727 protein-coding genes, 4 tRNA genes, 3 pseudogenes and 1 riboswitch are annotated in these 769,282 nt (G+C 68.7%); of the genes and pseudogenes, 396 read left to right on the top strand and 338 right to left on the bottom strand.

Annotated features, from left to right (window positions below):
• Positions 1–314: 314 nt before the first annotated feature.
• Genes ACLJRM_RS10065 through ACLJRM_RS10055 form a run of 3 tightly spaced genes read right to left on the bottom strand, consistent with a single transcriptional unit; the run spans position 315 to position 3,724 of the window.
• A complete protein-coding gene (locus ACLJRM_RS10065) occupies positions 315–2,078 on the bottom strand; it encodes a gamma-glutamyltransferase family protein (RefSeq protein WP_410662839.1) in 1,764 nt (587 codons plus the stop codon).
• Between the two features lie 32 nt (positions 2,079–2,110).
• Positions 2,111–2,518, bottom strand: coding sequence for a hypothetical protein (locus ACLJRM_RS10060; RefSeq protein WP_410662862.1), 408 nt, complete (start codon positions 2,516–2,518; stop codon positions 2,111–2,113).
• Between the two features lie 12 nt (positions 2,519–2,530).
• Entirely contained in the window at positions 2,531–3,724 is a 1,194-nt protein-coding gene (locus tag ACLJRM_RS10055) for an FAD-dependent monooxygenase (RefSeq protein ID WP_410662838.1), read from the bottom strand.
• A 114-nt stretch (positions 3,725–3,838) separates the two neighbouring features.
• Between ACLJRM_RS10055 and ACLJRM_RS10050 the strand changes: the two genes are divergently transcribed.
• Positions 3,839–4,417, top strand: coding sequence for a TetR/AcrR family transcriptional regulator (locus ACLJRM_RS10050; RefSeq protein WP_410662837.1), 579 nt, complete (start codon positions 3,839–3,841; stop codon positions 4,415–4,417).
• A gap of 66 nt (positions 4,418–4,483) precedes the next feature.
• Here ACLJRM_RS10050 and ACLJRM_RS10045 read toward each other — a convergent pair whose 3' ends face one another.
• Entirely contained in the window at positions 4,484–5,794 is a 1,311-nt protein-coding gene (locus ACLJRM_RS10045; RefSeq protein WP_410662836.1) for a UDP-glucose dehydrogenase family protein, read from the bottom strand.
• Between the two features lie 160 nt (positions 5,795–5,954).
• Here ACLJRM_RS10045 and ACLJRM_RS10040 point away from each other — a divergent pair, with 160 nt between their 5' ends.
• Positions 5,955–6,713, top strand: a complete 759-nt coding sequence (locus ACLJRM_RS10040; RefSeq protein ID WP_101611665.1) for an SDR family NAD(P)-dependent oxidoreductase — start codon at positions 5,955–5,957, stop codon at positions 6,711–6,713.
• Between the two features lie 71 nt (positions 6,714–6,784).
• Here the strand turns inward: ACLJRM_RS10040 and ACLJRM_RS10035 are convergent, their stop codons facing one another.
• The 3 genes from ACLJRM_RS10035 to ACLJRM_RS10025 form a co-directional block, all read right to left on the bottom strand.
• Positions 6,785–7,459, bottom strand: a complete 675-nt coding sequence (locus tag ACLJRM_RS10035; protein ID WP_410662835.1) for a class I SAM-dependent methyltransferase — start codon at positions 7,457–7,459, stop codon at positions 6,785–6,787.
• A gap of 118 nt (positions 7,460–7,577) precedes the next feature.
• Positions 7,578–8,204, bottom strand: a complete 627-nt coding sequence (locus ACLJRM_RS10030) for a PadR family transcriptional regulator (protein ID WP_410662834.1) — start codon at positions 8,202–8,204, stop codon at positions 7,578–7,580.
• 80 nt (positions 8,205–8,284) lie between these two features.
• Complete coding sequence (locus tag ACLJRM_RS10025) at positions 8,285–9,967, bottom strand: TM0106 family RecB-like putative nuclease (RefSeq protein WP_174720573.1); 1,683 nt, start codon at positions 9,965–9,967, stop codon at positions 8,285–8,287.
• 54 nt (positions 9,968–10,021) lie between these two features.
• Between ACLJRM_RS10025 and ACLJRM_RS10020 the strand changes: the two genes are divergently transcribed.
• Positions 10,022–10,486 carry a DUF6474 family protein gene (locus ACLJRM_RS10020; protein WP_101611661.1) on the top strand — a complete coding sequence of 155 codons (465 nt, stop codon included), beginning with the start codon at positions 10,022–10,024 and terminating at the stop codon, positions 10,484–10,486.
• Between the two features lie 104 nt (positions 10,487–10,590).
• Here ACLJRM_RS10020 and ACLJRM_RS10015 read toward each other — a convergent pair whose 3' ends face one another.
• Genes ACLJRM_RS10015 through ACLJRM_RS10000 form a run of 4 tightly spaced genes read right to left on the bottom strand, consistent with a single transcriptional unit; the run spans position 10,591 to position 14,143 of the window.
• Positions 10,591–11,550: a glycine betaine ABC transporter substrate-binding protein gene (locus ACLJRM_RS10015; protein ID WP_101611660.1), complete on the bottom strand. Its 960-nt coding sequence runs from the start codon at positions 11,548–11,550 to the stop codon at positions 10,591–10,593.
• A gap of 1 nt (position 11,551) precedes the next feature.
• Complete coding sequence (locus ACLJRM_RS10010; RefSeq protein WP_101611659.1) at positions 11,552–12,328, bottom strand: ABC transporter permease; 777 nt, start codon at positions 12,326–12,328, stop codon at positions 11,552–11,554.
• On the bottom strand, positions 12,325–13,509 hold the full coding sequence (locus ACLJRM_RS10005) for an ABC transporter ATP-binding protein (protein WP_369862285.1): 1,185 nt from the start codon (positions 13,507–13,509) through the stop codon (positions 12,325–12,327). Before ACLJRM_RS10005 ends, ACLJRM_RS10010 begins: the two co-directional genes overlap by 4 nt.
• Positions 13,496–14,143, bottom strand: a complete 648-nt coding sequence (locus tag ACLJRM_RS10000; RefSeq protein WP_410601919.1) for an ABC transporter permease — start codon at positions 14,141–14,143, stop codon at positions 13,496–13,498. Before ACLJRM_RS10000 ends, ACLJRM_RS10005 begins: the two co-directional genes overlap by 14 nt.
• Positions 14,144–14,446: 303 nt before the next feature.
• On the opposite strand from ACLJRM_RS10000, the gene ACLJRM_RS09995 reads away from it, so the two are divergent.
• From ACLJRM_RS09995 to ACLJRM_RS09980, 4 genes are all read left to right on the top strand, one after another.
• Positions 14,447–14,938, top strand: coding sequence for a hypothetical protein (locus tag ACLJRM_RS09995; protein ID WP_101613643.1), 492 nt, complete (start codon positions 14,447–14,449; stop codon positions 14,936–14,938).
• Between the two features lie 71 nt (positions 14,939–15,009).
• The gene (locus ACLJRM_RS09990; protein ID WP_101611657.1) at positions 15,010–15,786 is read left to right on the top strand and encodes a YcnI family protein; all 777 of its coding nucleotides are present in this window, start codon (positions 15,010–15,012) and stop codon (positions 15,784–15,786) included.
• Positions 15,787–16,350 carry a copper resistance protein CopC gene (locus ACLJRM_RS09985; RefSeq protein WP_410662833.1) on the top strand — a complete coding sequence of 188 codons (564 nt, stop codon included), beginning with the start codon at positions 15,787–15,789 and terminating at the stop codon, positions 16,348–16,350. It abuts the gene before it with no gap.
• Positions 16,347–17,378, top strand: coding sequence for a copper resistance D family protein (locus ACLJRM_RS09980; protein WP_410601635.1), 1,032 nt, complete (start codon positions 16,347–16,349; stop codon positions 17,376–17,378). The genes ACLJRM_RS09985 and ACLJRM_RS09980 overlap by 4 nt, the downstream gene beginning before the upstream one ends.
• Before the next feature lie 471 nt (positions 17,379–17,849).
• Here the strand turns inward: ACLJRM_RS09980 and ACLJRM_RS09975 are convergent, their stop codons facing one another.
• Together ACLJRM_RS09975 and ACLJRM_RS09970 are read right to left on the bottom strand one after the other, a co-directional pair.
• On the bottom strand, positions 17,850–18,416 hold the full coding sequence (locus ACLJRM_RS09975) for a dihydrofolate reductase family protein (protein WP_410662832.1): 567 nt from the start codon (positions 18,414–18,416) through the stop codon (positions 17,850–17,852).
• A 103-nt stretch (positions 18,417–18,519) separates the two neighbouring features.
• A complete protein-coding gene (locus tag ACLJRM_RS09970; protein WP_410662831.1) occupies positions 18,520–19,236 on the bottom strand; it encodes a class I SAM-dependent methyltransferase in 717 nt (238 codons plus the stop codon).
• Positions 19,237–19,467: 231 nt separating this feature from the next.
• On the opposite strand from ACLJRM_RS09970, the gene ACLJRM_RS09965 reads away from it, so the two are divergent.
• Positions 19,468–21,477 carry a tetratricopeptide repeat protein gene (locus ACLJRM_RS09965; protein ID WP_410662830.1) on the top strand — a complete coding sequence of 670 codons (2,010 nt, stop codon included), beginning with the start codon at positions 19,468–19,470 and terminating at the stop codon, positions 21,475–21,477.
• Between the two features lie 213 nt (positions 21,478–21,690).
• Here ACLJRM_RS09965 and ACLJRM_RS09960 read toward each other — a convergent pair whose 3' ends face one another.
• Both ACLJRM_RS09960 and ACLJRM_RS09955 read right to left on the bottom strand, forming a co-directional pair.
• Positions 21,691–22,578: an aminoglycoside phosphotransferase family protein gene (locus ACLJRM_RS09960; RefSeq protein WP_101611651.1), complete on the bottom strand. Its 888-nt coding sequence runs from the start codon at positions 22,576–22,578 to the stop codon at positions 21,691–21,693.
• A 10-nt stretch (positions 22,579–22,588) separates the two neighbouring features.
• Positions 22,589–23,992: a helix-turn-helix transcriptional regulator gene (locus ACLJRM_RS09955; protein WP_102906589.1), complete on the bottom strand. Its 1,404-nt coding sequence runs from the start codon at positions 23,990–23,992 to the stop codon at positions 22,589–22,591.
• A gap of 320 nt (positions 23,993–24,312) precedes the next feature.
• Between ACLJRM_RS09955 and ACLJRM_RS09950 the strand changes: the two genes are divergently transcribed.
• Positions 24,313–24,687, top strand: a complete 375-nt coding sequence (locus ACLJRM_RS09950; protein ID WP_101611649.1) for a hypothetical protein — start codon at positions 24,313–24,315, stop codon at positions 24,685–24,687.
• 13 nt (positions 24,688–24,700) lie between these two features.
• Complete coding sequence (locus ACLJRM_RS09945) at positions 24,701–25,126, top strand: hypothetical protein (RefSeq protein ID WP_101611648.1); 426 nt, start codon at positions 24,701–24,703, stop codon at positions 25,124–25,126.
• A 318-nt stretch (positions 25,127–25,444) separates the two neighbouring features.
• Here the strand turns inward: ACLJRM_RS09945 and ACLJRM_RS09940 are convergent, their stop codons facing one another.
• Together ACLJRM_RS09940 and ACLJRM_RS09935 are read right to left on the bottom strand one after the other, a co-directional pair.
• Positions 25,445–26,701, bottom strand: coding sequence for an MFS transporter (locus ACLJRM_RS09940; RefSeq protein ID WP_410662829.1), 1,257 nt, complete (start codon positions 26,699–26,701; stop codon positions 25,445–25,447).
• A complete protein-coding gene (locus ACLJRM_RS09935; protein WP_410662828.1) occupies positions 26,694–28,016 on the bottom strand; it encodes a GH1 family beta-glucosidase in 1,323 nt (440 codons plus the stop codon). Before ACLJRM_RS09935 ends, ACLJRM_RS09940 begins: the two co-directional genes overlap by 8 nt.
• 125 nt (positions 28,017–28,141) lie before the next feature.
• Here ACLJRM_RS09935 and ACLJRM_RS09930 point away from each other — a divergent pair, with 125 nt between their 5' ends.
• A complete protein-coding gene (locus ACLJRM_RS09930; protein WP_101611645.1) occupies positions 28,142–28,786 on the top strand; it encodes a TetR family transcriptional regulator in 645 nt (214 codons plus the stop codon).
• Between the two features lie 465 nt (positions 28,787–29,251).
• On the opposite strand, the gene ACLJRM_RS09925 is transcribed toward ACLJRM_RS09930, so the two are convergent.
• On the bottom strand, positions 29,252–30,436 hold the full coding sequence (locus tag ACLJRM_RS09925; protein WP_410662827.1) for an amino acid deaminase/aldolase: 1,185 nt from the start codon (positions 30,434–30,436) through the stop codon (positions 29,252–29,254).
• A gap of 105 nt (positions 30,437–30,541) precedes the next feature.
• Between ACLJRM_RS09925 and ACLJRM_RS09920 the strand changes: the two genes are divergently transcribed.
• A complete protein-coding gene (locus ACLJRM_RS09920) occupies positions 30,542–31,846 on the top strand; it encodes a D-arabinono-1,4-lactone oxidase (RefSeq protein WP_101611643.1) in 1,305 nt (434 codons plus the stop codon).
• On the opposite strand, the gene ACLJRM_RS09915 is transcribed toward ACLJRM_RS09920, so the two are convergent.
• From ACLJRM_RS09915 to ACLJRM_RS09895, 5 genes are all read right to left on the bottom strand, one after another.
• Positions 31,843–32,790 (bottom strand): ribose-phosphate diphosphokinase, encoded by a 948-nt coding sequence (locus ACLJRM_RS09915; protein ID WP_101611642.1) that lies wholly within the window; start codon positions 32,788–32,790, stop codon positions 31,843–31,845. The genes ACLJRM_RS09920 and ACLJRM_RS09915 overlap by 4 nt on opposite strands.
• 50 nt (positions 32,791–32,840) lie before the next feature.
• Positions 32,841–33,491 carry an NAD(P)H-binding protein gene (locus ACLJRM_RS09910; RefSeq protein WP_101611641.1) on the bottom strand — a complete coding sequence of 217 codons (651 nt, stop codon included), beginning with the start codon at positions 33,489–33,491 and terminating at the stop codon, positions 32,841–32,843.
• Between the two features lie 74 nt (positions 33,492–33,565).
• Positions 33,566–34,216: a hypothetical protein gene (locus tag ACLJRM_RS09905; RefSeq protein WP_101611640.1), complete on the bottom strand. Its 651-nt coding sequence runs from the start codon at positions 34,214–34,216 to the stop codon at positions 33,566–33,568.
• Positions 34,217–34,568: 352 nt separating this feature from the next.
• Positions 34,569–36,857, bottom strand: coding sequence for a protein kinase domain-containing protein (locus ACLJRM_RS09900; protein WP_410662826.1), 2,289 nt, complete (start codon positions 36,855–36,857; stop codon positions 34,569–34,571).
• A complete protein-coding gene (locus ACLJRM_RS09895) occupies positions 36,848–39,064 on the bottom strand; it encodes a protein kinase domain-containing protein (protein ID WP_101611638.1) in 2,217 nt (738 codons plus the stop codon). Before ACLJRM_RS09895 ends, ACLJRM_RS09900 begins: the two co-directional genes overlap by 10 nt.
• Positions 39,065–39,182: 118 nt before the next feature.
• On the opposite strand from ACLJRM_RS09895, the gene ACLJRM_RS09890 reads away from it, so the two are divergent.
• Complete coding sequence (locus ACLJRM_RS09890) at positions 39,183–40,253, top strand: HpcH/HpaI aldolase/citrate lyase family protein (protein ID WP_101611637.1); 1,071 nt, start codon at positions 39,183–39,185, stop codon at positions 40,251–40,253.
• Entirely contained in the window at positions 40,250–41,104 is an 855-nt protein-coding gene (locus ACLJRM_RS09885; protein WP_101611636.1) for an HpcH/HpaI aldolase/citrate lyase family protein, read from the top strand. Before ACLJRM_RS09890 ends, ACLJRM_RS09885 begins: the two co-directional genes overlap by 4 nt.
• On the opposite strand, the gene ACLJRM_RS09880 is transcribed toward ACLJRM_RS09885, so the two are convergent.
• From ACLJRM_RS09880 to ACLJRM_RS09840, 9 genes are all read right to left on the bottom strand, one after another.
• Positions 41,101–41,841 carry a hypothetical protein gene (locus ACLJRM_RS09880; protein WP_410662825.1) on the bottom strand — a complete coding sequence of 247 codons (741 nt, stop codon included), beginning with the start codon at positions 41,839–41,841 and terminating at the stop codon, positions 41,101–41,103. The genes ACLJRM_RS09885 and ACLJRM_RS09880 overlap by 4 nt on opposite strands.
• 219 nt (positions 41,842–42,060) lie before the next feature.
• Positions 42,061–43,440, bottom strand: coding sequence for an amidase (locus ACLJRM_RS09875; protein ID WP_410662824.1), 1,380 nt, complete (start codon positions 43,438–43,440; stop codon positions 42,061–42,063).
• Between the two features lie 12 nt (positions 43,441–43,452).
• Positions 43,453–44,211: an SDR family NAD(P)-dependent oxidoreductase gene (locus ACLJRM_RS09870; protein WP_101611634.1), complete on the bottom strand. Its 759-nt coding sequence runs from the start codon at positions 44,209–44,211 to the stop codon at positions 43,453–43,455.
• Complete coding sequence (locus ACLJRM_RS09865; protein ID WP_410662823.1) at positions 44,208–45,629, bottom strand: aldehyde dehydrogenase family protein; 1,422 nt, start codon at positions 45,627–45,629, stop codon at positions 44,208–44,210. Before ACLJRM_RS09865 ends, ACLJRM_RS09870 begins: the two co-directional genes overlap by 4 nt.
• Positions 45,622–46,392 carry an ABC transporter ATP-binding protein gene (locus ACLJRM_RS09860; RefSeq protein ID WP_410662822.1) on the bottom strand — a complete coding sequence of 257 codons (771 nt, stop codon included), beginning with the start codon at positions 46,390–46,392 and terminating at the stop codon, positions 45,622–45,624. Before ACLJRM_RS09860 ends, ACLJRM_RS09865 begins: the two co-directional genes overlap by 8 nt.
• Entirely contained in the window at positions 46,389–47,135 is a 747-nt protein-coding gene (locus ACLJRM_RS09855; RefSeq protein ID WP_101611632.1) for an ABC transporter ATP-binding protein, read from the bottom strand. Before ACLJRM_RS09855 ends, ACLJRM_RS09860 begins: the two co-directional genes overlap by 4 nt.
• A complete protein-coding gene (locus tag ACLJRM_RS09850) occupies positions 47,132–47,944 on the bottom strand; it encodes an ABC transporter permease (RefSeq protein ID WP_410662821.1) in 813 nt (270 codons plus the stop codon). The genes ACLJRM_RS09855 and ACLJRM_RS09850 overlap by 4 nt, the downstream gene beginning before the upstream one ends.
• The gene (locus ACLJRM_RS09845) at positions 47,944–48,888 is read right to left on the bottom strand and encodes an ABC transporter permease (protein ID WP_410662820.1); all 945 of its coding nucleotides are present in this window, start codon (positions 48,886–48,888) and stop codon (positions 47,944–47,946) included. The genes ACLJRM_RS09850 and ACLJRM_RS09845 overlap by 1 nt, the downstream gene beginning before the upstream one ends.
• Complete coding sequence (locus ACLJRM_RS09840; RefSeq protein ID WP_410662819.1) at positions 48,885–50,375, bottom strand: ABC transporter substrate-binding protein; 1,491 nt, start codon at positions 50,373–50,375, stop codon at positions 48,885–48,887. The genes ACLJRM_RS09845 and ACLJRM_RS09840 overlap by 4 nt, the downstream gene beginning before the upstream one ends.
• 60 nt (positions 50,376–50,435) lie before the next feature.
• Here ACLJRM_RS09840 and ACLJRM_RS09835 point away from each other — a divergent pair, with 60 nt between their 5' ends.
• Complete coding sequence (locus ACLJRM_RS09835; RefSeq protein WP_410662818.1) at positions 50,436–51,179, top strand: FadR/GntR family transcriptional regulator; 744 nt, start codon at positions 50,436–50,438, stop codon at positions 51,177–51,179.
• Between the two features lie 54 nt (positions 51,180–51,233).
• On the top strand, positions 51,234–52,280 hold the full coding sequence (locus ACLJRM_RS09830) for a patatin-like phospholipase family protein (RefSeq protein WP_101611628.1): 1,047 nt from the start codon (positions 51,234–51,236) through the stop codon (positions 52,278–52,280).
• 85 nt (positions 52,281–52,365) lie between these two features.
• Here the strand turns inward: ACLJRM_RS09830 and ACLJRM_RS09825 are convergent, their stop codons facing one another.
• From ACLJRM_RS09825 to ACLJRM_RS09805, 5 genes are all read right to left on the bottom strand, one after another.
• A complete protein-coding gene (locus tag ACLJRM_RS09825; protein ID WP_410662817.1) occupies positions 52,366–52,968 on the bottom strand; it encodes a class F sortase in 603 nt (200 codons plus the stop codon).
• A 3-nt stretch (positions 52,969–52,971) separates the two neighbouring features.
• On the bottom strand, positions 52,972–53,661 hold the full coding sequence (locus ACLJRM_RS09820) for a hypothetical protein (RefSeq protein ID WP_101611626.1): 690 nt from the start codon (positions 53,659–53,661) through the stop codon (positions 52,972–52,974).
• A 429-nt stretch (positions 53,662–54,090) separates the two neighbouring features.
• Positions 54,091–54,423 carry a hypothetical protein gene (locus tag ACLJRM_RS09815; RefSeq protein ID WP_410662816.1) on the bottom strand — a complete coding sequence of 111 codons (333 nt, stop codon included), beginning with the start codon at positions 54,421–54,423 and terminating at the stop codon, positions 54,091–54,093.
• An 18-nt stretch (positions 54,424–54,441) separates the two neighbouring features.
• The gene (locus ACLJRM_RS09810) at positions 54,442–55,482 is read right to left on the bottom strand and encodes a trans-sulfuration enzyme family protein (protein ID WP_101611624.1); all 1,041 of its coding nucleotides are present in this window, start codon (positions 55,480–55,482) and stop codon (positions 54,442–54,444) included.
• A gap of 25 nt (positions 55,483–55,507) precedes the next feature.
• A complete protein-coding gene (locus tag ACLJRM_RS09805; protein WP_410662815.1) occupies positions 55,508–58,744 on the bottom strand; it encodes a penicillin acylase family protein in 3,237 nt (1,078 codons plus the stop codon).
• Positions 58,745–58,885: 141 nt separating this feature from the next.
• On the opposite strand from ACLJRM_RS09805, the gene ACLJRM_RS09800 reads away from it, so the two are divergent.
• On the top strand, positions 58,886–59,260 hold the full coding sequence (locus tag ACLJRM_RS09800; RefSeq protein ID WP_101611623.1) for an FKBP-type peptidyl-prolyl cis-trans isomerase: 375 nt from the start codon (positions 58,886–58,888) through the stop codon (positions 59,258–59,260).
• 224 nt (positions 59,261–59,484) lie between these two features.
• Here ACLJRM_RS09800 and ACLJRM_RS09795 read toward each other — a convergent pair.
• Positions 59,485–59,567, bottom strand: a tRNA-Leu gene (locus ACLJRM_RS09795).
• A gap of 130 nt (positions 59,568–59,697) precedes the next feature.
• Here ACLJRM_RS09795 and ACLJRM_RS09790 point away from each other — a divergent pair.
• The 7 genes from ACLJRM_RS09790 (at position 59,698) to pknB (ending at position 69,209) form a co-directional block, all read left to right on the top strand.
• Entirely contained in the window at positions 59,698–60,966 is a 1,269-nt protein-coding gene (locus ACLJRM_RS09790) for a DUF3662 and FHA domain-containing protein (RefSeq protein ID WP_410662814.1), read from the top strand.
• 159 nt (positions 60,967–61,125) lie between these two features.
• The gene (locus tag ACLJRM_RS09785; RefSeq protein WP_007030429.1) at positions 61,126–61,593 is read left to right on the top strand and encodes an FHA domain-containing protein FhaB; all 468 of its coding nucleotides are present in this window, start codon (positions 61,126–61,128) and stop codon (positions 61,591–61,593) included.
• Positions 61,590–62,987, top strand: coding sequence for a PP2C family protein-serine/threonine phosphatase (locus tag ACLJRM_RS09780; RefSeq protein ID WP_101611621.1), 1,398 nt, complete (start codon positions 61,590–61,592; stop codon positions 62,985–62,987). The genes ACLJRM_RS09785 and ACLJRM_RS09780 overlap by 4 nt, the downstream gene beginning before the upstream one ends.
• Positions 62,987–64,465 carry an FtsW/RodA/SpoVE family cell cycle protein gene (locus ACLJRM_RS09775; RefSeq protein ID WP_101611620.1) on the top strand — a complete coding sequence of 493 codons (1,479 nt, stop codon included), beginning with the start codon at positions 62,987–62,989 and terminating at the stop codon, positions 64,463–64,465. The genes ACLJRM_RS09780 and ACLJRM_RS09775 overlap by 1 nt, the downstream gene beginning before the upstream one ends.
• Positions 64,462–65,925 (top strand): peptidoglycan D,D-transpeptidase FtsI family protein, encoded by a 1,464-nt coding sequence (locus tag ACLJRM_RS09770; protein WP_101611619.1) that lies wholly within the window; start codon positions 64,462–64,464, stop codon positions 65,923–65,925. The genes ACLJRM_RS09775 and ACLJRM_RS09770 overlap by 4 nt, the downstream gene beginning before the upstream one ends.
• 3 nt (positions 65,926–65,928) lie before the next feature.
• Positions 65,929–67,239: a protein kinase domain-containing protein gene (locus ACLJRM_RS09765; protein WP_101611618.1), complete on the top strand. Its 1,311-nt coding sequence runs from the start codon at positions 65,929–65,931 to the stop codon at positions 67,237–67,239.
• Entirely contained in the window at positions 67,236–69,209 is a 1,974-nt protein-coding gene (pknB, locus tag ACLJRM_RS09760; RefSeq protein ID WP_101613639.1) for a Stk1 family PASTA domain-containing Ser/Thr kinase, read from the top strand. Before ACLJRM_RS09765 ends, pknB begins: the two co-directional genes overlap by 4 nt.
• Before the next feature lie 100 nt (positions 69,210–69,309).
• Here the strand turns inward: pknB and ACLJRM_RS09755 are convergent, their stop codons facing one another.
• The 3 genes from ACLJRM_RS09755 to ACLJRM_RS09745 are packed head-to-tail and all read right to left on the bottom strand — an operon-like array spanning position 69,310 to position 71,395.
• The gene (locus ACLJRM_RS09755) at positions 69,310–69,954 is read right to left on the bottom strand and encodes a hypothetical protein (protein ID WP_410662813.1); all 645 of its coding nucleotides are present in this window, start codon (positions 69,952–69,954) and stop codon (positions 69,310–69,312) included.
• Positions 69,942–70,754: an ATP-binding cassette domain-containing protein gene (locus ACLJRM_RS09750; RefSeq protein ID WP_174720486.1), complete on the bottom strand. Its 813-nt coding sequence runs from the start codon at positions 70,752–70,754 to the stop codon at positions 69,942–69,944. Before ACLJRM_RS09750 ends, ACLJRM_RS09755 begins: the two co-directional genes overlap by 13 nt.
• A complete protein-coding gene (locus ACLJRM_RS09745; RefSeq protein ID WP_410662812.1) occupies positions 70,751–71,395 on the bottom strand; it encodes an aminodeoxychorismate/anthranilate synthase component II in 645 nt (214 codons plus the stop codon). The genes ACLJRM_RS09750 and ACLJRM_RS09745 overlap by 4 nt, the downstream gene beginning before the upstream one ends.
• Before the next feature lie 111 nt (positions 71,396–71,506).
• Here ACLJRM_RS09745 and ACLJRM_RS09740 point away from each other — a divergent pair, with 111 nt between their 5' ends.
• Entirely contained in the window at positions 71,507–72,826 is a 1,320-nt protein-coding gene (locus ACLJRM_RS09740) for an FAD-dependent oxidoreductase (protein WP_101611613.1), read from the top strand.
• Between the two features lie 363 nt (positions 72,827–73,189).
• Here ACLJRM_RS09740 and ACLJRM_RS09735 read toward each other — a convergent pair whose 3' ends face one another.
• Positions 73,190–73,843 (bottom strand): response regulator, encoded by a 654-nt coding sequence (locus ACLJRM_RS09735; protein ID WP_101611612.1) that lies wholly within the window; start codon positions 73,841–73,843, stop codon positions 73,190–73,192.
• The gene (locus tag ACLJRM_RS09730) at positions 73,783–75,633 is read right to left on the bottom strand and encodes a sensor histidine kinase (protein WP_101611611.1); all 1,851 of its coding nucleotides are present in this window, start codon (positions 75,631–75,633) and stop codon (positions 73,783–73,785) included. The genes ACLJRM_RS09735 and ACLJRM_RS09730 overlap by 61 nt, the downstream gene beginning before the upstream one ends.
• Positions 75,634–75,765: 132 nt before the next feature.
• On the opposite strand from ACLJRM_RS09730, the gene ACLJRM_RS09725 reads away from it, so the two are divergent.
• From ACLJRM_RS09725 to ACLJRM_RS09715, 3 genes are all read left to right on the top strand, one after another.
• Positions 75,766–76,476, top strand: a complete 711-nt coding sequence (locus tag ACLJRM_RS09725) for an ABC transporter ATP-binding protein (protein ID WP_101611610.1) — start codon at positions 75,766–75,768, stop codon at positions 76,474–76,476.
• A gap of 14 nt (positions 76,477–76,490) precedes the next feature.
• Positions 76,491–77,225 (top strand): ABC transporter permease, encoded by a 735-nt coding sequence (locus ACLJRM_RS09720; protein WP_101611609.1) that lies wholly within the window; start codon positions 76,491–76,493, stop codon positions 77,223–77,225.
• A gap of 111 nt (positions 77,226–77,336) precedes the next feature.
• Positions 77,337–77,729, top strand: a complete 393-nt coding sequence (locus ACLJRM_RS09715; protein WP_410601593.1) for an SCO5389 family protein — start codon at positions 77,337–77,339, stop codon at positions 77,727–77,729.
• Here the strand turns inward: ACLJRM_RS09715 and ACLJRM_RS09710 are convergent.
• From ACLJRM_RS09710 to ACLJRM_RS09700, 3 genes are read right to left on the bottom strand one after another with little or no spacing between them, the layout of a single operon-like run.
• Entirely contained in the window at positions 77,726–78,703 is a 978-nt protein-coding gene (locus tag ACLJRM_RS09710) for an LLM class flavin-dependent oxidoreductase (protein ID WP_168214459.1), read from the bottom strand. The two genes, ACLJRM_RS09715 and ACLJRM_RS09710, sit on opposite strands and share 4 nt — an antisense overlap.
• Positions 78,704–78,705: 2 nt before the next feature.
• Positions 78,706–78,861, bottom strand: coding sequence for a hypothetical protein (locus ACLJRM_RS09705; protein WP_101611606.1), 156 nt, complete (start codon positions 78,859–78,861; stop codon positions 78,706–78,708).
• Positions 78,861–79,784, bottom strand: coding sequence for a class E sortase (locus ACLJRM_RS09700; protein WP_101611605.1), 924 nt, complete (start codon positions 79,782–79,784; stop codon positions 78,861–78,863). The genes ACLJRM_RS09705 and ACLJRM_RS09700 overlap by 1 nt, the downstream gene beginning before the upstream one ends.
• Positions 79,785–80,127: 343 nt before the next feature.
• Here ACLJRM_RS09700 and crgA point away from each other — a divergent pair, with 343 nt between their 5' ends.
• The gene (gene crgA / locus ACLJRM_RS09695) at positions 80,128–80,394 is read left to right on the top strand and encodes a cell division protein CrgA (protein ID WP_101613637.1); all 267 of its coding nucleotides are present in this window, start codon (positions 80,128–80,130) and stop codon (positions 80,392–80,394) included.
• Between the two features lie 118 nt (positions 80,395–80,512).
• Complete coding sequence (locus ACLJRM_RS09690; RefSeq protein ID WP_410662861.1) at positions 80,513–80,890, top strand: PH domain-containing protein; 378 nt, start codon at positions 80,513–80,515, stop codon at positions 80,888–80,890.
• On the opposite strand, the gene ACLJRM_RS09685 is transcribed toward ACLJRM_RS09690, so the two are convergent.
• From ACLJRM_RS09685 to ACLJRM_RS09675, 3 genes are all read right to left on the bottom strand, one after another.
• A complete protein-coding gene (locus ACLJRM_RS09685; RefSeq protein WP_101613636.1) occupies positions 80,875–81,363 on the bottom strand; it encodes a hypothetical protein in 489 nt (162 codons plus the stop codon). The two genes, ACLJRM_RS09690 and ACLJRM_RS09685, sit on opposite strands and share 16 nt — an antisense overlap.
• Positions 81,364–81,463: 100 nt before the next feature.
• On the bottom strand, positions 81,464–82,426 hold the full coding sequence (locus ACLJRM_RS09680; protein WP_410662811.1) for a rhomboid family intramembrane serine protease: 963 nt from the start codon (positions 82,424–82,426) through the stop codon (positions 81,464–81,466).
• Between the two features lie 52 nt (positions 82,427–82,478).
• Positions 82,479–83,039: a peptidylprolyl isomerase gene (locus ACLJRM_RS09675; RefSeq protein ID WP_168214457.1), complete on the bottom strand. Its 561-nt coding sequence runs from the start codon at positions 83,037–83,039 to the stop codon at positions 82,479–82,481.
• An 89-nt stretch (positions 83,040–83,128) separates the two neighbouring features.
• Between ACLJRM_RS09675 and ACLJRM_RS09670 the strand changes: the two genes are divergently transcribed.
• Positions 83,129–83,830, top strand: coding sequence for a hypothetical protein (locus tag ACLJRM_RS09670; RefSeq protein WP_101611602.1), 702 nt, complete (start codon positions 83,129–83,131; stop codon positions 83,828–83,830).
• A 280-nt stretch (positions 83,831–84,110) separates the two neighbouring features.
• Here ACLJRM_RS09670 and ACLJRM_RS09665 read toward each other — a convergent pair whose 3' ends face one another.
• On the bottom strand, positions 84,111–84,563 hold the full coding sequence (locus ACLJRM_RS09665) for a DUF6918 family protein (protein ID WP_101611601.1): 453 nt from the start codon (positions 84,561–84,563) through the stop codon (positions 84,111–84,113).
• Positions 84,564–84,732: 169 nt separating this feature from the next.
• On the bottom strand, positions 84,733–85,257 hold the full coding sequence (locus tag ACLJRM_RS09660) for a DUF2020 domain-containing protein (RefSeq protein WP_410662810.1): 525 nt from the start codon (positions 85,255–85,257) through the stop codon (positions 84,733–84,735).
• Positions 85,258–85,374: 117 nt separating this feature from the next.
• Here ACLJRM_RS09660 and ACLJRM_RS09655 point away from each other — a divergent pair, with 117 nt between their 5' ends.
• The 3 genes from ACLJRM_RS09655 (at position 85,375) to ACLJRM_RS09645 (ending at position 88,100) form a co-directional block, all read left to right on the top strand.
• Positions 85,375–86,082: a hypothetical protein gene (locus ACLJRM_RS09655; protein ID WP_410662809.1), complete on the top strand. Its 708-nt coding sequence runs from the start codon at positions 85,375–85,377 to the stop codon at positions 86,080–86,082.
• A 3-nt stretch (positions 86,083–86,085) separates the two neighbouring features.
• The gene (locus ACLJRM_RS09650; RefSeq protein WP_101611599.1) at positions 86,086–86,727 is read left to right on the top strand and encodes a pyridoxal 5'-phosphate synthase; all 642 of its coding nucleotides are present in this window, start codon (positions 86,086–86,088) and stop codon (positions 86,725–86,727) included.
• A gap of 95 nt (positions 86,728–86,822) precedes the next feature.
• Complete coding sequence (locus ACLJRM_RS09645; protein WP_410601587.1) at positions 86,823–88,100, top strand: M14 family metallopeptidase; 1,278 nt, start codon at positions 86,823–86,825, stop codon at positions 88,098–88,100.
• A gap of 3 nt (positions 88,101–88,103) precedes the next feature.
• On the opposite strand, the gene ACLJRM_RS09640 is transcribed toward ACLJRM_RS09645, so the two are convergent.
• The gene (locus ACLJRM_RS09640) at positions 88,104–89,288 is read right to left on the bottom strand and encodes a DNA glycosylase AlkZ-like family protein (protein WP_410662808.1); all 1,185 of its coding nucleotides are present in this window, start codon (positions 89,286–89,288) and stop codon (positions 88,104–88,106) included.
• Between the two features lie 54 nt (positions 89,289–89,342).
• On the opposite strand from ACLJRM_RS09640, the gene ACLJRM_RS09635 reads away from it, so the two are divergent.
• The 6 genes from ACLJRM_RS09635 (at position 89,343) to ACLJRM_RS09610 (ending at position 94,409) form a co-directional block, all read left to right on the top strand.
• Complete coding sequence (locus ACLJRM_RS09635; protein WP_410662807.1) at positions 89,343–90,347, top strand: AraC family transcriptional regulator; 1,005 nt, start codon at positions 89,343–89,345, stop codon at positions 90,345–90,347.
• Between the two features lie 9 nt (positions 90,348–90,356).
• The gene (locus ACLJRM_RS09630; protein ID WP_410662806.1) at positions 90,357–91,208 is read left to right on the top strand and encodes an ADP-ribosylglycohydrolase family protein; all 852 of its coding nucleotides are present in this window, start codon (positions 90,357–90,359) and stop codon (positions 91,206–91,208) included.
• Positions 91,209–91,268: 60 nt separating this feature from the next.
• Positions 91,269–92,330 carry a sensor histidine kinase gene (locus ACLJRM_RS09625; protein ID WP_410662805.1) on the top strand — a complete coding sequence of 354 codons (1,062 nt, stop codon included), beginning with the start codon at positions 91,269–91,271 and terminating at the stop codon, positions 92,328–92,330.
• Complete coding sequence (locus tag ACLJRM_RS09620) at positions 92,321–92,980, top strand: response regulator (protein ID WP_410662804.1); 660 nt, start codon at positions 92,321–92,323, stop codon at positions 92,978–92,980. The genes ACLJRM_RS09625 and ACLJRM_RS09620 overlap by 10 nt, the downstream gene beginning before the upstream one ends.
• A gap of 64 nt (positions 92,981–93,044) precedes the next feature.
• On the top strand, positions 93,045–93,983 hold the full coding sequence (locus tag ACLJRM_RS09615; RefSeq protein ID WP_101611592.1) for an alpha/beta hydrolase: 939 nt from the start codon (positions 93,045–93,047) through the stop codon (positions 93,981–93,983).
• A 27-nt stretch (positions 93,984–94,010) separates the two neighbouring features.
• The gene (locus ACLJRM_RS09610) at positions 94,011–94,409 is read left to right on the top strand and encodes a MerR family transcriptional regulator (RefSeq protein WP_101611591.1); all 399 of its coding nucleotides are present in this window, start codon (positions 94,011–94,013) and stop codon (positions 94,407–94,409) included.
• Here the strand turns inward: ACLJRM_RS09610 and ACLJRM_RS09605 are convergent.
• From ACLJRM_RS09605 to ACLJRM_RS09580, 6 genes are all read right to left on the bottom strand, one after another.
• Positions 94,324–95,784, bottom strand: coding sequence for a DHA2 family efflux MFS transporter permease subunit (locus ACLJRM_RS09605; protein WP_410662803.1), 1,461 nt, complete (start codon positions 95,782–95,784; stop codon positions 94,324–94,326). The two genes, ACLJRM_RS09610 and ACLJRM_RS09605, sit on opposite strands and share 86 nt — an antisense overlap.
• Positions 95,781–95,948 carry a hypothetical protein gene (locus ACLJRM_RS09600; protein WP_410662802.1) on the bottom strand — a complete coding sequence of 56 codons (168 nt, stop codon included), beginning with the start codon at positions 95,946–95,948 and terminating at the stop codon, positions 95,781–95,783. The genes ACLJRM_RS09605 and ACLJRM_RS09600 overlap by 4 nt, the downstream gene beginning before the upstream one ends.
• Positions 95,945–96,142, bottom strand: coding sequence for a hypothetical protein (locus ACLJRM_RS09595; RefSeq protein ID WP_410662801.1), 198 nt, complete (start codon positions 96,140–96,142; stop codon positions 95,945–95,947). The genes ACLJRM_RS09600 and ACLJRM_RS09595 overlap by 4 nt, the downstream gene beginning before the upstream one ends.
• An 84-nt stretch (positions 96,143–96,226) precedes the next feature.
• Positions 96,227–96,724: a YbaB/EbfC family nucleoid-associated protein gene (locus ACLJRM_RS09590; protein WP_410662800.1), complete on the bottom strand. Its 498-nt coding sequence runs from the start codon at positions 96,722–96,724 to the stop codon at positions 96,227–96,229.
• A 9-nt stretch (positions 96,725–96,733) separates the two neighbouring features.
• Positions 96,734–97,774 (bottom strand): hypothetical protein, encoded by a 1,041-nt coding sequence (locus ACLJRM_RS09585; RefSeq protein WP_410662799.1) that lies wholly within the window; start codon positions 97,772–97,774, stop codon positions 96,734–96,736.
• An 8-nt stretch (positions 97,775–97,782) separates the two neighbouring features.
• A complete protein-coding gene (locus tag ACLJRM_RS09580) occupies positions 97,783–98,154 on the bottom strand; it encodes a hypothetical protein (RefSeq protein WP_101611588.1) in 372 nt (123 codons plus the stop codon).
• A gap of 833 nt (positions 98,155–98,987) precedes the next feature.
• Here ACLJRM_RS09580 and ACLJRM_RS09575 point away from each other — a divergent pair.
• Positions 98,988–99,737, top strand: a complete 750-nt coding sequence (locus tag ACLJRM_RS09575; protein ID WP_410662798.1) for a DUF3800 domain-containing protein — start codon at positions 98,988–98,990, stop codon at positions 99,735–99,737.
• Between the two features lie 713 nt (positions 99,738–100,450).
• Here ACLJRM_RS09575 and ACLJRM_RS09570 read toward each other — a convergent pair.
• Both ACLJRM_RS09570 and ACLJRM_RS09565 read right to left on the bottom strand, forming a co-directional pair.
• The gene (locus ACLJRM_RS09570; RefSeq protein WP_410662797.1) at positions 100,451–101,302 is read right to left on the bottom strand and encodes a glycosyltransferase; all 852 of its coding nucleotides are present in this window, start codon (positions 101,300–101,302) and stop codon (positions 100,451–100,453) included.
• Between the two features lie 8 nt (positions 101,303–101,310).
• On the bottom strand, positions 101,311–102,102 hold the full coding sequence (locus ACLJRM_RS09565) for a GntR family transcriptional regulator (RefSeq protein WP_410662796.1): 792 nt from the start codon (positions 102,100–102,102) through the stop codon (positions 101,311–101,313).
• A 140-nt stretch (positions 102,103–102,242) separates the two neighbouring features.
• On the opposite strand from ACLJRM_RS09565, the gene ACLJRM_RS09560 reads away from it, so the two are divergent.
• The 17 genes from ACLJRM_RS09560 to ACLJRM_RS09480 all read left to right on the top strand — a co-directional run bounded on the left by ACLJRM_RS09560 (position 102,243) and on the right by ACLJRM_RS09480 (position 113,698).
• A complete protein-coding gene (locus ACLJRM_RS09560) occupies positions 102,243–102,437 on the top strand; it encodes a hypothetical protein (RefSeq protein ID WP_410662795.1) in 195 nt (64 codons plus the stop codon).
• A 45-nt stretch (positions 102,438–102,482) separates the two neighbouring features.
• Positions 102,483–102,785 (top strand): hypothetical protein, encoded by a 303-nt coding sequence (locus ACLJRM_RS09555; protein ID WP_410662794.1) that lies wholly within the window; start codon positions 102,483–102,485, stop codon positions 102,783–102,785.
• A complete protein-coding gene (locus ACLJRM_RS09550; protein WP_410662793.1) occupies positions 102,785–103,216 on the top strand; it encodes an ATPase in 432 nt (143 codons plus the stop codon). Before ACLJRM_RS09555 ends, ACLJRM_RS09550 begins: the two co-directional genes overlap by 1 nt.
• A gap of 5 nt (positions 103,217–103,221) precedes the next feature.
• Positions 103,222–103,731, top strand: a complete 510-nt coding sequence (locus ACLJRM_RS09545) for a hypothetical protein (RefSeq protein WP_410662792.1) — start codon at positions 103,222–103,224, stop codon at positions 103,729–103,731.
• 104 nt (positions 103,732–103,835) lie between these two features.
• On the top strand, positions 103,836–104,099 hold the full coding sequence (locus ACLJRM_RS09540) for a hypothetical protein (protein WP_410662791.1): 264 nt from the start codon (positions 103,836–103,838) through the stop codon (positions 104,097–104,099).
• On the top strand, positions 104,096–104,536 hold the full coding sequence (locus ACLJRM_RS09535; protein WP_410662790.1) for an RRQRL motif-containing zinc-binding protein: 441 nt from the start codon (positions 104,096–104,098) through the stop codon (positions 104,534–104,536). The genes ACLJRM_RS09540 and ACLJRM_RS09535 overlap by 4 nt, the downstream gene beginning before the upstream one ends.
• Complete coding sequence (locus ACLJRM_RS09530) at positions 104,533–104,775, top strand: hypothetical protein (RefSeq protein ID WP_410662789.1); 243 nt, start codon at positions 104,533–104,535, stop codon at positions 104,773–104,775. The genes ACLJRM_RS09535 and ACLJRM_RS09530 overlap by 4 nt, the downstream gene beginning before the upstream one ends.
• Positions 104,772–105,011, top strand: coding sequence for a hypothetical protein (locus ACLJRM_RS09525; RefSeq protein ID WP_410662788.1), 240 nt, complete (start codon positions 104,772–104,774; stop codon positions 105,009–105,011). Before ACLJRM_RS09530 ends, ACLJRM_RS09525 begins: the two co-directional genes overlap by 4 nt.
• Positions 105,008–105,295, top strand: a complete 288-nt coding sequence (locus ACLJRM_RS09520) for a hypothetical protein (protein ID WP_410662787.1) — start codon at positions 105,008–105,010, stop codon at positions 105,293–105,295. Before ACLJRM_RS09525 ends, ACLJRM_RS09520 begins: the two co-directional genes overlap by 4 nt.
• Complete coding sequence (locus ACLJRM_RS09515) at positions 105,292–106,368, top strand: hypothetical protein (protein WP_410662786.1); 1,077 nt, start codon at positions 105,292–105,294, stop codon at positions 106,366–106,368. Before ACLJRM_RS09520 ends, ACLJRM_RS09515 begins: the two co-directional genes overlap by 4 nt.
• Entirely contained in the window at positions 106,365–108,533 is a 2,169-nt protein-coding gene (locus tag ACLJRM_RS09510; protein ID WP_410662785.1) for a zonular occludens toxin domain-containing protein, read from the top strand. The genes ACLJRM_RS09515 and ACLJRM_RS09510 overlap by 4 nt, the downstream gene beginning before the upstream one ends.
• 234 nt (positions 108,534–108,767) lie before the next feature.
• Complete coding sequence (locus tag ACLJRM_RS09505; protein ID WP_410662784.1) at positions 108,768–109,211, top strand: hypothetical protein; 444 nt, start codon at positions 108,768–108,770, stop codon at positions 109,209–109,211.
• Between the two features lie 29 nt (positions 109,212–109,240).
• Positions 109,241–110,179, top strand: coding sequence for a bifunctional DNA primase/polymerase (locus ACLJRM_RS09500; protein WP_410662783.1), 939 nt, complete (start codon positions 109,241–109,243; stop codon positions 110,177–110,179).
• A 30-nt stretch (positions 110,180–110,209) separates the two neighbouring features.
• Positions 110,210–111,193, top strand: a complete 984-nt coding sequence (locus ACLJRM_RS09495) for an AAA family ATPase (protein ID WP_410662782.1) — start codon at positions 110,210–110,212, stop codon at positions 111,191–111,193.
• A gap of 5 nt (positions 111,194–111,198) precedes the next feature.
• Complete coding sequence (locus ACLJRM_RS09490) at positions 111,199–112,002, top strand: hypothetical protein (protein ID WP_410662781.1); 804 nt, start codon at positions 111,199–111,201, stop codon at positions 112,000–112,002.
• 305 nt (positions 112,003–112,307) lie between these two features.
• Entirely contained in the window at positions 112,308–112,511 is a 204-nt protein-coding gene (locus ACLJRM_RS09485; RefSeq protein ID WP_410662780.1) for a helix-turn-helix domain-containing protein, read from the top strand.
• Complete coding sequence (locus tag ACLJRM_RS09480) at positions 112,511–113,698, top strand: tyrosine-type recombinase/integrase (RefSeq protein WP_410662779.1); 1,188 nt, start codon at positions 112,511–112,513, stop codon at positions 113,696–113,698. The genes ACLJRM_RS09485 and ACLJRM_RS09480 overlap by 1 nt, the downstream gene beginning before the upstream one ends.
• A 50-nt stretch (positions 113,699–113,748) precedes the next feature.
• On the opposite strand, the gene ACLJRM_RS09475 is transcribed toward ACLJRM_RS09480, so the two are convergent.
• The 11 genes from ACLJRM_RS09475 to dnaA form a co-directional block, all read right to left on the bottom strand.
• Positions 113,749–113,821 (bottom strand) — tRNA-Ala (locus ACLJRM_RS09475).
• 37 nt (positions 113,822–113,858) lie between these two features.
• Positions 113,859–114,047: a DLW-39 family protein gene (locus ACLJRM_RS09470; RefSeq protein WP_037308710.1), complete on the bottom strand. Its 189-nt coding sequence runs from the start codon at positions 114,045–114,047 to the stop codon at positions 113,859–113,861.
• Positions 114,048–114,346: 299 nt separating this feature from the next.
• Positions 114,347–114,420 (bottom strand) — tRNA-Ile (locus tag ACLJRM_RS09465).
• A gap of 48 nt (positions 114,421–114,468) precedes the next feature.
• Positions 114,469–115,155: a DUF3566 domain-containing protein gene (locus ACLJRM_RS09460; protein WP_101611587.1), complete on the bottom strand. Its 687-nt coding sequence runs from the start codon at positions 115,153–115,155 to the stop codon at positions 114,469–114,471.
• A 36-nt stretch (positions 115,156–115,191) separates the two neighbouring features.
• Positions 115,192–117,717, bottom strand: a complete 2,526-nt coding sequence (gene gyrA, locus ACLJRM_RS09455; protein ID WP_101611586.1) for a DNA gyrase subunit A — start codon at positions 117,715–117,717, stop codon at positions 115,192–115,194.
• Positions 117,718–117,768: 51 nt separating this feature from the next.
• Entirely contained in the window at positions 117,769–119,736 is a 1,968-nt protein-coding gene (gyrB, locus tag ACLJRM_RS09450; protein WP_101611585.1) for a DNA topoisomerase (ATP-hydrolyzing) subunit B, read from the bottom strand.
• A gap of 204 nt (positions 119,737–119,940) precedes the next feature.
• Positions 119,941–120,432 (bottom strand): DciA family protein, encoded by a 492-nt coding sequence (locus ACLJRM_RS09445; RefSeq protein WP_101611584.1) that lies wholly within the window; start codon positions 120,430–120,432, stop codon positions 119,941–119,943.
• Positions 120,433–120,706: 274 nt separating this feature from the next.
• Positions 120,707–121,861 (bottom strand): DNA replication/repair protein RecF, encoded by a 1,155-nt coding sequence (recF, locus tag ACLJRM_RS09440; RefSeq protein WP_101611583.1) that lies wholly within the window; start codon positions 121,859–121,861, stop codon positions 120,707–120,709.
• 5 nt (positions 121,862–121,866) lie between these two features.
• Positions 121,867–122,757, bottom strand: coding sequence for a phosphogluconate dehydrogenase (NAD(+)-dependent, decarboxylating) (gene gnd, locus ACLJRM_RS09435; RefSeq protein WP_410662778.1), 891 nt, complete (start codon positions 122,755–122,757; stop codon positions 121,867–121,869).
• A 39-nt stretch (positions 122,758–122,796) separates the two neighbouring features.
• The gene (gene dnaN / locus ACLJRM_RS09430; protein ID WP_020632653.1) at positions 122,797–123,930 is read right to left on the bottom strand and encodes a DNA polymerase III subunit beta; all 1,134 of its coding nucleotides are present in this window, start codon (positions 123,928–123,930) and stop codon (positions 122,797–122,799) included.
• A 913-nt stretch (positions 123,931–124,843) separates the two neighbouring features.
• Positions 124,844–126,460, bottom strand: coding sequence for a chromosomal replication initiator protein DnaA (gene dnaA, locus ACLJRM_RS09425; protein WP_101611581.1), 1,617 nt, complete (start codon positions 126,458–126,460; stop codon positions 124,844–124,846).
• Positions 126,461–127,067: 607 nt separating this feature from the next.
• On the opposite strand from dnaA, the gene rpmH reads away from it, so the two are divergent.
• The 9 genes from rpmH (at position 127,068) to ACLJRM_RS09380 (ending at position 133,314) form a co-directional block, all read left to right on the top strand.
• The gene (gene rpmH / locus ACLJRM_RS09420; protein ID WP_005154511.1) at positions 127,068–127,211 is read left to right on the top strand and encodes a 50S ribosomal protein L34; all 144 of its coding nucleotides are present in this window, start codon (positions 127,068–127,070) and stop codon (positions 127,209–127,211) included.
• A 23-nt stretch (positions 127,212–127,234) separates the two neighbouring features.
• Positions 127,235–127,645 (top strand): ribonuclease P protein component, encoded by a 411-nt coding sequence (gene rnpA, locus ACLJRM_RS09415; protein WP_101611580.1) that lies wholly within the window; start codon positions 127,235–127,237, stop codon positions 127,643–127,645.
• 4 nt (positions 127,646–127,649) lie between these two features.
• On the top strand, positions 127,650–127,955 hold the full coding sequence (gene yidD / locus ACLJRM_RS09410; RefSeq protein WP_101611579.1) for a membrane protein insertion efficiency factor YidD: 306 nt from the start codon (positions 127,650–127,652) through the stop codon (positions 127,953–127,955).
• Between the two features lie 4 nt (positions 127,956–127,959).
• Positions 127,960–129,069 (top strand): membrane protein insertase YidC, encoded by a 1,110-nt coding sequence (gene yidC, locus ACLJRM_RS09405; protein WP_101611578.1) that lies wholly within the window; start codon positions 127,960–127,962, stop codon positions 129,067–129,069.
• A 30-nt stretch (positions 129,070–129,099) separates the two neighbouring features.
• Positions 129,100–129,657: a protein jag gene (locus ACLJRM_RS09400; protein ID WP_101611577.1), complete on the top strand. Its 558-nt coding sequence runs from the start codon at positions 129,100–129,102 to the stop codon at positions 129,655–129,657.
• 212 nt (positions 129,658–129,869) lie between these two features.
• On the top strand, positions 129,870–130,550 hold the full coding sequence (rsmG, locus tag ACLJRM_RS09395) for a 16S rRNA (guanine(527)-N(7))-methyltransferase RsmG (RefSeq protein WP_101611576.1): 681 nt from the start codon (positions 129,870–129,872) through the stop codon (positions 130,548–130,550).
• Between the two features lie 64 nt (positions 130,551–130,614).
• Positions 130,615–131,544: a ParA family protein gene (locus ACLJRM_RS09390; protein WP_101611575.1), complete on the top strand. Its 930-nt coding sequence runs from the start codon at positions 130,615–130,617 to the stop codon at positions 131,542–131,544.
• A complete protein-coding gene (locus ACLJRM_RS09385; protein WP_410662777.1) occupies positions 131,541–132,557 on the top strand; it encodes a ParB/RepB/Spo0J family partition protein in 1,017 nt (338 codons plus the stop codon). Before ACLJRM_RS09390 ends, ACLJRM_RS09385 begins: the two co-directional genes overlap by 4 nt.
• 85 nt (positions 132,558–132,642) lie before the next feature.
• The gene (locus ACLJRM_RS09380) at positions 132,643–133,314 is read left to right on the top strand and encodes an HAD family hydrolase (protein ID WP_410662776.1); all 672 of its coding nucleotides are present in this window, start codon (positions 132,643–132,645) and stop codon (positions 133,312–133,314) included.
• A gap of 195 nt (positions 133,315–133,509) precedes the next feature.
• Here the strand turns inward: ACLJRM_RS09380 and ACLJRM_RS09375 are convergent, their stop codons facing one another.
• Positions 133,510–134,460, bottom strand: coding sequence for a D-alanine--D-alanine ligase (locus tag ACLJRM_RS09375; RefSeq protein WP_101611572.1), 951 nt, complete (start codon positions 134,458–134,460; stop codon positions 133,510–133,512).
• A gap of 36 nt (positions 134,461–134,496) precedes the next feature.
• Positions 134,497–135,816 carry a PLP-dependent aminotransferase family protein gene (locus ACLJRM_RS09370; RefSeq protein WP_410662775.1) on the bottom strand — a complete coding sequence of 440 codons (1,320 nt, stop codon included), beginning with the start codon at positions 135,814–135,816 and terminating at the stop codon, positions 134,497–134,499.
• A gap of 196 nt (positions 135,817–136,012) precedes the next feature.
• On the opposite strand from ACLJRM_RS09370, the gene ACLJRM_RS09365 reads away from it, so the two are divergent.
• Positions 136,013–136,657, top strand: coding sequence for a GNAT family N-acetyltransferase (locus tag ACLJRM_RS09365; protein WP_101611571.1), 645 nt, complete (start codon positions 136,013–136,015; stop codon positions 136,655–136,657).
• Between the two features lie 316 nt (positions 136,658–136,973).
• Here ACLJRM_RS09365 and ACLJRM_RS09360 read toward each other — a convergent pair whose 3' ends face one another.
• From ACLJRM_RS09360 to ACLJRM_RS09315, 10 genes are all read right to left on the bottom strand, one after another.
• Complete coding sequence (locus tag ACLJRM_RS09360; RefSeq protein WP_101611570.1) at positions 136,974–138,122, bottom strand: N-acetylmuramoyl-L-alanine amidase; 1,149 nt, start codon at positions 138,120–138,122, stop codon at positions 136,974–136,976.
• Positions 138,123–138,383: 261 nt separating this feature from the next.
• A complete protein-coding gene (gene trxA / locus ACLJRM_RS09355; RefSeq protein WP_101611569.1) occupies positions 138,384–138,707 on the bottom strand; it encodes a thioredoxin in 324 nt (107 codons plus the stop codon).
• A gap of 38 nt (positions 138,708–138,745) precedes the next feature.
• Positions 138,746–139,741, bottom strand: coding sequence for a thioredoxin-disulfide reductase (gene trxB / locus ACLJRM_RS09350; protein WP_101611568.1), 996 nt, complete (start codon positions 139,739–139,741; stop codon positions 138,746–138,748).
• Between the two features lie 213 nt (positions 139,742–139,954).
• Positions 139,955–140,749, bottom strand: a complete 795-nt coding sequence (locus ACLJRM_RS09345; RefSeq protein WP_410662774.1) for a hypothetical protein — start codon at positions 140,747–140,749, stop codon at positions 139,955–139,957.
• Positions 140,746–141,405 carry an RNA polymerase sigma factor SigM gene (gene sigM, locus ACLJRM_RS09340; protein WP_101611566.1) on the bottom strand — a complete coding sequence of 220 codons (660 nt, stop codon included), beginning with the start codon at positions 141,403–141,405 and terminating at the stop codon, positions 140,746–140,748. The genes ACLJRM_RS09345 and sigM overlap by 4 nt, the downstream gene beginning before the upstream one ends.
• A 31-nt stretch (positions 141,406–141,436) precedes the next feature.
• Positions 141,437–142,996 (bottom strand): protein kinase family protein, encoded by a 1,560-nt coding sequence (locus tag ACLJRM_RS09335; protein WP_174720571.1) that lies wholly within the window; start codon positions 142,994–142,996, stop codon positions 141,437–141,439.
• 120 nt (positions 142,997–143,116) lie between these two features.
• Positions 143,117–145,246: a murein biosynthesis integral membrane protein MurJ gene (murJ, locus tag ACLJRM_RS09330; protein ID WP_410662773.1), complete on the bottom strand. Its 2,130-nt coding sequence runs from the start codon at positions 145,244–145,246 to the stop codon at positions 143,117–143,119.
• Positions 145,189–145,452, bottom strand: a complete 264-nt coding sequence (locus tag ACLJRM_RS09325) for a hypothetical protein (RefSeq protein WP_410662772.1) — start codon at positions 145,450–145,452, stop codon at positions 145,189–145,191. Before ACLJRM_RS09325 ends, murJ begins: the two co-directional genes overlap by 58 nt.
• Before the next feature lie 99 nt (positions 145,453–145,551).
• Positions 145,552–147,711: a DUF6049 family protein gene (locus ACLJRM_RS09320; protein WP_410662771.1), complete on the bottom strand. Its 2,160-nt coding sequence runs from the start codon at positions 147,709–147,711 to the stop codon at positions 145,552–145,554.
• Positions 147,708–148,229, bottom strand: coding sequence for an NUDIX hydrolase (locus ACLJRM_RS09315; protein ID WP_101611562.1), 522 nt, complete (start codon positions 148,227–148,229; stop codon positions 147,708–147,710). Before ACLJRM_RS09315 ends, ACLJRM_RS09320 begins: the two co-directional genes overlap by 4 nt.
• A 160-nt stretch (positions 148,230–148,389) precedes the next feature.
• Here ACLJRM_RS09315 and ACLJRM_RS09310 point away from each other — a divergent pair, with 160 nt between their 5' ends.
• The 5 genes from ACLJRM_RS09310 to ACLJRM_RS09290 all read left to right on the top strand — a co-directional run bounded on the left by ACLJRM_RS09310 (position 148,390) and on the right by ACLJRM_RS09290 (position 153,887).
• Complete coding sequence (locus ACLJRM_RS09310) at positions 148,390–149,811, top strand: CCA tRNA nucleotidyltransferase (protein ID WP_410662770.1); 1,422 nt, start codon at positions 148,390–148,392, stop codon at positions 149,809–149,811.
• Between the two features lie 11 nt (positions 149,812–149,822).
• On the top strand, positions 149,823–150,626 hold the full coding sequence (locus ACLJRM_RS09305) for a DUF4241 domain-containing protein (protein WP_101611561.1): 804 nt from the start codon (positions 149,823–149,825) through the stop codon (positions 150,624–150,626).
• 79 nt (positions 150,627–150,705) lie between these two features.
• Positions 150,706–152,013 (top strand): ATP-binding protein, encoded by a 1,308-nt coding sequence (locus ACLJRM_RS09300; RefSeq protein WP_101611560.1) that lies wholly within the window; start codon positions 150,706–150,708, stop codon positions 152,011–152,013.
• Between the two features lie 16 nt (positions 152,014–152,029).
• On the top strand, positions 152,030–152,881 hold the full coding sequence (locus ACLJRM_RS09295; protein ID WP_101611559.1) for a class I SAM-dependent methyltransferase: 852 nt from the start codon (positions 152,030–152,032) through the stop codon (positions 152,879–152,881).
• 19 nt (positions 152,882–152,900) lie between these two features.
• On the top strand, positions 152,901–153,887 hold the full coding sequence (locus tag ACLJRM_RS09290) for an LLM class flavin-dependent oxidoreductase (RefSeq protein ID WP_410662769.1): 987 nt from the start codon (positions 152,901–152,903) through the stop codon (positions 153,885–153,887).
• Positions 153,888–153,911: 24 nt separating this feature from the next.
• On the opposite strand, the gene ACLJRM_RS09285 is transcribed toward ACLJRM_RS09290, so the two are convergent.
• From ACLJRM_RS09285 to ACLJRM_RS09240, 10 genes are all read right to left on the bottom strand, one after another.
• The gene (locus ACLJRM_RS09285) at positions 153,912–155,840 is read right to left on the bottom strand and encodes a TNT domain-containing protein (protein ID WP_410662768.1); all 1,929 of its coding nucleotides are present in this window, start codon (positions 155,838–155,840) and stop codon (positions 153,912–153,914) included.
• A gap of 40 nt (positions 155,841–155,880) precedes the next feature.
• A complete protein-coding gene (locus tag ACLJRM_RS09280; RefSeq protein ID WP_101611556.1) occupies positions 155,881–156,969 on the bottom strand; it encodes an ADP-ribosylglycohydrolase family protein in 1,089 nt (362 codons plus the stop codon).
• Positions 156,970–156,973: 4 nt separating this feature from the next.
• On the bottom strand, positions 156,974–158,995 hold the full coding sequence (locus ACLJRM_RS09275; RefSeq protein ID WP_410662767.1) for a YrhB domain-containing protein: 2,022 nt from the start codon (positions 158,993–158,995) through the stop codon (positions 156,974–156,976).
• A gap of 16 nt (positions 158,996–159,011) precedes the next feature.
• On the bottom strand, positions 159,012–161,258 hold the full coding sequence (locus tag ACLJRM_RS09270) for an ADP-ribosylglycohydrolase family protein (protein WP_101611555.1): 2,247 nt from the start codon (positions 161,256–161,258) through the stop codon (positions 159,012–159,014).
• On the bottom strand, positions 161,259–162,728 hold the full coding sequence (locus tag ACLJRM_RS09265) for a TNT domain-containing protein (RefSeq protein ID WP_410662860.1): 1,470 nt from the start codon (positions 162,726–162,728) through the stop codon (positions 161,259–161,261).
• Positions 162,729–162,733: 5 nt separating this feature from the next.
• Positions 162,734–163,189, bottom strand: coding sequence for a hypothetical protein (locus tag ACLJRM_RS09260; protein ID WP_101611553.1), 456 nt, complete (start codon positions 163,187–163,189; stop codon positions 162,734–162,736).
• Positions 163,186–170,412, bottom strand: coding sequence for a toxin glutamine deamidase domain-containing protein (locus ACLJRM_RS09255; protein ID WP_410662859.1), 7,227 nt, complete (start codon positions 170,410–170,412; stop codon positions 163,186–163,188). The genes ACLJRM_RS09260 and ACLJRM_RS09255 overlap by 4 nt, the downstream gene beginning before the upstream one ends.
• A gap of 10 nt (positions 170,413–170,422) precedes the next feature.
• Positions 170,423–170,752, bottom strand: coding sequence for a WXG100 family type VII secretion target (locus tag ACLJRM_RS09250; protein WP_101611551.1), 330 nt, complete (start codon positions 170,750–170,752; stop codon positions 170,423–170,425).
• The gene (locus tag ACLJRM_RS09245) at positions 170,752–171,369 is read right to left on the bottom strand and encodes a YbaB/EbfC family nucleoid-associated protein (protein ID WP_410601533.1); all 618 of its coding nucleotides are present in this window, start codon (positions 171,367–171,369) and stop codon (positions 170,752–170,754) included. Before ACLJRM_RS09245 ends, ACLJRM_RS09250 begins: the two co-directional genes overlap by 1 nt.
• An 86-nt stretch (positions 171,370–171,455) precedes the next feature.
• The gene (locus ACLJRM_RS09240) at positions 171,456–172,733 is read right to left on the bottom strand and encodes an MFS transporter (protein WP_410662766.1); all 1,278 of its coding nucleotides are present in this window, start codon (positions 172,731–172,733) and stop codon (positions 171,456–171,458) included.
• Between the two features lie 208 nt (positions 172,734–172,941).
• On the opposite strand from ACLJRM_RS09240, the gene ACLJRM_RS09235 reads away from it, so the two are divergent.
• Entirely contained in the window at positions 172,942–173,523 is a 582-nt protein-coding gene (locus ACLJRM_RS09235) for a YqgE/AlgH family protein (RefSeq protein ID WP_168214453.1), read from the top strand.
• Here the strand turns inward: ACLJRM_RS09235 and ACLJRM_RS09230 are convergent.
• On the bottom strand, positions 173,520–173,951 hold the full coding sequence (locus ACLJRM_RS09230) for an SdpI family protein (protein WP_101611549.1): 432 nt from the start codon (positions 173,949–173,951) through the stop codon (positions 173,520–173,522). The genes ACLJRM_RS09235 and ACLJRM_RS09230 overlap by 4 nt on opposite strands.
• 65 nt (positions 173,952–174,016) lie before the next feature.
• Here ACLJRM_RS09230 and ACLJRM_RS09225 point away from each other — a divergent pair, with 65 nt between their 5' ends.
• The 3 genes from ACLJRM_RS09225 (at position 174,017) to ACLJRM_RS09215 (ending at position 179,034) form a co-directional block, all read left to right on the top strand.
• Positions 174,017–175,168 (top strand): esterase-like activity of phytase family protein, encoded by a 1,152-nt coding sequence (locus ACLJRM_RS09225; protein WP_410662765.1) that lies wholly within the window; start codon positions 174,017–174,019, stop codon positions 175,166–175,168.
• Between the two features lie 165 nt (positions 175,169–175,333).
• A complete protein-coding gene (leuS, locus tag ACLJRM_RS09220; protein WP_410662764.1) occupies positions 175,334–178,189 on the top strand; it encodes a leucine--tRNA ligase in 2,856 nt (951 codons plus the stop codon).
• Positions 178,190–178,296: 107 nt separating this feature from the next.
• Positions 178,297–179,034 (top strand): SDR family oxidoreductase, encoded by a 738-nt coding sequence (locus ACLJRM_RS09215; RefSeq protein WP_101611546.1) that lies wholly within the window; start codon positions 178,297–178,299, stop codon positions 179,032–179,034.
• On the opposite strand, the gene ACLJRM_RS09210 is transcribed toward ACLJRM_RS09215, so the two are convergent.
• Positions 179,031–179,747: a TetR/AcrR family transcriptional regulator gene (locus ACLJRM_RS09210; RefSeq protein WP_101611545.1), complete on the bottom strand. Its 717-nt coding sequence runs from the start codon at positions 179,745–179,747 to the stop codon at positions 179,031–179,033. The two genes, ACLJRM_RS09215 and ACLJRM_RS09210, sit on opposite strands and share 4 nt — an antisense overlap.
• A 17-nt stretch (positions 179,748–179,764) precedes the next feature.
• Positions 179,765–180,157 carry a hypothetical protein gene (locus tag ACLJRM_RS09205; RefSeq protein WP_410662763.1) on the bottom strand — a complete coding sequence of 131 codons (393 nt, stop codon included), beginning with the start codon at positions 180,155–180,157 and terminating at the stop codon, positions 179,765–179,767.
• Between the two features lie 98 nt (positions 180,158–180,255).
• On the opposite strand from ACLJRM_RS09205, the gene ACLJRM_RS09200 reads away from it, so the two are divergent.
• From ACLJRM_RS09200 to ACLJRM_RS09160, 9 genes are all read left to right on the top strand, one after another.
• Positions 180,256–181,395: a DUF6346 domain-containing protein gene (locus ACLJRM_RS09200; protein WP_410662762.1), complete on the top strand. Its 1,140-nt coding sequence runs from the start codon at positions 180,256–180,258 to the stop codon at positions 181,393–181,395.
• 114 nt (positions 181,396–181,509) lie between these two features.
• Positions 181,510–182,058 carry a YbaB/EbfC family nucleoid-associated protein gene (locus ACLJRM_RS09195; RefSeq protein ID WP_410662761.1) on the top strand — a complete coding sequence of 183 codons (549 nt, stop codon included), beginning with the start codon at positions 181,510–181,512 and terminating at the stop codon, positions 182,056–182,058.
• Positions 182,059–182,082: 24 nt separating this feature from the next.
• Positions 182,083–182,400 (top strand): hypothetical protein, encoded by a 318-nt coding sequence (locus tag ACLJRM_RS09190; protein ID WP_410662760.1) that lies wholly within the window; start codon positions 182,083–182,085, stop codon positions 182,398–182,400.
• 3 nt (positions 182,401–182,403) lie between these two features.
• Positions 182,404–183,651: a WXG100 family type VII secretion target gene (locus ACLJRM_RS09185; protein ID WP_410662759.1), complete on the top strand. Its 1,248-nt coding sequence runs from the start codon at positions 182,404–182,406 to the stop codon at positions 183,649–183,651.
• A gap of 26 nt (positions 183,652–183,677) precedes the next feature.
• Positions 183,678–184,826, top strand: a complete 1,149-nt coding sequence (locus tag ACLJRM_RS09180; RefSeq protein ID WP_410662758.1) for a hypothetical protein — start codon at positions 183,678–183,680, stop codon at positions 184,824–184,826.
• A 317-nt stretch (positions 184,827–185,143) separates the two neighbouring features.
• On the top strand, positions 185,144–186,004 hold the full coding sequence (locus tag ACLJRM_RS09175) for a ribokinase (RefSeq protein ID WP_101611540.1): 861 nt from the start codon (positions 185,144–185,146) through the stop codon (positions 186,002–186,004).
• 68 nt (positions 186,005–186,072) lie between these two features.
• Positions 186,073–187,707, top strand: a complete 1,635-nt coding sequence (ptsP, locus tag ACLJRM_RS09170) for a phosphoenolpyruvate--protein phosphotransferase (RefSeq protein ID WP_410662757.1) — start codon at positions 186,073–186,075, stop codon at positions 187,705–187,707.
• Between the two features lie 48 nt (positions 187,708–187,755).
• Positions 187,756–188,289: a cadmium resistance transporter gene (locus tag ACLJRM_RS09165; protein ID WP_410662858.1), complete on the top strand. Its 534-nt coding sequence runs from the start codon at positions 187,756–187,758 to the stop codon at positions 188,287–188,289.
• A 67-nt stretch (positions 188,290–188,356) separates the two neighbouring features.
• The gene (locus tag ACLJRM_RS09160) at positions 188,357–189,772 is read left to right on the top strand and encodes an MFS transporter (protein ID WP_410662756.1); all 1,416 of its coding nucleotides are present in this window, start codon (positions 188,357–188,359) and stop codon (positions 189,770–189,772) included.
• Here ACLJRM_RS09160 and ACLJRM_RS09155 read toward each other — a convergent pair.
• The gene (locus ACLJRM_RS09155; RefSeq protein ID WP_101611538.1) at positions 189,769–190,434 is read right to left on the bottom strand and encodes a DUF1707 domain-containing protein; all 666 of its coding nucleotides are present in this window, start codon (positions 190,432–190,434) and stop codon (positions 189,769–189,771) included. The two genes, ACLJRM_RS09160 and ACLJRM_RS09155, sit on opposite strands and share 4 nt — an antisense overlap.
• Positions 190,435–190,623: 189 nt before the next feature.
• Between ACLJRM_RS09155 and ACLJRM_RS09150 the strand changes: the two genes are divergently transcribed.
• On the top strand, positions 190,624–191,550 hold the full coding sequence (locus ACLJRM_RS09150) for a hypothetical protein (protein WP_410662755.1): 927 nt from the start codon (positions 190,624–190,626) through the stop codon (positions 191,548–191,550).
• Between the two features lie 10 nt (positions 191,551–191,560).
• Here ACLJRM_RS09150 and ACLJRM_RS09145 read toward each other — a convergent pair whose 3' ends face one another.
• Genes ACLJRM_RS09145 through ACLJRM_RS09135 form a run of 3 tightly spaced genes read right to left on the bottom strand, consistent with a single transcriptional unit; the run spans position 191,561 to position 194,576 of the window.
• Positions 191,561–192,220, bottom strand: a complete 660-nt coding sequence (locus ACLJRM_RS09145) for a response regulator (RefSeq protein ID WP_101611536.1) — start codon at positions 192,218–192,220, stop codon at positions 191,561–191,563.
• Positions 192,217–193,383, bottom strand: a complete 1,167-nt coding sequence (gene macS, locus ACLJRM_RS09140) for a MacS family sensor histidine kinase (protein ID WP_101611535.1) — start codon at positions 193,381–193,383, stop codon at positions 192,217–192,219. The genes ACLJRM_RS09145 and macS overlap by 4 nt, the downstream gene beginning before the upstream one ends.
• Entirely contained in the window at positions 193,380–194,576 is a 1,197-nt protein-coding gene (locus tag ACLJRM_RS09135; protein ID WP_101613625.1) for an AI-2E family transporter, read from the bottom strand. Before ACLJRM_RS09135 ends, macS begins: the two co-directional genes overlap by 4 nt.
• Positions 194,577–194,853: 277 nt before the next feature.
• Here ACLJRM_RS09135 and ACLJRM_RS09130 point away from each other — a divergent pair, with 277 nt between their 5' ends.
• A complete protein-coding gene (locus tag ACLJRM_RS09130; protein WP_410662754.1) occupies positions 194,854–195,855 on the top strand; it encodes a hypothetical protein in 1,002 nt (333 codons plus the stop codon).
• 193 nt (positions 195,856–196,048) lie between these two features.
• Positions 196,049–199,252: a beta strand repeat-containing protein gene (locus ACLJRM_RS09125; protein ID WP_168214452.1), complete on the top strand. Its 3,204-nt coding sequence runs from the start codon at positions 196,049–196,051 to the stop codon at positions 199,250–199,252.
• A 76-nt stretch (positions 199,253–199,328) separates the two neighbouring features.
• Here ACLJRM_RS09125 and ACLJRM_RS09120 read toward each other — a convergent pair whose 3' ends face one another.
• On the bottom strand, positions 199,329–200,516 hold the full coding sequence (locus ACLJRM_RS09120; protein WP_199192941.1) for an ROK family transcriptional regulator: 1,188 nt from the start codon (positions 200,514–200,516) through the stop codon (positions 199,329–199,331).
• A gap of 90 nt (positions 200,517–200,606) precedes the next feature.
• Between ACLJRM_RS09120 and ACLJRM_RS09115 the strand changes: the two genes are divergently transcribed.
• A complete protein-coding gene (locus ACLJRM_RS09115; protein ID WP_101611532.1) occupies positions 200,607–201,773 on the top strand; it encodes an MFS transporter in 1,167 nt (388 codons plus the stop codon).
• Here ACLJRM_RS09115 and ACLJRM_RS09110 read toward each other — a convergent pair.
• Both ACLJRM_RS09110 and ACLJRM_RS09105 read right to left on the bottom strand, forming a co-directional pair.
• Positions 201,770–202,540, bottom strand: a complete 771-nt coding sequence (locus ACLJRM_RS09110; protein ID WP_101611531.1) for a dioxygenase — start codon at positions 202,538–202,540, stop codon at positions 201,770–201,772. The genes ACLJRM_RS09115 and ACLJRM_RS09110 overlap by 4 nt on opposite strands.
• A gap of 60 nt (positions 202,541–202,600) precedes the next feature.
• Positions 202,601–202,969, bottom strand: coding sequence for a MarR family transcriptional regulator (locus ACLJRM_RS09105; RefSeq protein ID WP_410662753.1), 369 nt, complete (start codon positions 202,967–202,969; stop codon positions 202,601–202,603).
• 61 nt (positions 202,970–203,030) lie between these two features.
• Here ACLJRM_RS09105 and ACLJRM_RS09100 point away from each other — a divergent pair, with 61 nt between their 5' ends.
• Complete coding sequence (locus ACLJRM_RS09100; RefSeq protein WP_410662752.1) at positions 203,031–203,492, top strand: MarR family winged helix-turn-helix transcriptional regulator; 462 nt, start codon at positions 203,031–203,033, stop codon at positions 203,490–203,492.
• Here the strand turns inward: ACLJRM_RS09100 and ACLJRM_RS09095 are convergent.
• Positions 203,468–203,824: a VOC family protein gene (locus ACLJRM_RS09095; protein ID WP_410662751.1), complete on the bottom strand. Its 357-nt coding sequence runs from the start codon at positions 203,822–203,824 to the stop codon at positions 203,468–203,470. The genes ACLJRM_RS09100 and ACLJRM_RS09095 overlap by 25 nt on opposite strands.
• An 85-nt stretch (positions 203,825–203,909) precedes the next feature.
• On the opposite strand from ACLJRM_RS09095, the gene ACLJRM_RS09090 reads away from it, so the two are divergent.
• The gene (locus ACLJRM_RS09090; protein ID WP_410662750.1) at positions 203,910–204,869 is read left to right on the top strand and encodes a helix-turn-helix transcriptional regulator; all 960 of its coding nucleotides are present in this window, start codon (positions 203,910–203,912) and stop codon (positions 204,867–204,869) included.
• Here ACLJRM_RS09090 and ACLJRM_RS09085 read toward each other — a convergent pair.
• Positions 204,823–206,019: an FAD-dependent monooxygenase gene (locus ACLJRM_RS09085; protein ID WP_410662749.1), complete on the bottom strand. Its 1,197-nt coding sequence runs from the start codon at positions 206,017–206,019 to the stop codon at positions 204,823–204,825. The two genes, ACLJRM_RS09090 and ACLJRM_RS09085, sit on opposite strands and share 47 nt — an antisense overlap.
• An 84-nt stretch (positions 206,020–206,103) precedes the next feature.
• Here ACLJRM_RS09085 and ACLJRM_RS09080 point away from each other — a divergent pair, with 84 nt between their 5' ends.
• Positions 206,104–206,586: a MarR family winged helix-turn-helix transcriptional regulator gene (locus ACLJRM_RS09080; protein WP_410662857.1), complete on the top strand. Its 483-nt coding sequence runs from the start codon at positions 206,104–206,106 to the stop codon at positions 206,584–206,586.
• A gap of 3 nt (positions 206,587–206,589) precedes the next feature.
• On the opposite strand, the gene ACLJRM_RS09075 is transcribed toward ACLJRM_RS09080, so the two are convergent.
• Positions 206,590–207,774, bottom strand: coding sequence for a serine hydrolase domain-containing protein (locus ACLJRM_RS09075; RefSeq protein ID WP_410662748.1), 1,185 nt, complete (start codon positions 207,772–207,774; stop codon positions 206,590–206,592).
• A 492-nt stretch (positions 207,775–208,266) separates the two neighbouring features.
• Between ACLJRM_RS09075 and ACLJRM_RS09070 the strand changes: the two genes are divergently transcribed.
• The 3 genes from ACLJRM_RS09070 (at position 208,267) to ACLJRM_RS09060 (ending at position 210,319) form a co-directional block, all read left to right on the top strand.
• Complete coding sequence (locus ACLJRM_RS09070; RefSeq protein WP_410662747.1) at positions 208,267–208,767, top strand: TetR/AcrR family transcriptional regulator; 501 nt, start codon at positions 208,267–208,269, stop codon at positions 208,765–208,767.
• A gap of 13 nt (positions 208,768–208,780) precedes the next feature.
• The gene (locus tag ACLJRM_RS09065; RefSeq protein ID WP_101611522.1) at positions 208,781–209,131 is read left to right on the top strand and encodes a hypothetical protein; all 351 of its coding nucleotides are present in this window, start codon (positions 208,781–208,783) and stop codon (positions 209,129–209,131) included.
• A 195-nt stretch (positions 209,132–209,326) separates the two neighbouring features.
• Positions 209,327–210,319 carry an aldo/keto reductase gene (locus tag ACLJRM_RS09060; RefSeq protein ID WP_410662746.1) on the top strand — a complete coding sequence of 331 codons (993 nt, stop codon included), beginning with the start codon at positions 209,327–209,329 and terminating at the stop codon, positions 210,317–210,319.
• Between the two features lie 61 nt (positions 210,320–210,380).
• Here the strand turns inward: ACLJRM_RS09060 and dnaB are convergent, their stop codons facing one another.
• From dnaB to ACLJRM_RS09000, 12 genes are all read right to left on the bottom strand, one after another.
• Positions 210,381–211,790 (bottom strand): replicative DNA helicase, encoded by a 1,410-nt coding sequence (dnaB, locus tag ACLJRM_RS09055; RefSeq protein ID WP_101611520.1) that lies wholly within the window; start codon positions 211,788–211,790, stop codon positions 210,381–210,383.
• A gap of 465 nt (positions 211,791–212,255) precedes the next feature.
• The gene (locus ACLJRM_RS09050; RefSeq protein ID WP_101611519.1) at positions 212,256–213,053 is read right to left on the bottom strand and encodes an ESX secretion-associated protein EspG; all 798 of its coding nucleotides are present in this window, start codon (positions 213,051–213,053) and stop codon (positions 212,256–212,258) included.
• 97 nt (positions 213,054–213,150) lie between these two features.
• Positions 213,151–214,509 (bottom strand): pentapeptide repeat-containing protein, encoded by a 1,359-nt coding sequence (locus tag ACLJRM_RS09045; RefSeq protein ID WP_410662745.1) that lies wholly within the window; start codon positions 214,507–214,509, stop codon positions 213,151–213,153.
• Between the two features lie 3 nt (positions 214,510–214,512).
• Positions 214,513–215,109: a DUF3558 domain-containing protein gene (locus ACLJRM_RS09040; RefSeq protein WP_410662744.1), complete on the bottom strand. Its 597-nt coding sequence runs from the start codon at positions 215,107–215,109 to the stop codon at positions 214,513–214,515.
• On the bottom strand, positions 215,109–215,519 hold the full coding sequence (locus tag ACLJRM_RS09035; protein ID WP_168214451.1) for a hypothetical protein: 411 nt from the start codon (positions 215,517–215,519) through the stop codon (positions 215,109–215,111). The genes ACLJRM_RS09040 and ACLJRM_RS09035 overlap by 1 nt, the downstream gene beginning before the upstream one ends.
• Positions 215,520–215,686: 167 nt before the next feature.
• On the bottom strand, positions 215,687–216,142 hold the full coding sequence (rplI, locus tag ACLJRM_RS09030) for a 50S ribosomal protein L9 (RefSeq protein ID WP_005168124.1): 456 nt from the start codon (positions 216,140–216,142) through the stop codon (positions 215,687–215,689).
• Positions 216,143–216,154: 12 nt separating this feature from the next.
• On the bottom strand, positions 216,155–216,403 hold the full coding sequence (rpsR, locus tag ACLJRM_RS09025) for a 30S ribosomal protein S18 (protein ID WP_005168122.1): 249 nt from the start codon (positions 216,401–216,403) through the stop codon (positions 216,155–216,157).
• Between the two features lie 75 nt (positions 216,404–216,478).
• Entirely contained in the window at positions 216,479–216,991 is a 513-nt protein-coding gene (locus ACLJRM_RS09020) for a single-stranded DNA-binding protein (protein ID WP_101611516.1), read from the bottom strand.
• A 17-nt stretch (positions 216,992–217,008) separates the two neighbouring features.
• Entirely contained in the window at positions 217,009–217,329 is a 321-nt protein-coding gene (rpsF, locus tag ACLJRM_RS09015; protein ID WP_174720483.1) for a 30S ribosomal protein S6, read from the bottom strand.
• 101 nt (positions 217,330–217,430) lie between these two features.
• The gene (locus ACLJRM_RS09010) at positions 217,431–218,321 is read right to left on the bottom strand and encodes a hypothetical protein (RefSeq protein ID WP_410601500.1); all 891 of its coding nucleotides are present in this window, start codon (positions 218,319–218,321) and stop codon (positions 217,431–217,433) included.
• 118 nt (positions 218,322–218,439) lie between these two features.
• On the bottom strand, positions 218,440–219,333 hold the full coding sequence (locus tag ACLJRM_RS09005; protein WP_410662743.1) for a hypothetical protein: 894 nt from the start codon (positions 219,331–219,333) through the stop codon (positions 218,440–218,442).
• 124 nt (positions 219,334–219,457) lie between these two features.
• Positions 219,458–220,261, bottom strand: a complete 804-nt coding sequence (locus tag ACLJRM_RS09000; RefSeq protein ID WP_410662742.1) for a hypothetical protein — start codon at positions 220,259–220,261, stop codon at positions 219,458–219,460.
• Positions 220,262–220,382: 121 nt separating this feature from the next.
• Between ACLJRM_RS09000 and ACLJRM_RS08995 the strand changes: the two genes are divergently transcribed.
• Positions 220,383–221,162: a deoxyribonuclease IV gene (locus tag ACLJRM_RS08995; protein WP_101611513.1), complete on the top strand. Its 780-nt coding sequence runs from the start codon at positions 220,383–220,385 to the stop codon at positions 221,160–221,162.
• 258 nt (positions 221,163–221,420) lie between these two features.
• Here ACLJRM_RS08995 and ACLJRM_RS08990 read toward each other — a convergent pair whose 3' ends face one another.
• Positions 221,421–221,900 carry a hypothetical protein gene (locus ACLJRM_RS08990; protein ID WP_410662741.1) on the bottom strand — a complete coding sequence of 160 codons (480 nt, stop codon included), beginning with the start codon at positions 221,898–221,900 and terminating at the stop codon, positions 221,421–221,423.
• A gap of 111 nt (positions 221,901–222,011) precedes the next feature.
• Here ACLJRM_RS08990 and ACLJRM_RS08985 point away from each other — a divergent pair, with 111 nt between their 5' ends.
• Together ACLJRM_RS08985 and ACLJRM_RS08980 are read left to right on the top strand one after the other, a co-directional pair.
• Positions 222,012–222,521, top strand: coding sequence for a hypothetical protein (locus tag ACLJRM_RS08985; protein WP_101611511.1), 510 nt, complete (start codon positions 222,012–222,014; stop codon positions 222,519–222,521).
• Between the two features lie 45 nt (positions 222,522–222,566).
• Positions 222,567–222,905 carry a hypothetical protein gene (locus ACLJRM_RS08980; protein ID WP_410601495.1) on the top strand — a complete coding sequence of 113 codons (339 nt, stop codon included), beginning with the start codon at positions 222,567–222,569 and terminating at the stop codon, positions 222,903–222,905.
• On the opposite strand, the gene ACLJRM_RS08975 is transcribed toward ACLJRM_RS08980, so the two are convergent.
• Both ACLJRM_RS08975 and ACLJRM_RS08970 read right to left on the bottom strand, forming a co-directional pair.
• Entirely contained in the window at positions 222,862–224,406 is a 1,545-nt protein-coding gene (locus ACLJRM_RS08975) for a glycosyltransferase family 87 protein (protein WP_410662740.1), read from the bottom strand. The genes ACLJRM_RS08980 and ACLJRM_RS08975 overlap by 44 nt on opposite strands.
• Positions 224,407–224,423: 17 nt before the next feature.
• A complete protein-coding gene (locus tag ACLJRM_RS08970; protein ID WP_101611509.1) occupies positions 224,424–225,512 on the bottom strand; it encodes an ROK family transcriptional regulator in 1,089 nt (362 codons plus the stop codon).
• A gap of 55 nt (positions 225,513–225,567) precedes the next feature.
• On the opposite strand from ACLJRM_RS08970, the gene ACLJRM_RS08965 reads away from it, so the two are divergent.
• Complete coding sequence (locus tag ACLJRM_RS08965; protein ID WP_410662739.1) at positions 225,568–226,617, top strand: Gfo/Idh/MocA family oxidoreductase; 1,050 nt, start codon at positions 225,568–225,570, stop codon at positions 226,615–226,617.
• Between the two features lie 85 nt (positions 226,618–226,702).
• On the opposite strand, the gene ACLJRM_RS08960 is transcribed toward ACLJRM_RS08965, so the two are convergent.
• From ACLJRM_RS08960 to ACLJRM_RS08950, 3 genes are all read right to left on the bottom strand, one after another.
• Complete coding sequence (locus ACLJRM_RS08960) at positions 226,703–229,246, bottom strand: transglycosylase domain-containing protein (protein ID WP_101611507.1); 2,544 nt, start codon at positions 229,244–229,246, stop codon at positions 226,703–226,705.
• Positions 229,247–229,408: 162 nt separating this feature from the next.
• On the bottom strand, positions 229,409–231,796 hold the full coding sequence (locus ACLJRM_RS08955; RefSeq protein ID WP_410662856.1) for a transglycosylase domain-containing protein: 2,388 nt from the start codon (positions 231,794–231,796) through the stop codon (positions 229,409–229,411).
• A gap of 496 nt (positions 231,797–232,292) precedes the next feature.
• Positions 232,293–232,706 (bottom strand): DUF5318 domain-containing protein, encoded by a 414-nt coding sequence (locus tag ACLJRM_RS08950; RefSeq protein WP_101611505.1) that lies wholly within the window; start codon positions 232,704–232,706, stop codon positions 232,293–232,295.
• Positions 232,707–232,954: 248 nt separating this feature from the next.
• Here ACLJRM_RS08950 and ACLJRM_RS08945 point away from each other — a divergent pair, with 248 nt between their 5' ends.
• Entirely contained in the window at positions 232,955–233,500 is a 546-nt protein-coding gene (locus ACLJRM_RS08945; RefSeq protein ID WP_101611504.1) for a PadR family transcriptional regulator, read from the top strand.
• Positions 233,501–233,562: 62 nt separating this feature from the next.
• Positions 233,563–234,645: an inositol-3-phosphate synthase gene (locus ACLJRM_RS08940; protein ID WP_101611503.1), complete on the top strand. Its 1,083-nt coding sequence runs from the start codon at positions 233,563–233,565 to the stop codon at positions 234,643–234,645.
• Positions 234,646–234,739: 94 nt separating this feature from the next.
• On the opposite strand, the gene ACLJRM_RS08935 is transcribed toward ACLJRM_RS08940, so the two are convergent.
• The gene (locus ACLJRM_RS08935) at positions 234,740–235,375 is read right to left on the bottom strand and encodes an HAD family hydrolase (RefSeq protein ID WP_410662738.1); all 636 of its coding nucleotides are present in this window, start codon (positions 235,373–235,375) and stop codon (positions 234,740–234,742) included.
• 77 nt (positions 235,376–235,452) lie between these two features.
• On the opposite strand from ACLJRM_RS08935, the gene ACLJRM_RS08930 reads away from it, so the two are divergent.
• From ACLJRM_RS08930 to ACLJRM_RS08895, 8 genes are all read left to right on the top strand, one after another.
• Positions 235,453–235,911, top strand: coding sequence for a MarR family winged helix-turn-helix transcriptional regulator (locus ACLJRM_RS08930; RefSeq protein WP_410662737.1), 459 nt, complete (start codon positions 235,453–235,455; stop codon positions 235,909–235,911).
• Entirely contained in the window at positions 235,901–237,118 is a 1,218-nt protein-coding gene (locus ACLJRM_RS08925) for an MFS transporter (RefSeq protein WP_101611500.1), read from the top strand. The genes ACLJRM_RS08930 and ACLJRM_RS08925 overlap by 11 nt, the downstream gene beginning before the upstream one ends.
• Positions 237,119–237,215: 97 nt before the next feature.
• Positions 237,216–239,270, top strand: a complete 2,055-nt coding sequence (locus ACLJRM_RS08920) for a PhoX family protein (protein WP_101611499.1) — start codon at positions 237,216–237,218, stop codon at positions 239,268–239,270.
• A gap of 178 nt (positions 239,271–239,448) precedes the next feature.
• A complete protein-coding gene (locus tag ACLJRM_RS08915) occupies positions 239,449–241,551 on the top strand; it encodes a PhoX family protein (protein ID WP_410662736.1) in 2,103 nt (700 codons plus the stop codon).
• A gap of 130 nt (positions 241,552–241,681) precedes the next feature.
• Positions 241,682–243,322, top strand: coding sequence for an SdrD B-like domain-containing protein (locus ACLJRM_RS08910; protein ID WP_410662735.1), 1,641 nt, complete (start codon positions 241,682–241,684; stop codon positions 243,320–243,322).
• A gap of 32 nt (positions 243,323–243,354) precedes the next feature.
• The gene (locus ACLJRM_RS08905) at positions 243,355–243,972 is read left to right on the top strand and encodes a class I SAM-dependent DNA methyltransferase (protein WP_410662734.1); all 618 of its coding nucleotides are present in this window, start codon (positions 243,355–243,357) and stop codon (positions 243,970–243,972) included.
• Between the two features lie 53 nt (positions 243,973–244,025).
• Positions 244,026–245,750: a hypothetical protein gene (locus ACLJRM_RS08900; RefSeq protein ID WP_410662733.1), complete on the top strand. Its 1,725-nt coding sequence runs from the start codon at positions 244,026–244,028 to the stop codon at positions 245,748–245,750.
• Positions 245,751–245,764: 14 nt separating this feature from the next.
• A complete protein-coding gene (locus tag ACLJRM_RS08895; protein WP_410662732.1) occupies positions 245,765–246,451 on the top strand; it encodes an SDR family oxidoreductase in 687 nt (228 codons plus the stop codon).
• A 335-nt stretch (positions 246,452–246,786) separates the two neighbouring features.
• On the opposite strand, the gene ACLJRM_RS08890 is transcribed toward ACLJRM_RS08895, so the two are convergent.
• Genes ACLJRM_RS08890 through ACLJRM_RS08880 form a run of 3 tightly spaced genes read right to left on the bottom strand, consistent with a single transcriptional unit; the run spans position 246,787 to position 250,538 of the window.
• Complete coding sequence (locus ACLJRM_RS08890) at positions 246,787–248,094, bottom strand: amidohydrolase family protein (RefSeq protein ID WP_410662731.1); 1,308 nt, start codon at positions 248,092–248,094, stop codon at positions 246,787–246,789.
• A 15-nt stretch (positions 248,095–248,109) separates the two neighbouring features.
• Entirely contained in the window at positions 248,110–248,760 is a 651-nt protein-coding gene (locus ACLJRM_RS08885; protein WP_101611493.1) for a response regulator, read from the bottom strand.
• Complete coding sequence (locus tag ACLJRM_RS08880) at positions 248,757–250,538, bottom strand: sensor histidine kinase (RefSeq protein ID WP_410662730.1); 1,782 nt, start codon at positions 250,536–250,538, stop codon at positions 248,757–248,759. Before ACLJRM_RS08880 ends, ACLJRM_RS08885 begins: the two co-directional genes overlap by 4 nt.
• A 242-nt stretch (positions 250,539–250,780) precedes the next feature.
• Here ACLJRM_RS08880 and ACLJRM_RS08875 point away from each other — a divergent pair, with 242 nt between their 5' ends.
• A complete protein-coding gene (locus ACLJRM_RS08875; RefSeq protein ID WP_101611492.1) occupies positions 250,781–251,503 on the top strand; it encodes an ABC transporter ATP-binding protein in 723 nt (240 codons plus the stop codon).
• A complete protein-coding gene (locus tag ACLJRM_RS08870; protein ID WP_410662729.1) occupies positions 251,503–253,761 on the top strand; it encodes an FtsX-like permease family protein in 2,259 nt (752 codons plus the stop codon). Before ACLJRM_RS08875 ends, ACLJRM_RS08870 begins: the two co-directional genes overlap by 1 nt.
• Positions 253,762–253,977: 216 nt before the next feature.
• On the opposite strand, the gene trmB is transcribed toward ACLJRM_RS08870, so the two are convergent.
• From trmB to ACLJRM_RS08840, 6 genes are all read right to left on the bottom strand, one after another.
• Complete coding sequence (gene trmB / locus ACLJRM_RS08865) at positions 253,978–254,661, bottom strand: tRNA (guanosine(46)-N7)-methyltransferase TrmB (protein WP_217359088.1); 684 nt, start codon at positions 254,659–254,661, stop codon at positions 253,978–253,980.
• A gap of 43 nt (positions 254,662–254,704) precedes the next feature.
• Positions 254,705–255,256, bottom strand: coding sequence for a hypothetical protein (locus tag ACLJRM_RS08860; protein WP_410662855.1), 552 nt, complete (start codon positions 255,254–255,256; stop codon positions 254,705–254,707).
• Between the two features lie 159 nt (positions 255,257–255,415).
• Positions 255,416–256,168: a hypothetical protein gene (locus tag ACLJRM_RS08855; protein WP_101611488.1), complete on the bottom strand. Its 753-nt coding sequence runs from the start codon at positions 256,166–256,168 to the stop codon at positions 255,416–255,418.
• The gene (locus ACLJRM_RS08850) at positions 256,165–257,085 is read right to left on the bottom strand and encodes an ABC transporter ATP-binding protein (protein ID WP_410662728.1); all 921 of its coding nucleotides are present in this window, start codon (positions 257,083–257,085) and stop codon (positions 256,165–256,167) included. The genes ACLJRM_RS08855 and ACLJRM_RS08850 overlap by 4 nt, the downstream gene beginning before the upstream one ends.
• A gap of 172 nt (positions 257,086–257,257) precedes the next feature.
• Complete coding sequence (locus ACLJRM_RS08845) at positions 257,258–257,989, bottom strand: ABC transporter permease (protein WP_410662727.1); 732 nt, start codon at positions 257,987–257,989, stop codon at positions 257,258–257,260.
• 29 nt (positions 257,990–258,018) lie between these two features.
• Positions 258,019–258,957: an ABC transporter ATP-binding protein gene (locus tag ACLJRM_RS08840; protein WP_410601474.1), complete on the bottom strand. Its 939-nt coding sequence runs from the start codon at positions 258,955–258,957 to the stop codon at positions 258,019–258,021.
• Between the two features lie 190 nt (positions 258,958–259,147).
• On the opposite strand from ACLJRM_RS08840, the gene ACLJRM_RS08835 reads away from it, so the two are divergent.
• Both ACLJRM_RS08835 and ACLJRM_RS08830 read left to right on the top strand, forming a co-directional pair.
• Positions 259,148–259,738, top strand: coding sequence for a TetR/AcrR family transcriptional regulator (locus tag ACLJRM_RS08835; RefSeq protein WP_410662726.1), 591 nt, complete (start codon positions 259,148–259,150; stop codon positions 259,736–259,738).
• The gene (locus tag ACLJRM_RS08830) at positions 259,728–260,639 is read left to right on the top strand and encodes an SDR family NAD(P)-dependent oxidoreductase (protein ID WP_410662725.1); all 912 of its coding nucleotides are present in this window, start codon (positions 259,728–259,730) and stop codon (positions 260,637–260,639) included. Before ACLJRM_RS08835 ends, ACLJRM_RS08830 begins: the two co-directional genes overlap by 11 nt.
• A gap of 338 nt (positions 260,640–260,977) precedes the next feature.
• Here ACLJRM_RS08830 and ACLJRM_RS08825 read toward each other — a convergent pair whose 3' ends face one another.
• From ACLJRM_RS08825 to ACLJRM_RS08815, 3 genes are all read right to left on the bottom strand, one after another.
• Positions 260,978–261,388 (bottom strand): VOC family protein, encoded by a 411-nt coding sequence (locus tag ACLJRM_RS08825; protein ID WP_101611483.1) that lies wholly within the window; start codon positions 261,386–261,388, stop codon positions 260,978–260,980.
• A gap of 81 nt (positions 261,389–261,469) precedes the next feature.
• On the bottom strand, positions 261,470–262,126 hold the full coding sequence (locus ACLJRM_RS08820; protein WP_039923149.1) for a response regulator: 657 nt from the start codon (positions 262,124–262,126) through the stop codon (positions 261,470–261,472).
• Positions 262,123–263,316: a histidine kinase gene (locus ACLJRM_RS08815; protein ID WP_101611482.1), complete on the bottom strand. Its 1,194-nt coding sequence runs from the start codon at positions 263,314–263,316 to the stop codon at positions 262,123–262,125. Before ACLJRM_RS08815 ends, ACLJRM_RS08820 begins: the two co-directional genes overlap by 4 nt.
• A 166-nt stretch (positions 263,317–263,482) precedes the next feature.
• Here ACLJRM_RS08815 and ACLJRM_RS08810 point away from each other — a divergent pair, with 166 nt between their 5' ends.
• From ACLJRM_RS08810 to ACLJRM_RS08760, 11 genes are all read left to right on the top strand, one after another.
• Positions 263,483–265,066 (top strand): dynamin family protein, encoded by a 1,584-nt coding sequence (locus ACLJRM_RS08810; RefSeq protein WP_410662724.1) that lies wholly within the window; start codon positions 263,483–263,485, stop codon positions 265,064–265,066.
• 64 nt (positions 265,067–265,130) lie between these two features.
• Positions 265,131–265,610, top strand: a complete 480-nt coding sequence (locus tag ACLJRM_RS08805) for a hypothetical protein (RefSeq protein ID WP_101611480.1) — start codon at positions 265,131–265,133, stop codon at positions 265,608–265,610.
• Positions 265,607–266,230, top strand: a complete 624-nt coding sequence (locus ACLJRM_RS08800; protein WP_410662723.1) for a TetR/AcrR family transcriptional regulator — start codon at positions 265,607–265,609, stop codon at positions 266,228–266,230. The genes ACLJRM_RS08805 and ACLJRM_RS08800 overlap by 4 nt, the downstream gene beginning before the upstream one ends.
• 152 nt (positions 266,231–266,382) lie before the next feature.
• A complete protein-coding gene (grpE, locus tag ACLJRM_RS08795; RefSeq protein ID WP_101611478.1) occupies positions 266,383–266,880 on the top strand; it encodes a nucleotide exchange factor GrpE in 498 nt (165 codons plus the stop codon).
• Positions 266,877–268,712: a dynamin family protein gene (locus tag ACLJRM_RS08790; RefSeq protein WP_101611477.1), complete on the top strand. Its 1,836-nt coding sequence runs from the start codon at positions 266,877–266,879 to the stop codon at positions 268,710–268,712. Before grpE (ACLJRM_RS08795) ends, ACLJRM_RS08790 begins: the two co-directional genes overlap by 4 nt.
• A 90-nt stretch (positions 268,713–268,802) precedes the next feature.
• Positions 268,803–269,525: a DUF6802 family protein gene (locus tag ACLJRM_RS08785; protein ID WP_101611476.1), complete on the top strand. Its 723-nt coding sequence runs from the start codon at positions 268,803–268,805 to the stop codon at positions 269,523–269,525.
• A gap of 408 nt (positions 269,526–269,933) precedes the next feature.
• Positions 269,934–271,757, top strand: a complete 1,824-nt coding sequence (locus ACLJRM_RS08780; protein ID WP_410601465.1) for a phosphoenolpyruvate carboxykinase (GTP) — start codon at positions 269,934–269,936, stop codon at positions 271,755–271,757.
• Between the two features lie 85 nt (positions 271,758–271,842).
• Positions 271,843–272,715 (top strand): LLM class F420-dependent oxidoreductase, encoded by an 873-nt coding sequence (locus ACLJRM_RS08775; protein WP_101611474.1) that lies wholly within the window; start codon positions 271,843–271,845, stop codon positions 272,713–272,715.
• Positions 272,712–273,317 carry an ATP-binding cassette domain-containing protein gene (locus tag ACLJRM_RS08770; protein WP_101613617.1) on the top strand — a complete coding sequence of 202 codons (606 nt, stop codon included), beginning with the start codon at positions 272,712–272,714 and terminating at the stop codon, positions 273,315–273,317. Before ACLJRM_RS08775 ends, ACLJRM_RS08770 begins: the two co-directional genes overlap by 4 nt.
• A complete protein-coding gene (locus ACLJRM_RS08765) occupies positions 273,311–274,558 on the top strand; it encodes a DUF6297 family protein (RefSeq protein ID WP_410662722.1) in 1,248 nt (415 codons plus the stop codon). Before ACLJRM_RS08770 ends, ACLJRM_RS08765 begins: the two co-directional genes overlap by 7 nt.
• 76 nt (positions 274,559–274,634) lie before the next feature.
• On the top strand, positions 274,635–275,210 hold the full coding sequence (locus ACLJRM_RS08760) for an EndoU domain-containing protein (RefSeq protein ID WP_233223047.1): 576 nt from the start codon (positions 274,635–274,637) through the stop codon (positions 275,208–275,210).
• Here the strand turns inward: ACLJRM_RS08760 and ACLJRM_RS08755 are convergent.
• Positions 275,207–275,485 (bottom strand): helix-turn-helix domain-containing protein, encoded by a 279-nt coding sequence (locus ACLJRM_RS08755; RefSeq protein WP_101611471.1) that lies wholly within the window; start codon positions 275,483–275,485, stop codon positions 275,207–275,209. The two genes, ACLJRM_RS08760 and ACLJRM_RS08755, sit on opposite strands and share 4 nt — an antisense overlap.
• A 168-nt stretch (positions 275,486–275,653) precedes the next feature.
• Entirely contained in the window at positions 275,654–277,270 is a 1,617-nt protein-coding gene (locus ACLJRM_RS08750; protein ID WP_410662721.1) for an alpha/beta hydrolase, read from the bottom strand.
• 204 nt (positions 277,271–277,474) lie between these two features.
• On the opposite strand from ACLJRM_RS08750, the gene ACLJRM_RS08745 reads away from it, so the two are divergent.
• Both ACLJRM_RS08745 and mctP read left to right on the top strand, forming a co-directional pair.
• Positions 277,475–277,753 (top strand): DUF3311 domain-containing protein, encoded by a 279-nt coding sequence (locus ACLJRM_RS08745; protein WP_168214450.1) that lies wholly within the window; start codon positions 277,475–277,477, stop codon positions 277,751–277,753.
• Positions 277,750–279,393: a monocarboxylate uptake permease MctP gene (gene mctP / locus ACLJRM_RS08740; RefSeq protein WP_101611468.1), complete on the top strand. Its 1,644-nt coding sequence runs from the start codon at positions 277,750–277,752 to the stop codon at positions 279,391–279,393. Before ACLJRM_RS08745 ends, mctP begins: the two co-directional genes overlap by 4 nt.
• Position 279,394: 1 nt before the next feature.
• Here mctP and ACLJRM_RS08735 read toward each other — a convergent pair whose 3' ends face one another.
• The 8 genes from ACLJRM_RS08735 to ACLJRM_RS08700 all read right to left on the bottom strand — a co-directional run bounded on the left by ACLJRM_RS08735 (position 279,395) and on the right by ACLJRM_RS08700 (position 287,189).
• Positions 279,395–280,015, bottom strand: a complete 621-nt coding sequence (locus ACLJRM_RS08735) for a hypothetical protein (RefSeq protein WP_101611467.1) — start codon at positions 280,013–280,015, stop codon at positions 279,395–279,397.
• A 587-nt stretch (positions 280,016–280,602) separates the two neighbouring features.
• Positions 280,603–281,820: an RNA polymerase sigma factor gene (locus ACLJRM_RS08730; protein ID WP_101611466.1), complete on the bottom strand. Its 1,218-nt coding sequence runs from the start codon at positions 281,818–281,820 to the stop codon at positions 280,603–280,605.
• 31 nt (positions 281,821–281,851) lie between these two features.
• Positions 281,852–282,208, bottom strand: a complete 357-nt coding sequence (locus tag ACLJRM_RS08725; RefSeq protein ID WP_410662720.1) for a YciI family protein — start codon at positions 282,206–282,208, stop codon at positions 281,852–281,854.
• 87 nt (positions 282,209–282,295) lie between these two features.
• Entirely contained in the window at positions 282,296–283,219 is a 924-nt protein-coding gene (locus ACLJRM_RS08720) for a GNAT family N-acetyltransferase (RefSeq protein ID WP_410662719.1), read from the bottom strand.
• Between the two features lie 238 nt (positions 283,220–283,457).
• The gene (locus ACLJRM_RS08715) at positions 283,458–283,607 is read right to left on the bottom strand and encodes a hypothetical protein (RefSeq protein ID WP_005155873.1); all 150 of its coding nucleotides are present in this window, start codon (positions 283,605–283,607) and stop codon (positions 283,458–283,460) included.
• A 209-nt stretch (positions 283,608–283,816) separates the two neighbouring features.
• Positions 283,817–285,055: an NAD(P)/FAD-dependent oxidoreductase gene (locus ACLJRM_RS08710; RefSeq protein WP_410662718.1), complete on the bottom strand. Its 1,239-nt coding sequence runs from the start codon at positions 285,053–285,055 to the stop codon at positions 283,817–283,819.
• 69 nt (positions 285,056–285,124) lie between these two features.
• Positions 285,125–286,315 carry an ATP-binding protein gene (locus ACLJRM_RS08705; protein ID WP_101611462.1) on the bottom strand — a complete coding sequence of 397 codons (1,191 nt, stop codon included), beginning with the start codon at positions 286,313–286,315 and terminating at the stop codon, positions 285,125–285,127.
• Between the two features lie 112 nt (positions 286,316–286,427).
• Complete coding sequence (locus ACLJRM_RS08700; protein WP_168214449.1) at positions 286,428–287,189, bottom strand: MerR family transcriptional regulator; 762 nt, start codon at positions 287,187–287,189, stop codon at positions 286,428–286,430.
• Positions 287,190–287,260: 71 nt separating this feature from the next.
• Between ACLJRM_RS08700 and ACLJRM_RS08695 the strand changes: the two genes are divergently transcribed.
• Positions 287,261–288,292: a glycerophosphodiester phosphodiesterase family protein gene (locus ACLJRM_RS08695; RefSeq protein WP_101611460.1), complete on the top strand. Its 1,032-nt coding sequence runs from the start codon at positions 287,261–287,263 to the stop codon at positions 288,290–288,292.
• Between the two features lie 133 nt (positions 288,293–288,425).
• Positions 288,426–288,932 (top strand): DoxX family membrane protein, encoded by a 507-nt coding sequence (locus tag ACLJRM_RS08690; RefSeq protein ID WP_101611459.1) that lies wholly within the window; start codon positions 288,426–288,428, stop codon positions 288,930–288,932.
• Between the two features lie 61 nt (positions 288,933–288,993).
• Here the strand turns inward: ACLJRM_RS08690 and ACLJRM_RS08685 are convergent, their stop codons facing one another.
• The 4 genes from ACLJRM_RS08685 to ACLJRM_RS08670 form a co-directional block, all read right to left on the bottom strand.
• On the bottom strand, positions 288,994–289,365 hold the full coding sequence (locus ACLJRM_RS08685; RefSeq protein WP_101611458.1) for a YciI family protein: 372 nt from the start codon (positions 289,363–289,365) through the stop codon (positions 288,994–288,996).
• Positions 289,366–289,464: 99 nt separating this feature from the next.
• Positions 289,465–290,268, bottom strand: coding sequence for an ABC transporter permease (locus ACLJRM_RS08680; RefSeq protein ID WP_101611457.1), 804 nt, complete (start codon positions 290,266–290,268; stop codon positions 289,465–289,467).
• On the bottom strand, positions 290,265–291,218 hold the full coding sequence (locus ACLJRM_RS08675) for an ATP-binding cassette domain-containing protein (protein WP_101611456.1): 954 nt from the start codon (positions 291,216–291,218) through the stop codon (positions 290,265–290,267). The genes ACLJRM_RS08680 and ACLJRM_RS08675 overlap by 4 nt, the downstream gene beginning before the upstream one ends.
• Before the next feature lie 70 nt (positions 291,219–291,288).
• A complete protein-coding gene (locus ACLJRM_RS08670; RefSeq protein ID WP_101611455.1) occupies positions 291,289–292,578 on the bottom strand; it encodes an acetyl-CoA C-acetyltransferase in 1,290 nt (429 codons plus the stop codon).
• A gap of 92 nt (positions 292,579–292,670) precedes the next feature.
• Here ACLJRM_RS08670 and ACLJRM_RS08665 point away from each other — a divergent pair, with 92 nt between their 5' ends.
• Positions 292,671–294,005 (top strand): 3-oxoacyl-ACP reductase, encoded by a 1,335-nt coding sequence (locus ACLJRM_RS08665; RefSeq protein WP_101611454.1) that lies wholly within the window; start codon positions 292,671–292,673, stop codon positions 294,003–294,005.
• 2 nt (positions 294,006–294,007) lie between these two features.
• On the top strand, positions 294,008–294,853 hold the full coding sequence (locus ACLJRM_RS08660) for a MaoC/PaaZ C-terminal domain-containing protein (protein ID WP_101613616.1): 846 nt from the start codon (positions 294,008–294,010) through the stop codon (positions 294,851–294,853).
• On the opposite strand, the gene ACLJRM_RS08655 is transcribed toward ACLJRM_RS08660, so the two are convergent.
• Positions 294,836–295,501: a TetR/AcrR family transcriptional regulator gene (locus ACLJRM_RS08655; protein ID WP_007032385.1), complete on the bottom strand. Its 666-nt coding sequence runs from the start codon at positions 295,499–295,501 to the stop codon at positions 294,836–294,838. The two genes, ACLJRM_RS08660 and ACLJRM_RS08655, sit on opposite strands and share 18 nt — an antisense overlap.
• 127 nt (positions 295,502–295,628) lie before the next feature.
• On the opposite strand from ACLJRM_RS08655, the gene ACLJRM_RS08650 reads away from it, so the two are divergent.
• Together ACLJRM_RS08650 and ACLJRM_RS08645 are read left to right on the top strand one after the other, a co-directional pair.
• Entirely contained in the window at positions 295,629–296,264 is a 636-nt protein-coding gene (locus ACLJRM_RS08650) for an SCP2 sterol-binding domain-containing protein (RefSeq protein WP_101611453.1), read from the top strand.
• 68 nt (positions 296,265–296,332) lie between these two features.
• Entirely contained in the window at positions 296,333–296,941 is a 609-nt protein-coding gene (locus ACLJRM_RS08645; RefSeq protein ID WP_174720569.1) for an SCP2 sterol-binding domain-containing protein, read from the top strand.
• A gap of 69 nt (positions 296,942–297,010) precedes the next feature.
• On the opposite strand, the gene ACLJRM_RS08640 is transcribed toward ACLJRM_RS08645, so the two are convergent.
• From ACLJRM_RS08640 to pdhA, 6 genes are all read right to left on the bottom strand, one after another.
• Positions 297,011–297,493, bottom strand: coding sequence for an FxsA family protein (locus ACLJRM_RS08640; RefSeq protein ID WP_410662717.1), 483 nt, complete (start codon positions 297,491–297,493; stop codon positions 297,011–297,013).
• Between the two features lie 78 nt (positions 297,494–297,571).
• On the bottom strand, positions 297,572–299,521 hold the full coding sequence (locus ACLJRM_RS08635) for an ABC transporter ATP-binding protein (protein WP_410662854.1): 1,950 nt from the start codon (positions 299,519–299,521) through the stop codon (positions 297,572–297,574).
• Between the two features lie 26 nt (positions 299,522–299,547).
• Positions 299,548–300,117 (bottom strand): TetR/AcrR family transcriptional regulator, encoded by a 570-nt coding sequence (locus tag ACLJRM_RS08630; RefSeq protein WP_101611451.1) that lies wholly within the window; start codon positions 300,115–300,117, stop codon positions 299,548–299,550.
• A gap of 171 nt (positions 300,118–300,288) precedes the next feature.
• A complete protein-coding gene (locus tag ACLJRM_RS08625) occupies positions 300,289–301,629 on the bottom strand; it encodes a dihydrolipoamide acetyltransferase family protein (protein ID WP_410662716.1) in 1,341 nt (446 codons plus the stop codon).
• Between the two features lie 16 nt (positions 301,630–301,645).
• Positions 301,646–302,638, bottom strand: coding sequence for an alpha-ketoacid dehydrogenase subunit beta (locus ACLJRM_RS08620; RefSeq protein WP_101611449.1), 993 nt, complete (start codon positions 302,636–302,638; stop codon positions 301,646–301,648).
• 1 nt (position 302,639) lies between these two features.
• Positions 302,640–303,845, bottom strand: a complete 1,206-nt coding sequence (pdhA, locus tag ACLJRM_RS08615; RefSeq protein ID WP_101611448.1) for a pyruvate dehydrogenase (acetyl-transferring) E1 component subunit alpha — start codon at positions 303,843–303,845, stop codon at positions 302,640–302,642.
• 373 nt (positions 303,846–304,218) lie between these two features.
• Between pdhA and ACLJRM_RS08610 the strand changes: the two genes are divergently transcribed.
• Complete coding sequence (locus tag ACLJRM_RS08610; RefSeq protein ID WP_174720482.1) at positions 304,219–305,631, top strand: M20/M25/M40 family metallo-hydrolase; 1,413 nt, start codon at positions 304,219–304,221, stop codon at positions 305,629–305,631.
• Between the two features lie 73 nt (positions 305,632–305,704).
• On the top strand, positions 305,705–306,562 hold the full coding sequence (locus ACLJRM_RS08605) for an alpha/beta fold hydrolase (protein ID WP_410662715.1): 858 nt from the start codon (positions 305,705–305,707) through the stop codon (positions 306,560–306,562).
• 75 nt (positions 306,563–306,637) lie between these two features.
• Here the strand turns inward: ACLJRM_RS08605 and ACLJRM_RS08600 are convergent, their stop codons facing one another.
• The gene (locus ACLJRM_RS08600) at positions 306,638–307,636 is read right to left on the bottom strand and encodes an ABC transporter substrate-binding protein (RefSeq protein ID WP_410662714.1); all 999 of its coding nucleotides are present in this window, start codon (positions 307,634–307,636) and stop codon (positions 306,638–306,640) included.
• Between the two features lie 67 nt (positions 307,637–307,703).
• Here ACLJRM_RS08600 and ACLJRM_RS08595 point away from each other — a divergent pair, with 67 nt between their 5' ends.
• Both ACLJRM_RS08595 and ACLJRM_RS08590 read left to right on the top strand, forming a co-directional pair.
• Entirely contained in the window at positions 307,704–308,735 is a 1,032-nt protein-coding gene (locus ACLJRM_RS08595; protein ID WP_410662713.1) for a FecCD family ABC transporter permease, read from the top strand.
• Positions 308,732–309,736, top strand: a complete 1,005-nt coding sequence (locus tag ACLJRM_RS08590) for a FecCD family ABC transporter permease (RefSeq protein WP_410662712.1) — start codon at positions 308,732–308,734, stop codon at positions 309,734–309,736. Before ACLJRM_RS08595 ends, ACLJRM_RS08590 begins: the two co-directional genes overlap by 4 nt.
• Before the next feature lie 4 nt (positions 309,737–309,740).
• On the opposite strand, the gene ACLJRM_RS08585 is transcribed toward ACLJRM_RS08590, so the two are convergent.
• Genes ACLJRM_RS08585 through ACLJRM_RS08575 form a run of 3 tightly spaced genes read right to left on the bottom strand, consistent with a single transcriptional unit; the run spans position 309,741 to position 313,201 of the window.
• Positions 309,741–310,583, bottom strand: a complete 843-nt coding sequence (locus ACLJRM_RS08585) for a transglutaminase domain-containing protein (RefSeq protein ID WP_101611443.1) — start codon at positions 310,581–310,583, stop codon at positions 309,741–309,743.
• Positions 310,580–311,527: an alpha-E domain-containing protein gene (locus tag ACLJRM_RS08580; RefSeq protein ID WP_101611442.1), complete on the bottom strand. Its 948-nt coding sequence runs from the start codon at positions 311,525–311,527 to the stop codon at positions 310,580–310,582. The genes ACLJRM_RS08585 and ACLJRM_RS08580 overlap by 4 nt, the downstream gene beginning before the upstream one ends.
• Before the next feature lie 12 nt (positions 311,528–311,539).
• Positions 311,540–313,201 carry a circularly permuted type 2 ATP-grasp protein gene (locus tag ACLJRM_RS08575; RefSeq protein ID WP_410662711.1) on the bottom strand — a complete coding sequence of 554 codons (1,662 nt, stop codon included), beginning with the start codon at positions 313,199–313,201 and terminating at the stop codon, positions 311,540–311,542.
• A gap of 209 nt (positions 313,202–313,410) precedes the next feature.
• On the opposite strand from ACLJRM_RS08575, the gene ACLJRM_RS08570 reads away from it, so the two are divergent.
• The 4 genes from ACLJRM_RS08570 (at position 313,411) to ACLJRM_RS08555 (ending at position 316,355) form a co-directional block, all read left to right on the top strand.
• Positions 313,411–313,698, top strand: coding sequence for a hypothetical protein (locus ACLJRM_RS08570; RefSeq protein WP_146044298.1), 288 nt, complete (start codon positions 313,411–313,413; stop codon positions 313,696–313,698).
• Positions 313,699–313,914: 216 nt separating this feature from the next.
• A complete protein-coding gene (locus ACLJRM_RS08565) occupies positions 313,915–314,730 on the top strand; it encodes a transporter substrate-binding domain-containing protein (RefSeq protein WP_101611441.1) in 816 nt (271 codons plus the stop codon).
• Positions 314,731–314,799: 69 nt separating this feature from the next.
• Positions 314,800–315,603 carry an amino acid ABC transporter permease gene (locus ACLJRM_RS08560; RefSeq protein WP_101611440.1) on the top strand — a complete coding sequence of 268 codons (804 nt, stop codon included), beginning with the start codon at positions 314,800–314,802 and terminating at the stop codon, positions 315,601–315,603.
• Positions 315,600–316,355, top strand: a complete 756-nt coding sequence (locus ACLJRM_RS08555) for an amino acid ABC transporter ATP-binding protein (protein ID WP_101611439.1) — start codon at positions 315,600–315,602, stop codon at positions 316,353–316,355. The genes ACLJRM_RS08560 and ACLJRM_RS08555 overlap by 4 nt, the downstream gene beginning before the upstream one ends.
• Before the next feature lie 130 nt (positions 316,356–316,485).
• Here ACLJRM_RS08555 and ACLJRM_RS08550 read toward each other — a convergent pair whose 3' ends face one another.
• The 4 genes from ACLJRM_RS08550 to ACLJRM_RS08535 are packed head-to-tail and all read right to left on the bottom strand — an operon-like array spanning position 316,486 to position 319,572.
• Positions 316,486–317,229, bottom strand: a complete 744-nt coding sequence (locus ACLJRM_RS08550; RefSeq protein WP_410662710.1) for an ESX secretion-associated protein EspG — start codon at positions 317,227–317,229, stop codon at positions 316,486–316,488.
• Between the two features lies 1 nt (position 317,230).
• Positions 317,231–318,454: a hypothetical protein gene (locus ACLJRM_RS08545; protein WP_410662709.1), complete on the bottom strand. Its 1,224-nt coding sequence runs from the start codon at positions 318,452–318,454 to the stop codon at positions 317,231–317,233.
• A complete protein-coding gene (locus ACLJRM_RS08540) occupies positions 318,451–319,068 on the bottom strand; it encodes a DUF3558 domain-containing protein (RefSeq protein ID WP_410662708.1) in 618 nt (205 codons plus the stop codon). Before ACLJRM_RS08540 ends, ACLJRM_RS08545 begins: the two co-directional genes overlap by 4 nt.
• Positions 319,069–319,572 (bottom strand): hypothetical protein, encoded by a 504-nt coding sequence (locus ACLJRM_RS08535; protein WP_410662707.1) that lies wholly within the window; start codon positions 319,570–319,572, stop codon positions 319,069–319,071.
• A 926-nt stretch (positions 319,573–320,498) separates the two neighbouring features.
• On the opposite strand from ACLJRM_RS08535, the gene ACLJRM_RS08530 reads away from it, so the two are divergent.
• A complete protein-coding gene (locus ACLJRM_RS08530; RefSeq protein WP_101611434.1) occupies positions 320,499–322,844 on the top strand; it encodes an oxidoreductase in 2,346 nt (781 codons plus the stop codon).
• A gap of 35 nt (positions 322,845–322,879) precedes the next feature.
• On the top strand, positions 322,880–323,344 hold the full coding sequence (locus ACLJRM_RS08525) for an SRPBCC family protein (RefSeq protein ID WP_410662706.1): 465 nt from the start codon (positions 322,880–322,882) through the stop codon (positions 323,342–323,344).
• Positions 323,345–323,347: 3 nt separating this feature from the next.
• On the opposite strand, the gene ACLJRM_RS08520 is transcribed toward ACLJRM_RS08525, so the two are convergent.
• Complete coding sequence (locus tag ACLJRM_RS08520; RefSeq protein WP_410601428.1) at positions 323,348–324,046, bottom strand: TetR/AcrR family transcriptional regulator; 699 nt, start codon at positions 324,044–324,046, stop codon at positions 323,348–323,350.
• 51 nt (positions 324,047–324,097) lie between these two features.
• Between ACLJRM_RS08520 and ACLJRM_RS08515 the strand changes: the two genes are divergently transcribed.
• On the top strand, positions 324,098–324,415 hold the full coding sequence (locus ACLJRM_RS08515) for a DUF1330 domain-containing protein (protein ID WP_101611432.1): 318 nt from the start codon (positions 324,098–324,100) through the stop codon (positions 324,413–324,415).
• On the opposite strand, the gene ACLJRM_RS08510 is transcribed toward ACLJRM_RS08515, so the two are convergent.
• Entirely contained in the window at positions 324,412–324,981 is a 570-nt protein-coding gene (locus ACLJRM_RS08510) for a hypothetical protein (RefSeq protein ID WP_410662705.1), read from the bottom strand. The two genes, ACLJRM_RS08515 and ACLJRM_RS08510, sit on opposite strands and share 4 nt — an antisense overlap.
• Positions 324,982–325,093: 112 nt before the next feature.
• On the opposite strand from ACLJRM_RS08510, the gene ACLJRM_RS08505 reads away from it, so the two are divergent.
• The 4 genes from ACLJRM_RS08505 (at position 325,094) to ACLJRM_RS08490 (ending at position 329,986) form a co-directional block, all read left to right on the top strand.
• Positions 325,094–325,879: a class I SAM-dependent DNA methyltransferase gene (locus tag ACLJRM_RS08505; RefSeq protein ID WP_410662704.1), complete on the top strand. Its 786-nt coding sequence runs from the start codon at positions 325,094–325,096 to the stop codon at positions 325,877–325,879.
• 89 nt (positions 325,880–325,968) lie between these two features.
• Positions 325,969–327,777, top strand: coding sequence for an NHL domain-containing thioredoxin family protein (locus ACLJRM_RS08500; RefSeq protein ID WP_410662853.1), 1,809 nt, complete (start codon positions 325,969–325,971; stop codon positions 327,775–327,777).
• Between the two features lie 40 nt (positions 327,778–327,817).
• The gene (locus tag ACLJRM_RS08495) at positions 327,818–328,111 is read left to right on the top strand and encodes a GroES family chaperonin (RefSeq protein WP_101611429.1); all 294 of its coding nucleotides are present in this window, start codon (positions 327,818–327,820) and stop codon (positions 328,109–328,111) included.
• A gap of 27 nt (positions 328,112–328,138) precedes the next feature.
• Positions 328,139–329,986 (top strand): VanW family protein, encoded by a 1,848-nt coding sequence (locus ACLJRM_RS08490; protein ID WP_410662703.1) that lies wholly within the window; start codon positions 328,139–328,141, stop codon positions 329,984–329,986.
• Between the two features lie 3 nt (positions 329,987–329,989).
• Here the strand turns inward: ACLJRM_RS08490 and ACLJRM_RS08485 are convergent, their stop codons facing one another.
• The 6 genes from ACLJRM_RS08485 to mug all read right to left on the bottom strand — a co-directional run bounded on the left by ACLJRM_RS08485 (position 329,990) and on the right by mug (position 335,116).
• The gene (locus ACLJRM_RS08485; protein WP_101611427.1) at positions 329,990–330,706 is read right to left on the bottom strand and encodes a leucine-rich repeat domain-containing protein; all 717 of its coding nucleotides are present in this window, start codon (positions 330,704–330,706) and stop codon (positions 329,990–329,992) included.
• Between the two features lie 21 nt (positions 330,707–330,727).
• Entirely contained in the window at positions 330,728–331,024 is a 297-nt protein-coding gene (locus ACLJRM_RS08480; protein WP_101611426.1) for a GlsB/YeaQ/YmgE family stress response membrane protein, read from the bottom strand.
• Positions 331,025–331,098: 74 nt separating this feature from the next.
• A complete protein-coding gene (locus tag ACLJRM_RS08475) occupies positions 331,099–331,374 on the bottom strand; it encodes a GlsB/YeaQ/YmgE family stress response membrane protein (protein ID WP_101611425.1) in 276 nt (91 codons plus the stop codon).
• A 124-nt stretch (positions 331,375–331,498) separates the two neighbouring features.
• Complete coding sequence (locus tag ACLJRM_RS08470) at positions 331,499–333,343, bottom strand: acyl-CoA dehydrogenase (protein ID WP_101611424.1); 1,845 nt, start codon at positions 333,341–333,343, stop codon at positions 331,499–331,501.
• Positions 333,344–333,482: 139 nt separating this feature from the next.
• A complete protein-coding gene (locus ACLJRM_RS08465; RefSeq protein WP_233223044.1) occupies positions 333,483–334,286 on the bottom strand; it encodes a response regulator transcription factor in 804 nt (267 codons plus the stop codon).
• Between the two features lie 278 nt (positions 334,287–334,564).
• The gene (gene mug / locus ACLJRM_RS08460; RefSeq protein ID WP_410662702.1) at positions 334,565–335,116 is read right to left on the bottom strand and encodes a G/U mismatch-specific DNA glycosylase; all 552 of its coding nucleotides are present in this window, start codon (positions 335,114–335,116) and stop codon (positions 334,565–334,567) included.
• Between the two features lie 28 nt (positions 335,117–335,144).
• On the opposite strand from mug, the gene ACLJRM_RS08455 reads away from it, so the two are divergent.
• The gene (locus ACLJRM_RS08455; RefSeq protein WP_410662701.1) at positions 335,145–335,798 is read left to right on the top strand and encodes a class I SAM-dependent methyltransferase; all 654 of its coding nucleotides are present in this window, start codon (positions 335,145–335,147) and stop codon (positions 335,796–335,798) included.
• 97 nt (positions 335,799–335,895) lie between these two features.
• Complete coding sequence (locus ACLJRM_RS08450) at positions 335,896–336,066, top strand: hypothetical protein (protein WP_168214447.1); 171 nt, start codon at positions 335,896–335,898, stop codon at positions 336,064–336,066.
• Here the strand turns inward: ACLJRM_RS08450 and ACLJRM_RS08445 are convergent.
• Entirely contained in the window at positions 336,013–336,696 is a 684-nt protein-coding gene (locus ACLJRM_RS08445) for a VanZ family protein (RefSeq protein WP_101611420.1), read from the bottom strand. The genes ACLJRM_RS08450 and ACLJRM_RS08445 overlap by 54 nt on opposite strands.
• A gap of 150 nt (positions 336,697–336,846) precedes the next feature.
• Here ACLJRM_RS08445 and ACLJRM_RS08440 point away from each other — a divergent pair, with 150 nt between their 5' ends.
• From ACLJRM_RS08440 to ACLJRM_RS08425, 4 genes are all read left to right on the top strand, one after another.
• The gene (locus ACLJRM_RS08440) at positions 336,847–337,335 is read left to right on the top strand and encodes a GNAT family N-acetyltransferase (RefSeq protein ID WP_101611419.1); all 489 of its coding nucleotides are present in this window, start codon (positions 336,847–336,849) and stop codon (positions 337,333–337,335) included.
• Positions 337,336–337,349: 14 nt separating this feature from the next.
• Entirely contained in the window at positions 337,350–338,135 is a 786-nt protein-coding gene (locus ACLJRM_RS08435; RefSeq protein ID WP_101611418.1) for an alpha/beta fold hydrolase, read from the top strand.
• Positions 338,136–338,212: 77 nt separating this feature from the next.
• The gene (locus ACLJRM_RS08430; protein ID WP_410662852.1) at positions 338,213–339,898 is read left to right on the top strand and encodes a bifunctional metallophosphatase/5'-nucleotidase; all 1,686 of its coding nucleotides are present in this window, start codon (positions 338,213–338,215) and stop codon (positions 339,896–339,898) included.
• Positions 339,899–340,021: 123 nt separating this feature from the next.
• Complete coding sequence (locus tag ACLJRM_RS08425) at positions 340,022–340,360, top strand: MmcQ/YjbR family DNA-binding protein (RefSeq protein WP_101613609.1); 339 nt, start codon at positions 340,022–340,024, stop codon at positions 340,358–340,360.
• Here ACLJRM_RS08425 and ACLJRM_RS08420 read toward each other — a convergent pair.
• Both ACLJRM_RS08420 and ACLJRM_RS08415 read right to left on the bottom strand, forming a co-directional pair.
• Positions 340,357–340,884, bottom strand: a complete 528-nt coding sequence (locus ACLJRM_RS08420) for a GNAT family N-acetyltransferase (RefSeq protein WP_101611416.1) — start codon at positions 340,882–340,884, stop codon at positions 340,357–340,359. The genes ACLJRM_RS08425 and ACLJRM_RS08420 overlap by 4 nt on opposite strands.
• Before the next feature lie 32 nt (positions 340,885–340,916).
• Positions 340,917–341,309 (bottom strand): pyridoxamine 5'-phosphate oxidase family protein, encoded by a 393-nt coding sequence (locus ACLJRM_RS08415; protein ID WP_410662700.1) that lies wholly within the window; start codon positions 341,307–341,309, stop codon positions 340,917–340,919.
• Positions 341,310–341,345: 36 nt separating this feature from the next.
• Between ACLJRM_RS08415 and ACLJRM_RS08410 the strand changes: the two genes are divergently transcribed.
• Positions 341,346–341,747 carry a DUF4279 domain-containing protein gene (locus tag ACLJRM_RS08410; RefSeq protein WP_101611414.1) on the top strand — a complete coding sequence of 134 codons (402 nt, stop codon included), beginning with the start codon at positions 341,346–341,348 and terminating at the stop codon, positions 341,745–341,747.
• 193 nt (positions 341,748–341,940) lie between these two features.
• Entirely contained in the window at positions 341,941–342,594 is a 654-nt protein-coding gene (locus tag ACLJRM_RS08405; RefSeq protein ID WP_101611413.1) for a hypothetical protein, read from the top strand.
• Here the strand turns inward: ACLJRM_RS08405 and ACLJRM_RS08400 are convergent.
• Positions 342,591–343,082, bottom strand: coding sequence for a GNAT family N-acetyltransferase (locus tag ACLJRM_RS08400; RefSeq protein WP_101611412.1), 492 nt, complete (start codon positions 343,080–343,082; stop codon positions 342,591–342,593). The genes ACLJRM_RS08405 and ACLJRM_RS08400 overlap by 4 nt on opposite strands.
• Before the next feature lie 68 nt (positions 343,083–343,150).
• Here ACLJRM_RS08400 and ACLJRM_RS08395 point away from each other — a divergent pair, with 68 nt between their 5' ends.
• Positions 343,151–343,414: a DUF3892 domain-containing protein gene (locus ACLJRM_RS08395; protein WP_101611411.1), complete on the top strand. Its 264-nt coding sequence runs from the start codon at positions 343,151–343,153 to the stop codon at positions 343,412–343,414.
• Here the strand turns inward: ACLJRM_RS08395 and ACLJRM_RS08390 are convergent.
• Positions 343,411–343,935, bottom strand: a complete 525-nt coding sequence (locus ACLJRM_RS08390; protein WP_410662699.1) for a hypothetical protein — start codon at positions 343,933–343,935, stop codon at positions 343,411–343,413. The genes ACLJRM_RS08395 and ACLJRM_RS08390 overlap by 4 nt on opposite strands.
• A gap of 381 nt (positions 343,936–344,316) precedes the next feature.
• Here ACLJRM_RS08390 and ACLJRM_RS08385 point away from each other — a divergent pair, with 381 nt between their 5' ends.
• The 3 genes from ACLJRM_RS08385 to ACLJRM_RS08375 all read left to right on the top strand — a co-directional run bounded on the left by ACLJRM_RS08385 (position 344,317) and on the right by ACLJRM_RS08375 (position 346,886).
• The gene (locus ACLJRM_RS08385) at positions 344,317–345,513 is read left to right on the top strand and encodes a DNA cytosine methyltransferase (RefSeq protein WP_410662698.1); all 1,197 of its coding nucleotides are present in this window, start codon (positions 344,317–344,319) and stop codon (positions 345,511–345,513) included.
• A gap of 182 nt (positions 345,514–345,695) precedes the next feature.
• A complete protein-coding gene (locus ACLJRM_RS08380; RefSeq protein ID WP_410662697.1) occupies positions 345,696–346,412 on the top strand; it encodes a hypothetical protein in 717 nt (238 codons plus the stop codon).
• A 21-nt stretch (positions 346,413–346,433) separates the two neighbouring features.
• Entirely contained in the window at positions 346,434–346,886 is a 453-nt protein-coding gene (locus ACLJRM_RS08375) for a very short patch repair endonuclease (protein WP_410662696.1), read from the top strand.
• Positions 346,887–347,659: 773 nt separating this feature from the next.
• Here ACLJRM_RS08375 and ACLJRM_RS08370 read toward each other — a convergent pair.
• A tRNA-Gly gene (locus ACLJRM_RS08370) sits at positions 347,660–347,730 on the bottom strand.
• A gap of 111 nt (positions 347,731–347,841) precedes the next feature.
• Here ACLJRM_RS08370 and ACLJRM_RS08365 point away from each other — a divergent pair.
• Together ACLJRM_RS08365 and dcd are read left to right on the top strand one after the other, a co-directional pair.
• Entirely contained in the window at positions 347,842–349,047 is a 1,206-nt protein-coding gene (locus tag ACLJRM_RS08365) for an oxygenase MpaB family protein (RefSeq protein WP_410662695.1), read from the top strand.
• Positions 349,048–349,060: 13 nt separating this feature from the next.
• Positions 349,061–349,642: a dCTP deaminase gene (gene dcd, locus ACLJRM_RS08360; RefSeq protein WP_016338162.1), complete on the top strand. Its 582-nt coding sequence runs from the start codon at positions 349,061–349,063 to the stop codon at positions 349,640–349,642.
• 45 nt (positions 349,643–349,687) lie between these two features.
• Here the strand turns inward: dcd and ACLJRM_RS08355 are convergent, their stop codons facing one another.
• Entirely contained in the window at positions 349,688–350,872 is a 1,185-nt protein-coding gene (locus tag ACLJRM_RS08355) for an FAD-dependent oxidoreductase (RefSeq protein WP_410662694.1), read from the bottom strand.
• 73 nt (positions 350,873–350,945) lie between these two features.
• On the opposite strand from ACLJRM_RS08355, the gene ACLJRM_RS08350 reads away from it, so the two are divergent.
• Both ACLJRM_RS08350 and ACLJRM_RS08345 read left to right on the top strand, forming a co-directional pair.
• Positions 350,946–351,413, top strand: a complete 468-nt coding sequence (locus ACLJRM_RS08350) for a MarR family winged helix-turn-helix transcriptional regulator (protein ID WP_101611398.1) — start codon at positions 350,946–350,948, stop codon at positions 351,411–351,413.
• A gap of 121 nt (positions 351,414–351,534) precedes the next feature.
• The gene (locus tag ACLJRM_RS08345; RefSeq protein ID WP_101611397.1) at positions 351,535–352,227 is read left to right on the top strand and encodes a CAP domain-containing protein; all 693 of its coding nucleotides are present in this window, start codon (positions 351,535–351,537) and stop codon (positions 352,225–352,227) included.
• On the opposite strand, the gene ACLJRM_RS08340 is transcribed toward ACLJRM_RS08345, so the two are convergent.
• From ACLJRM_RS08340 to ACLJRM_RS08330, 3 genes are all read right to left on the bottom strand, one after another.
• On the bottom strand, positions 352,221–353,216 hold the full coding sequence (locus ACLJRM_RS08340) for a cation diffusion facilitator family transporter (RefSeq protein WP_410662693.1): 996 nt from the start codon (positions 353,214–353,216) through the stop codon (positions 352,221–352,223). The genes ACLJRM_RS08345 and ACLJRM_RS08340 overlap by 7 nt on opposite strands.
• Positions 353,217–353,246: 30 nt before the next feature.
• On the bottom strand, positions 353,247–353,684 hold the full coding sequence (locus tag ACLJRM_RS08335) for a DUF742 domain-containing protein (protein ID WP_233223042.1): 438 nt from the start codon (positions 353,682–353,684) through the stop codon (positions 353,247–353,249).
• 281 nt (positions 353,685–353,965) lie between these two features.
• Complete coding sequence (locus tag ACLJRM_RS08330; RefSeq protein ID WP_410662692.1) at positions 353,966–356,248, bottom strand: (Fe-S)-binding protein; 2,283 nt, start codon at positions 356,246–356,248, stop codon at positions 353,966–353,968.
• 153 nt (positions 356,249–356,401) lie between these two features.
• Here ACLJRM_RS08330 and ACLJRM_RS08325 point away from each other — a divergent pair, with 153 nt between their 5' ends.
• The 3 genes from ACLJRM_RS08325 to ACLJRM_RS08315 are packed head-to-tail and all read left to right on the top strand — an operon-like array spanning position 356,402 to position 357,746.
• A complete protein-coding gene (locus ACLJRM_RS08325; RefSeq protein ID WP_101611394.1) occupies positions 356,402–356,728 on the top strand; it encodes a DMT family transporter in 327 nt (108 codons plus the stop codon).
• The gene (locus ACLJRM_RS08320) at positions 356,729–357,289 is read left to right on the top strand and encodes a TetR/AcrR family transcriptional regulator (protein ID WP_020632424.1); all 561 of its coding nucleotides are present in this window, start codon (positions 356,729–356,731) and stop codon (positions 357,287–357,289) included. It begins immediately after the preceding gene.
• A 22-nt stretch (positions 357,290–357,311) separates the two neighbouring features.
• Positions 357,312–357,746, top strand: coding sequence for a GNAT family N-acetyltransferase (locus tag ACLJRM_RS08315; protein ID WP_168214445.1), 435 nt, complete (start codon positions 357,312–357,314; stop codon positions 357,744–357,746).
• Here the strand turns inward: ACLJRM_RS08315 and ACLJRM_RS08310 are convergent.
• Positions 357,743–358,189, bottom strand: a complete 447-nt coding sequence (locus ACLJRM_RS08310) for a GNAT family N-acetyltransferase (protein ID WP_410601404.1) — start codon at positions 358,187–358,189, stop codon at positions 357,743–357,745. The genes ACLJRM_RS08315 and ACLJRM_RS08310 overlap by 4 nt on opposite strands.
• 63 nt (positions 358,190–358,252) lie before the next feature.
• Entirely contained in the window at positions 358,253–358,792 is a 540-nt protein-coding gene (locus tag ACLJRM_RS08305; RefSeq protein WP_101611392.1) for a YbhB/YbcL family Raf kinase inhibitor-like protein, read from the bottom strand.
• A 161-nt stretch (positions 358,793–358,953) separates the two neighbouring features.
• Between ACLJRM_RS08305 and ACLJRM_RS08300 the strand changes: the two genes are divergently transcribed.
• The 16 genes from ACLJRM_RS08300 (at position 358,954) to ACLJRM_RS08225 (ending at position 376,113) form a co-directional block, all read left to right on the top strand.
• Positions 358,954–359,721: a DUF4097 family beta strand repeat-containing protein gene (locus tag ACLJRM_RS08300; RefSeq protein WP_101611391.1), complete on the top strand. Its 768-nt coding sequence runs from the start codon at positions 358,954–358,956 to the stop codon at positions 359,719–359,721.
• A 26-nt stretch (positions 359,722–359,747) separates the two neighbouring features.
• Positions 359,748–360,434, top strand: a complete 687-nt coding sequence (locus ACLJRM_RS08295) for a hypothetical protein (protein WP_410662691.1) — start codon at positions 359,748–359,750, stop codon at positions 360,432–360,434.
• Positions 360,431–361,849: an alpha/beta hydrolase gene (locus ACLJRM_RS08290; protein WP_410662690.1), complete on the top strand. Its 1,419-nt coding sequence runs from the start codon at positions 360,431–360,433 to the stop codon at positions 361,847–361,849. The genes ACLJRM_RS08295 and ACLJRM_RS08290 overlap by 4 nt, the downstream gene beginning before the upstream one ends.
• Before the next feature lie 165 nt (positions 361,850–362,014).
• A complete protein-coding gene (gene dnaK, locus ACLJRM_RS08285; protein ID WP_101611389.1) occupies positions 362,015–363,892 on the top strand; it encodes a molecular chaperone DnaK in 1,878 nt (625 codons plus the stop codon).
• A complete protein-coding gene (gene grpE, locus ACLJRM_RS08280) occupies positions 363,889–364,668 on the top strand; it encodes a nucleotide exchange factor GrpE (RefSeq protein WP_410662689.1) in 780 nt (259 codons plus the stop codon). The genes dnaK and grpE (ACLJRM_RS08280) overlap by 4 nt, the downstream gene beginning before the upstream one ends.
• 33 nt (positions 364,669–364,701) lie before the next feature.
• A complete protein-coding gene (gene dnaJ / locus ACLJRM_RS08275; protein ID WP_101611387.1) occupies positions 364,702–365,880 on the top strand; it encodes a molecular chaperone DnaJ in 1,179 nt (392 codons plus the stop codon).
• A gap of 5 nt (positions 365,881–365,885) precedes the next feature.
• Positions 365,886–366,317 (top strand): heat shock protein transcriptional repressor HspR, encoded by a 432-nt coding sequence (locus ACLJRM_RS08270; protein ID WP_101611386.1) that lies wholly within the window; start codon positions 365,886–365,888, stop codon positions 366,315–366,317.
• Between the two features lie 162 nt (positions 366,318–366,479).
• A complete protein-coding gene (locus ACLJRM_RS08265) occupies positions 366,480–369,455 on the top strand; it encodes an AfsR/SARP family transcriptional regulator (protein WP_199192939.1) in 2,976 nt (991 codons plus the stop codon).
• A complete protein-coding gene (locus tag ACLJRM_RS08260) occupies positions 369,452–369,649 on the top strand; it encodes a hypothetical protein (protein ID WP_101611385.1) in 198 nt (65 codons plus the stop codon). Before ACLJRM_RS08265 ends, ACLJRM_RS08260 begins: the two co-directional genes overlap by 4 nt.
• 167 nt (positions 369,650–369,816) lie before the next feature.
• Positions 369,817–369,960 (top strand): hypothetical protein, encoded by a 144-nt coding sequence (locus ACLJRM_RS08255; protein ID WP_158255745.1) that lies wholly within the window; start codon positions 369,817–369,819, stop codon positions 369,958–369,960.
• A 63-nt stretch (positions 369,961–370,023) separates the two neighbouring features.
• Entirely contained in the window at positions 370,024–370,776 is a 753-nt protein-coding gene (locus tag ACLJRM_RS08250) for a hypothetical protein (RefSeq protein WP_101611384.1), read from the top strand.
• Complete coding sequence (locus ACLJRM_RS08245; protein ID WP_410662688.1) at positions 370,773–371,468, top strand: hypothetical protein; 696 nt, start codon at positions 370,773–370,775, stop codon at positions 371,466–371,468. Before ACLJRM_RS08250 ends, ACLJRM_RS08245 begins: the two co-directional genes overlap by 4 nt.
• A complete protein-coding gene (locus ACLJRM_RS08240) occupies positions 371,465–372,694 on the top strand; it encodes an MFS transporter (RefSeq protein ID WP_410662687.1) in 1,230 nt (409 codons plus the stop codon). The genes ACLJRM_RS08245 and ACLJRM_RS08240 overlap by 4 nt, the downstream gene beginning before the upstream one ends.
• On the top strand, positions 372,691–373,794 hold the full coding sequence (locus ACLJRM_RS08235; protein WP_410662686.1) for a hypothetical protein: 1,104 nt from the start codon (positions 372,691–372,693) through the stop codon (positions 373,792–373,794). Before ACLJRM_RS08240 ends, ACLJRM_RS08235 begins: the two co-directional genes overlap by 4 nt.
• Positions 373,791–374,939, top strand: a complete 1,149-nt coding sequence (locus ACLJRM_RS08230; RefSeq protein ID WP_410662685.1) for a hypothetical protein — start codon at positions 373,791–373,793, stop codon at positions 374,937–374,939. The genes ACLJRM_RS08235 and ACLJRM_RS08230 overlap by 4 nt, the downstream gene beginning before the upstream one ends.
• Positions 374,923–376,113: a cytochrome P450 family protein gene (locus ACLJRM_RS08225; protein ID WP_410662684.1), complete on the top strand. Its 1,191-nt coding sequence runs from the start codon at positions 374,923–374,925 to the stop codon at positions 376,111–376,113. The genes ACLJRM_RS08230 and ACLJRM_RS08225 overlap by 17 nt, the downstream gene beginning before the upstream one ends.
• A gap of 198 nt (positions 376,114–376,311) precedes the next feature.
• Here the strand turns inward: ACLJRM_RS08225 and ACLJRM_RS08220 are convergent, their stop codons facing one another.
• The 4 genes from ACLJRM_RS08220 to ACLJRM_RS08205 all read right to left on the bottom strand — a co-directional run bounded on the left by ACLJRM_RS08220 (position 376,312) and on the right by ACLJRM_RS08205 (position 380,607).
• Positions 376,312–376,917 (bottom strand): DUF305 domain-containing protein, encoded by a 606-nt coding sequence (locus tag ACLJRM_RS08220; RefSeq protein ID WP_101611380.1) that lies wholly within the window; start codon positions 376,915–376,917, stop codon positions 376,312–376,314.
• A 10-nt stretch (positions 376,918–376,927) separates the two neighbouring features.
• Complete coding sequence (locus ACLJRM_RS08215; protein WP_101611379.1) at positions 376,928–377,683, bottom strand: lytic polysaccharide monooxygenase; 756 nt, start codon at positions 377,681–377,683, stop codon at positions 376,928–376,930.
• 158 nt (positions 377,684–377,841) lie between these two features.
• Positions 377,842–378,942, bottom strand: a complete 1,101-nt coding sequence (locus ACLJRM_RS08210) for a globin domain-containing protein (protein WP_410662851.1) — start codon at positions 378,940–378,942, stop codon at positions 377,842–377,844.
• A gap of 459 nt (positions 378,943–379,401) precedes the next feature.
• Complete coding sequence (locus ACLJRM_RS08205; RefSeq protein WP_410662683.1) at positions 379,402–380,607, bottom strand: globin domain-containing protein; 1,206 nt, start codon at positions 380,605–380,607, stop codon at positions 379,402–379,404.
• Between the two features lie 269 nt (positions 380,608–380,876).
• On the opposite strand from ACLJRM_RS08205, the gene ACLJRM_RS08200 reads away from it, so the two are divergent.
• From ACLJRM_RS08200 to ACLJRM_RS08185, 4 genes are all read left to right on the top strand, one after another.
• A complete protein-coding gene (locus tag ACLJRM_RS08200; RefSeq protein WP_101611378.1) occupies positions 380,877–381,341 on the top strand; it encodes a MarR family winged helix-turn-helix transcriptional regulator in 465 nt (154 codons plus the stop codon).
• 75 nt (positions 381,342–381,416) lie between these two features.
• Positions 381,417–382,616 carry an MFS transporter gene (locus tag ACLJRM_RS08195; protein ID WP_101611377.1) on the top strand — a complete coding sequence of 400 codons (1,200 nt, stop codon included), beginning with the start codon at positions 381,417–381,419 and terminating at the stop codon, positions 382,614–382,616.
• A 71-nt stretch (positions 382,617–382,687) separates the two neighbouring features.
• Positions 382,688–385,285, top strand: a complete 2,598-nt coding sequence (gene clpB, locus ACLJRM_RS08190) for an ATP-dependent chaperone ClpB (RefSeq protein WP_101611376.1) — start codon at positions 382,688–382,690, stop codon at positions 385,283–385,285.
• A 187-nt stretch (positions 385,286–385,472) separates the two neighbouring features.
• Complete coding sequence (locus ACLJRM_RS08185) at positions 385,473–386,183, top strand: hypothetical protein (protein WP_101611375.1); 711 nt, start codon at positions 385,473–385,475, stop codon at positions 386,181–386,183.
• 51 nt (positions 386,184–386,234) lie between these two features.
• On the opposite strand, the gene ACLJRM_RS08180 is transcribed toward ACLJRM_RS08185, so the two are convergent.
• Positions 386,235–387,368 carry a hypothetical protein gene (locus ACLJRM_RS08180; protein WP_410662682.1) on the bottom strand — a complete coding sequence of 378 codons (1,134 nt, stop codon included), beginning with the start codon at positions 387,366–387,368 and terminating at the stop codon, positions 386,235–386,237.
• 105 nt (positions 387,369–387,473) lie between these two features.
• Between ACLJRM_RS08180 and ACLJRM_RS08175 the strand changes: the two genes are divergently transcribed.
• The 7 genes from ACLJRM_RS08175 (at position 387,474) to ACLJRM_RS08145 (ending at position 393,971) form a co-directional block, all read left to right on the top strand.
• A complete protein-coding gene (locus tag ACLJRM_RS08175) occupies positions 387,474–388,241 on the top strand; it encodes an SDR family NAD(P)-dependent oxidoreductase (RefSeq protein WP_410662681.1) in 768 nt (255 codons plus the stop codon).
• Positions 388,242–388,310: 69 nt separating this feature from the next.
• Positions 388,311–388,805, top strand: coding sequence for a PepSY domain-containing protein (locus tag ACLJRM_RS08170; protein ID WP_410662680.1), 495 nt, complete (start codon positions 388,311–388,313; stop codon positions 388,803–388,805).
• A 71-nt stretch (positions 388,806–388,876) separates the two neighbouring features.
• On the top strand, positions 388,877–389,635 hold the full coding sequence (locus ACLJRM_RS08165) for an ABC transporter ATP-binding protein (protein ID WP_101611370.1): 759 nt from the start codon (positions 388,877–388,879) through the stop codon (positions 389,633–389,635).
• Entirely contained in the window at positions 389,635–392,169 is a 2,535-nt protein-coding gene (locus ACLJRM_RS08160) for an FtsX-like permease family protein (RefSeq protein WP_410662679.1), read from the top strand. The genes ACLJRM_RS08165 and ACLJRM_RS08160 overlap by 1 nt, the downstream gene beginning before the upstream one ends.
• A 58-nt stretch (positions 392,170–392,227) precedes the next feature.
• Entirely contained in the window at positions 392,228–392,791 is a 564-nt protein-coding gene (gene pyrE, locus ACLJRM_RS08155) for an orotate phosphoribosyltransferase (protein WP_101611368.1), read from the top strand.
• A gap of 119 nt (positions 392,792–392,910) precedes the next feature.
• Positions 392,911–393,303 (top strand): DUF2784 domain-containing protein, encoded by a 393-nt coding sequence (locus ACLJRM_RS08150; protein WP_410601383.1) that lies wholly within the window; start codon positions 392,911–392,913, stop codon positions 393,301–393,303.
• 14 nt (positions 393,304–393,317) lie between these two features.
• Positions 393,318–393,971, top strand: a complete 654-nt coding sequence (locus tag ACLJRM_RS08145) for a TrmH family RNA methyltransferase (RefSeq protein ID WP_101611366.1) — start codon at positions 393,318–393,320, stop codon at positions 393,969–393,971.
• A 6-nt stretch (positions 393,972–393,977) separates the two neighbouring features.
• Here ACLJRM_RS08145 and ACLJRM_RS08140 read toward each other — a convergent pair whose 3' ends face one another.
• Positions 393,978–396,113, bottom strand: coding sequence for a molybdopterin oxidoreductase family protein (locus tag ACLJRM_RS08140; protein WP_101611365.1), 2,136 nt, complete (start codon positions 396,111–396,113; stop codon positions 393,978–393,980).
• Positions 396,114–396,186: 73 nt separating this feature from the next.
• Between ACLJRM_RS08140 and ACLJRM_RS08135 the strand changes: the two genes are divergently transcribed.
• Complete coding sequence (locus tag ACLJRM_RS08135) at positions 396,187–397,206, top strand: glycoside hydrolase family 76 protein (protein ID WP_101611364.1); 1,020 nt, start codon at positions 396,187–396,189, stop codon at positions 397,204–397,206.
• A gap of 62 nt (positions 397,207–397,268) precedes the next feature.
• On the opposite strand, the gene ACLJRM_RS08130 is transcribed toward ACLJRM_RS08135, so the two are convergent.
• The 3 genes from ACLJRM_RS08130 to ACLJRM_RS08120 form a co-directional block, all read right to left on the bottom strand.
• Positions 397,269–397,802, bottom strand: coding sequence for a GNAT family N-acetyltransferase (locus ACLJRM_RS08130; RefSeq protein ID WP_101611363.1), 534 nt, complete (start codon positions 397,800–397,802; stop codon positions 397,269–397,271).
• A gap of 47 nt (positions 397,803–397,849) precedes the next feature.
• Entirely contained in the window at positions 397,850–398,719 is an 870-nt protein-coding gene (locus tag ACLJRM_RS08125; protein ID WP_168214444.1) for a LacI family DNA-binding transcriptional regulator, read from the bottom strand.
• A gap of 88 nt (positions 398,720–398,807) precedes the next feature.
• Positions 398,808–399,842, bottom strand: coding sequence for a LacI family DNA-binding transcriptional regulator (locus tag ACLJRM_RS08120; protein ID WP_410662678.1), 1,035 nt, complete (start codon positions 399,840–399,842; stop codon positions 398,808–398,810).
• Between the two features lie 114 nt (positions 399,843–399,956).
• On the opposite strand from ACLJRM_RS08120, the gene ACLJRM_RS08115 reads away from it, so the two are divergent.
• The 7 genes from ACLJRM_RS08115 to ACLJRM_RS08085 all read left to right on the top strand — a co-directional run bounded on the left by ACLJRM_RS08115 (position 399,957) and on the right by ACLJRM_RS08085 (position 405,613).
• Complete coding sequence (locus ACLJRM_RS08115) at positions 399,957–400,973, top strand: substrate-binding domain-containing protein (RefSeq protein WP_410662677.1); 1,017 nt, start codon at positions 399,957–399,959, stop codon at positions 400,971–400,973.
• Positions 400,970–401,959: an ABC transporter permease gene (locus ACLJRM_RS08110; protein ID WP_101611359.1), complete on the top strand. Its 990-nt coding sequence runs from the start codon at positions 400,970–400,972 to the stop codon at positions 401,957–401,959. The genes ACLJRM_RS08115 and ACLJRM_RS08110 overlap by 4 nt, the downstream gene beginning before the upstream one ends.
• Positions 401,956–402,762: an ATP-binding cassette domain-containing protein gene (locus tag ACLJRM_RS08105; RefSeq protein WP_410601374.1), complete on the top strand. Its 807-nt coding sequence runs from the start codon at positions 401,956–401,958 to the stop codon at positions 402,760–402,762. The genes ACLJRM_RS08110 and ACLJRM_RS08105 overlap by 4 nt, the downstream gene beginning before the upstream one ends.
• 8 nt (positions 402,763–402,770) lie before the next feature.
• Positions 402,771–403,634 (top strand): PfkB family carbohydrate kinase, encoded by an 864-nt coding sequence (locus ACLJRM_RS08100; RefSeq protein WP_410662850.1) that lies wholly within the window; start codon positions 402,771–402,773, stop codon positions 403,632–403,634.
• The gene (locus ACLJRM_RS08095; RefSeq protein ID WP_076156365.1) at positions 403,631–404,278 is read left to right on the top strand and encodes a nucleoside/nucleotide kinase family protein; all 648 of its coding nucleotides are present in this window, start codon (positions 403,631–403,633) and stop codon (positions 404,276–404,278) included. The genes ACLJRM_RS08100 and ACLJRM_RS08095 overlap by 4 nt, the downstream gene beginning before the upstream one ends.
• Positions 404,275–405,021: an SDR family oxidoreductase gene (locus ACLJRM_RS08090; protein WP_410662676.1), complete on the top strand. Its 747-nt coding sequence runs from the start codon at positions 404,275–404,277 to the stop codon at positions 405,019–405,021. The genes ACLJRM_RS08095 and ACLJRM_RS08090 overlap by 4 nt, the downstream gene beginning before the upstream one ends.
• Before the next feature lie 184 nt (positions 405,022–405,205).
• Positions 405,206–405,613 (top strand): VOC family protein, encoded by a 408-nt coding sequence (locus ACLJRM_RS08085; RefSeq protein ID WP_101611356.1) that lies wholly within the window; start codon positions 405,206–405,208, stop codon positions 405,611–405,613.
• A gap of 160 nt (positions 405,614–405,773) precedes the next feature.
• On the opposite strand, the gene ACLJRM_RS08080 is transcribed toward ACLJRM_RS08085, so the two are convergent.
• The 3 genes from ACLJRM_RS08080 to ACLJRM_RS08070 all read right to left on the bottom strand — a co-directional run bounded on the left by ACLJRM_RS08080 (position 405,774) and on the right by ACLJRM_RS08070 (position 409,394).
• Positions 405,774–406,445, bottom strand: a complete 672-nt coding sequence (locus ACLJRM_RS08080; protein WP_101611355.1) for a DedA family protein — start codon at positions 406,443–406,445, stop codon at positions 405,774–405,776.
• Positions 406,446–406,595: 150 nt separating this feature from the next.
• On the bottom strand, positions 406,596–408,872 hold the full coding sequence (locus ACLJRM_RS08075) for an MFS transporter (RefSeq protein WP_410662675.1): 2,277 nt from the start codon (positions 408,870–408,872) through the stop codon (positions 406,596–406,598).
• Positions 408,873–408,875: 3 nt separating this feature from the next.
• Complete coding sequence (locus tag ACLJRM_RS08070; RefSeq protein ID WP_101611353.1) at positions 408,876–409,394, bottom strand: MarR family winged helix-turn-helix transcriptional regulator; 519 nt, start codon at positions 409,392–409,394, stop codon at positions 408,876–408,878.
• Between the two features lie 234 nt (positions 409,395–409,628).
• On the opposite strand from ACLJRM_RS08070, the gene ACLJRM_RS08065 reads away from it, so the two are divergent.
• Positions 409,629–410,054 (top strand): PPOX class F420-dependent oxidoreductase, encoded by a 426-nt coding sequence (locus tag ACLJRM_RS08065; protein ID WP_410662674.1) that lies wholly within the window; start codon positions 409,629–409,631, stop codon positions 410,052–410,054.
• 19 nt (positions 410,055–410,073) lie between these two features.
• Here ACLJRM_RS08065 and ACLJRM_RS08060 read toward each other — a convergent pair whose 3' ends face one another.
• Positions 410,074–410,601 carry a TetR/AcrR family transcriptional regulator gene (locus tag ACLJRM_RS08060; RefSeq protein WP_101611351.1) on the bottom strand — a complete coding sequence of 176 codons (528 nt, stop codon included), beginning with the start codon at positions 410,599–410,601 and terminating at the stop codon, positions 410,074–410,076.
• Between the two features lie 91 nt (positions 410,602–410,692).
• Between ACLJRM_RS08060 and ACLJRM_RS08055 the strand changes: the two genes are divergently transcribed.
• Both ACLJRM_RS08055 and ACLJRM_RS08050 read left to right on the top strand, forming a co-directional pair.
• Positions 410,693–412,177 carry an MFS transporter gene (locus ACLJRM_RS08055; protein WP_101611350.1) on the top strand — a complete coding sequence of 495 codons (1,485 nt, stop codon included), beginning with the start codon at positions 410,693–410,695 and terminating at the stop codon, positions 412,175–412,177.
• Between the two features lie 18 nt (positions 412,178–412,195).
• Complete coding sequence (locus ACLJRM_RS08050) at positions 412,196–413,584, top strand: FAD-binding oxidoreductase (RefSeq protein ID WP_410662673.1); 1,389 nt, start codon at positions 412,196–412,198, stop codon at positions 413,582–413,584.
• 266 nt (positions 413,585–413,850) lie between these two features.
• Here ACLJRM_RS08050 and ACLJRM_RS08045 read toward each other — a convergent pair whose 3' ends face one another.
• The 4 genes from ACLJRM_RS08045 to ACLJRM_RS08030 form a co-directional block, all read right to left on the bottom strand.
• Positions 413,851–414,567: a DedA family protein gene (locus ACLJRM_RS08045; protein ID WP_101611348.1), complete on the bottom strand. Its 717-nt coding sequence runs from the start codon at positions 414,565–414,567 to the stop codon at positions 413,851–413,853.
• A gap of 54 nt (positions 414,568–414,621) precedes the next feature.
• A complete protein-coding gene (locus tag ACLJRM_RS08040; protein ID WP_101611347.1) occupies positions 414,622–415,041 on the bottom strand; it encodes a hypothetical protein in 420 nt (139 codons plus the stop codon).
• Between the two features lie 17 nt (positions 415,042–415,058).
• Positions 415,059–416,261, bottom strand: a complete 1,203-nt coding sequence (nagA, locus tag ACLJRM_RS08035; RefSeq protein WP_101611346.1) for an N-acetylglucosamine-6-phosphate deacetylase — start codon at positions 416,259–416,261, stop codon at positions 415,059–415,061.
• A gap of 91 nt (positions 416,262–416,352) precedes the next feature.
• Positions 416,353–416,928, bottom strand: coding sequence for a SigE family RNA polymerase sigma factor (locus ACLJRM_RS08030; protein WP_101611345.1), 576 nt, complete (start codon positions 416,926–416,928; stop codon positions 416,353–416,355).
• A gap of 163 nt (positions 416,929–417,091) precedes the next feature.
• Between ACLJRM_RS08030 and ACLJRM_RS08025 the strand changes: the two genes are divergently transcribed.
• On the top strand, positions 417,092–417,376 hold the full coding sequence (locus ACLJRM_RS08025) for a YciI family protein (protein ID WP_410662672.1): 285 nt from the start codon (positions 417,092–417,094) through the stop codon (positions 417,374–417,376).
• A 4-nt stretch (positions 417,377–417,380) separates the two neighbouring features.
• Here the strand turns inward: ACLJRM_RS08025 and ACLJRM_RS08020 are convergent, their stop codons facing one another.
• The 6 genes from ACLJRM_RS08020 to ACLJRM_RS07995 form a co-directional block, all read right to left on the bottom strand.
• Positions 417,381–418,385: a PDR/VanB family oxidoreductase gene (locus ACLJRM_RS08020; protein ID WP_410662671.1), complete on the bottom strand. Its 1,005-nt coding sequence runs from the start codon at positions 418,383–418,385 to the stop codon at positions 417,381–417,383.
• On the bottom strand, positions 418,382–419,260 hold the full coding sequence (locus ACLJRM_RS08015; RefSeq protein ID WP_101611342.1) for a metal-dependent hydrolase: 879 nt from the start codon (positions 419,258–419,260) through the stop codon (positions 418,382–418,384). Before ACLJRM_RS08015 ends, ACLJRM_RS08020 begins: the two co-directional genes overlap by 4 nt.
• Entirely contained in the window at positions 419,257–420,726 is a 1,470-nt protein-coding gene (locus ACLJRM_RS08010) for a flavin-containing monooxygenase (protein ID WP_410662670.1), read from the bottom strand. The genes ACLJRM_RS08015 and ACLJRM_RS08010 overlap by 4 nt, the downstream gene beginning before the upstream one ends.
• 81 nt (positions 420,727–420,807) lie before the next feature.
• Positions 420,808–421,281 (bottom strand): pyridoxamine 5'-phosphate oxidase family protein, encoded by a 474-nt coding sequence (locus ACLJRM_RS08005; RefSeq protein ID WP_410662669.1) that lies wholly within the window; start codon positions 421,279–421,281, stop codon positions 420,808–420,810.
• Positions 421,282–421,285: 4 nt separating this feature from the next.
• A complete protein-coding gene (locus ACLJRM_RS08000; protein ID WP_101611339.1) occupies positions 421,286–422,176 on the bottom strand; it encodes an SDR family oxidoreductase in 891 nt (296 codons plus the stop codon).
• A gap of 149 nt (positions 422,177–422,325) precedes the next feature.
• Positions 422,326–423,237, bottom strand: a complete 912-nt coding sequence (locus ACLJRM_RS07995) for an aldo/keto reductase (RefSeq protein WP_410662668.1) — start codon at positions 423,235–423,237, stop codon at positions 422,326–422,328.
• Between the two features lie 50 nt (positions 423,238–423,287).
• Between ACLJRM_RS07995 and ACLJRM_RS07990 the strand changes: the two genes are divergently transcribed.
• The 3 genes from ACLJRM_RS07990 (at position 423,288) to ACLJRM_RS07980 (ending at position 426,708) form a co-directional block, all read left to right on the top strand.
• Positions 423,288–424,109, top strand: coding sequence for an LLM class F420-dependent oxidoreductase (locus ACLJRM_RS07990; protein ID WP_410662667.1), 822 nt, complete (start codon positions 423,288–423,290; stop codon positions 424,107–424,109).
• 83 nt (positions 424,110–424,192) lie between these two features.
• Complete coding sequence (fbaA, locus tag ACLJRM_RS07985; RefSeq protein ID WP_378236838.1) at positions 424,193–425,224, top strand: class II fructose-bisphosphate aldolase; 1,032 nt, start codon at positions 424,193–424,195, stop codon at positions 425,222–425,224.
• Between the two features lie 209 nt (positions 425,225–425,433).
• The gene (locus ACLJRM_RS07980) at positions 425,434–426,708 is read left to right on the top strand and encodes an ATP-binding protein (RefSeq protein WP_410662666.1); all 1,275 of its coding nucleotides are present in this window, start codon (positions 425,434–425,436) and stop codon (positions 426,706–426,708) included.
• A gap of 3 nt (positions 426,709–426,711) precedes the next feature.
• Here ACLJRM_RS07980 and ACLJRM_RS07975 read toward each other — a convergent pair whose 3' ends face one another.
• Positions 426,712–427,929, bottom strand: coding sequence for a hypothetical protein (locus ACLJRM_RS07975; protein ID WP_410662665.1), 1,218 nt, complete (start codon positions 427,927–427,929; stop codon positions 426,712–426,714).
• A 231-nt stretch (positions 427,930–428,160) separates the two neighbouring features.
• On the opposite strand from ACLJRM_RS07975, the gene ACLJRM_RS07970 reads away from it, so the two are divergent.
• The gene (locus tag ACLJRM_RS07970) at positions 428,161–428,568 is read left to right on the top strand and encodes a DUF3151 domain-containing protein (protein ID WP_101611333.1); all 408 of its coding nucleotides are present in this window, start codon (positions 428,161–428,163) and stop codon (positions 428,566–428,568) included.
• A gap of 67 nt (positions 428,569–428,635) precedes the next feature.
• Here the strand turns inward: ACLJRM_RS07970 and ACLJRM_RS07965 are convergent, their stop codons facing one another.
• Entirely contained in the window at positions 428,636–429,862 is a 1,227-nt protein-coding gene (locus ACLJRM_RS07965) for a lipase family protein (RefSeq protein WP_101611332.1), read from the bottom strand.
• Between the two features lie 134 nt (positions 429,863–429,996).
• Between ACLJRM_RS07965 and ACLJRM_RS07960 the strand changes: the two genes are divergently transcribed.
• Positions 429,997–430,578 (top strand): TetR/AcrR family transcriptional regulator, encoded by a 582-nt coding sequence (locus ACLJRM_RS07960; protein ID WP_174720567.1) that lies wholly within the window; start codon positions 429,997–429,999, stop codon positions 430,576–430,578.
• Here ACLJRM_RS07960 and ACLJRM_RS07955 read toward each other — a convergent pair.
• The 3 genes from ACLJRM_RS07955 to ACLJRM_RS07945 all read right to left on the bottom strand — a co-directional run bounded on the left by ACLJRM_RS07955 (position 430,575) and on the right by ACLJRM_RS07945 (position 434,919).
• A complete protein-coding gene (locus tag ACLJRM_RS07955) occupies positions 430,575–431,894 on the bottom strand; it encodes a GGDEF domain-containing protein (RefSeq protein WP_410662664.1) in 1,320 nt (439 codons plus the stop codon). The genes ACLJRM_RS07960 and ACLJRM_RS07955 overlap by 4 nt on opposite strands.
• Positions 431,895–432,096: 202 nt before the next feature.
• Positions 432,097–433,350: an MFS transporter gene (locus tag ACLJRM_RS07950; RefSeq protein WP_410662663.1), complete on the bottom strand. Its 1,254-nt coding sequence runs from the start codon at positions 433,348–433,350 to the stop codon at positions 432,097–432,099.
• A gap of 438 nt (positions 433,351–433,788) precedes the next feature.
• A complete protein-coding gene (locus ACLJRM_RS07945; protein WP_101611328.1) occupies positions 433,789–434,919 on the bottom strand; it encodes an LLM class flavin-dependent oxidoreductase in 1,131 nt (376 codons plus the stop codon).
• Positions 434,920–435,042: 123 nt separating this feature from the next.
• Here ACLJRM_RS07945 and ACLJRM_RS07940 point away from each other — a divergent pair, with 123 nt between their 5' ends.
• Entirely contained in the window at positions 435,043–436,932 is a 1,890-nt protein-coding gene (locus tag ACLJRM_RS07940; RefSeq protein ID WP_410662662.1) for an FAD/NAD(P)-binding protein, read from the top strand.
• On the opposite strand, the gene ACLJRM_RS07935 is transcribed toward ACLJRM_RS07940, so the two are convergent.
• From ACLJRM_RS07935 to ACLJRM_RS07905, 7 genes are all read right to left on the bottom strand, one after another.
• A complete protein-coding gene (locus ACLJRM_RS07935) occupies positions 436,929–437,966 on the bottom strand; it encodes an LLM class flavin-dependent oxidoreductase (protein ID WP_410662661.1) in 1,038 nt (345 codons plus the stop codon). The genes ACLJRM_RS07940 and ACLJRM_RS07935 overlap by 4 nt on opposite strands.
• A complete protein-coding gene (locus tag ACLJRM_RS07930; protein ID WP_410662660.1) occupies positions 437,963–439,540 on the bottom strand; it encodes a dipeptide ABC transporter ATP-binding protein in 1,578 nt (525 codons plus the stop codon). The genes ACLJRM_RS07935 and ACLJRM_RS07930 overlap by 4 nt, the downstream gene beginning before the upstream one ends.
• Positions 439,537–440,352, bottom strand: coding sequence for an ABC transporter permease (locus tag ACLJRM_RS07925; RefSeq protein ID WP_410662659.1), 816 nt, complete (start codon positions 440,350–440,352; stop codon positions 439,537–439,539). The genes ACLJRM_RS07930 and ACLJRM_RS07925 overlap by 4 nt, the downstream gene beginning before the upstream one ends.
• Positions 440,345–441,295, bottom strand: a complete 951-nt coding sequence (locus ACLJRM_RS07920; RefSeq protein WP_101611323.1) for an ABC transporter permease — start codon at positions 441,293–441,295, stop codon at positions 440,345–440,347. The genes ACLJRM_RS07925 and ACLJRM_RS07920 overlap by 8 nt, the downstream gene beginning before the upstream one ends.
• On the bottom strand, positions 441,292–442,899 hold the full coding sequence (locus ACLJRM_RS07915) for an ABC transporter substrate-binding protein (RefSeq protein WP_410662658.1): 1,608 nt from the start codon (positions 442,897–442,899) through the stop codon (positions 441,292–441,294). The genes ACLJRM_RS07920 and ACLJRM_RS07915 overlap by 4 nt, the downstream gene beginning before the upstream one ends.
• 207 nt (positions 442,900–443,106) lie before the next feature.
• Entirely contained in the window at positions 443,107–443,745 is a 639-nt protein-coding gene (locus ACLJRM_RS07910) for an HNH endonuclease family protein (protein WP_101611321.1), read from the bottom strand.
• Between the two features lie 186 nt (positions 443,746–443,931).
• Entirely contained in the window at positions 443,932–444,612 is a 681-nt protein-coding gene (locus tag ACLJRM_RS07905) for a hypothetical protein (RefSeq protein ID WP_233223039.1), read from the bottom strand.
• Positions 444,613–444,666: 54 nt separating this feature from the next.
• Between ACLJRM_RS07905 and ACLJRM_RS07900 the strand changes: the two genes are divergently transcribed.
• Complete coding sequence (locus ACLJRM_RS07900) at positions 444,667–445,953, top strand: adenylosuccinate synthase (RefSeq protein WP_101611320.1); 1,287 nt, start codon at positions 444,667–444,669, stop codon at positions 445,951–445,953.
• A gap of 82 nt (positions 445,954–446,035) precedes the next feature.
• Here ACLJRM_RS07900 and ACLJRM_RS07895 read toward each other — a convergent pair whose 3' ends face one another.
• Complete coding sequence (locus ACLJRM_RS07895) at positions 446,036–446,530, bottom strand: OsmC family protein (protein WP_101611319.1); 495 nt, start codon at positions 446,528–446,530, stop codon at positions 446,036–446,038.
• A 122-nt stretch (positions 446,531–446,652) separates the two neighbouring features.
• Here ACLJRM_RS07895 and ACLJRM_RS07890 point away from each other — a divergent pair, with 122 nt between their 5' ends.
• The gene (locus tag ACLJRM_RS07890; protein WP_410662657.1) at positions 446,653–447,588 is read left to right on the top strand and encodes an LLM class F420-dependent oxidoreductase; all 936 of its coding nucleotides are present in this window, start codon (positions 446,653–446,655) and stop codon (positions 447,586–447,588) included.
• 81 nt (positions 447,589–447,669) lie between these two features.
• On the top strand, positions 447,670–448,887 hold the full coding sequence (locus tag ACLJRM_RS07885; RefSeq protein ID WP_101611318.1) for an MFS transporter: 1,218 nt from the start codon (positions 447,670–447,672) through the stop codon (positions 448,885–448,887).
• Here the strand turns inward: ACLJRM_RS07885 and ACLJRM_RS07880 are convergent.
• Both ACLJRM_RS07880 and ACLJRM_RS07875 read right to left on the bottom strand, forming a co-directional pair.
• Entirely contained in the window at positions 448,871–450,409 is a 1,539-nt protein-coding gene (locus ACLJRM_RS07880; RefSeq protein ID WP_101611317.1) for an amino acid permease, read from the bottom strand. The two genes, ACLJRM_RS07885 and ACLJRM_RS07880, sit on opposite strands and share 17 nt — an antisense overlap.
• A 174-nt stretch (positions 450,410–450,583) precedes the next feature.
• Positions 450,584–451,702, bottom strand: a complete 1,119-nt coding sequence (locus tag ACLJRM_RS07875) for a glycerophosphodiester phosphodiesterase (RefSeq protein ID WP_410601343.1) — start codon at positions 451,700–451,702, stop codon at positions 450,584–450,586.
• 176 nt (positions 451,703–451,878) lie between these two features.
• Here ACLJRM_RS07875 and purD point away from each other — a divergent pair, with 176 nt between their 5' ends.
• The 5 genes from purD (at position 451,879) to ACLJRM_RS07850 (ending at position 456,714) form a co-directional block, all read left to right on the top strand.
• Positions 451,879–453,141, top strand: a complete 1,263-nt coding sequence (gene purD, locus ACLJRM_RS07870; protein WP_101611315.1) for a phosphoribosylamine--glycine ligase — start codon at positions 451,879–451,881, stop codon at positions 453,139–453,141.
• A 132-nt stretch (positions 453,142–453,273) separates the two neighbouring features.
• On the top strand, positions 453,274–453,660 hold the full coding sequence (locus ACLJRM_RS07865; RefSeq protein WP_020632344.1) for a type VII secretion target: 387 nt from the start codon (positions 453,274–453,276) through the stop codon (positions 453,658–453,660).
• Complete coding sequence (locus ACLJRM_RS07860) at positions 453,611–454,252, top strand: DUF3558 domain-containing protein (protein WP_410662656.1); 642 nt, start codon at positions 453,611–453,613, stop codon at positions 454,250–454,252. Before ACLJRM_RS07865 ends, ACLJRM_RS07860 begins: the two co-directional genes overlap by 50 nt.
• 10 nt (positions 454,253–454,262) lie before the next feature.
• Positions 454,263–455,939, top strand: a complete 1,677-nt coding sequence (locus ACLJRM_RS07855) for a PPE domain-containing protein (RefSeq protein WP_101611313.1) — start codon at positions 454,263–454,265, stop codon at positions 455,937–455,939.
• 4 nt (positions 455,940–455,943) lie between these two features.
• Positions 455,944–456,714, top strand: coding sequence for an ESX secretion-associated protein EspG (locus ACLJRM_RS07850; RefSeq protein ID WP_101611312.1), 771 nt, complete (start codon positions 455,944–455,946; stop codon positions 456,712–456,714).
• Between the two features lies 1 nt (position 456,715).
• Here ACLJRM_RS07850 and ACLJRM_RS07845 read toward each other — a convergent pair whose 3' ends face one another.
• Complete coding sequence (locus tag ACLJRM_RS07845; RefSeq protein WP_410662655.1) at positions 456,716–458,611, bottom strand: protein kinase domain-containing protein; 1,896 nt, start codon at positions 458,609–458,611, stop codon at positions 456,716–456,718.
• Positions 458,612–458,779: 168 nt separating this feature from the next.
• Here ACLJRM_RS07845 and ACLJRM_RS07840 point away from each other — a divergent pair, with 168 nt between their 5' ends.
• Both ACLJRM_RS07840 and ACLJRM_RS07835 read left to right on the top strand, forming a co-directional pair.
• On the top strand, positions 458,780–459,091 hold the full coding sequence (locus ACLJRM_RS07840) for a hypothetical protein (RefSeq protein WP_185927309.1): 312 nt from the start codon (positions 458,780–458,782) through the stop codon (positions 459,089–459,091).
• Between the two features lie 44 nt (positions 459,092–459,135).
• Complete coding sequence (locus ACLJRM_RS07835) at positions 459,136–460,251, top strand: transglycosylase SLT domain-containing protein (protein ID WP_410662654.1); 1,116 nt, start codon at positions 459,136–459,138, stop codon at positions 460,249–460,251.
• 443 nt (positions 460,252–460,694) lie between these two features.
• Here ACLJRM_RS07835 and ACLJRM_RS07830 read toward each other — a convergent pair whose 3' ends face one another.
• A complete protein-coding gene (locus ACLJRM_RS07830) occupies positions 460,695–461,879 on the bottom strand; it encodes an FAD-dependent monooxygenase (protein WP_410662653.1) in 1,185 nt (394 codons plus the stop codon).
• Positions 461,880–462,051: 172 nt separating this feature from the next.
• Here ACLJRM_RS07830 and ACLJRM_RS07825 point away from each other — a divergent pair, with 172 nt between their 5' ends.
• The 3 genes from ACLJRM_RS07825 (at position 462,052) to ACLJRM_RS07815 (ending at position 464,422) form a co-directional block, all read left to right on the top strand.
• Positions 462,052–462,954 carry a TetR/AcrR family transcriptional regulator C-terminal domain-containing protein gene (locus tag ACLJRM_RS07825; RefSeq protein WP_101611309.1) on the top strand — a complete coding sequence of 301 codons (903 nt, stop codon included), beginning with the start codon at positions 462,052–462,054 and terminating at the stop codon, positions 462,952–462,954.
• Positions 462,955–462,963: 9 nt separating this feature from the next.
• Entirely contained in the window at positions 462,964–464,151 is a 1,188-nt protein-coding gene (locus ACLJRM_RS07820) for a pyridoxal phosphate-dependent aminotransferase (RefSeq protein ID WP_410662652.1), read from the top strand.
• 85 nt (positions 464,152–464,236) lie between these two features.
• Positions 464,237–464,422, top strand: coding sequence for a hypothetical protein (locus ACLJRM_RS07815; RefSeq protein ID WP_125784844.1), 186 nt, complete (start codon positions 464,237–464,239; stop codon positions 464,420–464,422).
• Positions 464,423–464,449: 27 nt separating this feature from the next.
• Here ACLJRM_RS07815 and ACLJRM_RS07810 read toward each other — a convergent pair whose 3' ends face one another.
• The 3 genes from ACLJRM_RS07810 to ACLJRM_RS07800 form a co-directional block, all read right to left on the bottom strand.
• A complete protein-coding gene (locus ACLJRM_RS07810; RefSeq protein WP_101611307.1) occupies positions 464,450–465,277 on the bottom strand; it encodes an SAM-dependent methyltransferase in 828 nt (275 codons plus the stop codon).
• 90 nt (positions 465,278–465,367) lie between these two features.
• Positions 465,368–465,958: an HAD family hydrolase gene (locus tag ACLJRM_RS07805; protein WP_410662651.1), complete on the bottom strand. Its 591-nt coding sequence runs from the start codon at positions 465,956–465,958 to the stop codon at positions 465,368–465,370.
• A 2-nt stretch (positions 465,959–465,960) separates the two neighbouring features.
• A complete protein-coding gene (locus ACLJRM_RS07800) occupies positions 465,961–466,989 on the bottom strand; it encodes a threonine aldolase family protein (protein WP_410662650.1) in 1,029 nt (342 codons plus the stop codon).
• Between the two features lie 135 nt (positions 466,990–467,124).
• On the opposite strand from ACLJRM_RS07800, the gene ACLJRM_RS07795 reads away from it, so the two are divergent.
• From ACLJRM_RS07795 to ACLJRM_RS07750, 10 genes are all read left to right on the top strand, one after another.
• Positions 467,125–467,643 carry a SigE family RNA polymerase sigma factor gene (locus ACLJRM_RS07795; RefSeq protein WP_020632335.1) on the top strand — a complete coding sequence of 173 codons (519 nt, stop codon included), beginning with the start codon at positions 467,125–467,127 and terminating at the stop codon, positions 467,641–467,643.
• On the top strand, positions 467,630–468,334 hold the full coding sequence (locus tag ACLJRM_RS07790) for a hypothetical protein (protein ID WP_101611304.1): 705 nt from the start codon (positions 467,630–467,632) through the stop codon (positions 468,332–468,334). Before ACLJRM_RS07795 ends, ACLJRM_RS07790 begins: the two co-directional genes overlap by 14 nt.
• Positions 468,335–468,358: 24 nt before the next feature.
• Positions 468,359–468,952 carry a TetR/AcrR family transcriptional regulator gene (locus ACLJRM_RS07785; protein ID WP_101611303.1) on the top strand — a complete coding sequence of 198 codons (594 nt, stop codon included), beginning with the start codon at positions 468,359–468,361 and terminating at the stop codon, positions 468,950–468,952.
• A gap of 29 nt (positions 468,953–468,981) precedes the next feature.
• Positions 468,982–470,412 (top strand): adenylosuccinate lyase, encoded by a 1,431-nt coding sequence (gene purB / locus ACLJRM_RS07780; RefSeq protein ID WP_410662649.1) that lies wholly within the window; start codon positions 468,982–468,984, stop codon positions 470,410–470,412.
• A 249-nt stretch (positions 470,413–470,661) separates the two neighbouring features.
• Positions 470,662–471,489 carry a substrate-binding periplasmic protein gene (locus ACLJRM_RS07775; protein WP_101611301.1) on the top strand — a complete coding sequence of 276 codons (828 nt, stop codon included), beginning with the start codon at positions 470,662–470,664 and terminating at the stop codon, positions 471,487–471,489.
• 47 nt (positions 471,490–471,536) lie between these two features.
• Entirely contained in the window at positions 471,537–472,310 is a 774-nt protein-coding gene (locus ACLJRM_RS07770; protein WP_101611300.1) for an ABC transporter substrate-binding protein, read from the top strand.
• A gap of 8 nt (positions 472,311–472,318) precedes the next feature.
• The gene (locus ACLJRM_RS07765; protein WP_410662648.1) at positions 472,319–473,101 is read left to right on the top strand and encodes an ABC transporter substrate-binding protein; all 783 of its coding nucleotides are present in this window, start codon (positions 472,319–472,321) and stop codon (positions 473,099–473,101) included.
• Positions 473,102–473,860 carry an amino acid ABC transporter permease gene (locus tag ACLJRM_RS07760; RefSeq protein WP_101611299.1) on the top strand — a complete coding sequence of 253 codons (759 nt, stop codon included), beginning with the start codon at positions 473,102–473,104 and terminating at the stop codon, positions 473,858–473,860.
• The gene (locus ACLJRM_RS07755) at positions 473,857–474,597 is read left to right on the top strand and encodes an amino acid ABC transporter ATP-binding protein (RefSeq protein WP_101611298.1); all 741 of its coding nucleotides are present in this window, start codon (positions 473,857–473,859) and stop codon (positions 474,595–474,597) included. Before ACLJRM_RS07760 ends, ACLJRM_RS07755 begins: the two co-directional genes overlap by 4 nt.
• Before the next feature lie 26 nt (positions 474,598–474,623).
• Entirely contained in the window at positions 474,624–475,511 is an 888-nt protein-coding gene (locus ACLJRM_RS07750) for an MOSC domain-containing protein (protein ID WP_174720480.1), read from the top strand.
• On the opposite strand, the gene ACLJRM_RS07745 is transcribed toward ACLJRM_RS07750, so the two are convergent.
• Entirely contained in the window at positions 475,394–476,200 is an 807-nt protein-coding gene (locus ACLJRM_RS07745; protein WP_101611297.1) for an S-adenosyl-l-methionine hydroxide adenosyltransferase family protein, read from the bottom strand. The genes ACLJRM_RS07750 and ACLJRM_RS07745 overlap by 118 nt on opposite strands.
• 35 nt (positions 476,201–476,235) lie before the next feature.
• Here ACLJRM_RS07745 and ACLJRM_RS07740 point away from each other — a divergent pair, with 35 nt between their 5' ends.
• The 4 genes from ACLJRM_RS07740 (at position 476,236) to ACLJRM_RS07725 (ending at position 479,877) form a co-directional block, all read left to right on the top strand.
• Positions 476,236–477,117 carry a phosphoribosylaminoimidazolesuccinocarboxamide synthase gene (locus tag ACLJRM_RS07740; protein WP_410604819.1) on the top strand — a complete coding sequence of 294 codons (882 nt, stop codon included), beginning with the start codon at positions 476,236–476,238 and terminating at the stop codon, positions 477,115–477,117.
• Positions 477,118–477,180: 63 nt separating this feature from the next.
• The gene (locus ACLJRM_RS07735) at positions 477,181–477,897 is read left to right on the top strand and encodes a DUF2334 domain-containing protein (RefSeq protein WP_174720479.1); all 717 of its coding nucleotides are present in this window, start codon (positions 477,181–477,183) and stop codon (positions 477,895–477,897) included.
• Positions 477,894–478,640: a TetR/AcrR family transcriptional regulator gene (locus ACLJRM_RS07730; RefSeq protein ID WP_101611295.1), complete on the top strand. Its 747-nt coding sequence runs from the start codon at positions 477,894–477,896 to the stop codon at positions 478,638–478,640. Before ACLJRM_RS07735 ends, ACLJRM_RS07730 begins: the two co-directional genes overlap by 4 nt.
• Before the next feature lie 79 nt (positions 478,641–478,719).
• Positions 478,720–479,877, top strand: a complete 1,158-nt coding sequence (locus ACLJRM_RS07725; RefSeq protein ID WP_410662647.1) for a DUF418 domain-containing protein — start codon at positions 478,720–478,722, stop codon at positions 479,875–479,877.
• Here the strand turns inward: ACLJRM_RS07725 and ACLJRM_RS07720 are convergent.
• A complete protein-coding gene (locus tag ACLJRM_RS07720) occupies positions 479,867–480,502 on the bottom strand; it encodes an MBL fold metallo-hydrolase (protein WP_101611293.1) in 636 nt (211 codons plus the stop codon). The genes ACLJRM_RS07725 and ACLJRM_RS07720 overlap by 11 nt on opposite strands.
• 33 nt (positions 480,503–480,535) lie before the next feature.
• The gene (locus ACLJRM_RS07715) at positions 480,536–481,480 is read right to left on the bottom strand and encodes a DUF5937 family protein (RefSeq protein WP_410662646.1); all 945 of its coding nucleotides are present in this window, start codon (positions 481,478–481,480) and stop codon (positions 480,536–480,538) included.
• Between the two features lie 62 nt (positions 481,481–481,542).
• Here ACLJRM_RS07715 and ACLJRM_RS07710 point away from each other — a divergent pair, with 62 nt between their 5' ends.
• Entirely contained in the window at positions 481,543–482,682 is a 1,140-nt protein-coding gene (locus ACLJRM_RS07710) for an MFS transporter (RefSeq protein ID WP_410662645.1), read from the top strand.
• Positions 482,683–482,715: 33 nt separating this feature from the next.
• Positions 482,716–484,218 carry an aldehyde dehydrogenase family protein gene (locus tag ACLJRM_RS07705; RefSeq protein WP_410662644.1) on the top strand — a complete coding sequence of 501 codons (1,503 nt, stop codon included), beginning with the start codon at positions 482,716–482,718 and terminating at the stop codon, positions 484,216–484,218.
• 92 nt (positions 484,219–484,310) lie between these two features.
• On the opposite strand, the gene ACLJRM_RS07700 is transcribed toward ACLJRM_RS07705, so the two are convergent.
• Together ACLJRM_RS07700 and ACLJRM_RS07695 are read right to left on the bottom strand one after the other, a co-directional pair.
• Positions 484,311–485,891 (bottom strand): GMC family oxidoreductase, encoded by a 1,581-nt coding sequence (locus ACLJRM_RS07700; RefSeq protein WP_410662643.1) that lies wholly within the window; start codon positions 485,889–485,891, stop codon positions 484,311–484,313.
• Between the two features lie 105 nt (positions 485,892–485,996).
• A complete protein-coding gene (locus ACLJRM_RS07695; RefSeq protein ID WP_410662642.1) occupies positions 485,997–486,770 on the bottom strand; it encodes a hypothetical protein in 774 nt (257 codons plus the stop codon).
• Positions 486,771–486,836: 66 nt separating this feature from the next.
• Between ACLJRM_RS07695 and purS the strand changes: the two genes are divergently transcribed.
• On the top strand, positions 486,837–487,076 hold the full coding sequence (gene purS / locus ACLJRM_RS07690; RefSeq protein ID WP_101611287.1) for a phosphoribosylformylglycinamidine synthase subunit PurS: 240 nt from the start codon (positions 486,837–486,839) through the stop codon (positions 487,074–487,076).
• On the top strand, positions 487,073–487,756 hold the full coding sequence (gene purQ, locus ACLJRM_RS07685; protein WP_101611286.1) for a phosphoribosylformylglycinamidine synthase subunit PurQ: 684 nt from the start codon (positions 487,073–487,075) through the stop codon (positions 487,754–487,756). The genes purS and purQ overlap by 4 nt, the downstream gene beginning before the upstream one ends.
• A gap of 145 nt (positions 487,757–487,901) precedes the next feature.
• Here purQ and ACLJRM_RS07680 read toward each other — a convergent pair whose 3' ends face one another.
• Positions 487,902–489,629, bottom strand: coding sequence for an ABC transporter ATP-binding protein (locus tag ACLJRM_RS07680; RefSeq protein ID WP_101611285.1), 1,728 nt, complete (start codon positions 489,627–489,629; stop codon positions 487,902–487,904).
• Positions 489,630–489,740: 111 nt separating this feature from the next.
• Positions 489,741–491,366 (bottom strand): ABC transporter ATP-binding protein, encoded by a 1,626-nt coding sequence (locus ACLJRM_RS07675; RefSeq protein ID WP_410662641.1) that lies wholly within the window; start codon positions 491,364–491,366, stop codon positions 489,741–489,743.
• A gap of 119 nt (positions 491,367–491,485) precedes the next feature.
• Between ACLJRM_RS07675 and purL the strand changes: the two genes are divergently transcribed.
• Positions 491,486–493,771 (top strand): phosphoribosylformylglycinamidine synthase subunit PurL, encoded by a 2,286-nt coding sequence (gene purL / locus ACLJRM_RS07670; protein WP_410662849.1) that lies wholly within the window; start codon positions 491,486–491,488, stop codon positions 493,769–493,771.
• A gap of 74 nt (positions 493,772–493,845) precedes the next feature.
• Here purL and ACLJRM_RS07665 read toward each other — a convergent pair whose 3' ends face one another.
• The 6 genes from ACLJRM_RS07665 to ACLJRM_RS07640 all read right to left on the bottom strand — a co-directional run bounded on the left by ACLJRM_RS07665 (position 493,846) and on the right by ACLJRM_RS07640 (position 499,449).
• The gene (locus ACLJRM_RS07665; protein ID WP_410662640.1) at positions 493,846–494,691 is read right to left on the bottom strand and encodes a hypothetical protein; all 846 of its coding nucleotides are present in this window, start codon (positions 494,689–494,691) and stop codon (positions 493,846–493,848) included.
• Positions 494,688–495,794, bottom strand: a complete 1,107-nt coding sequence (locus ACLJRM_RS07660; protein WP_101611283.1) for a pentapeptide repeat-containing protein — start codon at positions 495,792–495,794, stop codon at positions 494,688–494,690. Before ACLJRM_RS07660 ends, ACLJRM_RS07665 begins: the two co-directional genes overlap by 4 nt.
• A 4-nt stretch (positions 495,795–495,798) precedes the next feature.
• Positions 495,799–496,683: a Twin-arginine translocation protein TatA gene (locus tag ACLJRM_RS07655; protein WP_410662639.1), complete on the bottom strand. Its 885-nt coding sequence runs from the start codon at positions 496,681–496,683 to the stop codon at positions 495,799–495,801.
• A 186-nt stretch (positions 496,684–496,869) separates the two neighbouring features.
• Positions 496,870–497,715, bottom strand: a complete 846-nt coding sequence (locus ACLJRM_RS07650) for a lysozyme (protein WP_101611281.1) — start codon at positions 497,713–497,715, stop codon at positions 496,870–496,872.
• Positions 497,716–497,902: 187 nt separating this feature from the next.
• On the bottom strand, positions 497,903–498,718 hold the full coding sequence (locus ACLJRM_RS07645; RefSeq protein ID WP_174720566.1) for a lysozyme: 816 nt from the start codon (positions 498,716–498,718) through the stop codon (positions 497,903–497,905).
• A 104-nt stretch (positions 498,719–498,822) separates the two neighbouring features.
• A complete protein-coding gene (locus ACLJRM_RS07640; RefSeq protein ID WP_410605070.1) occupies positions 498,823–499,449 on the bottom strand; it encodes a type VII secretion system-associated protein in 627 nt (208 codons plus the stop codon).
• 53 nt (positions 499,450–499,502) lie between these two features.
• Between ACLJRM_RS07640 and ACLJRM_RS07635 the strand changes: the two genes are divergently transcribed.
• On the top strand, positions 499,503–499,883 hold the full coding sequence (locus tag ACLJRM_RS07635; RefSeq protein WP_101611278.1) for a sterol carrier family protein: 381 nt from the start codon (positions 499,503–499,505) through the stop codon (positions 499,881–499,883).
• An 84-nt stretch (positions 499,884–499,967) separates the two neighbouring features.
• Here the strand turns inward: ACLJRM_RS07635 and ACLJRM_RS07630 are convergent, their stop codons facing one another.
• Positions 499,968–500,765, bottom strand: a complete 798-nt coding sequence (locus ACLJRM_RS07630) for an SAM-dependent methyltransferase (RefSeq protein WP_168214440.1) — start codon at positions 500,763–500,765, stop codon at positions 499,968–499,970.
• 201 nt (positions 500,766–500,966) lie between these two features.
• Here ACLJRM_RS07630 and ACLJRM_RS07625 point away from each other — a divergent pair, with 201 nt between their 5' ends.
• The 6 genes from ACLJRM_RS07625 to arfB all read left to right on the top strand — a co-directional run bounded on the left by ACLJRM_RS07625 (position 500,967) and on the right by arfB (position 506,138).
• A complete protein-coding gene (locus ACLJRM_RS07625) occupies positions 500,967–501,845 on the top strand; it encodes a helix-turn-helix domain-containing protein (protein ID WP_410662638.1) in 879 nt (292 codons plus the stop codon).
• Positions 501,846–502,127: 282 nt separating this feature from the next.
• The gene (locus tag ACLJRM_RS07620) at positions 502,128–502,367 is read left to right on the top strand and encodes a DUF397 domain-containing protein (protein ID WP_037320466.1); all 240 of its coding nucleotides are present in this window, start codon (positions 502,128–502,130) and stop codon (positions 502,365–502,367) included.
• Complete coding sequence (locus tag ACLJRM_RS07615; RefSeq protein WP_101611276.1) at positions 502,351–502,752, top strand: hypothetical protein; 402 nt, start codon at positions 502,351–502,353, stop codon at positions 502,750–502,752. Before ACLJRM_RS07620 ends, ACLJRM_RS07615 begins: the two co-directional genes overlap by 17 nt.
• A gap of 282 nt (positions 502,753–503,034) precedes the next feature.
• Positions 503,035–504,573 carry an amidophosphoribosyltransferase gene (purF, locus tag ACLJRM_RS07610; RefSeq protein ID WP_101611275.1) on the top strand — a complete coding sequence of 513 codons (1,539 nt, stop codon included), beginning with the start codon at positions 503,035–503,037 and terminating at the stop codon, positions 504,571–504,573.
• 30 nt (positions 504,574–504,603) lie between these two features.
• Positions 504,604–505,674, top strand: coding sequence for a phosphoribosylformylglycinamidine cyclo-ligase (gene purM / locus ACLJRM_RS07605; RefSeq protein ID WP_101613593.1), 1,071 nt, complete (start codon positions 504,604–504,606; stop codon positions 505,672–505,674).
• A gap of 32 nt (positions 505,675–505,706) precedes the next feature.
• Positions 505,707–506,138, top strand: coding sequence for an alternative ribosome rescue aminoacyl-tRNA hydrolase ArfB (arfB, locus tag ACLJRM_RS07600; protein WP_233222919.1), 432 nt, complete (start codon positions 505,707–505,709; stop codon positions 506,136–506,138).
• On the opposite strand, the gene ACLJRM_RS07595 is transcribed toward arfB, so the two are convergent.
• The 3 genes from ACLJRM_RS07595 to ACLJRM_RS07585 all read right to left on the bottom strand — a co-directional run bounded on the left by ACLJRM_RS07595 (position 506,127) and on the right by ACLJRM_RS07585 (position 508,861).
• Positions 506,127–506,885: a GNAT family N-acetyltransferase gene (locus ACLJRM_RS07595; RefSeq protein WP_410662637.1), complete on the bottom strand. Its 759-nt coding sequence runs from the start codon at positions 506,883–506,885 to the stop codon at positions 506,127–506,129. The genes arfB and ACLJRM_RS07595 overlap by 12 nt on opposite strands.
• Before the next feature lie 190 nt (positions 506,886–507,075).
• The gene (locus ACLJRM_RS07590; protein ID WP_101611272.1) at positions 507,076–507,726 is read right to left on the bottom strand and encodes a VanZ family protein; all 651 of its coding nucleotides are present in this window, start codon (positions 507,724–507,726) and stop codon (positions 507,076–507,078) included.
• A 235-nt stretch (positions 507,727–507,961) separates the two neighbouring features.
• Positions 507,962–508,861 (bottom strand): Gfo/Idh/MocA family protein, encoded by a 900-nt coding sequence (locus tag ACLJRM_RS07585; protein ID WP_101611271.1) that lies wholly within the window; start codon positions 508,859–508,861, stop codon positions 507,962–507,964.
• Between the two features lie 122 nt (positions 508,862–508,983).
• On the opposite strand from ACLJRM_RS07585, the gene ACLJRM_RS07580 reads away from it, so the two are divergent.
• Together ACLJRM_RS07580 and ACLJRM_RS07575 are read left to right on the top strand one after the other, a co-directional pair.
• Complete coding sequence (locus ACLJRM_RS07580) at positions 508,984–509,439, top strand: helix-turn-helix domain-containing protein (protein ID WP_101611270.1); 456 nt, start codon at positions 508,984–508,986, stop codon at positions 509,437–509,439.
• A 3-nt stretch (positions 509,440–509,442) separates the two neighbouring features.
• Entirely contained in the window at positions 509,443–509,994 is a 552-nt protein-coding gene (locus ACLJRM_RS07575) for a PIN domain-containing protein (protein WP_410604841.1), read from the top strand.
• Here the strand turns inward: ACLJRM_RS07575 and ACLJRM_RS07570 are convergent.
• The 3 genes from ACLJRM_RS07570 to ACLJRM_RS07560 all read right to left on the bottom strand — a co-directional run bounded on the left by ACLJRM_RS07570 (position 509,989) and on the right by ACLJRM_RS07560 (position 512,144).
• Positions 509,989–510,933 carry an alpha/beta fold hydrolase gene (locus ACLJRM_RS07570; RefSeq protein WP_410662636.1) on the bottom strand — a complete coding sequence of 315 codons (945 nt, stop codon included), beginning with the start codon at positions 510,931–510,933 and terminating at the stop codon, positions 509,989–509,991. The genes ACLJRM_RS07575 and ACLJRM_RS07570 overlap by 6 nt on opposite strands.
• Before the next feature lie 76 nt (positions 510,934–511,009).
• Complete coding sequence (locus tag ACLJRM_RS07565; RefSeq protein ID WP_101611267.1) at positions 511,010–511,870, bottom strand: 3-hydroxybutyryl-CoA dehydrogenase; 861 nt, start codon at positions 511,868–511,870, stop codon at positions 511,010–511,012.
• A gap of 88 nt (positions 511,871–511,958) precedes the next feature.
• Positions 511,959–512,144, bottom strand: coding sequence for a DUF3073 domain-containing protein (locus ACLJRM_RS07560; RefSeq protein WP_020632289.1), 186 nt, complete (start codon positions 512,142–512,144; stop codon positions 511,959–511,961).
• A gap of 207 nt (positions 512,145–512,351) precedes the next feature.
• Here ACLJRM_RS07560 and ACLJRM_RS07555 point away from each other — a divergent pair, with 207 nt between their 5' ends.
• The gene (locus ACLJRM_RS07555; RefSeq protein WP_101611266.1) at positions 512,352–513,251 is read left to right on the top strand and encodes a hypothetical protein; all 900 of its coding nucleotides are present in this window, start codon (positions 512,352–512,354) and stop codon (positions 513,249–513,251) included.
• On the opposite strand, the gene ACLJRM_RS07550 is transcribed toward ACLJRM_RS07555, so the two are convergent.
• From ACLJRM_RS07550 to ACLJRM_RS07540, 3 genes are all read right to left on the bottom strand, one after another.
• A complete protein-coding gene (locus tag ACLJRM_RS07550; RefSeq protein ID WP_410662635.1) occupies positions 513,248–514,195 on the bottom strand; it encodes an asparaginase in 948 nt (315 codons plus the stop codon). The genes ACLJRM_RS07555 and ACLJRM_RS07550 overlap by 4 nt on opposite strands.
• A complete protein-coding gene (locus ACLJRM_RS07545) occupies positions 514,192–514,755 on the bottom strand; it encodes an aerial mycelium formation protein (protein ID WP_101611264.1) in 564 nt (187 codons plus the stop codon). The genes ACLJRM_RS07550 and ACLJRM_RS07545 overlap by 4 nt, the downstream gene beginning before the upstream one ends.
• A gap of 578 nt (positions 514,756–515,333) precedes the next feature.
• The gene (locus ACLJRM_RS07540) at positions 515,334–516,461 is read right to left on the bottom strand and encodes a YgfZ/GcvT domain-containing protein (RefSeq protein WP_101613592.1); all 1,128 of its coding nucleotides are present in this window, start codon (positions 516,459–516,461) and stop codon (positions 515,334–515,336) included.
• Between the two features lie 30 nt (positions 516,462–516,491).
• Between ACLJRM_RS07540 and ACLJRM_RS07535 the strand changes: the two genes are divergently transcribed.
• Positions 516,492–517,346 carry an aminodeoxychorismate lyase gene (locus ACLJRM_RS07535; protein ID WP_410604846.1) on the top strand — a complete coding sequence of 285 codons (855 nt, stop codon included), beginning with the start codon at positions 516,492–516,494 and terminating at the stop codon, positions 517,344–517,346.
• Here ACLJRM_RS07535 and ACLJRM_RS07530 read toward each other — a convergent pair.
• From ACLJRM_RS07530 to ACLJRM_RS07490, 9 genes are all read right to left on the bottom strand, one after another.
• A complete protein-coding gene (locus tag ACLJRM_RS07530) occupies positions 517,339–517,752 on the bottom strand; it encodes a hypothetical protein (RefSeq protein WP_101611262.1) in 414 nt (137 codons plus the stop codon). The two genes, ACLJRM_RS07535 and ACLJRM_RS07530, sit on opposite strands and share 8 nt — an antisense overlap.
• Positions 517,740–518,612, bottom strand: coding sequence for a biotin-dependent carboxyltransferase family protein (locus ACLJRM_RS07525; RefSeq protein ID WP_410662634.1), 873 nt, complete (start codon positions 518,610–518,612; stop codon positions 517,740–517,742). The genes ACLJRM_RS07530 and ACLJRM_RS07525 overlap by 13 nt, the downstream gene beginning before the upstream one ends.
• Positions 518,609–519,220 carry a 5-oxoprolinase subunit PxpB gene (pxpB, locus tag ACLJRM_RS07520; RefSeq protein WP_410662633.1) on the bottom strand — a complete coding sequence of 204 codons (612 nt, stop codon included), beginning with the start codon at positions 519,218–519,220 and terminating at the stop codon, positions 518,609–518,611. The genes ACLJRM_RS07525 and pxpB overlap by 4 nt, the downstream gene beginning before the upstream one ends.
• A gap of 10 nt (positions 519,221–519,230) precedes the next feature.
• A complete protein-coding gene (locus tag ACLJRM_RS07515; RefSeq protein WP_101611259.1) occupies positions 519,231–519,863 on the bottom strand; it encodes an FABP family protein in 633 nt (210 codons plus the stop codon).
• Between the two features lie 304 nt (positions 519,864–520,167).
• Positions 520,168–520,479: a DUF1416 domain-containing protein gene (locus tag ACLJRM_RS07510; RefSeq protein ID WP_037320418.1), complete on the bottom strand. Its 312-nt coding sequence runs from the start codon at positions 520,477–520,479 to the stop codon at positions 520,168–520,170.
• Positions 520,479–521,315: a sulfurtransferase gene (locus ACLJRM_RS07505; protein WP_101611257.1), complete on the bottom strand. Its 837-nt coding sequence runs from the start codon at positions 521,313–521,315 to the stop codon at positions 520,479–520,481. Before ACLJRM_RS07505 ends, ACLJRM_RS07510 begins: the two co-directional genes overlap by 1 nt.
• 21 nt (positions 521,316–521,336) lie before the next feature.
• Positions 521,337–521,771 (bottom strand): DUF4395 domain-containing protein, encoded by a 435-nt coding sequence (locus ACLJRM_RS07500; protein WP_101611256.1) that lies wholly within the window; start codon positions 521,769–521,771, stop codon positions 521,337–521,339.
• Between the two features lie 235 nt (positions 521,772–522,006).
• Complete coding sequence (locus ACLJRM_RS07495) at positions 522,007–522,426, bottom strand: TlpA family protein disulfide reductase (protein WP_101611255.1); 420 nt, start codon at positions 522,424–522,426, stop codon at positions 522,007–522,009.
• Between the two features lie 22 nt (positions 522,427–522,448).
• Positions 522,449–523,342, bottom strand: a complete 894-nt coding sequence (locus ACLJRM_RS07490) for a DUF2993 domain-containing protein (protein WP_101611254.1) — start codon at positions 523,340–523,342, stop codon at positions 522,449–522,451.
• Between the two features lie 143 nt (positions 523,343–523,485).
• On the opposite strand from ACLJRM_RS07490, the gene ACLJRM_RS07485 reads away from it, so the two are divergent.
• The 16 genes from ACLJRM_RS07485 to ACLJRM_RS07410 all read left to right on the top strand — a co-directional run bounded on the left by ACLJRM_RS07485 (position 523,486) and on the right by ACLJRM_RS07410 (position 538,905).
• Entirely contained in the window at positions 523,486–524,241 is a 756-nt protein-coding gene (locus ACLJRM_RS07485; protein WP_101611253.1) for a winged-helix domain-containing protein, read from the top strand.
• Positions 524,242–524,307: 66 nt separating this feature from the next.
• Positions 524,308–525,183 (top strand): mycothiol synthase, encoded by an 876-nt coding sequence (gene mshD, locus ACLJRM_RS07480; protein WP_410662632.1) that lies wholly within the window; start codon positions 524,308–524,310, stop codon positions 525,181–525,183.
• Positions 525,184–525,412: 229 nt separating this feature from the next.
• Positions 525,413–526,540, top strand: coding sequence for a phosphate ABC transporter substrate-binding protein PstS (gene pstS, locus ACLJRM_RS07475; RefSeq protein ID WP_101611251.1), 1,128 nt, complete (start codon positions 525,413–525,415; stop codon positions 526,538–526,540).
• Positions 526,541–526,750: 210 nt separating this feature from the next.
• A complete protein-coding gene (pstC, locus tag ACLJRM_RS07470; RefSeq protein ID WP_101613591.1) occupies positions 526,751–527,668 on the top strand; it encodes a phosphate ABC transporter permease subunit PstC in 918 nt (305 codons plus the stop codon).
• Positions 527,669–527,670: 2 nt separating this feature from the next.
• Positions 527,671–528,588 carry a phosphate ABC transporter permease PstA gene (gene pstA, locus ACLJRM_RS07465; protein ID WP_101611250.1) on the top strand — a complete coding sequence of 306 codons (918 nt, stop codon included), beginning with the start codon at positions 527,671–527,673 and terminating at the stop codon, positions 528,586–528,588.
• A gap of 10 nt (positions 528,589–528,598) precedes the next feature.
• Positions 528,599–529,375 (top strand): phosphate ABC transporter ATP-binding protein PstB, encoded by a 777-nt coding sequence (gene pstB / locus ACLJRM_RS07460; RefSeq protein WP_101611249.1) that lies wholly within the window; start codon positions 528,599–528,601, stop codon positions 529,373–529,375.
• Between the two features lie 360 nt (positions 529,376–529,735).
• A complete protein-coding gene (locus ACLJRM_RS07455; RefSeq protein WP_233224228.1) occupies positions 529,736–530,773 on the top strand; it encodes a BMP family ABC transporter substrate-binding protein in 1,038 nt (345 codons plus the stop codon).
• On the top strand, positions 530,754–532,271 hold the full coding sequence (locus ACLJRM_RS07450) for an ABC transporter ATP-binding protein (protein ID WP_410662631.1): 1,518 nt from the start codon (positions 530,754–530,756) through the stop codon (positions 532,269–532,271). The genes ACLJRM_RS07455 and ACLJRM_RS07450 overlap by 20 nt, the downstream gene beginning before the upstream one ends.
• Positions 532,268–533,272 (top strand): ABC transporter permease, encoded by a 1,005-nt coding sequence (locus tag ACLJRM_RS07445; RefSeq protein WP_410662630.1) that lies wholly within the window; start codon positions 532,268–532,270, stop codon positions 533,270–533,272. The genes ACLJRM_RS07450 and ACLJRM_RS07445 overlap by 4 nt, the downstream gene beginning before the upstream one ends.
• Complete coding sequence (locus tag ACLJRM_RS07440; RefSeq protein ID WP_101606693.1) at positions 533,269–534,126, top strand: ABC transporter permease; 858 nt, start codon at positions 533,269–533,271, stop codon at positions 534,124–534,126. The genes ACLJRM_RS07445 and ACLJRM_RS07440 overlap by 4 nt, the downstream gene beginning before the upstream one ends.
• Positions 534,123–534,851: a nucleoside phosphorylase gene (locus tag ACLJRM_RS07435; RefSeq protein ID WP_410662629.1), complete on the top strand. Its 729-nt coding sequence runs from the start codon at positions 534,123–534,125 to the stop codon at positions 534,849–534,851. Before ACLJRM_RS07440 ends, ACLJRM_RS07435 begins: the two co-directional genes overlap by 4 nt.
• Positions 534,848–535,978, top strand: coding sequence for an acyl-CoA dehydrogenase family protein (locus tag ACLJRM_RS07430; RefSeq protein ID WP_410662628.1), 1,131 nt, complete (start codon positions 534,848–534,850; stop codon positions 535,976–535,978). Before ACLJRM_RS07435 ends, ACLJRM_RS07430 begins: the two co-directional genes overlap by 4 nt.
• Entirely contained in the window at positions 535,978–536,988 is a 1,011-nt protein-coding gene (locus tag ACLJRM_RS07425) for a methylthioribose-1-phosphate isomerase (RefSeq protein ID WP_410662627.1), read from the top strand. The genes ACLJRM_RS07430 and ACLJRM_RS07425 overlap by 1 nt, the downstream gene beginning before the upstream one ends.
• On the top strand, positions 536,985–537,701 hold the full coding sequence (gene mtnC / locus ACLJRM_RS07420; RefSeq protein ID WP_410662626.1) for an acireductone synthase: 717 nt from the start codon (positions 536,985–536,987) through the stop codon (positions 537,699–537,701). The genes ACLJRM_RS07425 and mtnC overlap by 4 nt, the downstream gene beginning before the upstream one ends.
• Positions 537,698–538,330, top strand: a complete 633-nt coding sequence (mtnB, locus tag ACLJRM_RS07415) for a methylthioribulose 1-phosphate dehydratase (protein WP_101606698.1) — start codon at positions 537,698–537,700, stop codon at positions 538,328–538,330. The genes mtnC and mtnB overlap by 4 nt, the downstream gene beginning before the upstream one ends.
• Positions 538,327–538,905: a 1,2-dihydroxy-3-keto-5-methylthiopentene dioxygenase gene (locus tag ACLJRM_RS07410; RefSeq protein ID WP_101606699.1), complete on the top strand. Its 579-nt coding sequence runs from the start codon at positions 538,327–538,329 to the stop codon at positions 538,903–538,905. Before mtnB ends, ACLJRM_RS07410 begins: the two co-directional genes overlap by 4 nt.
• Positions 538,906–539,004: 99 nt before the next feature.
• On the opposite strand, the gene ACLJRM_RS07405 is transcribed toward ACLJRM_RS07410, so the two are convergent.
• The 4 genes from ACLJRM_RS07405 to ACLJRM_RS07390 form a co-directional block, all read right to left on the bottom strand.
• Positions 539,005–541,398: a chitinase C-terminal domain-containing protein gene (locus tag ACLJRM_RS07405; protein ID WP_101606700.1), complete on the bottom strand. Its 2,394-nt coding sequence runs from the start codon at positions 541,396–541,398 to the stop codon at positions 539,005–539,007.
• Positions 541,399–541,524: 126 nt separating this feature from the next.
• Positions 541,525–542,601, bottom strand: a complete 1,077-nt coding sequence (locus ACLJRM_RS07400; RefSeq protein ID WP_410662625.1) for a hypothetical protein — start codon at positions 542,599–542,601, stop codon at positions 541,525–541,527.
• A gap of 10 nt (positions 542,602–542,611) precedes the next feature.
• Entirely contained in the window at positions 542,612–543,298 is a 687-nt protein-coding gene (locus ACLJRM_RS07395) for a VOC family protein (RefSeq protein WP_410662624.1), read from the bottom strand.
• A 101-nt stretch (positions 543,299–543,399) separates the two neighbouring features.
• The gene (locus ACLJRM_RS07390; RefSeq protein WP_410662623.1) at positions 543,400–545,475 is read right to left on the bottom strand and encodes a phosphocholine-specific phospholipase C; all 2,076 of its coding nucleotides are present in this window, start codon (positions 545,473–545,475) and stop codon (positions 543,400–543,402) included.
• 192 nt (positions 545,476–545,667) lie between these two features.
• Here ACLJRM_RS07390 and ACLJRM_RS07385 point away from each other — a divergent pair, with 192 nt between their 5' ends.
• The 7 genes from ACLJRM_RS07385 (at position 545,668) to ACLJRM_RS07355 (ending at position 553,581) form a co-directional block, all read left to right on the top strand.
• Positions 545,668–546,063 carry a DUF948 domain-containing protein gene (locus tag ACLJRM_RS07385; RefSeq protein WP_101606704.1) on the top strand — a complete coding sequence of 132 codons (396 nt, stop codon included), beginning with the start codon at positions 545,668–545,670 and terminating at the stop codon, positions 546,061–546,063.
• A complete protein-coding gene (locus ACLJRM_RS07380) occupies positions 546,060–546,371 on the top strand; it encodes a hypothetical protein (RefSeq protein WP_101606705.1) in 312 nt (103 codons plus the stop codon). Before ACLJRM_RS07385 ends, ACLJRM_RS07380 begins: the two co-directional genes overlap by 4 nt.
• Positions 546,372–546,473: 102 nt before the next feature.
• On the top strand, positions 546,474–549,137 hold the full coding sequence (alaS, locus tag ACLJRM_RS07375) for an alanine--tRNA ligase (protein ID WP_410662622.1): 2,664 nt from the start codon (positions 546,474–546,476) through the stop codon (positions 549,135–549,137).
• A gap of 67 nt (positions 549,138–549,204) precedes the next feature.
• The gene (gene ruvX, locus ACLJRM_RS07370) at positions 549,205–549,633 is read left to right on the top strand and encodes a Holliday junction resolvase RuvX (protein ID WP_369862478.1); all 429 of its coding nucleotides are present in this window, start codon (positions 549,205–549,207) and stop codon (positions 549,631–549,633) included.
• Between the two features lie 335 nt (positions 549,634–549,968).
• Complete coding sequence (mltG, locus tag ACLJRM_RS07365) at positions 549,969–551,420, top strand: endolytic transglycosylase MltG (RefSeq protein ID WP_101606708.1); 1,452 nt, start codon at positions 549,969–549,971, stop codon at positions 551,418–551,420.
• A gap of 13 nt (positions 551,421–551,433) precedes the next feature.
• Positions 551,434–552,264, top strand: a complete 831-nt coding sequence (locus ACLJRM_RS07360; protein ID WP_410662848.1) for a shikimate dehydrogenase — start codon at positions 551,434–551,436, stop codon at positions 552,262–552,264.
• Positions 552,265–552,321: 57 nt separating this feature from the next.
• Positions 552,322–553,581 carry a GrpB family protein gene (locus tag ACLJRM_RS07355; protein WP_410662621.1) on the top strand — a complete coding sequence of 420 codons (1,260 nt, stop codon included), beginning with the start codon at positions 552,322–552,324 and terminating at the stop codon, positions 553,579–553,581.
• Between the two features lie 247 nt (positions 553,582–553,828).
• Here the strand turns inward: ACLJRM_RS07355 and ACLJRM_RS07350 are convergent, their stop codons facing one another.
• Positions 553,829–555,076, bottom strand: a complete 1,248-nt coding sequence (locus ACLJRM_RS07350; protein WP_410662620.1) for a DUF222 domain-containing protein — start codon at positions 555,074–555,076, stop codon at positions 553,829–553,831.
• A gap of 111 nt (positions 555,077–555,187) precedes the next feature.
• Positions 555,188–555,398: pseudogene (locus tag ACLJRM_RS07345) on the bottom strand (transposase family protein); the annotation flags it as partial.
• A 58-nt stretch (positions 555,399–555,456) separates the two neighbouring features.
• Here ACLJRM_RS07345 and ACLJRM_RS07340 point away from each other — a divergent pair.
• Entirely contained in the window at positions 555,457–556,026 is a 570-nt protein-coding gene (locus ACLJRM_RS07340) for a GNAT family N-acetyltransferase (RefSeq protein WP_233224113.1), read from the top strand.
• A gap of 81 nt (positions 556,027–556,107) precedes the next feature.
• Here ACLJRM_RS07340 and ACLJRM_RS07335 read toward each other — a convergent pair whose 3' ends face one another.
• Entirely contained in the window at positions 556,108–556,776 is a 669-nt protein-coding gene (locus ACLJRM_RS07335) for a TetR/AcrR family transcriptional regulator (RefSeq protein ID WP_101613073.1), read from the bottom strand.
• Positions 556,777–556,793: 17 nt separating this feature from the next.
• On the bottom strand, positions 556,794–557,216 hold the full coding sequence (locus ACLJRM_RS07330) for a hypothetical protein (protein WP_101606713.1): 423 nt from the start codon (positions 557,214–557,216) through the stop codon (positions 556,794–556,796).
• A 139-nt stretch (positions 557,217–557,355) separates the two neighbouring features.
• On the opposite strand from ACLJRM_RS07330, the gene ACLJRM_RS07325 reads away from it, so the two are divergent.
• Positions 557,356–558,555, top strand: coding sequence for an endonuclease/exonuclease/phosphatase family protein (locus ACLJRM_RS07325; RefSeq protein ID WP_101613074.1), 1,200 nt, complete (start codon positions 557,356–557,358; stop codon positions 558,553–558,555).
• Positions 558,556–558,558: 3 nt separating this feature from the next.
• Here ACLJRM_RS07325 and ACLJRM_RS07320 read toward each other — a convergent pair whose 3' ends face one another.
• Positions 558,559–559,182 carry a maleylpyruvate isomerase family mycothiol-dependent enzyme gene (locus ACLJRM_RS07320; RefSeq protein WP_410662619.1) on the bottom strand — a complete coding sequence of 208 codons (624 nt, stop codon included), beginning with the start codon at positions 559,180–559,182 and terminating at the stop codon, positions 558,559–558,561.
• Positions 559,183–559,253: 71 nt separating this feature from the next.
• On the opposite strand from ACLJRM_RS07320, the gene ACLJRM_RS07315 reads away from it, so the two are divergent.
• Positions 559,254–560,195: a D-2-hydroxyacid dehydrogenase family protein gene (locus ACLJRM_RS07315; RefSeq protein WP_410662618.1), complete on the top strand. Its 942-nt coding sequence runs from the start codon at positions 559,254–559,256 to the stop codon at positions 560,193–560,195.
• Here ACLJRM_RS07315 and ACLJRM_RS07310 read toward each other — a convergent pair.
• Genes ACLJRM_RS07310 through ACLJRM_RS07295 form a run of 4 tightly spaced genes read right to left on the bottom strand, consistent with a single transcriptional unit; the run spans position 560,185 to position 563,423 of the window.
• On the bottom strand, positions 560,185–561,009 hold the full coding sequence (locus ACLJRM_RS07310; protein WP_101606716.1) for a serine hydrolase domain-containing protein: 825 nt from the start codon (positions 561,007–561,009) through the stop codon (positions 560,185–560,187). The two genes, ACLJRM_RS07315 and ACLJRM_RS07310, sit on opposite strands and share 11 nt — an antisense overlap.
• 60 nt (positions 561,010–561,069) lie before the next feature.
• Positions 561,070–561,336: an HPr family phosphocarrier protein gene (locus tag ACLJRM_RS07305; RefSeq protein WP_076163675.1), complete on the bottom strand. Its 267-nt coding sequence runs from the start codon at positions 561,334–561,336 to the stop codon at positions 561,070–561,072.
• Positions 561,337–561,375: 39 nt separating this feature from the next.
• Positions 561,376–562,638, bottom strand: a complete 1,263-nt coding sequence (locus ACLJRM_RS07300) for a PTS transporter subunit EIIC (RefSeq protein ID WP_101606717.1) — start codon at positions 562,636–562,638, stop codon at positions 561,376–561,378.
• Positions 562,635–563,423: a GntR family transcriptional regulator gene (locus ACLJRM_RS07295; RefSeq protein ID WP_076163796.1), complete on the bottom strand. Its 789-nt coding sequence runs from the start codon at positions 563,421–563,423 to the stop codon at positions 562,635–562,637. Before ACLJRM_RS07295 ends, ACLJRM_RS07300 begins: the two co-directional genes overlap by 4 nt.
• Before the next feature lie 223 nt (positions 563,424–563,646).
• Here ACLJRM_RS07295 and ACLJRM_RS07290 point away from each other — a divergent pair.
• Positions 563,647–563,892 (top strand): annotated as a pseudogene (locus ACLJRM_RS07290) (glucose PTS transporter subunit EIIB); the annotation flags it as partial.
• Positions 563,889–564,344, top strand: a complete 456-nt coding sequence (locus ACLJRM_RS07285; protein WP_410662617.1) for a PTS glucose transporter subunit IIA — start codon at positions 563,889–563,891, stop codon at positions 564,342–564,344. The pseudogene ACLJRM_RS07290 and the gene ACLJRM_RS07285, both read left to right, overlap by 4 nt.
• A 67-nt stretch (positions 564,345–564,411) precedes the next feature.
• Here ACLJRM_RS07285 and ACLJRM_RS07280 read toward each other — a convergent pair whose 3' ends face one another.
• Complete coding sequence (locus ACLJRM_RS07280; RefSeq protein WP_101613075.1) at positions 564,412–564,852, bottom strand: ubiquinol-cytochrome c reductase iron-sulfur subunit; 441 nt, start codon at positions 564,850–564,852, stop codon at positions 564,412–564,414.
• A 131-nt stretch (positions 564,853–564,983) separates the two neighbouring features.
• On the opposite strand from ACLJRM_RS07280, the gene ACLJRM_RS07275 reads away from it, so the two are divergent.
• From ACLJRM_RS07275 to ACLJRM_RS07225, 11 genes are all read left to right on the top strand, one after another.
• Positions 564,984–565,352: a hypothetical protein gene (locus tag ACLJRM_RS07275; RefSeq protein ID WP_101606720.1), complete on the top strand. Its 369-nt coding sequence runs from the start codon at positions 564,984–564,986 to the stop codon at positions 565,350–565,352.
• Positions 565,349–565,861 carry a sigma-70 family RNA polymerase sigma factor gene (locus ACLJRM_RS07270; RefSeq protein ID WP_101606721.1) on the top strand — a complete coding sequence of 171 codons (513 nt, stop codon included), beginning with the start codon at positions 565,349–565,351 and terminating at the stop codon, positions 565,859–565,861. Before ACLJRM_RS07275 ends, ACLJRM_RS07270 begins: the two co-directional genes overlap by 4 nt.
• Positions 565,858–566,487, top strand: coding sequence for an anti-sigma factor family protein (locus ACLJRM_RS07265; RefSeq protein ID WP_101606722.1), 630 nt, complete (start codon positions 565,858–565,860; stop codon positions 566,485–566,487). The genes ACLJRM_RS07270 and ACLJRM_RS07265 overlap by 4 nt, the downstream gene beginning before the upstream one ends.
• A gap of 498 nt (positions 566,488–566,985) precedes the next feature.
• Positions 566,986–567,597 (top strand): prepilin peptidase, encoded by a 612-nt coding sequence (locus tag ACLJRM_RS07260; protein ID WP_101606723.1) that lies wholly within the window; start codon positions 566,986–566,988, stop codon positions 567,595–567,597.
• A gap of 47 nt (positions 567,598–567,644) precedes the next feature.
• Positions 567,645–568,832: a chorismate synthase gene (aroC, locus tag ACLJRM_RS07255; protein ID WP_101606724.1), complete on the top strand. Its 1,188-nt coding sequence runs from the start codon at positions 567,645–567,647 to the stop codon at positions 568,830–568,832.
• Entirely contained in the window at positions 568,829–569,353 is a 525-nt protein-coding gene (locus tag ACLJRM_RS07250) for a shikimate kinase (RefSeq protein ID WP_168214277.1), read from the top strand. The genes aroC and ACLJRM_RS07250 overlap by 4 nt, the downstream gene beginning before the upstream one ends.
• Positions 569,350–569,775, top strand: a complete 426-nt coding sequence (locus ACLJRM_RS07245; protein ID WP_101606726.1) for a hypothetical protein — start codon at positions 569,350–569,352, stop codon at positions 569,773–569,775. The genes ACLJRM_RS07250 and ACLJRM_RS07245 overlap by 4 nt, the downstream gene beginning before the upstream one ends.
• An 8-nt stretch (positions 569,776–569,783) precedes the next feature.
• Positions 569,784–570,893 (top strand): 3-dehydroquinate synthase, encoded by a 1,110-nt coding sequence (gene aroB / locus ACLJRM_RS07240; RefSeq protein WP_410662616.1) that lies wholly within the window; start codon positions 569,784–569,786, stop codon positions 570,891–570,893.
• On the top strand, positions 570,890–571,321 hold the full coding sequence (gene aroQ, locus ACLJRM_RS07235) for a type II 3-dehydroquinate dehydratase (RefSeq protein WP_410601947.1): 432 nt from the start codon (positions 570,890–570,892) through the stop codon (positions 571,319–571,321). Before aroB ends, aroQ begins: the two co-directional genes overlap by 4 nt.
• A complete protein-coding gene (locus ACLJRM_RS07230; RefSeq protein WP_410662615.1) occupies positions 571,318–572,244 on the top strand; it encodes a GNAT family N-acetyltransferase in 927 nt (308 codons plus the stop codon). The genes aroQ and ACLJRM_RS07230 overlap by 4 nt, the downstream gene beginning before the upstream one ends.
• A 60-nt stretch (positions 572,245–572,304) precedes the next feature.
• Complete coding sequence (locus tag ACLJRM_RS07225; protein WP_410662847.1) at positions 572,305–573,792, top strand: beta-xylosidase; 1,488 nt, start codon at positions 572,305–572,307, stop codon at positions 573,790–573,792.
• Here ACLJRM_RS07225 and ACLJRM_RS07220 read toward each other — a convergent pair.
• Positions 573,747–574,172: a B-4DMT family transporter gene (locus ACLJRM_RS07220; protein WP_101606731.1), complete on the bottom strand. Its 426-nt coding sequence runs from the start codon at positions 574,170–574,172 to the stop codon at positions 573,747–573,749. The two genes, ACLJRM_RS07225 and ACLJRM_RS07220, sit on opposite strands and share 46 nt — an antisense overlap.
• A 226-nt stretch (positions 574,173–574,398) precedes the next feature.
• Between ACLJRM_RS07220 and ACLJRM_RS07215 the strand changes: the two genes are divergently transcribed.
• From ACLJRM_RS07215 to nusB, 3 genes are read left to right on the top strand one after another with little or no spacing between them, the layout of a single operon-like run.
• Positions 574,399–575,490, top strand: a complete 1,092-nt coding sequence (locus ACLJRM_RS07215) for a M24 family metallopeptidase (protein ID WP_101606732.1) — start codon at positions 574,399–574,401, stop codon at positions 575,488–575,490.
• A gap of 38 nt (positions 575,491–575,528) precedes the next feature.
• On the top strand, positions 575,529–576,092 hold the full coding sequence (gene efp / locus ACLJRM_RS07210) for an elongation factor P (protein WP_101606733.1): 564 nt from the start codon (positions 575,529–575,531) through the stop codon (positions 576,090–576,092).
• Positions 576,092–576,556, top strand: coding sequence for a transcription antitermination factor NusB (nusB, locus tag ACLJRM_RS07205; protein WP_101606734.1), 465 nt, complete (start codon positions 576,092–576,094; stop codon positions 576,554–576,556). The genes efp and nusB overlap by 1 nt, the downstream gene beginning before the upstream one ends.
• A 216-nt stretch (positions 576,557–576,772) precedes the next feature.
• On the opposite strand, the gene ACLJRM_RS07200 is transcribed toward nusB, so the two are convergent.
• The gene (locus tag ACLJRM_RS07200) at positions 576,773–577,261 is read right to left on the bottom strand and encodes a transcriptional regulator (RefSeq protein WP_003096372.1); all 489 of its coding nucleotides are present in this window, start codon (positions 577,259–577,261) and stop codon (positions 576,773–576,775) included.
• A gap of 259 nt (positions 577,262–577,520) precedes the next feature.
• On the opposite strand from ACLJRM_RS07200, the gene pyrR reads away from it, so the two are divergent.
• The 13 genes and pseudogenes from pyrR to ACLJRM_RS07135 all read left to right on the top strand — a co-directional run bounded on the left by pyrR (position 577,521) and on the right by ACLJRM_RS07135 (position 592,339).
• On the top strand, positions 577,521–578,132 hold the full coding sequence (gene pyrR / locus ACLJRM_RS07195) for a bifunctional pyr operon transcriptional regulator/uracil phosphoribosyltransferase PyrR (protein ID WP_005152376.1): 612 nt from the start codon (positions 577,521–577,523) through the stop codon (positions 578,130–578,132).
• The gene (locus ACLJRM_RS07190; RefSeq protein WP_410662614.1) at positions 578,129–579,061 is read left to right on the top strand and encodes an aspartate carbamoyltransferase catalytic subunit; all 933 of its coding nucleotides are present in this window, start codon (positions 578,129–578,131) and stop codon (positions 579,059–579,061) included. Before pyrR ends, ACLJRM_RS07190 begins: the two co-directional genes overlap by 4 nt.
• Complete coding sequence (locus tag ACLJRM_RS07185; RefSeq protein ID WP_410662613.1) at positions 579,058–580,359, top strand: dihydroorotase; 1,302 nt, start codon at positions 579,058–579,060, stop codon at positions 580,357–580,359. Before ACLJRM_RS07190 ends, ACLJRM_RS07185 begins: the two co-directional genes overlap by 4 nt.
• Positions 580,356–580,865, top strand: a complete 510-nt coding sequence (locus ACLJRM_RS07180; protein WP_101606737.1) for a transporter — start codon at positions 580,356–580,358, stop codon at positions 580,863–580,865. Before ACLJRM_RS07185 ends, ACLJRM_RS07180 begins: the two co-directional genes overlap by 4 nt.
• Positions 580,865–581,998 carry a glutamine-hydrolyzing carbamoyl-phosphate synthase small subunit gene (carA, locus tag ACLJRM_RS07175; RefSeq protein WP_101606738.1) on the top strand — a complete coding sequence of 378 codons (1,134 nt, stop codon included), beginning with the start codon at positions 580,865–580,867 and terminating at the stop codon, positions 581,996–581,998. Before ACLJRM_RS07180 ends, carA begins: the two co-directional genes overlap by 1 nt.
• Positions 581,998–585,312 carry a carbamoyl-phosphate synthase large subunit gene (carB, locus tag ACLJRM_RS07170; RefSeq protein ID WP_410662612.1) on the top strand — a complete coding sequence of 1,105 codons (3,315 nt, stop codon included), beginning with the start codon at positions 581,998–582,000 and terminating at the stop codon, positions 585,310–585,312. The genes carA and carB overlap by 1 nt, the downstream gene beginning before the upstream one ends.
• A complete protein-coding gene (pyrF, locus tag ACLJRM_RS07165) occupies positions 585,309–586,148 on the top strand; it encodes an orotidine-5'-phosphate decarboxylase (RefSeq protein ID WP_410662611.1) in 840 nt (279 codons plus the stop codon). Before carB ends, pyrF begins: the two co-directional genes overlap by 4 nt.
• A 107-nt stretch (positions 586,149–586,255) precedes the next feature.
• Positions 586,256–586,573, top strand: a complete 318-nt coding sequence (mihF, locus tag ACLJRM_RS07160) for an integration host factor, actinobacterial type (RefSeq protein ID WP_003096398.1) — start codon at positions 586,256–586,258, stop codon at positions 586,571–586,573.
• Positions 586,570–587,227, top strand: a pseudogene (gmk, locus tag ACLJRM_RS07155) (guanylate kinase). Before mihF ends, gmk begins: the two are co-directional and overlap by 4 nt.
• Entirely contained in the window at positions 587,224–587,493 is a 270-nt protein-coding gene (rpoZ, locus tag ACLJRM_RS07150; RefSeq protein ID WP_005152353.1) for a DNA-directed RNA polymerase subunit omega, read from the top strand. The pseudogene gmk and the gene rpoZ overlap by 4 nt, the downstream one beginning before the upstream one ends.
• Positions 587,486–588,706 (top strand): bifunctional phosphopantothenoylcysteine decarboxylase/phosphopantothenate--cysteine ligase CoaBC, encoded by a 1,221-nt coding sequence (gene coaBC, locus ACLJRM_RS07145; protein WP_410662610.1) that lies wholly within the window; start codon positions 587,486–587,488, stop codon positions 588,704–588,706. Before rpoZ ends, coaBC begins: the two co-directional genes overlap by 8 nt.
• Positions 588,707–588,802: 96 nt before the next feature.
• A complete protein-coding gene (gene metK / locus ACLJRM_RS07140) occupies positions 588,803–590,005 on the top strand; it encodes a methionine adenosyltransferase (RefSeq protein WP_168214541.1) in 1,203 nt (400 codons plus the stop codon).
• A gap of 240 nt (positions 590,006–590,245) precedes the next feature.
• Positions 590,246–592,339 carry a primosomal protein N' gene (locus ACLJRM_RS07135; RefSeq protein ID WP_410662609.1) on the top strand — a complete coding sequence of 698 codons (2,094 nt, stop codon included), beginning with the start codon at positions 590,246–590,248 and terminating at the stop codon, positions 592,337–592,339.
• 81 nt (positions 592,340–592,420) lie between these two features.
• On the opposite strand, the gene ACLJRM_RS07130 is transcribed toward ACLJRM_RS07135, so the two are convergent.
• Positions 592,421–593,800 carry a hypothetical protein gene (locus tag ACLJRM_RS07130; RefSeq protein ID WP_410662608.1) on the bottom strand — a complete coding sequence of 460 codons (1,380 nt, stop codon included), beginning with the start codon at positions 593,798–593,800 and terminating at the stop codon, positions 592,421–592,423.
• Between the two features lie 97 nt (positions 593,801–593,897).
• On the opposite strand from ACLJRM_RS07130, the gene ggt reads away from it, so the two are divergent.
• The 4 genes from ggt (at position 593,898) to ACLJRM_RS07110 (ending at position 598,828) form a co-directional block, all read left to right on the top strand.
• Entirely contained in the window at positions 593,898–595,712 is a 1,815-nt protein-coding gene (gene ggt / locus ACLJRM_RS07125) for a gamma-glutamyltransferase (protein ID WP_410662607.1), read from the top strand.
• A gap of 250 nt (positions 595,713–595,962) precedes the next feature.
• Positions 595,963–596,889, top strand: coding sequence for a methionyl-tRNA formyltransferase (gene fmt, locus ACLJRM_RS07120; protein WP_101606745.1), 927 nt, complete (start codon positions 595,963–595,965; stop codon positions 596,887–596,889).
• A complete protein-coding gene (locus tag ACLJRM_RS07115; RefSeq protein WP_101606746.1) occupies positions 596,886–598,325 on the top strand; it encodes an RsmB/NOP family class I SAM-dependent RNA methyltransferase in 1,440 nt (479 codons plus the stop codon). Before fmt ends, ACLJRM_RS07115 begins: the two co-directional genes overlap by 4 nt.
• A complete protein-coding gene (locus tag ACLJRM_RS07110; protein WP_410662606.1) occupies positions 598,322–598,828 on the top strand; it encodes a flavoprotein in 507 nt (168 codons plus the stop codon). Before ACLJRM_RS07115 ends, ACLJRM_RS07110 begins: the two co-directional genes overlap by 4 nt.
• A gap of 347 nt (positions 598,829–599,175) precedes the next feature.
• Here ACLJRM_RS07110 and ACLJRM_RS07105 read toward each other — a convergent pair whose 3' ends face one another.
• From ACLJRM_RS07105 to ACLJRM_RS07090, 4 genes are all read right to left on the bottom strand, one after another.
• Positions 599,176–600,291: a serine hydrolase domain-containing protein gene (locus tag ACLJRM_RS07105; protein ID WP_410662605.1), complete on the bottom strand. Its 1,116-nt coding sequence runs from the start codon at positions 600,289–600,291 to the stop codon at positions 599,176–599,178.
• A gap of 78 nt (positions 600,292–600,369) precedes the next feature.
• The gene (gene phoA, locus ACLJRM_RS07100; protein WP_101606749.1) at positions 600,370–601,755 is read right to left on the bottom strand and encodes an alkaline phosphatase; all 1,386 of its coding nucleotides are present in this window, start codon (positions 601,753–601,755) and stop codon (positions 600,370–600,372) included.
• A 105-nt stretch (positions 601,756–601,860) separates the two neighbouring features.
• On the bottom strand, positions 601,861–602,520 hold the full coding sequence (locus ACLJRM_RS07095; RefSeq protein ID WP_410605700.1) for a response regulator: 660 nt from the start codon (positions 602,518–602,520) through the stop codon (positions 601,861–601,863).
• Positions 602,517–603,752, bottom strand: a complete 1,236-nt coding sequence (locus tag ACLJRM_RS07090; protein WP_410662604.1) for a sensor histidine kinase — start codon at positions 603,750–603,752, stop codon at positions 602,517–602,519. Before ACLJRM_RS07090 ends, ACLJRM_RS07095 begins: the two co-directional genes overlap by 4 nt.
• Before the next feature lie 146 nt (positions 603,753–603,898).
• On the opposite strand from ACLJRM_RS07090, the gene rpe reads away from it, so the two are divergent.
• The 5 genes from rpe to ACLJRM_RS07065 all read left to right on the top strand — a co-directional run bounded on the left by rpe (position 603,899) and on the right by ACLJRM_RS07065 (position 607,595).
• Positions 603,899–604,567, top strand: a complete 669-nt coding sequence (gene rpe / locus ACLJRM_RS07085; RefSeq protein ID WP_101606752.1) for a ribulose-phosphate 3-epimerase — start codon at positions 603,899–603,901, stop codon at positions 604,565–604,567.
• Between the two features lie 112 nt (positions 604,568–604,679).
• Positions 604,680–605,303, top strand: coding sequence for a riboflavin synthase (locus ACLJRM_RS07080; protein ID WP_101606753.1), 624 nt, complete (start codon positions 604,680–604,682; stop codon positions 605,301–605,303).
• Between the two features lie 53 nt (positions 605,304–605,356).
• Entirely contained in the window at positions 605,357–606,631 is a 1,275-nt protein-coding gene (locus tag ACLJRM_RS07075) for a bifunctional 3,4-dihydroxy-2-butanone-4-phosphate synthase/GTP cyclohydrolase II (protein WP_174720533.1), read from the top strand.
• The gene (gene ribH, locus ACLJRM_RS07070) at positions 606,628–607,134 is read left to right on the top strand and encodes a 6,7-dimethyl-8-ribityllumazine synthase (RefSeq protein WP_101606755.1); all 507 of its coding nucleotides are present in this window, start codon (positions 606,628–606,630) and stop codon (positions 607,132–607,134) included. The genes ACLJRM_RS07075 and ribH overlap by 4 nt, the downstream gene beginning before the upstream one ends.
• A gap of 17 nt (positions 607,135–607,151) precedes the next feature.
• Positions 607,152–607,595, top strand: a complete 444-nt coding sequence (locus ACLJRM_RS07065) for a PH domain-containing protein (protein WP_410662603.1) — start codon at positions 607,152–607,154, stop codon at positions 607,593–607,595.
• A gap of 88 nt (positions 607,596–607,683) precedes the next feature.
• Here the strand turns inward: ACLJRM_RS07065 and ACLJRM_RS07060 are convergent, their stop codons facing one another.
• Positions 607,684–608,463 carry an exodeoxyribonuclease III gene (locus tag ACLJRM_RS07060; RefSeq protein ID WP_410605703.1) on the bottom strand — a complete coding sequence of 260 codons (780 nt, stop codon included), beginning with the start codon at positions 608,461–608,463 and terminating at the stop codon, positions 607,684–607,686.
• 94 nt (positions 608,464–608,557) lie between these two features.
• Positions 608,558–609,295 carry a S1 family peptidase gene (locus ACLJRM_RS07055; RefSeq protein ID WP_101606756.1) on the bottom strand — a complete coding sequence of 246 codons (738 nt, stop codon included), beginning with the start codon at positions 609,293–609,295 and terminating at the stop codon, positions 608,558–608,560.
• A gap of 249 nt (positions 609,296–609,544) precedes the next feature.
• On the opposite strand from ACLJRM_RS07055, the gene uvrC reads away from it, so the two are divergent.
• From uvrC to whiA, 4 genes are read left to right on the top strand one after another with little or no spacing between them, the layout of a single operon-like run.
• Positions 609,545–611,497: an excinuclease ABC subunit UvrC gene (gene uvrC, locus ACLJRM_RS07050; RefSeq protein ID WP_101606757.1), complete on the top strand. Its 1,953-nt coding sequence runs from the start codon at positions 609,545–609,547 to the stop codon at positions 611,495–611,497.
• 50 nt (positions 611,498–611,547) lie between these two features.
• Positions 611,548–612,405 (top strand): RNase adapter RapZ, encoded by an 858-nt coding sequence (gene rapZ, locus ACLJRM_RS07045; protein WP_101606758.1) that lies wholly within the window; start codon positions 611,548–611,550, stop codon positions 612,403–612,405.
• Positions 612,392–613,393, top strand: a complete 1,002-nt coding sequence (locus ACLJRM_RS07040; RefSeq protein ID WP_101606759.1) for a uridine diphosphate-N-acetylglucosamine-binding protein YvcK — start codon at positions 612,392–612,394, stop codon at positions 613,391–613,393. The genes rapZ and ACLJRM_RS07040 overlap by 14 nt, the downstream gene beginning before the upstream one ends.
• Positions 613,384–614,373 carry a DNA-binding protein WhiA gene (whiA, locus tag ACLJRM_RS07035; protein ID WP_061980674.1) on the top strand — a complete coding sequence of 330 codons (990 nt, stop codon included), beginning with the start codon at positions 613,384–613,386 and terminating at the stop codon, positions 614,371–614,373. Before ACLJRM_RS07040 ends, whiA begins: the two co-directional genes overlap by 10 nt.
• A 75-nt stretch (positions 614,374–614,448) precedes the next feature.
• Here the strand turns inward: whiA and ACLJRM_RS07030 are convergent, their stop codons facing one another.
• Complete coding sequence (locus ACLJRM_RS07030) at positions 614,449–617,376, bottom strand: FHA domain-containing protein (protein WP_410662602.1); 2,928 nt, start codon at positions 617,374–617,376, stop codon at positions 614,449–614,451.
• Positions 617,377–617,434: 58 nt separating this feature from the next.
• Here ACLJRM_RS07030 and ACLJRM_RS07025 point away from each other — a divergent pair, with 58 nt between their 5' ends.
• Positions 617,435–618,343 carry a hypothetical protein gene (locus ACLJRM_RS07025; RefSeq protein WP_410662601.1) on the top strand — a complete coding sequence of 303 codons (909 nt, stop codon included), beginning with the start codon at positions 617,435–617,437 and terminating at the stop codon, positions 618,341–618,343.
• Here the strand turns inward: ACLJRM_RS07025 and ACLJRM_RS07020 are convergent.
• The gene (locus tag ACLJRM_RS07020; RefSeq protein WP_101606762.1) at positions 618,340–619,209 is read right to left on the bottom strand and encodes a sterol desaturase family protein; all 870 of its coding nucleotides are present in this window, start codon (positions 619,207–619,209) and stop codon (positions 618,340–618,342) included. The genes ACLJRM_RS07025 and ACLJRM_RS07020 overlap by 4 nt on opposite strands.
• 90 nt (positions 619,210–619,299) lie before the next feature.
• Between ACLJRM_RS07020 and ACLJRM_RS07015 the strand changes: the two genes are divergently transcribed.
• A complete protein-coding gene (locus ACLJRM_RS07015; protein WP_410605708.1) occupies positions 619,300–619,911 on the top strand; it encodes a TetR/AcrR family transcriptional regulator in 612 nt (203 codons plus the stop codon).
• Here ACLJRM_RS07015 and ACLJRM_RS07010 read toward each other — a convergent pair.
• The 5 genes from ACLJRM_RS07010 to ACLJRM_RS06990 all read right to left on the bottom strand — a co-directional run bounded on the left by ACLJRM_RS07010 (position 619,886) and on the right by ACLJRM_RS06990 (position 625,058).
• Entirely contained in the window at positions 619,886–620,395 is a 510-nt protein-coding gene (locus ACLJRM_RS07010) for an NUDIX domain-containing protein (protein WP_101606764.1), read from the bottom strand. The genes ACLJRM_RS07015 and ACLJRM_RS07010 overlap by 26 nt on opposite strands.
• Before the next feature lie 64 nt (positions 620,396–620,459).
• The gene (locus ACLJRM_RS07005; RefSeq protein WP_168214281.1) at positions 620,460–621,062 is read right to left on the bottom strand and encodes an RICIN domain-containing protein; all 603 of its coding nucleotides are present in this window, start codon (positions 621,060–621,062) and stop codon (positions 620,460–620,462) included.
• A 213-nt stretch (positions 621,063–621,275) separates the two neighbouring features.
• Positions 621,276–623,780: a PQQ-dependent sugar dehydrogenase gene (locus ACLJRM_RS07000; RefSeq protein WP_410662846.1), complete on the bottom strand. Its 2,505-nt coding sequence runs from the start codon at positions 623,778–623,780 to the stop codon at positions 621,276–621,278.
• Between the two features lie 342 nt (positions 623,781–624,122).
• Positions 624,123–624,560 carry a PPOX class F420-dependent oxidoreductase gene (locus tag ACLJRM_RS06995; RefSeq protein WP_101606766.1) on the bottom strand — a complete coding sequence of 146 codons (438 nt, stop codon included), beginning with the start codon at positions 624,558–624,560 and terminating at the stop codon, positions 624,123–624,125.
• A gap of 99 nt (positions 624,561–624,659) precedes the next feature.
• Positions 624,660–625,058 (bottom strand): hypothetical protein, encoded by a 399-nt coding sequence (locus ACLJRM_RS06990; RefSeq protein ID WP_410662600.1) that lies wholly within the window; start codon positions 625,056–625,058, stop codon positions 624,660–624,662.
• Between the two features lie 153 nt (positions 625,059–625,211).
• On the opposite strand from ACLJRM_RS06990, the gene ACLJRM_RS06985 reads away from it, so the two are divergent.
• The 6 genes from ACLJRM_RS06985 to ACLJRM_RS06960 all read left to right on the top strand — a co-directional run bounded on the left by ACLJRM_RS06985 (position 625,212) and on the right by ACLJRM_RS06960 (position 633,574).
• Positions 625,212–625,865, top strand: coding sequence for a peptidase inhibitor family I36 protein (locus ACLJRM_RS06985; protein WP_410662599.1), 654 nt, complete (start codon positions 625,212–625,214; stop codon positions 625,863–625,865).
• Between the two features lie 79 nt (positions 625,866–625,944).
• Positions 625,945–627,399 (top strand): hypothetical protein, encoded by a 1,455-nt coding sequence (locus tag ACLJRM_RS06980; protein ID WP_101613081.1) that lies wholly within the window; start codon positions 625,945–625,947, stop codon positions 627,397–627,399.
• A 56-nt stretch (positions 627,400–627,455) separates the two neighbouring features.
• The gene (locus tag ACLJRM_RS06975; RefSeq protein ID WP_101613082.1) at positions 627,456–628,196 is read left to right on the top strand and encodes a hypothetical protein; all 741 of its coding nucleotides are present in this window, start codon (positions 627,456–627,458) and stop codon (positions 628,194–628,196) included.
• Positions 628,197–628,375: 179 nt separating this feature from the next.
• Positions 628,376–632,851: a hypothetical protein gene (locus ACLJRM_RS06970; protein ID WP_410662598.1), complete on the top strand. Its 4,476-nt coding sequence runs from the start codon at positions 628,376–628,378 to the stop codon at positions 632,849–632,851.
• A gap of 53 nt (positions 632,852–632,904) precedes the next feature.
• The gene (locus ACLJRM_RS06965; RefSeq protein ID WP_101606770.1) at positions 632,905–633,171 is read left to right on the top strand and encodes a type II toxin-antitoxin system Phd/YefM family antitoxin; all 267 of its coding nucleotides are present in this window, start codon (positions 632,905–632,907) and stop codon (positions 633,169–633,171) included.
• Positions 633,161–633,574 (top strand): type II toxin-antitoxin system VapC family toxin, encoded by a 414-nt coding sequence (locus ACLJRM_RS06960; RefSeq protein ID WP_410662597.1) that lies wholly within the window; start codon positions 633,161–633,163, stop codon positions 633,572–633,574. Before ACLJRM_RS06965 ends, ACLJRM_RS06960 begins: the two co-directional genes overlap by 11 nt.
• Here ACLJRM_RS06960 and ACLJRM_RS06955 read toward each other — a convergent pair.
• Positions 633,558–634,496: an AraC family transcriptional regulator gene (locus ACLJRM_RS06955; RefSeq protein ID WP_101606772.1), complete on the bottom strand. Its 939-nt coding sequence runs from the start codon at positions 634,494–634,496 to the stop codon at positions 633,558–633,560. The genes ACLJRM_RS06960 and ACLJRM_RS06955 overlap by 17 nt on opposite strands.
• Before the next feature lie 87 nt (positions 634,497–634,583).
• Between ACLJRM_RS06955 and ACLJRM_RS06950 the strand changes: the two genes are divergently transcribed.
• The 8 genes from ACLJRM_RS06950 to ACLJRM_RS06915 all read left to right on the top strand — a co-directional run bounded on the left by ACLJRM_RS06950 (position 634,584) and on the right by ACLJRM_RS06915 (position 641,183).
• Positions 634,584–635,012 (top strand): nitroreductase/quinone reductase family protein, encoded by a 429-nt coding sequence (locus ACLJRM_RS06950; protein WP_410662596.1) that lies wholly within the window; start codon positions 634,584–634,586, stop codon positions 635,010–635,012.
• A 108-nt stretch (positions 635,013–635,120) separates the two neighbouring features.
• Positions 635,121–635,993, top strand: a complete 873-nt coding sequence (locus tag ACLJRM_RS06945; RefSeq protein ID WP_101606774.1) for a hypothetical protein — start codon at positions 635,121–635,123, stop codon at positions 635,991–635,993.
• 39 nt (positions 635,994–636,032) lie between these two features.
• Entirely contained in the window at positions 636,033–637,220 is a 1,188-nt protein-coding gene (locus ACLJRM_RS06940; RefSeq protein ID WP_101606775.1) for a winged helix DNA-binding domain-containing protein, read from the top strand.
• Positions 637,221–637,398: 178 nt separating this feature from the next.
• The gene (gap, locus tag ACLJRM_RS06935; protein WP_101606776.1) at positions 637,399–638,403 is read left to right on the top strand and encodes a type I glyceraldehyde-3-phosphate dehydrogenase; all 1,005 of its coding nucleotides are present in this window, start codon (positions 637,399–637,401) and stop codon (positions 638,401–638,403) included.
• 9 nt (positions 638,404–638,412) lie between these two features.
• Positions 638,413–639,621 (top strand): phosphoglycerate kinase, encoded by a 1,209-nt coding sequence (locus ACLJRM_RS06930; RefSeq protein WP_269467470.1) that lies wholly within the window; start codon positions 638,413–638,415, stop codon positions 639,619–639,621.
• Entirely contained in the window at positions 639,621–640,406 is a 786-nt protein-coding gene (gene tpiA, locus ACLJRM_RS06925; RefSeq protein WP_101606778.1) for a triose-phosphate isomerase, read from the top strand. The genes ACLJRM_RS06930 and tpiA overlap by 1 nt, the downstream gene beginning before the upstream one ends.
• Positions 640,407–640,545: 139 nt before the next feature.
• Positions 640,546–640,776, top strand: coding sequence for a preprotein translocase subunit SecG (gene secG, locus ACLJRM_RS06920; RefSeq protein WP_005152283.1), 231 nt, complete (start codon positions 640,546–640,548; stop codon positions 640,774–640,776).
• 65 nt (positions 640,777–640,841) lie between these two features.
• Positions 640,842–641,183: an RNA polymerase-binding protein RbpA gene (locus tag ACLJRM_RS06915; RefSeq protein WP_026467877.1), complete on the top strand. Its 342-nt coding sequence runs from the start codon at positions 640,842–640,844 to the stop codon at positions 641,181–641,183.
• 138 nt (positions 641,184–641,321) lie between these two features.
• Here ACLJRM_RS06915 and ACLJRM_RS06910 read toward each other — a convergent pair whose 3' ends face one another.
• The 7 genes from ACLJRM_RS06910 to tkt form a co-directional block, all read right to left on the bottom strand.
• Positions 641,322–642,524 (bottom strand): sensor histidine kinase, encoded by a 1,203-nt coding sequence (locus tag ACLJRM_RS06910; protein WP_168214282.1) that lies wholly within the window; start codon positions 642,522–642,524, stop codon positions 641,322–641,324.
• A gap of 470 nt (positions 642,525–642,994) precedes the next feature.
• Positions 642,995–643,750 (bottom strand): 6-phosphogluconolactonase, encoded by a 756-nt coding sequence (gene pgl / locus ACLJRM_RS06905; protein ID WP_101606779.1) that lies wholly within the window; start codon positions 643,748–643,750, stop codon positions 642,995–642,997.
• On the bottom strand, positions 643,747–644,757 hold the full coding sequence (gene opcA, locus ACLJRM_RS06900) for a glucose-6-phosphate dehydrogenase assembly protein OpcA (protein WP_101606780.1): 1,011 nt from the start codon (positions 644,755–644,757) through the stop codon (positions 643,747–643,749). The genes pgl and opcA overlap by 4 nt, the downstream gene beginning before the upstream one ends.
• Positions 644,754–646,283 carry a glucose-6-phosphate dehydrogenase gene (zwf, locus tag ACLJRM_RS06895; RefSeq protein ID WP_101606781.1) on the bottom strand — a complete coding sequence of 510 codons (1,530 nt, stop codon included), beginning with the start codon at positions 646,281–646,283 and terminating at the stop codon, positions 644,754–644,756. The genes opcA and zwf overlap by 4 nt, the downstream gene beginning before the upstream one ends.
• Positions 646,280–647,899, bottom strand: coding sequence for a glucose-6-phosphate isomerase (locus ACLJRM_RS06890; protein ID WP_410662595.1), 1,620 nt, complete (start codon positions 647,897–647,899; stop codon positions 646,280–646,282). Before ACLJRM_RS06890 ends, zwf begins: the two co-directional genes overlap by 4 nt.
• A gap of 8 nt (positions 647,900–647,907) precedes the next feature.
• Entirely contained in the window at positions 647,908–649,020 is a 1,113-nt protein-coding gene (gene tal / locus ACLJRM_RS06885) for a transaldolase (RefSeq protein ID WP_101606783.1), read from the bottom strand.
• 15 nt (positions 649,021–649,035) lie between these two features.
• The gene (gene tkt, locus ACLJRM_RS06880) at positions 649,036–651,138 is read right to left on the bottom strand and encodes a transketolase (protein ID WP_101606784.1); all 2,103 of its coding nucleotides are present in this window, start codon (positions 651,136–651,138) and stop codon (positions 649,036–649,038) included.
• Positions 651,139–651,438: 300 nt separating this feature from the next.
• On the opposite strand from tkt, the gene ACLJRM_RS06875 reads away from it, so the two are divergent.
• From ACLJRM_RS06875 to ACLJRM_RS06860, 4 genes are all read left to right on the top strand, one after another.
• The gene (locus tag ACLJRM_RS06875) at positions 651,439–652,419 is read left to right on the top strand and encodes a heme o synthase (RefSeq protein WP_410605734.1); all 981 of its coding nucleotides are present in this window, start codon (positions 651,439–651,441) and stop codon (positions 652,417–652,419) included.
• 78 nt (positions 652,420–652,497) lie between these two features.
• Positions 652,498–653,679, top strand: coding sequence for an MFS transporter (locus ACLJRM_RS06870; RefSeq protein ID WP_410662594.1), 1,182 nt, complete (start codon positions 652,498–652,500; stop codon positions 653,677–653,679).
• A gap of 70 nt (positions 653,680–653,749) precedes the next feature.
• Positions 653,750–656,005, top strand: a complete 2,256-nt coding sequence (locus ACLJRM_RS06865; protein ID WP_410662593.1) for a HelD family protein — start codon at positions 653,750–653,752, stop codon at positions 656,003–656,005.
• 10 nt (positions 656,006–656,015) lie between these two features.
• A complete protein-coding gene (locus ACLJRM_RS06860; protein ID WP_101606785.1) occupies positions 656,016–656,585 on the top strand; it encodes an FKBP-type peptidyl-prolyl cis-trans isomerase in 570 nt (189 codons plus the stop codon).
• Between the two features lie 85 nt (positions 656,586–656,670).
• Here the strand turns inward: ACLJRM_RS06860 and ACLJRM_RS06855 are convergent, their stop codons facing one another.
• Entirely contained in the window at positions 656,671–657,201 is a 531-nt protein-coding gene (locus ACLJRM_RS06855) for a GNAT family N-acetyltransferase (RefSeq protein ID WP_101606786.1), read from the bottom strand.
• Positions 657,198–658,169 (bottom strand): quinone oxidoreductase family protein, encoded by a 972-nt coding sequence (locus tag ACLJRM_RS06850; RefSeq protein ID WP_410662592.1) that lies wholly within the window; start codon positions 658,167–658,169, stop codon positions 657,198–657,200. The genes ACLJRM_RS06855 and ACLJRM_RS06850 overlap by 4 nt, the downstream gene beginning before the upstream one ends.
• A gap of 95 nt (positions 658,170–658,264) precedes the next feature.
• On the opposite strand from ACLJRM_RS06850, the gene ACLJRM_RS06845 reads away from it, so the two are divergent.
• Together ACLJRM_RS06845 and ACLJRM_RS06840 are read left to right on the top strand one after the other, a co-directional pair.
• Positions 658,265–658,573, top strand: coding sequence for a hypothetical protein (locus tag ACLJRM_RS06845; RefSeq protein WP_101606788.1), 309 nt, complete (start codon positions 658,265–658,267; stop codon positions 658,571–658,573).
• Positions 658,570–659,442, top strand: coding sequence for a RimK family alpha-L-glutamate ligase (locus tag ACLJRM_RS06840; RefSeq protein ID WP_410662591.1), 873 nt, complete (start codon positions 658,570–658,572; stop codon positions 659,440–659,442). The genes ACLJRM_RS06845 and ACLJRM_RS06840 overlap by 4 nt, the downstream gene beginning before the upstream one ends.
• A 69-nt stretch (positions 659,443–659,511) precedes the next feature.
• Here ACLJRM_RS06840 and ACLJRM_RS06835 read toward each other — a convergent pair whose 3' ends face one another.
• The 5 genes from ACLJRM_RS06835 to mptB all read right to left on the bottom strand — a co-directional run bounded on the left by ACLJRM_RS06835 (position 659,512) and on the right by mptB (position 664,947).
• Positions 659,512–660,459, bottom strand: a complete 948-nt coding sequence (locus ACLJRM_RS06835) for an acyl-CoA desaturase (RefSeq protein WP_101606790.1) — start codon at positions 660,457–660,459, stop codon at positions 659,512–659,514.
• A gap of 114 nt (positions 660,460–660,573) precedes the next feature.
• Positions 660,574–661,542, bottom strand: a complete 969-nt coding sequence (locus tag ACLJRM_RS06830) for a COX15/CtaA family protein (RefSeq protein WP_410662590.1) — start codon at positions 661,540–661,542, stop codon at positions 660,574–660,576.
• 75 nt (positions 661,543–661,617) lie between these two features.
• Positions 661,618–662,418, bottom strand: coding sequence for an ABC transporter permease (locus tag ACLJRM_RS06825; RefSeq protein WP_101606792.1), 801 nt, complete (start codon positions 662,416–662,418; stop codon positions 661,618–661,620).
• The gene (locus ACLJRM_RS06820; protein ID WP_101606793.1) at positions 662,415–663,341 is read right to left on the bottom strand and encodes an ABC transporter ATP-binding protein; all 927 of its coding nucleotides are present in this window, start codon (positions 663,339–663,341) and stop codon (positions 662,415–662,417) included. The genes ACLJRM_RS06825 and ACLJRM_RS06820 overlap by 4 nt, the downstream gene beginning before the upstream one ends.
• A gap of 19 nt (positions 663,342–663,360) precedes the next feature.
• Positions 663,361–664,947, bottom strand: a complete 1,587-nt coding sequence (gene mptB / locus ACLJRM_RS06815; protein WP_101606794.1) for a polyprenol phosphomannose-dependent alpha 1,6 mannosyltransferase MptB — start codon at positions 664,945–664,947, stop codon at positions 663,361–663,363.
• Between the two features lie 252 nt (positions 664,948–665,199).
• On the opposite strand from mptB, the gene ACLJRM_RS06810 reads away from it, so the two are divergent.
• From ACLJRM_RS06810 to lepB, 9 genes are all read left to right on the top strand, one after another.
• A complete protein-coding gene (locus tag ACLJRM_RS06810) occupies positions 665,200–665,961 on the top strand; it encodes a helix-turn-helix transcriptional regulator (RefSeq protein ID WP_174720535.1) in 762 nt (253 codons plus the stop codon).
• Positions 665,958–667,406: a Fe-S cluster assembly protein SufB gene (gene sufB / locus ACLJRM_RS06805; protein WP_076163763.1), complete on the top strand. Its 1,449-nt coding sequence runs from the start codon at positions 665,958–665,960 to the stop codon at positions 667,404–667,406. The genes ACLJRM_RS06810 and sufB overlap by 4 nt, the downstream gene beginning before the upstream one ends.
• A gap of 2 nt (positions 667,407–667,408) precedes the next feature.
• The gene (gene sufD, locus ACLJRM_RS06800; RefSeq protein ID WP_101606795.1) at positions 667,409–668,581 is read left to right on the top strand and encodes a Fe-S cluster assembly protein SufD; all 1,173 of its coding nucleotides are present in this window, start codon (positions 667,409–667,411) and stop codon (positions 668,579–668,581) included.
• 36 nt (positions 668,582–668,617) lie between these two features.
• Complete coding sequence (gene sufC / locus ACLJRM_RS06795) at positions 668,618–669,388, top strand: Fe-S cluster assembly ATPase SufC (RefSeq protein ID WP_410662589.1); 771 nt, start codon at positions 668,618–668,620, stop codon at positions 669,386–669,388.
• Positions 669,389–669,426: 38 nt separating this feature from the next.
• Positions 669,427–670,716: a cysteine desulfurase gene (locus tag ACLJRM_RS06790; protein WP_101606797.1), complete on the top strand. Its 1,290-nt coding sequence runs from the start codon at positions 669,427–669,429 to the stop codon at positions 670,714–670,716.
• Positions 670,716–671,165 (top strand): Fe-S cluster assembly sulfur transfer protein SufU, encoded by a 450-nt coding sequence (gene sufU / locus ACLJRM_RS06785; protein ID WP_101606798.1) that lies wholly within the window; start codon positions 670,716–670,718, stop codon positions 671,163–671,165. Before ACLJRM_RS06790 ends, sufU begins: the two co-directional genes overlap by 1 nt.
• On the top strand, positions 671,162–671,569 hold the full coding sequence (locus ACLJRM_RS06780) for a metal-sulfur cluster assembly factor (RefSeq protein ID WP_101606799.1): 408 nt from the start codon (positions 671,162–671,164) through the stop codon (positions 671,567–671,569). Before sufU ends, ACLJRM_RS06780 begins: the two co-directional genes overlap by 4 nt.
• 163 nt (positions 671,570–671,732) lie before the next feature.
• Positions 671,733–672,059, top strand: coding sequence for a YnfA family protein (locus ACLJRM_RS06775; RefSeq protein WP_101606800.1), 327 nt, complete (start codon positions 671,733–671,735; stop codon positions 672,057–672,059).
• Positions 672,060–672,101: 42 nt separating this feature from the next.
• The gene (gene lepB / locus ACLJRM_RS06770; RefSeq protein WP_410662588.1) at positions 672,102–672,902 is read left to right on the top strand and encodes a signal peptidase I; all 801 of its coding nucleotides are present in this window, start codon (positions 672,102–672,104) and stop codon (positions 672,900–672,902) included.
• Here lepB and ACLJRM_RS06765 read toward each other — a convergent pair.
• Together ACLJRM_RS06765 and ACLJRM_RS06760 are read right to left on the bottom strand one after the other, a co-directional pair.
• Positions 672,826–674,793 carry an AarF/UbiB family protein gene (locus tag ACLJRM_RS06765; protein WP_101606802.1) on the bottom strand — a complete coding sequence of 656 codons (1,968 nt, stop codon included), beginning with the start codon at positions 674,791–674,793 and terminating at the stop codon, positions 672,826–672,828. The genes lepB and ACLJRM_RS06765 overlap by 77 nt on opposite strands.
• A gap of 13 nt (positions 674,794–674,806) precedes the next feature.
• On the bottom strand, positions 674,807–676,024 hold the full coding sequence (locus ACLJRM_RS06760) for an MFS transporter (RefSeq protein ID WP_410662587.1): 1,218 nt from the start codon (positions 676,022–676,024) through the stop codon (positions 674,807–674,809).
• An 89-nt stretch (positions 676,025–676,113) separates the two neighbouring features.
• Between ACLJRM_RS06760 and ACLJRM_RS06755 the strand changes: the two genes are divergently transcribed.
• From ACLJRM_RS06755 to ACLJRM_RS06740, 4 genes are read left to right on the top strand one after another with little or no spacing between them, the layout of a single operon-like run.
• A complete protein-coding gene (locus ACLJRM_RS06755) occupies positions 676,114–676,683 on the top strand; it encodes a TetR/AcrR family transcriptional regulator (protein WP_410605752.1) in 570 nt (189 codons plus the stop codon).
• A gap of 9 nt (positions 676,684–676,692) precedes the next feature.
• Positions 676,693–677,922: a sensor histidine kinase gene (locus ACLJRM_RS06750; RefSeq protein ID WP_101606805.1), complete on the top strand. Its 1,230-nt coding sequence runs from the start codon at positions 676,693–676,695 to the stop codon at positions 677,920–677,922.
• On the top strand, positions 677,919–678,572 hold the full coding sequence (locus ACLJRM_RS06745) for a response regulator (protein WP_101613087.1): 654 nt from the start codon (positions 677,919–677,921) through the stop codon (positions 678,570–678,572). The genes ACLJRM_RS06750 and ACLJRM_RS06745 overlap by 4 nt, the downstream gene beginning before the upstream one ends.
• Positions 678,573–678,590: 18 nt before the next feature.
• Positions 678,591–679,628, top strand: coding sequence for a serine hydrolase (locus ACLJRM_RS06740; RefSeq protein WP_101606806.1), 1,038 nt, complete (start codon positions 678,591–678,593; stop codon positions 679,626–679,628).
• 73 nt (positions 679,629–679,701) lie between these two features.
• On the opposite strand, the gene cysC is transcribed toward ACLJRM_RS06740, so the two are convergent.
• Together cysC and cysD are read right to left on the bottom strand one after the other, a co-directional pair.
• Positions 679,702–681,531, bottom strand: coding sequence for an adenylyl-sulfate kinase (gene cysC, locus ACLJRM_RS06735; protein WP_410662586.1), 1,830 nt, complete (start codon positions 681,529–681,531; stop codon positions 679,702–679,704).
• Positions 681,531–682,439 carry a sulfate adenylyltransferase subunit CysD gene (gene cysD / locus ACLJRM_RS06730; RefSeq protein WP_410662585.1) on the bottom strand — a complete coding sequence of 303 codons (909 nt, stop codon included), beginning with the start codon at positions 682,437–682,439 and terminating at the stop codon, positions 681,531–681,533. Before cysD ends, cysC begins: the two co-directional genes overlap by 1 nt.
• A 77-nt stretch (positions 682,440–682,516) precedes the next feature.
• Between cysD and ACLJRM_RS06725 the strand changes: the two genes are divergently transcribed.
• A complete protein-coding gene (locus ACLJRM_RS06725; protein ID WP_101606809.1) occupies positions 682,517–682,993 on the top strand; it encodes a nuclear transport factor 2 family protein in 477 nt (158 codons plus the stop codon).
• 274 nt (positions 682,994–683,267) lie between these two features.
• Here the strand turns inward: ACLJRM_RS06725 and ACLJRM_RS06720 are convergent, their stop codons facing one another.
• Positions 683,268–684,143, bottom strand: a complete 876-nt coding sequence (locus ACLJRM_RS06720) for a helix-turn-helix domain-containing protein (protein ID WP_410662584.1) — start codon at positions 684,141–684,143, stop codon at positions 683,268–683,270.
• Positions 684,144–684,230: 87 nt separating this feature from the next.
• On the opposite strand from ACLJRM_RS06720, the gene ACLJRM_RS06715 reads away from it, so the two are divergent.
• From ACLJRM_RS06715 to ACLJRM_RS06705, 3 genes are read left to right on the top strand one after another with little or no spacing between them, the layout of a single operon-like run.
• Positions 684,231–685,400, top strand: a complete 1,170-nt coding sequence (locus ACLJRM_RS06715; RefSeq protein ID WP_168214283.1) for a DUF1214 domain-containing protein — start codon at positions 684,231–684,233, stop codon at positions 685,398–685,400.
• A gap of 1 nt (position 685,401) precedes the next feature.
• Positions 685,402–686,181 carry an SDR family oxidoreductase gene (locus ACLJRM_RS06710; RefSeq protein WP_410662583.1) on the top strand — a complete coding sequence of 260 codons (780 nt, stop codon included), beginning with the start codon at positions 685,402–685,404 and terminating at the stop codon, positions 686,179–686,181.
• A 10-nt stretch (positions 686,182–686,191) separates the two neighbouring features.
• Positions 686,192–687,352 carry a sulfotransferase family protein gene (locus ACLJRM_RS06705; RefSeq protein ID WP_410662582.1) on the top strand — a complete coding sequence of 387 codons (1,161 nt, stop codon included), beginning with the start codon at positions 686,192–686,194 and terminating at the stop codon, positions 687,350–687,352.
• 3 nt (positions 687,353–687,355) lie between these two features.
• Here the strand turns inward: ACLJRM_RS06705 and ACLJRM_RS06700 are convergent, their stop codons facing one another.
• Both ACLJRM_RS06700 and ACLJRM_RS06695 read right to left on the bottom strand, forming a co-directional pair.
• On the bottom strand, positions 687,356–689,041 hold the full coding sequence (locus ACLJRM_RS06700) for a GGDEF domain-containing protein (protein ID WP_101613088.1): 1,686 nt from the start codon (positions 689,039–689,041) through the stop codon (positions 687,356–687,358).
• A gap of 71 nt (positions 689,042–689,112) precedes the next feature.
• A complete protein-coding gene (locus ACLJRM_RS06695) occupies positions 689,113–690,240 on the bottom strand; it encodes a lycopene cyclase family protein (protein WP_410662581.1) in 1,128 nt (375 codons plus the stop codon).
• 43 nt (positions 690,241–690,283) lie between these two features.
• Between ACLJRM_RS06695 and ACLJRM_RS06690 the strand changes: the two genes are divergently transcribed.
• From ACLJRM_RS06690 to ACLJRM_RS06670, 5 genes are all read left to right on the top strand, one after another.
• Positions 690,284–691,846, top strand: coding sequence for a deoxyguanosinetriphosphate triphosphohydrolase family protein (locus tag ACLJRM_RS06690; RefSeq protein ID WP_410662580.1), 1,563 nt, complete (start codon positions 690,284–690,286; stop codon positions 691,844–691,846).
• Between the two features lie 237 nt (positions 691,847–692,083).
• Positions 692,084–694,972 (top strand): S8 family serine peptidase, encoded by a 2,889-nt coding sequence (locus ACLJRM_RS06685; RefSeq protein ID WP_410662845.1) that lies wholly within the window; start codon positions 692,084–692,086, stop codon positions 694,970–694,972.
• 164 nt (positions 694,973–695,136) lie between these two features.
• Positions 695,137–695,805: an acVLRF1 family peptidyl-tRNA hydrolase gene (locus tag ACLJRM_RS06680; RefSeq protein ID WP_101606816.1), complete on the top strand. Its 669-nt coding sequence runs from the start codon at positions 695,137–695,139 to the stop codon at positions 695,803–695,805.
• 256 nt (positions 695,806–696,061) lie between these two features.
• Positions 696,062–697,690 carry an ABC-F family ATP-binding cassette domain-containing protein gene (locus ACLJRM_RS06675; RefSeq protein WP_101606817.1) on the top strand — a complete coding sequence of 543 codons (1,629 nt, stop codon included), beginning with the start codon at positions 696,062–696,064 and terminating at the stop codon, positions 697,688–697,690.
• Positions 697,691–697,868: 178 nt separating this feature from the next.
• Entirely contained in the window at positions 697,869–698,078 is a 210-nt protein-coding gene (locus ACLJRM_RS06670; RefSeq protein ID WP_003071237.1) for a helix-turn-helix domain-containing protein, read from the top strand.
• Here the strand turns inward: ACLJRM_RS06670 and ACLJRM_RS06665 are convergent, their stop codons facing one another.
• Complete coding sequence (locus ACLJRM_RS06665; RefSeq protein WP_101606818.1) at positions 698,079–699,374, bottom strand: glycosyltransferase family 87 protein; 1,296 nt, start codon at positions 699,372–699,374, stop codon at positions 698,079–698,081.
• Positions 699,375–699,521: 147 nt separating this feature from the next.
• Here ACLJRM_RS06665 and ACLJRM_RS06660 point away from each other — a divergent pair, with 147 nt between their 5' ends.
• Positions 699,522–701,387 carry an ABC transporter ATP-binding protein gene (locus ACLJRM_RS06660; RefSeq protein ID WP_410662579.1) on the top strand — a complete coding sequence of 622 codons (1,866 nt, stop codon included), beginning with the start codon at positions 699,522–699,524 and terminating at the stop codon, positions 701,385–701,387.
• 75 nt (positions 701,388–701,462) lie between these two features.
• Here ACLJRM_RS06660 and ACLJRM_RS06655 read toward each other — a convergent pair whose 3' ends face one another.
• Positions 701,463–702,611 (bottom strand): serine hydrolase domain-containing protein, encoded by a 1,149-nt coding sequence (locus ACLJRM_RS06655; RefSeq protein ID WP_101606820.1) that lies wholly within the window; start codon positions 702,609–702,611, stop codon positions 701,463–701,465.
• Between the two features lie 94 nt (positions 702,612–702,705).
• On the bottom strand, positions 702,706–703,434 hold the full coding sequence (locus ACLJRM_RS06650; protein WP_020637136.1) for a sugar isomerase domain-containing protein: 729 nt from the start codon (positions 703,432–703,434) through the stop codon (positions 702,706–702,708).
• Positions 703,435–703,564: 130 nt separating this feature from the next.
• Between ACLJRM_RS06650 and ACLJRM_RS06645 the strand changes: the two genes are divergently transcribed.
• The 4 genes from ACLJRM_RS06645 (at position 703,565) to ACLJRM_RS06630 (ending at position 707,499) form a co-directional block, all read left to right on the top strand.
• Positions 703,565–704,260 carry an alpha/beta hydrolase gene (locus ACLJRM_RS06645; protein WP_101606821.1) on the top strand — a complete coding sequence of 232 codons (696 nt, stop codon included), beginning with the start codon at positions 703,565–703,567 and terminating at the stop codon, positions 704,258–704,260.
• A 24-nt stretch (positions 704,261–704,284) separates the two neighbouring features.
• Complete coding sequence (locus ACLJRM_RS06640) at positions 704,285–705,547, top strand: SAM-dependent methyltransferase (protein WP_101606822.1); 1,263 nt, start codon at positions 704,285–704,287, stop codon at positions 705,545–705,547.
• 94 nt (positions 705,548–705,641) lie between these two features.
• Positions 705,642–706,841, top strand: a complete 1,200-nt coding sequence (locus tag ACLJRM_RS06635; RefSeq protein ID WP_101606823.1) for an LCP family protein — start codon at positions 705,642–705,644, stop codon at positions 706,839–706,841.
• Positions 706,842–706,968: 127 nt separating this feature from the next.
• The gene (locus ACLJRM_RS06630; RefSeq protein WP_410662578.1) at positions 706,969–707,499 is read left to right on the top strand and encodes a GNAT family N-acetyltransferase; all 531 of its coding nucleotides are present in this window, start codon (positions 706,969–706,971) and stop codon (positions 707,497–707,499) included.
• Here ACLJRM_RS06630 and ACLJRM_RS06625 read toward each other — a convergent pair.
• The 10 genes from ACLJRM_RS06625 to ACLJRM_RS06580 all read right to left on the bottom strand — a co-directional run bounded on the left by ACLJRM_RS06625 (position 707,486) and on the right by ACLJRM_RS06580 (position 721,041).
• Entirely contained in the window at positions 707,486–707,950 is a 465-nt protein-coding gene (locus ACLJRM_RS06625; protein WP_410662577.1) for a peroxiredoxin, read from the bottom strand. The genes ACLJRM_RS06630 and ACLJRM_RS06625 overlap by 14 nt on opposite strands.
• 17 nt (positions 707,951–707,967) lie before the next feature.
• Positions 707,968–709,785, bottom strand: a complete 1,818-nt coding sequence (locus tag ACLJRM_RS06620; protein ID WP_410662844.1) for a putative bifunctional diguanylate cyclase/phosphodiesterase — start codon at positions 709,783–709,785, stop codon at positions 707,968–707,970.
• A 239-nt stretch (positions 709,786–710,024) separates the two neighbouring features.
• Positions 710,025–711,470 carry a cytochrome P450 gene (locus ACLJRM_RS06615; protein ID WP_410662576.1) on the bottom strand — a complete coding sequence of 482 codons (1,446 nt, stop codon included), beginning with the start codon at positions 711,468–711,470 and terminating at the stop codon, positions 710,025–710,027.
• Between the two features lie 137 nt (positions 711,471–711,607).
• Positions 711,608–713,881, bottom strand: coding sequence for a 5-methyltetrahydropteroyltriglutamate--homocysteine S-methyltransferase (gene metE / locus ACLJRM_RS06610; protein ID WP_410662575.1), 2,274 nt, complete (start codon positions 713,879–713,881; stop codon positions 711,608–711,610).
• A gap of 99 nt (positions 713,882–713,980) precedes the next feature.
• Positions 713,981–714,204, bottom strand: a riboswitch (cobalamin riboswitch).
• 133 nt (positions 714,205–714,337) lie between these two features.
• Positions 714,338–715,414: a ribonucleotide-diphosphate reductase subunit beta gene (locus tag ACLJRM_RS06605; protein WP_101606829.1), complete on the bottom strand. Its 1,077-nt coding sequence runs from the start codon at positions 715,412–715,414 to the stop codon at positions 714,338–714,340.
• Positions 715,415–715,487: 73 nt separating this feature from the next.
• Positions 715,488–718,466, bottom strand: coding sequence for a ribonucleoside-diphosphate reductase subunit alpha (locus tag ACLJRM_RS06600; protein ID WP_101606830.1), 2,979 nt, complete (start codon positions 718,464–718,466; stop codon positions 715,488–715,490).
• A gap of 221 nt (positions 718,467–718,687) precedes the next feature.
• Positions 718,688–719,296, bottom strand: a complete 609-nt coding sequence (locus tag ACLJRM_RS06595) for an acetoacetate decarboxylase family protein (protein WP_410662574.1) — start codon at positions 719,294–719,296, stop codon at positions 718,688–718,690.
• Positions 719,293–720,132: an enoyl-CoA hydratase-related protein gene (locus ACLJRM_RS06590; RefSeq protein WP_410662573.1), complete on the bottom strand. Its 840-nt coding sequence runs from the start codon at positions 720,130–720,132 to the stop codon at positions 719,293–719,295. Before ACLJRM_RS06590 ends, ACLJRM_RS06595 begins: the two co-directional genes overlap by 4 nt.
• Positions 720,133–720,175: 43 nt before the next feature.
• Complete coding sequence (locus ACLJRM_RS06585; RefSeq protein ID WP_410662572.1) at positions 720,176–720,655, bottom strand: tetratricopeptide repeat protein; 480 nt, start codon at positions 720,653–720,655, stop codon at positions 720,176–720,178.
• The gene (locus ACLJRM_RS06580) at positions 720,652–721,041 is read right to left on the bottom strand and encodes a MerR family transcriptional regulator (RefSeq protein WP_101606833.1); all 390 of its coding nucleotides are present in this window, start codon (positions 721,039–721,041) and stop codon (positions 720,652–720,654) included. Before ACLJRM_RS06580 ends, ACLJRM_RS06585 begins: the two co-directional genes overlap by 4 nt.
• A gap of 49 nt (positions 721,042–721,090) precedes the next feature.
• Between ACLJRM_RS06580 and ACLJRM_RS06575 the strand changes: the two genes are divergently transcribed.
• Both ACLJRM_RS06575 and ACLJRM_RS06570 read left to right on the top strand, forming a co-directional pair.
• Positions 721,091–721,951, top strand: a complete 861-nt coding sequence (locus ACLJRM_RS06575; RefSeq protein WP_410662571.1) for an NAD(P)-dependent oxidoreductase — start codon at positions 721,091–721,093, stop codon at positions 721,949–721,951.
• 46 nt (positions 721,952–721,997) lie between these two features.
• Complete coding sequence (locus tag ACLJRM_RS06570; RefSeq protein ID WP_410662570.1) at positions 721,998–722,999, top strand: zinc-binding dehydrogenase; 1,002 nt, start codon at positions 721,998–722,000, stop codon at positions 722,997–722,999.
• Here the strand turns inward: ACLJRM_RS06570 and ACLJRM_RS06565 are convergent.
• Together ACLJRM_RS06565 and ACLJRM_RS06560 are read right to left on the bottom strand one after the other, a co-directional pair.
• Positions 722,993–723,118, bottom strand: coding sequence for a hypothetical protein (locus ACLJRM_RS06565; RefSeq protein WP_255414905.1), 126 nt, complete (start codon positions 723,116–723,118; stop codon positions 722,993–722,995). The two genes, ACLJRM_RS06570 and ACLJRM_RS06565, sit on opposite strands and share 7 nt — an antisense overlap.
• Positions 723,119–723,281: 163 nt before the next feature.
• On the bottom strand, positions 723,282–724,538 hold the full coding sequence (locus tag ACLJRM_RS06560; protein ID WP_410662569.1) for a DUF222 domain-containing protein: 1,257 nt from the start codon (positions 724,536–724,538) through the stop codon (positions 723,282–723,284).
• 175 nt (positions 724,539–724,713) lie between these two features.
• Between ACLJRM_RS06560 and ACLJRM_RS06555 the strand changes: the two genes are divergently transcribed.
• The 13 genes from ACLJRM_RS06555 to ACLJRM_RS06495 all read left to right on the top strand — a co-directional run bounded on the left by ACLJRM_RS06555 (position 724,714) and on the right by ACLJRM_RS06495 (position 741,158).
• Positions 724,714–726,129 carry a hypothetical protein gene (locus tag ACLJRM_RS06555; RefSeq protein WP_146044395.1) on the top strand — a complete coding sequence of 472 codons (1,416 nt, stop codon included), beginning with the start codon at positions 724,714–724,716 and terminating at the stop codon, positions 726,127–726,129.
• 381 nt (positions 726,130–726,510) lie between these two features.
• Positions 726,511–727,305 (top strand): TIGR03084 family metal-binding protein, encoded by a 795-nt coding sequence (locus tag ACLJRM_RS06550; protein ID WP_410662568.1) that lies wholly within the window; start codon positions 726,511–726,513, stop codon positions 727,303–727,305.
• Positions 727,302–728,996, top strand: coding sequence for an acyclic terpene utilization AtuA family protein (locus ACLJRM_RS06545; RefSeq protein WP_410662567.1), 1,695 nt, complete (start codon positions 727,302–727,304; stop codon positions 728,994–728,996). The genes ACLJRM_RS06550 and ACLJRM_RS06545 overlap by 4 nt, the downstream gene beginning before the upstream one ends.
• Positions 728,993–730,141, top strand: a complete 1,149-nt coding sequence (locus ACLJRM_RS06540; protein ID WP_101606840.1) for an acyl-CoA dehydrogenase family protein — start codon at positions 728,993–728,995, stop codon at positions 730,139–730,141. The genes ACLJRM_RS06545 and ACLJRM_RS06540 overlap by 4 nt, the downstream gene beginning before the upstream one ends.
• Positions 730,138–731,736, top strand: a complete 1,599-nt coding sequence (locus ACLJRM_RS06535; protein WP_410605788.1) for an acyl-CoA carboxylase subunit beta — start codon at positions 730,138–730,140, stop codon at positions 731,734–731,736. The genes ACLJRM_RS06540 and ACLJRM_RS06535 overlap by 4 nt, the downstream gene beginning before the upstream one ends.
• Positions 731,737–731,745: 9 nt before the next feature.
• Entirely contained in the window at positions 731,746–733,698 is a 1,953-nt protein-coding gene (locus ACLJRM_RS06530; protein WP_410662566.1) for a biotin carboxylase N-terminal domain-containing protein, read from the top strand.
• Positions 733,695–734,864 (top strand): acyl-CoA dehydrogenase family protein, encoded by a 1,170-nt coding sequence (locus ACLJRM_RS06525; RefSeq protein ID WP_101606843.1) that lies wholly within the window; start codon positions 733,695–733,697, stop codon positions 734,862–734,864. The genes ACLJRM_RS06530 and ACLJRM_RS06525 overlap by 4 nt, the downstream gene beginning before the upstream one ends.
• 11 nt (positions 734,865–734,875) lie before the next feature.
• Positions 734,876–735,727 carry an SDR family oxidoreductase gene (locus ACLJRM_RS06520; protein ID WP_410662565.1) on the top strand — a complete coding sequence of 284 codons (852 nt, stop codon included), beginning with the start codon at positions 734,876–734,878 and terminating at the stop codon, positions 735,725–735,727.
• Positions 735,724–736,365 (top strand): TetR/AcrR family transcriptional regulator, encoded by a 642-nt coding sequence (locus ACLJRM_RS06515; protein WP_101606845.1) that lies wholly within the window; start codon positions 735,724–735,726, stop codon positions 736,363–736,365. Before ACLJRM_RS06520 ends, ACLJRM_RS06515 begins: the two co-directional genes overlap by 4 nt.
• Before the next feature lie 86 nt (positions 736,366–736,451).
• Positions 736,452–736,721 (top strand): hypothetical protein, encoded by a 270-nt coding sequence (locus ACLJRM_RS06510; RefSeq protein WP_101606846.1) that lies wholly within the window; start codon positions 736,452–736,454, stop codon positions 736,719–736,721.
• Positions 736,722–736,844: 123 nt separating this feature from the next.
• A complete protein-coding gene (locus tag ACLJRM_RS06505; protein WP_233224107.1) occupies positions 736,845–737,375 on the top strand; it encodes a hypothetical protein in 531 nt (176 codons plus the stop codon).
• Between the two features lie 172 nt (positions 737,376–737,547).
• The gene (locus tag ACLJRM_RS06500; protein ID WP_233224106.1) at positions 737,548–739,572 is read left to right on the top strand and encodes a CobW-like GTP-binding protein; all 2,025 of its coding nucleotides are present in this window, start codon (positions 737,548–737,550) and stop codon (positions 739,570–739,572) included.
• A gap of 20 nt (positions 739,573–739,592) precedes the next feature.
• Positions 739,593–741,158 carry an ABC transporter substrate-binding protein gene (locus ACLJRM_RS06495; RefSeq protein WP_233224103.1) on the top strand — a complete coding sequence of 522 codons (1,566 nt, stop codon included), beginning with the start codon at positions 739,593–739,595 and terminating at the stop codon, positions 741,156–741,158.
• A 9-nt stretch (positions 741,159–741,167) separates the two neighbouring features.
• On the opposite strand, the gene ACLJRM_RS06490 is transcribed toward ACLJRM_RS06495, so the two are convergent.
• The gene (locus tag ACLJRM_RS06490) at positions 741,168–742,118 is read right to left on the bottom strand and encodes a chitinase (RefSeq protein ID WP_101606848.1); all 951 of its coding nucleotides are present in this window, start codon (positions 742,116–742,118) and stop codon (positions 741,168–741,170) included.
• A gap of 224 nt (positions 742,119–742,342) precedes the next feature.
• On the opposite strand from ACLJRM_RS06490, the gene ACLJRM_RS06485 reads away from it, so the two are divergent.
• Positions 742,343–743,611 carry a GGDEF domain-containing protein gene (locus tag ACLJRM_RS06485; RefSeq protein ID WP_233224086.1) on the top strand — a complete coding sequence of 423 codons (1,269 nt, stop codon included), beginning with the start codon at positions 742,343–742,345 and terminating at the stop codon, positions 743,609–743,611.
• On the opposite strand, the gene ACLJRM_RS06480 is transcribed toward ACLJRM_RS06485, so the two are convergent.
• A complete protein-coding gene (locus tag ACLJRM_RS06480; RefSeq protein ID WP_174720400.1) occupies positions 743,608–744,072 on the bottom strand; it encodes a nucleoside deaminase in 465 nt (154 codons plus the stop codon). The genes ACLJRM_RS06485 and ACLJRM_RS06480 overlap by 4 nt on opposite strands.
• A gap of 273 nt (positions 744,073–744,345) precedes the next feature.
• Between ACLJRM_RS06480 and ACLJRM_RS06475 the strand changes: the two genes are divergently transcribed.
• Positions 744,346–745,305 (top strand): helix-turn-helix transcriptional regulator, encoded by a 960-nt coding sequence (locus ACLJRM_RS06475; protein ID WP_101606851.1) that lies wholly within the window; start codon positions 744,346–744,348, stop codon positions 745,303–745,305.
• On the opposite strand, the gene ACLJRM_RS06470 is transcribed toward ACLJRM_RS06475, so the two are convergent.
• A complete protein-coding gene (locus ACLJRM_RS06470) occupies positions 745,264–746,649 on the bottom strand; it encodes an MFS transporter (protein ID WP_410662564.1) in 1,386 nt (461 codons plus the stop codon). The genes ACLJRM_RS06475 and ACLJRM_RS06470 overlap by 42 nt on opposite strands.
• A 158-nt stretch (positions 746,650–746,807) precedes the next feature.
• Entirely contained in the window at positions 746,808–747,422 is a 615-nt protein-coding gene (locus ACLJRM_RS06465; RefSeq protein ID WP_410662563.1) for a TetR/AcrR family transcriptional regulator, read from the bottom strand.
• 123 nt (positions 747,423–747,545) lie between these two features.
• Here ACLJRM_RS06465 and ACLJRM_RS06460 point away from each other — a divergent pair, with 123 nt between their 5' ends.
• Both ACLJRM_RS06460 and ACLJRM_RS06455 read left to right on the top strand, forming a co-directional pair.
• Positions 747,546–748,298, top strand: a complete 753-nt coding sequence (locus tag ACLJRM_RS06460; RefSeq protein WP_410604678.1) for an SDR family oxidoreductase — start codon at positions 747,546–747,548, stop codon at positions 748,296–748,298.
• On the top strand, positions 748,295–749,080 hold the full coding sequence (locus ACLJRM_RS06455) for an SDR family oxidoreductase (RefSeq protein WP_101606855.1): 786 nt from the start codon (positions 748,295–748,297) through the stop codon (positions 749,078–749,080). The genes ACLJRM_RS06460 and ACLJRM_RS06455 overlap by 4 nt, the downstream gene beginning before the upstream one ends.
• 46 nt (positions 749,081–749,126) lie before the next feature.
• Here the strand turns inward: ACLJRM_RS06455 and ACLJRM_RS06450 are convergent, their stop codons facing one another.
• Complete coding sequence (locus tag ACLJRM_RS06450; RefSeq protein WP_101606856.1) at positions 749,127–749,615, bottom strand: beta-class carbonic anhydrase; 489 nt, start codon at positions 749,613–749,615, stop codon at positions 749,127–749,129.
• A 218-nt stretch (positions 749,616–749,833) separates the two neighbouring features.
• Here ACLJRM_RS06450 and ACLJRM_RS06445 point away from each other — a divergent pair, with 218 nt between their 5' ends.
• The 5 genes from ACLJRM_RS06445 to ACLJRM_RS06425 all read left to right on the top strand — a co-directional run bounded on the left by ACLJRM_RS06445 (position 749,834) and on the right by ACLJRM_RS06425 (position 760,049).
• The gene (locus tag ACLJRM_RS06445) at positions 749,834–750,169 is read left to right on the top strand and encodes a hypothetical protein (RefSeq protein WP_101606858.1); all 336 of its coding nucleotides are present in this window, start codon (positions 749,834–749,836) and stop codon (positions 750,167–750,169) included.
• Positions 750,170–750,710: 541 nt separating this feature from the next.
• The gene (locus ACLJRM_RS06440) at positions 750,711–751,376 is read left to right on the top strand and encodes a LuxR C-terminal-related transcriptional regulator (protein WP_410604676.1); all 666 of its coding nucleotides are present in this window, start codon (positions 750,711–750,713) and stop codon (positions 751,374–751,376) included.
• Positions 751,377–751,866: 490 nt separating this feature from the next.
• Positions 751,867–754,557, top strand: a complete 2,691-nt coding sequence (locus ACLJRM_RS06435; protein ID WP_410662562.1) for an AAA family ATPase — start codon at positions 751,867–751,869, stop codon at positions 754,555–754,557.
• Positions 754,554–757,313 carry an AAA family ATPase gene (locus ACLJRM_RS06430; RefSeq protein WP_410662561.1) on the top strand — a complete coding sequence of 920 codons (2,760 nt, stop codon included), beginning with the start codon at positions 754,554–754,556 and terminating at the stop codon, positions 757,311–757,313. The genes ACLJRM_RS06435 and ACLJRM_RS06430 overlap by 4 nt, the downstream gene beginning before the upstream one ends.
• Positions 757,314–757,322: 9 nt before the next feature.
• Positions 757,323–760,049: an AAA family ATPase gene (locus ACLJRM_RS06425; protein ID WP_410662560.1), complete on the top strand. Its 2,727-nt coding sequence runs from the start codon at positions 757,323–757,325 to the stop codon at positions 760,047–760,049.
• Between the two features lie 6 nt (positions 760,050–760,055).
• Here ACLJRM_RS06425 and ACLJRM_RS06420 read toward each other — a convergent pair whose 3' ends face one another.
• The 5 genes from ACLJRM_RS06420 to ACLJRM_RS06400 all read right to left on the bottom strand — a co-directional run bounded on the left by ACLJRM_RS06420 (position 760,056) and on the right by ACLJRM_RS06400 (position 769,277).
• Complete coding sequence (locus tag ACLJRM_RS06420; protein WP_410662559.1) at positions 760,056–762,827, bottom strand: AAA family ATPase; 2,772 nt, start codon at positions 762,825–762,827, stop codon at positions 760,056–760,058.
• 805 nt (positions 762,828–763,632) lie between these two features.
• Entirely contained in the window at positions 763,633–765,192 is a 1,560-nt protein-coding gene (locus tag ACLJRM_RS06415) for an MFS transporter (protein WP_101606864.1), read from the bottom strand.
• Positions 765,189–766,127 (bottom strand): ACP S-malonyltransferase, encoded by a 939-nt coding sequence (locus ACLJRM_RS06410; RefSeq protein ID WP_410662558.1) that lies wholly within the window; start codon positions 766,125–766,127, stop codon positions 765,189–765,191. The genes ACLJRM_RS06415 and ACLJRM_RS06410 overlap by 4 nt, the downstream gene beginning before the upstream one ends.
• 26 nt (positions 766,128–766,153) lie before the next feature.
• Positions 766,154–767,566, bottom strand: a complete 1,413-nt coding sequence (locus tag ACLJRM_RS06405) for a class I adenylate-forming enzyme family protein (RefSeq protein ID WP_410604669.1) — start codon at positions 767,564–767,566, stop codon at positions 766,154–766,156.
• 19 nt (positions 767,567–767,585) lie between these two features.
• Entirely contained in the window at positions 767,586–769,277 is a 1,692-nt protein-coding gene (locus ACLJRM_RS06400) for a flavin monoamine oxidase family protein (RefSeq protein ID WP_101606867.1), read from the bottom strand.
• Between the last annotated feature and the right edge of the window lie 5 nt (positions 769,278–769,282).

Genomic DNA, 769,282 nt, shown 5'->3' with positions numbered 1-769,282 from the left:
AACGCAGCCCTCATCTGCCTCGCACGACGACGCTGCGACGTCCTCTACGCCATGCTCCGCAACCACACCCACTACCAACACCCCACGACATCAGCCGCTTGACAATTTCCATAGGGACACCCCCCCACCCGTCCCAGGGGGGCGACCCCGAAGCCAGTCTATCGCCGATAGGAGGCCGGGAGGGGAGCTGACGTGAGTTGCCCACAGGCGGGGGTCGTTGTGGATAACTGGAGGCAGGAGACGCTCTGCCGCGAGTCCGTGAAGGCCTCCTTCGCTACCTTGAGGGTAGGGAAGGAGGCCTTCACGGAACGAGCTCAGCGGCCTGCCGCGTAGCCCTGCATTCCTCGCGCGTTCGCGGCGGCACGGAGCACTCCGCCCGACCGCGAGACGGCGGAAAGCCGCCCGAGCGACCAAGGTCCGGCGTCGACGACCTCGTGCCCACGCGCGGCGAGAGCGTCCATTGTGGACTGACCGAGCCGGGACTCGACCACGAGTTCGCGCGGCGTCCACGAGCGCGGGTAGAACGAGCTCGGGAACGCGGTCGTGTGCCACGCGGGAGAATCGATCGACTCCTGCAGGTTCAGCCCGCCGAGCGTGTGCGCCAGCCAGAAACACAGCTGCCACTGGTCCTGCTGATCCCCGCCAGGGGTCCCGAACGCCAGGACCGGCTCGCCGTCACGCAGGCCCATCGACGGCGAAAGCGTGATCCGCGGCCGTTTCCGCGGCGCCAGCGAGTTCGGCAGGCCCTGTTCCAGCCAGAACATCTGCCCACGGGAGTCGAGGCAGAAACCGAGCTCCGGGATCGTCGGACTCGACTGCAGCCAGCCACCCGACGGCGTCACCGAGATCATGTTCCCGGCCGCGTCGACGACGTCGATGTGCACGGTGTCGCCCCGTGTCTCGCCCAGCGGCCCGACGGTCGGCTCCCCCGTCGCGCCGGAGCCGGCTTCGAGCCCGCGCAACTTCTCGAGAATCGCGGGCAGCCGCGGCGAGGGACCACCCGGCCGGAGTTCGGCGGATGCCTCGTCGGTGATCAACGCCCGCCGGGCGTCCGCGTATTCGCGGGAGATCAACAACTCGATCGGCACGTCGGGAGAATCCCCGTACCAGGCCTCGCGGTCCGCGAACGCCAGCTTCGCCGCCTCGACGGCCAAGTGCACCGTGCGTTCCGTCGGTATCCCGTCCACATAGGACAGTTCGTCGCGCAGTCCGTCCAGCAACCGTGCCTGCTGGAGCAGCGTGGGCCCCTGGGTCCAGGCGCCCATCTTCACCAGGCCCCAGTCACCGAAGTCGACCTGCAACGGGTTTTCGTACGTTGCTTCCCAGCTCGCGATGTCCTCGCCGGTGAGGAGACCGGCGTGATCGCGGCCGGAGTCGTCGCGGAAAGCCTTGCGGCTGAACGCGTCGATGGCTTCGGCGACGAAGCCCTGCGACCACGCGCGACGTCCGGCGTCGATCTGCGCCTCGCGGCCGCTGACCGACTCGGCCTCGGCGAGCAGCCGCTCCCAGGTGTCCGCGAGCGCCGGATTGCGGTGCAGCCCCTCGGCAGGCTTGCCGTCGGGCAGCCAAAGCGCCGCGGACGTCGGCCAATGCTCGGTGAACAGGTCCCGCACCGCGCGAATCGTGTCACCGACCCGGCTGACCAGCGGAATCCCGTTGCGCGCATAGGAAATCGCGTAGCCGAGCACGTCTCGCAAAGACTTCGTGCCGTGGTCTCGCAGGAGCAGCAGCCAGCCGTCCCACGCCCCCGGGACGGTCGCGGGGAGCAAGCCGCTGCCGGGGATCAGATCGAGCCCGAGGTCCGCGAAGTACTCGGGCGTCGCTGCCGCGGGCGAGACTCCCTGACCTGCGAGAACGCGTGGGGTTCGATCGGCGGCGGTGACGAAGATGCCGGGGACCTGCCCCGCCGGACCGCACAGATGCGGCTCGGCGATCTGCAGGACGAACCCGGCGGCCACCGCCGCGTCGAAGGCGTTGCCGCCGTCTTCCAGCACCGCCATCCCGGTGGCCGAGGCCAGCCAGTGCGTCGATGCCACCATGCCATGGGTGCCGGCCAGTTCCGGCCTGGTCGTGAACACCCGGCTGATACTACGCTTTGCTAACTACTTTTTCAGTCCCAACAGCTGAAGAGAACCTGGCCGAGACAGTCGGGCCGCCAGTACCGGACGTCGTGATGGTTCTTCCAGCGCAGCGCCGTAGGGTCGATCGGCGCTTCGAGTTCGGCCCGGGAGTGCAACCGGTGCCCAGGAAGGAGCTCTCCCAAAACAGCCAGCAATCCCGGCTCGTCGACGAAGGTGATCGTTCCGAACGTGATGAACACGTCCGCGATACCGAGGATCTCGTGCCTTCCGTCCTCGTCCCGATCCTGCGTCCACACCACCGCGACGGTTCGGTGCGGATAAGCGATCTCGCCGGTCTCGAAGTTCCTTCCCTGATCGCCCGGTACGAACCGGACGACTTTGCCGCGCGTTCGCCGGGCCGCCTCGTAGCAGGCCCGGCGAAACTCCTTCTGGTCCATCACCCACCGAAATTAGCGCTGCGCGGCGACCGGAGCGTCATAGTTTTCGAGCGTCGCCGCGTTGGCCGCCCGTGAGGTGATCCACGTGAACACCTTGGTCATCGGCTTCGAACCCAACATCCGGTACAGGAAGTTCCGGTAACCGACCATGAACCGGGTCTTCGGTGCGAGGAACGTGCCGATCCCTGCCGCCTGCTTCTGCGAGATCTTCACCGGACCGCGCAGTTTCTCTTCGTACCGCGCGAAAGCGACTTCGTGGTCACCGTGCGCGGCGGCGAGTTCCCCGGCCAGAACGTACGCGCCCGTCATCGCGAGCCCGGTGCCCGAACCACCCGGGCCCGCACACCAGGCCGCGTCACCGAGCAGCACGATCCGGCCCTGTGACCACTTGTCGAGGTGGATCTGGCTGAGCGAATCGAAGTACAGCGTGCCGACGTCGCCGAGGCCTTCCAGCAGCGTCGGGATTTCCCAGCCGAAGTCGGCGTAGCACTCGATGAGGGCCTTCTTCTGCGCTTCGACATCGCGACGGTCGACCTCCAGCGGCCCGGACGCGAAGACGAAACTGACATTGAGAGCCGACCGGTCGCGACCGCTGGCGACCATGACCGTCCGGCCGGGGACGCTGTGGATCAGGCCCAGATGGTCCAGGTCGAGGTGGTTCGGCACGGTGAAGCTCGCGGTGCGGAGGCCGAGGTCGGTGCGGAACCGCTCTTCGTCGCCGAAGGCCAGCCGCCGGACGCCCGAGTGCAGCCCGTCCGCGCCGACGACCAGGTCGAAGCTGCGCGGCCCGTTGCCGGCGAAGGTGACGTCGACCCCGTCGGCGCGCTCGTCCAGGCCGGTGATCCAGTCGCCGAAGACGTACTCGACGTCGTCCTTCGTGTGCTCGTAAAGGATGCGCGTCAGGTCTCCGCGCTCGATCTCGACTTCGCCGCTGAAGAACACCGACGGCATCTCGGCGACCTTCTTGCCTCTCGAATCGACGATGACCTGCGCGCCCATCGCGGTTTCCTTCGCGCGGATGTCTTCGAGGATGCCCATGCGCTTCAGCAGGGTCATCTGCTCGCCACGGAAGTCGACGGCGCTCCCGCCTTCGCGCAGGGCCGGGGCGCGCTCCACGACGGTCGGCGTGAAACCGCGCTCCCGCAGCCAGAAGGCGAGGGCCGGACCCGCGATGCCGGCGCCGGAGATCAGAACGGTGGTCGTCATGGCTGCTCCCAGTGGGTTCGTGGTGATGGCAACGACCGTACGGCAGATTTGCACGCTTGGTCAATCCACTTGGTTAAACCATTTGGATAAACCGTGTGGTCTACGATCTTGGGCATGGGCAATCGCGAGGACCTGATGAGCGGCGCCATCCAGTGCTTGAAGGAAAAGGGCTGGTCACGCACGACGGTGCGGGACATCGCGTCGGCGGCCGGGGTCAGCCACGCGGCGATCGGCTATCACTTCGGGTCACGCGAAGCCCTGCTGCTGACGGCGTTCTCGCAGGCGATGGACGACTGGGGCAGGGAGGTCCAGCTGGAGATGATGAGCGCTGTCGACCCGAGTGCCTCGACGGACGAGCAGTATCGAGCCTCGTGGCGCGCGATGATCGACTCTTACGGGCGCAACCGCCAGTTGTGGATCGCCTCGATCGAGGCGTTCGTACAGTCTGAACATCACCCTGAACTGCGGAAACAGCTCGCCGCCGCGCAGCGCGAGGGCCGCCGCGGGATGGCGGCGGGCCTCCTCGGTATCGACGAGGACACCCTCACCGAGGCGGACGAGCTCCGGATCGGCGCGGTGGCCACGGCCCTGAACTCGGGCATCATGCTGCAGCACATGCTCGACCCGGAGAACGCTCCGACGGCCGAGGAGGTCGTGGACGGGCTGATGACGCTCGTCTCCCGGGTGCAATGAAAGGCCCGTTACTTGCAAATTTTGCAAGTAACGGGCCTTTCATTGCACCCGCGGGAGGCAGGTGGGTCAGGAGACGGCGACCTTCCGCCGCAGCGCCGCCCGAGGCCGTCCGACGCCCTGCCACGAAAGGCCGGCGTCGAGGATCCGTTGCGGCTCCAGGAGATTGCGCGTGTCGACGACCGAGTCGCCGTCCATCTGCTCGGCCACGTAGGTCCAGTCGAGCCGCTTGAACTCGTCCCATTCCGTCAGCACGACGACAGCGTCGGCCGCCTTCGCGACCTGGTACGGGTCGTCGACGACGGTCATCCCGGCGATCTGACCGCCGACGGCCGGGTCGTAGGCGGTCAGTTCCGCGCCGAGCGCGCCCAACACCGAAGCGACCGCGAGAGCGGGCGAGTCACGCAGGTCGTTCGTCCCGGCCTTGAACGCCAGCCCGAGGAGTCCGATCCGCGAACCGGCCAGCGTGCCGCCGACCGCGCCGGCGATCTTCGCGACGATCCGGTCCCGCTGCGCGATGTTCTCTTCGATCGCCGAGGTGAGCAGGGTGAAGTCGTACTGCACGGACTCGGCGACCCGGACCAGCGCGCTGGTGTCCTTCGGCAGGCACGAGCCGCCCCAGCCGGGGCCGGGCTTGAGGAACGAGCGGCCGATGCGCCGGTCGTAGCCCATGCCTTCGGTGACCAGGTCGATGTCCGCGCCGAGGCGTTCGCACAGTTCGGCGATCGAGTTCACATAGGACAGTTTCATCGCGAGGAAGCAGTTCGCCGCGTACTTCACCAGTTCCGCGCTGGCCGCGTCGGCGACGACGACCGGGGCGGCGAGATCGGCGTAGAGCTCGCCGACCCAGCGGGCGGCCGCGACGTCGTCCGAACCGACGACGATCCGGTCGGGGCCGAGGAAGTCCTCGACAGCGGTGCCCTCACGCAGGAACTCCGGATTCGACACGACCGGCACGTCCGTGCGGCCGAGCATCGCCTGGATGCGCTTCGACGTCCCCACCGGAACGGTCGATTTGGTGATCAGCGCGCAGCCCGGAGGGATGACGTCGCCGATCTCGGTGGTCACGGCCTCGACGGCGCGCAGATCCGCCGAACCGCCCGCGCCCATCGGCGTCGGCACACAAAGGAAAACGGCCTCCGCGTCGCGAACGGCTTCGCGCGCGCCGACGACGAAATTGAGTCTTCCGCTGGTCAGCCCCCTCGACACCAGCTCGGACAATCCCGGCTCCAGGATGTCCACTCGTCCGGAGGAGAGCCTTGCGACCTTCGCCTGGTCGACATCGACGCAAGTGACTCGATGCCCCAGGCCGGCCAGGCAGGCCCCCGTGGTCAATCCGACGTAACCGGTCCCCACCACCACGATCCGAGCAGTGCTCATGCTGCTGAAGGTGACAGCCGGAGTTGACCTCCGAGCGAACGGAATGCTTCAGGCCCGAATACTCCTCACGACATGCTTCGCTCCGACGTGAGCCAGCACACCCACCCCACCGATGCGAACGAGCGTTAACCTAGGAACGGTTGTCGACGAAAGGGAGAACATGCAGATCACCGATACCGCGGCGCTCGTCACGGGTGGCGCGTCCGGGCTCGGCGGGGCGACCGCGAAGGCGCTCGCGGCGAAGGGCGCGCGGGTCTTCGCGCTGGACCTCGCCGGTGCCATCGCCAACGCCGAGCAGGTCGAGGGCATCACCTACGTCGAGGCCGACGTGACCGACCCGGAGCAGGTGCGCACCGCGGTCGCGACCGCCGCCGAATCCGGGGTGCCGCTGCGGACCGTGGTGAACTGCGCCGGGATCGGGCCGTCCGCGCGGATCCTTTCGAAGAAGGGCCCGCACGACCTCGCCCTGTTCGCGAAGGTCGTCCAGATCAACCTGATCGGCTCCTTCAACGTGCTGACGCTGGCCTCCGAGGCCATCGCCAAGACCGAACCGCTGGCCGACAACGCGCGCGGCGTCATCATCAACACCGCGTCGATCGCCGCTTACGACGGCCAGATCGGGCAGGTGGCGTACTCCTCGTCCAAGGGCGGCATCGTCGGGATGACCCTGCCCGCCGCGCGCGACCTCGCGTCGCACGGGATCCGGGTGCTGACCATCGCGCCGGGCATCGTCGACACCCCGATGCTGGCGACGGTGAGCGACGAGTTCCGCGCTTCGCTGGCCGAGGGCGTTCCGTTCCCGAAGCGGCTCGCGCGGCCGGACGAGTACGCGCAGCTCGCGCTTTCGCTGATCGACCACGACTACCTGAACGGCGAGGTCGTCCGGATGGACGGCTCGCTGCGCATGGCCCCTCGCTGAGCCGTTCGCGCGTGCTATGAAAGGCCCGTTACTTGCAAAATTTGCAAGTAACGGGCCTTTCATAGCGCGCTTTAGGGGCGGGTGAGGCGCACGTCCAGGCTGATGCCCTCAGTGGTGACCTCGCACGTCCGGAACGCCGTTTCGGCGACCAGGCCGCTGAAGTCGACAGGCGTGTACGCGCGCCGCCGGAGCTGCCCGAGCGCCTGCCGGACGCCGAGCGCGGCCAGTTTGCCGAGCTTCATGCTCTCGACGTCACGCACGATGTCACCATCGGTCGCGTCCCGGTTCATGTCCTGCACCACGGCCCTGCCGCCGGGACGCAGCACGCGGTACATCTCGTCGAGCGATTTCACCGGCCACACGAAGTTCTTGAACGCGGCCTGGCAGACGACGAAGTCGAAAGACCCGTCGTCGAACGGCATCCCCGCGACGTCGCCCTCGCGGAATTCGGCTTCGACACCCTGAGCCCGCGCGTAGTCGCTCGCGATCTCCACGAACGTCGGCGCGACGTCCAGGCCGGTGACGGAGAATCCGAGCCGCGCCAGTTCGACGGCGAAGTAGCCGGGGCCGAAGGCGACCTCGAGGATCTTCGCGCCTTCCGGCAGATCCGCGGTGAGTTCGCGTGCCTGCTTCCGCCAGTGTTCGATCTGCGGTTCGGTGCCACGCTGCCGGGCGTAGTTGCGCGCCAGCGCGCCGCCCATCTCCGGCATGAGCTTGAACCGCTTCCTGTCCTTGATGTTCGACATGGTCACTCCAGGTTGAATGCCCGGAGCCCGGCTATTCTCAAGAGGCCGTCTCGTGGCCGGGTTCCGGTTGCGGGATCGTCGCCCCGGCGGGGTGCTGCAACACCTCGCCGGGGCTCTTTCAGCTGCTCGTGCTCCCCCTTTCGGACGGCAGTTCCCCGGTCTCGTGGAAGGTCCGCCATTCGGCGAGCCCCGGCATCGAGCCGGAAGTCAGTTCCCCCAGGATCGAGCGGACCCATTCGGCTTCCGCCGTCCGGATCGCCAAGTGGTACTCGCCCTCGATCAGCATCAGCCGCGGAACCTCCTCGAGGAGTCGCGCCAGTTCCGCGCGCGTCGAGGCGTTCTCTTCGTCCAGCGCCGCCAGCCGGGTGCGGAACAGGGCGATCACCTCGTCCGGACCGAGCCACGCCATGACCGACAGACCGGCGACGAACTTCGGTTCCTCCGGGGCGAGCTCGGCGAGCAGTTCGCGCAGCCAGTCGAGCATTTCGTCACGGCCGGCGTCGGTGATCCGGTACACCGTGCGCTCGGGGCGGGCGCCGTCGCGGCCGCTCTCGACGGCCTCGATGAAGCCGTGTTTCTGCAGGTTGCCGACGACCGTGTAGAACGAGCCCCACTTGATCCCCATGTCGCGGTCCTTGCCGCGGGACTTCAGGATCGAGGCCATTTCGTACGGGTGCGCCGGCCGCTCCTGCAGCGTGGACAGGATCGCCAGCGCCAGCAGATTGCCGACCTTCCGCCGTTTCACCGCGCCTCCTCGCTTACGAGTACTCGTCAACGAGTATCCGCAGAAGCGTGAAAGAGCGCAAGTACCGCTCGCAGGGAAGGTCAGAGGTCGTTCATGTACGGCACGGACGTCTGCGCGTGGTCGGTCATCCACGTCCGCAGCGCGTGCGTCGCCAGGACGTCGTCCTCGTTGTAGCGCAGCAGGCGCTCGCGCTGAAGGTCGTCCGGGATGCCGCCGTCCATGCCGACGGCGTCGCGGTACCAGCTCATCGACGCCTCGCCGCCCGCTTCCGGATCGCGCCACGCGAAGCCCGCGACCGGGGCGATCACCTTGAGCCCCTTGCCATGCGAGCAAAGGAACTGGTCGGTGACGCTGCGGAAGAGGTCGATCCATTCGTCCGAGTCCACAAAGGACGCGATCTCGGCCTTCGCGGGAACGCCGGGATACTCGCCGAACCTGGACACGGATCCGAAGAGCCAGCGGTTCTCGGCGAGCGCGTTGTAGCAGTAGGCGCGGAAGGTCAGCCCGGCCGCGAGGGTGCGCTCGCGGACGTCGGTGAACCACGCCCAGAACTCCGCGAACGACCGGGCCTCGTCGGCGGTCGGCAGCGGCTCCCAAGTCGCGAACGCGCGATAGCCCTGTTCGACACCGATGTCGGCGCCGGTCAGCAGCGAACCCCACAGATACGCGCCCGAATCGCCGAAGCTTTCCATGTCGACGTCGACCTCGACGTCGCCGCGCGGGACCTCGATGCGGTCGACCTTGCGCACCATCGTGAGATCGGCGAGCCAGGCGCGCGCGAGGATGATCGCGTCGGCGAAGGTGCCGCCGGTCCAGTTCATCGGCGGTGGTTCGTCGGCCGGATCGAGTGCGGCCAGCTTGTCCACTGTGGACACTCCGGCGCGGCGGAGTTCCATCGCGTCCTCGCCGCGGACGACCAGGCTGACGTCACGGGTTTCGGTGAGGACGACCTCACACGTCGGCCACCAGGGGCAGCGACGGCATTCGAGGACGCGGGAAGGTTCGGCGAGCGGCTCTTCGCCTTCGGCGGCGGCGCTCGCGATGGCGAGCCTGTCGGCGAAGCGGCTCTGGTACTCCGTCAGCGCGCTCCGGCCGCCCGGCCAGGTTCCCGCGGACAGGTCGTGCCAGACGACGACGTCCGCGTCGAGTCCGATGACACCGCCGACGGCGCGGTGTCCTTCGTGCTGCCCGAGCGCTTCGAGCATCCGGTAGAGGTGCGCGAGCCGCATCTGATCCCGAGGCTGCGAGCGGACCTTTCGCGCCGGATCCGGCAGCCGGTTCGCCGGGTCGAGGTCGGTCATCACCGTGGTCGGCGCGCCCGCGCCGCGATCGGTGATGCGATGCCGCACGACCAGCACCGGCACGTACCCGGCGCCGGTGCGGACCAGGAGTTCGGAGCCGCCACGCCGGTGACCTGCGCGATCCACCGGGAGCAGCGCGCCCCAGATGTAGCGCGCTTCGGCGGCGAAGGCCGCTTCGGTGAGCTGCACGCGCTCCGCGGCGGGGAGGTCGCGAGCGATCTTGACCCAGCTCGCGTCCGGTCCTGTCGCTTCCATGAGCCGCTGCACGATGGCCTCGCGATGCGCTGACGCGTCGTCGATCCGCTGCTGCGAGGCGGGGTCCGGCGGGGCGAGCGGGACCTCGCGCATCGCCGGATCGTGTTCGAGGTGCACGCGACGCCGGCAGCGGCTCACCGCTCCCGCGTCCAGTAGCACCTCGTTACTCACAGACAACACTCTAGAAGGCCACCGGCAAGCCGACATGCCCGCCACTTCGGGGACCAGTAAGTTCGTCTGTGACACAGCGTGGGAGGTGCCATGGCGCGCAAGGCCAAAGCCGTCGAGGGCGAAGGCAGGATCACCCCGAAAAAGGCGAAGAACGCCGTCGCGGTGGCCAAAGTGCTCGGTCCGGCCGTACTGCCGGTGATCGCGCCGTACGCCGTTCGAGCGGCGGGTGCCGCACGAGAGCTATACGACCGTTATCAGGCGAAGAAGCTCGGCGTCGCCGTCGACCAGCTCGGGGAGTTCAGCGGACGCGGTGCCGCGCTGCACGCGCGGATCGCCGGGCTGACGCAGGGACTCGCGGAGCTGAAGAAGTCGGCGAAGGCGACCGATGCCGATGTGTCCTTCGCGAAGGACACTCAGGGAACGCTGGAGCAGCTTTCGGCGACTGTCCGCGCTTCGGAGCGGATGCCCGCGGCGCGGCGGAAGGCCGCGCATCGGGCGGTGGCCGGGGAGCTGGACCAGCTGGAGGGCAAGCTGCTGCACCGGTTGGGCATCTGAGCGCCGTTTCAGGGTCCCGTCGGTGACATGAAAGGCCCGTTACTTGCAAATTTTGCAAGTAACGGGCCTTTCATTGCACACCTGAGGGAGAGGTCAGCGCGAGTTCAAGAAATAAAGCCCTTCTTCTTCATCCACTCGTAGGCGACCTCGCCCTGGTCACGGCCGTCGACGTCGACCTGCTTGCACAGTTCGATCATCTGCTGGTTGTCGATGGCCGCGGCGACGGCTTCGAGCGGGCCGCGCAGTTCCGGGTGCTGCTTCAAGAAGTCCGAGCGCAGCGTCGGGACGGCGTTGTACTGCGGGAACGCCTTCTTGTCGTCTTCGAGGACGCGCAGGTTCAGCCCGGCGATCCGGCCGTCGGTCGTGAAGATCTCGCCGATCGGGCAGGTCCCGCTCGCCACGGCCGAGTAGATCGTGCCGATGCCGAAGTTCTTGATCACCGGGTTCTGGAACCCGTACGCCCGCACGGCGGCGGGGAAACCGTCCTGGCGGCTGGTGAATTCGGTCTCCAGGCAGAACACGCCCTGGTCGGGCTTCTGCTTGAGGAACGCCGCCAGGTCCGACGTCGTCTTCAGGTTGTTCGCCGCTCCGTAGGCTTCAGTGACCGCGAAGCCGTACTGGTCGTTGAGCGGCGAGTAGTTCAGCCAGGTGACGCCGTACTTCGCCTCGTCAGCCGTCTTCGTGGCCTCGTACTGGGCTTGTTCCCCGCCGGAGACGGGGAGTTCGTTGCCCTGGTAGTTGATCCAGCCGGTGCCGGTGTATTCCCAGGTGACGTCGGTCTGGCCGGCGAGTAGTGCCTGCCGTGACGAGTTCGAGCCCTTGATGTCGGTCAGGTCGATGACGTCCGCGCCCGCCGCGGAAAGCGCCATCTCGGCCATGTAGCCCAGGATGATGTTTTCGGTGAAGTCCTTGGACCCCACCGTCACCTCGACGCCTTTGAGCGCCTCGATGGGCTGGATCGAACCGGGTTCGATCTTGTACGGCAGCGCGGTGTTGACCTCGAGCCCGCACGCGGAAAGCGTGCCGCACAACAAGACCGTGCCGAGGATCGCTTTCAATCGCATGTCAGCGCAGTCCCTTCGGTCCGAAGAACTGTTCCGCCACCGCGCCGAGCCAGTCCACCAGCAGCGCCAGTGCGACGGCGAGCACCGAGCCGGTGACCAGCACCTTCGTCAGGTTGAGCTTGTAGCCGGTGTCGATCAGCAGGCCGAAACCGCCGGCGTTCACGAACATGCCGAAGGTCGCCGTGCCGACGGCCAGCACCAGCGAGGTCCGCAGGCCCGCCAGGATCAGCGGGACGGCCAGCGGGAGCTCGACCCGCCACAGCACGCCGGAGGCCGACATGCCGATGCCGCGGCCCGCGTCGATCAGCGACGGATCGACCTGTTGCAGGCCGACCATCGTGTTCCGCAGTACCGGGAGCAGCGAGTAGAACGCGAGCGGCAGCGCCGCGACCCACAGTCCGCCGGTCGCGCCGGTGACGATGAACCACAGCACCAGCACACCGAGCGCGGGGGCGGCCTGGCCGATGTTCGCGATCGCCAGGAACACCGGCGCCGCCCACTTCGCATACGGCCGCGTCACGATCACGCCGAGCGGCACCGCCACGACGACCACGATCGCGGTCACCACGACGGTCATCGCCAGGTGGTCGCGCAGCGCGGCGAGCAGCCCGGCGGCGTTGAGGGTCGCCTTCTCGGTCGCGGTCAGATCACTGGCGAACACCCAGATCAGCACCCCGGCGACGATCAGCAGCACCACCGCGGGCTGGGCGAACAGCCGGACCCGTTCGGCGCTTCTCGACGAGGATTCGGTGGAGAACCCGGTATCGACGGCCGTCATGCGGTCACACCTTCCGCCGGGTTGTCGTCCGAGTGCTCCTCGCGCAGCTGCTGGATCGTCGAGATGACGGTGTCGAGCTCGATCGTCCCGGCGTACTCGCCGCGAGCGCCGGTCACCGGGACGCTGCCGCCCTCGGCGAGCATGGCTTCGAGCGCGTCCTGCAGCGTCGACTGGAGGCTGACCGAGTCACGCAGCGGCTTGCCCGCGGTGGCCAGCGACGTCGCCGCGGTCAGTTCGCGGACGTGCACCCACCGCATCGGACGACGGCGCTGGTCGAGCACCAGCACGAAATGCTTGCGCTGCTGGGTCAGCTTTTCGCGCACGTCCGACGGCGATTCGCTGACCGCCGCCGTCAGGGCGTCCTGCTTCAGCTCGACGTCGCGGACCCGCAGCAGCGTCAGCTGCTTCAGCGAGGCACCGGCGCCGACGAAACCGGCGACCGTGTCGTCGGCCGGGTTCGCGAGGATCGCGTCCGGAGTGTCGTACTGGAGGATCTTCGACTGGTTGCCGAGCACCGCGATCTTGTCGCCGAGCTTCACGGCCTCGTCGAAGTCGTGGGTGACGAAGACGATGGTCTTCTTCAGTTCGGTCTGCAGCCGAAGCAGTTCGTCCTGCAGGTTGCCGCGGGTGATCGGGTCGACCGCGCCGAACGGTTCGTCCATCAGCAGGACCGGCGGGTCCGCCGCGAGCGCCCGTGCGACGCCGACGCGTTGCTGCTGTCCACCGGAGAGCTGACGCGGGAAGCGGTCACGGAAGTCGGACGGGTCCAGCCCGACCAGGTCCATCATCTCCTCGACCCGGTCGTTGACCTTCTTCTTGTCCCAGCCGAGCAGGCCGGGCACCACCGCGATGTTCTGCGCGACGGTGAAGTGCGGGAAGAGACCGGCCTGCTGGATCGCGTAGCCGATGCGACGGCGCAGGGTGTCGACGTCGAGTTTCAGCGCGTCGTCACCGCCGATGGTGATCCGGCCGGACGTCGGCTCGATCAGCCGGTTGATCATCCGCATGGTGGTGGTCTTGCCGCAGCCGGACGGGCCGACGAAGACCACGATCTTGCCCGCGGGCACCACCATCGAGAATTCGTCGACCGCGGGCTCACGGGTGCCGGCGTAGCGCTTGCTGACGTTCTCCAGCTCGATTTCGACGCCGGATACGGTTTCAGGAGACTCAGCCACGGACACCCCTAGAGACGGTCAAACGATTGATCAGGACGTAAACGGCGTCGAGGACCAGCGCGAGCACGACCACGCCGAGCGTCCCGGTCAATGCCTGGTTGAGCGAGTTCGTGCTCCCCGCGTTGGTGAGGCCGGAGAAGACCTCCGAGCCGAGGCCCGGGCCCTTCGCGTAGGCCGCGATGACCGCGATGCCCATGAGCATCTGCGTCGCGACCCGCATGCCGGCGAGGATCGCGGGCCAGGCGAGCCGCAGCTCCACCCTGGTGAGCACGCCGAACCGGCTCATGCCGATGCCGCGTGCCGCGTCACTGACCGCTGGATCGACCCCGCCCAGCCCGACGATCGTGTTCCGCACGATCGGCAGCAGCGCGTAGAGCACGAGGGCGATGACGGTGGTGTTCGCGCCGAGGCCGAACACCGGGATGAGGAGGCCCAAGAGAGCGAAGGAGGGGACGGTGAGGATCGTGCTCGCCAGCGCCGTGGCCACGGCCGACCCGACCGGGCTGCGGTAGACGGCGACGCCGATCACCACGCCCAGCACGGCGGCGATGATCGTGCACTGCACGACCGCGCTGACATGGAGAAGCCCTTGGAGGGCGAGTCTGTCCCACCGATCCGAGATGTACTCGAAGAGGTTCATCGCGTGCTGGTTCTCCCGCCGCCTCTGGGTGAGACTCCTCACCCATTCGGAGTAGCTGTATCGGGAGCCTGACTACCCAAAAGCCGCGCGGTCAAACCCCTGTTTACCGCCTTTTATCCCGTTAACCTTCCCCATTCGGCCCAATTGGGCAAACGCACGCGCCGACCCGGCGGTGTCTTTCTCACTGCTCAACAGCCGGGAGGACATCGACCGCTCGGCCGCACGTCGAATACCCTTCACCCCGTGAACAAGGGAAGCCATCACCGAAGCGCGTTACGCGCCGTACGTGGTGGTTTGCTCGGCGTGAGTTCGGCGGCGCTGGCCGTGACCGCTCACGTGATCGGGGACGGCGAAGTACCCGATACGGCGATGACGTTGTTGCTCACCGTGCTGATCGGCTGGAACGCCGCCGCGCTCGCCGCGAAAGCACGCGGACCGATGGCCACGATCGTCGACCTCGGCGCGGGCCAGGTCGTGATGCACCTCGTGCTCAGCTCCCTGAGCAGTCACGAGCTGCGGCACGACACAGTGGCGCCCGTCTCGGGCGGACTCGCGATGACCGTGGCCCACGTCGTCGCGACGCTGGTCACCGCGCTGCTGCTGGCCAAGGCCGACGGACTACTGCTCGGCGTCCTCGCCTGCCTGCGCACGCTGGTCCCGTTCATCCTCAACGCGCTCCCGGTGCCCGCCGCGGCGATGTCACCGGTGCTCGCCCGTCCGGCGGGCCCCGGCCACCTCGTGCGGGTGGACCTCCGCCGCGTCCACGGCAGGCGCGGCCCACCGCTGTTCTCCTGAACCCCAGTTCGTCCCCCGTAATCCGGCGAGGTCCCCGAACCCGCCGTCTTCATTCACGTTCAGGAGTTTTCGTGTCGAACAACGTCTACAAGCGCGCCGGTTTCCTGGCCGCCACCGTCGGCATCGCCGGTCTGCTCTCGGCCGGGGTCGCTTCGGCCCACGTCACCGCCAACGTCTACGGCCCCCAGCCCGCCAAGGGCGGCTACGGGTCGATCTTCTTCCGTGTCCCCAACGAGGAGAAGGACGCCGGCACCGTCAAGGTCGAGGTCGCCCTCAAGCCCGAGTACGCCCTCAGCTCCGTGCGCACCAAGCCGATCCCCGGTTGGAAGGCCGAAGTCGTCAAGTCGAAGCTGCCCGCCCCGGTGACCACCGCGTCCGGCACCCAGATCACCGAAGCCGTCACCAAGGTCTCCTGGACCGCGGAGCCCGGCACCAAGATCGCCGCGGGCTCGGCCGAGTTCCAGGAGTTCCAGATCAGCGCGGGCCAGTTCCCGACCAACGTCGACGCGCTGGAGTTCCCGGCCACCCAGACCTACGAGAACGGCAAGGTCGTCGAGTGGAACCAGCCGACCCCTGCCTCCGGTGAGGAGCCGGAGCACCCCGCGCCGAGCGTGAAGCTCGCCGAGAAGAGCGCGGACGGTCACGGCGGCGGTGGCCACGGCACCGACGCGAAGGCCTCCGAGGAGTCCCACGCCTCTTCCTCTTCCGACACCACCGCTCGCTGGCTCGGCGGCGCGGGCCTGGTCGTCGGCGCGCTCGGCCTCGGCGTCGGCGCCGGTGCCACCCTGCGCGCCCGCCGCGCCACCGCGGGCGCTTCCACCAAGAGCAACACCGAGGGAACCGAGTAAATGCGTAAAGCGATCGTCGCGCTGGCGATCACCGGGGTGGCGTGGCTCGCCACCGCCACCCCGGCGCTGGCGCACAACGTCCTGATCTCCTCGGACCCGGCGAAGGGCGCTTCGATCGCCACCGGGCCCGCGAAGATCACGCTCACGTTCGACCAGTACGTCCAGAACGCGAACGTCAACCAGATCGCGGTCATCGGACCCGGCGGCGGCCAGTGGGCCGAAGGCCAGGTCGAGGTCCGCGACAGCGCCGTGTCCGTGCCGCTGCGGCCGCTCGGCCCGGCGGGCGAGTACAAGATCGGCTACCGGATCCTGTCCGCGGACGGGCACTCCGTGACCGGCGAGGTGCCGTTCACCCTCACCGCCGCGGGCACCGGGACACCGGCGACCGCCGACGCCGCGCGCAGCAACGCGGGCCAGGCCGAGACCACCCCGGCGACCGGCGGCGAAGGCTCGTCCGGGGTGCCCATCTGGGTGTGGATCGCGGGCGCCGTCGTGCTGCTCGCCGTCGGACTGACCGTCGCACTGCGCACCGGCGCCGGTGACAAGGAGAAGAGCGGGTCATGACCCAGACCGAGACCACCTCGCGTGCCCGCGTCGCCGTCCTGTTCTGCGTGGTGACGGCGGGGATCGTCGGCGCCCTGATCGGTGTCGCGCTGACGGCCACCGCCCCGGTCCCCGGGGTCGCGCAGGTCAGCGAGGTGGTCTCGGTCTCCATCCCGATCGTGCGGGTGCTGCTGGACATCTCGGCGGTCGCCACGATCGGGCTCGCGCTGCTTTCGGTACTGGTCGGCTACGACCGGCCGAAGCTGTCCGAGCCGATCATGCGGCTCGCGCGGCCCGCGAGCGTCGCGGCCGCGCTGGTTTGGGCAACCACCGCGCTCGTCGCGCTGATCCTGCAGACCGCCGAGTACCGGCCTGGCTCCAGCACGCTGTCGATGTCGGACGTCGGGAGCTACATCGCCGACGTCGGCGCGGGCAAGGCGCTGCTGATCGTCGCGGTGCTGGCGCTGCTGCACGCGGGACTCGGCGTCCTCGCGCTGAAGCACGGCGAGAAGGTGCCCGCCGAGGTCCGCGTCGGGCTGGGCCTGTTCGCGCTGCTGCCGCTGCCGGTCACCGGGCACGCGTCGAACTGGAACTACCACGACTACACGATGATCTCGATGGAACTGCACGTGATGAGCGCCGTCGCCTGGACCGGCGGGCTCGGCGCGATGACCGTGCTGCTCATCGGGAACCGGACGCTGCTGGCGCACGCGCTGCCGCGGTTCTCCAAACTGGCGACGCTGTGCCTGATCCTCGGCGCGGCGACCGGTCTGTTCAACGGGCTGATCGAGATCAGCCTCAACCCGTCGCTCGGCTTCTGGGAAGGCGTGTTCACCACGCCGTACGGACAGCTGGTGCTGCTGAAGCTGTTGTGCACCGGAGTGATCGCGGGCCTCGGCGCGTACACACGCTGGAAGCTGATGCCGCAGATCATCCGGCACAACCGCACGGCGCTGGCCGCGTGGGCGACGCTCGAACTGACCGTGATGGGGCTGGCGTTCGGGTTCGCCGTCGTCCTCACGCGCGCGCCGGTCGTCCCGACGACCTAGTTCTGGGGTAAGCCAAAGGTGGCGTGTTCGTGGGCAAGGCCGGTGACGGGATGAAGGCGTCCTTCGTCGCGTCCGATGCGGTGAAGGACGCCTTCGGCGTCGCTGATCTGAACCGGCCGCGCCCTGACTGTCCACAAGGGACACTCGGGAACGACTGGCACCCGCAGGCCAGTCCAGAACCACGCCACGAAGGCCACCTCTCAACCTTGAAGCCAGCGAAGGGGCCCTTCGCCGCAGAGGCTGAGCCACATTTGACTTACCCTCAATAGAACCCGAAACGCCACTCATGACCAACCCGACCCACGCGATCTGAATCCTCAGCCCCGGCCAGGAACGGCGTCACCAGGACAACGGTGTCGCGAAAGCCACGTTCCCAGCCTTCACCGTTGCGAAAGAGGCTTTCACAACACCCGCCCCACGACCGACACCGAAACAGCGCGGACACGACACGTTTGCCCTCGTCCCGACGACCTAGTTCTGGACCGCGTACCGCAGCAGCACCACACCGTTCTCGAACGCGGTGGCCTCAACCGGCTTCAAGTCCCGCCGATCCTCGAAGATCCGCGTTCCCTTGCCACGCGACACCGGGCTGACCATCATCCGGAACTCGTCGACGAGGCCGGCGTCCAGCATCGACCGCATGAGCGTCAGGCTCCCCCAAAGCCAGAGGTCCTTGCCGCTCTGCTCCTTGAGTTCCCGGACGGTGGCCGCCGGGTCGCGCGTCACGGTCGCGGCGGAAAAGTCACCCCAGGGCGCGTCCTCCAGCTTCGACGAGGCCACGAACTTGGTGAGGTTGTTGACCTTCTCGCCGTACTCGCCCTGTTCTTCGGCGTTGGGCCAGTAGTCCTTGGACATGGCGTAGGTGTTCGCGCCCAGGATCATCGTGTCGACCGAGTCGATGAAGCCCATCACGCTCGCTTTGAAGGCGGGCTCAGTCTTCTCGGAGAACGGTTCCCCGGAGACGAAGCCGAGCCCGCCGTCCTCTTCGGCGACGATGTTGTCGACGGTGACCCACTGCTGGACGATGAGCTTGCGCATGGCTTGTCCTCCCGGTTCTCGCGGCCACTCTGGCCGCGGCTGCCCCAGGGACGAAGCCGTCACGCCGGTCTCGACATCCCAGCCGAAACTTTGTTCGGAGTCGCTACCGGTCCGTCTTCTTGACCAGGGAAACGACCATCAACGTCTCGGTGGACTCGGGTTCGAAGCGGATGTCGGCGACCTCGGACAGCTCTTCGTTGACGCTCACCCGCCCGTCGTGATTCCAGACGACGAGATCATCGCCTTCACGGCAGAAGTTCCACTGGTGCAACCCGTGGTAGTTCTCGCGTTCGCCCTCGTTCACGTTGAGCATCAGCACGGCGGCGTGGCCCGGCTTGACGACCTCGAGCATCTGGCGGGCGCCGAGCACCGGGTCGTACACGTGATCCAGCGCGTTCTGGCAGTACGCCAGGTCGAAGTGGTCCGCCGGGAACACCTCGGAGAGCTTCTCCACCTCGGCGTCCTCGGTGGCCACCAGCGGCGTCAGGTTCAGCTCGCCGAGGAGGGTGTTGTACTGGTCGGCGAGCGGGTCGACCGGGGTGATCTCCACCGTGCGACCGGGCCATTCCTTGCCGACGCAGGTCAGCGGGCCCGCGCCGACGTCGAGGATGCGGACGGTCGTTCCCTCCGGCGCGAACGGCTCGAGGTTCCGCGTCAGATGCGGTTGGTTCCGCAGGTCCGAGTCCGGTCTCGTCCGCCAGTCGTAATCGTTGAACCCTCCGCCGGCGAAGGCCTCGGAACCACCGGACAGCCAGATCCTCCAGTGCTCCAGCTCGTTCGACAGTCCTTCTTGCCAGCGCGTCTTGCCTGTGGTCTCCATGAAGATCCTTCTTTCACCCCGTAGAAGCCTTGAACCGTACCGGTCGGGTCAGTCGTTACCGACCTTGCTCCAAACGGCCGCATTTGGCCCATTTCACTGTCCTCTCCGGATCCTCACCGCGATGCTCTACGCGATCGCTGGGGTAACCCGAAGAGGGGATAGTGGATGGGCAGCCCGATTCCGGGTGAGAGTGGAGTCGACACACCGCAGGTGCCGCGTCAGCGTTCGGCGGTGAGACTCACCAGACAGGTGAGTTCGGGCCCGCGTCAGCTTCCGCCCGTGCCCGCGCACTTCACCAATCGCACGGCCGAGCTCACGCTGCTCGAAGACCTGCTGCCCCGGGAAGGCGCCGACGGACCGGCGGTGCACCTGATCAGCGGCCAGGGCGGGATCGGGAAGACGGCGCTGGCCACCGCGTGGGGCCGTCACCTCGGTGACCGGTTCCCGGACGGCCACCTCTGGGCGGATCTCGGCGGGTTCAGCACCAACGGCCCGCTGTCCGCGAACGAAGCGCTCGGCCGGTTCCTCCGGGCACTGGGCGTCCCGCCGGAGGGACTGCCCGCGGACGTCGAGGAACTCACCGCGCTCTTCCGCACGACGACCGCCGAGCGGCCACTGCTCTTGCTGCTGGACAACGCGGCGTCGACCGAGCAGGTGCTGCCCCTGCTGCCCGCGTGCGCGGAAAGCCTCGTGATCGTGACTTCGAGGCGCCGCCTCGGCAGGCTCCAGACCGAACACCGCGCGAAGCTGATCGAGCTGGCTCCCTTCGGCTCCGCGCACAGCGCCGAACTGCTGGGACGAGCGGTCGGCGCCGAGCGGGTCGGCGCCGAAGCCGACCAGGCGCGGGCCATCGCCGACTTGTGCGGCGGCCTGCCGATCGCCCTCACCACGGTCAGCGCCAAGCTGGCGGGACGCCCGAAAATGTCGTTGGAGAAGATCGCCACCGAGCTGGGGAAGGAATATCGTCGACTGGCCACGCTCTCGACGAAAGAGGCGCAATCGGTGGAAGCCAGCTTCAACCTGTCCTACGACGAACTTCCCTCCGACGCGGCGGCGCTGTACGCGGCGCTCGGGCTGCATCCCGGCCCCGACTTCGGCGTCGGTGTCGCGGCCGCGTCGATCGCCGTCCGTGAAGAGGTCGCCGACGACCTGCTGGACCAGCTCGTCGACGTCGGGCTGCTGATCGACCGCGGCGACGACCGGTACACCTTCCACGACCTCGCACGGCTGCACGCCAAGGAAAAGACGGCGGGCAACGAGTACGACCGCGATATCGCGGTGCGCCGCATGCTCGAGTGGTACCTGTTCACCGCCTCCGCGACCGCCGACCTGACCACGCCGGACCAGGACGCGATCCCGTACCGCTACGAGTACCGGCCGTCGACGCGGGCGTCGTTCGACACTCACGAAGAGGCACTCGACTGGCTGGAGCTGGAGCGCGAGAACCTCATCGCCGCGGTCGAGACGGCCCACGAGTGGCAGCTGCCGGAGCTCGGCTGGCAGCTGGCCGCCGCGATGTGGCCGCTTTTCCTGCTGCGCAAGCACTATCCGGACTTCCTGCGGGTGAGCGAGATCGCCGTCCAGTGCGCGCAGGCGTGGGGCAACGCCTCCGCGGAGGCGTTGATGCGCAACCGCAGCGGCGCCGCCTGCCGCGGCACCGGCCGGTACGACGACGCCGTCCGGCACTACCTGGCCGGCCGCGACGCCGCGCGGACGGCCGGTGACCACGTCGTCGAGATCCGGTCGGTCGAAGGGCTCGGCCTGGTCGCCCTGCAGCAAGGCAGGCTCGACGAGGCGATCGAGTGGTTCACCGAGGACCATCTGCTCAGCGAGCGCCAGAACCGTCCGCACGACGTCGGGCTGGCGCTGATCAACCTCGGCGCGACCCGCGTCCGTGCCGGGCAGGCCGAGGCGGCGATCGCCGACCTCACCCGCGCTCGCGACGTCCTCGACGGCGACGACTACAACGTGGCCCGCGCCCGGATCGAACTCGGCCGAGCCCTCACGGCGACCGGTGATCTCGCGGCCGCGCGGGCCGAACTCGAGCAAGCCCACGCCACCATGGAGTCGAGCGGTTCGAGGTTCGAGGTGGCCAGGGCGCTCTTCGCGTTCGGCGAGATCGCCGAGGCGGACGGCGAACCGGAAGAAGCCCGGCGCTTCTACGACCGGGCCTTGCCGATTTTCGTCGGCCTCGGCCGACCGGAGGCCGACGCTCTGCGTACGCGTTTGGAACAGCTGTGACCCCGACAACACTGATCAGGGCTCAGCGACGGGGTGAAATCAGCGCGCTAAATAACGGAACGTAGCTGCAAGTTGCACATTTGGGGGAGCATTGGGCCGGGAGAAGTGATTAGCCCGGACGAATTCGTCACCGTTTGATCGGTGAATTCGGGCAAGCGACGAACGGTCATTCGCTGTCGGCGAATGCACGTGCAGATTGGTTTCCCGGGTGAGTCACCGATACCGGTTCCAGCGGGCACCGGTGCGCCCGTTCCGGAGATCGTCCAACCGTTTTCGCAGCTCATCGCGCACGCTGGGGTGACTGCGGAGAATCGGGAGAACACTCGTGGTGAGCTTCAGTTCACGGATGGCGCGCAGTACCGAGAACCCGGACCACGTGGTCACGTCGAATCCGTACCGCTCGGCGAACACGCGATAGCGGGCCGGTGGATCACCGAACCGTTCATGGCCGACGGCCAGCGGCGTCAGGTCCCATTCCGGCGGCCCGACGCAGGACGAATCGAAATCGCACAGCACCGGGCCGTCGGGCCCGGTGATCACGTTCCCGGTGTGCGCGTCCCCATGGACGAGGCCCCTGGGCAGGGGGAAATCGAGCGTTTCGAGGGCGGCCTCGACCTCGGCACAGCGCTCCAGCAGGAACCGGCGGTCACCGTCGGCCAGCTCCTCCGCGTCCGAAACCCGGGCGCGGACCGCGGCGAACGGCGCCCACTCGGCGAGTCCGTCCGGCGGCTCGAGCGCGTGGACCCGGCGCAGCAGCGCGGCGAGGTCTGCGGTCTTGGCCTTCCGGCCGGTGGACGGCACTTTCCACCAGACCGTCACGAGATGGTCGCCGACCGGCAACGGCTGGTCGAGGCCGGGAATCAGGCGGATGGCGGGCACCTCGTGCCGCTCGAAGTGCCGCGCGACCCGCACGACCGTGCCGACGCGGTGCCGCAGCAGGGTGGACCCGACGATCCGCACGACGAACGGCGCGCTCGCCAGTTCGTAGACGGCGTTGTTGGTGAACCTCAGCAGCCGGGCGCCGTCGGGGTCCACGCCCAGCAGCTCACACGTCCGCCCCAGGGCATCGTGCAGTTTGCCGGGCGTGAACCGGCCGTCCAACCCTGTCCGCTCAGGCGGCGTAGAAGGAGTTGAGGCGATCGGCGAGGTCACGGGCGTCGGCGTTGTTCCGGCGGCGCTCCGCCTCGACCTGCAGCGGCCGCATCCGGTCCTTCACCCGCTCCGACTTGATGCCCTCGGCGGTGTCGACGGCCTTCGAGCCCACCTTGGCGCCATGATCGAGATCGCCTTCGAGCAGGTGGTTCGTGGCCAGCGCGCTGAGCATGAACGTCTTGCTGCGGGCCATGTCGTCGTCGTAGGACTCGACGGCCTTGGTCAGCGCCGGGATCGCGTACTTGGTGTGCTCGGCGTTCTTCGCGGCGAGCACCGTGTGCACGGTGCCGATCATGGCGTAGACGTCGGTCTCGGTGAAGAACTTGACCCAGGACTCGGCCTCGGCCAGGTCGGCGCGGGCGAACTCGTCCTTGCTCCGGCCGAGCAGCTTCGTGGCCTGCTCCTCGTTGCCCATCATCGCGTAGGCCCACGCCTCGTTGGCGCAGAGCACGGCGACCGCCAGCTCGGAGCCCGATTCCTGGGCGGCGATCTGGCCGAGCTGGAACAGTTTCAGCGCGTCGTTCGGGGCGTCCTGGTGCAGGTAGACGCGGCCCATCCGGTAGAGGACGTTGGCCACCAGCGGGTGGTTGTCGCCCTGTTTGGCCAGGTCCAGCGCGTTCGCGAAATGGCCGCGCGCGGAGTCCAAGAGGCCGGTGTCGAAGGACGTCCAGCCCGCGAGGCTGTGCAGATCGGCCAGTGCGACGTACAGGCGGTTCTTGACCATTTCGGTGCCGTTGGACTCGAGCATCTGCTGTCCCCAGGACAGCTGCGCGACCACGGCGTCGCGGCAGAAACCGCCGCCGTACTGGTAGTCGAGGGACCGGAGCGCTCTGGTCGCGGCCTCCACCTGACGGACGTCGGTCATGCCGATCCGCCCGGGGGCGGGCGTCTTCGCCGGCCCGGACGACCAGGTACCCGATTCCGGACCGAACACCGCCGCACCCATCGTGACCTGGGCGGCGTGCGCGAGGAACCTCCGTCGCTTCACGGACTCGTCCTCCTCCGCCTGCTGGCCGTCGGCAGCGCCGACGACCTTGATCGCTGTCGCCTCGTCATAGGCGAGACCCATGTATCCCCGGGGGACACCAAGGCCGTCAGCGATGCGGGTGAGCACGTCGTACGCCATCACCTGGCGACCTTTGAGGATCTCGGACACCTCGGACTGCGATTGGCCGGTCATCGCGGCGATCTGACGCTGCGAAACACCGTGCTTGCGCAACAGCCGGTACACGGACGAAATCTCCCGTGAGGCCAGTGCGGCTCGCATCTCCGGCTGCTCCCAGGCATCCGGCGGCACGGGGTGACTCTGGCGGCTCTTGGGGTCCGAGCCGGCGACAGCGCCGCCACCGATACTGGCGTCCATTGCGCCCCCTCACAGTTCCGTTGGGGTCGAGAAACAGCGTAAGCACACCTATTCAACCGTGCGAAACACCGGAATGCCCGTCGTGATCGGTCCGGCAGAAGTCGTTTGACCGCTTACCGTGAAACCTCGTCCGGTCACCGCTATGACGGCGGTTCGACCTTCTATCGCACTCGGTTTCACATCACTGTAGTTGTCAGATCTCCGTGACCGACCGGCAACCGGCAGCGATCACAGAGAGCTACCAAAGTCTCCGAACCCCCTACAGGTGCGGACACGCGGTAAACGAAGACGACGTGGAACGAGAGAGCGGAGAAGAGCCAGTGGAGTTCGTGGACTCGATCGCAACAGGCTCCATCACCGCGGGACGGCCCGGTATGGCCACGCGCCACCTGCGTGCGGCCGGCCCCGCCGGTCAGCAGGCGGTCGCCGTCGCCCCCGGTGCCAACCGCCCGGTCTCCCCTTCCGCCCCGGTCGATCCTCGTACCGCGAGTGTGCGCCGTTACGAAGGCGGACAGCTGGTCTGGCGGGTGCAGTGCGGCGATCTCATCAGCCGCGAGCGCGCCGTCACCGTGTTCGTCGAAGACAACCAGGTGGTTCTCGTCTCGCCGCCAGGAGAGACCGCGCGGATGACGTCCGGCCAGCTCGGACAGCTCAGGGCCGCGCTCAACGAAGCCGCCAAGATGGCGGAAAGGTAACGGTGAGTTCTCCGTGGATCAGGTCCTAGGGCAAGTCCTCCGCAACGCGGTTTGGGAACGCCTCGACATGCTCTCCGATCTCGCGAACCGGGCTGACGCGCAGTCGCTCGTGTCGGTCGCCCGCTCGGAGCTCCCCCGGTTGACCGAAGGCTGGCGCGCGATGCTCCAGGCGCACGAGCCCGACGAGCGTGGGGACTGCCCCACCTGCTCGACCCGCTGGCACAAGTGCAAGGCCCCCTGCTCGGTGTGGCAGGTCGCGCACGAGCACTTGGTCGCCGGTGGCCTCGCCCCCCAGCAGACCGCGGCCACCCAGGACCACCGGCGGGAAGCCCGCCGTCGCGTTCCTGGTCAGACCCGTGGTGTGGGCGCCGGCGAAACCACCGGCAGGCACGCGCTGGTCAACCCGCGCAGGCCCGCCATCGGCGGCGTACACGCCTGAAGAAAGCCAAGGCGAGTGAACGGCGGTCCGAGCGCCCCCTCGGCAACCACGCCATGACCTCGCCTCCGCCGAGAGCGGTTCGCCCGTACCCCCGAACGCGACGAGCCGCTCTCGGTAATCACTCCGGTCCCCACCGCGATTAATCGAAAATTATCGGCAGAACACCTAGCGTAGGCAGTAATCGGTCGCTAGGTTGATGATCACAAACGCAGCGCGATACCTGCCAAGGACACGCTGCCATCCCCCGAACTCCGCGGGCCGGTGCCGTTGCACTCCCCTCCCCCGACCGGCATCGGTCCGCGGTCTCCAACTTTCCTTTCAGCTGACCGATTTCACCCGCGTGACCAGTACCGCGGCGATGACGGTGGACAGCGCCGAAGCCGCGAAGAGGCTCGGATACCCGCCCAGGTACGCCAGGATCGGCGCGGTCAGCATCGGCGCCACCACCTGCGGCAGCGAGTTCGCGATGTTGATGACCCCGAGGTCCTTCGCCCGGTCCTGCGCGGCGGGCAACACCTGCGTGAGCATCGCCAGCGCGACGGCCATGTACGCACCGAAACCGATGCCCAGCAACGGTGACGCCGCGAGCGCGGCCGTCCAGTTCTGCCAGACGACCAGCAGGAGTGCGGCCACCGCCATCACCGCTGACGCCGCGAGGACGTATGGCTTGCGACGTCCGGACTTGTCGGAGAAATGCCCGGCGATGAGCGCGCCGACGATGAGCGCGGCGCCGTAGAGCCCCATCATGATCAGCAGGCCGGTGTCCGGGTCTTCGTAGTGCACCGCGTCCTTGAGGAAGAACAGCAGATACAGCGTCCCGAAGGCGTTGCCGAGGTTGATCATGAAGTGACAGCCCCACGCCCAGGCGAAGTCCGGATGCTTGCGCGGGGAGATCCACAGGTTCGACAGCACGTCACGGGACTTGGCCGACGGCCGGTACTCGACCGGCAGCCGCGCGTCCGGTGTGCGCAGGACGAAAGCGGCCGCGCCCACCAGCACGATGGCCGCGCACACCGCGTATCCCAGTGGGAGACCGGCGAGGTCGAGCATCACCACGACCACCACCGCGCCGAGCACGGTCCCGAGCATCTGCGCGATGCCGACCAGGCCGCCGACCTGCGCGCGCTGAGGCACGGGCACCCGGTCGGCGATCGCCGAGACCAGCATCGCGAGCATTCCGTTCAGGCCCGCCTGCACCAGGCACCAGCCGAGCACCATGACCGCGACGTTCGGCGCGAACGCGAGGACGAGCAGTCCGGCCGCGGCGACCACGGCGCCGACGGCCGTCCACGGATGACGGCGGCCGCGCGCGGAACAGGTGCGGTCCGAGAGCAGGCCGACGGCCGGGTTGGCGATCAGCGCGACGATCGCGCCGACGCCGGTGACCAGGCTGAACACGGCTTCTTTGTTGGCCGCGTCCAGGATTTCGGCCTGTTTCGGCAGCAGGACCTGGATGGGCGCGTAGACCCCGAGCCAGAGCGCGATGTTCGCGAAGAACAGCAGGCTCATCCAGCCCGCGCGGACCCTGGCGACCGGCTCGGCGAGCGCCTCGGGCAGGGCTCTGACCTCACTCATGGCTGATCAGTTTCCGGTACCAGCCGAAGGAGTCCTTCGGAGTCCGCTTCTGTGTCTCGTAGTCGATGTGCACCAGGCCGAACCGCGGCTGGTAGCCCTTCGACCATTCGAAGTTGTCCATCAGCGACCAGACGAAGTACCCGCGGACGTCGACGCCGGCGTCCATCGCTTCGCGCACCGCGACCAGGTGACTGTGCAGGAAGTCGATGCGCTCCTTGTCGTGGACGTGCCCGTCTTCGGCGACGACGTCGTCGAAGCTGCAGCCGTTTTCGGTGATGTAGACGGGCGGGAGGCCCTCGCGATAGCGCTTCTGGAAGGTGACGAGCAGATCGCGCAGGCCGTGCGGGACGATCGGGGAATCGTTGGTGGTCATGGGATATCCCTCGATCGCGCGAAGCTCGAAGGGCAGCGGATTGCCTTCACCGGGCGCGGCGACGCCCTGCGGCTCGTAGTAATTCACCCCGTAGAAGTCGAGCGGCTGCGCGATGGTGGGGAGATCGTCGGCGAAGTCCTTCGGGAGATGTTCGACGACTTGTTCGGGATAACGGCCCAGCAGCACCGGATCGGCGTACGTCCGGTTGATGAGGGCGTCGATCCATTCGCCCGCGGCCTTGTCCTCCGGCGAATCGGAGGCGGGCCAGATCGGCGAATGGTTGTTGGCCGTGCCGACGCTGCGGGCACCGGCCGCGCGCAGCGCTTGGACGGCGAGACCGTGCGCCAGATTCTGGTAGTGCGCGGTGGGCAGGGCGTCGAGCAGCAGTGTCTTGCCGGGGGCGTATTCGCCGATCGCGTAGCCGAAGATCGACATGACCATGGGCTCGTTGAGCGGGATCCACATTTTCACCCGATCGGAGAACCGCTCGCCCAGGATGGCGGCGTACTCCGCGAAGCGTTCGGCGGTATCACGGGAGAGCCAGCCACCCTTGTCCTCGAGCGCCTGCGGGAGATCCCAGTGAAAGAGCGTCCCCACCGGGTCGATTCCGGCGGCGCAGACCTCGTCGATGAGCCCGTCGTAGAAGGCGAGGCCGTCCGCGTTGGGCTTTCCGTCGCCATCGGGCTGGATTCTCGGCCAGGCGAAGGACATCCGGTACGCGCCGACGCCGAGTCCGGCCATCATCGCGATGTCTTCGGAGTAGCGGTGGAAGTGATCGGCGGCTACCTTGGCGTCCTCCCCCCGCGCGATCTTCCCCTCCGTTTCAGTGAACGTGTCCCAAATGGACTGTCCTCGACCGCCCTCGCCGGTCGCCCCCTCGATCTGGAAGGCGGAGGTCGAGACACCCCACAGGAATTCGGACGGGAAGGTCGGATTCTCCACCGGCTACGCACCTTTCTCCGGAGACACGGCCGAACATGAAAAGTTCTCAGATACTATGCCTTCACTCGACCGTGGGGAACCCTGTCGGCACGATAAAGTCGCAGATCAGCGAAGGAGGAGCCCGAGTGTCCGACATCCAGGCCGCGAAATCGCCGGCGGAGACGACTCCGCTCCGGCGGCAGCCCGTCCAGCAACGCAGCGCCAAGCGGGTGGAGCAGATGCTCGACGCCAGCGCCCAGCTGATCGATGAGCTCGGTTACGACGCACTGACGACCACGTTGATCGCGAAGCGCGCGGGGGTGGCCGTCGGGTCGCTGTACCAGTTCTTCCCCGACAAGCGGGCCGTGGTGCAAGCGCTGACGCAACGCAACCTCGAACGGTTCGTCGCCTCGGTGTCCGAAACCTTGAACGAGCTCGCGCCCGAACACTGGTGGGATGTCGTGGACTCGATCCTCGACATCTACCTCGACATGCACCGCGAGGTCCCCGGTTTCTCGAAGGTCCACTTCGGTGACGTCGTGGACCGGCAGCTCCTCGACGAGACTCGCGACAACAACGCCGTCATCGTCGACGCGCTCACCGACATCCTCTCGGCGCGGATCTCGTCGCCGCTGGACGACATCCGGTTCGCGCTGACGATCGCGAACGAAACCGCCGACGCGTTGCTGAAGCTGGCGTTCCGCCGTGACCCGCGCGGGGACGAGCGGATCGTGGCGGAGGCGAAGTCGGTGGTGAAGGGGTACTTGGCGAGCAAGTTCGGCGAAGCCTGAGGGGTCCGGGGGCCTGGGCGCGGGTCCGGGGGCTAAAGGACGCTTTGCCCGCGTGCGATGCGGCGAAGGGCGCTTTCCTCGCATCGGATGCGGCGAAGGCGCCCTTCACCTCGCTTCCGTCCACTATGGACTCAGGCTCCCCTGCTCGGACGTCGCGAAGGCCACCTTCAGGACGTTGAACGTCCCGAAGGTGGCCTTGCCGTCACCGGTGGATCCCCCTTGCTCCATTCGTGTCCACCGATGCCCGATTCCCAAGCCCCATCAGTCACACAGCCCCCATCAGCCACGTCTCGACGCGCCCTGAGCTGGCCTTATCCAGTTGTCCACATAAGTTGTCCACACCCACCCACAGTTGTGGACAACCTCGCCCCTCACTCCTCAGGACACCGCTCCCCGACACCCCCTCCCGATACGCTGGTGCGGGGCGCGCCCCCCTGGGACGGGTGGGGGGTGGGGTCGCGCGGATCAGCCGAAGTTTTGGGACTCGCCTCGGTAGGTGGGGACGGTCCGGTCGACGCGGTCGCCGATGATCACGTGGTAGTGCGTGAAGCGTTCGGCGAGTTCACCGGCTTTCGCATGGCGCAGCCAGACGCGGTCGCCGAGCCGCAGGTGGCGGGCGGCTTCGCCGGAGACGGGGGTCTGGACTTCGCCCGCGCCTTCGAATCCGAGCAGTGAGAGGCCTTCGGGCAGGTAGGGCGTCGGCTGCCGCGAAGACTCCGTCGGGCCGGAAGCGATGTAGCCGCCGGAGTAGAGCGTCGCGATCTTGGGCGCCGGACGACGGACGACGGGGAGCGCGAACATCGCGGCCGGACGCGGCGAGAAGTGCGCGTAACCGTCGAAAAGCGTGGGGCCGATCAGGCCGGAGCCCGCGGCGATTTCGGTGACGGCCGCTTCGGCGCCGGTCGATTCGACACTGCCGCTGCCGCCGCCGTTGACGAACTCCAGATCCGCCAAGGCCCGGACAGCGCGAACGGCGGCCGCGCGGCGCTTCGCGATTTCCACAATGGACTTCCGCTGCATCCAGCCGATGAGCGAGTTCTTGACGCCGCTGCCCGCCGCGTCGCCGAGCCCGGCGATCTGGCCTTCGTACGCCATCATCCCGACGAGCCGGAAACCCTTGCGGGACAGGATGGTTCGCGCCAGATCGGCGGCCTGCCGCGGGCTGAACACCGGCGAGCGCCTGGTGCCGACGTGCACCCCTGGCAGCGGCCGCCATGAAGCGTCGAGCTCGAGACAGACGCGGATTTCGGGATGGTCCTGCCCCAGCGCGGCATCGACCAGGTCGAGGTGTTCCGGCGAATCGACCATGATCGAGATCGCCGCCCGCGCCCGGTCGTTCGCCGCCAGCCGTCGCAGCGCGCCGTGGTCGGCGGTCGGGTACGCGACCACGATGTCGTCGGCCGTCCCCTGCTCGACATGCCAGACGGCTTCGGCGAGCGAGTAGCACATGAGGCCTTCGAAGCCGGGCCGCGCGAGCACTCGTTCGAGCAGGTACCGGCAACGGACGGACTTGCTGACCACGCGGATCGGCTTGCCCGCCGCCCGCCGCAGCAGGTCGGCGCCGTTCGCGTCGAACGCATCCAAGTCGACAACCGCGAACGGAGGATCCAGGTCCTTCGTCGCCAAGTCGTACACCGTCGCACTGGTCACCCGAACTAAGGTACGACAGAAGGGCTTGAAACGCGAATACTATTCACTTACTGTTTCGGCACTCGAACATCTCAAGGGCAGCAGACTCTCGGATTGGGTGTGTGCATGACTCGGTGGAGCAACTGGGCCGGTACCGCGACGGCGTCGCCGCTGCGCGTGCACCGACCGCGCGGCACGGAGGAGATCGCCGAGGCGATCGGCCGGTCCGCCGCGGACGGACGGCGCCTGCGCCCGCTGGGCAGCGGTCACTCGTTCACGGCGATCGCCGTGGCGGATTCGGACGCCATGGACCTCACCGGCTGGGCGGGTATCGCGTCGGCCGACGTCGAGAAAGGCCTGGTCACGGTCCGCTCGGGCACCACGCTCAAGCAGCTCAACGCCGAACTCGACGCGCTCGGGCTGGCGATGACCAACCTCGGCGACATCGACGCGCAGACCGTCGCGGGCGCGATCTCCACCGGCACCCACGGCACCGGCGCCCGGCTCGGCGGTATCGCCACCCAGATCGCCGCGCTCGAACTCGTGCTCGCCGACGGCACCGTGGTCACCTGTTCGGCGGACGAGCGCCCCGACCTCTTCGCCGCCGCGAGAGTGGGTCTCGGCGCGCTCGGCGTCATCAGCACGGTCACTCTGCGGTGTGAACCGTCGTTCCTGCTCTCCGCCCAGGAGCGGCCGGAACCGCTCGAACAGGTCCTTGAAGGCTTCGACCAGTTCGCCGACGAGAACGACCACTTCGAGTTCTACTGGTTCCCCTACGGCAAGAACGCCCTGGTCAAACGCAACAACCGGCTCCCGGCGGGCAGCGAACGCAAGCCGCTGAGCAGGGTGAAGGAATTCGTCGACTACGAGATCACGGAGAACGTCGCGTTCGGCGGGTTGTGCCGTCTCGGCCGCGCGGTGCCGAAACTCGTGCAGCCACTCGGCAAGTTCGCCTCGAACGTCCTCTCGGCCCGCGAGTACAGCGACACGTCACATCGCGTCTTCGTGACCCATCGCGGTGTGCGATTCGTCGAGTCGGAGTTCGCGATCCCCCGCGAATCGCTGCTCGACGTCTTTTCCGAACTCCGCGCGTTCGTCCCGAAGCTGGAGAACCCGGTCGCGTTCCCGGTCGAGGTGCGCGTCGCCGCCGCGGACGACATCTGGCTTTCGACCGCGAACGGCCGCGACTCCGCCTACCTCGCGATCCACCAGTTCGTCGGCATGCCCTACCGCGAGTACTTCGCCGGATTCGCGTCGATCGTCGGCGAGGTCGGCGGCCGCCCGCACTGGGGCAAGATGCACGACCTCGACGCCGCCACCCTCCGCTCGCGCTATCCGCGGTTCGACGACTTCACGCGGATCCGCAAGGAGGTGGACCCGGCCGGGGTCTTCACGAACACGTACCTCGACCGGGTCCTGGGAACCGTTTAGTTCGTTTCGAAGAGGGCGCTGACGGATTCGCCGTTGTGGATCCGCCGCATCGCCTCCGCCAGCGCGGGCGCGATCGACAGGACCCGGAGTTTCGGGCTCTGTTCCTCCGGCGGGATCGGCACGGTGTTGGTGCAGACGACCTCCAGCACGTCCGGCTGGCTGCCGATCCGCTCGAGCGCGCCGCTGGAGAACAGGCCGTGCGTGCACGCGACACGGATCGAGCGCGGCTTCAGTTCCCTCAGCTTGTTGAGCAGTTCGATCACCGTGCTGCCCTTGGCGATCTCGTCGTCGAGGACGATCACGTCGCGGCCGGTGACCTCACCGATCACCGAGCTGATCTCGACCCTGTCGTCGGCGAAGCGCTGCTTCGCGCCCGCGGCGACCTGAACCCCGAGCAGCCGGGCGAAATGCGCGGCCTCCTTGGCGTTGCCGAGATCCGGCGAGACCACGGTGGTCGCGGAGAGGTCGTACTGCCGGAAGTGCTTGGCCAGTTCCTGCAAGGCGTGCAGATGGTCGACCGGAACACTGAAGAAGCCGTGCACCTGCGGTGAGTGCAGCGTCATCGCGAGGACGCGATCGGCGCCGGCGGTCGCCATGAGGTCCGCGACGAGACGGCCGCCGATCGAGATCCGCGGCGCGTCCTTTTTGTCCGATCGGGCGTACGAATAGTGCGGCATGACGACGGTGATCCGCTTCGCCGACGCGCCCCGCGCGGCGTCCAGCATCAGCAGCAGTTCGACGAGGTGCTCCTGCACCGGCCGCACCAGCGGCTGGATCAGGAAGACGTCGCGCTCGCGGCAGTTCGCCTGGAGCTGGACTTCGAGACAGTCGTTGGCGAACCGCTGCACCTGCACGGGATGCAGCGGAACACCGAGATGCGTGCAGATCTCTTCGGCGAGCTCGGGATGTGCGCTACCGCTGAAAACCGCGATGTCCTCGCGCAAGGACTTACTCCGTTCACTTAACTGACGGATTACGTCCACACACTAGAGCTTCACAGAGCGGAAACAGCCTGAGAGATAGGAGTATCACCCGAGATCGCGGTGAGGACACGTCCCGCCGTCGACGGATCGTCGAGCAGCGCGACGAGGATCGCGGCGACGTCCTGCCGGGGAATGGGGCCGCGCTCGGTGGATTCGGCGATCAGGATCTCGCCGGTGCCTTCGTCGTTCGTGAGCTGTCCCGGGCGCAGGATCGTCCAATCGAGATCACGGGCACGTAGATCGTCCTCGGCCGCTTTCTTGGCTTTGAGGTACAGCCGGAAATCGTCCGGGACGTCCGCGGTCTCCCATACGTCGGCATTGATGGAACCGACCTGGATGTGCCGCCGTACGCCCGCCTGCTCGGAGGCCGCCGCGAAGAGTGCCGCGGCGGCCCTGTCCACAGTGTCCTTGCGATCCGTACCGCTGCCCGGCCCGGCGCCCGCGGCGAAGATCGCCGCGTCGGCACCGGCGAGCACCTTGGCCACGGCGTCCACATCGGACTTTTCCAGGTCGAGGACGACGGCTTCGGCGCCGATCGCCTCGAGGTCGGCGACGTGATCGGGATTGCGCACGATGCCGACCGCCTGATCACCACGCTCGGCGAGGAGTTTCTCCAGCTTCAGCGCGATCTGTCCGTGTCCACCTGCAATGACTACTCGCATACTCTTAGGACACCACAGCGGAGCGGAGCTTCTCCGTTGAGGGTGGTGGCGGGGGCATGGATGGAGTAATGCGTTTACTCGACTTCGGCAGGAGCCTCGGTGCCGCGCAGCAGCTGGTCGTAGACGATCTCGTTGACCAGCCGCGAGACCGGGTCCTCTTCCAGGATCATGCGCTCGTTGTGGCCCTCGAGGTCGAGGTCGGTCACCGCGTTGGGGTCGGCGGCGACGATGGCCAGCCCGTAGGCGCGGGCACGCGGCAGGCAGTTGCCGACGTAGTCTTCCGTCAGTACGGCTGGCGATGGGAGCACCATCGCGGCCTCGCCGTACCTCGCGAACGGGACCGCGGAGGCCATCGCGGTGCGCCAGTGCCGGGCGACCGCGAGGACGCCGATGATCTCGGCGGCCGGCGCGGGTGCGGTCGCGGCCAGCTCTGGCCAAGTCCAGGTGTCGACGGTGGCGCGATCGACGACGGGACCCATGCCCATCGCGATGCGCTCCGCGTGCACGTCGGTACGGAGCCGGGCGACCACGCAGATCTTGCGGCCGAGCACGGTGGTCTCCGGCAACACGATGCCGTTCCAGCCGAGCAGGGCGGCGGCCTTGCGTGAAAGCTCCTCGACGCTCGCGGGCAGTTCGATCGGCGGCACCACCCGGCTCGGCAGTGACCGGCTGCGCTTCGCGCCACCGGCGACCGTCGAGCTCTCCATATTCGGTGTAGCCGCCACGTTCCGCCTCCTTCGAACCTGGTTTCCCTAAGGCTCTTCATCCCGTGCCACCTCGGTGGAAGCGGCACATGACCTGTCTAACAGGGCGGGGACGCGGGGGCGCCGGACAAGGCGAGTGGCTGCGATCGACGGCGCCTTGTCATCGGTGACCGGTCGGTAGGCGGTCGTCGGACTTCAGTCCGACCGTGCCGCCAACCGAGTGAGAACGAGGTAAGTGGTGTTACCCGGCGTCTCCGAACGGTCACGGGTATGGAATGCCCACCACCGAACACTGGCGAGGCAACGGAAGCAAAGTGCTGGTCCATTCAGCCCAGTGAATGGTCATTCCACTGTGGACCCTCGCAGGTCAAGGTCATGAGACCGTCGCGGTGCGGAGCAGTTCCTCGACGCCCGGTGTCCGCCACTCGTCCATCACCGCGATTTGCCTGTCCGCAACGAACCAGATCCGCTGGGTCACTCGAGCGTCGCCGCTTCCCCCCGTCTGTCCACGAGGAACACACTGGATCGTCCACTCCTCGTAGGTCGCCGTGGCCCCGCCCACCGGTGCGGTGGCGGAAGTCGTCTTCGTCGCGTCACCCTCTTGGCGGAGGTCCTTGCGCCCGGCGGCGTTGCAGGCCCGGCCTCCCGCGCTGCGCCGGTAGAACTCGCCCGGCCGGTAGGCCGGCTGCTCCGCCGATTCCTGCGCGTTGTCAGTGACCAGGACGTACTTGCAGTTGAAGTACTTCTTCGGGTCCGGGCAGCCCGGGGCGACGATCACCTTCTCCAGCCCTTGCGCCTGGACGGACCAGCCCGACGGCAGGTGCAATGTCAGCGCGCCGACCGAGACGTCGGTGAGTCCTTGCGCGGGTGGCGGCGCCGAAGTCCCCTTCGCGGTCTTTCCACCGGTCAGCCCCGCGACGAGTTCGGGGTTCAGGAGATCGGACAGCCGGTCGTACGGGAGCGTCATCGTCTGGACGCCGCAGGCGGTCTCGAAACCGAGCCGGTTGAAGTTGATCGTGAGCTCGACCTCGGCGGGTGTGAAGGTGGGGAACACCTTGCGTTCCCCCGGCCCGGCCAGGTCGGCGGGCTTGATCGGGGTCCAGGTCTTCAGTCCGCACCCTTGGTCGTGATCGGGCCAGAGCAGGTCGCTGAGTGCCAGCATCCCCTGATCCGAGAACATCCCGGGGCGGAACAGATCCGCGGGCGCGACGGGGTTGCCGCCGGTGAGGTCGATCAACACGGCGGAGCGGCCCATGTTCCAAGTCGGATGCGGAGCGTTTTCGAGGCCGTGTTCGTAGCGCACCGAGAGGTACTTCTCGGTCTGCATCCGCACCTCGACCTTGGTGGTGAGCACGTAGGGGCCGCCGCCGTGCTCGGCCGCCAGCTCCGCCGCGCCCGGTCCCGTCTCCCGGTTCCACTCGTCGATCGGCGCGGTCAAGGCGTCGTTGACCCGTTTCGACCAGGCCTGGTCGGGTCCGCCGGTGACCTCCGGATACTGCCCCTGGAACTGGAGGGTGGTGCCGGGCACCGGTCCGGTGCGGGTCTTCATCGCGACCTTGAGCGCGACGGCCTGCTGACTGGTCGGCGGCGACTGCGGCGGCGGACTGCTCGGGTCGGAGAAGACGACCACCGAGCCGACCACCGCGGCCGTCGCCGCGACGACGCCGACGGCGATCTTCAGCCCGGCCGCGATCCCGCCGGTCGACGCGGCCACCGCGCCCGTTCCGGCGGCGGCGACCCCGGGTGCGGCCGCCGTCCCGGCACCGAGCAGGGCCAGCGGAGTCACCGCGACGAGGACGCCGGTCGCCTTCGCCAGCCGTGACCAGCCCTTGCGCTCCCAGTCGTCGCCGTAACCCGCCCGGGCGACGCGTTCCAGCTCCGCGACGAACATGAGCGCGTCGACCGGCCGTTTCGACGGCTCCTTCGCCATCCCCAACGCGACGATCTCGTGCACCGGCTGAGGTACTTCACCGAACGGGATCGGCGCGTGTTCGTGCAGCGTGCGCAGCACTTCGGTGTCGTCGGCCTGATACGGCCGATGCCCGGCGACGCACTGGAAGAACACGCAGGTCGCGGCGTAGACGTCGGTGGCCGGGGTGGACTGCCCGCCTGACCATTGCTCGGGCGCCATGTACGCCGGTGTGCCGACGGCCGGGCCCCGTTCACCGGCGAGGACGGCCGTGCCGAAGTCGACGAGTTTGCTCTCGCCGGTGCCGGCGACGAGGACGTTGCCCGGTTTGTAGTCCCGGTGGACGACGTTGGCGGAGTGCGCCGCGGCCAGCCCGAGCAACGAACCCTTGAGCACCGCGAGCGCGGCTTCGGGTTCGAGGGCGCCTTCGGCCTGCAGCACCGACCGCAGCGAGACGCCGTTGATCGCCTCCATCACGATCGCCGCGCCCTGCGGCGTCTCGAAGAACTCGTACAGCTTCACGACATGCGGGCTCGACACCCGGTGCAGCGCCAGCGCCTCCTGGCGGAACGCGCTCAAATACGCGGGGTCGGTGGCGAAGCGGGAGAAGAGGTACTTGACCGCGACGACGTGGCCGGTGTTGTCCTGGCGCGCGAGCACCACGCGGCCGAAGGTGCCCGTGCCGAGCTGCTCCAGCTCGGTGAAGCCGGGCAGCCTCCACTCATCGCTCGCCTCGTTGATGTTCACGGCCACCGTGCCTCTTCCAGAATCTTGTCGAGACCTGGAGTGTTCCACTCGTCGACGACCACGAGCTGCGTTTTCGGCAGGAACCACACCCGCTGGGTAACGATCCCGCCTCCGGAGCACGTGAGCCGCCATTCCTCGTAGGCGGCCTTCTTCGTCCCGATCGGCCGGAGCTCCTTCTTCTCCAGGACGGGCGAGCCCTGCGTTTCGCCGGGTGCCCCGATGGAAGAACACGGACGCGGACCGGTCGAGCGGTTGTACGGCCTGCCCGGTTCATACGCCGGAGTGGCCGGGTCGACCCGCGAGTTGTCGCTGAAAAGGACGCTCGCGCACTGCGCACCCGTGCACTGATCGGCGGTCACCAGCCGGCGCTCGGGTGTCGCACCGGCCAGCAGCTTCCATTTTTCCGGCGTGGTGATGGTGAAGGCGCCGACGTTGTCCTCTTTGGTCCGTTGCGCCGGTGTGTCGCCCAGCAGCTTCTTGGCCTTGGGACTCAGCAGATCGACCAGCCGGTCGTAGGGGACGGTGACCGTCGTCGGGCTGCAGGCCATCGCGTACCCGAGCACGTAAGCGCTGACGTAGAAGACCATCCCGCTCGTCGCGGGTGCCGCTTGCACGATCGCCCTGTCTTCGGCGTTCGGACCCGACATCGACCGGACGGGAAGATGCTCCGGCCGCGACGGCGGCTCGGAGAAGCACTCACCCGGTTTGGCCGAGGCGTAGAACGTGTTTTCCAGTTTCAGCATCCGCTCGGCGTTGCCCTCGACGTCGTCGAACAGATTCGCGGTCGAGATCACGTCACCGCCGGACAGGTCGATCACGAGGGTGCGGACGTCGTAGGGGCCGTGATTCCCGAGCTGCACCGTTTCGACCGAGCGTTCGTAGACGACCGAAAGCAGCTTGTCGTCCTGACGCAGGACCTCGGCCGTGGTGGACATGTGCGGGATGTCGCCGTCGGGCTCCTTCTCCGGCGGGTTGCCCGGTGACCAGAGGGTGGTGAGCCAGTCGTCGATCGGCGCCATCAGCGCCTTGTTGACCCGTTCCTCCACAACCTTGTCCTTCAGCCCGCTGATCCGGACGTACTTGCCGTTGTAGTCGAAGCCGTCGAGCTTCTCGGTCCGGGTGAGCAGGTCGACCTTCAGCGCGGCGAGCGTCGTCGTGATCGGCGGCGCCGGGTCGTCGCCGCCGGAGTTGACCACCACGACCGTGCCGACGGCGGCCGCGGTGACGGCGGCGATCGCGGCGGTCACCTTGAGGCCGAGCGCGATCCCGCCGCCGGTGGTCGCCGCGACACCGCCCGCCGCGCCGCCCGCGATGACCGGCGCGGCGGCGGTCCCGGCTCCGAGCAGGGCCAGCGGGGACAGGGCGACCAGGACACCGGCGCCCTTGGCGAGCCAGTGCCAGCCGTTGCGCTCCCAGTCGTCGCCGTACGCCTTCCGCGCGGACGACTCCAGTTCGGTGACGAACTCGGCCGCGCCCGACGGCCGCTGGGCGACGTCCTTCGCCATGCCGCGCGCGATGAGGTCGCGGACCGGTTCGGGAACCTCACCGAACGGGATCGGCGCGTATTCGTGCAGCGTGCGCAGCACTTCGGTCTGTTCGGCCTCATACGGCTTGTGCCCGGCGACGCACTGGAAGAACACGCAGGTCGCGGCATAGACGTCGGTCGCGGGGGTGGCGATCCCGCCCGACCACTGCTCGGGCGCCATGTACGCGGGCGTGCCCGCGGCGACCCCGGTCTGCCCGGCGAGCACGGCGATACCGAAGTCGACGAGCTTGCTCTGACCCTCTCGGGTGACCAGGACATTGGCCGGTTTGTAGTCGCGGTGGACGGTCCCCGCGGCGTGAGCGCCGGCGAGGCCGAGCAGCGAGCCCTTGAGGATGGCCAGCGCGGCTTCGGGCTCGAGCTTCTCCTGGCGGCCGAGGATCTCTTTCAGGGAGATTCCGTGAACCGCTTCCATGATGATGGCGGCACCTTGTGGGGTCTCCACGAACTGGTGCAGACGGGCGATGTGAGGCCCCGAAACGCGGTTCAGGACCTGCGCCTCATGACGGAACTCGGCCAGCCTTTGCGGGTCGGCCGCGAACCGTGTGTACAGGTATTTGATGGCCACGACCTGGGCGGATTCGTCGTGGCGTGCCAGTACGACACGCCCGAACCCACCTTCGCCCAGCGACCCCATCTCGGTGAAACCCGGCAAGGCCCAGTCGTCCACAGATTCCTCCGCGATTCCCGATCGTGTCCCCTTGGAGGTGAGCTGCGCCGCAGCGGTTCCCCGCCTTCCGGGTTTAGGGTTACTCGTCGGTCACTTAGCCCGTTGCGATGGAGGAACGATGCGTTCGCCGAAGGATTTCTTCGCCCCGCTCGCGGTGGGGGCGCCGGAACCGCTCCGCCAGATCCCCGTGCCTCCTTCGCGGATGATCCACTTCTTCGACCCCAGCAACGAAAAGATGGCGGCCAAGGTCCCGGACCTCGCCAAGAAGGTCGACGTCCTGCTCGGGAATCTCGAGGACGCCGTGCGCGCCGACCGCAAGGAGGCCGCGCGGAACGGGCTCGTCGCCATCGCGAAGGCGACCGACTTCGGCAAGACGCAGCTGTGGACCCGCGTCAACAGCCTCGACTCGCCGTGGGTGCTCGACGACCTGATCACGCTGGTCACCGAGATCGGCGACAAGCTCGACGTGATCATGGTGCCGAAGGTCGAAGGCGCTCAGGACATCCACTACGTCGACAGGCTGCTCGCGCAGCTCGAAGCGCGGGCGGGCCTGACGAAACCGCTGCTGGTGCACGCGATCCTGGAGACCGCCAGCGGTGTCGCGAACGTCGAGGAGATCGCCGGCGCGAGCCCGCGGATGCAGGGCATCTCGCTCGGCCCGGCCGACCTCGCCGCCAGCCGCCGGATGAAGACCACCCGGGTGGGTGGCGGGCACCCCGGCTACCTGGTGCGCACCGACCCGACCGGCGAGGACCTGAACGAGGGACGCACGACGTATCAGCAGGACCTCTGGCACTACACGGTCGCGCGGATGGTCGACGCCTGCGCGGCGAACGGGATCCTGCCGTTCTACGGGCCGTTCGGCGACATCCGCGACGTCGTGGCCTGCGAAGACCAGTTCCGCAACGCGTTCCTGCTCGGCTGCGTGGGTGCCTGGAGCCTGCACCCGGTGCAGATCGACATCGCCAAGAAGGTGTTCTCGCCTTCCCCTGAAGACGTGGCTTGGGCGCGGCGCGTGATCGCCGCGATGGGTGACGGCACCGGCGCCGTGATGATCGACGGGAAGATGCAGGACGACGCCTCGGTGAAGCAGTGCCGGGTGGTCGCCGAACTCGCCGACGCCCTGGCCGCCGACGACCCCGAACTCGCCGCCGCCTACGACGCGGCCACTCAGGAGGCTCAAGCATGAATCCCCGACGTTCCGTCCTCTACATGCCGGGCGCCAACGAAAGAGCGCTGGAAAAGGCGAAGACGCTCGACGCCGACGCGCTCATCCTCGACCTCGAAGACGCCGTCGCGCCCGACGCGAAGGAAGCCGCTCGTGAGCGGGTCTGCGCCGCCGCGTCGTCGAAGGAGTACGGCGAGCGCGAGGTGACCATCCGCGTCAACGGCCTCGACACCGAATGGCACGACGCAGACCTCCGCGCCGCCGCGCAGGCGGGCCCGGCCGCGATCGTGGTGCCGAAGGTGAACTCCGCGGCCGAAGTGCACAACATCGAGCGCGCGCTGGAACTCGGCGGCGCGCCGGAGCACACGAAGATCTGGGCGATGGTCGAAACCCCGGTCGCGATGCTGCACGCCGAGGAGATCGCTTCGGCGTCCGAGCGGCTGACCGTGCTGGTGATGGGCACGAACGACCTGGCGAAGGAGCTGCACGCCGAGTTCGTCCCCGGCCGGGCGCCGCTGCTGGGCGGGCTTTCGCTGGCGCTGCTGGCCGCGCGGGCGACCGGCAAGGCGATCCTCGACGGCGTCTACAACGACGTGAAGGACCTCGAAGGCTTCGAGGCGGAGTGCCTGCAGGGGCGCCAGTTCGGCTTCGACGGCAAGACGTTGATCCACCCGGCGCAACTGGAGCCGTGCAACCGGATCTTCGCGCCGTCCAAGGAGGAGATCGAGCGGTCGCGCAAGATCATCTCGGCGTTCGAAGAGGCCAAGGCGGCCGGGCAGGGCGTCGTGACCGTGGACGGGCGGATGATCGAGAACCTGCACGTGGACAACGCGCGGCGGATCCTGGCGCTCGCCGAGGCGATCGGCGACTAGCAGGGACGTGTGGCCAACAGCCGCGAACACGAACTGTTGGCCGTGATGTAGGCGGCGACCTGCGGGGAGATCAGAAGGGCGAGACTTCGGACGTCCTCCCAGTGCCCCCGCAGGTCGACAGCGAGCAGCGGCTCGTGGTGAGCGACGCGGTTGCGAAGCCGGTGCAGGCGCTCTACGTGCCTGTCGACGTCACGGCGATCGGTACCGGCACGAAAAGCCAGGTGCAGGTACGGAATCCACAGCGGGTCGTGATGACGTCTCGCGGACAGGTATCGCCAGAAGCCGAAGCTGAGTTCGGCGATCACCTTCCCGGGCGACGGTCGCTTTTCCGAACCGCAGGGGTGCTTGACCTTCGGGGTCGCGTTCTTGATGGCTTCGGCAAGCAGCCTTCGGCTTGTCTCGTTGACGTCGTACCGCGTGCCGTTCGCGGCCTTCTGCCACCGCGTCGGGAAGATCACCGTCGCTTGGAAGACCCAGTGCGGCCTCCCCGCCTCGACTGCGTGACCCAGTGCCCGGTCATAGGTGTTGCGCAAGGCGACTTCCAAGTGCGACAGGTCGTGATGGAACGCCGCGGATACCGCCGTGTTCCATTCGTACAAGCGCACGGCCAGCGCTCGATCCTGGTTCGCCGCTCGCAGGTAGACCTCGAACCTTGGCCTCGACAGCCAGGTTTCGATCCAGTCCCCGCACCAGCGCTCGTCATGCTCGTAGCTCCCCGATGAGGGATTCGCTGTCACTCTCAAGTGGTCGGCGAATCTGTTATGCTTGTCAGCGAATAGCCCCGGATGGCCCCTGACCTGCTGGTCATGTCACCGGGGCTTTGATCTTTTCTGTTGCCGACAGGCAAGGCAAAGATGAGCAGAGCGTTGTGCCGCCGGATCGGCACCTGACCGCGTTGCGTCCTCTAGTTGCGGTCGTTGCGCGGGCAAGGACCGCAACTAGAGGACGAAACGCGGTCAGGGCCAGGGGCGCGGAGTGGGGCGAAGGGTTTCGTAGGCGGCAGCGGCGCGAAGGACGTCGAGGTCGGCGAAGCGGCGGCCGCTGATCTGGAGGCCGATGGGCTGGTCGTCGCTCGTGTGGCCGCAGTTGATCGAGACCGCGGGCTGGCCGGACATGTTGTACGGCACGGTGAACGCGATGTGCTCGAACGGGCGGCGCGGGTCGTTGGTCGGCGAAGGCCACTCGGCGGGCGGGGCCGAGACCGGGCAGGTCGGTGACAGGACGACGTCGAAGCGTTCGGTCTCGCGCAGGGTCGCGACGGCGATGGCGTCGATCTGCGCGAAGCCGCGATAGGCCTCGACACCGCTGACGTCAGCGCCGCCGGCGGCCCAGTCGGCGATGTACGGCAAGACCTTCGCGCGGCGCTCTTCGGGCAGCACCGACATGTCCGACCAGGCGCGGACGCGCCAGAAGGTGTCGAGCCCGTCGAGCATTTCGCGGCGCAGGAACGGGGAAACCGGCTCCACCACCGCGCCCGCGGTTTCGAACAGCCGCGCGGCTTCGGTGACGGCGCTGATCGTCTCGGGCGAGACCGGGAGTCCGACGCCCGGATCCAGGTGCAGTCCGATCCGCAGGCCTTTGACGTCGGCCGACAGCGAAGTCCAGTCGAGCGACGACGGCGGCAGCGAGAGGTGATCGCGACCGTCCACACCGGACAGAACGCTCATCAGCAGCGCGGTGTCGGCGACGGTCCGCGTCATCGGCCCGGCGACGCGGCCGAGGAACGGCGGATCCACCGGCACCCGGCCGAAACTCGGCTTCAGCCCGACCAGGCCACACCATCCGGCGGGCAGCCGGATCGAGCCGCCGATATCGGTGCCGACGTGCAGCGGGCCGTAACCCGCGGCGGCCGCCGAACCGGCACCGGCGCTGGAACCGCCGGGCGTACGCGTGGTGTCCCACGGATTCCGCGACACGGTGTGGAAACTCGACAGCCCGGACGTCAGCATCCCGTAGTCCGGCATGGTGGTCTTGCCCAACAGGACACCGCCGGACTCGCGCACGCGGGCGCCCGCCGGGGCGTCTTCGGGCGCGGGGACCAGCGAAGAAGCGGCCGTGCCGAGCGGGACCGGCGTACCGCGGGTCGCGATGTTTTCCTTGAGCGTCAAGGGAACGCCGTCGATGGGGCCGAGCGGTTCCCCGGCGTGCCAGCGGCTTTCGGACGCCTTCGCGTCTTCACGTGCGCCGCTCGGGTCGTACGCGTACAGCGCGTGCAGTTCGGGTTCTCTCGCCTCGACACGGGCGAGGACCGCTTCGGTGACCTCGACCGGCGACAGCGTTTTAGCGCGGTACTCGGCGACCAGTTCGACGGCGGTCAGGTCTGGCAACTCCGGCACGGCAAAGGCTCCTTAAGTCGCGGGCGGTTCGAAGCGACCGTCGACCGCGGTCCAGCCGCCGTCCACCGCCAGCACGGAGCCGGTCACGAACGACGACGCGTCCGAGGCGAGGTAGACGACGGCGCCCGCGAGTTCGTCCGGGCGCGCCCAGCGGCCGAGAGCGCCCTTGGTCGCGTAGGCGTCGTACCAGGCCGGATTCGCCTTGATCTGCGCGGTGAGCGGGGTTTCGACGACGCCGGGCGCGATCGCGTTGACCCGCACCCCCGCCGGGCCGAATTCCGCCGCGGCCGTGCGGAAGAGCTGGACGAGACCGGCTTTCGTCGCCGCGTACGGCCCCTGACCGGGCTCGACGGTCGTGCCGCGGATCGAGGAGAACCCGATGATGCTTCCCCGCCCTCGCTCGACCATCCCCGCACCGAACGCGCGGACGACCTCGAAGGTCGCGCCGAGGTTCAAGGCGATCACCCGGTCGAATTCTTCGCGCGAGTACTCCAGCAGCCGTTTGCGCACGTTGGTCGCGGCGGTCAGCACGACGACGTCGAGCTCGCCGAGTTCCGCGGCCGCCCGTGCGGCAGCGCCGGAGTCGAGCAGGTCGATCTCGTACGCCTCCCCCGCGCCGGTCTCCTTGGCCGCGGCGACGTCGCGGTCCGCGACGATCACTTCGGCACCGTGCGCGGCCAGCGCCTTCGCGGCTTCGCGACCGATCCCGCTTCCTCCGCCGAGCACCACGGCCCGCCGTCCGTCGAGCCGGAACAGGTTGTCGTAACTCAAGGTCGCAGCACCGCCATCCTCGTCACGGTCAGTTCTTCGACCGCGAACCGCGGCCCTTCCCGCCCGATCCCGGAGTCCTTCACGCCGCCGTACGGCATGGTGTCGGACCGGAAACCGGGCACCTCGTTGACCACCACGCCGCCGACGTCGAGCTCGTCGAGCGCACGGAACGCGGTCTTCAAGGACGTGCTGAACACAGAAGCGTGCAGGCCGTAGCGCGACGCGTTGACCGCATCGAACGCTTCGTCCACTCCTGCCACGCGACGGACACAGACGACCGGGCCGAAGATCTCCTCGTCCCAGCATTCGAGGCCGTCGGGCACGTCGAGCAGCACCGTCGGCCGCAGCACGGTGCCGTCGACACCGCCACCGAACAGCCGCGCCCCCGCCGAAGTCGCCTTGCCGACCCACTCCTGGACGCGCCTGGTCGATCCCGGGTCGATCAGCGCCGAGACCCGTGTCTTCTCATCGCGGGGATCACCGGCGACGACCTCGCCGAGCCTGGCCAGCACCCGTTCGGTGAACTCCTCGGCCACTGCGTCGACGACCAGCACCCGCTGCACCGAGATGCACGCCTGGCCGGACGCGTAGAACCCGCCGCGCAGCACGGCGTCCGCGGCCGCGTCGAGATCGGCGTCTTCCGCGATCACCAGCGCGGCATTGGAACCCAGCTCCAGCAACGTCTTCGTGGGCGCCGCATCGCGCGCGATCCGGTGCCCGACCAGCGCGGAGCCGGTGAACGACACCGCACCCGCCCGCCGGTCCGTGACCAGCGCCGAGCCGACGGCCGCGTCCCCGGTGACCAGCTGGACCATCGCGGGCAGGTCGGTCAGCGAGCGCACGAGGTGCACGAGCCACAACGTCGCGAGCGGCGTCTGCGGCGCGGGTTTCACCACCACCGGGCAGCCCGCGGCGATGGCGGGCGCGATCTTGTGCGACGCCAGCAGCAGCGGATAGTTGAACCCGGCGATCCCGACCACGACGCCGATCGGCTTGCGTTTCCAGAATCCGACCAGGCCGTCGCCGGACGGCAGCAGATCGAGGGGCACTGTCTCGCCGTGCAGCCGCGAGACCTCTTCGGCGGCCGCCTGCCAGGTGACGATCGTGCGGGCGACCTCGACGCGGCAATCCACCAGCGGCTTGCCGGTCTCCAGGACCAGAAGTCGCTCGAAGTCCTCGCGGCGGGCTTCCAGAGCCGCGGCGACGTCGTTCAAAAGCGTGCGCCGGGTACGCGCAGGCAAGGCCGCGACCTGCTTGAACACCGCGACGGCTTCGTCGATCGCCCGCGTCGCCAGCTCCGGCGTCCCGACCGGCGCCCGGCCGATCTCGCTCCCGTCGTACGGGAACGTCACCGGCTCGGTGTCCACAGTGGACACCCAGCCGTCGCCGATGGGCAGTCCCTCCGGGTACTCAAGCATCGTCGCCTCCCCGCAACCTCGTCAGTTCGGCACGCAGATTCGGCGCGGCCGCCAGCAACTCCCTGGTGTATTCGTGCTCCGGCGCGTCGTAGACCTGGTCGACATCGCCCATCTCGACGATCTCCCCGCGCCGCATCACCGCGACCCGGTCACACACGTGCCGCACCACGCCGAGATCGTGCGAGACGAAGATCAGCGTCAGCGAGTAGAGCTCGACCAGCGACGCGAGCAGGTCGAGGATCTGCTTCCGCACCGAGACGTCGAGCGCGCTCACCGGTTCGTCCGCGATGAGAACGCTCGGATTCGGCGCGAGCGCCCGCGCGATCGAGATGCGCTGCCGTTGCCCGCCGGAGAACTGGTGCGGGTACCGGCCGGCGGCGTCTTCGGGCAGGCCGACGGCTTTCAGCAGCTCGGAAACCCGCGCGGGATCCCGGCGCCCCAAAGGCTCGGAGATGATGTCGCGCACCCGCATCCGCGGATCGAGCGAGCCCATCGGATCCTGGAAGACGATCTGCAGTTCCGACCGCAGGAAACCGAGCTTCCGTTCGGGCAGGGTGTCGACGCGCTTGCTCTGGAACGAGACGCTGCCCGCCGTCGGCTTGTCCAACGCGGCCAGCAATCTGACCAAGGTGGACTTCCCCGAACCCGACTCGCCGACGATCCCGAAGCGCTGACCAGCCTCGACGTCGAACGAAACTCCGCGCAACGCATGGACATCGCGGCGCGTATAGCGGCGTTCCAGATCGCGGACTTCGATCATCATCGGCTCGCCTCCAGATCCGAAGCGGCCAAAAGCTTCCGCGTGTACTCGTGCTTCGGCGCGGTGAGGACGTCGCGGGTGGTGCCGGCCTCGACGATCTCGCCGTCCAGCATCACGAGCACCCGCTCGCACACCGACGCCACCACGGCGAGGTCGTGCGTGATGAACAGCAGCGCGCTCTCCCGCTCGCGGATGCCGTCGAGGATCAGTTCGAGGATCTGCGCCTGCACGGTGACGTCCAGCGCGGTCGTCGGCTCGTCGCAGATCAACAGCTTCGGATCGTTGGCCAGCGCGATCGCGAGGACGACGCGTTGCCGCTGCCCGCCGGAAAGCTGGTGCGGATACGCGCGGAAAGTCCCTGGCAGGCCGACGGAATCCAGCAACGCCTCCGCCGCAGCGCGGTGATTCCCGCGATCGCGGTGGATCCGCATCGGCTCGGCCACCTGCGCGCCGACCCGCATCGCCGGGTTCAGCGCGGTCATCGGTTCCTGGAACACCATCGACAGTTCGTTGCCGCGCAGCCGCGACAGTTCCTTCTCCGACGCGGTCAGCAGCTCGCGGCCGTCGAGCTTCACCGAACCGGACGCGGCGAGTTCTTCGGGCAGCAGCCCCATGATCGACAACGCCGTCAACGACTTCCCGGAACCGGACTCGCCGATCAACCCGACGCGCTCACCACGCGCGATGTCGAACGAGACGCCGCGGACCAGGTCACCGATGCCGAGGCCGTGGACTTCGAGGGTCATAGCCGCGCCGCCAATCGGGGATCGAGACGATCGCGGAGGCCGTCACCGAGCAGGTTGAACCCGAGGACGGCGATGGCGATCGCGACGCCGGGCACGAGCGCGAGCCGAGGGTGCAGGGTCAGGAACACCTGGGATTCCTGCAGCATCCGGCCCCACGACGGCGTCGGCGGCCGCGTGCCGAACCCGAGGAACGACAGCGCCGCTTCCGCGAGCACGGCGATCGCGAACGACACGGACGCCTGCACGATCAGCATTCCGGAGATGTTCGGCAGCACGTGCCGGGCCGCGATGTTCAGCCGCGAGCGACCGGCCGACCGCGCGGCCAGCACGAATTCGCTGCTCATCACCTGCAGCGTTCCCGACCGCGCGATCCGCGCGAACGACGGGATGGTCGCGATGCCGATCGCCACCATCGCGGTGAGCGTGTCGGCCCCGAACACCGCGCCGAACATGATCGCCAGGAGCAAAGCGGGGAACGCGAGCACGAGATCGTTGACGCGCATGACGAATTCGCCGAGCCACCGCGACGACATCCCGGCGAGGATGCCCAGCGGCGTCCCGATCAGCGCGGCGATCCCGACCGCGACCACGCCGACGTACAGCGTGGTCCGCGCGCCGACCATGAGCTGGCTGAGCACGTCGCGGCCGAAGCTGTCCGTGCCCAGGAGATTGGCGCCGCTGAAGTCGTGAAGCCGGTTGGGCGCGTCGACCCGCACCGGGTCGAACGGCGTCCACACGAACGAAAGAAGCGCGGCGAGCACGATCAGCGCGACCAGGGCGCCGCCGATCACGAGACTGCGATTGCGCATCAGGAACCCCGCAATCTCGGGTCGAGCACCGTGTAGAGGACGTCGACCACGAAGTTCACCAGCAGCACGCCGACCACCAGGACCAGCACGATCCCCTGCACGGACAGCAGATCCCGCGACGCCACCGAGTCGAGCAGCATGCTGCCCAGCCCCGGCAGGACGAACACGCGCTCGACGACGACGGCACCGATGAGCAGCGTCGCCAGTTGCAGGCCGAGCACCGTCACCACCGGCACGGCGGCGTTGCGCAGACCGTGCCGGAACAACGCCTGGAACGGCCGGAGTCCTTTGGACCGCGCGGTGCGCAGGTAGTCCTGCCCGAGCGTGTCGAGCACCGCGGACCGCACGTAGCGCGTGAGCACCGCGCCCTGCACGAGTCCCAGCGACAGCGCCGGGAGGACGAGACCGCGGAGGAATTCGCCGGGATCCTGCACCGGCGGCGTCCAGCCACCGGAAGGCAGCCAGCGCAACTGCACCGCGAAGACCTGCACGAGGATGATGCCCGCGAGGAACGCGGGGATCGCGACGCCGATCTGCGAGAGCCCGGAAACCGCGGCGCCGCCGGCCTTCCGGTGCCGCACGGCGGCGAACGTCCCCGCCGGGACGGCGATCAGCAGCGCCACCAGCATCCCGGCCCCGACCAGCCACAACGTGACACCGAGCCGGTCGGTCAGCGCCGGCCCGATCTCCTCGCGGGTGACGTACGAGCGGCCGAAGTCGCCGTGCAGGACCCCGCCGATCCAGTCGAAGTACTGCGTCATCAACGGCCGGTCGATGCCGAATTCGGCGCGGGTCTTCGCGATCAGCTCCGGTGTCGCGTTGACGCCGAGCGCGACCTGCGCCGGATCACCCGGCAGGACGGCCATGAACAGGAACACCACGATGGACGCGACCAGCACGCTGGCCACGAGGATCGCCAGACGGCGCACGATCTTGACCGTCATCGCGGTGCCAATCCCGTGAGGTCGAAGGACTCGCTGACCTGGTTGCGCACGAACCCGGTCACCTTCTCCTTCGCCACGATCACGTTGGGGAACAGGAAGAGCCAGTCCGCCGCGGCGTCTTCGGACAGCTGCCGCGCGACCCGCCGCATCGCGTCGACCTGCTCCTGGGGTGTTCCGGCGTCGGCCTTCGCCAAGTCCTGCTGGACCGGCTTGCCGTCGTAACCCCAGTAGTACTTCGGCCTGCCGAAGGTGACGATGTCGCGCGCCTCGACGTGCTGGATGATCGAGAGGTCGTAGTCGCGGTCGGTGAAGACCTGTTTGAGCCACACCGCCGGGAAGTCCAGTGGCTCGATCGTCACCGTGACGCCGACGTCCGCCAGTTGCGACGCCACCACCTGCGCGGCCGAGACGGCGTACGGCAGGTTCGGGATCCGCAGCCGCAGCGACGGATTCGGCTGCCCTGCTTCGGCGAGCAGCGCTTTCGCCTTCGCCGGGTCGAACGGATACGCGTTCGACAGGTCCTCGTACCAGGGATCCGTCGGCGGGACCATGCTGCCGATGAGCGTGCCGCGCCCGGCCCAGGCCGTGTCCAGCAACGCCTTCCGGTCGATCGCGTAGGACAGCGCGCGCCGCACGCGGACGTCGTTCAAGGGCGGCCGGGCGTTGTTGAACGCGAGCGTGACCTCGCTGTTCGTCGTGCCCTCGACGACGGTGAAGCGGTCGTCGCCCTGGAACTGCGGGATCGAATCCGGCACGGTGATCGCGGAGATGACGTCGATGCCGTTGCTGAGCAAGGCGTTGTTGAGCGCCGTCGGATCCTTGATGTACTTGAGGACCACCGTGGAGTACGCCGGTTTCCGGCCCCAGTACGCCGGATTCTCCTTGAGCACGATGGAATCGCCGCGCCTGCGCGAGGACACCGTGAACGGCCCGGTGCCGATCGGTTCGTTCGCCAGATCCGCGACGCCGGTGGGGCTGAACATCGCGCCGAGCCTGCTGGTGAGGCTGAACAGCCAGCCGTTGCTGGGTTTCGTGAGCACGACCCGCGCGTGGTCCGGCGCGACGACGTCGACCCGGTCGACAACGTCCATTGTGGACTTGATCGACACGGTCCACTCGGTCTTCACGCGCATCAGGGAGAACTTGACGTCCTCGGCCGTGAACGGCGCGCCGTTGCTGAACTTCGCGTCCTCGCGCAGCTTGAAGTCGTAGGTCTTGCGGTCTGCCGAGACGGTCCACGATTCGGCCAGCAGCGGCACGATCTTCCCGTCCGCGTCGAGTTTCACCAGGCCCTCGTATACGTTGTAGAGCAAGGCCTGCGGGATGGCGGCGCCGTCGGTGCGGGTGAAGTCGAAGTTCGCGGGTTCGGCGGTGTAGCCGACCGCGAGGGTGCCGGGATCCTTGGCGACCGTGGCACTCGAACCGGCCGAGCAGCCGGACGTCACCAGCAGCAACACGAGTGCCGCCGCGTGGATCCGGACTTTCATCCTGCCCCCTGACCGGTAGACTGGTCTGACCAGTAAACCAGACGAGACGGCAGGGTCAAGATGGAATTCGAGCCGGTCGCCCCTGTCCGCGCGTACCAGCGCGTCGTCGAACAGATCGAGGAAGCCGTGTTCAGCGGCCGGATCAAACCCGGCGACCGGCTGCCGAGCGAACGCGAACTGATGGTCCAGTTCGACGTCGGCCGCTCGACCGTGCGCGAGGCGCTGCGGGTGCTGCAAGCGGCGGAAATGATCCGCTCGCGGCCGGGCGATCCGCGCGGTCCCGAAGTTCTCGCCGCCTCCCCCGCCGTTCTGCACCGGTCCATGCACCGGCTGGCGCGGGCCGACCACCTCGGCCTGTCCGAACTCCTGCAGTTCCGCATGATCCTCGACGGTTCCGCACATCTGCTCGCCGCGCAGCTCAGGACCGAAGACCATCTCGCCGAACTGGGCACGGCGCTGGAGGCGATGCGCGCGGGCGTCACGAAGGGATTCGCCGAATTCAGTCACGCGGACGTCGCGTTCCACGAAGCCATCGCCCGTGCGACGGGGAATCCGCTGCTGGTGATCAGCGGCGAGGTCGTCCGCGGGGTCGTGCTGGAACTCATCGAGGACAAACTGGAGCACGCCGACGACCGGACAGCGTTGATGCGCAACTGGCTGGCGCATCACGAAGAAGTACTCGAAGCGATCCGGGATTCGGACGGCGAACGCGCGTCGCGGCTGGCGAAACAAGCGCTCTACGACAATTACGCCGAGTACGTCCCCGAAGAACAACGTCGTCTCTTACAGCCACTTCTTTCGTAACACTCTGTCGCGCCGGGCCGACTCACTCCTACACTCGCTCAAGTGGGGGATGCCATGGAGCCTTCAACAGCCCGTAAGGGAGTCGGTCTCGCGCTGTCCGGCGGTGGTTACCGCGCGATGTTGTTCCACACCGGAGCCCTGTGGCGGCTCAACGAACTCGGCTGGCTGTCGAAGATCTCGACGTTCTCCAGCGTCTCCGGCGGCTCGATCGCGGCAGGGGTGCTCGCGCACGCTTGGTCGGATCTGAAGTTCGAGAACGGCGCCGCGAACAACTTCTACGACGAGGTCGTCGCGCCGGTCCGGAACCTCGCTCGGACGCGTCTCGACATCCCGGTCACTTTGCGTGCCATGGCCATTCCGTGGCGGAGCGCCGGTGAGGAGCTCGCGCGGGTGTACGCGAAACACCTGTTCGGCGACTGCTGTCTCAAGGATCTGGACCCGGCGGGCCCGCAGTTCGTCTTCACCGCGACGAACCTCCAGGACGGCGCGCTGTGGTGGTTCTTCCGGCAGCACGGGCCGCACGGGAACATCCCGCTCGCGACCGCGGTGGCCGCGTCGTCGGCGTTCCCTCCGATGCTCTCGCCGGTGGTCATCCACGACCCGCTTTCGGCCGATGCGGGCAAGAAGATCGTGCTGAGCGACGCCGGTGTCTACGACAATCTCGGCCTGGACCCCGTCGAGGGGCAGTGCGCGACGGTGCTGGTCAGCGACGCGGGCAAGCGGATGAAGGTCAAGCAGAAGGTCCCCAGCGATTGGGGGCGGCAGCTGTTGCGCGTCCTCGACGTGATCGACAACCAGGTCCGCGAACTGCGGCGGGGTGCGTTGCTGAAGTCCTATGTGGAGAAGGATTTCGCGGGAACGTACTGGGGGACCTACGTCGATCTGGAGAACTTCGAGCTGGCGGATTCGCTGGCCGCGCCGGTCGGGCTCACGCACAAGCTGGCGGAAACCCCGACGCGGCTGACGAAGCTGCCGGAAGTGCTGCAGGAGCGGCTGATCAATTGGGGTTACGCGGCTTGTGACGCCGGGATGCGGAAGTGGGTCGAGCCGGAGGCCGCGGCTCCCGCGGGGTTCCCGTTCCCGGCCGCGGGTGTCGGCTGAGCGGTCCCCCGGACGCTATGAAAGGCCCGTTACTTGCAAATTTTGCAAGTAACGGGCCTTTCATGGCGCTCTCGTCGGGCGAAGGTCAGGCGACCAGGTTCGCGTAGACGATGATGTTGTCCTTGTAGCTGTGCTCTTCCTTGTCGAAGACACCGCCACAGGTGATCAGCCGCAGCTGCGGCTTGTCCGTGTTGCCGTAGACCGCGTCCTCGGGGAACTGGTCCTTGGGCACCTGGTCCTTCTTCTCGACCACGAACTTCAGGCTCTTGCCGTCGCTGCGGTCGACGAGGATCTCGTCACCCGGGTTGACGTCCTTGAGCTTGAAGAAGATGCCGGGCTGCTTGTTGCCGTCGACGTGCCCGAGCACGATCGCCGGGCCGACGTCGCCGGGCACCGGCGAAAGCTGGTACCAGGCGGCCTGCATCGGCTTCTTGGCCGAAGGGACGGCCATCTTGCCGTCCTTGTTGACCGCGACCGCGATCAGGTTCGACTCCGCGCCGATCTTGGGGATCTTCACGTTCGTCGGCCTGGTGCCGCTGAACGGCTTCGTGACCGGGACGGTCGATTCCGCAGGCGCCTGCTGTGCGGCGGGCGCGGGCTCGTCGGAACCGCAGCCGGTCAGTGCGAGGGAAAGGATCAGGGTGGCCGCGACCGCGCGGCCACCCTGCCTCAGGAACTTCGTCGACATCGATCAGGCCGCGGTGGCGCCGAAACCGGTCTCGATGCCGCCCTTGGGGGCGTACTTGACCTGCTTCTCCGGCTTGCCCGGGGTGCCCGCGCCGCCGCCGATGGGCGACTCGAACTCGATGTCACCCTTGCCGGCCTTGCCCGCGCAGGTCCAGGTGAAGGTGCTGGAGTTGCCCTTGAAGGACTTCTTCACCTTCACGATGTAGACCCAGTAGCGGCCGTCGTCCTCGGCCTGGTTGCTGTACAGGGTGTCGAAGTCCGGAGCCGAAACGGCGGCGGGCTCGCCCGACGCGCAGGCGATGACCAGGGCGCCGACACCGTTCTCGCCGATGTAGCCCGCGCCGACGTTGTCGACGTAGGGCTCCTCCGGCGGGGTGGTCGGCTTCTCCGAAGTGGAGGTCGGCGACGGCTTGCCGGAAGTCGGCTTGCCGCTGCTGCTCGAGGTCGGCTGCTGCGACGACGACGAGGCCGGAGTGCTCGACTCGGGCGGAGCCGTCGTCACCTTGCCGCCCGTCCACGAAGGCTCGGGTGCCGGGGTGGACGTCTCGCTCGAGGGTGCGGGAGGCGTGGTCGTCGTTTCGTCCTGCGCCATCGCGGCCGGCGTCACGGCCAGCGAGATGACGGCGCCGGCCAGCACCGCGCCCGCGAGGCGGCCCAACGTCTTCTTCAAAGTGATCTCCCAGTGGAAAAGCATCGCAACGCACGGTGACCCCCACCATGCGGCCACCCGGGGGAAAATCCCACGTTCGGGTGACAGCGCGATCCTGCCGGAAAATCGCAGGTCAGCTGTAGCGAATAGACAGTGACAAAAACCACTGTGAAAACCGGTAACAACGAGGTGGCCCCGCTCGATACAAGGGCCCGGAAGTCGCTCAGCAGAGGGAAAAGCCTCGCGGCGACGAAGGAATGTTAACACCCGAACGACCGGAACGGTTGCCATCCGGAAGCATTTTTTCCTCTTCCGTCCGACGCTGGAAAACCACCGGTTTTCTTGGGGAAACGACCTCTTTTCGCGATTCCTCAGCGCTTTGTTACCGGCTGGTTCACACGTTCGGAGTACTCGACCGTGAAGTATCAACCATCCAAGGGTGGATATCGGTACCCCTCAACGCGAAGGTCACGATTAGAACACCAGGAACAGCGCCACGGCGAGGGACACCGCGCCGAGGAGGCCCGCGACGAACAGCCAGGGCCTCGGCGAGGTCCGCTTCCGCACCGCCCGGCCGCCGCCCACCACCGCGACCAGCAGTCCGACGCCGAACCCGATCCCGGGAATGAAGGTGGCGAGCGTCCGGTTTTCGGCGTCACAGGCCCAGATCTCGTCACTCGGGCAGGGCGTCGCCGCGAGTTCGGCCAGCACGCCCGTCGCGACGATCGCGAGGAACCCGAGCACCAGGAGCCAGAACAGGCCCCACATCAGTTGACCCAGCCGCCGGGGCGCTTTCGTCTCCTCCACGCGCTTCAGGTTAGGGCGTCAGCCGAGCGCCGAAGCCAGATCCGTCCAGAGATCTTCGGGATCCTCGAGTCCGACGCTGAACCGGACGAGCCCGGCGGGCACGTGCGCGTCGCCCGCCAGCCACGCCCGCCGCTCGACCAGGCTCTCCACTCCGCCGAGGCTGGTGGCGGCGCGGATCAGCCGCAGCGAGCCGATGACCTTGTCCGCGGTCTCCGCGTCCGGGAGTTCGAACGCGATCATCGTGCCGGAACCGGGATACCGCACCCGGGTGATCGCGGGGTGATCCAGCAGCCGCGCGGCCAGCAGTGCGGCCGTGCGCGTCTGCTCGGCGAGGCGGACCGGCAGCGTCCGCAGGCCGCGAAGAGCGAGCCAGGCTTCGAGCGCACCCGGGGTCGCACCCATCCGCGTACGCGCGTCTCGCAGGTCCTTCGCGACGCCTTCGTCGGCCGCGATCGTCAGCCCGAGCAGCAGATCGCTGTGGCCGCCGATGAGTTTCGTCGCGCTGTGCACGACGATGTCGGCGCCGAGCTCGAGCGGTCGCTGCCCGAGCGGGGTGGCGAACGTGTTGTCCACCGCGACCAGCCCGTTCGCGGCGGCGGCGATCGTCTCGATGTCGATGACGTCGAGCGTCGGGTTCGTCGGGGATTCGAGCCAGAGCAGGTCGGCGTCCGCGGCCGCGACCCAGGCGTCCGTGTCTTCCGGCGCGAGCTCGGTGACCACCAGGCGACCGGTCCGGTGCGCGTGCGCGAGGAGTCCGCGGGACCCTGCGTAGGAGAACGTCGGGACGCAGACCTTCGCACCGACCCGCAACGTGTCCACCACCGCGCTGAGCGTCGCGATCCCCGACGCGAACGCGGTGGCGTGCCCGCCTTCGAGCGCGCCGATCGCGGTTTCGAGGGCTTCCCAGGTCGGGGTGCCGTTCTCCCGCGAATACGCGCGGTCGGCGCCGGCGTCGAAGGTGCTCGCCGCGACGATCGGCACGTTCAGCGGTTCGCCGGGGCCCTCCGGACGTCCGGCTGCGACGGCGAGGGTGCGGGGTGACCAGTCGTTCGTGTCCACCCCGCCACCGTAAACCGTGCCCTCGCTAGTGGGCGTACACCTCGAACTCGTAGAGGGAGTAGCCGTACTTCGTGCCTCGCTGAACTCCGGCCATCCGGACATAACGGCCGTCCGTGGCCTCGAAGGCGACGTTGTCCTGCCCGCCGTCTCCGTCCACTGTGGACGCCACGTCGCGCCAGTTCGTCCCGTCGGACGAGACCTGCACCTTGTACGCCTTCCCGTACGCGGATTCCCAGTGCAGGACCACCCGGGAAACCCGCTGCGCGGAACCGAGGTCGACGGTGATCGACTGGTTGTCGCTCCAGTCGCTCGCCCAGCGCGTCGAGAGGTTGCCGTCGATCGCGTTGGACGGCGGCGAGTTGTACCAGCCTGTCTCGTGGCTGCTCGCGCTGATCGACCGGCCGGTGGCGAGGTTGGCGATGTTGTCGCCGCGTTTCGCCGGGAACTCGACGACCTGCTGGAAGGTCGGCCGGTTCTGGGTGCTCATCTTGTCCTGCGTGATGCCGCCGAGCGCGCGGTGGATGATCGTGTCGGCGCACCACTGGTCACCCGCGGCGCAGTCGCCGTCACCGGGGTACACGGTGTTGGCGGGCTGGGCGGCGGCCTGCGTCAGCGAGTCGACCAGGATCTGACGGCAGGCGTTGACATCGCCGCCACCGCAGTACTTCACGGGTAGCGGACCGGCCACGTTCTGCCCGAGGACCGAGCGGATGTCCTTGTGCACGTAGCCCCACCAGCCGGCCTGGTACGACGAACCCGCGTGCGACTGGCCGACGTGCTTGCCGGGCACCTCGTTCTGCCAGCCGGACGGCGACTCGTTGATCTTCAGCACGCCCACCATGGCGGCGTAGGCGGCGTCGCCCATGCCGGGCTTGAACTGGGCGTTGACCAGGAGCGGCCACCAGGCGTCCATCACGCGGATCGCGTCGGCGTTGGCGTAGGCCTTGCTGCCGGGCGAGGTCTCCGAGCGCAGGGCGCCCGCGGCGAGCCAGGTCTTCAGCTTCGCCACCGCGTCCGCGGCCGGACCGGTCACGGGCGCCTTGTCGATCACCTTGAGCAGTTCCGGCAGCACCTTCTCCGCGCGGAGGTCGGCCAGCGCCGCCTCCTCCATGGCCTGCGTGAGGTTCACCCGCGTCACCTTGGTGCCGCTCGAGACCATCTTCTTGACCCGCGCGTCGATCAGATCACCGCGGTGCACGGAACTCTTGTCCGCGCCGCTGGCCGCGTAGCCGTTGGTCTGCGCGTTGTTCCAGCTGATGTAGTAGTCCTGGTTGATCGACTGGGGATGCTGCGAAGACGGCGTGTAGTTCGCGAGGTTGCCGTCGGGATTCCAGCCCTGCCAGTCGAATCCGGCGTCGGCCTTGACCGGCATCGCCGGGTCGACGTTCGGATTGCGAACCGGGTTCGAGCCCGAGTTGAAGTACGCGATGTCCCGGGAGTCGGCGTAGAACCAGTTGTAGGTCTGGTTCACGTCGGCCGCCGCGGCCTGGAAGTCCTGCGCGGACTTGATCGCGTCCGGGTCGTTGAACTTCTGGAAGCCGATGATCGTGTCGATCTCGTGCTGGAAGGTCGACCGCAGCGACGCGTACGCGACCGGCTTGCCGCCCACGAGCGCCCGGCTCGTCACCGGTCCGTACTTCGTGCGGAAACTCCGCAGGGTGTACGAACCCGCGGCCGTCCCGTCGGCGATGGTGGGCTTCCAGGCGTTCTTGCGCTCGACGATCTCGAACGGCAGGCACTGACCGCGGAACCGGTAGAAGCCGGAGTTCTTCGTCGGCGCGGAACCGTTCTGCTCGCACAGCTCGACGGCGTAGGTGTCGGTGATGTCCTGCGACGCCGAAGTCGCGCTCCACGAGTAGTCCTTACCGCGGCCCAGCAGCACGTACATGCTGATGCCCGCGAACGAGGCGCCCCGGGCGCTGATGCCCGGACCCTGGAGTTCCTGCAGCATCAGCAGTTGCGGCGCGAAGTACCCGGCCTGCGGGCCGAAGACGGCGACCGGGTGACCGCTCGCGGTCTTGGCACCGGAGACGACCAGCGCGTTGGACATGCCGTGCTTCTCGGAGAGAAGGTTGCCGGGCAGGACCCCGTTGTCGAAGATGCCGCGGACGGCCTTCTGGTCGTCGGGCGCGGGAACGTCCACCTTGGCGGGCGTCGCCGTCCCGGCGGAACCGGTCGGATCGAAGACGAGCTGCTGACCGGAGACCGAACCCTTGTCGGGTATCGCGGCGCCCTGCGGAGTGGCCGGCGCCTTGCCGTAGTCGAAATTCTGTCCATTGTGGAGGGTCTTGACGGTCTCGGGATCGTCCTCGGACCGGAGGCTCTTCCAGACCTTGTCGCCCTGTTCGAGACCGTACTTCTCCTGCATCGCCATCTTCGCGATGGCGTTCTGCACCTCACCGCCACCGCCTGCGCCGAACTGCGCGCCGACCACCGCGGCGAGCACGACGAGGTCGGTCAGCTTGAACGGCTCGATGGTCCCGGCGTTGGTGATCGCGTCGACGTGCCCGGTGAGGACGTACTCGCCGGGGAAGTAGCGGCCGCTGTGCGAATCGGAGATGTACTTGTTGACACCCTGGACGTAGGCCTCGGCGTCGGCCTTGCCCTGCGCGCCGCGCGGACCGCTGGCCGCGGCGTCGTCGATCTGCTTCTGCAGTTCCTGCTCGGTGTAGGGCGCCGAGGCGAAGAAGCTCTGCTCGAGCTCACGGTTGCCCTGCGCGCCACCGGCGTACGAAGTCAGCTGGCCGCGTCCGACGCGGCGCATGATGTCCATCAGCCACAGGCGGTCCTGCCCCGCGGCGTACCCGGCGCCGTACATCGTTCCCGGCCGCGTCGTGCCGACGATCCGGGGAACACCGGTCGCCTTGTCCCGGGTGATCGTCACGTCCGCACGCGGTTTGATCGTGCTCTCGACCTGCCCGGACTGGACGCCGAACGAGGCGTCGTTGAAGAACTGGTTGATCTTGTCGGTGGTCAGCGTCTTGTAGCCGTCGGCGAGCGAGGCGTACCTGCCGAGCTGGTCGGCGGAATGCGCGGGACGGGTGCCGAGCGCCTTGTGCGCCAGGATCTCGGCGAGGGTGGCGTTCCCCTTGGTGCCGGGCGGCAGGATGTCGGAACACTGGCCGCCGCAGTAGTCGTCGAGTGCGGCCGCCACGACGGAGTTCGCCTGGGGTTCCGCCGCGTTCGCCTGCAGGGCCGGGACGGTTCCCGCCACGAGGGTGAGCCCCGCCAGCGTCGTCAAGACCCGTATGCCTCGTCGCATGAAAGACCTCCGTCGTCGGAGAGTGACGAGGCGCACACTACCCACGGGTATCCAAATTTGTGAAGACTATTCGCGTTCTTGTCACCGTTCGGCGGAACACTCGTCCTGCGAACCCCGGACCTGCATATGTAGGTTGGGGGCATGTCTTTGGAGAAGCCCCAGATCGACCGCCCCGAGGGGCCCGCGCCCTCCGACCTGGAGAAGACCGACATCTCTGTCGGCGACGGCCAGGAAGCGAAGACCGGCGACACCGTTTCGGTGCACTACGTCGGTGTCTCGCATTCGACCGGCGACCAGTTCGACGCCTCATGGGACCGCGGCGAGCCGCTTCGCTTCGGTCTCGGCCGTGGCCAGGTCATCCCCGGCTGGGACCAGGGCGTCGCGGGCATGAAGGTCGGCGGCCGTCGCCAGCTGGTCATCCCGCCGCACCTGGCCTATGGCGAACGCGGCGCCGGCGGCGTCATCAAGCCGAACGAAACCCTGATCTTCGTCGTAGACCTCATCGGCGTGAACTGACCCACACGAACACTGCGCGAAGGGAGCCTTCGCCTCATCCAATGGGGCAAAGGCTCCCTTCGTCGCGTGACATGAGGGGAAAGTCCCCTTCAGCCCCACCCACTCGCCAACCGCACCCTCACGCACCGTGGGGGTCCGGGGGGCTCGGCCCCCCGGGAGTCGACGAGCGACGACCAACGCGAAAGAGGCCCCGTCGCGCTAGCGAAGGGGCCTCTGAACAAGAGTGGGCGAGGAGGGAGTTGAACCCTCACGTCCTTTCGGACACACGGACCTGAACCGTGCGCGTCTGCCATTCCGCCACTCGCCCGAGTGCTTCGTTCTCTGACAGCTCGCAAAGCGTAGCAGGCTGATTTCACGGGTTTCACCGGGGGCCGTGTCCGACTGGCCGTACCCGGATAGGATCGACGGGGAAAGCAGACGTGTGAGGAGGTTGCCCGGTGGGCCGCGTAGAGCGCTTCGATAGGCGGCTCGAGAACCTTGTGGGCAATACCTTCGCGCGCATGTTCGGTGGCAACGTCGTCACGCAGGAAGTGGCGGTGGCGCTTGAGCGCGAGAGCGAGGAGAACGTTCGTGAGCTGGCCGGTGGTCGACAGCTCGCCCCCAATCACTACATCGTGTCGTTGGGGCAGGCTGATCACGAGCGCATGGCCGGAGACGAGCGACGGGTCACGTCGGTGTTGGCGGGGGCGGTCAAGGAACACCTCGCCGAGCACGGTTGGGACACCTATGGTGACGTCGTAGTTTCGCTCGAGCGCAACGAGGCGCTGCATACTGGACAGTTCAAGACCCGTTCGTCCGTCGATCCCGACGTCAAACCACCTGGCGCCGAAGGTTCGTCACGGTCGGCACGACCCAGCAACGCAGGAGACCCAGCAATGAGCCAGCCCCCCGGCTACGGCCAATACGACCAGGGTGACCCGTACGGCCAGCAGCAGGGCCAGTACGGCTACGGACAGCAGGCTGGCCAGCAGCAGCCCGGGTACGACCAGGGTTATGGCGGCCAGCAGCAGGGCGGCTACGACCAGGGTTACGGCGGCGCCCAGCAGCCCGGTTACGACCAGTACGGCGGCCAGCAGCAGCAACAGCCCGGGTACGACCAGGGCTATGGCGGCGCTCAGCAGCCCGGCTATGACCAGTACGGCGGCCAGCAGCAACAGCCCGGGTACGACCAGGGTTACGGCGGCGCCGCCCAGCAGCCCGGGTACGACCAGTACGGCGGCCAGCAGCAACAGCCCGGCTATGACCAGGGTTACGGCGGCGCCGCCCAGCAGCCCGGCTATGACCAGTACGGCGGCCAGCAGCAGCAACAGCCCGGGTACGACCAGTACGGCGGTGGCCAGCAGCAGTACGGCCAGCCCGCCGCGGACCCGTACGCGCAGGGTGGCGGCTACGGCGGCCAGCCGGCGGCGGGCCGTCAGCTCGCCGCGAGCCTCCAGCTGGACGACGGTTCGAACCGCTCGTACTCGCTGAAGCAGGGCGGGAACGTCGTGGGCCGTGGCCAGGACGCCGACTTCCGGCTGCCGGACACGGGTGTCTCGCGTCGTCATCTGGAGATCACCTGGGACGGCCAGAGCGCGACGCTCGCGGACATCGGTTCGACGAACGGGACCACCGTCAACGGCACCCCGGTGCAGACGTGGCAGCTCGCCGACGGCGACGTGATCCGCGTGGGCCACTCGTCTCTCGTGTTCCGTACGCAGGGCTGATCGGCGGCGTCCGAAGGGGGTACCGCAGAATTGCGGTGCGGGACCTGTGGTGGATCGGCACCGCGGGTCGTAGCGGAGAGCAAGGCTGTTCGGAGCCGACCATCCCGGACGGCACGGGCTCTCCGCGGCGTACAGGAGAAACGGGAGCGGACACAACAAGTGCCAGAGCTGGTCGTTCAACTCACCAGAGTGGGCTTTCTCGTGCTGCTCTGGCTCTTCGTGTTCGCCGCGTTGCGTGTCGTCCGTTCGGATCTGTACGCGGCCTCCGGGCTGCGAGTCGCCGTCCCGACGTTCGGACGCAAGAAAAAGGAAAACAAGAAGCCGCGCGGCGGGAAGTCGCCGCAGCAGCTGCTCGTGACCCATGGCGCGCTGGCAGGCACCCGGATCGCCTTGGACGGCAGGCCGATCCTGATCGGCCGCGCCGACGACTCGACCCTGGTGCTGGACGACGACTACGCGTCGACCCGGCATGCCCGGATCGCCCTGCGCGGGGAGGATTGGTACGTGGAAGATCTGGGCTCGACGAACGGGACGTACCTCGACCGGGCTAAGGTCACGGCACCCCTCCGGGTCCCGCTCGGAGTCCCCATCCGGATCGGCAAAACGGTGATCGAGCTTCGCCCATGACTCTCGTCCTCCGCTACGCGGCTCGCAGCGACCGGGGCCTGGTGCGTTCCAGCAACCAGGACTCCGTGTACGCCGGACCCCGCCTGCTCGCCCTCGCCGACGGCATGGGTGGTCACGCCGCCGGTGAAGTGGCCAGCAAGGTCGTCATCGCCTCGCTCGCCCCGCTCGACGACGATGACCCGAGCGATGATCTCCTCGCCCAGCTGCGCGAGGCCGTCCAGAACGGCAACGCCGCCATCGCCGAACTCGTCCAGCAGGACCCGGACCTCGACGGGATGGGCACCACCCTGACCGCCGTGCTGTTCGCCGGTTCGCGGATGGGTGTCGTGCACGTCGGCGACTCGCGGGCGTATCTGATGCGCGGCGGGCAGTTCTCGCAGATCACGCGGGACGACAGCTTCGTCAACGAACTTCTCGAACAGGGCCGGATCACGCCGGAAGAGGCCGCGGTGCACCCGCAGCGGTCGCTGCTGCTGAAGGCGCTCACCGGTCACGAGGTCGAGCCGAGCCTGACGGTGCGCGAAGCCCGCGCCCACGATCGCTACCTGATCTGCTCGGACGGCCTGTCCGGCATGGTCAGTGACGAAACGCTCGCCGAGGCGATCCAGATCCCGGATCCGCAGGCCTGTGCGGACCGGATGATCGAGCTGGCGCTCAAGGGCGGCGGCACGGACAACGTCACGGTGATCATCGCCGACGTCGTCGACGTCGACTTCGGCGAGGACGCGCCCATAGTGGGCGGCGCCGCCGGTGACGGCAGTGACGAGTTCCACCAAGGCGACTCCCCCGCCGCCAGGGCGAGGGCGCTGACCCAGCCCGCGCCGCAGCCGCGTCCCGAGGTCCAGCCACCGGAGGAGGACCCGAAGGTCAAGCGCCGGAGGCGATTTCGCTGGCTGGCGGGAGCAGTGGTCGTCCTGATCGTGCTGGCCGCGGCGGCGATCGCCACGCGGTATTTCGTGCTGAGCCAGTACTACGTCGGCGAAGGTCCCGGCGAGGAGGTCGTGATCTACCGCGGCGTCCCCGGCAGCATCCTCGGCATCGACCTGCACTCCTACGAGCAGGGCTCGTGCCCGCCGGGCGGGCTGTGCACCGACAAGCTGCTGGTGCCCGCGCTCCAGGAGGACGCGCGCATCGCGGTGAAGAACGGCGTCAAGAAGGACAACCTCGACGACGCCCGCAAGTACATCGACGACTTCCTGCGGCCGCACAAGCAGCTGGCCGACTGCAAACCGAACACCAGCTCGACTTCCACGTCGCCTCCCGCGTCGTCGCCGCCTCCGGCGTCGTCCTCGGCGGCACCCCCTTCTACCCCCGCCTCGCCGAACTCGGCGAACCAGCCAGCGGGGAGGGACTGCTCGACGCCGGCCACGGCAGCACCAGGGGGCGGTAACTGATGAGCACGCCGCTCGCCGATCCGGCTTCGGCCCAGTTCGCCACGAACCCTCCGCGCGAGCTGCCCACCCGGCGCGGGACCGAGCTCGTTCTCCTGGCTTTCGCGACGTTCATCGTCACCATCGCGCTCGTGCTGGTGGAAGCGAACCAGGAGCAGGAGCTCACCAGCTCGATCATCTGGCTGGGGCTGTCCTACCTCGCGGTGCTGACGGCGGCGCATCTGGCGGTCCGCCGCTGGGCGCCGTACGCGGACCCGGTGATCCTGCCGTGCGTAGCGCTGCTGAACGGGCTCGGCCTGGTGATGATCCACCGGATCGACCTGGCATTGGCGGAACGCGCCATCCAGCAGGGCAAGGAATACACCCCGGACGTCTCCAAGCAGGTGTTGTTCACCGCGATCTCGCTGGTGCTGTTCGTGGTGGTGCTGGTGGTGATCAGCGACCACCGCACGCTGACCCGCTACGGCTACATCTGCGGTCTGGTCGGCATCGTGGCGCTCGCGCTGCCCGCGGTGCTGCCGTCGACCCTTTCCGAGGTCAACGGCGCGAAGGTCTGGATCAAGCTTCCGTTCTTCTCGATCCAGCCCGGCGAGTTCGCGAAGATCCTGTTGATGATCTTCTTCGCCTCGTTCCTGGTGACGAAACGGGACCTGTTCATGGTCGCGGGCAAGAAGATCGTCGGCGTCGAACTGCCGCGCGCCCGTGACCTCGGCCCGATCCTGATCGCGGCGGCCGCCTGCCTCGGCGTGCTGGTGTTCGAGAAGGACCTCGGGACGTCGCTGCTGTTCTTCGGCGTCACGCTGGTGATGTTGTACGTCGCGACCGAACGGGTCATCTGGGTGGTGCTGGGCGTCGGCTTCTTCGCCGTCGGCGCGATCATCGCCTACAACCTGTTCACGCACGTCCAGCAGCGGGTGCGGAACTGGATCGACCCGCTCGCCACCTACGACGACGCGGGTGGCGGCTACCAGGTCGCGCAGGGCCTGTTCGGACTCGGGACCGGCGGTGTCGGCGGGACCGGCCTCGGCGCCGGACGGCCGGACATGGTCCCCGAGGCCAAAACGGACTTCATCACCACCGCGATCGGCGAGGAACTCGGTTTCATCGGCCTCGCCGCGATGCTGATGCTGTACCTGATCCTGGCGATGCGCGGGATGCGCAGCGCCCTCGCGGTCCGCGACACCTTCGGAAAACTCCTCGGCGGCGGCCTGTCGTTCGCCCTGGTCATGCAGATCTTCGTGGTCGTCGGCGGCGTCACGAACCTGATCCCGAACACCGGGATCACCGCCCCGTTCCTCTCCCGCGGTGGTTCTTCACTGCTCGCGAACTACATCCTGGTGGCCCTCCTGCTCCGAATCTCCGACGCCGCCCGCAAACCCGCCGCGCGGCCGAAGCCGCAACAGCCGCAAGCGCCGCTCGCGGAAGCGCACACGGTGATGGTCCAGCGGCCGCCCGCGAACGGTGAGGGGAGCGCTTCGTGAACACCCCGCTCCGCAAGGTCGGCGTCGCCATGCTCGTCATGGTGGTGCTCCTGCTGGCCAACGCCACCTACATCCAGGTGGTCAAGGCCGACGACTACCGCACGGACTCGCGCAACCTGCGCGTGCTCTACGAGGAGTACTCCCGCCAGCGCGGCCTGATCGTCACCCCCGACGGTTCCGCGCTCGCGAAGGTCGACCCGTCGAACGACAAGTACAAGTTCATCCGGGCCTACGCCGACGGCCCGATGTACGCGCCGGTCACCGGCTACTACTCGATCAACTACGGCTCGGGCGGACTGGAGCGGTCCGAAGACGACGTCCTCAACGGTTCCGACCCACGGCTGTTCGTCCGGCGCCTGTCGGACATGGTCACCGGCCGCGACCCGCGCGGCGGGAACGTGAAGCTGACGATCAACCCCGCCGTGCAGAAGGCCGCGTACGACCTGATGACGCAGAAGGGCTACACCGGCTCGGTGGTCGCGCTGGAGCCCAAGACCGGGCGCATCCTGGCCATGGTCTCGACGCCGTCGTACGACCCGAACAAGCTCGCCTCGCACGTCGGCAAGGAGCAGATCGCGGCGTGGGGCGAGTGGCGCGACGATCCGAAGAAGCCGATGCTCAACCGCGCGATCTCGGAGACCTACCCGCCGGGTTCGACGGCCAAGCTGATGGTGACCGCGGCCGCGCTCGAAAACGGCAAGACGGCGGACACACCGGTCAACACCGCACCCAACGTCAAGCTCCCCGGCACGCAGACGACGCTGGAGAACTACGGCGGTGCGCCCTGCAAGGGCAGCACGCTGAAGGAAGCGCTGCGGTACTCGTGCAACGTGCCCTTCGCCGAACTCGCGGGCGAACTCGGCAAGGAGAAGCTGAACGCGACGGCGAAGAACTTCGGTGTGGGCGAGGACCTGACCGTGCCGATGCGGGTCGCCGGTTCCACCCTCGGCCCGCTCGACTCGAAGGCCGCTCTGTTCCAGAGCGCCATCGGGCAGCGCGACGTGCGCCTGACGCCGATCCAGGACGCGCTGCTTTCGGCGACCATCGCGAACAACGGGATGGCGATGAAGCCGCAGCTCGTGCAGTCGCTGCTGGCGCCGAACCTGTCGACCATCGAGGACTACACGCCGACCGAACTGACCGGCGACGCCGCGATGTCCAGCGCGAACGCCGCGATCCTGCGCGACATGATGCTGGCGTCGGAGGAGAACACGAAGGGCGCCGGCAAACGCGGCGACATCCAGATCGCCTCCAAGACCGGCACCGCCGAACACGGCAACGACCCGAAGGCCACCCCGCCGCACGCCTGGTACACCGGGTTCGCGCCGGCGATGGACCCGAAGATCGCCGTCTCGGTGATCGTCGAGTCCGGCGGTAACCGCGGGCTCGAAGCGACCGGTGGCACCGTGGCCGCGGAGATCGGCCGCGCCGCCGTCAACGCGATGCTCGGGGGTGGATAGCGCATGCTGTCCTCGGGTCAGCTGCTGGCCGACCGGTACAAGCTGACGAACCGGATCGCCGTCGGCGGGATGGGCGAGGTCTGGCAGGCCAGCGACACGCGGCTGGACCGGACGGTCGCGGTCAAGATCCTCAAGGCGGAGCTGTCCGGCGACGCCGAGTTCCTGCACCGCTTCCGGACCGAGGCCCGGATGACGGCGTCGCTGAACCACCCCGGCATCGCCGCGGTGCACGACTACGGCGAGACCGTCGCGGACGAGCTGTCGATCGCGTACCTGGTGATGGAGCTGGTCGAAGGCGATCCGCTGGCCGCGATCATCACCCGCGAAGGACGGCTGAACGCCGAGCGCACCCTGGACATCCTCGAACAGGCCGGGAACGCGTTGCAGGCCGCGCACGAAACCGGTCTGGTGCACCGCGACGTCAAACCGGGCAACATCATGGTCACCCCGGCCGGGCAGGTGAAGATCACCGACTTCGGTGTCGCGAAGGCCGCCGACGCCGCCCCGGTGACCAGGTCCGGCATGGTCATGGGCACCGCCCACTACATCGCCCCCGAGCAGGCGCTCGGGCACAACGCCGAACCGGCGAGCGACGTCTACTCGCTGGCCGTCTGCGGCTACGAATGCCTGACCGGGCACCGGCCGTTCCTCTCGGAGAACGCGGTGACGGTCGCGATGATGCACATCCGCGACCTCCCGCCGCCGCTGCCGCCGGACGTGCCACCGGGCACCCGCGCGGTCATCGAAGCGACCCTGATCAAGGATCCGAGACAGCGGTACAACAGCGGTGGCGAGTTCGCGGCCGCGGTGGCCGCGGTCCGCGCCGGCCTGCCGCTGCCGACGCCGTCGGGCTTGGTCAACGTGGCCTACGCCGCGGGCCAGCCGCCCTTGATGCCGCAGCAGGGACCGCCCGGTCCGCACTCGCCGCCGAACCCGATGGTGGCGGTCGGACCGGCGTCGCATCCGGCGATGCACCCGGTCACCGGCCCGCCCCCGATGGCGGTCCGCCGTCTGCCCGGCAAGCGGCCACAATGGGGCTGGTGGGTGCTGCTCGCGGTGATCCTGATCGCAGTACTGGTGGCAGGAGCCTTCCTCATCGTGAGACTGGTCGGTTCGGGCAACGGACCGCAGTCGGGCGGCGTGGACACGAGTGAACAGGCACCGGCTCCGGGTAAGAAGTCTGTAGGTCCTTCACCGACATCCGCGTATCCCGCGGGGCCGGCGGAGGGCAGCACCGAGGAGTCGGCCGGGCAGGCCAATCCAGGAATGATGAGCAGCAAACCTTGGACGGAATGGAACGGCACGCAGAGATGAGCACACCAAGACTGCTCAGCAACCGCTACGAGCTGGGAGACACGCTCGGCTACGGAGGCATGTCCGAGGTCCATCACGGCCACGACGTGCGCCTGGGCCGGGAGGTGGCGATCAAGATCCTGCGCGCCGACCTGGCGCGGGATCCCCAGTTCCAAGAACGTTTCCGTCGTGAGGCACAGAACGCGGCGGCACTGAACCACCCGGCGATCGTCGCCGTCTACGACACCGGCGAGACGAACACCGAGTTCGGCACGCTGCCCTACATCGTCATGGAGTTCGTCGAGGGACGGACTCTGCGGGACATCGTCAAGACCGAAGGCCCGATGTCGCAGAAGCGGGCGATGGAGGTCATGGCCGACGTCTGCGCGGCGCTGGACTTCTCGCACCGGCACGGCATCGTGCACCGCGACGTCAAACCGGCGAACGTGATGATCACGAAGAACGGCGCCGTCAAGGTGATGGACTTCGGCATCGCGCGCGCCATGCACGACGGGCAGTCCGCGATGACGCAGACCGCCGCGGTGATCGGCACGGCGCAGTACCTCTCGCCGGAGCAGGCCCGCGGTGAGTCCGTCGACGCGCGTTCCGACGTCTACGCCGCGGGCTGCGTGCTGTACGAACTCATCACCGGCGAGCCGCCCTTCACCGGCGACTCCCCCGTGGCGGTGGCGTACCAGCACGTCCGGGAAGACCCGAACCCGCCGTCGTCGGTGAACCCGGCCGTGGCGCCGGAACTCGACGCCGTCGTGCTCAAGGCGCTCGCGAAGGGCCCGGCGAACCGCTACCAGTCGTCGGCGGAGATGCGTTCGGACCTGGTCCGCACGCTGTCCGGCCAGCGGCCCGCCGCGCCGATGGTGATGTCGGAGGACGAGCGCACCCAGGTCATGGACTCCGACCGCCGGGCGCCGCAGCGCTACGACCAGTACGAGGAAGAAGACGAAGACCCGGCCGCGAAGAAGAAGCGCCGCGCCTGGTTGATCGCCGGCCTCGTCGTCTCGCTGGCGGCGGTGGTGCTGCTGATCATGTGGCTGTCCAACGCCTTCAACAGCACCGGCGCGGAGAGCAAGGCGATCCCGAGTGTGCTCGGCCAGTCCGAAGCGACGGCGAAGAGCACACTGCGTGATGCGGGCTTCACCTCGCAGGACAGCAAGAAGGTCCCCTGCACCGGCCAAGCGGCCAACGGCCTGCCCGCCTGCGATGAGAACGACATCGACAAGGTCATCGCGATCAACCCCGCCCAAGGTCAGATGACGCTGACCACGGAAAAGATCACGCTGACCATCGGCGCGAAGCCGGGCAAGGTCAAGACCCCGGACCTCAAGGGCAAGTCCCAGAGCGAGGCCGAGACGGCGCTGACCAGTGCGGGGCTGCTGCTCGGGGTGACCACCGAGCAGGAGACCGACGAGCCGAACAACGCGGGCAAGGTCCTTTCGCAGAACCCCGGCGCGCAGGCCGATGTCGACCAGGGCTCCAAGGTCGACATCACGGTCGGGAAGTCCAAGGAACTGAAGACGGTCCCGAACTTCAAGGGCAAGACGAAGTCCGAGGCCGACGCCGGGCTGAGGCAGGCCGGGTTCACGCCGAGTTTCAAGACCGCCAACTCCAGCGAGCCCAAGGACACCGTCATCGAGCAGACCCCGAACGGCGGAAAGCTCGCGGTCGGCGGTGTAGTCACGGTGACCGTGTCGGACGGCAGCCAGGAGACCTTCGACATGCCGAACCTGAAGGGCATGACGGAGGAGCAGGCCACCCGCCAGTTGCAGCAGCTGGGCTGGAGCGGCCAGATCAACACGCAGGCCGACAAGAACGGCGACCGGGACGACGCGGGCAAGGTCAGCAAGACCAACCCGCAGGCCGGTGCGAAGGTCGCGAAGAACGCGCCGATCACGCTGTTCATCGTCGAAGGCGACGAGACGCCGACAACGTCGAGTAAGTCGAACGGCTTCCCCATCCCGGGTAGCGGCGGATAGTAGGACAGATCGAGAAAAGGGCCCCGCACGGTTTCGTGCGGGGCCCTTTTCTCGTGAGTGGTAAGGCCGGTTAGAACCGCCCTTACCACTCACGAGGTGGTCAGGCGTTGCGGCGAAGCAGGTAGCCGACGGCCGTCGCGCTCAAGAACAACGCGGCGAAAGCCGCCACCACGGCCACCGTGAACGGACCGGCCACAGGTTGCTGCGAGGTCAAGGCGCGCAGGAGCGGATTGGCCAGCGGCAGCCACTTCACCAGGAGCACGGCCGCGAGGGCGAAGATCGCGGCCAGCACGGACCAGCCGACGCGCGGGATCAGCAGCCGTGAACAGGGCAGGCCGATCGCGATCCCGAACAGCGCGCACAACGCGTGGACCGCGGCACCGAGAGCGAAGGTGCCGATCGTGAGGCCGCCGGTCCGGAGGCCGGACCACAGCACCGTCACGAGGATCAGCACGACGGCACAGCCGAAGACCGCCAGTGCGGCGCCGCCGAGGACCGATCGCCAGCGCCGGGCGTGGCTGAAGGTCACCAGCCGCTGGACCGGATCCTCGATGTCGAGCATCGCGATCGTCAGCCAGCACGAGACCACCAGGAGCGAACCCGCGCTGATCCCGTACTGCGGCAGCAGCGGCGACTTCGGATCGGTGTAGAGCACGGTGTTGACCGCGAGGTAGGCGAGGATCGCGGGGAGATAGCGCTGGGAATGGCCGAGCAGCGCCAGGTAGTAGCGCGTCATGGCGAGCACGGCGCCACCTCCCGGACCGAAAAGCCGCGGTTGAGCGCGCGCAGCAGGACGGCGTCCGTGTGCCCGGCTTCGACCGTCAGGACGACTCTTTCGCCCTCGGTCACGGCCTGACTGACGCCGGGTTCCGACGACCAGTCGCCGCCGGGTCCGTGGAGGACGATCCTGGTCGCGTTTTCGGCCTTCGCCGCGGATTCGACGCGGGTCAGGAGGCCGGCGTCCATCCGGTGGACGTCGTCGGCGTGGGCGTGCACGGCGGCGGCCCGGTGGTCGGTGAAGACCACGCTCGCGCCGCGTTCCCTGGTCTCGGCGACAATTTCGCCGAGCACCGTGTGGGCTTCGACGTCGAGGCCGGACCAGGGCTCGTCGAGGATCAGCAGCTCCGGCCGGACGAGGACGGCTTGGGCGAGGCCGACCTTTTGGGCGTTGCCCTTCGACAGGGTCCGCAAGGGCGCGTCCGGCCCGCCGACCAGCGCGAGCCTGTCCAGCAAAGGGTCGATGGCCGACAAGTCGACAAGGCCGTCGATGCGGGCCATGTGCCGCAGATAGGCCCTGGCACTCATCCGCTGCCCCGCCGGGAAACGGTCCGGCAGGTAGCCGACACGGGGGCTGCCGACGACGGTTCCCGAGGTTTCACGGGAAAGTGCCGCGAGGATCCTGAGCAGCGTCGACTTCCCCGAGCCGTTCGAGCCGAGGATGCCGATGACGCGGCCTGCCGGGACGTCGAGGTCGACGTCGACGAGTACGGGTTCGCCGCGGCCGTAACGCTTACCGACTCCTTCGAGCCGGATCAGCGAGGTCACGCAGCAGCGGCCTTCTGCAGCGCGCGAGTCGCCTGTTCGAGTTCTTCGACCGTGGCGTCGGAGACCGGGTGCCCGGCGGACGCCATCCAGTTCGCCAGCATCCGGTGCCCGCCCTGCGTGAGCACGGACTCGGGGTGGAACTGGACGCCTTCGAGCGGCAGCTCGCGGTGCCGCATGCCCATCACGACACCGGACTCGGTGCGGCCTGTGATCTCGAACACGGCACTGTCGATCGTTTCGGGCAAAACGGTCAGCGAGTGGTACCGCGTGGCGGTGAATTCACCGGGCAGTCCGGCGAGCACTCCGTCGCCCGAATGGTGGACTTGACTCGTCTTTCCGTGCAGCAGTTCGGGGGCGCGATCGACGGTGGCGCCGAAGACGACACCCAAGGCCTGGTGGCCGAGGCAGACGCCGAGCATCGGGATGCGCCCGTCGGCGCATTTGCGGATGACGTCCATGCTCTGACCAGCACGTTCCGGGGTTCCGGGACCGGGAGAGACGAGGACCGCGTCGAACTCGCCGAGCTTGTCGATCTCCACGACGTCGTTACGCCAGACGGTGCAGTCGGCGCCGAGCTGGGCCAGGTACTGGACCAGGTTGTAGACAAAACTGTCGTAGTTGTCGACGACGAGCACGCGCATGCGTTCAGCTTAGCGGCTCCCAGCAGGTGGACCGTACGCCAGATCACAATGATTGTTAGGGCAACCTAACTTACCGTGGTAGGGGTGAGCCGTTCTCTTCGTGTAGCCATCGTGGGTGCCGGTCCGGCCGGCATCTACGCCGCCGACATCCTCGACAAGTCCGACGCCGACGTGACGATCGACCTGTTCGAGCGCATGCCGGCGCCGTTCGGGCTGATCCGGTACGGCGTCGCGCCCGACCACCCCCGGATCAAGGGCATCGTCACCGCCCTGCACAAGGTCCTCGACAAGCCGAACATCCGCTTGCTGGGCAACGTCGACTACGGGACCGACCTCAAGCTCGACGATCTGCGCCAGTTCTACGACGCGGTGATCTTCTCGACCGGCGCCATGGCCGACCGCGCGCTCGACATCCCCGGGATCGACCTCGACGGCAGCTACGGCGCCGCCGACTTCGTTTCCTGGTACGACGGGCACCCGGACGTGCCGCGCACCTGGCCGCTGAACGCGACCTCGGTCGCCGTTCTCGGTGTCGGGAACGTGGCGCTCGACGTGGCCCGGATCCTCGCGAAGACCGCTGACGAGCTGCTCAGCACCGACATCCCGGACAACGTCTACCAGGGCTTGAAGGCCAGCCCGGTCACCGACGTGCACGTGTTCGGGCGTCGTGGCCCGGCTCAGGCGAAGTTCACGCCGCTCGAACTCCGCGAGCTGGACCACTCGCCGAACGTCGAGGTCATCGTGAACCCGGAGGACATCGAGTTCGACGAGGGCAGCATCACCGCGCTGCGGGCGTCGAAGCAGATCGACATGGTCGTGAAGACGCTGCAGGAGTGGGCGATCCGCGACCAGGGTGACCGGCCGAAGCGGCTGCACCTGCACTTCCTGCACTCGCCGTGCGAGATCGTCGGCGAGGACGGCAAGGTGACCGGCCTGCGGACCGAGCGCACCGAACTGACCGGTGACGGCAATGCGCGCGGCACCGGCGAATTCCACGACTGGGACGTCCAGGCCGTCTACCGCGCGGTGGGTTACCTGTCGTCTCACCTGCCGGAGATCCCCTTCGACCACACCACCGGGACCGTGCCGAACCAGGCGGGCCGGGTGCTGGACATCGACGAGGACCAGGTGCCGGGCGTCTACGTGACCGGCTGGATCAAACGTGGCCCCGTCGGCCTCATCGGCCACACCAAGGGCGACGCGGCCGAGACGATCGCGAGCCTGCTGGCCGACGCCGACAACCTGACGGCCCCGGCCATCGACGATCCCGACGCGATCCTCGGCTTCCTCGCCGAGCGCGGCGTTCCCTTCACCACCTGGGAAGGCTGGGGCAAGCTCGACGCCCACGAAAAGTCCCTCGGCGTCCCGCACGGCCGCGAACGCGTCAAGGTCGTGGAACGCGACGAAATGACCCACATTTCCCGCTCTTGACTCACCTACCCAGCCCCCCACCCGTCCCAGGGGGCGGCCCCGAACCCAGTCTACCGGCTGGCATCGGGAAAAGGGCTGGTCAGACGGGGTTGTCCACAGCCGGGAAGGGTTGTGAACAACTGTCGGGCAAGTCATGAAGGGCCTCACCGAGCGTGGGGTCCTTCTTGGCGTTTCGGGGTGGGTGTGCGAGCGGACTGTGTGGATTTTGGTGCGTTGGGCGACCAGAAATCCACACAGTCCTGCGTGAACGGTCGAATCCGGTGGGGGTGTGTGGAAATAGGGACACTCAACGTCCCTATTTCCACACACCCCCCCCCACCCTCAGCGGCCTCCCGCGAGGCCGCGGACTGACAGCCCGCCAGGTCAGGAACCCAGGTACGCCAGGACCGCGAGCACCCGGCGGTTCGTGTCGTCCGAAGCGACGATGCCGAGCTTCGCGAAGATGTTCGCGGTGTGCTTCCCCACCGCCCCCTCGCTGAAGTGCAGCCGCCCGGCGATGGCGGCGTTGGAACAGCCCTCGGCCATCAATCCGAGCACTTCGCGTTCGCGCGGGGTCAGGGCCGCCAGCGGGTCGGAGGCGTTGCCCGCCACCAGTTTCGCGATCACCTCGGGATCCATCGCGGTCCCGCCGCCCGCCACCCGCCGCACCGCGTCGATGAACTGGTCGGCGTTGAAGACCCGGTCCTTCAGCAGATAGCCGATCGCGCCGGCGCCGTCGGCCAGCAGTTCCCGCGCGTAGAGCTGCTCGACGTGTTGTGACAGCACGAGAATCGGCAATCCGGGGATGTCGCGTCGCACCGCCAACGAGACCTGCAAGCCCTCGTCGGTGAGCGTCGGCGGCATCCGGACGTCCACGACCGAGACGTCCGGACGGTGCGCCCGCAGCGCCCGCTCCAGTTCCGGCCCGGTCCCGACCGCCTCGACGACGTCGAAACCGTGTGCCGTCAGCAAATGCGTCAATCCGTCCCGGAGGAGGTACTGGTCCTCGGCGACGACGCATCGGGGTCGAGCTGACACGGGATCTCCAGGGTCGCCTTCGTCGGCCCGCCGGGCGGGCTGGTCAGAGCAAAAGTACCGTCGAAGGCGCCCAGCCTGCGTTCGATCCCGCGAATCCCGCTGCCCCGTGCCGCGTTCGCGCCGCCTTTCCCGTCGTCGGCCACCTCGATCCGCAGCACACCGTCGTCGTAACCGAGCTCGATCGACACTTTCCGCGCTTCACCGTGCTTCGCCGCGTTGCCCAGCAACTCGCTGACCGCGAAGTACGCGCACGCCTCCGCGGGCTGTTCGAGCCGAGGCAGCAGACCGCTCACGGAAGCCCGCAGCGGACTGTCCAGCGCCATCGCCCGCACCGCGTCGCCGAGACCGCGCTCGGACAACACCGGCGGGTGAATCCCCCGCACCAGCGACCGCACCTCCGTCAACGTTTCGGACGACGTCTGCCGCAACTCGGCGGCGAGCCGTTTCGCGGCGGCCGGATCGGTGTCGATCAGCGCCTCGACCGCGCCCAGCTTCATCCCCATCGCGACCAGCCGAGACTGGACCCCGTCGTGCAGATCCCGTTCGATACGCCGCATCTCGGCGGCCTGCGCCACCGACGCGTCCGTCCGCGTCTGCTTAAGCCGCTCGACACGTTGTTCCAGCCGCGAAGCTTCCGTCGGCCCCAGAAGCAGCTTCGCGAAGCGAGCCTCCTGACGCGCCAGCCACGGTGTCGCGACCAAGCCCACCACGAAAGCCGCCACCGCGACCGGAGTCAGCGCGAGCGCCTGCCCGTGCGTGGTCGCTTCGGGCAACCCGATCATCGAGAACCACTGCGTGGTCGACCAGGAGGTGTCCGTCCACTGGGCGATCGGCCGCCACACCCACAGTGCCAGGAAACCCATGAACCCGAAGAGCACCAGCGCGGCCGTCGGCAGCATCATCAGCAACAGGACGACGGAGTTGACCACCGCGCCCGCCAGGTCACGCCAGGTCGCCCTGTCCCGCATCACCCAGCGCAACCGGTCCAGCCGCGCGGGCCACCACGGTGTGTCGTACAGCTGCCGCCGGTACTGGTACATCCCGTCCGGCCGCGGGACGGGGAACGGCGGCTCCGGCAGATACGGGCGGTCGATCCGCACACCGGTCCAGTTCCTGGCCTCACGGCGCAGTGTGTCGGTCACCGTCCGGCCCGCGATCACCAGCGTGGGGAACGCCGGCGCCGGCCCGATCAGCACGAGCATCGTCGGGACGGACATCCCGAGCTGCGCGACCGAAAGCCCGAAGAGGCCCATCTGGTGGCCCAGCGCCTTGAGATGCCGCCTGAGCCAGCCTTCGCCGCTCTGAGACGCGCGAGGTCCGAGCCACCATCGGGTCCAGTGGCCGTACGCCCGCAGCGCGCGCGGTCCGGTCAGCAGCACGGCAGGCACGAGCAACAGACCCGCGAACGGATTCCACAGCTGCCAGCCCAGGTCGCGGCCGGTCGCCGGATCGTCGGAGATCCACTCGAACCGTTTGGTCCACTTGATGAACCAAGACCGCTTGAACAGGCTGTTCCCTTCGCGGTACCAGCCATCTCGCTCGCGTTCCGGCTCCGGCGGGGCGGGCCGATAGGGCGGCTCGACCTCGATACCGCACCAGCGTCCGGACAGCCGCCGGGTGAGCGCGGCGCGCGGACGCATTCCCTCCAGGGCCAGCGTGTACGCGAAGACCAGCCCCAGGCAAAGCAGGCAGAAACCCACCAGTTCGACGAGGAGGTCCAGCCAGCTCACCAGGGCGAGCCCCGCGAGCACGAGGCCGCGGCGCACCGAGGTGAGGTACTTGCGAATCATGCGTGAAGTCTCGCTCACGGGCAGGCCCGAACGCAGTGGCCACAGCGCCACGACCGGGGTGGGTCCAGCTCCACCCCGGTTGTGGTCTCAGCGCCATTCTGGCCAGACCCCTTGCGCCATAACGTTTTTCGCATGCCACTCATCGAAGTCACCAACCTCCGCAAGACGTACGGGGAGCACGTCGCGGTCGACGACGTTTCGTTCCACGTGGAACAGGGCGAGATCTTCGGGATCCTCGGGACCAACGGCGCGGGCAAGACCACCACCGTCGAATGCCTCCAGGGACTGCGGACGCCGGACTCCGGCAGCATCTCGGTCCTCGGCCTCGACCCCGGCAAGGACCACGCCGCTCTCCGGCAGCGCCTCGGCTCCCAGCTCCAGGAAAGCCGCCTGCCGGAAAAGCTCAAGGTCCAGGAGGCGCTCGACCTCTACGCCTCCTTCTACGCGAACCCCGCCGACACCGGTGACCTGCTCGCGAAGCTCGGGCTCACCGACCAGCGGAACAAGTACTTCGGCAAGCTTTCCGGCGGGCAGAAGCAGCGCGTCTCGATCGCGCTCGCGCTGGTCGGCCGCCCCGAGGTCGCCGTCCTCGACGAGCTGACCACCGGACTCGACCCCCACGCCCGCCGTGACACCTGGAAGCTCGTCGAGAGCGTGCGCGACGCGGGCGTCACCGTCCTGCTCGTCACGCACTTCATGGACGAGGCCGAACGCCTTTGCGACCGCCTCGCGGTCTTCGACGCCGGGCGCGTGGTCGCCACCGGCACCCCCGCGGACCTCCGCGACCGCACCGGAAAAACCTCGTTGGACGACGCTTTCGTGACCCTGACCGGCCGCGACTGAAAGGGAGAAGGACAGTGAACACGCTCACCAAGATCACTTTCACCGAAACGAAACTGGCGCTGCGGTCACCGATCTGGGTCCTCTCGGGGCTGCTGTCGCCGACCGTGCTGTTGCTCGGTCTGGGCGCCATCCCGGCCTTGCGAACGGAGAGCGAGAAGACACCAGGCATGCGATTCATCGACGCGTGGGTGCCCTCGCTGGTGGTGCTCACCATCGCCCTGATGGGTCTGCAGGCGATCCCGTCCGTGATCGCGACCTATCGCGAACAAGGCATCCTCCGCCGCTTCGCCACCACGCCGGTGCGTCCGGCGAAACTGCTGGTGGCACAGCTGATCATCAACGTCTCCGTCACGATCGCCGGAGTCGGCCTGATGATCGTGCTCGGCTCTGCCGTCTTCGACGTCCCCGGGCCGCGGCATCCGCTCGGCTTCCTGCTCGCGTTCGCCCTCGGCACGACGGCGATCTTCGGTTTCGGGCTGATCGCCGCGTCGGTCGCCAAGACCGGCCGCGCGGCGGGCGGGATCGCGATGATCGCCTACATCCCGATCATGTTCCTCGGCGGTGTCTACCTGCCGCGTCCGTTGTTGCCGGAGGTCGTCCAGAACATCGGCGCGTACGTCCCGCCGGGCGTCAAGGCCATGGAGGACGCCTGGACCGGCGCCGGCGCCCAGCCGCTGCAACTCGCCGTCTTGGCGGCTTTCGCGGTGGGCAGTTGTGTCCTGGCGGCGAAGCTTTTTCGCTGGGAGTGACGACGGCTTCCGCCAAAGTGGTGATGATGATCGTTTTCTCTTGTGGGCCGAGCCGCAGGTGAGTAGTCAGGAAGACGGCCCACGTTCACCTGCGTCTCTCTCGGAGGTTCGATGTCTCTGGATGTATCGCCCGCGCTGCTTGAGAAGGCCGAGCGCGGGGAGGTCTCCGACGCCGAATTCGTCGCCTGCGTCCGGGAATCCCTGCCGTACGCCTGGACCGTGATCACCGGTGTCATCGCGGAGGCCGAGGGCGCGGCCGACGGGTTCGCCGACAACGAGACGCCGCCGCCGAGCGAAGCCGAACGCGGTCAGCTGCTGCGGGCGCTGGCCTCGGACGCCATCCGCGGCGGACTGGAACGGCACTTCGGCGTGAAGCTGGCGTTCCAGAACTGCCACCGGGTCGCCGTGTTCAAAAGGTCCCAAGTGGACAGTGACCGGTACCGCGCGTTCGTTTCGGTGCGCGGCCAGCTGCTGAACCAGAGCCCGGAACTCCGCGACTGCTAACCGTTCCGCAGCGCGGGTAGTACCTCTTCCCCGATCCGCGCGATGTTCTCGAGTGTTCCCTCCGGCGTACCGGACGCTTCCACCATCATGATCACGTGGGAGACCCCGGTACGCCGGATGCTCGTTCCCAGCCTGTCGACGCAGTACTCCACACCGCCGATCGGATGCATCTCGCACAACCGGTCGGTGTAGGAAACAGGGTCTTTTTCCAGCCCTCGCCGTCCGTCGAGGTACACATGGCCGGCGAACCCCTCCTTCAACGAGCCCGGCAACGCCGACCGCACGACGTCCAGCGCGTCGTCCCCCACCTGGCACATCACCGTCGAGACATGTCCGGCGGCGGGATCGCCGTACGCGGCAAGGGTTTCGATCTTGCCTTCGTCGTCGGTGTGCAGGCCGAGCAGCATCGGCAGGCCGCGGTCGGCGGCGAGCCGGACCGAGCTCGATCCGGCGTCGCCGCAGGCCACGACCAGGCGCGGAGCGCGCTGTGGCCGCGGCACCATCGGCACTTCACGGAATTCGAAGTGGTCGCTGTCGGCCGAGACGGTCTCCGAAGTCATCGCGGCGAGCAGCAGATCGAGGCTCTCCTCGAACCCCGTTTCGTAGCGGGACGCCCCGGTGCCGAACACCTCGAGGTCCTGCCACGGGCCACCACGACCGACGCCGATCCGCAGCCGTCCGCCGGAAACGGCGTCGAGCAGCGACCACTGCTCCGCGAGCGCCACCGGATGCGCGACCGACAGCACGCTCACCGCGGTGCCGACCGCGATCCGCTCGGTGCGGCCGAGCACGTGCGCGGCGAGGGTGATCGCGGACGGGCAGACGCCGTACGGCATGAAGTGGTGCTCGGCGAACCAAACGTCGTCGAACCCGGCCCGCTCGGCGGCGACGGCGGCGTCGACCGACCTGCGCAGGACGTCGGCGTCCTCCTGCCCGGGGAACCGGCCGGAGACGAGGAAGACGCCGAACCGCACGCCTACTGGACGCTCACTTCGTTGAACCACAGTCGTGGCTCCAGCCACGGGAAGACGACGAACATCAGCAACGCCACGATCCCGAGCGCCAGCACGACCGCCATGGTCAGCTTCGCCGCGAAGGGGCCCGGCAGCTTGCGCCAGATCCAGCCGTACATCAGCGCGCCTCCGAGATCTTGGGCAGCAGTTCGGCGTAGGTGCCCACCTGGTTCTTCGGCACCTGCTGGGCCAGCACCGAGTGGATGATGAGCCGCTCGCGCGCCGAGAACTTCGGGTGACACGTCGTCAGCGTGAGCAGCGAGACCTGATCGGCCTTCGGCAGGATCTCCGGATCCTTGTACGGCACCGGGTTCACCGTGTCGCCCTTGGTCGGGAACACGATGCGGCGGCCGTTGGTCTCGCCGTAGGCGCCGCCGTCGACGGCGTTCGGGTTACGCAGCGTCCCGACGTTCTTGCACTTCGGGTCGGCGCCCTTGCCCGCGGCCCAGCCCTCGACCTCGTCCTTGTAGGGCAGCACCTTGTAGATGTAGAAGTCGGTCTGCGTCTCGATGATGATCTGGTCGCACGAGGTGAGGTTGTCCAGATCGTTGAACGGCGCGCCCTTGCCGACCCGGTGGCCGGCGATGGCGAAGTTGCCCGGCTCGCCCGGCAGCGCGGTGCCCTTGTAGTGGCCCGGCCCGACCTCGAGCGCGGCCTCGGTGGTGCCTTCCTGGATGGTGAAGTTGAAGTCGGCGCCGAACACCGGGATGTGGATCCTGGCGAACGCCTTCCCGTCGACCAGATCCGGATGCAGCTGCCGGTCCTTCGACCAGTCGCCGTCCAGCTCCGAACTCGCCTCCGACTGCTTGCCCGCGGAGAAGAGGTCGGTCACGTAGACCTCGTAGACCATGAACAGCAGCACCACCAGCCCGGCGGTGATGAGGAGCTCTCCGACGGTCCGGACGGCGACTCCGCCCTTGCCCAGTTCCCGGGGCGGGCGTTCCTCGGTCGCGACACCACCGCCGACCGGTTCGAAGATCACGGTCTCCTCGGTCGACCCCGGCGGCGGCACGGGACGACGGCGCGGCGGAGGCCCGTCCATCCGGCGTCGCGGCGGTGGCCCGTCCGGTGACCTGCCCTCTTGCGGCCTCCGGTGCGGCACCGGACGGCCTTCACCGGGTGGTCGTTCGGAGTACCGCCGACGGTCCCCGCCCGGCTCTTCCCGCTCAGCCACGCAAAGCTCCTCAGTCTCGAACCAAGCCGCAGTGTCGAACCAGCACAGTGTCGAACCGTGTGTGACACCATTGTCACAGTGCGGGAAATCGACCGGTCCCGGACGGTGCCCAGCGGCGCTCGTTTACGTTAACGTGTGCACGTGGCGCTGGTTGCGCACCCGAAAGCGGGTCATCGCCACCAGGGAAGCCGAACAGTACGCGAGGAACACGATGCCTAAGTCCAAGGTCCGCAAGAAGACGGCGTACACCCCGCCGACCGACCGCCGCACGCCGGTGAAGGTCAAGGCCGCTGGCCCGTCGAACCTGTTCTACAAGATCGTGATGTTCGGTCTCATGCTGGTCGGCCTGATGTGGCTGGTCGTCAACTACATCGCGGGCGACAAGATCCCCTTCATGGCGGATCTGGGCAACACGAACTTCGCGATCGGCTTTGTGCTGATGATCGCCGGGCTGCTCATGACGATGCGGTGGCGGTGAGCATTACCCCGGTTGGCGGCTTGACGCCGAATTACACCGGTGTGACTCATCCCCAGTGTGGATAACCCCTGTGGATAACTACCCCACCTCGTGGGCGCCGCAGCAGAACGTTGTGGTAGTGGCCTGGGTGATCACCCTGTTGTTGCTGGCAGGCGTGGCGTGGCTGGCCATCGGTGGCGACGTCGGTGGCACCGTGCTGACAGGGGTCGCGATGCTCTCCGTGGGCGCGCTGGCGCTGCACGGGACCCTGTTCCGGCCCCGGCTGGCCGCGGGTCCCGACGGAATCCTGGCCAGGACCGTCGGCGGCGCGCACCGCTACTCGTGGACCGAAGCCCGGCTCCGGCTGCGCACGACGCGCCGTCTCGGCCGGGACAGTCTGACCCTCGAGGTCGAATCCGGCGAACACCTGCTGGTGTTCGGCCGGATCGACCTCGGCGAGGACCCCAGGGACGTCCTGGACGTCCTCACCGCCCTCAAGGGTCAGGCGTTGTCGTAGTAGTGGACGTCGCCGTTCGGGCCGTGTGACCAGCCCGGAACGGCCGGTCCGACCGCGGGCGGCGCGTACTCCCCGAAGATCTCGTACGGCGACGCCGGCGAGCAGATCGGGTTGATCTTCACGACGCAGGTCCGCAAGGACCCGCTGAACTTCGCCTTGACGTGCCGCGGCCGCTGGTCTTCCACCACCGCCTGACCGGCGGTGACCTCCCAGCCGCTCGCCGCGCCCGGCCCCGTCGTGCCGACGGTCTGCGTCGCCACCGACGAAGTGACACCGGGATCGCCGAAGCAGATTTTCAACGCCGCATCGACATAGGCGACACGCAGCGTGATCGCGCTGCCCGAGCCGAGGAAATAGCGTTTGGTGTAGGTCTGGCAGGTTTCCGCGGCCTCGCCTGCTTGCGCGACCGAGGGCACCAGCGCCGAAGCCAGCGCGGCGACGGCGGTGATCAGGACTGCCTTGCGAATCTTCATCTCAACCCCCACGGTGATGATGTTGCCGATCAACGTGAAGGTACCCAGTCATGTTGCTTCTCCACCGGGTAATCGCATAACCCACTCGGGGGAACCGGGACTACGCCGGGTAGCACCGGTAGACGAGTCTGCCGGCCTCGGGGACGCCCCCGCAGACGCTGGAAGCCGTCTGTACGTCCCGCCAGACCAGAAGCCCGATCAGCGCGACGACCACGATCGCGATCCCGCCGAGCTGCCACATGAGGCGGTTCTTCTCCGGCGCGTAGAGCAGCGCGAAGGTCGTCACCAGACCGGCGATGAAACCGCCCGCGTGCGCGAGGACGGAGATCCCCGGGACCTGGAACGTGATGAAGACGTTGAGCCCGAGCATGACGAGCAGCCACGTCGGATTGAGCCGCAGCCTGATGACGATGACCGCGTACGCGCCGATGAGCCCGAAGATGGCGCCCGAGGCACCGATCACCGGGGGTGCGTTGAGGTCCGTGAACACCAGGTTCGCGACCGAACCGCCGAGCATCGAGACGAAGTAGAGCGCGACGAACGGGATGCGGCCGAGCGCGGTCTCGAGCGGGCGGCCCACGAACCACAGCGAGAAGGCGTTGCTCGCGATGTGCAGGAGGCCGAACTGCAGGAACCCCGAGGTGAAGATCCGCCACCACTCGCCGTCCACCAGCGCCGCCGAATTCGACAGCTGGCCGTACTGGAAGACCTCCGAGTAGAAGTTCTCGGAGATGCTGCCCGCCTGGGCGACGGTGATGAAGAAGATGATGACGTTGAGCGCCAAGAGGACCGGCGTCACGACAGCCGTCCGAGGCTGCTGGGCGCCGGCGAGAGTGCGCGCGCCGTAACCGGCGTCGCGGTACTGCTTCTGCTGGACGCGGTCCTGCTGGCGGCCCGCCTGCACGCAGTCGGTGCAGTGGAAGCCCACGGAGGCTTCGCGCAGGCAATCCGGGCAGGCCGGACGCTCGCAGCGTGAACAGCTCAGCCCGGTCGGCCGGTTCGGGTGCCACCAGCAGCCGGGCATGGCGGCCTGCTGGTACTGGGGATTCGGTGGTTGGCTCACGATGCCACCAACCTACCGAAATCCCCCGTATCAGGCCGTGTGATCAGCGTTGTCAGCCCTCGCGGCTGATGCTGACCTTCTCGATGACGACGTCCTGCAGCGGACGGTCGGCCGGACCGGTCGCCGTGCGCCCGATGGCGTCGACGACGTCGCGGGAAGCCTGGTCCGCCACCTCGCCGAAGATCGTGTGCTTGAAGTTCAGGTGCGTCGTCGGCGCGACGGTGATGAAGAACTGCGAGCCGTTGGTGCCGGGTCCGGCGTTGGCCATCGCCAGCAGGTACGGCTTGGAGAACTGGAGCTCCGGGTGGAACTCGTCGCCGAACTTGTAGCCGGGGCCACCGCGGCCGGTGCCGGTCGGGTCGCCGCCCTGGAGCATGAAACCGTCGATGACGCGGTGGAAGATCGACCCGTTGTAGAACGGGCCCGAGTTCTCGCCCTGAGCGTTGGGCTGCGTGTACTCCTTGCTGCCCTCGGCGAGCCCGACGAAGTTCGCGACCGTCTTGGGCGCGTGGTCGGGGAACAGGTTCAGGTTGATGTCACCCTGGTTGGTGTGCAGAGTGGCCTTCAACGCGCCACCAATGAGGGATCCCTTGCTTTCAGTCACGAGCTTCATCGTGCCATCTGCGGCAAGATCTGGGGAAAAGGGGCACGATAGGTTACAAGCAACGAAGCAGAATCAAAACGATTGATGAGGTGAAGGCCATGACCCGGGCCGCAGATTCGGTGAGCGAGTCGGCGAAGGCCGGCGCGCTCGGCCTGCGCAAACGTGCGGTTGAGGCGGGTAAGGAAGCCACCGCCCACGCCGTCGAGGTAGCCGAGCAGAAGCTCTCCGAGAGCGCCGGTGAGATCGCTAAGACCAGCCGTCGCGCGCGCAAGAAGCTCGCGAAGAAGACGGAACTGACCCGCAAGGAGCTCAAGCGGAGCTCCAAGGCGGCTCGTAAGGAGGCGCTGGCCAGGCTTTCCGAGATGCGGAAGCCGGGTCGCAAGGCGCGCAAGGCCGCGATCCTGGCCGCGAAGTCCACCGGCGAGTCCAAGCGCCGGGGCAAGAAGGATTTCAAGGCCGCGAAGAAGGACTTCAAGGCCGCGCTCGTCGAGGCGAAGTCCGCTGCCAAGGGGACGCGCAAGCGTCGTCGCTGGCCGTGGGTCATCGGCATCGCGGTGGTCGGCGCCGGAGCCGCCTACGCGTTGCGTTCCAAGCAGGAGCCGCCGGTCGCGCCCGCGCCGCCGAAGGCTCCGCCCGCTCCCCCCGCGAAGCCCGCCGCTCCGGCGGCGGCCGCGCCGAAGCCCCCTGCCGCGAAGCCTGCCGCTTCCGGTCCGGCTCCGGCGAAGCCCGCGGCCCCGAAGCCCGGTACCCCGAAGAACGGGCACCAGGCCTCGACCAGCTCCGCCGACAAGAAGAACTGACGCCCAACCTCCGTCTTCTGCTTGTCGCCAGGGCCGTCCAGTGACCCAAAAGGTCACTGGACGGCCCTTTCACGTCCAAGCCCCGAAGATCAACGCGCCCCACAACAGCACCGGCGGACTGTCTCGCCGATAGCGCGCCAGCGCGACGGCGAGACTTCACCAGTCGCGCGCCCTCCCTTGGGCCGAAGGCCCACGTAAACGCGATGAAGGGGCGCCTCTCCGCCCCACGTGAGTGGGAAGCGGATCGACGCCCCTTCGGCGCGTTTACGTCAGCGCGCGATTAGACAGCAGCAGCGTGCTTGTCGATCAGCTGGCCGAGGCGGGGAAGGGCCTCCTCGACGTTCTTCTTGCCGTTCGGGCGCAGCTTGCCGTAGACCTTCTTGATGCTGTCGCGGCTGCTCTTGTCGGCGCGCGCGTCGGTGACCGACAGGAGCGCGTCGGCGGCCTCGTCGCCGCGGCCGACCAGGTAGGCACCGAAGTCGTTGCCACCCTTGGCCTTGTAGTCGCCGTAGAACGGCTCGAGGGCACCGGTGAAGTCGTCGAGCAGCGCGTCGACGGCGGAGGGGATGATGCCCGGCTTGATCTTCTTGACGGCCGCGAAGCCGGTCTTCACGACGGCACCCGAAACGCCGCCCTTGTCCGAAACCTCGGCGTCGACGAGACCTTCGAAGTCGCTCACGACCGCCGGGCGACGGGTGGAGTCGAGCAAGATTTCCTTGAGGGTGTCAGCCACGAAACCTGTCCTTTTGTCTTATGGGGAGAAATGATCTTTTGTGCCGCCGAGCCACACCGCAAGGCGGCCTCCGCCGGATCTGGCGTTTGCGCTGGGTCCCGCGAACCCTCGCGCGTGCGGCACAGGGTAGTACAAGATCAACTTCACTCTGACGTGTGGATACCACTACCTAGAGCTGCAGCTCACCGATAGCCTCCTTCGCCACCGTACGTGCCTTGACGCTCTGCTTCTGGTTGGTGGTCACGACTACCGCGTTCCCGCCCTTCGCGACGGCGTAAACGGCGCCGTCACCGGACGGCTGGTAGCCGCCTTTCCAGCCCGTCGGTTCGTCGGCCGGGTTGGAGGTGTCGATGGGGGCGGCCTGGTCGACCAGTGCCTTGGCGACGGCGGGTTCCCCGACGTACACGCGCACGGTGAGCTGCAGTTTCCCGCTGAGCGCGTAGAAGAAACAGGTCGGATGCGGCTGGTCGGCCGAGGTCTTGACCTTGGAGACCTTCTGCCCGTTGGCGTCCGAAACGCGGTCGGCGCTGAGGTACGGGCAGGGGCCTTTGCCGGTGGGTTCCGGCGAGGGCGGGATCTGGGGCGCCGGAGTACTCGACGGCGCGGGCGAGCTCGCCGCGGACCGCGGCTGCTCCGTCGGCCCGCAGGCCGCCAAGAGCGGCACGACGAGCGACAAGATCAGAAGACGTCGCATGATGGTCCAGTGAAGCAGAGCGGCGCCCAGTGAAGCAGATCGGATCCTCACGTCGCCGCAACCATCGGCCCTGTTCATGCGACGATGGCGGTGCGTAGCGGTCTTCAGGAGGCATCAGTGCTCAGCAAAGAGCAATACCTGGGTGCGGTGGCGGAACGCATCCAGCGCAGCGGCGGCCGGTTGAACACGGTCCAGATCGGCCCCAGCGCGGCCGTCGTCGGCCTGTTCACCGAATCCGTGATGATGTCGACGATGAACTACTGCGTGGTCGCCGCGGCGATCCCGGAGGTGACCGCTCCCGCGTTGTACGACTTCACCGGCCTGGCGACGCAGCACGCGCGCGCGAACGTGATGGGGACCGTCGGCTGGACGGCGGCTTCGGTGGTCATCGCGGGCCTGATCGGTGACCGGGTGTATCCGGACGCCGCGCAGGCCGCGTCGGCGAAGTCCGGCAACCAGTTCGGCGGTGAGACGCGCATGGTGGCCGTGGACGTTTCGGCCGCGCAGATGTACGCGTTCGTCGGCGGGAAGCTGTGGGGCGCGGCGGTGCAGGGTTCGGTCAACGCGAAGCTGACGTTCTGTTTCCCGCAGCCCGCCGAGGTCTTCCAGCAGGTGCAGTGGGCGCAGTCGCAGGGCCAGCAGCCGCCGATGCCGCCGGGACCGCCGATGCCGCCGCCCGGTCAGCAGCCGCCTCCCGGCTGGCAGCCGCAGTATCCGGCCGGACCGCCGCCCGCGCAGGGTCCGCCGCCCGGCCAGCATCCGCCGCACTATCCGCCGCCCGCGCCCGGTTATCCGCAGCACGGCCAGCGCCCGCCGGGGTACTGACCGGTGACCGAAAAGTTGCGCGGCTGGCCTTCGTTTCCCGAGGAATTGCCGGAGTTCGATCCCGGGAGTACCCCGGGCACGCCCCGTGAGCTGTTCCTGGAGTGGCTGTACGAAGCCGGGGAGCACGTACTGGCGCCGCACGCCGTCACTCTGTCCACAGTGGACGCCGACGGGATTCCGGACGCGCGGGTCGTGATCCTCAAGGCCGTCGACGAGGACACCTGGGCGGTCGCGACGAGTTCCGAAAGCCCGAAAGGCGTTCAGCTGGCGAAGAATCCTCACGCCGCGCTGACCTTCTTCTGGCCGGGACGCGGCCGTCAGGTTCGGCTGCGCGGCCCGGTCTCGCCCGCCGATCCCGAGGTCTCCGCGGCCGATTTCACCGCCCGGCCGCCGGCGTCCCGGATGGAGGCGTTCATCGGCAGGCAGTCCCAGGTGCTCGAAGATCCGGCCGACCTCGACGACGCGGCCGAGGAAGCGCGCCGCTGGGTCGAGGAGAATCCGGGCGTGGCACCGGAAACCTGGACGCGCTATCTGGTGACGCCGTCCGAAGTGGAGTTCTGGCAGGCCAGCCATGACAGGCGGCACCAGCGTCTCCGCTATCGGCGCGAGAACGAACTCTGGGTCAAAGAACGCCTCTGGCCGTAAACGGCAATTGGGAACGACGATCGTCGGGTTGTCGTGGATGATTCACTTCGGCGACGGTGAACGGCACCCAAGTCCCCAGATCGTTCGGAGGCGAAATGTCCACACGCCGTCGCATCGGGGGCGCCTTGGCCGCCACAGGGCTCGCCCTGCTGGCCGTCACGACGCCCGTCGCGAGCGCCCAGACCGGCGACCCGGCGAGAGGGCTGTATTCGGTGGAGGGTGCCTCCACCCCCGACAAACGCACCGCCGTCAACCGCACCGGTGTCGACGTCGCGGGCTCGCGCGGTGACGCGCTGACCGTGGTCGCCACCCCCGGTCAGGCCGCGAGCCTGCGCGCGGAAGGGTTCAGCCTGAAGCCGCTCGGCGACTTCGACAGCATGCTGAAACAACGAAGCGGCCGGGCGGGCACCGCGGCGGTCGCCGGCGACTTCCCGCCGGGCGACGAGGCGTACCACACCTACGCCGAAACAACCGCTGAGCTGCAGAAAGCCGCGAAGGACCACGGCGACATCGCGACGCTGTCCAGTGTCGGCAAGTCCTACGAAGGCCGCGAGCTGAACCTGCTGAAGATCAGCGACAACGCGGGCACGGACGAGAACGAGCCCGAGGTCCTGTTCACCTGCAACCAGCACGCGCGCGAGCACCTCACCACGGAGATGTGCCTGCGGATCGTGCAGCGCTTCACCAGCGGGTACGCGACCGACCCCGCCATCAAGAAGATGGTCGACGAGCACGAGATCTACGTGATCCCGAACGTCAACCCGGACGGCTCCGAGTACGACATCACCGGTGGCGAGTACCAGGGCTGGCGCAAGACGCGGAAGCCGGTGCCGGGCAGCAGCGCCGTCGGCACCGACCCGAACCGCAACTGGGACTACAAGTGGAACTGCTGCGGCGGGTCGAGCAACAGCCCGTCCGCAGAGGACTACCACGGCCCGTCGGCGTTCTCCGAGTCCGAGACCAAGGCCGTCGCGGAGTTCGTGAACTCCCGGGTGGTCGGTGGCGCGCAGCAGATCAAGACGCACATCGACTTCCACACCTTCTCGGAACTCGTGCTCTGGCCGTACGGCTACACGAAGGCCGAGACCGACACCGGCCTCAATGAGGAAGAGGCGAAGCGCTTCGCCGACGTCGGCAAGAAGATGGCCGCCACCAACGGTTACACGCCCGAGCAGTCAAGCGATCTCTACGTCACCGACGGCGACGTCAACGACTGGGCGTGGGGCAAGCACAAGATCCTCAGCTACACCTTCGAGATGTACCCGAAGGACGGCGGGATCGACGGCTTCTACCCGCCCGCTTCGGTGATCCCGGAGCAGACCGCTCGCAACGACAAGGCGGTCGACATCCTGATCAACGAGGCCGGGGCCTGACGCTCAAGCCCTGAGATCGGCCACTCGCGACGCCCGGCTCTTCGGCGAATCCAAGCTGAAGCTCCGGGCGTCGCCCAGCCGGTCGCGGACGAATTCCTGGGTCGCCGCGACCGTGTCACGCAGCGCGGCGTCCTCGTCCCCGAACACCTTGTAGACGATCTTGTTCGTCTCGGTGTCGAACTCCCACAAGCCGGCGAAGCGCCCTCGATCGACGATCAGATGGCTCGGCGGATCCGCCTGCCCGCCCAGCGTCTCCCCCGCGCGGCCACCGGGCACCGGCCGTCCGGCGTCGGCGTCGTCGAGCAGCCTCGACATCTCCCGGTGCAGGAGGTGGATGCCGTCGACCCCGGCGAGCAGCGCGTACGACGGTTCCGGCGGCACGGTGAACGCGGCGAACTCGTCCGCGAGGTCCTTGGGCATCAGCAGATCGGTACCGTCGAGCGGCACGAGGTCCAGCTGTTCCACGGCCTTCTTGGCGTTCGCCGCGGTGAACCCGGAGAACCAGCGGAAGTGCTTGAGCGACGCGGGGGCCGCCCACGAGAAGTACCGCCTGGCCAGCTCGGCCTGCGCGGTGTCCATATCGGGCAGTCCGCCGCGCGGGGACGGCGTCCAGCGGACATAGCCGTAGCGCTGCTGGTCCAGCCGTCCGTTGACCGGGACCCGGCGGATCTCGCCGCGGACCTGGAGCAGGCCGAGCGCGAGCGGCAACGTCGTGGTGGTGCCGCGTTTGCGGCCCGCCTCGCCGAGATTGCGCACCGCGGGCCCGGCGGCGTCCTTGATCGCGGCCGGGTCGAGCGGTTCGGCCGACGCGTCGAGCAGGTCGGCGACGGTGACGCACAACTGCTCGATCTCGGCCTGCGTGACGCCGAGGTACTTCTCGGCGGCCGCGAGTTCACCCGCCGGTGCCCCGGCGCCGACGGTCAGGCCGAGTTCGAAATCCGCCGACGGAAGGATGTAGGTGCAGCCGCGAGCGGAGGGCAGTTCGTGGATGGCGAGCCGGGCGACGTCCGCGTCGATCGTCTCTCGATCGAGGCGGGCCCTGGCGAACAACCCGAGGTAGGGCGCCGAACCGCCGACCGAACGCATCCAGCCGGTTCGCTCCAGCACGTCGGCCGCCGAAGCCCCGTGCAGCGATCCGTCGAGACCTTGCCGATGTGCCCACCACGCGCGCAGCTTGTCGGTCGCCATGGCTCCCACGGTATGGGCATCACACGTCTTCGCGCAGCCTGGCACGATCGACAGGTGCGCAAGCGGTTCTCGGCAGGGTCCCCGATCGCGTCGACGGTGGTCACCGGCGACGACTTCGACGAGCTCGAGCACACTTTCCAGGCGTTCCTCGCGCCGGACACGGTCAAGCTGCACACCCCCGCGCCCACCGGCTCCTTCGACATTTCCCAGCTCAGCGGTCTGCGCGTCCCCGGGATCGACCCCTGCGGCCTCTCGGTCTACGAGCTGACGCTGGACTCCGACGTCATCCTGCAGGGTGAAGAGACCCCGGACGCGTACACCGTGGTCGTGACCCTCGGCGGCCGGAGCCAGGTCAAGATCGACGGCGAGATCATCCCGTCGCGACATGTCGTGACCGGTCCGGAAACGCCGTTCCAGACCAGGTACGACCATCCCGACATCCTGCTGCTCCGGATGGGCAAACAGCTGGTGGCGGACACGATGCGCGAACGGCTGGGCGAAGCGCCGACGTCGGCCCTGCACTTCGATCCGGCGATCGTCGAGACCTCGGGCATGAGCCAATGGCTCACCTTGCTCCACACTTTCGGCGAGACCGCCGCGTCCGGGCTGTTCGACCGGTCGCCGCTGGCCGCCTCCCATTTCGAGAAGCTGCTGCTGCACGGGTTGCTCGACACCCAGCCGCATTCGCGGTCCGGCGAACTCGCCGAAGAACGGCCCCGGCCGAGGTCGACGGCGGTCCGCCGCGCGATGACCTACTGCGAGGAGCACGCCGCCGAACCGGTCTCGATCGGCGAGCTGGCGATGGCCGCGCGGATCAGCGTCCGCGCGCTGCAGCAGGCGTTCCGCACCGAAGCCGGGATGACGCCGATGGAGTACCTGCGCCGAGTCCGGCTCGACAACGTGCACCAGGACCTGCTCGCGATCGCGCAGGGGCGCGCCGAAGGCACCGTCACCGACGTCGCGCTGCGATGGGGCTTCACGCATCTCGGCCGGTTTTCCGGTCTTTACCGCGACACCTACGGCAAACTTCCCTCGGAAACGGCACGACTCACGGCCTGAGGGAGACGGATGCTGGTCGAACTGGCCATCGGCGACGCGTACGGAGGCTCGTTCGAGCACGCGTACCCGAGCTTCGTCGCCGAGCACAACACGCTGGCCGGCTATGTACGCCATCCCGGCTATCTCGGCGTCCCGGCCGGTCGCTACACCGACGACACGCAGATGACGATCGCGATCGCCGAACTGCTCGTTTCGGGCCGTCGCTGGACGCCCCTGCTGCTCGCCGAGCAGTTCGTCCGCGCGTACCACCGCGATCCGCACGAGGGTTACGCGCCGCGGTTCCACCAGCTGCTGAGCGAAGTCCAGGACGGCGAAGAGCTGCTGCGACGGCTCCAGCCGCAGAGCGACAAGAGCGGGGCGGCGATGCGCGCCGGGCCGATCGGGGTCCTGCCGACCGTCGACGACGTCCTCTACCACGCGAAACTGCAGGCCAGGATCACGCACGACACCCCGGCCGGGATCGCGGCGGCGCAGGCGGCGGCGCTCGCCGTCCACTACTGCCACCACCGGCTCGGACCGACTGCCGAAGTCGCGCGATGGATCGACGGCATCCTTCCCGAGGACGTCGGGCACGGCGGCTGGGCGCTGCCTTGGTCGGGCAAGATCGGGCCGCAGGGCTGGATGAGCGTCCGCGCCGCGCTGACCGTGCTCGCCGGCGGTGGCGGGCTCGCCCGGATGCTCCACACCTGCGTCGCGTTCACCGGCGACGTCGACACCGCGGCGACCATCGCGCTGGCCGCTGCGTCCCGTTCGCCAGAGGTGGCGCAGGATCTTCCGCCGGTGCTGTGGCGCGATCTGGAGAACGGCGAGTTCGGCCGCGACTACCTCGCGGGACTCGACGAGCGGCTGCTGCACATCTGACGTAGGCGAACTCCACGGAACGCGGACGTGCCCGCGGGCCGGTTTCGGCAGACTGGGCCGGTGAAGTGGCTGATCAGGATCGGAGCGGTGGCCGGATGGCTCGCGGTGAGCGCTTCGCTCATCGTCGGCACGGCGAACCTCGAGCCCGATCACGGGGAACGCCCGATCGACGCGTTCGGGTTCGCCGTCGTCGCGCTCGCCTGTGCCGCACTCGCCGGTGTCCGGTGCCTGCCGGTGGCGACAGCGGGGACGGAAGCGTTTGCGCTCCTGCTCTACCTGGGGTTCGGCTATCCCGACGGTCCGGTGCTGTTCGCCGGTCTCGTACCGTTGTTCGCACTCGGGACCCTGCGTCCGCGAAGGCTCGCGTACGCCGTCGCGGGCGGCATGGCGGCGATGGTCGTCAGCGCGAACCTGGCCACCGGCGGTGCCGGAGTCATCGATCTGGTCTTCGTCGGCTGGGCAGGCGTAGCGGTCTTCGCGGCCGACGCGCTTCGAGGACGTCGTGAGCGGGCAGCGGCCGCGGAGCAGGCCGAACGCGATCGAGTCCTCGGCGAGCGGCTCCGGATCGCGCAGGATCTGCACGACAGCGTCGGCCACGCGATGGCCGTCATCAACGTCCAGTCGGGCATGGCCCGGCACGTGCTCGACGAGCATCCCGAAGTGGCGAAGGAAGCGCTCGAAGTCGTCCGCGTGGTCAGCGGCACGATCCTGGACGAGCTGAACGCCATGGTGCGGCTGCTGCGTGACTCCGCCCCGCTCCGGCCGTCACCGGGCCTGACGGATCTTCCCGCGCTGGTCGCTTCGACGAACCAGGCGGGCCTGGCCGTCACGCTGGAACTCGACGCTCCCGGGATCGGGCAGCCGGTCGGCGGCGCGGTGTACCGGATCGTCCAGGAGTCGCTCACGAACGCCGCGAAACACGGGGCGTCCAGTGCCGGCGTGACGGTGAAGGCGAGCGAGGACGGCTTGAGACTCGACGTGGTCAACGAGGTCCGCACGCCGGGCCCGGACAGTCCCGGTGCCGGGATCATGGGCATGGGTGAACGGGCCCAGGCGACCGGCGGCACGCTGACCGCGCGCCGTGAGGACGGGAGGTTCCGGGTGAGCGCGCGATGGCCGTGATCAGGGTGGTGCTCGCCGACGACCAGGTGCTCGTCCGGTCCGGTTTCGCGGCGTTGCTGCGGGTCGAGGCCGGAATCACCGTGGTGGGTGAGGCGGACGACGGCGACGCGGCGGTGGCCGTGGTCGCGGAAACCGTGCCGGACGTGGTGCTGATGGACGTCCGGATGCCCGGTCTCGACGGTATCGAGGCGACCCGCCGGATCGTGGCCGACGAACGGCTGTCCGGCGTCCGCGTGCTCATGCTGACCACCTTCGATCTGGACGAATACGTCTTCGACGCCTTGCGCGCGGGTGCCAGCGGGTTCCTGCTCAAACACACCAAACCCGGGGACCTCATCGAAGCCGTCCGCGTGGTCGCCGCGGGCGACGCGCTCCTCTCGCCGAGCGTGACGCGGCGGCTGATCGCGGAATTCACCGCGCGGCCGTCGCATCCGATGCCCCGGGCGGACGGTTCCGCGTTCACCGAACGGGAGCACGAGGTCGTCCAGCGGGTCGCGCAGGGGATGTCGAACGAAGAGATCGCGCGGGAGTTCGTGATCAGCGCGGCGACGGTCCGGACGCACGTCAGCCGCGCGATGGCCAAGGTGCACGCCCGCGATCGCGCGCAACTGGTGGTCTTCGCCTATCAGAGCGGGATGGTGCGCGCCTGACGTAGCCGTCGATCTCCACACCGTGACGACGACGCGACCCCGGCCCGCGGCCGACGCTGCACTCATGAAATTCACCGCGAAGGCGGCCTTGCTGGCCGCGACCCTTTCCCTGCTGGGCACCACGACGGCCGTCGCCACGGAACGACCGGCCCGCTGCGCCGAACAGCGGTTTTCGGTACAGGTGAACGGCGAACGGCAGACGATCGCGGGCGAGCTCTGCGTCCGCCGCGGGTTCACCGCCCGCACCCCACTGCAGGTGCTGCTGCACGGCGGCACCTACGACCGCGCGTACTGGGACTGGCCGTTCCAGTCCCGGCGATACTCCTATGTGGACAGTGCGACGCGGGCGGGCTACGCGACGCTGAACCTCGACAGGCTCGGCTACGGCCGCAGCAGCCGCCCGGATCCGGAGACACTCGACTTCGCCACCGGCGGGGAGGCCGTCCACCAGGTCGTCCGGCAGCTGCGGCCGCGGTTCCGCACGATCATCCTCAATGGACATTCGATGGGCGGGCTCGTCGCGGAACGGGCCGCCGAACGGGGCGGGGTCGACGCCGTGATCGTCAGCGGCATCCCGCGCGACAGGCCCGGTGCGCGGGCCAAAGCCGCGTCGCCGTTCTATCCCGCCGAGCTGGACCCGAAGTTCGCCGGGAAACCGTGGGCTCCCGGCTACTTCACGACGCGCCCCGGCTCTCGCGCGCAGACGTTCCACTACCCCGGCACGTACGACCCGGCGATCATTCCCGTCGAAGAAGCACTGAAGGACACGTTGGCGTCAGCCGAACTCCGCTCCGTGGGACCCGACGCCGCGAAGCGATCGGCACCGAAGGTCCCGACGGCGTACGTGCTCGGCGAGCACGACACCCTGGTCTGCGGAAACGGCGACTGCGGCGCCGACAAGATCGTGCGCGGCAGCGGCCACTCGATCAACACCAGCCTCGCCGCGCGGAGCTTCTACCGGTGGACCTTCGACTGGCTCGCGTCGAAAGTTAGGGTTGCCTAACCTTCGTCGAACCGGTGAAATGATCACATGAAGTCCTTGACGCCGGTTCGCGAGGCCGCCGACCATTTCGGGCTGGCGATCTCGACCCTGCACTACTGGGAGCGCCGTGGCCTGATCACCGCCTTCCGCCGCTCTGGCCAGCGGTTCTACGACGACGACCAGCTGTACCGCATCGCCCTCATCAAGCATTGGCGCCAGATCGGCAGGCTGGGCCTGAGCAGGATCACCGAGCTGCTCGCCGAGCAGCACCGCTGGCGGGAGGTGGTGGCGGGCCAGCTCGCCGAGATCGAACGGGAGCGTGCGCGGCTCGACACCGCGCACGACTACCTGGTCGAACTTCTCACCTGTCGTCGAGAGGGGAGCCTGGAGGACTGCCCCTGGTTCCGCGACCGGGTCCCCCTGCCCGCCCACGCGGCCGCGAGCTGAGGCCCGGCATCGTCACCGCCGCGACCACGGCCGCGGCCGCGAGGCAGGCGGCGGACGCGAGGAACGCGGCGGTGTAGCCGTGCACCAGCGCCTCGTCCCTCGGTGAGCCGGTCTGCCAGGCCGCGGTCACCGCCGCCGCGAGCGCGGTCAACGCGGCGAGGCCGATCGCGCCGCTGGTCTGCCGGACGGTGTTCAGCAGGCCGGCGGCCAGGCCGTTCTGCCGTTCCGGCACCCCGCTGGTGGCGGCCACGGTGATCGGCGTGAAGGCCGCGGCCGTCCCGAACCCGAAGACCATCCCCGGCAGCAGCACGGAAACGACGTACGAAGCGTGCGCACCGGTCAGCGCGGCGACACCGGCGAAGCCCGCCGCGCCGATCGCGCAGTACAACGCCGTCGCGCGCCGGGGCCCCAGCCGAACCGACAACCCGCCCGCCGTCCTTGCGCCGGCGAACATCGCGACCCCCACCGGCAGGTAGGCCAGTCCGGCCTGCAGCGGCGAGTAACCGTGGACGTCCTGCAGGTACAGCGAAAGCAGGATCGGGCTGGCGAGGAAACCCAGCCCCAGCAGGAAGATCACCACGTTCCCGCTACTGACCGAACGCAGCCGGAAGATCCCGAGCGCGACCAGCGGTTCGTTCGCCCACCGATGCTGGTGCACCAGGAAGACGCCGAGCAGGACGAGCCCGCCGACCATCGGAAGGACCCAGCCGTCGGCTGAAGAACGCATCACCGCGTAGACCACACCGACGAGTCCCGCCGTCGACAGAACCGCGCCGACGACGTCCAGCCTGCCGCGAGGACGGCTTCGGTCCCGCAGCGGCAACACCGCTCCGGCGGCGAGCACGGCCACCACACCGATCGGGACACTGACGAAGAACACCCAGCGCCAGCCCGCCCACTGGGTGAGCAACCCGCCGATCACCGGCCCCGCCGCGGCACCGGCCGCGCCCACCGCGCTCCACGTGCCCAGCGCCCGCGCGCGACGGGCGGGTTCGGTGAACATGGTGGTCAGCAAGGACAACGTCACCGGCATCAGCAGCGCGCCGCCGAACCCCTGCACCGTTCTGGCGACCAGCAGCGTTTCCGGCGAACCGGCAAGCCCGGCGGCGAGCCGCGCGACGGTGAACAGGCTCATCCCGAGCACGAACATCCGCCGTACCCCGAATTCGTCGCACAACCGGCCGCCCAGCAACAGGAAACCGGCGAACGCGAGCGTGTACGCGTTCACCACCCAGGCCAGCGCGCCGGACGAGAACCCGAGGCCGAACCGGATCGCGGGCAGGGCGACGGAAACGATCGTCGCGTCCAGGATGACCACGAACGAACCCGCGCAGGCCAGCGCGAGCACGGTGCCTTCACCCGGACGACGCGTCATGACGGCTCTCCGTTCGAGCCCGGTGCGACCCAGCGATCCATCGGCACCGCGTACAGCGATTCCATCGTGGACAACCAGCGCAGTCGTGCCAGCGCTCGCTTGTCGGACCCGGTCGCCGGGAGTTTTGCCTGAGCCAGCAGCAGATCGATCAGTTCCGCGGTCATCGCGTCACCCGGCGCCCTTCCGCGACGGCGATGAGATCCTTGACCCCCAAGGGAATCCCCTGCACCGGCCCGCGATCCACCCCGAGTCCGCCGGCGACGGCCAACGCGCGCTCCGTCAATTCGACGCTGGTCACTTCTCCCCGGCGCAACGCCTGCCCGGCTTCGAGCATCGAGCCGCCGTGTTCTCTCCGCACCACAGCCCCTCCAGTCCGGCGGCGCCGGACTGGCGCCGCCGAAACCAGGGTGCAAACTGAAGCGCGGTTGAGTGCAAGCCCGCTCTACCAGGAAGGGTTGTACCGCAGGCCTTGCTCGTAGTACTGATCGTCGGTTTCCGCCGGTTCGGACTGTTCCGCTGGCCCTGCCGGTTCGGCCGAACGATCCTTGAGCACCACGTTCTCCGTGCCCGCCGGCGTCCGGGGCGGCGCCGGTGGAACCGGTTCCGCGGTCTGCTGGAACGACGGAGTGAACCCGAGCCGCCAGCGAAGCCTGTCGGTGATGTAGCCGGCGTTGCCGATCGGCGCCATCAGTTCCGCGCTGCGCTTCGCGGATCCTTGCTGCGCTTCCTGATAGGTCCGCATCACGGCGTCCGCGATCTCGGCGGGCGAGAGCCGCGACGCGGCTTCACTCACTCTGAGCCGGGTCATCACGCCGTCGGTGTTGACCGAAACGGAAACGGCACCGTCCGGTGAGGACGCGTCCACCGACAGGGTGGCCAGCGCCTCGAGCATCGCTTCCCGGTCGTTGGCCGGTTTTTTGGGCGCCGGTTTGTCAGCCACGATCCTCCGTCACTCTTCCGGGAGCGGAGACAGCTCCATCGGCGGCTGCTGGACCCTGCCGTCGTTCGAGATGTCGACGTTCCTGTCCCGGACCCGCTTTTCCGTTCCCTTGTCGGTGTTCTCCGTTTCGAAGTTGCCGGGATCGAAGGTCTCGCCAGGGCTGACATCCGGCGGCTCGGGAATGACCGGCAGGTTGTTGATCTCGACGTTGATCTTCGAGATCAGCGATTCCGTCGCGCGGAACATGCCTTCCCGGATGCCGACCACGCCGTCGTGGAAGCTGTTGTAGATGGTTTCGGGGCTGTCCCCGACGATGTCGGCCTGCACGGTGGCCGCGGTGGCGAGTCCGGCACCGGCCGCGGCGCCCGCGACCTGGACTCCGTTCGCGGTGGTGAAGAACGCCGCCGCGGTGAGCCCGCCGGCCGGCGGCACGGCCGCCACGAGCAAAGCGGTGACAGCGGCGGCGAAAGTCGCCGCAAGTGCCTTGGACAAAGCGGATTCGTCTTGCCGTTCCTTGTCGTCGAGGTACTTTTCCGCGGCGGTCAGGAAGGAAGCGGCAAGATTGCTCAGGTCGGCGCGCGCGGTCGCGATGGCGTCCCGCGCGGCCACGATGTCGGCCTCCAGCACGGTGAGTTTGGTGCCGACCCTGGCGTAGGTGTTCACCAAGCCCTGGATGTAGCTCTTGGCGCTCTCGGCCCCTTCGCCGCGCCATTTGAGAAGCAGGACCAGAGACCGGTCGAGCGGCGCTTTCGTGTCCTGGAAAGCATTCCAAAGACCTTCATAGGCCTCGATCATGGTCTGCAGGCTGTTCTCGGCTCCGACGAGCTCCGCGTCGGAGAACTCGAGGAAGAAGTCGCGGACCTGTTCCTTTCGCCCGCCGCTGAGATCCGCGTCCATGCCCAACCAGGGTTGCTGGAAAAGGAAGTCCACCGCCGCGAGGGCCTTTTCGGCCCCCGTGGTGAGGTCGTCGGAGATCCCCTCGAGGAGTTTGGCGTTGCCGTCACTCTCGGAGGCGGTCTCCGCGTCGAGTGCGTTGAAGTATCCGTCCATCCCCGCCGCTACCCCTGTTCCCCGTAAGCCGCGCGGTTCATCCGCTGCTTGTTGTCCTCTTCGACGGATTCGTACAGTTCGGCGACCCGCTGCAGCGCTTGGCTGGCGTCCTGCGTGCTGCGGTGCAGTCGCGCGAGCATCTTCTCGACGGCCTGGCGGTGTTCCTCGTAGGCAGCCGAAACCCCGCGCATGCCCAAGGTCTTCCCGAAGGCGGTGTTCGGCGCGAAGATCCCGGGGAGAAGGCCGCCGGTCACCGGGTCCGGAGCCGGCACGTCCTGCCCTCTCACCCCATCGTGAGTGGCGCTGGCCAAATCGGCCGCCTTCGCCAGTTCCTTGCTCGACGCCCTGAGATCGTCGAGGTCGGTTTCGAAACCGATCATGATTTCACCTCGCTGTCCGGAATTCCATCCCTCATGTAAGCAGCGTTGACTTGGCTGGGCGCCGGGTTCGCGGACATCGTCTTCGTGACGCGGCTCACGTGCGAGAGGGACGGATCGCTCCGTACGACGAAAGGCCAGGCGCGAGGAAATTCCTCGAACCTGGCCTTCGTGGTGTCCACAATGGAGTGGAGCTGAGGGGAATCGAACCCCTGACCCCTGCCTTGCAAAGGAGGGAACCCGGACCGCGCGCCACCTGCGGATCGCTAACCTGCAGGTCAGAGAGTTCGACTCCCTGTTGTTCCCCGTCGACACCCGTGGGCAACCTTCACAACGGGCACGCAGGGGGCACGCGAGGGACACAGACGGCTGAAACAGGCGGGGGGCGTATTAGGGGCCACCCCCTCCTGGTTCAGCCGTAGTTACTGCTGTGACATAGAAAAAGAGTGGGAAGAACTACAGGCCAACCCCTGTCACTCCGCTGTCACTCCTATCTGCGCAGGTCAGAGGGGGTGGGGTGACAGAGTGACAGGGGTGACAGGTTCGACATGCCCCCGCTGTCACTCTGCAGGGCGTCGAGGGCGACAACACCCCCGACAACCCGCGACGTGCTCATCAGCAGTGACCTTGAACACAAGCCACTCTGCAGCCGATTGAACCTTTGAAGTGTCCCATTAGCTGCAAAATTGCTGATCAGCCATTAGAGTCGGCCACGGGCAAGTGCTTATAGCGCATCGATAAACGATACGCAACCCCTGTGGACAGAGTCGACTTGTCCACAGGGCGGGGGGAGGCCGAGGTGACGCGGACCCTGTTTTCGTCCTAGCGTTGTCTTCATGCCCACGCCGCGTACACCACTACACGCGTTCATCGATGAGTCTGGCCAGCGCTCCCGTAGTGCTCAGTCAAGCGATCACTTCATCATGAGCGCGGTCATCGTGGCGGATGAGGATCTCCCCGAGTGCGCGACGCTGCTCAGTCAGCTTCGCGCTGACCTATCTCGCCGCCCCGGCGACCACCTGACGTGGAAGAACCTCAAGCAGCACTCACACCGGCTTCATGTTGCGAAGTCGCTCGGTGCGCAACCGTGGTTGACCATCTCAAGCGTCGTTGTCTGTAAGAGGCATCTCCAGCTCACGCCGACCCTGAACGATGATCAGAGCTACCTCTACACGCTACGTTTCCTGCTCGAACGACTGTCGTGGTTTGCCCGAGACCACAGACGAACCCTTGAGTACACCATGGCGCACATCGTGCGTTTTCAGACTTCCAAGCTGCGCGAATATGAGAACAAGCTCAGAGGCTCCTACGATTGCAAGATTGAGTGGTCGCACCTAGATCCGCGCGGTGGACGGTTCAACCAGCCGCAGAGCCTTGAAACCCTCCAACTGGCGGACCTGGCCGCGTCGGCAACAGCAGCGGCTTTCAACCCTGACAAGTACGGAAACACCGAGGAGCGCTACCTCAAGGAGTTCAGTCAGCGCCTCTACCGAAGAGCCGGTGGCCACCTGCCCTCATACGGGCTCAAGATGCACCCTTGGCAAGCAACTACAAAGGCCGCGTACCCGTGGGTCGCGGCCTTGTAGAGGCGTGTCAGCCGCCTTATGCCGCTCTACAGCGGGTGCCAATGTTTCCATCAGCAGACGACCACCCACGCACCGATAGGCTACCTCGTACGTGTTGCGCGGATGCAACGATCGTGGGCCAGTTCACTCATTGAGAGCAAGTTTCCGCAGGTCAAGCCCAGTGCAGGCTACTCCATAGGGTTGCAGTGAGCTATCTATCGCTGATCCGAATGGTCCTATGATTTGCCGTGTCATAGGAGCTATCACCGACTCTGTCGACAGAGGTCAACACTGCCGCCCGACTGGGCGACTGGGTTGGAAACCGGTAGCGAACTAGCGATGCCGGCATTGCCGTTTCCGCAGGTCGCGCCCCCTGGGCGCCCGCACGACCCTCGCTGCATAATCGAACACATGTCCGATCCGGCGCGCGCGTCGTCCCCCCACGCGCCCTACCTGCACACGGTCGACCCGAACCGGCCAGTGTGGGTTGACCTGCGTCGCGCCTTCCCTGTGGGGACCCCGAAAGCCTCCCTGCCGGAGGGCCTTGACCTCACGGGCATGGTGCCCGGCCTGCTGAGCGCCTGGGCCGCGACCACTACCGGCCACTGGGTGGGCTGGGTGTCGTTCACACTGGGCCTCCCTGGAGCAGGCGGCACTCCTCAGAGACAGTGGATCTTGTCGGAGGCCCTACAACCGCGCCCCGAGTCCGCGAGAGGCGTTCTCGGGGCTTCACGCTAGGCCCAACCCTCCTTGCCGCGAATCAGCCGTGACATGCCCTGTGCCTGGCGCCCCTCGACTGGCAGGGAGGCGTCTACTTCCCCATCACCGTTGTCAATGTCTTCTAGATCGTAGCGATATTCGCCAGCACGCAGCGACTTTGCGCGCATTAGACCAAACTTTTTTCGCGCAGCCTCTTCTTGCGGATTCCAATAGTTGTCGTCCGCTGTTGTCTGTCCCGAATGTTTCCGGTAGAGAACGCTAGGTTCGGCGATAAACTCGCCAGGCGTTACCGCTTCCGCGGCAAGCAAGGTACTAACCGTCTCAGCTCCAGTAATGGCAGTCCATCCCCCAAGCGCCCATATAAGCTCGGTATGCACAGCAAACGTGGTTGCTTGAACAGAAAGCCTGTCTTCTTCTTGCTCACGATAGAACCGCTCGCTATCTACAGGGCCACCGGGCGGATCATAAGGACCCGGCGCCGTCTCGCCTCCGGGAAGAAGGTCCAGCGCAGCCGATACGCACCACGCGACCCGGCGCAGCGTTTCGATATCACGCTTCAGGGCTCCCGGCAGAAATAGGTCATCGGCGTCTAGATTTCGAACAACGATGCCTTCCGCTTGCGCAAGTGCCATATTGCGAGTCACGGCAGCACGTCCCGCCAAGCCGCTGCCAAATCTAATCCGCGTGTCGTCAGCGGGAAGTTCACGCATGGGAACGCCAGTGCTGCCATCCTCCTGTACGCACCACTCCCAAGCCCAACCATCTGGCATTTCTTGAGCACACAATGATTCGTAAGCCTCGCGCAAGTAGTGATGTCCGCCGTTGAATACGGGAGTAACCACTGAAATAAGGCGTGGGGTTGCCATAGTCATCCTCACCATTTCCGCAGTACGGTAACATACTCCAATAGCGCACGATCGCCCGGTATGAGCAGTTGTCCAACGTCTACTACTCGACCCGCCGTATCGTACGTTAACTTCCTAATGGCGAGCACTGGCACACTAAACGGAATGTCGTACAAGCCAGACTCTTCCTCTGTTGGCATACGCGCCGTAACTTGGTCTACGATCTTTTCGACCTCAACCCCTGCAGTGAACAACTGGTGTTGCGTACCACCCGGCCAAGGCTCATTGCTTGAGTCCAGCAGGGGCGGATGGTCCTTTACAAGGTGATACGGAATATAAGAGATCATCCGACTATAGCCCTCGCCTTCTTGATATTGGCGAAGATATGTCCGACGCAGGACGTATTCCCCCGATTCTAACCCGAGAATTTCGGTTATATCATCGGGAGGCGACACGACCTCATAAGTCACTCGATCGTCATTCACTGACTTAATGTCAACATTAGCGTCGCGCTCCGCGGACCCCCTGCGGCGGCGCACCTCTTCGGGCTCCCGAACTAGATCCTTCTCTTCTTGGTAGGCAGTGTTCGAGCGCGTCAGATGCTTCGGCGTAACTCGGACACGCACAGGTCCACCGCGACCGCCCGTGAGCACACCCTCCCCCTTGAGGGTCTGGATAGCCGCTGAGACCACGTTCTTCCCCACTCCGAAGCGCTCTCGAAGCGCTTCGTTAGTCGGCAGCGTTGCCCCCTGTGGCAGCTCACCGTCACGGATGGCCGCCCGGAGCTGCTCGGCCACGCTCTTTGCGTCCACTCGTTCCATGTCTCCATCCTCCCACAGCTTCCCTGGTTACGAAAACCATCCCGGGATAGTTCTTGACATCCTAGGCGACACCCGGCAGAGTCGTTCGTGTCATACCGGGATGGACAAAGTATCCCGGGATAGTCGAGAGGGAGAACGACATGGCGAAGCGCACGGTTCCCGGTTTGAAGCTGGGTGGCGGCAGCAGGTGGAAGTGGGTCGTCGGGGCTGTCGTGGTGCTCGTTCTGGTGTTCGTCGTGAAGGCGCCGATCGAGTCGGCCGCGTTCGGCAAGTCCCTGATCTGGGCCGCCGACACCGCTGTGACCAGCGTCGTGACGTTCTTCCGCAGCTTCTGAGGCGTTCGCCTTCCTTCCCTGATGGTTCGACACTTTGGAGATCCGATGAGCACCATGCGCAACACCTGGTACCCCACTCCCCCGGCCACGTTCCCGCAGGTCAGCGACGACGCCGCGGTCGAGGGTTTCTACCCGGATGGTCTGACCGAATCCGCGATCGACGCGCTGCTCGAAGAGGTCGACCGGGAGCTGGCGGCCGATGAGCACGCCGCTTCCGCGGCGTTCCTTTACGACTTCACCGACCAGCGCCGGGCGGGACGTGCCCGCCGTCGCGCTGGCCGTGAGGCGCTGCGGTCGCTGCCCGTTCGTCTGCCGGTGTCGGCCCCGGCCGAGAACGAGGCCGCGTGATGAGCGTCGACACGGTCACCGAACTGAGCATTCCGGGTGAGTCGGTCCGGTACGTGGTCGAGTCGTTCGGCTACCTGCACACCGACGCGGCCCCGGCCGCGGATCTGGTGCTGGACGTGCGGCACAGCCTGAAAGACCCGCACGTGTCGCCGGAGCTGCGGACGCTGACCGGCCTGGACACCAAGGTGTGGCTGAACGTCATGATCCAGCCCGGAGCCCGTGACCTGGTCGCCGGTCTGACCGCGTCGGCTCTGGCGCTCCGCCCGAGTGCTGACGCTCGTGGGGAGCTGGTCCGGATCGCGATCGGCTGCCAGGGCGGCCGCCACCGTTCCGTGGTTCTCGCGGCTGCTATCGCGGAGGCGCTGTTCGCCGCCGGGAACGGGGTGGCCGTGGTGCATACGCACCTGGCCCGCCCGGTCGTGGACCGGTGAAGGGCGTGGCTCCCATGACTCGGAACTCCACTATTCGCGGGCTGGCCCTGTTCGCCGCCTTGCAAGCCACGTTCGCCGATGTGCACCCGGTTTGTGATCAGTGGTTGCAGTCCTCCGCCGACGCGATGGGCAAGGGGATGCCGGGCCGGGCAGGCGCGAAGCATTGTGCTCGCCACGTCGGTACCTACACCGCTGGTCAGGCCGCCGCCGCCCTCGCTGTCACGCGTGTTCTTGGGTTCCGCGTGCCCATGCCGGCATTCCTGGCGGGGGTCGCGATCAACACAGCGACGCACTACGTGATCGACCGTCGGGAACCGCTCAAGAGGGCGGCTCGCCGTTTGGGTAAAGGTGGCTACCTCGATCGCGCCACGGTGCAGCGGTGCGAAGGCGTGGTGGACCAGGGCGGGCCGGGTACGGCGCTGATGGAGCTGGACCAGTCCGCGCACCGCCTGTTCGGTGTTCTCGCCTCGCTCACCACGACGTGGCTGGCGATGAGAACGGAGCGCCGTCGATGACTCGCCTACTGATCACTTGCCCCGACGCGGCGGCCCACTCCGCCAAGAACGCGCCGACCGCGCCGGGTCCCGACCAGCCAGCAAAGGACTCGAAGGGGAATCCGATGGTAGAGGAAGAGACCCGCGCGTACGCCGCCCGAACGCGTGAGCGCGCCATGCGGCAGCTCAACGCGGGGCTGGACGCCGTGAACGAGTGGGTGAACCTGATCCGCCAGTGCACGGAGATGCGCACGGACTCGTTCAAGGATGAGGACCTGGTTGCCGACCGGTCGTACCAGGAGGCGCTGGGACGGTTCGCGCAAATGTCCGCCGCGGTCGCGTGGTTCAACGAACGCGGCCCCGTCATCGAAGCCGGTGAAGTCCTGTGAGCGCCGCGCGGACCATCGTCCACATTCCGTGCGGTGACACGGTTCTGGTCGCCGAAGCCCGCGGTGTCCGGGAGGGTCTGCCCTGGTTTGGGTGGGACGAGGCCCCGGCCGGGCTGGCCACGCCGTCGCAGCTGCGGGAGGCCGGGTTGTCCCGCGCTGGGCTGGACCCGGTGGCGCTGCTGGTGTTCCGGCACCGCAAACCGTACGCCCGGGAAACCGTGGCGGAGCTGTTCTCCGTCGACCAGGCCGCCCGGCGGCCGGAGCCGTCGCAGGCACAGCAGGTCTCCCGGCTGCAGAACCTCAAGCACGCGATGCGTGCCCGCCGCACCTGCGTCGACTGCACCGAAGAACAGGACTACTGCGTGCCGACCAGCACCCGGCAGTGCTGGCGCTGCCTGCAAATCGAGATGGCCAACAACGTGGAGGTGGCGGCATGACCGGCCCGGAGCACTACCGCGAAGCGGAAGACCTGATCGCAAGGGCCGAGGACGGTAACCGGTCTTTCGAGTATCACCAGCAGCTGATGAACCTGGCTCAGGTGCACGCGACGCTGGCGCTGGCCGCCGCCACTGCGATGGCCGGACGGATCAACAACAGCTACACGCACGGCCTCACTACCGGCATGTCCCTCGCCAACGTGAACGCGTGGGACGTCGTGGCGGGTGAGCAGTCGTGACCACATTCGACGTGTTGGAGACGCGCGGGACCGGGGCTCTGCTGCGGTTCGTGGGGGCGGTGGCGCTGTTCGCGGTGCTGCAGCTGATGCGGATTCCGCTGGGCCTGCTGCTGCAGGTCATCACCGGAGTGATGAGCCGTGTCGATCGCTATGCGGTGACGCAAGTGTCACGGTCACCGCGCGGTCCGATCAATCACTTCGCTTGCACATCAACAGGACGGGAGGTCCGGCCATGACGACACAGCAGCAGAACGAGCGGACCCGCACCGACGCCGCGGTGGCCTGGACGGTCGGGCATGCCGGGGAGCTGGCCGGGATCACCGTGCCCGCCGTCGCCGGAGTGCTGGTGTGGCCATGGCTGGCCACCGTCTCCGGGATGGTCGCCCTCTGGTGGGCGGTCAACGAGGTCCGGGACCACCGGACGCGGGTGGAGCTGCAGAACAAGGTGGCGCCCCGGCAGATCGAGACCGGGCCGCAGGGAAATGCCGGCAGTGCGGATGAGCGGGAGGTTCGGGCATGAGCACGTGGAGGGAACAGCAGCGCGCGGACCGGATCACGGACCGGGAACAGGCGCGCCTCGACGCGACCGCCCAGTCGGAGCGGCGCATGGCGGAGCGCGCGGCACTCGCCGCTCAGCAGCGCGAGGACGCCGCCGCACTGGTGGCGCAGCGAACCGCGGCTCAGGCCGCGCGGCAGGCGAAGCGCGCGGCCCGGTGGGCGGCGCTGGCGGGCTGGCTCGCCACGCACCGGGTGGACGGGCCGATCTACCTGCTGGGTGTGGCGGCCGCGGTGCTGGCGGTGCCCGCGATGGCCCGGCACGGTGTCGAGGTCTACGGCAGTGCGCTGGGTGTGGTGCTCCCGGTGATCAGCGAACTGGGGATGTGGGCGTTCGCGGTCGCGGTGCAGCTGGCGCGGCAGACCCCGGGCCGTCCGGTGTGGGCGCTGCAGGCCGGGATCTGGGTGTTCGCCGGATACGGGTTCGCCCTCAACCTGATGGACGGTCTCCGTCACGGCTGGTCCGCCGGTCTGCTGATGGGGCTCGTTTCGATCGCTGGTGTCATCGCCCATCAGCTCGCAGTGGCGGCCCCGCGGCGGACGGCGGTGGAGAAGGCCGCGGCGAAGCTGGAGCGGCAGGCGCTCGCGAAGACGATGAAGATCCGGGCCGCGGCGATCCGGCACGCGGTCGGCGAGATCGACCACACCGGAACCGCAACCCTGGTGTTCGCCCCGGGACGGTACGAGATCAGCCGCCGCGGCCGCCTCACCGAAGTTCCGGTCAGTCTCGCGGACGAGGTGTCGCGGTGGCTCGCGCAGCAGGATCGGCCCTCGATCACCCGGGGTGCGGACTCCGATGGTTCGGGTGCGGTCGCGGTGCTCGATCAGCCCGTTGAGCAGCGGGAATCGACCCCGCGACGGCGCACGATCCGGGCGCCGAAGACCCGCACGGACGAGGAACTCGAAGCCGAATTCCTCGCGCTGGTCAAGGCCGGGGACCTCAACCCGACCTCGGCGGAGTCGATCCGCAAGACCCTCAAGTGCGCGCCGCAGAAGGCCCGCAAGCTGCGTGACCAGTTCAAGGGAGACGCCAAGTGAACCCGAACGAGACCACGGAGTCGGCGGAGCTGGCGACCGTGCACCACCTGCCCACCATCGACGGCGGGGTGATCGAGGGCGAGTTCATCACCGAGGAGGAGTACCAGCGCCTCACCTCGCAGAAGGCGCAAGCGCTGGCGCGCTACCAGGGATACCGCAACGACGTGGTGACCGTGGCCCGCGTGACCCGCGACGTGGTCAAGCACGAACGCACCAAGGCCGCGGTCCGGCACACGGTGTGGTTCCCGCTGGCGGGGGTGAAGGTCACCGCGGCCCGGTGGCGCGACACGCACGGCGCGAACCGCTATGAGCGCCAGATGCGCGCGGCCGAAGCCGCCGGGGAGCAGGAGAAGCTGCAGTACTGGCAGGAGGCTGACGTGGCGGAGAAGCAGCGCCGCCACGACCGCACGATGGACTGGCTGCAGGCGCCGGGGAAGCTGCTCAAGGCGGGCGCGCAGGGTGTTCTGGCGCTGGCCGGGCTGCTGCTGGCGCTCGGGATCATCCTCGCGGTCAAGAACAAAGACATCGCGGACGTCATCGGCCCGATCAAGGCTGTGCTGGACGCGATCGCATTCACGGTCTGGTTCCTGACCGCCTACGGCGCGCTGCTGGCCGGTGCCATCGGTGTCGGCACCTACCTGTGGCTCTACCGGGTGGGCCGGGAGCATGGCGACACCCCGACGTGGCTGTCCACTCCGGACACCGAGACGAACACGATGGACCAGCTCCCGGACGAGAACACCATCGTCAACGCGTTGAAGAACCTCAACATCCGCGGTTTCAACCAGGCGCTCAAGGAAGGGTGGCGGATCAAGTTCCGCACGCCGCCCGTCATCGACGGCAAGGGCTGGCGCGTCCAGCTCGATCTTCCCCCGGCCTGCCCGGTGGAGGAGATCGTGCGCCGCAAGACCACGCTGGCGCACAACCTGGTCCGCTACCCGCGCGAGGTGTGGCCCACGGAGCCGATGCCGTCGGTGCTGGATCTGTGGGTGGCGAAGCCGGGCGCGCTGTCCGGGCCGGTCGACCCGTGGCCGCCACTGTCCGATCTGGACACTGGCAGCGTCGACTACTTCACCGGGGTGCCGGTCGCGGTCACGCTCAAGGGCGACGTGGTGCGCGGACGGCTGTTCGAGGCGAACTACGTGTTCGGCGGCATGATGGGGTCGGGCAAGTCCACCATGGCCATCAACCTGGTGCTGGGCGCGATGCTCGATCCGCTGGTAGAAATCGACGTCGTGGTCATGGCGGAGAACGCCGACTACGACCCGATGAAACCGCGGCTGCGGTCGCTGACCACCGGTGCCGGTGACGACACCGTCGACACCTGTCTCGGGCTGCTGTGCGAGCTGTACGACGATCTGTCGGTGCGGGGCAAGGCGCTCAAGGAACACGGCACCGAACGGGCCGTGACCAGGGAACTGGCCGAAAAGGATGCTCGGCTCCGCCCCCGTGTCGTGGTGATCGACGAGTGCCAGAACCTGTTCATGGGCAAGGACGGCAAGACCGCGATCGAGGTCGCGTCGAAGCTGATGAGCACCGCCCGCAAGTACGCCATCACCCTGATCTTCCTGACTCCGGAACCGTCGAAGGACGCGCTCCCGCGCAAGATCATCACGGTGGCCAGCAACAAGGCGTGCTTCGCGATCGGTGACCAGCTCGGCAACGACGCGGTGCTGGGCACCGGCTCGTACAAGGCCGGGATCTCCGCTGTGGGCCTGATTCCGAAGACCGACGAGGGCCCTGGGGACGTCGGGACTTGCATGGCGCGGGGCTTCACCGCCCTGCCTGGCCTGCTGCGCAGCTTCTACGTGTCCCCGGCCGACGCGCACAAGGTCACCAAACGCGCGCTGGAACTGCGCGACCGGGCCGCGCTCCCGGCTGCTACCGCGCCGGAACCGGCCGCGGTGGTCGACCACCTGGCGAACATCGCGGCCGTGCTCGGCAGCGAACCGCGGCTGCGCACCCAGGAGGTCCTGCAGCGGCTCACGGAGATCGACCGCGGCACCTACCAGGGCTGGAATTTCAGCGACCTGCAGGAAGCCCTGCCGGAGTCGGCGAAGCCGTACAAGAGCAGCGGCGTCATGCAGGTGTCCGCCGCCCGCGTCCGCGAAGCCATCACCGAACGTGACGAACACGGTGACGACGAGACCGAGGGAGACGAGTAAGGGAGCCGTCGAAAACCGGGGAGTTCTCCCTCACCGCCTCCCCGGCACCACCTCCCTCGACTGACCAGCCCCGATCCACCTGAGGGAGGCCGGGGAGGCACCCCGCCCACCCGGCCAATCACCCACCGAAAACCCCGCTTCACGCACCGCGACACGGCTCCCTCCCTGGACGCCGTGACGGCACCCTCATGCCAAAAACGCTCACCCACCGTCACTGACGAGAGGAACTCCGAGATGGCACGCACCGACGAGACCGTCGACCTGGAGTTGCTGGCGGCCGCCTACCACGAGGCCGGGCACGCCGTGCTCCACAAGCTGTCCGGCGGCACCGTGCAGCACGTCAAGGTCACCAGCAGCCGCGCCTACACCCGCACCGCCGAAGACCGCCCGGACGCAGACAACCCGTTGCCGTACCTGGTCATGGTCATGGCCGGGCACGCCGCCGAAGCCCGCTTCTACCAGCGAAACGGCGTCGGGAGCTGGAAAGCCGACAGTATGGCCGCCGCTCAGGCAGGCGGAGATCGCGCCAACTTCCGGCGCCACGCCAGCGGCACCGGCATCTCCCAGAGCAAGGCCCTGAGCGAGGCGAAAAAGCAGGTGCGGCGCCACTGGGGACGCATCGAACGGGTCGCGCAAGCACTCGCCACCACCGGCCGCGTATCCGGCTCGCAGGTCTGAAACCCAATCCGCGACAGGAGAGGACCGACATGGATTCGCGTGAACTGCTCGCCGCCGCACTCGACGCCGCCGCCCGCGGCTGGCACGTATTCCCGCTCCGCCCTGGCAGCAAGCGCCCGGCCGGGCACAACATCGATGCCTGCCCCCGCACCGGCCGGTGCGCCGATGGTCACCGGACGTGGGAGCAGCGCGCCACGACCGACCCGGACAAGATTCGCGCGGCGTGGTCGCAGGACGCGTACAACATCGGGCTGGCCACCGGCCCGTCCGGGCTGTGTGTGATCGACCAAGACGTCCTCAAGCCCGGGGAGAAGGCCCCTGCGGACTGGGCCGCCAAGGGCGCGACCTGTGGTGAGGATGTGCTGGCGCTCGTGGCGGAGGAAGCCGGGGAACCGCTGCCCGGGGACACCCTCACCGTCCACACCGCGTCCGGTGGGCTGCACCTGTACTACCGGATCCCGGGGGACGTGACATTGCGCAGTACAGCGGGGGATCGAGGGAATGGTCTCGGCTGGAAAGTCGACACCCGTGCATGGGGCGGCTACGTGGTCGCCCCGGGCAGCATCACCGCGTCCGGCCGCTACGGCTACCTCTACGACGGGCCGGTCGCGGCACTGCCGGCATTCCTGGTCGACCGGCTGACCCCGCCTGCTCTGCCACCTGCCCCGGTGGTGCCGATCCGGCCGTCGACCGGCCGCCGTGACCGCTACGTCACCGCGGCGATCCGGGCGGAGGCCGGGAAAGTCGCGGACGCCAAGACCAACCGCAACGCCACCCTCTACGCCGCCGCGATCGCGCTGGGGCAGCTGGTGGCCGGGGGCGCGCTGGTCGAGGACGAGGCCCGGGCGGCGCTGATGACCGCGGCCGGACGGCACATCGGCATCCGGGCCTTCACCGCCAGCGAGGCCAACACCACGATCACCTCCGGCCTCGCGGCCGGGGCCAACCGTCCTCGCCGGATCGCCTGAACCACCTGCACTACGAAGGGCTTGAAACCCATGACAGCCACGACTTCCCCGCGTGCTCTGGCACCCGTGCCGAACCTGCCCGCCCGCCGTACCCGGTGGACTGACGCGGAGCTGATGCGAGAGGAGTTCCCGCCGCCGAAGTGGGCCGTTCCTGGTCTGCTGGCGGAAGGGCTGAACCTGCTGGCCGGTGCGCCGAAGCTGGGCAAGTCGTGGCTGTCTCTCGGGCTCGGGGCCGATATCGCCAACGGCGATCCCGCACTCGGTTCGATCGAGGTGGAGCGCGGCCCGGTGCTCTACAACGCGCTGGAAGACACCGGCCGTCGCCTGCAGCGGCGCCGCCGTCAGATGCTCGCCGCTGGCGGCCGCGCCGCGCCCCTGCTCACCCTGGAAACCGCCTGCCCCACCATGACGGCCGGTGGCGAAGAAGTGCTCATCGACTGGTTGGAGGAGAACCCGCACGCCCGCCTGGTCATCATCGACACCTACGAGAAAATGCGCGGCTCCGACTCTCCCGGCCAGTCCGCCTATGCCGGGGACTACGCCGCTGCCAGCAGGTTCAAACGCCTCGCTGACCACTACTCCGTACCGTTCCTGCTCATCCACCACGTCCGCAAACAAGGCGCTGAGGACTGGCAGAACTTGGTGTCCGGCACCGCCGGACTCACCGGAGCAGTCGACGCCACGCTCGTACTCGAACGCGGCCGCGGACAAGCCGATGGGGTACTTCACGTCACCGGCCGCGACGTCGAAGAAGCCGACTACGCCATGACTTTCGACGCCCAATGCGGCGCCTGGACCAAATTGGACGGACCCGCGTCCGACCACACCGTCTCCGACACCCGCGCGGACATTCTCCGCCTGCTCCGCGATCACGGACCGATGAAACCCGCCCGGATCGCCGAAGCCCTTGCACTCGTGCCCAACACCGTCCGGCAGACCTGCAAACGGATGCACGAGGCCGGGCAACTGCAGGTCTCCCGCGACGGCACCTACAGCGCGCCCGGAACGGAGTGACAGCCATGACCCACCACCACCGTCACCCAAACCTGGACTGCCGCGCCAGGGAGGGACGTGACGAACGCCAGGTCAACGCGCCGAAAGGACGGATCCGGATGTGTCGCTCAGCCGCCGAAGGTGGACGTCGCTGCAGCGGATCGAGCTGCGGAGCAGCCGCCGCCCGCCGCCGCCAACAACTCTGCCGCGCTCGCAAAGGACTCACCGCCGCATACGTCGGGGGCGATCCCGGCCAGATCGCCGCCGCCGAAGCCAAATACGCCGCCGTCATCGGCGATAAGCCCCCCGTCCCCACCACGGCGCCCACACCGGAGAAGCCCGTGACCGAACCCGACAAGCCCGAACCCGACACCTCGAGAACCGCCACCCCGAAGACCGACGCCACGAAAACCGGCACCACCGAAGACCGCATCCGCGCAGCATTCAAGTCGCTGGCGAAGCAGCAGGGCGACTGGATCCGCATCGTCCGCATCCGCGAAGCGGTCGGAGGGGACGTGACACACGACGAGATCACACAGGTACTCACCGACATGATGCGCCGCGGCGATGGCGTCCACCTCGCCCCGGACTCCAACCGCAAGGTCCTCACCGAGGACGACCACAACTCCGCCGTCAAGATCGGCGGCGAGGACAAGCACCTCGTGGCCATCGAACCCCCCTGCATCCCCGGAGCCGCCGACCACATCCGCGCCGTCGGCACCGCCAACGCCACCGACGAAGAACTGGAAAACGGGCTCAACGCCCCCGAAGTCACCGGCGCGCTCTACGACGAGATCCGCGCAGAACAACGCCAGCGCAAGCAAACCTAGCGCCAACAGGCACGTGTCACGTCCCCGCCAGGTGTGACACCCGGGACCCCTCCTGGCTGTCACCCCTGTCACCACTGTCACTCCGCAACGCTGACCAGCACAAACAGCAGTGACAGCCAGAGTGACACCCCCGACCACCTGTCACCCGGGACAGCAAGGCCCCGTCTCCGCTGTCACCCCTGTCACCCCGACCCCTTGACCAGCAAAAACACCAGTGACACCTGAGTGACACTGCCTATCCCGGAGGACAGACCCATGACACGACCAGCCGCCAGCGTTCACGCCGACGAAAGGTCACCCGCGCCATGGATGAGCGCTATCTCAACGTCGAACAGGTCGCCGAGATTCTCGGTACCACGGAGCGTTTCCCGCGCCGCCTGATCGAAGAACGACGAATCGAGTTCGTCAAAGCCGGGCGACACGTCCGAATCGCCGCAAGCGTTCTGGCCGCCTACATCGCCGCAAACACCGTGACACCTCGACTTACTCACTCGAAAGGGGTCGCCTGATGGCAAGCAAACGACGCGACTGGGGCCGCATTCGGCAACTGCAATCCGGCCGCTGGCAGGCACGCTATCCGGGACCGGATGGGGTGCTTCGGCCAGCTCCCGAGACGTTCGAGACGCGCAAAGCGGCCGCCGGATGGCTCGCAGAGAAGCAAACCGAGATCGAGAAAGAGGACTGGGTCGATCCGGACGCGGGCAAGGTTCCGTTCATGAGCTACGCCACGAAATGGGTCGCTGAGCGAAAGCTGAGCGAGACCACCCGTGAACGCTACGAAGTGATTGTGCGGAGGCAATTCGAGCCGACGTTCGCGGATAAGAAGGTCGCGGATATCAAGGCTGCGACGGTACGACGCTGGCGAAGCGAGCTCACGAGCGCAGGGGTTGGTGCGCCCACGGTCGCGAAGTCGTATCGCCTGCTGCGTGCGATCTTCAATACGGCAGTGAATGAAGATCGGATGGTCAAGCGGAACCCCTGCAATATCAAGGGTGCCGGTGATGACGACTCGCCGGAGCGCTCCGTCCTAAGTGTCCAGCAGGTGTTCGCACTCGCGGACGCGGTGACGCCGCGGTACCGAGTCCTCGTGCTGCTGGCGACCTTCACGTCCCTGCGCTTCGGTGAGCTCGCGGCACTGCGGCGGCGTGACATTGACCTGTTAATCGGGGAGGTTCGGGTGCGTCGGTCACAGGCCGAACTGCGGGGGCGCACGGTTATCAAGGGGCCGAAGAGTGCGGCAGGAAAGCGGACCGTCGCCATTCCGGCGGCCATCATTGGCGATCTCCGCAAGCACCTGGAGCGCTACTCCGAGTCTGGCGCAGACGGCGTTGTGTTCATCGGTCCGCAGGGCGGTGTCCTACGACGTCGCAACTTCCGGCGACTGTGGACGAAGGCGCTCAAGGTTGCCGACATTGACGAGGGCGTGCACTTCCATGACCTGCGCCACACAGGTAACCAGCTGGCTGCAGAAGGTGGTGCGACCACAAAGGAACTCATGGCGCGGATGGGACAGTCGACGTCGCGGGCCGCGCTGATTTACCAGCACGCGACCCGAGAGCGTGACCGCGCCATCGCTGACGCGATCAGCAAGAACGTCGATGCGGTACGCAAACCGAAAGACAAACGAGCCCGCAAGCGGGCCAAATCTGATCGGAAGGGGCACGCGGGGGGCACGCAGGGCGGTAAGGCAGCCTGAAACGACAATGGCCTGGTCGGAGGAAACCCTCTGACCAGGCCATTTGTGGGTGGAGCTGAGGGGAATCGAACCCCTGACCCCTGCCTTGCAAAGGCAGTGCTCTACCAATTGAGCTACAGCCCCGGGTCGCAGGCGATCAGGATAGCCGCCTGCGGAAACCTCAGTTGTTGCGGGACGCGTCCGCGGCCTTGGCCGGGGCGCTTCCGTTCGTGGAAACGGCGCCGAGCGGACGCTCGGTCGGCGCGGTGGCCTCACGCCAGAGGTCGGCCTCGGCCTTGGCTGCCTTGTTGCGCTTGATCACGAACAGCACGCCGCCCGCGATGACCGCGAGTGCCAACAGCTTCTTCATCAGAAGCCCCCTCTTTCCGCCGAGTTGCTCCGCTTACCCACCGATGCTACTGCACGCCGCTCCCCGGACGCCTGGCGCCCACGTTCCACGTGGAACCACGCCATGACCCGCGACGGCCACGCGACCCACGGCAACGGACCCGCCACGGCAACGGACCCGCCACGGCCACGCGACCAAACACATTGGGGGGTCCAGGGGGGCGAAGCCCTCCCTGGCGGGGGTTTGGGGGTTCGACCCTCAAAACGAAGAACACCCGGTCGCGGTTCGCGATTTCCGCGAACACAAACCGGGTGACTGGGTGGGCCCACCAGGACTTGAACCTGGGACCTCTTCGTTATCAGCGAAGCGCTCTAACCGCCTGAGCTATGGGCCCGAACGAGGAGAAGATTACAGGACGCCTTTCGGCGTCCTGCAACCGGGTTCACTCTCGTTCGGAAAGGGTCACTTCGAGGCCTCCGGCCAGATCGGCGGAGACGTTGTAGATGAACGCGCTGACCGTGGCCAGCGCCGAGATCAGCACGATGTTGATGGCGCCGAGGATGGCCGCGATCCCGAAGACGCGACCGGCACTGATCAACGGGTCGGCCGGCGCGTCGGCCCCTTCCCCGCCGACGAGCGACGAGTAGGTCCCGTTGAGTTTGTCCCAGACGCCCATGCCGTCGAGGACGGTGTAGAGGACGCCGACGGCGACGAGCCACACGAAGAACAGCGCGACGCCGAGGACGAGGGACAGTTTCAGCACCGACCAGGGGTCGAAGCGTTTGATCTGCAGGCTGGCGCGACGCGGTCCGCGGCCTGGGCGGCGGAGCGCGGTCGGAGCGGCGCGGGTGCGGGAGGCCGACGGGATGGCGGAGGGGGCGGGTTGGTCGCCCTCTCCGCTGTCGCCGAACAGCCTCTTCGCGGCGGTGCCGCTGACCCCGTGGTAATCGGTCACGGTCGCCGCGTCCTGCTTCGGTTCCGAGTGGGCCACGTCTTCGGTGGCGACCGAAGAAACCGAGACCGTCTGCTCACTGGCGCCTTCGGCCTCCCCGGCGCTGTCGCGCTGCCAAGGCGGGCTCGACGAACCCGCCTGCGAGCCGCCTGCTTCGGGCTTCTCGGATGGTGTCACGAGGTGTCAGTCCTTACCCAGTACGTGGGGCGTCGCTCACTGCTCCGACGCCGGCGTGTCTTCTTCTCCTTCAGCACTGCCTGCAGTGGCGACGTCTGAGGGCTCGTCCGCGTTGCGTGCGACCGCGAGAAGAGTGGTTCCTTCGTCGAGATTCATCAGCCGCACTCCCTTCGTCTGCCTGCCGGCCTTGCGCACCTGTCCGGCCGAAGTCCGGATCACCCCACCGCTGGAAGTGATGGCGTAAAGCTCGTCTTCGGCGTCGACGATGACCGCGCCCACCAGCCTGCCACGTTTCCGGTCGTACTGAATGGTGAGCACACCCTTGCCGCCGCGGCCTTGGACCGGGTAGTCGTCGGTCGGGGTGCGCTTGGCGTAACCGCCGTCGGTGGCGACGAGGAGGAACCTGTCCGGCTGGACGACGTTGATGCCGAGCAGTTCGTCACCGTCGTTGAACCGCATGCCCAGCACACCGGAGGTCGCGCGGCCCATCGGGCGCAGTGCCTCGTCGGTGGCGTGGAAGCGGATCGACTGGCCTTCCGCGGACACCAGGAGCAGGTCGTCTTCCGCGGCCGCGAGCACGGCCCCGACCAGTTCGTCGCCTTCGCGGAGGTTGACCGCGATGAGGCCGCCGGCGCGGTTGGAGTCGAAGTCGGTGAGCTTGGTCTTCTTCACCAGGCCTCGCCGGGTCGCGAGCACCAGGTACGGCGAGACCTCGTAGTTCGGGATCTCGATGACCTGGGCGATCTTCTCGTCCGGCTGGAACGCGAGCAGGTTCGCGACGTGCTGGCCGCGCGCGTTGCGGTTGGCCTCGGGCAGGTCGTAGGCCTTGGCCCGGTAGACGCGGCCCTTGTTCGTGAAGAACAGGATCCAGTCGTGGGTCGAGCAGACGAAGAAGTGCTGGACGATGTCGTCCTGCTTGAGCGTCGCGCCCTGGACGCCCTTGCCGCCGCGCTTCTGCGATCGGTACAGATCGGTTTTCGTTCGCTTGGCGTAACCCGTGCGGGTGATGGTGACGACGACGTCCTCGACGGCGATGAGGTCTTCGACCGAAACCTCGCCGTCGAACGGGATGATCTTGGTACGCCGGTCGTCGCCGTACTTGTCGACGATCTCCTGCAGTTCCTCGGCGATGATCGAGCGCTGCCGCTCGGGCTTCTCGAGGATGTCCTTGAGGTCGGCGATCTCGAGTTCGATCTCCGCCAGGGTGTCGACGATCCGCTGCCGCTCCAGTGCCGCGAGACGGCGGAGCTGCATGTCGAGGATCGCGGTCGCCTGGATCTCGTCGACGTCGAGCAGGCTCATCAGGGCGGGCCTGGCCTCTTCGGCCGAGGGCGAGCGCCGGATCAGGGCGATGACCTCGTCGAGCATGTCCAGCGCCTTGACCAGACCGCGCAGGATGTGGGCGCGCTCCTCGGCCTTCCGCAGCCGGAAGCGGGTCCGGCGGACGATGACCTCGATCTGGTGCTTCACGTAGTGCCGGATCATCTGGTCCAGGCGCAGCGTGCGGGGCACGCCGTCGACCAGGGCCAGCATGTTGACACCGAAGTTCTGCTGCAGCTGGGTGTGCTTGAACAGGTTGTTCAGCACGACCTTCGCGACCGCGTCGCGTTTGATCGTGACGACGATGCGCATACCGCTGCGGCTGTTGGACTCGTCGGCGATGTCGGAGATGCCGGTGAGCTTGCCGTCGCGGACCAGGTTCGCGATGTTCTCGACCAGGTTGTCCGGGTTGACCTGGAACGGCAGCTCGGACACGACCAGGATCGTGCGGCCCTTGGCGTCTTCTTCGATTTCGACGACCGCGCGCATGCGCACGGAGCCGCGGCCGGTGCGGTACGCGTCTTCGATCCCGGAGGTGCCGAGGATCATCGCCTTGGTCGGGAAGTCCGGGCCCTTGACCCGGACCAGCAGCGCGGCGAGGAGTTCGTCGTCGGTCGCCTCGAAGTTCTCCAGCGCCCATTTGACGCCTTCGGCCACCTCACGGAGGTTGTGCGGCGGGATGTTCGTCGCCATCCCGACCGCGATCCCGGAACCACCGTTGACCAGCAGGTTCGGGAACCGCGCCGGCAGGACGTCGGGCTCCTGGGTGCGGCCGTCGTAGTTGTCGGAGAAGTCGACGGTGTCTTCTTCGATGTCCTGCAGCATGTGCATCGCGAGATGCGCGAGCCGGGACTCCGTGTACCGCATGGCCGCAGCGGGGTCGTTACCCGGCGAGCCGAAGTTGCCCTGGCCGTCGATCAGCGGGTACCGCAGCGACCACGGCTGGGCGAGCCGCACCAGCGCGTCGTAGATCGCGGAGTCACCGTGCGGGTGGTAGTTGCCCATCACGTCGCCGACGACGCGGGAGCACTTGTTGTACCCGCGCTCGGGGCGGAAGCCGGAGTCGAACATCGAGTACAGCACGCGGCGGTGCACCGGCTTGAGGCCGTCCCGCACGTCCGGCAGTGCCCGCGACACGATGACGCTCATCGCGTAGTCGATGTAGGAGCGCTGCATCTCCTGCTGGATGTCGACCGGTTCGATCCGGTCGTGGTCCGGAGCAGGCGGCAAGGTTTCCGTCATGAGGTCCTTCTCGTGAGGGCAGTCCTGGTGGGACAGAGAAACGGGACGTGACTACACGTCGAGGAAGCGAACATCCTTGGCGTTGCGCGTGATGAAGGAACGGCGCGCTTCGACGTCCTCGCCCATCAGGACGGAGAAGAGGTCGTCGGCCTGCGCGGCGTCGTCCAGGGTGACCTGGCCGAGCAGCCGGTTCGCCGGGTCCATCGTGGTCTCCCACAGCTCTTCGGCGTTCATCTCGCCGAGACCCTTGTAGCGCTGGATCGCGTCGTCCTTGGGAAGGCGCTTGCCCCGCTCGACACCGGCCTGGATGACGGCGTCGCGCTCGCGGTCGGAGTAGGCGTACTCCGGCTCGGCCCGCGGCCACTTGATCTTGTACAGCGGCGGGCGCGAGAGGAACACGTGGCCGTGCTCGATCAGCGGGGTCATGAAGCGGAACAGCAGCGTGAGCAGCAGCGTGGTGATGTGCTGGCCGTCGACGTCGGCGTCCGCCATCAGCACGACCTTGTGATAGCGCAGCTTCTCGAGGTCGAACTCTTCGTGGATACCGGTGCCGAGCGCGGTGATCAGCGACTGGACCTCGGTGTTCTTGAGGACGCGGTCGATACGGGCCTTCTCGACGTTGATGATCTTGCCCCGGATCGGCAGGATCGCCTGGTACATCGAGTCGCGGCCTTCCTTGGCCGAACCGCCCGCCGAGTCACCCTCGACGATGTAGAGCTCGCATTCCGACGGGTTGGTCGACCGGCAGTCCTTGAGCTTGCCCGGCAGGCCGCCGATCTCCAGCGCGCCCTTGCGGCGGACCAGGTCGCGCGCCTTGCGGGCGGCCATCCGCGCCTGCGACGAGGAGATCGACTTGTTGATGACCGTCTTCGCCTCGGTGGGGTTGCGCTCGAACCAGTCGGCCAGCCACTCGTTCGACGTCTGCTGCACGAACGTCTTCGCCTCGCTGTTGCCCAGCTTGGTCTTGGTCTGGCCCTCGAACTGCGGCTCGGCCAGCTTGATCGAGACGATCGCGGCGAGACCCTCGCGCACGTCGTCACCGGTCAGGTTGGCGTCCTTCTCCTTGAGCAGCTTCTTCTCGCGCGCGTACGCGTTGACGACGCGGGTGAGCGCGGCGCGGAAGCCCTCTTCGTGCGTGCCGCCCTCGTGCGTGTTGATCGTGTTGGCGAAGGTGTACACCGACGGCGTGAAGCCGTTGTTCCACTGCATGGCGACCTCGACCTCGAGGCCGGTGCCCTTGGCCTCGAAGGAGATCACGCTGTTGTGGATCGGGTCCTTGCTGCCGTTGATGTGCTTGACGAAGTCTTCGAGACCGCCGGGGTAGCAGTAGGTCTTTTCCTTGACCCGCGCCGCCTGGCCGGAAGCGTCCTCTTCGGTCTCTTCGTCGGCGACGCGCTCGTCGCGCAGTGAGAGGGTCAGGCCCTTGTTGAGGAAGGCCATCTCCTGAAGACGCCGGGAGATCGTCTCGAAGTTGTACGTCGTGGTCTCGAAGATGTCGCCGTCGGCCCAGAAGGTGATCGTCGTGCCGGTCTCGTCGGCCGGGCCGAGGTCCTGCAGCTCACCGGGAAGCTGGTTCGTGTATTCCTGGCGCCAGCTGCGGCCGCCGTACTTGACCTCGGCGAGCAGCGTCTTCGAAAGCGCGTTCACCACGGAGACACCGACGCCGTGCAGACCACCGGACACCGCGTACGAGTCGCTGTCGAACTTGCCGCCCGCGTGGAGCACGGTGAGCACGACCTCGAGGGTCGGCTTCTTCTCCTTGGGGTGCATGTCGACCGGGATCCCGCGGCCGTCGTCGACGACCCGCACCCCGCCGTCGGCCAGCAGGGTAACCTCGACCTTGGTGGCGTGACCCGCCATCGCCTCGTCGACGGAGTTGTCGACCACCTCTTGGACGAGGTGGTGGAGACCGCGTTCCCCGGTGGAACCGATGTACATACCGGGACGCTTGCGGACTGCTTCGAGGCCTTCGAGCACCGTGATCGATGACGCGTTGTACTCGCTCTTGTTCTCGGTCACAGGCGTTGATTCTCCTCGTCTACCCCGAGCGGAAGCTCGCTCGTCTCCAGTGTACTTGGCCGCGTCCGCTGGCATGCGGCAAGGACACCCCTGATTTGCTCACAGACGCGCTAATTCGTTCGAAGAAGAGTCTTGACGTTCGCGAAGCACTCTGGGCGCCTTCTCGGGGCGCTGGTACACAGTTGTCGCGAAGCGCAACTCGGATCAGCCGTACGTGTCACGCGGTCCACGTCCTGGGACGTGCCGCGGGCCTTTCCGCCAGCTCGGCGCCGTCGGTCCCTGGATCCGCATCCTCTTCACGACGCCGTGCCCGACGCCGGCCGCGATCTTCGTCAGCAGCTGCCCCTGGAGCAGGCGCAACTGCGTCGCCCACGCCGTCGAGCTGGCGCGCACGGTCAGCTCGCCGTCCTTCAAGGCCACCGGCTGGGCGTGTTCGGCGACCTCTTCACCCACAAGCCGGGCCCAGTGACCGAAGACCTGACCGTTGGCCAGCCGGGTGTTCCAGCCGCGGTCGACCGCGATCCGGGAGGCGAGCCTGCCGAGCGGTTGCGGGTCGCGAGTGTCGGCACCCGGCCCTGACCAGCGACGACGTCGCGGGCTCTGACCGTTCGAACCGGCCCCTCCTCCGGTGATACGGCCGCGGCGCACTCCCGGTTCAACTCCGCGCGCCTTCGCTTTGGCCTTCGCGGCCTCCAAAGCGGCATGAGCGAGGTCACGACCGGTAGCCGGCTCTTTGCTGTTGTTATCGGTTGGGCCGTTCGATACCGGCGCCCGTTCACTCTGCGTGTCGAACAGGGCTCCCTCACTCGGGGTACCACCCGAGCGGGGGGTGTCAAGCCGCTTATCAGGCCCTTTGGTCACGCGGGGCGATAACGCGTTCACGGTGTTATCCACACTGTCCACAGGTTTGTCCCCAGATCGGTGGGTAACTGCTGTGGCGCCGATCACCCGGGGTGTCCGCTTCGCGGGATCACCCTCGGTTGATCTCACCATCTGCCACGAGGAACCGGTGCCCGGCCAGTTCGGCGGGTACGTCCTCGTCCACGGCGGCGGTCACCAGCACCTGCTCGGCACCGGCCGCCACCTCCGCCAGCCGGGCCCGGCGACGCCGGTCCAGCTCGGCGAACACATCATCCAGCAGAAGCACCGGTTCCCCGGCCTCGCCACGCAGGAGCTCGTAGCTTCCCAGACGCAGTGCGAGGGCGAACGACCAGGACTCCCCATGGCTCGCGTAGCCCTTCGCCGGCGCTTCGCCGAGGATGAGGTCGAGTTCGTCCCGGTGCGGGCCGACCATGCTCACCCCGCGCTCCAACTCGAGGTTCCGAGACCGTTTCAGCGCTTCTACCAGTACTTCCTTGAGCACCGCTTCATCGGCGCGAGGACCGTCCGGGGCGCCGTAGCCCTCTGGCATCGCTTCGCCGAGGCTCGACTTGTACTCGATCTTCGCCGGTCTCGAGTCGGGTGCGACCCCCATGTACGCGGCGGCCGCGTACGGCGCGAGGTCCGCGATGAGGTTGAGCCGGGCTGCCAGCAACGCGGCGCCTGCCACCGCCAGGTGGTCGTCCCAGACATCGAGCGTCGACAGCGCGTACGGGTCTTCGCGCCCCGTACGCCGCTTACCCGCCGTCTTGAGCAGGGCGTTCCGCTGCTTCAGCACCTTCTCGTAGTCGGCGCGGACCCCGGCGTACCGGGGCGCGCGCAGCACGAGGAGCTCGTCCATGAACCGGCGGCGCTCGCCGGGATCCCCGCGCACGAGTGCCAGATCCTCCGGGGAGAACAGCACCGTGCGCAGGATCCCGAGCACGTCGCGTGGCTTGCCGACCGCGCCGCGGTTGATCCGCGCGCGGTTCGCCTTGCCGGGGGTGATCTCCAGCTCGACCGTCAGTTCACGGTCTTCGTTGACCACCGCGACCCTGATCAGCGCGCGTTCGCAGCCGTGCCGCACCAGCGGCGCGTCGGTCGCGACGCGATGCGAACCCAGCGTCGCGATGTAGCCGATCGCCTCCAAGAGGTTCGTCTTGCCACGGCCGTTCTGTCCGACGAGGACGGTGGGGCCGGGTTCGAGCGCGAGATCGGCTTGGGGCCAGGACCGGAAGTCGGTGACCTGGAGATGTCTGAGGTACAACCCGCCTAGCCGCCGACCTTCTTGACCGAGTGGCCGCCGAACTGGTTGCGCAGCGCGGCGACGGCGCGCATGGCGGCGGAGTCCTCCTGGCGCGAGGCGAACCGCGCGAACAGCGCGGCCGAGATGACCGGCGCCGGGACCGCGTTGTTGATCGCCTCTTCGAGGGTCCACCGGCCTTCGCCGGAATCCTCGACGTAGCCCTCGAGGTCGTCGAGCTCCGGGTCCTCGTCGAGCGCGCGGACGAGGAGGTCGAGCAGCCACGAGCGGACGACGGTCCCCCGCTGCCAGCCCTTGATCACCGCGGGCACGTTCTCGACGACCTTCGCGGCTTCGAGCAACTCGAAACCTTCGGCGAAGGCCTGCATCATGCCGTACTCGATGCCGTTGTGAATCATCTTCGCGTAGTGACCGGAGCCCACGGCGCCGGCGTGCGAGAAGCCTTCTTCACGCGGACCCTCGGGGCGAAGCGCGTCGAAGATCGGCATGGCCTTCTCGACGTCCGAAGCGGCGCCGCCGACCATCAGGCCGTAGCCGTTGTCCTTGCCCCACACACCACCGGAAACCCCGCAGTCGAGGTAACCGATCTGCTTCGTGGCGAGCAGGTCCGCGTTGATCCGGTCGTCGGTGTACTTCGAGTTGCCGCCGTCGATCACGAGGTCGCCCTCGGACAGCAGGTTGCCGAGCTCCGCGACGGTCTGCCGGGTGGGTTCACCGGCGGGCACCATGATCCAGACGATCCGGGGACCGTCCAGTTTGGACACCAGGTCCTCGAGCGAAGTGGAGTCGGCGACGTCGGGGTTGCGGTCGTAGCCGACCACCTCGTGACCGGCGCCGCGCAGCCGCTCACGCATGTTGAACCCCATTTTGCCGAGGCCGATGAGTCCCAGCTGAGCCATGAAGATCCCCTTTGGTGCGAAACAGAAACTAAAGACCGGTCAGCCCGGGAGGCGGACCGGCATCAGCAGGTACAGGTAGCCGGGGACGACGTTGCCCTCTTCGTCGGCGGGCTTGATCAGCGCCGGCCGGTTCGGCGTGGTGAAGGTGAGCTCGGCGCGGTTGGCGTTCAGCGCGCCGAGGCCGTCCACGAGGTAACCCGGGTTGAACGCGATGGTCACCGGCTCACCCTCGTAGTCGACCTGAAGCTCTTCTTCGGCCGAACCCTCGTCGTCGCCACCGGCGGAGAGCCGCAGCGAACCGTCGTTGAATTCCAGCCGCACCTGGGTGCCACGTTCGGCCACCAGCGAAACACGCTTGATCGACTCGGCGAGCGCGGAGACCTCGATGACCGCGCGCGACGTGTGCTGCGCCGGCAGCAGCTGCCGGTACGGCGGGAACTCCGCGTCGAGGAGGCGGGTCGTGGTGTAGCGGCCGGAGCCGGACAGGCCGAGGAGGCCCTCACCGCTGGCGAGCGCGAGGCGGATCTTGGCGCCGCTGGCACCGAGCGTCTTCGCGGCCTCGGCGAGCGTGCGCGCCGGGACGAGCACGGCGGCGTCGGACAGGCCCTCGGCGGGCTCCCACGTGAACTCGCGCATGGCGAGCCGGAAGCGGTCGGTGGCGACCAGGGTCAGCGAGGAGCCGGAGATCTCCAGTCGCATGCCGGTCAGCATCGGGAGGGTGTCGTCCTTGCCCGCGGCGACGACGACCTGGGTGACGGCCTGGCCGAACGCGTCGCCGGTGAGTTCGCCGGCGAAGGCGGGCTGGGACGGGAGCTGCGGGTAGTCCTCGACCGGCATGGTCGGCAACGAGAAGCGCGCGGAGCCGCAGGTGATGGTGGCGCGGGCGCCGTCGACGGAGATCTCGACCGGCTGCGCGGGCAGCGACTTGGTGATGTCGGCCAGCAGACGACCGGAGACCAGGAGACGGCCCCCGTCGGCGATGGTGGCCGGGACGCCGACCGTGGCGGAGACCTCGTAGTCGAATCCGGAGACGGTGAGTGCGTCACTCGTCCCGTCGGATCCCGCATCGAGCAGGACACCGCCCAGAACCGGGACCGGAGGCCGCGACGGGAGGCTTCTCGCCACCCACGCGACGGCGTCGGCCAGCCCGTCACGCTCGACGCGGATCTTCATGCGCGCTTCCTTTCGACAGCCGAGCCCCTGACGGCTCGAAAGCTCAACGGGTCACCGCGGCCGGAGAGCGCGATGGCCAGGTGCCTCGCAGGTTCGTTCGGTCCGAGCGAGACGCGAACGCACGTCGACACGCAGACCAGGTGCAGGGACCCACGTTAGGCCGTCCCCGGGGTCCGCGTCACCTCGGCCTCCCCTTGCTTTTGTCGACAAGACGACACGGTTCGCCGTCTGTCCCCAGATTCGTCCATCGCCTGTTTTTGTTTTATTCCCTTCTTAAGAAGAACTAAGAACAGCAGTAGTAATAGGCGTTGTGGATTGTGTGGACAAGCCTCGTTCGCGCAGGTCCGGATGGCTCGGACCCTGTGGACTCCGGGTGTGTACGGACGGTGGACAGCTTGGGCCGTCGGTGGATGGTTTCGGGCCGCGCTCGATCTATCCACATTCGGCCCGAGTTGTCCCCATGGTTATCCCCAGATGTGGGGCGGTTTGTACCCAGGGGCTGTGGGTCCGGATCGTGACCGGAATCGCTCGGGAGAGTGATCCGTGCAGCCCGCGTCACCCTTGTGCACAACATGTGGGCAACCTGGGGACAACGTGTGGATCATGGTGTGGAAATGCTGTGGATTGCCTGTGAGTGCGATGTGGACGAAAAACCGATCGCCGCTGGTCTCACGCCCGCCGGAGTTGTGCACAAAGTACCCACAGCATGTGGATTTCCTTTGTACACAAGGGAAAACCTGAAATGCACTCAAGCACGTTTCGTGTCCTTCTCACCCGTACGTGCTGTCTTCGGGGTACCCAGTCCTTCGCGCCTTCACACGCTCTAAGACCTATGTGGACGGCTGCGCGCGCGCAGCAAGAAGGGCTCCCACCTGGACGGTGAGAGCCCCTGAAGTCCTTGTGTGCTAAGGGATTACTGCCTGGCCCGTTGCTTGATCCTGGAGGTCAGCTCTTGGACCTGGTCGTAGATGCGCCGTCGTTCGGCCATCTCCTTGCGGATCTTCTTGTCCGCGTGCATGACGGTCGTGTGGTCGCGGCCGCCGAAGGTCTGCCCGATCTTCGGCAGCGACATGTCGGTCAGTTCGCGGCAGAGGTACATCGCGATCTGACGAGCCGTCGCGAGGGCCTTCGTCTTGCCGGGCCCGCAGAGGTCGTCGAGCGTCACGTCGAAGAACTCCGAAGTGACGCCCATGATGGTCGGCGCGGTGATTTCCGGCGCGTGCGAATCCGGGATGAGGTCGCGGAGCACGATCTCGGCGAGAGCGACGTCGACCGGTTGCTGGTTCAGCGACGCGAAGGCGGTGACGCGGATGAGCGCGCCTTCGAGCTCCCGGATGTTCGCCTCGACGCGCGAAGCGATGAACTCCAGCACCTCGTTGGGGACCGCGAGCCTGTCCTGCGCCGCCTTCTTGCGGAGGATCGCGATCCGGGTTTCGAGCTCGGGCGGCTGGATGTCGGTGATGAGGCCCCACTCGAACCGCGTGCGCAACCGGTCTTCCAGCGTCTCGAGTCGCTTCGGCGGGCGGTCGGAGGAGACGACGATCTGCTTGTTCGCGTTGTGGAGGGTGTTGAAGGTGTGGAAGAACTCTTCCTGCGTACCTTCTTTTCCTTCCAGGAACTGGATGTCGTCGACGAGCAGGATGTCTATGTCGCGGTAGCGGCGCTGGAACGCGACCTTGCGGTCGTCTCGCAGCGAGTTGATGAAGTCGTTGGTGAACTCTTCGGTCGACACGTACCGCACGCGCATGCCGGGGAACAGCCGCTGGGCGTAGTGCCCGACGGCGTGCAGCAGGTGCGTCTTCCCGAGGCCGGACTCTCCCCAGATGAACAACGGGTTGTACGCGCGCGCCGGTGCTTCGGCGACGGCGACCGCGGCCGCGTGCGCGAAGCGGTTCGAGGCACCGATGACGAAGGTGTCGAACGTGTACTTCTCGTTGAGCTTCGTCTTCGACGTCTGCGGCTGCGCCGGCGCGGTGTAGGGCTGGCCCGCGATCGGCTGGCCGGAGAACGTCGGCCAGATCTCGGTCACGGCCGCGAGGGCCTCGCCCTCTTCGTCGACTTCTTCATCGCTGTCGTCGCCATCGTTGAGGCTGTTGTCCACCGGCTGCCGCGGGGGCCTCGGCTTCGGAGGCTCGGGCCGGGGGCGGTTCGGCGACAACATGCCGTCACCGTCGGGCAGCGGCGGCGGGCCGGGCACCGGGCCGCCGCCGTTTTCCACCCGGCCGGGTGACGCTTCGTAGCGGGGGCCGGGCGAAGCGGGGGGCATCTCGGTGCTGTCGACCTTCACCGCGAGGGAGACCGCGCGGCCGAGTCGTCGCGAAAGGGCTTCGGTGATCGCGCCGCGGAGGGCGCGTTCGATCGCTTCCTTGGCGAAGTCGCTGGGAGCGGCGAGCAGTGCGGTGCCGTCGAGCAGGCCGATCGGCCGGGTCACCCGCATCCAGGCGCGCTGCTGCGGGGAGAGGGTGCCATCGGACAGTTCGCGCACGACTTGTTCCCAGATGACGCCAAGATTGTGCTGGTGATCGGACACCTGCCTGACTCCCCTCCCCTCATCGGTGCGTGTGAACATCCGGGAAACACCGCGCTCCGAAACACCGGGTCGGGCGCCATCATGGCCCGATCAGCTCATGCGCACAGCAAATATCCACATAGTTGTCCACAGCTGTGCACTAATGTACGGCGGCCCGCGGCGACGTCACCTGCGGGATCGACGTAGGCCGGCGCGACGCCTCCACGCCCCGAGGACACCCGGGCGCCTGCACCGTTCCACCTTGGCGAAAACCCGGGGAGAGGCACGCTAACAAGCCCCGCCCGATGCCACAAGGCATCCTCGCGCGCAAGCATTTCACGGTGTACGGCGTGTTGCCATTCGGTGCCTTCACGTCGCCGGTGATCACTCTCCACGCACGGTCGCGGTCCGTGGTCGAGGGGGTGCCTGCCGGGCCCGGGCGGTGGGTGCGTACCCTCGTAAGGTCTCCCGTATACAGCGGGGGCGTTTCGCGTGCCCACGTTGTCGTCGCTCGACGTGACGAGGCCACACGTTGGTAGGAGACACCAGAGACTGCCGTGCGTCAGCACGACACGCCAGGAACGGGTCGAACCGTCCCCGGCGGCCGATGAAACAGGAGAAGTAAGTCGTGAGCAAGGGTAAGCGCACCTTCCAGCCGAACAACCGCCGACGCGCCCGGGTCCACGGGTTCCGGCTTCGGATGCGGACCCGCGCCGGCCGGGCCATCCTGGCGGCTCGTCGTCGCAAGGGCCGCGGCGCACTGTCCGCCTGATCCGGCCGCCGTCGAGGGACGTCGTGCTGCCGGCCGCCGCGAGGTTGCGGCGCAGTGAGGATTTCCGTGCCGTGATGCGGCGTGGGGCCAAGGCAGGCAGGCGCCGCCTCGTCGTCCATGCGTTGACCACGGACCCGTCCGAAGCCGCCGAGGCGGCGCGGGCGGGTTTTGTGGTGAGCAAGGCCGTGGGGAATTCGGTGGTCCGCCACCGGGTCTCCCGCCGGTTGAGGCATCTCGTTTCCGCCAGGATCGGAACACTGCCGCCGGGAAGCTCGTTGGTGGTACGGGCACTACCTCCGGCCGCGGACGCGTCCAGCGCGGAACTCGGCTCGGATCTCGACGCGTCGTTGCGGCGCCTCGGGTTGTCCGGGCCTTCCGCCGTCACCGGGAAGCCCCGCCAGACGCGACCCTCCGACAACGGATCAGCGGTGTAACGGCATGCGAGCCACCGAGAGCGAGACCACCGAAGAAGCCCGCCCCGGCCCGGTGGCCTGGGTGCTGCTCTTGCCCGTCAAGCTGTATCGCAAGGCGATCTCTCCCTTCCTTCCTCCGGCGTGCCGGTTCTACCCGAGCTGTAGCGCGTACGCCGTAGAGGCATTGACCCGGCACGGCGCCGGCCGCGGTACCTATCTCGCGGTCCGGCGACTGCTGCGCTGCGGCCCGTGGACGATGCCCGGCCGCGACCCGGTACCCGAGGTTTTCTCGTGGCGCCGCCGCCGACCTGAAACACCGATCGAGGAGTAGCTCAGTGCTCGACTTCATCTACTACCCCGTGTCCTTCATCTTGTGGTGTTGGCATTGGGTCTTCGGGCAGATCTTCGGCGAGGCGAACGCGGTTTCCTGGATCCTCGCGATCATCTTCCTGACGTTCACCGTCCGCGGCATCATGTTCAAGCCGTTCGTGAACCAGGTCCGGTCGATGAAGAAGATGCAGGACTTCGCACCGGAAATGAAGAAGGTGCAGAAGAAGTACGCGAACGACCGGCAGCGCCAGGCGATGGAGATGCAGAAGCTCCAGAAGGAGCACGGCGTCAACCCGCTGGGCAGCTGCCTGCCGATGCTGCTTCAGATCCCGGTCTTCATCGGCCTGAACCACGTGCTGCGGATGTTCACCATCAACCCGGTGCACCCGGGGCAGCCGAAGACCGAGAACTACTTCTTCAGCCAGAGCGGTGTCGAGTCGTACATCAACGCGAAGCTGTTCGGGGTCAACCTCGGTGACGCCATCTACACCGGTGTCGACATGGTCAGTGGCGGCAACGCGCCCACCGGCTTCCACTGGCACGTCGCGCCGGTCGCCATCCCGCTGATGATCGTCGCGAGCATCGCCACGCACCTCACCGCGCGTCACTCGGTCCAGCGCCAGAACCCCGAGTCGGCGACCCCGCAGACCGCGATGATGAACAAGCTGACGATGTACATCTTCCCGTTCGGTGTCCTCATCTTCGGTGCCCTCTTCCCGATCGGTCTGCTCATCTACTGGCTCGCGAACAACGGCTGGACCCTGATGCAGCAGCGCCTCGTCTACACGAAGATCGACAAGGAAGAAGAGGCCCGCAAGGAAGCCGAGAAGGAGAAGCGCGCGAACCTCGGCCCGAAGCCCGGCCAGAAGCCGACCGCGCCGCGCCCCGGCCAGAAGCCGGTCCAGCAGAAGAGGAACAAGCAGTCCTCCGGTGGTCAGGTCAAGAAGGCGGGTTCGCCCCACGGCTTCGCCCAGACCGGTTCGTCCGCCGCGGAGAAGAAGGACGCCGAGAACGCATCAGCCGAGCCGTCGACCAACGGCTCGAAGGAGAACGGCGCCGACGTGCCCGGTCTCATCTCTGACTCGACTAAGAAATCAGGCCGGAAGCGTCGCTGACGCCGATCCGGGCTGGAGAGGAGACCAACTATGGCGGAGACGATCGACACGATCGACGCCGAAGAGAACAGCGCGGCCGAGGTCGAGGGCGCGGCTGAAGAAACCGGTCGCAAGGGAGGTGTCGACGACGACGTCCTCGTGAAGGAGGGCGACATCGCCGGCGACTACCTCGAGCGGCTGCTCGACCTTTTGGACTACGACGGCGACATCGACCTCGATGTCGAAGCGGGCCGCGCGATCGTCAGCATCGACGGTGGCGAGGATCTGGAGAAGCTCGTCGGCCCCCGCGGCACCATCCTCGAGGCGCTGCAGGAGCTGACGCGCCTGGCGGTGCAGCAGGAGACCGGTTCGCGGAGCCGTCTGATGCTGGACATCGCGGGCTGGCGCGCGGACCGTCGCGAGGAGCTTCGCGAGCTCGGCCGCTCGACCGCCGAGACCGTGGTCTCGTCCGGTGAGCGTGTCCGGCTGCAGCCGATGAGCCCGTTCGAGCGGAAGGTCGTGCACGACGCGGTCGCCGCCGTCGACGGGGTCAAGAGCGAGAGTGAAGGAGAGGACCCGAAGCGCCGGGTCGTCATCTTCCCCGCCTGACGAGTTCTCTGAACGAAGCGGTCCGCCGGTCATCCGGCGGGCCGCTTCTTCGTTGCCGGGGTGAATTACACGCGTGGCGTTTCACGTGAAACGCGTGAAGACGAGTGGAGTTGTCCACAACTTCGGACTGTCTCCCCGCTTTGCGGTCGGCGTCATGGACAATCGGTGAAGCGCGTTTCACGTGAAACGGCGTCGAGGGTTGAGGAGCAAGAGTGGGCTTGGACGGGGTCGCCGCATCGGTTCGGAGTGCGGCGTCGGAAGTGTTCGGAGACCGCGTCGAGCAAGCCATCGGCTACGTCGAACTCCTGGAGCGGCACGGCGTCGAGCGCGGTCTGATCGGTCCCCGTGAGGTCGACCGGCTCTGGGAACGGCACGTGCTGAACTCCGCCGTGATCGGCGAGCGGATCCCCGACGGCGCCCGCGTGGTCGACGTCGGATCGGGCGCGGGGCTTCCGGGTGTACCGCTCGCGATCAGCCGACCGGACCTCGATATCGTTCTGCTCGAACCGATGGCCCGCCGGGTCGACTGGCTGGCCGAGGTTGCCGAGAAGCTGGAACTCCCCATCACCGTTGTCCGCGGGCGCGCGGAAGAGCGGCAGGTACGCGAGGAGCTCGGTGACGCGGATGTCGTCACCGCCCGGGCAGTCGCTCCGTTGGCCCGGCTCGCGAACTGGTGCCTCCCGCTCGTGCGTGCCCAAGGTGCTCTGGTCGCCCTCAAAGGAGCGAGCGCCGGAGAGGAAATCGAACGCGATCGCGTCGCCGTCCGGAAGGCCGGCGGCGGCGAGCCGGAAGTCTTCGAGTGCGGCGCCAAGGTGCTTGAGGTCCCCAGCACGGTCGTCGTGATCCATCGTCTGCCTTCGAAACCGTCTCGACCGCGCGGCAGGCGTAGCTAGACCGGTTCCACGTGAAACAACGCAGACCGACTCCCACTTCTAATACAGAGGAGGTTCGAGACCGGTGACTCCCCCACCGTCCGACCCCGCGAGCACTGGCCACGAACTCGGCTGGACGCCCATCGCCGAAGAGGCCGTCCGGGCCGCCAGCGTGCTGCACCCCAAGAAGGGCGCGCTCCCCCGGCCGACCCGTCGGCGCGTGCTGACGGTCGCCAACCAGAAGGGCGGCGTCGGCAAGACCACGAGCACGGTGAACCTCGCCGCCGCCTTGGCCGTCCACGGGCTCAGGACGCTCGTGATCGACCTCGACCCGCAGGGCAACGCGAGCACCGCGCTCGACATCGAACACCGATCCGGTACGCCGTCCATCTATGAGGTGCTGATCGGCGAGGTGACACTCGCCGAGGCGGCCGCGCAGAGCGAGCAGTCGGAGAACCTCTACTGCGTGCCCGCGACCATCGACCTCGCCGGCGCCGAGATCGAACTCGTGTCCATGGCGTCCCGCGAGATGCGGCTCAAGGAGGCGCTCTCGTCCGAGATCCTCGACGAGATCGGCGTCGACTACGTCTTCATCGACTGCCCGCCGTCGCTCGGTCTGCTGACCGTCAACGCGATGGTCGCCGCGCAGGAGGTGCTGATCCCGATCCAGTGCGAGTACTACGCGCTCGAAGGTCTGGGTCAGCTGCTGAGCAACATCGAGCTCGTCCAGAAGCACCTCAACCGCGAACTCAGCGTCTCCACGATCCTGCTCACCATGTACGACGGCCGGACGAAGCTGGCCGATCAGGTGACGAACGAGGTCCGGAATCACTTCGGGGACACCGTCCTCAAGACGGTGATCCCGCGCAGCGTGAAGGTCTCAGAGGCGCCCGGATACGGGCAGACGGTCCTCGCGTACGACCCGGGTTCCCGGGGCGCGATGAGCTACGTGGACGCGGCGAAGGAGATCGCCCAACGTGGGGCGGAGATGAAGGAAAGGAGCGGTACGGCATGAGCGAGCGCAGAGGGGGGCTCGGGCGCGGGCTCGCCGCCCTGATCCCCACCGGCCCGCCGCCGGGCTCGGCGGCCCCGGCCGAGAACGGTTCCGCCGCGGCTCCCGCTCCGCCGGCAGGCCCGACGGGACCGGACGACAAGGGCTGGTTCGCGGCCAACGGCGCGGCCGGTTCGCACGGCGGCGCGGTGGCAGGCGCGGTCTACCGCGAGGTGCCGCTCAGCCAGATCAAGCCGAACCCGAAGCAGCCGCGGCAGGTCTTCGACGAAGACGCGCTCAGCGAGCTGGAGCACTCGATCCGCGAGTTCGGGCTCATGCAGCCCATCGTGGTCCGGGAGCTCGGGACCGACGAGTACGAACTCGTCATGGGCGAGCGGCGTCTGCGCGCGTCCCAGCTGGCGGAGCTGGAGGCGATCCCGGCGATCGTCCGCCAGACCGCCGACGAGGCGATGCTGCGCGACGCGCTGCTCGAGAACATCCACCGCGTTCAGCTCAACCCACTCGAAGAGGCGGCCGCTTATCAGCAGCTGCTCGACGAGTTCGCGGTCACGCACGAGGAGCTGGCGGGTCGGATCGGGCGCAGCCGGCCGGTCATCACGAACACGATCCGCTTGCTCAAACTGCCCCTCGCGGTCCAGCGACGGGTCGCCGCCGGGGTGCTTTCGGCGGGGCACGCGCGGGCGCTGCTCTCTCTCGAGGACGCCGAAAGTCAGGAAGAGCTGGCCGCGCGGATCGTCGCGGAGGGCATGTCCGTCCGCGCGACCGAGGAAGCCGTCACGCTCAAGAAGAGCGAAAAACCGGCCAAGCCGAAGCCCGCTCCCCGCAAGCCGATCCAGGCACCCGGTCTCCAAGAGCTGGCGAGCCGGCTTTCGGACCGGTTCGACACTCGCGTGAAGGTCGACTTGGGCCGCCGCAAAGGCCGGATCACCCTTGAATTCGGGTCCGTTGACGATCTTGAACGCATCGTGGCGTTGATGGACGAAAACCAGGCAAATCGGACACTGGAAACCGATTAGGGATCACCCCAGGTCGTTTTGTCACGGTGACGATTGCTGAGCGATGATGAAGAGGTAACGCTGAGTGCTTGTTCTGGGGGCAAGTATGAAGGAGTTCTTCGGCGGTCGAAATCCGCGAGCGGTGGTCTTCGATTGCGACGGATTGCTCATGGACACCGAGCCGTGTTGGTCGGTGGCCGAGACCGAACTGTTCGCGCGGCGAGGTCTGCCGTTCGGTCCGGACGAGAAGGCGTCGGTGATCGGCAAGTCGCTACCGGCCGCCGCCGACGCGATGGCGGAGGCGTTCGGCGAACCTGGCGGCGGCGCCGAGATCGCGGACGAGTTGTTGAGGTTGGTGACCGAGGTCGTCACCGCGAAGGCGGAGGCGATGCCCGGCGCGCGGGAGTTGGTCGAACTGACCGCCGCCGCCGTTCCGGTCGCCGTCGCGAGCAACTCGCCCCGCGCTCTCCTGGACGCCGCTCTCGTCCGCGGCGGGCTTTCGGAAATGTTTCCCGTGAAACTGGCCGCCGATGAGGTGGCCGCGCCGAAGCCTGATCCAGAGATGTACCTGACCGCCTGCGGCCTCTTGAACGTCGAGCCTGCCGACGCGCTGGCTTTCGAGGATTCGATGACCGGTCTCCGGTCCGCGCGGGCGGCAGGGGTTCCTGTCATCGGGGTGCCCACGCTGAAGCATCAAGACTTCCCCGCGGACGTCGTGATCGGCTCCCTGTGCGATGAGGATCTGCTCGCGTGGGTGCGGGGATGGCCCCGGCGATGACCGAGCTGCCCTTCGTTCGCTTCCAGAGCCCGAGCCGCACCGAGCGACGGCCCAGGTCTTCATCGAGCGGGTCGACGGCTACCTGTCGATTCTGAAGAGGCACGGGATTCCGTGCGAGGCCAGGTCGTCGCCGTGGCCCGGAAATGAGAAAGGGGACTCGCCCGCGGTGGGCAAGTCCCCTTCGTCGGATCCGGCTCAGCTCTTGCGGGAGATCGCCCGTCCGACGAGGTCGGCGAACACCGATCCGAGCGTGGCGCCGCCCGCCTCGATCGCCATGGGCACGATCGACGTCTCCGTGAGGCCCGGCGACGGGTTCACCGCGAGGAAGTAGACCGTGCCGTCTTCGGTGACCACGGCGTCGGTGCGGGAGATGTCGCGAAGACCCAGTTGCCGGTGCGCGGCGACGGCGAGCTCGCCGACCGCCTTGGCGGCGTCGTCGGCGATCCGCGCGGGGGTGAAGAAGTCGGTCAGCCCGGCGGTGTAGCGAGCGGTGTAGTCGTACACGCCGCTCTCCGGCACGATCTCGACCGCGGGCAGGGCCTCGGGTCCCTGTTCGCCTTCGATGACCGTCACGGCCACCTCAACGCCGGAGACGAACTTCTCGGCGAGAACGGTGTCGCCGTAAGCGAAGCAGCCGACCATCGCGCCGGGCATCTCCGAGGCTTCCTTGACGACCTGGGCGCCCAGCGCCGAACCGCCCTGGTCGGGCTTGAGGATCAGGGGCAAGCCCAGTGTCTCGACCATCGCGTCCAGCACGGCCTGCGCGCCGAGCTCGCGGAAGGTGCTGTGCGGCAGCACGACCCAGTCCGGCGTCGTGAAGCCCGCGTTGGCGACCAGCGCCTTGGCCGTCGGCTTGTCCCACGCGCGGCGGCAGCCCTGCGAGCTGGTGCCGACGTAGGGCACGTCCAGCATCTCCAGCACCGTCTGCACCGCGCCGTTCTCCCCTTCACCACCGTGAAGGGCGACGATGGCCGCGTCGGGCCGCTGGGTGCGAAGACGTTCGAGCAAGCCCGCGTCGGTGTCCCACTCCTCGACGATGAGACCTTCCGCCCGCAGCGCGACCGAGAGCCGCCGCCCGGACCGGAGAGAGACATCGCGTTCGTGGGAAAGTCCGCCTGCGAGTACGGCGACGGTGCGGTCGACCATCGAGGACTCCTTTTGTCTAAGGGGACGCCCGGTCGATCAGACCGTGTCCGGAGAGGGGTTCTGTGGCCCCGAGATCGAGCGTGGGCTCACGTTACCGAAGGTACGCGCGAGGTCCATTTCGGACTCGAGCACCGCGGCGAGCCTTCGGACGCCTTCGCGGATCCGCTCCGGCGTCGGGTAGCAGTAGGAAAGGCGCAGTTGTCTGCTGCCGAAACCGTCGGCGTAGAAACCGGTTCCGGAGGCGTACGCGACCCGGGCGGTGACGGCCCTCGGCAGCATCGCCTTCGTGTCGACGCCTTCGGGGACTGTCATCCAGACGTAGAACCCGCCATCGGGTTTGGTCCAGCTGTAGCCGGCGGGCATGTGCTGTTCGAGCGCGGTCAGGATCGCGTCCCGGCGCTCCCGGTAGTTCTCGCGGAAGGTCTTGATCTGCCCCAGCCAGTCGTGAGTCGAGAGGTATCGCGACACGATCAACTGGTTAAGCGTCGGCGGGCAAAGCGTCGCGGACTCGGCCGCGAGCACGAGTTTCTCCCGGACGGCGTGCGGTGCGAGCACCCAGCCGACCCGGAGGCCGGAGGCGAAAGTCTTCGAGAACGAGCCCAGGTACACCACGTTGTCGGGGTCGATCGAGCGGAGCGCCGGGTACGTCTGCCCGCTGAAGCCGAGCAGGCCGTACGGGTTGTCCTCGACGATGAGGATGTCGTGCTCGCGGCAGATCTCCACGATCTCCGCGCGGCGCTCGACGGCCAGCGTGACGCCGCCGGGGTTGTGGAAGTTGGGGATCGTGTAGAGGAACTTGACCCGCTGGCCCGTCTTCTTGGTCTCCGCGAGCGCGGCTCGCAGCCCCTCGGGGACCAGGCCGTGGTCGTCCATCGCGACGTGCACGACGTTCGCCTGGTACGCGGCGAAGGAGCCGAGCGCGCCGACGTACGACGGGCCCTCGGCGATGATGACGTCGCCCGGGTCGCAGAACAGCCGGGTGACCATGTCGAGCCCCATCTGGGAGCCGACAGTCACGACGACGTCGTCCGGGTGGGCCTTGATGCCTTCGAGGGCCATGATTTCGCAGATCTGCTCACGCAGCGCGGGAACACCGTGCGCGGAGCCGTACTGGAGCGCGACCAGGCCCTCTTCGGCGATGAGCTCGCTGACCTGTGCGGACAACGAATCGAGCGGGAGCGCGGCGAGGTTCGGCATCCCGCCGGCGAGCGAGACCACCTCGGGGCGACTGGCCACCGCGAACAATGCCCTGATCTCGGAAGCAGTCATTCCGGCCGTACGCGCGGCGTAGCGGTCGAGATGCGGGTCGAGGTTGTGTCGGCCGCTCTGCGGCCTGACAGGGCGATTCTCGGTCATCAGGCGCTTCACCCGTGCTTCGAAGTGGACATAGTCGCTACCGACTGGTAGTTCCATCGAGTGTAACCACCCTCCCTTGAGGGGCCCTGGCCTTCCGGTGTTCATCACATCCGCCTATCCTCGATCAGGACCCCTTCAGCAAGCCCTGCTCGGGACAGGGCTGCGTCGGGTGTCCGTTGTCCAGGGAGGTTTGTCGGTGTCGCGTCGCGTCGTGGGCGTAACCCTGGACAATCTCGAGCATCTGCCCAAGAGCTGCCGCCGCTGCGTGTACTGGGAGCTGGCGCCGCACATGAAGGCGCAGGCCGAGGAGTACGGCGCGACAGAGGTCGAAAAAGAAGCCTGGGTTTCCAGCGTGCTGCTGGAGTGGGGTTCCTGCGGCCGCATCGTCTACAGCGACACCTTGCCTGTCGGCTTCGTGCTTTACGCGCCGCCGAACGCCGTGCCGCGTTCGCTGGCCTTCCCCACTTCCCCGCCCGGCCCGGACGCGGTTCTGCTGACCGCCTTCCAGATCCTTCCCGAATTCCAGGGTGGCGGGCTCGGCCGGATGCTGGTGCAGGCGGTCGCGAAGGATCTGACCAAACGCGGGGTCCGCGCGATCGAGGCCTTCGGTGACGCCAAGCCCGAAGAGACCGATCCGGACGGCGGGCACAGCTGCGTGCTGCCCGCCGCGTTCCTGCAGAGCGTCGGGTTCAAGACCGTCCGGCCGCATCCGCGGTGGCCGCGGCTGCGACTGGAACTGCGGTCGGCGATCTCGTGGAAGGAAGACGTGGAGGCGGCCCTCGAACGGCTGCTCGGCCAGGTCTCCATCACCACCGCCGAACCGAGCATGGGCCGCGCCTGACCTTTAGGCCGTTCCGGATTCCTCGGAAGACCCCTTCATCTCACGCCTCTAGCAGAGTTTTCGGGTGCGCGCAGCAGCCATCCCCCGCCTTGGGGACAGCTGTGGGTAACCTGCCGAGTTATCCACAGATCGCTGCTAGGAGCGGTGGAAAATCTGTGGATGGGTAGGCTGGACCTGGGGACGCCCCCCGGGAAGGGCGGGGGCTGCGCGCCGGGTGGAGCTAGGGGTGGCGTGGTCCGGCGAGGGGGCACACAACCGGTTGTGCCGAGGGCGTCGGCAGGGGCATGTGCGCCTTTGTGCGGGTGTGGAGGACTGGCTACTCCGCTTTGGCGAGTTCGTGGGCCAGGACGTCGGCGAAGGTGAACGTGCCTGTCGGCTGGTCCCCTTCGCCGAGGAGGTACAGGCGCTTCACGGCGACCAGGATGCCTTCGGCGACGATGTCGCGGAAGGCCGGGTCGGCCAGTTTGCGGCTGTCTTCCGGGTTGGTCAGGTAGCCGATCTCGATCCGCACCGCCGGGCAGCGGGTGCGGGTGAAGATCTCCCAGGTCTTGTAGTGCGTGCGGCAGTCGCGCAGGCCGGTGCGGGCGGCCAGCTCGCGCTGGATGAAGCCCGCCAGCAGCTCACCGACGGTCGACGTCGTGCCGTTGCCGGTGCCGAAGTGGAAGCTCGCGACACCCTGCGCCTTGGGCGAGGGGTTCTTGTCGTTGTGCAGCGAAAGGAACAGGTCGGCGCCCGCTTCGTTCGCGAACTTGGCGCGCTCACCCTCGGTCGGGCTCTGGTTCGGGCCGCGTGAGATCAGCGCTTCCATGCCCGTGGCCTGCATACGGCCTTCGAGCCGTCGAGCCAGATCCCAGGCGATGTCCGCTTCACGCAGGCCGCTCGCGACGACACCGAGGTCTTCGCCGCCGTGGCCAGGGTCGATCACGATGCGCTTGCCGCGCAGCCGGGGGCCCGCCTGGCGCACCTGCTCCTGCTCGCGCAGGAAGACGGGGCGGCCGCCGCGGGCGCGCGGCGAAGAGAGCCGGTGCAGCTCACGGATGGTGGCCGGACCGCACATGCCGTCGGCGACCAGGCGCATGTCGCGCTGGAAGGTCTTGAGGGCGCGCTCGGTCTGGGCGCCGAAGTGCCCGTCCGGGCGGCCGGCGTCGAAGCCGAGTTCGGTCAGCCGCTCCTGGAGCGCGAAGACGTCGTCGCCCTGCATGGGGGCGGAGAACATGTAAGTCAGCGGGCGGCTGCCGAGATGGAAGCCCGCGCCACGAAGCGCCTGATAGGTCGCCGGACCCACCAGACCGTCGGTGATGAGCCCACGGCCCTGCTGGAACGCTCGCACGGCATGTTCCATCGCCGTGTCGAAGACCTCGTACTCCCCGGATTCGGTCACCGGCGGGAGCAGCTCCATCGCCGCCAGCGTGGACCTGATCTCGGCGACGTCCGGTCCGGCGTCACCGCGGCGGAGTACCCGCATGCACTCCTCGCTCTTCCTTTGGGGCACCGAAGGAGCTCGATGCACGACTTTGAAAACCCTGCGGGGCGAACCCCGGTGCTCTATTGTGCCCTGTGAACTCTCGGTGAGCGCGGAGGCCCGGTCGGTGCGTCAAGTCCCCGTTCGTGGAACCCTTCCCGGCGCCATGATCATGTTCCTGTGACGGTGAGGAATACCCGTCCGGCGGAACGACGAAACCCGGAGCCTGGGCAGGCCCCGGGTTTCGGCTGGTGAAACGCGAGATCAGAGGACGTCGGCGAGGTCCGAGAGCAGCGCGGCCTTCGGCTTGGCGCCGACGATCTGCTTCACCGGCTTGCCGCCCTGGAACAGGATCAGCGTCGGGATCGACATCACCTGGTAGTCACGCGCAGTGTTCGGGTTGGCGTCGATGTCGAGCTTCGCGACAGTCAGCTTCTCGCCGTTCTCCGCCGCGATCTCTTCGAGCACCGGGGCGACCATCTTGCACGGACCGCACCAGGTGGCCCAGAAGTCGACCAGCACGGGCTTCTCGCTCGTCAGGACGTCGTCGACGAAGGTCTTGTCGGTCACCGTCACGGTGTTGGCCATGGTGTCTCCTCCTGGGTGGTGAACGGATGCTGTGAAAGTCAGCTGGTGGTGGCGCCGTAGCCGCCGCCGACCAGCTCAGGGGTCTCCTGGGCGGTCTCGACACCGGCGTGCTCCGCCAGCCATCGTTCCGCGTCGATCGCCGCGGCGCAGCCCGAACCCGCGGCCGTGATCGCCTGCCGGTAAGTGCGGTCGACCAGGTCGCCTGCCGCGAAAACGCCGGGGAGGTTCGTGTACGAGGTCCGGCCCTTGGTGAGCACGTAGCCGTCCTCGTCGAGGTCCACCTGACCACGCACCAGTTCGCTGCGCGGGTCGTGACCGATCGCGACGAAGAACCCCGTCACGTCCAGCTGGGACTCCTCGCCGGTCACCGTGTCCTTGAGCTTCAGGCCTTCGACCTTGCCCTCACCCTCGACGCCGGTGATCTGCTTGTTGAGCGCCCACTTGATCTTCTCGTTCTCGCGGGCCCGGTCCAGCATGATCCGGGAGGCGCGGAACTCCTCGCGGCGGTGGACGATCGTGACGGACTTGGCGAACTTCGTCAGGAAGGTCGCCTCCTCCATCGCGGAGTCGCCGCCGCCGGCGACCACGATGTCGTGGTCGCGGAAGAAGAACCCGTCGCAGGTGGCACAGGCCGAAACACCGCGGCCGAGCAGTTCCTGCTCACCCGGGACGTTCAGGTAGCGGGCCGCGGCGCCCATCGAGAGCACGACCGCGCGGGCCGCGTAGCGCTTGCCGTTCGCGACGACGTACTTGACGTCACCGGTCAGCTCGACGGACTCGACGTCCTCCTGGCGCAGGTCGGCGCCGAAACGCTTGGCCTGCTCGCGCATCTCTTCCATGAGGTCGGGACCCTGGATGCCTTCGCGGAAGCCGGGGAAGTTCTCGACCTCCGTCGTCGTCATCAAGGCACCGCCGAACTGAGTGCCCTCGAACACCAGCGGTTCGAGCTGCGCTCGTGCCGCGTAGACAGCGGCGGTGTACCCCGCAGGACCCGACCCGACAACGATCAAGTTCCTGATTTCCTCGCCAGCCACCCGTGACCTCCGCTCGTAGTGACCTGTTCACCAGGCTCAACACGATCGTAAGGGCCGGTGTTCCCGGGGTGACCGGCGCTACTTCTCCCGGCTTGCGGCGGCGATGGCAAAGGTCCCTCGCTACCCGACCGGGAGCAAGGGACCTTTTCCTGGCGGCCGAAGGCAGCAGGGGACCTTTGTTACCGCTGTTACCGCCGCTATCGCTCTCCGCTGCTACTTCTGTCCGATGATCTTGTCGAAGAGGACCGACGCGTTGCCCGGGCCGCAGTCGGCACCGAAGGCGACGATGCGGAACTGGGCGAGCTTGCCTGTGGTGTAGATCACCATCACGCCGTCCTTGCCCGCGACGTTCACCGGCCGGATGCCCTCCGGCCGCACGTCGGGGTCCAGTCCGGCGGCTTCGACACAGGCGTCGAGGCGCTCCTCGGTCTTCAACGAGCCGAAGTCGCGGACGCCGATCGCCTTGCCGACGAGGGCCTCGGCCCCGCCGCCGTCTCCGCCGACCGACGAGCCGGTGGGGGCGGGCGGAGGCTGCGCGACGCCGCCCGGCGTCGACTGCTGCGTGGTCGGTACGACGATCGCGACGGCGGCGATGGCCGCCGCGGCCACGGTCGCTATCCCCGCGCCCCAGCCGATCCGCTTGTTCCGCTTCCGCCGTGCGGCCGCGAGGTCCACCACCGGGGCGACCTGCGCCTGCTGCCCTTCAGGTGCGCCTTGAAACGCAGGCGACGCCTGACGGGCCTGCATCTCGGCGGCCAGCGCCGCGTCGAGCCGCGCCGCGAACTCCGCGGGCATCGGAGCGACCGGCTCGTTCGCGAGTTCCGCGAGGTCGGCCGTCGTCGCTTCGAGTGCTTCGATGATCGCCAGTGCTTCGGGGTCGGCGTTCACCAAGGGCCAGAGTTCGGCCGCTTCTCGCTCGTCCAGCACACCTGCGTGCAGGTCGGCGAGCACATCGACAGACCACGGCGGACCGACGGTCCCACCGATCCCCCTGCTCTCGTCTGTCATCGTCCCTCCCCGTCACCCGGCGTGCCCTGAGGACGCCTGGCACCCCGTTCCGGGGTAGCGCGAACACGTTTGCTTTCGTGAGTTGGGACGTTCGCAATCGCATCGGGGTTCCGCAGATGTCCGAGAACCTTCGCGAGCTTTCCACGACCTCGAGCACACCTGCTCTTGACCGTGCCCTCGGCGATACCGAGCATTTTCGCCGTCTCGGCGACGGAGTATCCCTCGACGTCGACCAACACGATCGGGGCACGTTGCTCTTCGGGAAGCTGGTCGAGGGCTTCCTTGACGACGAGGCTCGTCTCGCGCTCGGACATCGAGTCGCGCGGTGAGGCGGGCTCGTTGAACTGCCCGGTTTCGGGCAGCGGAACGGTCGGTCTGGCCTTGCCCCGCCGGATGCGGTCGAGGCACGCGTTCACGACGATGCGGTGCAACCACGTCGTGACCTGTGATTCGGCTCTGAAGTTGCCCGCTGCGCGGAACGCGGAAATGAAGGCGTCCTGCAGGGCGTCCGCGGCTTCTTCCGGGTCCCGCACGGTGCGCAGGGCCACCGCCCACATGCGGTCTCGATGTCGCTGGACCAGTTCACTGAACGCGTGCGGGTCACCGGCGGCATGCGCCGCTATGAGATCCGCGTCCGTTGGAGCTGCAGCTGTCACCCGGGAGAGCCTACTGACCCCTTGATTTACCTCACCCCGCAGGCAGGAAGGTCAGCTCCTTGAGTTCGGTGATGAACTTCCCGTCCGCATCTTCACCCAGCTGAGTGATCCAGATGATGAAGTACTGACCCTGCTGCGGCTGCTGCAGCGCGATGGTCGATTCACCCGCCGCGAGATCCCCGGTGCCGACGACCTTGGTCTCGTCGAGCTTCGGGTTCTTCTTGTCGGCGGAGCGGATCTCGACCTTCGAGCCGGGGCTTGCCGAGTCGATCTTGATCTGGCTGAGGTTGATCGGGTCCTTGAAGGTCACGACCACCCCGACACCGTCCTTGAGCACCGGGAACTGCTTGTCGTACTCGTCGGTCTTCCAGGAGGTGCCCGCGTCGCCGTCGGTGGTGTTCTTGGCGCGGCCGGGGCTGTCGCCCTTGCTGCCCGGGTTGAAGACGGCGACCGCCGACGGCTTCACCGCGGCGCCCAAGGCGGGTGCCGGCGGCTGCTGGGTGGGCGGCGGCTGCTCGCCCGAAGGCGGCGGAGCCTGTGAAGACGACGACGCGGCGACGTTCAGGTTCGGGCCGCTGGACTTCGATTCGCCCTGGAACAGGTTGATCAGCATCATCCCGCCCCAGGCGAGGATGACCACGGTCGCGACGACCAGCACGGTCACGCCGAACGCCAGCTTCTTGCGCCGCGCGACGTCCTTGACCGGTTTCTTCGTCGTCCAGACCGTGCCGTCCGGCTCGGCCACCGCTTCTTCCTCGCCGACGGCCTTGATGAGCTGGGTGCGCTCCTCGGCTTCGGCGGCCTGGTCCAGGACGCGCAGGATGGCCGCGCTGGTGCGGATGCCGCCGTGGCCGCCGTCCTCGATGGTGCGGACGGCGAGCGAGGACAGCTCGACCGGCACCGTCGGGACCAGTGAGCGCGGCGGGATGACGCGGCCGGTCGGCGCGTGCGGCGCCGCCGGGATCGCGGCAGGCCCGCCGGGCAGGGCCCAGCGGCCGGTCAGCAGCAGGTACAGGACCGCGCCGAGTGCCTTGACGTCGTCGCGAAGGGTCGCTTCGGGCAGCGGACCGGGGAAGGCGAGCTTCAGCGCGCCGTCCGGGGTGAGCCGCAAACGCTGCGGATGATCGAGGCCGAGGACGAGACCGTTCTGGTGCGCGTGGTCGACGGCTTCCGCCAGCGCCTGCACCATCCTGGCCGCCGCGGCGGGCGCCACCGGGCGCTGCGACACCAGGTCGACCAGGTCGCTGCCCTTGGTCCATTCCGCCACGACAACACCGAGCAGTCCTTCACTCGAAGTGACGCCGCTGCCGAGGCTCAGCACGTCGAGGACGCGCGCGACCCCGCCGTGCCCGAACTTCGAAGCGTGCGCGGCACGCTCCAGCGTCCGGCGCGCGAGCCTCGCGGCCTCCGCGTCCGCCGGGTCGCCGACCAGCAGCGTCAGCGCGACATCACGCTTCAGCTGCCCGTCGCGCGCGCGCCAAAGATGCGCGGCGGCTCGTTCGTCCACCCCGAACTGTGCGAGCAGGCGATACCGGCCGTCACCGACGACCCGGCCAGGGGCCAGCGACCCGCCTTGGGCCCGGATGCCCACCTGGCTCGCCTCCCCTGCCTGTTCGCTCCGTCTCGTATCCACCGCACTCTCCCGCGTAGCTCCCGCCCCGAGGGTACCCAGAATACGACGCGTGAACGCGGGCCATCCGTGCGTGAATCGTTATCCGCGCTTGATCAACCGGGTGATCCTCGCCGTGGCGGGCTTCAATTCCTCGACCTTCAAGGCCATGAGCACGCCGAACGACACCACGATGCCGACCATCGTCTGCAGCAGAAGTTTCACCCAGGCATGGAAAGTAGGCCCGAACGAGTCAGGGACGATCTGCCCGGCGAGCCAGGCCGCGCCGACTCCGAGCACACTCGCGACGACCGTGAAGAGGATCACCCCGAGAATCCGCTTGCTCCGGAGATTTCCGAGTGTCACCCACAGCCAAACCTGGCCGAGGATCGCGCCGACGACGAACGTGAGGCCGTTGACCATCATCACGCCGAGCACGATGTTGTCCGGCGAGAGCAACGCGGGGCACAGGTAGAGCAGCGGCACCTTGACCACGGTCATCACGATCATGATCAGCACCGGCGTCCGCGCGTCCTTCATCGCGTAGAACACCCGCATCTGCAGCATGACCAGCGCGTACGGCAGCAGCGCGAACGCACTGATCGCCAGCGCCTCGCCCATCCTCGACGCGTCTTCGACCCGGCCCTTGCCCAAGGTGAACAGGGCGATACCGACCGAACCGCCCACAACGGTCATCACCGCGGAAATCGGCAGGAGTGTCACCGTCGAGATCCGGGAGGCGTACGAGAGGTCGCCGATCAGCTTCTTGTGGTCGCCGTCGGCCGCCGCGCGGCTCATCCTCGGCATGATCGCGGTCAGCAACGACACCCCGATGACGCCGTACGGCAGCTGGAAGAGCAGCCACGCGTTGCTGTACGCGGTCACCCCGCCTTGCGAACCGCTGGTCAGCACCCGGGTCGTGATCGTGTACCCGACCTGGCTGACGGCGACGTAGCCGACGGTCCAGAGGGCGAGCCCGCCGAACTCCTTCATGCGCTTGTCGATGCCCCAGCGCCATTTGAACTTGAACCCGGACCGCAGCAGCGGCGGGATCAGCAGCACCGACTGCGCCACGATGCCCGCGGTCACGCCGAGGCCCAGCGTCAGCAGCTTCGGGTCGGTGATCGACACCGGATCGGTCGAGATGTTCCCCGGCATGATCCACACCACGAGGATCGTGAAGATGACGACCAGGTTGTTGATCACCGGCGCCCAGGCCGTCGGGCCGAAGATGCTCTTCGCGTTCAGCACCGCCGAGAGCAGGGCGAACACGCCGTAGAAGAAGATCTGCGGCAGCAGCAGGTACGCGAACGCGGTGACCAGGTCGGGATTCGCCTGTCCCTTGTCGTCCACGTAGAGCTTGGTGATCAGTGGCGCGGCGAGGACCGCGATGGTCGTCCCGACGACGAGCAGCGTGCCCGCCACCGTGACCAGTCGTTGGGTGTAGGCCTCGCCGCCGTCCTTGTCGTCCTGCGACCGCACGAGCAGCGGGACCACCAGGCTGGACAGCACGCCGCCCATCAGCAGTTCGAAGATGATGTTCGGCATCGTGTTGGCGACGTTGAACGAGTCGTTCTCCACCTGGGCGCCGATGGCCGCGACCAGCAGCAGCTTCCACGCGAAGCCGGTGATCCGGCTGATCAGCGAGGCGATCGCCATCCGGCCGCTGGACTTCGCGAGCGAGGGCGCCTTCGCCGGGGCGGCGACGTCTTGTTCGCCGGTCTCGCCCGGCCGCGGTTTGACCAGCGGCGCGTCCTTGATCGCAGGCATGACCTGCGTGGCGAGCTGGTCGTACGGGCGGAGGACGTCGGGGTCGGCGACCGGCCAGCGCGAGCCCATCGGCACACCGGGGGTGCGCGGGATGAACCGCGTCGCGTCGGGTTCGTCGCGCCGGTCCACCTGCCACGGGCGGACCGGTGGCGGCTGGCGGCGCCCGCGATGCGGCGGGGGCGGCGTCTGGTTCAGCGCCTGCGGCGTCTGTGGTGCCTGTGGCGCCGCCGGACGGCGCTGGGGCGGATTCTGAGCCGGGTTCTGGGTCGGCTGCGGAAGCGGCTGCCCCGGCGGGGGCGGAACCGGCTGACGACGGGTCGGCGGGGGCGGCGTCGGTGACGGAGCCTGCTGCCGGGGCGGCGCCTGGTTGGGCGGCGGGGGCGGCGGTGGGTTCTGGGGCGGCCTCAGCCGCCGTGTCTCGTCGTCTGGTCGGCCCGCGGCTCGCTGACGACGGCCGTCCACCGGCGGCGGGGGTGGCGGTGCCGCACGCCGCGGGCGCTCTCCGCGTTCGGGCGGGAGCTGCTGCGGGGGCGGCTGACGGCGTTCCGCGCGTTCAGGGCGTTCAGGACGTCCTGAACGCTCGGGGCGGCGCACTGGGCCATCGGTGCGACGGGGCGGCGGCGGAGTACCTTCGCGCCGGGGACGGCCTGCACGCTCGGGCGGTACACCCGGCTCTCTTTCCAACGTGCGCCCAATCCTCGGTGCTCGACTACGTGATGCCCGGCGGCATCGTTCGACCCAGGGTAATCGGCAACGGCCGGAAACACTTAAACCTGTGCGTCCTCGGTCACACGAGGGGCGGTTTCGTTCGCCCGATCGGCGCGGGAGTCCTTGATCCTCCGGTAGATCCGGCGGGACGAGAGCAGCAGCAGCGCGCCGGCCGCGGTGACGGTGATGATGATGGTGATCGCGCCGTACTCCGTGGAGGTCAGCTCGAACCGCGCGTCGGTGCCGAGTTTGGTCCCGTCGGGCGTGGTCAGGGACACGTCGACGCTGAACCGGCCCGCTCGCAGCGCCTCGACCGGGAGCAGCTGGTTGATGGCGCCGTTGGCCGGGACGGTCCGCTCCGGGACGGCCGCGGTGGATCGCAGGCCCAAATTGTTCTTGAGCACGATGCGTACGTTGACGCCGACCGGGAGGCCGTTGGTGACGTAGGCGGGCAACGGCGACGCGCCGGAAGCCAGCGCGATGGTCTGCTTCGGCCGCTCCACGGTCACCTGGCTGCGGATCGCCTCGAGGTCGCCGCGGGCGTTGCCGGTGGCGGTCCCGGCGTCCGCGCCGCGCCACGAGGTCGACGCGGCCCGGATGATGGCGAGCCGGACGGGGGCGATCACGTCGGCCGGATTCACCCGTTTCGTTGAATCCATCGTCATCGACGACGACAGGCCCAGGGTCTCGTTGTCGATCTGGGACATCCTCGCGGTGACGTCGCCGCTGGTCGCGGCCGAAACGTCCTGCGGGTCGTAGTTGACCGAGGCCGTCCCGGACGGGCTTTCGCCGAGCAGGTCGGGCAGCGGTGCCGACTTGGCGAGGCCTGTCGCGTAGAAGTCGCCCATCCGCTCCAGGAACGTGGTGAGCTCGGTGCCGGACGCGTCCCAGTGCCGCGGCGGGGCGATCAGCAGCCGTGAGCGTTCCTGCCCCGCGGCCTGCCCGCCGAGCCCGGCGCGGAAGGCGATCGCGCCGAGGCCGTTCTGGGTGCCCCCCGGGCCGTTCAGCGCGGACGTGATCAGCGCGTCGATCGGCTGCGCGCGGAGATCCGTCCCTTCGATCGCGACCCCACTCGAAAGAGGGGAATCGGACTGGAGCTTGCCGGAGTCGGTCAGCACGGTCTTGACGCCCGCCTTGCCGATCGCCTCGACGGTCTGCGAGTCGAGGGCGCCGCCCGGCCAGAGCACGCCGTCCTGCGGCTGGATGCCGAGCAGGTTCTTGATCGTCGCCGCGCCGCCGACCGCACTGGCCAGGAGCGCGGTGTCGGTGGCGTCGCCCGCCCGGACCTTCGTCAGCGCGGTGAGGTCGGCGTCGGCGAACGGGAGGGTGACCACGCACCGGCCCGCGACCAGGGCTTTCAGCTGACCGAGCCAGTTCTTCGCGGCGTCGACGCCCCTACCGGGGACGGGAGCGCCGCCGTTGGCGACCTGGTAGCCGCGGGTCATCCCGTCCACGGTCGCGACCAGGTCGGGATCGATGGCCAGGCACAACGACGACGAGACCTTCGTGTCGGCCTCCGCCGCCCGTGCCGCCGCGACCAGCGAGTCCAGCCGCCCCCCGGCGCCCAGCTCACCGGCCAGCCGCTCGTCGGCCAGAGTCAGCGGACCGCCGAGCGGGGACGAGACGACGTGGACGGTGCTGTTCGCGATCGGCCACAGCAGGCTCGCCGACGGCACCGAGGGCGCTGTCGGCGGACGCGACGAGGGCGCTTTGCCGGGGACACCGAGCACCGGCATCAGCAGGCTGACCGCCGCGAGCCGTTCCGCGCCGCCGAACTCCGGGGTGCCGTTGACGTTGACCAGCAGCGGGTACACGCCGGGCTTCGCGAACTGCAGCTTCGAGGACTGGCCGAGCGGGATGTTCAGGTTCAGCGTCGCGCTCTGACCCGCTTCCAGGCTGTCCGGTTCGAGGTCGACGAACTCGGTCGCGGACTGGTCCTTGAACTTCCCGCCGGCGAGCACGTCGCCGATCTGCTGCTCGCTCTGCAGCCGGGTGCCCTGCTGCAGCCGGACGCTGAGCTTGCGGATCGGCCGGTCGCCGACGTTGGTGACCCGGCCGGTGACGATGAGTGACGTCGAGTTCGTGCCGATCACGCGGGGGTTCAGCTGGTCGAGGTCCACGCGCAGCCGGGGCTGCTCCTGCGCCTGCGCGACCGCGCCGAACAACGCGGGCAGTGCCAGGAACAGGATCGACAGGACAGTGGCGGCAAGCCGCTTCACTCAGGTGCTCCCTCGGCGGTGTGCTGTTGCGCGAAGAGTTCTTTGGCCTTCCGGACCAGCTTGCGCTCGTCGGAGTAGGCGAGGGTGGTCTCCAGGTCGGCGAGCGGCACCCAGGCGACCTCGGTCACCTCGACATCCTCGTCCGAAAGTTCGCCGCCGGTGGATTCCAGGATGAAATGGTGCACCGTCTTGTGCACCCGTCGTCGCTCGGCCACGAACCAGTAGTCGATGGTGCCGAGGGGCTCGAGGACCCGCGCGGAGATGCCGGTCTCTTCCTTCACCTCGCGCACCGCGGTCTGCTCCACCGTCTCACCGTCCTCGATGTGGCCCTTCGGCAGCGACCACAGCAGTCTGCCGTGCCTGTCGAGCCGCCCGATCAGCGCGGCGTTGGCCCGCTCGACGTCGACGACGAGGCCGCCGGCCGAGGTTTCGTCGACCGTGGTCAGCCGCCTTCCCCGCCTGCGCCTCCGCCGGCGGCCCGGCTTCGAAGCGCCGGAGCGGCCGGCTGATCCAGACATGCTGCGATGCTAGAGCAAACGGCGGTACGGGTACGCTGGCTCTCCGTGCCCGTGTTGGGCCGGGTCGTAGTAAGTGTCTCGGTAAGTACATCCAAATCGTGGTGGGATTGTCGTGAACAAGGTGGTCGCCGGGCAGGCGATTGCGGGGAAGAGCACTGCGATGCAGAACGCTGTGACGGAGCTGATGCGCATCTCCCCGCTGGCGGACGAGCTCGCGAAGCTCTTCGCCAAGGCGGGTTACAAGCTGTACCTCGTCGGCGGGAGCGTCCGCGACATGATGCTCGACAGGCTGTCGAGCGACCTCGACTTCACCACCGACGCGCGGCCGGACCAGGTGCTCAAGATCGTCGGTGCCTGGGGCGACGCGGTGTGGGACGTCGGTATCGCGTTCGGCACGGTCGGCGTGACCAAACAGGGCATGACCCTGGAGATCACCACGTTCCGCGCGGACAACTACGACCGCGTCGGCCGCAATCCCGAGGTCACCTTCGGCGACAGCATCGACGGCGATCTGCTCCGCCGTGACTTCACGGTCAACGCGATGGCGATCGACCTGGCGAACCAGACCTTCGTCGACCCGTACGACGGGCTCCAGGCGTTGCGGGACCGGGTGCTCGACACGCCCGCGACCCCGCAGGAGTCCTTCGCCGACGATCCGCTGCGCATGCTGCGGGCCGCGCGGTTCTCCGCGCAGCTCGGCTTCACCGCGGCGCCGCGGGTGATCGACGCGATGACGTCGATGGCCGAGGAGATCGACCGGATCACCGCCGAGCGCGTCCAGGCCGAGCTGTCGAAACTGCTGCTGGCGGACGACCCCCGGCCGGGTATCGAGCTGCTGGTCGACACCCGCCTCGCCGACCGCGTGGTGCCCGAGGTGCCCGGGATGCGGCTGGCGATCGACGAGCACCACCAGCACAAGGACGTCTACCAGCACTCGCTGACCGTGCTCGCGCAGGCGATCGACCTGGAGAAAACGCACGAACCGACGTCCGAGCCGGATCTGATCCTGCGGCTCGCGGCGCTCCTGCACGACGTCGGCAAGCCCGCGACGCGCGAGTTCCAGCCCGGCGGCGGCGTGAGCTTCCACCATCACGAGGTCGTCGGCGCGAAGATGGCGCGCAAGCGTTTGCGTGCCCTGAAGTTCTCGAAGGAGATCATTCAGGACGTCAGCCAGCTCGTGTTCCTGCACCTGCGGTTCCACGGGTACGGCAAGGGCGAGTGGACCGATTCGGCGGTGCGGCGCTACGTCACCGACGCGGGTGACCTGCTGCCCCGGCTGCACAAGCTGGTGCGCGCGGACTGCACCACGCGCAACCGGAAGAAGGCGGCCGCGCTGCAGGCGACGTACGACGACCTCGAGCGGCGGATCGAAACGATCCAGGCGCAGGAGGACCTCGACCGGGTCCGGCCGGACCTCAACGGCGAGGAGATCATGCGGATCCTCGACCTCAAGCCGGGGCCGGACGTCGGCAAGGCGTGGAAGCACCTGAAGGAACTGCGGCTCGACCGCGGTCCGCTGGAGCACGACGACGCCGTCGCCGAATTGAAGAAGTGGGCCGCCGAGAACGGTGTCGGCGGCTAGCGTCTTCACCCATGGGGGTCAGAGCGAAGCTCGCCATCGGCCTGGTGGTGCTGGCGCTGGTCGCGACCTGCGCGGGTATCGCGGTGTTCTCCGGCCGTCCGGTCGCCGCGCCGGTGCCGAAGGACTTCTCGTGCGATCCGAAGCCGGTCCAGGCTGTCGTCTTCGCGCAGCCGGCCGAACCCGCCCCGCCACTGCGCCGCGACGGATTCGACGAGCTGTTCCGGACCGGCCGTGAGGTCCTGGCGGGCAAGGAACCCGCCGTCGTGGAGGTCGTCGAACTCGGCGCCCTCGACCTGCCCAGCGGCCGGGTGCTCGGCGGCGACCCGACCACCATCAACGACCTCACCGAGCCGCCGGTGCCGTTCGTCGTCCGCGTGCCGCCGGGGGCGTACCCGGTTTCCGTGGCGAAGGTCCGGATCGCGGGTCCCACCGAGCACCTGCGGGTCGTGGCGGCCCGGCTGACGATCCGGCCGGAGCCGGTCACCCGCTGGGAGCTCGCGCTGGTCAAGGGCGAGGATCCGGCGAAACTGGGGCCGAACGAGTTCTACGGATACGGCGTCGACGCCGGGCTCGGCGCCTTCGTCGACGCGGACGCGGTCCCGGCGCTGTGCCGTCTCGTCGGAGAAGACCTGGAAGGTCCGCTGATCAAGGCGCTCGACGGTCCGGAGGCGGCACTCGTCCGCGATCCGGTCAGCGGGCTGAACGTCTCCGCGTTCGGCTCCGGCTGGGGAGACGGCAGCTATCCGACCTGGATCGGCTACACGGCGAAGGGCGATGTCGCCCGGTTCGTCACGGATTTCCACGTCATCAGCTGAGATAAACACCGTTGGTCTCTGGATCCACATGGAGTAAACGGCGATACTCCTGCCGGTGCTCCTGGTAGGGGGAAAATCCATGGCGAAGCGGCCGCCCAGTTTTCTGGTGACGTTGCTGCGTCGAGGCGCGCCCGCGCTGGCCACGGCGACGAGTGAGCTGTCCGACGAGGTCGGCGACCCGACGCCGATCCGCGCGCTCCGGCGCATCCAGCAGATGTCGGGTCCCGTCGACCCGGCGCATCGCGACAACCTCCTGCTCCGGGCCGCCCGCTACGTCGCGCTCGTCCCACTGGTCTACCGGCTCTTCGCGGTTCCCGGCGCGTTCGGCGTCTACGTCTCCGCGCACGGCATGACCGGGATCGGCCCGGTCGGGCTGGTGACGCTGGGGTCGGTCGCGCTGAGCCTGTACGGGATCCGCTGGATGCTGCGCTCGGCGCCGTTCCAGCCGCACCACGCGGCCCGGCTGCTGGCCGTCGACCTCGTGTTCACGCTGCTCGCGCCGCTGGCCATCGGCGCGCTCGTGCCGGGTTCGGTGTTCACCGAGGCGATGGCGGTGCCCGGCAAACATCTGCTCGGCGAGGTCGCGTTGCTGGCACTGGCGCTGGGCATGCCCGCCGCCGCGGCACTGGCCATCGTCGGCTTCCCGATCCGGATGCTCGCGTCCCTGTTCGCCACCGGCCACGGCGCGCCCGGCGACGCGCTGGCCACCTTCCCGTCGATCCTCGGCGTGCTCTTCACCGCGACCGGAGCGCTCGTGCTGATCGGGCTCGGCACGCGGCTCGCCCTCGCGTACGGCATCCGCAACGGACGGCTCGCCGAACGCGCCCGCCAGCACCGGGTGCTGCACGACTCCGTGCTGCAGACCCTCGAAGCGATCGCGCTGGCCAACAAGGAAGACCCGGCCGAGCGGCTCGCCGAGGTGCAGCGGCTCGCGCGGGCGCAGTCGATGGAGCTGCGGCAGACGATCGAGACCGAGGCTTCGGAACGGTCGGAGGCAGGCTCCCGGCCACTGGGCGAGAAACTGGCGTCGCTGGCGGCGGAGATGGCGCGGGACGGCCTGCGCGCCCAGCTCGTGATCGCCGAACTCGACGACGACACCCTCTCGGAGGTCCGGCAGATCGCCATCCGCGACGCCGTCCGCGAGTCCCTGCGCAACACCCTCAAGCACGCGGGGACGGACAAGGTCGTCGTGCGCGTCGAAGAGCAGGAAGGCGGCGTCGCGGTGATCACCCGCGATCACGGTGCCGGGTTCAGTCTCGACTCCCGGCCCGCCGGTTTCGGGATCAGCGAGTCCATCACCGCCCGGTTGAACGAGGTCGGCGGGACCGCCAGGGTGGAGTCCGCTCCGGGCAATGGCACCAGAGTCACCCTCTGGGTGCCGTTCTGACGGTAAACAGGAGAACATGAAGAAAACGGACGTCCTGGCCAAAGCGCTCACCGCGTACCGCGACGGTGACCGGGCCAAGGCAGCTGACCTCGCCGAGCGGGCCGGATCCACGCTCGGCATCGAACTGCACCGGTACCTGACCGAAGGCGGCGGCGGAGGTGTCTACGACCAGCCCGCCGCGTTCACCGCGTTCATCCGCGGCGGCGGGAACGTCAAGCTCTACCGCCAACTCAGCGCGATGCTCGCCAAGCGCTACGGAAGCGTCGGCTCACTGCTCGACCTCGGCTGTGGCGACGGGCTCGCCGTCATCCCCGCCCTCGAACAGGCGGACCGGCAGCCGGGCCGGATCGACCTCGTCGAGCCGTCGGGCGCGCTGCTCGCCGAAACGCGCAAGCACCTCGACGGCACCCACGGTCTGCATACCTGGGACGACACCGCGCAGGAGTTCCTCGCCCGTGACGACGACAGGCAGTGGCAGCTGACGCAGTCGACCTTCGCGCTCCAGTCGATCCCGACCGCCGAGCGCACCGAGGTCCTGCGGGCGCTCAGGCCCCGCACCGCCTGCCTGGTGCTCGCCGAGTTCGACGTGCCCGAGTACGACGAAGACTCCGACGAGTACCTGCTTTCGCTGGTCACGCGCTACGAACGCGGGATCTCGGAGTACGGCAAGGAGGCGTCGCTGGTGGCGCAGGGATTCCTGCTGCCGATCCTGCTGGGCCTGGTCAAACCTGGCGCGGACCGGACGAACTGGGAGCAGCCCGCCACCGATTGGGCTTCGCAGCTCAAGGAAGCGGGCTTCACCGGCATCCGGATCGAGCCGCTGGCCGACTACTGGTGGTCTCCCGCGGTGCTCATCACCGCGTCCTGAGTTTGGCTACGTTGGGGGCATGGGGATCTTGCTTTCCGCGCTCGAACTCGCCGTCGTCGAAGAGGGCCGCGCGGCCACCGAAGTACTCGCGTCGACGGCCGCCGTCGCCGGGAAACTGGAGGAACTGGGATATCACCGGGTCTGGATCGCGGAGCATCACGGTTCGCCCGCCATCGCGACGTCCTCGCCGCCGGTGCTGGCCGCGCATCTGGCGGCGGTGACGTCGGCCATCCGGATCGGGTCCGGCGGGGTGATGGCGCCGAACCACGCCCCGCTCGCGATCGCCGAGCAGTTCGCGACGCTTTCCGCGCTGCACCCCGGCCGGATCGACCTCGGCGTCGGGCGTGGTCCCGGCACCTTCGACGAGAAGATCATCCGCGCGCTGCGGCGGGGCGCGGATCCGGCGACGGACGACGAGTACCGCGCCGACGTCGCCGAGCTGCTGCGGCACCTGGCCGGGGAGACCGGGATCCGGGTGCTGCCCGGCGAGGTGCCGACGCCGGAACCGTGGCTGCTGTGTTCGAGCGCGGCCGGTGCCGGGCTCGCCGCCGAGCTCGGCCTGCCGATCGCGGTCGCGCACCACATCCGCCCGCAGAACACGGCCGAGGTACTGCAGGCCTACCGGGAGAACTTCAAGCCGTCCCAGTGGCGCGAGAAGCCGTACGTGATCCTCTGCGTCGAGACCATCTGCGCGGACACGGACGCCGAAGCGGCGTACCTCGCCGGTCCGTGCGCGGTGATCAAGTCGTACCTGCTCAAGGGTGAAGGTGGTGATCTCGCCTTCCCGACCTTGCGGCAGGCGGCGGCCCACGAGTTCGCGCCGGAGTCGGCGGAGCTGATCGCGCAGTTCACCGCCGTGCAGGCGCACGGCGGGCCGGAGAAGGCGGTGAGTTCGCTGAAGAACCTCGCCGAGGCCACCGGTGCCGACGAGCTGATGCTGACGACACCGGTGTACGACCCGGGTGCGCGGGCGAGGTCCTACGAACTCGTCGCCAAGGCGTTCTAGGACCGCATCCAGAGGACTAAACGGTCACTGGACCCGCGAAAGCGCGCCTGTTTCGAGGTGCTGGGCGATCGGCCGGGGCAGCACGTAGGCCACGGCCCCGCCCGGCGTCCCGTTCCACGGCGCGGTGATCCCGGTGACCACGCGCAGCGGCCGCAGGACGCGGTACAGGCGGTGTTCCCGTTCGCGGTCCGCGGCCAGCGACGTCTCGACGAACCGCGCCGGCTCGGCGTGCACGAGGTTGCCGGTCTCGTTCCCGAACCGCTGCACGGTGGTGCCAGCCGGCAGCACGACGATCCGCTTGCGGCGGAAGAAGTTCAGCGGCGGCTCGCCCCGCAACGGCAGGATCGGCCAGTCGGCCGGGTTGTCGGCCTCCTCGCTCGCGCCCACGGTGGCCCGTGCCGGATACAGCAGCAGGGTGCCGAGGAAGAACCGCGCCGCCTCTTCGAGCTTGGCGAACGCCACCGGCTCGTCCGTCGGCGGACGCGAGACCTCCCAGCCGTTCTCGGCGCGGCGCAGGGTCCAGAGCCCCGGTTCCGGGACCGCGTTGGCGCCGATCCGGTAGGACGTCGGCGCGACCCCGTGCTCGGCCAGCCGCTGGTACAGGACGTCCAGCACCTCGACGGCGCGGATGTCGCGGCCAGGCTCGCCGTCACGTTCGACGCGGGTGCGGACGCTTTCGTCCGGCAGATCCGCTTCGGTCTGCGGCGGCCGCGGTTTGCCGACGATCTCCGCCTCGGCGGTCGCCCGCACCAGCTCGCCGACCAGCGGCGGCCGGAACCCGGCGGCCCGGATGTGCTCGACCAGTTCCGGCTCCGGCGGCACCCCGTACTTGCGCAGGTAGTGCGGGACGGCCGCGGGCCAGATCCAGACGCCGTCGGTGTGGAACGCGTTCGGCACGTCCGGCGGGCCGTTCGGGGTGAAGATGTCGGGCTGCGGACCCGGCCGGGACAGCGCCACCGGCGAGCGGAAGAGGTAGTCCAGCACGCCGCGGACCTGGTCCGGCGGCACCGGCGGCCGGTTGACGACCGGGCGTTCGCCCTCGTTGTGCGCGTCGGCGATCTTCGCGTGCCGGAACGCCACGTCCAGCGGCAGCCCGGCCTTGGCCGCGAGCCAGGCCGGGACGTGCTTGTGATCGCGCGGGAAGATCGCGAGCTCGGTCGCGTACGCGCGGGGCGTCGGCTTCCCGCCCTCGTTCGGCGCGAGCCGCCAGGTCGGTTCCTGTTCGGCGTCGAAGTCGAAGTCGAAATGCGATTCCGAGTCCAGCGTGAAGGTGCCCTGGAACCAGGTGCCGGTCTCGGGGGTGTGCATCGCCGCGCGCAGCCGCGCGAACAGCGTGCCGAGCTCCGGCGGCGCCGCGATCGACACCGAAACCGGGCCGTTGCCCTCGTCGCCGACCGAGCGGACCTCGAGTTCGGCGTAGTCCCCGACCTGCCGGAACTGGGCGCCGACGCGCTGCCAGCCCGGCGGCAGCACCCGCAGCAGGGTCCGGCCGATGGCGCGCAGCAGCGGGGGCTGGTCGCCCGTGCCGATCTCCGGCCGGGCTTCCGGCGTCTCGACGAAGTCGTGCCTGGTCTGCCACAGCGCCGTCAGCCGTGACGGCGCGGCCGTGGTCGAGAAGTCCGTCAGGCCCAGTTCGGCCGCGCGGGCCGCGTCCTCGCCCGCCCAGCGCAGGGTCAGATCGCCGCCGCCGGTGTGCGGCGCGATCTGGAAGTGCTCGTCGTCGAACCGGCCGTGCGTCTGCAGGCTGAAGGTCGCGCCGACCTCGCCGTTCAGCACCACCCGGGCGGCGCGGCCGTCCCACTCACGATCGAAGCCCTCGGGCGCCGCTTCCCCCGGCGGCGCGATGAGCAGCAGCGTGCCGTCTTCGGTCGACCGCTGGGCCGCGAAGACGGTTTCCCCCCAGACGGCGTACAGGCCGTCCGGCCGCTCCGCCGCTTGAACCCGGTAACGCACGATGTGTCCCCTCCCCAAGTTCCCCAAACCGGAGGTAAATCTAGTGGGCCGGATAGCGGGCGTACCACCGGTCGTCACCCGGCGCGTTCCCGCCGAACTCCGCGAGCGCGTCGTCCGCCAGCGCACCGATCACCCCGGACAGTTCCAGCTTCGAGACCCAATCCGTGTCGAGTTCTTCCTCTCCGTACATCGCGCCGACGAGGTTCCCGCAGATCGATCCGGTCGAGTCGCTGTCCCCGCTGTGGTTCACGGACGCGAGCAGCGCGGTGTTCGGATCCGTGGTGGTCAGGGCGACGTAGACCGACATCGAGAGCGCCGTTTCGCCGATGTTCCCCTGTCCGAGCGTCTCGAGCTTCTCCGGCGTCGGGGCTCCCTTCTCGGCCAGGGCGAGCGCCTCGTCCAGCGCGACGCTCTGCTCCTCGTGCCCCGGATACTTCTCCAGTTCGGCACGGGCGATCGCGACGGCGTCGAGCAACGGTCTCCCGAGCAGCAGTTCGTGCACGATCACCGCGAAAGCCCCCGACGAGAGATACCCGCTCGGGTGACCGTGGGTCAGCGCCGCGCACTCGGCACCGAGCCGGAACACCTCGGCGAGATCGTCCGACCACAGCGCGATGGGCGCTACGCGCATGACCCCGCCGCAGCCCTTCGAGTTGTTCACCGGCTTGTCCATGCCGGCGCGCACGCCCGTCTTGCCGTACGCCTCCAGCTCGCTGAAGCAGGTGAGACCGGGCGCGCGACGGCTGAACAGCTCGCGGTTGGTGATCAGCCAGCCGTCCGGTTCCGTGCTCGTGTTCTCCGGGCCGCGTGCCCGTTCCCACGAGACGCCCTGGGTGTGCAGCCAGCGCTGGTAGGCCAGCTGGAGCGACTGCTCGACCGGAACCGTGCCGTGGTGGGCTCTGATCAGGCCCTCGACGGTGAACAGCGTCATCTGGGTGTCGTCGGTGATCCGCCCGAGCCCGCCGTACGCGGGGATGAGGCCGGTGATCCCGTCGGGGCCGGCGATCTCCCGGATGCGGTCGATCGAGTCGAACTCGGTCTTCGCGCCGAGCGCGTCGCCGAGAGCCCCGGCGAAGAGGCTGCCGCGCAGCCGCGAACGGGTCGCCGGATCGTGAAGCCACTCGCGCATTGGTCTACTGATCTCCTCGTGGGTACCGCTTCGCGTCCCAGCGGCGCCGCTCTTCGGGCTCGCGGGGCAGGCCGAACCGGTTGAAGTAGTAATAAGCGTCGCCCGCCAGGCCGTCGACGACGCCGAGGCCGGAATACGCGGCGAGCCACGACTCCGGCAGACCGGGCACGGTGAGCCTGGCACCCACCATCGCCCCGGTCAGCGCCGCGGTCACCGAGCCGCCGCGAGCGGCCAGCGCCAGTGCCGCCTCGGGGTCGTGGCCCCGTTTGGCGGCGGCGAACAACGCCCTGCCCAGCACCGAAAGCGGCGTCCGGCCGTCCCCGATGCTGTCGAACTGTTCGACGTCTTCGCCGTCGATGTCGTTCCTGAGGTCGAGCACGGTCTTGACCAGGTCGCCGACCTCGCCGTTGTACTCGTCGAAGCCTTCGAGGAAGTTCGCCACCGCGGGCTGGCCGTTCCGGGCCGCCAACTGGGCGCGGAACAGGTTCACCAGCAGGTCGGCGCCGTGGACGACTTCGTGGCCCGCCGCGGAACCGACCAGCTCACGGACCACCTTCATCGCGTAGACGGCGTTGTCGGCGGGACCTTCCACGCCACCGGTCACCGTCGCGGCGAGCGCTGTCGCCAGCATCGTCGAGAACTCGGCGGGAGCCGGGCCCGCGCCTTCGGTGGCCTTGGCGACCCAGCCGTCCGGCCGTCCGCCCGCGGGCAGCGACGCCGGGATCTCGGCCTTGTCCGGGGTCGGATCCAGGCCGCGGATCACCGATTCGGTGTGGAACAGCAGTTGCCGGGTCAGCCCGCCGAGCGGCAACCCGTCCGCCGGGTCCGCGCCGGAGCCGAGTGCGTCTCCAAGCGCGAAGCCGACGTAAGCGCCGAGAAGCCGCGGGTACGCGAAGCTGCCGACAGGGATCGTCGGGTTGTAGAACTTGCCGAACGTCCAGGCGGCCGGACGCGGTTCGCCGTCGTCGTAAAAGTGCGTGACCAGGCCGTTGGCGAACAGGTCTTCGGGCAGTTCCGGCAGCGGACGGCCGTCGTGCTTCGCCCGGGAGCGCTCGAACGACAGCGTCGCGGCACGGACGTAGCGGGTGAGCTCGTCGGCGCTCAGGGGGTAGCCGTTGTCCCTGGCCTGGTCGACGAGGCTGCGCAGGTTCGCGACGGCGGCGCCGTCGTACTCCCCGCTGAAGTAGGCGGGGCGCCCGACGGATTCGGGGCGCTCGGTGCCCTTCGGGAGTTCGAGGTCGGCGACCTGCCGCAGCGTCTCCGGGTAGACGTTGAAGGTCTCGGGCCTGCCCGGGTTGACCAGGAGGCCGACCCCGGGAGTGTCCTTGGCGCGTCGCAGGAGCACACGGGGCTGGATCCGCTGCCACATCGTGTACTCGGACGGGATCTGCGCCTCGGAGGTGTAGACGACGAACCTCGCGCCCGCGTCACCGAAGTCGCGGACCTGCAGGTGGCCGTCCTTCGCCGGGGCGAGCACGTCGAGATCGAGCATCCAGTGGACGAACTCTTCCGGCGTGATCCATTCGACGCGGAGGTAGCCGAGAAGCGTCTCGACCTCGCTCTCCGGCTTCGGCCGCCCGGAGAACCGCGGCCCCGGCCGGTGATCCGGATTCGCGCGGACGGCGCCGGTCGGCTCGCCGTACAGCGTGTGCTGGTCCCAGCGCAGGATCGCGGCCTTCGGGACGGGCAGACCGGGCACCACGGCCGGATCGAACTCGGGATCGACGACCTCGACCCAGCGGGTGAACGCGTCGTCGTCGCCGTCGCCGCCCGCCGCCGAAACCGCCATCAGCTCCAGGTCGAGCCGGATTTCCCCGCCGTCGTCCGGCACGAAGGCGACCGGGCTGGGGAACAGCCCGGCGCCGGGGTCGGTCCCGTCGAGCCAGCCGACGGAGTTGTAGGTGACGTTCCAGCCGTCGGTCGCGCGCACGACGTACTCGCGGCGGACCCGCAGCGCGCCGGTCCCCTCCCCACCTCGGCCCGTCAGCCACTCCTCGACGCGGCTGACGGCTTCCTCTTCGTTCATCGTCCCCATTCCAGATTCACCAGCGCGGATACCGCTGGGCCCAGCCGTCGACCTCGTGCAGCGCCGAATGGCGGTCGAAGTGCCAGAACGCGTCCGTCGCGATGTTCTCCACCAGGTACCGCAGTTCCAGCTGCTCGACCCACTTCTGCGGCAGACCGGGAATGCCGGTGCGGGCGCCGAGCAGCGCACCGGCGATCGCGCCGGTGATGGCGCTGCGGCCCGAGTGGTTGACCGCCCGTAGCAGCGCCTGCTCCGGGTAGTTCTCGAAACCGGACAGCGCCGCGAACGCGCGGCCCAGCACCGAAAGCGTGCCCTTGCCGTCGCCGATCAGTTCCGGGACGCGCAGATCGGGCAGGCCGTGTTTGCCGAAGAACGGCACCGATTCCGCGACCATCGCCTTGAGATCCGCCCAGACCGGCCCCCGCTGGTGCGGGTTCTGCTCGGTGAAGATCTCGCGGGAGGTGTTCCAGATCGGGTAGCTGAACGCCTCCGAGGTCAGCGCGGGTTCGAACAGCCAGGTCAGGTAGGTCGCCGCCTCGACGTCGATCTCCCCGGGATGGGTGACCGAAACGAGGTCGCGCACCGCCTGGCGGACCCCGCCGCTCATCGCGGTGCCGGGCCCGGCCGCGGTCATCGCCGCCGGCAGCGCCGCGACCAGCGCGTCCGGCCCGCTCAGCGGCATCGCTGTCGGCGAGATGGTCGCCAGCGCGTGGTACGCGTTCAGTTCGGCGTCGTCGGGGGTGCGGCGGACGCGGAGCTCCGGCACCTTCACCAGCCAGCCGTCGGCGTTGTCCAGCGGTGCGCCCTGGGTGTGCAGCCAGCGCATCAGCGAGTTTCGGGCGACCGTCCCGAGCGCCTGTTCCGCACTGCGGTTCTCCGGCTGCTCGCGATGCGGGCTGCGGATCACCGCCTCGGTGTAGAACAGCAGCCGCTGGGTGAGCGGCCCGATCCGGCCGGGCAGATCGAACGCGACCGGCAGGTCGGTGACCCCGTCCGGGCCGTAGGTGCCGTGGATCTCGTCGAGCCGCATCCGGTCGACGGCCGCCCCGAGCGCCTCGCCGAGCGCGAAGCCCACGAAGGCGCCCGTGACGCGCTGCCAGCCGTAGCGCGAGCTGGAGCGGTCTCGCTCGAAGTACTTGCCGAAGGTGTCCAGGCGCGGCTGGATCTGCCCTTCGTTGTCGTAGCTCGGGGCCAGCCCGTTCGCCCGCAGGTCGTTCGGACGGCCGCGCGGCGGTTCCGGCCGCTTGAGCGCCGCCAACCACGACTGGCCGAGGACGGTCTTCTGGCATTCCTCGACGGTCAGTTCGAAGCCGCGGCGGCGGGCACGTTCGGCGGCGGGCAGCGGCGGCTTCACCGGTTCGGGCAGGCCCATCTTCGCGGCGGTTTCGGCGGCGAGGGTCTCCAGTTCCGGATCCGCTTCCGGGCAGCGTTCGTTGACGTCGACCGGGGTGTCCCGGCGCGGGAACTTGGCCGCGGTCCCGGCGAGTTCCGCGCCGCCGACGTCCTCGAACGTCGCGGGCCCGCCGTTGATCACGAGGTTCGGCGGGCTCTCGTACCCGGCCAGCGTGGCGATGTCGACCTTCCAGTACCCGTGCTCGCGGGACGGGAGGTTCCTGGACGAGCTGAACACCCTCAGCTCGGCGCGTTCCTCGTTGAAGTAGAAGCGTTCCGTCTTGCCCGACGCCAGGTCCAGCGGGACGTAGACCTCGCAGCGCAGCAGCCCGATGAGCAGCTGTTCCCTGGTCAGCCAGCCGACGCTGGCGAACGACAGCAGCGTTTCGAGCTTGTTCTCCGGCTTCGGGTAACCGCGGCGGACCGGACCGGCCTTGTATTCGGGGTTCTCCCGTTCCTGCCCGGTCTGCACGCCGTCCGCGTTGACCTGGACCCAGCCCGCGACCACCGCGGGCGGGACCCCGAGGTCACCGAGCCCGGCTTTGGCGTATTCGGGGTCGACGACCTCGCGCCACGCCTCCTGACCGGGGAACGCGACCGGGACGCTGAGCCCGCCGGGCTGCGGATGCGCCTGGCGCAGCTCGCCGTCCGGCTCGCGGACGATCACCGACGGCGGCGGGAAGATCTCCTTCTCGGCATGACCCTCGTCGAGGAAGGCGATCGTGTTGTAGGGGACCGACCAGCCCTCGGGGATGCGCAGGACCTTTTCGTGGTGCACGCGCAGGCCGGCGCCGCCCGGTGCGGACACGTCCGGACCGTGGACCGCGCGCAGCCACTCTTCGACCTTGGCTACCGCTTCCGCCGATTCCACCTACTCGATCCTCTCCAGGCTGCCGTCGGACACGTGCTCGGCGATGGTCCTCGGGAGCACGTAGGCCACCGCCCCACCAGGCATGTTCGCCCAAGGGACGGTGACTCCGGTGATCACGTGGAGCGGGCGGCGCAGCCGATAGGTCCCACCGGCGCGCTCCCGTTCCAGCGGCAGGGACGTCGTGGCGAACCGTACCCCTCCGTGATGAACCAGATTGCCGGTTTCCTCGCCGAACCGCAGTACGACCGTACCGGCGACCATCCGGCTGACGCGCTTGTTGCGGAGCAAGGTGAGGGGAGGCTCACCCGCCGCCGCCTGCACCGGCCAGTCGGCGAGTTCCTTCGCGGTCTCCAACGGTGTTTCGTGTCCGGCCGTCATCCTCGCCGGATGCAGCAGGACGGCGCCGAGGAGCTGATGCGCCGCGTCTTCGAGCTTGTCGAAGTACTTCGGCGACACCGGGACGCCGCCCGAGTACGCGGCGACCTCCCAGCCCTTCTCGGTGAAGTTGAGGCACCAGGCGCCGTCGGCGCGGTCGCCGATGCGGTACGCCTCGGGCCAGACGGCGTGCTCGCCGAGCCTGCTGACCAGCACGACCAGGAGTTCTTCGTCGGCCAGCGACGGATTCGGCGACGTCTCCAGCTCCGCGGCGATGTCGCCCTCGGTCTTCTTGACGTCGGAGCGGCCCGGTTTCGGCCTCGGCTTGCCGAGCAGGTCCGCCTCCGCCGTCCGCCGTACGAGGTGCTCGACGTACGGCGGCTGGAACCGCTGGCCCCGGATGTGCGCGACCAGCTCCGGTTCCGGCGGGATCCCGTATTTCCGCAGGTAGTGCGGCACGGACGCGTGCCAGATCCAGGTGCCGTCGGTGTGGTAGCTCTCCGGGACGTCGCCGTCGGCGTCCGGCTCGAAGATGTCCTTCCCGAGACCGCTGCCCGAAAGGATCGCCGGTTCGCGCTCGAGATACTGCGCGACCAGCGGCGCTTCGGACTCGTCCAGCTCCGGTCTGTCCACCACCGGCGGCTTGCCCTCGGTGTAGGCGTCGACGATCCGGGCATGCCGGAACTCGACGCGCAACGGCAGCTGCGCGCGCAACCGCCACCAGTCCGGGACGTGCTCGTCCTCGCGCGGGAACGTGGCCAGCTCGTCCGGGTACGCCGAAGACGCCGGTGCCTTGGTCCACGCCGGTTCGTCGTCGAGGGTGAAGTCGAAGTCGAAGGTGCCGTCGGGTTTGAGCGTGAACCTCGACTGCAACCAGGTCCCCCGGCCGGTGTCGTACATCCCGGCGCGAAGGCGGCCGAAGAGCTCGTTCAGCTCGGGCGCGGGCGTGAGGTTGTGGCCCTCGATCTCGGTGTGCTCTCCGGCCTGCCGGAAATCGACGGCCGCGGCGTGGGCGGGGTCGGTGATCCCCGCCAGGATGAGCCTGCCGATCTGGATCAGCAGCCCGCGCTGTTGTTCCGAAGTGAGCTGTTCCACGTGAATCATTCCGCCGGAGGTTCGTACTTCGGGAAGCGCGGTTCCGCCCGGAACGACGGCGGCTCACCGGCGGCGCGGCGCGCCAGCTCGTCCTCCCACAGCTTGAAGGTGCGCTTGCGGAGCGACTGGATCAAGGCGACTTCCTGTGGCTGCATCCCGCGCTCTTCCCGCTTGGCCTGCGCGTACAGACCATCGATGGTCTCGTAGAGCGCGAAGGCCGCCCCCTCACCTTTCAGGTAGCGCGCGCGGGCGAACTCGGTCTCCTGCACGAACTTCTGCTCGGACACCTTGCTGATGTCCGAACTCGCCATCGCGCGAAGGACCTCGCGGACGTGACTCGGATCCTCCTCGAACTCGCCGGTGCGCAGGTTGAGGAGATACCCGGTGAGGCCGCCGTCCGGCGTCGCCTCGACCCGGTAGGTCTGCGCGTAGTAGGTGAAGTAGGCCGGTGTCTCGATCACGCGCTCTCCTCCGGGGGCTTCGGCAGCCCCAGCCGCAGGCCTTCCATGAACTTCACCCGCACCTGGTTGATCAACGCGGCTTCCAGCTGTGCCTGTTCCCTGGTCAGCCTGCCTTCGCTCGCCTCGTCCGCCGCCCGGTTGTAGGTCGGGAAGTCCCGGCGGACCTCGTACAGCGCGTGCTCGAACACGGCGACGTCGTCGATGCTCTCCAGGTGCAGCCGCAGTTCGGCGACGTGCCCGTTCGGCAGCCGGACGTTCATCTGCAGGTCGCGGTAACCGCTCGCCTGCGGATTCGCGAACCGGTCCTCGAATTTGACGATCTTGAGATCCGGATGCGCCATGACCGCGTTCAACGCGTTGTAGGCGTCGGCGACCGTCTTGAACTGGATCTTCGCGCCGACCAGATCGACCAGACGGGAGGCGTCGCCCCCGTACTTGGCGATCTTGGCCATCGCTCGGCCTTCCTTCTTCGGTTCGGTCCGCGCGCCCGCCGTGCCGTCGTTGTCCCCGGCGATCTCGGCGACGATCCGGTTGAGCCTCCCCTGGTTTTCGGGCCACGCGGCCGCTTCCCGCCGCAGGAACTCCCGGATCCGGGGTTCGTCGCCCACGTGTTCGTCCGGGAAACCGGCGTGGACCCGCTCGCTCGGATCGACACCGGCCGCCACTTCGGCCGCTGCCTGCGCGAGCTCCCGCTGTTCCGGGGTCAGCGGAGTCTCGCCGGGGCCTGCCTGCTCCACGTCGTCGATCAGCCGATAGTCGCTCGAATGCGCTTCGCGGATCGCGTCTTCGAGCATCGGGATCGCTTCCGGATGCTGGAGCAGGCTGCCGATGGTGACCGGGTTGTGCAGGAGCGACTCGGCGAGGTACGCGTTCGCGGGGTCCTGCAGCAGGTGCATGAGCTCGGGATGCCGGGGCAGCTGCTCGGCGATGAAGTCCCGCATCGGGCCGAGGTCGTGGGTGACGCCGTCCTCGTCGACGTGCTTGGCCCGGTCCTTTTCCGGATCCAGCCGGTCCAGCGCGGTCGAGATTTCGGGGTCGTTCAGGAATCGCTCGACCTCGGCGCGGACCGCCGGGTCCACGTCGCCCGTGTTGTCGTGCGCCATGCCGTAGCCCCCGTCGCGCGGCGGCGTCACGATCGGGCGGCCGTCCGGGCCGATCCGCGACGGCTGCACGTCAGGCGTGTCTTCCCTGGCGAACGCGATGCGCGGGTCCACCGGCTGATCCGGTCGCGCGAACGCGATCCGCGGGTCGACGGGCCGCGCCGAAGCGGTGTCGGTCTGCGTGGTGTGGCCGTCGGTGTGGTGCGCGGCCGGGCCCTCCGGGACGCCGACGTGCATCAGCCGCACGCCCAGCGGCGGATGCGGCAGGTTCATCAGCGCACCGGACTGCGGATCGATGAACGCGACGCCGTCACGGGTGTTCGCCACCATGGCGACGTGGCCCCGCTCGACGCCGTTCTCGTCGAGGTACTTCACCGCCACGACCGCGTGGTGATCGGTCGGCATGTCCCGCATCTCGCGGATGACCGTGTCGTAGTCGGCCCGGTCCGAGAACTGGCCGCCGAAGCGCTGTTCGACGTGCTCCAGCGTGCCGCGGCCGTCCATCTCGTGCACGAGCAGCGGATCGGCCGTCGAGTCGATGCCGTTCAACCGGTCCATGTACGCGCCCGGGGTCCGGGTGCAGTTGGACCGGTAGCCATTCGCCAGCGCGTCGGGGTCGTTGAAGTGCGGGTTGACCTCGCCGAGCCTCGGGTGCCGGTCCGCGAGGTAGGCGGCCTGCTGCTCGGGGCTCGCCGTACCGGCGTGGATCGCCGGTTCGCTCGGCGGGTTCGTCGCGACCGCCATCGACGAGTAGTCCCGCTCCGGGGCGGGAAGCTCGGCGGTCTGGTCGCCGTCGGAGTGGTCCTGAGCGGGCTGTTCGCCGTACTCGGGTCCCTTGTCCGCGTCCGCGACCCCGTGCTCCGCAGGGTTTTCCGTGGTGAGGTGCGGGGTCTGCGGTTCGTCGAAGCCGCCGAGGCGCGCCATCGAGCGTTCCTGGGCGAGGCGCGCCAGTTCGGGCGCCTCCGCGGCGTGCCGGGCCCGCCGCTCGTCCATCTTCTGCTTGGCGGTGTCGGGGTCGAGATAGCGCGGGTCGCCGGGAGTGACCTCTTCGGCGTGGATGACCCACTTCGGCCGATCGACCAGCGGCGGAGTCTTGAACTCCTTGCTGTGCACGTAAAGCTGGGTCGCCGGCTTGTTGATGGACTCGTTCTCGCCCGCGTTCTCGGCGAGCGACGAGACGTCCTTGCCCGTCTTCGAGACGATGTGGATCTCGACGTCTTCGCCGAACTTCGACTTCGTGTCGGGCGACGTCTTGATGGTGGCGCTGGTCATCGTCGGCTCGGGGACGGTCTGACCGGGTTCGTAGTGCGCGGCCATGATCGCGGCGGCCCGCTGGTCGCCCTTGGTGTCGATGCCGCGGATGGCTTCGCCGTGGAAGTCCGGCAGCTCGTTGAGCGCGCCGACGATCGCCCGGGTGCTCCGCTGGGCGTTCTCGAAGTCGGGGTGCGACTCACCCCGGCGGTTCGCCTCGTTGATCGCGTAGGCGTGTTCGCGCGAGTACGAGTAGATCGCTTCCGCGGCCTCAGGCGAGACGCGGTCCTTCAGCGGGCTGGCTTCGAGCCGCTTGAGCGCCTTTTCGCGGGCCTGCTCGGCGAGGTCGGTGCTGTCGTAGCGGTCACGGAGGCTCTGGTGATCCTCCGGCGTACCGCGGAAGTCGTCGTCGCCGAGGTAGCTCTCGTCGAGTCGTGACGGCGTCTCTTCAGGACCCCGGAGCCGCTCGCTGATGTCGAGTTCGGTCTTGGGCGCCTGCTCCTGGACGGGCGTTTCGGTGTCGCCGGTCTTGTCGGGCTCGTCAGTCTTGTCGGTGGGCGTCTCGGTGTGCGTCGTCTCCGGTGCTTCCGGCGTGTGCGCGTGCGGAGCGTCGCCGCCGCCCATCGGCATCGCCTTGATCGACGTCGGGTCGTCGGGCAGCGTCGCGAGCCGCCCGGTCATCGGGTCGGCGAAGACCACGCCGTGCGGCGTGTTCACCGCGGCGACGATCCGCGTCTCGATCCGGTCCATGGATCGCGGCGAGCCCGCCGGCGCGTTCGGATCGGCCGCGGCGTGATGCTCGAACGCCACCGCGGTCCGCGCGCCCACCGGACGTTCGCCCAGCTCACGGGCGATGTCGCCGAAGCCGTTCCGATCCGACCACTGCCCGCCGAGCCGCTCGCTGACGTGCTGCAGCGGCGATCCGCCGGTCGACGGACCGGCGACCGCGTCGCCACCGTCCATCCGGTTCTCGAACGCGACCAGCGCCTCGGCCGAGTTGGTCTGGAAGCCGTCCTTCCACGACTCGGGCGCGTAGTAGTTGCGCGTGTTGGCCTCGCCGATCGCGGGAAGCTCGTCCATGACCAGCCGGACCTGCTGATGCGGCGTCTCGGTCGAACCGGCGTGGATGACCGGCGTCCCGCCCTCGTCGAGCGGCTTCGCCAGCTCGGACCAGCCGCCGTCGGGAACGTGTTCCCTCGGCTTGGGAACGTCGCGGACCGGGGCGTCGGCGGCGTCGATCCAGCCGCCCTTGCCGTCGGAGATCTTGGTGTCGAGGCTGGCGAAACCCTTGTTCTGGAACAGTTCCGGGTGATCGCGGCGCAGCTGTCGGTCGCGGTCGGCCTCTTCCTGAGCCAGCCGTTCCTGCTCGGCGTTGTTGAACTCGCGCCGCTCGGCGACCTTCTGCTGGACCTGGTCCGGGGTCAGGTGGCCGTCGTCCCCGGCGGCGACCTCTTCGCATTCGACGATCCACTTCGGCTGGTTGCCCGCCGTGCCGTCCGCGACCCGCGCCGCGTATTCGGGGTGCTCGGGATGCCCCGGCCCCGGTTTGACGTCGGTGACACGCAGCTGCGTCGCCGACTTCATCAGCACTTCGCGCTCGTCCTTGATCGACGCGAGGTCCTCGATGTGGCGTCCGGTCTTCGACTGGATGCGCATCTCGACTTCGCCGGGGAACGTGCTGCGCGGATGTTCGGGCGTGACCCGTGACGTGCTCAGCATTTGCGGGTCGACGATGACGTTCCCCGCGGCGTGCGCCGCGAGGAAGCCCTGGATCGCGCTTTCGTTGCCGTGGAAGTTCACCCGCCGCGAGACGACACCCTCGTACGCGGGCATCTCGTTGAGGCCGGAGGTGATCGCCTCGATGTGCGGCCTGAGCGCGTCGAGCTCCGGACCACCGTGACGCTGGGCGTGCGTGATCCGCTCGGCCATGTCGGTCCGCGTGTAGCTGTGCACCGCGTACGCGCCCTGATCCGACATGTTCTTGACGCGTGGGTCTTCGTGCGCCTGACGCTTGTCGAGTGCTTCACGACGGACCTGCTCGGCCCGCGACTCCCCGGTCTCGGCGTCGAAACCACGCTTGTCGATCTGCGTTTCGGCGAGCGCGCGGTACGCCGCCGGGTCGTCCGTGTGGAATTTCGGATCCGTCAGGTACGGCTCGTCGATCGTGGAACCGATGTCGTCCGAAGTCTTGTCGTCGGGCGTGACGTCCTGGGGCGCCTCGGTCTCGTGCGGAGTCTCGGTGTCCTTGGGCAGGTCGGCGTCGTCGTCGAGTTTCCCCTGGTACGACTGGGTCGCGGGTTCCTTCGGCGGTACGGGTGCCTGCTCCGCCGGGCGGACGGGCTCGGCCTGCTGCGGCGGGCGCTGCTGCTGCGGACCCGGGTTCGCGTCCTGACCGGGGCGCGGCGCCGGGACCTGCGGCGGACGTGGCGGCTGCTGGCCACCGAACCGCGGCGGCTCGGCGCCGGGCGGCATCGGGCGGCCGGGCTGCGGACCGGGGTGCCGGGGCTGTCCGGGGTGCTGGCCAGGGTGATGCCCGGGCGGGGGCGGCGGCACGGGACCGCGATTGCCCTGGAACGGGCCGTTGCCCGGATGCTGGGGCCGCGGCGGGGGCGGCGGGTGGCCCGCCGGGCCGCGGTTGCCCGGAGGCGGACCGGGCGGAGGCGTCTGCGGACGCGGCGGAACCCCGCCGGGGCCCGGCCTGCCCTGATAGGCCTGCGGGCCCTGCGGCGGCCGAGGGCCTTGGGGCGGCGGTTGCTGAGGACGCTGCTGCGGATATCCGCCTTGACCCGGGTGCTGGGGAGGCGGCGGCCCGGTGGGACGCGGTCCCATCGGACCCTGCTGCCCACGAGGCGGCATGGGTCCCTGACCACCACCGGGAGGCGGCGGAGGCGGGAAACCGCCCGGCGGCGGTTGCTGCTGCATCGGCTGGCCCTGGAAGGGCATCTGGGCGGGCGGCTGGTCGAAGCGCGGCTGCTGCGGTCCGCCGTTGCCGGACAGACCGGCGGCCTGGACGCTGTCGTTCGGCCGGGGAGGCCGGGACGGATCGTGCCCGCCCGGCGGGAAACCGCCCGGTGCGGGCCCGTTGCCCGGTGGGTTGCCGCCGGGCGCCATGCCGTGGCCGCCCGGGCTCGAACCCTGGTTCGGCGCCATGCCGTACCCGCCGGAAGACGCCCCACCGGTCGAGCCCGAGGAGGCGGCCGGCGGCATCCCACTGGACTGCGAGGGGCTCGGCGCCGGTCCCTGCGAGGGACTGGGAGCCGGGCTCGACGCCGGGGTCTGCGTCGGACTCGCCGCCGATGTCTGGGACGCGGCCGCCGGTGTCTGCGCCGGACCCGCCGCTGGTGTCTGCGACGGAGTTTGTGCTGGTGTCTGCGCCGGTGCTTGTGCCGCCGCCGCGGGTGCCTGCTGCTGGTTCGCCGCCGCGGCCTGCTGTTGCTGACCGGAACCGGCGCCGTTGTCCGCGGCCGGTGCGTTCTGGTGGGGCTGCGCCGCGCGCTGACCGTCGCCGGTGTTCGCCGGGGCGTCCGCCGGACGTTCCGGAGCCTGCGTCGACGACTGGCTGACCCGGTCGCTGTCCGGCGCCCGCTGCGGGCCGTTCTCCGAACTCGGCGTGTGCTGCTGTGAGGCCTGCTGAGGCGCCTGGTTCCCGCCGTCCGCCCGCGACTGCGACTGCGAACCGGACGACCCGGACGACGGCTCGGACGAACCCCGCGACGAAGAATCGCCACTAGAGGACGAATCGCGGCTCGAAGACGAGTCACCGTCCGAAGTGGACCGCGACGAGGAGTCGCCATCAGAGGACGAATCGCGGCTCGACGAGCTGTCCGGAGAGCGCGAAGGCGTCCCGGAGTCCCCGGAATCCACGTCCGGCGTCGTCGGACCGTCGACGTCCGGCGTGGCACCGGGCGTGTTCGCGGTGCGGATGTCGCCGATCTGGCTCTTCGCCCCGTCGACACCACCGCCGACGGCCCCGCCGGAAGCGCCCATCAGGACGTCCTTGGCCGAAAGCTTGTCCAGGTCACCGGTGACGGCGGCCTGCCCGACCGTGCTGGCGACCCCTTCGGCCGCGCCGCGCACGGCACCCCGCGCCGCGCTGTCGACGATCTGGCCGCCGACGCTGTCGGAAAGTCCCTTGGTGGCGCCCTTGCCGATACTGCTGCTGCCCGCGCCGACGACGCCGTCGACGGCACCGCTGATCGCGGAATCCTTGGTCTTGCTCAAGTCCCAGCTGTCGCGGTCGCCCTTGGCCATCTGCAGGCCCTGGATGCCCGCGTCCATGGCGAGGTTCATCGCCGTGTTCTGCAGGACCTCTTTGCCGATCTTCTTCAGGCCCTCTTTGAGAAGCTTCTCGAGGAGTTCCTTCGCGACCTTCTTGAAGCCTTCCTGCGCGAGCTTCTGCATCAGCTGGCGGAAGATCATCTGGACGGTCATGCGGGTGGCGATCTGCGCCGGCGCGATCCCGGCCGTCGAGCCACCGAACGTCACCGCGGCGGCCGCGATCATCGCGACGATCTGCGCGGCGAGGATCACCAGCGAGATGATGATCATGTACTTCGTGTACTCGACGTCCAGCGCGGTCGCGTTGCACGAGTCGCCGAGAGCCTTCGACGAATCGGCGAGCGACTTGAAGTACGCCTCGTCGCCCTCGACGAACTTCTTCCAGGCCTCGGCGAACTTCTCCGCGCCCTCGCCGGTCCAGCCGCCGAGGACCTCGGTGGCGCCCTTGGTCGCGGTGTCGGCGATCGGCTGGACGGCCTTCGAAGCGTTGTGCCAGGCGTCGCGCAGTTCGCGGAGCTTGTCCTCGTCGCCTTCGGGCCAGCTTTCCCCGACGACGATCGGCAAGAGCCACTTGACCGCGTCGGGCATCTCCATACCCACGGCGCTAGACCTTCTTGTCCAGCGTCGTCTTGATCTCTTCCTCGGCGTTCGTGAACGCGGTCATCGACCGTTCGACGTTGTGCTGCATGCCCCGCAGCGCCTCGACGATGTTCGCGAACCCCTCGGACGAACCCTGCGCGCCCGGCTCGTAGTCCTTCGCGAACTCCTTGCCCGCGTCGTCGTTCCCCCAGCACTGGCCGAGCGAGTTGATCGCGGCCATCAGTTCCTTGCCCGCGTCGTCCAACTGGTCCGCGGCGATCCCCAGCTTGGCCGCGGCCGTCTTCACCGCGTCCGGATCCGCGGTGAACCCGCCACCGCCCCCACCGTTCGGCATCAGACTCCCCTGGTCAGCCAGCTCGAAGGCGGCTCTTCCTCGTCATCGTCCTGGTTCTGACGCACGCGCTTCGGAATCGGTTTCGGTGCCGGCGGTGCGGGCGGGACCGGCGGCGGAGGCGGCGGGGCGTCGTCCTTGCGCAGCAGCGGGTCCTCGAAGTCTTCGGACTTCGCGGGCGCTTTCGGCTCTTCCTCTTCCGCGAGGAAGTCCGGGATGGCCGGCATCAGCCCTTGCAGTGAAGGAGCGCCTTCGATGAGGTCCGAGAGGTCCGGCAGGCCTTCGGTGATCGGTGCCATCAGCTCGGCGACCTGCTGCTTGACCTGCAGTGATCCCTGGCGCACCAGGGTCAGCACGGTGTTGGCCAGCTGCGCGGGATTGGTGCGCTCGAAGGCGTTCGGCTGGATCTCGAGTTTGGCGAGCGTGCCCGTCGCGTCGATGGTGGCGCGGACGAGACCGTCCTGCGAGACCACCGTCGCGGACGTCTGCGAGGCGGCTTCCTGCGCGTCCCGGAGCTGGGCCGTCTGGCGCTCGAACTGTTCGAGCAGCGTGTCGACCTGGTCCTTCATGGCGGCATTGCGCGCTTCGAGGCGTGCGCTGTCGTCGCCGGCCGTCGTCACTTGAGCCCCCGCAAGTACTTGATCCCGGGCCTACGCCACCCGGTGTCGGTAAGCGTCACCCTAATGCCAACGGCGGAGCGGTATCGCTAGATCTGGCGTTTTCGCACCGCGAGAAGGTAACCGCCGGCTCCCGCCAGGTAGAGGACGGTGGCCGCGATCAGCAGTCCCGGTGAACGGCCGTCGTCAGGGATCACCGCCGCGGCCAGCGAGACCGCGGCCACCTGGGTGATGTTGAAAAGCGTGTCGTAGAGGGCGAAGACCCGTCCTCTGGCCTCGTCGGCGACGTCGATTTGGACCGACGAATCGACACAGAGCTTCAGCACCTGTCCGGCGCCGGTCACCAGGAACGCCGCGAGCAACGCGGCCGGGACCACCATCGGCAGGCCGAGCGCGGACTGCGCGATCGCCGCCAGCACCAGCGCGCCCACCACGGCACGGAGCCTGCCGAACCGCCGGATCAGCCGGGCGGTCAGCAGCCCGGCGACCAGGATCCCCGCCCCGGCGAACGCCGCCATCTGGCCCAGCCCCGCCATCCCGGCGCGGAAGATCCCGGCGTCGGTGAAGTGGTTGCGCATCAACAGCACGGTCACCAGCAGCGAGATCCCGAACGACGCGCGATGGGCGAACAGCGCGACGAACCCGGCCATGACACTGGGCGTGCGCCAAGCCGCCTTCGCGCCGTCGGACAGACCGCGGGCGACGGCGAGGGCCGGGTTCGACGGTTCGTCCACCGTCGACGGCCCGAGCAGGCCGCGTGTGAACCCCGAGGCGAGGACGGCGGCGCCGATCCCGCCGAGCGCGGCGACGGCGGTGACCCAGGCGGAACCGGCATCGTCGGCACCGGTCAGCCCCCGGAGGCCGATCGCGCAGCCGCCGCCGACGACCGCGAGCACCGAACCCCACGTCGCGGCGAAGGCGTTCGCGGCGACCACGGACTTCTCTTCGACGACGTGCGGAAGCGACGCGGACAACCCGGAACCGATGAACCGCGAGATGCCTTCGGACGCCAAGGCCAGGGAGAACAGCCCGATGCCGGCCGCTCCCGTGCCGACGGCGACGGCAGTCGCGAGGATGGTGAAGGACCGGAGGAGGCTCGCGAAGATCAGGACCTTCCGGCGGTCCCAGCGGTCGAGCAGGGCCCCCGCGAACGGTCCGACGACCGAGTACGGCAGCAGCAGTGCCGCGAACCCGCCCGCCATGGCGAGCGCGTCGGCGGCGCGTTCGGGGTTGAAGAGGACGGCTCCGGCCAGTCCGGCCTGGTACATCCCGTTGCCCCAGCGCGCGGAGAAGCGCGTGAACAGGAGGCGGCGGAAGTCTCGATCGCGAACGAACGCCCTGGTGGGCGCCGTGGCGGTGGTCGTCACACGCGGAAGCGTAGTTGGGGGTCGGTGCGCTTTGAGGTCGCCTCTCGGCGGCTATGCGCAGTGTGGCTCCAGCCGGACGGTATTCCACAAAGGCGGTTCTTCAGTGAGCCCGGGGGACACGGAAAGCGCACCGACCTGGAGTGTCCAACGGTGCTCGTGATGCTGTTGTTCCCTGGCCGGACGATTTGCCTGTGCTCGAAGTGGGATCATGGCGGACGTGCCAGCGGACGCCGAGGTCGAACCGGGAACGCTCCTGGTCGCCGCCCCCACGATGTTCGATCCCAACTTCCGGCGAACCGTCGTGTTCGTCATCGATCACCGGGACGAGGGAACGCTCGGCGTCGTGCTCAACCGGCCGAGTGACGTTCCGGTGTACGACGTGCTGCCCAACTGGGGCGGGCACGTCGCCGAACCGCAGTCGGTGTTCGTCGGCGGTCCGGTGGAGAAGAAGACCGCGTTGTGCCTGGCCGCCCTGCGGACGGGCGAGACGGCGTCCAGCGTGCCCGGCGTGATCGCCGTACGCGGCCCGGTCGCGCTGGTCGACCTCGACACCGATCCCGAGATCCTGGTCCCGAAGGTCCGCGGCGTGCGCGTCTTCGCCGGATACGCGGGCTGGGACTCGGGCCAGCTGGCGAACGAGATCGAACGCGACGACTGGCTGATCGTCCCGGCGCTGCCCAGCGACGTCCTGGCGTCGCCGAGTCACGACCTCTGGGGTCAGGTGCTGCGCCGTCAGGGCATTCCGCTGGCACTGCTGGCCACCCACCCGGGCGACCTCCAGCGCAATTAGGCGGTGGCGGTGTCGGCCTTCTTGAAGACACCGCAGGTTCCGCAGGCGCAGCCGCTGCAGCCTGCGGGAGCTTCCGGCGCGGCGGGTTCGGGCGCGGGCACCGTCGTCGCGGCGCGGTTGCCGAGCGCTCCCCCGGTCACCACCAGCGCGATCATCCCGACGACGCCGACGAACGAGGCGAGCAGCAGCCCGAACGTCGTCGGCATGACCAGCGCGGCGACTCCGGCGAGCACGGCGATCACGCCACCGGCCAGCGTCGGGAGCCCGGCGACCTTGTTGCCGAGGCGGAAGGCTTCTTCGCTGCGCATCGTGGCGGCCGTCCGCACGCCGGCGCCGCGGTCACGCGGCAGCTTCTCGCGCAGGCCGAGGAACCCACCCCAGCCGACGAGGACACCCAGCACGATCGGGACCAGCGCTATGACGAACACTCCACGAGGATAAGCGTGACGTTCCGGCAACCTGCCGGATACCCTGATCGACTGTGCTACAGGCCATGTCACGCCGAGTCCTAGCCGCAGCCCTGATCGGGGCCGTTCCCCTCACCCTGATGGCGGCACCCGCCGCCCAAGCCGAACACCGTCCGTTGCGGTTGATCGGTGAACAGATCGTCCCGAATTCGCTGCTCTACCAGGGCACCGTCGTCGGAGGACTGTCCAGCATCGACTACGACCACCGCACCGGCGAGTACGCGCTGATCTGCGACGACCGGTCCGCCGTCAACCCCGCCCGGTTCTACACGGCGAAGTTCTCCCTCGACGCCAAGGGACTCGGCCCGGTCACCTTCACCGGCACCAAGCCGCTCCTGCGGCCCGACGGCACGACGTACCCGCCGCTCGCGAAGAACGACCCGGCGCAGCCGCCGAACATGCAGACCATCGACCCCGAAGAGCTGCGTGTCGACCCCTGGACCGGTCACTATCTCTGGTCGCAGGAGGGCGAGCGGTCGGCCGCGGCGCGCATCGACCCGTCGATCCGCGAGGCGAAGCGCGACGGCTCCTACGTCCGTGACCTGCCGATCCCCGCCAACGAGAAGATGACCGAGACGGCGGGGCCGCGGCAGAACCTCGTCCTCGAAGGCCTCACCTTCGCCGGTTTCGGCTCGCTCGTCGCCAGCTCGGTGGAGGGTCCGCTGCTGCAGGACGGTCCTGAACCGACCACCACGTCGGGCGCCCTCTCGCGCATCACGCTGCAGTCGCGGTTCGGGCCGGTGCTCGCGCAGTTCGCGTACCCGCAGGACAAGGTCTTCGCGTCACCGAACCCGCCCGGAGCGTTCGCGACGACCGGCGTCTCGTCACTGCTGGCCGTCGACCAGGCCGATCCGACGCGCTTCCTGGTGATGGAGCGCGCGTTCGTCACCGGCGTCGGCAACAAGATCCGGATCTACGAGATCGACACCAAGGGCGCCACGAACATCGCGAAGACGCCTTCGCTCGGCGACGCCAAAAACGTCAAACCGGTCAAGAAGCGCCTGCTCGCGGACCTCGCGGACTTCAAGTTGTCCACTGTGGACAACGTCGAGGGGATGACCTGGGGCCCGCGTCTGCCGAATGGTGAGCGCAGTCTCGTGCTCGTCAGCGACAACAACTTCTCCGCGACGCAGGTGACCCAGTTCATCGCTCTGGCGGTCCCCTCGGAACGGCTTTGACCAGCGGGTTAAACTGGCTTCATGAACACGGCTCGGCTGCTCCTTAGCCTGCCGCGCTGACCTCGGCCGAACGGCCGGGACCAGCGCGGCGACCCCTCATGCCCTCCGGGCTGAGGGGTCGAGTTGTTTCTGGAGTGGCTTGACGTGGATGAGCACGGAGGATCGATGAACCAGGCGAGCGAAGCGCCCAGCGGCGCCGACGCGGCCCCTCAGCACCGCTACACCGCGGAGCTGGCGGGCCAGATCGAGCAGCGCTGGCAGGACTACTGGTCCGACCACGGCACCTACCACGCGCCGAACCCGGTCGGCCCGCTCGCCGACGAGAGCGGCGAGGTCCCCTCGGACAAGCTGTTCGTCCAGGACATGTTCCCTTACCCCTCGGGCGCCGGTCTGCACGTCGGGCACCCGCTGGGCTTCATCGCGACCGACGTCTTCGCGCGGTACCACCGCATGATCGGCCGCAACGTGCTGCACACGATGGGCTTCGACGCCTTCGGCCTGCCGGCCGAGCAGTACGCGGTGCGCACCGGGCAGCATCCGGCCAAGACCACCGACGAGAACATCACGACGTACCTGCGCCAGCTGCGCAGCCTGGGCCTCGGCCACGACGACCGGCGCCGGATCCGCACCACCGATCCGGAGTACTACCGCTGGACCCAGTGGATCTTCCTGCAGATCTTCAACTCCTATTACGACGTCGAGGCGGGCAAGGCCCGGCCCATCGTCGAGCTGGAGACCGAATACGCGCAGGACAAACGCCGCACGCCGGACGGCCGCAACTGGTGTGAGCTGACCCGCGCCGAGCAGCTGGAGATCATCGACTCGCACCGCCTGGTCTACATCTCCGAGGCACCGGTCAACTGGTGCCCTGGCCTTGGCACGGTGCTGTCGAACGAAGAGGTCACCTCCGACGGACGCAGTGAACGCGGCAACTTCCCGGTGTTCCGGCGCAATCTGCGGCAGTGGATGATGCGCATCACCTCCTACGCCGACCGCCTTGTCGACGACCTGGACCTGCTGGACTGGCCGGAAAAGGTCAAGTCCATGCAGCGCAACTGGATCGGCCGCTCGCACGGCGCACAGGTGAAGTTCAAGGCGGGTGAGCAGGAGATCGAGGTCTTCACCACCCGCCCGGACACGCTGTTCGGGGCGACCTATGTGGTCGTGGCGCCCGAGAACCCGCTGGTCGAGAAGCTGATCGCGGCGACATGGCCCGAAGGTGTCGACGCCAGGTGGACCGGCGATGCCGCGACTCCCGCCGACGCGATCGCCGCGTACCGCGACGTCGCGGCACGGAAGTCCGAATTGGACCGTCAGGAGAACAAGGAGAAGACCGGCGTCTTCACCGGCTCCTACGCGGTGAACCCTGCCGACGGCAGGGAGGTCCCGGTCTTCGTCGCCGACTACGTCCTGATGGGCTACGGCACCGGCGCGATCATGGCCGTCCCCGGCCAGGACACCCGCGACTGGGAATTCGCCGAGAAGTTCGGCCTGGAGATCATCCGTACCGTCGAGCCGACGGAAGGCTTCGAGGGCAAGGCGTTCACCGGCGACGGGCCCGCGATCAACTCAGGCTTCTTGGACGGAATGGCCGTCGATGAGGCCAAGAAGACGATGATCGGCTGGCTGGAGGAGCACGGCCACGGCCGCGGCACCGTCCAGTACAAACTGCGTGACTGGCTGTTCTCGCGTCAGCGCTACTGGGGTGAGCCGTTCCCGGTGGTCTACGACGAAGACGGCCAGGTCCACGCGCTGCCGGACAGCATGCTGCCGCTCGAACTGCCCGACGTCGCCGACTACTCGCCGGTGACCTTCGAGCCGGAGGACAAGGACAGCACGCCGTCCTCGCCGCTGGCGCGCGCCACCGAGTGGGTCGAGGTCGAGCTGGACCTGGGTAACGGCAAGAAGACCTATCGCCGCGACATCAACACGATGCCGAACTGGGCGGGTTCCTGCTGGTATCAGCTGCGGTACCTGGACCCGACCAACTCCGAAGCGCTCGTCGCGCCGGAGAACGAGGAATACTGGGTCGGCCCGCGTCCCGCCGAGCACGGCGTCGAAGACCCGGGCGGCACGGACCTGTACGTCGGCGGTGTCGAGCACGCGGTGCTGCACTTGCTGTATTCGCGGTTCTGGCACAAGGTTCTGTTCGACCTGGGCCATGTGTCGTCCAAGGAGCCGTACCGGAAGCTGTTCAACCAGGGTTACGTCCAGGCGTACGCGTACACCGACTCCCGCGGGTTCTACGTTCCGGCCGAAGACGTCGTGGAGAAGGACGGAAAGTTCTTCTACCAGGACGAAGAGGTCAAGCAGGAGTACGGGAAGATGGGGAAGACGCAGCGCAACGTCGTCACCCCGGACGAAATGTGCGCGTCCTACGGCGCCGACACTTTCCGCTTCTACGAGATGTCGATGGGCCCGCTGGACGTTTCGCGGCCGTGGGCGACCAAGGACGTCGTCGGCGCGCAGCGATTCTTGCAGCGCCTGTGGCGCTTGGTCGTCGACGAGGAGTCCGGCGAGCTGCGTGTGTCCACTGTGGACGCGACGGACGCCGACCGCAAGCAGCTGCACAAGGCGATCGCCGGGGTCCGCGAGGACTACGCGGAACTGCGGTTCAACACGGCGGGCGCGAAGCTGATCGAGCTGAACAACTACGTCACCAAGACCTACGGCTCGGCCGAGGCGACGCCGCGTGAACTGGTGGAGTCGCTGGTGCTGATGCTGGCGCCGCTGGCCCCGCACCTGACCGAGGAGCTGTGGAAGCGCCTGGGCCACGCGGATTCCCTGGTGCACGGGCCGTTCCCGGTCGTCGACGAGAAGTACCTGGTCGAGGACTCCGTGGAATACCCGATCCAGGTCAACGGCAAGGTGCGCTCGCGTGTCACCGTGCCCGCCGACGCGGGCAAGGACGTCGTGCAGGCGGCCGCGCTGGCCGACGAGAAGGTCGCCGCGCTGGTCGGCGACGGCACGCCGCGCAAGGTGATCGTGGTGCCGGGACGTTTGGTCAACATCGTCCTGTAGCCGCGACGGCCGCTGTGACACCTAGACCGATTTGCGCCAGCGTCGAGGGTCATGAGGCGATTCGATGGAGTTGTTCAAGGACAACGAAATCGAACGGAGAACACCGCATGACCCTCGACGGCAAGGTGGCAATGGTGACCGGCGGCAGCCGAGGGATCGGTGCCGCCACGGCGATCCGGCTCGCCGAGGACGGCGCCGACGTCGCGCTGACCTATCAGCACAACGCCGAACTCGCGGCGGGCGTCGTCGACAAGATCAAGGCGCTCGGTCGTCGAGCGCTGGCGATCCAGGCCGACAGTGCCGACGCCGCGGCCGTGGCGGCCGCGGTCGAGACGACGGTCGCCGAGTTCGGCAGGCTCGACGTGCTGGTCAACAACGCGGGTATCGGCTTCGTCGGCCCGCTCGACCAGACGAGCCTGGAGGACATCGACCGCGTGCTCGCGATCAACGTCCGCGGCGTCTACGTGGCCACGCAGGCCGCGGCGCGGCATCTCGGCGACGGCGGACGCGTGATCACCATCGGCAGCTGTGTGTCGGACCGCGTGCCCGGCCCCGGGATGTCGTTGTACGCGGTGAGCAAGACCGCGCTGCTCGGCCTGACCAAGGGCCTCGCCAGGGAACTGGGGCCGCGCGGGATCACCGTGAACATCGTCCACCCCGGCCCGACCGACACCGACATGAACCCGGCCGACGGCCCGTACGCCGCCGACCAGCGGAGCCTGACGGTGTTCGACCGTTACGGCTCGCCGTCCGAGGTGGCGGCGTCGGTGTCGTTCCTGGCACGGGCCGAAAGCAAGTACGTGACAGCCACGACCGTCTCGGTCGACGGCGGGCACGCGGCTTAGTCGGCGGTCAGGCCGATCTCCCGCGCGAGATCGGCGAGCATCGCGTCGAAGAGGACGTCCGGTTTCGAGAACGGGATCGGATAATTGCCGAAGACCTCGAGCGTGACGTGGCCGTAGAGCCGGGCCCAGAACTGGATCATCAGGTACGTCACGCCGAGGTCGAGCTTCTCGAGCGGGAACTCCGCACCGGACTCCTTGAGCACGGCCAGCAATTCCGCTTGGAACGCCGTGAGATCGTCGCGCAGCTCGGCGGGGACCACGTCGTTCGACGGCGTCACCAGATCGTGCATCGCGAGCACCCGCCCCGCCGCGGCGAGGAAGATCCGCCCGAACGGCTCGTCCAGCCTGTTCCCCGCGTCCGACGACGGCGACGCGAAGACCAGCGTGAACTCCTTGGTGTGCGCGAGCGCCCAGCGCCGGAAGCCCTTGCAGATGGCGAAAAGCTGAAGAGCGCCCTCGTCCGGCAACTGCGCGATGTCCTCGGCGAGACCGGCCGCGAGATCCGCGACCACGTCCGCGCGAAGATGCTCGACCAGATCGTCGCGTGAGCCGTAGTAGCGGTACAACGCCGGCGCCGTGATGCCGAGCTCGCGGGCGATCGCCCGCAGCGTCACGGCCTCCGGGCCCTGCTCGACCAGGAGCGCCCGCGCCGTCCGGCGGATGTCCTGATCGGTCGCAGCCCGCTCGCGACCCCTGCGGCTGGGGTTGTTCATCCGGGCATTCTAGGTGGTCAGTGCCCCATTACCGGGGATGAGCCCAGAAGGCGAGCCTGGAGCCGGGTGAGTGGCCGGAGCGCCAGGAAAATCGGTACGGCCATCCCTAGCGCGACGAAGAAGTGCACGATCCACGCCCCCACCAGCGTCGGGCCACCCCACGTGCCCTCGGGGTCGCTCCCCGACCAGAAGAGACCGTAGGTCGCGATGCGCCCGGCGAGATAGAAGAGCAGCAACGCGAGCAGGAACGCGACCGCGCTCGGACCGAAGGCCGCCACGAACCGCGGCCGTCCCCCGCCGTGCTCCCCGAGCCAGCGCCGCGCGAGCCCACGCTGAACCTTCGCGCCGCCGAGGTAACCCGGCAGTGCGAGAAGCGCGTAGATCGCGCGTTTCCAGTCCGAAATCGTCATGTTCAGCACGTTATGAGCCGCTGACCTGGGCGAACACCGGGCTGGCCGCCGACCCCGGGTAGGGAAAACCGGAGAGCGGCTGTCAGACTCTCGTGCCCGTGACCACCGTGACGCCGTCGACCGGCTACGAAGGGGTTCCCGCGGTTCGCAAACCGTCTCCGCTCAGGATCGCCGGCCTCGCCGTGATCGTCGTGCTGGTGTTCCTGGGTGCGTGGACCGCAGTCGCCCAAGGCACCAGCAGACTCGGCCCCGAACGGCCCGGCCCCGCCCGAGCGCTGGCGTATGCGATGTCGTGCGACGAAGTCGGCCCGATCAGCCGAGGCGGACTCGGCTACTACTGGATGTGCACCGCCGAGGTCGATACCAACGTGAGCGGGAAATACGACGAGCTGAAGACCGTCCGCTTCGGACTTAACGAACTCACTCCGGCCGACATCGGGAAACCGGTCAAGGTGATCGGCTCCAAGGGGAAGTACCGGCGAGACGTGGAACGGCAAGTGCCGTGGTGGGCTTTCGCGCCGATCGTGGCAGCTGTCGTGGGCGCAGGGCTATGGGCCCACCAAGCGAGGCAGCGCCGTTTTCGCCGACCTTTGAAGCCCCGCGATCCCGATGCAGTCATCGCCCCGGCTGTCTGCGTTCGCCCGCTCGGGACCCCCGGTGCTTCTCGGTCCGGAGACCACGTCATCTTGCCGAACGACTGGTCGAGTGCGAAATTCTGGCGAGTGACCGGGGCGATCTGGACGCTGGCCGCCGTCTCCGGCGCCGCCTCGTTCGTGCTGCCGAGCGGAGATCCGCAAAACGCCACCAGGGCCTTCGCGTTGGTCGGGTCGCTCGCGCCGCTCTGGGTGATGGGAGCCACTCCCCGCTGGCTCGGCAGGGTGTCTCACCGGACGGAGCTCACCGTGTCGAGGACCAACGGAATCGGCTGGCAGCGCCGGGACAAGCTCGGCTTCATGCTCAGCTGGAACGACATCGCCGAAGTCAGGCTGGTCACCCTGACCGACGGTGATCTGATCCTCCGCGTCGTCGACATCTATCCGATCGACCCTGACCGCCGTCCCGACCTGCAGAGCCTGTGGGAACTCGGCGCCGAACTGGGACAGCGGAGTCTTCCGCCCGCCCGAGGTGCCCATCGCATTCCCGAAGCACTCTCCGACGCGGCGGCCGACAAGCTGCGCACGGCCATGACCACGGTCTTTCCGGAACGGTTCTCCGAGTATTCGGCCCAGGTGTCGTGACACTGTGGCGGTCCGCACGAACGGTCGCCGATCCGTGTGAAAGCTCCCCGGCCGCCGGACCCATATGCCACACTCGGTCGCCGAATGGCTACGACGTGAACAGGGGAGGTTCGCGTGTCGAACCCTGAGCAGCTCTTCGCTGATTTCGAGGCCAAGCTGGCCGACGCCCAGCGGAAAGCGAATCAGATGCGCACCGAGATCGAAAGCGTCTCGGTGTCGGAACGCAGCAAGGACGGCCAGATCTCCGTCAAGGTCAACCACGCGGGAAACCTGGTGGGCCTGGAAATCGGTCCGTCGGTCCGGGACAACCCCGCGCTCGCGCAGGAGATCCTCCGTGTCGTCCAAAGCGCGCAGAGCAAACTGGCGGACGCGATGCAGACCGGCGTCCCGTCCATCGCGGGCAGCGAGACCATGAACGAGCTGGTCAACCAGCTGCACAACGAGTACCCGGAACCCGAGCCGACGGGCTACGTCGAGGGCGGCCACCGGACGGTGGACGAGGACGACCGCTTCGTCGCCGAAGACGAACTCGACGCTCCTCCGCCCCCGCCTGCTCCTAAGCCGCCCGTGCCGCCCGCTTCGCCTGCGCCGCCTCGTGCCGCGCGGCGGCAGCAGACGGATCACGAGGACGACTACTTCACCGGCGGCGACTTCCTGCGCTGAGCGGGTACTTGAGGGAGGGGAACTGTGAATCAGCCACAAGGCGGTGAAGGCTTCAGGGTCAATCCCGCCGAACTCGCCACACATCGCAACACGATCGATTACCTGGGACAACGAGTCGCGATGACCGGGTCCGCCGCGGACGCGGCCATGGGTGATGAAGCCTTCGGCCTGGTCGGAATCCCGCTCGCCGCGATCTGCGCCACCGTCCAGAGCCTGGCGCGGAGCGCGATCGAGTCGGCCGTCGAAGCTTCCGCCGACCATGCCGATCGTGTGCATACCTGGCAACAGAGGAAGCAAATGCAGGAGGACGAGTTCAAGAGCCTCTTCAAGGTGGAGGACTGACCGATGGCAGAAACCCCCGTCGCGGCTCCGGGCCCGAACCCGCTGATCAAGACAGACGCCGCGCAGGACGAGAGCTCGCTCGAAGGCGCGGGAATCCTCCAGGACTTCTGGGACACCGGTGCCAAGATCGCGAGTGGTGACTGGGCGGAAGGGTTGGCGAACCTCGCCAACGGGGCGATGGGCCTGGCCGATCTCGTCGCCGATCCCATCGGGACTCTGGCGGCGTCGGCGTTCGGTTGGATCATCGAGCACGTCCCGTTCCTCCGTGAGCCGCTCGACTGGCTGGTCGGTGATCAGGTCGCCTTGGACAACATGATCGGGACCTGGGAGAACATCGGCAAAGAACTCGAGTCCGTCAGCGAAGACCTGGGTAAGGCTGTCGACCGCGAGAGCGCGAATTGGACCGGTGAAGCTGCGGACGCCTATCGGGCCTTCGCCAAAAATCGAGCCAATCTGTACGCGGGTATCGCCTCGGGTGCGAATTCCATCGGGACACTGGTCAGCGTCTGCAAGATGATTCTCGCGGTCGTGCGAACCATCGTCCGCGACTTGATTTCTGAGTGTCTCGGGAAGCTCGTGAGCATCGCGATGCGTTACCCCGGGCCGGCGATGCCCGCCGGTATCGCCGCCGAGGGGACACCGAAGGCCATCAGCTACGCGAACAGGTGCGTCGGTTGGATCAAAAAGCTGACCAAGGCGTTCGACAAGGCGAAGGGCCTCTTCAAACGTCTCACGGATGGCTTCGACAAGATCAAGGACGCCCTGACTCCGAAGGCATTGAAGAAGTTCACCGGTGGCGGGAAGAAGGCAGCCGATGCCGCCGGGGAGAGCAAGACCTTTGCCACCAAGGTCGCTGAGGCGCGAGCTGACCTCCCAGAGTCTCGCAAGCACATCTTTGCGCTCGAAGACACCGCAAAGAAAAAGGGTCTCGCCGAGAATTTATCTCAGGTGAAGGACAACGTCGTCGACAGGATCAAGGACGAATACGGCAAGGACTTCCAAGAAAACCTGGTAAAGGAGAAGCGGAAATTCTACGGGAAGATGGCCGATGGTGTGATCGGTGGTTCTGATGAAGAGCCTCCGAGCCAAAAAGCTCAGCCTCCCGCAGGATTCGTCGGGCCCTACAGCGCCGGCGGAGCTCCGCAGAGCGCATCGGGGCCCGTTGACGGGAAGGTTGCGGCTGAGGGCGCCGATGATGAGTCGCCGATTTTCGACCAGCCCGGAAGAAACCGAATTTCCGGCTCGTTGTGATCTTCGGAAACCGGAAGGAACGGCAAGTGACCGACGAGCGGTTGGTGATCTCGCGAACGCCGGAGGTCTTCGGTCATCTGGTGCTCGTAGTTCTCTTCGGCACGCTGACCGTTGTCATGGCGTTCGCGGTGTTCAGCGACTATCAGCTGGCGGTGCGCATAGTCGGTGGTGTTCTCTGTGCCGTCTTCATCTACTGCGGCAGCATCGAGTTCCGCAACTACCGGACGCCACCCCCTGCTGATGAGCTGGTCATCGAAGCGAACGGCATCACCCGGATCGCCAATGGACTGGTCAGCTGGACTGCCCCGTGGGGAGACATCGAGAAGGCGTTCCTGAGTCTCAAGTTCCGCGAGTACACGCATCGCAGACCAGGAACAGATCAGTTCACGCTCGTTCTTCGACCTGGCCCGGATTTCGACGCTCGATCGACAGGTTTCACCCGAGAGCCGGATGGCGACCTCCAGGTCTCAGACGTCGACCTCAGTCCGCGTGAGGCCGAGGAGTTGCTCCCTGTGCTGGTGCGCCATGTCGAGGTCGAGATCGAGGACGACAACAGCGCCGTGGCGGTAAGGCCTGACGAACCCATCGTCGACGCGGCACGAGACGAGGAACTGGTCGTCGAGGACGACGTGGTGAAGATTCACGTCAATGGCTGGGACAAGCGGAAGCTGAAGGCCTTCAACCTCTGTTCGTTGATGATCGAGGTGTGCTGTCTAGTGGTCGCAGCCGCCACCGATGTCACAGTCGTGCGGGTTGGCGCGTTCGTGATCCTCTTCGCTCTCTTCGTGGTGACGTTGGTGGTTGATGGGTTCGAGAGCGAGACGCACAAGAAGGAACGGAAGGCAGTACTCGAGCTCGGGCCGCGCGGATTTTTCCTGCGGACCTACGGCTCTGTCGTGGGTGTGTGGTGGCATGAGATCGATGCCGTGCGATGGGGTATCGACGACCAACGCAGGTATTTGGAATTTCTTCCCGCCTCGGAGGCATTCCGGATCCGTCATCCGCACCTGGCGAGCCTGACCAGACGTGACCGGTACGACGAAGAGTCCGACGTCCTCGAGGGTGGTTGGTACCGGTTGGCGGAGCCGTTCACGGCCAACGCCCGGCGTGAGTTCGAGGTCGCCATGCGGACAGCGCGAGAAGTGGAGTTCCGGGAAACGGCCGTAGCGGGCTGAGGCGCCCGTCGAAACGGGGCGCCGCCGGCGCCGATCACTCGGGGGGCTACGTGATCGACGCCGGCGACCCGATGCCCTGGTCCCGGCTTTCGCCGGGATCGGGGCAACGTCACCGCGTGAACGCGGCAACGCATCTCAAGAGCGGGCGTGATCGCCGAAGTGACGCCCGGAGGAAGGTTATCCCCCGAAAGAGTGACGGCGTTCCGCTGCTCGCCTGATTGTCGCACTACGCACCAGGAAAGTTACAAAGTTCTTCACATCTTCGCCGGGAGAAGGGTCATGACCGGACAACCACTGGTCATGGCAAGGTTCCCTCCATGACTTCTCAGGTGCTGGTCATCGGGTCCGCCAATGCCGATCTCGTGGTCCCGGTCGACCGGCGACCCGGTGGTGGCGAAACCGTACTCGGTGGCGACACGACCTTGTCGCCGGGTGGCAAAGGCGCCAACACCGCGGTCGCGGCAGCGCGGCTCGGGGCCGACGTCGCGCTGCTCGGGGCGGTCGGCGACGACCCGTACGGCGAGCTGCTCAAGCGCTCGCTGGCCGAGTCCGGGGTGAACACGGCCTCGGTGCGCACCAGCGAACGTCCTACCGGGATCGCGTACATCACGGTCACGCCCGACGGCGAGAACTCGATTCTCGTCTCGCCCGGCGCCAACTCCGGTTTGCGGCCCGAGGACGTCGATCTCGACGGCGCCGAGATCGTGGTGCTGTCGCTGGAGATTCCACTCGAAACCGTCGAGCACGCCGTGGCGAAGGCGGCTGAGGCCGGAGTGCGGACGCTTCTGAACCTGTCGCCGGCGGCCGAACTCTCCGCGAAGACGCTCCAGCGTCTCGACGTCCTTTTGGTCAATGAGCACGAGGCGGCGTTCCTCCTCGGTGGCGAGGCTGACTTTCCCCGGCTGCTCGACCTCGGTCCGAAGGCCGCCGTCGTGACACTCGGCGCGAAGGGGGCGGCGGTGGTGACCGCGGACGGGGTCACCGAGGTTTCGTCGCCGAAGGTCGAGGCCGTCGACACCACGGGCGCGGGTGACGCTTTCGCGGGCGCGCTCGCCACGGCGCTCGCGAAGGGTGAGGAGCTGGCCGACGCGGCGCGCCGGGCGGTGAAGGTGGCGGCGATCACCGTGACCCGCCAGGGCGCGCAGCCTTCGTATCCGACGGCATCCGAACTGGAATGATGTGTTTTTCTGTGTTGTGCTGTTGCCTATGAGCCAGGTCACGCCCCCTATGAGATATGGTCTAGACCATGCCGTCTGAGTCATTGACCGGGGTCGCCGTCAGTCCCGGCCGCGCGAGCGGTCCTGTCGTCCGAGTCGCCGAACCCCTCGGCGAGCCCGCGAGTAAACCGGCACCGGCCGATCCCGCCGCCGAGGCCGCCCGGATCGCCCCGGCCGCGCAGATCGTGGCGGCCCGGCTCGAGAAGCAGGCCGAGACCGCGACCGGCGAGGCCGCGACGATTCTCATCACGACCGCGGCCATGGCGGCCGACCCGGCGCTCGTCTCTTCGGCGGAGCAGCTGGTCAAGACTCAGAACCTGCCTGCCCCGCGTGCGGTCTACCAGGCGGCGGGGAAGTTCGCCGACGCGCTCGCCGCAGCGGGCGGCTACATGGCCGAGCGAGCCCGCGACGTCCTGGACGTGCGCGACAGGCTTGTCGCCGAACTGCTCGGCATCGCGCCTCCGGGCGTTCCCGACTTGGATTCGCCGAGCGTGCTCGTCGCGCGCGACCTCGCGCCCGCCGACACCGCCGGGCTCGACCCGGACAAGGTGCTCGCGCTCGTCACCGAAGAAGGTGGCCCCACCAGTCACACCGCGATCCTCGCGCGCGCGCTCGGCATTCCGGCCGTCGTCGCGGTCCGCGGGCTTCTCGCGCTCGACGCGCAAGCGCTTGCGGTGGACGGTGACACCGGTGTGGTCGAGGTCGCCGACCCCGGCGCCGAGATCGTCACGGCTGCCAAGACCGGCGCGATCGAGTGGGACGGCACCGGCGCGACCGCCGACGGCCATCGGGTGAAGGTGCTCGGCAACGTCGGTTCCGCCACCGACGCCCAGGCCGCGGCCGAGGCCGGAGCCGAAGGTGTCGGTCTCTTCCGCACCGAGTTCTGCTACCTCGACGCTTCCGCCGAGCCGAGCGTCGAGGAACAGCGCAAGGCCTACACCGCCGTGCTCTCGCCGTTCCGCGGCAAGCCGGTCATCGTCCGCACCCTCGACGCGGGTGCCGACAAGCCTCTCGCCTTCCTGGAGCCCGAGGCCGAGCCCAACCCGGCTCTCGGCGTACGCGGGCTTCGCGTCGCCTTCGACCGGCCCGAGATCCTCGACCGTCAGCTCGAGGCCATCGCGGGTGCCGCGCAGGATTCCGGTGCCGAGGTGTCGGTGATGGCGCCGATGGTCGCCACCGCCGCCGAGGCCGCGTGGTTCGCCGAGCGGGCCCGTGCCGCCGGTATCGCCCGCGCGGGTGTGATGATCGAGATCCCGGCCGCCGCGCTGACCGCCCGCGAGATCCTCGACGCGGTCGACTTCGTCTCCGTCGGCACCAACGACCTCGCGCAGTACACCTTCGCCGCGGATCGCCAGCTCGGCGCGGTCGCCAAGCTCAACGACCCGTGGCAGCCCGGGCTGCTGCGCCTGCTCAAGGTCATCGGCCAGGCCGCCAAGGACACCGGCAAGCCCGCCGGGGTCTGCGGCGAGGCCGCCGCCGACCCGAGGCTCGCGCTGGTGCTGGCCGGGCTCGGCCTGACCAGCCTCTCGATGAACGCGCCCGCCGTGCGCGCGGTGGGCGCGAGCCTGGCCGCCACGACGCTGGCCGAATGCGAGGAACTCGCCGCGGCCGCGCTGGCCACGGCGGACCCCGTCGAGGCGAGGGCAGCCGCAGCCAAGCGATAGCAAAGGTCCCTTGCTTCCCTGGTGGTGATCTTCGGTCAGGCCGCGGCGATGTTCGTGGTGACCAACATCGACGACATCGTCCTGCTCGCGCTCTTCTTCGGCCGTGCGAAGGGACGTGCGGACGCGGCGAGGGTGGTGGCCGGGCAGTACCTCGGGTTCGCCGGGATCCTCGCCGTTTCGATCGTCGGGGCGCTCGGCGCAGGCCTGTTGCCGGAAGCCGTTTTGCCCTGGCTCGGACTGGTGCCGCTCCTGCTCGGTCTCCGCGCGGCGTGGCACGTCTGGCGTAAGGACGGCGAAGGCGACGAGCCCGACGTCGGTCCCGGAGTTCTCGCCGTGGCGGGGGTGACCTTCGCCAACGGCGGCGACAACATCGGCGTCTACGTTCCCGTGTTCGCCAACACCGGCACCGGCGGGCTGATCGTGTACGCCGCCGTGTTCCTGGCGCTCGTCGCGGTCTGGTGCGCGGCGGGCAGGTACTTCGCGACCCGCCCGGTGATCGCCCGCGCCCTGGCGCGATGGGGTCACTTGCTGCTTCCGGTCGTCCTCATCGGCATCGGCCTGCTGATCCTTCTGCATGCCTGATGTCGAAATCCGGTCCACCGCTTCGACGCACTGGTGAAGACACCGAGTGCGACGAAAGGACCGGACCATGACGACCACCGAGACCCCGCGGGCGGGCCGCCGGGAGTGGGTCGGGCTGGCCGTACTGGCCCTCCCCACCTTCCTGGTCTCCCTCGACGTGTTCGTGCTGATCCTCGCGCTGCCGAAACTCAGCCAGAGCCTCGGCGCCGACAGCACCCAGCAGCTGTGGATCATGGACGTCTACGGCTTCATGATCGCCGGGTTCATGGTCACCATGGGCACCCTCGGCGATCGCGTCGGACGCCGGAAACTGCTGCTCATCGGGGCCACGGCGTTCGGACTGGCTTCCGTGCTGGCGGCGTTCTCGACCAGCGCGCTGATGCTCATCGCCGCTCGCGCGATCCTCGGTATCGCCGGGGCGACGCTGGCGCCGTCGACGCTCGCCCTGATCAGCAACCTGTTCCTCGACAGCCGCCAGCGCTCCCTCGCGATCGGCATCTGGGCGGGGTGCTTCACTGTCGGCGCGATCGTCGGCCCGATGGTCGGCGGCGTGCTTCTGGAGCACTTCTGGTGGGGTTCGGTGTTCCTGCTCGGCGTTCCCGCGATGGTCCTGCTGCTCGTCGTCGGACCGAAGTTCCTGCCCGAGTACCGCAACGAGAACGCCGGCCGTCTCGATCCGGCGAGTGTCGCGCTTTCGCTGGTCACGATCCTGCCCGCGGTCTACGGCGTGAAGGAACTCGCCCGCGACGGCGTGCACGTGGTCCCGGCGGCCGCGCTCCTGCTCGGCCTCGGCTTCGGCGTGGTGTTCGTGCGGCGCCAGCGAATCCTCCAAGACCCGCTGATCGACCTGAAGCTGTTCCGCAGCCGCGCGTTCACGACGGCGATCGGCGGGATGTGCGCGTTCACCATGCTGGGCGGGACGACGATGCTCTTCGTCGCGCAGTTCTTCCAGGTCGTGGTGGGACTTTCACCGGTCGGCGCCGCGCTGGCGTTGCTGCCGGGCATGCTCGCGTCGACCGTCAGCTTCCTGGGCGCGCCGATCCTCGCTCGCCGTTTCCGGCCCGCCACCCTGATTTCGGGCGGCCTGGCCGGGGCGATCGCCGGTTTCCTGCTGCTGACACAGGTCGAGGCGGGCGCCGGTCCGGTGATCCCGTCGATCGCGTTCGCCATCACCTGCCTGTGCGGCGGGCCGCTGGTCACCCTCGGCACTGATCTGGTCGTCGGCTCGGTTCCGCCGGAGAAGGCGGGTTCGGCGGCTTCGTTGTCGCAGACCGGCAACGAGTTCGGCTACGCGCTGGGCATCGCGACCGTCGGAACGCTGGGCAACGCCGTCACCCAGGCCAAGCTCGCCGACGCCGTGCCCGCGCACGACGCCTTCGCCAGCGGGATGCACGCGGTGTCCGGGCTGGCCGCGCTCGTGCTGGCCGCCGTCGCCTACTTCGTGCTCCGGCACCTCCGGCACGTGCGGCCGGTGGGTGCCTAGCCGAAGAAGCCCCGACGCGGGTACTTGATGATCAGCGATCCCCCGTGCACGCGCCCGGTGATGACGAACCGGGGCGTGCCGGGGCGGCCGTTCGACCGGGTCCGGTCGTCGAGGTTGCCGAACTTGATGTCGGAGATCGAGTTGGTGTCGACGGCGCCGTCTTCGGGAATGGTGATCTCCACCGGACCCCATTTGGCCTGCAGTTCGATGTGCACCACCGGATGCGGGATCTCGGCCTGGGAGAAGTCCAGTTTCGTGGCGCCGTACTTGTTCCGGATCACCATCGACTCCGGGACCAGCCAGTTCCCGTCGCGCTGCAACGCCGAGTACTTGCCGTTGAGCTCCATGACCTGCCCGGACGGCTGCGCGTAGGCGTGCTGCCCCGGCGGCGGCGCCCACGGGTTCTGCTGCTGACGCGGCACCACTCCCGCTTCGGGATGCACCAGGCCCGGCAGATCCGTGAGCACCGCGTTCAGCTCACCGCGGGTCTTCGAGGCGAGGGCGCGGTCGGTCCGCTCGGTGAACTCGTCGAGATTCAGCATCCCGAGGCCGATCGCCTTCTGCAGCACCACGACGACGTGCTCGCGCTCCGCGTCGGAGACCCGGATATCCCGTCCGGTCAACGGCTTGGTTTCGGTCGTCGGCTGCTCTTCCTCGCCCATGCCTGGAATGGTAGAACCGGATCTCACGCGCGAGATCGGGGAAATACCCTGAACAGACCCGCATTTCACCCCTGTACCGCCCTGGTGGCCGCTGTCCTCTTCCTGGCCGGATGCACCGGCGCCACGCCACAACCCGCACCTGCGCCCAGGTCGACACTCCCGCCACCTTCGAAAATCGCAGGCGAACCGGTGGACTACAGCGGTTTCCGGCTCATCATGGCAACCTCGCCGCCGTCGATCCTCGATCCCGCCACCGGCGCCACGACGCCGTTGCCCGGCGTTCCGGCCGGGGACCGGGTCAACGACGTCCTGCGGGTCGGCAAGTTCCCGGTCGTGCTGTCGGCCGCCCGCTGCGGGCCGTCGTGCCTGGAGCCGTCCGAAGTGCTCGTCTACGGGAATCCCGAGAACCAGCCGTGGAAGCTGGGCAAGGCCAGGAGCGTGGCCCCGTCCGCCGACGATTCCGGCGTCTGGCTGATCCGCGACGACGGCAACGACCTCTGCCGCCTCCAGTACGTCTCCCTGCTCGGCGCCGAACGCGATCGCGGCCGCCCGGCGAGCTGCACGACGGCGGTGCGCCAAGAGGTGCCGAAGGGCCTGCTGATCACGGTGAACAGCGGGACGGCCACCGCCGAGGACGTGCTGATCGATCCCGCCACCGGCCGCGCCGTGCACCAGTTCCCGCGGATACTGGCGATCACCAAGGACCGGCTGCTGCTCGCCGAGCTGACCAGGTTCTCCGTCCTCGACCTGCGCAACGATCAGCGCGTCCCGGTCGAACGCCCGGTGCCCAACGGCACGCCGGGCCAGGTGATCCCGAGCCGCGACGGCTACAAGGTCGCCGTGCTGTTCGGCGACCCAGCCTGGGCCGCGACGAGTACGCAGACCGCCGACGTCTGGGTGCTCGCCCTCGACACGCTGACCTGGACCCACGCGCCCTCGATGCCGATCGCGACCCCGCTCAAGCAGGTCGCGATCGAATGGTCCGAGGACGACACCCTGGTGATCGCCACCGACGTCGTCGCGAGCTGGCGTCTCGACCGGCCGGGGTGGACGGTCGTCAAGACACCTTTGCCCGCCGAACGGAACCGGTCCGTGGTGACCGTCGCCCAGGGCTGAGCTACCGGGGCTACTCCCCGTCGAGCCCGTGCTCGATGGCGTACCGGGCGAGCTCGACGCGGTTGTGCAGCTGGAGTTTCCGCAGCGTCGACTGGACGTGGTTCTCCACCGTCCGATGCGACAGCACGAGCTTCTCGGCGATCTGCCGCGCCGTCATCCCCTTCGCGACCAGGCGCAGGACGTCGGTCTCGCGTTCGGTCAGCCGCGGCGGGGCGGGCCCGTCGTCCGGGGCGTCGGCCATCCGCCGGTATTCGCCGAGTACGAGACCGGCGAGTCCGGCGGTGAACACCGGGTCCCCCGCCGCCGTCCGCTTGACCGCGTCCACCAGTTCGCTCGCCGAAGCCGATTTGACCAGGTACCCGGACGCCCCGGCCTTGACCGCCTCGAGGACGTCGCTGTGCTCGCCGCTCGCGGACAGCACCAGGACCTTGGTCGACGGCAGCTCCGCGGTGATCTCCCGGGTCGCGTCCACGCCCGACGTCTCGCCGAGGTTGAGGTCCATCAGCACGACGTCCGGCTGGACCGTGCGCGCGATCCGCACCGCGGCGGGCGCGTCCGGCGCGGTGGCCCGTACGTCGAAACCGTGCTCGGCCAGGTCGCGCGCGACCCCGTCCCGCCACATCGGGTGGTCGTCGACCACCATCACCGAGATCTGAGGCGCGTCGGTCATCGCTTTCCCCTCGCCGCCACTGGAACCTTGACTTCCCATTCCGTGCCCTGGCCCGGCGCGGTGTCCAGGGCGGCGCTCCCGCCCAGATCCCGCACGCGCCCCTTGATGGACTCCGCGATACCTAGATGTCCCTCGGCCGCCGCTCGTTCCATCACCCCGGGCGCGATTCCGGGGCCGTCGTCGCGGACGCTGACCACGACCTCGGTGCCGAGGTCCTCCAGCAGCACCCAGGCATGCGCTTCTCCACCAGCGTGCTTTTCGACGTTCAGCAGCGCTTCGCGGGCCACCGCCACCAGCTCCGCGGTCATGTGTTCGGGCAGCCGGACCTCGCCGGCGGGCGTCGAGACCTGCACCGACGGTGTCGCGAGCAGCTGCAGCGCGGCACGGAGGTCGGTCGTCCCGTTCGCGCTCGGCCGCGTCGGCTCGGTGGTGACCAGCGCCCGCAGCGCGATCTCCTGTTCACCGGCCAGTTTCGCCAGCTCGGCGGCCTCCCCGCCGAATTCGGCGCCGCGTTTGCGCACCCGCGCGAGCACCTGCAGGACGCTGTCGTGGATCGAGCGGGCGAGCCGCTCCCGTTCGGCCGTCGCGGCCTCCATGCGCAACGCCCTGGTCAGCGCGTCCGCGGACCGGCGCGCCATGGTCGCGGCCAGCCCGATCACGAACCCGCTCGCGGTCAGCAGGAAGCCGTCCCGCGCGACGTCGACGTCGAACCGCCAGCGCACCAGCCCGGTGACCACCGAGACCACCAGCCCGGCGAGCACCCCGCCGAGCGCGCCGAAGCGCGTCCCGGCGGCCGCGGGCGGGACCGCCGCCCACACCGTCGTGAGGAGCGGGGTGTTGGCGTCGAACTGCGCGGTGGACAGGACCCACGCCGACGTGAACATGAGGACGACCGTCAGCGCGAGATCGACGACGACCAGCCACGGCCAGCGTGTCGACGGCCGTGCGTAGAACAGGCTGCTGAGCACCGTCCACGCCGTCATCACGCCGAACGCGGCCCACGCGAGCCACTGCTTCGCGTAGCCGTCGTAGTGGACGATGAACGAGCCGAGTGCGAAGAGCAGCGTCGTCACGCGAAGCACGATCACCCCGCGCCACAGCGGCGTCACGGGGTCCCGCGTGCCCAGCGCCGAGACGGCTCGCCAGAGCGGGGTGTTCGTCATGACTCCGTTTTGGCCGCTTCCTCGTTGTCGTTCGGCTGCGCCGCCTGATCCCGCAGGACGTCGACCTCGTCCGGATCGGGATCCCGTTCGTGCAGCAGCGACCGGATGCCGGCGTTGAGCACCGCGAGCAGCGGCACCGACAGCAGCGCCCCGGCGATCCCGGCGGTCACGAGGCCCGCGGTGATCGCGAGCACCACGGCGAGCGGATGCAGCTTGACCGCGCGGCCGAGCAGGATCGGCTGCAGCACGTGGCTCTCCAGCTGCATGACGCCGATGACGATGGCCAGCACGATCAGCGCGCCGACGACACCCTTCGTCACCAGCGCGATCAGCACCGCGACCGCGCCCGCGATCACGGCGCCGATGATCGGGATGAAGGCGCCGAGGAAGACCAGCGTCGCCAGCGGGATCACCAGCGGGACACCGACGATCGCCAGCCCGACGCCGATGCCGACCGCGTCGACGACGGCCACCGCCGCCGTCGCGCGCACGTAGCTGACCAGCGAGGCGAACCCGCGCCGCCCGGCGACGTCGACCCGGTTGCGCACCCGGCCGGGCACGCCGAGGACGAGGAACTTCCAGATCTGGTCGCCGCCGGAGAGGAAGAAGATGAGGATGAACAGCGTCAGGATGAAGCCGGTGACGATCTCGCCGACCGTGCCCGCCGTGGTGAGCGCGGTGGTGGTGATCGACGCCTGGTTGTTCTGCAGGAAGCCGATCGCCTGGTTGATGAACTCCTGGATCTGCTCCTGGCGCAGGTGCAGCGGTCCGTCGATGAGCCAGGTCTTGATCTGGTTGAGGCTCTCCGTCAGCTGCTTCTGCAGTTCCGGCAGGCCGGAGGAGAACTGCGCGACGACGAACGTCAGCAGCCCGCCGAGGACCGCGAGCCCGGCGATCAGCACGATCCCGGCCGCCAGCCCGCGCGGGAACTTCAGCGCCTGCAGCTTGGAGACCGCGGGCGCGAGCAGCGCGGCCAGCAGCAGCGCGATCGAGAGCGGGATGACGACCACCGACAGGTAGCCGATGAGGAACACGATGACGTAGAGCGCGGCGATCACCACGATGAAGCGCCACGACAGCGCCGCGCCGATCCGCAGGCCGCGGGGCACCACGTTGGTGACGTCTTCGGTGGACTCGGAGAGAAACGGGTTCGCCGGGTCGGATTCCGGCTGTTTGCGCTGGGGCTCGCTCACTGGCTCACCGTATCGGTCCGGGACGGCGTTCTTGAACATTCCGGGCGACGCGCACGGGTCGAATTCCCCCGAAGCGACGCTTGACACACCGCCGGTCCATCGACTCCGGAGTAACCCGGCCCCGCCAGCCTTGATCACTTATCGTGATATCGAGCTACACCGTGTGTTCTTCACACGATCGTGCGATCAAGGTGCTCCTGGCTCGCTTTGTCCTTCCGCCCTTTGCTTACCTCGGTTCCGCAACCACCGACGGCATACCGACACGGCAGGAGACCGAGTGACGAACGCGGCGAAGAACGAGGGGCGGGGCGCGGCGCGCTTCGGCCGTCTCGCTTCGCGTGCGCTGTTCGTTCTCGGCGGCGCCGTCGCCGGTTCCGCCGCCGCGTGGGCCGTGTCCGGTGCTTCCGCTTCGGCCGACATCGCCCCGGTGGTCTCCGCTCCCGAAACGAGCGTCACCCCGGTCACCGATGCCACCGTGGCCGGGCTCAACGACGTTTCACACGGCGCGGGCAAGTTCTCCGGCGATGTCGCCGGAGCGATGTGCGGCGACAACCAGCAGCAAGCCACCACGTGGTCGATGCCGGGCAAGAACGGGTCGAAGCACCACTGCGGCGACATCCGCGCCGACCGGCACGAGGTCTCCACCCGCGTCAGCGACGCGGTCACCGACTTCGCCGACAACTCGGTGGTCACCCCGGTCAAGCGGACCCTCGGCGCCGTCGAGCACATCGTGCGCAAGCCGCAGGACACCCGTCAGGTGCTGGACGAGACGTTCGCCCCGTCGCCCGACTTCGGCCGCAAGGTCTGGGACCTCCTCGACCCGCAGGGGCACGGCGACCTCGTCCCGGGCCTCCCGGTCAGTGGCGGTCCGGTCGACCCGAAGTCCCCGCTGGACACCATCGGCGCCGGCGACCAGGTCACCGACTTCGCGCAGCTGGCGACGACCCAGTTCCCCGCTTCCTCCGAGACCTTCCTCCCGATGCCGGCCGTCGTGCAGCAGCACGACGCCTCCGCCCAGGACGAAGACTCTCCTTTCCGTGACGGACACCGCGGCGATTACCCGCGTCCGCTCACCCCGGCGCCGCTTCCCGTCGCGCCTTCCATCCCGACTGTCCCCGGTGGCGGCAACGCTCCCGGTGGTCACCTCGACGGCCTGACCCACGGCGTTCCCGCCTGGCTCGTCACCGCCGTCGAGCGTTCCCTGACCGGCTACTCGCTGGCAGGCACGCGGTACATGCCGCTCACCCCGGGCTCGCAGCCCGGCGTCACTCCCGACTGAACACCTCCCTCCGCGGGGTAGCCGACGCGCCTCACGCCTCCCGATTCCGGGCTTGGCTTCGCGTCCGCTCCTGATCCCCCGCGAAACGGCGGTGCGCTTTTTTGCGCCCGCATTCGCTCCACCCCCTCTGGTGCCGCTTCCAAGGCACCTCCTCGAACCCGAAAGGGAACCCGAAATGAAGGAGAACAACCCCATGCAATCCTGGGCAAAGCGCGGACTCCAGACCGCGTTGGTCACGGGTGGGCTGTTGATGCTGGGTACCGGCATCGCTTCGGCTGACGAACAGGTCAACCCCGACACCCCGGCCTCCCCGCTCGACGCGAACGTCACCGTTCCCATCGAGATCGACAACAACGCCGTTGGCACGCCCCTCGGCCAGCTCGACGTCCCCGGCTACAAGGGCGAGGTCAGCACCAAGGCCGTCACCAAGCCCGTCTCGGACGCGCTCGACGGTGTCACGTCGCCCGGCAGCAGCAGCGACGGAATCGGCGGAGGGCTTCCCCAGCTCTCGAACAAGGGCGCCGTGCCCGCGCCGCTGTCCGCCAAGGACTCGTCCCGTCAGGTCAGCGGTGGACTGACCGGTGGTGGGTTCACCACCACGGACGACATCCTCAAGGGCAACAAGGTCGTCGGTGACGTCGTCGTCCCGATCCAGATCGTCGACAACGCCATCGGCGTGATCGGCGACGCCGAGGTCGAGGGTGGGAACCACCAGCAGACCTGGTCGCACAACCAGGACGTCGAGACCACCGGTGAGGACTCCAGCCTCGCCGGGAACGTCGTGTCCCTGGACTGGGCGCTGCCCGTGCAGATCGCCGGCAACGGCGGCGGGCTCGCCGGCGGTACCGGTCGCGTGGTCGGCGGTTCCGCCAGCCAGAGCACCACCGAGACCGGCAACATCACCACCGACGGCGAGGGCTCCGCCCTGTCCGGCAACGTGGTGGCAGGCCAGCTCGCCACCCCGGTCCAGGTCACCGGCAACGCCGCTTCCTGGATCATCGGCAACGCCAACAGCTCCGGCTACGAGGCCGAGACCGACGCCACCTCCGGTGGCTGGGTCGAGACCGACGGTGACGACTCCGCCCTCGGCGGCAACGTCGCCGCGGTGCCGGTCGCGCTGCCCGCGAAGGTGAACGACAACGCCGCCGCTGTGCACGGTTCGCTCGCGAACTCGAACAGCAGCTCCTCGGCGGACGCGCAGGCCGGCGACACCACGCCCGGCTGGAGCAACGTTCCCAGCTACGTCCAGACCTCCGGTGAGGACTCGGCCCTCGCGGGTAACGCGATCGTGCCGCAGACCGCGGACGTCGCGAACGTCGGCGGCGTGGCCGCCAGCTGGGTCGGCCTCGCCAACACCGGCAAGGACGGCGGCACCAGCCACTCCAGCGTCGTCGACGCCGGTGGCTTCGTCAGCACCGAGGGCGAAGGCTCCACGGGCGGCGGCAACATCGTCGACCCGGCCGTGGCGGCCCCGGTCGAGGTGACCTGCATCGCGGGCACCTACATCGGCAACGTGTCCTCGACCTCGTGCGAGAACACCGTCGACGCGAACGCCGGCAACGGCAGCCACACCAACGGTGACGACTCCACCCTCGCGGGCAACATCGTCAACACCCAGGCCGCGCTGGCCCCCGAGGTCTACGGCGTCGGTGGCTCGCACATCGGACAGGCCGTCGCCGAGGCGACCGAGACCAAGACCGTGACCGCCGGCGGGTACGACGGCACCACGGGCAACGACTCGTCCGGCTCGGGCAACATCGTCCAGGTCCCGGCCGCGGTTCCGGCCGAGGTCTTCGGCGTCGGTGGCTCGTTCATCGGCCAGGGCTCCGGCTCGGCCGACGAGACCAAGGTCGTCTCCGGTGGCGGCGGCGGGAACACCGCCGACGACAACGGCTTCCTGAGCTCCAACCTGGCGACCGTGCCGGCTTCGCTGCCGGTGCAGGCGTTCGGGATCGGCGGCGCGCTCGCCGGTCAGGGCCACGGTGGCGCCGACGGCGACACCACCTCCAACGCGGGCGGCGACGTCCACGCGACCGGTGACGGTGGCGCGGGCGCGGGCAACCTGGTCTACGGCCCGGTCTCCCTGCCGGTCCAGGCGCACAACTTCGCCGCGGTGCTGGGCGGAATCGCGTCGGGCGAGGGCTCGAACCTGACCGACTCGTCGGCCGGTGGCGACGCCACCGCCAACGGTGAAGAAGGCGCGCTGGCGGGCAACATCGTCCAGACGCCGGTCGGCGGCACGGTCCCGGTGACCGGGCTCGGCGTGGCCGGTGCGGGCATCGCCAAGGGCAACAGCCTGAACGACGTCATGTCGGCGGCCGGCGGCGACGCCACCACCACCGGTGACAACGGCGCGGTCGCGGGCAACATCATCGGCGCGCAGGCGCTGCCGATCGTGCCCGTCACCCACGACGCCATCGCGGCGGCGGGCATCGCCGACGCCGAGGGCCTCGACACCATCGACGGCACCTCGGGCGGCGACGTCGAGACCTCGGGCCTCGACGGATCGCTGTCGGGCAACATCCTCGACATCCCGGTCGCGGCCGTTCCGGAGGTGTTCGGCGACGCCATCGCGGCGGCCGGCGGCGTCTCCGAGACGAACGCGGACAGCGTGATCGACGGACAGGCCGGCGGCGACAGCATCACGGACGGCAGCGGAGAGGCCCTTTCCGGCTTCAACCTGCACCACCCGCTGGTGTTCTCGATCCCGCTGAACGAGCTCGAGATCCCGGTGCTGGCCATCGCGGACGAGAACTCGACCGACGACACCGAGATCAACGACGCGGACTACACCCGCGCCTTCACCGACTCGGTCGGTTCGGAAATGCCGATCGACGCGCTCCCCGCGCTGCCCTTCGGCAGCCTGCCCACCACGCCGGCTCGCGCCGACGCTCCGCAGCTGGGTGGCGTTCTCGCCGGTGTGTCCGCTCTGAAGGGTCTGACGTCGCTCCCGACTCAGATGCCGAAGGCGGACCTGCCCGCGCTGCCCGTCACCCCGGCGCTGCCCGGTGTCCCGGCCCTGCCGAAGACCCCGGCCCTGCCCGGTGACGCCGCTCGTGCGGACGCCCCGAAGCTCGCGCAGCTCCCGGCGCTGACCGCGCTGCCGATCGCCGGTGGCCTGCCGGTGGCGCTGCCCACCGCGGGTGGCCTGCCGACCGCCGGTGCCCTGCCGGTGGCTCTGCCCACCGCGGGCGCTCTCCCCACGGCCGGCGCCCTGCCGACCGCGGGCACGCTGCCGGTGCAGCTGCCCACCGCGGGCACCCTGCCCGTCGTGAGCGGCACCCCGGCGATGCCGACCACGCAGGTCCCGGCTCTGGCGGGCGTCGACTCGTCGCCGCTGAGCATGTTCCAGCGTTTCATCGGCACCCTGACCGGCAAGAAGTTCCACACCATGTGAACCTGCCAGTCGGCTAGCGCCAACTGATCGAAGAAGCGGGCCCGGGAGACTTTCTCCCGGGCCCGCTTTGTCGTGGTCACGACATCGTGAACAGCGCGTCCTGGGCGGCGCCCATCGCGGTCAGCACCGCACCCTCCAGCACCCCGCTCCCGCCGACGGTCCCCGCCCGCACCTCGGTCCGCAGCGGCGAGATCTCCGCGAGCCGCCGGCTCACCCTGGCCGCCAGTGCGTCGCCACCGGCGCGGCCGACTTCGCCGCCGAGCACGACACAGCCCGGGTCCAGTACCGCGGTGATCGCGGCGGTGCCGATCGCGATCCGCTCGGCGACGATCTCCAGGAATTCCTCGGCCTCCGCGTCGATCGCGTACCCGACAGCGGCTTCGGCCGCTTCGGCGTTATCGGCCGACGAAGCGGGAAGGCCGTGCGCGCGGGCGAGTTCGCAGATCGCCGCGCTGCCCGCCAGGGTGTGGAAGCCGCCGTCGCAGTCGGTCGACGTCGGGAGCCTGCCGGGTCCCAGCATCGGCAGGAACCCGATCTCCCCCGCGCCGCCCGACGCGCCCCGCCGCAGCGAACCGTCGAGGACGACGGCCGCGCCGACACCGAAGCCGAGCCACAGCAGCACGAACGTCTCCCGGTCGCGGGCGGCGCCGAGCCGTTGTTCGGCCGCGGCCGCGAGGTTGACCTCGTTCTCCAGCAGCACCGGGACGCCCAGCCGCCGCCGGAGCTCGTCGACGAGTTTCCCGTGCCACGCGGGCAGTCCCCCGGCGGGCCGCAGTCCGCCGGTCGCCGGGTCGACCAGGCCGGGAGCACCGACGGCGATCGTGTGCAGCCCGGTCGCGCCCGCTTCGGCCGCGGTGGTCTTCAGCAGCGCGATCGCCCGCTCGACGGCCGCGTCGGTGTCGACGTCCAGTTCGAACGGCAGCGAGGCTTCGGCGCGAGTCCGGCCGAGCAGATCGGCGACCGAAACGGCGACGCCGTGGGTGCGGACGTCGAGCCCGGCGAGGTACGCGCGATCGGCGACGATGCCGTACAGCTTCGCGTTCGGCCCGCGGCGTTCGGCGCCCGCTTCGCCGACGATCTCGATCAGCCCGGCGTCCTGCAACCGTTCGACGAGGTCGGCGACGGTCGGCCGGGAAAGCCCGGTCGACGTCTTGAGCTGGGCGGCCGTCAGCGGGCCCTCGCGTTGGAGCAGGTCGAGGGCCAGGCGGTCGTTGATGGCCCGCGCGGTGCTCGGGGAGGCGGACGGCATCCGGATGACACTCACCGGCAGATCCTCCCAGAATTAATTATCAGGTTCCCTTCCTGATAGTTTACGCTGACGCCGTCGAGTTGTCTCATGGACCTTGGGGGCCCAGTGACCAATACAGTGGAAACCGTCGGCGGGCCGACGCGGCGGGTGCGGCAGGCGCGGGTCGCCATCGCCGCCATCTTCGCCGTGCACGGCGCGGTGACCGGCAGTTTCGCCACCCGGATCCCGTGGATCCAGGAACACGCGGGGATCAGCGCGGGTCAGCTCGGCCTCGCGCTCGCCTTCCCCGCCATCGGTGCTTCGCTCACCATGCCGCTCGCCGCGCGGATCGGGCACCGGCTCGGCGGCAGGCAAGGCCTCCGGATCCTGCTCGCGTACTGGACGCTGGCGCTGATCCTCCCCGCGCTGGCGGGGAACCTCGTCACCCTGTGCGTCGCGTTGTTCGTCATGGGTACCGCGGCGGGCACGTCGGACGTGCTGATGAACGCCCTCGGCGTCGACGTCGAGGAGAGGATGGGCAAGTCGGTGATGTCGGGGCTGCACGGCATGTGGACCACGGGCGCGCTCGTCGGATCCGCCGCCGGAGCGCTCGCCGCGCACGCCGCGCTGGACGCCCGGGTGCACCTGGCGATCGCGTCCGCCGTGCTCACCATCGCCGGACTGCTCATCTGTCAGGGCGTTTTCGACGTCCGCAGCGCACCCGACGAGCACCCGCCGCCGAGGTTCACGTTGCCGCCGAAGTCGGCCGTCATCATCGGCGCCGTCGCGTTCTGCGCCGTCTTCGCCGAAGGGGCGAGCCTCGACTGGTCCGCCGTCTACCTGCGGGACGTCCTCGGCACGTCGCCCGGGATCGCGGCGGCCTCGACCACCGCGTTCACCTGCACGATGGCGGTCGCCCGCCTCTCCGGCGACGCGCTGGTCAGGCGCTTCGGCTCGGTCAACACGGTCCGCGCGGGCGGCGTTCTCGCGACGGCAGGCGGCCTCCTGGTGGTACTGGCCGCGCATCCGGTGATGGCGCTGGCCGGATTCGGGTTGATCGGACTCGGGGTCTCCGTCGTCGTCCCGCTCGCCTTCGCCGCGGCCGGACGCAGCGGGCCGACGCCGAGCCAGTCGATCGCGGGCGTCGCGACCATCACCTACTCCTCCGGGCTCGTCGCGCCGTCGCTGATCGGCGGCATCGCCGACCTGACGTCGCTGACGGTGTCCTTCGGGCTGGTCACGCTGCTCGCGCTCGGCCTGATCGCGGGCGCCGGGGTGCTCCGAACCCGCTAGCCGAACTGGAGGGAACGCTTGGCGAGGCCGTGCCAGTAGCCGTCGATGACGGTCTCGCCCTTCCCTTCGGAGGAACTCGCGCCGAGCGAGACGAACAGCGGGGCGAAGTGCTCGATCCTGGGGTGCGCGAGGGCCGCGGCGGGTGCCTTGTGCTGGAAGTCCAGCAGTGCGTCGAGGTCGCCTTCGCGCAGGGTTTCCGCACCCCAGTGGTCGAATTCGCTCGACCACGACGGCGGCGCGCCGTCGGTGCCGTCGGTCTGGCCCAGCGCGCTCAGGTTGTGGGTGAAGAAGCCGCTGCCGATGATCAGCACACCCTCGTCGCGCAGTGGCGCGAGCTTGCGGCCGAGGTCGAACAGCTCGCGCGGGTCCAGCGACGGCATGGACACCTGGAGCACCGGGATGTCGGCGTCCGGGTACATCTCCACCAGCGGGACGTACGCGCCGTGGTCGAGGCCGCGATCGGGCGCGTCGTGGACCGGAGTCTGCGTCGAGCGAAGGAGTTTCCGCACCTTGTCCGCCAGCTCGGGAGCGCCGGGCGCGGCGTATTTCACCTGGTAGAAGCGATCGGGGAAACCCCAGAAGTCGTAGACCAGCGGCACCGTCGTGGTGGCGCCGAGGGTCAGCGGCGCCTCTTCCCAGTGCGCGGAGACGACGAGGATCGCCTTCGGCTTTTCGAGTTCGGCCGACCAGCCGGCGAGCTGGCGGGTCCAGGTGGCGTCGTCGGCGAGCGGCGGCGCGCCGTGGCTGAGGTAAAGCACCGGGGTCATGTCAGCTCCAGGTGTTTGAACTTTCAACTACCAGGATAGACGACGCCGCGGTGTTCCGCGTTATTCCCGCGCGAGGTTCACCGCCATGCGTTCCAGGACGCCGACCGTCGTCCGGTAGTCGTCGTCGCTGATGCCCGCGGTCGCGCGTGCGCGGAACTCGCTCACCTCGGTCTTGAGGCGAAGGTGCGCCTGTCTTCCGGCGGGAGTCAGGCCGCCTTCGTCGTCGACCCAGCCGCGAGTCCGCAGGTCGGCGACGGCCTCCTGTGCTCCCTCGAACGGTGACAGTGCTTCGGCGATCGGGGCCCCGCTGTCGATCGTGTTCAGTGCTTGCCAATGACGGCGGGTCAGCGCTTCGTCGGAGAGGACCCGATCGAGGGAGGATTCGAGGGCCTGGTGAAGGTGGGCGAACCAGAATCCGATGGGCTTCATGGATACTCCTTCATGTAGACGGCAACTACATGTAAAAGTACATGCATTGGTGAGGATGGGCATGACGGACGCCGTGGCCGACGTGGAACGCGCGATGATCGCCATCCGGCGGAGCCAGGCGAGGCGCTCGCTCTCGAAGCTCGCCCGCGACCGCGCCGAAACGATGCCCGACCAGGCGGTGCAGGGGCTTCTCGACGCCGTCGAGGCGGCCGAAGAGAGCGGCGAGCCGGGTACGGTGACCAGCCTCGCGGCGGCGTTGACCATCGACCAGCCGCGCGCGAGCCGTCTGGTCGCGCGGGCCGTCGAGGGTGGTTTCCTCCGGCGTGAAGCCGATCAGCGGGACGGCCGCCGCGCCGTTCTGGTCCTCACCGGGAGCGGACGTGACGAGGTGACGCGGATGCACGAGTTCCGCCGCTCGGTATTTGCCGAGGCGATGGCGGACTGGCCGGACGACGACCGCCGCGAGTTCGCCCGGCTGCTGACCGCGTTCGTCCGGAACTATGGCGCGCTCGGCGAGAAGTAGTTCACCAGGTTGCCGTCGGGGTCGCGGAACAGCAGGGACCGGTTCCCCCACGGCATCGTGGTCGGCTTCTGCACGATTTCGGCCAGACCCGCCAGCCGTTCGTACTCCCGGTCGACGTCCTCGACCCGGAACTCGAGGATCGCGGTCCGGTTGGACTCCGGCACCGCGGCAGTCGTCGTTTTGGCACTGCCGATCGCCAAGGTGCACGACGGGCCGACGAGTTCGGCGAACTGCTCGGCGGGCCTTCGCGCTTCGAGGCCGGTCACCTGCTCGTAGAACTCGGCGAGACGGGCGACGTCGTGGGTGATGATCCGGACGGAGACGAACTGCACGGCGGGTCCTTTCGGGCTGGAAAAGCGGAACACCGGCCACGCTAGGAGCAATACCGGGCAGAATCCGCCCGGTATTCTTCCCGGTGTGACCCGGCCCATCGCCCGTGTGCTCGCCCTGCTGGAGATCCTCCAGAGCGGCGGCACCCGCACCGTCGCCGAGCTCGCTGAGCGGCTCGACGTCGACGAACGCACGGTCCGCCGGTATGTCGAACACCTCCTCGACCTGGACATCCCGGTCCGCTCGGTGCGCGGCCGGTACGGCGGGTACCGCCTCGCCCCCGGCTACCGGATGCCGCCGCTGATGCTCACCGACGAGGAGGCCTTGGCGGTTCTGCTCGGCCTGGTCGCGGGACGGCGAGCCGGCCTGATCACCACGTCGGTCGCGGCCGCCGAGAGCGCGGTCGCGAAAGTGCGCCGCGTGCTGCCCGAAGCACTGGGACGTCGGCTGGACGCGCTGCTGGAGGCCGCCGACTTCACCTCGCCCGCCCGGGAAACCCTGTCGGCCGAGGCCGAAGTGCTGCTCACCGTCGCGGAAGCGGCACGGGATCGCCGCCCGGTCGGGCTCGCATACCTAGCCGGTCACGGCGGGGCCAGCGACCGCGTCGTCCATCCATATGGCGTCGTCGCGCATTCCGGGCGGTGGTACCTGACCGGCTTCGACTCGGCCAGCGGCGAGGTGCGCACCTTCCGCGTCGACAGGATCAAGTCGGCCGAGGCGCGGACCGGGACTTTCGAGGTGCCCACCGGATTCGACCCGGCCGAGCGAGTGCTGACCGCTCTCGCCGAGACACCGCACCGGCACGACGTCTCCGTGCGGATCCAGGCGACGCCCGAGCGGATCCGCGCTGTCCTCCCGCCGTCCGTGGCGACCCTGGAGACGGACGGCGACTGGGTGCGTGCCCGGATCCGGGCCCAGCGGCTCGACTGGATCCCGCCCCTGCTCGCCGCCCTCGACCGGCCGTTCGTGATCGAGCGGCCTGACGACCTTCGTGACCTGGTCAGCGCGCTGGCAGGCCGGCTGGCAGCGCGGGCTCGGGAAGTGTGAGCGCCGAATGCGCGGGCTCTTCCGCGTCTTCGGGCAGCGCCGAAAGGTCACGCAACGCGGCATTGCGCTGCTCCAGGGCCTCGGCCGTACTCGGGAACATGGTGGCGCCCCCGTCGGTGACCAGCGCCTGGTTCAGCCGCACGAACTCCCTGATGCTTCCTTCGTAGGCGGCGAACGCCTCCGTGTGGTCGGCCGTCATGGCCAGCTCGCGGGCCAGCATGTAGGCGCCGACCAGTGCGAGGCTCGACCCCTGTCCGGTGAGGAACGACGGGGCGTGCGCGGCGTCGCCGGCCAGGGCGACCCGGCCGCTGGACCAGCGCGGCAGGTGGATCTGGCTCACGACGTCGAAGAAGAGGTCGTCGGCGTTCCGCATGGTGTCGACCATGAGCGGGACGTGCCATCCGTCCCCGGCGAAGACCGAGGCGACCAGGTCGCGCTGCGTGGCGGGATCCCGGAAGGCGTCGAAGGGCGGTTCGGGGCGGGCGAAGTTCAGGAAGCCGTGCAGTTCGTCGCCGTCCCCGACGGCGTAGAGCACCGCGGCCCTGCCGGGCTTGTTCCAGAGGAGGCCCTCGTGTGAGAGCCCGAAGTCGTTTCGCATGGTGAAGCCCGCGAAGCAGTAGCCGATGTAGTGGTGGAACTGCTCCTCGGGACCGAAGACCAGGGCGCGGGTGTTCGAGTGCAGGCCGTCGGCGCCCACGACGAGGTCGAAGGAGCGTTCGATCCCGCTGTGGAAACGCACGTCCACGCCGTCGGCCCGCTGGTCAAGAGTGTCGATGGAGTCGTTGAAGAGGAACTCGACGTCGTCGCGGACCGTGTCGTAGAGGGCCGACGTGAGGTCCCCGCGGCGTACCTCGATGTCGCGGCCCTCCACTCCACCCGCCACCGCGTCGGGCCTGAGCGAGGCGATTTTCTCGCCGTCGGCGTCGAGGAAGGTGAGTCTGCGGGTGTGGATATGGGCCTCCCGCAGCTGGGGAAGGATCCCCATGTGCCGGACGACGTCGAGAGCGGTACCGCGGACGTCGATGGGATTGCCGCCCCCGCGCACCGCGTCCGCCTTCTCGACGACCGTGACGTCGAAGCCGTAGCGGTGCAGCCAGTACGCGAGTGCCGGGCCCGCGATGCTGGCGCCGGAGATCAGGACGGTGCTCATGGGTGCTCCTTGGATAGGTAACTTAGGTATCCTTATGGGCTCAAGACGACTATATACCTAACTTAGGTATCTTTGTGAGGCGTGATGGACGACACAGATTCACCGGAGCTCGACCTGATGGCGGTGCTCCCCCGGCTCACGCAGCTCAGCACCGTGCTCAACCGGAGCCGGCTGGGCGAGCGTGCGATGGAAAGTGCCGGGATCACCCTCGACCGGCCCGCGATGACGGTGCTGGTCACGCTGCACATGGCCGACCGGCCGCTGCGGGTCGGCGAGATCGCCGACCGCATGCACGTCGTCGGGCCGCATGTCACCCGGCATCTCAACGGGCTCGAGCGGCGAGGTCTGGTCGTCCGGGTCGCGGATCCCGAGGATCAGCGGGCGCGCCTGATCGAGCTGACCCCGGACGGGAAGGTGATCCCCGATCGGTACCTGCGGACCCTGCTCGGCTGGTTCGGCGACGCGCTGACCGACTGGCCCGAGGAGGACCGCAAGATCTTCGGCAGCCTCCTCGGACGGTTCGTCGACGACCTCACCGCCCGGCTCGAGGTCGTCGACGACGAGTAGCCCTCAGTTCTTGCCGCAGAACACCGTCTTGAGGAGCTTGTCCAGCGCCGCAGGGAACGCCGCGTCGCTGGCGGTGGCCCCGGAGGTGACCGAGGCGGTCATCGTCTTGCCGCCGTCGGGTGTGCTGTACATCAGCGCGCCGTAGCCGTTGTTGCTGCCGTTGTGGCTGAGGACGATGCCGCCGCAGTCCGGGCCCAGGTCCTTCGAGAACTGTCCGAGGCCGTAGCGGCCGAAGATGGTATCGCTGTCCGGGTGCGTTTTGCGCATCTCGGCCAGCAGCCAGGCCGGGAGGAGCTTGCCGTTCTGGAGTGCCGCGAAGTACGTCTGGAGATCCTTGGTCGTCGAAATCATGTCCCCGGCGCTGGAGATCCAGGACGGGTTCTGGTGCGTGACGTCGAGCGTCTTCTGCTGACCGGCGTCGTCATAGGTGTAGTAGGCGTGGGCGTAGGGCTTGGGCATCCCCGACCACGCCCCCGGCGACAGGGTGTCCCGCAGCTTCAGCGGCCGCAGGATCCGCCGGTCCAGTTCGTCGGCGAAGGAGCGGCCGGTGAGCGCTTCGACCAGCAGCCTGAGCACGACGTAGTTGGTGTTGGAGTAGCTCCAGCTCGCGCCAGGCTCGAACCGGGGCGGCTTGGACAGCGACAGCCGGACCAGCTCCTCCGGCTGGTAGGTGTGGAAGCGCCGGTCCACCCATTCCTGGCCCATCCACGGGATCCCGGGCACGACCGTCCCGTCCGGGAAGTACTCGCCGGTGTGGTTGAACAGCCCGCTGGTGTGCTGCAACAGCATCCGCACCGTGATCCGGCGGTCGAAGCCGAAGCGGGGCAGCAAACCCGCCACCGGGGTGTCGAACCCGACCCGGCCCTCGGCGACCAGTTGCAACACCAGGGTCGCGGTGAAGTTCTTCGACGCGCTGCCGACCCGGAAGTGACCGTCGGTCGGCGGTTTCGCGGTCCCGCCCAGCTCGCGCACCCCGGCGCTGCCGGTCCATTCGCCCCGCTTGTCGCGGACTTGCAGCTGCATCCCGGCGAACCCGTTGTCGACGAACTCCTGGACGGCCTGTCGCAGCTCCGGGCGATCCTGCCCGGCGGAGGCCGTCGACACGGTGACGCCCGCTAGCAGCGTGGCGGCCACCGCAGTGACGCCGGCTCGCCGGATGAACTTGGTACCCCTCAGTGAAGTGCTCATGGCGACTACGTTCGCGGGCCGCGCTGACACGGGGCAGTCACGCCGCTGACATCAGCGTGAGAGGCGGGCCTCGATGGCTCCGGATAGGGCCCGAGCGCGGCTTTGCCAGCGGTCGCGCCGAGCCTTCGGCCTCGCGGATCTGGTCGGCCGATGAGAGTCGACCGCATCCTGACTGTCCACAGGGGACACTTCCGGCGAGTAAATGTCCGATTGATGCCCATGTGCACGCTTTGCAAGGAGGGTCGTAAGTGGTAATGCGGGTTCTAACCTTCTTTATCACTCACGACCCTCTCAAAAACCGCACATATAACCATTAATCGGACATTCGGCTGGCAGAGAGTGTCCCCTGTGGACACTCGGGAAACGGTTGGCGCCCGCTGGCCGGTCCGGAACCACGCCGCGAAGGCCGCCCTTGCCCCTCAGGAGACCCCACGCAACTTTGAGGAACGATCGTTCTTGACTGATCGTTCCTCAAAAAGCTAACCTCGGGGCATGGGCAGGCGAAGGGCGTTCGACGAGGACGAGGTGGTGCGTGCCGCCGTGGGATTGTTCGGTGGCCGCGCGTACGACGGGGTGTCCATCGACGACCTCGTCGCCCACCTCGGCGTGCACCGCAACAGCCTGTACAAGACGTTCGGCAGCAAACGCGGCCTCTACCTGGTCGCCCTGCGCCGCCACCTCGCCGACGACGTCCACCCCCTGGCCGAAGCACTCGCCGCGGCGACGGACGCGGCGACCGCGTTGCGGCTCGTCACGTCGGCCGACCTCGATCTGCTGCTGCTCGCGGCGGTCGAACGGGCACCGGCCGACGAGGAGGTGGCCGCCGAGGTGGCCACGGCGCTGGCCGTCGTCGACCAGGCGATCGCCGACGCGCTCGGCATCTCCACCGCCCTGGCCGCCGCCCTCACGGCCGCCGCACTGGGCCTCCGCCTGCGCGGTGACCCCGAAGGTGCCGGCAGCGCGCTGACCCAACGCCTCGATCCTCTCGACTGACAAGGAAACAGACATGGCACTGGTCACCATCGACGGCGACGAACTCGTCGTCGTGATCGAAGGTCTCGACAAGCTCTGGGCCTTCAAGAGCAGCCTGACCATCCCGCTGGCCAACGTCCGCGGCGCGACCGCGGATCCCGGCATCGCCGCCGACCCCAAGGGAATCCGGGCGCCGGGTGCCCACTTGCCCGGCGTGATCACGGCGGGCACGTTCCACCTCGACGGCGAAAAGGTCTTCTGGGACGTCAAGAACCCGTCGAAGGCCGTGGTGATCGAACTCGCCGACGAGCGCTACACCCGGCTGGTCCTCCAGGTCGACGACCCGCGCGAGACCGTCGCGCTGGTCGAAAACGCCCTGCGCTGAAGGGTCTCATCGGCTTTGACATGTTGATCTTCTGTCACCTGCGACTTTGTTTGCTGTCGTGACATTTCTTCGGCGGAGTGCGTGGAACAGCCGTCCTCCGACTTGACGTTGAGCGCGCTCCAGGTCCTAGCGTCGGTGGCGTTCGTCAGCCTTCGAGGTATCGCCCGGTCGGCCGGGCAGGAGGAGTGTCCGCGCATGATCACCCGAACCAAGCTCGGCTCGCCCGGTCTCACCGTCAGCGCGATGGGCCTGGGGTGCATGGGGATGAGCGAGAGCTACGGCGCCGCCGACTGGGACGGCGGCCTGGCCACCATCGACCGGGCCCTGGAGCTGGGTGTCACGTTCCTGGACACCGCCGACGCCTACGGCACCGGGCACAACGAGGTGCTGGTGGGCCGGGCCATCCACGGCCACCGGGAGCAGGTGCAGCTGGCCACCAAGTTCGGCATCGACCGCAGCGCCGGCGACCGGGCGCGTCGCATCCGCGGTGCCCGGGACTTCGTGCTGCGATCCTGCGACGCCTCGCTGCTGCGGCTGGGTGTCGACGTGATCGACCTGTACTACGCCCACCGTCCGCCCCGGGACGTGGAGATCGAGGAGACCGTCGGGGCGATGGCCGAGCTGGTCGAGGCGGGCAAGGTCCGGCATCTGGGCCTGTCCGAGGTCGACGGCGACCTGCTGCGCCGGGCGCACGCGGTGCACCCGATCACCGCGGTGCAGAGCGAGTACTCACTGTGGACCCGCGACGTCGAGGCAGTGATCCCGGTGATGGCCGAGCTGGGGGTCGGGCTGGTGCCGTACTCGCCGCTGGGGCGGGGGTTCCTGACCGGCAGCCTGGACCGCTCCACACTGGGCGAGAAGGACTTCCGGCGCACCAACCCCCGCTTCGCCGGCGAGGCGGGCGAGGCCAACGAGAAGATCGCGCAGACCGTGCGCGAGGTGGCCGACCGGCTGGGTGCCACCCCGGCCCAGGTAGCGCTGGCCTGGGTGTACGCCCAGGCCGAGCGGCTCGGGGTGGCGGTGGCGACTATTCCGGGCACCCGCAGCCCGGCCCGGTTGGAGCAGAACGCGGCCGCGCTGGAGCTCATCCTGGACGCCGAGGCGCTGGCCGCGCTGGCTCCGCTGAGCGACCAGGTGATGGGTGAGCGCTACACCCCCGCGCACACCGCTGAGGTCGCTCGGGGTTAGCCGACGGGCTCGACGCGAACGACGTCCAGGATCATGCCCCGGAGCCCGGGGCGATCTCGCCCTAGTCGTGCGACAGGTCGACGAACCGGCTGTAGTGCAGCTGGTGCGCGACGGTGATCGTCGCCGTCGGCCCGGCACGGTGCTTCGCGATGATCAGGTCCGCTTCACCCGCGCGCGGGTCGTCCCGCTCCCAGGCGTCCGGCCGGTTGACCAGGATGACGAGGTCGGCGTCCTGCTCCAGTGAGCCGGACTCACGGAGGTCGGACAGCATCGGGCGTTTGTCGGTCCGCTGCTCGGGACCACGGTTCAGCTGGCTGATCGCGATCACCGGGACCTCGATCTCCTTCGCCAGCAGCTTCATCTGCCGCGAGAACTCCGAGACTTCCTGCTGCCGCGACTCGACGCGCTTGCCCGAGCTCATCAGCTGGAGATAGTCGAGGACGACGAGCTTGAGGTCGTTGCGCTGTTTCAGCCGCCGGGCCTTCGCGCGGATCTCCATCATCGTCATGTTCGGCGAGTCGTCGACGAACAGAGGCGCTTCGGAGACCTCGCTCATCCGCCGCGCGAGCCGCGTCCAGTCGTCGTCGGACATCTTGCCACCGCGCATGTCCGCCAGGCGGATCCGAGCCTCGGCCGAGAGCATGCGCATGACGATCTCGGTCCTGCTCATTTCCAGCGAGAAGATGACGCTGGTCAGGCCGTGCTTGATGGACGCGGAGCGGGCGAAGTCCAGACCCAGGGTCGATTTGCCGACACCGGGACGCGCCGCGACGATGATCATCTGGCCAGGGTGCAGCCCGTTGGTCAGATCGTCGAAGTCCGCAAACCCGGTGGGGATGCCCTGCGACTGCCCGCCGCGTGACGCGATCGCGTCGATCTCGTCCATGGTCGGCTGGAGCAGTTCTTCCAGCGCGACGTAGTCCTCGGTGGTGCGCCGCTCGGTGACGTCGTAGATCGCGGCCTGCGCGCGGTCGACCACCTCGTCGATGTTCGCGCCGTCGGCCGCGGCCGCGCCGTAGCCGTACTGCACGATCCGCGTGCCCGCCTCGACCAGGCGCCGCAGCACCGCCTTCTCGGAGACGATCTCCGCGTAGTACCCGGCGTTCGCCGCCGTCGGCACCGTCGCGATCAGGGTGTGCAGGTACGGGGCGCCGCCGACACGGCCGAGTTCGCCGCGGCGTTCCAGTTCGGCGGAGACGGTGATCGGGTCGGCGGGTTCGCCTCGCCCGTAGAGGTCGAGGATGACGTCGTAGACGGCCTGGTGCGCCGGCTTGTAGAAGTCGTCGGGGCCGAGTGCTTCGATGACGTCGGCGACGGCGTCCTTCGACAGCAGCATGCCGCCGAGCACGGACTGCTCGGCCGCGATGTCCTGCGGCGGCTGGCGGTCGTATTCCCCGCCACGCGGACCGGGGTCGCTGGGACCCGGGTCGGACTCCGCGTACATCGGATTGCGGTCGTCGGTCAGCGCCACCGCTGCTGCCACCTCCTCAAGCATCGAACACGCGTTCGATTATGCCAGAATTTCCCCGGTCGGTCCGCCTGTGCCCACCGGCCGCCCTCCCTCGGCCCCCCGGTGCTCCCCTTCGGCCGGAAGAACGCCACTGTGCGTACCGGCCAATCGGGCACGGTAGGCCCCCCGAAAGGACCAGCGCAATTTCGCCTGGGGACCGCCCTGTGGACAACCTGGGGATGACTGCGGGCATCCCTTCACAGGTGACCCAAAGCCTGTGTACAACTTGTGGGCAACGCTGGAGCGGTCTGACAAAAGCGCTGGTCAGACCCTGTGGAGACACTGTGGAGAACTTTATTCAACTCCGTGCGGCGTGTCGGGCAAAACCGGTCGTTCGGCGTGTCGCACGGGGGCGCACAGAGGTGCCCTGTGGATGAATACTACGGAGCGTAGAGCCATGACCCGGTGGGCTGAACGGCGTGGAATTCAGGACGCGAACAACCTGCCCTGTGCGCTCCGTAGTCGTTCTCCGAGAACCTGCTGGTCGGCGGGTGTGAAGGCGATCCGAGGCTCGCCACTCCCCGGTATCTCTTCGGTCAGCCACCGGCCCTCGGTCGTATCGATGTAGTTCACCGGGCGTTCGATCCGCTGCCGCGCGCCGCTCCGGCCGCGGGCGGCGACGTACAGGCTGCCGCTCCCCAATCGGCGCAACGCGAGGATACGGCGAAGCTCGTCGGCCTCCTGGCTGCCGGCGCTCTGCCGTCCGCTGCGAAGCACCTCGAAGCCCTCGTCCTGCGCCGTCGACGACGAGCGCGAAGCCTCGACCTGACTCTTCGGGACGGCCACCGGACGACCGCGTCCCGGTGCGAGCTTCGGGATCTGGTCGAGGAACTCGGTGAGCAGTTCTTCGGGTCGCGCCGAAGCGAGCGCGACACCGTCGTGCTCACTGTGGCGGGCGAGGACGAAGCCCTCCCCGCCGGCGCTTCCCGCGAGCACGGTGAAGCTCAGCGCCTTGCCCTCGAACCCGCCGTCGACCCAGCCGTAGTACTCCAGGGACGGCCTGGCGATCGCTTCGAGCGTCGCCTTGAACCCGGGATGCAGGCCCCGCGCACCGAAGAGTCCCTGGCTCGCCAGTTCCTCGTTGGTCCGCTCGTCCTCGGCCCGCTGCGCGTCCTCGTCGTACCAGGTCGGTGTCTCCGACAGGATCGTGTGCGGCTCGCCGCCGCGGCGGCGGATCAGCGTGATGAGGGTGCCGGTCGTGATGGTGACCTGCTTGTCCAGCACCGGAACTGCCCCCTAGTCGTTCTTGGTCGTCCAGCCCGGAACAAGACAAGCCGGGCGCGGCCCCAATCTTGGCACGCGCCCGGCTCGCCTGTTCGTATTACTCCCCGATCACCGGCGGTGCGGTGAGTTCGTCGGTTCCGAAGATCTCGTTGGGGTCGTCGCCGACGAGGAACTTGGAACTGCGCTCCTCGTCCTCGGCACCCTTCCCCTTGGCGCCACCGGCTCCCATACCGCCCATGCCGCCCATCATTCCGCCCGCGCCGCGACCCGCTCCGGCACCGGCGCCCGCCGCGCCGCCGCCCATACCGGCACCGCCCATCGCGCCCGCGCTGCCGGGCATGGCCGCGCCACTCCCGCTGCCGGGTCCGAACCCGCCGCCACCGGGGCCGAAGCCACCACCGTCCGGGCCGAAGCCGCCCGCGCCGGGGATGTCGGTGCCGCCGAAACCGCCGCCACCGCCTCCGCCGCCACTCGGGCCGAAGCCTCCGGCGCCGGGGATCTTCGGCGGGGTGAAGCCGGACGCGCTCGTCCCGTCGTCCCAGCCGGGCGGCTTGTAGTTGCTGCCGGGGATGTTCGGGTTGTACTGCCCGCCGGGCAGGTTCGAGCCCGGCAGGTTCGACCCGGGGAGGTTCGATCCTGGAAAGTTCGACCCGGGCATGTTGCTGCCCGGCAGGTTCGAACCGGGCAGGTTCGAGCCCGGCGTGCCGATGCCCGGCATGTTCGAACCGGGGACGCTCGGCATCCCGCCGGGCGGCATCGAACCGGGCGGCGTCGAGATCCCCGGCATGCCGTTGTTCCCGTTGCGGTCGCCCTGGCCGCCGCCGTCCTTGTCCTTGTCGTTACCGCCGCCGCCGTTGACGTCGACGTTCGACTTCTGCCCCTCCATCTTGTTGTAGGTGGGCAGACCCTTGCCGTTCTCGGAACTGGCCTTGAAGTACTCGTTGAACGCGTCGACGTTCGCCTGACCCTTGGAGTTGTAGTCCCGGATCGCGCGGTCGGTGTCGGTGGTCCACGGGGTGATCGAGTTGATCAGGTTGTTCTTCGGCGGGTCCTTCGGGACCTGCTGCACCTTCGCCTTCACCGTGGTGAACGCGGTGTTCTGCTCGCCGAGGTACTTGTCGGAGTCCGCCAGCTTCTTGCCGGAGTCGTCCATCCACACACGCAGCGGATGCGCGCCGGACTGCTGCGCGGCTTCGGCGCTCTTACCGGTCCAGGCGGCGTCCATCTCCTTCGACAGGTTGTCGATGGTGGTCAGCCTGTCCTGGTAACCGGCCTTGAGCCGGGTGGCCGCGGCCTGCCCCTCCTGGATCGACCCGGTGCCCGGACCGGTGACGATCTTCTCCCAGATGTTGTAGCAGTCGATCTTGCGATCGCCGCCCGACGCTTCGAAGTCGCCGGATTTCGTGGTCGCCAGGTTGTAGGCCGAGTATCCGGCGATGATCGGCAGCAGGAACACGCGTCAGCCCTCCTTCAACGTCTCGATCATCGCTTCCCCCACTTTGAGCGCGACGGGGCACGGATCACTCGCGCCGGGCCCGTTGTCGTACTGCACCAGGATGTTGACGGCCAGCTGGTCGGTCACGCCGACGAAGAGGCCGCATTTGCCGCTCTTGCGGCCGTCGAGCGCCGCGGCGTACACCGCCGGGTATCCGGCGACCTCGGTCGTCTCGAAGTAGGCGTCGTTGGCCTTCGTGTCGTAGACGTCGCTGAGGCCGTTCTTGTTCGCGAGCACCGGGCTGATCTCGATCTGGTTCAGCCGGTCGTCCGCGGCGAAGATCGAGCAACCGGGTCCGGCGCTCGTGGTCCGCCGCTCGCCTTCGCCGAGACCGAGCTCGGACCGCTTCGCCGCCGAGAGCGCGGCGCACGCGTCGCTCTCGATCGACGAGGTCTTCAGAGGGTTCGACACCTTGGGCGCGGAGCCGGACGAGCCGCTCGACGCGCTCGGAGAGCCTGTCGTGTACGACGGCTCCGAGGTGGTGGCGGTGCCGTTCTTGGTGCCGGAACAGCCGGCGAGCAGCGCACCGGCGGCGAGGAAGAGAACGAGGGAACGTCGCATCACACGGCCTTGTGCTTGTTGAGCGAGGCCTGCGTCTCGGCTTCGTTCGTCGCGATCTTCTGCTTCGCGGTGGTCAGCTGGTCGATGTAGTTCTTGACGTAGTCCTGCATCTTCTGGTTCTGCTCCAGGAACGCCTTGCCCGACGGGTTGGCCAGCTTCTCCCAGTCGCCGCTCGCGAACTCCTTGCCGGGCGCCTTGACGTTCGCCATCAGGTTCGCGTCGGCGTAGTCCCTCTTGAGCTCGACCTGCAGGTCCGTCCACTTCTTGATGATGCCGTCGATCTTGTCCTTGTCGAAGGCGAACCCGCCGCCACCTCCGCCCGACGTCGAGGGCGCCTTGTCCGGATTGGCCGGCGCGGACACCGTGACCTTCTCCTGCCGGTTCTGCTCGGCGTTGCTGTCGTAAGCCATTGGTTCCAGATCCCCTTTTGAGTCCCCGTGCCTCAAATGTCGAGTCTCATAATGCCTTGATCCCCCGTCAAGGGCTCAGACGCAGCCCGCGGCGGCCGGGTTCCGCGGAAAGCAAAGGGCGGGACACCTCCGCGAAGGAGACGTCCCGCCCTTTGACGAAAGCGGTGTTACTTGGCCTTGACCTCGAGCCGCACGTCGACGCGGACGTCGGGGTGCAGACGGGCGCCGACCGAGTGCTTGCCCACGGTCTTGATGTGGTCCTTCAGCTCGATGACGCGCTTGTCGAGCAGCGGGCCACCCGCGGCCTTGATCGCGTCCACGATCTCGGCGGTGGTGATCGAACCGAAGAGCTTCTTCGAGCCCTCGGCCGCCTTGCCGCTCAGCTGGATGGCGCCGAGGCCCTCCAGGGTCGCCTTGATCTCCTTGGCGTGGTCGAGGTCGCGGATGCGACGGCTCTCCTGCGCCCGCTTGATCGTGCGCACGTTCTTCTCCGCGCCCTTGGTAGCCACGATGGCGTAGCCGCGGGGGAGCAGGTAGTTGCGTGCGTAGCCGTCCTTGACCTCGACGATGTCGCCGGGTCCACCGAGGTTGGCGACGTCGGTGGTGAGAATGATCTTCGCCATTGACGTGCCTCCTTAGCGTGCGGTCGAGGTGTAGGGCAGCAGCGCCATTTCGCGGGAGTTCTTGACCGCGATGGCGATGTCACGCTGGTGCTGGCTGCAGTTGCCGGTGACCCGGCGGGCACGGATCTTCCCGCGGTCGGAGATGTACTTCCGAAGCAGGTTGGTGTCCTTGTAGTCGATGTTCTCCGGGCGGCCCTTCTTCTCGGCCTTGCAGAACACGCAGACCTTCTTCTTGGGCTTGCGGATGGGTGGCTTGGCCACGGTTCTACTCCTGAATTCCTACGTAGTGGTTGTGTCGAGGCGACTCGCGGGCCGGAGCCCGCGGCGGACGCCTGGCTAGAAGGGCGGCTCGTCGGAGAAGCCGCCGCCACCGCCGCCGCCACCGGCGGGCGGAGCGGAGCCCCACGGGTCGTCGGCGGGCGGGCCGCTCTGGCCACCACCGCCGCCGCCACCGAAGCCGCCGCCTCCACCGCCACCGGTGCCACGGCTGACCTTGTTCACCTTGGCGGTGGCGTAACGCAGCGAGGGGCCGATTTCATCGACCTCGAGCTCGACGACGGTGCGCTTCTCGCCTTCCTTGGTCTCGAAAGACCGCTGCTTGAGGCGCCCCTGCACGACGACTCGCGCGCCGCGGGTCAGCGACTCGGCGACGTTCTCGGCCGCCTGACGCCAGATGTTGCAGCGCAGGAACAGGGCCTCGCCGTCCTTCCACTCACCGGACTGCTTGTCCAGCGTGCGCGGGGTGGACGCGACCGTGAAGTTCGCGACCGCCGCACCGGAAGGGGTGAAGCGAAGCTCCGGGTCGGACGTGAGGTTGCCGATCACCGTGATGACGGTGTCTCCAGCCATCGGGAAAGTCCTTCGGCTCAGGCCTTGGCGGCGACGGCAGCGGCGCGCTTGATCTCGCGGCGCATGACCTTGGTGCGGAGCACGGTCTCCTGCAGCGAGAGCTGACGGTCCAGCTCCTTCACCGCTTCGAAGCTGGAGTTCAGGTCGAGGAGCGCGTAGATGCCCTCGGCGTGCTTCTTGATCTCGTAGGAGAGCCGGCGACGGCCCCAGACGTCGACCTTCTCGACGCTTCCGCCCGAAGTGCGGATGACGTTGAGGAAAGTGTCCAGCGTGGGGGCGACCGTGCGCTCGTCGAGCGTGGGGTCAAGGATGACCATTACCTCGTAATGGCGTGACACAACCACTCACCTCCTATGGGCTCGCGGTCACGGACTGTCCGTGACAGGAGGGTTTGTCCAGGTAAGAGTACCTGGCGGCTTCCGGCGGTCCCGAGCGGGCGTCAGGAGACGCGGCGCAGGACCCAGGTGCGGACCAGCGCGGCGGTCACGCCGGCGAGCACGAGGACCGCGAGCAGCATCGGCAGCTGGACGTCGCCACCGGGCAGGCCGTCGGTCGCGAGCGCCTCGGCGTTGCCCGCGTTGCGGACGTCGGTGCCCTGCCCGGCCTGGCCGTCGGCACCGGGGACGCCGTACTGCGGGCCACCCTCACCGGGAAGCGGGCTGTTGGCCGGGTAACGCACGCCCGGCGCCACCGCGACACCCGGCTGCGCGACCGGCAGGTTGCCGTATTCGCGCGGCGGGGCGTAGCCGGTGCCGTTGCTGCCGCCGGGGAGCAGGTTCGGGGAGGACGGGACGCCGTTGGTGCCGCCGCCGTTGCCGCCCTGCTGCGGGGCGGTGGTGCCGGGGGTGGGCAGCGTCGGCGCGACGTAGTTCGTCGCGACCGTGGTCAGGCCACAGCTCCCGGCCACCTTGTGCGCGATGGTGTCCAGCGTCTTGTCCGGGTTGAGGCCGAGGCCCCAGGACTTGGTCTCCTTGACCGCCTGCCGTACGGCCGCACCGATCGTCTTGCCGTCGATCGTGCCGCCCGCGGAGCTCGGGACGGAGCCGACGGAGATGGTGTTGACCTTGGCGATGTCGTTCGCGGCGACGTCGTAGAGGGCGAGCGTGCCCGCTTCCTTCGCGCCCGCGCGCACCAGTTCCTTGACCGACGAGCCGGTGATCGCGACGGTGTCGTTCATCCCGCCGTTGACGGTGCCGCCGCAGGCGTTCGCCAGCGTGGTGGCGGCCGAGGCGGTGCCCGCCGTCAGGAGCGCGCCACCGGTGACCATGGTCGCGAGTGCGGTGACGGTGAGCGCCTTGCGGGTGGTCTGCCAGATGGTGGTCTTCCGCACGAGCGCGATCCTCCGGGTCGGTGGGGGCGTCAGGCAGTGCATCAGGTTTTCACCAGAGAGAAAAGCACTACCAACGGGGATAACGAGGGAGTGACCAGAAAGATACTAGGCGGTAGGACTAACTTGCAGCGGCCATTCGGCGGAGTACCCAGGTGCGAACCAGGCCCGCGCTGACTCCGGAGAGTGCCAAAACGGCGATCAGCAGCGGCAGTTTCCCGTCTTGAGTGAATCCATCGCTCACACTCGGTAGCGCCTCGGCCTGTCCCGCATTCTGGACGTCCGGATTACCGGCGGTGTTCTCACCCTCGGCGGCGAGGCCGAACTGCGGCGTGTAGCCCGGGATCTGGCCGCCGTACCGCAGTCCGGGCGAGGGGCTGAAGAGACCGGCCATCGCCATCGGGATGGAGCTGTAGTCGCGCATCGGGGCGTAGCCCGTGCTGGCGCCCCAGGGGAGGCCGCCGAAGTTCGGGGTGAAGGTGCCGGGCAGCAGCGGGCTGTTCGCCGCCGGGATGCCGCCCGCCGGGTTCCCGCCCTGTGCCGGGGCGCCCGGTCCGCCGGTCTGCGGGCCGCCGCTGCCGGGCGTGCCGGTGCCGGGCTTCTCGGGTGCGGGCTTGCCGCCGGGCGCTGGTTTGCCCGCGCCGGTCAGGGCGTCGTGGGTACCGGTGACGGCGCCGGTCAGCGCTTCCGCGGCGGGTTCGCCGATGACCGGGACCGGCGCGATCACGGCGTTCACCACGGTCACCGTCACCTTGCAGACCGTGCCGAGCAGCGCGTTGATCGTGCCGGTGAGGATTCCGGAGACCGGGCCGGCGTGGCCCAGGTCGAGCGGGATGCCGAGCAACGGCGTCTTCCCGAGGATCTTGTCGCCGGGCTTCGCGGTCACCGAACCACCGCAGACGGCGGTCTTGGTCTCGGCGGCGGCGGCCGTGCCGGGCATGGCAAGGGCGGCCGAGCCCGCGAGAATGAAGGCCGAGGCACCCAGGGCTGTCGCCCTCCGTGTCCGTTCGCGCATGCCTTCGACTCCTCCGTCGTCGGGTTCACCTACCTGCCCAACGACGCTAATGGAGACAAGTAACGCCCGCTCACTCGAAGAGGTCAGGCATTCGAGTGGAAGCGGGCGTCACTGACGGTGAAGATCAGGCGGGCTTGCCCCGCAGCCAGGCTCGGACCAGCGCCGCGGCGACGACGGCCAGCGCCAGCACCGCGAGCAGCAACGGCAGCTTGGCCGGGGCGACCGGCGCCTGGACGGCCTGCGCGTTGCCGGTGTCCTTCTCGTCGACGGTGGGCGGCACCTCGCCGGGGATGATCTCGGTGATCACCGGCGCTTGGACGAAGTTCCCGGGCAGCAGCGCCGCGTTGCTGATGACACCCGCGATCGAGTCGCCGCCGATGCCGGTGGAGGAACCCGGGCCGGTTTCGACGGGGAGTTCGCTGCCCGGTCCGCCCGGCTGACCCGGCTTCGGAGGCTGGGGCTGCGGCGGGTTCGGCCCGGGGTTCGGCGGTTCGGGCTCGGGGTCCGGACCTGGATCGGGCGGGATGGGGAGTTCGTCGACGACGCCCTGCGTCAGGTTGCCGACCGCGTTCACCACACCCTGAGCGGGCGGGCAGACACCCTTCGCGACGAGGTCGCCGACCGCGTTGTCGGTGAGGCCGGTGGCCTTGACCAAGTCCCCGACCGGCAGTGAGAGCAGCGGCTTCTTGCCCTGGGCCGTCTTGGCCTTCGAGTCCAAACCGACCGTCAGCGCCTCGGGCGAGTTGAGCGGCGCGGCCACGTCGAGAACGAGGCCGTCCGCGGTCTCCCCGTTCTGGAGTGTCGCGGCGCATTTGCCGGAAAGGGTCGGATTCGGCTCGGCGGCCATCGCGGCCATCGGGAACGCGAGTCCGGCCGATACCGAAAGTGCGAAACCCAATGCCGTGATCCGCCCGGCAGTCTTCCCCATCGAGTTCGTCCTCCGCCCCTCAAGACCCAACGCGGTTTTAACGGAACGCGCTCACGCTACCCCACGAGCGTGACGAACCTGGGCCGCGCCGGGGAAAAAGCGACGAGGGTAGTTTGCTGGCATGAAAATCGGTGCCCATGTCCGCGACGACGACCCCCTCTCCGCGGTCGCCGAACGCGAGGCCGAGGTCCTCCAGTTCTTCCTTTCCGACCCGCAGGGCTGGAAGGCTCCCAAACCCCATCCGCACGGCGAAGCCATCAAAGAGTCGCCGGTCGAGGTGTTCATCCACTCGCCGTACCTGATCAACGTGGCGTCGTTGAACAACCGCATCCGCATCCCGTCGCGGAAGAACGTCACCCAGCACGCGAACGGCGCGGCCGAGATCGGCGCGAAAGGGCTCGTCGTGCACGGCGGCCACGTCGGTTCTTCGGAAGACGTCGAAGACGGCCTCGTCAACTGGCGCAAGCTTTTCGAGCGTGAACAGGAGAAGGGCGGCTTCGCCGTGCCGATCCTGATCGAGAACACCGCCGGCGGCGACAGCGCGATGACCCGCGACCTCGACACGATCGCCCGGCTCTGGGACAAGGTCGGCGAATTCGGCGCGGGCTTCTGTTTCGACACCTGCCACGCGTACGCGGCGGGCTGGGACCTGACCGAGGCGGTCAAGAAGGTCAAGGCCATCACCGGCCGGATCGACCTGGTGCACCTCAACAACTCGCGCGACGAGTTCGGTTCCACGCGGGACCGGCACGCCAACATCGTCGGCGGCGACGGCACGATCGACCCCGAGGTGCTGGCCGCGGTCGCCGCCGAGGCGGGCGCCCCGGTGATCGTCGAGACCCCGGCCGACGGCCAGGCCGCCGACATCGCCTACGTCCGTGAGCGCGTCGCCTCCGCCTGACCCTTCCGCGTTTAGTCCTCTAGATGCGCTTACCCCGCATTTAGAGGACTAAATGCGGGACAAGGCAAAGGCGTCGTCGCCGGGCCTGGTGGTTTCTTCCGGCGCGGGGTCAGGCCTGGTGACTGTGTGGATTTTGGGACATCTGACGTCCCGAAATCCACACAGTCCCGCCTCACCTACCCGATCGCCGTAGCGCCAGTCCGCCTGAGGGGATGTTGCGAAGGGCGCACGCCGTCCGGACTGGCGCGGGGTCGTCAGTCAGTCCTCGTCTTCGCGCTTCCGCCGTCGCATCTCGGCACGCGCGGCGAGCATGGTGCGCTGCTCGACCATCTGGGACAGGAGCGACGCGGCGTCGCGCAGGGCTTCCCGGGTGTCGAGCTCGTAGTCGTAATCCGACGACTGGTAGCGGGCCCACGCCAGCTCGGTGTCGGTGCCGACCGCGGTCCTCCGCAGCCACTCCACCGTGGTGTCGATCATCGAATCCAGCTGGGCCGACCGCGCGTTCAGCCCGCTCGCCACGCCGTCTTCCGGTGGGAGCGCGAACGGGCTCGGTTCGTCGGCGGCCTCCCCCAGCATTTCCCGCACGGCGTCTTCGGTGAGATCTTCGGCGTCACGCGGCAATCCCGCCGCGAGTTGCCACCGGCCGCCCGTGAAGCGCTCGACCATGATGATCGCGGAATACCCGTGCAACGTCGTCGTGCGGTGGACGACCGTGCCGTGCGCCAGGTGGAAGGCCATGCGCGCAGGCTACTCAAGCGGGAGGCTTTTCCCTCTCCAGTGGGAGGACCGGCCGGGCGCGGGGAGGAAGGCTCATTCCCATCAGGACGGTCCTGGTACTGGAGGGAAGCCATGAACATCAAGTCGAAGCTCGCCGCGGTCGCCGTGCTCGCCATCGCGGCGGGAACACTGGGGGCGACGCAGGCGAGTGCCGCGCCGGAGCGGGGTTCGGTCGTCTTGGGATCGGCGGGCGGACCGTTGACGTTCCCGGGCTACGACAACGAACCGGTCCGCTTCGACTTCGCCGCGTTCGGCGAACCCGGCAAGTCTTCGGGCCGGTTCCACGTGAATCATCTGACCAAGGACGGAAAACTCGTCGCCGACTTTGACGGCCGGGTCGACTGTGTCTCCCGCGCTGGCAACCTCGCCATCCTGACCGGCGTGATCGAACGCGCCGACATTCCCGGCCTCCCCGTGAACGTCGTCGGCCGCCGGGTCGGCTTCTCGGTGCAGGACGAGCCGCGCGGCCACGATCGGATCGGCTGGAGCTGGGCCTACGGCGGAATCGAGCACGACGTCCTGCCGTGCACCGGACCGGTGCCGTTCTTCCAGACGAGCACGGGCGGCTACACCGTCCGATGAAATCGGCTTGACCCTCTCGCCACGGGAGGGTCGAACCTGGTCCGCATGATCGAGAATCGGACCGTCTACCGGGCGGAGGACGGCGAGCACGTCGGCTACGTCGTCCCCGCGCCGGACACGCGCTGGCAGGCACTGACCGTTTTCGGCTACCCGCTCGGCGGGCCGGCCGCCTTCGACGACTCCGTCGCGTTGCTGGAGGCCGAAGGTCTGGCTGTGCTCGCCGAGCGCTGGTCGGTCAAGCACGGCGAGGACTGGGTCACCTGCCGCCTCGTCGAGACGTCACCCGAAGCGGTCGTCGTCCAGATCAACGACTTCGGTGCCGAGGACTTCGGCAAGAATCTCAGGCTGGAACGTCCTGGACCTGACGTGTTGAAGCGCGCTTGACGTCAGGAGCGCCGTCGAGGAAGCCGCCCACCGGATCGTCGTCACCGGCGAGGCGGACGGGGTCGGTCCGCGGCCGGTAGATGTCGCGGACCACCAGCGCGCACAGGCCGATCACCGCGAGGTCGCGGACGACGACGGTGCCGAGGAACCAGTCCTCGGGCAGGCCTTTGTGGTCGACGCCGAGGTAGTACATCATCCGCGGAGCCCAGACGAGCGCGTCGATGACCATCCAGCCGAGCAGCAGCCGCCAGCGCGGGATCGCGAGGACCGCCAGCGGCACCAGCCACAGCGAGTACTGCGGGCTCCACACCTTGTTGGTCAGCAGGAACGCGGCCACCACCAGGAAGGCCAGCTGCCCGAGCCGCGGACGGCGCGGTGCCTTCAGCGCGACGTACCCGATGCCGGCGCAGGCGGCGAGGAACAGCACCGCGACGACGGTGTTGAGCACGACCGGTGTCTGGCCCGCGGTGAGTTTCCCGTCGAAACCGGCCCAGCCGGACAGGTGGGAGAACACGTTGTAGAGCGAGTCCGGATCCATCGGGCGCGCCGTGTTGAGCCGGAAGAACTCCCACCAGCCGGTCGGCGCGGCGAGCGCGAACGGGACGTTGACCACCACGAACGTCGCCGCGGCGAGCCCGGCGGTGAGTGCCCAGTGTTTGACCTTGCCCGCGCGCAGGCACAGGAAGAACAACGGGATGAGCAGGAGCAGCGGATACAGCTTCGCCGCCGCGCCGAGACCGAGCAGGAAACCCGCGATCTCGGGCCGCTTCCGGGCCCAGGCGAGCAGCGCGGTCGCGGTGAACGCGGTCGCGATGGCGTCGAAGTTGGTGAAGGTGTGCACCAGCACCAGCGGCGAGATCGCCACCAGCACCGCGTCCCATGGCCGGCGTTTCAACGACCGGCCGGTCGCCCACACCGTGACGAGCCAGGCCAGCGCGAGCCAGAGCGCCGAGATGTTGAAGTAGACGGCGACCGGGAGCGCGCCGGGCAGCCAGCCCGATTCCGCGATCGAGAGCCAGGCCTCGGTGAGCTTCGCGTTGATCCACTGGAACAGCCCGGTCGCGACCGGGTACTCCATGTACCGCGTGGTCTCCTTCGCCGTTCCCGCGTCCTCGGTCCACGAAGTCACGTACGGGAAGGTTTCGGGATCGTTCAGCCGCTCGGAACTGTAGAGCGGGATGATGTCCGAATAGCACATCGCGACGAACGGGCGGCCCGCCCGCCAGTCGAGCTGGTTCATGCCGGAGTCGTCGGTGTACTGCTGGATGCAGGACGCCTTGCCGAACCACGAGAGCAGCAGCGCGAGGCAGGCCAGCAGCAGCCCGACCCGCTGCGGCGACCAGAACCAGTGCCGCCCCACGGCCGCGTGCTCGCCGAGCGGGCCGCCGATCGGCCGGGTGGCCGCGGCCACGAGCGGTTCGTTCCAGCTCGGGATGACCCGCTCGCCCGGGGTGAGGGACAGCGGGGTCTCGCGCTCCGGCGGGGTCGTCTGGTCGGACACGTGGCGGATGTTAGCGCCTATCCGGGTGACCCTCCGGTGATATCGCCGCTGTCGTAGAACCCGGCGAGTACCTCGGCCGCCGCGCCGAACGCGACGACGTCGTCGCCCATCTCGTCGAGATCGACCTGGATTCGTTGCCAGTGCGGCAAAGGCAGCAGTTCCCGGAGCCGCGCGGCGACCGTGTCGCGGTACACCTCCGGCTCCTCGCGGACCGAACGCCCGGTCAGCACGACACGTTCGAGGTCGAGGATCTGGACGAGGTCGGCGAGCCCGATCCCCAGCAGCCCCGCCGCCTCCTCCGTGGTCGCCGCCGCGTTGTGCAGCACCTCGACGCAGCCGCGGCGCCCGCACGCGCAGCGCGGTCCGTCGAAGGCGAGGGTCGTATGCCCGAATTCACCCGCGTTGGTGCGCGGCCCGCGGTACAGCCTGCCGTCGATCAGCAGGCCGACGCCGATCCCGGTGCCGACGAGCACGACGGCGGTCGCGGCCCGGTCGCCCTCCGGCCAGTGCTGGGCGAAGGCGGCGGCGTTGGTGTTCTTGTCGAGCCGCACGGGCAGGCCGGTGCGCTTCGCGAGCAGGTCGCGCAGGGGGACGTGGTGCCAGCCCGGCATGTTCGTGGCGTCCCGGACCACGCCTTCGTGGTGGTCGAGCGGGCCGACGCTGCCGACGCCGAGGCCGAGCACGCGTTCACGCTCGATGCCGTCGAGCAGTGCTTCCGTCGCTTCACCCAGCGCGGAAACGGCCTGGTCAGGGGTGAATCCCGGCGACAGCGGCCCGCCTTCCGAAGCGACGATCTTCCCGGCCAGATCGGTCCGGACCACCCGGAAGGAGTCCCGGTCGAGCTGCGCGCCGAGCGCGTGCCGGGCGTCCGGGCGGATGCGCAGCAGTGTGCGCGGCTTGCCGACCCCGGCCGCGGGCTGGCGTTCCTCGTCCAGCAGGCCGGCTTCGAGCAGTTCGGGGACGATCTTCGAGACGGCTTGCTGTGTGAGCCGGGTGCGTTCCGCCAGCTCGACGCGGCTGAGCCCGCCCGCGCGCAGGATGTGCGTGAGCAGCAGTGCCCGATTGTGCTGGCGCAGCCCGCGCAGATTTACCCCGGTCTCCGGCATAGCGCGCATCCTGCCACGGCTGGCTGATTACGCAACACTGTTGTTTAATGGAGGCATGGCTGACTTGCGAGTGGGGATCTTCGGATACGGCATCGGCGGGCGCGTCTTCCACGCCCCGCTGATCAGCGCGACGCCGGGGCTGACCCCGGCCGCCATCGTCACCTCGAACCCGGACCGGGTCGGGCAGGCCAGCGCCGACTATCCGGCCGCCGACGTGCTGCCGGACGCGGACGCGCTGTTCGCGAAGGCGGCCGACCTGGACCTGGTCGTCGTCAGCACGCCGAACCGCACGCACGTCCCGCTCGCGCTTCGGGCGATCGAGGCAGGGCTGCCCGTCGTGGTCGACAAGCCTTTCGCGCCGACCGCGGCCGAAGCGGCGAAGGTCGTCGAGGCCGCGCAGGCCAACGGCGTCGGCCTGACGGTGTTCCAGAACCGCCGGTTCGACTCGGACTTCCTCACCGTCCGGAAGCTGCTCGACGCGGGCCGCCTCGGCGACGTCTTCCGCTTCGAATCACGCTACGACCGCTGGGTGCCGAAGCCGCGGGACAACTGGCGCGAGTTCGGTGATCCCGCCGAGGCGGGCGGGCTGCTCTACGACCTCGGCGCGCATATCGTCGACCAGGCGCTGCAGCTGTTCGGCCCGGTCGCGGAGGTCTACGCGGAGGTCGACAAGCGCCGTGACGGGGTCTCGGTCGACGACGACGTCTTCGTCGCCCTCCACCACACGAACGGCGTGCGCTCGCACCTGTGGGCGTCCGCGCTGGCGGGGACCCGGAACCCCCGGTTCCGCGTGCTCGGCGACAAGGCGACGTTCACCAAGTACGGCCTCGACGTCCAAGAGCCGCAGATCAAGGACGGGCTGCGGCCCGGTGACCCCGGCTGGGCGGTCGAGCCGCCGTCGGACGCCGGAAAGCTGGGCGTGAACGACGACGTCGAGACCGTGCCCACCGAGGTCGGCCGCTACGAGGACTTCTACGCGCAGGTGCGCGACGCGCTCCTCGGCAAGGGCGAGTTCCCGGTCGATCCCGCCTCCGCCGTCGAGGCGCTCCGGGTCATCGAAGCCGCTCACCTTTCGGGTGCCGAACGGCGCGTCGTCACCCTCTGACCGAGGGGCTGAAGGGGACTTTCCCCGCATAGGACGTAGCAAAGGGGCCCTTCACCGCGTGACATGCGGTGAAGGGCCCCTTCAGCTATCCGTTGTCCCCTCTGCCGCCACCGCGGCCGGGACCGTTGCCGTTGCCTTCTTCCCCGTTGTTCTCACTGGACGAAGGCGGGTTCTTCGAGCTCGACGGCGGCTCCGTCTCCTCACTCCGCGAAGACTGCCCTGTCGACGGGCCCGTCGACGGCGTGCCGGTCTCGTTCGGGTCCTCGTTGTCGCCCGGCGGGGTCTGCGTCGACGGGACGGTGTTGTTGTCGTCCCCGCCGATGATCTTGACCTTGTCGAAGCGCTCCCCCGGCTTGCCGTTCAGGTACAGCGAAAGGAACTTCTGCCAGATCGGCCCGGCGATCGTCGAACCGAAGATCGCCTTGCCGTTCTTGCCCTTCAGTGCCTTGTCGCCGTCGCCGCCGACCCACACCGCGGCCGAGATCGACGGCGTGTAGCCGACCATCCAGGTCTGCGAGTTGGAGTCCTTCGCCGACGCGGGCTCGCCCTGCCGGTAGGTGTGCTGCTGGGTTCCCGTCTTGCCCGCGCACTCGTGACCGTTGGGGCACTTGAGCTTCGAGAACGGGATGACACCCTTGAGCGACTCGGTGACGTTGCCCGCGATCTGCTTGCTCTTGTCGGAGTTGTCGGAGAAAGCGGGCTTCGCCTCCTCCGGAGCCGAGTACGCGGCCTCGTCCTGCGAGTTGGTCACCTTGGCGACGAAATGCCTGTTCCGCCGCTGGCCATCGCCCGCGAAGGTCGCGTACCCGGCGGCCATGTCCTCCGGGCTGACGGCCGTCTTGCCACCGCCGAGCGCGATGTTGTTGTCGGCGAACAGTTCGGAGGCGCCTTCGGGAGCGGGTTTGATCCCGGCGTCCTTGGCCGCCTGTGCCACCGGCCCGGGCTTGGTCACGTTCACGACCATGTCGTAGAACACCGTGTTCGCGGAGCGTTGCATCGCTTCGGACACCGTGCACTGCGCCGAACACGAGCTGCCGGGACCGGCGTTGCGGATCGTCTGCTTCCCGAACTGCCGGTTGTTGGACCCGTCGAACGTCGAGTTGATGCCGCCCTTGCCCATCTGCATGTACGCGGTGAGGTCGAACGGCTTCATCGACGACCCGGGGTTCTGCGGCGTGTTCGCCCAGTCCCGGCCCTTCTGGTCCTTGCCGTCGGGTCCCTTCACGATGGACGGGCCACCGTAGTACGCCTTCACCCCGCCGGTTTTGGGGTCGATCGCGACGAGCGCGTTGAGCAGGTTCTCGTCGGTCTGGCCCTTCATCCCGTCGGCGATCGCCTGTTCGGCCGCGGCCTGCGCCTTCGGGTCGATGGTCGTGTAGACCTTGTAGCCGCCCGTGTAATAGGCGCTGTCGGTGATGCCGTTCGCGGCCAGTTCTTCCTTGACCTTGTCGCGGATGAACGGGTTGACCACCCCGGCCTGTTCCTTGTCGGCCTGCGGCACCGGCGTCGGGAACTGCAGGTTCGCGCGGTCCGCGGCGGAGAGGAAACCGTTCTGCACCATCCGGTTCAGCGCGACGGTCCAGCGTTCGTTCGCGACCTTGGGGTTCTCCGAACGGCCGGGCTGCTGGATGAGGCCCGCGAGGAGCGCCGCTTCGGAAGCGTTCAGCTCGCCGGCGGGCTTGGCGAAGAACGCCTGCGCGGCCGATTCGATGCCGTACGCGCCGCGCCCGTAGTAGATGATGTTCAGGTACGCCGAGATGATGTCCTTCTTCTCGTACGTCTGGTTCATCTTGAAGGATTTGGCGAGTTCGGTCCATTTACGGGTGAGTGACGATTCGTCGTCCCCGCTGGCGACCTTGATGTACTGCTGGGAGATGGTCGAACCACCGCCCTTGCCCGCGGTCACCTGGTTGTAGACCGCGCGCAGGATGCCGCCGATGTCGAAGCCGGAGTTCGTCTCGAAGGAGGCGTCTTCGGTGGCGATGACGGCCTTCTTGACGATGTCCGGGATCTGCTCCGGCGTCAGGATCTGCCGGTTGCCACCCTTGGGCACGTCCTTGCCCATTTCGGTGTTGTCGGCGTAGTAGTACGTCACCGCTTGGCCCTGCGTCGCCGCGATCGACTGCGGCGAAGGGACGTCGACGTTGAAGTAGGTGATCACGAACGCGATCCCCGGGATGACGACGAACAGGCAGAACAGGGCGAGCAAGACCCGCCGGATCCGTCTCCACCGGCGTTTCTTGCGCTGCGCCGGGGTGAGGATCGGCTTCCCGTTTTCGTCGGTCTCCGGGGCGTACTGCTCGTCTTCGTACGGCTCTTCATAGCCGCGGTCGGCGTCGTACCGGTGCTCGGTGCCGTTGTGCTCGTGATGCGTGATGAGGTCCGGCTCGTGCTGCGGCGCGACCGGCGGTCGCTGCGAACGTCGCGGCTGCTGGGGCGGCGGCTGCTGGGGCGAACCCTGCCGCTGCCACGGTGCCTGCCCCGGTCCCTGCGGTCCGGGACCCTGTTGCTGCCCGTAACCCGGAGGAGGACCTCCGGCGGGGCGGCGGGGCGGTCCGGCCGGGCGTTGCGGACGACGGGCGGGGTCCGGGTCCTGACCTGGCCATCCGCCGTGGGGATCGTCGTTCACCTTGACGTCCTCCGAACCTTTCGTGGGTGAGCGCGGTCCTGCGGTCGCAGGTCTCCTTCTACCTAAGACGTATCAAATCGGTTCAGGTTCACCGGGGGCGACGAAAAAAGGTGTGCCGGGCAGCCTGCCCGGCACACCTTTTTCATGCGCTTCGCCCGGTCATCACGGATCTTCGCCGTTCGGGAACAACGGCTCCGAAGTCCCCGGCCCCGGCCTGGTCGGCTTCGTGGGCTTGGTCGGTTTCGTCGGCCAGCCGCCGGTTTCCGTCGGCTCGGTCGGCTCGGTGGGAATCGTCGGCGTCGGAGTGGTCGTCGGCGTCTCGGGCGGCGTCGACGTCTGCGGCGGCTTCGAGGCCGTCGTCGGCGGCACGTACCTGGCGTCCTTGCCGATCGGCTTGACGTTGTCGAACTTCTCCGACGGCTTGCCGGTCATGTACCGGGACATGAAGTCTTCCCAGATCGGACCCGCGATGGTCCGGCCGTAGACCGGCTTGCCGCTCTTGTCGTGCAGCGGCTTGTTGCCGTCGCCGCCGACCCACACCGAGGTCGAGATGGTCGGCGTGTAGCCCACCATCCAGGTCTGCGCGTTGCGGTCGCGGTAGCTGGCCGGGTCGCTGTCCTTGAAGTCGTACTGCTGCGTGCCGGTCTTGCCCGCGCAGTCGTGACCCTTCGGGCACTTCAGCTTCGAGTACGGGATGACCTCTTCGAGCGCGTCCGTGACGTTGCCGGCGATCTGCTTGCTCTTGTCGGCGTCGTCACTGAAGGCGGGAGAGCCCTTGGGGGCCGTCTCGTCGAACTCGACCTCGTCCTGGGAGTTGGCCAGCTTGGCGACGAAGTGCTGCTTCTGCCGGACGCCTTCACCGGCGAAGGTGGCGAAACCGGCCGCCATGTCCTCGGCCGTGGTGACCGTGCCACCACCGCCGAGGGCGATGTTGATGTCGGGGCTCAGCTTCGCCTTGCCGCCGTCGGCCTCCACCATCACGCCGGCTTCCTTCGCGGCCTTCGCCACCGGGTCGATCTTCGTCGCGTTGCGGACCATGTCGTAGAACACGGTGTTCGCGGAGACCTTCATCGCCTCGGCGACCGTGCATTGCGTACCGCAGTTGGAGCTCTCGCCCGCGTTCCGGATCGTGCGGCCGTCGAACTTCCGGTTGTTGGAGCCGTCGAACGTCTCGCCGAGTCCCTTGCCCATCTTGAGGAACGCGGTCAGGTCGAAGGCCTTGAACGCCGATCCGGGGTTGTGCGGCACGTTCGCCCAGTCGATGGCCTGGACGTCCTGGCCCTGCGCGTTCTTCGTCCAGTCCGGGCCGCCCCAGTAGGCGACCACACCGCCGGTCTTGGGATCGATCGCGACCAGCGCGTTCAGGATGTTCTCGTCCGTCTGGCCCTTCATCCCCTCGGCGACGGACTCCTCGGCCATCTTCTGCGCCTTGGGGTCGATCGTCGTGGTGATCTTGAAGCCGCCCTGGTGCAGCCGGTCCTGGTCGTAGCCGCGGGCCTCGAGCTCGTCGATCACGCGGTTGCGGATGTGCAGGCTCAGCGTCCCGGCGTCGTCGGCCTTCGCCTGAGCCTTCGGGATCGGCTTCGGATACTCGGCGGTGGCACGCTGACCCGGGTCGAGCCACTTGTTCGCCACCATCTGGTCCATCACGAAGTTCCAGCGCCTCTGCGCGTACGCGTCGTTCTCGGACTTGCTCGGGCCCTGGATCAGGCCGGCGAGCAAGGCGGCCTCGGACGCGCCGAGCTCCTTGGCGGGCTTCTTGAAGTAGGCCTGCGCGGCCGCTTCGATGCCGTTCGCGCCGCGACCGAAGTAGATGGTGTTGAGGTACGCGGTGATGATCTCCTCTTTGGACATCTGGTTGTTCATCTTGAAGGATTTGGCCAGCTCGGTCCATTTACGGGTGAGCGTCGGAGCCTCGTTGGCCGTGGCCTTCTTGATGTACTGCTGGGAGATCGTCGAACCGCCGCCCTGGCCGCCGGTGACGTTGTTGTAGACCGCGCGCAGGATGCCGCCGACGTCGAACCCGGAGTTGGTTTCGAACGACGAGTCCTCGGCCGCGTAAACGGCCTTCTTGACCGCGTCCGGGACGTCGCCCGGCTGAAGCAGGTACCGGCTGCCGCCGCTCGCGGGCGCGATCTTGCCCATCGGGCTGCCGTCGGCGTACGTCAGCGTGATCGGCTGGCTCTGCAGGCTCGCGATGCTTTCCTGCGACGGGACGTCCACCAGGAAGTAGGTGATGACGAACGCGATCGCCGGCACCACGACGAACAGGCCGAACATCGAGTAGAGGACCCGGCGGATGATCCGCCAGCGGCGCTTTTTGCGCTGCTTCGGCGTGAGGACCTTCTTCTTGTCGCCGTCTTCGTCCTCGGCGGGCTCGTCTTCGTACTGATCGTCACTCTCGGCGCCGAGGGCCGAGCTTTCGTGACGATCGTCATAGCGATCGTCGTACGGGTCGTAGCCGTACGGGTCTTCGGTGCCGTTGTGCGTGTGGTGCGTGATGAGGTCCGGCTCGCGCTCGTACGGGTCCGGCTCGACCGGGCGGACCATCGCGGTCGCCTGGTCGGCGGGAGCGGGCGGGCGGCGGTTGCCGGGCGGGGGCGGCGGCGGCCGGTGACCGACGGCGCCCTGCTGGGAACGCTGGGGGCGGCCACCGGGCGGCGGGGGTCCCTGCCTGCGCGGGGGCATGCCGTTGGGGCGGCGCGGGGCCGCGGGACGGCGTGGTTCGTCGTCGGACGGCCATTCGGGGCCGCCGTTGCCGCCACTGTCCCCGCCGGGCCACTGGGGGTCGACCGGGCGCGGGGCCGCGGACCGTGGTGGGGCCGAGCGGGGGGTGCCGTTCGGGGGCGTCCGGCGCTGGGGGCGGCGCGGGGGTTCCTCGCCCGGCCAGCCGGGCTCGTCCTCTTCGCCCGGCCAGTGGGCACGGCGAGGTGCATCAGGCTCCTGGCCTGGCCAGGAGCGGTTGCGGTCGTCGTTCACGAATGGGCCTCCCAGACCGGCGCTTCGGGGGACGCCGCTCTGTGCTCAACTGCGATTTCGGTACCTGTCACTGACCCGCTGTCCTCTGCGACCGGGTCCGTGGCCGGGTGCTTCCCGGGTCTCCTGTTCCGAGGACGTAGGAGCGCACCAGGTGGTTCCAGTGACAGCTCCGGCATACCTCGACCTCGTAGACGGTGAACTCCGCGAAGAGCCCGTCCATCCGCACCAGTTCTTCCGGTGTCTTGGCTGATCCGGCGACGTGCTTGAGCTCCTCGCCGTACACCCAGGACACCAGGGTCAGTTCCTCCCGGTGACAGACCGGGCAGTCCTGCTCACCAGGTCGTCCGTGGAATTTCGCGGCCCGCAGGAGGTACGGGCCCGCGTCGCAGACGTCGTATGTGCCGACCCGTCCGGAGTGGACGCCCTTGAGCAGCGAGCGCCGCTGTAAGGCGTAGTCCACGACCTGCCGCTGGTTTCGCACGCCAACAGAGTACGGGCTCTTGCTGTGTGGTCCACGCCCCGTTCTCGGGGAGACGGACCGTGCACGACCGGACACGCCGACGATTCGATAACTCTCCGGTGAATTTCGTCCGGTTCCGCCGACGCTCGATCGGGGTTAGCTACACCACTCCGATGTATCGGCGCGATATAGTGGGCCGGTAGGTTGACCGAACCGGTCTCGGTGGCCAACGCGACCGGTCGCGGTTTGTTCCCGGAAGGGGGTGCGGTGTGCTGGAGCTCGCGATCTTGGGGCTGTTGCACGAGACCCCCATGCACGGTTACGTGCTGCGCAAACGTTTGCACGAGACGCTCGGGATGTTCCGGACGTTCTCGTACGGCTCGCTGTACCCGACCCTGCGTCGGCTGCTGCGCTCCGGTTACCTCGTCGAGGAGCTCGAAGAGGTGGAAGACCGGGCGTGGGCACGCCGGGGCAAGCGCGTGTACAAGCTCACCGCCGAGGGCAAGGAACGGTTCGCCGAACTGCTCGGTGACGCGGGCCCGCAGACGTGGGACGACGAAGGCTTCGGCGTCCACCTGGCGTTCTTCTCGAGGACACCGGCCGACGTCAGGATGCGAATCCTGGAGGGCCGTCGTCGTCGGGTCGAGGAACGCCGAGAAGGACTTCGGACGGCAATGGCGCGGGCCGAGGAGAAGATCGACCGCTACACCCGTGAGCTGCACCGGCTCGGGCTGGAGTCCAGTGAGCGGGAGGTGCGCTGGCTCAATGAGCTGATCGCGCACGAACAGGCCGAGCAGCGCGGACCGGAGACCTGAGGCGCTCTCCGTGCCCGCTGAGCACTACCTACAACTGTTGGACGAATGAAGGAGAAACCGGCATGGGCGAGAACCGCCGCGTTCGGGTGGCCATCGTGGGCGTCGGCAACTGTGCGGCCTCGCTGGTCCAGGGCGTTCAGTACTACCGCGACGCAGATCCCAGCACCCGCGTGCCCGGTTTGATGCACGTCGTGTTCGGCGAGTACCACGTCCGCGACATCGAGTTCGTCGCCGCGTTCGACGTGGACGCCAAGAAGGTCAGCCGCGATCTGTCCGAGGCGATCTTCGCCAGCGAGAACAACACCATCAAGATCGCCGACGTGCCGCCGCTGGGCGTCACCGTGCAGCGCGGTCACACCTACGACGGGCTCGGCCGGTTCTACCGCGAGACCATCGAGGAGTCCGACGAGACCCCGGTCGACGTCGTCGCCGCGCTGCGCGAGGCCGAGGTCGACGTGCTCGTCTCCTACCTGCCGGTGGGCTCCGAAGAGGCCGACAAGTTCTACGCGCAGGCGTGCATCGACGCCGGTGTGGCGTTCGTCAACGCGCTGCCGGTGTTCATCGCCTCCGACCCCGAGTGGGCGGAGAAGTTCCGCGCGGCCGGTGTCCCGATCGTCGGTGACGACATCAAGTCCCAGGTCGGCGCCACCATCACGCACCGCGTGCTGGCGAAGCTGTTCGAGGACCGCGGCGTCCAGCTCGACCGGACGATGCAGCTCAACGTGGGCGGGAACATGGACTTCCTGAACATGAAGGAGCTCGAGCGGCTCGAGTCGAAGAAGATCTCGAAGACCCAGTCGGTCACCTCGCAGGTCGACCGCGAGCTCGGCAAGGGCAACGTCCACATCGGACCGTCGGACTACGTGCAGTGGCTCGACGACCGCAAGTGGGCCTACGTCCGGCTCGAGGGCCGCGCCTTCGGTGACGTGCCGCTGAACCTGGAGTACAAGCTCGAGGTCTGGGACTCGCCGAACTCGGCGGGCATCATCATCGACGCCGTGCGTGCCGCGAAGATCGCGCTGGACCGCGGCGTCGGCGGCCCGATCCTCTCGGCTTCCTCGTACTTCATGAAGTCGCCGCCGGAGCAGTACGACGACTCCACCGCGCGCGACGAGGTCGAGAAGTTCATCGCCGGCGAGGCGTGACCCTCCCGTAGTGCGCTATGAAAGGCCCGTTACTTGCAAATTTTGCAAGTAACGGGCCTTTCATTGCATCGGTGAGGGGGCGCGGAGGCGAGGGTCAGGGTGTGTGGAGGGCCGCGGGCAGGTCCGTGATCGCCGGGATCACCGTCGTCTGCGCCAGCACCGAAGGATCCGGCGGGAAGTGCGGATTCGGCACCGCGTACACCGTCATCCCCGCCGCCAGCGCCGCGCGCAGCCCGTTCGTCGTGTCCTCCACGGCCGCGCAGTTCTTCGGCTCCACGCCCAGCAGCTCCGCCGCCTTCAGGTAGACGTCGGGCGCCGGTTTGCCCGCGCCGACCTGCTCCGACGACACCGCCGTCGGCACCGGTAGCCGCGTGATGTCCAGGAACGCCTTGATCAGCAGCGGCGGCGACGAACTCGCGATCGCCACCGGCCAGTGCCTCGCGACCTCGCGCACGACGTCCGGTCCGCCCGGGATGATCGGCGGTTTCTCCGCGTACCGCCGCGCCATCCGCTCGACCACCACCTGCGCGACGTCCGCGGGCCGGAGCCGGACGCCGAGGTCGTGCGCCAGGTAGGCGGCCCATTCCGGGGTGCTCATCCCCTGCATCGCCCTGGTCGATTCGTCCCGCCAGGTGCCGTGGAACTCGTGGGCGACCGCCCGCCGGACCTCGTCCCACATCTTTTCCGAATCCACCAGGACACCGTCGAGATCGAAGATCACCGCTTCCACACCCCCAAGCCTAGGCGGTGAAGATTTGTGCGGCAGATTACTTAGCCATGCTCAGTAATTTTAGTTAGCATGGCTAAGTGACCACGAAAGCCGCCGATCTCGCTCACCGGCTGCGCCCACTGGTGTTCCGGCTGTACTACCTCGTCCGCCGGGAGACCCCGCAGGTGCGGCTCACCCTCACCCAGGGTTCGGTGCTGTCGGAGCTGCTGAACGGCGGCCCGCGCCGGATGAGCGCGCTCGCCGAGCTGGAGCGGGTCCGGATGCCGACGATGACCGACGTCGTCCGCCGCCTGGAGCGGCTCGGCCTGGTCAGCCGCCGTCCCGATCCCGCCGACGGCCGCGCCGTGCTCGTCGAGGTCACCGAGGTGGGGCAGCGTTTCCATCGCCGATTGATCGTCGCCAGGGAGGAATTCCTCCGCGAGCGGCTCATCGGGCTGGACGAGCCCGACCGCGCCGCGATCGAAGCCGCGCTCCCCGCTTTCACCAGGTTGCTGCACGAAGACAAGAAGGAGGAACTGATCCGCGATGAGCGCTGAGTCCCACTCGAGCCTGTTGGACGCTCTCAAAGGACAGCCCAAACAGGTATGGATCACCGCGTTCGCCGCGGTCATCGCGTTCATGGGCATCGGGCTGGTCGATCCGATCCTGCTGTCGATCGCCGAGGGCCTGCACGCGACGCCGTCCGAAGTGACGCTGCTGTTCTCCAGCTACCTCGGCGTCCAGGCGGTCGCCATGCTGGTGACCGGCGCGATGAGTGCCCGGTTCGGGGCCAAGCGGACCGTGGTCGTCGGGCTGACGCTGGTCGTCGTCGCCACCGCGCTGTGCGCCGCGTCCGGGTCGATCGAGCAGCTCATCGGGTTGCGCGCGATCTGGGGTCTCGGCAACGCCTTCTTCATCGCGACCGCGCTTTCGGTCATCGTCGGCGCCGCGACCGGCGGCCAGGCGGGCGCGATCCTGCTCTACGAAGCCGCGCTCGGTGTCGGCCTCGCGGTCGGCCCGCTCCTGGGCGCGCTGCTCGGCAGCATCTCGTGGCGTGGCCCGTTCATCGGCACTTCGCTGCTGATGCTGTGCGGTCTCGTGCTGTGCTCGATCTTCCTGACCGCCGATGCCAAGGCGAAGCGGCCGAAGATCCGCCTGCTCGACCCGTTCCGCGCACTGAAGCACAGCGGCCTCCTGCGCACCTCGATCGGTTCCGCGCTCTACACCGCCGCGTTCTTCGTGGTGCTGGCCTGGTCGCCGTTCGTGCTGGAGTGGAGCGCCGTCGCGGTCGGCCTGATCTTCTGCGGCTGGGGCCTTTCGGTCGCCGTCGCGGGAGTGGTGCTGGCGCCGAAACTCGCCGCGAAGCTCGGTGAGCGGCACGCGACCGTGGTCGCCGTCTTCGGTTACGCCGTCCTGTTGCTGATCATGGCGATCCCGAGCAAGCCCGTGCTGGTCGTCGGCATCATCCTGTCGGGGCTGGTCTCCGGTCTGCTGAACACGCTCTTCACCGGGACGGCCATGTCGATCAGCGACGCCCCGCGTCCGGTCGCGAGTGCCGGGTACAACTTCTGCCGCTGGCTCGGCGGCGCGGTCGCCGCGACCGTCGTCGGTCACCTGGCCGAGTGGTTCGGCGCCAAGCAGGCGCCGTTCGTGATCGCCGCGATCCTGTGCGTCCTCGCCGGCGCCCTGCTGACGATCCGCGAGAAGACCGCGGACCCGCACACGATTCCGGCCGAAGCGGTCCTCGTCGGCGAAGAGATGTAATTCGAACAAAAGGTGAACACCGGACCAACGAGGGGTTTCCTCTCGTTGGTCCGGTGCCTTAGCGTCGACCTCCCGAACTGCCTGACCGGAGGTCCGCGTGAAGTTCCTTCCGTTACTGGCCGGCCACTCACCAAGCCGGGCGTCAGTGACCTGTACCTATCGCTGTGGGGACGCGTGCTTCCACGACGCGCCCAACACCTCGGACAACCCCACCTTCGCCGAAGTCCTCGGGGCGGTGAGCCGCCGCGGCGCGCTGAAGGCGACCGCCGTCGTCGCACTGGCCGCCGGCACGCCGCTCGCGCTCGCCGGGCCCGCCTCCGCCGAGCCGTCTGGTCACGGCCACGGCAGGCCGAAACCACCACCCGGTACCGACTACGAACGAGTGCAGCCGAACACGCTCGACGCCGTCGTGGTGCCCGAGGGCTATCGGCAGGGCATCGTGATCCGCTGGGGTGACGCGGTCCTGCCGGGCGCGCCGGAGTTCGACTTCGACCACCAGACAGCCGCCGCGCAGGCGAAGCAGTTCGGCTACAACTGCGACTTCGCCGCGCTGCTGCCCCTCGATCGCTGGGGACTCTCCTCGCTCCTGGTCACGAACCACGAGTACACCTCGGAAGAGTTCATGTTCCGCGGTTACGACCGGAACAACCCGACCGAAGAACAGGTCAAGATCGCCTGGGCCGCGCACGGGCTGACGGTCGTCCAGGTGTCCCGCGGACGGGACACCGGGCACCTGCGGCCGAAGATGTCGCGCTACAACCGCCGCATCACCCTGCACACGCCGTTCAAGGTGACCGGCCCGGCGGCGGGCAGCGAACTGCTCAAGACCGCCGTCGACCCTACTGGCACGGTGGTGCTCGGCACGATGAACAACTGTGCCGGCGGCGTCACGCCGTGGGGCACGATCCTGTCCGGCGAAGAGAACATCAACCAGTACTTCGGGAACGCCGACACGGTGACCGATCCCGTGAAGCGCAAGCGGCTCGCGCGTTACGGCATCAACGGCACCGCGACCACCCGGAAATGGGAGCGGTTCGACGCGCGCTGGGACATCGCCAGGGAACCGAACGAGGCCAACCGCTTCGGCTGGGTGATCGAACTCGACCCGAACGATCCGGACAGCACCCCGGTCAAGCACACGCATCTCGGCCGGTTCAAGCACGAGACGGCGAACATCCGCGTCGCGAAGGACGGCCGCGTGGTCGCCTACTCCGGTGACGACGAGCGCTTCGAGTACATCTACAAGTTCATTTCGAAGGGCCGCATGAAGCCGGGCGACAGCGCCCATGCCAAGCGGCACAACATGACCCTGCTCGACGACGGCACGCTGTACGTCGGCCGGTTCACCGGTGACAGCCCCGCCGCCGAGATCGACGGCACCGGGAAACTGCCCAGCGACGGCGAATTCGACGGCAGCGGCGAATGGATCCCGCTCGCCTCCGGCAAGAAGTCCTTTGTGGACGGAATGACCGCCGAAGAGGTGTACGTCTTCACCCGCGAGGCGGCCGACCGCGTGGGCGCCACCAAGATGGACCGCCCGGAGGACATCCAGGCGCATCCGCGCACCGGCCGGATCTACTGCGCGCTGAGCAACAACGTCGATCGTGGCAAGCCGGGCAAGGAGGGCGCCACCGAGCCCAACCCGCGGCTGAACAACAAACACGGTCAGGTGCTGGAGTTCGAGGAACGCCGTGGCGACGCGCTCGCGCTGACGTTCAGCTGGCGGCTGTTCCTGGTGTGCGGTGACCCGGCTTCGCCCGACACCTACTTCGCCGGGTTCCCCAAGGATCAGGTCTCGCCGATCTCCAGCCCGGACAACGTGGCCTTCGACAAGCACGGCAACCTGTGGATCTCCACCGACTCGGCAGGCGCGCTGGGCATCAACGACGGCCTGTACTCCGTGCCGCTCGAAGGCCGCAACCGCGGGGAGCTGAAGCTGTTCCTCACCGTGCCCCGCGGCGCGGAAACCTGCGGACCGATCGTCGAAGAGAAGATCGTCACGGTCTGTGTCCAGCATCCGGGTGAAGTGGATGGGGCGAACGCCGACAAACCGGCCTCCCATTGGCCGGACGGCGGCGAAACCCAGCCCCGGCCGTCGGTGGTGGCGGTCTGGAAACCCGGCAGGCACGGCCTGTCCGACATCGGCTCTTAGTCGGCAAGCAACGTTCTAGCAGTACTTTTCGTCGATGGCGCGCGGCCCCTCCGGCAGCGCGCCATCGCTCGTTCGCGCGCTGTTCACCTGCCGTCCAGGACTGGATCGTTTTGGTCGCTTACCGTCACGACGTTCCCCCGACTGGACTACGTGAACCCACCGCGAACATGGAGGCCTTGTGTCCTTCGAGCCTCAGCGGCTCCTGCCGTTGATCACCTCCCATCCCGGCGGCCGCTCCGCGGTCACCTGTGAGTACCGCTGCGGCAACGCGTGTGCCCACCCCGAGCCGAACACCTCCGACAACGAGTACTTCGGCGACGTCGTCAAGAGCATGCTGTCCCGTCGTGGCGCGCTGAAGGCGAGTGCCGTGATGGCCGCCGCGGCCGGAGGTTTCGCCGCGCTGTCCGGCACCGCCGCCGCCGCCGAGACCCCGGCCGACGTCGCGGCCGCCGGCCACGGCAAGCCGGGCCGCCCCGGCCGTCCGGTCCCCGGCACCGACTTCACAGCGGTGCCGCCGAACAAGCTCGACGCGGTCACCATCCCCGAGGGCTACGACCAGCGCGTCGTCATCCGCTGGGGCGACGCCGTCGAATTCGGCGCCCCGAAGTTCGACTTCCGCAAGCAGACCGCGGCGGCGCAGGCGAAGCAGTTCGGCTACAACAACGACTTCGTCGGCCTGATCCCGCAGGACCCGCTGGGCATCCGCAACCTGCTGGTGGTGAACCACGAGTACACCACCGAGGTCCACATGTTCCCGGCCGACCAGTACGACCCGGCCAACCCGACCGAGGAACAGGTCAAGATCGCCTGGGCCGCGCACGGCCTCTCGGTCGTGCAGACCTTCCGCGACCCGATCGGCGGGGCGCTGCGCGCGGTGCCGAGCCCGTTCAACCGCCGCATCACGCTGAACACCGCCTTCGAGGTGCGCGGCCCGGCGGCCGGGTCGAAGTTCCTCAAGACCTCCGCGGACCCGACCGGCCGCAAGGTCTTCGGCACGCAGAACAACTGCGCCGGCGGCGTGACCCCTTGGGGCACCGTGCTTTCCGGTGAGGAGAACGTCAACCAGTACTTCGCCAACGCCGCGTCGGTCACCGACCCGGTCGCGGCCGCGCGCCTCAAGCGCTACGGCTTCTCCGGCGCCGCGACCACCCGCAAGTGGGAGCGGTTCGACAAGCGCTGGGACCTCGCGCAGGAGCCGAACGAGGCCAACCGCTTCGGCTGGGTCGTCGAGATCGACCCGAACGACCCGAACTCGACGCCGATCAAGCACACCGCGCTCGGCCGGTTCAAGCACGAGGCCGCGAACATCAAGATCACCAAGGACGGCCGCGTCGCCGTCTACTCCGGTGACGACGAGCGCTTCGAGTACATCTACAAGTTCGTCTCCAAGGGCAAGTACAAGCCGGGCAAGAGCGCGCACGCGCGGCGGCACAACTCCGCGCTGCTCGACGACGGCACCCTGTACGTCGCCCGGTTCACCGGCGACAGCCCCGGCGAGATCGACGGCACCGGAAAGCTCCCCGCGGACGGCGAATTCGACGGCGTCGGCGAGTGGATCCCGCTGGTCTCGGGCAACAAGTCCTTTGTGGACGGTTTCACCGCCGAGGAGGTCTACGTCTTCACGCGGCAGGCCGCGGACAAGGTCCAGCCGACGAAGATGGACCGCCCCGAGGACATCGAGCCCAACCCGGTCAACGGCCGGATCTACGCGGCGCTGACGAACAACAGCGACCGCGGCGCGGCGGGCAAGGCGGGCGTCGACGAGCCGAACCCGCGCGTCAACAACCGCAACGGGCACATCCTGGAATGGGACGAGGACCGCGGCGACTCGGCCGCCACGAAGTTCAAGTGGCGTCTGCTGCTGGTCTGTGGCGACCCGAAGACGGCAGACACCTACTTCGGTGGCTTCCCGAAGGACCAGGTCAGCCCGATCTCGTGCCCGGACAACGTCGCGTTCGACCGGCACGGGAACCTGTGGATCTCCACCGACGGCAACGCGCTCGGCTCCAACGACGGCCTGTTCTCGGTGCCGGTCGACGGTCCGGAGCGCGGGCACGTCAAGCAGTTCCTGTCGGTCCCGGTCGGCGCGGAGACCTGCGGCCCGGTGGTGACCGACCACCTGGTGCTCGTCGCCGTGCAGCACCCGGGTGAGAACGCGGCCAGCTCCGCGAACCCGACGTCGCACTGGCCGGACGGTGGCACGGCGCAGCCGCGGCCGTCGATCGTGTCGGTGTGGAAGAAGGGCCGCTGGGGCCAGGTCGGCCGCATCGGCGTCAAGTAGGGGGGCGGGGTGCCGCCGCCGTGGGAAGACGGCGGCGGCACCCGATCACTCTCGGTTCTGCCTGATCGGGGCGATCGTCGACACGGTTCAGCGATTACGGAACCGGGACCGGGTAACTAGCTTCAGCCCTGTGAAAAGGGCACTGGTGTTGATGACGACCGGGACACTCCTGCTGAGTGCGGGCGCTTTTCCCGCGCTGGCGCAGGCTCCGGCCGTCCCGTCCGGCTGCACCGGCGGCGCCGCGCCGAACCCGAGCGTGGAGCAGGGCAGCCCGCCGGCCGGGTACACGTTCAACCCGGCCGCCCCGGTGCCGACAGGGACACCGAAGAGCAAGCAGCCCCGGCTGTCGACGATGGGCGGCTACCAGCAGGACGGCGGCAAATACGCCCTGATCTCGACGCCGGACAAGATGGTCAGCACCGCCTACGCGGCGATGAAGTTCGTGCCCGGCGCCGTCTACACGCTGACCGACTGGACCGGCACGAACGACGACAACCTCCGTCGCGCGGACGCCGTCCGGGAAACGGGACTGCGGTTCTACAACGCGTCGAACAAGGTCGTCCTGGAGAACAAACTCAAGGTCACGCACGCCGTCGAGACCGACGGCAAACTGGCGAGGCAGGACTTCCCGCCGTCGACCGCCCCGCCGTCGGCCAGTTCGGTGAAGTTCTTCGCCGCCACCGACCACAACTGGGTCATGTGGGACTGCGTGCACCTGCAGGTCGCCTCGTTCGCGGCGAAGGCGGAGGTGCGTGATCCGGCGAGCGGTGCCTGGGGCGCCACGGCCACCCTCGAAGCGGGCACCACCGCGAACTACCGGTTCACGGTGACCAACGACGGCACCACGACGCTGACCGACATCAAGGTCGACGACCCGTACTGCGACGTGAAGTCCGCCCCGATCGCGAGCCTCGACGGCGGCAAGTCCGCCACCGTCACGTGCGACCACAAGAACGTCACCGAAGCGGACAACGGCCGCGTCAACACCGTGACCGTCTCCAGCGGCAAGCTGCCGAAGAAGACCGCGACCACGACCATCAAGGTCACCCCGCCGCCCGCGATCGACGAGATCGGCGAGTTCGTCTGGAACGACGTCGACCGGAACGGCCTGCAGGATCCCGCGGAGCCGGGTGTCCCGGGCGTGAAGGTGACGTTGAAGGACGCGTCGGGCACCGCGCTCGGCACGCTCACCACGGACGCCGCCGGCAAGTACCGCTTCACCAAGCTGAAGGACGGCATCTACCAGGTCTGCTTCGACATCAGCGCGCTTCCGCCCGAGTTCGCGGGCTACACGTACACGGCGAAGGACGCGGGTGACGACGCGAAGGATTCGGACGCCGATCCGGCGACCGGCTGCACCGCGACCACCACGGTCGGCCCCCGCAAACGCCTGGACCTGACGCTCGCCGCCGGACTCACCGCGCCGATGAGCAAACTGGGCGACTTCGTCTGGCTGGACAAGGACAAGGACGGCCTGCAGACCCGCGACGAACTCGGCGTCCCGGACGTGAAGGTGACGTTGAAGGACGCTTCCGCGAAGGAGATCGGCTCGACCGTGACCGGGCCGGACGGGCGGTACGTCTTCGAACGCTTGCTTCCGGGCTCCTACCAGGTCTGTTTCGACGCCGGGGCCCGGCAGCTGACCCGGTCCGGCGCGGCGCAGTACAACGGCACCGACTCGGCGGCGGATCCCGCGACCGGGTGCACCCCGGTGACCGCTCTGGGGGCGCCGGAGGACCTGACCAGGGACGCCGGGCTGATCGAGCCCTGAACTGTCGGTGGGTGCCGCTAGCGTCGCCCACCGTGACCACTCACCTCGATGCCACCCGCGAGTCCTACGACACCGTCGCCGAGGACTACGCGGTGCGGGTCGGACAGCTCTTCGACCAGGAGCCGATCGGCCGCGCCATGCTCGCCGCGTTCGCCGAGCAGGTGCGCGGCCCGGTCGCCGACGTCGGCTGCGGCCCTGGCCACGTCACCGCTCACCTGGCGTCACTCGGCCTCGACGTCACCGGTGTCGACTTGTCGCCGAAAATGATCGAAATCGCCCACCGCAAGTACCCTGACCTGCGGTTCTCCGTGGGCTCGATGACCGCTCTCGAGATTCCGGATGGCGAACTGGGCGGCCTCGTCGCGTGGTGGTCGATCTTCCATCTGCCGCCCGAGGTGCTCCCGGCGGTGTTCGCGGAGTTCCGCCGCACGCTCGTGACCGGCGGTCGGCTGCTGGTCGGATTCCACGTCGGCGACGAGCGGTTGAGCCCGGAGACGGCGTACGGCCACCCGGTCACCTACGACGCGTACCTGCTGGATCCCGGCAGGGTCGCCGAGCTGCTGGGCCAGGCCGGCTTCGAGGTCACCGCGCGGCTGACCATGGAAGGGAGGAAGCTGCCACAGTCCTGCCTGTCCGCCCGGGCGGTTTGACTCGCGGCCCGCAGACCTGATCTCCTGCGCACGAAACCGAGCCGGGCGGGGCCATGACGCAGACGAGCACGACCACGGGCGAGAACACGCCCGACTGGCCTTCGCGCACCTGGTTCCGGCGGCCGTCGACCTGGACTTGGTTCGGCTTCGGCCTGGTGCTGATGGTCTACGCCGACCTCGCCTGGCGCCGCCGCTGGATGAGCGACGACGGGCTGATCGTGCTGCGGACGGTCCGTCAGATCCTCGCGGGCAACGGGCCGGTGTTCAACGTCGGCGAGCGGGTCGAGACCAACACCAGTCCTTTGTGGACGGCGATCCTGAGTGTGTTCGGGCTGATCCCGGGAGTTCCGCTGGAGTGGATCTCCGTGGTCACCGGGCTGGTCTTCTCGGTCGCCGGGCTGTTCTTCGGCCTGGACGGTGCCCGGCGGCTCTACCAGCCGCTGGCGTTCCACGGACTCGCGCCCGCCGGGGCGCTGGTGGTCTGCGCGCTGCCGCCGTTCCGCGACTTCGCGACGTCCGGGCTGGAAACCGGCCTGATCACCCTGTGGCTGGGCGGCACCTGGTGGCTGCTCGTCCGCCGTCTGTCCACAATGGATGAACTGCGCACCTGGCCGGTCGCGCTCGTCGCCGGGCTGGGGCCCTTGGTCCGGCCGGATCTCGCGCTCTTCAGCGGTGTCGCCTTGGTGGCGCTGGTGGTGCTCCTGTGGCCGGGACTTCGCCCCGCGCTGGTCCTGTTGGCCGTGGCGGGCGCGCTTCCGTTGGCGTATCAGGTGTTCCGGATGGGCTACTACGGCTTGCTGACGCCGAACACCGCGTTGGTCAAGGAGGCGTCGGAGGCGAACTGGGGCCGAGGTTGGGCGTACCTCGCCGATCTCTTCCAGCCGTACTGGCTCCTGCTGCCGGTCCTCCTGCTCGCCGCCGCGTTCCTCACCGTGAAGTCCACTATGGACAGAACCTTCGCGGTGCTTACCGCGGTCCCGCTCGTCGGTGCGGTGCTGCTTTCGCTGTACGTGATCAGGGTCGGCGGCGATTTCATGCACGGGCGCATGCTGCTTCCGGCGCTGTTCTGCCTGCTGCTGCCCGTGCTGGCGCTGCCGATGACCAGGGTGACCACCGCGTTCCTGCTGGCCGTCGGGATTTGGGCGTTCGTGGCGGCCGGTTCGCTTCGCCCGCCGTATTCCGCCGAGCCGCGTGCCGTCGGCGTCACCGACGAGCGGTCGTACTGGTCGCGGGCGACCGGGCACGAACATCCGATCCTGGCCGAGGACTACGCCGACCACCCGTCGATGCCGTCGGTACTGAGCGCCGTCCGCGGCGTGGAAGGCCCTGCGGTGCTGATCCAGGACTACGCGACCAGGCGCTGGTACGCGTATCCGACGGACCGGCCGTACGTGACGGTCGCCGCGGACAGCATCGGCGCCCTCGGCCAGCTGATCCCGCTCGACCTGCGGCTGCGCGACGGCTACGGCCTCGCCAACCCGTTCGCCGCGCACTCGACGTCGCTCCCCGACGGCCGTACCGGGCACCAGAAATGGCTGCCCCCGGTGTGGGAACTGGCGAATTCGGCGCGGCTTCCGATCGCCGAGGGCGGCCCGGTCCGCGCCAAGGACGTCGCCGCCGCGCGGGTGGCGCTCAGCTGCCCGGAGCTCGTGGCGATCGACGTGTCCGTGCGGGATCCGCTGACGGCGGGCCGGTTCGCGGACAACCTCATCGGCTCGTTCGCGCGCGGCTCCGTGCGGTTCCCCCGGGTGGCGTCGCCGCCGGTCACCTGCGGGTGACTAGCGTGACGGCCATGGCTGATCTTCCCCTCGCCCTCGTCACCGGTGCCACCCGCGGAATCGGCGCCGCCGTCGCCCGCGCGCTCGCCCCCACCCACCGGCTGCTGCTCGGCGGCCGCGACGCCGACGCGCTCGGGGAACTGGCGGGCACGCTGCCCGACGCGACGCCGTGGCCGGTCGAACTGACCGATGCCGAGGCACTGGAGACGGCGACCGCCGAGTTCGGCGAACTGGACGTGCTGGTGCACTCGGCGGGCGTCGCGCGACTCGGCACGGTCGAGACGGCCACCGACGCCGACTGGCGGGCGAACTTCGAGGTCAACGTGCTCGCGGTCGTCACGCTGACCAGGCAACTCCTGCCCGCGCTGCGTGCCTCGAAGGGGCACGTCGTCGTGATCAACTCGGGCGCCGGGCAGAACGCGCGTCCGGGCTGGGGCCCGTACGCGGCGAGCAAGTTCGCCGTCCGCGCCTTCGCCGACGCGCTGCGGGACGAAGAAACCGCGCTGCGGGTGACGTCGATCTACCCCGGCCGCACGGACACCGAGATGCAGCAGGCGATCATCGCCGACGAAGGCCGCTCGTACGAGCCGGAACGCTTCCTGCGCCCCGAATCCGTCGGGGCCGCCGTCCTCGCCGCGGTCTCCGCCACCGGCGACGCCCACCCGACCGACGTGATCCTCCGGCCCCGGGGCCTGGTCTAGCCGCTGCACTGCTCTCCGCGGCCCGCCTGAGGGGCACTTCACCGCTTCGCGGCCCACTGTTCCCAATGTCGCATTTGAGTCGCTGAGCGTCTCAGATTCGGCATTGGCTCACGCATGTCTTGAAGGGCACCTTTGGGACGTTGAGCGTCCCAAAGGTGCCCTTCAAGACACCCGCGCCTTCCCTGAAGCACCCTCGCGACCCAGTTGTCCACACCGCCTCACCGTTGTGGACAACCCAGCCTCACCAGGCACTTTCCCCCGGTCCCGCCCCCACGGTCCCGATAGACTGGCCTCGGGGCCGCCCCCTGGGACGGGTGGGGGGCTGCGTAGGTGAGTTAAGAGCGCAGGCGTGCCGAGGTTTCGGCTACTTCGGCCTGCACCTTGGCGCGGTCCACCCGCAGGGATTCGCCGTCGCCGACGACCTGCTCGCCCGCCACCCACACGTCGCGCACGCGGCGCGAGCCCGCGGCCCACACCAGGTTCGAGAGCAGTTGCTCGTCCGGGACGTCGATGCCCGCCGCGAAGGCCGGGTCGTCGAGGTCGACGTGCACCATGTCCGCCCACCGGCCGCTTTCCAGCGCGCCGATGTCGTTCCGGCCCAGCGCGTCCGCGCTGCCGCGGGTGCCGAGCAGGAAAGCGTCGGCCGCGGTCAGCACGGTCGATTCACCGGTCGCGAGCCGCGCGAACATCGCCGAGAGCTGCAGCTCCTCCCACAGGTCGATGTCGTCGTTCGACGCCGGGCCGTCCGTGCCCAGCCCGACGGCGACACCGGCCTTCCGAAGCTCCGTGACCCGCGCGATGCCCGAAGCGAGCTTCGCGTTCGAGCCCGGGCAGTGCGCCACCCCGACCCCGCGCGCGGCGAACAGCGCGATGTCCTCGTCCGACAGGTGGATGGCGTGCGCGGCCAGCGTCCGGCCCCGCAGCATCCCGATCTTCTCCAGCAGCGCGGGCACCGAGCCGTGCTTTTCACGCTGCTTGACGTCTTCGAGCGCCGCCTCGGCCACGTGGATCTGCACGAGCGCACCGCGTTCCGCCGCCGATTCCGCGGTCGCGCGCAGCGCCTCTTCGTTCAGCATGTACGCCGAGTGCGGCCCGTAGCCGACCTCGATCCGCTCGCCGGGACCGAACCGCAGGCCGTCGGTGTCGATCCAGCGTTCGATGCCCTTCAGCATCGCGCGCCAGTCCATCCCCGGCAGTTCCATGATCGGCGGGCCCAGCACCACCCGGCCACCGGTGGTGAGCACCGCGTCGGCGAGCTGCTCGCTTTCGAAGTACATCTCCGCGCTGGTCGTGACACCGTGCCGCAGCATCTCGACCGAGCCCAGCATCATGCCGGTGCGGATGTCGGCGGGCTTCAGCTTCGCTTCGGCGGGCCAGATGATCTCGGTCAGCCATCGCAGCAGCGGCAGGTCGCCGCCCATCCCGCGCAGCAGCGTCATCGGGCTGTGCGCGTGCGCGTTGACCAGACCGGGCAGGAGGAGACCGCTCAACCGGGTCACGGGAGCGGACGTTTCGGGAGCCCCGGATACCGGGCCGACATGGGTGATCCGCCCCGCCTCGTCCACGTCGACCACGGCGTCACGCAGCAACGAGCAGGCGGGGTCGGCGGGCAGAACGACAGGTGCGTGGAAACGGCGTTGCATGACCAGAGCCTACTTTCAGTCCACTACACCGCTCCTCCACGCCCAGGCAGCGATCTCCACCCGGTTCCGCGCACCCACTTTGCCCTGCACCGACGCCAGATGCGTCTTCACCGTCGAAAGCGACAGGAACAGCTCGGCCCCGATCTCGGTGTTCGTCAGCCCCTTCGCGGCCGCCTTGACCACGTCCAGCTCCCGCGCGGTCAGCGGCTCCGAAGGCGGACTGACGTCGCGTTTCACCGTCCCGCCGTCGAAATGCTTCAACAGCCGGACGGTGATCTGCGGCGAGACCAGGGCGTCCCCGCGCGCGGCCGCGCGCACCGCCTCGATCAGCAACGCGGGCCCGGCGTCCTTCAGCAAGAACCCGCTCGCGCCGTTGCGCAGCGCGGTGTGCACGTACTCGTCGAGGTCGAAGGTCGTGACCACCACCACCTTCAGCGGATCGACGACGTCCGGACCCGCCAGCTGCTTGGTGACCTCGAGCCCGTCGATCCCCGGCATGCGGATGTCCAGCAGGCAGACGTCCGGGCGCAGTTCACGCGCCTTCGCCACCGCCGAGACACCGTCCGCCACGTCGGCGACCACCTCGATGTCGTCGTGGCTGTCCAGGATCATCCGGAAGCCGATCCGCACCATGTCCTGGTCGTCGGCGATCAATACCCGGATCACTCTTCTCCTTCAAGTGGTAGCCACGCTTCGACGCGCCATCCGCCGCCCGGCGCGCGTCCGGCGGAGAGCCGGCCGTGCAGCAGGGCGACACGTTCACGCATCCCGATCAGACCGTAGCCGCCCGACCCGCCCGCCGGACGGCGCTCCGGCTCGCGTCCGTCATCGGTCACCTGGAGGTGCAGTTCGTTCCCGGTCACCTCGGCGATCACCAGCGTCTCCTTCGCGCCGGACGCGTGCTTGCCGACGTTCGTCAGCGACTCCTGCACCAGCCGCAACGCCGACCGCCCGACCTCGTGCGGCACGTTCGGCGGCAGTTCGAGCTTCATCGACGTCTTCACGCCGTGATTCGCCCGTTCGATCAGCGTCCGCAGGTCGGCGGCGAGATCGGTGGTGGCCTGTTCGCTGAACTCGCTGCTCCCGGCCGGGGTGTCCCCGCGCATACTCCGCACGAGCCGCCGCATCGCCGCGAGCGCCTCCACCCCGGCGTCCTCGATCCGGCCCATCGCCTCGACCGCGACCTGCGGGTTCTTCTCGCCCATCATCTTCGCCGCCTGTGCCTGCACGACGATCCCGGTGACGTGGTGCGCGACGACGTCGTGCAGTTCGCGCGCCAGCGCCATCCGCTCCGACGTCTGCGCGTCGCTGATCGCCGACTGGATGACCTGCGTGCGCTCCGAGTCCCGCGAACGCAGCGCCAGGCCGATGGCCACCGAGATGCCGAGCAGCAGTAGCGCGGCGACCCCGTACCCGGCGATGTCGTCCGGGTCCGTCATCAGCCTGGAAGTCGGCCGTTTGGTGTTGAGGATCGAGGAAAACGCGACGACTCCGGTCAGCACCGCGAGCCGTGGCAAGGCCTTGGCCAGCCCGACCGTGCGGACCAGCGTGACGACCACTCCCATCCCCGCGACGATCTGCGTCCCCGGCACGCCGCCGGGCAGCGGGTAGTGGTAGCCGAGCCGGAGGAACGGTGTGACCAGCGTGGAAAGCAGCATGACGGCGGCGAGCGCGACCAGCGCGTCGGCCGGTCGCCGTGGCGCGGCGACCGCGATGATCGCGGTGACTATCGAGCAGGCCAGGATGGGAAGGCCGTGCGCCCCGCTGGTGTAGGTGAAGTTGAATTCCAGGATCAGCGCGATGCCCAGCATGCCGATGAGCGGCCACTGGCCCATCACCAGCTTGTTGAGTTTCTGCAGCTTCTCGTGGCTTTTCGGATTCGCCGTGCGGTCGCGCCCGGGAATCGCGAAGACCAGCGTGCCGCCCAGCAGGATGCCGCCGAACAGCATCGCCTGCGCCATGGTGCCGCCCGAGCCGCTGTTGTAGTTGTAGCCGTACCGGCCGGACACCGCGGTCAGAGTGGCCAGCACCAGTCCGGAGATCACGGCGAACGCCACACCGGGCCGCGTCCGGCGCGCGGCGTAGAACAGGATCTCCACCCCCGCCACCACCTCGGTGATGGACAGGTGGGTGAGCACGCTCGAGTAGGTCGGGACGTCGAAATACCGGACGAACAGCGTGCAGGCCACCAGCACGACCGAAGCCGCGACGGCGGCCACCGCGGCCCGTTTCTGCGCCCAGAGCGCGCAGAACACCATCGCGAAGATGCCGGGGAACAGCAGCAGGTCGATGCCGCGAGGCCCCGTGCCGTCGACCGCGGCGTCGGTGATGAAGAGCAGGTCGAACGCGAACGCGGCCAGCAGCACGACGGTGGGCATGCCGAGACGACGCACGAGTGAACTCACGCGTGCGTAGAACTTGTTCTGCGATGGACCTGCTGTCACACCGTGACGGTAGAGGATCCGCCGCCGTCCGCACCTTGGCCGACCGGCCCGACCCACCTCGGCCGATCGGCCGATGCGGGGGTGATCAGCACTGGCCGTCTGCCCGAAGTGGACAGACGACGGATTCGCGAAGCTGATCGCGGCTGAAGTGACCAAGGTCTTTTGATCTTTTGAAGTCGCGCCCCTTTTGACCGTCAGGTCCCGTGATCGTGATGGCAGGGCGCCTTTGCGTGGGAGGTAACGTGAATTCCGAAGCAGCGCCCTGGCAGCACGATCACGGCAGGCGCGATAGTGACGCGGTACTCGCCGGACGTGGGCTGGTGAAGCGGTACGGCACGCAGCACGCGCTGGCCGGGATCGACATCGACATCCAGGCGGGTGACGCGGTCGCCATCGTCGGGCCTTCCGGCTCCGGCAAGACCTCCCTGCTGCACGTACTCGCCGGGATCCTCCGCGCCGACTCCGGGCAGATCTTCCTCGCCGGGCAGCGGGTCGACCAGCTCAACGAGCGCAAGCGCAGCGAGCTGCGGCGCACCGAGTTCGGCTTCGTGTTCCAGTCCGGCATGCTCGTCGCCGAATTGAGCGCCGAGGAGAACGTCGCGCTGCCATCGCTGCTGAGTGGCAAGGGCCGCAAGGAATCCATCGAGGCGGGCCGCGAATGGCTGGCGAAGCTCGGCCTCGAGGGCAAGGAGAAGCGCCGCCCTGGTGAGCTCTCCGGCGGTGAGGCGCAGCGCGTCGCCATCGCACGGGCGCTGACGCACCGGCCGAAGGTGATCTTCGCCGACGAGCCGACCGGCGCACTCGACACCCGCACCGGCCGCGCCACCATGGACGCGCTGCTCTCGGCGGCCGCCGACAGCGGCGCCGCGGTGATCGTCGTGACGCACGACCGCGAACTCGCCGAAGCCATGCCTCGCACCGTCTCCATCCGCGACGGCCTGATCGCGACGAGGTTGGCCGCCTGATGAACAGCTTCCAGCTGGCCATGCGGGTGCTCCGGGTCGACCGCCGGACCCGCACGTCGGCCATCCTCACCGCGGTCGGGGTCGCCGTCGCGACCAGTCTGGTGCTCCTGCTGGCCTCCCTCCCGGGTGCCACGCAGGCCCGCTCACAGCGGGCGATCTGGCAGGACATCTACAGCTACAACGCGCCTTCGAGTTCGGGCGACACGGCCAAGCCGTCGGGCCCGCTGCTGATGGCGGCGAACAAGGACTACTCGGGTGGCCGCGAGATCATCCGCGTCGACATCGCCCAGACCGGCACCGCGCCGATGCTCAGCCTCCCGCCGGGCATCCCGAAGCTGCCGGCCCCCGGCGAGTCGATCGTTTCGCCCGAACTCGGGAAACTGATCCAGTCGACGCCGCAGGCCCAGCTCGGGGACCGGTTCGGCAAGCTCGTCGACTCGCTCGGCCCGGATTCGCTGATGTATCCGGAGCAGCTGGTCGCCGTCGTCGGCCACACCCCGGAGTCGATGCCGCAGTCGGCGCTCGCCGCGGACGGCTTCCCCAACAAGCAGGCGAAGCCCGACCCGATGCTCGAACTGCTCGCCTGGGTCGGCGTCATCGTCCTGCTCGTGCCGAGCCTGGTGCTCGTCGCGTCTTCGGCCCGGCTCACCGCCGCCCGGCGTGAGCTGCGGATGGCGGCGCTGCGGCTGGCGGGCGCGACCCCGGGGCAGGTGACGAAGATCGTCGCCGCCGAGACCGCGTTGTCCGCGGTCGTCGGCGCCGTGCTCGGCATCCTCGTGGCACCGGCGCTCCAGGGCCTCTCGACGTTCGTCCCCTGGGCAGGTGGAACCTGGCTCGCGTCGGACTTCAGCCTTTCGCTGGGCTCGACCATCGCGGTCGCCGTGACGATTCCGCTCCTGGTGGTCTTCGCCGGTATTCTCGGCATCCGCCGCGTGCTGAAGACGCCGTTGTTCGCGGCTTCTGCGCACGCTCGCAAGCCACTGCACTGGTGGCGGCTGCTCGCGGTCCCCGTGGCCGGCGCCTTCTTCCTCTTCGCGGTCACCCAGGACGAGTCCAGCCTGCCGATGGTGATGTTCGGCCTGTTCCTGCTGGTCGGATCGGCCGCGATCATCGGGCCGTGGGTCACTTCCGCGGTGGGCGGAACGTTCGTCCGGGTCTGGCGCAAACCGGCTTCGCTGCTGGCCGGGCGCAGGCTCCGTGACGATCCGAAGAGCGCCTATCGCGCCACGGCGGGTGTCGTGCTCGCGGTGTTCACCGGCTCGATGGCGCTCACGCTGCTGCCCTCGTTCGAGTCGATGGCGGGCGGTGGCCGGACCTTCAAGGACAACGTCCTCTACGCCGAGAGCGACGCGACCCACGCGCGGCAGATCGCCGAGGGGACCAACGCCTCCCTCGCCCGCAACGGGATCACCGACAAGGCCCTCGCGGTCGGCCAGGTCTACCTGTCCACCGGCGAGCCGGGCACTCGCGGCCAGACGCTGCAAAGGGCCTTCGTCATGACCTGCGAGGACGCCACGAAGCTGCTGCGGGTGAACATCGGCGGCGCCTGCGGTCCGGAACCCGCGATCTACAGCAGTCACAAGCTCGACCCGGCGTCGTACAGCGTGACGTCGGACTACGACAAGGCCGGCCCGCAGCTGAATCCGCAGGCTCCGATGCGCCTCTACCCGGAAGGTGACGAGGACACGTCGAGCACGATCGTGATCGACCCGGCCCTGATCCCCGCGGGTGTCCAGCTGGAGCGGTTCGACGTGGTCGTGCCGACGACCCCGGCGAACGGCGAGGTCGTGCGGACCGCGCTGGTCGGGGCGGCACCGGGCCAGGAGGTCGTCAGCCGTGGCCTGCACCTGATCGGCCAGCAGCAGGAGCTCGGCGACCTGCGCCGGGTCACCGTGATCGGCCTGATCGCCGCCGGGGTGCTCGCCGGCTGCAGCGCGGCCGTCGCGACCGCCGGTTCGGTGATGGACCGCCGCCGCACCTTCGGAGCGCTCATCGCGGCCGGGACACCGGTCCGGGTGCTGGCGAGGGCGCTGCGGATGGAGGCGGCCCTGCCCGCGATGGTGGCCACCATCGGCGCGGGTGTGGTCGGGATCGGAGTCGGCGTCGGGCTCTACAGCATGGTCGAGAAGGACCCGGTCGTGCTGAGCCCGTGGCTGCTGGCGCCCGTGGTGCTGGGAATCGGGGTGGCGTTGCTCGGGGCATCCGTCTCGACCCCGGCGCTCAAGCGGGTGCAGTCGGAGCCGCTCGCCGAGGAGTAAAAGGTTCGCCCGAATGGCGTCATGGCGCCGGGGCGAGCAGGTCTCGTGGGTGGAGTCGGAGGTAACCACCCACGAGCCGGGTGCCCGGTCATCCCTCTGTCGGGGGATGGATGAACGGGCACCGGGGATGCGCAGGGGGCATTCCAAGGCACGGGGGTGTCGAGAAAGGGCCGGTCAAGGACGTGGGGACGTCCCTGACCGGCCCTTTCAGGCTTTCTAGACCCGTTCGAAGATCAGGTCGTGCGAGATCCGGCCTTCGACGTCGGCGCGGTTCTCGAACTTCGTGACCGGACGCCACTCCGGGCGCGGGGCCCAGCCGCCGGGCTCGCCGGCGTGGCGGTTGCGCAGGAGCGGCTCGGCCGAGCAGACCTCCATCATCTGCTCCGCGTAGTTCTCCCAGTCGGTCGCCATGTGGAAGGTCCCGCCCGGCATGAGCCGCGAGGCCACCAGCGAGACGAACCCGGGCTGCACGATCCGCCGTTTGTGATGCCGCTTCTTCGGCCACGGGTCCGGGAAGAACAGCCGGACCCCGGCCAGCGAGCCCGGTTCGACGTGCGACGTCAGCAGCACGACGGCGTCACCGTGCATCAGCCGCAGGTTCTTCACCCCGAGCTTCTCCGCGCGCAGCATCAGCTGGCCCAGCCCGGGGTCGTACACCTCGACCGCGACGTAGTTGAGCTCCGGCGCGGCGGCCGCGAGCTGGGACGTGGTCTCGCCCATACCCGAGCCGATCTCCACCATGACCGGGGCCTGCCTGCCGAACCAGTCGCCGAAATCCACCGTGCCTTCGGGCAGTTCGCCGACCGTGCGGCCGAGCGACGGCCAGAGGTCGTCCCAGGCTCGCTGCTGCCCGACGGTCATCCGGCCGCCGCGTTTGACATAGCTGACCACGCTGCGCATCCGTGGCTGGTCCTCGTTTTCCACCCACTCATTAAACGTGGGGTTACCGGACCGCTTCGAACTCCCCCAGCCGTGAGCGCAGGCCGGCGAATCCGGCGACCGGGATCGGCGGCGGCGTCGTGCTGGAATGGGCGGGGAGAACGTCGATCCAGCCGTCGTGGCGGCTGGTGTTCAGCACCGTGGTCGGGATCGAATGACCGGATGCACCGCGTTCGGAAGGTATGAACTCCCAGTAGCCGGATTCTCCGTCCGCGGCCCACGGGACGAATTCCCAACCGGGCCGCCTGCCGAGCAGGCCCGCGATGCGGTCTTCGATGCGGAAACCGAGTTCCCGCGATTCGAGCCTGCCTTCCACGACGGCGCGAAGCCACCATGGTGCGGGGATTTCCCCGTGCATTCCACTGGACGCGCGGTACAGCGCGACAACGAGATCTTCGGGTGCGCGGTGTACCCAGGCGCGGCGAATATCGGATGGCCGGGTCGCGGACGCCACCGTGCGGGGCAGTTCGATCGCCTGTGACCATTCGAGGTCGAGCATGGGCTCGAGCCGGGGCTGCATACTTTCCGTGCGGGCTTGCGGGATCGTGCGTTCCACTCCCTGACCGGAATCCACCGTCAAGGATCACCTCCGGGGCCGAGAGCCGAAAATCGGCTCATCCCGAGCATCGCCCGGTCAGGAACAGTATGTCCGCATCCTGTGAGAGAAGCCACAGGCTCTTAACGTGGACTTAACTCCTTTGGAGGCGGTAAAAGCTCACGCGTCCCTTCGATGGGTGATCATCAGCCCGGCCGTATAGACAATCACGCAGATACCAGCGAAATAAGCCAAATAGCCCCAGGGACCCATTGGGGGTTCGAGTTTCATCATCGAAACCGTCAGATCCGATCCGGAAAACTGATTCGCCGCGAAGAACGGCATCCACTGGTAGATGTCGTCGCCCACGCGCGGAATCAGCAGGACGAGGCCTTCGATCAACTGCGTCCAGACCAACGCGAACCCGAGGGCGAACGCGGGGCTGCGGAACAGCAGGCCGAGCCCGACGCCGAGCAGCCCGGTCAGCGCGAAGGTCAGCCCCTGGCCCGCCACCGCGCGCCAGTCGGCACCGGAGTTCAACCCCAGGTCGGAGGCAGGTTTGATCAGATATGCGATCGCCCACGAGCCGAAACCCACCAGCAGCCCGATAAGTCCCGAGAACACGCCGACTACGGCGCCCTTCGCCAGCAGGGCGGGCACGCGGGACGGCACCGCCTGGAAGGTGAGCTTCAGTGTGCCCCAGTTGAACTCCGTCGCCGCCGCGAGAATGGCGAGGATCAGCACCACGGTGCGGGCGAGCGCGCCGGCGATCTGGGTCGAGTCGACGCCGGTCTGTCCCTCCAGCGGAACGAAACCGAAGAACAACGCGGTGTAGGCGAGCGCGACCACGATCGCGATGCCCGCGCACCACCAGGGCGCGCGCGTGCTCAGCAGCTTGATCCGCTCCGCGCGGAGCATGTTCGCCGCGGTCATCGGACGCCCTCCGGGACCTGGCCGGTGCCGTATTCGACGGCTTCGGCGGTGAGTTGCATGTACGCCTGTTCGAGCGAGCCGGCGAGCGGCTTCAGTTCGTGGAGGGTCGCGCCCGCGGCGAACGCGAGCTCGCCGATGTGGTCGCTGTCCATTTCGGACACGATGAGCGCGCCGTCCTCTTCGCGGAATTCGGCGCCCTTGCCGGTCAGCGCCTCCCTCAGCTCGGGCAGCTGCGGGCTGCGGACCCGCACCCCGAGGCCCTTCGCGCGGCCGACGAAGTCTTCCATCGTGCCCTGGTAGATCAGCTTCCCCCGGCCGATCACGACGAGGTCCTGCGCGGTCTGCGCCATCTCCGGCAGCAGGTGGCTGGACACGAACACGGTGCGGCCCTCGGCGGCGAGCGCGTGCATCAGCTGCCGGATCCACACGATGCCCTCGGGGTCGAGTCCGTTGACCGGTTCGTCGAACAGCAGGACGCGCGGGTCGCCCAGCAGCGACGTCGCGATCCCGAGCCGTTGCGACATCCCGAGCGAGAACTGCCCGGCCCGTTTGCCCGCGACCGACCCCAGTCCGACCAGGTTGAGCACCTCGTCGACGCGCTTGTCGGGCAGGCCGTTGGTGGCGGCGATCCACCGGAGGTGCTCGCGGGCCGTCCGGCCGGGGTGCCGCCAGGTGGCGTCGAGCATGCCGCCGACCGTCCGAAGTGGATCACGCAGCTCGCGGTAGGGCTTGCCGTCGATGGTGACCGAGCCCGCCGTGGGGTTGTCGAGCCCGAGCATCATCCGCATCGTGGTGGACTTGCCCGCCCCGTTGGGGCCGAGGAAGCCGGTCACCCGTCCCGCCTCGGCGGTGAAGGAAAGGTCGTTCACGGCGATCTTGTCGCCGTAGCGTTTCGTGAGTGTGGTGGCCTTGATCATCGGCCCTCCCTCCGGTGGATTCCGACATTACCCAACGTGCCGCCGCGAGGCCCGACGGGAAAGGACCGGGCTGCCCCCCGATAAGGCGGCCCGGTCCTTGTTCCCCTTTTTCTCCCCGTCCGGTCGCCCGCTCCCCCGAGCCGTGCGACCGGCTTCTCCCCTGTGGAAGTCCTTACGCGTCGCGCTTGTTCGCGACGACCAGCGAGATGACCAGCAGGATCGCGGCGAAACCGGCGAAGTAGGCCAGCGCCCCGCCTTGGCTCAGCGACGATTGGGCCGCGGCGGATCCCGTGCCGTTGAGGAACCTGTCGGCGACGCGGAACGGCATCCACTCGTAGATGTCCTTGCCGATCCGCGGGATCAGCCGGATCAGGTTCTCCACCGCGAGGGCGTAGATCAGCAGGAGCGAGATGGCGCCGGCGCTGTGCCGGATCAGCACACCGATGGCGACCGCGATCACCGAGGCGAGGGCGAACACCACGCCCACGCCGGCGACGCTGACCCACTCCACGGTGGTGTTCAGCGCGAGATCTTCCGGCCGCATGACCGAGGCGAGGCCCCAGGCACCGAACGCCGCGACCTCACCGATCACGAGCGAAAGGAGCGCGACGACGCCGGTCTTGGCCAGCAGCGCCGAGGTGCGGTTCGGCACGGCCTGGAAGGTGGTCCGGATGGTGCCGAAGCGGTATTCGGTGGTCACCGAAAGCGCGGCGAGCACCATGATCACGGCCATCCCGAAGCCGTAGCCGAACTGGGTCAGGCTCACGTCGGTGAGTTCACCGGCGGGTGCGGCACCGGAGACGATGGCGGCGAAACCGATCACGACCGCCAGTGCGGCCAGCGCGCACCACCAGGGTGAGCGTGTGGTGAACAGCTTGATGCGTTCCACGGCGAGCAGAGTCATGGCGTTTCTTTCCTCAAAAGAGTGGTTGGCTACTGGGCGGCGGCGACCACTTCGGCGGCTTCGGTTTCGAGACCGGTGTGGTACTCGACCGAATCGCCGGTGATCTGCATGAAGGCCTGCTCCAGGGAGCCGGTCTGCGGGCTGAGCTCGTGCAGCACGATCTGGTTGGCCGCGGCGATCTCACCGATCTTGTCACTGTCCAAACCGGACACGACGAGCGCTTTGCCGTCGTCGGTGACCTGGGCGCTCGCCTGGCTCAGCACGGTGCGCAGCGCGGGCAGTTGCGGCGACCGGACCTTGACCGTGTTCTCGGCGGCCCGCGACACGAAGTCTTCGGTGGAGGACTGGGAGATCAGCTGTCCCTTGCCGATCACGATCAGGTGGCTCGCGGTGAGCGCCATCTCCGAAAGCAGGTGCGAGGAAACGAACACCGTGCGGCCTTCGTCGGCCAGCCGGTGCATGAACTTGCGGATCCAGAGGATGCCCTCGGGGTCGAGGCCGTTGACCGGCTCGTCGAAGAGGAGGACCTCCGGGTCGCCCAGCAGGGCCGCCGCGATCCCCAGTCGCTGCGACATGCCGAGGGAGAAACCACCGGCACGCTTTCCGGCGACGCTGGTGAGCCCGACGGTTTCGAGCACCTCTTCGACCCTGGTCGCCGGGATCTTGTTGGACTTCGCCATCCACTGCAGATGCGCCCGCGCCGACCGGTTGGGGTGCACCCACTTCGCGTCCAGCAGCGCGCCGACAGTCCGCAGCGGGTCCTTCAGCTCGCGGTAGAGCTTGCCCCCGATGCGCACCTGGCCCGACGTCGGATTGTCGAGGCCGAGGATCATCCGCATGGTCGTCGACTTGCCCGCCCCGTTCGGGCCGAGGAATCCGGTGACCTCCCCTCCCGCGACGGAGAAGGACAGGTTGTTCACCGCCAGTGTCTTGCCGTACCGCTTGGTGAGGCCCACTGCCTCGATCATGTCTGCTCCCCTCGGCGACTGCGAGAACAATCGTCGTCCATGTGGGTGGTCGAGCGCGTCATCCTGAGGTGCCAACCTGGTACCCGACCTGAGAAGTAGCTTGCCGTCTCCGGACGTCGTACGCGATCGGTGATACCCCTGAGAGTGACCCTGAATCGTCGGGGTTAATGAACCGTGGTTCAATAATCGTATGGCGAGGCCGCGCACCATCACCGACGAACGACTGCTGAAGGCGGCGGAGACCGTGATCGGCATGGTCGGCCCGGGTTTCACGCTGGCCCAGGTGGCGGCGGAGGCCGGGGTCGCGGTCGGCACGGTCGCCCAGCGATTCGGCTCGAAAAACGGTCTTTTGCAGGCATTGAGCCGGGCGAACACGGAGTCCGTCGTAGGGCGGATGCGGGAATGCGGCGAGCTGGCCGATCCCGTGGAAGGCCTGCGGGCCGCGGTCGTCGTGATCTACGAGGGCGTGGGTTCGGCGGAGACCGCGGCGAACCACCTCGGGCAGCTGGGGGTGGACATCGGGGATCCGGAACTCCGTGCCCTGTTGGGTGAACATTTCACCGCCGTGGAAGCGGAAATACGACGGCTGGCGCGCGCCGCGGCGCGTGACCTGCCGGGTGCGCCGGGTGTCGTCCGTACGGCGAGGGTGCTGCTCGGGGTGGCGAACGGGGCTTCGCTGGACTGGTCGATCCGGCCGAAGGGCCGGTTCGTCGACCGCGTGGGGCAAGACGTGGACGCGGTGCTGACCGCGTGGAAGGGACGTGTCCGAAGTGGATCATAAAGTTGCCGTGGTCGCGGGAGCGACGCGAGGATGTGGCCGCGCGATCGCGGTGGAACTGGGCAGGCTCGGCTGGACGGTGTTCGTCACCGGCCGCACGACGCGGGAGCACCAGTCACCGATGAAGCGGTCGGAGACGATCGAGGACACCGCCGAGCTCGTCGACGCGGCGGGCGGCCGGGGAATCGCCGTCCGGACCGACTTCACCGACGTGTCCGATGTGGACGCGCTGAAGCGGCGTATCGAGTCCGAAGTGGACGGCCGGATCGACCTCCTGGTCGACGACGTCTGGGGCGGCGACCCGTTCGCGGATTTCGAGCGGGCGTACTGGGACTCCAGTCTCGACGACGCCCTCACGCTGGTGCACAACGCGATCGACACGCATTTGATCGCGTTGCACCGGCTTCTCCCGCTGGTCGTGAAACGGGAGGGCGGTCTCGTCATCGAGGTCACCGACGGTGATCACGACGAGTACGTCGGCGCGGGGATCCCGTACTTTCTCGCGAAGTCCGGCATCCGCGCGATCGGCAGGGCGCTGGGCGCCGAACTGAAGAAGTACGGCTGCGTCGGCATGACCGTCACGCCGGGCTTCCTGCGGTCGGAGTCGATGCTCGACCACTTCGGGATCACCGAGGAGACCTGGCGGGACGCGGTGGGCAAGGCGGCCCCGGTCGACTTCGCCATCTCGGAGACCCCGACGCTGCTCGGGCGCGGTGTCGCGAAACTGGCGACCGACCCGGAGGTTTCGCGGTTCGCGGGCAAGACGCTGGCGTCGTGGACGCTGATGAACGAGTACGGCCTGACCGACGTCGACGGCTCGCGCCCCGACTTCGGCAAGTGGATGGCCGAAATCAGGGACACGGGCAAGGATCCGGAGACGGCCGACCACACCCTGTACCGCTGAGACCAGGCTGGCCGGTCGAGTAGGGGGTGGGTCCGGCGCCCAGGCTCTCCTCTGCGGTACATGAAGGCCCCCTTCCTTGCGCCTAGGTACAGGAAGGGGGCCTTCATGTACTCGGGAAAGGTGTGAAGCTGAGCCGAGGGCAGGGGTCCCTCACGCGCCGCCGCCCGTGACTGCTGGGCTGGCGCCGCCGCCCGAGGCTTCGGAGGGTGATCACGTAGTCCGTGAAGGCCTCCTTCACTACCTTCAGAGTAGGCAAGGAGGCCTTCACGGACCTGCAACCAACTCCAGCCACAACCAGCAGGTACCTAAGACCCTTCGGCTCTAACCCGAATCGCCACTCACGACCCGGCCAGCACGTCCAGGTAGTGCTGGTTGAACATAACGCCGAGGACGTTGCCGAATGGGTCGATGACCGCCCCGGTCACGAAGCCGGGCCCGCGCTCGATGATCGGCTCGTACTCCTTCGCGCCCTTCTCGAGCAGCGTCGCGAAGGCTTCTTCGACGTTGTCGACGGCCCAGTTCGCGATCGCCCCGCCGGGGCCGGGCTGGGCCAGCGGCGGCCGGTAGTCGCCGCGGACCAGGCCGAATTCGTGCTGGTAGTCGCCGATCCGGAACTCGACGTACGCCGGCTTGTCGTCGGGACCGTTGCGGACGAAGTACGGCTCGATCCCGAAGAGGTCCGAGTACCACTCGATCGCGGCGGCCATGTCGTCGGCGTAGAACGTGGTGGTGGTGAGACCTCGCAGCATTTCCTTCTCCTCCGGTAGTGGCTCTGGAGACAAGGATCCACCGCAAAGTGCTCACCGAATGACCACTTTTCCGCGGGATTCTCAGGTGACCCCGGGACGCGCCAAACCGGTCTCGTAGGCGAGCACCACGGCCTGCACCCGGTCACGCAGATCCAGTTTGGACAGGATCCGCCCGACGTGCGTCTTCACCGTCGCCTCGGACAGGAACAGCGTCTCGGCGATCTCCAGGTTCGAGAGGCCCTTCGCGATCAGCACGAGCACCTCCCGCTCCCGTTCGGTGAGGACGTCGAGCTCGGCCGCGTCCCGCATCGGCTTCCCGCCGCCGCCGACGAACCGGTCGAGCAGCCGCCGCGTCACCGACGGCGAGACCACGGCGTCGCCCGAAGCGACCGCCCGCAGCGCCGAGACCAGGTGATCCGGCTGCGTGTCCTTCAACAGGAACCCGCTCGCCCCACCCTGCAGCGCCGAATAGACGTACTCGTCCAGGTCGAACGTCGTCATCACGAGCACCCGCGCCGTCCCGGCCTCGACGATCCGCTTAGTCGCCTCGACCCCGTCCAGCACCGGCATCCGGACGTCCATCAGCACGACGTCCGGCCGCAGTTCCTCCGCCATGCGGATGGCCTGCGCCCCGTCACCCGCCTCACCGACGACATCGATGTCCGCCTGCGCGCCCAGGACCATCCGGAACCCGACGCGCATCAATTCCTGGTCGTCGACGACCACCACTCGGATCACGTCGCCAACCTAACCGGGAGCCTCGCGTGCACTTGCCACCCTCCACCGGGAGCGGGTCCGACCTCCAGCGTGCCGCCGAAGACGTTCGCCCGTTCCCTCATTCCGATCAATCCGTTCCCACCGGGGACCGAGAGTCTCCGCGGTCCTCCCGGTGCGGCATGTGACGCCGTCTTGGTGGCGGCGGGTACCAGCTGTTTCGCGCGGCCGGCGCCGTCGTCGGTGACCCGGACGTCGATCACGTCCGACTCCCGGCGCACCAGCACCTCCGCCTGCGCGCCCTGGCCCGCGTGTTTCAGCGTGTTCGTCAGCGACTCCTGGACGATCCGGTACACGCCGAGCGAGACCCCGGCGGGCAGCCCGGCCAGCGCGTCGCTGCCGATCGCCAGCGTCACCGGCACCCCCGCCTGGCGGATGCGGTCCGCGAGGTCGGTCAGCGCGCTCGCGTCCGGTTGCGGCACGCGCGGCTCGTCGTCACCGTCGCTGCGGAGCACGTCCAGCAGCCGCCGCAGTTCGGCGAGCGCGCCGCGGCCGGTCTCCGAAATCGTCTGCAAGGCCCGTTTCGCCATCTCGGGATTCCCGTCGACCGCGTAGGACGCGCCGTCGGCCTGCACGACCATCACGCTCACCGCGTGTGCGACGACGTCGTGCAGCTCACGGGCGATCCGTCCGCGTTCTTCACCGACGGCGATCCTGGTCGCCTGGTCCCGTTCCGTCTCAAGTAGATGCAACCTGGCTTCCACCTCCTCGTGATAGGCGCGCCTCGCGCCCGCGAATTCGCCGAGCGTCCAGCACAGTGCGGTGGCGAAGACACCGATGATCGCCAGCACCCAGATGTCCTCCGGGGGATCGACCCACAGCTGGATCACCGAGGTCACGATCGTCGCCAGCAGGAACAGCAGCCCCTGCTTGCGGCCGACGTAGACCAGCACCGAGTAGACGCTGATCATGATCGCCAGCCCACTGGCCGCGCCCAGTTCGAGCGCGCCGTGGGGGATACCGATGGCCAGCAGCAGATACGCCGACCACAGCGTGGCCTTCCGCCGGAAGATCAGCGGGACGACCATCGCGATGTCCAGCGGAAGCACCACGTACCAGGGCGGCATCGGTACTTCCGGCGTCTCGACGGCCGCCACGAAGAACAGCAGGTCGGTCAGCAACAGGACGACGGCGATGAAACTGTCCCCGGCCATGGGGTGAGCACGCATCCAGAGGCTTAACCGTCGCACCTGGTAACACTATGTCGGCCATGGCCGCTCGCGCGTCGGTCGCCGGTACCACCTTCGGTGCGACCCGAGGATGAGCGGCATGGCACGATTCGACCCGGCAGGCTTTGACGACTGGGAGGGGACAGGCGCCGTGACGTCACCGACGGAACAGGGCCGTCTCGCCGGCCCGCTGTCGATGTCGGTGGCGAACCTCTGTCATCGCCTCCAGTCGCAGGTGTCCGCGCGGACCGCGGCCGGTTTCGCCGAGGTGCTGCGCAGACTGGGCGGTCCGCTCCAGGTCGCCGTCGCCGGCCGGATCAAGTCGGGGAAGTCCACGCTGGTCAACGCCCTGATCGGACGCCGCGTCGCGCCGACCGACGTCGGCGAGTGCACCCGGCTGGTGACCAGGTTCCAGTACGGCACCGTCGACCGCGTCGAGATCGTCTTCAACGACGGCCGCAAGCAGGTGCTGCCCTTCGCCGCCGACGGGATGATCCCGGCCGAGCTGGGTATCGACATCGACAAGGTCTCGCATATCGAGGCGTACCTCACCAACGCGGTCCTGCAGGGCATGACCGTCATCGACACTCCGGGCCTCGGCTCGCTCGACGCCGCGTCGGTGTCGCGGACCGAGCAGTTGCTGGGTGCGGCGAAGCACCGCAAGCCTGAAGACGAAGACGCGGAAGAAGACGAAGAGGGTTCCGACGAGCTCGACGACACCTCTCGCAACGCCGTAGCGGGCGCCGAGGCCGTCCTCTATGTGGTCACGCAGGGTGTGCGCGCCGACGACCAGCAGGCGCTCGCCGCGTTCACCGCCGCGACCGCGAGCCGCGAGGCGGGCCCGGTCAACGCGATCGCGGTGCTCAACAAGGCGGACACCATCGCGCCCGAGTCGGTCGAAGGCTCGGGCGGCGACGTGTGGAAGGCCGCGACGCTGCTGTCGGAGAAGCAGGCCTCGACGCTGAAGCCCCGCATCGCGGACGTGCTGCCGGTGATCGGGCTGATCGCGGAGTCGGCGGAGTCCGGCGGGTTCACCTCAGGTGACGCCGAGGCGCTGCGCCAGCTGTCCGAGATGGACGACGACATCCTCGAGACCATGCTGATCTCGGCCGACATCTTCACCAGCTGGGACTGCGACGTCGCGGCGGGCGTCCGGCTGCGACTGCTGGAGAAGCTGGACCTGTTCGGCGTCCGGTACGCCGTGGAAGCGATCCGCAAGGAACCCGAGATCACCGCGGGCTCGCTGCGGCGGAAGCTGCTCGACGCCTCCGGCCTCGAAGCCGTCCGCCAGCGGTTGAGCATCGTCTTCGCCGCCCGCGCCGACGGCATCAAGGCGGCCGCCGCGCTGGCCTCGGTCACCGCGCTGGCCCACGCCTCGGGTGACCCGGCCGAACGGCAGCGCGTCCACGACGCGATCGAGGTCCTGCTCGCCAAGCCCGAAGCACACCAGCTGCGGCTGCTCGAAGCGCTCACGCTGGTCGCGTCCGGCGCTGTCGACATGCCCGAGGACCTGTCCGAGGAGGTCCTGCGGGTCGGCAGCAACGCCGACATCGGCGCCCAGCTCGGCAAGCCGGGCGCTCCCCGGACCGAACTCGCCGCCCACGCCCTCGAACGGGCCGGCTGGTGGCGCTCCTTCGCGTCCTTCGGCGCGACGCCCGCCCAGAGCCGCGTCGCGCACGTCGTGCACCGGGCGTACTTCCTCATCTGGCAGCAGATCCGCGACCCCCAAGCCTGACCCCCGCGGCCTGTTCCCGGACCCGGGATTGATAAACCGAGCGCTCGGTCTAATAATGGGTCCCATGGAAACGATCGTCGACGAGCCCCAGTGGCTGCGCACGGCCTCCTGGCTCGGCTGCCCGCTGGTGGGTGCCGCGCTCGGCTGGTTCCTCCAGTCGATCGCGGACTGGGTGGTCTCCCTGAGCTGGGTCCCGTTCAAGGGCCCGTTCCAGCTCGTCTCGGACATCCCCGATCCGTGGGGCCCACTCGCCGGGGCGGGCGCCGGGCTGGTCCTCGGCCTGCTGTTCGCCGCGGTCTGGGCGCACGAGCGGCTGATCGTCAAGGTGACGCCGACCCGCATCACCCTCACCGTCAAGGGGCGCACCCGCGCCTACGAGGCCAAGCTGCAGGCCGTCTTCCTCGACGGCAAGGAGCTCGTCCTGCTCGCCGCCGATGGTCGGGAGCTGGCACGAGAGAAGGGTGACGTCGACCGCGCGGCCGTCGCCAAGGCCTTCACCGAGCACGGCTACCCCTGGCACACCGAGCCGCCGGCGGTGAAATGAGGACGGTCGACCCGGCCAAGCACGAGGCGAAACGCCGCGCCATCCTCGACGCCGCCACGGTGTGCTTCGCCGAGAAGGGGTTCGAGAAGACGACGACGGCGGAGATCTGCCGCGCGGCGGGGATCAGCACCGGCAGCCTGTTCCACTACTTCCCGAACAAGCGCGCAGTGTTCGTCGGCATCTTCGAACAGGACGGCGACGAGACCGCGGCCCTGCTCGCGTCCGCCGGGGAGATCGAGGACCCGTGGGAGGCCATCCTCCTCATCCTCACGTACATGTCCGAACAGCTCCTGCAACCTCTCGCGGCCAAGCTCGTCCTCGAGGTCGCCGCGCAGTGCGCCCGCGACGCCGAACTGGCCGAACTGGTCCAGGGCAACGACCGCGTCCTGCGCGACGGTCTCGTCGGTTTCGTGACCAGGGCGGTGGAGACGGGCCGGATCGACCCCGGCATCGAACCGGAGGTGACGGCCAGCTGGCTCGTCGCGTTGATCGACGCACCACTCTCCCGCGTGATTCTGGAGCCGGACCTCGATCCGGCCGCGGAACTCGCGGTGATGAAGGTGCTGATCACCAGATTCCTTCGCCCCGTTCTGCCCACACGGAGCAGGTCCAACAGCTAAGGTGGCCGAGGTCTTTTGATCTTTTGAAGTCGCGCCTTTCGGCCGTCAGGCCCCGCTATCGTGATGGCAGGGCGCGCCTGTCGGGTGAACGCGACCGGACTACGAGAGGCGCGCCCTGGCAGCGCGATCGCGGGGGCGCGATAGGTGGCACAGTGGGAGCCTGGCTGCGGAAGAAGGCGGTCGCCGAGGAGAATCCGGACGACGTGCCGACCGGCCAGATCGCGGCGGTGAGCATCGCGGCGATCATCGCCGAGGCGGACGGCGGGACTTCGCCGTCCGAGGGAACCGAGACCGTCGAAGCCGCGTCGAAGACCGATGTGGAGTCCACGACCACGGGTCCGGCCGACCTCGAACAGGCTCTCGCCGACAGGCAGGCGCTGATCCAGCTCTGCCTGTACGCCCTCGACCGCGCCCGCAGCGGCGGCGTCGTCGAGCGGCTCGAACACGGTCTCGCCGGTATCGGCGTCCGTGCCCTGCGCCCGGACGGCGAGCGGTTCGACCCCGCCGTGCACGAGGCGGGCGGCGCGGTCGCGACCGAGGACCCGGCACTCGAAGGGCTCGTCGCGGAGACCGAAGTCGTCGGTTTCGCCGATCACGACCGGGTCCTGCGCGTGCCGATCGTCATCGTCTACGCGAAGAAGGCCCAGTGACCGCTCCGAGTGCGGCCGCCAACCTGCCGGCGGTCGTGAAGAGCACGCGCGAGCAGCTGCTCACCGTCGTCCGCGAAGCCGATCCTCAGGCCGCGAAATGGGTCGAGGACATCCGGAAGGCGCGCCCGAAGAAGCCGTCGGTCGTGGTGGTCGGCGAGACCAATCGCGGCAAGAGCTCGCTCGTGAACGCGCTCCTCTCCATGCCGGGACTGTCCCCTGTGGACGCCGACGTCGCCACGGCGACGTACCTCGTCTTCGAACACGCCGAGCAGTGGTCCGCGCAGGCCTGCTATCCGGGCCAGCTGGCGCCGGTGCCGATCAACCTGAACGCCCTGATCCACTGGGTCTCGGCCGCGCACGAACTGCCGGAAGGCCAGATCCCGCCGCGGTACGTCGAGGTCTCCGGTCCGGTCCCGCTGCTCGAACGCGTGTCCATTGTGGACACGCCGGGCGTCGGCGGACTCGACTCGATGCACGGCGAACTGGCGAAGGAGGCGGCGGCGGGTGCCACCGCCCTGCTGTTCGTCGTCGACGCCTCCTCCCCGTTCACCGCGCAGGAACTGCACTTCCTGCAGGACATGGGCGAGCGCGTCGAGACCGTGCTTTTCGCGCTGACCAAGACCGACCAGTTCCGCGGCTGGCGCGAGGTCCTCGAAGCCGACCGCCGGCTGCTCGCCGAGCACGCTCCCCGGTTCGCGGACGCGGTGTTCCACCCGGTGTCCGCGCGCATGTTCGAGACGGCGGCCAAGGCGCCGAACGAGCAGATGGCCATGATGCTGCGCGAGAAGGCCGGTATCGCCGCGCTCCAGGGCGCGTTGCAGGAGATGCTGGTCGGCCGCTCGGCGATGCTGGGCGAGGCCAACACCCTTCGTGCGCTGTCGAGCGCCCTCGCCGAGCTCAAGGCGAAGCTGCAGGCGGAAAGCCGCGCGCTGTCCGCCGGTGAGGCCGAGGCGGAACAGTTGCGCCAGCGCCGCGACGACCTGAGCACCGAACGCCGCTCTTCGACCCGGGGCTGGCAGCTGAAACTGCGCGCGGAGATCCAGCGGACCCGCGTCGAGGTCGGCCACGAGACCAGCAGGCAGATGCGCGACGCGTCGACCCACTTCCGGCAGCGGATCGACGGCGCCAAGCGGGACGACCTCACCGCGCTGCCCCAGCAGGTCGACATCGCGTTGCAGACGACGTCGCAGCGGATCTCGATGCTGCTCTCCCAGCGGCTCAACCAGGTCACCAACGTCGCGCTCTCGGAGCTGTTCTCGGCCGAAGAGCTCGACATCATCCGCGGCCAGTTCGCCAGGGCGGGCGGCCCGCCGGTGGTGCTGCGCCCGCCGGACAAGAAACCGCCGACGGCCGAGGACAAACTGCTCATCTTCATGGGGGTTTCCGGCGGTCTCGGCGCCGGGAAGGTCGCCGCGCTGCCGCTGGCGGGCGTCGCGATCTTGAACCCGGTGATCCTGCCCGCCACGATCATCATCGGCCTCGGCGCCGGCTGGTGGATGGCGCGGACCCGCAAGCACGCCTCGGACAAGCAGCATATGAAGCAGTGGCTGGTCGAGGCGATCGCCGACGCGCGGTCCACGTTGGACCAGCTCGTCGCGGAGCAGCTGATCGAGGCCGAACAGCAGCTCTCGATGGCGCTCGACGAAGCCCTCGGCCGCCGCATCGACGCGATCGAAGCGGAGCTGAAGGAAGTCGACAAGACGATCAAGATGGGCGCGCAGGAAAGGGCCAAGAAGATCTCGGTGGTCGCGAAGCGGCTGAAGGACGTCTCCGACGGCCGTGACCGTGCCGAGGCGCTTCTGGGCCGCATCCGGTCGCTGCGCGACGCCTGACCAGGGTGTCCTGTTGTGGACCGGAACCGAACGGGCCTACGGTGAGTCATAGGCTCAGACACACCGGCAGGTCAACGAGGGGGTCATCCCATGTGGGTCGACGAGAGCGGCGGCACGGACACCGAGGCGGGCTCCACGGAGGCGGTCACGGTCCACGTTGACGGCGAGGAGTACCAGGCCGAGCTCAACTACGACCTCGACAAGGACGGCGTGAACGACGCCGCGGTCATCCAGCACGAGGACGGCACCGGCCAGGCCTTCGTCGACACCGACGGAGACGGCGACGCCGACCAGTACGCGGTGCTCGACGAAAACGGCAAGGTCGTCCAGGAAGCCGTCTACGACGAAGCTTCCGGCGCCTGGGTCGAGGCCGGTGGCGGCAGCGACGACAGCGGCAGCGACGCGGGGACGAGCGGCACCATGCACGCCGACATGCCCAGCGGCGACGTCGAGGTCGGCCCGCCGACGATCGACACCAACGGGGACGGGACCCCCGACACCGCCGTCATCCAGACCGAGGACGGCCGCACGATCGCCTTCACCGACAAGGACGGTGACGGCAAAGCCGACATCGCGGTGGAGACCGACGCTTCCGGCAACTCCAAGACCTACGAGCACACCGGACCCGGCCAGTGGACCGAGACCGGCAGCGGCGTGGTCAACGAGGACATCGGCTCGGCCTTCGTGAGCACTTCGAACGACACCGCGGGCGACCCGGCGGGCGACGCCGCGTGGGGCGGATCGGGCACGCAAACACTCGAAGGAGTGGCGAAGATCGATTCCGCCACCGGCCAGTGGATCAGCCCGAACTAAATCCTGAAATGGACTAAACCAATACGGGATACCCATTCGTGAGTGGTCCAGTCCATTCTTCGGCCAAATCGATGTAATTCTGGTCACAGAACAGCCCGGTGCGAGACCTCGTACCGGGTTTTCTCGTGTCCGGTTCGCCCGGTCGTTGTGCTGTCGATCACCGGAAGAATTTCTGCGTATGGCCCATTCCGGTGATACTGAATCGATTCCCTTATCGTTCTTGTGAGAGAACCGACAGGTCAGCTCTCGGTTACCTGCCGGTCATCCGGCTACTCTCGGGGAATCCCAAAACCTGCACACCGGTCTTCCCGCCGGTGTGCGAAGCCATTCGGTCGCCGGCACTGAAGCCCGCATCGGAACAGCGTCGTTCCCGATGTGGGCTTCTGCCGTCGGAAGTCAGGAGTAGAGATGACCGCAGTCGCCATCCCCGGACTGGAAAAAGCGCCGACGACGCACAGCGGCGTGCTGTCCTGGGTCCGGGAGGTCGCCGAACTGACCACTCCGGACCGCGTGGTGTGGGTCGACGGGTCCGACGAAGAGGCCGCGCGTATCAACGCCGAACTGGTCTCCGCCGGCACGTTCGTGCAGCTCGACGCGAAGCCCAACTCGTACTGGGCCGCTTCCGACCCGAATGACGTCGCCCGCGTCGAAGAGCGCACCTTCATCTGTTCGGACAACGAAGAGGACGCCGGTCCCACCAACAACTGGATGGACCCGGCCGAGATGAAGGCCACGATGACCGAGCTGTACCGCGGGTGCATGCGCGGTCGCACGATGTACGTGATCCCCTTCTGCATGGGCCCCCTCGGAGCCGAGGACCCCAAGCTCGGCATCGAGATCACCGACTTCGCCTACGTCGTCGCCTCCATGCGCGTGATGACCCGCGCCGGCAAGGCCGCGCTGGACAAGTTCGTCACCGAGGACGGCACCGAGCGCTCGTTCGTCCCGGCGCTGCACTCCGTCGGCGCCCCGCTGGAGCCGGGCCAGAAGGACGTCTCCTGGCCGTGCAACACCACCAAGTACATCTCGCACTTCCCCGAGAGCCGTGAGATCTGGAGCTACGGCTCCGGCTACGGCGGCAACTCGCTGCTGGGCAAGAAGTGCTACTCGCTGCGCATCGGCTCGGTCATCGCCCGTGACGAGGGCTGGCTGGCCGAGCACATGCTGATCCTCAAGCTGATCTCGCCGGAGAACAAGGTCCACTACGTCGCGGCGGCCTTCCCGAGCGCCTGCGGCAAGACCAACCTCGCCATGCTGCAGCCGACCATCCCCGGCTGGCGCGCCGAGACCCTCGGCGACGACATCGCGTGGATGCGGTTCGGCGAGGACGGCCGCCTGTACGCGGTGAACCCCGAGTTCGGCTTCTTCGGTGTCGCGCCGGGCACCGACTGGCACACCAACCCCAACGCGATGCGCACCATCGAAAAGGGCAACACGGTCTACACGAACGTCGCGCTCACCGACGACGGCGACGTCTGGTGGGAGGGCATGGGCGAGAAGCCCGCGCACGCCACCTCCTGGAAGAAGCAGGAGTGGACGCCGGAGTCGGAAGAGAAGGCCGCGCACCCGAACTCGCGCTACTGCACGCCGATGTCGCAGTGCCCGATCCTCGCGCCCGAGTGGGACGACCCGAAGGGCGTGCCGATCTCGGCGATCCTCTTCGGCGGCCGTCGCAAGACCACGGTCCCGCTGGTCAACGAGGCCCGCGACTGGCAGCACGGCGTGTTCATGGGCGCCACCATGTCGTCGGAGACCACCGCGGCCGCCGCCGGCGCGGTCGGCAACGTGCGCCGCGACCCGATGGCCATGCTGCCGTTCCTCGGCTACCACGCCGGTGACTACTTCAAGCACTGGCTGGACCTCGGCAAGAACGCCGACGCCGACAAGCTGCCGAAGATCTTCTACGTCAACTGGTTCCGCCGTGGCGACGACGGCCGCTTCCTGTGGCCGGGATTCGGCGAGAACTCGCGCATCCTGAAGTGGGTCATCGACCGCGTCGAGGGCAAGGGCAACGCGAACGAGACCCCGGTCGGCTTCGTGCCGAACGCCGAGGACCTCGACACCGACGGCCTCAAGGAGCCGCTGGCCGACATCCAGGCCGCGCTGGACGTCTCCGCCGACGAGTGGCGCAAGGAACTGCCCCTGATCGAGGAGTGGTTCGAGAAGATCGGCGACAAGGTCCCCTCGTCGCTGCGTGACGAACTGGACGCGCTCAAGCAGCGTCTCGGCTGATCACCTGAACGAGTCGAAGGCCTCATCCTCACGGTCATTCCTGAGGATGAGGCCTTCGTATTTCCCCCTTGGGTAGCGTGGCCGCATGCTCAGATTCGGCGTGAACATGGTCGTCCCGGACAGCCGGGCGGCCTGGGTCGAGAAATGCCGCAAGGCGGAAGCACTCGGTTTCGACGTCGTCGGTGCCGCGGACCATCTCGGGATGGCGCCGCCCTTTCCCGCCCTCGTGCTCGCCGCCGAGGTGACCGAGCGCGTCCGGCTCAACACCTTCGTCATCAACACCGCGTTCTACAACCCGGTGCTGCTCGCCCGCGACGTCACGGGCACGGATCAGTTCACCGAAGGCAGGCTGGAACTGGGGCTCGGCGCCGGGTACCGGAAGTCCGAGTTCGAAGCGGCGGGGATGGAGTTCCCCCGCGCCGGCCGGCGCGTCGACCACCTCGAACACACGATCAAAGAGCTCAAACGGCTCTACTCCGACGATGACCACAAACCGGGAACCGTGCAGAAACCGGGCCCGCCGTTGCTGATCGCCGGCCGCGGGGACCGGGTGCTCGCCCTCGCCGCCGAACACGCCGACATCATCGGCTTCTCCGGCACGGCGGCCATTCCCGACGGTGGCGCGCTGGTGCTCGACGACGCGGCCGGAATCGACGAACGCGTACGGTTCACCCGCGAGAAACTGAACGGGCGCGAAGCCGAATTCAACGTCATTTCGCAAGTGGTCACGGTGACCGGCGATCGGCGGGCGGGGCTGGAAAGCGCTCGCGAATTCGTGAAGGGCGCGCTCACCGTCGAGCAGCTCGCCGAAGTGCCGACGGTGCTCGTCGGTACCCATGAGCAGATCGCCGAACAGATCCTCGCCCATCGCGAACGGTTCGGCTTGACCTATTTCACCGTGTTGGAGCGCAATATGGAGCCCCTCGCTCCGGTGATCGAGTTGTTGTGCGGCACATGATCGACGTACGCGGGCTCGGCGTCCAGGCCGGGGAGCACTGGTTGTTCGAAGACCTCGATTTCGAGGTCGAAGCGGGCGAATGCGCGGTGATCGCCGGTCCGAACGGGGTCGGGAAATCGACGCTGCTGAGGTGCCTTTACGGAACGCAGGCGCCGCAGCGGGGCCGGGTCGTCGTCGCGGGCGGAAAGCCCGACGAGCGCGACCTTTCCTTTCGCCGCAAGGTTTCCGTTTTGTTCGACGATTCCGATTTCTTCACCGAGCTGACCCCGCTCCAGCATCTCGAGTTACTGGAGGGCTCGTTCGGTGCCGATCTCGGCGATCACGAAGCCTTGATTTCGGACGCGGGTCTCGCCGAACGCGCGAAGGTCACCGCGGGCAAGTTCTCCGCCGGGCAGCGCCGCCGCCTGCTGCTCCTCGGCGCGACGGCGCGACCGCACGACGTCCTGCTGCTCGACGAGCCCGAGCGGGCGCTCGACGTCGCCGGGAAGGAATGGCTGACGTCGTTGATCGCGCGTTCGACCGCCGCCGGGGCCGCGGTCGTCGTGGCGACGCATCATCCCCCGCTGCTGGAAGCGGCCGACTCGACCTTGGAGCTGTGGTGACCACGAAGGCCCCCACGCACGTCCCGGGACGACAGCGATTCGGCGGACTGCTCAACGGGGATTACCAGACCTTCCTGGCACTGTTCGGTTTCGGCGCGCTCTTCACCGCGTTCCAGAACCTTCCGAAGCTGCGCCATTTCCTTTTTGGACAGTCCCTTGTGGATTTCCCGGCGGTGTTCGGACTGCTGATCGTGCTGTGCGCGATCTTCTGGCGCAGCCTGCTGCGCCGCGGTTTCGTCTGGGCCGAACCGGCGGCGTTGACGTGGATGGACTTCGCCGGCGTCGACAGGCGCCGTGTCGTCGCGAAGCGGATGTGGACGCTCTGGCTCGGGCTGGTCATGGTGGTCGGCTACACCGGGGCGCTGGTCACCGCGATCGGCGGCGGGTCGAAGGACGTGTGGATCGCGATGTCGGCGCTGACCGCCGCCGGGGCGATCCTGGCCGCCGTCACCGCGCGGCGGACCGCGATCCGCGGGGAAACGCTCGCGCCGGTCGTGCTCGCGGTGGCCGGTCTGGCGGTGGCCGCCGCCGGGCTGGGCCCGATCGCGGTCGAGGTGCTGGCCGGTGCGATGTTCGTCGTCGCGGTGGCGGTGGCCTTCGGCGGCGAACCGGTGTCCGGGGTCGGGCGCCAGGACCTCGTCGACGGCTGGAACGCGCGGCTCCTGCGGGCGATGGCCGCGGTCTTCATGGACCCCATGCTGCTGATCCCGGAGTCGAAGCCGGTGCCGTGGCTGTCCTTGCGGCGTCCGACGGTGCTGCGGCTCGCGTGGGCCGGGGTACTCGGCAGGATGCGCTTCGCGGCGGCCAGTGTGGCGATCGCGTGCCTGGTCGGTGCCGCGCAGCTGGCGTTCCCGGCCGTCCCGGCGGGACCGCTGTTCGCGCTCGGCGCGTACGCCGCGCTCGTGCCGTTCGTCGGCGGGCTCGGCGAACTGTGGCGCAACCCCGGCCGCAGGCGGTGGCTCGGGGCGTCCGACTGGGAGTTACGGCTGGTCAACGGCCTGGTGATCGCTCTGCTCGGCCTCGGCTGGGGAGCGCTGCTCGGCCTGGTGACGCTGACGCTCGGGGTGACCCCGGCCTGGCCGGTGTGGCTCGCGATCCCACTCGCCGTCGTCGCCACGCTCCGGACGGCGACCCGGCCGCCGATGAACTACGACGTCAGCGGCGGGGCCGCGGGACTCCAGGCGCTGCGGGGTGTCGACGTGCTGGTCGTCGGCTCGGTTTTGCTGTCCGTGATCGCCTGAGGTCACCCGTTCCCGCGTTCGGATCATTCGAATACTCCGAACGCGGGTTACCCTCGATGCGACGAAAGGAGCACGAGTGGGCGGCGGGCACGCACCGGGCAAGGGGCGGCGGGCGACCAGCGAGTTCCCCGCGGGCTGGACCGACGAGCAGATCATCGCGGTGATCAAGGACGTCGCGAACGATCCGAGCGAACCTCGCCGCAGACAGCACAACGGCCGCTGGCGCTGCGCAGGCGAACGGTACGGCGTGCATCTGATCGTGCTGGTGGAAGACAACGGCAGCGTCAAGACGGGCTATCCGGTGGCGGGTCCCGGCGTGGTCCGCAATCCCGACGCCGCGGCCGACCCGGCGAATCCGACCGTGGCCGACCTCGCCGCCGGCCGGATCAGCTTCTTCGGCGAGAGCCTGCTCGACCAGATCGCCGACCGCGTCGCGCCGGACGTTCTCGCGTTCTATCGCACCCTGCACTGGTCAGGTGAGTGGGAAGAACTGGCCGACGTCCTCGTCGCGCACGCGGTGAACGAGAACCTGCGGCTCGGCGTGGACGAGTTCGCCACCCTGGAGAGCCTGCTGAACAGCTTCGACCTGCCGATCGACGGCTTCCTCTACCTGAACGACCGGGCGCACACGCTGGCCACCCTGCGCCCTTAACTCGCTTCGGCGACTTCTGCGGCGTCTGTGTTCTCCACGGCCGCCCGCAGCGCGTCCAGCGGCAGGCCGATGGCGTCCGCGATCGCCGCCACCGTGAAGAAGGCGGGCGTCGGGATCCGGCCGGTCTCGATCTTCCGGAGCGTCTCCACCGAGATCCCGGCCTCCGCCGCGACCTCGACCATGCTCCGCGACGCCGACGCGCGCGCGTCCCGGAGCGCCAGCCCCAGCCGCTCGCCTCGTTCGCGTTCCTCGTCCGTCAACGGCACTCGCACCATGAAGCCAATACTAATACCGGTCGCGCGCCTGCCGGTCGTGAGTGGCGCCGAGTTGTCCCCACCGAGTTACCCCCAGCCTGTGGATAACTCTGTGCACAGGTCTGTGGACCGCCCAAAGGAAAGGCCCCGCCGAGCCGAAACTCGACGGGGCCACAATCCCTAGGGGCTTCAGCCGCCCGCGGGCACCGGAAGTGGGAGTCCGGGGAGGCTCTGGTCGTTCGGCACCTTGCCGTCGACGAGGAAGTCCTCCACGACCTTGTCCACACCCACGTTGCCGCCGGCGTAGATGCCGTGGTCACCCTCACCGGTCACCGTGATCATCCGCGAGTTGGCGAACGCGCGGTGCGCACGGGTCGCGCCCTCGATCGGGGTCGCCGGGTCGTGCACCGACTGGACGATCAGCACCGGCGGGACGCCGCGGCCGTCGAGCTTCGGCAGGTCGACCGGCTTGTTCTTCCAGAAGATGCACGGCTGGATGAGCCAGCCGGCGCCGAGCAGCGGCAGATCGCGGTCGATCAGCTTCTGCGACTGACGGATGACGCTCTGCCGGTTACCGGTCCACGGGCCCTCGTTGCAGGGGATGGTCCAGAAGCTGGCGTTGTAGGAGTCACCGTCGGTGGGGACGAACAGCGGCTGCGGGCCGATGACGCCGTCACCGTCCACCGTCTCCGCCTTGACCTTCTGCGCGGCCGCGGCCTTCTGCTGCTGGGTCGAGGTGCCCTCGGTCAGCGTCTTCAGGTTGACCAGGTAGTCGGCCAGCGCCGGGAAGTTGCGCTTCGAGTAGAGGTACGACGCGATGGTCGAGTCGAGGGCGTTGGCCGAAACCGGGACGCCGTCCACCTCGACGGGGTTCTGCGTCAGCGCGAAGCGGACCTTCTCGTAGGTCTGGCGAGCGGCCTCGCCGTTCCTGCCGAAGTTGTAGACCTTGTTGTACTTGCCGATCCACGGCAGGAAGTCCTGACGCCAGCGGCGCTCGAAGCCGAGCGGCTGCCCGTCGAACGAGTTCTGCCAGGTCGTCGTGAACTCGGTCGACGAGTCGAGCAGGAACTTGCCGGTCCGGGTGGGGAACTGCTGGGCGTAGTGCGCGCCCATCCAGGTGCCCGCCGAGTAGCCGACCCAGTTGATCTTGTCGCGGCCGAGGAGGACGCGCAGCAGGTCGATGTCGCGGATGGTCTGGGCGGTGTTGATGAGCGGGCCCAGCTCGCCGGACTTCACCTGGCAGGAGTCCGCCGCGTACTTGGTGGCGTCCAGGATCAGGTTGAGGTTCGCCCGGCTGCGATCGCGCGGGTCCAGGTCGGATCCGGTGCCGATCGCGTTGCCGCAGGTGATGTTGGTGCTCTTGCCGGTGCCGCGCGGGTCGAGACCGATGATCTCCTGGGTCGCGCGCAGCTTCGTCTGGTTGCGCAGACGAGCCGGGAAGTTACGGCCCGGTGCGCCGGGGCCGCCCGGGTTCGTGATGACGCTGGCCGTCGCGGGGCCGCCGGTGGCGGCGAGGCGGCTGACGGCGATCGTCAGGTCGATGTTCTCGTTCGACTTGTACCAGTTGCGCGGTGCGCGGTAGGTCGCGCATTCGATGTTTTCGGCCCCCGGCGGCGGCGCGGTCGGCAGCTCGTTCGCCGTGCACTTGTGCCAGTCCAGCTTCTGGCTCGCGTACTTCGCCGGAATGTTGGTGGAGTTCAAAGGCTGCTGTTTGGCAGCCTCCGGTCCTGCGAACGCAGGAGTGAACCCGGCCAGCATGGTGCCGGCGACAGCCGGGATCACCACCGCATAGCGGAGTTTCTTCATCCGATGCCCCTTTGATCTTGCGTGCGAAGGTTCCTGTTCGCGACTTGCGGCTATTGATATCCGGCGGGGAGCGGGACGGCAACCGCCCTTCGTCGGATCGGGCGTCGCTGATCAAATCGATATCGGGCGCGCGTGACCCGGGTGGGGGAGAGGTTCTAGGGTCATCGGGTCCATCCGGGGTACGGGAATGTTAGGTGAGGTCCGATGGCGTCAGGTAAGGCAGACGGGAAGGTGAGGGGCTTTCAGTTCAGCCCGTGGAACCTCCTGCTGGTCATCCCGTTGCTGGTGCTGATCACGTCCTTGTTCAACTCGGACGGCCCTCGGCTGTTCGGGATGCCGTTCTTCTACTGGTTCCAGTTCGTGTTCGTGGCCGTCGGCGTCCTGTGCACCTGGATCGTCTTCGTGATGACCAAGGACAAGCCGACCAGTGAGCGTCCCGACCGGTTGTCCGTGGACGAGCTCGACGAGGGGGACGTCAAGTGAGCAACATCCAGTGGCCCGAGCTGATCATCTTCACGATCCTCTTCGCGGTGGTCACCGTCCTCGGCTTCGTCGCGTCGCGCTGGAAGGCGGGCAACACCCTCGACCATCTGGACGAATGGGGCCTCGGCGGCCGCAAGTTCGGGTCGTGGATCACCTGGTTCCTGCTCGGCGGTGACCTCTACACGGCGTACACCTTCGTGGCCGTTCCCGCGCTGATGTTCAGCGCCGGCGCGATGGGCATGTTCGCCCTGCCGTACACGATCATCGTCTACCCGATCGTGCTGATGCCCGCGCTGCGCATGTGGTCGGTCTCCCGGGTCCGCGGCTACGTCACGCCCGCCGACTTCGTCCGCGGCCGGTTCGGTTCGCCGACGCTGGCGCTGCTGATCGCGATCACCGGGATCATCGCGACGATGCCGTACATCGCGCTGCAGCTCGTCGGCCTCGAAGCGGTGCTGCGGACCATGGGCATCAACGGCTCCGGCGTCGTCGGTCACCTGCCGCTGCTGGTCGCCTTCGTCATCCTGGCGGTCTACACCTACCAGTCCGGCCTGCGCGCGCCCGCGCTGATCGCGTTCGTCAAGGACATCCTGATCTACCTCGTGATCATCGTGGCGATCATCTACCTGCCCTCGAAGCTCGGCGGCTGGTCGGCGATCTTCGACGCGGCCGACGCGAAGTTCGACAAGACGCCGAACCCCTCGGACGGCATCCTGCTCAACGCGAACAACCAGTTGCAGTACGCCACGCTGGCACTCGGTTCGGCGCTCGCGCTGTTCCTGTACCCGCATTCGCTCACCAGCGTGCTCGCCTCGCGCGGCCGCAGCGTGATCAAGCGGAACATGGTCGCGCTCCCGGCGTACTCGCTGGTCCTGGGCCTGCTGGCGCTGCTCGGCTACGTGGCGATCAGCGCGTCGGTCTCACCGATCACCAACAACGCCACCGGCAAACCCGACACGAACACCGTCGTCCCGGTGCTGTTCGACTCGCAGTTCTCGTCGTGGTTCGCGGGCATCGCGTTCGCCGCGATCGGCATCGGCGCGCTGGTGCCCGCGGCGATCATGTCGATCGCGGCGGCCAACCTGTGGACCCGCAACATCTACAAGGAGTACATCAAGAAGGACGCGACACCGGGCCAAGAAGCGAAGCAGGCCAAGCTCGCTTCGCTGATCGTGAAGTTCGGCGCGGTGGCGTTCATCCTGTTCATCGATCCGCAGTTCTCGATCGACCTGCAGCTCATCGGCGGGGTGCTGATCCTGCAGACGCTGCCCACGGTGGCGATCTCGCTCTACACGCGGTGGTTCCACCGCTGGGGCCTGATCGCCGGCTGGATCGTGGGCATCGGCTGGGGCCTGGTCATGCTCTACAACATCCCGAACGCGGCGACCGGCAAGGCGCACTTCGGCGGCTCTGCCTTGAAACTCGGCGACCTGTCGATCTTCGGCTGGCACCCGTTCAGCGGCTCGCCGCTGCAGATCTACGTCGGTTTCGTGGCGTTGGCGGCGAACCTGCTGATCGCGGTGATCTTCACGGTGATCGCGCGGCAGATGAAGGTCTTCAACGGCACGGACGACACCGAGCCCGAGGACTACCACGCCGACGAGCACGACAAGGATCTCCGCGAGATCGGCGTTCACTAGCTCAGGTCTGCGAAGGGGCCGCGTCCGGTTTGGGCGCGGCCTTCTTCGTAGCCGCGGTGGCCACCAGGTAGAGGACGAGGCCGTTCAGCAGGTGCCAGGCGAAGTGGGTCCCGGCGGGGAAGTTGCCGCAGACGGTGTGATCGGCCGTGCGGAACGAAAGGGACACCCCGAAGACGCCCGCGGCGACGGCGAACCTGCGGCGATCCGCCCCCTTGAGCACGATCGCGAAGACCACGAGCCCGATCAGCGCGGACAGGTACAGGCCGCCGCCGAGTGAGGCGACGATCGCGGTGAACGCGAGGAACACCGGGATGCCGAGCCAGGAGACCTTGCGGCTCGCGCCGAAGAACACGCGGGGGAACACCGCCGCGTAATACAGGACGAACACCAGGATGAAGGCGCTGTCGGCGGCCGCGGACCAGCGGGTGGCGAGCAGGTGGAAGGCCGTACTGCCGAGGAACACGAGGCCGATGAGGGTCGCGAGGACGCGGCCCTTCGGTTGCCGCCAGACGGCGATCGCGGCGACCAGGAACGCGAGGTTGCTGAGACTGTTGAGCGGCTCGCCCCACAGCCCCGGGGCGAGACGTTCGCAATACCCGTCGACATACGCGATCCAGTTCACTCCCCCAGATAACCCTGTCCGCGTGAACCACGGGTATCGGGCCCTTGCTTCGCTACTTCGCGCGGACCTGGCGCGTTGCGAATGCCACTTTCGCAAACTTGAACGTTGCGAAAGTGGCGTTCGCGTCATGCCCACCGACAGCGCGTGCCCCCAAGGCCCCCTCGTCCCCCACTTGTCCACACCCCACCACCGTTGTGGACAACTCCTCCCCCAAACCCCGCGGATCCCGCTCCCCGTCGCCCCCTCCCGATACGCTGGTGCGGGGGTCGTCAGGGCCACCCGGCTGTCGTGACCGGTCCGGTCACGACAGACTGTGTGGATTTCCGGTCATCCAACGCACCAAAATCCACACGGTCGATGCCACCCAGGGCTGGTGTCTCACAGTCACCAAACCGCCCGCGAACACGCCACCTTTACCCTTCCGCTCACTAATGCATTTTCGCTGATCAGAGGGATGCCATCGCAGCTGACTGTCCGCTTAGGATTTAGGACGGGAGGGTGTCTGAAGCCCGTTTAGCTGCGGAAACTGCCCTTAAGTAAGTGGCATTGCCCTGGGACGGGGGCGCGGTCAAAGGGGAAAGTGCTGGTCAGGGGGTCGGATCACAGGCTGTGAGGCGTCGGGTGAGGAAGCGGCGCTGCGGGTCCGAGCAAGGTAGCGCGAGCGCCCGACGGTAGTGGGCGGCGGCGCGGGCCGGGTCGCCGGCGCGCTGCCAGAGCGCGCCGAGGACGGCGGGCAGCAGCGTGTAGTCCGGCAGGTCGGCCTCGACGGCTTCGAGTTCCGCGATCCCGGCAGCGGCACCGTCCACCATGGACAGTGCGATCGCCCGGTTCAGCCGGGCCACCGGCGAAGGCCGCAGCGCCAGCAAGTCGTCGTAGAGCCCGACGATGCGGCGCCAGTCAGGTGGCGAGGCCGTGCCGTGGCACAGCGCGATCGCCGCTTCGACGTGGTACGCCGACATCTCCGCCCCGGTGCACGCCCGCTCGAACAGCCGCGTTCCCTCGGCGATCATCGCGTGGTCCCACCGGCCGCGATCCTGCTCCTGGAGCAGCAGCAGATCACCGTCGCGGTCGACCCGCGCGGGCAGCCTGCTCGCCTGCAGCAGCATCAGCGCGACCAATGCCCGCACCCGCGGCAGGTCCGTCTTCGGCTCGGCCAGCAGCAGCCGTCCCAGCCGGATCGCCTCACCGCACAGTTCGCCGCGCACCGCGACCTCGCCGGTCGTCGCGTCATAGCCCTCGTTGAACAACAGGTAGAGCACGGCGAGCACACTGTCCACTCTGGACTCCAGTGCGTCCGGGCCGGGCAGGGTGAGCGGTTTCCCGGACTCCCTCAACCACTTCTTCGCCCGCACCAGTCGTTGCGCGACCGTCGCCGGTTTCGTCAGCAACGCCGCCGCGATCTCGTTCACCCCGAGCCCGCCGACGGTCTTCAGCGTCAGCGCCACCTGCGAAACCGTCGGCAGCGCGGGATGACAGCACAGCAGCATCAGCACGAGCTCGTCGTCCGTGCGCCGGTCGGCTTCGTACTCGTCGAGCTCTGCGAGCCTCGGCAGCAGCGTTCGCAACGTCCGTTCCCGCCGGACGACGTCCATCGCCCGGTTCCGCGCGGCCCGGAACAGCCAGCCCTGCGGATTGTCCGGCACCCCGCTTCGGGGCCAGCTGCGCAACGCTTGTTCCAGCGCGTCGGCGACGGCCTCTTCGGCGAGGTCCAGCCGTTCGGGGCCGAGCGCCCTGGCCAGCGTGGCGACGATCCGCCCGGCGCTGTGCCGGAAGAGATGTTCCACCACGCCGGCCGGGCGGCTCACGACAGCCTCGGCAGGCCCACGAGCTTCGGCATCAGTCCTCGCAGCCGCGTTCGCCGACCTTGCGCACCTCGATCGGCCCGAATTCCAGATGCGGATGCGTCGAGAAGATCTTCTCCGCCTGGTCGAGGTCTTCGGCCTCGATCACCTGGTAGCCGCCGACGATCTCGGTGGCCTCGGTGTGCGGTCCGTCGGTCGCGCCGACCTCACCGCCGGAACCGCGCAGCACCCGGCCGCTCTTCGACAGCCCGCCGCCGCCGACGAACCGGCCCTCCTTCGTGCGCTCGTCCGCCCAAGCCAGGTAGTTCTCGAGCACGCGTTGCGCTTCGCCGGGGCCGAGGTGGTCGTGCGAGTCCTTCGTGGCGCGGATGAATCCGATGTACTGGGGCATGGTGTCCTCCCTGGGGATCGATGGTCCCTAGACGAACGAGCACGCCGCAAGTCGACACCGAGACGGCCGGACTTCACGCCCGCGGTGTCACAACTCCATCCGCCAGGTCTGCCCCGTCAGCTCGTAACCGAAGCCGGGGATCGTCTCCTCGCTCGCCAGCCGGAAGCCGGCCTTCTCGTAGACCGCCCTGGCCGCGTCCAGCAATGAGACCGTCCAGAGTTCCATCGCCGCGTAGCCGGACGCCCTCGCGAACTCGACGCATTCGGTGACCAGGCGTTTCCCGACCCCGCGTCCCCGCGCGGCCGGTTCGAGGAGCAGCATCCGCAGCTTCGCCGTCGTGCCGTCTTCGGCGGGCATGCAGAAGATGCTGCCGACGCGCTCCCCGTCGAGCTCGGCGATCCAGCCCGCTTGACGGGGCTCGCCACGGTTGTCGACGTAGTCCGCGACGACGCGGGCGACGAGGGCTTCGAAGCGTTCGTCCCAGCCGTACTCACGGGAGTAAAGGGCGCCATGGCGGTGGACCACCCAGCCGAAGTCACCCGGCCGTGGCGGGCGCAGGACCAGCGTGGGATCCGGCGCGCGTTCGCCGACCAGCGAGGTGATCGTGCCCATCGCGCCGAGCAGGCGCTCCTGCTCGTCTTCGCCGAACCGGCCGAGCAGCGAGCCGATCCGGCCCACCGAGCGTTCGTCGAGGACGGCGAAGGCCTTCTGGCCGTTCTCGGTCAGCCTGATGACCTGGCGGCGGGCGTCCTCGTCGCTGCGTTCGCGTGTGAGGAGGCCGCGTCCTTCCAGCCTGGCGAGGAGCCTGCTCGCGTACCCGGCATCGAGGTCGAGACGTTTGCGCAGGTCGGTGACCTGGGTCGGATCCTGCTGCGCGAGTTCGAAGATGACCCTGGCTTCGCTCAGGGAGTACTCGGCGTCGGCCGGTCCTTCGTCGAGGACGCCGATCACGCCGGTGTACAGGCGGTTGAAGGCCCGGACGGTCGCCACCCGGTCCGCGGATCGATTCATTTGACCACCTCAACAGATTCGTTGACGAAGTCAAACATTACTCCGCAAGGCCGCGAAGGCAAGGAATTTCCGGGGACTATCCGGACATATGGAAACCCCGTGATGCTGCCAGGTCGGGGGTCCGCCAGCATCACGGGGTCGTAGTGGGTATCGACGCTGCGTTCCGCGGCGTTACACCCCACGCACTATGTGTCGTAGGTCACTCGAATGGGCGACACCTACAACGGTTGTTGTCGGATCAGCGCATGTGCGTGTGGTGCGCCTGGGAAATAGCGATGAGTTCCTGACGAACGGTCGCGGTGGCCGCGGTGTCGATCGCCCGGTTCAGGGCCCGGCGAGTGCGAGCCTCGGCGCGACGGGCACGGAGCTTGGCGGCGATGTTGTTCATCGGTTTAAGTCATCCCCTTGAGGGTCTTGAGTCTTGGTGGCTGTGTCTCTAGTATGCACTCTTTTTCACAAGGAAGCCAACGATTATCCGGTGACTTGGCACACTTGCCGATGAATCGTCGGCAACAGGAGAGGAAATCCGGAGAGATTTGGTGTCGCCGGTCACTTCTTGATAACGCCAGGCATCTCTAGCGTCCTCGCTATACGGCCTCAGAAACCTTCATGGAGCAGGCGGCGCGCCAGCTTCGACGGCCCCCGCCTGAGAACGCCCAGGACGCCGCGCCACGGGATGATCGTCGACGTCATCGCTTCTCGCAGCGCGACACCTTCCGGATCGGCCGCTTCGGTGCCGAGGACGAGGTCGCGCACGAGCGGTCCCGCGGTCAGGGTGAGCGCGACGCCGCTGCCGGCGAATCCGACGGCGTAGACCACGCGCTCGGTGACGGCGGACCGTGCCAGATGGGGGACCTCGGCCGGAGTGACGTGCAGGGGCCCGCCCCAGCGATGGGTCGCCGGTGTCCCGGCCTCGGCGGGAAGCCGGCGCGCAAGCAGCCTGTCGACCTTCTGATGCGCCTTCGGTAGGGCGTCGGCCTCGGAGCCGGGTGTCAGCCCGCCGAGGTCGAGGCCGCCGAACAACAGTCGTCCTCGGTGTCTCCGCCAATAGGCCATCCCGAGCCCGGGTGCCGTGCTGAACAGGTCGTCGTCGACGGCCTCCGGCGCCCCGGCCCGCATGTACGTGTGGATCACCCGGCCGGACGGCGGATCCGGCAGGGACAACCCGCCGGTGTAAGCGCCCGAACAGATCACCGCGCGGTCCGCGCGCAGGGCTCCCCCGCCCCGCAGCCGGACGGTGACGCCGTCGTCCGCCGGTTCGACCGAGCCGACCGGGGTGTTCTCGACCAGCGTTCCCCCGGCGGCGGCCAGCCCGGCGGCCAGTGATCCGGCGAGCGCGGCGGGCTGGATGGTCCACGACCCGAGCGAGAACCCCGTCGCGTCCTGCTCGACCTCGATCCCGGACGCGGTGACGGCGTCCGCGACCACGTCGAGCCCGGCGGCGAGGAAGGCGGAGCCGCCGATCAGCCGCATCCGCGTCCGCGTGATCTCACCCGCCGGATGCGAGTCGCGCAGTTCCCGCATCCGGGTGTCGATGCGGTCGTGCAGGAGCCGCTGCATCTCGCGGGGGTCATGCGGGCCCGCGCTGCCGGGCACCAGCCAGGGCAGGACGCCCAGCGGGAGCACACCGCCCGCGTTCCGTCCGCTCGCGCCGAATCCGGCGTGCCGGGCTTCGAGGACGACGACCCGGCTCCCGGGACGATGTTCCAGCAGGTCTAGGGCGATCGACAGACCGGCGAACCCGGCGCCGATCACCACGACATCGGCTGAGTTCGGCGGCCGCTCGGTGGTGGGGACTCGTTCCGGCACTGCGTCACGCCAGTAGACCCTGGTCACCCAGCCAGTGTGACCGAGTAGCGCTCTCTACGGCTTTCTAGCTATCAGGCTAGAGAAGGAGAGAAAGGTCTAGTCCCGGCCGAGCAGGTAGTGACCGAAGTGCGGGACGGTGAAGGCGATGTGCCCGCGCTCGGCGGAGTACACCAGTCCCTTCTTCATCAGGCTGTCCCGCGCCGGCGACAGTGAGGACGGCTTGCGCCCCAGGTAGACGGCCACATCGGCGGTGCCGGCGGGCTCGTCCCGGCCCTGTGTCAGCTCGGCCATCGCGAGCAGGTACTCGCGTTCGGCGGGCGTCGCGCGCTCGTAGCGGGAGCCGAAGAAGCCGACAGCGAGTTCCGATTCGGCCTCCGGCGCGGCGACCTGGACGTCCTTCACGGTGATCGGATCGGCGGGCGCGGCGTCCCAGGCGGCCTTGCCGTAAGCCTGGATGAAGTACGGGTAGCCGCCGGACGCGTCGAACAGCGCGTCCAACGCCTCCGGTTCGATGCCCGCGTCCTCGCGTTCGATGGGCGCCATCACCGCGAGGTCGGCGTCTTCGCGCTCGAGCCTGTCGATGCGCGCGTAGCGGAAGAGGCGTTCGGAGTACGACTTCGACGCCGAGAGGACTGCGGGCACGTGCGGCAGTCCCGCGCCGACCACGACCAGCGGCGCCCCGGACTGCGAGAGCTCGTGGCAGGCGGCGCAGAGCGCGGAAACGTCCTCGGGCAGCAGGTCCTGGATCTCGTCGATCAGCAGTGCGACCCCGGTGCCGACGTCCGCGGCCAGTTCCGCGACCTCGGTGAACAGTTCGACCAGGTCGATCTCGATGTCGCCCGAATCAGCCCGGCCCTGCGCGGCGGGGACGTCGATGCCGGGCTGCCAACGGTCACGAAGCTTCGCGTCCGGTTTGTTGGCGCGCAGCGCGAACGCCTTGAGTACGCCGAGTACCTGCTCGACCCGGTCCGGCGCGCGATGGCGGACGGCGAGATCGCGGATCGCGCGGTGCAGCGCGGCCGAGAGCGGCCGCCGGAGTTCAGTGTCGGGGCGGGCTTCGATCTTGCCCGCGCCCCAGCCGTGCTTGATCGCCTTCGAACGCAATTCGCCCAGCAGCACGGTCTTGCCCACGCCGCGCAGGCCGGTCAGCATCAGGCTGCGTTCGGGTCTCCCGCGCGCGACCCGTTCGAGCACGACCTCGAAGGCCTGGAGCTCGCGCAGGCGACCTGCCAGTTCGGGCGGCCGTTGACCGGCGCCCGGGGCGAAGGGGTTGCGGATGGGATCCACTCTCGCACGCTATCGGCGTTTCTAGCCTTGAGCCGATATTCAGTGATAGAAGGCTAGGCGTGTCGCGGCGGGTTACTCCGAGTGGACGGGTCTGCAGCCCCGTCCACTCGTCTTACTCACTCAGGTTGCGCTCGGCGTAGACCGCCATCGCGTCGCGGATGAACTCCGCGGTGCCCGGGCCGTGCTTTTCGTCGTACTGCCCGTAGCGCGGGTCGTCGACGTAAAGCTGCCCGAGACCGGCGAAGTAGCCCTTCGACACGGCACGCACGGCCGGCCGGAGCCACTCGTACAGCTGACGCGTGATCGCCTGGACTTCGTCGCCGTCGGCGGGCAGGCCCTTGCCGCGGGCCTCGCCGAAAGCGGCCGCAATGTCCTTCTGTTCCTGCTGGTGCGCCTTCTTGTCCTCGGCGCTCAGCGACTTCCACCACCGATCACCCTGCTTGTAGGCGTCGGCGCCCCAGCGTTCGGTGACCTCCTTCTCGTACTTCGTGTGGTCGAAGCCGTCGAACACTTCCGCTGCCATCAGCTGTTCACCTCTCTCTGTCTTCTTCAAGGTCGTCCTGACCGATTCGATCTGCCGTCCGAGCCGCTGGCGCTCCTGCTCCAGCCACTTCAGGTGCGTGCGTAGCGCCGCTGTCGTGTCCTGTTCCCCTTCGAGCACTTCGCCGATCGCGGGCAGGCTCAGCCCGAGTTCGCGAAGCAGCAGGATCCGTTGCAGCCGCACCAGCGCGTCCTGGTCGTAGTAGCGGTATCCGTTGCTCCCCACCCGGCTCGGTTCGAGCAGCCCGATGTCGCCGTAGTGGCGCAGCGTGCGGCTCGTGGTCCCGGCCGAGCGGGCGATGTCCTGGATCGACCACTCCTTCTCGTTCGGCATGTCCACGAAGGTAGAGGTTGACGTTGCGTCAAAGTCAATCGAAGTTCATCCGACGGTGGCATGGTTCACCCATGAAGACATTCGCGCTGGTCATCGCCGCCGCGCTGACCCTGACCACGGCGGGGGTCGCCGACGCGCATCCGCGTCGCGCCTTCGACGTCCAGGCTCACCGCGGTGGACTCGGTCTCACGGTCGAGAGCACGCTCGCTTCATTCGGCAAGGCGATGGAGCTGGGGGTGACCACGCTCGAGCTCGACATCCAGATCACCAAGGACGGTCGCGAGGTGATCACCCACGACCGCAAGACGACGCCCGCGAAGTGCCGCGACACCGCGCCCGTGACGCCCGGCGATCCGGCGTACCCGTATGTCGGCAAGTACGTGAAGGACCTGACGTTCGCGCAGGTCCGCACGCTGGACTGCGGCTCGATCCGGCAGCCCGCGCACCCCGGCCAGACGCTCTCCCCCGGTGCCGAGATGCCGACCCTCGCCGAGTTGTTCCAGCTCGCGCGCGACCACCGTGCCTGGGGCGTCAAGTTCAACATCGAGACCAAGGTCGAGGCCGCCGCGCCGCACGAGACGGCGCCGCGCGAGCAGTTCGTCCAGCGGGTGGTGCGCGAGATCCTGCGCGGCGGGTTCGCGCACAACGTCACCGTCCAGAGTTTCGACTGGGGCGCGCTGATGCTGCTGCGCAAGGTCGCGCCGTGGATCCCGACGGTCGCGCTGACCCAGCCCGAGTTCCTCCAGGCCGGCCAGCCGGGCAAATCGCCGTGGCTCGGCGGGCTCGACATCGACGACTTCGGCGGCAGCCCGATCCGCGCGGTGAAGTCGTTCGGCGCGAGCGCGCTCTCGCCGGTGCACGGCAACCCGCAGGGCGGCAAGGTCGGCGACCCCGACTACCGGCCGTTCACGACGAAGGCGCTGGTCAGCGAGGCGCATCGTGCCGGGATCAAGGTCGTGCCCTGGACGATCGACGATCCGGCCACCATGCACAAGCTCATCGACGACGGTGTCGACGGCATCATCACCGACTATCCGGACCGGCTGCGGCAGGTCGCGGCCGACCGCGGCTTCAAGCTGCCGAGGGCATATCCGGCTCGCTAGCCGAATCTAGCCCTCTCTAGTGTCAGAGAAATATTCGAAGATACTTCGTTAGCGCGGTTCGGCGCCCCGACGGACGGGAAGTCTGGGGATAGATTTGCTTTCCTCAGGGTTCGGATCAAGAAAGGCAACGACCGTGATTCTCCGTCGCGTCGCACGTCCGCTCCTCGCCGCGATCTTCATCTCCGGCGGGATCGGCGCACTGAGGGACACCCAGGGGCACGCCAAGGCCGCGGAGCCGTTCCTCACCGAGTCCTTCGACAAGCTGGAGGGTGTGGTGCCGGAATCGGTGCCGCGCGACCCGGCCACCCTCGTCCGGATCGACGCCGCCGTGAAGGTCGGCGCCGGGCTCGCGCTCGCCACGGGCAAGGCACCGCGGCTGGCTTCGCTGCTTCTGCTCGGCAGCCTCGTCCCGACCACGCTGGCCGCGCACCGGTTCTGGGAGATCAAGGAACCGGCCGAGCGTCAGCAGCAGCAGATCCAGTTCATCAAGAACGCCGGCCTCGCCGGTGGCCTGCTGCTCGCCGCCGCGGACACCGCCGGCAAGCCTTCGCTGGGCTGGCGCGCCAAGCGCGCCGCGTCCAAGACGGAGAAGCGCGCCGAGAAGCTGGCGAAGAAGGCTGAAAAGGCCATCACGAAGTGACAGCCCGCGTTTAGTCCTCTAGATGCGTTCTTGGAGCATCTAGAGGACTAAACGCGTGGGGTCACGAGGTGAAGGCCTCGATGTCCTCCGCCTCGACGACCGTCCGGACCTCGACCTCGATCTCGTCGAACAAGGCCGCGTAGGTCTCCGCGAAGGCGATGGCCTCGGCCAGATCCTTGGCGTTGATCAGCGCGAAGCCACCGATGACCTCTTTGGCCTCGGTGAACGGGCCGTCGGTCGCGGTGATCTTGCCGCCGCGGACCTTGCGGACCTTCGCGCCCCGCTCGGACGGGTGCACGCCCTCCGCCGTGATCAGGATGCCCTTCTCGAACGAGTCTTCGATGAAGGCGCCCATCTGCTCGATGAACTCCTTGCTCGGGTTCCACGCCTCGGGGGCGCTCTCGTCCAGCCGGTGCATCATCAGAAACCGCATCGCTGCTCCTCAGTGTCTTGGCGGGGCTGTTTCTACCCCGCCTTCACCGACGCGTCGAGCGGCTCGACGACGGTTCGACATTTCGGTACAAAAGTTTTTCTAGCGGCTCGCGACCTTCTTGTATTGGGCCGTCGCCAGCGGCGCGAAGATCGCGATGATGGCGATGCAGCACAGGATCGCGTACAGCGACGCGTTCTCGGCGGGCCAGCCCGTCGGGGGTGCGCCGAAGCGGTTTCCGAACAGGTCGCGCGCGGAGTTGATCACCGCGGTGAACGGGTTCCAGTCGGCGATCGCCTTCAGCACACCCGGCAGCTTGTCCGCCGGGACGAACGCCGTCGAGATGAAGCTCAGCGGGAACATCCACATCAGCCCGGCGCTCTGGGCCACCTCGACGCTGCGCGCGACGAGCCCGATCCACGCGCCGACCCAGGACAGCGCCCAGGCGAACATCAGCATCACCAGGTAACCGAGCACCGCGTCGAGGAAGCTGCCGCGGATCCGCCAGCCGACGAGCAGCCCGCACAGCGACATGACGATCAGCGCGACCACGCTGATCACCAGATCCGACGTCGTCCGGCCGAAGATCACCGCGAGGCGGGAGATCGGCAGTGATCGGAACCTGTCGATGATGCCCTTCTGCAGGTCGTTCGCGAACCCGATCACGGTGAACGCCGAGTTGAACGCGACCGTCTGCGCGAAGATGCCGGCGATCAGGAACTCGCGGTACGCGAGCCCGCCCGCTTCCCCGCCGATCGCGTCGCCGAAGACGTACGCGAACAGCAGCACGAACATGATCGGCTGCAGCGTCGCCGCCATCAGCCAGTCCGGGTTGCGCTGGACGTTCTTCAGGTTCCGCCAGGTGATCACGCCACCGTCGGAAAAGGCCTTGGCGATCGTGCTCACTTCTTCTCCCCCTCGTCCGTGGCGTGCCCTGTCAGCGAAAGGAACACGTCGTCGAGCGTCGGCCGGTGCAGCGCGACGTCCTGGACGGCGACGCCCTGCGCGTCCAGCCGCCGCAGCGCCTCGATCAGCGCCTTCGGCCCGCCCTCGACGAGGACGTCGACCTTGCGGGTGTGCTCGTCGACCGACGGCGTGCCCGAGCCGACCTCGGCGAGGACCTGGGTGGTCGCCGCGAGGTCGTCGGCGGACGCGACGACCAGTTCGAGCCGCTCGCCGCCGATCTCCTGCTTGAGCTCGTCGGCGGTGCCGCGCGCGATGACCTTGCCCTTGTCGATCACCACGATCGAGTCGGCCAGCTGATCGGCCTCCTCCAGGTACTGCGTGGTCAGCAGGACCGTGGTGCCGTCGGCGACCAGTTCCTTGATGACCTCCCACGTCTCGATCCGGCCGCGCGGGTCGAGCCCGGTGGTCGGTTCGTCGAGGATCACCACCGTCGGCTCGGCGACCAGCGCCCCCGCGAGGTCGAGCCGCCGCCGCATGCCGCCGGAGTACGTCTTGGCGGGGCGGTCCGCCGCGTCCTCCAGGCGGAACCGCGCGAGCAGCTCGCGCGCCCGGGCCTTCGCCGCGGCCTTCTTGCTCCCGTACAGCCTGCCGACCATGTACAGGTTCTCGAACCCGGTGAGGTTCTCGTCCACGGCGGCGTACTGCCCGGACAGCCCGATCGAGCGCCGGACGGCGTCGGGCTGGGCCAGCACGTCATGCCCGGCCACCTCCGCTTCGCCCGAATCCGGGCGAAGCAGCGTGGTCAGGATGCGGACCGTCGTCGTCTTCCCGGCGCCGTTCGGCCCCAGCAGGCCCAGCACCTTGCCCGTCGGGATCGACAGATCGACCCCGTCGAGTGCCCGGGTGGACCCGTAGGTTTTGACCAGCGCTTTCGCCTGTACTGCGAACATGCGGACAAACTAGACCCCGGCACCGACAAAGGCACCGGGGTTTTTCCCGGATCCGCTCAGAGCGGACGGGCTACTTTTCGAGGATCGCGGTGACGCCCTGGCCGCCCGCGGCGCAGATCGAGATGAGTCCGCGGCCGGATCCCTTCTCGTTCAACAGTTTCGCGAGGGTGGCGACGATGCGGCCGCCGGTCGCGGCGAACGGGTGCCCGGCCGCCAGCGACGAGCCGTTGACGTTCAGCTTCGCCCGATCGATGGAGCCGAGCGGCTCGTCGAGACCCAGCTTCCCCTTGGCGAACGCCGGGTCCTCCCACGCCTTGAGGGTGGCGAGCACCTGCGACGCGAAGGCCTCGTGGATCTCGTAGAAGTCGAAGTCCTGCAAGGTGAGCCCGGCACGCGTGAGCATCTGCGGGACGGCGTACGCGGGCGCCATCAGCAGGCCTTCGTCACCGTGGACGTAGTCGACGGCCGCGGTCTGCGAGAACGTCAGGTACGCCAGCACGGGAAGCTTCCGCGCCTTCGCCCACTGCTCGGTCGCGAGCAGGACCGTCGACGCGCCGTCGGACAGCGGCGTCGAGTTCCCCGCCGTCATCGTGCCCTCGGGGCCACCGAAGGCGGGCTTCAGCTTCGCGAGCTTTTCGACACTGGATTCCGGCCGAAGGTTCTGGTCGCGGGCCAGCTTGAGGTACGGCGTCACCAGGTCGTCGAAGAAGCCCTTGTCGTACGCGGCGCCGAGACGCTGGTGGCTGGTGGCGGCGAGTTCGTCCTGCGCCTCACGCGTGATCTCCCAGACCTTCGCGGTCAGCGCGGCGTGCTCGCCCATGGACAGGCCGGTGCGCGGCTCGGAGTTGCGCGGGATCTCCGGGACGATGTGGCCGGGACGCAGCTTCGCGGCGAGTTTCAGCCTTTCGGGGAGCGTCTTCGCGGCGTTGAGCTGCACGAGGATCTGGCGCAGGTCGTCGTTGACCGCCAGCGGGGCGTCGGACGTGGTGTCGACGCCGCCCGCGATGGCCGAGTCGATCTGGCCGAGGGCGATCTTGTTGGCGACGTTGACGATCGCCTGCAGACCGGTGCCGCAGGCCATCTGCACGTCGGAGGCCGGAGTGGCGGGGTTCAGCCTGCTGCCGAGGACGCTTTCGCGGGCCAGGTTGAAGTCGCGGGCGTGCTTGAGCACCGCGCCGGCGGCGACCTCGCCGATCACCTCGTCCTGCAGGGAGAAGCGGCTGACCAGGCCGTCGAGGGCGGCCGTGAACATGTCCTGGTTCGACGCCTTCGAGTACGGACCGTTCGAACGGGCGAAGGGGATCCGGTTGCCGCCGATGATCGCTACCTTGCGCACGGGTGCCGTCCTTTTCGTGGCCATTTTTTCCACTCCTCCGTAGGCTCTCTCACACTGTAACCTACTAGCGAGTAGGTTAGAATGCGACGTGATGCAAACGGCACGGGAGGCACGTAATGGCTGACAGGTACCAGCAGTTCACGAAATCCCCAGTGGGGAAGTTCGTGGTGCCGAAGCTCGGCCTGCCGAACCCCGCGACGCTTCGCCGGTACAAGCCCGGCCAACCCGCTCTCGAGGGTCCCGCACTTCTCGGCGCCGCGCCGGGCGGTCGCCTCGAAAAGGTGATCGAGGCGCAGCTGCACCGCGCGGGCATCGACGTCATCTCGACGGCGGCCGACAACCACGCCGCGCTCGTCTTCGACGCGACAGGCGTGAAGGACCCGAAGCAGCTTCGCGAGGTCTACAACTTCTTCCACCCGGTGATCCGCAGCGTCGGTTCGTCGGGCCGCGTCGTCATCCTCGGGACGCCGCCGGAGCTGGCCGAAGGGCACGAGCGGATCGCCCAGCGCGCGCTCGAAGGCTTTGTGCGCTCCGTCGGCAAGGAACTGAAGCGCGGCGCGACCGCCCAGCTCGTGTACGTCGCCGAAGGAGCCGAAGAGGCCACTGAGTCGACGCTCCGTTTCCTGCTTTCGTCGAAGTCCGCCTTCGTCGACGCCCAGGTCATCCGCGTCGGGACCGAGACCAAGACCGCTTCCGCCCCGGCCGACTGGGCGAAGCCCCTGGACGGCAAGGTCGCGCTGGTCACCGGCGCCTCCCGCGGTATCGGCGCCGCCATCGCCGAGGTGCTGGGCCGCGACGGCGCGCACGTCGTCGCGCTCGACATCCCCGCTCAGGGCGCGGACCTGTCGAAGGTGGCCAACAAGGTCGGCGGCTCCGCGCTGCAGCTGGACATCACCGCCGCAGACGCGCCGGAGAAGCTCGCCGAGTACCTGACCACGCGTCACGGCGGCGTCGACATCGTCGTGCACAACGCGGGCATCACGCGGGACAAGACGCTGGGCAACATGACCGAAGGCGGCTGGGACTCGGTCATCTCGGTCAACCTCGCGTCGCAGCTCGCGGTGAACGAGAAGCTGCTGTCCGGCAAGGTGCTCCACGAGAACGGCCGGATCATCGGCGTCTCCTCGATCGCGGGCATCGCGGGCAACGTCGGCCAGACCAACTACGCCACCAGCAAGGCGGGCGTCATCGGCATGGTGAACGTCGGCGCGCCGACGCTCGCCGAATACGGCGGCACGATCAACGCCGTCGCGCCCGGCTTCATCGAGACCAAGATGACCGCCGCCGTCCCGCTGTTCATCCGCGAGGCCGGACGGCGGCTGTCCAGCCTCGGCCAGGGCGGGCTCCCGGTCGACGTCGCCGAGACGATCGCCTGGTACGCGAACCCGGCTTCGGCCGCGGTCAACGGCAACGTGGTCCGCGTCTGCGGCCAGGCACTGCTGGGGGCGTGATCATGGCGGTCAAGGAACTTCACGAGTCGCCGAGTCTGTCTTCGTTGTACCCCAAGGCGTTGCTCGGGTCGCTGCGCAAGAGCGGCGGGAGCACGCTGCCGTCGACCGAGTTCGTCCGCGAGGGCGTCGTCGTCGATCCCGCGCATCTCGCCGCGTACAACCAGGTGTGCGGATTCCGGCTGGACGACGTCCTTCCGGCGACGTATCCGCACATCCTCGCGTTCCCGCTGCAGATGGCGCTGATGACCGAGGACGACTTCCCGTTCCCGTTGCTGGGCATGGTGCACGTCAACAACCGGATCACCCAGCACCGGCCGCTGCGGCTCGACGAGTCGTTCACCCTGCGCGTGCGCGCCGAGGACCTGCGCCCGCACGAAAAGGGCAAGCAGTTCGACGTGATCAGCGAGCTGCTCGTCAACGACAGTCCTGTTTGGACGGACGTCAGCACGTACCTGCGCCGCGGTGGCGGCAGTGGCGAGAAGACCGCGCGCGGTCAGCTCTCGCAGCCTTCGCCCACCGCGATCTGGCAGGTGCCCGGCGACATCGGCCGCCGCTACGCCGAGGTCTCAGGCGACCGCAACCCGATCCACCTGCACCCGATCACCGCGAAGGCGTTCGGGTTCCCGGCCGCGATCGCGCACGGCATGTGGACGAAGGCGCACGCGCTCGCGGCGTTCGAAGGCAGGCTTCCGGAGGCGTTCACCGTCGACGTCAAGTTCAAGCAGCCGGTGCTGTTGCCCGCGAAGGCGGCGTTCACCACGTGGAGTGAAGGCGAGGGCTGGGCCTTCGAACTCTGGAACGCGCGCAAGCCGAAGCCGCACCTGGAGGGGTCAGTCGTCGCTCTCTGACGGCTTCCAGATCTCGCCCTCGACGAGGTCGTTGAACCCGAGCCAGACGAGGTTCATCAGCCACGAGGCGAGGACGCCGTCGGAGACATCGGGGTGGTCGAGCGCCCAGTCGGCCAAGGACTCGGCCGCCCCGACCAGCGCGGCGGACAGCCCGGCGCCGGAGAACTCGGCCTGTTCGCCGAGGCCCTTGCGGGTGCCGGCGGACACGACCAGCGCGGCGACCAGCTCGATCGCGCGGGTGCGCATGTCGGTGATCTCCGCGGCGAAGGCGCCGCCGACGGTCATCGCCTGGCGGTGCAGCACCGTCCAGGACTCGCGGTAGTCGGCGACGAACCGGTAGAACGCCCGGAGACCGTGCCAAAGCTGCATGTCAGGCGGCAGATCGGGCTTGATCCCGTCCTGCACCGCCTCCAGCAGGCGGGTGGCCTCGCGGCGGATGCACGCGCCGAAAAGGTCTTCCTTGGACCCGAGGTAGGTGTAGATCATCGGCTTGGACACGCCGGCGACCTCGGAGATCTCGTCCATCGACGCGGAGTGATAGCCGTAGCGCGAGAACACCGAGACCGCTGCGTCCAGGATCTGGCGTTCCCGCACCGCTCTCGGCAGCCTTTTGGCGCGTTCGGCGGGACGCGGTACTTCCTCGGACACTCAGGACCTCCCCTTAGTTCGCGTAAGACGCTACCGGGCTACCTCCGGCGGGGGTGATTTCGGCACGCTTGCCCGCCTACCTACTGGCGGGTAGCCTTACGCCTGGGTAGGCGAGCTGGAGGGAAAAATGACCGAGATCGTGGGGCTGACCGGCCGCGCGCTGGTCGACGCGCTGGAACGGATCGAGCCGGATTCGGCCGAGGCGCACTCTCTCGACGTCAACGAGGTCGCGGGTGCCATCGATCCGAAAGACCTCGGCAAGGACGACGTCCGGCGGCTGCTGGCCTCGCTCGGACGGCTCGCCGAGTCCGCGCCCGCGTTCGACCTCCGCAAGGTCGACCCGGCCCGGTTCGCGAACCTGGTCGCCCGCGCCTCGCGCACGCAACTCGAGAGCGTCGTCGCCGAACGGCCGCTCCGGGAGCGCGTGCTGGCCGAGATCTTCGACCGTATGGGCGCCCACATCCGGCAGGACCGGGCGAAGTCGCTGCACGCCGTCGTCCACTGGCGGCTGTCCGGCGGCGTCGGCGATGGCGGGTACGACCGCTACGAGACGGTGATCTCGCACGGTGAGTGCACGGTCAGCCGGGACATGAAGGAGAAGCCGAGGGTGACGATCACGATCGCGCCCGTCGACTTCTTCCGGCTCATCACCCATCAGGCGACCCCCGCTGTGCTATTCGTCACCGGAAAGATCAAAGTAAAAGGTGACCTGGCCTTCGCAGCGGGCCTGATCGGTTTCTTCGACCTTCCGAAACCGTCCTGAACCCGGCCGAGCAGATACACTTCCGTGCCGTGCCCCGAAATTCTCCGAACCGGCGCTGGCGGGACAAGGTGCGCCTTTCCCGTCCGTTACGGCTGCACAAGACGCGCACCGGCGGCGAGCATGTCGTCAACGCCTTCGCGGAGAAGCTGGAGCTCGCCAAACTGAGCCCCGAGCAGTTCGTGCAGGTGCTGGAAACCCTGCACATGCTGGGGGAAACCGGCGCGGGCATCGAGTTGAGCTCCCTGGAGACCGAGGTGCTCGTCGACATCGTGCAGCGGGCGTCACGGGAGCAACTCAAAGCGATCTCCGATCACCCGGAACTGCGTTCGGCGTTCCTCGACGAGATTTTCCGCAGAATGTCGGACCATTTCGCTCCCGAACGCGCACGGCATGTCGACTTCGTCGTCGCATGGCGTTTTACCGACGGTGACGGAGAAGACGGTTTCGATCGCTTTCAAACGGTCATCGAAGACGGCGTCTGCGTTTCGAGCACCGATCTCGCGCGCACTCCGGACACCACCATCACGCTGTCCGTCGACGACTTCATCCGGATGGCCACCGGCAACGCGGCCGTGGCGGCGATGTTCGTGACCGGCAAGGTGAAGGTGAAGGGCGAGTACGCGCCCGCGGTCCGGTTCAGCGGGTACTTCGACATCCCGAAGCCGAGCGGGAGCTGAAGGGGCCCATCGCCGCACGCGATGCGGTGAAGGACGCTTTCGTGGCTTGGGATGCGGGGAAAGCTCCCTTCAGCCCTCGACGATGCGGCCCTCGATCACCGGCGGCTGCTTCTTGGCGGCCTCGGCCGGCGGCGTGTCCATGACGACCTCGCTGTCCACGACCATCACCGGACCGCGGGTCTGGTTGGCGAACTTGACCGCCCGGCGGGCCATCCGCTTCTGCCAGAACTTGCGCGCGACACTCCGTGTCGGCGGCAGGATCAGCAGCAGGCCGAAGACGTCGCTGACGAAACCGGGCAGCAGGATCAGCAGACCGCCGAAGCCGATCAGCATGCCGTCGGTGAGTTCCTTCTCCGCGTCGGCCGGTCGGCCGAGCCGCGCGGACTCGGCGAACGCCCGGAAGGCGCGGCCGCCTTCGCGGCGTGCGAGCCAGGACCCGATGAACGCACCGGCGAAGAGCAGCGCGATCGTGCCGAGCACGCCAACGGCCGAGCCCACCGCCCACACGGCGGCGATCTCGGCGACGACATAGAGCAAGAACGCGACAGCCATACTTGGACAACGTACGGCTTGCCCGTTTTGCTCCCAACCCCCGATACGGTGACCGAGGTCGCCGTATCGGGGTCCCGGTCAGCTGACGGCCTCGTCGAGATACGCGGCGGCCTGCAGGGTGAAGAGGTCCGCATAGCCGGCCTTCGCCGCCATCAGCTCGTCATGCGTGCCGTATTCCGCGACCTTCCCGTGCTCCAGCAACAGAATCCGTTCCGCCTGCCGGACGGTGGAGAACCGGTGCGAGATGTACAGCGTCGTGCGTCCCTCCGAAAGCTCGCGCAGCCGCGAGAAGAGGTCGTGCTCGGCCTGGGCGTCCAGCGCCGAGGTCGGTTCGTCGAGGATCAGGATCGGCGCCTCCCGCAGGAACGCCCTCGCCAGCGCGATCTTCTGCCATTCGCCGCCGGAAAGGCTGACGCCCTGATCGAACCAGCGGCCGAGCGGGCTGTCGTACCCGCTGGGCAGGCGCTCGATCCGCTCGTCGGCACCGGCTCGCTTCGCCGACTCCTCGATCCGCTCTCGGTCGACGAGATGCGTCAGGTCACCGAGCCCGATGTTCTCGGACGCCGTGCCCTGGTAGGTCACGTAGTCCTGGAACATCGCGCTGATCCGCTGCCGCAGTTCCACCGGGTCGTACTCGCGGATGTCGACGCCGTCGAGCAGGATTCGCCCGTCGGTCGGGTCGTACAGGCGGCACAGCAGTTTGAACAGCGTCGACTTCCCGGCGCCGTTGCGGCCGACGACGGCGACCGTCTCGCCCGGCCGGATCTCGAAGCTCACGTTGTCGAGCGCGGGTTCGACCACCCCGGGATAGGTGAAGGACACTTCTTCGAACTGGATGTGTCCCTCCACAGTGGACGGAAGCGGGCGTGGCTCCGGCGGCGCGACGATCTCCGGTTTCGTGCCGAGGAAGCGGTACAGCGTGTCGAGATAGAGATTGTTCTCGTACATTCCGGAAAACGCGGTGAACAGACCTTGGACCGACGTCTGCACCGACGCCGCGGCGGCCGTGTACAGCGCGAGATCGCCGAGGGTGAGCCTGCCGCCGACGGCCTCCAGCGCGATGTACAGCGCGATTGCGGATCCGGCGGCGGTACTCAGCAGGCCCCACGACGTCGCGCTGACGCTGCGCTTGCGGGTCAGCGTCCGCTGGCGGTCGTAGAAGACCTGGCCCAGCCGCTGGAACCGGTCGACGAAGTACGGGCCGAGGCCGAAGAGCTTGGTCTCCTTGGCATACGTGTCCGTGGTGACCAAAGAGGACAGATAGTCCATCCGTCGTTTCAGCGGTGACATCATCAGTGTCAGCCAGAAGGCGCGGGCGCCGTATTTCGACTGCGAGATGAAGGCGGGGATCGGTGCCACGAGGGCGACGAGCGCCAGCAGCGGACTGACCGAGACCAGCAGCGCGATCATGCTGCCGAAGGTGATCGCCGTCCGGATCAGGCCCAGCGCCGAGTTCATCATCGACAGCGGCCGGGTCGGCGCTTCCTGCGCGGCCTGGCGCAGCATGTCGTAGGACGCGGAACCCTCGAAGTACGAAAGATGCAGCTTGCTCGCGTGGTCCATCACCTGGTGGCGGATGGTCAGCGTCATTCGTTCCTGCAGCAGGGATTGGCCATAGGTGGTCAGCGCCTGCGAGAGCGCGGTCAGCACGAGGACGCCGAACTGGAACAGCGCGACGCCGACGATCGCGCTCTTGGTGCCGTGGCCCTGGATCGCCGCGACCACGGAGTCGATCAGCAGTTTCGCGATGTACGCGGTCGCCGTGGGCAGCAGACCGGAAAGCAGCGTCACGAGGGTGATCGTGATGGTCAGGAACGGGCTCGCCTGCCAGGTCAGCTTCGCGACCTTGGGCAGGCCGCGGACCGTGCCCGAGACGTTGACCCACATGCGGTTGAGCCGCGACTTCAGGTCTTTCGGGACTGCTTCGGGTTCGGGCTCCGGGATCTCGACCGGACCGGTCAGCCCGCTGTCGGGCACCGTCGACGGCGGACGGCGTCGCCTGCCGCCCCGCGCCAGCAGCATCTCGATGCCGCCACCCCCACCGGGCGGGCCGATCACTCGGCCCCCAAGGCGCCGTGGAGGAACACGTCGACGAGTTCCATCGTGGTGGGTTCGTCGCCGGTCTCGCTGAACCGCATCCGGCCGTTGAACAACAGCGACAGGAAGAGCGCCGCCAGCTGGGTCGCCGGCAGCCGGAGCCGTTTCTGTTCCGGTTCGAACAGTTCGGCCATGGCGTCACACATCGCGCTCATCGATTCCCGTCGCCGGTCCCTGCCGCCATGCTCGCGGTGAGCGGGCCGCTTGCCGGAACCGTGCATCGCGGCCATCAGCGCACCCATCCGCTGGAGGTGCGCGCTGAGCGCGTCGGCCGCCTCGACGAGCCTGTCGTCGAGGGGCTGTTCGAGGTCGATGACCGCGATGGCGTCGAGTACCTGGTCGGGCTTCAGTGCTTCGGCGAAGCAGGTGGCGAAGAGCTCGTCCTTGTCCTTGAAGACGCGGAAGACGGTGCCTTCGCCGATCCCGGCCGCGCGGGCGATCTGGCTGGTGGTGACCCCGGCGCCGTGCTCCACCATCAGTGGAAGCACGGACTGGACGATCATCCGGCGCCGCTCCTCCGGGCTCATTCCCGGCGCTCTCCGCCGGGTGGTGTCGGGGCTTGTCATGCGTCCAGTGTGCGGAGTGAGTGCTCACTCCGTCAAGCGATTAAGCTGAAGGACGCCATGCCCGCATGTGACGCAGCGAAGGACGCTTTCCCTGCATCGCATGCGGGGAAAGCGTCCTTCAGCTCACTCGACTCAGTAGGTGATCGCGACCGCGGGGTCGGCCAGCAGCGCGCCGACGTCGGCCAGGAACTCCGAACCCTGCTGCCCGTCGACCACGCGGTGGTCGAAGCTCAGCGAAAGCTGGAGCACCTTGCGCACCTTGATCTCGCCGTCGACCACCCACGGGGTGTCCTTGATCGCGCCGAGGCACAGGATCGCGGACTCGCCGGGGTTGATGATCGGCGTACCGGTGTCGACGCCGAAGACGCCGACGTTGGTGATGGTGATCGTGCCGCCGAGCATGGCCGCCGGAGTGGTCTTGCCCTGGCGGGCGACGTCGGTCAGCTCGGTGAGCGCGATCGCGAGTTCCTTGAGGGACATCGAATCCGCGTCACGGACCTTGGGCACGACGAGCCCGCGCGGGGTGGCCGCGGCGATCCCGAGGTGCACGTAGTCCTTGAAGACGATCTCCTGCGCCGCCTCGTCCCACACCGCGTTGACGTCCGGAGTGCGCTTGGCCGCCATGCAGACGGCCTTCGCCGCGAAGGTCAGCGGGGTGACCTTGACTCCCGCGAACTCGCGCGACTTCTTGAGCTTCTCCCGGAATTCCATCATCGGCGTGACGTCGATGGTGAGGAACTCCGTGACGTGCGGGGCGGTGTAGGCGCTCTGCACCATCGCGGCCGCGGTGGCCTTCCGGACACCCTTGATCGGCACCCGGCGTTCACGGGTCGCCGGGTTGTAGCCACTGTCCACAGCGGACTGGACGGAGGTGGCCGGAGCCGAACCGTTGGCGGCGGCGTGCACGTCGTCACGGGTGATGACGCCGCCGTCGGCGGTGCCGGTGAGCGCGTGCAGATCGACGCCGAGGTCCTTGGCGAGTTTGCGCACCGGCGGCTTCGCCAGCGGTACGTATCCGCCCGCCGCAGGAGCGACGGCCACCGCGGCGACAGGGGTGACAGAGGCGACGACGGGAGCAGGAGCGGCGGGTGCCGCGCCCTTCCGCGCCCGGCGCGACGTGACGACCGCCTTGGAGCCGTAGCCGACCAGCGGCTTCATCTCCTCCTCGGCAGGCTCCTCTTCCTTCGCGGCAGCGGGTGCCGGAGCGGAAGGGGCGGCCTTGCCGCCGGGGTCGACGTCGATGGTGAGGATCGGCGCGCCGACCTCCACCGTCTGCCCCGGTTCGACGAGCAGCTCGGTGACGACGCCCGCCCACGGGATGGGCAGTTCGACGGCGGCCTTCGCGGTCTCGACCTCGACCACGATCTGGTTCACCGTCACGGTGTCACCCGGCTTGACCTGCCAGGCGATGATGTCGGCTTCGGTCAGCCCTTCCGCCGTGTCGGCGAGGGGAAACTGTTTGTACTCGGGCATTTCAGGAAATTCCCCCTTACCAGGCGAGTGAACGGTCGACGGTGTGCAGCACCCGGTCCAGGTCGGGGAGGTAGTGCTCCTCGAGCTTGGCAGGCGGGTACGGCGTGTCGAATCCGGTCACCCGAAGCACGGGGGCTTCCAGCGAGTAGAAGCATTCCTGCTGCACGCGCGCGGCGATCTCCGAGGTCAGCGACGACTCCGACGGCGCCTCGCTCAGCGCGATCAGCCGTCCGGTCTTGCGCACCGACTCGAACACCGGCTCCAGGTCGAGCGGGGACAGCGTCCGCAGGTCGATGACCTCCAGCGACTTGCCCTCGTCCTCGGCGGCGGCCGCCGCGTCGAGCGCGACCTTCACCGACGGGCCGTACGCGACGACGGTGGCCGTCGTGCCTTCGCGGACGACACGGGACTCGAACAGCTGGTCCGGCGTGCCGTCGACGTCGATTTCGGCCTTCAGTGCGCCGGAGTGGTACAGCTTCTTCGGCTCGAAGAACAGGATCGGGTCGTCGGCCTTGATGGCCTGCTGGATGCCCCAGTAGGCGTCGACGGCGTTCGAAACCGACACGACCTTGAGGCCGGGGACGTGCGCGAACAGCGATTCCGGCGACTCCGAGTGGTGCTCGACCGCGCCGATGCCACCGCCGAACGGCACCCGGATCACGATGGGCATCTTGATCTTGCCCTGCGTCCGGTAGTGCAGCTTCGCCACCTGGCTCACGATCTGGTCGAAGCCGGGGAAGATGAAGCCCTCGAACTGGATCTCGCACACCGGGCGGAAACCGCGGACGGCCAGGCCGACCGCGGTGCCGATAATGCCGGATTCGGCCAGTGGCGTGTCCAGGACGCGCTGCTCGCCGAAGTCCTTCTGCAGGCCGTCGGTGATGCGGAAGACGCCGCCGAGCTTGCCGACGTCCTCACCCATGATCAGGACCTTGGGGTCGGATTCCATGGCACGCCGGAGGCCGAGGTTGATCGCCTTGCCGATGGTGAGTTTCTGGAGGTCTGCCATTTCAGTGCTCACCCGCCCCGACGAAACCGTCCAGGTAGGACAGGAACTCTTCGCGCTGCGCGTCCAGCATCGGCGTGGACTCCGCGTACACGTTGGAGAAGATCCGCTCGGGTGGCGGTTCGGGCATGTTGAAGCAGTACTCGCGCAGCTCGGCCGCGAAGGCGTCCGAATCGGCCTGTACCTGGTCGAAGAACGCCTGGTCGGCGCCGCCACCGCGGGCGAGGTACGCCCGGACGCGCTCGATCGGGTCCTTCAGCTTCCACTCCTCCAGCTCGTCGGAGAGCCGGTAGCGGGTGGGGTCGTCGGTGGTGGTGTGCGCGTCCATCCGATAGGTGAACGCCTCGATCAGCACCGGGCCGTTGCCGTGACGGCACTCCTCCAGCGCCCAGCGGGAGACCGCGAGGCAGGCGAGGACGTCGTTGCCGTCGACACGGATGCCGGGGAAGCCGTAGCCGCGGGCGCGCTGGTAGAGCGGCAGGCGCGACTGGCGTTCGGTGGGCTCCGAGATCGCCCACTGGTTGTTCTGGCAGAAGAACACGAGCGGCGCGTCGTAGACGGCGGCCCAGACGAAGCCTTCGTGCACGTCGCCCTGCGAAGTCGCGCCGTCACCGAAGTAACAGATGGTCGCTTCGCTGTCGTCGTCGCCGACCTTGCCTTCGAACTTCTGGCCCATCGCGTACCCGGCGGCGTTGAGCACCTGGTTGCCGATCACGATGGTGTACGGGTGGAAGCCGTGCTCCTTGTAGTCCCAGCCGCTGTGGTCGGTGCAGCGGAAGATGCCGAGCACCTCTTTGAGGTCGACGCCGCGGGCGTACGCGACACCGTGTTCGCGGTAGCTGGGGAACGCCATGTCCCGCTTCTGCAACGCGCGGCCGGAGCCGATCTGCGCGGCCTCCTGCCCGAGCAGCGGGACCCAGATGCCGAGCTGGCCCTGACGCTGCATCGCGTTGGCTTCGCGGTCCGCGCGGCGGACCAAAACCATGTCGCGGTACAGGCCCTTGAGGGCTTCGGCGTCGATGTCGTCGACATACCGGTCGAATTGCGGCGAGGAGACCCGTTCGCCTTCGGGGGTGAGCAGCTGAGTCAGCTCAGCGCCACCTTCGCTCGTTGCTCGCAAACCGGCGATCACCTGTTCGGGGGACGGTTGCGCCGCTACCGCGGCGGGGCCATCTCCAGGTTCCGGGTGCGTCCAGTGTTCGGACGGCATGCGCTGCTCTCCTTGATGTCGGCGCCTCTGGCGGCCACTTGTGGCGGCCACAGTGACTGCGCCGGCGGGGACCAGCGCGTCGGATCTGAAGCGCTGGGTCACCATCGGCGTTGACGGTTCGTGCGCACATCCTGGCATGCCGGACGCCGTTTTGGTCAGTGGCGGATGCTGATTTGTTGCTGAGAAAGGGTGCCTGAACAGGGCAAATGCTAGGACGCCCGAGTGTGGGGCCGCCGAAAGTAGGGGTTTCACTCGCGGGCCGACCAGCGGACGGTGAGCCCGGACGGGTGCCGTGTCCGGCTTGATCGATGACGATCCGTGCCCGCCGTTGTGACCCATCACACGTGCCGGAGCCCGTGGCAGGATGGCGGACGTGGAGCAGAAATCCGTACGCGAAACCGTGGTTTCCAACTGGACGCACGACGTCCTTCCCAGCCTGTCCGGCCTCGTGGCGATCCCCGCGTTGTCGCCGGCGTTCGACGCGGAGTGGGCGAAGAGCGGTCATCTGGCCGCCGCCGTCGAGCACGTCCGTTCCTGGATCGCCGCCCGGGAGATCCCCGGCGCGACGCTCGAGGTCGTGGAACTCGAAGGCCGCAGCCCGCTGCTGGTCGTCGACATCCCGGCGACGTCCGACGAGGCCGACAAGGGCACCGTGCTGATGTACGGGCACCTCGACAAGCAGCCCCCGGTCGGAGGCTGGTCCGAGGGGCTCGACCCGTGGACGCCGGTGATCCGCGACGGGCGGCTTTACGGCCGCGGCGCCGTCGACGACGGCTACTCCGGCTACGCGGCGACGACGGCGATCGAAGCCGTGCGCGCCGCCGGTGGCGAGCACTCCCGCGCGGTCGTGCTGCTCGAGACCGGTGAAGAGTCCGGCAGCCCGGACCTGCCCGCCTACGTCGAGCACCTGAAGGAGAAGCTCGGCGCGGTCTCGCTGGTCGTCTGCCTCGACGCGGGCGGCACCGACTACAAGCGACTGTGGCTGACCACCAGCCTGCGCGGCATGCTGCACGTCAACGTCACCGTGAAGGTGCTCGAATCGGCGCAGCACTCCGGTATGGCCAGCGGCATCGTGGCGAGCTCGTTCCGCGTGCTGCGCGCGCTGATCGACCGGATCGAGAACGTCGAGACCGGCGAGATCAAGCTCGCCGAACTGAGCGTCGACATCCCGGAGAACCGTGTCGACGAGGCACGCGGCGTCGTCGAGATCGCGCCCGGCGCGGCGAAGACGCTCTTCCCGGTTGTCGGCCGCCCGGTGTCCGACGACGACCTCGAACTGCTGCTCAACAACTCGTGGCGGCCGACGCTGTCGGTGATCGGCGCGGAGGGCTTCCCGCTCCCGGCCGACGCGGGCAACGTGCTGCGCGACAGCACCACCCTCACGCTGAGCTTCCGGCTGCCGCCGACCGCCGACGCCAAGACCGCGATGGAGGCCGTCCGCCGCGTGCTCACCACCGACGTGCCCTACGACGCTTCGGTCGAGCTGAGCGATTTCCAGGCCGAGAACGGCTGGAACGCGCCGGCCACCGCGCCGTGGCTCGACGACGTCCTGCACCACGTGAGCGGCGAGGTCTTCGGGGCGCCGCACAAGAGCTACGGCATGGGCGGGTCGATCCCGTTCATGGGGCTGCTCGGCGAGAAGTACCCGGAGGCGCAGTTCGTGGTCACCGGCGCCTGCGGGCCGGACTCGAACATCCACGTGCCGGACGAGTGGCTGAACATCGACTTCGCGCAGCGGGTCACCGAAGCGGTCGCGCACATCCTGGACGCGCACGCACGGAGCTAGACACTGCAATGAAAGTCCCCTTCATTGCAAAATTTGCAATGAAGGGGACTTTCATTGCACTCTCTGGAGGATCATGTTCGAGGGATTCAAGCTCGAAAACGTCGACGTCGGCGAGGTGACCCTCAGGGTCCGCCACGGCGGTTCAGGTCCGCCCCTCGTTCTCCTGCACGGACATCCCCGCACCCACACCACCTGGTACGACGTCGCGCCCCGGCTCACGGACGCGTTCACCGTCGTCTGCCCGGATCTCCCCGGCTACGGCCAGTCCTCGAAACCCGAGACCACCGAGGACCACTCCGCCCAGTCGAAGCGCGCCATGGCCCGGCACATCGTCGCGCTCATGCGGCACCTCGGCCACGAACGGTTCGTCGTCGCGGGGCACGATCGCGGCAGCTATGTCGCGCACCGGCTCGCGATGGATCATCCCGAGGCCGTCACCAGGCTGGTCATCCTCGACGGCGTCCCGATCGGCGAGGCGCTCGCTCGCGCCGACGCGAACTTCGCCCGGAAATGGTGGCACTGGTTTTTCTTCGGCCAGCTCGCGAAACCGGCTGAGCGTGTGATCAACGCGGATCCGGACGCCTGGTACGGCGGTGATCCCGAAGCGATGGGCGCCGAGAACCACGCCGATTTCCTGCGCGCGATCCACGATCCCGAGACCGTCCACGCGATGCTCGAGGACTACCGCGCGGGCCTCGGGCCCGACCGCGAAGCCGACGACGCGGACAAGGCGGCCGGGCGGAAACTGGCCTGTCCCCTGCTCATGCTGTGGTCCAGCCGCGACGACATGGCCGACCTCTACGGCGACCCGATCGCGGTGTGGCGCGAATGGGCCGAGGACGTCCGCGGCTTCGCGATCGAGTCCGGTCACCACCTGGCCGAGGACAACCCGGCCGAGCTCGCGGCGGCGCTGCGGGAGTTCCTGGGCTGAAGGGGACTTTCCCCTCGTCTCACGCGGTGAAGGGCGCTTTCCCCCCATCGCATGCGGGGAAAGTCCCCTTCAGCCTCACGCGAACTTGTTCAGCGCAGCCGTGAGTTCCGTCAGCTGCGGCGTGAACCGCTGGTACGAGAACGGCGTCTCGTTGTTCCACGGGATCAGCTTCCCGGCCTTCACCGCGGGCAGCTGGGCCCAGGTCGGCACGCCGCCGAGCCCGTCAGGGCCGAGCGAGAGCGAACCGCCGCGGTTGTCGTACATGATCACGTCGGCGGGGTACTTGCCGATGTTCTCCCAGCTGATCTGCTGGTAGTAGCCGCCCTGGCTCTCGTCCGGCGCTTCCGGCGTGACGAAGTTCAGCCCCTTGCTCTGGTAGTGCTTCGACGTCGCGAACTTCGGCGCGTTCGAGACGTAGACGGCGTCCTTCTGCGCGGACACCAGCAGGATCTTCAGCCCGGCGGCCTTCTTGGCCGCCTCGCCGAGCGCGGCGTCGGCCTTCTCGTACTCGGCCTTCGCGGCCTGGATCGCCGGGGTCTCGGTGTCGGCACCGAGTGCCTTCGCCAGCGAGATGAACTTCGCGATCCCCTCGGGCATCGAGATGTCCTGCAGCCGGACGCCGACACTCGGCGCGGCCTTGTCGATCTTCTCCGTCTGTGTGTCCGGGACGTACCACATCTGGTCTTTGAGGTACATCACGCTGATCAGCAGCTGCGGGTTCAGCGAGACGAACTTGTCGAAGTTGAACTCGTTCCACACGTTCCCGAGCGACGTGACGGTGTTCAGGTCGACCCCGCCCGCCTGCGGGTCCGGCTTGCCGTCGGCGAACTTCGACGGCCCGAAGATCCCGGCCGACTTCACGCCGAGGTCCCACAACGCCGCCGCGGCGGTCACCTGCGCGACGATCCGGGTCGGCCGCTCGCCTTCGAGTTTGCGGCCGCGGTCGTCGGTGAAGGACCACGTCGTGCCCGCTCCCTGCGCTGGCGTCTCTTCCTGATAGCCGCAGGCGGTCAGGAGGCCGGTGGCGCCGAGCGCCGCGGTGCCGGCGAGAAAGCCGCGTCGGGAGAGGTGCATTCGAGATCTTCTTTCGCCATGGAGCCGGATTTCGTGGTTAGGCTAGCCTTCGCTTACTGTGAACGCCATGGTCCAGGTCACGGAGCGCGTCAGATCACCGAGGACCAGCGTCTCCGTGCGAACGCTGGTCCTGGTGGGGTCGCTGATCGCCCTCGCCGCGGTCGTCCTGCTCTCGATCGGCTTCGGTTCGAACCGGCTCTCTCTCGGAGAAGTCCTCCACGCTCTGTTCGCCTACGACGGCAGCTACAACGACGTCGTCGTCCGCGACGATCGCCTGCCGCGCACGGTGCTCGGCCTGCTGGTCGGGATGGCGCTCGGTCTCGCGGGTTCGCTGATGCAGGCGATCACCCGCAACCCGGTCGCGGAGCCCGGTCTGCTCGGCATCAACCACGGCGCCGCCGTCGCGATCGTGCTCGGCTCAGCGGCCTTCTCGGTGACTTCGCCCGGCGAATACGCCTGGTTCGCCTTCGCCGGAGCACTCGTGGGAACCGCGCTGGTCTCGATCATCGGCGGGACGCGCGGCGCGACGAGCCCGCTGCGACTGGTGCTGGCCGGTGTCGCGATCCAGGCGGTGTTCGTCGGGATCAACCAGGGCATGCAGATGATCAACACGCACAACCTGCAGGCCATGCGGTTCTGGCTGGTCGGCTCGCTGGTCAACCGCAACCTCGATCAGCTGTCCGTGCTGTTGCCGTTCTTCGTCGCGGGCGTGGTGATCGCGATCGTGCTGGCCCGCGCGCTGAACGCGCTGGCGCTGGGCGAAGACACCGCGCGCGGGCTCGGCGCGAATCCGGCGCTGGTCCGGGTCGCCGGAATGGTCGCCGTCGGGTTGCTGTCGGCGGCGGCGACCGCGGCCTGCGGGCCGATCGCCTTCGTCGGCCTGATGATCCCGCACGTCGTCCGGTCGCTGATCGGCCAGGACGAGCGCTGGGTGATGCTGCTTTCGGCCCTGCTCGGACCGGTCTTGCTGCTCGGCTGCGACGTCCTCGGCCGCTTGCTCGGCTCGCCGGGTGAGATCCAGGTCGGGGTGATGACCGACGTCGTCGGCGGGATCGCCTTCGTGATCGTGGCCCGGCGGCTCAAGGCGGTGCGCCGATGACCGCGTCCGTCCGCCGCGAGTCCGGTTTGGACAGACGATCGACGGTCGTCGTCGCCGCACTGGCCCTGGTTACCTTGACCCTCGTCGTGCTTTCGGTCGGCACCGGCGACTACGAGATGAGCCCCGGCGAAGTGCTCGCGACCCTCGCCGGTTCGGGCACGAAGGCGCAGTACCTCGTCGTCATGGGACGGCTTCCGCGGGTGCTGGTCGCGATCCTCGTCGGCGCCGCGCTGGCGCTGGCGGGAACGATCTTCCAGACGATCACCCGGAATCCGCTCGGCAGCCCGGACATCATCGGGTTCACCACCGGCTCGGCGACCGGCGGCATCGTGACGCTGCTGTTCTTCGGTGCCGGTCCCGGCGTCGTCTCGCTCGGCGCGCTCGCGGGCGGGCTGCTGACCGCGTTGCTCGTGATGGCGCTGTGCGCGCCGCACGGCCTGCTGAGTTCGCGGCTGGTGCTGCTCGGGATCGCGGTCAGCGCGGTGCTGGTCGGCGTGAACTCGTACCTGCTGGTGAAGGCGAACCTCGAAGCCGCCGCGCAGGCCGTCGGCTGGCTCGTCGGTGACCTCTCCGGCCGTGACTGGAGCTACTTCGTGCCGCTGGCGATCTTGGTGGCCGTGTTCGTCCCGGTCGTGTTCGCGAACGGCCGCGCGCTGCGCATGCTGGAGATGGGGGACGACACCGCCACCGGGATCGGCGTCGACGTCCCCCGGGTGCGGCTGACCCTGGTGGTGGTCGCCGTCGCGCTGGTCGCGGCCGCCACCGCCGCGACCGGTCCGCTCCCGTTCATCGCTCTCGCCGCACCGCAACTGGCCCGCCGGATGACGCGCCTGCCGGGGCCCAACCTGATGGCATCTGCCTTCGTCGGCGCGACCCTGGTCGTCGCGGCGGACTACCTCGGCCAACGTCTGCTGGAGTCGTCGTTGCTGCCCGCGGGCGTGGTCGCGGCGGCCCTCGGCGGCGTCTACCTGCTCTGGCTGTTGCTGCGCCGCCGGGCTTGACGGCTCACGTCAGCCGGGTCAGCTGCACCGAGACGTCCAAAGTGGACTGACCGCCGCCGGTGAAGATGCCCTTGAGCGGTGCGACGTCGGCGTAGTCCCGCCCGTACGCGACCCAGACGTGCCGGGTCCCCACCGGGATCGCGTTCGTCGGGTCGTAGGCCCACCAGCCGCCGGTCCAGACGTCCACCCAGGCGTGGCTTTCGCCCTCGACGGTCTCACCGAGCTTCGCCTCCGGTTTCGTGTGGAGGTACCCGGAGACGTATCGCGCGGGGACGCCGATCGCGCGCAGCATCACCAGCGTCACGTGCGCGAAGTCCTGGCAAACCCCTTCCCGCGCACGCCAGGCGTCGGTCGCCGTGCTGTGCACGCCGGTCGTCCCCGGCTGGTACTTGAGCTGCTTGTTGACCCATTCGCAGATCGCGAGCACGGACTCCGCCGGGTCGAGCCCCTTCCGCAGTTCGCGCGCGACCTTCGTCAGGTCCGGATCGCGTGGCGTGTACGCCGTCGGGGTCAGGTACTCGGTGCGGTGGTCGACCACGGTGTCGCTGCGCAGGTCCTTCCACGACGCCGAACGGATCGGCTCGCCTTCGTCGGCGGTCTCGACCACCGACGTCGCGAGCACGGTGAACTCGGTGTGCGGTGCGTGAAGGTCGAACGAGGTCACGACGGTGCCCCAGTAGTCCGTGTACCGGTAAGCACGGGTCGCGGGCGTCGTCTCGACACGGTTCACGACGGTGGTCTGCCGCCGGTCGGATCGCGGGGTCAGCCGCGCCTCGTTGTACGACTGCGTGGCCGGCGTCGCGTACCGGTATCCCGTCCGGTGGGCCACCCGAAGCTGCCAGGTCACAGCGAAACCTCCGCACCGCTCCAGGCCACCCACGGTGACGAATGGAAGTACTGCACCGAAACCGCGTCGCCGATGTCCTTGATCGAAGTCTGCAGCGCGCCGAGCCGTTTCGGCAGGTCGTCCAGCAGATCGGACTGGCGCAGGAACTCCAGCTCGCTGCGCGCGCGGCCGAGCTGGCGCAGCGCCTCGGACTTCTCGTTGGCGCGGGAGTTGACGCCGGGATCCAGCCGCTCCAGGCACTCCTCGGCCTGGCGCAGCGCGTGGAACACCGACCGCGGGAACAGTGTGTCCCGCATCAGGAACTGCACGACCCTGGCGGCGTCGAGCGCGCCGCGATAGGTCCGCAGGTAGGTGTCCTGCGCGCCCGCCGAGCGGAGCACGGTGATCCAGCCCGGCGAGGACGCGCTGTCCTGGACCCGCGAAAGCAGCAGCCGCACCACCATGTCCGCGCGTTCGATCGACCGGCCGAGCACCATGAACAGCCAGCCGTCGTCGCGGCTCATCGTCGAATCCGCGAGCCCGGCGAACATCGCCGCGCGTTCCTCCACGAAGGAAAGGAAAGCGTGCGGCCCGGCGCGGCGCGCGTACCGCTGTCTGTCCGGCACCGCGTTCCACGTCGCGTTCAGGCATTCCCACAGCTCGGTCGAGACGACCTCTCGGGCACCGCGCGTGTTCTCTCGGGCGGAGTTGATCGAGCCGACGATCGACGCCGGATTGTCCTTGGCGTAGGCGACCAGTTCGGTCAGCTTCCACACGTCGAGCGAGTCCATGCCCTCCGGTGAGATGCCGAGGACGGCGAGCAGCTGGCGGCTCGCGTGGTCGGGGTCGACGCTCGCGTCTTCGAGCAGCTGGTGCACGGAGACGTTGAGGATCCGGGAGGTGTCGTCGGCGCGTTCGACATACCGGCCGATCCAGTACAGCGATTCCGCGTTGCGGGCTAGCACATCAACCTCCCTTTAGGCCTGTTGCTGCTGCTGTTGCTGGGTGGTGGTCAGCTCCGGTCCCTGTTCGGCGACCAGACCGTCCACTTGGGACAGTGCGCCGAGCGCGGGCTGATCCAGCTCCCGCTCCGCCGTGGAGGACCGCGGCGCCAGTACCCAGGTGTCCTTGGAGCCGCCGCCCTGTGACGAGTTGACCACCAGGCTGCCTTCGGGGAGCGCGACCCTGGTCAGCCCGCCGGGCAGGACGAAGATGTCCTTGCCGTCGTTGACCGCGAACGGCCGCAGGTCGACGTGCCGGGGCGCCAGTCGTTCGTCCACTTTGGACGGAACGGTGGACAGCTGGACGACCGGCTGGGCGATCCAGCCGCGTTTGTGCGCCCGGACCTTCCGCTTCAGCGCGGCCAGCTCGGCAGGCGTCGCCTCGGGCCCGAACACGATGCCGTACCCGCCGGAGCCTTCGACCGGCTTGACCACCAGTTCTTCCATATGCTGCATGACGTAGTCGAACTCGTCCGGCAGCCAGCACCGGAAGGTGTCCACATTGGGCAGCAGCGGCTTCTCGTTGAGGTAGTACTTCACCATCTCGGGCACGTAGGTGTAGACGAGTTTGTCGTCCCCGACGCCGTTGCCGACCGCGTTCGCGACCACCACGTTGCCCGCGCGGGCCGCGTTGAGGATCCCGGCGACGCCGAGCACCGAATCCGGCCGGTAGTGCACCGGGTCGAGGAATTCGTCGTCGATCCGCCGGTAGATGACGTCGACCTGCTGTTCGCCCTCGGTGGTGCGCAGGTAGACGACGTTGTCACGGCAGAACATGTCGCGGCCTTCGACCAGCTCGACCCCCATCAGCCGGGCCAGCAGCGAATGCTCGAAGTAGGCGGAGTTGTGCACACCGGGCGTGAGCACGACGACCATCGGATCGGCGACGTTCGCCGCGGCCGCCGCCCGCAGCGCACGGAGCAGATGCGAGGCGTAGTCGCCGACGGGGCGGACCCGGTGCTGCGCGAACAGATCCGGGAACACGCGCGCCATCGTGCGGCGGTTCTCCATCACGTACGACACCCCGGAGGGGTTGCGGAGGTTGTCCTCCAGCACCCGGAACGTGCCCTCCTCGTCGCGCACCAGGTCCACGCCGGACACGTGGATGCGGACGCCATTGGGCGGGTTGATCCCGAACGCCTCACGCTGGAAATGCTCACACGACGTGATCAGCCGTCGCGGCAGCACGCCTTCGCGCAGGATCTGCCGGTCGCCGTAGATGTCGGCGAGAAACGCTTCGAGCGCGCGGACCCGTTGCGCCACACCGCGTTCGAGTTTGCTCCATTCGGCGGATGTGATCACCCGCGGCACCAGGTCGAGCGGGAACGGCCGTTCCTGGCCGGACAGCGAGAACGTGATGCCCTGATCCGCCATGGCCCGGTCGATCGCCGCTGAGCGGGACGAGAGATCCGTGGAGGTCAGCGCGGAAATCGATTCGTACAGCGCCCGGTACGGCTGGCGGACCGTGCCGTCGGCGGTGAACATCTCGTCGTACGCGCCCGCGTGCGGCCGTATCGGCGAGAGATATCCGTCGAACTGCGCTCCAGGCTTCGCCGCCCGCCTCGCCGACGTCGTCGCACGAGGACGGCGGCCTGCCGGTGGAAGGCGCGGCGCCGAGTTGTTGTTCATGGAGGCCATCGTGACCCATGGACCCCGTCCGGCGCGAGATGTCCGGGTTGGCTTGTTGGAATGATCAGCCTGATGCTAGCCTCGGCGGGCGTATTCAAACCTGACTGGGGAAGGTTGGATTCTGTTTGGCGTTTCGCCATGTGTAAAACTCGATAACTCGCGCATTACCTGCTGGATAAGCAGGCTCTAAATTTTGAATGCAATTTTCAAGGGGAATTGTGAAGAATCTTGTGAAGGCGTTCGTCGTGGCCGGTGCCGCAGTGGCGGCGTTGGCTGTTCCGGGTGTCGCGGCGGCTGCTCAGGACGGTGCCGCGGCGCCGTCGACCAGTGTCGGCGTAGCGGATGTCAAGAGTCGTTGGTGCGGCCACAACTACAATAGCTGTGTCCGTGAGCGGAGCGACTTCGCCCGCTATTACAACGTCGGGCCGCTCCAGTACTTTCCTGTCGACCCCAATTGTGCGGGTATCTGCTACAACGGCTACAAGTTCGATTATTGGAACAAGTAGTAAGGCGGCGGTGGGGCGCTTCGGCGCCCCACCGTGTTTCACCTGCCGGGCCGGTTGAGCCCCTGTCGTGACCCATCGGGACCGAGGTCGGCTCGATCCCGTCCTCGGGACGAGTGACGGCCGAAACGGCGCTGTAACGTCGTAGTGCTGTGATTGCCGCCGGATGAGTGGCAATATGCGTGCTCTCGACACATGGGAACTACAAGGAGTGACGACGTGGCCCGATTCAAAGCGCTCGCCCTGATCCCGGCGCTCGCCCTAACCGCGGGCGCGCTGTCCGCGTGCGGCGAGGAAGGCGGAACCGCGGCCGGCGGCGTCCAGCTCGTCGCTTCCGGCAAGATCACCACCTGCACCCACCTGCCCTACCAGCCGTTCCAGGTCAAGCAGGGCGACAAGATCGTGGGCTTCGACGTCGACCTGGTCGACCTGGTCGGCAAGAAGCTCGGTGTCGAGCAGAGCATCGTCGACATCGCGTTCGAGAACATCGAGTCCGGCGAAGCGATGAACAGCGGACAGTGCGACGTCGCCGCCGCGGGCATGACGATCACCGACAAGCGCAAGGAGAAGTTCGACTTCTCCGACGCGTACTTCGAGGCGACCCAGGCGCTGCTGGTCAAGACCGGTTCGCCGATCAAGGACCTGTCCAACGTCGCGGGCAAGAAGATCGGCGTCCAGTCGGCCACCACCGGCGCCGACTACGCCAAGACCGAGGCCAAGGGCGCCGAGATCGTCACCTTCGACGACCTCGCGCTGCTGGAGCAGGCCGTGAAGAACGGCACCGTCGACGCGGGCGTCAACGACAACGGCGTGCTCTACGACTTCGCGAAGACGAACCCGGACACGACGGTCGTCACCGAGTTCAAGACGAACGAGTTCTACGGCATCGGCGTGAAGAAGGGCAGCACCGCCCTGCTCGGCCAGATCAACGAGGTCCTCAAGGCGTCCGCGGCGGACGGCTCGTACGCGCAGATCTACCAGAAGTGGTTCGGCAAGGCGCCGACCTGGCAGCCGGGCGGCCCGACCGCCAGCTGATAATCCGTCCCGGTGGCCGGTGCCCAGTGCACCGGCCACAGGTTTGTCGCCACCTGTTTGAGGAGAGAAATGGCTTTGAGCCGCCGCCAGCGACGTTCGGCGTTCCGGACCGGGCAATACGTCCTGCTGCTGGTGATCGTCATCGTGCTCGCGCTGCTGGCCGACTGGAGCAAGATCGGCAAGGCGTTCTTCGATCTCGACGTCGCCGCCAAGCAGTTCCCCGACGTGATCACGGTCGCGCTGAAGAACACCATCATCTTCACCGCGCTCGGTTTCGCGCTCGGTCTGGGGCTGGGCCTCCTGCTCGCCCTGATGAGACTTTCCTCGGTCGGCCCGTACCGCTGGTTCGCGCGCGGGTACATCGAGTTCTTCCGCGGCCTGCCCGCGCTGCTGATCTTCCTCGCCGTCGGCATCGGTGTGCCCACGGCGTTCAACACCCAGCTGCCGCGCAACGTCGCGATCATGCTGGCGCTGGGCATCGTGTCCTCGGCCTACATGGCGGAGACCATTCGCGCCGGGATCCAGGCGGTTCCGCGCGGACAGGTCGAAGCGGCGCGTTCGCTCGGCATGTCGCCCGCGCGCACGATGATCACCGTCGTGATCCCGCAGGCGTTCCGGATCATCCTGCCGCCGCTGGCCAACGAGCTGATCATGCTGACGAAGGACTCTTCGCTGGCGTTCCTGCTCGGCACCACGCCGGCGCAGCAGGAACTCGCGCAGTTCAGCCGTCAAGCGCTGCTGGAGGCCAAAGGCCTGACGCCGATCGTCGTCGCCGGTCTGTGTTATCTGGTCATCACCATCCCGCTGTCGATCCTGCAGCAGCGGCTAGAGAAGAAATACGGAGCCGGAGTGCCCGGCGGAGGAACGGTATGAGCACCCAGACGATCGTCGAAGTTTCGGGACTGCACAAGGCGTTCGGCGAACTCGAGGTACTCAAGGGCATCGACCTGCGGGTCGAGCGGGGCCAGGTCGTCTGCATCATCGGCCCGTCCGGTTCGGGCAAGTCGACGTTGTTGCGCTGCGTCAACCTCCTCGAGGAACCGCAGCAGGGCAAGATCGTGGTCAACGGCAGCGAGATCACCGATCCGGACGTCGACATCGACGGCGCCCGCACGAAGATCGGCATGGTCTTCCAGTCGTTCAACCTGTTCTCTCACCTGAGCGTGCTCGAAAACCTCACTGTCGCGCAGCGCAAGGTTTTGAAGCGTGGCAAGGAAGAGTCGGAGCGCATCGCGCGGGACAACCTCGCGAAGGTCGGACTGGCGGAGAAGGAGTCTTCGCTGCCGACGCAGCTTTCCGGCGGGCAGCAGCAGCGCGTCGCGATCGCCAGGGCGCTGTCGATGGACCCCGACGTCATGCTGTTCGACGAACCGACGTCGGCGCTGGACCCCGAACTGGTCGGTGACGTCCTCGCGGTCATGCGGCAGCTCGCGCAGGAGGGCATGACGATGCTCGTCGTCACGCACGAGATGCAGTTCGCCCGCGAGGTGGCCGACATCGTGCTGTTCATGGACGGCGGCGTCGTCGTCGAACAGGGCGCGCCGGACCAGGTCATCGGGGACCCGCAGGAGGAACGCACGAAGACGTTCCTCTCGCGGGTCCTCAACCCCAACCACCAGGACTAGGCCGTGTCCGGCAAGTCTTGCTCGCGGTCTTCGCGCCCAGGCGGCCCCTGACGGTACGAGGCCGATCCGCCCGCACCGTCAGGAACCACCTGGATCACGAAGCCCATCGAACAGACTTACCGGATACGGCCTAGCGGCCCCGAAGCTGCGACTCCAGCTGGATCACCTTCGCGGCGATTTCGTGCGGCCCGGCACCCATGAGGCTCACCCAGCCTTTGGTGTCCGGGCCGAACACGACGCGGCCCTGCTCGGTGTCCATCCAGCCCGGTGGTTTCTCGACGCGTTTCCGGTTGCCGCCACCGTCACGGATGGCGACGTACAGCCTTCCGAAGAAGGTGTGCGGCGACCGGATCCACTGGAAGATCTTCTTGGCGTCGCGGATGCTCGGACCGCCGCCGGTCAGCATTTCGCCCTTCATCAGGACTTGCAGATCGGCTTCCGAACAGTTCAAGGACGGCGTGCGTGCCGCGGGAGCCTCGGGAAGCAGGCCGGTGAAGTCCTGCGCGAGCGTGTCCGGCCGGGTCGGCTTCAGGTAGACGACCTTGTCGACCAGGACGACGGTCAGTGCCTCCCGGCCACTGCCCGCGGCGCGAACGGTCCGTTCACGTCCCTCGGACTTCACCCACGAGTAGTACTCGACCGCCGGCCGTTGCAGGAAACGCAGCGTGTCGAGGAACTCGGCGTCGATCCGGCCGCGCGTGAGCAGTCCTTGTCTGTCCAATTCGGACTGTGCGGTCGCGGCCAGCGCTCGGCGTTCCTCGGGCAGGTACCACTGCGCACCGCGGACGAGCGTCGGGTGGATGTCGCCGAGATTGTTCTGGTCCAGCAGGGTCTCGTAGGTCTGGAGCGTCAGCTCGACGGGTTTCCGGAGCACGTTATGCGCCGATCACCGGTGGAACCGGCTTGTCACCGTCGTAACCGCCGAAGAGGGAGTCTCCGTCCTCTTCCTGCAGCGTGATCTTGCGCTGATGCTCCTCGTCCTCGCCGCCCTTGCCACCTTTACCCGCTCCACCCATGCCGCCACCCATCCCGGGCGCGCCGGGACGTCCCGCCGCAGCGCCTCCCGCCGGTGTCCCGGCCGATCCGCGCATCGCGCCTTCGCCGGGCATGCCCGCGCCGACCCCGCGCCCGGGCCCCATGCTCCCCGGCCCGCCCGTCGACCCGCCCGGCCCGAACCCGCCACCGGGCCCGAATCCGCCGCTGAACCCGCCCGAGCCCGGGCCGAATCCACCGCCGCCTCCAGGGCCTCCGCTGCCGGGCCCGAGGTTCGGCGGGCGGTGCTCGCCCGGACGCATCTGCGGCCCGCGGCCTGTCCTGGACAGGTCGGTCTGGTCGTTCGGTCGCAGAGACGGCATCGGCGTCGGCCGCGGTTGCGGCATCTGCGGCATCCTCGGCGGCTGTGGGATCTGAGGCGGCCTCGGTGCCTGGTACCCCTCGGCCCCCGGAGGCGCGCTGTACGAACTAGGTCCGCCGGTGTACCCGCCGCCGGGGCCACCGTGCCGTCCCGAGTGGCCACCCGAGTCCCCGCCACTGAAGCCGCTGACCTTGGTCTGCCCGGGATCCACCGGATCCGGCGTGATCGGCCCGGCGGAGACGTTCGGATCGTGCGCGGCCGGATAGGCCGGTGCGAGCGACAGCTGCCGGGGCTGGGTGCTCTGGTAGTACGGCTCGTAGACCTCGACGTTGTGCTTGGTGTCCGCGTCGAACTTCGCGGCCGCGATCTCGTCGTCGCTCGCGCCGATGGACACGATGTCCTCGGGGCCGCTGTCCCCGGCGCGTTCCTTCTCCACCGGGCGGACGTTGCCGCGCGTGTAGTGGAAGGAAGCGTTCTGGTCGAACATCGACTGACGGGCGCGGTCCATGTTCTCGCCCGCGATCTTGGAGGTCGCGATGAGCGGGGCCAGTCCCGCTGCTCCGCTGTCGGCGGCCTTGCCCTTCCAGAAGGAACTCAGCGCCGTCTGGCTGTCTCCCATGGCTTTGCTGATGTCTTCGTGGATGACCAGCAGTTTGTGGGATGCCACTTGTGCTGCGTCGAGCCGTTTCGTGGTGTTGGGGTTGGCGTTGAGCTTGTCGAAGATCTCCCAGCCGCTGTAGGTCATTGCGCCGCCTTGAGATGCTGAATTGCGAAGGTGCCGAGCTTGATGGCCATACCGCACGGGTCAGATCGGTTCGGGTTGCTGGTGCCAGGCGTCGCGACGATCGTGTACATGAGGTCGTTGCGGACGCCGACAGCGAGGTTGCAGACATAGCTGCGCTCGCCGCCGTTCGCGAAGACCACAGAGGGATAGCCATCGATCAGCTCCGACGGTTTGAACGTCGTGAGGCCGCTGCCCTGCGCGTTCAACGCGTACAGATGGCTCAGGCCGTCACGTTCGCCGGTGTTCATGCCCGCACTGATCGTGCCCAGCCCGTTGGCGAACACCCACGTGCAGACCTTGCCGGAGGACAGGTCTTCCACCCTGGACCGGTCCACCGTGCCGCCGCTGAAAGACTGGATTTGATCGCTCTTCACAACGCTGCAGGGATCGGCTTCGGCGGCCGCGGTGTCGAGAGGCTGATTGATGTTCGGCGCACCGGCCCGCGGCAGTGAAGTCGACTGCCCCGCGGATGACGAAGGGGCCGGTGTTGTCGGGTTGCCTTTGTTGGGATCGCTGCATGCGCTGACAAGCAATGCCGCTGCCGCCAAAACGAAAAGGGCCGAACGCGATCCCATTCAAACTGCCTTTCCCACGTCGCGGATGGCGTCCAGAGCGGCCTGGTCCTGCCGCTGGTACGCATCGCGGATTTGCCTCAATGTGTCCACATAGGCGCTGGTGTAGTCCACCGCGCTGCGAAGAAACTCCTGGTAGGCAGCTCCGGACGCGTTGGCTTTGGCCACGTATCCCTCACTGCCGACCTCCTTGCCCATAGCGTCGATGCCGGTGAGGAACGTAGCCTCGACGTTGGCGCGGCTGAAGTCGTTGTCCAAGCTGTCTTGGAGCGCCTTGATGACCTTGTCCATGGCGGCCGGATCGAACTCCCAGCCACCGTTCGCCGAAGCGGCCGCGAAGTCGGTTTTCGCCTGTCCGCTGCCGAGCTTGCTGTACTGGTCCGGGTCGACTGGAGGTGGTGCGGCACTCGAGCCGGGGATCAACCCCGAGCCCGGCGGCGGTGCCTGTGGCCCCGGCCCGTTGATCTGGTCATTGACCCGTTGAGGGCCGTTTCCCGGTCCTGTCATGACGTGCCTCCCCGCACGGGCCGCGTTGGGGCGCGACCTACCCGTAGTTCACTTCTGACTCCAACCGGTGACGATAGCAGCAGGTAAATCGCCGATCAGCCCCTTCGCGGAAGATCACCTCAAAAGATTCTTGATCGCGGCGGCTGCGGCCTTCGTCGCCATTCCGCACGCATCGGAGAAACCGGGATGCCTCATGGACAGGCGCGGAATCACTGTGCACACAAGGTCGTTCCGGAGACCGACAGCCAGTGTGCAGGTGCCCTCGGTCTTCGCCACCGTTGTCGTTGCTGGGGCTCCCGGAAAACAGCCAGGTACACCCGTTTCCCAGGGCCATCTTGTCCAGACGGGAGCTTTCGACCTTGCCGCCGACCGCTTCCGCCTGAGCTGTCGGGATCGCCCGGTAGGGGTCTGTTTCGACAGCGGAAGTGTCGACGATCGGATCGGCCACGTTCGGTGCGCCATCGGAGGGCAGTGTCGAGGAGGAGGGCGCGGTGGGTGCCGGAGTTACGGCGCTCGCCGGTTTCTTGCTGGTGCAGCCGCCGCACAGTGTCGCCGTGGCGGCTGTCGCGGCGATCAGCAAGGTGGCTTGAAGTCGCATTAGTCGACTTCCGATCTGGCGAAGTGCGTCGTTCGCCGAGACAGCCCTGAAGGCGGCCTTCGGCCTGCCCGGCGGCGTCTGCGGCCCGGCCTACCCGTAGTCACCTCTGGCTCCGGTGAGTGACCGTAGCAGTGAGCAGCCACTCCGACGGCGAGTTCGACAAAGATCACCGACGCGGACGCGAACAGCCTGGTCCGGAACCCCGGCGGTCGTTCTGCCGTCGTAGTCCCATGGCAGGTTCCGGTCTACTGCCCTGGGCCCCTTGCGAATCCCCTGTGTGATCGGCTTCGCTGGTAGCCGGGGAACGACGGGGGAGGGAAGCGAGACGATGCCGGGCTTTCGGCGTAACAACGGGCCGCGCGATCCGGGGGAGGGCGAGCCGAACGGCGACGCGGCCCTGCCGCCGCTCGACCCGTTCGACCCGAATCCCGACAAGCGTTACGAGGTCCCGGCCTCCGAGCTGATGAAGCCGGGTTCGACCGGTCTGCTCCGGTGGCGCCGTCAGGCGACCAACGCGCCGATCGTGCAGGTCGAGGACGCCTACATCACCGGGACGCTCGATCTGCGTGCGGCCGACATCAAGTACCTGTTCCGGTTCGAGCGGTGCCGGTTCGAGCATCCGCCGGACGTCCGCGAGGCGCATCTGCTCGGGCTCGTGTTCCGCAAGTGCTGGCTGCCCGGGCTCAAGGCGCGCAACCTCCGCACCCGCAACGACGTCCGCCTGATCCGCAGCGTCGTGCACGTCGACGGCGAGCACGAGATCGAGGAGACCACGGTCCAGCGTGGCGACGATCGCGAGCGCGGGATGCCGAACGCGGCGGTCAACCTCACCGACGCCGTCATCGAGGGCTCGGTCGTGCTGACGCGCACGGTGATCTCCCATCCGCGCGGCAAGGCGATCCAGGCCGACCGGGTCAACATCGTCGGCGCGCTGCTCGCGTATCGGTTGGTGGCCAACGGGGAAGTCCGCATCCCGGGTATGCGGGCGGGCGGTAACGTCAACTTCTCCGGCGCGACGCTGAACAACCGGGACGGCTTCGCGCTCAACGGGAACGGGATCCACATCGGCGGCAGCCTGCTGTGCGAGGTGGACAACTACGGGCCCGCCTCGCAGCGGAAACGCTTCTCCGCCAGTGGGATCATGTTCCTGCCGAGCGCCACTGTGGACAGTGACATCATCATGCGGGAGGCCAAGCTCTCGGTGAACCAGGCCGGTCCGATCGTGGTGGACGCCTGGAAGTCGAACGATCCGTACATCGATCCGCGGCCGGCGCTGGTCGCGGATCGCTTGACGGTCAACGGAAACCTCGAACTGAGCGACGGTCTGCAGGCGACCGGGACGTTGCGGATGGTCAACGCGCGGATCGGCGGTTCGCTCCGGCTCGCGGGCGCCGAGGTCCAGGTCGTGCGCGGGCGCAGCATTCCCTACTACGACCGCGCGATCCACCTCGACGGGACGACGATCGGCGGCGACATCGAGGCGACGAGCCTGCGTGTCCCGTCGGGGCAGTTGCGCATGGCCGACATCACCGTCGGCGGCAACGTACTCGCCTGGAACTCGATGTTCCTGCACCCTCGACGCGACGTCTTCTCCGCGCGCCGCGCGAAGATCGCGGGGAACTTCCAGCTCACCGACGCGACCGTGCAGGGAACCCTGCGGTTGCAGGGCGCCGAGGTCGGCGGCAGCGTGAACCTCTTCGGTACCAGTCTGACCGAGCCCGGAGCGCGGACCAACACCAGTTACTCGCTGGACGTCCGCACCGCGCGGATCGGCCGCGACCTCGTCCTCACCGAGAACAAGGAGCGCCCGTTCGTCGCGCAGGGCGGGGTCAATCTCGACGGCGCCCAGGTCGCGCGGCGCGTCGACTTCCGCGGCGCGCGGCTCGGATCCCTGCCGCAGCACGGGATCGCGCTCGACGGCAGCGACGTCTCGGCCGACGAGTTCCTGCTCACGCCCGCCACTCCACCGGACGGCCGGATCGTTCTTCGGCGCGCGCATTGCGGGACCCTGGGCGACAACGAGGCGTTCTGGGCGTCGACGGCGGGGATCGAGCTGGAGGATTTCCGGTACGACGCGCTGCAGGAGGACATCGCGCTCGACGACGACCGGGCGATCGACCATCGGATCGTGTTGCTGCGCAAGGCGATGGACGGTTACCGCCCGGGCCCCTACGACCAGCTGGCGGCGACGCTGCGCGCGTCCGGTAACGAAGAGCACGCCTCCACGGTGCTGCTGAAGAAACAGCAGTTCCGGTACGTGGCGCTCGCGAAGGGCTTCAAGTTCTTCGGTCCCGGCGTGCACGTGTGGAGCTGGCTGCAACGGTCGATGGTCGGTTATGGCTTCCGCCCGGTGCGCGCGCTCGGCTGGCTGTTGACGCTGCTCGTGCTGGGCAGCCTGTATTTCGGGCTCGGCGTCGACGACTGCATCACCAATCCCAAGCTCACGGTGAGCGGGCCGCGGTGCCTGGTCAACCAGGACGACACCGGGCTGCAGTGGAATCCGGTGCTCTACACGATCGACCTGCTGGTCCCGATCGTCGACTTCGGGAACAAGTCGCGCTGGTACATGCACGGCATGGACAACTGGGTCGCGGCCGGGTTCACCGCCTCGGGCTGGGTACTGGCGACGACGGTCGCGGCCGGTATCAGCCGCATGCTCCGGCGCGACAACTGAGGGTATTTCACATACCCTCAGTACGGAGGTATGTCATGACCCAGCCCAGCGCCACCGGCAAGATCGCCATCACCGCTCCGCCCGAGAAGGTGTACGCCCTGGTCAGCGACCCGGGCGCGCTCGCGGGCATGTCCGAGGAGTACGAGGGGCATCGCTGGGTCGGCGACGCGAAGACCGTCGCCGTCGGCGCGAAGTTCCGCGGCTGCAACCGTCGCGGGGTCCGCCGCTGGAGCACCCTCTCGACGATCACCGACGCCGAAGAGGGCAAGCGGTTCGCCTTCGAGGTGACCACTTTCGCCGGACTTCCCGTGGCGCGCTGGCAGTACGACATCGAGGCTTCGGGCGACGGCTGCGTGGCCGTGGAGAGCACGTGGGACCGGCGGCCGGGCTGGCTTCGCGGACCGACGTCGCTGTTCACCGGGGTCTGGAAGCGGGACGACGCCAACCGCGCGAACATCGCCGCGACGCTGGCCCGGCTGAAGGCCACCGTCGAATCCTGACCCTCACCGCCGCAGCGAGCTGACCAGGTCGAGCATCTCGGCGTGATGCAGCGCGGCCGGGTCGCGCGCGACGGACCGGACATGACCGTCGATCTCCAGGGCCACCAAGCCGTGCATCCGGCCCCACACGCGCAGCGCGAGCGCGGCCGCGGCCGGAGACACGTCCGGGAGGTCTTCCCGGATCTTCGCGACGTACTCGGGGTTCAGGTCCGACCAGGCGCCCTCTCCCGGCCGGTCGTCTTGCCACAAGGTGGCCACCAGCGAGGTCAGCCGGTGGCACACGCGATGGTCCGTCCGGTCCACCGGGCCCGCCTCGGGCGGCCGGTAACCGGGGATGGGACGCCCGTAGAACAGCCGGAAGTCCTCGGGGTGCGCCAGCGCCCATTCCCGCAGCCCCCGGCCCCAGGCCACCAGCCTGCCGCCGGGGTCGGTCTCGGGCACGGCGTCGGTGGCGGTTTCCAGCGCCTCGGCCAGCGACGCGCCGATTCCGCTGATCAGCGCCGTGATCAAGTCGTCCTTGGTGGGGAAGTAGCTGTAGATGGCGCGAGCGGTCATGCCCATCTCACGGGCGATGCCGCGCAGCGTGATCGCTCCCGGCCCCGCGTCGGCCATCTGCCGCCGCGCGATCTCCGTGATCTCGCGGCTGGTCTCCGCGCGCTGCCGCTCCCGGCGGCGCGGGGGCACGTCATCGCTCTCACTCACCCGGCGAGGATACAGTGTGTCATTACTACACACTGTGTCCGGAGGTTGTGAATGCCCGCATACGTCGTGGTGGATGTCGGAGTGGTCGACGAGGAGGCGGGCTGGGCTTACGCCCCGGTGGCCCAGCGATCGATCCTCGATCACGGTGGCCGCTACCTGGTCGCCGGCCCCACGCCGGAACCGGTGGAAGGCACCTGGGACTCGCAGCGCCTCATGGTCATCGAGTTCCCCGACATGGACCGGGCCCGCCAGTGGTACGACTCTCCCGAGTACCGGCGCGCCCGGCGGATCAGGGAGGGCAAGGCCCAGTTGCGGATGCTGTTCCTCGAGGGCTCGCCACCTGAGGGCTTCACCCCACGCGGCGTCTAGTCGACGAATCGCGACCAGAACTCGACCTGGCGCGGCCCGCCCTCCGGCGGCGGGCCCAGCGGCTGGTCGCAGAAGTCGTGTCGCAGGTATCCCCGCAGGTCATAGCCGTAATAGACGATGTCGGTCTGATACACCGACAGCACCGGATATCCCGTGCTCCCGGCGATCCCCGGCAGATAGCGATGGCCGCAGACGGGAACCAGCTGCGGAACACGCGCCATGTGCGCACGGGCTTGATCGAGTGCGTCGGACAGGTCGATCGGCCGCATGCCCCAGTCCGGTAACCAGAAGCCGTTGTGCTCGATGTCGTAGAGCACCCCGTCGACCGGCCAATCCAGCCGTTTTCGCAGTTGTTCGGGGTTGCCGCAGCGCCAGTCCGGCCAGCGGTCGCCGATCGGCACCCCGGCGGTGAGGAAGGTCCGGTGATCGGCGGCGAACCGGAAACCGAAGCGTGCTTCGACGTCGTCGAGCTCGGCCTCGCTCAACCCGGGACGCACGGGTTCGGCCAAGCTCGCCTGGAGGTCATGTGCCTCCTTCAGGGTGAAGGCGGGCTCAACAGTGGACATGTGTTCGAGCCTAAGTCGCCCGGCGCGGGGGCGCCTTCTCTTTTAATGCCACTCGAACACGGCGGCGAAAACGGGATGAAGAGGGCGCTGTCGCGCGCTAGCGTCGGTGATCGTGAGCTTGGAAGACGACCCGGCGGACGGCTGGTTCCCCGAGAGTGTGGCCACGGACTACGACGACCCGGGCGGTGTGAACGCGCCCGAAGCGGTGGCGGCCATAGTGGACGTCCTCGAAGATCTCGCCGACGGACCGGTGCTCGAATTCGCCGTCGGGACCGGGCGGATCGCGGCGCCGCTGGCCGCGCGTGGCGTGCCGGTGAGCGGCATCGAGCTGAGCCGGGCGATGGCGGCGCGGATCGCGGCCAAACCGGGCGGCGACGCGGTCGGGGTCACGATCGGCGACATGACGAAGACGCGGGTGGCCGGCGAGTTCTCGATGGTCTACCTGGTCTTCAACACGATCTCCAACGTGACCACCCAGGACGGCCAGGTCGACGTCTTCCGCAACGCGTCCGCGCATCTGCGGCCGGGCGGGTTGTTCGTCGTCGAGGTGGGCCTGCCGGACCTGCGCCGCCTGCCACCGGGGCAGGACACCGTGCCGTTCGCGATGAAACCCGGCAGCTACGTCGGGTTCGACCAGTACGACGTGGTGACGCAGCAGTTCACGTCGAACCACGTCACCGTGTCACCGGACGGGACCGGGCGATTCCGCCGCATCCCCTTCAGGTACGCCTGGCCCGCCGAGATGGACTTGATGGCGCGCATCGCCGGGATGCGCCTCAAGCACCGCTGGGCGGGCTGGGACCGCTCGGAACTCACCGCCGAGAGCACCGGGCACGTGTCGATCTGGGAGAAAGCCCCGGCCCCTCATCACCCACATGAGGCTCCTCCCCTGGGGTGAGCTCGCCCTCTCAACGCCTGGACCTCGGAACAGAGCGGCTCCGCGTGTAGTTCACTCATGTCGTGACTTCTCCACGAACGCAGTCCCGCGTGCGGGCGCCCGAGCTCGCCGGCGACGTCTGGCTCAACACCGGTGGTGCGCGGATCACGCTCGCCGGGTTGCGCGGCCGCGTCGTCCTGCTGGACTTCTGGACCAGCGGGTGCGTCAACTGCCTGCACGTGCTGGACGAGCTGCGCCCGCTGGAGGCCGAGTTCGCCGACGTCCTGGTGACCATCGGCGTGCATTCGCCCAAGTTCCTGCACGAGGGCGAGGCGGCCGCGATCGAGGCGGCGGTGCGGCGCTACGAGGTGCACCATCCGGTGCTCAACGATCCGCAGATGACCACCTGGTCGCAGTACGCGGTCAAGGCCTGGCCGACGCTGGTCGTCGTGGACCCCGAGGGTTACGTCGTGCACGTCGCCGCCGGTGAAGGACACGCCGAGGCGCTGCGCCGGGTGATCGGCGACCTCGTCGCGACCCACGAGGCCAAGGGCACGCTGCGCCGCGGCGGCAGCCCGTACGTCCCGGCCGAGGAGCAGCACACCGAACTGCGCTTCCCGAGCAAGGCCGTCACCACCGCCGAAGGCCGGATCCTGGTCGCCGACACCGGCAATCACTCCATCGTCGAGTTCGCCTCCGACGGCGAGACGATCATTCGCCGCTTCGGCAGCGGGGCCCGCGGCGCGCAGGACGGCCCCTTCGACCTGGCGACCTTCACCGAGCCGTCCGGGATCACGCTGCTGCCGTACGAGGTCGCCGAGCGCGCGGGCTACCACGCCGTCGTCGCCGACACGGCCGGCCACCGGCTGCGCGGAATCGACCTGATCACCGGCGAGGTCAGCACGGTCGCCGGCACCGGCCGCCAATGGCGCGACGGCGTCGACACCGGCAAGGCGCTCGACATCGACCTCACCAGTCCGTGGGACGTCGCCTGGTGGGGACCCGCGGGCGGCGTCGTGGTCGCCATGGCGGGCAACCACACGCTGAGCGTGTTCGAGCCGGTCTCGGGCAGCATCCGCCGCTTCGCCGGTACGACCGTCGAGGGCCTGCGAGACGGTGACGTCCACGAAGCGTTCTTCGCGCAGACGTCCGGTCTCACGCCCGACGGGCAAAGGCTGTGGATCGCGGACGCCGAGACGTCGGCGCTGCGTTGGATCCAGCCCGAGGGCGAGACGTTCACCGTGCACACCGCGGTCGGCGTCGACCTGTTCTCCTTCGGCCACGTCGACGGGCCCGCGGACAAGGCGCTCCTGCAGCATCCGCTCGGCCTCGCCGTGCTGCCCGGCGACACCATCGCGATCGCCGACACCTACAACGGCGCCATCCGCCGCTACGACCCGCTCACCCGCCGGGTGACCACGCTCGCGACCGGTCTCGCGGAGCCACAGGGCCTGCTGGTGCACGACGGCGAACTGCTGGTCGTCGAGTCGGCGGGCGGCCGGATCGGGCCGGTGCCGCTCGGCGAGCAGGCCGTGTCCGGGGACGCGCACGCCGTCCGCCGTCCGCCGTCCGTGCTGGCACCGGGTGAGCTGGAGTTCTCCGTCGTCTTCACCCCGCCTCCCGGCGAGAAACTCGACGACCGCTACGGCCCCTCGACGCGCCTGGAGATCAGCGCGTCGCCGCCGGAGTTGCTGGCCGACGGCGCGGGGGTGGGCACGGACCTGTTCCGCAAGCTCCGCTTCGCCGACGGAGTCACCGAAGGCGTTCTGCAGGTCGTCGCGCAGGCCGCGAGCTGTGACGACGGAGGCGAGCACCCCGCCTGCCGCATCACCCGGCAGGACTGGGGAGTACCCGTCCGGTTCGAAAAGGGTGGAGAAAGCGTGCTGAGCCTGGTCATGGCGGGGGATCCGGGAAAGTAGAGTCGTACTCGTGTCAGACGGGCCGAAACTCGAGATTCAAATGCTGCAGGACAGGGTGCTCGTGAAGCTGTCCCCCGAGGACGGCGAGCGCCGGAGCTCCGGCGGGATCGTCATCCCCGCCACGGCGCAGGTCGCGCGGCGGCTCTCGTGGGGTGATGTACTGGGCGTGGGCAACAGTGTGCGGAACGTCAAGACCGGCGACCGCGTGCTGTTCAACCCGGACGACCAGCACGAGGTCGAGATCCAGGGCGAGGGGCACCTGGTGATGCGGGAGCGGGACATCCACGCCGTGGCGACCGAACGGTCCGAACACGGCACGGGGCTTTACCTGTAGCTCCGGTCGCGGGAGGGGTGGTGAGAGTTGGCGCGCGATGATCACGACGAACCGGGCACCGACCTGTTCACCGACGAGCTCCTTCCTTCCCCGGAGACCGACGAAGACCTGGTAGACGAGCTTTTCGAGGGCGACAGGGTGGTGCACCCGCCGCCGACGCCCGCCTCGAAGTTCCGCAAGGGCCTCGGCAAGGCCTTCATGACCGCCGGGCTGCTCATGGGCCTGTTCGTGCTCGCGTACGCGGTGGACCTGATCGTCAGCGCCGGGGACGTCCCGCGCGGGGTCACCGTCGCGGGGATCGACGTCGGCGGCCTCACGCACAAGGACGCCGAGTCGAAGCTTCGCCGCGAGCTGGAGCCGAAGCTGATCGAGCCGGTGCGGATCCGCGCGGGAGACGTCCGCACGGTGCTGTACCCCACGTCTTCCGGCCTCGGGCTCGACTGGCCTCAGACGCTGGGCCGAGCCGGTCATCAGCCGTTGAGCCCGTACACGCGGGTGATGTCGTTCTTCACCAGCCGTGAGGTCGGCGTCGTCACCTGGACCGACGCGCCGAAGCTCGAAAGAGCCGTCACGGACCTCGCCGCCGCGAAGCTGAATCGTCCGCCGGTCGAGGGGAACATCGCCTTCCAGCCCGTCGCGGGCAGCGACGGCGGTGTCCTCCCGGTCGCGGTCGAACCGCGGTCCGGGCAGACGCTCGCCGACCCCAAGGCCGCGGTCACCGCGGTCACCGACGGCTGGCTGAGCGACGGCGGTGTCGAGCTGAAGGTGACCGTCGCGCCGGTGAAGGCGAATTCGCCGGGGGTGCACGCGGCGCTGGCCAAGATCGTCGTCCCGGCGGTGGCGAAACCGCTGGTCATCCGCGGCGAGGGCAAGGACGCGACGCTGAAACCGGACACGATCGCGGGCTCCTTCCAGTTCGCCGCCCGCGACGACGGCAACCTCGAAGTCCGCATCGACCAGGGCAAACTGCGGGCCGCGGCGCAGCCGCAGCTCAAGGAGACCGAGACCGACGGGGCGGACGCGCAGATCGTCTTCGTCGGCGACAGGCCCGCCGTCCAGCCGTCGAAGGACGCGCGGAAGGTCAACTGGGACCTCACGTTCACCGCGCTGACCACGGTGCTCGGGAAGAGCGACGAGCGGGAGCTGAAGGCGGTCTACGACGCCAGCAGTCCGGCCGTCAGCACCGACGCGGCGAACGTCCTCGGCATCAACGAGGTCATCGGCGAGTTCACCACGTCGGGTCTGAGCGGGCCGTCGATGACGAACACGCAGACGCTGGCCACCCGCGTCTCCGGCACCATCGTGAAGCCGAACGAGACGTTCAGCCTCAGCGCGCGGTCCGGGCCGAGGACGGCGGCCGCGGGTTATGTCCCCGCCCCGGCGAACGAGGACGGCACCGGTCCGGTCGTGGTCGGCGGCGGCGTCTCGCAGCTGGCGACGACGCTCTACAACGCCGCGTACCTGGCGGGGCTCGCCGACGGCGGGCATCTGGAGCACGACAACTACCTGGACCGCTATCCGGGCGCGCGCGACGTCAAGGCGATCAACAACGACGGTTCACCGGTCGAGATGCAGATCGTCAACGACGCCCCGACCGGGATCGCGATCCAGGTGATCCCCGCCAACGGTTCGGTGACCGTGCGGATCTGGGGCACGAAGCGCTTTTCGGTCCAGAGCGTCGGCGGCGAACGGCACTCCTACGTCCCCCAGCCGGTGCAGGTCGGCTCGGGCCCCGGGTGTGTGCCGGATCCCGGCGCCGCCGGTTTCAGCACCTCGGACACCCGCGTGCTCGTCGACGTCGTCACCGGCACGGAGGTCCGCCGGGAGACCCGCAACGCGACCTACTCGCCGCGGGTCACGATCCTCTGCACCTGAGCCTCACCGCAGCACCATGCAGCCGAGGGCCTCGAAGTCCGCGAGCCACGACGGCTCCCGGAGTTCCTTGTTCCACCGCAGATCCAGTTTGTCCAATTTGGACAGCCGGGCGATCGAATCCGGCAGCGTGGTGAGCCGGTTCTCGCGCAGGTCCAGCTGGCGCAATTCGCTCAGCTCGCCGAGGGAGTCCGGCAACGACGTCAGCCGGTTCTTCCGCAAATGTAGTTCGCGCAACGAGGAAAGCGTCCCCAGCGACTCCGGCAACGCGGTCAATCCGTTGCCGTACAAGCGAAGTTCGCGCAGTGAGGCCAGGCCGGACAGATCGTCCGGCAGCGTCGCGATCCGATTGTCCGTGCACCCCAGGTATTTCAGCCGACCGAGCGAGCACAGCGCGACGGGGAACTCGGTCAGCCGGTTGTCGCTCACGTAAAGGTATTCCGTCAGCCCGGAAAGCTCGCCGAGCTCGTCCGGCAGGGCGGTGAGTTCGTTGTGGCCCAGGTCCAGCGTGTGCAACTGCCGCAGGGCGCCGATCGACGGCGGGACGGAGGTCAGCCGGTTGGTGGCCAGATTCAGCACCCGGAGCCCGGAAAGCGACCAGAGCTCGTCGGGAACCGACGTCAGCCGGTTGTCGTACAGGTCCAGGTATTCGAGCGATGCCGGGAGGGGAATGCCGGACAGGGAGGTCAGCCCCTGGCCACTGAGTTCGAGTCGAGTGGTCACAGGGGCCGACCGTAGCCCTGGTCAGGTCATGGCGCGGTGCCCGCCGCCCTTGACCTTCGCGTAGATGGCGGCCGCGGCGATGACGCCGACGACGGCCGCGCCGACCTGGAAGGCGTGCCGGATCCAGTCGATGCCCGCGGTGTCGCGGACGCCGAACACGCCTGCCAGCCAGTTGCCGATGAAAGCGGCGATGATGCCGACCACGATCGTCAGCCACATCGGGATCTTCTGATCGCCGGACGCCAGCATCCGGCCGATGACGCCGAGGATCAGGCCCACCACGATCGTGGTGATGATGCCCCAAAGGCCACCCAACATGGTTCCTCCTTCGCTGGAGAATCGAGTTGGGCCCACCGTGACACCAAAATGGCCGTGTCGCGCCTCAAGACCCCTTACCGGGTGACACCCCGGCGTCCGTAGAGATTCGCCGCCAGGGTGACTCCGATGCCGGCGACGACGATCTGGGTGATGAGTTCGAGCCAGTCGAAGCCGTTGGTGTCCGCGTAGCCGAGACCGCGGGCGATCCAGGTGCCGATGAAGGCGGCGGCGATACCCACCACGATCGTCAGCCAGATCGGGATCGACTGCTTGCCGGGGGCGAAGAACCTACCGAGCACCCCGAGGATCAAACCGACCACGATCGCCGTGATGATGCCGGTGACTGTCATTGCGACTCCTTTGCCGAGGTCTCCGCCGAGGGGCGGACTCAGCACGGAAATTCCCCCGGGAAACCCCCTCGAAACCAGAAAGGCCCCCTCCCGCACCGGGAGAGGGCCTTTCTCACGAAATCGTTTAGAAAGCGGCCTCGGAGATGTCCATGAGGCTGTTGTCCGCGGCCTCGACGATCGCCCGGCGCGACGTCAGCTCCGGCAGCACGCTCTTCGCGAAGAACGACGCCACGGCGATCTTGCCCTCGTAGAACGGGGTGTCCTTCGCCGACGCGCCCGCGTCGAGCTTGCCGATGGCGACCTCGGCGTGCCTGATGAGCCGCCAGCCGATGAGCAGATCGCCGACCGACATCAGCAGGCGGACCGTGTGCTGGCCGACCTTGTTGATGTTCTGCGGGTCTTCCTGCGACGTGGTCAGGTAGCCGATCAGCGAGCCGAGCATGCCCTGGGTGTCTTCGAGCGCCTGCTTGAGCAGACCGCGCTCGTTCTTGAGTCGCCCGTTGCCGATCTCCGACTCGATGGTCTTCGTGATCTCCCCGGCGAGGTAGGCCAGCGAAGCGCCCTTGTCGCGGACGATCTTGCGGAAGAAGAAGTCCAGCGACTGGATGGCCGTGGTGCCTTCGTACAGCGAGTCGATCTTCGCGTCGCGGATGTACTGCTCGATCGGGTAGTCCTGCAGGAAGCCCGACCCGCCGAGGGTCTGCAGCGACTGCACGAGCTGCTCGGTCGCGCGCTCCGAGCCGACGCCCTTGACGATCGGCAGCAGCAGGTCGTTGACGCCGTGCGCGATCTTCTGGGAGGCCTCGTCGCCCTCGCCGGTCCACACCTGGTCCTGGAACGTCGCGGTGTAGAGGTACACCGAACGCAGGCCCTCGGCGTACGCCTTCTGCAGCATCAGCGAGCGGCGGACGTCCGGGTGGTGGGTGATCGTGACGCGCGGCGCCGTCTTGTTCAGCATGTTCGGCAGGTCGGCGCCCTGGACGCGCTCCTTGGCGTACTCGAGCGCGTTGAGGTAACCGGTCGACAGCGTCGCGATGGCCTTCGTGCCGACCATCATGCGGGCGTACTCGATGACCTGGAACATCTGCGCGATGCCGTCGTGCACCTCGCCGAGCAGCCAGCCCTTGGCGGGGGTGCCGTGCTGGCCGAAGGTCAGCTCGCAGGTGGTCGAGGCCTTGATGCCCATCTTGTGCTCGACGTTGGTGACGAAGGCGCCGTTGCGCTCGCCCAGCTCACCGGTCTTGCCGTCGAAGTGGAACTTCGGCACGAGGAACAGCGACAGGCCCTTGGTGCCGGCCTTGGTCTCGATGCCGGGGCCCTCGGGACGGGCCAGCACCAGGTGCATGATGTTCTCGACCATGTCGTTCTCGGCCGAGGTGATGAACCGCTTCACGCCGTCGATGTGCCAGGAGCCGTCCTCCTGCTTGACGGCCTTGGCGCGGCCCGCGCCGACGTCGGAACCGGCGTCGGGCTCGGTGAGCACCATCGTCGCGCCCCAGCCGCGATCGATCATGATCTGCGCCCAGTGCTTCTGCTCTTCGGTGCCGTTCTTGTCGACGATCCCGGCGAAGCTCGGGCCCGCCATGTACATGAACAGCGGCGCGTTGGCGCCGAGGATCAGCTCGGCCGCGGCCCACTGCACGGTCGGGGGCAGGCCGAAGCCGCCCAGTTCGTTCGGCAGGCCGAGCCGCCACCATTCGCCGTCCATCAGCGCCTGGTAGCTCTTCTTGAACGACTCGGGGATCTTCACCGAGAAGGTCTTCGGGTCGTACACCGGCGGGTTGCGGTCCGCGTCGGCGTACGAGTCGGCGAGGGGACCGGAAGCGAGCTTGTTCAGCTCGGTCAGCACGCCGCGCGCGGTCTCCTCGTCGGATTCCGCGAGGACGCCCTTGCCGAGGCGGTCCTGTACGCCGAGGACCTCGAAGAGGTTGAACTCCAGGTCTCGGACGTTGCTCTTGTAGTGGCCCATTTCGTCACTCCAATGTGTTCGGCTCCCCGGCCGGGCACACGTCCCCTACTCGCCGGTAACTTCAGGATATTACCTGTGGGTAACCGGCGGCAAGTGAATGGCCACTGTTGTGATGTGTAAATCAGCAATACAGGGGGTCTCAGCGGGGTGACGGCGCGATCGAAGGGGCGGGCGTGGCGTCCGCCGGATTGTGCGCGTCATCCGGATGCGTGACCAGGATGCCGGACCGGAAGGCGATGGTGACCGCGTGTGTCCGGTCGCGGGCGGAAAGCTTGCGCAGGATGCTCTTGACGTGCGTCCGCACGGTTTCCACGGACAGGAACAGGATTTTTGCGATCCCGGAGTTCTCCAGCCCCTCGGCGACCAACTGAAGGACCTGGTACTCGCGGCGGGACAGCGGCATCAGGCCGCGCGCGGTCGCGGGTTTGGGCGCGTCGCCCGGTTTCGGGAGGACGGGCTGGCGCTTCGGTCGCGCCGTCAACGCGGCCAACGTCGGGTCGATGTAGCGGCGGTCACTGTGCGCGCGCCGGATCGCCTCGGTCAGATGCCGCCCGTCGGTCGCCCGCGGCACGATCGCGTGCACCCCGGCCGCGATGGCCGCGGCGAGGTACTGCTGCGTGCGGTTGGTGTCCCTGACCAGCGTGATGATGACCAGCGCCGGATCGCCGTTGCTGAGCAGCCGGGACAGGTGGCAGTTCGGGTCGAGCGCCGAATCCAGCACGATCACGTCCGGTTTGAGCTGCTCGCACAACTGGAGCGCGGCGTGATGGCTGTTCGCGTGCCCGAGCCACTGCAGCCCCGGCGTGCGGTGGACCAGCGAACTCAGGCCCTCGCAGAAGATCGGGATCGGATCGACGGCGGCCACGCCGAGGCCTCGTCCGCCTGGTGGCAGTCCGCCAGGCCTCCCGGCCTGCGTTCGGTTCGGCTCGATGCTTCGCGTCACGGACCCCTCCGTTTTCCTGCCCGTCATCCCCGGACGAGAGGACATGACGTCCATTCGGCGCCCACGGCCCCCCGGCGTGGTCACCCTCGTCAACCGGTCCCCCCTGCGGGACCGGACGGAAATAACACCTCGTAACTATTACGAGTCAGTAGGTCGGCGGACGTGACGCGGTATCCCCCTCATAGATGTATCGCATCGTCGCAGCAAACTCTGCGTATCTGCTGGTTGTGGATCTCTGGCTCGAATGAGCGCGCCGGCGGGAGAACTTGGCGCGTTCACTACTCAGAGTGGACTTCGGCGCGGAGCCGGCCGAACTCGTCCCCGAGCGCCGCGGGTGTCCAATGCGCGTTCAGCCCGCTCGGATTCGGCAGAACCCAGACGTTGGTGTCACCGATCCCGCTCTCCTGCGGGCCGACCTTCGCCTTCGGCAGGCCGAAGGCGGTCCGGAAGGCCGTGATCCCGACCACGGCGAGCCAGCGTGGCCGGTATTCGGCGACCCTCGCGGTGAGGAGCCGTCCGCCTTCGAGGAATTCGTCCTTCGTCAGCTCGTCGGCTCGCGCCGTCGTCCGCGCGACGACGTTCGTGATGCCGAGGCCGAGTTCGAGCAGCTCGTCCTGCTCGCCGGGGTCGAACAGGCGCGGGGTGAAACCGCCGCGATGCAGCGCGGGCCAGAACCGGTTCCCGGGCCTGGCGAAGTGCAGGCCGAGCGCGCCGGAGTAGAGGCCGGGGTTGATCCCGCAGAACAGCACGTCCAGGCCCGGCGCGATGACGTCGTCGATGGTCTTGCCGTACGCGGCGGCCAGTTCGTCCTTGGTCGGTTTTGTCCTCACGGAGCCAGTTTCCGGCACGCTGGCGGGTATGGATCAGGGGGCGTTCACGGCCGATGGCTGTCCTGTCGAGGTGTACCGGCTGTTGCCGCCCGGCGACGAGCCCGGGATCGTGCACGCGGCGGTCCCGGAGGGCGCTTCGATCCTGGAGCTCGGCAGCGGTGTCGGGCGGGTCACGCACGCACTACTGGAACTGGGGCATCCGGTGGTCGCGGTGGACGAATCGCCGGAGATGCTCGCCCACGTCCGCACCGAGTCGGTCTGCTCGAAGATCGAGGATCTGCGGCTCGGCCGGGTCTTCGACGTGGTCCTGCTGGGCAGTCATCTGGTCAACACCGCCGCGGACGCCGACCGCGAGGCCTTCTTGACCACCGCTCGCGCGCATGTCGCACCCGGCGGGCGAGTGCTGGTCGAATGGCATCCGCCGGAGTGGTTCGACTCGGTCCGGGACGGCAGGGGCGGGCGCCTCGGGGAGGTCGATGTCCGGCTCGACGAGGTCGTCCGCGACGGCGACCTGCTCTCGGCTGTCGTCCGGTACTCGGCCGGGGAGCACTGGTGGAACCAGCCGTTCACCTGCCGACGGCTGGGTCTGTCGGCGCTGCACGCCGCCCTGGCCGGGGCCGGGCTGGCTTTCGAACGCTGGTGCGCCGACGACCGGACTTGGTTCTCGGCCATCCCGGCGTGATCCGCGACACCCACTTTCGTCGCAAGGGGTGGCCAACTCAGCACGACATGCGTACTGTTTGTGATCTCGCACACAAGGTCGTCTTCGAGGAGGAGTTTTGCAGCTTTCGCTCATCCTCGGCCTGGTCGCGTTGATCTTCGTGGTGGCCACCGTGCTGGTGGTCGCGGAAGACCGGCGGGCCGCGCGGCGCGCGGCCCAGCGACGGCAGGCGAGACTAGCGAACCTGGGCGAGGTCGATCCGCTCGCTGCGCACCGGCTGCGTCAATGAGCCCTCGGCGGTAGCAAGTACGTCGGGCTGAAGCTCGACCGTTGAAGGAACAGGCTTCCGCACGAGGCTGAGCAGCAGGGCTCCGGCGATCCAGCCGAGCATCGCGCCACCCGTGTTGTTGAGCAGGTCGTCGACGTCGAAGATCCGGTAGACGTGGGGCGCGGTGCCGAAGTTCGCGGTCAGCTGCGTGATCTCGATCAGCAGCGAAGCGGCGAGACCGATCAGCGTCGTGCCGATCAGGCCGCGCTTCCACAGCGTCCTGGCGAAGAACCCGAGCGGGACGAACAGCAGCACGTTCATGGTGGCCTGCTGGAAGGTCTGGGTGGTGAACCAGTCGGCCATCGGCAGCCCGTGCTTGAGTAGTTCGGTGTGGATGTCGGTGATCCACTGGAACGGATGCAGCTGCACGGTCTGGCTCGGTCGTTTGACGCCGGGCCCGGGCAGCGGCAGGAAGGTCACCGCCAGGGTCATCGTGGCGTAGAGCAGCACGGCGGCCATGGTCAGGACGGGACGAAGGCGCACCCGGCCGCGCGAGTGCAGGACGATCAGCTGCGGGATCAGCACCGTCGCCCAGAGCGCGAAGAAGCCGATCAAGCCGTACTGCAGGGCGGTGACCTGTGCGTTCGTCATGACAGTGACGTTATGGATCTCGGGGGTCCCGACACTTCGGTCGAAGGGCCGCGGCGGCCGGGGCCGGATCGGCCAAGTGGCCGACCTTGATCTTGGCCGATCGGCGATATTCATTCCCCAGGGCGACGGTGGACGTGGGATTCTGCCCGGATGTTGCTCGTTCGACGGCTGACCTCCGAAGACCTCGACGTCTTCCGTGAGATCCGCCTGCGTGCCCTGACGGACACCCCCGAGAACTACGGCTCGATCGCCGCTGCCGAACGGGCCCAGCCCGACGAAGAGTGGCTCGCGAGGCTGGCCGGAGACGCCTGGTTCGCCGCTTTCGACGGCGGCCGTCCGGTCGGCCTGGTCGCCGGGCGGGCACGCGAAGACGGCTGGATCCTCTACTCGATGTGGGTCGCGCCCGACGCCCGCGGCCAAGGGCTGGGCTCGAAGCTGATGGGTGAGGTGCGGTCGGCCGCCGAGGACGACGGCGCCCGGGAGGTGTGGCTGCACGTCGCGGAGGACAACGACCGGGCGCGGCGGCTGTATCTGAAACTCGGGTTCATCGCGACGGGGGAACTGGAGCCGATGCCGAACGACGTCACCCGGAGGCGTGAGCGTCTTTTTTTACCTGTTACCGCCGGTAGCAGTAAATAGTCTAACCTCGCGGGATGGACAACGTCGTCTTCGACCGCGCGGGCAAGGGCGAGCCGCTGGTGCTGATCCACGGGGTCGGCCACCGGCGCCAGGCCTGGTCGCCCGTGCTCGGCCTGCTCACCCCGCACCGCGACGTCATCACCGTCGACCTGCCCGGCTTCGGCGAATCGGCACCGCACTCCGGCGGTTACGGCGTCGAAGCCGCTGTCGAGATGTTCGGGAAGTTCTTCCGCGAACTGGGCCTAGGCAAACCGCACGTCGCGGGCAACTCGCTCGGCGGGCTGCTCTCGCTCGCGCTCGGGGAAGCAGGTCTCGTCCGCAGTGTGACGGCGTTGTCCCCGGCAGGGCTGTGGACGCCGCGGCAGCAGCGGTACGCGCTGAGCATGCTGCGCACCCACCGCCTGCTCGCCGAGCGGATCCCCGAGCACACCGCGCGGCGCCTCGCCGCGACACCGGCGGGCCGGTCGGTGCTGACCGGGATGATCGTCGGCCGTCCGGACCGGCTCACCACGCAGGTCGTCATGGAGGACATCCGCGCGCTCGCGGGCTGCCCCGGCTTCCGGCCGACGCTGGAACAGGCCCGCGGCGGCTTTCGGTTCGCGGGCGTCGTCGAGGACGTCCCGGTGACCATCGCGTGGGCGCGGCACGACCGCATCCTCGCCCGCCCGAAGGCCGCCGAGCTGCGCCGGATCGCGCCGAAGGCGGAACTGCTGGTCCTTCCGGGCTGCGGGCACGTGCCGATGAACGACGAACCCGAGCTGGTGGCACGGGTGCTCCTGAACGGTTCACGTGACATGTGACGTTTGCTTATCGTCCTGCTTTTTCCTCTGGTGAAGGTCAGGTTCGCCAGGCAAACTCCTCCGCCGTGCGCCCCATAATGAAGCTTTCCACCAGGCTGGCCGTCATCACCGGTGCCGCGCTGACCGCGCTGGCCACCGTCGCCGCGCCCGCGTCCGCCGCGCCGGCCACCACCGACGTCCGGATCGTCACGTTCAACGATCTGCACGGCAACCTCGAACCGCCGTCCGGCTCCAGCGGCCGCGTCACGCTGCCCGGTGGCGCGACGGTCAACGCGGGCGGCGCCGCCTACCTCGCGACGCACCTGAAGCGCCTTCGCGGCGAAGCGCGCAACTCCGTCGTGCTTTCGGCCGGTGACAGCATCGGCGCGTCGCCGGTGATCTCGGCGTTGTTCCACGACGAGCCGACCGTCGAGCTGCTGAACCTGCTCGGTGTCGAGGCGTCCGTGGTGGGGAACCACGAATTCGACGAGGGCCTCAAGGAGCTCCGCCGGATCCAGAACGGCGGCTGCCACCCGACCGACGGCTGCCAGTTCAGGAAGTCCTTCAAGGGTGCGAACTTCCCGTTCCTCGGGTCCAACGTGTACTACGAGAACGGCTTCCCGGCGTTGCTGCCGTTCAGCATCGAGTTCTCCGGCGGCGTCCCGATCGGTGTCATCGGCGCGACGCTGAAGGACCTGCCGCAGGTCGTCACCCCGGAGGCGATCAAGGGTCTCAAGTTCGGCGAAGAGGTCCAGGCGATCGACCGCACCGCCAAGCTGCTCGACCTCTTCGGCGTCAAGGCGCAGGTCGTGCTGCTGCACCAGGGTGACAACTCCGAGACCGCCGGACCCGACGAGTGCAAGGTCAAGCCGGGTGCCGCGACCGCGATCGCGCAGAAGGTCTCGTCCAAAGTGGACGCGATCTTCACCGGGCACAGCCACCAGCAGTACAACTGCGTGATCAACGACCCCGCAGGCAACCCGCGCCCGGTGATCCAGGGCGCGTCGTTCGGGCGTCTCCTGTCCGTCGTGGACCTGAAGATCGACCGCCGCACCCGCGACGTCGTGCGCGGCGAGACCAAGGCGCACAACGAGATCGTCACCCGCGACGTCACGCCGGACGCCGACGTGCAGAAGCTGATCGACGAGGCCAAGGTCAAGGCCGCGCCGATCGCGAACAAGGCCGTCGGCACCATCACCGCGGACCTGGTCGCCAAGGGCGCGGCCTCCGGCGAGTCCCCGCTGGGCGATGTCATCGCCGATGCCCAGCTCGAGGCCACGCTGTCGAACGGCGCGCAGATCGCCATGACGAACCCGGGCGGTATCCGCACGGACTTCACCTACGCGTCCTCGCCCGCCGGTGAAGGCGACGGCGTGGTGACCTACGGCGAGGCGTTCGCCGTGCAGCCGTTCGCGAACATCATGCAGACGATCACGCTCACCGGGGCGAACCTGAAGAACGTGCTCGAGCAGCAGTGGCAGGCGAACGGGATCGTGCGGACCCTGCAGATCTCGAAGTCGCTGAAGTACTCGTTCTCGGCGTCGGCCGCCCAGGGTTCTCGCATCTCGAACCTGACGCTCGACGGCACGCCGATCGACCCGGCGGCGTCGTACCGCGTTTCGGTGAACAACTTCCTCGCCGCCGGCGGGGACGGCTTCACCGAGTTCACGCAGGGGACCAATCTGTCCGGTGGTCCGGTGGATCTGGACGCGCTGATCGCGTACTTCGCGGCGCACCCGGGCATCGCTCCGCCGCCCGCGGACCGGATCATCGCCCTGCCGTAACCCCTCCGCGCGTGCAATGAAGGGGACTTTCATGGCAAATTCTGCAAGGAAAGTCCCCTTCATTGCGTCCGATGCGGACGTTCGGGGGTGGTTTTGTCAGTGACCCAGGGCACAATGTCCGCCATGACGACCTGGGAAGAAGTCGTGGACCTGGCCGGCAGGCTGCCGGAGGTCGAGGAGTCGACGTCGTATCGCACGCCGTCGCTCAAGGTCGCGGGCAAGAACTTTGCCCGGCTGCGCACCGAGGCCGAGGGCGGGCTGATGCTGCTGTGCGAGCACGCGGAGAAGGAGGCCCTGCTGGCCTCCGGAGACCCCGCGTACTTCACCACACCGCATTACGACGGCTATGGCGCGATCCTCGTCGACCTCGAGAAGGTCGAGACGGCGCAATTGCGTGAGCTCATCGAGGAGGCCTGGCGGATGAAGGCACCCGCCAGGCTCACGAAAGGTCTGGACGACTAGCGGAGTTCCCCTTCGAGCAGGCTCATCAGGTACTCGTCGTGCCACTGGCCGTTCTGGCCGCGGAACGACTGCCGATGCCTGCCGTCCACCTGGAACCCGAGCTTCTTGTAGATGTGGATCGCGGCCTCGTTGTCGACGACGACCCACAGCGCGATCATGTGCAGCCGCATCATCTCGAAGCCGTAGCGGCAGAGCGTGCGCATGGCGTCGGTGCCGTAGCCGCCACCCCAGTGATCCTTCTCGCCGAGGTAGATGTCGAGTTCGGCGCGGCCCTGTTCCGGAGTGGCGTCCCGCAGGGAGGCGGTGCCGATCAGCGTGCCGACGGCGAGGCTCTCGATCGCGAAGTCCGCCTGCTCGTAGCTGTTGGGCTTCCGTTTGGCGAAGCGCTCGCGGATCTGGGCGAGCGATTCAGGATGGTCCGCCATCATCCAGCGCATGACCTCCGGGTCGTTGTTCCAGCGCCACAGCGTGTCCGCGTCCTCGGGCTCCAGCGGTCGCAGACGGATCAGTTCACCGGTCAGCATCGTCCATCCCCATCGGTATCGGACTTTCCAGACTATTGGGCGACCCCCTCGAGCAGCCACCGCTTTACGGGGACTTCTATGAGCACTCTGGCGCCGAACGGCTCGATCTCCCTCCCCGCCGCCCAACCGTCGTACTTCGCCGCGAGCGCCTCGAGAACGTCTTCGCGGAGATCCCCTCGATGGACGCGCGCCAGGCCTTCGGCGACCGCGGGGGCGTCGCCGTCTTCGAGGGCGAGGCTGACGCGCGGGTCGTTGTCGACGTTGCGCACCTTCACGTTCCGCTCGCCGCTGCCGATCCAGAAGACGCCGTCGAGATACACGAACCACACCGGCGTGACGTGCGGCGAACCGTCCCGTCGGAGGGTGCACAACCAGACGTTGCGCTCCCGCGCCAGGCGTTCGATAAGCGATTGATCACGTTTCACCTGGTCAGCCTGCCCGAAAGCTAGGGTGCCGGGCGTATGAAGGTCCACCAGTACTGCTACTTCGCCTTGAAGAGCGAAACCGTGTCCGCCGGGGAGATCACCGCGCGGCTCGGCATGGCGCCCGACGAGGCCCTGGTACTGGGTTCGCGGTCCGCGGAACACCGGTTACCGCGGATGCACACCTGGAAGGTGACGCATCGCGGTTCGGGACCGGTCGACGACCAGATAGAGAGCGTGATCGGCAGGCTCGCGCCGGTCCGCCCGGGCATCCGGAAGCTGGTGGACGAGGGGGTGAGCGCGGTGCTGCAGGTGGTGCGCTACTTCCATCACCGGGACGGTGACGAGGAATTCGGCTGGCACCTCTCGCCGGCCGTGCTCGCGTTCCTCACCGAAGCCGCCGCCGCGCTGGACGTCGACGAGTACGACCTCAGCGAATGATCCGCCGTTGCCCGTCGAACGAGGTCTCGCCATCTGGTGATCGACCTCGCCAAGCGAGAAGACTGCGAGGCGTGCGGATTCGAAGCCCTGGCCGAGGGGTACCGCCGGTACTTCGCTGAGCCGGTGCGCGGCGGGAACCCCGGAGATGGTGGGATGGTGCCCCACAGCCGGACAACCCCGTTGGGAGCCCAGCATGTCGAGCGAGAACTGGCCGATGCGTCAAGATCCGGAGTCGCCGGTCATCATCTCCCGGTCGCTGGTGGAGGACCCGTCGAACCTCGCGTTCGTCGTACTCGACGACGACGGTGACTGGTTCATCAGCGACGGCAACGAGTTCTCCGAGGACATGGAACTCAACCGCGACGCTTTCGGCGCGCTGCCCCTGAAGGACGCGGTCGACCTCATCCCCGAAATCGCCGCCCTGGCCGCCCTCCCCACCGGCATGGCCGCCGACTGGGACCCGGAACGGCGCGCGTGGCTGCTGAGCTCGGTCGCCGACTCGGATGACGACGACGAAGACCTCCTCGTGCGAGCCGCCCGCCTCGCCGCGTGGACGCACCCGGGCTCGCCGCTGGAAGAAGTCCAGGTGAGCACCGAACTCGCCGAGATCTCCACCGACCCCGCCGCCCCGGTCCGCGCCGTACGCCAGGTCGTGCGCGAGGCCGACGGCAGCTGGCTGCTCGTCGGCTTCCAGGTGCCGGAGGACGAAGATTTCGAGGTCGAAGCCCTGGAGATGGAGCACGCCGTCACGCTCTACCCGGACGTCGCCCTGGTCCTGAGCGCCGCGCCCGGCCAGGTCTACGACCGTCCGAGCGCCGACGCCCCATGGGAACTCGTCGAAGGCTAGACGCCGAAGTCGCAGTACATGACGTGCAGCCCGATGCGCCCCAGCGTCGGGTGCTCGAACGCGCCCGGCACCGTTCCGATGATCTCGAACCCGAGCCGCTCGTAGACCCGGATGCCGGCCGCGTTCGACTCGGCGACCGAGTTGAACTGCATCCCCGCGAAACCCTGTTCCCTGGCCCAGGCCAGGGCGTCCGCGCACAGCGCACCGCCGATCCCCTTGCCGCGAACGTCCTTGTCGACCATGAAACTGGCCGTCGACACATGCGATCCGGGCCCGGCGCGGTTCGGACTCATCTTGGCCGTGCCGAGCACCCTGCCGCCCTCGACCGCGACCACCGTCCGGCCCGGCGGCGTCTCGACCCAGGTCTTGCGAGCGTCTTCCTCGGTGAGATCCGGGTCGTAGGTGTACGTGTCCGCGGCGCGCACGACCTCGCGCACGATCGGCCACACCTGGCCCCAGTCGTCGTCGGTGAACCCCCGGATTTCCATGTCCCGCACGCTACCCGTAACAACCACTCCGCCTCGCCCGACTTTCTTCTGCGACCCGAGGAGTTCGGATGGCCGAGTACGAGATCGTCTGCACCGTCCAGACCGGTTGCACCGCCGGTGGCCACATCCTGGCCGTCGGCCGCGGCGGCGATGTGTTGCGGGTCGACGACGTCTACACGTCGATGGACAACGGCGATCGGTACTTCACCGACGCCGACGGCCGCAAAGCCTATGTACGGAAATGGGCATGCACCTGCGGTGTCGGCACGCTGAAGTCCGCGGCCGACGCGACCTTGCGGAACAACCTGGACAGTTTGCCGCTCTGCGGCTAAAAACCGTTCCGGCGGTTCTGAAACCACCGCCAGGCGAAGCCGGAGCCCAAGAGCAGTCCGGCGCCCGTCAAGCCCGCGCCGATCCAGATCTCCGTCGTGCCGGACTTCCGCTCGACCCGTGTTCCGGGCGGCAATTCAGCCGCGATCCCCTCGACCCTGCCCTGGATCGCACGCTGGTCGAAGACGCTCAGATCGCCGTCCTCCAGCAACGTCGTCAGCCAGCGGCGTACCTCGTCGTTCTGCTCACGAGAGAACCCGGGGAAGTCGATCGAGGACGTCCGGAACCCTCCAGGACCGATGCATCTCAGCGGCTCGCCCGAGGACGCGTCGAGGTACTGCCCGATCGTCTCGCATTCGTCGCCCGCCTTGGCGAAAACGACGGTGTACGGCCCCGGGCCACTGCCCGCGTTCAGGCCGACGAGGAGGAAGATCACGCCGACCATCAGGAGTGGGAGTATCAGCGACCCCGCCAGAAGGGGCAGCAAGGCCGCCGCGGTGCTGTCGCTCGATTTTCTCCGCACGGTGCAGAAGGTAGGTGGGGGCAGTGGGGAGGGGTCCCCAACCGAGCGTGCCGGGACCTTCTGGGAGCGGATGACGGGAATTGAACCCGCGTATCCAGTTCGGCAACCAGGGTGACCATGCTGCAAGGTGGCCCTGACCTGCTGACGGTGTCGCCTCGTGCAACCCATGCCCGTTGCAACCCCAGATATGAGGCCAAGGACACGGACAACAGTACGGGGCAAGGCACATCTTCCAACCCCGCGGGTGCTGCCGGTCGTTGTCATTGATCCGGCGTCAGGTGAGGAGCGCCACCGGGGTGGCTGCGCATTCAACGGCGGGAGGTCTCGAGTTTGTCGGACCTCCCGGGTAGGCTTTGGCGATCTTGCACGAGAGGAGTCGATGTGCCTAGCGCCTTCAAGGTCGCAGGTCTTTTCGCCGGCATCGGAGGCATTGAATTAGGCTTTCGTCAGGTGTTCGGCGACAGACTGGACACAGCGTTGCTGTGCGAGAATTGGGAGCCTGCCAAGAAGGTGCTTGCCGCCCAGTTCAGTGATGTTGATCTTCACTCCGACGTGAAGACGTTGAAGGATCTTCCTGGTCGCCTAGATCTCTTGGCAGCAGGGTTCCCGTGCACTGACCTGTCGCAGGCCGGGCGGACGGCGGGCATCAAGGGTGAGCAGTCAGGCCTTGTTGCGCACGTCTTCGAGATCCTTCGTCTGGCGAAACGACGTCGACGCAAGCTGCCTTGGTTGATGATCGAGAACGTGCCCAACATGCTTGCTCTGGATCGTGGGAAGGCGATGGCCTACCTCGTCCATGAGCTGGGCCAACTCGGTTACAGGTGGGCTTACCGCGTAGTTGATTCGCGCTTTACTGGTGTTCCTCAACGTCGGCGGCGAGTGGTCCTGTTGGCTTCGTGTGTCAACGATCCGCGCTCGGTCCTCTTCGCGGACGAAGGCGACATGCTGAATGAATCTCAGCTCGCTGACGACGCGTTTGGGTTCTACTGGACCGAGGGCAGGACAGGCGTGGGCTGGGCGCGTGACGCGGTTCCTACTCTGAAGGGCGGCTCAAGCCTCGGGATTCCATCTCCACCAGCCATTTGGCTGCCGAAAGCGGACAGTGGGGCGACATTTGTTGTGCCGACTGTTGAGGACAGTGAAGAACTGCAGGGGTTCAGTCGTGGTTGGACTTCTGCGGCGTCCGATGGTAAGCGGAACGGTCCTCGCTGGAAGCTGGTTGGAAACGCGGTCACAGTCGGCGTATCTAAATGGGTCGCCAGCAGGCTGGCGAGCCCAGGGGAATTCAATGTCGAGTCGACCCCGTGGACGCGAGAAGGTGCCTGGCCAACAGCGGCTTGGGGCGAAGATGATCGAGCATGGAAGGTCGAGCTGAGTGAATTCCCGCGACAGGATCCTTATCGGCACCTACTGGATGTGGTCGATCCCGCGCGCTGTACTCCACTGTCGCATCGCGCTGCCAGCGGGTTCTGGAGTCGCTTGCAGACAAGCAATCTGGGGCGTCATGCAGGGTTCCGTGAGGATATGGCGGAATACGTCGAGCGGACCAGCCCACTTCTCAAGTCGATCGCAGTTTGAGCAACTTCCTCGCCGGATGTCGCATCGTGGGCTAAGGTCGGTGCATTATGCACGGTCCTAATATTCTCGCTCGCTTCCTCACCGAGCCAGCCGAAAAGCAAGATAAGTACGGAAACCGATGGCAGTATCACCCTCAGTCGGATCGACACTCGAAGGTCGGGTGTTGGGGTGTCGCGCTCGACTTGCTGATGACCTCCTCGCTACTGCGCAGTCACGTCGAGGCGAAGAAGGTCGTGCTGGGCGTTAACCATGCCATGACGGACTACGCGACCGGCAGGAAAAAGAAACTCGACCTCGTCGTCGCCCGCCCTGCGGGACCGCCGTCGTCGAAGGAAAAGACGTTCGCAAGTCTCGCTCATCAATTTGGTATCGAACTCACAGACGAGGAGAATGCAGCGCTTGCGGCCTTGCCGGCGCTGTACATTGCGCCAGTCAGCTCCGTGCTAATCGCTGTCGAGGCCAAGGCTTGCATGACTGAGCACACAAAGGCGCTGCCGCGGCTCTATGACGAACTGAATTCATCACACCTGTGCATTCACGGAGCGTCGAAGCAGGCACTCGCAATCGGATACGTGCATGTCAACATGGCGTCGGATTTCATTTCTCCTGGACGTAACCATCATTCTCTGACAGCCGGTACCGTCGAGGTGACGACACACGATCAGCCAAGGGTGACGCAGCGCGTACTGGCCAAAGTTGCCGAAATCCCTCGGCGGTCAGCCTCGTCTGAAGTGGGATTTGACGGTGTCGGTGTGACAGTGGTGCGGTTGCATAACAATGGAACCACCGTAGATGTGGTCGACGACCCGCCCGCTCCGCAACCTGGAGACACTTTCCACTATGCCGACATGATCACCCGTATGGCGACGGGGTACGACGCGACATTCGCGAAAATTTAAGCTCGGGAAGGTGGGATTGGAGTGCGACGGGAGACGAAGAATCCAGCTTCTAGTTCGCCTACTGCCACTGCCCGCCTGAGCAGGCAGCCTCAGCGTGATACGGCGCTTGAGCTCGAAGTCCGCCGACATCTTCATTCCTCTGGCTACCGGTACCGTCTTCAGATCCCAGTCCCAGGTCGGCCGCGGCGGACGATTGATGTTTGTTTTCCGAGTCTTCGGGTCGCGGTCTTCCTGGACGGTTGTTTTTGGCACGGTTGCCCAGATCATGGAACCTCGCCCAAAAGTAATTCTCGTTGGTGGAGAGAAAAAATCGAAGCGAACCGAGTGCGAGACAACGACACCACAAAGCACTTGAATGACCTGGGTTGGGTTGTGGTGAGATACTGGGAGCATGATCTCCCCTCAGATATAGCCGGTCTAATAGGTCATACTGTCAACATGCGGAAGGCAGAACTAGGTCTCAAACCTCGATAAGGGGAGACCGCATCATTGATGGTGGTTAGTGGCTGCGCACGGGATGTGGGATGGGAGTAGCTGCCTGAGGGAGATTCTTGCGGTGATTTCTTGCTGCATCACCACTGGCGTATAGCTTTGATCCCTTAGCGTAGGAACGCGTAGATGTCATCATACCGTGCTTTAGAATGGCGAGGGTAGTTCTTGAGTTCGCTTGCTGCGATAGCTTCAGCTGGTGCCTAAATCTTTGGTTAGGTGCGGGTATCGCTGGAGGTGGTCGAGCCTCCCGTCGCGAGCTTATGTTCGGCAGCCGAAGGCGCAGCAGGAGTTCGGACGCGGATCCCCTGCTGACAGTCTGGTCTTGTCTCTTGTGTCACCTGAGAATCTTGGGTTAAGCCTGAGTGAGACGCGCTGTTCTTCACCGCTGAGCGAGCGGGAACGCGGTGCGTGGCCGAACTTCAGTTGGCGAACGAAATGGGTCGAGGTTGCGGAGCAGATGGGTTAAGGGCCGCATCTCCACTAACCGCTACACGCCAGGAACGTCTGGGGGAGAGAAGGCGGCACGTTGCCAAAGGCGTTATGGCTCAGACGGGGCACGACGGCATGAGGGCGGCGCTCACCTACCAGAGGGCGGCCAGTGAAGTCGACGCGTAGATCGTGGATCGGCCGCCCCCGCTCGTCGACCGCCACCGGAAGGGTGTGGCCCGTTAATGGCACGCGAGCACCGTTGCCCGGCCAAAGCGAAAGCCCCAGGTCCTAAGTGGACATCCACTGACCTGGGGCTTTCGCAGGAGAGCGGATGACGGGAATCGAACCCGCGTATTCAGCTTGGGAAGCTGATGTTCTACCATTGAACTACATCCGCAGTGCTCGGCCAGCATACATGGTCCGGATCTCTCCCTGCCAAGCCCCCGCCCACCTTGACGTCGCCACCTTCAAGTGACAACACTTGTTGTCTACATCGGAGGTGATCCGGATGGGCGAGAGGCTGCCTGACCCCGAGCTGTTCCGGCAAGGTGGGTTCCGGGTCGCGTCGAAGTTGTTCATCGAGGGCGACATCCGGGGCGACGAGCGCCAGGTGGCCCGGCTGCGGAAGTTCGCGCAGCGGGAGGACCCGGCGGCCGACGTGTTGGTTCCGTTGCTGCGAAACGGCGCCCAAGGACAGTTCGAGCAAGCACTGAAGCACGGCATCGACAGTGTCGAGGAGCCGCCGGAGGAGCTCGAAGCCTTCTTTCGCAACGTCGAGGCGATGCCGTACTGGGTCGACCAGGATCGCCTCGATCGCGGGGCGCGGGCGATCACGCGTGCCGGGTTGCTCGGCCTCTTCCCGCTCGGTGACGTTTCGCTGATGGGCGGGTATCTCGCGTCGCGCGCGACGAAGTCGCTCGTCGGCACCGGTGAGATCGAGTACAAGGCGGCGCAACGGCTCGTCGAGACGGCGACCTGGTGGATTCACGTGACCACGCCGGGCGCGCTGGTGTCCGGCGGGCGCGGGTACGAGTCCGCGTTGCGGGTGCGGGTGGTGCACGCGCACGTCCGCGCGGCCATGAATCGCCGCAAGGACTGGGATTACGCCGCCTGGGACAGGCCGGTCAACCAGGTCCAGACCGCGGGCACGCTCCTGCTCTTCTCTCTCGTCTACGTCTTCGGCACGCAGTTGCTCGGGCTCCGCTACAGCGACCGCGAGCGCGCCGACATCCTGCACCTTTGGCGTTACGTCGGTTGGCTGATGGGGGTCGACGAGGAACTCCTGCCCGCCGGCGAGGAAGACGCCTGGCGTCTGCTGTGGCTGCTCGCCACCACCGAGTTCATCCCCGACGACGACTCCAAGCGGCTCGCCGCGGCGCTCATGAAGTCCCATGCCGGGATCGGAGAGGGCCGGGGCGCGCTCGGCAAAGTCCTCGCCCACGTGTCGGTCGCGGGGCACGGGGCGATCAGCAGGCTTCTCCTCGGCAAGTCCAACGCCGACTTCCTGGAGCTGCCCGACGATCCGATCGCGCAGGCGGCCGTGGTCGCGGTGGCTGGAGTCAACTTCGCCGCCGAGACGGTCCGGCGGGTGGTGCCCGGGGCGACGGCCCTCCAGGAACTGATCGGAGCGGCCGGGCGGCGCCATTACCTCCGGCAGGTCACCAAGGTCTTCCGGCTCGACCCCACCTACGGCAGGCACATGAAGGCCGCTTGACTACGCTGATCGCGTGCTCCTCAGCGACCGTGACCTCCGTAAAGAGCTCGACGCCGGCCGTCTCGGCGTCGACCCGTTCGACCCGACGATGGTCCAGCCGTCGAGCATCGACGTGCGCCTCGACCGCTTCTTCCGCGTGTTCGACAACAGCAAGTACACGCATATCGACCCGCAGCTCCAGCAGGACGAGCTGACGTCGCTGGTCGAGAAGGAGGGCGAAGACCCCTTCGTACTCCACCCTGGCGAGTTCGTGCTCGGCTCCACGTACGAGACCGTCACGCTGGCCGACGACCTCGCCGGCCGTCTGGAGGGCAAGTCCTCCCTCGGTCGCCTCGGGCTGCTTACGCACTCCACCGCGGGCTTCATCGACCCCGGCTTCTCCGGCCACATCACGCTGGAGCTGTCCAACGTGGCCAACCTGCCGATCACGCTCTGGCCGGGGATGAAGATCGGCCAGCTCTGCATCTTCCGCTTGTCCAGCGCCGCGGAGTTCCCGTACGGCTCGAACGAGGCGGGCTCGCGCTACCAGGGGCAGCGCGGACCGACCCCGAGCCGCGCGTACAAGAACTTCCACCGCGTGGACACCTGGCGGTGATATCTGTCGAGCGCTGACGGAAACCCGCCGAAGGGGAGAAGCGAGTCAGCTCACCGGGGCTTCCCAGTCGATCCGGTGCTGCCACATGAAGGCGTTCGGATCCTCCTTCGGCGGGTTCTTGAACGCCCGCGCGATGAAGAAGTCCCGGATCACCCGTCCGACGGGCCCGACAGCCTTCGCGTCGCCGTTGCGCTTCCCGCGCTCGACGACGGCCTCGACGCGCTCTCGTCGTAGTCCTTCGTAGGCGGCGAGAGCCTTCGGGATCGAGGGCACGTCACGCAGGCAGCGCGCCAGCGTGACGGCGTCCTCGATGGCCATCGCGGCGCCTTGGCCCGCCGCCGGTGAGGTCGCGTGGGCGGCGTCGCCGATGATGACCATCCGGTCCGTCCGCCAGGTCGGCACGGTCGGGAAGTCGTAGGTCGCCCACGGCCGGTAGATCTCCCGCGTCGCGCGCACGATCTCGACGGCCGGGGTGCGGTCCACCGCGAGTTGCCGGATCAGGTCCTCGCGCCAGCCGGTCGTCGCGGTGAGGTCGGAGGCGGACGGCTCCTGCTTACGGGGGACGTTGGCGAACCACCAGACGCCGCCGTCCGGATGGACGACGTGCGCGAAGAACAGCCGTTTGCCGAAGGTCATGTGCATGACGCCGGGTTCGTCGTCCAGCCGCAGGCCCTCGGCCAGCCCGCCGGTGTTCAGCAACGGCACGTAGCGCGGCGAGGGCGCCCGCGGGTCGATGATTTCCCGCACTCGCGACCTGAGCCCGTCCGCGCCGACCAGCAGGTCGCCCTCGGACGACGAACCGTCCTCGAACGTCGCGAGCACGCCGGAAGCGGTCTCTCGCGCGTCTGCCAAACGTTTGCCGTAGCGGACTTCGATCCCGCGTCTCACCGCTTCGTCGCGAAGGGCGACGTACAGATCTGAGCGCAGCACGGTCTGGCTCGCGGTGCCGTCTTCCAGGCGCCCGCCGAGCGCGAAATCCGCCACCTCGCGCCCGTTCCCCAGGTGCATTTTGATCCGCGGCGTGTCGAACCCCAGGTCCTTGACCAGCTCTTTCAGGCCCAGCGGTGCCAGCGCGTCGAGGCCGTTCACCGCGAGCGTCAGGAACGCGCCGACGCCCTCGGCGGTCCGGTCGTACGCCTCGTGGATCACCGGCTCGTGACCCGTCTCGTGCAGTGCGATCGCCGTGATCGTGCCCGCGATACCCCCGCCGGCGACCAGTACCTTCGCCATATCGTTCACCCCATCGAATCTCTTAGAAACTAATTCGTTCTATCGAACTAAAGACTCCGCTAGACTGGCCGACGTGTCAAGCGAGCGGGCGGAACTGGTCGAGCGGATCCTCAACGGGTCGCGGGCGCTGTCCACCGAGACGGTCATGTTCCATACGGCGATCGCCGAGCGGAGCGGCCTTTCGGCGGTGGAGAGCAAGGTGGCCGACTACCTCGCCCGCTTCGGTCCACAGACGCCGAAGGCGCTTTCGCAGCTCTCGGGGCTCGCGCCGGCGTCGATCACCGCGCTCATCGACAGGCTCGAGAGCAAGGGGATCGTCGCGCGGAAGCCGCACCCCGAGGATCGGCGGAAGGTGCTCATCGAGATCGACGGGGCGATGATGGCCGGTGCCGCCCCGCTGTGGGATCACCTGGTGAAATCGGTCCGCGAGGCCTGCGAGAAGTACACGGACAGTGAGCTGGAGACGGTGATCCGGTTCCTGGGCGACGCCACGACGATCACGAACGAGTCCACGGGTTTGATCACTCAACGCAACCGTTGACCGGTATTACTACTTTCGGGGGTATTGCCGTAACCAGTTCGTGATAGTTTTCGGCCTCGTGTCCCCCAAGAGAGCAAGAAACCGGTTACTTCTTGTCACGCTCAGCTTTCTGCTCGGCGGAGTGATCGCCAGCGCGAGCTACCTGATGGTGACCGATCGGTTCCAGGGCACCGCGCTGAGCAACCTCTCGCTGAGCGTCCCCGACACCAAGGGCCGCTCCGGCGACGCGCTCGCGAAGCCTCCCGCCTACTTCGGCCAGACGACCGCTCCGGCGCCAGGCGACCCCGCGTCCGGTCAGCCCGCTCCGGCGCCGTCTTCGGAGGCTCCCACGACCTCCTCCGCCCCGCCCAGCTCGTCCTCCGCCGCGGCCGAGCCGCCCGCTCAGACTTCCGAGGCTCCGAAGCCCACCTCGAGCAAGGCTCCCGCGCCGCCCCGCTCGCAGGACAGTTCGCTCGCCGGTCAGGTCATCGACCTCGTCAACGCCGAGCGCGCCGACGCGGGCTGCTCGCCGGTGAGCAACGAGTCGCATCTCGCCGCGGCCGCGCAGGGACACAGTGACGACATGTCGGCCCGGAACTACTTCTCGCACACCACGCCTGAGGGCACCACATTCGACCAGCGCATCCGGGCCGCCGGCTACGACAAGCCCGGTGCGGAGAACATCGCCAAGGGACAGTCGAACGCCGCCAAGGTGATGGACGCCTGGATGAACTCCGAGGGCCACCGCGCGAACATCCTCAACTGCAAGCTGAAGAAGATCGGCGTCGGCGTCAACACCAAGGGCATGTACTGGACGCAGAACTTCGGCTACTGACCCTTGTCCCATCGTTCGGCGATGTCGCCGTAGCGGGCCAGAACCGCCGCGCGAAGCTCGGGATCCGTGCGCGGGACCGGTTCGATGAACACCTCGGTGATATCACCGAACGTCCGCGTCAGTTCGGCGGCCATCCGGACGCAGGCGCGTTCGACGTCCGCCGCGCCCAGCGCGTCGTCGAAGTCGACGCGAGCGCAGACGAGCACCTGGTCGGTGCCCATCAGCATGGTCTGCAGGTCGACGACGGCCTCGATCTCGGGCGCGCCCACCAGATGGTCCCGCACCGCGCGCACCAGCCTCGGATCCGCCTGCCTGCCGATCAGCAGGCCGCGGTTGGTGCGCCCGAGCACGTAGGCGACGAGCGCCAGCAGCACCCCGATCGCGATCGACGCCGCACCGTCCCAGACATGCGATCCGGTGAGCTGGTGCAGCCCGATCCCGGCGAACGCGAGCAGCAGGCCGATCAGCGCCGCCGAGTCCTCGAACAGGACGGTCTTCGGCGCCGGGTCGTCGATCATCCGCAGGTAGACCGAGATCTTCTGGCCCGCTTCGGCGGCGTCGCGCCGCACCTGCCGCACGGCTTGGAACCACGAGACGGATTCGAGGACGAAGGCGATCGCGAGGACGACGTAGCCGACGATCGGATCGGTCTGCTCGGTCGCTTCGCCGAACACCGTCGAGAAGCCTTCGTAGAGCGCGAACATCGCGCCGGAGGCGAAGATCGACACCGCCGCGAGCAGCGACCAGAAGTACCGTTCCTTGCCGTAGCCGAAGGGGTGGACGCGGTCCGCGGGGCGGTCCGAGCGTTTCAGCGCCGTCAGCAGGAGTACTTCGGTGATCGTGTCGGCCACCGAGTGCGCGGCTTCGGACAGCATCGCACCGGAGCCGGTGATGATCCCGGCGATCAGTTTCAGCACCGCGATGGCGAGGTTCACCCCACCCGCCAGCACTACGGTCAAGGTGCTTTCGTCGCCGGATTCTTCACTCACCTTGCGTAGCGTAGTGCGAGTGCGCCGATCTCACAGACGACGCAAACCCTGCAGCACGCGTTCCATCAAGGCGAGTGCCGGATGACCGTCGAATTCAGCTTGCGTTTCATGAACGGTAACCAAGCCGAGTTCGGCCATGTCACCCAAAAGGACCTTTGCAACGCCGAGTGGAACGCTTAGTGACGCGGCCACTTCCGCGACGGAAGTCGGACGGCGGCACAGTGATCGGACCGAATGGAATTCGACGCTGAACCCCGGAGCGCTCCAAGGTGCGTCGTTCCGGACGGAAATCATCGCTTCGATGGCGAAGTTCCGCTTGGACTGCGTGCGTCCGCCCGTGCGAACGTACGGGCGGACGCGCGTGCGTTGCCGTTCCTGCCGCGGCGGCCGCCGGGCGGCCGGGATGCTGGGGATGGTCGCTTCCTGCGCCATCCGGGCGAGTGCCGCGGCCGACGGGAGGCGGGCCATCGGGCGAAGGGTCGACGATCCCGGCGTCGCGAGGCGGTGTTCCTTGCGCTGACGGAGTTCGTGCCGGTTGCCCATTGATTTCCTCGCCCCTTTTTTTCAGACCCAGAGCCGTGCCGCCTAAAGAAACCTCGCAGACGACAACGGCAACGAGGAAACGCCAGCTTATCGTTGCCGTGTACCGCCGAACGGGTAACGGGACGGAATGGTCCGGACGGGATAAAACAAGAGGGAACATTCTCTCGCATTATGTGCGAGAGAATGTCCCCTCCGGCCTCGAGGTTCTACTTGTCTTCCTCCGAAGGCGGCGTTTCGCTGGCAGGCGCTTCGGCCTTCTCGTCGAGTTCAGCATCTGGGACGGCGTCCAAGGACGGCGCTCCCGCCGGGACCAGCTGCGGTTCCGGCTTGCGCTTGACGGCGGTCAGCAGCAGCTGCGCGACGTCGACGATCTCGACCTTTTCGCTCGCCTGGCCGTCGCTCTGCCGCGCGGTGAGGCCGTCATTGAGCATCACCTTGCAGAACGGGCAGCCGGTCGCGATCTTCGACGGCGCGGTGCCGAGCGCCTCGTCCACGCGCTCGACGTTGATCCGCTTGCCGATCTTCTCTTCCATCCACATCCGCGCGCCACCGGCGCCACAGCACATCGACCGGTCGCCGTGCCGCGGCATTTCCCGCAGGGTCGCGCCGGTGGCCCCGACGAGCTCGCGGGGAGCGTCGTAGACCTTGTTGTGGCGGCCCAGGTAGCACGGGTCGTGATAGGTGACGTCCTCGGCGACCGGGGCCACCGGGGTCAGGTGCTTTTCCCGCACCAGGCGGTTGAGCAGCTGCGTGTGGTGCACGACGTCGAACTGGCCGCCCAGTTCCGAGTACTCGTTCGCGAGGGTGTTGAAGCAGTGGGCACAGGTGACGACCACCTTGCGCGCCTTGCGTTCGCGACCCTCGAAGACCGAGTTCAGGATCTCGACGTTCTGCTGCGCCAGCATCTGGAACAGGAACTCGTTGCCCGCGCGGCGGGCCGGGTCACCGGTGCAGGACTCCTCCGAGCCGAGCACCGTGTACTTGACGCCCGCGATGTGCAGCAGCTCCGCGACGGCCCGCGTGGTCTTCTTCGCGCGGTCCTCGAAAGCGCCGGCGCAGCCGACCCAGAAGAGGTACTCGGCCTCGCCGAGGTCGCCGTCGAACACCGGCACCTCGAACTCCAGGTCCTCGGTCCAGGCGAGCCGGTCCTTGGCGTTCTGGCCCCACGGGTTGCCCTTGTTCTCCAGGTTCTTGAACATCCCGTTGAGCTCGCTGGGGAACGCGGACTCGATCATCACCTGGTAGCGGCGCATGTCGACGATGTGGTCGACGTGCTCGATGTCCACCGGGCACTGCTCGACGCAAGCGCCGCAGGAGGTGCAGGACCACAGCACCTCGGGGTCGATGATGCCGCCGTCGTCGCCGATGAGCGCCTTCTGGGACTCGGCGATCGCGAGGACGTCGATGCCCGCGTACATGTCGTCCCCGGACAAGCCGACCTCGTCGCCCGCCATGTCGCGCTTGCCGCCCGCGAGCAGGTACGGCGCCTTCGCGTAGGCGTGGTCGCGAAGCTGCGTGATGAGCAGCTTCGGCGAAAGCGGCTTGCCGGTGTTCCACGCGGGGCACTGCGACTGGCAGCGGCCGCATTCGGTACAGGTGGAGAAGTCCAGCCAGCCCTTCCAGCTGAAGTCTTCGACCTTGCCGACCCCGAAGGTGTCTTCGTCGGGGTCCGCTTCTTCGAGGTCGAGCACCTTGCCGTTGCTCATCATCGGCTTGAGCGCGCCGAGCGCGACGCCGCCGTCGGCCTCGCGCTTGAAGTAGATGTTGAAGAAGGCGCTGAACCGGTGCCAGGCGATACCCATGGTCATCGTGCGCGCGATGACGATGAGCCAGATCGTGGCGCTCATCAGCTTGACGAACGCGAACACCGAGACCAGGTTCGGGCTGGCGGGCAGCAGTTCACCGATCGGATGCGAGACGAACGCGGCCCAGACCGGGGTTTCGTGGACGTTCAGCGCGGACTTCGCGGCGCGGACTCCGATGATGCCGATGCCCTCGATGAGCACGACGGCTTCGATGAAGTACGCCCACTTGAAGTTGGAGCCCTGGAAGCGTGACTGCCTGTCGGCACGGCGCGGGTGGTTCTTCTGGCGGACCCAGATCAGCACCAGGATGCCGACGATCGTGCCGACGCCGAGCAGCTCCATGAGCAGCTGGAACAGCGACCAGTCGTCGAGGATGGGCCAGCCCCAGGTCGGGACGAACACTTCGCCGTACGCCTCGAACAGGGCGAGCGACCCGATGAGGAAGCCCCACATGACCAGCCAGTGCGCCGGGCCGACGCTCTTGACCTTGTTCATGCGGGTGTGCGCGGCGAATTCCTTGATCAAGGTCTTCATGCGCGGCATGAACGGGCCGTTGCGGGTCGAGTCCGGCTGACCGAGGCGGATCACCCGCACGAAGCGGGCGATGGTCGCGAAGAACATTCCCCAGGCGACGACGCCGAGCAGGACCGCGATCCCGCCGAGCGTCAGCTGTACAGCGCCCATCATCGGGTGCCTTTCGTCCGAGTGAAGCGTGTGGTGGTGGGGGCAGACTAATGCTTCTTACTGATGGGTAACCCACTGACCGCGCCCAAGTCCCACCGATGTGGTGTACGCCTCTCTTTGTTTTAAGACGATCGTCCAGGTAGTTTTTGTGACATGGGTGCATACCTTCTCCTCGCTTTCGCGATCGCCGCCGAGGTGACCGCCACGGTCTCGCTGAAGCTCTCGGAGGGCTTCAGCAAGCTGGGCCCGTCGATCCTCGTGGTGGCCGGATACGCCTTCGCGTTCGTCGCGCTCGCGTACGTTCTGAAGGCGGGCGTGCCGGTGAGCGTCGCCTACGCGATCTGGGCCGCGGCCGGTGTCGCGCTCGTGGCGGCCGTCGGCATCGTGTTCTTCGAGGAGCCGGTCAACTTCGCCGTGATCGCCGGGCTGGCGCTGGTGGTCGGCGGTGTCGTGTTGATCGAGGTAGGGAGCGCGCACTAAGTGAAGATCCAGGTCGACGGCCGGAAGGCCAGGGGCGAGAAGCGGCGCGAGGAGATCATCGCGGCCGCTCTGCGGGTGATCGAGCGGGACGGCGTCGCCGGGGTCACCCATCGGACGGTCGCCACCGAAGCGGGCGTGCCGACGGCTTCGACGACCTACCACTTCTCCAGCCTCGACGACCTGCTGATCGCGACCCTCATCTCGTGCGCGAGGGATATGGCGACCGAGGTCTACTGGATGATCGACAGGGCCCGTTCACGCGGCAGCCGCGGCGCGGAAGAGGTCGCCGGGCTGCTCGCCGAGGCGCTGGGCCCGCGGCGCGGGCGGACGATGGCCGAGTACGAGCTGTACCTGCTGGCCGCGCGCAAACCCGAGCTGCGGCCCGCCGCGCGGCGCTGGCTGGACGTGCTGACCTCGATGGTCCGGCACGACGACGAGGTCGCGTTCCGGGTGTTCCTCGCCGGTATCGACGGCCTCCTGATCCAGGGCCTCATCGACGACGAGCCGCCGTCCGCGGACGAGCTGCGGCCGGTGGTGGACTACCTGCTGAAACCTCGTTGACCTGCCGGGTAACTTGCGGATCATGAGGACTGTCGGTGCTTACGAACTGGACGACGACCCGGCTCGGGTGGACCTCGACGTGGTGTGGAAGTGCCTGTCCACCAGCGTCTACTGGGGCAAGTGGCGAGACCGCGAGCTGATCGAGAAGGTCTTTCGGAACGCGTGGCGCGTCGTCGGCGCGTACGAGGCTTCGACAGGCCGCCTGGTCGGCTTCGCGCGGGCGTTTTCGGACACCATCGGCAGCGCCTACCTGGCGGACGTCTTCGTCCTCGAGGACGCGCGCGGCGCGGGGCTCGGCAAGGAACTGGTCCGGGAGATGATCGACAACGGCCCGGGCGCGGAGTTCCGGTGGATGCTGCACACCGCCGACGCGCACGAGCTGTACCGGCCGTTCGGCTTCGGGGACCCGCCGGAGGGGCAGTACATGGAGCGGTCCCGGGCCAACGGGCAGGCCTAGCGCGACCCGCATCTCGTCCTGGCCCTGAGGATCTCCGGCTCGCCGGTCTCCGCGAAGCCATGGCGGTAGTAAAGGTCCCTTGCTCTCTCGTTGTGGTCGTAGACCCGGAGTCGCACGCTTTCGGCACCCGCGGAATCGGCCCACTCCAGGACCGTGGCCACCAGCGCGTCCCCGACACCGCGGCCACGTCCGGACGGGGCGACCCAGAGCGACAGAAGCTCGACAGCGCCGTCCTCGGGGGAGGTGGCCGAGACCATGCCCGCCGGGGTCGCGAGGACGTTGAAGGGGACATCGGTGAGTCGCGCACGCCAGCGCTCTTCCGGCGCGTTCTCCCAATGGGAGAGCGTCACACCGAAGACGTCGGGGTCGTGGCTCAGCGCCGCCAGGCGCAGGTCGCGCCAGTCGGTCCAATCGTCGGGCGTGAGGGTCCGAAGAGTGACCAAAGTCCGTGAAGGCCTCCTTCCCTACGCTCAGGGTAGGTAAGGAGGCCTTCACGGAAAAGCGGGTCAGCCCTTGTTCTCGTGCAGCGCCGTGAGTGACGCCCGGGCGATGGCGTGACTGAAGAGGTTGAAGCCGAGAAGAGCCGGCGTGGCGTCCTCGCCGACGTCCAGCTTTTCGACGTCGACAGCGTGCACCGCGAAGATGTACCGGTGCGGCCCGTGCCCGGGCGGCGGGGCGGCCCCGAGGAACTGCTTCACGCCGCCGTCCCCCTTCAGGGTGACGGCACCCGCCGGCAGGCCGGAGCCCGCCTCGTCGCCCGCGTTCGCCGCCAGCGCGTTCACCGAAGCGGGGATGTCGAACACCGCCCAGTGCCAGAATCCGCTCGCGGTGGGGGCGTCGGGGTCGTAGCAGGTGACGGCGAAGCTCTTGGTCTCGGCGGGGAAGCCGGTCCAGGACAGCTGCGGGGAACGATCTTCGCCGCCCGCGCCGAAGATCCCGGAGAGCTGGGGCGTCGGCAGGAAGCCGCCTTCTTCGATGTCGGTGCTGCTCAAGGTGAAGGCAGGCAGATCGGGCAGGAAATCGTACGGATCGGGTGCCTGCGGCATGCGTCCTCCTGATCGTGGAACCGATGACCCCGCCAGGTTATGACCCCGGCGACCCTGGCGCGGGCTCAGGGACGATTCCGGGGGTTACCCCTATGTCCAACCCGTCGCGCGCCCCTTAGCGTCGAGACAGACGAAAACCTGCTCTGGAGGGACTCAAGACCATGGCGCGCCCACTCCTCGCAATCGGAGGCATCGCCCTGATCGGCGTCGGCGTCCTCACCGGCCTCGGCTGGTGGTGGCCGTCCGACGCGTCGGCGACCACCGAACTGACCCAGTCGATCAAGAGCGTCCGCGTCGAGAACGACAGCGGGGCGCTCAAGATCCGCTCGGGCGGCGGCCAGGCCGTGGTCCGCCAGGACTTCTCCTACCGCTGGAACAAGCCCGGCGACGCCTACCGTGTGGAAGGCGACACCCTGGTCCTCGCCGGCTGCGGAGACCACTGCGAGGTCGACTACGACGTGACCGTCCCGGCGGGGGTCCCGGTCACCGGCCGGGTCGACTCCGGCGCGGTGGAGATCGCCGGGGTGTCCACTGTGGACATCCAGGTCGACTCGGGACGGGTCGAGGTACGCGACGTACCCGGCACCGTGAAGGTCCAGGCCGACTCGGGCCGCGTCGAACTGAAGAACATCGGGCAGGACGTCGACATCCACGCGAGTTCCGGCGCCATCAAGGGCGAGCGGCTCGGCGGGAATGTGAAGGCCAACGCCAACAGCGGCCGTATCGAACTCGAACTGGTCAAGGGCGCGGACGTCACCGCGCGGACCGACAGCGGTTCGATCGAGGTCAAGGTGCCCTCCGGCGACTACAACGTCACCGGCACCACCGACAGCGGCAGTCGCGACATCGACGTGAACCAGTCGGGTTCGGCCCAGCACAAGCTCGATCTCACCACGGACAGCGGAAGCGTCTCGGTCAAAGCGGCCTGACGCACTTATCGGGGGAACACTTTCTCATGGTCAACAAAGCTCTGTTCACCAAAGAGCGGCGCGTCCTCGGCGCGCTCGCTCTCGGCGCGCTGGTGGCCTTCGGAGTCGTCGGCTGCACGGGCGAAGGCCGGGAGACGCTGAGCGACGGGACGCCGGTCACCGAGCAGATCACCGCGATCCGGGTCGACGTCCCGGTCGGCGGGCTCAAGCTCCGGGTCGAGGACGGCGCACCGGTCTCGCTGCACCGCGAAGTCACTTACACCGGCCGGAATCCCGGCAAGACGCACAGTGTCGAGAACGGCACGCTGGTTCTCGGCGGGTGCAGCCAATGCGGCGTGGACTACGAGGTCGTGGTCCCGCGTGAGCTCGCGATCTCCGGGTCCATCGGCACCGGCAAGATCACGCTCGCCCGCGCCGCCGCGGTGGACCTCCGGGGTGACACCGGGGATCTCGAGGTCCTGAACTCGACCGGGCCGGTGAAAATCGTCACCGGCACCGGGGACATCAAGGTCGGGCTGACCAAACCGGGCGCGGTCACCGCGAGCGCGGACACCGGGCAGGTCACCGTCACGGTTCCCGACGGCGCGTACCGCATCAACGCCAGCTCGGAGACCGGCAAGGTCGAGACCGTCGGCGTGCGGCAGGACCAGGCCTCGGCGAACGTGCTGGACCTCAAGTCCGGCACCGGCACGGTCACGGTGCGGCCCGTATGAGGACGAAGGCACTCGCCGCCGTCACGGCGCTGACCCTCCTGCCGCTGTCCGCGCTGCCTGCGTCCGCCACGCCCCGGCTCGACTGGAAACCGTGCGCGACCGAGTACGCGCCGACGCTGGAATGCGCGAACCTCCAGGTGAACGGGACGATCTCGATCGCGCTGGCGAAACTGCCCGCCACCGATCCCGCGCGCCGGGTCGGTTCGCTGCTGACGAATCCGGGTGGTCCCGGCGGCGCCGGGGTCACCGTGCTCAAGTACGGCGGCCGCGGTTTCGCGCTGGACAAGCCGGAAACGGCCGAGCTGCGGCAGCGGTTCGACGTCATCGGGTTCGACCCGCGCGGCGTCGGCGACAGCAGGCCCGCGGTCACCTGCGCGCCCACGCTGCACGACCCGGCGATCGGCCGGTTCCCGAAGAGCCGCGCGGACTACGACAAGTTCATCGCGCACAACCGCGCTTCGGGCGCGGAGTGTCTCAAGAGGACGGGACCCGTACTGTCCCAAGTGGACACTTGGCACGCGGCCGACGACATCGAGTCGATCCGGGTCGCCTTGGGTGAGCCGAAGATCAGCTGGCTCGGCGTCTCCTACGGTTCCGAACTCGGCGCCGTGTACGCGGAGAAGTACCCGAAGCGAGTCCGCACGATGGTGCTCGACGGCGCCATCGACCATTCCCTGCCGACGAAGAAGGCGATCCTCGACGAGGCCATCGCGACCGAAAGCGCGCTCGGCGACTTCGCGAAGTGGTGCCCGACCTCGGACGAGTGCGCGCTTCGCGGCAAGGACGTCCTCGCCACCTACGACACGCTCATGGCGACGCCCGGCGGTGTCCCGGCGAGTGAGCTCGGGCGGAACGTGACCGCCGAGGAAATGGCGTCCGGTGTCTACGGCGCGCTCATCCTGCCGGCGTTCTGGCCGGAACTGAGCAAGGCGATCTCGGCCGCGACGGCGGAGAAGCCGGACGCGACCGGGCTGGCGCCGTACTCGCAGCTGGACCCGTCCTACGGCGCGTACCGCGCGATCGGCTGCCACGACTTCGGCCCGGCCTTCACCTCCTACGCCGACATGCGCGTCATGCAGGGGCTGGTGAAGACCCTCGCCCCGCACAGCTGGCGCTACTCGGAGTTCTGGGACATCACGAGCGGCTGCGCGGGCTGGCCCGTCGCCCCGGCGTATCCGCCCCAGCCGCAGAAGGTGCGGGGCGCGGCGCCGATCCTCGTGGTCGGCGGCGAACACGATCCGGCGACGCCACTGGCCTGGGCCCGGGGGCTCGCGAAGAACATCGAGAACTCGACGTTGCTGGTCGACGCCGGATACGGGCACACGGGGCTGCTCAACTCGGCCTGCGTGCGCACCGAAGAGGTGAAATACCTGGTGAGCGGGGTCACACCCGCTCCGGGCAAGGTCTGCCGGTAGTCCGGGAACAAGACGCCCCGGCCGCTCGTTGAGCCGGATACAAGGTTGAGTGCAGTCGGCTCAAGTCCGGCTTGACGGAAACCCCACGATCCCGATAGAACTTGCGTGACGCCCACTCAACATGGGGGCGAACGTGCAGGTCACGAATAGCAGGAGGAACACACCATGGCGCGAGCGGTCGGCATCGACCTCGGCACGACCAACTCGGTCGTCGCTGTCCTTGAGGGCGGCGAGCCGACGGTCATCGCCAACTCGGAAGGTTCACGCACCACCCCGTCCATCGTCGCCTTCGCCAAGAACGGCGAAGTGCTGACCGGTCAGCCGGCGAAGAACCAGGCCGTGACGAACGTCGACCGCACCATCCGGTCGGTCAAGCGGCACGTCGGTACCGACTGGAAGACCGAGATCGACGGCAAGGCGTACACCTCGCAGGAGATCAGCGCCCGGGTGCTGATGAAGCTCAAGCGCGACGCCGAGGCGTACCTGGGCGAGACCATCACCGACGCGGTCATCACCGTCCCCGCCTACTTCGAGGACGCGCAGCGGCAGGCCACGAAGGAGGCCGGGCAGATCGCCGGCCTGAACGTGCTCCGCATCGTCAACGAGCCCACCGCGGCGGCGCTGGCGTACGGCCTGGACAAGGGCGAGAAGGAACAGACCATCCTGGTCTTCGACCTCGGTGGCGGTACGTTCGACGTCTCGCTGCTGGAGATCGGCGAGGGTGTCGTCGAGGTCCGCGCGACCTCCGGTGACAACCACCTCGGTGGTGACGACTGGGACGAGCGCATCGTCACCTGGCTGGTCGACAAGTTCAAGGCCTCCAGCGGCATCGACCTCACCAAGGACAAGATGGCGCTCCAGCGCATCCGTGAGGCCGCCGAGAAGGCGAAGATCGAGCTGTCCAGCTCGAACTCCGCGGGCATCAACCTGCCGTACATCACCGTGGACGCGGACAAGAACCCGCTGTTCCTCGACGAGCAGCTTTCCCGCGCCGAGTTCCAGAAGATCACCTCGGACCTGCTCGAGCGCACCCGCAAGCCGTTCAACAACGTCATCCGTGACGCGGGTGTCGCCGTCGGCGACATCGACCACGTCGTGCTCGTGGGTGGTTCCACCCGCATGCCCGCCGTGTCGGACCTGGTCAAGGAGCTGACCGGCGGCCGCGAGCCCAACAAGGGCGTGAACCCGGACGAGGTCGTCGCCGTCGGCGCCGCACTGCAGGCCGGTGTGCTCAAGGGTGAGGTCAAGGACGTCCTGCTGCTCGACGTGACCCCGCTTTCGCTGGGCATCGAGACCAAGGGCGGTGTGTTCACCAAGCTCATCGAGCGCAACACCACGATCCCGACCAAGCGTTCGGAGATCTTCTCCACCGCGGACGACAACCAGCCGTCGGTGCAGATCCAGGTGTTCCAGGGTGAGCGCGAGATCGCGGCGCACAACAAGAAGCTCGGCATGTTCGAGCTGACCGGTCTCCCGCCCGCCCCGCGTGGCGTGCCGCAGATCGAGGTCACCTTCGACATCGACGCCAACGGCATCGTGCACGTCCTCGCGAAGGACCTCGGCACGAACAAGGAGCAGTCGATGACGATCACCGGTGGCTCCGCGCTGCCGAAGGACGACATCGAGCGCATGGTCAAGGACGCCGAGGCGCACGCCGAAGAGGACAAGCAGCGCCGCGAGGAAGCGGAGACCCGCAACCAGGCGGAGACCCTCGTCTACCAGACGGAGAAGTTCGTCAAGGACAACGAGGACAAGCTGCCCGAGGAGCTCAAGGGCAAGGTGAAGTCCGCGATCGACGAGGCCAACGAGTCGCTCAAGGGCACCGACTCGGCGAAGATCCGCGAGTCCATCGAGAAGCTGAACACCGCTTCGCAGGAGCTCGGCACGGCGCTCTACGCCAACGCGGCGGGCAACGCCGCCGATGGTGCCGCCGCCGGTGAAGGCGCGGCCGGGACCGCGGGCGCGGGCACCGGTTCGCAGGCCAAGGCCGACGACGTCGTCGACGCCGAGATCGTCGAAGAGGACGAGAAGGACAAGAAGTGACGGGACGCTACGACGAAACCGAGGGCCGGGGCCCGGAGGAACCGGTGGTCGTGCGGGACCGTCGGCGGATCGATCCGCTGACCGGTGAAGTCCGTTCGGCTGCCCCGGCTGCCGAACCGCAGGACGGTCCGAAGCACGCAGCCCCGGCTGAAGACACCGTGGAGCCGCTGGAGTCCGCGCCGGAGCCCCCCGTGACCCACGCGGGGCCCGGCCTCGGGGACTCCATTGTGGACGATTCGGTGGCGGTGGCCACCGGTCTGGAGAAGGAGCTGGCGGAGCGCACCGCCGACCTCCAGCGTCTCCAGGCGGAGTACGCCAACTACCGCAAGCGCGTGGATCGCGACCGCGAACAGGTCGTCACCGGCGCGAAGGCGTCGGTCGTCAACGACCTGCTCCCGCTGCTCGACGACCTCGAGCGCGCGGAGCAGCACGGCGATCTGACCGGTGCCTTCAAGGCGGTCGGCGAGAAGCTGGTCGGGAGCCTGCAGCGGTCGGGTCTCGAACCGTTCGGTACCGAGGGCGAAGCCTTCGACCCGAGCGTGCACGAGGCCGTGCAGCACAGCACGTCACCGGACGTCGCGGGCCCGACGGTCACCACGGTCATGCGCCGCGGTTACCGCTTCGGCGAGCGTGTGCTGCGCGCGGCGCTGGTCGGGGTCACCGACCACGAGCCGGGTGCCGCCGGAGCACCGGCGGCGCAGGCCGCCCCGGTGGACCCGCCCGTCGGCGGCGAGCTGCCGCTCGAGGGCGAGCTCTTCGATGAGAACGACCGCTGATCGGCGATACGGCGTGAAAGGAGGAGACGTTCGGTGAGTGCACGGGAATGGATCGGTAAGGACTTCTACCGTGAGCTGGGCGTCTCCTCCGACGCCACCGCGGACGAGATCAAAAAGGCCTATCGCAAGCTGGCCAAGGAGAACCACCCCGACGCCAACGCGGGCAACGCGGAGGCGGAGAAGAAGTTCAAGGCGGTCTCCGAGGCGTACGGCGTCCTGTCCGACACGGCCAAGCGCAAGGAGTACGACGAGGCACGCCGCCTCTTCGGCTCCGGCGGTCCCGGTGGTTTCGGCTTCCCGGGTGGCGGCGGTGGCGCCGGCGGTTTCGACGTCGGCGACATCTTCGGTCAGGCGGGTGGCCAGCAGCAGGCCGGTTTCGGCGGGCTCGGCGACATCCTCGGCGGTCTCTTCGGCCGCCGCGGTGCCGCGGCCGGTGCCACGGCGAACCGGCCGCAGCGCGGCGCGGACGTCGAGACCGACGTCCGGATCGACTTCACCGAAGCGGTCAAGGGCGCGACCCTGCCGCTGAGGCTGTCGAGCCCGGCGACCTGTTCCACCTGCGGCGGGAACGGCGCGAAGCCGGGGACCTCCCCGAGGACGTGTTCGACCTGTCAGGGCAGCGGACTGGTCAGCCGGAGCCAGGGCGCGTTCGCGTTCTCCGAGCCGTGCCGCGACTGCCGCGGCCGCGGCACGATCATCGACGACCCCTGTCCGGAATGCGCGGGCGAGGGCGTTTCCACCCGCACCCGCACCCTGACCGTGCGGATCCCGCCGGGCGTCGCCGACGACCAGCGGATCCGGCTGGCGGGCCAGGGCGAACCGGGCCGGGGTGGCGCGCAGGCGGGCGATCTGTACGTCCGCGTGCACGTCGCACCGCACGCGGTGTTCGGGCGGCAGGACCTCGACCTGACGATCTCCGTGCCGGTGTCCTTCGCGGAACTGGCCCTCGGCGGCACGATCACCGTGCCGACGCTCGAGGGCAAGGTCTCGCTGAAGGTGCCGCAAGGCACGGCGAGCGGTCGCGTGCTTCGCGTGCGCGGCAAGGGAATCGCCAAACGGGACGGCGCGCAGGGCGACCTGCTGGTCACCCTGCAGGCGGCCATCCCGGCCAAGTTGGACGACAAGGCCCGTGAGGCCCTCGAGGCCTACGCGGAAGCCATGTCCGACCACGATCCACGACCGGAGATCACCGAACTTCTCGAAGGCAGGTGAGCAGGATGTTCGGCGGGCTGCCGCACGGCGCGGACGAGGACACCCCGGTGTTCGTCATTTCGGTGGCGGCGCAGCTTTCCGGCCTGCACGCGCAGACCCTCCGGTCCTACGACCGGCAGGGTCTCGTGTCGCCGGGCCGGACCTCCGGTGGGGGACGCCGATACTCCATGCGGGACATCGCGCTGCTGCGCGAAGTGCAGCGACTGTCCCAAGAAGACGGTGTCAATCTCGCGGGCATCAAGCGGATCATCGAGCTGGAGAACCAGGTCGACGCCCTGCGGGACCGGATCGCCGAACTGACCGAGGAACTCACGGCCGCGTACCTCACCGCCGAACAGACGGCCGCGGCCGTCCACGCCTCCTACCGCAAGGACCTGGTCCCGCTGCGGCAGCAGACGGCGCTGGTGGTCTGGAAGCCCAAGCCCAGAAGGATCTGAACCACCGAGCAGGACCCGATTCGGCACCTGGTTCCGACCAGGTGCCGAATCGTTTTCTTGCCCGCTTCGGCGCGGGAGACAGGACTAACGGGCAGCGTTCTCCGAGTTCGGGCCGACGCTCACCGTCCGTGTGTATCGTCGCGACCGAAAGGGGCGGCGCGGATGACGGCGGCACTGCCTGGGGTGGGATTCGTTCTGCTGGGCCCGATGCGGCTGCGGCGGCCCGATGGCGTGATGGTCCCCGTCGGGACACCCAAACAGCAGGCGATGCTGGCCGCGTTGGCGCTGGCCCCCGGAACGGCGCTGTCTCTCGCCAGACTGACGGACACGTTGTGGGACCAGGACATCCCCGCCCGGTCCGCCTCGATCGTGCGGACCTACGCCTGGCGGCTGAGACGGCTGCTCGCCACTTCCGGAGCCGAAGACGAACTGCTGGTGACGGCGGGCGACGGCTACCGGCTGGTCGTCCCCTCCTCGGCCGTTGACACCTCCCGCGCCGAAGAACTCGGTGCCGTGGCTCAAGAAGCGTTGACTTCGGGCGACGCGCACCGGGCCAGGCACGTGCTGTCCGAAGCACTCGGGCTGTGGACCGGCGAGCCGCTCGCCGGGGTGCCGGGACTGTTCGCCGAGCACAGCCGGAGCTGGCTGGACGAGCTGCACACCGCGCTCACCGAGCAGTACCTGGAGGCGGAACTCCGCCTCGGTCACTACTACGAGGTCCAGCCGCGGCTGACGGCGATGATCGCGGAACACCCGATGAGGGAACGGCTGTACGTCCTGCTGATGCGCGCGCTCCACGGGATGGGCCGCCAGGTCGACGCGTTGCGCGTGTTCCACGATGCCCGCCGGACCCTGGTGGAGGCGCACGGGATCGACCCCGGTGCGGAACTGGTCGAACTCCACGAACGCATCCTCCGCGGGGACGACGCGGCCCCGCGTGCCGAGCCGCCGGTCGTCGTCCCGTCGCCCGCCGAACCGCCCGCCGGTGCCTGGCGGCCGACCCCGGCGCAGCTTCCTCCCGATCTGCCGGACTTCACCGGCCGCGCCGATCAGCTCACCGCGCTGCGGGAGGTGCTGACCGCCGCCGACCGGGCGACGCCCGCGGTGGTGGCGATCACCGGGATGAGCGGGGTCGGCAAGACCAGCCTCGCGGTGCATCTGGCCCACGGACTCCGTGAGCGGTACCCGGATGGTCAGCTGCACGCCGATCTCGGCGATCTCGACCAGGTCGGCGATCCGCTGACCGGCCCGGAGCTGCTGGAAGTGCTGCTCACCGGGCTCGGCGTGCCGTCGAACCGGCTGCCCGAACGCCTCGCCGAGCGTCGCGGGTTGTGGCGGTCGCTGGTCGACGGCCGCCGGATGCTCATCGTGCTGGACAACGTCTTCGACGCCGCGCAGATCCGTGACGCGCTGCCCGGTACGCCGGGCTGCGCGGTGCTGATCACCAGCCGCGCGCGGCTGGACGGGCTGCCGCTGCTCACCCAGGTCAGCCTGGAGGTGTTCACCCCGGACGAGGCGCTCGGCCTGGTCCGGCAGTGCGTCGGCGCGCACCGCGTGGCGGCCGAACCGGCGGGCGCGCTCGACCTCGTGACCGCGTGCGGGCTGCTCCCGCTGGCCGTGCGGATCGTGGCGTCGCGGCTCGCGGCGCGCCCTCACTGGACCCTCGCGTCCATGGTCGAGAGGCTGCGGGACGAACGCCGCCGGATAGCCGAACTGCGGGCGGGGCCGCTCGCCATCGAAGCGGTCTTCGAGGTGGCCTATCGACAGCTTCCCGAGCCACTCGCCGGAGACTTCGTGCTGCTCGCCACGGTCGCCGGCGCCGAGTTCACGCTGCCGGAAGCGGCGGCCGTCCTCGGCGTGGATCCGGCCGAGGCCGAAGCGCGGCTGGAGGGCCTCGTGGACGCCTCCATCCTGGACGACACCTTCACCGGCAGATTCCGCGTCCACGAGCTCCTGGTCGCCTTCGGCCGCAGTCGTGACCGGGACCCGGCCGACGAGGCCGCCGCTCTCGACCGGTTGTTGTCGCTGCTGGTGGCCACCGCACGCAACGCTTTCGCGCACGCGGTCCCGGGTGATCCGACCGGCGACGTGCTGGGCACGCGGTCGCCCGCGGGCGCCGGACTGCCGATCGCCGACCTGCGGGCGGCCAGGGAGTGGGCGTCGTCGGTGGGGGACACCGTGGTGTCGGCCTGCGCCAGGGGCGTCGAAATCGGCACCGCGCCCTTGCTGAGCACCGCTGTCGACCTGCTGATCGCGATGAGCCCGTTCACCGCCGAAGCGGGCGCGAGACGACTGGACGTCGCGGCGGCGAACCTGACGAAGGCGGTGGCCCGGCTCCCCGAGCCGATGGGGCCGGGACGGCGGGAGCATCACCGCACCGTCGGCCGGGCCGAATTCCTGGCCAGCACCGTCGCGTTGCGCACGGCCACCCACGCCGACGTCGAGGCGCACGCGCGGCGCGCGGTCGACGCCGCGACGGCGGGCGACGATCCGGTGATCCTCCGGCAGGCGCTCAACAATCTCGGGCTGGCCGCCCAGCTCCGTCACGACTACCTGCTCGCCGTCCGGTGTTTCGATCGCTCCGCCGAGCTGGCGCGGCAGCTCGGCCACGGTTCGGGAGCGGTGACCAGCAGCCTGAACTCCGCGCACGCCATGCTGCGTGGCGGAGACCCCGCGAACGTCCTCGCCGTCTGCGAGTCGGCTCTCGCCCTGGCCAGGGAAATGGGCGACGCGTCGGGGATCGGGTACGCGCTTTACGTGCTCGGCCTCGCGAACCAGGCGCTGGAGCGCCACGAAGCCGCGGCCGAGCGGTTCACCGCCTGCGTGGAGAGCTGCCTGGCGGCGGGAATCCGGGAGCGGGCGGCGCACGCCCTCTACCGGCTCGCCGAAACCCTGCTGGCGCTGGGCCGGGCCGAAGAGGCCGAGACAGAGGCGCTGTCGGCCCTTCGGCTCTGCGAAGAACTCGGAACCCGGCGCGACCAGGCCAACGCGCTGCTCGTGCTCGGCAGGGCCCTCGCCGCGCTGGGCAGATCCGCCGACGCCGTGGCACGGCTGGACCAGGCGCATCTGCTCTTCGTCGATCTCGAACTCCCCGAAGCCGATGACGCGATCCGCGCGATCGAGGAACTCACGCGGTGAGTTCTCAGCTCGCCGACGACGGTGGCGGCGTATCCGAGATGGTGTTGTTCCAGGACGGTCCGGGATCGCTCGTGCTCGCCTGCGCGGCCGCGGCCGAAAATCCGGACATCGTCAGCAAAACCGTCGTGGCCAGCACGACGACCGTCGCGCGCCGAGATCGTCCCCGGCCGCCGTCTTCCAAGATCACGCAGTAGCTCCTTCGCGTTCTCCCCAGGGCCCTTCCACCTTCTCGCGGGTCGATCTACGTCCGATCTACGACCACTGCGAGCGGGCGCAGATCCGCCGTCACGACGATCGGTGTTGCCAACGCGCCACGCCGGTCATCGGTCGTGGCGCAGCCGCACCAGGAAGGAGCAAGTGCATGAACGCGAATCTGGTGACCGCGGAGCAGCTGCTGAAGGTCGAGGCCATCGTGACCGGCCTTCGTGAGCTCGACGCCACCGACGAGGGCCACCAGGCCCTGGTCATGGCGCAGGCGGGCTTCACCCACCCGGACGACCTGTAAGTGCTCCGCAGGCACGGGCCGGGGAGCGATCCCCGGCCCGTGCCTGCACGGAAGGGGGCCGGATTGCCCACCACCGATTCCGTCGGCCTGCTGTTGTCCCGGTTCGCCGAGGTCGTCAGGCGGACCGAGGACTCCTATGGCCCGCACTCGCAGGCGAGGGTGTTCGTCCTCTACGAGGAGCTGATCGCGTTGCGGACGGTGCTGACCGCGGACCCGGGCGAGGAGCGGGTCGCCACCCGGATCCGCGAGCTGAGTGCGCTGATCGGCCAGGCCTATCTCTCCTCCGCAGGCGCCGCGCCACCTCCCCGGCGAAGGGTGCTCTCGGCGGATCCACCGTTGCTGGAGTTCGACCGCGAACTGTTCGAGGAGCGCTATCGTTCCGTCTGCGACGCCGTCCTCGCGGACACGATCGAGCTGCGCGATCCGGTGGAACCGTTGCGGCACTTGACTTCCGGCATCTCCTACATGTTCGTCATCGACGAAGACGAGCGGCTGCTGGTCTGGACGCGGCCGTTCGAACTGGTCGATCTGATCTTCGGGCGCAACCGCGCCAGCGTGGACGGTGTCCCGGTCGCGCATCCGATGCTGGTCCCCGACCGCCTGCTCGCCCGCGCGGCGGGCGAAATCGTGCTCATCGGCGCGGACCGGGTCGCGATGGTCGTCGCCAACACCAAGTCCGGGCACTTCCAGCCGCCCCTGCAGTCGGTCGCGGTGGTGCGGGAGACCTTCCGCCGGGTCTTCGGGCTGACCGAGCCGGACATCGACGTCTTCCACCTCTTCCCGCCTGCCTCGCCGGACGAAAGGACGGGCCGATGACCCGGATCGTGGGTGTCGAGCACGAAAGCAAATGGGCACTCGACCACGCCGAAGCAGGCGCGGATCCGTTGCGGTGGCTCGATTCCCCCGCTGTCCGCGAGAACCTCACCGAACTCACCGAGACGGTGATCGCGACCCAGAGCATCCTGTACCTCGACGACGCCGAGCGCAGCCTCACCACCGACGGCCACTCGTTGCGCATCGCCGCGAACCAGGGGGCGCTGGCCGGGATCGGCTGGATCGGGATCAAGCAGACCATCGACTGGGAGGGCCGCCGGGACGCGCTGGAGATCTCCGAGCGGATCGACCCCGGCGAGCTGACGGCGGTGCTGACCGCCGGGGACGTCCTGCCGCTGCGCCATCTCCGGAACCTCGGACTGGTGCGAGGGCCGCTGGAGACGGTGGGGATCACCAGCCAGCGGCGGATCAAGCGCTTCGGCACGCTCGCCGGCGGCCACCCGTGCGTGTTCAGTGTCGATCTCGTCGAGTTCCGGCGGCCGGACGGGGAGATCACGCCGATCGGCCGGTACGCCTGCCTGGAGGCCGAGGTCAACCAGTCCTCGTTGCCGTGCCTGGAGGCCTTCGACGAGTTCTGCGGGGCCGTCGACGGATGGCTCGGCTCGCCGCGGGAATCGCGGACCAAGGCGCAGCTGGCGGTCGCCGCGGCGGACGCGGCGCGGCTTCCACGATGACGGCGGTCGCCGGCGCCGAGGTCAAGGAGCGGCTCGGGCGGCCGTTCTGGTGGCTGTGGGCCGGGCAGTCGTTGTCCGGGCTCGGCGGCACGGCGCAGTCGCTGGCCATGCCGCTGTGGGTGCTGCAGGTGACCGGTTCCGCGAGCCTGACCGGCGGCGCGTTCGTCGCCGGCCTGCTGCCCCGGATCGTGTTCTCGCCATGGGCCGGCGTGCTGGCCGACCGGTTCGACCGGCGCGGACTGTCCATCGTGCTCAATCTCCTCGCCGGTGCGGTCACCCTCGTGCTGCTGCTCGTGGTGGAACTGCGGAACATCCCGCTGTACTACGTGCTGACCGTGTTGCTCGGCACGGTCAGCACGCTCAACTCGGCGGTGCTGCCCAGCCTCACGCCCGCCTTGGTGCCCGCATCGCGCCTGGCCGCCGCCGACGCCGCGCAAGAGGTGACCAACGGCGCGATCCTCGCTCTTGGCCCGTTGCTGGGGGCGGCCGTCGCGGTCGGGCTCGGCTTTTCCGGTGCGGTGGCGGCGAACGCGGCCAGTTTCGTGCTCGCCGCGCTGCTCACCTTGCCGATACCGCGTCAACAGCCCGCCGCACGGGGCAGGAGCAGCCCGCTCGCCATGCTGCGTGACGGCGTGCGGGCCCTGACCGGCGACCGTCTACTTCGGACGGCCGTGCTGGCCGAGGCGTCACTCTTCGCCTGCCTCGGTGCCGTTCCGCAGTTCGCGGTGGTGCTGGTGGGCGCGGACGGCCGGACCGCGCAGGCGGGACTGTTCGCCTCCGCGATGGGCGTCGGCTGGCTGACGATGTCGGCGTCGGTGGCCAAACGGCGGGGCGCGCTCAACCCGGCCGTGATGGTGACCGTGGGCGCCGCGCTGGCCGCGCCGGTGATCGGCCTCGTGGTCCTGTGCGCGCACGCCTCGCCGGTCTGGGTCTTTCTCGCCGGATTCGTGGCCGGGGCGCACAACCTGCTTTTCGCGATGCCCAACACGCTGCTGTGCCAGCGACACGCGGATCCGGCCACGCTCGGTCGGGTGCTGGCGTTCCGGCGGTCGTTCGTCGTCTCGGCGCAGTGTGTTTCCCTTGCCCTGGTCACCTTCCTGACACCCATCTGGGGGGCGGGGCCGGTGCTCGCCGTCGCCGGGATCGCCGCCACGGTCATCGCCCTGCCGACGGCCGTCGTCGCGGCGCGACTGGCCCGGAACCTGCCGAAGGCGGTGACGGCGTGAGTCCCGCATCCGACGCGGCCATCGTCGATCTCCCTTGCGGATACCTGGACGATCCCGAAGGTCTCGAAGGTCTCGCCGCGCTGGCGGCGCGGTGGATCGCGGCCACCCCGGGCGGTTCGCTGCGGGAGGAACTGGGCTGGCACACCCGGCACCGGCTCGAAGGGCACGTTTCCTCGTTCTCCTACTGGACGGCGATGGGTGATCTGGGCAGGCTGGCCGGTCACTACGAGTCCCGCTTCGGCGGACCGGCCACCCGGCAGCTGGCCGGATTGCGCGAGGCACAGACGCGGTTGCTGCGCAGTCGCTCGGGGAACCTCTATCTGCGGATGCTCGACACGATCGAGACAGCGGCTTCCGGGAAAGTCCACTGTGGACCATTGGGCGACGTCGAATCGATGGCGCGGGTCTCGGCGGAAGACGTCAAGGAGTACCTGGACCGCTGCCGGGAGACGGGCATCGACGTCCACTACGCGAGTGGCGCGTCCCTCGGCCCGGTCGTCCATCGGAGCGATGCCGCGAACCCTTGGCGCGGTGGCCTGGTCACCGCGCCGGTACCCGAGGAGACCAGCGCCAGGGTCGCGGTCCGGCTGCCGCTGCGGGCGGACACGCTGCCGGACGGCGCGTTACCGCTGCTGGTCGAGTCGCTGGGCACGGGAGCCGAGGGCCGGTTGATCAGGCTGCTGCGCGGGGCGCGCGGTCTCGCCTACGGGGTCGCCGCGCTGAGCTGGGACGAAGGCGCCGGAGGGGCGAGCGTGGGCGGCTACGCGCTCGTGGATCCCGGGCGCGTGGCCGAAACCGCGACGCTCCTGCTCGACGTGGTGCGCGAGGCGCTGTGCCAGCCGGTTTCCGCCGAACTGGCCGACGCGGCGGTGCGCTGCCGCACGTTGCTGCTCGTCCAAGCCGACGAGCCGTTCGGCGCGGTGGCCGACCGGCGACGTCGGGCGCGGGGTGAACTCCCGCTGGGACGGCTCGCCGAAGCGGTGGCGGAACGGGCGGAGGAAGGTCTCGACCTCGGCGTCCCCGACTCGGCTCCGCCCGCCGTCGCGGTCACCGGCGAAGTGCGCCCGGACCAGCTTTCCCGGTTGGAGTCCCTGACATGACCGTGCCCGAAGAGACCGTGGTTTCCGGGCTCCGCGTCCGGCTGCTCCCGGTGCCCGGCGCGCATACCGTCGGCGCCTGCCTGCGGGTTTCCGCCGGATCCAGCGCGGATCCCCCGTTCCCCTGGGGGACGGCCCATCTGACCGAGCACCTCCGGATCGCCGCCGCGCTGGACGGCAGTTCCCGGTCGCACCTCACCGGCCACACGGGCAACGCGGAGACCCGCTTCACCGTGGCCGCGGTGCCCGAACACGGCGACCGGGTCGTCCGGACGCTGGTCCGGCTGCTCGACCCGGCGTGGTCCGGCGCCGCCGCACTCGAAGCCGAACGGCACGCGGTGGCGCTGGAAATGCGCGCCGGGGCGGTCAATCCGTTGGTACTGCTCGGTCCTGCCGCCGCCGAAGCCGCCGTGCCCGAGGGACGGTCGGCCGATACCGCCCGCGCCGACGGGGAAAGCCTCGACCGGATCACCCTCGACGACGTCGCCAGGTTCACCGCCGAACACTATCGGCCCGAAAACGCGGTCCTGGTCCTCGCGGCGCCTTCGCTGGACCGGGAACGCGTACTGGACGTCATCGCCTCCGCCCTGCCGTCACCGAGCGCGCCGGTGACACCCGGGAATGGCGACGCGGAAAGGCGTCCGCTCGTCCTTCCGTCCGATGTGGACGGACTGACGGTGCTCACCCTGCCGTGCGCGGTCAGCGACCTCGTGGGCCGCTCTGCCGTCCGGGCCCTGACTTCACCGTCCGGCCCGCTCGCGACGCGGACCGCCCGTGCCGGTTTCCCGTTGGTGGGCTCCACCGTCATCGCCGCCGAGAACCACGAGGTCACCGTGCTGTGCTGGCGTGACGAACGGTCGGACCGTCGGCTGCGGGACGCGCTGACGAGCGCCTTCGCGGCCGAGGACGAAGGCGTCGCGGCCTGGCACGGTGCCGACCGGCGGGAGTACCAGGAACGGGCGTTCGCGGGTGTTTCGCCGCTCGGCCGGGCTCAACTGGCCTTGGTACCACCGTCGCCGGTACCCGGCGCGCGAACGATGCCCGGGGAGTTGCGCCGGGCGGCGGGATCGGCGCGCCTGTGGCGGCTGCGCGCCGGAGTACTGCACGCCGAAGACCTTCCGAAGGAGCACTGTGATCAGCAGTTCTGAAATCATCGACCTGCCCGAGGATCTCTACCGCGATCCGTATGCCGTGCTGGCCGGACTCCGGGAGCGGGGACCGGTGCATCGCGTCCGGTGGCCGAGCGGCGGCGAGGTTTGGCTGGTTGTCGGCTACGACGAGGCCTTCGACGCGCTGGCGGAGCCGACCCTGATCAAGAACTGGCTGCGCGCCACCGGCCGGATCGGGCCCGGCGCGATCGGGGCCAACATGATCTCCAGTGACCCGCCGGACCACACCCGGCTGCGCAGGCTGGTCTCACGGTCGTTCACCGCCCGCCGGGTCGCCGCGCTGATCCCGCGCGTCGAAGCGATCGCCGTCGAACTCGCCGACCGGATGGCCGCCGCCGTCGGCCCGCGCGACCTGATCGCCGAGTTCGCCTTTCCGCTGCCCGTCTCGGTCATCTCCGAACTGCTCGGAGTGCCGTTCCTGGACAGGGCGGAGTTCTCCGCGCTGTGCGGCCGGATCATGGCCTCCGCCGGGGACGCCTCGGCGGGCCCGATCGACGTCGAGGAGATCAACCGGTACTTCGACGGCCTGATCGAGCGGAAACGGGCCGACCCGGGTGAAGACCTGCTCAGCGCGCTGATCCGGACCACCGACGAGGACGCCGACCGGTTGAGCCAGGCCGAACTCCGGGCCACGACCTTCCTGCTTCTCGTGGCGGGGCACGTCACCAGCACGAACCTGATCGCCAACGGAGTCCTCGCGCTGCTCGACCACCCGGATCAGCTCGCCGCGCTGCGTGCCGACTGGGATCTGCTGCCGCGTGCCGTCGAGGAAATCCTGCGCTACGACGGACCTCAGCCGTTCTCCACCCGCAGGTTCACGACCACGCACTGGCCGGTGGGCGAATCGGGAACGGTGATCCCGCCCGGGGAGACGGTGATGATCGCCCTCGCCGCGGCGGGTCGCGATCCGGAGCGCTTCCCCCGGCCCGGCGGCTTCGACATCCACCGCGCCGCGACCGGCCACCTCGCGTTCGGCCACGGCATCCACTACTGCCTCGGCGCGCCGCTGGCCCGGATCCAGGTGAGCACCGCGCTCCGGGTCCTGCTGACCCGGTTCCCGGATCTCGCCCTGGCGTCCGGGCAGGACCGCTCCTGGCGGCGCACGCTGATCTCGCGCGGCGTCACCGAACTTCCCGTCCTACTCGGCTCGTGAGTGGTAAGGACGGTTAGACCGGAATCTCACCGTGTCAGGTTCGAGTGGGGAGGATTTGGGACGTTGAACGTCTCAAATCCTCCCCACTCGCCCACATCGGCATCCAGAACAAGGTTTACAAGCTCACCGAGATGACATCAGTATCCAGTGGGCAGGCAAATACAGGTCCACCAGAACCGTCCTTACCACTCACGAGGTTCACTGGCCGGGGACCAGGGTGCGGATCTGCTGGACCTCGCCGGTACGCGAGTCCATGATCCGCTGGGCCAGTGCCTTCGACTCCGGGTTCTTGCCGTCCTTCAGCTCGGTCCTCGCCAGCGCGACCCCGTTGTGCTGGTGCGCGACGAAGATGTCGGCGAAGTCGAGCGTGAACTCCTGGCCGTCCTTTTTGGACAGTGCCTCGAGTAGGCCCTTGTCCGTGAGCCCGTCGCCACCGTGATGGTGGTGCGCGTGCGGATCCATCGAGCCCGTCTCGGGTTTGCCCCAGGCCTTCAGCCAGTTGCGCATGTCGGTGCTCTCGGTCTGCTGCGTCGCCTCGATGGCGGCCGCGAGATTCTTGAGCTCCTCCTTCTGCGCCTGTTTGGCGGGCACCAGCTTGACGATCTCCACGCCCTGGCTGTTGTGGGCGAGCATCATCTGCAGGAACATCACGTCGGCGTCGTTGTACTCCGCGGACGCCGGGGCGCCCGTGGCCGACTGGGGAACCGGGGAGATCGGGGCGCCTGCGGTGTTGGGTGAGCCATCGCCGGCCCCGCAGCCCACGAGGGCCACGAGACCGGCGACGAGAACGAGGGCGAGCTTCACTGCCGTGTCCTCACTGCCGAGACCACAGCGCCGGGGTGTTCGGGGGTTCCCAGCCCTGGATCGCCGTGTGTGCCAGCTGGCAGCGGTAGCTCGCGCCGCCGTAGGTCACCGTGCTGCCGACCGCGTAGGCCGTCCCGGTCGCCCAGGTGCCGCCGGCGGGCGGGTTGCTGGTGCTGGTCGGCGGGTTCGACGTCGACGGCGGGTTGCTCGTGGTCGGCGGGTTGCTGGTGCTGGTGGGCGGGTTGCCGCCGCCGATCTGCAGGTCGATGCAGCTGTAGAAGGCCATCGGCGTGTCCGCGATGTTCCAGATGGCGAGTACCTTCTGGCGGCCGCTGAAGCCGTTCAAGCTCACCGTGTGGGACGTCGGGTCCTTCGGCGCGGAGTTGTTCCCGCTGATGTCGGCGATCTTGGTGCCGCCGATGTAGTACTCGTAGTTCGTGGTCCGGTGGTAGGCGGTGAACTTCCAGTTGAAGGTCACGCTGTTGCCGACCGACGCGGCGGGCCACGACTTCGATTCGTCGTTGAGCTGCGCGAACCCCGGGACGCCGCCGTTGCAGCTGCGGAGCCCCTTGGGGCCCTCGACACTCTGGGGTTCGTAGACGATGCTGCCGCAGCCCGAAACCTTGCCCTGGGCGCAGTTCGCCTGGCGGCTGGGCGGGGTCAGCACGTAGCCGTGCGCGCTGGCCACCTGCGGGATGGCCACGATGGCGATCGGGGCGAGGATCGCACCGGCGGCGGCTGCCACGAGTTTGCGTTTGACGGTCATGCCGGCTCCTGGGGTGGAACGACGGTGTTCCCGTGAGGGGGAGCAATGTGGTCTAGACCATAAATCCGACGGTGACCGTGGTCAATGATTCACAGACCTACTGCTGCATAGAGCCCAGGTAGAACAGCCGAACGGCCTAATACGAACGAACCACTGGATCAGTCCAGGGTGAAGGGGTCGTACTTGATCCGCGCCAGGTCCGTGCCGGCGGCGAGCAGTTTCGCGATCGTCGCGCGGATCATCGACGGTGACCCGGCGACGTACACGTCGCGGTCCTTCCAGTCGCCGCGCTGCGTGACAGCCATGGCCAGCGTGCCGCGGTCACCGCCGGTGATGGTGCCTTCCTCGGTCACCGGTGTCACCGTCAGCCAAGGGCAGGTGACGGTCAGCCCGCGGAGCTCGTCGAGGGCGTAGAGGTCTTCCGGCTTCCGGCCGCCGAAGAACAGGTGCACCGGCGGGTTGCTCCGCCAGCGTGACATGTCGTCGAGCAGGGCGAGCAGCGGCGCGATCCCGGTGCCCCCGCCGACCATCAGCAGCGGACGGCTTTCCGTGTGGTGCACCGAAAGTGCGCCGAGAGAGGGGCCGAGACGCCAGACGTCACCGACCCGGGTGTGGCGGACGATCGCGCGCGAGACCCAGCCGCCGCGCACGGCGTGCACGTGGAACTCCATCGTCCCGTCGTCGTGCGGCGCGGTGGCGGGTGAGAAGTACCGCCACATCCGGGGCCTCTGGGGGACCTCGACGCTGACGTAACCGCCGGCGCGGTACGGGAGCGGCTGATCCGTGCGCACCTTGATGATGGCGACGTCGCGGGACGCGAGACGGTGTTCGATGACCGTCGCCTTCCACCACGCGGGCCCGATCTCCTTGCCCGCGGCTTCGCGCATGCTCTTCGAAATGACGCCGTACGCGGTGACCCAGGCGTCTTCCACCTCCGGCGTCCAGTCGTCCTTCAGGAACCTTTTCAGCGCGGCGATGAGCGCGACGCCGACAGCGTCGTAGTGGCGGCCGAGGACATCGAACTTCCGGTGGTCGCGGCCGAGTTGGGCGAGGAAGGTGGTCAGTTCGTCGGGCCGGTCCACCATCTGCACGACGTAGACGAGGGCGCGCAGTAAACGATTTCGTTGCGTGGCCATGTTGATCGGGAACAATGCCCTGGCGTCCGGCGAAACGGAGAAGAGTACCCCGTAGAAGTACTGGGACAGCTCTTCGGCTCTCGTTTCGACGGAGGCGAAACTCTCCCGGATGAGCTTCGCCATCTGGACGGTCTTGTCCGCGGCGGGTGCTTCGACCAGGGGCGGGACCGGAACCGGTGAAGATCTCGACGAACTCGGTGGATGTTCGTATTTCACTGTTTCTGCTGTCATGGGTGAACGATGTTCTCCTGTTTGATCGGGCATATTCTCCAGACCCGATGTCGTGATGGTGCGGTTGTTCCTCTGAAGGTTCTCGACTGTATGCCCGAAAGTCGTAAAAGGATCCGCGAATGGATGTTTCCCGCTCGAACGGACCAAACGATATACACGCCGTCAACCCCATCTGGCACTAAGTAAAGGTGATCATGCGCGAGCGATTTCCGTTGCTCACCAGTGTTTTTTCGCCAGTTCGCGGCGAAACATGATCCGCCGATCGGGTGGCGTTCTTTCCGCGATTAGCCGGTTACGTAACGGCAGGCGCTGTTTTGCTGATCTCCATTGTGGAGTCGCATTCACCGGGGTCTAGTCGATGGTGAAGGGGTCGTACGTGATCTGGTCGAGCGCGCTGCCCGCGACCAGCATCCGGGACACCGTCGCGCGGATCATCGTCGGCGAACCGGACACGAGAATGCGGTGCCCTGGCCAGGATCCGTTCTGGGTGACGGCTTCCGCGAGGGTGCCCTGGACGCAACCGGGCGCTTCCTCGCCGCGCTCGACCACCGGGGTCACGGTGAGCCAGGGGTTCGTGGCCGCGAGAGCGCGTAACTCGTCGAGGTCGTACAGGTCCTCACGCGACGGTCCACCGTAGAACAGCTGGACCTTGGGATTCTCGCCCCACTGCGCGAGGTCGTCCAGAATGGCGCGCAACGGCGCGACGCCGGTGCCGCCCGCGATCATCAGGACGGGGCGGCCGTCGGCGCGGTCGATCGAAAGCCTGCCCAGCGGCGGACCCAGCCGCCAGACGTCGCCCGGCTGCGTGTGACTCACGATCGCGCGGGACACCCAGCCACCGTCGACGGCGCGCACGTGGAACTCGATGCCGCCGTCCTCGCGCGGCGCGTTCGCCGGCGACAGATAGCGCCAGAGCCTCGGCCGCTGCGGGACTTCGACACTCATGTACTGCCCCGGCTGGTACGGCACCGGGAATTCGGGCTGGACGCGGACCAGGGCGAGATCCCAGGTGAGCCGCCGGTGTTCGAGCACGGTGGCCGACCACGACGCGGGGTTGACGTCGGCCGCGGCGGCCTCCTGCATCGCCCGGGCGACGATGGTGAACGCCTCCGCCCAGGCCCGTTCGACCTCCGGTGTCCAGTCCGGACCGAGGTGGTTCTTGAGCGAAGCGAGCAGCGCGGTGCCGACGGCCTCGTAATGCCGCGGGATGACGCCGAACTTGCGGTGGTCGCGGCCGAGCTGCGTCAGGAACGGCACGAGGTCGTCCGGCCGGTCGACCATCTGCACGATGTGAACCAGCGCCCGCACCAGCCTGCCGCGCTGGACCTCCATGTTGATCGGGAAGAAGTCCCGGGTCGCGGGCGCGAGGGTGAACAGCATCCCGTAGAAGAACTGGGAGATCTCCGGGATGAAGGGTTCCGACTTCGCCCACGTGTCACGGATGAGCCGCACCATCGCGGTGACCGCGGGCGGGGCCTCCCTCGGTGCCGAGGATCGAGGGACCGGGCTGACCGCGTCGGCCGTCACGGGCTGGGAGTCGCTGATCGGGAAGTGCATACCGGAAGGGGAATCCGCTGGATCACGGACGGGGGACCACTGGAGAAGAATTCACGGATCATTCACCTCTCCGGTCAGTGGCTGTCGGCCGGTCGGCTGGTTCCGGCTCGCTCGCGAGACTAGCCGCCGGGAGACCTTTTGCCTGCATCGTTGCTCCGGACGGGTGTACTCGAATCCGGGTCGCAGTGGGCGATCTCACGAGGTAAATAGTTGCCTTACGCAAGTGTCGCCGAATAAAGTTGTACTGTACAAGTAGCTGGGAGGCAACGATGAGCTCCGCCGACGACGCCAGGGTCGAACTGATGCGTGAGCTGAAGGCCGCCTCCCAGCTGCAGCACGCTTGGATCATGCAGGCCTGGCAGGACGACCCCGGTCTGCATCCGGCGGCCGCGATGCTGCTGTCCGACCTCGCGAAGCATGGCGAGGCGCGCCCCTCGGAGCTGGCCAAACGGCGCTTTGTGGACCTCTCCGTCGTGAGCAGGCAAATCTCCCAGCTGTCCGCGGCGGGCATGGTCGACCGCCGACCCGCGCCCGAGGACGGCCGCGCGTCGATCATCAGCATCTCCGAACAGGGCCACGAGGAACTGGGCCGCCGCCGGGCCGGCTATCTGAAGTTCATGGAGCGTGCGCTCGGTGACTGGGACGAGGAGAAGGTCCTCGAACTGACCACGCGCCTGGCGGAGATGAACGCCGACGTTCGCGCTGTCCTGTCGGTACGGACTTGCGACGTCTGACGGCGGCCATTGCTACCCGTCGGTCTTGACTGAACGGACCTTTCGTAGCGCTGTGGCGCCGGTAGCGTCGAAGTTGTGCGGAGCAGGGTCGCGTTGCTGGTCGCTTTGGGAATCGACAACTTCGGCTCGGGACTCTTCCTCCCGCTGGGCCTCGTCTTCGTCATCCGTGTGGTGGGTCTTCCACTCGCCCAGGCGGGGGCTGCGGTCACGCTCGGTGCGCTGGCCGGTCTGCTCGTCCCCGTGTTCGCGGGGCGGTTCGTGGATCTTTTCGGCCCGCGGACGGTGATGATCTGCTCCCACCTCCTCCAGGCCGCCGGGGCGGGCGCGTTCCTGCTGGCCGGCGGTTTCACCGGCGTCGTCGGGGCGTCGGTCATGCTCGCGGCCGGACAACAGTTGTTCTACAGCTCGCAGTTCTCGCTCATCGCCGACGTCGCGGGCGAAGGGCCGAAGGACCGGCCGTTCGCCGAAGCCGCGATGGTGCGCTCCGCGGGCTTCGGGCTCGGCGGGCTCGCGGCCGCAGGGTTGCTGGTGTGGGTCGGGCGCGAGGGACTGTATGTCGCCGTCATCCTCGACGTCTTCACGTTCGTCGTCGCCGCGGCGATTCTCGCGACGCTGGTGCCGCCGGTCCAGCGGCGAGTGCGACGGCTTTCGAACCCCGCCGGCGTTTGGCGAAATCGCCCCTACCTGGCGCTGATCGTGTTCAGCGGGCTCTTCGCGCTCACGATGGACTTCTTCCTCATCGGAATGCCGGTGTACGTCTTCAACGCGCTGCAGGGTCCTGGGTGGCTTCCCGGCGCGATCATCGCGCTGCTCACCGTCGTCACCAGTCTGGGTGGTGTCGCCGGGTTGCGGCTCACCCGGAGGCTGACCCGGATCGCCGCGATGCGCGCGGGCTCGGCGCTGTTCGCGGTGTGGTGCCTGGCGTGCCTCGCGGTGGTGCTCGTGCCGAAGGTTCTCCAGCCGGTTTACCTGCTCGGCGCGACCCTCGTGCTGGCCGCGGGCGATCTCGCGTTCGGCCCGCGGTCCGGGGCGCTCGCCGAAGCCGCGGCACCACCCGAGGCGCGAGGCCGGTACTTGGCGGCTTTCCAATACGCGTTCACCCTCGCCGCGGTGATCGCTCCGGCCGTCGTCGCGCTGTTCTCCGTGGCAGTCTGGATCCCGTGGGTGCTCGTCGCCGCGTGCGCCTGCGCGGCCGTCGTCGGCCTCGGCCGGGTGGGCCCGCGGTTGCCCGCGGAAGCCGTCTCGCCGACCGGAGTTCGACCTATTCAGAGTTGAGCGGAACAGACTCAACTTTTCTGACGTTGTACCTGTCGACAGACTTGGAAACAGCTAGTACGAGGTGAGGGATGGACGCTTTCAACCCGACCACGAAGACCCAGCAGGCGATCTCGTCGGCGGCGCAGGCGGCCACGATGGCGGGGAACCCGCACGTGGCGGCCGCGCATCTGCTCGGCGCCCTGCTGGCGCAGGGTGAGGGGCTCACCGCACCGCTGCTGACCGCGGTCGGGGCCGACCCCGCGCAGGTGCACAAGGAGCTGGAGCCGCTGATCGCGGCGCTGCCGTCGGCGACCGGCGCCACCGTGTCGAGCCCGCAGTTCGACGCGCACGCGGTCAAGGCGCTGACGCACGCGCAGAAGCTCGCGACCGAACTCGGCGACGAGTACGTCTCGACGGAGCACCTTCTCGTCGGCCTCGCCACCGAAGGCGGCCCGGTGGCCGACCTGCTCAAACGGCACGGCGCCACCCCGGACGCGCTGCGCGAGGCGTTCGCCAAGGTGCGCGGCTCCGCGCGGATCACCAGCGCGGATCCGGAGAGCACGTTCAAGGCGCTGGAGAAGTACGGCGTCGACCTGACCGAGCGCGCCCGTGCCGGCGAGCTGGACCCGGTGATCGGCCGCGACACCGAGATCCGCCGCGTGGTGCAGGTGCTCTCACGCCGGACCAAGAACAACCCGGTGCTCATCGGCGAGCCCGGCGTCGGCAAGACCGCCATCGTCGAGGGGCTCGCCCAGCGGATCATCGCCGGTGACGTGCCGGAGTCGCTGCGGGGCAAGCGCGTGGTGGCGCTGGACCTCGGTTCGATGGTCGCGGGAGCCAAGTTCCGCGGCGAGTTCGAAGAGCGGCTGAAGGCCGTGCTCAAGGAGATCACCGACTCCGCGGGCGAGGTCGTCACCTTCATCGACGAGCTGCACACCATCGTCGGCGCGGGCGCGACCGGCGAGGGCGCGATGGACGCGGGCAACATGATCAAGCCGATGCTCGCCCGCGGCGAGCTGCGGATGGTCGGCGCGACCACGCTCGACGAGTACCGCCAGCACATCGAGAAGGACGCCGCGCTGGAGCGGCGCTTCCAGCAGGTGCTGGTCGGCGAACCGTCACCCGAGGACACCATCGCCATCCTGCGCGGGCTCAAGGAGCGGTACGAGGTGCACCACGGGGTGCGCATCACCGACGCCGCGCTGGTCGCCGCCGCGACGCTGTCCGACCGCTACATCACCGCCCGGTTCCTGCCGGACAAGGCGATCGACCTGGTCGACGAGGCCGCGTCGAAGCTCCGCATGGAGATCGACTCCCGGCCGGTCGAGATCGACGAGGTCGAGCGCGCGGTGCGGCGGATGGAGATCGAGGAGATGGCGCTGTCCAAAGAGGACGATGTCGCCTCCAAGGAACGACTCGCCGCGTTGCGTTCGGAACTGGCCGAGAAGCGGGAGACGCTGACGGCGCTGACCGCCCGCTGGCAGAACGAGAAGGGCTCGATCGAACGCGTCCGCGAGCTCAAGGAGCAGCTGGAGCAGCTGCGCGGCGAGTCCGAACGCGCCGAACGCGACGGCGACCTCGGCAAGGCCGCCGAACTCCGCTACGGCCGGATTCCCGCGCTGGAGAAGGAGTTCCAGGCCGCGACCGAAGCCAACGAGGTCAGCCAGCAGAACGTCATGCTGAAGGAGGAGGTCAGCGCGGACGACGTCGCCGACGTGGTCAGCGCGTGGACCGGCATCCCGGCGGGACGGCTGCTGGAGGGCGAGACGGGCAAGCTGCTCCGCATGGAGGAGGAACTCGGCAGGCGGGTCATCGGGCAGAAGGAGGCCGTGCAGGTCGTCTCGGACGCGGTGCGCCGCACCAGGGCGGGCGTCGCGGACCCCGACCGGCCGACCGGTTCGTTCCTGTTCCTCGGCCCGACCGGCGTCGGCAAGACCGAGCTGGCGAAGGCCCTCGCCGAGTTCCTGTTCGACGACGAACGCGCGATGCTGCGGATCGACATGAGCGAGTACGCCGAGAAGCATTCGGTGGCGCGCCTGGTCGGGGCGCCGCCGGGGTACGTCGGCTACGACCAGGGTGGGCAGCTGACCGAGTCCGTGCGCAGGCGGCCGTACTCGGTGGTGCTGCTGGACGAGGTCGAGAAGGCGCACCCGGACGTGTTCGACGTGCTCCTCCAGGTGCTCGACGACGGACGGCTCACCGACGGCCAGGGCCGCACGGTGGACTTCCGCAACACCATCCTGGTGCTGACCTCGAACCTCGGTTCGCAGGCCATCGCCGACCCGTCGCTCGACGAGCGGCAGCGCAACGACGCGGTGATGTCGGTGGTGCAGCGGCAGTTCAAACCGGAGTTCCTGAACCGGCTGGACGACATCGTGGTCTTCCACGCGCTCGGCACCGACGAGCTGACGTCCATTGTGGACATCCAGATCGACAGGCTTGCCTCGCGGCTGGCGCGGCGCCGCCTGACGCTGGACGTCACCGCCGGGGCGCGCGAGTGGCTCGCGCTGAACGGCTTCGACCCGATCTACGGCGCGCGGCCGCTGCGGCGGCTGGTGCAGTCGGCGATCGGCGACAAGCTGGCGAAACAGTTGCTGGGCGGTGAGGTCCGGGACGGCGACACGGTCCGGGTCGACATTCCGGCCCAGGAGGCGTCGGAAGCCCTGACGGTCACCCGGGTGGACTGACAGCGGCCTCGTGAGTGGCAAGGACGGTTCTAACCGTCCTTGCCACTCACGAGCCTTGGCGACACGGCGACTTGTCGACGTTTTCCCGCGTCTTTCGTGGTCTTTCCCCCGCCCGCCACCGAAAGGTGGGCGCGACACGGCGCCCGGCGATCACATCCGGTGAGGGCAGGGGGATACCCTGACCGTCGTGGGTATTCCGGCGTGGATCTGGTTCGTCATCGCCGCCGTCGCCTTGGTGGCGGGGCTGGCGCTGCTCGCGGCCGACCGGGCGAAGGAGGGCTCGCGCAATCGCGAGCGAATGCGCTGGGCCGAGCTGCGCGGCTGGCAGTTCGTCGAGGAGGACGAGCGGTTGCCGCGGCAGTGGTCCGGCGGCGCGATCGGGTACTTCGGCGCGCAGGTGGCGGTCAACGTCGTGGCCGGGTCCACCTTCACCTCCGACGGGAGGCGCCCCGTCTTCATCTTCGACATCGAGACCGAGGGCCAGATCCCGGCGGTCGTGGTCGCCGTGCGCTGCAACCGCGTGCACGAGACGCCGCTGGAGATGTGGTTGTCCAGCGTGCCGTTCCAGCGCCAGGACATGCCCGAGATGCTCGGCCCGATCGGCCAGCGCTATGCCTTCGCGGACGATTCCGAGGGTGCCCGCAAGGTGATCACCCAGGAACTCGTCGACGCGGCCGACTCGCTCGGCGGCGACGTCGGCGTGGCGTGGCTGGAGAACGAGTGGGTGCTCGCGAGCGTCGCGCCGAACGCCGGTCCGTCGCGGCTCGAGCGGCTGCTGCGCGACCTCGGCGAGATCGCCGACATCGTGGACCCGTTCGACGAGGAGTACGACAACGCCCAGGCCCCGGGTCGTCACTGGCAGGCCGAGGCCGCCGATGACATCGAGCCCAAGAGCTGAGTAGTCAGGCGCAGCCTGTCCATTGAGGGTGGCGGCGGGGCGGGGTCCGGGCTAGGACGGCTTGAGCTCCAGCGGGAGTGCGCTCGCGGTCATGCCGGTGTGCGCCGGCTGACCGAGCACGGTCAGGTCGAGCGTCCCGGACTGCGTCAGACGCCCGGCCTGTGCCGGATCGGTCGTGGGCAGCACTCCGCGCAGCGAAGTCGTCGCGGTGCCGCGGGCGGACGCCACGTCGCCGATGCCGAGGTCGCCGCTGATCGTGTTCGCGCCGGATCCGGTGAGCCCCGCGCCGCGCTGCGCCAGATCCGCGTCCTGCCCGGTGGTCACCAGCCCCGTCGCCGGGCCGACGGTGCCGCCGAGCGCGTGTTCCTGGCCGAAATCGGCGCCCGAGCCGACGTCCAGCGGCAGGACACCCTCGAACCGGCCGCCGCCGTGCTGTGCCGACGTCGTCCCGACGGCCGCGAAGTCACCGAGGTCGACGGCGTGCCCGGAAGACCGTCCCGTCTCCAGCATTCCGCCGAGGTCGCCGGAGAATCCGCCGTCGAGCCGCAGGGCCCTGCCGAGTCCTCCGGCGGCGTGCTGTTCGGTCTCGTTGATCACGCCGACGCCGGGCAGCGGGCGGACGGAGTGATAGGTCCCCTCGGAAGCGCCGACACCACGGCTGTCCTGGGAGACGAGGCTGGGGGTGCCCGTGCGCGGGTCGAGCGCCGCCTCGGTCAGCCGCGCGCCGGATCGCTCGAGTTTGGTCTCGTTCCCGGCCACGACACTGCCGTAACGGTCGAGCTTCACCGTGTCCCGCTGGCCTTGCGTGACAGCCTCAGCGGTCTTCGCCGCGGCGAGCGCGCCGACCTTGTCGGGCCGGACGGTGACGCCGTCGCGGGTCTCGATGGTCTCGCTCGCCGACCGGCGGACGTCCGCGACGATCTTCGCGTCGCCGAGGTCCTTGCTGTAGACGTTCCGTTCGGTGCTGGTCAGGAAGCCGCGAAGGACGGACGTGTCCCCTTCGCTCGTGAAGCCGACCCCGCGTTCGAGGGTGCCTTCGCGCTGATGATCGAGAGGAAGCGGGATCGCCGGATCCGTCTGGGCGGCGAGCGCGGTGGCCGGACCGGCGAACAACAACGCCAGCGGCGCGGCGCCGGCCGCGACTTTGGGCAGGTAGCTCGGCTTGCGCCTGCTGTGCTTCCCCATGGTGCGGGACGATACTTCCCGGCTTGGGCCGATGCACGTCAAGTCCCCACGGTGGGTGACACTCACACTGGACTCCGGGACCCGACTGAGGAGTAGGTTCCCGGTATGACATCCACCGCCCTGATCACCGGCGCCACCGCCGGCATCGGCGCGCAGTTCGCGCGCAGGCTCGCCGCCGAGGCGTACGACCTCGTGCTCGTCGCCCGCGACGTCGACAGGCTGGAGAGCTTCGCCGCGGAGCTGGTCGAGGCGCACGGGGTCGACGTCGTCGTGCTGCCCGCCGATCTGTCCGAAGTGGACGGACGTGCGCTGGTCGAGGCCCGGCTCGCCGACGAGCCCGTGGATCTCCTGGTGAACAACGCGGGCTTCGGCCTCAACGGGGATTTCTGGACCATTCCGCCGGACGCGCTGCAGCGTCAGCTCGACGTCAACGTCACCGCGGTCCTGCGGCTCACCCGCGCCGCGCTGCCGGGGATGATCGAACGCGGCGAAGGCGCGATCATCAACGTCAGCTCGGTCGCCGGCTTCTTCAGCGGCCGCGGTTCGACGTACACGGCCAGCAAGAACTGGGTCACTTCGTTCACCGAGGGCATCGCGGCCTCGCTGCCGAAGAGCATCCGCATGATGGCGCTCTGCCCCGGGTTCACCACCACGGAGTTCCACGAGCGGGCCGGGCTGGACCGGCCGGGCCCCAAGGCGTTCTGGCTCGGCGTCGACCAGGTCGTGGACGAGGCGCTCGCGGATCTGCGCCGCGGCAAGGTGATCTCGGTGCCGAGCCTGCAGTACAAGGCGCTCGTCGCGGTCGGCGGGCTGCTGCCGAGGGCGGTGCTGCGCAAACTCGGCGGTGGGTTCGGGGGCAAGGGCTGTACCTGAGGGTCGAGTGAGACCGGCACCTCGCCGGGTGGCGGTTCGAGCCCGTGCCGGGCGGGTATCTCTCCGATCATGAGGTCATCACGTCTTGTCGCGGCCGGAGTGCTGACGCTGGCCTTGGCCGCCTGTTCCACCGAGCCGCCGGCGGGCCCGCCGCCACCGGCGCCGGGCGGAGAGAGCGCGCAGCCGGTGAAGGCGATCGAAGCGGCGGCGGGCGCCTTGCCCGACGGGAAAGTCTTCGACGTGGAACACGCCAACGACGGCTGGGAGATCAAGGTCGCGTCGAACGGGCAGGAACACAAGGTGCGCGTGAGCCGCGACGGTGCTCGGATCCTCGGCAAGCAGCAAACGGCCAAACCGAGCGACGACTTGGCGAAGGCCGAACAAGCGAGTGTCGACGCGGTCAAGGCGCTGCGGTCCGCGCAGCAGCGTCAGCCCGGTGAGCTGGACGAGATGGAGATCGATCGCGCCGCCGACGGCACCGTTGTCTGGGAGGTCGGGCTTCGCGACGGTACGGGGACCGAGCACGAGGTCATCGTGGACGCCAAGACCGGCGAGGTGAGGTAGGGCGCGCCCTACCAAGGAGACGCACGTTTGCCCCAGGGTGCTTCCGACCTGGGATTCCTAGGGTTTTCACCATGAACACTGGGTGGAACGGTGACGCGGTCCGGCTCGACGGCGTCCGCAAGGAATACGGCAAGGGCGTCATCGCTCTGGACGGGGTGACGCTGGCGTTCCCGCGCGGCGGCTTCACCGCGGTGATGGGACCTTCGGGTTCGGGCAAGAGCACTTTCCTGCACTGCGCGGCCGGGCTGGACAGGCCGACGTCGGGGTCCGTCGTGCTCGACGGGCAGGAGCTGGCCGGGATGAGCGAGACGAAGCTGACGAAGCTGCGCCGCGACCGGGTCGGCTTCATTTTCCAGGCCTTCAACCTGCTTCCGGCGCTGACCGTCGAGCAGAACGTCACGCTTCCCCAGCAACTCGCCGGTGCCAAGCCGGACCGCCGCGTCGTCGAGGAGATCCTCACCCGCGTCGGGCTTTCCGGCCGCCGCAAGCACCTTCCCGGTGAACTTTCCGGCGGGCAGGCACAACGCGTCGCGATCGCGCGAGCGCTCGTCACCCGGCCCGCGGTGGTCTTCGCCGACGAGCCGACCGGCGCCCTCGACACCCGCACCGCCGCCGAAGTCCTCGAACTGCTGCGTGCTTCGGTCCGCACGACCGGCCAGACGGTGATCATGGTGACCCACGACCCGATGGCCGCCTCCTACGCCGACCGCGTCATCTTCCTCGCCGACGGCCGGATCGCCGACGAACTGCACGCACCGACCGCGGACGTCGTCGCCGAGCGCATGACCCACCTGGGTGCCTGGGGCAGCCCCGTGCGGGCGGGTGCGTGATGCTGCGACTCGCCTTCCGGACCCTGCGCCTGCGCAAGGGCGGATTCATCGGCACCTTCATCGCCGTCTTCTTCGGCGCGCTGATCGTCGCCTCCTGCGGTGGCCTGATGGAGACCGGGATCCGCAGCAACGCGGAACCCCAGCGGCTCGCGGCCGCCCCGATCCTCGTCACCGGCGGGCAGACCTTCGCTCTGCCCAAGGAAGACCCGGCCTCCCTCGACGCCGACGACAGGCGCAAGTTCGAGGACGCGCGGCTCCCCGAGCGCGTCCGGCTCGACAACGGCCTGGTCTCCCGGCTGCGGTCCGTGCCCGGCGTTTCGGACGTCGTCGGCGAAGTGAGCTTCCCGCTCGCGGCGAGCGGGCGACCGGCACTCGGCCACACCTGGGATTCCGCCGCGCTGACCCCGTACGCGCTGGTCGCGGGTGCCGTGCCCGCCGCGGGCGAGGTCGTCGTCGAGTCCGCGTCCGGGTTGGAGCCCGGCGATCTCGTCGACATCGCCGCGCGCGGCGAGACCGAATCGTTCCGGGTGGCCGGGGTGGCGGGGGCGCCGCGGTCGATCACGCAGGCCGCCGTGTTCTTCTCCGCCACCGACGCCGCCCGGCTTTCCGGGCACCCCGGCAAGGCCGACGTCATCGGCGTCTTCACCAAGCCGGGCGCCGATCTCGAAGAGGTGCAGGCGAACGTCGCCAAGGCCGCGGCCGGGGCGACCGTCCTGAGCGGCATCGACCGCGGCGTCGCGGAATTCCCCGAGGCCGAGTCGAGCGGTTCCAACCTGATCGTCATCGCCGCGGTGTCCGGCGGGCTCTCGGTGATGGTCGCGATGTTCGTCGTCGCGAGCACGCTGAGCCTGTCCACCCAGCAGCGTTCGCGGGAACTCGCCCTGATGCGGGCGATCGGCACGACGCCGCGCCAGCTTCGCCGGATGGTCCTCGGCGAGGCGTTGGCCGTCGGCCTGCTCGCCACCGCGCTCGCCGCCGCCCTCGGTCCGCTCCTCGGCGAGTGGCTGTTCGGCCAACTGGTCGAGAACGGTGTGGTGCCCGGGGTTCTGCGGTTCTACCAAGGCTGGCTGCCGTCGGTCGTCGGCGCGGGCGCCGCGATCCTCGCGGTGTTCATCGCCGCCTTCATGGCGGGCCGCCGGGCCGGGAAGATCCGGCCGACCGAGGCGCTCGCCGAGGCCGCGGTCACCCGCCGCTGGCTGACCCCGACGCGTTTCGTGCTCGCGGCACTCTGCTTCGGTGGCGGCACCGCGCTGGCCATCGTGACCGTCGCGGTGATGACCGGTCCGGTCGCGGCCAGCACCGCCGGGCCCGCGGTGATCCTGTGGGCGCTCGGCGTCGCGATGATCACCCCCGGCGTCGCGAAGGTGATGACGGCGATCCTGCGATGGCCGATGCGCCTGCTCGGCGGGATCGACGGGCACCTCGCCGTGCTCAACACCCGCGCCGGAATCGTCCGGGCGGCGGGCGCGGTCACCCCGATCATGCTCGCCGTCGGGATCGCGACCGCGAACATCTACCTGCAGACCACCCAGCAGGAGCTGGCCGACCAGGCGTTCACCGAGGACGTCCGCGCCGACGCCGTGATCGGTTCGAACGCGGGCGGGCTGTCGCCGGACCTGGTCCAGCGGATCCAGGCCGTGCCCGGGGTCGCCGGCGCGTCCGAGTACGTCACCAGCAGCGTGTTCCTCGAGGATCCGTACGACTCCTCCGACGACGGACGCCCGGCGATCGGCCTCACCGCGTCCGGTGCGGGCGCGACGACCGACACCAAGGTGACCCAGGGGGACCTGAAGGCGCTGACCGGCCGGAGCGTCGCGCTCCCCGAGGTCTTCGCGAAGGACTTCAACCGCGGCATCGGCGACACGCTGAGCCTGAGGCTCGGCGACGGCACCCCTGCCGACGTCAAGGTCGTCGCGGTGATCAGCCAGCGGCCCGGCTTCGAGAGCCTGCTGCTCCCGGCCGATCTCCTGGCCCCGCACACCACCGCCGGGCTCGCCGGGCAGCTGCTGGTCCGCGCCACCCCGGACGTCGATCCCGCGGCGCTGACCGAACGGCTTCGCGAGGTGACGGCCGGGCTGCCGGTGTCCGTCGGCGACCGGGACGCGCTCGTCGCGGCGCACGCGAAGGACCAGGCCGTCGGCGCGTGGGTGAACTACCTGCTGGTCGGGATGATCATCGCCTACACGGTGATTTCGGTGGCCAACACGCTGGTGATGGCGACCGTGCGCCGTCGCCGTGAGTTCGGGTTGCAGCGGCTCACCGGTTCGACCAGGGCGCAGGTGCTGCGGATGGCGGGCTTCGAGGGCGGGCTCGTCGCGCTGATCGGGATCGTGCTCGGCACCGTCGTCTCGGCGGGCGCGATCGTCCCGTTCTGCCTGGTGGCGGCCGATTCCCTGCTGCCGATGGGCTCGCCGCTGATCTACCTGTCCATCATCGGCCTCGCCGCGGTGCTCGCGCTGACGGCGACCCTGGTCCCGGCCTGGGCGGCCACCCGCGGTCAGGCCGTGGACGCCGCGACCACCGGCAGTGATTGACCACACCACGGCAAACACCCCGGTGGTGCGCCGCGAGCCGTGTGTAAGACTCTCGGCCGTGGCGTACCCCGGGGTTGATCAAGCGGCGAAACTCGAACTGGCGAGACTGGTCGGCGAACTCGCCGTCGTGCACGGAAAGGTGACCTTGTCGTCCGGCAAGGAAGCCGACTACTACATCGATCTCCGGCGGGCGACGCTGCATCACGCGGCCGCCCCGCTCATCGGGAAGCTGCTCCGCCAGCTCACGCACGACTGGAACTACGTCGCCGCCGGCGGCCTGACCCTCGGCGCGGACCCGGTGGCGCTGGCGATGCTGCACTCCGCGGCCACCGACGGTGTCGTGCTCGACGCGTTCGTCGTCCGCAAGGGCGCGAAGGCGCACGGCATGCAGCGCCAGATCGAAGGCGTCGAGGTGCTGGGGCAGCGGGTGCTCGCCGTCGAGGACACCTCGACCACCGGCGGCAGCGTGCTCACCGCCGTCAAGGCTCTGCGCGACGCCGGGGCGAACGTGGTCGGCGTCGCGACGGTCGTCGACAGGGACACCGGAGCGCGCGAGGCCATCGAGAAGGAAGGCCTCGAATACCGTTACATTCTGAACAAGGACGATCTCGGTCTGTCCTGATTAAAGCTTCCCCAAGGGGGCATCCTCCGTGTGCGAACGGAGGATGCCCCTTTTTTCGTGAGCGATTCTCAATACGAGAGGGGTAACGTCGCAGGTAGGGGAGTGAAAGGGGGCTTGAGGTGGCGGGTTTCCTGGCGAACGTGACAGTCGCGGTACACGTTTTCGCGCTGTTGTTCATCGGATTCGGTGGTTTTCTCGCGTGGCGGTGGCCGAAGGTGATCTTCGTGCATGTGTTCTTCGCCGCATGGGGGATCCTCGTCAACGTCTTCCCCTGGCCGTGCCCGCTGACGGCGGCCGAGAACTACTTCCGCCACCAGCAGGGTCTCGGTGACCTGCCCGGCGGCTTCAACGCCTACTACCTCTACGACACGGTGTTCCCGCGCTCCATGCTGCCGGTCGTGGTCCTGATCGCGATGGCGACGGTGATCGTCTCCTACGTCGGCACGGTCCAGCGCTGGCGCCACCGCCACCACGACGGGGACGCACCGGCGCACCGCGTCAGCATGGGCTGAGTGACAATCACTCGGTGAACTCGGAAGAAGCCGGCCCCACCGAATGGGTGGCGCGGGAAGAGGTCGGCGTCGGCCCGTGGGAGGGCGAGTGGCCCGCGGACGAGCGCTACGACCCCGAACTGCTGGCCAACGGCGACCGCCGCAACGTCGTCGACCCGTACCGCTACTGGCGGCGCGAGGCCATCGTGTCCGATGTGGACGCCCGGCGGCACCCCTTCCACGTGGCGATCGAGAACTTCCAGCACGATCACAACATCGGCACCGTGGTCCGGACGGCGAACGCGTTCGCCGCCGCGGCCGTGCACATCGTCGGACGGCGGCGCTGGAACCGGCGCGGCGCCATGGTGACCGACCGCTACCAGCACCTTCTCCACCACGAGGACGTCTCCGGGCTGCTGACCTTCGCCGCCGAGAAGGGGCTCGCCGTGGTCGCCGTCGACAACACCCCCGGCTCGCAGCCCGTCGAGACCGCGGAATTGCCGCGCGAGTGTGTCCTGCTGTTCGGCCAGGAAGGGCCGGGGTTGTCGGCCGAGGCGCAGAAGACCGCGGCGCTGGTCGTCTCGATCGCGCAGTTCGGCACGACGCGCTCCATCAACGCCGGCGTCGCCGCCGGGATCGTCATGCACGCCTGGGTCCGGCAGCACGCCGACCTCGCCACGGCCTGGTAACCCGGGCTAGACCGGGGCGACCTCCACCGGGATCCCGTTCAGCACGGCGTTCCCGGACGGGACGTCGAGCAGGGTCTCGTCGGCGACGAGGTTCGAGTTCACCCCGGCGTGCGCCGTCGCGACCTTCGTGCGCATGCCTTCGACGTCGTGCCCCCAGCCGTGCGGCATGCTCACCACGCCGGGCCGGACGTCGGCCGTGACCTCGACCGGCACTTCGAGCTTCCCCGCCCTCGACGTCACCGAGGCGAGCCCGCCGTCGGTCAGCCCGAGCCGGGACGCGTCTTCCGGGTGAACCTGGACGGTGCACCGGTTTCCGCCGCGCACCAGGGGCGTCAGGTTGTGCATCCACGAGTTGTTCGAGCTCAGATGCCGCCGTCCGATGAGCAGCAGGCCGCCGTCGGGCGCCTTGCCGAGTTCCGCGCGCAGCCGCGGGACGTCCTTCGTGATCGCGTCCGGGGCTAGCTCGACCTTCCCGCTCGCGGTGCTGAGCACCTCCGGCAGCCGCGGCTTCAGCGCGCCGAGGTCGATGCCGTGCGGCGCGGCTTCGAGGTCGGCGAGCTTCAGCCCGTACGGCCCGCCGCGCAGCATCAGGTCGATCATCCGCGCCGGTCCCGTGCGGCCTTCGGCGAGCGACAGGTCGACGCCGGTGCGCCGCGCCGTCTCGGCCGCGACCATCGTGTCGAAGGCGGCGACGTCGACGTCCGGGCCCTGGCCGGCGGCGATCCCGGCCATCCGCAGCAGAGTCACCCACTCCTGCGGCAGGTCCGTGTCGAGGGTCGGAGGCGTCCAGTTCGCGACGTTGCGCACGGCGAGCGTGTACAGCGCGACGTCGTAGTGTGGCCGCTCCAGTGGTGACGGTCCGGGCAGGATGACGTCGGCGTGCCGGGTGGTCTCGTTGAGATAGACGTCGAGGGAGACCATGAAGTCCAGCTGCCGCAACGCTTCCGTGAGCCGCGCGGAGTTGGGCGTGCTCAGCGCCGGGTTGCCGCTGATGGTCACCAGCGCCCGGACCCGGCCCTCGCCGGGCGTCTCGATCTCGTCCGCGAGCGTGGCCACCGGCAGTTCGCCGAGCACCTCCGGATAACCGCGCACCCGGCTCGTCCAGCGGCCGCTGGTGAACGGCGAAGACCGTCGCGGCTTCCACGCGGCGGGCAGCGGGAACATGACGCCGCCCTCGCGGTCGAGGTTGCCGGTGAGCGCGTTGACGACGTCGACCAGCCAGCTCGCGATGGTGCCGTACGACTGGGTCGTGGTCCCCATCCGGCCGTAGACCGCGGCCCGCTCGGCGTTCGCGAGTTCGATCGCGATGCGGCGGATCTCGGCGGCGTCGATCCCGGTCGCGGGCGCGACCGCCTCCGGCGTGAACGGCTCTGCGAGCGCGCGAACCTCGTCGACACCGTTGAGGTGCTCACCCGGACTGACGCGGTTCTCCGCGAACAGGACGTTGACCAGCGCGAACAGGAACAACGCGTCGGTGCCGGGCCGGATCGCGTGGTGCTCGTCGGCGAGCTGGGCGGTCCGGGTGCGGCGCGGATCGAGGACGACGATCTTGCCGCCCCGCTTCTGGATCCCGCGCAACCTGCCGCGGGTGTCGGCCGCGGTCATCAGGCTTCCGTTGGACACCAACGGGTTCGCGCCCAGAATGAGCAGGTGCTCAGTGCGGTCGAGGTCGGCGACGGGAATGGTCTGCGGGTCGCCGAAGAGGTAGCCGGACGAGAAGTGCTTCGGCATCTGGTCGACCGTGGTCGCGGTGTAGAAGTTCTTGGTGCCCAAGGCTTTGAAGAACACGCGGCCGTAGAGCACCAGCGCCGCGTTGTGCACCGTCGGGTTGCCCGAGTAGACGGCGACGGCGTTCTTGCCGTGCTCCTCGATGATCGGCCGAAGCCGCCGGTCGATCTCGGCGAAGGCCTCGTCCCAGCCGACCTCGACGAACTCGCCGTCGCGTTTGACCAGCGGCGCGGTGAGCCTGTCCGGATCGTGGTGCAGCGCGCCGAGCGAGGCGCCCTTCGGGCAGATGTAGCCCTGGGAGAAGACGTCCTCGCGGTCGCCCTGGACCCGGGTGACGAGACTCTTCTCGTCGATCGTCACCTCCAGGCCGCAAGTGGCTTCGCAGAGCGGGCAGGTCACGTGCGCCGTGGTCATGAAGCACCTCGCGGGGTCGGGTATCGCTTTAACATACTGAGCGGTATGTCAGCGGGCAAGGGATGATGGCGCGATGACCGCACTCGCCGACCGGGCCGCGGCCGCCGAACGCGCGGTCCGCGACCGGCATCTGCGCCGGGTATGGGGACTGCCCGGGACCGTGCTCGGCCGCAGCGGCTGGCCGCCGTCGGCGGGCCAGCGCGTCCACTGGCACTGGAACTACTGGTGGCAGGCGCACCTGCTGGACACCCTCGTCGACGCGCAACTGCGGGACCCTTCGCCGGACAGGCTGAAGCTGATCGACCGGTTCGTGGCGTCGGTACGACTTCGCAACTTCGGCAAGTGGATCAACGACTATTACGACGACATCGCCTGGCTCGGCCTCGCGCTGCAACGCGTCGGGCACCTCGGGCTGGACGTCCGCGGCGGGCTGGAGGCGATCAGTTCGCGGCTGCGCGAAGGCTGGACCGACGAAGCGGGCGGCGGGATCCGGTGGCGCGTCGGCGACGACTTCAAGAACGCGCCCGCGAACGGCCCGGCCGCGATCTTCCACGCGCGCGAAGGGGCCGAACAGCACGCGCGGGGACTGACCGACTGGATGACCGAGCGGCTCGTCGATCCGGAGACCGGACTGGTGTGGGACGGCCTCCGCGTCGACTCCGGCGAACTGGTCAAGCACATTTTCACCTACTGCCAAGGGGTTTACCTCGGCGCCTGCCTCGAACTGTCCGAAGTGGACAGAGTGGAGCACGTGATCCACGCGGTCGCGGAGCACGTCGCGCCGAACGGGGTGATCCGGGGACAGGGAGACGGCGACGGCGGCCTGTTCGCCGGGATCCTGGCGCGCTACCTGGCGCTCGCCGCGCCGCTGCTGCCGAGCGGGGTGGCACGCGATCTGGTCATCCGGTCGGCCGAGGCCTGCTGGACCGGCGCCACCGAGACGCCGCACGGGCCGCTCTTCAGCGCCGACTGGGCGACTCCGGCGCCTTCGCTCCCCCTCGCCCCCGACGCCCCCGAACGCGACCTGTCCGTCCAGATCAGCGCTTGGATGCTCCTCGAAGCCGCCGCCACCCTGACCCACGCCCCGCACTGAGCCGCCTGTCCACGACCCTCGCCCCGCACACCCAAAGCCGCAACTAGAGGACTACTTGCGGGTCACCAGACGTCGCCCGAGCGCCAGTCCGCGGTGATCTCCCCGTCCAGATCCATGGTGACCCCCACCGGCAGCACGTGGATCGACCCGTCGTCCTCCTTCGTCGCCTCCACGCCCGAAGGCGTCATGGCCGACGAAGGACCGCGCCACAACAGCCACCCGCGCGACGCGTAGAACTCCAGGGCGTCTTCGGACGCCGAAAGCGCCCCGAGGTCGTACGCCTTCCGCAGGACCAGCTCCAGCGCGTCCATCATCGCGGCGCCGTGACCACGCCGCCGGTGGTCCGACCGGACGGCGACCGCCTCGACGTACCCCGTCCGCAGTGCCCGCCCGTCGTGCATCAGCCGTCGCTGGACCAGCGACGCGTGCCCGATCAGCTCGCCGCCCTCCCAGATCAGCGTATGCATGCCGCCGAGGGCGTTCTGCCAGTCGTCTTCGCTGAAATCACCGTCGAAGGCGTCGTCGAGCAGGGCGCGTGCCGCTTTCAGCACGGCGGCGTCGAGGTCGGCGGTGTGCACGGTCCACAGCTCGGTCATTCCGCCATCTTCACCCGGCGGCGGCGTTCTGACCAGCGAGTTGTGACTCAGCAGCCGCACGATTGACGGTGTATGAAGCGCGGTGCGAGCCGTACGGATTCGGGTCGTCGCTCAGGGTCGGTGATCCGGGCGAGCAGGAGTTCGACGGCCTTGCGCCCGATCTCCTCGATCGGCTGCGCCATCGTGGTCACCGCCGGGGTCACCTGCCCCGCCCACTCCATGTCGCCGTATCCGACGATCGCCAGGTCGCGCCCGATCCGGATGCCGAGCCGGTGCGCCTCGTACTGGACACCGATCATCATCGCCTCGCTCGCCACCACGAGCGCTGTCGGCGACGGCCAGCTGTCGAGCAGTTTCGCCGTCGCGGCGGCCGCTCCACCCGGCGTCGACTGCCCGCACGCGACCAGCTGCGACGTCCACCGGATGCCGGAGCGGCCGAGGCCGAGGCGGTATCCCAGCGCCCGCTCCTCGAAGGTGGCCATGTCCTCTTCGCCCGAGATGAAGCCGATCTTGCGGTGCCGCAGCCCGGCGAGGTGCCGCACGAGCGCGCACACGGCCTGGATGTTCTCGGAACCGACCTGGTCGACGTCGTTGCGCCCGGCCATCCGGTCGACGAGCACGGTCGGCACACCCATCCGGACCAGGCCGTTGATCACCGCTTCGTCACCGGCCGCCGGGACGAGCAGAACACCGTCGACGCGGTCCGCCCGCAGCGCGCGGATGACCGCGGCCTCTTCGGCGACGCTGTCCCCGGTGTCGGCGAGGGTGATCTCGCAGCCGTGACGTCGTCCGGCGCGGCGGATGGCACGGATGAGCTCACCCGAATAGGGGTTCGCGTGCATCGCCATGGCCACCCCGAACCGGTGGGTGACAGGGGTGTCCTCCCACAGGGGTAACGCCGGCGACAATGCGGTCATCGGTCCACGCCTTCATCCGAGCTTGAATGAAGGTAACGGCTGTTGGACCCCCGCTCGGCGGCGAGACCGGAAAGTCGGCCAACAATCATCAATGTGAGTGAACATGCGCGCATCCGCAGGACGCCCGATGGCGGAGCGTAGGCGGAATCCGAATCGCCTGGGCCTTGCGTGCCGGATCGTTGATCCTGGCCAGCAACAGGCGCACTGCCTGTGTGCCGATCTCCTCGATCGGCTGCGCCATCGTGGTCAGCGGCGGATCGACCAGATCGGCCCACTCGACGTCGTCGTAGACCACCACCGGCAGGTCGATCCCGGCGCGCAGTCCACGTTTGCGCAGCTCGTGCAGTACCCCGACCATCATGCTGTCGTTTCCGACCACCAGCGCTGTCGGCGGTTCCGGCAGCGCGAGCAGCGTGCTCAGCGCCAGCGCGCCGCCGGCCCGCGACGACTGTCCGCACGCGACCAGGTCCTCCGACCAGGTCAAACCCGACCGGCCGAGCCCCAGCCGGTAGCCGAGGATGCGTTCCTCGCTGGTGCTCAGCCCCGCCGTGCCGCTGATCATGCCGATCCGCTGGTGCCCGAGCGACGCCAGATGCGCCGTCAGCGCGGACGTCGACTGGATGTTCTCCGCGCCGACCTGGTCGACGTCGGTGCGGGTGGAGAGCCGGTCGATGAGCACCGTCGGAACGTCCAGCGAGACGAGCTCGCCGATCACCGAACCGTCGCCGGGCGACGGCGTGATCAGCAGTCCGTCGACCCGGCGTGAGCGCAGGGTTCGTACGGTTTCACGCTCGGTGTCGACGGTGTCATGCGTGTCCGCCAGCAAGACCGTGTAGCCGGCTGACGCGGCTTCGCGCTCGATCGCCTGGATCAGCAGGGCGAAGTACGGGTTCGCCAGCAGGGAGATCGCGACGCCGATCGACCGCGTGCCGCCGGTGACCAGGGAACGGGCGATGGCGTCACCGGTGTAGCCGGTCTGCTCGATCGCGCGCAGGACCGCGGCCTTGGTCTCCTCGGCCACCGCTCTCGTCCCGTTGACCACGTGTGAGACCGTCGTGATCGAGACTCCCGCCAGCTCGGCGATATCGCGTTGGGTGGGGCGGGAGGAGCGTGACGGCGGCATTACCAATCCTCGATCAGGTCTGCGAGCAAGCGTTTGCGCAAACGCTTGCGAGTGAGCATAACCCTGTCTACCTTCCGGTCCATCAGGACAGCCTCGAATCGGAGGGCATCCCCCATGAGACAGCGCAGTCTCGTCGCGCTCACCCTGGCTGCCGTGCTCACGGCGACCACGGCCGGGTGCACGGTCGAACGCCACTGGGGTGGCGGATCGAACGCAGGCGGTGGTGGCAAGGCCAAGGTCGGCCTGGTCACCAAGACCGACACCAATCCCTACTTCGTCGAGCTGAGAGCGGCGGCCAAGGCGGCCGCCGAAGCGAACGGCGCGGAGTTCAACGCGCTCGCCGGCCAGTTCGACGGTGACAACGACGGCCAGGTCCGGGCCATCGAGAACCTCATGCAGCAGGGTGCGAACACCATCCTGATCACGCCGAGTTCCTCGACCGGTGTGCTCGACGCCATCGACCGCGCCCGCAAGGCCGGGGTGCTGGTCATCGCGCTCGACACCGCGACCGAACCCGACACCGCCGTCGACGCCACCTTCGCCACGGACAACTTCGAGGCCGGACGTCAGCAGGGCGCGTACGTGAAGGCCGTTCTCGCGGGCAAGCCGCCGAAGCTGTTCATGGTGGACGGCACCGCCGGATCCACAGTGGACACTCAGCGGCACACCGGGTTCCTCAAGGGCATCGGCCTGACCGACGCGTCGCCCGAGATCAAGGGCAAGACGCCCGCGAACGGCGACCAGAGCCTGGCTCAGCAGGGCGTGGAGAACCTGCTGCAGCGCACCACCGACATCAACGCCGTCTACACGATGAACGAGCCGATGGGCCGCGGCACCTACGCCGCCCTCCAGGCCCGCGGCCTGGTGAACCAGCTCGTGATGGGCTCGATCGACGGCGGCTGCGAAGGTGTCAAGAACGTCCGCGACGGCCAGTACGCCGCCACGGTCATGCAGTTCCCCAAGAAGATGGCGGAGCAGGGCGTCCTCGCCGCCGTCGAGTACGCCAAGACCGGCAAGAAGCCGAGCGGGTTCGTCAACACCGGATCCGCGGTGATCACGGACAAGCCGATCCCCGGCGTGGAAAGCCAGGACACCAAGTGGGGCCTCGAGAACTGCTGGGGGACGAAATGAGCACCTTGACCCTCAAGGGCAACGAGCGGCCGACCATCGGTGAGTTCTTCCTGCGCGCACCGGCGGTCGGGCCCGCGCTGGCCCTGCTCGTCGCGATCGTGGTGTTCTCCCTCTCGACGGACACCTTCCTCGATCTCGACAACCTTTCCCTTGTGGTGCAACAGTCCCTGGTGGTCGGCACGCTCGCCCTCGGGCAGACGCTGATCATCCTGACCGCGGGTATCGACCTGGCCAACGCGGCCGCGATGGTGCTCGCGACGCTGATCATGGCGAAGCTCGTCGTCGGCGGCGTTTCCGGGATTTGGGCGCTGCTGCTGGGAATCGTGGCGACGGTGGTGATCGGGATGGTCACCGGTTCGCTGGTCACCCGGATCAAACTGCCGCCGTTCATCGTCACGCTCGGCCTGCTGACGGTGCTCACCGCGGCCGCGAAACTGTTCGCGAGCGGACAGGCCGTCCCGGTCGCCGACTCACTGCTCAAATGGCTCGGCACCCGCCGCTACCTGTTCGGCGGCATCCCCATCACCTACGGCATGACGCTGGCTTTGCTGATGTACCTGGCACTTTGGTACGCGCTCACGCGGACGCCGTGGGGCAAGCACGTCTACGCGGTCGGCAACGCGCCGGAATCCGCGCGGCTGTCCGGGATCAAGGTCAACCGGACGATCCTTTCGGTGTACATCGTCGCCGGGGTGATCGTCGGGATCGCGGCCTGGCAGGCGCTCGGCCGCGTGCCGAACGCCGACCCGAACGCCTTCCAGCTCGGCAACCTCGACTCGATCACCGCGGTGGTGCTCGGCGGCGCGAGCCTGTTCGGCGGCCGGGGTTCGGTTCTCGGCACGATGATGGGCGCGCTGGTCGTCGCGGTCCTGCGGTCCGGTTTGACCCAGCTCGGGGTGGACGCGCTCTACCAGGACGTCGCGACCGGTGCCCTGCTCATCGGCGCCGTCTGCGTCGACCGTTTCGCGAGGAGGCAGCAGTCATGACGACACCAACGTTGTCCGCTCAGGGACTCGTCAAACGCTACGGCCGGGTCACCGCCATCGACGGCGCCGACTTCGAACTGTTCCCCGGTGAGGTGCTCGCCGTGGTCGGCGACAACGGCGCCGGGAAGTCGAGCCTCATCAAAGCCCTTTCGGGCGCGGTGATCCCGGACTCCGGTGAGATCAAAGTGGACGGTCAGGCCGTGCACTTCAAGTCCCCTTTGGACGCTCGCCACTACGGGATCGAGACGGTGTACCAGGATCTCGCCGTCGCCCCGGCGCTCGACATCGCGTCGAACATGTTCCTTGGCCGGGAAAAGCGGCGCAAGGACCTGTTCGGGCAGCTGTTCAGGAAGCTGGACACCGCGACCATGCGGGCCGACGCCCAGCGGATCCTGGACGAACTCGGCATCAACATCAAATCCATCACGCAGCCGGTGGAGACGCTGTCCGGCGGGCAGCGCCAGGGTGTCGCGGTCGCGCGGGCGGCCGCGTTCGGCACCAAGGCGGTGATCATGGACGAGCCCACCGCCGCGCTCGGCGTCGCCGAATCCGGCAAGGTGCTCGACCTGATCAACCGGATCCGTGAACGCGGTCTGCCGGTGGTCCTGATCAGCCACAACATGCCGCATGTGTTCGACATCGCCGACCGCATCCACGTGCACCGCCTCGGCAAGCGCGTCGCGGTCGTCTCGCCGAAGACGCACACGATGAACCAGGTCGTCGGCCTGCTCACGGGTGCGCTGAAGCTCGGCGAGAACGGCGAAGTCGAAGAGGTAGCCGCAGCCGTGCACACGGGTCTGTAGTGCGGCGGGTGCTGCTGGCGGGCCTGTGCACCGTCGACCAGGTTCAGCGCGTCGCCGAGTTCCCGGCGCCGGGCGAGAAGGTGCGTTCGCTGTCCGTGGACGTCGCCGCCGGGGGGCCGGCGACGAACGCGGCGGTGACCGTGGCCGCGCTCGGCGCCGGGGCGACGCTCTTCACGGTCGCCGGTGCGCACCCGCTGGCGGCACTGGCCCGCGCCGACCTCGAGGCGCACGGTGTCGACCTCGTCGACCTCGATCCAGGACGGCCCGATCCGCCCGCGATCAGCGCCATCGTCGTCCGTGACTCCGACGGGGAACGCACCGTCGTCTCGCGCAACGCCCACGCCTCTTCACGATTCGTCCTCTCGTTGCGGTCCTTGCACGCGCAACTACCGCAACCAGGGGACGAATTGCCCGGGTGCGTGCTCCTCGACGGGCACCATCCGGAGGTCGCCACGTACACGGCGCGCTGGGCGCGGGAACGCGGCGTGCCGGTGGTGCTCGACGCCGGGAGCTGGAAGCCGGTCTTCGCCGAACTCCTGCCGCTGGTCGACATCGCCGCGTGCTCCTCGCTCTACCGCGGGGACGATCCGCGTGCGCACGGAGTGCCGGTGGTGATCACGACCGCGGGCCCCGATCCGGTGCGCTGGTCGACGGCGGACGGCTCTGGTGAGATCCCCGTTCCCGTCACCCAGGCGCGTGACACGCTAGGGGCGGGCGACGTCTGGCACGGCGCTTTCGCGTACGCGGTCGCCAGGGACACAGGGGACGTCCCCGGCTGGATCGAGTTCGCCAACGAGGTGGCCGCCGAACGGGTGCGGCATGAAGGACCGAGGTCGTGGACGGCCGCGGTCGCGAAGAAAGGACTGCCATGACAGCCATGCCTCCGGTGTTCGAGGACCTGTTGAGCAGGGCTCAGACGCTGGCGAAGCCGGGGCAGCGCAGCGTGCTCGGGATCGTCGGTGCCCCCGCGTCCGGCAAGACGACCCTGGCCTGGGGCCTGGCGAAGGCGCTGGGCACGAGGGCGGCCGTGGTCGGGATGGACGGTTTCCACCTGGCGCAGGTGGAACTGCAGCGGCTCGGCCGCGCGGAGCGCAAGGGCGCGCCGGACACCTTCGACGCCGCCGGGTACGTGCACCTGCTGCGAAGGCTCGCCGAAGGCCGCGAGACGGTCTACGCGCCCGAGTTCCGCCGTGAGATCGAGGAGCCGATCGCCGGTGCCGTCGCGGTCACGCCGGACGTGCCGCTGGTCATCACCGAGGGGAACTACCTGCTCATGCAGGACGACCCGTGGAGCGGCGTGAAGCCGATCCTCGCCGAGTCTTGGTTCCTCGCGCCGGACGAACCCGAGCGCATCGAGCGGCTCGTTTCGCGCCACCGCCGCTACGGCCGTTCGCTGGTCGACGCGCGTCGACGCGCCCTCGGTTCCGACCAGCGCAACGCCGATTTGATCGCGTCCACCAGCGGCCGGGCCGACCTGGTCCTCGAGAATCTCCCGCTGGTTAACTTCGCCATATGAGTGGTGTTCTCCTCGTCACCGGCGGCAGCAAGGGCATCGGCGCGGCGGTCTGCGAACTGGCCGCCGCGCGTGGTTACGACGTCGTCGTCAACTACGCGGGTGATGCCGAAGCGGCCGAAGACGTCGCTTCGCGCGCCCGGAAGCACGGCGTCCAGGCGATCGCCCGGCGCGGGGACGTCGCGTCCGAAGACGACGTGCTGGCCCTGTTCGACGCGGCGGCCGGACTCGGTCCCCTCGCCGGGGTGGTCGCGAACGCGGCCATCACCGGCAACACCCCCGGCCGCTTCGACGAATACGACGTCGACGTCGTCCGTCGCGTCGTGGATGTCAACATCACGGGCGTCTTCCTGTGCGTTCGCGAGGGCATCCGCCGGATGTCCACCCGGTACGGCGGCACGGGCGGCGCGATCGTGACGGTGTCCTCCACCGCCGCGCGGACCGGCTCGCCCGGGGAGTGGGTCCACTACGCGGGGACCAAGGCGGCGGTCGAAACGATGACCTACGGCGTGGCGCAAGAAGTCGCGCGGGAGTCCGTCCGGATCAACGCCGTCGCACCCGGGATGATCCACACCGGCCTGCACGCGGCGGCCGGGCTGCCCGATCGGATGGACCGGATCGCCCCGACCATTCCGATGGGACGAGCGGGCGAACCCGGCGAAGTCGCGGAAGCCGTGCTGTGGCTGCTTTCCCCGGCCGCGTCGTACACCACCGGGACGGTGCTGACCGTCGGCGGAGGGCGTTGACCCCCGGGGCCACGGACCGGTCACGAGCGGATATCGGGTCCGCGTGCGGTTCAGCCACTTTTTAACACGGTTTCCCGGCAGATATCACGATTCATGTGGGAAGTCGGCGGATCACCTCGTGGCCCCAGGCGCCTGTGTCACCCTGGTTGCGCCCCCAAGCTCTTGATCAGGACGGTCATCCCCGATGTCCAAGCTCATGTCTGTGCACCACCTGGCACTCACCGTGACCGACGTGGACCGGAGCGTGCCCTGGTACGCCCGCGTGCTCGAACTCGAGGAGTTCACGCGTCGCGAAGACCCCGAAACGGGTCTGCGGAAGGTCGTGTTGCGCTCGCCGAGCGAGGGTTTCGCGGTGGTGCTCGTCGAACATCAGGACACCGAGCGGCCGCGGTTCGACGAACGGCGGACCGGTCTGGACCACGTGGCGTTCAAGGTCTCGTCGCGGTCGGAACTGGCCGAGTGGGAAGCGCGGCTCTCGGAGTACGGCGTCGTCTACACGCCGTCGAAGGGATCGCGAACCCTGGAAGGCTCGTCCGTCATCGTGTTCCGTGACCCCGATGGCATCCAGCTGGAGATCTGGGCGGACGCTTAGGCCGTGTCCGGCGAGTCTTGTTCGCGGTCTTCGCGCCCAGGCGGTCCCTGACGGCACGGGCGGAGGCGGCCGAGTACGACCCGGTACGAGGCCGATCCGCCCGCACCGTCAGGAACCACCTGGATCACGAAGCCCATCGAACAGACCCACCGGACACGGCCTAAGTGGTCGCGCGGTCCTCGACCTCGTCCGCCGGGCGCCGCATTTCCTGGCGGTAGCGGATCACGCCGTAGGCCGTGCCCACCACGAAGAACGCGACGCTGATCCACAGGGCGGCCGTCTTCACCCACGGCAGCTGGTCCAGCAGGCCGGCACCGTAGTAGCCGAGCAGCACCAGCGTCGGCACCCAGAGCAGCCCGCCGAGCGCCGTCGCGAGGGCGAACCGGCGCGGATCCATCCGCGCGGTCCCGGCGATGAGCGGCGCCAGCGTGCGGATCCACGGGATCCAGCGCGCGGCGACGATGGCGAAGAAGCCTCTGCGATCGAGGAAGTTCCTGGCGCGGTCGAGGTTGTGCCGGTTCAGTACTTTGCCCCCGCGCCGGGCGATCAGTTTCGTGCCCGTCGTCCGGCCGATGTAGTAGCCCACCTGGTTGCCGAGGATCGCGACGAGCAGCGCGGCCGCCGAGAGCAGCCACGCGTTCAGGTCGGAGCCGTGCTGCGCGAGGACGACCCCGGCCGCGAACAGCAGGGAGTCGCCGGGCAGGAACAGCCCGATGATCAGCGCGCACTCCACGAAGATGAAGCTCAGCACGATCACCCAGACGAGCACCGGCCCGGCGGTGTCGAGCCAGCTCACGCCGATGCCCGCGGCCTCGGTGTACACCTCACTCACGACGCGAGCCTACGTGTACTCGGCGAACCGCATGCGGCCGAACCGTGGAATCGGGGTGTCCGAAAGTTCCGGTCACGCGCCCCACGGACGCAATGAACGGGACTTTCATTGCAAAATTTGCAATGAAAGTCCCGTTCATTTCACTCGCGCCTAGTGCTCGACGAGCTCGTCGAGCGCCTGGTCGTAGCTCAACCGGACGTCGTGTTCGGCCTGGTCACCGCCCAGCAGCTCCACCCGGCTGGTGGCGGGCGGGTAGCCGCTGGCGATCACCGTGTACGTCCCGGCGGGCAGGTCGCTGATCGTGTAGTTGCCCTCCGCGTCGGTCCTCGCCACGGCGGCGACGCCGCCCGAGGAGTCGAGCACGGTGATCCGCGCGTCCGGCACGATCCGCTCCCCGTCGGTGCGGGCGATCCCGCTCAGCAGGATCGTGCTGACCAGTTCGACGTCGTGGCGCAGCACGCCGGCGCCGGTGGCGGTCAGCGTCGCCGCGACCGGCCGGAACCAGCGACCGCTGGCGACGATCGTGTACCGCCCGCCCACGATCCCGGCGAAGGAGTAGACGCCGTTCTCGTTCGTGTGGGTCCTGGCCACCTGATTGCCGTTGTGGTCGATCAGGGTCAGCGCCGCCCCCGCGACGTTCGTCGCGTCGTCCCGGCGGACGTGCCCGCTGATCTGCGCGGATCCCGCCCGATAGACGCCGTTGCCGTTCCCGTTGGTCATCGCGTGCTTGCCGGGTTCGGGAGTCACCGGAGCGGTGACGACCGTCTTCTCGGAAGCCGTTTCGACAGGTGCGGGCTCCTCTTCTTCGAGGAGGGCTTCGCCGCCTTCGAGAGCCGATGCCGCCGAAGGAGTCGAGCCGCCGAGCAGCGGGATCTCCTTCATGAACATCAGCACCAGCGTCGCCAGCAGCGCGACCGCGCCCGCCACGTAGAACACCGTGGTGATCGACTCGGTGAAGCCGATCAGCACCGGGGTCTTGATGGCCTCGGGCAGGCTCGCGATACCGCTCGTGTTCGATTGGATGTCGCCCAGCGCCGCGGCGCCTTCCCCGGTCGGCGCGTTGCCGCCGAACGCCTTGGTGATGTTGCCCGGCAGGACGTTGAACAGGATCGTCAGGAACACCGCGACACCCGCGGTACCACCGATCTGCCGGAAGAACGTCGCCGAAGCGGTCGAGACGCCCATGTCGCTGCGGGGGCCCGCGTTCTGCACCGCGATGATCAGCGTCTGCATGCAGGCACCGAGGCCGAGACCGATGATCGCGGCCGCGACCAGCGGGTGCCACAGCGCGCTGTTGTACTCGACCTGCGCGAAGAAGAACGCGCCCGCCGCGATCAGCAGCGTGCCGACCACCGGGAACACCTTGTAGCGGCCGGTCTTGCTGGTGATCTGGCCCGAGACGATCGAACCGCTCATGATGCCCGCCATCAGCGGGATCATCAGCAGACCCGACTCGGTCGGCGAGAACTCCTGAACCACCTGCATGTACTGCGGGATCATCATGATCGCGCCGAACATCGCCACACCGACGATGACGCCGCCGATGATCGCGACCGTGAAGGTCGAGTTCTTGAACAGCCGCAGCGGGATCAGCGCCGCGTCCTTCATCAGCTTCTCGATGAAGATGAAGGCGACCACGCCGATGGCGCCGATGACGTAGCAGATGATCGCGTTCTGCGAGCCCCAGCCCCACTTGTTGCCCTGCTCGGCGACGATCAGGAACGGCACCACGGCGACGACGAGCGCGAGCCCGCCCCACCAGTCGATCTTGTGGTCGTGGCGCTGGTGCGGCACGTTGAGCACCTTGGCGACGACGAACAGCGCGACGATCGCGATCGGCACGTTGATCAGGAAGACCCAGCGCCAGCCGGCGATGTCGTAGCCGAAGACGCTGCCGAGCTTGTCGAAGTCGGCGAAGAACCCGCCGAGCACCGGGCCGAGCACGGTGGAGATACCGAACACGGCGAGGAAGTAACCCTGGTAGCGGGCGCGTTCCCGCGGCGGCACGATGTCGCCCATGATCGTCATCGCCAGCGACATCAGACCACCGGCGCCGAGGCCCTGGATCGCGCGGAACGCGGCCAGCTCGTACATCGACGTCGCGAACGCCGAGGCGATCGAACCGATCAGGAAGATCGAGATCGCCGCGATGTAGAACGGCTTGCGCCCGTAGATGTCGGACAGCTTGCCGTAGATCGGCGTGACGATGGTCGAGGTGATCAGGTAGGCCGTGGTGATCCAGGCCTGCAGGTCGAACCCGTTGAGGTCGTTCGCGATGCGGACGATCGAGGTGCCCACGATCGTCTGGTCGAGCGCCGCCAGGAACATGCCCGACATCAGGCCGATCAGGATCGTGACGATCTGACGGTGGCTGAGCCGGGGCCCGTCCTCCTCGACGGCTGGTGGACTTTCTACGGTGGAACTCATTGTTCAGGCCCCCTTGGCCTTCGACGCCGACGCGGGGTCGGCGAACTGTGGAGATGTTTTTTCGATGTCGTCGTTCAGCCGGTGGAACAGCGAGTTGAGGGTTTCCCGGTCGTCGTCGGACCAGTCGCCGAGGACCTCGGCGAGCCACTGATTCCGTTGCTTGCGGTTCTCCTCGAACACCCGGAGCCCTTCGGCGGTCGGTGCGAGCAGGCAGGCGCGGCCGTCTTCGGGGTCGGCCAGGCGCTCGACCAGCCCGTGCTGGACGAGAGAGCTCGACTGCCTGCTGATGGTCGAGATCTCGGAGTGCAGGAACTCGGCGAGTTTGCTGGTCCGCTGGGGCCCGACGTGGATGAGGCAGAAGAGGATCGCGTACGCGGCCCGCTCGATGCCGTCCGGCCCCTGCTTGGACACCTGGGACTTGGCCCGGTTGACCAGGCGGACGAGCCGCACGAGCTCGTGCCCGAGGGTGTCGGCCAGATCGAGGTCGGACTTCGACCTGGTGCCGGGTGTCGTGGGTGTCATGGTGGTCTCTCTCGCCGGTTGCTTGGTCACTGCAACTAGTTGCCTAGAGCAAGGATGTTCCTCTCAAGGGTGCTTCGCAAGGAGAAAGTGACCGGGTGTGTCGGACAACACTTTAGTTGCCGCATGCAAGCACATTTATTCGTGCATGTTTGTCCGGTTCGCCCGTCTTGGGGTGCTGAGCAGGTGTTTTGTCGCCAGGGGAACAAGCCGGACCGGTCGCGCTTTGATGAAGTCATGACCGACTCCGCGCTTCTCGCGATCCTCGCCGGCCACAACCTCGGCACCCTCGCCACCATCAAACGGGACGGCAGGCCGCAGCTCTCGACCGTCAACTATCTCTACGACGCGGACGCCGGCGCGATCCTGATCTCGATCACCGCGCCGCGCGCCAAGACCAGGAATCTCCAGCGCGACCCGCGGGCGACGTTCCACGTCGCGACCGAGAGCGGCGGCAGCTACGTCGTCGTCGAGGGTCCGGCCGTGCTCGCGCCGACCGCCGCTTCGCGCGACGACGCGACCGTCGACGCGCTGGTGGATCACTACCGGCGGGCTCGCGGCGAGCATCCTGACTGGGACGAGTTCCGGGACGCCATGGTCGCCGACCAGCGGGTCCTGCTCACCATTCCGATCGAGCGCGTCTACGGCCTCGACCGCAACTAGAGGACTAAACGCGAGGGGATCAGCGCTGGATGCGGGCCTTGATCTCGTCGATCCGGTCGAGGAGGGGGCTCGGGTCGTCCCGGCCGAGTGCCGCCCGCAGATAGAGGCCGTCGCCGACCAGGATGACCAGTTCGGCGGTCAGCGGGTCGTCGACGTGCTCGCTGATCAGGTCGTGGACCCGTTGGTTGTAGACCTGCACGACCTCGGAGACCCGTGGCTCGTTGAGCATGATCCGGATCGTCGCCATGGTCGTGCGATGCAGCGGCTTGCGCTGGGTGACGTCGGTGATCGCGGTGCGCAGGTACCACGAAACGACACCTTCGGGTGCGTTTCGTGCCCGCTCGAGGTCCTCCTCCGACAAGAGGGCGAGGCGCTCCAACAGGCCGTCGACCAGGGCTTCCTTCGAGCCGAAGTGGTAGAGCAAGCCGCCCTTCGACACTCCGGCGTGCGCGGCGACGGCTTCCAAGGTGATGCCGCCGGGGCCCTGCTCGATGAGGATCTCTTCGTACGAGTCGAGGATGCGTTCCTTCGCCGTGGGCTTCGCCATATCAGTTGACTATACCGTCCGGACGGTTTACCTTCGAAACAGGCGGTAACTGTACCGTCCAGACGGTTTACCTAATTGAGGAGAGTGCGCCATGGCGGGGCGCAAGCAGTGGTGGGCGTTGGCGGTACTGGTGCTTCCGGTGCTGCTGATCAGCGTGGACATGACGGTGCTCGGGTTCGCGCTGCCGTTCCTGTCCGAGGATCTGGCGCCGACCGGTGCGGAGCAGTTGTGGATCGTCGACATCTACTCGTTCATGCTGGCGGGCCTGCTGGTCCTGATGGGCACGCTCGGCGACCGCATCGGGCGCCGCAAGCTGCTGCTCATGGGTGCCGCGGCGTTCGGCGCCGCGTCAGTGCTCGCGGCCTTCTCGACCAGCGCGTTCATGCTGATCATCGCCCGGGCGCTGCTCGGGGTCGGTGGCGCGACGCTGATGCCGTCGACGCTGTCGCTGATCCGCAGCATCTTCCTCGACCCCAAACAGCGCCGGACCGCGATCGCGGTGTGGAGTGCCGGGTTCTCCGGCGGCATGGCGCTCGGACCGGTGCTCGGCGGCTGGCTGCTGGAGCACTTCTGGTGGGGTTCGGTGTTCCTCATCAACGTCCCGGTGATGCTGGTGCTGCTGGTCGTCGGACCGTTCGTGCTGCCGGAGGCGCGTGACCCGAAGCCGGGCCGCTTCGACCCGTTGTCGGCGCTGCTGTCCCTGGCCGCGATGCTGCCGGTGGTCTACGGCATCAAGCTGGTCGCCGAACACGGCTTCACCCTCAAGGCCGCGATCAGCATCCTGATCGGTCTCGCGCTCGGTGTGCTGTTCGTCCGCAGGCAGAACCGTCTCGACGAGCCGATGCTCGACCTGAAGCTGTTCTCGAACCGGGCCTTCAGCGGGTCCGTCGTGACGAACATGCTCGGCGTGTTCGCCTTGGTCGGCCTGTTGTTCCTGGTGCCGCAGTACCTGCAGCTGGTGCTCGGGCTGACCCCGGTCGTCGCCGCGCTGTGGATGCTCCCGGCGACGGTCGCCGGGATCACCGGCGCGCTTCTCGCGGCTTGGCTCGCGAAGCGGATCCGGGTCTCCGTGCTGGTCAGTGTCGGTCTCCTGGTCGCCGCTGTCGGGTTCCTGGCGTTGACGCAGGTCTCGTCCGGCGGCGGGCTCGCGTACGTCGTGGTGTCGTTCACGCTGCTCGGGGGCGGTGTCGCCCTGTCGGAGACGCTGACGAACGACCTGGTCATCTCGGCCGCACCGGCCGAACGGGCCGGGGCCGCGTCGGCGATTTCCGAGACCGGCTTCGAGCTGGGCGGCGCGCTGGGCACCGCGATCCTGGGTAGTGTCGCGACCGCGGTCTACCGCTCCGGCCTGCCGGAGGGCACGCCCGAGGCCGCGCGGGACACGCTCGGTGGCGCCGTCGCCACCGCGCAGCAACTCGACCCCGCGCAGGGTCAGGCGCTATTGGCGTCGGCGCGTGAAGCCTTCACTCAGGGGATGCACGTCACCGCATGGGCAGGCGTCGTCGTGCTCGTCTATACGGGTGTTCAAGCGTACATTCTGCTCAATCGGAAGAAAGATTCCGCAGTGCGGATCTGATGAGCCTACGATAAGGGTATGAGCAACGACGCCTTGGTCATCCGGCTCCGCGAGCATCTCGGCGAGGCCGCGGTACTCACCGACTACGACGTCACGGCCGCGTACTCGCGCGACATGATGCCGCTCGCCGAGTCGGGCAGGCCCCTCGCGGTGGTGCTGCCCGCCGACACGGCGGGGGTGCAGGCCGTGGTCAAGGCCTGCGCGGAATTCGAGGTCCCGATCGTGCCCCGCGGCGCCGGCAGTGGTCTGTCCGGCGCCGCGAACGCGATCGACGGCTGTGTCGTGCTGGTGCTGACCAAACTCGACCAGGTCGTCGAGATCGACGAGGGCAACCGGCTCGCCGTCGTGCAGCCCGGCGTGGTGAACCTCGATTTCCGCACCGCCGTGGAGAAACACGGCCTGTTCTATCCGCCGGACCCCTCCAGCTACGACTGGTGCACCATCGGCGGCAACCTGTCGACCAACGCCGGTGGTCTGTGCTGCGTGAAGTACGGCGTCACCACGGATTCGGTACTGGGCCTGGAAGTCGTGCTCGCCGACGGGTCGCTGCTGAAGACCGGGCGCCGCACGGTGAAGGGCGTCGCGGGCTACGACCTCGCGCGGCTCTTCGTCGGCAGTGAGGGCACGCTCGGGGTGATCACACAGGCGACGGTCGCGCTGAAACCGTTGCCGCAGCTGCCTTCCACGCTCGTCGCGGCCTTCAACAGCACGGAGGCCGCCGGGGAAGCCGTCGCGCGAGTCGTGCGCGAGGGGCTGGTGCCGTCGCTGCTGGAGATCATGGACGCGACGTCCATCAAGGCCGCCGAGGCCTATCTCAAGACCGACCTCGGCACCAGCTCGGACTGCAAAGCCTTGCTGCTCGCGCAATCCGACTCCGGCGGCGAGGTCGCACGGCGGGAACTCGCCGCCCTGGAACAGATCTGCGTCGACTGCGGTGCGGATCTGGCCTACGCCACCGAAGATCTCGAAGAGGGCAAGATGCTGCTGCAGGCGCGGCGGGTCGTGCTCACCGCGCTGGAGCTGTACGGCGTCTGGCTGACCGACGACGTCTGCGTGCCGCGCACCCGGATCGCCGAGCTGATCGCGGGCTGCGAGCGGATCAGCGAAGAGGTCGGGCTGCGGATCGCCGTGGTGGGCCACGCCGGCGACGGCAACATGCACCCGACGATCGTCTACTCGCCGGACTCCGAGGAGGAGTTCGCCCGCGCGCGGACGGCGTTCGACGCGATTCTCGAGGTCGCCCTGTCGCTGGGCGGGACGGTCACCGGCGAACACGGCATCGGCAGGATCAAACGCGAGTGGCTGGCGAAGGAGATCGGCGAAGTCGGCCTTCGCGTGCATCGCCAGATCAAGCAGGCTCTCGACCCGGGGAACCTCTTCAACCCGGGCTCGATGTTCTCCCTCTGAACGGCGAGAGCTGGGGGAATCGTCCTCTAGAGGATGTGTGAAACGTCCGCTAGGCGTGTCGAGAAGCCAAGCGCGGTCGTTCCCGGCGGGTCGGGTGGGGTGTCTCGGCCCGGGTGGTCGTGAGTGGCGATTCGTGTTCTAACCCGAAACGCCACTCACGACCAACCCGGCCCCGTCGCGGACGCCATTCCCCTCCCGAACGCCAGGAAAGGCCCGTTACTTGCAAAATTTGCAAGTAACGGGCCTTTCATAGCACGTCGGAAGGGTCAGTCGCGCACGCGCGGGATCTGCTGCGTCGCGTCCATGTCCACGGCCGGAGCGGCGTCGGTGCCCGCGTGCTTCTTCTCGCGGCGCGCCTTCAGGTACTCGATCACGATCGGCACCACCGACACCAGCACGATCAGGATGAAGATCGCGTCGATGTTCTTCTCGATGAAGGCGACCCCGCCGAGCAGGTGGCCGAGCGCGGTGATCCCGGCGGCCCACAGGATGCCGCCGATGACGGTGTAGGTGAAGTACTTCTTCGGGTCCATCTTGCCGATGCCGGCGATCCAGGTGATGAACGTCCGCACGAACGGCACGAACCGCGCCAGCACGACCGCCTTCGGCCCGTGCTTCTCCAGGAAGGCGTGTGTCTGGTCGACGTACTTCTTGTTGAAGAACTTCGAATCCGGCTTGCGGAACAGCCAGGGGCCGATCTTCCAGCCCAGGCCGTAGCCGAGCATGTTGCCGATCAGGGCGGCGAGCGTGACCAGCACGCACACCAGCCAGAGCGGGGCCTTGATCGAGCCGTTGGCGATGAGCAGGCCCGCGGTGAACAGCAGGGAATCGCCGGGCAGCACCGGGAAGACGCTGCTTTCGATGAAGATGATCAGGCAGAGCACGGTGATGACCGGGACGGTCAGCCCGCTCAACAGGATCTTCGGGTCCAGCCACTCGGGCAGGAGCCCCATCGTCGTCACGGTGTTCTGCGCCAGGATCACACCAAAACGGTACAGGGTGACGCAGAGTGCCTTAACCCGACGGGAGAGGGCGGCTCAGATCAGGGTGAGCAGCCCGATCACCGAACCGGCGGCCAGTCCCAGGAGCACGGCCAGCAGCAACACCCAATACGCGGGCAGCGGGGCACTGCCGGGCGAAGGCGCCGGAGGCGGTGTCGGACGTTCCGCCAGCCTGGCCGTTTCCGCGTTCTCCAGCGCGACGCGCTCCCGTTCGAGCGAGTCCGCGCTCGCACCGGAAAGCAGGCCGTACTGGAGAGGCAGCTCGTGCTCCCCCGGAGCGGACTCGACAGTGTCCGAGTCATCCGAATCACTCTGTGTGCCCGAATTGATCTCGGTGTCCGGTTCGACCGGTTTCTCGGTGGAAGCCTCGGTGATCCGCTCCGCCGAAGGGGCGAAGACGGCTTGAGCGCGCAAGGCGTCGGCTAGGAGCTTCTCCGGGTCCTTGGGCTCGCTCATCCAGGCTCCCTTCGCCGCTACCCGTCGCTGACCGACACACCACCTTCGACCGCGCCGCTCAGCGGGGCCGTGGCGCTCAATGTAGCCGCAGCGTCGTCCTCGACCCACTCGCCCTGGCGCAGCACCTTGACCGGTCGCAGGTCGCGGTCCAGCACGACGACGTCGGCCGCGAGCCCGGCGCGCAGCGACCCGGTCCGGTCGGCGATGCCGAGCAGTTCGGCCGGTCGGCCGGAGGTCGCGCGGACGGCGTCGAGCAGGTCGATGCCCGCGCCGCGGACCAGATTGCGGAAGGCCGCGTCCATGGTCAGCGTGCTGCCCGCCAGTGAACCGTTCCCGGCCAGCGTGGCGACACCGTCGCGGACGTCGACCTCGAGGCGGCCGAGGATGTAGCTGCCGTCGGCGGCGTCGGTGGCCGACATGGCGTCGGTGATGAGCACCGTCCGGCCCTTGCCCGCGTGGTGCGCGGCGAGCCGCAGCACCGTCGGGTGCACGTGGACGAGGTCGCAGATCAGTTCGACGGTGATCCGCTCGTCGTCGAGGAGGGCGCCGATCGGGCCCGGCTCGCGATGGTGGAGGGGCCGCATGGCGTTGAAGAGGTGGGTCGCGACGGAGGCGCCCGCGTCGATCGCGGGGATGATCTGGTCTTCCACGCCGTCGGTGTGCCCGATGGCGGCGATGACGCCCGATTCGGCCAGTTGCCGTACCGCTTTGACGCCACCGTGCAGTTCCGGGGCGAGCGTGACCATCCGGATGTCGCCGCGGCCCGCGCCGAGGAGCGCGTTCACCGTCGCCGTGTCCGGCTCGATCAGCGTCGCCGGGTCGTGTGCCCCGCACCGCGCTTTGGAGATGAAGGGTCCTTCAAGGTGAATCCCGGCAAGTTCACCCTCTTGGACCAGCTCTCGGAGGGCCGCGATCTGGTCCCTGAGCACCGGGATGGGATCCGAGACCAGACTGCCGAGCATGGTCGTGGTCCCGTGGCGCCGGTGCGCGCGGACGGCGCGGAACAGCTCCTCGGGATTTCCACTGGAGAACGACCCGCCCCCACCGCCATGGCAGTGGGTGTCGATGAAGCCGGGGATGACCAGGCCCCCGTCGACATGGACGCGGTCGATGTCCGGGGGTGTCCCGGAACCGACTTGGACGATCGTGCCGCCGGCGATAGCCAGCCAGCCGTCGTCGAGTACACGGTCCGGGGTCACTACCCGGCCGCCCACGATCACGAAATCTCCGGCGCCTCTCACGCCCCCCAGCATATATTGGTCTGGACCAAGCATGGCGGCACAACCCAGCGGTCGAGATTAAAGCCGGGTGTCAGTTCGGCGACTGCATCGCTTTCTGCAGTGCCTCCAGCGCCCGGCTGGCGGTTGACTTCACGGTACCTTTCGAAATACCGGCGGCCTCGGAAATCTCGGCCTCACTCAGCCCACCGTAGTAACGGAGCACCAGAACTTCACGCTGGCGGGGCGGCAGTTTGGACAAAGCGCTCACAACGGCCTGATGTTCACTCGACAGCATGGCGAGGCTTTCGGCCGAACGCGCGTTGACGGCGTGCGGCGCGACGTACTCGCGAGCGGTCTTGCGGCGGCGCAGCACACTGCGTGATCCGTTGACCACCGCGGTGCGCAGGTAGCCGACGGCCGCGGCGGCGTCCCGCAGCTTTCCCCAGTTGCGGTGGAGCCCGGTGAACGCCTCCTGGACGACGTCCTCGGCCGTGGCCGGTTCGTCCACGAGCAGGATGGCCAGCCGGACGAGCCGCATCCGGTGCTGGCGATAGAGATCCTCAAGGGTCAGCGGCGCCGCCGGCGGCGGTGGCGTGACCGGTCCGTCCATGGTGCGCAGATGGCCGAGGGTCACCTCGACACTGCGTTCCGCGTTGCCCTCGAGCATGTACCCCTACCTGTTCATTTACCCCTTTGAAGCACAACCTGTGCGTGGCGCCCGATCAGCGTATCGGGTGGGGCGAGACTCCCGCCTGATCGGATCCTGAGAACGTGGGCGGGGGTCGGATAGCGTCTACCACCGACCCGTTGAAGCGATCTTGGAGACGTCGATGGCCTGGTTCCTGGTGGAGATCCGGTACGTGCAGGAAAAGCTGGAGGAAGTGCGGCCCCGGCACCGGAAATTCCTCTCCGACCTCGCCGAACAGGGCGTCGTCGCGCTCGGCGGCCCGCTGGGCGACGGCTCGGGCGGCATCTCGCTCTACCAGGCGGCCGACGAGGCGGCGCTGACCGAGATCATCGATCAGGATCCGTACCACCTCGAAGGTGTCGTCGCCCAGCGAACCGTGCGCGAGTTCAAGCCGGTGATCGGCGCCTGGCTGCCGCAAGAAGCCTGACAGCTCAGAGGTCGAGGGTGACCGGCTCGCGTTCGACGCAGATCCGGACGCGGTCGCCAGTCACCGTCGGCAGCTCGCAGGTCCCGCAGAACCCCTGCCTGCACGAATACGCGATACCGGGCACGGTTTCGCGCAGGACGTCGAGCGTGGTCCGGTCGGCGGGCACGTCCAGCGTCCGGCCGCTGCGGGCCAGTTCGACGCGGAACGGCTTGCCTCCGACGATCGGCGGCGTCGAAAACCGCTCGAAGAACACCGGTCCCGAAGTGCGCAGCGCCGCGTCCGTCCGGACGCCGACGATCATCGGAACCGGGCCGCAGCAGTAAATCGGGGCACTCTTTTCTGCCCCTTCGAGCAGTTCCGCGCCCGAGGCGGGAATCCCGTAGTCCGTGTCCGGCCGAACCCAGACTCTGTCGCCGAATTCGGACAATTCATCCAGGAACGGCATCGAAGCCTCGTCGCGACCGGTGTAGACCAGCCGCCAGTCCGCGCCGGACGCGGCCGCCTGCCGCACCATCGGCAGGATCGGCGTGATCCCGATACCGCCGGCGATGAACAGGTACGCCGGGCTCGCGACGAACGGGAACGCGTTGCGCGGGCCGCGCGCGGTGATCCGCGCGCCCTTCTTCAGGGCGTGCACCGCCGTCGATCCCTCGCCCAGCAACCGGACGCCGACGCGGTAGGCCGAGCGGTCGTCCGGATCGCCGCACAGGGAGTACTGCCGGACCAGTCCCGGCCGCGGCGAGAGGTCGACGTGCGCGCCGGGCCGCCACCGGGGCAGCGGTTCGCCGTGTTCGTGCACCAGCCGCAGGCTGACCACGCCGTCGGCTTCGGCACGGAGATCGTCGACGACCAGCGGGAGATCGCGGTCGACGGCGGCCACCGGCGGACGGCGGCGTCCGCTCACGCCGCTGAGCCTGCGGTACGCCGCGACGACACCGGTCAACGACGCCATCGCGCGGTCGGTCCGCCCGCTGCCGTCGAGCCGCAGCGGGCGCGTCGGCGGCGTCACTGTGGTTCGTCGGCCGCCAGCGCGGCCGGGGAACTCGCGAGGTACGCGACGGCTTGGTCGGTGTTGCCGGTTTCCGTGGGGTGATAGGACTTCTTGAAGTACGGCTTGATCTCGCGCCGCAGTTGCTTGCCCGAAGGCAGCAACCCGAGCTTCGCCACTCGCAGATATGTCCGGAAACTTGTCTTGCCCGGCCGCGTCGGGTCGTTCTTCATGAGGAACCTGGTGCCGCGCAGGAAGACCCACGCGAGCACCGGCGTCACGACGAGCATGCTGCGCACGCGACGGCCGTAGCGGCCGTCGAGGTGCATGAACAGGTCGAAGGCGACCGACCGGTGCTCGACCTCCTCGGCGCCGTGCCAGCGCAGGAGATCCAGCATCGTCGGGTTCGCGTTCGCGTCGTCGAGGGCCTTGGCGTCGAGGATCCACTGGCCGAGGAACGCGGTGTAGTGCTCGATCGCGGCGATCACCGCGAGCCGCTCGATCAGCCATTCTTCGCGCCGTTTGGCGGAAAGCTCGCGGTCGCCGAGCAGACGGCGGAACATCCACTCCATCTGCGCGATGTACGGCCGCACGTGGACGCCCGCCGCTTCGAGGTGCTCCGCGGCGCCGTCGTGCGCCTCGGCGTGCATGGCCTCCTGGCCGATGAAGCCGAGGACGTCCTCCTTGAGCCGCTCGTCGCGGATCAGCGGGACGGCCTGCTTGAACACCTCGACGAACCAGCGTTCGCCTTCCGGCAGCGCCAGGTGCAGCACGTTGATGGTGTGCGTCGCCTGCGGTTCGCCGGGGATCCAGTGCATCGGCAGCGAGGCCCAGTCGAACTTGACGTCGCGCGCGTGCAGGACGATCTGCTCGTGGTCTTCGTGCTGAGCCGTCATGACGCCCTCCCGCTGAGTTCGTAGTCGGCCGGGTCGACCTTGCGGGTCTCGAGCCAGTAGCGCCAGGTGAACCCCGGCCAGATCGTGCGGTTGACGCCCTTCGCGTCGAGGTACCAGCTCTTGCAGCCGCCCTGGGTCCACACGCCCTTGACGAGCTTGTCCTGGATCCCGCGCTGGAACTTCTCCTGGACACCGGCGCGGACGTCGAGCGCGGCGGCGCCCCGCGAGCCGGCGAGCTTGATCGCGTCGACGACGTAGCGCGCCTGCGATTCGATCATGAACACCACGGAGTTGTGGCCCAGCGCGGTGTTCGGGCCGAGGAGGAAGAACAGGTTCGGGAAGCCGGAGACGCTGATGCCCTTGTGCGTGTGCATCCCCTCGGTGGCCCATTCCTTGGCGAGGTCGCGGCCGCCGATCCCGGTGATGTCCAGGTATTCCAAGGCATCCGTGACCTTGAAGCCGGTGCCGTAGATGATCGCGTCGACGTCGTGTTCGACGCCGTTCCCGTCGACGACACTGTGCGCCTTGACCTCGCGCACGCCGTCGGTGTTGACGTCCACATTGGACCGGTCGAGGGCCGGGTAGTAGTCGTTGGAGATCAGCACCCGCTTGCAGCCCATGGTGTAGTCCGGGGTGACCTTCTTGCGCAGCCGGGGATTCTTGATCCCCTTGCCGATATGGCGCTTCGCGATCACCTCACCGGCCTTCATGATCGCGGGGTGGCCGTTGAAGCCGACGGCGCGCACTTCGAGGAACCAGTACAGCGCGTTGCGATAAAGCCTTTGCACCCCGGGAATCCGGCGGAACACGGTCTTGGCCCAGCCCGGCATGGCGTGGTCGGGCTTCGGCATGATCCACGGCGGCGTGCGCTGGAACAGCGTCAGCTCGTCGACGTCCGGGGCGATCCGCGGGACGAACTGGACCGCGCTGGCGCCGGTGCCGACCACGGCGACCTTCTTGCCGCGCAGGTCGTATTCGTGGTTCCACTGCGCGGAATGCCAGGTCTGGCCCTGGAACTTCTCGATCCCGGGCAGCTTGGGGACCTGCGGGATGTGCAGGCCGCCGACACCGGAGACGACGAACTGGGCTTCGAACTCACCGGCCTTCGTGTGCACGCGCCAGAGCCGCGCGGTGTCGTCCCAGTCGGCGCCGGTGAGTTCGACGCCGAACCGGATCTTGCGCCGCAGCCGGTACTTGTCGGTGACGTCCTTGAGGTACTGGAAGATCTCCGGGGCGGGTGAGAACGACCGCGACCAGTCCGGGTTCTGCTCGTACGAGAACGAGTACATGTGGGACTGCACGTCGCAGGCGCAGCCGGGGTACGAGTTGTCGCGCCACGTACCGCCGACTTCGTCCGCCTTCTCCAGGATCACGTAGTCGGTGATCCCGGCCTTTTCGAGCTGGATGGCCTGGCCGAGCCCGGAGAACCCGGTGCCCACGATCACGACCTTGAATCGCTCGGTCATTTGCTGCGCCCTCCGCGTCGAGGCTTCTTGCGCGGATGACGTTACCGGAAGTAACAGTTACTTGCTAGTACGACTTACCCGTCAGTATGCCCCGCCGAGCTTCCCGTGGTTCCAGCTCACGATCTTGGTCGGCGTGAAGATCAGCCCGATTCGCTTCGGGGCCTGCTTGCCGATGAAGCCGGCGAGCTCGTCGGGCACCGGGTCGCCCGGTTTCGCGCCCGCGTACCGCTGCATGAGGTTGATACCCATCTGGGTGACCACGGCGGTATCGGTGATGACCTCGACGTCGGCTTCCAGGGAGACCCCGCGGAGCTTGTCGTAGCTTTCGCCGTCCTCGATGAGCACCGTGGCGCGCGGGTCGCGTTCCAGGTTCTTCGCCTTCTGCGACGAGCCGTAGGTCCAGGTCGCGACGCCCGACTCGTGCGGGTAGTACCAGAGCGGGGCCAGATGCGGGCGGCCGTTCGGCCCGACCGTCGCGACGTTGATGACCTTCTGCTCGTCGAGGTACGCGGCGAGCTCGTCGGGCGTCATGCGGATCTGGTCGCGACGGGACATTCGGTCAGCCCTTCTTCGTGGCGGCCCGGCCTGCTTGACCGGTCACTGAAGATTCGTACGCGCCACGCTGCTCGATGTCCACGAGTGCGGCCGCGTCGGCCTTCTTGATCCGGCCGCGGGAGCCGATCTCGATGATCGGGGGCAGGAACGCCCGGATGAGCTTGAGCCCGCCGACCCAGCGCGGGACGTGGATGGTGCGGGCGCGCTTGTTGACCCCGGCCTGGAGGAGGTCGAGGGCGACCTTCAGCGGGTACGTCTTGCCGAGCAGGCCGGGCATGCCCGCGCGGAGCTTGCCGAACACCGGGTGCTGGTCGGCGCTTTCGACGAGGTCGGTGCGGATCCAGGTCGGGTGCGCGACACCGACCTTCACGCCGAGGTGGGCGACTTCGGCGCGGAGGCTGTTGGAGAACGCTTCGACGCCCGCCTTCGCGGCGGCGTAGTTCGCCATGCCGGGCGCGTGGGTGATCGCGGCCAGCGACGAGATCGCGAGCAGGTAGCCCTTGCGGTCGATGACATGCGGAAGGGTGACGCGGAAGGTGCGCCAGACGCCGAGGAGGTCGACCTCGATGACCTTCTCGAAGGCGACGGGGTCCACCGACCGGACGAAACCGGAGGTCGCGATCCCGGCGTTCGCGATGACGACGTCGATCCCGCCGAAGTGCTCGACGACGCCGGCGGTGGCGCGTTCGAGGTCGTCCCAGCTGGTGACGTCGGCTTCCCAGGCGTGGGCGCTCGCGCCGATCTTGTCGGCGACGGCCTGCTGTTCCTTGGCTTCGATGCCGACCAGTGCGACCTTCGCGCCCTGCGCGGCCAGGCGTTCGGCGAGTCCCGCGCCGATGCCCCTCGCGGCGCCGGTGATCAGGACGACCTTGCCGTTCACGCTGTTCTTGGCCACGTTGCCTCCTCGTCCGAGCCCTAAGACTTTCGGACGGTACCCCAACCTACCCGGAGTAAGCTACCCGCAAGTAAGTCCGCGGTTCGTCCTCTGGTCGCGGTAGTTGGTGGTGCGAACTACCGCGACCAGAGGACTGAATGCGGGGATTTTCAGTGCGAAGCGGTGGTGAGGGCGTCGAGTTCGTCGGCGGTGAGAGCGAGGTCGGCCGCGGGCAGGAGGTCGGTCAGCTGCTCGACCGAGCGGGCGCTCGCGATGGGCGCGGTGACGGTCGGCTGGGCGAACAGCCACGCCAGCGACACCGCCGCGACCGTGACACCGCGGTCGGCCGCGATCGCGTCCAGCGCGGTGAGCACGCGTTCTCCGCGTTCGTCCAAATAGGACGATGCGCGGGCGGCGCGCGGGCTGTCGCCGAGGTCGTCCTTCGACCGGTACTTCCCGGCGAGGAAACCCTTGGCCAGCGAGAAATACGGCAGGATGGTCAGGCCTTCGCGCTCGACCGTCGGCGCCAGGTCGCGTTCGTAGTCCCGCTCGACGAGGTTGTAGTGCGGCTGCAGCGCGACGTACTTCGCGAGCCCTTCACGGTCCGAAGTGGACAGTGCTTCGCTCAGTCGTTCCGCGGAGAAGTTCGACGCCGCGACGTAGCGGACCTTGCCCGCGCGCACGAGCGCGTCGAAGGCCCGAAGCGTCTCCTCGACCGGGGTCTCCGGATCGTCGATGTGCGCGTAGTAGAGGTCGATGTGGTCGGTCCGGAGCCGCCGCAACGAGTCCTCGGCCGCCGCCGCGATGTTCGCCGCCGAGAGCCCCTTGCGCTCGTCCCACATGCCGGTCTTGGTCGCGATGACGACGTCGTCGCGGTTGCCGCGCTCGGTCAGCCAGTTGCCGATGATCGTCTCGGAGCCGCCCTTGGAGTACAGGTCGGCGGTGTCGATGAAGTTGCCGCCCGCCGCCGTGTAGGCGTCGAGGACGGCGAAGGACTGCTGCTCGTCCGCGGTCCAGCCGAAGACGTTCCCGCCGAGGTTGATCCCTCGGACGTCGAGGTCGGTATTCCCGAGTTTCGCCATGCCTCGAACATAAGGGAAGACTTCGGCCGAGGCCGGTGTTAGCTCGGAACATGGGAATCGAACTCGGCAGGATCGGCATCTGGCAGCACGAAAGTGTGTTCACCCCGGAGCTCGCGCGCGAACTGGAGGAACTCGGCTACGGCGCCATCTGGCTCGGTGGCTCGCCGTCGGGTGACCTCGCGAAGGCGGAGGAGCTCCTCGACGCGACGAAGACGATCAAGGTGGCTACCGGCATCGTCAACATCTGGAAGGACGACGCGGCCACGGTCGCCGAGTCCTACAAGCGCATCGAAGCGAAGCACCCGGGTCGCTTCCTGCTCGGCGTCGGCGCCGGGCACCGGGAGCACACTGCGGAGTTTAAGAAGCCGTACACCGCCCTGGTGGAGTATCTCGACGCTCTCGACGCCGCCGGAGTGCCCGTCGAAGCCCGCGCGCTGGCGGCTCTCGGCCCGAAGGTGATCAAACTCGCAGGAGACCGCACAGCGGGAGCCCACCCGTACCTGATGACGCTCGAGCACACGCGTCAGGCGCGCGAAATCCTCGGCGAGGGACCGCTGCTCGCGCCCGAGCAGAAGGTCGTCCTCGAGGCCGACCCGGCGAAGGCCCGCGCGATCGGGCGGACGTCCGTGGCGTTCTACCTCGGCCTGGTCAACTACACGAACTCCCTGCGGAAACTCGGTTTCACCGACGAGGACCTGGCGGGCGAGGGCAGTGACAAACTGGTCGACGCGCTGGCCGTCCACGGCGACGCGGAGACGGTCGCCCGCGGCGTCACCGCGCACATCGAGGCCGGGGCGGACCACGTGAACATCCAGGTACTGAACCAGGACCCCCTGCCGGTCTACCGCGCGCTCGCCGCGGTCCTTCTCTGACGCGACGGCTGTAGGCACCTCCCGGCCGACCTCGTACGATGCGGCCGAGAGGTGCACCAGCCTGCTTCGAGGAGGAGTAAACGATGCCCATCGCCACCCCCGAGGTCTACGCGGAGATGCTCGACCGGGCGAAGGCGAACGAATTCGCCTACCCGGCCATCAACGTGACCTCGTCGGAGACCCTGAACGCCGCGATCCGCGGGTTCGCCGAGGCGGAGAGCGACGGGATCATCCAGTTCTCCACCGGCGGCGCGGAGTTCGCGTCCGGCCAGAAGGTCAAGGACATGGTGACCGGTTCGGTCGCGCTGGCCGAGTTCGCCCAGGTCGTCGCCGCCAAGTACGACGTCAACGTCGCGCTGCACACCGACCACTGCCCGAAGGACAAGCTCGACGGCTTCGTCCGCCCGCTGATCGAGATCTCGGCGGAGCGCGTCAAGAACGGTCAGCTGCCGCTGTTCCAGAGCCACATGTGGGACGGCTCCGCGATCGACCTCGACGAGAACCTCGAGATCGCGCAGGAACTGCTCGCCAAGGCCGCGGCCGCGAACATCATCCTCGAGGTCGAGATCGGTGTCGTCGGCGGCGAGGAAGACGGCGTCGAGGCGGAGATCAACGAGAAGCTGTACACCGCCGAGGGCGACTTCCTGAAGACGATCGACGCGCTCGGTTCCGGCGAGAACGGCCGCTACCTGCTGGCCGCGACCTTCGGCAACGTGCACGGCGTCTACAAGCCCGGCAACGTGAAGCTGCGCCCGGACGTCCTCAAGGGCGGCCAGGAGGCGGCGTCGAAGAAGCTCGGCCTCCCGGCCGGTTCGAAGCCGTTCGAGCTCGTCTTCCACGGCGGTTCGGGCTCGCTGCCGGAGGAGATCCGCGAGGCGGTGTCCTACGGCGTCGTGAAGATGAACGTCGACACCGACACGCAGTACGCCTTCACGCGTCCGATCGCGGAGCACTTCTTCAAGAACTACGACGGCGTCCTGAAGATCGACGGCGAGGTCGGCAACAAGAAGGTCTACGACCCGCGTAGCTACCTCAAGGCCGCCGAGGCCGGCATGGCCGCGCGCATCGTCGAGGCCGCTCAGTCGCTGGGTTCGGCGGGCAACAAGCTCTCCTGATCCGCTTCACTCGCGTGCTATGAAAGGCCCGTTACTTGCAAATTTTGCAAGTAACGGGCCTTTCACAGCACTGGGGTGACGGAGGGAGCACCGGTTTCAAGATCAGCAAAATGTCGGTCACTTGCACTGTGGAATGTCGGTTCACCCAGTCGTGAAATGTCGACTGACGGTACTGTGAGATGTACACGACCCCGGCATTTCGAGGAGCTATGGCCGAATCGGACCTGGTACGGGCCGGCTGCGCCGTCGCGGAAGAGTATCTGGCGAGCTTCCGCGTCGTGATCATCAACGGTCCTCGTCAGGCCGGCAAGACGACCATGCTCAGGCATCTGCACCGGCGTCACGGTGGGACCTCCTTCAATCTGGACGACGAGCAGCTTCTGCAAGCAGCCATCGAAGATCCCGTCGGATTCGCCGGTACCGGTCCGGAGCCCAGGCTCATCGACGAGGTGCAGCGAGCGGGGGATCCGCTGATCAGGGCGATCAAGGCGGAAGTCGACGCGGAAGGCGGCCCGGGACGCTACGTCCTCGCAGGGTCCACTCGCTTCCTGGCGACGCCCAGCCTTTCGGAATCCCTGGCGGGCCGGGGCGTCGTCGTCGACGTGTGGCCGTTTTCGCAGGGTGAGTTCGAGGGACGGTTCGAGCGGTTCATCGATGTCGCTTTCGACGAACCCGGCCGCTTGCTCGACCTCGGAACCGTGAACGTCGATCGCACGGACTACTTCGCGCGTATCTGCCGAGGCGGTTTTCCCGAACCGGCGCTTCTCGGCAGCGCGCGTGCGCGCAAGGCCTGGTTCCGCGCCTATGTACAGGCCATCGCGGAGCGCGACATCCGGGAAATGTCCAGAGTCAACGAGCCCAGCGCCATGGCGGCCTTGTTGGCCTACTTGGCCTCCATCACGGCTCAAGAACACAACAGCGTGAACACTTCGACCAGGACCGGCCTTCATCGCACCACGGTGAACAAGTACGTCGAATTGCTCGAAGCGGTGTTCCTGGTCCACCGTCTCCCGGCGTGGTCACGAAACCTGACATCCCGGGCGGTGAAACACGCCAAGCTCCACCTCACCGACACCGGGCTCGCCGCTTCTCTGCTGGGCGTGTCCCCCGAGTCCCTGGCGAAGCCCGTGGCGCCGACTCGCGGCCCTCTTGTCGAGACCTTCATCGTCAACGAACTCGCCAAGCAGGCCACGTGGAGCGACGCCGAGGTGCGGCTGCACCACTGGCGAGTGAGCGGTGGTGCGGAGGTCGACGTGGTCTTGGAACGGGACGACGGGCAGGTCGTCGGTGTCGAATCGAAAGCGCGTGACACGGTGACCGCGGCGGACTTCCGCGGGCTCGCGCAGTTACGGGACCTTCTCGGCGATCAGTTCACGCTAGGAATCGTCCTGCACACCGGAAGCCAGAGCGCCATCAGCTTCGGTGATCGGCTGATGGCGCTCCCGCTCGCTTCGTTGTGGCTGGCCGGACACGACTCGTCTTGAGCCTCAGGCGGCCGGGAGCTCCGTGCGGCCCCGGCGCTTCTCCAGCAGCGAGTTCACCGCCCGCGTCCCAGGCCCGGCGGCGGCCCACAACACGCCCACCCCGACCAGGCAGACCGCGGCCGTCCAATACGCGACCGGCGGTGCCGACTCCGTATGCGCGTCGCCGAGGATCCACGGCCGGAACTGCGACTGCACCCACAACATCCCGTACCCGAAAGCCGTCACCAGCAGCGCGCCGACGCCCGCCGTCAGCAGCGGATGTCCTCGCCCGATGCGGAACGCCAGGTCGACCGCGAGGCCGACGGCGAGCAGGTAGAACGGCACGACCGAGATCGGGAAGCCCATCCCGAGCAGCAGCGGCCACATCACCAGCCGGTAGCCGAGGTAGGCGGCGGCGACCGTCGTCCCCGCCCAGCGGAAGCCGGTCGTGTGCCGCGCCAGCGCGAAGATCAGCGCCATCACGCCGATACCCCACAGCGGGTACACCCAGTCGTCGATCGGCATCGTGAAGTACTCGACGGCCACCCTGTCGACCGGATGCCCGATCTGGTTGGCGGCGAAGTTCAGCAGTTCCGGCTCGGCCTCGGGCGTGCCGCGTTCCCAGGCGCGCAGCCCGAGGATGCCGTACTCCTGCTGGCCGTTCGGGAAGAACGTGTTCTCCAGGAAGAACGCCCACAGTCCGATCAGGACACCGGTGCGCATCCGGCCGGGCTTGGCGTACTTCAGCCAGCCCATGATCACGCCCGCCTGCATGATGCCCGTTCCGATGTAGAGCATCATGTGCGACGGGCTCCACGCGGTCAGGTCGAGACCGTTGACGCGGTGGTTGATGACGTCCAGCGGCGCCGCGATGAGGAACACCACGAGCCCGATCTGCATCAGCCGCAGCGAGCGCCGATCGGCGCCCATCCCGGTGTAGCTGTGGATCGCCACGAGCACCATGATGATCACCGTGCCGACGGTGTTGATCAGATGCGGCGGGGCGAGGTCGTCCCGGAGCCACATGAAATGCCACGACATGTCCCAGGACGAGCCCACCAGCTTGAAGGCGAACGCGGCGAGCCACATGCCGTAGCAGAAGTTCAGCACCCAGTCCGGCGTCGCCTGTCCTGGCGCGCCGCGATGCCAGTGCAGCTTGAAGAACAGCTTCGTCTTCGCGATCGGACTGCGGGGGATGACACCCGGCGAGAGGTCCCCGGTCACTTCTGTCGCCTTTGTCATGCCGGTATCTTCCCTGCTCCAGGTCACGAGATGGGCATTTGGGGTCGAAAATCGGGGTTCACCCGTAGGGGTGGCGGATTTGCGGTCGGCGTGCGAAGCAGGGCAAGGTGTGCCGCCATGATGCCGAAACGACTTGTCGCGGCGGTCCTCGTCGCCGCTCTGGTACTGGCCGGTGGGGGCATTCTCGGGAGCCTGTTCTTCTGATCACAGGGCACGAGCACAATGGTCCGTATGACGAACCTCCTCGGCCCCCAGCCGACGCATCTCCCCGAGCACACCGCGGCCCAGGCGGCGCTGGACGCCGGGAGCGACCCGGCCGCCGTCGCCGCCGAGCACCCTGACTACAGCGAGGCGTGGGCCTCGCTCGCCGAGAAGGCGTTCGAAGCAGGCGAGACCGTCGCTGCCTACGCGTACGCCCGCACCGGCTACCACCGCGGCCTCGACCAGCTCCGCCGCGCGGGCTGGAAGGGACACGGCCCGGTGCCGTGGGCGCACCGTCCGAACCAGGGCTTCCTGCGCGCGCTCGCAGTCCTCGGCAAGGCCGCCGGAAAGATCGGCGAGACCGAGGAGTACGACCGCTGCCGGACCTTCCTCAGCGACTCGGACCCCGCCGCCGCGGAGGCGACCGGCCTCAAGTGAGCCGCAATGAAAGGCCCGTTACTTGCAAAATTTGCAAGTAACGGGCCTTTCATTGCACCGGTGACCCCTAGAACAACCCGCAGTTCCCCACGGCCGGGAGCCCCGCGAAGCGCCCCTCAAGCCAAGCGAAAGCCTCCGGGAACGCCCGGATGGCCCCGCCGACGTGAGTCGGAACCAGCGAAGTCGAGAACTGCACCTTCGCGCCCTTCGCGCACCACGAGCGCGCCATGGTCCGTCCCTGCGCGTAGGGCACGATGTCGTCGAGTGCACTGTGGACGACCAGCGTCGGCACGCCCGGCTTACGCGCTCCGATGAGCTGCTCGTCGACCCGCGTCTTGAAGGGCTCCTCGCCGAGGTACGCGGTCAGCGGCCTGCCGTCCTTGGTCAGGTTCTTCGACTGGGTGAACGCGTACCCGAAGATCGCGCCCACCGTGCACTCCTGCTTGACCTTCTCGAACGCCTCGACGCCCTTCGCGTTGAGCAGGGCCGGGATCTTCAGTTCCGGATACGCCGCGTCCATGCTGACCAGCGTGAATCCGAGGAAACCGAACGCGTAGTGCCCGTCGATGTTCTTGCCGACCTCGGCCAGGTCCGCCGGGACGGCGCCCGCGTAAGAGCCCTTCAGCTTGAGTTCGGGCGCGTAAGACGGCTGCAGTTCGGCGGCCGACGCCGACGCCCCGCCGCCCTGCGAGTAGCCCGCGGTCGCGACCGGGCCGTTGTCCGGCAGGTTCGCTTCGGGCAGGCGCTGTGCCGCGCGGATCGAGTCGAGGACGGCGTTGCCCTCGGCGGCGCGGTTGACGTAGGTGTGGACGCCGGGAGTGCCGAGGCCCTCGTAGTCGGTGACGACGATGCCGTAGCCGCGAAGCAGCAGCCCGGCGATGAAGGGACCTTCGTACTCCATGCCCGCCGAGAGGGCCTTCGACGGCGCGCACTGGTCGCCGACGCCCTGCGTCCCGGCCGCGTAGCCGATGAGCGGGCGCTCGCCCGGTCCGGTCCACGCCTTCTTCGGGGTGAGGACGGTGCCGGTCACGGCGTTCGGCTTGCCGTGGGTGTCGGTGCTGCGGTACATGATCCGCTGGACGTCCGCGTCGGCCTTGATGAGTTTCACGGGATCGACGTAGAACACGGACGGTTCGTGCCGGATGATGTCGCCGGGAGCACCCGCGGGCAGCGGCGACGGGGGATCGTAGAAGGACGGGGCGGCGATGGCCTGCTGTGCCCCGAAGGTCAGCAAGGCCGCGACGGTGGCCGCTGAGACGGCGGCGGCCACACCGCGCCGGGAACCTGGACGCATGCTTGCTCCTCGTTGAGCAGAAACATTTTCGACAGGGGTGTCGAAAAAGAGAGTCAGTGAGGTGGCGCACGATGTCAAGTCCGGCGCCGAGAGGGAGGCCCCGCAAGCTCCCGGTCGGCGAGCAACGCGCGCGGGTGCTGGGTTCGGCGGCGGGTGTCTTCGCGGCGCACGGCGCGCAGGCCGCGACGATCGAGCAGATCGCCCGGCGCGCGGGGGTGTCCCGCCAGGCCGTTTACGAGCAGTTCGGTGACCGCGCGACGCTGTTCGCCCAGGTCGTGGCCGATATCGAGGAGCGGGCTTTCGAGGCGATCGGCGCGCCCGCCCTCGACCTTTCGCAGCCCGAACTCCGGTCGTGGGCGCGCGCCAACTACGCCAACATGTTCGCCTTCGTCGCGGCGAACCCCGAGGCGTTCCCGGTCCTGCGCGAGGCGGAACGCATGGGCGATCCGGCCCTCACCCGGCTTCGGGAACGGCTCGCGGGCGTCTACACCGAGGCGAGCAGGCAGCGCTGGGCGCGCCACGGCGTCGACTCCGGCCGCGCGGACAAGGCACTGGTCACCCTGTTCTTCGCGATGACCGAGGCACTCGTCCAGGCGAGCTGGGACGGTGAGCCGCCCGACGCGGACGCGCTCATCGACCTGCTCACCGAATTCACCGTCGGCGGCGTGGTCCGCCTCAGGACCGCGGCCGCCGACGTGATGGAACGGTTGCGTTAAGCCGCGACAGCCTCCAGAGGCCTTCCAGCCTCTTCGGCTACCGCCGCCAGGTCCGGTGAGGACACGACGCGGTTGCGGCCGTTGCGTTTGGCCGCGTAGACGGAGGCGTCGGCCGACGCCATGACCTCTTCGATCGTCCTGCCGTCGAGTGGGAACGTCGCGACGCCGACCGACGCCGTCCGCTGCTCGATGACCACGGAGTTGCCCTCGTTGTCCTGGGTCTTGATGACCATCTCGCTGATCCGCTGCCGGATGCGCTCGGCGACCGCGACGGACTCCTGCTTCGACGACGAGGTCAGGAGCACCACGAACTCCTCGCCGCCGAAGCGGCCGGCGAGGTCCTGCGTCCGGGTTTCGGCTTTGACCAGCGCCGCGACACTCTTGAGCACGTCGTCGCCCGCCAGGTGACCGAAGGTGTCGTTGATGCTCTTGAAGTGGTCGAGGTCGATCATCAGCGCGCCGAACTGGCCGTTCTCGCGCTCGGCGCGGGCGACCTCGCGGACGGCGCCCTGCTGCCAGGTCGTGGCGTTGAGCAGCTGGGTCTTCTGGTCGGTGGTCGCGAGTTGTTCCAGCTGCTTGATCAGCACCGAACGCTGCAGCAGGTACAGCGGCAGGAAGACGAGCAGGACCAGCACGGGCTGCTGCGGCAGCACGGCGAGCACCAGCGCGCCGATGCAGACCGTCGAGGCTTCGAGGATGTTGTCGTCCCAGGAGCCGAGGAGCGTCTGGACGGTCGCCTTCTTGGGCGCCGCGTAGTACAGGCCGGTGCCGGTGAAGACGGCGTTCATCAGGAAGAAGGCGATGCTCGCGACGCAGATCGCGGTCACCGACGCCGGGTCGGCGCCGACGACCTGCACGGCCGCCCAGGATGCGAACGCGGTCAGCGTCATCGATGTGGCGTTCGCCACAGTTCGATGGGGGTTGACCGTGCGAAGACCTGCCCAACTGCGGTATCCGAGGTGAAGATAGATCACGGTTACGAGAAGCGCGGTCAAGTGCGGCGGCAGCAGAATCGCGCCCGGCAGCACCCAGACCGAGGTCATGTTGATGTGCGGAGTGACGCTCATGCTGCGCCGCTGCCGCTCGATCCGGCGAGTCGCCTCGGTGTGCGCGATGGCGAGTCCCGCGAGCAGAAAACAAAGCAAGACCTGCGAAGACGTGATGGCGATGGATGCTGCGAAGACCCCCGTCAGTGCCAGCATCGTCGCCACGGAAAGCCCTGTGTAGGCGATCCAGTGCTTAGGCCTCTTCCACAGCTCCCACGTCGCTACCGTGAGAGCCGAACGATGTCCAGCGCGTTCCTCCGATGTGATCATCTTTCCCCCTGACTCTTGCGTCATTCTCCGAAACCCCCTACTTACGGACAGCTTCTACCGACTTGCGGGCTGTCGACAAGCTCCCTAGGTGTGTACTTTTCTCTGAGAGGTCGAGGGAAAGGTGCCAGCGATGGCCGGTAGGGATCAGTGAACTGGGGCGCGCGCCAGACGGCCGCGCGATCGGGCCGGCGCGTGGAACACCTCAATGTTCCGCGCGTGCGGCGTCTTTTTCCTGCCACCGTTCCGGATCACCGTTGAGGCTCCGCCGCCAGCTCAAGGCCAGCGGGATCGTCAGCAACAATCCCGCAAGCCCGAAGACGCCGACCGTCGACTGCGGGCCCACCTGATCCGCCAGGATGCCGCCGATCAGCGGGCTCACGCCCATTGTCGTGGTCAGCCCGGTGTTCGACAGCCCCATCACCTGTGCCCGGCTCTCGTCCGGCACGGCCAGCGTCAGTGACGCCGTCGCCTGCATCAGCGCCACCGTGCCGAAACCGCCGCAGACCACGAACAGCAGGATCGACGACAGCGGACCCGGCTGCAGGAAGCACAGCAGCAGCGGGATCGCCGTCAGCGCCGAGAGCGGTCCGATCAGCTTCGGTCTGGCGTGCGCCGGTACCCAGCGCGAGTAGATGAACGCGCCGATCACGCTGCCGATCGGGTCGGCGGCGAGCAACAGGCCGATGACTTCGGGGCCACCGCCCGACGAGGCGACGTAAGGCGCCGCGATGCCCTCGTACACCGGCAGCAGGCCCATCAGCCAGGTGAACAGCAGTAGCGAGCGCAACCCTGAACTGGCGAAGACGATCTTCCCGCCCGAGCCGATGGACGCGAAGAACGACTTGCGCTTCTCGCCGGCCGCCGCGGCCGGGCGCGAGGCGAGGCCGAACCGGACGAACAGCGCCGAGATCAGGAACGTGATCGCGTCCAGCGCGAGGGCGATGTGGGGTTCGAGCGCGGTCAGCAGGAGACCGCCGCCGGCGAATCCGGCCAGCTGCGCCGATTGGACGGTCATGCTGCGGATCGCCATGCCGACGACGAACCGGTCGCCTTTGAGGATCTGCGGCAGCAGGGCCAGCTGGGCGGCCTTGAACGGCGGATTCAGCAACGAGACGGTGCCGACGAGGACGCAAAGGACCCAGAACGGCAGGACCGGGACGGCGACCAGCGCGATCAGCGCGGCCCGCAGCAGGTCCACGACCACCATCACGGTCCGCCGGGGGAAGCGGTCCGCGAAGCCGGTGAGGAAGATGCCGCCGAGCAGCGAAGGGGCGTAGGTCAGCGCGTACGTGAGGCCGGTCAGGGTCGCGGAGCGGGTTTCGGTGAAGACGAGGACCGAGAGCGCGACTCTGGCGAGTTGATCGCCGAAGATCGAAAAAAGCTCGGCGAACCAGAGCGAACGGAACTCGGCTACACCGAACACCTCACGGTAGGTGACCCGTCCGGCCGAAGCCATGTTGCCCCCAATAGGGTCCTTATTACGCGACAAACTCGTGACCGAGAGTAACGCGGTCACGAGCTCGTCACGAAGCGTCATTCGTTCACGTAAGTGTCTCCTGACTGTTGGTGATTGGCTAGGTTCTTTCGCCGGGTTTCTGGAGTTAGAGATCTTTTTCGGTGAAGGGCGGCCTGACGGCGCCGATGTCCCTCTGGCCGGGACTAAGGTCCAGACCAGCGGCTTTCGGTTGTTTCGGGTCCGTCGTCAGTGAAATCCGGACTCGGTCGCATCGTCCGGCTCGGGATTCCCGTTCCGCGCCGACTGGCTGGGGAGAGTTCCGCGCCGCCGGGCCGCCGAGGGCGCCCAACCGCTCTCCGACTCCGCTGAGCGACCGAAAGCGACTCCGGCGCCAACCGCCAAACGGATGATCGAACCGCACTCGGTGGAGTGAACGGCTCAGCCGTCGACCGCGAGCACTTCCCGGACCGGGGCCACCTTCGCCGCGTCCCGTTTGGCGACCTCTTCGCGCACGATCGGGATGACGTGACGGCCGAAGTCGATCGTGTCGCCGAGCATGTCGTACCCGCGCGCCGAGAGGATGTCGACGCCGAGGTCGTAGTAGTCGAGCAGGGCCTGCGCGACGGTTTCGGGCGTGCCGACCAGCGCGGTGGAGTTCCCGGCACCGCCGGTCGCGGTCGCGGTGGGCGTCCACAGTGCCCGGTCGAACCGCTCGCCCTCGGCGGCGACCGCGAGGAGCCGCCGCGAGCCGGTGTTCTCCGGATTCGTGAGCGAATGCCGCCGGGTGAGCTGCTTTCCCCCGCTCGTCCGGGCCTTGATCGCGTCGACCGTGCGGTACGCCTTCTCCCAGGCGAGTTCTTCGGTCGGCGCGATGATCGGGCGGAACGCGACCTGGATCCGCGGGACGTCGGTCCGTCCGGCGGCCTTCGCCGCGGCCTTGACCGAAGCGATCTGCTCGGCCGTCTGCGCGAGGGGCTCACCCCACAGGCAGAAGATGTCCGCCTCGGCCCCGCCCGCCGCGTACGCCGCCGGAGACGAACCTCCGAACGAGACGCCGGGCCGTGGCTGCTGTGCAGGACGGACATCGAGGACGAAGTCGGCGAAGCGGTAGTGCTCGCCTTCGTGATCGAAGGGCTCCTCGGACGTCCACGCCTGCTTCACGATCTGGATGTACTCGCGCGTGCGTGAGTAGCGCTCGTCCTTGGTGAGGTAGTCGCCTTCGCGTTGCTGCTCGTGGTCGCTGCCGCCGGTGATGAAGTGGACCGTGAGCTTCCCGTCGGAAAGCTGGTCCAGCGTGGCGAACGTCTTCGCCGCGAACGTCGGATACGAGACGTTCGGCCGGTGCGCCAGCAGGATCTGGAGCTTGTCGAGCTTCGCCGCGACGTAGGCCGCGGCCTGTGCCGGATCCGGCCCGCTCGAGCCGTACGCGAACAGCACCCGGTCCCAGCCGAAGTCCTCGTGCGCCCGCGCGAGGCGCAGCGTGTAGTCCTTGTCGAAGACGCCGCCCGACCGCGTCTGCGTCTCCGAACCGTCGTTGGTGCCTCCGATACCCAGGAATTCGACCGGCATCGTCCGTCCCTCTCGTCCGTGTCCCCCTGCACGACGAGTACGCCCGGGTTCCCCGGTGTGGCAACGAGTTCCGCTCCGTGAGAACCCGCACGCGCCCCGGGATCCCGGCGTAGCTTCGGCCTCGTGAGTACTCCAGACGTTCCCTACGTGCTCGCGGTGGTCGGCGCCGGTCCGCGTGGGGTCGGCGTGCTGGAACGACTCGGCGCGAACGCCGCCGAGTTGCTCGGCGGGCGCCGGCTGGTGGTGCACCTCGTCGATCCCTTTCCCGCCGGGGCCGGGCGGGTCTGGCGATACGAGCAGTCGCCGCTGCTGCGGATGAATTCCATGCCCGAGGACGTCACGGTCTTCACCGACGACACCGTCGAGATCGACGGTCCGATCCGGCCGGGTCCGTCGCTGATCGAGTGGGCCCGGCAGGTCCGCGCGGGCACGCTCGACGCCGAGGTCGACGGAAGCCTGCGCGCCGAACTGGACGCGCTGCAAAGCGATCACTTCCCGACGCGACGGCTGCAAAGCGCGTATCTCGCCTGGTTCCACCGCAAGGTGCGCTCCGAACTCCCCGGCGGGATCGAGGTCGTCGAGCACCGGACCCGCGCGGTGCGGCTCGAAGACGGCGAGCCGCAGTCGCTCTGGCTGGAAGACCGGTCGGATCCCCTGAAGGTGGACGCGGTCCTGTTCACCGTCGGGCATCTGGACGCCGAGCCGGACGCCCGCGAGACCGGACTCGCGGAGTTCGCCGCCCGTCACGATCTCGCGTACTACCCGGCCGGATATACCGCCGACGTCGACTATTCGGCGATCGGACCCGGGGAAACCGTGCTGGTGCGCGGATTCGGTCTCGCGTTCGTCGACCTGATGCTGCTGCTGACCGAAGGCCGCGGCGGTCGCTTCGAAGAGCAGGCGTGCGGTGGGTTGAAGTACCACCCCAGCGGCGCCGAGCCCGTGCTGCACATCGGGTCGCGCCGCGGGGTGCCGTATCACGCGAAGATCGGCTACCGGCTGAGCGGAAAGCCGTTGCAGCTTCCCCGGTTCTTCGACGCGTACGCCATCGAGAAGCTCTGCGCCGTGCCCGACCGGATCGACTTCCGCCGCGACGTCTGGCCGCTGATCTCGAAGGAGATCGCTTGGGCCTACTACAGCGAGTTGTTCACCGCCCATCCCGAGCGGGTGCGCATGGAGTTCGCCGTCTTCGCCGACGCTTTCGCGGACGCGGCACCCGGTGACCTCGGCGCGCTGGTGGCGCGGGCGGTCCCGGCGCCGGACGACCGGCTCGACCTCGACCGGCTCGACCGGCCGATGGCGGGCTCGGAGTTCGGCACCGCCGAGGAGTACGGCAAGGAACTGCGCGAGTACGTCGAGGCGGACTTGAGCCGCCGGGCCGACGCCGAGTACAGCGCGGATCTGGGCGCGTTCATGGCGCTGCTGTCCGTGATGGGCCAGCTTCCCGCGCTCGTGCAGACCGGGCGGCTCGACGCCGCTTCCCAACTGTCCGATTTGGACGGATGGTTCCTCGGCTTCTTCTCCTACTTCGCCAGCGGGCCGCCTCCGCGTCGGCTGGAGGAACTGCTCGCACTCCAGGAAGCCGGACTCGTCTCCTTCTTGGGCGCCGAAATGCGGGTGTCGGCCGACGAGGAACGGCGGGCGTTCGTCGCGTCCGGTGCGAGTTTCCAGGGAGAGACCGAGGCGCGGACGCTCGTCGAGGCGCGGTTGCCCGAGCCGAGCATCGAGCGCGCCTCGGATGTCCTTTTGCGACAGTTGCGCGACAGCGGCGCGCTCGGGGAGGAAGCGGTGCTCGACACGGTCACCGGTGACCGGCTGCTCGCCGGCCGGATCCACACCCGCGTCTCCGACGGCCGGATGCTCGACGGCGAGGGCCGTCCGCATCCGCGCCGGTTCGCACTCGGCCCGCACACGTCCGCGCGGTCCGCGGGGGCGTTCACCCGGCCGCGGACCAACGCGCTTCCCTTCCGGCAGAACGACATCGTCGCCCGCGAGATTCTGAAGCTGACCTAGCCTTCCCACACCCGGGAGGGCAGTTCCTTCCGCACGATCGGGATGACGTCGGCAGCGAAGAGCTCCAGAACGTCTCGCGCCTCCTCGGACGTCAGGCCGTCGACGGAGACCGCCTGCACCTCGTGCCCGAACGACGCGTGGTAGTCACCGATCTTGTCGATCACCTGTTCCGGGCTCCCGACCAGCGCCGAACCGTTGGTGATCTTGTCCTCCAGCGAGGTGAACTCCGACTTGTTGTGCTGGTACGCGGGCGTTTGCATCAGCGCCTCGAAGTACGGCCGGTAGCCGTCCAGCGCCGCCTGCGACGTCTTGGCGACGTACAGCCCGCCCGCGCCCGAACCGACGAGCGCGTCCGCCGGGTCGTGACCGTACTCCACCCACCGCCGCCGGTAGTGGTCGATCAGATCGGCGTATTTCTTCTTGGGGTGGAAACCGTTCGCGGTGAACAGCGGGTCGCCGAACTTCGCCGCCAGCTCGGTCGACTCGGTGCTCGACGCGCTTCCGTGCCAGATCCGCGGCCGCGGGTGGAAGGGACGGGGCTGCGTCGTGACGTCCGTCAGCGGCGCGCGGAACTCGCCCTCCCAGGTCACGCCCTCCTCCAGGAAGAGACGGCGCAGCAGGGCGAACTTCTCCGCCTGGTACTCCCACTGCCGGTCCTCGTCGAGCCCGAACAGCGGGAAATGCCGGGGATCGTTGCCCTTCCCGATCATGAGTTCCAGCCGTCCGCCGGAAAGCTGGTCCAGCGTCGCGTAGTCCTCGGCGACGCGGACCGGGTCCAGGACGCTGATCACGGTCAGCGTGGTCAGCAGCCGGACCCGCTCGGTGCGTTCGGCCACCGCGGCCAGGATCACCGGCGGCGCCGAGGAGAGGAACGGTTCACCGTGCCGTTCGCCGACGCCGTACGCGTCGAAGCCGAGTTCCTCGGCGAAAATCGCTTCGTCGACAACTCGACGCAGACGTTCGTACTGGCTCGGAGTCACCCCGCTCACCGGGTCGGGGTGGTTCGCGACGAGGGAAAAGAGCCCGAATTTCATCGTGCCTCCAACGGTTTCCGGCCCGGGATCGCGGCCAGCAGCTCCCGGGTGTACTCCGCGCTCGGCCGGTCGAGGACGTCCTGCGCCGGGCCGAGTTCGACGAGCTCGCCGCCGCGCAGCACGCCGACGGTGTCCGCGATCTGGCGGACCACCGCGAGGTCGTGCGAGATGAACAGGTAGGTCAGCCCGAGTTCGTCCTGCAGGTCGGCGAGCAGCCGTAGGATCTGTGCCTGCACCGAAACGTCCAGCGCCGAAACCGGTTCGTCGGCCACGATCAGCTCCGGGCGCAGGGCGAGCGCCCGCGCGATGGCCGCCCGTTGCCGTTGCCCGCCGGAAAGTTCGGCGGGTTTGCGCTCGAGCACCGAGGACGGCAGCGCGACCTGGTCGATCAGTTCCGCCGCGCGCGCCCGCCGCTCCGCCTTCGTGCCGACACCGAAAGCCCGCAGGGGTTCGGAGACGACGTCTTCGATGCTGAACTTCGGGTTCAGTGAGGCGTACGGATTCTGGTACACCAGCTGGAACCGGCGCCGAAGCCGCCGCAGTTCCTCGCCGCGCAGCGTGGTGATGTCCTGCCCGTCGAACTCGACCACCCCGTCGGACGGGTTCTCCAAGCGGAGGATCATCCGCGCCGTCGTCGATTTGCCCGAGCCGGATTCGCCGACCAGCGCGAGCGTCCGCCCGCGGGCGATGTCGAACGAAACGCCGTCGACGGCTCGGGTCGTCCCGAAGCTCTTGCCGAGGTCGCGGACCGAAACCAGGACGTCGGACGACGGTGGTTTCGGTTCCCGCAGCGGCGTGTCGGAAAGGCTGGGCGCGGCGGCGAGCAGATCCCGGGTGTACTTCTGTGACGGCGCGGAAAGGATCTCGCCCGTCGTGCCCTCCTCGACGACGCTTCCCTGGGACAGCACGACGATCCGCGACGCCCGGTCGGACGCGACACCGAGGTCGTGGGTGATCAGCAGGACGGCGGTGCCCGCTTCCGAGGCGAGTTCTTCGAGGTGGTCGAGGATCTGCCGCTGCACGGTGACGTCGAGCGCGCTGGTCGGTTCGTCGGCGATGATGAGCTTCGGCCGCCCGGCCAGCGCGGAGGCGATCAGCGCGCGCTGACGGAGCCCGCCGGACAACTCGTGCGGATACTGCCGCGCGCGTGCCTCGGGGTCACTGATCCCGGCCTTGCGCAACAGCTTCACCGCCTCCGCGCCCGCGGTGCGCTTGTCCGCGAGGCCGTGGATCAGCAGTACCTCGGCGACCTGGTCGCCGATCCGGTGCACGGGATTGAGCGACACCGTCGGATCCTGGGGGACCAGGGCGATCTCGCGACCGCGCACGGAACGCCAAGCGCGGTCGGAGAGTTTCGTGAGGTCACGACCGTCGAAAGTGATCTCGCCGCGCTCGATCCTCCCGCCGCGAGGCAGCAGCCCGATCGCCGCGTGCGCCGTCGTGCTCTTGCCGGAGCCCGACTCGCCGACGACCGCGACAATCTGTCCCTTGTGGACGGAAAGGTTCAGGCCGTCCACCGCGGGTATGTCCTTGTAGGAAACCGCGAGATCACGGATGGTCAGCAGTTCGCTCACCGCTCGTCTCCTTCGATCGCTCGGGACAGCCGGTTCGCGGACAGCACCACGGCCGCGACGGTGAGTCCGGGGAAGGTCGTCATCCACCAGGCGGTGGCGAGGAAGCCGCGGCCGCCCGCCACGAGCGAGCCCCACTCCGGGGTCGGCGGGGTGGCGCCGTAGCCGAGGAAGCTCAGTGCGGACACCTCCAGTACCGCCGTGCCGAAGGTGAGCGTCGCCAGCGCGAGCACCGGGCCGAGCGCGTTGGGCAGCACATGCCGTCCGAGCACCCCGGTCCACCGCACGCCTCCGGCACGGGCGGCCTCGACGAAAACGCCGCTGCGGACACGCAGTACTTCGGCACGCATCAGCCGGGCGAACTGCGCGAGATTCGCGACGCCCACCGCGATCGCGATGTTGGTCGTCCCGAAGCCGAGCGCGGTGACCAGCGCGAGCGAAAGCAGGATGGACGGGATCGCCAGCAGCACGTCGACGCAGCGCATGATCGCCGAATCGAGCGCACCGCCCCGGAACCCGGCGAGCAGGCCGAGCGCGGAACCGGTCACGAGCGCGACGACGACGGCGATCACGGTCGCCTGCAGGGAAAGCGCGGCGCCGTGCACCACCCGTGCGAAGATGTCCCGCCCGGTTTCGTCGGTGCCGAAGAGATGCGCGAGCGAAGGGCCCTGCATCTTCTCGGCGGGGACACCGGCGAGCGGATCCTGCCCGGTGAACAGGTCCGGGACGAGCGCGGAGAGCAGCGCGAACGCGAGGATCGCGATCGCGACCACCAGCCCTGGTCGCTGCCGGGTGCGGGTGAGAACGTCAGGCATCGGCCGTCTCCCGGTGTCGGATTCGCGGGTCCAGCAGCGGATAGACGAGGTCGACGGCGAGGTTGATGACGACGAACACCAGCGCCGCCAGCACGATCACCGCCTGGACCACCGGGATGTCCTGCGCGGTGACCGCCGACGACGTCACCCGTCCGATGCCGTCACGGGAGAACACCGTCTCGGTGATCACCGACCCCGCGATCAGGTTTCCCGCGACCACCCCGGCGATGGTCAGCGTCGGCACCGCCGCGTTGCGCAGGATATGTCCGAAATGGACTCTCAAGCGGCTCGCCCCTTTCGCCAGCGCGATCTCGGTGTAGGGCTCGGCGAGCTGCGTGCGGAGGCTCTTCGCCAGCACCTGCCCGATGATCGCGCCGGTCGGGATGGCGAGGGTGATCGCGGGCAGGATCAGCGACTCGAAGCCGTTCGACCCCAGCGCGGGCACCAGCCTGAGCTGGAAGGAGAAGAACTGGATGAGCAGCAACCCGACCCAGAACGGCGGCAGCGAGATCCCCAGCGGCGGCAGCGCGAGCAGGGCGTTGCCCAGCCAGCGATGCCGGGTGTAGGTGCCGGCGATCGCGATCCCACCGCCGAACAGGACCGCGAGCACCAGGGCGAATCCGGTGACCGCGAGCGTCGGCGGCAGGGCGGAGACGACCATGTTCGTGGCGTCGTCCCCGGTGGCGATCGAGCGGCCGAAGTCACCCTGCAGCGCGGCGAACAGCCGTTTCCCGTACTGCAGCGGCAGCGGGTCGTCGAGTCCGTACTCCGCCTTCGCCACGGCCAGTTGCTCCGGTGTCACGGAAAGGCCGGCCTCGCCCCCGCCGAGCTTCGCGCTGACCGCGTCACCCGGCAGGAGGTAGAGGATCACGAAGGACAAGGTGAACGCCGCCCACAGGACGAAGACGGCCTGCAGGATCCGCCGGAGCAGATACCGCGTCACGAGCCGGACACCCAGGCGTCGAACAGCTGCAGCCGTGACGACGCTTCGAACCCGACGCCGTGCGCGTTCGGCCCGTGCGCCAGCACCTGGGTCAGCTCGAACACCGGAGCCGAGTAGCCGTGCTCGATGATCGCGCGCTGCGCCTCTTCGGCGGCGGGCTTCCGCTTGGCGGGGTCCACAGTGGACGACTGCGCGTCGAGCGGCGCGTCGACCGGATTGCCCGCGGGGAGCTTGCTGCGGTTGTTCGCCTTGGTGGAGAACAGGTTGCGCAGGATGTCCGGATCCGCGCGGGTGGTGTTGTACCAGAGGTACTCGTAGTTGCCGCTCTGCGTGACCTGCACGGTCTCGGCGGTGGTGCGCTGTTCGATCTGGAGGTCGAAGCCGATCTTGCGCAACTGCTGCTGCACGAGTTCGAGCACGCTCTTGTTCTGGTTGAACACCAGGGAGAAGAGCACCTTCGCGGTCAGTCGCTGGCCGTTCTTCGTGCGGATCCCGTCCGGGCCGGGCACCCAGCCCGCGCTCTCCAGCAGCGACGTCGCCCCGGCCGGATCGTAGGCCAGCAGCGGCGAAAGGTCGGCGTAGAACGGTGTCGCCGAGCCGAGGATGCTGGTGGCCGGCTTGTAGTTCGGCGTCAGGACGGTGTTCGTGACCTCGGGCCGGTTGATGCCCTTGACCACCGCCTGGCGGACCTTCTCGTCGGTGAGCACACCCTTGGTGACGTTGGCGTGCAGGTTGAACACGACACCGGGGTTCGGGCGGGTTGGCTCGGTGAAGCCGTTCCCGGTGAACTGCGGTTCGTCGACCGGCTGGACGTCGGTGATGGCGTCGAGCTGCGCGGACGCGAGACTTCCGGTGCGGACGCCGGGTTCCGGCACGATCTTGTAGGCGATCTTGTCGAGGTACGCCTCACCCTGGTGCTTGAACAGCGACGAGCCCCAGCCGTAGCCCTTGCGTTTGGCGAGGACGATTTCCTGGTTCTGCTTCAGGCTTTCGAAGACGAACGGGCCCGAACCGATCAGGCCGTCCCCTTGGCAGCGCTGGTCCGCGGTCTTCCGGTACGCGGCGGGCGCGAGGATGCCGAGCGACATCGTCGAGCTGGCCTGCAGGAATTGGGCGCTGGGAACGGAGAACTCGATCTTGATCGTCTTCGGGTCGACGACCGTCGTGCCCTTGTACACGGCGAGGTAGCCGGAGCCGAGCTGCGATTTCGGGCCGAGGGCCTTGACCGCGTCGAAGCTCGTCTTGACCGCGGCGGCGTCGACGGGGCTGCCGTCGGAGAACGTCGCGCCGTCGCGCAGATGGAAGGTGAACGCGGTCGAATCCGCGTTGCTCTCCCATTTTTCGGCCAGCCACGGCTTGATCTCACCGGTGGACGGATCCTGGTCGGTCAGCGAATCGACCAGCTGACGGCCGACGTTGAGCGACGCGTTCGTGCCGACCTGCTGCGGGTCGATGCAGTCGGGGCTCGACGAGATCCCGAGGCGAAGCGTGCCCCCGGGTTTGGGCGGCCCGGCATCGGCGCCGGTCGAACCGCCTGCGGACGAGCAGGCGGTGAGGACGAGGGCGGACAAGGCCAGCAGGGATGTGGCGGCGGTACGGGACACCGGGTGGCCTCCAGCGGGAACGGGGCGCTCTTGTGCTTGCGCCGACCCGATTCACGCTAATCACGCACCTTGAGGGCGGCCCACATGCTGAGCGCCACTCCCAGCCTGCGAAACCTCCCAAGACCCCGCTTGACAGCCAGGGAAGTACATGAAGGCCCCCATCCTTGCGCCTGAGTACAGGATGGGGGCCTTCATGTACTCGGGTGGTCAGCAGCGGTTGAGCATGTCCGTCAGCGCGGTCTTCTCGGCCGACTTGATGGTGAGCTTGTACTTGGCCTTCACCGTGGTCCACATTTTCGCGTAGGTGCACCAGTAACCGGTGGACGGCGGCTTCCAGGCGTCCGGCGACTTGTCGCCCTTCTCCTGGTTGACGTTGTCGGTCACGGCGATCAGCTGCGGCGCGCTGAGGTCGTTCGCGAACGCCTGCCGCTGCGCGGTGGTCCACGACGACGCCCCGGTGCGCCACGCGGCCGAAAGCGGCACGACGTGGTCGATGTCCACATCGGACGCCGCGGTCCAGGTGGCGTCGTCGTACGGACTGAACCAGCTGCCGGAGACCGCGGCGCAACTGCCGTCCTGCTGCACGTTCGTGCCGTCCCGCTTCAGTACGACCTCGCGGGTGTTGCAGCTGTTGCCCTGGTCGGACCAATGCGGGAATTTCTCGCGGCTGTACCCGCTCGACGAACCGTCCGGTTGGACGGTCAGCGAGGCGAGCTGGGTCTTGGCGGTCGCTGTCGACGGGATGCCAGGGGGTGTCGCTTCGGCGACGCCGACGACTCCGGCCGAGACGATCGCCGAGACGGCGAGAACGGTGAAGGAGCGACGAACAGCAAGCGCAGTTGGCATATTGCTGCCTCCATGTCAGGTGTGGGGACCAAGTCACCTTGCGACACGGATATGGCCTGCGCAACACCATCGGGTGACACTCTGCTGGCCATTCGTGAACAGAGGGTGTCGCGAGCAGGCAGGACTCGGTGTACACCCGCCGAAAAAGTTTCGGAAAGTCCAGCGGATCGTTCTGGGCCGAACGGCCTACAGCAGCCCGCGGACCAGCCGGAGGTCCTCGGTGTGCCGGTACCAGGTCCACTTGCTCATCGCACGCGGGTGGACGACGCCGTCGCTGCTCGGCCGGGTCGGGATGCAGCCGAGCTGGAACGCCCGCGCGTGCTGCGTCGACGGCCGTTTGAACAGAGTCCCCTTGGTCACCCGGACCATCAGCCCGGGGCCGCTCGTGTCCGGCTCGACCTCGATCGAGCGGGCGGGCCCGCGCAGCACGGTGTGCTCGTCGCAGTAGGCCACCCCGCGCACCATGCCGACCACGCCGCGGCCGACGAGCACGCCGCCGGTGTCGTCGCGGATCAGCGGCACCGGGTCGACCTCGCCGCGCAACGCGAGCGCGAGGGCGCGCAACGGCTGGGTCGGCAGGTCCCAGATGCGGGCGACGTCCGAGGCGGGGGAGGCGGGCACGAAGCCGAGCGACACGCCGGAGAGCTGTTCTTTTCGTAACAGCCGAAGCGCGACGGCCGCGAGGTCGGCGTCGGTGCCCGCGACCACCAGGTGATCGTGTTCCCCCAGCAAGGGGTCGATATCCGCCTTGCCGGGGCGGCTCGGGACGCGCACCATTTCGACGTCGTCGATCTCCGGGAGTGTGGGCTCGCCCTCTGGACAGACCACCACTATTCCGCGCACCCGAAGGCCCTCCGTTACGCTCATGCACCGGCATTTACCAGCGCCAAACCACAAGTCGCCGAACACCTGGAGTGTCACATGCCGGCCATCGTGCTGATCGGGGCCCAATGGGGGGACGAGGGCAAGGGCAAGGCCACCGACCTGCTCGGCGACCGCGTCCAGTGGATCGTGCGTTACCAAGGCGGTAACAACGCGGGCCACACCGTAGTCCTTCCCGACGGGCAGAACTTCGCACTGCACCTGATCCCGTCGGGGATCCTCACGCCGGGCGTCACCAACGTCATCGGCAACGGCGTCGTGATCGACCCGGGCGTGCTCCTCGACGAGCTCGCCGGGCTCGAGGAACGCGACGTCGACACCAGCAAGTTGCTGATCTCCGCCGACGCGCATTTGATCATGCCGTACCACGTGGAGATCGATAAGGTCACCGAGCGTTACCTCGGCAGCCGCAAGATCGGCACCACCGGCCGCGGCATCGGCCCCTGCTACCAGGACAAGATCGCCCGCGTCGGCGTCCGCGTGCAGGACCTGCTGGACGAGAAGATCTTCCGGCAGAAGGTCGAGTCGGCCCTGGAGTTCAAGAACCAGGTGCTGGTGAAGGTCTACAACCGCAAGGCGCTCGACGCCGACCAGGTCGCCGACGAGGTGCTGGCCGCGGGCGAGAAGTTCGCGCACCGCATCGCCGACACGCGCCTGCAGCTCAACCAGGCCCTCGAACGCGGCGAGATCGTGCTGCTCGAAGGCTCGCAGGGCACCCTGCTCGACGTCGACCACGGCACCTACCCGTTCGTGACGTCGTCGAACCCGACGTCCGGCGGCGCGAGCGCGGGTTCGGGCATCGGCCCGGGCAAGATCACCACCGTGCTGGGCATCCTCAAGGCCTACACGACCCGCGTCGGCTCCGGCCCGTTCCCGACCGAGCTGGACGACGAGTCCGGCGAGTACCTGCGCAAGCAGGGCGGCGAGTTCGGCGTCACCACCGGCCGCTCGCGGCGCACCGGCTGGTTCGACGCCGTCATCGCGCGCTACGCGGTGCGGGTCAACGGCATCACCGACTACTTCCTCACCAAGCTGGACGTGCTGTCCGGGCTGGAGAAGGTGCCGGTGTGCGTCGGCTACGAGGTCGACGGGTTCCGCACCTACGACATGCCGATGACGCAGACCGACGTGCACCACGCGCTGCCGATCTACGAAGAGCTGCCGGGCTGGTTCGAGGACATCTCGGGCTGCCGCACCTTCGAAGAGCTCCCGGCGAACGCGCGGGCGTACGTCGAGCGGCTCGAGGAGCTTTCGGGCGCGCGGATCTCGGCGATCGGCGTCGGCCCGGGCCGGGAGCAGACGATCGTGCGCCACGAGTTCGTCTGACCGGTCCTCTGAGTGCCCTCAAGCGCGCTATGAAAGTCCCCTTCATTGCGAAATTTGCAATGAAGGGGACTTTCATAGCGTCTCAGGCGAGCGAGGTCTTGACGGGAGTCTCGTTCCGGAACAGGTCCAGCACCGGGCAGTGCTCGTCCACCTGCCGCTTCAGGTCCTCGTAGGCTTCCGCTCCCGCAGGCCCGCTCAGCTCGACCGAAACGCGCACGTCCCCGAAGCCCGGCCGGGTCGACGAGAACCCGAAGAAGCCGTGCAGGTCGATGTCGCCGTCCACGGTCACCTTCACGCCTTCGAGCGGCACACCGAGCTTCGCCGCCCAGAACTGGTAAGTGATCACCTGGCACGAGCCCAGCGCGGCGAGCGCGTATTCGACCGGGTTGGCCGCGGTGTCGCCCCCGCCGAGCGCCGCGGGCTCGTCGACGGTGAACGCGTGGTCGCGCACCCGCACGTCCACCTGTGTCGCCGTTCCGGGGTTCAGCGCGTTGGCGACGCTGAACGAGACGGCGGCGTTGCGCGGGTCGGCGTCGACGGCGGTCTTGGTTCCTTCGATGACATCGGTCAGCGACATCGGGTCTCTCCAGGATCGAGGTGTCGGACGTCGCCCAGGGTGCGGCAACGCGCGAAACCGCGCGCGTGATCTCAGCTGGTGAACGGCGAAATATCCTTTCGGCACCGTGGTTGGCGTTGAACATGACCATCGGAGTGGCACTCCCGTCCGGGGACACCGCGAACGCCGTCAACATCGTCGACGAACTCGTCACGCAGACCCAGCAGGCCGCCGACGCCGGGCTGACGTCCGCCTGGTTCTCCCAGCAGATGGAGCACGACGCGATCACCGTCGCCGCCCTCGCGGGCCGCGCCGTGCCGGGGATCACCGTCGGGACCGGCGTCGTCCCGATCTATCCGCGACATCCGCTGCTGATCACCGGCCTCGCGCAGACGGCGCAGGCCGCCACCGGCGGCCGGTTCGCGCTCGGCCTCGGAACCGGCGCGAAGAACTGGCTCGAACCGGCGTACGGCATCGAGTACCCGTCGCCGATCAAGCACCTGCGCGAGTACCTCACGATCCTCCGGCAAGTGCTCGAAGGCGCCGAAGTCGACTTCGAGGGTGAGACGGTCAGCGCGCACGCCAAGGGCTTCGCGGCTTCGCTCTCGGTCGCGGGATCTTCGGACATCCCGCTGATCATCGCCGCGATGGGACGGCAGGCGCTGCGCGTCACCGGCGAACTCGCCGACGGCACGATTCCGTTCCTCGCCGGGCCGAAGGCGCTCTCGGAGCTGATCGTCCCGGAGATCACCAAGGCGGCTGCGGGACGTCCGGCGCCGCGGGTCATCGCGATGGTCCCGGTCGTCGTGACCGATGAGCCCGACGCCATCCGCGCCATCGTCGACAGGCAGTACGCGTTCTTCCGCGACATCCCGTCCTACCGCGCGGTCTTCGACGCCCAGGGGGTGGATTCCGCCGGGGAGCTGGTGATCGCCGGGGACGAAGAGACCGTCGCCGCCGAGATCCGCCGGTACTTCGACGCCGGGGCGACCGAGGTCGTCGCGACCCAGAGCGGCATCCGCAACTCCGAGGAGCGGCTCCGCACCTGGCGTGTCCTGGGGAATCTCGTGAAGAGCTGACATCCAGGGGTCCAGTGGCCTTGCTCACAGCGTTCGTATTGTGCATACTCGTGCGCATAGCGAACACAGCTGGAGGTCCCCATGTCCCCTGTCGCGGCCCGTTCGTGGGTGGTACCGCTCGCCTGGACGGCGGTCCTGCTCGACGGATTCGACCTGGTCGTCCTGGGTACGGTGCTGCCCGCACTGCTCCGTGACCACGTCTGGGGGCTGACGCCGGGCACGGCCTCGGTCATCTCGACGTTCGGCCTGATCGGCATGATGATCGGCGCGATGGCGATCGGCACGATCACCGATGTCATCGGCCGCCGGAAGGCGCTGATCATCGCGGTCGCGGCCTTCTCCGTGTGCACCGCGCTCTGCGCGATCGCGCCCTCGGCGTTCTTCTTCGGGCTGTTCCGCTTCCTCGCCGGGCTCGGCCTGGGCGGTTGTCTCCCGACGGCGATCGCGCTGGTCACCGAGTACGCCCGCAAGGAAAAGGGCGGCAGCGCGACCACCACGGTGATGACCGGCTACCACGTCGGAGCGGTGCTCACGGCGCTCTTGGGGATCTGGCTGATCCAGCCGCTCGGCTGGCGCGCGATGTTCGTCGCCGGCGCGCTGCCCGCGCTCGTGCTGGTGCCGCTGATGATCAAGTACCTGCCGGAGTCCGAGTCGTTCGAGCGAGTGCGGGAGACCCAGGAGAAGTCGGCGACGCAGGTGGTCGGCGGGTTGTTCCGCGGCGGGCTGCTGCGGGCCACCATCGCGTTCTGGGTGACGTCGTTCATGGGCCTGCTGCTGGTCTACGGGCTCAACACCTGGCTGCCGGAGATCATGCGCCAGGCCGGGTATCCGCTGGGCGCGGCGCTCGGACTGCTGCTCACGCTGAACCTCGGCGGCGTGGTCGGCCTGCTCATCGCGGGGCGGGTGGCGGACAAGGTCGGCGTGCGCCCGTCGGTGATCGCCTGGTTCCTCGGCGCGGGGGTGTTCCTGGCGCTGCTGAGCGTGAAGCTGCCCGCGGCCGGTCTGTACGTGGCCGTGTTCCTCACCGGCGGATTCGTGTTCAGCGCGCAGGTGCTCGTGTACGCGTACATCGGCAAGACGTATCCGGACGCGATGCGCGCCACCGGGATCGGCTGGGCGGCGGGCGTCGGCCGTATCGGCGCGATCTGCGGGCCGATCCTCGGCGGCGCGCTGCTGAGCGCCGGGATCGCGTACCCGTGGGGCTTCTACGCCTTCGCCGCCGTGGGTGTCCTGGGTGCGGCCGCGGTGACCGGAGTTCGCGCCGGCCGCACCCGGGAGGCCGTCAGCCGAGTTCCTTGAGTTCCTTCTCCACGGCGGCGAGCTCCGCCTCCGAACCCTGCACCTTGGGGCCGGTGAACCACTTGCGTGCCGAGGCGAACCACCACACGGCCGCACCACCGAGGACGACGAGGAAGGCGATCGGCGTGTAGTTGAAACTGTCGATGGTGATCGGCGAGCCCTGCGGGAGCATGAACAGCACGAAGATGAAGCACACCCAGACGGTCGCGATGGTCCCGACGAGCTTGCCCCAGCGGCCGAGGTTCCACGGTCCGGGTTCGAAGTCGTCGCCCTTGCGCACCCGCAGGAACACCGGGATCACGTAGGCCACGTAAAGGCCGACGACCGCGATCGAGGTCACCGCCGCGTAGGCGGTCGCGCTCCACAGATACGGCAGGGCGAGCAGGAGCGCGCCGCCAGCGGCCAGCCACACCGCGTTGGTCGGTGTCTGGGTGCGCTTGTTGATGCGGTGCCAGAAGCTCGAACCCGGGATCGCGCCGTCGCGGGCGAAGGCGTAGATCATCCGCGAGTTCGCGGTCACCGACGCCATCCCGCAGAACAGCTGCGCGCCGATGCAGATCAGCAAGAGGAACTTGCCGGTCGTCGCACCGGTCGCGTCGATGAAGATCTGCGCGGGCGGCACCCCGGTCTCGGAACCGGCGGCGCCCTCGTAGTCCTGGATGGCGAAGGTGAGGCCGATGAGCAGGATCCAGCCCGCTACCAGGGAGACGAGGATCGAGTTGACGATCCCGCGAGGCCCGGCCTTCGCCGCGTTCTTGGTCTCTTCGGTCATATGGGCCGAGGCGTCGTAGCCGGTGAGTGTGTACTGCGCGAGCAGCAGGCCCAGTAAGAAGACGTAGACCGGTGACGCCCAGCCCGTGTTGTTCACGAACTCGCCGAAGACGAACGACGCGTCCTGGTGCTTCTCGGGCACGATGACCAGCACCCCGACGATGACCAGCACACCCGCGAGATGCCACCACACGCTGACGGTGTTCAGCAGCGCCACGATCTTGACGCCGAAGGTGTTCAGCAGGCCGTGGACCACCAGGATGATCGCCAGCAGCAGGATCGTGTTGCCCGGCGTCGCCTCGAAGCCGAATTGCAGGTCGAGGAAGGCGTTGAGGAACAGCGCCGCGCCGAAGTCGATGCCCGCGGTGACCGCGATCTGCCCGATGAGGTTGAACCAGCCGGTGAACCACGCCCACGCCGCGCCGTTGCGCGGGGCGAGCTTCGCGGCCCAGTAGTAGAGCCCGCCCGCGGTCGGATAGCTGGAGCAGACCTCGGCCATGCCCAGCCCGACCAGGATGACGAACAGCCCGACCAGCGGCCAGCCCCAGATCATCGCGGCGGGACCGCCGGTCTTCATGCCGAACCCGTAGAGGGTCAGGCAGCCGGAGAGGATCGAGATGATCGTGAACGAGACCGCGAAGTTGGAGAAGGTCGACATCGTGCGCCGGAGTTCCTGCGCGTAGCCGAGTTGGTGGAGCCGGGCACTGTCTTCGTCGGCGGGTTCGGCGGCACGGGCGTCTGAGACATCCATCGGGCACCCACTTAAAAGGTATGCGGACAGACCATTGAGATCCGCCGAAATTAGGCCCGCCGACCTGCGCATGTCAAGGTCCCGTCAAGAAACCCATCCCCCCGGACGCTAGGAAAGGCCCGTTCCTTGCAAATTTTGCAAGGAACGGGCCTTTCCTAGCGCTTCAGGTGAGGCTCAGCGCCCCCGGAACGCCTTCACGGCCTCCAGCGCCGTGTCCGGGTGGTCGGCGAAGTACCCGTCGACACCCGCCTTGAGGAACGCCTCCTGCTCGGCGAACGCGTCGCCGTACTCGGCGAGGTTCGCCGACGAGCGCAGGTTCTGCGGGAGGAAGTTGTTCTCGTTGCGGAACGTGTACGGCCCGACCTTCAGCCCGGCCTGGTGCGCGTCGGCGACGAGTTTGGTCGGCGCGCCCAGCGCCCCGTTCACCACCGGGATGACCTGCGCCTTCTCCGGCCCCAGGTAGTCCGCGTACTTCGAGATCTCCTTCAGGCCCGCCGGGGTGACGAGGTCGGCGTACGTCCGCGGGTCGCCCTTCGCGACGAAGTCGGCCGGAGCGCCGGTCGCCGAGGTCAGCTGCAGCAGCGGCACCCGGACCTGACGCGAAAGCGCGATCAGGTTCGACACCTCGAACGACTGGATGATCACCGGCGCCTTCGGGTGGTTGAGCCCGTTGCGCTTGAGCAGTTCGACCAGCTTCGGCTCGGTCGGGTTCTTGATCGAAGAGAAGTACGTCGAGTGCTTGATCTCCGGGTAGGTCCCCAGCTCACGGCGCAGTTCGCGGCCCAGCCGGCGCGTCAGGTCGAGCACCTCCTGGTAGGTGGCGATCCGGTACCGGCCGTCGTAGATCTTGTTGTTCGGCCGCAGCTGCGGGATCCGCTCGGTCGCGCGCAGCGTCTTCAGCTCGGCGAGGGTGAAGTCCTCGGTGAACCAGCCGGTGAACGAAGCGCCGTCGATGACCTTGGTCGTCTTCCGGTTCGCGAACTCGGGGTGCTTCGCGACATCGGTGGTCCCGCCGATCTCGTTCTCGTGCCGGGCGACCAGCTGGCCGTCCTTGGTGGGCACGAGGTCGACGTCGACCCAGTCGACGCCCTGGCGGTAGGCGAGCTCATACGAGGCGAGCGTGTGCTCCGGGCGGTAGCCCGGCGCGCCGCGGTGTCCGACGATCACCGGCCCATCGTGACCCCTGGCCTGTGCCGACACATCTTGGGCACCCGGCTCGGCGGCGCCGGCCAGCCCTGTGACGCTGAGTACGGCGAGACCGGACAGGGCGAGCACGCCCAGGCGCTTTCGCATGGTGGGTAACCTCTTTCGCTTGAACTCGGGGTACCGCGCCACCCTTGACGCAGGAGGCGTCCGGACGGCGAAGACGGACCGGCGGAGCGCTGACCGCCGGGTGAACGCCGGATGGAACCACCCGCTCGAGGACGGCGACGTGTTCGGGGCTCACCGGCACGGTTACCCTGTGCGTCGTGCGCGTACTGGTAATCGGGTCCGGCGCCCGTGAGCATGCACTTGTCCTCGCGGTCGCGGAAGACCCTTCCGTCACCGCACTGGCCTGTGCCCCGGGCAACGCCGGCACCTCTTCGGTGGCCGAGCAGCTCGGTGTCGACGCGGCCGATCCCGAATCGGTCTCCGCCCTGGCCAAGCAGTGGCAGGCGGACCTGGTCGTGGTCGGTCCCGAGGTCCCGCTGGTGGCGGGTGTCGCCGACGCGGTCCGGAAGGCGGGCATCGCCTGCTTCGGCCCGTCCGCGTCCGCGGCCAGGATCGAGGGCTCGAAGGCGTTCGCGAAGGACGTCATGGCCGTCGCGAAGGTGCCGACAGCGCACTGTGAGGTCGTCGACAACCCAGCTCGCCTGGACGCCGCGCTCAGCCGCTTCGGCCCCACCTGGGTGGTCAAGGACGACGGCCTCGCCGCGGGCAAGGGCGTCGTGGTCACCACGGACGTCGACGTCGCGCGCAAGCACGCCCTCATGCTGCTCGACGGCGGGCACCCCGTGCTCCTGGAGTCCTTTTTGGACGGCCCGGAGGCCTCTCTCTTCTGCTTCGTCGACGGCCGCACGGTCGTCCCGATGCTGCCCGCGCAGGACTTCAAGCGCGTCGGCGACGGCGACGCCGGTCCGAACACCGGCGGCATGGGTGCGTACGCGCCGTTGCCGTGGGCGCCGAAGGACCTGGTCGACGACGTCGTCGAGCGGATCGTCCAGCCCGTGGTCGACGAACTCGACAACCGCGGCGCCACCTTCTCCGGCCTGCTCTACGCCGGTCTCGCGCTGACTTCCGAAGGCCCGCAGGTCATCGAGTTCAACTGCCGCTTCGGTGACCCGGAGACCCAGGTCGTCCTGGCGCTGCTGCGCAGCCCGCTCGGCCAGGTCCTCCACGCGACGGCGACCGGCAAGCTCGCCGACCTGCCGCCGCTGGACTGGGACTCGGGCGCGGCGGTCACCGTCGTGCTCGCCGCCGACGGCTACCCCGGCAAGCCGAGGACCGGTGACGTCATCACCGGTGGCGAGATCGAAGGCGTGCTCCACGCCGGGACCCGCCGCCGCGACGACGGCGCCGTGGTCTCCTCCGGCGGCCGCGTGCTGTCGGTCGTCGGCACCGGCAAGAACCTGAAGGCCGCCCGCAAGGACGCCTACGCGACGGTCGAGAAGGTCCACCTGGCCGGCTCGCACCACCGCACCGACATCGCCCTGCTCGCCGCCAAAGGAGAGATCGCCACCCCGGTCTCCTGAATTCGGGCGGAACCGTCCCGGTCCTGGGTACGTCTAACCCGGTATTTCCTGTGAAGCTTAGGCGCTCGATACATCGGCGTTGGTAGCCTCGACGGGGCGAACGGTCACCGTCCGTATTCCAAGGGGTGGGGAATGGCAGCATCGGGCAAGATCCAGGACCTCACGTCGGCGGTCCCGACGCCGCCGTCGGTGGCCGACATCAGAGTGGATCCGTCGAAGCTGCTCGAAGTGGCGAAGATAGTCGAAGAGCAGGTCGACGCGCTGCAGGACAAGCTTCTGACCCGGCTGGACCAGCTGCGCATCGACACCCCGGCCAACGACACCGTGAGCGTGCACTCGACCAGTGTCTGGAACGAGCTGGTGGCCGACGGCGACCAGTCGTACGCCGCGCAGGTCAAGGCCTACGTGGCCGGTCTGCGAGGCCTGGTCAACCAGCTCCGCACGGCGGCCAAGGAGTACAAGACCAGTGATGCGGACAAGGCCGCCGCGTTCGGGGACCGTGGTGTACACCGGGCGTAGGCCTCGCGTGCTGGTCTCCGGTGGGGTGCTCACCCTCGTGCTGGCCGGATGCGCCACGGACACGGGTGGGCAGGCTTTCCCCAACGAACCGGCGCTGGCTTCGGCCACGCAGGGCGCCAAGGCGTCCGCGCTGCCCGCCAGGCCAGCCGAACTGAGCTTGCAGGGTGTCGATCCGTGCGCCCTGGTCACCACGCCGCAGCTCGACCAGCTCAAGATCAACAGCAAGCCGCGCGCGGCCGCGGAACCGATCGACGGCCCGACCTGTGTCTTCGACGCGGACGCCGCGGAACCCTTCCACACCTACTACGTCCGCACGATCACCGCGGACGTCGAAGAGTGGTTCACGGGCAAGCGCCGCAAGAACAGCATGACGACGGAACCGAAGGCGGTCGGCGGGTTTCCCGCCGTCACGAGCTACCGCGACGCCGGGAAACCGGGCGATTGCGAAACACTCGTCGGTGTCGCCCGGGGACAGACGCTGGCGGTGCGGGCCGTCACCGTCACCGCCGGCGCGTTCACCATGCCGCAACTGTGCGAGATGTCCGCGCAGGCGGCCGATCTGGCTTTGCAGACCTTGAAAGCACGCAACTAGGGAGGGCGCCGTGAACGTTTCCGACCTCGCGGGCAAGCTCCGCGATCTCCGGTTCGACGGCTACACCGACACCGGGATCGCGACCGAGATCGAGCGCTTCCGCAGCGGCGACGGCACCGGCAGCATCGGCATCGCCGTCGACGCGCTGAAGTCCGTCGCGTCCGCGCTCGCCGACACCGACAAGACGCTGCGCGACGAGCTGGGCAAGCTCGGCGTGGAATGGCAGAGCGAGGCGGGTGGCGCCGCCGGTCAGGTGTTCACCGAGCAGGCGGGCTTCTCCCAGGACGCGAACTCGAAGGTCTCGCACTCCGCGGAGATGATCTTCGCCCAGGGTGAGGCCTTCAACCGGACGCTGCACAAGCTTCCCGACCCGGAAGTGGTCCGGAAGGGCGCGGGCGGCTTGACCCTCGGCGACGTCGTGCTGAGCCTCATCGGGTTCGAGACCGACCACGCCAAGAGCGTCAGCGCCGCGAACAACGCGCGGGCGCAGGCGCAAGAGGCGTTGAACGACTACGCCAAGACGAGCGGCGAGAACCTGCTGACGACCGACACGCTGGCCGATCCGCAGACGATGAACCTGACCCAGAACACGATCGCCGCCGGAACGGGCGGCGGTTCGGGCACGCTCGACCTCGCGGGCACGGCCACGGATCTGACCCCGGACGGCAGCGTGCGGCCCGCGTCGGCCGCCGTCGAGTCGAAGTACGTGCCGCCGGTCGTGCAGCCCGTCGGCAACCCGAAGTCGCCGTCTTACGACGCGCCGACCCCGGCCTACGGTGTCGCCGTCGGCAACCCTCCGGCCCGGAAGACCGGCTCCTCGGTGCCTCATGGCGGTGCCACGGCCCCCGCGGCCGCCGCCCCGACCACGCCGTCCGGCACTTCGAGGCCCGCGCCCGCCCCGGGCAGCGGCTGGGTGACGCCGAACCGGCCCTCCCCGCAGCCCGAACCGGGCAGGCCGTCGTACCCGATCACCGGCTCGCCCGCCTCGCCGCCGTTCATCCCGCCGGGTGCGCCGAACCTGCCTCCCGGCTCCACGAACGTCCCGCCGGGCCAGTCCACCGGAAGCCTGCCGCCGGGCAACAGCTCGACGTCCTCGCTGCCGCCGGGCAAATCGTTCGGCACCGGCCCCGGTATCGACGGCGCCCTCGGCAAGGGCCCCGGCTCCAGCTCCGGTCCCGGCGTCTTCGGTGTCGGCGGTGGCCAGGGTGGCGGAGACCAGGCCCTCGGCAAGGGCCGTTCGGTCGGCGCCGGACCGCAGGCGCCGCTGGCCGCGGGTAACGAATCCGGCCGCGGCTTCCCCGCCGTCCCGAAGATCACCGGCCCGGCCGCGGGCGACCTGGGCGCCGGTGCGGCCGCGCTCGGCGCCGGTGTCGCGGGTGGTGCGCTGAGCGGCGACAAGGAACGTGACCGCCGCTCTCGTCAGGAAGGCGGCGGCGTCGTGAAGCCGACCCGTCAGCTGCCGATCGGCGAGCTTCCCGAAGAGGAGGCCATGCGGCGCTCGGAGAAGATCGGCGCGAAGCAGCCGAAGACCGAGTCGAAGTTCATGGAGCGCGCGGCCACTCAGGACGTCGAAGAGGACGCCGAGCACATCAGGCGTTACGGCGTCGACGACAAGGACCTGTTCACCGACGAGCGCATGGTGTCGCCCGACGTGATCGGTGACCACGGCAACCGGGAAGCGCGCTGAACCTGTGCCGAACGACAACGGCAGCCTGGTGCTGTCCGCACTCGAGTTCGAAATGCTCTGGGAAGCCGAACGGCTGCCCCGCCGCCATGTCGCACTCGACGTGCCGAGCCCCGGAACGACCCATACGGAGCGGGCGGCACTGATCGAAGAGGCCTGGGAATCCCTGCGCGAGCGAGGCCTCGCGCGGGGGCACCAGGCGTCGGGCGAGCTGGTCGACATGCTGAACCTGTTCGCGCATCCCCGGTTCGCGATCGACGTCTGGGTGTGGACGGATCGCGAGATCAAGGGTCAGGCGGTCAGCGTCGGCAACCAGGCCCTGCTCGGCGTGATCGACTCCGGCCAGGTGTGGCTGATCCCCGCCCGCGAAAGCTCACTCGCCGAGGCCGCCGTCTCGGTCGCGGGCGATCTGGGCCCCGGCGTCGGCCAGTCGATCAGCATCCCGCACGACGTCCTCCGCGACGCCGATGCCGCCGCCCGCGGCGACGCGAAAGCGATGGTCACCGCCCTGGAAGACCTCGACGTCCCCCTCTGGCAGGCCCAAGAAGTGGCGGGCATGCTGCTCGGCCAGGAGGCACGCGGCCAGTTCGGCATCGAACGCGCGGGCCGGGACGGCCGCCCTCGCCGCGCGGACAGCGTGGTCGCCTTCTACGACACGGACGCCGGGCGGTACCTGTTCCAGGTCGCGCGGAACCGGGACGGACGGGATTGGGCGACCATCACCCCGGCGGACAACCACCTGCTGGCGACGCGGATCCGGGAAGTCGCCGATTTCTGAGTCAGGGCTTGGGCAGCTTGGCGATCACAAGGGTGGCGAGATCCTTGGCTCGTTTGCAAGCCTCGTCGACCGTGATCTTGCCATCGTGGGTGTTGACCCTGACCCGGAGTTGTTCGAACGACTCCCGGGCCGTCTTACGGTGCAGCCAAGTGACCGAGCACGAGTCCTCATCGTGTTCTTCGAGCGCGCGAACGCCCGACACGTCGAGGATGTTCTGTCCTTCCATCCGGCCCGTCGGCATGCTCACGTTGAAGGGGCCGACCACGTACGAGGACGTGCCTCGCCAAGTGCACTCGTGAAGACCGTCGGGATCGGTCGTCAGCACCTCGCCCGCGAGGCTCTCCACCTCGTCCTGCTTGAGGAACGTGCACGGATCGAAGTTGAGGAAACTTTCCTCGGGAAAGGTCCCGATGTCTCCGCCGGTACGAAGTTTCTTGATGGCGGCGGCGAGCAGTGCCTGCGTCGATGAACATCCGGCTTCGTCGGTCCGGAGGTTCCACGCGTGAATCGTCAGGGCGCTGTCCGCGGGATTGGTGACTGTGATGGTGCAGGTGTTGTCGATGAATTTGGTGGCTTCGAGTCCTTCGATGGTCAATCTTGTCGCGCCTGGTTTGGCCGTTTTTTCCTGGCCGAGGTTCAATGTTATCCGGTGAGGTTTCGAGGGGTCGGCAGGGTCTTTTATCGAGTACGCGCATTCTTCGAATTTGACGCTGTTTTCGACTCGTTCGAGCGACTGCCCGGCCGCCGCCAGATCCGGCTCTCCGAGGAGGGCGCAGGGGTCCACCTTTCGCAGCGATACGGGATTGAAAGGGTCCGGTGGCGGCAGTGGCGGGGAAGCACTCGTCGAGGACACCCCGTGGCCGGTCTGCTGCGAGGTCGACCTGGTGAGTGAAATGACGACCGCGGTCGTTACGCCCAGAAGGACGACGAGGCACATGGCGATGACGAGAGCTGCTCGCCCACGTTTCTTCGGTTGGGTGTTCTCGCTCGGTGTTTCCTCTACGGGGGTCGGCAGAGACAAGGCCTGATTCACCATTGCTTTTTGTGCCGCGATCGACGCGTGTACCACCGGAGGCCAGGGATTCGCGCTCGGCGTGACCGCACCCAGGAAGTCCAGGATCTGGGCCGGCGTCGGCCGTGCCGCGGGATCCTTCGCCAGGCATGGTTCCGCGAGTCGCCGGACGGCGGGGTGCAACATCCGCAGGTCGGCTTGGCTGTGGACGACGTTGTAAAGAGTCTGTGGGGTGGACGTGCCTGCGAACGGGCTTTGCCCGGTCGCCGCCATGACCAGGAGGGCGCCAAGTGAGAAGACGTCACTCGCCGGGGTAACCGGGTGTCCGTTGGCCTGTTCCGGGGACATGAACCCAGGCGAGCCGATGATCGATCCAGTATGGGTGATGTCCGTTTCACCCTCGACCGCGCGGGCGATGCCGAAATCGATGACCCGTGGTCCGTCGTCGGTCAGGATGACGTTGCTGGGTTTCAGGTCGCGGTGAACGAGTCCGGCGCGGTGGATCTCCGTCAGCGCGGACGCGAGGCCGACGGCGAGAAACCTCAGCGAGTCCGGCGGTAATGGCCCGGCCGCGTCGACAGCCTCCCGCAGCGAAGGGCCGGGGACGAAGACGGAGGCCAGCCAGGGCGTCGGAGCGTCGGGATCGGCGTCCATGACAGCGGCCGTGTAGGCGCCCGAAACCATTCGAGACGTCTGGACCTCGCGCCGGAATCGCGAACGGAAGCCCTCGTCGTGCGCGAACCCCGGGTGGACCTGCTTCAGCGCGATGAGCCGCCCGTCCTGCGATACCCCCAGCAGGACCCTGCCCATGCCACCTTCACCCAGCGCGGCGACCAGGCGATAACGCCCGACTTGCCGGGGTTCGCCCGGATTCAACGGTTTCACGAAGTCTCACCTCCCCGAACGCATGCTACAAAGCGTGTCCGGGTGGAACTTGGCGTGGAAGCGCACAAGGCCCGCTGCCGAGGTCTTACAGTATGCGCGGGAACCGTCCTGATCGGCCGCGCGTCTGATCAGGCGGATACGAGTTTTCCGTGAAGGGGATGACGAACCGTGCCTGTGTACGACCCGGATTCCATGGGGATCGCCGCCGGTCAGGTGGAGAAGCTCAAGGACGAGTTCGAGAAGACCAAAAAGGGCGTCACCGGTATGGATGACGAGAAGGAAAGCCCCTTCGGCGGAGTGGACGAGCACGGCGACGCACACGGTGCCGTCGGTAAGTTCAAGCAGGGTGTCCACAACGAATTCGACTCCGCCGGCCAGCTGATGGAGGCCACGGCCTTCGTGCTGCGAAAGGCAGCCGGGCTGATCAAGGAGACCGAAGCGGTCCACGTGGACAACTTGAAGGTGCACGGGGAGCTGTGACGATTCGGCTGGCCTGGGGGCCGGAGAGCAAGGGGGCTTGAGCAGTGGGTTTGAACGGTGTCGGCGCCGGCACGCCGGACGGGTGGGGCGAACTGGTCAAGAAGGCTGATCAGATCAAGAACGTGAACCTCGCCGCCATTGAGAATGCCTCGAAACAGTTCAAGACCGCTGCTGACAACGCGGGTGACCACAGCGCGGCGTTGTCGAGTTCGACCGAAGCGTTGAACGGCGGTGTCTGGGTCGGGCCCGCAGCTGACGCCTTCTTCGACTACGTCAAGTCGATCACCAAGGCCGGGAAGAACGTCGAGGAGCAGTTGGGCAAGGTCGTGGACGACCTCGATCGCGTCCACACCGATCTCGGCAACGTCAAGACCCAGGTTGCGAGCGTCTACGAGGAAGCCGAAGCGGCGGTCAACAAGCGGAACACCCAGGCGGAGACGGACAAGAACGCGGCGGTTCAGGCCGCCGCGCAGGCTGAGAAGGATCACAAGCCGGCGCCGAGCCCTTCAGCCGACGAGATCGTCCAGAAGGCCAAGACCGACATCAACGGCATCGCCAGAGATGCCGACGGCCGGGTCAAGGGCCTGCTCGACCAGGCCAACCAGATGATCCAGAAGTCCCAAGCGTTGATGAAGAAGGACATCGAGGGCGGCTACTCCAAGGTCCCGATGCCCGGCAAGGACGGCTCCGTTCCCAAGCGCACCGGTGGTCTCCACACCGGAGGTGGCGGTGGAGGGGGCGGCGGCGGTGGTGGCGGTGGTGGCCTCGGGTCGAGTGGCGGTCCGCCGTCGACGACGCCGCCGGGCAACGTCCAGCAGTGGATCCAGGAAGCCATCAAGATCCTGCAGGCGGCCGGCATTCCGGTGACCGAAGCCGACATCAACAAGATCTGGACGATCATCGAGAAGGAGTCCGGCGGTAATCCCAACGCCATCAACAACTGGGACTCCAACGCGGCGAAGGGCACTCCGTCCAAGGGCCTGATGCAGTGCATCGACCCGACCTTCAACGCGCACAAGCTTCCGGGGCACGACGACATCTACAACCCGATCGACAACATCATCGCGGGTGTGCGGTACACGTTCTCGCGGTACGGCGGTTTCGAAGGGCACCCGGGCCTGAAGTCGATGGCCGGTGGCGGCGGGTACCAGGGCTACTAAAGACTTCGTGAGTGGTAAGGACAGTTAGAGCCAAGGGTGCCTACTGGATTCTTCGTGCGAGTGTTCGCAGGTTCGCGACACCCGGGCTGGCTGGCGCATCCCCCACGAGACTCGACCTGTCACGTCACCGCCGCTCTGGCTCGCCCCGAGTACATAAAGGCCCCCTTCCTTGCGCCTAGGTACAGGAAGGGGTCCTTCATGTACTCGGGAAAGGTGTGAAGCTGAGCCGAGGGAAGTGGCCCTTCACGCGCCGCCGCCCGTGACTGCTGGGCTGGCGGGTGTCGCTGAGGCTGCGGAGGGCGATCACGTAGTCCGTGAAGGCCTCCTTCCCTACCTTCAGGGTAGGCAAGGAGGCCTTCACGGACCTGCGACCAACCCAGCCACAAGCAGCAGGTACCTAAGGCCCCTTCGGCACTAACCGTCCCTGCCACTCACGAGCCGTCTCAGTAGTCCTTGAGTACCAAGGCGTTCGCCGCCTCGGTCAACGGCCGCATGGCCGCCTTCATGATCCGGTCCCGGAACGGCAGATACGGCAGCGCCCGCATCGACTGGATCTGCTTCCACTGCGCGAACCGGGTCTGCTTCTTCTGGTTCATCGAGGCCAGCGCTTGGTTCTTGAGCACGAACGGCCGCATTTCCTTTTCGTACGAAGCGAAAGCGGTGCGATGATCCGGCGAAGACGCGAGTGACCCGGCCAGCACGTAAGCGCCGACGAGCGCCAAGCTGGTGCCCTGTCCCGAAAGTGGCGACGGACCGTAGCCCGCGTCGCCGACCAGCGTGACCCGCCCTTCGCTGAAGCTGTCCATCCGGATCTGGGTCATCGAATCGAAGTACAGCTCGCTCGACTCCATTTCGCGGAGCAGTCGCGGCACTTCCCAGTCGTGGCCGAGGAAGTGGTCGGCGAGGAGTTTTCGTTGCTGCGCAAGGTCATGCCGGTCGAAGTCGAGCTCCGGAGACTGGAAGCCGAGTATCGCCCGCGCCTCCGTGTTGTTCCGCGCGCTGTACAGACCGGCCATTTTCCCCGGTGTCATGTGGAAGGTCTGCCAGCGGTCCAGGTCGAGGAAGTTCGGCACGGTGAACACCGCGAGGTAGGTGTCCATATGGTGCGAAAACTGTTTCTCCGCCCCGAAAACCAGCGATCGCACGGCCGAGTGCAGTCCGTCCGCGCCGACGACGAGGTCGAAATCGCGCGGCCCGCCTTGGGCGAAGGTGACCCGCACGCCGTCGGTTCGCTGCGCGATGCCGGTGATCCAGTCGCCGTACACGTACTCGACGCCGTCCTGGGCGACCGAGGCCAGCGTGTCCGTGAGGTCGTCTCGAAGGATCTCGACGTCTTCGCTGTCGGTGAGCCCGCCGGTCAGCGTGTGGTCGGTGACCTTCACCAGCGTCTTCCCGGCCCCGTTCACGAACGACATCCCTAGCGTGTCCGTGCCCAGCTCCCGGAGGCGCCCGAGCACCCCCATCCGGTCGACGACGCCGAGCGCCGTGCCGCGGATGTCGACCGCGTGCCCGCCGGTCCGGGGTGCGGGTGCCCGCTCGACGACCGTCGGTGCGAAACCGTGCCGCCGCAGCCAGTACGCCAGCGTCGTACCGGCGATTCCCGCGCCCGAAATCAGCACCTTCTGCATGTGAACTCCCCTGTGTACGCTGTTTTGAAGCACTGCGTACAACGTATGGACAGCACGCCCTTGCCCGAGGAAAACAGCGAGAAAGCATCGACCGCACTAGTGCGATCGAGCTAGTGCGGTGGCCGGATCGGGATGCGGTGCCCGCGAAGTGCACTATGGCAAGGAGTCGACCATGACCGAGCCGCCCTACCTGCGGATCGCCGCCGAGATCCGCCGCCGCATCGTCACCGGCGAGCTGCGCGAGGGCGACAAGGTCCCGTCGACGCGCGGGATCATCGCCGAGTGGGGGGTCGCGATGGCGACCGCGACGAAGGTGCTCGCCACGCTCAAACGGGACGGCTTGGTCATCGCCAAACCCGGTGCCGGCACGGTCGTCGCGGGCCGCGCCCGGACGGCCGCGCCGAGAACCGAAGCGGAGCTTTCCCGCGATCGGGTGGTGAAGGCCGCGATCCGGATCGCGGACGCAGAGGGCATCCGCGCGCTCTCCATGCGCCGCATCGCGTCCGGCCTCGGCGTCGCGACGATGGCGCTTTATCGCCATGTCACCGCGAAGGAGGAGCTGATCCTCGAGATGGCCGACATGGCGCTCGGCGAGATCCGCTTCCCGCCCGAACCGCCGCCCGGCTGGCGGGTTCAGCTGGAGCTGATGGCCAGGGCCCAGTGGGCGCTGTTCCGGCGGCACCCTTGGCTGGCGCAGGCGCTCTCGATCACCCGCCCGCAACCGTTGGCGAACCTGCTGCGCCACGCGGACTGGGCCACCCGCGCGCTGGACGGTCACGGCCTCCCGGCGTCGACGATCATGTACGCGCACATCACGATCTTCAACCACGTGCGCGGCATCGCCCTCAGTTTCGAGTCCGAGGCCGAGAGCGAATCCGGAACGGCCGTCTCGGCCGACGCCTGGCTCGCCGTGCACGAGCCGATCCTCCGGGACCTGGTCGCCGGAGGCCGGTTCCCGAACTTCGCCGACGTCGCCTCGCGCGCCCCGTTCGACTACGACCTCGACACGCTCTTCGAGTTCGGCCTCCAACGACTCCTCGACGGTTTCTCGGTTCTCCTGGCGAAGGCGAGTTAGCCTCACCCCATGTCCTTCCCCGGTCCCGCCGCTCGTTCCGACGTCCCGCCGTTCCATGTCATGGACGTCCTTTCGGCCGCGCAGGCACGGCGGCGCAGCCACGGCGATCTGGTCCCGCTGGTCGCGGGGCAGCCGTCCGCGCCGGCGCCGCGTCCGGTGCTCGAAGCCGCCGAGCGGGCGTTGAAGGACCAGACCCTCGGCTACACCGAACAGCTCGGCATCCCGGAACTGCGCGAAGCCGTCGCGGCGCACTATCACCGCACGTACTCGGTCGACGTGAGCCCGCAGGACGTCATCATGACGACCGGTTCTTCCGGCGGCTTCCTGCTTTCGTTCCTCAGTGCCTTCGAGACGGGCGACCGGGTCGCGATGGCGCGTCCCGGCTACCCGGCCTACCGCAACCTGCTGAAGGTGCTCGGTTGCGAGGTCGTCGAGTTCGCCACCGGGGCGGAGACGAACTTCCAGCCGACGACGGCCCTGCTGGACGAACTCGGTCCGATCAAGGGGCTCATCGTGGCCAGCCCCAGTAACCCGACGGGCACCGTCCTGCCACCGGGTGAACTGGCCGCGATCAGCGGCTGGTGCGCGTCACACGGCGTGCAGTTGATCAGCGACGAGATCTACCACGGGATCTCCTACGGCGCCGGACTCGACTGCGCCTGGCAGTACGGGAGCGAGGCGCTCGTCCTCGGCTCGTTCTCGAAGTACTTCGCCATGACCGGCTGGCGGCTCGGCTGGATGCTCGCACCCCAGCGGTTGCACCGCGCGATCGACGTCCTGACCGGCAACTTCACCATCTGCCCGCCCGCGGTCTCCCAGCACGCCGCGGTCGCCGCGTTCACCCAGGAGTCGTACGCGGAGGCCGACGGGCACGTCGAGCGCTACCGCGCCAACCGCGACGCGCTCTTCGCCGGTCTCAAGGGCATCGGCATCGACAAGCTCGCGCCCGCCGACGGCGCCTTCTATGCCTACGCCGACGTCTCCGCGTACACGAACGACAGTCTCAGCTGGTGCCAGCGCATCCTCGCCGACACCGGCGTCGCGATCGCTCCCGGTATCGACTTCGACCCGGTCGACGGCGGCCGGTTCGTGCGGTTCTCCTTCGCGGGCTCGCGCGAGGACATCGACGAGGGCATCCGCAGGCTCGGCGACTGGCTCACGGCTCAGGGGGAACCCGGAATTCACCCTGAACGTTAGGCAGAACGCAGGCAATTACGAGCTCAGCCTGACAACCTGGACTCACCGGGCCCGCTTGGGCACGGTGAGGCAATCGGAGGATGCCATGTTCTGGAAGATCGTCGGCGGGCTGATTCTGGCTTGGGTGGCCTTCATGGTGCTCGGGTCCGTGCTCGGTTTCCTCGTGAAGGCCGTCTTTTGGATCGCCATCATCGGTGGCGCGGTCTTCCTCGGCACGGCCGCCTATGGCGCCATCAAGGGCAAGGGCACCCCGAAGCAGCTTCGCCGCTGAGCCACTGAGCAGCTGAGTCACCGAGGGCTAGGGCTTGCGCGCCACCCCGCCGAGCGACGTGAAGTTCACGGTCGAGAGCGGGGTGAAGCGCGGGCCGTCCGGCCACCACAGATGCGGGTACGTCAGCCCGGGTTCGACGAGGTCGAGCCCCTCGAAGAGTGACTCGATCTCCTCGCGTGAGCGGTACAGCGTGTCGAGGCCGGTGCCGTTGAAGCGCTTCTCCAGTGACGTCGCGACGTCGGCGGCTTCGGAGCCGTCGGCGGGGTTGTGCTGGTGCAGCAGCGCGACGAACGAACCCGGGGCCAGCGCGTCGACGTAGGCGCGGACGATCTTCCGTGCCTGGTCGAGGTCCTGGATGTGATGGATGATCGCGCACAGGATCAGCCCGACCGGCCGGTCGAACTCCAGCCGGTGAGTACGTGCGAGGCCCTCGATGACCTCGGCGGGTTCGGTCAGGTCGTTGCCCGCCATATGCGCGAAGTCGTTCGCCGCGAGCAGTGCGCGGCCGTGTGCCTGGACCACCGGATCGTGGTCGACGTAGACGACCCGCGCCTCGGGGTTGTACCGCTGCGCGACCTGATGCGTGTTGTCCACGGTCGGGAAGCCGGAACCGAGGTCGAGGAACTGGTCGATGCCCTCCCGGTCGGTCAGGTAGCGCACGGTCCTGACCAGCCAGTGCCGGACCTCTTTGGCCATGACCTGCGACTCCGGCGCGAGCTCCAGGATCTGGCGCAGCACCACCCTGTCGGCCTCGTAATTGTCCTGGCCACCCATGAGCGCGTCGAAGACACGCGCGATGCTCGGCCGGTCGAAATCGACGGGCACGAACGGACGCCGGTCGTCGGGACCTGGCATGGGCACCTACCGTGAAAACTCGGTTCGGGACACAGATCAGCTTAGGTCATCCGGATCACCGCGCGTAAGCGGATGAACGGCGAGGGTGAATTATTCCTCCGAAGGGCCGAAGGCAGATTGCGCTGTTGTCACGCCGACCCATCGCTCCGCCTTCATCCCCACCGCCCGTGCACCGTCCACATTGGACTGACGGTCGTCGAAGAACAGGCAGTCCGCCGGTTCGGCGCCGAGTTCGCCGAGCAGGATCCGGAAGATCTTCGCGTCGGGTTTCATACAGCCGAGGTCGCCGGAAAAGAGCGTCACGCGGAACAGGCTCGCCCATTCCTGCTCGCGCACCCAACGTCCGAAGGTCGACGACGCGTTGGAGAGCAGCGCGAGCGCCGCGCCCGCTTCGTGCAGGCCCTGGAGCAACTCCAGTACGTCCGGTTCGAGGTGTGACCAGCCCTCGACGTCGACGCGGGTCAGTTCTTCGGCGAAAGCCTTGTCCACCGGGACGTCCAGTGCGCGGCCGACGCTCTGCCAGTACTCGAGGTCCGAGCCGCCGGAGTCGTACCGGTCCCGTTCGGCCCAGTAGTGCGGCTCGAAATCGGCGAGTTCGTGGCCGAACGCCTTGGCCAGGGTGGGCAACGCGTCGGTGTGCTCACTGATGACGTCGCCGTAGTCGAAGACGATCCAGTTCATGTTCAGCCCCCGGTCTTGATGCGATCGATGGTTTCTTCGACGTCGGCCGCCGAAAGGTCCCGGTGCAGCACGAAGCGGATCCGGCCCGCCGACGGCAGCACCTGGATCCCGAGCCGGTCCAGCCACGCCAGGCGGCCGACGAGGTCGGGCGCGGTGACCTGCACGATGTTGGTCTCGGGTGTGTTGACCTCCCAGCCGTGCTCGGCGAACCCGGCCGCGAGCCGTGTCGCGTTCTCGTGCGTCTCGGCCAGGTCGCCGACGCGGTCCAGCGCGACCAGCCCGGCCGCGGCCAGGACCCCGCCCTGCCGGACGCCGCCGCCGAGCATCTGCCGCATCCGCCGCGCCTTCTCGACGAACTCCGGGCTGCCCGCCACCACTGAGCCGACAGGCGCGCCGAGGCCCTTGGAGAAACAAGCGGAGACGGTGTCGGCGCCGACCGTGAGAGCCGCGGGCGGAACCCCCAGCGCGACCGCCGCGTGCCAGATGCGGGCGCCGTCGAGGTGCACGGTCAGGCCCGCCTCTTTCGCCACCGCGACCAGCTGGGCGTGCTCGTCGGGCGGGGTGACCGCGCCGCCCGCCGAGTTGTGCGTGTTCTCCAGGCACAACAGCGGCGTGCGCAGCGCGTAGTACGGCCCGCGCGGGATGCCGATCGCGGCGGAAAGCGTGTCCGGCGTCGGCCGCCCCGGGCCGGCGTCGTGCTCCAGCGGCTCGGCCATGCCGCCCGCGAGCCAGGCGGCGGAACCGAGTTCGTCGGTGATCACGTGCGCGCCGCGCGGCGCGAGGAACCGGTCGCCGCGCTGGAGGTGGAGGCACAGCGCGATCAGGTTCGCCATGGTGCCGGTCGGCGTCCAGAGCGCGGCGGGCATGCCGAGGACCTTCGCGGCGCGCTGTTCGAGGGCGGTGACGGTCGGATCGCCGTCGAGGACGTTGTCACCGACCTCGGCGTTCGCCATGGCCTGGCGCATGACGTCGTCCGGCCGGGTCACGGTGTCGGAGCGGAAATCGATCAGCGAAAGCGGGCTCGAGGTCACGGTACGATCACATCACATCGACGGGCATGCCATGAATCTCCTCCCCGGCTGGTCCGCTGAGCCCGCTCATGCAACCGTGGACGCCCCCGGTTCCGTCCTACCCATCGACGAGGCAAGAGCGGAGACAACAACCGCGTGAACCAGCGCGACGAACAAGAGTTCGCGGAGTACTTCGCCGCGAAGCGGGACTCCGTGCGCAGGACCGCGTACATGCTCTGCGGTGACTGGCATCGCGCGGACGACCTCGCGCAGACGGCGTTCGTCGCGCTGCACCGGAGGTGGAAGAAGATCAGGGAACGGGCGGCGACCGACGCCTACGTGCGGAAGACGCTGGTCAGGGCGGCTATCGACGAGTCGAGGCGGCCGTGGCGGCGGGAGTGGCAGACCGAAGAGCTGCCCGAACCGCCGCAGGACGGCTTCGACCTCGGCGAACAGGTCGTCACCAGGGAAGACCTGCTGGCCGCGTTGCGTGAAGTGCCCCCGAAACAGCGGGCCGTGCTGGTGCTCCGGTTCTTCGAGGGGCTGGACGTCGGTGCCGCGGCGAAGGTGCTCGGCTGCAGCGAAGGAAACGTGAAGAGCCAGACCGCACGCGGGCTGGCGAACCTCAGGCAGGTCATGGAGAAGGAGGAGGTGGCACGGGATGGACGAGAATGACCTGAAGGCGTTGTTCCGTGACGCCCCCGGCGACGCCCCGGCGTCGAGCTTCGACACCTCTGACGTCGTCCACGCCTCCCGGCGCGCGACCGCCCGGCGCCGCAACGGCATCGCGGTCGCCTGTAGCGCGGTGGTTTTGGTGCTGGCCGGAGTGGGCATGTTCGGCGTGCTCGGCGGAACCGATTTCCAGATGGGTACCGCGGCCAAGTCCGGCAACGAAGCCGCTTCCCCGGGGCAACCCGGGGCGGCGTCCGCACGTCCTCTTGACAGCGGGGAGTCCTCGAACTTCTCGAACCCGCCGCCTCAGCAGGGGGGCGGCGGGCCAGAGAAGACCGGCCAGATGACGGCCGAAGGCACCTACGGGTGCGACCAGGTGGACCGGGAGCTCGCCACCGCCCTCGCTGGCGAGCTCCCGGTCCCCGTGGATGTCGCCAAGTCGACGCCCGGCGACATCTGTACGACGGGGGCCAGGTCCGCGGGGTTCCAGGTGCCGGGTGGCTCGGTCGCCGTCGCGGTCTTCCCGGCGGGCGCGTCCGTGCCGCCGGCGCCCATCGGGGCGTCCAGCGCGCAGCGGACGACGGCCAAGGGATCACTGGTGGTCGTGGTGAGCCTCGGTGACGGCTCCGGCAGGCCTGCCTTCCCCGAGTCCGACGTCGACAGGTTCGTCGCCGTGCTCGCCGCCCGCTACTGAAAGCACCTGGCAAAATAGCCCGTCATGACCGTCGCAGCGACAACGCCGAAGGGTGAGCGAAGGCGCGCCGAACTCATCGAGTCCGCCGCGGCGCTGCTCGCCGAAGGCGGGTTCGACGCCGTGCGGCACCGTGCGGTCGCCGAGCGCGCGGGTTTGCCGCTGGCCTCGACGACGTACTACTTCGACTCGCTCGACGAGCTCGTCACCGCCGCTGTCGAGCACCACGCGAACCAGGAACTCGAAACCGGACGGCGACGGCTCGACGAGCTGGCGACCCGCAACCGCGGTGTCGAGGCCACCGTCGACCTGGTGCTGGACATGCTCCTCGGCCCGCTCCGCCCGGATCGCGAAGCCGACGCCGAAGCGGTTCTCCTGCGCTACGAGCGTTTGGTCGGGACAGGGCGTCGTCCGTACCTTCGCCCCCTGATGCGGACGCTGTCCGCGCAGCTGTATGAACTGCTCCACGAGATCTTCGAGCGCTCCGGCACGCCGGTGGACGGCGTCGAACTGGAGCGGCTGGTCGCCCTGGTCGACGGCGCCGTGGTCAACGCGCTGATCGAGGTCGACCCGGAACCGAGGGCCGCCGCCGCGCGCATGCTGCAAGCCGCCCTGGCCTAGGCCGGATGGCGGCCGGTTAGTCTGGCCGCGTGACGGACAAGCCCCTCATCCCCAACGTGCTCGCCGGCCGCTACGCCTCGCGTGAGCTGGTCGAACTGTGGTCCCCGGAACGCAAGGTCGTGCTGGAGCGCGAGCTCTGGCTCGCCGTGCTCCGGGCGCAGGCCGACCTCGGCGTCGAGGTGGGAGAAGGTGTCGTCGCCGACTACGAGCGCGTGCTGGAGCAGGTCGACCTCGACTCGATCGCCGCCCGCGAGCGGGTCACCCGCCACGACGTCAAGGCCCGGATCGAGGAGTTCAACGCGCTCGCCGGGCACGAGCACGTCCACAAGGGCATGACGTCGCGTGACCTCACCGAGAACGTCGAGCAGCTGCAGGTGCGGCGCTCGCTGGAGCTGGTCCGCAGCCGCGTCGGCGCGGTACTCGCGCGGCTCGCCTCGATCGCGGTCGAACACTCCGACACGGTGATGGCGGGACGTTCGCACAACGTCGCCGCGCAGGCGACGACCCTGGGCAAGCGGTTCGCCACCGCCGCCGACGAACTGCTCGTCGCGTTCGAGCGGCTCGACGAGCTGATCGGCCGCTACCCGCTGCGCGGGATCAAGGGACCGGTCGGCACCGCGCAGGACATGCTCGACCTCCTCGGCGACGAGTCCACTTTGGACGAACTGGAGTCGCGGGTCGCGGCCCACCTCGGCTTCGAGCGGGTGTTCACCAGCGTCGGCCAGGTGTACCCGCGGTCGCTCGATTTCGACGTGCTGTCCACGGTGGTCCAGCTCGCGGCCGCGCCGTCGAGCCTGGCGAAGACGATCCGCCTGATGGCGGGCCACGAACTGGTCACCGAGGGCTTCAAACCGGGCCAGGTCGGCTCGTCGGCCATGCCGCACAAGATGAACACGCGTTCGTGCGAGCGGGTCAACGGCCTCGCCGTGGTGCTGCGCGGTTACCTGTCGATGATCGGCGAGCTCTCCGGCGACCAGTGGAACGAAGGCGACGTCTCCGACTCCGTCGTCCGCCGGGTCGCGCTGCCCGACGCGTTCTTCGCGCTCGACGGCCTGCTGGAGACCTTCCTCACGGTGCTGGCCGAGTTCGGTGCTTTCCCGGCCGTCATCGCACGTGAGCTCGATCGCTATCTGCCGTTCCTCGCGACCACCAAGGTGCTCATGGCCTCGGTCCGCGCGGGCGTCGGGCGTGAAACCGCGCACGAGGCGATCAAGGAGAACGCCGTCGGCGTCGCGCTCGCGATGCGGGAGCAGGGGCTGGCGGAGAACGACCTCCTCGACCGCCTCGCCGCCGACGAGCGCATCCCGCTCGACCGCGGTGAGCTGGACAAACTCCTCGCCGACCGGATCTCGTTCACCGGTGTCGCGCCGCGTCAGGTGGCCGCGATCGCTTCGCGCGTCCAGGCGGTCCTGGAACGTTTCCCGGAGGCCGCCGGTTACTCTCCGGCACCGATTCTCTAGCTGCAGCTGAAGGACGCTTTCCCCGCATGCGATGTGAGGAAAGCGTCCTTCGCCGCGTGAGACGAGGGCAAAGGCCCCTTCAGCCACGTTGTGAGCAGTCCCACCACGGAGCGTTCACAGAGTGGGACGACATTACTCGATCGGGCGAAATGCCTAATCTCGATCGCTGAACCCGGAGCGCCAGGCCGCCCATGAGGCGGCCTGACGTGCTTGTATCGCGCCTTGGCGCCGAAACCCACGGAAGAAGCGATGAGATCCACGCTGTCGAAAATCGTCGCCGTCGTCACGGCTGGAGCGGCCACCCTCGCCCTGGCCGCCTGCGGCTCCGGCGACACCGCCGCGAGCGGCCAGAAGCTGCGCGTCGGCACCCTGACCGACGCGCCGCCGTCCATCTACCTGGAGAACGGCAACTTCACCGGCTACGACAACGAACTGCTCCGCGACATCGCGAAGCGTGAGGGCTTCGAGGTCGAGTTCGTCGGTACCGAGTTCGCCGGTCTGCTGGCCGCCGTCGCCACCAACAAGTTCGACATCGGCAGCTCCACGATCTCCACCACCGAGGCCCGCAAGAAGACCGTCGCGTTCAGCAACGGCTACAGCACCGGGTTCACCACGATCCTCACCAAGAAGGACGCGAGCCTCAAGGATGTCGGCGCCTTCAACGGCAAGCGGCTCGGCGTCGTGCAGGCGTCGGTGCAGGACGACTTCGCGAGCGGCAAGGTCCCCGGCGCCAACGTCGTCCGGTTCCCGGACTACAACGCCGGTTTCGCGCAGCTGAAGGCCGGCAGCCTCGACGGCTGGGTCGTGCCGAAGGACATCGGGCAGAAGTACATCGACCAGAACCCGGGCGTGCCGCTGGAGTTCGGCTACACCGTCGAGACCAAGGACACGCCGTCCGCGTTCGCCGTCCGCAAGGACAACAAGGACCTGCTGAAGAAGCTCAACGACGGCCTCGCGAAGGCCGTGGCGGACGGCACCGTCGCCCGCCTGCACGCTCAGTTCTTCAAGACCGAGCCGCTGCCGAAGGAACTCGAGCAGGGCGGCCCCGGCCTGCCCGTCCAGAACCCGGGGGTCTGAAAATCATGAAGACGACACCAAGGATTCGGAACATCAGCGGGCGGCCTATGAGGCAGTCCCTGATCGCGACGCTCGCCGCCGGTCTCGTCGCCGTGCTCGCCGCTTGCGGTGGCGGGGAGTCCGCCGCGGACAAGACCCTGCGCGTCGGCACCCTGAGCGACGCCCCGCCGAACATCTACGTCGAGAACGGCAACTTCACCGGCTTCGACAACGAGCTGCTGAAGGCCATCGCCGCCAAGCAGAACCTGAAGCTGGAGTTCGTTTCGACGGACTTCTCCTCCCTGCTCGGCCAGGTCTCGAGCAACCAGTTCGACATCGGCAGCTCGGCCATCGCGCAGACCGAAGAGCGCAAGAAGAACGTCGACTTCTCCAGTCCGTACAACTTCGAAGTGATGAGCATCCAGACCAAGGACGGCTCGCCGATCACCGAAGAGAAGGCCCTGTCGGGCAAGCGGGTCGCGGTCATCCAGGCGACCGTCGGCGACAAGTGGCTCACCTCGACCGTTCCCGACGCGCAGGCCGTGCGCTTCCCGGGGTACGCCCCGGCGCTGGCCGCGCTCAAGAGTGGCGCCGTCGACGCCTACATCCTCGACCAGGCGATCGCGGAGACGAACGTCAAGGAGAGCACCGACACGAAGCTCAAGGTCGTCAAGTCCTTCACCACCGACGTGCCCCACGGCTTCGCGGTGAAGAAGGGCAACACCGAACTGCAGACGAAGATCAACGATGGCCTGAAGCAGGTCATCGCCGACGGCACCTGGGTCAAGCTGCACGACAAGTTCCTGCCGACCGCCCCGGTGCCGGACCAGTTCAAGGCGTGAGGATCACGATGAAGAAGTCACTCGCCGCCGTCGTCAGTGCCGCTCTCTTGGCGGTACTGGCGGCGTGCGGCGGCGGTGAGAGCGCGAGCGGTGACACGCTCCGCGTCGGTACGCTCAGCGACTCGAAACCCAATGCCTATCAGGAAAACGGCGTGTTCACCGGGTTCGACAACGAGTTGCTGAAGGCCATCGCCGCGAACCAGAACCTGAAACTCGAGTTCGTCTCCACCGAGTTCGCGACGCTGCTGAGCCAGGTCGCCACCGGCAGGTTCGACATCGGCAGCTCCGGGATCTCCCAGACCGACGAGCGCCGCAAGACCGTCGACTTCTCCATGCCGTACAACTACCAGTCGCTCGGTATCGAGGCCCGTGAGGGCGCCGGCATCACCGACGAGAAATCCTTGGCGGGCAAGCGGATCGGGGTCGTGCAGGGCACGGTGTCGGACAGCTGGCTGGCGGCCAACGCGCCTGACGCGCAGGCCGTGAGGTTCCCGCAGGACGCGGCGACGCTGGCCGCGCTCAAGACCGGCGCGATCGACGGCGCCATCTTCGACCAGGCGACCGCCGAGGACTACGCGGCGAAGAACCCGGACGCGAAACTCAAGGTGGTCAAGGCGATCACCACGACCATCCCGCACGGTTTCGCGGTCAAGAAGGGCAACGCCGAGCTGGCCGGCAAGATCAACGCCGGGCTCAAGGCGGTCATCGCCGACGGGACCTGGGAAAGGGTGCACCAGCGCTTCGAACCGAACGCGCCGGTGCCCGCGGAATTCAAAGCCGGGAAGCAGTAAGTGGACGACTTCTTCAACACCTTCCTGAAATGGGAGTACATCTGGGAGGTCTTCCCGGACCTCCTCGGCACGGGCCTGCTGAACACGCTGATCCTGTCGGTGTTCTCGGCACTGATCGGCACCGTGCTCGGCATGCTGCTGGCCACGATGGGCCTGTCCAGCAAGGCGTGGCTGCGCTGGCCCGCCCGGGTGTACACCGACATCTTCCGGGGCCTTCCCGCCATCCTGACCATCCTGGTGATCGGGCAGGGCGGTGGGATCCTCATCCCGTCGCTGTCGCGGAATCCCTATCCGCTGGGCATTCTGGCGCTGAGCCTGATCGCGGCCGCGTACATCGGCGAGATCTTCCGCGCCGGTATCCAGAGTGTCGAAAAAGGACAGATGGAGGCCAGCCGCGCGCTGGGCATGAGCTACACCAAGTCGATGGCGCTCGTCATCATCCCGCAGGGGGTGCGGCGGGTACTGCCCGCGCTGGTGAACCAGTTCATCGCGCTGGTCAAGGACTCCAGCCTGGTGTACTTCCTCGGCTTCCTCGCCGAGCAGCGCGACCTGTTCCGCATCGGGCAGGACCTCGCGGCCAACACCGGGAACCTGTCGCCGCTGGTCGCGGCGGGCGTCGTCTACCTGGTGATCACCGTGCCGCTGACGCATCTGGTCAACTACATCGACAAGAAGCTGCGCACCGGCAAGAAGGTCCGCGTCGACGACGACGGCGGCGAGCTGGGACTCCTGAACGCCGGAAAGGTGCCGATGTCATGACGGCCGCAGTACGTTCGTCGAGCGTCGAACTCCGCGACATCCACGTCTCCTTCGGCACCCTCGAAGTGCTCAAGGGCGTCGACCTCAAGGTCGAGAAGGGCCGCACGACCTGCATCATCGGGCCGTCGGGCTCCGGCAAGTCGACCCTGCTGCGCTGCGTGAACCGCCTCCAGGAGCCCGACTCGGGCGACCTCCTGCTGGGCGGCGAGAGCGTCATCTCCGCCGACCCGGACGCGCTGCGCCAGCGGGTCGGGATGGTGTTCCAGCACTTCAACCTGTTCGGCCACCGCAGTGTGCTGGACAACATCACCCTGCCGCTGCGCAGCGTGCGGAAGCTCGGCAAGGAGGAGGCGGCCGAGATCGCGCACGCCCGCCTCGCCGAGGTCGGCCTCGCCGACAAGGCGCCGTACCGGCCGAGCGCGCTTTCGGGCGGGCAGCAGCAGCGGGTCGCGATCGCGCGGGCGCTCGCGATGGAGCCCGAGGTCATGCTGTTCGACGAGGCCACCAGCGCTCTCGACCCGGAGCTGGTCAAGGGGGTCCTCAACCTGATGGCCGGCCTCGCGGAGCGCGGGCTGACGCTGCTCGTGGTCACCCACGAGATGGGCTTCGCGCGCGGCGTCGCCGACGAGGTCGCGTTCATGGACGACGGGAAGATCGTCGAACATGACGCTCCGGAGGCGATCTTCGACGCTCCGCAGAGCGACCGCCTGCAGCGTTTCCTATCCCAGGTGCTCTGACGCGGGCGACTCGCTAATCTGCGGCCATGGCGAGAGTGGCGAAGCTGGTCTATTACCCGGTCAAAGGCTGCGCGGGGACGTCGGTCGAAACGGCCGACGTCACCCCGGCGGGCCTGAGGTTCGATCGTGCCTGGATGGTCGTGTCCCCGGAGGGGGAGTTCCGCAGCCAGCGGAAGCATCCGGTGATGGCCTCGATCCGGGCCGAGGTGCTCGACGACGGCGCCCGCCTGCGGCTCGCCGCTCCCGGTGCCGAAGATCTGCTGGTCGAGGTGATCCCGGACGGGCCGCGGCATCCCGCGGCGACGTTCACCTGGCAGGGCAAGGGCGTCCACCAGGGCGACGAGGCCGCCGAGTGGTTCTCCGACGTCCTCGGTCTGCCGTCGGTGTTCGTCGGGCTCTCGCCGGAGCACGAGCGCGTCACCAACGGCGAGATCGCGGGCACCGCGGCCTTCGCCGACGCGCACGCGATCCTGCTGACCTCCGAGTCCTCTTTGGACGGTCTGAACGAGCGGATCGCGTCCCGGGGCGCCGAGGCCGTGCCGATGGACCGTTTCCGGCCCAACATCGTCGTGGCGGGCTGGCCGGAGCCGCATCGAGAGGACGAAGTCCGCTCGCTCACCATCGGCGGCCTGGAGCTGGGCTACGCCAAGGTCTGCATCCGCTGCACCGTGCCGATGGTCGACCAGGAAACCGGCAAGAAGGCCGGTCCGGAGCCGATCCGTTCGCTCGCCGACTACCGGCGCGAACCCGAGGGCGGCGTCTCGTTCGGCATCAAGATGGCGGTGACCGGACCGGGTCAGCTGGCCGTCGGCGACGAGGTGATCGTGCACTCCTGGGCGGGCCCCAGCCGGAGCACGTCGGCGGCCGAACCGCCGTTCACGGCGACCGCGAGCCGTCCCGCGGAATCGGTGTAGAGCACGTTCCAGCCCGGCGGCACCGTGCCGAAGGTGTCGCCGACCAGTGCCTTCACCAGGACGTGTTCGCTGCTGACCGAGACCGTGCCGGACAGCCCGGACAAGGCGAGATCGGCGGGGCTCGCGGCGAGCTGGACGTTGCCGAAGTGGTCGACCGTGAGCACCTCGGAGACCAGCTTGCCGGGGAACACCGCGACGAACGGATCCGGCAGCCGCACGAGGTTTTCGACGCTGGGGCCGAAACTGCCGGGCGGGACGCCGAGCGCGAGATGCGCCGCCGCGGGGGCGAAGATGTCGCGACCGTGGAACGTCGACGACATCACCGGAAGGCGGTATTCCGGGGCCGTCAATTCGAAGGCGGCTTTCACTCCCCCGAGTGCATCCGCCGCCGGGAGCAGAAGTCCGTTGTCGGGCCCGACGAGGATTCCGCGCTCCGCGACCACCACGACACCGCGCCGCGCGGTGCCGACTCCGGGGTCGACGACGGCGAGGTGCACCGCCTCCGGCAGGAAGGGCGCGGTCTGCGCGAGCACTTCGGCCCCGGTCCTGACCTGCTGCGGAGGCACCTCGTGGGTCACGTCGATCAGCCGGACGGCGGGCGCGATCCGCGCGATCACCCCGTGGCACGCGGCCACGAAACCGTCGCTCAGCCCGTAGTCGGTGGTGAACGAAACGCAGTGGATCGGCATGATCAGCCATCATCCTTGATCGCTAGGGTGCAGCCGTGACGACGCTCGAATACCCGAAGATCGCCGCCGGCAAGGTCCGTGAGCTTTACGCCGTCGATGACGAGCATCTGCTGCTCGTCACTTCGGACCGGATCTCCGCCTACGACGTCATCTTCACCACGCCCATCCCGGACAAGGGTCGGGTGCTCACCGCGATGAGCGTGTTCTGGTTCTCCCAGCTCTCCGATGTCCTCCCCAACCATCTGGTCTCCTACGACGACGAACGCATCCCCGCCGAGGTCCGCGGGCGGGCACTGCTGGTGCGACGGCTGGCGATGCTGCCGTTCGAAGCCGTCGCCCGCGGCTATCTCACCGGCACCGGCCTCGCCGATTATCGCGCGCACGGCACCGTCTGCGGGGTCGAACTCCCGCCCGGTCTGACCGAATCCTCCCGGCTCCCCGAACCCATCTTCACTCCCGCGACCAAGGCCGACCACGGCTCGCACGACGAGAACATCGCCTTCGCCGACGTCGTCGGGCAACTCGGCCGCGAACGGGCCGAGGAAGTCCGCGAGGCGACCCTGGCGGTGTATCGCCGCGGGGCCGAGTTCGCCGCCGAACGCGGCATCCTGCTCGCGGACACGAAACTCGAATTCGGCATCGATCCCGACGGGAACCTCGTGCTCGCCGACGAGGTCCTCACCCCGGACTCGTCCCGCTACTGGACCGCCGGCGGCTGCACACCGGGCCGCCCGCGGCCGTCGTTCGACAAGCAACCGCTGCGCGACTGGCTCACCGGCCCGTTGTCGGGCTGGCACCGCCTCGAGAGACCGGAGCCGCCACCGTTGCCCGACGAGATCGTCGCCGCCACCAGGGCGAGGTACATCGAAGCGTACGAACGCATCACCGGCTGTTCGCTCGACGACTGGCCCGCCTGATTCGCCCGGCTGACCTGCCGCGTTTACTCCGCCGTCAGTCCGGCGCAAGACCGGTCTGGCCCAATGGGCACCGTGGACGCACGTTTGCTGGTTTCCCTGTCCGGCGTGACCACCCGGACGTTGCACCGCTGTGCCGACCTCGCGGCCGAGCTCGACAGGCGCAAGGTCCCGTTGTCCGTGCTCTACGCCGCTCGGACCGGCGAGGGCCCGGTGACCGAGTGGGTACGGACCCGCCGCACCCGCGGCGACTCTGTCCTCCTTCACGGCTACGACCACCAGATCACCCCTACCCATCGCGCTGTCTACCTGGGCAAACGCGCCGAGTTCGCGGCTCTTCCCGCCCACGAGGCGAGGCTGCGGCTGATCGCGGCGAAGGCGGCGCTCGACACCACCGGGATGGCCGTCGACGGATTCGCGCCACCGCGCTGGATCGCGTCGGAGGGCACCGTGCAGGCCCTGCGCGAGCACGGTTTCACCCTGTGCGCGGACCTGGTCTCGGTGCGGGACCTGGTGTCCGGCCGGGTCCAGCGCGCCAGGGTGCAGGAGTTCGGCGGCCCGTCGCACCGGACGGAGACCGTCCGGTGCTTCGCGCTGGTGCTGGCCGCCGCCCGGGCCGCCCGCCGCGGCGGGCTCGTGCGGCTCGGCATCGACGCCGCGGACCTCGCCCGGCCGGGACTGCGGCAGGCGTTCCTCGACGCCGTCGACGTCTCGCTGGAGAACCGCGCGTTCGGCACCACCTACGGCTCGCTCTCGCGAACGCGGGTTAAATTGACGGGATGACCGACGAGGCCGGCCGGAGTGACGCACAGGCGACGCTGATGCGGCTCTGGCGGCGGTCGGAGCGTCCGACGCGCGGCAGGCCGTCGGTGCTCGACATCGACAGTGTGGTGGCGGCCGCGGTGGCCCTCGCCGACCGCGAAGGCGTCTCGAACGTGACGCTGGCGAACGTGGCGAACGACTTGGGCGTCACGAAGATGTCGCTCTATCGCCACATCGGCTCGAAGGCGGAACTGCTGGAGCTGATGGCCGACTTCGCGATCGGTGATCCGCCGTCACCGGTGCCGTCGGGCGGCTGGCGGGCCGGGCTGACCAGGTTGGCCCAGGCCAACCGCGAGGTGCTGATGAGCCACCCGTGGCTCGTCGAACTGCCGCTCTCCGGTCCTCCGGCGGGCCCGAATTCGGTCGCCTGGATGGACGCGATCCTGCGTACGCTGCGCGATACCGGCCTCGACTGGGGTACCAAGGGCGGCGTCCTGGTCCTGATCGGCGGCTATGTCCGCCTCGCGTGCGCGCAGGCCATCCAGCTCGCCGAGGGCCGGAAGGACAGCGGGCTGAGCCAGGCCCAGGCCGAGCAGGCCTACGGCAAGGGGCTCGCCGAACTGATCGACCCGGAGCGTTTCCCCGACGCGGTGGGCTTTCTGACCGCCGGACTCGGCGGGCCCGAGCAGCCCGAGGACTCGGACTTCACTTTCGGTCTCGACGTCGTCCTCGACGGTGTGGCCGCTCTCATCGACGCGAACTGACAAGCCCCGCTTCGTCATTAGTATCTGTCGGACACTATTTAGTGTACGTTGGATACTAATGGGGTTCGAAGGGGGAAACATGGAGTCGTTGCCGACGAGTGAGCGGGTGCTCGCTCCCGATCTGGCCAGGGGTTTCGCGCTCCTGCTGGTCGCGCTGGCGCATACCGCGAGCATCTTTCTGGGGAACTCACCGGGAGCCGATCAGACACCGGAAGGGCTGGAACGGCCGTACTTCGTGGTGCTGTTCGTGTTCGTGCACGCGTGCGCGCTGCCGTTGTTCGGCATGATGCTCGGCTACGGGCTGGTGCAGTTCGCCGACCGGCAGCAGGCTTTGGGGCAGTCGTGGACGCGGACGCGTGGCGTCCTGCTGCGGCGGCACGCGTGGCTGCTGGCCTTCGGTGCCGTCGACGGGGTGCTGTTCTTCTCCGGTGACGTGCTCGGCGCGTACGGGCTCATCGGCGTGGTGTTCGTCCTGCTGCTCTTGCGACGCGGTAAAGGGTTCTATCGAATTCCGGCGCTGTACCTGGGTTTCGCCGGCTGCTACCTCGCCGTGCTGATGTATCTGGTGCTCACCGGGAACTCCGGGAACGCGCCGGTCCCGTCACCGGAAGACGTGTCGTCCCTGGCACCGACCTATGGCGATGCCTTGCGTGCGCGCCTCACGGAATGGCCTGCCATCACGGCGATCCTGCTGCCTTCGATCCTCTTCGTCTGGGTCGGCGCGTGGGCCGCGAAGAAGCGGATTCTGGAGGAGCCGAATCGGAACCTTCTCCTCGTCGGCGTGTTCGGCGGATTCGGCGTCGCGATCGCGGCCGGGCTGCCGATGGGCCTCTTCGCCGGTGACTACCTGCAGCTCGACGCCGAGACCGCCGGATTCGCCAAAATGCTGTACGAGGGAGGCGGTCTGTTCGGCGCCGTCGGCTACATCAGCCTGTTCGGCCTCATCGGCATGGCGGTCGACAAGAAGCGAGGCGTGGTCGTGACCGCGATCTCCGCCCTCGGCCAGCGCACGCTGAGCGCTTACCTGTTCCAGTCGGTGGCGTGGCTGATCCTGGCGCCCCCGTTCATGCTGGGTCTGGGCGGCCAGACGAGTGACCCGACGTTCGTGGCGGCCGCCTGCGGTCTGGGCGTGTGGCTGCTGTCGGTCGTCGTCGCGTACCTGATGCACCGCAAGGGTTACCGGGGCCCGGCGGAGATCCTGGTGCGGAAGCTCGCTTACCGGCGCGCTAAAGCTTGACCGGCTCCCCGACGTCGAGGACCTTGACCTCGGTGCCTTCCGGGGCGAGGTTGGCGAACAGGCCGTAGTGCATCTGCGGCCGCGCCAGGACGGCTTCGTGGATCGGCACCGCGAGACGCGGGGAGACCGCGCGCAGGTAGTCGACCGCTTCGCCCGCCTTGAGCCAGGGCGCGCCGGTCGGCAGGCCGAGGACGTCGATCTTCTGCTCGGGCACGAAGAACGAGTCGCCCGGGTGGTAGAAGGCGCCGTGGTCGACGATGTAGCCGACGTTCGGGATCGCCGGGATGTCCTCGTGGATCACCGCGTGCTCACCACCGACGACGTTGACGCCGCTGGAGCCGATACCGAAGGCGTCCCCGGGATTCGCGATCTGGAACTCGGCGCCGAGCTTCCGCACGGCGTCGGCCGAGCCGGGGTCGACGATCAGTTGCGCGCCGGGGTTCGCCTCCAGCAGCGCGGGCAGCCTCTCCGCGTCGAGGTGGTCGAAATGCTGGTGGGTGATCAGGATGGCGTCCAGCTCACGTTCGCCTTCGAAACCCACCGAGAAGGTGCCTGGGTCGATCAGGATCCGCGCGCCCTCGGTCTCCAGAAGGGTGCAAGCGTGTCCAAAGTGGACAATACGCATCGGTGTTCTCCTTCGCGGTAGGTCATTTCCAGCCTATGCCCGGAGGAGGGCGTCGCCAAGTTCGGTGCGCAGATAGCGGACTTCGCGCCCGCGCCGCCGCGTGTCCAGCAGGCCGGCCGCGCGCATCGCGGTCAAGTGCTGTGAGACCGTCGGCGCGGAGAAGTCCAGCCTTCGCGCCAGCTCGGTGGTGCTCGCGGGCTCGTTGAGCGTCGTGAGCAGCGCGGCCTTGGTGCGGCCGAGCACCCCGGCCAGCGCACCGGACGGGCGGCCGGGCTCCGACCAGAGTTCGGCGACACCGCGCGCCGGGTAGAGCAGCGACGGCTGCCACGGTTCCATCGTGATCACCCCGACCGACGGCCAGGCGAAGACGCCGGGGATCAGCAGGAGCCCCCGCCGGTCGAGGGGGAAGCGGCTGCGTTCCTTCATCTCGATCACCAGGACGTCGTCGACGAGCCGCACGCGCGGGTGGATGTCGTCCAGCACCAGCGCGACGCCGCCCGCGGCCAGCCGTCTCGAGCGTTCCTCGATGTCGGCGACGAGGAACCGGCGCATCCGCGGCCAGTGCGGTTCGACCAGTTCGGTCCAGGCGATCTCCATCTGGGCGGCCAGCAGATCCCTGGCCTCGGCCGGGTCGTCGGGGAGCCCGCTCAGGTCGGCGTCCACTTTGGACAGTTCGCGCGCGACCTGCTCCGGCGGCGTGCGGCGGATTTCGGCGAGCTGGGCCGACGCGGTGGTCTCCGGCCCGCTCGGCGGCGGGCTGAGGAAGTCGGTGATGTAGTGCCGCGCGCTCATCACCTTGGCGAAGTCGTCGATGGGCAGGTCCGGCAGTTTCGCGGCGGCCTCGCGCAGCCACGGCAGGTGACTCGGATGCCCGCGCCGTCCGAGCAGGGTCTGCATCGCGCCCATGGTCTCGTCGAGCGGGGAGATGCCGAAGCGGACGCGGTTGGCGCTCTCGGCGGTCAGGACCAGCTCGATCATCTGATTAGGCTATGCCCTAATCAATGGTTCTCGCCAGGCCGCGTCCGGCAGGGTCTCCTGCTATGACCTTGCTCCGCAACTCCGGGTATTGGCGCTGGTCGGCGGGGGTGCAGCTGAACCGGCTGCCCGCCACGATGGCGCCGCTGGCCTTCACCGTGCTGACCACCGCGACGACCGGCTCGTACCGGCTCGGCGGGATCATGATGGCCGTCTTCGTCGCCGCCGAAATGGCAGGCGCCGTGCCGACCGGGCGGCTGCTCGACCGCGTCGGACCCGCGCGGGGTCTCGTCGTGATGCTGTCGCTGGTCGCCGCGGGACTGTTCCTGCTGGCCGCGGTCGCGTCCGCGGGCGCCCCGGACCTGGTGCTGCTCGCGCTGGCGATCCCGCCGGGCCTGGTCGCGGGCGGGCTGAACGGCGGCTTCCGGACGCTGCTCGCCGGAACGGTGACCGAGGAGGAACTGCCTCGCGCCGTTTCGATCGACGCGATGATCCTCGAAGGCGTCATCGTCGGAGGGCCGCTGCTGGTGGCGCTCCTGGCGACGTCCGGTCCGGCCGTCCCGGTGCTCGCGATGGCCGTCGTCGCGCTGCTCGCGGCCCTGTTCGTGCCACGGCGAACCGTCTCCCGTGATCCACAAAGGACGGTCGAGCACCAGGCGATCCCGATCGCCGCCTGTGTGCCCTGGCTGATGGGGCTGTTCACCGTCGGACTGCTGCTGTCGACCATCGAAGTCGGCCTGCTGCCGCTCGTCCAGCGCCTCGGCGCCCCCGATTCGACGACGGCGGTCGTCATCATCGTGCTGTGCGTCGCCAGCATCACCGGGAGCGCGCTCTACGCGGCGCGGGGGAAGGCCGGTGATCCTCGGCTGTTCCTGGCGGGCTTCGTGCTCGGCGGGATCGTGGTTTCGGCGGGCTTCGGATGGGCCGTGCTGCTCGGCGGGGTCGCGCTGATCGGGCTCTGCACTGGCCCGCTGATGGCCGTTTCGTCGGTCAACCTGCAGAAACTCCTGCCGGAACGACGGCGGGCGGAGGGCTTCTCGCTGGCTTTCACCGTGCAGGCTTCGGGGTTCGGGCTGGGTTCGCTGGCGATCGGGGTGCTGCCGGTGTGGCTGTGCCCGCTGCTCGGTGTCCTCGCGGCCCTTGTCTCCTGTGGAATGCTGGTGGCACACCCCAGAGCTATTGGCACGCCGTCAGTAACGTCGTAGCCTGGGCTTTGAGCCGAGACACGGGAGAAGTCGATGACCGCAGTCCAGCCGAAGCCGACCGCGCACAGCGTGGGGGAGACCTTCGATTCCCTCAGCCCGGCGACCGACGAGGTCGTCGGCACCTACCCGGTGCACAGCAGGGAGGACGTCCGCGCCGCCGTCGCCCGCGCGAGGGACGCCGCCGAGTGGTGGGCCGGGCTCGGTTACGACGGGCGCGCGGAGCGGCTGCGCCGCTGGAAGGGCGTCATCACCCGGCGGCTGCCGCAGCTGTGCCAGGTCGTGCGCGACGAAACCGGCAAGCCGCTCGCCGACGCGCAGCTGGAGAGCGTCCTCGCCATCGAGCACATCGCGTGGGCGGGCAAGAACGCGCGCAAGATCCTCGGCAAGCAGCGCCGCGCGGCCGGGCTGATGATGTCGAACCAGGCGGCGACGGTCGAGTACCAGCCGCTCGGTGTCGTGGGCGTGATCGGCCCCTGGAACTACCCCGTCTTCACCCCGCTCGGCTCCATCGCGTACGCCCTCGCCGCCGGCAACACCGTCGTCTTCAAGCCGAGCGAGTACACGCCGGGCGTCGGGAAATGGCTGGTCGACGCCTTCGCCGAGGTCGTCCCGGAGTGGCCGGTGCTGCAGCTGATCACCGGCTTCGGCGAGACCGGCGCGTCGCTCGTCGGCACAGGAGTGGACAAGATCGCCTTCACCGGCTCGACCGGCACGGGCAAGAAGATCATGGCTGCGGCCGCCGAGACCCTGACTCCGGTGATCATCGAGGCCGGCGGCAAGGACGCCGTCCTGGTCGACGCGGACGCCGACCTCGAAGCCGCCGCCGACGCGACCGTCTGGGGCGCGTTCTCCAACTCGGGCCAGACCTGCATCGGCGTCGAGCGCGTGTACGTCCACGAGCGCGTGCACGACGAGTTCGTCGCGAAGGTCGTCGAGAAGGCGAAGGACGTGCGGGCCGGTTCGGACGAGGCCGCGCAGTACGGCCCGGTGACGATGCCTTCGCAGCTCGCGGTGATCAAGCGCCACATCGCGGACGCCATCGAACGCGGCGGCAAGGCGCTGGTCGGCGGCGTCGACGCGGTCGGAGACCGCTACGTGCAGCCGACAGTGCTCGTCGACGTGCCGGAAGACTCCTCGGCGGTCCAAGAGGAGACGTTCGGCCCGACCGTCACCATCGCCAAGGTCCGCGACATGGACGAGGCCGTCGAGAAGGCCAACGACACGAAGTACGGCCTCGGTTCGACGGTGTTCTCGAAGTCGCGCGGCCTCGAACTGGCCGCCCGCCTGCGCACCGGCATGACGTCGATCAACGCGCCGCTTTCCTTCGCCGGTATCGCTTCGCTGCCTTTCGGTGGCGTCGGCGACTCGGGCTTCGGCCGGATCCACGGCCCGGAAGGCCTGCGCGAGTTCGCCAGGCCGAAGGCCGTCGCGCGGCAGCGGTTCACCGCGCCGATCGTGCTGACCTCGTTCTCCCGCAAGGAAAAGACCGACGCCCTGGTGGCGAAGCTGATCACCGTCCTGCACGGGAAGCGCTGAGTCAACCCCCGCGTGTAATGAACGGGACTTTCATTGCAAATTTTGCAATGAAAGTCCCGTTCATTACACGGCCGGGAGCGTGAAAGGGACGGTCACCCGCCGCGGATGAGGTCCGCCGCCTTCTCCGCGACCATGATCGTCGGCGCGTTCGTGTTCCCGCGCGGCACCACGGGCATCACCGACGCGTCCACCACGCGAAGCCCGTCCACCCCGCGCACCTTCAGCGAAGGGTCGACGACGGCGTTCTCGCCCGTCCCCATCGAGCAGGTCCCCACCGGGTGATAGAGCGTCTGCGTCTTCTCGCGCACGTAGTCGGCCAGTTCGGTGTCGCTCAGGTCGTGGCGCTCCGGCAGGAACGGCTTGTCCAGGTAACGCGCCAGCGGACCGGACTTCCCGATCTCCACCAGGGCCCGCATCCCGGCCAGCATCTTCTCCATGTCCACGGATTCGGCGTAGTAGGCCGGGTCGATTTCGGGCTTCCACAACGGATTCGACGACTTCAGCCGCAGGCGGCCCCGGCTCGCGACGTCGACCAGGGTCGCCGCCGACGTGAAGCCCGGCACCGTCGGCTCGCGCATCCCGTTGTCGTAGAACAACGTCGGCGCGACGTGGATCTGCATGTCCGGCGGCGAAGCGCCGTCCGCGGCGGGGAAGAACGCGCCCGCTTCGCCGATGTTCGAGGTCAGCGGGCCGCGTTTGGTGAGCTGGTAGCGCACCAGGCCGCCCGGCGTCGCCGCGTCCACCAGATCGGTGGTGCCGCGGGTCGACCAGATGATCCCGCAGGCCGGGTGGTCGTGCAGGTTCTCGCCGACGCCGGGAAGGGCGGCCACGACGTCGATCCCGTGCTCCCGCAGATGTTCCGCCGGGCCGACGCCGGACAGCATCAGCAGCTGCGGCGAGTTCACCGCGCCGCCGCTGAGCAGGACCTCGGCGGACGCGCGCACCGTGGTCTCCACGCCTTTGTCCAAATAGGACACGCCGACCGCGCGCGTGCCCTCGAAGACGATGCGGGTCGCCTGCGCGTGGGTTCGCACAGTGAGGTTCGGGCGGGTCAAAGCGGGCCGCAGGTACGCGTCGGCCGTCGACCAGCGGCGGCCCTTCTTGCACGTCACCTGGTAGACGCCGGCGCCCTCCTGCGACTCGCCGTTGAAGTCGTCAGTGCGTTTGAGACCCCACGCGACCGCGGAATCCACCCAGGCGTGGGAAAGCTCGTGGGTGAAGCGGCGGTCCTCGACGTTCAGTGGCCCATCGGTGCCGTGCAGCGGCCCGCCGAGCCGCTGGTTCCCCTCCGCCCGTTTGAAGTACGGCAGGACGTCGTCGAAACCCCAGCCCTCGGCGCCGTGCCCGTCACGCCAGCCGTCGTAGTCCGCGCGGTTGCCGCGGATGTAGATCATCGCGTTGATCGACGAGCAGCCGCCGAGCGTCTTCCCTCGCGGCCAGTACAGGGTCTTGCCGGTGTGCTTCTGCTCGACCGTCTCGTAGTTCCAGTCCCACTTCGTCTTGAACAGGCCGGGGAACGCGGCGGGGATGTGGATCTCGTCGGCGTCGTCCTCGCCGCCCGCCTCGAGCAGGAGCACCCGTGCTGACGGATCCTCGCTCAGCCGGTTCGCCAGCACGCATCCCGCGCTGCCCGCGCCGACGATGACGTAGTCGAAGGAGTCCTGATCGGCCACGGTGCCTCCTGCTGCTGCTCACCCGGTGTTGGCGCCCCGCCAATGGGCTCATCTTGGCCCAGCGCCGCGCTCCGAGCATCCCCCAGTCGAAGGATTGAGGCGCGCTCAGTCGGAGTCGGGTGAAAAAGAGGTCACGCAGGGGCCGCCTTCGGCGCCGTCCTCGGTCTCGATCCGCCCCGGGCCCTGGACACCGTCGATGAGACCGGAGAGGTGCAGGATCGTCTGCTCGGCGGTGGTCAGCACGTCGGCCTTGTCGACGGTGTAGCTCGCCTCGCCGTGGATGACCTGCTGAACGCCGTCGCGGGTGGTGTCGGGCACCTTGTCGCACAGCACGGACAACGCGGACGGGATGTCACGGGCGTTGATCGCGTCGACGAACTTGGTCCCCGCCTCCTCCCCGGTCTTGACGTCGGGGCGCGGCGACGGCCGCGTTTCGATGCCCGGCAGGGGCTCGGGCTCGCCACCGACCTTGGCGTCGCGCACGCACCAGCCGCCTTCGCCGGGGATCATCGCGATCCCGACGGCCAGGCCGGCGGAGGTGAACGCGGCCGAGTACTCCTGTGCCGCACGCTGGTGCGCGGGCGTGCTGAGCTGTGCGCCCGCGGCGGTGGCCATGGCCTGCTCGAAGGCGTAAGACCGCTTCGACCGGATAGCGCACCAGAGCTGGCTGACCCGATCTTCGTTGACGCCGTTCACGAACGACTGGCTCAGCTGCTCCGGCGTCGCGCGTGACGTGGTGTCGGCCTTCGACTTGAAGAACCCCGGCGTCACGAAGCCGGTGAACGCGACACCTCCCGCGATCAGGACGAAGACCAGCACGAGGGTGATCCAGAGCCAGGTCTTCGGCTTCTTCGGCGGCGCGTACTGCCCGTAGGTCATGCGGCAACCGTAGTGAAGTAGGCTCGGGCGGTACCCACGACCTGCGTGAATAAGGAGCAGCCTGCCGTGGCCCGAGTCGTCGTCGACGTCATGCCCAAGCCCGAAATCCTCGACCCGCAGGGGCAGGCCGCGCTCGGCGCGTCCGGTCGTCTCGGCTTCACGGGGATCGTTGAGATCCGCCAGGGCAAGCACTTCGAGATCGAGGTCGACGACTCCGTCGACGATGCGACACTCGAAAAGATCGCCGAAGGTTTCCTCGCGAACCCCGTCATCGAGCAGTGGACCATCAAGCGGGTCGACGCGTGAGCGCGCGGATCGGGGTCATCACCTTCCCGGGCACGCTCGACGACGGTGACGCGGCCCGCGCGGTCCGCTACGCCGACGCCGAAGCCGTCCCGCTGTGGCACGCCGACGAGGACCTCAAGGGGGTCGACGCGGTCGTCATCCCGGGTGGCTTCTCCTACGGCGACTACCTGCGCGCCGGCGTCATCGCGCGGTTCGCGCCGGTGATGTCGTCGGTGATCGAGGCCGCCCACCAGGGCATGCCGGTGCTGGGCATCTGCAACGGCTTCCAGATCCTGTGCGAGGCCGGGCTGCTGCCGGGCGCGATGATCCGCAACGCGGGCCTGCACTTCATCTGCCGTGACCAGTGGCTGCGGGTCGAGAACAACGACACCGCGTGGACCACCCGGTACGACAAAGACGCCGAGATCCTCATCCCGATGAAGAACATCGACGGCTGCTTCGTCGCCGAGCAGGCCACCCTCGACGAGCTGGAGGGCGAAGGCCGCGTCGTGTTCCGCTACGCCGGCGGCAACCCGAACGGCTCGCGCAACGACATCGCCGGGATCCGCAGCGAGAACGGCCGTGTGGTCGGTCTCATGCCGCACCCGGAGCACGCCATCGACGCTCTCACCGGGCCCTCCGATGACGGCCTCGGCATGTTCTACAGCGCCGTGGATGCCCTGTCTTTGATCGCGCGCTGACGTAAACGCGCCGAAGGGCGGCGCGCGATGTGAAGTCTCCGTCGGGCGCGGGGCGCCCTTGGGGAGACACCGTTTCCGCCTGAGCGCGTGCTATGAAAGTCCCCTTCATTGCAAAATTTGCAATGAAGGGGACTTTCATAGCACTTCAGGAGGCAGCGGCCACCAGAGCCGCGTAAGGCCCATCCGCCGCCAAAAGCTCCGAGTGCGAACCCAGCTCGGTCACCTTGCCGCCCTCGATGACGGCGACCCGGTCCGCCGCGGCCGCGGTGTGCAGCCGGTGCGCGATCGCGATCACCGTGCGCCCCTCGAGCACCGCGCTCAGCGACCGCTCCAGTTCCCGCGCCGAACCCGTGTCCAGCAGCGACGTCGCCTCGTCCAGCACCAGGGTGTGCGGGTCGGCCAGGACCACCCGCGCCAGCGCCAGCTGCTGCGCCATCGCCGCCGGGACGGCGACCGCCCCGGCCCCGACCTTCGTGTCCAGCCCGTCCGGCAGCCCGGCCACCCACTCCGACGCGCCGACCGAGGCCAGTGCGGCCAGCAGCCGCTCGTCGGACCAGTCACCGGCGGGCAGCGTGAGGTTGTCCCGCAGCGTTCCCGCGAACACGTGGTGCTCCTGGGTCAGCAGCAGGACCTCACCGCGCAGGACGTCGTCCGGCAGCGTCGACACCTCGGCCCCGCCGATCCGCACCGAACCCGACGTCGGCGCCGACATCCCGGCCAGCAGCCGTCCCAGCGTCGACTTGCCCGCACCCGACGGCCCGACGATCGCCAGCCGTTCACCGGCGGGCACCCGCAGGTCGATCCCGTGCAGTACCTCGCGGTCCGCGTTGTAGCCGAAGCGCACGTCGCGGACCTCGATGTCCTGACCGCGCGGAGCTTCCGAAACCGAAGCCGCCGAGGAAGACGGCCGCACCCCCAGCAGCCGTCGCAGCGAGGCACCGGCGACCTGCATGTCCGCGAGCCAGAACAGCGCTTCGTTCAGCGGACCCGTCATGACCTGCGAATACAGCAGCATCGCGGTGATCGTGCCGAGCCCTTCCCAGCCGTTCGAGTAGGCGAGCAGGCCCAGCCCGAGCATCACCGGCACCGGCAGCACGTAGCTGATCTCCAGCGACGGGATCCACCACATCTGCAGCGCCCGGATCTTGCGCTCGCCCAGCATCGCCTCGTCGAGACCGTCGTGCCCGCTCTTCACCCGGCGGCCGGTCAGGTTCAGCGCCTCGGCCGTCCGCGCGCCCTCCGCGGTCTCGTGCGTGGTCGACTGCAGCTCGGACCAGCGGTCCAGCATCCGCCGCATCACGTCCGGCACCCGTCGCTGGTACCAGATGTTCACCGGCACCAGCAGCGGCAGCGCGATCAGCAGGCCCAGCGCCAGGAACGGCGACGTGATCACCATCGCCACCACCGTGAACACCACCGTGACCGCGGCGATCAGGATCTCCGGCGCGCCGAACCGCACCGCGTGGTCGATGCGGCTGACGTCAGTGGTCGCCCGGCTGAGCAGGTCACCGGTACCCGCCGCTTCGACCGTGCCCAGCGGCAGGTTCAGTGCGTTCCCGACGAACTCCTCGCGGTTGCGTGCCAGGATCCGCTCGCCGAACACTCGCGCGCGCAGCCGCGCGAGGCCCTTGAACCACGCCTGCGCGCCCAGTACGACCACGAACGCGACCGCGAGCCAGGTGATCGTGGTGGTCGTCGTGCCTTCGACGACCTCGTCCACGAGCGAGCCCAGCAGTTGCGGCCCGGCCAGCCCGATCGCGGTCGCGACGCAGAACAGGCCGAGCATCACGGAGAACTCGCGCTTGTTGTCCCGCGCGGTCTCCTTTATCCAGCGTCGGACGTCTTTCTTGTCTGCCAGCGGCAGCTTCTTCATGCTGTCATTTCCTTACCCCCGAGGTGGTCGTCGCGAATCCGCAGGAGGGCCTTCGGCCCGCCAACGGATTCGCGAGGCCTTCGGCCAAAGGCGGGCGCGGCAACTCCGTCTTCAGGCCACCACTTTCGTACTCACGACCACATCGGCCACATGCGTCCACAATGGACTCTGACTGAACACGACGGTGGTCTTGCCGCGCCGCAGCTTCGCGACGCGTTCGGTTATGCGAGCTTCGGTATGCGCGTCGACGGCCGAAGTCGGCTCGTCGAGCAGCAGGACGTCGGCGTCGGTCGCCAGCGCGCGGGCCAGGTTCAGCCGTTGCCGCTGACCACCGGAAACCTCGCGTCCGCGTTCGCCGATGACCTCGTCGACGCCGTTGGGCAGCGCCTCCACGATGTCGTCGGCGTCCGCCGCGTACAGCGCTTCGGTGATCTCGACGTCGCCAGGCTCCGCGGGGGCGACCTGCTCGCGCAGCACCCCGGAGAACCAGATGTCCTGGTTGTGGGCGTAGACCACCCGACGCCGCAGTTCGCCGAGGGCGACCTGATCCACCGGGACCCCGCCGACCAGGGCAGGTTCACTCGGATCGGTGAACCGCGCCATCCGCGAAGCCACCGCCTCGGCATCGGCGCCGACGTCGATCACGGTCAGCTTCCCGGCCTCGGCCTTGATCCCGGACGTCCCGTCGTACAGGTCCAGCAGGCCTTCCGGCAGCGGGACCGGCGCCGCCGGTTCGGCGAGCGTGCGTTCGGTGGTCAGCAGTTTGCACACCTTGCGCGCCGAAACCAGCGCGGCGCTCAGCACGCCCGCGAACTCGGTCGCCGTCGTCACCGGGATCACCAGGAACACCGAGACGCCGTAGAACGTGATCAGTTCGCCGACGCCGATGCTGCCGTTGATCGCCAGCTGCGCGCCCAGCCAGGTGATGACCACCGTGACCAGCCCTGGCAGCGCGACCTCCGCCGCCGAAAGCCACGCCTCGCTGCGGCCGACCTGGACACCGGCCGCCCGGACCCGCTGACTGGAGCGGCGGAAGCGGTCGAGGAACTGCTTCTCACCGCCGACGCCGCGAAGGATCCGCAGGCCGGAGACGATGTCCGCGGCCAGCGCGTTGACGTCGGTCTTCTCCTCGCGCTGTTTCGTCTGGCGCTTCTCCAGCGGCTTCAGCAGCGGGCCGATGCCCACCACCGCCAGCGGCACGCCGACCAGCGCGACCAGCCCGAGCAGCGGGGACGTCGTCAGCAGCGCCGTCGCGCACACGATGAACGCGATCAGCGAACCGAAGGCCCGGCCGAGTACCTCGAAGGAGTCGCCGATCGGGTTGATGTCGCTGGTGGTGATCGCGACCACGTCACCGGTGGTGGTCGTGTCCCGCAGGTTCACGCCCAGCTTCGCCGCGTGTTCGGTGGCGAGCCGCTGGGTGACCCCGGCGCCGTGGATCCAGCAGCCGTAGGACGCGAAGTGCTGCACCGTGCCCGCGAGTGTCTGCGCGATCCCGAGCCCGGCGGCCGCGAGCCCCCACTGCCAGACGTCGGCCGAGTCACCGCGGCCGATCGCGTCGATGCCCCGGCCGATCGCGACCGGCAGCAGCGCGATCGGCAGCGACCAGAGCGCACCGCTGATCGCCGAGACGGCGAGCAGTCCCGGGCGCGCGAGCATCATCCTGACGAGGTACCGCCAGGCCGTCGGCTTGGCGGGCAGGCGTAGTCGCGGAAGGGGGTATGTGGCGGAAAGCACGATTATCGACGGTAAGCGGATCACCACCATCGGCGCGACCGATTTATGCGTGGGCGACCGCAAGGTGAACAACCCTCTCCCTTATTCTGGCGGCCGTGGCGAACCCTGATGTGGACACCGTGACCAGCACCGACGTCGACACCACCGCACGCGCCGAGGCAACTCCGGAGCAGACCCAGCCGTACGTCGAGCTCGGCCTCGCCGAAGACGAGTACGCCCGGATCCGGGAGATCCTCGGCCGCCGTCCGACCGACGCCGAACTGGCGATGTACTCGGTGATGTGGAGCGAGCACTGCTCGTACAAGTCCTCGAAGAAGCACCTGCGCTACTTCGGTGAGACGGCCACTCCCGAGATGAAGGAGAAGATGCTCGCCGGCATCGGCGAGAACGCCGGCGTCGTCGACATCGGCGAGGGCTGGGCGGTCACCTTCAAGGTCGAGAGCCACAACCACCCGTCCTACGTGGAGCCCTACCAGGGTGCCGCGACCGGCGTCGGCGGCATCGTGCGCGACATCATGGCGATGGGCGCGCGCCCGCTGGCCGTGGCCGACGCGCTGCGGTTCGGCCCGGCCGACGCGCCCGACACGCGCCGAGTGCTGCCCGGTGTGGTCGCCGGCGTCGGCGGCTACGGCAACTGCCTCGGCCTGCCGAACATCGGCGGCGAGCTCGTGTTCGACCCGAGCTACTCCGGCAACCCGCTGGTCAACGCCCTGTGCGTCGGCGCGATGCGCGTCGAGGACCTGCACCTTGCCTTCGCCTCCGGCAAGGGCAACAAGATCATCCTGTTCGGCGCGCGCACCGGCCTCGACGGCATCGGCGGCGTGTCCGTGCTGGCGAGTGACACGTTCTCCGGCGACGAATCCTCGGGCGGCCGCAAGAAGCTGCCCAGCGTCCAGGTCGGCGACCCGTTCACCGAGAAGGTGCTCATCGAGTGCTGTCTCGAACTGTTCGCGCAGAAGCTCGTTGTCGGCATCCAGGACCTCGGCGGCGCCGGGCTCTCCTGCGCGACCTCGGAGCTGGCGGCCGCCGGTGACGGCGGCATGCACATCTACCTCGACCGGGTTCCCTTGCGCGCCACCGGGATGACCCCGGCGGAGGTGCTGTCCAGCGAGTCGCAGGAGCGCATGTGCGCGGTCGTCTCGCCGGAGAACGTCGAGGCGTTCATGAAGGTCTGCGAGAAGTGGGACGTCATCGCCACCGACATCGGCGAGGTCACCGACGGCGAGCACCTGGTCATCACCTGGGACGACGAGATCGTCGTCGACGTCCCGGCGCACACCGTGGCGCACCAGGGCCCGGTGTACGACCGCCCGATCCAGCGTCCGTCCACACAGGACGCCCTGCAGGCCGACACCTCGGCGAAGCTGCCGCGTCCGTCCACTCCGGACGAACTGCGCGCCGACATCCTCAAGCTGATCTCGTCGCCGAACCAGGCCTCGAAGGAATGGGTGACCTCCCAGTACGACCGCTACGTGCGCGGTAACACCGTGTCCGCGCAGCCGTCGGACTCCGGCGTCATCCGGATCGACGAGTCGACCGGCCGCGGCGTCGCCGTCTCGACCGACTGCAACAGCAAGTTCGTCTTCCTCGACCCGTACGAGGGCGCGAAGCTCGCGCTGGCCGAGGCGTACCGCAACGTCGCCACCAGCGGCGCGAAGCCGGTCGCGGTGTCGGACTGCCTGAACTTCGGCGCGCCGACCGACCCGGGCGTGATGTGGCAGTTCGAACGGGCCGTGCACGGGCTGGCCGACGGCTGTGTCGAGCTCGGCATCCCGGTCACCGGTGGCAACGTCAGCTTCTTCAACCAGACCGGTGACGTGGCCATCCTGCCGACGCCGGTGGTCGGCGTGCTCGGTGTGATCGACGACGTCACCCGCCGCATCCCGACCGGCATCGGCGCCGAGGCCGGGGAAACCCTGCTGCTGCTGGGCGAGACCCACGACGAGCTGGACGGTTCCGCGTGGGCGCGCGAACTGCACGGCCACCTCGGCGGACTTCCGCCTCGCGTGGATCTGGCGCGCGAGAAGCTGCTCGCCGACATCCTCATCGCCGGTTCCCGCGACGGCATGATCTCCGCCGCGCACGACGTCTCCGACGGCGGCCTGATCCAGACGCTCGTCGAGACCGTCCTCATCGGACAGTGCGGCGCCCGCGTCTTCCTCGATTCGGAGCAGGACCCGTTCGTGCAGCTGTTCTCCGAGTCCGCGGGCCGGGTGCTGGTCGCCGTGCCGCGCACCGAGGAACTGCGGTTCACCGAGATGCTGACCGCGCGCGGCCTGCCGTGGCGCAAGACCGGTGTGGTGGACCCGGAGTCGGGCTCGCTCGAACTCCAGGACATCACCGAGTTCACCCTGGACGAGCTTCGGGAGACCTGGGAGAAGACCCTCCCGGCGCTCTTCAACTGAGCTGAAGGGGCCTTTCCCCGCATAGGACGCGGCGAAGGACGCTTTCCTCCCATCACATGAGGGGAAAGCGTCCTTCAGCTTTCTCTAGGCAGAACCGACCCGGTCGCGAGTTTCGCGCCCTCCAGCGACGGCGGCTCCACAAAAGTAGCTTCACTAAAGTCGACAGGCGCCGAGACGACCGTGTCGACCAGCGACACCTTCCGCTCGAAGCTCGAGCGGGTGAGCACGAACTCGCCGTGGATCGTCGCGTTCTCCAGCAGGAACTTCCCGGAGAGCTGGGTGTCGGTGAGGTCGAGATACGTCAGCACCTCGCAGCGATCCGCGCCGAACCAGCCGACCCGCCTGCCGAGCAGTCCCAGCTTGTCGAGCCGGGCGTCGCTGAGATTGAGCGAAAGCGTCGGCCCGGTGGTCCCGGTGTGGGGAAGGATGTCGCGGATCAGCCGTTCGGCCGCGCGCCGGACCAGCCGCTCACGTTCGGCCTCAGCCTTTTTTTCCTTGTCCCACTCGGTGTCACTCGGGAACTTCGGATGGTCGAACGGCCGCCGCAGGTAGGCGCACAACACGTCGAGCACGGTCTGCCGGTACTCCGGCCGCGTTCTGGCCAGGCCCGCGAGCGAATGCATCGCCCCGACCCGGACCTGGTCGGCGTCGTTGCCCAGCAGTTCGATCGACTTGGCGAAGCGCTCGTCGGAGATCCGGCTGCGCTCGATCTCGTGCCGGTCCTCCTCGGTACGCCGCCGCCGGTCGTTGAGCCAGAGCCCGTAGAGCGCGGCGATCGCCCCGCCCGCCAGCGCACCGGTCTTGAGCGCGTCCCCGCGGCTCGTCGCGCGATCCATGAGCAGCCAGGCGGTGACCCCGACCAGCACGGCGACCGAAGACAGCAACGTCCACAACAGCGGTGACCTGAGCAGACGTTTCATGAGTCCTTCACCGTCAGCCGGGCACGGCCGTCAGGCAGGGTCTCGACGGTCCAGCCCGCCGGGAGTTCGTGGTCCCTCGCCGGTTCCACCGTCGTGTTGTACAGCGACACCGTGCCGGGCGGCTCGCGGAAACTCAGGTCGCTGTAGCCCTCGAACCGCGCGCGGCGCAGATCCAGCGTCTCCTTGAACTCGGCTCCGGCGAAGACGGCGTCCTTCGCGAAGACGCTGTCCTTGAAGGAAGCCTCACCCGCGAACACCGTGCCGCGGAACTCGACGTCTTCGCTGAACTGCACTCCGCTGAACCACGCCCGCTGCTCGAACCGGGCTTTGTCGCAGCGGAAGAAGCCGATCAGCTTCTTCTTGGCCGTCCCCGCTCCGGTCAGGTACACCGGCCCGAGGAACACGCAGCCGGACAGGTTGGTGCTGCTGTACAAACCCGCGTAGCGCAGCAGGAGCTTGCCGATCTTCCGTTCCGAAAGGTCGAAGTACTCCAGCACCGCCCCGGTCAGGTCGAGGTCGTATCCCGGGGTGCCCTCGGAATCCGCGGCCGGGAGCAGCTCCCCGATGAGTCGCTGGGCGGTCTGCCGGACCTGGAGTTCCTGGGCCTGCTCCACGCTTCCTTCTTGGGGAGGCGTGTTCCCTTGCCGCTTCGCCGTTTCGTACCGCGGATGCTCGAACGGCCGCCGCAGGTACGAGCACAGGATGTCCAGCACGGTCTGCTTGTAGATCGCCCGCCCGCGGGCCAGCCCGGCCAGTGCGTGCAGGGCCCCCACCCGTACCTGGTCGGCGTCGTGCCCGAGCAGTTCGACGGCCTTCGCGAACCGTTCGTCGGAGATCCGGTCCCGGTCCTGGTCGGCCCGCCGTAGTTCGAGCTCTTGCCGCTGCCGCTCGATCTCCTGCCGTCGCTCCTCGACCCGGCGCCGCCGGTCGTTGAGCCACAAGGCGTAGAGCGCGACGATGGCGCCACCGGCGATGCCGCCGGTCTTCAGCGCCTCGCTGCGGCTGGTCGCCGGATCGGTCAGCAACCAGCCGCCGACGGCGAGCAGCAGTACGAGGGAGACGACGAACGTCCAGAGCAACGGGGAGCGGAGCAACCGCTTCATTCGCTCAGAATACGAAGAAGTTGCGGACACAGAAGGACTTGTCCGGGTTGTCGTCCGAAGAGATCCCCGACCCGCTCACCTTCTTGCCCTTGACCGTGCCCTCGATGTCACCGGTGATGAAACCGTCGCCGATACCCGCGGTCGAGGTGACCTCCAGCTGCGACGGCGCCGGGGCCATGATGTCGATCGAGTCGCCCATGGTCGCCTTCATGTCCGCGCAGACCAGCGACAGCGCGCCCGCCTTGTCCCCGGCGCTCACCTTGGCCAGGAAGTCCTTGAGGTTCTGGACGCCCTTCGGGTTGCCTTCGGAACCCGTGCCCCCGCTTTCGGTGCTCTTCGGGCTGCTCTTGGGCGCGCTCGACTTCGGGCTGCTCTTCGGCGCGGAAGTCGGCGCCTTGCTCGACGACGAAGCGGGCGGCGGCGCGGCCGTGTTGTTGCCGTCGTCCTTGCTGAGCAGGAAGCCCGGTGCGAGGAAACCGGTGACACCGAAGGCGATCAGCACGACCAGGCCGATCACGATCCCGATGATCAGCCCGGTCTTGCTCTTCGACGGCGGCGCGGGCGGGCCGCCGTAACCCTGCGGGTAGCCCGGGTTGTTCGGGTCCCAGCCCTGCTGCTGCGCGTTCGGGTCCCAGCCTTGCTGGGGCTGCTGATACTGCTGCGTCTGGTCCCAGCCCTGTTGAGGCTGCTGCTGCGCGTTCGGGTCCCAACCCTGCTGAGGCTGCTGCTGGTACTGCTGGGTCTGGTCCCAGCCCTGCTGCTGCCCGTACTGCTGAGGCTGACCGTACTGCTGCGTCTGGTCCCAGCCACCCGGCTGCGGAGGCCCGCCGGGCTGCTGTCCCTGGGGATCCTGGCCGTAGGGCTGGCCTGGCTGGGGTGGGTAGGTCATCGGTCACGCCTTCCGTGCTGGGGCCTGAGGCTGGAGATCAGACGGCCGGCGGTCGGCGCTGGTTCCGGATCCGCCCGTGCCAGGGGTTTCTGCTCGGAAAGGTACCTCGCGCGAGAAAGCGGCTCCCGGCCCGCTCGTCCTTCGGGACGAGCGGGCCGGGAGCCGGTTGTTCACGAAATGCGCAGCTCAGCCGTTGGCCAGTGCCTGCAAGCGGTCGTAGGCGCCGTTGAAGGTGTTCTGGTCGAGCGGGCTCGAGGTGTACTGCCACACGGTGTAGAAGCCCCAGCCGTTGGGAAGGGCACCGACGGTGGACGCGTATCGCGCGACCCACAGCGGGACCGTGCCACCGAAGTTCTGCGACGTGCCGACACAGGTGTTCCACCAGCTCGTCGAGGTGTAGATGACGGGCCAGCGGCCGGTGCGCTGCTGGTAGCGGTCGTGGAACGCCCGGATCCATGCCCCCATGGACGCCTGGCTCAGGCCGTAACAGGTGGCGCCGTACGGGTTGTACTCCATGTCCAGCGCGCCCGGCAGCGTCTTGCCGTCCTTGGACCAGCCCCCGCCGTTGTTGACGAAGAAGTCGGCCTGCGCCGCGCCGCCGGAGACGTTGGGCAGGGCGAAGTGGTACGCGCCGCGGATGAAGCCCTGGCCGTAGGAACCGTTGTACTGCTGGGCGAAGTACGGGTTCTTGTAGCTCGTGCCCTCGGTGGCCTTCGTCCACACGAAGCGCTTGCCCTGACCCCACCAGTAGGCCCAGTCGACGTTCTGCTGGTAGCTGGCGACGTCCATCCCCGCGACGGTCGCGAGCACGCCGGCTTCAGGCTGCGGCCGGGCCGCCTTCTCCTTGGATTCCGGGGTGGAGGTGTCGCCCTCGACCCGCCGGATCTGCGATCCGATCGTGTGGTCGTTCTGCACGAGATCCTGTTCGATCGACATGATCTCCGGGGACGGGGCGGCCGACGCCTGGACCGTGCTGCTGAGCAGGAGCAGCGCGGAACCGACGGCGATGGTGACTCTTCGGGAAGTGCGCATACGACAATCCCTTCACGGATAACCCTCGCTGAGGACGACTAACTGCAGGTAGCCGTCCGGGCACGATTGTTGACGACGAGTGCCGGGTTTGTCACTAACTTCCGTGAAATTGGTGCTATGCGTGGGTGATTTTCATTTCCATCTGGACGGTGTTCTGTGATCTTGTAACACCCGGTCGGGTGAGAGTTCAGCCGATCGACATCGCGCGTACGCGATCTTCCGTGCCGTTGAACCAGTTCTGATCGCCGGGCAGGCTGCCCTTGTTCGAGAACTGCCAAATGGTGTGGGTCTTCCAGCTGGCGGGCAGCTCGCCGATCTCCGTGTTGTAGCGCGCGATCCACAGCGGGTTCTGCCAGAACACGTTGCTGTTCCCGGTGCAGCGCTTCCACCAGCTCGTCGACGTGTAGATCGCCGGATGCCGTCCGGTCCGCCAGAGATAGGTCTCGGCGAACGACGCCATCCACGCGACCATTTGCGCCGGCGTCCTGCCGTAACAGGTTTCGCCGTACGGGTTGTACTCGACGTCGAGCGCGCCCGGCAGCGTCTTGCCGTCCTTGGACCAGCCGCCGCCGTGGTCGACGAAGTAATGCGCCTGCGCGGCGCCGTCCGAGATGTCGGGACGCGCGAAGTGGTACGCGCCGCGGATCATGCCGACACCGTAAGAACCGTTGTACTGCTGGGGAAACCGGGGATTGACGAATCCGGTGCCCTCGGTCGCCTTCACGTAGACGAACTTCGCGCCGGTTCTGGCCGCGCCGGGCCAGTCGACTTCACCCTGGTGTCCGCTGACGTCATGACCGAGCGTCTGCGCTTCGCCGCCGTACAGCGGCCCTACCGACACATTGACGCCTTCGTGCAGCGCGATCTGTGAACCGGCGTAGTGCTCCTCGGCCCCGTCGTATCTGGGCCCCGCTTCCCGTGCGATGGCGGGGGTCTGTGCGAGCAGCAAGACCCCCGCCGCGAGGACGGCCCCCCAGCCTTTTGAACACACTCTGCGACTCATCACGTCGCCACGATCCCCCGGGACAAGGGAATCAGCGACTCGAACATCACTCGAAAGAGTTGCCTTCAGGCGGAAAAAATTGGGCCGAGTGGGTTAATCGAGCCCTAGCGACGCTCGTCCGAAAGGGCTTTGTCGAGGTGCTCCGAGGGGACGATCGCGGTGAGCCGATCATGCGGATTGATGGTCACGGGGTGCCCGGCGAGCAGCGGGACCATGTCCCGGCCCAGCACCGCGCGGGCGTGCGGCCATTCGCGCGGGACCAGCGCCTTCGCCGTGTAGGCGGGCACCAGCACCTGGCCGTCGGTGTTGTGGAAGCCGATGACCGTGCGCTGCACCGGGGAAAGGGCGTAGACGAACAGCGTCGAGTCGAGGAAGACCCGCGGCAGGTCGGCGGCCGGGCGGTGGTTCGTGCGCACCAGCTGCAGCAACTGCTCGAGCTCGTTGCGCGGCTCCGGGAAGCCGAGCGCCTTGGGCGAGGGGCGGTAGCGGTCGTTGGGGTGGAAGTCCTCGACGATCTCGCCCGCGCCGTTCACCGGGTACGCGCCGACGACCGCCCAGGACGGCACCGGGCCGTCGGGGTCGAAGGCCTCGTCGATGACGTAAAGCCAGCTGTTCGGATTGGCCCTGGCGTTGGCGCGCATCTCTTCGGTGATCTTCGGCTTGCCCGGTTTCCGCTTGCCCGCCGGGCTCGACGCCAACCGATCCGCCTCGTCCCGCTGCGCCATCGCCATCCCCACGTTCCGGGTGCCTGAAGGTTTGTTCGCGCTCACTCTACTGTTCTCCCATGGCCTCTTCGCGTTCGGTCGACCCCGCTGAGTTACGTGCCGCGATCACGGCGATTTCCCCCTGGTTGAGCGGATCCGGGCCGGAGCCCACCCGTCCTGAGCTGGCCGCGGCGGTGCGGCTGAGTCTGCGGACGCTGGCCGCGGACGCCCCGGGGAAGAGTGTCGAAGTGCGGGTGCCGCCGTTCGCGGCGGTGCAGTGTGTCGAAGGATTGCGTCATACGCGCGGGACGCCGCCGAACGTCGTCGAAACGGATCCGCGCACGTGGTTGGAACTGGCGACCGGGCGGCTCGGCTGGGCCGACGCCGTCGAGTCGGGGCGGGTCACCGCCTCCGGGAGCCGGGCCGATCTGGCCCACTGGCTGCCCCTGGTCCGCCTCTGAACCCGTCCCCGGATGCAATGAAAGTCCCCTTCATTGCAAATTTCGCAATGAAGGGGACTTTCATTGCACACCCGGGACCTGGTCTTACGCCTTCCGGCCGATCCCGCCCGAGATCGTCCGCTGCGCGGTGTTCAGCTCCTTGATCCGCGGGCCGTCCGGCCACCAGTCGGCGCACAGCTTGACGCCGGGCTCGATCATCTCGAGATCGTGGAACAGCTCCTTGATCTCTTCCTGGGTGCGGAAGGTGCCCGAGCCCATCGGGCTGTGGATGAAGAAGTCCTCCATCTTGCGCGCGACCTCGGACAAGTCGTCCTGAGGGTCGGAGAAGTGCGAGATCGCGACGTACGAACCCGACGGCAGCGCGTCGATGTACTTCTTCATGATCTTGGCGGGCTGGTCCTTCGGCCCGTTGAAGTGGTGCAGGGTCCCGAGCTGCAGCAACGCGATCGGCTGCGTGAAGTCGATGTGCCGGACGATGTCCGGGTTCGCCAGGATCCGCTCCGGCTCGAAGATGTCGTCCGAGACGAAGTGGGTGTTCTCGTTCTCTTCGAGCAGGGCCCGCCCGTGGGCGAGCACGACCGGGTCGTTGTCCACGTAGACGACCTTGATCTCGGGGTTGATCCGCTGCACGACCTGGTGCGTGTTCTCGGCCGTCGGCAGGCCGGATCCCAGGTCGAGGAACTGGGTGATGCCCGTCTGGCTGGCGAGGAACCGGCACGCGCGGATCAGGAAGCCGCGGTTCTCGGTCGCCAGGTCCTGCGCCTCGGGGGCCGCCTGCTGGACCTTCCGCAGCACCTCCCGGTCGATCTCGTAGTTGTCCTTGCCGAGAAGGAAGGCGTCGTACACCCGGGCGATGCTGGCCCGCGTCGGGTCGACACCCACAGGCACTCGTTCCGTCCGGGGCGGGGCGTCGGGCATCTTGAACCTCACAAAACTGTGTCGGAAGTCTCGGACTCTACGTAGAGTAGAACCACGTACGCGGCGGGTAAACCGAGCCATCCCTGTCGTGTCGAGGTCCAAACGTGTACTTTCAGTAATCGGCTAGTTCCCTGGCGAGTGTTGCGTACGAAAGGTCCCCGGTCGATGAACGCGGTCACCCCGTCCGGCGGTGAGCAGTCCCTGGGTCCCACCGCGCGGCGGATGATCCTCGGCTCACAGCTCCGGCGGATGCGCGAAGACGCGGGGATCACTCGCCAGGAGGCCGGCTACAGCATCCGCGGCTCCGAGTCGAAGATCAGCCGTCTCGAACTCGGCCGCGTGGGTTTCAAGGAACGCGACGTCGCAGATCTGCTGACCATGTACGGGATGACCGATCCCGACGAGCGGCAGCTGTTCCTCGACATGGTCAAGGAGTCGAACGAGCCGGGTTGGTGGCGCCGCTACGGCGACCTGATGCCGACCTGGTTCAACGACCTCGTCGGGCTCGAAGAGGCCGCGGCCCGGATCCAGGTCTGGGAGCCGCTGTACGTCACGGGCCTGCTGCAGACCGAGGACTACGCGCGGGCGATCATGAGCCACGGCCGCAAGGACATGGTCAACGAGCAGATCGATCGCCGGGTCGCGCTGCGGATGCGGCGCCAGAAGATGCTCTCCCGGCCGGACGCGCCGCGGTTGTGGCTGGTGCTCGACGAGTCGGTGCTCCACCGTCCGATCGGCGACCGTGACGTGCTGAAGGGCCAGATCGACTACCTGCTGGAGATGATCCAGCAGCCGAACATCTCGGTCCAGGTCCTCCCGTTCGACCGGAGCGGCTACTCCGCGGACAGCGCGTTCTCGCTGCTCAGGTTCGCGGAAGAGGAACTGCCGAACATCGCCTACACCGAATACCTGACCGGCGCGCACTACATCGACAAGCGCGACGAGATCGAGCGGTACAGCCGGGCGCTGGACATGCTCGCGGTCGACGCGGAGACGCCGGACCGCAGCCGTCAGATGCTCCTGAAGCGCCGCGCGGAAATCTGAGCCGCTCACCGTTGTGGGGTTCGCCGCCGTCCTGGTGACGGCCGGGGTTTTCTTGCGTACACCCGAAAGTCTCGCCACAAGCGGTAGTTGTTCACCCAATGGGGTCGATGGTCCTCACACGTTAGTGGGGCTCGCGGGGACCTTTGTCATCACGGTATGCGAATACTGCAAAAACTTCTGCACGTGCATTTACCGCTGCAGTCACACGTGCTAACTTTGGGATCACAGGCAAATGCACATGCAGATGCATCGCCCAAAGCTTCGTCGGGGAAGGTGGGGACCATGGCTGAACAGTTCGACAACGGCATCCCGGCCGATCGTCTTACCGGTGCGCACTGGCGCAAAGCGAGCTACAGCAACGCTATCGGCAACTGCGTCGAAGTGGCTCCGCTCGCGTCCGGAGAGATCGCGATGCGCAACTCGCGCTTCCCGACCGGGCCGGCACTGATCTACACCCAGGCCGAGATGGCCGCGTTCCTCGCGGGTGCCAAGGACGGCGAATTCGATGATGTTCTCGGGTGACACCATCACCGCGGAAATCACCGATATCGAAAGCGGCCTGCAGGAACTGATCCACCGCGGGTACCAGTTCGTGCACCCGTGCGACGCGAACGGCGAGGTCATGGCCGTGGTCGGCGTGCGAGTCCACGACAACGTGGTCGACGTGGTCCGGCTCAACGCCGAGGACGACGTGGTCGCGACCCGTATGCCGGGTACCGAGGAGGACATCCTCGAACCGGAAATGTGGCTGTGGCGATCCGCCGGCGACGCGGCGACGGTGCTGACGGCACTGCTCGCGCTCCCGGACGAGCGGACGCCCGGCTCGCTGTTCCTCCCGGAGACCGCGACCAAGGGCTGCTGGGTCCCTGGCCGCGGCGGCACGTCCAAGTGGCTGGCCGCGGGTTGAGAGTGGCGGCCTGATCTCCGACACCCACCCAATGCACAGTCGACCGCCTCTGTCGAGGGGGAGCGGTCGGCTGGTCGGGGGTCGTGAGTGGCGGGTCTTGACACCCGCCCGTCACTCACGGTCATTGAATGCCGTCCGCGTCCCGGCAGGCGATCATGGACGCGATCTCACTCACGGTAGTCAGTTGAAGCGTGTCCAGTGCCACGTCGCACGGCGCGTTGATCTCCGGCCCACCGTTTACACTGGTGGCGGCCTGCCCTCTTCTCCCCTGGGAGCACCTCGGTGGTTTCCGACCCGTCCCTCGCCGGACAGCCCGTGACCGACCAACCCGATCCGGAACCCCGCGAGGAATGCGGCGTCTTCGGTGTCTGGGCGCCCGGAGAAGAGGTCGCGAAGCTGACCTACTACGGGCTCTACGCACTTCAGCACCGCGGCCAGGAAGCGGCCGGCATCTCGGTCTCCGACGGTTCGCAGATCGTCGTCTTCAAGGACCTCGGCCTGGTCAGTCAGGTGTTCGACGAGCAGGTCCTGCAGTCGCTGCAGGGACACATCGCCGTCGGGCACTGCCGCTACTCGACCACCGGCGCGACCATCTGGGAGAACGCGCAGCCGATCTTCCGGACCACCGCGACGGGCAGCGGATTGTCCTTCGCGCACAACGGAAACCTGGTCAACACCGCCGAACTCCGCGATCGCACGGTCGCCGCCGGCATCAAACCGCACCTCGGCCTGACCGGTTCGTCCAGTGACTCCGACCTGGTGTGCGGACTGCTCGCGGCCAACGCCGCGGACAAGGGCATCGAAGCCGCCGCGCTGGAATTGCTGCCCACCCTCAAGGGCGCTTTCTGCCTGGTCTTCGCCGACGAGTCCACGCTGTACGCCGCGCGTGACCCGCACGGTGTGCACCCGCTGGTGCTCGGCAGGCTCGAACGCGGCTGGGTGGTCGCGAGCGAGACGGCCGCGCTGGACATCTGCGGCGCGTCGTTCGTCCGCGAGGTCGAGCCCGGTGAGCTCATCGCGATCAACGCCGAGGGCCTGCGCTCCTCGCGGTTCGCGAACCCCGAGCCCAAGGGCTGCGTCTTCGAGTACGTCTACCTCGCGCGCCCCGACACCTCGATCGCCGGCCGCAGCGTGCACGCCACCCGCGTCGAGATCGGCCGCAAACTCGCCGGCGAGCACCCGGCGGACGCCGACCTGGTCATGCCGGTGCCCGAATCCGGCACCCCGGCCGCCATCGGCTACGCGCAGGGCTCCGGCATTCCCTACGGCACGGGCCTGGTGAAGAACGCCTACGTCGGCCGCACCTTCATCCAGCCGTCGCAGACCATCCGCCAGCTGGGCATCCGGTTGAAGCTGAACCCGCTGCGCGACGTCATCCGCGGCAAGCGGCTCGTCGTGGTCGACGACTCCATCGTCCGCGGCAACACCCAGCGCGCGCTGGTCCGCATGCTGCGGGAAGCCGGCGCGCTCGAGGTGCACGTCCGGATCGCTTCGCCGCCCGTCCGCTGGCCGTGTTTCTACGGAATCGACTTCGCGTCCCGTGCCGAGCTGGTGGCCAACGGCGTCGACCTCGACGGCATCCGCCGCTCCATCGGCGCGGACACCTTGGGCTATATCTCCCTGGACGGGCTGGTCGCGGCTTCGGAGCAGCCGAAGTCGCGCCTGTGCACCGCCTGCTTCTCCGGTGAGTACCCGATCGCGCTCCCCGAGGACGCGCTGATCGGGAAGCACCTGCTGGAGAGCATGGACTCGGTCAATGGCGCGGCGAAGCCCGTCAGCGCTGCCGGGTACGGTGCTGAAGACGCCATCCGGCGTCCCTAGTCCTTTCTTCCAGAGTTGGAGTCCGCTTCCGTGAGCGAGTCCACGAGCGCCACGTACGCCGCCGCCGGAGTCAGCATCGACGCCGGTGACAAAGCCGTTGAGCTGCTCAAACCGCACGCCGAGAGGGCCACCAGGCCCGAGGTGATGGGCGGGGTCGGCGGTTTCGCCGGGCTGTTCTCCCTGAAGCTGGACAAGTGGAAAGAGCCGGTGCTGGCCTCGTCGACCGACGGGGTCGGCACCAAGATCGCCGTCGCGCAGGCGCTCGACAAGCACGACACCGTCGGCATCGACCTGGTCGCGATGGTCGTCGACGACCTGGTCGTCACCGGTGCCGAGCCGCTGTTCATGCAGGACTACATCGCCGTCGGCAAGGTCGTGCCGGAGAAGATCGCGGCACTGGTCGGCGGCATCGCCGAAGGGTGTGTCCAGGCGGGCTGCGCGCTGCTCGGCGGCGAGACCGCGGAGCACCCCGGCCTGATGGGCGAGCACGACTACGACCTTTCGGGCACCGGCATCGGCGTCGTCGAAGCGTCGAAGGTGCTCGGCCCGGAGCGGGTCCGCCCCGGCGACGTCGTCCTCGCGCTCGGCTCGTCCGGCCTGCACTCGAACGGTTACTCGCTCGCCCGGCGCGTGCTGCTGGAGATCGCGCGCATGCCGCTCGACGGGCACGTCGAGGAGTTCGGCCGCTCGCTGGGCGAGGAGATGCTGGAGCCGACCAGGATCTACGCGAAGGACTGCCTCGCGCTGGTCGCCGAGGCCGACGTCCGCACGTTCGCGCACGTCACCGGTGGTGGGCTGGAGCAGAACCTCGCCCGGGTCATGCCGCGCGGCCTGGTCGCGAAGCTCGAACGCGGCACCTGGACCCCGGCGCCGGTGTTCGCGCTGATCGGGCACCGCGGCAAGGTCGAGCGCGCCGAACTGGAGAAGACGTTCAACATGGGCGTCGGCATGGTCGCGATCGTCGGTCCCGACGACGTCGATCGCGCGCTCGCGATGCTGACCGCGCGGCACGTGCCGGCGTGGATCCTCGGCGACGTGCAGCCCGCGGAAGACCCGGACGGCCCGCGCGCCGTGCTCTCCGGTGACCACCCGCGCTTCTAAATCTGCTTGGACTCAGGTGACACACTGGGTCCGTGGCTGATGACGTGGTGATCGGTACCCGGTTCGTGATCCCGGGTGCCGAATTGAGCGAACGGTTCTCCCGGTCTTCGGGCCCGGGTGGGCAGGGCGTGAACACCACGGACTCGCGGGTCGAACTTTCCTTCGACGTGGCCGGTTCGGCTTCGATCCCGGAACATCTCCGGGCCCGGATGCTGGACCGGCTTTCGTCGCGTCTGGTCGACGGCGTCGTCACGATCGCCGCGTCCGAACATCGCTCCCAGCTGATGAACCGGGAAGCCGCACGGGCGCGGCTGGTGATGTTGCTGGCCGACGCGTCGGCGCCCCCGGCCGCCAAGCGGCGTCCCACCAAACCTTCGAGAGGTTCGAAGGAACGCCGCCTGGCCTCGAAGAAGCGCCGCGGCGATGTCAAGAAGTCACGCCGCAGCGGTTATTCAGATGATTGACAGGTGCACGCACTCGGCCACGGTCTCGAAGCCGACCCGGCCGTAGACGCGCTCCGCCTGCCCGGCGCCCGGCGTCAGGAACACCGACTCGCCGCCACGGGCATGGGCCTCACGGGCCAGGTGCTCGGTCAGCGCCGCGGCGATCCCGCGCTGCCGGTACCCGTCGAGGACCCCGATCCCCGCGATTTCACTCGCGCCGTCGAGGACCGCCGTCGCGACCCCGCCGCCGACACATTCACCGGTTTCGGTGACCGCCATGACCGAGATCGTATCGCCGTTCAGCTGGGAAGAGGACGGCTCGGCGTGCTCACCGGGGTCGGGTTCGCCGAAGGCCACGGTCTGCGCCCGGATCATCAGCCGGAGTTCGGCGGGGGTGACGGGTGTCTTCAGCGCGATCCCGCCGGGAACCGGCTGCCCGACGACCCGCCCCGGCGGGCAGACCATCAACGGGATCCGCCGTTCCAAGGTGTAGCCGCCTTCGACGAGCACGGCTTCGGCCTCGGGAGCGGCCTCGGTCAGGAACTCCAGCCGCGGCGTGAGCCCGCGTGCGCGGAACGCCTCGGTCAGCTTCGCGACGTCCTGCGCGGTGGGCTTCCCGCCGTTGTCGGGGATCGCGTAGTTGAGGAACATGTGGTCGTTCCCGGTGGTGAAGGTGGCCAGGAACGGCCCGATCCGCTCGGTTTCGCGGAAGTTCGCCGCGGTGGTGCGGATGTAGGACTGCAGAGCATCGATCGTGTCTGAACGCACTGGTGGAAAGCCTTTCGGGCAGGAGAAAGAGACGCACGGGAGATCCGCGTGCGCGGTGGAGCTGGCGTGAGCGCCGGCTAGCTCGTGCCGACGCCGCTGAAGGCGTCAGGCATGAGGCATCCCTCTTTCTGAACGGACACTGCCTGGTACGAAGGCTTTCGCGATCACTTTCGCACGGCGGTCAACCGGATTACCGCCGCTGCGGATGCGCGATGCCCGAATAGCGCTCGTCCCACACCGACCTCGGGACCCGCAGCCGGACGGGGGCGTCGCACACCCGCCGGACCTGCACCGGGATCTTCACCGGTGGCCTGACGTCCAGCCGGTGCCAGAGACGTTTGCTCACCGCGGCGCCGATCACGGCGCCCAGCGTGTTCAGGAGGATGTCGTCGGCGGAGGTCACCCTGCCCGCCTGGATCAGATATTGCGTGCCCTCCACCAGCACCGAGACGGCCAGCGCGCCCAGCGCGATCCGGCCCAGTGACCGCAGACGGCGGGACCGCAACGGGAGCAACGCGCCGAGCGGGCTCAGCATGAGGACGTTGCCCAGTGCCTGCCAAAGGTTGGCGCCATCGCTCAACGCGAGGCGCAGGTCGGTGCCGGGTTCGAGGCTCAGTCTGCTGTCCTGCGCGCCGGTCACCGGCATCGTGACCAGGCACAACACCAGGAAGCAGGCCAGCGCGAGCGTCATGTCCACGGCGGCTGTCGCCGACGCGGAAAAGCGGTCAGCTTGTCTTCGCCGCCGATGCGCCGCGAGCAGCGGCCACCCGAGCAAAGCGTAAGGAATCGCGGTGATCGTCAACGGGATCATCGCGCCGAAAGCGCGGAGCAGCTCGCCCATGGCCCTTCCTTTCCGGAGCGCTCAAAGATCACCTTCGCATCACAAGATCGACTCGGCATGGCGGGGCGACCGCACTAAGAGGTGATCTTTTCCGGTAGCGGAAAGGGCTTCGCCGTGCTGGGGACCGGGCGGCGACCGTCCACTTTGGAGCCTGTGGACAAACCTGTGGACGGCCGCGGCGCAACCGGAAGAAGGTGTTATCTCACAAGGAAAAGCCTTGTGAGTGACCTGTGTACTACTTGGCGTGCCCGGCGAGTTCGCGCGCGCGTTCGATCAGCTTCTGCAGGTGCAGTCCGCGTCGCACGTCGCACGGATGCGACGTCGTCCCGCTCGCGGCCATCGCGGCGAAATCATCGAGAAGCGCGGTGTACGACTCGCCCGCCGAACCCGGTTTGCGTCCCAGCGTGCGGTAACCGTGCTCGCCGTAAACGGCCACTTCGACGACCGTCGGCTGGATCGGCAGCCGCAACGACAGGGTTGCCGTACTGGTCACGCCACCCGCGTGGGCGAACAGGAGCTGCCACAGATCGTCCTCGCTCCGGTGGGCGGCGAGCACTTCGGTGATCTCACCGAGCGCCGCGTCCAGCAGATCGAAGGCGTGCGGGCCGATGTCGGCGAGCGCGCCGGAGTCGTGCCGCCACGCCGAATCCTGGTACTGCCCGCCGAGCAGCGCACCCGAAAGCCAGCGCGCCCCACCGCCGCGCCAGCCGCCCGCTTCCTTGATCCCGTCGAGCCAGTCGCGGGTCATCGGAGAGAAACGCAAGGTCAGGACCACGAGAGCGGCCACCTCGGCGGCCTCGACCGCGTCCACGAGGCGTCGCGCGCCGTCGAGATCAGCGGCGATCGGCTTCTCCAGGATGAGGTGCTTGCCCGCCTCGGCCGCCTTGACCGCCAGCTCCGCCTGAACGGCGGGCGGCACGGCGAACGCGACCGCGTCGACCTGGTCGAGCAGCTCGTCGAAACTGCCGACGGCCTCGGCGCCGTGCGCCTCGGCCAGTTCCGTGGCGGCTTCGGGACGCCTGGTCCAGACCGCGCACAGGCTCGTCCCGGGATGATCGGCGAGGCCCGGCGCGTGCACCGTCTTCGCCCACGGACCGGCACCGACCAGACCTGCACGCAGCTGTCCCTGTCCCACGGCACCAAGTCTAGGTGTGCCGTCGCGCAAGCTGAACGCACCATCGAGTTGCGTTTATTGCGTTTATTGCGAATAATTCGTTGAGAGCCGATACTGGGACCACGCTGAACACGGGAGCAGTGATGACTGCGCTGACCATTGACCAGATCGTCCCTGGACGCCACGACATCGATGTGGCGCTCGAGGCGCTCCCGCACGTCGAGGCATATCTGGCCCGGCGCCACGAGCGGGACACCGTGAGCGTCGTCGTTGACGAGAACGAAGAATCCTTGGTCGTTCCGCGCGGAGTCGTCGACCTGATGGCTCGGGTGCTGACCTTGGTGGCCGCGGGCGAGAGCGTGTCCATCGTCCCGTCGCGCGCCGAGCTGACCACTCAGCAGGCCGCCGACCTGCTCAACGTTTCCCGGCCCTTCCTCATCGGGCTGCTCGAGACGGGACAGATCGAGTACCGGACGGTCGGTAAGCATCGCCGCGTGAAGGCGGGTTCGCTGCACGACTACCTCCGCCAGGACGATCGACGGCGTCATGAGGCAGCGGACGAGCTTTCCCGGCTGAACCAGGAGATGGGGCTGACTTAGCAAGTGGCCTTTGTGGTCCTTCTCGACGCGAACGTGCTGTACCCCAACGCTCTGCGCGATCTCCTGATCCGGATCGCGCAGAGCGGGCTCGTTCAGGCCAAGTGGACGGACGAGATTCTCGACGAGGTCTTCCGGAACCTCAAGGAGAACCGCCCGGATCTCGATCCGGGAAAACTCGACCGGACGCGGGAACTGATGAATCGCTCGGTCCGTGACTGCCTGGTCACCGGCTATGAGCCGCTCGTTCCGGCACTCGCTCTTCCGGATCCGGACGACCGCCACGTGCTCGCCGCGGCCATCAAGGCGCGGGCTCAGGTCATCGTGACCGAGAACCTGCGGGACTTTCCGGACCACGCCCTGAGGCGCTGGGACATCGAGGCTCAAGGCTCGGACGATTTCGTGCTCGACCGGATCGCTCTCAACCGGAGGCTGGTCGTCGAGGCGGTGCTTCGGATCGCGGATTCCCGGCGCTCCCCGCCGACGAGTTTCGCCGAGATCCTCGACGCGCTCGAGCGCGCTGGGCTCAAGAAGTCTGTCGCGGAGCTGCGTTCATAGCGCGCGGGCCAGCCGGTCGTAGAGGTCCAGGAGTTCGCCGAGCTTGGCCGAAGTGGGGACGTGCGCGGTGTCGAGGTCGAAGACCCGGAACCGGTTGCGCGGGGTGCGCCGGTCCGCCTCCCGGATCATCCGGTCCTGCAACGCGAGCGGGTTGATGTTGTCGCGCAGGTGCCGGACGTAGACGCGCGGGATGCGGCCCCAAGTGCGCAGGTCACCGCGGGAGTCGACGGCGCCTTTCCCGGCCAGCTCGTCCGGCGTCATCGAGTTCAGGAACGTGTGGAACTCGGCTTCGGTGCTGTCGCTCATGAAGGCCTCTTTCGCCTTCGCCAGGCGCACCGGGTCGGCGATGCGCCAGTTCGAGCGGAACGCTCCGACCACCGCCGGATCGCCCGCCATGAACTCCAGCAGCACCGCGGCGTGCGTCGCCTTCCCCTCGTCGGTCGAGAGGTACTCGTCGGGGGTGCGGAGTTCGCCGCAGCAGAACGCGGTGTCGTAGACCAGCAGGTCGATCAGCCGCGGCACCTGGTTCGCGACCAGGCTGATCGCCGCGCCGCCGATACTGGCGCCGACGAGGACGACCGGACCGTGCGCGGCCGCCCGGCGGACGGTCTCCACGGTCGCGGCGATGTGGTCGGCCACGGTCACTGCGGCCAGCGGCGACGGCTCGGTCGCGAACGCCACGAGATCCTGCGGAGCCTGGTACGAGAGCCGGAACTGGGCGTCGGTCGGCCGTTGTCCGGGCAGATCGACGCCGACGCAGCGATAGCCGCGCAGCACGAGTTCGTTCGGGACGCCGGAGACGCCGTTCGCGCCCGCGGCGAAGACGAATGTCGGGACGCCGCGGCGGTCACGCGCGGAAGCGGTGCCCGCGGTGGCGAGTCCGGTGAGGCCGGTCAGACCGGCGACGGTGATTGCCTTACGACGCGTGTGCTCGCTCATGCCGTCCATGCAACCGGGCGAGCCGGTCGCATGGACAGCCGAAGAAGTGGTCGTCCGCCGCTACGAAAGTTGCGGATCAGGAGTAGCTGTAGAACCCGCGGCCGGTCTTCTTGCCGAGCAGGCCGGCGTCGACCATGCGCAGCAGCAGCGGCGGCGAGGAGTACAGCGGCTCCTTGAACTCGGCGTACATCGAGTCCGCGATCGCCTTGATGGTGTCCAGGCCGATCAGGTCCGAGAGCCGCAGCGGGCCCATCGGGTGCGCGGTGCCCAGCTCCATGCCGCGGTCGATGTCCTCCGCCGACGCGAAGCCCGACTCGATCATCCGGATCGCCGAAAGCAGATACGGCACGAGCAGCGAGTTCACGATGAACCCGGCGCGGTCCTGCGACCGGATCACCGTCTTGTTCAACGCCGTCGTCGCGTGCTCCTCCGCGCGGCGGGCGGTGTCGTCGCTGGTCAGCAGCGAAGGCACCAGCTCGACGAGCGGCAGCACCGGGACCGGGTTGAAGAAGTGGATACCGACCACCTGCTGCGGGCGGTTGGTCGCCATCCCGAGCTTCATGATCGGGATGGACGAGGTGTTGGACGCGAATACCGCGTCCTCGCGTTCGACGATCTTGTCCAGCGACCGGAACACCTCGACCTTGGCCTGCTCCTGTTCCAGGATGGCCTCGATGACGAGGTCGCGGTCGGCGAACTCGCCGATCTCGGTGGTGAAGCGGAGTCGTCCGAGTGCCGCGTCGGCGTCTTCCTGCGAGAGCTTCCCGCTCTTGACGCCGCGTTGCAGCGACTTCTCGATCCGCGCCCGCCCGGAGTCCAGCGCCGGCTGGCTCACCTCGGTGATGATCACGTCCAGTCCGGCACGTGCGTGCACCTCGGCGATCCCGGAACCCATGAGCCCGGCTCCGATGACACCTACCCGCGTTACGTCAGACACGGAACCCTCCTCGTATTTTGGGCAGCACGCGACACGCGAGGGTGGACCACGGGGTTCAGCCCGTCCCACCCTCGCGTGTCACGCCTGCTCAGCGGCGGTATTCGTCGTACCCGTCGTACGGGTCGTCGTCGTCCCGCTTGTCGTCCTCGTGCCCGTAATCCGAGGAACTACTGGACAGCTCGCGCTGCAAAGCATCGAAGTCGGTTTCGTGCGAGCTGTACTTGAGCTCGCGCGCCACCTTCGTCTGCTTGGCCTTAGCCCGGCCGCGCCCCATGGCTCGACCCCCTCGCACAGGGGCGGGGCGGCCGGGGGAATCGGCGGCCCCGCATCGTCTCGACAATTATTTCCTGCTGACACCGTACCGTGTCCGGGGGGTTGGATGCGACGTGGCACGGTGTGCTGGTGGCGACAGTGTTCACCGAACGCCGGTTACCGGCCGGTCGGTGGCGATAGTCGCAGGTCGGCGTGCCACGATGCTCGTGTGCCCCGTCCGTTCGCGGCTTATCTCCGCGTCTATGAGCCCCTGCTCGCGCTGGGTGATCCACCGGACGAACGCCTGCTCGAGGCCGTCGAAGCGGCCCGGCTCGATCGTTCGGCCGCGGGCGAGCGCGAGCAGATACTGTGGCTCAAGTCACAGCACGTCGGACGGCTGTTGCCCGCCGAGCTCGTGGACGGCAGGGCCGCGCCCAGTCTCGTCACCGACGTCCTCGTCCTGGATCCCGAAGACGTACCGGAGGGTGAGCACGGCGACGCCGGCCCTGGGCCGCTGATCTGTCCGATGGAGATCCGCGCACGCTCGGCCGCCGCGCTGGTGACCTTCCTCGGCGACGCGCATCCGGCGTTGAAGAACGCGGTGCTCGGCGCGGGCGGCGCTTCGCTCGACATGATCCGCTCGCGGGCGAAGTCCGCCATCGGCGACTTGTCGGCCTCGGCGTCGCACACGCTCTCGACGACGTGGACCGTTCCTCTCCCGTGGTTCGTGCTGTTCGATCCCGGGATGCGCCGGGTCAAACTGGGCAAGGGCCGCGACGACCCCGAGCGTGAGGTGTCGTGGCGGGTCTCCATCGCCGACGCGCGGCATCGCGCCCGCGAGGTCGGTGACCTGCTCGAAGCGACTTTCGGCGATTCGGCGCCCGGCCGGGTGCTGACCGAGACGCGGCGCTGGCTCGACAGCTTCCACCCCGGCTCCGCGGTCGAACTCGACTACGGCGGCCTCGTGCAGCTCTTCGCCGACTCGATCCTGCAGGCCGACACGACCGCCGAAGAGGTGCACGACATCCTCGACGCGCTCCGCACCGGCAACGTCGACGAACTGGCGGAACTGTTCGCCGACCTGCGCGACTTCTGGGGCGACCTGGCCGCGCGGGAACGCGCGAACTAGCCGAAGAGACCGGCGGCGACCCGCAGTTCGCCGACCGGCTTCCCGCCGCCGAGGACCGCCGCCTTGGGCAGCTGCTCCGCCTCGGTGCCCGGGTCGATGCCGAGGTGGCGCAGGGTCGCGAGCAGCAGCGGGATCCGTGCCCGCGCGGCGCCGTCGTCGATCTTCAACGCCAGCGCGGTGCCGTCCGGCAGCGCGAACGAGTGCACTCCCTCGGCGCCGCCCTTCGAGAACAGGCCGTCGACGTTCTTCATCAGCACGGTGTCCTCGCGGCCGGTGCCCGCGACCTGCCACGGATGCGCGCGGACGGCGTCCGCGACCCGGCGGTCCGGCCCGCCCATCGCGGTGACCAGCCTGCCGAAGGACCGGGCGAGGCCGGTGAGGGAGAACGCGAACAGCGGGGCGCCGCAGCCGTCGACGCCGACGGTTTCGATCGTCTCGCTGGTGAGATCGGCGATGGTGGCCTGGATGACCTTCTGCAGAGGATGGGTCGCGGCCGCGTAGTCGCCGGTGGACCAGCCGAGCTGGGTGCAGGTCGTGAGCATCGCGGCGTGCTTGCCGGAGCAGTTCATGGCGGCGCGGCGTTTCCCGGCCGCGGCCACGGCGAGCATGCTCGGCTCGTGCAGCGGGAACGCGGGCGGGCAGGCAAGCGCGTCCTCGGTCAGCCCGGCGCGGGACAGCATCGACAGCGCGCCCTCGACGTGGCCGGGTTCGCCGTTGTGCGATCCGCAGCCCAGCGCGAGGTCTTCGTCGCCGATCGTGAGACCGGCGCGCAGCATCCCGACGGCCTGGAGCGGTTTGTTGGAGGAGCGCGGGTAGACCGGCCGCGCGATGTCGCCGGCGGAGAACCGCACCGACCCGTCCGGGGCCGTGATCACCAGCGCGCCGCGGTGCGTGCTTTCGACGAAACCGGAACGGACGACCTCGACCAGGACGGGATTCGTCACTCGGGGCCGCCGCGTTCGGTGTCGAGCAGGTCGTCGACGGACGCCGTGCCCTTGCGGTAGCGGGTCGCGATCTCGGCGTTGATCGTGTCCATCACGCCCTGCACCTCACGGCGGTACGAGGAGACGGAGACCTCTTCGTCGGCGTACCTGTTGAGGGCGTTGACCAGCTTCTCGTCCGAGAGCGTGCTGACGTCGGAAAGGTCCGTGTCGCCGATGAGCGCCTCGGCGAACCGCCGGTGCTCACCCGCCCGGGACGGCTCCAGCCGCTGATGCCTGCCCGAACCCGTGGCCGGGCCGATCGCGTTGTCCGCCAGGATCGCGGCCAGCCGCTCGACGACGCTGCTCTCACCGCCCGAGCTCCGGCGCTCCTGCTCGGCCCGCACGATGTCGATCCGCGCGTGCAGCAGCCGCCGCAGGTACGACAGGTCGGTCTCCTCCTGCGCGGCCTCGTCACGGCGCTCGCGCAGCACGGAAAGGGCCAGCTCGCCGAGGTCGCTGAGATACCCAGGGCCGAGCACGCGGTCGATACGACGGCGACCACCGGGCCGGACTTCGATCACGCGCGTAGCTTATCGCGCTCCAGCGGAAATGTTCCGCAGGGCGCGATACCACAAGGATCTCCGCCGCTCCCGAAGACCTCCCGAGCGCCGCCGCTCTTTCGGTCCCTTCCAGAGCGCGCCCCCCACCCGTCCCGGGGGCGGCCCCTGGTCCAGTCTACCGGGGGTGGCGGGGGAAAAGTGCTGGTCGGTGGGGTTGTCCACAGGTGGGCAGAGTTGTGGATAAGTGCGAAGGGGACTTTCGCCGCGTGTGATGAGGGGAAAGCGTCCTTCGCGGCGTGTGATGCGGGGAAAGGCCCCTTCAGCCCCCGCCCGAGCCAGCTAGCGGGACCGGAGTACGTGAAGGCCCCCTTCATGTACCTAGGCGCAAGGAAGGGGGCCTTCACGTACTTAGAACGTGCGCGAAAGCCGTGTTCCCTTCGCTGAGCCGAGGAAAGGGGACTTCCGCGCTCTCGTTGGGACTGGTGGTACTGCTGGGGCGAAAGTGGCGCGGCAAGAGGTAGCGAAGGCCTCCTTACCTACGCTCAGGGTAGGTAAGGAGGCCTTCACGACACGCACTATCAAGCCAGAAGCCCCAGCCGTCAGCCTCGCAGCCGCTGAGCCGCTTCCCGTCCGGGTGCCGGGGCCTCGCCCGGCACGGAGTCCGGATCGATGGCCGCCTGCACGACGCGGTCCTCGGCGCCCACCAGCAGTTCGGCACCAGGTTGCGTCGAGCGTTTGACCAGCGCCAGCGCGATCGGTCCCAGTTCGTGGTGCTGCACCACGCTGCCGACGCGCCCGACCGTCCGTTCGCCGAGGACCACCGGGTCCCCGGTCTCCGGCGTGATCTCCGGCGAACCGTCCAGGTGCAGCAGCGCCATGTACCGCGGCGGCCGCCCGACGTTGTGGACCTTCGCGACGGTCTCTTGACCGCGGTAGCAGCCCTTCGCCACGTGCGCGGCGGAGTCGACCCAGTTCACCTCGTGCGGGATCGTGCGCTCGTCGGTGTCGAGCCCCAGCCGCGGCCGCAGCGACTCGACCCGCAGCGCGTCGAACGCCCAGCTGCCCGCCGGCCGGGCGCCCGCGTCGGTCAGGCGGCGCCACCAGTCGGCGAGCTCGGCGCGAGGAACGGCGAGGTCGACGCTGTTCCGTCCCGGCCACGGCATCCGCCGCGCGAAACCGCCGGGAAGGGACACGACCGAGTACGCGTCCGAGGCCGGCGAGACACCCACGGAGGCCAGCACGCGGTCCGCGTCAGGCCCGAGGACGGTGATCAGCGCCAGCTCGTCCGAGACATCGCGGATGTCCACTTTGGACCAGAACTTCATCGCTTCGAGGTACTCGCGCAGGGTCTGCTTGCCGCCGGAGGGCAACGCGCTGGACGCCATCGCGCCCCTGTCGCTGTCCAGCCACACCGTTCCGTCCGCGTGCGCGACGACCATGTGGGTGTCGACGCGGCCGTGGGTGTCCAGCACGAGAGCTTCGGTGCCGGTGCCCTCGGCGAGTCCGGTGACGTGCTGCGAGATCACCAAATGCAGCCAGGACAAGCGTTCTTCCCCGGTCACGGCCAGGATCTCGCGGTGCGAACGGTCGATCACGACCGCGCCGCGCGTCGCCGTCCGTTGTTCGGCGAAGGGATCTCCCCAATGCCACGGGACTCCCTCCTCCGGATGCCCGTCGGGTGCCGCGATCGGTCCGGGGAGGTCGAGCAGGGGGGAGCGGTAGGGCATGAAACCCATGCTAGTGAGTACCGTGTCCGTATGCGCGTGCTTGCCTTTCTCGACGGGACCCTGGCCGACCCCGAAGCCGCCCACCTGCGGGTAGACGATCTCGGACTGCTTCGCGGTGACGGCGTGTTCGAGACGATCCTCGTCGTCGACGGCCGCCCTCGTGAGCTCCGTCCGCACCTCGATCGGCTGGCCCGTTCCGCGGCCATGCTCGACCTGCCGGAGCCGGACCTCGCGGCCTGGGAGCGCGCCGCGCAGACGGTCATCGACAACTGGTCCGGACCGGCCGAGATCGCCCTGAAACTGGTGTACACCAGGGGAATCGACGGCGATCCGGAGGCGAAGCCGTTCGGGTTCGCGCTCGGCGTGGAGATCGACGAGAAGGTCCAGCGCGCCCGCGTCGAAGGTGTCGCGGCGATCACCCTCGAGCGCGGTATCGAGCCCGAGCTCGCCGAGCGCGCGCCGTGGCTGCTGCTGGGCGCGAAGTCGATTTCGTACGGCGTCAACATGGCCGCGCTGCGGGAGGCCGCGCGCCGCGGCGCGAGCGATGTGATTTTCACCGCCGCCAACGGTTCGGTCTTCGAAGGGCCGACTTCGACGGTCGTCCTCGCGAAGGACAAGACGCTCTACACGCCGCCGGCGAGCATCGGCATCCTGCCGGGGACGACGCAGGCGGCGCTGTTCCGGGGTGCCGAGCGGGCGGGCTGGTCGATCAAGGTCGAACCGCTCCAGGTCAAGGACCTCAGCGAGGGCGAGGGGCTGTTCCTCGCCTCGTCGGTCCGCAAGCTGACCAGGGTGCACACTCTCGACGGCGTCGCGCTGAGCGACTCCAGCGCGATCCACGCCGAGCTGGCCGCCGCGTACGAGAGCGAATACGCCATCAGCTGAGCGGGCTGATGATCAGCAGGTGCGGCAGGATCGCTTCTTCGCGGTAGGCCGCGATCTTGTGGTGCCCGTCGAGGATCACCGCCGCGTCGATGGTCTCCAGGACGACCGCGACCGGCCGGTGCCCGCTCTTGATCGCCGTCCGGTAGTAGCCGACCCGCGAGACGTCGGCGGGCGGCCAGTCGGCGCTCGGGGTCAGATAGCGGTCCTCGGCCAGTCTTTCGGGGCCGGTGACCTGGTACTCGCCGTCGGCGAAGAGATCGAGAAGCGGGCGGAGCGTATCGCCGAGCGGACGCCGCATCTGACCGGTCGCCAGCGCGATCCGCAAGGACTGCGGGAGTTCCGGTTGGGTGGGGACCGAAGTTGTGTCGATGACACCTGTGCCACCGTCGACCTTTACCTGTTCCACACCTTCGTGGACGAGTGAAAGCGGAGAAGGGTTCCGGGACGGGCCTGCGCAAGGGCCGGGAGTGACGCCCGTCTCACCACGGCCGCCACCGGATAACCACCGGTAGTTGGATGATCCGCCAAGAACACGACCGGCAGCCCGTTCGGCGGCACCTGCACGGCGCCGGTCAACAGGCCTTCGCTCGGTAGCTCCTTCTCCGCGTAGTCGTCTCCGCGAGTCAGGGCAGGCCCGTCGAGCCGGAGACCGACGCGGTTGGATTCCGCCGTCACCGTCCAGGTCTTCGCGAGCCCGGCCGCCAGGTCTTCGAACCAGTGCGCCCGCGGCCCCGGCTCGACGGGCACGACCAGCTCGGCCGGGGCGATCGTGGGCGGTACGACGTCGGCGCCGCCGGGCAAGGACGGGGTGCCGAGCGGGAGCACGTCGCCCGGCTTCAGCGGAGCGGGCCCGATCTCCGAGAGGACGTCCCGCGAACGGCTGCCGAGTTCGGGGTCGACCGCGATCCCGCCGGAGACCGCCAGGTAGCACCGCAGGCCGGTGACGGGCGTACCGATCGCCACGACCTGGCCCTCGGCCAGCCACACCGGCGCGTGCGAGCCGACGGGGCGACCGTCGACCTCGACGGGGACGGCCACGCCGGTCACCGCGATCGTGCAGGACGTCGTCGCGCGCAGTCGCAGCCCGCCGAACAGGCACTCGACACCCGCCGCGGCCTCGTCGTTGCCGACGAGCCGGTTGGCGAGTTTCAGCGCCGGGACGTCCAGCGCGCCGGACGGCGGGACACCGAGATGCGCGTAGCCGGGCCTGCCCAAGTCCTGGACCAGCGCCAGCGGGCCGGTCTCGACCACTTCGAGGGCCCTCATCCGGCACTCCGGAACCGCACGCGATCGCCGGGCGCCAGCACCGCGGGCGGGTCGGCGCGCGGATCGAACAGGACGGTGCGGGTGTGGCCGATCAGCCGCCAGCCGCCCGGCGAGACGCGCGGGTAGACCCCGGTGAACTCGCCCGCGATCCCGACCGAACCCGATGGCACGCGCGTGCGGGGAGTCGACAACCGCGGCTGCCGGAGTGACTCGGGAAGTCCTGTCAGGTAACCGAAACCGGGCGCGAACCCGGTGAACGCCACGGTGTAGACGGCATCGGCGTGCAGCCGTACGACGTCCTCAATGGACACTCCGGCGTCCCGGGCGACGAGTTCGAGGTCTTCGCCGTCGTAGGTGACGTCGAGGGTGATCTCGCGGGGTTCGCCGTCGGGCGGATGTTCGAGATCGGCGCCCGCCAGGAGTTCACGGACGGCCGCGAGGGCGCCCGAGCCGGGGGTTTCCACCATCAGCAGGCTGCGGGCGCCGGGGACGAGTTCGGCGATCCCGGACGGACGCGCGGCCGAGACCGTGGCGTGCGCCGCGATCGTCTGGGTCAGTGAATCGCAGTCGAGCAGGGCGGCGTGCTCGCCGTAGGCACGCCACCGCACGGGGAGACGGTCAGCCCACCACGCGACGCAGCAGCGCCGACGTGTGCGGCTGCAGTTCCTGGCCCATCATGGCGCGCTCCTCGACGTAGCCGAGTTCGCCGTTGACGATGCCGTAGAGCCGCGAAGAGGCCGTGACGTCCTTGGCCGACGACGTGCGGACGACGGCGTCGGTGCCCAGCTCCCAGGCCGGGACCGAAGCCTTGCCACGCGGCTTGCCGTAGAAGAGTTCCACGATGCCGGTGTTGTGGGTCAGCAGCAGTTCGATCGTGTCGTCGGCCTGCGGGCGCCAGAACCCGGATTCCCGCGCGGCGGGACGGATGACGTTGCCGTCTTCGTCGAGCAGCCAGGCGCGGGCCTCGTGCGTGAGGAAGGGACGGCCGTCGTGCGCGATGGTCAGCTGCATGCCGAACCGGCGCGGGCCTTCGATGGTCGGGTAGTCGACCTCGCCTTCGCCGCGCCAGACGCCGACCAGCGGCAAGAGCGCCAGGCAGGCGTCATTGAGGTTGGGGCCCTCGCGCAGGTTCGCCGTGTCGCCCGGGATGGGCAGGTCAGGAAGGGTGCCGTACGGAGGGAGGTTGCGTTCGCGCGTTTCTTCCGCGCGCTTCTCCGCGGCCTGGATGGCCTCGTCGCCACTCGCAGTCATGGGTCAGCGCTGGTCCGCGTAAAGCCGGTAGACGACGTACACGGCGAACCAGGTGATCGCGACGCCGGCGAGCACCAGCAGGGTCGTAAACAGGATCTCCACGACACGCACTTTAGTCGCTACCTGCCCGGACGGGCCTCCTGAGGGTCCGTGGCAGTGCCCACAGGAGCTGAAGGGGCCTTTCCCCGCATCAGACATGACGAAGGGGCCCTTCACCGCTGGAATCCAGGCCGGGCGCGCAGCGCCTCAGTTGAGGGCGGCGGCGGGGGCATGGATGGAGCGGTGAAAGGCCCCTTCAGCAGCTTTAGGCGACGGAGACCTGGAGCTGGTGGACGCCGGGACCCTGAGCGGTGACGGAGGCTTCACCGTTACCGCTCTTGTGCAGCGCGCGCACCGTCCAGTCGCCGGGGGCCGCGTAGAAGCGGAAGTCGCCGTCAGCCGACGAGACGACCTCGCCGGTGAAGTCGCCGCCGCCGTCCAGCAACCGCACGAAGGCGCCGCCGACCGGGCCTTCGGCGCCGGTGACCTTGCCCGCCAGCACTACCTGGCCGCGGGTGTCGTAATCGGCGGGCGTGGCCTCCTGGACCGGCGCGCCGCAGCTGTCGTCTGCCGCCATCACTTGGCTCCCAACTCGACCGGCACGCCGACGAGCGAGCCGTATTCCGTCCATGAACCGTCGTAGTTCTTCACGGCGTCGTAGCCGAGAAGCTCGTGCAGCGCGAACCACGCGATGGAGGAGCGCTCACCGATCCGGCAGTACGCGATCGTGGACTTCGCTTCGTCGAGGCCCTCGTCGGAGTACAGCTCCTTGATTTCGCCCTCGGTCTTGAAGGTGCCGTCCTCGTTGGCGACCTTCGCCCACGGGACGTTCAGCGCGCCGGGGATGTGGCCCGGGACCTGGGACTGCTCCTGCGGCAGGTGCGCCGGGGCGAGCAGCTTGCCGGAGAACTCGTCGGGCGAACGCACGTCGACGAAGTTGCTGGCGCCGATGGCCTGGACGACCTCGTCGCGGAACGCGCGGATCGAGAGGTCCTGCTCCTTGGCCTTGTACGCGGTGGCCTCGCGCTTGACCTCTTCCGAGTTCAGCTCACGGCCGTCGAGTTCCCACTTCTTGCGGCCGCCGTCGAGCAGCTGCACGTTCTCGTGGCCGTAGAGCTTGAAGTACCAGTACGCGTACGCGGCGAACCAGTTGTTGTTGCCGCCGTAGAGAACCACGCGGTCGTCGTTCGAGACGCCCTTCTCCGACAGCAGCTTCTCGAAGCCCTCCTTGTTGACGAAGTCGCGGCGGACCCCGTCCTGCAGGTCCTTGCGCCAGTCGAACTTCACCGCACCGCGGATGTGTCCGTTGTCGTACGCGGTCGTGTCCTCGTCGACCTCGATGAACACGACACCCGGGGTGTCCAGGTTCTCCTCGGCCCACTGGGTGGTGACCAGGACGTCTTCACGGCTCATGGAGCTGACTCTCTTTCTGGGTTAGGACGCGCGAGGGCTGGGACTGAAACGCTTGATGAGCAGGTACATCTCGCACCCGAGACAGAAGTTGAACGCCGCGTTGAGGAAGGCCGCGAACAGCGCGAACGCCGTCGCGACGAGCCCGAGCGCGGTCAGATCGGCGGCGAAGCCGACGGTGCCGACGACGGCGAACACGAAACCGACGGCCTGCGCGAACCGCAGCGGGGCGGCGTCCTCGCGTTCGGTCGTGGGGCCGAGGCGCGGCGCGACGAGGTAGCGGTAGACCAGGGAGTACGGCGCCGGCTTCAGGCCGATGAAGGCACCGATCGCGAACACCACCGCCTGCGCCGCGAGCAGTGGCCACCACTGGGTGATGAGCACGACCGCGAGCACGATCGTCGTCAGGATGGCGGCGAAACGCGGACCCCGGGGGTCGACGGCCGGTCCTGCGGACATGGATCCTCCTGCGAACGAGAGGGAAAAGAGGTCCGTGCCGGACGGGCACGGGGCAGCGGCTTCGAAAGCGCGATCAGCAGGCCGGACACAGGCTGCTGCGAACGCGGCACAGATCCACTGCGCGGCGCTGGGTCAGCAAGGTTCGGGGCAGCCTGTTCACGGGCACGAGGGTACGCAGAGCTCCCTCAGGTTGGGAACCGTGTTCACACCTTGGGACGCTTCCCAAAATTCGGGATCAGGCGTTCGTCAAGTGGGGTTTCAGAGCCTCGAGAAGGTCCTGACCTCGGGGAACGCCGCCGACGCGGAAAACCTCGAGGCCGTCGGGCGTCAAGGCCAGCGTCGTCGGAGTCCGCAATATCGAAAGTGCCTGGGCGACTTCCGGGGTTTCGGTGACGTCCAGATCGACGTGGGTGAGGCCGTCGGTCTTCTCCGCGAGCGCGGACAGGATCACGCGGGTGTGGCGGCAAGGCGCGCAGAACGTGGTGGAGATCTGGATCAGCGTGACGCCTTCGGGCGCGAGGGCGGCGGAGACGCGCTCCGGCAGTGTGGACGCGCTGGACTTGGCCGCTCGCACGCGGCCGTTCCGAGCCTGGAGCAGCGCGCCCGCCACCCCGCCGAGCACCAGAACGCCCAGCAGCACCCACACTCCGGTCAAATCAGCTCACCCCTGCGTCGGATCAACCTTGTGGTTTCGCTCCACTGAAGGCGACGTTCTTGCCCTCGCCCTTGATGGTCACCGAACCGCTGCTCACGCGCACCGACGTCGGGGTCACCGAGAACGGCATGGCGCCGGTGTCGATGGTCGCGTTGAAGTTCGGCAGCAGCGCGTCCTGCACCGCTTGGGGAACGACGGTGGTCTCCTTGTCATTCCCGAACTGCAGGCGCTTCGGCTCGATACTGATCTTCTGGCCCTTCAGTTCGATCATCGCGAAGCAGAAGATCTCCACCTTCTGACCGGCGATCTGCACGTTGCCGGACAGCCGGATGCCCGCGCTGGAGCTGTCGATCGGTTCGCCCTGCGCGTTGGTGGTGGGCGGCGTCGTCTCGCCCTGGCCGCTCTCGCCGTTGCGGACGTAGTCCTCGGTGACCGGTTCGATCTTCAGGTTCTGGATCTTGTCGAGCGGAGCCTGCTTCGCGATGTCGGCGGCCTTGATGGTCACCTCGCCCTTGAGCGTCGCGATGGAGATCGCCTTCGTGTTGCCGTTGATCAGATCCGACAGCGGCGCCGTGACGTCGCTCATGTCGGCGTTGAAGTCCACATCACTCAACTTCGGCGGAACGGCCACGCCCTGGGCGTTGATGGTGATGTGACTGTAGTCACCGGAAAGGGCCTGCGTGAGGAACGGGAAACCGTGCACGGTGACCGCCGGATCGTTCTTCAGGGCGAGCTGTTCACGGGCCTTCTGGGAGATCGTGTGCTCGGCGAACGCCGCCGCCCCGAAATCGGCTCCGACCAGCAGGACCACCAGCACGGCGAGGGCGATGAGCCAGCCCCGGCCACGCCGCTTCGGTCGCTTGGCGGACCGGCCGGGGGACGGTCGGTCGTCACGCGCCACGGGCCTGCTCACCATCGCGTCAAATCTCCTTCGTAAACCTCTTTGGCCAGGTGTGATCGATCCAGCACGGGGTAGGTCCCCGGGTGTTCACCCGCTATTCTCACCAAGCACCGGCTGTAGCCACGTTCGAGGCGACTACAAGTGAGGGCGGTGCGGCGATGAGCCTGGACCTTCTGGTGTTGACTGCGGAACCCGACGCGACCGCGGTGCTTCCCGCCCTGGATCTGCTGCCCCACACCGTACGCGTCCGTCCTCCGGAAGTGACCGCGCTGCTCGACGCCGGCCACCGCGACGTCATCGTCCTCGACGCACGCAGCGATCTCGCCTCCGCGAAGAGCCTCTGCCGTCTGCTCAAGGGCGCCGGTGAGGACGAGGCCTCCACGCCGATCGTCGCCGTCGTCGGCGAGGGCGGGCTGGTCGCGGTCAGCGCGGAATGGCGCACCGACGACATCCTGCTCCCGACGGCCGGCCCCGCCGAGGTCGACGCCCGGCTGCGGCTGGTCACCACCCGCGACGGCGCCGCGTCCCAGGTCGACGCCGAGCTCCGGGTCGGTGAACTGGTCATCGACGAAGCGACCTACACCGCGAAGCTCCGCAAGCGCACTCTCGAACTCACGTACAAGGAGTTCGAGCTCCTCAAGTACCTCGCGCAGCACGCCGGCCGGGTGTTCACCCGCGCCCAGCTGCTGCAGGAGGTCTGGGGTTACGACTTCTTCGGTGGCACGCGCACGGTCGACGTCCACGTGCGGCGCCTGCGCGCGAAGCTCGGGCCGGAGCACGAACAGATGATCGGGACCGTGCGCAACGTCGGCTACAAGTTCGAGCGCCCCTCCAAGGGGTCCGCCGCCAAGCAGCAGCAGGCCGTCGCCCCGGACGCGAGCGTCTACGAGCCGAGCGAGCTTTCCGCGCACTGAATCCCTTCCTCTCCTGCCTGACAAGACGTCCAGGCGGGTACGGGGTTCCCGGGTAGGGTCGATTTCATGCTTGATCCGACGTGGACCGGTGAACCGGAAACGGAAGAGATCCGCGGCCTGCTCCTCGCCGTGCGCGAGGAGGACGGTCGTCCCGAGGGCACCGGTTTCGCCGGTGGCCAGCACCTTCTGGGGCACTCGGACGGCGAGTTGGTCGCGTACGCGCACCTGGACACCGAAGGCGACTCGCACGGCAATCAGGTCGCCGAGCTGTTCGTCCACCCCGCGCACCGCCGCGCCGGTCATGGCAGAGCCCTCATCCGGGCGCTCGTCGAACGAGCCGGCGGGAAGCCGCTGCGCGTCTGGGCGCACGGCGATCACCCCGGCGCCGTCCACCTCGCCGGGACCGAGGGCTTCGAGCGCGCCCGCGAACTGCTGATCCTGCACGCGGACGTCGAAACGGCCGACTGGCCGGAACCCGCGACCCGCGAAGGTGTCACGCTGCGCGCGTTCGTCCCCGGTCAGGACGAGGAAGCGATGGTCCGCGTCAACGCACGCGCCTTCGACTGGCACCCCGAGCAAGGCGCGCTGACCGCCGACGAGGTCCGCGCGACGGAGAAGGAAGCCTGGTTCGACCCCGAAGGCTTCTTCCTCGCGGAGGAGAACGGCGAGGTCGTCGGCTTCCACTGGACGAAGGTCCACGAGGCGGTCCCCGGCCGGTTCGGCGGCGAGCCCGTGGGCGAGGTCTACGTCGTCGGCATCGATCCGGACGCGCAGGGCGGCGGCCTCGGGAAGGCCCTCACCCTCGCCGGGCTGCGGTATCTCCGCGACCGCGGACTGGGGCAGGTGATCTTGTACGTCGAGGGCGACAACGCCCCCGCGCTCGCGGTGTATTCGAAGCTCGGCTTCACCCGATACGAGGTCGACGTCCAATACGCTCGGTAACCGCGTTCACACTTGCGGCACTTGACCGGTCACGGAGAGCAGACGCGCAGGTCACGGCAGGGACACGGACCCCGATCGGACTAGTCACGCTGCTCACATCAGACGCCTTGTTCACTTGTCGTTCACCCTTTGACGGCCACCTGTCCACTGTCGGTGCTTAGTGTCCGGATCCGGCAGGAACGTTCCCGTTCCACCGATCCGGCGAAAGTCTCCCAGTGGAGGAAATGCAGTGAAGATCATGCGGCCCGCGGGCGCGATCGGCATCGTGGCTAGCGCCGCCCTCGTGCTCGGCGCCTGTGGATCCGACCCGGCGGCGACGAAGACCGAGGGCTCGGGCGCCGCGTCCGCGCCCAGCGGGACGGCCGGTGTCGAATGCGGCGGCAAGAACCCGCTTTCGGCCGAGGGCTCGTCCGCGCAGAAGACCGCGATCGACATCTTCGTGCAGCAGTACGCCGCCAAGTGCGCCGGTCAGAAGGTGAACTACAACCCCAGCGGCTCCGGCGCGGGCATCAAGCAGTTCAACGCGAACCAGGTCGACTTCGCCGGTTCGGACTCGCCCCTCAAGGACGGCGAGGAGGCCGAGAAGGCCAAGGCCCGTTGCGCCTCGGACGCGTGGAACCTCCCGCTCGTCATCGGCCCGGTCGCCGTCGCGTACAAGGTCTCCGGCGTCGACAAGCTGACCCTGACCCCCGAGGTCACCGCCAAGATCTTCAACGGCGGCATCACCAAGTGGAACGACGCGGCCATCAAGGCGGTCAAGGGCAACGAGTCCGTCAACCTGCCGGACAAGCCGATCCAGGTCATCTCGCGCACCGACGAGTCGGGCACCACCGACAACTTCCAGAAGTACCTGAAGGCGGCCTCGAAGGGCGCCTGGACCCAGGGCGACGGCAAGAAGTTCAACGGTGGCGTCGGTAACGGTGCCGAGAAGTCCAACGGTGTGGCCAGCGCGGTCAAGGCCACCGACGGCGCCATCACCTACGTCGAGTCCGCGTTCGCGAAGGACGGCATCAACGCCGCCCTGATCGACAGCGGCTCCGGCGGTGTCGAGCTCACCGCGGCGAACGTCGCCAAGGCCCTCGACGCGGCGAAGTTCAAGAAGGAAGGCTCCAACGACCTCTCGCTGGACCTGAACGCGATCTACTCCAGCAACGTCGCGGGTTCCTACCCGGTCATCCTCGCCACCTACGAGATCGTCTGCTCCAAGTACGCCGACGCCGAGGTCGCCAAGGCCGTCAAGGCCTTCCTGAACGTCGCCGCCACCGACGGTCAGAAGCCGCTGTCGGACAAGGGCTACGTGCCGATCCCGCAGAGCCTGCAGGACAAGGTCCTGACCGCCGTCAAGGCCATCGCCTGACCCTGTTGCACACTGGCGATTGATCAGTAAAGACAGGCTGGACAGAAGTAGTCGATGAGCGATTCGTCTTCGCCCAGAACGCCCACCGGCGACCCCGGTGGGCGTTCTGGCGTCCGCGAGACCTTCACGGAGGACCCGATTTCGGAGCAACCTGCCGCGTCACCGCCCGAGAAGTCCTCGGTGCAACTCGCGAGCCCCAATTCCAGGACGGTGCGGCCCGGTGACCGCATCTTCCAGTTCCTGACCACCGGAGCCGGCGTCTTCGTCGTCTCGCTGATCGGCCTGATCGGACTGTTCCTGCTGGTGCAGGCCATCCCGGCGCTCCAGGCCGACAACGCCAACTTCCTGACCAGCCAGACCTGGCAGACCGAACCGAACGACATGAAGTTCGGCATCATGGGCCTGCTGCTGGTCACGGTCTACAGCGCGTTGCTGGCGCTGGTCATCGCGATGCCGATCTCGCTCGGGATCGCTCTCTTCCTCACGCAGTACGCGCCGAAGCGGCTCGCGAAGCCGTTCGCCTACGTGATCGACCTGCTCGCCGCCGTCCCGTCGATCATCTACGGCCTCTGGGGCCTGATGGTCTTCGCGCCGACGATCGAGCCCTTCTCCCAGTGGGTCAACGACACCTTCTCGTGGATCCCGATCTTCGCGGCGGGCAACGTCTCGCCGGACATGCGCGGCACGATCTTCACCGCGGGCATCGTGCTCGCCGTGATGATCCTGCCGATCATCACCTCGCTGTCGCGTGAGGTGTTCGAGCGGACCCCGACCCCGCACATCGAAGGCGCGCTGGCGCTGGGCGCCACCCGCTGGGAGGTCATCCGCACCACGGTGCTGCCGTTCGGCAAGGCCGGCTACATCGGTGCTTCGATGCTCGGTCTCGGCCGCGCGCTCGGCGAGACGATCGCACTCGCGATCATCCTGACCGGCGCGGTGGGCCGCGAGTTCACCTGGAGCCTCTTCGACGGCGGCGCCACGTTCGCCTCGAAGATCGCGGCGGACTACGCGGAGCTCAACAACGAGATCTCGGCGGGCGCGTACATCGCGGCGGGCCTGGTGCTGTTCCTGCTGACGTTCATCGTCAACTTCGCCGCGCGGTCCATCATCGCCAAGAAGGGGGACTGAGCATGTCCACCACGCTCGAGAAGACCCCCGCGTCCACCCCCGCCTTCCAACAGGTCAGCCTGGCGCGGAAGACCAAGAACGGCATCGCGACGGTCCTGATCTGGCTGTCGTTCCTGATCGCCGTCGTGCCGCTGGTGTGGCTGCTCGCCACGGTGGTCATCAACGGCGTCAAGCGGATCCCCTACAGCAACTGGTGGACCGAGGACTTCGGCTCGGTGCTGTCGGACGAGGTCGGCGGCGGCGTGCTGCACGCCGTCATCGGTTCGGTGCTGCAGGGCCTGGTCTGCGCGGTCATCGCGGTCCCGATCGGCATGCTGGTCTCGATCTACCTGGTCGAGTACGGCCGCGGCAAGCTCGCGAAGATCACGACGTTCATGGTGGACATCCTCTCCGGTGTCCCCTCGATCGTCGCGGCGCTGTTCATCTACGCGCTGTGGATCACCACGTTCGGCCTCCCGCGCAGCGGTTTCGCCGTGTCGCTGGCGCTGGTGCTGCTGATGATCCCGGTGGTCGTGCGCTCCTCGGAGGAGATGCTGCGGATCGTCCCGGACGACCTGCGCGAGGCCTCCTACGCGCTCGGCGTGCCGAAGTGGAAGACGATCATGAAGATCGTCCTGCCGACCGCGCTGTCCGGCATCATCGGCGGCATCATGATGGCGCTCGCCAGGGTCATGGGCGAGACCGCGCCGCTGCTGGTCCTCGTGGGCTACTCCGCCTACGTGAACTGGGACATCTTCGGTGGCGAGCAGGCCGCTTTGCCGCTTCTGATGAACAACGAACGGGTCAGCAACCCGTTCGACGAAGGTACCGTCGCGTTCGACCGGATCTGGGGCGCCGCGCTCACCCTGGTGCTGATCATCGCGATCGTGAACCTCCTCGCCATGCTCTTTGCCCGTCTTGTCGCCCCGAAGAAGAAGTGAGCTGTTTGAGATGGCCAAACGAATCGACGTCAAAGACGTGGACATCTACTACGGCAAATTCCACGCCGTGGACGGCGTCACCCTCTCGGTGCCGCCGCGGAACGTCACCGCGTTCATCGGCCCGTCGGGCTGCGGCAAGTCGACGGTGCTGCGCACGCTGAACCGCATGCACGAGGTCATCCCCGGCGCCCGCGTCGAGGGTGAGGTGCTGCTCGACGGCGAGGACATCTACGGCAACGGTGTCGACCCGGTGCAGGTCCGCCGCACCATCGGCATGGTCTTCCAGCGGCCCAACCCGTTCCCGACGATGTCCATCCGCGACAACGTCGTGGCGGGCCTCCGCCTGGGCGGTACCAAGGGCAAGAAGCAGCTCGACGAGGTCGCCGAGCGCGCGCTGCGCGGCGCGAACCTGTGGAACGAGGTCAAGGACCGGCTGAACAAGCCGGGCGGCGGTCTCTCCGGCGGTCAGCAGCAGCGGCTCTGCATCGCGCGGGCGATCGCCGTGCGGCCGGACGTGCTGCTGATGGACGAACCGTGCTCCGCGCTCGACCCGATCTCGACCCTCGCCATCGAGGACCTGATCGGTGAGCTCAAGAAGGAGTACACGATCGTCATCGTGACGCACAACATGCAGCAGGCGGCGCGGGTCTCGGACCAGACCGCGTTCTTCAACCTGGCGGGCGTCGGCCAGCCGGGTCGCCTGGTGGAGCTGAACGACACCGAGAAGATCTTCTCGAACCCGGACGAGAAGGCGACCGAGGACTACATCTCGGGCAGGTTCGGCTGAGTCTTCGGCAAAGTACGTGAAGGCCCCCTTCATTGCGTTAGACGCAATGAAGGGGGCCTTCACGTACTTGGGGAGATAGGGGGTGCCGTCGGTAGCGCGGGGTCAGGTGGGCGTCGGTACAGGTGGTCGTGAGTGGCGATTCGGGTTCTAACCCGAATCGCCACTCACGACCAACTTGACCATGGCGGTGGGGCCCGTCGCCGGTGTGACTGGCGGGCTCCCTGGGCAACCGGACCGTCCCGTTCGCGAACCCCGCGCCCGCAGTCGACCTCCGGCGACGCCTGGCGTATAACGGCCTACACGGGTCCGCATGGTGAGACTCGGTGCCATATCGTGGACGAGCGACATACAGTCCGGGACATGTCGCCGAGAACCCTCTTGCGGGCCGTCATGGCCGTTTCCGCCGTCGCGCTCCTCGCCGCGTGCAACGCCTCGGCCAAGGATCCGGCCGCCCAGAACGCGGCCGGGCCCGCGCTGGTCCTGATCACGCCGAGCCCGGTCGGGGTCAACGACTTCCTCAAGCTCGCGGTCCAGGGCATCGAGGACTCGGCCAAGAAGCACAACGGGACGCAGAAAGTGTTCCAGAGCACCGATCCGGCGTCGATCCAGCAGAATCTCGCGGCCGCGGTGCGCGAGAAGCCCGCCGTGATCGTCGCCGTCGGCTTCAACTTCGCCGACGCGATCGCGGCCGAGGCCGAGCGCAACCCGGAGCAGAAGTTCCTGTTCGTCGACTCCTGCACCACCAAGCCTTTCCCGAACGTCACCTGCGCGGTGTTCCGTGAGCACGAGGGCTCCTACCTCGCCGGTGCCGAAGCCGGGTTACTGAGCAAGTCCGGCAAGGTCGGCGCGGTCGTCGTGCTCGACGCGCCCCAGTTCCACCGGTACTCGATCCCGTTCGGGAAGGGCGCGGAGAAGGCCAAGCCCGGCACCACGCTGGCCCCGTTGTTCATCGGCGGCGCGAACCCGTTCAACGATCCCGCCCGGGCGAAGGCGCTGGCCACCACGCTCGCCGGTCAGGGGGTCGACCACGTCATGGGCGCGGCCTCCGCGGCGGGCAACCTCGGGGTCTTCGAGGCGGCCAAGCAGGGCGGTTTCTTCGCGTTCGGCGTCGACGCCAACCAGTGCCCGGCCAGTCCCGGACAGGTCGTGGACAACGTCATCAAGCGCACCAACGTCGTCATCGGCGACGGGGTCGAGGCGATCCTCGGCGGCAAGGCGGGCGAGGTGAAGTCCTACGGCCTCAAGGAGAAGGGCATCTCCCTGACCGGCCTCGAGCCGGATGCCTCGACGTCTCAGTGCGTCGTCGCGAGCCGCCCCGACGTGCTGTCGAAGGTCGGCGAGCTGCGGGACCAGATCATCTCGGGCGCGATCGTCGTCGATGACCCCGCCAAGTCCTGACGCCGTCTCACTCCGGGGGATCGTCAAGCGGTTCCCCGGAGTGCTCGCGAACGACCACGTGGACCTCGACGTCGGCGCGGGCGAGATCCACGCGCTGATGGGCGAGAACGGCGCGGGCAAGTCGACGCTCATGTCCGTGCTCTACGGTCTCCACCGGCCCGACGAAGGCACGATCTCCTTGCACGGCGAGGAAGTCTCCTTCGGCTCGCCCGCGCAGGCCATCGACGCCGGTGTCGGCATGGTGCAGCAGGGGTTCGCGTTGTTCGGCGAACTCACCGTCACCGAGAACGTCGTGTTCGGCAGCGAACCCACCCGTCGCGGCCTGCTCGACCGCAAGGCGGCGACGGCCCGCGTCACCGAACTGATCGACCGGCACGAACTGCGTCTCCGGCCCGGTGACCGCGTCCGCGACCTGCCCGTCGGGCTCCGGCAGCGCGTCGAGATCCTCAAACTCCTCTACCGCGAGGCCGACGTCCTGATCCTCGACGAACCCACCGCGGTGCTGACCCCGCCCGAAACCGAGCGGCTGTTCGGCGTCCTGCGCGCGCTCGCCGGGGAAGGCCGCACGATCCTGTTGGTGTCGCACAAACTCCAGGAGGTCCTCGCCGTCAGTGACCACGTCACGGTGCTGCGGGACGGCCGCGTCAGCGCTCGCGGGCGCACGGCGGACCAGACCGCCGCCGGGCTCGCCGCGGCGATGACCGGACGCGAGGTCGACCTCGACCGGATCCATCCGGCCGGGAAGCCCGGTGACGCCGTTCTCGAAGCCCGTTCCCTGACCGTTCCCGGTACGGAAGGAAAGCCGTTGCTCGACAACGTGTCCCTGACCGTGCGTGCCGGCGAGATCGTCGGCGTCGCCGGGGTCGCGGGCAATGGCCAGGCCGAACTGTCCGGCGCGATCACCGGCTTCCTGAAGACCGGCGGCGAGATCGTCCTCAAAGGACAGAGTCTCGACGGCCTGTCGGTCCGTGCGCGGAGGGACGCCGGGCTCGCCCACGTGCCGGAGGACCGCGCCGAGGTCGGCTCGGCGCCCACGGCGAGCCTCCGGGAGAACCTGGCTGTCGGCTTCCATCGCAAATTCCCCTTGGTACGCAGGGGATTCCTGCGCCGCAAGGCGATCGACGACCACGCGTCGGCGATCACCGAGGCTTACGACGTCCGCGGCGCCGGTCCCGCCGCCGCGATGGGCACGCTGTCCGGCGGCAACCAGCAGAAGGCGATCTTCGGCCGCGAACTCACCCACGACGCGCCGTTCCTGCTGGTCGAGCAGCCCACCCGCGGGGTCGACGTCGGCGCGATCGAGAACATCCACGCCCGGCTCGTCGCCCATCGCGACGCCGGGCACGCCGTCCTGCTGATCTCCGCCGAGCTCAGCGAGATTCTCGCGCTGTCCGACCGCGTGCTGGTGCTGTTCGAAGGCCGGATCGCCGCGGAGTTCACCAAGGACGAAGCCGATCAGCACACGGTCGGCCTGGCGATGGCCGGAGGTGCCGGATGACCCGCGTCCGCCTCATCGCCGTGCCGGTCGTCGCGGCACTCGTACTCGGCGCGATCCTGTTGCTGGCCACCGGAACCGACCCGCTGGCCGCCTACGGCGCGATCGTCTCGGGTGCTTTCGGTCCCGACGGCATCGGCGACACCCTCGCCTACGCCGTCCCCGTCGCGGGGATGGCGACCGCGCTCGCGATCCCGCTGCGCGCGGGCATGGTCAACCTCGGCGGTGAGGGACAACTGGTGCTCGGCGCGATCAGCGCGCTCGCCGTCGGCCTGTACGTACCCGGCCCGGGGCCGGTCAAGGTCGTCTTGGCCCTGCTCGCGGGTGTTCTCGCCGGAGCCGCGTACGCCGCGCTGGCCGCGGTCTGCGAGAACCGCCTGGGTGTCCCGTTGCTGATCAGCACGCTGCTGCTGAGCTATCCGGCGATGTCGCTGGCCGGCTATCTGGTGCGGTTCCCGGTGAAGGACGCGGGCTCCAGCCTGCCGCAGAGCCCGCAACTGCCCGAAGGCACGCGACTGCCCGAGTTCGACGGCGTGACGACCGGGATCTTCCTGGTGGTGGCGGTGATCGCGGTCTACGCGGTGATCGACGCCCGGACGCCCGCCGGTTTCGAAACCAAGGTGACCGGCTGGGCACCGCGGTTCGCCGAGTACGCCGGGATCGACCGGCCGAAGCTCACGGTGCGGCTGCTGGCCGCGTCGGGAGGGACCGCCGGGCTGGTCGGCGCGATCGCCGTCCTCGGCTTCCCGTACCGGTTCATCGACGGCGCGCTGATCACACCGCAGTACACCTGGATCGGCCTGCTCGCGGCGCTGCTCGCCGGGGCGAGCCCGCTCGGGACGCTGCTCGCGGCCGTCTTCTTCGCGGCGCTGACCAGCGGCGGGTTCGCCATGGAACGCGCCACCCAGGTCCCGCGCGAGCTGACCGCGGTCCTGCAGGCGGTGCTGATCATCTTCCTCGCGGCCACCTCCGGGGTCTTCAAGCGGAAGGCGGGGCGGGCATGATCGACGCGAGCCTGTTCTCCTCGGCGCTCACCGCGCTGACGCCCATCCTGTTCGCCGCGCTCGCGGGCGCGCTGTGCCAGCGGGCGGGCGTCTTCAACATCTCCCTCGAAGGCTCGCTCCTGGTCGGCTGCTTCGGCGCCGTCGCGGGGAGCTGGTACACCGGGAGCGCGTGGGTCGGCGTCGTCGTGGCGGTGATCGCGGCGACGGCGTACTCGCTGATCCTCGCGATCGGGTCGATCACCTTCGACGGCGACCCGATCGTGCTCGGCGTCGCGAGCAATCTGCTCGCGGTCGGGCTGACCAGCTTCCTCATCCGCACGGTGTTCGGCACTGAGGGCTCGTTCAGCGATCCCATGTTGCGGGGACTCGGCCAGTTCGGCCCGATTCCCGGGCAGTCGTTGCTGGTCTACCTGTCCTGGCTGGCCGTGCCCGCGCTCGCGGTGCTGCTGTACCGGCATCCGTGGGGCCTGCGGCTGCGCGGGGTCGGCGAACGTCCGGAGGCCGCGTCCAGCCTCGGCGTCAACGTGACCAAGTACCGCTACGGAGTGATCCTCGCCGGGGGCGCGCTGTGCGGTCTCGGCGGCGCGCAACTGGCGCTGGGCTCGGTGACGTTGTTCGCCGAGAACATGACCGCCGGACGCGGCTGGATCGCCGTCGTCGCGGTCATGCTCGGTCGCGCGCATCCGCTCGGCGTCCTCCTCGCGGCGCTGCTGTTCGGCCTCGCGGAAGCGTTCGGTTTCCGGCTCCAGGGCATCGGCCTTCCGCAGCAGGCCACCGACGCCGCCCCGTATGTCGTCACGCTGGTGGCTTTGTTCCTGTCCAATATCAAGCGGAAGAAGGGACAGCCCGCGTGAGCGACGTCCTGCCCATCACCAAGATCCCCCGGCACGGACTGCCGCCACGCGCCGTCGTCGTCGGCGACCCGGACCGCGCGACCGCGGTGGCCGAAACGCTGGAAGACGCCGTCCTCGTCGGCCAGAACCGCGAGTACCGCAGCTACACCGGCACCTGGAAGGGCGTCCCGGTCGTCGTGTCCTCGCACGGCGTCGGCGGGCCCGGGGCGCTGTGCCAGTTCGGCGAGCTGGCCGAAGCCGGCGTCCGCACCTTCATCCGGCTCGGCACCGCCGGTTCGCTGGCCGACGGGATCACCGACGGCGACCTCGTCATCGCCGAGGCGGCGGTCCGCGACGACGGTGTCACCCAGCAGCTGATCCATCCGGAGTACCCGGCCTTCGCCACCCCGGAGGCCGTCGTGGCGCTGAGCCGCGCGGCCCCGGAGGCGCGTCGCGGCGTGGTGTGGACGCGGGCCGCGTTCAGCCCGCTGGTGCTCACCCTCCCGATGGCCGATTACCTCGCCGCGCGGGTCGTCGCCATTGAGATGGAACTCTCCACGCTGCTGGTCTTCGCGGCATTGCGCGGCCTGCGGGCCGGTGGTGTGCTCGTGATCGACGGCGACGCGCGGCCCGAGCACCCCGACCCGTCGGCCTACGACCCGCATCGCGACGTCGTGGCCGAAGGGGTGGCGAGGGCGACCCGCGTGGCCCTCGACGCCGTGGTCGAGTTGGAAGGGGCGGAATGACCGAAGTGTGGCGAAAAGCGGCTCACGAGCTGGCGAGCACCCTGGCGGCGGACGCCGCCGAGCGCGACCTCGCCGGACGGCTCCCGGTCCAGGAGGTCGCCCTGCTGCGTGAGTCCGGGCTCCTGCCCCTGCTCGACACCGCCGGCTGGGCGGCCGCGAACCAGGCCACCCGGATCGTGTCCGCCGCGGACGCGTCGGTCGGGCATCTGCTCGGCTACCACTACCTGCAGCTGTGGCGCACCGGCCTGTTCGGGCCGCGCGCCGCGAGCGAACCGGGCTGGTTCTGGGCGGGCGTGAGCAACCCGCTCGACTCCGTCCTGTTGCTGACCCCGGTGGACGGCGGGTTCACCGTCGAGGGCACGAAGACCTTCGCCACCGGCGCGGCCGTCGCCGATCGCCTGGTGGTCAGCGCGACGAGGACCGACAACGGCGACAAGCTCACGTTCGTCGTCGACGCGCGGGCCGACGGGATCACCTTCCCCGGTGACTGGGACAACATCGGCCAGCGGCTCACCGCGAGCGGCGCGGTGCGGTTCGAGGCCGTCCGGATCGCCGAGGACGACGTCCTCGGTGCCCAGCCTGAGGACCAGTCGGATCCGAAGGTGCCCCGCATCTCCCTGGCGGCGATCGGGTTCCAGCTCATGCTGGCGCAGGTCTACGTCGGCCTCGCGTCCGGCGCGCTCGACGCGGCCGCGGTCTACACACGCGAGACCGCACGCGCCTGGACACTGTCCGATGTAGACAAAGCGACGCAGGATCCGTACACCCTGGCCGGGTACGGCGAGTTGGTCGCGACGGCGCGGGCGGCCGGATTCGCCGTCGACGCGGCGGTTTCCGCCCTTGGCGAGGCCGACGAACGCGGCTTCGACCTGACCCCGGCCGAGCGCGCGGAAGCGGCGATCGCCATCTCGTCGGCGAAGATCGTGGCCAGCCGGGCGGCCGTCGAGACGACGAGCAAGGTCTTCGAGTTCACCGGCGCGCGGGCGACGGCGACCAAGTACGGCTTCGACCGCTTCTGGCGCAACGCCCGCACGCTGACCTTGCACGATCCGGTGACCTACAAGGCGCGCGAGGTCGGCGACCACTTCCTCAACGGCATCCCGCCGTGTCTTTCGGGGTACAGCTGATGACGCTGCCGATCCTCGCCGAAAGCGTCCGCCTCGACGACGACGGCGTGCACATCCTCGACCGCCGCGTCTTCCCGTTCGCGCGCGAATGGGTGCTGTGCCGGACTTCGGAAGAGGTCGCGGTGGCCATCGAGGACATGGTCACCCAGTCGTCCGGACCGTACTTCGCCGCACTGGGAGCGATGGTGCTCGGCGCGCGCGAGGCGGCGGGGCACGTTGACGCCCGCGCATACCTGGAGCGCGTGGGGGAGCGGATCATCGCGACCCGCAAGACGAACAACCACCTCCGCAAGGCCGTCGCCGCCGTACTGTCCGAAGTGGACAAGTCGACCGGGGACCTGGTCGAGGCCGCCACCGCCGGGGCACGATCGGGCGACGAGTTGTACCGGTCGCGCAGCCGCGCGCTGGGCGAGCACACGGCGGAGCTGGTCCCGGACGGGGCGACCGTCCTCACGCACTGCTGGGCGGATCTCTACCTGATCGAGCTGGTGCTGGCCGCGCGACGGCGGGGCAAGGAATTCTCCTTCCTCTGCACGGAGACCCGGCCGTACCTGCAGGGCGCGCGGCTGACCGCCGAGACGCTCGTCGAAATGGGCGCCGACACCCGGCTGATCACCGACGGGATGGGTGCGGCCGTGCTGTCCTCGGGTGAGGTCGGCGCGCTGGTGACCGCCGCCGACCGGGTCACCATGGACGGTCACGTCGTCAACAAGATCGGCACCCTGGGGCTCGCGGTGGCGGCCGAAGCGTTCGGCGTGCCGTTCCACGCGATGGTCCAGGCGCCGGACCAGGCCGCGCCGACCGGTGCCGACGTGCCGATCGAATACCGCGACGGCGACGAGGTGCTGAGCGCGCTCGGGCACCGTGTCGCCGGCGAACGCGTCCGAGGGCACTATCCGGCCTTCGACGTGACACCACCGCGTTTCGTGACCACGGTGGTGACCGACCGCGGGGCCTTCGCACCAGGACGGCTCCGCGAGTACTACGCAGAAGGGGAAGCGAACCAGTGACCGCAACGCTGACCGCCCGGTGGGTGGTCCTCGACATCGAGGGCACGCTGACGGCCACCAGCTACGTGCACGTGACCCTCTACGACTACGCGCGCCCGCGGCTGGGCCCGTGGATCGACCAGCATCCGGACGACCCCGAGGTCGCCGGCGCCGTGGCGCGGATCAAGGAACTCGGCGGGCTCCCGGCGGACGCGTCCACAGTGGACGTCGTGGCGGTGCTGCACGGCTGGATGGCCGCGGACCAGAAGATCGCGCCCCTGAAGACGTTGCAGGGCCTCATTTGGCAGCGTGGGTACGCCGACGGCGATCTGACGACGGAGTTCTTCGGCGATGTCGCCCCGGCCCTGCGGTCGTGGCACGAGTCCGGGCTGCGGCTCGCGGTGTTCTCGTCCGGCTCGGTCGCCGGGCAGGTCGCGTCGTTCTCGCGGACCACCGACGGCGACGTCACCGGCCTGTTCGAGAAGCATTTCGACACCGTGAACGCCGGGCCGAAGCGCGAGGCGCCGTCGTATCGCGCGATCGCCTCCGCGCTGGGTGCCGAGCCGGGCGAGATCGTGTTCTTCTCCGACGTCCCGGCCGAGCTCGACGGGGCCGCCGCCGACGGCTGGCAGACCGTCGGGCTGGCACGTGCCGGTGAGCCGTTCGGTGACGCGGATTTCGGGGCACACCGGACGATCCGGACTTTCGACGAGGTGAAGGTCGTTCCTCGATGAGCCTCCTCGAACTCGCAGGCCGTGCGCTGGCCGAGGAGTCCGCCCGGTTCGCCGGGCTGGGCTGGATGCGGGGCACGTCCGGGAACCTGTCGGTGGTGCTGGGCCGCGATCCGCTGCGCGTCGCCGTCACCGTCAGCGGCCGGGACAAAGGCGAGTTGACCAGCGACGACGTCGTGGTGGTCGGCGAGGACGGGCTGGCCGTGGCCGAGCAGCCGCATCCGGACAAGGTGCCCTCGGCCGAAGCGGGCCTGCACGCCCGGATCGCGGCGGTGTCGGGCGCGGGTGCGGTGATCCACGTGCACGCGCTCGCGCCGGTCGTGGCCGCCGAGCACTGGCCGGACGGCGTCGAACTCCGCGACCTGGAGATGCTCAAGGGCTTCGGCCGCGCCGCGCACGACGACCTGGTGACGATCCCGGTGATCGCCAACGGCCAGGACATGCGCGTCCTCGGCGACGCGTTCGAGGCGGGGTTCCGGGCGGACACACCGGCGGTGATCGTCGCGCGGCACGGGATCTACGTCTGGGGTGACGACCTGCGCCACGCGCGTCATCGCCTGGAATGTTTGGAGTGGTTGCTCCGGTTCCGGGTAGAGACGAGACTCGTCAGTGAGGAAAGGGGAGCGCGATGACGCTGCTGACCGTGTGGCCGGACGACCGGCCCGACGAGATCGCGCTCAGGACCGAGGACCCGGCCGTGATCACCGCGGAACTGGGACGGCTCGGTGTCCGGTTCGACCGGTGGGAACTCGTCGCGGACCTGCCGCGCGAAGTGACGCCGGAGCAGGTGCTGGCCGCTTACGAGGAGCCGATCGGCAAGGTCTCGGCGGCGGAGGGCTACACCTTCGTCGACGCCGTCCGCATGACCCCGTCCGACGAGCCCGGCTGGGCGGCCGAGGCCGCCGAAGCCCGGAAGAAGTTCCTCGCCGAGCACACCCACGACGATGACGAAGACCGCTTCTTCGCCCGGGGGTCCGGCGTGTTCTACCTGCATGTCGGCGGGCGGGTGTACGCGGTGCTGTGCGAGGCGGGGGACCTGCTGAGCGTGCCCGCGAACACCACGCACTGGTTCGACATGGGGACGCGGCCCGACTACGTGTCGATCCGGTTCTTCCACGACGACGGCGGGTGGGTCGGCGACTTCACCGGCGCCACCCTGGCGGGGGACTTCCCGGACTTCGACACCTTGACCGCCGGGCGTCACTGACCTCCGCCGCAAGTAGAGGACCACTCGCGTGACATGAAAGGCCCGTTACTTGCAAAATTCGCAAGTAACGGGCCTTTCCTAGCGCGCTGCCGGGGTCTGTCAGGCGGGGGTCCAGAGGGCAGGCACGTTCGGCGGTTCCCAGCCGGGCAGGGACCGGTGGCCCTGACGGCAGACGTACGCCGCGCCGTTGTGGGTCACCCGGGCACCGGTGGCGTAGTCGGTGTTCGGTTTCCAGGCGTTCGACGGCGCCGTGGTGGTCGTCGTCGGGGTGGTGGTGGTCGTCCGGGTCGTCGTCGGACTGGTCGTGGTGGTGGGTGTCGTGGTCGTCGTTCCGGTGGTCGTGGTGGGTGTGGTGGTGGTCGTCGGCGGTGCGCCGCCGCCACGTGGGTAGTCCGTCGTGAGCGCGTAGGTCGTCCCGCCGAAGGTGAACGTGAAGTTCGACGGCGACGCGATCGGCATGTAGTAGTTCAGCTGGATTTCGATCGTGGCGCCCGGCGCGATGGACTGCCAGCTCGGCACGGTCACCGCGACGTGCTGGAAGTCTCCCTTCATCCCACCGGCGTTGGGTCCGCTATGGCCCTTGCTCGTGACCGTCAGGCCGTAGCCGGACTGGTCGGACATGCTGCCGGGTGCGCTCGTGCCGTAGTCGAACTCGACCTTCGTCCCACCGGGGATGGTGGTGGTCGAATTGTTCTTGATGCGCATCTTCGGGGTGATCGGGTAGTTCGCGTCGCCCAGTGCGAACCCGGTCAGGTTCACGTTCACGTCGAGCACCGAAGACGGCGCGGGACGCGACGACTTGGTGTTGCCGTACGGGGCGGCGCCGCGCAGGCCGTCGTTGATCTTCGTGATCAGCGTGTCGCCCATGAAGTACTGGCCCTTGGCCTCGTCGAAGGCGTAGTCGCCGGCCAGCTCCCAGATCATGATGCCGCCGATGCCCTTGTCGGCCACGTACTTGGCCTTCGTGGCGAGCGAGGCTTCGTCCTCAGTGGACAGGAACACCTTCTTGTCGTTGTTCCACAGCCACGGCGTCACCATCGTGTTGTCGTAGTACCGCTCGTACTTCCCGGAGACCCGGTCCGTCGGGTCGGTCTTGGGAGTGAGCCCGTACGCCTCCAGATAGTCCGGGGTGATCTCGTTCTCGAGGTTCTTGGCGTGCCACATGGGGTTCGCGCCCGCGGGCACCTCGCCGCCCGCCAGACCGAGGTCGTGCCAGAGGTTGTCGATGCCGATCGCGCCGTTACCGCAGGGCACGGTCGAGCCGACCTGGGATCCGGTGCCCGGTGGACACTGTTTCTGGTCCGGCAGTGGAGCGGTGCCCCACAGTCCGTTCGTCCCGCCGGACACACCTTGCCAGCCGCGGGTGTAGAAACCGACACCGATGTTGATCCGGCCCGCTTGCATCGCGCCTCGGAAATAGTGATAGGCCCAGTCGGTGTTGAGATACCCCTGACCGTCGTACTGCGGGGTGGTGTACACCTGCCAGTGCGCGAGTTCCGCGTCCTTGCCGTTGTCGTAGAGCGCCGCGTTCGGCCCGGCGAAGTGGTTCCACGCGCCGTGCAGGTCGTAGCTCATCATGTTGGCGTAGTCGAGATACCGCGTGACGCCGTAGACCTCCTGGCCGCGCAGCAGCCAGCCGGACGCGGGCACGGCCGCGGTCAGCAGATAGTGCTTGCCGTCGGCGGCACCGGCCCGGTCGATCTTCTCGCGCAGCGTGCGCATCAGGTTCTCGTAGCCCGTCCACAGGGTGCCGCGGTTGGACTGCGCGATCCAGTAGTCGTCCGGGTTTCCGGCGTAGCTGGCCGACGTCGCGTACTCGTAGTCGATGTCGGCGCCGTTGAATCCGTAGTCGCGCAGGAACTTCACGACCGAATCCGCGAAGACGTCAATGCTCGCCTGGTTTTGCGTCATCTTGTAGAACCCGCCCGACGCGTTGCGCGTGCCGTCCGGGTTGAGGAAACCGCCGGTCTCGGCCCAGCCGCCGATCGAGATCAGCGACTTCACGTTCGGGTTCTGCTTCTTGTACTTGGTCAGCAGATTGAAATGTCCCTTGTAGGGCAACGACGGATCCATCTCGGCGCCCGGGATGTCCGGCCACTCCATGCCGATGGCCTCGTTGTTCGCGCCCGGGTTGCCGACCGAAACCTTGTTCTGCGCGTCGACGTGGGCGAACGCGTAGTTGAGGTGGGTGACCTTCGACCACGGGATGTTGTTGACCAGATAGGAAGGCGAACCGTTCTTGCCGGTGCGCCAGCTGGTGAAGTAGCCGATCACGCGGCGGGAGTGCTCGTCTCCCAGCTTTTCCCGGCCGTTGGTGTCGTAGACGGAGCAATAGGGGGTGTCGACGCCGGGTGTCCGGTACAGCCCGTCGGGGCGGCAGTCCTCATTGCCTGCCGCGCTCGACGTGGACGGGGTGACGACGACGATCATGAGCCCGGCCAGCGCGATGAGCGACGCCAGTAGCGGGAGTAGTTTCCTGGTTCTCCTTGGCACGCCGAAACCTCCGACAGTGGAAGATGGCCCTCGGTCCCAGCAGCTTGGGCCGCTGACCAGGCGCGCGTCAATAGGTGTAGACCAATTTCCATCCTGTGCCGTACGCCGGGGCGTACCTGAGGTTCGTCAGGTCCGGTCTTCGTCGAAGACCGAGGGCCGTTCGGGTGGCGGCGTGTAAGCGAGGCCTGTCAACAAGGTTCGGGGATGGCCATACTCCCGGCCACATCTGGTGAGTGCTATGACCCCATGCCCTTCGACGCGGGTGTGCGGGCCGATCTTGCCGGGGTGTACCGAGAGTGCTTCGGCGATCGTGTCGGCGTCGCAGTGGTCCGGAATCCCGAGTTCCGCCTTGAGCCGCCGGTGGCGCCGGACCCATTCCCGTTGCCAGTCCAGGGGATTTTCGGTGTGCTCGATGTCGTCGGCCCAGCCTTCGGGCAGCGGAGTGTCTTCGTGGGGGAGCAGGTAGCCGTTCTCGGCCGCGAGTTCGCCGACCGATTCCTCGGGGACGGCGACGTCGTAGAACCGGACCAGCTCGCCTTTTTCGGCGATACACCAAGACGTCATCGAGTCGCCATGGCTGCGGAAGTACAGATGTGCCGCACTGAACCGGCGGCTCAACTCGACGCAGCGCGCACTTTCCACTCCGCGGTAGACTTTTTCGTTCGCGAGCATGGCTTGATATTGCTCGCGAGGCTCGATGCTCCAGGAGCTTTCTTCGGTGATGTCCGCGGGGTGCTGGTCGTCCGACGGGCGGCCGAAGACGAGCGTCCACCCGTCGAGCGCGGGACTGACGTAGACCCGGGCGCATCGTTGATGCCCGGAGTCGTAGTGCTGGTTCCAGATCTCGGTGCCCAGCGACATGGTCACCGGTTCCGCGTCGGAGAGGCCGAACGCGTCGAGCACCGCCGCCTGGTCCGTGGTCGGGATGGCGAACCAGTACTCGCAACTCCGCATCGCGACCGGGACTTCGACGGCGAGTTTGCTCCGGATCAGGCGGCGGACGAGCCCGAGGTCGTACTCGCCGAGCGCCTCCGGGCCGCCCACGGCGAAGAGCAGGGCGCGAGCCGCGTTGCGCAGTGCCGGGCTTCCGGTTCGCCGGATTTCGCGCAGTTCGGGAAAATCGTCCGGCCCGGCATCTCGCAGCTCCCAGGTGCTGACGTGGTCCCCGGCGATGAGGGACTCGGCCACGGCTCTCATGTCCATGCCGCGGAGGTTAGCGACTGAGCACGACAGAAAACTCGTTTCCGTCGGGATCGGTCAGGCCCACCCGGCCGCTTTCCCCGGTGCCGAGGCAGGTCGCGCCGAGCGACACGAGCCGATCGATTTCCGCCTGTGTGCCAAGGAGGTCGAACCGAACCCGGTTCTTTCCGGTCTTGGCGTCGAACGGCGGGCCGCCCCAGGTGATCTTCGGACCGCCGTGCGGCGAACGGATCGCGGTCTCCTGATCCCGGTCCCAGACCAGCGGCCAGTCGAGCGCCTTGCTCCAGAAATAGCCGACTTCCTGCGAACCGTCGCAGGCGAGCGCGCCGACGAAACCACATTCGGCGAGGAAGGTGTTCCCGGGCTCGATGACGCAGAACTCGTTGCCCTCGGGGTCGGCGAGCACGACGTGTTCTTCCTCGGGGCCCTGGCCGATGTCGATATGGCGGCCGCCGAGTTCGAGCGCCTTCGCCACGATCCGCCGCTGGTCTTCCAGGGATTCGCTCGTCAGGTCGAAATGCGCGTGGTTCTTGCGGGACTTCGTTTCCGCGGTCGCGGCGAAACGGATCCGGAATCCGGTGTCGTCGTCCGGGATCAGCGTGTCGCCGTCGGTTTCCCGGCCGAGAAGTCCGGCCCAGAAACGCGTGAGACCGCGCGGGTCGTTCGCGTCGAAACAAAGCGTGTGCAAGGTGGCGATCATAGCTGACGTTAAAAGCGGCGGAGTCCGGCGCGCAACCGAATAAGTACGTGAAGGCCTCCTTCCCTACGCTGAAAGCAGGGAAGGAGGCCTTCACGTCACCGTCAGCAGGAGACGCCGGACCGCCCGTTCTCCACGTGCGCCGTCAGCGTCCGCAGGAACGACGGATCCCCGTCCGCGGTCACCTTCACGTCGTACCAGCCACCCGAAACCGGCCAGTCCACAGTGACCGAACGCCCGGCGCCGACCCGCACCACCCGCGTGAACCGCGAAGACGACAGTCGCAGCGTCAGCGCCGACGAGCCCGAGTTGGACAGTTTGAACTCGACACCCGAACGCCAGGTCAGGAACCGCGTCCGCACGTCGACGCCCGCGGCTGCCCCGGTACGGTTCCCGCGCAGTTCCCACCACGACCGGTTCGGACCCTGGACGACCACGCGGTAGTCGTCACCGGCCAGCTTCACGTTTTCCGAAGCCTCGCCGCGGACGTCGCGATGCGCGGGCTCGGGGAATTCGCCCTTGTACGGGTACAGCGCGAAATGCGCCGAAGACGAGCCGCTGTTCGCCAGCGACAGCGCGAGGGAACCGGACTTCACGACGCCGGACACCGAGACCTGGTACGGCAGCGGGCGCGACGGCCGGTTGCCGGGCTCGGCCACGGGCAGGCTCTGCTCCGCCGGAGCGGACGGCCGCCACCGGCTGATCGGCGCGGGCACCGCGCCCGGCCGTGTCACGCGAGGCTGACGTCCGCCGCGCGAGAAGTCGAAGGCGCCGGTGAGGTCGCCCGCCACGGTCCGCCGCCACTTGCTGATGTTCGGCTCGCCGATGCCGGTCCAGCGCTCCAGGAACCGCAGGACCGACGTGTGGTCGTACACCGTCGAGTCGACGTTGCCGCCGATCGACCACGGCGAGACGACCGTCATCGGCACGCGCGGGCCGAAACCGAGCGGCTGGCCGTTGAAGTGGTCCGCGTCGTTGGCGGCGTTGCCGGGCGGCATCGGCGGCGGGACGTGGTCGAAGTAGCCGTCGTTCTCGTCGAAGTTGATCAGCAGCACCGTTTTCGACCACGTGTCGCGGTCGGACGCGAGCGCGTCCAGCACCCGGTAGATGAGGTTCGCGCTGCCGACCGGGGTGGACGCGCCGGGGTGCTCCGAGTCCACCGCCGACGGCACCAGCCACGACACCGCGGGCAGGCGGCGCGCCTGGATGTCCGCCTTCAGCCGGGTCACCAGCGTCTCCGGCTCGCTGCGGTACATGGCCTTCTTGAACAGGTTCCGCTCGGCGGGCGTCAGCGTGGCGACACCGGCGTCGAACTGCTTCAGCAGCTTCGCGCGCTCCTCGGGTGTCTTCTTGAGCAGCGCGTCGTAGAACTCCTCGGTGGTGCGGAACTTCTCCTCGACCGAGGCGAGGATCTTCGTGCCGACCTTCTTGAACGGCACGAAGTACTCGACCGCGTTGTCGGTGAAGTTGTCCCACTCCTGGTAGATCTGCCACGGCACCCCGGCGGCCTCGAGACGCTCCGGGTAGGTCGTCCAGTCGTAGCCCTTGTGGTCGTAGGAGTACGCCGCGTTCGTGACCGCGCGATTCGTCGTGCTGCCCGGTTCGAAGCCCGTGGTCCCGGTCCAGAGGAAGTTCCGGTTCGGGTTGGTCGAGCCGAAGATCGAGCAGTGGTAGGCGTCGCAGATGGTGAACGTGTCGGCGAGTTCGTACTGCAGCGCGATGTCGCGGCGCTCGTAGTACGTCATGGTGGCGGGGGTCTTCGCCGCGATCCAGCCGTTGTTCCAGCCGCGCGCCCACGCCTTGCCGCTGCCGTTCCAGCTGTGGTCGAGGTCGCCGAGGTACTGGATGTCGTCCGGTTTCCGGCCGGCGAGCTCGGCCGCCTTGCGCAGGGAGAACGGCAGCACCGTGCCGCCCGCGGGATTCGGCTGCTCGAACACCGACTTCCCCGACGGCAGTTCCAGCGGGTGGGTGTCGGAGAAGCCCCGGACGCCGCGCAGGCTGCCGTAGTAGTGGTCGAACGACCGGTTCTCCTGCATCAGCACGATCACGTGCTCGATGGCGCCGAGTCCGCCGCGGCGCATGGGTTCGGCCATGGCGGCGTGCACGGACGGCGGGAGGAGCGTGGTGGCGGCCGCGGCGCCGGTGGCGCCCAGCAACGTACGGCGTGACAGTTCAGGCATGCGCGCGACCTTTGCCGAGCAAGGTGAACGGCACAAGAACCGAACAGGTCGGGTGTGCGGCGAACAGCGTTCGCCACGCTCTCCGTCCCGCTTCACTGCGCTGAGTGACCGTCCGGCGGGGTGACACCGCTGAACGGGCGGCGGGGCGGTAACCTCACGGGCACCAAGACCGCAGACCCTTGAGGAGGGCCCGTGTCGGCAGGGCAGATCGCCGCGCTGATCGCCGCAGGAGCATTCGTCGTACTCGTCGTGCTGCTGGCGATCGTGCTGTTCAAGCTCGGCCGGACCCTGGACGAGGCCACGATCGCGATCCGCAAGGCGCACGAGAACACCGACCCGTTGCTGATCGGCGCGAACGAGACGATCACGCACGTGAACACGCAGCTCGAGCGGGTCGACGGGATCACGGCCAACGCGCAGGCCGTGTCCGGCAACGTGTCCGCGCTGACGTCGGTGTTCACCGCGACCCTCGGCGGGCCGCTGGTGAAGACGGCCGCGCTGTCCTACGGCCTCAGCAAGGCCATCAAGGCCCGCCGGAAGAAGGCGGAAGCGAAGGCCGCGCGCCCGGCGAAGCGGGGCCGCAAGTGAAGCGCCTGTTCTGGCTCGGCGTCGGCGTGGTCGCCGGCGTCGCCCTGTCACGCAAAGCGACGGAAACCGCTCGCCAGGCCACGCCCGCGGGGTTAGCCTCGAACCTGGGCGACGCCGTGCGGGAACTCGCGGGCGCCGTCGGTTCGTTCGGCGCGGAGGTCCGCGCCGGGATGAGCGAACGCGAACAGGAGCTGCACGACATGGTGTCCGAACGATCCGGCTTGAGCACGGCCTCCGAAGGCCCTGCGGGCAGGCACGCGGCGTCGCCGCGGCGCCCGGCCCGGCGAGCTCGCCGGGCGGAGGGCTGATCGGGTCGCGTCCGCGACCAGAAGAGCCCGAGCCCTCCGCCGTTCCCGCCTGCCCGCATTCCTCCAGCGCCTTCGCGCGAGCCCGTATACAAGGACGATCCCGTGGAAACACACGAAATCACCCAGCGCTTCCTGAGCCATTTCGAGAACAAGGGACATACGCGCGTGCCGAGCGCGCCCCTGATCCTCGACGACCCGAACCTGCTGTTCGTCAACGCCGGCATGGTCCAGTTCAAGCCGTACTTCCTCGGTGAGGCCCCGCCGCCGTACCCGCGCGCGACCAGTGTCCAGAAATGCGTCCGCACCCCGGACATCGACGAGGTCGGCAAGACCACCCGGCACAACACGTTCTTCCAGATGGCCGGGAACTTCTCCTTCGGCGACTACTTCAAGGAAGGCGCCATCGAGGCGGCCTGGGAGCTGATCACCAAGTCCCAGGACGAGGGCGGCTACGGCCTCGACCCGAACCGCATCTGGGCGACCGTCTACGAGGACGACTCCGAGGCGGCGGGCCTGTGGAAGAAGCTCACCGGCCTGCCCGGCGAGCGCATCCAGTCCCGTGACGGCAAGGACAACTACTGGGACATGGGCGTACCCGGTCCCGGTGGCCCGTGCTCGGAGATCTACTACGACCGCGGCCCGGACTACGGCCGCGAGGGCGGCCCGGTCGCCGACGAGGACCGCTACATCGAGATCTGGAACCTCGTCTTCATGCAGGACGTGCGGGGCGAGAAGAGCCCGAAGCACGGCCACAAGCCGATCGGTGAGCTGCCGAAGAAGAACATCGACACCGGCATGGGCGTCGAGCGCGTGGCGACGATCCTGCAGGGCGTCGAGAACGTCTACGAAACCGACCTCGTCCGCCCGGTGATCGGCCGCGCCGAGGAGTTCTCCGGCCGCCGCTACGGTTCCGACCACACCGACGACGTCCGCTTCCGCGTCATCGCCGACCACGCCCGCACCGGGGTGCTGCTCATCGGCGACGGCGTCACCCCCGGCAACGACGGCCGCGGCTACGTGCTGCGCCGCCTGCTGCGCCGCATCGTCCGGTCCGCGCGCCTGCTCGGCGTGCACGAGCCGGTGCTGCCCGCCTTCGCCGCGGTCGTCCGCGACACGATGGGCCCGACCTACCCCGAGCTGCTGTCCGGTTTCGACCGCATCGAGGACGTCGTGCGCGTCGAGGAAGAGGCCTTCCTCTCGACGCTGACCAGCGGTTCGCGCATCTTCGACATGGCGGCCGAGGAGACCAAGCGCGAAGGTGGCTCACTGCTGGCCGGCGACAAGGCGTTCCAGCTGCACGACACCTACGGCTTCCCGATCGACCTGACCCTGGAGATGGCGTCCGAGCAGGGCCTGACCGTCGACGAAGAGGGCTTCCGCACGCTCATGAACGAGCAGCGGCAGCGGGCGAAGGCCGACGCGGCTTCGCGCAAGACCGGCCACGGTGACCTGTCCGAGTACCGCAAGGTGCTGGAGCAGCACGGCGAGACCGAGTTCCTCGGCTACCGCGATCTGCAGGCCGAAGCGAAGGTCGTCGCGCTGCTGGAAGACGGCGTCCCGGTGCGCAGCGTCGGCGCTGGCAAGAAGGCGGAGCTGGTCCTGGACCGCACGCCGTTCTACGCCGAGAGCGGTGGCCAGGTCGCCGACACCGGTGTCCTGCTCGGCGACGGTGTCGAGCTCAAGGTCCACGACGTGCAGAAGATCGTGCCGGGCCTGTTCGTGCACCGCGTCGAGGTCGTCGACGGCGAGGTCGGCATCGGCAGCGCGCTGACCGGTTCGGTCGACCAGCACCGCCGCCTGTCGATCGAGCGGTCCCACTCCGCGACGCACCTGGTCCACGCGGCCGTGCGCGGCGCGTACGGCAAGCGCGCGGCGCAGGCCGGTTCGCTCAACTCGCCCGGCCGGATGCGGTTCGACTTCACCACCTCCGGCGGGGTGTCGGCCGACGTGCTGACCGAGGTCGAGGAAGAGGTCAACGACTACCTCCAGACCAACGTCGAGGTGAACACCTTCGTCACCACGAAGGACAAGGCCCTCGAACTGGGCGCGGTCGCGCTGTTCGGCGAGAAGTACGGCAACGACGTCCGCGTCGTCGACATGGGCGAGTACTCCCGCGAGCTCTGCGGTGGCACCCACGTCGACCGCATCGGCCAGCTCGGCCTGGTGAAGCTGGTGGGCGACTCGTCCATCGGTTCCGGCGTGCACCGCGTCGAGGCGCTGGTCGGCACGGACGCGCTCAAGTACGTCCGCAAGGAGCAACTGCTCGTCTCGCAGCTCGCGAGCACCTTCAAGGTGCCGTCGGAGCAGCTGCCGTCGCGCATCGACGACGTGCTCACCCGGCTCAAGAACGCCGAGAAGGAGATTGAGCAGCTGCGTACCCAGCAGGTGCTCGGTTCGGCGGGCTCGCTCGCGGACAAGGCCGAGGACATCGACGGGGTCGCGGTCGTCGCGGAGAAGCTCGGCGACGGCGTCGACTCGAACGGTCTGCGCGCGCTGGCCCAGGACATCCGCGGCAGGCTCGGCAACCGCCCCGGCATCGTCGCGCTGTTCGCGCCGCAGGGCGAGAAGATCGCCTTCGTCGTCGCGACCACCAAGGCGGCCCAGGAGAAGGGCATCGCCGCGGGCAAGCTCGTCCCGTCGTTCGCCGAGGCGATCGGCGGCCGTGGCGGCGGCAAGCCGGACATGGCACAGGGCGGTGGCACCAACCCGGCCGGTGCCGAGCAGGCCATCGCCTCACTGCGCGCGGCGGTCGCCCAAGTTGGCTGACGACGCCTCTCAGCGGCGCCCGGATCGGCCTGGGGAGTCCGATCCGGGGCGCGGCAGGCGGCTTGGCGTGGATGTCGGATCCGTCCGGGTCGGGATCGCACTGAGCGATCCCGACCCCATCCTCGCCAGTCCGCTCGTTACCCTCACTCGCGACGCGGTGGCCGACAAGGACGTCGACCAGCTCGTCGAACTCGTCACGGAACACGACGTGGTCGAAGTCGTCGTCGGCTTGCCGAGGACGCTCAAGGACCGTCACGGCCCGGCGGCCGAAGCGGCGCTGGACTACGCCGACAAGGTCGCCGCGAGGATCGCTCCGGTACCGGTGCGGCTGGCCGACGAGCGGTTGACCACGGTGACGGCATCCAGGATGCTGTCGCAGCGTGGGGTGAAGGGACGTAAGCAGCGTGCCGTCGTCGATCAGGCGGCCGCGGTCGAGATCCTGCAGGCTTGGATCGACGCGGTAGCGGCACATCGCGCACGGAAGGGCGACAAATGACCGAGCCCCACGGCCGGCCCGAACGCCGTCAGGGCGGTAGACGACGGTTGCGGGAGGAACCCGAGGAGGCCCCCCGGCCCCCGGCCCCGCCGCGTCGGCGGCCCGAACCTCAGCCACCCGCGGAGCCCGTCGCTCGTCGCCGGCACGTCCGGCAGGAGCCCGAAGAGCTTCCCCCGCCGGCGCCGCGCCGTCGCCGGGCCGCTCCCGAGGAGCCGCCGCCTCCTCCGCCCCGCGTGCAGCGTCCGGCCCCGCCGAGGCGGGCTCCGGAACCCGCGGCCCCGCCGCCTCCCGCACCGCCCAGGCGGTCCCCCCAGCCGGGTGACCGGAGTCTTGGCATGCCCGCCTACGCCCAGGACGAGCCACCCCGTCCCGGCCGCCGCAGGCGCCGTGAGGACGACGGTCCGCTCCCGGACGAGCGGCCGACCGACATCATCCCCGCGATCCAGGAAGCGCCGATGGCGCGGCGTCCCGGCGCGGCTCCTCCGCCGTCCCAGGGCAGCGAAGAGGAATACGACGAGATCTTCGGCGAGGACACGTACGACGAGTACGAGGACTACGACGAGTACGACGAATACGAAGACGCGCAGGACTTCGAGGACGAAGACCGCGCCGAGCCCGAACGCATCGCGGCCGAGCGCCCGGAACGCAAGGGACCGCCGCCCAAGAAGCGCAAGAAGAAGCGTGCCCTGGGCTGGGTCGCGGCGCTGGCCGTGCTCGTGCTGCTCGCCGGTGGCGCCTACTACGGCTTCAACGAGATCTTCGGCTACGAGGACTACGAAGGCGTCGGCGAGAGCGATGTCCTCGTCCAGGTGGAGAAGGGCGACTCGACGTCGGCGATCGGCAACCGGCTGCAGGCGGCCGGGGTGGTCGCCAGCGGCAAGGCGTTCGTGAAGGCGGGCGAGGACAACACCGCCGTCTCGCGGCTCCAGCAGGGCTACTACGTCATGAAGACGAAGATGTCCGGCGCCAGCGCGGTCGAGAAGATGACCGCCGCCGCGTCGAAGGTGGGCCAGGTCGAAATCCGGCCGTACACCCAGTTCCACGACATCACCCAGCCCGACGGCAAGGTGACGCCCGGCGTGTACACGTTGCTGTCCAAGGCCTCTTGCGCGGAACTGAACGGCGAGAGCACCTGTATCCCGGTCGAGGAACTGAAGAAGACGATCGAGAACGCGGATCTGGCGAAGCTGGGCGTGCCGTCCTGGGCGGTCGAGTCCGCCACCAAGGCCGAGCACAAGGACCGGCGGCTCGAAGGACTGATCGCCCCGGGCATCTTCAACGTCAAACCCGGCTGGACGGCGGAGGAACTGCTCACCGATGTCGTGAAGACCTCGGCGGGGCGCATCCTCAACGCGGGGCTGAGCGACCAGTCGAAGGGCGAGGGCAAGACGCCGTACGAGACGCTCGTCATCGCGTCGATCATCGAACGCGAGGCGGTGAAGGCCGACTTCGAGAAGATCTCGCGGGTCATCTACAACCGTGTCGACGAGAAGATGCGGCTCGAGATGGACTCGACGGTCAACTACGTCCTCGACCGGCCGACGCTGCTCACCAAACCCGAAGATCGAGAGAAGGCGGGCGCCTACAACACCTACAAATTCGTCGGCCTGCCCCCGACACCGATCGCGGTCCCGAGCGCGGAGGCGATCCAGGCCGCGCTGAAGCCGGTGGCGGGGGAGTGGCTGTTCTTCGTCAAATGCGAGAAGAACGGGCTCTCCTGTTTCGCGGTGAACTTCGACGACCACCGGAAGAACCGAGATGACGCAGTGAGGCGAGGTGTCATCTGACCGCAAGGCGGCGATCCTCGGAAAACCGGTCGAGCACTCGCTTTCGCCCGTCCTGCACGGCGCCGCGTTCCGCGCGCTGGGCCTGGACGGCTGGACCTACGAACGCGTCGAGATGGACGGTCCAGGGTTGCCCGCGTTCGTCGGCGGTCTCGGTCCGGAATGGACCGGGCTCTCGGTGACCATGCCCGGGAAACGGGCCGCGCTGGAGTACGCCGACGAGGTCACGCCGCGCGCGGCCGCGGTCGGCGCGGCGAACACGCTGGTGCGCCGGGAAAGCGGCTGGCTGGCCGACTGCACCGACGTCGATGGCGTCACCGAGGCGCTGCGGATCGCGGGGGAGTACTCGCCCGGCGCCGACGACGCGGCCGTCGTCCTCGGGGCGGGTGGCACGGCCGCGGCGGCGGTCGTCGGGCTGGCCGCGCTCGGCGTGCGGACGGTCCGGCTGGTCGTGCGGGATCCCGCACGGGCGGCGGAAACGGTGGAGGCGGCTCAGCGGGCCGGTCTAGACGTCGAGGTCCTTCGCTGGGCCGACGCGGATTTCGGGAAGCTCGCGGTGGATTCGGCGGTGCTGGTGAACACCGTGCCCCCGGACGCCGTCCGGCCCCATCTGGCCGACCTGGCAGGCATCGGCTGCGTCCTCGACGTCATCTACCACCCCTGGCCGACCGCGCTCGCCGAAGCCGTCGCCGACCAGGGCGGACGGTTGGCCACCGGGCTGGACATGTTGCTGCACCAGGCTTTCGGGCAGTCCGAGTACTTCACCGGGCAGCCCGCTCCGCGCGCGGAAATGCGGGACGCTCTTCGGGAAGCGACCGGTGGGATCCTTTCTCTGCCGATCGGGTGACAAGATCGTCCGGATTCGATAATCTGGCCGACTGCCTTGCGAGAGGAACAAGGGGTCGTGCCTAAACCTGATCGAGACGACTACACCGAAGAAGACATCGACACCGCGTGGGTCGGCCAGGCTCCGGTGCTGAATTCCACCGTCACCCTGGCCGAATACGACCCGCGGTGGCCCGGACTGTTCGACCGGGAAGCCAAGCGCATCAGGGGGATCCTGGGGGATCGCGCGCTGGTCCTGGAGCACGTCGGCTCCACGTCGGTACCCGGGCTCTGCGCGAAACCGATCATCGACATCATGCTGATCGTCCCCGATTCGAACGACGAGGACGCGTACGTGCCGCAGTTGGAGGCCGAGGGCTACAAGCTCGTCATCCGCGAGCCCGAGTGGGAGAAGCACCGCAGCTTCAAGGGCCCGGACACGAACATCAACCTGCACGTCTATTCGCCGGACAACGGCCAGACCGAGCGCTACCGCCTCTTCCGCGACCGGTTGATCGCGCACGAAGACGAGCTGAAGCTCTACGAGGCCAAGAAACGCGAACTGGCCGGGCGCACCTGGAAGTACATCCAGCACTACGCCGACGCCAAGACCGAGGTGATCGACGAGATCATCGAACGGGCGCGAGCCAGCCAGTACGACGGTTTCGCCCGTCTCTACGCCGCGCACGCGGAGACCAGCAGCACCAACGCTCATTACGACCGGCCAGCCATCGTCGAGCTGGCCGGGGAAGTGGCGGGCAAGCGGGTGCTCGACGTCGGCTGCGCCGCGGGTCACCTCAGCGCGCTGCTCGCGGCGAAGGGCGCGGACGTCCTCGGCGTCGATGCCAGCGAGGGCATGGTCGCCGTCGCCAGGGACAAGTTCGGGGATGTCGCGAGGTTCGAGACGGCCGACGTTTCGCGGCCGCTGACGTTCGTCGAGGACGCCTCGATCGATGTCATCACGGCGTCACTGGTGCTGCATTACCTGAAGGAGTGGGCGCCGGCGCTCGCGGAGTTCCGGCGGATCCTGAAGCCCGGCGGACTGCTGGTGTTCTCCGTGCACCATCCCGGCGAGGACTGGCGCTGGTTCGAAAAGGACAACTACTTCCAGCTCGAACTGCTCGACGACGAATTCCCGCTGGGGGAGTACAAGCAGAAGGTCCAGTTCTACCGGCGGCCGCTGAGCTGGACGTTCGGCGCGGTGCGGGACGCCGGGTTCGCCGTCGACAGGCTGGTCGAGCCGATGCCGGAGGAATCGGTCGCCGAGTCCGATCCCCGGTGGTACGCGAACCTGCGGACGAAACCGCGGTTCCTGTACTTCCGGACTGTTCGGGAGTAGATCGGGAGCCTGGCTCTTTAGGGGAGTCCGGCGCCGTGATATCGATGCGGGTAACCGTCGAGCGTGGAAGATTCAGGACGTTCAATGTCCTGAATCTTCCCCGCTCGACTTTTGTCGGCGTGACCAAGTCCCGGTCCACTTCTCCGAAGGGCGGTGTGGAAATGGGACGTTGGATGTCGTTATTGCCGCAGCTCACCTTTGAGCATGCCGAGGGGCCCGTCGCCGGTGTGGCTGGCGGGCTCTCGGGTCAAGCGTGGGTGTTGCGCCGGGATCTTCGTAGCGGGTCCAAGTACTGGGGTGGGATGAACTCCGGTAGCCCGTCAGGTGCCATTCGGACTTCCCAATCGCCGTGGTGGATCAGGCGGTGGTGGAAGCCGCACAGTAGGACCAGGTTCCGGAGATCTGTCGGTCCACCGTCTGCCCAGTGATGAATGTGGTGGGCGTGACAGTTCTTCGGCTTGCGATGACACCCGGGGAACGCGCAGCCCCGGTCACGGATGTTCAAGGCTCGGCGTTGGCCTGGGGTGACGAACCGTCGCAGCCGTCCCACGTCCAGGGGCTCACCCGCGGCGTTGAGCACGACGGGGAGCATGAGGCAGTCGCAGGCCGCCATGCGTGCTTCGCGGGCGGTCATGGTTCCGACGAAGTCCACACACGCCGTACCCAGGCCCGACTTCAACTCGTCGAGACCGATCGTCACATGAATCAACGTCCGGTAGCCGCTCGTCCCCGGTTGATCCGGGCACGCAACCGCCAAGTCCACGAGGTCGACCCAGGCGTCACCCTGGCGCTCGGCCTTGGTCCGTAGATCGGCCTGGCCGAACTCGTCGATCGGACGGGGTGCGGCGTAAGCCTCGAGTGCCGCGGCGGTCCGGGCACCGGCCTCGTCATCCAGCAAGCCGTTCAGTTTCCAGTAGCCGTCTTTGCGGCGTTCCAGGGTGAGTTCGCGGCGGGGTTGGGCGGGTTCGGGGTCTTTCGGTTCCTTGCCGTCCGGGTCGAGCCAGCCCAGCAGCTGGTCTCCGAGATCCGACACCTGCTGGGGACCCGCTTTCCGGGCGAGATCGGCGAGGGTTGTCTCCGCGTGCTCCCGATCCTCCACCGACACCCCAGCCGGGATCTTCCGCAGGATCTCCACGATCTGCTTGATCCGCTCCTCGCCGATCGCCCCCTCCGCCGCAGCCACACTGGTGGCGGGCGCGAAAGCCGGGATCTCGGTGCCGTCCAGGGCACGCGTGGGGTTCAGATCGATAGCGCGATTCACATACGGCCGAGCTTCGCCCTGGCTCAGTCCGGCGATATCGGCGAACCACGCCAACGTTGTCCCATAACCGTATAAGTCTTTCGCGCCACGAGAATCAATCTCCGCCAGATACCGTCCCAACCCGGTGGAGGCGACCCGCATCACCTGCAAGAACTGTTGCACGCCATGGGCAAGCTCCAGCTTGCCAGCGCGCCACAACTCCTGCGGCAACTCGGGAAGGGTCGTCTCGGACACACCTCGATAATACCGGAATAATTCGAACAAATGTTCGTAATTTTAAGCAACATTGAATCGGCGTGTTTGCCACTGACGAGTGATTTGACGCTGAAAGACAGTGAGCCCTTTTCAACATCCCGTCCTGATGACATTGTGAAGGAGCGTCACGGCCTTGACCAGGCTGGTGATCCGGGTGGTGCTGCACCGGAGCTTCTGCAGGAGACGCCAACCCTTCAGGGCTGCGTTGGCCTGCTCCTCTACGGCCCGGATTCGGGTGTGTGAGCCGGTTGGCTGCCTGCTGGCCTGTGGAGAGATTCGCCCACCGCCCCCCGCAGGGCAACAAGGTTGGGAATTGCTCACTGCCTGACGGGTGCTGTTCCGGGCGCGATACTGGTCTCATGACTTCAGCGAACCGCCCGGACGCAGTCCACTTGAGGACGTTCACCGAGGCCGACCTCGCCTTTCTCGACCGCCTCTGCACGGATCCCGATGCGCTCGGCGAGTTCGATTGGCCCGGATTCGGTGATCCGAGGGCACGCCGCAAGCGATGGGAGATCGACGGGTATATCTCCGCCGAGTCCGCGGCGGTTGCGATCGCGCGGGCCGACGACACGGCTATCGGCATCGTCAGCTGGAAGCCCCGCGGCTTCCCCTTGGGTGTCACCTACGAGATCGGCGTGGGGGTGCTACCCGAGCATCGTGGACAGGGGGTGGGCACGGTGGCGCAGAGGCTGCTCGTGGACTACCTGTTCGGCCGCACGACTGCGAACAGAATCGAAGCCCTCACCAATGGCGGTAACCTCGGCGAGCAGAAAGCCCTCGAACGCCTGGGGTTCCGCAGGGAAGGGGTCATGCACGGCAGGTCCTTCCAGCACGGCGAGTATGTCGATGTGCTCGTCTACGGTCTGCTCCGCTCAGAGCATCGTCCCGGATCCGGCAAGGCTTCCACGCCGGCTCCAAGTACATGAAGGCCCCCATCCTTGCGCCTAAGTACAGGAAGGGGTCCTTCACGTACTCGCAGGAAACGCAACTAGAGGACTAAACGCGCCTCAGGCGGCATCGTCCCGCTTCGAAAGGTCCCGGATCAGCGAGACGATCTCCCGGCTGACCGGCCGCAGCACCCGCAGCCGCGAAAGTCCCACCAGCCGCGCGATCAGCGGCACCGTCCGCTCCACCAGTACCCGGCTGCGTTTCTGCCCGGGCGACCGGTCGTGGACCCAGAACAGCACGACCCCCATCTGGTACAGCCACAGCAGATCGGGCAGGTCGTCGCGCAGGTCCGGGTCGAGTTTGGCGTCGGAGTCGGCGATGACGTCGCGCATCAGGCCGATGGAGGCGTCCCGAGCGGGCGTCGACTCCTCGCTGAACGGGCTCAGCGGCGAGTCCGGGTCGGCGGCGTTGACGAAGAACTGGGTGCCGAAGCGCTGGTACGGCTCGGCGACGTCGAGCCAGGTGAGCAGGACGGTCTTGAGCCGCGCGCTGAAGTCCCGCTCACCTTCGATCGCCTGGCGTGCCGTCGTCAGGTGCACCTTGGCGATCTCGTCGTAGAAACCCTGGATCAGCTGGTCTTTCGAGGCGAAGTAGTAGTAAGCGTTCCCGACCGACACTCCCGCTTCGGTCGCGATGGCCCGCATGGTCGTGCGGTCGTAGCCGTTCTCCGCGAACAGCCGCAACGCGGTCGCCACGATCAGCGACCTGGTTTCCTCACTCTTCGCCACCACTGCACGTTATCCGGTCAGGGCGCGGGATGCGGAGCGGGCGCCGGGTAGCCGGGGTAGGGCGGCGGCATCGGCATGGGCCGGGCGGCGCTGTTGTGCAGGTGCTTGCGCCGGATCCCGTTGAACACCAGCACGTTCCCGACGTGCATCACGCCGAGCACGAGCGCCACGGTACCGACCTTGACCGACAGCATCTCGAAGACGTCGCGCGCGTCGAGGACGATGTCGTCGCTGGTCAGGAACAGGGTCACGAAACCCAGGCTGACCAGGTAGAAGCCGACGACGAGCAGCTGGTTGACCGAATGTGCGAGCGCCAGTTTGTCCTGGAAGACGTCCTCCAGGAACGTCTTGCCGTGCTTGCTCAGCGTCCGGGCGACCAGCACGGTCAGCGGGACGGTGATGGCCAGGTAGAGCGCGTAGGCCACGACTACGGGTTGCATGGGGACCTCCTTTTGAACGTGTTCAAGAAGGACCGTAGCCCAGATTTTGAACACGTTCAAGAGGGAGCTGTTCACCTGAAGCTCACCCCTGCGGCCGCCGAAGATGCGTAAGGTCGCACCGACTCTGGGAGGTATGACCGTGAAACGCATCGCCGCCGTGCTCACCTCGGGCGCATTGCTGGCCGGGACGCTCCTGGCCGCCACCCCGGCCGAAGCCACCGCCGGGAAGAACGTCCGCTTCGCGACGTTCAACGCCTCGCTCAACCGCGGCGCGGCGGGGCAGCTCGTGACCGACTTGTCGCAGCCGGGCAACGCGCAGGCGAACGAGGTCGCCGAGGTGATCCAGCGCAACCGGCCGGACGTGCTGCTGATCAACGAGTTCGACTACGTGCCGGAAAACCGCGCCGCGAACCTGTTCCGCGAGAACTACCTCGAGCGCGGCCAGAACGGCGCCGCGCCGATCGACTACCCGTACGCCTTCACGGCGCCGTCGAACACCGGCGTCGCGACCGGTTTCGACCTCGACCGCAACGGCCAGGTCGGCGGCGGCAACGACGCGCACGGCTTCGGCCTCTTCGAGGGCCAGTACGGCATGCTCGTGCTGTCCAAGTACCCGATCGACACCCGGAGCGTGCGGACGTTCCAGAAGTTCCTCTGGAAGGACATGCCGGGCGCGCTGCTCCCGGACGACCCGGCCACCCCGGCGCCTGCCGACTGGTATTCGCCGCAGGCACTCGACGTGCTGCGCCTGTCGTCGAAGTCCCACTGGGACGTCCCGATCCGCGTCGGCCGCTCGACCGTGCACTTCCTGGCCGCGCACCCGACGCCGCCCACCTTCGACGGTCCCGAAGACCGCAACGGCACCCGCAACAACGACGAGATCCGCTTCTGGGCCGACTACGTGACCCCGGGCAAGGGCCGCTACATCCACGACGACCGCGGCCGTCGCGGCGGACTGGGCGCGCACGAGAAGTTCGTCATCGCCGGAGACCACAACTCCGACCCGCTCGACGGCGACAGCGTCCCCGGCGCGATCTCCCGGCTGCTGAACGCGCCTCGCGTCATCGAGACGCGTCCGGGCAGCGAAGGCGCGGTGCGCGCCGCGCGGGACCAGGCAGGCGCCAACATCGGCCAGAAGGGCGACCCGTTCTTCGACACCGGCGACTTCAACGACAACGCGCCGGGGAACCTGCGGATCGACTACGTCCTGCCGTCGAAGGGCCTGTTCCCCTGGCGCGCCGAGGTCTTCTGGCCGCTGCCCGATTCACCGCTGGCCCGGCTCAACGACGCCTCGGACCATCACCTGGTGCGGGTCGATGTGATCGTCGGTCGCTGGTAGCCGTCAGCCGGCGCTGAGCCGTGAGGTGCCCGGGCCGGTCAAGGTGGCCAGCCCGGCGCTCCGGCCGCTCACCGCCAGGAGCAGGTCGGCGAGCGGTCCCCGCACCTCTTCGGTGCCCGCGCCGCCGGTCCACTCGGTATCGGTGGCGATCAACCGCAGATCCTTGCAGCGTTTGCGGGCACCCCAGAACGGGCTGACGAGGAGATGCTCCAGCGCCGCGATCACCGGCTTCCCGGGCATGGGCCTGTCGATGCCCAGCGGGCGGGCGACGTCCTGACCGTGGATGAGGACGTCGGCGAGCGGGTCGATCGGCTTGGCGCCGGGGGAGCGGCGCGGCGAGGCCGCGTCGTCGCGGATCTGGGCGACGAGTTCGGCGGGGGAGAATCGCGCGGCGTAGCCGATGGCCTGGTCGACGTTCATCTTGTCCCAGTTGCCCTTGGCCTTGATGGCGCCGAAGAGGGTGTCCCGGAGCCGGTTCCTGGTGGACTGCGCCAGATGGGCGGCCATCGCGTGCACCGTCCACTCCGGACAAAGGGTCTTCACCGACCAGTCCCGTTCGTCCAGTCCTTCCAGCAACTCCGCGAAGCTCAGTCTTTCCGTCTCGGTCCAGGTCGAGATCTCGTCCATTTCCTGTTCCTCCCCTTCGCCGTCGACACGGCTTCCGGGCAGGACCCTAGCCGTGACCTAGCCTGGGATCCATGAAGATCGCGATTCTCGACGATTATCAGGAAGTGGCACTCGGCTTCGGGGACTGGGACTCCCTCGGCGCCGAGGTCAAGGTGTTCACCGAGCCGTTCGCGGATCCCGCGGAGGTGGTCGCCCGTCTCCGGGACTTCGACGTCGTGGTCGCGATGCGCGAACGCACCCGCTTCCCCGCCGAGGTCCTCGACCGGCTGCCCGCGCTCGAGCTGCTGGTGAGCACCGGCCACCGCAACGCCGCGATCGACGTGGCCGCCGCCCGGCGCAACGGCGTGGTCGTCTGCTCCACCGGCTACATCGCGGCACCGGCGGCCGAGCACACCTGGGCGCTGATCCTCGCCGCCGCGCGGAACGTGCCGGAAGAGTCCCGGAACATGCGTGAAGGCGGCTGGCAGACCACGGTCGGCACGATCCTGGCGGGCAAGACCCTCGGACTGCTCGGCCTCGGCAGGCTCGGCGCCGGCGCGGCCACGATCGGCCAGGCGTTCGGCATGGAGACCATCGCCTGGAGCCGGAACCTGACCCAGGAGAAGGCCGGACCCCACGGGGTGACGGCGGTGTCGAAGGACGAGCTGTTCGCCCGCGCCGACGTCCTGTCGGTCCACCTGGTGCTCAGTGACCGCAGCCGCGGGCTCGTCGGCGCCCCGGAACTTGCCGCGATGAAGCCGACGGCGATCCTGGTCAACACGTCGCGCGGCCCGATCGTGGACGAAGCCGCCCTGGTGGACGCCTTGCGCCGCAAGGAGATCGCGGTCGCCGCGCTGGATGTCTACGACGTCGAGCCGCTGCCCTCGGAGCATCCGCTGCGGACACTGGACAACGTCGTGCTCACCCCGCACATCGGCTACGTCACCCGGGAGACCTACGAGATCTTCTACCGCGACGCGGTCGAGGACATCGCGGCCTTCCAGGCGGGTTCGCCGATTCGCGTCATGGAGTGACGCCGCGCAGCTCCGAGAGGACGGCGTCGGTGAAGGGCGGCCAGACTTCGGCCGCCCACGGGCCGAAAGCCCGGTCGGTGAGTGCGACGCAGGCGGCACCGGCCTCGGGGTCGACCCAGAGGAACGTGCCGGACTGCCCGAAGTGGCCGAAGGTCCGCGGCGAGCTCGACGAACCGGTCCAATGCGGACTCTTGTGGTCGCGGATCTCGAAGCCGAGGCCCCAGTCGTTCGGCTTCTGGTGGCCGAAGCCGGGCAGGACACCGGAAAGTCCGGGGAAGACCACGGATGTCGCCTCGCGCACCGTTTCGGCGGCGATGAGCTTCGGGGCCTGCAGTTCGGCGGCGAACGCGACCAGGTCGTCCACAGTGGACTCCGCGCCGGAGGCAGGGGAGCCGGTCAGCTTGGTCGACTTCATGCCCAGCGGCTGGAAAAGCGCCTCCGCCTGGTAGTCGGCGAAGGGGATACCGGAGTGCTCGGTGAGCGCGTCGGCCAGTTGCTCGAACCCGGCGTTGGAGTACAGGCGACGGTTGCCCGGCTCGGCCATCTGCTTGTGCTCGTTGAAGGCCAGCCCGGAGGTGTGCGCGAGCAGGTGCCGGATCGTGGAGCCTTCGGGCCCGGCGGGAGTGTCGAGTTCGACGACGCCCTCTTCGATGGCGATCAGCGCGGCGTAGGCCGTCAGCGGCTTCGTCACCGACGCCAGCTTGTAGACCTTCGTCGTGTCGCCGTGCGTGCCCAGCACGTCACCGGCGGCGGTCACCACGGCCGTGGCGGCGTTGTCCACCGGCCACTGTTCGATTTCGCGCACGCTTTCCATGTCCCACACCCTACGAAGCCCGGGCCGGTCGGGGCGGCCCGGGCTTCGCAGGGATGGGGATCAGGCGTCGAGGTCGGTCGCCACCAGCTCGGCGATGGCGTCGACGGCCGCCTCGGCACCTTCACCCTCGGCACTGATGATGACCTCGTCGCCGTAACCGGCGGCGAGCGTCATCAGGTTCAGCACGCTGCCGGCCGCGACCGGGTCGCCGCCCGCCTTGGCGATGGACACCGCGACGGGCTGCGCCGCGGCCGCCTTGGCGACCGTCGCCGCGGGCCTGGCGTGCAGGCCCACCTTGCTGGCCACGGTGACGCGTTTCTCCGGCATGTTCTTTCCCTTTCGTGCCTTTGTTCCTTGGAGCTGAAACTACTTGACGGGCTTGGCCGAGGTGGCTTCGAGATCGGCCTCGATCGAGTCGTCCTCGCGGCCAGGGGTCCGCAGGTTCCACTTGGTGATCACGAAACGGAAGATCACGTAGTAGATGACCGCGTAGGCCAGGCCGATCGGGATGAGCAGCCAGACGTTGCTGCTCGCCGCCGGGTGGCTGAAGTTGAGCCCGAAGTCGATCGCACCGGCGGAGAAGCCGAAGCCGAGGTGGATGTCGAGCGCGTTCACCAGGGCGAGCGAGGTACCGGTCAGGACCGCGTGGATCAGGTACAGCGGCCACGCGACGTACATGAACGAGAACTCGATCGGCTCGGTGACACCGGTCAGGAACGAGGTCAGCGCACCGGCGATCATCACACCGCCGACGATCTTCTTCTGGCTGGGCTTCGCGGTCTGCCAGATCGCCAGGGCCGCGGCCGGAATGGCGAACATGAAGATCGGGAAGAACCCGGTCATGAAGGTGCCGCGGGTCGGGTCGCCCTTGAAGAACTGGGTCAGGTCGCCACCGTCGAAGATGAACCACACCGGCACGTTCAGCAGCTGGTGCAGACCGACCGGGATCAGGAGCCGGTTGAGGAAGCCGTAGATACCGCCACCGACCACGGGCGCGCCGGTGACCGCTTCACCGGCGGCCTGGATGCCGTCGTTGACCCAGTGGAAGACCAGGCCCAGCGGCACCGCGAGGACGAGCAACACCAGGGCGGTGATGATCGGCACGAACCGGCGGCCACCGAAGAAGGCCAGGTACGGCGGCAGCTTGATGCGGTAGAACTTCTGCCACAGCAGCGCGGTGACGAGGCCGACGATCACACCGGCCAGCACGCTGTAGGGCCATTTGATCGGGTTGAGCATCAGGCCGGCGGGCTTTGCGGGGTCCCAGCCGGGAAGCTCCTCGAACGGCGCGAAGACGCGAAGGACGCTGGTGAAGACGAAGAAACCGACCACGGCGGCGAGGCCCGTGGCGCCGTCGCTCTTCCGGGCGAACCCGACCGCGATACCCACCGCGAACAGGAGCGGCAGCCAGTTGAACAGCGAGTCCCCCGCGGCACCGATGGCCGCGGCGGCCTTGTCCCAGCCGAGGCCGTCCGCGCCGAGCAGGTCAGGCTGACCGAGCCTGGACAGGAGCGCTGCGGCGGGCAGGGCGGCGATGGGGAGCATGAGGCTGCGGCCGAAGCGCTGAAGGCCGGCAAGTCCCTTGCCCTTGCCTTTGCTCTTCGCCCCCTCGGCGGTGGTGGAGCTCATCGGGTACCTCCGTAGTGAGGATGGTGACCGGAATCCGGGGTGTTCCGGTCCAGCTGCATGGTGACCTGGTAGTGATCGCCCCGGTACCAGGAAGTCATGTCTTCGATCGGTTCCCCGTTGACGCTGGAGACCCGGCGGAAGACAAGAAGCGGACTGCCGGCGCGCATGCCGAGCAGGCGCGCCGTTTCGCGGTCCGCGGATTCCGCCCAGACCGTCTGCCACGCGTGGTCCGGGCGGAGGTCGTACGACTGGGCGAGTTGGACGTACAACGATCGAGTGAGATCGAGGTCGAGCAGACCGGGCATCCGCCCGGCGTGATACCAGCCGCGTTCGACCGCCAGCGGCACCCCGTCGGCACGGCGGAGCCGCACCAGCCGGTGCGCCGGGGTCCCGGCGGTCAGGCCGAGGGCGTGCGCCGAAGGGGCGGGCGGGACCTCGGTGGCGGTCTTGACGACCTCCGTGGTCGGGGTCATCCCGCGGCGGCGCATGTCCTCGGTGAAGGACATCAGGTAGAGCTGCAATTCCATCCGCCTCGCGGCGGTGAACGTGCCCTTGCCGCGCACTCGCGACAAGAGTCCTTCTTCGACCAGCTTGCCGATCGCGGACCGGACCGTGAGTCTTGACACCTGATAGGTCTCGGCCAGGTCACGTTCCGAGGGGATCGGTGAGCCGGGGGGTAGCTCACGCTCCACCGTGCGGCGCAGAATCTCCCGCAGCTGGGCGTGTTTGGGCGTCGGTCCGTTGATCACACGGTCGGACGGCGGCAGCTGCGCCGAAGCGCTCATGACGGTCACCGTCCTTTCGGTCCGTTCGGTTGGGTACCCGTACTCGCATCTGGTCCGGAAGATTGGTACGTTCCGGTCTAGACCAATGATCCGATGGGGCAGGATGCTCCGTCGCACGAGCGGGTGTCAACCACCGTTACGCGTTCGTGGCCAGGGATGGCGTGCGAGTCGGCGAACGGCGTAGTACAGCTGGTTCGCATGTGGGAAACCGACAGGGAACAGGGAGACCGCGATGGCGGATGACAGGCCGGAAAAGATCCTCGCGGCGCTCGGCGGCGCCGAGAATGTCATCGAGGTGGAAGGGTGCATCACCCGGCTGCGCTGTGAGCTCGAAGACATGAGCCTGCTCGACGAGGCGGCGCTGAAGGCCGCCGGCGCGATGGGCGTCGTGCGCATGGGTGCCGGTGTCCAGGTGATCGTGGGGCCGGAGGCCGACACGATCGCCAGCGACATCGAGGACTTGATGTGAGTCTCGAAATTCTGAGCCCGGTCAGCGGTAAGACGACCGCTATGACCGAAGTGCCCGATCCGGTCTTCGCGCAGGCGATGGTCGGCCCCGGCCTCGCGGTCCTGCCTTCGGGCGGGCGCCAGGACGCGGTCTCGCCGGTCGACGGGACGGTCGTGACCCTGCACCCGCACGCTTTCGTGGTGGCCACCGAAGACGGCCGCGGCGTGCTGGTCCACCTCGGGATCGACACGGTCAAGCAGAAGGGCGAGGGGTTCACCCTCCACGTCGTCAAGGGTGAGACCGTCCGCGCCGGGCAGCCGGTCGTCGAATGGGATCCCGAGGCGGTCGTGGCCGCGGGCTACTCGCCGATCGTGCCCGTGGTGGCGCTGGACGCGAAGGCCGAGGTCCTTTCAGGACTGCTCACCGGCGGCGATGTCGAGGCGGGCGACCCGATCTTCACCTGGGACAGCTGAAAAGTTCTACCCGAAAGGGTCCCTTTAGGACGAATCTCGTCCTGAAGGGACCCTTCTCGCGTTTTCGTCAGGCCGTGACGACCTGGCCGTTGGTGACCTTGACCGCGATCGAAGGCAGCGGCTGGTCCGCGGGCCCCTTTTTGACCGCGCCGGTCTTCGCGTCGAAGATCGAGTTGTGGCAAGGACACTTGAGTTCCGCGCCCTCCGGGACGACCGCGCAGCCCTGGTGCGTGCAGATCGCGCTGAACGCGGCCGCGGTGCCTTCGGCGGTCCTGGTGACGATCACGTCCTTGCCGTCGGCGGTCTTGGCGGCCTTCGCCTGGCCGACCTCGATGTCGGAGAGCGCGGTCAGGGTTTCGCCCGGTGCCGCGGCGGGCGGTGCCGCGGCCGAGCCGGCCGACGGCTTGTCGCTTCCGCAGGCCGTGAGGGCCACGGCACCGACGGCCGCGCCGGCGACGGCGGCCCCGGTGGTCAGGACGGTGCGGCGAGAGTGGAGTTCGGCAGTCATGCCCATACACACGTCCGGAGCGGCCGACCGGTTCAATTTCGCCGACCATCGGGTGCCGGATTGAACCGGGAGCCCCTTTTTTCCGTGTTCAAAGGCATAGGGGAACCGAACACGCGGAAAGAGATACGGACATGATCCGGTGGTTGTTGCGGGCGGTGGTGGCGGCGGGCCTGCTCGGCTCGGCGTGGGTGCATTACGTCGTATGGCAGGACTGGGCGTCCGAAACGGCGGTGGTCGGTCCGCTCTTCCTGGTGAACGTGGTGGCCGGCGTGGTCATCGCGGTCGCCGTCCTGGTCTGGCACCACTGGCTTCCCGTGCTCGCGGCGGTCGGCTTCGGCTTGGCGACGCTAGGTGCGTACGTGCTTTCGCTGACGACAGGGTTCTTCGGCGTCTCCGAGCGCTTCACCACCCAGGCCGAGCTCTGGGGCCTGATCACCGAGGTGGCTTGCGTGGTCTTCGCCCTCCCTCTGCTCTTCAACCGCGAAAGCACGGATCGGTGAAGGAATTCGCGGAGGACCGGCTGATGCGGGCTTTGCACGAGGAGCACGCCGCGGCGCTCTGGTCCTACGCACTGCACCTGACCAGCGGAGACCGGGTCCGCGCCGAGGACGTCGTCCAGGAGACGCTGCTGCGGGCCTGGCGCAACGCCAAGGTGCTCGACCAGTCCGAGGGGTCGGCGCGGGGCTGGCTGTTCACCGTCGCGAGACGGATCGCCATCGACGACTGGCGCGCCGCCGAGGCGCATCCGGAGGTGATGACCGGCGAACCACCCGAAACGTCGGTCACGGACGGCACGGAGCGGGCGGTCCAGGGCTGGCTGGTCGCCGAAGCCCTCGGTGAGCTCTCGCCGAGACATCGGGACGTGCTCGTTTTGTGCTATTTCCAGGGTTACTCCGTCGCCGACGCTGCGAAGCGGCTGGGTGTGGCCGAAGGGACGATCAAGTCGCGGACGCACTACGCCTTGCGGGCGTTGCGGCTGGTATTGGAGGAAAGAGGGGTGACTCAATGACCGACCCCTTCGCCACTTACGACGCGGCCTACGTGCTCGGGGCGTTGTCCCCGGAGGACCGGTTCGCGTACGAGAAACACCTTCGTGTGTGCGACCGGTGCGCCGCTTCGGTGCGCGATCTGGCCGGGATCCCCGGTCTCCTCGCGCAGGCCGGCGCCCCCGCGCTGCTGGAGGAGGAACCGGCGCCCTCGCCGGAACTGCTGCCGACCGTGCTCAAACGGGTCCGCCGGGGAAGGCGGATCCAACGGGCGATCACCACCGCGGCCACCGGGGTGGCGGTCGCGGCCAGCGTCGCGCTCGCGGTCGTCCTGACCGGGCCGATCGCGGCCGCCGGGAACCCGATGACCCTGCTCGGCGACTACCCGGTGACCGCCGAGGTCGCCATGTCCGCCACGGACACCGGCACGAAGGTCGACATGACCTGCAGCTACGGCGGCAACCGCACCGGGGACTACATCCTGGTCGCCGTCGACGCCGACGGCGGCACCAGCGAACTGGCGTCCTGGCGCGCGATGCCCAAGGACACCGCGCACATCGTGGTCGGCACCGCGATGCGCACCGGCGACATCAAGGCGCTGGAGATCCGCACGCCCTCGGGTCTCCCGCTGCTGCGGATGAACCCCTGAACCCGGTGTCATGACAGGCCTTCGGTGCCGGGAGCGGGAGGGATTGGGGCTGGAGCGGAAAAGTTCCGGACGGGGGCGGGAGCTGAAGGACGCTTTCCCCGCATGCGATGCGGCGAAAGCTCCCTTCACCGCGTGACATGCGGCGAAGGGCCCCTTCAGCCACCTGCGGTATTGAGGGTTGAGGCAGAGTGTCCGGTCGTCGTGACCGGACCGATCGCGCGGGACTGTGTGGATTCCTGGTCATCCAACGTCCCAAAATCCACACAGCCGGCGCCGCAGGTCCGGCGTCGCGCAGAGCCGATAACCCGCCGCGTCCTCCTGTTGCTGGAGCTGAAGGACGCTTTCCCCGCATGCGATGCGGCGAAAGCTCCCTTCACCGCGTGACATGCGGCGAAGGGCCCCTTCAGCCCCCGCCCGTCCTGCCGAAAGTGCTTGAAAGTCCCTGTCACGAAAAGAAATCCTTGCCTCACCGAGCGCGACGGGCGCACTCTTGATCTTGTGTTCCTGCCGATCGCCTTCACGGTGGCGGGCGCCGGATCGGCGCTCGCCACACGCTCCTGCCTGCGCCGGGCGGGAGCGCCGGTGACGGCGTGGGCGGCGGGCCTCACGGCCGCGCTGCTCCTCGCGGTCAGCCTGCGTCACCAAGCGGGAGCGTGGCCGTCGTGGTGGCTCGCGGTCCCTGCCGTGCTGACCGTCTTCGCGGTCCCGCTCGCGCTCGCCGATCTCAAGTACCGCCGCCTGCCCGACGTCCTGACCCTGCCCGCGTACCCGGCCCTCGCCGCCGCGCTCGCGGTCGCCGCCGCCGGGGGAGGGGCGGACATCGCCTGGCGGGCCGTCCTCGGCGCGCTGGTCTTCGGCGGGGCGCACGCGCTCGTCCACGCGCTTTCGCCGCGCTCGCTCGGCGCCGGTGACGTGAAGCTCGCCGGGAGCGTGGGCGCGGTACTCGCCGCGACGGGCTGGCCGTCGGTCGTGCTCGGCGCCGTCGCCGCGGCGCTGTTGAGCGTGGCACTCGCGGTGGGCGGGCCCCGGCATCCGACCGTGCCGCACGGGCCCGGTCTCCTGGTCGCGGCGTGGGCGCTCGCGCTCTTCGCCGGACCTGGTCCGGGATAGCCCGGCCTGTCCTGGGACGGAGAGGAGGTTGTGACAGGATCTATCAGGTGTTGCGCTGGATAACCGCAGGGGAATCGCACGGACCCGCCCTCGCCGCCATCCTGGAAGGGATGCCAGCCGGGGTCGAGGTCACCACCGCCGAAGTGGGCGAGCAGCTCGCGCGACGGAGGCTCGGCTTCGGCCGCAGCCCCCGGATGGGCTTCGAGACCGACCACATCGAGTTCACCGGTGGCGTCCGGCACGGGCTGACCCAAGGTGGCCCCGTAGCGGTCCAGATCGAGAACGCCGAGTGGCCCAAGTGGGAAAAGGTCATGTCGGCCGATCCCGTGCCCGCCGAGGAACTGGACGGCCTGGCGCGCAACGAGCCGCTGACCCGTCCCCGGCCCGGCCACGCGGATCTGCCCGGGATGCAGAAGTACGGCTTCCCCGAGGCCCGTCCGGTGCTGGAGCGCGCGAGTGCCCGCGAGACGGCCTCGCGGACGGCGCTCGGCACGGTGGCCCGCGCGTACCTCAAGCAACTGCTCGGGGTCGAGATCCTCAGCCACGTCGTGTCGATCGGCGGCGCCTCGGCGCCGGAGGGCCCGCTGCCCGTGGCGTCGGACCTGCCCGCCATCGACGAGAGCCCGGTCCGCGCCTTCGGCCAGGAGGGGACCGACGCGATGGTCGCCGAGGTCGACGCCGTGCGGAAGGCGGGTGACACCGTCGGCGGCGTGATCGAGGTGATCGCCTACGGCCTGCCGCCGGGCCTCGGCTCGCACGTGCACTGGGACCGCAGGCTCGACGCCCGCCTCGCCGGCGCGCTCATGGGCGTGCAGGCGATGAAGGGCGTGGAGGTCGGTGACGGCTTCACCACGGCCAAGCGCTGGGGCAGCCAAGCCCACGACGAGATCGACCGCGGCACCGGTCCGGTCGGGGTGACCCGCCGGTCCAACCGCGCGGGCGGGCTCGAGGGCGGTATCACCAACGGCGAGCCGCTGCGCGTGCGCGTCGCGATGAAGCCGATCTCGACCGTCCCCAAGGCACTGTCCACTGTGGACGTCACGACCGGCGAGCCCGCGGTGGCCATCCACCAGCGTTCCGACGTCTGCGCGGTACCCCGCGCCGGTGTCGTGCTGGAGTCGGTGGTCGCGCTGGTCCTCGCGGACGCCGCGCTGGAGAAGTTCGGCGGGGACTCGCTGGCCGAGGGCAAGCGCAACGTCGAGGGCTACCTGAAGGCGCTCGAGGAGCGCTGGTGACCCCTCGCGCGGTGATCATCGGGCCGCCGGGTTCGGGCAAGAGCACGGTCGGCCCGGCGCTCGCCGCCCGGCTCGGTCTCGCCTTCCGTGACAGCGACGACGACATCGTCGCGAGCGCGGGCAAGCCCATCACCGACATCTTCACCGAGGAGGGCGAGCCCGCCTTCCGCGCGCTGGAGGAGGAGATGGTCGCGAAGGCACTGGCCGAACACGACGGTGTCCTCTCCCTGGGCGGCGGGGCCCCGATCACCCCGGGCACCCGCGAGCGGCTGGCCGGGCACACGGTGGTCTTCCTCAACGTCGGGATGGCCGCCGGGGTCCAGCGCGCCGGGCTGTCCACGGCGCGCCCGTTGCTGGCCGGGGTCAACCCCCGCGCCACCTACAAGGCACTGCTCGACGCACGGCTGCCGGTGTACAGCGAGGTGGCCACGTTCGAGATCGAAACCGACCACTTGACGCCCGACGAGGTCGTCGAGGCCGCCGTCATCGGACTGACCGAGATCAGCAAGGAACGAGCATGAAGCGCACCATCGCCGGCGTTCTTCTCGCCGTCTTGACCTTGAGCCTGACCGCCTGCAGCGAGGAAAAGCAGCCCCCGGGCTCGGACGTGATCCAGACCAGCGCCGCGGCGACCGGCTCGGCCACCGCTTCGGCCGCGCCCGAAGCCGATGTCGCCGCCGACGTCCAGGTCATGAAGTGCGAGAGCACCAGCTACACCCCGAAGGTCACCATCGAGGTCACGAACAGCACTGGTGAGGACGCGCGCTACGCCGTCACCATCGCGATCAAGGACGCCGAGGGCAAGGCCTCCGGCGAGGCGCTGTTCGCCAAGAACCGGATGACGCCGGGCCAGAAGGTGACCGAAGAGATCCCGGGGGACACCCCGGTCAAGGGCAAGATCTCCTGCGAGGTCGCCAGGGCCAAGCGGCTTCCGCCGAAGTGAGGGAAACGATGACCGAGCCGGTTCGCATCACCGTCAACACCGCCAAGCCGTACGACGTCGTCATCGGGCGCGGCCTGCTGGGCGAGCTCACCGAGCAGCTCGCCGATGCCTCCAAGGTCGCGCTGATCCACCCGCCGACGCTGACGACCACCGCCGAGGCCATCCGCGACGAACTGGCCGAGGCCGGGATCGACGCGCACCGGGTCGAGATCCCCGACGCCGAGGACGGCAAGGCGCTCACCGTCGCCAGCTTCTGCTGGGAGGTCCTCGGCCGCATGGGCCTGGACCGCCAGGGAGTGGTCGTCGGGCTCGGCGGCGGCGCCGTGACCGACCTGGCGGGCTTCGTCGCCGCGACCTGGATGCGTGGCGTCCGGCTGGTCAACGTCCCCACCACGCTGCTGGGCATGGTCGACGCCTCGCTCGGCGGGAAGACCGGCATCAACACCGAGGCGGGCAAGAACCTCGTCGGCGTCTTCCACGAGCCGAGCGCGGTCCTGGTCGACCTCGCGACGCTGGAAACGTTGCCGCCCAACGAACTCGTCGCCGGGATGGCCGAGGTCGTCAAGGCCGGGTTCATCGCGGACCCGCGCATCCTCGAACTCGTCGAGCAGGACTCGGCCGCGGCACTGGACACCACCGGCGAGATCATCGGCGAGCTGGTCCGCCGCTCGATCCAGGTCAAGGCCGACGTCGTCGCCGCGGACCTGCGCGAGTCGGACCTGCGCGAGATCCTCAACTACGGCCACACCCTCGCCCACGCCATCGAACGCCGCGAGAAGTACCGGTGGCGCCATGGTGCCGCGGTCAGCGTCGGCCTGGTGTTCGCCGCCGAGCTCGCGCGCCTGGCGGGCCGTCTGGACGACGCCACCGCGGAGCGGCACACGGCCGTGCTCAAGCTGCTGGGCCTGCCGACCACCTACGACCCGGACGCGCTCCCGCACCTGCTGGAGACGATGAAGGGCGACAAGAAGACCCGGTCGGGCGTGCTGCGCTTCGTCGTTCTGGACGGGCTCGCCAAGCCCGGCAGGCTGGAAGGCCCCGACCCGTCGCTGCTCGCGGCGGCGTACTCGGTGGTGGCTGGAGAAGCCCCGAAGGCCGGCGGGAGCGTGCTGCTGTGAAGGTGCTCGTCCTCAACGGTCCCAACCTCGGCAGGCTCGGCCTGCGCGAACCCGGTATCTACGGTTCCGCGACGCACGCCGATCTGGCCGAGACTTGTGTCGGGACCGGCAAGGAACTCGGGATCGACGTCGAGGTCCGCCAGACCGACCACGAGGGCGAGATGGTCGGCTGGCTGCACGAAGCCGCCGACGCGGGCTGGCCGGTGGTGCTCAACGCGGCCGCGTGGACGCACTACTCGATCGCTGTCCGCGACGCCGCCGCCCAGCTCGAGGCGCCGCTGATCGAACTGCACATCTCCAACGTGCACAAGCGCGAGCAGTTCCGGCACCACAGCGTGCTTTCGGATATCGCCACCGCCGTCATCGCCGGGCTCGGGGTCGACGGCTATCCGCTCGCCCTGCGCTGGATGGCCGCGAACGCGGCATGAACAACCCGCCCGAGATCACGACATCGAGGCTGCGGCTGCGCGCGCTGACCGAGTCCGACACCGAGGAGATCGTCAAACTCTTCGCCGATCCGGCGTTGAGCGCGCATTTCGCGGTTCCGCTCACCGACCCGGACCTCGTCCGCGAGATGGTCGGACGGCGGCTGGCGTACCGCGGCCCGGCCGGGATGGGGCACTGGGCGATCGAACACGACGGCGAAGTGATCGGCCTCGCGCATCTGCGGCCGTCGGAAGAACTGCCCGGCGGGGTTCCGGAGATCGGCTACTACCTGGCGCGTGCGCACGGCGGGCAGGGTTTGGCGACCGAGGCCGCGCGAGCCCTGCTGGAGCACGGGCTCGTCGTGCTCGGGCTGTCGTCGGTGTGGGCGCTGGTCGGTGAGTCCAATGTGGCCAGTCTGAATCTGGTGCGGCGCTTGGGTTTCCTGGACGTCGGCAGCGGCGACCACTACGGCAGCGGGCCGCATCGCGTGCTCGTCGCGTTGCCGTCGGAGCACGGGCGGGCCCACCACATCGAACTGTGGGTGCCGGACCTCGCGCGCGCCGAGGAGAGCTGGGGCTGGCTGCTCGGCGAACTCGGCTGGCGGGAATTCCAGCGCTGGCCCGCCGGCGTCAGCTGGAAACACGGCTCGACGTACCTCGTCGTCGAGCGTTCTCCCGCGCTCAGCGGCGAAAAGCACGAGCGCACCGCGCCGGGCCTGAACCACCTCGCGCTGCACGTCGCCTCAGGCGATCGGGTGAACGATCTGGCTTCGAAGGCCGTCGAACATGGCTGGTCGCCGATGTTCGCGGACAAGTTTCCGTATGCGGGGGGTGATCACCACTACGCCGCCTACCTCGAAAACGCCGATGGCTTCGAAGTGGAATTGGTCGCCCTACCGGGGAGTGACGTCACCCAGCTGGGTTAAGTCTCGCTACACTCGGCCATCATGCGCCTTTTTCGTGGGGGTCGGCGACCCGCCCGTGTCGTGGTGGCCCTCCTCGCGGTCGGCGCGGTCCTCATGGCGTGCAGTGACGGCCACACGCAGTCCCAGGCCGACGGCAAGGGCGGCGGGATCGGCGGAGTCCAGCTGACGCCCGGTGAGAAGCCCCGGCCGATGGACGTCGAACTCGCCACGGGCGACCCTCGCGCCGGCGGCGGAGTGGTCGCGGCCGGCGATCAGGACGCGGTCTACAACTACGGCCCGACCGTGATGCGGGACGGCGGCAAGCTCCGGATGTGGTGGTGCAGCCAGTACGGCAGCGCCCAGCCTCCCGGTGACGACGTCCTCTACGCGCAGTCGCCCTCGCTCGACGGTCCCTTCACCGGCCCGTCCGGCGGCGGCCCCGCTGCGGTGTTCTCCGGCGCGCCCGGCGGTTTCGACGGGATGCACACCTGCGATCCCTCGGTGATCAAAGTCGGCTCGACCTACTACATGTACTACACCGGCGCGGCGGGCGATCACGCGCTCGGCAACTCGATCGGGCTCGCCACCAGCCCCGACGGGCTCAAGTGGACCCGGGCGGCAGGCGGGCAGCCGATCATCGGCCCCTCGCACGACGTGCACCGTGCCAACAACGTCTACGGCGCCGGCCAGCCCTCGGCGGTGTACCTCGACGGCTGGTTCTACGTGCTCTTCACCGACACCACGGCCAAGGCCGCCGGGTGGAACGGCGCCGGGCAGTTCCTGCTGCGCGCCAAGGACGCGGCCTTCAGCCAGGGCGTGGAGACGCTGGGGGAGCAGGGCTTCGTGCCCAAGCCCAGCACGATCTCGCCGCGCACCCGCTCGCTGGTCGACGGGTTCAGCACCGATCTGATGTGGGTCGGCTCGCTCGACGCCTTCGTGATCGCGCACGAGACCGACACCGGCACCACGCTCACCTTCTGGACCAGGGATTTCAGCGCGCAGCCGTACCGGCCGGTGGTCATCCCCGGCGCGTGGAAGGAGGGTCCCGGCCTGGTCCGGCGGCCCGACGGGCACGCGCCGCTCTCCTCGGGCGACGTCTGCGACAGGGTCCCGTTCGACGTCGTCCGGGCCACCATCGTCGGCGGCGCGGGGGCGCCGACCGACCTCAAGCATTTCGGCCTGGACGTCCGCGGCTCGCGGGCCTGCGACGGCGACGCCCGGACCCGGACCGCGTTCGAAGGCGTCGCGATGCCTTCACCGCAGCGAACCATCGACCTGGTCGCCGACGGCAAACTGGTGCGGGTCGACCGGCGCTCGGTGGCGGCGGCGCTCGCGGGTGAGGTGCTGGACCAGCGGCTCAAGGTCGTCGAGAAGTTCCCGCAGGCCGCACGCCTGAGCGCCGGGGCGAAGATGGTGCGCGCGCCCGGTCGCGGGATCGGCGTGGTGCTCGACGGCAAGCTGTTCGCCGTGCCGGACGCCGGGGCCGCCGCGCTGAACGACTCGACCGTCGAGGAGATCAGCGATCAGGCCTGGGACGGCTTCCCGGCCGGTTTCCCGCTCGCGGGCTGATCTTCTTCTTCGTCGTCCCCGGTCTTGGTGATGCGGCCGCCGACGAACAGGCCGAGCCCGGCCGGGAGGAGCACCAGCAGGGCCGAGAAGGCGGCGCCGCCGGTGAGCGCGCCGGCGAGTTCCGAGGCGCCGGTCTGGTCGACGAACACCGCGCGCCCGATCACGTACAGCACGCCCGAGACCGGGCCCGCGATCAGCGCCGCGATGAACCAGTTCCGGCCGCTGTCGGGTTTGCCCCGCCAGGCGTCCACGGCGCTCCAGCCCGCCGCCGCGCCGACCAGGATCGCGAGGGCGAGGGAGGTGACGAGGGTCTTGTCGGTGGGGTTGAAGACCTCGTACTTGGCCAGCACGGTGACGGCCACGCCGTGCAGCAGCGCCATCACGAGTCCACGAGTCAGCCACGGTGCCATGGGGCGAGTTTAACTCGCGAGTAGCGACAGTCACCCCCACCCGCCAGTGGCGATGCTCTTGCTACCACCGTCGCGCGCCTCTTTTGGGCCGGAGGCCCACGGAAGCGGATTGCAGGGCGCCCTTTGACGGCCACGTGAGTTCCGAGCGGTCCGCGTCCTGCGAGACGTTTCCGTCAGCGCGCGACATAATAAGACAGTGCGTGAATACTTCTCTCGCCGCCGCGCGGCGCTGCGTTCCCTGCTGGCCGACTCCGGCGTGGACGCGCTGCTGGTCACGGACCTGCTCAACATCAGGTACCTGACCGGCTTCACCGGGTCCAACGCCGCTCTCCTCGTCCACGAGGGCGGTGACGACAAGACGATCTTCTGCACCGACGGCCGCTATACGGTCCAGTCGGCGACCGAGGTGCCCGACCTCGAGCGGGTGCTGGACCGCGCGAGCGCGGCCAAGCTCGCCGATCTGGCGGCCGAAAAAGACTTCGGCAAGACCGGGTTCGAGAGCCAGCACGTCAGTGTCGAGCAGCACGAGGACCTCAAGGTGCGCTTCGACCGCGTCCAGCTGGTCCGGACGCCCGGTCTCGTCGAGCAGTTGCGGCTGGTCAAGGACGAGCAGGAGATCGAGGCGCTGCGCCAGGCGTGCGCCGCGGCCGACAGGGCGCTGGAGGACCTGGTGTCCGCCGGTGGGCTCCGGCCGGGCCGCACCGAGCTCGACGTCGCCCGTGACCTGGAGAACCGCATGCTCGGCCACGGGTCGACAGGGCCGTCGTTCGACACGATCGTCGCGGCGGGCGTCAACTCCGCGATCCCGCACCACCGGCCGACCCCGGCCGTGCTCGCGACCGGCGACTTCGTCAAGATCGACTTCGGCGCCACGGTCGACGGTTACCACTCCGACATGACCCGCACCTTCGTGCTCGGCAAGCCCGCGGCGTGGCAGGAAGAGATCTACGAGCTGGTCCAGCGCGCGCAGGCGGCGGGCTGCGACGCCGTTCTTCCCGGCGCCGAAGTGTCCGAAGTGGACAAGGCGGCCCGTGGCGTGATCGTCGGCGCGGGGCGCGGCGAGGAGTTCGGCCACGGTCTCGGCCACGGGGTCGGACTGCAGGTGCACGAGGCGCCCAGCCTCGCCACCACCGGCGTCGGTACACTGTCCGCCGGTATGGCCGTCACCGTCGAACCTGGTGTGTATCTGCCCGGACGCGGAGGCGTGCGCATCGAGGACACGCTGGTCGTGCGGGAAGGTACGCCCGAACTCCTCACGCTGAGCACCAAGGAACTCGTGGTCGTCTGACGGCGGCCCGGAAGATCGACACAGGAGACTGCACACTCGTGGCCACCACCAACGACCTGAAGAACGGGCTCGTCCTCAACCTCGACGGCCAGCTCTGGACCGTCACCGCGTTCCAGCACGTCAAGCCGGGCAAGGGCGGCGCGTTCGTCCGCACCACGCTCAAGCACGTGCTGACCGGCAAGGTCGTCGACAAGACCTTCAACGCGGGAACGAAGGTCGAGACGGCCACCGTCGACCGCCGCAACATGACGTACCTGTACAAGGACGGCGCGGACTTCGTGTTCATGGACTCGGAGACCTACGACCAGATCACCGTGCTGGCCGAGACCGTCGCCGACAACGCGAACTACCTGCTCGAGAACTTCGAGGTCCAGGTCGCGGTGCACGAGGGCACGCCGCTGTACATCGAGCTGCCGACCTCGGTCGAGCTGATCGTCCAGCACACCGACCCCGGCCTGCAGGGCGACCGTTCCACCGGTGGCACCAAGCCGGCCACCCTGGAGACCGGCGCCGAGATCCAGGTGCCGCTGTTCCTCACCACCGGCGAGAAGATCAAGGTCGACACCCGTGACGGCCGCTACCTGGGCCGCGTCTCCAACTGATGGCCGGTTCAGACAAGTCAGCCAAGTCGCCGAACCGCGGTGGGCCGATCAGCCGGCGGCAGGCGCGCAAGCGTGCCGTCGAGATGATGTACGAGGCCGCCCAGCGCGGTGCCGACGCCGTGACGCTGCTGGCGGACAGGGTCGGTTCGGTCGAGGTCGACCCGATCGCGGACTACACGATCTCGCTGGTCGAGGGCGTCACCGGGCGGAAGACCCAGATCGACGAGCTGCTCTCGGAGCACGCTCAGGGCTGGACGCTGGACCGGATGCCGCCGGTGGACCTGGCGGTGCTGCGGGTCGGTGTCTACGAGCTGCTGTGGGCCACGGACGTGCCGGACCCGGTCGCCATCGACGAGGCCGTCGGGCTGGCGAAGGAGCTGTCGACCGACGACTCGCCGCGGTTCGTGAACGGCGTGCTCGGCCGCATCGGCACGATCGCCGACAGGCTGCGCGCTGTTCTCTGATCGCGCTGCCGCGATCGTGCTGCCAGGGCGCTCTTCAGCGTTGACTCTCACGTCAGGCTGGAGGGCGCCCTGTCATCACGATCGCGGGGCCTGCCGGCCAAAAGGCGCGACTCCAAAAGATCAAAGGACCTCGGTCACCTTCGCCTCGGTAGCGTTTCCCTTGGTCACCTTGATGGTGCAACGTTTCCGGCCCCCCGACCGAAAACGTCCTCACCTCTAGTCCTCTTTGGACGGTCGAGCCTCGGGCGGCAGCACACCCCAGTCGATCAGCTGCTCGGTGAGTTCACCGGGGGTCATGTCGTAGATGATCGCCAGTGAACGCAGGTCCTCGGTGCGGATGGAGAGCACCTTGCCGTTGTAGTCGCCGCGCTGGCTCTGGATGGTGGCCGCGTAGCGGGCGAGCGGTCCGACCTTCTCCGCCGGGAGCTGCTGTAGGCGCTCCAGGTTTATGACGATCTTCGTGGCTGGCTCGGCACCCGACGGCACCCGGCCCTCCGGCAGCAGTTCCACCACCGGCACGCCGTAGAAATCGGCCAGCTCGGCGAGCTTCTGCACGGTGACGGCGCGGTCGCCGCGCTCGTACGAGCCGACGACGACGGCCTTCCAGCGGCCTCCGGACTTCTGCTCGACCCCGTGCAGGGACAGGCCCTGCTGCTGGCGGATCCCCCGGAGCTTGGCCCCGAGCGCCTTGGCGTAATCGCCCATCTGGTGGTTCTCCGTTTCCTCACCCCCAACCGGTCGAAGTGACCGGTCCAGGGGACTCTAGAGTCGAATACTCAGAGTAATGGTTACGCATAGTTGTCACCAGGTCAAGCGGGTGCTTTCGAGAGGCGTTCGTCACCTGGGGCGCGCCACCCATAAGACTGAGGTCCCGCTCCTGCTAGTGTCGATTCGATTTCCTCGCCACGCAGGAAGTCGACGTCCTTTAAGGACCCGTCCAGAGAGGCGGGGAAGGAGGTCCGCCTTGTCGTCACGTCCCCGTGGCGCGGCGGAACCGGCGGGAGAGCGCGAGCTGCTCTCGTCCGGGGATGTTGCGCGCACGATCGCCCGAATGGCCCACCAGGTCATCGAGAAGACCGCTCTCGGTGCCGGTGGCTCGACTCCGCCCGTGTTGCTGGGCATCCCCACCCGGGGTACCCCGCTCGCCCTGCGGCTCGCGGACAAGATCGCCGAGTTCTCCGGCATCCGTCCGCCGACCGGCGCGCTGGACATCACGCTCTACCGTGATGATCTCCGCCGCCGCCCGCCCCGCGCGCTCGAACATTCGCAGCTGCCACCGACCGGTATCGACGACGCGGTGGTGATCCTGGTCGACGACGTGCTGTTCTCCGGCCGCACCGTCCGCGCCGCCCTCGACGCCCTGCGCGACCACGGCCGCCCGCGCGCGGTCCAGCTGGCCGTGCTGGTCGACCGCGGCCATCGCGAACTGCCGATCCGCGCCGACTACGTGGGCAAGAACGTGCCCACCTCGCGTGCCGAGGGGATCGAGGTCCTGCTGTCCGAAGTGGACGGACGGGACTCGGTGCTGCTCCGGTCGTTGAATGAGAGCGCTTCACCAGAAGGAGACCGATCGTGAAGCACCTGCTCGCCACCGACGGGCTCGACCCGGCGCTCGCGACAGCCGTGCTGGACACCGCCGAAGAGCTCAAGCACACCCTGCTGGGCCGCGAGGTCCGGAAACTGCCGACGTTGCGCGGCCGCACCGTCATCACGTTGTTCTACGAGAACTCGACCCGCACCCGCGTCTCGTTCGAGATCGCGGGGAAGTGGATGAGCGCCGACGTGATCAACGTCTCCGCGTCCAGTTCCTCGGTCAACAAGGGCGAATCACTGCGGGACACCGCGCTGACGCTGGCCGCGGCGGGCGCCGACTGCGTGATCATCCGGCACCCCGCATCCGGTGCGGCACAGCGGCTTTCGGGCTGGCTCGCCGAAGCGGGAACGGCGGTCGTCAACGCGGGTGACGGTACCCACGAGCATCCGACGCAGGCGCTGCTCGACGCGGCGACCCTGCGGGAGCGGCTCGGTTCGCTGGAAGGCCGCCGCATCGCGATCGTCGGCGACGTCCTGCACAGCCGGGTCGCGCGGTCGAACATCCACCTGCTGTCCTCGCTGGGCGCCGAGGTGGTGCTCGTCGCGCCGCCGACCCTGCTGCCCGCCGGGGTGGAAAGCCTCCCGGTCACGGTGTCGCACGAACTCGACGCCGAACTGCCCGCGGTCGACGCGGTCATGATGTTGCGAGTGCAGGCCGAGCGCATGCATGGGGGCTTCTTCCCTTCGGCGCGTGAGTACTCGATCGCGTACGGCCTCAACGAGCGGCGGATGAAGCTGCTGCCCGAGCACGCCGTCGTCCTGCACCCCGGTCCGATGCTGCGCGGGATGGAGATCGCCTCGGCGGTCGCCGACTCCCCGGCCTCGGCCATCACCGAACAGGTCCGCAACGGCGTCCACGTGCGCATGGCGGTCCTCTACCACCTGCTCGCCAGCGAAGGAGCCGCCGCGTGACCACCGTCCTGATCAAGGGCGCCCGACCCTACGGCGAGGGCGACCCGGTCGACGTACTCATCGAGGACGGGGTCATCACCGACATCGGTGCCCTGGACACCCCCGAAGACACGTCAGACGCCGAAGTGATCGACGCGGGCGGCCAGGTGTTGCTCCCCGGTTTCGTCGACCTGCACACCCACCTGCGTGAACCCGGCCGCGAGGACACCGAGACCATCGCCACCGGTTCGGCCGCGGCCGCGCTCGGCGGCTACACCGCGGTGTTCGCCATGGCCAACACCGACCCGGTGGCCGACAACGCGGTGATCGTCGACCACGTGTGGCGGCGCGGCCAGGAGGCCGGGCTGGTCGACGTGCATCCGGTCGGCGCGGTCACCGTGGGCCTCAAGGGCGAGAAGCTCGCCGAACTCGGCACCATGGCGAAGTCCGAAGCCCAGGTGAAGGTCTTCTCCGACGACGGCCTGTGTGTCGCGGACCCGCTGCTGATGCGCCGCGCGCTGGAGTACTCGACCGCGCTCGGTGTGGTCATCGCCCAGCACGCCGAGGAGCCCCGGCTGACCGTCGGCGCGCAGGCGCACGAAGGCGAGCACTCCGCGCGCCTGGGCTACACCGGCTGGCCCGCTTCGGCGGAGGAGTCGATCGTCGCCCGCGACTGCCTGCTCGCGCGGCACGCGAACGCGCGGCTGCACGTCTGCCACGTCTCGACCTCGGGCACGGCCGATATCCTGAAGTGGGCCAAGGAGCGCGGCACCAAGGTCTCGGCCGAGGTCACCCCGCACCACCTCCTGCTGACCGACGAGCGCCTCGCCACCTACGACCCGGTCAACAAGGTCAACCCGCCGCTGCGCACCGGGCCCGACGCCGAGAAGCTGCGCGCCGCGCTGGCCGAGGGCGTCATCGACTGCGTCGCCACCGACCACGCGCCGCACGCGGTCCAGGACAAGGACTGCGAGTGGAACTCCGCGCGCCCCGGCATGCTCGGTCTCCAGACCGCGCTGTCGATCGTGGTCGAGACCATGGTCCGCACCGGCCTGCTGGACTGGCGGGGCGTCGCGCGCGTGATGAGCGAGCGGCCCGCCGAGATCGGGAACCTGTCCGACCACGGCCGTCCGATCGAGGTCGGCGAACCGGCCAACCTGACACTGGTGGACCCGGACACCGAATGGACCGTGCGGGGCGCCGAGTTCGCGAGTATCGCGGCGAACACCCCGTACGAAGGAATGCGGCTCCCCGGCGTGGTGACGGCGACGTTGCTGCGCGGGCGGATCACCGCGCGGGAAGGGAAGATCACCCCATGAGCGACCGGATCCTGCTGACCCTGGCGGTCTTCGCCTTCTTCCTCGTCTGCGTCCTCCTGATGTGGCGCGGCTGGCGGCGGAAGTCCCGCGCGCAGAGCGTCCAGGTGCCGCCGTTCGCCGAGATCCCGGCCGAACCAGGCGACGCGCTGATCGAGTCGACCGGCGTCTACATCAGCACGACGACGGCGGGGCACTGGCAAGAGCGGGTGGTCACCCGCGGCGCGGGCCTGCGCACCGGCGCGGTCTGGCGCCTGCACGCCGACGGCATCGCCATCGAACGCGGCGGCGCCCCGGACTTCTGGATCCCGCGAGCGTCGGTCACCGGCGTCCGCAAGGACAAGGGCATGGCCGGGAAGGTGATGGGCATCGACGCGCTGCTCGTCGTCACCTGGCTCGCCGGTGACGTCGCACTGGACACCGGATTCCGCGGCGACGACGTCGACGACTATCCACAGTGGATCGAAGCTTTGCAAGACACTCGCAACGACATCAAGGGAGGTGCCTGATGAGCACCACGAACGGTTCCAGGACCCCCGCCGCGCTGGTCCTGGAGGACGGCCGCGTGTTCCGCGGCTCCGCGTACGGCGCCCGTGGGCGGAGCTTGGGCGAGGCGGTGTTCTGCACCGGCATGACCGGCTACCAGGAGACGCTGACCGACCCCTCCTACCACCGGCAGATCGTGGTCCAGACCGCGCCGCAGATCGGCAACACCGGCTGGAACGACGAGGACGACGAGTCCTCGCGCATCTGGGTTTCCGGCTACGTCGTCCGCGACCCCGCGCGCACCCCGTCCAACTGGCGCTCGAAGCGAACGCTGGACGAGGAACTGGAGCGCCAGGGCGTCGTCGGGATCTCCGAGGTGGACACCCGCACGCTGACCAGGCACCTGCGCGAACAGGGCGCCATGCGGTCCGGCGTCTTCTCGGGTGACGCGCTGGGCAGCGACGAGCAGATGCTCGCCGAGGTGCAGGGCAGCCCGCAGATGAAGGGCGCCGACCTCGCCGGCGAGGTCAGCACCAAGCAGGCGTACGTGGTCGAGGCGCAGGGCGAGCGGAAGTTCCGCGTGGCCGCGCTGGACCTGGGCATCAAGTCCAACACCCCGCGCATGATGGCCGCGCGCGGCATCGAGGTGCACGTGCTGCCCTCGTCGTCCACTGTGGACGAACTGCTCGCGGTCGAGGCGGACGGCGTGTTCCTGTCCAACGGCCCGGGCGACCCGGCGACCACCGCGCACGCGACCGAGCTGACGAAAGCGGTGCTGCAGCGGGAAATCCCGCTGTTCGGCATCTGCTTCGGCAACCAGATCCTCGGCCGCGCGCTGGGGCTGGGCACCTACAAGATGCGCTACGGCCACCGCGGGATCAACATCCCGGTGATCGACGTGGCGACGAAACGGGTCGCGATCACCGCGCAGAACCACGGATTCGCCCTCGAAGGCGAGCCGGGACAGCGGTTCGAGACGCCGTTCGGCGCCGCGCAGATCTCGCACTACTGCCCGAACGACGACACCGTCGAAGGTGTCCGCGCGTTCGACGTCCCCGCGTTCTCGGTGCAGTACCACCCCGAGGCCGCCGCCGGCCCGCACGACGCGGCCCCCCTGTTCGATGAGTTCGTCGCTTTGATGGAGAAGGCCAAGTAATGCCGAAGAGGACAGACATCCAGCACGTGCTGGTGATCGGCTCCGGGCCGATCGTGATCGGCCAGGCGGCGGAGTTCGACTACTCCGGCACCCAGGCCTGCCGCGTACTCCGCGAAGAGGGACTGCGCGTCTCGCTGGTGAACTCGAACCCGGCGACCATCATGACCGACCCCGAGTTCGCCGACGCGACCTACATCGAGCCGGTCACGCCGGACTTCGTCGAGAAGGTCATCGCCGAGGAGCGCCCCGACGCGATCCTCGCGACGCTGGGCGGGCAGACGGCGCTGAACTGCGCTGTCGCCCTGCACGACCGCGGTGTCCTGGAGAAGTACGGCGTCGAGCTGATCGGTGCCGACATCGACGCCATCCAGCGCGGCGAGGACCGGCAGAAGTTCAAGAACATCGTCGCCGACATCGGCGCCGAGACCCCGCGCAGCCGCGTCTGCACCACGATGGACGAGGTCCGCGCGACCGTCGCCGAGGTCGGCCTCCCGGTCGTCATCCGGCCGTCGTTCACCATGGGCGGGCTCGGCTCGGGCATGGCGCACACCGACGAGGAGCTGGAGCGGCTCGCTTCCACCGGTCTCGACGAGTCGCCGGTCACCGAGGTGCTCATCGAGGAGAGCGTCCTCGGCTGGAAGGAGTTCGAACTCGAGCTCATGCGCGACCGGCACGACAACGTGGTGGTCGTCTGCTCGATCGAGAACATCGACGCGATGGGCGTGCACACCGGCGACTCGGTCACCGTCGCGCCCGCGATGACCCTGACCGACCGCGAGTACCAGCACATGCGCGACGTCGGCATCGACGTGCTGCGCGCGGTCGGTGTCGACACCGGCGGCTGCAACATCCAGTTCGCGATCAACCCGGCCGACGGCCGCATGGTCGTCATCGAGATGAACCCGCGCGTCTCCCGGTCGAGCGCGCTGGCGTCGAAGGCCACCGGCTTCCCGATCGCCAAGATCGCCGCGAAGCTCGCCATCGGCTACACGCTCGACGAGATCCGCAACGACATCACCGGCGAGACCCCGGCGGCCTTCGAGCCGACCCTGGACTACGTCGTGGTGAAGGTGCCGCGGTTCGCCTTCGAGAAGTTCCCCGGCGCGGACCCCACGCTGACCACGACGATGAAGAGCGTCGGCGAGGCGATGTCGTTCGGCCGCAGCTTCCCCGAGGCGCTCGGCAAGGCCCTGCGGTCCATCGACACCAAGGCCACCGGTTTCTGGACCCGCCCCGATCCCGAAGGCGCGACGCTGGAGTCCATTTTGGACGCCCTGCGCACGCCGCACGACGGCCGGATCTACGAGGTCGAGCGGGCGCTGCGGTTCGGCGGCACCGTCGAGCAGATCCACGAGGCTTCGGGCATCGACCCGTGGTTCATCGACCAGATCGCCCTCATCGGCGAGGTCGGTTCCGAGGTCCGTGACGCCCAGGTGCTCGACGAGCCGCTGCTGCGCCGCGCCAAGCGCACCGGCCTCTCCGACCGCCAGATCGCCGCGCTGCGGCCTGAACTGGCGGGTGAGGACGGCGTCCGCGCGCTGCGCCGCCGTCTCGGCGTGCGGCCGGTGTACAAGACCGTCGACACCTGCGCGGCCGAGTTCGCGGCCAAGACGCCGTACCACTACTCGGCCTACGAGACCGATCCCGCGGCGCAGTCGGAGATCACCGCGCAAACCGAGAAGCCGAAGGTCCTGATCCTCGGTTCCGGGCCGAACCGCATCGGGCAGGGCATCGAGTTCGACTACTCGTGCGTGCACGCCGCGATCGCCCTGCGCGAGGCCGGTTTCGAAGCGGTCATGGTCAACTGCAACCCCGAGACCGTCTCCACCGACTACGACACCTCGGACAGGCTCTACTTCGAGCCGCTCTCGTTCGAGGACGTCCTGGAAGTGGTCAACGCCGAGCAGGAGTCGGGCACCGTCGCCGGGGTCATCGTGCAGCTGGGCGGCCAGACGCCGCTTTCGCTCGCGAAGCGCCTCGCCGACGCCGGCGTGCCCGTGATCGGCACCTCCCCGGACGCGATCCACCTCGCCGAGGACCGCGGCGCGTTCGGCGAGGTCCTCACCGACGCCGGGCTGCCCGCGCCGAAGTACGGCACGGCGACCTCGTTCGAGGGCGCCAAGCGGATCGCCGACAAGATCGGCTACCCGGTCCTGGTGCGGCCGTCCTACGTACTGGGCGGACGCGGCATGGAGATCGTCTACGACGAGGAGTCGCTCGCCGGCTACATCCACCGCGCCACCGAGGTCACCCCCGAGCACCCGGTGCTGGTGGACCGCTTCCTCGACGACGCCATCGAGATCGACGTCGACGCGCTGTTCGACGGCGACGACCTCTTCCTCGGCGGCGTCATGGAGCACATCGAGGAGGCCGGGATCCACTCCGGCGACTCCTCCTGCGCGCTGCCGCCGATCACGCTGGGCCGGACCGACATCGAGACGGTGCGCCGGTCGACCGAGGCCATCGCGCGCGGCGTCGGCGTCCGCGGGCTCCTGAACGTCCAGTACGCGCTCAAGGACGACGTCCTGTACGTCCTGGAGGCCAACCCGCGCGCCTCGCGGACGGTGCCGTTCGTGTCGAAGGCGACCGCGGTGCCGCTGGCCAAGGCCGCGGCGCTGATCATGACCGGCTCGTCGATCAAGGACCTGCGCGAGTCCGGCGTCCTCCCGGCCGAGGGTGACGGGGGCCACATGCCCGCCGATTCGCCGGTCGCGGTCAAGGAGGCGGTCCTGCCGTTCCACCGCTTCCGCACGCCCGAGGGCCACGGGGTCGACTCGCTGCTCGGTCCGGAGATGAAGTCGACCGGCGAGGTCATGGGCGTCGACGTCTCCTTCGGGAAGGCGTTCGCCAAGTCCCAGGCCGGGGCCTACGGTTCGCTGCCGACGTCGGGCAAGGTGTTCGTCTCCGTCGCCAACCGCGACAAGCGCTCGCTGGTGTTCCCGGTGAAGCGGCTGGCGGACCTCGGGTTCGAGATCCTCGCCACCTCGGGTACGGCGGAAGTGTTGCGGCGCAACGGGATCGCCTGCACCGTCGTGCGCAAGCACTACGAAGGTTCCGCCGAAGGCGAGCAGAACGTCGTGGATGTCATCCTCAGCGGCGAAGTGCAGATGGTGATCAACACTCCCTACGGGAACAGTGGTCCGCGCATCGACGGCTACGAAATCCGTACCGCCGCGGTGTCGCGGGACATCCCCTGCATCACCACGGTGCAGGGCGCCGCGGCGGCCGTGCACGGGATAGAGGCCGTCATCAAGGGCGACATCGGCGTCCGCTCGCTGCAGAGCCTTCAGGCGGCGCTGAAGGCCAAGGCATGAGCGAGCGGTTCGGGGCGAGGCTGGCGCGGGCGGTCGCGGAGAAGGGGCCGCTCTGCGCCGGGATCGACCCCCATCCCGGGTTGCTCCAGGCGTGGGGTCTTCCCGCGGACGCGGGCGGTTTGGAGAAGTTCGCCCTCACGGCCGCTGAGACGCTCGCGCCCGAGGTCGCGGTGATCAAGCCCCAGTCGGCCTTTTTCGAGGCCTACGGGCCTCCTGGGGTCGCTGTTCTGGCCAAGACGATGAAGGTGTGCCGGGAAGCGGGCGCGCTCGTCCTGCTGGACGTCAAGCGCGGCGACATCGGCTCCACGATGGCGGCGTACACGGCGGCCTTCCTGCCGTCCGGGGCGGAACTCGAGGCCGACGCCATAACGGTTTCCCCATACCTCGGCTTCGGCTCGCTGGCCCCCGCGATCGACGTTGCGCAGGCGCAAGGCAAGGGGCTGTTCGTCCTCGCGCGGACCTCCAATCCGGAGGCGCAGGGACTGCAGAACGCCTTGCTGCCCAACGGAAAGACCGTCGCGCAGGACATCGTCGACACGGCGGCCGCGCACAACGCCGGTGCCGGGCCGCTGGGTGACATCGGTGTCGTCGTCGGCGCCACCATCGCGCCGGGAGAGCTCGATCTGAGCGAGTTGAACGGTCCCGTGCTGGCACCCGGTTTCGGGGCTCAGGGGGCCACTCCGGCCGATTTGCGGGCACTTTTCGGCCCCGGACTGCCGGGTGTGCTCCCCGCGTCGTCCCGCGACGTCCTCAAGCACGGGCCGGATCCCGAAGCGTTGCGTGCGGCCGTTCGGAGGACACGGGATTCCCTCGGTTCCCTGGAAAACGGCCAATAGCAGGCCCGGGAATCCGTCATGACCGGCCACCCCCGCATTGTGGGCCGAGGTAACGGGTGGGTACCGTCGCCACACCCACCCAGATTTGAGAACTACCGGAGGAAAACGTGGCACTTCCCCAGCTGACAGAGGAACAGCGCGCTGCGGCGCTGGAGAAGGCCGCCGCCGCCCGCCGCATCCGTGCTGAGCTGAAGGAGCGGCTGAAGCGGGGCGGTACCACTCTGGTCGACGTGTTGAAGCAGGCCGAGGAGAACGAAGTCCTCGGCAAGATGAAGGTCTCGGCTCTGCTCGAGGCTCTTCCGGGCGTCGGCAAGGTCCGTGCCCAGCAGACCATGGAACGACTGGAGATCGCACCCAGCCGTCGTCTTCGCGGCCTCGGCGACCGGCAGCGCAAGGCGCTGCTGGCCGAATTCAGCGGCGAGTGAGCGGCACCGGTCAGGACCACCCGGTGATCCCGGGCGCTGACCGCGGCGGTGAGCCGGTGGCGGGAGTTTCTTCCCGGCACCGGCTCACGGTCGTATCAGGGCCTTCGGGGGTCGGGAAGTCGAGCGTGGCGGGGGAGCTGCGCAAGCTGGATCCGGAGATCTATTTCAGCGTCTCGGTGACCACCAGGAAGCCGAGGCCGGGTGAGGTGGACGGCGAGCACTACCACTTCATCGACCGCGCCGAGTTCGACCGCATGGTCGCCGCGGGCGAGCTGCTGGAGCACGCCGAGTTCACCGGCAACTGCTACGGCACCCCGCGTGAGCCCGTCGAGCGGGCTTTGGCCGCCGGGCGCAACGCCGTGCTGGAGATCGAACTCCAGGGCGCGCGGCAGGTCCGCAAGGCGATGCCGGAGGCGCGGCTGGTGATGCTGATGCCGCCGTCGTGGGACGAACTGGTCGGCAGGCTGACCGGCCGCGGCACCGAGAACGAGGCCGCGGTGAAGGCCAGGCTGACCGAGGCCGAGCGCGAACTCGCCGCCGCCGGGGAGTTCGACGAGCGCGTCGTCAACGCCGACGTGCGAGACGCCGCCGAGCAGTTGCTAAACTTGATAACCGGCGACCAGTAACACCGAAGATTCGGAGCACCACGAGTGACGACTCAGGCCACGCTGCACGAAGAGCTCGAAGGCATCACCAACCCGCCCATCGACGACCTCCTCGAGAAGGTCAGCTCGAAGTACGCGCTGGTGATCTACTCGGCCAAGCGCGCTCGCCAGATCAACGACTACTACGCCCAGCTGGGCGAGGGCCTGCTGGAGTACGTCGGCCCGCTGGTCGAGCCGGGCCCGCGCGAGAAGCCGCTGTCCATCGCCCTGCGCGAGATCCACGGTGGCCTGCTCGAGCACACCGAGGGTGAGTAAACCCAAGGTCGTCCTGGGCGTAGGCGGCGGGATCGCCGCTTACAAGGCCTGTGAGGTCCTGCGCGGACTGACCGAATCCGGTCACGACGTCCGCGTGGTCCCCACCGAAGCCGCGCTGAACTTCGTCGGCGCGGCCACCTTCGAGGCACTGTCCGGGAACCCGGTGCACACCGGCGTCTTCACCGAAGTGCCCGAGGTCCAGCACGTCCGCGTCGGCAAGGAAGCCGATCTGGTGATCGTCGTGCCCGCCACGGCGAACCTGCTCGCCAAGGCCGCGCACGGCATCGCGGACGACCTGCTGACGAACACCCTGCTCACCGCCCGGTGCCCGGTCGCCTTCTTCCCGGCGATGCACACCGAGATGTGGGAGCACCCGGCCACCCGTGACAACGTGGCGCTGCTGCGCTCGCGCGGCCTGGTCGTCGCCGAACCCGCCGCGGGCAGGCTGACCGGCAAGGACACCGGCAAGGGACGGCTCGCCGACCCGGCCGAGATCGTCGACCTGGCCCGGCTCCTGCTCGCCGTGCCGGACGCCCTCCCGCGCGACCTCGAAGGCGTGCGCGTGGCGATTTCCGCGGGCGGCACCCGCGAGCCGCTCGACCCGGTCCGCTATCTGGGCAACCGTTCGTCGGGCAAACAGGGCTACGCGCTGGCCCGCGTCGCCGCCCAGCGCGGCGCCGAGGTCACCCTGGTCACCGCGCACACCATCGCGCTGCCGGATCCGGCGGGAGCGAAGGTCGTCCAGGTGTCCACCGCCGAGGAACTGCGCCAGGCGATGCACGCCGAGGCCACGTCCGCCGACGTCGTCGTGATGGCCGCCGCCGTCGCCGATTTCCGGCCGTCGAACCGGGCCGAACACAAGATCAAGAAGTCCGACGATTCGCCGGACCCGGTCGTCGAACTGGCCCGGAACGCGGACATCCTGGCCGAACTGGTGCGCAACCGGATCGACGGCCAGCTGGTCGTGGGATTCGCCGCGGAAACCGGCGACGACAAGGGCGGCGTCCTCGACCACGCCCGGGTCAAGCTGAAGCGCAAGGGCGCGGACCTGCTGGTGGTGAACGCCGTCGGCGAGGGAAAGGCGTTCGGGACCGAGGACAACTCGGGCTGGCTGCTCGGGGCGGACGGGACCGAGATCCCGATCCCGCTCGGCGCCAAGGCCGAGCTGGCGTCCACATTGTGGGACGCTGTTGTGACCTTGATGAAGCGTTGAGAGGCCTTTCACCGATAGTCAGTAGGCTTGAGCATCAAGCTGGGGGTGCCTAACTTTGTGGGCACCAGACGTCTAGGTGAGGGAGTGACGGCCACCGTGACCGCGTCCACGAGCAGACTGTTCACATCGGAATCGGTGACTGAGGGTCATCCCGACAAAATCTGTGATGCCATCAGCGATTCGATCTTGGACGGCTTGCTGGCCAAGGACCCGCGCAGCCGGGTCGCGGTCGAAACGCTCATCACCACCGGACAGGTGCACGTCGCCGGTGAGGTGACCACCGAGGCCTACGCGGACATCCCGACCATCGTCCGCGACGTGATCCTGAAGATCGGCTACGACTCTTCGGCCAAGGGCTTCGACGGCAACTCGTGCGGCGTCAACGTCGCGATCGGCTCGCAGTCGCCCGACATCGCGCAGGGTGTCGACACCGCGTACGAGTCCCGCGTCGAGTCCGACGAGGACGAGATCAACCGCCAGGGCGCCGGCGACCAGGGCCTGATGTTCGGCTACGCCTGCTCGGACACCCCCGAGCTGATGCCGCTGCCGATCGCGCTGGCGCACCGGCTCTCGCAGCGGCTGACCCGGGTCCGCAAGGACGGCGTGCTGCCGTACCTGCGCCCGGACGGCAAGACCCAGGTCACCATCGAGTACGCCGGCGACCAGCCGGTGCGGCTCGACACGGTGGTCGTGTCCACCCAGCACGCGGACGGCATCGACCTGGAGCAGATGCTCGGCGTCGACGTCCGCGAGCACGTGGTCGCCCCGGAGCTCGCCGAACTCGGTCTCGACACCTCCAACGTGCGGCTGCTGGTCAACCCGACCGGCCGCTTCGTCATCGGCGGCCCGATGGGTGACGCCGGCCTGACCGGCCGCAAGATCATCGTCGACACCTACGGCGGCATGGCCCGTCACGGTGGCGGCGCGTTCTCCGGCAAGGACCCGTCCAAGGTCGACCGCTCGGCCGCGTACGCGATGCGCTGGGTGGCGAAGAACGTCATCGCCGCCGGTCTCGCCACGCGCGCCGAGGTCCAGGTCGCGTACGCAATCGGCAAGGCGGCCCCGGTGGGCCTCTTCGTCGAGACGTTCGGCACCGAGACGGTCGACCCGTCGAAGATCCAGAGCGCCATCACGCAGGTCTTCGACCTGCGCCCGGCCGCGATCATCCGCGACCTCGACCTGCTTCGCCCGATCTACGCGCCGACGGCCGCGTACGGCCACTTCGGCCGTCCCGAGCTGGGTCTCCCGTGGGAGAGCACGGCACGGGCCGCGGACCTGAAGTCGGCCGCGGGCGCCTGATCGCTTCGGTCCGTGAAGGCCTCCTTGCCTACCTTGAGGGTAGGGAAGGAGGCCTCCACTACGTCTCCGGCCTGGGCGGTACCGGAGCTACATGAAGGGGTCCTTCACGCGGCTCAGCAGCGAGACGCGTCCAGCACCCCGTGCAATGAACGGGACTTTCATTGCAAATTTTGCAATGAAAGTCCCGTTCATTGCACGCGGTGACTGGCGTGTCCGAGCGAGTCTGGTAGAGATCACCGGGTGAGCAGCAGTTCCGAACCGACCCCTCTGTGGGACCTTCCGGAGCCTCCGAAGGCCGAGCCGGCGCGGAAGGCCAAACCGTCCCGCGCGAAAACCGCCAGCCGCCGCGGAGCGCAGAACCCCGCGCCCGAGAACCCGGTCGCGCGGATCGTCGTGGACATCCCGCTCACGCATCTCGACCGGACCTTCGACTACCGGATCCCCGAGAAGCTGCACGAGACCGCGGTGCCCGGCTGCCGGGTGCGCGTCCGGTTCGCGGGCCAGCTCGTCGACGGGTATCTCGTCGAGCGCGCCGACACGACGGAGTTCACCGGCAAGCTGGCGTACATCGACAGGGTGACGTCCAGCGAGGCCGTCCTGCCCCCGGCGTTGCACACGCTCTGCCGGTCGGTCGCGGACCGGTACGGCGGCACGCTCAGCGACGTCCTGCGGCTGGCGATCCCGTCGAGGCACGCGAAAGTCGAGGGCGAGCCGTCCGCCGGGCCCGCGCCGACGCCGGAGGCGCCCGAAACCACCGCCTGGGAGAAGTACCAGAGCGGTCCGGCGTTCCTGGAGGCCGTCGCGGAACGGCGCCCGGCCAACGCCGTCTGGCAGGCCTTGCCGGGGGAGGACTGGCCGCGACGGCTCGCCGAAGCCGCCGCGGTGGCGGCCGCGGCCGGACGCGGTGTCGTGATGGTCGTTCCCGACCACCGTGATCTCACGCGGCTGCACGACGCCTGTTCCCAGCTGATGGGAGCCGAGTCCGTGGTCGCGCTGATCGCCGGGCTGGGCCCCGCCGAGCGGTACCGCCGCTGGCTCGCGGTGCTGCGCGGCGCGGTGCGCGTCGTCGTCGGCACCCGCGCGGCGATGTTCGCGCCGGTCGCCGATCCCGGCCTGTTCGTGGTGTGGGACGACGGCGACGACGTCCACCTCGACCAGCACGCGCCGTATCCGCACGTCCGCGACGTGCTGATGGACCGCGCGCACGCCGCGAAGGGGTCCATGCTCGTCGCCGGTTTCGCGCGGACCGCGGAGGCGCAGTTCCTGGTGGAGTCGGGCTGGGCGCAGCCGCTCTCGGCGGCCCGTCCCGAACTGCGGGCGGCCGCGCCGCGGGTCACGCCGGTCGGCGAGGACTTCGACGTCGCCCGGGACGAAGCGGCGAAGGCGGCACGGCTCCCGTCGGTCGCCTTCGAGGCGGCGCGGCAGTCGTTGGCGGGCGGATTCCCCGTCCTGGTCCAGGTTCCGCGTCGCGGGTACGTTCCGGGGCTCGCCTGCGGCAACTGCCGGACGTCCGCGCACTGCCGTCGCTGCGCGGGCCCGCTTTCCTTGCCGGGCGGGCTGATCGACGGCGCGCCGAGGCCGCCCGCCTGCCGGTGGTGCGGTGTCCCCGAGACGAACTTCCATTGCGCCGCTTGCGGTTCCGTCCGCCTGCGAGCGGTCGTCGTCGGTTCCAAGCGGACCGCGGAGGAACTGGGCCGCGCGTTCTCCGGATTCCCGGTGCGGACCTCGGGCGCGACGGAGGTTTTGCCGTCGGTGCCCGGAAAACCGGCGCTGATCGTGTGCACGCCCGGGGCCGAGCCGGTCGCGGAGGGCGGCTACGGCGCGGCGCTGCTGCTGGACGGCTGGGCGTTGCTGGGGCGGCAGGATCTGCGCGCGGGGGAGGAGACCCTGCGCCGCTGGATGGCGGCCGCGGCCCTGGTGCGGCCAGGGACCGAAGGCGGTCGCGTGTTCGTCGGCGCGGAAGCGGGTCTCTCGGTCGTGCAGGCGCTGGTGCGCTGGGACCCGGGCTGGCACGCGAGCCTGGAACTGGCCGAGCGGCGCGAACTCGGCTTCCCGCCCGCGATGCGGATGGCGAGTATCGAAGGCACCCCGGACGCGGTCGCCGGGTTGCTCGACGACCTCCCCCTGCCGGAGACGGGCGAGGTGCTGGGCCCGGTGCCGCTCGGCGAAGTCGACGAGGACGGCAACGCCGAACGTGAGCGGGCACTGGTCCGCGTCGCGCGCCCGGACGGGAAGGCGCTCGCCGCCGCCGTCCACGCCGCCGCCGCGCGACGGGACGCGCGCAAGGCCCCCGAACCCATCCGGATCCAGCTCGACCCGCTCGAACTCATCTAGCCCTCCGCTCGCCCGCGTTTCGTCCTCTAGTTGCGGTAGTTCGACGCTGAACCACCGCAACTAGAGGACGAATTGCCTGGGCTAGAGGGTCGTGCCGGGGGTCGCGAGGACGTCGGCGCGGGGCGAAGCGCCCGGAGCAGGCGTAGCGGGCTTCGTGGCGGAGCCGCCGAGGGCGGCCGTGAGCAGGGAGACGATCTGCGACGAGATCGCCGCCCGCCGCGCCTCGAAATCGGCGTCGGTCAGGGCCGCCGGATCGGCCGGAGTGCCGAGCACGGGCGTGTGCAGATGTCCACCGGCGATCCCGGTCAGGCCGAGTCCCGTCCGCAACCGGTTACTTCTGAACATGGACTCGTTCGAAAGATAATTTCCGCCGCCGCCGGAAGCCGCGATCTCGCCGGGCTTCGGCGCGTCCGTCCGGCAAACGGCCGTTCCGGTTCCCGGCAGGCCACTGTCCGGCCAGACGCAGAACGCCTGGTTGTACAAGACCTGGTACGCCCCGGCGGGCGCGGCGAGCATCTTTTCGTACGGCAGCGTGGTTTCGATGAACTGGGCGTCCGGCTGCGGCCAGCCGGCGGCGGGCGGGACCGGGCCGCGGACGGGCTCGTCGAGGTTGTCCGGCGAACCACCGCGCCAGGCGCCGGCCCAGCGCTCGATGTCGAACCGGCCGGGACGGCCCTGGCTGATCGTCATGATCAGTTCCGGACGGCGGAAGCGGTCCTTGAAGGCCTTGCCGTACGCCGCCTCGACGATCCCGGCGTCGAAGTAGCTCCACACCACCGGGAACGACACGGCCTGCACCAGCGCGGGACCGGTCGGCGTCTGGATCACCTTGCCGTCCAGGTGCAGCGCCGCCGCGCCCGACGGGTTCGCGATGCGGACGCCCGCGCCGTTGAGGGTGAACGGGTCGAATCCGCTCACCAGCACCCGGCGCAGCTTCGGACCGGCGGGGAAGCGGGAGTCGTCGAGGCCGCGGGCGCCGACGTCGAACGTCTTCAGCAGGTCCGCCCGGGCGGGGGCCGACAGCGGGAAGCGCGGCGTCCACTGGCGCAGCGCCTTGCTCATCTGCAGGCGCGCCCAGTACAGGGGCCGGTCGTCGGCCTTGTCGATGCCGCCGAGATCGGGACGGCGGCCCTGCGCGCGGTCGACGGCTGTCCGCCAGAGCCCGTCACCGGCGGTCTCCGCGAGCTTCTCCGCGCGCGAAGCGGTCTTCGTCGCGCAGAGGCGCGTCGTGAATTCGGAGACGAGCTTGTCGAATCCGGCGAGCCGGACGAGTTCCGGGCCGACCGCGGGGCCGCCCGAGGGCATCGTCGCGGTCAGCCGCTTCTCCTCGACGGTGATCGCCGCCAAGTCGTCGAAGCAGCCACGTGCGCTTTCGGCTTGCGCGACGCCGGGGACCGCGAGGACGGGGAGAGCGACGAGCAGCGGCAGGAGCGCGCTCCATCGCTTGCCGGGAGTCTTCATGGACCGCATTCTGCTCATCCGGGCAGGGCCGCACTACCGACGTTCGCAGGTCTGGACGGGTCTTGTCCGGGGTGGACAGGCGAGGCAGACTCGCGCCATGGCCGCGCACAGAAGCACTCCGGTACGCATCACCGCAGTCACCGCGATAGCCGCCCTGGTCGGTGTCGCCGCACCGGGGATCGCCTCGGCGGGTCCACCGACGCCGCCGAAATCGCCGGTCGCCGTCGGCTACCTGGGAGCCGTCTCGAGTATCGACGTCGACGCGACCGCGATCGGCACGAAGATCCTGCGCGAGGGCGGCAACGCCGTCGACGCGGCCGTCGCGACCGCCGCCGCGCTGGGCGTCACCGACCCCTTCTCCGCCGGTGTCGGCGGTGGCGGCTTCTTCGTCTACTACGACGCGCGCAGCGGCAAGGTCCACACCCTCGACGGCCGTGAGACCGCGCCGTCGTCGGCGAACGAGAACCTCTTCGTCGAGAACGGCAAGGCGGTCCCGTTCGCCGAGGCCGTCACCAGCGGGTTGAGCGTCGGGGTGCCCGGCACGCCCGCCACCTGGCAGGAAGCCCTGCGCAAATGGGGGACCAAGTCGCTGGCGAAGGCGGTCAAACCCGCCGAAGAACTGGCTCGCAAGGGTTTCACCGTCGATCAGACCTTCAATACCCAGATCTCCAACAACGCCGCCCGCTTCTCGGCGTTCCCGTCCACCCGGTCGCTGTACCTGCCCGGCGGGGCGCCGCCCGCGGTCGGCACGACGTTCAAGAATCCGGACCTCGCGGGCACGTACGCGCAACTCGCCGCGAAGGGCACCGACGCGCTCTATCGCGGGCCGATCGGCGCGGACGTCGTCGACACCGTGCGGAAACCGCCGGTCGACCCGGCCTCGGCGCTGAACGTGCGGCCCGGTGACCTGACCGCGGCCGACCTCGCCAAGTACCGCGTCGTCGAGCGGAAGCCGACCAAGACCGAGTACCGGGGACTCGACGTCTACGGCATGCCCGCTCCGTCGTCCGGCGGGCTGACCGTCGGCGAGGCGCTGAACATCCTCGAGAACAAGAAGCTGAGCAAGCTGGAGAAGGCCGACTACCTGCACTACTTCCTCGAGTCGACCCGCTACGCCTTCGCCGACCGCAACCGGTGGATCGGCGACCCGGCCTTCGTGGACGTCCCGGCGAAGGAACTGATCAGCCAGAAGTTCGCCGACAGCCGCGCGTGCCTGATCGACCCCGCGAAGGCCGGGACGAGCCCGGTCGCGCCCGCCGACCCGCGCAAGCCGGTGCCGTGTGTCGCGGGGACGAACTCCGCGCCGACGCCGTACGAGGGTGAGAACACCACCCACCTCACGGTCGCCGACCGGTGGGGCAACGTCGTCGCCTACACGCTGACCATCGAGCAGGAGGGCGGCAGCGGCATCGTCGTGCCGGGCCGCGGGTTCCTGCTCAACAACGAACTGACCGACTTCTCCTTCACCCCGGTGACGCCGGGCGTGCCCGACCCGAACCTGCCGGGCCCGGCCAAGCGGCCGCGGTCTTCGATGGCGCCGACCATCGTGCTCGACCACGGCAAGCCGCTGCTCGCGGTCGGTTCACCCGGTGGGGCGTCGATCATCACCACCGTGCTGCAGATCCTCACCGGCCGGATCGACCGCGGCCTGAAGCTGGTCGACGCGATCGCCGAGCCGCGCGCGTCGCAGCGGAACTCGGCGGCCGCGCAGGTCGAGCAGTCGTTCCTCGACCAGGCCGACGTGCTCGCGATCCTGAAGGGCAAGCAGCAGGGCTTCTCGACGGCGCCCGCGGAGATCGGGGCCGCGACCGGCGTCGAACGGCTGCGGGACGGCCGGTGGCTCGCCGCCGCCGAACCGACCCGGCGGGGTGGCGGCTCGGCGGCCGTCGTCCTGCCCTGGCCACGCGGGTAGTGACCGACGACGCTGCCAGAGCGACCGGCAGTATGTCTCCCGGGAGCGCGTCAGCGCGACGGGAGACTTCACCGTCGCGCGCCTCTTTCGGCCGGAGGCCACGGAAACATTTTGCAGGGCGCCCTCCGTGCTCGGGGTGACGTGACAGCGGTGCCGCGCCCTGCGGAATGTTTCCGTCAGCGCGCGACATAGACTTCAGGGCGATGTTCGCCCAGTCAGAGGTACCCGTCCCCCCGGTGGAGGTGCGTTGATGCGCCTCGTCTTCGCCGGTACCCCAGAACCCGCCGTCCCGTCGCTGCGCGCGCTCCTCGCGTCCGAGCAGCACGAGGTCGTCGCCGTCGTGACCCGTCCGGACGCCCAGGCGGGCCGTGGCCGTCGCGTCGTCCGGTCCCCGATCGGCGCGCTGGCCGACGAGCACGGGATCGAGGTGCTGACCCCGCCGAAGGCGAGCGACCCCGCGTTCCTCGCCCGGCTCGCGGAGATCGCCCCCGACGCGTGCCCCGTCGTCGCGTACGGGGCGCTGCTGCCCCAGGCCGCGCTGGACATCCCGGAGCACGGCTGGGTCAACCTGCACTTCTCGCTGCTGCCCGCGTGGCGTGGCGCCGCGCCGGTCCAGGCCGCGATCCGCGCCGGGGACGAGATCACCGGCGCCTCTACGTTCCGGATCGTCAAGGAACTCGACGCGGGCCCCGTCTACGGGGTGATCACCGAGCAGATCGCCGCCACCGACACCGCCGGGGAGCTTCTCGGCAGGTTGTCGGAGACCGGGGCGAAGTTGCTCGTGTCCACGATGGACGGAATCGCCGACGGCACGCTGCGCGCGGTCGAGCAGACCGGGGACGGCGTGAGCTACGCGCCCAAGGTGACCGTCGAGGACGCGCGCGTCTCGTTCGCCGACCCGGGCACGGCCGTCGACAGGCAGATCCGCGCGGTCAGCCCGGAACCGGGCGCGTGGGCGGAGTTCCGGGGCGAGCGGCTGAAGCTCGGCCCGGTGACGGTCGTCGACGAGCCGGGGCCCCCGCCCGGCGAAATGGTCGTGGAGCGCAAGCGGGTCCTGGTCGGCACGGCGTCGAAACCGGTGCGGCTGGGTGAAGTGCAGGCGCAGGGGAAGAAGCGGATGGCGGCCACCGACTGGGCGCGCGGTACGAGGATCGAACAAGGAGAGCGCCTGCAGTGAACGAGCGTAGGGAACGCCGGCCGTCGAGGCCGGAGCGCGGCCGTCCGGGCCCGCGTAAGGAAGGGCCCAGCCGCCCGCCGCAGATCGACCCGGCCCGCCAGGTCGCCTTCGACGTGCTGCGCGCCGTCCGTGAAGAGGACGCGTACGCGAACTTGGTGCTGCCGCAGCTGCTGCGCAACCGCCGGATCTCCGGCCGGGACGCCGCGCTGGCCACCGAACTGACCTACGGCACCTGCCGCGCGGTCGGCATGCTGGACGCCGTCATCGAGGCCTGCCTCGTCGACCGCCCACTGGCCAAGGTCGACGCCGTGGTGCTGGACGGCCTGCGGCTCGGCGCGTACCAGCTGTTGCGCACCCGCATTCCCGAGCACGCCGCCGTCGGGTCCACTGTGGACCTCGTTCGCGCCGAAGTCGGTTCCTGGATCGCGGGTTTCGTCAACGCCGTGCTGCGCTCGGTGTCCGAAAAGGACGAAGAGACCTGGCTCGACGAGCTGGCCCCGGACGAGGCCGTCGATTCGATCGGTGCCTACGCGCTGCGGACCGCGCACCCGCGCTGGGTCGCCCGTTCCTTCGCGGAAGCGCTGGGGGACAAGGGAGCCGAGCTGAAGGCGGCCCTGGAGGCAGACGACGAGCGCCCCGACGTGCACCTGGTCGCCCGCCCCGGCGAGATCAGCGCCGACGAGCTGGCCGCCATCACCGGCGGCGACGTCGCGCCGTACTCGCCCTACGGCGTCCGGATGCCCGCGGGCTCCGGTGACCCCGGCGATGTCGAGCCGATCAAGGAAAAGCTGGCCGCGGTCCAGGACGAGGGCAGCCAGCTGTGCGCCGTCGCCGTCACCAAGGTCCCGCTCACCGGTTCCGACGAGCGCTGGCTGGACCTGTGCGCCGGACCGGGCGGCAAGGCCGCGCTGCTGGGCGCGCTCGCGTCGATCAGCGGCGCGACCGTGGACGCCGTCGAGAAGGCGCCGCACCGCGCGAAGCTGATCGAGAACGCCGTCCAGGGGCTTCCGGTGACCATCCACGTCGCCGACGGCCGCGAGACCGACCTCGAACCGGGCTACGACCGCGTGCTGGTCGACGCGCCGTGCAGCGGGCTCGGCTCGCTGCGCCGCCGTCCGGAGGCGCGCTGGCGCCGCCAGCCCAGCGACATCTCGGACCTGACGAAACTGCAGGGCCAGCTGATCACCGCGGCGCTGGACCTGGTCCGCCCCGGCGGCATCGTCACCTACGTCGTCTGCTCGCCGCATCTGGCCGAGACCGAAGGCGTCGTGGGGGAGACCGCGCGCCGCGCCGGCGCCGAGATCGTGGACGCGCGGCCGTTCTTCCCGGACGTCCCGCAGCTCGGCAACGGCCCGTACGTCCAGCTGTGGCCGCACCGCCACGGCACCGACGCGATGTTCTGCGCCGTCCTGCGGAAGCCGGAAACCGCCGGGTGACCAGGGTCCTCGGCCTGGTCGCGAGCTCGTGCGGCGGACTGGACACCCGGTTCGCCGCGCAGCTCGCGAAACCGGCCGCGGACCGCGGCTGGGAGCTCGCGATCACGCTGACCCCCACCGCCGCCCGCTGGCTGGAAAAGACCGGCGGGATCGGTGACCTGGAGAAGGTCACCGATCTGCCGGTCCGCAGCACCTCCCGGCTGCCGGGCGAGCCCCGGCCGCATCCGGACCCCTCGGTGTTCCTATTCGCGCCCGCGTCCGCGAACTCCGTGGCGAAACTGGCGCTGGGCATCGCCGACAACCAGGCGCTGACCCTGCTCGGTGACGTCCTCGGCACGCCGGGGATCACGATCGTCCTGGGGTATCAGATCCAGGACACGCGGGTGCACCATCCGGCGTGGCGACGCCATCTCGACACGCTCGCCTCCGCCGGTGTCACCACCGCGAGGCTCACTCCGGACGCGCCCTGGACTTCCGTGCTGGACCTGCTCCCTTCGCCCTAGCGGGTACGGGGCACCTAGCTCGAGGTGGTCGTGAGTGGCGATTAGCGTTCTAATCGGGGAGAAGTGGCACCGACCGTGTGGATTCTGGTGCGTTGGATGACCGGAAATCCACACACCCCTCCCTCAGCGACACCTCGCGCTCGCCCACGTGACGTACGAGGTGACCACTGGCGGCCTTGAGACCGGCAGGCGCTGTTCAAGGACTTGCCACCCGACAGGGCACGTTGCGAAAGCCACTTTCGCAACCTTCAACGTTGCGAAAGTGGCTTTCGCAACACCTGTCTTGAGGTTGGAAGCCAAAGGGCGGCACCTTACGGCTCACGACCGCTTGGGAAGGTCCGCTTCTCTTAGCGAGCGCAGAACGCCGTGTCCAGCGCCTTGACGAGATGCGCGGACGCCCCGTCCGGCAGCGGGTCCATGTTGGCGACGACGTTCACTCGCTTCCCGTGCGGAACCGCCCCCGAGATGTTCGCGAAGCCGCGGAGATTCCCGCCGTGGCCCCAGAAAGTACCGCCACAGGACAGCGGGACCGACGCGATCCCGAGTCCGTACGCGGCGCCGGGGATGCCCAGGTTCGCGGGGACGGTCCGCTGCAGCTCCGCCTGCTGTGCCCGGGGCAGAAGACGGCCATCGGTGAGTGCGCCGTAGAAACGGTTCAGGTCTTCACCGGTCGAAACGATCCCGCCGGAAGCCCCGGCGAGCGACGGGTCCATTTCGGTGTAGTCGACGAGACCGGGCGCGTAGCCCCTGGCGTGCGGCGTCGGCAGGCGCTCGTCGCCCCGCGGCGGCAGATAGGTGTCGCGCAGGCCGAGCGGCTTGGCGATCCTGCTCCGGATCTCCGCGGAAACCGAACGGCCGCTGAGCTTTTCGATGAGCATCCCGGCGATGACGTAGTTCGTGTTGGAGTACGCCCACTTCGTGCCGGGGTCGAAGTCCGGCGGATGCGCGAGGCCGACCGCCAGCAGTTCTTCGGGTTCGGCGCCGCGATGACGCCATTCGTCGACGTCGAGGTCGCGCACGTAGTTGTAGAGCCCGCTGGTGTGCTGGAGCAGCTGCCGGACGGTGATCTTGGTGCCGTCGTTGCCGTTCCCGCGCACGAGACCGGGCAGATACCGGTCGATCGGCGTGTCCAGCCGGACCTTTCCTTCGGCCACCAGTTGCAGCATCACGACGGCGACGAACGTCTTGGTGACACTGGCCGCCCGGAACTTCGCGTCGCGGGGGAACGGTGTCCGGGTTTCGACGTTCCCGACGCCTTCGCGCTCCGACCACGTCCGCCCGGACGCGCTCGTCACCGTCGCCTGCGCGCCCGGGACCCCGTCTTGCACCAGCGTCTTCAGTGCCTTGTCGACTTCGTCGTGCGGTCCTGTCACGGCGAGCGCCGGGGCGGCGGTGGTGGTGGCCAGCAGTGCGATCAGCGAGCCGATGGCGACGATCTTCTTACCTGGCAAGGTTTTCCGCATGATTCAAAGTTAAGGAGGCCGCGATCTGGCGGCCATGGGGCAGGCCCCCACCCCTCAACGGGGGCCTGCCCCACCTCGTCAGCGGAGGCGCAGAGCGCGCTTCAGGGTGCCGAAGAGGTCGGTCTGGTTGGTCAGGCCGACGATGTTCGCCGCCTGCGGTCCGTAGCCCGCGACGCGGATCTGCGTGCCGGTGTGGTCCTGCGACGAACCCGGCATCCCGGTGCCGTAGTTGATCGTCATGTTCGCGCCCTCGTTGGTGACGAGGGTGGCGGTCTGGCCGGGGCTGACCGTGCCGTTGCCGATGATCTGGCTGGTGTGGCCGTGGTCGCCGGTGACGATCACCAGGGTGTCGGGGTTGCTGCGGGCGTAGGCGAGCCCGGCCGCGACGGCCTGGTCGAAGTCGATCGTCTCACCGATCTGGCCGCACGGGTCGGCGGCGTGGTCCTGTTTGTCGATGCTCGCGCCCTCGACCTGGAGGAAGAAACCCTTGTCCTTGCGGCGGTCGTCGAGCAGCGAGATCGCCTTGCGGGTCTGGTCGGCCAGCTTCGGCTGCGTCTTGGGCAGCGCCGGGTTCGGGGTGCAGCGGGTCGGCGGGGTGCCGCCCTGCTTGGCGGCCGGGCCGGTCCAGTTGACCGGCAGGTTGCCGGAGGCGAACAGGCCGAGCAGCGGCTTGCCGGGCTTGGCCGCGGCGAGGTCGGCCGCGGTGTTCACCACCTGGTAGCCCGACGACTTCGCCTGGTCCAGCACGGTCTTGCCGGCGAACTTCCCGGCCTTCACCTGCTGGTCGAAGTACTTCGCGCCGCCGCCGAGCAGGACGTCCGGCTTGGTCTGGACCAGCTGCTCGGCGATGGACCCGGCGCCGCCGTTCTCCTTGGCGTTGGCCGCGCACTTCTTGCTGGTCTCGTCGGGGCCCTTGCAGTCGCGGTTGACGACGTGCGCGCCGAGCACCGCTGGGGTGGCGTCCTGGACCTCGGCCGTGGTGACGTCGCCGGTGCGCAGCCCCGAACGCTTGGCGATCTCGAGGATCGACGGGACCGCGTTGCCGTACGGGTCCACGGAAATCGCGCCGTTGTAGGTCTTCACGCCGGTAGCCCACCCGGTGCCGGAGGCGGCCGAGTCGGTCACGTAGTCGGGCTTCGACGGGTTGTTCTTCTCGACCGCGTACGTCGTGTAGTCACCGGTGAGCGGCAGTTCGTCCATCGCGAGCCGCCCGGCCGCGCCGCGTTCGTAGTTGCGCGCCGAGGTGATCTCGGACTGGCCCATGCCGTCGCCGATGAACAGGATGACGTTGCGGGCGCTGCCGCCCTTGATCGCGGCACGCACGTCCTGGGTGCGGTCGCCCTGCGCGGCCGCGAGGCGGGCGTCGTCGCCGGCGGCGAGCGCGGCGGGCGCCAGCGCGATCAGCGTGACGCCGAGCGCCCCGCCCGCGAGCCATTTGCGCCGTCCGGTGAACAGCGAAGCCATCGAAAATCTCCTTGGGATTACTGGATCAGGGCAGTCCCATTAGTCACCGCGCATGTGTGCGGCCGGGGATTTCCGGGTGAACACGGGAAGAACAGCGGCCGTCCGCTAGCGCAGGCTGTGACCCGGTGCGACGATGCCTGTCTCGTAAGCGAACACGACCGCCTGGCTGCGGTTGGCGGCGCCCAGTTTGCCGAAGATGTTGCCCACGTGGGTTTTGACGGTTTCGAGGCTGATGACCAGATCGGCCGCTATGTCCACATTGGACATCCCGGTGGCGATGAGGCGCAGCACCTCGGTCTCCCGTTTCGTCAGCGAAGACGGACGGGGCGCGAGGCCCGACGCCGCCGGGCGCGCGGTGACCAGCCGCCGGATCGCGTCGGGGAACAGCAGCGTCTCCCCGGCGGCGATGGTCCGGATGGCGTGCGCGAACTCCTCCTTGCGCGCCCGCTTCAGCAGGAACCCGCTCGCGCCCGCCAGCAGCGCGTCGTAGATGTAGTCGTCGTTGTCGAACGTGGTGATCACGAGGACCTTCGGCGGTTCGGGTACTTCGGCCAGCACCCGCCGGGTCGCCTCGATCCCGTCGACGCCGGGCATGCGGACGTCCATCAGGATCACCTCGGGATGCGTCCGCCGCACCAGGTCGACCACCTCGCCGCCGTCGCCCGCCTCGCCGACCACGGTCAGATCGGGCTGGTTGTCCAGCAGCGAGCGCAATCCGGCGCGCAGCAACGGTTCGTCGTCGACGATCAGGACCCGCAGTGTCATGAGCGCGACCGTAGCGGGATCGTGGTGACCAGGCGCCACAGCGGTTCCCCGTCGATGGCGGGCCCCGCGACGAGTTCGCCGCGCAGCGCCTCGACGCGTTCGGTGAGCCCCGGCAGCCCGTTGCCGCCGCGGCCGGACACGACCGCCTGCTCCATGAGCGGGTTCACGATCTCGATCCGCAGCGCGTCGGCGAGGACCGCGACCCGCACGGTCACCGGGCCGGGGTGGGCGTGGCGCAACGCGTTCGTCAGTCCTTCTTGGACGATCCGGTACGCCTCCCGCGAAAGCGTCGCGGGCAGTTCGGCGGCGGGGCCGGTCAGCTCGTAGTCGATCACCGCTCCGCCGGATCGAGCCCGCTCGGCCAGTGTCGCGACCTCGATGAGGCGTCGTTCGGGTTCGCGGGACGACCGGTCGTCGCGCAGCAGGCCGAGCACGTGGTCGAGGTCTTCGAGCGCCGCCCGTGACGACTCCTCGATGGTGCCCAAGGCCTTGCGCACCAGCTGCGGTTCGGAATCGACCAGTTCGGCGGCCGCGGCGGCCTGGATGGTCGACGTCGTCAGCGTGTGGCCGATGGAGTCGTGCAGCTCGCGGGCCAGCCGGTTGCGCTGCTCGAAGTGGTTCGCCCGGACCTCGGCCGCGGCGACGCGCTCGGCGGCCGACGGTCCCAGCAGCGCGACCGCGCTGTACTGGAAGAGCTTGGTGAAACCGGCGAGGACGTACGCGATCACCACGAGCGTGAAGAACGCGATCGGCAGCGTCCACGCTCCGGCGACGCCGGGCTCGATCGTCACCTGCTCGCCGAAGATCGCGATGGGACTGCCGCCGCCTCCCGCCCACACCAGGGCCAGGACGACACCCAGGAACAGGAAGCAGCCGAGGCCGAACAGCACCCAGCCGAGCACGGTGTGCACGAGCAGCCAGCCCGCCGAGCGCCAGCGCTCCGCCCAGGCGACCTTCGTGTTCGGCAGGGGCGAGGCGATCCGGGTGCCCAGCATCTGGTTGGAGAACCAGATGCCGACCCGCCGCATCGGTCCCGGCAGCCCGGCGAGCGCGACCAGCAGGCCCATCGCGAGCATGCCGTAGACCATCTTCGCCGTCGTGTCGCCCGGGGTGAGGATGGCGGGGACGATCGCGATCGGGAACGGGATCGCCGTGATCGCCATGCCGAGGAGTCCGAACGGCACGCTCCGGTAGCTGCCGATCCGCACCAGGGGTTTCAAGGGGTTGACCATGACGGGAACGCTATTCGGCGCCGCGTGCGCGCACCTCCCACTGCGGTGCCATTTCACGTCATCCTCAAGTCCTCCGACGGCGGTCACAGCCGGTTAGCGGGCGTTAGCGGCGTCCTCCTACACTCGGGCGCGTGGCTCACCGACCTTTGATCGCACCCAGCATCCTCTCCGCGGACTTCGCCCGGCTCGGCGACGAGATCCGCGCCGTCGCGGGGGAGGGGGACACCCGCGCGGACTGGGTCCACGTCGACGTCATGGACGCGCACTTCGTGCCGAACCTGACCCTCGGCCTGCCCGTCGTGCAGTCGCTGATCAAGGCCACCGACGTCCCGATCGACTGCCACCTGATGATCGAGAACCCCGACAAGTGGGCCATCGGGTACGCCGAGGCGGGCGCCTACAACGTCACCGTGCACGTCGAGGCCGCGCACGACCCGATCGCGCTCGCGAAGAACCTCCGCGCCGCCGGGGCGAAGGCCGGCCTGTCGATCAAGCCGAACACCCCCATCGAGGACCACCTCGACACCCTCAAGCACTACGACACGCTGCTGGTGATGTCGGTCGAGCCCGGCTTCGGCGGGCAGTCGTTCATCGAGAGCGTCCTGGACAAGGTGCGCACCGCGCGGCGCCTGGTCGACACCGGTCACCTCAAGCTCGTCGTCGAGATCGACGGCGGGATCAACGCCGACACGATCGAGCAGGCCGCCGAGGCCGGTGTGGACTGCTTCGTCGCCGGTTCCGCCGTCTACGGCGCCGAAGACCCTGGTAAGGCTGTCGCGGCGCTGCGCGAGCAGGCGGCCCGCGTCCGCGGCTGATCCCGCCTCTTGATCCGCCATCGGGTCAGGAGAAGGAATCGGCCCGAGTGGGTGTTGGATGGGGGGAGCACCGTTTCCAGCGACGGTGCGACGCAGGAGGAGGGCAGCAGGAGTGTTCACCGGCATTGTCGAGGAGCTCGGCGAGGTCACCGCGGTCGAGCAGGTCCCGAACGCCGCGCGGCTGACCGTACGGGGGCCGCTGGTGACCAGCGACGCCGGTCACGGCGACTCCATCGCGGTGAGTGGCGTGTGCCTCACCGTGGTCGCGGTGGCGGGCGGTGAGTTTACCGTCGATGTCGTGCACGAGACCCTGCAGCGCTCCAGCCTCGCGAAGGTGAACGTCGGCGACGTCGTCAACCTGGAACGCGCGACGCCGGCGGGCGGCAGGCTCGGCGGGCACATCATGCAGGGCCATGTGGACGGAACCGGCGTCTTCCTCAAGCGGGACGAGCAGGGACTCACCTCGTTCGCCCTGCCGGGCAGACTGGCCAGGTACGTGGTCGAGAAGGGATCGATCGCGGTCGACGGCATCTCCCTCACGGTCGCCGCGGTGACCGACGAGGAGTTCTCCGTCGCCCTGATCCCGACCACGCTCGAACTGACCACCCTCGGCCGGAATCAGCCGGGTGACCTGGTGAATCTCGAGGTCGACGTGGTCGCCAAGTACGTCGAAAAGCTGGCCATGCCGCACCTGCGCACGCAGGGGGACAATGGCGGTACGGAGGAGCGGGCGTGAGCGAGACGAGTGCGATTCCGGGGTCGGCTGATCTGACCCCCTGTGGAGGCGGGGTGGCCGTGAACGCCGATGCCATCGAGGCGGCGATCGCCGACATCAAGGCGGGCCGTCCGGTCGTCGTGGTGGACGACGAGGACCGCGAGAACGAAGGCGACCTGATCTTCGCCGCGGAGAAGGCCACGCCGGAGCTGATGGCCTTCATGGTGCGCTACACCTCGGGGTACGTCTGCGTGGCGCTGACCGAGGCCGAGGCGGACAGGCTCGACCTGCCGCCGATGTACCACACGAACCAGGACCAGCGCGGCACCGCGTACAGCGTCACGGTCGACGCCGCCGAGGGCATCACCACCGGCATCTCCGCGGCCGACCGCTCGCACACCGTCCGCCTGCTCGCCGACCCGGCGTCCACGGCGTCGGACTTCCGGCGTCCCGGTCACGTGGTCCCGCTGCGCGCCAAGCAGGGCGGCGTCCTGCGGCGGCCCGGGCACACCGAAGCCTCCGTCGACCTGGCCCGCCTCGCCGGGCTTTCGCCGTCCGGCGTGCTCTGCGAGATCGTGTCGCAGAAGGACGAGGGCGACATGGCCCGCCGCGACGAACTCGAGGTCTTCGCCGCGGACCACGACCTCAAGATGATCACCATCGCCGACCTGATCGCGTACCGGCGGCGCACCGAGAAGCAGGTCGAGCGGGTCGCCGAGGCGCGGATCCCGCTGGCGGCGGGCACGTTCCGCGCGGTCGGGTACGACAGCCTGCTCGACGGCATCGAGCACATCGCGTTCGTCTACGGCGAGATCGCCGACGGCGAGGACATCCTGGTCCGCGTGCACTCCGAATGCCTCACCGGCGACGTCTTCGGCTCGCTGCGCTGCGACTGCGGCCCGCAGCTGGAGGCGGCTTTGGAGGCCGTCGCCAAGGAAGGCCGCGGCGTCGTGCTCTACATCCGCGGTCACGAGGGCCGCGGCATCGGGCTGCTGCACAAACTGCAGGCCTACCAGCTGCAGGACGCCGGCGCGGACACCGTCGACGCGAACCTGCAGCTCGGCGTCCCCGCCGACGCGCGTGACTACGGCACCGGCGCGCAGATCCTGTGCGACCTCGGCGTCCGCTCGATGCGACTGCTGACGAACAACCCGGCCAAGCGCGTCGGGCTCGAGGGGTACGGCCTGCGGGTCAGCGGCCGGGTGTCGCTGCCGATCTCGCCGAACCCGGAGAACCTGCGCTACCTCAAGACCAAGCGGGACCGGATGGGGCACGACCTGTCCCAGCTGGAGCACTACGACCAGGTCGGCGCCGAGGTCGACCAGGGCAACGGAGGTGGCACGCGGTGAGCGGCGAAGGCCGTCCGGACGTCGAACTCGACCTGTCCGACTGTAAGAACATCCGGCTCGGGATCGTGGCCACGCGCTGGCACACGAAGATCACGAGTGCCCTGCTGGACCGCGCCCTCGAGGCGGCCAAGGCGGCCGACCTGGAGGAAGAGCCGACCGTCGTCCGCGTCGCGGGCGCCGTAGAACTTCCCGTCGCCGCCCAGGCACTCGCCCGCACCCACGACGCCGTCGTCGCGCTGGGCGTGGTCGTCCGGGGCGGGACGCCGCACTTCGAGTACGTCTGCGACGCGGTCACCGCGGGCCTGACCAGGGTGGCGCTCGACGAGAGCACCCCGGTCGGCAACGGCGTGCTCACCTGCGACACCGAACAGCAGGCCCTCGACCGGTCCGGCCTGCCCGGCTCCGTCGAGGACAAGGGCTACGAAGCGACCGTCGCCGCACTGGACGCCGCGCACGCCCTGCGGAACCTGCGCCAGCCGTGGACCGAGCGGGGCTTCGTGTGAGCGTCGAGGCGGATGTGATGACAGAGTCCGAGGTCGTGGTGGTGCGGCCCCGCCGCGCCATGGTGATGTGCTCGGTGCTGGCGGTGATCCTGCTGGCGACGTTCGTGATCGTCGCGGTCCTGCTGCGCGGCTCGGACACCGGCGTGATCTTCCAGCCGTCCGACCAAGCGGCGATGATCGGCATCGGTGTCCTGCTCGCTGCGGGCACGATGCTGTTCGCGACCGCGCGCGTGAAGGCCGACGCCGACGGCATCGAGGTCCGGAACGTGCTGATGACCAAGAAGTTCGCGTGGAGCGAAGTGCTTTCGGTGAGCTTCCCCGACGGCGCTTCGTGGGCGCGGCTGGAACTTCCGGACGACGAGTACTACTCGGTCATGGCCGTGCAGGCGGTGGACCGGGACCGCGCGGTGGCCGCGGTGCGGGCGCTGCGGCGGCTGCACAAGGCGGCGTGGAACGGCTGACGCCTTTCCCGCCTTCTCCGGCGTGCTATGAAAGGCCCGTTACTTGCAAATTTTGCAAGTAACGGGCCTTTCATAGCGTTCGGGACCTTCAAAGCGCGAAATCCACCACGACCGGAGCGTGATCCGAGGGACCCTTCCCCTTCCGCGCGTCACGGTCCACATAGGAATCCGTCACCCCGCCCGCGATCCGGCTGTCGGCGTACACGAGGTCGATCCGCATTCCCTTGTTGTTCGGGAAGTTCCCGGCCCGGTAGTCCCAGTACGTGAACGGGTGGTCGTACTTCAGCGGCCGCGGGAACACGTCGGACAACCCGAGGTCCCGCAGCGCCGCGAGCGCCTTCCGCTCCGGTTCGGTCACGTGCGTCGATTCGGCGAACACGCCGATGTCCCAGACGTCCGCGTCGGCGGGCGCGATGTTGAAGTCGCCGAGCACCGCGAACGGCAGCCCGCGCGACTGCTCCTCGCGCACCGTCGCCTCCAGCGCCGAGAGCCAGGCGAGTTTGTAGTCGTAGTGCGGGTTCTCGAGGTCGCGCCCGTTGGGCACGTACACCGACCACAGCCGCACCCCGCCGCAGGTGGCGCCGATGGCGCGCGCGTCGGTCTTGTCCTCGAAGGTGGGCTCGCCGGTCAGCCCGCGTGTGACGTCCTCCAGCCCGACGCGGGACACGATGGCGACGCCGTTCCAGCGTCCGATGCCGTACGCGGCCGTCTCGTAGCCCGCCTCCCGCACGGCGTCGAACGGGAAGGCGTCCGTGCCGCTCTTGAGTTCCTGCAGGCACAGGACGTCCGGTTGTACCGAGCCGAGCCACTCCAGCACCCTCGGCAGCCGGGGCCCGATCGAGTTCACGTTCCAGGTCGCGATCCGCATGCCCGCGAGCGTCCCACACACCACCGACACGTCTACGCGAAAGGGCCCCTCCGAGACGGGTCGCGTCTCGGAGGGGCCCCACCGGGGTGTGAGGTCAGACCCCGGCGGTCGTGCGGATCCAGGAGCGGGCCGAAGCGACGCTGCCGTAGTTGTTGGTGCCGCGGGTGTTCGAGCCGCTCTGGTTCTGCACGGTCGAAGCGACGCCGACCTGGACACCGTTGGAGACCTGGGGGCCGCCCGAGTCGCCCTTCCACGCCGAACCGTTGATGCCGACGCTCTGGATGGCCGGGCCGCCGTAGGCGTCGGACGAGCTGCCGCTGACGCGGACGTTGGCCACCTTCAGCGCCGAGGCGGGCGGGCCGGTCGGGGTCTCACGGCCCCAGCCGTACAGCTGGTTGGTCGACCCGACCGACGGGTTCGAGCTGGCCAGGGTGATCGGCGTGACACCGGCGTCCGAGGCCAGGTGAAGCAGCGAGATGTCGGAACCCGCGGGCGAGGACACCTTGCGGTCGACGGCGATCACGCGGCCGCCCTGCAGGGCGTTGCTGCCGACGCGGACACGCATGCCGCTGCCGTCGGAGTCGAGGCAGTGCTTGGCGGTCAGCACCCAGCGCTGGGCGATGACACTGCCGGAGCAGTTGAACCCGTCCCACTGACGGCCCGGGGTGTTGACGTAGACCTGGGCGCCCCAGCTCACGGTGGGGGCGGTGCCGCCGCCCACGATGTTGGGCTGGACACCGGTGGGGGTGCCCGCGGAGGCGACCGCGCCCGCGGTCATGGTGAGGGCTGCGGCGGCGAGGGTGGCGGCGCCCAGCGTACGAAGACGGCTCACGGTGCAGGAGTCCTTTCGAGCGTCATCTGACGAAGAACCGAGTGAAGTGGAACTGGGACGGAAAGTAATCACCCTGTTCACCCGCTAGGAACCAACGAACGTCGGTTCCGGCCGAATACCCGACTTAGGTCGGTATGGGTGGCGAAAGACTTACCGGATCGTGGGAACGGCCACTCGAAGGGTTGACCGGAGCCGGTCTAAGGGCGGGGGCCCGTAAGACTGTCGGTGCTGCCCCATAGGCTTGACGATGTGGCTGACCCGACCACCTACCGTCCCTCGCCGGGGAGCATCCCGGACGCCCCTGGCGTGTACAAATTTCGTGACGCCACGAAGAGGGTCATCTACGTCGGCAAGGCGAAAAGCCTCCGCAGCAGGCTGAACTCCTATTTCGCCGACATCACGGGCTTGCACCCGCGCACGCGCCAGATGGTGACGACGGCGGCGAGCGTCGAGTGGACCGTGGTCGGCACCGAGGTCGAGGCGCTCCAGCTCGAGTACAACTGGATCAAGGAGTTCGACCCGCGGTTCAACGTCCGTTATCGCGACGACAAGAGCTATCCGATGCTCGCCGTCACGATGAACGAGGAGTACCCGCGCCTGCACGTCTATCGCGGCGCGCGCAAGAAGGGCGTGCGGTACTTCGGGCCGTACGCGCACGCCTGGGCCATCCGCGAAACGCTCGACCTGCTGCTCCGCGTCTTCCCGGCGCGCACCTGCTCGGCCGGGGTCTTCAAACGGCACGGCCAGATCGGCAGGCCCTGCCTGCTCGGCTACATCGGCAAATGTTCCGCGCCCTGCGTCGGCAAGGTCTCCGCCGACGAGCACCGCGGCATCGTCGAGGACTTCTGCGACTTCCTCGCCGGCCGCACCGACGCGCTGATCCGCCGCCTGGAACAGGAAATGGCGGCCGCGTCCGAGGAACTCGAGTTCGAGCGCGCCGCCCGGCTGCGCGACGACCTCGGCGCGCTCCGGCGGGCGATGGAGAAGCAGGCGGTGGTGCTCGGCGACGGCACGGACGCCGACGTCGTCGCCTTCGCCCACGACGAACTCGAAGCCGCGGTCCAGGTCTTCCACGTGCGCGGCGGCCGGGTCCGCGGCCAGCGCGGCTGGGTGATCGACAAGGCCGAGGAAATGGACGTCAAGGACCTCGTCGACCACTTCCTCACGCAGTTCTACGGCGAAGAGGCCGAACGCGCGGACGACCCCGAACTCGGATCGCCGGTGCCGCGCGAGGTGCTCGTCCCCGAACTGCCCGCCGACGCGGAAGCGCTCGGCGAGTGGCTTTCCGGGCTGCGCGGTTCGCGGGTGAGCCTGAGGGTGCCGCAGCGCGGCGACAAACGCGCGCTCGCGGAGACGGTGACGCGCAACGCCGGCGAGGCCTTCACCCAGCACAAACTGCGCCGCGCCGGTGACCTCACCGCGCGGTCGGCCGCGCTCGCGGAACTGCAGGACTACCTGGCGCTGGAAACCGCGCCGCTGCGCATCGAATGCGTCGACATCAGCCATATCCAGGGCAGTGACGTGGTCGCGTCGCTCGTGGTGTTCGAGGACGGCATCCCGCGCAAGTCCGAGTACCGGCGCTTCGCCCTGCGCGAAGCAGCGGAGGAAGGCGACGTCGCGTCGATCGCCGAGGTCGTCCGCCGCCGTTTTTCCCGTTATCTCAAGGAAAACGCCGAAGCGGTCGACCCGGATCGTCCGGGCATCGACCCGGAGACCGGTAAGCCGCGCAAGTTCGCCTACGCGCCGAACCTGCTCGTCGTCGACGGCGCGGGCCCGCAGGCCACCGCGGCCGCGGACGTCCTCTCCGAACTGGGCGTCACCGATGTCGCCGTGGTCGGCCTGGCGAAGCGGCTGGAAGAAGTGTGGCTGCCGGGCGATCCCGATCCGGTGATCCTGCCGCGCACCTCGGACGCGCTGTATCTGCTGCAACGGCTGCGCGACGAGGCGCACCGATTCGCCATTCGTTACCACCGGGAGAAGCGGTCCAAGCGGATGCAGGTGTCCGCATTGGACGGTGTGCCGGGACTGGGGCAAGCTCGTCGTACCGCGCTGATCAAGCATTTCGGCTCGGTGAAGAAACTCCGCGAAGCAAGACTCGAGGAGATCGAGGCGGTGCCCGGCTTCGGCAGGCGCACCGCCGAAGCGGTCGTCGCGGCGCTGGCAGGGGAGCCGGTGCAGACGGCGGGGGAGTCCAGTACGTGATCGGGGAAAGGACCATCGTGAGTGCGCAAGAAGAAGGCCGCGGTTCCGGAATGGAGGTCGCGGTCGTCTCAGGACTGTCCGGAGCAGGCCGCAGTACCGCCGCGAAATGCCTGGAGGACCTGGGCTGGTTCGTGGTGGACAACCTGCCGCCCGAGCTGATCGCCACCATGGTCGAGCTCGGCGCGCAGGCGCGGGGCGCGATCACCAAGGTCGCCGTGGTGATGGACGTGCGCTCGCGCGCGTTCACCGACGACCTGGCGTCGGTCATCAAGGATCTCGACGCCCGCGGGTACAAGCCGCGCGTGCTGTTCCTGCAGGCCACCGACGCGGTGCTGGTGCGCCGGTTCGAGGCCGTCCGCCGCGGGCACCCGATGCAGGGTGACGGCAGGCTCGCCGACGGCATCACCGCCGAGCGCACGCTGCTGGAGCCGCTGCGCGAAGAGGCCGACCTCGTGCTCGACACGTCGTCGCTTTCGGTGCACGACCTGCGCGCCAAGATCGAGGACGCCTTCGGGTCCGAGGCCAGCACGCAGACTCGCGTCACCGTGCTGTCCTTCGGCTACAAGTACGGCCTGCCGATGGACGCGGACCTGGTGATGGACGTCCGGTTCCTGCCGAACCCGTTCTGGATCCCGGAACTGCGCGACCACACCGGTCTCGAAGGCGAAGTCCGCAACTACGTGCTCAGCCAGGAAGGCGCGGACGAGTTCCTCGACCGCTACCACCAGCTGCTGCGCCTGATCGGCGCGGGCTACAAGCGCGAGGGCAAGCGCTACCTGACGCTGGCCGTCGGCTGCACCGGCGGAAAGCACCGCAGTGTCGCCATTTCCGAGGAACTCGCCCAGCGTCTGTCCAATGAGGACGGTATGGCCGTGAAGGTGGTGCACCGCGACCTTGGCCGCGAGTGAGCCGCGAGCGGTCGCACTGGGTGGCGGGCACGGCCTGCACGCCACCCTCACCGCGTTGCGCCGGGTGACCTCGCAGGTCACCGCCGTGGTCACCGTCGCGGACGACGGGGGCTCGTCGGGCAGACTGCGCCGGGAACTGGGGCTGCTGCCGCCGGGTGACCTGCGGCAGGCCTTCGCCGCGTTCGCCGCCGAAGATGGCGGAACCCTGTGGGCGGAGGTGTTCCAGCACCGCTTCGGCGGTGACGGCGCGCTCGCCGGGCACGCGGTCGGGAACCTGTTGCTGGCCGGATTGTTCGAGGTGCTCGGCGATCCGGTCGCCGCGCTCGACGAGGCGAGCAGGCTCATGGGCATCTCCGGCCGCGTTCTGCCGATGTCACCCGAACCGCTGGAAATCCAAGGCGAGGTTTCGGGTCTCGACGTCGAGAACCCCGAGGCGCTCCGGAGGATCCGCGGTCAGGTGGCGGTGGCGACCACGCCCGGTCAGGTGCACCGGATCAGCCTGCACCCGGCAGGACAGGCCGACCGGCCGCCGCGCGGATGCCCGGAGGCGATCGAAGCCGTGCTCGGCGCGGACGTGGTCTTCCTCGGCCCGGGGTCGTGGTTCACCAGTGTGCTGCCGCATCTGCTGGTGCCGGATCTGCACGACGCGCTGCTCCGGACGGATGCCACGAAGGTGGTCATCCTCAATCTGATCCCCCAACCGGGGGAGACGGCGGGATTCTCTCCGGAGAAGCATTTGGACGTACTCTTCGAACACGCCCCGCGATTGCGGGTGGACGCGGTCATCGCGGATCGGGACTCGGTGCCCTCACCAGCCCGGTTGCGGGACGCGGCCGGGAAACTCGGCGCGCGGGCGTTGCTGGGGGCGGTGGCTGACCCGGTCGTGACGGGGCGGCATGATCCTGATGCGCTCGCGAGCTGTATGCGGGACGCTCTCGGTCTCACCGGGGGAGGAGCTGAAGGTATGGAGGGGCAGCGATGGCGATGACCGCCGCCGTGAAGGACGAGCTGAGCCGGCTTGAGATCACCAAGATCGGCCCGCGCCGCGCGGAGGTCGCGTCGATGCTGCGATTCGCGGGCGGGCTGCACATCGTGGCCGGCCGCGTCGTGGTGGAGGCCGAACTCGACACCGGATCGGTGGCGAGGCGGCTGCGCAAGGAGATCCACGAACTGTACGGACACCAGTCCGACGTCCACGTCATCTCTTCCAGCGGGTTGCGCAAGGGCACGCGGTACGTCGTCCGGGTGGTCAAGGACGGTGAGGGCCTCGCCCGGCAAACCGGCCTGATCGATCAGCGCGGCCGTCCGGTGCGCGGACTGCCCGCCGCCGTCGTGTCCGGTGGCGTCGCCGACGCGGAGGCCGCCTGGCGTGGCGCGTTCCTGGCGCACGGTTCGCTCACCGAACCCGGCCGCTCGTCGTCACTCGAAGTCACCTGCCCCGGCCCCGAGGCCGCGCTGGCGCTCGTCGGCGCCGCCCGGCGGATGGGCATCCAGGCCAAGTCGCGCGAGGTCCGCGGCGCGGACCGCGTCGTCGTGCGCGACGGTGACGCCATCGGTGCCCTGCTGACCCGCCTCGGCGCCCACACGAGCGTGCTCGCGTGGGAAGAGCGGCGGATGCGCCGCGAGGTGCGCGCCACCGCGAACCGGCTCGCGAACTTCGACGACGCCAACCTGCGGCGCTCGGCCCGCGCGGCCGTCGCGGCGGCGGCCAGGGTCGAGCGGGCGCTGGACATCCTCGGCGAGTCCGCCCCGGATCACCTGCTCGCCGCGGGCAAACTGCGGCTGTCGAACCGGCAGGCGTCGCTCGAAGAGCTGGGCCAGCTGTCCGACCCGCAGATGACCAAGGACGCCGTCGCCGGCCGCATACGCCGCCTGCTGGCGATGGCCGACAAGAAGGCGAAGGAACAGGGCATCCCGGACACCGAATCCGCCGTGACCCCGGACATGCTGGAAGAAGACGAAGCCTGACCCACCCTCGCATTTAGTCCTCTAGTTGCGATAGATGCGTGTGCATCGACCGCAACTAGAGGACTAAATGCGGGCTCAAGGCTCTCGTGGGCGCCAGTGAGCGAGCTGTTCCCGGATTTTCTCCGTCGCCGGATGCCGTTCGCCCCGGACCTCGAGTGAGTCGTCGAGGAGCAACGCCCACTCCGAGAGCGCTTCGGTGATCTGACCGGCTTTGGCGCGAACCAGCGCCTGGCCGAATCGGAGGTCGAGGACGTCGGGATGCCGGTCGCCCAGCCGTTCCCGCGCTTCGGCCAGCAGCTGTCCGTACTCCAGCACCGCTTCAGGCGCGTCCTCGGTCAGTGCGCTCCAGAAGGCGATGTTGTGCCGGACGTGCATCACGATCACGTCATCGCCCAACGCGTTCTTCGCCCGTGGCAACAGCTCCCGGCTCAAGCGCAGAGCTTCCGCGCCATCGCCGGTCTTGCCGGTCGCCACGGCGAGGAGATGCCCGGCATGGATCGTCTCCCGGTGACTCGGGCCCAGCGCGCCTGTCGCGTCCTGGACCAAGGTCTCGAAAGTGGTGCGCGAATCCTCCGGGCGGCCTAGCTCGCCCAGCAGATGACCGACGTTGTTGCGGAGGCTCAGTACGTCTTCGTCGCCCGCGCCCATCGCTTCGACGGCGACAGGCAACAGGTCCTCGAACCGCGCGAGCGCCCCTGTCAGGTCACCCGCCTTGCCCGTCCAGGTCGCGTGCCGTGCCTTGCACCGCAAGGTGATCCGGTGCGTCTCCCCGAGTTCCCGTTCCGCCCGCCGAGCCCACGCCGCCCAGCTCTCCCGGTTCTCCACCGGGATCCCGGACACCCGCCGCTCCAGCGAGGTGAGCGCGTCCTCGTGCAGCCCGGCGAGCCACAGGAACTCGGCCTCGTTGGTGGCCGCATACGCCTGTTCCAACGTCGGCTCCTCGTCCCCGGCCGCCGGTTCCACGTCCGCGGTCGCGCCCGCCAGCCGGGCATGCAGACGGGGCGTCACGTCGGGCAGGGGACCGGTCCACAGGACGGTCTCGGCCGGCAGACCGGCCTGCGTGCGGCGGACCTCGGTGCCGAGACCGGCGAGGACGTCGCGGACGTGCACCGCCCTGGCCGGGCCGCCGCTCTCGGCGCTCGCCTTGGTCAGGATCGAGATCGGGATCGGGCCGCGGTCGGCCGCGAGGTACAGCAGGTCCAGCAGGACCGCCCGCTCCGGCCTGGGTGCGGGCAGCGAGCCGGTGTCCTCATCGGCCTCCGGCCACTGCTCCTCCTGGCCGACGCTGATGAAGGTGACCGTCGAGTCGCCGAGCCGGACCACGTCGCGGTGCGCCAGCTCGGCGTTCAGGACCCGCCGCTTGTTGACGAAGGTGCCGTTGGCGGAATCGAGGTCGGTCAGCCACGCGGTCGTGCCGTCCCAGCGGATTTCGCAGTGCATCCGGGAAACGCGCGAGTCGCCGAGGTGCAGTGTGGCGCGACGGCTGCGGCCGAGTGTCGTGAACCCGTAGGAGAGTTCGTGGTGGACGGGAGCCTTGCCGGGGACGTCGGCGATCAGCGTCGCGGGGGTGAGTCTCGGCGAAGTCGGCGAGTCGCCTCCCCGTTGGGCCGGGATCTCGCGTGCCGGTCTCGGTTCGGGCCGGTCCGACGGCCGGATCACCGGATGCGGGGCGGGCAAGGGGATCAGGCGGACCACGGTCGCGGCCGGAAGGTCCTCCGGGGTCCGCGTCGCCACCACCGTCTTGACCCACGGCAACTCCGGATCGGTGGACAGGCTCCGCAGGAGGCCGGTCAGGCGCGAGGCGACGTCGGGGTCGAGATCGTCCAGGCCGTCCACCGCGATCCGCACCGGGCTGGCGGTCCACTGTGGAGTGATCGTCTTCAGCGGGCCGAGGATCGCCAGATCGAAAGCGCTTGCGCCGCTCCGTGTGTTGTCATCGAGGGTGCTCAGGAACTTCTCACGGGATTCGGCGAACCACGGGACCGTGTGCTCGAGCTGGCGGGCCAGTTCCCGCGCGATCCGTTCCGCGGTCTGCCCGCGGGCGGCGAACAGGACGGCGTGCAGGAAGTCCGGCGGCACATAGGATCCGGCCACGGACGGCCGGGCGAGCGCGGCCAGCATGGCCGACTTCCCCGCACCGGCGCCCCCGGCGATCGTGACCAGGCGGGCTCCGGTGAGCAGATGCCCGACGGTCTCCCCGAGTTTCGGATTCTGCTGGTAGTCCGCGGTCAGCCGTTCGATGTCGGGCGCCGCGGGATTGCCCGCCAGCGGCGAACGGCGCCACGCGGGGGAGGAGTTGAGCGCGAGCCACAGTCCCTGATCGGCGCCGATCACCTCGCGGGTGCCGTCGAATCCGAGGTGGACGGCGGTCTGCGCCGGGCACAGGCCGGTGATGACCCGCTTGAGATCCGCGCAGCGGACGTGCTCGCCGAAACTCGTGTGCCCCGAGCGCAGCACGGTGACCAGCGAGCGGCTGAAGCAGCCGTTGGCCGCCACGCGATCGTCGGACGCGGTGAGCAGGTCGAACCGCCTGCCCGCTTCGCCGACGATCCGCAGCCATCGCCTGCCCGCCTGGATCGCGCCGATGCCCGCGTGACACGTGTCGAGGAGGATGACCAGGCCGTCGAGCGTGGAGTAACGGCCGAGCAGTTCCTTGATCCGCTGGGCGAACAGGAACGACTTCCGGCTGTCCACCGGCAGACTGGTTTCCTTGGTGAGGAAGTAGAAGTCGTCGTCGGCGTATTCGCCGTGCCCGACGAGCGACAGGAAAAGCGTCGCCTCGTCCTCCGACGCGCGTTCGAACGCCTCGACCAGTGCGTCGTCGAGTTCGACCATCGTCGGGTCGACGAGCAGGCCGCGGCCGTCCGCGAGCGCGGGGACACAACCGCCGATCCCGGGATCCCGCAACGCCGCCGAGACCTCGCGTCCGACGTCGGGGAGGAAGGAAAGAAGGTTCAGCGAATCGCATTGCGACGCGACGACCAACGATCTCCGCTCTCCCACGGAGATCACCTTGTCGCATCGGCGGTGCACCGGCAAGCACTTCGGCGATACTGGTCGCATGGCTCGGATCGTTCTGGTGCACGGCATCGCCCAGGAACAGAAGTCCGCGGACACCCTCGAGGCGGAATGGCTGCCGAGTCTCGCGGGCGGTGTCCGGCTCGCCGGCGACCCCGCGCTGGCCGACACCCTGTGGCGCGACGCCCGGCCCGGTGAGGCGCGGATGGCCTTCTACGGCGACCTTTTCCTCCGCGACGGTCAGCAGGGCGGCGATGACGAACTGACCGCCGAAGAGTGGTGGCTCGCCGAGGCCCTGGCGGGGGAATGGCTGCGGAATGCGGCGTTTTCGGCGTCCAGAGAGACGGATCGGGACAGGGCGAAGGCCGAACTGGCGCGACTGGGCGGAACCTCCGAGGAGTACCAAGGTGTGCGTGCGGCGGCGCGGCCGGTGCTGAACGCGCTGGTCCGGCTGCGGCCGTTCGCGAAGCTCGGGGTGGCGTTCGCCGAACGTGTCGTGGTGAAGGCGCTCAGGCAGGTGACGCTGTATCTCACCGACGAGACGATCCGGAAACGCGTGCAGGAACGGGTCGCCGAGCACCTCGGCCCGGAGACCGAGGCGATCATCGGGCATTCGCTCGGTTCCGTCGTCGCGTACGAGGCCGCCCATCTGCACGGCCGCCCGCTGCCGTTGCTGCTCACCCTGGGCTCGCCGCTCGGGCTGCGCACGGTGGTCTACGAGCGGACCCGCCCGCAGCCGCCGTCCGTCCCGCCCGGCGTCGCGCGCTGGGTGAACCTGGCCGACCGGGACGACCTCGTCGCCGCGCGTCCGGACCTCACGCCGCTGTTCCCTGGTGCCGACGGTGTCCTGGACAGCGGATACACCGTCGACAACGGGGCGAAACCGCACGAGGCGGCGTTCTATCTGGCGAAACGCCGGACCGGCGAAGTCCTTTCCGCGGCGCTGGCCTAGACGCTCACCGCCCTGGCCTCAGCGGGCTGCCAGCCCGGAGGGCCGAACACGTAGCCGAGTTTGTCCCGCCACGATCCGGCCGCGCGGACGTCACGCAGGATCGAGCCGTACTCGTGGAAGCCGACCTTGAGCAGGTTGTGGGACTCGACGTTCTTGGTCAGCCCGTAGGTCGGCCGCCTGCCCTCGGGGACGAAGCTGCCGAACATCCGGTCCCAGATGATCAGGATGCCGCCGTAGTTCGCGTCCAGGTATTCCTGGTCGCTGCCGTGGTGCACACGATGGTGTGAAGGAGTGTTGAACACGTACTCGAACCAGCGCGGCAGCTTCCGGATCTTCTCGGTGTGCACGAAGAACTGGTAGACGAGGTCGATCGACAGGCCGGTGAGGATCATCCACGGCGGGATGCCGGCGAGGGCCAGGATCGACCAGAACGGCAGCTGGAAGTACGGGGTCCACTTCTGCCGCAGCGCCGTCGAGAAGTTGTAGTGCTCACTCGAATGGTGCACCTGGTGGCCCGCCCACATGATCCGGACGCGGTGGCTCGCCCGGTGGTAGGCGTAGAAGACGATCTCCTGGCCCAGCAGCATCAAGACCCAGGTCCACCAGTCGTGCGGGCTGAACTTCACCGGCGCCAGTTCGTAGAGCGCGGCGAACACGAACAGCATCGCGATGCGGAAGACGCCGTTGATCACGACCGCCACCGCGCCCATGGACATGCTGGTCCGGGTGTCCTTGACGCTGTAGCCGATGACGTTGTCGTCGTGGCCCAGCACATGCAGTGCGAGGATCTCGATCGCGACGAACAGCAGGAACACCGGTGTCGCCATCAGCACCGGGTCACTCAGATGGGCCAGAAAATCCGCCACCGCACCGCACCCTCTTCCAGTCTCGCCGTCGAGATCTGACCTTCAGGTAACTTACCCTAGGGTCATTTACCTCAGGGTAAGATAACCGCCGTGACAGAAGCAAGGGCCGTCGGCACAAAGGGCATGCCCCGCGAAGAGCGGGAGACGCAGATCGTGCGCGCCGGTACGGAGGAGTTCGGCAAGAACGGGTACGCCGGGGCGTCGATGGTGGAGATCGCCCGCCGGGTCGGTGTCACGAAACCCTTGCTGTACCAGTACTTCGGCTCGAAGGACGGGCTGTATCTCGCCTGCCTGCACCGGGCTGGGGACAGGCTGACCGAAGGGGTCGCCGAGACGATGGCGGCGGAGGGGGAGCCACCGGAGCGGATGCCGCTCGCGGTGCTCTCGGCCATCTTCGAGACGTTCGACAACGACCGGTACGCGTGGAAGCTGCTCCGTGACCCGACGGTGCCGTCGACCGGGGAAATCGCCGGGGTCGCGGTCGACTACCGCTACCGGCTCGACGGGTTCGCCCTGATCGGCGCGGCCCAGCTGATGCGCTCGCGCGGGCTGGACGACGAACGCGACATCGAGGCGATCGCCCAGGTGTGGACGGGGGTGGTCGATTCGCTGATCAGCTGGTGGATCGAGCAGCCGGATCAGGACGCCGCGGCGATGACCGAGCGGTGTTCGCGGATCATGCGGAATCTGTTCGGCTGGTGAGCGCCGAAACCGCGGCCTCGCAGTCGGTGAAGGCGAGCGGCGGGCGGTCGGTCAGCGGGAACCAGGCGTACTCGGAGTTCTCTTCCGACAAGACAATTTCCGCGTCCGGCGGGAGTTCGCAGGTGAAGGCGAGCCCGATGGTCCGCCATCCGGTGTCGCCGTAGACCGACGGGTACGACCCGGCGAACCGGAGGTTCACGAGTTCGCAGCCGATTTCTTCGAGTCCTTCGCGGACCAGGTTCTGTTCGGCGCTCTCGGCGCCGGAGAGGAAGCCGCCGACGGTGTCCCAGCTGCCCTTTTCGGGCTCGTGTTCCCGGCGCAGTAACAGGATCCGGTCGCCGTCGAGGATGAGGCCGACCGTGGTCGGCAGCGGGTTGTCGTACTTGGTGAAGCCGCAGGCGGGGCATTCGGCGCGGGTCTCCTGGCCGTGCCCGGCGAGCCGCGTCCGCTCGCCGCAGCGAGGGCAGAACGTCCAGTCCTTCACCGGCCGAAGCCTAGCGGCCGGTGAAGGACCCGGACATCAGGAACTCACGGGTTCGGTGAACCGATCAGAACCACCACTGGTTCTTGGCACCCGCGACGTAGTCCCACAGCTGCACGACGCCGCCGTCACGGCCCGCCGTGCCGAGATCGGAGTCGAGGTAGCGGCCGCTGCGCACGTTCTGCAGGCGCAGGAAGCCCTCGGGGTTCTCGGTCACGGTGAACCACTGGTTCGAGCCGCCCGCCATGTAGTCCCAGAGCTGGATCTTGGTGCCGTTGCGGTTGATCGAGCCGAGGTCGGCGTCCAGGTAGCGTCCGTTGTGGACGTTCTGGAAGCGGTAGTGCCCCTCCGGGATCTGGGTGATGTACCACGCCTGGTTGGCCGGAATGGTGTTGTCCGGGTTGATGATGCAGGTCCAGAGCTGGATCTTGGTGCCGTTGCCGTTGATGGTGCCCAGATCCGCGTCCAGGCAGCGGCTCTCGTCGGAAGCCGGGCCGAGCAGGTACGCCTGCTGCTGCGCGCTGAAACCGGCACCGCGGACGTTCGCGGGACGCAGCGACAGCTGACCGAGATCGACGCGCTCGTCCGCCTGGGCGGCGGGCGCGCTGAACAGCGCCGAGAATCCGGCGAGGACGGTCATGGACACGAGGAATCGCTTCAGGTTACGCATTCTTCTCCCCAGTTCGCCGCAGGTGTCTCAACTGGGCCCCGACCAGGACAGCCTGCTTGACCATGATCCTGCCGGTCCGCTGACGCCGCGTCAACGAGGTTGTTTCCCACGAAAACGCCACCCCGCCGGGAAATCCCGGACGAGGTGGCGATTCCCTGCGTTGGTGGATACGGGCGGGGTGTCCGGCGCCGCTCCGGACACCCCGCCCGCGACTCAGGACGCGGCGTTGGAATTGCCGCGCAGTTTGACGTTGGCCGTCGAGGCGTTCTTGATCGCCGTCTCGATCTGCGCCATCGTCGAGGACGAGGTAAGGCCCGGCACCGTCGCCGTGTTCAGCGTGTAGAGCGTGAACGTGTAGGGATGGCTGGAGCCGCCGGGGCAGGGGCCGAAGTACTTCTGCGCGTTCGCCCCGCTGCCCATGGCCTTCTGCTTGGCGCCGTTCTGGTTCGGCACGGCGAAGCCCGAGCCCAGCCCTTCCGGGAGCGACGTGGCCGACGCCGGGACGTCCCAGATCGCCCAGTGCAGTTTGTTGCCGTTGCTGGCCACGTCGGCGAAGACGACGGCGTACCCCTTGGCGCCGGTGGTCCCGGCACCCCACGCCAGCGGCGGGGAGGTGTCCTGGCCCGCGGTGCCGTCGCCGGCGCAGGTGTACTTGGCCGGGATGGACGCGTTGTCGGCGAACGCGGAACTGGCCAGCTTGAACGCTCCCGGCTGCGAGGAACCGGGGAACTTCAACCGCACCACCACGTTGTCGATCCCGCTCGGCGTGCCGCCGTTCTTGTCCGCGTTGGTCGAGGTGACCCACAGGCCACCGTCCGGGGTCTTGGTGACCGAGCGGAGCCTGCCCCAGCGGCCGGAGAACAGCGACTGCACCGGGCCGACGCCGGTGCCCGCCGCGTTGATCTGGGTGGCGAAGAGCTGCTCGCTGGTGACGGCCGCGACGTAGACCCAGTCGTTGACGATCTCGATCCCGCTCGGCCCGCCGGAACTGGTCGGCCAGGTCTTCTTCGGCGCGACAGTGCCTCCGCAGGAGCCGTCGGTGCCTTCGCACTGGGGCCAGCCGAAGTTGCCGCCCTTCTGGATCAGGTTGAGCTCGTCCAGCTTGCCGTCGCCGAACTCCGAGGCCCACAGCTGGCCGCGGGAATCCCATGCGAGGCCCTGCGGGTTGCGGTGCCCGAAGCTCCAGACGTACCGGGCGTTGCCGCCGGTGGAGAAGAACGGGTTGTCGCCCGGCGCCGAACCGTCGGGGTTGACCCGCAGGATCTTCCCGTTGAGCGAACCCTTGTTCTGCGCGGTGTCCTTGTTCTGCCCGTCGCCCGCGGTGACGTAGAGCTTGCCGTCCGGGCCGAAGCGGATCCGTCCGCCGTTGTGGTAACGGTTCTTCGCGATCCCGGTGAGCACCGGCGTCGACGTCGAGGACAGCGTCCCGTTGTCGTAGGTCATCTTCACGATCCGGTTGTCACCGGAAGCCGTGTGGTAGAGGTAGATCGCGTGATCGGTGGCGTAGTTCGGCGAGATCGCGATGCCGAGCAGCCCGCCCTCGCCGTTGGTGCCGACAGCGCCGGGAACCTTGCCCACCGTGGTCTTCTGGCCCGACGGGGTGATCCGCAGGATCTCGAACCGGTCCCGTTCGGTCGCCAGCGCCGTACCGTCCGGCAGGAAGTCGACGGACCAGGCGAGGTCGGCCTTCGTGATGTCCTTGTCGTACTCGGGAATCCCGCCGCCCGCGTTCCCGCTCGTCTTCGCGGTCAGCGCGTTACTCGCGCCGGAGGCGTTGCCGTCGAGGTCACGCGCCTTCACCGTGAACGTGTACGACGTGTTCGCCGTCAGCCCGGTGATCGTCGCTTCGAGCGAAGGTGTCGTCGCGACCTTCGTCGTGCCCTGATAGACGTCGTAGCCCGCGATCGTGCCGCTGTTGTCGCTGGAAGCGTTCCACGCCAAGGAGACACTGTTCGCGGTCACCGACGTCGAGCGCAGGTTGCCCGGCGCGGTGGGCGGTGTGGTGTCCCCGCTGGACGGTGTCGTGAACTGCACGACATTGCTTTGCTGCGAAGGGTTCCCGGCCGCGTCGAAGGCGCCGACCGAGATGTCGTAGGCCGTGTTCGGCTGCAGGTTGTCGACGGTCGTGGTGAGCGTGTTCCCGTCGACGGTCTTGAGGACGTTGCCGCCGCGCATGACGTCGTAGCGGACCACGCCGACGTTGTCGGTCGCGGCTTCCCAGGTGAAGGTGGCGCTGCGGGCCTTGACGTCCTTGGCGGCCAGGTTCTTCGGCGGGGTCGGCGCTTCCGCGTCGAGCACTCCGCTCGCGGTGAGCTTGTCCGCGTTGGGCCCGCCGTTGGCGGTCGTCGAGGTGGTGCGGATCTTGTTGGCCCCGGCGGCCAGCGTGACGTCCTTGGTGACGGTTTTCCAGGTGGTCCACGCGCCGGTGCCGGGGAAGGAAAGCGTTCCGGAGGAGGTGCCGTTGACACTCAGCGAGACCGGCCTGTCGACCGTGGTTCCGTTGGCGTAGCGGAAAGTCAGCGTCTGGGTTCCGGCCTGCGCGGCGTTCACCGTGTACTCGACATAGCTGCCGGCGACATTGTCGAAGTTCACGAACCCGGTGCCGGAATAGCCCGCGTGGTTCGCTTCGACGGCGCCTTGGGAGATGGTCGCGAGTTCGGATTCGTGCTCGGTCGGTGCCGCGCCGGCGGGCAGAGCCGGCAGGACGGCGAAGGTCATCGCCGTCGCGGCGGCACACGTGAGAAGCGCGCGCCACGGTGGTCGGGGTGCCACTGGAGCCTCCATGCGTGAAGTCGGGTCGGGAGGGTGCAACGGCGGACCGGGCGGGCCCGGTGGGGAGTGGGAGTTTTAGTTAGGAAACTTTCCTATCTATGGTTCAGATCACACACCAGCGGGTGCTTCGTGTCAATAGTCGACGAAGACACTCACGGAACGTGATGCCCGGCGTCGCGGTCAGCGGGACGGCGACACCCTTTGAACGCGTTTAGTCCTCTGGATGCGGTAGTTGCGTCACGCAAGTACCGCATCCAGAGGACTGAACGCGGAGAAGAGAAGGTGGCGTCAGCCGGCGATGTCCGCCCGCGCGATCACCTTCACGATTTTGGCCCGTACCAAGGACTCTTCGGGCACCGCGTTGCGCTTGCCGTAGGCCTCGGCCTGGTCCTCGCCCATGTACCGGCCACCGAGCCTGGTCGCCCATTCGAGCATCTCGTCGTAGTCGTGGTGCAAGACCGCCTCGGCGGTGAACTGCACATACGAGTACGGCGGCTTCTGATCGTCGACGGCGAGCGAGAGCCGCGGGTCGCGCCGCAGCGCCTTCCCCTTGAGGGTGTCCGTGCCGGTGGTGAAGATCAGCTCGTCCCCGTCGGGTCCCTCGTTCAGCAGGAACCACACGGGCGTCACGATCGGCGCCCCGTTGGCGCGGACCAGGCCGAGCATGCCCGTGCGGGTGCCCCGGCTCGCGAAGTCCCACCATTCGTCCCGGCTCATTTCACGCATGGATCAGACGCTACCGGGGCGCGCGGTGGCGAGCAGCCCCGGTCACCCGGGGGTGGACGCTGCCCGGACCCCCGGTCGCCGGGCAGCGTCCCGGCCCGGCTACCGGCAGCTGAGCCGGGTGATCTTGACGACCTCGTCGTCGTGGATGCGATGCCAGGTGCCCGACCCGTACGCCGCCCCGCCGTCGTAGTCCTCACCGCCCCACCGGTTGACGATGGTGCGCAGATGCGCGGTGCAGCCCACCGGGATCCGGACGCCGTCGATGTCGGTGCGCGCGCCGGTCCGGCCGCCCGCGCTCAGCGGCGTGGTGTCGGTGTAGATCTGGCCGTTGAAGTTCTTGGACACCGTGACGACGCGCGGGGTGTCGTTGAAGACCCCGCCGCACCAGTTCACGACCGGGGTGCAGTTGCCCTCTTCCGACGCCGAAGCCGGCGTCCATCCCACGCCAGAGATGAGCAATGCGGCGGCCGCGGCCACCGGAACGAGTGAACGTTTCATGGTGAATTCCTCCCTGATCGGTTGTCCGACACCTCCACGACAGCAGCCGGGAAGGCCCTCTGAACAGGGAAAACGGTGTCGCGCCGTGTCCCGGTTTGTCCCGCGACACCGTGGCCGGATGCGTCAGACTGGTCGGTGGGGAGGGGGTGGACCATGTCCACATCGGGGAATGACGCCGTCGTCACGGCGAAGGACTTCGGCGCACGACTGCGCGAGGTGCGCGGAAAACTCACACAGGAATGCGTCGCCAAACGGTCGGTGCTCGGCCAGGACGCGCTGACCCGGCAACGGGTGTCCAACATCGAGAACGGCCTGCTGCCGACAGCCGGGCAGCTGCGTTGCTATCTGCGAGGGTGCGGGAAGCCGGAACTGTTCGAGGAGTTCGAACGGATCCGAAGCGAGGTGGCGGCGAGCCCGCCTGCCCGGCCATGGCGAAGACGCGCGATCCGGGTGGGCTCGGCGGTGGCCGCCGTGCTCGCCGCCGCGTCCGTCGTGCTCGTGCTGTCCACGGACCGCTCCAGCCCGGTTCCGGCGGCCGTCGTCGCTCCGGAGTGCGCGGAGGGCTTCCTCTGTTTCTGGCCGGAACCCGGCTACCGCGGGGCCAAGGTGCAGCTTCCGCCCGACTGGGCCGGGGACGGCCGCCAGTGCGTCCCGCTGCCCTTCCCCGCGAGGTCGATGGCGAACCGCAGCGCGGAACGGCACTGGGGCTACGCCGGGCGGGACTGCGCCGGTGGCGACCGCACGATTCTGCAGCATCGCGGGGGCACCGAGCCCTCGATCCTGATCCAGTCCTACATCCACACCTGAGCTCCGCCCGGTCACCCGAGCGGGGTCACGGGGGCGGCGACTAACCTGGCCTGCTGTGCGAGACGACGAGCTGACCGGGATGGGGCTGGCCGACGAGGGGCTGACCCGCCGCCTCAAGGCGCTGGCCTGCACCGCGCCCTTGCACGACCTCGACGCGCGCAAGGCGAAGCTGGACTGGGCGGACGCCACGATCTACCAGATGGCCGAGATCGCGCTGCACACGATCGACCAGGTCACCGTGTCGATGGACTTCGACACCGGCGCCGACCACGAACAGGTGATCGTGCGGCTCCTGCCGTTCGTCGCGCTCCAGGCGCCGGGCCGGACGCCGGACGAGCACGCCAAGGTCGCGCGCTGGGTGCTCGACAACCTGATCAACGTCGGCACCACCGATCGCGGGTTCCGCCGGGTCTACGGCTCGATCGGCCCGGGTGGCGGCTACCAGCGGCGGCAGTTCGACTTCAAGCTGCTCGTCGAGCTGGCCGCGCCCGACGGCGAGGTCTACCTGCGCGCCACCGACGAGGCGATCAACGTGCTCGTCGGCGCGCTGGACACCGATGTCGAATCCGCCCAGATCGCGGCCGAGGTCAAACTCGAGAACCTGATCAACCGCGGCCGCCTCGCCGACGCGAAGCTCGCCGCCGAACAGGCTCGCTACCGCACCGTCCAGTACGGCGAGACGCTGCGCGCGAAGCTCGACGCCACCCGGCGCGACGTGCGCGCGGTCGACTGGGAGCGCGAGGTCCCGGACCTGCTCGACCAGGCGTTGTCCCATATCGAGTCCCGCTTCCGCGCCGAGAACGCGATCCTCAAGAACATCACCGCGTCCCGCGACGAGACCGAGGACCTCGACCGCAAACGCCGAGCCGCCGAACTCGTCGACATCGTCGGCGACTGCATCCGCCGCCACACCAGGTTGCAGTCACGGCTCGCCGACGCCGGGGCGGTCTTCCGCGCCGAGCAGGACCGCCAGCAGTTCTCCGGGCCGCCGCAGCGCGCGACGATCGACCTGTTCGGCCAGCTTCTGATGCCGACGCTGGGCCTGCCGATCGCCGACGCCGTCGCGCCCGCCGAGTCGTTCTTCCACGCCGGGGCCGGGATCTCCCCGCCGACCGTGCCGTCGCTGTCCTCGCTGGTGTCGCTGCTGCTGCGGCCGGCACCGGAACGCGACCAGCTCGTCGGCGAGATCCCCGAACCCGAGCTGATGCCCGCCGACGTCACCGACAAGTTCGGCGACGAGCAGTGGCGCCTCGCCGACGACCTGCTCGACCTGCCCGAGGTGCCGCGAAGACTGTCCGGGCTGCTCGAAGAGGCGCGCCAGATCGATCCGAGGCTGCCCGCCCTGGTCGCGTTGCGGGCGGTGCACGCCTACAGTCCCGAGGTCGGCGCCGCGCTCCGGCTGGGGGAACGCCAGGTGTTGCTGGCCGTCGACGACGGAACTTTGCTCGAAGACCCCGAGTTCGGCGGAGCGGATCTGCTGCTTTCGTCGGCCAGGGTCGATCGTGAAGACCAGGAAGAGGAGGAGGTCGCGTGACGACGGGGTTTTCTACAGGGGACGTCGAAAACGCGGCCCGGCTCGTCTCGTTCGGCATGCGCCCGAAGCAGTTGCCGTCGCGGGACGTCGTCTACGGCGATCTCGTCCGGCGCTACGGCGAGGACAGGGCGTTCAAACAGCTCACGCATGCCGTCGCGGCCGGGCTCGGGCTGATGGTGCTGGAGGTCAACCTCCAGGCCGGTGCCGTGCTGGCGGCGACCGACGAGTCCGTCTTCGAGATCAAGATGGACAGCTACGCGCGGCAGAGCAAGATCCGTGAGCGCCGCGAGACCGAAAAGGTCCTGCACGGGCTCATCCACCTCGCCACCGCCGCGCTCGGCTACCCGCGCCCGGACGACCTCGCCAACGACACCTACATCGGCCGCGTCAGCGTCGAGCAGGTGGACGCGATGGTGCGTGAGGCGTGCCGGATCCTCGACGAGCGCGCGGCCGAAGCCGAGTCGAACAACGATCCGCTGGCCGACGCGCCCGAACTCGAACAGGCCTGGCGCGCCTACGCCCGGCGTCCCGCCGCCGCGGCGACCAAGGACGGCAGGCTGGCGTCGGACACCACCCGCGGCATGGTCGCGCGTGCTCTGCGCTTCCTCGCTGATCAAGGTTTTCTCGTCCAGGTCAGCGGGGAACAGGGCGGGACCTACCGCACGACACCGCGCTATCAGGTGCAGGTGCGCGAACTCGCCGCCGACGCGGCCTTCGACGATCTGCTCGCGCTGAACGTCGTCTCGGTCGCCAACGGCGGCGGGACGTTGCGCGCGGCCGCGTCGGACACGCTCTAAAGGGACGGCGGGCGGAGCAGCAGTGATAAGCGGAAATCAGCCGACAGGAAGCCGCCCCGGCCGCAGGCCCCGCTATTGCGGCGGCAGGGCGCCGGGTAGCGCGGCATGGGTATCGACGGGAACCAGCGCCCTGGCGACGCGATCGCGGACGCGGGTTCTCGGATAAGGGGACGGAATCGATGTACGAGCTTTCGCGGGTTCGCCTGCACTCGGTGGGCCCGTCGGGCGCGCGGTACCAGGACGTCGTGCTGGACTTCAGCGGCGTCGGCGCGGCCATCACCGCGCCCAAGCAGGACGCGCTGTTCAGCGCCGGGATCCATCTGGCGGGGGAGGGGCCGCCGCGGCGGCCGTCACCGGCGAGCGTGCTGTTCCTGGAGAACGGCGGCGGCAAGTCCGTCCTGATCAAGCTGATCTTCTCGGTCATGCTGCCCGGCCGCCGCCAGGTCGTCGGCACGACGAACACCAAGGTGCTGGAGAAGTTCGTCGCCGCCAAGGACGTCTCGCACGTGGCCTTGGAGTGGCTGCAGGTCGAGACCGGCCACCGGGTGATCACCGGCAAGGTGTCGGAATGGCGCGGGCACGTGGTGTCGGCGGATTCGGAGAACCTCGTCGACTCCTGGTATTGCTTCCGTCCCACGCCTTCGCTCGATCTGGATTCGCTGCCGCTGACCTCGGACGGCAGGCTGCTGACGATGTCCGGCTTCCACGACCAGCTCGACAAGGTGCACGGCGGCGAGCCGGAACTGGAGCTGTTCTGGACCCGGCGCCACCACGAGTGGACGTCCCGGCTGGACGGCCTCGGCCTCGACACCGAGCTTTTCCGGTACCAGCGCGCGATGAACGCCGGTGAGGGCGAGGCGGCGGACGCCTTCGCGTTCAGCACCGACGAGGCGTTCGTCGAGTTCCTGCTGCGCGCGGTGCTTTCGGAGGACGAGCCGAAGGACCTCGCCGAGGTCGTCTCGACCTACGCGCACAACCTCGCGCAGCGCGGGGATCTGCTGTCGGAGCGGGACTTCGTCGCCGGAGCGCTCGAACTGCTCGCACCGCTGGCCGAGGAGGAAGGCGTCGCCGCCGCGTCGCGGAAGCTCGCCGACGCGGCCCGCGCCGAGATGCGGACGCTGGCCGGTCAGGTCGCCGCTCGCGACAAGCTGGAGAACGAGCGGCTGAGCGGGCTCGATCAGCACGTCGACGAGGTGAAGTCCGCGGAGAAACTGGCCGAGGGCGACCATCGCCGTCTCACCGCAGGCGTCACCGAACTCCGGCGCCTGGTCGGGAAACTGCGGCTGGACGAGGCCCAGGAGAGCAAGAAGCGGGTCGACGGCGAACTGGCCGGGGCCAAGACCGCCGCCGAGGCCTGGCGTGAATGCGCCACCGTGCTCAACCACCTCAACGCCGCCCGCAAGGCGCGCGATTTCCGCGAACTGGTGGGGAATCGCGAGCAGAAGGCGCAACCCGCGCTGCAAGCGCGCAACACCGCCGCGGCCGCGCTCGCCAGGGGGCTGCTGGCGCTGGCCAAGAACGCGACCGAGCAGGCCGCGAAGGCCGAAGCGCATGTCGGTGCCCTGCGCGCGGAAGCGGAGAAAGCCCAAGCCGAACGTGACGAATCGGCCAACCTCGCCGCTTCGCGCCGCGCGGAAGCCCGTGGACTGGGCGCGAGGATCGCGGAGGTCCGTGAGGAGATCGCGGAAACCGTCCGCGCCGGTGTGCTCAAGGCCGGTGCCGACGTCGCCGAAGCGGCGCGCGCGGCCCGGACCGAGGCCGAGACGACCGCCGCCGAACTCGTCCGCCGGGAACAGGAACTCGAGCGCGTGGCCGAGGATCTGCGGTCCGCGCAGGCCACCGTCAACGACGCGCACCGGCTCGCCGGGTCCACGAAGGACCGGCTGGAACGCGCCGCCGAGGAACTGGACCGGGCCAACCGGCGCACCGACGCGCTCGCCGTCGAACCCCGGCTGACCGAACTCCTCGGCGCGGACGACGTCGCGCTGGAGACGGATCTTCCGGTGCTGCTGGAGCGGCTTCGCGAGGCGGGTTCGACCGCGGAGAAGGAACAGACCGCGTTGCGGATGGAGGAATCCGTCGACGAGCGCGCGCTGAACGCGCTCGGCTCCGGTGGTCTCCTGCCCGCCACCGAAGAGGTCCAGGCCGCGTTGGACGCGCTGGAAGCCGCCGGGATGAACGCGTGGTCCGGCTGGCGTTATCTGTCTACTTTGGACAAGAAGCGGCGGGCGGCCGTGCTGGCCCGCGCGCCCCAGCTGGTCTCGGGGATCCTGCTCAACGAGCCGGACCAGGTCCGGCTCGCCGAGAAGGTGCTGGCGGAGCGGCGCTTGCTGCCCACCACGATCATCCCGGTCGCCACCACCGGGGCCACCACGACCGACCGTCTGCCGGGCGAGGCGGGCATCGAATTCCTCGTCCCGCCCAACCCGGCGATGTACGACGAGGAAGCCGCCGACGCCGAGCGCGAGGCCATCGCGCTCCGCCACGCGGAACGGCAGCGCCGCCTGGAAGCGCTGGCGACGTCGCTGGCCGACGACAGCGCGCTGTCCTGGAAACTCAAGACCTGGCGCGAGGACTACCCGCCCGGCAGCATCGCGACGCTGGCCGAGCAGTCGCAGAACGCGCGCACCGCGCACGAGACCGCGCGGACAGCGTTGGACCAGGCGGAAAAGGAGTTCCAGCGCCTCGGTGAGAAGGCGACCGGGTTGCGGGAGCGCGTTCCCGAGCTGCGCACGGCGTCGGCCGAGGCGGGGGAGCGGGCCCGGGGCCTGGAGGCGCTCGCCACCCGCGTCGCGAAGATTCCCGAGTGGACGGACGACGTCGAGCGGGCTTCGGAGACCGCCGAGCGGGCCGAGTCGACGGCGGCCGAAGCCGCGGCGAAGGCCTCCCGGCTGCGCGAGCAGGCCGGTGAGGAACAACGCACCGCCGACGGGCACCGCCGCACGGCGACGACCGCGAAGTCGGAACTGGCCGAGGTGCCGGGATCGAGCGACGTCACCGAGGACGACCCCACACCCGCCGAGCCGGTGGACGCGTTGCGGCGCACCTTCGCGTCCGCGTCCGAGGCGTACTCGAAGGTCGAGGTCGGCAGCGATCTCCGGGCCGAACTCGACCAGGCGGAGAGTGTCGAGGCGTCCGCGCGGGCGTCCGTCGAGGCACTGGACGACGCCGTCCGCGAGCGGGCCCTGACCTTGCTGGAGACGCCCGACGGTTCCGACGTTTCGGCACGGGCGGCCGCGCAGGCGCGGGCGAACCGCGCGGTCGCGGTGCTGGAGGACGAACGCACCGAGATCGTCGGCCTCGTCGCGACCCGCAAGGCGGAACTGAGCCAGCTCCCGGAACAGCCGTCGGCACTCGCCGCGATCTCTTCCGACGCGCGGCCGCAGGACATCGAGCACGGTCTGGCGCTGATCGACGACGCCAGCCTCGAAGTCTCCGCCGCCGCGCGGAAATGGGAGGAACTGCAGGAACGCCGTGCCGCGGCCGAAGCGACGCTGGAGTCCGCGAAGACGTCCGCGTCCGGCTTCGGCTTGCTGGCCGAGTCGATGGCGCACCTTCTGTCCAAAGAGGACGACGCGGCGGCGTTCGACGGCGACGTCGAATCGGCTCGTACCAAGCATTCCCGGCTCAACGCCGCACTCACCGAGGCGCAGGACGCCGCCGATGCGGGCGACCGCCGGGTGCGGGCGGCGGCCGACCAGCTCGCGCAATACGCCACGGACAAGCGGTTCGAGAAGCTCAGTACGCCGGTGCGGCAGCAGGTGATCTCGGTCCGCCGCGACCAGCTGCCCGCGCACGCCGCGGAATGGGCGGAGGCGTTGCGCCCGCGGCTGCGCACGCTCACCGACGATCTCGCGCAGATCGACCGGCACCGCGGCGGCATCATCACCCGCCTGCAGGGCATGGTCGATGGCGCGCTGCGCACTCTTCGCGCGGCACAACGGGTTTCGCGGCTGCCGGACGGTCTCGGCGATTGGTCGGGCCAGGAGTTCCTGCGGATCCGTTTCACCGAACTCGAAGAGAACGTGCTCGCCGAGAAACTGGGCGAGGTCGTCGACGAGGCCGCGGTGGGGAAGACCTCCGACGGCCGGGACGTCAAGCGGGACGGGCTTTCGCTCGTGCTGCGCGGCGTGCAGGCCGCCGCTCCCAAGGGCTTCCGGGTCGACATGCTGAAGCCGGATTCCGTGCTGCGGACCGAACGTCAGCGCGTTTCCGAGATCCGGGACGTGTTCTCCGGCGGGCAGCAGCTGACCGCGGCGATCATCCTGTACTGCACTTTGGCGGCGCTACGGGCCAACAACCGCGGCAAGGCCCGCAACCGGCACTCCGGCGTGCTGTTCCTCGACAACCCGATCGGCCGCGCGTCCGCCGGGTACCTGCTGGAGCTGCAGCGGGCGGTGGCCGAGGCGCTGGGTGTCCAGCTGATCTACACGACCGGCCTGTTCGACGCCGGCGCGCTGAGCGAGTTCCCGCTGATCGTGCGGCTGCGCAACGACGCGGACCTGCGGGCGGGGCGGAAGTACCTGTCCGTCGACGCGACCATCCGCAACGCCACCGACGAACTCGGGGATCCGGACGGCGTCGCGCGGCTTTCGGCGACGCGGTTGTTCACCCGGCCTGCCGAGGAGCCGGAAGCGGAGGAAGAGACGGCCTGACGAGGGTGTGGCACGACGTGGCACGGCGGGGCACAGGATGCTAAAGTGTGAGTATGAGCGTTCAGCACGAGATCTCCCAGCGTGATCTCCGGAACCGGTCCGGCGAGATCATGGACGCGGTCGAGCACGGTGAAACCTTCACCGTGACCCGCAGCGGCTCGCCCATCGCCCAGCTGGTTCCGCTCTGTCGCCGGCACGCCGTTTCCCGTGAGCAGTTCGCCACCGGCTCGGCGAACGCTCCACTCATCGACCCGGACAGGTTCCGCGCGGACCTCGACGACGCTTTCGAAGGTGAGGCGGACGATCCCTATGGCCGCTGAGGTTCACGGCCTGCTCGACACGAGCATCCTCATCCTGCGCCGGACGATCGATCACGCCCAGCTGCCGGATTCGATGTCGATCAGCACGATCACGCTCGCCGAGCTTTCGGCCGGACCGCACTACGCCGCCGACCCGGCCGAGCGGGCCCGGCGCACGGATCTGCTGCAACGGGTGGAATCGGAGTTCGATCCGTTGCCGTTCGGTACCGAGGCGGCCCGCATCTTCGGCCGGGTGTCGGCGTCCGTGCTCGCGATGGGCAGGACACCCCGGCGGCGAGTCGCCGATCTGATGATCGCCAGTGTGGCCATCGCGCACCGGATGCCGCTCTACACCACGAATCCACAGGATTTCGAAGGCCTGAAAGAACTTCTCGACGTCGTTCCGGTCACCCGGCCGGCTTGAGCGCCTCCCGGGCCGAGGCGCGGTACTGCCCGGGAGCTTGGCGCCGTGCGCGCCGGAATGCCCGGCTGAACGCGTACACCGACGTGTAGCCGACAGAGTGGGCGATGGCGTCCACCGTGTCGCCGGTGTCGCGGAGCCGGACCGCGGCCAGGTCCATCCGCCACTGGGTGAGGTAGTCGCCGGGGGTCCGTCCGGTGGTTTCACGGAAGCGGCGGGTCAGCGTGCTGCGCGAGGTCGACAGTTCCGCCGCGAGCAGGTCGGTGGTCCACGGTTTCGCCGGGTCCTCGTGGATCTTGACCAAGGCCACGCTGATCAACGGATCGCCGAGGACGCCGAGCCAGGTTCCCCGCGTCTCGGCCGGTTTCTCCGTCCGCCATACGCGGAGCAACTGGACCAGGAGGATGTCGACGAGCCGGTTGAGGACGAACTCGGTGGCGATCTGCGGGCGGGCCAGTTCGCGCGAGAGCAGGCGGACGGTGTCGTCGAGGCCGCCACCGCCGTGGTCCGCGCGGATGTGCACCAGTTCCGGCAGGGTGGAGAGCACCTGGATGGACACCGCCGGGTCGTAGTCGTACGACGCGCCGAGGATGTGGGTCTGCACGTCCCCGGAGCCGAGACGCAGTACTCCGCCGCACTTGCGCGCTCGCTCCGCCGCCGTGCACAGCTGGGGAATGATCGGGGCCTCCGGCGCGCTGCGCAGGGTGTGCTCGGACCCGTTCGGCAGCAGGACGACGTCGCCGGGCATGAGCTGTCTCGGCGGGTGGCCCGGCAGGTCCAGCCAGGCCGTACCGCAGGTGACGGCGTAGAAGGCCGCGCCGGCGATGCGGTGCCAGAGGATCCCCCACGCGCCGGACGCTTCGATCCGGGCTCCGGCGGCACCCCGCACGCCGCCGACGGCGAGTGTCTCGGCCAAAAGGTCCATGGAGCCGAGGATAATGCGACAGACGGACAAGTTCATGGTCGTTTCAGGCATCGATACGGTCACCTGCTGCGTCATACGATCGGGTTCATGGCAGAAACGATCGACTTCGACTTCGACGAGATCAACCGCGGCGTGATCGCCGAGTTCCGCGAGACCGGCGGCAAGGCGGGTGGCATGTTCGAGGGCTTCCCGCTGGTCCTCGTCCACCACACCGGCGCGAAGTCCGGCACCCGGCGGATCGCGCCGCTCGTCCCGCTCCTGGAGGACGACCGGATCTACATCTTCGCCAGCAAGGGCGGCGCTGACGACAACCCGGCGTGGTTCCACAACCTGGTCGCCAATCCGGACACCAAGGTCGAGCTCGGCACCGAGACCTTCCCGGTCCGCGCACGGGTGCTGACCGGCTCAGAGCGCGACGACGTCTACGCCCGGCAGTCCGCCCTCATGCCGCAGTTCGCCGAGTACCAGAACAAGACGAGCCGGGTCATCCCGGTGATCGAGCTGGCCCGGAGCTGAGCGACGGCCGGACCGGGCACCCGCCCGCCCGGTCCGGTCTTACCGCCTGGCGGAGGAATGCGGCGAAACACGACCGAAGACCGCTGTGTTGTCCCTAGCATCCTCGCCATGCCTTCGGATTCGCCGCAAAACGGCTACGGGTTCCCCGACCTCACCCCGTTCACTCGGACAGCCGTCCGCCTGCATCCCCGAGCGGGTGCGCCGACCGCGCACGACAGCCACATCGGCGGACCGTTGCTGTGGCCCGCCGATGAGCCGTGGCCGCACTGTCCGGATACCGCGCCGAACGAGGTGGCGCCGGGCGTGATCCACACGCCGGCGGCCGAGGTGGAAGCGGCGCACCCGGACGACAAGGCGATGCCGCTGGCGGGCGTGGCGCAGTTCTTCCGGCAGGACTTCCCGAAGCTGCCGTTCCCCGACGGCACCGACCTGTTGCAGGTGCTGTTCTGCCCGGACCCGCATGACGGCCGCGGCTACTGGGGGCCGGGTGTCCAGGTGGTCTGGCGGAATTCCGCCGGGGTGACCGATCTGCTCGAGAGCCCGCCCGAGCCGTTCCAGACCGAGGACTACGAGTACCTGCCCGCACGGCCGTGCTCGTTCGCGCCTTGCGAGGTCGTCGACCATCCGCGCCCGTCGGAGCTGCCCGCCGAGCTCAAGGCGACGCTGACTTTCCTCGATGAGCTCGGAAATTTCGTCGATGACGATGTGGAAGACGCCTGGCCTCCGCTGGCCACCGGCTCCAAGCTCGGCGGGCTGAACTTCTGGTGGACGTCCGACCCCGACGATTTCCCGCTGACCTGTCCGGAGTGCGGTGCGGGTCTAGATCTCCTGCTGGCCTTGGAAAGCGCGGAAAGCCAGGACGACGGGTGCCCCTGCGAGCAGCCGGACGACGGTCCCGGCTGGGAGCTGGCGGCTTCGTCGGTCAACGTCTTCGTGTGCGGCGCCGACGCGCGGCACGCGATCAGGCCGCACGCGGACTGATTCCGGAGTTCTGTCGGGACCCGGTGGTAGAACCGGTCCGTGACCCTCAAGATCGACGTCCGCCAGCGCCGTGCCCGTCTCGCCGTGCGCCATCGCCTCGCCACGCCCGCCCCGTCGGTGCGGGCCGCGGCGGACGCGGTCGTCGCGTTGCACGCCACAGACCCGGCGACGGTCCACCTCTCGGCGTGGGCGAGGGTCAAGGGAGACGGCGTCGCGGAACTGGAGAACGCGCTCTACGAAGAGCGCACGCTGGTGCGGATGCTCGGCATGCGCCGCACGGTCTTCGTGGTCGGACGGGAGAACGTGGCCCTGGTCCAGGCGGCGTGCTCGGCGGACATCGCCAAGAAACAGCGCCGCCTGCTCGAACAGCACCTCGGCAGGCAGGGACATCCCGAGAACGTGCCCGATCCGGAGCGCTGGCTGGCCGACGTCGAGGACGCGACCGAGCGCGCGCTCAAGGCCCGCGGTACCGCGACGGCACAACAGCTCGTCGAGGACGAGCCCCGGCTGAGGCAGCAACTCATCATGGCGAAGGGAAAGCCGTACGAGGCGATCGCCAACGTCACCAGCCGGGTCCTGTTCCAGCTCGCGGTCGACGGCCGGATCGTGCGCGGGCGCCCGCGCGGGAGCTGGATCAGCAGCCAGCACTACTGGGCCCCGATGGCGGACTGGCTGCCGCAGGGCATCGCCGAGTGGGACGCCGACGAGGCCAGGGCCGAACTCGCCCGTAAGTGGCTTCACGCCTATGGCCCGGCACCGATCGCGGACCTGCGATGGTGGACGGGCTGGACGGCAGGCCAGACGAAGAAGGCACTCGCGGCCGTTCAGCCGATCGAGGTCGACCTCGACGGTGTTCCCGGCGTGGTGCTCGCCGACGACCTGGAGCCGGTCGCGGAGCCCGGGCCGTGGGTGGCGCTGCTCCCGTCGCTCGACCCGACGTCGATGGGGTGGATCGAGCGGGACTGGTACCTCGGGCCGCACCGCGCCCCGCTGTTCGACGGCACGGGCAACATCGGGCCCACCGTCTGGGCCGACGGCCGGATCGTCGGCGGCTGGGCTCAGCGTCCGGACGGCGAAGTCGTCCACCACTTCCTGGAAGACGTCGGCTCGGACGTCGAACGGGCCGTCGAGGCGGAGGCGAACCACCTGGCCGGGTGGTTCGGAGAGGTGCGAGTCACGCCACGGATGCGCACCCCGCTGGAGCGACGGCTAGCACAACGAAGCTGAGAGTTTTCAGCAGACGTCCTGGTGGCGAACCACTTAATCGATTCTTGACCTGACCCACCGAGTGGTGGAAGTCTCGTCAGGGCAAAGAGGGTCGCCCGAGCACGCACGCTAGGGTTGCGCCCGAGTAAAGGACGTCTTACCGGGGCGATCCCGGACGAGTCTCTAGGGAGTGGCAGCAGTGACGGTTCGCGTAGGTGTCAACGGCTTCGGCCGCATCGGCCGCAACTTCTTCCGGGCCGTGCAGGCCGCCGGTCACGACATCGAGGTGGTCGCGTTCAACGACCTCGGCGACGTCGCCACGATGGCCCACCTGCTGAAGTACGACTCCATCCTCGGCCGCTTCCCGGGCGAGGTCAGCGTCAGCGACGAGGGCATCGTCGTGGACGGCAAGACGATCAAGGCCCTCGCCGAGCGCGACCCGGCCAACCTGCCCTGGGCCGACCTGGGCGTGGACGTCGTCGTCGAGTCGACCGGCTTCTTCACCAACGCCGACGCCGCGAAGGCGCACCTCGCCGGCGGCGCGAAGAAGGTCATCATCTCCGCGCCCGCCAAGGGCGAGGACCTGACCGTGGTGCTGGGCGTCAACGACGACAAGTACGACGGCTCGCAGAACATCATCTCGAACGCCTCCTGCACCACGAACTGCCTCGGCCCGCTGGCCAAGGTCCTGCAGGACTCGTTCGGCATCGAGCAGGGCCTGATGACCACCATCCACGCGTACACGCAGGACCAGAACCTGCAGGACGCGCCGCACAAGGACCTGCGCCGCGCCCGCGCCGCCGCGCTGAACATCGTCCCGACCTCGACCGGTGCCGCCAAGGCCATCGGCCTGGTCCTGCCGGAGCTGCAGGGCAAGCTGGACGGCTACGCGCTGCGTGTCCCGATCCCGACCGGCTCGGCCACCGACCTCACCGTCACGCTGACCAAGAGCGCGACCCTCGAGGAGATCAACGCCGCGTACAAGGCCGCCGCCGAGGGCCCCCTGGCCGGCATCCTGCGCTACAACGAGGACCCGATCGTTTCGGCCGACATCGTCACCGACCCGGCGTCCTGCATCTACGACGCGCCGCTGACCAAGGTCATCGGCAACCAGGTCAAGGTCATCGGCTGGTACGACAACGAGTGGGGCTACTCCAACCGCCTCGCCGACCTCGTCAAGCTCGTCGGCAACAAGCTTTCCTGACCGATGGCGCTGAAGAACCTCGAAGACCTGCTGAGCGGGGACGTTTCGGGCCGGTTCGTACTCGTACGGTCCGACCTGAACGTCCCCCTCGACGGGGACAAGATCACCGACGACGGCCGCGTCCGCGCGGCCCTGCCGACCCTCAAGCGCCTCGCCGAGGCGGGCGCGAAGGTGGTCGTCACGGCGCACCTCGGCCGTCCCAAGGGCGAGCCGGACCCGAAGTTCTCCCTCGCGCCCGTCGCCGCGAAGCTCACCGAGCTGCTCGGCGTCGACGTCCCGCTGGCCGGTGACCTGGTCGGCGAGTCCGCCAAGGCCACCGTCGCGGGCCTGACCGACGGTCAGGTCGCCCTGCTGGAGAACGTGCGTTTCGACGCGCGCGAGACCAGCAAGGTCGAGGCGGAACGTCAGGAACTGGCCGCCGAGCTGGCCGCGCTCGTCCCGGGCGGCGCGTTCGTCTCCGACGGCTTCGGTGTCGTGCACCGCAAGCAGGCCTCGGTCTACGAGATCGCGCGGGCGCTTCCGGCGTACGCGGGCGGTCTGGTGCTCGCCGAGGTCGACGTCCTCAAGAAGCTCACCGAGGACCTCGCGCGGCCGTACGTCGTCGTGCTCGGCGGCGCGAAGGTGTCGGACAAGCTGGCGGTGATCGCCAACCTGCTGACCAAGGTCGACAGGCTGCTCATCGGCGGCGGCATGGCGTACACCTTCCTCAAGGCCCAGGGTCACGAGGTCGGCAAATCGCTGCTGCAGGAAGACCAGCTGGAGCAGGTCGCCGGTTTCCTCGCCGAGGCGGAGAAGCGTGGCGTCGAACTGATCCTGCCGGTGGACTTCCTCGCCGCGACGGGCTTCGCCGCCGACGCCGAGTTCGACGTCGTCGACGCGTCGGCCATCCCGGCCGACCGCATGGGTCTCGACATCGGCCCGAAGTCGCGCGAGCTGTTCGCGGGCAAGCTGGCCGACGCCGCGACCGTGTTCTGGAACGGCCCGATGGGCGTGTTCGAGTTCGAGTCCTTCGCCGGCGGCACCCGTGCCGTGGCCGAAGCGCTCGTCAAGAGCGACGCCTTCACCGTGGTCGGCGGTGGCGACTCCGCCGCGGCCGTGCGGCAGCTCGGCCTCCCCGAGGACGGCTTCTCGCACATCTCGACCGGCGGCGGCGCGTCGCTGGAGTACCTGGAGGGCAAGGAACTGCCCGGAGTCGCTGTGCTGGGAGAGAACGACTAGTGGCGCGCAAACCCCTCATCGCCGGCAACTGGAAGATGAACCAGAACCACCTCGAAGCCATCGCGCTGGTTCAGAAGATCGCCTTCGCCCTGCCGGAGAAGTACTACGCGAAGGTCGACGTCGCGGTCCTGCCGCCGTTCACCGACATCCGCAGCGTCCAGACGCTGACCGACGGCGACAAGCTGTCGCTCACCTACGGCGCCCAGGACCTGTCGCCGCACGACTCCGGTGCCTACACCGGTGACGTGTCGGGCGTGATGCTGAAGAAGCTGGGCTGCAGCTTCGTCACCGTCGGGCACTCGGAGCGGCGCGAGTACCACGGCGAGTCCGACGAACTCGTCAACAAGAAGGTCAAGGCCGCGCTCAAGCACGGCATCACGCCGATCCTGTGCGTGGGGGAGAAGCTCGAGGTCCGCGAGGCCGGCGAGCACATCGCCCACACCACGACCCAGCTGGTCGAGGGCCTCAAGGGGCTCAAGAACGAGCAGGTCAAGGACGTCGTCGTCGCCTACGAGCCGGTCTGGGCCATCGGGACCGGCAAGGTCGCGACCCCGCAGGACGCCGAGGAGGTGTGCGGAGCCATCCGCGCCACCCTCGCCGAGAAGTACGGTGCCGAGGTCGCGTCCTCGGTCCGCGTGCTCTACGGCGGCTCGGCGAAGGCCAACAACATCAGTGACCTCGTCGCCTGCGAGAACATCGATGGTGCCCTCGTTGGTGGTGCGAGCCTGGATGGTGACGAGTTCACCAAACTCTGCGCACTCGCCGCGGGCGGGCCCCTGCCCTGATCGGGGCACCAACCGGGTAACCTGTGTATCCGGTCCGTCACACAGCAGTGGACGAGTCCAGGAGTACGGTGTGTTCTGGTAGTCACGAACTATCGGCACGCACCGTTTTCCTGCATTCTCCAAGAGCGCAGAGGATGACATGAAGCTGTTCCTGCAAATCCTGTTGATCGCCTCAAGCTTTTTCCTGGTGGTCGCCGTGTTGCTGCACCGCGGTCGTGGTGGCGGTCTGTCGTCGCTGTTCGGTGGCGGTATGCAGTCGAGCCTTTCCGGCTCGAGCGTGGCCGAGAAGAACCTCGACCGGATCACGCTCCTGCTGGGCGCGGTGTGGCTGATCAGCATCATCGGCCTGGGGCTCCTGCTCAAGGTCTGATCGATCCAGGTGTTTCGGCGTGCCTATGGGGGGCGCGCCGCCGATCCCTATAGGTGTGAGGATTCATGGTTGGCGGTAACGCGATTCGGGGCACCCGTGTGGGTGCCGGACCTTCGGGCGAATCGGAACGGGGTGAGTCGGCGCCGCGGCGCCGCATTTCCTACTGGTGTGCCAACAGGCACGAGGCGCAGCCGTCGTTCTCGATGGACGCCGAGATTCCCGAAGAGTGGGACTGCCCACGCTGCGGGCTTCCGGGTGGGCAGGACGAGAAGAACCCGCCTGCCGCGCCTCGGACCGAGCCTTACAAGACCCACCTCGCCTACGTGAAGGAACGGCGTTCCGACGCCGACGGCGAGGCCATCCTCGCCGAGGCGCTGGAGCGGTTGCGCCAGCGCCGGGAGATCTAGCCTCCGGTCTTCCAGGGCTGAAGCCCGCGTCCGCGATCCCGTCGCCAGGACGCGGGCGTTTGGCATGTCAACGCCAGGTCGGCGGGTGCGCCCCGCCGCCGGAGACGCGGGTTCAGCGCGCCTCCACCGACCGGCCGGTCACCGGTCGAGCGGATACCGGGCACGCACCCGGAACCCGCCGTCCTCGGTGTCGGCGGTCTCGAAGCTCCCACCCAGCAGTCGAGCGCGTTCGGCCAGACCGGTCAGCCCATGCCCTCCCGACGGCAGGGACGCACCGGACGTCCGGGCGCGCTCATTGCGTATTTCCACCTTGAGGGAACCGTGCTCGCCCTGGATCCGGATGGTCGCGGTGGCGCCCGGTGCGTGTTTGTGCACGTTGGTCAGGCATTCCTGCACCGTCCGGTAGGCGGCCGCCGAAACCTGACTCGGCAGGAGATCGGGGATCCGCTCTACGGTGAGGTGCACCGGGACGTCCGAGCCGCGGATCAGCCGGTCGAGTTCGTTGATCCCCGGCCGCGGCCCGTCGTCCTCGGAGCCCGAGCGGAGCACGCTCACGAGCGAACGCAGCTCTTCCAGGGTCTTGGTGCTGAGTTTTCGGATGACCAGTGCGGTCTCGAGCGAGCGGGGGTCGGTGGTCTGCGCCTGCAGCGCGCCGGCCTGCATCGCGATCAGCGTGATCTGGTGCGAGACGACGTCGTGCATCTCCCTCGCGAGGCGGGCACGTTCCTCCGCGCGGACCGCGTCGGCGTGGAAGCGGCGTTCGCGGTCGCGGCTGGCGGCGAGTTCGGAGAGCTTCTGCGAGATCTCGGTCCGAGCCCCGATGAGCAGGCCGATGGCCACCGGCATCCCGGCGACGATGACGCCGTAGATCCCGTCCAGGACGTGTTCACGCCAGCTGAGCTCGACGAAGTCGGCCAGCGGCCACTGGACGAACCGGCAGGTGAAGACGAGCGCGAACCCCGTCCAGGTCTGCCAGTGCATCTGCTTGCGGGTGGCGAGGAAGCCGAGCGCGATCATCGCGGCCAGCTGGGACCATCCCGCCAGGAAGCCGGGGACGGTCACGATCACCGCGAGGAACGGCAGCTTGCGGCGGAAGGCGAGGCCGAGGCACGCGGCGCCGGACAGGTAGATGGAGTACGGCTGGGCCTTTTCGGGGATCACCAGCCACACGTCGAGTGCGGCCAGGAAGATCGCGAGTGTGTCGACGCCCAGTGCGACCAGCGCCGGACGTTTGATCTTGGCGAACGACATGACCCCGGCGGCACGGCGCATCCGATCGGCGGCGTCCGCTCCGGAGCCGCCCACCGAGATACCTGGCATCGAGAGACCCTCTGTGCTCATCGCTGGCGACCTCACTCGTCTTGTGGACTTGAATGAAGAGACGTGTTCTTCGCCCGATCGGGACGCGCAGGAACGAACAAATGTGCGGATGCTAACGGGTGGATGTACCAGGACGGTAAGTTTCCCCCAGTCGGGCTAGCGACTGTCCGGTCACTGTCCGTTCTGCGGACAAGTGCATGAACGTTCGGTCGGTCGGATCCACACCGGACCACCTGGGCTCGGTGGTCCGCTGATCACTTCGACGGATACCGGCGCCGGTTCTGACGCCAGTGATGCCGGTTTTTGATCTTCGTCACGTTTCGTGGTCGCACGGTGACCCTTCCGTGCGTCCTTCCTGACCTTCAGGGTAGAGAAGAGAGACCCTCCCGGAGTTCCGCCATGGGGGTGTTGGAGGCCTCCCGGATACGCGTGAAGGCCCTCTTCCCTCGGTTGAACCGGAGGGAAGAGGGCCTTCACGCGCAAAGAGAAGGTCAGCCCGCAGGCGTTTGATAGACCTTCGTCAGCTTCGAGGCGGAGCCCTGGTCCAGCAGCCAGAGCGTGCGACGGCTGCCGCGTGCTCCCGCCACCGGGATCTGGACCTCGCCCGCACCGGCCAGCGCCTGTGCGACGGCGTCCGCCTTGGCGTCGCCGCCGGTGACCAGCCAGATGTCCTGCGCGCGACGGATCGCGGGCAGGGTCAGCGAGATCCGGGTCGGCGGCGGCTTCGGGCAGTCGCGGACGGCGACGACCGAAAGCTCCTTCTCGTACACCGCGGGGCTTTCCGGGAAGATCGAGGCGGTGTGCCCCTCCCCGCCGAGGCCCAGCAGCATGATGTCGAAGGCCGCGTCGGTGGCCGCCAGGACCTCCGCGTAGGCCGCGGCGGCGGCATCCACGTCGTCGCCGAACTCGCCGTCGGAGGGTGCCATGGCGTGCACCCGCTTCGGGTCGAGCGGGACATGGTCGAGCAGGGCCTCGCGGGCCTGCTTCTCGTTGCGCTCGTCGGAGTCCGCCGGGACGAACCGCTCGTCGCCCCAGTAGAGGTCGAGACGCGACCAGTCGATGGCGTCACGGGCACTGGAGTCACGCAGTTCCCGCAGGATCGCGATCCCGGTACCGCCGCCGGTGAGCACCACCGAAGCCGAGCCCTTGGCGGCCTGGACGTCGACGATCCGGGTGACCAGCCTGGCCGCCGTGGCGGCGGCCAGGAGGTCCGGGTTCTCGTAGACGACGACCTCGGTCTTGCTCATGAGGCGCTCTTCTTCGAAGCGGCGACAGGGGCCTTCTTCTTGGAAGCGGCCGGGGCCGCCTTCTTCGCCGGAGCGGCCTTGACCGTGGTGCCCGACGAGATCTTGGAGAGCCCGTTCAGCGAAGCCTCGTAGACCTCGTCCGGGTCGAGCCGCCGCAGCTCCTCGATCAGGCAGTCCTTGTTGTCCCGCCGCTGCAGGGCGATCCGCCGCGTCGGCTGGCCCGGCTGGGTCAGCGTGCCGACCCGCCCGTCCGGCCGGTGCAGTTCCACCGCGCCGGAACGCCGTTCCAGCGTCACCGAGATGATGCCCGCGGCGCCGGTGCTCTTGACCCGCTTCACCGGCACCTTGAGGTACTCGGCCAGCCAGCCGGCGAGCAGTTCGGTCGACGGCGAGTCGGCCTCGCCGGTCACGGTCGCCCCGGTGACCTTCTCGTGCGGCGGAAGGTCCAAAGCGGACACCAGCTGGGCGCGCCAGCTGGTCAGCCGGGTCCACGCCAGGTCGGTGTCACCCTCCACATAGGACTTCGCCCGGGTGGTGAGTGCCCGCACCGGCGCCTTTTCCGCCGCGGAGTCGGTGATCCGGCGCTGGGCCAGCTCGCCGAGCGGGTCCTTGGCGGGCGCCTTCGGGCCGGTGCCGGGCCACCAGGTGACGATCGGCGCGTCCGGCAGGAGCAGCGGCACGACCGCGCTCTGCCCCTGCGAGGCCAGCGGACCGTAGAGCCGCAGGACGATGACCTCGCTCGCGCCGGCGTCGCCGCCGACCCGGATCTGGCCGTCGATCCGCGGTGCCGCGGTCCGCGCGCCCTTGGCCACCACGATCACCCGCGAGGGGTGCTCCCGGCTGGCCTCGTTGGCGGCCTCGATCGCTTCTTCGAGCCGGTCGTCGTCGTCGGCCACTATGACCAGCGTGAGCACCCGGCCGAGTGCCACCTGCCCGCCTTGTTCGCGGATCTCGACGAGTTTCTTGTTCAGCTGCGACGTCGTGGTCGACGGCAGGTCGATGATCACGGACGCCTCCAGTTCCGGCCGGTACGTTCCAGCATTTCGTCCGCGGACGGCGGCCCCCACGAACCGGGCGGGTACGCCTCGGGCGCGCCCTTCTTGGCCCAGTGGTCGAGGATCGGGTCCAGGATCTCCCAGGACAGTTCGACCTCTTCGTTCACCGGGAACAGCGACGGCTCGCCGAGCAGCACGTCCAGGATGAGCCGCTCGTAGGCTTCCGGGGACGACTCGGTGAACGCGTGCCCGTAGCCGAAGTCCATGGTGACGTCGCGGACCTCCATGGTGGTCCCCGGCACCTTCGACCCGAACCGCAGCGTGATGCCCTCGTCGGGCTGCACCCGGATCACCAGCGCGTTCTGGCCCAGTTCCTCGGTCGAGGTCGAGTCGAACGGCAGATGCGGCGCCCGCTTGAACACCACGGCGATCTCGGTGACCCGGCGGCCCAGCCGTTTGCCGGTGCGCAGGTAGAACGGCACGCCCGCCCAGCGGCGGTTCTGCACCTCCAGCGTCACCGCGGCGTAGGTCTCGGTGGTCGAGTCCTTCGCGAAACCGTCTTCCTGCAGCAGGCCCGGCACCTTCGAGCCGCCCTGCCAGCCGCCCGCGTACTGCCCGCGCGCGGTGGTCTCTTCCAGCGGTCCCAAGGGTTTCGTCGCCGAAAGCACCTTGACCTTCTCGGACCGCAGCGCGCGCGGCGCGAACGAGACCGGCTCCTCCATCGCGGTCAGCGCGAGGAGCTGCAGCAGGTGGTTCTGGATGACGTCGCGGGCGGCGCCGATGCCGTCGTAGTACCCCGCGCGGCCGCCGAGACCGATGTCCTCGGCCATGGTGATCTGCACGTGGTCGACGTAGTTGGCGTTCCAGATCGGCTCGAACAGCTGGTTCGCGAACCGCAGCGCCAGCAGGTTCTGCACCGTCTCCTTGCCGAGGTAGTGGTCGATGCGGAACACCGACTCCTCGGGGAAGACGTCGTTCACGATCTCGTTGAGCTCCTTGGCGCTCTTGAGGTCGCGGCCGAACGGCTTCTCGATGACCACGCGGCGCCAGGTCTCCTCGCTCGCGTCGGCGAGGCCGGAGCGGGCGAGCTGCTTGGTCACCACCGGGAACGCGCTCGGCGGGATCGACAGGTAGAACGCGGTGTTGCCGCCGGTGCCACGTTCGGCGTCGAGGTCCTTGACCGTCTGCGCGAGCCTGTCGAAGGCGTCGTCGTCGTCGAAGGTGCCCTGCACGAAACGGATGCCTTCGGCGAGCCGGTTCCACACCGACTCCTTGAACGGCGTCCGCGCGTGCTCCTTGACCGAGTCGTGCACGAGCTCGCCGAAGTCCTGGTGTTCCCAGTCCCGGCGGGCGAAACCGACCAGCGAGAACCCGGCGGGCAGCAGCCCGCGGTGGGCGAGGTCGTAGATCGCCGGCATCAGCTTCTTGCGGGCGAGGTCACCGGTCACGCCGAAGATCACCAGGCTGGACGGCCCGGCGATCCGCGGCAGCCGCTTGTCGCGCGGGTCGCGCAGCGGGTTGCTCCAGGCTCGGGTCACTCGCCTGCCTCCTGTACCGCGCGGACCAGTTCGGCCAGGCCGGCGGCCCGGTCGGTGAGGTGCAGCCGCAGCACCGGGCGACCGTGCTCCGCGAGCACCTGTCCGTCACCCAGCGCCTGAGCGTGCTGCAGGACGCCGAGCGTGTACGGCCGGTCCGGCACGTCGAGATCCTGCTCGACCGCGCCGGTGATCTGCAGGAAGACCCCGTTCTGGTGCCCGCCCTTGTGGTACTGCCCGGTGGAGTGCAGGAACCGCGGCCCCCACCCGAAGGTGGTCTGGCGACCGGTCCGCTTGGCGATCTCGCCGCGCAGGAGCGATGTCGACGCGTCGTCGAGACGGTCGAGGTACGCCTGCACCGCGATGTAGCCGGTTTCCGGTGCGGAATCGAAGAAAGCCCGCAGAATGTCCGCGAGCTTCCCTTCCGTGGCAACGCCTGCCGAGCCGAACACCTCGACCGCGCCGTCCACAGTGGACGGCTCTTCGCCGCCCTTGAGCTTGTCCGGGTTGTCGAGCAGCGACCGCGCGGCCTTCTTGGCGGCCTCGACGTCGGGCTGGTCGAACGGGTTGATCCCGAGCAGCCGTCCGGCGAACGCGGTGGCGAACTCCCACAACAGGAACTGCGCGCCGAGCGAGCCGGTCACGGAGATCTTCGCGGTGCCTTCGGCCTGACCGACGGCCACCGGGGTGGCGTCGTCCTTGGCGTCGGCGAACCCGGGGGAGTCCGGACCCTCGACGGCGACCGGAAGGAGACCGGTGCCCTGCTTGCCGGTGGACTCGGCGATCAGCTGCTCCGCCCAGTCGGCGAAGCCCTTGATGCCGGAGCCGGTGTCAGCGATGACGACCTTCTCGGCGCCCTTTTCGTGCGCCGCGACCCAGGCCGCCGCCAGCTTGACCGCGGGGTTGTCCGCGGAGTCGGCAGCCAGCGTGTCCGCCACCGAAGCGGCCTGGTCGAGCAGGCGGGCGACGTCCGCGCCGGCGAGCCCGGCCGGGACGAGCCCGAACGCGGTCAGCGCCGAGTAGCGGCCGCCGACGTTCGGGTCGGCGAGGAAGACCTTGCGGTACCCCTCCTTTTCGGACAGTTCCGCGAACGGCGAACCCGGGTCGGTGACGACCACGATCCGCCGGCTCGCGTCGATGCCCGCGTCGGCGAAGGCCTTCGCGAAGATCCGCCGGTGGCTGTCGGTCTCGACGGTGCCGCCGGACTTCGACGACACGACGATGACCGTCCGCTCCAGGTCACCGGCGAGCGCGTCGGCTACCTGACCCGGGTCGGTGGTGTCGAGGACGGTCAGCGCGACGCCGTCCGTCGCGGTGATCACTTCGGGTGCCAGCGACGAACCGCCCATGCCGGCGAGGACGACGCGGTCGACGCCCTCCGAGCGCAGGTCGGTCCGCAGTGCCTCGATCTCGCCGATCAACGGCCGCGAGGACTTGTGCAGCGTCGTCCACGAGAGACGGATCGACGCTTCGGACTCGGCTTCGGGACCCCACAGTGTGGCGTCCTGGGACGCCAATTTCGATGCGACCTGATCGGCGACGAGCCGCTCCGCGAACGGAGCGGCCTCGCCGGCCAGGGCGGCGTCGACGATTTCGACGCCGGTCGTTTCCCCTGCCATGGTCGGGATCAGTCCTTTGCCTTTTCCAGCTGCCCGGTGACGGTCTCGAGAAGTTCGGTCCAGGACTTCTCGAACTTCTCCACGCCCTCGTTCTCGAGGGTCAGGAACACGTCGGTGATGTCGATGCCGATCGCGCTCAGCTTGTCGAAGACGGCCTGCGCGTCGGCGCCCTTGCCGGTCACCGTGTCGCCGGTGACGTCGGCGTGGTCCGCCGCGGCGTCGAGGGTCTTCTCCGGCATCGTGTTGACCGTGTCCTTGACGACGAGCTGGTCCACGTAGCGGGTGTCGGAGTACTCGGGGTCCTTCACACCGGTGGAGGCCCACAGCGGACGCTGCGCGTTCGCGCCCGCCTCGGCGAGCTTCTTCCAGCGGTCCGTGGCCGAAAGCTCCTCGAACGCCGCGTACGCGAGCCGCGCGTTGGCGATGGCGGCTTCACCGCGCAGCGCCTTGGCCTCGTCGGTGCCGATGGCGTCGAGCCGCTTGTCGATCTCGGTGTCCACACGGGACACGAAGAACGACGCGACCGAGTGAATGCCCTTGAGGTCGTGGCCGTTGGCCTTCGCCTGCTCAAGACCGGCGAAGTAGGCCTCGATGACCGCCCGGTACCGCTCGACCGAGAAGATCAGCGTGACGTTGACGCTGATGCCCTCGGCCAGGGTCTTGGTGATGGCCGGGAGACCCTCTTCGGTGGCCGGGATCTTGATCAGCACGTTCGGCCGGTCCACGGTCTTCCACAGGTCCTGCGCCTCGGCCACCGTCTTGTCGGAGTCCTTGGCCAGCCGCGGGTCCACCTCGATGGACACCCGGCCGTCGACCCCGTTCGTGGCGGTGTAGACGTCGCGGAACAGGTCCGCGGCGTTGCGCACGTCGGTGGTGGTCAGCTCGCGGATGGTGGCTTCGACATCGGCGCCGCGGGCTGCCAGCTCGCGGGTCTGCTCGTCGTACGCCTCGCCCTTGGACATCGCGTTGGCGAAGATCGTCGGGTTGGTCGTCACGCCCACGACGTGCTTGTCGCGGATCAGGCCGGCGAGGTTGCCGGTGTTCAGGCGCTCACGGGACAGGTCGTCGAGCCAGATCGACACCCCTGCCTCGGACAGCTGAGCGAGTTTGTCGTTGCTCATGCTTTCCCCTTCAGTTCAGTTCTTGGTGTTGGCGATCGAGCGACGGGCGGCGTCGACGACGGCTTCCGCGGTGAAACCGAACTCGCGGAACAGAGTGCCGGCGTCGGCCGAGGCACCGAAGTGCTCGATCGAGACGTTCTCCCCGGCGTCACCGGTGAAGCGGTGCCACGAAAGGGCGATACCGGCTTCGACGGAGACGCGTGCCTTGACCGACGGCGGCAGCACCGAGTCCTTGTAGGACTGGTCCTGCGCGTCGAACCACTCGACACACGGCATCGAGACGACGCTCGCCGTGATGCCGTCGGCTTCGAGGGTCTTGCGGGCCTCGACGGCCAGCTGGACCTCGGAGCCGGTCGCGATCAGCACGACCTGGGGCTTGCCGTCGGACGCTTCGGCGAGGACGTAGCCGCCCCGCTTGACGCCTTCGGCGCTGGTGCCCTCCAGGACCGGCACGTTCTGCCGGGTGAGCGCGAGGCCCGACGGGTGGTGGACGTCCTCCAGGACGGCCTTCCACGCGTAGGCGGTCTCGTTGGCGTCCGCCGGGCGGACGACGTTGAGGCCGGGGATCGCGCGCAGCGAGGAGAGCTGCTCGATCGGCTGGTGGGTCGGTCCGTCCTCGCCGAGGCCGATCGAGTCGTGCGTCCACACGTAGGTGACCGGCGCCTTCATCAGCGCGGCCAGCCGCACGGGCGGGCGCATGTAGTCGGAGAAGATCAGGAACGTCGCGCCGTAGGGGCGGGTGCCGCCGTGCAGCGCGATGCCGTTGAGGATCGAGCCCATCGCGTGCTCACGGATGCCGAAGTGCAGCGTCCGGCCGTACGGGCTGGTCTTCCACATGTCGGTGGAAGCCTTCTCCGGGCCGAACGAGTCGGCCCCCTTCATGGTGGTGTTGTTGCTCTCCGCGAGGTCCGCGGAACCGCCCCACAGCTCGGGAAGCGGGTCGGCGAGCGCGTTGAGCACCTCACCGGAGGCCTTGCGGGTCGCGATGCCCTTGGCGTCCGGCTCCCACTTCGGCAGGTTGTCGGCGAAGCCGTCGGGCAGCGTGCGGGTGGCCATCCGGTCCGCGATCTTCTTGCGCTCCGGGTTGGCGGCGCCCCACGCCTCGAACTTCTCCTGCCACTCGGCGCGCGCGGTCTTGCCGCGGTCGACGGCCTGGCGGGTGTGCGCGATGACCTCGTCGTCGACCTGGAAGTTCCGCTCCGGGTCGAAGCCGAGGATCTCCTTCACCGCGGCGACCTCTTCGGCACCGAGCGCGGCGCCGTGGGCCTTGCCGGTGCCCATCTTCTTCGGCGCCGGGTACCCGATGACGGTCTTCAGCGCGATGAACGACGGGCGCTCGGTCTCCGCCTTCGCGGCCTTGATGGCCTCTTCGATCGCGACGACGTCCTCGCCACCCTCGACGACCTGGGTGTGCCACCCGTAGGCCTCGTAGCGCTTCACGACGTCCTCGGACAGCGCGATCTTGGTGTCGTCCTCGATCGAGATCTCGTTGTCGTCCCAGAAGACGATCAGGTTGCCGAGTTCCTGGCGGCCGGCGATCGACGAGGCCTCGGCGGTGACGCCCTCTTCGATGTCACCGTCGGAGGCGACCACGTAGACGTAGTGGTCGAAGATGCTCTCGCCGACGGCGGGCTCCGGGTCCAGCAGGCCGCGCTCGCGGCGGGCGGCCATCGCCATGCCGACGCCGTTGGCGAGACCCTGGCCGAGCGGGCCGGTGGTGGTCTCGATGCCCTTGGTGTGGCGGTACTCCGGGTGACCGGGGGTCTTCGAGTTCCACTTGCGGAGCTGCTTCAGGTCTTCCAGCTCCAGGCCGAACCCGGCGAGGTACAGCTGGATGTAGAGGGTGAGGCTCGAGTGCCCCGCGGAGAGGATGAAGCGGTCGCGGGCGGGCCACTCGGGGTCCGCCGGGTCATGACGCAGCGTCCTCTGGAACAGCGTGTAGGCGAGCGGTGCGAGGCTCATCGCGGTGCCGGGGTGACCGCTGCCGCAGTTCTCGACCGCGTCCGCGGCGAGCACCCGAACGGTGTCGACGGCCCGCGTGTCGAGGTCGGTCCAGTCGGCGGGCACGTTGCGCCGGAGGAGTGGGTTCTTCTCGCTGGTAGAGGCGGTTTCGGACACTGAACTCGAACTCCCCGTCATCAGGTTGTGGCTTCTCTTCCCTCGTGGGTAACCCACGTGTACCGCTACTAATCTCAATCGATCCGGAAGGGACGATATTCCTGCTCCGGGCCGTTCGCAGAGGCACGCCGCGACCTACCGCGGCCAGCCTAATGGTTCGGCCGGTCGAGGACCCGCGATCACCCTCTGGAAACAGCACGTCTAACATCGAGGAAGGGTTCAGAACGCAGGGATCCGGGGCCCGCCACATCACCCGGAAGCCTGGTGGGCCCCGGCCCGAAAACTGACGCAGGGAGTGAAATGTCGTTGGTGAACGCTGCGCACGGACGCAGTGACAGCACCAGCGCCGTACATCCGACCGGTGAACGACCGCACGGTGGCCGGCGAACAATCCGCCAGGTCGTCGGCGCGTACGCCGCCCTCGCGAAGCCCAGGGTGATCGAGCTCCTCCTCGTCACCACGATTCCCGCGATGTTCCTGGCAGGCCGGGAAATCCCGTCGCCTTGGCTGGTACTCGCGACGCTCGTGGGCGGCACCATGGCCGCCGGTAGCGCGAACGCCTTGAACTGCGTCATCGACGCGGACATCGACAAGGTGATGAACCGCACCAAGCGCCGTCCGCTGGTGAAGGAATCGGTACCCCGCCGCGGCGCGCTGATCTTCGGTCTCGTACTCGGTGTGCTGTCCGCCGTGGTGCTCTATTTCACGGTGAACCTGCTCTCGGCGATTCTCGCGATCGCGACGATCCTGTTCTACATCTTCGTCTACACGCTGGTGCTGAAGCGGCGTACGTCACAGAACGTGGTCTGGGGCGGGGCGGCGGGCTGCATGCCGGTCGTCATCGGCTGGGCCGCCGTCACCGGCACCGTCGAGTGGCCCGCGTTCGTGATGTTCGGCGTCATCTTCTTCTGGACCCCGCCGCACACCTGGGCGCTGGGCATGAAGTACCGCGACGACTACGAGCGCGCCGGCGTGCCGATGCTGCCGGTGGTCGCCACCCCGCAGCACGTGGCGCGGCAGATCGTCATCTACTCGTGGGTGATGGTCGCCTGGACGCTGCTGCTGGTCCCGGTGACGAGCTGGATCTACACGACGTTCGCGATCCTGGCGGGCGGCTGGTTCCTCTTCTACGCGCACAGCCTGAACGCGGCGGTGCGGCGCGGCGAGGAGACCAAGCCGATGTCGCTGTTCCACCGGTCGAACACGTACCTGATGATCGTGTTCGTCGCGCTGGCCGTCGACTCGGCCATCGGCCTCCCGACCATCGGCCTGCCCTTCTAACTCTCTCTCGCGGGGGGCGTGTCCCAAGGGGTGGCACGCCGCGACGCGCTGGGTTACCCGTCGGTACGGTCCGGCGAGGTGACGTCCACAACCGAACGCCCGGCCACGGTTCGCGCCGTGCGGGCGACCATGGCGGTCGCCTGCCTGGTCGTCTTCACGGCCCAGATGGCGACGACGATCTACCTGCCCTCCCTCCCGGTGATCGAGCACGACTTCGCGGTGTCGCGCAGCTTCGCGGCGCTCTCGGTGTCGCTGTTCGTCATCGGCGCGGCGGCGCCGGTGGTGCTGTGGGGCTGGGTGGCCGACCGCCTCGGACGGCGTCCGGCGATGCTCGCGGCGCTGGGCCTGTTCGTCGTCTCCAGCGCGGTGCTGATCGTCAACACCGCGCCTGCCTGGCTGCTGATTCTCCGGTCCCTGCAAGGGATCGGCGCCGGCGGCGCGGCCATCATCGCCCGTATCGCGGTCCGGGACCTCGGCGGCGGCGACGCGCTCGCCAAACGGCTTTCGGTGCTGTCCATCGCGTTCGTCACCGCGCTCGGCGGAGGGCAGTTCCTCGGCGGGCTGATCGGCGGGTGGCAGGCCGGGTTCGCCGTGCTGACCGCGGCGGGGGTGATCTGCGTCATCGGCACCTTGGTGATCCCGCTCGCCCGGGGCGGTGAGGAGAAGTCCGGCGTGATCCGGATCTACCTCAGGATCCTCACCGTTCCGGCGTTCCTGCTGCCGACGATCGCGGCCGGACTCGGCTTCGCGACGATCGTGCTCCTTCAAGAGGTCGCCCCGTTCGTCTTCCAGCAGCACTTCGGCCTGAGCGCGGACCAGTACGGCGGCCTGGGCCTCCTGTTCGGGCTGGCCTACTTCGGCGGCGCGTTGCTGGTGAACCGGCTGGCGGGCAGCAAGGGCTCGTCCTGGCTGATGCGGGCGGGCGCGCTGGTCATGACCGGTGCGGGCGCGCTGACGATCGCCTTGTGGCTGATCCCCGGGATCCCGCTCACGGCCGCGCTCGTGACGTTCGTCGCGCTGTACTGCGGGACCACCTTCGGCCAGGCCGCGCTCTTCCCGAGCAGCATGGCCGTCGCGGTGAGCGAGGTGCCAGGACACGGCGCCTACGCCGTCGCGCTGTGCGGTTTCGTCGCGCAGTCCATCGCGGGTGTCGCGGCCACCTTCGCCGTCCTGCTGCACGAGAACCTCGTGTGGGCGAGCGTCGCCACCGGTCTTTCCCTGGCGGCCTTCCTCCTGGTCCGCGTGCGCACGCGGGAATGAGATGATGGCGGGCGCCGTTGTAAACCTTTCGGCCCCTGTCCCACCTCTCGAAAGCAGGCTGCTTTTGTCCGTGTCCCCGGACCGGGAACTCGACGCGCTCGAGCAGGACGTCGCGCTCGAGCAGGAGTACGTCACCACCCTTTACCGCAAACTCGACGCCGAACGCGTCGACGCGCAGCGCAGGCTCGACCAGACGCTGCGCCAGACCGGCGGCACCCCGCAGGCGCGCACCGAACGCGACGTCGCCACGACGCTGTACACCGACAGGCTCTCCCAGCTGGGTTCCGTCGAGCAGGGACTGTGCTTCGGCCGTCTCGACTTCCTGCCCGAGCACGCGGAGGAGACCACCTACATCGGGCGGCTCGGGCTGTTCGACGAGGACGACGACTACCGCCCGCTGCTCGTCGACTGGCGCGCGCCGGTCGCGCGGCCCTTCTACCTCGCCACCGCCGCCTCGCCCGAAGGCGTCCGCCGCCGTCGTCACATCCGGTCGCTGAGCCGGAAGGTCGTCGGCGTCGACGACGAGATCCTCGATCTCTCCGCCGCCGACCAGGGGCAGGACCTCGGGCTCGCGGGGGAGGCCGCGCTGCTGGCCGCGCTCGAACGGCGTCGCACCGGAGAGATGAGCGACATCGTCGCCACCATCCAGGCCGAGCAGGACCGCATCATCCGCGCGTCGCCGAACGGCGTCCTGGTGGTCCAGGGCGGTCCGGGCACCGGCAAGACCGCGGTCGCGCTGCACCGCGCGGCGTACCTGCTCTACACGCACCGGCAGCAGCTCACCACGCGCGGCGTGCTGGTGGTCGGGCCGAACAGCACGTTCCTCCGCTACATCGGGCAAGTGCTGCCGTCGCTGGGGGAGACCGGAGTGCTCCTGGCCACGATCGGGCAGCTGTACCCGGGCCTGGACGCCACCGGACCGGTCACCCGCGAGGCCGCCGAGATCAAGGGCCGCCCGGTGATGGCCGACGTGCTCGCCGCCGCGGTCCGCGATCGCCAGCGCGTGCCGGAACCGGTGCTGGAGATCGAATTCGAGCGCGAGATCCTCATGCTCGACCGCAAGACCTGCACCGAGGCGCGGACGCGGGCCCGCCGGTCGCGTCGCCCGCACAACCTCGCCCGGAGGATCTTCGTCTCGGACCTCCTCGACGCGCTGACCCGCCAGGCCGCCCGCAAACTGGGGGAGGACCTGCTCGACGCGCGGGACGTCCAGGACATCCGCGCCGAGGTCTCCGCCGACAAGAACGTGGCCGCCGCGATCAACGGACTGTGGCCCAAGCTCACCCCCGAGATCGTGCTCGACGAGCTGTTCGCCGACCGCGAACGATTGCGGAGCGCGTCCGGGAAAGCCTTACCGGACACCGATCGTGAGCATCTCTACAGCCCGACGGACGCGAAGTGGAGCCCGGCCGACGTCCCGCTGCTCGACGAACTCGCCGAGTTGCTCGGCGAGGACGACACGGACGCCCGGGCCGAGCGGGCTCGCCGCGAGCGGGAAGACCGCGCGTACGCGGAAGGCGTGCTCGACATCCTCGAACAGGACGAGGAGATCATCGACGAGGAACTGCTGCGGGTGGGCGACGTCCTCGACGCCGAGCTGTTCGCCGAGCGCCAGCATCGCCGCAGCGAGATGACCGCGGCGCAACGGGCGGCCCAGGACCGGACCTGGACCTTCGGGCACGTGATCGTCGACGAGGCGCAGGAACTGACCGCGATGGACTGGCGGCTGCTGATGCGCCGGTCGCCGAACCGGTCGATGACGCTCGTCGGCGACGTCGCCCAGACCGGGGCGGCCGGGGGAGCGCGGACGTGGGGCGAGGTGCTGTCCCCGTACGTCGCCGATCGCTGGCGGCTCGAAGAGCTGACCGTGAACTACCGGACCCCGGCGGAGATCATGGCCGTCGCGTCCCGGGTGCTCGCCGACGTCAACCCGGAGCTGGAAGCGCCGGTTTCGGTGCGGGAGACGGGTTTCGAGCCCTGGCTGCGTTCCGTGAAGCCGGCGGATCTCGTCGCGGAGTTGCCGGGGATCGTCGACGCCGAACTGTCCGTTGTGGACGGTGGGACGGTCGCCGTGCTGTGCCCGGTCCCGCTGATCGAGACGGTGTCCGAGGCACTCGGCGAGGCGGGAGACCGGGTGTCGGTGATGCCGGTCGAGCGGGCGAAGGGTCTCGAGTTCGATTCGGTGGTGCTGGTCGCCCCGGACGAGGTCGTCGCCGGGTCCCCGCGCGGGCTCAACGATCTTTATGTGGCCCTGACCAGGGCGACCCGTCGGATGGGCGTAGTGCAGACCGGTGACCTTGTTCCGGCGCTGGAGGGTCTTGGCTAAGGTCGGCCGCATGCGCACATTCGGCAAGATCGTGGTCATCGGCGCGGGCGTGCTCGCCCTGGCGGCCTGTGGCGAGAAACAGAACACCGCAGGTTCGGCCCAGTCCTCCGGTGCGGCCCCCGCGTCGGCGTCGTCGTCGGCCCCGGCCGCCCCGAAGGGCAAGGAATGCACGGCGGAGGACGTCAAGACCACTGGGAAGTTCGGGGAGGCGCCGACCATCACCATCCCGGACGACTGCGACCCGCCGAAGAAGCTCATCACCAAGGACCTCGAGCCCGGCACCGGTGAGGGCGCCAAGTCGGGTCAGCAGCTGAAGATGAACTATTCGCTGGTCACCTGGTCCAACAAGCAGAAGCTGGACAGCTCCTTCGACCGCGGCGAGCCGTTCGACCTGACACTCGGCGCCGGCATGGTCATCAAGGGCTGGGACCAGGGGCTCGAAGGGATCAAGCAGGGCGCGCGGCGGCTGCTGATCATCCCGCCGGACCTCGGTTACGGCGAGGGCGGCCGCGGCATCGCGCCGAACGAGACCCTGGTGTTCGTCACCGACGCGGTGAGCGTCCCGACCGACAAGGGCTGATGCCGGCAGGAGCTGAAGGGGCCCTTCACCGCATCTCACGTGGTGAAGGGCCCCTTCGCTGCATCCGATGCGGGGAAAGTCCCCTTCAGCCGCGGTACTCCCAGGTGAGCAGAGTGATCTCCAGCCCCTTCTCGACCTTGGTCTCGGGAGGCGAGTCGGTCAGGGCGTAGCCGACGCGGCGCGCGACGGTCTCGCTCGCCGCGTTCTGGGCGTCGATCTGCAGCCGGAGCGGTCCGAGACCGTGCTCCAGCGCGTACGCGGTCAGCACCCGGAGAGACCGCGCCGCGAGATCCTGGCCTCGGTGCGCCGGACCGACCGCGTAGCCGAGCTCGACGTCGCCTTCTTCCCGCAGGAACAGCACGACCTCGCCGAGGGGCTCGCCGCCGTCGGCCGTGATGGCCAGCCGCAGGCCCTTGCCGTCCGCCCGGCGGACGACGCTCTTCTCGTAGTGGGCCTTCGCCGCCGCCTCGTCGAACGGCGACGGCAGCGGCGTGAACCGCGCGACGGCGGGGTTGTCGAACAGCCCCGGCATGAACGCGACGTCGTCTTCGATCCAGTCCCGCAGGACGAGACCGTCTCCGGTGAGCCGGACCTCCTCCGGCCAGGCCGCGGTCACGGGATCAGGAGGAGCTTGCCGGTGGTGCGCCGCCCCTGGAGGTCTTCGTGCGCCTGACGGGCGTCGGCCAGGGGGTAGCGGCCGCCGATCCGGATGTTCAGCGAGCCGTCTCCGACGGCGGCGAACAGTTCCTTCACCCGCCACTCCAGTTCCTCGCGAGTGAGCACGTAATGCGCCGAGGTCGGCCGGGTGAGGTACACCGAGCCGCTGCGGTTGAGCAGCTGCGGGTCGATCGGCGGCACCGGGCCGCTGGCCGCGCCGTAGAGGGCGAGCAGGCCGCGGATCTTCAGGCTCGCCAGGCTGCCGTCCACAGTGGACTTCCCGACGCCGTCGTAGACCACCGCGACACCCTTGCCGCCGGTGAGCTCGCGGGCCGCGGCGGCGAAGTCGACCTGGTCGTAGCGGATGACGTCGTCCGCGCCTGCCTGCTTGGCGAGTTCGGCCTTCTCGTCGGTGGAGACGGTGCCGATCACCCGGGCGCCGCGTGCCTTGGCCAGCTGGACCAGCAGCAGGCCCATCCCGCCCGCGGCGGCGTGGATCAGGACGTCGTCGCCCGCCTTGACCTCGTAGGTCGAGGCGATCAGCGCGTGCGCGGTGACGCCCTGGAGCATCGTCGCGGCGGCGGTCTCCGTGGTCACGCCGTCCGGGATCTTCACCGCGACCGCGGCGGGGAGCAGCCGGCGCTGGGCGTAGCTGCCCAGCGAGCCCTGCCAGGCGACCCGGTCGCCGACGGCGAAACCGGAGACGTCCGCGCCGACCGCGGCCACCGTCCCGGCGCCCTCCATGCCCAGGATGAACGGCTTGTCGACCGGGTAGATGCCCTCGCGGTGATAGGTGTCGATGTAGTTGACGCCCGCCGCGGCGACGTCCACGAGCAGTTCCCCCGCACCGGGATCGCCGACCTCGACTTGCGTCAGCTCAAGGACTTCGGGACCGCCGGTTTGCCGGATCTGCACTGCCGTGGGCATACATCCTCCTCGTTCAAGGTCGTTCCGACCGGCACAACTATGGCCGACGCCACGGTTATTCCGCGTCCCGGGCCTTTCGCGGTTAAGCTCGGCCCGTGGCTGAGACCGAAGAGAAGACCGAGACCGCCGCCCCCACGTCGCGCCAGGTCGCGGCCGCCCGCGACTTCGTGAAGCGGCACGGGAAGCCGTCGCGCGCGGTGGTGGAGAACATCGGGCGGATCGGTGCCCGTGTCGTGCTCGTGGGTGCCGACGGCGCGCTCGGTGACGTCGTCGTCTCCTCCACGGAGGCCGGCGACGCGCTGGTCGAGGCCGTCGAGGACCTCGAGCCCGCCGAGTGGGACAGCGAGACCGTGAAGGCCACCAAGATCGGCGCCGAGCACCGCCGCCGGATGGCGGGGAAGTGACCGGCTCCGCGATCTTCGCCTCCTGCTCCGGGGTGCCGGAGGGCGACGGCGACGAACACGCCGTTCCGGAGGCGCTGGCCGACCTCGGTTTCAAGACCCGCTGGGCCGCCTGGGACGACACGACCGTCGACTTCGGCGCCGCGGACATCGTCGTCCTGCGCGCCACCTGGGACTACGCCGAGCGCCGCGACGAGTTCCTGTCCTGGGCCGAATCCGTGCCCGCGCTGTCCAATTCGGCCGAAGTCGCGCGGTGGAACACCGACAAGTCCTATCTGGCCGAACTCGGCGACGCCGGGGTCGCGGTCGTGCCGACGACCCTGATCGCGCCGGGCGACGAGACCCCGCGCTGGCCCAAGGGCGACTTCGTGCTGAAGCCCGCGATCGGTGCCGGATCCCGTGGTGTCGGGAAGTTCTCGCCCGAAGGCGCCGAGCACGCCGCGTCCCATCTGAAGAGCCTTCACGCCGCGGACCACACCGTGGTGATGCAGCCGTATCAGTCCAGTGTGGACACCGAGGGCGAGCTCGCGCTGGTGTTCTTCGGCGGCGTGTACTCGCACGCCTTCTCGAAGGCCGCCATGCTGGGCCGGGAACTCGACGAATCCGGTTTGTGGGTCTCGGAAAAGCTCGGTTCCGCGCAGCCGCCCGCCGCGTTCCGCGCACTCGCCGAGGACACCCTCGACGCGACGGCGGCGCTGCTGGGAATCCTGCGCGCGGAACTGCTGTACGCCCGCGTCGACCTCGTCGCCGGTCCGGACGGCAGGCCGCTGCTGCTGGAACTGGAGCTCGTCGAGCCTTCGCTCGGTTTCCGTCAGACCGATGCCGCCGCCGCTTGGCGCTTCGCTTCCGCCGTGCGGCAGCAACTCTCCTGACGCAAGTCGTCCTCTAGTTGCGGTAGATGCACGCGCAAGTACCGCAACTAGAGGACGAATCGCCGCGGGTCAGGCGGGTTTCACGAGCTTCGCGGCCAAACGTTCGGGCTTCGGCCACCGCACGTCCCGTGCCCAGCCGAACTTCTCGAACAGCCAGATCACCCGCGCCGACACGTCGACCTGTCCGCGCAGGACGCCGTGCCGCGCGCAGGTCGGGTCGGCGTGGTGGGAGTTGTGCCACGACTCGCCCATGGACAGGATCGCCAGCGGCCAGAAGTTCGCGGCCTTGTCACGGCTCGCGAACGGGCGCTCGCCGACCATGTGGCAGATCGAGTTCACCGACCAGGTGACGTGGTGCAGGAACGCGATCCGGACCAGCCCGGCCCAGAAGAACCCGGTCACCACACCCCACCAGGACCAGCTGAGCAGTCCGCCGAGTACGGCGGGCAGCGCGAGGCTGAGCGTGATCCACAACCAGAAGTAGCGGTTCACCACGCGAAGATCCTTGTCGGCCACCAGATCCGGCGCGAAACGCTCGTAGTTGGTCACTTCGCGGCTGAACATCCAGCCCATGTGCGCGTGCCAGAACCCGCGCAGCAGCGCCGTGGGCGAAGTCCCGAACAGCCAAGGGGAGTGCGGGTCGCCTTCGCGGTCGGCGAAGGCGTGGTGGCGACGGTGGCTGGCCACCCAGAAGATGACCGACCCCTGCACCGCGAAACTCCCGGCGATGGCGAGCGCGATCCGCAGCGGCCGTCCGGCCTTGAAGGCGCCGTGGGTGAAGTAGCGGTGGTAGCCGACGGTCACCCCGAGCGTCCCGACGGTGTAGAACACTGCCGCCAGCACGAGATCGACCCAGGTCATGCCCCAGCCCCAGACGATCGGCACGGCGGCGAGCAGCGCGACGAACGGGACCAGCAGGAAGGTCTTGAGTATCAGCATCTCCCCGGAACCTCGGCGATGGGAGATCAGGGGCTTGGACTGACTGGCCGGTGCGTCCGGCTCCGTGCTGGCGGTCATGCGACACCTCGTGCCTCGACTCGGTGGTGACCCCCGTGTGGGGCACCGAACGCAGCGTAAGGGCATCGTCTGGCGAGCACCCCGCCCGGGGGTTACGTCCGGTTTGCCGGAGGGTCAGTTCGAGGTGGCCAGTGCGTGCTCAGGCGCCGTGGCCGAGGTGACCGGACCACGATCACGTGATCCGCACCACAGTGCCGCCGTCGAGATGATCACCAGCGCCGAGCCGAGGACGTGGAACGAGACCAGCGCCTCCGGCACACCGAGGGCGTACTGCACCGAGCCCAGGACGCCCTGGGCGAGCGCGATCACCCACACGATGGTGTACCGCTGCCACAGCTGCTTCGGCGTCTCGCCTCGCATCAGCTGGAGCCCGAAGACGGCCAGCACGATCAGGTAGATCACCAGCAGTCCGCCGTGGACCTGGGTGAGCGTCTCGATCGGGGCCTGGAGCCGGTGGGTGCCGGGGTCGCCGCCGTGCGGGCCGGCGCCGGTCACGGTGGTACCCGCCACGAGGACGGCCCACATCGACACGGCCAGTGCGATCAGCGTCTTGCGGCCCGCGTCCGGGATCAGCCAGCGGGCGGGCTCGTCACCCTCCTTGAACGCGCGCAGCAACAGGACCGCGAGCCAGACCAGGGGAGTGGAGGCGAGGAAGTGGAGCGCGACGGTCCACCATTCGAGTTTGGCGAGCACGGTGATCCCGCCGACGACGGCCTGCAGCATCACGCCCGCGGGCATCGTCCAGGCCAGCTTCACCAGACGGCGGCGGCTCGGGTGCTCGATCTGCACTCGCCACGCGGTGATCACGCACAGCGCGGCGACGGCGATGACGACGCCGGTCAGCATCCGGTTGCTGAACTCGATCCATTGGGTGAGCGCGTCGAATTCGGGGTGCGCCACCGGCACGATGCTGCCTTCGACGCACTGAGGCCAGGTCGGGCAGCCGAGGCCCGAACCCGTGACGCGGACGACCGAACCGGTGACGCCGATTCCGGCCTGGGCGATCACCGCCGCGATCGCGACCGCTCGCTGGACCGCGAACGAGGGATACGGCAGACGCGCTACAAGGCTCTGGAACGGCACCGCCCGATGCTAGAACGACGTTCCTGAGAGCGTTCCACCGGCCGTACCCGCTGTGTCGGCGGCCTCAGAAGAGCCTCAGGTGAGCTTGGTGGTCTTGCTCGCCAGCGCGCCCGCGACGACGCCCCAGCCGACGAGGACCGCGAACGGGCCCCAGCCGAACGAACCGTCGAGCAGTACCGAGCGCAGGCCTTCCGCGAGCGCGCCCGAGGGCAGCAGCTCGACGATCGTCGCGACGCCCGAAGGCATCGTCGACGGCGCCAGCAGGATGCCGCCGGCGAGCAGCAGCACGAACCAGACGATGTTCGCCAGCGCCAGCACGGCTTCCGCGCGCAGCGCCCCGCCGAGCAACAGGCCCAGCGCCCCGAATGCGAAGGTGCCGATGACCAGGAACGGGATCGCGCCGAGGATTCCGCCCAGCGACGGCGACCAGCCCAGCAGCGCGGCGACGGCGCCGAGGATCACCGCCTGCAGCGCGACGACGACCAGCGCGGCGGCCACCCGGCCCGCGACGAGCAGCCAGCGGGGCAGCGCGGTGGCGGAAAGTCGTTTGAGGACGCCGTATCGGCGGTCGAAGCCCAGTGCGATGGCCTGTCCGGTGAACGCGGACGACATCACCGCCAGTGCCAGGATCCTCGGCGTGATCCAGTCCACTTTGGACGACGAGCCGAGTTGCGACGACGGCAGGATGTCCAGCAGTGACAAGCCGATCAGCAGCGCGAGCGGGATGAGCAAGGTCAGCAGGATCTGCTCGCCGTGGCGCAGGGTCAGGCTCGCTTCGACCTTCGCGTGCGTGCGCAGCATCTTGCCGAGCGAACCGCGGCCGGGGGCCGGGGTGAACGTGCCCGGGGCGAACCGCGGTGCCGGTGTCGTGGTCATGCGCGCAGTTCCCGTCCGGTCAGTTCCAGGAAGACCTCTTCCAGCGTGCGCTTGCCGACCTGCAGTTCCTCGGGCATGACACCCTGCTGCGCGCACCACGCCGTCACGGTCGACACCACCTGCGGGTCGATCGCGCCCTCGACGAGGTACGTCCCCGGCGCGGATTCGCGCACGAGGTGGCCTTCGGGCAGGGCCGCGGTCAGCAGGCCGGTGTCGAGCCGCGTCCGGGCCTTGAAACGCAACTGCGCGGCTTCGCCCGCGTCGACGGTCAGCGACTGCGGGGAGCCTTCGACGACGACCTTGCCGTGGTCCACGATGACGACGGTGTCGGCCAGTGTTTCGGCCTCCTCCATCAGATGCGTGGTGAGCAGCACGCTGACCCCGTCGGCGCGCAGCGCTCCGAGCAGGTCCCAGACCAGGCGGCGGGCCTGCGGGTCCATCCCCGCCGTCGGCTCGTCGAGGAAGAGCAGTTCCGGGCGTCCGACGAGCGCGCAGGCGAGGGAGAGCCGCTGCTGCTGCCCGCCGGAGAGCCGTTTGAACGGCGTCTTGCGTGCTCCCGAAAGACCGAGGACGTCCAGCAGCCAGGCCGGATCGAGCGGGTTCGCGGCACAGGCGGCGACCAGTCCGAGCATCTCGTCGGCACGGACACCGGGATACGCGCCGCCGCCCTGGGGCATGACGCCGATCCGGGGTCGCAACGCTGAGCCGTCCCTCGACGGATTCAGGCCCAGCACGCGGACTTCGCCGTCGTCAGCCCGCAGGAAGCCTTCGCAGATCTCGACGGTGGTGGTCTTGCCGGCCCCGTTCGGGCCGAGCAGAGCGAGCAGTGTGCCACGTTCCATCCGCAGGTCGAGTCCATCGACCGCGGTGGTGGATCCGTAGCGTTTCACCAGCCCGGTGATCTCGACGGCGGGGGTGTTCACGACAGGTCACGATACGGCGTCACGCCGGGACCGAATGCTCCGGGGACGGTCTGGACAGCAGCAGTGGCGAGATGCGGTGGACGATGAACAGCCCCAGCAGCGTGAGGACACCCGCGGCCGCCCACGCGAACGGCAGGACGTACCCGCGGCCGTCGAAGGTGCTGCCCGTCGTGGGCAGCAGGAACGGCAGGACGGCGGTGACGATCGTCGCGGCGATGCGGAACCGCGAGGTGCCCGCCGCCGCGGCGAGCGGGATGATCGCCCACAGCAGGTACCAGGGCTGCAGCGCCACGTGCAGCACCATCACCGCGCCCAGCGAGACACCGAGGCCGATGATCGGCCGGTAGCGCCAGTTGAAGCTGTCCCACAGGAACTTGACCGTCACGGCGCCCGCCACGAGATAGCCGAGCGTGCCGAGGATCGGCACCATCGCGTTGGTGTGGTTGCCGAGGCCGAGCGCGATGCCGAGGACACCGCCGAGCGCGGCGAGTTCCGACGTCGGCGAGATCCACGAGCGGACCAGTCCCGGTGTCCCGAGCGCGCCGACCCAGCCGAAGCCGAGGCCGGTGCCGTAACAGACCGCCACCAGCACCACGCCGAACAGCAACGCCATCGGCACCGCGGCGGTGAGCAGGTCCTTGAGCCTGCCATACCAGCGTCTCGCCACCATCACCGTGAAGAACGGCAGTGCCAGGATCGCGTTCAGTTTCACCGCGACGCCGAGGGTGATGATCGCCACCCCGAGCCCGATGAACAGCAATTCGCCCCTGGCCAGTGGCGGGGGAGCGTCCCCCTTGAACCGCACCGGCATCCGGCTGAGGCCGATCTCCAGCCCGGCCACCATGAGGCCGATCGCCAGCGCGTCGTTGTGGGCGCCCGCGACGAAGTGGAAGATCAGCAGCGGGTTCGCCGCGCCGAGCCACAGCGCGGTGGCGGGCTGCACGCCAAATCGCCGGGCGAGCCGGGGCAGCGCCCAGATGATCAGGATGACGCCGATCAGCGCGAGCCCGCGCTGCAACAGCACCCCGGTGACGATGTTCCCGCTGCTCAGCGGCGCGAGCCAGCCGCCGAGGCGGAGCAGCAGCGGGCCGTAGGGCGCCGGGGTCTCGCGCCACATGTTGGAGACGCCCGAGGTCAGCGGATCGGACACGCCGAGCGCTTCGGCGGGCCCGAGGGAGTACGGATCCATCCCGCGGGCCACGATCTCGCTCTGCGCGAGGTAGCTGTAGACGTCGCGGGAGAACAGTGGCGGGATGAACAGCAGCGGCGCGCACCAGAGCGCGATCGTGCGGGCGAGCTGGCCCTGGGTGGCGAGGCGGCGGCGCGCGGGCTGGGCGAACCGGCCGAGCAGCAGCCAGCTCAGCACGATGATCGCCATCCCGGCCAGGCCCATCGCGAGCGAAACGGTGGGGATCCGGGTGAACAGCCGCAGGACCGGGATCTCCTGCACCGGGTTGATCACCGGCGCGGCGCCCGCGCCGAGCGAGCCGAGGGCGAGGAACAGGGAACCGACCGCGCCGAACCGGCGGACCACGTTCAGCCCGCGCAGTTCCTTGTCGTCGAGCGGCTCCGGTTCGCGCGGGTGCCCGGGGGTGAGCGTCGACACCGAACCCGCCGCCGAAGCGTCCTCCGGTGCTGCCCCGTCCGTGTCCCGCCGTACCGGGTGATCGCCCACTGCCACGCACGAAGGGTAGCGATCGCGGGAACAGACTTAACGGGTACGTGGTTACCCCTGTGCTTTCGACGGTCAACGTGACCCACGCCACTCCGTGAGGCACCCCTCTTTGCCGTCTCCCCGGAAATACGTCACACTTGTGTTGTGAAAAAGGCGGGGACGCGGAACGAGGCCGGTGGCGACATGCCCCGCGCCGAGGTCCAGCCTGTCCCCGCGCAGGTCGGCCCCGAGGGCCGGACCAGGCACGAAGTGGCCCGCTTGCTGCTGGAACAGGGTCCGATGACCGCCGTCGTGGTGGCCGAGCAGCTGGGGATCAGCGCCGCCGCCGTCCGCCGTCATCTCGACGCCCTGCTCGCCGACGGCGAGGCCGAAACCCGGGACGCGCCCCGTCGCGGCCCCCGCGGACGAGGCCGTCCCGCCAAGAACTTCCTCCTGACCGAGGCCGGTCGTGCCCGGTTCGGGCACGCCTACGACGACCTCGCGTCCTCGGCCATCCGGTTCCTCTCCGAACACGCCGGCGAGGACGCTGTGAAGGCCTTCGCCGAGGCTCGTGTCGCTTCGCTGGTCGGCCCGCATCAGGAAGCGATCACGCAGCACACGGACCCCGCCGCCCGCGCCGAGGCCCTCGCTGCGGCGCTGACCAGGGAGGGTTACGCTGCGTCGACCCGTCAGGTCGGTGTCGGCGAACAGCTTTGCCAGCACCATTGCCCGGTCGCCCATGTCGCCGCCGAGTTCCCTCAGTTGTGTGAAGCCGAAACCGAGGCTTTCGCGGAACTTCTGGGTACCCACGTGCAGCGACTGGCGACCATCGCACGCGGTGACAACGCGTGCACCACACACGTACCCGTCGTTTCGGCGGGTCACCCGGCCACACCCCGGCCGGGAAGCACGGCGCCCTCTCCTGGGCGCACAGCACGGATCCCGAATGGAGGGAAACCCGCATGACTGCCGCTGCCGAGCAGCGCACTCCCACCACCGCGCCCATGAGCCAGGAAGAGACCATCGAGTCCCTTGGCAAGTACGCGTTCGGCTGGGCGGACTCCGACGAGGCGGGCTCTACTGCCCGTCGCGGACTGAACGAGGACGTCGTCACCGACATCTCCTCGAAGAAGTCCGAGCCGGAGTGGATGCGCGAAGCACGACTGAAGGCTCTCAAGCTCTTCGACTTGAAGCCGATGCCCAACTGGGGTGCGGACCTCTCCGGGATCGACTTCGACAACATCAAGTACTTCGTGCGGTCCAGTGAGAAGCAGGCCACCTCCTGGGAAGACCTGCCCGAGGACATCAAGAACACGTACGACCGGCTCGGCATCCCCGAGGCGGAGAAGCAGCGCCTCGTCGCCGGTGTCGCCGCGCAGTACGAGTCCGAGGTCGTCTACCACTCGATCCGCGAGGATCTGGAGGCGCAGGGCGTCCTGTTCCTGGACACCGACACCGCGCTCAAGGAGCACCCGGAGATCTTCAAGGAGTACTTCGGCTCCGTGATCCCGGCCGGGGACAACAAGTTCTCCGCGCTGAACACCGCGGTGTGGTCCGGCGGCTCGTTCATCTACGTGCCCAAGGGCGTCAAGGTGGACATCCCGCTGCAGGCCTACTTCCGGATCAACACCGAGAACATGGGTCAGTTCGAGCGGACCCTGATCATCGTCGACGAAGACGCCTACGTGCACTACGTCGAGGGTTGCACCGCGCCGATCTATCAGTCCGACTCGCTGCACTCGGCGGTCGTGGAGATCATCGTGAAGAAGGGCGCCCGCTGCCGTTACACGACCATCCAGAACTGGTCGAACAACGTCTACAACCTGGTCACCAAGCGCGCCAAGTGCGAAGAGGGCGCGACCATGGAGTGGATCGACGGCAACATCGGTTCCAAGGTCACGATGAAGTACCCGTCCGTCTTCCTGATGGGCGAGCACGCCAAGGGCGAGGTCCTCTCGGTCGCGTTCGCGGGCGAAGGCCAGCACCAGGACGCCGGCGCGAAGATGGAGCACCTGGCGCCGCACACCTCCTCGACCATCGTGTCGAAGTCGGTGGCGCGCGGCGGTGGCCGCACCTCCTACCGCGGTCTGATCAAGATCGCGAAGCGGGCGCACCACTCGCGGTCCAGCGTGGTCTGTGACGCGCTGCTGGTCGACACGATCTCGCGGTCGGACACGTACCCGTACGTGGACATCCGCAACGACGAGGTCTCCATGGGCCACGAGGCGACCGTCTCGAAGGTCAGCGAAGACCAGATGTTCTACCTCATGTCGCGCGGTCTCGACGAGGCCGAGGCCATGGCGATGATCGTGCGCGGGTTCGTCGAGCCCATCGCGCGTGAGCTGCCGATGGAGTACGCGCTCGAGCTGAACCGCCTGATCGAGCTTCAGATGGAAGGGTCCGTCGGCTAGTCATGTCGGTTACCGAGAACAACGTTTCCGAAGCGATGCGCGAAGGGGTCGTCATCCCGGCGACCTCTCGCGCGGAGCGCTTCACCTCTCACGACGTCGAGGCCTTCGAGGTCCCCGGCGGCCGTGAGGAGAACTGGCGCTTCACTCCGATGAAGCGGCTGCGCGGCCTGCACGACGGGTCCGCCACCGCTTCGGGTTCGGCGACCCTGGAATCCGACGCCGCGCCCGAACTGAAGATCGAGCAGGTCGGCAGGGACGACGAGCGCCTCGGCGTCGCGGGCGTCCCGAGCGACCGGATCGCCGCGCAGGCGTACTCCTCGTTCACCGAGGCCACCGTCATCACGGTGCCCAAGGAGACCAAGGCGTCGAAGCCGTCGACGGTGAAGATCACCGGTCCCGGCGAGGGCGAGGTCGCCTACGGGCACCTGCAGGTCCGCGCCGAGCAGTTCTCCGAGGCCGTCATCGTCCTCGACCACGTCGGCTCCGGCACCTACGCCGACAACGTCGAGTTCGTCATCGGCGATTCGGCGAACGTCACCGTGGTCAGCGTCCAGGACTGGGCCGACGACGCGGTGCACGTGTCCGAGCAGCACCTCAAGCTCGGCCGCGACGCCACGCTCAAGCACATCGTCATCACCCTGGGCGGTGACCTCGTCCGCGTCTCGCCGACGGCGACGTTCGCCGACAAGGGCGGCGACGTCGAGATGCTCGGCCTGTACTTCGCGGACGCGGGGCAGCACCAGGAGCACCGTCTCTTCGTCGACCACGCGGTGCCGAACTGCAAGTCGCGGGTGATGTACAAGGGCGCGCTGCAGGGCGAAAACGCGCACACCGTGTGGGTCGGCGACGTGCTGATCCGGGCGGCCGCCGAAGCGACCGACACCTACGAGCTCAACCGCAACCTGGTGCTGACGCCGGGCGCGCGGGCGGACTCGATCCCGAACCTGGAGATCGAGACCGGCGAGATCGAAGGCGCCGGGCACGCGAGCGCGACGGGAAGGTTCGACGACGAGCAGTTGTTCTACCTCCAGTCGCGTGGAATCGGCGAGGACGCCGCGCGGCGCCTGGTCGTACGCGGGTTCTTCCACGAGATCCTGGTCAAGATCGGCGTTCCCGAGGTGCGCGAGCGTCTCGAGACCGCGATCGAAGCCGAGCTCGAAGCCGTGGGCGTCTAAGCCCTCGTCCGTCCACATCAGACTTTTAGGAAAGAAATGCCTACGCTGGAAATCAAGGATCTGCACGCCTCGGTCACGACCGAGGAGGGCCCCAAGGAGATCCTCAAGGGCGTCAACCTGACCATCAAGTCGGGCGAGACCCACGCGATCATGGGCCCCAACGGTTCGGGCAAGTCCACGCTGTCCTACGCCATCGCCGGTCACCCCAAGTACCAAGTCACCTCCGGGCAGGTCCTGCTCGACGGTGAGGACGTGCTGGAGATGAGCGTCGACGAGCGTGCCCGCGCGGGCCTGTTCCTCGCCATGCAGTACCCGGTCGAGGTACCGGGCGTGTCCATGTCCAACTTCCTCCGCACCGCGGCCACCGCGGTCCGTGGCGAGGCCCCCAAGCTGCGCCACTGGGTCAAGGAGGTCAAGGAGGAGATGGGCAAGCTGGAGATCTCGTCCGAGTTCGCCGAGCGTTCGGTGAACGAGGGCTTCTCCGGCGGCGAGAAGAAGCGCCACGAGATCCTGCAGCTGGCGCTGCTCAAGCCGAAGATCGCCATCCTCGACGAGACCGACTCCGGCCTCGACGTCGACGCGCTGCGCGTCGTGTCCGAGGGCGTCAACGAGTTCAAGGCGAGCAACGACGCCGGCGTCATGCTGATCACGCACTACACGCGGATCCTGCGGCACATCACGCCCGACTTCGTGCACGTCTTCGCCGGCGGCAAGATCGTCGAGTCCGGCGGCCGTGAGCTCGCGGACGAGCTGGAGGAGAACGGGTACGTCAAGTACACCGGCTCCGCCGAGACCGCCGCCGTCTGATCACTGTTTTCGCGACTACACCGAGAGGAGTTGGCCCGATGACCACCACCACGGCTAACTCTGCTGTACCGCTGGACGTAGCGGCCATCAGGGCCGACTTCCCCATCCTGACTCGCACGGTGCGGGACGGGAAACCCTTGGTGTATCTGGATTCCGGTGCGACGTCCCAGAAACCGGCGCAGGTGCTCGAAGCCGAGCGCCGGTTCCTGGAGACCTCGAACGCCGCGGTGCACCGCGGCGCGCACCAGCTCGCCGAGGAGGCGACCGACGCCTACGAATCCGCCCGCGTGCGGATCGCGGAGTTCGTCGGCGCCTCCCCGCACGAGCTGGTGTTCACCAAGAACGCCACCGAGGGCATCAACCTCGTCGCCTACGCGATGAGCAACGCCGCCACGGCCGGTCCCGAGGCCGAGCGGTTCAAGCTCGGCCCCGGCGACGAGATCGTCATCACCGAGATGGAACACCACGCGAACCTGGTGCCGTGGCAGCAACTCTGCCAGCGCACCGGTGCGACGCTGAAGTGGTTCTCCGTCACCGCCGACGGTCGTCTCGATCTGTCCAATGTGGACGAGCTGATCACCGAGCGGACCAAGGTGCTCGCGTTCACGCACCAGTCCAACGTGCTCGGCACGATCAACCCGGTCAAGTTCCTGGTGGAGAAGGCCCGCAAGGTCGGCGCGCTGGTCGTGCTGGACGCCTGCCAGTCGGTGCCGCACTTCCCCGTGGACCTCCACGACCTGGACGTCGACTTCGCCGCTTTCGCCGGGCACAAGATGGTCGGCCCGTACGGCATCGGCGTCCTTTACGGCCGCCGCGAGCTGCTCGAAGCGATGCCGCCGTTCCTGACCGGCGGCTCGATGATCGAGATGGTCCGCATGGAGCAGACCACCTTCGCCGCGCCGCCGCAGCGGTTCGAGGCGGGCACCCCGATGACGTCGCAGGCCGTCGCCCTCGGCGCGGCCGCCGACTACCTGTCGTCGATCGGCATGGACCGGGTCGCCGCGCACGAGCACCTCCTCACCGAGGCGGCGCTGACCGGACTCGGCGAGATCCCCGGCGTGCGGATCATCGGCCCCACCGACATGGCCGACCGCGGCGGACTGGTCTCGTTCGTCATCGACGGCGTCCACCCGCACGACTCGGGCCAGGTGCTGGACAGCCTCGGCATCGCCGTCCGCGTCGGGCACCACTGCGCGTGGCCGCTGCACCGGGCCTGCTCGGTCCCGGCGACCGTGCGCGCGTCGTTCTACATCTACAACACCCTGTCCGAAGTGGACGCGCTCGTGAACGGTGTGCGTGAGGCGCAGAAGTTCTTCGGGGTGGCCTGATGAACCTCGAAAGCATGTACCAGGAGATCATCCTGGACCACTACAAGAACCCGCACGGCCGCGGTCTGCGCGAGCCGTTCGACGCCGAATCGTTCCAGGTCAACCCGACCTGCGGCGACGAGGTGACCCTGCGGGTGAAGGTCGACGACGGGAAGGTCGCCGACATCTCCTACGACGGACAAGGCTGCTCGATCAGCCAGGCGTCCACGTCGGTCTTGACGGATCTCGTCGTCGGGCACACCGTGGAGGAGGCGTTCACCACCATGGACGCCTTCGTCGAGCTGATGCAGGGCAAGGGTCAGATCGAGCCGGACGAGGAAGTGCTGGAGGACGGCATCGCCTTCGCGGGCGTCGCCAAGTACCCGGCACGCGTGAAGTGCGCCCTGCTCGGATGGATGGCGTTCAAGGACGCCGTCGCCCGCACGACCAACGGAGTTGAGACGGCATGACCGAACAGCAGACCGAAACCCGCGAGGGGCGCACGGCCGCCGACCTCGACGCCGAGACCACCGCCGCCGCGGACACCGCCGACCTGGCGAAGGTCGAGGACCTCGAAGAGGCGATGCGCGACGTCGTCGACCCCGAGCTGGGCATCAACGTCGTCGACCTCGGACTGGTCTACGACATCCGTGTCGAGGCGGACAACACCGCCACCATCGACATGACCCTGACGTCCGCGGCCTGCCCGCTGACCGACGTCATCGAAGACCAGACCGGTGCCGCGCTCGTCGGCGGGGGAACGGGACTGGTCAAGGACTTCCGGATCAACTGGGTCTGGATGCCGCCGTGGGGCCCGGAGAAGATCACCGAGGACGGCCGCGAGCAGCTGCGAGCCCTGGGCTTCACCGTCTGACCCTCACTTTTCGCGCTCGCGCGCGCTATGAAAGGCCCGTTACTTGCAAATTTCGCAAGTAACGGGCCTTTCATAGCGTTGGGGGCAGGCGGCGGCAAGCGTTATGTGTATAACGACCTATACCGCGCCCCGGAGGCCGCCCGGCGTCTGGTTGGGTAACCGCATGATCCGGTCCATCGCGCTCTTCGCACTCGCCGCCCTGCTGGAGATCGGTGGCGCCTGGCTGATCTGGCAAGGCGTCAGGGAACACCGCGGCTACCTCTGGATCGGCGCGGGCATCGTCGCACTGGGCCTCTACGGCTTCGTCGCGACACTCCAGCCCGACGCGAACTTCGGCCGCATCCTCGCCGCGTACGGCGGAGTGTTCGTCGCGGGATCGCTGGCGTGGGGCATGGTCGCCGACGGCTACCGGCCGGACCGGTACGACGTCATCGGCGCCCTGATCTGCCTCGCCGGGGTCGGGGTCATCATGTACGCGCCCCGAGCTTGAGCGTTGGCCGGAAACTGTCGGCCACCGGCGCTATCGTGCGCTGTGACCGAAACGGACTTTCCCGCTCCGCCCGCCGCGAGACCGGGGCCGAAGCGAAGATTCTCCCCGCTCCTGTTCGTGATGATCCTGCTGGCGGTCGTCGGCGTGGGTGCCGGGGGGTACGGGTTCTGGACCCTGATGGGCTATCGGATGGTGAGTGTCCCCGGCGAAGCGATGACGCCCACGATCCAGCCGGGCGAGGTCGTGCTGTATCGCTGGGCGGAACTCCCCGAGATTCCGCGCGGCGCGGTCGTCCTCATGGATCTGTCCGCGTTCCCGGACGCGAGACCCGGCGAAGGCCGGGCCGTCAAGCGGGTGATCGGCATCGGTGGTGATCAGGTCGTCTGCTGCACGAAGGACAACCTGATCACCGTCAACGGGAAGCCGGTCAAGGAGCCGTACACCGAAGACGACAACGGGTACGGCCGCAAGGAATACCGGCCGTTCAGCGTCCAGGTGCCGCCGGGCACGGTGTTCGTCGCCGGTGACCTGCGGAACAATTCCCGGGACTCGCGCATCTACACCGAGGAGCCCGGCAACGGCGCCGTTCCCCTGTCGAAGCTGAGCGGAATCGTCGTCGGACTGGGGAGTCCTTTCTCCGCCGAGCCCTTTCCGCAGACCACCGCTTTCGTCGAAGCCGGACTTCCCGGCGACCCCGTGTCCGACACCGGGTTCCGTACCTCGCGTCTGCTGGTGTTTGCCGGAGTCGGGCTCGTCGTCCTGGGGGTCATCGGGGCGATCGTGAGCGTTGCCCGCTTCGCCGGAAAACGACGAAGAGCAGCCGCAGTCCCACCAGCGCGCTGACCACGAGCAGGTTGTAGCCGAACATCTGGTGCAGCGTGACGCCGGGCAGCATCTCCGGGCCGCCCGCGCCGCCCAGCAGCAGCACGGCCATCAGCCCGGTGGCCGCGCCGACGAACGCCAGCAGGAGTTCGTGCACCAGCCCGGTGACCACGTCGCGGTCGCGTTCGTCGGAGAACAGCCGGACGTTGACCGAAAGCCTGCCCTGCTCCAGTGCGTTGCCGATCCGGTCGACGCGGCGGGGCAGGCGGCGCAGCACCGGCAGGAGCGCCATCAGTTCGTTGGTGGCGGTGGAGCGCAACGACTCCGGCCGCAGGCCGGCACCCACCTGCTCGGCGGCGTAGGCGCGGGATTCGACGACGATGTTGAATCCCGGCGCCAGCGCGGCCAGTGTTCCCTCCAAAGTGGCCAGTGCGCGGAACACCGCGGCGATCGGCGGGGGCACGCTGAGCCGGAAGTCGGCGATCACCCGGAACAGGTCGGTGAACATGTCCAGATCCGGGGCCTGCCCGTGGTTGAAATGCTTGGCCACCAAGGAACCCAGTGCCCGCTCCAGCCGTTGCTCCTCGATCTCGTCCGGCCGGTCGACGATCTCCAGCAGGCCGTCGCGCAGCGCGGCCGGGTCGCCGCGGTCGAGGGCGAGGATGAGGTTCTGCAGCCCGCCGCGCAGGCCCGAGTCGAGCCGTCCGACGGAGCCGAAGTCGAGCAGGCCCAGCCTGCCGTCGGTGAGCAGCAGGACGTTGCCGGGATGCGGGTCGGCGTGGAAGACGCCGCTGCCCATCACCTGGCCGAGTACGCAGCGCAGCATCGACCGGGCGAGGTTCGCCCGTTCCGCGACCGGGACCTGTTCCTTGGCGGCGGCGAGTGGTTTGCCGTCGAGGCGCCGCATCACCAGGACGCGCTCGGTGGACAGTGCTTTGTGGACGGTCGGGAGGGCAACCTCGGTGCCGGGGTAGGCCGCGGCGACCGCTTCGATGTTCCTGGCCTCGGTCCGGAAGTCGAGTTCCTCGACCAGGGCGTCGGCGAAGCCTTCGGCGAGGTCGATGACGCCGAGCGAACGGGCCCAGTCCGCGCGCAGGTCCAGAGCGGCGGCGACACGGCGGACGATGTCGAGGTCCCGGTCGACCAGCGACTGCACGTCGGGCCGCTGCACCTTGACGACGACTTCCTGCCCGTCGCGCAGCTTCGCCCGGTAGACCTGCGCGATCGACGCGGCCGCGATCGGTTCCGGATCGAACTCGGCGAAGATCTCGTCCGGGTCGCCGCCCAGTTCCTCGCGCAGCACGGTCGCGACCTCGTCGGCGTCGGCGAAGGCGACCTGGTCCTGGAGCTTGCTGAGTTCGTCGATGAACACCGGCGGGAGCAGATCGGACCGGGTCGAGAGCAGTTGGCCGAGCTTCACGAACGTCACGCCGCCCTCTTCCAGCGCGCGGCGCAGGGAACGCGCCAGTTTGGCGTGCCGGACCTGGGCGAGGCCTGCTTCCCGGCGGCCGGTGAGGTAGCGGCCGAGGCCGTGCTTGATCGCGATCCGGGTGATCTGCGAGTACCGCCGCGTCCGGGCGGCGCGGCGGCGCAGGGAACGGATCCTGCCGATCAGCCCGAGCCCGGAGCCCGCCGGGAGGACGAACTCCGCGACGAACAGGAACATCAGCGTCGCCAGGAACGCGCCGCCCGCCACCGGGATGATCAGCCCGGCGAAGGCGCCGCCGCTCGCGTACATCGGGGTGGGGAACGCGCTGAGGATGCCGCCCGCGACGAGCCAGCCGAAACCCGCGGCGCAGAACGCGCGCACCACGCCGATCCGCACGCCCAGCACGCGGCGGGCGGCGACCACGAGTGGCCACAGCATGAGCGCGTAGACGGGCAGGGTGAGCAGGCCGAGCAGCAGGTTCATGCCGATGAGGACATCACGCGCAGCCCGCGCGGGATTCCCGCTCCGGCGGGACGGGGCTCACCCTTGAGAGGGAACGAATCCCGAAGTTGTAGGTCGTGGTCGCCTCCTTGGGGGCGAACAGGACGCCCAGGACGGCGATCGCCGCGGCCGCGAGGAAACCGGCGCGAAGGTCGATGAGGTCGCCGAGGAAGCCGATCAGTGGCGCTCCGGCGGCCTGGCCGAGCGCCAGCATCAGGAAGGCCACGCCCACGCCGAACGCGGGAGACGCCGGATAGGCCCTGGTGCCCCAGAGGATCAGTACGCCGGTCAGTCCGATGTAGACGGCTCCGAAGAGTGCCGCCGCGATGATGAGCGCCGGCAGCGATCGAGTGGCGAGGGCGAAGAGAGCCGTGGCGATGGCGAACAGGATCATTCCCGCCGACCAGGCCCGGCGCAGCCCCGCCCGCGAGGTCAGTTCGGCGGTGAACGCGCCTGCCAGGCCGACCGCACCGAGGACGATCCACACCACCGTCGAGGCAGTCTCGCCGAGCCCGCCGATGCTCACGGCGATGTCCCTGCCGAACGTCCAGATCGCCGCGCTGGCCAGGCCGAGCGTCGCGGCGGCGGGCAGCAGCCGTCCGGTCGCGGGTGGGAACAGCGGTACCGGCAGGCCGCTCTTCCGATCCTCCTTGACCGGCGGCACGACGCGGGCGATCCATAGTGTCACCAGCGCCGATGCCGCGGCGAAGGCCCACCAGGCCAGCCTCCAGTCGCCGATCGCGAGCAGGGAGACCGGACCGGAGATCAGCACGCCGAGCCCGGTTCCGGCGTTCACCACGGACTGGGCTCGGTCGCGGCGGGTCACGCGGACGACACGGGAGACCGCGTCCGCGAGCGAAGGGGAGGCCAGCCCGGTGCTGGCTCCGGCCAGGACGACACCGAGCGCGAGGACGGCGGCGTTCGGAGCGGCCGCGATCAAGGCGGTCCCCGCGGTGGCGGTCGCCCCGGCGGCGAGCGCGCCCGCCCGGGCGCCCCTGCGGGCCGTGATGGCGGTCGAGGCGACGACGGCGAGGCAGTAAGCGACGTAGCTGCCCGCCGCGATGGCGCCGAGGGTGCCGCCGTCGAGGCCGAACTCCGTCCGGAGTGTCGGTGCGAAGAGGCCGTACGCGTACCTCGCGAGTCCGTAGGAGACCGCGATCAGCGACAACCCGGCCGCGGTGAGCGTCAGCTCGCGTTTGTACGAAGAAACCATCAGCTCTCCTCCAGAGGTATACCGATCGGTATACTCGGGGAGTGTTCCTGCATTTCGCGCTCAGGTCAACCGATCGGTATAGTCGAGGCATGCTGACACCGGCGGGCGAGCGTGTCCTGAGCGCGGCGAGCACGTTGTTCTACCGAGACGGGCTGAACGCCGTGGGCGTCGCGGCGATCGCCGAGGCCGCGGGCGTCACGAAGAAGACGCTGTACGCGTGCTTCGGATCGAAGACGGACCTGACGGTCGCGTACCTGCGAAGCCGTCACGACGTCTGGTGGGCGTACCTGGAACAGCGGCTGGCCGAGGCCGGCACACCCCGGGCGCTGACGGTCTTCGACGCCTACGTCGATCACCCGAAGCTCGGGAGCGACCGGGGGTGCGCGTTCCTCAACGCGGCGGCCGAGCTGCCCGCCGGTCATCCCGGACTCGACGTGATCCGGCGGCACAAGGCGGCGGTCCGGGCGAAGTTCGCCGAACTCCTCCGCGAGGACGTCCCGGGTGCGGCCGATCCGCAACGGCTCGCGGAACAGCTCTTCCTCTTGCTGGAAGGCGCTGTCGCGCACACCGGTATCGACGGCGACGCGCACCGGGTCACCCTGGCGAGGGAGATCGCGGAGATACTGCTGAGGGATCCGCGCGAGGCGGGCACAGGCTAGAAAGAGCGCATGCGACTTTTCGGCCCGCTCGTGGATCGGGCGACCTATCGCCGGTGGGTGTACTTCATCCTCGGTGGCGCCTTGAGCGTGCCGTATGTGCTCTTCGCCGCCATCGTGGTGCCTTCGCTGTTACCGCTCGTCGTGACGGTGGAGCGCGGGGTCGTCATCGCGATGATCACCGTCGTCCTGGTGATCATCGCGTCGTCGTTCATCCCCGCCGTCCGGGTGCTGGAGGGCGCGGCCGTCCGGGAACTGCTGGACGATCCCGTGCCGGGAGTGACGTTCGGGCCCGCGGGGAGCTGGCCCGTCCGGCTGCGGTCGACGGCGATGTACCTGCTGCACGTGGGCACGGGGTGCGTCCTCAGCCTGGCGAGCCTGTTCGTCCCGGTCGGCTTCGGTTTCACCGTCGCGGCCCCGTTCACCGGCCGGATAGCACTGTCCACAGAGGATCCGATCGTGGTACCGGCCGGCTGGGCGAGCGCGTGGATCCCGCTGGCCTTCCTGCTGGGCGTCGTCGCGCTGGCGTACGTGGTGTGGGGAGCGGGCGCGGTGCTGACCCGCGTCGCCCGCAGCCTGCTGGGCGTCTCGGCCGCCGAGCGGATTGCCCAGCTGGAGAAACGCACCGAACAACTCGCCGAACGCAATCGGCTGGCGCGGGAACTGCACGACTCGGTCGGGCACGCGCTGAGCGTCGTGACCATCCAGGCCGGGGCCGCGCGCCGGACCTTGCGCACCGATCCGGACTTCACGGAACAGGCGCTCACCGCGATCGAGGATTCCGCCCGTGCCGCGCTGGACGACCTCGACCACGTGCTCGGACTGCTGCGCGAGGAGGCGTCGTCGCGGGCGCCGCAATCCGGGCTGACGGAGCTGTCCGCGCTGGTCGAAGCCACGCGGCTGGCGGGCGCCGAGGTGACGGCGGAGGTGCGGGGCGAACCGTCGTCGGTGCCGCCGGTCGTCTCCCGCGAGGCGTACCGGATCCTGCAGGAATGCCTGACGAACGCGTTGCGGCACGCCGGTAAGGTGCCGGTGACGGTGCTCGTCGACGCCGGCTCGGAACTGCTGTCGCTGCGGGTGTCCAACCCGCTCGGCGCCGCGGTTCCGTCACGCGACGGGGGCGGCCGGGGACTGCGGGGAATGGCGGAACGGGTGGACGTGCTCGGCGGCACGATCACCGCGGGGCGCGCGGACGGATTCTGGAAGGTCGAGGTGGCGGTGCCATGGGGGAAACGGCGATGAGCATCGGGGTGCTGCTGGTCGACGACGAACAGCTGATCCGGGCGGGGCTGCGGGCGATCGTCGCCTCCGAGCCGGATCTGGAGGTCGTGGGCGAGGCGTCCGACGGCGCCGAGGTGCCGGGCCTGGTCTCGCGGTTCCGGCCCGACGTCGTGCTGATGGACGTCCGGATGCCTTCGGTCGACGGGATCCGCGCGACCACGCATCTGATGTCCACTATGGACAATCCGCCCAAGGTGATCGTGGTGACCACCTTCGAGAACGACGACTACGTCTACGACGCCCTGCTCGCCGGCGCGAGCGGCTTCCTGCTGAAGCGGACCAGGCCCGAGGAGATCGTCTCGGCGATCCGGACGGTGGCGGCGGGGGAGTCGCTGCTGTTCCCGGCCGCGATCCGGCGGCTGGCCGCGCAGCAGGCGAACCGGGGCCCGCAGGACGGTCTCGCCGACGCGGGGCTCACCGAACGCGAACGCGAGGTGCTGCGGCTGATGGCGAGCGGACTGTCCAATGTGGAGATCGCGGGAGAGCTGTACCTCGGCGTGCAGACGGTGAAGACGCACGTCGGGAACGTCCTGGCGAAACTCGGAGCGAGGGACCGGACACAAGCGGTGATCAAGGCCTACGACACCGGATTCGTCACACCGGCGGGCTGAACGCGGTAGGGTTCCGTGGTGGATACGAACGTCAACCGCCGTCGCGTGCTGGGGCTGGGAACGGTCGCCGCCGCGGGCGCGGTCCTCGGGACAGCGCAGCTCGCCCAAGCCGCCGAAGAGTCCGAATCGGACACCGCGGCCAAAGACGCGTCGGCCGCCGCTCGCCGGATTTTCCAGGTCTACGCCCGGGAAACCGCGAAGGCGGGCGGCACCTGGTCGTCTCACGTCAGCGTCGCGGACTCCGACGGGAACCTGGTCACCGCCGTCTCCGAGCGGGCCGACGAGGTCGTCGAGGCCTACAGCGTCAACAAGATCGCGGTCGCCACCGCGGTACTCGACAAGATCGACCGCGGACTGCTCACCTTGGACCAGCGCGTCGACGTCACGGCCGACATCGTCATCAAGGACACCGACGGCATCTTCGCCCTGGACGGCGCGTATCCGAGTTCGGTGACGCTCGGGCACGCGATGGCCGCGCTGCTGACGCTGTCCGACAACACCGCCGTCCGCCTGTGCGGGCTGGTCTGCCCCGCCGCGGAGGTCAACGAGATCCTGCGCGGCAAGGGATTCGTGCGCACCCAGGTCGTCCCGGTGGCCAACCCGAACCGCTTCTTCCTCGGCAAGACGACCCCGGCCGAGACGCATACGCTGCTGCGGAAACTGGTCGGCGGGACGCTGCTTTCGGCGAAGTCCACCGAGTACCTGCTGAACATCCTGCGCTCGCTGAGTGCGTTCACCGACGGGGTGCGGCTCGGCCTGACCTCGGCCGAGCGGCTGCGGGTCGCCACGAAGGCCGGCTGGTTCAACGACGGCCGCAACGAGGCGGGCGTGATGTTCAGCGCCGACGGCAAGCCGATCCTGACGTACTCGCTGTTCGCGTCGGGCGCGTTCGCGGGCGACCCGGCGGTCACCAAGGATGACTACGCCGCGACGCATCCGGCGCTGAAGGCGCGGGCGAAGCTCGGGAAGACGATGTTCCGTTCGGTCGAGAAGCTGACCGCCGCCACGGCCCGAACCTACGCTGCCGCTCCGTATCGGGCCTCCAACGGCGGCTGAAGGACGCTTTCCCCGCATAGGACGCGGCGAAGGGCGCTTTCCCCGCATCGCATGCGGGGAAAGTCCCCTTCAGCTACTCGAGGGCGGCGAGGATCAGCGCGGCCATCGAAGCGGGATCGCCGTTTTCGGGCCGTAGCACCAGGTCCGGGGTCTCGGGACGTTCGTAGGGAGCGTCCACCCCGGTGAACCCCTTGATCTCGCCCGCCCTCGCCTTCGCGTACATCCCCTTGGGGTCGCGGTCTTCGCAGACCTCGAGCGGGGTGTCGACGAAGACCTCCAGGAACGGCAGCCCGGCGGCTTCGTGCGCGGCGCGGGCGAGTTCGCGGTCGGCCCGGTACGGGCTGATCAGCGAAACCACCGACACCACACCGGCGTCGGCGAACAGCTTCGCGACCTCCGCGACGCGCCGGACGTTCTCGGCGCGATCGGCCGGGCTGAAGCCGAGGTTCCCGTTCAGCCCGTGCCGGAGGTTGTCGCCGTCCAGCAGATACGCGGGCCTGCCGGACGCCACCAGGCGCCGCTCCAGTTCGACGGCCACACTCGATTTGCCGGACGCGGAAAGCCCGGTGAGCCAGACGGTGAGCCCGCGCGTCGCGCGTTCGGTCCTGGTGACCGCGGCGGTGTGCCAGACGACGTTCGACGCCGTCACGCTCGGGCCGGTGATCATCCCGGCCGCGACCGTCGCCCCGGAATGCTCGTCGACGAGGAGGAAACCGCCGGTGGACCGGTTGCGGCGGTAGGAATCGAACAGCAGCGGTTGCCGGGTGCGCAGCCGGATCCGGCCGATCTCGTTGAGGGACAACGCTTGCGCGGTCTCGTCGCGATGCAGGGTGGTGACGTCGAGCCGGTAGTCGAGGTCGCGGATCTCGGCCTTGGTCTCGCGGGTGGTGTGCCGGACGAGGTAGTTCGCCCCGGGGGACAAGGTTCCCTGCTCGGAGAACCAGCACACCATCGCGTCGACGTCACGGCTGGTGTGCGGGCGGTTGCCGGGACGGCAGATCAGGTCGCCGCGGCCGAGGTCGAGGTCGTCGGCGAGTTCGATCGTGACGGCCTGCGAGGCGAAGGCTTCGGTGATCGTGGTGCCGCCCGGCCCCCAGATCGCGCGCACCGTCGTGGTGAAACCGGACGGCAGCACGGTGACCTCGTCACCGGGTTTGAACACCCCGCCCGCGACGGTGCCCGCGTACCCGCGGAAATCGCGGCTGTGTTCCCGGATGACGTACTGCACCGGGAAGCGCGCGTCGATGAGGTTGCGATCCGAGGCCACGTGCACCTGTTCGAGGTGGTGCAGCAGGGAAGTGCCCTCGTACCAGGGCATACTGGCGCCCCGGTGCACGACGTTGTCGCCGTGCAGCGCCGACATCGGGATGAAGGTCAGGTCGTGGACCTGGAGTTTCATGGCGAAACGGCGGAAGTCCTCACGGATCTCGTCGAAGCGTTCCTGCGACCAGCCGACGAGGTCCATTTTGTTGACGCACAGCACCAGATGCGGGATGCCCAGGAGGCTCGCCAGGAAGGCGTGCCGCCGCGACTGTTCGAGTACGCCTTTGCGGGCGTCGATCAGGATCAGCGCGAGGTCCGCCGTGGACGCCCCGGTGACCATGTTCCGGGTGTACTGCACGTGTCCCGGGGTGTCGGCGATGATGAACTTCCGTTGAGGCGTCGCGAAATACCGATGGGCGACGTCGATCGTGATGCCCTGTTCGCGTTCGGCGCGCAGGCCGTCGGTGAGCAGCGCGAGGTTGGGGTACGCCTCGCCGCGGGCGCGGCTGGTGCGTTCGATGGCTTCGAGCTGGTCGGTGAACACCGTCTTCGAGTCGAACAGCAGGCGGCCGATCAGGGTCGACTTCCCGTCGTCGACGCTGCCCGCGGTCGCGAGGCGGACCAGCTGTGAAGCGCCCATCAGAAGTAGCCTTCCTTCTTCCGGTCTTCCATTCCGGCCTCGGAGATCCGGTCGTCGGCGCGGGTGGCGCCGCGTTCGGTGAGCCTGCTGGCGGCCACCTCGGCGACCACTTCGCCCGGCGACATCGCCGTCGACTCGACGCAGCCGGTACAGGTCGCGTCGCCGACGGTGCGGAAGCGAACCGTTGCCTCGTAAGGACTTTCGCCTTCGCTCAAGGCGAGGAAGCGGGTGTGCGCGAGCAGCATGCCGTCCCGTTGGACGACCGGGCGCCGGTGCGAATAGTAGATCGACGGCAGATCGACGTCCTCGGCTTCGATGTACTGCCAGATGTCGAGCTCGGTCCAGTTCGACAGCGGGAAGACGCGGATGTGCTCACCTTTGCGGTGCCTGCCGTTGTAGAGATCCCAAAGCTCCGGGCGCTGATTGCGCGGATCCCATTGGCCGAACTCGTCGCGGAAACTGAACACCCGTTCCTTGGCGCGGGCCTTCTCCTCGTCGCGCCGGGCGCCGCCGAAGACCGCGTCGAAGGAATGCTCGCGGATGCCGCGCAACAGGGCGGCGGTCTGGAGGCGGTTCCGGCCGGCCCTGGGGTCTTCGACGACCCGGCCCGCGTCGATGTCGTCCTGCACACTGGTGACGACGAGCCGGAGGCCGTAGGTGGCGGCCGTGCGGTCCCGGAACTCGATGACCTCGTCGAAGTTGTGCCCGGTGTCGACGTGCATCACCGGGAAGGGCGGCGGCGACGGCCAGAAGGCTTTGGCCGCCACGTGGAGCATCACCATCGAGTCCTTGCCGCCGGAGAACAGCAGCACCGGCCGTTCGAAGGTCGCCGCGACCTCCCGGAAGATGTGCACGGCTTCGGCTTCGAGTGCTTCGAGATGGGTGAGCTCGTAGGCCGGGGACGCCATCGTGACCTCCGTGGTTCGAGATCAGAAAAGTAGAACAAGTTCTTGTGCTTGGTCAAGGGGAGGAGGACGCTGTCGGCATGGACCTGGTCGCGCTCGAAGAGATCCGACGCCTCAAAGCCCGTTACCTCCGGTGCCTCGACCTCAAGCTGTGGGACGAGATGGCCGGGACCCTGACCGCCGACGCGCACGCGCGCTACGGCACGCCGTCGTACGGCAAGCCCCTGACCTTCGATGGCCGCGACGAGATCATCGGGTTCTTCCGGAACGCCGTCGGGCCCGGCGTCATCACGGTGCATTTCGCCGGGCAGCCGGAGATCGACGTCGACGGCGACACCGCGACGGGCACGTGGCTGATGCGGGACAAGGTGATCGTGCCCGAGCATCACGTGGTGATCGAAGGCGCGGCGTACTACGAGGACACCTATCGGCGGGTCGACGGCGAGTGGCTGACCGCCTCGACCCAGTACGACCGGCTGTACGAAACGATGACGTCGACCGCCGACTTGCCGAGCTTCAAGCTCACCGCGAACCTATGGTCCCCACCCCGCAAGTAGTCCTCTAGTTGCGGTAGTTGCACGCGCAAGGATCGCAACTAGAGGACTACTTGCGGGAGAGGCCGCCGGGGCGCTTTGCGCAAGTACGTGAAGGCCCCCTTCACTGCGCTAGACGCAATGAAGGGGGCCTTCACGTACTGCTGGTGCCCTTGGGGCGCGATCCCTCGGTGCCTTTGGCGGGGGTGACGTAGTGAAGGCCTCCTTCCCAACCCTCAAAGTAGGGAAGGAGGCCTTCACGTACTTCCAGGCCGTGGCAAGGATCGCAACTAGAGGACTACTTGCGGGAGAGGCCGCCGGATTCGGCGGTGACGGCGTCGGCGGTCGCGACCAGCGCCGCGCCCCGGCGCGCGATCTCCGCGCCGGTGATCGGCTCGCCGACCGACAGTGTGAGCACCAGCTCTTGCCGTCCGGAGGCGTCGAACGTCGGCGCCGCGAGCAGGCTCACCGCGTGCTTGTGGCGCGGTTCGAGATCGGCGCCGAGGTAGACGCGCTCGCCGAGGCTCGAGACGAGCTCCCCGACCAGGCCGCGCACCTCCGGCGGCAGTTCCTCCGCGCCCACCCCGGCCATCAGGGCGTAGAGCCGCCGTCCCGCGGAGGTCAGGCTTTCCACCAGGTAGCCGTGTTCGCGGCATTCGGCGACGACGCGGCGCAGGTGCGCTTCGTCCAGCCGCACCGGCACCGCCGGGGGCTTCGCGAGCCACGCGTCGAACGCCGCGTCGGAATCCCACAGCACGTACATCAGCCCGACCGGCGGCGCGAACGGATAGGTCTCGCCGAGTTTGACCCGGCCGGGACCGGCGCTCTGCAGCATCAGGATCCGGTCGCCGACCACGGCCGACGCCGTGCACGTGGCGCCGTATCGCCTGCTCAGGTCCTCCAGATGCCGCCGCGCGACCTCGCTCGCGCCGAAACCCTCGCCCGCGACACGGCCCGCGGCGATCATCGCCGGCCCGAGCCGGTACGTGACCGGACGCGGATCCCGGACCAGGTAACCGCCCGCGGCCAGTTCGGTCACGATGCCGAGGCAGGTCGGTTTGGCCAGGTCCAGTTCGCGCGCGAGTTCCGAGAGGCCGAAGCGCCGTCCGGGGCGCGCGGCGAAGAAGTCGAGCAGCCGCACGACCCGCTCGGTGGGCGGAGAGCGCCGAGTCATTGACCCATCCTTAGAACGCGTTCTAGTCTGTTGTCGCGAAGAACGTACCAAGTCGGTACGTATTTGTACCAGCATGAGGAGTCGCCGGTGCTCACTCAACCGTTCGCGGACGCGATCGTCGAAGCCGAGAAGGTCATCGCGGAGGCACCGCACATCCGGACCGAACAGGACCTGGTCGAGGGCTACGACTACCTCGCCGGAAGCATCCGCGCGTCCCTCCAGATGGCGTGGGCCTACGAACGGGACTATCCGTACTTCACCCAGTCCACCGGGCCGTACACGAAGATGGGCCTGGACAACCCGGACACGCTGTACTTCAACGCGAACATCCGCGAGGACCGCGAGTACGTCGTCACCGGGACGCGGGGGAGCACGGCCGACCTCAGTTTCCAGGTCCTCAACGGCGACTACTCGCCCGTCGAGGTGCCGGACAGTCTCGCCGCGTTCGACGACCGCGAGATCGAGATCGCCGAGGACGGCTCGTTCGAACTCCGCTTCGGACCGGCGAAACCCGACCCCGGCCCCAACTACTTCATCCTCGGCCCGGGTTCGTCGATGCTCGTGGTGCGCGAGGTCCACAGCGACTGGGCCACCGAACGCCGCGGCACGATCCAGATCCAGTGCGCGGACACCGCGGGTGGCTCACCCGCGCCGCTCACCCGCGACGTGCTGGCCAAACGCTACGGCGTCACCGGCAAGATCCTGTTGAGCAGGTTGCGGACCTTCCTCGCCTTCCCGAAGTGGTTCTACCTGAACCTGCCGGTCAACACGATGACCGAACCGCGTCCGACGCCGGGCGGCCTGACCACGCAGTATTCGTCGGCCGGGCACTACGAACTCGGCGACGAAGAGGTCATGATCGTGACGGTGCCGCGCTCGGACGCGCCCTATCAAGGCATCCAGCTCGGCAGCATCTGGTATCTCTCGCTGGACTACATCAACCACCAGACGAGCCTCACTTCCGACCAGGCGCGCGTCGACCCGGACGGCAAGATCCGGTTCGTGATCAGCGAACGCGACCCGGGCCTGGCCAACTGGCTCGAACGGACCGGTCACGATCGCGGGTACGTCCAGATCCGGTGGCAGCGGCTCTCCCGCGCGCTGGAGGTGGCCGACGGTCCCGAGGTCGAGGTGGTGAAGTTCGGCGAACTCGCCGACAGGTTGCCGTTCCACGACGAGGCGCGCGTGACCCCGGAGGAATGGTCGGACCGGATCTCGGCTCGCCAGACGGCCGTCGCGTCGAGGATGCTGGGCTGACATGGACCTCTTGAAGGACAAGGTGATCGTGGTTTCCGGCGTCGGGCCGGGGCTCGGCAGGTCCATCGCCGTGCGCGGTGCCGTCGCGGGTGCCGACGTGGTTCTCGCCGCCCGCACCGAATCGCGGCTCGCGGAGGTCGCCAAGGAGATCGACGCGCTCGGCCGTCGCGCGGTCACCGTGCCCACCGACATCACCGACGACGCTTCGGCCGCGAACCTCGCCGAAGCCGCTTTGAAGGCGTTCGGCCGAGTGGATGCGTTGGTGAACAACGCTTTCGCCATCCCGCCGATCATGGATCTCGCCGACGTCGACCTGGCCGACGTCCGGGCGGGCTTCGAGACCAACGTCCTCGCCGCGCTCCGGCTCACGCGACTGTTCACGCCCTCGCTCCAGGAGAGCGGCGGTTCGGTGGTGATGATCAATTCGGCCGTGCTCCGGCATTCCCGGCGCACGTTCGGCGCCTACAAGATGGCGAAGTCGAGCCTCCTCGCGCTCGCGCAGAGTCTCGCCTCGGAGCTCGGACCGCGCGGGATCCGGGTCAACTCCGTGGCACCCGGCTATATCTGGGCGGACTCGCTGAAGTGGTATTTCGCCTACCTGGCCAAGGAACGGGGCGTGACGCCGGAGCAGGTGTACGCCGAGACCGCGGAGACGATCGACCTGCGCCGCCTGCCGGAGCCGGACGAGATCGCCGACACCGTCGTGTTCCTGGCCTCGTCACTCGCCCGGTGCGTCACCGGTCAGTGCCTCGACGTCAACGCCGGCGAATACCACCACTGAAGGGGAAAGCATGCTGCCAGGTCGGGAAAACGTCGGCACGGTGGAGGATCTCCACGCGTCGGCGGCGAAACTCACCGGACTGGACGATTTCGGTGGCGAAGACCATCTCGAAGGCCTCCGCGTACTGCTGGATTCCTACGCCGGCGAGGCGGGGTTGACCCCGTACGGCAACAAGGTCCATCGCGCGTTCCTGCGGGGCGCTTTGGTGGCGAGGTCGTTGAGCGAGGCGTCCTGGAAACAGCATCCGGAGTACGCCGGGGTTCCCGTCGAGCGACCCATTTTCGTCACCGGCCTGCCACGCACCGGGACAACGGCACTGCACCGGCTGCTCACCGAGGATCCGGCGCACCAAGGTCTGGAGGTCTGGCTGACCGAGGTGCCGCAACCGCGGCCTCCGCGTGAGACCTGGGCGGAAAACCCGGTCTTCCAAGGAATCCAGGCGGGCTACGAGAAGCACCACGTCGAGCATCCCGAATTCATGGGCCTGCACCATATGTCCGCGGGCCAGGTCGAGGAATGCTGGCAACTGCTGCGGCAGTCGCTGAAATCGGTGTCCTACGAATGCCTCGCGCACGTGCCGTCGTACTCGCGCTGGCTGGACGGCCAGGGCTGGACCGACGCGTATCGCAGGCACCGGCGCAATCTGCAGCTGATCGGCCTGCCCGACGCCGGGCGCCGCTGGGTGCTCAAGAACCCGAGTCACCTCTTCGCGCTCGACGCTCTGCTGGAGGTCTACCCGGACGCGCTGATCGTCCAGACCCACCGCGCGCCGAGCACGATCGTCGCGTCGGTGTGCAGTTTGAACGAGCAGGCTTCGGAAGGCTGGTCCGACGTCTTCCGCGGCGACGTGATCGGCCGTGATCAGCTGGAGCTGTGGGCACGCGGCGCGGAAAGGTCGCTCGAAGCGCGGGCGCGGCACGATCCGGCGCAGTTCTGCGATGTCCGGTACGAGGATTTCGTCGCCGACCCGATCGGCACCGTCGAGGGCGTCTACCGCCACTTCGGGTTGCCGCTGAGCGGCGAAGCCCGGGACGCGATGACCGTCGTGCACGCCGAAAGCCGTTCCGGGGAAAGGAAACCCGTGCACCGGTACGACCTCGCGGACTTCGGGCTCACCGCGGGCGAGGTCGACGAACGCTTCTCCACCTACCGCGCCGCCCACGACCTCTGAGGGTCAGAAGCCGGCGGCGGCGCGTTGGGCGGGGAGACCTCGGGTGGTGATCCCGCGCAGCACCTCGACGCGTTCCGACCCCGGCCGCCCGAGCACCCAGCTCGACCCGGGGACCTCCTTGGCGCGCTTCTTCAACGGCGCCAGGAGCCGGGAAGCGTCCTTGTAGGACCGGATCGCGCCGTTCCCGCAGACCAGGGTCGCGAGGGAAACCGTCACCGGCAGCTCGTCGGCCGACCACGCCGTGTCCAGCAGCGCGGCGGCGATCGTGCCGATCTCGTCGACGTCGCAGGCGATCAGGAAATCGTCCCCGCCGACATGGCTGACGCGCATCCTGCGCAGCCGTGACTCCAGGTCGGTGAGCGTCCGGCCGAGCGTGCGGATCAGGTCGTCGCCCGCGGCGAACCCGGCGGTGTCGTTGACCGTCTTGAACGAGTCGACGTCCAGCCAGGCCGCGACGAACGGCTCCCGCGCGTTGATCCGGCGGTCGACGTCCCTGGCGACGGCGTCACTGCCGGGCAGGCGCGTCAGCGGGCTCAGCGAGACGGCCTCCTCGACCTTCGCTTCGGCCACTCCGCGGAGGACCTCGTTCACCAGCACCACGCCGACGCACCGGCCGCGGTCGTCGACCACCACGACGTCGTCGCCGGTCCGGCTCCAGTCCGCGTCGGTGACCAGTTCGAGGAACTCCAGCGCGCTCGCGTCCGCGTGGATCGTGTGCGGCCGGTCGGCGAGCCGCGACGCGGGCCGTTTGGCGTGCAGGGCATGGCCGTACAACCCGGTGACCGCGACCAGGAACCGCGTCCGGTCGATCGACCACTGTGGACGGTGCCGGTCGTCGATGCCGACGATGCCGCTCGGCCCGTCTGCGGCGGCCAGGACCTCGCGGACGGCGTCACAGGTCGCGGCCTCCGGCAGGGTGCTCGCGGGCCGGAGGAAATCGCCGACGCGGCGGGCGCGCGCGGTGCCGGGGACGAACGGGCCGGGCGCGTCCGGCGCGGGCAGCGGCGCGTGGTTGCCGTCGGGCGGGGCGAGCAGGTTGCCCTGCGCGATCCGCACCCCGAGCCTGCGCGCGGATTCCAGCTGTTCGGTGGTCTCGAGCCCGGTCGCGACCAGCCGGTTGTCGGTGCGCGAGGCGAAGTGCAGCACCGCCTCGACCACCGCGACGGCGGCCGGGTCGTGCGGCAGGCCACGCAGCACGCTGCGGTCCAGCTTCACCAGGTCGATCGGCGCGGAGGCGAGCAGCGTGAGCGGGAGGTCGCCGCGGCCGAGGCCGTCGAGCGCGAGCCGGAACCCGAGGTCGGTCAGCCGCCGCATCCCGCTGAGCAGCTGGTCGGCGGGGACCTGGGAGAACGGCGGCCCGATCTCCAGCACGACGTCCCTGGTCCGGCGGCCGGACAGGCTGAGCGCCTCGGTCAGCGGGTCGAACCGGGACACGGGTGCGGCCAGGGTCCGTGCGGACAGGTTCAGGTGCAGGGGGAGGGTGGTCTGCGGCTCGTTCTGCTGCCGGACGGCTTCGGCGGCCAGGCCGATGTCGACCTCGGCCAGCTTGCCGCTGCGCCGGGCGTCGGCGAGCAGTTCGTGGGCGGTGCCGCGGCCCGGCCGCGCCAGGGCTTCGAACGCGACGACGCCACCGGTGTGGAGGCTGTACAACGGCTGGTAAGCGAAGCGGACCGCGATCTGCAACGTCACGTTCGTATGGTCGCCGGATGCGGCGGGAAGCGAAACACGTGTCAACTGATGTTCATCATGGCTGCACCGGGTTACCTAGAACGGCGTAACGCACGCCACCCGATCAGGTGTTTTCTCACCGGCCATGGCGCCGTTCGGAAAAGTGTCGACATCGCTTCGGCGGTACCCGGAAGGTCTTCGCGACCGGTGGTGAAGGCCCGCTGGAGCCCGATGGGCAGCGTGAAGAAATGATCGAAGAACACCGGGACCAGTTCGGGTGGCATCCCGCACAGCGCCCGCAGCCCGTGCCGCCGCAATCCGTGCACGGCGCGGGCCGAGGCGGGCCACAGCGCCCGGTGAGCGGCCGACGCGGCCTCGGCGGGTCCCCGGTCCCATGCCTCGGCGATGGCGTCGGCGACCGGTTCCGCGAGCCGCACCGAGGTCGCCACGCTGTATCCGGTCGCCGGGTGCACCAGACCGGCGGCAGCCCCGAACGGCACCGTCCGGCCGCGCCGGGGCACCGGCACGTCGAGCACGATGCGCACGCGCTCCTCGCGCCCCCGTGAGGTCAGCCCGGCAGCCGTCAGGCGGGCACGCAGCCGCGCCGCGAGGAGCTCCAGCGGCAGGCCGGGCTTGCGTGCCAGCGAGGTCTCCTCGACCAGGACGGTGCCGTCGCCGAGCGGCAGCACGTACAGGAAGCCCTGTTCGCTGCCACGCCAGTCCATGAACACGGCGGTGTCCGGGCTGCCGACCAGCCGCAGCGCGTCCTCGGCGGGGAGGACGGCGCCGAAAGCCGTCTGTTCGTACCGGTTTCCCCGCGGCCGGGCACCGGAGGCGTCGACGTACAGGCCGGCCGCGAGGACCCGTCCGTCCTCGAGCCGCACCGACGAGCCCAGCCGTCCGTGGTCGACGCCGGCCACCGTCCCGGTGAAGACGTCGTAGCCGCCGTCCAGCCACGCTCGCAGGCCGGCGTTGTCCACGACGAAGTACTGCCTGTCGAGGACGTGCGGTCCGGTTCCGAAAGCGAGTGTCCTCGACGGAGCGCAGGCGACGGCGCTCTCGGGCAGCGACGGCAGTTCGTCGGCCCACAGCCCGTAGGTCGCCCGCCACCGCCTGCCCGGCGCCGGGTCGATCAGGATCGTCGACAGGCCTCGCCGCGCGCAGGCACGCGCCAGCGCCCGCCCGGCCGGGCCGCCGCCCGCGATCACCACGTCCGCCACCTGGGCATCTCATCATGCCGTCGCGACGGATACGGTGTGACGCATGGAACAGACGGACCCGAGGACGTGGCGGCGTGATCCGGAGAGCGAAAACGCCGGGTTCACCGACCTCGCCACGAGCCCGTTCCGGATCGACCGGGACCGGATCGCCGCGTCGCCGTTCTTCGCCCGCCTCGGCGGGGTGACCCAGGTGGTCAGCGCCGGCGGTTCCGGGCTGCTGCACAACCGGCTCACGCACAGCCTCAAGGTCGCGCAGGTCGCGCGCGCGATCGCCGAGCGGATCAACGCGAGCAGCGATTCCGCCGAACTCGCCGCGAAACTGGGCGGCTGCGATCCGGACGTCGCCGAGGCGGCCGCGCTCGCGCACGATCTGGGGCATCCGCCGTTCGGGCATCTGGGGGAGCAGACCCTCGACCGGATCGCCCGGCACCGCTTCGGCCTCGCCGACGGATTCGAAGGCAACGCGCAGTCGTTCCGGATCATCACCACGACCGACGTCCGCGGCCCGTCCGCCTCCGGGCTCGACCTCACCACGGCGGTGCGCGCCGCGGTGCTGAAGTACCCGTGGGCGCGGCTGCACGTGCCCGATCCGCATCCGACGTCGATGGACGTCCAGCCGCGCGGCGCGGCCGAACCCGCCGACGCCCCCGGCACCGGCGCGAGCAAGTTCTCCGCCTACAGCACCGAACTCGACGACTTCGCCCAGGCGCGGGCGCCGTTCGACGGCCGGATCGAACCCTGGCAGCAGACCGTCGAGGCGTCCGTGATGGACACCGCCGACGACATCGCCTACGCCATCCACGATCTCCAGGACTTCCACCGGATCGGCGTTCTGCAGCACGCGCCGGTCGCGGCCGAGTTCACCGGCTGGGTGGACCACGCGCTGGACCTGGCCGGGCTCGACGACGCGACCTTGACCGCCGAACGGCGGCTTCCCGGCCGTTCGCTGGAACGGCTGCGCCGCCGGATGCACGCCAAGGACGGCTGGATCGTCGACGACGACGCCTTCACCAGCGCCGTCGCCCGTGTCCGCGCCGAACTCGTCGACGGCCTGCTCGCGACCGGATTCGACGGTTCCATCGAGGCCGAACAGGTCACCGCGGCCTTCTCCTCGAAGTGGACCGCGCGGCTCGTCGACGGCGTGCAGGTCGTGCCGTCACCCTCGACCCGGACAGGGCACCTCACGCTGCGGCCCGCGCAGTGGCACGAGGTGCAGGTCCTGAAATTCGTGCACCGGCGGTTCGTGCTGCTGCGCCCGGAACTGGCCCTGCACCAGCGCGGACAGGCGAGCCTGGTGACCACGCTGGTCGACGCGCTCGACGCCTGGCTGCTCGACCGCGACGAGTTCTACCGGCTCCCGCGACGACTGCACGATCTGGTGGAACTGGCGCGGTCGGAGTTCAACGACCTCGCGCGGAGGTCGCCGGAGCTGCTCATCGGAGCGACCGGGGAACCGGTCACCGGCGCCGACGCCGTGCGCGGGCTCGCGCGCGGCCGGGCGGTGGTCGACTTCGTGGCGTCGCTGACGGACAAACAGGCGGTGACCCTTTTGGACGGCTTGTCCGGTCGCGCTTCGCAGCCGTGGTCGGACTCGTTCGTCCTTTGAGGCCGGTGCCCCAGCACACCGTGACCATACGATTACGCTGATCGGCCTACCTTCTGCGGCCAAAACCGGAAAATCCCCATCTGACGTCACTCGAACGGCCTCTGCCGACGGTGCACGCGCGGTACTTAGCTTGATCCAGCCGGTGATCGCCGGCATTGGTCAGCGTGAGTCGGGGCACGCGCCTAGGAATCGGAGGCGCACGTGCGTCCAACCCGTTCTAGCAGGAGAAGAAGAACGATCCTGACCGCAGGCACCGCGGCGCTCGTCACCGCGCTCGGCCTGGTCGGCCCGCCCGTCTCGGCGGCGGAAACCACCCAATCCCCGGACGCGTTCTCGGAGAACACCGTCCGGCAGATCGAGGCCCTGCAGTCGATCAAGAAGGGGCAGCAGACCGGCGAGTCCAAAGTGGACAGCCGACTGCTCGTCGAACAGAAACTCCGCGCTCAGCGCATGTCGGCCTCCGCGGTTCCCGCACTGGGGTCTGGGGCGAATGTCTCCGCGGCCGGCACCGTGCTCGTGGACATCCGGGGCCAGGTCTCCGAAGGACTCCTGAAGAGCTTGCGTGAATCCGGTGCGGGGATTCGCGCGGTTTCCGAGCACTACGGCAGCATCCGCGCCGAAGTGCCGCTGAACGCGGTCGCGGCGATCGCGGGCCGCGAGGACGTCAAGAAGGTCGAAACCGCCAACGAGGCGTTCACCGCCCGCCAGCTCGCCGAGCCCTCCGCCGCGGGCAACCAGGCGAAGCGGGAAAGCAAGGAAGAGAAGGCCGCCCGGATCGCGGACGAGCTGAAGAAGGCCGTCGAGGCCAAGGGTCAGGTCGGCATCGCCGCCGGGCCGATCAACAGCGAAGGCGACCGCGCGCACAACGCCGACACCGCGCGCCAGCAGTTCGGCGTCACCGGGGTGGGCACCAAGATCTGCGCGCTGTCCGACGGCATCGACTCGCTCGCGACCTCGCAGGCGCGCGGCGAACTCCCGGCGGGCGTCGACGTGATCCCCGGCCAGGAGGGTGACGGCGACGAGGGCACCGCGATGCTCGAGATCATCCACGATCTCGCGCCGAACGCGTCGCTCGGTTTCGCCAGCGCGTTCAACTCCGACGCCAGTTTCGCCGACAACATCCGCAAACTGCGCTTCGACGCGCACTGCGACGTGATCGTCGACGACGTCCTGTACTTCAAGGAATCGCCGTTCCAGGACTGGATCATCGCCCAGGCCGTGAACGACGTGACCGCCAACGGCGCGCTGTACTTCTCCTCGGCCGGTAACGAGGGCAACGTCGCCGACGGCACCTCGGGCCACTGGGAAGGCGACTTCGTCGACTCCGGCAAGGGCGTCGGCAAGTTCGCCGGTACCGCGCACAACTTCGCCGGTGCCGCGGGCAACCAGATCTTCCAGCCGATTTCGAGCGCGTCGCCCGCGGTGCCGGTCACGCTGTTCTGGTCGGACCCGCTGGGCCGCTCGAACAACGACTACGACCTGTACCTGCTGAACGCGGCGGGCAACGTCGTCGACTTCAGCCAGGACGTCCAGACCGGGACCCAGGACGCCTACGAGCGGGTGGACACCCCCGCGGGCGGCGGTGCCGGGCTGCGGCTGGCCATCGTCAAGTTCTCCGGTGAGGGCCGCTACCTGTCGCTGTCCGCGCTGCGCGGTCGCTTCTCCGACTCGGCCGACGGCCTGAAGGCCTACACCAAGCCCGGCGTGACCGTGGGCCACTCGGCGGCGCGGGACGCGTTCAGCGTCGCGGCGGCCCCGGCGGCCAAGGCGTTCCCGCGTGCCCTCGAACCGGGCGACCCGGCCAACCCGGCGGGCCCGTTCCCCGGTGCCTTCGGCGCGACCACCAAGGTCGAACGGTTCACTTCGGACGGTCCGCGGCGGATGTTCTACCAGGCCGACGGCACGCCGATCACCCCCGGCAACGTGTCCGGGACCGGTGGTGAGGTCCGCGCCAAGCCGGACATCACCGCGGCCGACGGCGTCTCCACCAGCGTCACCGGCTTCACCACGTTCTACGGCACGTCGGCCGCCGCGCCGCACGCCGCCGCGATCGCGGGCCTGGTGCTCTCGGGCAACCCAGGGCTGCCCCCGGCCGACGTGCGCGAGGCGCTGATCAACACCGCCGTCGACATCCTGGCCCCGGGCCGTGACCCCTCCAGCGGCGCGGGCGTCATCCTCGCCGACAAGGTGCTCGCGTACACAGGTGCCAGCCCGCAGCCGCTCGCGACCGCGGGCCAGCCGACGGTCACCCCGGCCGACGGCGGTTCCGCGCTCGACCCGGGCGACACCGCCAAGGTGACCCTGCCGGTGACCAACCGCGGTGACGGTGTCGCGTCGTCGACCAGCGTCGTGCTCAGCAGCCCGACCCCCGGTGTCACGGTGGCGCCGCGGTCGAAGTCGTACGGCACGATCAGCCCCGGCCAGACCGGCGTGAACGACTTCACCATCACCGTTCCCGCCACGCAGGAACTGGGTGTGCCGGTGGTGCTGAACGCGCGCGTGACGTTCGCGGGTTCGTTCTCGCCGACCACGTCGACGTTCTCGCTGCCGGTCGGCACGCCGTCGCCGGTGACGCGGGACTTCGCCTACGCCGGTGACGCGGTGGCGATCCCGGACAGCGATCCGACCGGCGCGACCGTGCCGATCACGGTGAGCGGTGTCGGGCGCGCGTCGAAGCTGACGTTCTCGATCGACGGAGCCACGTGCAACACCGACCAGACCTCGGCCACGGTGGGCATCAACCACTCGTACGTCGGTGACCTGGTCGGCACGCTGACCGCGCCCTCGGGCGCCAAGGCGACCGTGTTCCAGCGAGGCGGCGCCGGGGGCAACAACCTCTGCCAGGTCGTCTTCGCCGACACCGCGGCCGCTCTGTTCAGCTCGGTGTCCGCGGCGAACGCCCCGTTCACCGGCACCTACAAGCCGGTTCAGGCGCTCGGCGGCCTGACCACCGGTACGGCGGCCGACGGTGTCTGGAAGTTCACCGCGGTGGACGTCGCCGGTGGCGACACCGGGTCGATCCGCTCGATCTCCTTGCACCTCAACGGTTACGTTCAGCCCGGGGTGGCTGAGCGGCCCGCGGGCGTCGGGAAGTCGGTCGGCAAGGGGCCGGTGAAGCCGGTCTAGTCGTCTCGTCATGCGCGTGAAGGCCCCCTTCCTCGGCTGAGCTGAGGGAAGGGGCCTTCACGGCCCCTGCACCCGGCCCCAGGCAAAGGGCGATTTCGCGTGCTTGGAGGCGGAACACGCGTGATTGGAGGGCGAACACGTGGCGGAATGCGTAGGTTGAGCCCATGGCGAAGGAGCGGCAGGTAGCCGGAGGCGGCAGGGCGGTCGAAGTCGCCCCAGACCGCCTCGAAGGCTGGTACGCCCGCTTCGCCGTCCGCAACGAAGGCGTCCGCGAGACTGAACTGAGCCCCGACACCGTCAAAGTCACCGCGCACAACGGCGTCGTCGCCGTCGCGACCGTCCCTTTCGGACCGTTGGAGGCCGAGGGGACCGTGACCGGACTGGCCATCGGGCCGCTCGTCGACCACGCCCTGATCTCGCGGAGGATCGCGCTCCTGTTGGTGCGGCGCGGTGGCCACAGTGTCGGGATCACGCGCGGGGGAGTGGTCGTCCAGTCCAGGACGGACCGCCATCTCGTCCAAGGTCGATCCGCGGCGGGCGGCTGGTCGCAACAACGCTTCGCGCGACGCCGGGAAGGGCAGGCGCGCGTCGCGCTCCGGTCCGCCGCCGAGGACGCCTACGAAGTGCTCGTGCCTCAACTGTCCGAAGTGGACGCCGTCATTCTCGGCGGTGACCGGCGGGCACTGGAAACACTGCGTGAGGACCGGCGGCTGGCGCCGTTGTTCGACCGTGCCGAACCTCGCGTTCTCGACATCGCCGAACCGCGCCGGACGGTGCTCGACGACGCGGCCGAACGGGCCGTCGCGGTGGAGATCACGCTGCACGGACCGTGACGTCGGGCACGTCGAAGGACGGCTGAAGGCTCCTTTCCCCGCATGTGATGCAGGGAAAGCGTCCTTCACCGCATCGCATGCGGGGAAAGCGTCCTTCAGCTCCGGGTCGTGACGTCGGGCACGGTCGGATAAATCCGCTCGACACCGGCCCGTACACTGATCGCGTGGACATCCTCTTGGAGTGAGCTCCTCGCCTGCCCATCGGCAGGCGAGTCGAAGCTGTCCACTCATCCACCCCCTTTTACCGGGAGTTCCCGTGATCACGGCCTCTGGCCTGCAGCTGCGCGCCGGCTCGCGCATTCTGCTCGACGAAACCAACGTCCGCATCCAGCAGGGCGACCGGATCGGCCTGGTCGGCCGCAACGGCGCCGGCAAGACCACCTCGCTCAAGGTGCTGGCGGGGGAGGGCGAGCCGCACGCCGGCGAGGTCCGCCGCAGCAGTGAGCTCGGCTACCTGCCGCAGGATCCGCGTGAGGGCGACCTGTCCGTCACCGCGAAGGACCGCGTGCTCTCCGCCCGGGGCCTCGACTCGTTGATGCGCAACATGGAAAAGGCGCAGACCGCGATGTCGGAGCTGGTGGACGACAAGGAGCGCGACAAGGCGATCAACCGCTACAGCCGTCTCGAGGAGCGCTTCGCCTCACTCGGTGGGTACGCCGCCGAGAGCGAGGCAGCGCGGATCTGCTCCAACCTCGGCCTCGCCGACCGCGTGCTCGCGCAGACGCTGCAGACCCTCTCGGGTGGACAGCGCCGCCGAGTGGAGCTGGCCCGGATCCTGTTCGCCGCCGCCGAGGCGGGCGCCGGCGGCAAGTCCGAGACGATCCTGCTGCTCGACGAGCCCACCAACCACCTCGACGCCGACTCCATCAACTGGCTGCGCGGGTTCCTGAAGCAGCACGACGGCGGTCTCGTGGTGATCAGCCACGACGTCGAACTGCTCGGCGACGTGGTCAACAAGGTGTGGTTCCTCGACGCGACCCGCAGCGAGCTGGACCTGTACAACATGGGCTGGCAGCGCTACCTCGACGCGCGGGCCACCGACGAGAAGCGCCGCCGCCGCGAGCGTGCGAACGCCGAGAAGAAGGCGGCCACGCTGCAGCAGCAGGCCGCGAAACTCGGTGCGAAGGCGACGAAAGCGGTGGCCGCCAAGAACATGGCCCGCCGCGCCGAGCAGATGCTGTCCGCGCTCGACGAGACCCGCCAGGCCGACAAGGTCGCCCGGATCAAGTTCCCCGAGCCCGCGCCGTGCGGCCGGACCCCGCTCACCGCGGAGGGGCTTTCGAAGTCCTACGGTTCGCTCGAGATCTTCACCGGAGTCGACCTCGCGATCGACCGCGGTTCGAAGGTCGTCGTACTCGGATTGAACGGTGCCGGAAAGACGACTTTGCTCCGGCTGCTCGGCGGAATGGAAACTCCGGATACCGGGGAGACCATTCCGGGTCACGGATTGCGTTTGGGCTATTACGCACAGGAACATGAAACGCTCGACCACGACGCTTCCGTGTGGGAAAATATCCGTCACCTCGCGCCGGACACCGGAGCGCAAGAGCTGCGGAACCTTCTCGGGTCGTTCCTCTTCACCGGCGAGCAGCTCGATCAGACCGCCGGCACGCTCTCCGGCGGTGAGAAGACGCGGCTCGCGCTCGCCGGTCTGGTGTCCAGCGCTGCCAACGTTTTGCTGCTCGACGAGCCGACGAACAACCTCGATCCGGCCAGCCGTGCCCAGGTCCTGGACGCTTTGCGCAGCTTCGCCGGGGCCGTCGTCCTGGTGACGCACGACCCGGGCGCGGTCGAGGCGCTGGAGCCGGAACGCGTGATCCTGCTGCCGGACGGAACCGAGGACCATTGGTCCGCCGATTATCTGGAACTTGTCCAGCTTGCGTGAGCTCTGCGTCCGTTCGGGTGCTTGATCGATGCCATCCGGCCACTGAAATGGCCCAATGTGATCGCGGTTTCAGCAGTTTTGCGCTCGTCGTCTGGCATTCCGGCGCTCAGTGTTCGATCATTGCGGCGACAGGGGCCGCTATGTGGCCCAGAACACTCTCGGCGGGAAGGCGATCGACGTGGCTGATCTCAAGAAAGGCGCGCGGATCACCGGCAACACGCGTGACAAGCTGGCCGCTGACCTGAAGAAGAAATACGAGAAGGGCTCGAGCATCCGCGCCCTCGCGGAGTCGACGGGTCGCTCGTACGGGTTCGTGCACCGGGTTCTCTCGGAATCCGGCGTCCAGCTGCGTGGTCGTGGTGGTGCCACCAGGGTCAAGAAGAAGTAGTCACGAAGAAGTAGCGGACTGCTGCGCGGGGGGCGCAGTTCCCTTACCGGGGACCGCTGTTTCAGACGATTCACTGGCGGCGAAGGCCAGCCTGGCACCGAGCAGGACCAGCGGATACACCAGGTAGCCGTACCTCGTCGCCGGGGTGAGCAGGATCAGCGCGCCGAGTCCGACGGCCATGCGCAACAGCGCGTCCGAGCCGGTCGTGGGAGGTCGGCGGATCAGCCAGATCAGGATCGCGACGGCCGCGATCCCGAGCAGGGCGAAGGAAATCGCCGTGCCGACAAGGCCGAGTGAGGCGATGAGGCGCCCGGGCAACGGGCTCGCCGCGGGTGACTCGACCACGCCCATTCCCAGTGGGAACCGGAAGACGTGCTCGACGAACGCCTTCGGGTCCACGAGATAGACCGGCAAGTGCAGGACCAGGGTCGTCACCACGAGTGCCGCGGCGAATCCGCCCAGTGCGCGAGGACCACGCCGCGTGAGCAGCAGGACACCCAGCACGACCACCGCGGGCGCGACGATGAGTTTCGCGCTGATCACCAGCGCCAGCACGAGACCCGACAGGACCGCGCGTCCGCTCGTGGCCAGCGCGAAGGACAGCACCAGCAGGCCCACGATGGCCAGGTCCGGGCCCGCCACGGCCCAGGTCAGCGCGGTCAGCGGGCAGGCCAGGGCGAGTTGTGCGGCGCTCACCGGGATTGTCGGCCACTTCAGCAGCCGCAGCGTCAGCAGTACACATGCGACGGCCGTCAGCGCGAACATCCAGCGTGCGTCGGTCAGGGCGTCGGCCACCGGCCCTCCGCCGAACAATGCGCGCGGCAGGCCGAAGACGGTCATCACCGGACCGTATGGTGTGTAATCGTTTACTTCCGCCGCGCGACCGAGAGCGGTCACATCGACGTACGGGGTTCCGTTCTCCAGAAGGAGTTTCGCCGACCGCTCGATCACCCAGACCTCGGGCTGGGCCGCCCACGAGACCGGCGTGATGAGCCAGTCCACTCCGGTCAGACGGCGAATGACGAGCATTCCCAAGGGAAGGATCATCGCGAACAGCCCGATGGCCCCGATACCTACCCACCGAGAGCCGAGTGCGCCGGGCGGCCGCTTGCCGCGGCGGGCGGCGATCATCAGCCAGCTGGTGTGGACCACCGCGAGGCCGTAACCTGCGACAGCGAAATTGGCCCACACGCGGTACCCGTAGAACTCCGCGACGGCCGTGTTCAGCCCGGCGAAGATCAGGCAGCCGGCGTAGAAGACCAAGTCGATGGTCAGCTGTCGCGAGTCCTTGGTCACCGGCTCAGGCTACCGACGAGGCCGTGCCCGCCGAAAAGAGGACGCGGAAACCGGGAAGCATCCGGTGTTCTTCGGTGTTAGTGCTGGTTATATCCGGGAAAAATCTCGACCAATGTCGAGGTTTGGTGGGGGCGAGGAGAGAGAATCATGGACAACACCTGGACGCTGATGAACTCGGCGATGAAGTCGGCTGACGTTCCGAAAGGGCTGCACAAGGGGACGCTCCGCCGCGTCGCGAGGTTCGCCAGGCCGCACTGGCGGAGGTTGCTGATATTCCTGGCGCTCACCATCGTCTCGGCGGTGCTGGCGGTGAGCACGCCGGTGCTGGCCGGGAAGGTGGTCGACGCGATCATCGGCGGCCACGACGTCTCGCTGGTGGTGTGGCTGGCCGTGGTGATCGCCGCGCTGGCGCTGATCGACGCCGGGCTCGGGCTGGTGGAACGGGCGCAGTCGTCGCGGATCGGCGAAGGGATCATCCTCGACCTGCGGGTCGCGGTGTACCGGCACGTGCAGCGGATGCCGGTCGCGTTCTTCACGCGCACTCGCACCGGCGCGCTGGTGAGCAGGCTCAACAACGACGTCATCGGTGCGCAGCGCACGTTCACCGCGACACTGTCCGGTTTGGTCACCAACGTGATCCAGCTCGTGCTGTCGCTGGTGGTCATGATGACGCTGTCCTGGCAGGTCACCCTGCTCGCGCTGGTACTGCTGCCGGTGTTCATCCTGCCGACGCGGCGACTCGGCCGGAAGATGGCCGGACTGCAGCGCGAGGCCGGGCAGCTCAACGCGTCGATGACCACGCAGATGACCGAGCGGTTCTCCGCGCCGGGCGCCACGCTGGTGAAGCTCTTCGGCGACCCGGGACGGGAAGTCGGCGACTTCGGCGCGCGGGCCGGGCGGGTGCGCGATATCGGAGTGCGGACGGCGATGCTGACGCGCTGGTTCCTGACCAGCCTGACCACGGTCTCCGCGCTGGCGCAGGCCCTGGTCTACGGGCTGGGCGGCTACCTCGCGCTGACCGGGGCGCTCGCGCCGGGCACCGTCGTGGCGCTGGCGTTGCTGCTGACCAGGCTGTACTCGCCGCTGACCGCGCTGGCGAACGTCCGGGTGGACGTGATGACCGCGCTGGTGTCGTTCGAGCGGGTCTTCGAGGTGCTCGACCTCAAGCCGATGATCGAAGAGAAGCCCGAGCCGCGTCGCGTGCCCGACGGTCCGGTGTCGGTGGAGTTCTCCGACGTCCGGTTCGGCTACCCCGCGGCGGACCGGTACTCACTGGCGTCGCTGGAGGACGTGTCCACTTTGGATCACCGGGGCGGTGACGAGGTGCTGCACGGCATCACCTTCCGCGCCGAACCCGGGCAGATGGTGGCGCTGGTCGGTTCTTCCGGTGCGGGCAAGTCGACGATCGCCTCGCTGCTGCCGCGGCTCTACGACGCCGACGCCGGGTCGGTCCGGCTGTCCGATGTGGACGTCCGAGAGCTGAGTTTCGCCTCGCTGCGGGAAACCGTCGGTGTGGTGACCCAGGACGGGCACCTCTTCCACGAGACGATCCGGGCGAACCTCGAGTACGCGCGGCCCGGTGTCACCGACGAGGAGATCTGGTCGGCGCTGGACCGTGCCCGGCTGGCCGAGCTGATCCGGGAGCTGCCGGACGGGCTGGAGACCGTCGTGGGGGAGCGGGGCTACCGGCTCTCCGGCGGCGAACGGCAACGGCTGACCATCGCGCGGCTCCTGCTGGCGCAGCCGAGGGTCGTGGTCCTCGACGAGGCGACGGCGCATCTGGACTCGCAGTCCGAGGCGGCCGTCGGCGAGGCGCTGACCGACGCGCTGGACGGGCGGACCGCGCTGGTCATCGCGCACCGGCTGTCGACGGTGCGGGCGGCGGACCAGATCCTGGTGATCGAGTACGGGGAGATCGTCGAGCGGGGGACGCACGAGGAGCTTCTCGCGCGTGAAGGGCGCTACGCGGCGCTGTACCTGACGCAGTTCTCGGAGGAGCCTGCGGTGGCGTGACCGGATGCTAGGAAAGGCCCGTTCCTTGCAAAATTTGCAAGGAACGGGCCTTTCCTAGCACGCCGCGAGGGGAGATCAGGCGAGCGCGGGTGAAGCGAAGGTCGCGTTCACCAAGGCCATCTTGCGCGGATCGTCGCGCAGGAGCGGGCCCATCCTGTTCATCGTGTAGCCGAACGCGATCCCGCTCTCGGGATCCGCGCCGCCGGACGAGCCACCGAGCCCGTCGTGTCCGAAAGCGTTCGGGTTCGGCCCGAAGCCGCGTTCCTCGCTGCCGAGGTAGAACCCCAGTGCCCATTCGTTGCCGAGCCCGCCGACGAGGTCGGCCTCGCGCCCCTGCCCTTCGCGGGCTGTCGCGAGGGCCTGGTCCGAGAGCAGTCGCCCCGAGGCGAGAGCGCCGTAGATCGTCGCGATGGCCCGGGCGGTGCCGTGCCCGTTCAGCGCGGGCAGGATCGCGCGCCGCCACTCGGGGTCGTTGGCGTCGCGGCCCTGGACGCGCGGGTTCGCCAGCGCCGCGAGGGCGGCCGGGCCGGCGTTGGCGAACGCCTGCGTCAGCGACGTCTTCATCTCGGCGCTGAGCACGGGTTCGACGAGGGTGGAGCAGCGTGCGAGGTCGTCGTCGGCGGCCAGGCCGATCTGGAAGTCCGCGTCCAGCGGACCGGCGACGTGCTCGGCGAAGTACGCGCGGACGTCCTGCCCGCTGACCCGGCGGATCACCTCGCCGACGAGGAAGCCGAACGAAAGCGCGTGGTAGCCGCTGGCCGTGCCGGGTTCGAAGAGCGGCGCCTGCGCGGCGAGCAGGCCGGTGATGTGGTCCCAGTCGTACAGTTCTTTGACGGTCACCTGCCGATCGAGGCCGACTCCGGTCACGCCGGAGCGGTGCGAGAGCAGCCAGCGCACGGGGATGTCGCGCTTGCCCGCCGCCGCGAACTCCGGCCAGTACCCGGCGACCGGTGCGTCGAGGTCGAGAAGGCCGGCGTCGGCGAGGTGATGCGCGCAGAGCGCGGTCATGCCCTTGGTGGTCGACCAGACGTTGGTGAGCGTGTCCGCCCGCCACGGGGTCGTCCGGTCCGGATCCGCCCAGCCCGCCCGGAGATCGACGACGGTCTCGCCGCGATGCGTCACCGAGAACGCCGCGCCGAGCTCGTCGCGCAGCGCGAAGTTCTCTTCGAAGGCGGCTCGGACGGGTTCGAAGCCCGCCGCGCATTCACCGTGGATCTCGGTCATGGACACGGGACCTCCTGCGGACACCGACCGGTCGGTATGTAACCGTAGAAGGGCCGCGCGGACGAGTCAAGGGGCTCGTCCGCGCGGGCCTCGGCTACCGGAGGGCGGGAACCCGCGCGCCGTACTTGGCGAGCAACGCGGCGTTGGCCTCGTCGCCACCGTCCACGTTGGAACTGCGCCACAGCGGGATGTCGACCCCCTGTGCCGCGCCGAGGTCCACGACCTCGGCGAGCACCAGGTTCCACAGGAAGGCGTTGATCACCGTGGACAGTGGCGCGGTCCGGGGTGCCTCCGGCGGGTAGCTCGAGTCGCCGGGACGCACGTGGGAGTCGAGCACGATGCTGGCTTCTTCGATCAGCGTCGTCGCCGCGCGCTTCGGTGCCGCGGCCACGGACGCGGCCGAGCTCACCGCGATGACCGAGGCGCCGCGAGCGCGGGCACCGGCGGCCAGTTCGACCGGGTACGGGTTCACGCCCGAGGTCGAGAACACCACCAGCAGGTCGTCCGGCCCCGGCGCGCGTTCGGCCAGTACCTCCTCGGCGAGCCCGGAGCGGCGTTCGGTCTTGGTGCTGTGCTGCGCGCCGTGCAGCGGTAGCAGCTCGGGGTGGTAGACCGGGTACACGCAGGCGAGGCCGCCCGCGCGGTAGAAGGTCTCGGCGACCGCGGCCAGCGAATGACCCGCTCCGGCGGTGAACACCAGGGCGTCGGCCCGGATGACCCCGAGGATCAGTTCGGCCGACTTCCGGATCTGCTCCGCGTTACCCCGTTCGGCCTCCGCGAGCCGTTCGGCGACGTCTGCATAACGTTCGGTGGTGCTCACCACATCCGCCCTTCCGTCTGGAGATCAGCGACGAATGTATCGCGTGGACCAATGGCCGAAGTGGAATACATCGGGTCATGATCGAGGTTGACCCGATCGCTGCGGCCGGGTTTCGGAGACTGGAGGGTCCAGGGTGAGCGAGGCTGATCCCGCGGTGCGGACTTGGCGAGCACGCGGCCAGGCGAAAGCCGTGGTGCTGGTCCTGCACGGCGGCGCGGAGCACAGTCATGCCCGCGTGGCGCCGTGGCGGCTGGCGTACCAGCGGATGGTTCCGCTGGCGAAAGACGTCCACCGGGCGGGCAAAGAGCACGGGGTCGAGGTCCGGCTCCTGCGCAACCGCGTCTACGGGTGGAACGACCACGGCACCGACGCGCTCGCCGACGCGCGCTGGGCCTTGGAGCGGATCCGCGAAGACCATCCGGGCGCACCCGTGGTCCTCGTCGGCCATTCGATGGGCGGGCGGGTCGCCCTGCGCGTCGCCGACGATCCGGCCGTCGCCGGGGTCTGCGCGCTGGCACCGTGGACACCACCGGGTGAACCCATCGGCGCCGTCCGCGGTCGTGCCGTGCTCATCGCGCACGGGACCAAGGACCGGATGACCGATCCGGTGGCATCACACGCTTTCGCGGAACGCGCCGAAAAGGTGACATCGCGTTCCGCGCGATTCGAGATCGGCGGGGAAGGGCACGCGATGCTACGAAGGTTTCGCGTCTGGAACCGTCTCGTACGGGCTTTCACCCTCGAGCTCATCGAAGCCGGGGGAAACGACGAAACGCTGAGCGCGGCCTGGGACCGGCCGAGCTCCGAGCGGCTGCGGATCCCGGTCTAGACCGGGCGGGAGGGAGCACCTTTTATGTCCACGTCAAGCATCGATCGGACCGCAGGCCCGTCCGGTCTGCCCACCCCCGACGAGTCACGGTGGCCGGGATTGGCCGTCCCACCGCATTCGCCGTTCCGCGCGCGGATCGCCGAACAGCTGTTCCGCCGTGCGGTGCATCCGCTGAACGTCCGGGTGCGGATGCCCGACGGTTCCCAGCTCGGCTCCGGCGGTCCGGACGCGCCCGAGATGCGCATCAACCGTCCCGCCGCCCTTTTCCACCGCCTCGGTGTCGACGCGAAGATCGGCTTCGGCGAGGCCTACATGGTCGGCGACTGGACGAGCGACGCGCTCGCCGAGGTGCTGACCCCGTTCGCGGAGCGGATGGCGACGCTCATCCCGCCGCTGCTGCAACGGTTCCGCCGGTTCGTCGACCGCGGCCACCCCGCGGACGAGGAGAACACCATCGAGGGATCGCGGGCGAACATCCATCGCCACTACGACCTTTCCAACGACCTTTTCGGCGCGTTCCTCGACCCGTCGATGATGTATTCGTCGGCGCTGTTCGGCCCCGACGACGATCTCACCACCGCCCAGCACCGCAAGATCGACAGCGTCCTCGACTACGCCGGGGTCCGCGAAGGCAGCACGGTGCTCGAGATCGGCACCGGCTGGGGCGAACTCTCGATCCGGGCGGCCGCGCGCGGGGCCAGGGTGACGTCACTGACCATTTCCGAGGAACAGGCGGCGCTGGCGACCGAACGCATCGCCGCGGCGGGCTACGCCGACCGGGTCGACGTCCGGCTGTGCGACTACCGCGACTCCAGTGGCGAATACGACGCGGTGGTGAGCGTCGAGATGATCGAGGCGGTCGGAGAGTCGTACTGGCCGACGTTCTTCGAGACCATCGGGAAGCGGCTCAAGCCGGGCGGCCGGTTCGGGCTCCAGGCCATCACCATGGACCACGAACGCATGCTCGCCGCGGCCCGTTCGTACACGTGGGTGCACAAGTACATCTTCCCCGGCGGGCTCATCCCGTCGACCACCTCGGTCGAACAGGGCATGCTGGACCACACCCGGCTGAAACTGCAGGGAGTGCGCGAGTTCGGCCAGGACTACGCGCACACGTTGCGGCTGTGGCGGGAGAGGTTCACTCATCGGTGGGACGAAATCACCGAACTGGGCTTCGACGACGTCTTCAAGCGGATGTGGGAGTTCTACCTGGCGTATTCCGAAGCGGGGTTCCGTTCGGGGTATCTCAAGGTCCACCAGTTCGGCTTCGCCGACGACGGGCGGTGAACGCCACCCAACCGATGCGGGGTGCCGCACGTCCTTCACTTAGGGTCTGCGGTTGACTGGGCCCCACACGCGAAATCGGGACGGGTGATTCGGCATGACGTATGGAGGCGACGACCGAGGGCGACGGATGCCGCCACAGCGGCCGCCGTCCGGCCGCCCCCGGCGGCACCAGCCCGCGCAGATGATGCCCCTGCCGGGCCGGGGGAGCAGCCCGTACGACGAACGGACGGCGCCCATGGGGCACGGAGGCGCCGAGCGCCCCGCCGGTCCGCCACCGCGCCGTCCGGGGCCCCCTCCGGGCCGCCCGATGGACGGCGCGCGCCCGCCGCGGCGACGCAAGCGCTTCGGCTTCGGCAAGGTGCTGGTCACGTTGCTGACCGTGTTCGTGGTGTTCCTCGCCGGTGTGTGGGTGTACCTGGAGTTCTCCATCAACCGCGTCGACGCGCTGGCCGACTACTCCGGCCGCCCCGTCGCGGCCGAAGGCACCAACTGGCTGATCGTGGGCTCCGACAGCCGGGACGGGCTGACCCCGGAGGAGCAGGAAAAGCTCGTCACCGGTGACGTCAAGGCCGCCGGCGGCGGCAAGCGGACCGACACCATCATGATCGCGCACGTCCCGGACAACAGCACCAAGCCGACGCTGCTGAGCCTCCCGCGCGACTCGCAGGTGGCCATCCCGGGGCACGGCAAGAACAAGATCAACGCCGCGTTCTCGATCGGCGGCCCCGTGCTGCTCGCGCAGACCGTCGAAGGCGCCACCGGCCTGCGGATCGACCACTACGCCGAGATCGGGTTCGGCGGGTTCGCCAAGATCGTCGACGCGATCGGCGGGGTCAACATGTGCGTCGAGAAGCCGATGGAGGACACCCTCACCGGCATCAAGATCCCGGCGGGTTGTCAGGACCTCCAGGGCCCGCAGGCGCTCGGCTTCGTCCGCATGCGGCACAGCGAGGCCACCCCGCGGTCGGACCTCGACCGTGTCGCCAACCAGCGGAAGTTCATCGGTGCGCTGGTCAGCGAGATCGGCAGCCCCGGCACGCTGCTGAACCCGTTCTCGCTGTTCCCGCTGCTGTCCACGGCGCCCGACGCGCTGACGATGGATTCGGGCGACCACGTGCACAACCTGGTCGGGCTGGCGCTGGCGATGCGCGGGATCTCGTCGGGCGGCGTCGTCACCACGACGGTCCCGGTGACCAACGGCTCGGCGGAGAACTGGGACAAGACCAAGTCGAAGCTGCTTTTCGACGCTTTGAAGAACGACACGGAGATCCCGGACAGCGCGATCCTCACCTGATCCGTGGTGTCCCGAACGCTATGAAAGGCCCGTTACTTGCAAAATTTGCAAGTAACGGGCCTTTCATAGCATTGGACCGGCCCGAAAACCGGAGGCGTCCGGAGCGACGGCGAGGCACCATGGGGTGATGGAAGCGCCCGCCGAAACCCTCGCCGACGACGTCGTCGTCCTGCGCCGCTGGAAGCCCGAGCAACTCGGCACCCTGGCCGCCGTCGCGGGGGATTCAGCCGAGCACCTCGGTGCCTGGCAGATCTGGGCCACCAACGGCTACGGTCGCCGAGAAGCCGCCGACTTCCTCGAAACCACCGCGCGCAACTGGGCCGAAGGCAAGACCTACGACTTCGCGATCTTCGCCGACGGTGACGTCGTCGGTGCCTCGGGCATGATCACGCATCCGGACCGGATCGAGATCGGCTACTGGCTCAGCCGCCACCACACAGGCCGCGGTCTGGTGACGAGGGCCGCGCGGCTGCTGACCGCCGAGGCCTTCCGGCTCGGCGCGCCGGAGGTCGAGATCCGGCACGACGAGAAGAACGTCGCGAGTGGCGCCGTGCCCGCGAGGCTGGGGTTCACGATGACCGGTGAGGAAACCGTCGAGCCGCCGTTCGCCCCCGCCTGCGCGGGCGTCAACCGGATCTGGCGGCTCAAGCGTCCTTAGACTTGCGTTCGTGCAGGGCCGCGAGCGCCTTGTCGGCGTGCACGGTGAACTTCAGTTCGCTCTTGATCACTTCGAGCACCTTGCGGTCGGTGTCGATGACGAACGTGTGCCGTTTGGCGTGCAGCGGGCTGAACTTGCGCCACACGCCGAACTGTTTCGCCACCACACCGTCCACATCGGACAGCAGGGGGTAGTCGAAGCCGTGCTTGGCCGAGAACTCCTGCTGTTTGGCGACGGCGTCCGGGCTGATGCCGACGCGGTGCGCGCCGACATCGGCGAACTCCGCGGCGAGGTCGCGGAAGTGGCAGCTCTCGGCGGTGCAGCCGCTGGTCATCGCGGCGGGGTAGAAGAACAGCACGACGGGGCCGGACGAGAGGAAGTCCGACAGCGTGCGCTCCTCGCCCTTGTCGTCGGGCAGGGTGAAGTCCGGGGCGATGTCACCTTGGTCCATGCCGGGATCCTGTCACGTCAGTGGGCGTGCCGTTCGATCAGCTCGTCGACCTCGTCCCCGGTCGCGGAATCGGCGACGAACGAACCGCGTGCCGCGAGGACGCCGTGTCGCCGCAGCCGCTCGGCCTGTTCGTGGCTGCGGACGCCTTCCGCGCCGATCCGCAGTTTCAGCTCCTTGGCCCTGGTGACCAGCTGGCACAGGTGACGGACGTCGGCCTCGTCCTCGCCGTCGGCCAGCGCGTCGACCACCGCGCCGGACAGGATCACGTGACGGACCGGCAGCCGATGCTGCGGGATCAGTTCCAGATCGGCCGAACCGGAGATGGTCAGCACCAGCTGGGCGCCCAGATCGGCCAGCACGGCGAAGGAGTCCAGCACTTCGCCGCGCGGGTCGAGCACGGACTCGCGGTCGGTGCACAGCCGCAACGCCTGCGCGGGCAGGCTGTGCCGATCGAGCTGCTCCTTGACCAGCAGCACCAGATCGGGGTCGATGGCCAGCCGGTTCGGCAGCCGCACGCAGACATCCGGTGCCGCGTCGCCGAACCGCTGCCGCCAGCGCGCGGTGGCGGCGAGCGATTCCGCCAGCAGCCACCGGCCGAGCGGGATGGTCATCCCGGTGATCTGAGCCAGCGGATAGAACTCGTCGGAGTCCAGTTCGCCCTTCTCCGGGTGGGTCCAGCGCAGCCCCGCGTTCACCGCGGCCAGCTGGTCCGGGTTCGCGAGCTTCACCGTCGGCTGGTAGATCAGCGAGAACTCGCCGTTCTCCAGCGCGCCCGCGATGACCGCGCCGAGCTGGTAGCGCCCGCGGTCACGCGCGTCGAGCTCCGGGTCGAACAGCATCCACTGCGCCTTGCCTGCCTCCTTGGCGCGGTGCAGCGCGATCTCCGCGGCCCTGAGCAGGTCCTCCGGTCCGCCGTCGGCGACCGGGCGGACGACGATGCCGGCGCTCGCGCTGACCCCGATGCCGTGCCCGCCGAGGTAGATCGGCTCGACCAGTTCCTCCAGGGCCTGCTCGACGAGATCGATCACCTGAGGCGAGGTGAACTCCCCGCGCAGCAGGACGGCGAACCCGTCGCCGGACAGCCGGGCGACGGAAGCGTTGTGCCTGCCGGAGAACACGGCCTTGAGTTTGGTCGCGACCCCGCGCAGCACCTGGTCGCCGACGCCGGCGCCGAGACCGTCGTTGATCACCTTGAAGCCGTCGACGTCGAGATAGACGAGCGCGATCTGCTCGCCGCCGGATCCGGCCAGCGCGGTTTCGAGGGCGTTGCCGAACGCGGTGGCGTTCGGCAGGCCGGTCAGCGCGTCGTGCACGTTCTGGTGCAGCAGTCGTTCCTGCAGCAGGTGGATCTCGTTGGCGTCGGAGACCATCAGCACCGGGTACGCCGAGCCGGGCCGGTCGCCGGGGAGGTCGGTCAGGGTCACGTCGACCCAGAGCGCGCCTTCCTCGGTGTGGTCCAGCAGCAGGCGTTCCTGCTGGGTCGGCTGGCTGAGCTTCATGAGCTGGGAGAGCCCGTTCCGCAGCCGGGAGACGTCGTGGTCGGCCGAGCCGAGGTCGGCGATGTTCCGCCCGCGCAGCGCCGAGGGGCGGCAGCCGAGGAGTTTGCCGAGCGCGACGTTCGCCTCGACGATCCTGCCGTCGGAGTCGGCGAGCGCGATCCCGATGGGAGAGGCGGAATAGAGCTTGGAGAACCGCAGCAGAGCGGGCTTGTGGTCGGGCTCGGTCCGGACGGCGTCCTGGGCGACGCCGAGCAAGAGTCGTTCGAGTTGCTCCTGGGGAAGCGATACTCCTTTAGTGTCAGCGAGCGTCGCGGCCCATCTTCGAGCGACGTCCACCAACCCTGGCGCGGAACCAGGCTCAGGCACACTTCACCTCTTCATGCGCGGTTTATGGCCAGCTCAGACCGGGTGTCCGAGCCCACGGACCCACACTAGGTATGAGCCGACCGGGAGTAGTGCCACGGCATCATGCTCGATACGGGGTGTCTACCGGCTGAAAGGGTGATCACTGCTACACGAGTGGTGACCAGAGGTTACCAAGAGTACTCGATCGTGGATGTCCCTTTAGTCGGGATTCAGCGTGTCTCCAAATGGATCGGCAAGCCGTCCGCGGGAACGGGCAGCGAGACGTAATCCCAGCGTGCGGTGTAGTCCTCCGGGACCGACCACCGGTACGCCCGCAGCATCTCGTGCAGCAGCGCCTTCACTTCGAACGTCCCGAAATGCAGCCCGATGCACTTGTGCGCGCCGCCGCCGAACGGCATCCACGCGTAGCGATGCGACTTGTCCTCGCGGCGTTCCTCGCCGAAGCGGTCCGGGTCGAACCGCATCGGGTCGGTCCAGAACTCCGGCGCGAAATGGTTGACGGTGGGGGAAACCCCGACCAGTGTCCCTTCGGGAATGAAGTGCCCGAGAACCTCGGTGTCCTTCACGGTCTTCCTTGCCAGCGAAGGAACCGGGGCCACCAGCCGCAAGGATTCCTTGATCACCAGGTCCAGCGTGGTCAGGGTCTCGAGTGCCTCGATGTCCGGTACGTCGTCGCCGAGCGCGAGGGACTCCTGGCGCGCGCGTTCCTGCCACCCGGGGTTCTTGGCGAGGTGGTAGACGGCGGCGGCGCTGGTGATGGTCGACGTGTCGTGCGCGGCCATCATCAGGAAGATCATGTGGTTGACGACGTCGGAGTCGGTGAAGCGGTCACCGTCTTCGGTGGTGGCGTGGCACAAGGCGGTGAAGAGGTCTTCGCCGTCGCTTCGCCGCTTCGCGGGCAGATTCGCCGCGAAGTAGCGTTCGAGGACCTTGCGGCCGTGCAATCCCGCCGCCCAGCGGCCGCCGGGAACGGGGAAGCGCACGATGGCCGTGCCCGCGCGCACGGAATTCACGAACGCGCGGTTGATCGCGGCCGCGTCGTCGCCGGACCGCATGCCCATGAACACGCGTGTCGCGACGTCGAGCGTGAGTTGCTTGAGGGACCAGTAGATCCGCGGGTTCGGCCGGTCCGCCCACGTGGCGATGCCTTCGCGCAGGGCCGGTCCCATCTGGTCGACGTACCCGGTGAGCCGCTGCCGCGTGAACGCCGCCTGCATGATCCGGCGGTGCAGATGGTGCTCGCCGAAATCGAGCAGCATCAGGCCGCGGTCGAAGAACTGCTCGATGAAGAACTTCCAGCCCTCCTGGGAGAAGGCCTTGTCCTTGTTCACCAGCGCGATCTGGGTGGCCTCAGGGCCGGAGAGGGCGACGATGCGGCGGCCGAACGCGCCCATCCACGACACCGGGCCATAGGTCTCGTAGCGCTTGAGGCCGAACTCGATGCCGAAGCGCATGAAGTCCAGCGCGTGCCCGATGACGGGCGGGCCTTCGTCGCCGAGGACGGGTTTGAGACCCGGCGGGGCGGGCGCGAGCTCGCGGACCGGCCAGGTCGCGCCGAGCCAGCGCTGGTCGACCGAACGCGGCAGGGGGATCGAGGTGAGCGGCGGGACCCGCTCACGCAGTGCCCCGGTGACCTTTTCGACGGCGTTCGCCATGGTGACCATCTCCCCGTTGAGACCGGCTACCGCCCCACCATCGCACTCTTGTTGGCAGGTTGACAATACCCCGGCGGATGTACATGAAGGCCCCCTTTCTTGCGCCTGACGCAAGGAAGGGGGCCTTCAGGTACTGATCAGCCCAGCTCGGACCGGACCGCGTTCGCGGCCGCGACCAGGTTCCGCAGGGCAGGCTCCACCTCGGCGTAACCGCGGGTCTTCAGCCCGCAGTCCGGGTTGACCCAGATCCGCTCGGCGGGCACGGCGCCGACGGCGGTCCGCAGCAGCCCGCTGACCTCGTCGACGCCGGGGACGCGCGGCGAGTGGATGTCGTACACACCCGGCCCGACGCCGCGGCCGAAGCCCGCCGCGCCGAGGTCGGTGACGACCTCCATCTTCGACCGCGCCGCCTCGATGCTGGTGACGTCGGCGTCGAGCGCGTCGATCGCCTTCACCACCTCACCGAACTCCGAATAGCACATGTGCGTGTGGATCTGCGTCGCGTCGTCGATCCCGGACGTCGCCAGCCGGAACGACGAAACCGCCCAGGAGAAGTACGCCTCGTGCGCCGCAGCGCGCAGCGGGAGCAGTTCCCGCAGCGCCGGCTCGTCCACCTGGATGACGCGGATGCCGGCCGCCTGCAGGTCGTGCACCTCGTCGCGGATGGCCAGCGCCACCTGGCGGGCGGTCTCGCCCAGCGGCTGGTCGTCGCGGACGAACGACCACGCCAGGATCGTCACCGGCCCGGTCAGCATGCCCTTGACGGGCTTGCCGGTCAGGCTTTGCGCGTAGCGCGCCCACTCGACGGTCATCGGCTCGGGCCGGGAGACGTCGCCGTACAGGATCGGCGGCCGGACACACCGCGAGCCGTAGGACTGCACCCAGCCGAAGTCGGTGGCCGCGAACCCGGCCAGCCGCTCGGCGAAGTACTGCACCATGTCGTTGCGCTCGGGCTCGCCGTGCACCAGCACGTCCAGGCCCAGATCCTCCTGCAGCCGGATGACGCGCTCGATCTCCGCCTTCATCGCGGCCTCGTACCCGGCGTCGTCCAGCGAGCCCGCCTTGTGCGCGGCGCGGGCCTTGCGGACGTCGGTGGTCTGGGGGAACGAGCCGATCGTCGTGCTCGGCAGCGGCGGCAGGGCCAGCGCGGCCTGCTGGGCCGCCGCGCGCCGCGCGTAGGGGGAACGGACGGTGTCCTCCGGCCGCAGCGCCTCCAGCCGGGCACGGACCCCGGCGTCGGCCAGGTCGGCCGCCGTGGCGCGGTCCGTGGCCGCCGCACGGGCGGCGGAGAGGTCGACGCCCTCCTCCTTCAGCGCGCGGCCGAGCAGGACGACCTCGTCGACCTTCTGCTTGGCGAACGCGAGCCAGCCCTTGAGCCGCGGGTGGAGCTCGGCCTCCCGCTCGACGTCGTAAGGCACGTGAAGCAGCGAGCACGACGTCGAGACGCTGACCGACTTCGCGGTGCCGAGCAGCGTCGCCGCCCGGCTGAGCGCACGGGTCGGATCGGTGCGCCAGACGTTGCGCCCGTCCACGACACCGGCCAAGACCTCCTTGTCGCGCAAGGCGGGTTCGGCCGCGACGGCGTCCACAAAGGACTCATCGGTGACGAGGTCGACGGCGAGGGCGTCGATCGGGGAACGGGCGAGCACACCCAGTCCCCGGCCGAGACCGCCGAAGTATCCGGCGACCAGGATCTTCGGGCGCGCGGTCTCCTTCGCGAGCCGGTGGTAGGCGCGGATGAGCGCGTTGAGCTCCGGCTCGGTGCGGTCGCCGGCGAAGGCGGGCTCGTCGAGCTGGACCCACTCGACGCCTTCGTCATGCAGGCGTCGCAGCAGCTCGACGTAGCCGTCGAGAAGGTTGTCGAGAAGGTCCAGCGGGCGGAAGCCCTCCGGAGCGCCCTCGGCGGCCTTCGCGAGCAGCAAGAACGTCACCGGGCCCACCAGCACCGGCCGTGTCTCGACGCCGATCGCGCGGGCCTCGCGGTACTCGTCGAGCGGCTTGGAGCCGGCGACCGAGAACCGGGTGTCCGGCCCGAGTTCGGGGACGATGTAGTGGTAGTTCGTGTCGAACCACTTCGTCATCTCCATCGCGGGCGCGTCCTGCACCCCGCGAGCGGCGGCGAAGTAGGTGTCGAGCGGCGAGAGACCGAGCTTCGCGACGCGCTCCGGCAGCGCTCCGAACAGCTCGGCGGTGTCGAGCACCTGGTCGTAGTGGGAGAACGTGTTGGAAGGGACGGAGTCGAGCCCCGCGTCCTTGAGTTCCCGCCAGGTCCGCGTGCGCAGCGCGCGGCCGGTCTCCAGCAACGCGGCCTCGTCGATCTTGCCCGCCCAGTAGCGTTCGAGTGAACGCTTGAGTTCCCGGTCCGGTCCGATCCGGGGGTAGCCCAGCACAGTGGTGCCGATTTCGGTCACAGCTCTCTCCTCGCGAGCTTGTCGTCAGAGCCCGGACGCGCGCAGGAGTGACCGCGATTCGGTCGCGCCCATCCCACGAGGCCCGGACTCACGCACGCCGTCGGCGCGCGCACCACGGGCAGGTCTTCGGACTCGTGGGCGACTCGCTCGCTCCTACCGGCCGTCGCTTCCCGGGGCGCCATGCCCCAGTGCTTTACCGTGTCTCGCACGGTGACGGCTTTCGTTCCCACATACCGCTGCGGGGCAGTCCCGGATTCACACCGGGTTCCCTGTTACCTCGACCGGCCTGGGAGGCCGGGCGAACCAGTAGCACCCTGGAGCGTACCGAATTCGGGTCTCGTGTGACTGGAGGCGTAACTCACGTGATCAGACGGCGAACTCGCGTGTCTGGAGACGGAACACGCCGGGCGGAAGTCCGCCCGGCGTGTTGTCCGTCCGATCACGTGAGATGCGGGATCAGTCCCAGTCGAGGGCGCCACCGGACTGGTACTCGATGACGCGGGTCTCGAAGAAGTTCTTCTCCTTCTTGAGGTCCATCGCCTCCGACATCCAAGGGAACGGGTTCTCCGTCTCGCCGAAGATCGGCTGGAGGCCGATCTGCTGCGCGCGCCGGTCGGTGATGAAGTGCATGTACTGCTCGATCAGCTCGGCCGACAGCCCGAGCATGCCGCGCGGCATGGTGTCGCGGGCGTAGGAGACCTCGAGCTCGCAGGCCTCGGTCAGCATGCCGCGGATCTCCGCCTGGAACTCCTCGGTCCACAGGTGCGGGTTCTCGATCTTGATCTGGTTGATGCAGTCGATGCCGAAGTTCAGGTGGATCGACTCGTCGCGCAGGATGTACTGGTACTGCTCGGCGATGCCGATCATCTTGTTCCGGCGGCCGAGCGAGAGGATCTGCGCGAAGCCGGTGTAGAACCACATGCCCTCGAAGATCACGTAGAACGCGACCAGGTCACGCAGGAAGTTCTGGTCGGCCTCGGGGGTGCCGGTCTCGAAGTCCGGGTTCTCCAGGTTCTGCGTGTACTTCAGCGCCCACGCGTCCTTCTCCGAGATGGAGGGGACCTCGCGGTACATGTTGAACAGCTCGCCCTCGACCAGGCCGAGGCTCTCGCAGATGTACTGGAAGGTGTGCGTGTGCACGGCCTCCTCGAACGCCTGGCGCAGCAGGTACTGGCGGCATTCGGGGTTGGTGATCTGGCGGTACACCGCGAGCACGATGTTGTTGGCCACCAGCGATTCCGCGGTGGCGAAGAAGCCGAGGTTGCGCTTGAGCATGGTGCGCTCGTCCTCGGTCAGGCCGTCGGCCGACTTCCACAGCGCGATGTCGGCCTGCATGGCGACCTCGGTCGGCATCCAGTGGTTGTTGCAGCCGGCGAGGTACTTCTCCCACGCCCAGGTGTACTTCATCGGCAGCAGCTGGTTGACGTCGGCGCGGGCGTTGATCATCCGCTTGTCGTCGACGTTGATCCGGGCGGCGCCGACTTCGATCTCACCGAGGCCGGTGGCGTCGGTGGAAGCGTCAAAGGTGGTCATAGAGGGGCACACTCCAAGAGGCGTCGTGAGTGGTAGGGACGGTTGGAACCGCCCTTACCACTCACGAGGATGTTTACTGGCAGGCTTCGCAGTCGGGGTCGTCGATGCGGCAGGCGGCGCCGTCGGTGGCGACGAAGTCGACGTCGGAGACCTGCGGGATCTCCTTCGGCTCCGGGGCGGTCACCGGCACCGCGGGCACGGCGGCGGCGGGCGACGGCGAAACCGCGGCGGAAGCCGACGGGGCGGGCGAAGCGGCGGGGGCGGCGGGCTTGGGTGCCGAAGGTGTGGCCGGGGCCGGGGTGGCCGAGACCGCGTTCAGCTTGCCGTCGGTGCCGCGCAGGGTGCTCTTCTCCACGTGCGTCGCGGACCGCGCCCGCAGGTAGTACGTGGTCTTGAGGCCCTTGTGCCAGGCGTAGCGGTACAGCTCGTCGAGCTTGCGGCCGCTGGGCGCCGCGATGTACAGGTTCAGCGACTGCGCCTGGTCGATCCACTTCTGACGACGCGAACCGGCGTCCACCAGCCACCGCGACTCGATCTCGAACGCGGTCGCGTACAGCGCCTTCAGGTCGTCCGGCACGCGGTCGATCTGGCCGAGGCTGCCGTCGAAGTACTTCAGGTCCGAGACCATGACCTCGTCCCACAGCCCGCGCTCCTTGAGCGAGCGGACCAGGTGCGGGTTCACCACGGTGAAGTCACCGGACATGTTCGACTTGACGAACAGGTTCTGGAACAGCGGCTCGATCGACTGCCCGACGCCCACGATGTTGGAGATCGTCGCGGTCGGCGCGATCGCCATCACGTTGGAGTTGCGCATACCGACGGTCTTGACCCGCTCGCGCAGCGGCGCCCAGTCCAAAGTGGACGAGGTGTCGACGTCGAGCGCGTCGCCCTGGCGGGCGTCGATCAGCAGCTGCAGCGAGTCGATCGGCAGAATTCCCTTGCTCCACAAGGAACCCTCGAACGTCTGGTACTGGCCGCGCTCCTCGGCGAGGTCGGTCGACGCCGAGATCGCGTAGTAGCTGATGTGCTCCATGCTGGTGTCCGCGAACTGGACGGCCTCTTCCGAGGACAGCGGGACACCGATCTCGAACAGCGCGTCCTGGAAGCCCATCAGGCCCAGCCCGATCGGGCGGTGCCGCAGGTTGGACCGGCGTGCTTCCGGGATGGTGTAGAAGTTGATGTCGATCACGTTGTCGAGCATGCGGACCGCGGTGCGCACGGTCTTCTCGAGCCGCTTCGCGTCGATGCCCTCGGGGGTGACGTGCTTGAGCAGGTTCACCGAGCCGAGGTTGCAGACCGCGACCTCGTCGGTGGTGGTGTTCAGGGTGATCTCGGTGCACAGGTTGGACGAGTGCACGACACCCACGTGCTGCTGCGGCGAGCGCAGGTTGCACGGGTCCTTGAAGGTGATCCACGGGTGGCCGGTCTCGAACAGCATGGTCAGCATGCGGCGCCACAGGTCGATCGCGCGGACCTTGCGGAAGACCTTCAGCTCACCGCGTTCGGCGGCGGCCTCGTACTCGCGGTAGCGCTCGGCGAACGCGGTGCCGTAGAGGTCGTGCAGGTCCGGGGTCTCGTTCGGCGAGAACAGCGTCCACTGCGCGTCGGCCTCGACCCGGCGGAGGAACTCGTCCGGCACCCAGTTCGCGGTGTTCATGTCGTGCGTACGACGACGGTCGTCACCGGTGTTCTTGCGCAGGTCGAGGAATTCCTCGATGTCGACGTGCCAGGTCTCGAGGTACGCGCAGGCCGCGCCCTTGCGCTTGCCGCCCTGGTTCACCGCGACCGCGGTGTCGTTGGCGATCTTGAGGAACGGCACGACACCCTGCGACTGGCCGTTGGTGCCCTTGATGTGCGCGCCGAGGCCGCGGACCGGGGTCCAGTCGTTGCCGAGACCGCCCGAGTACTTCGCCAGCAGCGCGTTGTTCTTGTACGCCTGGAAGATCGAGTCCAGGTCGTCGTCCACCGTGGTCAGGAAGCAGGACGACAGCTGCGGGCGCGTGGTGCCCGAGTTGAACAGCGTCGGGGTGGACGCCATGAAGTGGAACGACGAGAGCAACTCGTAGAACTCGATGGCGCGGGCTTCGCGGTTGTCCTCGCGGATCGCGAGACCCATGGCGACGCGCATGAAGAACGCCTGCGGCAGCTCGAACCGGACGCCGTTGTGGTGCTGGAAGTACCGGTCGTACAGCGTCTGCAGGCCGAGGAAGCCGAAGTCGAGGTCGCGCTCGGCGTGGATGGCCGCGGTGATCTTGTCCAGGTCGAACGTCTGCAGCTCGGGGTTGACCAGCTCCAGCTCGATGGCGCGCTTGAGGTAGTCCCGGAAGTACTGCGGGTACCGGGCGGTCATCTCGTCCTGGCTGGCCAGCTGGGGCGAGCCCGCGAGGTAGCTGAGCGCCTCGCCGCGGAGCTTGTCCGCCAGCAGCCGGGCGCTGACGTAGGAGTAGTTCGGCTCCTGCTCGACGAGCACGCGCGCGGCCATGATCTGGGCGAGGGCGAGTTCGTCGGCACTGATGCCGTCGTAGAGGTTGCGCTTGGCCTCGGCCAGCACCGGCTCGGCCGAGACGTCGTCGAGCCCGGCGACGGCCTCGCCGACCACGTGCGAGACACGGGCCCAGTCGAGCGGGCGGATCGTGCCGTCGGCGGCCTTGACGCTGATGGCGACGTCGGACGAGGCCGGCTTCTCGGACTCGCGGGCCTTCGCGCGCTCGTCGCGGTAGAGGACGTACGCGCGGGCGACCTTGTGGTGCTCGCCGCGCATCAGCGCGAGCTCGACGATGTCCTGGATCTGCTCGATGTGCAGCGCGGTCTCGGGACCGGCGTGGCGGAGCAGGGTGGCTTCGATCTGCTCGGTCAATTCGTTGACCAGGTGGTGGATCCGCGACGAAGCGGCCGCGTCACCGCCCTCGACGGCGAGGAAGGCCTTGGTCACGGCGACCGAGATCTTGTTCGCGTCGAAGGGGGACACGCTGCCGTCCCGCCGGATGACTCGCACGGTCGCGGGCGTGGTGTCCGAAGACGAAGGTGGCCGCTGACCGGTTTCCACTGACATGCGTGTCTCCAATTGGGCGCGTTGAAGCACCACAAGGCCTCACAAGGCCGTGCGCTGCAGGTTCACAAGCTGTCCGACTACCGCTCCCGAGCGGTCTCCCCGTCGCTGGGCGATGTCGGTTCCCAGAGACTACATGTAGGGGTCGGAGCCTGCACGTGCCCCAATGGGTGGCGTGTCGTGGTCTCACCCTGGCGGGTTAGCCGATCACACTGAGCGGCTGGTCAGCCGCCGAAAACGATCTTGAAGTCGCGCAGGTGGGCGCTCAGAACGGGCCGCTGACCGGCCAGGAAGCCGAACGGCCCGGACTCGTTGATCCGCCAATCGGCCGCCGCCGGATGGGGGCGGGCCTTCGCCCGGACGGGGCTCCTTTTGAGACGTCCGTCCAACATTTGGACGACATCGAAGGCGGCGGGCATCTTCACCGGGAAGCTCGGGCGGGGGGTGAAAGCGGCCGTCGCGATCCAGTCGTCCTGGGTGGCCGCCGAGGCGGTGAAGGTCCGGCCGTGGGTGAAGTCGAGCGCGGCGAGGTCCTTGGGGATGCCCCACAGCGCCCGTCCTCCGGCCAGCGAGACCTCGCTGTCGACCCAGATGTCGGTGATGGAGCTGGAGAGGCGCTTGCCCCGGACGGCGACCGTCGCCAGCAGCTCGTGGTACCGCAGCTGCCCGGGGTCCTGATAGTCGATCCAGGCGGTGAACACCTGCGCGCGCCCGCCCGCCACGGCCGGCTCGACACCTTCGGGGAGTCCGGGCAGTTCGCTCACCGGGACACGCCACACCGACAGGTACGCCTGGCCCGCCAGGTTCCACGGCTCCGGGGGATAGGCGGTCACGCGTTCCGCCAGGGCAGGTAGGCGGGCAGGTCGGTGTCGACGCGCATGGAGAACTCCGGTGGTCGTTTCTGCAGGAAGGACATGACCCCTTCGATCGCGTCCGGACTGGAGCCCAGGCCGCCGATCAGCCGGGAGTCCAGTTCGTGCACGGGGAACGGCGAGGCGGCGCTCGCCATCCGGTACAGCAGCTGCCGGGTGACCGCGACCGAGACCGGTGACGTGGTCGTGGCGATCTCGAGTGCCAGTTCGCGGGCCTTGCCGAGCACTTCCTCGGGCTCGTGAACACTGTGGACCAGCCCGGCGGTCTTCGCCTCCTCGACGCCGAAGACGCGGCCGCTGATCATCCAGTCGAGTGCCGTGCCCATGCCGACCAGCCGGGGGAGGAACCACGCGGACGCGCCTTCGGGGTAGATCCCGCGGCGGACGAACACGAAACCGAAGCGCGAATCCGTGGACGCCAGCCGGTAATCACACGACAGTGTGATCGTGACGCCGCCGCCGACGGCCGCGCCCCGCAAGGCCGCGATCACCGGTTTGTTCATCGTGAAGATCCGTTTCGAGCAGCGTCCCGCCGGCTCCTGCCAGGCCGCGTCCGGGCCGGTCTCCGGATCGAACTCGAATCCGCCCTGCGAGAGGTCGGCGCCCACCGAGAAGTCCTTGCCGTTGCCGGTCAGGATCACCACGCGGACGTCCTCGTCGTTGTCGGCCCGGTCCATCGCGTCGCCGAGTTCGTCGGCCATGCGGATGGTGTAGCCGTTGCGGGCCTCGGGCCGGTTGAGCGTGACCGTCGCGATGCGGTCGGCGACCTCGTAGGTGATTTCGGCGTACACGCTCATGACGTGAAAGTAGGGCTATGTTGACAAGGTGTCAATAAGCGGGTCATTCGACGTCGTCCAGGTGATCCGCGTAGTACTCGACCGCTCGCCGGTATCGCTGGACCCCGGTGTCGGCGCTGGTCGCGGCGAGCACCTTCAGCAGCGTTCCCGCCGCTTCGCGTGCTTCGCCGACGTTGTAGAGAGCCATCGCGAGGAACGTCCTGAGCGCCGCGTCGTCCGGGAACTCGTCGAGGCCGCGGCGCAAGGTCTTGAGCGATTCTTCGTACCGGCCGAGGACGCGATACGTGCTGCCGAGGCCGACGAACACGCCGTGTCTGTCCTGTGTGGACAGACCTTCGGTCGCGAGCGCCCGCTCGTAGTAGGGAGCGGCTTCGGCCTCGAAGCCGAGGGAATCGTGGGCCCACGCCGTCTGGTAGGCGATGACGGCGTTCCCCGGGTGCCGTTCGGCCAGCTCGATCAGCCGCAGGCGGGCCTCGTCGGTGCCCTGCTCGCGCAACCGGACGGCTTCCTGTGTCTCGCTCACGCGGCACCTTCGAACGGGGGATAGGTCTTCGCGCCCGTCCGCTCCGCCGCGTCGATGTAACCGGCCAGCGCGTCGCGGGACCGCGCGATCTTGGCCAGCTGCTCGTCGAGCCGCCCGAGCCGTTCGCGCATCGCGGCCAGCAGTTCGGGGCAGCCGATCAGTTCCGGTTCCTCGCCGATCGCACAGGGCAGCAGGTACGCGATGTCCTCGGACGACAGGCCCGCGCCGAGGAGGTGGCGGATCTGCTTCACGCGCAGGACGGCCGTCTCGTCGAACTCGCGATAGCCGTTCGTGCCGCGGTCGGCTTCCAGCAGGCCTTGGGCCTCGTAGTAGCGCAGTTGGTGGGCGTTGACGCCCGTCCGGTGACTCAGTTCCCCGATCCGCATCGAATCCTCACTTGACCTTCATACCGGTATCAACGTTGACGATGTTGCCATGACTGACAACGCGAACACCCCGATCACGGTCATCGGCCTCGGGCTGATGGGCCAGGCGCTCGCCGGAGCGTTCCTGAAGGCCGGGCATCCCACGACCGTGTGGAACCGGACGGCCGCCAAGGCCGGCTCCTTGGTCGCCTCGGGCGCTCACCTGGCGCCGACGGTCGGTGACGCCCTTGCCGCCGGTGGCTTGACCGTCGTCTGCCTCACCGACTACCCGGCCGTGCGCGACCTGCTCGGCGATGCCGGACTGGAGGGCGCGACCCTGGTCAACCTGACCTCGGGCGACTCGACGCAGGCGCGGGAAACCGCCGCCTGGGCGGAAAAACGGGGTGCCCGCTACCTGGACGGCGCGATCATGGCCATCCCGTCGTCGATCGGGACGGAGGAGGCGGTGATCCTGCTCAGCGGTCCGGAGCCGGACTTCGACCTCGGCGCGCTCGGCACTATCTCCCACCTCGGTGAGGATCACGGACTGGCGGCCCTGTACGACGTCGCCGGCCTGACCATGATGTGGAGCGTCCTGAACGCGTGGCTCCAGGGCACCGCGATGCTCCGGACCGCCGGTGTCGACGCCGCGACGTACGCGACCTTCGCGCAGCAGATCGCCGTCGGCGTCGCGGGCTGGTTGCCCGGCTACGCCGAGCAGGTCGACCAGGGCTCGTTCCCGGCGGAGGTGTCGGCCCTGGAGACCGACGTGCGGGCGATGGCGCACATGGTCGAGGAGAGTGAGGCGCTGGGCGTGAACGCCGAACTGCCGAAGCTCATCAAGGCGATGGCCGACCGCGCGATCGCCGCCGGGCACGGCGGCGAGCAGTACCCCGTGCTGATCCGGGAGTTCGAGCGGGCGGGGGAGTAGGTCACACCTATTTACGATTCGCGATATTACGATATAAGGTCGACGCATGTCGACTTCGATGCGCGCGGTGGAACTCGTCCGCTTCGGTGACGCGGACACCGCGTTCGCCGTCCGAGAGCTGCCGAGGCCCGCTCCCGGGCCCGGTCAGGTGCTGGTGCGCGTGCTGGCCACGTCCGTGAATCCGCTCGACCTGCAGACCCGGCGCGGTGACTACCGCGACGAGGTGGCGCTCCCGGCGGTGCTCGGCAACGACGTGTCCGGCGTGGTGGTCGAGACCGGCCCCGGGGCGGGCGACTTCCAGCCGGGGGACGAGGTCTGGTACCTGGCGCCGATCTTCGCCGGGCAGGGAACCTACGCCGAATTCCACGTGGTCGACCAGGACTTGGTCGCCCGCAAGCCCGCGCGGTTGTCGCACGTCGAGGCCGCCGGTCTGGTGCTCGTGGGCGTGACGGTGTGGGAGGCGCTGGTCGAACGTGCCGCGGTACGGCCCGGGGAACGGGTCCTGGTGCACGGCGGGGCGGGCGGGGTCGGCTCGATCGCCGTCCAGGTCGCCGCCGCGCTCGGAGCCGAGGTGGTGACCACCGCGCGGGCGAGGGATCACGAGTTCGTCACCGGACTGGGGGCCGACGTCGCGATCGACTTCTCGGCCGGTGACTACGTGCCGCGGGTCCGCGAGCTGGGCGGGGTGGACGTCGTGCTGGACACGGTGGGCGGTGACACCCTCGCCCGCAGCCCGGAGGTCCTCGCCGACCGTGGCCGCGTGGTGTCCATCGTGGACATTCCCGAACCGCAGAACCTGCTCGCCGCGTGGGCCGTGAACGCGACCTACCACTTCCTCTTCGTCAGCCCAGGCAGGGAGAAGCTCGAAGCCATCGGGCGCCTGGTCGACGAAGGCAAGCTCAGGCCGGTGATCGGCGCCGTGGTCCCGCTGGACGACATCGCGCAGGCGCACCAACTGTTGGAAGGTGGCTCGGCCGGCGAGGGCCGCGGCCGCCCGCGCGGCAAGATCGCCATCGCCGTGCACCCGCAGGAGGCTGCCGATCAGTGACGCGGCAGGTAGTTCGTCACGGCCAGGACGCCGAAGACCAGGAGTGCCGTCACCAGCACGATCATCGCGATCAGGACGAGCAGCACCGCGAGGCCGCCCAGGCCGTCCCGTTTGCGCATCTCGCCTACGGTACCTGGGCTCGGGGGCGTCTGGGTGACGTCGCGCGGCAGCTTGTTCGGTTGGCGACCCGCGGTGATGAGGGAATTGGGAAGGCGCGGTGAACTCCGTTAGTCCATAGTGGACTACGGTGGCGTGAATCTCGGCACCCTTGTTGTCGTCGGCCTATACCCGCAGATGCATCGTGTTGCGCCTTGGTTCCCCTGTCGGGTCAAGATAAGCAGGTGCGGTGAATTCAGGTAGTCCGTCTCGGGCGATCTGGACTTTCCACTCGCTTTTGTGGATCAGCCGATGGTGTCTCGCGCAGAGCAGCACCAGATTGTCGATCTTCGTTTCGCCTCGGTGACGCCAGAAAACTATGTGATGGGCGGTGCAACGCTGCACCGGCATATCGCAGCCAGGGAACGCACAGCCACCGTCGCGGATCTTCAACGCGTGCTTCTGCGGGGTGGTGGCGGACCGGCTGGACCGCCCCACATCCAGCGGCTGCCCTGCGCCGGACAGAACGACGGGCCGGATCCGGGCATCGCAGGCGAGGATCCGGACGTCGGTGGCACTGATCGGACCGACGAGGTCGAGGAGGCCGTCGCCGACCTCGTTCATCAGATCCTCGTAGGCCATGGTCACCAGGATCTGGGTCGACTCCCCGGCCTGGCCGGGAAGGTCGGGGCTGGCGGTCTTGAGTCGTACGTAGTCGGCGAACGCGTCCCCATAACGCTCGCCTTGGCCGCGGGAGTCTCTGACACCATCGACGGCCTTGTGCGGCTTGGCCAGCGGATCGAGATCGGACTTCAACCGTGCGTAGGTTTCCAGATCCAGGGTTCCCGCGAACCCGAGCGTGCCGTCACGATGCTTGATGAACCGCAACTCCGGACGGGCGTCTTTCGGGCCCTTGTCGCGGGGCTCTTTGCCGTCGGGATCCATCGTGTTCAGCATCCGACGCCCAGCCGTCACGATCTCCTTCAGCCCAGCCCGCCGAGCCAAATCAACCAAGATCTTCTCCCCGGCCCGCACCTCCTCCGCAGGAACAAAGGAGGGGACCAGGGCGAGAGCGCCGATGATCGCATCGATCTGACCTCCCCCGATCGCACCTTCGGCAGCGGCTTCGGCGGTCAACGGAGCCAGCGGTGGCACGACGCCCCCGCCGATGGCTGCCCCGGGATGCAACGCCAGGGCACGATCCGCACGGGCTGAGGCTTCCTTCTCCGACACGTGGAAGTCCTCAAGGATCAACCCCATCAACGTCGAATGTCCCGTGCACCCACGAATCCCACGAGAATTCAACTCCGCCAAGATCGCGTACTGCTCCGCGTCCAATTGACGCTTCAGGACCTCGATTTCCTGCTTACGGGCATGCAGCGTCGCAGCATCAGCACGCCACCACTCGGTGCACGCCGCCTGAGGACTGTTTTCGCTGGCCACGGGATCAAGGCTACGCCGTTTCGAACATCTGTACTAGCCCGATTTGCGTAGCGGGCAGGTGGGGGTCATTTCACTCGATGGGGAACAAAAGATGGTGAATGCACTACGCAGAGTCTTGTGATTGGCCTGTGGGCGTGTACGGAACTTATGCGCGGTCCCGGCAGGCTCAGGAACCATGACGACACCCTTGTCCTCGCGGCAGGCCGGGAGATGGTCCGTGGTCGCGCTGCTGCTGGCGCTCCTGGGTTCGCTGCTCGCGTTGCCCGCCGAAGCGGCGCCCGCGCCGGGGATCCGTGCCAGTTACGCCAATCCCGTGCGCAAGGCGGACGGGCACGTCGACGCGCGGGCGACCGTGGACCGGCTCCGGGCGATGAACGCGGACACGTACGCGTTCCTGGTCAACAAGTCCACCGACTGGGGTGATCTTGAGCAGGAGTTCCTGCCCGCCGCGCAGGCGAGCGGCCTCGCGGTCTGGGTCTACCTGGTCCCGCCGACCGAGTGCCCCGGCGGCACGAGCTGCGCGGAGTACCTGCCCTACAAGAAGGACTACGTCGCGTGGGGGCAGGCGATCGCCCGGCTCTCGGTGCGCTTCCCGGTGCTGAAGGCCTGGGCGATGGACGACTTCAACGCCAACACGGCCACCTTCACCAAGGACTACACCGCCAGGATGCGGACCGCCGCCCGGGCGATTCAGCCGGGCCTGGACTTCTATCCGGTGGTGTACGCCAACGCGGTCACACAGTCCTTTGTGGACACCTACGCGGCGAGCATCGACAGTCTCATCCTGCCCTTCCGCGACGACCCGTATCGCAACACGCTGTGGACCGGGAGTCTCCGCCCGCAGCTGGACCAGATCGTCGCGCGGCTCGCGGGCAAGAGCCGCAAGGCCATCCTGATGGTGTACGCCTCCACGTTGTCGCGCACCACGATCACCCCTGACGTCGAGTACGTCCGCGCGGTGACCGCGGTCGGCCTGGAGTACGCGGCGGCGGGGAAACTCGACGGCGTCATCCAATACGCGCTGCCGCTGACGCCCGGGCGCCCGCAGTCCAGCGACGAACGCGTCGCGCACGCCGGGAACAGCGCGCTGGTGTTCACCGTGCACCCCGACAACGCAACGACGGCGGGAGACTACGCGGCCGCGAGTGCGACCGTCCGCCTCGACGCCGGGTCGACGTCGTGCCGGATGGTCGTATGGCACACCGACGACCGGCCGGCCACGAGCCCGCCCGGGTACCACGCGAAACAGGCGATCGTCGGCGGGACGCAGGTGTGGGAGCGCGACGTCGCCAGCGAGGGGAGCGACTGGTACACCTCGTCGCCGGTCGACCTCACGCCGCGGCTGAGCGGTGGGTCGGCGACGCTCACTTTGCGGCTGTACGAGAAGAAGGCCGTCACCAACTACTCGGTCACCGCGCGGATGGACGACATCAGCCTGACCGGCTGCCACGTCGCGAACCCCGGATTCGAGGCCGACGGCGGCTGGACCTACAGCCGTAAGGGCGGCGACGTCCTGGCCGGGCGCCATACGTACGACCCGGTGTACTCGACTTCGGTCCATGCCGCGGTCGGCGCCCTCTACGGGGGCTGAAGGAGGGGTGTCGGTCCAGGGGTCGTGAGTGGCGTTTCGGGTTAGGGCCGTGAAGGGCCCCTTGCCTACCTTGACAGTAGTGATGGAGGCCTTCACTACCTTCGCGATCGCCACAATCGCTACTTTCGCCCCACGCGCACCAGCAGTCACAGCGGTCGCACGTGAAGGCCCCTTCCTTGCGCTAGACGCAAGGAAGGGGGCCTTCACGTACTTCAAGCGACCAGCCCGACCGACGCCCCACCGCACCTGGGCCCGGCGCTAAGGGGCCCTTCACCGCGTCGGATGCGGTGAAGGGCCCCTTCAGTCCCCGTCAAAACAATCAGGCGTGCTTGATTTTTCTGCCGGAGGGTGCCAGCCTGAGGAGGACGCGAGGAGGCGGGCATGGCTGACCTTGGCGTGATCCTTGGGGATCTCGCGGCGGAAACGCAGGCCATCGACGACGTGGTGGCGGACCTGCCCGCGTCGGATTGGGCGCGGAAGACCCCGGCCGAAGGCTGGACGATCGCCCATCAGATAGCCCATCTGGCCTGGACGGACCGGAAGGCGCTGATCGCGGCGCGCGGGTCCGAGGCCGAGTGGCAGACCGAGATCGAAGGGCTCCTCGCGACGGGGGAGACCTATGTCGACGACGGTGCCGTCGAGGGCGCGAAGACGCCGCCCCGTGAACTGCTGGCCGAATGGCGAGCCGGGCGGGCGGAACTCGCGGCAGCGCTCGCCGCGGTGCCCGACGGGCAGAAGATCCCCTGGTACGGCCCGCCGATGAGCGCGGCCTCCATGGTGACCGCGCGGCTCATGGAGACCTGGGCGCACGGTCAGGACATCTTCGACGCGCTCGGCGTCGCACGCGAGAACACCGGCCGGATCTGGCATATCGCCCGCTTCGGCACGCGCACCCGCGACTTCGCCTACAAGCTCAACGCGCTCGCCCCGCCCGCCGAGGAGTTCCGGGTCGAGCTCACCGCGCCTGACGGCACGAACTGGGCGTTCGGGCCCGAGGACGCCGAGCAGCGGCTCACCGGCAGCGCCGTCGACTTCTGCCTCGTCATCACCCAGCGCCGTCATCCTGACGACACCGACCTCGTCGCCACCGGCGCCGACGTCGAGGAATGGCTCGGGATCGCGCAGGCCTTCGCCGGACCTCCCGGAGCCGGACGGCAGCCGGGACAGTTCGCATGACGGCGCCGATCAGGATCGGCAACGCCTCCGGGTTCTACGGCGACCGGTTCTCCGCCGTCCGCGAGATGCTCACCGGCGGCCCGCTCGACGTGCTGACCGGCGACTACCTGGCCGAGCTGACCATGCTCATCCTCGGCCGAGACCGGATGAAGGACCCGAACCGTGGCTACGCCAAGACCTTCCTCCGCCAGATGGAGGAAAATCTCGCGCTGGCCAAGGAAAAGGGCGTCAAGATCGTCGCGAACGCCGGTGGGCTCAACCCCGCCGGGCTCGCGGAGGCGCTCCGCGAGCTGGCCGCGAAACTCGGTGTCGACGTCGCCATCGCGCACGTCGAGGGTGACGACCTCGTCCAGCGTGCCGAAGAGCTCGGGTTCGGCAAGACCTTGACCGCCAACGCCTATCTCGGCGCGTGGGGGATCACGGAATGCCTGAACGCGGGCGCCGACATCGTGGTGACGGGCCGGGTCACCGACGCTTCGGTGATCGTCGGTCCCGCCGCCGCGCACTTCGGCTGGGCGCGCGACGACCACGACGCGCTGGCGGGCGCGGTCGTGGCCGGGCACGTGATCGAATGCGGCACCCAGGCCACCGGCGGCAACTACGCGTTCTTCACCGAGCACGAGGTCGGTGTCCCGGGCTTCCCGATCGCCGAGATCTCCGCCGACGGTTCCAGCGTGATCACCAAACATCCCGGAACCGGTGGCGTGGTGAACACCGGAACCGTCACCGCTCAACTGCTCTACGAGATCACCGGCGCCCGCTACGCCGGGCCGGACGTCACGGCCCGGATCGACACGCTGACCCTGTCCGACGACGGTCCGGACCGCGTCCGGATCAGCGGTGTCACCGGCGAGCCCCCGCCGCCGACGCTCAAGGTCTGCCTGAACGGCCTCGGTGGTTTCCGCAACGAGACGACGTTTGTCCTCACCGGACTGGACATCGAAGCGAAAGCCGCGCTGGTCAAGGAACAGCTCGAAGGCGCGCTCAAAGCACGACCGCCCGCCGAGGTCCGCTGGACGCTGGCCCGCACGGACCGGCCCGACGCCGAAACCGAGCAGCAGGCGAGCGCGTTGCTGCATGTCGCGGTGAAGGACGCCGATCCGGAGGTCGCCGGGCGCGCGTTCAGCGGTGCGGCGATCGAGCTCGCGCTGGCGAGCTACCCCGGCTTCCACGTGACCGCACCACCCGCGGCCGCCTCGCCCTACGGCGTGTACCGGGCCGCTTTCGTCGACGCCCAAAAGGTTCCGCACGTCGCGGTCTTGCCGGACGGGACGCGGCGCGACATCGCGCAAGCCGCCGACACCCTTGAATTGTCCGATGTGGACGAATACGGGTTGCCCGCCCCGTTCACCCAGGCGCAGGTCGGCCGGGCGCCGCTGGGCAAGGTGATCGGCGCCCGCAGCGGCGACAAGGGCGGCAACGCGAACGTCGGCGTCTGGGCGCGGTCCGACGAGGCGTGGCGCTGGCTCGCCCACCGGCTCACCGTCACCGAGTTCAAACTGCTGCTCCCGGAGACCGCGGACCTCGAGGTCCGGCGGCATCTCCTGCCGAACCTGCGGGCGATCAACTTCGTCGTCGAAGGCATCCTCGGCGAAGGTGTCGCGTCGCAGGCGCGGTTCGACCCGCAGGCGAAGGCGCTCGGGGAATGGCTGCGCTCCCGCGAGATCGACATCCCGGAGGCTTTCCTGTGACCGACCCCTTCTCGACGCCGGAACGCGCCGAGCTGCGCAAGACCGTCCGGCGGTTCGCCGAAACCGAGATCCTGCCGCACCTCGAAGGCTGGGAGCGCGAGGGCGAACTGCCCCGCGAACTGCACCGCAAGGCCGGGGAACTCGGGCTGCTCGGCGTCGGCTTCCCCGAGGAGGTCGGCGGCGGGGGCGGCGACTATCTCGACGCCGTGGTCATCGCCGAGGAACTGCACTACGCGGGCGGTTCCGGCGGGCTCTTCGCCTCGCTGTTCACCTGCGGCATCGCCGTCCCGCACATCGCGGCGGCCGGCGATCCCGTGCAGATCGAACGCTGGGTCCGGCCGGCGCTGGAAGGCGCCAAGATCGGCTCGCTGGCGGTCACCGAACCCGACGGCGGCTCCGACGTCGCGGGGATCCGCACGACAGCGGTGCGCGAGGGCGACGAGTACGTCGTCAACGGTGCCAAGACGTTCATCACCTCGGGCTGCCGCGCGGACTTCGTGACCACGGTGGTCCGCACCGGGGAATCCGGCGCGCACGGGATCTCGCTCATCGTCGTCGAGCGCGGCACGCCGGGCTTCACCGTGTCCCGCAAGCTGGAGAAGATGGGCTGGCTCTGCTCGGACACCGCCGAGTTGTCCTATGTGGACGTCCGGGTGCCCGCGGAGAACCTGGTCGGCGCCGAGAACAGCGGGTTCGCACAGGTCGCCACGCAGTTCGTCACCGAGCGGGTCTCGCTGGCGGTGCAGGGTTACGCGCACGCTCAGCGAGCGCTCGACCTGACGCTGGACTGGTGCCGCCTGCGCGAGACCTTCGGCCGTCCGCTGATCTCCCGGCAGCTGGTGCAGCACAAGCTCACCGAGATGGCCCGCAAGATCGACGTCGCCCGGACCTACACCCGGCAGGTCGCCCAGCGCCACGTCGCGGGCGAAGAGGTCATCGCCGAAGCCTGTTTCGCGAAGAACACCGCCGTCGAGACCGCCGAATGGGTGGTCAACGAGGCCGTGCAGCTGCACGGCGGACTCGGCTACATGCGGGAGTCCGAAGTGGAGCGTCACTACCGTGACGTGCGCATCCTCGGCATCGGTGGCGGGACCAACGAGATCCTCACCGGCTTGGCCGCGAAGCGATTGGGATACACCGCATGAGCACCATCAGGTCCACAGTGGACGAACGAAGCGAGGAGTTCGCCGCCAATCGCGAGTCCATGCTCGGCAAACTGGCCGAGATCGACGGCGAGCACGCCAAGGCGATCGCGGGCGGCGGCGAGAAGTACGTCACCCGGCACCGCAAACGCGGCAAGCTGCTCGCCCGCGAGCGGATCGAGCTCCTCCTCGACGAGGACTCGCCGTTCCTGGAGCTTTCGCCGCTGGCGGCCTGGGGTTCGGACTACCAGGTCGGCGCCAGCGTGATCACCGGGATCGGCGTGGTCGAAGGCGTCGAGTGCATGATCTCGGCGAGCGACCCCACGGTCAAAGGCGGGGCCAGCAACCCGTGGACGGCCAAGAAGAGCTACCGCGCCGCGGACATCGCCGCGCAGAACCGCCTGCCGGTGATCAACCTCGTCGAGTCCGGCGGCGCGGATCTGCCGACGCAGAAGGAGATCTTCATCCCCGGCGGCCGGATCTTCCGCGACATCACGCGGTCTTCGGCGGCCAAGGTGCCCACGATCGCGCTGGTGTTCGGCAACTCGACCGCGGGCGGCGCGTACCTGCCCGGCATGTCGGACTACGTCGTGATGGTCAAGGAACGCGCGAAGGTGTTCCTCGGCGGGCCGCCGCTGGTCAAGATGGCCACCGGCGAGGAGTCCGACGACGAATCGCTCGGCGGTGCCGAAATGCACGCCCGCACGTCGGGCCTCGCCGACTACCTCGCGGCCGACGAAGAGGACGCGATCCGGCTCGGCCGGAGCATCGTCAAACGGCTCAACTGGAGCAAGCAGGGCCCGACGCCGAAACCGGACTACGCCGAGCCGCTGTACTCCGCCGAAGACCTGCTCGGCATCGTGCCCACCGATCTCAAGGTGCCGTTCGACCCGCGCGAGGTGATCGCCAGGGTCGCCGACGGCTCGGACTTCGACGAGTTCAAACCCTTGTACGGCAGCAGTCTCGCCACCGGCTGGGCGAGCATCCACGGTTACCCCGTCGGCATCCTCGCCAACGCCCAAGGCGTGCTCTTCGGCGAGGAGTCGCAGAAGGCCGCGCAGTTCATCCAGCTGGCCAACCAGATCGACACGCCGCTGGTCTTCCTGCACAACACCACCGGCTACATGGTCGGCAAGGAGTACGAGCAGAGCGGCATCATCAAGCACGGCGCGATGATGATCAACGCCGTGTCGAACTCGAAGGTGCCGCATCTTTCGGTGCTCATGGGTGCTTCGTACGGCGCCGGGCATTACGGCATGTGCGGCCGGGCCTACGACCCCCGCTTCCTGTTCGCCTGGCCCAGCGCGAAATCCGCGGTCATGGGGCCGCAGCAGCTGGCCGGCGTGCTGTCCATCGTGGCCCGCGCCGCCGCCGCGTCGCGCGGTCAGGACTACAACGAGGAGCACGACGCCGCCATGCGCGCGATGGTGGAGGGGCAGATCGAGCTGGAGTCGATGCCGATGTTCCTCTCCGGAATGCTCTACGACGACGGGATCATCGATCCCCGCGACACCCGCACGGTGCTCGGGCTCAGCCTGTCCGTGATCCACAATGGACCAGTGAAGGGCGCCGAGGGCTTCGGCGTCTTCAGGATGTAGGGGCCGAAAGTGATCCAGAAACTCTTGGTCGCCAACCGCGGGGAGATCGCCCGCCGCGTGTTCCGCACCTGCCGCGACGCCGGGATCGGCACGGTCGCGGTGTTCTCCGACGCGGACGCCGACGCGCCGCACACCGCTGAGGCCGACATCGCGGTCCGATTGCCGGGCAACGCGCCGTCCGATACCTATCTGCGAGCCGAACTGCTGATCAAGGCGGCCGTCGAAACCGGCGCCGACGCGATCCACCCCGGCTACGGCTTCCTGTCGGAGAACGCCGGGTTCGCCCGCGCCGTGATCGACGCCGGGCTCACCTGGGTCGGCCCGCCGCCGGAAGCCATCGAGAGCATGGGCTCCAAGGTCGAGTCCAAGCGGATGATGGCCGACGCCGGTGTTCCGATCCTGTCCGAATTGGACCCGGCCGAGGTCACCGAAGCCGACCTTCCTTTGCTGGTCAAGGCGTCCGCCGGGGGTGGCGGACGCGGGATGCGCGTCGTGCGCTCGCTCGGCGAACTCGCCGAGGCCGTCGAAGGCGCGAGTGCGGAGGCCGCCTCGGCCTTCGGAGACGCGACCGTGTTCTGCGAGCGGTATCTGGAGACCGGACGCCACATCGAGGTCCAGGTGCTCGCCGACACCCACGGCACGGTGTGGGCGGTGGGGGAGCGGGAATGCTCGATCCAGCGCCGTCACCAGAAGGTCGTCGAGGAGGCGCCGTCGCCGTTCGTCGACGAGGCCATGCGGGAGGCCCTGTTCGACGCCGCGCGCAAGGCCGCGCAGGCGATCGATTACGTCGGCGCCGGCACCGTCGAGTTCCTCGCCGGACCGGACGGGCGGTTCTACTTCCTGGAGATGAACACCCGGCTCCAGGTCGAGCATCCGGTTACCGAAGCCACGACAGGACTCGACCTCGTGTCGCTGCAGCTGCGGATCGCGGAAGGCGAGCACCTCCCGATCGACGAGCCGGAGACGCGGGGCCACGCTATCGAGGTCCGGCTCTACGCCGAAGACCCAGCCGCGGGCTGGCAGCCGCAGAGCGGCACGCTGCACCGGTTCGAAATTCCCGCCACCCAGCGGGAATTCGAGGTGGGCCCGGGTGTCCGGCTCGATTCCGGCTTCGTCAGCGGCCAGACCGTCGGGGTGCACTACGACCCGATGCTCGCCAAGGTGATCGCCTTCGCCCCGGACCGCCGGAGTGCGGCGCGGGCGTTGGCCGGAGCGCTGGCCGGTGCGGAGATCCACGGAGTGGTGACGAACCGCGACCTGCTGGTGAACGTCCTGCGGCACGAGGCGTTCCTGGCCGGTGAAACCGACACGGCGTTCTTCGACCGGCACGGGCTCGACACGCTGGCGAAGCCACTGGCCACTGTGGACACCGTACGGATTTCCGCGCTGGCGGCCGCTTTGGCGGGTGCCGCGGTGAACCGCTCGGGAGCCCAGGTCCAGGGACGGCTGCCGAGCGGCTGGCGCAACGTCCGCTCCCAGGGACAGCGCAAACGCTTTCGTCAAGGCGAGGACGAGATCGAGGTCGTCTACACGCTCACCCGTGACGGCCTGCGTGCCGAGGGCTTCGAAGGCGTCGAACTCGTTTCGGCCGAAGGCGACGGTGTCGTCCTGGAGGTCGCCGGGGTGCGGCGGAAGTTCGCCGTCGCGAGGTACGACGGCGCCGTGTTCGTCGATTCGCCGGAAGGCACCGTGGAACTGACCGTGGTGCCGAGGTACGCGGATCCGGACGCGGCGCTCGCCGCCGGTTCGCTGGTGGCGCCGATGCCGGGCACCGTCGTCCGGCTCGCGGTCGAGGCCGGTGACACGGTCAAGACCGGTGATCCGTTGCTGTGGCTGGAAGCAATGAAGATGGAACACCGGATCGCGGCGCCCGCAGACGGCGTCGTGACGGAACTGCCGGTTGTCGTCGGGCAGCAGGTCGAAGTGGGCACGATCCTCGCGGTGGTAGGAGAGAACGAATGAACGCGATGAACTTCACCGAGCCCGAGGAGCGCGTCGCGCTGCGGGCCGCGGTCGCCGAACTCGGCAAGAAGTACGGGTACGAGTACTACGCCAAGCAGGCCCGCGCCGGGCTCAAGACCGAGGAACTGTGGGCCGAGGCCGGACGGCTCGGCTACCTCGGCGTGAATCTGCCCGAGGAGTACGGCGGCGGGGGAGCGGGGATCGCCGATCTCGCCGCGGTGCTGGAAGAACTCGCCGCGGCGGGCAGTCCTCTGCTGCTCATGGTCGTCTCGCCGGCGATCTGCGGCACGGTCATCTCGCGCTTCGGCACCGACGAGCAGAAGAAGCGCTGGCTGCCCGGGATCGCCGACGGCAGCAGGCGGATGGTCTTCGCGATCACCGAACCGGACGCCGGGTCGAACTCGCACAAGATCACCACCACCGCCAAACGCGACGGCGGCGACTGGGTCCTCAGTGGACGGAAGGTCTACATCTCCGGTGTCGACGAGGCGGACGCCGTCCTGGTCGTCGGCCGCACCGAGGATTCGAAGACCGGCAAGCTCAAGCCCGCGCTGTTCATCGTCCCGACCGACGCGCCCGGTTTCGAGTACAAGCAGATCGAGATGGACATCGTCTCGCCGGAGAAGCAGTTCGGCCTGTTCCTCGACGACGTCCACCTGCCCGCCGACGCGCTGGTCGGCGAGGAGGACGCGGCGATCGCGCAGCTGTTCGCCGGGCTCAACCCCGAACGCATCATGGGCGCGTCGTTCTCGCTCGGCATCGCGCGGTACGCGCTGTCCAAGGCCGTCGCCTACGCCAACGAGCGCAAGGTGTGGGGCGGCGCGCCGATCGGCAGTCACCAGGGGCTCGCGCATCCGCTGGCCGAGATCAAGATCGAGCTGGAACTGGCCAAGCTCATGACGCAGAAGGCGGCTTCGCTCTACGACTCCGGCGACGACTTCGGCGCGGGCGAGTCGGCGAACATGGCGAAGTACGCGGCCGCCGAGGTCGCCATCCGCGCCGTCGACCAGGCCGTGCAGACCCACGGCGGCAACGGTCTCGCCAGCGAATACGGGCTGGGCACGCTGGTCACGGCCGTCCGGCTGGGCCGCATCGCGCCGGTGAGCCGCGAGATGGTGCTCAACTTCGTCGGCCAGCACAGCCTCGGCCTGCCCCGGTCCTACTGAGAGGCGTTCCCATGAGCACGCTGCACGGCAAGACGATCATCATCTCCGGCGGCAGTCGCGGGATCGGCGAGGCCATCGCGATCCGCGCGGCCCGCGACGGGGCGAACATCGCCCTGCTGGCCAAGACCGCCGAGCCGCACCCGAAACTGCCGGGCACGGTCTACACCGCGGCCAAGGCGATCGAGGACGCGGGCGGGCAGGCGCTGCCGATCGTCGGCGACGTCCGCGACGACACCTCGGTCGAGGCCGCGATCGCGCGGACCGCGGAGCAGTTCGGCGGCATCGACATCGTGCTCAACAACGCGAGCGCGATCGATCTGACGCCGACGGAGTCGGTCAGCATGAAGCGCTACGACCTGATGCAGGACATCAACGCGCGCGGTTCGTTCCTGCTGTCGAAGCTCGCCATCCCGTATCTGAAGCTGGCGGAGAACGCCCACATCCTGACGCTGTCGCCGCCGATCAGCCTCGACGAGAAGTGGTTCCAGGCCGGGCATCTCGCGTACAGCATCGCGAAGTACTCGATGAGCCTGGTGACCGTCGGGCTCGCGGCGGAACTGCGGCCGTTCGGGATCGCGGCGAACTCGCTGTGGCCGCGGACGACGATCGACACCGCGGCGATCCGCAACGTCGTCGGCGCCGAACTGGCGGCGAAGTCGCGGACGCCGGAGATCATGGCGGACGCCGCGCACGCGATCCTCACCAAACCGAGCGCCGAGGCGACGGGGAATTTCTACCTCGACGACGAGGTGCTCGCCGCCGAGGGGGTCACGGACCTCTCGAAGTACCGCGTCGGCGGGTCCGAGGAAGACCTGCAGCTCGATTTCTGGGTCGAAAGTCGTACCCCAGAATCAGGGCCATGATCCGCGAACCGCAGCAGGAGCGCAGCCGCACGACCCGGCGGCGGCTGGTCGAGGCCGCCGTCGAGACGATCGGCGAGCTGGGCTGGAACGGGACCACGGTGGCGGTCATCGCCGAACGCGCCGGGGTCTCGCGTGGTGCCGCGCAGCACCACTTCCCGACCAGGGAGGACCTGGTCGCGGCCGCGGTCGAGCACGTCGGCGAGATCCAGATCGTGGAACTGCGCGCCCGCGCCGCGGAACTGCCGTCGGGGCGGTCGCGGATCGAACGGGCCGTCGACATGGTGCTCAACCTCTACAGCGGGCCGATGTTCCGTGCCGCGCTCCACCTGTGGGTCGCGGCGTCGACCGACGAAGGGCTGCGCGCGACCCTGGTGCCGCTGGAGGCGCGGGTCGGCCGGGAAGCACATCGGGTGACGGTCGAACTCTTCGGCGTCGACGAGTCCCACCAGGGCGTTCGTGAGCTGGTCCAGGCCACTCTCGATCTTGCCCGGGGCCTGGGGCTGGCGAATCTGCTGACCGACGACACGAGGCGCCGCAAGCAGATCGTCGCCCAGTGGGCCAGTGTCCTGGAGCCCACTTTGGCACTGGCGAAAAGCAAGAAGATCGAACGGAACGTAGAGATTCCCGGGAACGTCTGAGATCTTGTTAACACTGATGGAGCAGCGACCGATAACACGGTGTAAGTGCTGCTGATCAGGCAGCCGATCGAAAGAGGTGCGTTCCGGTGTCCGGTTCAGAGGTCGAGTTGTCCCATCGAGCCATGGCGATGCTGCGAGCAGTCGCGGCCCGCCGCGCCCAGATGTCGTGCAGCTGCGAGCCGGACCTCTTCATCGACGGGTTCGCCTGTTGTGACCAGATGACCGCGCACGCCCTCGCCCACGGTGGTTACATCCGCCCCGCCGAGTCCACCGGCCTCTCCGCCGTCACCGGTCGGGTGCCCGCCGAGCTGACCGAAGCGGGCGAGGCCGCGATCGCGGTCACCGCAGCTGCCTGACCTTTCGCCGCACGTCTGTCCGCTGTGGACGGGCAACCGTTTACAACCGGCTCCCGCGTTCCTAGGATCCACCCCGGGTTGAGGCCGTCGCGCTGAGCGACGGACCGGGGTTTGGAGGTGCCGATGGCACGCACGGCTCGCCGCGACAACGGTGGGGACGCCCTGAGCGAGTTGATGCGGGAAGCCGGTGCGGCACCCCGTCGCCGGGGACCGCGCGGGCCGAAGCACCGGGCGCCGGAGACCACCGGTCCCGGAAGCGGGAAGCTCCGGCGGATCTCCGCGCTTTCGGCGGGTGGTGTCGTCCTCGGCGGCCTGCTGGCCGTGCTGCTCACCCCGGCCGATTCGGCCGAGGTCATCCCGGGGATGCCACTCCCGCCGCCGTCGCTGACCATCGCGCCGCAGGCGGTCGAGGTCCCGGATGACGCGGTGCCGTCGCCCGCCCCGTCCGGGCCGTCAGGCGGTAGCGTCGCGCCCCCGCCGCCACTGACCGCGTCGATGAACGGCTCGGAGACCCCGTCTCCCACGCCGACACCGGTCCCGGCCCCCGAGGAACGGCGGGATCCGCGCGCCGGCCACCACGACAACGACTGGTACTACGACTGGTACTACGGCGGCTATCCCGGCGGTGGCCGCCATCCGGCTTGGGGCGGGTAGCGCCGTTCGAGTGATCGGCGGTATCGCTCACCGTCGAGCAAGAATTACGATTCTCCCCGGATTTCGTCCGTTCGTGTCTGGTGTGGAATTTCCTGTGCCCCGATTCTGATCGAGTACCTACGATGGTCCGCACTCTCCATTCCGGATCACAGCTAGGGGCTGAACAGGAAAAATGAGTGTGGACCGACATTCTCCCGCGGTGCAGCTCGCCCGGAGAATGCTGATCAATCGCGAGACGGGGAATCCGTCGCGCCGGCAGCCGGTGACGCTGCTGCTCGGACCGGTCGGTTCGGGAAAGACCACGGCACTGGAAGCGATCCGGCGTGACCTGGGCTGGGGCGTCGTGCACGCCGGATTCGATTTCGGGCAGGGTGGCCGCGCGGGCACGATCGACGTGCTCACAAAACTGGCCTACGGATTGTCCGGCAAATGGCGGAATCGGCCGAAACCGAAGTTTCTGCGTTTCACTCTTGCGCTGATCGCAGTTCAGGCGGAGCTTCCCGGACGGAATCGTGACGAAGATCTGGCACAACTGAAGGCGCTGATCGCCAGTTTCCAGGGAGTCATCTGGACACCGGCACTGGACAAAGCACTCGACACGCTGTCCGAAACGGCGAAGGTGACCGGTCTCGTCGAACCGCAGTACGCGGATTTGTTCCGCCAGACGTTCCCGCATCTGGTCCGGAACATCCGGCCGAGGCTCCGCAAGGCCCTGCATTCACTGGCCGACTTCCCGAACGCCGAGGGCAGGTCCCCGTTCGACGCGCTGCTCGAACTCAACCGGCTCGCGCACGGCAACGCCCGTGACGCGAAGGCTGTCACCGCGTGGCTGATGGCGGCGTTCCTCGGCGACGTCCGGGCGAACCATCCGCGGCTGGCCAGGCCGGAGGAAAAGAGCCCCTGCAGCTGTGACCTTTCGCGGCAGCGCAGGCACTGGCACAACTGGGTGGTGGCCCTCGACGACGTCGATCACGCCGGGGGGACCGAGTTCCTCGCCGACCTGATCTCGGCGCGGGAACGGTACGCCGTCCAGCATCCGAACGACCGCGAGGCCCACGACGCGCTGCTGGTCATCGCCACCAGCGGGCGGTGGCACGAAGACTGGGGGACCGCGTGGCTGGCTCCGTGGAAACCCGCCTCCGGCGCCCCGTCCGCCGTCCGGCCGATGGTGGACTGCGAAGAGGCCTCGTACGACGACTGGGCGGACGCGGCCAAAGGCGCGCTCGAATCGCCCTACTATCCGGTCCGGCTCTCGGCCCAGCCGATCGGGCGGATCGCGCGTGTCCTCGATTCCGGCGCGCTGACCCCGAAGGTGACGCTCGCGCACCGGGCGACCGGCGGGCTCCCGTCCGCGGTCGAGCAGCTCGCGGAGCGGTTGCGGGTGATCGACGTGCGGGAAGGCGACCGCGACCTGCTCACCACCGATCCCCGTGGTGAGCGGGATCCCTGCTACCGCAGGCTGGCCGAGCTCGGCTTGACCGAGCACCTCGACGACGTGAACCTCGACGACTTCGTGACCGCGGCCCCGTTCGCGACCGCGCCCTGGCTGATCCCGGACGCCGCGCAGAGCCGCATCGACCAGCCGCACGTCGGGCGGATCCTGACCGAGCTGCGCACCGCGTTGTGGGTGACGGCGAAGAACTCGGCGAGCATGACCGAGGACCAGGCGGCCCTGCATCCGTGGATCGCCGCGAACCTGGTGTCCGCGCTGGCCCGGCGCGGGGACGGGCCGACCTACGCCGAGCAGTTCACGGCCCTGCGCGACGACCCGGACACCGCGCAGGATCCGGTGCGCCTGGCCTACTGCAACCTCGCGCTCGGCGCCATCGGCGAGGTGGTCACCTTCTTCGAGAACGAGTTCAACCGGATCCCGCACGCGGAGTGGGTCGCGAAGCTCGAGCTGGTCCTGAACGCGCCGGACGATCTGCCGCCCGGACGGGATCACGCGGAGCTGTACGACGAACTGGTCAACCTCGACAGCGCGCGGAGTCCCGACGACAGGTCGAAGATCCGCAACAACGTCGCCCGGCTCATCGCGGCGGGCTGGCTGACCGCCAACCCGTTCGCGGTCCGCGGGCAGGCTCAGCACGAGGTGATCGCGAACGCTTTCGCCGCGCTGGCCACCACTTCGCATCGCCCCGACGTCGGCGCGCTCGTGTCGGCCAAAGAGCTCGCCCGTCGCGGCGAATTTCCCTGAACCCCGAACGGAACCCCGTCATGTCCTGGCTCGATTCGTTGAGAACCCGTATGTCCGCCCGTGAACGCACGGCGACGGACCCGCCGGTGCGGCCCCACGGGTGGGCGCGCCGTCATCGACTGTCGCTGATCGCGGTCGTGATCGTGCTGGTGGGCGTCACGGTGGCGGTGACGAGACCGTGGGAGTCCTGTGGTGCCGGGCTGCACGCGGTGGACGCGGACGAGAAGTCGACCGGCTCGTCGTACGTCTGCGTCGGGTTGAACCTCGACTCCGGTCCGCTGCGGGACGACGACCCGCTCGACCCGCTGGAGAAGCTCATCAAGGGGCGCAACGAGGCGGCGGGCGAGAACTTCAAGACCATCGTGGTGCTGGAGAACCTCGCTCCGGACCCGAAGGTCGACAGCCAGCCGTTCCCGTTCGTCCGGCGTGAGGTCCAGGGCGCGATCACCGCCGCCTGGCCGAAGAACGGGCCGCCGGGGATCAAGCTCCTGCTGGCCAACTACGGGAGCAACGCCGACCATTGGCGCGTCGTCGCCGAGGAGATCATCGCCGCGGCGCCCGCCCAGCGCATCGTGGCGGTCACCGATGTCGGCACCAGTTCGGAGAACAGCCGGGCACTGGTGGCCGAGCTGTCCCGGCACGGTATCGCCACGATCGGCGCGACCGTCACCGCGGACAACATGAACACCGATCCGCAAGGCGCGCGGATCGAGAACTTCTTCCGGGTGGGCCCGACCAACACCGACGAGGCCCGCGCGGCGGCCGGGTACATCGCAGCGCACGGTTTCCGCCGCGTGATGATGATCCAGGGCGTCAGCAAGGAGGACACCTACGCGACCACCCTCGCGGAGGCCTTCCAGAACACGTCGAAGGTCCCGGTCATCTTCACGAAGACCTACGACGTCAAGCCGCTCACCGACACCTCGCGTGAGGGGTATCTGCGGGGTCTGTTCAGCCGGTGGCACAACGACATCTGCGGTGCGAAACCCGACCTGATCTACTTCGCCGGCCGTGGGCTCGATCTCGGTGCCCTCGTGGCGGCCTTGGCCGGGGACGGCGCCTGTGAAGGGCTCGATTCGGTGACCGTGATGACCGGGGACGACGCGAGCACTCTCGCCGGGAAACCTTTGGAGCTGGACAAGGACATCAGTGTCCGGCTCCGCTACACGGCGCTCGCTTATCCCGACCAGTGGGATATGTTCACGTCGGATCCGGCGCACCCGACGTACAAGAAGAACTACGACAACTTCATCGCCGAATTCACCGGTACCCACGGTTTTCCCAAGGCGGAACTGTGGGACGGCGCCGCGATGATCGAACACGACGCCGTCGCCGCGGCGGTCGAGGCGGCGGTGCAGAACGTGTCGGCGGATCCGGTGTCGGTGCCCGACGTGTTGCGCAGCATCGACTGCAACTCGCCGGTGCCCGGCGCCACCGGGTTCGTCGCGTTCGACCAGGCGACGGGGAACCAGCTCGACAAGGCGCTGCCGATCCTGTCCATCGACCCGGACGGTTCGGTGCATCCGGTCGACCTCGTGTGGTCGAGAGGGCGCCCGCTGAACACCAAGCCGGACTGCGGAAACTGAGGCCGATGGTCAGCCGGTGTAACCCGCCACGATCTTCGTGTAGTCGTACTTGCCCTGCGCGATTCCCGCGCAGTTGTTGCAATCGCGGTTCACCGCCCAGAACGACAGCCGGGCGAGATGTTTGCTCGCCGCGTAGTCGCGGATCGCCCGGAAGTCGGCGACGCTGACGGTTTCGCCCGCCACGTCGGTCTTCCCGTTCATCGACGAGAGCCCGCTGCGCCGGTAGGCCGCGTCGTCGCTCAGGGCGAAGGTGGACTTCACGACGTTCTTCAGCCCGTCCACGGCACTGCGGGTCTTGCCCGCCATGTCACCGCCGCTGGAGAAGTCGAACGGCATGACCGACCACGCGTCGACGCCCGCGCCGAGCACCTTCGACTGGTTGATCAGCCGTTTGCCGGTTGCGTTGGGGCCGCCGACCTCGGTCGGGATGGTGATGACCACGCGCAGGCCGGGGTTCTTCTGCTTCGTGATCTTGATGGCGTTCAGGATCCGGTCCTGGACGGTGTAGTTCTCGAACTCGTCGGTGTTCTCGATGTCGAGGTCGATCGCCTTGAGCTTGTAGGCGTCGATGACCTTCTGGTACGCGCCGGCGAGTGCCGCGGGTGTGGTGCACTTCGTGCCGAGCTTCGTACCGGACCAGCCGCCGAACGACGGGATGACGTCGCCGCCCTTGGCCCGGATGTTGCTGATCATCGTGGCGTCGGAGCCGGTGAGCGAACGGCTGCCGTCCCACTTCGGGTTGCAGCCGCCGTCGGAGAGGATGAACGCGAGGGTGAAGGCCTTGACCCCGGTGGCGTTCATCGCGGCGATCGGGTCCGTCTGTCCCGACCACTGGTACAGATAAGGCGAGGCCAGCACCGCGTCCGGGGCCGCCGAAGCGACGGGGGCGAGGCCGACGGCCGTGGCGAGAGCGGCGCCGACGGTGGTGGCCAGTGTTGCCCAGCGTCGTAAGGATTTCATAGGTCCTCCAACTGGTAAGCGCGCAGCGATGCGCGCAGATGTGGAGCACCTCCGTCTTGACGCGGCGTATCAACCGGGAGGATGCGCTCTCTCACAGTGGACTAGACCATTGAGGACTGTCAATAATTCACCGGAATTCCCGCCGGGAACGACCGACCTTAGTAGGGGGGTCATGACCCGGAAAGCGGATCGACAGTTCCGCGATTACCGGCTAGTTTGCCGAAATGGTGGGGGACTCCCTGATGGCGACCGGAAGCCGCGGCCGAAGAGACCGGCTCGCCGCGCCGCGGCGAATACTGGGGACATGGAGCCTGTGGGACCTGCCGAGGCGGGGCCTGATCGGGTACCTGCTCCTGGTCGACGCGGCCGCTTTGGCCGCCACCACGTACCTCTTCGTGCTGCGGCCGCCCGCTCCGTCGTCGCTGCTCCCGTTTTCCGGTCTGCTGGCCGGAATGATCCTGAGTTCGGAGCTTTCGCGGCCCGTCGAGCGGTCCCGCGCCGACACCCGGCTCGGCGCCGGACTGGACGCGGCCTGGATCTTCGCGGGCGCGTTGTTGCTGCCACCCGCGCTGGCCGCCGTGCTCGTCGTCGCCTCGGCGGGATACCGCTGGTGCCGGATCCGGCGCGGAATCCCGCATCGTCAGGTGTTCGCGGCCTCCGCCACCATGCTTTCGGCGCTCGGTGCTTCGATCATCCCGGTGTTGCTGGGTGCGCCGCCGTTCACCGGCGGGACAAGGGATTTCGAAAGTTTCGCGCTGGTTTTCGCGACCGGCCTGGTGTTCCTGTCCGTCGATGCCGCTTTGGCCGCGCCCGCCGCCGAATTCGGGGCGGAACCGTCGGGATTCGCCTTCGACGCGGCGATGGTCGCGTTCGGATTGCTGCTCGCCTGGTCGGCGGTGGACTGGCCGTTCGTCACCGTGGTGCTCGCCGGTGCGCTCGTGGTACTGCACCGGGCGGGAACGATGCGCGCCCTGCGCGGCCACGCGGGCACGGACGCCGGCACCGGACTGCTCACCGCGTCGTCCTGGTTGGACGGTGCCCGCACCCAATTCGACCTGCTTCGCGGCCGCGGCGCCGATCTTTCGCTGCTGATGCTCGACCTCGACCACTTCGCCCGGCTCAACGACCGGCACGGCAGGCACGTCGGGGACGACGTCCTCCGCGCCGTGGCGGACACTTTGCGCGCGGAGGTCCGCGCGGCGGATCTGGTCGGCCGGTTCGGCGGCGAGGAATTCGTCGTCCTGCTGCCCGGGACGACCCGGTTCGACGCGCACGCGATCGCCGAACGGATCCGGCTGCGGATCGCGTCGACGTTCGTCTCACTGGGTGGGACGTTCGCGGGGGCGACCGTTTCGATCGGGGTCTCGTCGCATCCTGCCGACGGCGAGACGCTCGACAGGCTCATCGGCGCGGCGGATCAGGCGCTGCGCGCGGCGAAAACGGCCGGGCGGAACCGGACCGTCGTCTTCGAGACCGAGGATTCGCTCGACTAGGTCCCGGTCGGGACCCCGATGTCCTCGAACCACAGGTCCGGATGATCCTGGATGAATTCGGTCATCAGCGCGGTGCACGCCGGGTCGTCGAGCAGGGTGATCTCGACGCCGTTCTCCTCGAGCCAGCCGTGCCCGCCTTCGAACGTGGCGGCCTCGCCGATGATCACCCGGCCGATGCCGAACTGGCGCACCAGCCCGCTGCAGTACCAGCAGGGGGAGAGGGTGGTGACCATGATCGTGTCGCGGTAGTGCGGCCGCCTGCCCGCGTTCCGGAACGCGGAGGTCTCGGCGTGCATCGACGGGTCACCGTCCTGGACCCGGCGGTTGTGCCCGCGGCCGAGCAGGACACCGGCGGTGTCGAACAGCGCGGCGCCGATCGGGACCCCACCCTCGGCCTTGCCGAGTTCGGCTTCCTCGCGGGCGACGGACAGGAGCTGCGCGGGATCGATCACGGGACTCACCTTACGGACTCACGAGACTCGGCCCGCCACGCCACTGCCGCTCTGGCTCGCCCTCGCGGTACATGAAGGCCCCCTTCCTTGCGCCTATGTACAGGAAGGGGGCCTTCATGTACTCGGGAAAGGGGCCTTCACGGACCTGCGACCAACTCCAGCCACAACCAGCAGGTACCTAAGACCCTGCGGCTCTAACCCGAATCACCACTCACGACTCCAATGCGGACCGAACCTGTCCTCGATGTCTGCCACACTCCTCCTCATGAAGCGAGCGAACCGATGACCACGGGCACGTCGGCCCGGCTGCTGAGGCTGCTGTCGCTGCTGCAGGCGCGGCGGGACTGGCCGGGCGCCGACCTGGCCGACAGGCTGCGGGTGGACGTCCGCACGGTCCGGCGTGACGTCGAGCGGTTGCGGGAGCTGGGCTACCCGGTGCACGCCACGCCGGGAGTCGCGGGCGGCTACCGGCTCGGTGCGGGGGCCGCGCTGCCGCCGCTGCTGCTGGACGACGACGAGGCCGTCGCGGTCGCCGTCGGGCTCCGTACGGCCGCGAACGGGACGGTGTCGGGCATCGAGGAAACCTCGGTGCGCGCGCTCGCGAAACTGGAGCAGGTGCTGCCCGCCCGGCTGCGGCACCGGGTGACCGCGTTCAACACCGCGATGATCCCGCTCGGCGGCGTCGTGCCGGTCATCGACGCGGAGGCGCTGACGGTCATCGCGTCCGCGTGCCGGGACCATCAGCGGCTCCGGTTCGGCTACCGCAGTCACCACGGCGACGTCAGCGAGCGCCACATCGAGCCGCTGCGCCTGGTGCACACCGGCCGCCGGTGGTACCTGGTCGCGTTCGACCTCGACCGCGAGGACTGGCGGACCTTCCGCGTCGACCGTATCGACGGCGTCCCGGACACCAGTTTCCGTTTCACGCCGAGGGAACCACCCGCCGAGGACCTCGCCGCGTATGTCTCCCGCGGGATCACGTCGTCGCCGTATCCACACCAGATGGTGTTGCGGGTGCAGGCCTCGGCGGACGCGCTCGCCGAATACGTGTCTCCGACCGTCGGGACGATCGAGGCCATCGACGAGCACACCTGCCGGGTCAGGGTCGGATCCAACGACCTTTCCGTGATGCCTTACTACCTCGCCCATTGGGACGTCGACTTCGTGGTGGAGGAGGCGCCGGACGAGGTCAAGGAGCGGCTACGGCTGGTCGCCGACCGCTTCGCGCGGGCGGTCGACTGAGTCCGAAGTGGACTGTGCGGCTCGCTTGGCGCGTTTGGCCAGCAGGCCGATCGAACCGAGCGAAATCAGGGCCAGCACGATGATGTAGAGCGAAACCGACATCGACGTCCCAGTGGATTCCAGGAGCAGCACCATGATGAACGGTGCGAGTCCGCCGCCGACCACCGCGCTGATCTGGTAGCCGAGCGAGGCGCCGGTGTAGCGCATCTCGGCGGTGAACAGTTCCGCGAACAGCGCCGCCTGCGGGCCGTACATGATGCCGAGGAACAGCGACCCGACGAACGAGGCGACCACGAACAGCGGAAGGGAAGCCGTGTCGATCAGCAGGAACATCGGTATCGCCCAGAGCGCGACCCCCGCCGCGCCGAAGGTGTAGATCTTGAGCCTGCCGATGCGGTCGGACAGCTTCGCCGCCAACGGGATGATCGCCAGCTGCAGCGTGCTGATCAGCAGGGTCGCGACGAGCACGGTGGTCCGCGACATCCCCAGATGGCGGGTGGCGTAGTCGAGGACGCCGTTGAGCAGGATGTAGAAGGTGGCGGTGTTGACCATGAACGAGCCGCCCGCCAGCAGGACGGTGCCCTTGTGGTTGCGCATGACGTCGCGCAGCGGCGACTTGGCGCGGCCGCGTTCCTCGGCGGTGAGTTTCGCTTCGGCACGGCGGTATTCCGGGGTTTCGTCGATCTTGACGTGCATGTACCAGGCGAGCCCGAGCACGAGGATGCCGACCAGGAACGGGATCCGCCACGCCCAGGTGAGGAAGTCCGACGGCGGCGCGACCTGCGCGGCGATCAGGAACACCGTGTTCGCCAGCACCACGCCGATCGGGACGCCGAGCTGGACCAGGCTGCCGTAGAGACCGCGTTTGCCCGGCGGCGCGTACTCGGTGGCGAGCAGCATCGCGCCACCCCACTGCGCGCCGACCGCGACGCCTTGCACGAGCCTGAGCAGCACCAGAAGGATCGGCGCGGCGATGCCGATCGTGTCGTAGGTGGGGAGCAGGCCGATCAGCGTCGTCGCCGCTCCCATCAGCGCGATCGCCATTACCAGCACGGGTTTCCGGCCGCGTTTGTCGCCGATGCTGCCCGCGATGATCCCGCCGAGCGGCCGGGCGAGGAAGCCGACCGCGAAGGTCGCGAACGAGGCGAGGACACCGGCCGCGGCGTTGGTGGTGGGGAAGAAGGTCTTCCCGAAGACCAGGGCGGCGGCGATCCCGAAGACGAAGTAGTCGTACCACTCGACCGACGACGCGAGCGCCGCCGCGGTCGCGGCCCTCCTTCGCTGGGAGACGGTGATCGTCGGTTCGGCGGCGGTTTCCGGGGCGTTCGGAGCACTGTCGGCCATCTGGATGCCCTTCGCTCGGCGCTGCTGCGGCGATGCAGTCCGGGCAAGTTAACAACCGCTTAGTATGTGGTCAACGTCTCAGCGGGTATTTCTCGATACCGACCGGTTGGTATGTCACTCTGGTGGCGGTATCGCCGACGGAGGTCGATCAATACCGGTCAGGAGAGTTTCGTGCCGAGCATGCGGAGCACCAGCTCGCTGTACTCCTGGCCCAGCTTCTTCGGTGTCTGGCGGGCGCGGTCGCTGTACCAGCGGGAGACGTCGACGCCGAGCGAGAGCACGGCGCGGGCGGCGGTGTGCGGGTCGCCGACGGTGAACACGCCCGTCCGCGTGCCCTCGGTGATGACCTCGCGCACGATCTGCTCGATGCGGCGGCGCAGTTTCGCGACGATCTCGAACTCCTCGTCCGGGAGCGCGTGCAGTTCGTACTGCACGACGCGCGCCACGGTGTGCCGCCGCGCGTGCCACGCCACGAAGTCCTCGACCAGCAGCCGGATCCGTTCGACAGGGTCGGTCTCGCGGGCCACGACGCTCTCGACCAGTGAGAGCGTCTGCTCGTGGCCGTATTTGGAGATCGCGAACAGCAGCGCGGCCTTGGACGGGAAGTGGACGTACAGCGCCGCGGGGCTCATGCCCGCCGCCGAGGCGATGTCCCGGGTGGTGGTCGCGTGATAACCGCGCCGGGCGAAGGATTCGACCCCGGCCAGCATCAGCCGTCGTGCCGTCTCCGGCTGGACGTCGGGCCACAGTTCGGCCGACAGCGACATGGTCATCCGCGAATCCTCCCAGACGCTCGTACCGGATGGTGGGCTTGACACCACCTCCGGCCCTTCCCATTGTAAGTGAGCGCTCGCTTAGTGACTGCGCTCGTCGGTGAACACAGAGGAGATCGAAGAGTGAACTCGTTCAAGGATCGCGTCGCGATCGTCACCGGCGCCAGCCGGGGTATCGGCCTCGGGATCGCCAAGGACCTGGTCGAGCGCGGCGCGAAGGTGTGCATCACCGCGCGCAAGCCGGAGCCGCTGGCCGAGGCCGTCGCCGAGCTGGGCGGGGAAGCCGTCGCGATCGCCGTCCCGGGCAAGGCCGACGACACCGCGCACCAGGACGAGGCCGTCGCCAAGACGATCGAGGCCTTCGGGCGGCTGGACATGCTGGTCAACAACACCGGCATCAACCCCGTGTTCGGGCCGACCCTGGACATCGAGCCCGAAGCCGCGGCGAAGATCTTCGCGGTGAACGTGCTCGCGCCGCTGTCGTGGACGCGCCGGGCGCGCGACGCGTGGATGGGGGAGCACGGCGGCGCGGTGGTGAACGTCGCGTCGGTCGCCGGACTCGGCGCGTCTCCGGGGATCGGAATGTACGGCGTCAGCAAGGCCGCGCTGATCCGCCTCACCAAGGAACTCGGCTTCGAGCTGGGGCCGAAGATCCGGGTGAACGCCGTCGCGCCCGCCGTGGTCAAGACCAAGTTCGCGACCGCGCTGTACGAGGGCAGGGAAGAAGAGGTCTCCGAGTCGTACCCGATGAAGCGGCTCGGGGTGCCGGCGGACATCGCGAGCGCGGTGTCGTTCCTGCTCTCGGACGAAGCGGGCTGGATCACCGGGCAGACGGTCGTCCTCGACGGCGGCGTGACCCTGGCGGGTGGCCTGTGACCGCGTCGTTCGCCGGAGCGGGTGTCGTCGTCACCGGTGGAGGCGGCGGTATCGGCTCCGTGCTCGCCCGCCGGTTCGCCGCGGAGGGGGCAAGGGTCGTCGTCGGCGACCTGAACGGGGACGCCGCGGCCGAAGTCGCGAAGGAGATCGGCGGGACCGCCGTCGCCGGTGACGCCGCGAGCGAAGCGGGTGTCGCGTCGCTGATCGAGACAGCCCGCGAAACCCTCGGCGAGGTCGATGTCTTCTGTGCCAACGCCGGGATCGCGCCGATGGGCGGCGTGGACGCGCCGGAGGAGGAGTGGGCGCGGATCTGGGACGTCAACGTGATGGCGCACGTGCGCGCGGCACGGCTGTTGCTGCCGCCGTGGCTCGAGCGCGGCCGCGGGCACTTCATTTCGACGGTGTCGGCGGCGGGACTGCTGACCACCCTCGGTTCGGCCTCGTACTCGGTGACCAAACACGGTGCGCTCGCCTTCGCCGAATGGCTGTCGGCCACCTACCGGCATCGCGGCCTCACCGTGCAGGCGATCTGCCCGCAAGGCGTGCGGACGGCGATGCTGGAGAACACCGGCCCGGCGGGCGAACTGCTCATGGGCGCGTCGGCGATCCAGCCGGAGCAGGTCGCGGACGCGTTGTTCGAGGCCATCGCCGACGAACGTTTCCTGGTCCTGCCGCACCCCGAGGTCGCGGACTACTACGCCGCGCGCGCCACGCAGACCGACCGCTGGCTCGGCGGGATGAACAAACTGCAGCGCAAGGTGGAGCAGGTCATCGGCGAATGACCGGAACGGGCCGCGACCGTGCGCGCGGTCGCGGCCCGCGCCCCGGTCAGGCGACCTCGTTCAGTTTTCCGGTGGCGACATCGAAGACGAAGCCGCGGACGGAATCCTTCTCGGGGATGAACGGGCTGTTCTTGATGCGCGCGATCGACTGACGCACGTCGGCGTCGAGGTCGCCGAAGGCTTCGGCGGCCCAGGACGGTTTGACGCCGACGTCCTCCTGGATGGATTTCTTGAAGCCGTCGTCGGTGAAGGTCAGCATTCCGCAGTCGGTGTGGTGGATGAGGATGATTTCCCGCGTGCCGAGCAGGCGCTGGCTGATCGCGAGGGAACGGATTTCGTCCTCGGTGACGACGCCGCCCGCGTTGCGGATGACGTGCGCTTCGCCTTCCTGAAGGCCGAGGACGCCGTAAACGTTGATCCGGGCGTCCATACACGCGAGCACGGCGACCTGCTTGGCGGGTGGCAAGGGAAGCGGCCCGGAAAAGCGCGAGGCGTAGTCGGCGTTGTTGGCCAGGAGTTCGTCGGTGACGGACATGGTGATCCCTTCCGATCGGAGTACCGACGAGTGGACCGTTGGGATGCACGCATGCGCAACCGTGCCCATGAGCTGGGACCGGGATCGGCTGATCAGGTGGGTGAACCAAGCCGCGGTGCTCCGGGTTTCGAACGGGGCCCTTCGGCCGGGAAGGTTGATCTTCGCCTGAGATTCGGCCACTGTAGGCGTGGGGTCTTGCTCGCGGTAAGGAAAACTCAATGAACAAGCGCTTCGTGGTCCGTGGGGCCGTTCTCGCCGCGACCCTCGCGGGCTCCGTGCTCACCGGGGGAACGGCGATGGCGAGCACCGCGGAACCGTGCGCTGCCGGGGCGTCTGGTGACGTCGCGGCGGCTTCCTGCACGCCGTACCGCAAGCAGAGTGAAGGCTGGAGCAGTAAAACCTCCTGTAACCGCGCCGGGAACGAGGGCGCGCAGGCGATGCGCTGGACCGGCTGGAACTGCAACCAGGCGCTGGCGGGCTGGGAGCTGTGGGTGCGCACCTGCACCGCGCTGGCCGCCGAGAAGGACGCGGTGACCACGCGCGAAACGGTCTGATCCGCGCAGGGCTGTCCCGGGTGTGAAACATCCGGGACAGCCCTGTCACTTTTTCGGTGTCCACAGTGGACGGCCAGGTTTCGGTCAAGCGATCGCTTCTGCGCCGAATGCCGATTCGGTCGATCGACAGGTGAGGACGGGCGGTGTGCCGATCACCGGGCACCCTCTTCGCGAATCCGCTCCGACGACGGCGCAAAGACGCCGAGATCCACCTTAAATCAATGTTAAGGACCGGCGGATTCGGTGCTATCTTGACTGGGCGAAACGCGAGAAGTTCTTCACTCGGAATTCGCCTCGCATCCCTCGTGGTGCGGGCTCGCCGCGGGGGTTCGGTCACCGAATCCGCCGCTGAGCTGAGGATTCTCCCGCGGGGCCGCCGATACCGAACCTTCGGTACGGCCTGTCCGCACGGTGGGTTCGGTGGCCACGAACTGCTGCGGAATTCGTTGACCCCGTCGAGAGCCGGTTCGTAGTGTTTGCCGAGTCTTGGGCAGGGACGGCTTTGGTGGACACGAATGGCTCAGGCAGAAGGGGGCTTTCCATGGCCGGCATCCGAACGATTTCCCCGATCGGCAAGTGGGCTTTCGACGCGGGTCGTACCGCGCGGCCCGGAATCATCAGTGAATTCGTGGAAGTCGCCGACATGCCACTGGCGGCGCTCAGTGCCGGGCTGCGGCTCGGTGGTGGCAACGCCGCCTTCTTCCGGCTGCTCGGCCGTCGTCCCGCCGACGTGCTCGGTGAATCGTTCCCCGAGCTCGTCACCACCGGTCCCGATCATCTGCGTGACCGGCTGAACCGGGTCGCCGAAGGCTGGGAGCAGCGCTTCCGCGGCAGCGTGACCGGGCTCGGATCCGGCGGTGCCGACCGGCTGACCATCGTGGCGGGCCGGATGCGGGCGCCGGGTACGGCGATCCTGCTGACCGTGCTCCCGGAGGCGGGGCCCGCCGCGGCCCGCGCCGAGCAGCTGAGCTCGGTCAACGACATCGAGGCGAAGATCCTCCAGGGCATCGCCAGTGGCTTGTCCAGCCTGGAGATGGCCGACAAGTACTACCTGAGCCGCCAGGGCATCGACTACCACGTCGCCCGCTTGCAGCGGAAGTTCAAGGCGCGCAACCGGGTCGAACTGGTTTCGCGCGCCTTCGCCACCGGGCTGCTCGACTCGACGGCGTGGCCGCCGCGGGTGCCGGAGTCCCGGCGCGCGAGCTGACCGCCCGGATCTGACGGATGGATGGCCGCCGCGTGACGTGCTCGTGCGATTACGGTGCGGTCCCAGTGAACGGTCCGGGCTCAGCCCCTGCTCACCGTCGTATTTCGGAAGAATTCGTAATGATCTTCGAGGCATGTTCGCTCATCTGAGCGGCACGGCCGACCGGAGCGGACGCCGGGTGGCCTGCTGGGGTAAACCTGGATGTCATGGGTCGTTCACGGTTCATTCCCTGGAGCGCGGTCTTCTGTCACACTTCGTCGCACCGGGCTCACGTGTGGTGTCGCGTCGAGTGTGGCCGCCTTGCCCTCGGAATCGCGCGCTCTCCGACTTCGCGCTCATTTGAGCGGCACGCATCCTCGTAGCGAGGGATAACCCTCGCCGGGGTTGGCCGGTCTATTCGGTAAGACGATCACACGATGAGATGGAAGCACGTAAGCGTTTGTTCGCTCTGTGTGACGGCAGCGACCCGATGGGACGACAGGAGGCGGAGATGGTGGACGCCAACAGACCCGGGCGCACGCTGGCCGGACGTGACGACGAGCTGCGCCGGCTCGCCACACGGCTGAGCCCCGGTGCGCCTGGTCAAGGCTCCGTCATCGTCGTGCGAGGGCAGTCGGGTATCGGCAAGTCCAGCCTGTTGGACACCGCGCTGGCCGCTCTCACGGACACCGTCATCTGCCGGGGCGAAGGGGCCGCGGCTTCCCGGGAACTGCTCGCGGAACTGCGCCGGGCCGGCGCGCCGGTCTCGGATCCGGACGACTTCGCCGCCTGGTACGAGGGATTCGCGGTTTGGGCGGGCGGGCAGCCCGCGATCGTGCTCGCCGTCGACGATGTTCAGTGGTGTGATGAACCGACGTTGCGCTGGCTGAGCCTCATCGCCCGCCACGCGACGCGGCTGCCGGTGCGGATGATCCTGGTCCGGTCGGCCGCCGACGGCCCGGACGGTGTGGCGGAACGGTTGTCGGACCTCGAATCCTGGTACGGCACCGAGGTGCTCGACCTCGGTCCGCTGCCCGCGGAGGCCGTCGCCTCACTGGCGCGCGAGGCCGTCGGATCGGAGCCGGGGGAAGCGTTCGTGCGGCACTGCGTCGAGCAGTCCGGCGGGAATCCCTTGCTGCTGCGGGAGATGCTCGACGAACTGGGCAAGGTCGCGGCGGGCGTCGCGCCGGTGGCCGGTTCCGCGGCGGGAGCCGCGCTGATCCACTCCCTGTTCACCGGCATCCCGGACTACGCCCGGTCGGTCGCCACCGCCATCGCGGTACTCGGCGGGCAGGACCTGTCCCTGGTGGCGCGGCTGGCCAAGGTACCGGCCCGTACCGCCGGAACCGCCGTCGACCTGCTGCGGAGTCAGCACATCCTTGCGCCGGAAGGGTTTTCCTTCCGGCACGACCCGGTGCGGGAAGGACTGCTCGACGCCCTCGATCCCGCCGAGCTCGGCCGGTGGCGGCGTACCGCGGCGATTCTGCTGAGCGACGCGGCCGGGTCGCCGGAAGAAGTGGCCGAGCACCTGCTCGAACTCGGCGAGCTGGACTCGTGGATGGTCGACCTGCTGAGGGACGCCGCGAGCTGCGCCTGCGACCGTGGCGCGCCCTGGGACGCGCTGCGCTATCTTCGGCCCGCCGCGGCGGCGAGGCCTTCCGATGCGGGCCTGGCCGTCCAGCTAGCCGAGACGGTCGCGCTGCTGGAACCGGACAGCGGCTTCGACCTCCTGCGCCGCGCGCTCGAACTGCAGCAGGATCCCTCCGACCGCGCCAGGGCCGCGGTGAAGCTGGGCCGCGCGGCGCTCGTCGCCCGCCGCTGCGGGACCGCCGTCACCGTGCTGGACCGGGTGCTGACCGTCCTCGGCGGCGAGGTGGACCAGCAATTGCGGATCCATCTCGAAGGGCTGTTGTGCCTGGTGGGCATCGAAGATCGCGACAGCCTGCCGAAGCTCGACACCCGGATCCAGCCCCGGACCGGCGACGGCCCGGAAGCCGTCGTCGACGCCAGGCATCTGGCCGTGTGCGCCGTCGTCGCCGCGCTCGACGGGACCCGGCCGCGCGAGGCCGCCGAATGGGCGATGCGCGCGATCCGCGGGTACACCCCGACCACCGACGACTCGGCCGTCAGCTCCGCCGTCCTGGCGCTCTTGCTGACCGACGAGGTCGACGTCGCCAGGAACGAACTGACCAGGGCCATCGAGCTCGTCCCGGCCCAGCGCAGCGAGTACCTCGCTTTCCGCGGCCTGCTCGGGCATTGGTGCGGCGATCTCGCCACCGCGGCCGCCGACGCCGGACAGGCCTACGCGCTCAGCCGCCGTGCCGAAGGGCGCACCGGCGGGGTGGTCCCACGGATCGCGCTCGCCACCGTCGCGGCCCAGCAGGGCGACACCGCGAAGGCGATGAAGTTGTTGCGGGAGGCGGATTCCCCGCAGTTGTGGGATCACACGGTGATGCGCCCGTGGTTCCAGCTCGTCGACGCGCGGGTGCATTGGGCGGCGGGGGATCGCGAGGCGGCGCTGAAGCTGTTCCACCGCTGCGGCGAGAGCCTCGCCGACGTCGGCATCGCCAACCCGCTGCTGGCACCGTGGTGGTTCGAGGGCGCCTGCCTGCTGGCGGGCGAAAGGGAATTCGAGGCCGCGGCGGAACTCGCGGCCGAAGGGGCCGAGCCGGCGGCGCGGTGGGGCACGCCGCGAGCGGTCGGAATGTCCCGGCTCGCGACCGCGGTCGCCACCCGCGGCCCCGACCGGATCGCGCTGATCGAAGAGGCTGCGGGCATTCTCGCCGGGTCTCCCGCCCGGCTGGAGGAAGCGCTGGCGGAGTTCCACCTCGGCCACGCGCTCGTCGAAGCGGGGGACACGGCCGCCGCGCGCGTCCGCCTGCGGCGCTGTGTCGAGCTGAGTTTGCGGACAGGGGACCGTTTTCTGCTCCGCCGGGCCCAGCGGACCGCCGCCGAGGCCGGTATCCCGAGCGAGGTCTCCCCGCTCGATTCGCTGAGCCCGGCCGAACGGCACATCGCCCGGCTCGCCGGGCGCGGGATCAGCAACCGGGTCATCGCGGAACGCCTCTTCGTCACCGTCCGGACCATCGAAACGCATCTGACGAGCGTGTACCGCAAGCTGCGGATCACCGGCCGGGGCGAGCTGGCCGTGATCGTCGGCCACGTCGACGACCGTCCCGTGCTGCTCGAGGGTGCCCGGTGAGCGCCGTCCGGCGGCTCGAAGCCGACGGCGCGGACGAACTCGTCGAGCGCGAAACCGAACTGCGCCTGCTCAGCCGCCTGGTCGGGGATCTCGAACTCGGCCACGGCGGTTCCGCGCTCGTGCTCGGCCCGGCGGGCAGCGGGCGGACGGCGCTGCTGGACCAGGTCGCGTCGCTGGCCACCGAGCGGGGGCTGCAGGTGTTCACCGCGCGCGGATCGGCCACCGAGGCGGAGCTGCCGTACGGGCTGCTTTCCCAGCTGCTCGCCTCGATCCCGGAACTCGCGGACGTCCCGTGGTTGCACGCCGCGCTTTCGGACGGCACCGACGTGCAGGTCCTGCACGAACTGCTCTGCCAGCGGCTGCTGGAATCGGCCCGGCGCCGCCCGGTCCTGCTGGTCGTCGACGATCTGATCCTGGCCGACGAACAGTCCGAGGCCTGGCTGGCCGCGTTGCAGCGGCGCAGGGGGAGCGACCCGGTGCTGCTCATCGCCGCGCATTCCGGCCCGCAGGACGCCGACGGCGACGGCGCGGATCCGCTGTGCCTCGGCGGTCTTCCCTGGGAGAACCGGCATGTCGTGCGGTTGCGGCCGTTGAGCGAGGCGGCCGTCCGGCGGCTGGTGCACGCGGTCCCGGCGCCGCGTCCGCCGGTGGCCGAGGTCTACGCGGCCACACGCGGGAACCCCGCCCTGCTCGCGGAAGTGCTCGCCCGGTCGGCCGCCGGGCCGGGGCCCGGCGCGGAGATCACCGCGATCACCGCGGACGTGCGCCGCGACACCGTGCTCGACCTGCTCGCCCGGCTGCCGTCCGATCTCGCCGCGCTGGTGCGGACGATCGCCGCGATCGGCACCCTCGACGAGGCCTACCTGCGCCCGCTCGCCGCCCCGCTCGGGATGCCGCTGAACCGGGCGCTGCGGGTGCTGGCGGACTCCGGCCTGATCGGGACCGATCCCGCCGAGCCGATGAACCCCCAGGTGGCCACCTGGGTGCTGGCCGCGACCGGCGCGGAGGAGCGGGCGGGGACGCGACGGCGGGCCGCCGAGCTCGGGCATCGCCGGGCCGCCCCGGAGGAGGACGTCGCCGGGCTGCTGCTCGGTTCGCAGCCGGTCGGCGAGGCTTGGGCGCTGGAGACCCTGCACGCGGCCGCGTTGCGCCGACGCGAAGCCGGGGACCACACCGAAGCGGCCCGGTACTACCGGCGGGCGCTCGCCGAACCCGCGCCGCCCGGGACGTCGGCCCGGTTGCGGTTGGAGCTGGAGACGGTCGAGGCGTCGTCGTGCCCGTTCACCGGCGGGTTGCGGCTGGCCAGGGCGACCCGGGTCTCCGACGGCGACGACACCGTCCGAACGCGACTGTCCGCTGTGGACTTGATGATGCAGCGAGGGGCCAGGGACGACGCGCTTCGCGAGCTGGCCGTGTTGAGCGAGGCCGTGGCCGACGACCGGGATCGCGCGGATCTGACGGCGTTGCACTGGCTGGCCGAAGGGACCGGCGCGGGGGCCGTCCTCCTCGGCATCCCGGCCTTGACGGACCTGGACCCGACATCGCTGACCCCCGAGCAGACGGCGGCCGCGTCCTGGCTGGCGACGACGGCGTGCCGCGACGGGCGGGTGGCCCGCAGACTGGCCCGGCGCGCGGCGGATCCGTCGAACGAGCCCATGACCCTCTATTCGCCGCGGCTGGCGCTGGCCATCACCTTCACCCAGACCGACGACGTCCTGGAAGCGCTTTCCGTCTACGAGGAAGTGATCGCGGACGCGAGCGCCGCCGGGGCGGGCGTGCCGGTGGCACTCGGCCTCACCGGCCAGGCCTGGATCCACCTGCAACGCGGTCGCGTGCAGGCCGCGGAGGAGGCGCTCGCCAAGGCCACCGCGTCCGGTCCGCCGGACGGCTGGCCGCCGACGGTCACCGCGTCGCTGAGCACGATCGCGATCGCGGCGGGGCTCACCCGCGGCGATCTCGAGGCCGCCCAGCGCGCCGTCGACGCGGCCGTCGACGGCGGGCCGCTGTACTCCACGCCGTATCTGCTCTTCATGCGCGGGTTGCTGGAACTGGACCTGAAACGCCATCGGCGGGCACTGGGGCTGTTCCAGGAATGCGGCAGGCGGATGAACGCGATCGGCTGGCAGAACCCCGGACTGGTGCCGTGGCGTTCGCATGTCGCCATCGCGGCGCAGGCGCTCGGCGACGAGCACACCGCCGCCGCGATGATCAGCGAGGAATGGCGGCTGGCACAGGATTGGGGCACGCGCACCGCGATCGGGCGGACCCATCTGGGCGCGGGTGTCGCGGTGCGGTCCGAAGACGCGGTGTTCCGGCTGACGCAGGCGGTCAACGCGCTCCAGCAGTCGCCCGCCAGGGTGCTCTACGTCGAGGCGGTGCTGCTGCTCGCGGCCGCGCAGATCAACCGGGGGCAGACCAGCGGCGTGCCGCGACTGCTGCGCGAGGCCGAACGGCTGGCCACCGCGTACCAGCTCGCGTGGGCGACCTCCCGCATCGCCGACCTCGGGAAACGGCTGTCCGACCGGCCGCGGCGGTCCTATCGCACGGCGTCCCGGCGCTGGCGGGCGCTCTCGCCCGCCGCGACCGACCTCGTCCGCCGCGTGCTCGCGAACGCCTCCAACGCCGAACTGGCGGAGGAACTGGGCGTGAGCAAACGCGCCGTCGAGCTCCGGCTCACCGCGATCTACCGGCAGCTCGAGGTGACCGGGCGGGCCGAGTTGCGGGAGCTGTTCGACGCGCTGGACAAGGAGCTCTGATCCGTCGTCATGATGATCGAGCGAGTCGACCAGCAGGCCGCGATCGCCGGGGCCGTCGCCGAGGCGCGTGCCGGAGCGGGGCAGTTCGTCGTCGTCCGCGGCGGGCTGGGCGCCGGCCGGTCCGCGCTGCTGCACGCGGCGGGGGAGGAGGCCGCCGCGCGGGGCGTGCGCGTCGTCCGGGCGGCCGCGACCCCACTGGACCGAGGCGTCGCGCACGGCGTGGTCTGGCTGCTGCTGGAACCCTTGCTGGAATCCGGCCGCCGCGGGGAGTTGCTCACCGCGGTCCGGGCCGACAGTGAGTTCCCCGCCGATCCGCCCGACGCGCGCCGCGCCCATCTCGTCCTGCACGAACTGCTGGAACTGTTCACCGACATGGTGCGCGACACCGGTCCGGTCGCGCTGCTGGTGGACGATCTGCAGTGGGCCGACCCGGCTTCGGCGCGGTGGCTCGCGTATCTGGCCAAGCGGATGAGCCGCCTGCGGGTCCTCGTCGTGGCCACCCTGCTGGAAGGTGACGACTCCGCGGACGACGTCGTGGTCAAGGACATCGCCCGGACCGCGGCACGCACGGTGCACGCCACCCCGCTCTCGGCCGCCGGTGTCCGGTCCTACCTGACCGCCCGCTGCGGAGCCGAACCCGCGGACGAGTTCGCGGACGTCTGCTACGCCCGCACCGGCGGTTCGCCCATGTTGCTGGACGCGCTGGTCAACGCGATGCTCGGCCACGGTCTGCGGCCGATCGCCCCGGCCGCGGCCGAACTCGCCGCGCTGCGGCCCTCGCCCGCCGCGGCGCGGCTGACCCGGTGCCTGCGCGCCCAGCCGGACGACGTCTCCGCGGTGGCCAAGGCGATGGCCGCCCTCGGCGGGGCGACCGAGCCCGGCGTCCTCGCCGAGCTCGCCGACCTCGACTCGCCGGACTTCGACGCGGCCTTGCGCGCGTTGCGGCGGCTGGGGCTCGTCGAAGCCCCCGCAGACGGGCTGCTGCGGTTCGCGGGGGAGATGGCGGGCGATCTCGTCGCCGACCAGCTCAGCGCGGACGAACAGGACCGGTTGCACCTGCGCGCCGCGAATGTCCTCTACCGCAACGGAAGGCCGGTCGAGCAGATCGGACGGCAGCTGCTGGCCACGGTCGCCGAACCCGAGCCGTGGGCCGCGGAGGTGCTGCGGACCGCGGCCAGTGCCGCGCTCGCGAACTCGTCGCCCCAGACGGCCGCCCAGTATCTGCAGCACGCGCTGGCGCATCCGGGTGCCGACCGCGCGGAACTGCTCGTCGATCTCGCCGCCGTCGAACGCGGCTACGACCTGCCCGCCGCCCACCGGCATCTGCACCAGGCGCTGGGCCTGATGCGGGATCCGGTGGACCGCGCGTTCGCGCTCGGCCTGCTCCCGGTGGTGACCGGGCTGCGGTTCGCCGCGGACGTCCGCCGCCTCCGGCAGGTGCTCGCGGAACTGCGGGAGGTCCCCGGTCCGGACGCGGCCGACGCGGCGTTGCGCATGGAGGCCCGTCTTCGCTATCTCGAACGGGGTGTCCCCGGTGCCGGCGACGCGGCGGCGGACCGGCTGGCGGAACTCGGTCCCGCGCCCGCCCAGGATTCCTCGGCCCAGCGGGAGCTGGTCGCGGTCCTGCTGTACCTGATGACCGTCGCGGGCGTCGCGCCCCGGGAGTCCATTGTGGACCTCGCCAGGCAGGTGCTGGAGCGGGAACCCGGTTCGCCGGACCAGATGTACACCACGCTGCCGCTCACGGTGCTGGTGCTGGCCGCCGCCGATTCGCTCGACGGCGTCGACTCCTGGCTCGCCGCGGCGTGCGGTCCCGCGGCCGATCCGGACCTGCCGACACTGGTCGCCTGGGCGGGACAGTCGCTCGTGGCCTCCGCCACCGGCCTGCTCGGCGTCGCCCGCGACCGGGCGCAGGCGGTGCTGGTGTCGGCGGGTCCCAGCCGGGTCGGGATCACCATGACGGCGATGCGGGTGCTGGCCGAAATCGCGATGGAGCAACGAGATCCGGCACTCGCGCGGCTGATCGTCGACCATCTGGAGGTCGAGCACGACCCCTGGCTCCGGTCCCTGGCGTACGGCACCTTGGCCCTGACCGAGGCCAATCACACCGCGGCCGCCGAGTACTTCCTCGACTGCGTGCATCAGCTGGAGCGGTTCGGGAACCGCGTGCTGCTGCCACTGCGCGGCCAGATCGCCCTGCTGCTCGCGGCGACCGACGATCCGAAGCGGGCGGAAGCGGTCGCGCAGGGCGAGGTCGAGCGGGCGTTGTCCTGGGGCGCGCCGTCGTCGGTGGGGCGCGCGCTGCGGATCCGCGCGACGCTGCTCGACCGGGACGAGGACGCCGTCCCGATCCTGCGCGAGGCCGCGGAAACCCTGGCCCGCTCGGGAGACCGGCTCGAACTCGCCCGCACGCTGATCCTGCTCGGGGAACGCGGCACCGGACCCGACGCCCGCGAGCGGCTGCTGGAAGGGCGCAGCCTGGCGGCCGGATGCGGGGCGAGCTGGCTGACCGGGTCCGCGGAGCCGCCGGATCAGGCGGACGGCGGACTGCTGACCGCGACCGAGCAGCGCGTGGTGGAACTGGCGGTGTCCGGCCGCCGCAACCGCGACATCGCGGAACTGCTGGAGGTCACCGTGCGCGCGGTGGAGAAGCACCTCACCAGTTCGTATCGCAAGCTGGGCATCAGTGGCCGCGCCCAGTTGGCCGCGGCGATGCGCGGCCATCGGGCGGGCTGAGCCCGGTCAGGATCCGGCGGGGCCGAGGCGTCCCTGCAGCCACGCCGCCGCCAACTCGACCCGGGACTGGCTGCCGGTGCGTTCGAACAGCGACGTCAGCCGGGCTTCGATGCGCTTCTCGCTGACCTGCAGTGCCGCCGCGATCTGCCGGTTCGTGCGGCCGCTCGCGATCAGGCCGACGATGTGGCGCTCCAAGGGATCCAACCCCGCCCGGTCGGTCCGGTCCGCGCGGTCCGGGGAGAAGGAGATCCGGTGCCGATCGAGCAGATCCGAAACGTGCGGCAGGGCCGCGACGGCGTCCAGGCGCTTCAACGTCCGGTGCGCCTCCAGCAGTGACGGCCCGGGGACCGGGCTCACCTCGCCGAACGCCGTGCACGCCTCGGCTATCCGGAACACGTCGCCGGACTGCCGGGCCAGCTTGACCCCGGCGCGCACCGACTCCATGTCACCGCGCACGAGACCCCCGCACACCAGCGCCGCCTCCTGGACCGACGCGGTCGGGCTGCGGACGGCGAGGCTCTCGAGTTCGGCGAGCAGGCGGGTCACGGTCTCGGTGTCCCCCTGCTGCCTCGCTCCGTGCAGGAGTCGGGCGAGCAGGCGTTCCATCCCCGCTCGCACCCCGCGGTCGCGGCATTCGGCGTAGTCCTGCCAGCCTCGGGCGAGGGCTTCGTCGTGCCGTCCTTCGGACTGGTGGAGCAGGCACCTGACCCACGCGACGTACGCGTCGGCGGAAGTCCGGAAAGGCAAGCGGCGCAACCAATCCGCCGCCCTGTCCGGCTGGGCGCGCTGGGCGCAGATCTCCGCGGCGAACACACTCGCGAACCGGTGGCGGCGGGGCGGGTCCCACCACAGGCGGTCGCCTTCGAGCTGCCGGGCCAGCGACAACGCCGCGTCCCACTCGCCCTCGCGGTAAGCCTGCCGGACCATATGCCAATCGACCGCGAAACCGGACGTCGGCGGTTGGTAGCGGCCGCGCAACAGGACGTTCAGGACACTGACCGTGTCGAGGACCTCGGCGGCTTCGGCGACGTCCTCGTGCGGCGGCATTTCCGTCAGTACCAACCACTCCTCGGCCGGTCTGCCGCCGTCGCCGGGCAGCGCGCCCAGCAGGATCCCGGCGCCGAGGGCGAACAGCTGGTCGTCTTCCGCGCCACTGGCACGCGCGAGCGCCCGCACCGCTTCGGCGGCCGCCGGGCGGTCGGCCCGATTGACCGCGTCGAGCAGCAGACGGCAGTCGGGAACCTTGTCGAGGAGATGCGCGACTTCGGCGGCCAGCGGTCGTACGACGTCGAGTTCGGCGAGTCGTTGCTCGTGGGCGAGCGCGCCCAGCCAGCACATCAGGACGGTGGCGGACAGCCGGGCGGACGGCCCCGGGTCGGCGAGCCGCGGTGCGACGACGGTGGCGAGGTCGTCGGCCAGCGCGCCGTAGCCGCCGGCCGCGAGGCTGTCCGCGAGCAGGGCCCGGAGCACTTCGGGAAACCGGTCGTCGGACGGGGCGAGCAGCCGGAGCGCCGCCAGCCGGTAGCGGCGCGCCGCCGGCATGTCGGTGTTCCCGCTCGCGGCCGCGTCGAGCAGCAGGCTCGCCGTCCCGGGATCCGGTGGTGACGGCGGGAGCTCGGCGAGATGCGGGGCGATTTCGGCGGGATCGGCCGGATGACGGTCGAGGAGATCCCGCACGATCCTCCGGTGCAGCACCGTGCGCCAGCGTAGGCCGTGCTCCAGCCGGAGTCTGTCGGCCAGCGCGGGGACGGCGAACTCCACCGCGCCGTCCGTCCCGCCGCGAAGGATCCCGGCCCGGACCAGGTCGTCGAGGGCCTGGCCCGCGACCGACGGCGTCAGCGCGGCCGCGGAGGCCAGCCAGGGCAACCTTTCGAGGGTCGGGACGCTTTGTTCGCTCAGCACCGCGATGATGGCGGCCAGCCGCCGGGCGCGCGGCCCGAGCCGTCGCAGCCTGAGCGTCTCGGGATGTCCCTCGGGCAGCACGATCGGGGGTCCCGCGCCGGTCAGGCAGACGTGTTCGTCGACGACCGACAGCCTGCCGGAGACGCGCAGGCCGGTGATCGTCGCGCCGACCGTGCCGGGATTGCCGAACAGCGGGCCGAGCGCGGTGCGGACCGCGCTGACGAGCGCGGGATCGCTCGCGATCCGCCCGGCGCGGGTGGTCCAGCCGGGCAGCAGCGCCGTCGTCTCCGCGGCGGTCAGCGGCCGGAGGCCCACCGTGCCGTCGGCGATGGCGAGCAGTTTGCCGACCGGGCCGCCGCCGGGGTCCCGGCCTGCCGCGGTCGCGACGGTGACCGTCCCGGTGGCGCGGGCACCCTCGGCGACCAGGGTGAGCACGGTGGCGAGCTCCGGCGGCAGCAGATCGAAGTCGTCGAACTGCAGGACGATCCGGCTGCGCGGGGCGAGGGTGGCGAGAACGGTGATCAGATCGTGGGCCGTCGTCTGCGGTCCGGTGCCGGAGCCCGACTCGAGCCGGGCCCGCAGCCAGGCCACCGCGCTGAGCATGCTGACCAGCTCGGGCCGGTCGAGGGTCGCGATCAGCTCGACCAGCTGGGTCGTCAGCCGGAGCAACACGGTTTCGGGCTCGGGACCGGCCGGGACGGCCAGCACGGCGGCGCCGGAGCGGCGTCCGCGCTGGGCCAGCCCGGAGAGGACGGTGCTGCGGCCGCTGCCCGCCGGGCCGTGCAGCACCCAGATCGCACCGGACCCGGTGAGCACCCGGTCCAGAGCGGCCTGCGCGTCGTCCGGTCCGGCGTTCGTGACGGCCGTCGCTCCCATTTCCCTCCTCGGCCGGCGCGGGACCACGGCGCGGCCGGGCGACGGTCGCTCCGAGCATGGCGCACGGAGGACCGCTCGGTCGGGAGGTCAGGCGGCCGGGGCACCTTCGGCCAGCATAGTTGCCCCGGCGGACCACGGTCGACCGCTTCCACCAGAGTCAGCCTTCCCGAAGAAAGCGCTCTCTCCCTCCGCGTTTCGTACTCTAGTTGCGGTCTTTAGCGTGCGTAACTACCGCAACTAGAGGACTAAATGCGGGTGTGGGGATCGGGGCGTGTTGCGAAAGTGGCGTTCGCAGCGCGTGGCCCGTGGCTTTCGCGACACCCGGGCTGGCTGGCGAAGCCCTCGCAACGACTCGACCCACCACGCCACTGTCGCCCTGGCTCGCCCCCGCAGTACATGAAGGCCCCCTTCCTTGCGCCTAGGTACAGGAAGGGGGCCTTCATGTACTCGGGGAAGGTGTGAAGGTCGAGTTTCTTCGGCTGAGCCGAGGGAAGTGGCCCTTCACGCGCCGCCGCCCGTGACTGCCGGGGCTGGCGGGTGTCGCTGAGGCTGCGGAGGGCGATCACGTAGTCCGTGAAGGCCTCCTTGCCTACCTTCAGGGTAGGCAAGGAGGCCTTCACGGACCTGCAACCAACTCCAGCCACAACAGCAGGTACCTAAGACCTTGCGGCTCTAACCCGAATCGCCACTCACGACCACCCCACAGGAAACCACCAGGCCCACGTCTGTGCACGACACTTTGTGTGCCGCTCACGACCTCCTCTAGTTGTGGTCCTTAGCGTGCGCAACTACCGCGACTAGAGGACTAAATGCGGGTGCTCGGGGCGTCGGGGACGGGGTCGGGTTGTGGTTGGGGTACGTCGGTCTCGATCACCTTCGGGACGCCGCGCAGGCTCCGGAGCGCCACCACCGCGAGGACCACCATCACCGCCGCGCTGCCCAGCATGCTGGTGCGGATGCCGCCGACGAACGACTCCTCCGCGGCCGTGCGGACCGCCGTCGCCACCGGTTCCGGCAGGCCGGTCGCGACCGCCGCCGTGGCACTGAACGACTCCCGCACCTGGGCGGCCAGCTCGGGCGGTACGCCGGCGGGCAGGGCCAGCTCGGCGTGGTAGACGGCGGACAGCACGCTGCCGACCACCGCGATGCCGAGTGAGCCGCCGAGTTCGTAGGCGGTGGCGGAGATCGCCGACGCCGCACCGGCGCGATCGCGGGGGACCGTGCCGAGGATGGTGTCGCCGGTGACGGTCAGCGTGAGCCCCGCGCCCGCACCGAACGCCACCTGCGCGGCCAGCACCAGTACGTACGTCGAGTCCGTGTTCACCGCGCCGAACAGCCCGAAGCCGATCGACGCCAGCGCCAGCCCGCCCGACACCGTCGGCGCCCGGCCGAACCGGCGCACCGCCTTGGCCGCCAGGACACCGCCCGCGACGAGCGCCGCGATTGCGCCCGGGACGAACGCCAGCCCGGAGCGCAGCGGACTCCAGCCCAGGACGAGCTGGAAGTACTGGCTGGAGATCAGGGCGAAGGCCGACATCGTGAACACCGACACCAGGTTCGAGCCGACGGAGGCCGAGAACCCGCGGCGCCGGAACAGGTCCAGGTCGATCAGCGGTTGTTCGAGCCGTCGCTGGCGGCGGGCGAACCACCACAGCGACGCGCCCCCGACCGCGAACGCGCCGAGCACTTCCGGGTACCACAGGCCGACGTAGAACGCGCCCTTCAGCGCGTACACCACGGCCACCAGCCCGACGATGGACAGCAGCACGCTGGGCAGATCGAGCCGCAACCGACCGCTGGAGCGGGATTCCGGCACGACGCGGGCGGCGCCGAGGATCAGCAGCGCCACCGGGATGTTGACCATGAACACCGAACCCCACCAGAAGTGTTCCAGCAGGACCCCGCCGACGATCGGGCCGATCGCGAAGCCCGCGGCCGATACCCCGGCGGTGACGCCCACCGCGGCGGTCCGCGCCCGCTGGGTGGTGAAAACCGCGCGCAGCAACGAAGTCGTCGAGGGCAGCACGGCCGCGCCCGCGACTCCCAGCAGCGCCCGGGCCGTGATGAGCATTTCGGCGCTCGGGGCGTAGGCGGCCACCAGCGAGCCCAGCGCGAACGCGGCCACCCCGACCACGAGCACCCGCCGCCTGCCGAACCGGTCGCCCAGATTGCCCATGGTCACCAGCAGACCGCCCATGGCGAAGCCGTAGACGTCCGCGATCCACAGCAGTTCCTCGGCCGACGCGCCGAGTTGGGTGGTGAGCGCCGGCACGGCCAGGTGCAGCACGGTCATGTCGATCGCGACCATCAGCTGCGCCAGGCAGGACACCATGATCGTCGCGATGTCGCGGGCCTTGGTGCTCATGCGGCCACCGCCTCGGGAAGGCGGGGCCGGGGTTTCGGTTTCAGCGTGCTCCGGAGGTCGGCCCGCAGGAGGGTGAACGCCGACGTCAGCCCGGGCAGCCGGTGCAGCAGGTGGTCCGGGCCGGCGACGAGGACCCGGCCGACGCCGAGCCGGGTGAACCGGTGGACCAGCCCGGGCAGCCGTACCGCGTTGACCGTCGACTCCAGCAGGAGCGACGCCGCCTCGTCACCGGTCCGGACCGGCTCTCCGTCCTGATCGGACACGATCGGGAGGTCAGGGGCGGAAAAGTCGAACTCGCCGAAGACCTCCTCCGCGAGCCTGTCGCGCAGCCCGCCGAGCATCCGCGCGTGGGCGGCGGGACGCATCGTCGTGAGCGCGTACCCGCCCGCGGCCCGCACCCGGCGGACGAATTCGTCCAAAGCGGACTCGCGCAGGGTCACCAGGTGGACTTCCTCGTCGAACCGGCCGGAGAGTTCGTGGCCGATCCCGTCGAGGATCCCGCCGAGCGCCGTTTCCGGCGTCCGTACGACGAACTGGCTGACGAGATCCTGGTTCGTCGTCTCGAAATACTCCCGTTCCCGGCAGGCCACGGCGTCGACGAGCCGGACGAGATCCCCGAGCGGAAGGGCGCCCGCGCGGACCACGGCGGCGCGTTCGCCGAAGCTGGCGCCGCCGACCGCGACCGGTGCCAGCCCGTGCTCCCGCTCCGCCCGTTCGGCGAGTGCCAGCGACGCGAGCACGAACGCGATCTGGGTGTGCTCGTTGTACTCTTCGCCCGTTCTGGCCAGCGGATCCAGCAAGGAGCGGCCGAGCGCGTGCTCCGCCGCGCCGAGCAGGCGCCGGGCCAGAGGGTCGATGACGAGGAACCTGCCCAGTTCCGAAGCACGGGCGGGACCCATGCCGGGGAAGAGGACGGCATCCGTGGAAATGTCCACTGTGCACACCCAGTTTCGTTTTCGGATCAGAGTTGTTCGGCCGCGGCGAACTGCTCGAGCCGCTTCCGGTCCGGTTTCCCGTTGCGGTTCAACGGGAACTGATCGGTGACGAGGACACGGTTCGGCTGCTCGGCCGGGGGCAGCACGCCGCAGATCCGGTCGCGCCAGTAGCGCGAGTCCCGTTGTGCGTCGTCCTCGACGACGAAGACCAGGCTCGACCCGCGCCGCTGGTCGGGCAGCGCGACGATCTTCGCCGAACAGCCGTCTTCGGCCAGCCGGTGCTCGATCACCTCGGGGTGCAGGGTGTGCCCGTTGCGGTGCACGGCCCGTTTGCGCCCGACGACGAACAGGTTCCCGTCCGCGTCGAGCCGGCCGAGGTCGCCGGTGGCGTACCAGCCGCGGTCGACGGGGAGCACCTGCCCGGTGCCGTCGAGGTAGCCCTCCATGAGATCCGGGTCGAGGACGAACAGCTCGCCGATTTCGCCGCTGGGCAGCACGGTGCCGTCGTCGGCGCGCACCTCCAGGGTCAGTCCTTCGACGATTTGCCCGCAGCCACGGGGGTTTCCGATGTTGGCGAAGGCGACGTTGCCCATTTCGGTGCTGCCGTAGCTGTCGAGCAGCGGCATGCCGAAGAGCTCGTCGGACTGCTCCACGACCCCGGGTTCGAGCGGGGCGGCGCCGCTGCACAGCATGCGCACGCGGGAGAATTCCGCTTTGAGCGACGGACGTTTGCCGATGATGTTGAACAGGCTGCGATAGGTGGACGGCGTCGCGTCGACGACCGTCGCGCCGGCCATCCCCGCCAGGCGCAGCGCCCGGTCGGGACGGCGGTAGGGCGCGATCACCAGCGAGCAGTCCCGCAGCCAAGCGATCATCACCATCGAAAGGCCGTACTGGTGGTTGAACGGCAGCAGCGGCAGGAGGACGTCGTCGGCGACGTGGCCGACCAGGTCGGCGTTGCGTTCCAGGTTCTTCAGGAACCGCGCGCCGTTCTTCGCGACGCCCTTGGGGACGCCGGTCGAGCCGGAAGACCACATCACGAGGCTGTCGGGCAGCTTTTCCCAGACGTCGAACCGCAACCGGACATCGGTCGGGGTCCGGTCGGCGGCGGCCACCATGATCTCGTAGGTGTACGCCGTCGGCGCGTCGGCAGGCATCGGCGCGTCGTCGTCGACGACCGCCAGCACGACACCGGAACCGGCGATCGTCTCGGCGGTACGGTCGGCGTGCTCCATGTGGTCGACGAGCACCACGGACGCGCCGGCGTGCATCAGCGCGACGAGGATCGTCAGGTAGGCCAACGTGTTGTCGGCCTTGAGCAGGACACGGTCGCCGGAGCCGACACCGCGGTCGCGCAGCACTTCGGCGACCCGGAGGGCCTGCTGCTCGAAGGCGGCGCCGCCGGTGACCGCGTCGGGGGAATAGATCTTCGCGAACATGGGGAAGTCCTTTCCACTGTCAATCCAGGCTCACCGGGGCGATCTCGTCGAACACGTCGCCGGGACCGGGGTTGTCCGGATGGGTGCCGCCGCCCAGGTGCTCGACGACGCCCCACACGGCGTTCAACGCGGTGGTGACCGCGCTCTCGGAGAAACCGGCGATCCACGCGACGTCGTCGCCGGCCAGGAAGAAGCCGCGGTGGTGGTCGGCGGCGTCGCGCTGCATGAACTGGGTGAACAGCCGCCGCTGGTAGCGGTAGCTGCCGGGAAGGCAGGATTTGAAGGCGCCCTTGAAGTGCGGCTGGGTCTCCCAGGTGATCGCGATCGGCGGGCCGATCATGTGGGAGCGGATGTCGACGCCGGGGTAGATCTTGGCCAGCGCGGCGAGCATCACGTCGAGCCGCTCGTCCGGGGTCAGCGAAGCGACCTTCAGCGAGTCGTCGTTCCACGTGTAGGAAAGCAGCATCGTGCCGGGCTCGTCGGGGCCGTTGTCGATCAGGTAGACCCCGCGCGGGATGCGGTCGGTGAGCGTCGTGCTCATCACGTCCCGGCCGGTCGCCGGATCCTGGTCGAGCCAGAACGGCCGGTCGGTGATGACGAACAGTTTGGACGCGCCCATGTAGTGCGTGCGCTCCAGCGCGGTCCACACCGGCTGCGGCAGCAAGGCGTCGTCGCTCTTCATCCCCGAGAGCAGGTTCCAGTTCTGCGCGGCGAAGATCGCCGCCGGATAGGTGCGCACGTCGCGGTCGGCGTCCTCGATGGTGAACCCGCGGCCGGTCCGGTCGATCCGCACCACCGCCGGGCGCGGCTCGCCGCCGTGCAGGCTCGCCAGCGACGTGCCGGACGGCCAGTATTCGAGCTCGGCGGGCTCGTCGGTCCACAGCCCGAGCGGCAACTGCTGGCAGCCGCCGATGATCCGGTGGTGCTCGTCGCTGGTGTCGGTGCAGATCACGCGCAGGATCTCGAGCGCGGAGTTGGGGAAGTCGGTGTCCCAGCCGCCGCAGCCGAAACCGACCTGGCCGAAGATCTCGCGGTGCTCGAAGGAGGAGAACAGCGGGGACGAGGTCAGGAAGCCGTAGAACGACACGTTGTCGAACTTGGTGACCAAGTGGTTCCACAGTGCCTTGATGGTCGAGATGTCCCGGCGCCGGATGGCGTCCTCCATCAGCGACAGATCCGCCTGCTCCTGCAGCGTCTTCGTCCAGGCGTCGTTGACCTCGCGGTACACCGCGGGCAGGTCGGCGGACGTCCGGGCCCAGTGGTTCTCGCCGTGCAGGTTGATCACCGTGCTCGGCGACGCGGGGGAGAGCGGGTTGGGGAACGGCGTCGTTTCCAGCCCGACCTTGTCGATGTAGTGGAAGAGAGCGCCCGCGGACGGCGGGAAGCGCATCGCGCCCAGCTCGGCGACGGCGTCGGGGTAGCCGGGCAGGCTCACCGAGCGCATCCGGCCGCCGAGTTGCTCGGCCTCGTAGATCACCGGCTTCAGGCCGAGCTTCATCAGCTCGTAGGCGGCCACCATCCCGGACAGGCCACCGCCGATCACCGCGACCTCGGTGCCGTGCGCCTGGCGCGGCACCCGGCCGAGGCCGGCGGGATGGCGGATCCAGTCGTCGTAGGCGAACGGGAAATCGGGACACAGCATGCTCGTCGGCGGAGCCGCCTCGGCCCGCGGGCGGGGCAGGACGCGTTCTTCGACGGGAGACATGGTCATCGGCG

This window comes from Amycolatopsis sp. lyj-84 (assembly GCF_046549075.1).
Classification (GTDB): domain Bacteria; phylum Actinomycetota; class Actinomycetes; order Mycobacteriales; family Pseudonocardiaceae; genus Amycolatopsis.
Note: the sequence above shows the minus strand (reverse complement) of the source record. Positions and strands in the feature narration are given on the sequence as shown.

What these genes read in the sequence shown, in the direction of transcription:
- dnaN (WP_020632653.1), bottom strand. Translation starts at nt 123,930, where the DNA reads ATGAAGATCCGCGTCGAGCGTGACGGGCTGGCCGACGCCGTCGCGTGG.
- ACLJRM_RS07680 (WP_101611285.1), bottom strand. Translation starts at nt 489,629, where the DNA reads ATGAAGAAGCTGCCGCTGGCAGACAAGAAAGACGTCCGACGCTGGATA.
- ACLJRM_RS09630 (WP_410662806.1), top strand. Translation starts at nt 90,357, where the DNA reads ATGCTGGTCGAACTGGCCATCGGCGACGCGTACGGAGGCTCGTTCGAG.
- ACLJRM_RS08955 (WP_410662856.1), bottom strand. Translation starts at nt 231,796, where the DNA reads ATGGTCCGCCCGGTCGAGCCGGACCCGTACGAGCGCGAGCCGGACCTC.
- ACLJRM_RS10025 (WP_174720573.1), bottom strand. Translation starts at nt 9,967, where the DNA reads ATGTCGGCTTGCCGGTGGCCTTCTAGAGTGTTGTCTGTGAGTAACGAG.
- ACLJRM_RS08985 (WP_101611511.1), top strand. Translation starts at nt 222,012, where the DNA reads ATGAACATCAAGTCGAAGCTCGCCGCGGTCGCCGTGCTCGCCATCGCG.
- pyrF (WP_410662611.1), top strand. Translation starts at nt 585,309, where the DNA reads ATGAGCGAGCGGTTCGGGGCGAGGCTGGCGCGGGCGGTCGCGGAGAAG.
- ACLJRM_RS08210 (WP_410662851.1), bottom strand. Translation starts at nt 378,942, where the DNA reads ATGGCGAAGCTCATCCGGGAGAGTTTCGCCTCCGTCGAAACGAGAGCC.
- ACLJRM_RS08055 (WP_101611350.1), top strand. Translation starts at nt 410,693, where the DNA reads ATGGCGGGGCGCAAGCAGTGGTGGGCGTTGGCGGTACTGGTGCTTCCG.
- ACLJRM_RS08060 (WP_101611351.1), bottom strand. Translation starts at nt 410,601, where the DNA reads ATGGCGAAGCCCACGGCGAAGGAACGCATCCTCGACTCGTACGAAGAG.
- ACLJRM_RS06505 (WP_233224107.1), top strand. Translation starts at nt 736,845, where the DNA reads ATGGCACGCACGGCTCGCCGCGACAACGGTGGGGACGCCCTGAGCGAG.
- ACLJRM_RS08785 (WP_101611476.1), top strand. Translation starts at nt 268,803, where the DNA reads ATGTGGGTCGACGAGAGCGGCGGCACGGACACCGAGGCGGGCTCCACG.
- ACLJRM_RS07655 (WP_410662639.1), bottom strand. Translation starts at nt 496,683, where the DNA reads ATGACCTACCCACCCCAGCCAGGCCAGCCCTACGGCCAGGATCCCCAG.
- ACLJRM_RS09275 (WP_410662767.1), bottom strand. Translation starts at nt 158,995, where the DNA reads ATGAACGAAGAGGAAGCCGTCAGCCGCGTCGAGGAGTGGCTGACGGGC.
- ACLJRM_RS08470 (WP_101611424.1), bottom strand. Translation starts at nt 333,343, where the DNA reads ATGGGCCACTACAAGAGCAACGTCCGAGACCTGGAGTTCAACCTCTTC.
- ACLJRM_RS08525 (WP_410662706.1), top strand. Translation starts at nt 322,880, where the DNA reads ATGACCCAGCCCAGCGCCACCGGCAAGATCGCCATCACCGCTCCGCCC.
- ACLJRM_RS08855 (WP_101611488.1), bottom strand. Translation starts at nt 256,168, where the DNA reads ATGACCGCGGCGAACATGCTCCGCGCGGAGCGGATCAAGCTGCTGAGC.
- ACLJRM_RS07490 (WP_101611254.1), bottom strand. Translation starts at nt 523,342, where the DNA reads ATGGTGAGCAGGCCCGTGGCGCGTGACGACCGACCGTCCCCCGGCCGG.
- ACLJRM_RS08980 (WP_410601495.1), top strand. Translation starts at nt 222,567, where the DNA reads ATGATCGAGAATCGGACCGTCTACCGGGCGGAGGACGGCGAGCACGTC.
- ACLJRM_RS09225 (WP_410662765.1), top strand. Translation starts at nt 174,017, where the DNA reads ATGTCACGCCGAGTCCTAGCCGCAGCCCTGATCGGGGCCGTTCCCCTC.
- ACLJRM_RS09780 (WP_101611621.1), top strand. Translation starts at nt 61,590, where the DNA reads ATGACTCTCGTCCTCCGCTACGCGGCTCGCAGCGACCGGGGCCTGGTG.
- ACLJRM_RS09700 (WP_101611605.1), bottom strand. Translation starts at nt 79,784, where the DNA reads ATGGACGGGCCTCCGCCGCGCCGTCGTCCCGTGCCGCCGCCGGGGTCG.
- ACLJRM_RS08475 (WP_101611425.1), bottom strand. Translation starts at nt 331,374, where the DNA reads ATGACAGTCACCGGCATCATCACGGCGATCGTGGTCGGTTTGATCCTC.
- ACLJRM_RS08545 (WP_410662709.1), bottom strand. Translation starts at nt 318,454, where the DNA reads ATGACCTACAGCGGCTGGGAGATCTTCGACAAGCTCAACGCCAACCCC.
- ACLJRM_RS06600 (WP_101606830.1), bottom strand. Translation starts at nt 718,466, where the DNA reads ATGTCAGTGGAAACCGGTCAGCGGCCACCTTCGTCTTCGGACACCACG.
- ACLJRM_RS09555 (WP_410662794.1), top strand. Translation starts at nt 102,483, where the DNA reads ATGAGCACCATGCGCAACACCTGGTACCCCACTCCCCCGGCCACGTTC.
- ACLJRM_RS08530 (WP_101611434.1), top strand. Translation starts at nt 320,499, where the DNA reads ATGCCGGGCTTTCGGCGTAACAACGGGCCGCGCGATCCGGGGGAGGGC.
- ACLJRM_RS06520 (WP_410662565.1), top strand. Translation starts at nt 734,876, where the DNA reads ATGAGCACGCTGCACGGCAAGACGATCATCATCTCCGGCGGCAGTCGC.
- ACLJRM_RS08750 (WP_410662721.1), bottom strand. Translation starts at nt 277,270, where the DNA reads ATGAAGAAACTCCGCTATGCGGTGGTGATCCCGGCTGTCGCCGGCACC.
- ACLJRM_RS07220 (WP_101606731.1), bottom strand. Translation starts at nt 574,172, where the DNA reads ATGGCGCTGCTGCACGGCGTGGCCGTCACCGTGCTGGCCAAGTACGAG.
- ACLJRM_RS08140 (WP_101611365.1), bottom strand. Translation starts at nt 396,113, where the DNA reads ATGACCACGGCGCACGTGACCTGCCCGCTCTGCGAAGCCACTTGCGGC.
- ACLJRM_RS07515 (WP_101611259.1), bottom strand. Translation starts at nt 519,863, where the DNA reads ATGACTGCGAGTGGCGACGAGGCCATCCAGGCCGCGGAGAAGCGCGCG.
- ACLJRM_RS09520 (WP_410662787.1), top strand. Translation starts at nt 105,008, where the DNA reads ATGACGACACAGCAGCAGAACGAGCGGACCCGCACCGACGCCGCGGTG.
- ACLJRM_RS06725 (WP_101606809.1), top strand. Translation starts at nt 682,517, where the DNA reads ATGGACCTGGTCGCGCTCGAAGAGATCCGACGCCTCAAAGCCCGTTAC.
- ACLJRM_RS07955 (WP_410662664.1), bottom strand. Translation starts at nt 431,894, where the DNA reads ATGATCACATCGGAGGAACGCGCTGGACATCGTTCGGCTCTCACGGTA.
- ACLJRM_RS10060 (WP_410662862.1), bottom strand. Translation starts at nt 2,518, where the DNA reads ATGGACCAGAAGGAGTTTCGCCGGGCCTGCTACGAGGCGGCCCGGCGA.
- ACLJRM_RS08990 (WP_410662741.1), bottom strand. Translation starts at nt 221,900, where the DNA reads ATGGCCTTCCACCTGGCGCACGGCACGGTCGTCCACCGCACGACGACG.
- ACLJRM_RS06775 (WP_101606800.1), top strand. Translation starts at nt 671,733, where the DNA reads ATGATCCGGTCCATCGCGCTCTTCGCACTCGCCGCCCTGCTGGAGATC.
- ACLJRM_RS07905 (WP_233223039.1), bottom strand. Translation starts at nt 444,612, where the DNA reads ATGAGCGTAACGGAGGGCCTTCGGGTGCGCGGAATAGTGGTGGTCTGT.
- ACLJRM_RS08640 (WP_410662717.1), bottom strand. Translation starts at nt 297,493, where the DNA reads ATGGCTGTCGCGTTCTTGCTCTATGTCGTCGCCGAGATCGCCGCCGTG.
- ACLJRM_RS09685 (WP_101613636.1), bottom strand. Translation starts at nt 81,363, where the DNA reads ATGAAGATTCGCAAGGCAGTCCTGATCACCGCCGTCGCCGCGCTGGCT.
- ACLJRM_RS06655 (WP_101606820.1), bottom strand. Translation starts at nt 702,611, where the DNA reads ATGACCGAGATCCACGGTGAATGCGCGGCGGGCTTCGAACCCGTCCGA.
- ACLJRM_RS09660 (WP_410662810.1), bottom strand. Translation starts at nt 85,257, where the DNA reads ATGCGACGTCTTCTGATCTTGTCGCTCGTCGTGCCGCTCTTGGCGGCC.
- ACLJRM_RS06705 (WP_410662582.1), top strand. Translation starts at nt 686,192, where the DNA reads ATGCTGCCAGGTCGGGAAAACGTCGGCACGGTGGAGGATCTCCACGCG.
- yidD (WP_101611579.1), top strand. Translation starts at nt 127,650, where the DNA reads ATGCGAGCCACCGAGAGCGAGACCACCGAAGAAGCCCGCCCCGGCCCG.
- ACLJRM_RS06420 (WP_410662559.1), bottom strand. Translation starts at nt 762,827, where the DNA reads ATGGGAGCGACGGCCGTCACGAACGCCGGACCGGACGACGCGCAGGCC.
- ACLJRM_RS07310 (WP_101606716.1), bottom strand. Translation starts at nt 561,009, where the DNA reads ATGGAAAGCGTGCGCGAAATCGAACAGTGGCCGGTGGACAACGCCGCC.
- ACLJRM_RS07180 (WP_101606737.1), top strand. Translation starts at nt 580,356, where the DNA reads ATGAGCGACCGGATCCTGCTGACCCTGGCGGTCTTCGCCTTCTTCCTC.
- ACLJRM_RS07430 (WP_410662628.1), top strand. Translation starts at nt 534,848, where the DNA reads ATGACCGAAGTGTGGCGAAAAGCGGCTCACGAGCTGGCGAGCACCCTG.
- ACLJRM_RS08315 (WP_168214445.1), top strand. Translation starts at nt 357,312, where the DNA reads ATGAGGACTGTCGGTGCTTACGAACTGGACGACGACCCGGCTCGGGTG.
- clpB (WP_101611376.1), top strand. Translation starts at nt 382,688, where the DNA reads ATGGACGCTTTCAACCCGACCACGAAGACCCAGCAGGCGATCTCGTCG.
- ACLJRM_RS06825 (WP_101606792.1), bottom strand. Translation starts at nt 662,418, where the DNA reads ATGACCACGACACCGGCACCGCGGTTCGCCCCGGGCACGTTCACCCCG.
- ACLJRM_RS08630 (WP_101611451.1), bottom strand. Translation starts at nt 300,117, where the DNA reads ATGAGCCCGGAGGAGCGGCGCCGGATGATCGTCCAGTCCGTGCTTCCA.
- ACLJRM_RS09300 (WP_101611560.1), top strand. Translation starts at nt 150,706, where the DNA reads ATGGCGAAGCGGCCGCCCAGTTTTCTGGTGACGTTGCTGCGTCGAGGC.
- ACLJRM_RS07725 (WP_410662647.1), top strand. Translation starts at nt 478,720, where the DNA reads ATGGAGTCGTTGCCGACGAGTGAGCGGGTGCTCGCTCCCGATCTGGCC.
- ACLJRM_RS09985 (WP_410662833.1), top strand. Translation starts at nt 15,787, where the DNA reads ATGCGTAAAGCGATCGTCGCGCTGGCGATCACCGGGGTGGCGTGGCTC.
- ACLJRM_RS09480 (WP_410662779.1), top strand. Translation starts at nt 112,511, where the DNA reads ATGGCAAGCAAACGACGCGACTGGGGCCGCATTCGGCAACTGCAATCC.
- ACLJRM_RS08940 (WP_101611503.1), top strand. Translation starts at nt 233,563, where the DNA reads ATGGGCGAGAACCGCCGCGTTCGGGTGGCCATCGTGGGCGTCGGCAAC.
- ACLJRM_RS09485 (WP_410662780.1), top strand. Translation starts at nt 112,308, where the DNA reads ATGGATGAGCGCTATCTCAACGTCGAACAGGTCGCCGAGATTCTCGGT.
- ACLJRM_RS07580 (WP_101611270.1), top strand. Translation starts at nt 508,984, where the DNA reads ATGACTGCGCTGACCATTGACCAGATCGTCCCTGGACGCCACGACATC.
- ACLJRM_RS06495 (WP_233224103.1), top strand. Translation starts at nt 739,593, where the DNA reads ATGTCCTGGCTCGATTCGTTGAGAACCCGTATGTCCGCCCGTGAACGC.
- ACLJRM_RS09385 (WP_410662777.1), top strand. Translation starts at nt 131,541, where the DNA reads ATGAGCGAGCGCAGAGGGGGGCTCGGGCGCGGGCTCGCCGCCCTGATC.
- ACLJRM_RS09585 (WP_410662799.1), bottom strand. Translation starts at nt 97,774, where the DNA reads ATGGACGGATACTTCAACGCACTCGACGCGGAGACCGCCTCCGAGAGT.
- ACLJRM_RS07950 (WP_410662663.1), bottom strand. Translation starts at nt 433,350, where the DNA reads ATGGCTTCGGCCGGACGGGTCACCTACCGTGAGGTGTTCGGTGTAGCC.
- macS (WP_101611535.1), bottom strand. Translation starts at nt 193,383, where the DNA reads ATGACGAACACCCCGCTCTGGCGAGCCGTCTCGGCGCTGGGCACGCGG.
- ACLJRM_RS07060 (WP_410605703.1), bottom strand. Translation starts at nt 608,463, where the DNA reads ATGCGGATCGCGACCTGGAACGTGAACTCGATCGGGCCCCGGCTGCCG.
- carA (WP_101606738.1), top strand. Translation starts at nt 580,865, where the DNA reads ATGAGCACCACGAACGGTTCCAGGACCCCCGCCGCGCTGGTCCTGGAG.
- ACLJRM_RS08540 (WP_410662708.1), bottom strand. Translation starts at nt 319,068, where the DNA reads ATGGGATCGCGTTCGGCCCTTTTCGTTTTGGCGGCAGCGGCATTGCTT.
- ACLJRM_RS06630 (WP_410662578.1), top strand. Translation starts at nt 706,969, where the DNA reads ATGGAAGCGCCCGCCGAAACCCTCGCCGACGACGTCGTCGTCCTGCGC.
- ACLJRM_RS08600 (WP_410662714.1), bottom strand. Translation starts at nt 307,636, where the DNA reads ATGCACCTCTCCCGACGCGGCTTTCTCGCCGGCACCGCGGCGCTCGGC.
- ACLJRM_RS07005 (WP_168214281.1), bottom strand. Translation starts at nt 621,062, where the DNA reads ATGCGTAACCTGAAGCGATTCCTCGTGTCCATGACCGTCCTCGCCGGA.
- ACLJRM_RS07750 (WP_174720480.1), top strand. Translation starts at nt 474,624, where the DNA reads ATGGCGAGAGTGGCGAAGCTGGTCTATTACCCGGTCAAAGGCTGCGCG.
- ACLJRM_RS06500 (WP_233224106.1), top strand. Translation starts at nt 737,548, where the DNA reads ATGAGTGTGGACCGACATTCTCCCGCGGTGCAGCTCGCCCGGAGAATG.
- ACLJRM_RS08330 (WP_410662692.1), bottom strand. Translation starts at nt 356,248, where the DNA reads ATGGGCGCTGTACAGCTGACGCTCGGCGGGATCGCGGTCCTGCTCGGC.
- ACLJRM_RS08605 (WP_410662715.1), top strand. Translation starts at nt 305,705, where the DNA reads ATGTTCGAGGGATTCAAGCTCGAAAACGTCGACGTCGGCGAGGTGACC.
- ACLJRM_RS07705 (WP_410662644.1), top strand. Translation starts at nt 482,716, where the DNA reads ATGACCGCAGTCCAGCCGAAGCCGACCGCGCACAGCGTGGGGGAGACC.
- ACLJRM_RS09160 (WP_410662756.1), top strand. Translation starts at nt 188,357, where the DNA reads ATGACGACCACCGAGACCCCGCGGGCGGGCCGCCGGGAGTGGGTCGGG.
- ACLJRM_RS08700 (WP_168214449.1), bottom strand. Translation starts at nt 287,189, where the DNA reads ATGCCGAACGAGAAGGAGTGGTCGATCCAGGACATCGCCCGCTCGGCC.
- ACLJRM_RS09715 (WP_410601593.1), top strand. Translation starts at nt 77,337, where the DNA reads ATGTCTCTGGATGTATCGCCCGCGCTGCTTGAGAAGGCCGAGCGCGGG.
- ACLJRM_RS07665 (WP_410662640.1), bottom strand. Translation starts at nt 494,691, where the DNA reads ATGAAACGTCTGCTCAGGTCACCGCTGTTGTGGACGTTGCTGTCTTCG.
- ACLJRM_RS08230 (WP_410662685.1), top strand. Translation starts at nt 373,791, where the DNA reads ATGACCGTGCCCGAAGAGACCGTGGTTTCCGGGCTCCGCGTCCGGCTG.
- ACLJRM_RS06415 (WP_101606864.1), bottom strand. Translation starts at nt 765,192, where the DNA reads ATGAGCACCAAGGCCCGCGACATCGCGACGATCATGGTGTCCTGCCTG.
- ACLJRM_RS08560 (WP_101611440.1), top strand. Translation starts at nt 314,800, where the DNA reads ATGGCTTTGAGCCGCCGCCAGCGACGTTCGGCGTTCCGGACCGGGCAA.
- ACLJRM_RS08290 (WP_410662690.1), top strand. Translation starts at nt 360,431, where the DNA reads ATGAGGACGAAGGCACTCGCCGCCGTCACGGCGCTGACCCTCCTGCCG.
- ACLJRM_RS09800 (WP_101611623.1), top strand. Translation starts at nt 58,886, where the DNA reads ATGTCTTTGGAGAAGCCCCAGATCGACCGCCCCGAGGGGCCCGCGCCC.
- ACLJRM_RS09210 (WP_101611545.1), bottom strand. Translation starts at nt 179,747, where the DNA reads ATGAACAACCCCAGCCGCAGGGGTCGCGAGCGGGCTGCGACCGATCAG.
- ACLJRM_RS06625 (WP_410662577.1), bottom strand. Translation starts at nt 707,950, where the DNA reads ATGGACCAAGGTGACATCGCCCCGGACTTCACCCTGCCCGACGACAAG.
- ACLJRM_RS06535 (WP_410605788.1), top strand. Translation starts at nt 730,138, where the DNA reads ATGAGCACCATCAGGTCCACAGTGGACGAACGAAGCGAGGAGTTCGCC.
- ACLJRM_RS08135 (WP_101611364.1), top strand. Translation starts at nt 396,187, where the DNA reads ATGACCGCACTCGCCGACCGGGCCGCGGCCGCCGAACGCGCGGTCCGC.
- ACLJRM_RS08270 (WP_101611386.1), top strand. Translation starts at nt 365,886, where the DNA reads ATGTTCGGCGGGCTGCCGCACGGCGCGGACGAGGACACCCCGGTGTTC.
- ACLJRM_RS07910 (WP_101611321.1), bottom strand. Translation starts at nt 443,745, where the DNA reads ATGCCAACTGCGCTTGCTGTTCGTCGCTCCTTCACCGTTCTCGCCGTC.
- ACLJRM_RS06615 (WP_410662576.1), bottom strand. Translation starts at nt 711,470, where the DNA reads ATGGCGAACGCCGTCGAAAAGGTCACCGGGGCACTGCGTGAGCGGGTC.
- ACLJRM_RS09470 (WP_037308710.1), bottom strand. Translation starts at nt 114,047, where the DNA reads ATGAAGAAGCTGTTGGCACTCGCGGTCATCGCGGGCGGCGTGCTGTTC.
- ACLJRM_RS06960 (WP_410662597.1), top strand. Translation starts at nt 633,161, where the DNA reads ATGGCCGCTGAGGTTCACGGCCTGCTCGACACGAGCATCCTCATCCTG.
- sufB (WP_076163763.1), top strand. Translation starts at nt 665,958, where the DNA reads ATGACTGCCGCTGCCGAGCAGCGCACTCCCACCACCGCGCCCATGAGC.
- ACLJRM_RS06690 (WP_410662580.1), top strand. Translation starts at nt 690,284, where the DNA reads ATGGAACAGACGGACCCGAGGACGTGGCGGCGTGATCCGGAGAGCGAA.
- ACLJRM_RS08440 (WP_101611419.1), top strand. Translation starts at nt 336,847, where the DNA reads ATGTTGCTCGTTCGACGGCTGACCTCCGAAGACCTCGACGTCTTCCGT.
- ACLJRM_RS08720 (WP_410662719.1), bottom strand. Translation starts at nt 283,219, where the DNA reads ATGAATCGATCCGCGGACCGGGTGGCGACCGTCCGGGCCTTCAACCGC.
- ACLJRM_RS07650 (WP_101611281.1), bottom strand. Translation starts at nt 497,715, where the DNA reads ATGCGCACTTCCCGAAGAGTCACCATCGCCGTCGGTTCCGCGCTGCTC.
- ACLJRM_RS09575 (WP_410662798.1), top strand. Translation starts at nt 98,988, where the DNA reads ATGCCCACGCCGCGTACACCACTACACGCGTTCATCGATGAGTCTGGC.
- ACLJRM_RS09295 (WP_101611559.1), top strand. Translation starts at nt 152,030, where the DNA reads ATGAAGAAAACGGACGTCCTGGCCAAAGCGCTCACCGCGTACCGCGAC.
- ACLJRM_RS07885 (WP_101611318.1), top strand. Translation starts at nt 447,670, where the DNA reads ATGTCCCCTGTCGCGGCCCGTTCGTGGGTGGTACCGCTCGCCTGGACG.
- ACLJRM_RS09745 (WP_410662812.1), bottom strand. Translation starts at nt 71,395, where the DNA reads ATGCGCGTGCTCGTCGTCGACAACTACGACAGTTTTGTCTACAACCTG.
- ACLJRM_RS10055 (WP_410662838.1), bottom strand. Translation starts at nt 3,724, where the DNA reads ATGACGACCACCGTTCTGATCTCCGGCGCCGGCATCGCGGGTCCGGCC.
- ACLJRM_RS09980 (WP_410601635.1), top strand. Translation starts at nt 16,347, where the DNA reads ATGACCCAGACCGAGACCACCTCGCGTGCCCGCGTCGCCGTCCTGTTC.
- ACLJRM_RS06980 (WP_101613081.1), top strand. Translation starts at nt 625,945, where the DNA reads ATGGGGCTGGCCGACGAGGGGCTGACCCGCCGCCTCAAGGCGCTGGCC.
- ACLJRM_RS06750 (WP_101606805.1), top strand. Translation starts at nt 676,693, where the DNA reads ATGCGACTTTTCGGCCCGCTCGTGGATCGGGCGACCTATCGCCGGTGG.
- ACLJRM_RS08555 (WP_101611439.1), top strand. Translation starts at nt 315,600, where the DNA reads ATGAGCACCCAGACGATCGTCGAAGTTTCGGGACTGCACAAGGCGTTC.
- ACLJRM_RS07510 (WP_037320418.1), bottom strand. Translation starts at nt 520,479, where the DNA reads ATGGCGGCAGACGACAGCTGCGGCGCGCCGGTCCAGGAGGCCACGCCC.
- trmB (WP_217359088.1), bottom strand. Translation starts at nt 254,661, where the DNA reads ATGCGCAGCGTGGTCAGCTATGTCAAACGCGGCGGCCGGATGACCGTC.
- ACLJRM_RS09255 (WP_410662859.1), bottom strand. Translation starts at nt 170,412, where the DNA reads ATGGAGATGCCCGACGCGGTCAAGTGGCTCTTGCCGATCGTCGTCGGG.
- ACLJRM_RS07395 (WP_410662624.1), bottom strand. Translation starts at nt 543,298, where the DNA reads ATGATCGCCACCTTGCACACGCTTTGTTTCGACGCGAACGACCCGCGC.
- ACLJRM_RS06445 (WP_101606858.1), top strand. Translation starts at nt 749,834, where the DNA reads ATGAACAAGCGCTTCGTGGTCCGTGGGGCCGTTCTCGCCGCGACCCTC.
- ACLJRM_RS07265 (WP_101606722.1), top strand. Translation starts at nt 565,858, where the DNA reads ATGACCGACCCCTTCGCCACTTACGACGCGGCCTACGTGCTCGGGGCG.
- ACLJRM_RS07615 (WP_101611276.1), top strand. Translation starts at nt 502,351, where the DNA reads ATGATGTTCTCGGGTGACACCATCACCGCGGAAATCACCGATATCGAA.
- ACLJRM_RS07540 (WP_101613592.1), bottom strand. Translation starts at nt 516,461, where the DNA reads ATGCCCTACCGCTCCCCCCTGCTCGACCTCCCCGGACCGATCGCGGCA.
- ACLJRM_RS07570 (WP_410662636.1), bottom strand. Translation starts at nt 510,933, where the DNA reads ATGAGCGAGCACACGCGTCGTAAGGCAATCACCGTCGCCGGTCTGACC.
- ACLJRM_RS07230 (WP_410662615.1), top strand. Translation starts at nt 571,318, where the DNA reads ATGAACAACCCGCCCGAGATCACGACATCGAGGCTGCGGCTGCGCGCG.
- ACLJRM_RS08455 (WP_410662701.1), top strand. Translation starts at nt 335,145, where the DNA reads ATGGATCAGGGGGCGTTCACGGCCGATGGCTGTCCTGTCGAGGTGTAC.
- ACLJRM_RS07025 (WP_410662601.1), top strand. Translation starts at nt 617,435, where the DNA reads ATGGCTCGGATCGTTCTGGTGCACGGCATCGCCCAGGAACAGAAGTCC.
- ACLJRM_RS09890 (WP_101611637.1), top strand. Translation starts at nt 39,183, where the DNA reads ATGCGTTCGCCGAAGGATTTCTTCGCCCCGCTCGCGGTGGGGGCGCCG.
- ACLJRM_RS09110 (WP_101611531.1), bottom strand. Translation starts at nt 202,540, where the DNA reads ATGACCCCGGTGCTTTACCTCAGCCACGGCGCGCCGCCGCTCGCCGAC.
- ACLJRM_RS08695 (WP_101611460.1), top strand. Translation starts at nt 287,261, where the DNA reads ATGAAGACATTCGCGCTGGTCATCGCCGCCGCGCTGACCCTGACCACG.
- ACLJRM_RS08300 (WP_101611391.1), top strand. Translation starts at nt 358,954, where the DNA reads ATGGCGCGCCCACTCCTCGCAATCGGAGGCATCGCCCTGATCGGCGTC.
- ACLJRM_RS09070 (WP_410662747.1), top strand. Translation starts at nt 208,267, where the DNA reads ATGGGCAGGCGAAGGGCGTTCGACGAGGACGAGGTGGTGCGTGCCGCC.
- ACLJRM_RS07830 (WP_410662653.1), bottom strand. Translation starts at nt 461,879, where the DNA reads ATGCAGAAGGTGCTGATTTCGGGCGCGGGAATCGCCGGTACGACGCTG.
- ACLJRM_RS07995 (WP_410662668.1), bottom strand. Translation starts at nt 423,237, where the DNA reads ATGGCGAAACTCGGGAATACCGACCTCGACGTCCGAGGGATCAACCTC.
- ACLJRM_RS09765 (WP_101611618.1), top strand. Translation starts at nt 65,929, where the DNA reads ATGCTGTCCTCGGGTCAGCTGCTGGCCGACCGGTACAAGCTGACGAAC.
- ACLJRM_RS09315 (WP_101611562.1), bottom strand. Translation starts at nt 148,229, where the DNA reads ATGTCTGGATCAGCCGGCCGCTCCGGCGCTTCGAAGCCGGGCCGCCGG.
- ACLJRM_RS07105 (WP_410662605.1), bottom strand. Translation starts at nt 600,291, where the DNA reads ATGCGGAAAACCTTGCCAGGTAAGAAGATCGTCGCCATCGGCTCGCTG.
- ACLJRM_RS09825 (WP_410662817.1), bottom strand. Translation starts at nt 52,968, where the DNA reads ATGTCGACGAAGTTCCTGAGGCAGGGTGGCCGCGCGGTCGCGGCCACC.
- ACLJRM_RS07450 (WP_410662631.1), top strand. Translation starts at nt 530,754, where the DNA reads ATGACCCCGCCAAGTCCTGACGCCGTCTCACTCCGGGGGATCGTCAAG.
- ACLJRM_RS07560 (WP_020632289.1), bottom strand. Translation starts at nt 512,144, where the DNA reads ATGGGGCGCGGCCGGGCTAAGGCCAAGCAGACGAAGGTGGCGCGCGAG.
- ACLJRM_RS09040 (WP_410662744.1), bottom strand. Translation starts at nt 215,109, where the DNA reads ATGCGACGTTCCCTCGTTCTCTTCCTCGCCGCCGGTGCGCTGCTCGCC.
- ACLJRM_RS08515 (WP_101611432.1), top strand. Translation starts at nt 324,098, where the DNA reads ATGCCCGCATACGTCGTGGTGGATGTCGGAGTGGTCGACGAGGAGGCG.
- ACLJRM_RS08835 (WP_410662726.1), top strand. Translation starts at nt 259,148, where the DNA reads ATGGCGAGGCCGCGCACCATCACCGACGAACGACTGCTGAAGGCGGCG.
- ACLJRM_RS07590 (WP_101611272.1), bottom strand. Translation starts at nt 507,726, where the DNA reads ATGGGCGAGCTGCTCCGCGCTTTCGGCGCGATGATCCCGTTGACGATC.
- ACLJRM_RS07730 (WP_101611295.1), top strand. Translation starts at nt 477,894, where the DNA reads ATGACCGACGAGGCCGGCCGGAGTGACGCACAGGCGACGCTGATGCGG.
- ACLJRM_RS06910 (WP_168214282.1), bottom strand. Translation starts at nt 642,524, where the DNA reads ATGAGCACAGAGGGTCTCTCGATGCCAGGTATCTCGGTGGGCGGCTCC.
- ACLJRM_RS10015 (WP_101611660.1), bottom strand. Translation starts at nt 11,550, where the DNA reads ATGCGATTGAAAGCGATCCTCGGCACGGTCTTGTTGTGCGGCACGCTT.
- ACLJRM_RS09145 (WP_101611536.1), bottom strand. Translation starts at nt 192,220, where the DNA reads ATGACCGACGCGCCTCAGATCTCGGTGATGGTGGTCGACGACCACCCG.
- ACLJRM_RS07815 (WP_125784844.1), top strand. Translation starts at nt 464,237, where the DNA reads ATGTTCTGGAAGATCGTCGGCGGGCTGATTCTGGCTTGGGTGGCCTTC.
- ACLJRM_RS07660 (WP_101611283.1), bottom strand. Translation starts at nt 495,794, where the DNA reads ATGAAGCGGTTGCTCCGCTCCCCGTTGCTCTGGACGTTCGTCGTCTCC.
- ACLJRM_RS09610 (WP_101611591.1), top strand. Translation starts at nt 94,011, where the DNA reads ATGAAGTCCTTGACGCCGGTTCGCGAGGCCGCCGACCATTTCGGGCTG.
- ACLJRM_RS06565 (WP_255414905.1), bottom strand. Translation starts at nt 723,118, where the DNA reads ATGCGCAAACGGGACGGCCTGGGCGGCCTCGCGGTGCTGCTCGTCCTG.
- ACLJRM_RS08305 (WP_101611392.1), bottom strand. Translation starts at nt 358,792, where the DNA reads ATGCCGCAGGCACCCGATCCGTACGATTTCCTGCCCGATCTGCCTGCC.
- ACLJRM_RS08200 (WP_101611378.1), top strand. Translation starts at nt 380,877, where the DNA reads ATGAGCTCCGCCGACGACGCCAGGGTCGAACTGATGCGTGAGCTGAAG.
- ACLJRM_RS08670 (WP_101611455.1), bottom strand. Translation starts at nt 292,578, where the DNA reads ATGGCCACGAAAAGGACGGCACCCGTGCGCAAGGTAGCGATCATCGGC.
- ACLJRM_RS07745 (WP_101611297.1), bottom strand. Translation starts at nt 476,200, where the DNA reads ATGCCGATCCACTGCGTTTCGTTCACCACCGACTACGGGCTGAGCGAC.
- ACLJRM_RS08815 (WP_101611482.1), bottom strand. Translation starts at nt 263,316, where the DNA reads ATGGCCGGGGACAGTTTCATCGCCGTCGTCCTGTTGCTGACCGACCTG.
- ACLJRM_RS06515 (WP_101606845.1), top strand. Translation starts at nt 735,724, where the DNA reads ATGATCCGCGAACCGCAGCAGGAGCGCAGCCGCACGACCCGGCGGCGG.
- ACLJRM_RS09400 (WP_101611577.1), top strand. Translation starts at nt 129,100, where the DNA reads ATGGCGGAGACGATCGACACGATCGACGCCGAAGAGAACAGCGCGGCC.
- mltG (WP_101606708.1), top strand. Translation starts at nt 549,969, where the DNA reads ATGCCCGCCTACGCCCAGGACGAGCCACCCCGTCCCGGCCGCCGCAGG.
- ACLJRM_RS08075 (WP_410662675.1), bottom strand. Translation starts at nt 408,872, where the DNA reads ATGAGTTCCACCGTAGAAAGTCCACCAGCCGTCGAGGAGGACGGGCCC.
- ACLJRM_RS08125 (WP_168214444.1), bottom strand. Translation starts at nt 398,719, where the DNA reads ATGACCGCATTGTCGCCGGCGTTACCCCTGTGGGAGGACACCCCTGTC.
- ACLJRM_RS08620 (WP_101611449.1), bottom strand. Translation starts at nt 302,638, where the DNA reads ATGGCAGACCTCCAGAAACTCACCATCGGCAAGGCGATCAACCTCGGC.
- ACLJRM_RS08110 (WP_101611359.1), top strand. Translation starts at nt 400,970, where the DNA reads ATGAGCACCTTGACCCTCAAGGGCAACGAGCGGCCGACCATCGGTGAG.
- ACLJRM_RS07625 (WP_410662638.1), top strand. Translation starts at nt 500,967, where the DNA reads ATGAACGCGGTCACCCCGTCCGGCGGTGAGCAGTCCCTGGGTCCCACC.
- ACLJRM_RS07200 (WP_003096372.1), bottom strand. Translation starts at nt 577,261, where the DNA reads ATGGGCGATTACGCCAAGGCGCTCGGGGCCAAGCTCCGGGGGATCCGC.
- ACLJRM_RS06635 (WP_101606823.1), top strand. Translation starts at nt 705,642, where the DNA reads ATGACGTATGGAGGCGACGACCGAGGGCGACGGATGCCGCCACAGCGG.
- trxA (WP_101611569.1), bottom strand. Translation starts at nt 138,707, where the DNA reads ATGGCCAACACCGTGACGGTGACCGACAAGACCTTCGTCGACGACGTC.
- ACLJRM_RS06545 (WP_410662567.1), top strand. Translation starts at nt 727,302, where the DNA reads ATGACGGCGCCGATCAGGATCGGCAACGCCTCCGGGTTCTACGGCGAC.
- ACLJRM_RS06890 (WP_410662595.1), bottom strand. Translation starts at nt 647,899, where the DNA reads ATGGCAGGGGAAACGACCGGCGTCGAAATCGTCGACGCCGCCCTGGCC.
- ACLJRM_RS09835 (WP_410662818.1), top strand. Translation starts at nt 50,436, where the DNA reads ATGGAATTCGAGCCGGTCGCCCCTGTCCGCGCGTACCAGCGCGTCGTC.
- ACLJRM_RS09105 (WP_410662753.1), bottom strand. Translation starts at nt 202,969, where the DNA reads ATGAAGCCCATCGGATTCTGGTTCGCCCACCTTCACCAGGCCCTCGAA.
- ACLJRM_RS08420 (WP_101611416.1), bottom strand. Translation starts at nt 340,884, where the DNA reads ATGCTGACCGGTGAACTGATCCGTCTGCGACCGCTGGAGCCCGAGGAC.
- ACLJRM_RS08445 (WP_101611420.1), bottom strand. Translation starts at nt 336,696, where the DNA reads ATGACGAACGCACAGGTCACCGCCCTGCAGTACGGCTTGATCGGCTTC.
- ACLJRM_RS09850 (WP_410662821.1), bottom strand. Translation starts at nt 47,944, where the DNA reads ATGCGCAATCGCAGTCTCGTGATCGGCGGCGCCCTGGTCGCGCTGATC.
- dnaK (WP_101611389.1), top strand. Translation starts at nt 362,015, where the DNA reads ATGGCGCGAGCGGTCGGCATCGACCTCGGCACGACCAACTCGGTCGTC.
- ACLJRM_RS09615 (WP_101611592.1), top strand. Translation starts at nt 93,045, where the DNA reads ATGAAATTCACCGCGAAGGCGGCCTTGCTGGCCGCGACCCTTTCCCTG.
- ACLJRM_RS08495 (WP_101611429.1), top strand. Translation starts at nt 327,818, where the DNA reads ATGCTGCAGGACAGGGTGCTCGTGAAGCTGTCCCCCGAGGACGGCGAG.
- ACLJRM_RS07640 (WP_410605070.1), bottom strand. Translation starts at nt 499,449, where the DNA reads ATGGCGATGGCGCAGCGGGACGAGGCGGATCGGTTGGCGTCGAGCCCG.
- ACLJRM_RS09175 (WP_101611540.1), top strand. Translation starts at nt 185,144, where the DNA reads ATGACTTCTCAGGTGCTGGTCATCGGGTCCGCCAATGCCGATCTCGTG.
- ACLJRM_RS09975 (WP_410662832.1), bottom strand. Translation starts at nt 18,416, where the DNA reads ATGCGCAAGCTCATCGTCCAGCAGTGGGTCACCGTCGACAACATCGTC.
- ACLJRM_RS08965 (WP_410662739.1), top strand. Translation starts at nt 225,568, where the DNA reads ATGGCTGACTTGCGAGTGGGGATCTTCGGATACGGCATCGGCGGGCGC.
- ACLJRM_RS06720 (WP_410662584.1), bottom strand. Translation starts at nt 684,143, where the DNA reads ATGACTCGGCGCTCTCCGCCCACCGAGCGGGTCGTGCGGCTGCTCGAC.
- ACLJRM_RS06835 (WP_101606790.1), bottom strand. Translation starts at nt 660,459, where the DNA reads ATGACCGCCAGCACGGAGCCGGACGCACCGGCCAGTCAGTCCAAGCCC.
- ACLJRM_RS09910 (WP_101611641.1), bottom strand. Translation starts at nt 33,491, where the DNA reads ATGCGAGTAGTCATTGCAGGTGGACACGGACAGATCGCGCTGAAGCTG.
- ACLJRM_RS07710 (WP_410662645.1), top strand. Translation starts at nt 481,543, where the DNA reads ATGACCTTGCTCCGCAACTCCGGGTATTGGCGCTGGTCGGCGGGGGTG.
- ACLJRM_RS08070 (WP_101611353.1), bottom strand. Translation starts at nt 409,394, where the DNA reads ATGACACCCACGACACCCGGCACCAGGTCGAAGTCCGACCTCGATCTG.
- ACLJRM_RS07090 (WP_410662604.1), bottom strand. Translation starts at nt 603,752, where the DNA reads ATGGTCAACCCCTTGAAACCCCTGGTGCGGATCGGCAGCTACCGGAGC.
- ACLJRM_RS09600 (WP_410662802.1), bottom strand. Translation starts at nt 95,948, where the DNA reads ATGACCGCGGAACTGATCGATCTGCTGCTGGCTCAGGCAAAACTCCCG.
- ACLJRM_RS08120 (WP_410662678.1), bottom strand. Translation starts at nt 399,842, where the DNA reads ATGCCGCCGTCACGCTCCTCCCGCCCCACCCAACGCGATATCGCCGAG.
- ACLJRM_RS07315 (WP_410662618.1), top strand. Translation starts at nt 559,254, where the DNA reads ATGAAGATCGCGATTCTCGACGATTATCAGGAAGTGGCACTCGGCTTC.
- sufC (WP_410662589.1), top strand. Translation starts at nt 668,618, where the DNA reads ATGCCTACGCTGGAAATCAAGGATCTGCACGCCTCGGTCACGACCGAG.
- ACLJRM_RS09100 (WP_410662752.1), top strand. Translation starts at nt 203,031, where the DNA reads ATGACGGACGCCGTGGCCGACGTGGAACGCGCGATGATCGCCATCCGG.
- ACLJRM_RS09080 (WP_410662857.1), top strand. Translation starts at nt 206,104, where the DNA reads ATGGACGACACAGATTCACCGGAGCTCGACCTGATGGCGGTGCTCCCC.
- ACLJRM_RS06975 (WP_101613082.1), top strand. Translation starts at nt 627,456, where the DNA reads ATGCGCCCGAAGCAGTTGCCGTCGCGGGACGTCGTCTACGGCGATCTC.
- ACLJRM_RS10035 (WP_410662835.1), bottom strand. Translation starts at nt 7,459, where the DNA reads ATGTCGAACATCAAGGACAGGAAGCGGTTCAAGCTCATGCCGGAGATG.
- ACLJRM_RS08265 (WP_199192939.1), top strand. Translation starts at nt 366,480, where the DNA reads ATGACGGCGGCACTGCCTGGGGTGGGATTCGTTCTGCTGGGCCCGATG.
- ACLJRM_RS08660 (WP_101613616.1), top strand. Translation starts at nt 294,008, where the DNA reads ATGGCGGTCAAGGAACTTCACGAGTCGCCGAGTCTGTCTTCGTTGTAC.
- ACLJRM_RS09490 (WP_410662781.1), top strand. Translation starts at nt 111,199, where the DNA reads ATGACCCACCACCACCGTCACCCAAACCTGGACTGCCGCGCCAGGGAG.
- ACLJRM_RS08675 (WP_101611456.1), bottom strand. Translation starts at nt 291,218, where the DNA reads ATGTTCGCAGTACAGGCGAAAGCGCTGGTCAAAACCTACGGGTCCACC.
- ACLJRM_RS09495 (WP_410662782.1), top strand. Translation starts at nt 110,210, where the DNA reads ATGACAGCCACGACTTCCCCGCGTGCTCTGGCACCCGTGCCGAACCTG.
- ACLJRM_RS09370 (WP_410662775.1), bottom strand. Translation starts at nt 135,816, where the DNA reads ATGACCGAGAATCGCCCTGTCAGGCCGCAGAGCGGCCGACACAACCTC.
- aroB (WP_410662616.1), top strand. Translation starts at nt 569,784, where the DNA reads ATGACCGAGCCGGTTCGCATCACCGTCAACACCGCCAAGCCGTACGAC.
- ACLJRM_RS09065 (WP_101611522.1), top strand. Translation starts at nt 208,781, where the DNA reads ATGGCACTGGTCACCATCGACGGCGACGAACTCGTCGTCGTGATCGAA.
- ACLJRM_RS09885 (WP_101611636.1), top strand. Translation starts at nt 40,250, where the DNA reads ATGAATCCCCGACGTTCCGTCCTCTACATGCCGGGCGCCAACGAAAGA.
- ACLJRM_RS07000 (WP_410662846.1), bottom strand. Translation starts at nt 623,780, where the DNA reads ATGACCTTCGCCGTCCTGCCGGCTCTGCCCGCCGGCGCGGCACCGACC.
- ACLJRM_RS07895 (WP_101611319.1), bottom strand. Translation starts at nt 446,530, where the DNA reads ATGTCGCTGACCGATGTCATCGAAGGAACCAAGACCGCCGTCGACGCC.
- ACLJRM_RS07770 (WP_101611300.1), top strand. Translation starts at nt 471,537, where the DNA reads ATGAGGCAGTCCCTGATCGCGACGCTCGCCGCCGGTCTCGTCGCCGTG.
- ACLJRM_RS07990 (WP_410662667.1), top strand. Translation starts at nt 423,288, where the DNA reads ATGGGAATCGAACTCGGCAGGATCGGCATCTGGCAGCACGAAAGTGTG.
- ACLJRM_RS08400 (WP_101611412.1), bottom strand. Translation starts at nt 343,082, where the DNA reads ATGGAAATCCGGGGGTTCACCGACGACGACTGGGGCCAGGTGTGGCCG.
- ACLJRM_RS07805 (WP_410662651.1), bottom strand. Translation starts at nt 465,958, where the DNA reads ATGAACTGGATCGTCTTCGACTACGGCGACGTCATCAGTGAGCACACC.
- ACLJRM_RS06470 (WP_410662564.1), bottom strand. Translation starts at nt 746,649, where the DNA reads ATGGCCGACAGTGCTCCGAACGCCCCGGAAACCGCCGCCGAACCGACG.
- ACLJRM_RS06680 (WP_101606816.1), top strand. Translation starts at nt 695,137, where the DNA reads ATGGCGAAGGAGCGGCAGGTAGCCGGAGGCGGCAGGGCGGTCGAAGTC.
- ACLJRM_RS09185 (WP_410662759.1), top strand. Translation starts at nt 182,404, where the DNA reads ATGGCAGAAACCCCCGTCGCGGCTCCGGGCCCGAACCCGCTGATCAAG.
- ACLJRM_RS07875 (WP_410601343.1), bottom strand. Translation starts at nt 451,702, where the DNA reads ATGCGAAAGCGCCTGGGCGTGCTCGCCCTGTCCGGTCTCGCCGTACTC.
- ACLJRM_RS06590 (WP_410662573.1), bottom strand. Translation starts at nt 720,132, where the DNA reads ATGAGCGTGTACGCCGAAATCACCTACGAGGTCGCCGACCGCATCGCG.
- ACLJRM_RS08685 (WP_101611458.1), bottom strand. Translation starts at nt 289,365, where the DNA reads ATGCGGTTTCTGATGATGCACCGGCTGGACGAGAGCGCCCCCGAGGCG.
- ACLJRM_RS08095 (WP_076156365.1), top strand. Translation starts at nt 403,631, where the DNA reads ATGACAGCCATGCCTCCGGTGTTCGAGGACCTGTTGAGCAGGGCTCAG.
- ACLJRM_RS07820 (WP_410662652.1), top strand. Translation starts at nt 462,964, where the DNA reads ATGTCCTTCCCCGGTCCCGCCGCTCGTTCCGACGTCCCGCCGTTCCAT.
- ACLJRM_RS06580 (WP_101606833.1), bottom strand. Translation starts at nt 721,041, where the DNA reads ATGCGGATCGGGGAACTGAGTCACCGGACGGGCGTCAACGCCCACCAA.
- ACLJRM_RS07245 (WP_101606726.1), top strand. Translation starts at nt 569,350, where the DNA reads ATGAAGCGCACCATCGCCGGCGTTCTTCTCGCCGTCTTGACCTTGAGC.
- ACLJRM_RS07970 (WP_101611333.1), top strand. Translation starts at nt 428,161, where the DNA reads ATGACGAACCTCCTCGGCCCCCAGCCGACGCATCTCCCCGAGCACACC.
- ACLJRM_RS10040 (WP_101611665.1), top strand. Translation starts at nt 5,955, where the DNA reads ATGCAGATCACCGATACCGCGGCGCTCGTCACGGGTGGCGCGTCCGGG.
- ACLJRM_RS08430 (WP_410662852.1), top strand. Translation starts at nt 338,213, where the DNA reads ATGAAGCTTTCCACCAGGCTGGCCGTCATCACCGGTGCCGCGCTGACC.
- ACLJRM_RS06425 (WP_410662560.1), top strand. Translation starts at nt 757,323, where the DNA reads ATGATGATCGAGCGAGTCGACCAGCAGGCCGCGATCGCCGGGGCCGTC.
- ACLJRM_RS06570 (WP_410662570.1), top strand. Translation starts at nt 721,998, where the DNA reads ATGTCGACTTCGATGCGCGCGGTGGAACTCGTCCGCTTCGGTGACGCG.
- ACLJRM_RS07505 (WP_101611257.1), bottom strand. Translation starts at nt 521,315, where the DNA reads ATGAGCCGTGAAGACGTCCTGGTCACCACCCAGTGGGCCGAGGAGAAC.
- ACLJRM_RS07485 (WP_101611253.1), top strand. Translation starts at nt 523,486, where the DNA reads ATGAGCCTGGACCTTCTGGTGTTGACTGCGGAACCCGACGCGACCGCG.
- ACLJRM_RS09375 (WP_101611572.1), bottom strand. Translation starts at nt 134,460, where the DNA reads ATGGTCGACCGCACCGTCGCCGTACTCGCAGGCGGACTTTCCCACGAA.
- ACLJRM_RS09505 (WP_410662784.1), top strand. Translation starts at nt 108,768, where the DNA reads ATGGCACGCACCGACGAGACCGTCGACCTGGAGTTGCTGGCGGCCGCC.
- ACLJRM_RS09500 (WP_410662783.1), top strand. Translation starts at nt 109,241, where the DNA reads ATGGATTCGCGTGAACTGCTCGCCGCCGCACTCGACGCCGCCGCCCGC.
- ACLJRM_RS06995 (WP_101606766.1), bottom strand. Translation starts at nt 624,560, where the DNA reads ATGCGTGAAATGAGCCGGGACGAATGGTGGGACTTCGCGAGCCGGGGC.
- ACLJRM_RS06400 (WP_101606867.1), bottom strand. Translation starts at nt 769,277, where the DNA reads ATGACCATGTCTCCCGTCGAAGAACGCGTCCTGCCCCGCCCGCGGGCC.
- ACLJRM_RS08050 (WP_410662673.1), top strand. Translation starts at nt 412,196, where the DNA reads ATGAGCAACGACGCCTTGGTCATCCGGCTCCGCGAGCATCTCGGCGAG.
- ACLJRM_RS08825 (WP_101611483.1), bottom strand. Translation starts at nt 261,388, where the DNA reads ATGCTGCGAGGTCTCACCACCACCACGTTCTACGCCGACGACATGGCC.
- ACLJRM_RS08650 (WP_101611453.1), top strand. Translation starts at nt 295,629, where the DNA reads ATGACCGAGATCGTGGGGCTGACCGGCCGCGCGCTGGTCGACGCGCTG.
- ACLJRM_RS09165 (WP_410662858.1), top strand. Translation starts at nt 187,756, where the DNA reads ATGTTCGTGGTGACCAACATCGACGACATCGTCCTGCTCGCGCTCTTC.
- ACLJRM_RS08295 (WP_410662691.1), top strand. Translation starts at nt 359,748, where the DNA reads ATGGTCAACAAAGCTCTGTTCACCAAAGAGCGGCGCGTCCTCGGCGCG.
- ACLJRM_RS09310 (WP_410662770.1), top strand. Translation starts at nt 148,390, where the DNA reads ATGCAGAACGCTGTGACGGAGCTGATGCGCATCTCCCCGCTGGCGGAC.
- ACLJRM_RS09075 (WP_410662748.1), bottom strand. Translation starts at nt 207,774, where the DNA reads ATGAGCACTTCACTGAGGGGTACCAAGTTCATCCGGCGAGCCGGCGTC.
- ACLJRM_RS09550 (WP_410662793.1), top strand. Translation starts at nt 102,785, where the DNA reads ATGAGCGTCGACACGGTCACCGAACTGAGCATTCCGGGTGAGTCGGTC.
- ACLJRM_RS07975 (WP_410662665.1), bottom strand. Translation starts at nt 427,929, where the DNA reads ATGACAAAGGCGACAGAAGTGACCGGGGACCTCTCGCCGGGTGTCATC.
- ACLJRM_RS06765 (WP_101606802.1), bottom strand. Translation starts at nt 674,793, where the DNA reads ATGAACCTGCTGCTCGGCCTGCTCACCCTGCCCGTCTACGCGCTCATG.
- ACLJRM_RS09570 (WP_410662797.1), bottom strand. Translation starts at nt 101,302, where the DNA reads ATGGCAACCCCACGCCTTATTTCAGTGGTTACTCCCGTATTCAACGGC.
- ACLJRM_RS07330 (WP_101606713.1), bottom strand. Translation starts at nt 557,216, where the DNA reads ATGCAACCCGTAGTCGTGGCCTACGCGCTCTACCTGGCCATCACCGTC.
- mshD (WP_410662632.1), top strand. Translation starts at nt 524,308, where the DNA reads ATGCTTGATCCGACGTGGACCGGTGAACCGGAAACGGAAGAGATCCGC.
- ACLJRM_RS09360 (WP_101611570.1), bottom strand. Translation starts at nt 138,122, where the DNA reads ATGCGGGTACTCCGCCGCGGTGACGCCGGACCGGACGTCGCCGAGATC.
- pknB (WP_101613639.1), top strand. Translation starts at nt 67,236, where the DNA reads ATGAGCACACCAAGACTGCTCAGCAACCGCTACGAGCTGGGAGACACG.
- ACLJRM_RS08575 (WP_410662711.1), bottom strand. Translation starts at nt 313,201, where the DNA reads ATGGCCTCCATGAACAACAACTCGGCGCCGCGCCTTCCACCGGCAGGC.
- ACLJRM_RS07130 (WP_410662608.1), bottom strand. Translation starts at nt 593,800, where the DNA reads ATGAAGACTCCCGGCAAGCGATGGAGCGCGCTCCTGCCGCTGCTCGTC.
- ACLJRM_RS06475 (WP_101606851.1), top strand. Translation starts at nt 744,346, where the DNA reads ATGACCACGGGCACGTCGGCCCGGCTGCTGAGGCTGCTGTCGCTGCTG.
- ACLJRM_RS06440 (WP_410604676.1), top strand. Translation starts at nt 750,711, where the DNA reads ATGGCCGGCATCCGAACGATTTCCCCGATCGGCAAGTGGGCTTTCGAC.
- tal (WP_101606783.1), bottom strand. Translation starts at nt 649,020, where the DNA reads ATGAGCAACGACAAACTCGCTCAGCTGTCCGAGGCAGGGGTGTCGATC.
- ACLJRM_RS06465 (WP_410662563.1), bottom strand. Translation starts at nt 747,422, where the DNA reads ATGACCATGTCGCTGTCGGCCGAACTGTGGCCCGACGTCCAGCCGGAG.
- leuS (WP_410662764.1), top strand. Translation starts at nt 175,334, where the DNA reads ATGAACCAGGCGAGCGAAGCGCCCAGCGGCGCCGACGCGGCCCCTCAG.
- ACLJRM_RS07535 (WP_410604846.1), top strand. Translation starts at nt 516,492, where the DNA reads ATGCGCGTGCTTGCCTTTCTCGACGGGACCCTGGCCGACCCCGAAGCC.
- ACLJRM_RS08365 (WP_410662695.1), top strand. Translation starts at nt 347,842, where the DNA reads ATGGGCGAGAGGCTGCCTGACCCCGAGCTGTTCCGGCAAGGTGGGTTC.
- ACLJRM_RS06780 (WP_101606799.1), top strand. Translation starts at nt 671,162, where the DNA reads ATGACCGAACAGCAGACCGAAACCCGCGAGGGGCGCACGGCCGCCGAC.
- ACLJRM_RS08590 (WP_410662712.1), top strand. Translation starts at nt 308,732, where the DNA reads ATGACCGCGTCCGTCCGCCGCGAGTCCGGTTTGGACAGACGATCGACG.
- ACLJRM_RS08215 (WP_101611379.1), bottom strand. Translation starts at nt 377,683, where the DNA reads ATGACCGTCAAACGCAAACTCGTGGCAGCCGCCGCCGGTGCGATCCTC.
- ACLJRM_RS06490 (WP_101606848.1), bottom strand. Translation starts at nt 742,118, where the DNA reads ATGAAATCCTTACGACGCTGGGCAACACTGGCCACCACCGTCGGCGCC.
- ACLJRM_RS08725 (WP_410662720.1), bottom strand. Translation starts at nt 282,208, where the DNA reads ATGCCCCAGTACATCGGATTCATCCGCGCCACGAAGGACTCGCACGAC.
- ACLJRM_RS08425 (WP_101613609.1), top strand. Translation starts at nt 340,022, where the DNA reads ATGACGACCTGGGAAGAAGTCGTGGACCTGGCCGGCAGGCTGCCGGAG.
- ACLJRM_RS06525 (WP_101606843.1), top strand. Translation starts at nt 733,695, where the DNA reads ATGAACGCGATGAACTTCACCGAGCCCGAGGAGCGCGTCGCGCTGCGG.
- ACLJRM_RS10000 (WP_410601919.1), bottom strand. Translation starts at nt 14,143, where the DNA reads ATGAACCTCTTCGAGTACATCTCGGATCGGTGGGACAGACTCGCCCTC.
- ACLJRM_RS09205 (WP_410662763.1), bottom strand. Translation starts at nt 180,157, where the DNA reads ATGACGATTTCGGACTGGAAACGCGCGATCTACGCGCTTCTCGCACTG.
- ACLJRM_RS09670 (WP_101611602.1), top strand. Translation starts at nt 83,129, where the DNA reads ATGACCCGGGCCGCAGATTCGGTGAGCGAGTCGGCGAAGGCCGGCGCG.
- ACLJRM_RS07935 (WP_410662661.1), bottom strand. Translation starts at nt 437,966, where the DNA reads ATGAAATTCGGGCTCTTTTCCCTCGTCGCGAACCACCCCGACCCGGTG.
- ACLJRM_RS06555 (WP_146044395.1), top strand. Translation starts at nt 724,714, where the DNA reads ATGACGACACCCTTGTCCTCGCGGCAGGCCGGGAGATGGTCCGTGGTC.
- ACLJRM_RS06790 (WP_101606797.1), top strand. Translation starts at nt 669,427, where the DNA reads ATGACCACCACCACGGCTAACTCTGCTGTACCGCTGGACGTAGCGGCC.
- ACLJRM_RS08480 (WP_101611426.1), bottom strand. Translation starts at nt 331,024, where the DNA reads ATGTTGGGTGGCCTTTGGGGCATCATCACCACGATCGTGGTGGGCCTG.
- ACLJRM_RS08255 (WP_158255745.1), top strand. Translation starts at nt 369,817, where the DNA reads ATGAACGCGAATCTGGTGACCGCGGAGCAGCTGCTGAAGGTCGAGGCC.
- ACLJRM_RS07860 (WP_410662656.1), top strand. Translation starts at nt 453,611, where the DNA reads ATGCGGACAAGGCCGCCGCGTTCGGGGACCGTGGTGTACACCGGGCGT.
- ACLJRM_RS09705 (WP_101611606.1), bottom strand. Translation starts at nt 78,861, where the DNA reads ATGTACGGCTGGATCTGGCGCAAGCTGCCGGGCCCCTTCGCGGCGAAG.
- ACLJRM_RS08005 (WP_410662669.1), bottom strand. Translation starts at nt 421,281, where the DNA reads ATGTCCCGTCGCGACCAGATCCGCATGACGCCCGACGAGCTCGCCGCG.
- ACLJRM_RS09515 (WP_410662786.1), top strand. Translation starts at nt 105,292, where the DNA reads ATGAGCACGTGGAGGGAACAGCAGCGCGCGGACCGGATCACGGACCGG.
- ACLJRM_RS08105 (WP_410601374.1), top strand. Translation starts at nt 401,956, where the DNA reads ATGACGACACCAACGTTGTCCGCTCAGGGACTCGTCAAACGCTACGGC.
- ACLJRM_RS08625 (WP_410662716.1), bottom strand. Translation starts at nt 301,629, where the DNA reads ATGCCCGAGTACAAACAGTTTCCCCTCGCCGACACGGCGGAAGGGCTG.
- ACLJRM_RS06875 (WP_410605734.1), top strand. Translation starts at nt 651,439, where the DNA reads ATGTCGTTGGTGAACGCTGCGCACGGACGCAGTGACAGCACCAGCGCC.
- cysC (WP_410662586.1), bottom strand. Translation starts at nt 681,531, where the DNA reads ATGGGCGCTTCACAGCTGGTCCGCCTCGCGACCGCGGGCAGCGTCGAC.
- ACLJRM_RS07755 (WP_101611298.1), top strand. Translation starts at nt 473,857, where the DNA reads ATGACGGCCGCAGTACGTTCGTCGAGCGTCGAACTCCGCGACATCCAC.
- nusB (WP_101606734.1), top strand. Translation starts at nt 576,092, where the DNA reads ATGGCCGGTTCAGACAAGTCAGCCAAGTCGCCGAACCGCGGTGGGCCG.
- ACLJRM_RS07785 (WP_101611303.1), top strand. Translation starts at nt 468,359, where the DNA reads ATGACCGTCGCAGCGACAACGCCGAAGGGTGAGCGAAGGCGCGCCGAA.
- fbaA (WP_378236838.1), top strand. Translation starts at nt 424,193, where the DNA reads ATGCCCATCGCCACCCCCGAGGTCTACGCGGAGATGCTCGACCGGGCG.
- ACLJRM_RS09860 (WP_410662822.1), bottom strand. Translation starts at nt 46,392, where the DNA reads ATGATGATCGAAGTCCGCGATCTGGAACGCCGCTATACGCGCCGCGAT.
- ACLJRM_RS08240 (WP_410662687.1), top strand. Translation starts at nt 371,465, where the DNA reads ATGACGGCGGTCGCCGGCGCCGAGGTCAAGGAGCGGCTCGGGCGGCCG.
- ACLJRM_RS07735 (WP_174720479.1), top strand. Translation starts at nt 477,181, where the DNA reads ATGGGCACCGTGGACGCACGTTTGCTGGTTTCCCTGTCCGGCGTGACC.
- ACLJRM_RS08175 (WP_410662681.1), top strand. Translation starts at nt 387,474, where the DNA reads ATGACATCCACCGCCCTGATCACCGGCGCCACCGCCGGCATCGGCGCG.
- ACLJRM_RS08510 (WP_410662705.1), bottom strand. Translation starts at nt 324,981, where the DNA reads ATGTCCACTGTTGAGCCCGCCTTCACCCTGAAGGAGGCACATGACCTC.
- ACLJRM_RS09085 (WP_410662749.1), bottom strand. Translation starts at nt 206,019, where the DNA reads ATGAGCACCGTCCTGATCTCCGGCGCCAGCATCGCGGGCCCGGCACTC.
- ACLJRM_RS07320 (WP_410662619.1), bottom strand. Translation starts at nt 559,182, where the DNA reads ATGGACGAGATCTCGACCTGGACCGAGACGGAAAGACTGAGCTTCGCG.
- ACLJRM_RS08325 (WP_101611394.1), top strand. Translation starts at nt 356,402, where the DNA reads ATGGGTGCATACCTTCTCCTCGCTTTCGCGATCGCCGCCGAGGTGACC.
- ACLJRM_RS09530 (WP_410662789.1), top strand. Translation starts at nt 104,533, where the DNA reads ATGACCGGCCCGGAGCACTACCGCGAAGCGGAAGACCTGATCGCAAGG.
- ACLJRM_RS08335 (WP_233223042.1), bottom strand. Translation starts at nt 353,684, where the DNA reads ATGGCCCGCCTCCCGTCGGCCGCGGCACTCGCCCGGATGGCGCAGGAA.
- ACLJRM_RS06990 (WP_410662600.1), bottom strand. Translation starts at nt 625,058, where the DNA reads ATGAAACGTTCACTCGTTCCGGTGGCCGCGGCCGCCGCATTGCTCATC.
- ACLJRM_RS08770 (WP_101613617.1), top strand. Translation starts at nt 272,712, where the DNA reads ATGATCGACGTACGCGGGCTCGGCGTCCAGGCCGGGGAGCACTGGTTG.
- ACLJRM_RS07065 (WP_410662603.1), top strand. Translation starts at nt 607,152, where the DNA reads ATGACAGAGTCCGAGGTCGTGGTGGTGCGGCCCCGCCGCGCCATGGTG.
- ACLJRM_RS07925 (WP_410662659.1), bottom strand. Translation starts at nt 440,352, where the DNA reads ATGCCTGACGTTCTCACCCGCACCCGGCAGCGACCAGGGCTGGTGGTC.
- ACLJRM_RS08890 (WP_410662731.1), bottom strand. Translation starts at nt 248,094, where the DNA reads ATGCAACGCCGTTTCCACGCACCTGTCGTTCTGCCCGCCGACCCCGCC.
- ACLJRM_RS08805 (WP_101611480.1), top strand. Translation starts at nt 265,131, where the DNA reads ATGGAAACGATCGTCGACGAGCCCCAGTGGCTGCGCACGGCCTCCTGG.
- ACLJRM_RS07295 (WP_076163796.1), bottom strand. Translation starts at nt 563,423, where the DNA reads ATGAGCGCTTCGGCGCAGCTGCCGCCGTCCGACCGTGTGATCAACGGA.
- ACLJRM_RS09940 (WP_410662829.1), bottom strand. Translation starts at nt 26,701, where the DNA reads ATGAGTGAGGTCAGAGCCCTGCCCGAGGCGCTCGCCGAGCCGGTCGCC.
- ACLJRM_RS09005 (WP_410662743.1), bottom strand. Translation starts at nt 219,333, where the DNA reads ATGCGCGAACGGACACGGAGGGCGACAGCCCTGGGTGCCTCGGCCTTC.
- ACLJRM_RS09820 (WP_101611626.1), bottom strand. Translation starts at nt 53,661, where the DNA reads ATGCTTTTCCACTGGGAGATCACTTTGAAGAAGACGTTGGGCCGCCTC.
- ACLJRM_RS08040 (WP_101611347.1), bottom strand. Translation starts at nt 415,041, where the DNA reads ATGAGCGAGCCCAAGGACCCGGAGAAGCTCCTAGCCGACGCCTTGCGC.
- rapZ (WP_101606758.1), top strand. Translation starts at nt 611,548, where the DNA reads ATGGAGGTCGCGGTCGTCTCAGGACTGTCCGGAGCAGGCCGCAGTACC.
- ACLJRM_RS08715 (WP_005155873.1), bottom strand. Translation starts at nt 283,607, where the DNA reads ATGAACAACATCGCCGCCAAGCTCCGTGCCCGTCGCGCCGAGGCTCGC.
- ACLJRM_RS08970 (WP_101611509.1), bottom strand. Translation starts at nt 225,512, where the DNA reads ATGCCGGAGACCGGGGTAAATCTGCGCGGGCTGCGCCAGCACAATCGG.
- ACLJRM_RS09155 (WP_101611538.1), bottom strand. Translation starts at nt 190,434, where the DNA reads ATGGGCGAGGAAGAGCAGCCGACGACCGAAACCAAGCCGTTGACCGGA.
- ACLJRM_RS08900 (WP_410662733.1), top strand. Translation starts at nt 244,026, where the DNA reads ATGACGCAGACGAGCACGACCACGGGCGAGAACACGCCCGACTGGCCT.
- ACLJRM_RS10045 (WP_410662836.1), bottom strand. Translation starts at nt 5,794, where the DNA reads ATGAGCACTGCTCGGATCGTGGTGGTGGGGACCGGTTACGTCGGATTG.
- ggt (WP_410662607.1), top strand. Translation starts at nt 593,898, where the DNA reads ATGGCCGCGCACAGAAGCACTCCGGTACGCATCACCGCAGTCACCGCG.
- ACLJRM_RS06660 (WP_410662579.1), top strand. Translation starts at nt 699,522, where the DNA reads ATGGACAACACCTGGACGCTGATGAACTCGGCGATGAAGTCGGCTGAC.
- ACLJRM_RS06485 (WP_233224086.1), top strand. Translation starts at nt 742,343, where the DNA reads ATGGTGGGGGACTCCCTGATGGCGACCGGAAGCCGCGGCCGAAGAGAC.
- ACLJRM_RS09250 (WP_101611551.1), bottom strand. Translation starts at nt 170,752, where the DNA reads ATGCCGAACGGTGGGGGCGGTGGCGGGTTCACCGCGGATCCGGACGCG.
- ACLJRM_RS07095 (WP_410605700.1), bottom strand. Translation starts at nt 602,520, where the DNA reads ATGACACTGCGGGTCCTGATCGTCGACGACGAACCGTTGCTGCGCGCC.
- ACLJRM_RS08755 (WP_101611471.1), bottom strand. Translation starts at nt 275,485, where the DNA reads ATGGTGCGAGTGCCGTTGACGGACGAGGAACGCGAACGAGGCGAGCGG.
- ACLJRM_RS09580 (WP_101611588.1), bottom strand. Translation starts at nt 98,154, where the DNA reads ATGATCGGTTTCGAAACCGACCTCGACGATCTCAGGGCGTCGAGCAAG.
- ACLJRM_RS08170 (WP_410662680.1), top strand. Translation starts at nt 388,311, where the DNA reads ATGAGGTCATCACGTCTTGTCGCGGCCGGAGTGCTGACGCTGGCCTTG.
- ACLJRM_RS09280 (WP_101611556.1), bottom strand. Translation starts at nt 156,969, where the DNA reads ATGCGCGAGTGGCTTCACGATCCGGCGACCCGTTCGCGGCTGCGCGGC.
- ACLJRM_RS06760 (WP_410662587.1), bottom strand. Translation starts at nt 676,024, where the DNA reads ATGGTTTCTTCGTACAAACGCGAGCTGACGCTCACCGCGGCCGGGTTG.
- ACLJRM_RS06405 (WP_410604669.1), bottom strand. Translation starts at nt 767,566, where the DNA reads ATGTTCGCGAAGATCTATTCCCCCGACGCGGTCACCGGCGGCGCCGCC.
- ACLJRM_RS06970 (WP_410662598.1), top strand. Translation starts at nt 628,376, where the DNA reads ATGTACGAGCTTTCGCGGGTTCGCCTGCACTCGGTGGGCCCGTCGGGC.
- ACLJRM_RS09855 (WP_101611632.1), bottom strand. Translation starts at nt 47,135, where the DNA reads ATGACCCTCGAAGTCCACGGCCTCGGCATCGGTGACCTGGTCCGCGGC.
- ACLJRM_RS07400 (WP_410662625.1), bottom strand. Translation starts at nt 542,601, where the DNA reads ATGGACATGAGAGCCGTGGCCGAGTCCCTCATCGCCGGGGACCACGTC.
- ACLJRM_RS07280 (WP_101613075.1), bottom strand. Translation starts at nt 564,852, where the DNA reads ATGACTGCCGAACTCCACTCTCGCCGCACCGTCCTGACCACCGGGGCC.
- ACLJRM_RS06945 (WP_101606774.1), top strand. Translation starts at nt 635,121, where the DNA reads ATGCCTTCGGATTCGCCGCAAAACGGCTACGGGTTCCCCGACCTCACC.
- ACLJRM_RS09035 (WP_168214451.1), bottom strand. Translation starts at nt 215,519, where the DNA reads ATGGCTTACGACAGCAACGCCGAGCAGAACCGGCAGGAGAAGGTCACG.
- ACLJRM_RS08405 (WP_101611413.1), top strand. Translation starts at nt 341,941, where the DNA reads ATGTCGAGCGAGAACTGGCCGATGCGTCAAGATCCGGAGTCGCCGGTC.
- ACLJRM_RS09845 (WP_410662820.1), bottom strand. Translation starts at nt 48,888, where the DNA reads ATGACGGTCAAGATCGTGCGCCGTCTGGCGATCCTCGTGGCCAGCGTG.
- ACLJRM_RS08160 (WP_410662679.1), top strand. Translation starts at nt 389,635, where the DNA reads ATGCTGCGACTCGCCTTCCGGACCCTGCGCCTGCGCAAGGGCGGATTC.
- ACLJRM_RS06745 (WP_101613087.1), top strand. Translation starts at nt 677,919, where the DNA reads ATGAGCATCGGGGTGCTGCTGGTCGACGACGAACAGCTGATCCGGGCG.
- ACLJRM_RS06860 (WP_101606785.1), top strand. Translation starts at nt 656,016, where the DNA reads ATGCGCACATTCGGCAAGATCGTGGTCATCGGCGCGGGCGTGCTCGCC.
- ACLJRM_RS07890 (WP_410662657.1), top strand. Translation starts at nt 446,653, where the DNA reads ATGACCATCGGAGTGGCACTCCCGTCCGGGGACACCGCGAACGCCGTC.
- pstB (WP_101611249.1), top strand. Translation starts at nt 528,599, where the DNA reads ATGGCCAAACGAATCGACGTCAAAGACGTGGACATCTACTACGGCAAA.
- ACLJRM_RS09235 (WP_168214453.1), top strand. Translation starts at nt 172,942, where the DNA reads ATGGCGGACGTGCCAGCGGACGCCGAGGTCGAACCGGGAACGCTCCTG.
- ACLJRM_RS08355 (WP_410662694.1), bottom strand. Translation starts at nt 350,872, where the DNA reads ATGGCGAAGGTACTGGTCGCCGGCGGGGGTATCGCGGGCACGATCACG.
- whiA (WP_061980674.1), top strand. Translation starts at nt 613,384, where the DNA reads ATGGCGATGACCGCCGCCGTGAAGGACGAGCTGAGCCGGCTTGAGATC.
- phoA (WP_101606749.1), bottom strand. Translation starts at nt 601,755, where the DNA reads ATGGCTTCGCTGTTCACCGGACGGCGCAAATGGCTCGCGGGCGGGGCG.
- carB (WP_410662612.1), top strand. Translation starts at nt 581,998, where the DNA reads ATGCCGAAGAGGACAGACATCCAGCACGTGCTGGTGATCGGCTCCGGG.
- ACLJRM_RS09380 (WP_410662776.1), top strand. Translation starts at nt 132,643, where the DNA reads ATGAAGGAGTTCTTCGGCGGTCGAAATCCGCGAGCGGTGGTCTTCGAT.
- ACLJRM_RS08850 (WP_410662728.1), bottom strand. Translation starts at nt 257,085, where the DNA reads ATGATCAAGGCCACCACACTCACGAAACGCTACGGCGACAAGATCGCC.
- fmt (WP_101606745.1), top strand. Translation starts at nt 595,963, where the DNA reads ATGCGCCTCGTCTTCGCCGGTACCCCAGAACCCGCCGTCCCGTCGCTG.
- ACLJRM_RS07880 (WP_101611317.1), bottom strand. Translation starts at nt 450,409, where the DNA reads ATGGATGTCTCAGACGCCCGTGCCGCCGAACCCGCCGACGAAGACAGT.
- pstA (WP_101611250.1), top strand. Translation starts at nt 527,671, where the DNA reads ATGTCCACCACGCTCGAGAAGACCCCCGCGTCCACCCCCGCCTTCCAA.
- ACLJRM_RS06955 (WP_101606772.1), bottom strand. Translation starts at nt 634,496, where the DNA reads ATGGACCTTTTGGCCGAGACACTCGCCGTCGGCGGCGTGCGGGGTGCC.
- gnd (WP_410662778.1), bottom strand. Translation starts at nt 122,757, where the DNA reads ATGGCTCAGCTGGGACTCATCGGCCTCGGCAAAATGGGGTTCAACATG.
- ACLJRM_RS09805 (WP_410662815.1), bottom strand. Translation starts at nt 58,744, where the DNA reads ATGCGACGAGGCATACGGGTCTTGACGACGCTGGCGGGGCTCACCCTC.
- ACLJRM_RS09830 (WP_101611628.1), top strand. Translation starts at nt 51,234, where the DNA reads ATGGAGCCTTCAACAGCCCGTAAGGGAGTCGGTCTCGCGCTGTCCGGC.
- ACLJRM_RS09565 (WP_410662796.1), bottom strand. Translation starts at nt 102,102, where the DNA reads ATGGAACGAGTGGACGCAAAGAGCGTGGCCGAGCAGCTCCGGGCGGCC.
- ACLJRM_RS09020 (WP_101611516.1), bottom strand. Translation starts at nt 216,991, where the DNA reads ATGGCTGGAGACACCGTCATCACGGTGATCGGCAACCTCACGTCCGAC.
- ACLJRM_RS08870 (WP_410662729.1), top strand. Translation starts at nt 251,503, where the DNA reads ATGAACAGCTTCCAGCTGGCCATGCGGGTGCTCCGGGTCGACCGCCGG.
- ACLJRM_RS09605 (WP_410662803.1), bottom strand. Translation starts at nt 95,784, where the DNA reads ATGACGCGTCGTCCGGGTGAAGGCACCGTGCTCGCGCTGGCCTGCGCG.
- ACLJRM_RS09060 (WP_410662746.1), top strand. Translation starts at nt 209,327, where the DNA reads ATGATCACCCGAACCAAGCTCGGCTCGCCCGGTCTCACCGTCAGCGCG.
- ACLJRM_RS08030 (WP_101611345.1), bottom strand. Translation starts at nt 416,928, where the DNA reads ATGCTCGAGGGCAACGCGGAACGCAGTGTCGAGGTGACCCTCGGCCAT.
- ACLJRM_RS08595 (WP_410662713.1), top strand. Translation starts at nt 307,704, where the DNA reads ATGGTCCAGGTCACGGAGCGCGTCAGATCACCGAGGACCAGCGTCTCC.
- ACLJRM_RS09775 (WP_101611620.1), top strand. Translation starts at nt 62,987, where the DNA reads ATGAGCACGCCGCTCGCCGATCCGGCTTCGGCCCAGTTCGCCACGAAC.
- pdhA (WP_101611448.1), bottom strand. Translation starts at nt 303,845, where the DNA reads ATGCCGTCCGAACACTGGACGCACCCGGAACCTGGAGATGGCCCCGCC.
- ACLJRM_RS09840 (WP_410662819.1), bottom strand. Translation starts at nt 50,375, where the DNA reads ATGAAAGTCCGGATCCACGCGGCGGCACTCGTGTTGCTGCTGGTGACG.
- ACLJRM_RS08245 (WP_410662688.1), top strand. Translation starts at nt 370,773, where the DNA reads ATGACCCGGATCGTGGGTGTCGAGCACGAAAGCAAATGGGCACTCGAC.
- ACLJRM_RS07300 (WP_101606717.1), bottom strand. Translation starts at nt 562,638, where the DNA reads ATGAGCTCCACCACCGCCGAGGGGGCGAAGAGCAAAGGCAAGGGCAAG.
- ACLJRM_RS09620 (WP_410662804.1), top strand. Translation starts at nt 92,321, where the DNA reads ATGGCCGTGATCAGGGTGGTGCTCGCCGACGACCAGGTGCTCGTCCGG.
- ACLJRM_RS10020 (WP_101611661.1), top strand. Translation starts at nt 10,022, where the DNA reads ATGGCGCGCAAGGCCAAAGCCGTCGAGGGCGAAGGCAGGATCACCCCG.
- ACLJRM_RS09955 (WP_102906589.1), bottom strand. Translation starts at nt 23,992, where the DNA reads ATGGACGCCAGTATCGGTGGCGGCGCTGTCGCCGGCTCGGACCCCAAG.
- ACLJRM_RS07440 (WP_101606693.1), top strand. Translation starts at nt 533,269, where the DNA reads ATGATCGACGCGAGCCTGTTCTCCTCGGCGCTCACCGCGCTGACGCCC.
- ACLJRM_RS08085 (WP_101611356.1), top strand. Translation starts at nt 405,206, where the DNA reads ATGTCCAAGCTCATGTCTGTGCACCACCTGGCACTCACCGTGACCGAC.
- ACLJRM_RS07525 (WP_410662634.1), bottom strand. Translation starts at nt 518,612, where the DNA reads ATGAGGGCCCTCGAAGTGGTCGAGACCGGCCCGCTGGCGCTGGTCCAG.
- ACLJRM_RS08895 (WP_410662732.1), top strand. Translation starts at nt 245,765, where the DNA reads ATGGCTGATCTTCCCCTCGCCCTCGTCACCGGTGCCACCCGCGGAATC.
- ACLJRM_RS07645 (WP_174720566.1), bottom strand. Translation starts at nt 498,718, where the DNA reads ATGAGTCGCAGAGTGTGTTCAAAAGGCTGGGGGGCCGTCCTCGCGGCG.
- ACLJRM_RS09730 (WP_101611611.1), bottom strand. Translation starts at nt 75,633, where the DNA reads ATGATTCGCAAGTACCTCACCTCGGTGCGCCGCGGCCTCGTGCTCGCG.
- rplI (WP_005168124.1), bottom strand. Translation starts at nt 216,142, where the DNA reads ATGGCGAAGATCATTCTCACCACCGACGTCGCCAACCTCGGTGGACCC.
- ACLJRM_RS09970 (WP_410662831.1), bottom strand. Translation starts at nt 19,236, where the DNA reads ATGGAGACCACAGGCAAGACGCGCTGGCAAGAAGGACTGTCGAACGAG.
- ACLJRM_RS06810 (WP_174720535.1), top strand. Translation starts at nt 665,200, where the DNA reads ATGCCCCGCGCCGAGGTCCAGCCTGTCCCCGCGCAGGTCGGCCCCGAG.
- ACLJRM_RS06640 (WP_101606822.1), top strand. Translation starts at nt 704,285, where the DNA reads ATGTCCACGTCAAGCATCGATCGGACCGCAGGCCCGTCCGGTCTGCCC.
- ACLJRM_RS09725 (WP_101611610.1), top strand. Translation starts at nt 75,766, where the DNA reads ATGCCACTCATCGAAGTCACCAACCTCCGCAAGACGTACGGGGAGCAC.
- ptsP (WP_410662757.1), top strand. Translation starts at nt 186,073, where the DNA reads ATGCCGTCTGAGTCATTGACCGGGGTCGCCGTCAGTCCCGGCCGCGCG.
- ACLJRM_RS07410 (WP_101606699.1), top strand. Translation starts at nt 538,327, where the DNA reads ATGACGCTGCTGACCGTGTGGCCGGACGACCGGCCCGACGAGATCGCG.
- ACLJRM_RS06605 (WP_101606829.1), bottom strand. Translation starts at nt 715,414, where the DNA reads ATGACCACCTTTGACGCTTCCACCGACGCCACCGGCCTCGGTGAGATC.
- ACLJRM_RS07635 (WP_101611278.1), top strand. Translation starts at nt 499,503, where the DNA reads ATGGCCTCTTCGCGTTCGGTCGACCCCGCTGAGTTACGTGCCGCGATC.
- ACLJRM_RS08115 (WP_410662677.1), top strand. Translation starts at nt 399,957, where the DNA reads ATGAGACAGCGCAGTCTCGTCGCGCTCACCCTGGCTGCCGTGCTCACG.
- sufU (WP_101606798.1), top strand. Translation starts at nt 670,716, where the DNA reads ATGAACCTCGAAAGCATGTACCAGGAGATCATCCTGGACCACTACAAG.
- cysD (WP_410662585.1), bottom strand. Translation starts at nt 682,439, where the DNA reads ATGGCGTCCCCGGCCTACGAGCTCACCCATCTCGAAGCACTCGAAGCC.
- ACLJRM_RS08800 (WP_410662723.1), top strand. Translation starts at nt 265,607, where the DNA reads ATGAGGACGGTCGACCCGGCCAAGCACGAGGCGAAACGCCGCGCCATC.
- ACLJRM_RS07715 (WP_410662646.1), bottom strand. Translation starts at nt 481,480, where the DNA reads ATGATCGAGCTGGTCCTGACCGCCGAGAGCGCCAACCGCGTCCGCTTC.
- sufD (WP_101606795.1), top strand. Translation starts at nt 667,409, where the DNA reads ATGTCGGTTACCGAGAACAACGTTTCCGAAGCGATGCGCGAAGGGGTC.
- ACLJRM_RS08165 (WP_101611370.1), top strand. Translation starts at nt 388,877, where the DNA reads ATGAACACTGGGTGGAACGGTGACGCGGTCCGGCTCGACGGCGTCCGC.
- ACLJRM_RS07500 (WP_101611256.1), bottom strand. Translation starts at nt 521,771, where the DNA reads ATGTCCGCAGGACCGGCCGTCGACCCCCGGGGTCCGCGTTTCGCCGCC.
- ACLJRM_RS08745 (WP_168214450.1), top strand. Translation starts at nt 277,475, where the DNA reads ATGGCGTCAGGTAAGGCAGACGGGAAGGTGAGGGGCTTTCAGTTCAGC.
- ACLJRM_RS08130 (WP_101611363.1), bottom strand. Translation starts at nt 397,802, where the DNA reads ATGACCGAGCTGTGGACCGTGCACACCGCCGACCTCGACGCCGCCGTG.
- ACLJRM_RS06950 (WP_410662596.1), top strand. Translation starts at nt 634,584, where the DNA reads ATGGCAGAAACGATCGACTTCGACTTCGACGAGATCAACCGCGGCGTG.
- ACLJRM_RS06985 (WP_410662599.1), top strand. Translation starts at nt 625,212, where the DNA reads ATGTCCACATCGGGGAATGACGCCGTCGTCACGGCGAAGGACTTCGGC.
- ACLJRM_RS08065 (WP_410662674.1), top strand. Translation starts at nt 409,629, where the DNA reads ATGACCGACTCCGCGCTTCTCGCGATCCTCGCCGGCCACAACCTCGGC.
- ACLJRM_RS09640 (WP_410662808.1), bottom strand. Translation starts at nt 89,288, where the DNA reads ATGGCGACCGACAAGCTGCGCGCGTGGTGGGCACATCGGCAAGGTCTC.
- ACLJRM_RS08180 (WP_410662682.1), bottom strand. Translation starts at nt 387,368, where the DNA reads ATGGGGAAGCACAGCAGGCGCAAGCCGAGCTACCTGCCCAAAGTCGCG.
- ACLJRM_RS09125 (WP_168214452.1), top strand. Translation starts at nt 196,049, where the DNA reads ATGCAATCCTGGGCAAAGCGCGGACTCCAGACCGCGTTGGTCACGGGT.
- ACLJRM_RS07720 (WP_101611293.1), bottom strand. Translation starts at nt 480,502, where the DNA reads ATGCGTATTGTCCACTTTGGACACGCTTGCACCCTTCTGGAGACCGAG.
- ACLJRM_RS07340 (WP_233224113.1), top strand. Translation starts at nt 555,457, where the DNA reads ATGACTTCAGCGAACCGCCCGGACGCAGTCCACTTGAGGACGTTCACC.
- ACLJRM_RS10050 (WP_410662837.1), top strand. Translation starts at nt 3,839, where the DNA reads ATGGGCAATCGCGAGGACCTGATGAGCGGCGCCATCCAGTGCTTGAAG.
- ACLJRM_RS07390 (WP_410662623.1), bottom strand. Translation starts at nt 545,475, where the DNA reads ATGCCTGAACTGTCACGCCGTACGTTGCTGGGCGCCACCGGCGCCGCG.
- ACLJRM_RS06450 (WP_101606856.1), bottom strand. Translation starts at nt 749,615, where the DNA reads ATGTCCGTCACCGACGAACTCCTGGCCAACAACGCCGACTACGCCTCG.
- ACLJRM_RS07945 (WP_101611328.1), bottom strand. Translation starts at nt 434,919, where the DNA reads ATGCCGGTCGAATTCCTGGGTATCGGAGGCACCAACGACGGTTCGGAG.
- ACLJRM_RS08780 (WP_410601465.1), top strand. Translation starts at nt 269,934, where the DNA reads ATGACCGCAGTCGCCATCCCCGGACTGGAAAAAGCGCCGACGACGCAC.
- ACLJRM_RS08665 (WP_101611454.1), top strand. Translation starts at nt 292,671, where the DNA reads ATGGCTGACAGGTACCAGCAGTTCACGAAATCCCCAGTGGGGAAGTTC.
- mtnB (WP_101606698.1), top strand. Translation starts at nt 537,698, where the DNA reads ATGAGCCTCCTCGAACTCGCAGGCCGTGCGCTGGCCGAGGAGTCCGCC.
- ACLJRM_RS07980 (WP_410662666.1), top strand. Translation starts at nt 425,434, where the DNA reads ATGGCCGAATCGGACCTGGTACGGGCCGGCTGCGCCGTCGCGGAAGAG.
- crgA (WP_101613637.1), top strand. Translation starts at nt 80,128, where the DNA reads ATGCCTAAGTCCAAGGTCCGCAAGAAGACGGCGTACACCCCGCCGACC.
- ACLJRM_RS09305 (WP_101611561.1), top strand. Translation starts at nt 149,823, where the DNA reads ATGGGGGTCAGAGCGAAGCTCGCCATCGGCCTGGTGGTGCTGGCGCTG.
- ACLJRM_RS09000 (WP_410662742.1), bottom strand. Translation starts at nt 220,261, where the DNA reads ATGGGGAAGACTGCCGGGCGGATCACGGCATTGGGTTTCGCACTTTCG.
- ACLJRM_RS06435 (WP_410662562.1), top strand. Translation starts at nt 751,867, where the DNA reads ATGGTGGACGCCAACAGACCCGGGCGCACGCTGGCCGGACGTGACGAC.
- ACLJRM_RS08535 (WP_410662707.1), bottom strand. Translation starts at nt 319,572, where the DNA reads ATGACAGGACCGGGAAACGGCCCTCAACGGGTCAATGACCAGATCAAC.
- ACLJRM_RS07965 (WP_101611332.1), bottom strand. Translation starts at nt 429,862, where the DNA reads ATGCGTCCAGGTTCCCGGCGCGGTGTGGCCGCCGCCGTCTCAGCGGCC.
- ACLJRM_RS08090 (WP_410662676.1), top strand. Translation starts at nt 404,275, where the DNA reads ATGAGTGGTGTTCTCCTCGTCACCGGCGGCAGCAAGGGCATCGGCGCG.
- ACLJRM_RS09560 (WP_410662795.1), top strand. Translation starts at nt 102,243, where the DNA reads ATGGCGAAGCGCACGGTTCCCGGTTTGAAGCTGGGTGGCGGCAGCAGG.
- ACLJRM_RS06755 (WP_410605752.1), top strand. Translation starts at nt 676,114, where the DNA reads ATGCTGACACCGGCGGGCGAGCGTGTCCTGAGCGCGGCGAGCACGTTG.
- ACLJRM_RS06710 (WP_410662583.1), top strand. Translation starts at nt 685,402, where the DNA reads ATGGACCTCTTGAAGGACAAGGTGATCGTGGTTTCCGGCGTCGGGCCG.
- ACLJRM_RS08845 (WP_410662727.1), bottom strand. Translation starts at nt 257,989, where the DNA reads ATGACTCTGCTCGCCGTGGAACGCATCAAGCTGTTCACCACACGCTCA.
- ACLJRM_RS07425 (WP_410662627.1), top strand. Translation starts at nt 535,978, where the DNA reads ATGACGCTGCCGATCCTCGCCGAAAGCGTCCGCCTCGACGACGACGGC.
- ACLJRM_RS09215 (WP_101611546.1), top strand. Translation starts at nt 178,297, where the DNA reads ATGACCCTCGACGGCAAGGTGGCAATGGTGACCGGCGGCAGCCGAGGG.
- gyrA (WP_101611586.1), bottom strand. Translation starts at nt 117,717, where the DNA reads ATGACGGAAACCTTGCCGCCTGCTCCGGACCACGACCGGATCGAACCG.
- ACLJRM_RS06965 (WP_101606770.1), top strand. Translation starts at nt 632,905, where the DNA reads ATGAGCGTTCAGCACGAGATCTCCCAGCGTGATCTCCGGAACCGGTCC.
- ACLJRM_RS08435 (WP_101611418.1), top strand. Translation starts at nt 337,350, where the DNA reads ATGGACAACGTCGTCTTCGACCGCGCGGGCAAGGGCGAGCCGCTGGTG.
- ACLJRM_RS07695 (WP_410662642.1), bottom strand. Translation starts at nt 486,770, where the DNA reads ATGACCTACGGGCAGTACGCGCCGCCGAAGAAGCCGAAGACCTGGCTC.
- ACLJRM_RS08995 (WP_101611513.1), top strand. Translation starts at nt 220,383, where the DNA reads ATGAAAATCGGTGCCCATGTCCGCGACGACGACCCCCTCTCCGCGGTC.
- ACLJRM_RS09540 (WP_410662791.1), top strand. Translation starts at nt 103,836, where the DNA reads ATGGTAGAGGAAGAGACCCGCGCGTACGCCGCCCGAACGCGTGAGCGC.
- ACLJRM_RS07305 (WP_076163675.1), bottom strand. Translation starts at nt 561,336, where the DNA reads ATGCCGGAGAAACGCGTCACCGTGGCCAGCAAGGTGGGCCTGCACGCC.
- ACLJRM_RS08840 (WP_410601474.1), bottom strand. Translation starts at nt 258,957, where the DNA reads ATGATCGAGGCAGTGGGCCTCACCAAGCGGTACGGCAAGACACTGGCG.
- ACLJRM_RS08015 (WP_101611342.1), bottom strand. Translation starts at nt 419,260, where the DNA reads ATGACGGCTCAGCACGAAGACCACGAGCAGATCGTCCTGCACGCGCGC.
- ACLJRM_RS07810 (WP_101611307.1), bottom strand. Translation starts at nt 465,277, where the DNA reads ATGCCAGGTCCCGACGACCGGCGTCCGTTCGTGCCCGTCGATTTCGAC.
- ACLJRM_RS09675 (WP_168214457.1), bottom strand. Translation starts at nt 83,039, where the DNA reads ATGAAGCTCGTGACTGAAAGCAAGGGATCCCTCATTGGTGGCGCGTTG.
- ACLJRM_RS09645 (WP_410601587.1), top strand. Translation starts at nt 86,823, where the DNA reads ATGTCCACACGCCGTCGCATCGGGGGCGCCTTGGCCGCCACAGGGCTC.
- ACLJRM_RS06915 (WP_026467877.1), top strand. Translation starts at nt 640,842, where the DNA reads ATGGTTGGCGGTAACGCGATTCGGGGCACCCGTGTGGGTGCCGGACCT.
- pgl (WP_101606779.1), bottom strand. Translation starts at nt 643,750, where the DNA reads ATGAGCAAGACCGAGGTCGTCGTCTACGAGAACCCGGACCTCCTGGCC.
- ACLJRM_RS10010 (WP_101611659.1), bottom strand. Translation starts at nt 12,328, where the DNA reads ATGACGGCCGTCGATACCGGGTTCTCCACCGAATCCTCGTCGAGAAGC.
- ACLJRM_RS06850 (WP_410662592.1), bottom strand. Translation starts at nt 658,169, where the DNA reads ATGCCCACGGCAGTGCAGATCCGGCAAACCGGCGGTCCCGAAGTCCTT.
- ACLJRM_RS09920 (WP_101611643.1), top strand. Translation starts at nt 30,542, where the DNA reads ATGACTCGGTGGAGCAACTGGGCCGGTACCGCGACGGCGTCGCCGCTG.
- ACLJRM_RS07790 (WP_101611304.1), top strand. Translation starts at nt 467,630, where the DNA reads ATGGACGAGAATGACCTGAAGGCGTTGTTCCGTGACGCCCCCGGCGAC.
- ACLJRM_RS07620 (WP_037320466.1), top strand. Translation starts at nt 502,128, where the DNA reads ATGGCTGAACAGTTCGACAACGGCATCCCGGCCGATCGTCTTACCGGT.
- ACLJRM_RS07865 (WP_020632344.1), top strand. Translation starts at nt 453,274, where the DNA reads ATGGCAGCATCGGGCAAGATCCAGGACCTCACGTCGGCGGTCCCGACG.
- secG (WP_005152283.1), top strand. Translation starts at nt 640,546, where the DNA reads ATGAAGCTGTTCCTGCAAATCCTGTTGATCGCCTCAAGCTTTTTCCTG.
- ACLJRM_RS07275 (WP_101606720.1), top strand. Translation starts at nt 564,984, where the DNA reads ATGATCCGGTGGTTGTTGCGGGCGGTGGTGGCGGCGGGCCTGCTCGGC.
- ACLJRM_RS08010 (WP_410662670.1), bottom strand. Translation starts at nt 420,726, where the DNA reads ATGACCGAGCGATTCAAGGTCGTGATCGTGGGCACCGGGTTCTCCGGG.
- ACLJRM_RS07445 (WP_410662630.1), top strand. Translation starts at nt 532,268, where the DNA reads ATGACCCGCGTCCGCCTCATCGCCGTGCCGGTCGTCGCGGCACTCGTA.
- ACLJRM_RS08205 (WP_410662683.1), bottom strand. Translation starts at nt 380,607, where the DNA reads ATGCACTTCCCGATCAGCGACTCCCAGCCCGTGACGGCCGACGCGGTC.
- ACLJRM_RS08775 (WP_101611474.1), top strand. Translation starts at nt 271,843, where the DNA reads ATGCTCAGATTCGGCGTGAACATGGTCGTCCCGGACAGCCGGGCGGCC.
- ACLJRM_RS07825 (WP_101611309.1), top strand. Translation starts at nt 462,052, where the DNA reads ATGACCGAGCCGCCCTACCTGCGGATCGCCGCCGAGATCCGCCGCCGC.
- ACLJRM_RS07900 (WP_101611320.1), top strand. Translation starts at nt 444,667, where the DNA reads ATGCCGGCCATCGTGCTGATCGGGGCCCAATGGGGGGACGAGGGCAAG.
- ACLJRM_RS07775 (WP_101611301.1), top strand. Translation starts at nt 470,662, where the DNA reads ATGAGATCCACGCTGTCGAAAATCGTCGCCGTCGTCACGGCTGGAGCG.
- ACLJRM_RS09290 (WP_410662769.1), top strand. Translation starts at nt 152,901, where the DNA reads ATGGGGATCTTGCTTTCCGCGCTCGAACTCGCCGTCGTCGAAGAGGGC.
- ACLJRM_RS08925 (WP_101611500.1), top strand. Translation starts at nt 235,901, where the DNA reads ATGAGCGCTGAGTCCCACTCGAGCCTGTTGGACGCTCTCAAAGGACAG.
- ACLJRM_RS09345 (WP_410662774.1), bottom strand. Translation starts at nt 140,749, where the DNA reads ATGACAGACGAGAGCAGGGGGATCGGTGGGACCGTCGGTCCGCCGTGG.
- ACLJRM_RS07765 (WP_410662648.1), top strand. Translation starts at nt 472,319, where the DNA reads ATGAAGAAGTCACTCGCCGCCGTCGTCAGTGCCGCTCTCTTGGCGGTA.
- ACLJRM_RS07455 (WP_233224228.1), top strand. Translation starts at nt 529,736, where the DNA reads ATGTCGCCGAGAACCCTCTTGCGGGCCGTCATGGCCGTTTCCGCCGTC.
- ACLJRM_RS08410 (WP_101611414.1), top strand. Translation starts at nt 341,346, where the DNA reads ATGAAGGTCCACCAGTACTGCTACTTCGCCTTGAAGAGCGAAACCGTG.
- ACLJRM_RS06575 (WP_410662571.1), top strand. Translation starts at nt 721,091, where the DNA reads ATGACTGACAACGCGAACACCCCGATCACGGTCATCGGCCTCGGGCTG.
- ACLJRM_RS08395 (WP_101611411.1), top strand. Translation starts at nt 343,151, where the DNA reads ATGGCCGAGTACGAGATCGTCTGCACCGTCCAGACCGGTTGCACCGCC.
- ACLJRM_RS06550 (WP_410662568.1), top strand. Translation starts at nt 726,511, where the DNA reads ATGGCTGACCTTGGCGTGATCCTTGGGGATCTCGCGGCGGAAACGCAG.
- ACLJRM_RS08025 (WP_410662672.1), top strand. Translation starts at nt 417,092, where the DNA reads ATGGCCTGGTTCCTGGTGGAGATCCGGTACGTGCAGGAAAAGCTGGAG.
- ACLJRM_RS09865 (WP_410662823.1), bottom strand. Translation starts at nt 45,629, where the DNA reads ATGCTTGAGTACCCGGAGGGACTGCCCATCGGCGACGGCTGGGTGTCC.